We start from the raw sequence: 793,116 nt of genomic DNA, 5'->3' as shown, positions 1-793,116 counted from the left end.
GCTCCCGCATCTCCCGTTGCTCCTTCCGGACCGGTTGCTCCCGTCGGTCCTGTCGCCCCCGCATCCCCGGTTGCTCCTGTCGGACCCGTTGCCCCGACTGCTCCGGCCTCACCGGTTGCTCCCGTTGGACCCGTTGTACCGACTGCTCCCGCATCCCCGGTAGCTCCTGTCGGACCCGTTGCACCAGTTGAACCACCCGGCGGCCCTTCTGGCCCTGTAATTCCTGTTGCTCCTGTCGCACCGGCTTCACCGGTTGGCCCTGTTGCCCCTGTTGCCCCTGTAGCTCCGATCCCTCCAGAGTTTGCTCCAAGGAGTTCAGATGAGACAATCCGATGGGCTGCTGCCAAATTTCCAGCGGCGTCTTTGCCCCATACAGATAACTCAATTAAATCCTCTGCAAGACCGCTTGTAAGAAATTCGAATTCAAATCCATCCAGGTTAGCGAAATAGGTTCTGTTAATCACACCATTAGGTCCAATACTTAATGAATCGAGTACATATAATGTTCGAGCACCGTCCAACACATATCCCTGAACCGTTACAGTTCCGCTATTGATGGTATCCCGGTTTTCAATGGATATCGTTACCTGCTGTGTCAGTCTGACTCCATTTACCGCATTATTCTCAATAGGTCCCGTTGAGTAATTAGCCATATTACCAATCTCCCTCAATTATGAAGTGCTTTGTTAGTTACAACACTCACTTCTTACAATTCTGAAGATACTAATCGATGCGCGCTTACAATATGACCTGCTCCATCTTTTCCCCACACGGATACTTCAATCGCATCATGATCTTCAACCGACACTTTAAACTCATAACCGTCGACATTGGCTATATAATCGTTTGTAAATACTGCATTTGGATTGAGATTGAAGAGCTGTTCCACGTAAATTGTTCTTACTTGATCCAGTACATATCCTTGTATTAAGATCGAAGCATTTTGTGTCAGTGATCTATTTATCATTTTAACTGTAACCATTTGGACCGGCCGAAGGCCGTTTACCGCACTATTCAAAATAGGGCCCGTCGTGACAACCAATTATTGTTCCCTCCTTCATACCTGACCAATCCCAATAGATTAAGAACCATCTTTCTCAACATATGATGTCGGTGCTCAATGAATGTCATAAAACTTGTCGAATTAACCATTAATTTGGATCCTATTCGAACATTTCATCTACATATGTTTAAGTTTTGTCTCCTGGGTGAACATAATAGAGTGTGCTGTTGTTTAGAGGACATTGAATAGAGCTTTGTTTATTGTCAAGTGAATTATTTGTGATATATGATTACTAATGAATTTCGCTTGCAAACGCTATTATCATCTACATGAATCAATTCAACTTACTGATTTACATAGATGAGCATTCCGTATAATTAACTTAACAAAGGAGAATGGAGCATGAATAAACGTTTTGATTCAAAAGTTGTATTGATTACTGGAGCAGGCTCCGGATTAGGACAAGCCGCAGCGCTTCAGATCGCTAAGGAAGGCGCCAAGCTGTCACTGGTTGACCTCAATCAAACCGCACTTGAAGAAACCAAGAAATTGATTCTTGAAGCCGCACCCGAAACAGAGCTCCTTCTTCTTACTGCCGATGTATCCGATGAGCAAGCGGTACAGAAATATGTAGATGATACAGTACAAAAATTTGGCCGCATAGACGGTTTCTATAACAATGCTGGGATCGAAGGTACTCAGGCTCCTACAGCAGAATACAACAGCAAAGTGTTTGACAAAGTCATCGACATCAACCTTAAAGGTGTCTTCTATGGTATGAAATATGTACTTCCTATAATGAAAGAGCAGCAGTCCGGCGCTATCGTGAACGTAGCATCAGTCGGCGGGATTCGCGGAGTTCTGAATCAGGCAGCTTATGTTGCAAGTAAACATGCCGTGTCCGGTATGACAAAAAATGCAGCAATCGAGTACGGTCAGTACAACTTGAGCATCAATGCCATCGCTCCAGGTGCCATCATGACTGCAATGGTCGTTGGTTCTTTGAAGCAGATTGGCGGGGAAGACGGTTGGGAAGAAGCAGGCAAGGAATTTGTCAGCGTCAATCCGAAAAGACGTTTCGGTAAACCAGAAGAAGTAGGCCGTCTCGTCGCCTTCCTTCTGTCCGGAGAATCCGAATTTATTAACGGTGCCGTTATTCCTATTGACGGTGGACAGTCGAACCAATACTAATCCATCTTCAAAACGATACTTGGACCCCTGCCTGGGGTCCTTTTCTATTAGTTGAGTTCAATCTGATCCCTCCATCTCCACACAATCAACACAAAGAGGCGGATCCCTATAATAAGGGATTCGCCTCTTTATCTGTGCTTCAATCTATAATTCGACCTAACTTGTCGCCTTCTCCCCTATACGCAGGGAATGCTGGAGCTGTACTAGATCCTCATATATCGCTGGGAACTTGGAGAGCCAAGGGATATTTATTTCTACTGGATCTTTCTTATCCTTAATGGATTGAGTGAGCATATCAAAATAACGCCGAAACTCTAGCCTATCCTCATCGGATATCGCTTCGGTTTCATTTTTGTTTGCTGCTGCCAGCAGAACATATCCCAGATGCAGGCAGTCTGCAACAGCCGGCCACAGCACGGCGATCCGGCCGCTTTTTTTAATAGACTCCGCAAAAGCATCATCGTAGACCATTCTTAATTGAATCAATGCATTACGCAGATCATGCTCTAGTTTCTGCTTATCATGAACTGGATCTTCATTTAGTATTGCAAGCAGTAATTCTCCTTCTTTTTGAACTGCATGGGACATCGTCTCTGGCAGTTTCCTGGAGGCCCTTGTTCTCCAGAGCAGCAATGAACCCACAATAGCGATAATACTTCCGATGATAATATCTACAATACGGGCCGATATAAAGTATTCTGCGGTCAAAGCAGGCTGAATGGTTGTGCCGATCAGCAGCGTGCTTGGTGTCAGGAATAATACAGCCAGTGCATAGTTTCTTCCGTAGATAAGCTCAACAACGAATTGAAAGATCATTAGAGTTAGTGGTATGACTATACCAAGCGGTTCATACCACAGCACAGCAGCTCCAATTAATATTCCGATGATTGTCCCAGCTGAACGCTGCAGACCTCGATATACTGTGCCGATATAGGTGCCTCCTGCCATAACAGCTGCACTAGACAAGGGAACCCAATAAGAGCGATCGAAATGAAAACCATAGGCGATGGCCGCTGCAACGAGCAGCACCAGTCCATATCGAAGTGAAGTGTACAGAATCGTTGAATCTGGTCTGAATGCGTTACGCAGCAAATCAAGGATCGAAGGCTTCGAATTAACCACTGTAACACCATCTCCAGCCGGTGTATCAACTTCTCTCGTTAACATAGCATACGCCGCTTCAATTTGAAGATGCAGATTTCGTAACGAACCCTCAAATTCATCTTTCAGAGAATAGTTCGTACGAACACTAGCATCTCTTGTATGGATGGCATGGCTTAGCCTTTGCAACGCTTGCGCCAGCTCGTCCTCAGCCGCATTTTTGCTCTCCAAGGAGACATCGATGATCGATATAAATATCTCGCTCGCTTGCAGATTTAATCTCTTTAATTTTTCTAAATACTGATGATTTCGCGAGCCAATCACTTTACCATTCGTTAAGGTGCGTTCCGCCTGCTTCATAAGTGAGGCACTCTGATGCTGAAGATCCGTGAATTGCTCTGTCCCGATAGCGGATAGCAGCTTGGATAAGCTCTGATATACAGCAGAGACTGATTTATTCTCAGGACCATAAGGGACGATCAAATAACCGAACATCCCCACAATCCAAGCAAACAGCCCGCCTAGCAGTACACACATTATATTTAGCGGCAATGCACCTGGATCATGTGGCATGGACGTTCCGACAGAATAAGCAAGGACAAAAAACATCCCCCCTGGACCCGTTATTTGAAACAGATTGAATATAAAGACAGATAGTGCGCCTACAACTCCGAACATGAAGACCATTAATGGCACATTGTAGGAGCTTAAGGCGCCTAGCGTTAGAGCAGCGGTCAAGCCAAGTGCAACCCAAAACAAACGGACCGCACGCTGAGCATAGGTTTCATTCGACACATACAAAAAAGTAAAGCCGCCGATGGATGCCAATATTCCAAGACTCGGATTTCCACTCAGAAACCCTAATATGGAAGGTATACCTACACTTATAGCGGATCCAATTCCTCGAAACCAATTTAAAGGAATGGGCTTGATTGCAAATGCTTCTCTATACTTCCTTTCCGCCGGAATGCTATGTTGTACACGGCGTCTGTCGGTGGATTTTATATATTTGCTATTTTTATGATTTTTGTAATTATCCATACTTGTTACCTCGATTTCCAACTAAAAATGTATTGCATGAGTGGCTGCATTATCTTCTATCCTGCACAGCACTTTGTTGAATACAGCTAGCTCATCTTGGGGTATTCCTTCAAGAACCTTGTTGAATACCTGTTCCAGATGTTCATATACCTCATTTCTTAATTTCACGCCTTGCTTAGTAATGTAAATGAGATAGGAGCGCCGATCCTCCTCGTTTGTCTTACGAACAATCAGTTCTTCCCTTTCCAGTATGTCCAAAATTTTAGCGAGCGTTGCCGGATCTTTATCTGATATCGCGGCTAACTCTTTTTGCGTAATACCCTCATGCTCGAACACTCTCTTAACTACAGTCCATTGCTCAGGAGTTATCGAATAGCTTCTTAAATATCCAGTTAGAAACCGCAGCACCGTTCGGCTAGTTCTTGTTATCGCATATCCATACTTCTCTTCATTTCCTAATGCTCTCATCCATCTGCCTCCATAATTGTTATACAAATTATATGTATACGAATCAATTTTATCCCTCTGGTTGTGCTTTTTCAAGTTTTTTCTGAAAATTACTTGTTGAACGAATCAATTTCATCATACCCAGGAGTCCTGAAATTGATGTCTCCACACAAAAAAAGAACCCGCAAATTCAGCAGGTTCTTCAGTAATATAGGTTCCTGTTCATTGGATCTTTCGAAACAGCTTCTCACGCTTGTCAATCGTTTCATACTTGCGGCTATGACTGTTAAACAGCATCGATTCCTTATCTCCCAGTACAAGAAATCCAAGCATAGCTAGACTATCATGCAGGAGATGATGTACCCGATTCTGCAGCTCCCGATTGAAATAAATCAGTACGTTTCGGCAGAATACCACATTAAATTCATTGAACGATTGGTCCGTGACCAAATTATGCCTAGCAAATACAATGTTCTTCAACAGAGATGAATTAAAAATAACAGAGTCCTTGCGTGCCATGTAATAATCTGAGAAATCTCTTGTACCGCCTGAACGAATATAATTATAAGTGTTCACTTTCATATTTCTCAAGGGATATATGCCCATCTGTGCCTTTTCAAGTGCATCTTCATCAATATCGGTTGCATAAATTCTGGCTCTGTCGTATAAGCCTTCTTCCTGAAGCAGGATCGCCATCGACAATACCTCTTCGCCAGTTGAGCAGCCTGCATGCCAGATTCGAATATGGGGATATGTCCGTAAATACGGGATAACATTCTTACGAAAAGAATAAAACATATCCGGGTCACGGAACATCTCCGTCACGCCAACGACAAAATAACGAAGCAGCTTCTGCATCCGATCAGGGTAATGGAGTACTTGAGGGATTAGAGCCGAGATCGACTCTTCACCTATGGACTGCATTCCGTGCCTGATTCTCCTATATATCGAATCATAAGCATAGTTGCGAAAATCATAGCCATACATTCGATAAACCGCCTGGAGAAGCAGCTCTACTTCTATTTTCTCAAGCTCCTTATCTTGACCTGACAGAGGCGCAAGCTGCGTATATTCTCCATGATCAGAAATGATCCTCAGCCTCCTTTACGTATAAAGCCACACCTTCAATAAAGAAAGCAATTTCTCAACATCAATCGGCTTACTAATATAGTCAGATGCACCCGCTTCAATACATAGCTGCCGGTCCTCTTTCATCGCTTTTGCTGTCAAGGCAATAATTGGAGTTTTCTCAAAGCGACTGTTACCACGTATTGCTCTCATCGTCTGGTAGCCGTCCATTTCCGGCATCATAATATCCATCAGAATCAGATCAAATTCAGGATCCTCGGCAAGAACATCCATCGCCTCTCGCCCATTTTCCGCAAAAGTCACATTCAATCCATACGATTCCAATATACTTACAAGTGAAAAAATGTTGCGTATGTCGTCTTCAACGAGAAGAATTCGTTTCCCATCAAAATCGGTCTGATTGCTGTACAGCTTCTTCAGTATATTGCGGCGATCTTCCGGCAGATTTGCTTCGACACGATGCAGAAACAATGCTGTTTCATCGAATAGTCTTTCCTGAGATTTAACGTTCTTAATTATAATGCTCTCCGCATACTTTTTGAGCTCGATTTCTTCCTTCATGGTCAGTTCTTTTCCCGTATAAATAATGATGGGCAGCTGCTTCAAATGATCGTTCTGCCGTATACGGTCAAGCAGTTCAAATCCGGATATGCCGGCTAACCCTAGATCCATGACCATACAGTCAAATCGTTCTTTTTCAAGTTCCCGTAGAGCCTCTTCACCCGTAGATACATCGGTGATCAGCACATCGTCATGACCAATCAGCTCTACCATACTATTTCTTAGAACAACATCATCTTCAACAATAAGCAGTCGTTTCAGGTCACGATTAATGAAGGATTCAATATTTAACAGGGCATTTTCAATCTGAACCTTGTTAGCTGGCTTCTTCAGATATGCGATGGCTCCCATCGTTAGTCCCATCTGTTGTTCGTTCGCTGCAGAGACCACGTGCACTGGAATATGGCGCAATTCCGGATGCTGCTTCAGCCGCTCAAGAACAGTCCATCCATCAATGATAGGAAGCTGAATATCCAATATGATGGCATCTGGTTTATAAGCATGTGCAAGTGCAAGACCATGATCCCCTTGTAAAGCGACGACTCCTTTAAATCTCCGCGATCGAGCCATGTCCAGTATGATTCCAGCAAAATTCACGTCATCTTCTATGATGAGCAGAACGCGATCCCCGGCTTCTATGCTTAACCGATCATCCAATAGGTCCATTTCGGGAGAGCTGACCGAATTCGGTGAATCTGGGTGCGTGATAACGGCAGTAGAATCGTTCAGCTGCTCCACAGCGGGTGGAGGTTCCTCCCCTGCGACAGCAGCCTCATTTATCATCTCGATATCTGAATCATGCTTGTATTCTGGTATGAATAGTGTAAAGGTGCTGCCTACGCCTTCCTCACTGTCAAACTCAATACGTCCGCCAATTAATCCTGCAAGCTCGCGGCTGATCGTCAGCCCAAGTCCAGTTCCACCATATTTTCGGCTTGTTGTTCCATCGGCCTGCTGGAATGCATCGAATATGATCTCTTTTTTGTCAAGTGGGATGCCAATCCCGGTGTCAGCAACGGTGAAGGCAATCCAATGCTCCACTTCGCCTTCATTGAAAGGACATCTTCGTTCTTCTTTATGGACGCTCAGCGTGACTTGACCCTCACTTGTAAATTTAAAGGCGTTGGACAAGAGATTCTTCAAAATTTGCTGTAATCGATGAACATCCGTATAAATGTATTCAGGCAGAGGTGCATCTGAAACAATATTAAACTCAATTCCTTTGTTTAAAGCGATAGGATGAAAGCTTCCCCGAAGGCTGTCTGTAATATCCACAAGCAGCACATCATCCATCTCGACTTTCATTTGCCCTGCTTCTACCTTGGATAGATCCAGGATGTCATCTATCAGCCGAAGGAGATCATTACCCGAGGAATGAATAGTCTCGGCAAATTCAACTTGCTTCGCATTTAGATTCCCGTCTTTGTTATCCATCAGAATCTGAGAGAGAATTAATAAGCTGTTAAGCGGTGTTCTCAGTTCATGGGACATATTCGCCAGGAATTCCGATTTATATTTAGATGCAATTAACAGATCAGATGCCTGCTTCTCCAATACATAATTTTGTTTCTCGATCTGCTCGTTAATTTCTTCAATCTTTCGCAAATGACTTTCCACTTGCTCTGTTCTCACAGACAGATCCAAATTGATCTGCTCAAGGTCTTGCTGCTGACGCTGCAAACGTTCCTCCGATTGACGAAGCGCTTGATTGGATGCCCTCATCTCGTCCTGCTGGGCGATAAGCTCTTCAGATTGTGTTTTTAATTCTTCGGTTTGAGACTGGAGCTCTTCAGACAACGCCTGAGATTCCGCCAGCAATCGCTGGACCTCCATTTGCGCCAGGACATTATTAATTGCGATCCCGATCATGCTTCGTGTCTGCTCCACTAATTGAATATGCTCAGGCGTAAATTTCTTCAACGAAGCAAGCTCAATTACACCCTCGACTTCATTTTCAAATTCAACCGAGAAGATCATAATATGACGAGGAGAAGATTCGCCGAGACCTGTCGAAATTTTCACATGTCCTTCGGGGACAGATTCAAGAAGAATCATTTGCTCCTGAAGTGCTGCTTGACCCACGAGCCCTTCACCTATGAGAAAATATTCGGTTCCTACACCATTTCCAGAAGAAGCAAATGAAGCCGTCTTAACCAATTGATCTTGCTTACGTATATAAAACACCGCATAGGAGGCATCTAACAAGGAGGCGAGTTTCATTATGAATGCTTCTGTAAGCTTGGATACTTCAACTACACCTTGATACGATACGGCAACCTCACGGATGCTGGTCTGCAGCCAGTCATTCTTCTCATACGTTTCAATAAGTCTGTTGGTGACTTCACCTAGTTCCCTGATTTCATCATGCGTGCGAACAGTAATACGTCTTGTGCGCTGCTTGCCTTCATCCGAAGCCATATCCGAAATGGCAGAGCTGACCTGCTTGATGGTTCCCACTATATTTCTTGAAATGATGTATGCAACGATAATAGACAGGAGGATAACAAGGATAATAACGGTATACATCACATTTCTGAAATCCGCATTTTGCTGGTCAAGTAACTCGACTCGTTCATCCGTTAATGCTTTTTCTGTCGCTCTAAAGTCGTTGAACTGGGCTCTCATCCGATCCATCAGCTGTTTGCCAATATCCTTTGTGAAATAGACTGCTATTTCTTGATCCCTATTCTCCCGCTTCAGACCAATGACATACTCACCGGCATTCTCAAGCCATTGTTCAATATTGATCTTAATCTCATCAAGACGCTGGGTCTGAATTGAATTATTGGATACCAGATCATACAAGAGATTGTAATCGGCTTCCCAATTCGATTTGGCTTCATTATAAGGTACCAGGTAACGATCATCACCAGCGATAACAAACCCTCTCTGACCGGTTTCCATATCGAGCATATGCTTCTCGATCTGGTTCGTCAGATTATGTACCTCAATTTCATGATTCGCAATAAAATTGAGCTCCTGCTCCATGGACGTGATCCGGCTGCCAAGGATAAATATCGCTGCTCCCAGGCAGACGATAATGATGAAATATCCGATGATGATCTTGGTACGAATCGTAAGCCTCATTTTTTCAAACATTGATCTCTCCTCCTGAACATTTTTCCTAAAAAGCGAGGCTGTTGATTCATGATTATCGGTACAAATAAATGCTTCGAGCTGCCGTCTCTCATTAAAAAAAGAATCCACAGGTACGGCTCGGATTCTTCATCGAAAGCGTTCTCTTCATGCTAAAATATAGAACCATATCGTTTAACACGAGAATCCAATGAATTCCAGTTTGAATGGCGTCTATTGCTTAGTTTACGTGAAGTGAAAACACTTGTCTATACGGATTATTTAAGTAAAAAAACACAGTGAAGCTCTATAGCTGCACTGTGTCTTGATATTAATTAAAGCATTCTTTTAATTGCAAGTCATCTAACCTATACGAGAATGAAGTCTACTTCAACAAATTCTCGCTATGAAGCTGGTCAAAAATAAGCTGTGTTACTGCTGACACTTGTTCTCGATCAGCATAATTCAACCATTTCAGCTCCTCGATCTCGGATTCAGGACTTAGGACTCCTTCGTAATCAGCCATGTAGCAGGTCATCATCACTTGAACCCCTTCCGATTTGCCATGTGCCGGGGCCTCGAACGTACCGTATAATTGAATCCGCTCCTTAAGAATATCGACAGATAATTCTTCTTGGATCTCACGAATCAATGTTTCTTCATCTGACTCGCCAGGCTCTCTTTTGCCGCCCGGCAAATAATACGTATCCTTGCCTTTACTGCGAGCACCTAGAATTTGTCCGTTAAGCAAGTGAATCCATGCGATCTTATCTATTGTTGTCATTTACTTGAACACCTTTCCAAATCCGCTGCGGGAGCGGGCTAATAAGTCATCCCAAGTTCCTTCCGGCTGTTTCGGAGACAAAATCTCTTGGGATACAACACCATGATATCCGATTTGGGCCAAGCTGCTCAAGTAGCCGGAGAGATCGATGACACCTTCTCCAGGATAAGCCCGGTCATTATCAAGCAGTTGTTCTATCGGGAGGTCATAGGCATCATTTATGTGCACATGAACGATTTGGTTCTCTTTGAGACGAAGCAGATCATTCGGAGTTAAGCCTGTTGTATGACAATGATAAAAATCAACCAGCAATCCCACATTAGACAGGCCAATTGCGTCGATCATCTCCAGCGTCTCATCTGCGGTCCAAATATAAGGATGCTTCCATGCGGTTCTTAGGTGATGCGGCCCCACAAATTCTAGACCAAGACGTATGCCATAGACCCCTAGTACTTCAGCACAGGATCTTAACCGTGTAATGCTTCTGGCCATAAATGAAGCCGCTTTCTCATCGGTGGACGGTAATATATATGTAGTACAAGCCTTACAGCCAAGCTGTTCCGCACGAGCTGCGGATAGGGCAAGACCCTCTAATCCTTGCTTAAACTGTTCATCCGTGCCTCGCCATTCTACGTCCAGTCCGATAGATCCAATAATCATGCCCTGTTCCTTGAGAAGCTGCTGTGCACTTTCCAGTCCTATTGTATCGACGAGCTGCTTGGCATCCAGATCAACGGCTTCAAAACCATATTCTGCCGCTTTTTGTATGAACAAGACGTCATCAATTGCACCAATACCTGCTTTTGTCAGCCCTTTTTTCACGTTCACTTCACCCTTTCTGGCTTGGATACGAAGAAGATAAAGATTTCTTATTTCTATCCTACATCATATTCCATAACTACAAAAGAGATTGAAAGGAATGGCGAATGACATCGCCTCTGCTGATGATCCCTGCAAGAACGCCATTGCGGTGGACTGGGAGCTTTTTGATCTGTTTTTTACCGAGAATCGAGGCAATGATCTCAATATCCTCATTCCAGGATACGGTTATCACTTTCTTCTTACATATGGACATCACATTCAGTTTCATAATTTGTTTGACTCGATCTTCATACTCCTCATAATTCAAATTAACAGCGTATGTATATATAAACATATCATCCTTCTTCCCTATATAACGCATAATGTCTCCGTCACTGATGTAGCCGACAATTTCATTGCGTTCATTAACTACCGGAAGACCACTAATCCGATGATCGATAAATCTCTGAATAACCTGTTCAACATTGTCACTTTCTTTCACTTTATAGACGGGACTAATCATAATTTCATGCGCCTTCATTCTCCAACCTCCTAATTAAGCATCATGTTCATATCCTAATCATCTGAAACGTTATTATTCTTATTCTTTATTCTATACTCTTGTTACAAAAAATGCGTAATGGTTCACACTTGAATTATTGAATCCGATAAAATTATTTTAACACTTCATTTTTTCTTATATCAATTGAATGTAAGTAAAGTGATCGTATTTCATTTTATGTAAAGTATCTAAGTAAGCTAAATGTTTTCCTATTATGAAATTTTCATATGTTGAAATTATAATAATAGATAGATTGCATCGTTCTTATCGATTGCTTTGAATGGAGTAAGTTTACATATGATTTTTCTGGTAAAACTTAATTCATATCTGTTTCTCAAGGAGGTACTGCTCATGCACAATCAAAGCCGGCCGGAATCGAAGACAAAACGTAACCCTGGCTCAGTCGGAGCGCAGGGTCGTCTGCCATCATTAAACCTATGGTCTGGTATTTTATTTGGTCTAGGACTTGTTAGCTTCATAGATGAAACCGTTTTTCATCAGCTGCTTCATTGGCATCATTTCTATGATAAATCAACGACCTCCATTGGACTTATATCCGACGGTATATTTCACGCCTTCAGCTGGTTTGCTACGATCGGAGGTTTATTTATGCTTGCTCATCTGCTGAGAACGGACGCTTTGCATAAGAAACGCTGGTGGGGCGGTGTTCTATTGGGCGGTGGTCTGTTTCAATTATATGATGGTACGATCCAGCATAAGATCATGCTGCTTCATCAGATCAGGTATGTTGAGAATGTACTCGTCTACGACATCATCTGGAACCTGTTTGCCATAGTGCTAGTCATTGTTGGAGTAATGCTGATTATTCAAACTAAACATACAGGAGCAGCTTCAGCCTATGCCGATTCATAATCACATTTCTTCAGCCCAGTCTTCTCTTCCTCTATATTTGTTTGCTCTGCCTCTCATCACAGTGATGATTATATATATGATTGCGGCTATTGTGTCCAGCCAAAAGCTGCGAACATGGAAGATACACCGGACTCTCTTCTGGCTGCTAGGTATTGCATGTGCGCTCGCCGCAGTCTTCGGACCTCTAGCTAATGCGGCTCATCACGATTTTCGATATCACATGCTTAGCCACTTGCTGATTGGAATGCTCGCTCCCGTCCTGCTTGTATTTGCAGCTCCGATGACCCTTATACTGCGTACAATTCCTGTTCGGCAGGGCCGGAGATTCATTTCCTTTCTCAACCGACCTGTGATCCGAATTATCAGTCATCCTATTTCAGCGTCACTCATTAACCTCGGAAGTATGTGGCTTCTGTATATGACCAGTATCTATTCACTAATGCACGTTCACTTCTGGCTGCACTGGTTCGTCCATGTTCATATGCTTCTAGCGGGATTCCTGTTTACATGCTCAATAATCTATGTGGATCCTGTTCCACATCGAGTCAGCTTCAGACTAAGAGCTTGTATCTTGCTGCTCTCATCGGCAGGACATAATATCCTGTCCAAGTATATTTATGCCCACCCCCCTACGGGTGTAGATATCTTACAGGCAGAAGCCGGAGCTGTGCTTATGTATTATGGAGGAGACATTGTTGATGTCATCCTCATCACGATACTTTGTTCTCAATGGTATAAATCCGTTAGCTCGAGGTCCTTCCTATCTAGGAAGAGCAGCACGCACTTGTCATAGAATGAAAATGTCATGCATGGAGCTCGTAATCTATCGCATTACTTTAACATGTTCTCCTGAAGTAATTGAATCGCCTGATATAGCCGATCCTGCGGTACTTCGCCGTAACGATCTCCTAAACTAATCTCTGTCTTGCATTCCTGGTCGTGAACTTCTCGAAGAAACGAGATTAAGCCGACTCCTGTTTGTGTATATACATCAATCAGTATGGGCGCAAGGTCACTAGCAGACATATGAAAATGAAGATGAAACATATTTGTCACGGGGACCTGTGGAACAGTTCTAACTCCAGAGCACTGATTGAACAAGCTGGCGAGCTCCTTTGCCCGGTTATAATATTCTGCCATTCGGTCAATCCGTTTATTGAAATAATAATCACTGCTCAGAATGTAAGGATATAAGCCGATCAAATCTCCGCCATGTCGTCTCTTCCATACCTTGGATACTGTAGTGAATTTTTCAGGTCCTGCTAATATCGCACCAGCAATACCGCCAATTCCTTTATAAAAAGAGACGTAAACACTGTCAAACAGCGCACATATCTCGGCTGCGGACTTTCCATAGTAAGGTGTTGTTTCGAAGAGTCTTGCACCGTCCAGGTGCAGCCGAATCCCCTGTTCTCTGCAATAGGCAGAAATTTCAACAAGCTCCTCAAACTCCGGCAGCTGACCTCCAATCTCACGCTGCGGCAATTCTAGCAGCAAACATGCCACATCTCGTCCTAACTGCTTCACATCTTGCAATCGAATCAGACGGTGTGCTTCTCCGAGAAGGACTGGCTCCAAGTGATGCAGCTCCTTGAGACCGTCTTCTTCATGTATTTCCAGATGACTAAGTGGATGATATGCGACGATCTTGCTGTCTTTCTCATCTGACCATATTCGCATCGCAATCTGCTGCGCCATCGTACCACTCGGAAAAAACACTGCCGATTCTTTGCCTAACATATCAGCCATTTTACGCTCAAAATCTTCAATCACTTTGCCTGTCCCATAGCGGTCTCCTGCCATTGTCCCGTCCACATGCTCTAATGCCTCCTTCAGCATCTGAACATTCCACTTACCATTCCCTAGAATAGGGTACTCGCTCTTGTTGTATGCTTCTGCTAATGTGATTTTGTTGTTTTGTTCCATGTGTCTCCTCCTGTGGTAGAAATACCTAATTAATAGATTATTATTTATCTAAACATATCATAAAGCAGCTAAAGATATTATGAATTTGATTTCGACTCTATTAAAAATAGTTACTAGCGTAATCCAAATCATAAGGGAGTGCATAAAATGCTATTAAATCCGGTATAGGAGGTGTGGTTAAATGAGCTACGAAGATGGACACGATAACTTCAAAATCGGAGGAATTCTTGTATTGTTCATTTTGTTGGTGATTATCGCAAAATCTTTTAAATGGTACTAATCTAGAGCTTTCAATGACAAAGAATCTTAGCTAGAAGGGTGTTCTAGCTGAGATTCTTTTTTAACAATCTGCTTGATCTAGCTGGCAGTATGGTTATTTTAACAATTTATAATAGTAATTCGTTGGATCGAGCTCCCCAGTCTCACTTCTTGCGTAGTGTGGAATTTGACCAGCGAATATATAACCATGGGATTGATACAGGAGATTGGAGGGATCTCCATCTCTCGTATCCAGAACGATTATCGTCCTCTTATCCTCCCTAGCGCTGGTTTCAGCGGCGTCTAATAACATTCTTCCGTATCCCCGCCGTCTGGCAGAAGGATGAATCATAAGCTTAGCAATCTCAGCTCTATGAAGTCCGTTCTTCTTCATACATAACTGAAGCTGTACGGATCCTACGACTTTACCATTCTCTATTAATACAAAACAACGCACATCCTCCTGTATGACGTCGTCCCAATAGACTCTAGACTCAGCCTTCGTCAAGGGTGGCAGAAATCCGATCGAAGCCCCGTCATTAACTACATCTACCAATAAGTCTGCTAACTCTTCAATATGATCTTCTACTATAGACAATTGCTTAATCATTACTTGTTCTTGCATGGATCTAACCTCCCGTTTCCTGTTTACAAAATCATAGCGCGTCCTTATTCATTTGTATAACGAATAATATGTATTATAATAATTAATATTTTGAATAATTGGAGAGCAGGTCATATTCATATGGATATCTCACAGATTGAAGCTTTACTGGCTGTATGTAAGATTCGCAATTTTACGAAAGCGGCGGAATTTCTACATATTTCACAATCTGCTGTTACGGCCAGAATCAAAGCGCTCGAAGCCACATTAGGAAAAACACTGCTCGACCGGGATAAACGAAATGTCCGTCTTACTCAAGCAGGCATCGCTTTTTTACCTTATGCGGAGAGAATGCTGCGAATTTACGAGGAGAGTAAGGTAACACTCCAAGAGGAAGTGGATCATCACCTTATTGTTAGCGGACCTGGGTCCGTATGGCACTACATATATTTGCAGAACATGCTTGATTTTAGAAAAAAACACCCAAGTATTGCTGTCAAATTTCTAAGCTATATTGACTCCAGCTATATGATTCGTGACCTGTTACTCGATGGAATCGTACAGCTCGCCCTTCGTTACGATCCGCCAGAACATCCGAAATTTACGAAGAAGTTCTTGTTTGAGGAGGAAATTATACTCGTTTCATCCAAACCGAGAGACAACTTCATCACAAGGACTGATTTCTATGATCAGAATTATTATCATATTGAATGGGGCCATCCCTTTCCAGAATGGTTCAGGGGTATCGTGGGTGATGCCTATATTCCTCCGCTTCAGACCGATCATTCGGCAATTATGCTGACCATGCTTCTGCAGGGAGGTGGATTTGGTTATCTACCTCGCGCAATAGCGGACCCCTATATTCAGACAGGACAGCTGTACGAGCTGCCCACTGAATTTACTGTTCCACCCTCCAAATTGTACGCCGTATATCTGACCGACAATCAGGATGATCCCAGGATTGAGCTGGGACTCGAGATGCTCGGTATCGAATAAAGTCAAACAGCCATCTATCCCAGGTGCTTCAGGATACATGGCTGTTTGTTAATTAGGATAACTATTCTTTTTTCTCTGGCAGTGGTGTAAAGAGCAGATTGACAGGCAAATTACTTCCTGGGGCTGCAGTCATCAGGATTTCTACTTTTTGACTATAGTTACCTGTACGGTATAATACTGCCTGCTCATTAGGTGCGCTGACCTGTCCGGCAGAATAGATCGCCGTAATATTGCCGTTGACCATGGCATATCCGGAATATTTACCTCCACGTGGATTGAAGGAGATCAGTGTATTGGCCGCTACGTTATCAAATGTCATTTTGTACAGTACACCGAAGTTACCTGTATTGGAGGCTTCAACACCAAGCATGGGGTCCATACCCGCCAGATTCGGATCGTCCTGATTATCACCTAGAGCTAAACGCTGCGCGGTATCCCCAACATACTCAGAATAACGAATGACTCGAGTCGAATTCGGGTACGTTCCTCGGTTGTGTACACCATCGCGATCGAGAACAGGCAGCTCACCAAGCACGGTAAGCGGATCAAGCTTCTCATCAATCATTACGACATTGTACTCAATCGGATAGTCGCTGTGCATATCAGAGAATAACGAGATAACATCCCCTTGCTTCATTCTCGTCTTACTCAGCTCTGTCATCACCAGCTTGCTCTCTCCCGGTTCGAGTGTCAGCATCGATCGTTTGGAGCCGTTCTGCATGGATTCAAAATAATTGTATACGGATTTCTTACCCGCTGCGGTTGCAATACCTGTCGGACCGGCAAATCCAAGATTCTCTGTCGTTATGGTTGCCTTCGTGGCGTTCTTGTTCGTCGCGACTACATACATCTTCACGTTCTTGCCGACATTGTTCACATGGTGAATCATAAAGCGGGTGTTGCCCACAGAGGTTTCCTTATACACAATACCTTCACTGTTAACGGTTTCTGGACTGTTACTACGAATGAGTGTGCTGGGCTCATCATAATATGAATAGTTAATTTTTGGAAGAGCAGGCACATTAGACCCGTCAAATGAGAACTTCTCCCCTGGAGGCAGCAGCAGCTTATTAAAGTCATCTGCAGAATACAGCGTTTCCCCAGTAACAATAATCGTCTTCTCATAAGTAGCTGTTAACCCTTTATTGTCGGTTACCGTAAGGCTGATGGTTTTGGGTCCTGGCGTGAAATGTGCATAGGCTTTATTATTCCAATCATGCTTCACAATCTGACCATCGTCGGTACTTTGATCCGTAATGGTAATGAATTCGCCCATTCGATATTCATCCTTATCCGTCGTGAACATGGCAACTGGCGGCAGATTAGGCTGGAGTACGGTTATCTTCTGGCTGTATGGATCACTCCAGGTTCCGTTCTCGTCTTGTACCGTGTATGTAATGGTGTACTCGCCTGCTTGAGCATAAATGTCCTGTCTGCCTTCCCAGCGTTCGTTAACAATCTCAAGTCCTGAAGGTGAAGTCGCTTCCGTTACATACGTAAGTGTCGTTTGGCCAGCAAAAATTTCCTTCTCCTGGATTGTGAACTTGGCAACAGGCTTAACCGACACATCCATAATGATTCGCTTGCCGACATTGTCTACCTTATAAGATATATTAAGTGCTTGAGTAATCGCAGTCAGCGGGACCATGAAGGTATTCTTCGTTTGGAAGGAGGTGCCTTTCATCGACTTTGAAACTCCATTAACCGTATACTTGCTGCTGTCCGTTTTGAAGCGCAGCTCGTTTGTTCCGCTCGTAATAATGGTTTCCTTGGTTTTCTTGTCATAAGTCACCTTATAGCCTACACGGTCCACAAGGGCACGGATCGGAACATACGATACACCTTTCTTAACTTGCATTGGCTGAGGTGCATTATATACTTGGTCGCCTTGCTCCATCTTCGTGCTGTTAAAGTGCAGTATCAGCTCATTAGCGGAAGCCGCAGGTATAGGTTCCGTCGTATCCGTATTGTCAATAACTTCTGCAGGCGGTTCAGCCACCTCACCCGTTTCCGTTTCAGTGGGTGCGTTTGGCAATGGCGATGACTCGTTTGTAACAGAACTGTTATTTTCAAGTTCTCCTTGAGTGCCTTGCTGATCAGAGATAGAAGCTTCGTTTCCAGTCTCTTGAGATGTCAGGCTCTGCTCGAGAACTTTGCTCACGTCCGATTCTGGTGGAGCATTGGTTACGGTAGATTGTGCACTAACCGGGATAGCTGAAGCGATCTGTGACAAGGCCAGGACGGTTAGCATGGATAGTTTCTTCAGTTTCATTCTTTGACTCCTTTTGTTCTATTTTTCTATTCTCCTCTAAAAATCATAGTATTAGACGCTCTGTATCGGAAAAAGTTTCTAATTTTATTCTATATAATTCTAATTTTCGCCATAATATCCTAACCCATCTAATTCACAGTGGTAAGTAAAGGTGTTAAGCTTGCACACAGGTAATTGGTAAAGATTAGATGTCTGAACTATAATTTAATAGAAGAGACAACAAATAGAGAGGAGTTAATCATGCTATCCCATCTCAAGAAAATAGACTGGACGATCGTTATCATTCTATGCTTCTTTATGGTTGCGAGCATCCTTCTCATTCACAGCGGTATTCAGTCTGATCCGATTATGGCCGGCTCTGACAAGACAATGCTGCTCTATTATATGCTTGGATTTGTCGTACTCTTTGGGACGGCATTTATTAATTACAAGCTGTTCATTAAGTATCATTGGATTCTGTTTGCGGCTGGTCTATTGCTGCTTCTCTATGTTGCCTTCTTCGGAGATGTCATTAATGGTGCCAAAGGCTGGATCAGCTTAGGACCTGTCAACGTACAGCCGGCAGAAGTGTTTAAATTCATATTGATTTTGAGTCTTGCCGCTATTGTAGCAGCCAAGCAGCGGGAGCTCTTCTTCTGGAAAGACGTTGTTCCCATTTCTCTCCTCACCTTTGTTCCCTTCGCGTTCGTTATGGTGCAGAATGATATGGGAAACGCACTCTGCTATGTCGTCATTCTGCTGGGTATTCTATGGATCGGTAATATGAAAAACACGCATACCCTGCTGATTATGTTACTTATCGCGGTGCTCGTGTATGGAGGAATCAAGTCGTATATCGGTTTTCATGATGAGATTACCAGCTTCTTGACCGATATAGACAAAGAACACTGGCTGGATCGGTTTGATGCTTGGCTTCTTCCCGATGAATCGAGCAAGGATGCCACCTACCATACCAACAATGCCAAGCTGGCTATTGCTTCGGGCGGATTATTTGGCAAGGGCTTTCTCAGCGGTGCTTACGTTCAGTCGGGCTTTGTCCCATACACCTATTCTGATTCGATTATCGTTGTAGCCGCGGAGGAGTTCGGATTTCTTGGTGTATCCGTCATTTTATTTTTGTATTTCATTATTGTTCACAGACTCATTACCATTGCGCTGGAGTGCAAGAGCAGCGAAGGTCCTGTTATCATTGTGGGAATCGTGTCCATGCTGCTCTATCAAATTTTTGAGAATATCGGGATGTTTATCGGTTTAATGCCGCTGACAGGAATTACGCTGCCTTTTCTCAGCTTCGGTGGATCATCACTGCTCATTAACATGGCTTGCATGGGAGTAGTGCTTAGCATCCGGCTATATGATGAAGAACCAGAGGAACTATTTATGAATCCTCACCCTTCTTATCTCATGGAGCAGAAGGAACGCTCACTATAAGCAACAAAAAAGGGACTCTGCCTGACGTTTCTCAGGAAGAGTCCCTTGCACTGTCCGTACTTCTACTCATCATGGTTATTCATCGTTTTTCGCACTTCTTTAAACGTCCTCGCCGCATAGATTCCTACAAACACAAGACCGATCAGCATAGGGATGAATCCGATGAATTGATCTCTCCCTGTTAATGTCATGACGAGCAGGCCCACTAGTATCAACCCGATACCTGCATATTTGTTCCATTTATTATTGCGCATTCTGTCAGCTCCACAGTTAATGATGTACATTCACTGTAATCATACCATATCTTTACGTTGATGCTCTATTCGTCACACTGTAAAATGCGGGCTACGTTGAATGCACATTTAGATTATATTGCAGGTATCGTTTCAACAGATGGAGGAGTTTCAGCTTCGTCGCTGCTCACTTCTGCCTTCTTCAAATATTTCTTTCCTCTCCATCTGTAATAAGACAGGATTCCTCTTAAATATTCGTCAGCGATCATACAGGAATAGATTCCGACCAGCCCCCATCCCATGTGAACTCCCAGTACGTAAGAGAGCCCGGTAGCTACAATCCACATTGATCCTAATGAGATATACATTGTAAACCTCGTATCTCCAATCGCATTGAGCGAGCTGCCGAGTGCCATATTGAGCATTTTCCCCGGCTGCAGGATCAGATTCATCCCGAGCAAGGAGGCCCCAATCGCAATAATAGTCTGATCATCGGTGAACAAGCCTAATATATGTCTTCCGAATACAAAGAGTATGAATGCATTGACGACAACATATATTGCCCCGATACCCAAGGCCCTGTAAGCACTGCGGTATGCTTCCTTTATTTTGCCTGCACCAAACAAATGCGCAATTTGAATTTGAGCTGCCATCGCAATCGAGGATCCGAGCAGGAAACAGAACGATTCCAGTGTGTTCATATAAGTTCTCGCTGCCAGTTCCGCAGATCCAAGCGTCGCGATAAAAGAATATAGAATAAGCTGTGTAAAGACCCAGCAGGAGGAATTGACCCCAAGCGGCCAGCCGATCTTCATAATTTCGCCGAACAAAGGTTTGTTAAATATACGGAATTCCTTCAACTGTATCTTATAATCAAAGGACCGAAGGAACATGTAGAACAGAAGTAAAACTGCCAAAAGGCGGCTTACGACCGTTGAGATCGCTACTCCAGTAAGTCCCCACTGCGGGAAACCGAAGGCCCCGAATATGAATCCATAGTTAAAGAAGACGTGTATAATATTCATCCCGATGGCAACATACATCGGCCCCTTCGTATTTCCTGTATTCCGAATCACCGTGCTCATCGTCGCCATCATTGCCACGAGCACCATACCCCCGCCTACAATCGAAATATAAGTCCCTGCGAGCGGAAGCAATCCGGCTGGTAGCTGCAGCATGGAAGAAATCTGTTCTGGAAACACATACAGAACAACGCTGCAAAGAATGCCGATCAGCGTGGTTACGCTAAAAGCCATAATACCGATAATGCGGGCATCCTGCTTCTTGCTTGATCCCAGCTTCTGAGCAATCAGAATCCCTGCCCCACTGGCAATCGTTGTAAACAAGACCGTCATTGCCTGAAACAGCTGATTAGAGAAGCCGACAACAGCGACGGCATCGTCGGAGATCCGGCTTACCATTAATGTATCGACTGCTCCGAGCAGAAACTGCAGAAACAGCTCAATAAATATGGGCCATGCGAGCACCCACAACGTAAACTTTTTGCTATCCATATCTAATATTCCAACCTCCACAACAAAATAAGCGTTTATTACAAAAAGCATTCTGAACGCCTCAACATTTTCAAATTATAGATGGTATACTAAATGGATAATATCATTTTATGAACTCAAACTTATAATATTCAAACCTAAGGAAATGAAAGGGCTTTATTATGACGATTCTTCATTTCTCCGTCCCTCCGCTGCCGGAGTATATCATGAGCGGGATTTGTAATGGACCTATGGCAGGTAAGCATCCAAACCGCAGGAATATCGGCATATTTGATCTGCTGGTTGTGCTCTCTGGTGAGCTTGATGTCACAGAGAACGGAACTGCCTATCAGATCAGCGCAGGGAAATATTTAATACTACGGCCGGATGCGCATCATTACGGGACGAAAGATTGCTCGGAGGATACAACCTATTACTGGCTGCATTTTCAATCTTCCAGCTCATGGAGTACGGATTCTTCATCTCTGAAGCTTCCGAGCCATGATTCTTCCGAGCTGCAGTTAATGGTCCCGAATTACTTCACGTTACAGATCCCCCAGTTCGGCACGCTGCCAAGCATAGACAGAACAGAGGAATTGCTTCGAACATTAACCGGGCTTGTACAGCATGGTCATCATACTCCATCCTTATGGAAACAGCAGCTTGTCTTTCAAGAGCTGATGGAGCATTTGGCAGGAGCACTGGAGCCTCCGACTTCCTCGCCTTCCTCTACGTGCGCCAGTAAAGCGGCTGCGTATATACGCAAGTATTATCGGGAGGAATTCAAAGCTCAGACCATGGGAGAGCATATCAATTTTCACCCTGTCTATATCGCACGGTGCATGCAGAAGGAATTCAATTGTTCTCCAGTCGAGTATTTGCTGCAATACCGAATCGAGCAGGCAAAGCTGCTGCTATTACAAACAGATCTATCCATCAGCCGGGTTGCTGAAGAAGTAGGCTTTAATCAGGCTGCGTACTTCACATCCTGCTTCACCAAACAGGAAGGCATATCACCACGAAATTTTCGGAAGCGATTATTCATGAGTGATAACTCCTAGATAATGAAAAAAGGTCCGAACCCTTAAGCGGTATCGGACCTATTATCCACGTATGAGAGCCTCTATTGATCAAGCTCAATTGTATTTAGAGAAGCATAGGCGTGAGGCTTAAACCCTTCCGTCGGTTCTCCTTGCGGGATGGATACCTCATAAATGAACCAGGTGCCATCTATATCCTTGATGATATATTCATAGGAATCACCTGTCGTTTCTTCCCGTACTTTTAGATACAGGCTTGCATCGTCTATGCTGCCACTTTCCTGTTCTTCTACCGTGCCATACTTAGAGAGTCTGGTTATCCCCTCTTCTCTTAACTGTACAAGCTCCGTATCACCGCTCTCTTGACCAATCTTCACCTCATAGTCCGGATCCACATCCATAGACAACACACCGGTCTCAGGATTAAAGGTGAATATATCAAACACATATAGAGAATATCCATCTGCTGCTTTTACCAGCTCTGCTTCTTTTTGCTCCGTCGTACCTTCAAGCTGCAATTCGATCTCTGTTACGGCAGGTCTTCCGTCTCCCGGTGATTCAGAATCAATGCCTTTAGGACCCTCACTTCCTTGTGCAGAGCTTATAATCTCAATGAGAACCAACTGCTGAAGGGAGTCCTGGCCTTCAATCGGTCGCTCTTCATATTTAAACTCAAGCACGCTGTTCTCTTCTACCTCTGCAATCGCATCCTGCATTCCCTCGCCTAACTGAAAGGCTGTCGGCTTGCCATCGATTACAATCTCAACCGTGTGCGGATCGGCAAGACCTGTAAGCGTTCCTCTCGCTTCCTTGATTACTGCCTCGGGCTCATTCGGCTCCACAACGCCTTGGTCAACTCCTGGATCAGGGACAGGCCCCCCTTCCGTACTCTGACCACACCCTGCAATCGTAAATACAAATAGTAATAACCATATCATTTGAGTTCGGATTTTCATCATTCAGCACCTCCTCTATATAGGACGCGACCTTATACTTTAAAGTTGCTTGTAAATACAGAATTGGGCTCTGAACTTTTTGTATTGCTGTATTCATTTGCGTGGATTGCCGTCCTTCAAGGAATGTTGTACGCTGGGGCGGAGGATTTGTAGAATTTATCATCATACTCCTTCTCTAATTAGCTAAACAAGCCGTCACTTGTGCTTAACAAATGACGGCTAATTTGTTAGTCTCCTTTCTTAACCTTTGAGCTTATTTGCTTATTTCCCCAGGGTCTCTGGTCTCAACGATATGGTGTGCACAGGCTCTTCTTTTTTGTTTAAGTTGGAATGAATATAGAACATCGCAAGTGCAGCAAATGAAGACATCGTGCCTAGAAAAATAACCGGAACAATCCCCCAAAGATCATATACATTACCGAACATTAACGGACCAATCATTCTTCCCACATTGGCAAATCCTCCGGACAACCCCATATAGAAAGGTGCATAAGGGCCTGTTCGTTCAGAGAAAAAAGTAGGAATTGTCGGCAGCAGCATCATCTCACCGATGGTCGCGAGGATCATGCCGAGAACGAGGTAAATGTACTGATCATGGAAGAACAGGATGAAAGTAAACGCAATAGCTGAGAATATTGCACTTACAAACATTTGCCGAACGATTGTTTGTGCAAAACGGCTTTTCATCCAGGCAGTAAAAGGTTGTCCGAACAAAATTACAAAACCATTGATTGTCCACAGCAGACTGTAGAACTTAAGATCCATCCCCTTCTCGTCTATGTAAGGAGCAATTCCCGTTGACCAGAGAGAGAAGGAAATCCAGAAGAACATGGCACCAAGTGAAATAAACAAATATATGCTCATGTTTTTCAACAAGCTTTTTCGATCCAGATGTGCCTCTTCCATTATTAGCGGCTTACTTTCTTCTATTATATTGGGATTCTTATCTGTATTCGGAATAGAGTGAGGATGTGAAGAGGTGCCTGCACGTACACGCATAAAAAATAGCAAAAATATGGCAAATAAAAGTGTTGTTGTTCCTGTGAACGTATAGGTTAAAGTAAAGGAAATAGAAGCAATTAGACCACCAACCATCGCTCCAATGGACAAACCGAAATTGTTGCATACATACATCAGGTTATACAGTGTTCTTCGATGCTCTTTCCAACGAAACCCAACATAGGCGTTCAAGGATGGAAGTGCAATTCCGTTAACGAAGCCAAGCAAGCATACGCATAAAATATACGCCGGCCAGCTGTCAGTGAAGGCTATACCATACAGCGCGGCAGCAGACAGAATAAAGGAGCCGGTAATCAGGAGCTTCGGGCCAAGCCGGTAATACAAATTCCCCCCTACTATTTCACCGATTACACTGCACAGCGCTTGATATAACACAATGAGTCCGGCCTCACCATAGGATTTCCCCATTATATTGTGAACATATAGTGTAGTTAGTGGCCACATGATCGCTTTGCCTGTGGAATTGACAAAGCTGGCGGCAATAAACAGCAGCGCATCTCTTGGATATTTTTTTAGCAAATCGAGCTTGGTATTCTTCATATGCCCTCTACTTTCATACACCCGTCCTGCGTGAGTCCATCGCATCACGAATACCATCACCTATAAAATTAATGGACAGTACGGACAGTATAATAACGAGCCCCGGCGGAATCCATAACCACGGCTGAGTGGTCAGTGCAGTGATGGACTGTGCTGCATTCAGCATATTCCCCCAGCTTGCAGCCGGCGGCTGAACGCCCATTCCCAAAAAGCTAAGAGAGGATTCAGATAGAATCGCGGCAGCTGCTCCAAAAGTCGCATTGACGAGAATAGGTCCCATCGCATTCGGTAAGATATGTCCGAAGATGAGGCGAGGTGAACTGAAACCAAGCGCGATCCCGGCTCTTACAAATTCAGTTTGCCGAAGTGAGAGCACACTGCCTCTCACCAGTCTTGCAACTGCTGGCCATCCAAGCAGAGCAAGCACGATAATAATATTTGAGAGTCCTGTACCAAGTACGGTTACCAGTACAAGAATGACCATCATGCTGGGAAATGACATAAACACATCAATAATTCGATTGATCAGCATGTCAACCCATCCTCCGACATAACCTGCAATGGCGCCAACTACTGTACCTATTAGTACATACAGGATTACGGTGATAACACCTACCGCAAGCGATACCCGAGTAGCATATATCAACCTGCTGAGCACATCTCTTCCTACCTGATCCGTTCCAAGCCAGTGAGCCCCAGAAGGGGGTGCGGAGAACGCACCTATAATTGCATTCGGATCGTATGGCGCGATTAATGGCGCAAATATACCAACGAGAATTAATAATCCCATGATTATAAGGCCTGCTACAGCAAGCTTGTGCTGCATAAATCGCTGTCTAATCATTCTCCAGTAGCTATCCACTTCATAGGAAGGCACTTGAGCCATGGCTGCTGATGTCCTATCTTCTGAAGCTGCAATAGGCTGCACATTCAGTGAAGGCATACTTTCTCACTCCTTTCATTAACTGTATTTGATACGTGGATCAACGACCGCATACATCACATCAGACCATAGGTTTGCGGCTAACACAGACAAGGCGGCCAGCATATTCACGCCCATAAGCAGTGGAAAATCTCTTGAGAATATGGCTTGAATGGTAAGCTGCCCCATTCCGTTCCACTGAAAGATCGTTTCCGTAATCACTGCCCCGCCGATGAGTATGGGAATATCAAGACCCGCAATCGTGATAAGAGGGATTAGCGCATTTTTTAGCGCATGTTTATTAATAACGATAAATTCCTTCATTCCCTTTGCCCTAGCCGTCCTGAGATATTCCTGCCCGAGCACTTCAATGACACTTGAACGCACATAACGGATCATGCCCCCGGATATGGAGGTCCCTAGCGTAATTGTAGGCAGGATAAGGTGAGTCAGTGTATCCCAGAACCCTCCGCTTCCTCCCATCGAGTTCATACCACCGGTAGGAAGTATACCTAGCAGAACACCGAAGATATAAATAAGACCTAGTCCAAGAAAAAAATTGGGAATGGATACACCAAGAAGAGAGCCCGTTGACATCAAGTAATCAAATTTGGAGCCAGATTTGACAGCACAATATATCCCAATCGGTATAGCAATTAAATAACCAAACAATATAGAAGCTCCGACTAACAGCAAGGTCGGACCAATGCGTTCAGCAATCATGGCCGTAACAGGCTGGAATGAGCTGAAGGAATGCCCGAGATCACCCTGTAATAAGTTTGCAAGCCATTTAAAATAACGGATCATAAATGGATCATTAAGACCTAGAGCCTCTCTCCGGATCTGCTTGTCCTCCTCCGTTACATCCGGATTCACATACATATCCACCGGGTCACCAGGGGCTAGGTTAATCAGCACAAAATTTAGAAAGGTAACACCAAGAAGCACCGGAAGGGCGATAAGTAATCTACGGATAATGTAATTAAACATAGAGTGCCCCCTCTTCTCGAGTCCTCACTATTGGGTTACTTATGAGCGGATAATGACAGGCATAATGATGGTTCTGTTCAGATCCATTATTGGTCAGCACAGGTTCTTCTTCCTTACATTTATGATTTGCCAGTGGGCAGCGGGTATGAAAACGACAGCCTGTCGGTGGTGCTGCCGGACTCGGAACATCCCCTTGCAGGAGGATCCGCTCTTTATTTCGAAGATGTGGATTAGGGACAGGATAAGCATCCAATAATGCTTTGGTATAAGGATGCTTCGGATGCTGAAACAAAGCTTTGGCAGAAGCAAACTCAACGATTTTCCCTAAATACATGACTGCAATTCGGTCGCTCATATATTTAACTGAGCCTAGTCCATGTCCAATGAACAGGTATGTCAGATTAAACTCTTGTTGTAAATCCTTCAGCAAGTTCAAAATTTGGGCTTGAATCGACACATCCAGTGCCGAGACTGGCTCATCACATACGATGAGTTTAGGCTTCAGGGCCACAGCGCGAGCAATGCCTATTCTCTGTCGCTGGCCTCCCGAGAATTCGTGTGGATATTTACCAAGACTTGAGAGAGGGAGCCCAACAATCTCCATAAGCCAAGAAGCCTGCTGCAGAGCCTCTCCATCCGTCATCCCCCGTAGTACTTTGAGCGGCTCTGTCATTAAGTCCACGACCCGCTTTCTCGGATTCAAGGATGAATACGGATCTTGAAAGATCATTTGCAAGTCGCGCCTGATTCCTCGCATTTGTCCAAGAGGCAGCGGAGCAAGATCCTTTCCCTCAAATAAAACCTTACCTGTGCTGACCTCCTCCAGCTTAACAATGCTTCTCCCAAGCGTTGATTTTCCACAACCCGACTCTCCTACAAGTCCGACTGTTTCTCCAGGAAACACCGTTAAATCCACCCCATCCACCGCTTTGATATGACCGATGGTTTTGGAGAATAGTCCTTTCTTTATCGAGTAATATTTATGAACAGATTCTAGTTGAAGCAACGGTGTTGCAGCTGTAATGATTTCTTTTTTATTCATCTGTAGTGTGGACATCGATTCACCCCTCGATCTTGGACAAATTGTCCGGCATGATTGGATACCAGCATCTTACTTTGTGACCTGCTTTAATCTCTGTAAGCGGAGGCAGCGAATGACATCGTTCCCCAGCTCTTGTGCATCGCTTCATAAATCTGCAGCCTGAAGGCATCTCCTGCAGGGAAGGAACCGAACCTTGAATAGAGCGAAGCTTCACGTCATCCATTTCTATATGAGGGATGGATTCCATCAAGCCATTGGTGTAGGGATGTGCAGGATGGTCAAACAGCTCGAACACTTCCCCTTCCTCCACCACCTGACCGGCATACATCACGATAATTCGATCCGCCATCTCTGCAACAACACCCAGGTCATGCGTAATCAGCATGATTGAAGTGCCATATTCAGAACGAATATCCTTAATCAGCTGGAGAATTTGAGCTTGAATCGTCACATCCAGAGCTGTCGTAGGTTCATCCGCAATCAGGAGCTTGGGCTTGCAGGCAAGAGCCATGGCAATCATAACCCGCTGTTTCATTCCACCTGATAAGGTATGGGGATATTGACCAAGAATCTGCTCTGCTCTTGAAAAACCGACTTGCTTAAGCAAGGTTATTGCGTGCTCTTTGGCTTGTTTAGCGTTTAAATCTAGATGCATCCGAATAACCTCGATCAATTGATTTCCGATGGTGAATACCGGATTAAGAGAGGACATCGGGTCCTGAAAGATCATGGCGATATCTTTGCCTCGAAGTTTAATCAGTTCATGTTCGGGGAGCTCAGCCAGCTCTTTATCCTGAAACCGAATGGATCCGTGAGATATATAACCACTTCGTCCAAGTAAGCGCAGAATCGATAGAGATGTCACGCTCTTCCCGCAGCCAGATTCGCCGACGATACATAAGGTCTCGCCTTCTTGAAGAGAGAAGCTGACGTCATCAACGGACGTCACTTCTCCTGTTTCTGTACGAAAATTGGTTTTCAGCTCTCGAACCGTAAGCAAATCGTTCATGCTGTACCTCCTTCGTCATTCTTGATCCTTATCTGCGTTCCCATGTGTTAACGTCATAGTGCATACCATCGACGACACCACCCTTACCGTTAATGTCCTCTCCTATTGCCATAAGGTTAAACTCGGAATATACCGTGATGAGTGGAACATCCTCCTGAATAAGATTTTGAAGCTTGTCATAGATTTCACCTCGTTTCACAGGATCCGTCTCTGCCATACCCGCATCAAACAACGCATCTACTTCTGGATTGTTATATCGCATATCGTTCAGTGCTGCAGTCGATCGGTAGACCGTCGCTGGCCCGTCAGGATCGATAATGCTTCCGAAGCTGCTGAGCGCAAGATCGAAATCTCCTGATACCAGCTTAGAGACCGTCGTTGGAAAATCAAAATTGACCTGATTCACCTTCAGACCTATTGCCTGAAAATTTTGTTGAATTATATTCCCTGCCATTTCACGTGTTCTATCTCCAGTCGGAACAATAAGCTCAATGGGAGCATTCATATCGAAACCTGCTTCAGCTAACATTTGTTTGGCTAGTTCTGGATCATAGGAATATTTAAGGATATTCTCGTCGTGGTAAGGATGGCTGTTTGAATAAGGCCCATCCTGCAATTCGCCTGTCCCAGGCATCAGCTGATCTACAATCATTTGACGATCGATTGCGTAGGCAAGAGCTTGACGTACTTTTTTATCAGGAAACCGTTCGGTATTAATTTCAATGGAATTATATCTTCGGGTCTGTTCTTCAAGGGTCTTTAGACTCTCGATTGACTTGACTGTGCTCCACTCCGTTGCTGGAATATTCCCAACACCTTGCGCAGCATTCATGTCGAGCTCACCAGACTCTAATTGCGCAACCATATTGGCAGCGGGCATGATTTTAATAAACACTTTCTTTATCTTCGGTGCTCCCCGGTAATAATCCGGGTTGGCAGCCAGCTCAACATAAGATTTGTTCTCATACTTAACAAAAGTATAAGGTCCGGAGGTTACATTGGGACTACGCCAGAACGGATTTTGGTTCAGTTCCGCGGGATTCACTTCAGACAATATGTGTTTAGGTACAATGAGCACATCTGAGAAACGTTCATATACGAGATTGGGGTCAACCGGGGTTTTGGTGCGCAGCTCCAGATGCTTGTCATCAATGACTTTAATGGACTCCAGCTTGTCCTTTCCTTCCGGCAGCATTCCTTTCTCATTTAAACCGTCCAATGAAAAAATAGCACTGCGCTGAGTTGTAATGGTCTTCGGATTGGCGATTAAATTAATCGTAAATTCAACATCCTCCGCCGTAATTGGTGTACCATCCGTCCAGTTTGCATCTGGATGGAGGGCAATTTTGAATGTTTGATTGTCCTCTGTTTCAAATGACTCTGCCAGCTGAAGCTCAAATTGAAGTGGTCCTGTCGTCTTGATCAAGCTGTCAAAGAAATAACGATACGTAAACACAGCGCCGCTCGAACCACTTCCGTCAGAATCAATCGGATTAAACATAAGCGGAGGATTGGTGATTCCGATCGTCAACTGGTTTGCTTGAGAAGCATTACCACCAGACGCCGCTCCTACTGCGGTTCCCGCGCCTTCCCCCTGTGAGCCGCAGCCTGTTATAAGCAGCATGCCAATCAGAGGGAATAAAGCCATTTTTTTAAACCATTTTCTCATATGACATGTCCCCTTCCGCCCGTGTCACGCGTTCTGACTTCTCTCTACGCTTTACTGCAAGCAAGCTGATAAACTCAAACACAATATTAGCTGCATTCAGTGCCGTCACCTGACTTGAATCACGGTCAGGCAGTACTTCTACCAGGTCAAAACCAATAAAATCAAGGCCCGCCAAGCCTCTCAGCATCTTTTGTGCTTCGTAGGTCGTGAAACCGCCGACCTCTGGCGTTCCCGTTCCAGGCGCATAGACCGGATCCAGAAAATCAATATCAAAGGTAAGGAACACCGGGCGATCTCCGACACAGCCTTTTACCTTGCGACAAAGTTCAGGAATTGTTAAATCCCTGACATCATCTGTCGTCAACACTTCAAAACCCATCGCTCTAGCTTCCTCCAGACCATCTGCACGGTATGTTGTTCCTCTCATTCCCATCTGGATGGAATGATTAGGATCGATCAGACCTTCATCTACTGCATAACTGAAAACAGCACCATGCGACCACATTCTTTCCGGATGCTTGGATCGGCCAGTGTCAGAATGGGAATCAAAATGCACCAGACATACAGGACCATGCTTCTTGACTGCTGCTCTTAAGTGAGGCAGTGATATAGAATGATCTCCTCCCAGCAATATCGGCACCACGCCTGCTTCAAATACTGGCGTCAGCTGTTCTTCAATTGCCTGATAGGATTGTTCGATATAACCTGGGTGAACGATGAGATCCCCATAATCCACCCCTGATAAATATTCAGAAATATCAATCTGATGTACGGGAGAGATCGGCCTGATCCGCTGCGACATGCTTCGAATTGCTGACGGACCGAACCTAGCTCCAATTCCATAACTAACACCTGTGTCAAACGGAACACCGATTACGGCAAAATCCACGTCATCATCCAGGTTTTGTTCGTAAGGCAAATGCATAAACGTATGGATTCCTGAATACAACGGTTTCCCCATTTCAATCTGTGGACGATATTTCATCTTAAGCTCACTCCATTCTATTTTCTTAGAAAAAAGCAAAAAGAGGCTGCTTAGAATTAAGCGGCCTCTTTGCCATAGACAAGCATCCCATACTAGAGGATGCATGCTTGTATGCAGTTGTGTAATGCAATTATAGAAACAGGAGTTACTTATGTCAATATGTTTAACATATTATCTTGAAATTCATTATTTTTTGTACTTTTGTGTCAGATTACTTCACTTAATCAGTTGACTTTTAAATAGATGTATTATATAAATTATCATTAATCAGGAACATTCTCCTTTGTACATACACAAAACACGAAAGCTGTTGTCTCAATTCCTACTTCGAGGTGATGGGTAAATTATGAAACCAAGATTATTGCATGTTCATGATATCCCGACGACCAAATGTCAAGTTGATGTCAAGTTCAAAGAACTAGGTTATCGTGTTGAGTCTGTTGAAGCTGAATGTATGAGTAAGCTTACAGAGAGCAGGTTTGAAATGATCATTCTCGATTTGCCTGCTTGCCGACTGAAGAAATGGCTTCATTCGGCAAACTCCTTATTCTCTTTTCCTATTCTGTGGTGGTGCGATGAACGAAAACCTGCTACTGCCGCTCCCCACGAGAAGCTCGACGGTGTACTCTGCTCAGGCATGAATGATAATGAGCTTCAATGGTCATTGCTCATAGGAGTAAAGAACTATCAGATGAGGGTCCATTTGGAACGTGAGTATCGTTTCTTATCCAGCAAGCTTGATGAGATTAAGCGTGTTGAAAGCGCCAAGCTGTCACTTAGTAAACAGAAAAATATAAGTGAGAACAAAGCGTATGAACTCATGCGTACACAGGCAATGAATGAACGCAGAAAAATCATCGAGGTCGCTGATTCCGTGTTAAAACAGACTATATGATCTGCCTCCTGGCATGCCAGGCGCACACGTTAAAACATCCGCTGAGCAATTAGCTTCAGCGGATGTTTTTTATATAACGTGAAGTCAGACAGTCACAGATTCTGCAGCCATTAGCTTTTGACTCCGGCGATGTATTGCCAGAAGTGTAATAAACTCCGATACAATGGCGGCCGCATTCAGAGCCGTTACCCTTGTTGGATCACGGTCAGGCAGCACCTCTACAAGATCACATCCAATGATATTTATTCCAGCAAGTCCTCTCAGCATCTGAATCGCTTCATATGTCGTAAATCCCCCGACTTCAGGCGTTCCCGTTCCTGGTGCAAACACAGGATCCAGAAAATCGATGTCAAAGGTCAGGAAGACCGGTGTGTCTTTTACTCTGTCCTTGACTCTTTGACATAGCTGCTCCGTCCCCATTCTCTTCACATCATCGGTAGTAAGCAGATCAAAACCAAGGGCACGAGTTTCTTCATAGTGCGTTAAGCTCGAATGTCCCCGCATTCCCATTTGAATGGATGTCTGAGTATTGATCCAGCCTTCTTTGGCTCCATGATAAAACATATTACCATGAGAAAACCTGCGTATTTCATCCATAGGCTCCCAAGCATCCGAATGAGAATCAAAATGAACGAGGCTGATCGGACCATATTGGGCTGCAGCAGCCTTCACATGAGGATAGGATATGGAGTGGTCACCCCCTAAAATAATAGGAACAATGCCTTTATCATAAATTGGAGCAAGCTGCTCTTGAACGGTTTCATACGTCTGTTCAATATAACCAGGATAGATGGAAAGGTCACCATAATCGATTCCTGACAAATACTCACTGCTATCAATTCCTTGGGCCGGATTCGTTGTCCGGATTCGCTGTGACATTTCCCGTATTGCTGACGGACCAAATCTTGTGCCTACTGCATAACCGGCTCCCGTATCAAATGGATTTCCGATAATAGCATAATCGACATGATCCAGTGTCTTGATATGCGGAAGATGCATAAAGGTACGAATTCCTCCAAAAGCAGGTTTGCCTTTCTCTGTTAAAGGTCGATACATGTACAACACTCCTTAGAATGATTTAAAAATGCATAAAGTAAACAGAAAGAGCCGCTCCCTTATCTTCTTAGATAAGCAAGCGGCTCTATTGCCGATCAAGTAGTCACCCGTCTTGGAAAGACTACCTGAGATATGCATTTGTTGTGTATGTAATATAGCAAACAATGGAAAAATGGTCAAGATGCCGACTAAATTATGAATCTAAAGAATCATTTACACAGGCAGCTCCTTGCTGACATAGTCTATCCCCAGCTTAGAATACCACTCATTTAACCCGGTCCATAAGCCTTCACACAGCAGGTAAATCTCTTCCTTATTACGCAAGTCTCCTTCTATCACTTTCATTACCAGCGCTTGATAACCAGAAGGAACGGATGGCATCAGAAGCGATTCTATATACGTCGCAGCTCTGGTACTATAATATCGTTTATTTGCAAGACCGATCAATTTTGCAGTTTGCCAGGTTATATCATAAGCTGCACGAGAGAGATAAGTAAGGTCTCCATTGTTATAGCTATTACGAAATTTTGCCCATGGTTTCGTAAGGTTCCCAAATCATGAATTCACGCATGACTTCATTTATTTGTTCATCAGATAACGACAATGCTGTTTTCTTCGCCGTATCAAACAAACCTTCCGGGTCATACAAGGAAATGATATGAATGAATGCTCCATACCAAATGGCCCAGCTGTCATCCACACGTCTTGATTTAGCCAACCATTTCGTCCGCTCTGTAACTCCAATCTCCAGCTTAAATGGAGGATACACGATTTCAAGTTCAGCAAAGCTTGTACCATCTTTGGTTACAACGTGAAGCTCAATGTCGGAGTACGGACCATCTTTTTGCTGTCCAATGGAACCATACACTCCGATAGCGTTAATCATATCACCATGCTTAGCCAGAAGCCTGTCTTTGATCTGATCAATGAATTCCCACTTTTCTTCCCTGGACGTTCTATAAGGATACGCCAGCATTTGATCCCCTCCCTGTGATCTATACAAATTAATCTATACGAATCTCGTCCCCCACTTATCATATTGTATAAAAAAATCCCTCAACAGCATGGAATATCGTTCATGATCAACAGGATCAGTCCGACTCATGTTAACTATCGAGGGATATTTTATCAGACATAAGAATACTTGGGCCTATGTACTTTATCCGCCGAAATAGAAGATCTTCTCAGCAGACTAGCTCACCGCAAGCCATTCTTAATAAGGATCCTGCTCGTGTCCTTTTTGAATCGCTTCATCCACTGCCCCAGGTGCATCATCGGCTCCAAGCGGATGTGTTTGTGCAACACTGTTATTGTCACCCATCATTTTGCTCTTCTCTGCAATGCCTTCTCTCAAGCGGCGTCCATAGTCATCATCGGCCTGCTCTGCAAGAGCAATCATTTTATCTTGAATGTCCTTCGGGCAGATGGCAAGATCGTTCACCATGTTGTTGATCAGCTCATCCTTTTCCCATTGTTCAAAATCACGGTAGGTTTGACCTGCCTGCTTCGTATTGTCATTGCGGTCTATGGACTCTCGGACAAGATTGCCTTCGACATACGGGGTGTACTCTTTTCCTGTCTGCTCTGCTTCTGTAAGTCCGCCCATACTGGATGGTTCGTAATTGACATGCAGATTCTGCCCCGGTGCCTTGTCGTTATAATAACGAAGCTGACCGCCCTCCTGGTTGGTTGCAACACGCTTCTTCGCGGCATTGATCGGCAGCTGCAAATAGTTCGCACCTACACGATAGCGCTGTGTATCCGAATAGGAGAAGGTGCGACCCTGCAGCATTTTGTCATCCGAGAAATCAAGTCCATCGACCAGTACTCCTGTACCAAAAGCAGACTGCTCTACTTCATTGAAATAGTTCTCAGGAGACTTGTTCAGCACCATGCGTCCAACCTTCTTCCATGGGAACTGATCATTCGGCCACAGCTTTGTGTCATCCAGCGGATCAAAATCGAGCTCTTCATTCGGACCATCCTCCATGATCTGCACGAACAACTCCCATTCCGGGTAGTCACCACTCTCGATAGCCTCATACAAGTCCTGCGTCGCATGGTTGAAGTTCTTCCCTTGAATCTCTTCTGCTTCCTTTACAGTGAGGTTCTTAATGCCTTGCTTGGGTTCCCAATGATATTTGACAAGCACTGCTTTTCCTTCTTGATTGACCCATTTGTATGTGTTTACTCCCGAGCCCTGCATCATTCGGTAGTTCGCTGGAATGCCCCATGGAGAATAGACAAATGTAACCATATGAAAGGATTCCGGCGAATTGGCACAGAAATCAAAGAACCGTCTCGCGTCCTGAATATTGGTCACTGGATCTGGACGGAACGCATGAATCATATCAGGGAACTTCATTGCATCCCGGATAAAGAAAATTTTGAGATTGTTGCCAACGAGATCCCAGTTGCCGTCTTCTGTATAAAATTTAACTGCAAATCCGCGCGGGTCACGCACCGTTTCCGGAGAGTGCAGGCCGTGTACAACGGTAGAGAAACGCACGAAGACGGGTGTTTGCTTGCCTTTTTCCTGGAACAGCTTGGCACGAGTGTACTTGGATATCGGCTCATCCCCGCATGTTCCATAGGCTTCAAAGTAACCATGAGCTCCTGCTCCTCTGGCATGTACAATGCGTTCGGGCACCTTTTCCCGGTCAAAATGGCTTATTTTTTCGATAAAATCGTAGTTTTCCAGAGTTGCAGGCCCCCGATTGCTGACCGTTCTAATATTCTGATTGTTTGTAATCGGATGACCTTGTCGATTCGTTAAAGTTTGGTCGTCTTCTATGTTCGTTTTCGGATCAGTATTATGCGTATCCAATGCATGTACCTACTTTCCTATAATATGGGTGAGGTCAAGCCTACCCCTTGTATATTTTCCACAACTGGAATTTTTATTCTTATATTTGTGTGCATAAAATGATTGCAAAGTGTAGAATCATGAAAATTTACAACCAAAAAACCCCTTCCCGGCTGTATCGCCAAAAAGGGGCTTAGATCTAAATCCTTATATATTTTAATAAAGGCTGACCGGTTACATCGCACCCATACCGCCGTCAACGCGATACTGCACACCTGTAATAAATGAGCTCTCATCAGAAGCGAGAAATAGTACGAGATTGGCGATATCACTGGATTCAGCATAACGTCCCAGCGGGATGGCCTTGGCCAATGTCTCCTGATCCGTCTGCATTCCCGTTTCGAGGGAGCGCATCATACGTGTATTGACTGGTGAAGGGTGAATGGAGTTTACACGAACATTTTTGCTGGCTACCTCAAGTGCGGCTGCTTTGGTCAGTCCCACAACCGCATGCTTCGAGGTAATATAAGGTGTTACTCCAATGCTTCCGCTTAATCCGGCGATGGATGAAGTGTTGATAACACTTCCATAGCCTTGATTTACAAGCACTTTAAGCACATGCTTCAATCCGAGGAACACACCCCTGACATTCACAGCAATAACCTTATCGAAATCCTGAACCTCTTGTTCCATGATCGGCGCAACCTTACCTTCGATCCCGGCATTATTAAAGAAAATATCAATTTTACCAAATTGATCCACGGTCGCTTTTACATACTTCTCCACATCTGCTTCATTCGATACATCTGCTTGGATAGCAACGATTTCACCGTGTGATGACAATTCCGACTTCACCGTATCGAGGGCATCCTGCACGAGGTCTACAATAACCACCTTCGCGCCTTCCTTCAGAAACCGCTCTGCAGTCACTTTACCGATTCCGCCGGCTCCTCCTGTAATGATCGCAACTTTGTCTGTTAGTGTAGCCATTTCGCATGTCTCCTGTCATTTATATTCTGGGTTATAACTCGACCTAAGTAATTTACCCAATTGACAGAAAAAAACGAGGTTTTCGAGAAATAATGGACGATTACCTATCTGCTTGACCACGGCATAATTTCAGTGATGACCTCTTGACCTTCCTTGATTGATCTCTTCATCATCATGGATAAATAATGATCCTGCGCTGCCTTTGCAAAATTATAGAATGAAGGTCCTAAATCTAATGCATACAGGCCCATCTTATACATGCTTGTCGCAACAGCAATCTCATCGTCCGACAGCCTTCCGCTTTCGAATCGATTCTCATAGATCATCTCCGATTCAAATTGGATTCCCCGGTGCGCGTATCCTTCCAGATTTCCTCCGTGTCCTGTATCTATTCTTCTTAAGCGGGATGTGACGGGCGTTCTGAAATCCTTCAGATAAGAAACCTCGTCATTGACAATTTCTCCACGCTCCCCGCGAACCAAGATCCGATTCCCCCGAATCCAAGAGAAGTACTGAACATTGGAAAAATCAAACACCGCGGTCTTCTCTCCAAATTGAAATACTGCCAATTCCTGAATGGACTGAACGATCTCTTCGTTTTCAGGCAAGCCCTGTCTGCCCGGTCCTTTCACAATGGGACTTGTAAATTGATGTCCTGTAATACTCGCCTTCTCATACCCGGCCCCCAGCAATTCTCTGATCAGGCTTATTCCATGATATCCATGTGCAGCTGATACTTGAACATGAGAGACCTCACCAAGAATACCGGACCGGGCAAGACGAATTCTGGCCGCATGCATCGGCTGATACAAGTACTGCTCTGCGACTTCCACCTTAGCATTTGCGGGCAGCTCCTGATGCAGCTTCAATAGTCCGTCCATATCTGGAGCTGGAGGCGTCTCGGCGAGTACAGGTATTCCCTGCTTGCTCAGCTCAGCTATGTAATTCGGATTGGCATCCCATGGTACAGAAATAATCGCATACGAATAATCCCGGTTCTCCAGGAATTGATCCAATGTTGTTACAGTCTTTATTCCCCATTTCTTCTGAAATAGGTCAGCCTTAGCCCCATTTCGAACCAACACTCTGCTTACTTCAAATAAATCCGGCAGCATTGCAGCAACACGCATAAAAAATTCAGCTCTCCAGCCAGCCCCAATTACTGCGAATACGATTTTATTTTTATCCATCTCTCATCCTCAACCTTCCATTTCATTTCATCCTATTTATAACACATCGCCCTAGGGGCTGACTCAATTTCTGGATTGGACACGCAAAAAAAACAGCGGACTAATAAATCCGCCGTTCGATAGTGTTAACCGATCTTTATGGAGTTAAGACAGGAGCCGTACGATGCTGGGTGTTCTGTTCGTAGGAGTAGGCAAGCTTGATCAATGTCGGTTCACTGAAAGGTCTTCCGATGAAATCCAACCCAACCGGCATGTTGTCAGACGCTCTGAAGCCAGCCGGAACCGTTATTGTCGGGTAACCTGTAAAGGAGCTGAGCTTAAAGCCATCGCCGATGGTTTGCTCATCCCCGATCTTTGAAATCGGGTTTGCGGAAGTAGGAAAAATAAGAGCATCCAGATTATAATCCGCCATCATCTTAAGTACGGCATCCTGTGCTAATCGGGTACGATGAAGAACAATATCTTTGTATGACTCATCCTCAAGGGATTCCCGATTGTTGCGCTCAATAAGCTGTGTCTTCACCGATTCATCGTATAAGCCGGATTCGATGATCGCTGCAAGATCCTCATATGCCCGTTCTTCTCCCAGCGATTCGAGATAATCATTAAACTGAAATTTGAATTCCCAGCCGCTAAGACTGGCATAACTGTTGATCTGTTTAAAGTTAGGGATCTCAACATGATCAATGAGTACAGCACCTTGGTCTTTCATGTCCTGAATTGCCTCATCCATCACATCATTGATATCTGGATCCGAGCCAAACACTTCACGGACAATACCAATTCTGGCCCCGTTTAATCCTGCTGGGTCCAAATAATGCAGATATGACTCCGGAATGCGGTCCACACTTGCTGCTGTAGTCACATCATCAGGGTCATAGCCTACTGTTGCGTCAAGAATTGCAGCTGCGTCAGCAACGGTTCTAGCAATCGGCCCTCCAGTATCCTGTGTCAATGCTAATGGCATGATTCCGTCTCTACTCGACAAACCAATGGTGGGACGAATTCCGACCAGATTATTAAATGAAGACGGCACTCGAATAGAACCGCCGGTATCACTGCCCATTCCTGCTGCGGCAAAGCTCGCCGCAATCGATGCCCCCGTCCCGCCACTTGAGCCTCCAGGCACTTTGGATACATTATACGGATTCAGCGTCTGACCAGACACCGAGCTTACTGTTGTATATCCAAATGCAAATTCGTGCAAATTGGACTTCGCTAGTATGATTGCCCCGGCTTCTTTCAGCTTCTCTACTTGATATGCATCATCCAATGGAACACTTTCTTTTAATGCTAATGAACCACCCGTAGTTGGCATGTCCGCTGTATCGAAATTATCTTTTAAAATGACAGGTATTCCATGAAGGGCACCTCTTGATCCACTCTTCCCACGCTCGGAATCCAGCTCCTTAGCCAGCTCGTCCGCCTGCTCATTACGGGAAATAATTGAGTTAAGCTTCGGGCCCTGTACATCGTATTTCTCGATACGTTCCAGATACATATCCACCAGCTCTGCGGAGGTAACTCTTCCCGAAGTCATTGCTTTCTGCAAATCCGAGATGGATGCCTCTACGACACTCACCGGCTGTAAATATTGATAGACCCTGAGAGCAACAACTGCTGCATCCCCTTTGGTAAGGGGTTTACCATAACCATATGTATGTTCCGCAATCCCCTTCATCACGCCGGCCGTCGTGATTACACCAATTGAGCTTGCATAAGGACTATTGATCGGAATGTCCTGATACAGCATGTCTTCAACATAAGGCACATCAATTATTTCATCCAGCAAGAGAGCTGCCACTTCTCTCTTGATCTGATCCGAATGCGTAATTTCCGTAATAAGACGCTCAGCGCCGGCTTCCTTGGCCGCCAGATTAATGAGCTCCGCAAACTGTTCGGTACTGATGGACTTGTGTCGTTCAGTTTCCACAGTCCATTCACTCGGAGCCCAATTCAGTTCCATAAATTCAGACCATTCCGTGCTGACAGGTGCTGCAACCGCTCTCTCGCCAGAAAAACCGGCTACTGGAAGCAGCAGCCCTCCAGCCAAGAGCACACTCATAATTTGCATTTTGCTATTTCTCATACTCCATTCCCTCGCCCTCATTCTATTAATGTTATCTAAACTAACATATAATAGAATAAGAGACTTGTAAATAAGGGAATTCGAACATTATTTTAGCTATTCGTACGTAAATCGGATTAAAAAATACAAAAATCGCACTTTCAAACGTAAGGTTTACTCACATTATTTAAATCATTTCCAGAGGCACTTTATGATCGGGCTTCGGAAATGCTATATCCAGCTCGTTGATATCTTCCTCCGTTAGCTCCACCTCATACACAGCAGCATTTTGTTTTACATGCTCCTCCTTAGAGGATTTAGGGATAGCGAGCACTTGACCGTTCCGAATACTCCAAGCAAGCATTAACTGCAGCGGAGTTATATTATGTTTCTCAGCAACTGACATTACAGTCTCATTGCCAATAATTTCACGACGCAGTGTACCTCCCTGTGCAAGCGGAGAATAGGCCATAATTGGGATCTGATGCTCCGCCTGCCATGGCATGAGATCAACCTCAATCCCTCTCGAGCCAAGGTGATACAGTACCTGATTAACCGCACAATTACTGCCTTTAGATACAGATACCAGCTCTTCCATATCTTCTGTATCCAGATTGGAAACGCCCCAACGCGCGATTTTGCCGTCCTGAACAAGCTTCTCCATACCTTCTACTGTTTCGGCCAGCGGTACGTCTCCTCTCCAGTGAAGCAAATACAAATCCAAATGGTCTGTCTTCAGTCTGCGCAGGCTCTGCTCACAGCGGGTAATGATCCGGTTTCGTCCTGCATTATGAGGATATACTTTAGAGACAAGGAATACTTCTTCCCTAATACCATGGATCGCTTCTCCCACAAGTGATTCGGACAAGCCCTCGCCATACATTTCTGCGGTATCAATAACATGCATGCCCAGCTCAACACCAAGGCGAAGTGCAGCAATCTCTTCATTTCGTACGGAAGGATCATCTCCCATGCGCCAGGTTCCTTGTCCAATTGCGGGAAGCACGGTGCCATCTGCCAGCTTAATTGTATTTCTCTTGATCATGATTACATCTCCTTTTTATGCTGTAATATTACATTTAATGAATTAGGTAATTGCTGGATTATCCGGCTACGAATGTTATACCCGAATCTGATATCTCATAATCGAACGATGTTACATTCAGGCGACCAATAAGAATATATGTTCCCATATAGCCTTTCATGTATTATAATAGAATCTGTTCTATCAGAATAGAGGTGTATCTATGTCCAAAAGAGATATTCAGTATTTATATAAAAATCCAAAGTCACTGATGAATAAAGGAACTGGATTCCTGTCTGGCTACACCCATACGTTGAATCCATATACCGGGTGTTCGTTTGGATGCTCGTATTGCTACGTCCGCCGGATGCCTGTCTCTCTATTTCGCGGGTCGGAATGGGGAACTTGGGTAGATGTGAAGCAGGAAGCGTCAACCGTATTCCTTAAGGAATTAAAGCGTGCCACAGCTAAGGGGCCGGTTACGATCTTTATGTCTTCCAGTACAGATCCTTATCAGCCCATCGAATATAAAGAGCAGATTACTCGTTCCCTGCTGAAAGCAATGTGCGAATCTCCTCCGGATTTTATACTGGTACAAACCAGAAGCCCTCTCGTCACTAGGGATATCGATTTATTCACAGCACTGGGTGACAGGGTGCGTGTCAGTATTACGATCGAAACCGATCTGGATGAGGTCAGAAAACATTTTTCTCCCTCTGCTCCTCCTATTGCTGCCCGTATAAAGGCACTGCAGAAATTAACAGAGGCAGGCATTCCGACTCAAGCAGCGATCGCTCCGATTCTGCCAAGCAGTGAGGCTTTTGCCTCCAAGCTTAGTCATGCCACCAACCGCGTTACCATTGATGATTATTTCATGGGAGATGGCAGCAGCGGTAAAAGAACAAGGCAGCTGGGGATGGATGCTTTATATGATGAGATAGACTCATCAGCATGGTATGACTCCGCTGCATATCAAATCGTTCTTTCTCGGATGCGAAGCGTTTTTCCGGAAGATCGGGTATATATTAGTCAAGAGGGCTTTGAGCCTTAAGATATATGCAAGAAGGTCCTGCACTACTGAATATTCAGCAGAGCAGGACCTTCTTATTATTCATCAAGCAAAATATTGTTCGCCCTGTTACTTCACATTACTTCACAACAAGGACAGGACAATGCACATTCTTCACTACTTTATGACTTACACTTCCAAGCACCATAAGAATATCTGTTTTAATGTGTACTCAATTTACCCTTGCTGTCTGTAAATACCGCCAGCTTATCGATCATGCGCTGACTCGCTTCATTTAGTCCGGTCAGTCTGACTTCATTGTTATTCTCTCTGTATTTCAAGATGATTTTATCAATCGCGCCTACAGCAGAATCATCCCAAACATGAGAATTGGAGAAGTCAATGACGATGTCGCGATCTTGTACAGACAGATCAAAGGATTGTTCAAATGTCGTGGTAGAGGCGAAGAATAATTGTCCCTTCACCTTGAACACCTGTTTCTTGACATCCTCCGCTGGCTTGGTCACTTCCAGTTTCGATATCTTCGCCACGAAGAACACCGCGCTTAAGATGACACCAGCAATAACTCCTTTGGAGAGGTCATGGGTGGCAACAACAATAATTACGGTAACCACCATAACGATGGCGTCCGGACGGGGCGCTTTTTTCAAATATTGGAATGAAGACCAATCAAACGTCCCGATACAGACCATGACCATGATTCCAGCAAGAACGGGCATCGGCATTAGGACTACCAGATCACCAAGTACAAGAATCAGAAACATAAGAAACAGCCCTGCCACGAGCGTAGACAAACGGCTGCGTCCGCCTGATTTTACATTAATCATGGACTGACCGATCATGGCGCATCCCGCCATACCGCCGAAGAACGCTGTGACGAAGTTTGCAATCCCTTGCCCCCTAGCTTCACGATTCTTGTCACTCTCTGTATCTGTCATATCATCGACAATGGATGAAGTAAGCAGTGATTCAAGCAACCCGACAATTGCGAGTGCGAGAGAATATGGTAATATAATCTGTAGTGTTTCGATAGAGAACGGCACATCAGGCATCAAAAATGACGGTAAGGTCTGGGTAATGTTCCCCATATCCCCTACGGTCTGAAGATTAAATCCTGTAAATACGGATACAACAGTTAATACGACGATGGCAATCAATGGTGCAGGAATGGCCTTGAAGAATCGAGGCACGACGTATACGATAAGCAGTGTGATACCTAGGAACACATAGGTTGCTCCATTGATGCCCCAGAAATAAGGGACCTGCGCCATAAAGATCAGAATGGCCAGTGAATTGACGAAGCCAATCATGACGGCACGTGGAATAAACTTCATCAGTGTAGCTACTTTGAACACACCTAGCAGGAATTGAATAATACCTGTTAATATGGTAGCTGCAAGCATGTACTCAATCCCGTGCTCCCTCACCAGGGGAGCAAGAACCAAGGCCATGGCCCCTGTCGCTGCTGAGATCATCGCTGGTCTGCCGCCAGCAAAAGCAATGATTACAGCAATACAGAAGGAAGCATACAAACCGACCATAGGGTCCACACCCGCAATCAGTGAGAAGGCAATGGCTTCCGGGATGAGCGCAAGAGCTACAACAATGCCGGACAAAATATCAGCTCTTACATTAAAAAACCATGTTCTCTTGAGATTTTCTAACACTTTCTCTCCACACCTCTTTATCTATTTTTGAGAACCTGACTTTTAAGTCTCATAAAAGTCAAGGCATCATATACATCCAAGTTATCAATACCTTCGTTAGTTTATCATGGATCGTTCCAAAATGGAACCTTTTTGAGACTAGTGAATGTCCAAGGAGTTTAATACATGCTAATCGGATATGTAAGACCTTATCAGGACGATTTACAATGTAACCACCAGCAAGCCGTATTGGCCCAATATGCCTGCGAGCATATCATTGCCGAGGAGCATGGCTCTGCTAAGAAACGAACTGCGTTGTACGGTCTATTAGACAAGCTAGTGCCCGGTGATCATATCGTTGTTGCTAAATTATTTGCACTCGCTGATTCAACGAGGCACCTGGCCGAACTGCTCGATGGGCTGCGCAATAGAGGCTGCTATCTTATTTCCGCAAAAGAAGGGATCAATACAAGTGCTTCTACCGGCTTGGCCTTTCATGAGATGGTGCACCAACTGCTCGATTTTCAAAGTGATGTAATTAGTGAGAAGACTAAAAAAGGATTATATGAAGCAAAGCAGAAGGGGATTAGACCCGGACGCCCCAAAAAACCGGACGAAAACGTCAAAAAAGCGATTGTTATGTATCAAAGCAATCAATATAGTCTGGCACAGATAAAAGACGAAACTGGAATCAGCAAATCTACACTGTATCGATATCTCGATTCCGAAAATTAAACTTGGAGGAAATGGCATGGCCACGATAGATGATTTTGTAAAGCTGGATATTCGTATCGGGACCATTATTAAGGCAGCGGCTTTTCCGGAAGCAAGAAAGCCCGCAATCAAGCTGGAGATCGATTTTGGAGAACTAGGGATCAAGCAGTCTTCTGCACAAATCACGAAACGATATATACCCGATGAATTAATCGGAAGGCAGATTGCAGCAGTAGTAAACTTCCCTCCGCGCCGAATCGCCGGCTATGTATCCGAGGTTCTCGTACTCGGCGGCGTTCCAGAAGAAGGCGATGTCATCTTGCTGAGACCCGATGAAGAAGTGCCTAATGGAACACCGATCGCTTAAAAATTGCAATCTCGAACCGCACAAAGGAGCAGACCTTTGATTTTCAATTAATCAAAAGGTCTGCTCCTCCATTCATTTTACAAATCGGATCGGTCATGAACACTCATCTGCTCCATTCATTAGCCGAGTATAACGAATCACTCGTTAGGCTGCTCCCAGAACCAAGACCTCAGTCCAAGAATGACCTCCGTCTCCCGTTCGATAAATTGCAGGATGCATGAGGCTTGTATCTGCCATCCAGCCTTTATTACGTTCCGTGAAGGAAATGTCACTTTCGTATCCTTGAATAGACGGCAGGTTCGTCCACGTCTTCCCGCCATCGGAAGAGCTTCCCACGCCGATCTTCTCCCCTGCCGGTGAGAACCCAGCGAGATAGGCCGCCCCAGTTACAAGCGATAAATTTCCTGGATGCCCGGCAGGTGCTGCAGGACCGGCATCTGTATACCCTGGTTCGTCGCCAGGCCCGGGTCCGGCTCCTGCTGTATCTTGACCGATCACTTTGACAAAGCTCTGACCGGCATTGCTCGAAGCGTATACGGCGTAGGATTGCTGGGACATACGAGCCCCGCCGTTCAGCCTAACCCATACCTCCTGGCCGTTCACGGCGATTTCACCGCCACTAACTGTCTCCGAGGATACGGAGAGACGTACCTTCCAGTCTGTGCCGCCATTTGTCGTTTGATGCAGCTTATATCCGTATCCCGGATGAACTGCCAGTGCATAACCTTTCTTCGCATCTGTGAATACCGCATATCTTGTATTCGTCGGTGTGGCTATCTTGCTCCAGCTGCTGCCTCCATCGTAGGTATGGTAAGTGTAAGCCTGGGAGTAGCCAAATCCCTCATCCTCCTTAGTGAAATCGATACGCTGCAGATACATGTCCCCCGTTTTTATCTTCGTTAATGACTTACCACCATCATCCGTATGCAGTAGCGCATTCGGTCCGTCACTTGAGGATTTCGCCAGCGCATAACCTACTTTATTATTGATAAAATCAAGCTGAGTGAACTGCCAAGTTCCTGTATAGATGTTCTGCCAGTGATCACCGGCATCGGATGTGCCAATCATATATCCATTACCTGCTGCACGTCCCGTCGTTCCGTTTAAGAACTGAATGTCACTAATATAGAAGGTCTCTCCTCCTGCAGGCTTATTCCCTGTGAGCTCACTCGTATCCTGAGCTGAGACCGAACCCATTGCAGTCATAGATCCTGTCAGCGCTAAAGTTAAAGTTAATTTCGTTAATCTAGCGAATGGAGCTAGTCTTCCGGTTGTTCTGCTTCCCATGATTCATTCTCCCCTTTATGTCAACAGCTTGTATACTCTTGCTTCAAATGGCTTTAATGTGAATTGCTTAGAGATGCCCTTATCCTGAATTTCATAGTTATGAATCAGCAGCTGTGAATCGGAGTACTTAATATTTTCATTAAGCATGAATTCCGCTTCCTGTTCTGAGAAATTTAGCACAACGATGAGCATCTCTTGTTCTAATGATCTTGTATAGGCATAGATCTGTTCGTCCTCCTCATGTAGCAGCTCATAATCACCATACACAATAACAGGATGTTCTTTTCTTAGCTGAATCAGCTTCTGATAATAGTAAAACACCGAATTCGGATCTGACAGTGCCTCTTCAACATTGATTGCTGTATAGTTCGGATTCAGCTGAATCCAGGGTGTACCTGTCGTAAATCCAGCATGTTCACGTTGATTCCAGTGCATCGGTGTTCTTGCATTGTCTCTGCTTCGCTCATAGATTGACTGCATTAACAGATCATGCTGATGCCCGGACTGAGTATACTCGTGGAACATATTTAAGGTTTCAATATCCCTATAATCATCTATCGAAGCAAAATTCACATTCGTCATTCCGATTTCTTCCCCTTGATATATATAAGGTGTCCCTTTCAGCGTATGCAGCAGAGTGCCCAGCAATTTGGCCGATTCTATTCTATATCGATCATCATTTCCGAAACGTGAGACCATTCTCGGCTGATCATGATTGTTCAAATACAGGCTGTTCCAGCCTCGATCCTTCAGCGTTTGCTGCCATTTGTGCATTACCCGCTTAAAATCACTCAGTTTCCATGGAATGATATCCCATTTGCCAAGCGGTCCGTTGCCTACATTCATCAGCTCGAAATGAAATACCATGTTCAATTCGTTGCGATCTTCCGCTACGTAATTAACGGCCTCTTCAGGTGATACATCTAAACATTCACCTACCGTCATAATGTCGTACTTCGAGAGAACTTCCCGATTCATCTCCTGCAAATATTCGTGCACTCTCGGTCCGTTCACAAAATATTCCCCTCCCCAATGATAGGAGGAATCTCCTGTTTCCTCGGCGTCTGGAAACCGCTGATCCTTTGATATCAAATTAATAACATCCATGCGAAATCCATCAATACCTTTGTCCAGCCACCAGGTCATCATCTGGTACACTTCCTTGCGTACCTGCTCGTTCTCCCAATTTAAATCCGGCTGCTTCTTGGAGAATAGATGCAGATAGTACTCATTCGTTTCGGGCTGATGCTGCCAGGCAGAACCGCGAAAATAAGACATCCAATTGCTCGGTTCCTCTCCATTCTTGCCTGGCCGCCATATATAGTAATCTCGATACACATTATCCTTGGACTTCTGTGCTTCTACGAACCAAGCATGCTCATCTGAAGTATGATTGACGACTAGATCCATGATCAGTTTCATTCCACGTTCATGCAGACCCTCGAGCAGCTCCTCCCAATCCTCTAATATCCCGAACTCATCCATAATCTGCTGATAATGCCTTATATCGTAGCCGTTATCATCATTCGGAGAGTCATAGACAGGGCACAGCCATACGACATCTGCGCCAAGTTTTTTTAAGTAATCCAGCTTCGAGATGATTCCTTGAAGATCACCGATACCGTCTCCGTTGTTATCCATGAAGCTGCGTGGGTAAATTTGGTATACGACACTTTCTTTCCACCATTGCTTTTTCATAACTGTTGATGTGCACTTCCCTTCTCTGCTGACTTTAACTAGCTTTAAATATTAATTACTTTCTTATATAGTTATTTAACCAATATACTTCATTACTTATTTCCATTTTTCTAGCTTGTCCAATCTAGATCTTGAACATTAGGAAGTAAAGACAAAAAAAGAAGGGAGCAGTCTCCCATCTCTACTCATGATTTAGTTCGAAAAATTATCTTGTGATCCTAGATAACATGGACTCAAATTGATCGCAGTATATAGAAGTGGAAAATTCGCTCTTAATATGCTGCTCAGCAGCCGAAATAATCTGATTCCTTAAGCCTCGGTTTCGCATTAAGGTGAGAGATTCACCTACCGCATGCTTGATATCTCCGAGGTTATAATATTTGCCGGTTACATTATGCTTAATAAACCGCTTTACTCCATCCGAGTCGGTAGATAGTACCGGGCATCTGCATAGCATTGCTTCTGCTACAGCGTAGCCAAAGCCCTCTTTAATCGAGGTCGAGCACAAGAATCCTCCTGAATCTCCAATGATTGATAAATAGTCCGCCATTTGCTCATGAGGAATATTCGAGTATCGAATCAATCGCTCAGACAAATTTAGTGTACGTACACTAAATTCGAAATAATCTTTCTGCGAGGGATCGGATAGTGTATCATCATCGAACATCCATAAATACAGATCGGGAATCTGCTTACGCAGCTCAAAAACGATCCTTAAGTATTCGCTCCAATTCTTGTTCTGTTCGATACGGCCGATCCAGCCTATAATCGGATAGGGTTTAGGGGGATAGGACACATATCCAAAGTGCTCCGTATCCAGAGGATCATCAAAACAGAACTGCGGGATGGCAGGGAAGATTTGCTCAAACCACTGCTTTAAATGTGAAGTTCGGGGATATAACAATGCGTCTGCATATTCTCGAATTCCTGAATCGAACACCTTCAGCAGCTCAAGGGCAGTGTCTGTCGTACCCAGTCCTTGAATCTCAAAGACCGCTTTGCCACGAAAGCCCATTTCCTTTACCTTTTGAAGCAGATGAATGTCTGTACAAACGACGATGATGTCATAATCCTCTGATTCAATGATACGCTTGATTTCCTCGTTATCATTAGTTACGAACGTTTTAATCCCTTTTATATTTTTACGTCCTTCACCATCAACCGCATATAATAGATGACATTCATACCCGCGAGCCATAAGTGCCTTGCTTCTTATCCGATTTAGCGTCTCCATACCACCGCTCGGATTAAAAAAAGTAAATAGTATTTTCATCCTCCACTACCACGCATTCATATATTTAAATTTTATGGCCTGAACAAGCTGCTCAGTTTTAAACAATTCGTTATAATAATCAAGCTTCTGCGGCAAATAGGGTGCGAACCGATAACCGATCTGTGAATGATCTGGTGTGTAATAATTAGACATTGCGCTTGGCTCGGCCTTCGATAATTCGATTAGCAAGGTTTCCATTTCCACCACGTCTGTTGTACATACATTGTTTAGAATCATCGTGTAAGGGGTTTGAATCATCTGAACCGCAATGAGACTGGCTACAAGTTCATTTACTGTGGGATACCACTTGAAATCCGTTATGGGATGGGGGACTTTGGACAACAGTGCTTGAGCACTCTGATCTGTGGTCAGATCCAGCACATAGCAATAGTAATTACTAAAGCTTTGCTCATATAGATTCTCCAATCTCATAAGAGCTGCTTCATCTGCGATACTTATGGGGAACAACACCGTGACTTGAGGCTTCATTTTTCTTCTTGATCGAGCCAGATGACGTGCCAAATGATACGTATATCTCCATCTTCGATGCTGCTCACTTGATTTGAGTGTCGCCGACACGCTATAGGTCGAATTCACTCTGTAATCCATCAGCTCGACCGGGATATATCGAATCTCGCAATTCTCCGTCAAACGGAGCCAATAATCATAATCCTCTACAGGTACAAGATGATAACCATCAATCATTTTGGCATACTTGGACTTATACATAAACGAAACACCGATAATCGATGAATCCAGCAGCCTCTCCTTGGGTCTGCTCTGGTATTTGCGTAGTGCAGCCAGCTGATGCTCATTATGAAGACGGCTTCCGTTATTATCAATAGACTGAAAGGAGCTGTATACCAAACCTAACTCATCAGATCCCTTCTTCAGCTCTCTGCGCAGCATCTCCAGATAATAGGGATAATACACGTTGTCACTTGATACCCACGTCAGATATTCTATATGTTCATCCAAGAACAAATGCTGGAATCCGGTATTCAGTGCATGCGCAACACCTTGATTATTAGGATAAGCTACGATTTTAACTCGCTGATCTCCATTCACTATGCTCTTGACCAGCGGTTCCATCTCAGGAGCACCATCAATTACAATCACCATCTTGAATTTGCTAAAAGATTGGTTTAACACGGACTCCAGTGCTGCTTGGAGAAATTCGGGCTTCTGTACATATACAGGCATGACCACACCTAAATCAATCAAACCCAATCACCTCTTCCGCACATTTGGTATAGTGTATGAATCGTTGGACAAATGGATTGTGCGGATACCCTCATTCCCACAACTCGATCAAACCCGAAGAACCCATTGTTATAAAACAATGGGCAGATAAAATGTTCTATAAAATGAAACTTTGGCTATATTAAATGGACAATGCAGAAATAGGAGTCAGTTCGGATTGAAGCACACCTTGCTCTGTAACAAGATTACCAAATTCATCTAAACCAAAAGTAGATATTGCCGCTTCTGTAAGGGTCGTGTCAATATTGTACTGCACTTCATAAGCCACATTTCCAGCAATATTAAATGAGCGAATGTCTGCGTTATCTGGAGCGATCGAATAACTGGAGACATATAACGGAGTAAGTGTCAAAGTGGTTATTGGAACGACGTAGACCACTACGATGATACTGGCAACAGAGTTCCCCACATTTCGAACACTAACTACCGCATTCGTAGCAGCTGTACCAAAAGCTCTTGTGTTTGTAATAAGTCCAGTAGTATACACGGGCATACCTTTCTCCTCCTTTCATCTTACACTATCATTTATATTCAGCAGATTCAGAGAGTTATAGACTAACACCTTTACATGTGCGGATTTATGACAAAAACGGGTGTTGTCCCAATCAGTACCGATGCTGTGTATATAGAATAAGAATAGATAAGACGAATGAAAGGAGGAGATTGCCGTTGACCAATTTTAATTTTCAAGTGACTCCAGTTGGTAATCCCAAGTTCGAACCTAGTGTCGCCGTGAATTATCTAATCCCCGGCATCATGGTCGCTACCGCAGTGGATACAACAACAGGAGTCCCGATCATTGGGGTATACCGATCCTTGAACGGTGGATTTTCTTGGTCCAATGCCCTCTTACCCCTTCCTCCAGGGTTCACAGGAGCAGAAGCTTCTGCGGTTGCTTATGCCTTTCCAAATACTTTTGTCATTACTGCCCATGCTTTTCCTGGCGCGTCTGACGGGACAGCGATCATTTATATATCTACCGACAATGGGGCAACATTCAGCGCACCGAGAATAGTAAATCAGGGATATGGTACTTATATAAATAATGATGAGACGAATGTCATATGCGATACGGCTCAGTCCAGTCCTTATCTAGGAAATATCTATGTGACCTACAATCACCAGTTTAATGTAGCGAATGCAGGGAACTCCACAGCCTTCTTCAGCAGATCAACCGATGGTGGTATTACGTGGCAGACACCTGTACTTCTATCTAGTGAAGCGGATCAAGTCGAACGTCCGGAGGTAGCTGTAGGTCTAACCGGAACCGTGTACGGAGCCTGGATAACGACTGATCCGACAGGACGTTTTGTTGTTCGCCGTTCCTTTGATGGAGGAGTAACCTTTGAGCCTCCAGTTCTCGTCTCCACCATTTCCCTCGTTCCTACCGTACTTCCCGTTCCCGGATACGGTTTTCGTGTCCTTACCTTTGCCAGCATTTCCACTGATCGCTCTATAGGTCCGAATACAGAGGCCGTTTATGCTGTATGGCAGGATTTTCGACTGGGGTACTCGGATATATTTATGTCCAAATCTACAGACCTCGGAGGAACCTGGTCTGCACCCGTAAGTATTACCGGCGCGCCAGCTGGTTCACAGAACTTCTTCCCTTCTGTTGATGTCGATCCACTTACCGGAGTCGTTAACATCATTTATTATAGCAATCAGATCAATGGGTTCAATCTTGATGTATATGTTGCCCGCTCCATCAATGGAGGTCAGACCTTTACTAACACACGGATCACCAATGTCTCATTTAATCCAAACGGTTCAAGTCCCACCCCAGTTCCGCTGATTGGTGATTACATTGATATTATCAGTGTTCCTCCAGGGGGTTACATTGGTGTCTGGACAGATACCAGTACCGGAGCTCAAACTATCTTTGCAGGATATTCGGATATTGTCATTACTTGAATCCATATACACCTGGTTTATTCGAACAAAAATAGATCATTCGTCAAAGAACGAATGATCTATTTTAACGCCTGCATGCCTCTAACACTGCTATTTGAGTCTAAAGGATGCCGTACTGAGTGCAATCAGCTCTCCACGAGGATTCGTAATTCTCGATTCCGCCGTAATGGATCGGCCCGTTTCATGAACAATTTTACCGGTAACTTTAAGATACTCCTGCTTCGCAGGCATCACAAAATGTACATTCAGATTGCTGGTAACACTGGAACGATGAGGATACTTCAGCATTACGGCAACACCCATTGTATTGTCCAATAACGAAGATAGAACACCGCCATGTACGATTCCCATGAGGTTCAAATGATGTGGAAGCGGATCAAGCGACACGACGACTTCATCATTTCCCGCCTGCTCCAATTTACATCCTAAATAACCCCAAAATGTGGATTCAGCTGCTCTTGTAATCGCCTCAAGGTACTCTCGTTGTTCATCTGTCTGGCTGTGAGCATCTTCTTGCTCACGATCGATCCTGACCACTGCGCTCCCTCCCTTCTATATTCACATATTTATCTTGGGCTGAAGGGACAATCGACATTAAATTACGCTGTCGGCTGCTCCTCTTCCTCCTCCAGTAATTTCCGCCTTAGTACTTTACCGACCATAGTTTTGGGCAAAGAGTCCCTAAATACATATTGTCTAGGGACTTTGTACGCTGCCAATTGACTGCGGCAGAACTGTTCGAGTGAAGCTGGATCCGGCTCTGCACCATCCTTAAGCACAATATAGGCCTTCACAGACTCCCCGCGATAGCTGTCCTTCATCCCAACAACGACGGCTTCCTTCACAGATGGGTGCTCATATAGCACCTCTTCAATCTCTCTAGGATAAATGTTGAATCCGCTTGCAATAATCATATCCTTTTTACGGTCAATAATCGTAAAGTATCCCTCTTCATCCATCGTAGCCATATCGCCTGTAAAGAGCCATCCATTGCGGATCGTTTCAAAAGTTTCTTCCGGTCTTCCCCAATATCCCTTCATCACTTGAGGACCTTTGACAATCAGCTCACCCGGCTCTCCGACAGGCATTTCCTCCCCTGTTTCAGGATGAATCACTCTTGCGTCAGTGTCTGGAAAAGGGATGCCAATGGTGCCGATCTTGCGTTTGCCCCATATTGGATTGGCATGAGTTACGGGAGAAGCCTCCGTGAGTCCATACCCTTCGATAAGCCGTCCTTTCGTCATTTCCTCGAATGTATCCTGAACCTCTACAGGAAGCGCAGCCGATCCGCTGATACAAGCATTAATAGACGATAAATCATATTCCTTGATTCTGGGATGATTGATCAGTGCAATATACATGGTTGGAGCTCCCGGAAATAGTGTCGGCTTCTTCTTGCGGATCAGGTTCAAGATCATATTCACTTCAAATTTAGGTACTAGGATCATCAGCCCGGCTCTGTATATGGCCTGATTTAATACACATGTCAGCCCAAAGACATGAAAACAGGGCAGTGCCGCTAAATAACGTTCCTTACCATCCTCCACCTGGTGACACCAGTTTCCCGACTGGATTGTATTGGCAATCAGGTTCATATGCGTGAGCATTACACCCTTTGGAACGCCAGTTGTACCACCCGTATATTGGAGCTGTGCCAATTCTTCCTTGGCATCGACGGACTCCAATATGGGATCGGCAGCGGCGCTGTTGATCAGTTTGGTGAAGGAATGGACTTGGTTATTGTAAGAAACTACAGGTAAAGGTCCCTCTTTTTTGGCCTTGATCGGATACAGCCACTTCTTAATTAGAGGCAGATAGTCTTTAACACCTGTAACGATCGTGTGCTTGATCTCCGTTTCCTGTACAGTGTTCTCAACCCGGGAATAGAAGGTATCCAGTGTAATGATGATTTTCGCTCCCGAGTCCTTCATCTGGTGGGCCAGCTCACGTTCCATGTACAAAGGATTGGTCATCACCGCTACGCCTCCAAGCAGCAGCGTACCATAATACGCGATGACTACCTGTGGACAATTAGGCAGCATTATGGCTACCCGGTCCCCTTTCTTCACGCCTAAACCGCGCAGCACATTTGCCATCTGGTATGACAGCATCAGCAGCTTCTTATAGCTAATCGACTTGCCCATAAAATACATTGCCGGCCGATGGGGGAACTTCTGTGCTGATGTGACAAGAAACGCAGCCAAGTTCTGATTCGGATATTCACACGTCGGGGCCACTTCGGCCTCATAAAACGGCAGCCAGGGCTTATCGTTCATGATAATCATCCCTTTCATTCTCTTTTATCGAGAATGCTTCCTCGCTGACCTACTCCTCATCCAATACCATCTGATCTCTTCAGATTAAACTGTATAACGCTCATTATGGATAACGCGGGCAGCGATACTGCGTTTGTACTGATTTGTGTTGACCGGATTGCTTCTCGTCAGTTTTTTGAGCACGGATAATTGCATGCGCAGCATATCGCCCGACTCTATTGTCGTCAGCAGCTCTTTTGCCACAGATTCTACTCTGAGGAATGCTTCATAAGCAAACACTTTTGTCATTTCAATCATATTTAGTGCTTTCTCTTCAGAGGTTCTAGATGCTTGTTTGTTCGCACGGGCGAGCACACTCTCGAGTGCAAAAATATCAATCATCATATCGGCAAGACCTGCGAGCACTTCCTGCTCCTTCTCGAGCTTCGTCCCGTATTTCTGCACGGCAAGACCGCCAACCAGCAGGAAAATCTTCTTACTCATCTCCAGGAAATGCCCTTCCTGCTCTAAAACACCTTCAAACGTTTGATTCGGCAGAATCTGCAGGATTTCGTTTTGAAGGGCCTGTGCCTTTTGGAGGAGTGCTAATTCCCCCTTCAGCGCCTTCTTCACCAGTGTGCCTGGAATCAAAAGTCGATTGATCTCATTCGTCCCTTCAAAAATCCGGTTAATCCGCGAATCGCGGTACAGCCGCTCAATTTTATATTCTTGGATATAGCCGTAACCGCCGTGAATTTGTACACCTTCATCCGCAATGACGTCCAGATTCTCGGAAGAAAACACCTTATTGATCGAGCATTCAATGGCATAATCGGAGATTGCCGCGGCAGCCAGTGTTCCTGCATCATCTGCTGTATAGTCAATATCCTGCATTGCCTCATCCAGCAGGCCAGCCGTGCGATATACCATACTCTCCACTGCAAATGTTCGAATATTCATCTCTGCCAGCTTCTTGCGGATCAGCGGGAAATTGGAGATCGGTGTCTCAAACTGTTTCCGTGTGTTGGCATATCTCGTACTGAGCTCAACCGCTTCCTTGGCCGCTCCCACGGAGCCTGCCGCCAGTTTGTATCTGCCAATGTTCAGGATGTTAAATGCAATTCGGTGACCTTTGCCAATCTCACCTAGCAGATTCTCCTTCGGTACTTTGACATCCTCGAAGTATAGCGGGCGTGTAGATGAGCCTTTGATTCCCATCTTCTTCTCTTCCGGTCCAAGTGTAAAGCCTTCCATTTCTTTCTCGACAATAAACGCAGTAAAGTGCTCCCCATCGATCTTGGCATACACAATAAAAATATCTGCGAATCCCGCGTTTGTAATGTAGAGCTTAGATCCATTCAGAATGTAGTGCTCACCGTCGTCCGATAACACAGCGGTCGTCTTTGCGCTCATTGCATCCGAGCCTGAGGTCGGTTCCGTTAAACAATAGGCGGCAATTTGGGTCCCTGAGGCAAGATCGGGCAAGTACTTTTCCTTCTGTTCCCGTGTACCGAAGAATACGATCGGCAGTGTTCCAATCCCAACGTGAGCACCGAAGGACAAGGCAAAGGAGGAGCCCTTCGCCAGCGATTCACTGATAATCGTCGAGCTCACTTTATCTAGTCCAATTCCGCCGAATTCTTCCGGCACATCTGCTCCAAGCAGTCCAAGATCACCCGCCTTTCGAAGCAGCTCTACGGTGAGGTCATAGTTCAGCTTCTCGATCTCCTCATCTCTTGTCACCACTTCACCGTCTATAAAATCGCGAACAGTCTCTGCAATCATTCGATGCTCCTCGGTAAAATCCTCAGGCGTCAGGATACGGTCAAGATCAGCCTTTTCAATGACAAAGCTTCCACCTTTGATCTTCGGTTCTTTGGTTTGGTTGTCGCTCATGAGTTTGGGCTCCTTTCGGGAATGGGGATGGTTGATTGATGAAGAATGTTCATGTGCATGTATTTGAGTGGCTCGATGATGTTGCTGTGAGTGCAGCTGTGGGTGATTCGATGATGCTGTGGGTGATTCGATGATGCTGTGGGTGATTCGATGATGCTGTGTGTGCTTCGATGATGCTGTGTGTGCTTCGATGATGCTGTGTGTGCAGCTGTGGGCGCTTCGATGGCGAATCGGGTTCCGAGCCTTCTTGCCCTTGGATTCTTCTGATTTCACCTTTATGGTGAGAATCCAAGGGCAAATACGCACGCTTCGCTTCTTCACTCCGATTTCGCCCTCTCCGCTTGTCGCTGCACTCCTTGCATGAAAAGCAATTCTTCCTCTCTCAACCTGTGGGGTGAGAGGGGGGACGGGCTTCCATTCTTCTTCTTATGGAAGTCGTCTGATTTTCTTATGTGAGTGATTCAATGATGAAATGAATCTGCTGGGCGCTTCGATGATGATGTGAGTGCAGCTGTGGGCGCTTCAATGGCGAATCGAGGCCCGAGCCTTCTTGTCCTTGGATTCTTCTGATTCCATCTTAATGGTGAGAATCCAAGGACAAATACGCACGCTTCGCTTCTTCACTCCGATTTCGCCCTCTCCGCTTGTCGCTGCACTCCTTGCTTGAAGGGCAATTCTTCCTCTCTCAACCTGTGGGGTGAGAGGGGGGACGGCTTCCATTTCTTCGTCTTATGGAAGTCGTCTGATTCTTGGTGTGAGTGATTCAATGATGAAATGAGTGCGCTAGGTGATTCGTTGATGCTGTGTGTGCAACTATGAGTGCAGCTGTGGGCGCTCGATGGCGAATCGAGGTCCGAGCCTTCTTGCCCTTGGATTCTTCGGATTCCACCTTAATGGTGAGAATCCAAGGGCAACTACGCACGCTTCGCTTCTTCACTCCGATTTCGCCCTCTCCGCTTGTGGCTGCACTCCTTGCTTGAAGGGCAATTCCTCCTCTCTCAACCTTGTGGGGTGAGAGGGGGAGACGGGCTTCCATTCTTCGTCTTATGGAAGCGCCGAGTACAAGCTAGGCTGTTCCAGCGCTTTGTGCGTGCACCTCGAACACCCCCGCTGCACCCATCCCTCCGCCAATGCACATGCTCACCACCCCATATCCTCCACCACGGCGCGCTAGTTCGGATACCAGGCTCACGGTAAGCTTCGCGCCCGTACAGCCGAGCGGATGACCAAGTGCAATAGCACCACCGTTCACGTTAACCTTCTCTTCGTCAAGGTTAAGAGCACGGATGATGTGCAGGCACTGGGAAGCGAATGCTTCGTTAATTTCAAACAGCCCCACTTGTTCCAGCTCAATCCCCGCCATTCTCAGCGCTTTCGGTATCGCTTCGACAGGTCCTACCCCCATGATTTCCGGCTCCACACCTGCCAAGGCAAACGAGCGGAAGGTAGCCAGGGGCTTAAGCCCAAGCTCCTCTGCTTTTTCCCTGCTCATTACAGCGACAGCTGCTGCCCCATCGCTGGTTTGAGATGCATTGCCTGCCGTAACGGTGCCTTTTACCGAAAATGCAGGTCTCAAACGGGCTAGCCCCTCTGCTGAGGTATCTGCACGCACCCCTTCATCGGTATCAAAAGTGAATTGACGGTTCCTGATCCGCCCGTTGTCATCAATGGTCGTATGGGTAACCTCGACAGGCACAATTTCAGCCTTGAATCGGCCGGCAGCGATTGCCGCATGGGCTTTACGGTGACTGTTCACGGCATAGGCATCCTGTGACTCTCGGTTCACCCCGAACCTGCGGGCAACCTCCTCAGCGGTGTGTCCCATTCCCATATATACTTCCGGCATCTCCTCCACAATTCGGTAATGTGGAGCAGGCTTGAAGCCGGTCATGGGAACATGGCTCATGCTCTCCACGCCGCCCGCAACAATGACTTCAGCAGAACCGAGCATTATTCGTTCCGCCGCAAATGCAATCGCTTGCAGTCCGGAGGAGCAGAACCGATTGATCGTCAGTGCGGGAACGGTAACAGGAAAGCCGGAATACAAGGAAATGATGCGTGCAACATTCAACCCCTGCTCTCCTTCCGGCATTGCACAGCCGAGGATAATATCCTCGACATCTTCCTTTTTCAGCCCTGGCGCGCGTGCAATAACAGCTTCAAGCACAGCTTTGCCCAAATCCTCTACTCGTGTATCCGCCAGGCTACCTTTCTTGGCCTTGCCTACAGCGGTTCGGGCAAGTGACACAATGACTGCTTCTCTCAAACTAATCACCTCAACCTTTAATTGATATAAGTGAATCCGTTTCATAAGACTGCTGAAATGGATCCGGATAATGATGATTTTAAGGGATGTATTTAGTAAGCTCTGCCGTCTAATGCAAGTGATGTAATGTGACCGCTAATTGCGAAGAGGCTTACCCTTGGCAAGCATGTGCTGCATGCGCTGCTGGGTTTTCACTTCACCTAGCAGGCTCAAGAAGGCCTCCCGTTCAAGGTCCAATAAATACTGTTCTGAGACAAGGGTACCTGCCGGGACATCTCCCCCTGCCAGAATATGAGCAAGCTTCTTCGCAATGAGGTAATCATGCTCGCTAATATATCCGCTCTGCTTCATACCCAGCGCCCCCAGCTGAAGCACCGCACGTCCGTCACGCCCTGCAACTCTTGCTTTACCGGCAGGAGCTGGTGTATATCCTTCACGATCCAATTCAAGCACGGCCTGCTTGGCTTCATAGATGCGATAATCCTGATTCATCACGACTCGATCCTGGGAGCGGCCATATCCCATATGCAGTGCTTCATGCCCACTGGATGAGGTTTTGGCAAGTGCAATCATTTCAAAGATGCGGTTAAGCTCTGGCTGAAGGTCATCCTGCTGATCCGGAAAGCGATCGCTCGTCATCCGCACCAGCTCTTTGCAGCCTCCTCCGGCTGGAATCAGGCCTACTCCCGTTTCCACCAAACCAAAATAGGTTTCTGCCGAGAAGATAATTCGATCTGCGGGTAGACAGGCTTCAACGCCTCCTCCAAGTGTCATCCGATGTGGGGCAGCTGCAACCGGTTTAGCTAATTGCTTGAGCTTCATCATACTGCCCTGGAACAATCGGATAATGTCATCCACCTCATCCCAATCTCCGCTTTGAGCTTCCATGAGCATCAGCATGAGATTCGCGCCGACACAGAAGTTTCGGCCTTCATTGGCAAGAACGAGCCCTCTATAATTAGCTTCGACTTCTTCGGCTGCCTGCTGAATCATGACCAGGATGTCGGCGCCAATGGCATTGTTTGGAGAGGTGAATTCCAGAAGGGCAACATCATCTCCAATATCAATCAGATTTGCGCCTGTGTTTGAACGAATGATTTTGTTCTGAGCTTTAAGTGCTGCTAAGGATATAATCTCAGGACGATTTTCTACCGCTTTGTACTCCCCTTTAAAATATTGGAATACGTCTCCTTCCTTCTGCTGATAAAAGGAATTGTTCCCTGCAGCGATCCAGCTCTTCACCCATGCAGGCACGATCAGACCTTCTGCTTCCATGCGATCAACCGATGCAGGCAGACCAATCAGATCCCAGGTCTCAAACGGGCCCAGCTCCCAGTTGAATCCCCATTTCATCGCATGATCGATATCCTGGATGGAATCCGCGATTTCCCCCAGCTTCTCTGCGGAGTAAATCAGCACTTGCTTAAGCACATTCCATGCCAGCTCTGAATATCGGTCCTTTGTGTTCAGAAAAGCCCTGATCTTCTTCCTTGCCCCTTTGACTGTCTTCGCAGCTTCAATCGACGCTGAGCTGATCTTGGCGCTTGGACTGTACTCCATGTTAGCTAGACTCAGCGATAGAATCTGACTGCCGTGATCTCCTTTCACTTTTTTGTAGAACCCCTGACCGCTCTTCTCTCCAATCCAGCCTCTTGTTAACAGCTCCTGCAGCGCGGGAGGCACTTCAAATACATCCCTCTCCGCTCCATCCGGCACGGAATCATACACATTCTGAGCCACATGAATAAACGTATCGATCCCCACCAAATCGAGCGTACGGAACGTTGCACTCTTGGGCCTGCCGAGTACTGGGCCTGTTGCGGCGTCCACTTCCTCTACCGAGTATCCGTTTTCCGCCATTTCTCTCAATGTGACGAGCAGTCCATAAGTGCCAATACGGTTTGAGATAAAATTAGGAGTATCCTTGGCAATGACAACGCCCTTGCCCAGCCTTTTCTCACAAAATTCTTTCATGAAGGATGTGATCTCAGGATCGGTGTCGAACCCTGGGATAATCTCCAGCAGCTTCATATGCCGTGGTGGATTAAAAAAGTGTGTTCCTAGAAAATGACGCCGAAACTCCTCACTGCAATCCTCCACCATGGCATTGACCGATATGCCGGACGTGTTCGTGCTGACAATGCTTCCTTTTGCACGGACCGCTTCAATCTGCTTCATGATAGACTTCTTAATTTCCAGCTTTTCGGTGACGACTTCAATAATCCAGTCAACTTGTTTCAGTAGATGCAAATGATCCTCTATATTGCCAGGTGTTATCCGTTCTGCAAAATGAGGAGCATAAAGTGGAGCCGTGCTTGACTTAGGAAGCGCAGCAATGGCCCGATTGGCGAATCGGTTACGTACCGCAGGATCTTCCAGCGATAGCCCTGCCTGCTCTTCTTCTGGTGTTAATTGAGCCGGTACAATATCCAGCAGCAGACAAGACAGTCCCGCGTTGGCCAGATGTGCAGCAATTCCTGCACCCATGACCCCGGAGCCGATTACGGCAGCTTTGGATAAGGTCCTCTTCGTAATTGCAGATGGATGAGTTGGGGTTAACATTTGGTTCACTTCGCAACGACCTCCTGTTCATTCATTTCAGAAACACCGAACACGGAAGCTTCCAGTATTTCTGCAATATCCTTTGTTTGCACTTTGTCTTCTATTTCTATAAGCTTCGTCCCATCCTCCAGCATCGTCAGGCAGTAAGGACAAGCAGAGCTGATCATCGTCGGTGATACAGATAATGCCTGTTCTGTCCGGGCGAGATTTACACGCTTGCCGGTATCCTCCTCCATCCACATCTGTCCGCCGCCGGCACCGCAGCACATCCCGTTCTCTCGACTGCGTTCCATTTCAACGAGCTCGACGCCTGGAATAGCGCGCAGCACATCTCGCGGTTGATCGTACACATCGTTATATCTTCCGAGATAGCAGGAATCGTGATAGGTGATTTTTTCTGATAACGTGTGCTTGGGAATCAGCTTGCCGGTCTTCACCAGCTCATCCAAGAGCTCGGTATGATGAAGCACTTCGGCTGTAAGGCCAAAATCGGGATATTCATTCTTGAACACGTTAAATGTATGGGGACAGGCTGTAACGATTTTTTGAACATCATATTTATTAAAAATTTCGATGTTCTCCACACACAGCTGCTGGAACAAAAATTCATTCCCCATTCGTCTCGGTGTATCACCCGAATTCTTCTCTTCATTGCCCAATATCGCAAAGTTGACACCTGCCTCATTCAGCAAATGAACGAGCGAACGTGTAACCTTTCGGCTCCGGTTATCATAGGACCCCATCGAGCCTACAAACAGCAGAATGTCAAAGTCCGGGTTCTCCTTCACCGTCGGAATGCTCAAATTCAAGGTGCCGTCCGGGTCAATTTCCTTCACCCACTTGCTGCGTTCTGCCCGGCTGATACCCCATGGATTACCTTGACGCTCAATATTCTGCATCGCTCGTTGTCCCTCATGAGGTACGCTTCCCTCCATCAGCACGAGATGACGTCTGAGATCTACAATTTTGTCCACATGCTCATTTGCAACAGGGCACTGATCCTCACAGTTACGGCACGTAGTACAAGCCCATATTTCTTCTTCTGTCATGACTCCACCGATGAGCTGCACATCCTTGGCGGTAACACCTTCAACTTGATGCCAGGCTCTTTTTTGCACACTCATGGTTGGACGAATGTCAGTTACTCCTTCCCCCGTCCATTCGCTAAGTGATAGATCGGCAGTTCTCATTTCGTGGACTCCAGCGTAACCAAACACACTGGCAGGCATCCAGGCCGACTTCGACGTCAACGCCTCGCCCTTCTCGGTTAAGTGGTCTCTTAACTTGATAATCATGTGCATGGGGGACAAGAGCTTGCCGGTATTGGTCGCCGGACATACATTCGTACATCGTCCGCACTCTACGCAGGCATAGAAATCGAGCATTTGCTTCTGGGTAAAATCTTCGATATGACCGACCCCATAGGACTCTGCCTCTTCATCTTCTAAATCGAGCTTACTTAGCTTGCCAGGTGGATCTGTTCGTCGCAGCAGGATGTTAATGGGTGCAGTAATAAGATGAAAGTGCTTGGATTGGGGTACGTATAGTAGAAAGGAGAGCAGGATCAGCAGATGAATCCACCAGAAAAAGTAATACATTGCGGCCACCGCTATATCGGGCATCCAGGTAAATAACGATGCAATTCCAGATGAGATGGGTGCATAGGCTGAAGATGGCAAATCCTCTCTGAGACGTTCAAATGCCATTGTGAAGAGAACGGATATCATTAGAGATGTGATATAAAAGACAACAAGGCTTGGTTTCCAGCCTCTTTTTAACCGATGCAGCTTCTCCCCATATCTTCGATAGGCAGCATATGAGATGGCGAGGAGAATAAGCACGACCGTAATCTCCTGGGTCAATATAAATCCTTCGTAACCCGGTATAGGCAGACTGTGCCCTGTGAGCCCCTTCCAGATAATGTCCAGTGCACCAAACTGCAGAATAATAAATCCGTAAAAAACGGTAAAATGCATGATTCCGCTTCTCGGATCCTTGAACAGCTTGCTCTGACCGAAGACCTGCACCATAAATGCTGCAATCCTGTCTTGAATGTCCTTGCGAAGATCCGCAGGTCTGCCTAATTTGATATATAAGTAACGGTGGTATACAACTCTGGCGAATAGATAAACCGCCCAGCCGGTAATGAGGGTAAAGAGCAGTGCATTCATCATTTGTAGAATCATCCTCATCAAGCCCCTTGTATTGATAAAATTTAATTTCAGCTTGCATGGCGGATAGCTGTTAGTTTGAGCTTTAGTAACTTACTATCTTTTGATGTGCAGCTTCACTCCTTTCGGGCACAACCCCCCTAGCCATTGACAATGGTAAGTACGATTCATTTGTTAAGCGCTTACATTGTGTCTGCAAAAACAGACCTCCACATCGTTTGTACTCTTTGACAATATCATTGTCATACTCGCTGCAAACTTCGATATGAACGCCTAATGAACCATCTCAACCTTGTAGAACGATTTTCCAATGAGACAGGGATTGAATCGTTGACAATGACTGGAACGTATTTTATAGTGGATACAAGAAATGAATGAGTATTCATTCAGAAATTTAACTGTATTCTAACACCGGGGTGAACATATGACAAGTAAAAAAACAGAAAAATATCAACTCATACTTCAAGGCGCCCTCAAAGTGTTTGCCGAGAATGGCTACCATCGGTCCCAGGTTTCCAAGATTGCCAAAGCTGCCGGCGTAGCCGATGGGACGATCTACCTCTACTTTAAGAGAAAGGAGGACATCCTGATTCATCTGTTCCAAGAGAAGCTGGGTGAGCTGGTGCAGAAATTCCATGACAGTGTCGCTGGCAGCTCTGATCCAGTTCAGGCCCTCCGCACGGTCTGCCGCATTCATTTTACAGAGCTTGAGAATAATCCTGAGCTTGCGTACGTCACGCAGATCGAGCTAAGACAAAGTGATATTGAGCTTCGCAAGGAGATTGGCAAATCACTCAAGCCATATATTGAGCTGATTGAGAATATTCTAGAGCAGGGCATTGAACTGGGACATTTTAGAGAAGACCTGAATCTCAAACTGGTTCGAAACCTCATCTTTGGCTCCATGGATGAAGCAGTTACCTCCTGGCTGATCTCAGGGCAGAAATATTCGCTTCAAGAACAGGTTGACGACACCCTTAGCTTCTTTCTTCACGGTGTTTCCAAATAATTAAATTCATAACTCATGTTTTGAAGGGAGACGATCGAATATGAAGATAGTTGTATTGTTAAAGCAAACTTTTGATACAGAGGAGAAGATCACTCTGCAGAATGGAGTCGTGTCTGAGGATGGTGTGAAATTTGTCATTAATCCATACGACGAATATGCGGTAGAAGAAGCTGTCAAGCTTCGAGATGAACACGGCGGCAGTGTAACTCTTCTCTCCGTCGGTCCAGACCGTGCTGCAGAAGCCCTGCGTACAGCGCTCGCGATGGGTGCAGATGAAGCGGTTCTGATCTCGGATGAGCGAATTCCTGACGACGAATATGTGATCTCCAAAGTGCTCTATTCCTACTTAAACCAAGAGAATCCGGATCTCATTCTTGGCGGTAACTTCTCCGTCGATCGTGGATCAGGTCAAGTCGCCATTCGTCTGGCTGAGCTCCTCGGCATTCCTCACACCTCATCCATTACCAAGCTAACGATTCAAGGAACAACAGCCGAAGTCCATCGGGATGCTGAAGGTGATCTTGAAGTGCTTAGTGTCACACTGCCTGCGCTGTTTACCGCTCAGCAAGGGCTAAACGAACCTAGATATCCTTCCCTGCCCGGCATTATGAAAGCGAAGAAGAAGCCATTCAAGACGCTGTTACTTGAAGATCTAAATCTCACGGAAGCGGATGTTCAGCCTGCTACGAAGCAAGTCGAGCTGTCGCTCCCTCCTGAACGAGGTGCGGGTAAGATCCTTAAGGGCGATGCCGAGCATGTTGCGCGTGAGCTTGTCGGCCTACTGCGTACTGAATCCAAAGTCATTTGAACGATACATTGCGTGCTGAATCATACTGATTCGTTAATTTATTGTGCAACAGTGGACTTTGCCATGCCAAATCCATCATTTTGTATGCGGTTTCAATTATGTGCATCTCATCTACCCCAAGTGTATGGCAAACGGAATGTCCGACATGCGTTATTTTTCCATTGGCTGTTCATGCATTCAAATTCAAATGTCCTTAGGAGGTTCTTGTGATGAGTAAAACATTGCTTGTATATGCCGAGAATCGAGATGGAAGGCTTCGTCAGGTAGCACTCGAAACGTTAGGTGCTGCACAACAAATCGCAGGTGCTCAGGATCGGATCCAGGTTGTAGTGGCAGGTTCAGATATAACGTCCGCCGTAAGTGAACTCGTTCGCTATGGCGTCGATTTGATATATACCATCGAGCATTCAGCACTTGAACACTATAATCCCGAAGCTTATTTAGCTGCATTAAAATCTGTCTTACAGCAGGCAGCACCAGACCTTGTCCTCTTCGGACATACCGCTCTGGGTAAAGATCTAGCACCATTAGTTGCAGCTCACCTTCAGGCAGGACAGATCTCGGACATTACTTCTATTGATCTAGAAGGAGGTCATCCCGTATTCACAAGACCGCTGTATGCAGGCAAAGCCTTTGAAAAACGTGTATTTGAGGCTGGACCCGCGGTCATTACCATTCGGCCGAACAATATTGCTGCTGCTTCTGCGGCTGAAGGCAGTGCTTCCCCCATTGAAGATGTTGCTTACCCCTCTCCATCACTACGCACAATCGTTAAAGAGGTCGTTCAGAAGACGACAGGCAAGATTGATCTCAGCGAAGCCAAGATTGTCATCTCTGGTGGCCGGGGAGTCAAGAGCGCAGACGGCTTCAAGCCTCTTGAAGAGCTAGCAGATCTGCTCGGCGGAGCTGTAGGTGCTTCACGCGGTGCGTGTGATGCAGGCTATTGTGATTATTCTCTGCAGATTGGTCAAACAGGGAAAGTAGTGACACCCGAAATCTATATTGCTTGCGGCATCAGCGGTGCCATTCAGCATTTGGCGGGAATGAGCCAATCGCGTGTCATTATTGCGATCAATAAGGATCCTGAAGCTCCCATCTTTAAGGTTGCCGATTACGGCATCGTCGGCGATCTGTTCGACGTTGTGCCTCTACTTACTGCCGAATTTAGGAAGGTACTGGTATAGGCGTTCCATTATTGGACGCCGAGTCTCCGGTTGCTTGCATTTGTTTGATGGAATCTCTGTAGATTTACTTTGCAGCTGTGGGAGAAGAATTCTTGGGAGTCGGGCTGGCGTTACATTTTTTGGCTCCCTCTCTCCGGTTGCTTCGCAAAAGTCGTTGCAATCTTTTTAGCCCCTTCCTTTGGTTGCTCGCAAAAGTCGATGGGCTCTCATAATTCCACTTTGCAGCTGTGGGAGAAGAATTCTTGGGAGTCGGGCCGACGTTACATTTTTTGGCTCCCTCTCTCCGGTTGCTTCGCAAAAGTCGTTCGAGATCCAAAAAATTTCACTTGCAGCTGAGGGAAGAATTCTTGGGGGTGCGCTGACGTCGCAAACTCTTAAGCTACATCCTCTTCGGTTGCTCGCAACTATTGCTGCTTCTCTAAACAACGTACTTGCTTTCATAAATCACCGGTGTTAGGACATACCATTTCCAGATGGTAACGTTCGATTAACTGCAGGATTGGACAGCCATTCATATCGCCGTTCCCAATCTTCTTCAATAACAGGCCTTAATGTTACTCGTTGTTCGCGTAGCATATTTCCTTTCTTGTATGCACTCGCCTTCATGAGCTATTCAATTAACGCTCTTATCTTCCTAATATTAATATCTCTCCCTTATCATTTACTCCTCTAAATATAAATCCACTAGCATCTTTTGTATTTAGTTCATTGTATGATGCTGCAAAACCATCTTCTAAAATTAATTCGATAAATACTGTTGAATTCTCTTTTATTTCATCCATATCATACGAAATTACGTTATCAATATTATCATTACTTATGATTACTCTTTTAATTTCAGGATTATCTGATTCCACTCCGAAAATAGTATCGTACATATTTCTTGAGTTTAGTCTCGCCGACCATGTCCCCATCAGTTCCCCTTCTGTTCCGATCAACGGTTGCATGGACTGTAACACAGCTACATTTGATACTTGATATAAGAACCCCAATTTAATTTCAACTTGCTTCACATAATTGAAATTCTCGGTTTCCCATATAACCGCTTTATTATTTTCGAATTTTTTGTTATATACTACATCACCGTCTGTGAAAGGGTATGATATTCTTAAAGCTTGTTTCTCGTTTAGTGAATAGCCATACCTATAAAGAATGAAAAATACAATCGCTAAGATTACAACAAAGAAAATTGATCTTCTCTTTATTTTCTTGTTCATAGAGTCTCCATTCATCCTAATACAAATATAGTTTGCATTGATTTCCGATAATGTTCTTGCATTAACGAACGCAAAAGGCTTAAGTGAGGGTAACGATTGAGTCGGCATACTTAGCCTTGCAGGGCTGTCCGTGAATCAATTCCTCTGCCAAAAACATCACCAGTGACCGAGGTGTGCATGTGAATCCGCGTTAATACTTTGTTATACAAATCTATTTCGTTATTGACATAGCTTATAAAAACTATTTCATTAAGTCTTTCATCAATAAATATACCGACAGAATTAACAATATTATTGTAATACTTATGCTAATCACAACTGCAATACTAGTACTAATATTTGAAAACAATGCAAATTGTCCAACTACAAGAATTAAGCATGCTAATGGAAATATCTTTTGAATTAGTATGTCTTTTCTTTTCTTAGATTTGTCACTTCTTTTAATTAATAAGTTTATTACCATCGATAAAATTAGGGGATAGGGTATAATTATTATCAATAAATATAGATAATTACCCTCATTGACGTCGTTATTCCCTGTAAAAATAAACAAATCAGCATATAATGACAGTACATAAATTAGAGTTAGCATTAAACAGCTAGATGATAGAAGCTTTAAAATCACGTTTTTATTCAGCACTATTTTCGCCCTTCCTTAAAGAGTTTCATTTAACCTTATTCGAGTTTGTTTACTAACCTGTCCTTTCTCATTTCGATTATTTATTTTAACTTTGATTCATCTTTTCTCATGTGTTATCATATTCTTAAATAAAGACCAAGTGCGTCTACACTTGGTCAGTACAATTGGCTTGGATGGTCCCTTCTAAGTCTCAGGTAATAAAAACCCACCTTCGGCGGTCAACCTTTGGGTGGGTTTTTACTTTCTCTTGTTGTTATTAATGTACGTTAAAAGTGCAATAATGAATGTTCCGAATAATAACATCAGTGTCATCGCATCTTTTACCTCCATGGTCTCACCCCCTTTCGAAGGGAAACCATGCCCACCCAAGATTCAATTGTATCTATATTTTACCTGTGTTTACATCTCCGTACAAGTGTTCTCATCTAATTTTTGTGTTCTTCCTTTATTCTTTTTTTGCCCATAATTTCTATCATATAACTCTTTTATCTCTGAACTTCGTAAAACTAGGAGAACTTATTAAAATCCTGTCTGTACTTGTTTATTCATCACTTCGTTCATACGCAGGAAGCAACGCAAAAAAGCTGGCTTATAAAGACCAGCTTAAACAGTTCATCTATTAATTCGCAGTAATATCACTCCTGTGGCTTTCTAAACCTTGTCCGGTTACCCACCCCGTTCGGTGAACTTAAACTTTTACTGCATCCAGCCATGCTCTTGCAATGAGGGCATGACCCGCATCAGTTGGATGCACGCCATCTCCTGCCCAATAGGCTGGCTCCGCCTTGGTACTCGCTTGAGCAAACAGGCCATCCAGCGGCACATAATATGTTCCGAATTCACGAGCCAGCTCTCGAATGGCATGAATTTTTGGATCAAGATCTACTCTCCATCCCTTGCGATCTTCCGGAACAGGCAGTACGAACGGTTCTATTATCACGATATTGGCATTCGTATGCTCTTTGGTCCGCACTAGCAGCTCACGATATGTACGATAAAATTCATCTGCAGAAGTCTCTGCCTTGGAATCGTACCAGCGCCACGTATCATTGATTCCAATATATATGGACACCCAGGTTGGGTTATGCGCCAGGCAATCCTGCTCCCACCTTTGCTCAAGATCTGTAACTCGGTTTCCATTGATGCCGCGATTCATAAACTGAATTTGCTTCTCAGGATAACGAAAATTAAGTTCCGCTGCAACCATCATGGCATAACCTCTGCCAAGGTCACCCACATTATCGTAATTTCTGCCACAATCCGTAATACTGTCTCCGATAAATAGCACTGTAGCTTGATCTTCAATCCGTGTCATATGTATATTGGCTCCTTTAGAAATGATATAAAGCTCTGAACTAATGATAGCGCTAACAGAATGGTCTTGCAACGCCAGATACGACGAATATGTCAGAATATATTTTCATAGTTTCCCTTTATCAAAAGGATTTCGATCATACCTATAGAATTACCAATTGGTATACAATTCCAGGAGGTGATTCTGATGAAAGCACTGTTAGTGGTTGATGTACAGAACGCCATTGTCGAGCTAAAAGATTTCACAAAAGAACTCACATTAATAGAACAAGTGATTCAAGATTTTAGAAAAGATGGACATCCGGTCATTTTTATTAGACATATTGATGATCAGGAAGAAAGTCCATTGTACCGAGATTCAGAGGGCTCACATATACATGATTCAATTCTTAAATATGCTGAAACTGTAGTTGAGAAACAGACACCGAGTGCATTTTATAACACGAATCTTGCAGAGACTCTGGAGAAGTTAGGCGTTAATCATCTCTTCATCGTCGGCTTTGAGACGGAGTTCTGCTGTATGTTCTCAGCGATATCGGCTTATGACCGCGGGTATAAAGTGACTTTAATTAAGGATGCTTCAGGTACGGGTAATACACCGGATACGTATGAGATGAAGGATCTGGACATCCAAGGTTTTGTCGGAAAAGTGCTCGATTGGTCAGGGGCAATTGAGGTGCTCGATCACGACAGCTATGTTCAGAATTATGCCGTACACAATACCATCTAAGTCTACAAATCTAAAATCTATTAATATACAAATCTATTTCAATATAAAAGGATGAGCCAAAGCAACCAGAGTGGATAGGCCGCAATTAATTTAACCTATGACTCTATGTAAATTGCCTTGCTCATCCCTAGTAATTATTTATAACCGTTAGCAGTTAAGCATTTTGAAGAGATTCGTCAAGCTCCATTTCCAAAAATACAGGGCAATGATCACTTCCCATGATATGACAGTCTGCTCCTGAATCCTTCAAGTACGGTGCAAGCCGGGTCGAAGCAAGGAAGTAATCAATTCGCCAGCCGATATTCCGCTCTCTGACCTTCGCCATATAAGACCACCAGGTGAACACATCTGTCCGATCGGGATAAAAATAGCGGAACGAATCCACAAAGCCCGAATCCAACAGCATGCTCATTTTCTCGCGTTCCTCTAATGTAAAGCCTGAATTACCACGGTTTGATTTGGCATTCTTAAGGTCAATCTCCTGGTGAGCTACGTTCATATCTCCACATACGATCACAGGCTTATGCTGGTCCAGCTCATTAAGATAGGCTCGAAAACGTTCCTCCCATTCCAGACGAAGAGGTAATCGCGATAAATCCCTTCTCGCATTAGGTGTGTATACATTAACTAGATAAAATTGTTCAAATTCCAGCGTGATCATTCGCCCCTCTGGATCAGGATCCTCCTCACTCATACCATATTGAACCGAAATCGGCTTGATTCTCGTAAACACCGCGGTTCCCGAGTAACCTTTTTTCTCTGCATAACTCCAATAATCCTGGTAGGAGTCGCCTAACTCCATTTGAATTTGTCCCTCTTGCAGCTTGGTCTCCTGCAGGCAAAAAATGTCCGCATCCATCTGCTTAAAATAATCCATAAACCCTTTATTTACACAGGCTCTCAGCCCGTTTACATTCCAAGATACCAGCTTCACTGTAGATGAACACTCCCCTTTTCGTAGTTATCAAACCTCTTACGAAAGTCTAAATAGACAACCCTTTAATTATAACATAGAAAATTCCTTACTCTCTTGCTGCTGTTCAGGTTTCAGCACAGCTTCACGCAATGTACATTTTTATAGATATTCTATTCATCAAAAAAGCCTCCCATTTATCCCGAGATAAATGAGAGGCTGACAGTTTAAACTTCAACTTTCATCAGAAAGTTGTAAGTTCCTATTCTTCAAATTCCACGTTATGGTACACTTGCTGCACGTCCTCAAGATCCTCAAGTACATCAATGAGCTTCTCGAATTGTGTAAGTGCATCGCCTTCCAAGGATACAAAGGTTTGTGGCAGCATCGTAAGCTCAGCTACAGTAAACTCCGTTACTCCTGCATTTTTAAATGCATCTTGTACGGCATGGAATTGATCCGGCTCCGCATACACGATAACCGCCTCATCTTCTTCCACAATATCCCGAACATCCAGATCAGCTTCCATTAATAGCTCCAGTACTTCATCCGCAGATTTGCCTTCAACCCCGATAACCGCCGTAGAGTCGAACATGTAGCTTACCGATCCGCTGACTCCCAAATTGCCGCCATTCTTCGTAAAGGTTGAACGTACTTCAGATGCTGTACGGTTTACGTTGTTCGTAAGTGCATCCACAATGACCATCGATCCATTAGGACCAAAGCCTTCGTAACGAAGCTCGTCAAAGTTCTCTTCCGAACCGCCTTTTGCTTTTTCCAGTGCACGGTCAATGATGGCTTTGGGTACGTTGTATGTCTTAGCACGCTCTAGTACGACTTTCAGAGCGCGGTTCGATTCCGGATCAGGCTCCCCCTGACGGGCTACTACATAAATCTCACGTCCGAACTTCGCATATACGCGGCTAGTGCTTGCGTCTTTGGACGCTTTCTTTTCTTTAATATTATTCCACTTACGACCCATATCAATATTCGCTCGCTTTCATAGAGATTCTAAACAATCCTTTATATTATAGCTTTTATGGGTCGGCTTGAAAAGTTATCATCCAATTGTACAACACTATTCATTAAATTTAACTGACTACGAAAGAAACAACCGTCCAAGGTGTTACGCTATGGGGAGAAGATGAATTAGTCCGTTATTTGATCGGAATCGTGATCTTCTCTTCAACTGAACCTGGATATCTATGCATTTCAAGCCGTAGTGGCTGCTTGTAATCTCCTGCAGGCAGGAGGTATTTGTACCGCCAGGTCTGAGTAACATGTTCAGATACTAACTCTGTTCGAGAAAGCTCCAATGGATATGAGTCTCCAACAGCGTCAGTAACATGATCACTTATTTGGAGCATTGGATGGGAGCTGATATCTTTACTTTTTGACATTTCCTTCAGTAGAATTGAGATTCTCATACCCTCATCTGTCGTCTCTACTTGTTCAAGAATAATTCGGGGATCTGGAGTACTTATCGTTTCTACTGTATTCGTATTAAATTGAAAGATTTCGTTTTTATTGTTCAAATACACACCACTAACTTCCAAGTTTATTTGACTCGGTCGATCATAATAGAGACTCTCAAAAAAATAGGTTCTGCCGTCCTCATTCAAATCACCAGAAGCACTATTCGTTCTTAGTCTATTTCCCGTGTTATCCGTCAGTGTCAGCTTCATGATATCACTAATTAGTTTTGTGTTATTCGGATCTGCGGTTACTTTCATTTTGGCTTGAAGCGGTGTGATTATAAGCTCTTCGAACGTTAGATTTTGCCCGTCGATCTCGATGGTTTGATGAATGGGGACAATTTCTCTCATTTCCACGAACCGGCTCTGATCAATCTCCAGTGGAACTTCAATGATTTGTTCTTCCTCATCCTTGATGTAGAGTCCTTTAAGAATGGCCGATGCAGGCATATCTTCACCTTCGTTGAGTACAAAATCCGCTCTAGTATATAAATTAGATAGCACATCATCTCTCACAGCATTTTTATTGCGATAATCTGCATGACCAATATCTTTTCCTTCGGAATTTGATATTCCTAGCCAATGGAAACCTCTCGAGTTCATCTTTTCTACATCTGCACCCTGAAGAGAATAGAGTAACGTCAAACTGTCCTCATCAGCCAAGATTCCTCCAACCGTTAATGTTGTGTCTCCAACTTGCATTGTAATGTCCATCTCCTGATATAGATTACTCTCGATCGCCTCTGAATAGACACTGTTATACCGCACAACCTCAACGAATTTATTCATTAACGGGAGCTCACTGACAACCGCAGCAAAGACAGGTGAGATGCGAATGCTCGCCGTGAACAGTATAAGCAAGGAGGCCGCTGCCGCTGTACAGATAATGCCTATGCGTTTTTTATGCTGGCGCCTTATTCTGTGCTTACCACTTACCATGCCGAGATTGATACTCTCATCCATAGCTGACAATGGCAGATCCTTTAAATATGAATCTACCTTCGCTTTATCCTTTAATACGGCTTGTTCCCACTCTTCTGTTATGAAGTGCATGATCGATCTCCTCCTTATCCTGCGTTTCGACCCGCATCATTTTGAGTGCTTTGTTGAGCCAGGTTCGTATGGTGCCATCCGGGCGGTCCAGCAGCTCTGCAATCTCCGTAATCGTCAGATCTCGGTAATATTTCAACACAATAACCATCCGATATTTCGGCGGAAGTGCAGTGACTAAATTCTCCATATCTATTTTTTGTGCCGGATCACCGGCGACAGCAACTTTAGTAATGATATCCATCTCCTCAGTTCCCGAAGGCAGCTCACGCTTTCTTTTCTTCCGTTCATCCATACAAACCCGAATCAGAATACGAATGACCCAGGTCGTAAAATATTCAGGCTGTCTTAACGTCTTCCGTTTCGCCCATACTCTACTCACCGTTTCCTGCACAGCATCCAGCGCGTCCGCTTCATTCCGCATATATGAGTATGCAATACTGTACATCCGATGCTTGTCCACATGAAGCCGTTCTATAAATGCTTCTTCATCGCCGTCTCTTGATTTGGCGGCAAGCTCATGTAAGTCCATGCTGTTCCTCCTGTCCGATATTGCAGCTGCTTGTTAATTAGACGTCCAGGTTATTCATTCGGTTTTATGTATGTTTCTTAAAAAAGCATAAAAAATCCGCAGCATCAGCGCACGGTTACACGTATCTTATGCTGCGGAACAATTCAATTTTTTCGTCTAAAGAACCTTAATCTGATGGGTTGACGCTGTTAGAACACAGGAATGTCGATCTTCTGATTTATTTTTTTCGGATATTCGTTAATCTCGAACGTTAAGGGTTGCTTGTAATCTTCATTAGGAATGGTAACCGTATATAACAGCGTAGTCCTCTCATCTCCAATTCTAAATCCGGATTGAGGTGAACCTGTTATCTTATACTTTTTGCCTGAAGCGTCAGCAAATTGGTTATGATCATTGATTAACCTATATACTCGAGAAGGTGGTTTATTATGAGATTCTGCTGAATCAGTGAATTCAAGCTGAAGGTATACATAACCTTGATCTTGATCTTGATCTATTTCTACTATATCCAGCCGCTGATCAGGAGCCTTCACCATTTCTGAAGTAGCGGTATTAATTACAAACTCTTGATCTTTGTCAGATATAAAAGCGCCATCAACGATTATGGATAGACTATCTGGCTTATTGAAGTAGATGCTGTCCATATACGCAATGTAAGTCCCTGAGCTTATTTCCCCAGAACCATTCGTTCCATTAGAAATTTCTCCCCAACTGTTCCCTTGATCATCGGCTAACCTCAACCCACTAAAACCGTTCATATTCTTTGTGTTCTCCGTATTCGTCTCCATTCTAATCATCGTTTGCAGTGGTGTAAGGGTGATATCGTGAATTCGAACGGTTTGGTTATCTACAACAAAAGACTTATTCATATCAATATATTCTCGCATACCTGCAAACCGAGAGTGATCTATCGGGAATGTAACCTCTAATGACTCCTCGTTTATATTCATCGCCAGCTTTAGCTCTTTGGGTAATTCTTCACCATATTCCATATTTAGCTGAATACTTTGATAGGTAATCGTCTCGTTTTTGTTCGGAGAATTGTGTCCATAACCAATCGAATGAGGTTTATCTTCCTCGATTATTAACTCAATAGCATCCGTGCTATCTTGATGTTCTTTAAGATCAGGTCCACTCACCGAATACAGGATCACGGCTTTTTCCTCATCTGCAATAACTCCCCCCACAGCCAGTTCATAAGCTCCGCTTGTATCCGATACATGCAGTTCCTGCAACAGGTTATTTTGTGCAGCAAGCATGAAGTTCCGGTCATAATCAACAGCCTTTATATATTTCTGTATCTTCGGTGAATAAAGCTTCTCCATTGGGCCGGGTAATATATACCCCATTATCAAGTATCCTGCTAAGAGCACTGCTGCAGCGGAACCTAAGAAGATATAAGTACGCTTCCTTCGATTGCGATGTCTCTTTTGTTTGACTACTTCATTTAATTGCTTGTCATGTCCAGATATTTCCTCATTCCCGTGATCTGAATTCATTGCCTTCCTCCCGCTCAATTACGATTCAATGTCCTGTTCTGTAATGGGTGAACGTTTGGTTTGTATTCATTTATAAATTTTAATGATTATAGGCTATATTGTTGGCTCATCCACAGTCCTTACCATATAGAGCTTCTCATTGAAGCCAAGTCTATTGCGAAACCATCTTTGCTTTACGGCCTTATAGATGTGAAAACCATGCTTCTCATAAATGGATCGTGCCGCATGATTCGTATCAACGACTTCCAGCTTAAAGACCCGATACGGCAGATGATGTATCAGATGGAGCAGCATGGATGTCGCGATCCCTCTTCCCCGATACATAGGGTCTGTGGCAACCGCTTCTAGATAGCACTCATCTCTATAAATTGGGGCTGGTATGTGAAATTGTTTTGCCAGAAAATAATGTACAACACTCCCCTGAACATTACCTAGAATGCTTTTTAAGAACTCTTTATCAAAATATTGCGAGCGAGTAATGCTTGTGGAATATGCCATAATGCCTACGACTTGGCCTTCAATAATCGCAGCATAGAATTGATCTACAACAAAAGACTCTTTAATTATTCTTTTTAACATCATTTTATCTTTCGACATGGAGGTTAATTCGTTATAATAACTATTCACGTAGACGTCTGCCGCCTGCTGCAGCTGCTGCTCCCTAAGCTCTGTCATCCTGACAATATTTATCGATTCCATCATGTTCCCCCTCCATTTAATAGCCAACGGTTTATACTAAATCTACCGTGCCTGGGCTAGACAATACATACATCTGGAGACCGATTTTGATTCATTTATAAAGGAGATTCTACATACGATGCCATTTACTTTTGCCCATCCTGCTGCCGTTCTGCCGTTTTCACGCAAGAGCAAGTATCTTCATTTTACTGCGCTCGTATTGGGCAGCATGGCCCCGGATTATGAATATTTGCTAAGAGGACAACCTGCGGGCATGACCGGACATACTTTCGCAGGTTTCTTCTATTTTAATTTGCCGCTGGTCGCGTTGGTCTACCTGATCTACCATTTTTTCATCCACCATACTCTATTTGATCATTTGCCTGTGTTTATGCAGGATCGTTATCAGCGTACGTCTAATTTCGGAATACCCGTCCAGATCATTATTTTCTGCTATTCTGCCTTACTCGGCATGTTAACGCACGTCGTGTGGGATGCTTTTACACACCAGCATGGATTTGTTGTCGATCGGATCCCGCTGCTCAGCGTTGACCTTCATGTACTCGGTTACGAAATTCCCATCTACAAAATACTGCAGCATGGTGGGACGCTGGCCGGACTTTCGTTAATTCTGATTTACCTCCTCTATCGAGCCAGAAAATACAATAGTCTAGCTAACCGCAGTACACCGTCTGCACAAAAATGGCTGTATTGGCTATGTATTGCCCTATTGTCTATTGTATTCTTCATTATCTGGTTTATCGCTGATCCGGTGGCTATTCATAGCATTGGTGTTCATGTGGTCAGAGTCATCGATTCCGGTTTGCTTAGTCTGCTCTTCGTTTCCATCTTCTTTAAATTCAAAAAGAACAAGGTGCGCCCCCAGCGTTGAGGCGCACCTTGCTTTCATTTTATAAGATTACGTTCGTCTCTCCAGGTAATCATAGGCTGACAATGCCACCTCGGCTGCGGCATACCCGTCCTCTCCCGTAATCGCTACAGGCCTTCCATCAAGAATACGATTCACAAAATCCTGAAGCATATAATAATCCATTTTGTCTCCAAAGTAGCTGTACCGTGCTCTGCCTTGCTCTATGCTGAACACTTCATTGACTTGGGCAAAAGCATCCATTCTTATGATTCCTTCCGTTCCGATCACATCCAGCTTCACATCTCCCCAATAAGGAAACACAGGATTTCGAGACCAGCTTGTATCGATAACCCCAATCACGCCATTTTCATATTCCAGATGAACAATACCGGAATCCTCGACAGCAATATCGTGAAACAGTGTCCCTTTCTCAGCATGAACAACACGGGGCTGTACTCCCAGCATCCAATTCAGCAAATCAGCAACATGTACCGTATGATCGAGCAGTGCACCGCCGCCAGATTGTGCCGGATCGACAAACCAGCCGCCGGGCATGCCGCCTCGGTTATACCCTTTAACGGCCATGACTTCACCAATCTCACCTTGGGCTACGGTTTCCTTAACCCGAATGACCGACGGAAGGTAACGACAAGGAAAGGCCGTCATGAGCTGCACCTGCAGTTCATGACAAATATCAATCATTTGCCGCATTTCCACGCGTCCTGTTCCAAGCGGCTTCTCGCACAATATATGCTTGCCTGCCTTCGCACTGTCCGTGACTAGGGCGGCATGATGCCTATTTTCCGAACAAATAATGACCGCATCTATATCCGGCAGCTCGAGCAGCTCCAGATGATCTGGATAGAATTGAACATGGTCACGTTCAACTATCGCCTTGACCCGATCATAATAGGGATCTGAGATGACAGTTACCTCCGTATTTTCAATCAGCTGCAGCTGTCTGTAGTAGCTGAAGGCATGGGAATGGGCGAAGCTGATCATACCGATACGAAGCTTACGCATCCCGCCACCACCCATCGGTTAAACGAAATGACCGCATGGTCACGGCCTGGCCGTTACTTGCCGAATAAGCTGCCGCCTGGATGACAACCGCCGTCTTCCAAGACGCCTCCAGCGATATTACCGGTTCAGTCTTATGAGCTGCAATATTCAGCACGGATCGTATAAATCCATCGATCGCATCCTCAAATGCAGGGCTGACTAAACTGAATTCGGAACCCCCTCTTCTGATCTCCACCGAAGCGCTCATCTTCGGACTGGAGCGAACAATTCCTTGATTTCCTGCCATCTCGAATTCAGATGTTGCCGGACTCGGGTAACCTAATATACCTTCCATATTCACAATGGTGCCGCATTCATATTTCAGTGTGAGCAGCGCATACTCAGTCCCTTCTTTGCGAATATGCTGTGCGAATACGCTCTCCACTTCGCCCAGAAGATAACTCATAAATTCAATTTCATCGATAAACAGCGTCATAATGGGTTCGATACGATGAGCAGAGGAGGAAGGCAAACGACTGCCGTAAGCTTCCTCTCCAGTCATCATACGCCGAACATGAACTACGCCTGGACTGCCGATCACACCTGCTCTCACTTGCCTTGCCAGATCCGAATATTCCGGTCTGAACAAGGCCTGGTGAGAAGGAATAATCTGTACGCTGTGCTGTCTGCATATGGCAGCCAGCTGTTTCAGATCCGTAGCTGACAAGCCGAAGGGCTTCTCACAAACCACATGAGCACCCGCTTCAGCAGCGATGTACAGATCTGGCAGATGCTCCTTGATCGGAAGTGCGAGATGAAGGATATCCGGCTTCTGCTCTGCCAGCAGCTCCGGCAGGCTGCGGTATACAGTGGTTTGAATATGCTCTGCCCACTCCTTGGCCTCGTCATCGCGCTGATCACATATACCTGCCAGCTGAATCGCAGGATGTTCTGCATAGTACTTGGCATAATTTACAGAATCCGCATTGTATCCCATAACGGCTATTTTTACTTGTTGCTTAGCTTGCATTATAACGCTCATAAGCAGCCTGGTAGATCTTCATATACTCTTCAAGTCCCATTTTATTAATAGTCTCCACATACGTATCCCACTCATCAAAAGAAGCACTGCCATTTACGAACTTCGCTTCCATTTCATCAATATAATCATGGATGTCTTTACCGACAGAGGACATGAAATCTGTCTCTTCATTCGTAAAGTTGAAGTTATACCAGATGTCTTCCACGGCGTGCGGCTCGGCCTTCTCTGCAGCTTCCATCGAATTTGGCAACGTTTCTGATCCTTTAAAATACTCGCTTTTCACATAACCAGGGTAGCTTCCACCCGTCCAAGTAAAATATTGAGTTAACGCCTGGTCCATCGTTAGCCCATTCGGATTATTCCTAATATCTTCAATGTATTCAAGCTCTCCGTCTGCATTTTTGTTATACGTGGTACCCTCTTCCCCCATGAAGAAGAACGTTGCACCTTCCTTCCCGAAGAAGTGATCCATCCAGCGGATGGTTGCCTCCGGATGCTCATTCTTATCTGTAATCGCAAAGGCTCCTACGTGCACCATCGGAACCTTAACATGGGAATACAGCTTGTCGCCATGCGGACCTTCCAATGCACCCAGACCAATATAATTGTCCTTGCCCATTACGGTATCCGGATTCGGTACGATGGTCGATCCCAGCAGGTCGGCCTGCCCCTTGGCGTTCAGTGCGCTGCTCTCAATGGTGAATATTTCTTTGTCAATTAATCCTTCTGTGTACAGCTTGTTCATAAACTGCAGCAATTCCTTGTACTCTGGAAGTGTCTTCGTAAAGCGAAGCTCATTCGTGTCCGGATCCACATCGACAAACTTATGACCCAGACCTTTCGTGCCAAGACCCCATGCGCCTTTGACCTGATCAATCATAGCTGTAATTCCGGTTCCTCCATATGGAATCTCATCATTTTTGCCATTTCCGTTCAGATCGGTCTCCTTGACCGCCTTTAGATAATTATAAAGTTCATCAATAGTATCCGGCTCATCCATACCCAGCTGCTTAAGCCAGTCTTCATTAATCCATAGAGGCGTTCCAATCAGCATGGATAAGAAGTTGGGATCATAGAAGGAAGGCAGCGAGTAAATATTCCCGTCCGGCATCGTCAGTCCTTTACGAATACCTGGATTCTCGTCCATCAGCTTCTTGAAGTTGGGAGCGTACTGATCGATTAGATCATTCAGCGGGATAAATACCCCTTGCGGACCATAACGGGTCAATTCAGCAGAGCTGACTCTTGCGGAGTAGAAGACGTCGGGATAATCTCCACCGGCAAGTGCCAGATTGCGCTTCTCTGTCAATGTTTCAAAAGGAACCAGATTGAAATTCACATCGATATTGGACATTTCCTGATACTTATCCCACACGAGCACTTCATCATAATTGCTGCTGTTTCCGGCCCACTTCCCGGTGAAAAAATCAAGCGTAATCTGCTCGTTGACGATGGGCATCCCCGTCTCATTTAGATTAGACGTCACTTCTGGTGCCTGTTCTCCTTCTGCTTCTCCGCTGCCTTCACTTGAGCCGCATCCCGCCATTAAGCTTGCCGCAATAACTAGTGATAATGAAAGACTCCCCCATTTTTTCCACATACGCTACTTCACTCCTCGATTTTAGTATAGAACCTCAGTTAATGAACCTCAGCTATCCTTTAATAGCGCCGATCATGACACCTTTAATGAAATATTTTTGCAGAAACGGATACAGGATCAGCATCGGCAGATTTGTCACCATGACTGCTGCGTATTTGATGGCCTCAACCTCCATCAGGCTTTTGGAATATGTATCACTGCCTAAGTCCACCATATTTTGCATTTGATCCTGAATTAGAATTTCTCTTAAGAACAGCTGCAGTGGATACTTGTCCCTGTCGGATAGATAGATAAGTGCGTTAAAATAGCTGTTCCAATGACCGACGGCATAAAATAATACCATAACCGCCAGCACCGGCCCGGACAGAGGAAGGATAATCCGTACAAGCAGCTTCAGATTGGAGCATCCATCCAGAAATGCGGCCTCCTGCAGCTCTTTTGGAATAGAGCTTTGAAAGAAGGTTCTCATTATGAGAATGTTCCACACGGATACCGCTGTGGGCAGAATCATCACCCAGAACGAATCGAGAAGTCCGAGATCCTTAATCAACAGGTAAGTCGGGATCATGCCTCCACTGAAGAACATCGTAAATACGATCAGTACCGTGAATGCGTTTCTCCCCTTGAAATCCTGACGAGACAGCGGGTATGCTGCAGCAATCGTCATGACAACGTTCAGAGCGGTACCGATGACCGTGTACAGAATCGTATTGAGGTAACCCTTCATCAATTCGTTATTTTCAAAGATCCGTTCATAACCAACAAGAGATAGACTCTTCGGCCACAGCCATACCTTGCCCAGCATAACCTCCTCCGGACTGCTAATAGAGGCTATCAGTACAAAATATATCGGATATAAGACGATGAGAGAGACAAGTCCGAGCAGAATGTATATTGCAGTCATGACGTAACGATCTCCCCGGCTTTCTGCCATGCTTACAGGCCTCCTTTCTACCATAGACTGCTTGAACTGACTTTACGTGCAATCCGGTTAACGGTGAGCAGCATAAGGAAATTGACGACTGAGTTGAATAATCCAACGGCAGCTGAGAAGCTGTACTGTGCACCGAGTATGCCGCTGCGATAAACATTCGTAGAGATTACATCAGAGCTCTCCATATTTAAGTCGTTTTGCATCAGGAATACCTTCTCGAATCCTACTCCAAGAATGGAGCCCATGTTCAGGATGAGCAGTACGATAATCGTGGGTGCGATGCCCGGTAAATTGATATGCCATATTCGGCGGAGTCTGGATGCTCCATCCACTCTGGCTGCTTCATGAAGCTGCGGATCAATTCCGGCAAGCGCAGCAATATAGATAATGGAGCTCCAGCCCATCGTCTGCCATACACCTGACCATACATAGATGCTCTTGAACCAGCCCGGTTCTGTCATGAAGCTGATCGGCTCCCCGCCAAATAACAAAATGACTACATTAATGAGTCCAGACGCGGGTGACAAGAACATCATGATCATGCCCACCATGACAATCGTGGATAGAAAATGCGGCATGTACGTGACGGTCTGCACGAATTTTCTAAACTTGCCTGTTCTCAGCTCATGGATCATGAGCGCTAGGATAATCGGAATCGGGAAACCTACGACCAGCTCATAGATACCGATCCCCAGCGTGTTCTTAATAATTCTCCAAAAATAGAAGCTGTCAAAGAATCTCTCGAAATGCTCGAATCCGACCCAAGGACTGCCCATGATGCCTTTGTTCGCGATGAAATCCTTGAAGGCGATTTGCACTCCATACATCGGAATATAGTGAAAGATAATAAAGTAAGCGAGCACGGGCAGAAACAATAAGTAGAGCTCCCAATTTCTAGTCCATGATCGCAGAGTGCTTCTCTGCTTCCATTTCTTTCTCTCTGACACCTGCACCTCTGATCCTATTTCCTTCCCAATACTTACACCCCCTTTTGACGGTTACGAATGCTAAGCACCGTGATTCACTTGCAAGTCACATGATACAAGAGCTATGACGAGAAAGGTATTTACCGTTCTTTGGATTGTAGACATCTATTCAGAACTTTACGAAACCTAACATCTTTTCGTAAAAACACAATACAATCTTAAAAAATACACAGCTGGATTTTACATCGGATTTACAATGGAGTCCCTGCGAGTTAATACTGTCTTGCTACAATAAGCCGATTAAGAAGGATTCGGTCAAGCCTTAGCAGCACAGAAAAGATTAACGTTAGGAGATGATCGTACGATGAGGTGGATCTGGGCACGCAAGCGTTCTTTATACTTCAAAATATTTGTGAGCTTTCTCACCCTCATTCTGTTGTTTGGGTGCTTCTATGTACTTATCTATAAAATGTTCCGTAATGGTCTTGAACAGGAAATTATGCGCAGCAGTCAGACGCAGACCGAGAATACGGCGGAGAGATTTGCCCAGCATTTTGAGAGAATACAGATTCTACTCTTCGATCTGTATCACAATCCGGATCTGATCAGCTTTAATAGTGAACTGAACAGGTATGGTATAGACGGAGCGAATTTCTTGAAGGCTAAGGAGGTCATCGAGGAGATAAGAAGAGAGGCATACAATCCGTTATTTATGGTTCAGGATGTCATTGTCCATCTGGATCAGGCGGATCTTGCATTTGGCAAGAGCGGCAGCAGCAGCAATGAATATATGTTTGAACGTTTTTATCACAATGTGAATTACACCTTATCCGATTGGCAAGCAGAGCTGAATCAGAAGACTTCATTTCAAATGCTGCCTGCGTCTACCTTCGAGCTTGCGGCTAAGAATATCGAAGCTAAGAAGCTGCTGCCTTATGTGTTCCATTATCCGGACACGTCTTATCAGCTTGTTGCGATGATTGATATTGAACAAGCTGCAGATGCATTTTATGGGACCGCAGCAGAACAAGGAAATTTGATGCTGATGGACGAAGCCGGACATATCCTGTACAGCAGGAATGAAAGCGCTCAAGCTGAGCAGATCCCCCTATTCCCTGATGGCAGAAGCATGGTGAAGCATAATGGGGTATATTATTTCAAGACTACAGGCAGTGATGGATTAACCTATGTTACATCGACTCCAGACACGCAAATCACCGTTCAGCTTCAGCAGTTGTCCAAGTATTTACTGCTGGTGTTTGTCGCTTCACTCGCTGTTGCTGTTATCGCTGCTATCTTGCTTAGCAGAAAGCTCCATTCTCCTGTGAAGCAAATGCTCTCAAGTCTGTTAGATCGAGCTTCGGGCGGTGCTGGTGCAAGTGAACAGGATCTAGGGATTGACTCCAATGCTGCGGGCCAGATATGGGAATATGATCTTATCCATACTCGGATTCAGCAGCTTCAGAAAGAAAAAGAGAGCATTATCCAGCGGATGAAGGAGCAAAAAGCAGCGCTCCAAAGCTATACTTACATGAATCAGCTCAAAAATATCAACACTGACATCAATGAGTGGTCAGATTTCTTAAACAGCTCAGGTCGTTATCATATTGTTTATTATGATATTCGTTTTCGCCAAGCCGGAAGTAAGGCTCGGGATGAGACGGGCCGGGTTATCCGCCATTTGCTGGAGCATATCCATCTGATCTCTTCCGAATGTGTACAAGATACACATACATTCCAGCTGGAGAGCGATGAAATTGTCTCCGTATTAAAAGGAGCCTCTTCACAAGATTTGAGCATGCTGCTGGAACGAATCAAGCAAACATTTGATGCAGATCATGAGCATTATATCGTCACCGTTGGCGTCAGTCCGCTGGTTGCGGATGCATCGGGTTTCAACGATGCGTATCAACGATTGCGAAATCTCTCTTCACAAGCCTATATAGCAGAAGAAACTCAAATTATATTCGAGGAAAGAGAGCTCCCTGAGCTTCCTCCCCTGTCTTCGATCATGCAAAAAAATCTACATCAGGCTCTTCAATCCGGCGATGAGGAACGCGCGATGGAACTGATTCAGGAACTGCTGGTACCCTTTTATGAGCAAGGAGCCGGCGTACTGCAGTTTCAGGAGTATGCTCATCTCATTGCTATAAAAGTGATGGAGAGTACAAACGAGCTTCTGCCAGGTGAAGCTTCCCTACCAGCACTCAAGCTATGGATGGAAGGGATAGAGCACTGCCATACCCTAGCAGATTATCATCAAGGCTTCCTATCCTTTGTCTCTGCTGCATGCGCACTTACCCGCAAGCGCCAGGACTTCTCATCAGAGCCTCTTGTCGTTATGTTCTACGAAATCATTCAGCACAAGTATATGGAGGACATCTCGCTGGATTACTTGTCCGACAAGCTCAATTTGTCCAGCGCTTATCTCTCGGCTTATATTAAAGAGAAGACGGGAATGAATTTCAGCGAGCATTTGCAGGGAGTTCGGATGTCCAAGGCATGTGAACTGCTGGTGACTACAGACCTGAACGTGAATGAGATCAGCCAGCTCGTGGGATATCATAACATCACCTCCTTCAACCGATCATTCAAGAAGCTGACGAACATGACGCCTGGCGCTTACCGGAAGCAGCATGTCCTCCAGGAGCACAAACGAAGTATTGGGTAAATGCAGTTACTGGCCGTAATTTGATAACTTTACAAAAAAAACACCTTCAATTGAAATGCCTGCATCTTGACGTAATAGGCAGGTAATTCATTGAAGGTGTTTATTATTATTTTTTATTTCGAACCTGCAACTTTCGCGACTCTAAACTCTGAAGCTTCTCCTTCGAGTTCCTTTATCACCTCTGCAGCCACCATTTGAGAGGTTCGATTCAGTGCTTCCTCTGTTGCACCGGCAACATGAGGAGTCAGGATGCAGTTTGATACACTGAATAACGGATGATCTGACGGAGGAGGCTCTTGCTCCAATACATCCAGCACTGCTCCTGCGATTTCACCTGCTTCGAGTGCTTCAACCAAATCCAGTTCATGAACGACTCCGCCACGCGCTGTGTTAATGACATACGCAGTAGACTTCATTCGCTGCAGTGCTGTACGGTCAATAAGGTGACGAGTCTCTGGCAATAAAGGAACATGAAGACTAACATAGTCGGATTCTGCCAGCACCTCCTCCAACGTTTTCAGTGCGATCGCATTCTCTGTCGTTGTACCAGGCTCATACATCGGGTCATATCCGATGACATGGAGTCCAAGGGCCTGTGCTTTGCTGCCTGTCAAGCGTCCGACCTGTCCGACACCGATAAGACCTAATGTGGTGCCCTGAATTTCTCTGCCGCCGAATTTTTTTCGATCCCAACCACCTGAAATGACATCTCTTGTAGCTGCAATAAGTGGACGGTTCACGGTCAGAATTGAAGCCATTACATATTCAGCAACCGATGCTGCATTCGCGTTCTTTGCACTTACAATAGGTATACCCTTAGACGAAGCAGCCTCGACATCAATGTTATCCAAACCTACGCCAAGCCGACCAATGACCTTAACACGAGGAAGTTCATCCAGGAGCTCACGTGTAAGTTGTGTTTGATTACGGACAATAAGGACTTCAGCATGCTCAGACGCTTCGATCAGACGACGATGATCTGACCATAAAGTCGGATCATATTTGACTGAATATTCACTCTTCTGGAGCAGTTCTAAACCGGTCTCACCCATCGCTTCAACTATGACAATCTTCGTCATCTATACACGGCTCCTATCTATTTTTTTAGTCCAAATTTATCAGCAAGCTCACCATAATATTCGGTTTCCCGAGTAATGAACTCATTAAATTCATCCTTGTTCAAATAAGAGGACGACATCTTCATTGCAGCCAGTTTCTCTTGGAATTCGGGATCTGCCGCTAGTTCTTCCAGTGTGTCATTCCATTTCTGCACAATGTCCGCAGGTGTACCCTTAGGCATGCTTAGTCCAGTCCACCAAGTCGCAGACAGGTTCGTAAAGCCCTCTTCTGTTGTAGTTGGTACATCAGGGAAGTGTGGGCTTCTTTCCGCGCTTTGAATTGCCAGGATTTTTAAGTTACCCGAATTCACCATCGTCGCGACTTCACTTACAGGATGGACGGCAAGGACAGCATTCCCCCCTGCAATCATGGGAAGTGATTCCGCTGTTCCTTTGGTTACAATCATACGGGTCTTGGAGATGTCCACTCCAAGCTCGTTCAGCCATTCAGCTACAACATAGGTCGCATATCCTGTGACACCTGAGGTTGTCCAGCTGAGCTGCTCGGGATTTTGCTTGACCCATTCGGAGAATTCGTTCAGGTTCTCCCATTCTGCATCTGATTTCACCGTGAAGGTTGGAGCATCTTCTACAATACGTGCAACGAGCTCCTGATCTTCAAGCTTAATTGCTGGTGAGGCATAGCTCGCTTCCATCATCGAAGTATTAGATACCACATTCGCCAGTACCGTATAACCATCCGGATTTGTTCCAAGTGCATATTGTGCTCCCGTTGTTCCACCTCCACCTGCTTTATTAACTACAGAGACGGGCTGTCCCCATTTCTCGCTGACTGCATCTGCTACAACACGAGCAACGAGATCCACCCCACCTCCTGCGGCATATGGAACAACATATTCTATGGGCTTACTTGGATAATTATCAGCAGAAGAGCCATTTGTTGCTGCATCCTCGTTAGCAGTCCCGCCCCCGCAAGCGGCCAGAACAAACATACTGGATAATACAGCCAGAGTGGTAAGACGCTTTCCTGCACTTGTGATATATGAACGATTCATTTTACATCTCTCCCAAGATCGTATTTTTATTAACCAATTAAGATATCGAATTTAGATCAGAAGCTCCTGCTTCCACCAGCCTTCTTTTTGTGCGACGAATAAGCAGATTCGAAACAATAATCATGACTAGAGATAAGATTAAGAATATTAGAGCTATTGGACGAGTCAGGAATATTGTAAAGTCTCCGGCAGACATGGCCATGGTCTGTGTAAAGGACTGCTCCAACAGCGGACCAAGGATAAAGCATAGGACAAGCGGCATCACCGGCCAGTTATATTTATGTAAGAAGTACCCGATAAAGCCGAATAGCACAGCAATCACAACATCAAACAAGCTGTTCCGTACCGAATAGGCACCAATAACACATAGTACCAGGATGATCGGCCCCATAATGCCAAAAGGAACTCTCGTCAGCTTAGCCCATACACCCACGAGCGGAAGATTGAGCAGCAGCAGAACTAGATTACCAACGACCATGCTCGCAATAACCGTCCATATAAAGCCGCCTTGCTGTTCAAACAGCATCGGACCTGGCGTTACACCATAAATCATCAGACCAGCAAGTAGTACGGCAAGCGGTGGTGAAGCAGGAATCCCTAGTGAAAATAGAGGAATGAAGCCAGCCGTGCTTGTTGCATTGTTTGCTGCCTCAGGTGCAGCTACACCTTCTATGGCTCCTTTTCCAAACAGCCGTTTACGCTTGGAAAATTTCTTCACAATATCATAGGATAAGAATGAAGTCACTGCGGCTGAAACACCTGGCAGAAGCCCCATTACAAACCCAATTGCACTCCCTGTCAGGGCAGCTCCAGAGCTCTGCTTCATATCCTTAACAGAGGGATATACGCTGCCTATTTGATCAGAGGAAATGGCTACTTTCTTCTCACCAAAGGTCTTGAATACTTCTGTTATCGCAAACAGCCCAATGATGATGCTGATCATTTCAAACCCGCCGGACAAGGACTCCAAGCCAAATTGATATCTAAACATTCCTGTGGAAGTACCAAGTCCGACTAATGACAGCATGAATCCAAACAATCCCATGATAGCCGCTTTGACCATAGATCCTCCGGCGAGACCTGAGGTTACTGTCAACGCAAGAATCATGACCGCAAACAGTTCGGGCGGGCCAAATTTAATAGCTTGTTCCGCGAGAAATGGTGCAAAGAACACAAGTCCGACAAGACCAAGCATTCCGGCAAAGAATGAAGAAATGGCAGCAATACCTAACGCAGGTCCCCCTCTTCCCTGCTGTGCCAAAGGATACCCATCCAAGCATGTAGGCACAGATGAAGCCTCACCGGGGATGTTTAGAAGAATGGCAGTTGTTGAGCCTCCATACATCGATCCGTAGTATATGCCTGCCAGCATAATGATGGCTTGGGATGGTTCTAGAACTGCTGTAAGAGGCAGCAGGATGGCAATTGCAGAAGTTGGGCCCAATCCTGGAAGAACGCCAACAAATGTGCCAATCAGTGCCCCGAGTGCAGCCATTAACAAATTCATCGGTGTTATAGCACTCGCGAAGCCGCTGCCTAAGGAAATCAATGAATCTAACACGTGAGCACCTCCTGCTACAACCAACTGCCGCTAGGCAGAGGTGTGTTCAGCCACTCTACAAATATGAAGTAAAGAGCCGCTGTTAAGATTAGAGATCCGCCGATAGACCAATACCAGCGAAATTTTCCGATAAGATGGAACAAAATAATGGAAGCGATAAAGGTTGCGATTAGATAACCTGACCAATCGATAAGTGCTACATATAGGAGCAGGACGACAGGAATGATATATATAAGATGAGATACTTTAACTTCAGATCTGTCATTCGTTGTACCCTCGGATATCCGATCCCCCCTAATGCTCAGCATCATTCCGAATAACACCAATCCAAGTCCAACGATAAACGGAAATACATGATCTCCATTAAATAATCCAATTCGGTAAGCATATAGCTTCCATGCTTCTGATAACGACAGTAAGCCGATTAAGACAGCAACGATTCCGGCAATCCGATCAGCTGCGCTAACCTTCATCAAGATCCTCCTCACTTCTATGAAAATATATACGAGTGATAACCATCATTACTTAATAATTCCGATAGTTTAAGTATGTATTTAGGAAGATATTACTTTTTCGCCCCTCTATTGTCAACCACAATGATTTCCAGTTCCGCTTCATAATTCCATTTTGAAATAAGAAAAGAACCTCTATTATTAGAGATTCTTTTCCAAAATCAAATCATTTCGTATTCTCGGATAAAGCTGCCCATCCGCTTCGCTGCTTCCATAAGTATTTCCTGTTCTTGTACAAGTGCAATCCGGACATACCCTTCTCCTTCTGTTCCAAATGCCTCCCCAGGTATGACCACAACCCCTGTCGCCAGCAGCAATTCACGGGCGAATCTCCGTGAGCTCCATACTTCTGCATCACCCTTTGGCACTTTAAAGCCCACTGGGAGCGGGGCCCACACGAACATTGTCGCCTTAGGCTTAGGAACATTCCAGCCTTCGACTGATAGTGCCTCGACAAAAGCATTTCGGCGGGCTTCATACAAGGGCGCGACTCCCCGGTCACCTTTTCCTTTATTCATCGCCTCTTCCAGTGCCGCAATGGCGGCCACCTGAATCGGTTCAAATACTCCGTAATCAATGTTGCTCTTCAGGTCACGAAGGGCAGCTATGACTTCCGAATTCCCGGTTAGGAAGCCAATCCTGCATCCGGCCATGTTAAAGCTCTTCGAAAAGGAATGAAATTCAACAGCGATATCTTTAGCTCCGGGTAGTTCTAGAATGCTCATTGGACGGTAATCATCAAATGCCATCTCCGAATAAGCCAAATCATGTACAATGAGCACGTTCCACTGTGCTGCAATTCGAATCAATTTCTCATAAAATGCTGTATCCGCTGTTACGGCAATCGGATTTCCTGGAATGTTAAGCAGTATGAATACAGCTTCCTCCCATACTTGATCAGGAACACTATCTAAATCAGGAAGAAAATCGTTCTCTTCCTTCAGTGGAAGATACCAGGGCTTCACTCCCGCAATGGCAAGAGAACCGGAATAGATCGGATATCCGGGATCTGGAACAATGGCCAAATCTCCAGGATTACATATAGCCTGAGCGAGGTGTGCCAGCCCGTCCTGAGAGCCCATAAGTGCAAGAAGCTCTGTATTCGGATTGACATCCACCTCAAATCGATGCTTCATCCATGCAGCTGCCTGCTGACGAAAGGACAGAGTACCGGAAGTGCCCGGGTAAGCGTAATTGCTCTCTTCAAGCACGGCTTCACTTAATACATCTCGAATATGAGCCGTAGGTCCGCGGTCAGGACTTCCAATGCCCAGATCAATAATCTCTTGTCCAGCAGAGCGTGCTTCTTCTTTCCATTCTGCAACTTCTGAAAAGATAGACGAGCCTAAATGAGATAATTTCTCTGCCCGCCAAGATCGCTTAGTTCGTTCAAATGTCAATGCAAGCACCTACTCTTTTTTTATCCATTATAGCAGGCAGGATAAATGATAAAAACCCTGCCGGCCCGGGAGCCAGCAGAGTCGTTTGCACCATTTATTACAAAAAATTCTAATGGTAAACTAAACTAGGTTACACATTATCAGATACCAGAGTACCGCTGAAGCTCTCCGGACCTACGCGAACAGCTCCTAGCAGGTTAGATGTAACAAAAGCGGTATAGGTTAATTGCGGTGTTACCGGTGGATTAAAATCTGCTGCATTAAACGCAATAACCTGAGGAGCAAGCACACTCAAATCAAATGTTGAGGTTGCTGAATACACGAGAGGATCTGTTGGAGCCGTACCTCTGACAATCGTAATGGTAATCCCTACGAGGGCAAGCGGAAGCTGCAAAGATATGGTTCCTTGTAATACAACACGAGGGTTTGTACCAACCCCTGCGGTTTGAAGGCCGATTTGACCAAATAATTGCGGTGTACTAATAAGCAGAATTGGAATCGCAATCGAGTTGGCAAAGCTGGCATTCTGTGAGGTTCTGGCATCTACAAACTCAGCCATAGACCTTACCTCCTATCCTATTAAGATACTATATAGTATGTAAAATGGCAGATATGGTATAGGTAATTAATAGGAGGCAAGTATCTAAATATATCACTGCGTGCTAGACATCTTTAGTCTGAACGGACTGAGGCTGAATGAGTCCTCTTCCTATTACGTTTGCAGATAGAGGAGCCTTACCCATCTCCCTTGCCCACACTGATATTTGTCCTAGATGATGGATCTGGTGTGCAATGGTATGCCGCATAATTTCTCCCCATGCATCGACGTGCACTTGACCCGTTGGCTCGTGAAAATAAAAAGGAGTTGTCTCTAAATTATCGTTCCAATTCTCGATAAAGTCTTTGATGTCGAGACGGTAACGTCGATCGAGCTCCTGAATCTTGTCCACTGTATTGTATTCGTCGAAATTTTCCTCATCATGAGGTTTTCCTTGCATCATTTGGATCCAGCTCCACTCCACGTCAATTATATGAAAGAGTGTTCGCATGATGCTGCCGACTCCGCCGGTCCGCTCTTTTACCAGCTCCTCATATGGGACATCCTGGCACCATTCATACCACTGATCTCTCAGCAGCCAATTATGCTTAAACCACAGCTTCATTCCATCAACCTCCTGTAAAATAGTAGAATACTTTGCAATCATATCAAATTTCAATCATTTTGTAAGCACGTATGTTCTCAATTATATAAATTGTATAAATCTCAAATTATACACTTATAGACTAGTACTAGTTTATAACCGTTAAATTTAACGGTTTGTCTATCCAAAGCATGAATAAAATAAATAAAACTGCGGAGATTCCGCAGTTTTATTTACCAGCTTACGGGTAGGAATTACATCAATAAACTGAGTGTAAGTAAATTAAACAATGTGAGCGGCAGTATTACGTTAGGGTTAGGTCCGGGGCCGAAACCTGGGCCATACCCTGGACCCGGTCCGTGTCCAAATCCCGGTCCGCCGTGACCAGGTCCATGACCGCCACCAGGTCCCCAGCCCGGGCCAGGTCCCCAGCCCGGGCCAGGTCCTCCATGTCCGGGTCCTCCATGTCCAAATCCAGGGCCAAACCCAGGGCCGCCGAACCCCCGCGGTTCATGAAGTCTGATATATACATGATGCGGGTCTACATTTACAATCGTACCTTCAAACGTTTCCCCGTCCAATGTTTGTATGCTGACGTCATAGTTCATGAATTGCTCACACGATTCCTTTACATAGTGCCGATACTGCTTCAAATAATCCGCGATCTCATGTTCACACTGAAACATCAATTGACGTTCACGCTGAGTAGACATGACGTTCCTCCCTATTCTCATCTTGATAGACAGTATATGCAAATGCCCATGTATAAGTGTTTGACCACCAGAAGATGTCAATATAATAAAGTCGATTGACATCCACAGATCACATATTCACCTTGAATCCGGGCACCTTGATAACACCAATTCCCTGGCGTATAAGGCTTGACGTGCTGGGACACACAATCCGTGCATTTGCTCCTGAACCCTACTGGGTCACTGGTGTACCACCACCCCGAAGGATGCGGACACAAGCCCCTGCAGCCCATAAGTGCGTTGTATGTTGTGCATGTCGAATAAGTGGAAGGACAGGCACCGTCTGAACCACACTCACGGCACAGCTGACCATGTGGGGGAAAACAGCCCCCTGAGAGATAAGAAATTTGAGCTGTATTTCGATCTCGAATGAACAGCCGGGCTAATGCTGCCGCAATCGCACCTGCTGCTTTATTCAAGGCCTTTTTCAGCCCATGAGCATGATTCCATTCTCTAACTTGTCTGCTGATGTAGTCCTGTATCTGTTCGTCTTTATTTTTAGGATTACGCCACATACTTCACCTCTTCATGAAGCTCTTGAAGCCCTAACGTACAGCTCCAGCTGGTCTCGGCTGTTAACCAGTCCTTTATGCTTGATGATCCCATTACGGTCGATCGCATAGGCGAACGGTGTAACCTGAACATCCAGTTGATTGGCCAAGTCCGGATTTACCAGCATTACTTCATCTGTGTAATTAATCTTTCTTACATACTCAGCAGCAAGCTCAGCCGTTGAAAACAACAAGAGAATGGGCTTTACCTCATTTATTTCCGCTATACGTTTAAAATCGGGCATAATCTCTGCACATTCTTTGCAGGTGGGAGAACCAAACAGCATTAAGGAAGGGGCACCGAGCAACTCGGCCGTCGACCATTCCTCCCCTTCTAACCGGAACGCTGCAGCTTGAGGGAGCTTATGCCCAATCGGAATTCCGGACTGATTCACTCCTCGGGCCGTTCCCATAATCATGATTCCGAGCTGCCTGAACAGCACCAAATTCAGCATAACGAGCGGAACGACGAGCAGCCAGAGCATAATATACGACAGCCAAAATAAAGTACTCAACTTCCGCCTCCTCTCTGCTTGACTACGACTTGCCGGTTAAGACGGGCAGCAGAACGGTAAGCTGCTATGGCATATAGTGCATCAGGTACACCTACAGCAATGAATAAAGCGAGAAGGATAAGAATCACATAGATGACTGCCCCTTCAAGCATAATAACGGGATCGTAGATTGAATAAGTCAAATAACTGATTATAAGGGCAGCTAAGGCAAACGACAGATTCAGTAGAACAAGCTTATAGCTCAATTTGGAGTTCACCTGTGGACCCAAGCAGCCACATTCTACCTTGCCTTTATTACGCATGATGATCAGAACTCCTATAGCTTGGGACAGATACACCAATGAAAGAAGGATGAAGCTGAGGGGGGCTTGGTAAATGAAGACAATAAGTACAGCCAAAATTTGTACACTAATAAGTATGTTATAGAGGATAGGATGAGCTGGAAAATTACTCGGATCGCCTAGTGCTTTTCCCCAAATGAAGCTTGCTGCCGACATGAGTAACGGAAAGGCCAAAAGGACAGCAAGAAATTCGTACATACCCTCCACCCCATTCCGCATTGTCTTCGATAAGTTAAGAAATTAACAGTACCGCTATAGAACCTAATATAAGCAAGTAAGACAGCGTCAGCCTTATAGCCGTGAGGAGTGTATAATGGCCCGCTCTTTTTTCAAGCAGTCGATACACCCACGAACGGACCTTCGGAATACTGTAAACGATCCCTCTTATACATCCGAAACTGCAGCCGGCTGCAATACTTGCCCACCACGGAGATATGAATAATGAGACAAAGACATACGTATGAAACAGGACGCCCGCCTGCAATGTAATGAAGCCAAGCCCCAGTATATTTCCCCACAAGGCAGCGGTACGGTAATCCGCCTTACTGATCCAGGATGAAGGCACGATAAAATTACCTGAAGGCAAAATCGCCGACTTATTAAACATCTCCAGAAGCAGCACGAGAATAAACCATGTAATGAGAATAGGCACATAATAGGCAGAGAGCGTGGTGAGGCTGATAACCACATTCAGCCCGCTGATGATCAATCCGGTCGCCGTACCGCCTGCTGTGCAAGAAATAATGTAGATGAATGCATACTTAATCTTGCTCCCCTTCGTATGCTCAAGGCTCCCCAGCACATTAAGCCCACAAGTTGTATCTACACTTGCAATCGCCGAACCGATGGCAAACAGGAACAGAATTATTAGCAGCAATAGGAGTTCTCTCCTCCCTTCGAATGCTCTTTACGCCCCATCTATTTCAGCATATGAATCATTAACGTAATTTATATCTTAATTCAAGAATGCAGTGCATGCGCCGAGCATGACTCAGATCGCGAGGGAGCAGGAAGCTTCAGCACCGAAGCCCTGCTTCCCTAATATGCTGGACGGTTAAAAGGTGAAGTCTCTGCTGTAAGGTTTACACTTTTTAGCAGTGAAGCACAGCCTCATAATAAAGACATCAAGAAGGAGGTCTTTATTATGAATGATTATACACAGCACAAGCTGCATGAATATCAGCTGCAGATTTGGGAACATCAGGATCGTGTTGGGATTATAAGAGCTTATTCAAGCAGCAGAGCAAAGAGAAGAATGCTTCATAGTTCACCTTTTCATTTTTTTAATTTAAGCCTGTTTTATGGTTTCTTTCGGAAACGCCGGTCACGATAAGCATCATCCGCTTGAATAAAGAACGATGGGACGTATTTGGATCAAAAAGAGCAGGTCTGCTATCTAGCAGCCTGCTCTTTTTCTTAGCATTTTCACCATTCATGCGCTTCGCTTGATTAAGCTTTCCAAATCTCCTTGAAATCAATCCATCCTAGTGAATTAATAGCTACGCCTTTAAAGGAGGCATCGGATTGAATTTGAAAGCTTGAATGATTGAGAAACAGAACATGCGCTTCTCTTCTCAAATATTCCTCCACCTCTTCGAGGATCGCCATTCGTTCATCGGCCCCTCTGCAAGCCAGCGCTTGATCAATCCGCTCATGTACCCAATCCGTTATACCGGGGTCAAGCAATTCCTTAACATAGCTGCCTTGCTGCTCATAATTTTCGATCAAACACACCTCTTCACCCGGAAGCACGACGGAATGAATAATACAGTCCAGCTCTTCGACTAAATGATCCGACAGAATATTAGTCATGCTCTTGGCAACGACCACCGCCTCAATGTTCAATTCAGCAAGGATGCCCTTAATCCATTCTGCTTCACGCACGTGCAGTCCATAGCTCCCGATTACGATCGTTGATCCATCGTACCCCGATTCCTTCAATAACTGTCTGGCTTGCTGTTCATCCACAGCATGAGCTCGCCTTGCATAGCGGTTGTCTGCAAGAAAGGAATGTGCCGGGTGGGAAGGATGTTCTCCTAACTCCTCTATCATTCTTGCTCTGTCCAAATACAGATTAACCGCATGACGGAACTTAGCTTTCTGATGATACCCCTCCTTTGTCATATTCCAGGAAAGAAGTCCGGTACAGTAATGCTCAGAAGCGATATTATCAAGCGACTGCGAATGTGGAGTATCCGTATTCGTACTGATTTCCATGCCATTCACAGCAGTGACACTGTTCAGACAGCTCCATTTCTTAGACGAGCCCCCTATCAATCCAGCCTCCGCCGGCAACGTAGCAACAATGACGCTGTCCAGGTAAGGCCGGCCTTGGTAGTAATAAGGATGAGCGTTCATCGTGAAGCAGTCTTCCGTCCATTCTGCAAACTGAAAAGGTCCTGTTCCAATCGGATGCTTCCAATACTCCTCTTCAGAGAGTCCTGCATAATCCTTTGGAAGAATCGACATACACACTGCGGTTACGAATCGGAGAAAGATCCAATTCGGACGATGTAATACAAAGCGAACGGTATGAGAAGACGGAACCTCGATCTGCTTCAGAGACCGGAGAATCCAGCTGTTTCTTCGATCTGAGGCAAGGCGTTCTAACGTAAAACGGACATCTTCAGCGGTTAACTTTGCTCCATTATGAAACAAGACGCCCTTTCTAAGATGAAACGTCCACTCCGTAGCATCTTCACTGGATTCCCAGTGGTGTGCCAGGGCTGGGATAAACCGCTCTGTATTGATATCGTAGATCACTAGCCGGTCAAAGAGCTGTTGTATCATATGTGCGGACAGACTGCAGAAGCAATCTGCAGGGTCCATGGTATGGATGCGCGAATAGATCGGGATTCTTAGTACATCCTTTGTTTCACTACCCGTTTTATGTTCTTTTTCAAGTCCAAAATACCCATCCAGCCATAAAGAGAACTGATCTATCGAATGCGGTTTACCATGAGTATGAAGCAGCTCGAAAGCAGGCTTGAATTGTCCTCTCTCTGCCAGCTCTCTGGCCATCGTTAGCAGCATGTCTTCGCGATCAACAAGGAATGTAAGCCTTGAACGATTCCCCCTGCCTCTGCCTGATACGAAGTTAATCAAGCCTTGTTCAGTCATTTTTCGTATAACCAATTTCGCATTTCTCGTCGTGCAGAACAGGATCTCAGCGATACGCTCAACCGTAACCTCAATCGGGATATCGTCTGCCCCCCTGGTGTGCAGCTTCTCGTTTAGTAACAGATATTGCTCATACAGCATGATCACTCAGCCCCTCCTTCGGTCAGAGCGTTTCCTATCCATACATTGTACTCCCTCGGATGAAGCTTAGGAATTATTTTTTTACAGCAAAAAACCATCCGCAATGAAAATTACGAATGGTTTCGCTTGTCGCTTGCATGTGATTAATATAGAGCTGCTCTCTACAACCTTATGGGTTAGTTGACCACATGCCGGCTGATTTAATGAAGATACGTGAATTCAGCTTCAGCTGTGCCAGCATATACTCAGCAAGATCTTCCGGCTGCATTACTTTTTCCGGGTTGCCATCTGTCAGATTCAGTTCTACCGCCATATCGGTCGCAACTGTGCTAGGTGTTAGGGCGCTCACACGAATATTGTGTTTTCTCGCTTCCAGCATTAGAGATTCTGTCATCGCGAGTACTGCCGCCTTCGATGCGCTATAAGCGCTGGATACTGGAGACCCCTTCTGCCCTGCGGTAGAGGATATATTAATGATGTCACCGCTCTTGCGTTCGATCATTTGTGGTAATACCGCTCTGGTAACATAATAAACGCCAAGTACGTTTACTTTGATAATATGCTCCCACTCCTCTGGCTCAAGCGCAAGGAATCCGCCAAATTTGCCGATACCGGCGTTGTTAATCAGAATATCAATAGGTCCCAGCTCACTCGTAATGTGTTCCACCGCTTGATTGACAGATGCAAGATCAGCCACATCGGCGCTTGCCAGTGATACACGAACTCCATATTCAGTCAGCTCAGCCGCTACCTTCTCAAGGTTCTCAATACTTCTTCCAATCAGTCCAACATGAATGCCTTCCTTGGCAAAATAAATGGCGGTTGTGCGTCCAATTCCTCTGCCAGCTCCCGTAATGAGCGCGGTTTTACCTCTTAGATCCTGCATGTAGATCCTCTCCTTTATCTGTATCTAGAATTTATGTAATTGACAGTCTACTTCATTATAACTTTATCCCATCCCTCATTTCCAGCCGTTGATAGCCAGATGCGCCTTGAACATTTCGCTTGTGTTCGGGTGCTCTTCCTTCGGAATCCATTGATCCTGGCTCCAGAGACCTCCCTGCTTAAAAGCCCGAGGGCAATGCACGAAGCACTCTTCAACCTCAACTACAACGGCAAGTCCCGTCATTTTACCGTCCCAGCCTTGGGATGCAATGAACTCCTCATTTCTCGTAATGACCGCTCGTCCATTAATTCGAAGCACATCGTTAGATCCAGGAATAACGACAATCATGCCAACCTGGGGATTTTCAATGATGTTTTGAAGTGAGTCCGCTCTCCGATTACCCGGACGATCTGGGAAGGCGAGATGCTTCTCGTCCAATATCTTCACAAAGCCCGGTTCATCTCCACGAGGGGAAACATCTGCTTTACGCTCCAAGCTCGAAGTAGCCAGAAAAAAGATCGAGGATTTGGACACATAATCCCGAATTGTTTCATCAATTACACTGATCGATTTCTTCACAATCGCTTCATGAGGCTTATCTATGCTTTCTCTCAGCTGTTCTGCAGAGGTAATTTGATCCTTCATCCATATCGGTTCGTTGTTCATAACGTCCCCTTTCGCTTCCTTCGTATGTAATGTTGTTTTGCTTCCTATTATTATAGGCTCGACGACAGACTCACTTCAAACCATTTTCAAGTGCAGCAGTAAGAATATGAAAAAACATTGACAAGGCTCCAGACCTTTCCTATAGTGATTGGTACACTAACTACTATTACATCAAAGGAGACAACTGACCTCGTGGAAGAAGAAATCTATCGATCACTTCAAAAATTAGGCTTCTCCGCCTATGAATGCAAGGCTTATATCGGCCTATTGAAGCACTCACCAATTACAGGCTACGAAATCAGCAAACGTACCGGTGTACCGAGATCTATGATCTATGAAGTACTTGGGAAGCTGCTGGATAAGGGGGCTGTTCACACAGTACCCAGTGATCCCGTAACCTACGCTCCTCTGCCGGCGAGAGAACTCATCCATCGAACTCGCAGCGAGTTTGAGCAATCCTTTCAGTATCTCGAAACGAAGCTCACTGCTCTGGAAGGAGAACGCGAGGTAGATGTCATTCATCGTATTCACAGTGATACACATGTCATTGCCGAGATGAACTCGATGATCAAGCAGGCAGAAGATGAACTGTGGTTCTCCATTTGGGAGAACGAATTTTCATATATACAGGACGAAGCACTGATCAGACAGGAGCAGAAGCTCCCCATTTATGCGATTGTATTTGGTCCCGATCAGATGAGGCTCGGGTTCACAACTCACCACAATTACATGTCTCCGCAGGTGGCAGAAGAACGCATGGAAGGCAGACTGACCATTATTGCCAGAGATAATAAAGAAGTGCTAATTGCTAATTTCTCACCGGGATCAACAGCTTGGGCTATCAAAACAGAAGATCCTGCTCTCGTCCTGGTTGCCATGGAATACATACGCCACGATATGATGTTCTCAGAGCTCGTCAAGGAGGTCGGTTCCGATAAGGTAGAAGCATTATGGAGAGGACACAAGGATTTGTATCATGTTGTAACAGGTAAATGGGCAGGAAATCAAACGGAGGATTTGAAAAATGAACACTCAAGCTAGAAGCAATATCCCTATGTCTAGAGATCAAAATTCATTTCTGCAAGGCATTAAAGATTGTGTGCCTACCCTGCTGGGTTATATGAGTATTGGCTTTGCCTTCGGAATTGTAGGCGTATCATCGGGGCTAAGTATATTAGAGATCGCGCTTATCTCTATTCTCGTCTATGCGGGTTCCGCTCAGTTCATCATTTGTGCACTGCTCGTTGTAAACACGCCGGCTTCAGCCATTATTTTCACTACTTTTATTGTCAATCTAAGACATTTTCTACTGAGCCTGACGATCGCACCTTATCTGACAAAATATTCGATCTCCAAAAATATTGGCTTCGGCGCACTCCTAACTGACGAAACGTTCGGGGTAGCCGCAAATCGTATTGCAGAACAGGGCTCTCTATCAGGAAAATGGATGAATGGTCTTAATCTGACAGCTTATATATGCTGGATTGCAGCCTGCACCTTTGGAGGAATATCAGGCCAGTGGATCGCGAATCCGGAAGCATTGGGACTAGACTTCGCTCTTGTTGCCATGTTTGCAGCCCTGCTTGTCCTTCAGCTCCATAGTACCGAAAAATCCAAGCTGAAGCATCGGCTATCCCTCGTTCTATATATGGTCATCTGCATGATCGTACTCTCTTATCTCGTACCTTCGCATGTAGCCGTATTACTCTCCACCATCATTGTAGCAACAATCGGGGTGGTGACTGAGCGATGAATACAAGCATGACGATGATTTGGCTGTTCGTGGGCTGTGCGCTTGTTACTCTGCTGCCCCGGATTATACCTTTCATTTTTGTTCGAAGCGTCCGTATGCCAGATGTTGTACTCAAGTGGCTCTCGTATATTCCAATCTGTATTTTGTCTGCCCTCGTTATTGAGAGCATGATAACAGAGACTAATGATCAGATTGCGATGGATTGGAGCACCGTCATTGCTCTTGTTCCTACGCTTGTAGTTGCGGTATGGACCAAAAGCTTGTCTGCAACGGTGATTGTCGGTGTTGTATGCATGGCCGTCCTTAGACTATTTTTCTAAGTGATTAACCCGATTGCGTCCTCCATAGTGCACTTGTTGCACTCATATGAGACAAGGGTACAATATGAAGGAGTAGAATATTGATGGTTGGAGGGATTCGATGCTGCAAAAATTGGCACTGAAAACATTCAGTAGAGATGAGATGCGGGATGTTACGGATGAAGTGAGGGCTGCTGTGGCGAAGAGTGGTATAACCGAAGGGATTGCGATTATTTATTGTCCTCATACTACTGCCGGGATCACCATTAATGAAAATGCCGATCCCGATGTCAAGCACGATGTGCTGCTAAGGCTTGATGAAGTATATCCGTGGAATCATCCCAAATACTTGCATGCCGAAGGAAATACGGCTTCTCACTTGAAGGCAATCACGACGGGAACGTCCCAAACGGTAATTGTCCAAAATGGAAGACTGGTGCTCGGCCGCTGGCAGGGTATTTACTTCTGTGAATTTGACGGTCCCCGAGATCGAGAATACTATGTGAAGATCATGGAAGGCTGACCTAGAAACATCAAAACCGGCTTAGGAATTTGACATTCCAAGCCGGTTTTTGCTGCTCTTTTGAATAAACTAATCCATCTACAAAGGCATTCATTACGCTGTAAATCATCTGCCCTGAATTACTCAGCCCTACTTCTAATGTTATTAATCCGAGTACAGCTGTCCATTGAACGTTTCCGGACCTACCCGAATGGTCCCAAGCAAGTTGGCAGTGACAAACGCAGAATAAGTAAGCTGTGGCTGAATCGGCGGATTAAAATCCGTAGCTGTGAAATTAATAATTTGCGGTGCAAGCAAGCTTAAATCAAAGGTTGAAGTAGCTGAATAAACGACAGGATCGGTTGCTAGAGTACCTCTGACTACCGTTATTGTAATACCAGCTAGCGCCAGCGGAAGCTGCAATGCAATGGTTCCACTGAATACTACACGCGGGTTTGTGCCGACACCTGCTGTCTGTAAGCCAATCTGTCCGAACAGCTGCGGCGTTCCAATGACTAGAATCGGTATAGCTATCGAGTTGGATGTGCTCGCATTTTGAGAAGTTCTTGAATCGATGAACTGAGCCATTTTTCACTACCTCCTGACAAGAATCGTTAACATATCCTATGTCAGCAGATCATAATTCAGTACTTTTACGGTAACAGCCCGAGCATACTTCGTTGTCTAATTCACATCTACTACGGTGAGATGGGCTCACCCTTCTCATTATAATATTGGAAGGAGTAGCTGTACTTATCTGCTTCAGCCAAGTCAATCCAGAGCGCGGATTGTTGACCGGTCTGAATCTCCTGAGGAATGACTTCATTATTCACACGAAGCGCAAGCTTCGCAGCCTGATTCTGTTCGCTCGTCATAATCATGAACTTCGGTGGATGATCCTCTTTTGGTAAACCTCTAATGAGAAAGGCTTGGATATTAGGATTACCTCCTGTCTGCATCACAACCAGACCGTAATTCCCTTCCTCATTTTTGGTAAACTGTACGTACCCAGGCTTGTTATCAAAATAAAATCCCACGATTCGATTATTATCAAAATCAGCTATGTCAACGATCTTGATTTCACTGGACTCTAACCCTTTAGTTGACTTAATGGCTTCAATGATGGAAGCTTCATCATTCCCATAAATAACAGGATCCTTCTGTACATGATTAAACATAAATACAGCTGACAGGAGGATTATTCCTGCTGCTAGAAATCCAATACCCCGCCTTGCTTTCCTATTCTTGAGCATATATATGGCCCCTTCTCTTTAAAACATGTCATTTATTTGAACGCTTGGTTTATGTAAATGTTGCGTTCTGCCCGCAAAAAAACAAGCCAGGAAGGTAAGTAAGCTGCCTTCTTGGCTTGCATTCGTACTTCATTATTGGTTATCCTGCTTAACACGAAGCAGAGATTCGAGCAGCCCTTTTAGATCCGTATCTGGTAAAGCCTTGATTAGTACTTCATTAAAGGTATGAAATGCTTGGTTCACTTTCTCCTGGCCGATATCTGTAAGTGAAGTATACACACTTCTCCGGTCTTCTTCACATGCTGATCTTCTCAGTGCACCGCATCCTTTGGCCTCAAAGCGGGCCACAAATCTAGACATGGCACTCTGGCTAAGTCCTACCATCGACTCCAGCTGCTGCAGCTTCAGTCTTTTTAGCGGGGCTTGAGATAAGAAGTACAACATATAAAATTCATTTAATGACAGATCATGTTTAGCCTGCAGTGACTGATCAAGCAAATTCTCTATATTCATTTGGATGTGAGTCAGTGATAACCAGCTCGTTATAAGGTCATGCTCTTGATTCATGTCCATAAGTAATTCCCCTCAGCTTCATAAGATGAATCTCTAACAATAATCCTACTACTCATCATCTCATTATAACAAACAACTTCAGATTACAGAAGTTCGATTCATCCTGAAGTAGCAGAGGGATTAGCTTAACCGGAATCCGCCTGCGTATTGTCTTGGTACATCCGTCCGCTTGCGCAGAGATTCTGCAGCAGTTAAAGGCCAGTACGGATTCTTAAGCATCCCTCTGCCTACAGCGACCAGATCAGCATCCTCATTGCCGATAACGGAATTGGCTAATGCCGGCTCATCCAGTCTCCCTACAGCAATAACCGGAACATTCAAGCCCTGCTTGATTTCTCTGGCAAGCGGCACCTGATAAGCTGTATGAGTGCCTGGTCGTCCATCCGCACCAATAGGGCCTTCTCCTCCAGAGCTCACATGGAACATGTCAACGCCTGCTTCTTTGTAGGCCTTGCTAAATTCAAGGCTTTCCTTGATGCCATATCCGCCCTTCACATATTCTTTAGCGGAGATCCGCATAATGAGCGGCATATCCTCCGGCATTTCACTCTTCGCAGCACGAATAATCTCCACGCCGAATTTCGTTAGGTCCTGACCATATTCATCCGTTCTTCTGTTCGTGAGCGGAGAGTGGAATTGATGGATCAGGTAGCCGTGTGCACCGTGAAGCTCGATAACATCCATACCGGCCTGTACGGCACGGCGAACAGCAAGTCTAAATTTTTCCACCATTCCCTTCACTTCCTCAGTAGAAAGTTCACGCGGAGTCTTGGATTGTTCATCAAAAGCAATAGGTGAAGGAGCAACCGGCACTTCTGCATCCTCCGCTTTACGACCGGCATGGGCGATCTGAATACCCACTTTTGCACCATATTTGTGCGCATCTTCTACAATACGTGCCAATGGAGCAACCTGTTCGTCTGACCACAGGCCGAGATCATAATCACTAATTCTTCCGTCGGGTTCTACATCTGTCATCTCAATGATGATTAGTCCGGTACCGCCAATGGCACGACTGACATAATGCGTATGATGCCAATCATTCGCTACGCCATCTTTTTTGGCAACCGAATATTGACACATCGGAGGCATAACGATCCTATTCTTAAGCTCAAGACCTTTAAGTTTATACTCGCTGAACATATCAATCATGTAACGTATCTCTCCTTTTAATATCGAGGTTTTAACTAAGCTAAAAAGCTTCATCAGTTAAATAAAAGTGATGCATGCACATGCATGTATGTTAACCGATTCCAATTGCTGTGTCAATGATATGTGCTGCGATCATTGAGATATTTGAAGTCCCTCTCAGCACAGCTGAATGCTGGGAAGGACTTTATCTTTATTATGGATCTTATATAACAGCGTATTCACCAAACTGATGTCAGTCGTGATGTTTCTTCCAACCATCCTTCAAGGAAACGGTCCGATTGAAGACGAGGCCTGCTGATTCAGGAGATTTGGGATCTGCACTGAAATAACCATGCCGTATAAATTGATATGTCGCGTCTTGAAGTGCCGATGTGATCATCGGTTCAATCCATGCATTCATCACTGTCATGGAATGAGGATTAACCAGCTCTGCCCAATGATTATCCGATTCCGCAATAACCGCGTCCTCTTTAAGCAAATGGTCATATAATCGGACTTCTGCTTTCTCCGCATGTGTTGCGGATACCCAGTGAATGGTCGATTTCACTTTTCGTTCATTGTATCCAGTTCCGCTCTTGGTTTCAGGGTCGTACGTACAGTGAAGCTCCACAATTTCCCCGGTAACCGGATCCATTATGACAGACTCGCATCGGATATAATATGCCCCTTTTAACCGTACCTCTTGTCCGGGAGATAATCTAAAATATCCTTTCGCTGGGTGCTGCATAAAATCTTCTCTCTCAATATACAGCTCTCGGGAAAAAGGAACCTCCCGCACTCCGAAATGCTCATTTGTTTCATTGTTTTTGATGGGGAGCATCTCTACCTCACCTTCAGGATAATTCGTGATGACCACTTTGAGGGGATCTAGTACAGCCATGACATTGATCGCTTTGCCCTTCAAATCCTGACGAATGAAATGATCCAGCATAGCCGAATCTACAGTGCTGTTCTGACGCAGCATGCCCACCTCGGTCATAAACTGAAAAATACTCTCGGGGGACACCCCCCTCCTGCGATAAGCCATCAGAGTTGGAAGCCTTGGATCATCCCAGCCATCAACGAATCCGCCTTCCACCAGTTCTCTTAAATACCGTTTGCTCGTCACTTGACCCGTAAGATTCAATCGTCCAAACTCTCTTTGCTTAGGAGGCTCCGGTATTTCCAGCTCCTGCAGCACCCACTCATACAACGGGCGATGCTCCTTGAACTCTGCCGAGCACAACGAATGGGTAATCCCTTCGATTGCATCTTGTATCGGATGGGCAAAATCATACGTCGGGTAAATACACCACTGCGTCCCTGTACGGTAATGTGGAGCATGAATAATCCGATACAATACCGGATCTCTTAAGGTGATATTGGGCGAGGACATCTCTATCTTCGCACGAAGCACCTTGGCTCCGCTCTCAAATTCCCCCTTCCTCATTTGCTCAAACAAATATATGTTTTCTTCTACTGAACGCTCCCGATATGGACTATTCTTGCCTGGCTCTCTAAGCGTGCCTCTGTATTCTGTCAGTTGTTCTGGACTCAGATCACATACGTATGCCTTTCCTCTACGGATCAAGGTAACCGCTGCCTCATAGATGCAATCAGAATAATCCGAGCCAAAATAAACCTTTGGCGTCAGTCCAAGCCAGCGGAGATCCTCCTCAATCGCTTGAACATATTTCAAATCTTCCTTGAGCGGGTTCGTATCGTCAAAACGGAGATTAAATACACCGTCAAAATGCTTCGCAATCGACGAATTGACATGAATTGCATACGCACTTCCGATATGCAGATAACCATTTGGCTCTGGAGGAAACCGCGTGTTAATTGTTCTGTTATAGAGCCCTTCCTCCACATCTTGCTGAATCAGACTGGTTAAAAAATCACTTGCAGCTTCCCTCTTGTGCTCTGCTTCTTTCATTGTACATTGCCTCCTCCGGATTGAAACCATTTCGTAACTTCATCAACAGGTGAATAAAACAAAAAAATCCCGCCTCCAAGACATCTGTCTTGGGGACGAGATTTGATCAACCGTGCTGCCACCCCTGCTTCATGAATACATCACTGTATCCACCTCTTCAAGTACGGCATAATGCCTTGGCATTATACTTATACTCTAGCTCTATAACAGGAGCTCCTGTCACACCATCGCCTTCAATCCCTGGTTCCGATGTGCTGCTCAGAGGCTTGTTTCAATGACAGACTTCCTGCTCCTTCTCAGCTTCCGGAGCTCTCTGATGAGGAATTCTGTTCATTTACTCTTCTCTTCATCGCGTTTATTCATCCATTAATTTTTATAATAGTATCACTTAGAATACCGAATGTAAACCAGATCAATTCATGTCTAATTCCTTTTCTTTCTGACATACATAGATGAGTTCCGGTTTGCTGTCCACAGGCGGGTTCTCTTCCCAGTCCCCGTAGAGCTCAATCACTCGGAATCCGTGTCGGGCGAGCAGCCGCTCCATTTCCATCGGGTACGTGTACCGCAGCTGGATCGTCGTTCTAAGCTCGTTCTCAATCGTCAGGTCATCCTGTTTCATTTTCCGAACAATAATATAATTCTGTACTTGAGTCAGTGCATCATAATGACTAGTCGTATATACATCCACTTGTTTTCCGTCATCCGTTACATAGGTTCTCCAGTACTCTTCCTCAGCAGCCTGCAGCAGCTCTTCCGCACTCGGAAACCGGGTGTTGAATATGAATACACCGCCTGACTTCAAATGAGCAGCTACAGACCGCAGTAGCTTATCCTGCGCTTCATTCGTCAGAAAATGCTGGAAGGCGTTACCCACCATATAAATCATGGAGCTCTTCATATCCAATTCCAGCTCTTCACAATTCTGTAGTTCGAAACGGATGTCCGTGTGCTCTTCCTCTGCCTTCAGCTTGGCTCTCTCCAGCATCCCTTCGTGTAAGTCTACACCAATAACGGAATAGCCTTTCTCAGCGAGAGGAATAGCCGTACGTCCTGTACCACAGGCTAGATCAATAAGAGTGCCTCCCATTAAAGATGCCCATTTCTCAATAAATGCAAAATCACCATCAAATTCGTCATTCTCCATGTCATACATTGTTGGATCATTATACTCTTCCAAATTCGGTGAATGCGTATGATTACTTAAGCTCTTCTTCATGTCCATATTCAGCTTCCTCTTTTTAACCCATTTTTAATATTGGAATGAATTGCAAAATACTGACATTAGAATAACGTTTTTTGATGGTGATTTCAAATGTACTCCACTAGGCTCTACAACAACAGCTGAGTCAGCACATGGATGCACTGGTCCAGCACCAATCTGGTCTCCGTACGCTGTGCGTGGTCGATTAGCGTAATTGGCATAAGCCCTGTCTCTGTCTCTGCTTCATTCGATTGGACCGATTCGATTCGAATTGCGTATCTCAGCGTGAGCTCATTCATGATCTCGTTCGGGTATATGGTTCTGGCAGCGATACCCGCCCCCTCAAGCTCAGCCGCCGCTCTGGACGCAGCTTCACTCCACTGAGGAGCAGCCATCACCGAGATCAGCTGAGCCTGTTCTGCTCGATTCGCCACTACCTGTTCCACTCTCAACTTCTCTATAGCCTTAAGGTCAATGTTTAATTTCACCGCGGAATCCGAAGCGTTCGAAACGTACACAGACCGGGCAAGCAAGCTCTCACCTGTATCGTTAAGTATAGAGAAGATCACCATTTCTTCATCACTGCTTTGAATGTCTGCTGTAGAATCCGTTACAAGAAGATGCGCGATTCCTGTTTTCTCGAAGATTATTTCAGCTTCTTCAGCTGAGAGTTCCGCTCTACGAAGCCACCCCGTATTCCACTCCAGCTGAACAGGTATACCTAAGTGATCAAACAAATTGAGAGCAGCAACAAGCAGCTGTGCTTCTGCTTCATATCCCGCTTGTTTCGATATAGTGAGTGAGCAGGAATGCTCCTTGAATCCTAATTTTTCCATTTCCTCTTCTATAGACGTTTGTCGTTCATTGCTTTGATTGGTTAATTCATTCCATTTCATCGATTGCATGTGTTTCACCGTCTCCCTTCATTTGGCAAAAATAAAAAACGCGCCGGACCCCATTGGTCCTGCGCGTTTCATCTATGCCGCAGGGGGGCCGAACGCGAAATGCGTTAGCCCACCTGTTAATGACGTATCAGGTGTGCTAACGCAGATTAAAATGATAATATTGTTGTAAGTGAGATAACCTCATAAATTTCAATCTCCTTCAACATGACAAATTTAAGTTGTCATTGATTATATACGAAGCATCCGAGGTCTGCAACATATATTTAGAGACCATTTATGTACTTTCAAGAGCTTATTGTCTTATAATGAATTCTAGTAACCAGTCAGGGACCATGCATTACAGCATGGGGAAAGGAGTCCATATGCTTGCAGCAGAAAGACGTCAATACATTATGGACATTGCACAGAATGATAAACGTGTGCTGGTGTCAGAGCTCAGCCAGAAGTTTAATGTAACAGAAGAAACCATACGACGTGATCTGGAGAAGCTGGAGAAGGAAGGAATTTTGACCCGTACATATGGCGGAGCCATTATTAATAAACATACGAATGAGGACCTGCCTTTTGTGACTCGGCAGCGGGCCAATCTGGAGATCAAGCAAGCAATCGCCCGTAAGGCGTTGAATTATATACACGACGGAGAAACATTAATGATGGACCCCAGCTCCAGCTCCATGGAGCTCACGAAACTGCTTAAGCACCGAAGCAATTTGACTATTATCACAAATTCGGCTCTCTCTATGCATGAGCTGGCAAGCACAGGACACCAGATGATTTCAACCGGGGGTACCCTGCGTGCATCCTCGATGTCTTTGACAGGCACGGTTGCACAGGACACTGTCCGCAAATATCACGTGGACAAGCTTATCTTGAGCTGCAAAGCTCTCTCGCTGAATAAAGGAATCATGGACTCCAATGAGCCGGAAAGTGAACTTAAGCGAACAATGCTTCAGCAGGCAGCTAAAGTGATTTTGCTCGCGGATCACACCAAATTTGATAAGACCGCCTTTGTCCAATTAGCCAGCTTCTCAAATATTGACATGCTCATCACTGACCAAGAGCCTGCTCCGGAATGGATTCAGCTTCTGCAGGATCAGGAGATTGAGCTTGTATATTAGAACGTCAATCCGCCAGTACCTAAGAATCATAATTCCGGCACTGGCGGACCTTTTTATCTTATTCTTTTCTATAGATCCATTCACCTGAGTTCGCATCTATATATACAGAACGTGAATGCAGTAGCCCTGCCTCGCTCTTATACCTCACCACAGGTTCATATACAAGCTTGTATTCCTTCTCTCCCGTAGACGCCGTATGTAAGAACCATTTCAGCTGTACATCCATCTTCTGGCTATATCTTTGATACGCTGCCTCTGCCGTAAGCTTCGGTTGATGCTCCAAGGACATTAACTCCGTTATCAAATGTGGACTTAACCCCCGGTAGCTGCTAATTCGTCCATTGCTTGTATTCACAACGACCATAACTTGCTCGTAAGCAACCGGAATACCAGACATAAATAAAGGGTAGAAGAAAAATTGCTTTTTTCTCGGCTCCTCATTCTCCAGGCCGCTATCCATTTCTCTTTGCAAAAAAGCCCCATACTCTGGAAAAACGTCTGCGAGAAACCGCTCGGCGATCTCCCTGCAAGCTGACCTGCTAAGCGTCTCCTGCGCTGTCTCCGTATCCCCTTCCTGTTCAGTTGCATGAAATGATAGAAGACGGCTTGTATTTTTATCGATTGCAAGCTTGCACGAATAAAGCATCCGGTCGAATATATTTCCCCATTTTCGTTTAACGTAGGCTTCTGCCTGAAGCGGGTTTGATACTTGATTACCGTATTGATCCATGTCCTTATTCTGGTTCCTTAATGTATATAAACAGCGGATCTCTCCTTCTTCTTCCTTCATTTCTTCCCGCTCAAAAATGGAGAAATCTATCCCTAAACGTTCCTCCCACTTCTTCAGCACGGAATCTATTGAATCAGACACAGTCTCGAATTGAAGTTTCAGTTCAGCGAAGGATTCATCACCTGCTTGTACCATAGGCTCACTTCTAGGCAATCTGAAATGATCTTTATCGAATAGATCCTCACCCGTAATTGCACAGATGATTTGTCGTTCAGGAACCGTGGTGTATACAAGTCTAAATGCGGAGACTGAACCTTGGTAATCATATAGCGTGGAATAAAAATGTTGGATTCTTAGCTCCATGTCAACTGTGCTCAACAGGTTTGCTCTAATCATGTCGGGTTCGATCACCTCATGCGGCCATTGAGGGAGTGATCCGGAATTAGGCTTATGACCTTCAAATCTAAATCTGAATAATTCCATGTCTCTGGTAAAAATGAACTCGCAACCCGTATGAGGGAGTGGAAGACCTCCGATCTGCAGTCTATAATCCACCTTCACTTTATCCTCTATATATTTCATTTCGTAGAACATATAACGATCCGGTTCTTGTAAGTACTGCTCCAACATTTTCTGCGCCCTATCCCTTATACTTCTATCAGAAGGTGAGCTTATCGAAGAGAGTTCTGCTTCTCTGTAAATTTGCAGTCTCAAGAGTTCCTTGCTGTGAAGATCCAAATCGATCTCAATGGTTTCCTCTGCATTGTCAGGATTCTCCCACACAAATACGCGTTGCAGCGGATTCTCCTTCGGTAAACTATCTTCCATGACCAATGCGTAATGCCCCGGTGGCTCAGCATACTTCTCAGCAAGCCTGCGCATATGATCGTAGTCCACTTATCATTCCCCCTTTATTCGATTGTACAAAAAATCATGAAAAAAAACAGACCGTCCCGACATGAATCGGAACGATCTGTTCTGCATAGCTCTACACCCGTTCTACACCAGGACTCGCATCAACCGCGCATCAGCCTCTAATCCTTACATCTCGTCTTGCCCGAAGTGCAAGGATAAAGCACAGGAATAAAATAAGGCTTGCTGATATATACGGAAAGTTAATATTGATATCAAATAGGAATCCGGCGATCGCCGGTCCGAGTACGTTACCCATACTCGTAAATGCCGAGTTAAGTCCAGCAATATAGCCCTGCTGCTCCATTGCCATCTTGGACATCTGGGTACTCAGCGTCGGTCTCAATATATCCATGGATAAAAATACGATAAAAGTAACGACGAGGATGAGCCAGTAGTTGTGCACGAACAGCGTCAAGATAATGAACAGTCCGGCAGCAAACAAACAGACGGCTACCACGTTCTTCTCTCCGAATTTATTTAGAATCCAGCTAAAGATCGTGACCTGCACCACTGCACCAGCTATTGAGCCAAATGTAATAATAATGGCAATATCCCGTGTCGTAAATCCAAACTTCTCATCGACGAACAAGCTGAATACCGTTTCATAATTGGCAAGTCCAAACGAAGCAACGAACACAATAATGAGTGCCAGGAAGTAGGGCTCACGATAAGAATAGCGCAGTTGAGTGAACAGACGTTGACTCGGAAGCTTTACGACCTCCTCCTCATTCTCCGTGCTGCGCTTGGATTCAGGCAGAACCAGCAGCGTAATGACCGCTGCCACCACACCTGCTGCAGCTGCTGCATAGAAAGGAACCCGGACACCATATTCGGCCAGAAATCCACCAATCCCTGGACCAATAATAAATCCGGTCGTTATGGCCGCATTAATATATCCCATTCCCTTGGCCCGCTCTTCACCAGAAGTAACATCCGCCGTGTAGGCCATGACAGCAGGCATAATCAATGCAGCCCCAATACCTCCCAGAAATCTGGCGAGAAAGAGAAATAATGCCGTATTCGACATTCCAAACATAAGCTCAGATATGGCAAAAATGATCATCCCAATAATAATAATTTTCTTGCGTCCAAGTGCATCGGACATCCTGCCTGCTAGCGGCGAGAACAAGAACTGGGTCATTGAAAAGGCGGCTACGAGCAGCCCAACAATGCTTCCGGTCATGGATAGCTCCTTCATGAAGGTCGGCATGACCGGAACGACGAGTCCTATTCCTGTGAAAACGATAAATATATTAAGCATCAACAGGAGAATCGCTCCCCTGTTTCTTAACATCAGTGACATGTGTCTTAAGTCCTCCGTCTATATTTCATCTGTAGATTACATCTCTAGTTTGCTCTTCTTAATAATCCTATTGATCTCTTCCATCGTTTCTGTCATTTGAATCAGTTTGGGCAGATCAATCTTTGAGTAATATTTGTCAATCATCACCCGGTCAATATCAGCCAGCTTGGCAATAAAGGATTCTCCTCTCTCCGCAAGCACGATAAAGGATTCTCTTCGGTTATCCGGGTTCACCCTCTTCAGTATCATCTCTTCCTGCTCGAGCTTGGTCAGCACCTGACTGACGGCACTTTTGGTAATATCAAAAGCATGCGAGATTTCGCTCGTTGTAATTCGCTCATGCTTGGATATGTAAATGAGAATGACTTCCTGCTGAGAAGTCAGGTGATAATCATCTAAATCCTTCACTTCTTTTGTAATTAAAACATTAAACTCATCGAGCACCTGATTCATCCGTGTAACCACCTGGATATAATCGTTCATGTATTTAATATCAGCCCCTTTGCGGAGGATTTGGCTAACTTCCTCTTATGATTAAAAATTAACGTCACCGGTACAGTTTAGTTCAGTTAACTAAACTGTACTAAACCAATATAGAGACACTTTAGAAGCTTGTCAATGAATATTGATGTTATCGTACTATAAACCGGATGATCACGATGGATCATCCGGTTATCACACTTGCTACGCTTTTCCCAGCACAATAGCTTTAATCGTCTCCAGAGGCAGCTTAGGTACCCGATCATAGGTAAGTAGTCCATTGATCTCTTGCTCCACATCCGTAAGCTGTGTATAACAGAAGCCCTGCACTACACTTGAACGATGCAGCGGATCAATGACAGCCTGAAGGCGGGCCGCATAATCATCATCATTTTCTGCACCAGAGTATCCCCAGCCCTCCCACTCACTTTTCTTATATGCAATGCCTCCAAATTCACTGATTAGAACGGGCTGTCCTTCATAAGGGAATCCCGTTACCGCCAGCTCCCGATTAGAAGGTCTTGAAGCCAGTACATGATCGATGGTCCGATAACGCTCTTCCAATACTTCTTTACGCCATTCGTAATCATGAATATTAAACAGATCCGTCTTCGTCATTTCCCAGCCGTCATTGGAGACAACCGGTCTCGTCGGATCCAGAGATTTGGTCAGATAATACATCGCCAGCGCATGATATTGCTGCTGCTTATCTACCCATATATTCGGGACCCCCCAGCTCTCATTCAAAGGAACCCAGCCAATGATTGAAGGGTGATTATAGTCTCTCTCGATCGATTCCTGCCATTCCTTCGTAAATCGCTCTACGTATTGCTCTGAGAATTCATAAGCATTCGCCGCTTCACTATAGACGAGAAGTCCAAGCTTGTCGCACCAGTATAGGTATCTTGGATCTTCCAGCTTCTGATGCTTCCGTGCGCCGTTGAAGCCCATGACTTTGGTTAATTCAACATCCTGTTTAATCGCAGCATCGCTTGGAGGCGTAAGATTTCCATCAGGAAAGTAGCCTTGGTCCAGAACCAATCGTTGAAAGTACGGCCTGTTGTTCAGACACAGCTGTCCGTTCTCTATTGAAATCTTCCTCATTCCGAAGTAGCTCTCCACCTGATCTAATACGCTTCCATCCTGAAGCAGCTCGAAGGTCACATCGTACAAATTCGGATTCTCCGGTGTCCACCATCCGCCTAATCCATGATCATTAAAGTCATGAAGCTGTATGGATCTGGTTTCACTGGCTGCAGTGACAAGGCACTGATCCTCTGCAATCAGCTTGCCTTTGAATTCGATACGAGTCTTGAGGTATTGCCGTGTCTTCGTCTCATAACCTTCGATAAACGCTTTGATCTCAATCTGCTTCCGATCAATATCCGGGGTCATACGTACTTTGGCAATGTAAGAAGAAGCTACTGGCTCCAGCCAAACCGTCTGCCAAATGCCGGTGGTACGTGTATAAAAAATGCTCGCTGAATCCTGCAGCCAATACTGTTTCCCACGCGGAAGCGTTACATCTGTGCTGTAATCCTGTGCACGAACGACCACTTCATTCTTCCCATCTTGTATAAAAGGTGTAATATCTGCGCTAAACGGTGTATGTCCTCCGGAGTGTGTCATCGCCAAATTTCCGTTAACCCACACAGAAGCCTCATAATCCACGGCGCCGAAATGCAAAATGATGCGTTTCCCTTTATACTTTTCAGGCACCTGAAATGACCTGCGATACCATACTAGATCATAAAAATCGGGCTCAGCTATTCCGCTCAGCTTGCTCTGATAAGCAAATGGAACCTGAATCCGCTTGGAGTACTCTTCCTGCCTCTGCCACCACTGATCCTGGTCACCCTTCCCGTGATCATCAAATTCAAACTCCCATTCTCCATTAAGATTGAGCCATTCCTTACGTACGAACTGAGGTCTTGGATAATCATTTCTATAAACTTCTGACATGGTCTCTGCCTCCATTTTGTTAATTTAAAAATTAATTTAAATAATCTGAAGGAAACTTTATACATGCAAAATTATGCACCCAATGTATGAAAACGTCAACAATAAGTTGAATGATTAACTTTTAAGTTATATAATCTCATACAAAACGATATCGATGTAAAGGATAAACGACAAATGAATATTCGTGTAACTTCAGAGCATTTTCATTTTCTTGAAGCGTTTACTTCTGAGACCAGAGTTAAGATAATTGAAATACTGAATGAAAAGCCTAGAAATATTAAAGATATGGCCGCTGAGCTGTCGCTATCGTCAGCGATGATCACCAAGCATATTCAGAAGCTTGAAGAGGCCGGAATTGTGGGTACCGAAAGCTTGTCCGGAGCACGTGGCAGGCAGAAGATATGCCGGCTTATCCAGGACTCAGTCACCCTGCAGTTCACCTCACCGGTTAGTACAGATCGCAGCGGTTACTCGGTCAGTATTCCTATAGGCCAATATACTCGCTATCAAGTCAACCCAACCTGTGGGCTGGCCTCCGAGAGCGGCCTTATAGGTATGATGGACGATCCGCGCTATTTTGCCGATCCTGAACATGTAAAAGCGAAGCATTTATGGTTTGGCAGCGGTTATGTTGAATATTCCATTCCCAATTATTTAGTAGGAGATCAAGTGATCAAGAGCCTCAGTATCACACTTGAGATTTGTTCGGAAGCCCCTGGATATAATGAAGACTGGCCATCAGATATTACTTTTTATATTAACGATACCGAGCTTGGCACTTGGACTTGTCCTGGAGACTACGGTCATGCGCCTGGTGTATTCACTCCTGGATGGTGGACGCTCGGAACACAACACGGCTTGTTAAAAACCTTGATGCTCCGAGCAGAAGGAACCTTCCTGGATGGGATTCGGCTGTCTGATCGGACTGCAAAGCAGCTAAATGTTAGAAAAGGAGATGACATCCGTCTTCGGATCGAGTGCAAATCGAGCTCCGAGCACCCCGGCGGAATCAGTTTGTTCGGATCCGGATTTGGCAATTACAATCAGGATATTGATATTCATGTCTTATATGAGTGACAAATAAGCAGCAGAGCCTATGATTGTTCATCATAAAGCCCTGCTGCTTTTTCGATGTTGCTTATAATTTAAGATGGTTTATATCTTGTTTTACGCAGAAATCTTGTTTTGTCATTAAGTTCTATTGCAGTGTCTTTCGTTTTCTCTTTCTGATTGGTCTCTCCACTTCGTTTCTATCTATTATCTTATCTTTCTATTCATTCTACTATCTCACACTTTTAGCTCCGTTTATCGGAGGCTCTTGGGACGCATATCTGTCCAATGTACTTCGATATAATTCTGGCATGCCAGCTTATTATCTGTACCATACACGATCGTCCACCCTGGCGGCACATCGATCGTTTCCGGCCACATGGAGTACTGCTCCTCATCGTTGATCAGCACAACAAAGCTGCCATTTTCATTGTCAAAAGGATTTGCCATGATTCTTTCCTCCTCATTAGACATATACTCTATTCCTGTGCGCTAATCGCTCTGCGATAATACGCCCGATTTCTTCCAGTGGTCCCGCCTGGCACATGTCCTTATGTCTGCAATTCAGATCGTATTGTTCCATTGCTCCGCCGATATAAGGCTCCCAGGTCTCTGGAGCAATCGGATCGAACCAATCTGGGATGATCGTTGATTTAAAGAACAGAAGATCCCCATTGTAACGGCCAGGAACGTAGGATCCGAGTATACGCACAGAATTGACATACGTATCTTTCAGGTTGTGCAGCGTCTCCTCCGATAGACTGGCAAGTGCGCTTCCATCCCTTTGAAGAATTTTAAACGCCAGCTCCAGAGATAACGATTGATCTTCCAGATCATCTGGGTCATACCCTCCCAAAGCGAGCAGTGCTGTTAAGGCTTCTTCCTCGCTTGGACCTGTTCCGAGCGGCAAGAAATGTCCCGGATACGCGTCCAGCATAATCAGTATATCAACCTCTTCACCTTGAGCTTCTAACTGGACCGCAATCGCATGAGCAACGTTTCCTCCGAGTGACCAGCCGAGCAGACGATATGGGCCGCTTGGCTGTACCTCGCGGATATGCTCGATATAATCTGCTGCCATCTCCTCAATGGATCCAGGCAGCAGCTCCTTCCTCCCAATACCTCTGGCCTGCAATCCATAGATCGGCACACTTGAAGGAAGTGTCTTCATGAGTCCTGCGTAACACCAGCTGAGTCCACCGGCTGGGTGAACACAGAACAGAGCAGATTCCCCACCACTCTTTCTGAGCGGCAGCAGAACATTTAGCGCACTAAGTGAATCTCCCGCTTCCATTCTGTCGCTCAGCTTCGCTACCGTTGGTGCCTCGAACAGATTGCCGATTCCAAGCTGAACCCCAAGTGCATCATGAATTCGACTCATCAGCTTAACTGCGAGGAGGGAATGTCCTCCGAGATCGAAGAAGCCATCATCTATGCCTACTCTGGATAAGCCTAACACCTCGGCAAACAGCTCACATAATAGCTCTTCCTGTGGATTCCGCGGTCCACGGGTTCCCACCAGATGACCGTAATCCGGTGCAGGCAGTGCCTTTTTATCAAGCTTGCCATTTGCTGTGAGCGGCAGCCGATCCAGGATGACAAAAGCGCTCGGAATCATATATTCCGGTAATACAGCTCCAAGCGAACGTCTCAGCTCCATCGTATCCGGCATCTCTTCATTACTAGCTACGATATAGGCAACCAAGCGTTTGTCACCGATTTGATCCTCTCGGACCACAACAGCGGTCTGCAGCGCAGAAGAATGCTCAGCAATTACGGTTTCGATCTCGCCAAGCTCAATTCGGAAGCCGCGTATCTTCACCTGATGGTCGGCACGGCCAATGTAATCCAGATTCCCATCCATAGTCCAGCGAGCAAGGTCTCCGGTCCGGTACATAACTTCTCCAGGCTTACCATATGGATCAGCGATGAATCGTTCTGCTGTTAATCCCGGTCTCCCCAAATAACCTCTGGCAAGACCGGACCCTGCTACATACATTTCCCCTGTAATTCCCCAAGGAACAGGCTGGAGATAATCATCAAGCACATACAGCTTCAGGTCGGATATCGGTTCACCAATTAAGCTGCTCTGCGCTCTCGTCTCGGCTGCTTCCTGACTCAGAGGATTAAATGTCACGTGTACGGTCGTTTCCGTAATGCCATACATATTCACGAGTAGTGGGGCTTGTTCAGTGTACCGGCTATACCATGATTTGAGACGACCCAGCTCCAGTGCCTCTCCACCAAAGATCACATATCGCAAATTCAAATCCGCGGCTGTACCACCCTGCTCTTGATCCGCCTGCATCAATGAATAGAACGCAGATGGGGTCTGATTCAGCACCGTAACCTGTTCCTCAATCAGCAGCTGATGGAATTCAGCAGGCGTTCTCGTTACGGAATGAGGAACAATGACAAGCCGTCCACCATACAGCAAAGCCCCCCAGATTTCCCACACGGAGAAATCAAACGCATAGGAATGGAACAATGTCCATACATCACTTTCATTGAAGGAGTAAGATTCATCCGTCGCTTTGAATAAACGTACAACATTTTGATGAGGGATCATGACCCCTTTCGGTTTGCCTGTAGACCCTGATGTATAAATAATATAAGCAGTATTCGCTGGTCTCAGTGGTACGGGCATATCATCCTCCCCAGGGTTATGGATGGACAACGTACCCAGCAAATCCTTAATAGATTCATCGTCCATAACAATCTGTGGAATCCCATCCAAGCCGGGAATATGAGACATCACATCCGAATGAGTGATGATGCTTACAGGTGCAGCGTCTTCAATCATATAAGATAACCGGTCCTGCGGGTATTCCGGATCTAGTGGCAAATAGGCGCCTCCGGATTTAATAACCGCCAGAATTCCAATAATCATGGATAAGGATCTAGGAAGAGCAAGAGCTACAATCTTCTCGGGTCCGACACCTTGATGTATGAGCAAATGTGCCAGCTGATTCGCCTGTGTGTTCAGCTCTTCATAGGTAAGACTTTTCCCTTCATAAGTAATCACGGTATTATTGCCTGATCTTGCCGTCTGCTGCTCAAACCATTCCTTGATGGTCATTTTTGAAATTTCAGGAGCAGCCGGGGTACCCAGCTCAAGCATAAGCTGTCTTTCGGATACATCCAGCATAGACAGTCGCTCGATCGGCAGATCTGGATCTGCTGCTGCGGATTCAAGCAATTTTATATACCAACTCGCCAAGCATTCCACCGTTTCCTCGTCATACAAGGCTTTATTATATTCAAACCAGCCGTGAATTCCGTTTGAAGCTCCTTCGTTAGTTCGGTGTTCACGAAGCTCCAGCGTTAGATCAAATTTGGCTGATCCGGTATTCATAATCTCTACCTTGGTGCTAAGATTTGGAATGTAAAGAACTGGATCCGGTGTATTTTGGAAAGCAAACATCAATTGGAATAGCGGATGTCTACCGCTTACCCGATTCGGATTCAAGTGTTCAACGAGCTGTTCAAACGGTATATCCTGATTCTCAAATGCCATCAGATCAGATCTGCGCACTCTGTCCACGAGCTCTCTGAATGTTGGATTCCCCGAAGTGTCCGAGCGAAGCACCAGATTGTTAATGAACATACCGATCATATTCGTCAGCTGATCATCGTTACGACCGGCAATTGGGCTTCCGATTGGAATATCATATCCTGCACCGAGACGAGTAAGCAGAGCCGCAAGTCCGGAATGAAGCACCATGAACAGGCTGCTCTTCGTGTCTTTGGCCAGTTTAGAGAGCTGATCATGAAGCTCGGCTCCTACCTCAAGCCTCACGATTCCTGCTGCATTACTGTGATCGGATACCCGTGGACGATTGCGAATCAGCTCCAGCTCCTCCGGCAGACCTGCAAGCTGTTCTTTCCAATAATCGAGCTGCTCTGTCAGCGGATTGCCATCTTCCTGCTTGCGCCCGTTAAACCACTCTTCCTGCCATGCGGCATAATCCGCATATTGAAGCGGCAGCGGCGCAAACGCAGGTGCTTGTCCCGTCGTTCTTGATTGATACGCCTCGGACAGATCGTTTAATAAGGGGTTCAGTGACCAGCCGTCACATGCGATATGATGCAGGAGCAGGACAAGCACATATTGATTAGAATTCAGAACGAACAATTCTGCCCGGACCGGCACCTCTGTCTCAATCTGAAACGAATACTTGACCGCCTCATCAATTCTCGTGCACAGCTCCATCTCATCAATCTGGCTGATCTCAAATCGAGGTCTCCTCTCTCCCTCAGATAAAACGAGCTGTCTGGCACTGCCGTGATGTTCAGGATATAAGGTATGCAGCGCTTCATGCCGATTCGTTACATCATAAAAAGCCTGCTCTAGTGCCGCTATATCCAGCTCACCGGTCATTTCTATCACTGCCGGAATGTTATAGGTTGGCATGGGACCTTCCAGCAAATGCTGAAACCAGATGCGTTTCTGAGCAAAAGACAGCGGGATTACCTCTGGTCGTTCCGCAAGCTGAATAGACGGACGTGATCTCTCAGCTGTCGTCAGCTTTTTGGCCAGCTTGGCTACGGTCGGTGCTTCAAACAAATGTACGATCGAAATATCCTTATCAAACACATCCCGAATTCGAAGCAGAAGCCGTCCTGCTAGAAGGGAATGGCCGCCAAGATCGAAGAAGCTGTCATCAATTCCCACTCTCGGAAGCTTCAATATTTCTGCAAAGAGTTCAGCCAGCATGCCCTCCTGCGGGGTCCGTGGAAGTCTCGAACCAGCTTCAGCAGAGAAATCAGGCGCAGGCAGTGCTTTACGATCCAGCTTCGCATTGGGCGTTAACGGAAGCTCCTCCATGAAGACGACAGCAGATGGCACCATATATTCAGGCAGCTGCTCACTAGCATAGGCACGTAGATCACTAGAATTCAGCTGTCCTCCTGCATCAGCTACAACATAAGCGACCAGCCGCTGCTCACCGGAGGCATCACCTCTCACAACGACAGCAGATTTGAGTACAGCATTATGACTCATGAGTACGGATTCGATTTCTCCAAGCTCTATGCGATAGCCTCTGATTTTGAGCTGATGATCACTTCGGCCAATATAAGCGATTGTCCCGTCTGACTGCCACCTGGCGAGATCTCCGGTTTGATACATTCTTGATCCAGGTTCTCCGTATGGATTCGCGATAAATCGTTCGGCAGTGAGTCCCGGGCGATTCAGATAGCCTCTAGCCAGGCCATCGCCTGCAATGTACAGATCACCGGCAATTCCTGGTGGAACGGGCTCAAGTCTCGAGTCAAGAATATACATTTGTGTATTTCTAATGGGACTGCCTATGACAGGTGCCTGTCCTCTCCGCTCATGAAGCAGCGCTGCAGAGGACCAGATGGTCGTCTCTGTAGGTCCGTATAGATTCACGACTTCACAATTAAGCTCGTTGAAGCGCTCGAAGAGCTCTTTTGTCAGGGCTTCCCCTCCTACCAGTACCTTGATACCTGTAATCTGATCCGGACAGCTTAACACCAGAGACTGCCATAATGTTGGTGTTGCTTGCATCATTGTCATACCTGATACAGAAGCGAGTCTTGAGAATGCTTCAGGGTCCTGGACTGTTCTTTTGGGAGCTATAATCACTTCTGCCCCATGTAGAAGTGGAAGAAACAGCTCGAGAACCGCAATGTCAAACGATACCGTTGTTACCGCTAGCAGGCGATCAGAGGAGTTCACCTTGAGCAATTCCTGCATGGCGATGAGGAAATTACTGACTCCGCCTCGAGTGACAACGACACCCTTTGGTTTACCCGTTGAACCGGAAGTATAGATGACATATGCCGGATGCTCGGAAGATAGGGACTCAGCTACTACCTTCTCATGCGCTGTGAATGGATTCCCTGAGGATGCAGACAGCTCTGCAGCAAACAAGGAATCATCCACCACAAGCAAGGAGAGCTGCTCCGGAATAAAGGCTCTTTCTTTCATTTCATGCTCAGTGATCAACAAGAGTGGTTTAGAATCGAGAAGCATGTATTCCAGCCGTTCATCCGGAAATTCTGGGTCCAGAGGCAAGTATGCAGCGCCGGACTTGAGAACCGCCAGCATGGATACGACCATATCCACGGATCTGTTCAGCAGGATGGCTACTTTTTCTTCCGGTCCTGCTCCCTTCTTGATCAGCAGCCTTGCGAGTCGATTCACTCGAATACTTAACTCACGATAGGTTACTAATTCGTTGTTATAGGTAATTGCTGTATGATCAGGTGTTTTATCTGCCTGCTCTTCAAACCACGCTATAACGTGCTTCACATCTTTCACAGAGTCCTTTGTTCTGTTCCATTGATACACTACAAGTTCTTTCTCCTCAGGAAGGAGGACCTCTGTATGCAGGAAATAGTCATCCTGACGATGGCTCGCCAGACTTTCAATATAGGCGCTCAGCCTGAGCAGATGCTGATTAATTTCCTCCTTACTATACAGCTGTGGGTTAGCATCGATATCAAATCTCAGCTTTTTCCCATCCGCCGATCCGTATATGTTAAATGTCAAATTCTCCACAGGTCCAGCAGCCAGATTGTAAACAAGGCCTGTCGTTCCCCCGCCCCATTTCAATGTGGATTCAAAGGGCATAATATTAATGATTGGACCATATAAGTTCTGAGCTTTTAGATTAAGCTTCAAGTCGCGCCTTAACTCCTCATGCCGATAGCTTTGGTGCTTTCGTATTTCCCTCATACGAGAAGCTGTCTGCTGAATCAATGCTGTGAAAGAATGACCTTCCTGCAATTGCAAGTGAAGCGGAACCACATTCATTACTGTACTGGGAACAGACAGAGCTCCAGAACCCGTTCGGTTCATCATGGGCAGTCCAAACACGATGTCCTGTGAACCCGTCAGACGGTGCATATAGGCGGCGATGGCAGCAACGATAACTTCACTCCATACCGATCCACTGTTTTTGGAGGCTCGCTGAAGACTGTCGCAGCAGGATTCTGTCAGGTACAAGCTTTCACGAAAAAAAGAATCCGCTTGCCCCGATGCCGCTGCTTCCTGAGCTAGACTAGGAATTTCAATCCCATCCTTGTACTTTGACAGCCAAAAATTTCGGTCAGCGGCTTTTTCCTCAGAAGTCCTGTAGGCATTCTCCATTTGAAGAATGGAAGATATTGAACCGAATTTGCTCGGCATCGGCTGTTCGTTCTGAGCCAGTGCAGCGTAGATCTGGGCTGCTCTTCTTAGAAGCAGCGTTACGCCAAATCCATCAATTGCGATGTGATGCACACGTTGATACCAATAATAGCGGTCTTTACCCAGCTTAAACAGTGCTTCGGCAAAGATAAGATCGCTTCTCAGGTCTACAGGCGTCCTCAGGTCCATCTGCATCCAATTCAGTGCCGACTGCTCAGGATTGGAAAGATGACTGACATCAATGATCTCTAGATCCCATTTCATATCCGTACGGATAAACTGATAAGGTCCTTCTTCTCCTTCTTCAAAGGTCACGGTTAACGTACCCGATTCCTCTACCATCTGCCGAACTGCCATCTCAAACCTGACCTCATCAAGAGGTCCCTGAATTTCAATGTATTCCGCCGTATTATAAATCGGATTATCCGGATCAAGCTGCTGAGCATACCATATCCCCGCTTGCGCTTCCGTCATCGGAATCCTGTTACTTGAATTCGTTCCAACCGTCAACTCCATCCCCTCCTATTTCAGCATGTAGTCCAGATTGGGAAGTGATTTGTTAACTTCTGCAAGCTCGTGTGCTCTTGCCAACTCAGTAAGCATCTCCGACCAATCCGCAATCGTTGGCTTGTCCAATAGATCAACAAAAGTAATCTCCATTCCAGAGGATCTCCATTCCTCAACCAATGTCATTATTCGGATGGAGTCCAGCCCGAGCAGGGTCAGATCTTCATGGTCACTTAGTTCGGATTTATCAATCCCCATAAGATTCGCAATTTGATTACGCAGTTGTTCCGTTGACCATTGGTTATCCGATACAGTGCTCTTCTGAGCTTGTATGCCCTGCAATTCATCCACTAGCTGCTCGGTTGACACCACCATTGCACAACGCTCGGAAGCATACTTGAGCGCCAGCTTGTGATAATCCTCAGAGAAATCAGCCACTGCATCTGCCACATAGAATGGCTTGATCTCCTGCATGTAGGCTTCCGCAGCAGTCAAGAGACAGCCGATATGAGCGTAAATGCCAGTAATCATCATTTGATCCCTGCCCATTTGTCGAAACTGCTCCAGCAGATTTGTTTTCTGAAACGCGCTATAGCGCCACTTGGTGAGCACGGTATCCTGATCTGACGGCTCCAGTTCAGCAATAATCCGCTTCTGCTCTGAACCGTCGTCAATGCCCGAACCCCAGAAATCCTGAAGCAGTCCACGCTGTTCCAGTGTCTGACCACCTGGCTGTGCCGAATATATAACAGGGATTCCGAGCTGATGAGCTGCTTCTCTGAGTCTTGTAATATTTGTGACAAGTTCCGTAACAGGAGACTCCTGTGGCGTAAATGCGTCTACAAAATATTGCTGCATATCATGAATTAAGAGCACAGCTTTAGCGGGATCGACCTGCCAGTTTACCTTATTTTCAGGAAGGTCTGCATTTGCCGGCATAGAATAGCTTTGGATTTTCGGAATTGCCATGATGATTCATCCTTTCTAAGTGCGTGTTGTTATTTTTTTGACTATATAGCTTCGAGTTCACCTTAGTCATGTATGAGATGGATTCAGTTCTGCTGCAATTTTTTCTCTCAATGCCTTCTTACTGACTTTGCCCACGGCAGTCATCGGGAAAGACTCGACACACTCCACGCGGTCCGGTATTTTGTAATCTGCGACTCCACGATCACGCAAAAACCTGCGTATGTCCTGCAAGGTCAGCTTGGTATCCTTCGGTATAATGTAGGCACAGGTTCGCTCTCCCAAGAAAGCATCCGGCATGGAAACAACGGCCGCATCATATACCCCTTCATGGGCCAGCAGGTGGTTCTCCAGCTCTTCTGCGGCTACTTTTTCACCGCCTCGATTGATCTGATCCTTGGCCCTTCCTTCGACAACGAGATATCCTTCCTTCGTCAGACGAACCAAATCGCCTGTCCGGTAGAAACCATCCTTCGTGAAGGCCTTCTTGTTATGCTCATCCGCCTTGTAGTAACCCTGTATCGTATAAGGTCCGCGGGTCAGCAAATGCCCGATTTCTCCCGGTGCGACCGGTACATCGTCTTCGTCTACGATCCGAATTTCGTCATCAGGAGAGATCGGTCTGCCTTGTGTATACAAAATAAGCTCTTCCGGATCATCAAGTCTCGTGTAATTGACAAGGCCTTCCGCCATCCCAAACACCTGCTGCAGCGTACAGTCAAATGCCGCATTCACCTTGATGGCAGCTTCTGTCGTAAAATTCGCTCCTCCCACCTGCAATACTTCAAGGGAAGACAGATCCTCCTTACGCGTCTTCGCTGCTTCGAGCCATACAAGGGCTAACGGCGGAACGAGAGCCGTAATGGTTACCTGTTCCTGCTCAATCAGCCGAAATGCCTCATCTGGGCTCGGTCCCGGTGACATGACCACTCGACCTCCCGCATACAAGGTGCCCAGCACTCCTGGAGAGCTCAGAGGAAAGTTATGAGCAGCAGGAAGTGTAGCCATGTATACGCTGGATTCATTCAAGTCGCATATTTCTGCGCTTCCGTGAAGGCTGTAAATATATTCATCATGCGTCCGTGGAATCAGCTTCGGCAGCCCTGTGCTTCCTCCGCTCAGCTGCAGAAAAGCCACATCTCCCGAACGAACATCTGGCAGCGGCAGCGGTTCCTGATCGAGCTCTTCAAAGGATAAAAATGAGCCAGGGTCACCGACCACGATGACATGCTGCAATGAAGGCAGCTCGGTAACAACCTCCTCTGCAAGGCTGCAGTAGTTAAAACCGCTGTATTTATCAGGAATAATGTAAGCAACAGCCTCAGAGTACTCGGCCAAATATTTGATCTCGCTCTTTCGATGAGATGGGAGAGCAAACACAGGCAGTGCACCCATTCGAAAAAGCGCAAAGATCACCAGTGCGAATTCAGCTATATTAGGCAGCTGGAGTACAACACGGTCTTCCTTCTTAATCCCCAGCTTCATGAGCCCCGCAGCCACTCGATCAGCCTTCTGATCCAGCTCGCGATAGCTCCATCTTTTTGAACCGCTGACAACGGCAAGATGATCTCCGTATTTCGCTGCTCTCTGTTTCAGCATTTCTCCAAACGTAATTCCCTGCCAGTAACCCGCTTGACGATATTTATCCGCTGCCTCCTGCGGCCAAGCTGTGAAGCCATCCAGCATTAAACTCCCTCCTTGTTCACCATCGTCTCGGTTTCGTTCTTAAAGCCGATTGCCTTAAGAAATGTTCCCATCTTGGCTGAAGTCTCCCGCAGCTCATCCTCAGGCCTCGAACCCTCTACAATTCCAGCACCGGCATACAATTTGATATATCTTTTTCCAACCTCAGCGCAGCGGATCGTGACCGCCCATTCCCCGTCTCCAGCTGCATTACACCAGCCCACCGTTCCGGAATAATAACCCCGGTCAAATCCTTCAAGCTCCTTAATGAGCTCTCTTGCTTCATCCGTCGGTGTTCCGCATATGGCAGGAGTCGGATGGAGAGCATAAGCCAGCTCCAAGGAGGATGTATCCGGGCTTAGAAGCTCTCCTCGAATCGTTGTAGCCAAATGCCACATGGTTTCGGTTGCAACAAGTGACGGTTTGTCTGGAACTTCAAGGTGTTTACAGTAGGGTCTGAGTGCTTCTGCAACAGCTCTTGTCACAAAAGCATGCTCATGCAGATCTTTAACCGACTCCATTAATCCGGCAGCCCGCTTCCGATCCTCTTCCGGATCATCACTGCGTGGTATAGAACCCGCAAGCGGACTGGATATCACTTCAAGTCCCTTCTTCGAGACGAGCAGCTCAGGGCTAGCGCCTAATAGCGTCGTGCCTGATTCTAGGCGCAATGCCTGTTGCTCGTCGTTAGCTGGGGACGTCCGCTTCGTCTCAATGGGTACAGCAAACGTATACCCGCTTGTATTCTGAGCAGCGAGCTGGTGAAGCAAGGTACGAGCATCTACTGGCTGATCAGAGACCAAATGAAGGGAACGTGCAAGCACGGCCTTGTTCACACGACCTTGTCGGATATGTTCAAGCAGCCGAGCAACCCCTTCTTGATATACCTCAGGCTCTGGAACCGGCGTTGCTGTGTAATCTGATATATTCAGTTCATGCTGCGGTGTTTCAGACGTGAATGTCAGGCCTTCTGCCTGCTTAAATGAACCTGGTATATAGAGCTGGACAGGATCGTTACAGTCAAATGGCACTGCACCGACAAGAATGCAGGGCTTCCCGGTTGATTGCTCTTGAATATGCAAAATTTCCGTCGCTTGTTCGGCCAGCTCCTTCCATTCCCTCACTTCCCCATTTGTCAGAACCCGGAGAGCACAACCTTCTGTTAACAAAGTGTGGTTATGTGTTGCAAAAAAGAAGCTCTCTCCCGGTGTATATTGTTCAAGCAGCCGCTGTGAAGGGCTACCTTCTTTAACACCCGTTCTCATTAACCCCCGCCTCCTAAATCGTTCATATATTCACACTACACACCAAGTGTAGCGCCGCCATCTACTCTGAGCTCACACATCGTAATGTGCTTCGCTTTATCCGAGATTAAAAAAGCAACCGTGTCTGCTATATCCTCTGCTTCGGCAATTCTGCCGAGCGGGATGCCGACCCGGTAATTCTCCAGAGAACCGCCAATAACCGCTTCAGCTCCTAGTTCATCAGTCCACATGCCTCGCTGCATGTCTGTATCCGTTGAACCCGGTGACACAATGTTGCACCGGATTCCATGCTGAGCCAGCTCCAGCCCAAGACATTTCGTAAAATGGGCTGCAGCTGCTTTGGAAGCAGCATAGGCTGACATATTTACACGTGGCATGGCATATGCGTTGGAGCCGACGGTGATGATTACGCCTGTTTTCCGTGGAATCATATGACGCGCTGCTGCTCTGCTCACATAGAAGACCCCGTGTGTGTTAACTGCAAATGTCTGATGCCAATCCTCATCATCCATAAAAGCCACCGGTCCTATATCAAGGACACCGGCTACATTGACGGCTATATCGATATGGTTCATTTCCCGGATGATTTGCTGCATTGCATGATCGACAGAGCTGCTCTCCCGGACATCCGCAGGAAATGCGGCTGCAGCATAGCCCTCTCTTTGTAATTCCTTTACGGTATCGTGAAGCTGTGATGCATTATAATCAATTAGAGCAACCTGAATTCCGTCAGCAGCAAGCACCTTTGCTACCGCTTTTCCAATTCCTTGGGCTGCTCCTGTCACGACAGCGACTTTTCCTGACAGGCTTGCTGAAGCCATTTCGACAACACCTCTATATTATTGAGAATGATTATCAATTTGTTGATAACGATTCTCATTATAAGGTTATGTCATGCAGCTAACCATGGATTTTATCCGGTATTTTCCATCAAAAAATCACGCGTTTCTTGTCGTATTCGACATCACATACCTGACATTAGCACTAATTTTATGTCCGAAATACCCTTCCGGCATCTATACTTATTGGGATTAAAACGGGGATGTATTGGCATTTATTTTTCATTGGCATAGTCCAGCGAACGTCTAAATGGGACATCACTAACTCCAGTTCGAACCGATCACCTAAAGACTAAAATATGGCTTTCACATACTGCGACCCTTGACCTACCTCAGACAGAAGCTTAAGCACATGGACATCGACCGGAAATTTAATAAAAAAGCTGCAATTTTCAGCTCTCAGTTATGTGTTTTTTCTACTAAATAAATAGCTGTCTTTTTCTGTATCAAAAAAAGAGATTGCAAATGATAATGAGAATTGTTATCATTCTTTAAGTGATTTACATATAAATTAGGGGGAACCAACATGGCAAAATCCAAAAAGAAAATAGCCTCGCTTCTGGCGAGCTTACTGCTCGTGTCCACATTTCTTGCCGCCTGCGGCAGCAGTGAATCGGGTACAGATAGTAACACCACTCCAAACAATGTCTCACTGACGGAGACGGAAACACCTGTGAGCGAGGTTGAAGAATCGGCAGAAGAGCCTGCAGAGAGAACTGTAACTGACGCCATGGGGCACGAGGTTACCATTCCAGCAAATCCACAGCGCATACTCGCGACTTATCTAGAGGACAACCTGGTTGCTCTCGGTGTAACACCAGTAGCGCAGTGGTCTGTAGCTAACGGTATTCAGGATTACCTGCAAGGGTCGCTGAAAGATGTTCCAACTATTCCACACGATCTTCCATTCGAACAAGTAGCAAGCTTTGAACCTGATCTGATTATCCTCGATTCGGCTGATATGGCGAGTGGAGATAAATATGAGCAATATTCGAAGATCGCTCCTACGTATGTAATTGGTTCAGAACAGAACAATGATTGGAGAGATGAGCTCCTCAAGATCGGGGAAGTGCTTGGCAAGGAAGAAGATGCACAGAAAGCGCTTGATGATTATGACGCCAAGGCTGCTGAAGCCAAAGCTGCGCTTAATGAAGCTGCAGGCGGCGAATCCGCTGCTGCCATCTGGCTCGTATCCGATCAGTTCTATATGGTAAGTGAAGAACTCTCCAGCGGTACAGTAATGTACGATGATCTTGGACTTGCTGTTCCTGAGGTTGTGAAGGAAATTTCGGCAACGGGCACTGGCAACTGGCTGCCAATCTCGCTAGAGAAGCTAGCCGAGCTTGACGCAGACCACCTCTTCCTGATCAACAGTGATAAAGGGGCAGGCGGTGAAGCATTAAACGATCCTTTGTGGAAGAACATCCCTGCAGTGAAGAACGGCAATGTATATGAATTCAGTGCTGACACAAGCTGGCTCTACACCGGTACGGTGGCCAATACCCAAATCGTTGATAGCATTGTAGAGAGCATTACAAAGTAAAATTTCGGATCATAAAAAAACCTTTGAGATCAGTGTGAACCTATCACACCGCTCAAAGGTTTTTTTGACATTTATTATATAATCCCCTTATGTGGAGTAGCTTTCAGAAGGATTTCCTCCAATCCCCTCCTGCGGCTTCCGGCCAGCGAGCTGAGGATAGGCGATGCCAATCAGAATGACGGCAATCCCGACCCATTGCAGAATGGATACCTTCTCATTAAGCACCAATATAGAAGCAAGTATGGCAACAGGAAGTTCCCCAGCACTTAGAATGGAAGCAAGTCCAATACTAATCTTAGGTGCACCGAGAGCCAGCAGCAATACCGGTATGACAACGCCAAATATACCAAGGATCAGTCCATATATCCATAAACCATTGTCGAATGAAACCTGTAATACAGCTGCTGGACCATACATGGTGACATGAAGCAGTAACAGAAGCAGCAAACTCCCTGTAGAGGTAAAGAAGCTTCTTGAAATTGTAGGCATTGCTGTCTCGACCCGGCCACTGAAAAATATGAACAGCGCCATCATAACCGCAGCCATGAGTCCTAGAAATATACCCTTTACACTCAATTCTATTGAACTCGCCCCAATTATGCCTCCAGCCAGTATTGTTCCCAAGAACAATAACAGAATGGATATAAGCGTAGCTTTAGAGGGTCTTTGGCGTGTAGTGATGACTTCTATGACGACGCCAATCCAAGTAAATTGAAACAGCAGCACCACGGCGATCGACGCAGGAATACTCTGCAACGACAAATAGTAAAACACTCCCGTCAAACAAGTGCATGCCCCTACACCGGCGAGACGAATAAATTGTACCAGCTTCACCTTTTTCCTGGAGAACATAAGCATGAGAATCAGCATAATAATCCAGCCTGATCCAAACTGTCCTAGAGTCACTTCCTGGAAAGTAAATCCCTGCTGGTAGGCAAGCTTAACGATGCTCGACAAAATCCCAAACGAGCAAGCTGCCAAAAACACATAAAACGAGTTCTTCATAAGTTGTAACAAAGCTGTTTACCTCCATAAAAAAACCCATCTTCTATTGTTTTAGAATCCAGAAAACAATAAAAGTGGGTCAAATTCACGTTCTATTCAATTACAAAATAATATTAATCTAATATCTATGGATTGTAAACCTATTATTTTACCGTTACAACGATCTTGTCTGTTTGTGTAACTCCGGCATCGTTAACCAGCTCCGCAGCATACTCATAGGTTCCAGCAGCGCGATCCTGAATTGTAATCACAGCCTGCTGACCATTAGGAGAGCTGGGCACAAGTGTTGTAGTCTCGAGAAGTTGTCCGTTCTCATATAAACGATAGGTATGAGCATTTGTTCCCCACCACAAGTTCATGAATACAGAGTAGCTGCCATCTTGATCCCAGTTGTCGTTTGAGAGCACTGCTTTTCCTGGATTCGCATCGGTAACCGTAACAACAAGCTCAGAGCCTGTAGTCGTTCCATAAGTATTCGTCAGCTCGTAAGTATAAACATACGTACCATTGCTTTTACCTGTAATCGAGGTCGTTGCTGTTTGTCTCTCTGGAGACTTGTCACTGAGCTTCTGCTGATCAATGAGTACACCGTTCTCATACAGCTTGTACGCTGTTGCATTGTTTCCCCACCACATATTCATCGTTATATCATAAGTTCCATTTCTCAGCCCCGTGTATCCGTGATTGCTCGTAAGTGCAGCGTGTCCAGGCACAGAATCTGCAAGCACCGGTTCTTCTGGAACCTCTGGTTCTTCAGGCTCTTGAGGCTCTTCCGTTTCCTCCGCTGCAACAATATCCTCAATTCCCCTTGGTTTCAACTGATAATTCCCACGAAAAATGGCAGAAACTCCGGTAATACTAACTTTGTCGCCTTCCTGATAAGGGAACTCTTCGAGGCTTAGTCCTGTTCTTGTATCTACCCGAATATGATTCGTTTGATCTGAAACGGCATCAAATTCAAAGGATCCCGTCGGAGCAGCCGTAATGATGCTCTGAATGGTTACATTGTTTAATGTAACTAGCTGACCTTGATTACTATCATTGATAGCTGTCACTTCCTTGGATTGTGGAAGATCAGCGGTGCCTGTCTTCTCAATTGAGACAACATCGGCCAGCTCAAGCTCAGTATTATACAGTGTTAAAGGTGCAGTAATCTGCACCTTATCACCTGTATTGAAGCCGCTTTGTGTTTGGTAAACATAAATCCCTGCTGTTTCATCCTGAATGTAGAACGCCTGACCGCCAAATGCACCGGGCTGAGTTGTAATTACACCCTCAACTTTGACAACAGTGCCTTCAGGCTGGAGACGTGCTTCACTGATCGGAATTAAGCTTATCTGGGGAGACTCCTCTTCTTCATCGGGTAACGGTTCGGCAGATACATTCGCAATCGTCACCGGGGAAGTGAGGAGATTGGAGCCGTTTAGTCTAAGTCTCAAGTTCGCAGCACCTGTCGTTCCCGGTTTGATCTGTACAGTCAGATCCTTGTAAGCCGTGCCTTGACTATTCGCCGTTACACTGAAGGCTTGACTATAGCCGTATGCGCTCGGCCACGTGCCATTCTCATTTTGCACCTTCGCAACCTGTGTTCCGCCTGCTAAATAAATTCCTGCACTATATCCTGATACCGTACTGTTCGGAGCAAGATTGTTGATCACAACCCGAATTTGGAACGTTTCTGCATTCGGGAGCTCGTCTTGGTGAACAAAGCTGTAAGCCGGGTTCGACGGTGCTGGAGTTGTGCTTCCATAAGATCCTGGCTTGAACGTCGATGGATCCCACCACTTATAGCCTGCTGCCGGTTGAGACCAAGGCTCTGCTTGAGGCTCGGTTGATGCAGCTGGTTCTTCAAAAGCAAGCAGCTCTGTCGGCTGATCGAGCTCAAGACCGGAAACCTCTGTCAGATCCGTATAACTCTCTTGATCAGTCAACCAATTCATCAAATTCACCAGCAGCACGGCATCATCCTGCTCCTTGAAGCCGTCATACGTTGTCTTCTTGCTTCCTGTTTCTTCCCTCAAATACTTCGGTGTGGCATCCTCGACTGGTGAAGAATCCCCAATAAAGGCCGCTTTACCAAGACCTACCTTAGATACGGCCACATATGGCCCTTCTTCAACGCCACCGCCATTGTATACTCCCTGATCTACTGCATTGCCCCATGCCTCATTCGTCTCAGGCACGTACACGATGCCCTTAGCCTTCTCCGGATCAGTAATGGCAAGCGTGGAGCCCGCATGCATCGCTACAGAGTCTACGCCTTCTGTAATATCGAAGGACTGCTCTGGTTCAACAATGACATTTGCATCCACATCGCCAAGTGCGTTATAGCGGAAGCGGACACCAAAATTATCCGACAGCCAGTCCGAACTGACGACTCCTTGCATAGCAGCCGAGTTCTTCTCCTCGGTACTCATACCCTTGGCCGGATCTGTCCATGCGCCTCTCCGGTATCCGTTGAAGGATTCAGAGCCATCCCAGCGGTTCTTGTTGCGGTCTGCGTTATAATGGTCACCAATGAAAAAAATGCTTCCGCCCTGCTCTACATATTGTTCCATGGCTGCTTGTTCACTTTGTTTGAAAGGAATATTCGGTTCTGCGATGACAAAGGCATCGTAGTCAGACAAGTCGCTGAGTATGATCGGAGTGGATTTACGAAGCTCTTTAACATAGAAGCCATCTGCTGCCAAAGCATTACCAAAATCGGAAAAACCACCGTCAATAACCCAATCTGCCGCACCTGCCGTCTGTGCATGCGTATTATCAAACAGTATTTTCTTCCCGGCATTCTCATTAACAATCTTTGCGTTAATAAATGGTGCCGGATCCGCAGGACCTTCTGCATGAGCGGAAGGTCCGCCAATTCCCCATCCTGTGTGAATTGTAGCCGCGAGGGATAATGCGGCAACCGCTTTAAACCATCTGCTGCGTCTGATCAATCCCGAAGCTTCTCTCATCCTTCTCCTCCTAAATAGTAAATATTTGGTATCTAGCAATTTATTCTATCATTTGATTAATAAAAAATATCGTACATTATGTAAAATATAGATCAATTTAACAAGCTCATCCCGGAGAATTATGCAGCATTTTGTAGTTTCGTGACGGGTATCATACATCCTTTATCAATTAACTTACAAAAATAAAAAAACCGTCTTATTTTGAAAGACAGTTTTTTCGTTACGGTAAACCAATTATTTAATTCTTTATTAACCTGCAGGTATAGCAACAAAATGACCTTTTGACACTTCAACCAGCTGTGAATTTCGTAAATTGTATTTATCCTCACTTGTCTGCTCTTCCAGTAGCCTTCTTGTCTTCTGCGCTTCAATCTTGGGATCCGGCACAGGGATTGCGGCAAGCAGAGACTTCGTATATTCGTGCTGGGGATTGGAATACAGCTCCTCACTCTCAGCAAGCTCTACGATTTTCCCGGCGTACATAACTGCAACTCTATCACTAATATGCTTAACCATTGAAAGATCGTGGGCAATAAACAGATAAGTAAGGCCCAGCTTATGCTGCAGCTCTTCGAGCAGCTTCACCACTTGGGATTGGATCGATACGTCCAGAGCAGATAATGGCTCATCACAGACGATAAACTTCGGCTCAACCGCGAGCGCACGCGCAATTCCGATCCTTTGTCTCTGGCCGCCGGAGAATTCATGCGGATAGCGGTCTGCAAATGCCGAATCCAGGCCGACCATATCCAGCAGCTCCTCCACTCTCTTCTTACGAGCTTCCTTGCTGCTGCTGAGACCATGCACGTCCATAGCTTCACCAATAATATCCACAATTTTGAATCTTGGATTCAAAGACGCATAGGGGTCCTGGAATATCATTTGCATGTGACGGCGCATCATTTTCATTTCCTTGGGCTTTAATCGGTTGATGGCCATGCCTTGATACAGCACTTCACCTGCCGTCGGCTCATGCAGCCTCAGTATCGCTCTTCCTGTCGTCGATTTGCCTGAACCTGATTCACCAACGACCCCAAGCGTCTCGCCTGGTTTAACGTAAAAACTGATATCGTCAACGGCTCTAACTACGTTTCCTTTGCCAAGATCAAAATATTGTTTAAGCCCGTTCACTTCCAGTAGAGGTTCATTGCCAAAGGGAGTAATAATCAGAGGTGCCGGCTTGGGCTTCTTCTTCTCATCCAGTCTTGGCAAGGCATTCAGCAGCTTCAAAGTATAGGGATGCTCAGCCTGTTCGAATATCTCCGTTGTCGTTCCCTTCTCTACAATTTCTCCATCCTTCATCACCACAACACGATCACACATTCCTGCCACAACGCCTAAATCATGCGTAATCAGGATAATAGAGGTTCCGAATTTCTCCTGCATATGCTTCATTACGTTTAGAATCTGGGCCTGAATAGTAACATCGAGCGCCGTCGTCGGTTCATCAGCAATCAGTAATGAGGGTCTGCATGCAAGGGCAATAGCAATCATCGCACGCTGCCTCATCCCTCCAGAGAATTCATGCGGATACTGATTATACCTAGCCTCACTGTCCCGAATTCCGACCAGCTTCAGCATTTCGATCGCTTCCTGCTTCGCTTCCTTCTTCGTCATATTCCGATGCTTGATCAGACTCTCTGCAATCTGCTTGCCAATCCGGATCGTTGGATTAAGAGAGGTCATCGGATCCTGAAAAATCATCCCGATGTCTCTTCCACGAATCGATTCCATCTCCTTCTCCGATTTGTGAGCCAGATTCTGTCCTAAGAACAGAATTTCCCCGTCCTTCATACGGGAAGGAGGTGATGGCAGCAGTCTCATGATCGAACGGGCGGTTACGCTCTTCCCGCTTCCGGATTCGCCGACAATTCCCAGGGTTTCCCCTCTCTTCACATCAAAGCTGATCCCCTTAACTGCATCAAATTCCTTCTCTTGTGATCGGAAGGATACTTGCAAATTATGCACCTGTAAAATAGTCTCCACGATGTCACCTGCTTATAAAGTTAATGAATGAAGTCAATCGCTTAACATCTTAAGAGTTATGAAATTGATAAATGAATTGACCTTATGTAAATTTTGTCACTATGGTGATTGACAAGGTTCTAAACCGCAAATAAAATATACTATATTGATCGGAATAATGCAATTTCTTTAGAAAGGAGGTAAACGATATGGAAATTGCGAGATCACCGGAACCTTCCCAGTCACCTGTGCATTTCCGTTTTTCAGATATTATCAGTGAAGCCTATGGCAAAATGCTGCATCGCCCCTTGTATGCCTGGGCACTGATCATCCTGGGACTGCCTGTTCATTTGGTCACTTTCTTCATTCATTGGTCTCGGAGAGGCAAACAATCTTCCTCTTCACTCATGGAGCAAATTAGAACAGAGCTGATCGCTTCAGGCGACCGGGATGAATTGAAACGAAAATACATAACCCAGCTGGAGCGCAAGCATGCTTTTTTCAATCAGAAGGTATCAGCAGCACAGCTTGAATCAGAGGCTGAACAATGGACAGAGGAATCTTTCCAGTCCGCAGTATTGCTCCAGGCTGAAGAACGAGGAAGAGCCCTTGGTCTGGATCAGCGAAGCTATCATCAGAGGTTTCAGTCCTGGCTGCAGCAGCCTTTGTTCCTTGGTATTTCATTACTTCCAGGACTATTGATGTACATACTTATTCTTCTGTACAGCAACCCCTACGTGAAGTATATCTTTGAGAGACTGATCATGAGCTTTTTCGTCATCATAGGAGTCACCATTGCAGTATTTTCAATCCTGTACCTATCTCCTTTCGATCCGGCTGCCAACATTCTCGGCGAAGGGGCGACGAAGGAGCAGATCGCGAATTTTAATCACATTTACGGTCTGGATCAGAGTTATTTCGCACAGCTGTGGAACAATCTGAAGGGAATAGCGTTGTTTGACCTCGGTACTTCCTACACCGGCAATGAAGATGTAGCGTCGAGTATCGCACGTAAATTTCCGATTACACTTACTTTGACCCTGATATCACTTCTTATGGCCATCATCATTGCGATTCCTGTAGGCATAATTTCAGCAACCAAGCCTAATTCCTTTTTTGACTACACCTTTATGTTCGTCGCACTGATCGGTCTGTCCATCCCGAACTTCTGGCAAGGGCTCATCTTTATAATGAACTTCTCAATTAAGCTGGGCTGGCTTCCCGCCACCTTTAATCCTGAGAATGCAGCTTCGATCATCATGCCGACCATTGTGCTCGGTACCGGCCTTACCGCCGCCGTTGCTCGAATGACCCGTTCTTCTACATTAGAAGTCATTCACGAGGATTACATTACTACAGCCAAAGCAAAAGGACTTAGTAGAAGAGCCGTACTCTGGAAGCATGCCGTGGGCAATGCCATTATCCCGATCATTACGGTCATTGGGCTTCAGTTTGGCGGAATGCTCGGCGGTGCTGCAGTAACGGAGAAAGTGTTTAACATCAGCGGTATCGGAAGCTACATCGTCGATAAGCAGTTTATACCTGATATCCCTGGTATTCTAGGGGGAGTCGTATACACCGCAATCACGATCTCCATCGTTAATGTCATTATCGACATTTTGTATGCGTTCTTTGATCCTCGGATCAGATCCAGAATGAAACAATATTAAAGCAGGTGCTTCTTATGTCCATGGTATTAAAGCATGCTTCTCGTTCCGGACAGCTTAAACTATCTACCGAATATGTACAATCTCAATTTACATGGGTTGTCTCTCTTGCTCTTACGCTGATCTTTTTATTTAACAGTTTCGATTGGGGCACCGGCAGTATACAGACTATTGGCTTCACTGCTTTTGCAGCCTATGGCCTGTTTACAATTCTGCAGATCATCATCACTGTTCTTATAAGGAAAGATCTGATGAAGCATGGCGAGATCCGCGGCTCTACAAGAGCGCTGGGATATGTGCAGCTGCTGTCCGTTGCGACAGGCAACATTTTTATCGTCGCTTCCGCATTCCATTTGATTAAGAAGAAAAAGTCCGCCGAGTATACACTCGCCGTATACCTACTTCTTACTCAGCTGTTTGTCATTGTACTATCTGCGTTGAATCTATTTAAGCCTTATGTATCCGACACATTTCTTCCTGCCATTTTTGTACTTGCGGTCGTCCTTCTATTCGATCTCATCGTCCTTGGCTTGACAGCGAGATATGTCAGCTATGATCAGGCACCAAAATGGATGGTTTACATCGCAGTTCCACTGATCATCACGAGCATTACAGGCAACCTGTTTGCTTTACTGTTAGGTGTGAGTCTGCTGATTAAAGTACGCAGCTCTTATACGGTAACTTCCGGCAAGTGGGAACGCGTGTGGGGAAAAATTACGCAAAATACGACTTCGATGCTGGGTCTATTTTTTATCATCCTAATGTTCGCCATATCGGTATGCAGCTATTTCACATTTGACTATGATATGGCCATCGAGAACAATTACAGCGCTATCTTGCAGACACCAAGTCTGAGCTATCCCTTGGGAACCGATCATTTCGGACGAGACTTGTTCTCCCGTATCGTATTCGGCGCAAGAATATCGCTCATCGTAGGCTTCATGTCTACCTTAATTCCGGTTATTATAGGCGGAATACTTGGAGCACTAGCAGGCTATTATGGTCGACGTGCTGACAATGTGATTATGCGTTTACTGGACGTTCTGTACGCTATTCCCGGTATATTGCTGGCCATCGCCATCATCGCTGCATTTGGTGCAAACACAACGAACTTGATCATTGCACTCAGTGTCGGTTCGATACCGACCTACGCAAGAACGATGCGCGCTAACGTACTCATGGTATCGAATTTCGAGTATGTCGATGCTGCCCGTGCCTTTGGCTCAAGCAACCTGTCTATCATTTTCAAGCACATTGTACCAAACTCGCTTGCGCCTATGATTGTCAAGTCGACACTTACGATCGGCGGAGCTGTTATTGCAACAAGTAGTCTAAGTTACTTGGGATTAGGCGTGGAGCCTCACATTCCGGAATGGGGCAATATTCTGAAGGTGGGCAGTACTTATCTTGAATCTCACTCTTATCTCGCCATCTACCCAGGTCTAGCGATCGTTGCGCTTGTCTTGTCGTTCAACTTCTTGGGAGACGGACTGCGTGACGCCCTTGATCCCAAGCTTGATTAAAGCCATCATGTTCATTCATACATTATAAGGAGGAATTTTCCCATGAAAAAAAGTCTACTGCCTCTCTTGCTTGCACTCGTTATGGTTGTAGCAGGATGCTCTGTCAATACGAAATCGGATGTTGCGGAGCAAAATGAACCTACAGCTAACGAACAAACGCCCGAAGCCGGTGCAGTTCAAATCGAGCTGCTTGCTACCAGTGCCAATGAATCCGATGTCAATATTATTCGCGATCAGCTCGTGAAGAACGGATTTGACGTCAAGCTGAATCTGCAGCCAGACTACGGCAGCTTCAAAGCTCAGCAGGATGCAGGCAATTATGATGTAGCCCTCTCCAGCTGGACTACGGTCACAGGGAATCCGGATTATGCTGTCCGCTCTTTGTTCAAGAGCGGCGGAGATTACAGCATCATGGCAGATCCCGAAGTCGACAAATTAATTGATGAAGCAAGTACACAAGCACCTGATGAATATCAGGCGACGTACAAAGCTCTTGAAGATTATCTGGTCTTCGACAAAGCTTATATCGCACCGCTCTACATCTCTCTGAAGAGCCAAGGTATTAACCAAGACGTTCTGAATGCAGATACCGTCCGACTGTCCAAGTCCCGTTCTCAGGTATGGGAATCCATTGACTTCAATGATACCAGCAAGCGTGACACAGACCCGCTGCTCCTTACACAATCCATCTCCACTCTGACTTCACTGGATCCAATTAAGGGGAATGACGGTTCAATCAACGCATTGAATACCAATATGTATGTTCGTCTTGTCAATCTGACAGACGATGACCAAATTACTTCAGAAGGCTCATTGTCCTTAAACAATGTCATTGCTGAAGGAAATTCAGAATACTATTTTGTACTGCGTGACGATATCCATTTTGCCAAAATTACGGATAAGCAAGCTGCAGATTCGGGAGAGCGCGTCGGAGCAGAGGATGTTGTATTCTCTCTGAATCGTGCTAAGGATCCTAACTCCGTTCCGGATCACCGCACCTACTCTCTGCATGAGCACATTCAAGATGTTGAGATCGTGACCGATCTGGCTGCACTTGACGCTGTACAGCAAGCAGGCAGCGGAGACAGCGTGAAGCAAGCACTTGAGACTGGCCTTGACGGACAAATTACAGAGCTTGTCGCTGACAAAACACAAGCAGATAACAAAGCAGGCAAGTATCAAGTTGTGAAGCTGACGACTACAGAGCCTTTCCCTCAGGTTCTTAACTATCTGGCTCACCAATCCGCAGGAATCGTGTCCGAGAAGCAAGTGAAGAGCATCAACACTTATGATGTAGCAAGCTTCGACGTTAACAAGGATATTCCTTATGGTGATCAAAACACAGTAACCGAAGGCGACAAGTACAACAATACACTATACGCGAGTGGTCCTTACATTCTGTCCTACAAGAATGACTACGAAGCTGTATTCTACAAAAACCCGGGCTATATGACCGGAACTGAGCATGAGCCTAAGATTTCAACGGTGATCGTGAAGTTCATTAAAGACGCTGACAGTGCTCTCTCTGCTCTTCGCAGTGGTGAGATCCATATGTATTACGGTGTTCCAGAAACGAAATATGATCTGGTAGAACAAGACAGCAAGCTCAAGCTTCAAACGATGGAAAGCAACGGAGTAAGCTACCTCTTGTTCAATACAAAGGGACGAGATGTAGCAGAGAGTGAAGATTTGAGAAAAGCCGTACTTTATTCCATTAATCAAGATGAGATTCTTGCCTTCTATAATGGAAACAAAATCAAAGCGTCTTCAACGGTAAGTCCGCTTGTGAAGACTGGAAATGAGCTAGTAGCTGATTCGGCTAAGGTTAAAGAATTCCTTGCCAGCTATCAGGCGAGTAAACAGTAAGCTCTGTCCAGTATAGCCCTTCAGTACAAAGAGGATAGTCTCCCTAGAACCGGGAGCGCTATCCTCTTTGTTATATTAGGATTTTGTCTCTATTTTCCAGTATTCGCTTAGTCTGAATTTCACCTCTTCTAACGCATAGGATCCCTTCCATGACCGTATACATAGAGATACACTCCACACACATCACAATATGGATACTGCCCCCATATTCACATACTTCTTGAAATTCATGTTAATAAGACAATATTGTAATAATCCTAGTCTTAAGACTAGGATTCATATAGACTATAGTCAAGATGCAAAACAATACCCCAGTACGTTTATAACTGCTTGCTAACAAGCTAGAATGGGTTTATCGATTTGTTGGAGGGGAAAAGTTACATGTCAGCGAATAGTTACATTTATATCGTTCTGACTTCTTCAGGTACGTATTTTTCTAAAATGATTAAATATTATACGAAAGCACCGCTGAACCATGCGTCGATTGCTTTTGATGCTGAACTGAACGAAGTATACAGCTTTGGCCGCAAGAACGCAGCCAATCCATTCAATGCCGGACTCGTCCGCGAGGATTATCGCTCGCCCTTCTTTCACTCCTCTGAGTGCGCGGTATTTAGACTGAAAGTTACAGCTGAACAATATGAAACCATGCACCACCTGGTGAAGGAAATGATGAACAAGCAGCATACTTACAAATATCATCTATTAGGATTAATCGGAGTGATGCTGCAGATTGAGCTCCATAGGGAGAATGCGTATTTTTGCTCTCAATTCGTATCCTATGTGCTCAGCCAGGCGGGTGTTTCTCCTGTTCGGAAGCCGCCTCACTTTGTTAAACCATCGGATTTTGAAGATGCGGATATGCTGCAAGAGCTGTTCCGGGGAAGCCTCGCTGCCTATACGAAGCAGCCCGAATCTCTTAATTCAGGCGGTATGGAGATCATCAAGGCCCGTATAATATAATGAGTATACCCTTTGTTTTACAATTTGGAACAAGATAGGATGTTTATATCAAATGGGCTATGAAATTTTATTAGACCTCATAGGAAGCATTGGATACTTTGCCTTATTCCTCGTATTATGTCTTGGCTTGATTGGTCTTCCGATTCCCAACGAAGTCGTCGTCATGACAGCAGGTATGCTTGGCGCTTCAGGAGTTCTGATCGAGGTGCCTGCTTTTTTGGCGACAGCCCTGGGAATCTGTTCGGCCATGACTGTGGGTTATGTCGTCGGACGGTACTTAACACAAACCAGTATCTTTAAAAGCTTAAGAAGAACGGAGAAAACTGAGCGTTTCTTCGCAATTTCTGAAAAATGGGTTGTCAAATATGGTGGCTTCGCTATCAGCCTCAGTCTATGTCTGCCCATATTGAGGCATGTTACGATGTACGTCGTGGGCATGAACTCCATGTCGTACCGCCGATTTGCAGCCTTCGCCTATCCATCTGCCTTTCTATGGACTCTAGTTTATTATTTGATAGGCAGAACGCTTGGAGATCATATTCTTGAGATCGGTGCGCTCATTAACCAGTACGGCATGCTGATACTGATTGCATTAGTTACTCTGCTCGTCCTTTATGTGCTGTATCTGTACTTCCGCAGCAAGCAAAATCCAGAGAACAAGGAAAAGTCGATGAAGATTTGAATTGGTAAGGCTTATGATCCTAATCCTACGAAAATGGAGGCACTTAACCATGCATCATCTTGAATCGCAGCTTACAGCCCAGGAAATTGCTCATTTCTTCAGCGGTTTCCAGCCGGAACTACATAGCAATCCGTATCCATTCTATCAACGCTTGCGCAGCGAGCATCCGGTCGTCTATTTGGAGGATCGGTGGATGTGGATCGTTTCCAAATATGAGCATGTGCAGTCCATCCTTAAGAGTCCTCTCATGATACGTGAACGAGAGCGTCTCCTGACAGAGCAGGAACGAAAAGAATTACCACCTCCCCGCTATCAGAATATTCAATCCCTTGTGAAGGACTGGATGCTGTTTCGAGATCCGCCTGAGCATACCCGGCTTCGCAGTCATGTTGCCTATGCGTTTACTCCAAAGACGCTCGAGCAGAGCAGGCCGAAGATTTATTCCATTGCAGAATCCTTGGCTGATCAATTGGAATTGAACCCGGATTCTAACTTTATGCAGACCTTTGCCTTCCCGCTCCCTGTCGTTGTTATTGCGGATATGCTGGGTGTACCGGAGGAAGACCGGGAGTTTTTCAAAAAATGGTCGAACACGCTTGCCAAGCTGCTTGATGTGTCGCTGATGGATGATAATTTTTTTGAAGAGGCAGATCGCTCCTCAGCCGAGATCAGAGATTATTTTAAACAATTCGTACAAGCACGGAGAAAAGCCCCTCAGGATGATATCATCAGCCAATTAATTCATGTGCAGCAGGAAGAGCACAAACTCAGTGACGAAGAGCTTATCAATAATTGTATCCTGCTCTTGGTTGCCGGTCATGAGACGACGGTGAACCTGATCGGTAATGGAACAAAGACATTGCTGGAGCATCCTGAATCCTATGAAATGCTCGCTGCTAACCCGGAGCTCACTGCATCTGCCGTTGAAGAGATGCTAAGATATGAGTCTCCTGTGCAATTCACCAATCGGGTGGCTTCTGTCGATGTGGAATATGGAGGTAAGCTGATTCCGCAAAAGGCAGAGATTATCGTTAATCTGGGAGCTGCCAACCGGGACGCGGATTATTTTCATGATCCGGATGTATTTGATATTACGCGAAGCAAGAACAGGCATCTGTCCTTCGCAAGTGGTCCTCATTTCTGCCTAGGTGCCCCGCTTGCAAGAATGGAAGCAGCTATTGCTTTCGAGGTGCTCACTCGGCGTTTTCCTCATATGACAATGGGTGGAAGATCTCCTGTGTGGCGGGATAATGTGCTGCTCAGAGGACTAGAATCCTTGTATGTGAAGGTATAGAAATTACTGCGTTATCCTTATCGCAACACAGCAGAAGAGCCGGTTTGCTGAGTCATTAGATGATGACCCAGCAAACCGGCTCTTCATTTTTTCCCAATTTATAGCATACTGCAATCCTTGCCTGCGTTCAGTTCTAATATTCACCATTGCTCGTCTGTTCCAGCATCGCATACATGACATACACGGTATCATTGAATGCAATTTCGGCCTGCAGTGCTGTCTCATCATTGGGGCTAAAGCTGTTGATCCTGTTCTTGGTGTTCATGCGCAGGACACCTAATATTTGAGGTTCACCCAACTGTAGATCAACGCGCTCCTCATCAGTGAAGCCAGCGTCCCAAGCCACTGAAAAAGGAGCGTCTTCATTCATTTGGATGGAGGGTAATTCCGTAAGACTGGTACTTCCACTTCCGGCGTACAGCTTGCCGTATTTATGCTGCTGACCCTTATCCAAGATCAGGAATCCCCATTTAGTTCCTGATAACATATCAGGGTCAAACTCAGAAGCAAGCCCCAATATTTTGTCCTGCAGCTCCCCATCTAGATAAACATCTGTCCATAGGCTGATTCTCAGCAGTTGACCCTCAAACTCTTCTGGGATTGTCAGGTCATAAAATCGAGCTGTTCCCAATCTCAGGTCTTCGAATGTTTGGGAATAAGCCGCTGAATCAGAATACTCAAGCGTAACTGCACTCGAATCCTTAGCACACCCTCCTATCAACAACATACTGCTCATCAGTAATGCAATCCATTGATTACGTTTCACGTCTTAAACTCACCTCATTGCTATAAACATTATTTATAGTAAGAAGTTTGTTTAAAATTTCGCGCAACAGCGGCAAGCAGGTAACAAAACGATCGATTATGTCCTATATAAAAAGAAGAAACATCATACCTGCCTCTGCCTGGTTCATACGTAACCAGAAGCCGATTTCCCATCCGTTCCATGGCATACTGCACAAAATATTCGGTAACCGGACCATCAAGCATGGTAACATAAGCATATAAGGAGTGATCATCCGCCTCATCCAATATACTGACTCCTGCACACGAAAATTCAGTTGGAATGGAAGCTTCCTGCAGTGCCATTAAAGCCGGGTATATTGCAGCATCTACGTACACTCCATTAAAATCACACAGCGCTTTGCCTGCGGTTATCGGTTTGGGACACTCGATCCAGGCAGCCAGCTCTCTTCTCCTTCTCGTCCACAGGTTGGAGGATTGCTGACTGATGAGCAGCTCTTTCTCTGCTTCCAGCATAATGAAGCCACCACACTTCTTCATTTATATTTATTATTACTATATAGCAGCTCTTGGTTTAAATCCAACGATCGTAAGAGATCGTTCACTAGCTAACATTCCTAAATTTAATTTATTGCTTCTTAAGCTTGTGTCAGCACCCATGGTAAAGGATTTGACAGCTGAGACCAGTCCATCGTCATCTCCGCATCGGTGAGCAGACATTCGTCCAATTCAGCCTCAAGCATCGTCTGATCCATCTCAATTCCGATCATTACGATCTCATTCATACGATCTCCGAATTCGTCATCCCATTTACTTCGGAGCTCCGGTTCCTCAGCTAAGAGCTCGTCACGCTCCTGCTCCGGTAATGCAGCCACCCAGTATCCTGCTGGGCCAAATTGAATTGAAGGTCCCGCTTGGCTGATACTTGCCGCCATATCCTCCTGTGCTGCAATCCAGGCAAGTCCTTTAGCCCGAACAACCTCCTCCGGCCAGGTTCCCATAAATTCAGCCAGGCGCTCGGGGTGAAAGGGCCTTCTCCGTCTGTAAACAAAAGAACTTATGCCGTATTCGTCTGTTTCTGGTGTATGTGTCTCCTTCTGCAGCTCTTTAATCCAACCGGGAGACAGACTTGCCTTCTCAAAATCAAACCGACCTGTATTTAAAATTTCCTTCGGATCGATCTGTCCCTGAATAGTCCGAATAAAATGCGCCTCTGGCTGCAGCTTGCGCAGAATACTCTCCATTCGAATGAGCTCTTCCTCGTGGACAAGATCACACTTGTTCAAAACAAGTACATTGCACATTTCAATCTGGTCGATGAGCAGATCTACGACATCTCGTGTGTCTTCTTCTCCAGTTCCCTGATTGCGGTCAAGCAGACTCTCTCCGGAAGAGAAGTCATGCCAGAAACGGTTGGCATCAACTACGGTGACCATACAATCCAGTCGAGCATAAGACGTTAAATCAATGCCTGAAGCCTCGTCATCATAATAGAAGGTCTGCGCAACTGGCATGGGCTCCGAGATCCCCGTTGACTCGATTAATATATAATCAAATCGCTTCTCTTCCGACAACCTTTTGATCTCATGCATCAGATCCTCACGTAATGTACAGCATATACAGCCATTAGATAATTCTACCAGCTGCTCTTCTGTTCGAGATAGATTCGCACTTCCTTTGACCAATGCTGCATCAATGTTAATCTCACTCATATCATTGACGATGACTGCAACCTTCAAGCCCTCACGATTGTTCAGAACATAATTAAGCATGGTTGTTTTCCCTGACCCTAAATATCCACTAAGTACGGTAACTGGTATTTGTTCTTTCAAAGGTAGATCCCCCTGTACTTTTCTTATTAGTAATTATTACGATTAACAAAAGCGAATATACCTCTCTTTCTCTCACTTGTCAACTCCAATCACGGCTTCTTTTTATCAAATCGATAAATTTGGTACAATCAATACATATTCCAAGAAGGAGAATCCAAATGTTTAAAATAATGATCGTTGAGGATGACCGATCTCTGGTATCACTGCTTGTAGAACACTTACATAAATTCGGATTCGAAACCCACGCGGTGCAGCATTTTGATTTCGTACTTAGGGAATTCAAAGACTACCAGCCCCATCTGGTACTTCTGGATGTCAATCTTCCCAGCTATGACGGCTACTACTGGTGCAGACAAATCCGCGGTATCTCAACCTGTCCCATCGTGTTCATCTCCGCAAGGGACAGCAAGATGGATCAAGTGATGGCACTCGAGAATGGAGCCGATGATTATCTTACCAAGCCCTTTGATTATGATATCGTCATTGCGAAGCTGAACAGTCATCTGAGAAGAGCCTTCGGTTCGTACGCTGCTCCTTCGAGTGACCGGACGGTTACACTTGCTGGTCTTACTCTTGATATGGAACGGCTTGCCTTATTTTATATGGATCAGAAGCTTGAAATCAGTCATACCGAAGCTAAAATGCTGGATGAATTCATGAATAAACCAGGGCAGGTTGTCAGCCGCGACCGACTATTGGAGAAGATCTGGGATGAGCATTCCTATGTAGATGACAACACACTGAATGTATACATAACACGTGTTCGCAAGAAGCTTGCCGGACTTGGACTGCCGGGTGTCCTTGAGACGATTCGCGGTATAGGCTATCGTCTTCACCCCGAGCTTCAGGTGGAGTCCAAGACATGAAGAAGGGATTTAGACTGTTTTTGCGGGAACAAACACCTCTTATCTTTATTTATTTCATTCAACTCGCTGTCATCACTTTTGTATATTGGCTTGGCGGATTCAAGAACTGGCCCATTGCGCTGTATGCAGCCCTTCTCAGCGGTGCGCTGTTTGTTGGTTATATGACATACCGATACTTGACCCACCGCCGATTTTATAAGCGGTTATCTGAGCCCGTAACCTCGGTAGAAGAGATCACCTACACTTCAGAGCACGCTCCTTTGCCTGAAAGTTTACATCAGCTTACGCTAAGCCATAATCGTGTATATCAAACTCGTCTTCTTGGTATCAAGGAGCAGCTTGATCAGCATATCCATTTTATTCATCAGTGGGTGCATCAGATGAAGACCCCGCTGTCCGTGCTGCATTTGATGAATCAAGGACGTGATGATGAACAGTCCGCAGCGATAGGAGATGAGCTGGACCGGATGCGCAAAGGACTTGATATGGTGCTGTATGCGGCAAGACTCGATTCATTCGAGCATGATTTATATATTGAACCCGTATCACTAAATACCTTGGTCAGATCCGTTACTTCTGAGCAAAAACGTTTGTTTATTCGTAATCATGTCTTTCCTTATGTAGATATTGACCCTCAGCTACAAGTGATCTCCGATGAAAAATGGCTAAAGTTTATCGTTACCCAGCTGTTGACCAATGCCGTGAAGTATTCAGGAGGAAGGAACAAGAAAATCCAGTTCCGCGGATATAAGCAGAAGGATCAAATTATTCTATTGGTGGAAGATGAGGGAATCGGAATTCCGAAGGAGGATATTAACCGTGTGTTCGATCCTTTCTTCACAGGGGAGAATGGAAGAACGGTCCAGGAATCTACAGGGATGGGGCTCTATTTGGTTAAGGAAGTAGCCGACAGACTTGGTCATTCCATCACTTTAAGCTCCGTACAGCACCAAGGAACAAGGATTGAATTGATCTTTTAGCTGTCGCAGCGACTCCATTGCTGATTGTCTTACAAATCTGTAAGCTAACTGTAAGCCTGCATACTAGCCATCGATTGGGGCGGTTCATTATAATGAGTACAACGAAATAAAGAAAGAGAGGTGACTGTGACCGTGCCGCTGCTGGAAGTACAGAACGTGTCCAAAATATATGACGGTTACTCACATGATAAAGCACTGGACAATGTTCGGTTTCAAGTAAGAGACGGGGAGTTCGTTGGCATTATGGGACCATCGGGCAGCGGCAAAACGACGCTGCTAAATGCCATAGCGACGATCGATCCTCCCTCTTCCGGAGAAATTCGGATCAGCGGTCACAATGCATATCAAATGACGGCCGAGGAAATGGCGCTGTTTCGCAGACGCAGACTTGGCTTCGTATTCCAGGACTTTAACCTCTTAGAATCACTCACTGTCGAAGAAAATATATTGCTTCCACTGACATTTGACCATGTGCCGCAGGACGAAATGCACAGAAGACTCAGCCATGTGCTGTCTAGACTTGGCATTGAGTCTATACGAAATCGAATGATCTACGAAATCTCAGGAGGTCAGAAGCAGAAGACAGCGATTGGAAGAGCCATTATTCATGAGCCTGCCGTCGTGCTTGCCGATGAGCCCACTGGAAATCTGGATTCGAAATCGGGCAGAGATGTCATGAATCTGCTGAAGATGCTGCATGAACAAGAGCAGGCGACACTGCTCATGGTGACGCATGATGCATATGCTGCAAGCTACTGCGAGCGTGTCATTTTTATTAAGGACGGGAAGCTGTATAACGAGATTTACAGAGGAGACAATCGGCAGGCTTTTTTCCAAAAGATTATGGATATGCTGGCACTGCTCGGTGGAGATCGCCCATGACGGTAAGACAACTGGCCTTAAGGAACGTCATCCGGGGCATCAGAACGTATGCGGCTTATTTTTTATGCAGTGCGTTTTCCGTCATGATTTTTTTTGTAAATGCCTTGCTCATTTTTCATCCGGATATCAGAAACGGGCTAAGCTCGGAAACGGCTGTTCAAGCATTTGTAGTCGCAGAATGCATGATTTTTGTATTCTCCTTCTTGTTTGTGCTGTATTCCGTCAGCTCTTTTCTCTCCTCGAGAAAAAAGGAATTCGGCATCTTTATGCTGCACGGCATGACGCTGGCCCAGCTTGGCAAGATGATATTCCTGGAGAACATGATTATTGGATTGTTATCCATTATATTCGGGACCTTTGCAGGAACATTGTTTGCCAAGCTGTTCTTTATGGCCAGTGCCAAAGCACTTGAGATTGCTTCTCTGCCATTTTATCTGTCGCCGTCTTCCCTGCTGCTCACGATTGGGGCATTCGTGCTGCTATTTCTGCTCATATCGGCATACACATCTAGAATGGTAAGGACAAGCAAGCTGATCGAGCTATTTCAAGCAGTTCCTAGGAGGGAGAAAGCACCATATGCCTCTCCTGTTCTATCCGCTCTGTCAATTATATTGCTGCTAATCGGGTACATCTTCGCAGTCACAGCGGACACGTATACGATCTATGACAGGGTTGTACCTGTCGTGCTTATTACGACAGCAGGGACTTATCTGCTATACTCGCAGCTCGGGGTGTACTGTCTCCAGCATTTCCGGAAGACACGCGGCAGAAGAATGAATGGCAGACATTTACTGACCTTGATCGGGCTGTCTTCCCGGTTAAAGGAGCATTCCCGTATGTTTTTTGCAGTGACCATGTTATCAACGATTTCCTTCTGCTCGCTTGGTGTATTTGCTTCCATTAATGTCGTGTCTGGACTGTTCGAAGAGGATTATCCTGCTGCTGTCGGGTATGTATCCAAGACCGGCAATCCTTATCGTGAGGAGCATCTGGCAGATATCAGAGCAGAGCTAACCGAGCGAAAGCTCGACTATAGGGAGGATCAAATCAAGATCAAATATGCTCCCGTTCAGCCAAGCTCTGAGTATGTTCACATTGCAAGAAATGAGCTTCCTGTCGTTTCGTTCGCAGATTACAAGCAGGCTGTGCTGCAGGCCGGATTTACAATGACTGAGCAAGCTCCGGCCTACAATGAGGCGATCCTTATGATCAGCTCACAGAATGACCGCAGCAAGACAAGGCATTGGAACAAAAGAGAATACATGCTGAAGGAGCCTCAGATCTCCATTACAGAGATCGGATTTACGAATCATGTCATTATCCCGGATAATTTGCTGGATGACTTTGACGAGAGCTTTGAAGCCGTTATTATACATGATGAGCTCTACCAACAGATCAAGCAGCCTGCGAGACAGGATGTCTATACCGGCTTTTATTTGGACGATTTTACTCAAACGGCCTTTGTTGCTAGTGATTTAGCGGATCATGGACGTACGCGTTACGATGCTCACAAGTCCTACTCCATCTCGGTCAGTGGAACCTTGTATATCTTGAGAGAGAGCATGTACCGCATCCTGCTGTTTATTGCCATGCTCCTTGCAGCTGTGTTCTTCATCGCTGCTGGCAGCTTCCTGTACTTCAGGCTGTATGCCGATCTGGATCGAGATCAGAAGCAATACCTGACATTAATGAAGCTGGGCTTAACTGACAAAGAATTCAAACGAATGGTAACCGGCCAGCTCGCAACCATGTTCTTCTTGCCGACTTTCGTAGCAGTCATTCATAGCATATTTGCGTTCATTGCATTGCAGAGCTTGTTCTACTTGTCCATTGCTACTAAAATGGGAGTTGTGCTTTTTAGCTTTATGCTTGCTCAGGTGTTATACTTTTTCTTTATTAGGTTTCATTATTTAAGAAACTTAAAGAAAACGCTCCTCTAGTAAATGAGGAATATGACTAGAAAATTTATAGGATTTACAGGAGGTATATCTTGCAAAACTGGATTACTGATTTTATGGAGCAGTTTGGCTATATCGGCATTGCTCTGATCATCGCACTTGAAAATGTATTTCCACCGATTCCTTCGGAAATCGTACTTCCTTTTGGCGGGTTCATGACCACTTATTCGGACCTTACCGTACCGGGAGTCATCTTAGCAGCTACCATCGGTTCTGTTGCCGGTGCCATCATTCTGTACGGAATCGGTCTGCTTCTCGATGTGGAACGTCTGGAGAAGATCATTGACCGTTGGGGGCATATATTACGCGTCAAAAAAGAAGACATCCGTAAAGCCGATGCTTGGTTTGATAAATACGGATACTGGACTGTTCTATTCTGCCGGATGATTCCGTTGATCCGAAGCCTGATTTCAATCCCTGCCGGTATGTCCAACATGAAATTTGGACTATTTCTATTGTTCACAACGATAGGTACGGTCATCTGGAATACCATTCTCGTAATGGTCGGTGCGGCTCTCGGTGAGAACTGGCACTCGATTACTGAATTTATGGATGTATACTCCAATATTGCGTACGCGGTTATTGCTGTGGCTGGTATCGCCTTTTTGATCTGGTTCTTCCGCCGCAACAAAAAACGTGCTAAATAAAATGCTAAGCTGTTACCAGATGTTAAAGGAGAAGTGAGTATTTCATGGAATTTGATTTTATTAATTTACTTAAATCGATCATTCTAGGGATCGTGGAGGGTTTAACGGAGTTTGCTCCGGTATCCTCAACAGGTCATATGATCATCGTGGATGATATGTGGCTTAACTCCAAAGAGTTCTTGACTCAATATGTTGCCAATACGTTCAAGGTTGTTATACAGCTCGGTTCGATCCTAGCCGTTGTTGTCGTCTTCAAAGACCGATTTATTAATCTGCTTGGGCTTGACCGATTATGGAGCAAGAACAAAGCCGCTGCTATACCTGCTTCGGGAACGAATCGTTTGAAGCTGATGCAAGTCATTGTTGGCTTAATTCCTGCAGGTGTGCTTGGTCTCTTGTTCGAGGATTATATCGATGAGCATCTATTCTCGGTAAACACCGTACTTATCGGGCTTGTAATTGGTGCGTTCTTCATGATCGCAGCTGATCTCTTCGCTCCGAAGACACCTAGAGTAGAGACAGTAGATCAGATGAGCTACAAGCAAGCTCTTTCCATTGGACTCATTCAATGCTTGTCCTTGTGGCCAGGGTTCTCCAGATCTGGTTCGACGATCTCCGGTGGTGTACTCTTAGGGATGAGCCATCGTGCTGCTTCCGACTTCACCTTCATTATGGCGGTGCCTGTCATGTTCGGTGCAAGCTTCCTGTCCCTTGTGAAGAACTGGGAGTACTTTACGCTTGATGCATTGCCATATTTCATTGCTGGTTTTGTAGCTGCATTTATCTTTGCACTCATCTCCATTCGCTTCTTCTTGAAGCTCATTAACCGTGTGAAGCTGGTGCCGTTCGCAATTTATCGTATCATTCTCGCAGCTATCATTTATTTCGTATTTGTGATGTAGTGGAATCATATCATTTAAAAATAACAGAAGAGGAGACCTGTATAGATTCTACAGGATCTCCTCTTCTGTTATTTTAACAAGACAGACTTAACGTTTACTGGAACTCAGCTGAATAATCATCAAGATGAGCACAAGCAGCTGGATGAGCAATTCCGCACTCATGACAAATCCCTCCTGCTATCTTAATGCTCCTTCAGCCCGTTCCCTCCTCTGTTTCCATCGGTGATCTATACGTTTCCCATACTATACCTATGCACAGAGCTCTTCGATTATGATCATCACTTGCTTAAGCACTTGTCACTCTTATGGAATAAATGTCATACTTGTCCTATACAATAATGAAGCATTAATCACAATGCGCCCCTATCTATAGAAGTGAAAGGTCGGTTATTATACATGAATGATGCTAAGCTGAAACGAACATTCTTGCCTCTTCTGCTCATGACGATCATCCTGCTGCTTACCGCTTGTGCCAAAGGCGAGGCCCATGTAACGGTAAATACAGACGGTACAGCAGACGTGAAATTTAATATTCAGATGAACAATCAAAACCTGGAAATCATCGGTCAGCCCGAGCTGATCAATAAGTTGAAGGATACCTTTGCAGAGCAAGGATTCGAGACGGAATCTGCAGCTACTAAAGATACGCAAGGGCTGACGGCTTCGAAGCAGATTGACATGAGCTCGGCAGATCAGAAGCTGGAAATACCGGATAGTGTTAAATTTACTCACGACACGGATGATAAGTTCTTCTATTCAACCCATCGTATTGTGGTCGATGCAGATCTGATGAGCGCCATTCCTGTCAATGATTGGACAGATACGCTCAACTCCATTCCTTCCTTTGTTCGCAACCTGGTGTTTAAAGAGGTAGATCTGGACTTTAAGCTTACGCTGCCGATCAAGCCAGAATCCAGCAATGCCAATCAGACGAGCGAGGATCATAAAACGTTGACGTGGAACATTAATCCACTGTCGAATAACCATCTGGAGTTAACCGTTAATGTCCCTAATATTCAAAATATTCTTATCGTTTCCATTGGCCTGCTCGTCCTCATGATCGTCACCATCATCTTCTTGGTCAGAAAAAGAAAAAAGAAAAAGACCTCCTAGTACGTCAGGCCACTGGCGCAGATTCGTGAGATCCAAAGAACCGGAGAATTGCCTCCCGGCTACCGTACAATCACAATCTAACTCAACGCTAGGTAGATACCTCTTAGTATATATATCAATAATGCAAAATTCTGAGGTAAGAAAAAAAGACGAGCTCCATTCTATAAAACAGAATGGAACTCGTCTTTTAGGTAATCGATTATCCTTTTACTAAGCAGGCTGGTCTACAGCCGTTCATTCGCCTCAATTAAATAAGCTTATTTATTATTATCCTTGTCAGATATAAACCGATCGGCAGCTTGATCAATGATCTCCATAAAGGCGCTCGGCAGCATGAATTGCTGATCCCTGATAATAATCTTACGAGGGTCCTCTTCCTCTGCCTGAAGATCCTTTATTTCCTGGATTTCATGATGCAATCTCTCCATCTTATGATCCAGATGGTTTGCTGCATCCGCCGCGCTCTTCAGCTCTCTAAGCATATGCTCAGGAACATCCTTGTTATATTTGTAAAATATTTTGTGCTCCAGACTCGCCCAGAAGTCCATCGCGATCGTTCGAATCTGAACTTCAACGCAGACATTCTCTGTCCCGTCAGACAGAAATACGGGTACTTCAATAATCAGATGCAGACTTTTGTAGCCATTCGGCTTCGGATTGGCAATATAATCCTTTACATCAAGCACTTTAATATCACTTTGCTTCTGCAGCATCTCACTGACTTTATAAATATCGGATATAAAAGAACACGTTATTCGAAGGCCTGCGATATCCTTGATATGCTCTTTAATGTTGCCAAGCGAAATCGGATATCCCTTGCGATACAATTTCTTCAGAATACTCTCGGGAGACTTCAATCTGGACTTGGTATGTTCAATAGGGCTGTAATCATGAAAGGCTTCGAATTCCTCTTTTAGAATATCGATCTTGGTCTCAATTTCGTCCAGGGCGAATTTGTATACCATCACAAAACGGGTAATTTCATGCTTGATTCGCTTCATCTGATCTAGCTGACTCATTTGATTCATGTGTATTTCTTCCTTCCTCACTCTAGGTGATCCTACAGAAATAACTTGATTAATTTTCTTTTCCTTATTTCATTGTACACGATCTGGACTCCCCATTTCAAAACAGGCAGCTTTATCGAAAAAAAGAACAAATTTACAGGAACTCAGGCATAAGCTGATATAAATGGTTAGACATCATGATAAAATACGCTCGGCAGGTTTACTCAAATATAAACTTAATCCATATTCAAGGGGGTGACTCCAATTCCTCTTGTTTTACGTGCAACGTACAATGCAACAGGCGCAATCACCTTTACCGGTAATACACTTGGCTTAAGCCGCTCCAATACGGAGGGTGTGCCAGGTACCTTGGACAGCATCGGCGCCTTTATCACAACGAACTCGGCAGTCAGATTCGGTACATACCCGTTAGGCACAACCAGCTCATACCAGAGCAACAATTCATCAGCGGTGCTGGTACTTCCCTCAGGAAGTACGGTACTCTATGCCGAGCTTATATGGGGCGGCTCTTACATCAACGGCAGTGTCAATTTAAGTTCGGCAATCAACAACCCGGTAATCTTCACGACTCCTGCCGGCACCAGCAGCGTGACACCTGACCCCACTACTTATAATGCCTTTGATCTTGGTAACGGAGCACAGGCTTATGTAAGATCGGCCAATGTCACTTCCCTCGTTCAACAAGGGGGAGCAGGGACTTACATTACCGGCGGAGTCGTGGGAACGATCGTTGTTAATAACGATACGACAGCTAATCATGCGGGATGGACGCTTGCCGTAATCTACAATAACCCGACGCTGCCTTTTCGTAATATGACGCTTCGGGCAGGCGGTCTTCTGGTTAATACGTCCAATCAATCGACGATAACCGGATTTGCCACCCCTACTTCAGGCGCACTTGGAGGAAGAGCCCTCTTTAGCGCCCAGGAAGGAGATGCGAACCGTACCGGAGACTCGGCACAGTTCGGACCGACCGCAGCTACGCTCGTGTCTTTATCCGGGCCGAACAACTTCGCGAACAACTTCTTCGCCTCACAAATTAATAATGATGCGGGACAGTTGAATACAACAGGAAGCTTTGGCACGTCCAATCAGACGAACGGTGCACCAGGGACGAATATCATCGCCGGACGTCAGGGCTGGGATATTACGAACGTAGATATATCCGCCAGACTTGTCAATAATCAGACCTCAGCGGTGCTTAATCTTACAACCTCCGGCGATGTTTATATCGTGAATGCCAATGCACTGCAGATCAACATTAATTCACCCAATATAACGGTATCCAAAAGCGCAAACGTATCTGGCCTGGTTGTTGGCGACACCGTCATTTACACCGTTGTTGTTGCAAATACAGGTACAGCAAATGCAGCCAATGTCGTCCTTACCGATGTGCTGCCTGCAGGTCTAACCTTTGTTACGGGAAGCGTTACGGTTGCAGGAACTCAAAGACCAACGCTGGATATTCGTTCAGGCGTACCAATCGGCACATTGAATCTGTCAAGCAGCGTGACGATTACGTATCGTGCTACAGTAACGTCCATCCCGAGCCCTCAGCAGGTGGTGAACACGGCGAATGCCGCTTTTACGTTCCAAAGCGTTGCGGGTGGAAGCACTATTACCGGCGTTATTCCGTCCAATGCTGTAACACTTCCGGTGTATGCTCCCATTTTTAATCTAGTCAAATCCTCCAACATCGCTAATGCAACCGTCGGGGATACTCTTACTTATTCTATTGCAGTTACAAATTCAGGGAATATCGGGGCGACCACCACTTTTACTGACAATGTTCCGGCCGGTACCAGCTATGTGCCAGGAAGCTTTCAAGTGAATGGCAGTACCATCGCAGGGGCAAATCCTGCGACAGGAGTGAATATCGGAGTCGTTGCGTCAGGCAGCACCTCACAGGTCACATTCCAGGTCGTTGTAAATTCCTTGCCTTCTCCCCCGACACTAAACAATCTAGCCTCCGTATCCTACACCTATCAACCACCGGATGGTCGTGTATTTAGTGGATCCGCAGCCTCCAATACCTTGTCAACGCCTGTATCATTGCCAAATGTAGCTGTCAGCAAAACAGCAAATCTGACGGATGCCGCAGTAGGTGAGGTGCTCACGTATACAACGGTGATAGCGAATAACGGCACTACAGCCTTGGCAAGCATCGTATTTACGGATGTTATTCCTGCAGGAACCTCCCTTGTACCCGGAAGCATCACGGTTAATGGAGTAACCCGCAATAATGCGAATCCCGGAAGCGGTATTTCGCTGCCAAGTATCCCAGGAGGAAGCTCATCGACCGTAACCTTTCAGGTGCTCATCCAGTCTGTTCCTGCGAGCGGGCAAATCGTCAATCAGGCCAGTGTCGCATACCGTTCAGGGACTTTTAACGGTCTTGGCACCTCGAACACGGTATCTACTCCTGTATATCAGCCGATTATCAGTGCTGTGAAATCATTGAACGACAATTATGCTACAATCGGCGATATCATTACAGTAAACATCAACCTGCAAAATACAGGTAACATCGGTGCACAAGTATCAGTCACAGATCCTATACCTGCTGGTACCCTTTTTGTCCCAGGGAGTGTTACGATTGGAGGCACCAGTGTGCCTGGCGCTGATCCAGTATCAGGCATCTTTATCGGGACACTGACAGCGGGAAGCACCAATACGATTACTTTTCAGCTTCAGGTTGCGTCTCTACCTGCACCGCCTTCCATATCGAATACGGCCTCGGCTAATTACTCCTATGTGCTTCCAAGCGGCCGTACACTAACAGGCTCAAGTTTGTCCAATACTGTCACTATTCCTGTATCGGCTCCAAATGTAACCGTTGATAAAATTGCCAACGCAGCCGAAGCCGCAATCGGTGATGTCATCACTTATACCCTTACTGCTTCCAACAATGGCGTAGAGCCTGTCAGCAATGTCATTATCTCGGATACCATCCCGCAGGGAACCGTCTTTGTTCCGGGTTCAGTAAGAGTTAACGGTGTGGTGTCTCAAGCTTCCAATCCTTCTGGTGGAGTGGCCATCGGGTCTGTACCTGGTCAGTCCTCCGTCGTAGTCAGCTTCCAGCTTCAAATTGTTGCCCTCAACGAAACAGGAATAGTAGCGAATCAGGCAAGTGTCGCTTTTACCAGTGGTACATTCACCGGGGCATCTGTATCCAATACTGTTATCCTGCCTGTCTATAATGCGAATGTATCACTAACCAAGTCTGCTAACAGATCAAACGTCACTGTAGGTCAAACCTTAACGTATACTTTTATACTCTCTAACACAGGAAACACACCGGCTTTTGCCACACTCTTCGATGAGCTTCCGCCAGAGGTCGTATTTGATGCTAACAGTGTTGTCATTGATGGTCAGCCTACTCCAGGCGCAGACCCGGAAACAGGGATCAACATTACCAGCATTCCTGCGGGCGGAACGACAACAGTCACCTTCATTGCGACCGTCAATGATCTGCCGTTATCCCAGCGGGTGATCAATCAGGCTGACGTGAATTACTTCTACCAGACAGGAAGCGGAAGAATATTAACCGGTACTGCTTCCTCCAATTCGGTCACGGTTAACGTCTCGGCTCCAAATGTGACACTTAGTAAGACTCCCTCCAGAACAACGGCTATTGTGGGAGATTCCATTATTTATACGATTGTCGTTACAAACAATGGAGGCGCACCAATTAATAACATCGTACTTAGCGATAGGCTTCCATCCCAAGTTTCCTTCATTCCTGGGAGCGCGACTGTAAATGGAACTCCTCTTCCATCTGCATCTCCGCAATCAGGTATTCCAATCGGCAGCTTGGCTCCTGCAGTCAACGCGACCGTAACTTTTGAGGTGAATGTGACCATGGCAGTGCCTTCAGAAATTAATAACCAATCAACCGTAAGCTTTACATCCGGCGTCTTCTCAGGTACTTCGAACTCCAATACATCTACCATTCCTGTCATACAGCCGCAAATTTCTCTGCAAAAAACAGCAAGTACAAGTAACGCAACAGTGGGTGATACCATTGTATATACCGTTGTTATTACCAACGCAGGCAATCTGGCAGCCGATTTGGTTCTGAGCGATACCGTTCCGGCAGGAACCACATTCTCGCCTAACAGTGTTATTGTTCAGGGCAGCCCGGTTCCCGGTGTGGTCATTAGTGATGGGGTCAGTATTGGTACCATTGCTGCAGGACAGAGCGTAACCGTCTCTTTTGCCGTCGTGGTTACTTCCCTGCCGTCACCACAGCTGATCACCAATCAGGCATCCTCTGTCTTTACTTTTACACCTCCGGATAATCGGACGTTGACGGGCACTGCGGTATCGAATACCGTCAGCTTCCCCGTGTCCGCTCCAGATGTAGAAGTGACGAAATCGAGCTCACTGGCCGATGTTTCAGTGGGAGATATTATTACCTTTACGGTAACTACCCTGAATGAAGGGATTGCTCCGGTCACGAACGTCCTGTTCTCAGATCCTACGCCAGGCACGACCTTCATACCGGGAAGTGTGACCATTAACGGGGTGCCTGACCCTTCTGCTTTTCCTGCGGGAGGGATTGAACTGGGTACCATTACACCCGGAACCTCCACTACAGTAACCTATAACGTAAGGGTGGACACTATACCTAGTCCTCCTCAAATTACAAATCAGGCGGCGGTTACCTATACATCAGGCGCTTTTACAGGGACCACCTATTCCAACACGCCGATTATTCCGGTATATGAGCCTGTTCTCAGCGCTGTCAAGTCAGGGAGCTCCATCAATGCGACCGTCGGTGATACGATCACCTATACCATTAGTGTCACGAATTCAGGCAACTATGCTGCATCATTCACATTAACGGATCCGATACCAGCTGGGACGTCCTTTGTCGTAAACAGTGTATTAATTAACGGCCTTCCGGCTCCTGGAGCCGATCCGGCAGTAGGTATTCCCGCGGGCGTCGTGGCTCCAGGTACTTCAACAACCATCATATTCTCGGTCGTCATTGATACTTTGCCGAGTCCGCAAATTCTGTCAAATCAATCGTTTATTGCTTATGCTTACACGCTTCCTTCCGGCAGAACCTTAAGCGACAACACCGCCTCCAATGTCTCTGTTATAACCGTCTCTGCTCCAGATGTCGCGGTAGTAAAAATTTCTGCGCTGACGGCGCTATCAGTAGGTGATGTAAATACTTACAGTGTAAATGTCACGAATAACGGCATCGCAGCGGTAAACAATGTAATTCTGAGTGACCCGCTGCCTTCATTTGCAACCTTTGTTCCCGGAAGTGTAACGGTAGATGCAGTATCTATTCCCGCTGCCAATCCTTCTACCGGCATCAACATTGGAAGCATTCCGCCGGGTGCCAGTGTCAATGTTACTTTTCAGGTACAGGTAAACGCTCTGCCTCCGACAACACCTGCTGAGCTTACTAACCGCACAACGGTTACCTTTACTTCCGGTACCTTCTCAGGAAGTACCTTCTCGAATACCGTGTCGACTCCAGTATTCCAACCGATCCTAACGGCCGTAAAGTCCGCCAATACGGCTAATGCAACCGTCGGAGATATCGTCGTTTACAGCATCGTATACTCGAATGCAGGTAATTATGGAGCTAATGTCATTCTTACTGATAACATTCCCGCCGGAACAACACTGGTCCCTAACAGCGTCATTGTAAATGGAGCTCCTATAGCAGGTGCAAATCCGGCTGCAGGTATTGACCTCGGGGTCATCTCGACAACAGCTACTGTCCTCTTCTCTGTAACGGTAGACAGCCTGCCTGTAAGCCAGCAGCTATCCAACCAGGCGAATTCAACCTTTACTTATACATTGCCTGACGGCCGTACGTTAAATGGCTCCTTTGCTTCCAATCTGCTGCAGATTCCGGTCTCTTCGCCGAATGTTTCATTAGTCAAGAGTGTCTCGGTGCCTACAGCAGTGGTTGGCGATACCATAACTTACAGTGTTGTAATTACCAATAACGGGATTACAAATGTCAGTAACGCGGTTCTATCTGATGTTCTTCCGTCCCAGAGCAGCTTCGTTCCTGGCAGTGTTACGATTAATGGCGTTACCCAGCCTAGTGCAAATCCAGCCGGAGGGATCAGCATCGGTACACTTGCACCCGGAGCATCAGCAACCGTTAATTTTGCAGTCAGTATCAATGCTTTGCCCCCAGCGCCATATATTATTGAGAACCAATCATCGATCAGCTTTACAACAGGAACCTTTACGGGAGCTTCTTATTCCAATACGGTATCTACTGCAATCTATCAGCCGATCTTGAATCTCGTCAAAACGGCAAGCTCATCCAACGCGACCGTTGGGGATACAATTGTGTATTTCCTGAGCTTGACGAATAACGGCAATCTGCCAGCAGATATGGTCTTGTTTGATGACTTGCCAACAGGCACCGTGCTCATTCCGAACAGCGTACTCATTAATGGAGTTCCGCAACCGGGAGCAAATCCGGGCACCGGCATACCAGTCGGGCTGGTACAGCCTGGAAATAGCGTATCCATTACCGTTACCCTTCAAGTTGTTGTTGATACGCTGCCGAATCCTCAGCAGTTAGTCAATCAAGCGACCGGCAATTATACGTACTCACCGCCAGATGGGCGTGTATTGTATGGAACCATCAGCTCTAATGTGCTGGTTATTCCGGTATCATCGCCAGATGTTACTGTAGTGAAGAGCTCCCCTGCAATTGATGCTGTCGTGGGAGATGTCATTACATATACTGTCGTTATTACCAATAACGGGATTACAGAAGTGAACAATGTCATCATGGTTGACCCTGTACCAATTGGCACAATTTTTGTCACAGGCAGTGTTACCGTAGACGGTGTACCAAGACCTTCAGCCAATCCAAATTCAGGCATCAATGTAGGAACGATCGAAGAAGGTACCTCTGTCGCAGTTACATTCCAGGTGCAGGTTGTCTTGATATGAGCCTGGATCCGAATCAGGAACGCCTTCTTCAGAACCAAACGTCGGTTACTTTTATATCAGGAGCAACAGGTGGTGTAGCTTATTCCAACCTGGTGAGCATTCCACTAACCGGCCCGGTAATCACGATTCAAAAATCAGCTTCCGTTACGCAAGCTGCATTAGGCAGCATCATCACATACGAGCTGAACATTGCTAACACAGGGAACGCCGATGCAGAGGTTATTGTGCAGGATGCGATCCCGGAAGGTCTGCAATTTATTGTTAACAGTGTGCTTCGGAATGGGCAGCCTCTTCCGGGTGTAGACATTTCTTCACCTCTGAATATAGGTATCGTTGCCAGCAGCTCAGCAGCCAATATCAGTTTTCAAGCCATTGTCACCAGCCTTCCGCCTTCTAACGAGATCTTCAATGTGGCAAGCGCAGCGTATACTTTTCAAACTTTGGATGGCCGAACCATCACGAGATACGTCACTTCTAACGGTGTGCGGATTGCAATTGCCAATGCGCAGCTGACCATATCTCAGCGTGCCAACACGCTTCAAACCTTTGTTGGAGATGTTATTACTTTTACTGTAACGATTCAAAATACAGGCTCCGTACCCGTGCTCAATGCGAGATTGAGCGTAGTGCTCTCTGCAGGAATGAGCTTTGTTCCGGGGAGTGTGATACTTAACGGTATCATCTCTCCGGGTCTTGATCCTGTTCAAGGCTTTATACTTCCCGTCATTAATCCTGGAGAGGTTGTACAGCTGACATACCAAGTTCGTGTGCTCAGCGTTAGTAGTCCTTTATCGAGCGAAGTACTCGTTGCTTACACCTCTGACGGCGTGCCTGTACAGACCAGTTCCAATGAAGTCGTTCTTTCCCCAGTTGAACCCGTCGTGAACATGGTCGTAACGGTCATGCCTGGTCAAGTCACCTATGGAGGCGCTGTACAGTTTACTGCTGTGATACTAAATGAAGGGGATCTCCCGATCGAGGCTGTTTACTATATGAATTTTCCACAAGGTCTTATCTTCGAAGATTATTCGGTTCAAATCAACGGGGTCGAGGTTCACAATGCCAATCCTGTGCTAGGCATAAGGCTGGGGACTTTGTTTCCGAGATCCAGAACGGTCATTACGTACCGAGCCCTTGTATCCTTCACCCCCTATTCCCGATTTACGCAGATGAATCTGATCAATCAAGCAGCTCTCCAGTTTACGTATCGACTGACCGATAGCAGAACGGTCTCGCTTCGTGAGGAGACAGAGGTCCAGGTATTATTTCTTGCACCTGTTATTCAGGCGGAGCTCACTTCACAGCCTGTCCGGGTTGAGCGGGGTGATGAGGTCACCATACGAATCTTGGTTCGCAATACGGGAAATCTTGCAGCAGCTCTATCGCTGCGAGGTCTCATTCCACCGGGTACAGCGCTTATGAGGGGAATCTTGCACTTCCAGGATGGGACCATAAAGCCCTTCTCAATACAAGATTTGATAGACGGGATACTCATCATAGGGGTTCTTGAGCCGGGACAATATGCAGAGATTGAATATATCGTTCGTGTGAATATCGAAGGACTTCTGCCATCCGATTTGTTAAAAGGGTACGTTACTGTATTATTTACTTATTTGTTTGAGAACAAGGAATATACACTGGAAGTTCACTCGAACGAATATATCATTGTAATCGAGCAGCACGATGAATAGAAATATCATACTCATCATATGAAAATCCCTCACTTCAATCCTGGAAGTGAGGGATTTTCTATTCTTGGATGATACTTAACTCCTCAATCTACTAAATTCGACAAAAACTAATGACAAGTTTGTCAGAAATTTATGAACGAATGAACACCTTCCAAAGTTCCTATACCTTCGGTTTAACGAGCACTTCACGATTTATTTTACACAACAACGAAAAAACTATGCCAAACTTCGGAAAAGAGAGTTGATAAATATACCAGTGAATGATAAAATCCAAAAGTAGATAAAGTAACAATTTCGTAATCATTAATGTCACTTTCGTTGTCGAAATCATTAGGTGTATGACTGATAACTGCCGAATTCTCGCACCAAGAAGCGGGGGACCCGACCATTTATGGGTGAATTGATCAATATTAAAGTGATCATAGGGAACCTTCAACCGAATCCTTAGCTAACCTCGCAGGCATTGGAAGGAGTATTATTTACTTTGAAAAAGACACTAACAGCAGCGGCACTAGGGTTCGCTCTATTATTCTCCGCAGGAGTTACAGAAGCATCCGCATCTATTCTATCTAAAACAGTTAACAATACCGTAGGCATACCTTACCAATTTGGTGGTTCCACTCTATCCGGATTCGATTGCTCCGGATTTACTCGTTATGTATATAAGCAGCTTGGTGTGAATCTGCCTCACAGCTCCAAACAGCAATTCCATAAAGGACAGGCTATCAAGAAATCCGAGCTTGTAAAGGGAGATCTTGTCTTCTTTAATACCAGCGGATCCGGTGTTTCACATGTGGGAATTTACCTTGGCAACAATCAATTTGTGTCCGCTACCTCATCCAAAGGGATCGCCATTACACCGATTAACAAAGGATACTGGAGCTCCAAGTACTACGGAGCCAAAAGAATACTGAGCCCGGCCTCTGCTGAGAGAGCTGGATTATAATTACATTACCCGATATATTATCGTTCAAACAATAGTACAAGCATATAAAATAAATGAAGAAGGTCCAGGAATGATTCCTGGACCTTCTGATGTATATGACACAGCAAGGGCTTGGAGCATTACGTTTAGATTTGGCTGCTCTTCGCAATGACATAGGGCTTCTTGGCATCACCGATCAACCTGCGATCCGCAGACAAGTGTACATCCTTATCCAATATCACGTTCTCAAGCACCGCATTCTCCTCAATTACGCATTTCTGCATAATAATCGAGTTACGTATTCGCGCCCCGCTATGTATCTTAACACCCCTAAAAATGATACTGTTCTCCACCGTTCCCCCAATAACGCATCCATTCGCAATTAAGGAATTACTGACTTCGGCCTGTTCCAAATAACGAGTTGGCGGCTCATACTTAATCTTGGTATGCACCTCATGATATTTAAACAGCTGATTGTACTGTTCCTGCTGAAGCAGCTCCAGACTGTTGCGGTAATAGCTGTCCACAGAGTTAATCACGGCATGATATCCATCATAAGCATAAGCTGCGATTTTGAGATTGGTCAGATTGTTCTGTATTCCATCTCGAAAGAAATGATTGTGGCCATGAGCAATACAATGATCTATTAATTTCAGGAACAGCTGCTTCTCTACAATAAATGCACCTAAATAGATATTGGGATGTCCACCTTCCCCATGCATCTCCGTGACCCATCCGTTATCCACATCGATTCGGATGCTTGATTCATATTCTGGGAGAATTTCATCTGCTTTTTTATACAGCAGGGTGATGTCAGCCTGTGTTTCCATATGATAATTAAACATCTCTCTATAATCAGCTGTGTAGAGATGCTGGCTGCCGGTATGAATAATATGTGTTCCAGACCCTCTCAGGAAAAAATCACGATTGTTATGAAAATGCTGCAGGTCTCCTTTTGATCTGTCCGTGGGATCATTCCAATCCGGCGGCAATATGAATAATCCTCCATGCTTGCGGTCCAGATCCCATGGCGCGCCTTCCCCTAAATGATCCATCAGGGATCGATATTTACGACGAACAAACAAAGCGATGTTATGTACTCCGGAGTGCATCATATTGGACAGGACAAAATCGATCAAACGATACCTGCCTGCAAATGGAACGGCTGCGCCGCAGCGAAAATAAGTTAATTCGTTCATTAAATCGAGTTCATGATCCAAGTTCACTACACCCATGAGCTGTTGCATATAACGGCCACCGTCCCTGTTCATATTATTTCAAACCATAGGTATGAGGTCTGTAAGCTTCATCAACGAGCAATATTTCATCCTGATCCTCTCCACCTATGATAGAACCGTCTCTGATGATCATATTTTCACTCACGATCGCTTTATGAATCTTGACGTTCTTCCCAATCTTCACCTTAGGCATGATCACCGAATCTGTAATTTCGCTTCCCTCTCCAACCTCAACGCCATAAAATAATACAGACCTGTTCACATCACCGTGCACAACACAACCTTCATTCACGATACTGCTGCGTACTTGCGCATCCTTGGAGATGTAACATGCAGGCTCATTGGGATTACGGGAAAATATCCGCCAATTCGGATCATTCAAATTTAATGGGGGATCGTCAACCAAGAGGTCCATATTAGCCTCCCATAGGCTTTGAACGGTACCGACATCCTTCCAATAACCGTCAAATGGGTATGCAAACAGCCTTTTCTCATTACGGAGCAGAAGAGGAATAATATCTTTACCAAAATCATAGGTGGAATTTGGGTCTTGCTCGCTTTCGAGCAAATGCTGACGCAGCACAGACCATTTGAATAGGTACACACCCATGGAAGCAAGGGTGCTGCGCGGCATCGCTGGTTTTTCTTCAAATTCGAAAATCTCGTAATTATCGTTCGTATTTAGCAGTCCAAATCGACTTGCCTCGGATAGTGGAACGTCAATAACGGAGATTGTGCAATCCGAATCCCGCTCTTTATGGTACTGCAGCATGGCATCGTAGTTCATTTTGTAGATATGATCGCCTGACAATATTAGAACATGCTCAGGATCATACTGATCAACAAAATGGATATTGCGATAAATCGCATCCGCGGTACCCCGATACCAGCTGTTACTTCCTTCGCGTTCGTGCGGAGGAAGGACAAATACTCCGCCTTTACGTCGGTTTAGGTCCCAATCACTCCCAATACCAACATAGGAATGAAGGATCAGCGGCTCATACTGAGTAAGTACACCAACTGTATCGATTCCGGAATTAGCACAATTACTAAGCGGGAAATCAATAATTCGATAGGTTCCTCCAAAATAAACCGCAGGCTTGGCTAAAGTTTTGGTCAGACCCTTCAAACGTTTACCTTGTCCTCCGGCCAGCAACATGGCCACCACTTCTTTTTTGTTCATGGAAGAGCCTCCTCAGGAATCGGTATGAGTTAACTGTAGCTGCTTCTGGTGAAGTGAATTCGCAGGTATGAAGTTGTAATGTAGGTATGTCTGTTTGTGAAGTTGGTAAGGAATGATGTTATTACTGAAGAAGTGGTAAATGGCAGTAAGATAGTGCATGAGGTTAAATGAATGAGAGTTAGTAGACCTAAGAGTATTTACACATTTAGTTCAAATTCATAACACATGAACAGGAACTACAAGAATAATTAATTTCTATTATATTATAAACAATAGCAACAGCTCTTGACAAACAGAGGTTTATGACGTTTCGCCCCTAATCTCCTCGGGATATGTCGACTTTAGACATATTTATACTTTTACAAAAAATATAATGCATTTGGCTTGCAATACATGTTCGCAGATAGTAAAATACGGCTTTGAGTGTATGAACTATAATAAGAATTAACGCTAAGAAAGGGGATTATTCCCATGGAACTTCTCAAATCTGAATTGCCCGGTGTAGGGATGAAGTATCAATTGGAGACGAAGGCAGGTTCCAATTTCATCATTGTTCATCATGAGGATGGACGCCGTGAAATTTACTGTTCCGATCCAGAGGATCAAGAGAGCCTCATCTTTATTGCCGAGCTGGAGGATGAGGAGTGTATGTTGCTCTCGAGTATTATTGGCGGATGGAATGAAAGGTAACTAACCCATAATCAGCTACCAAAAAATCAGACAGTCGCGTACAGAGCTATGCCTTTTGTACGAGGACTGTCTTTTTTTGTATCCTTGGGGATTGATGAGTCATCCTTTCTTATAGAAATAAGGTGGCATTCAAATAACGTTTGGACAGAGAATACAGATACGTCGTTTGGATCGATAATGTGGCGATGAACAAAATATTTCGAACGACCAGATGCTGCTTCTCAGACAAATGGGGAAATTGTTCGGCCATCCGGCTTGCTGCAGTGCGAATTTCTTCCTCCACTGCCTTATCTGTATGAATCGTTCGTTCATATTGACCTTCCAGCTGTTCAAACAGTTCCGCATAAGTGCTGTACAATTGCAGTGGACTAATTAGATCATCATCCTCGCGTTCCGGCTGGTTAAATATGCCTTCGAACAAATGACGGATAGACTCAAAATCAAGCACGGATTTGAGGTCATCAATAATAAACAATAACGAGGCTTGATTGATGGAATACTTTTTACCAATTTTCGGAGAGGACAAATATTCTTTGAAGTCTCGTTTCACCCAATTTTGCATGGATGTAATAGAGACATTCGAATATTCAACGAGCTGACCGAGCGAAGCGATTTCCTGCAATGAGAATCCTGCTGCACGATTGCCCTTGATGAGCTTCTCTAAGATCGGCGGCACGGATGTGGATAGGAATGCGGGGAGTGCATTGCCATTCTCCACATCTGACGGATGGTGTTTATTCCATGCTTTTTGCAGCATAGCTAGGGGTGTTTCATGATGTTGTCCCTCGATGGACAGCAGCAATTGTGCCATTTCACAGCGAGTAAGTGAGAACAACTCTGTCATCTACCGGACCTCCCTTGCGTCTATGGTTAAATGTTTGTTAAAAATCACATGGATTTATATTACGCCGAACGTATGACCTTGTAAAGAGAGGTCAGGATAAGGAAATTTGGCGTCTAACTCTCTATTAGGGCCAAAATTAACCCATACGGTCTATTATTAACCCTACAGACCATTGATAATCACAGGATAAGTTCGGTATATTAGTTCATATGAACCTAAAATTTATTATAAAGGATTGTGAAGAACTCTAATGGGTATAGGACCGAATTTATTAGTGTTTGCAATACTCATTGTACTAACCGCATTCTTCGTCGCTACCGAATTTGCGATCATCAAGCTCAGGCCGAGCCGTGTCGACCAGCTGGTGCTCGAAGGACGCAGAGGTGCCCTTGCCGTACAGAAGGTGACAACGAATCTGGATGGTTATTTATCGGCTTGTCAGCTAGGGATTACTATTACGGCTTTAGGTCTAGGATGGTTGGGTGAACCCACAGTTGCGATTATGATTGAACCTTTGTTCGCACGCCTGGGCGCACCTGAGGAATTAGTTCATCTCCTCTCTTTCATTATTGCGTTTATGATCGTTACATTCTTACATGTTGTTGTAGGTGAGCTTGCGCCGAAGACGATGGCGATCCAAAAAGCCGAAGCGATCACATTCATCGTTGCTAGACCGATTATGCTGTTTCATAAGATCATGTATCCGTTTATTTGGCTGCTTAATGGCTCGGCTAACAAGCTCGTTCAAATGTTTGGTCTAAAGCCGGTGAAGGAACACGAGGATGCACACTCGGAGGAAGAAATTCAAATCATATTATCCGAGAGCTACCAGAGCGGTAAAATTAACAATACAGAATATGGCTATGTAAACCGGATATTTGCTTTTGACGAGAAGCTTGCCAAGGAGATCATGATTCCTCGTACCGATATGGTCTGCTTATATACAAACAATACACTTGAAGAGAACATGAATATAATCCACAGAGAACAATATACACGCTTTCCTGTTGCCCACCAGGGGAAGGATCAGATCGTAGGCATGATTAATACAAAGCAATTGTTCCTGAACTATAGAGAGAATGAAACGTTTGATCTCAAACAGTTCTTGCACCCTGTACTATCTGTTTCAGAAGCAACACCTGTGAATGAGCTCTTAAAGAGAATGCAAAAAGAACAGGTTCACCTGGCTGTCATTGTTGATGAATTTGGTGGTACCGCAGGACTCATCACCATCGAGGACATTCTTGAAGAAATCGTCGGCGAAATTCGGGATGAGTTTGACTCTGAGGAACGCAAAGAAATTGAACAGATTGGTGAAATGCATTACATTGTAGATGGCAAGATTCAATTAGATCAAATAGCCGACCTTACAGGGCTGCACTTCGACCTAGAAACCGCCGATACGATTGGCGGCTGGCTGTTCACGATCCTGATGAATCCTAAGGTCGGACATACCCATTATCACGAAGGAATGGTCTTCACTGTCAAAGAAGTAGGTCGCAACCGTGTCAAGAAGGTTGAATTCAAAAAAGCTCCCGAGGAGCTTGAGCTGGAATTGACCCCGCAGGCGGTCGGCTAAAGAACATACCGGTAATCACTCAAATACGGCAGCCCTAAAGTAGGCTTAGGGTCTGCCGAATTTTTTTAAATTTGAACTACCCGAAAACCGAGATTTCCTGTGGAGCTGTCTGGCGTATTACTGCTCCGGGCCGCAACCCGATAACGGTTACAATAAGACCGGTGACACAAATAGGAACCGCCGCGCATTGACTTTCTGCCCGTTTCCCGTTGGTACAGCGGGTTATCCGCTGATGTCTCACGATGATATCCCGGGGTGAACCAATCTGCACACCATTCCCATACATTACCTGCAACATTATATAACCCGTATCCATTTGGCTCATAGGAGTCCACAGGAGCGGTGCCAATATAGCCGTCACTTGCATTATTCTTGACAGGGAACTTTCCCTGCCAGATGTTACACATATGCCTGCCATCCTGCTTGAGTATATCGCCCCAAGGATATGTCTTCCGCTTCAACCCGCCCCGAGCTGCATACTCCCATTCCGCTTCTGTCGGCAGCCTGGTTCCAGACCAGGTACAGTAAGCGACAGCATCATTCCAAGAGATATGTACAACCGGATGATTAAGCCGGTCCATAATGCTTGAATCGGGTCCCTCAGGACGTTTCCAGTCAGCTCCTTCTACGACATACCACCAAGGCACCTGTTGAGGTGTGCTTCGCACCTGCTGCCTCGTCTCCTCAGAGACAAACAGATGGAATACATAAGACCAGCCATATCTCTCGGCCTCGGTTACATATCCCGTAGCTTCGATAAATTGTCGAAATTGTTCATTCGTTACGGTATAGGCTGACATACAAAAGGAATTAACGTATACTTCTCGAACAGGCCCTTCACCATCACTAGGGAAACCTTCTGACGTGTCCGTCCCCATATCAAAAGACCCTGCCGGAATATCCGCCCAATTCATATGAATGATGGCTGAAGAGGACGGATCCGTTTCCTGTTTGAACTGTGCTTGAATATCTACTGCACTATGCACGGGGTGTAAAGTTCTACTGGCTGAACAGCAGTTGTTATTCTGCATCGGCTATATTCACTTCCTTCTATTATTTGTGCTTAATAGGCTCATGTTGCCTCAATTTAATCATCATATCACTTTTTTCATTTTGGAGTTTAATCGAATCAATTTCATAAATCATAAAAAAAGTGAATTCGAAACTATATATAGACAAATAAAATCATTTTGATCTATATATACTCTTGATTGAAGCAGCCAAAGGTATTATGAAATTGATTCAATCCATTGGAATATTAGGGTTAGTCAATGGTCTTTGACTCCCAGCTGAGTTATAATCGTTATCATATCTTATCGTGAAAAATAACCTTATTCATTGGAGCAGCGACTTTCATGAACAAAAAAGAACCTGTATTACAATCAAACAAAAAATGGATTTATTCCTGGATTGCTGAGCATGGTCCTATATCCAAGGCTGAACTACTTGATGCTTTTTCACTAACGAGCAGTACACTTACCCGCCTGCTTGAAGAGATGACAAGCGAAGGTCTTATTCAGGCGGCAAGCCTAGGCGCTTCCAGTGGAGGTCGTCGCCCCATTCTCTATCAGATTGAACCTGATTACAAATACATATTTGGCCTTGAAATTTCCCGGTTCTCTTCCACACTCGGTCTGTTTGACATGGCTATGAATCCGAAATCCGTGATGCGCTGGCGGATGGATGAATCGATGACGCCCGAGCGTTTTGTTGAATTTGCTTCCGGGCATATGAGGAGCTTTCTAAAGGATCATCAGCTGGAGCCTTCACAAATATTAGGTATCGGTATCGGTGCAGTCGGACCCGTTGACCGAAACAAAGGGACGATTCTCGATCCATTATACTTTCCAGCATCAGGATGGCGTAATATCCCTATATGTCAGCAGTTTGAGAATGCTACAGGCTGGAAGGCTTATCTTGAGAACGGAGTTAACGCTGCACTGATCGGGGAGACCTGGGCGATGCGTAATCAAGGTATTCAGCATGCACTTTATGTTCACGCCGGAGTCAGCCTCAGATCTGCTATTATGTCTCAGGGCCAAATTGTTCATGGTACCGTTGATACGGAAGGCTCCATCGGTCAAATGATCGTGCAAATCGATGGTCAGCGGCTCGGTCCGATTGGCAATTATGGAGCACTAGAGGCATACGCCTCGATCCAAGCACTTGAGAGGACGGCACGAGCACAGGCCAAGGCCGGAAGACCACTCGGTCCTATACTCAGCTCATTGCCCCCCGATCGAATTCAGTTTGAGCATCTTCTCAAAGCACTGGATGCAGAGGATCCTTTCGCAAGGGAAATATTCGAGCAGTCTGCCGTCTATTTTGGTATAGGGCTAGCCAATTTGATTAATATGTTTCATCCGGAGATTGTTATATTAGGTGGAACCTTAGTCAATTACAATGCACTATACTTTGATACAGCAACACATATCGCCAAGAAGAATACCTTCTATAATCCTAGATATGAGCCCTTATTCTCAAAAGGTAACCTTAAGGAAGACGCAGTCATTACGGGATGCGCACTTAACGTGTGCCGGGCTTTCCAGCTATAGAAATTACAGAAGCTTTTCATAAGATAAAAGGGTTGTCCTAATGCAGTATAACTGCGATTAGAACAACCCTTTTATTTTGGGAGCATATTATTATGACAATGCTTCTGTCAGTACAGGAACGATCTGAGATTTACGGGAAACAACGCCTTTCAGAAGTGCTTTGTTGTCCACGAGCTGAACATTGTACGCACGCTCAACTGCCTCAGACTTATGTCCAAGTGCAATCGCCACAGAGTCATTGTTAAGAATGTCTGTAATTACAAATACGAACAGATCGAGATTCTTCTCAGCAATGGTTTGGTAAATTACAGCCTCAAGCTCTGCTTGTTTCACAAGCAAATCGTTGACATCCACCGTGTTGACTTGTGCAATTTCAACTTTGAACTCGCCCATTGAGAATTCCTTCGCATCAAGCGTAAGGAGCTGAGGAACGGATTTTTTGCTAAGATCAGCACCTGCCTTGAGCATATCAAGACCGTACACGCTGGCATCGACACCTGCAATCTCAGCCAGTTCCTTGGCTGCAGCAATATCCTGCTCGGTGCAAGTTGGAGATTTAAACAATAGAGAATCAGAAATAATAGCAGACAGCATCAGACCCGCAATCGGTTTCGTAATCTCCACATTATTCTCTTTATACAGCTTGTTAAGAATGGTAGCTGTGCAGCCCACTGGCTCTGCGCGATAGTACAGCGGCTGGCTTGTCTCAAAATTAGCAATTCTGTGGTGATCAATAACTTCCGTAATCTGAACCTGATCAATATCGCTTACGCTTTGTTGACGCTCGTTATGGTCAACCAAGATAACGCTGTTTGTTTCATTCGCTACAGTCTCTACAAGACGAGGTGCATCCACGTTGAAGAAATCGAGAGCAAATTGTGTTTCACCATTTACTTCTCCAAGACGCACGGCTTCTGCTTCAAGACCCAGCTTAACCTTAAGATCAGCATAGGCAATTGCAGAACAGATCGTGTCCGTATCCGGATTTTTGTGTCCAAAAATCAATGTTTTCCCCATTTAATTGAGACCTCCGTTAATATGTTGTTGTCATCATGTGTGAGCATCCGGTTAGGATGTATTTCCCTATACGATTATATCGTTAAATGAATTGTATTCCAATGTTTATACCTTGTTTTAAAAAAATATTTTTTATGGCATTAATTCAACGACTGCCTGTTTGCCGCTAAGCTGAATTCCCGTCTTTGGCGTGCCGTATTCCTTCAAATCACGTATAAGACCCTCAAGAAGTGATTTCGCCAGATCTCCTTCTTTCTTTTGAATCTTCACAACCAGCCTCACTATATCACCAGATTTAAGGATACGCTCCATTTGAGTCTTCTTCGTATCATAATCATGCTCCTCAATATGCGGAGTCAAGCGGATCTCTTTGATCTTCGGCTCACGGCTCTTACGCTTCTCGGCCGCCGCCTCCTGCTTGGCAGCTCCCGCTCCAACTAGCCTGCATGGCGGAGGACTGCTCATGAGTGATGTGCATACCAGATCTACCTTTAGCTTCTTGGCTAGTGCGAGCGCTTCGGCGGTCTTCATCACACCGAGCTCTTCCCCATCTATACCGGTAACCTCTACTTCGGCTGCTTTGATTTTTTCGTTCTTGATCAATTTACTCTTCCCCTTCCCTCATCGCTTCCGCAATCAGCTGAAATGACCTCTTCCTTGCTTCAAAATCGTGGATGGCAGATGCAATCATGATTTCGTCCACATGATAAAACTCGCTGATTCGGCGTATTCCTCTATTCACCTGCTCAGGATTACCCACAATGCTGAGATGCCTCCTGCTGTTAATCTGCTCCTTCTCCACTGCAGTATAAGGATATTGAAGCGACGTCTCCACCGATGGGAAGCCGGATAGCTGTGCTCCTCGCATCAACGCAAGAAAATAGAGCTGATTGCTTGAAGCAAGGCTCTTCGCTTCCTCCTCCGTATCTGCGCAAATCACACTAATGGTAATCATCGACCGTGGGGTATCCCTCACGATGGAAGGCTGAAAACCAGATTTATAATGATGAATCGCTTCTTCTCCTCCAGGTACGCCAAAGAAATGAGCAAACGAGTAGGAAACGCCATGTCGTGCTGCGATCTTTCCTCCTTCACTGCTTGATCCAAGCACCCATAGCTCCGGAACGCTGTCGATCAGTGGAATGGCCTTCAGTTTGGCATACCGGTGATCCTCCGGAAGATCCTCATATAAATAACCGATCAGATCATCAATCTGGACTGGAAATTGCTGCGAATTCATTCGCTTCCCTTCGTTTAAAGCCGCTGTCGCGAGCGGCATCGCGCCTGTAGCTCTCCCGATACCCAGATCAATTCGGCCCGGATATAAAGCCTCTAACAAACGGAAATTCTCAGCCACTTTATAAGCACTGTAGTGGGGCAGCATAATGCCTCCCGAACCAACACGTATGCGTGAGCTGTGAGAAGCCAAATGGGAGATCATCACTTCCGGGCTGGAAAAGGAGAGTGCAGGCATGCCATGATGCTCTGAAACCCAAAACCGGTGATACCCCAGACTTTCGGTGAATTGAATCAGCTCTGTCGCTTCACTCAAAGCATCGTGAACCGTGAACCCTTCTTTTATGTAGCCATGCTCTAATACACTTAGTTTGATCATTTTCATTCACCCTTCCCTACAAGAAAATTCCGCTCAATTGCAGTCCAAAGTTAAAGGACACCGTTATTGTTAACGGTGTCCTTCTATCATATCAGAATCCACGCTTCGGAAGCAGCTTCACATATTCATCCGAGAGCTTCATCAGCTTCATAATATAATCGTAATCGGCACGATACTTCGAAATATCGGCGATGGGTTCCAGCGTTGTCAGCGAAATCGCCTGTCCATCTTCAAAACCGCTGCCCGGCACGAACATGACTTCATTATTGAAGAAAGTACCCGTCGGCATGTAATACCTCATCCCGATGACATTCTGGTCAATATTAAGCAGATCCTGTCCTAATGCAGTGAAGTTCGAATCCTTCAAAGAAAAACCGAGAAGGTTGGAGACCGTAGGCAATATATCCATTTGTCCGCCAACCGTATCAATCTGACGTCCTTCCATTCCAGGTACACGAATGACAAGCGGCACATTGAAGCGGCTGATCTGTTCATGATAAGGAACGCCTAGAGCAGCCTCAACCTGCTCCGGAGAAGTGCTCTGATTCTGCAGCCCAAAGTGATCGCCGTAGACGACGAGAATCGTGTCCTCCCACAGTCCTTCTTCCTTCAGCCCGTCAATTAGTGTTCCCAGAGCATAATCAGCATAGTTCAGTGCTGTCAGGTAATCGCCCAAGCCAGTGCCTGCAAGCTGCTGAGGAACTTCCATCTGCTTACGATCCTGCGGTACTTTGAAAGGCGCATGACTTGAAGTTGCGATAAAATGTGCGTAGAACGGCTTGTTCTGCGCATCCAGATCCACCAGCTTATGCAGTCCGACACGATACATTTCTTCATCAGAAGCACCAAAATCGTTAAAATGATCATTTGTAAAATAAGGCTTATCAAAATATTGATCAAAATGAAGTGCAGGATACATTTTATTTCGATCCCAAAAGCTCACATTGTTAACATGGAAGGTCTGTGCTGTATATCCTTCATTCTGTACAAGGCGCGGCAGACTTGGCAGCACGCGGTCACCAAACCCGGTTGCCATCGCCATCGTCCCAATCGGATAAATTGATGTATTCGTAATAAATTCGGCATCCGAAGTATTCCCTTGTCCTATTTGCTGAAATACATGTGGAAAATACATGCTCTCCTCGATGAGATCATTGAGCACCGGCGTGACCTCTTGTCCCTCTACCTGCTGACGAACCGGGAAATTTTGAAATGATTCCAGCTGTACGATAATCAAATTCTTCCCTTTTGCTGCACCGAATCCATCCGGTATCGCCTCATTACCATCTTGTTCGGATTGTTGTTGATATGGGTAGGTGGCTTGATGCTCCTTAATTTCTTTAACCGTCTCCTCGATATCTCCGGCAGCAATCAATTTATTCTGCTGATTCGCAAGAATCGCTTGTGCCACCTGATAATTCAGAAAACCAAGCTCGTCGGCACGAACGGTTTCGTTCTCAATCGAACCATCCTTGGCAATCGTCAATCCAGACATGACAAGACCAATGACGGCGACCGATAAAATACCGATCCGGGACAGCTGTCTCGTATATACGCTTCGTTTACCTTGAACTCTGTATATGATCCATAAGATCGTCATCACCATGACATCCACAAAAAACCAAAAATGCTTCGGCTCGATCAGCAGACCGATACTTGAGGCAACCTCCGGCACTTGATTCAGACTAAGTAGTGTCGTATATGTCGGTATGGAACCGAACTGGACGTTATAAATTGTTGCCGCGAACAGAATGATCGAGAACAGCGTGTTCAAGCTCCAATAAGCTGTTCCCTTCCATTTCCCTGAGAAGAGAAGCTCCCATAGGCATAAAACGACCAGAACAGCTATCGCATCTACAGCAATGCGGTCCCATGAGATGTCTCTAAATACAAAAAAGCGGAATAATGTCAGCTTTGCCATCATGAGCACAAACACAATAACAAATAACGACCTTCCCAGCCCTGTCTTTGTTTCTTTCAATTGAATTGACCCCATTCTAAATCTAAAATTTTATAATGTTTTTACGAAATATGTGATCCATTATAACATTTATATTGTTTTAGTTCTAATTTAATGAGCTGTGAGTTTGATTCAAGCAGAATAAACAAAAAAACAGGAAGCTTCCTTTACGAAGACGCTCCTGTTCATTGACCATTTCTTAATTTAATTGTTGGTATCGTTACTTACACTCATCGAAAATGCAGTGCCTGCTTCATTTCCGGCGTTTGCTCGTAGGCATTACTCAATCCCTTTTCTTCAATCCATTGCTTGGATACTCTCTTATACGACAGCTCCGTCTGAAACGGTGCGGCAAAAGGGGATGGTGTCACCTGTACCGTCTGGCTGTCCAGCCATTTTGCCTGAAGTGAAGGCGCATCAGGATCTAATGTGCTGAGTTGAGTCAATCCGTTCTTGAACCAGGGATGTTCCTCCTGCTTAGTGACTCCAGGTTCATTCATGCATACATAGAGCGATAGATCGTCACAGAACTCAAGAAGGCGGGAATGCTGATCAACAACCTCGGCTTCCTGCGGCGCCGCCTCTCTACGCAAACGCTGCTGTCTATACCCTTCCTCTTCACAAAAAGCGATGCTGAACTCATCTGTCCCGTTCTGAATATCGGGAAACTGGGTGAAATGGTGACTGACCAGGTAGGCCGCATAAGGACTGTGCTCTTCTACTTCTTCGATTCCGGCTTGGTACATTCTCAGCTTCACCGGATAAGGATAATTGACGAAATAATAAGGCTCCTTCTCCTTGTCATTCCAGATCGGCACCTCATCTACCCGAATCCAAGCCCGATCGTGCTCGTAAATAGCATACAATACATCCTTCTTATATGTATCCTGGCTAAACAATTCCGGTAAGAGTCTGGAGGCAATCTCTCCCGACAGTCTTGCATGCTCATGCTGCTTAATCATAATGAAGTGCTGTGCTTGTTCTCTTATAATCATCTACGATAACATCTCCTTCTACATCCGCTTGTGATTAAGTAACCCATGCAGGCACCGTTCTAAACTTTATATAACATACAGAATAAAGTACAAAGAAGCCCGATCAGGCTCCTTCGGTTATTACACTTATATCTTCTTATCTACTAGAGATATCCCAGTATTATGCCTGCTGTCTCTTCAATGGCTTTGTCTGTTACATCTATAACCGGACAACCCAGCCGATCAAACAGTTCATAAGCATATTCCAGCTCGGTAACGATCCGCGCGAGCGAAGCGTATTTTGACCCATTGGGAAGTCCCATGACCTTAAGCCGTTCTGAGCGTATTTTGAGCAAATGCTCTGCATCCATGGTCAGTCCGACAATTTGACCCTTGATCGGCTCGTTTAAAGGTTCAGGAGGCTTGATCTCAGGTACGATGGGATAATTGACAACCTTATAGCCTTTATGCGCGAGAAAAATACTCAGCGGTGTTTTTGAGGTCCGGGATACGCCAAGCAGAACAATATCGGCTTTGACAATGGCACTGGTGTCTTTGCCATCGTCACACTTTACTGCAAATTCGACTGCTTCCACGCGTCTAAAGTAGTCTTCGTCCAAACGATGCAGGACACCCGGACGCTGTGTCGGCGAATCATGGAACGTATCAATAAAGGCCTGCATCATCGGCCCCATGATGTCCACGGTTCGAATGCCAAGTCGCACCGATTCTTCCTTGATCGCTTCACGCAGCTCAGGCTGAACGAGTGTATATGCGACAAAACCGGATTTACGGTGAACCTCTTCCATCAGCTCTCGAATCTCATCTTCACTGCGGATTTGGGGATAACGTCTTAGCTGAATGTTCAATGACTCAAATTGTCGCAGTGCGGCTCTTACAACGAGATCAGCTGTTTCCCCTAGAGAATCTGAACAAACGGCGACGAATTGCATCCTCTTTTCCCCCTGCTGCTTTATTCATACTCACCCTTCGTGATGTACCGAATCAAACGCCCTGGCTTTTTGATTCATACTCACCCTTCGTGATGTACCGAATCAAACACCTCAAATAATACTCTAACGATCGTCGTCTTCGATATTCGGCCGACCAGCTCATTGGTCTCCCGCTTTATAACAGGTAAGCTGTCGATCTCGTGAAACACCATTTTTCCAACTGCGTCTATTATTCGATCCTCCGGTGACACCGATATCATATTCGGCTCTCTTGTCATCATCAGGCTGACCGGAATCTCTCGAATATCCTGATCTCCTAAGGTCACCTTAAGCAGATCCTTTCGAGAGACAATCCCGATCAATGCGCCCTCTGAGTTAATCACCAGCAGTGTTCCGACATCCTCCAAGAACAAGGTCACTACGGCCTCATGGATGGTGGTATGTCCATATACTACAACGGGTACACTCTGTACATCTTTCACTTTCATTTCGCCTATCTCCGTCAAGTACCTGTCTGAAGCAGTCATCACACGGCCGAGAAAATATCCTACCTTGGGCTTTGCAGACAAGTAACCTGTCATTACAAGTAAGGAAAGATCTGCTCTAATCGTCGGCTTGGATAGTGACAAGCGGTCAGCAATCTGATCCCCCGTAATGGGAGCACTCTCCTGAACAATATCTACAATGCGTTGTTGTCTTCCTGTTAGTTCAATCACAATATGCCCCCATAATCAGTTACCATAAAAATTGATGATAAGCTCACATTATGACGAGTAGCGTTCATCATTATGCGGTGCTCGTTACCTCTGAGCAATCCTCAGGGACTGACACATTTCGCTCCCGTATTTCGGCTTGCGCCGCAGCAATTCGGGCAAAGGGCACGCGATAAGGTGAGCAGCTGACATAATCCAGTCCAATCTGATGACAGAAACGAATAGAATCTCGGTCACCACCATGCTCCCCGCACAGTCCAGCTACAAGCTGCGGCTTCCAGGAACGTCCTCTATTCAGAGCCAGCTTCATCAGCTCACCGACGCCTTCTTCATCCAGCACTTCAAAAGGGTTCGCTTCAACAATCTTCTGCTCCAGATATTGGCTGAGGAATCTGCGTTCCGCATCATCTCTACTGTAACCGAGCGTCATCTGTGTTAAGTCATTTGTGCCAAAGGAGAAAAAATCGGCATGTTTCGCGATCTCTGCGGCAGTTAAGGCTGCACGCGGAACTTCAATCATCGTGCCAACCCGATACGGACAATGCCTCAGATTCTCTCTCAGCACTTGTTCCGCAACTTCATCCACAAGCCTTCTCAGCGTGGACAGCTCATTGGCATGCCCTACCAGAGGAATCATAATTTCAGGTACAACCGATATCCCCCGATCTATACAGTTCGCGGCTGCACGGAAGATTGCCTCTATTTGCATATCATAAATTTCGGGGAATACAATTCCAAGCCTTGCACCTCTCCAGCCAAGCATGGGATTCGTCTCTCTTAACTCCTGCACCTTCGATATGACTCGTTCTACTTTATCCAGCTCTTCGGTATCCCCATCCATTGTTATCATGCGAAGATGCTCTTTTCTGCCTTCCAGTACTTCAAGCTTCGGCAAAAATTCATGCAGCGGCGGATCCAGCAAACGAATGGTGACAGGCAGCCCATCCATCTCCGTAAAGATCTGCTCAAAATCCGATTGCTGAATCGGCAATAAGCGGTATAGTGCCTCTTGACGCTCCTGGGCATTTCCGGCGACGATGACCCGCTGAATCAACGGCAGTCTGGAAGGTGACAGAAACATATGCTCTGTACGGCACAAGCCTATTCCTTCTGCTCCCCATTTGCGTGCATACTTTACGTCACCCGGCTGATCAATATTTGCATAGACCTTCATATGCTTGATCTCATCCGCCCAGCTTAGAACGAGAGACAATTCCTCCGAAATTTCAGGATCCTTCAGCTTGATCTCTCCTGCATACACCTGCCCCGTTGCTCCATCCAGTGAGATCAGATCTCCTTCTAGGAAGGTATATTCCCCGCAGACCAGCTCCTTCACATCCTCACGAAGCTCCATCTCTTCACAGCCGCACACACAGGGTGTTCCCATTCCTCTTGCAACCACCGCTGCATGGCTTGTCATTCCTCCCCGCAGTGTAAGCAGGCCTTCGGCCGCAATAACTCCATGAATATCCTGAGGTGTAGTTTCTCTGCGTACCAAAATAACTCTTTTGCCCACAGAAGTCCATGCTTCTGCCGTTTCGGAATCAAACACAAGCGCACCGCTCACAGCACCGGGAGAAGCTGGAAGTCCCGTCGCCACAACCTTATCCGCATCCTGAGCCTCAATTGACTGATGCAGCAGCTGATTTAGATGCTCAGGCTCAATTCGCAGCAAGGCTTCTTCCTTGGTAATAATGCCTTCCTTCGCATAATCGACTGCTGCTTTCATGGCTGCTTGGGCAGTCCGCCTTGCTCCACGAGTCTGCAGTATGTACAGCTTGCCCTGCTCAATCGTAAATTCAATGTCCTGTATATCTCCATACCAAGCTTCCAGCCGGGACGCTGCTTCGTGAAGCTCTTCATATACGGCGGGCATCGTTTGGGCAAGATACGATATTCCGAACGGAGTACGTATGCCCATGACGACTTCTTCTCCTTGAGCCGATGGCAGATATTCCCCTAGAATTTCATGAACTCCAGTGGATGGGTTTCGAGTAAAAAGCACACCTGTCCCGCTGAATTCATCCAGATTGCCGAATACCATTTCCTGAACACTGACAGCCGTTCCCTGATCCTCTGGAATCTTATGAACCTTGCGATATACTTTGGCCCTCGGATTTGACCAGGAACGGAAGATCGCGCGTACGGCATCAATTAACTGCTCTCTTACATTTTGCGGGATCGGTTTCTTGGTACGCTGATGAATGAGTGATTTGTACTTATCGATGAGCTCCGCAAGGTCTGCTTGTTCAAGCTGTCCGATATGTTCCGTCCCTTGAGCTGTATTGAGCTGACGCAGTAATTTCGAGAATGCATTATTCTCGATTCCCATAACCACATGTCCATACATTTGTATAAAACGGGCATAGCATTCCAGCGCATATTTGCGATTGCCGGTCATTGCCGCGAGACCTTCTGATGTCTCGTCATTCATGCCAAGGTTCAGGATGGTATCCATCATCCCCGGCATGGAAGTTACTGCACCCGAACGTACGGCAACGAATAACGGATTCGCAGAATTCCCGAATGTTTTGCCGGTCTTCTGTTCTAGACTCACGAGTGCTGCTTCAATCTCTTCAATAAGGGAGAGCGGAATATGTCCAAGATGCGTGTAATAATCCCGGCATGAAGCCGTCGTAATCGTAAAGCCGTAAGGTACAGGCAAGCCCGCTCTTGTCATTTCCGCCAAATCCGCTCCTTTTCCACCCAGAAGCTCTCGCATCGATGCATTACCTTCACTAAACATGAATACACGTTGGTCCGTCATCCGATCTCTCCTCATCTCATTGTTTTTCAAATGCATATTTTCCATTTTTTTCAAATCTAACTTAGCCAATATATTACGTCACGAATGAGGAATGGTCAATATATAATACGTCATATAAGAATGTTTTATAGGTGTAGATTACACATGATTTCGGATGTAGTGACCATAAATTCAACACAAAGAAGCTGTCACTACGGACAGCTTCTTGGTCTGTGTTACAGAAGAGAGATCACCGTTGCTGCTCAGAAACACCGTTCATTTCCAGCACCGATTGGATCATACTGCTGCGGTATTCAATTTTGGGCTTGAGATCGATCCCTCTGGATTTACCTTCAATATATAATGTGACATCATTTGATCCGTCATAGGATCTGTATCCTGTCACCTTATCATAAGGAATAAAATAGAGGCCAAACTTAACACCGTTCTCCCCGACATAAAACTGACTAACCAAATAATAGACAACAAACGAGAGTAAGAAAATAACGTATTTTAGCCATCCTTCACTCGTTATCAAGTAAATACCGCCAAGTACATAGATCAGCACCATCAGCAGCGTATTTTCTTTACCTAGTCCGCTAAACCTTACTTTCCCTGCTCTGCGACGCTGCTGAATGCTAACAATCAAGGCAGCCAATGAGAGGATTAGAAATAGAACCAGACTTATATTGGATACCAAGTGCACTCCACTCTCCCTTGCAGCGACTACATCTGCTTATGCCAACCTGATAGCAGCGTCTCCTTGATTAAGCTCATCGTTTACGGCAGTCTAGGTCCTCTCGCTGTAACATACAGCTTGTACCATTCATCCCGTGTCATGAGCTGGCCTTGGCGAACGGCGTCCCCCGTCGCTTTAATCCGCTCAGGATTGATCGTTCCAATGACCGGCTGAATCATCGCCGGATGTCTCATAAGCCAGCCGAGTACGATCGCTTCACGAGTGGTGTCCTTCTCTTCTGCCATATCCTGAACGAGCTTCGCTGCCGCCTGAATATGCTCCGGCTGATCCGAAACGTCCTTCCCTGTGAAGATTCCCTGTGATAACGGACTCCAGGCTTGAAGCTGAATGTCCTGCATCTGGCTGAACTCCAGCAGTCCTGCCCCAAAGTTCACCTTCGTTCCAGCCCCTTGATTGACAAAGACCACCTCGTCAACAAAATGCAGGTGAGACAAGCTCATCTGCAGTTGGTTTACAATAATCGGATACGGAAGCGAACGCTGCAAAAATTCAATTTGACCCACATTCATATTGGAAACACCAAAATGACGAACCTTGCCAGCAGATTTGAGCAACGTTAAGGCTTCCGCAATTTCTTCCGGCTCCATAAGTGGATCTGGACGATGTAATAGCAAAATATCGATATATTCCGTACCCAAACGGCTCAATATGCCATCCACCGAATTCAAAATATGTTCTTTGGAGAAGTCATATCTTCCAGGCAGATCACCGTCTTGAAGTCTTATACCGCATTTGGATTGTATAATAATCTCTTCCCTAAGAGACGGCTGTGCCTGCAGGAGCTTGCCAAACGTTTCTTCTGCTTTGCCGAAAGTATAAATATCCGCATGATCGAACATATTGATCCCTACTTCACGCGCAGCATCTACCGCTCTCTCTGCTTCAAGCACATGTTCCTGCGTGACCGGATTCGTGTTCCACCCACCACCCATGGACATGGAACCGAGCACCAGTTGACTGGCATCAATGCCTTTATGACGCAATGGCATCATTTTCATATATATAACGCCTCCTTCTATGAATATGTACGTAACCCTACCCAATTCTACCAACATCATCTCAAAAATAAAAGGCTTGCCTGCGGCAGCAAGCACTTCTGCTGCGTCACAGACAAGCCTTTTTCAGACCAAACATCCTTATCTCATTGCCCTGCCCATACATCCTTTACATATCTGCCGCAGGATTCCAGCTCTTGCAGCCACGATACGGCTTGCTCTTCACTAGACTGTGTACGACGCTGATAACTGGAGATCAGTGTCTTTTCCACATCAGGTGCCATCCGCACGCCATCTCCACAAATGTATATTTTTGCGCCGTTCTCAATCAACTTGAGTAAATGATCGGCATCTTGTTGAAGCAGATGTTGAACATAGCATTTGTCCTGGCCTTCCACCCGGGAAAAAGCCGTATGGAGTGTAACAAGCCCCTCCTCCTGTGCCAAAATGAATTCTTCCTGGTACAAAAAGTCATGCTCCGGATTACGACAGCCGAAATACAAATGGGCCTCTCCCAGTTTCATCCCTTGTTTCTTCCATACACCTCTCGCCTGAATAAAACCACGGAAAGGAGCTACTCCGGTTCCTGGTCCAATCATGATGATCGGCGTCTCTGGTGAGTCAGGCAGCTGGAATCCAGATTCTGGAGTCTGTACAAATACGGATATTTTCGCACCAGGCTCAAGCTCTGCCAAGTAATTTGACGCAACTCCCCTGTATTCGGCTCTGCCGTTCCATGCCGGTCCGCGAACCACACTTACAGTGATGCTTGCCGTATGTGGTCGAAGCTTCGGAGAGCTTGATATGGAATAATATCGAGGCACAAGCGCAGGCAGCAGCTCAAGAAATCTCTCAAATGGAAGCTCGCATGCCTCGTACTTTTCGAGCAGGTCAAGCATGGTTATTCTTTTAGCCCTTATTTCATTCTGGTACAATTCATCCTCCAGAAGAGCATTGAGCTCTTTGGCATGAGGAGGGCACACGGTATGGGAAGCAAGCTCTCTAAGCTGTGCTCTCGTGGCAGGTGCCTGAAGCTCGACACTATGTGTGAGCAGATCATCAAGCCTTACCGTCGATCCTACCGGAAGGTGAGCACTGCTGCGTCCTTCGGCATGAAGAACAAGATGACTTGAGCCCGCTAATCCAAACCGTTTCAGCACCCTGCTTACCTGCTGCTCTGAATTTTGTGCCAGTACCCCCAGATGATCACCTTCCTGATAGGTTATCCCTTCCGGCAGCTCGATCTCGATATGCTGGGTTAATCTCCCACTGTCTTGATGCTGCAAGTTCCTGCTTCCTGTAATCATTGCCGGATAAGCCTGATAAGTCTCCGCGAGCGGTACAGCAGCCACACCGTCTACATATGAAATAGATAGACTGCTCCTTCTCTTCGTCATGGATTCTTCGACCGTGATCTGCAGCTTCTGCATTAGATCGGGCCATAGCGATTCCGTAAAGTCATCCACTTCCCGTTCGAAATCCCCGCTTGCATCGCTCTCGCCCCGATCTAATAAGCGGATGGCCCCTTTGGCATGGAGCGTTTCATCAATGAACCTCGGTACGCGCTGATAAGTGCTTGCCCAGTTATGGTCGCCGCACCCGAACACGACATAGCTAACTCCCTGAAATTCAGAAGCCGGTGCCTGCTCCAGCCAGTCTACAAAATGCTTGGCGTTCGATGGAGGCTGACCATTGTACGATGAAGTCACAATAAACACAATTCCTTCCGCCGGAAGACGGGATGTGTAATCATCAAGGGTCGCTATATTTACATCAAACCCTTGATATTTAGCTGTATCCGCAACCTCTCTTGCAATCCCTTCGGCTGTACCGAGATTTGATCCGTATAGTACTAGCATTGGTGTGTTATGACTTGGCACAGGGCTCGCTTCTCCCGGCTTGCTCACCCTGTCTGCATGTTCTGCCAGAGAAGATCCAGATCCCATCATGAAACTGTTCATGCCACGGCTGCGAAGTTTGACCCTGAAATCCTCTGGTTTCAGCGTCAAGGTTTCTTTCACCTTCAATTGATAATCCGCGTAATCAAACAGATCAAAGTGCTTAAGCACCATGCCGAGCACCAAGGTAGCTTCCTGCATGGCAAACTGCTGACCTATGCAAGCCCTTTGACCATTTCCAAAAGGCTTGTAGGCATCATGCGGCACCTTGCTTGGATCCTCAAAGCGCTCTGGGATGAATTTATCAACATCGACTCCCCATACACGCTCGTCACGATGCAACTTGGGAATGAGCACCGTTACACTGTCGCCTTTTTTTAACGGATATTTTCCGCCAATTTCCGTATCTTCCTTGGCATATAATGAGAAGGCGGGGGCAGTCGGCCATAATCTCAGTGCTTCGTTAAGCACCATACGAATATATTTTAAATCACGAACCTGATTGTAGGTTGGAAGGGAATCCTTGAATATGCGATCCACTTCTTCCCGTGCCTTCTTCAGCTTATCAGGATGCTTCAGTAAATAATAAATGGCGAAGCACAGCAGTCCGCTTGTTGTTTCATGTCCAGCGATCAAGAACGTGATCATTTGATACCGGATATTCTCCAGATCCAGCGATTCACCCGTCTCCGGATCGGTCCCCTCCAGCATATGTGACAGCAGATCCCCCGCATTACCTCCGTGCGCCTTGCGTTCCCTGATCAGATCGTCAACCAGCTCAAACATGCCCTGTATATCTTCATTAAATTGCTTCTTCTTCTGTACCATGAACAGATCCTGAATACCCAATCGGTGAAGCTGGCTCATTCCTTCATCCAGCGCTCTAACCATACGATCAATAAAGGGATGATAATCCTCGCGATAGAAGCTGTTGAATCGATAGTCAAAACCACATAGTCCGATCGTATCCAGGGTCAGCCTGGTCATATCTGCGGGGATGTCCACCGTTTCATCGGGATTAAGCCTTGCCCATTTTTGAATCAGCTGTACGGCAATATCCAGCATCTTGCTATGATAGCCCTGCATGGCCCGCTGACTGAAGCTCGATAGCAAAATATTGTGAGCCTTCTTCCAGTTCGGCTCATCTGTCGCACTCGTAAATAAGCCATCGCCGGCAAATGGACGCACATTGCGGAGCGGTGCCCAGATTCTCTTGTCAAACCGCTTCTCATCACATGCGTCCTTTACATATTCATGACCTGAGATATAAATTTCATTACGGCCCGGATATTGTATTTGAAAAATCGGACCTTGCTCATAAGCGATTTTGACGAGAGACTGCACTGGAGCATGCACATCAAGCAGAGGCAGATTCCCCAGCGGACCGTAGGTTTTGGGCCGAGGTATTTTTACAGACAAAGACATCCACATTCCCTCCAATTCACGTTTTCTTTTTAGCCTTGCTGAGTAGACTCAAGTCACATTTCGAATTCTAATACCTAGTGACCGTTTTGGTTAAACGGTCAATTTAGTATAAAAAAAAGCGAAACCTATCCTCCTTTTTTTCGAAAAAATCTTGCTCTTGATGATAAGTTCCATGCTTATAGCTACCCTATCACGCTCTTCAACAAGGTTACAACAGGCACAAGGTCATAATTACCTAAGTCTAATTATCCATCTTGCGTTTACATTAAGAAGCTCAGTATAAAACTATATCTTACGCAAGACATAGCTAAAAACCTGTCAATGGCAACAGCATTGGACAGGCTTTGTCTTATGAGAGTATAAAAACTCCTTCGTTTCTTATCTCATCAGGATCGCATATACGATTCCCGGTCCATGAACCCCAATGGTCAGTTCATTCTCAATATCAGAGGATCGGCTTGGTCCGGAGATAAAATGGACGCCTGCCGGCAGACCCTCCCGTCCCAGCTCATCCAGAGGGGCGAGCAATTCACCAAGTCTCGTCTTCAGCCGCTCCACAGGGATAATAATGAACATGACCGTGGGCAGAAGACTCACAGATCTGCCCTTGTCACTGGCAGATTTCACGAGAATGGATCCGGTGTAAGCGGCCGCTCCATCTGCAATGACAATTCCGAAATCCGCTTCTGCCGCTGCAGACTTCCAATTCACATTATCCTCTGAATTCCAGGTCGAGATATCTAAGGCAGGCAGCCTCCCCTCCAAACCTAAGCCATTCAGCTCCGCTTGTCCCTGTTTAATGACGCGCTTAGCTCCAAGCTCCTCGGCTTTGTCAGCAATAAATTGTCCGGCTTCCATGTAGCTCGTAACCTGAATAACATGCCCGCCTACACTCTGGAAATGGCTTGTGAATTTGTCCATGCGTTCCTGCTCATCCCACTCCATCTCATACCAGAAGTCCGGAGCGCCGCGAAATGGCTGAACAGGCGTCGTCGTTTGTCTCGGTCGCTTCAGACGGGAAGCGATATTATTCATGAAGCGCTCTTGCTTCTTCATGGACTGCTCTGTAAGCTCCCGCAGCCAGGACTCATCCGTGCTCATCCTTTACGCCCTCCCTTTTCCTGTCTGGCATCAAGAATCGCCTGCAGCCTTGCTACAAGAGTCGGCTCCATCTCAGGTGTTTCATGCTCGATCTCGGACTCGATCTGTTTCCAGGATTGCCTAAAGCTCTTCTTAGCTAAGGACGGTGTCACACGATAGGAATTCCAGCCTTTTAGCGGTCCTGCTTTTAATGTAATTTCTCCATTCTTGACTACCAGCTTCTGCCCTATTTGTCCCGCCTTGATCACAGCGCCGAACCGGTTCGATTTGGATACAACGGCCGCAAATGCCTTCATCCCTGCGGTTTCGACCTTGTTACCGTGTCCGCCCTCCACCTTGCGTCGTCGCAGCGATACCAGCATATCATGCAGTGGAATTTTGACCGGACAAGCCTCATAACAGGCGCCGCATAGACTTGAAGCATTGGCGATGTCATCCCATTCAGCCACATTCTTGTTTAGTGCAGGGGTAAGCACCGCTCCAATCGGTCCGCTGTATGTACTTCCATAAGCATGCCCGCCGATATGCCGATATACAGGACACGCATTCAGACACGCACCGCAGCGGATACAGTTCAGCAGCTCCTGGAATTCGGGATCGCCAAGCTGTAGCGAACGGCCGTTATCCACAATTATAATATGCATTTGCTCCGGACCGTCTGCATCCGCATTCCGCTTCGGCCCGGTAATACCAGACATATACATTGTAATTCGCTGCCCCGTCGCTGATCTGGGAAGCAACGTGGCCATGACCTCCAGATCTGTCCAGGATGGGATAATTCGCTCCATTCCCATCAGCGTAATCTGGGTCTTCGGCAATGTGCTGACCATACGGGCATTACCTTCATTCTCGAAGAGCACCATGGAACCGGTCTCAGCAATCGCAAAATTGCAGCCCGTCATGCCGATATCTGCATCAAGGAAGCGCTCCCGCAATATTTTTCGAACAAAACCGGCAAGCACCGTCGTATCGGGAGGAAGTGTTTCTCCTGCAACTTCTGACAACAGCTCGGCAATCTGATATCTGTTCTTGTGAATCGCGGGAATTACGATGTGCGAAGGCATCTCACCGGCCAGCTGAATAATGTATTCACCGAGATCGGTCTCAATCGCTTCGATTCCTGCCTGTTCCAGGGCATGATTAAGATGCAGCTCCTCCGACACCATGGATTTGGACTTGACAACGGACTTGGCACCTCGGTGTTCTGCAATTTGCAGCGCAATACGGACGGCTTCTTCTCCCGTATCCGCAAAATGAACGTGAACCCCGTTCGCGCGGGCATTCTCCACAAAAAGATTCAGATAATAATCTAAATGAGCGATCGTATGCAGCCGGATCTGTCTCCCCTGCTCACGCCATTCTTCCCAGCGCCCATGCTCCTCGGAGGCCAGCTTCTTCCCGCCCCGGAGACGCTCTGTCGTAAATTTGACAGCTTTACGCAGGAACTCATCATTGAGCGCAAGACCGGCACGCTCCTTCACCTGAATCTTGGGACCTGCTGAACCCGGACTAATCATGACGATTTCACCCCCTCATACAATAGCTCGGCTAAATGCATGACACGTACCGGTTTATTTCGATAACGCAGCTGACCTGCAATGTTCATTAGACAAGCCATATCCAGTCCGACAAGCACCTCAGCCTCTGTCTCAACGATATGCTCCGCCTTCTCTGTAACCATTGCGCCGGAAATGTCCGGCATTTTCACCGCGAAAGTGCCTCCGAAACCGCAGCAGTCCTCGGCAAAAGGCAGGGGTACAAAATCAATACCTCTCACTTCTTGCAGCAGAGCCATGGGCTCGTTCTTCACTCCAAGCAGCCGACTGCCGTGGCAAGAGGGATGATAGGTCACCTTATGTGGGAAAACAGCTCCTATATCCTTGATCCCCATCACATGGACGAGAAACTGTGTGAACTCATAGGTCTTCGCTTCCAGCCTTTTTGCTTTTTCCCGCATTAGCGGCTCATCTTGGAACAAATTTGAATAATGATGAACCATATAAGTACAAGAACCCGATGGAGATACCACAAAGTCGCTATCCTCAAAAGCATCCAGTATCGTTCTCGCTGCCGCTCTGGCCTCATCGAAATATCCGCTGTTATAAGCAGGCTGTCCGCAGCAGGTCTGGACTTTGGGAAAATCCAGCTTGATACCGTATCGGGCCAGTATGCGTACCATTGCTTCTCCTACCCTCGGATAGATCGCATCGCTGAGGCATGTAATAAATAAAGAGACCTTCATTTGAATACACCTCTATTCTACTCAAGACTAAACTAGGGTGACATGTATTGAACGCTCTACAAGTGTTCTAGAAATCTCTTCTGGCAAATCATGGCTTGTAATGATCTGCTGTACTCGATCAAGCCCGGCGACATGAGTAAGCGCCTGGACACCGAATTTGCTGGAATCTGCCAGTAAGAATACTTGATCTGACATTCCAATCATTCTCTGCTTCACTCTAGCCTGAAGTTCATTCATTTCACTGATGCCTCTCTCTAGATGAACACCTTGGCAGGATAAAAAAAGCTTATCCACGTGATAGGTTTCCAGAGAGCGCTCTGCCAACGGCCCTACAAAGGACATCGATTCAGGCAGAAGCTGACCGCCAGCAGCAATAACTTCAATATGCTTTTTGCTGGACAATTCAGTCACCACCCGAATGGAATTCGTGAGGACCGTAAGCGGGATATTCGGTAAGCTCCGGGCTGTGTACCAGGCGGTCGTACTGGCATCAAGGAGAATCCGTTCGTGAGGCTCTATAAACTTCAGTGCTTCAAGCGCAATTCGCCTCTTCTCCTCCATACGAGTGACCTCACGTTCACTGTACGGTGTTTCTATATGTTCTTCGATAAGCTTAATACGTACAGCACCGCCATGTGACCGTCTCAGCTTCCCCTCTTTTTCAAGCCGATCCAAATCCCGCCGAATCGTCTCCTCTGTTACTTGGCATAAGCTGCTCAGCTCAGATACACGAATACTTCCTCGATCATTAACAAGCCGGGTGATCTCCGCATAACGCTCAGCAACTAACATAGGCTCCCTCCCAGATTAAGCATAGGCAGCGAGACCTGTATATTTGGCAAAACTGCTGTACGCCTCTCTCCAGGCTTCCGCATGCTCCGGCTCATAGGTAAGGACGGGAAAAGAATCGCGTATGACGGCCCGCGCCTCCGCCGCACTCTTGAATATGCCCTGGTTCATCCACTGCACGACCAGATTACCGATTGCACTTGCCTCTACAGGACCTGCGTAGACGGGTTTACCAATCGCGCTTGCAGTCCAAGCACACAGCAGCTTATTGTTGATGCCTCCGCCCACCATATGAAGACCATCAAATTGCTGTCCGGATACCTGCTCTGTCATATCAAGCACATGCTTATATTTCAAGGCGAGGCTCTCAAGAATACATCGAACGATCTCCCCGTCAGATTGCGGCAATCCTTGACCCGTTTTGACCAGGTAGGCTTCTATACGATCCGTCATACGGCCCGCTGGCAAGAATGAAGAATCGTCCGGATCTATAAAGTGTTGGAAAGGCTTAGCTTCTTGAGCAAGTGTTAGTATTTCATCATAGCTGTACACTTTGCCCGCACGTTCAAATTCTCGGAGCGTCTCCTGAAAGATCCAGAGCCCCATAATATTTTTGAGTAGACGATAAGTATGATTAGCTCCGCCCTCATTTGTAAAATTCAGCTGCTGAGAGGTTTCATTAATGACAGGTGCTTCCACCTCTGTTCCCATCAGTGACCAAGTTCCGCAGCTAAGATATGCGAATGATCGTGTTGTTGCCGGCACGGCAGCCACAGCTGATCCGGTATCATGCTCAGCTACAGCTACGAAGCGAACACTAGGGATACCCAGCTCCTGCATTATAGAAGGTCTCAGCTCACCTGCGTCCGATCCCGGAGTCAGTACTTTGCCGAACCATTCTTCAGGTATACCAATCCGGTATAGCAGCTCCGAATCCCAGTCCCCCGTATGAGGGTTAAACAGCTGCGTCGTCGTGGCATTTGTAAATTCATTGAATTTCTCTCCCGTCAGGAAAAACCGCAGCAAATCCGGGATCATCAGGAAATGGGCAGCTTCCTTCAGCATATAGGAGTTCTGCCGCTTAAGAGCGGCAAGCTGATATATTGTGTTAAAGGGCAAGAATTGAATTCCTGTCTTCCGAAAAATGTGCTCTGCCGGAATCTTGGCGGTCACTTCCTCCATTACACCATCCGTCCGTTTGTCGCGGTAATGGTATGGATTAGCCAGCAGCTCCTCATTATGATCGAGCAGCCCGTAATCGACAGCCCATGAATCAATCCCTACGCTGGTAATGTTCTCCCCTTGCAGCTTCACTTTGAGCATACCCTGCTTAAGCTCATGAAGAAGCCTAAGTATATCCCAGTGCAAGTGATCTCCTGCCATAACCGGATAATTAGTGAAGCGGTGGATTTCCTTGATATGGATACGAGAGTCACTCAGCAGTCCAAGGACTGCTCGACCGCTTGAAGCTCCTAAATCATAGGCGAGAATGTTCACCAGCTCGCCCCTCCTTTGCCGCGTGCCTTAATTTCCTCCGGATAGCTGCTTGTCAAATAAGCCTCCATCGGATCAATTGGTAAGCCTTCTTCCTCTCTTACGGCATGCAGCAGTGGAGTTACATCAAATTCCGATGCCTTGCGGATCGCATGTTCAGCTGCCAGTACATCATTCTTCTCCTGGGCTGCCGCCACCTCTCTATGATCGATGAGAAGCGCTTTGGCATAGGCAGACTGAACATTCAGCACCGAACGAATCATCGCCGGTATTTTCTGCTCAATGTTATGGGATTGATCCAGCATATATGCAATGGAGTCTACTCCTCGTCTGATGCCTTCATCTGAATCCGCAGCCCCGTTCAGAATTTGATAGAAGATTAGAAACAGCTCATAAGGATTCACAGTCCCCACGATTAAGTCATCGTCCGCATATTTACGGCTGTTGAAATGGAATCCGCCTAATCGCTTCTCATCTATGAGATAGGCGACAATGTGTTCAATATTCGCTCCGGGCAGATGATGACCTGTGTCAACGAGTACCTGAGCCTGATCCCCTAGCTTCAAGGCCATATTGTATGCCATGCCCCAGTCCGCCAGATCCGTATGATAGAACCCAGGCTCGAAGCATTTATATTCGATCAGCATCCGCATATCCTTCGTAAGCGCTTTATACATTTCGGATAAAGCTTCCTGCATCCAGTTTTTTCGCTGCCGAATGTCACCCTGACCCGGATAGTTGGTCCCATCTGCAAACCAAAGGCTAAGGTCACGCGAGCCTGTTTCCTTCGCAATGTCAACGCATTCTAGAAGATGGTCCGTTGCCTTACGGCGCACAGCCGCATCACTGTTCGTTACACTTCCAAGCATATAGTCGTCTTCTTGAAAAAGATTCGGGTTCACTGCTCCGATCTGAAGACCCAGGCTCTCCGCATGGGAACGAAGCTTGCCGTAATCCCCCACCTTATCCCAAGGAATATGAATGGCTACGGTTGGAGCAAGGCCGGTCAGACGATGAACAATCGCCGCATCCTCCATTTTCTCGAATGGATCTCTCGGCACACCTTCTTTTTGAAATACTTTGAAGCGTGTTCCCGAATCACCATAACCCCAGGATGGTGTTTCAATCTTGAACTGCTTGATTTTGCGCTTCACTGCCTCTACATCAATTCCTCTTGCGGTTTGCTGCTCCTCAAACAATGCATAAGCTTTATCCGTCATCAGAACCTCTCCTTTGATCATATGTGATAAAAGAAAATGTTTCGCGCACTCGGAAGAAGTATCAAGTTGTTCAATCCGTCGAATGATGCCTCCTCCGAGGTGCGCGGTGTATCGAACATCAAACTGAAGAATTAACGTGTAAATGCAGCCGGCACCCCACCGTCAATGGTGAGCATGCAGCCTGTTGTTTTCTCGGCCTTCGATGAGGCAAAGAAAGCAACACCTTCGGCTATATCCCTAGGGTAAATGTTGACGAGCAGTGTGGTACGCTTACGATAATGCTCCTCCAGCTGATCTGGCTCAATACCATAAGCTGCCGCTCGCTCATTGCGCCAGTTGGAATTCCAGATTGCAGACCCCTGCAGAATGGCATCCGGCAAAATCGTATTGACACGAATACCATATTCTCCGCCTTCGGCTGCGATGCAGCGGGCGAGATGAGCTTCAAGTGCCTTGGCTGAGCTGTAGGCGGTGACATTCTTACCGGCATAGATGGAATTTTTGGAGCCGATAAATACCATGCTTCCTCCAATGCCCTGTTCCTTCATTAGCTTGAAGGCTTCGCGTGCGACCAGAAAATATCCTGTTCCCAGCACATTGATATTGAGGTTCCATTCCTTGAGAGATGTTTCATCAAATGGGCTGGACGTGGCCAGACCGGCATTATTCACAATAATATCGACTCCGCCGTAGGTCAGTGCAGTTTCCGCATAAGCTCTCTGAATCTGCTCTTCACTGGTTACATCCATCTGAACAGGAATTGCCCGCTGTTCGCCGTACTGGCTGTTTAGTTCGTCAGCCACCTTCTGAGCACCTTCCAAATTCAGATCGGCAAGAACAACATGGGCTCCTTCGGATACAAGCAGCCTTGCGGTTTCGCTGCCGATCCCGCCAGCTCCACCTGTAATAAGCGCTACTTTTCTGGAGAACTCGGTCTCTGCCTGCGCGAGCGACAATTTGTACAGCTCCAGCGGCCAGTATTCCACATTGTAGGATTCGTTCTCACTAAGCGACACGAACTGGCCTAGCGTAGTAGCTCCTCTCATAACAGCTATGGCACGATGATACAGGGCACCGCTTACTTTGGAATTGGACCAGCTCTTACCTGTGTTAATCATTCCGATACCAGGGATAAGAATAACCCGAGGCGCTGCTTCGAACATGATGTCCCCCTCATGCTTGTTACGTTCGAAGTACTGTTCATAATACGCTTTATAATCCTTGATGGCTGAGCCTAACAGCTCCTTAAGTCCTGCAACATCCCCCTCATCTGGAGTCCAGTTCAGGAATAGCGGAACAACCTTGGTATGTACTAAATGATCTGGACAGGCTGCGCCAATCTGAGACAGCTCGGCGGAATCTCTGCCATTTACTAACTGCAGCACATCTTCTGCATCGTCAAAGGTCAAGATCATCTTCTTCTCGTCGCTGACAGCTCCGCGAATGAGCGGCATAATCTGTGCTGCAATATCCTTTCTGACCTGTGGCGGCAGCGCGTCATGTTGGGCTCCCCCGAACAGGCTGGCTTCATCTATTTTGGATTCAATATAGCTCTCTGCTTCATTAATGACGCTGATGGTCTTCGCATAAGCTTCTTCTGAAGTGCTTCCCCATGTGACCAGTCCATGCTTCTCCATAAGAACAAGCTCAGCCTGCGGGTTATTGATGACGCCTTCTGCAATCATCTTGGATAAAGTAAATCCTGGACGAACATAGGGAACCCATACGAACCGGTCTCCGAAAATTTCCTTCGCGATTTCACGGCCGTTATCCGCACAGCAGATACTGATGATGGAATCCGGGTGTGTATGATCAACATGAGGATGTGGTATAAACGCATGCAGCAGCGTTTCAATGGAGGCACGCGGATGCTTCGCGTCAATCATACAGTTGGCCAGATACGCAACCATATCCTCGTCCGTCATCTCATCTCTCTCCATCAGCGGTCTAATATCATCGAGCCGAAGACCGGTAAAATGACCCGCCTTCATCGTTGCCAGATCCGATCCGCTGCCCTTAACATACATAACCTCAACATCTCTGCCGCGAAAATCCTGGATAACCGTCTTGCTGGAAGTGTTGCCGCCTCCCCAGTTGCACACCCTCCGATCCGAACCAATCAGATTCGAACGATAAACTAACCTTTCGAGCCCTTCCTTTAATTGTCCTGCATTGGATTCATCCCACAGATTCTGAACCATGATCAATCCTCCCAAAATGTTGTTTTTGTACTGTTGTAAACGCTTAATGGGAGTATATCACTTTTATTTTGGTTTGAATATGATTATTTTTTATAAAAATTATTATACAAACAAATAAAAACAACATTTATAATGTTTGTTTCGAAGAATCCTTTATATAATTGATGCCCATGTATTGCACGAAATTAAATGGATCTGGATGGCTTAAATCATGAATATTAACGGTCTGAAATATACACTGATGAGTGACAACTCCGACTCTCCCGCATTGTCCTTATACACTGCGCATAAATTAGGAATAGGCTGCATTTATTTTGATTAGAAGGAGTGAGTGAAGAGCATGCTCATTGAAGTGGAATCCGGTGTAAAGCTGTATGTTGAAGACCTGCGTCCACAGGATGGCGGAAATGGACATACCCTCATGTTCCTGCACGGTTGGCCGGGTAATCATCGGGTCTTTGATTATGCCTATCAGATCCTCCCTCATCACCGGTTCCGCTGTATCGGCCTCGATCTTAGAGGCTTTGGCAAATCCGATAAGCCCTGGCATGGTTATCATTACGATCGAATGGCAGAAGACCTGTCCGTCGTCATTGATACACTGGATCTGAAGAACGTTATCCTCGTCGGATACTCACTCGGGGGTTCGGTCGCGATTCGATATATGTCCAAATATCATCATGGTTCGAGAATAGATAAGCTTCTGCTGGTATCCGCAGCTGCCCCTGTCTTTGCCAAGAGAGAGGAGTCATCACCTTACGGCATTCCGCTTCCGTTGCTTGATCAGCTGATTGATCAGCTGCATCAAGATCTGCCGCAAGCGATAACCGATTTTTCAGGAACGCTATTTCATCGTTATGTCAGTCCAGAGTATCGGAATTGGTTTTTGCACAATTGTATGGAGAGTGCGTCGTACGCACTTATTCAAACCGCAGTTGCACTCCGTGATGAGGATTTATTTGAGGATATTACTTATATCGATGTACCTACAGGCATATTCCATGGTATTCACGATCAAGTCGTTCCCTTTACAGCGGCCGTAGCCATCCAGCAGGAAATTCCAGGCTCTCTGATCTACCGTTTTGAGCAAAGCGGACATTATCTTATGTATGATGAAAAGGAAAGATTTCTGTCTACCCTGCTGTCTTTTTTGAAAAATAGCTGAAGAGAACATCGCTCTTTCGTTTAATCACCTTGTGAACAAGGGTATAATATACAAGCTAAACAACTAGACCAAAGGTGATGAGACAAGCGATGATCTATCATGTTACATATCCGTCCCAGGGACTCCAGGTCAAAGGATATCTCAGCCTGCCCTTGGGATATCAGTTATCGGAATCGGCTGCAAGAGACTTGCTGCACGGGAGATTCAGTTCGGATGAGCAGCCTGCCATTCCATTGACGAGTACTCTGCATCAAGAAACCAATAGAGAGCTTACATCAAAAAAATGGCCGGTATTCATCTATTGTCGCGGCGGAATCGGCAACTTCGGCAAGGTGAAAACCCATTGGGTTGAGGAATTCTCGAAGCACGATCACATCGTATTTGCTCCTTCGTATCGTGGAACGGAAGGCGGTGAAGGCCGTGATTTATTTGGCGGAGAGGATAAACATGATGTATACGCTGCAGTGCGGCTGCTGTCAGAGCTTCCCTTCGTTGATCCCGAACAGATTAGCATTATGGGCTTCTCCAGAGGGGCCATTAATGCAGCCTACACCGCTCTAGAAATGCCCAATATACATAAGCTTATCTTGTGGAGCGGAGTATCTGACATGACGCAGACCTATGAAGATCGAGTTGACCTTAGACGCACTTTCAAACGGGTCATTGGAGGTCCTCCCTGGAAGAATCCCGATGCTTACCTGGAGCGCTCTCCTCTCACAATCGCGGAACAGATCCCTTGTCCAGTTCTGATCGTGCATGGAACAGATGATGTACAAGTCTCATTTAGTCAAGGAGAGAAAATGTTCGACCGATTAAACCGTTCACGAGATGATGTAGATTTTCATCGATATGAAGGACTTGGTCATCATTTTCCTCAGGAGCTGCATCAGGCTGCCATTTCACGAATGTTTGACTGGATCGGAGCAGAGCCACACGAGGCTGTACTTTGATCGTCAAATAGGCCTCGCATATGATTTTTGGCAGCAGTTTTAGGCAAAAAAAAGAAAAAAGAGGAGCTCCCCATATTTGGGATGCCCCTCTTCAACTACTACAATTAGATCTGCTCTGAGCTTGTGGGACGGAGTCTCTCAAATCCAAGAAATCTGGTTCCTTGGTAGCTCAATATGCCGCGGTCACCCTCGACAATCAATCCGTAATCCTCAGCCTTCACCTGCAGCTCAGTACGCTGTCCATCTGCATGCTCAAAGGTTATATAATAACTCGTTCTTGCGCTCGAATCGCCTGATCCTCCGCTCACATACGTTCTTCTCGCCAGCACCCGTGCTTCTTCTGTCATTCGCTCTGCGGCGTTATTCTTACTCCACACACGGATTCCGTTAATGATCGCATATAGTATGGTCCCTCCAATGACTAATGCAATCACTGTGAAGAAAATAGAGAACAATGGCGGCGCTCCACCCAGGAAGCCACCGGAGAATCCATCACCATGTATATCTGGAAACTCATTAAATAATGTCCTCATATGGACTGGCTCTACATTTATAATCTGTCTAGAACTAAACACCTTCTCGACGACCTCTCTATGATTAATACAGGCTCTCTAATTCATCGATCAGTGAGCCGACGTACGCTGCCGCACTTCGAATCGGATCGGGACGCGTCATATCAACTCCTGCCAGCTTCATCAGCTCCAGCGGGCTCATGGAACCACCTGCTTTGAGAACCTCTAGCCAGCGATCAACAGCCGGTTGTCCTTCTTCACGGATCAACTGGGCTACAGCCGTTGAAGCTGTTAAGCCTGCAGCATAGGTATAAGGGTACAAGCTCATGTAGTAATGCGGCTGGCGCATCCAAGTCAATTTTGCATGATCATCAATGACAACCCCTTCTCCCCAGAAGCTGGACAGAATATTTCCTTTGAGCTCGCACAGCTTAACAGCCGTCAGCGGTACATTATTCATCGCGAGGTCATAAACCTGGCGCTGGAGCTCTCCTTCGAGCAGATGCGTTACAAAGTTATGGAAATAAGTGCCTAGCAGCTGCGAAATAACCCAGCGGCGCATTCTTGGATCTTGAGAACGCTGCAGCAAGTGATCTGCCAGGAGCAGCTCGTTCATAGTCGAAGGCGCTTCGATGAAATAAAGTGAAGGCCTGGAGTTGGTCGGACGCTGATACTTGTTCGCGAGCATCAGGTGTCCCGCATGCCCTACTTCATGAGCAAGTGTAAATGCGCCTCGCATATTATCTGCCCAGCTGATCAAGATATAGGAATGCACACCGGGGATCGACATACAGAAGGCACCCGTTCGTTTTCCTGCATTGTCTGCATAATCCACCCATCGGTTTGCGAATGCATCCGCTACGATCTCTCCGTACTCAGGCCCTAGAATAGACAAGGCTTCCTTAATGAGATCCCCGGCTTCCTGAAAAGTAATACCTGGACTGAAGTCAGGATCGAGCGGAGCCTTCAGATCAGCAAATGTCATCTCATCCAGGTTCAGCACCTTCTTCTTAAGTGCGGCGTATCTTCGCATATGAGGGGCAAGCTCTTCCTGCAAAATGTCAAGAATGTTGTGATACATCTCTGTGGTCACTTGCTGTGGCGTAAGCAGCATTTCAGTTACCGAATCATATCCGCGCAGACGTGATTCAATAACCTGACGCTTCACTTCTGTACCGTAAGCCTCAGCGAAGGTGTTGCGGTATCTGTGGAGCGTTTCGCTGAATGCATGAAATGCATTACGGCGTAAATCCGTGTCTGCGGATTCTACATATTTATTCTCATACAGGGCAAATGATACCGGCACTTCTTCTCCTCGTCCGTCTTCTGCTGTACGAAAAGTCATATCCGCCAATTTGCTTCGTTCATATATGCGATAAGGAGCTCCCAATACATCTCCAAATGAAGTAAGCACTTTTTCCGTTTCTGCACTGAGGCGATGCGGCTTGGTCTTTAGAAGCAGCCCCAAACTGCGTTCAAAATCTTGAAGTGCAGGTTGTTTCTCTATGTATTCCTCAATCATTCCATCTGGAAGAGACAGAATTTCGGACTTAACAAAGGATAGCGCTGAACTTATTGAAGAAGCCGCATCCCGGGCTCTAGCCGCACGGATCTGATTCTCGGGATTAATGCTGTCTCCTGCCAATTCCAGCTGGGCGTAAGCACCCACTCTGCTGATTCTACCTTGGAGTTCCTCCTGTGCAGTTAGACAGGCAAGCAGTACATCCGGCCCTTCTTTCAGTCTTCCTTCGTATTGTGTGACAGAGGAAATGTCTTGCTGTACATCGTTTAATTCTTTCTCCCAAGCTTCCTTCGTCTCAAATATATCCTTTAAGTTCCATGTTGCTTCAAGATCTACTTCTTGGCGTGTTAAAATTTTGGACATCAATTAAATACACCTCTCCTCAGCCTATTTATTGACCATTGTTTGGCACCATTAAATCCCATTGTATCATAAAATAACCTATGTCCTCTTCAATTTTCGCTATAAAAAAATGGATTCTCTCGAAACAAAAATCGAGAGAATCCATCGTATTCATAGACTGTCGTTTAAATCAGTTTGCAAAGACAGCTACCTGTAATAATTCAGCCAGTTAAAATCCATTATTCCGGTGGTTTACCATCCTTCCAGATTACGGTTTCACCATAATGCTTGCCCCAATCATACATCAATCGCAGGACAGGCATAAGACTCTGACCGTGATCTGTAAGCGAGTATTCTACACGCGGGGGAACCTCTGCATACACCTTACGGTGTATCAGCAGATCCTCTTCCAGCTCACGGAGCTGGTTTGTCAGCATCTTCTGCGTGATATGCGGGATCAGCTTCTTCAATTCACTAAACCGTTTCGTCCCTTCAAGCCCTAGATGCCAGAGGATAATAAGCTTCCACTTGCCCCCAATGACTGCAAGTGTCAGTTCCTTCTCGCAGTTAATTTCCTTCAGATTAATTCTCTCTTTTACTTCGGATGCCACGTGCATACCCCCTTCCTAAGCATTGTACTACATCCTTACATTACTCAGCAAAAGAGGTGCATGAGGCACTATTCCAGATTCGCATGCCGTTTTAACATCTGCTCCGCGCTTATGTCCATCTGATTCATAAGTGTAAGAATCAGCCCATCCAGACTAATCAGTAAGGATTGCTCAAAAAGTGAGCCCATCGGCTGTAATGATTCGTTATTTCCTTGTTCTTCCTTCGCCTTTGCTTGAATATGAATAACTCCATCCGCAAGCACGCCGCAGGTTGAATTCGGATTCGTTGTAAGCACAAGCAGCGATGCACCCAGCAGCTTCGCCTTCTCGCCCATAGCCGCAAGACTTCTCGTTTCCCCTGAGCCTGAGCATATGACGAGCAGATCATGCTTATCTATACTAGGAGTCGTCGTTTCTCCAACTACATACGCTGTAATTCCAAGATGAGCTAACCGCATGGCAAAAGCTCTGCCCATCAGGCCGGAACGTCCTGCCCCTGCGATAAATACTCGTTTCGACTGTACAATCAGAGATGCAGCCCGCTCCATCTCTGTAACATCCAGCAGAGAAATCACTTGCTTCAGCTCATTCAGGATTAGCTGTGTACTTGTTGTCATTTGTGCTTATCCTTGCTTGATCAGCTGCTGCATTTCAGCTGCAACTGCTTTCTTATCTTCCTGGCCTGTAATACCTCCGCCCACAATCACAAGATCTGGACCTGCTGCAATGACTTCAGGCAGGCTTTCCAGCTTGATTCCGCCGGCAACTGCTGTTTTTGCACGAGTCACTGCTTTTTTAATCGTTTGAAGATCCTCGAAGGAGTTCTTGCCTACAGCTTGGAGGTCATATCCTGTATGCACGCAGATGTAATCCACGCCGAGCTCGTCAATTTCTTTCGCACGTGTCTCGATATCTTTAACGTTGATCATATCAACCAAGATTTGTTTTCCTTGCTTTTTCGCTTCCTCTACTGCACCCTTAATCGTCATATCATCTGTTGCACCCAGGACAGTAATAATGTCAGCGCCTGCTTCGGATGCCTTCATGATTTCATATCCGCCTGCATCCATAATTTTGAGATCTGCAAGCACATCCAGGTTAGGGTATGCTGCCTTCATTTCTTTTACGGCGCGAAGACCTTCATTGATGACAACAGGTGTGCCGATTTCTACAATATCAATATAAGGCTCCACTTCTCTAACGACTTCAATCGCCTGCGGAATATCTACCAAATCAAGTGCCAACTGTAATTTCATATCGAACATCTCTCCTTATTATTGATTACAAACCCTATCTTATAACTGTTGATTACGAATAAGGAAGTACGCACTTTGAAGTGGTGTAGTTACCTGGAAGTAACTAATGTGATATGTCAAGCATTTAAAAGCATTCCATCTATGGAAAAATGTCTGATTTGATAAAAAAGAATCAGCTGTACTATAATTGCATTACTGTCTTATCTTTGTCCGATTTTAATAGATTCATAGAATGTAATGGGGAGGGGAAACACTTGCCATCCGTTTTTGATGCGCCTTGGCAAGGTCATATTCATGAAACCACCTGTCGAAGAAACAAAGGCTCTTAAGGAGCCCTCTGCACATTATCAGCCTGAGGAGAAATCCTCGATTTATCAGAGAACAGCCGCCGTGATCCGATTGGTCTGTTCACGATCACTTCTGTTCTTCTCTCTTATTATGCTGCTTAAGAGCTATATTGCTTGGTTCGGTGTATTTGAGAATGGGCCTTCCTGGACTACCATGCTGAAGGAGCTTCCTTTTGTACTTATCATCTTCTGTTTAATTGAATGGTTTGCCACCAAGCGAAAATTAATAGTCTATACGATTTTTAATCTGCTGCTTACCGCGATCTTCTTCGCCGTCATTATTTATTACAAATACTATGGTGTGATCGCTACGTATAAGGCACTTGAACAGGTCAATCAGGTTACCGCTGTCAGCAATAGCGTATTCTCTCTTATTGATCCACAATATCTGCTGATCTTTACGGATATCATTGTGTTCGGTATTCTGCTCATTCGCAGCAAGGCAGCTGTAGACTGGAAGAAAGCGATCCTTAGACCTGTAAACAAGAAACTGGTTGCTTCCTTATTCTGTATTTCGCTCATTATTTCTTCGCTCAATATTTACGTCAATCGGGGAGGGTTTAATGAGGTTGTCAAGGCAGAGAACATGGGCATCTTCAATTACGAAGCCTATACTTTGCTGGATCAAGAAGAGCCTGAGCTTGCGCCTGTTTCCAGCATCACGCAAGAACGAATCAATAAATTAAAAGGAATTGATGGAACATCTGCCCCATCTGGTCTAGAAGGCATTGCCAAGGACAAGAACGTCATTATCATTCAGCTGGAGTCATTTCAGGACTTCCTCATCAATCTTCATATCGGCGGCACGGAAATCACGCCTAACCTGAATGAATTGGTCAAAAATAATGCGTACTTCTCGAATTTCTATCAACAAGTCGGTCAAGGCAACACTTCGGACGCCGAATTTGTTGTCAACACGTCCTATTACATCCCTCCTGATGGGGCGGCTGTACAACGGTATGTCGATCAGGAATTACCGAGTCTTCCGAGACTGCTCAAAGAGCACGGATATACGACGACGACATTCCATACGAATGTGGTAGAGTTCTGGAACCGCGGTGAGCTGTACAGCTCTCTCGGATTTGACCGCTTCTATGATAAATCCTTCTTTGGAGAAGAAGATACGGTATATTTCGGGGCATCCGATGATGTTCTATATCGCAAAACAGCGGAAGAGCTTGAGAAAATGGATCAAGCGGATAACCCGTTTTATGCGCATGTCATCTCGATGACAGCTCATCACCCATTTACTTTGCCTGAGGAGAAAGTTGGCGTCACCCTCCCTGAACGTTATGACGACACGCTGGTTGGTGACTATATTCGTTCTCAGAACTATGCGGATCGTGAGCTTGGTAAATTTATTGCGGATTTGAAGAATCGTGGAGTCTGGGATAATAGTATCGTCCTGCTATACGGAGATCACTTGGGACTCCCTACCACATCACTTAATGAGGAAGATCTGGTATTGCTGGAGGAGCTGCTCGGACATCCATACGACTATCCCGACATGATCAATATTCCATTCATCATTACTTCTTCAGATGATATGCCAGCTGGAGAACAGAAGCAGGTTGGCGGTCAGGCAGACATCATGCCTACACTGGCTGGTCTTCTCGGCATCTCATTAGATGAACATCTGCACTTTGGTCAGGATCTGTTCGTGAATAAAGATTACAACCTGCTGCCGCAGCGTTATTACCTGCCAACGGGTTCCTTTGTCAACAATAGTGAAGTCTTCATCTCCGGAAGCGGGTTTGAGGACGGCTGGCACCACAAGCTGAAGGGAACGACCGGAAGTGATTCACAAGCAACCGAGAAAGAATTCAACAATGCACTAGAGCTGATGCATTTATCCAACAGCTACATTCTGCAGCTTCCTTTAAAAGAATAGATATATTATAAAAAGGCATCTGATTCCCTCCATCTGTATAAGGAAGGATCAGATGCCTTTTTTATTTTAGCAGTCAAACTACCCGCATGTATTGTCAACAGAACAAGTTACAGATAAACCGGCCATACACAAACAGGCTTCGGAGATGTGATCTGTTTGCCTGTGTAGCTCAATTGACCCTTCTCCTGATCTACCTGGAAGAGAACTATATTGTTACTGTCACGATTGGCTGCAAGCAGCTGATCACCCGCAGGTGTCAATGCAAAGTGACGTGGATGTCCGCCCTCAGTTGAAATATGCTGCACCGTGCTCAGCGTACCGTCCTCAGAGATCGCATATACTACGATACTGTCATGTCCGCGATTGGAGCCGTACAGGAATCGTCCATCCTTGGAAACCGTAATTTCCGCGCAAGTGTTCTCCCCAGCGAAGCCTCCTTCAGGCAATGTGGACAGCGTCTGCTGTTCGGTCAATGAACCTTCTTCTGCATCATATGTAAAGAAAGTAACGGTAGAATCCACTTCGTTAATCACATAAGCAAACTGTGCATTCGGATGGAAGACGAAATGTCTTGGCCCCGCTCCCGCATGTGTGCTTACTTCACGGTGCAGAACCAGCTTATGCTGCTCACGGTCAATTGTGTAGACGTATATTTTATCGAGTCCAAGGTCCTGAACCATAATATACTTCCCATCCGGTGAGAAAAATGCGGAATGCACATGCGGGCGATCCTGACGCTCTGGATGAGCTCCCTTGCCGGAGTGCTGTTTGGAATCTACCATCTGACCGACGCTGCCATCATCATTCAGCGATACGAGACTTACCGCTCCGCCATGGTAACTGGATATGAGCAGATACTGATACTCAGGGTCTATCTGCACATGACAGGTAGGAGCAATAGCGGATGGAGTACGGTTAATAAGCGTCAGCTCGCCTTGCTCTGGATGTATCGTATAGGCCAGCACTTCACCGGCCTTCGTTCCTTCTGCCGTTGTTATTTCTCCAATCGCATAAACACGCTGGTGTTCGGTATCAACTTGAAGAAAAGTCGGATTCTTCACTCCGGATGTCTCAGATAACAGAGTAAGCTCGCCTGCTTGTTCATTGAATGCATAAACATGGATACCAGGATCGCTTGCCTCTGAATAAGAACCCGTAAATACGAGTAGTCGAGATTGTGCTGTCATTTTGTAACTTCCTCCTTAATTGTCTGCTATTTGCACGATAGGATCTGTGTGTATAAGTACGTTCCCAGCTACAGCTCTTGAGATCATACAGGAGCTTTCTGCCTTGTGTGCAATACGAATCGCCTTATCCATATCGTCCTGTGTCGCTTTTGACGTTAAGATAACCACAGGAGCATGCTTAATCGCTTCGTAGGTGAAGATATTATTGGTTACATCTACTGTTGCCTCAGATGTCAAAGTGAGACTCTTTGTTTCCAGGGATGAACGCTCCAGCATAGCCGCCAGGGTAATAAGGTAGCAGGTCGCCGCAGCGCCAAGCAGCATTTCATCCGGATTGGTTCCAACTCCAGGTCCGCCCATTTCCTTCGGGATGGAGATCTGTGTCTTTAACTGACCCGCTTCAATGGTTCCATCGCTGTTCCTGCCGCCATTCCAGACGGCAGTTAGTGTAAAGGGATGCTTCATAATTTTGTAACCTCCAATCCTTCCTATCATACCATAGCCTGTCTACATAAGATCAACATCAAGACCTAACACATGAACAGCCGGGAGGACTCATGCAAGAGTCTTTCCCGGCAATTCATAAGCCACTTCCTAAGCATTAACTATACGATTACTCTGAGTCCACCACAGGGAACCATCCAGGTACATTCATGATCATATTCCATAGTGGGTCAGGAATAACCAGTCTTTCCTGGTCCAATTTCGTTAAGTTAACCGCTATATGCTCTTCGTTGCCTGATTCAATCTTCTCCACCCAATCTGGCTCAATGATCAGCTCACGTCCGAGCGCGAGAAGCGGAACTCCTGTCTCTAGAGCTGCCAAGGCTTCATCTGGAGTGTGAATTTGTCCAACCCCAATAACGGGAGCTTTGCCGCCTACCCGTTCCAGAATCCATTCCATTCTAGATTTCGAATCATCTGCTCCTCTTCTAGGCTTCGACCAGAAGTCATTCAAGGATACATGAATATAATCCAAGTTCTTCTCTTTAATTGCATCAAGCAAAATGAAGGTCTCCTCCATCGTCAAACCGGGAGTTTCCGGCTCCTCTGGAGAGAAACGGTATCCAACAATAAATGGAGCTTTGGCATGCTCTCGAACGGCTGCCTGCACGCTGTCTATTACTTCTAGCGGAAAAGTAAGCCGCTGATGTGCATCTCCTCCGAAGCGATCTTCTCTTCGATTGGAATGAGGGGATACAAATTGCTGAATGAGATATCCGTTAGCCCCGTGAATTTCCACACCGTCAAAACCGGCAGCAATCGCACGGCGTGTCGCTTCACCAAAATCCTGAATAATGCTCTCAATCTCGGATTCAGCAAGTTCTCTTGGCATCGGTGAACCTGGTCTTTCACTCGCCACCGCACTTGGTGCCACAACATCTCCACCGACAGCATCAGGAGGGCATAAACGACCACCATGAAAAATTTGCAGTACAGCTTTGGCACCTTGTTCCTTAATGGAATTTGCCAGCTTGGTAAGACTCGGTATAAAGGAATCATCTGTTGATGAGAATTGGCCTACGAACCCTTTTCCATTCTCCGTCACGTAAGTAACCGCTGTGACCACCATCCCGGCTCCTCCAGAACGGCGTGCATAGTATGCAAGCTCTGCATCGGATACGGTGCCATCTTCATTCGAGGATGAATGGGTCATCGGTGCCAAGACGATTTTATTCTTCAGTATAATGCCATTCGGTAATGTCACTTTCTCAAAAATCGGACTGTATTTTGGATTCATTCGATTCCACTCCTTTAATCTATATCTTCATTCATATTTGTAAGATATAAAGAGCTAATAAACTACAAGTACCTTACTGAAACAATTATAGTAACTTGATTATACTCTTTCAAGCTGCTTCGGTCCTGCAATGAGATCACATGAAACAGTCCAATGGACTATCCCTTCGACATTTTGCGGAAATTATGTTGATCTATGCTACTCTTACCCTCAGATAAGATTTTCAAAAAGACAAAAGTCCGACCCACATCACATATGCAGACCGGACTCCTTAGGTTCAGTGTATCGGCGTAAATGTATTAATTCTTAACCAGCGCTCTCTGCATGTCCACTTCCTTGACACATTCCAGTGAATCATGATTATCATTGAAGGCAAGCGGTGTCACAGGATAAACATCCATTAACGTATCTTGAAATGACCTGATCATCGGCAGCATCCGATGCATTTCGGTCATATTCGGATCAAGCCATGCATCGATCTGATCTGGCGTAAGTATGGCCGGCATCCGGTGATCAAACTCACGAATGGTCATGTTTGCATCTGCCATCAGCATCGTACAAGTACGGAGCGGCTGCTTCCTCGTATCCTTCCATACCTCATACAATCCGGCAATGCCGAACATAGAGCGATCTGGCATAACTACACGTACCGCATACCTGCGCTTGCCATCCTGACGCCAATAATAAAAACCATTGCAAGGTATAACACAGCGTTTTTGTTCCACCATTTTGCGGTAAGTCACATTCTCACTAACGGACATTAAGTCGGCATTAACAGCATCCTTGCCCCAAAAAGGAATAAATCCCCAGCGATACTCATCCATGATACGTTCTCCATCCTCATAGAGAATAATCGGAGCATGCTGCGTCGGACTAATGTTATAACGGTTCTTGTAATAGTACATAACTCGTTGTATCGCAAAGTGATCACGCACCTCATCTAAATCTGCGGCCAGTGAATAACGTTTACACATCTGTCTTCCCTCCCTGTATTTTCCTATATCATTTGTGGCAGGAGGGAATTTTATACTTAAAATTTGTAGAAATTATTCATCATGTGTACTATCATGTAGAACTGAATGCATAGTTATGGAATTAAAGTGTTTCAGGATGAACCGTTCCTGGTGAATAGGATTCGTTAAGCAAAAATACCAAGTACATATTAATAGTAAGGGGCGAAGCGGATTGGATTTTTGGATATACTCTATTATCAGCATGATTTATATCATCCTCGTCTTATGGATGGCGATCGATCTATCACGAACGAAGAGGTGGCTTCAGTACCCTCTGCTCCTTCTCCTTGTTACACTTAGCCTTGCTTACGATAATGGCATCATAGCTGCAGGCGAAGCGATAAGCGAAGGAAACCTGCTAATGACACTGAGCAGTCTTCGTTTTTGGCTGCATGCTTTTGTTACACCTACACTTGTTCTGGCCGGCTATTATATTCTGCAGCGCTCAGGTGTAAGATGGGGACGTAAGATGGCTACGCAGATCGCTGCCTGGTTGATTACAGCGGGTCTCATTATCTATCAGATCGTAAGCTCAACCTTGGCTGAAGTGCAGCATCTTACTCTCACGGTAGAGTATGGTGTTATGAGATATAGCGCAGAGGGCCAGGCAGGTCCACCCATTATGGTTATCATTGTAGGCATTATTCTGCTCGTGATAGGAATCCTCGTCCTCGTGAAGCAAAAATGGGCTTGGCTCCTTGTTGGGACGGCTCTATTGTTTATCGGGCAGCTGATCCCTATTCCCATCGAAAGCTCGGCTGCAACCAATGTATTTGAATTGATTCTGATACTGTCCATTTGGCTCACCATTCGGCATCAGGATCGAAATCCAGCATAGTTCATGTCATGAAATATTCAGCGAGTAAATTATGACGTGGTATATTTAGAATTAAATGTGCACCAAAAAACTCTAGATCTGCTGAAGCAGATCTAGAGTTTTTTGGAGTTGATATTCGAGAAGATCACAGCGTCCATATTCGCTTCGTAAGTACGGGGACGTTAAACTTATCTCCCCACTCATGAATTGTTTCGAACACATCATCTGCATCCGTGCCATCCGCTATTCGGTAAACATTCATGACAGGTACAATTCGGCGTCCCTTGGGTTTAATTGCGATAGAAGGACCAAAGGCTTCCTCAATAATGATGGATTTAATATCCTCCGGTTGATAAATACGATCACCGATCTGCAGCGAATGATTAATGAGCTTAAATAGTTTGGGCTTCTTGGACAGCTGGGCAAGAAGGATTGTAATTTCAAATGCAAAAACTGCGCTATATAGTATGAACTGGATCGTAAACAATTTTCCGTCCTCTGACAGATTAAGTAGGCCCAAAAAGAGCGTAGCCACTCCAAATATCACTAACGTGCGGATTCTTTTTCTGTGACTGACCACAAACTCGGGTGTAGGTTTGAATAGCTCCATATCTGTCCTCCTCACATTTCCATTTATTCTAACTTCTATCGAACCCTGCCCAGAATCAGTATCTAAAATTCCCCCACTTTACCGGAATTTGATGCGGCTCTGCCCAAGCTCTAATCTCCTTCATAATCATATCTTCCTGCTTCTGATCTTGGAATTTAATTCGCATGTACATAGGCGTTCTCTTTTTGTTAAATAACTGTATTCCAACGCATGGATGAAAGTAACCTCTAACAATAATGAACTGAATCTCAGAAGCAGTGATTTGATTAGACCCGACTCGATAAGAGTCTGGAAGCACTTCAAATTCGACAGGTCTCCAAGGCTTGTATTTAATGAAATACCAGGCCATCATGATAAGGTAGTATAAACATAACAATATGTAAAAAGAGAACATCCAAAAAATCTCCGATTCTCTACGTAAGCTAGTGACGAATACCCAAGTTTGGAGCGCTATAAACATAAAGACGGCTATTAAATTTGATAATTCCTTAGGACGATTAACCATGTGGACTTTGCCTGATTCCATGAACTTCAGCCCTCCTTCAGTTAACTATTGATCCGCGGATAAACACAAACTGAACATTCCATAATATGACATTCCTGCTCTATATCGTAACTGAGTTACTTTTGTACTGTCAATGCACACAAAAAAGAACACCCTTATATTGGTGTTCACCCTACCTGACTTCATTTCAGTAATTTCCTGAACCCTTCAACGTGCTCTTCACGATAGCCCATAGATTCATACATTCGGTGAGCTTCGACTCTTTGTCCGCCGGATACGAGAATAATATATCTGCAGTTCTGCTGTCTGGCAATCACTTCAATCTCATTCATCAGCTTTCGGCCAATGCCTATTCTTCGGATTTTGGAGGATACTACGACATTTTCGATCACCATAAAAGGCTCGCACTCCCCAATCAGATCTTTACACAGGATTCCCATCAATGATCCCGCCAGCTGATTCTCATAAAAAGCACCCAGCACATAATAGCTCTTATCTTCAAGCAGCGTTTGATAGGTCTCTTCCATCTTCGCTAGGTTTGTACTGACACCGATCAGTTCTTCGTACAGCTCTGCCAGCTGCGGCAGATGCTTCATTTCAATTTGCTCAATATAGACCATGCGACTCCCTCTCTCTTGTTCATGTGCCATTTAAAATTTTTTCTTCAGAAAATATTGCTTGATTTCCCCGGGAAATAAATCGTTGATTCCGTATACATCATACCCGTTCTTCTCATAGAACGAAGGCGCTTGATAAGAAAAAGTCGACGTATGCGCAAACAAACAGCCTGCTTCTCTTCCTCTGCGCTCGGCTTCGCACAGCATATATTTGCCGAATCCGTTGCTCCGATAGGCTTCTGCAATCCAAAATACATCAATATATAAACCGTACAGCCATGTCTCGCAAAATATTCCTCCGACCACTTCTGACGCTTCGTTCTTCAAATAGAGATGAATACTGTCGCCAGGCTCTTTCAGCAATCCACCGGTTGCTCGCATATTATATCCATGCAGCTTACGGCTAATATCTTCATAGTCCGAAACAGCTTCTCTGTCCGAAGATAAACGCATATTCTCAAAATAAATATCTGCCATCAGCGCTGATCCTCTCTGAATGAATCTAATCTATAAACCGCAATAGATTCAATTTATGTTTTATTTCTCGGGTAATCGCAGAATTAGCATAAGTTTGACAAATACTTGTCTATTTTTTGTCAAAAGCTATAGCTTACTGTAGATTGGTTGACCTATTCGTCTATTTTCAAGTTTCCATGTTCCTGCTTATTGATCTCAGCCTTCCAGATCACGTGCATAGGCGGTCAACTTCGTACGCTGTACTAATGTATCATATTCGCTCTTTAGTATACTCATGTGAATGATATCATTGTATTTCCCATTCCGATAAATCTTCTGCCTCGCTCTTCCTTCTTCTACAAAGCCGCATTTCTTATAGCAACGGATTGCCGCATGATTGAAATCATATACCTGTAGCTCCAGCCGATTTAAATTCATCTCATTAAATACCAGATATTGCAGCAATCGTATCGCTTCAGAGCCGAAACCTCTTCCTTGATCTTTCTTCGAACCAATAACAATCGCAAGCGAGGCCGTTCGTTCTTCCAGGAGATATTTAACACATCAATCTGACCTATATAGTCGAGTGTATTCTGATGTGCAATGACAAAGCTCTTGTGTGTATCTGACTTGCCGTCCATCATCATATGTATGAAGTCTTCCGTCTTTTTTATACTTTGCGGATAACTAAATAGGTCACTTAAAGTAGACGTAATAACCGAATCGTTAACCCAGCTTTGTATTGCGGATAAATCCTCCATTCGATATTCTCTTAGAACAATTCGTTCGCCTATAATGTGCCCCATTGCTAACACCTCTTTTGGTTTTTTAGCCTACCTGACAGCCCTTCTATCACAGAAATCGTTCATGGGATTAAGGACCTGCAATCCATCTTTTCATTATAAAGGTCATTGTACTAAAAAAAAGATGACTTCGGAATATCCGAAGTCATCTTCATTCATTTAACTACAGCTTCCTAGACGTCAGCTTAGCCTGGGTAAACAAGAGCAGGTAATCGTATCCCCCAGCCTTGGAATCCGTACCTGACATATTGAAACCGCCGAATGGATGTGCTCCAACCAAAGCCCCGGTACATTTGCGGTTTATATACAGATTTCCACAGTGCATCGTCTCCAGCGCTTCCTCAATGCGATTTTGGTCTGAGGAGAAGTAAGAGCCTGTTAATCCAAACTCTGTATCATTATAGATCTCAATCGCTTCCTTATAATCTGATGCCTTGCATATAGCAAGAACGGGACCAAATATTTCTTCCTTCATGATTCTGGCACCTGGTTTCACATCTGCAAAAACCGTAGGCTGGATATAGTAGCCATTACCTTCGGCCGGACTTCCTCCCGTTAGTAACGTTCCTTCGCCTTTGCCAATTTCGATGTAATTCAAGATTTTATCATAAGAGCCCTTATCAATGACCGGTCCTGCTGGATAATTCAGCTCTGGTAACCCGACAACAAGCTTCTCCGTCAGCGCCTTAACCTTCTCCACAACTTCATCATACACAGCTTCCACAATGATCGCTCTTGACCCGGCAGAACACTTCTGTCCCTGGAATCCAAAGGCGGAAGCCACAATGGACTGTGCCGCTGCATCCAGATTCGCAGTCTCATCTACGACGATCCCATCCTTGCCGCCCATTTCAGCAATAAGCCGCTTGATCCAGATTTGGCCTTCTGACGTATTCGCTGCCAGCTTACTTATATGAAGACCGACCTCCTTCGAGCCGGTGAAGCTGATAAATCGGGTCTTCGGATGAGAGGTTAAATAATCTCCAACTTCTGCTCCGCTGCCAGGTATAAAATTGATAACACCAGCTGGAAGACCCACCTCTTCCATAAGCGCAACAAATTTATGAGCTATAGCAGGCGTCGTCGATGCAGGCTTAAGCAATACCGTGTTTCCTGACACAACGGCAGCAGTTGTCATGCCTACGCATATAGCCAGCGGAAAATTCCATGGAGGTATGATGACGCCAACGCCTATAGGAATATATGTTAAGCGATTGTCTTCCCCTTGCACCTTGGTTAGAGGCTGTGTTTCATTAATTTGATCAAGGCGCAATATTTCACGCGCATAAAATTCAATAAAATCTATGGCTTCTGCTGTATCTGCATCGGCCTCAGCATAGTTTTTTCCAGATTCAAGAATCATAAGTGCTGAGAATTCATGCTTGCGTTCCCGCATAAGCGCTGCTGCCTTGAATAAATACTCCGCTCGATCTCTTGCAGGTACCCTCTTCCATGTTTCGAATGTGCTTACCGCCATTTGCATCGCTTCTTCTGCCAGTGCCTGATTCGCTTTACTCACATAACCAATGACTTCGTCCAGATTACCCGGGTTAATTGAAGTAATGACATCCTCAGTGAACACCTTTTTTTCACCGATATGCAGAGGGATATTCTGACCTAATTCAGACTTTACTATGCTAATCGCTTTTTCCATTGCCTGCTTGTTCTCTTCCAAACTGAAGTTCACGAAAGGCTCATTGACAAAAGGACTGATATTCTCTGTCTTATTCACGTTACATATCTCCTCTCAAATTAGAACATCGCAATTGTAATCAAATAAACCAAAGGGGTATGTTTCCTTCACTTACTCCTAAGGTACTGCTAGCTTTATTCAATTATGAGTGAGCCAGAAATATTGCAGCAGAGCTTACGTCCTTTCCCAAGTGCAATGTCACCATTAGGGTTACTCATAAAAAAACCGCCTCTGCACTTTCGTTCAGAGACGGTATTCGAACTTATTTATTTTATTATACTTTCAAAGGCTTCTTCCATAATCCTAAGATGAATCCAGAGAGAACGGCACCAATTACAACCGCCAGCAAGAACATCAATGCATTGCTCGCAAGTGCAGCGACAAAGATTCCTCCATGGGGAGCCGGGAGGTTAATTGCCCACAATTGAGTCAATCCTCCGGCGACCGCCGATCCAACGATACACGAGGTCAATACCCGAAGCGGATCAGCTGCTGCGAATGGAATGGCACCCTCAGTAATAAAGGACAAGCCCAGTACATAATTCGTAATCCCGGATTTACGCTCCTCTTCCGTAAACTTATTCTTGAAGAAGGTTGTTGCTAACGCTATAGCCAATGGAGGAACCATCCCCCCCGCCATGACAGCTGCCATCATCAGCCCATTCTCATTTCCGCTTGACGTAAACACGCCAATCGCAAATGTGTATGCAGCTTTGTTAAACGGTCCGCCCATATCAATTGACATCATACCACCGAGAATGATTCCGAGCAGAACCATATTCCCTGTACCCAGATTGTTAAGTACATCTATCAAACCGGTATTAATCCAGCTGAAGATCGGTGACAAAATATAGAACATCAGTGAGCCGGTAATCAGCAGTCCGAACACCGGATATATCAGAATGGCTTTTAATCCGTCAATGGCTTTGGGCAAATGCTTAAATACCCGGCGAAGTCCAATGACAACGTACCCTGCCAGGAAACCGGCTGCAAGTCCACCGAGAAATCCGGCATTGGCATTAACCGCCATCAAACCACCCACCATACCCGGCATAAGTGCCGGTCGATCAGCAATACTCATTGCAATGAACCCCGCCAGAATAGGAATCAGGAAATGAAACGCTCCATCACCGCCCCCGATCGTCTGGAGCAATTGGAAGATCGGATGATCCTCTCCTCCGACTTGTTCAATGAGGAACGAAATCGCGAGCAGAATCCCGCCGCCGACAACAAACGGAAGCATATGAGATATACCGTTCATTAAGTTCTTATACAAGGTACTGCCGACACTTTTCTTCTCATCCGCAGCTGGTGAAGCCGCTCCACCTTCTGCCTGGTAGATCGGGGCATCTCCTTTTACGGCTTTGGATATCAGCTCTTCTGACTTACGAATACCATCGCTGACAGGACGCTGCAATACAGGCTTACCTGCAAACCGGGCCATCTCGACATTTTTATCTGCCGCGACGATAACCCCCTTCGCCCGGCGGATTTCATCTTCGGTCAAGACATTGTTCGCTCCTTCAGAGCCGTTGGTTTCCACTCGAATATGAACGCCCATCTCCTGAGCCTTCTTCTTGAGTGCGTCTTCAGCCATAAAGGTGTGGGCAATTCCCGTAGGACAAGCAGTTACCGCAACAACAAACGGAATTTCTTCAGCTTGGTCTACTGCCTTCAGAGTCTCATTTGTCGATGAGTCTGCCGAGTGCGTCTTATGCTCCGACTTCTCTGAACCCTCCGCTTCCTCAGCCTGCTTCTCATTGAATAGGGCGGTTACCTCATTCGGCGTCTTTGTTTGCAGCAATCGTTCAATGAAAACGTTGTCAATCAATAGCCGGGAAAGGGCAGCGAGCGTACGAAGATGTGTACTTCCCGCTCCTTCCGGTGCTGCAATCATGAAGAACACATGAGCAGGCTCACCGTCCAATGATTCAAAATCGACACCGGCTTCGCTTTTTGCAAATACAACGGTTGGCTCGTTCACTGCTGAAGTCTTCGCATGAGGCATCGCGATCCCTCCGCCGATTCCTGTGCTGGATTCTGCCTCACGTTTATATATCATTTCTTTGAATAGAACAGGATCATTGATACGCCCGCTGCTAGCGAGACTAGCTATCAATTCATCCATTGCGCCATCCTTCGAAGTGGATTTCAAATTCATGATCATCGTTTCTTCAATCATCAAATCCGTAATTCTCATGTGTAACAACTCCCCTGAATGATCAGGCGTGCATTTTCACGCCTATTAGGTCTTACTTTTATATTTATAATTTGGTGATTTGGACTTCAGGAATCAATTTATCAATTTCTTTTCGCTGAGCAAGATCGTCTGAAAATGCCGTTGCACTGCCTGAAGCTACACCTGCACGAAATGCCTCTAACGGGTCTTTTGTTTGAGTAAGCGTTCCTACAAAGCCAGCAATCATCGAATCTCCGGCACCGACTGAATTTCTTACGGTTCCCGCAGGAACCGTGGCGTGATAAACAGCCTCACTTGTAATCATCAAGGCTCCTTCACCAGCCATAGAAATAATGACGTGCTGTGCGCCTTCATCCAGCAGCTTCCTGCCATAGGTAATGAGGTCGTCCTGAGACTCGATCGTAACTCCGAACATTTCAGCTAATTCGTGATGATTCGGTTTCACCAGCAGCGGTTTATAGTACAAAGCTTCGAGCAAGGCCTCACCTGTCGTATCAATGACAAATTCTGCCCCTGCCTTCTGGCAGGCTTGGATTAATCGAAGATAGAAGTCACCGCCAAGTGAAGGTGGAATACTGCCTGACAGCACGAGAATGTCTCCTTCTGCAAGCTGATTCAGCTTCTGAAGCAGAGCCACTGCCTCTTCCTCTGTGACTACTGGACCAAGTCCATTGATCTCGGTCTCCTGGTCATGCTTCAATTTGACGTTAATTCGTGTATCATCCTGAATGAAAACAAAATCCGATCTAATTCCTTCCTTGTTCAGATACGCGTCTATAAAATCCCCAGTAAATCCACCAATAAAACCGAGTGCTGCATGTTCTGCATTCAGCTGCTCAAGCACCCTGGATACATTGATTCCTTTACCGCCGGGGAGCTTAAGATCCCGCTTCATTCGGTTCAAGCTGCCAAGCTCCAGCTGTTCAACTTCCACGATGTAATCGATGGATGGATTGAGTGTTACCGTATATATCATTTTAATCCCTCAATTGCTTTAAATTTCGGTCCAAGCCATTTCCTATATTCGGCCGGAACCCTGTCTGTTATTAACGTCGCTTCTTCCAGATTAAACAGCTTGGCAAAAGCGATTTCCCCAAACTTGCTTGAATCTGCAAGCACATAGGTCTGTCCGGATAACTGATGGGCCCTGCGTTTAATTAATGCCTCTTCCGGATCCGGAGTCGTATAGCCCATCGCCATATCCAATCCATTGGTACCCAAGAAGCTCTTGTCGAAGCGGAAGTTATCCATATTTTGAAGTGCTATACTGCCAATGACCGCCTTCGTATGCGGTTTCATCATGCCACCGAGCAAATAGCTGCGTATCTTTTTACTTACCAGCGCTTCTACGTGGGAGAGTCCGTTGGTAACAACGGTAATTTCCTGTGCTTCAATATAAGGAATCATGGCAAGCGTGGTCGTGCCCGCATCCAGATAAATACATTCACCATCATGGAGCTGTTTGGCCGCCAAGATCGCTGCTGCGGTCTTTTCTTGAACGTTTTTGAACGTTTTCTCATCCATGCCAAGCTCGGTACTCTTATGACTTACAAGTGAAGCCCCTCCATGGACTCTTTTGAGCAGGTTCTTCGCCTCTAAATCCACCAAGTCTCTTCGAATCGTGGATTCAGAAGCCTGGAGTAATTCAACCAGCTCCTGAAGTTTAACCACTCCACGCTGCTGTAAGCGTTCTAAAATCATCCGATATCGTTCTTCTGTCAGCATCTATTCTTCCTCCTGACTGATTCTATAGTACCACATATCTAGATAAAAACAATCATTTTCAATCAAAAACATTCACATTGCGTCAGATTATGATGTTTAACAGTAAAAAAGGCTCTATGCAGGCTTGCCTTCATGCAAGAACTCCCGCCAGAGCCAGATCACTAGTCTAATCTATAAATATTACTTACCCAAACGATATTGAATTGCTTCACGCTGCTTCTTCGTCAAGCTCTTAAATACCAAGTCGTAGGCATGATCGATCATCGGCAGAATATCCTCTGCTCCAAGGTCTTGGTCCAGGTATACCGTGTTCCAGTGCTTTTTGTTAAGATGATAACCCGGCACGACCGCCTGATGCTGTTCACGCAGATTCACGGCTATGAGCGGATCGCATTTGAGCGATATGCTGAGCGGTTCCTTATCCTTATTCAGGGAAATCAAGGCAAACATTTTCCCCTCAATTTTGGCCACAAGGGTATCCGCCCCGAAAGGATAATCCTCCTTGGCAGCCTTTTTGGACAAACAATAGGAAACGATTGAATTCACTTCAGAACTCTCCTTAGTACGTATTCAGTCAGAAATAATATGTATTACATCAAAGGTATTGCAATCCCTCGCTCTCCCTCTGACCACTTGTCTCGTATCATCCTGTTACTTTCTCCCACAAGCACTCTACCTGAACAAGCCGATTGCCTTCAAATTCTAACCGATAGATGTCAGGCTTCGTGGTTCCTGCCCAGAAATCATAGCCATACTGTGAATCGTAATAATTCATAATAGCCACCATGATATTGCCATGTGTACCGAGAATAATACTCTTCTCCGCATAGTCTGCTAGAATTTGTTCAATGATGGGAATAGCACGCTGCTGTGTTTGCCTTGTCGATTCTCCGCCTTCCAGCGCATAATCCGGATCTTCAAACGAAGCTTGAATCGCTCTCTCCAGCACTTCCCAGTCTGATCTATGATGAGGTCCTTCTATCATTCTTTCCTTAAGTTCCTCATGGAGTACAACCTCTAATCCCTTGGATTTCGCAATAGGATTAACCGTCTCAACGGCACGAACGTATGGACTGGATATAATCAGGTGCACCGGTATGGAAGCAAATATATGAGCAAGCTCCTGTGCATGTGCAGCTCCTTTGTCAGACAAGCCTCTTGTACGCTCTTCTCCAAATTTAAACGGGGATTCCGCGTGCCTTACCATATATAATATCGTTCTACCTGCACTCACTGATATTATTCCCCCTGATCTATAGAATATATCGTATAACAATGTCTTATTTCTTACTCCATACTACAATAATCAGCGTCGCAAGCGGTCCTAGTAACAATGAGAGCAAGAACCAATTCAAACCACTTCTATTCTTGCCTTGTGCCAGGCCTGCATTAATGAGGGCGAGCGTTCCCCATCCGATGTAATAACCATTATCCATAAGATTGCCCTCCCCACAAAAAGGTGTTTCTGCTCAAGTCATTTACTTGTGTATTCAATAAGCCAGCAGTCCCTGTAGGAGCCTTCGTGCCATTCGTGATTTGGAAGAAGCTTCACTTGACGAAAGCCGCATTTCTCATAGACTCTTAATGCTCTCGTATTCCAGGCTTGAGGATCCATAACGATCCGTTCTGCATCCAGCTTGTCCGTTAAATATCCATTACTTCCACATAGCTTCATGCAAGGATAACCCCCTAAACTTCTCCCCAGAAGATTTGTGTCGTATATTCGAAATACACTTGTCCTTCCTGTTGATAGGAATTAAACAGCTCCAGCAGCGCGTTCATCATAGGCTCATAATTAGGGTGGCCTGGCGGTGGGCTGTAGGAGGAAGATTGTAATCTGCCGCTTAACCCTTCATAGTCAAAGATTTGCCGATTAGGAAATTCAACCTCATGCAGCTCTCCATTCTTAAAAAAAGAACGCAGCATATCCGAAGTGATATTGGTATGCTTTACTTCATTGTAATCTGTTCCATAGGTATGAAGCAGCTCATCATATTTGACCAGGAAAGGCGTACCTTCGGTAAGTCTTGAATTCCATATCAGGATTACCTTCCCTTCTGGCTTCAGAATACGCTTAAACTCCTCTTTTGCTAAGCGCTGATCAAACCAATGAAATGACTGGGCGCAAACGATATAATCAACCGACTGAGCTTGCAGGCCCGTCTCTTCCGCAGGACTTGACTGCGCTCTGAATTGAGCGTTGCCAGACAGCCTTGATTCTGCTGCCAGCCGCATTTCCATGTTTGGCTCGACCGCAATCACTGTACTCCCTCTGGCCAGCAGCAGCTCTGACATAATTCCTGTCCCTGCGCCGATATCGGCAATCGTACTTGCCGGCTTCATCCCTATCGTTCCATACATGTAATCGATGGCTTCTACCGGATAGCTTGGACGATATTTCACATAAGAATCGACCCGATCTGAGAAACGTTCTTTGTTATTCATTTGATCAGCCACTTCCCTTCCTATTAATAAGTAGAACTACCTCTTTCTTATACCGAGGCTGTACATTCTATTATAGCTTCCATATCTGGAAGATGATAGATTACCAGTATCAGACCATTTTGGCCATATACAATTCATCTACATACTGTCCATCCACGATCAGTGAATGACGCTTCTTGCCCTCCATTTCAAATCCCATCTTGTGATACAAGGCGATCGCAGCTTCATTATGAGCCATCACCGTCAGCTCAATCCGGTGAATCCTGCGCAGCCTGCACCATTCCTCCATTGCCCGAAACAGCTTCGTACCGACACCTTGACCGGTGTATTGCTGTAGAATGCCAATGACCATGTACACGACGTGCTTCTTACGCTGCAGCTCAGAACCAATAATACCAAGCTGCCCGATCACACTGCTGTCTTCATTAACGGCCAGAAGCAATGTAGAGTGCCCTGATTCGAGCATCCCAATAATTCGCTTCGTCTGGGACTCGATCGTAGCAAGTCTTTCCCCCGGTTCATACAGCATGAACTTCGTCTCCCGATCCAGCTCCTGATTCAGCCTGAGCAGCTGCTCGGCATCTTGTACCTGTACCTCTCTAATCTGTATATTCTCCATATGTCGTTCCCCCTTCTAATCATCACTGAACAACTCATTCAATATCTGTTTTTTATTCTCCAAAAATCTTCTTGTCACTTGATAATGCTCCGTATCTTCATATGCAATCGGACGAATCGGCGTTTGATCAAAGCTGAAAATATCCGCATCTGGATATCCCAGCAATATCGGTGAATGCGTTGCGATGATGAACTGAGCCTGCTCTCTTAAGTCATAGATCACTCTAAGCAGTGACAGCTGTCTCGTTGGTGACAAAGCAGCCTCGGGCTCATCCAGCAAATATATTGCCCTTTGGCTTCCGAACCGATGAACAAATAAGCTGAGGAAGGATTCTCCATGTGACTGATGATGTAGTGATTTACCTCCATAATTTGGCAAGTGCTCAGGATCAGAATCAATGTGGGAGGCAAATTGATAGAAGGACTCTGCCCGGAGGAAGAATCCATTCGTAATTTTGGGCATCCAGGATAATCGAATGTAGTCTCCTAAGGCCGATTCCGAGGCTTCTACATCATACAGATTATTTCTCCCTCCGCCAGCTGTATGAAATCCACATTGATAAGCAATGGCTTCAAGCAGCGTTGATTTGCCAGAACCATTTTCACCCACAAAAAACGAGACTGGCTTGCGAAATTGGATTTCCTCCATACTATGAATGGAAGGTATTGAAAAAGGATACGCTTCACTGTTCTCGATTTTATCATGAAGCATGAGAACTCTTTTTAAATACATCTTCATCCTCCTCAGAATACGAATTTGGTGATATATTTCGCAACGAATCCTCCAGATTACAGATACAATAAAAAAGACCGTAGCCTAAACTGCTAATACGGTCCTGACAAGTATGTAATTCAATTCTATCATTTAGGAGCAGCATTACCCAATTCTTTTACGAAATAGAGCAGTAAATCATCATTGACCTCCACCTGATCACCTAGAGCTACTTCCCGATTATGATTCATCAGACCATTGCCATCTGGAATATAACCTCTCTTGCAATAGATACGCTGAGCAGCACCAAAATCCTTATAAAGCCCCATGCCAATCCCAATACTGTCATAGGAGTTATAGGCTGCTATACTTTCAAATTCTTCGATCAGCTGATTACCGATCCCTCTTCTCCGGAATTCCGGAAAAATATTCACATCATTAATTTCGGGTATACCTTGTGCTCTAAAATACAAATAGTCCGATTCAAACTTCAAATGTGCGCAGCCAGCAAGGATTTGCTCGTCCAGGTACACAAGAAGTGTGACCCTAAGGCCGATTTTGTTCTCATGCAGACATTGTTCATAGAATGAGTCAGCACGTACGATTTTGTGGCGCTCAAAAGCTTTTTTCCATTGCTCGAGTGTTTTCTCTGAATCAAGTCTCTCAAGAATCATTGACATAATCAACCTCACAATCAGAATTTAAAGCTGTACTGAAGCTGTCATTATTATAGATTATATGCCTTTTTCAATAGTGTTGCTATACTAAAAAAACAAACGATAGCGGAGCGCTACCGTTTGCTTCATGTGCTGGATTAATCCAAGCATTTACTAAGTGTATGCGCGAATTTCTAACGGATAACGTGAACTCCAGTAATTCCTTACCCACTTGCGAATCAGCTTACCAGCTTCTTCGGGAGAGTAAGCAGTTGTGTCCATTGTCGATATGGGAGGACTGAACGAGAAATTATCACTGCTCAGCAGCCGATGTGCGAGTCTCGTGTTGCTCCATATCATCTCTTGAGTGGCTCCACGATCCCTAAGTCTATGGTCTCTCACTTCATCACTGCAATGCAGATTCATAAAATAGACTTGGCTGAATAGTTCTCTGTATCCGCTCTCGATTACATCCTCCGGGGTCAAGGTGCCTACAATCACCGTGCCCCGATCACTCATTGAAATTTGATGAGCCATTTGCAGGACAGGTCCTAATGACAAAGAAGAATCCAAGCTTTCTTCCGGATGCAGGTCAAGAACTACAAACTCAGGAAGTAAACTTCGCAGATAAGGAACAACCGATGATTTTCCTACACAGCTTGCGCCTGTTACGATAAATAAGGGGGTCTTAGGCATATATCGCATCTCCTCTACTTTGAAATGAAACCGTTTGCTAAAAATAATGAGAGGGCTTACAAAAATCCTATACCTAAGGTTAACACATTTTCGCCCCGGATAGAAACGCTAAAGTTCATCAATTTGTAACGAAAAGACTCTTTTTATCCATGGTTTTGTGATTTTTCTCGCTGTTTGAGCCCGGCAATAAAATTCAAAGCTCATTTAAATGATGGTTTATGAAATTTGCTCTGCTAATCCAATTAGTAATTATTTTTCCAATCCGGCAGTTCATCCAGTGTAATTACATATGGACTGTTATACACCTTTGTCAAATGCTGTGTACTATTCTGAATACCATCTCGTAAGAACTCTCCAGACCAAGTCACAAACCAGCTCCAATCCGCATGATAGGCCTGCAGCAAATCCGGATCGGGAATAGGCCCATTTTCCGTCAATGCAATAATCTTGTGATCGTTCACCAGTGTCTTCAGATTCTCATAACGGCTGCTTACCGGTCCATAATTCCCAGCACCTGGATAGCTGTCAACGCTGATAATATCAACATATTGATCCCCCGGATACCAAGCCGGATTCTCCGAGTTCCATACCCATATGAGATTATCAAGCCCATGGAAATTCGTGAATCGGTCATACATCAGCTGGTACAGCTCTTTGGCAGGTTCCGGACCCTTGGCGCCCCACCAGAACCATCCTCCTTCCGCCTCATGCAGCGGTCTCCACAGTACCGGTATATTTTCCTGCTGAAGTCTTTTGAGCTGTACAGCAATGGCATCCATATCACGAATGAGCAGCTGATAATCCTGGGAATCCGGGTGTGACATGGCATATTCAATGTCGAAAGTGGTTGCTTCCGTATAGAAGCCTCTCCACCATTCCTTTCCAGGTTGATCGATCAGATCTTTTGGAGCATTCCAGTGCCACGCAAAGGTGACGATACCGCCTCCGGCATCCCACTCGATCGCATGCTCAATATCCGATGATACCGTTCCCCGCTCTGTCCTTGAAGGTGAATAGTCCATCAGATCAAGACCTAATACAGCCGGCTTCTTGCCAAATGTGCTATGGATCCAATTCGCATCGGCCAGTGTTTGCTGCCCAGACAGAATATGCTGTCCATACTCTGATTTCAAATAATTATATAGGGACACGGCCTCACTGCTGGCATCTGGATTAATGAGTGCTGCATTGATTTGATGCGGTGGTGGATCTGAAGCTCTCTCCAGCCGTACATAGTCAATATAATACCAGCCCCAATTACTGATGAAGCTGATCTCCGTCGTACCTCCTTGAAGCATGATTTTCCCTGCATCTACTTCACCGAAATTCGTTGTTTCATGAAGTGTAATCTCACCTTGCGATGTGCCTCCCACGACAAGACTCGTATTCTTCGTTCCGTGCGGAGCCTGATAACCGATACTTAAATTGTAGAGACCTGTATCCGGTACGGTCACTTGTATACTCAGCTTATCGTTCTGCTCATCAAATCCCCCTACGTACCCGCTGCCAGAGTAGCCTTGCAATTGCGTCATTACATCAACGCCTGTGAATACTCCATTCTCCGCTTCAAATATAATGGGAGCCGCCTCCATTTTCTTCATATTAGAAGGTATCATACTGCTAATCAGCAAAATACTAAGAAATACTGCCCAGCTATTCTTTACACGCATGGCTAGATCCTCCTTTCCAATGGCGATGCATTCCGTCACATCACAATCAATCCAATCCGTTAAGCAATCTAAGCGTTTACATTTTTGTTCGTCTGATCACCTCCTTATAGAGATGTGGCCGATAAGGAGTCCAAGTCGTGGACTCCTTGATTAGGTCATCATTTTCTTCAATAAGGCCTGTTCAAGTCGTGGATTAACAGACAGGTTCATATAGGATTGAGGAGGATTAAACGCATAGCCCCCCTTAAGCAGCTCGAGCGACATGGGCGCAAATTCGATACAGGATAAGATAGGAATGGCATATCCATGAGACACACCGCTGAAATATTCACGAAGCTCCGCCCCTGATCCTTGCTCATGTCCCTCTGCAATAGATACGAGTGTGTCGATATCCTCCTGGATCGGCATTCCAAATTCAATAAAAGCTTTAATTTGTTTCACAGGAGAGGATACATATATGAATGCCGCTGCAGGCTCTTTTATAAACCTCCGACGAAATTCAATCGTTTTCTTGCCTTCTTTGATTTGCTGGTAAGGCTCAGGCTGTAAACTCAAAATAATCTGACGTTTAGGCAGATCCAATAACAGCTGTAATTGTTCATTCATCTCGTCAGCACGCTCCTTTGTCTGTTTCCAACTGAATATTTTCGCTAAAAACAGACTGAACCCTGCTCCTTCGATTACAAATGAACTTAAGCGGAGTTCCAGTGTGAGAAGACAAATACAGCTGGTGAGTTCCAGTAAATCGTGATTTCGTTCCCCGCATAACTATCCTCATCGTCGATATAGCAAGCAGCAGCAGGCTTGCCTTGAAGATGAGCTCTCATGCATTCATCGTTCAAATGTTTGTTTGGTCCACCAGCCAGCATGCCTGGTACGGGTAACTCTACACTATCACCTACGGATGGCCGATGATGAGGATGCATAACGGAGTGCTCTCCAAACCCTGTTACATAAGACAGATCAAGTACATTTAAGCCTAATATATAATGCACATGACCAAGTGCAGCCTGTTCATACTCCACATTTCCACATAATTTATGAGCCAAGAGAAGAAGCATCGCTCTGTTCATGACAACCATATTACTCCCCCAGATATAATCGTCTTCCATAAGGGAGATACCATAACCATCTTGCTTCGAGATCTCCAGCAAGCGATCCGCTTCATTCATAAGATGGCCCTTCAGGTCAGCGTAGAGGGCAGTATCTTTCTCTTGCTCATCTGCCAGCAAATAGCGAACGGTTCCATATCCTCCCATATCCGCCCAGCCCAATTCACATTTAGGGAAATCCCCCTGCACGTACCCTTTGATTGCATCATGGTATACCGATTCACCGGTGGAAAAATACAGCTCGGTTGCAGCCCAATACCGCTCATCAAGATCGCAACCATCCCCATATTCACCCGTGTAAATATCCGGGGGATTTTTAAATCCTGGCTCATCCGGATGTGCCTCAAGCCAAGTCCAGGAACGTTTGGCTGATGTGAGACATCTGTCAGCAAACTCAGCATCGTAGGTATCGTATATTCTTGCAGCCACAGCCATCACTGCACAGCTAGCCGCTGTTGCCGTTGCAGATATAGGAGCAAATACAAGCTCGTCCTCGTCCTCCTCCGGCATGACATCAAGACCGGGAAATTGCTTGGTTGTCAGCTTGTGATAGGACCCGCCGGTGACCGTATCCTGCATCTTAAGCAAGAACTCCAGCTCTACCTTGCATTCATGCAGCACATCAGGCAACACACCATCCGATTCGGGCAGAGGTACCGAATAAGCAAAGGCTTCCGAATACAATTCCCAGCTAAGCATCAGATCGGCCAGTGCTTTTGCACCAGCTACAACATATTTCCCGTAATCGCCTGCATCGTGCCAGCCTCCATTGCCGTCAAGCCGCTGATCCGGATTCGTATGAACATAGCCCGGAGAAGTATGACATGCCTTATGCTTCCACACTCCCGCATACTCCTCATCCAAGTCTTCTCCACAGCGCAAATAATAGAAGGCCTTCAATAGTCCGGCATGAACCTCGTCATAGGGCTGTTCGGATATCATAAATGGAGCAGATTTATTCCCTTCCTCATCTTCAATCCTGTATTGTCCAGGCTCTTCAAATGATGAAAAATCACCCTGAAATAAATGATCACCAGAGCATAGATCCTCCACTCCATCCTGTGCCTGAGCAGAATAAACAATCTCAGAAGTCGCTATATCCCTGATGTGGAAGGTAGAGCTGCTTCCTCTTAATATCACGAGCTTGTTCCCCCTCAAGGGGTAGCCGATTTGATTGACAAGAATTTTACGATTCGAATTACGCACGTTTTCGCCCTCCTGATCTTTTATTCGATAGAAGAAGCCATCCCTATGCATGATACTTACATGTCTTTAGGAATGGCCTTCTTTGAATAACACAAATGGACTGCAATTGAATTATTGATGGTTTATTTGTTCAATAAATGAGTGGCTTTAATAAAATCTGACATGGAGCGAACGACCACTTTACCTGGTGATGCCGCTGCAAAAGCTTGATCTGCATAAGTACGGGAAGCGAACGATACTTCTTTTACTTCACCTGGGAGCAAGTCGAAGAAATTGTCACTGAATACACCTTCGGCTTCACTATCCAGCCATACCTGCTTCGCCAGCATATTGGATTCCAAGACAAAGCGAGTTCCATCTGAGCCTTCGACTTCAGTTATCTTCACTTCAGCAGCGCCCAGCTTCAGATCCTTGAATGGGACAAAATAGTGACGCTGCACATCAACGACTTGACCGTTAACCAAGAGTTCAGCAACAGCCGTTGTACGTTCCGGATCATGACCTTGAAGCAGCTCAGCAAGTGAGAGAGACAGAACGAGATTCGTGGCATTCCCCGGATTACTTACCGCATGTGTCTCGGTATGATAAACCGTACCGTCAAAATCAACAACTCGGATTTGCAGTTCACCTTCTATTGGACTAAGCAGATCAGACAGCAAGTAGAAGTCAACTTGGTTATCCTTGGTTCCGTCAATGGAGATCATTTCGTCGGCAAAGCTGCGTTTAGCGTAATATTGCAGCGCCTTCCAGTTGCCGTAATAGTCCATCCCCGCCCAAGAAGCGACAGGCCATGTATCGTTCATCTGCCAATATAATGTTCCCATAACAAAAGGTCTGTTTCTGCGGTGCGCCTCAATTGCCATCTTCATCGCATCCGCTTGGAGCACCTGACTCATATAGAGGAAGGAAGGAAAATCCTTCGGCTCTGTCATATACATATCCATATATTCTTTGATGAGGCGGTTCCCATCCCCATTCTTCTGATGGGCACGCATCACTTCGGAAGTCAGCTCAAGATCCGACTCTGTTGCATAACGAAGAACGGATTTGTGCTCAGGGAAGGACTGGAATCCGTATTCACTCATGAAACGGCCCAATTTGATATTGTAATTCTCGAAAGGCTCCGTGTTATGCCATACTCCCCAATAATGGACATCCCCTTCGATCGAGCTGGTAGAAGCATGCTGGTTAATATCATTGGTAACCGAAACAATCGGTGAAGATGGCCAATAATCTGTACCTGGAACGAGTTCTGACAATACTTCAGGGAGCAGTTTATGGAAGACAGCTTCATAATCGGCCCAGATTTTCTCACGCTGCTCGTGCGTATAATCCTTTTTCCAGCCCCATCCAGCATCTTCATTATAGTGCGCCCAAGCCGAGTCAATCTCGTTGTTGCCGCACCAGAGTGCGATACTTGGATGGTTGCGTAAACGCTTGACATTATCGATCGCTTCATGACGAACACTCGTAAGGAATGCTTCATCACCCGGGTACATACTGCAGGCAAACATGAAGTCCTGCCATACCAGGATTCCATATTCGTCACACAGCTCATAGAAGACGTCTTGCTCATAAATACCGCCGCCCCATACACGAAGCATGTTCATATTGGAGGCTGCTGCAGATTCAATCTCATGTCTGTATCGCTCACGGGTAACCTCTGTAACGAAGCTGTCGTTAGGAATATGGTTAGCCCCTTTAGCAAACACCGGAACCCCATTCAGCTCAAAATAGAAGGATCTGCCGTATTCATCCTTATCACGGACGAGACGAATGCTGCGCAGCCCCGTTTTTACAGAAGCTTCAGCTAGCGCTGTTCCTGCATCCTGATCCAGCACCTGAGCGGTGAACGTGTACAAGTGTGCTTCCCCAAGACCTCTGGACCACCATAATTTAGGATTCTTGATATTCAGTGCAATTTCTACTTTCTGAAGTCCAGGTACTAGGGAAACCTTCTCACTCCACTCTCCTTGCTCTGTAGCAATGCGAATGACTCTGTCGCCTGGCTGATCTGCCGTGATCTCTAGAATGGCGGTCAGAGCAGCGGCTTCCTTCGTTACTACCTGCTGGTGAATATACAGGTCTGCTACGCGGACACCCGTCCAGGCTCTCAGCTCAACCTCGCGCCATATACCGCTCGTTACAAATCTCGGACCCCAGTCCCAGCCGTAGTGATAAGGCGCTTTTCTAGCAAAGATGCTTACTCTCTTATTGCCTAGCTCGCCTACCTCAGACTGATCATTCGAAGCTGGAAGCGCATATCCCAGTGCTTCAAGCTTGGGCAAATCCTCGTTGATCGGAGAACGGAAGACGATTCTCAGTTTATTGCCTTCTGATTTGGCGTATGGCTTAATATCTGCTTCCCACGTGCGGAACATATTGTCTGCGGACAAGACATGCTTATCATTAATGAACACTTCCGCATATGTATCAAGCCCGTTAAATACGAGCTCAATATGCTCCTTCTCCAGCAGTTCATTTGGTATATCAAAAAGGGTTTTATATTCCCAATCTTTTTTATCAATCCATTGAACAAGCTTTTCATTCGTGCCATAGAACGGGTCAGGGATCTGGCCATTTCGCAGCAGATCCGTATGAACACATCCCGGAACTACGGCTGGCAGCCATTCTTCTCCTTCACACGATTTAAATGTCCAGTCATTTAGCAGCAGCTTCGATTCATGCATGGTTTAGGAACCCTCCAAATGTGTTATATTCGAATCCATTTCATAATACTCTTTGGCATGACTTATAAAATAGATTCATTTCTGAAACCTATTGTCTCATGGAATCGACAACACTTCAATCATTTTGTTATCCTAACAATATATATTTTAGATAACAAAACAAAACATCATATAAGTTCGGGTTTCCAACATATAAAGTTGTGACTGAAATATTACATGTGCGGCATAAGTGGGTTGTTCTAACGCTTAACGAGCTTAACCAACTACACCCGTACGCTCCACACTTTCGACAAAGTAGCGCTGTACGAATAGGTACAAAATGATCAGTGGGGCAATCGCCAGCAGGATCCCTGTATCCACAATCATTGCTACATGGTTTGGATCCGCCTTAATGTCTGTACCCGACAATCCCATCAGCTGAGGAATAATCAGATTGACCTGCGAAGGAAGCGAAGCAACCTTCAAAGACATCAGACTGCTGTCGCTCATGAACAAGGATGGATAGAAGGTATCATTGTACGTCCACACAAATGAGAACAGCATGACAGTAATCATAGGAGGAATAGCGTTTGGAAGCATGATTCGGATAAAGGTCTTGATTCCGCCTGCTCCATCAATCAGGGCCGCCTCCTCGATCTCCTTCGGCAGACCCTTAAAGAACTGACGGAAAATATAGATAAACAACCCCGCCTTTAGTCCGGTCGCAGTAGCCGCTGTAATCATAGAGGGCCAGTACGTATTTAAGAGATTGACTCCTTCTTTACCTGTTAACAAAGTAATCATGCCTAAGATATCAAAGTTTCTAAAATGGAGGTACATCGGTACCATCAGTGTACTGGAAGGTACCAGGATGGTCAGAATCACCGCACCAAACAATATTTTACTCCCCGGGAATTCAAATCTGGCAAAGCCGTAACCGGCAAGAGCCGTGGATAATGTCGTTAGCAGCATGATAACGACAACATAAACCATCGTGCTCCCAAGCAGAGGGAAATAGTTCATTACCTCAGCTGCAAGCTTAATATTATCCAGTGTAAAGTTCACCGGTATCATATAGATTGTAGGATTATATATATCTACTTTATCTTTAAACGCAGTGGATACCTTCATCATAATTGGATAGAGGATGACAAAGGAAATGCCGATTATGAGCAAATAACGAAAGATGTCCCAGAGCACGTTCATCACTTTGTTTTTCGTGCGCTGCATTCGAAATACGACCGCTTCGCTGCGTCCAATTCTTTTGATTTCCTGCATGAATACCTCACCACCTAACAAGACGGATTAATTGTAATGAACGCGCTTCGATATAAAGAACCCAATGAAGAAGAGCAATAGGCCGACTACGACCGTGTAGATCCATGACATCGACGCGCTCAGCCCGAAATTCTGCGTCTGAAATGCGGTCGTGTAGATCGTTTGTGTAATTGGACTTGTTGTAAAGGAATCGATCACCGTATAAATGACATTCGTCAGAATCAAGGGACTGACCATCGGAAACGTAATCTTCCAGAAGGATTCATAGCCTGTTGCGCCTTCAATTTTGGCTACTTCATACATTGAGCTAGGGACAGATTGCAGGGCTGCAAGGAAGATAAGGATCTGTACCCCCGAGCTGCGAATAATATCGTAAATTCGCATTACCGCATCCACAATATACTCGGTGATAACAAGGGGTAACCCCGCCTCATTCAACAATTGGACCATGGACAGTGTATTAAACTGAGAAGAGGCTCCGGCCGTTTCTTCCGCCACTGTTGCATTACCGATTAGGTTAATTAGTCCTGAAGCTTCTGCAGATGCGACTGCACCAGATGCCAGGATCACGGGTAGGAAGAAGATCGCTCTCGCCAGTCCTCTTCCTCTAAACTTTTGATTAAGCAGCACTGCCGAAAACAGGCTGAAAAACAAAATAAGCGGAACATTAACGATCATTTGCAATACAGATTCTGTCAGAATACGGTTGTAGTTTGCATCGATGAGCAGCGCTTCTTTGAAGTTACTCCAGCCAACATACGCCAGCTCATAGCCTTGAGAAACTACCGTCAGCTCACTAAGACTGAACCGAATGGACTGGATCATAGGTGTAAGAAATAGAAAGATAAAGCCAAGCAGCCAGGGCGCAATGAAAATGATGCCAAGAAGTGATCTTTTCTGAGATAAGGTTATACGGCGTGTTCTCATGATGGGTCACCGCCTATTACATAGTCCTGTGCTGGAATGCTGACTCCTCGAGCCACCACAGATTCCGAATTATAATTAACAAGTAGAGAAGTTCCGTTACTGTATTTCACTTCAACGACACCAGGCTGATGGACAATTCGATCCTGCATCTTCTCGGTCCGGAGCGGACCCAGCACCTGATTCACTTCGTCGTACATAGATACAGCATCATCGATCCAGTTGGAATACTCGGCTGAGTACATATAATCATACCGGGTGTATTTCAGCTCTGAAGAAGTGCTCGCTGTCCATAGAAAATGCGGAGCCGAGCCAAGCTCTAGGCTGTGCAGAAGCTGGTGCCTCATATTGGCTGCGGACGTAAGATTGACCGGATCTCCTGCATAATCGATATACCCGTGAATAACCATCTGATAGAAAGGCACCGATTCATCTGTCAGGTTAAATCTACTGGAGGATTCCGGTATGTTGACAAGATGCTGAGCATATTGCAATGCATAGGCGTTTCCTCCGCTGATCATCAAATTCGGATATTCTTCTGCTAGTAGGCCGATTTGCTCTTCGACGATCGCTCTCGCCGTATTTCGGAAGATTAGGCTGTTGTTACGATAGTCGGAATGCAGTGTACTTCCCAAATCGCGAAGCGCAAGAGCCGACAATTCCTTCTTGCGGTACTGCTCCATAAATCGAGCTGTTACATCCGGAAGCTTGGCAGGAGACAGCAGATAATATTCATCCTGCAGTAGGGACATTCGATTAAGCGATCTGTCATACGGTGAGAGCTCTGCCGCCTCTTTTGTTATAAAGCGGGAAGCGTCACTAGCCGATCGAAAACCTTTGCCATTGTCATAGACCTGTTGAAAGGCTACGTCAGGATACAGCTCTCCCCCTGTACGATTCAGCTGCTCCTGCAGTGCATTCAGCTCTTGGTCTTTGCCTAACTCAGAGGTGTTCAATTTGACGGGAAGCTCGTGCTCAAGCCCCGCTCCGAACCATCCCAAGTACTGCATTTGAATATTGGAGATGCTCTGTGCCTGCAATTCTGCAGCAATGCCCTGTGCCTCTTTGAAAGTGGTCATCGGTACGGTTGCATTATAAGGTACACCCAGAAAGGATTGCTGTTTATCAATTGCCCCCACAATATCGACATAGAAAGGGATGTCCTCTTGATCGGATAGAGGCTGAAGAACACCTTGCTCTACCAGCATTGTTCGATAAGCTTGAGCCATTCCAGAGTAGCTTGCACCATCACCCGACAAGAAGCTGTATTTCACACGAATATCACCATTATATTTTTCGCTCGACAGCAGCTGGATTTCTTGAACCTTACTGCCTGTGTACAGCTCCAGCTCATCATCTCCCCGCACAGCATGTCGGCTGAACACGTGATTGAAGGAATTTTGTTTACCGCTGATATCGGCTGCGATGCTGGCATTTCCTTCCCCTTCCTCAATGACTGCGAAGAATGCATGATCACCTGATTTCAAGCCAAACACCGGTAGGCGGGCGGGTTCAGCAATTTGAGCTCTCGTTCTGCTGTTATCATTCGGATCCTGTCCATAGACGGGCTGAACATACTGCGGCTCTTTTACTTTACCGTTATCAAAATGAATGAGGCTGCCTGAGCCATCAGGCACAAGCATATAGCCATCCTGACCGGAGATTGCTGCCCCGAAGTAGGAGAGCAAATCCAAGGTTTGAATTTGATGCCCTTCACTTTCCTCCAGCTGGGAGAGCGGAACGGTTACCATGAGGGCATTCCCTTCCAAACGGTATTCCACAGGAATGAGAAACTTCGGTTTATCCGCCGACCCTCCGGGTCCACCAATCCCGTTCTCTTCATTGTCGTAAGCTAAATCTTCTGGCGTATATCCTGCCTGCTCGAAGGCTGCGAGCATCTTGCGAAGCACGAGCGGCCGCTCGACCTGCGTATCCGCCCTTTCCACGACCTCAGGATTAGCATCCTGCACCAGATAGCGGGTCTCGACATAGCTTGCGGTCACCTCATCCAGTTTGCTCAGCACTTTTTCCTGCAGCCTTTGTTTACTAATAAATTTGGGAAGCGCATCGATCCCAAGCTCTGCATCCCCGAGGGTATATTCAATACGAACACCGTCCTTAATGCCTTGTAATTCGAACTGTCCATTGGAAATGCTGTACTTGTAATTCGTATAAGTATCTAGAACGCCCAGTGTATTGCGAAATGAGACCGTGATCTGGGAGGCGATGGATTCTTTTTCAAAGGCAGTAGCGATACCATCCTCTTCCATCTCCAGCGGATTACTGTACCAGATCTCTCCTGACCGATGATCCTTCACTGCAATCACTGTTGTATCTTCATTAATGTACAAGCTTAAGCTGTCATTCTTGGCTGCAAGAGCCATTCCAGCTACACCCTCCGTCGAATCCTGAAGCGGTGTGAATTGTTCTGCTCCTGAATCAGCGGATGCTGACACATATGACTCAGGATTTACCCCAGATAATCTTCCACTTAGCACGATGAAGCAGAGAATACTGACCAGCATGAGTGCGCAAGCCAGCACGGCTGTATATTTCCATTTACGAGATGACACCAGACTTACGCCTCCTTAAGATCGGAATATGAGCTCACGGTAAATGTTGGTTACAAATTCAATGATCTGTTGGATCAGACTCATCACCAGCGTGCCCAGAAATACGATAATCGCCATAACGACGATGGTCAGCAGAATCGTTACAATCGTCTTCGTTGCTGTGTATTGATGTACTGTCATGATGCCCACAAACAGCAGGTAGATGAACCAGATGGCCGCTACGGTATTCAGCAAATAATAAAATGCGGTCTCCTCCTGCGTCATAAATCGGCTGATCAAAGTCATGGGCAAGTACACCAAGATCATCGGGATGAGTGCATAAGCGGTGGCATTAACTATTTCACGAAACTTCCCTTCCCCTTCCATAAGTGTCGTAATGGACCAATTAGATACACACCACAGGATAAAAGGAAACACTACGTACTGGAGCTCAGCCAGGCTGTTTAATGTTCTAGGATCGTTGAAGTTGACCAGAAATCCGGCAAATTGACGCTGTATAACCATCGTTATAAATAGAAGAAATAGTATGGTAATCGCAACTCTCAGTTTTCCTTTCCCCTCATATTTAAGATCCCAATACCCTTCAAACGGATGGATGATGAGATGGAGAGGAAACTTAATAAAATCCTGCTTCATGCTGCTCTTTCCTCCTTTTACGCCAGGATTTCGACCATCTGTATCCGGCAAACACGATGACGGTTGTTGTGCCGATCGTTAATATCGTACCGAAATGCTCCTGCAGCACTTCCTTTCGGTACCTCTTGAAGGCAACCGAGTAATTTTTACGATCCATTCCCAGCTTAAAATGCTCCATCGCTTCCTTATTCTCCTTCGCATATAACAGAGATTTTCCGATTCCGATGTAAGCGATATCATAATTCGCGTTCAATCTCAGCACTTCTCTCCACTTGGCTACTGAAGCCTCATCATCCCCGTTGTAATGCGCGGTGACCGCATCGTTAATGGCACTTCCATAGCTGGTCGGGGAGAAGAGTGTGATGGTTTCTTTACCTTGGTCGAGGACAATATGCTGATTCCCCAGCTTCTCTATAGCGACTGGTGTACTAAAGGTTCCGACCTGTGTTCCTATTCCGCCGTAAATATATAGCAAATTGCCTTCATGGTCATATGTGAAGATACGCCCTCTGAGTGAATCCAGCACACTATACATGCCGTTTCCCTGATATTTGATATCTACTAATTTGGAGGGTCCTCCATTGACTCCCATGGACCGATATCGGATATCTCCTTTCACATCAAAATACCCATACCTTTTGAGCACATCCTCACCTGAAGGATTCAGACGCTTAATCGGGGTGCTCGAGCCAGGATCAATATTCGTTGCATATACGAAGCCTTTCTCCCCCATATCAATATTGGAGAATTCTGTCGGAATGTATAATGCCATCTGATTCTTCTGTGCATCGGTAGCGATGAGACGCCATAAATAGTCAACAAAATTGCGGCGTACCTGTATTGTTCCGACGTAACCAATGAATTCACCCGACTCATCAAACTGCAGAATCCCCTCGTACGCTCCCCGGGATGTGACAAATACCCGTCCGGCATCATCCACCGCCAGCTTTAACGGAACGAAGGAGAAGCTGGCTCCGAGCACCTCGGACTGTGGGTTCTCAATCGTTTTGATCCATTCTCCTTCTGGGGACAAAACAACGATTCGCTTGTTCTCCGTATCTGCAATATATAGGTCTCCTGCTTTATTCACAGTGATGCCACTAGGCATATTAAAGGTCTGCTCCGTTCCGTCCATGCTGTAATTGGAGAAGATTCGATCTACTGTCCAATCCTCATTTAGAACGACAATGCGATGATTCCCTGTATCCGCAATATAGATCTTGCCTTCACTGCTTACAAAGATGTCCTGCGGAGACACGAAGCCTCCAATGCCGAGATCAACTCCCGATATGCTTCTGTCCGGCAGAAATGCATCGGGAGCCGGTACAGCTTCTTCATAATAATTATAGGTATAGCTTTCGTATGGAGCCTTGGCCGCTACCGCTGAAGGAGCGGAACAGAGCAGCGCTGCTGATATTAAGGCAATGCAATATCGCTTCAACCTTCGTTTATAAGCATGCAAGTTCTTATCCCTCCTATTCCTTCATTCCGGAAGTTGCCATGGTTTCAATGATACGGCTCTGAGAAAAGACAAAGATCGTAATCGGAACACTCATCATAATGAGTGCAACAGCTGCACCAACACCGGCTCTCGCTATTCCCCCTTGAATAATATTCGTTGTCGCAGAGGTCAGCGTCTTCAGGTTCTCACTATAGATAAATCCATTACCGTCGGTTCCCCACAGGATCTGAAACAGCAGAATGATAAGTGTGAGCCAAGCGGGCTTCACATTCGGCATAACAACCGACCAGAAGATTCGATACTCACTCGCCCCATCCATCTTCGCGGCTTCGATCAGTGCGTCCGGAATCTGCTCCATGAACTGCTTCATCAGATACAGTCCGAGCGGATAAGAAAAGGCCGGAATGATGACAGCCCAGTACGTATCCACCCACCCCAGCCAGGACATGATCATATAAGTTGGGATGGCCGTAACTGCAGGGGTGAACATCAACGACAGTACGATCATTTGGAACATGATTTTGTTTCCAGGAAATTGATGCTTGGCAAGTGGGTAAGCAGCAGCAGAAGCCAGCAGAACGTGACCCACGATCCCCATCCCGGTAATAAATACCGTGTTAAAAATGTACCTTGTGAACGGCACCCATGAAGCACCCAGCAAGTTGATCAGATCTGCAAAATTATCCATCGTTGGATTTTTGACAAACAACGTCGGCGGAAAAATAAAGATCTCATCCAATGGCTTGAAGGCGGCATTTATGGCATACACCAGCGGCAGCACCATGAAGGCGCCTACAACTCCCAAGACAAGAAACAACGACAAGCTTCCCAGAAAGGAGCGATTGACTCTCTTAACTCTTTTTCTCCGGAATAGGCGATAGGGTATATTCATCATCTTTATTCACCTACTCTACGCAATAATTTTTGGACAATGATGTTGGAGCCAATCATGATAATGAACAATACCGTTGCAATTGCCGATGCAAATCCCATCTCGAAGCGGATCGTACCAAAATCCATCAAATGCGTCACAATCGTCTCTGCTGCATAATTGACGCTTGGGAATCCCGCTAGCTGAATGGACACATCCGACACGGCAAGTGAAGTTGTAATCTGAATAACGGCACCGAACATCAGCTGGGGCTTCATTGAAGGCAGGGTAATATACCACAGCTCCTGCCATCGATTCTTAATACCGTCAACGGCTCCTGCCTCATATAACGTCTTGTCAACGGTTTGAAGACCCGCAATAAAAGCTAGGAATCCCGTCCCAAGACTAAGCCACAGCTGAACCAAGATGATGATCGGCAGCACATAGGCTTCGGTTTTGAGCCATTGAATAGGCTCGAGCAGTATTCCAATTTCAATGAGCAATCCGTTAATGATCCCATAACGGTCCCCGGAGAAGATGAGCAGCCATATGAAGAAGACATTCCCTGAGATGGAAGGAGCATAGAAGATCAGGGTCATGAAGGCTCGCCATTTTGGACTCAGCTCATTGATGATCCAGGCGAAGATAAAGCATGCAAAATAACTGACTGGTCCTGTAATGGCAGCAAATAGTAGTGTGTTCTTCAAGGCAATCAAGAAAATATCATCTTCAAGGAACAGTCGAGTATAATTCTGCCATCCTACAAACTTTGGCATTTCGAGCATGTTGAAGTACGTAAAGCTGATAATAATGGAGAGAACAACTGGCAATACAGTGAACATCAGGAACAAAATCATATAGGGTGCCATCAGTATATATAAGTGCTTTTTTACTTTTATTTCCTTGATTACTCTGCTAAGTTTGCTATCTCGAGGCGCCCGTTCGCCCTGTGGAGGGACTGTGCGAGTCTTTTTTTCAATCTGAATATTGGACATACACTTGTATCCCCCCTCTATTCCGTCAGACCAAATTCACTGCGCTTGGCACGAATTTCATCCTGAATATATTGAACGTAATCCATCAGCGCTTCGCGCGGTTCAATCTGTCCATCTACCGTACGATAAAAAGCATTAATGAGATGTCGTCCTGTAAAGTAACCGCCCGGAACTTCCGGAATACCCTCTACCCATTCGAATCCGGCCTGCAGCTGATCAAAATCCTCAACTGGCCATGGCAGCTTCTCAAGTGCATCAATATTCGCTGTCGGATATCTGGCAGCCGCTCCCATTAAGCCTTCCATCTCACGCCCAAATTTGACCTGTGTCTCCTCGCTGGTCCACCATTTCATATACTCCCAAGCCGCTTCTTTATCTTCGGCACCTTCCAGCATAAGTACACCGCTTCCTCCGCTGGCTACAGAACGATTAATCGATCCATTCTCCAGCTCCGTTCCCGGAATTACGGTAAATCCCCACATACCGCGAATTTCTGGCGCAAAGACGGTCAATTGGTTATAGGTCGTGTAATCTGCAATGCCAATCGGCATTTCTCCCGTACGAAAACGGTTCGCAAAGTCATATTCTCGTTCCAGCTTGTAATCCGTATAGAACTCCGTCCATTGCTTAAAGGCATCAATGCCGATCTGAGAATCCAGGTCCGATTCCTTGCCTCCATCCCGATAGAATTCTCCGTCCGTCTGGAAGAGCAGCATCGAATATACGGAGTTCGGAGGTACATTCTCTCCTGGATAGCTTGGCTGCACGACCAGCGGCAGGCCAAAATCCATATGGTTCTTATCCAGCACAGAGAGAAGACTCCATACTTCATCCCACGTCTGAGGTACTTCGAGTCCCAATTCATTCAAGACATCCTTACGATAAAACAGCATGTTGAACGTCTGTGTTTCAGGAAGCGCATATACGCCATCCTCATACGTGTATGGAACTAGAGCACTGTCACGGAATCTTGCGGCCACCTCGTCATAATCCGAAAATACAGATATATCTGCAGCTGCATTACGCATCGCATAGTTGACAGGTATGTCATTTCCCATTTGCATGGCGACATCCGGGCCTTGACCGGATAAGGTCGCAGGGAGCAAGGAGCCCATGGGAACCAGCTTCAGATTAACCTGAATCCCTGTCTCCGGAGTAAATGTCTCATCAATCATGGATTTGATCGTATTCGCCTGGTCTCGGCCACTTCCAATCCATACCGTGACCGTTCGCCCCTTCTCTGATTCGCTTGCTACACTCCCGATGGAATCATAATCAATGAAGAAGGAATAGAAGAAGGTTACAATTTCATGCCACATTTCCGCGAACCAGCTGCTTCCCTTATTAGAAATCGTTTGATCTGATGAAGCTATGTAGATAGAATCGATCTCAAGAGGCTGTTCCCGTATTTGCTGGAGCCATGTACCGAGACCGCCTGTATTGGTCTTGTAGGCCTGTAGTCGTCTAGGAATCGTATCCGGATCATCGACCATTTCATCAAGCTGCAATGACATCGTTTTTAATAATGCGTCCTGATCACCGCTGCCTTGAGACAACGCTCTTAGCTTTGCTCCGACTTGCTTCAATCGTTCGCTCTCCCTGCTGAACACTTCGAGCAGATCAGGAATCCGTTCATCGACTCGGTAATCCCGCACTTCATCAGGGGCCGTACCTGTGATCATCAAAATTTTGCGGTACATGGAGTTCAGTTCGATAAGGCTATCCTCTACCTCGCGTATAAGCGGTGCAAACTCGCCTAATGTGACCTCCATACGAATGGTGTTCGTGCCAGCCTTCAAATGATACAAATATGGCTCTCTGAATTCATCTTCCATGATTCGCATTTCGTAGCCATTCTCGTATCGAAAAGGAATTCTGCTCATTTCTTCGAAAGGAATTTCACCATTAATTGTCAGTTTTCTCGTTGAATAGATCCCTCTTACAAAATTCTGCTTGGTGTTAAATGCGAGTTTATACAATCCTTCCTTCGGCACCTCGACCTCCCATTCAATCCACTGACCTGGGATCCGCCAGTTATACCCGCCGATCGTGTTCACTTTTGACAGCTTCGGACTGTATGGATAGGTCGCCGGACTGGATCGATCCATCAGCGGATATAGGGTTGGGGAAGATTTCGCTGTAGCGTCCTCTGCCTGCAGCTCAATGAGTACTCCTGCTGGTGAATCCACTCCTTCAGATGTCTTCAAGCTTGCATATTGTTCATATGCGGCCGGCTCCTCATACTTGTGAAGCGCAAGCTCCTTGATGATCACCGGCTCACGTTGCGCAATTAACGATAAGGTATGTGTGCCTTGACTGAAATAAAATGCAAATGGCTCCTCATAGTAACCGTTAGAATCCTTAAGCATCGTCGTTTGCCAATCCGGTGTCTCATGCTGCTGAGGACGAAGATCATTGCCTCGATTATCCTGCTCTATCTCGGGCTTCAGATTGTCCCATACCCGGTCCATTTGAATGAAAGCCGCCTCACGAAATGGAAGCTCCCCATCAATGAGCAGACTTCGTTCGATGGCTGAGCTCTTGCCCTCGATTGGGTAATAAGTGGATGAAATATAGTATAGGCCAGCTGTTTCGACCTTAAATGTCCATTCCAAAGTGCTGTCTTCCCCTGTTTTTATCGATTGTCCTGAGGCTCCCTCCGCATTTGAAACGATTTCTGAGCCCTCCCCCTCAAGAGAGCTTACCTTAGCTGCATCCAATATGATGGATTGGTCAGGGTAAGATGCCTGCTCATACTTCTTAATATATTCACTATAAGATTCATCTTTGGTCAGAATCAGATCTTGTGACAACAGGGGGGCTTGCTCCGTAGATTGAAGCATCGAAGCATTCTCATCGGCAGCGACAGTTCCTATGCCTGAAGCAGAGAACATCACACTGGAGCCGACCGCAAATACCAGTATCACTTTTAACCATGTTTGCACACGCATCAGCGGATTCAATTCGCACGCCTCCCTACTACCATAGGCAGCATAATTCATTTCCTTTATAGAAAACTTAATAAAGAGAGGGACAGGGCATTGTGTATCATAAAACCCTGCCCCTCTCCATCTTCAATAGATAAAACCAATTATTTATTTTGTGCTTCGAGCTTATCGATCGATGCCTGGGCCTGCTGCTTATATTTCTCCGCAGCCGATGCCACGGAAGCGTTCTCAACAAGAACATCAGCAACGAAGCTGTAATACGGATACTCTGGATAAGCCTCGTCAAGAGATACCAAGCCAGTGCCTGTAATGTTCTCTCTTATAATGCGGATGTCATCTTCGTAGGAGTAGAGGCTTTCTAAGTAGTTCTGGGAAGGATACTCCTCCAGCTGTGGAACATCGTACAATTCCTCGAAGATCTGATATACAAGCGCCGGATCCTTCACACCTTTCGGGATGAAGTAAGCATTCAGAGCCGTATCTCCATAGGTGACTTCAGGATTACCTTGAGGACCGATCGGATATGGAACAACACCAATTTCAAAATTAATATCGCCGATTTGCCATTGTGCAGCGTGGAACATCGCAATATCGCCGTCCTTGAAAGTGTCTGTTTCTTCCCACAGTGTCTTGTCTCCCGATTTCACTTTGACCACGTTATTGTTGTACAGTGACGCCAGATATTCTATCGCTTCAATCGTACGAGGGTCGGTGAGACCTTCAGTTGCCTTCGTCTCGTCTCCTGCTGGATCGAGCACTGTATTACCGCCATTTGCCACGATCAGATTGCGTCCGACCTGAGCGGACCAGCCGGAGAAGCCCCAAGTGTCCATTTTTCCATCATTATTTGTGTCCTTAGTGGCCTGCTTGGCGATCTCAAGCATCTTATCCCAGGTCCATTCGCCTTTGTCGTATAATTCTTGAAGATCAGGGAGTCCCAGTTCTTCGAATAAATCTCTGTTGTAGTGAATTCCTACGCCGCCGTTACTCGGCATGCCGCCGTAGAAACCGTATTGCTCTCCAAGTAATGCTGGCCCGGCATTCGCTAAGCGCTGATCCGTGTTAATGCTGGATTCTGGTGTTGTAAATTCCGAGATTTTGTGAAGCTGGCCTTTCTGAATGGCAGGAAGTACTGCTTTGTATTCGAGGTAGGTGATATCAGCGAGAGGCTCTCCCGCCAATACGGAGGCTGTGAATTTTTCCATGTATTCTTCATAAGGTATATTAACGAATTCGAACTTAACGTTGTATTTCTCTTCTGTCTTCTTCAGCTGTTCAACCAAAGCCTTGCCTTGTGCATCTGTATCTGTCGGTGTGAGATCCCACCAGGCTGAGAGCTTGATGACCCGTCCGCCTAAATCGGGCACGTCTTCGGCAACTGCTTCTTCCGTATTTTCGGTATCCGTTTCGGCAGCTGGTTCTGTATCATTACCGCCAGAAGCTTCCGTATTCGTTTCAGGAGTCGTCTCTGGAGCATCCGCTGGTGTGTCTGCCCCCCCTCCAGAACACGCTGCCAAAAAGATGAACGTGAACACCATCAACAAACTTAAAAGCGCTTTCATTTTTCTCATTGAAAAATACCCTCCCCTTTGAATTCATCAAGTTTGCTGTCTGCATGCGCTGTCTGACGTGTCTGCTGTTTCATGCTGTAAATGACCACCACCCGTTATGTTAATGCAATCAATTTACAAAACAACAATAACATCCTATGGTAAAATCAGTCAAACACTTTTTTATTTAATTCAACTTTTGTTATTTATATGTTATTTTATTTAGGGTATTGTTTTATATTTTATGCTGAATATGTTGGATATATGATTTGCTTCTCTGCTATTACCAATCGAGGGGCACTCGTTGAAGAAGTAAAAAAAGCCGTCCTAATGGCAGACCCATCAGTACAGCTTATTTATCAATTCATTTCAGGATTTAGCATCTTTTCGGGGCTAGTTATTGCTGACAGCTGCATCTGCGGCTCCTCTTGCCGGAATGCTCAGCTGATTCCGTATAACCAATTCTGCTGCCAGCTGCTTCTTCTCCATCGGCGCCTCCGGATTGGCAATTCGCCACAGCATTTGATCTACAGCTCGCATGCCAAGCATTTTTTTATTCACATGCACGGTTACAGCAATGCTATGAAGATCATTGATATGATCAAATCCCGTAACCAAGCACTCCTCCGGAGTCTTAATCCCATGCCTGCTGAGCTGTTCAATCAGATCCAGCGCAGTTGCATCATTCATACACACGAACACCTCAGGCAGTGTACCCTGCATGTCTGTTAAAGCCTGCCCTATATCCTCGAAAGTTCCCTTGAGGAGCTTCTCATTCTGATTACATGCAATACCATATTGTTCCAACACAAGTCGAAATACGGTCCAGCGTTCAAAAAAGCTGTAAGCCTCTGTCTTGTTGCCTACAAACTGATAGCTTCTAAATCCCTTTGTTACAAGGAGCTGCATCAATTCTCGCATACTTGTCTGATTATCCGTGAAGATCATATCACAGCCTAACGACGCATCCATATGATCAATCATGACAACCGGAATTTCCAGCTTGTGCAGTTCAAATAAGCTTGCGGACGAGACCGCCCCCACCGTTATTGTACCTCTAATCGCCTCTGGATTAAGGAGAGAGAATAAATGATCATGTGACGGCTCGGTTACCGTCAGGATGTCGAGTCCATATTCATTAAGCTGGGTTGTTACTCCCTCCAGTATGGGTCCCCAGTAGGCTGAGTCATAATTCTGAAATCTAACATTTGGAAAAAGAACGAGAATCGTGCCCCGGTTCCTTGATTCTTTGTTAATCTGGCCAGCGTCTCCTGATCTAGCTGCGGAACTGTCGGAAACAGAGATTGGCATGTGATTGTAATAACCAAGCTGTTCTGCCACATGTACGATTAACTCACGTGTCCGCTCGCTGACACCTGGTTTGCCAGCTAAAGTACGTGAAACCGAGAATTTGGATACACCTGCCTGGTTGGCAATTTGCTGAATGGTAACCTTTTTACGCATGCTATCACCTATGCTTCCGTCTGCAGTATCTACTTCTGCTCTATATTAGCATAATATCGACCTAAACCAAACATTAAATGTTATTCCTATATCATAACAAATCATAACAAAATCTTAATCCAGATAAAAATCTGTGAAAAAAAGCATATCTCTCTCAACCAAAAACGGTCAAAGCAGGGATATGCCAAAGATCATCCTATTTTGTTAATGCATAATGGTCTCTATGGATCAGATCAGCCTGTATCAATAGCCTCTCATATGGGGATTCAGGATGAGACAGCCTCCATATCAACTGATCTACCGCTCTCTTGCCAAGAAGAGCTTTGTTTACATCGACGGTTGCCAGTATCGGCTGATCTGTTTCCACATTGTCGAAACCCGTTACCGCACAGCTATCCGGTACAGATCGTCCTAATTTATGTAACTCCTCAATGACAAAACGTGCTGTAATATCATTTACACAGACAAACACTTCTGGTAATTCCTCCGGCGGGATCTCATGGATGGAGTGTATCATGTCTATATCCTCCAGATATCCGAGCAGAGACTCCTTCTGAGGACATTTAATTCCATGCTCGTCCAGCGCCATACGATAGGCAGTCCACCGGTCCATAAAGCTAGGTGCTTCTTTAATATTGCCAACAAATTGGAACTTCCGATAGCCTTTGCCGATGAGGCCATTCATCATTTCCCGCATCAGAGTAATATTATCGCTGAATATTGTATCACAGTGAAATACCGGCTCAATATGATCGACCATCACTACAGGAATTTGAAGTCTTTGGAATTCCAGCAGCAACGAGACAGACACGGTTCCCACCGTAATAATCCCTTGTATTGCATCAGGATTCAATAAAGAAAATATCTTCTCTGAAGAAGGCTCGGTCAGCGTCAAGATGTCATGCCCCATCTCATTTAACCGCGCTGAAATGCCTTCAAATACAGGTCCCCAATAGAGTGAATCCATGTTCTGGTATCGGATGTTAGGAAAAAGTACAACGATCGTTCCGGTTCCTTTACGGTTATCCGTTATATACTGTTCTTTGTGTGATTCCCCATTCACTGGCTTGCCAAGCCCTGCAGCATTCTTGAAGTAACCAAGCTGTCCGGCAGTGCGAATAATCATTTCCCGCGTTGTCTCGCTTACTCCGCTCTTTCCAGTCAACGCTCTGGACACGGCAAACTTGGAAACGCCTGCTGCATCAGCGATTTGCTGCATTGTAACTTTGTTCCGCATTTTTTCACCTGTTTTCTAGTGTAAAGATATAGGTCATCTTATCATAATCCGGAGGAAAAATGCCATGTTAGAGTTGATAATTCACGATATAGGGACTTAACATCGTGTTGTAATATCCGGTGCTCCACTCAACAGCACGACCATCTTCCGTATAGGCAAAACGTTGTCGTCTGAGGACAACATCTCCTTCAGACATGCCCAATTCACTGGCGATGCGTGCAGATAAAGGCGCTACCGTGAACTGATCATGGTACTGTTCAGCTACCAGATCATGATCCTCTAACCATTCGTATAAGGAAAATTCATCTCCAACACTCCAGTCCTCTGCCTCGGCAAGACCAAGCGGCAATCTATGCTCATAGTAGATAAAGGGCTGGTCATTTAACAGGTACAAGCGCTCCAGGCACAAGCAGCGATCCCCAAACAGCGTATAAGCTTCGCTGCCCGGACTATTCTGCTCCATATTCTTGCCGACCAGCCGTTTATATATCGTTTCCCCTTGCTCAACCAAGATCTCGGTAAACTGCTTGCCCTTCGATAATTGAGGCGCAACGCTGTTTCGTTGAACCGTTGTCCCTACACCGCTCTGCTTCATCACGTACCCTTCCTGCTGCAGCTCCTTAATTGCATTTCTCACGGTCATTTTGCTTACCGCAAATTCCTGCTCCAGCTGGGGCTCAGAAGGGATCAATGTACCAACCGGATATTGACCATGCACAATTCGATCTCGGATGATCTTTTTCAGCTGCAAATAGAGCGGTCCTTTCTTTCTTGATAAGGACATAAGTATCACTACCTTTCAATATCTGGTGCAAGCTCATGCATTGCTCTTACGATATCCTGCTCGGATAAAGCTGCAGTATCACCCGGCACGGTATGAGCCAGAATGGAAGCAGCTGTAGCGAACTGAACCGCATATTCAGCATCATAGCCATTAATATTACTGTGTATAATACCTGCCGTGTAAGCATCACCTGCACCAACCCGGTCCAGAACAACAGCGTTCATGGGTCTTCCAATCTTCATCATACCATCCTTATACATATATCCGGTAATCATATGATGATGGTCTGGACCTACCTCCCGCTGCGTGCCTGCTATCATTTTTATTGCATATTTGGACGCGATCATAGGAATAAGCTCCTGAAGCTGCTCAGTACGTCCTTCAAAGCTGGACTGATAACCTAGCAGTGAAATGGCATCCCGCTCATTCATCATTACTATATCTGCAAGACACAGCATTTCCTCGTAATACGATTTGGCATGCCTGCGTTCTTCTTCCTCCCACAGTGTGCTCCTGTAATTACAGTCAAACACCACACTTCCACCTGCCAATTTGACCTGTTCTGCAAGTGACTTCATTTGATATCGTACATTCGCATTCATAGCCAGACCAATACCGCATAAATGCAAGTAATCTGTATTTTCAGCGATCAGCATCGTGTTATATGCCTCTTTGGCCGTGCTGTTAAAGCTGCTGTTCTTCCGGCTTCCATACGTAACTCTCGTTGGTCTCATGCCATAACCGGTTTCAAGATAGTAGCTTCCGAGGATGCTGCCCTCTGCACGTACAAAGCGTGTATTTAGATCTAAGGCCCGAAGTGAAGCCGCAGCCGCATCTCCAAGCGAATTGTCAGGGACGGTGGTAACTATGGATGCTTCATGCCCTAAGCGGGCCATAGCTGCAGCGATGTTAACTCCTGTTCCTGTAAAAGCATAAGTCAGAGACCTGGATTGTGACAATGTCTCGTAATTCGGGACGGCGAGCCGCATCATCACTTCTCCAAATGCAGTAATCCGCTTATGTGCCTTCATGGGCATCCACCTCGCACTTCAGAATCTGTGTCAATTCAAGTACGTCTTGGATGTTAGTTAGACCCGTTTCCTTATCAATAATGGAGGAATAAACATGCGGTATCACTTGCGGTACTCCTGCATCTAGAGCAAGCCGTAGGATATCTCTGAAATTGTCCTTGTCGATGCCTCCGGTTGGTTCGAGAGCAAAGTTCGCCCTGGCACAGGCCTTAGCGACCTCTAGGTATTCTTCTTTTGTCTCCAGCCCGTTCATCGGAAAATACTTCAGCGCGTTTCCTCCCATATCGGCCACGAGAGCAATTGCAGCCTCAACGGGCACGATGGCTTTTTGGGTCAGCATAGAACTGGCTGGTCCGGTAGATAGATTCACGAATCCGGGCTTGCCGCATGGGGACACCAGGCTGTTGATCCAGCTCTCCTTACCGTTTAGATTGGCACGCGTCGCTCCAACACCGGTAAACACCTGATTAATATGGGAGCCTGCATAATGAACTGCAATTCTACTCACGACCTCTGACTGTCTTGGATCTCCTGCCCCTAGTCCGATCGAGATGGCATCCGCACAACCCTCGCCATAGCTCTGCATGGCTTCTGCAGCTGACACTGCATCTGGATAATTCTTGGATAATACGCCGATCAGCACATAACCTTCCGCCGCTTCAAAAATGTCCTTCGCATTGTCTACACTTCCGGCCAGAACGTTTAGTGCTGCACGGCCTTTATATAATCGCTCCGCCATTTTGCTCATTTCTATTCAGCCTCCCTTAATAATTTCCGTAATTCGATCAATAATAACCGTCATATCGTCTGCCTTAAGTGACCGTGGATCAATATCGAAATATCCCTGCTTCACACCGTAATCACGGGTATAGATGGCAATATCTCCTGTACGGAGCCTCTCTGCCACTTGTAAGGCATTGATTCCGGCTTCTTCTGCATTTACCTTGATTCGTCCCCGATAAATAAGCCTTCCAGCCTCATCCTGTACGATGCTCATCTCGATGCCAGCGAGTTCAGATAATGCGGCAAGCTCCATCAAGGATTGTTTCTCTTCTTCGCTTCGATCCTGCTTGACCCCATATTCATCCAGCGCCTGCAGCAGCCCGAACGAGGCTTCCTTACCAACTTTCATGCTTCTGCCAATGCCATGGAGCTGCACTTTAAGCCATTCAATGTATTTACTTCTACCCGCCACGATACCGGATGTAGGTCCTTCGATCGCTTTGGAACCGCTATAGATAACGAGGTCGGAAATGGATATATAGCTCTTCAGATCCTCCTCCGCTGCCGCGTCTATTATAAGAGGCACCTGATGCTCTCTTGCTACCTCCCATGCTTCCGCAGCAGAGATCATATTCTTCTGAACACTGTGGTGTGATTTCACATAGAGTATTGCCGCCGTTCGCTCAGTAATCGCATCCTCCAGATGCTCCTGCTTGCCTTCGTTTGCATATCCCGCCTCAACCAGCTTGCCTCCGCCCAAATAGATCATCGTCTCTACAGGAGCTCCGTATTGAACGTTGTGACCCTTCAGCATCACGATTTCATTTTTACTGATCGTCTCTTGATGGAGCTTGAGACTTAGTCTTCGATTCCCCTGCGTAACCATAGCTGCTACGGACAGCGCAATGCCGCTTGAAGCTGAATTGACGATAGCAGCCGCCTCTGCACCGAGCAGGCTTGCAATATGCTCTCCTGCCTTGTTCGTTAGATCACTGATTTCAACGTACTGCTGTCCACCTTGCTTCATTGCTTCCATAACAGAGTCCGTCGGTGCGGATACACCCAGAACGCTCATTCTGCCGCTTGCATTAATCACTCTTTTTAAACCGTATTTATGAAGAATAGAAGTATTCACCTATGATTGCTCCTCTCGATTGAATAATTGACTTGGCCAGACGTGTATCTCCATTTGAATCGGTCATTGTTCTTGACTCAGGCACCACTTCAAATAAAGTGAGATTCGCTTCATCCCCTACCTGAATTCGTCCCAGCTCCGGCCGTCCAAGCCAGTCTGCAGCCCGCTTTGTCACCCGATCTATAACCTCGTCAAGAGAGTATCCGATGACCATAAATTTGGTCATTACATCAGCCAGGCTGTACACCGGACCCTTCACACGATTGCCTCTGTAAATGTCTGAACTGATGGTATCTGGATGAATTCCTCTATCTTTGGCAGTCTCAGCAACACGAAAGGAGAAGCTGGCCGTTCCATGTCCGACATCCAAATGCACGCCGCGACGGATCGCCGCGTTCAGCTCAGGTATGAGCTCATTTTTGTCGTCCAAAATGTTATTGGCCTTCCCATGCAGATAATGAGTGACAATATCTCGTGCTCTCAGGCTGTTCAGCACTTCTTGAATGCCGGGAGGACCGGAACCTATATGAACCATAAGCGGTAATTTGACTTGCTCTGATATATGAAGGGCTGCCTTCAATGGACTTATCCCTTCTTCCTTGACTACACTTCTGCTGATTCTCGCCTTGAGTCCGACGATAAAATTACGGTATCTGGCTATGGTCTCCACAGCTAATTGCCGGTCTATCCACTCTGCTCTGCTCAGCTCATCCTGCCTTAAGCCCAGCCCAATTCGTGAGATATTTAAGAAGGCCAGCACTCGCGTCTTTGCTGTCCTGCTGCGTCGATACAGCTCCTCTAAATGATCTGCACCACAGCTTCCAGCATCAATAATTGTGGTAACACCCTGGCTCACACCGATCTTGTCAGCATCATCACCATAAGGCTGGTAGCTGTCCATGGCATGGACATGCATATCAATCCACCCGCTCGATACATAGTGGCCTGAACAATCTATAATCTCATCACCTGCAGCGGATTCTGCTGTCTCTATAGCAGCGATGTGTCCCTGCCTGATCACCAGATCAAACCTCTCCTCCGAATGAACGGTCCTCACTGAACGAAGTACTCGGGTATGCATTACAACCTCCTCCATCTCCATGTTCTTCCGCTTTTCACTTGTACCTTAACACAGATTTAGCAGCAGGTAAATATAACGTTATAATGTTTAATTGATTATCTGACATACTAAAAAGACGTTTTCTCTATTGAAAACGCCTTGATTCCGGGTTAGACCCAATGCTCAACCTACCCACTCGAATTTTTGATTCCTATAGCTAACTTTGTACAAAGATTGCTGCGAAGCCTCTATTATATCCCGAACTGTTGAGATGGGTTTCTTTTTTTGAAGTGAAGCAGCTTATTCCACTTAACCTCGGTAAGAATAACGCCTCCCAAGATGAGTGCTGCGCCCATATAACCATTCAAGCTTAGCTGTTCTCCATATATTGCATAGGCAAATCCGGCAGCAAATACAGGCTCCAGGGAAAAAATAAGTCCGGCACGCGTAGAGGAAATATGCTTCTGCGCCATGATCTGCAGGGTGTAGGCGACTGCACTGCATAATACAGCCAGTCCCAGAATGGATATCCAGGCTCCTTCTGAAGCCGGAAGCTTCGGTTCCTCAAACAGGATACTGAACAGTAGAGCGAGTCCTCCGGCAAAACCGAGCTGCAGTATGCTGAGTGCCTTGCCATCCCCTTGCTGAACCATACGCCCTGATAGAAGGATATACAATGCATAGCTCAAGGCTCCCATAATACATAACAGATCACCTGTTTTGAGCTGCATGCTGTTCTCAAGCGTAAGAAGCCCGATACCCGCTATGGCTAACAAAATACTGCATACAATCTTCGCCTCAGGCCAGCGTTTTTGAACCATCGATACGAGAATCGGTACAAATACCACAGATAAACTGATTAGAAATCCGGCCTGCGAAGTGGTTGTTTGTTTGACTCCATAAGTAATAAATACAAAGGAAACAAACAGGACTGCCCCTAAGACAAAACCCTGCCGCAGTGTACGAAAAGTCATTTTGGACCATGTTCTGTAGAAAATAATGCCCATAAGAATAAAGGCCAAACCGAAGCGAAGGGCAATCATATTCAGCTCTTGAATCGATGTCAAACCTTCCTTCATAAATAAATAAGAGGAACCCCACAACAGGGTTACAAGCAGCATCTGCAGATCTGCCTTACGTTCTACTTTCACTATCGTTCTTCCCTTCAATTTCTTGCTTGTATGTATAAGTGGATTACCGAACTCAAACAGCAAGATTCAGTATATATCAAGTCTTTTCACAAGAAAAATGAATGTTTATAATTGATATTATGAATTTATTTCATGTAAAAGGAAGATGACAAATGTCTCTGGCAAAATACGAGATTTTCACAACCGTAGTCGAACTCCAAAGCTTGACCAAAGCTGCCGAAGCTTTGAATCTCACTCAATCTGCAGTTAGTCATGCCATTTCAAGCTTAGAAGCAGGCTGTGGATTTGCATTACTTATTCGCTCCAAAGCGGGTATTCAGCTCACCGCAAACGGAGAGCGAATTCTGCCCTATATGAGAGAAATATTGAAGTGGAACGAAATGATGCATCAAGAAATCCAGTTACTGAGCGGCATTCAAACAGGTACAGTCCGAATCGGAACATTCACGAGTGTGTCCTCACAGTGGCTTCCTGGTGTTATCAAATCCTTCCAGCATGAATATCCCGCTATTCATATTAAGCTCAAGGAAGGAGATTACGGTGAAATCAAGGGGTGGATTGCTTCAGGAGCGGTTGATTTTGGATTTTTGTCGCTGCAGGGCAGGTCTATTTTTGATACAATCCCGCTGAAGAAGGATCGCTTGGTATGTATCCTGCCGGATGGACATGCTCTGGCATTAGAATCCTCCCTTCATCTGGATCAGCTGCGAGAGGAGCCTTTCATTATGCCGAAATGGGGCGGAGATGATGAGATCGAATCCATGATTCGGACTCATAAGGTAAAGCTTAGCATCCGGTTTGAGGTTGCTGAAGAGCAAGCCATAATAGGGATGGTTCAGCACGGACTCGGCATCAGCATACTGCCGGAGATGGTACTTGGGAATCTGCCGGATACGGTACGAATTGTTCCATTGGCAGAGAAGCCCTATCGCATGATCGGAATGGCTGCATTGTCCTTGTCCGAATTGTCGCCCGCAGCTCATAAATTTATTAACTCGGTTCAGGACTGGCTAACCCTTCAGCATCTAATGGATGATCTTGGGCACCTTCCCTCTTCACCATAAATGATGATATCGCCCAATCAGCATTCGCCTGCATCTCATATATTACTGTGTAGATGAATGATGAGGAGGTAAATGTCATGGGAGAAGCAAAGCGTGGCTATGGTGAAGGTGGATATGGTGGTTACTCTTCGGTAGGGGCGATCTTGGTATTGTTCATTCTGCTCGTAATCATCGTTAGTACATTCCAATATTAATCCTTCTTATAGATATTGGAACAGAACATGGCGATCTCCATTGGAGATCGCCTCTTTTTCCTCTTTTTCGCTTAACCTGACTAGAAATCTTCATAAACAAGATCCATATTGATTCCTATAGCTGCCTTACTGCCTTCCGCTGCTGCGATAATTAACTGTGTAGGAGAAGGAACCGTACTATCCCCGGCCGCATAGATACCTTTAATATTCGTCCTTCCATACTGATCTGTCATCAAGGCGCCCCGGTCGTTCATATGACACCCCAGTCTTGGCCCAATAGGGCTTGCTTGGCTTAGCTGTGGTGTAACAAATCCACCCTCTCGCTCGATAGTTTGACCATTCTTGAACCGTATGGCCTCAAGCTTTCCGTTACGTCCGGATAATTGGCTGATTGGCTGCTCTGCAATTCTTATCCCTTTACTCACAAGTTTTTTTTGTTGTTCTACATTAAGGATCCTCTTTCCATTTGTACATATAACCAGATCCTTGCTCCAGTGATAGATCATTTGAGCCGTACTGAATACATTCATCGTCTCCGCTAGAAAAACAAGGCGCTTCCCTCTTAGCTCGTAACCATCGCAGTAGGGACAACTAAAGAGACTCTGCCCGTAATACTCCTGAAGTCCTGGCAGCGAGGGAAGAATCTCACGGAGACCCGTACTTAGCAGAACTTTTCTTCCGGTTACTTCTTTGCCGCTGGTCATACGGGCTTTAAACCCGCCAAATACAGGCTGAACATCAATGACTTCCTCTTGCATTATACTTATGGAAGGATACTCGGATAGCTCTTGATGAGCAATCTGTCTGAATTCAGCAGGACTAGCCCCATCCCTGGTCAAATAACCATGAGATTGTCTGGTCCGCGCATGCCGAGGTCTGCCGTGATCTAAGATGATCGTTCTGCGGAGAGAACGTGCCAGCACCAATCCAGCACTCAGTCCTGCAGGACCGCCGCCTATAATGATGCAATCAAGCATGCCAATCCCCCTTTGATATTTCAAAATTTCAGATATTCGATATTATGATAGCGGGCATAGAAATAGCCCCCTTGCTATCGCAAGAGGGCTGAATGTCATCCTTCTTAAGGAATATATTGTTGTACGATTTGTGTAACTTCACCGTTCTCAATCGTTAGATGATAAGGAAATACGCTCATGTCCATATTCGTTGTATCTCCGTAGAGTTCGGCAAATTTATCTAAGCTGATCTCTTCATTCCACTCGATGTCAATATCCTTGGCATCTCCCGTACGATCATAAATTTGAACCGTAACGGTTGCATCATCTGCGATCTTTAGGGTTTCATTTGCTTCCTGCTCATTCACAATATAGTAGCCGTCCGGAGCATAGTCAATTCCAGCGTCAGGCTCTTGCTCCACGAAAACGGTGTTTGCTTCTTCACCTTCATACCACTCAATCTCGTCAGCTTTGATTTGCAGTTCTCCGTTAAGATCGCTAAGATCGTTGATATATACAGTTTGATTCTCTACGCGAACCGCCGTATCCTGAGCTTCCTCTGACTTCGCAAAGACTGTTGAATGATTCCCGATATTAAAGTTACCATATATTAAAGTTCCCGAAAGAATTACACCCAGCGCAACAAATGTAAATAGCCGATTTTTCATTTGACATCTCTCCTTCTGGTGCGGCTCTATAAAGCCTCCATGTGCTATGTATTAAATCTTCTTAGCTGTTCTTAGTACCTAGTATAAACGTTTATTGTTAACGAAGAGTTTCAATCTTGTTAATAAAAATATAAAATTTATTCATCTCATAAGGATAAGGGTCCCGACGAGGGACCCGAACCTGTCTTCATTTCCAACACTAATTCTTAACGAATTTGACCAACACATGTGCTAATGCATGCTGTTGTTCGTTATTAGCTGCATTCCATAGCTCTTGGAGCAGCTTCTCCTCTCTGTTTCTCGGCTCTTCATTCTTGGATAACATCTCTGCAACCTTTTCTGCAACCAATGTTAACTGTTCTTCGTTCAAACCGAGTGATTCTCCCAAGGATACACGCTTCTTCAAGTATTGTTTGAATGTTTCAAATTGTTCCAAAATATCATCCTTTTGTTCCGGAGCCATTCGATTCATCACTTCATCCACCTGATTCAGCTCTACTTTTCCATCCTTATTGATCATATGTGTTTGTTCAGACATCGTATTCTCCTCCAGTTATACGGATATTTTGAACGCTTGCACACTTCCTATTAACCTTTCCGTCTAGAATGAAACAAGATGAATCTATTACATTTTCTTTTTATCCTTAGCTGCTATGCATTTGATGCAATGCTTTGTTGATCCAGATTGCCGACAGAAGTCCATCTCCCATCGCTACAGCGGCTTGCTCCGAGTGCAAGCCGATATCACCCGCGATCCATAGGTTCGGTACAGATGACATTCGCGAACGCCCGTCTGCCTCAACATGCTTGTTACCCTCTACCTTAGCACCGAGCTGCTCCGCCAATTCCGAATGAACCTTGTTGTCTCCAAAAGCGATAAACCCTCGTTGAGCCTCGACAACAGTACCATTTGCCAGCTTGACAGCTGTTATCATGCCCTTGTCATCACTCTCTACTTCAGTAATGGCCTCTTCAATATATTGAACACCCTTCTGGCTTAATTTGTCTCTCAATTTCGAGGTCAGCTCAGCTTGATCGTGATTAATATAGATCATCTCGGAGGCCCGTTTAGCCAAGATGTTCGCCATACCGGCGCCGGTAACACCGGAACCCATAATGACGGTCCGCTTGTTCTCAATCTCGTATCCATCACAATCAGGACATATATAGACAGACATTCCCAGTGCATCTCGGAGACCCGGAATATTCGGGTGCCGATCTGTAATACCTGTAGCAAGCAGAAGTGTTCTAGCTTGATACAACTGATCATGATTACCGTTTAGTAGGAAGAGCTCACCTTCCTTTTTGGCAGAGGTAATGCGATCCGTACAAAATTCTATGCCCGTCGCTTCAGCATGAGCTCTTCCTCGTCTGCGGATCTCCTCTCCAGATATCCCCTCCGGAAACCCCAGTATATTATGATAATTACGGCATATGGTCGAACGACCTTCCCCCGCATCAATGACTAGCACCTTGTGTATAGAATACCTTCCCAGCTGTATAGCAGCCTGCAGCCCGGCAATACCTCCGCCGACAATTATGCAATCATATATCATCCTATCCCTGCCTTCTTCTATATGTCTTCTCTCTTTTATCCTTAAACAATATGTATCTTTTTAAACGAAGAGCCCGGAATCATTAAAAAGGACCATGCTAAGCATGATCCTCTTAAGAGTTATAATCCAAATGAATAAGCTGCATATTGTCTGGCATTATTCATCGCTGTCCACACATCGCTAGTCTCAGAGCCCATATACCAGAACGCATAACCTGCAACATCATATGCTTCAAACAGAGTTGTCTTGGCTGACAAGGAACGGCTGTCTTCTGCCCATATCCCGCGAGATATCCCCTGAGAAGTATATGTTAACGTGTATTGCGCAATATCAGAATTCCATTTCATAGCAGGTGAATATTGACGATAAATTTCTCCCTGCGTCTTCAGTGAAATATCATAGGAGCCAAGCTGAGGAGATGACAAGGACCAATTCCGAGTATAGGTTGGCAGTGCTGCGATAATCTTGTCCTTGGGCACGTTCTGCTGTAATCTCTGAACAGCGTACTCCAGCCATGGGATTGAAGCGACCGAGCCTGCAGTGGACGAACCATTCCAATGCTCCTCATATCCCATTAACACGACATAGTCGGCCACCTCGCCAAGTGCCTTGTAATCAAAAGCAGCCGTCCAGCTTGTACCCAGATCAGGAGATACATCAATAGATAAAGTCACACCTATGCTGGTGAGCTTAGAATACAGCGAAGTCATAAACAATGTCAGATATTCGCGTTCCTCTGGTGACACATTTTCAAAATCAATATTCAGGCCGGCTAACTCATACTTCTTCGCATAATCCACCAATTTGGAGACAGTAGCTTCTCGCAAGACAGCATTCGACAACACCCGATGTGTCATCTCTGCATTTGCGCGGTTGCCTACCATACCCCAGATATTCAGCTTATTTCGCTTAGCAAAAGTTAATAGCCTCTGATCCGTATGATCCTGGACAACTTCTGTCTCATCGAGAAAATACCAGCGCGGAGAAAGAGTATTGATTCCTGCATCGAGCACCTGCTTCTCGTACTCGGCTGTCGTTGAATCGTACTGCCAGCCAAGCAGAATCGGATCCGCTTCACTGATATTGAGCTCAGATTTAATAGCTGGTGCTTGCAGTATACGGTCTAGCAGAACCGCTGCTTCCGCACGGGTCAACGAATCATTCGGTCTAAACGCCCCGCTGTCACCCTGCATGAATCCGAGCTGAGTTACTTGACTTATATAGCCCCATGCCCACTTAGAGGTTTGCTTATGATCTATGTAAGGCAGCTCTGCTGATGCTTCGATCGGATTAGGAGCGGACTTCAGCATACGGACCATCAGCGCTGCAGCTTCCTCCCGAGTCACGTCTGATTTGGGTGCAAAATAGTTCTCTGATCTTCCTTGAACGATCCCCAAGTTCAATAGAGCACTAATGTCACCGTAATACCAATCCTTCTCTTTCAGATCCTTGAAAGGAGTCAAATCGTTCATCGTCGGATCAAGCCTGAGAGCAGCGACCATCATTTTGGCAAGTTCTGCTCTTGTAACCTTCTTCCCAGGCTCAAACGTCGTCAAGGTAGTTCCTCGAACAATGCCTTTATTATACAACCGGACGATGGCCTCTTTAGCATAACTATTCGAAATGTCTCTAAAAGGGGGCTCCAAAGAAGATGCAGCTGCATGCTGCGGTGTGATATAAACTGTCAATAATGAAACAATAATGCCTAGGTTCATGCCTTTTTTTACAATCCTGCCCCATGTGTCACTTTGTATTCTCAAAACCAGCGCCTCACTTGCATTATAGGATAAATCTATCCTATCAAAGTGCTGTGAGTCGTGTATGTACTTAAATTATGGTTATACTTCTATATTTATCTGTGCAGCATCTTGAACGACAAAAAAGAGTATCGCTTCATTCGAAGCAATACTCTATCTAAGTATTCGTTATTTCAGCAATTATTTTAACACTTTAAGACGGGTATCCAGTGGAGCAAAATCTTTGTCACCCGGATCTGCCGCAGGCGTGCCAAAAGGCATTTGTGCAATCAGTTTCCATGTTGCAGGAACATCAAATACTTCCTTCACTTCGTCGTCAATCAGCGGATTGTAGTGCTGGAGAGATGCTCCAAGACCTTCTTGCTTAAGCGCTGTCCATACGACCAATTGCAGCATGCCGCTAGATTGGTTCGCCCAGACTGGGAAGTTGTCCGCATAGAGAGCAAACTGCTTCTGCAGGTTCTCAATCACTTCCTGATCCTCGAAGAACAGCACGGTGCCGTATCCTGCACGGAAGCTTGCCATTTTGTCCGCAGTTGATTTGAATTTCTCATCGTCATTTACCGTTTTGCGAAGTGTATCTTCCGTAATGTTCCAGAGCTTATCATGCTTCTCTCCCAGCAATACGACAACGCGGGCCGATTGGGAGTTAAAAGAAGACGGCGTATACTTGACTGCTTCACCAATGATCTCCTCAATTCTTGCATCCGAAACATGGGATTCTTTAGAAATCGCGTAGTAAGATCTTCTTTCCTTAAGAGCTTCCATAAATTCTTTAGCCATTAGAAAAAACCTCCTGGTATATTTTGTAGGTCGACAAAACTAAAGATAGTATACTCGCTTACATTAGTCAAGTAAATCTATAAAAGTTTGAGTGAATGTCGTCCATAACTAACCGTCTTTTATTATTTATAATCCGCATTGATTTCATTCACGAGCTTTGAAGTAATTCTTCAATTAATCCCGATAATCGGCACGGTATTTCTCTTCTGTTGAAGAATTTTGCTTGGTCGCCTCTTTATCCTTCTCTTCTTGTTTCTCCATATTCAGATCCTGAACCGGAATGGGGTCTACATGCAGTTCTTCTTCATATTGATCGAACAAGCTTTCCTTCTCTGTCGGGTACTGCTCGGGATGATCCATCTGAGTGCGATCTTTTTTATCATGATTCTTCATATCAGCCATTGTTCATTTACCTCCTTGTTCTGGAACGATATTTATCATTACCATGCTCAACCCATGACTAAACATGCACAAGAGAACCCTCGATTGACACTAGACAGACATCAAAAAAACACCGTCAACTTCGATTCATCGAAATTGACAGTGCTATTTCACAGACTATTGGATCAGCTGCTGCTCATAAACCAGCTGGGCTTCAAAGATACTGAATCCTTCTGAATTCATTCCACGAAACCAGATGCTCGAACCATCTCCATCCGAACGTTGAAGGGTGAATGTCTCGTTCAATCTTACCTCTCGGTGATAAGTAATTCTAAACCTTCTCCATACGAGATGTTCTAATTCCTCAGCTGTCAGAGCATCATAACAGAGGTCTGCATATCTTGCATTATTCAGATGTCCATTGCTATCGGTTGTACTATACCCGGCTTTGAACTCGTAAGCAGTCTTAAGCTCAATAGCTTCAGAGATGGATACTTTATCCGGCATATCGCCGGAGGAGGATTGACTGGTAACCGTTGGAATGTCATAAGGCAATGCAGATGGACGCAATATCTTGCGTTTATGAATATCAACCAAGGTCCAGGTAGACCTTGCATATCCCATTGCTCCCTCAGTACCCTCAAACCGATAATCTCTTAGCCAGACAACACCTTTGTACCCTCTGGACCATGTCGATACCGTCCACTCTTCCTCAAGCACCGGTATCTGCTCACAATCGATCTCTATCGTCATGAGCATCCAGCCATAATGATTCTTCAGCATCTCGCTTATCGTAATTCCCAGCTCCTGCAAATGACGGTCGGCAGCATCCTGGAGCCTCTCAAGAACGGACGAAAGCTTAATGCGAGAATGCAGATCAGACTGGCTGGAGCTCACGACGAAGATTTCTTTACATATGTCTGTCACATTTACACTTCCTTTGCCTGCGATCTACTCCTGCTGCCCTTCATTTTAGTAGATAAGACCAGGCAAGGCAAACGAAGCGTTAACAGCAAAGTGGTTAGCCGCCTAAATCATTTAGCTGCTGGCTCAGATTATTAATGTTCGTTATCAGATCCGGAATACCCGTCTGTTCCCAATTCTCCAGTGTGAAGCCCTGCTCCTGTATTCGCTGACTGAACTGATCAACCATACCGGTGAGCTGTTCATTATATTCTACGAGCCTGGCATGGATGGATTCTCCAATGGCTGGAGGGGTTAGCTGAGCAAACTCACTAGCTTCCGTCCGGATTTGTTCCAGCTGTTCCTGAAACTGAGCTGCCGCATCAGGGTTATTGACAGCTTCCTGGGCCAGATTTTGAAGCTCTGTGCCGGCTGTTGATACTTGATTGATATATTCGGTTGCCTCATTTACATAATTAAGAGATTGATTCACACTATCTACGGCAGAACAAGCAGATAGCATCACAGCGGATGCAAGCATCGTCGCCATCATAACAGCCTGCTGTTTTCTTTTTCGTTGTCTTCTCATATAGCGGGTCTCCCTTCACAAAAAAAGCGTTCACATAAACGTTTATACGAACTGCTTTATGTTCAGGTTTCATTTCATATAAGATGATGCGTCCGAAAAACCTCCGGTGTACAGCCCACCGTCTGTTTAAACATACGGCTGAAATGCGAAACCCGCTTAAATCCCGACTTCTTGCTTGCTTCCGTGACGGACATATCCGGATGGAAACGAAACAGCAGCTTGGCTTGATTGATTCGTCGCATATACAAATATTTAAAGATTGTTGTGCCTGTCATCTCTTTGAACAGTGCTGCCATATAAGGCTTGGATAAATGCAGCTCCCTGGCGATCTCATCCAGCCCAATCTCGTTCATATAATTTGTCTCCAAATAAGTAATGATGCCTTGGATGTGTTCTTCCTTATCTGTACGTGTCCTGTGCTCTAACAGCTTATTGTCGGTGAATTGCTGTGCCATAATCAAGAAGTCACACAGCTTAAGTACGAAGCGGTCGCTCATCTGTTCCCGCCCCTTCATCTCATACAGCTGGTTCAGCTGGGCTAGACTCGTCTCCGTTTCCTGCTGCTGCTCAGCTGTAAGATGAAAAACATGATTCTTCAGTTTCTCGAATGGTGCGAGCAGCGCATGAGCGCGTTCAGCGACAAGATACTCTTCAAGCATCATTGGATAGAAATGCAATGTCGTTCTTATATAAGGAATGCTTGGATCTGGGTGTGGTCTGTGTAAGGTCATGCCATGCATCAAGATTAAATCACCAGGGACAAGAGTATAGATCTTGTCGCCAATAACATACGTGCATTTGCCTTCATGGAAATAGTACAGCTCATAAAATGGATGGGAATGAAACCCATCATCCTGACCGTGCTTTACAGGGTGGCTATTCCGGTAATTAAAGGCGAGCGGATCAATCATGTTGAACGTATTTGCCACAATTGAAGTCACTCCTTCATTCCTTTGCATCGTTTTGTTGCTCATGCAAAGATCTCATCGTGACTTCATTGTATCACGCAATAGGCTGCAAACGACAACATCAATTACCGTGCGGCTTGGAATGTCCCTGCTGATGCCAGTTCTTGAGCAGTGAGACATAACTCCGCTGCCTTAAAAGCATGAGCCTGAGACATGGCATCCTCTGTTCTATTTATACAATCCTTAATTAATTGACTGAAAAAAGGATAGCCTACCTTCCCTTTTACATTAAACCGGTATTCCCCCTCATGATTGACCAGATATACTTGATCGCCTATCGATTCTCGTGCAATGTCTGTATATTTACGCAGTTCAATGTAACCGTCCGTCCCCAGTATGGTCGTACGCCCATCTCCCCATGTAGAAAGGCCGTTCGGTGTAAACCAATCCACCCGAAAATATCCTGAGGTGCCGTTATCACCCACGAGCGCAGCTTCTCCGAAATCTTCCAGCTCCGGATACTCGGGATGCGCCATATTAACCGCACGACTATACTTCACTTCTGCATTCTGACAAGAAGCAAAGTATAGAAATTGTTCAATTTGATGGCTTCCAATATCGCAAATAATTCCACCGTATTTGTCTTTCTCGAAGAACCATTCTGGGCGGCTGCCGGCATTTAAACGATGCGGTCCTGTACCCATGACTTGGAGCACCTTGCCGATCGCCCCTTGAGATATAAGCTGACCAGCATAAACAGCGCTCTCGACATGTAGGCGTTCACTATAATAAACCATATACTTTCGGCCTGTTTCCTTTACCTTCTGACGAGCAGCCTCAAGCTGTGTGAGGGAAGTAAAGGGGGCTTTATCCGTAAAATAATCTTTACCTGCGTCCATGACGACAAGACCCAGCGGCCCTCTTTCCGAAGGAACAGCCGCTCCCGCCACGAGACGAACCTCGGCATCATTTAATATTTCATCAAGGGAATTGGCTGCCTTGGCCTCCGGAAATCGTTCCTGAAAAGCCCTTACTTTATCCGGGTCAGGATCGTATACCCATTTTAGAGTAGCTCCTGAGCGTACAAGCTCGCCACACATCCCATAGATATGCCCATGATCCAGAGCTGCTGCCGCGATGACAAATTCTCCAGGTCCTGCAACAACTTCATTCACTGCACTCTCCGGCGCATAAAACATCCCATCTCGATTACTCATTGTCAGCACCTCTTTCCAGCATATTCTTTAACTCCAACATCTTATTGAAAGGTACCGCTTAGATCAGCCGGTGATTGAGTCTCTCTCACTGGATCCGTATTCATCTTGGAATGACGAATGCGTTCCTGAAGATGCTTGTTAAACAGCTCCTCATCAATTGGCAGCTCGACCCAATGATCCGTCCAAGTAGATAAATACATGGCATTGGATAAAGTCAGTCCATGAATTCCTTCTTCCCCAGGAGCAATAAGCGGTGAGCCATGCAAAATAGCATCTACAAAGTTCTGCATAATACCAAGGTGTCCTGTCTCTCTGCCCTCAATGGGAATATCAATCTTCCAGCATTCTGGCTGTCCAAATCCGCCGGTATATCGCTGATTAAATTCACTTTCGGGTTCACGTAGCCGCCAAAAGGTCATCTTCCCATCCTCAACGACAATTTTGCCGCGATCACCTGTTACTTCAAATCGATTCGTTCCCGGAGTTTCTCCTGTCGTTGTGATGAAGACGCCGGTGGCTCCATTCTCATATTCTACGTATGCAGTCACATCATCCTCGACTTCAATGCTGCGATATTTGCCAAACGCACAGAAGGCTCGCACCCGCTTCGGCATCAGGCCTACTGTCCACTGCCATAGATCCAGCTGGTGCGGAGACTGATTCAGCAGCACACCTCCGCCTTCACCCGCCCAAGTCGCACGCCAGCTTCCAGAATCATAATAGCTCTGAGAGCGGTACCAGCTAGTAATAATCCAGTTGGTCCGCCGAATCTCACCAAGTTCCCCTGAAGCAATCAAATCCTTTAATTTGATGTACAGTGGGTTGGTTCGCTGATTGTACATGATCGAGAACACCTTCCCGCTCTCGCTCGCGGCTTCGTTCATTTCTCTCACTTGACTTGTATATACCCCAGCCGGCTTTTCTATAAGAACATGAAGTCCTTGATTAAATGCCAGTATGGCAAGCTCCGAATGATGATAATGAGGTGTAGCAATAAGGACTGCATCAACTTCCCCCGAGAGCATCATGGCTTTCGGATCCTGGAAATACTGAACTTCTCCTTGCAGGTTATCTGCTGCCCATGCTTTGGCGCTCTCTCTCATATCACTGATCGCCGTAAGCACGGCCCCTTTAATCTTACCTTGATTAATCGTTTTGGCATGGGCAGAACCCATATTGCCGATGCCTATGATTCCGACTCTTACCGCATTCATTGTGCAGCACCTCCAATATGTAACTGTTTGCTCAGTGAATGCATGCTCTGCGTGAAGTTCTTGAGCATCTCCACTGAAGAATAGCTCTGACTAAAATCTTCTATTCCCAGATATCCCTTATATCCAACGGATTCAAGATCTTCAAGAACGGTGCTCCAACGAACGACTCCGTTAAGTAAAGGAGACCATTTTGATTGATAATAGGTTTCTATCTCGCTATCTGGCTTCTCCAGCTGTACCCAGCTGGCATTCTTCACATGAACATGGGCTAGATAGGGTCCAAGCAGCTCTAAGCCCATACGGTAATTTTCATAGCCTTCGTGGACCATATTCCCCGGATCATACAACACTCCGATATGCTGTGGATCGAATGAGGAAACGAGCCGATAGGCAAGTCCCGCACTAGGAGCTATGGTGCCATGATGTGTTTCGACCAGTGCTTTTACTCCATACTGACGAGACATCTCCTGAACCTCGCTTAAGTACGAGATTGCACCATTGTACAGCTCATGATAATTCGCCGAGCGATGATAACCTGGAACACCCACCCGCATCATTGCTGCACCTAGCTTTTGAGCGGATTGGAAGGCCTGCTCCGTAGCCTTCAGATCTCCCGAAGTAAGATAAGGAACAAGAGCAATCGATTTCAGCCCGTATTGTTCAGTTAGTGCTGCCGCCTTCGCGACCTCCTCATCTGCATTCTCAGGATCTATGGAGGCCAGATTTCTTCTCCAAAAAGAAGGTTCTTCCTGGCTTGCCTCCATCGGGACGCCTTTGTACCGCCATTCAATACCTTGAATTCCGGCATCCGAAGCAGCCTTGAGCATTTGTTCAGGCAGTAAATCTGGGGTCGCAACCGTAAATAAAGATAACAACATTCCTTATCACTCCTTTAGAATAAAGCGTATTCACAAGTTCATCCTATCACTGTACTTCAAGGACAGATACGGCTATTTCTTAAGAGATGAACCACAGATAACAAAACAGGCGAGGAAGACACTCAGAGGCAAATCATCTGAAATCATTTATAACCTCAAAAAAAACACCTGCTGATTCGTTATTAAAACGATCAACAGGTGTTTATCACCATTCGTATATATTTAGACTTCGTTATTGCAGCTCCAGGGATGATGAAATGGATTCACTTGCTGGCATAGTAAACATGCTGTATATCTATTTCGTCATCAACCCTGATTACACCGTGTGAATATTGTGACTGCCTTCTCTTGTCCGTAGGTGACCCCGGATTAAATAGTATAATTCCATTCTCTTCTTTAAGTACAGGGATGTGTGAATGTCCAAATACGATACAATCCACTTGCTCTGACTTGAAGGCTTGAAGTGCATTATCTTCCGTGCTCCCTCTACCCATGTGTCCATGTACGATACCAAAGCGCTTACCTCCGGCTTCGACAATGGTTTGTTCAGGCAATAGGCCTCGAATGATGGCAAGGTCGGTATTTCCATATACTCCGTGCAGCTTCCCCATAGACTGAAGCTCCTCGTAGAGTGAAATGTCCGTCCAGTCACCCGCATGAAATATGTAATCCGTATCCTGAAGGTCCTGAAGCAGAGGTGCAGGCAGCTGCTTGGACATTCGAGGCATATGGGTGTCAGATAATACGGTTATTTTGATCATAAGACGTAACCTCCTTGGTATTCCCTATTCGGTTAATCCATGTATGGGTCTTTATCCGGGCGGGCCTTGGCTTTGAGCTGCCGAACACTGTACTCCAGCTGTTTGATTACATCTTCAATCTGTTTACGATCGATCAGATTTGGATCCGCTTGCGGTTTAGGTACATTCTTCAGATTCCGAATCATATATTGCTGTTCCTGCCATTTATCCATCAGATCAGATATATGTGCATAAAAACGCTCATAATCCTTGATGATGATATCGAGAAATTCATCCACCTCATCCGGATCGTAACCCCTAAGCTTGTGGTTGAATTGTTTCTCATGAATGGATAGTGCATCCATCTGAATGCCGAGCTGCTTAAAGAGCTGCTTCTGCTTATCCAGCCGGCGTTTCATATGTTCATCCATATCTAACTAACCTCCATTAATCGAATTCCCTTATTTTTTTATATCATAAACTGACCCCTGATGAAAATGAATCAACATAAACTTTCCCTTACATTAACCAAAAACTAACTTATTCTCCAATCAGATTCCTGTTATTCCCTGATATATGGTATTCCCATCGAGTATGGTTGTGATGAGCTTCGTTAGGGTAATAACATACAAGAATGTGACAAAGGAGCTGCTAGACATGAATACAATAGAACTTACAAATGAAGAACTTAAGACATTGAAGAGTCGTTTGTTGGAAGAAAAAGAAAACATTCAAGCTCATTTTCAAATAAACCAAGACGGAATCAATTCAGAAGACAACTCCCTGCTTGACGCTACGGGAGAATTATCCTCCGTAGATAATCATCCCGCAGATATCGGAACCGAAACCTATGAGCGAGCCAGAGACCAGGCTATTGATGATCAGCAGTCTGAGAAACTGGACCAAATCGAAAAAGCCATTGGCAAGATGCAAGAGCAGAGCTATGGTCTGTGCGAGGAATGCGGCAAACCGATTCCATACGAGCGGCTTGAAATTATTCCCTACACTTCATACTGTATAGAGCATGCTGAACAAGAGCAGCAAGGTGAGCTCAGCGAATATCGTCCTGTAGAAGAGCAAGTGATGACTAAACCTCCCAGAGGGGCTGGTGAGATCAGCCAACGAAATGCGGGTAAATTTGATAATGCAGAAGCCTGGGAAGCTGTAAAAGAATATGGAACAGCAGATTCTCCTGCCACGTCCACGAAGCGGGATGTAGAGGATTATGAGGAGCTGTAAATATAATTTAATATATATGGGGGCCGCTTAGCGGCCCTTTGTTATGATGTCACGATGTCATGATTTCATATTTTTCATTTGTTCTATTACTGTTGCAAACACTTCGTAGGTATTCGTGCCTTTCTCTCTCCGCTTCATAAAATAGGGCTCGCACAGCTTCACAATCTGGGCATACAGCTCTTTGGCTTCTTCCTCGGTCGCATAAATCGAACGGTTCAACAAATGCGCTGAGGAAGGATCTCCTGCGTCCATGCGCTGAACAAAGCTCTGCTTGTTCTGTTCAAACAAAGCCGTAATATGCGATGCATTCTCGGAAGCGACAACCTGCCTCATCGGCTCATCTTCCTTCGTCCCCCGGCTGACAATGATCTCACCGGGAAATACCTCATAGTATTTTGCTATGATACCATTGATTTCCCGTGTCTCCACGAGCGAGAGCAGACCTACTTTTTCAAGCTTCTTAACATGATAATAAACTTTTGCCGGCAGTTCGCCCAGCTCGTCTGCTACTTCTTTTACCGTGGCTGGTTTGCCCAATCTATGAAATACATTTAATATTTGAAGTCGGTAAGGATCGGAGTACGTCTTGACTTCCTCCATCGTAGTTAGCACTTTATTATTCATTTAAGATCCCACCTTTTAATAAGTGTTGCATTCTATTATATGGTGATGTTCCAAGCAGGTCAAAATTACAAAAAAATAACGCCTCTATGGATTGTTTGATCGTTAGTTACCAAACAGAGACGTTAATGATCTATGCTATTGTTGTCTTCAGTAATTATAGGATCATTCACAGCAGTGCAATGCGTTCCCGTCTCTGTGCAGACTGAATGCAGGCTTCCACCACACGTATATTCAGAAGAGCATCCTCTGGCGTAAAGGGGAGCGGTGTTCCATCCAAGATTGCATCGGCAAATGCATCAGCTTGAAGAACAAACGAGTTAGATACTGAAATTCGCTCTTCTCTTGACACATCATCGGTATGTATGATGATTTGAGGAGGAATATCGCTGTTCTCCCATCCAAACACTTTTGGAAGCTCGATTCTGCCCTCTGTTCCCAGTATTTCAAGCTCTGCTCTGGAGCAAGCCCACATTCCGCAATCAAAAGTAAGCGCAACCTTCTCCGGAAATTCCACAAGTCCTGAGGCCATCATATCCACATTATCATGATCTGAAGAGAACAACGCATGTACTGTGACAGCTTCTGGTTCTTGTCCAAGATACATTCTTGCCGCTGAAATGGGATATACACCGACATCATACAATGAGCCGCCACCCATTTCCTTCTTGAAGCGCACATTGTCAGTATCGTAGCAGTTATTGTAAGTGAAATTCGCATGAATCGCTCTTACCTGACCGATTTCGCCGCTCTCAATAATTTCCTTGACCCTTGCATGCTTGGGATGATATCTATACATGAATGCTTCTGCAAAAACGACCTGCTCCTGATTGCAGATTTCAATCATCTGTCTTACCTGCTCCTCATTCAGTGCTGCCGGCTTCTCACACAATATATGCTTACCGGCTCTCGCGGCTTTGATCGTCCACTCCATATGCATGTGGTTCGGGACAGAAATGTAGACAGCATCAATCTCCTCATCCGCAAGCAGAGCGTCATAGCTTCCGTAGGCTTTGGATATATCCAGTTCGGCAGCGACCTCTGCTGCTCTGCTCTCATTACGGCTTGCAATGGCTACAACTTCACCCCGGTTAGAGTTCTGTATGGCAGGAATAACCGCTGTTCTGGCTATCTTTGCAGTACTCATTATTCCCCATCGGATTTTTTCACTCATCATTGATTCTCTCCTTCCCTGCTTACTCATGTGATTTATTCAAATGTGATTAATAATTATCCTGTTCTGCCTTCCTCAGCATGCCTAAACAACGGTCCAGATCTGTCTTGACTTGCTTCTTATATAATCTGGCCTTCTCTTCTCCGTCGTCGGTAAAATGATACAGAACGATTTCCTGAAAATCGATTCTCGGATCATTTCCTTTTAGTCGCTTCGTACGATAAAAAACTCCTTCTTGCACAAGCTCATGCAGCGCACGGTATACTTCACTCTGAGGCGGGACATATCCAAACCCTTTGAATTCTTCCTTCATGGCCTCAAGCATTTCATAACCATATCCTCTATGCTGCTCTACCATCGTAATTAAGTAGAGTTTAATGAACGCCCGCTGGGATATCATAAAAGCCATGCAAGTGTCCTCCTCTCATTTATTTCAAATAACCAACTTTCTCTCATTATAAACGTCTTTTTTCATCTTGACATCCTTCTATTTTTTCATATATCTGTTTTAAGACAGAATATATGACATAAGTACGAGACAAATTACCTCAGTTAAATCAAAGGAAACCAAGTTCAGATGAAACGTTCCATTAATTTGAATTTTTCATATGTTGAATTATTAATTTCAATGAGAACTTATCTTTGCTTTAATAGGCTTTAAATGATCTCCGAATTAAAGTACTTCATACTGATTCAAACCCCTAGAATTTATATTTGCACCTAGTTATTGTGAATTTTTCAGGTGTTGATTATAGGAGTAAAGGGAGACACAAATTTTCAAATAAAATCCAAGCATAAAAAAAACCGCTTTGATTACAAAGCGGTTTCTAGATGAAGCAGATTATATCTCCATTCGTTTTTTAGTGCGTGAAAGGGTATTCTTAGCGCATCGTTCGATCAATTCTTGTTCCCATCGCTTCCTGCTCCACCCGATCCTCTGGCACTCTGTCTGGACCTGGCATATTGTCTGTACGCTCATTGTACCGATCATCATAACGATCCGCATTTAAGGACCGGTTGTCTCTGAATACACCGTAAACATCGGTATCGGCATATTTTTGATCGACTAGTACAAGTATTTTACCTTCATCAATATTTTTTTCGTATTCTTTTGCTTCATCTTCAGGAATACCAAGTCCAACCAAACCACCGACCAGTCCGCCTGCTCCAGCACCGACGGCTGCTCCTGTCAGTGTAGCAGCAATTGGCCCTGCCGCTAGAATCGGTCCAATTCCTGGAATGGCAAGTGCACCGATTCCTGCAAATAATCCCGCTAGTCCGCCAAGAACACCGCCTGTAGCAGCACCCGCTGCAATCCCTTCAGGGGCTTTTGTTCCTGTTTCGCTCTCAATCGCTCTCTGATCTTCCTTGCTCCTCGTAATTACCGAGATTTCTTCATTCGTATAGCCTTTACTTATCAACTGTTCTATTGCACGAGATGCAGCCTCATCTGTCTCGAATACACCAACTACTTTTTGCTTTGCCATTGTTCATTCCTCCTTGAGTTAAGTACTTGTTTCTTACTTACCCTTCTCTCGGAGAGCTAAACAGATCTAGTAGTAACAGATCCAAATCCATTTTAGAATCCTCTTGTGTAATGAATCATTTTGGGAAATCCCGCTTACGTACCAAAGCTATTATTTGGGCCTGACTCTGCTGGTAGGCATTGCTTCCAGTGGATTATCCGGCCAGTAGTGCTTCGGATAGCGGCCCTTCAGATCCTTTTTCACTTCGAAATATCCTTCACGCCAGAAGCTTTCGAGATCTTTCGTCACTTGAACCGGACGCTGTGCCGGAGACAACAGATGAACTGTTAATGGGACTCTGCCGTTACCAATTGCAGGTGTCCGCTCGAGTCCAAACATCTCCTGGAGTCTTACCGCAATGTAAGGAGCTCCCTGTCCACTATATTCAATCTTGACTCGCGATCCGCTCGGTGCGGTAAAATGAATCGGCGCCTCTCGCTCCAGCAGCTGCCGCTCCTCCCAGGTCAGACTGTCCATGAGTACAGAAGCGATAGATACCTTCTGAAGCTGGGCCGCTGTCCTTATTCCAATCAGATAAGGAGCCATCAGTTCTGCAATATAATCCACGAGCTCCGTTTGATTCGTAAGCTCCGGCCACTCCGGATAGGCTCGATGCATGAATTTGATTCGTTCGATGAGCTGATGCTCCGCTTTACTCAATGTCAGCAGGCGAAGTCCCTCTTCCTTTATTCCCTCAAGCAGAGCGGTAATGATGCTCTCCTCAGGAGGATCTGGATAAGCCATCTCCTTCAATATAAGGGCATCCAGACGCTGCCGTTTTTTGGCGCGTACACTTTGCGTTTTGTAGTCCCATTTTACTTCGTGCTCCAGTTGAATCCATTCAGGCTTATATGTCATGAGTTCACTAATTGACAGTGGAGCTGCAAGCCGGATCAATCCGTCTGCCCCTTGATCATCGGCTTCAGCAACGACGATGTAAGCCCCTTCGTTTCCCGTGAAGGCCCCTGCTCCGGGGAAACGTGTACCGCGGCCGCTGGACAGCAGGTAGCGGCCATCCTCTCTTCTTTGCCCAATCCGATCCGGATAGGCAAAGGCAAGCAGTAGGCCGCAGCTGTATTCGCTCATCCTCCGCCCATTCTCCGGCTTCTGCCGGTGATGTGCGAGGGATGCCAGCAGCTGGCGGCTCTCCTGCAAGATGCGGTGCTTCGCCGCATCTTGAGCCCCTGGTGCCCGCATTAGCGTCAGCTGCGGGCGAATGTCCCATCCCGCCGCGGCACCTGCCATGCGGGATGAGCCCTCTGCAAGCAGCGCAGCGAGCAGGCTGGCCTCCTCGGCCAGCCCAAGCTCTGCCGCTTGCAGCAGCATGCTGCCGAGCCGCGGGTGGGTGCCCATACCCGCGATCTCACGACCTCGGCTCGTAATGGTGCCGAGGTCATTCAGACAGCCAAGCCTGCGCAGCAGCTGCTTGGCTTCTTCGTAAGATGCTGGCGGCGGTGCATCCAGCCAGCTCAGCTCGCCTGGGTCAGTCACGCCCCAGGCCGAGAGCTCCAGCGTCAGCTGAGCCAAATCCGCTGACAGTATTTCCGGCCGAGATGACTCCGGCCGGGCATCCTGCTCCAGCTGGCTCCACAGACGATAACATACCCCTGGCTTTACACGTCCTGCACGTCCTCTTCGCTGATCGCTCGATGCTTTGGATATGGGCCGTGTGACGAGTCTATTCATTCCTGTACGGGATGAGTACAACGACTCTTTGCGCAGTCCGCTGTCCACAACAACGGTAATCCCTTCAATGGTAAGACTTGATTCCGCTATTGTCGTCGCCAGGACCACTTTGCGCTCCCCTGGCTGAGCTGCCCGAATAGCAGCATCCTGCTCTTCGGCAGTCAGTGAACCGTACAAAGGACAGATATGTATAGAGCTCCCCAGGTTCATCTGCTGCAGCAATCGCTCCGTCCTGTGAATTTCTCGTGCCCCGGGCAAGAAAGCCAGGATATCCCCTTCATGGTTGGCCAAGCCCCGCTGAATAATGTGGGCCATATGATTCTCCAGCTCCGTATTCATGGGGACTGGCGCGTAATTTGTCTCCACCGGAAAGGTCCTGCCTTCACAGGAAAGCACGGGTGCCCCTCCAAGTAGACCGGATACAGGTTCAGCCTCAAGCGTTGCACTCATGACAAGAATACGCAGATCATCCCGAAGGAGCAGCTTGCTCTCGAGCGCCAGCGCCAGTGACAGATCTCCGTGTATATTACGTTCATGAAATTCGTCAAAGATCAGCAGAGCCGTATCCTCCAACCCTTGATCCTGCTGAAGCATACGGGTCAGTACACCTTCTGTCACAACTTCAATCTGAGTATGTCGGCTCACCTTCGTATCATGGCGAACACGATACCCCACCGTTTGACCTACAGGTTCATTTAATGCCTTTGCCATTCTTACTGCCGCATTTCTTGCAGCAAGCCGCCGAGGCTCAAGCATAATAATCTTCTTATTGCCGAGCCAAGGTTCTTTATATAATTCTAGAGGGACGACCGTAGTTTTGCCTGCGCCTGGTTCAGCAATGAGTACAGCAGACGTATGTTCAGCCAATGTTCGTTTCAAGTCAGGTATGATCTGAACGATAGGCAATGAATGTCCTTGATGATGCTCCTTATGCATTTAAATTCAACTCTCCAATGATATTCTTCTCAAAATGAATGCGGATCTAAATCAATCATCCACCAACTTACTGCGAATTCTCTCTTCATAAGCTTGGAGGGAGGGGTTATGGCTAATCCCTCTTTTTTCGAGCATGATTCTAAGTTTGATTTGTTTCTCGGTCAGCTTCTTGATCCATTGTTCCTTATCTTCTGCTGTCTGACATAATTGAATCATTTGCTCTAGGCTGACGCATTCCTGCTGCAGTTCGAGTTCTGGGGGAAGATATCCTGAATTCTTCAGTATTTTATATGAAGCCCGAAGGTCTTCAGGGACATGAGATAGATCTTCTATTACAAGCGGCTTACCTGCTCCTGGCAGATGATCCAATTCTCCTCTTTCTATTGCCTCAGCAATCTTCTGCTCAGCGATCCTTGAAAATATACTCACCATACCTCCCTCTAATCCGATCCTAGAATGAAGTGACGGCTCTATCATGCATATTAGCTGTCCTGCTCGTTTACAATTGTTTCTTTTAAAAATAACGAAAAAAACCGCTTCCTGCAAGGGAAACGGCCGTTCACTCCATACCTATCGTGATCAAGATCAGCTTAACAGAGACTCCGCTCCATCAATGACAATCTGTGCACCTGTAATATGCTTGGATTCATCCGATGCCAGAAAAGCAACTAAGTCCGCAACCTCCTCCGGCTTACCTGGACCATGTGCCAGCGGCTGACGTCCATCCGGAAACTCCATCTTAATGGATACTTCATTCAGCTCTTCTGACTTTTCGGTGCTCTGATCAATATTTGTCGAGATGGCACCTGGGCAAATAACATTCACTCTAATGTTAAACTTGGCCAGCTCCAGTGCCGCCATTTTGGCGAAGGCTACCTGACCCGCTTTGGAAGTACTATATGCACTCATCCCTATATTCGAGAAGGTGTAATTCCCATTGATCGAGCTCGTAATAATAATGCTTCCTCCATCATCCTTCTTCATATGGGGAACAGCATACTTTACAGTAAAAAAAGTGCCGCCGAGATTCGTCGTTATGGTGTTCTGCCAATCCTCTACATCAATATCTTCAATGGGCGCCACAACGCCGTTAATTCCTGCATTGGCAAATATAATATCGATGCCGCCAAGCTCACTCACCGTCTTCTCTATCGCATCGGCAACACGTGCTGCATCGGAAATATCAACATCATAGGCACGGACCTTCCCCATGCCCATTGCTTGAATCTCTTGTTCTGCTTCGTGGGTACGTTTATCTATTAGATCCAATAAAGCGACATTCGCACCTTCCTGTGCCAGCTTGATGGCAACTGCCTTCCCGATTCCGGAACCAGCCCCCGTTACTAATGCGGTTTTCCCTTGAAAACGCAAACGTTGTTTTGAAGACATTCTTCTTGGTCACTCCTTAGGCGTTGGTATGTACAAGGAGCACATGCGGCTCATACATAAGAATGCCCAGTAAAGGAGAGTTTTAATAATTCAATTGGCAATTCAATTAATCGATTATAATTTATAGTCTAACTGAGTTTCGATCAATCGGATCAATCCAACAATTATGAGGTAAAGCTGATTTCAATAAATGCAGCGTCATCCTCAAGACCACCTGTATGATGTGCATCAAGAAGCACTTGGATCTGCTCGTCTGGCAAATACAGTCCGATAGGATCGAGCTCACCCATACCATCCGTATATAGCCTCAAGACAATTTCTTCACTTGCTTTGAAGCTTTTTTCATAGACATGCGGAGTTCCACCAATCGGTCCCTGCAGTGTAGACCACCGCTCCGATGTTGCCCTTGTCACTTCAAAACATTGTTCAAGCTCTGTTCCATTTTGAAACAAACGGATTCTCGAATCACCTTGCCAGGCAAGCTGAAGATTGCTGCCTTTTTTACCAGAGCCAAGCTGAATCTTGCCGCAAATATACATAGACTGACTGCCGTGCTTCTTCTTCGTCTCCAGCACTTCTCTCAGCATGATCGGAACCTTCTCGTGGTGAACAGCCTGGTATGTACTCAGCTCTCTGGAAGCAGGAATTGTAATATTCGTCAAAAATTGCTGCAAACGAGAGACGGACCACTCCTTCGTCTCCAGCATCCATCCATGCAGTGCCTTCCCTAAATATCTTGCAGCAAAATCACCATAATAACTCATAGAGACCCCATCACACAGAACAAATGTACAAATATCACCTTCCACATGAACGGCAGCAAAGTCTTGACCATTATCCCCATAGGTTGCCGTTTCTGCTGCCAGCCCGTAACCATAACGACATGTAAGCCGACCTTTATAGGCGGTTAGGGGATGATCTGCTTGCTGTGAACTGACAAAGTGAAAATTCTCTTCCGGATGTGCTTTTTCATGACCAGGCATAGACATTCGCAAAGATTTCACTTTCTAACTCCCCCTTACCTGACAGGCGTTGCCGCTGACATTTGAAATCCGATGGACACGAGCTCTGCGCAAGTCCCTGGGAGCATCATTAATGAACCCGGGGCAAGCAGATAATCCGCCTCGACTAGCATTTCCCTATAACTCTCCGGAAGAGGCGAAGACATCTTCTTCAGTTTTTCTCCATGCTCATCTTTCAGTTCCGTATCCTGTGAAATACCCGTCCATCTTCTCGGTTCTGGTATGGGTGCACTAAGCAAATGATCCGAGATGAAAATATTCTCAATCAGCACGTTCCCGTCAGGAACACTCATATTCATAATTCGTCTGGCGATCGGCTCTGGATCCTCTCCCGTCGATACTCCGTCCGTCATATGACATATCAATGGAGCAGGACAATCCTGCATAAATGGAAGCTCTGCCTGCAGGATTTTCTCTGCCTGAAGAAAGGCTTTGGCCGAGTCCGAGAATCGCATCGGAGTTAAATCCGGAATTGAACCAATCGCTGCAATTTCGTCTATTCCCTTAACGCCTCCGAGCAGATCATATACATCGTCACTGTACGCAAGAATTGCAATTCGATACCTTGGTGTCAATCTGCTTCCTTTAGTAGAACGAAACACCATTTGACGTATGGCAAGTGACAATGCTTCGTACACGATGTCCATCCTTCTGCGATTTTCCATCATCATATTCATGGATGCACTAATGTCAATCAAATAAATGATGAGGGCCGGCGTTCTCTGAGATGCTTGTATCGTATAGTTCATGACCGTTCATTCACCCCTAGTTTAAATATCAGGCAATTTATAGCTTCTATTTCTAATAAATTTATAGATATGTGTCTTGCGCTGTCCCACTTTACCTACTCCTGCAAAATATTCAGCATCCTGATTATACAGGTCCATAAAGTTATTCGCGTGTTCTCTCGCAGCTTCAATCTTGCGTCCTTGCTGTGCATTATAGGCTAGATTGTAATAGGCAATGAGCTGCTTGACGTTCTGAGCACGCTTCTGCTTGAGTGCCGCCTTCTCCTTGGCTGCTTTTTCTGCAGCTGCTTTTTGCGCTGCTTGTTCTGCCGCCGCAGCTGCTGCAGCCTTAGCTTGAGCCTGTTTAGCAGCTTCTGCCTTTGCGGCAGCCTCTTTTGCAGCTGTTGTTTCAGCTTCCGCTTGGCGTGCTTTCTTCTGTTCAAGCTGGGCTAGATACGCCTCATATTTTGCCTGCTTGTCATATTTCTCCTGAAGAGCAGCCTTTTCCTTCGCCTTTTGCTTCGCTTCAACCTGAGCTAGATACGCCTCATACTTCGCCTGCTTGTCATACTTCGCCTGCTGGGCAGCTCGCTCTTTCTCTGCGGCCAGACGGGCTTTCTCTTCCTCAGCTTGCTTCAGAGCGAGCTCTGCCTCTTGTTTTTTCTTATTCTCTTCAGCAAGCTTTGCCGCTTCCTCTGCCTTCTTGGCCTGCTCCTGCTTCTCAAGCTCAGCCAGACGCTGTGCCTCGAGCTGCTTCGTCTCTGCCTGTTCAGCCAGTGTATGCATTCCAGGAATCGCAATAATGCCGATTAAGAGCACTGCTGCGCCCGCAATAACCGCTTTACGACTACGGAATTTAGAGAAGCGTGAGTTCTTAGGCTCATCCGTCTCTGTAGGCAAAGCATCTTCAATCTGGCGGATCGCTGCTGCAATCTCTACATGCAGGGCTGTTCCAGACTTCTCCAATAGCAGTGCTGATTTGTATAAGTCAAGGGCCGCATTCAGCTCTCCCTTACTTTCTTTGACAGAAGCTTCCTGGAGCAAACGATCCTGTTGCTCCTTGTCGGTTACTGAATGCGCTGCATTCGTGAGAGCGGGTTCATCTACAGGAGATGAGACGGTGCTGCTCTTAACTTCTGGAATGATTGTTGCAGCTGATGCCTCTACAGATCTCGTATCTTCAACACCAGCGGAATAATCTTCCTCACTGCTGTTTTGTACGGGGACAGCATTCAGATCGATTGTAGATATGGCTACCAGCCATTCGCCAAATGTAGGGCAGCTGCTTAAATCTTGACTATGCCATGCTCTGCCGAACAGCTCCGCTATTTTGGATCCGAATCTGGATTCAAGTGATTGCTGGAGCTTGCGATATCGCTCACTGCTCGTTTGAAGCTCTCTTTGATCGAAGAAGCTCTCTCCATAAGTTCGATTGACAATTTCGGGGTCACTGAAGCCGAGCATTTCTGCTAAGATTACCGCTCCCGCAAACCTGTCAGCATAGCTGCTCCACAAGCCGCTATTCACGATCCGGTGAGCTGCATAACCGGCTGAACCCGCGAGAAGTGCATCAGGCCGGTCCATTTTTGGACTATATAGCTGCTCTACGTCGACTAATTCAACTGCAGCAGCTCCTTCAGGCCGTTCTACTTCGGAAAAAAACGGAACCAGGACGTTCGGTGCCGAGAGATCACAGTGTGCGATACCTCTCTGCTCCATCGCCGAACCTATACTTGCAAGCGACGAAGCTAGAATAACGCTCTCTTCTGTCGTCAGCTGCTTCTTATCACAGATGATATCAAACCAGCTGATGCCATCCACCCAAGGCATGAGCACTGAATATAGAAGATCTCCATGCTCACTTATTAATTTTCCGTTTCTTTCAGGAGTGAGCACGTCTCGTTTACATACCTGCAGGCCTGATATTTCACTGTATTTCTCCATCTGCTCCGATTGGTATACCATAGCCGGAACACGGAATTTAGGAAAGAATACCTTCAGGGCTTTTGCCTCATATTCCTGTCCATTCTGCGGCACTAGTTTATACACCGTGCCCTGCCTTCCTGTTTGTGCGTATGCAATTCCTGGAGCTGCCGGATGCTGTCCTACCACATATTTCTCACCATGAATAAGGAACTCATCACCGGGTTTAGGTTGAAAAGACATGAACATCCCTCTCTTTTAACGTTGTGATGCAAGAAAACCGGAAGTTCGTGAAAACTCCCGGTTTCCTTAAGTAATATAAGTACAGATAATTCCTATTAACGAGATTGGTCAACCTGACGGAATTTCGCAGCGATTGCTGTCAGTTCCTGGCTGATGCTGTTCAAAGTTTGAACAAAGCTTTGCATTTGCTTGCTAGCCTCTTGGAATTCTTGGAAGAAACGCTGTTTTGTCATACCTTCCCATTGTCCTTCCATCCCATTGATGGATTGAGTCAAGCTGGAAACGATCTGTTGACTTTGCTCACCACTTTGTTTGAATTGGTTTGCTACTTGGTCTACCTGTTCTGGGGATATTAAAATACGTCCTGACATAGTAGGGCCTTCCTCCTTTTTCATCTGCAAATATTTAGGTGAAACACATGAAAATTGTACCAAACGACACGAAGTGTGTCTAAAGTCATTGGTCCTATTTGTAATTCACCTAAAAATGAGGCTATGAAACTGCATTTAACATCTGGTTGACAAAAAATTTAACCAACCTTTGCTCCTAGAGAAGGGTCAGTAAACTTCCACCCTGCCGGGTTCAGCTCGGTTGCTAACCGCAGGGTCCCCATATCATTTAGCTGATCCTCCGGACTCCAGGATTGCTGAATAGCCATGACAGCAGACCTAGGATTAGACACCGAAAACACCAAAGGCTTATCGCTATTAATGGATTCCAGGTGCTGAGATTGCAGCATACGCATCGGTGAAACGTTTGTGTAATCAACATGAGCTAAAAACGAATGATAATCTTCGTCAGCTTGCTTGAAATGGTTTGCCTTGCGAAGCAGTTCGGAGCTAAATCTCTCAAGTTCCAATTCAATATGTCCGGCGAGCTGCTTCGACCTCATCCATTCATACACAATTCCCTCATGAACGGCGGTATCGCCTTCTATTCTTCCAAGGGCTTGTTCTAGACCAACAACAATTTGCTGAATTTGCTCCGCCGCATGCTGAAGCTGCCCGCTAAGCGTCCGAAGCACATCCGGTTCCACACGAATGCGCATATACATCACCTTTCTTCATGATCTGCTGGCTGTATCAGCCACTCTAGAAGCATATCTTTAAAGTCTCCTTGACCCATCGGCGTAGCGATAAGCCAGTCGCCTTTACCAACAGTACTCATACGAAAAAGCCAGTTCATAGAGCTGCTCGAGATAAAAGCTGCAGACTGCGAGTCCCATTTTTCTCCAGTCCATACAAGCAGTTGAAGCTCCCCTTCTGTCTCTTGATGGATAATTGTTTGAGCCAAAGCTGCTGCTCCCTGTACATCGTAGCATGCCTCCGACAAACGGCCGGTCAATGTTTCTTCATCAAGAAGAGAATCATTCACGATCTCAAAGAAGCGTTTTTTCGAGAACATCAAAGCCGGAATATCGTTCTTTGTGTGCTCTGTGCCCCATTTAATTTTGCTAATAACCGATTTACAGGCCTGTTCAACATCGCCCAGGTCTGATAACTGGTAGGTATAAGGCTCCTCTTGTGTCGGGATCAATTCCACTACGCGTTCATTTGTACAGTGCAGGTAACCCTTGTATTTCGCTCCTCGCTTCTTCTTTATTTCAAAACGACAAGCTCTGGAGGATAAGCCTGCAATGGCCACCCTTGAGAACACGGTTGGTGTCATGATGAGTTCACTGGAGTCCTGATCTCGGGTCAAATACCCTTTCGTTAATAACTCTTCTTTGGTATTCTCCCATTCCATTACGATATCCTCTGTCAGATATCCTATAAAGGGGTCCTCAATGCCAAGCAATCGATCAGAACCTATGATCCCTGCCAGAAAGAACAGTTCCTTCTGTTCCAGTGTTACTACTTTCTGTTTGGAATGATGAACCGTCAACATTATGAGCCACCTCCCTTCAAACTACAACATGCCATCGGTCGCGAATTTTTTCGATCCAATCGGCACGTTCCATATTGTTATTCCATGGCAGCGCTGCTTTAATCCTGGAAAATCTCCGTTTTACATAGTACCCCTGTCCTGCCGGCAGGACTTTCAGACCATTGGAACCCGTATTCGATTCTGAGAAAGGAATCCGGAAGAACGACAAATCATTAGGGTCCAACGTCCCGAACAACAGTCCGCTTTGGGCTGCTTTAATATCCGTTACCCAGTCGGCACCGAAAGTTGGGAAATCTGCGGCAACTCCCGCGATGATTACATGCACACCACGATCTCTGCCTTGACGTACAATAGCAGCGAGTTGATCTTTCATCGTAAAATCATTCATCTGCTTCGCCAGTGTATCAGCATCATCTATAAACAATACAATCTCAGGACCACAGCGATCAGTTGTAAGCCTCATGACCGTATCATATACTTCCTGTATTAACGGACCAAGCTCTTCATCCTTAGAAGCATTCTTACGTATATGAGGCAGATTGGACAGCCGGCTTAAGCCTTCTTCCCCATACCTCGTATCTATCGAATACATATGAAGTTCCTCAGGACTATAATGGTATGCCAAGGACAGCATCCATGTCAGCATAAAGCTGGTCTTACCACTCTCAAGTGGACTTGCAACCATAAAATGCGGACCTTCACGAAGACTGATATTAAACACTTCCAGGTCATCTGTCATGAGTCCAACGGGCACATTATAAATATCTCTCTGCTCCTGACTCCGTGTATGCTGTGTATTCTCCAGCACTTCTGCAAGTGTAATGACTTCAGGAAGTGGATCTATCTTCTGAGGTATCGAGCCCGTGTACGTATGATTAACGTTTCCAATCATAGCTCTTAGCTGGTCCGCTCGCTCTGCCTCATCTGTACCTGTTACAGGCAGAACCGTTTGAAACTCAAGTGGAGGTACATGCCCTTTAACAAGACCACGACCCGGAGGATATCCGTTAGGGACACGTGCCGGTCTTCCAACCGCATAATAATAGTCGCTGGGATCTGCCATTTCAAAAGAAACCGCATTAGTTATGTTGCTTCTGATCTTCTCGAAAATGTCAGTTATACGATTGGCCGTGACTACAAAAGTAATGCCGAGGCTTACGCCTTCTCTCAAGAATAGCTCCAGCTGCTCATTCTCATCCGGGTATGAATTTCGGAAGGATAAGTATCCGTCAATCCATACGATAATTTGCGGTAAGGTTTGTCCTGTGCTTCGGCGATAGGAGGTAACCGTCTTGACCCCTGCTTCAGCAATTAATTCTCTTCTTTGCATGAAGACTTTGGCTAAATAACGAAACAGCCGCTTAATTCGATCATCATCCTCAGCAGACATCACACCACCAATTTGCGGAAGTTGTCTAAAGTCACGCATCATTCTCCCCATATCAATAACATATCCATGCCAATTGCTGCAGCTTCTGGCAAGCGACATGATCATCGTCTGCACAAAGGTTGTTTTGCCAAGACCAGGCATTCCGTATACAGCCAGATGACCTTGTCCTAAGTTAATGGACATGGGCACCTGCTTCTGGTTCGTCAGATCATCTACAATACCGACAACCGGTTCCAGCTGGTCGGTAAGGGCCGAGCCTGAGCTCTCTGAAACTGCCCCATCCATAACCAGCTCTTCCCATTGAATTAATTCTGGCAATGGAGGGAGCCACGGACCTTGTAATCTCTCAATACCCGCTTGCTCGGCTACCTCTGAGATGTGATCAATAAAGACTTGAAGCTGCTTGGAGGAGCCCTCCGACTGCATCATGGATACTCTCTCGCCCGTTAACAGAGGCTCTCGCTTACCATTTAATCTAACTTCCATAAGGGGAAGTGAAGAAGCACTGTCATCCGTATGTGAGGTATAAGGAGCTCCACTCCATGCAAATTGCATTTCTTCAAATACTTCGTCACTGCCGACCTGGAAATAACCACGGCCCGGCTTCGTGATCCAGGCAGCATTCGGAATCTTGATCATATCCCGGCTGTCTCCCTCGCTTTGAACACGTAAACATATTCTAAATCTGGAGTTACTCCAAATTTTATCGTCAACGACACCAGCAGGTTTTTGCGTGGCCAGAATCAAATGCACACCCAGCGTTCTGCCGATGGCAGCTATACTGATCAGTTCATCCATAAACTCCGGCTGTTCCCGTTTCAGCTGTGCGAACTCATCAATAATAATGACAAGATGCGGCAGCGGCTCAGCCTGGTGTGAACCCAGCCATTTATAATACTCATCGATGTGCTGCAAATTTCCAGCATCATTCAGAATTTTTTGTCGACGTACCAGTTCTGCACGAAGTGATATTTTTGCTCTTTCCATTAGTGATTGGTCAAGGTTTGTAATCGTCCCGACTACATGAGGCAGCTTCTCAAATGTGTTAGACATCCCACCGCCCTTATAGTCGATCAGCATAAACGCCAAGTCATGAGGGTGAAATTCGGAGGCTAGAGATGCAACGATCGATTGGATAACCTCACTCTTACCCGATCCTGTTGTTCCGGCAATCAGACCGTGCGGACCGTGTCCCTGACGCTCGATCTTGTCATGAAGATTAAGATACACTCTCTTGCCGCCAGCTCTGACTCCCATGGGTACCGGCAATGTATTAGGAAATCTGTTCCGGGACCATCTGTCTGCTACATCAAGCTGTTCCACTCTGGATACTTCCATCATGTCGAATAAAGGCAGCAGAGGAGGTATTTCGGAAGCAGAGGATCGCTTCAATCGAAGCGGAGCCATATTTCGAGCACAAATTTCCGCCTCGGACCGTGTCATTCGATCGGGTACAAAAGTCTGATGAACGACATCCGCCTGTTCGGTCTTCTTGGAGTAGCTTCCTTCGTTCTTCCGAGCCTCCACCACGAGCTGACAATGCATTGGCAAATGCTCTTTGCGGGAAGCCAGTATAATCGTACAAGTTGTGATTGCTTCAGGATCTTCCAGGATCAGAGGCAGCAAAGGCTCTTCTTCAATAATGTCACGCTCCGACATTAGAACCACATACACCGGAATGTCCGGCCCTTTCTTACCCCGCTCTTTCCTGGAATTCTTACGGCGGTTCAGCGTCGTGTACAGACTATCTGCCAGCTGATGCGCACCGCTGTGTCTGTCCGCCATAAACCGCTGTCCGCGTTCATCATCCCAAATGTGAGGGAACCAGCGCATCCATTCGAATTCATCTGCTTCTTTTTCTTCATAAAAAGCAGCCAGCTTGACCTCATCCGGCGAATGTCTTGTCGTAATCTGTGTAATAATTACACGCAGCATAGACAAGACGTCCTCACGATCACCTACAATACCTACAATTTTAGACTCGTAGATGGGCAGTGCAATGGATGCACCTTCAACATTAACAAAATCCTCAGCCAATTGATGTGCAGCCTCAATCAGAGGTTCCCGCTCATAACCATCGAATCTTGGAGGAGCAATTGTAATTCGAAAAGGTTCAGCACCGATACCGGCGCGTACGGCCAGAAAATCATCATCATCCGGTGAACGCTCCCACAAAGAGCTGTGTCTGTTCTTAACGATCTGACTGCACACTTCTGGATCGCCATGAATTTCATGGGTGATCTGTACCTGTCTTGCGGCTTCTTTCTCAAGCTCTTCACGATGCTTCGCAAGCTGAGACGTGTACATCTCTTCTCTCTCAGCGAGCCGCTTACGATATTCTTTCTTATTACTGAGATATACAAAGAAAGGAATCGTATACGTTGCGAGCATTACCGTCATCATGACCATTTGAATGGTCATGAAACTACTGTTGCCCAATCGGCCAGTACGGCTCAAATAGAAATAAACTCCCACTGTAGCCAATGTCATGACGAGTGGTATAATTAATGAAATGATCGAGAAAGAAGGCTTACTAGGCTCCATCGGAGGACGCAGAATCTCCAGTGTCTCCTTCTTGAGCACTTCCTTCATTCTTGGAGAACGCTGATATAACACGTTCAAGAAATTTCCTCCCTTCAAAAAGGCATAAACGCGCTTCACATTTGAATCTCGACTTATTACCCTGAATTTTTATTTTGAAACAGCAATCTTCTTCCATGTACAGGGGCTTCGCTTTCCGTTGTCGAAAAAGCCTTTTGCAAACGGACAAAGTTCCCTTCTCTCAGTCCTGTTTCCGTTAATTGTTTTGCGTCAGGCAGCGTAAACCAGTTGCCTTCCGGGAATTTAGCTTCCAATATATATTGAACATTCTCTTGAGGAGGCTCGTTGAATATGCGTACAGAAAGTACAGATTTGAAATACTGGACGGTGCTCTCATCTGGAACCTCAATATCAATCCATTCTCCCTCTCGTCTTGACTGAACGACTGTCAGAATCATCCCATCACACCCTTTTTAGCTATGTCCATCGTCCTAAATCCTTTTATACACATTTTGGCGAATTGCCTTACTATTAATCTACCATATTTTCTAACAGAAGACCCTTTATTGCAATCTTAACTATGCATTTTTAAAGCGAAATACCTATATAATCCAACCGACTCTATTACCATAGTCTCAGCTTTTCGTTACCTTACCATTTCAACAATGTGAAAATCCGACATTTTTGCTGTCATCCCTCAAAATTCTGATATATTATAGTTTCCTATTCTATTCAGGTTTTTGTACAATTCGATGTCATTACTCCCCTCTCATTTGTGAACAATTTTCAAACACTTATCATCTTTATGTTTCCATAAGCTAATTTTAAGGTAATTTTAAGCAACGTTATTTAGAATTAGCAACATGAAACAACTCTAGTAATCTAGTTGAGGTGATTTCTAATGAGAACATTGATCTTTTTCCAAAACAAAAAAATTCCGGTTTATTTTAATGCTGAGAACAAGCAACCTGTACAAAAAACATTAAAGCTGCTAAGCAGCGCATTAGAAGATAAGATTAATAATGGTAAGCGCGCTTTACAAAAATGTTTGCATACATTAATCAGTATTGAAATTATCGGAAGCGAGGCGATTCTCCACAGTATCAGAGAAGACGACACGCTGGCACTATCCCTTTACTAAAAGGGATAGTGTTTTTTTATATCCAGCAATGACAAAGCCACAATACGCAAAAATCGTATTGTGGCTTGCTGGCATCAATCTCATTGGTTAGGTCTGAATCTTGTATTCATCATTTACTTGCGTTAATCAGTTCATTCACTTCCTTCGTAATTTCATCTCCGCCGAGCTTCTTCCAGTTGGCAACGAAATTATCAAACTCATCGATTGGCAGATTACCATAGATAATCTTAAGGAAGGTTTCTGCTCTCAGTTTATCCAGTGTTGCTGATTTCGTGTTCATCGTTTTGGTTGGTGCATATATGAATTCGTTCATAACAATCAGATCGTTATCACGATAGTGCTTAATTACTCCTTGCGAGCTCTCAGGTCCGAAGATCCGTTCCATATGCCATTTATCCAGGTTACCTGAACGATAATCCATAATATCGTCATAGAACAGCTTCGCCTCAAGACCAAGTCCTGATGTATCCCCTGACTCTAGTGCCTTCTCAACCTCATCCTGAGCCTGCACGTTCTTGTTAGCAGGGAGATTGGATACGGTTGCATTCTGGAAGCCGAGTCCTGTCATACCATTTAGATAGTCCGCACGCTCTGTCTCCGCCGCTTCTCCAAACATTTTTTCAGCTTGGAAGTTCAGCAGCTTAATTAGTGCTTCCGGATGCTCATATCCTTTACGTACAGCGAATATACCGCCGAGCGTCAGATGGTTCTGAGTCTTGGCCGGCTGATCATCAATGGATTGAACCGGGTATGGAAGCCAATCGACATTAGGGTCATTCTTGATCATCCCGCTGACTTGGAATGGTGCCCATTGCGGCAGGAAGAACATACCTGACTTCCCTGCATTGACGTCCTCCATCATTTTTGCGAAATCCTTCACACCGAATTCGGGATCAATAACACCATCTTTGTACAATCTTTGGAGCTCTTGCAGACCTTCTTTGACTTCAGGCTGTATTGTACCATTCACGACTTGTCCGGATTCGTCCTTAATCCATGTTTCAAGATAACCATGGTAGCCAAGCAAGAATCCATTAATCGGCAGATCTTTGTTCAGTGCAATACCGAAAGTATCCTGTTTGCCGTTTCCATCTGGATCGTTAAATGTAAAGGCCTCTGCAATTTCAATGACATCCTGCATGGATTGTGGAGCGTCAAGACCTACATTCTTAAGCCAATCTTGACGAATCCAGATCATATCCGAGGAATCCAAGGAACCTGGGAAGCTCACCATCGCGTAGATCTTACCATCTTTAGTTACAGGCTTCAGACCCGCACCGTCCTCCGCTGACAGAAACTCTTTAACGAGATCGGAAGCGTATTTATCATAGACCTCGGTTAAATCTTCCAGCATGCCGGCTTCATACAATTGCTCAAACTGCACCGCGCTCACTTTCAAGACATCCGGCAAATCACCGCTGGCAAGCGTAACATTCATCTTGTCATTATAGTTGGCATCCGCTACAACCCAGTCATAGGTAACTTCAATACCGAGCTCATCCTTATAGCCTCTAAGCCAGATATTATCTGTATGAGTGTCACCTTCAGCTAAAGTTTCTTTTCCCGTCTCGTTCATCGTGGATCTCAGCTTAATTGGCGGATCATATTTGGTAAGCGGACCTCCTGCATCCTGTTGTGGTGTCGTAGGTGTGGATTCCGCCTCTGTACTTCCTGATCCGGATGAACAAGCAGCTAGCGCTGCTGTAAGCACGACAGACATCGATAACATTGTTATTTTCTTAAATGACATTCCCATGCGAATCCCCCTTTATTTCCTCCCCTGAGGTATATACACATCGTACTAAGAAAGCGCTGACATGAGCGAGTGGTACGTCTTTACATCCGGTATCTTTTATTTACCATTTAGGGTCGGATCAGATTTTTTGATCTCGATATTCTTGTGGTGTGCAGCCGATCGCCTTCTTGAAGAAGCGATAGAAATAATGCTGATCACTGAAGCCCACCTTGGCTGATATCTCATGCATTTTATATGTGGACCCCAGCAGCAGCTCCTTGCTTCGCTCCACTCTTTTTTCATAGATATAGTCAGAAATGCCTTTCCCCGTAATTCGCTTATACCACCTCGATAAGTATGAAGGGTTTAATGATACTTCCTGGGCAATCCGAGTCAGCGAGAGATCATCCTCCAGATGATTTTTGATATAAGCATGAATGGCAATCAGTATTTGAGATTGGTCTGTAATTCGGCTGTCACTTCTCTTGGATGCGATCCACTCAAATGAGGATTGGTAGAATCTAACGATATCCGGCCACCGAGTCTGTATATTAAAATGGAGCATTTGAGACAGATCAATCTCTTTCATAGCCACTTCGTACAAGCCGAGCTCCTGCAGAACTTCCAGCAAGCAGCTTCCTGCAGCTGTGTATATTCTCATTCGAACAAACGGATCTTCAAGTCCCTCGGATGCTGTATCCGTCCATTTGCGGAAGGACTCACTCCAATCCTTATCTCTCGTCGTCACCCTCTGTTTAATCTGCTCTAAATGAAGGGATGCGACAGCCAGCTTGTTCATCAGCAGCGGCGTGTGACTAACTTCATTATGAATGTCAACACGCAGCAGCTTCTCCATTCCTTGACCCGGCCCCTCCATCGCGGATAGACGAAGCTGAGCAATGACCTGACTAAGCTTTACCCAGCTCACAGGCTGCTCACTGACCATGATCGATACCGAAATATTGAGACAATTGGCGATGGACTGCTGTACGGTTTCAAGCGTTCCATGCACAAATCGCAGTGTTCGTACCCACTTTTCATCCGGCGAAGGATTCACCATACGATCTTTCATTTGAACAAAACAGGCGATGACCTGATGATCCAGGTCAATTGCTCTCACTCGTGACTTATCCTGCAAATACTCTTCAGCAATATTCGCCGCTGCATAACGAATCAGACTTCGATCTGAGCCTGTCTCATAGTTGTTCCATTCCTCCACACGTATAATAATGGGCAGCACCCATTCGGTAGAATCAAATGGAAGCTGAATCGCATCGAACTCATCCTGTAAACTGCTGGAATCGAGATTCTCATCTCTCTGTATGATGTCTATTAATAATTGTCTATGAAGCTGGGGTAAAGCCCGCGGAAGCTTGTTTCGAAACCAGCTGGTCTGATATCGAAAGTCGTTCTCCTCCTCAATTTGCTGCATAGCCCGGTCTACCGCCTTACGGATCTGACTCATTCCTTCTGTTTTCAGCAGGTAATCGACAACGCATGGGTTACGAATCGCTTGATGAGCATATTCAAACTCGTTATGACCTGTCAGCAATATGATCTTACAGCGCGGCCAGCGCTCCATAATCTCTTGGATTAGAGCCATTCCATCCATTTCAGGCATACAAATATCGCTGAGTACAATATCAATCTTGACCATGTTCAGCCAATCCATGGCTTCAATCGCAGAATGTGCCTTAATAATTTCTAATTCACTGATCTCTGCCTTCTGAAAATAGGTATATAAACCGTCCAAAATAAGAGGTTCATCATCTACAATAAGCATTCGATGCATCATTTATCTTCTCCCTTGAATGGTAAGTTGAAAGTAACTCGCAGACCTCCCATCGGGCTGCGGCTCACGCTGAGTCCGTAAGCATTGCCAAATTGAATGCGTAATCTTTCGTGAACATTGATGAGTCCCGTTATTTCTTCACCATCATGCCGATGTGCTGCATGTGATAATTTCTCAGACAATGTGCTCAAGGTCTCATCTGTCAGAGCCTCTCCATTATCCTCAACGCAAATTTGCAGCTGGTTCTCATCATTCATATATGATATTTTCAGCACACCCCCCTGGATCCGTTTGGACAAGGCGTGCTCGTATGCATTCTCGATTACAGGCTGGATTATGACTCTCGGGACCGTCACACTTCTAAATTGATGTTCGATATCAGAGATAATGGCTGTAACTCTCGAACCAAAACGGATATTTTGAATGGCCAGGTATACAAGTGCATGATCAATCTCTTCCCCCAGTGAGACCTCTGGCTTGGAATCTCTCGTCATATAGCGGAAATACTGTCCCAAATAATCAGTAAATTCCTGAATCAGCTCAACGTTCTCGACCTCTGCCATTTGCTTGATATTAAAGAAGCTGTTATACAAAAAATGCGGCTTAATCTGCGACTGAAGATGCTTGAGCTCCGCTTCACTCGTCCGAATTCGGGCAACATAGTTTTCTTCAATCAGAATATGTAAGCGTTTTAGCATATCATTAAACCGAGAATATAAATAACCAAATTCATCTCTTCTAGAATGAGGAATGTGAATACCTGTCTGCCCTTGTTCTGCCGTCTTGAACCCTCCGATCAGTACGGACAACGGTTTATGAATGGATTTATACACGGAGAAGGAGAAGATAAAAATGATAACAATAGACAGTATCGTTAGACCCCACAGCCACAGCGTATATTTTTCCATTGGTGCTCTAAGAACTTGATGCGGAATGCTTGCTGTTAATGTAAAGTAATGTTCACGGTCGAATAGTGAGTAATGGAAAGCTTCCTCTGTATCATATCGTGTGATGCTCTGGGCTGGCTGGGATGCATCCAAGGTGTGTAAGCTTTGTTTAAGATCTGCCACCTGATTCGTAGATGGGATCACCACCTGATTGCCCTGTCCGAAGGACAAAGTGATCTCACTCCCTCCTGTTTCGGAAAACTCTTGAAGCCGGCGTTTCAGCTCATCGCTGGAGAGCCGGATGCCGAGTAAGAAATTGGGAGCTTCCTCACGATTCATATTGTAAGGATTGCTGCGAAGGAGGTATAACTCCTCGCCAACATGAGATAAAGCGCCATGCAGATTCCCCATAGAATCGATAAGGTTCTTCCACTCCGCGTCCTCCACATTTCGAATGCCGTCAACCGCGCTGACCCTCTTATGCAGAGCGGGCACATAATAGACAACATCGCTGATATAAGGACTTGTTTCTTTGATTTGACTCAGCTTGTTATGGATATCGTTCAAATTTGAGGTAACTTCGTAAGTGTTCATGATCGGTATTCGAGTACTCAAGGTGGACATCGTGTCGTCAAAGGTATATTCGTTGACCAACCCGGTCATCCGCTGCAGCTCAAACTCAAGATGACTATGGTAGAAATGGAGCTTGGACTCGTGGGCCCTCTCCACTTCAGCTTGCATTTGTGCAGAACTGGACATTGTAATCATGATGCTGATGAAATATAACGGTAAAATAACGAGTACAAACGCACCCATCAGCTTCACTACGATTGATTTTGATTTCCACATCGCAAAAAACCTTCTCAAGGTAACATCTGCTCCTCTCCTAACGCAAAAAAGAGCCGGAAAACGGCCCCTTTACTGCTAACTGCTGCTCCCTGTTGGAATCTTACCCTTTTACGCTACCTACAACAAGACCATGTACAAAATAACGCTGAAGGAACGGATAAATAAGCAGTATAGGAATGACGGACAAGAAGATCTGAGATGCTTGTGTTGTGCGATCTGAAATTTGATTCAAAAGTGCTGCATCTTCAAAGGTCATACTGTCCGTGGATATCGTCTGCACTTGCTGAAGCATGGACTGAAGATAGGTTGCAAGCGGATAATTTTCCGGACTCTTCATATAGATCATTCCGTCAAACCACGCATTCCAGTGACCGACCAGTGCAAACAGTGTTACTGTGGCGATGCTTGGCAAGGAGATCGGCAAGTATACACTCCAGAGTGTCCGCAGATGACCTGCGCCGTCCATCCATGAGGCTTCCTCCAATTCTTTGGGCAGCCCGCGAAAGAAATTCAGCATCAACAATACGTTAAAGATTGGCACTGCTCCAGGGAGAATTAGAGCCCATATGGAATCCAGCAGACCTGCTTCTTTGACGATTAAGTATCCAGGAATTAACCCGCCGCTAAACAGCATGGTAAAAACGAAGATCCAGGCGTATACCGTTCTTGAACGAAATTTATCGGCTTCCTTGGATAAGGGATAGGCTACAAGAATTGTACAGACGAGATTAACCAGAACCCCCAGCACGACTCGCAGCAGACTTGTGCCGAAGGAGTTAAGAAACTGCTGGTGCTCCAATATATATTGATAGGAGGACAGCGTGAAATCAACGGGCCAGAAGGTCACGCTCCCTGCTTTTACCGCTTCGCTTGAGCTGAAGGAAATCGCCAGGATGTTTACAATCGGAAATAAACAGAGTAGAGCAAGGATGGTTAAGATGACGTAATTAAATAGGATGAAACAGCGATAGGCTTTGGTCGTATGATGCATGTTGTAAGGGCCTCCTTTCCTAAAAAATCCGATAATTCGCAAAACGATAGGCCAAATAATATCCAAGTCCGATAAAGACGAACGAAACAACCGATTTGATAAGACCCAGTGCAGTAGATACAGAGTACTGTGCATCCTGAAGTCCGATCCGGTAAATCATCGTATCTAGAATGTCCCCTGATTCATATACAAGTGGATTATACAAGTTGAAGACTTGATCAAATCCTCCATTAAGAACATTTCCGAGACTCAGTGTCACCATCAGAATGACAATCGGGCGGATTCCTGGAAGTGTAATGTGCCAGGTCTGCTTCCATCGTCCCGCTCCGTCAATAACAGAAGCTTCGTATAAGGAATGATCTATGCTTGTTAATGCGGCCAGATAGATGATCGTTCCAAACCCAAATTCCTTCCATTGATCCGTAATAACTAATATGTACGGGAACCACTCATTACTAGCAAGAAATTGTATGGGGTCAATCCCGACGGCTTTAAGAGCCATATTGACAATTCCGCTGCTGGGTGACAATACATCGACAATAATGCTGGCCAGTATGACCCACGAGAAGAAATGAGGCATGTAGATAATGGTTTGAATGGTTCGTTTAAATCCAGTCCTTCTCACCTCATTTAAGAGCAAAGCCACAAGGACAGGGACAACAAGTCCTGCGACTATTTTCATTACGGAGATAAATACTGTATTCCATACCACTTGACTGAAGCCTGGTAAATCAAACAAATACCTGAAATTATCGAGACCCACCCAGTTCATATTTTTGAAGCCTGCGATCGGGGAAAAATTCTGAAATGCAATAACAAGCCCCGCCATAGGGATATAACTGAAAACTAAGACGAGAATAAGTCCCGGCAGGATCATAAGATGAAGCGGGATGTTTCGAATAAATTGCTTGATGTTAATTCGCATATGCCGTCTCCTCCTTCAAGTTGATTATAGGAGCAGGGTCCATCGCTTTTATAGTGGAGGGTGTTGACATCAGGTATCTTTTGTTGACTTCCTACCGTGTTTATGCCAAAAAGAAAGAACCTCCTATGTAGAAGGTTCCTCCGAAAAACCGTAGATAAACTTTTATGTTGACATAACGACAATGAACTAGTTGATAAAAACAGACTTCCTGCGCTTCATCACTTCCTCAGTTCTGGCCGCCATTTCGATGCGTATCATAAATAACTCAAGCAAATGCTCTCTCGTATTCTCTTCCTTACAGCTGTCTAATTTATGAAGGATAAATCGATCAATGGACGTTGACATAGGTAACAGCCTCCTATTCTTTATTTCTCAGTCCGGCATGACTGTATCTCCCGCTATTGATCCGGTACACCAGAATTAACCATAAATTGTCATTTCAAAACAGCTGTAAACCAATTTGCTATTGATTATTTTTCCAATCCCCGCGCAACTTACGAATAAGTACGATTTGTCCGATGTGATAAGCATCATGCTGTACCCACTGCGGTAGCTCTTCTGTCAAAAAAGTCTGATCCACAGTTCCCATTCCCTCTGGAGACAATCCCTTTTTCTCCATGTTCTCAAGCTCTTTCCGAATAAGTGAGTATAGGTTCTCTGCCTTCTGACAAGTTGCAGCAAATGCGGTCTCATCTGACGGATCACCAGGAGAACCAAACGTTTCTATATTCGTTAATCCATCCTTTGCCTCTTTGTTTCCTGTTAACTTGTTCAGAATCTTCTGATTGTAATAATTCATATGGTTTAACGTTTGCCAAATCGTGTTCACTGACCCACCCGGTTTCCAAGCACCCATCTCAGCGGATAATCCACTTAATGCTTTGGATAACGGAACATACCAATATTCGTTGTTTTCATTCTGTGCGACCTGCAGCAATAGAGATTTCAAACCATAAGAGCTCATTATTGATTCATCCTCCTTCAATCGTGTAACTAGTTAAATGCCAATTTCCAGGTTACAATATAAATATAAACGAAAAAAGCATATATGTAACCCTCTATTCAAAATTTAAAGGTTACAACAAATTTATTTGATAACAGCCTATTCAGCTGGAGGATGAACAGAATGGAACGAATTTGGACCGATTTTGCAAACAGTCTATGGCATGACTGGAAGGGTCATGGGCAGAGCGAGGATCGACTGATGCAGATAAAATGGCAGCAATTTTTTTTGGATCGATATCAATATATCCACATACAGGAACCAAGTGCTGCAGAAGGACAAAGAATGCTCGAGCTTAGAGACAGTCTAATCGAAGCTGCTGGTTCTCTTGCACGCGGAGAAATGCTGAAGGATGAGGATATTGATTTTTATAACCAAATAATGCATAAAAAATGTCTATTTCCTGAGATCATCAAGCAAGATGAAGGGTTAGAGCTGACGTATGCTGGCAGCATCCTTGACTGGGATGATATTTTAGCGGATATTGTTATCGATTTTGCCAAAACGGTGATCGAAGAAGATCCCTCTCGAATTCGAATTTGCGATAATGAGAACTGCCGCTGGATTTTTTATGATGAGACACGAAATCGGCGCCAGCGTTATTGTGATGACAAGCTATGTGGAAATCTGATGAAGGTCAGAAGATTCCGTGCAAAGAAAAAGGAAGAACTGGAAGATTAATCAGACTGCTCGGTATAAATAGGTTGCTATGTAATAACCTCCCCGTATATCTATGCAAATAAGGCGGCTTAATGCCGCCTTACATTTGTTTGAACTGTATGAACTTATCCAGTTGATCCCACCCGTATGCAATTTCGGTATAGTCTTCGCCTCCGATTTGAACGAGTTTATCTCCAGAAGCAATCCCGTGCCATTTTTCATAAAATGCTCGATACCGGTTATCCTTAAGCGCCCATAGAAACATAGAATCATGCCCTTGGTCCCGTAAAAATACCGCGATCGATTGCATTAATTGCAATCCGATTCCTTGCCTTCGATAGCTGTCTAATATGTATATCGCGTATAATTCACCTTCATAGGGAAGACATTGGGTTCGGCTCGGTCCCCCACTCGCAAATCCAACGATGTCCCCTTCCTTCGTCTCCGCTACATACACCGCTGTTTGATCAAGTGCGGGACCCAGCTGTCTCTGCCAATTCATCGTCCTCTGTTCCACGGATAACCCGGCTAGGACCTCTTCCTTGATAACTCCCTTATATGCTGTTCGCCAGCTATCCACATGTACTCTAGCAATGGCCGCTGCGTCTTCAAATACAGCTTGTCTAATGATCATTTTTCATTCCTCCTGAACGAATTTCATGATCAGGGTAGTCGCCATAGAGCGAATACCCTTGTCAGATCACCCTACGGTCTTATGGTCACTCTTGTGCCAACAGGAACTTTGCTCTCCAGATCAAGCACATCCTGATTGTACATTCTAATACATCCATGGGACACATTCTGTCCAATTGAGGAAGGGTTATTGGTCCCATGAATTCCATAATGAGCTTTGGACAAACCCATCCAAAAAGCCCCGAATGGCCCTCCCGGATTGGGTTGCTTGTTGACAATTGTAAATTCTCCAACCGGTGTCTGTGTAACCATTGCACCAATCGCAACGGGATAAGCTCGAACGACAACATCATGATCAAGCAGATACAACTGATGATCAGACAGATCAACAATAATACGATAATTTGGCATTGTGCATTCCTCCTGTTTCATCCTATGCACTGCCGTATGGATAAGCGCAGTCTTAATCTTCTATTTCTTTACGCCAGCCACTTTTTTTGTCACGAGTCGTACTATGCTTCGCATTTCTAGTGCTCTTTTTTGCAGCTACAGCCTCTTTTTTGACTTGAAACTGAATTTCTCGCAGCATCTTGTGATAATTTTCCAGCCGCTTCGTCTCCAGCTCTCCCGTTTGAATTGCATCCCTCACGGCACAGCCGACCTCCTTTAGATGCTGACAATCAGTGAATCGACATTGCTGTGCGAGCTGTTCAATATCCTCAAAGGTACGGGAGATGCCCTCTCCATCATCCCAGATTGACAAGGCCCTCATGCCCGGGGTATCAATCAGAATACCGCCTCCCTGGAGTGTAAACATTTCCCTGTGTGTCGTTGTGTGTCTTCCTCTACTATCTTCCTCCCGGACCTCTTGAGTCATCTGATGACTCTCACCTGTGAGCCAGTTAATCATGGTCGATTTTCCACTGCCTGAGGAGCCGACCAGCGCAACCGTTTTACCGGAGTCCGTGTAGACTTCCAAGGCTTCTTTCCCTAAGCCATAATGAGCGGATACAGGAATGACGGGTACGCCAGGAGCAATGGCTTCCGTTTCTGTCAGATAGGAAGAGAGATCCTCGCATAGATCACTTTTGCTCAGTACAATGACAGGATTAACCCCGCTATTCCAAGCCATGATCAGATACCGCTCCAGCCTTCTTGAATTGTAATCTCCGTTAAGAGCACACACGATAAATAAGGTATCGACGTTGGCAGCAATAATTTGTTCTTTGGTTTCAAAACCGGCGGCCTGTCTTGAAATCACGCTGTTTCGTTCAAGTACACCATGAATCAAAGCATCGTCATAATCGCCATATGTTTTTACGATAACCCAATCACCCACACCTGGCTTACTCCCCTCGCTAAATAGGGCTCTCGCCTTTCCTGACAAGCTTCCGAACTTATTCCCTTCCGCTGTTAAGATGCCGTACTTCTGTCCGTAGTCTGTTGTAATTCGAGCAGGCCGGAGTGTTTCTTTCTCAGCATGATTGAATGTGCTCATCACGTCTTCCCACTTCTGATCCCATGATGCAGTCCAGCCAAATTCAATTAACTCTGTTCTCTGAATCTCATTCTTCAAATGTTCTACCTCCATTAATTGGGTGTTCTTTAACTCAAACAGGTCTCCCGAAGCAAACAAAAAACCGCAGGATATATCCCTGCGGCATTATCCTCCAATTCAAGCCGAGCATCCCTCAACATGAGAATTAGGAGTATCACATAAAAAATCCGCACAGGATATACTCCCATACGGATCTTCATCATCTGATGAATTGACAGCTCTTCCATAGAAGACAGCTGAAACAATTAAATCTGAGATGATTGTTGTCCGATCGGGAGACGATAGTTACAAGCAACAACATATACATTCATCATTAGGTTACTCATAGATATCGCCTCCTTCATCATTTTCCATATATTACAGGATGGTACATTGTTATGTCAAACCTAATTATTTGACGTTCTCCCATTTCGTCCACATCTCTGTCGGATTAACCTCGTATATTTCTTCCTCCCTGTACATGAAATCATGCATAATAAATTCTCTGCGGATCGTGGCATAATCTTCATGATACGGTTTGATAAATTCATTGATTTCTTTCTCCTGATACTTTCTTCCCTTCTCAAGCTGCTCTACAAGATGCTGAAGTACAATAAGCTTCTTTTTGTATTGAGCGGGAATAGATCTAAGCTTACCTTCCTTCGTAAAGAAATTTTTCATAACGGAATCCTTCAATTTCTGCTTGCTGTCTGTTTCCACCATCTGGCTCTCTCCCTTAAATATGAAATGTAGTGATGCTTCTGCGTGCTCCTTAATGAGGTAAGGATAAAGTGTAAAATAAATCGTATTCTTGTCCCTTCGCTCTTTAATGAGTCCTGCTTCTCTCAGCTTGGCAGCATGATGCGTTACAGTAGGCTGGGAAAGATTTAATTTGTCTGCAAGCATTTGTCCATTCATTTCACCTTGAGATAATAACAGCATCATTCGCATCCGATTTGGATCAGCGAGTGCCTTGTGGTAATTTACAATCTTATCAAGCTGCATAACTATTCCTCCACCATATTTATTGAGCCGAGTCTATTCCATTTAATTTGATGATTATAACATTTGATATTTATCTAATTAGATAATATTCTTCTGCTTCTCGATTGTCAACTTGAATTAAGAGTGGTTTCGAATTACTGGTATTCATCAGCAGAATACGGTACGATAATAAATACTTGAAAAACATGATTGGAGCAGAAAAGGGAGATGAAATGTAGCATGATGAAAGACGTCATTATCATCGGAGGAGGACCCTGCGGTTTATCTGCAGCCATTGAGTGCGGTAAACAGGGACTATCCTCTGTAATTATAGAAAAATACAATGTGGTGCAGTCGATCTACTTGTATCCAACGAATATGCAGTTCTTCAGTACGGCTGCACTGCTTGAAATCGGAGATATTCCGTTCAGTACACCAAATGACAAGCCTTATCGTTATGAAGCTCTAGCTTATTACCGCAAAGTAGCTGCACACTATAATTTGGAGATTTCACTGTATGAAGAAGCTTATGAGATCCGTCCTCTGGAAGAAGAAGGGTTCCGTGTAAGTTCCAAAAACAGAACTGGCGAGACGGTCTATTACGAAGGAAAAAATGTGGTTGTCGCCACAGGATACTTCGACCACCCTAATTATCTCGGCATACCTGGAGAACAATTAGACAAAGTCACTCATTACTTTCGGGAGGCCCATCCTTATACCAAGACAAAGGTCACCATTATTGGAGGAAGTAATTCTGCCGTAGATGCGGCGATGGAGCTGGCTCGTGTAGATGCCGAGATCGATATGGTATACCGTGGACATAGCATTTCAGAACACATCAAGCCATGGGTTCGTCCCTTATTTGAAGGTTTGGTCTCCAAAGGCAGAATTAAATTGCATCTCGGATCAAGGGTAACCGAGATTCTTGAAGATCGTGTCATTGTCACTCCGAATGAAGGGGTGGATTTTGAGCTGCCTAACGATTTCGTATTAGCGATGACAGGTTTCAGACCGGATCGAAAGCTCCTCACCTCAGTAGGTGTATCCATGTCCGATGATCTGGATAAACCACTGTATAATTCGGAAACAATGGAAAGTAGTGTTCCTGGAATTTATGTAGCAGGGGTCATTGCTTCTGGCCGGAATGCGAATGAAGTGTTTATTGAATCAGGCAGATGGCATGGAAGATTAATCGCCGAGCATATCAAAGACAAAATGGGATCTTAACGGTGTAGGGAGATGAACAAAATGGATATGACGTCCCTGTTATTACTCGGATTTGCGGCTCTTGGCATCATTAGTAATAATACGCCAATTACGATTGCCGTTGTCGTACTGCTGCTCATCCGGATTACGGGAGCTCAGCAGGCTTTTCCATGGCTTGAGAAATACGGGTTGACCGTCGGAATTATTATTTTGACAATTGGAGTCATGACTCCACTGGCTAGTGGTAAGATTAGCATCGATACCCTATTATCCTCATTCATGCATTGGAAATCGCTTGCCGCCATCGCTGTCGGAATGCTTGTTGCCTATCTTGGAGGACGAGGTGCATTCTTAATGAGTGGTCAACCCACCGTCGTGGCCGGATTGCTGATTGGAACCGTTCTCGGTGTAGCCTTGTTTAAAGGTGTTCCCGTTGGCCCCTTGATTGCAGCGGGTATTCTCTCTCTACTCATTGGTAAGTCATAACCAAGCAAGGGCCATCCTGCTTCTCGATGAAGTTGACCGCCCTTGCTTATTTTTCGTGAACTAATATAGCTGTTTATGGACCCCATTAAACTGTGATATACTCTTATCAATTGTCAAAAAGCAAAATACATAGTTGCAGCAGGAGGATAAGCTATGCCAAGACAACTGGTTACTGAAGCCGTGATGGTCGCAATTTATGGTCAGTTGCTGGCGCCTTCAGCGCCTGTAGAATACCTCATCCCTTATACCACGGTCTTGGAATTGTATGAATTGCAATCCAGCACAGAGCCTTTAATGGAGTCTCCCCAAGAAGATCAGCATGTGAAACAGAAAATCGGAGAACTTATTTCTTATTTTGAGGAACCCTTTAATAGAAAAAAAATAAGTAAGGCACTTCAAGTACCCTGGGCAAAAAGCGCTTCAATCCCGTTAGATGATCATGTGTCGATCATTATTGTCGGAGCTATGGACACTGCTCAGTACGGAGAGTTTTTTGACCCGATTGAAACAGAGCTGCTACTCACCGCCCAACGGTTTCAACAGCCACTCCTCACAGATCAGGTTGAATGGATTGGCCGTATCATTGAAGCTGGAGTACCTGTACAAGTATATGATATCGAGGACTTTGAATTCGCCTTGGAAAACAATGATTTTACAACAGGCCCGGCTTAGTAAGTGGAACTTCGCAAATAAAATAGAGCCGCTAAATGCGGCTCTTTTCTATGCTAGCTTATCCTTATTACATTTTCACAAAAAAACAGCCCCTCCTAGGAGAAGCTGTTCTTTAGTTCAATTCAGTTAAATCTAAATAATCGGACAGTACACGAGCGGTAACTGGAGAAAGCTTGGGAATTTCATTTAATGCAAAAAAACGCATGGGTCCTTCTTGCATTGAGCTATAGTTTAGTTCCGAATACAGAACTCCCTGGGCTCTGAAGACTCCAATCACATAGTACTCCTCGTCCCCGGAAGGATAATCACGTTTGAATTCGGGTCCAGAGAGGAGCCTTTCGAATTTCATTTCTTCCGCAGTAAGCCCCGTCTCCTCCCATAGCTCACGATATGCTGTATCCTCCAGCATTTCACCTGGCTTCATTACACCTAAGGGCATATACCATAGACCATCATCTGCGCGCTCTTGGAGCAAAATATGGCCTTGATCATTTACTACGGCTATTGCCGCCTTCACCGTAATCATGGATTTGCTTGCAACATATTGGGCCATATCTTTTTTGGCAGAAGTCACCTCATCGTCCCCTCCCTCATAGGCATAATCGCTGTAAACCATCCAATTCATGCGTTATTCAGTTTCGTAACGGTATATAATATCGTCTTCTGCTTCAATATATCCCACATCCAGACGATGTCCTTTCAAATACCAATGATCGTGCTCTTCCATAAAGAATAAAATACCGGACACCTCTGTGCTCTCCACCGGATACTCTGGCTGTTCGACTGAAATACCGAGTGAGAAGCCCGGATGAAGCCCGCCGCCCGAACTATAACGGGCATAGAAGCGAATGGCTTCGCCATCTTTGACACCCAGCTCTTTTTTGTACCAATTTGCGGCTGATTCCGTCACATGAATGCTCATTCAAAAGGTCAACTCCTCATCGTTTTGTGTCTATATTATCATATCGTTCCTGGGCTTAGATTACAAATGACAGATCTGCATCAATGGGCTGTCAAACTTTATTTGAAACGTCCAAATTGTGAAAAAAGTTTGACAGATATTTAGTCCAGTGGTAATATCCTCTCATACGATTCCTAACGAATTAATTTCCAAATGAAAGGGTGACTCTTATGATTATTCTGAATGATTACGCACTACAGCTCAGACAACTTCATATAGAGCAGCCTGGTAACTGGAAGCTAATTCATACGTTTTAAGATGTTTATTTGAATGCACTTCTACATGAATTCACCCGCAGTTCTGCTCACGCACGTGACTTTGCTGCGTATGAACCTGATAAATAATAAGGCATACCGTTTGCGAAAGCGGTGTGCCTTTTTTGTCGCTTCAATCGGTATTTTCACTGCTAGAAGAAGAGTCGTGTCACATTTTCAGATTGGAAAGGAAGGGATTTACTTGTTTGCTGTATTAAAAAATTTAGGCTGGTATTTCAAGCAAGAACGAAGGCGATACGCAGTCGGTATGCTTCTGCTTATTCTCGTTGGTGTCTTAGAACTCGTTCCTCCAAGAGTACTCGGCATCGCCGTCGATGACATCGTTACCGGCTCGATTACTTGGTCTTCTCTCCTCACTTATATTTTCTTTATTCTCGGCATGCTGTTGATTATCTACCTCATTACATATGTATGGATGCATAAGTTGTTTGGCGGGGCCAATCTTGTGGAGAAGCTTCTGCGTTCAAAATATATGGGGCACCTGCTTCGAATGACGCCGCCATTCTTCGAGAGGAACCGTACGGGCGACTTGATGGCGAAGGCGACGAATGATCTTCGTTCTGTTGCCATGACTGCAGGCTTCGGAATGCTGACACTTACAGACTCTACTGCATATCTCGCTACAGTATTGTTAGCAATGGGATTCCTTGTGAGCTGGAAACTGACCTTAGCCGCAGTTCTTCCACTGCCTTTTATAGCGATTGCCATGATGATCTACGGTAAGAAAGTGCACGAACGATACACGCTCGCACAGGATGCATTCGGAGATATGAATGACCAGGTTCTTGAATCCGTAGCTGGTGTTCGTGTCATTCGCGCCTATGTGCAGGAACGTCATGATGAAAAACGTTTTAACGATATTACCGATGACGTATACCGCAAGAATCTCGCGGTCGCTAAGCTCGATGCTTTCTTTGAGCCGACCATTCGCTTGTTTGTTGGACTCAGTTATATTATCGGTCTTGGATATGGTACTTATCTTGTATTCCAGAATGAGATTACGCTGGGAGATCTCGTATCCTTCAATATGTATTTAGGGATGATGATCTGGCCAATGTTTGCTATTGGTGAACTCATTAATATTATGCAGCGAGGCAACGCCTCTCTTGACCGGGTAAACGAGACACTGTATGTCAAACCTGACGTCGAGGATGCAGAGCAGCCCGTTCACGTAAATAAGCCTGATATTATTGAAATGAAACAGCTAACTTTCCGCTACCCTACTTCAACGGTAGACAATCTGACCAATATCAATATTAAGATTAAACAAGGGCAGACCCTCGGTGTTGTCGGACGTACAGGAAGCGGCAAATCGACCCTGCTAAAACAGCTTCTGCATGAGTATCCTTCGGGATCAGGGAAGCTGCTCATCGGCGGGGCATCGATTGATGACATCACCAAAGATCAGCTGCACAGCTGGATCGGCTACGTACCTCAAGAACAAATTCTGTTCTCCAAAACGGTAAGAGAAAACATCCAATTCGGAAGACCGGGAGCAGCGGATAATGTCATTATGGAGGCCATTCGAACAGCTGCATTTGATGGTGATCTTGGCACATTATCGGATGGGCTAGATACGTTAGTCGGTGAAAAAGGCATCGCCCTATCCGGCGGACAGAAGCAGCGTGTGTCTCTGGCAAGAGCATTTATCTCCGACCCGGATATTCTTATTCTCGATGATGCCTTGTCTGCGGTCGATGCCAGAACAGAAGCCCGGATAATTGAGAATATCCGTAACAAACGTGATAGCAAAACGACACTTATCTCGACCCATCGCCTATCAGCGGTAGAGCATGCAGACTATATCGTCGTGCTGGACCAAGGTATCATTACTGAACAAGGCACGCATGATGAGTTAATCCAGCAGAATGGCTGGTACCGCGAACAATATGAACGACAGCAAGTCGAATCTAATCTAGAAGGCTAAGGAGGTGTACCGATCCTATGAAAAAAAGCACCGCTAAACGATTATATGAATATGCACTAAAATCAAAAGGGACATTTATTGCGGCTCTAATCATGCTCGCTATTGGTGTCGCAGCTGATCTGGCCGGCCCATTCATTGCCAAAAACATGATTGACAATCACGTTCTTGCCATTGAGAAGCCTTATTATGAAGCTGCACCCGGAGACGAGTCTGTCTTGTATAATGATCAATATTATAAACGCGGTGATCGATTCGAAGAGGGTGAGGCTCGCGGGGACGAAATTCGTGTGCTCCAGAGCGGACGCACCTTCTACCTGATCGATGAGCCTGTCACTATTGAAGGGGGAGATCGTTCATACTCCAACGGTGAGATGACCATCACAAGAGGTGAAGAAACGGCAACATACCAAGCCACCCCGCTTAGTGCCAGTGAGCTGTTCGCTTTTTACAAACCCGAGCTGCCTGGAATTTACAAGCTGATTGGACTGTACTTTGTATTCCTGATCGTTGCCATCGTCATGGAATTTGGGAAGACCTACTGGCTCCAATCCTCAGCGAACAAGGTCATACAAGGCCTGCGCAGAGATGTATATGCTCATATCCAAAGGCTACCGGTTCATTTTTTTGATAATCTGCCGGCAGGCAAGGTCGTTTCTCGAATTACGAACGATACAGAAGCAGTCAAAGACTTATTTGTCGCTGTTCTCTCCAACTTCTTCTCAGGCATAATTAACATGATTGGAGTGTACATTGCCCTCTTTATTCTGGATGTAAGGCTCGGACTGATTTCGTTGTTTGTCGTTCCGCTCCTTATTGCCTGGATTGTGCTGTACCGGAGATTCGCGACTAAATACAATACGGTGATCCGCTCCCGCTTAAGTGAGATCAATGCGATGATCAACGAATCCATCCAAGGCATGTCCATTATCCGAGTGTTCCGGCGCCAGAAGAAAACATATGAGGAATTTGAAGCATTGAACGAAGATTATATGAAGCATCAGAACAAAATGCTGAATCTGAACGCCTTCACCTCCCATAACCTGGTTAACGTTCTTCGTAATTTGGCCTTTGCTATCATTCTGCTCTATTTCGGTGCAGGCTCCATTGACGGCACAAGCATAATTTCACTGGGTGTCTTATATGCCTTTGTTGATGTTCTCGGACGTCTCTTCCAGCCGATTACAGGCATGGTCAATCAACTCGCAAGCCTCGATTCCTCCATGGTATCCGCAGGCCGTGTGTTTGAACTTATGGATGAAAAAGGCGAGAATGTCACCGACGGTTCGATGCCGAGGTATCTTGGAAATGTAGAATTCAAGGACGTATCCTTTGCTTACAAACGAGACTATGTGCTTAAAAATATTTCCTTCGAAGCAAAGCAAGGCCAAACCGTTGCCCTGGTCGGTCACACAGGGTCTGGCAAGAGCTCAATCATTAACCTGCTGTTTCGATTCTATGATCCGCAGAAAGGCACAATCACCATTGACGGCAAGAATGTGCAAGAGCTTCCTAAACAATGGCTGCGTGAGCATATGGGAATTGTACTTCAGGACCCTTATCTCTTTACAGGAACCATTGCCTCCAACGTCAGTCTTGGGGATAAGAAAATAGCGAGAGAAACCGTCGTCAAAGCCCTCCGAGATGTAGGCGCAGAGCAGCTGCTCGCTCACTTGCCACAAGGGTTTGATGAACCGGTTGTTGAGAAGGGAAGCACCCTGTCTGCAGGGCAGCGTCAGTTGATCTCTTTTGCCAGAGCACTTGCCTATGATCCGGCGATCCTGATTCTCGATGAAGCGACAGCAAATATTGATACTGAAACCGAAGCCATCATTCAAGATGCTCTTGAAGTATTGAAAAAAGGCAGAACAACCTTCATCATTGCGCACCGTCTATCGACGATCCGCAATGCAGATCAGATTCTGGTTCTGCATAAAGGAGAAATTGTGGAAAGCGGCTCTCATGACGAGCTCATGGAGAAGGGCGGCCGATATTATCAAATGTATCAGCTGCAGCATGGCTCGGGAACATCTGAAACTACAGCTGCGAATACACACAGTATCGCAGGCTTATTGGGTAATGCTTAAGAGGCCGATGATTTCGATTCAGAAAAATCGTAAATAACACAACTTAAATAACTCTCTTGCGAAATATCGCAAGAGAGTTATTTTATCCACTGAATGACTCGGTATCCCATAAGCAAGAACGTTTCTCTCATTAAGAAAGGAACCTTTGTACGAAGACTCTGATATCTTGAATTCGGCGTTGGAGAGGATTTCACATCCATCCCAAGGTGCTCAGCAATGACCACGGCACGCTTCATATGCAGTGGATCACTTACCAGCGTGTAGGTACTTATGAGCTGAGCATCACCCAGCTTTTTTGCTTGAATCAAGTTTGTTTCTGTAATGCGTGAAACATCCTCTATGTAGATATCCTCTGGTACTACTCCATGTTGAATCGCATATCTTCGACCTACCTCAGATTCCGCATGGATATCCCTCTCGCTCCGTCCACCTGTAAATATGATCTTATCCGCATCACCGGTTTGATACAAATGAATAGCATGATCAATTCGCGATTGAAAGACAGGTGAAGGTGATTGGCCATAAACCGCTGCACCGAGTACAACTGCTGTATCTCCGTGACGCCGATGGTCCTTATGACTGTAAGAGACAATCTCCCACATCGTCATGCATATCCAGACAAATAACATTCCTATGAATAGGACACAAGCATATCGTATGGTTCTCCATTGGTTACTCCTGTGCGCTCGATTCTTCGTCGCTCGGATCTTGATCGATCTCCTCTTCTTCAAGCTCAAGGGAATTTAACAATTCCCTCGTGTAATATAACAGCTTCTGCTCTAGATTCTGAGCCTGATCCTTAAATTCAATCAGTTCGTCAATCATTTGGCTGCGACCTTCACTGCTGAAAGTCTCCAGAATGCGTTCCTTGAAATAATCATGCACAATGTAATTCCGTTTCTTCCAAATATTGTTAAGAAGGGCGCTTTCCTCTTCTGTAAAAGCGAAATTGTGCTGTATTTCATTAACCAGTTGTCCGAGAGAGTTCCCTAATTTCTTATAGTATAACGAAGTTAACTCTTCCTCGGGGCTGACCTTACCTTGCGTGAGCTTCATAAGCACCAGCAAATTGACGAGTTGTTGTTCTAAAGCCTGTGAGTAATATACCGCCAAACCGTAATAAGAGAACAATTCTTTAGAATGCTCACTATCCAGCAGCCGATGCTCCTGCATACCTTGTCTCTCCTTTTTGCTTTCTTACATTTATGTTACTCGGAAAGCTGTGGAAAGATCAACCAAAATCTATCATACTTGGTCAAATCACGTTCTTTTCTTGGATTGGAATGGTAATTGATATGTTGGTTCCTATCCCGGGCCGGCTGTATATGGATACGCCATACTCATCTCCAAAGGACAACTGAATTCGTCTATGCACATTAAGAATGCCATAGCCCTTCTGTCGATCATCCCGCGATTGCAGCAGCTGAGCAGCGTATGTCTCTGTCATGCCGACGCCGTCATCAATAATCTGAAGCAAAATATGCTCATCCTTCCGTTCACCAACGACTCGAATGTAGATTCGATCGCCAACCCATGCATGCTCCAGTGCATTTTCAATAAATGGTTGAATAATCAGTTTAATGGTATTAAACTTTAAAATTTGTGGATCAATGCAATAGTCCACCTCGAGTCGATCTCCATACTTTACTTTTTGAATATCCAGGTATGCCTTCACCTGATCAAGCTCATCATGAATCGAGATGATCGTTCTTCCATCATTTAAGGTCAATCTGTAGAATTTCGCCAGATTCATAATCATTTGATGCTGCTGCTCTACACGGCCAAACTTTGCTAAACGGCTAATCGACGACAGTGTATTATATAAAAAATGAGGATTGATCTGAGCCTGTAACGATTCCAATTCTGCTTGCTTTTTCTTCAGATTGGTCTCGTATACTTCTTCAATTAAACGTTCGGTCTGCTCCCCCATTCGATTCAGTGCATCTGCAATAATGGCAAATTCATCGTTGCCCTTGTATGCGATTCTCTTGTGAAAATCACCTTGCTGGAACATCGTAAGTACAGATATCACTTTTGCGAACCTTCTGGAGAAAAAGCGGGAAATATATCCAGCTACCACACTGATAAGAACAACAAATAACAAGCTGATGAACAAAGTCATTTGATTGACCTTTTGCACACCGATCTCAAGCAAATCCTGCGGAACATAAGCATTAATCGTCCAGCCCAGCTCCGGCAGCTGTTCCGTAATAAGCAGGTGACCCGATCTGCTCTCAATGGGCTGTCTGCTGTGCTTCTCGGTTTGCATCTCCCCAGAGGAATACATCGTGCTGCCTCCTTGGTCAACCACTTCGAGCAGACTTCCCGGTCCAATTTTTTGGTAGTCAAGACTTGCAAACAGCTCGGAGAGATACACACTGCCGCGTACAAAACCAATCTCCTTCAGATCAAGAGGGTTCATTGTGTTCACAAGCCGCCGAAGAAGTGAGATTCTTCCGAATTTAGCATCATCGTCTACCTGTGTCCAAGTCTGCGTCTTACCATATTGTTCCTTCGGAAAATCCCTATACCAATCTTCATTCTGTATGCGGCTGATGTGATATACATCAAAATACTGCTGTTTAACCCGCAGCAAATCTATATTACCAGAGTCATAATAAATTTCTGGGAGATTATCATCTTTTAAATATATAGACAACCATAATTTCTGATTGGTGGATTCGACCGCTTGTCTGAACTTGGGCAGAAGAATCGTGGATGTCGTCTCGTAGCTGATCCACCCTTCTTCATAACGCATTAAATTGAGGGCAAGTGTTTCATCATAATAGAGCATATCTGCGATTCTTTCTGTATCATCCAGCTTATACCTTACATTATCCCTCATCTGGGATAACGTTCCTTGCAGGTTGTTTCTCGTTTGAATCAGCATGGATTCAACTAAGATTGCATTTGCAGTGAAGCCGAGGATGGCCACAGGTAGGATAATAAGAATTAAATAAGAAATGAGAAGCTTCCAACCAAATGGAAGAAATTTCGGCTTAGGATTGTACATGATTACAAAACCCCATTCTTTATTATGCTTTTCTTCGATACTCTACTGGGGTCATTCCATAGGTTTCTTTGAACTGCTTGCTGAAATAAGGCATATACCTGTAGCCTACGCGATCTGCTACTTCATAGACCTTGATCTTTGGATCTTTGAGGAGATGACATGCTTTTTCCATCCTTAAATGGACAATGTATTCGTTATAGCTTTTTCCGGTCTCTTCCTTAAATATGGCTCCCAGGTAGTTAGGGGAGAAGCTTAGCTCATCTGCAACCTCACGCAGGGTGACATTTAAATGAAGATGAGCTTCCACATATTCTATAATTTGACCGACGATCTTCGTGTGCTTTTTTTGCTTCAGTCTCGGATGATTGCTGATATCAAACAGATCCATAAGATGCTTCGACAGCCAGCCTACTAATTCAGCTAGTGAACCTTTGCTCTTAATCGCCTCCACATCATGCTCTCCAAACGGAATAAAGCCTTCCGGATAACCAAGCCTCGTCCTCACGTAGTGATCGATTTTAATGAGTAAGGAAATCACTATAAAATGAAGCTGTGACAGCAGGTTAAGTCTGTGTACAGGCTCCATAAGTTCGGTAATTTGCGCTTGAACCATATCTTTATCTTGAGCAAGAAGATAGGTAACCAGCAGGTCAAGGGGCTTATCAAAAAACAGCTCCTCGCTGTCCAAGTTCATATGGGATAAGGCAGGATGCTGCTCCGTTACGTTGATGCGTCCGCCCATGATACGATATTCAATCGTTTGTATCACGGCCTCACTGAACTTGTGATCGAGTTCGGTCCGGAGAAGCTGTTCATCCAGTTCACTCGTAATTTGCTTAAGCACGGATATGAGCTCCGTATCATCCATTGGTTTCAGGACATAACTGTATGCATGAAGTGTTAACGCTTCCTTCACATACCGAAAATCTTGATAGCCGCTGACAAAAATAAGCTTCAAATTTTTATTCACCTTTAACGCCGTTCGTGCAAGCTCAATTCCTGACATGCCCGGCATATGTACGTCGGTTACCAAAATGTCGATTGCCTGATTCTTGATGACTTCGAGGGCATCGAAACCATTATTCACGGCATCAACAATACGAATTCCCAAATCATCCCATGGGATAAACCTTACCATCCCCTCAAGATCTAAAATTTCATCGTCAGCTATCAGCACTTGATACATATGACCACTCCCTGACTAAGAAAATAGAGAAAAATGATAAACGTGAGCACCGCTCACTTCAAGGAACGGTGCACGTTTATCATTATTATACTAGGATGAGCCAGCTTATCGTGAAGAAATTATTGACCACTGATTTGTGCTTTATTTTCCTGCCATTTTTGTGTCTTGAAGGCCAGCAATTTATCATAACCAACGGCCATTGCATCTTCCTGAGCCTTATCCAGAATACTTAGCACTTCCTCATCATTTTGTGCGTACAAGGCTTTGGCTCTGGCTTCATTGAAGATTTCATTTACTTGCTGCTGGATAATTCCTTCCTCGGATTCTGGAAGCGGAGCTAAGTTAATGAATTCAGTCGCATTGTATTGTGTCTTCCAGGTAATCTCAGATTGGTATCTAGTTTCCCAGTTCTGATCTTCGGGTGCAAGAGTTTGCTCAAACTTCATTTTGGAGTTATCGACGAAGACTGTATTTCCGTTCCACTGAAGGTTAACCGTTGCATCCATCATCTTCGAACGACCTTCGACATCCGTTACGAATGCATCTGTAAACAGAGGAGATCCTTCTTCATCAGTACCATCCCAATAGATCCCTTCTGGTCCCCACATAATAACCCGTTGACCTTCAGGACCTGTATACCAATCCAGGAAGGCAAAGATTTTCTCTGGATCTTCCGCGCCTTTAGTAATTACACTAACGTTCCAGCCAAGGCTGTTATACGTACCCGTCCAAATTTTGTTTTTATCAAGCCCTTCTTTGTGCACCGGCCAGATCATGAAGTAGCCATCATTCGGATCCTTCTTCTTCAGCTCCGTGTCACCTACCGAACCGTATTCCGTAGGACTTGCCCCTGCGGCAACAGCTACACGTCCTGTATATACTTTTTCCTTAACCTGATCTTTGGTTTGAGTAAGGGCATCCTGTGCCATCAATTTCTCGCGGAAGAGCTTGCTCGCGTATTGAGTTGCTTCTCTGAATACAGGATCCGTGAAGATCGATGTCAATTGATCCCCATTGGGAACCGCTCTATTGCTTACAAATGCGGGTGGGTGATCCTCACCGAATGCACCGTAGAGGACATCCAGACCTTGGCCATCGACTGCAAGATCCGGCTCAAAAGGAATCACATTCGGGTATTTCTCTTTCACTTGTACTAGGTAGTTGTACAGATCGTCTGTTGTCTCGAGCTTAGGCTCACCCAGCTCTGTGTAAATCTTCTTATTAACAATGTAGCCTGCATTACCGTTAGGCTGGGAAGTATACCAGTTCGGGAACTGATACAGCTTGCCGTCACTGGAACGAAGCATATTAAGTGTTTCTTCGCCTGCCCATTCTTTCAAATTAGGGTATTTCTCAAGATATTCATCAAACGGAACGAGTGCTCCAGCTGCCCGAAGACGCTCTACATCCGCGCCGCGATCGGTCCAAATGACATCTGGAAGCTCAGAAGAAGCAATCATCGTATTCAGTTTCTGAGCCGCATTTCCGCCGGAATTAATGGCGGTAATATCCACTTTTTTGTTTTCCTTAATCCATTTGCTGGCCTCGTCTCCGCCCCACTGAGGCATCGTATACCAGTCATAGTTACCATAGAAGGAGAAATTCAGCGGTTCTGCACCAAGCTCAAAATTGGTGGAAGCAGTCTCCTCCTTCGTTGTTTCAGGTGCTGGTTCGGCTTCCGGTGTATCCGTCGTTCCCCCGCTTCCTCCACCTGAACAGCCCGCAAGCCCGATGACCGAGGCCAGAAGCAAAGTCAGTGCACTACTCGTTCGATTCTTTTTACTTTTCCACATCTTCCATAACCCTCCCTTGTTTATACGGCGAATCAATCTATGGTCCAAAGTCTAGTGACTTTAAACACCTACTCTTTAAGTGAACCGACCAATACACCCTTAACAAAATACTTTTGTACAAAAGGATAAACCATAATAATCGGCAGGGTAGCGACCATCATTGTGGCCATCGATAAAGATTTTGATGTTACTTCTCTCATTTGTGACATTCTCGATTGAGCTGCCGAGTCCAGCTGTGACATCTGTTCTGTCATAATGTTCGAATTTAATATTTGCTGAAGCATCGATTGAATGGGCAGTAAATTCTCATTATTGATGTAGATGCTCGGCAGGAACCATTCGTTCCAGTGTCCAATTGCAGTAAAGAGCGACAAAGTAGCGATCACAGGCCCCGATAGAGGAAGGACGATCTGAAAGAACGTTCGAAACTGACCGCAGCCATCAATTTGAGCGGATTCCATCAACCCATCCGGAAGTCCTTTGAAAAAGGTACGAAAGATAATCATGTTCCAAACACTGATCAATGATGGGATGATAAACACCCAGAAATTATCCATAAGTCCAAGTGAACGTACAACCATAAAGGTTGGAATTAGGCCGCCGCTGAAATACATGGTGACAATGAAGAAGACCATATAAAATTTCCTGCCAATCAGCTCACTCTTCGACATTGCAAATGCCAGCAAGGCAGTTAGTAAGACCGACAATATTGTCCCAATTACTGTTCTCATGATGGATATGTAGAAGCCATTTAAGATACGGCTGTCCTGAAATACAATGGCATAATTCTCAAGTGTCCATACCCGCGGCCAGAAAGTCACACCGCCTAGAGCTGTATCCAGTCCCTGATTAAAGGAAATGACAAGCGCATTCCAGAATGGATAAAAGGTGGTGAACCCCAGGAGGATCAGAAACGTGTATATAAAGAGCATCAACATTCGATCTCCAAAGCTCCTATACTTCATCTAAATACCTCCTTAATGCGGTAACTGTGCTTGATATCTACCATAGACTATTCCCCGACTTTCTAGCTACATAGTTAGCAAGTGTCAATAGCAAGACGCTGACAACTGCTTTGAACAGACCTGCTGCTGTAGCGTAGGAGAACCGCTGATTCTCAATCCCTGTCCTGTATACATAGGTATCCAGCACGTCGGATACATCGCGTAGTACCGGATTACCACCGAGCAGTAATATGTCTTCGAATCCTGCATTTAGCAAATTGCCGATCGCCAGAATAAAGAAGATGATGACTACAGGCATGATGGATGGAATCGTAATATATCGGATCTGCTTCAATCTGCTTGCTCCGTCCATTTGTGCGGCCTCGTACAGGTTGGGATTAATTCCGGCAATCGCTGCCAAATATACGATCGAGTTAAACCCGATCTCCTTCCACACATTGACGCTGACAAGAATTCCCCAGAAATATTCAGCGATCCCCAGAAAGCCGATCGGCTCATCAATCAAGCGAAGCTTCTGAAGCAGAATGTTCAAGCTACCGTTATCTGTGGACAAGATCGACATCGCAAATCCAGCAACGATAACCCAGGACAAGAAATGAGGCAGGTAACTAACCGTTTGGATGACTCGTTTAAAGGCCATCTTCCGCACTTCATTCAGCATCAGGGCTAGAATGATCGGTGCAGGAAAACCGATAAACAGCTTAAGCGCACTGATAATAAGCGTGTTTCTCATAATCGTCCAGAAATCAGGTGAAGAAAAAAACATTTCGAAATGCTTGAAGCCAACCCATGGACTCGCCCAGAACCCGTCAAAAATGCTATAGTCCTGAAAAGCCATTAGTACTCCGTACATCGGAATATAGCTAAATATGAATACGAGAATGAGCGCAGGGATGACCATAATCTGTAACTCCCATTGCTTCTTCAATCGAACAGCAAGACCTCTGGATCTTTTGTGCTGTGCCAGTTTTGTATTCGTAGAGATCTCTGACATTGCTCCCCCTCCTCTTGTTATCCATTGTAAAATCTGGAGGATGCAGATTCTATATCTGTAATTAACGAAAAATTATAAAAATCAATGATAGTGTAAGAAATAATAACACATTTCTGTCTTAAAATAATAAAAAAAGATCTATACTGCCGATATTCTTCGACAAATATAGATCTGCGTCATAATGTAAGCGTTACAACATAACATCCTTTCTTTTCACAGAAACATAAACATAACATGATAACAAAATGATAACGTATACAATCACATGCAATGTAGAAGCTGACATGGTAACAACATCATTTGGATTTAGCATGGCTTTAATATTCGGTAGAGCTAGGTTAAAAAGTACAAATGAGGCAGGAGTCGATCTATAGCATAGCCTGTTCGAACTTCCACTATATTACCAGTAGCGCTCCATGCGCGGTAATTTTTCCGCTCGATGGAAAAAGCAGCGCTGCTAATATTTTAGCAGCGCTGCTTTTACCCGATCCATTATGATCCGTGAGGACAATACATTCAGCAGCACCTAAATACATATGAGCAATCTAGTTATTACATCCGTTCCGGTGTCTGCACGCCTAGCAAACCAAGTATGCCTTTAATTCGTTGTCCAACAATCTCGCTGAGCTTTAGCTTGTAAGTCTGTTCATTCTTAGGGCTCCCCAGAATTTTTTCTTGATGATAGAACCGATTATACAGCTGTGCTAAATCAATGACGTATCTTGCCAGCACAGAAGGCTCCTTTAAACGAACCCCTCTTTCGAGCTGTTCAGGGTAACGGGATAAATGCTTCATGACTGCCCAGGCTGCATCACTGATCTGTACCTGATCTGAGTGTTCGTCAGCTGCAGATTTCGAAGTTTCCTCTATTTCCTCATCCGTGTTGGTATTTGCTTTGGACAGCAGGCTTTGAATTCTGGCGTGAGTGTACTGAACGTAAGGTCCCGTCTCTCCTTCAAAGCTGAGCGCTTCCTCTAGTGAGAAATCCACTTCGTTTAATCGGTGATTCTTCAAATCACCAAAAACGATCGCTCCAAGTCCGACCTGCTCAGCTACCTCAGCAGCATTTTGGAGATTCGGATTTTTTTCGTTAATAATTTGGGCTGCCCGCTCTACCGCTTCATCCAGCACTTCCTCAAGAAATACAACCTTGCCGCGTCTTGTTGACATTTTTCGTCCCTCAAACTTCATCAGGCCAAAGGGGACATGGATGAAATGCTCAGACCACTTCTCTCCCATCTTCGCGAGTACAGCAAACACCTGCTGAAAATGAAGCTTCTGCTCGGCACCCACGACATAGAGCACTTCATCTGCCTTCATGACCTCATGACGATAGTATGCGGTGGTTAGATCCCGAGTTGGATAGATGGTTGTTCCATCCTTCTTAATAATTAAACAAGGCGGCATCCCTTCCTCATCCAATCTGACGACCATGGCTTCGTCACTTTCCGTAAGCAGACCGGACTGTTTTAGCTTGGTCACTGTATTGTCCGTTTGATCAATATAATAGCTCTCTCCGAGCACATGATCGAATTTAACGCCCAGACGGTCGTACATCCGGTTAAATTCCTGCATGCTGATATCGACAAAATACTTCCACAAGGATACAGCTTCCTCATCCCCTTGCTCAAGCTTCTTGAACCATGCTCTAGCTTCCGTTCCCAGACTTGGGTCGTTCTCTTCTTCATCGTGGAATTTCACATACAATCGCAGCGATTCCTTTATCGGCTCTTTCGCGAGTCGTGCATCTTCCCCCCATCTTTTGTAAGCCGCAATCTGTTTACCAAACTGAGTCCCCCAGTCCCCCAGGTGATTCACACTTTCTGCTGTATATCCTGCCTCTTCATACATTCGATACAGCGCTGCCCCAATGACTGTGGAACGCAGATGACCGATACCAAAGGGCTTCGCAATATTGGGAGATGACATGTCAATCACCATTTTTTTGCCTGCTCCGACCTGTAATTTACCAAACTGCGGATCAGCAAGCCTTGTAAGCATAGCCGAAGCCATATTTGTGCGTTCAAAATAAAAATTGATGTACGGGCCTGCAGCCTCAGCCCGAAGCTCGGGACTTGTTAGGCTGGCAGCCAGTTCTGCTGAAATAACAGCCGGAGCCTTCCTCATTGTCTTAGCAAGCGTAAAGCAAGGAAAGGCCAAATCTCCCATCTCTGGACGCGGTGGTACCTCCACCATCGCTTCAATCTCCACTCTCGGTAAGTCCAACATCGGTTCTAACAAATCGACAACCTTATTTATCAGCATATACATACACTCCTATTCCAATATATACAAAAAAGCTCCCGCCTCTGTATATTACAGAGACGAGAGCTATGGATTAACATATTCCCGCGGTACCACTCTATGTGAATACGAACGGCTTACCCGCAATGCTTCCCGCAACCGGTAACCTGTTCGATCCCTCTCTAAGCGGATAACGCCCGCTGATGACGAGTACACCTACTGATATTTCAATGTACCTTCTCACGGGTGCGCTTCCTGTCAGATCCTTCATACCGGCTTGCACTATCCCGGCTCGCTGAAACATGAGGTGTTCTGTCATTACTCTCCCGATCATTGAATTTATAATTTTGTAACATTATATCTTGATTATCCATCCATTTGCAACACTAATTCATTCGGGAGTATTGTAATTATACAGCAAGACCAGCTGGGCTACATACTTCTGCACATTTGCGGCAGCTGTCCACACAGGCTTTGCAGTGCAGATGCTCATGCTTCTCACACTCCGCTACACATGCTCTGCAGGCCTTAACGACAAGAGCCAGAATCTCGTCCTTGTAATCTGTACCCCGGCTGAGCGCAGAAGCCGCAAAGCTGCAAATTTCGGCAGCTTCTCTGTTCAGCCTGATACTTTCTTTTAACATGCCTAGATCATATTCCTTCAAACTTGAGACATAACATTTATTACATGCATTCATCGCTTCCAAACAAGCTGCAATCTGTGTCTGTGTCTCCATCTCTATGTTTGTCATTGCCATTGTTACATCCCTCCGCGTAATCTCATTATTCATTCTATTACCCGTAAGATCGGTATGATAATCAATATGCAATAACTTTCCTCTGAATTCGACTTTTTATGATTTTATCTTCGAACTTTCTTCTTCAAGCCGATGCAGCAGCTGGATCAGCTCTGTCTTCGAAAAATGTTCACCTATAAATACACCTACATCCTTCAGCTCTTCTCCTGGGCCCAGCTTCGTAAAATCCGGCTCACGATAAGCATACTGAAATAAGAAGCGGCTTCCTGTATCAGAAAAATGGACAATCCCTTTGGCTCTGTAAATATCACGCGGCAGCTCCCTCAACCATTGCTCAAACAATACGCTATTAATCTTGCTGTTAAAGTAATGCGTATAGACCATTACATGATTATGAGAGTGATGAAGCTGATGTTTCTCTTGTGCTCGGGAGTCTGAAGCTAATCCTTCGCTATTCACCAAATAAATGGCGTCCTCTGTCAAGAGTGCCGGATCAATATTGCAATGCTCTGTAAAATGTATAGCTGCATGCTCATTCCAATCCTTAACCAGGCTGAGTAATTCTGGCCGATCCTTTTCTTCAATCCGATCTGTTTTATTGAGAAGAAGGATGGAGGCAGCGCGGATCTGCTCTTGCATAAGCCGGAATGTTTTGCCTTTCTGCAGGCGATACGTTTCTAGCAAATGAATGCTGTCAACCACGGAGATGAGACCTTTCACCTCCAGCGTTATGTAGAGGGATGTATCAGCGATTCCGTCCAAAATCTCAATAGGATTCGCTGCGCCCGTTGCTTCAATCACAATGACATCAGGTGATGTATTCTGTACGAGCTGGACAAGCTCTATACCTAGATTATCTCGGACAGAGCAGCAGATGCAGCCGCCGAGCAGCTCAGCCATAGGGACACGTTGATCAATGAGCTTGCCGTCCAGATTGACCTCGCCCAGCTCGTTCATGACAACAGCGGGAGTGAGGTTTTGGCTTTTCCAATATTCAAGCAGCTTCACAAGCAGTGTTGTTTTGCCGCTTCCTAAAAATCCAGACAGGATATATACGGGAATCGGAGCTGAAGATGTGTGTTTTGGTTTCATAATATCATGATCCTTTCTGAATATATGTTGATCTTGAATCCGATGATTGCTTACTTCTCTTATATCGTCTATTGTTATGAATAGATTATACTGGAGGGCTGATAGAAATGAATTCTGTCCAAGAGCACCGTAACGAGGCACCTGAAACAGTCCAGTGCATGGTAATCACAGTATCGGATACCCGCACGAAGGATACGGATATGGGCGGTCAGCTTATGCAGGAGCTGCTGCGAGATGCCGGATACACTGTCGTCGATTATATCATTATCCCTGACGATACATCCACTATTCAATCCGTAATCCACCAATCGGTGATTCGAGATGATATTGAAGCCATTCTACTAACTGGCGGCACAGGGATCTCACCTAGAGACAATACATATGAAGCTGTACATTCTTTGCTTGACAAAGAGCTTCCTGGCTTTGGCGAAATCTTCAGATACCTCAGCTTTGCAGAGGATATTGGAACTGCCGCTATACTAAGCCGCGCTGTGGCTGGTGTCATTGGCTCCAAAGCGATATTTTCTATGCCGGGTTCCACTGGTGCCGTCAAGCTGGCCATAACTCGCATTATTGCACCCGAGCTTGGTCACGTCATGCGCGAAATCTATAAGACCAAGTAGTATGCGGCATAATTGAAACCAATCTGGCTTTAAATAGAATGGTGAATATGAAAACTACAGGAGATTCAAAGAAACCAGGATCGCTGATCATATACAATGAGCGACCCTGGTTTTTATCATTCTAGAAAATAACCAGTCTATTCAACTGAATTCAGTCTGACAACAGATCTGCCTACAGCTCTGCCTTCGAGAATCCGTGACAAAGTTTGTGGCAGCTCTTCAAGGCAAATTTCGTTTACGCCTTGGACAAGTGCAGTCTCCGGCTTCCATTCCTTACCCAGCAGTCTCCACAGCTTCAGTCTTCTATCCCGAGGACAGTATACGGAATCAATTCCAACCAGTGATACACCTCTCAAGATAAACGGAAATACCGTTGATTCAAACGTGTTCCCTCCGGTCATGCCTGATATGGCCACAGCGCCTCCATATTTAACTGATGCGAGTACAGCATTCAGAGCAGATCCGCCAACCGGATCAATGACGCCGGCGAATCGCTCAGCTGACAATGGGCCTTTACTTTTTTGATAAGCTTCCTCTCTTGTAATCACTTCAGTTGCACCTAGTTGTTTAAGGAGCTGTTCTTCAGCATCTTTCTTCCCTGTACTTGCGATAACATCAAGTCCGAGCTGGGCCAAGATGGAGATCGCCATCGATCCTACTCCACCGCTTGCACCCGCGACGAGAATAGGACCCATTTCTCTTGTGACACCCGCTTGAAGCAGAGCCTCTACAGACATGGCCGCTGTAAATCCAGCAGTTCCTATAGACATGGCTTCCTTCGTTGTCAGCCCTTCCGGAAGCGGAATTAACCAGTCTGCCGGCAGCTTCGCATAAGGACTATACCCACCGTCCTGCAGAACCCCCAGTCCATACCCAGTCGCTAATACTTTGTCTCCCTGCTTGAAGCGATCATCAGCAGAAGAAACAACAGTACCTGCAAGATCAATGCCTGGTATGATTGGATAAGATCTCACCACTTTTCCATTTTCTGTACTTGCCAAACCATCTTTATAGTTCACACTGGAATACTCCACCTGTATCGTTACTGCTTCATCCGGCAGCTCCGCAAGAGTGCGCTCCTCGATTCCAACTCTGAAGCCTTCTTCGTCTTTACGCACCACATAAGCTTTAAACCGAGTTTCGTTATCTATGCTGTTCATTGCCAGGTCCCCTTCCTAAATTGTCCTCAAATAAAAATAAATCAATTTAATCTACTATCCTATTTCAACGAAACGAATCAAAACACCTTCCCATACCCTAATATAATCTAGGCTGAGAAGGTGTTCTATTACAATAGCTATAGCATTACGACTGAATATATTCCGCCAGCATTTTTTGCTTCAAATTCCACGCTGCAGGGCTGATATGAACCCGATAAATTTCAGGGTTTAGTTTTCTTAAATATTCCGGCCAGAACATTTCCTTCTGCTCCTGATGATAAGCTCTGATCTCCTCTAAGGTTGGGAGCTCGTAGACTCTCCGCCCATTTACGAATATCGGTTCAAGCATATTAACCGCATTATACCTTTTCAGCTTTTTCTTCATGTACGGATGAACCGGATTAAACAGCTCCAGCGCTTGCTGGTCTTTCGGCTGATCATCATCAGGATAGGAAATATAATCTGCGATCGCTTTGTTCGTCTCCGGATCAATTAAACGGTATACCTCTTTCTTCCCTGGTGTTGTCACCTTTTCGGGATTGGCCGAGATTTTAATGGTTGGCTCCATCTTTCCGTTCATTTCGCGCTCGACAAGCTTGTACACCCCACCTAGGGAAGGCTGATCAGCAGCGGTAATTAATTGGGTTCCCACACCCCACGTATCAATTTTGGCACCCTGTGCCTTCAAGTTGAAGATCGTATGCTCATCCAGGTCATTGGAAGCGACGATTCTAACGTAAAACAGACCTGCATCGTCCAGCATCTTGCGTGCTTGAATGGACAGATACGCCAGATCTCCGCTGTCGAGTCGGATCGCGTTCATCTTCTTACCCTGGGCTTCCAGCATCTTGGCCGTAGCTATGGCATGCGGAACACCGCTCCCCAAGGTATCGAATGTATCGACCAGCAGTGTGACCTGATCGGGCATTACTTTGGCATAAGCGTCAAAAGCCTCCTGCTCTGTCTCAAAGCTCTGAACCCAGGAGTGGGCATGTGTACCTGCTGTCGGAATGCCGAACTGTTCCCCTGCCAGCATATTAGAAGTCGCATCAAACCCAGCAACATAGGCAGCACGTGCTCCCCATATTGCTGCATCGGCCTCCTGAGCTCGCCTAGTCCCAAATTCAAGCAGAGCGTCATTTCCTGATACTTGCTTGATTCTCGATGCTTTGGTTGCAATCAAGGTCTGATAGTTCATAAAGTTCAGAATGGCGGTCTCTACCAGCTGTGTTTCCATAATGTTTCCTTCAACCCGAATCAGCGGCTCATCCGGAAATACCATGGCTCCTTCTCTCATCGAATGGATCGTTCCCTGGAATGAAAATTGAAGCAGCTCCTCCAAGAAAGCAGGGTCATAATTCTCTTCCTGGCTGGACAAATATTTAATATCCTCCATCGTAAACCGAAGATTGCTAATATAACGTACAATTCGCTCCAGGCCGGCAAACACAGCATACCCGTTCTTAAACGGGAGCTTGCGAAAATAGGCTTCAAATACCGCTTTGCGCTTGTGTGTGCCATTTACCCAATGAGCATACATCATATTAATTTGATATTTGTCCGTATGTAAAGCCAGGCTAATCGTTTGCATCTAACTCATCCTCTCAAGGCCGATAAAAAAAGCCAAAACAAATTCATATGGTTAGAGGTTTGTATCCTCTTTAATGTTAAACCTTATTACATCAGCCCCGAGGCTGCCTTTGAAATGACCAAGTGCCCAAACATGTCCCGCCTCATTAAAGCTAGCAACTGCATCCTCGTACACCGTAATCGAGAAGCCTTTGTTGTAGGCGTCTACCGCTGTATGAAGCACACAAATATCGGTGCACACCCCAATGAAGTGAACCTCTGTTATACCACGCTCACGCAGCTTCAGCTCAAGATCGGTACCAGCAAATGCACTGTATCTGGTCTTATCCATCCAATAGATCGAGCTCTTGTTCGCTTCATACAGCGCCGCAAGCTCTCCATAGAGCTGTCTCCCTTCCGTGTCCCGTAGGTTATGAGGAGGAAACAGCTTCGTCTCCGGATGGTAAGGATCCTTCTCTTCATGCAGATCAACTGCCATTACAACCAGCTCTCGATTATCTATAAATTGTTTCGTTATTTGTACCACAGCTTGTTCAATCGCAATCCCAGGCTCGCCAACAGGAAGTTTACCGTCCACAAAATCATTCGTATAATCAATAACAACCAGAGCTCTCACATTCTTCACTCCTTAGATAATCAAGTATAAATAGATAATCTCGGCACAAGCTCTGTGAAGCGATACAGCTGTGCTGGCCGCTGAGAATATTGATTAGAACTGACTGGGTTTCCTTCTTCATCCTTCACATCTTCAATTATCCCCTGACGGCTTCGAGTTGATGTAATTTTTCGAATAAAATTAGGCTCCTCAAAATCGGGTACTACGCTTTGTATAACCTGATATAGCTCGCTTAAGGTGAAATGCTGAGGAAGGAACTGTCTGGCGATCGTGGTTTGAAGCATTTGCTGCTGAATTCTTTTGTAAGCATCTTCAATAATCGTTCTATGATCAAATCCGAGCTCCAATTCATTTAATGCTTCCTGAATGGTAAATAATCCGACATCCTCAGCATCATCTGCGGCTTGCCTATGCTCCAGCATCCATTCTTCAACAAGCGCAAAAAAAGCATGGGAGATGATCCACCCACGCGGATCCCGGCCCGGCTGGCTGTATACACCTAAATATTCGAGGTGACCGCCATCAACCCCGGTTTCTTCCATCAGCTCTCGCTTAGCTGCGTCATAAATCGATTCGTTCTCCTGGCAAAAACCACCCGGCAAAGCCCACTTACCTGCAAAAGGCCAAGATTTACGCTTAATCAGCATCACTTTTAGTTCACGGATAGGTAATGTCTTGGTTACTGTCTTGCGTTCTCGCTTCGTAAGTGTAAACATGACAATATCTGCCGGTACACCATCCGGCGTACGGTATTTCTTCTTCTGACCAACAGGTACGGATCGATCTTCTTCATGTTCTTTCTCGTATAGTTCTTCATTCATGGATTATCACCGCTATGATTTCATTTTGATATTTTCATTATGACATCATGATACTGTTTGTCAACCTTACCCAGGAGTTATCGGGATATTGATTTATCTACGGACAATTCTATTTCTTAGGGATAACCAAACGGAAAGAAGCGGTTGCCATACATCCGATGACTCCATCGGCATTTCTAACTTCTGAAGTCGTGGTCAGACTTCTCCCCGCCTCATGGATAACTTTGGCTGTCACGATTAATTCCCCTTCTCTCATCGGAGCAAGATAGTGGACATTCAGATTCGTTGTGACACAGTGATCCAGCTGCTTGGCATGAACAGCAGCCATTCCCATCGTTTGATCCATTAATGACGATAATACTCCGCCGTGAATGATTCCCATTGAATTTGTATGCTTCTTCCCTGCCGTTATCGCTATTGTAATTTCATCCTCTGTTACACTGATGAGCCTGCACCCGAGTAATCCCCAAAAGCGTTCATCAGCATCCTTAATCATTTCTTCTACAATATTCATGGATGTCCCCCCTAGATGTAAAATTATAATTCCCTGAATCAATTTCATAATACCGTCGTTATTTAATAAAGGGATATCATTATATATTTAATGTTTCATTGGTTGTTCGGTTGTGCTTGTAATTTTACATAAAAAGAGCGCGGAAATGTTGAAATTCCGCACTCTTGTCTTTAGTCACATCTTGACGGAGGAGCTTCCGTACCCGTCTCGACATTTACTTTTTCCGACACGGTATCATGTATTACTGAAATGACAAGCTGCAGCAGATAATTGATGTCACTCTGGCTTTGCTGAAATTCCGTTACCAGAGGAATATTGTCAATTTCGTCCTGAAGCTCCTCAATTTCACGTTCAATTTTTTCAACCATTTCTTTATTTTGAAACGATTCGAACGCAACGATTTCTTTTTGCTTTTTCTTCATCTTCTGAATTAGGCCTTGAACTCGCTCGTGCTCACGAATCTTTAGCTCCGCCTGTTTAAAGTGCTGCACTTCTTCACTAGTGCCGATCAAATCGGCCAGTTCTTTTGCCTTTACCATAATATCATCGCGTATAATGAGATCTCGCGTATTAAATGAAGGCATACCATATTGATTGACTTTAACTCTATCTTCTGCCATGAATGATCGCTCCATTCTTGATTTGAATTTCTCACCCTGCAATGTCATGCTGTCATGTTGATATATGCTTACTGGTTTGCTGCTTGAGGCAGAGACACGAGTTCACCTTTAATATACCATGATTTAGCGTCTGTAATTTCAACCTGTACGAAAGTACCGATCAAATCTTTGGACCCTTCGAAGTGAACCAGCTTGTTGCCGCGTGTACGACCCGAGAGCACGGCTTCATTGTTCTTACTCTCGCCCTCAACCAGAACCTCAACGACTTGTCCCTTCATCCGCTCGTGTGCCTCATAGCTGTACTCCTGAACCGCTTTGTTCAGACGCTGCAGCCGTTCCTTCTTAACTTCCATCGGTACATTGTCTTCCATGACGGCCGCAGGTGTTCCCTCACGTGGAGAATAAATGAAGGTGTATGCAAAATCATATCCCACTTCACGAACGAGCGACAACGTTTCTTCAAATTGCTCATCGGTTTCGCCCGGGAAGCCCACAATAATATCCGTTGTAAGCACGGCATTGGGAATCGACTGTTTAATTTTACTTGCGAGCTCTAAATAACGCTCTCTTGTATACTTGCGGCTCATTTTCTTCAGAACTGCTGTGCTGCCGGACTGAACCGGCAAATGGATATGCTCTACCAAGTTTCCGCCCTTAGCAAGAACTTCGATCAGATGATCGTCGAAATCACGTGGATGTGAAGTCGTGAATCTGACCCGTGGAATATCAATCTTGCGAATCTCATCCATGAGATCACCGAAGCCATACTTGATATCCGTGAAGTCTTTTCCGTAAGCATTCACGTTTTGTCCAAGCAGTGTAATCTCTTTGAAGCCCTGACGAGCAAGATCCCGAACTTCCGCTATAACATCCTCCGGACGGCGGCTCCGCTCCTTACCACGCGTAAATGGTACGATGCAGTATGTACAGAATTTGTCACAGCCGTACATAATGTTGACCCACGCCCGCATTCCTTGACGCTTCTTCGGCATGTTCTCAATAATATCGCCTTCTTTGGACCAGACTTCTACCACCATTTCTTTACTGAAGAATGCTTCATTAATGAGGTGCGGTAGTCTGTGAATATTATGAGTACCAAAGATCATGTCTACGAAACCATGCTTTTGGAGAATTCGATTGACTACAGTTTCCTCCTGAGACATACAGCCGCAAACGCCGAGCAGAAGGTCAGGCTTCTCTGTCTTCAGATGCTTCAAATGGCCAAGCTCTCCGAACACTTTATCTTCTGCATTCTCACGAATAGCACAGGTATTGAGCAGAATGATATCCGCCTCTTTGCGATCCTCTGTTGGCTGGTAGCCCATTTCCTCCAGAATCCCCTTGATCGTTTCTGAGTCGTGCTCATTCATTTGACAGCCATAGGTATATACAAGATAATGCTTCCCTTTACCGATCGTTCTCATCTCTTCGGGAACTGCGCTCTCATATATGACCTGAATGTCTTCTTTCCCCCGTTGCTTCTCACGTCTATGGTCAGGCTCCGAAATAATATTGATCTCCCGTCCACGAATCCGGATTTTCTTACCAAACTCATCTTCCGAAATGACTTTCGCATCCGAAAAATCAAAATATTTGGAGTAATCTTTCTTCTCTTTCGCCATGGTCACACGGTCACTCCTTACGCTGAATCTATTTCACAATGATAAGCATCAATGATTGAAACACAAGTGCCTCCACTAACAAAAAAGGCATTACACCAAATTATAACATGCTTTATTATGCATATCCACAATCCTTCACTGAAGGGATTTTTAAAATCGGCACTCTTATAAGAAAATGAGGGTTGTCCCTCTGGAATAAAGCTCCAAAGTGAACAACCCTCATAATATAGTCGTTAATTAACTATTATTCGATGATTTCAGCTACGTCGCCAGTTTTAGCTCCAGCGGCATTCGCTTCATCTGTATCAATGTGCATATCCAGTGCGAAGGAATCAGATACACGGGCGATGACATTCTCAAGAACCAAGCCACGCTCGCCGCCGAGACGAACCTTCAGCATTTCTTTATCCTTGATATTCCATTTCTCCGCATCCGAAGTATGGAAATGAATGTGTCTAGCAGCAACAATGACGCCCTCTTCAAGTGTAACCTCACCTGCTGGCCCTTTCAGTGTCACACCAGGTGTTCCATCAATGGAGCCTGATTCACGAACAGGTGCTTTAATACCGATCGCAAAGGAATCTGTACGTGAAATCTCAAGCTGGCTCGCAGGACGAGCTGGTCCAAGAATACGCACTTTATCGAATTGACCTTTCGTGCCGATAACGGCAACAGTCTCATTTGCAGCAAATTGTCCAGGTTGGGACAACGGTTTAAATTCAGTCAATTGGTATCCAGCGCCAAACAGCACCTCAATGTGCTCTTGCGTCAAATGGATATGGCGTGCTGATACGCCTACAGGTACAGTTTTACTCATGTTTACTAACACTCCTTGTCTCTCTATCTGTAATGCTCCATCCATTATTATACCCATATTAAGAACAAAATGAAAAGTCATCCCGACATTTCGGATGACTTTAATCGCTTCAACGTCCTATGGTCTTCAAGTTTTCCTCCATAAATGACAAAATATTGTCATACATGAAGCCTCTTACGACGGATTCGGGATAATGCTTCACCAGCGAGTTTACGAGTTCTGGATATTGTCCCGGATGCTCCAGCCCGTGTATCCATTCATAAATTCCATCAAAATCCGATCCGAACATCAAATGCTTCTCTCCTCCAAGCTCACAGACTCGTTCAATATGCTTCAGTAGATCTGAGATCTTCACCGTTCCCTTCTCCTTGACAAACCATGGGACGAAGGTCATTCCCATTCTTCCATCCAAGGCGACGATGGCCCGAATCTGATCGTTAGTCAAATTTCTCGGATGCGGGCAAATACTTCGGGCATTGGAATGTGAAGCAATAAAAGGCTGAGATGAAGCATCTGCCAGCTCCCAAAATCCCGCCTCGGACAAATGGGAAACATCCATTAGCATGCCAATCTCATTACATCTGTGAATTAGGGTTCTTCCTTTGTTCGTGAAACCTCCATTTCTTGCTTCGAGGATGCCGTCTGCTGCCCAATTGGCATGATTCCAAGTGATGCCGACAAACCGGACACCAAGAAGGTAGCACAGCTCCAAATAAAAGAGATTGCCTTCCAGTCCGTCAACGCCTTCAAGTGATAGAAGCCCCCATTGTCCACCCCTCAAGTTGTCGAAGCTCTTCCGAAGATAAGCTGCATCTTCTTTGGACTGCACCAATTTTAAGCCGAGCTGGTTGTATATCTCTATCTGTTTCATGATATGCTCAAATCGAAGAGTCCCCAGCTTCTCCGATAGATATATAGCAAAGGTTTGCAGAATGACATTACCTTCTTCGAGTCGCTGGTGAGTTACGTCGAGGCCCGGACCGTTTAAGAACTGAAGCTCCGAATTCATTTGGATTTTGCTGAGCACATCACAATGCATGTCAACCACAGGTATTCGATTCGCCATGACCGTCTCTCCTTGATCGGGATTAAACACTTCCTATTTATATATGCAGTTCCTAAGTGTGGCCAACCTATATATTTCTTCTAGAGCTATCCATCGTGCCGCAAATAACGCAAAAAAGCCTGTTTGCATCAATGGCAAACAGGCTTCAAGACGAGTAAGGAATCAGCATGCTATCTCGGCTCAACAATCAGTTTGATGGCTGTTCGATCCTCCCCATCAATGACGATGTCCGTGAAGGCAGGAATACAGATCAGATCAACTCCGCTCGGTGCCACGAATCCCCGGGCAATGGCAACTGCTTTTATCGCTTGATTAAGAGCTCCCGCTCCAATCGCCTGTAACTCAGCATTTCCTCTTTCTCTGAGAACACCGGCTAATGCACCTGCGACTGAATTCGGATTGGACTTGGCTGAAACTTTTAATACTTCCATGATAAGTACCTCCCCTGGGAATAGGATGATGGAATGTTTTCAAATGCATGGTCCAACAAACATGTGACAAATGCAGCAACTTGAACAGCTTGATCCACGTTCCTTTTTGTTAGCACGGAAGTCCGTTTCAATACATCGGTGCGATCTTTTTGTTGAACAGACTCTAATAAATGTTATTCGCGAGATACAAAAAAATTCCTTCTTTTTTGCATTCCATCCCATGATGCACTGAACGGTGAAGATGAAAGCCCCGCCTTGTTATGAGGAGCTTTTATTCCATGCGCCACTCGTCTTCCATAAGTCTGATCTTCTCGATCTTCATTGCTCTGCCGGTGGACTCCTCGATCTCAACGACTACCGCGTGGAAGTGCCACTTCCCTTCATCGACATTGAACCGAACCGGCAAGCCCGTAAGGAATTTCTGCAGTACAGCATCCCGCTTCATGCCGAGTATGCCGTCTCTTGGTCCTACCATGCCAACGTCTGTAATCACAGCCGTTCCTTCTGGCAGGATACGCTCATCATTGCTTTGGACGTGTGTGTGCGTCCCTACAACCATGGAGGCTCTTCCGTCAAGATACCAGCCCATCGCAATCTTCTCCGAAGTGGCTTCTGCATGGAAGTCGACTAGAATGCACTTATGCTTCTTCTTGAGCTCATCCACCAACTCATCTGCTTTGCGGAAGGGACAATCCAGCGGCGGCAAAAAGGTACGGCCTTGAAGATTAACAATTGCTAGCTCTTTACCGTTAGCCTTGATTACGGCATGACCGTTGCCTGGAGTCGTGTTATCCGGAAAATTGGCCGGCCGAATCAAACGCGGCTCATCCTCAATGAACTCGAAAATATCTCGATTATCCCATGTGTGATTCCCCATGGTAATGCCGTGAATTCCCCAATCGAAAAATTGTCTGGCGATCGCTTGAGTGATACCGCGGCCAGACGCTGCATTCTCACCATTGGCAATAATGATGTGAGGATTGTATTTCGATTTGAGATAAGGTAAATTCTCTTTCACTGCTGTACGACCAACGCTGCCTACAATGTCACCTATGAATAAAACTTTAATGTGCGTTGCCTCCTTATTAACCCAATTAATAATTCAAGAATCATCTATGAATGAGAAAAGTGGCCGTTATCCGGCCACTTTCTTACGTTCATTCTTATTCAAGGATTATGCATAATCCTTATTTAGCATATTCCACTGCACGTGTCTCTCTAAGGACCGTAACCTTGATGTGTCCAGGGTAATCCAGCTCATTCTCGATCATTTTGGAAATATCTCGAGCTAAGCGGAATGACTCTGCATCATCAATCTTGTCCGGCTGAACCATAACACGAATCTCGCGTCCTGCTTGAATTGCATATGATTTCTCAACACCTTCAAACGATTCTGAGATCGCTTCGAGCTTCTCCAGACGCTTGATGTAGGTTTCGAGCGTTTCACGCCGTGCACCTGGTCTTGCTGCTGACAGAGCGTCCGCTGCACCCACCAGCATCGCAATCACTGAAGTTGCTTCCGCATCTCCATGGTGAGAGGCAATACTGTTGATTACAACCGGATGTTCCTTGTATTTCTTCGCCAGCTCCACACCAATTTCCACGTGTGAGCCTTCCACCTCGTGATCCAGTGCTTTACCGATATCATGAAGGAGCCCGGCACGTTTGGCAAGCACGATGTCTTCGCCAAGCTCTCCAGCCATAAGCCCTGTTAAATATGCGACTTCCATCGAATGCTTCAGTACGTTCTGTCCATAGCTTGTACGGAATTTCAAACGGCCCAAAATCTTGATCAAATCCGGATGAAGACCGTGTACTCCCACTTCGAAAGTAGCTTGTTCTCCATACTCACGAATGCGTTCATCCACCTCTTTGCGAGACTTCTCAACCATCTCTTCAATTCGAGCTGGATGAATACGTCCATCAGCCACCAATTTCTCCAAGGCGGTGCGGGCAATCTCACGGCGAATCGGATCAAATCCAGACAATATAACCGCTTCCGGTGTATCATCGATAATGAGGTCAATCCCAGTAAGGGTTTCAAGAGCACGAATGTTACGGCCTTCACGACCGATAATACGGCCCTTCATTTCTTCATTAGGCAGTGTTACAACAGATACGGTTGTTTCCGCAACATGGTCTGCTGCACAACGCTGAATCGCCAAGGTAATAATTTCACGAGATTTCTTGTCAGCTTCTTCCTTCGCCTGCTGTTCAATCTCTTTAATCATCTGAGCTGTTTCCAGTCGAACCTCTTGCTCTACGTTAGACAAGATGATGCTTCTCGCATCCTCCATTGTCAGATTAGAAATTCGTTCAAGCTCAGTGACCTGACTCTTGTAGATCATTTCAATTTGTTGCTGTGTTTCATCAATACGTTTCTCTTTGTTGGCCACTTGTTCTTCTTTGCGTTCCAAGGACTCCAATTTTTTATCCAGCGACTCTTCCTTTTGCAACAATCGTCTTTCTTGTCGTTGAACTTCATTTCGACGCTCACGAATGTCTTTTTCAGCTTCGGTACGTACACGATGGACTTCGTCCTTTGCTTCTAGTACCGTTTCTTTCTTCAGCGCCTCTGCATCCTTTCTCGCATTCTCTACGATTTGGACAGCAGCTTCTTCAGCACTAGAAATTTTAGCCTCAGCTAAAGATTTGCGAATAAAATATCCGGCAAGGAACCCAATAACCCCAGTAGCTAAAGCGGCAACAACGAGAATCAAGATGTCTACACCCATTATGTTCACCTCCTCGTTGATTCCTCCAAGGGATTTATCCTTGGGATATTTGCAATTGTTGTGTTCAAATCTTACACATTTTACAAAAATGGAAACGGTCGCAATCACCGTCTTCTTGTTGTACACGCAAAGCATGTACATATTACCATCGACAAAAGCGATGGTCTTACATCAATAAATGAGTGCACCATACGAAGGTCGAACAAAGGATTTTTTTGGAAGGAAAAAATACTTATTCGCATATGGTACTCATGTACATTTTAGTATTCGTGTTAAGAAATTGTCAAGAGAATGCGCTTTTTATGGTATGGGCCTATTTAGTCGATCATATCCTCTTCATCCACTTCCCCTGCATACTCATCCGCATACTGTGATTGAAGCTGTCCGATGACCTTCCTTGTGACCTCTCCAGAATATCCACGGCGCATTAAGAAGGGGTAGGTTTTACGTTTCTTCTCGAGCAGATCTCCTTTAACCTGATCCCACTTCTTGCGTCCAGCAGTCATCGCGCTGTCCCATTCTTCCTCTAGACTGACTTCGCCAAGAGCAACCTGAATATGTTCTTTGGCTATCCCTTTTTGCCGGAGCTCCTGCCCTACCCACAGTTTCCCCTTTCGGTGGTTGGAAATACGCTGTCTAGCCCATTCTTTTGCATAGAATGAATCATCAATCAGCCTCTCTTGCTCCAGCCTTGATAATACATCTTCAATTATTGAATCCACATATTCCTTTTGCTTCAGCTTCTGTGCCATCTCATGCCTTGTCCGCGGCTTCCGTTCCAGGAATTTTAGACTTTGTACATAAGCTCGCTGTTTCTCATCAGCGATAACAATTTCTTCAAGCTCCGTTTTGTGAAATGAATTTCCCTTGATCATTCGGTACTTGATCATTACGTCTTCCAATACAGACAGCTCATATGAACCAAATGATATCATATACCTCGCTTCACGCCCTCGCAGCTTCTCCACTCGGGTGATCTCTAGTGATTCATTAGGAAAATGGGAGACACCCTGCTCTATGTCCTGGATCATATCCTGCTCGTCATTGTCGTTCATCCTGTGTCTCTCACTTCCCTCATAACTAAATTTGTGGTGCATTCGTATAACTAGACAAAAAACCGCAGATCAAAGTGAGCTGCGGTTTACAGAAAATCAAAAGAATACTATTATTCTATTTCGAACAATTCCTGTTCTTCTTCAGCTTCCTTCGCTTTCTCAGCATCAGACTGAGCTGGAACAGTCGTTGTCAAGTTGCTTGCTTCACGCACTTTCAGCTCAATAGTTTGTGTAAGCTCAGGATTCTCCTTCAAGAACTGCTTCGAATTCTCACGGCCTTGGCCTAAACGATCACCGTTATAGGAATACCACGCACCACTCTTATCCACGATGTTGTATTCTGTGGCGATATCGAGCAGACTTCCTTCTCTGGAAATTCCTTCACCATACATAATATCAACTTCTGCTTGCTTAAATGGAGGAGCAACCTTATTCTTCACGACCTTAATCCGAGTCCGGTTCCCGACAACATCGTTCCCCATCTTGATGCTCTCTACACGGCGTACGTCAAGACGTACAGTGGAGTAGAATTTAAGAGCACGACCACCAGGAGTGGTCTCTGGGTTACCAAACATGATGCCGACTTTCTCGCGAAGCTGGTTAATGAAGATCGCAATCGTCTTCGATTTGCTGATCGCACCAGACAGCTTACGAAGAGCTTGAGACATCAGACGTGCTTGCAGACCCACGTGGGAATCTCCCATATCGCCTTCAATCTCTGCCTTCGGCACGAGTGCAGCTACAGAGTCGATAATAACGATATCAACCGCGCCACTGCGTACGAGCGCCTCTGCAATCTCTAGACCTTGCTCACCTGTGTCCGGCTGGGACAACAGCAATTCATCAATGTTAACGCCTAACTTTCTAGCGTATTGCGGATCAAGTGCATGCTCTGCATCGATAAATGCAGCTTGTCCACCTTGCTTCTGTACTTCAGCAATAGCATGAAGCGCAACGGTTGTTTTACCAGAAGATTCAGGTCCATATATTTCAATAATCCGGCCTCTAGGGAAACCGCCGGTTCCTAGTGCAATATCCAAAGCAATTGATCCACTGGGTACAATTTCGACTTGCATGTGAGTTGATTCACCCAGTTTCATAATTGAACCTTTACCAAATTGCTTCTCTATTTGACGGAGCGCCATATCCAGCGCAGCACGACGATCTGACAATAAACTCACATCCTTCTTTGTTTATAAGTATATGATACTCTCTTTATGGTCGTTTGCCAAGCATTTTTTGAGAACATACATTCGTTTTTTTTTGGAGGAGCGGGCGCCCACCTGTCTCACTCTCACTTTCATATTTGGAAACAATAAAATAAAAAAGGAAGAACCAGCGCAAAACGAGTTCGCTTCGGTTCTTCCGATACATACAGTATACTGCTTCCCACGCTGGTCGTCAAACGGGTATGACCCAGGCCACAATAGCATCAGTCCAGCTTCTCGTTCTCAACAAGCTTGCGCCACAAACGGTATAGCAGCGTTTTGGCAGAACGAATTCGAATCGTTTCCCGGTTGCCGCTCAAGTTAAGCTCGTGAATCTCTGTTTCTCCCCCGCGCTCCGCTATGCCGATATATACAAGGCCGACTTTCTTGCGCTCTGAATAACCAGGACCAGCTACTCCCGTAACCGCCAAGCCATAATCAGCATCCGTTATCATCCGAACTTGTTCTGCAAGCACTTTGGCCACTTCAGGACTAACCGCGCCAGGAGCATCCTCCCCTTCTAAGTATGCATGGGGAACGTTCAACAGCTTCTCCTTCATTTCATTTGTATAGCACACGATCCCGCCACGAAGCATGGTCCCGCTCCCCGGTATGGATGTCAGAAGCTCCATGAGCAGACCTCCTGTACAGCTCTCTGCAGCCCCCAACGTCAGTTCACGGTCAGCCATCATCTCTACAATGACATGCTCAATAGGAATATCATGGCTTGCATACAAATGCTCCGGCAACCGCTGTTGAATCTGCACTTCAAGCTCATTCAACTTGACCATCGCTTCACTTTCGCTTCCGGCTTTGGTAGAGATACGAACCGTCACTTCACCTTCTCCAGCATACGGAGCAATCGTCGGATCGGTCTGTGCCGAAATAAGATCCTTCAGCTTATCCTCCAGCATAGATTCACCGATCCCCGCAAACTTCAGCATTTTAGAGTAGATCGGCATCTCGCCAGTAAGCGCATGCTGCTGAAGCCATGGCACAGCATGATTTGTAAACATGGGTTTCAACTCTTTGGGAGGTCCGGGCAAAATAATATAATAATGATCATCTTGAAAAATCGCATTTCCGAGAGCAAGCCCTGTCTCATTCGTAAGCGGGGTTGCCCCTTCTATTAATGTCGCTTGACGCTTGTTGTTCTCGGTCATCAGCGTTCCGCGGCTCGTAAACATTTGCTCAATCTTATCCAGAGACCGCTGTTCGATATGAAGCTCTCTGCCCAGCAGCTCAGCTACAACATCCTTTGTAATATCATCCTGAGTCGGACCAATCCCACCCGAGAAAATAATGATATCGGCTCGACTTTGTGCCGTCTCGATCGACTGCTTCATCCGCAGCGCATTATCACCTACGACGGTTTGAAAATAAACATCAATACCGATCGCGGCAAGCTCTTTTGATAAAAACTGTGCATTCGTATTTACAATTTGTCCAAGCAACAGCTCCGTGCCTACTGCAATAATTTCTGCTTTCATGACGATGCCCCCATTTCCACTGTGTTGAATAGCTTCTATATTAGAAGCTGTTTCTCGGATACATAATTATAACTTTGAATAAAACTTTCAAAAAAAGCAATAGGATCACCTATTGCTTTTGTCAGAGAGCCCCTATTTTACGCTTTGGTTTGGGTCAGAAGATGCTTGTTCTTCACGAAATAATCAATGCCTGAGTATATCGTAATCAAGGTTGCCAGCCATATTAATATGGTATCCATCGGTATTCCGATAAAGGCAAACGGGAAATTGTTCAGCAGCAGCAGCGAAATTGCCACGATCTGAACAATCGTTTTGATCTTTCCCCAGGCACTCGCAGCAACGACAGAGCCGTCAAGCAGTGCAATCTGCCGAAGACCTGTAACCGCAAACTCTCTACTCACAATAACAACGGCAATCCACGAAGGAATGCTACCCATTTCAACCAGAGATACGAGCACAGCAGTAATAAGGAGCTTGTCTGCGAGTGGATCTAGAAGCTTGCCCAGGTTAGTAACTAGATTATGCTTTCGGGCTATATATCCATCAATACCATCCGTGCTTGCCGCAATAATGAATATTATTGCTCCAATAAGCTGGTTGTACGGCAATGTATAGTCCCCAATCTGAATCGGCGAAGGATACATATCAAAATCAACAAGCAAGAACACCATCATGACCGGAATCATAAAAATTCTTGCCAGTGTAATCCGGTTAGGTAAATTCAAAAAAAAGCGCCTCCCCTTTACATCGTACTATTAGGAACAAGCATCAGGCTGCTCCAAGTCTTTTCTGCCTGAGATATGTAATAGTAATAACAAACATACATGTCTGTATAGAAGTCCCCACCGAGTATATTATACCCCAATTTACATGTCAAAAAAGACATACGTTAAGAGGAACGCAATGAACAGCATCATTTGCATCATTTACATAGGCGATAGTGTAAGAACAGCAGTTTACTTCATATTCGTAAATTGCAGATCCAGTGGAAGATCACTTGAGCGCAGCAATTGAATAATCGCTTGAAGATCATTTTTACTCTTTCCGGTTACACGGATTTGATCTCCTTGAATCTGGCTCTTCACCTTCAGTTTGGAATCCCGAATCAGAATATTAATCTTCTTCGCATTGTCCTGATCAATTCCCTGTTTGAAGCCAAGACGCTGCCTTACAGTTCCCATAGAAGCAGGTTCAATCTTGCCGTAATCCAAATTTTTGAGAGGGAGACCTCTCTTCACCATCTTGGATTGCAGTACGTCAATTACTGCATTCAGCTTGTATTCATCATCCGAAACAATGATGAGTGCGTCCTTCTCAATCTTCAGGCTGCTCTTGCTTCCCTTAAAATCATACCGACTCCCTATTTCCTTCTCTGCTTGTGTAACTGCGTTCGTTAATTCTGCCAAATCGAGTTTGGATACAATATCAAATGAACTTTCTGAACTCATGTTAACAACACTTCCCTTCGATGTAATTTGACCTTGTGTACCATTATATTAAAACCATACATGTGAAGTCTAATCATGGCGTTTAAGGTATGTCCTACACGATAACTCGTAAAAACATGTACAGCGAATGCGCTGTACATGTTCGATGAAACCTATTTTATTGACCGTCTTCAGAGCCCGATTCACTACCGCTGTTCGTACCCTCTTGTGCAGAACCATTATTTTCGCCTTCAGCCAGCCGAAGTAAAATACGATTCGTCGTCTTGCCGTCCGTCACCACTTGACCATTTACAGTGATTTCCGTCGCTGGGGCATAGCCTGACTTAATGTACATTCCTTCCGCGGTCAACTCAAAGCTATGATTGTCTCCAGCAGCCGTTAAGCCAGAAACTAGCTGCTCACCGCTTGAATTCTCACCATTGTACATCTCAAGCCAGCTTTCGCCAGAAGCTTTAACTTCAACCGTAATGGGTTCTTCCGCACTTCCGCCGCTCACATCAAATATTGTAATGTTACCTGATTTGCCGCTTTCTGTAACGGAAACCGGAACATCTTCAACAGTTTCTTCGTCAGCAGGTTCTTCTTCCTGGTCTGTCCCCTCTTCAGGTGCTGCGGCATCTGGATTCTCCTCACCGTTCGGATCACCGCCGCCTACTTCAGATCCAGGATCTTCAGCATCTTCACCTGCACCAGGCTCAGGTGTGTTCGTTACAGGCTGATTATTCGTTTGTTCTGTAGATGGCTCGTTCGGATCTTCTGCCTGGTTTAAGGTAGGCACCCAATAGAAATAAATAAGTACCAATATTAATGCTAAAAAAGTCCATGGCAGCACAATAGACAGCCACTTATTGTTCCGCTCTGCTTGCGGACGGCTGGAACGCTTCTGCATGACAGGCTCCATCGTAGCTTCCTGCTCAGGAGCAGGAACATCCTTCTTGTGACCCTCCAGCAGCTCCTCAGGATTCAAGCCCACCGTCTCTGCATAGGTTTTAATAAACGCCCGCACATAGAAGCTGCCTGGCAGCACTTTGTAGTCACCCGATTCAATCGCTTCGAGATACCTTTTTCTAATCTTAGTCATCTCTTGAACGTCATCAAGACTCAATCCTTTTTGCAGCCGGGCCTCCTTCAACTGCTGACCCAGTTCAGACATGCCAATTCCTCCTCATTCTTTCGTATTCGCTAAGATGTTTGTATATATAAACACATTTCTTTAAATTGTCATTTAATCTTATAGATCGTCTGTATAATTTGCAGTAAATGTATCATATAAAATTTCTTCATCCGGATTATTGCGAAGCTCAATAATAATATCAAAATTATTGTAGTCGTATTCAGACTCCTGAACAAAAATATCCGGATGCTCAATGACCTTGGTGCTCGGCATATTCATAATTTCCTGCAGCAGATTATAATGCTTTTCATTGGATCTAATGGTGCTCACAATACCATCAATGATAAATACATTGTTCGGATTCATCTCGTCCTCCGACATTTGACTTCTGATCGTTTGACGAAGGAGCGTAGAAGAAACAAAAGTCCATCGCTTCATAGCACAAACACTGCCTGCAATAATAGATTCCGTCTTGCCCACTCGCGGCATCCCGCGAAGACCAATGACATGATTACCTTCTCTCTTGAATACTTCACCCAAAAAGTCCACAAGGAGACCCAGTTCGTCACGGGTAAAGCGGAACGTCTTACGGTCATCCGAATCGCGATCAATATATCTGCCATGACGCACGGCCAATATATCAACAAGCCTCGGCGCACGAAGCGCAGTCACCGTAATATTGTTAACCTTCTTGAGCATTTCTCCAAGAAGCTTTATTTTCTCATCGTCGTCAGATTCAAGAAGCATACCTCTTGTCTTGCCCTCGACTCCGTTTATTGTCAAAATGTTCACTTCGAGCATACCCAGCATTGATGCAATATCACCTAATAAGCCAGGTCTGTTCTTATGTATTTTATACTCCATATACCACTGTTTGTACTCCATTTAAACACCTCTGAAGCCTTATTCCTCATCATTCGACATAATCAGCACATTTTTATATAAAAATGTTGCATCTGACATCCATCAAACACGGGTCTTACTTATGATATATAAAATAAAAATGAATTACAAGAACACGAATGTAACAATTAGAGAAAAGCCCCCTTACGGGAGCTCTCCTATGCATTAGTTATGCATTTTTCTTGGCCAATTTGACCATAAGTTTTGCGATGGTGCGACGTTCTTCATCATCGCCCACATCCCACAGTTCTTTTAATGCGCGGTTGGATTGGTTAGCAGGATCGACTTTCTCATCAAGGAAATCACCAATCTCATAAGCCAATTTGTTAATTACATCCTGGCTCATCCCCAATTTTTCGGCTTGCACGACACGCTCACCTAGAAACTTCTTCCATGCATCATAGTTACTCACTACTGTTGACATTATTAAATCCTCCTTTGCACAAAGCATGAGATTTAAAAGTGGGCAGTAGTTAATATGAGCAGATGAAGTTCCTTATATACTGGTTAGTTTATACAACAGTGCAACCGTGTTATGTCAGCCAGCCGCCATTCGGCGATATGATCTGACCATTAATGTAGCCCGACTCCGGCAGTGCCAGGAAGTAAACAAGCGAAGAGATTTCATCCGGTTTTGCCAGCCTGCCTGCTGGAATCTCCTCTTCGATCGATTTGATCTCATCCGGATCAAACGACTGCATCATTTCAGTCTCTACAGCACCTGGGGCAACAGCATTAACGGTAACGCCTGAAGGAGCAAGCTCCTTGGCAAGTGCTTTGGTGAAGGCATTGATGCCGCCCTTGGTTGTTGAATAGAGCACCTCACAGGAGGCGCCCGAGATTCCCCATATCGAAGAAACATTGATAATGCGTCCATAACGCTGCGATATCATGTGCGGCATAAACATTTGGGTACACAAAAACACACCCTTTAAATTCAGCGCCATAACCGCGTCCCATTCTTCTTCTGACACATCGCTCAGCAAACCATAGTGACTCACTCCCGCATTGTTCACTAGAATATCGGGCAGCATGCTATGTGCTTTAAGCTTCTCATACATTCTTTCGATCTGTTCCTTGCTCCGCAAATCAGCAGATACAGTCATGATTCTGCCGCCGTGATCCATGCAGCGTCTCGCCACTTCATTCGCAGCCTCGTGTGAGTTCATGTAGTGAATGACCACGTTCATCCCAATGCTTGCAAATCGTTCTGCTATGGATGCTCCAATTCCCCTGCTTGCTCCTGTAACCAGAACCGTAGTCTCCAGAATAGGCTTCATGAAGGATCCGGTTTCTCTCTCCATTAAGGACTCACCACCAATGATACGGCTAACTGTTCCCAATTCACATGCTCTTTAAGACGTCTGTTGACATCCTCCAGTGTAATCGACTCATAGATCGGCAGCACGTTGAATAAGTCCCCGCCTCTAAACTGATAACGGGTAAATTCATGTGCAATACTCTCGGGTGAATTCAGCATTCGGAGATAACCGCCCATTTTCTTTTTGCGTGTGCGTTCAAAATGAGCTGCATCAAAGCCGCTCTTCTGGATCTCCTCGACTTCCGCACGCACTCGGGAGAGCAGCAGATCCGGATCCTTGGTGTCCCCTCCGATGGCAGAGAATCGATACTGCGGTGAGCTGTTGTACTCATGACCAAAGCCGTCAGATATGAGATCTTCATCATACAGCTTCTGATACAGCTCCGTACTCGAGCCAAATAACAAATCCATCATCAATCTCGTCGTCAAATCTTCACGCAGAAGCTCTTCTCCGCGCAGCCCCTTGGTATCTTCCTTGAAACCGAATAAGCATTTAGGAAGTGAAACCGCCAGTTTTGCTTCACGCCGCTTCTCTCCTACTTCCGTCGGTTCTTGTTCAAACAAGCGCTCAATTTTTCCTTGCTTGTCATAATTTTTGCCTGCTTGATTATTTCTCACAAGGTCCATCACTTCACCTGCATCCACACCGCCTACCACAAATAACAGCATGTTGCTCGGATGATAAAATGCATTGTAGCAATCGTACAACGTTTCCTTCGTAATGGTACTGATGGACTCAACCGTTCCCGCAATGTCGATCCGAACCGGGTGCTTCTGGAACATAGCCTCAATCAATCCAAAATAAACTCGCCAGTCTGGATTATCCTGATACATGTTAATTTCCTGACCAATAATTCCTTTTTCCTTGTTTACATTCTGATCTGTGAAGTACGGATTTTGCACAAAATTAATCAACGTTTCGATATTTTTAGTGACATTCTCCGTAGCCGAGAACAAATACACGGTTTGATCAAAGCTTGTAAAGGCATTGGCGGAAGCTCCATTCGAAGCAAAGGTAGCAAAAATATCGCCTTCCGGCTCTTCAAACATTTTATGCTCCAAAAAATGGGCGATTCCATCTGGAACGCGCTGCTCCTGTTTACCCTCTACTTGAAAGTGATTATCTACGGACCCAAACTTTGTCGCAAACGTAGCATAGGTCTTCTCGAAGCCCGGCTTCGGCAGTACATATACGGAGAGTCCGTTGTCCATCACTTCATAATACAAAGTTTCCTGCAGGTGTTCATACCGTATGCTCTCCACCGGTCATTCCCCCTTCTGATCTCTCAAGAAATAAATCGTATCCAGCTCAAACGTATCCGCTGCCTTCTGGATATCTGATTTGGATAATGCTTCGATCTGTTCCAGCAGCTCCTGCGTCGTGCGCTCCTTGCCGGATAATACCCGATTAAAATCATACGAGATCATCTCAAACGCAGAATCCTGAATCTCCTTCAGCAAATTACGAATCATTGCCTTGGTCTGATTCAGCTCCAGATCACTGATGACGCCTGCCTTCAGATCAGCAAGCTGCTGATGAATGATCTCGACTGCTTTTTCATAATTCGGAATTTCAATCCCTGACTGAATGGTTGCGATGCCCTTATGACCGTCATATCTAGAGGATGCGTAATACGCCAGGCTGTGCTTCTCACGAACATTTACGAAGAGCTTGGAATGTGGATAACCACCCAATATTCCGTTATAGGTTAATGCTGAAGCGTACTGGTCATCCCCATATGTGATCGAGGTTCGCAGGCCCATATTCAGCTTGCCCTGGCTTACATTCAATTTTTCCACCACGGTCTGAACATCACGGCGATCATGATGACCTGCTTCCGTCTTGTACTCAAATGAATGATCCCGATTCAAATGGAAGTATTTCTGAACAAGGCCCTCTACCTCTTCGAGCGTGGTATCCCCGACAACGTACAAGTCCATTCCAGCATTATTAATCCATTCTTCGTATGAAGAATATAGTGTAGCCGCATTAATCTGATCCAGCTCTGAGCGTTCACCCAGTGGATGCAGCCGGTAAGGTTCATTCTTGCACATCTCTTCTATACAGCGTTCAGCTGCATATCTCATTTTGTCATTCACGATAGATTCGAGACGCTTGCGGACCGTTTCTCGTTCGGCTTGAACATAAGAGGAGCGAAACTTTCCATTTTCTTTGGCTGGACTTGTTACAACCTCACCCAAGAAGGAGAACGAACGATCCAGCAAGCTTTCGCTGCTCTGCACAAAGGAGTCATTAATGGTATCCATACGGAATTGGATAATTTGATGATCCCCTCGTTTATATACATCAAAACCAAAGCCTGCACCATACAGCTCCTCAAGCTGCTCACGGAACTGAATGGTCTCCGGATAGGATTCGGTGCCTCTGCGAAGCACAAAGGGAATAAGCGCTGTGCTGGTAACTGTATTTTCTTTAAGAGGTGTCCCTACGTAGAGGGATATGGCAAACGTCTTAAAACGCTTGGTAGGCAGCACGTGTATGCGAATATGCTGATTGCTGCCACGTTCAAATCCTGCTTTAGTCAAGTTCCAAAACCCCTTTTTCGTTTGTCATAATTTACTTATATCTCATCATTCTAACCTATCTAAAAGCACAGAAGCAACCGGAGGACCTGCCGCCGATTGCCAGAGTGAGCATGTAAGTTAGTTGGCATGAAGGTAGGCTTATATGCTATTCGCCCCAGTCATCCCCATTCTATAACTTACAAACAGAATATATGCTGACCAATTGTTTTCACTTGCTCACGTGTCCAGATCCAAGGTGAGGTCGCTGTTCTAGGATTGAAGTAATACAAGCAGCCTCCGGTTGGATCCCAGCCGTCAATGGCTTGCAATACTGCTTTTCTAGCTTGTTCATTTGGTTCAAGCCAAATTTGTCCGTCAGCAACTGCGGTAAAAGCTCTCGGCTCGAAGATGACGCCTGATGGTGTATCTGGAAATTGAGGAGCCTTCACCCGGTTCAATATAACCGCAGCCACCGCGACTTGTCCTTCAAAAGGCTCGCCACGCGCTTCTCCGTATACGGCATTCGCCATCAGCTTGATCTCATTCTCGGTTAAGCCGAGTGAGTTGTTGCTGCCCATGCTGTCATCACTGTCGCCTGTTTTATTTCCTTGACCTGTGTTTCCTCCGCCTTGTCCTCCACCGCCAGCGTATGCTAGCCCTGGGCCAGGCTCAGTTGGACGCCAATCCTTCGTTGCGTTATACAGCTTCAGCTTCGTACTCGCTCCCACGATTCCATCCGCCTTCATTCCGAATTCGGATTGGAACCATTTCACCGAGCCCAACGTTTTTGTACCGAAATGGCTGTCTACTTTACCATAGTAATAACCTAAATATTTGAGGCGGCCCTGAAGCTCATATACATCCTTTCCGGACGAGCCGTATCTGACTTCATTCTGACTAAACGTAGGAATAGCCTCGGCTTCCTGAAGTTGTTGCTCGATACTGGATTCAGCTTGCGACACTTCATGATGATCTGTCTTTAGCAGAACACGATATGAAGTCGCTGAGATCAAGATGATGCCGGCAAGAATCCATAGATTGATTTTTCGCATGAGTAGGATCTACCTTTCTTTAATGTTCTCTTGAGAATCAATTTCATTTTACCTTTTCATGATTTATGAAATTGATTCGATGGCTACAATTATTATGTTTAGCAGTTATTGTTCCTATGCACTAACCATAGATATCGAGAACTTGTAAAAGGCTGGTAATCGTGATCTCCTCATTTTCGTTCTATATAATAAAAGACCTCTTATCCCTAGTTAAAGAGTAAGAGGCCCTGCACTAATCCAAACATTGCTGAGAGAGCATCATCTGATTAATTTATGAGCTGATTTTGTTAGCTTGGTATTGCTCTAGCGATACAAGGACTTCCCTCGGCTTGCTGCCTTCGTACGGTCCGATAATCCCTCTGGCCTCCATCGAGTCAATTAGTCTGGCAGCACGCGTGTAGCCTACCCTCATTCGACGCTGCAGTAAGGAAACCGAGGCTTGCTTAGCTTCAAGAATGATTTGGACAGCCTGCTCATATAATTCATCCTGTACTTCATCTGCCTGTTGAACCGAATCATCGATCTCTGGTACAAGCGATTCGTCGTATTCTGCGTCAGCCTGATTGCTGACATAGCTTACGATGTTCTCCACCTCTTGATCGCTCATAAATGCACCCTGAACTCGAACCGGCTTAGAAGAACCCATAGGCATAAACAGCATATCTCCCCGTCCGAGCAGCTTCTCGGCTCCGCCCATATCAAGAATGGTTCTTGAGTCGACTTGAGAGGATACACCGAAGGCGATGCGCGAAGGAATATTGGCCTTGATCACACCCGTGATGACATCAACAGATGGCCTTTGCGTCGCTATAATCAGGTGAATACCTGCTGCACGAGCCATCTGTGCAAGTCGTGCAATGGCATCCTCGACATCATTAGCGGCAACCATCATGAGATCTGCAAGCTCATCGACGATCACGACGATGTAAGGCAGCACAGCATCAGGGTTGTCCTTCATCAGATTGTTATACCCTTCGACATTACGTGTACCCGACTTCGAGAAGAGTTCATATCGTTTCTCCATCTCGACAACAATCTTCTTCAGTGCGAGAGAAGCGCGTTTGGGATCGGTGACGACAGGTGCAAGCAAATGAGGAATGCCATTGTACACATTCAGCTCCACCATCTTCGGATCGACCATGAGAAACTTCACTTCCGTAGGCTTGGCCTTATACAGAATACTCGTAATGATTCCGTTAATACATACCGATTTACCTGAACCGGTTGCACCAGCGACCAGCAAGTGGGGCATACGGGCCAGGTTTCCAACAATCGTCTGTCCTGAGATGTCTCGGCCAAAAGCAATCGACAATTTTGATTCAGCATCCTGGAAAGTAGACGTCTCCATGACTTCCCGCATCGTGACTACCGATACTTCACTGTTAGGCACTTCAATACCTATTGCCGATTTGCCCGGGATCGGTGCCTCCATCCGAATGTCCTTAGCTGCGAGTGCGAGTGCGATATCATCTGTCAAGCTGACGATCCGGCTGACTTTAACACCGATATCCGGCTGAATCTCATATCTTGTCACAGCTGGACCTCGAACAACCTCAAGCACTTTGGCTCTGACACCAAAGCTTTCCAGCGTTGCTTCCAGCTTCCTCGCTGTCTGTTTGTAGTCGTTCTGATCTCCGCCCTTACCACCGCCATTTGGTTTACCAAGCAATCGAAAAGGGGGCAGCTTGTATGGCTTCGGCGGCTTAGCAGGAGGTTTCTGTTCCCCCGCTTCTCCTGCTGCTGACGGAGTAGAATTCAACTGTTCATTTCCACTATCACTTATCAATTCCGCATGGCCTTCAGCTGCATCCGTCATTAATTCCTCTGTCAATGGGATTTCTTCACGCCCAGAGTCCTTCGCCTCATAAGCATCATCCAGATCCTCCTCTAATACGGAACCTTCACTGCGGACATTTTCGAAGAAATCTCGAATGATAGGCGATTGAGGGCTTGTTCGATCTAACTGAGGAGTCAGATCCTGATCATTGTCCGACGCATCCTCATGCCACACTTGCTGAGAGCGGCTGGCAGGAGCTGAGGATTTACCGTATATAATTGCCCCTTCTCCATTAAGCTCCTCCTCATCATCGTGAGCTGACAAGGCAGCATTGGCATTGTTCTTCGTGCCGTTTCCTTGTCCAAACAATTGGAATAACAAAGGAACCTTTTTTCGGGAAGGAGATATGAACTCCTCCTCTTCATCCTCCACTTCCTCATGAGCTGGAACAGCCTTCGTCTTCTGTTTCGTTTGCTTCGTTTTGTGACGTACCGCTGTCTTCTTGGACGAGCTCCAGTTCTGGATCAGGGATTTCCCTGCGCGGAGAACCCGCGTTCTGAATATACGAATCAGATCGACATAGGATAAGTTCGTTATCAACATGAAGCTGATGATGAACATAACAATCATCATGAGATTCGCTCCCATGCTTCCGAACAGCCATAGCAGTGCTGCATATTCCACTGCACCTGTGTATCCGCCGCTGATGTCTTTACCAAGCATCGAAGTGTTGCTCGCTTCAGCAGGCCTTAACAGCTCTGTCTGCAAATCGATATGTATTTGAGACATCACACCGCCAGGATTCAATTCACCTATAGGACTCAGCTTCTGCTCCATGGCCGATATTGTGCTCATTAACGTCAATGCAAGAACTAACAATAGAACTCCACTTTTACGATGATTCCACCCTGATGGCCATTTACGATGAATCATCACCATTAATCCGTAATAGATACCAATTAAGGGGATGATGAAGTAAAACTTGCCGAGCAGAAGTCCAAACATTTTGGACAAGGATCGTCCTACAGTGGCTTCACCCGATAGAGCGATAACCGACAGGGTAATCAATATGATCCCATAAATCTCATATTTAAGAACCCCGCCAAGAGCTGCTCTCTTTTTCTTTTTCTTTCTTCTGGCCAAAAAGGTCACCTCCAGAAGAATATTATACCATAAGTCTACATCCGCACATATGTTCTTTTTCGTCGAATCTTGACCACAAGGACGTATGTTTAACTTTGAGCAGAGTTAAGCGAAATTTCACGCCCTGGCGTATAAGCGGAATCCAGATAATCATACAAGCTGCCATTGATCAGCCTTACGATGATCCCCGACCTTTCGTTAACAGGCATGATCTGCAACAATCGGCCTTCGATCTGCATTTCTAATAATGGAGGCTGTTCTTTCCACATTCCTTCAAAAATCTGTTCACCGGACATGATCGTATAAAGGGTCATTGTGTCATCCCTCCAGGAGAAGCGGCAGCCCTCATATCCTTTCTCGACAGGATCAGCTTATTCAGCTGAGCGATGGCTTCACCAATTCCGCCTACTGCATCCATCAGGCCATATTGAACCGCATCATTTCCACCTACCGCTGTACCGATATCTCGATTCAATTCCCCCTGCTTAAACATTAGTTCTTTGAAGTGCTCCTCCGTAATACGGGAGTGAGAGGTTACAAATCGCACAACCCGCTCCTGCATTTTCTCAATGTACTCAAAGGTCTGCGGGACCCCAATAAACAACCCGTTCATACGCACCGGGTGAATGGTCATTGTGGCACTCTCCGCAATAATGGAATACGTACTGCTGACAGCTATTGGCACCCCAATGCTATGACCTCCCCCGATGACAACAGTAACCGTTGGCTTGGACATGGAAGCAATCATTTCTGCGATTGCAAGCCCTGCTTCCACATCACCGCCGACCGTATTTAATATAATCAGAATGCCTTCAATTCGCGGATTTTGCTCTGCCGCAACCAGCTGTGGGATGAGATGCTCATATTTTGTTGTTTTATTTTGGGGAGGCAAGATAAGATGCCCTTCGATTTGACCAATAATCGTCATACAGAAGATATTAGATTCTCCAGAAGGAACGGTAGTCTGTCCCAGCTCTTGAATCGTATTAACAACAGGATTAGATTTGGGCTGCTGCTCCGGCGGCAGCATTGGGGTCTCGTTCTTTGCACCTTCGCCTTTATCTTTGCCGATTAACGGATTTGTCACATCAACACTTCCTTTGAAAGTTTTGTCTTCAATATCTGGGTTAGTATGACAATTCCACAATGAATCTTATACACATGAAAAGACACGAAAAAGCCTCTTCCTCGCTAACAGGGAACCGTCCAATATTACCTGTCAGCTTAGAAGAGGCGACTGTGTGCCTTCGTTTGAAGTTATTGGTTTACTATACTTCCATAATGATTGGCAAAATCATAGGGCGACGGCGCGTTTGCTCATACAAGAAACGTCCGAGCGCGTCTTTGACATTGGTTTTGAGCGATGCCCATTCATTGACATTCTCACTCATAAGCTTCTGAAGTGTACTTGTTACAATACGATTCGCTTCATCCAACAAGCCCTCGGATTCACGAACATACACGAATCCTCTGGAGATGATGTCAGGACCGGAAACGATCTTACCATCCTGCTTGCTAAGCGTAACGACAACAACAAGAATTCCGTCTTGTGAGAGCAGCTTGCGATCACGCAGTACGATATTTCCTACGTCGCCTACTCCAAGACCATCAATTAATACATTTCCGGAAGATACCTTGCCCGCTCTGCGAGCAGCTCCGCCCTGAATCTCAACTACTTCACCAACATCGGTAATGAAGATGTTATCTGAATCAATGCCGACAGACTCTGCCAGCAGTGCATGACGACGCTGCATTCTAAACTCACCGTGAATCGGAATGAAATATTTCGGTTTCATCAGATTCAGCATGAGCTTCAATTCCTCTTGACTGCCGTGACCGGAAACGTGTACGCCAGAGTTAGCTCCGCTGTAGTGAACCTCAGCTCCAAGTCTGAACAACTCGTCTATTGTGCGCCCTACGTATTTCTCGTTACCTGGAACTGGTGTTGCCGCAATGATAACTGTGTCTCCTGGCAGGATATCCACTTTGCGGTGAGTTGAGCGAGCCATGCGAGTAAGCGCAGACATCGGTTCTCCTTGGGAGCCTGTGCACAAGATTACAACGCGGTCTGCTGCCATCTTGCCTACTTCTTCCGGCTCAATAATCATGCCGTCAGGAATATCCAGATAACCAAGATCGGATGCAATACCTACTACATTTACCATGCTTCTCCCGATTACGGTTACTTTGCGTCCCGTAGTTTCAGCAGCGTTAATGACTTGCTGGATCCGGTGCACGTTGGATGCGAAGGTCGCAACAACGACACGCTGGCTTGCCTTACGGAAAATATCCTCCATAACGACACCCACATTTTTCTCAGAAGGGGTAAATCCTGGCTTCTCTGCGTTTGTACTGTCTGATAACAATGCCAGTACACCTTTGGAACCGATTTCTGCCATACGCTGAAGATCTGCATACTGACCATTGACTGGAGTATGATCAAATTTGAAGTCTCCCGTATGTACGACGACACCTTCTGGAGTCTCGACGCACACACCTACAGAATCAGGAATACTGTGGTTTGTCTTGAAGAAATTAACCTTAAGGCTGTTGCCAAGCTGTATTTCAGAATCCTCGTTAATGAGAATCCGCTTCGTTTCGCCAAGCAAATTAGCTTCCTTCAGCTTATTTTCTACGAGTCCGAGTGTAAGCTTCGTTCCATATACTGGTACATTTAGATGTTTGAGTACATAAGGCAATCCGCCAATATGGTCTTCATGTCCGTGTGTCAGTACAATCCCTTTTACTTTATCTCGATTTTCAGTTAAGTAGGAAATATCTGGAATGACGATATCAATGCCAAGCATATCCTCTTCTGGGAATTTTAAACCCGCATCTACGACTACAATGTCATTACCGTACTGAACAACATACATGTTCTTACCGATTTCACCGACGCCGCCCAATGCGAAAATCATCAATTTATCGTTGTTATTTTTTTTTGACAAAAGAATCTGAACCTCCTATGGTAGTTGGACGTCGTACCTTAATGATATTATTATTATTTTATTCAAAGAAACCTATAGCTTCTCAGCCGAAGTTCCCACACACTTTGCTGTTAAACAATCTATTTCAAAAATATACCGCACCCAGTCACTTGACATCATTATACATGATTAAAAACTGAAAAAACAAGTCAGTCACGTTTTGTAAGGTTTAGTTTCTCCATTTCATATAAAAACAAACGAGCTCCTCTTCCTTAAACAGCGCATCTTAAGTATATTAAGCCCCTTGGTTACCGCTCAAAGAACATGTCTGTTCCATACAAAAAAACCTCGTACTCAATCTATCTGAGTACGAGGGTTTGACAATACATAATCCAAATTAGTTTCCAGTTAAATGAACTAAGAAATGGTGCCGATTAATTGACGGATAAATTCTTTCTCCTGCTCCGTTGGAGGTACCAGAGGCAGTCTAACGGTGCCTACTGAATAACCTCTCAGTGCAAGCGCATATTTGACTGCAACCGGATTAGGGACCGGATGAGGCGCTTCAAATAAGCCCTTGAAGACAGGTAATAATCTATGATTGATCGAAGCGGCCTTCGAAACATCACCACTAACATAGGCATGAATCATTTCCTTCATTGACGCACCTACGATATGACCGGCTACACTAACAATACCGTATCCACCCACAGCTAGTGCCGGAAGCACTGAAGAATCATCGCCTGAATAGACTTTGAAGCCCTCAGGTGCAGCTCCTGAAATCTGTGCCACCTGTTCAATGGATGCACATTCCTTAGTCGCCACAATATTATCGATCGCTGCAAGCCGAAGTGTTGTCTCCACAGACAAGCAGGCTCCTGTTCGTCCAGGAACGTTATACAGCATTACAGGAAGGGAGGTCGCCTTCGCGATTGCAGAAAAATGCTGGTACATCCCTTCTTGGTTCGGTTTGTTGTAATAAGGAACAACCAAGAGCACTCCATCTACACCGGCTTTCTCCGCCTCACGGGTAAGCTGGATGGAATGGTGCGTGCTGTTGCTGCCTGTACCGGCGATAATCTTGGCCCGCCCTGCCGCATGCTTAACAACAAATTCAAACAACTGCACTTTTTCAGCGTCGGTTAATGTCGGTGATTCACCTGTTGTGCCTGCAATAACCAGTGTATCAGTTTGTTGAACATCAATTAAGTAATCGATTAGTCTGGAGGTTTCTTCCCAATGGATACTGCCTTCATCGTTAAAAGGGGTAACCATTGCTGTAATAAGTCTTCCGAATTCCACGATTGTATCCTCCTTGCACTCTCGTCTCTAGCGATGAAGTTCAAATTTGGAATGAAGTGCACGAAGCGCTCCCACCATATCTTCCTTCTTGACAAGTACCCAAATCGTTGTATTGGAGTCCGCTGACTGCAATATCTCGATATCTGCCTCTGCGAGTGATTCTACAATTCTAGCCATAATTCCAGGAACCCCATTAATTCCTCCACCAATGACAGAGACCTTAGCGCAGCCTGACAAGCTTCTTGGCTTAAGATCCATATCTTGAAGAATACGAATTGCCTTCTCCGAGTCATGATCAAACACAGTATAAACAGCTCCAGAAGGAGATACATTAATAAAATCAACACTGATTCCATTCTCAGCCATCGCTTTGAATACCTTCAGCTGAAGTTTACCAACTTCTTTGTCTGCCTCTACCATAATTTGCGTGACATTATTCACATAGGCAATTCCAGTGACGAATCGGTCTACAATTCCTGACTGTACATCCTTAATCCCTTCAGGATGTGTAATCAATGTTCCTTCCCCATCACCGAATGTCGATCTGACACGCACCGGAATCTGTGCCTGCATCGCGATCTCCACTGCACGAGGATGAATCACCTTCGCACCTTGGTGAGCCATATTGCTGATCTCTGCATAGCCAACATAGAGAAGCGGCTTCGCGTCTTCAACAATTCTCGGATCTGCGGTAAGAATCCCATCCACATCTGTATAGATATCGACCATATCAGCGTGCAGTGCGGCACCAAGCGCTGTAGCTGAAGTATCACTGCCACCGCGGCCGAGTGTTGTGATGTCACCCTTTTCATCAGCGCCCTGGAATCCAGCCACAATGACAACTTGGTGTGTCTTGAGTTCTTCCAGAATGCGTTCCGGCTTCACAGCAAGAATCCGCGCATTACCAAACTGATCGTCAGTTAATATGCCAGCCTGACCACCTGTCAGTACGGTCGCTGTTATTCCTTCATGTTCAACTAAGCTAGTGAGCGTAGCTGCTGAAATCAGCTCACCACAGGATAGCAGAATATCTTTTTCACGCGCCGGCAGCGCATTTCCATTCTGAACAATCCAGTCCAGAAGTGTATCCGTAGCATAAGGTTCGCCTCTGCGACCCATCGCAGAGACGACCACTACGAGCGAGTGTCCGGCAGCAATTTCACGTTTCATATGACCAAGGACACGTTCGCGTGCCGCCGGTGTTGACAGGGATGTTCCCCCAAATTTTTGCACTAAAATACCCATGCATGTATTCCTCCATTTGTAAATCAAGAAGACTTAAGCTGAAAGAAAGTAGCAAAACAAATGGAATGAAAACTTAGGCGTTGCTTAAGCGTTCAGATGCGATAATTTCGGCAATTTGCACAGCGTTCCATGCAGCGCCTTTTTGAAGATTATCCGATACAATCCACATATTCAGTCCTTTTTCATTCCCCAAGTCACGACGAAGACGGCCTACAAACACATCGGGTTTGCCAGCTGCATCTGTCGCAAGCGGATACTGCTGATTAGCCGGGTCATCTACTAGAGTGACTCCAGGAGCTTCAGCCAGCAGTGCTTTTACTTCTTCTAGATCATAATTTTCTTTAAGCTCTACATATACGGATTCGGAGTGACCATAGATAACCGGGATACGTACACATGTTGCAGTAACCCCAAGGGTGTCATCCGACATGATTTTTTTGGTTTCGCGAACCATTTTCATTTCCTCTAATGTATAGCCGTTATCTTGAAACTTATCAATTTGTGGAATCGCATTAAAAGCAATTTGATGCTTCACTGGAAGCGATCCTACCGGAAGGATATCCGGATTAACCTCTTCACCGGATAATACAGCCTTCGATTGGCGAAGCATCTCATCAATGGCACGGCTGCCGGCACCCGATACAGCTTGGTATGTGGATACAATAATCTTAGAAATACCATAGCGGTCATACAGCGGCTTAAGCGCAGCTACCATTTGAATTGTGGAGCAGTTCGGATTTGCAATAATGCCATTGTGCTCGCTGATCTTCTCTTTGTTAACTTCAGGTACAACCAGCGGTGTATTCTCATCCATACGGAAAGCATTGGTGTTATCGATACAAACTGCACCATGACGAACAGCATGAGGAGCAAGCTCCTTACTTACATCACCGCCCGCACTAAAGAGTGCAATTTCGATTCCTTCAAAACTTTCAGGGGTTGCTTCTTCTACTGTAATGTCTTGGCCTCTAAAGTTAATCGTGGAGCCAGCAGAGCGCTTGGAAGACAACAGCTTAAGCTTATTTATCGGAAAATCTCTCTTCTCGAGTAGACCGATAATTTGTTCTCCTACTGCTCCCGTCGCACCCACAACAGCCACATTAAACTTCTGATTGCTCATTATAGTGTATCTCCCCTTTAATTACTGACAAACGAAAGTGATATATTATGACTCTTTCTTCATCAGCCGGATTTCCCGGTATATTTACACCCCGAAAAAGGCATCTTGCGATACCTCTCGTTCGTGAAGTGAATTAACATAACGCTAGTCGCTTCACATAAGGATCGGCTGCATTTGTTTTCCTTCAAGTGCTGCATAAGCTGCTTCAGGGATCAAATGCATCTTAGCGACGAGCGAATTTGGTTTCGCTTGTGGATTATCCTGGCCAAATGGCACAAAATAAATATATTTGGCAACAAGTAATTTAGCAATATTCGCTGCATTCAAACCAAGTCCATCATTTGTTGAGATTGCAAGAACGACCGGGCGCTGATTGCGCATTTGAGATTTGGCAGCCATAAGCACGGGGCTATCCGTCATCGCATTAGCAAGCTTGCTGGTCGTATTTCCTGTACAAGGAGCAATAACCAATACATCAAGCCTTTTGGACGGTCCCAGAGGCTCGGCTTCAACAATTGAAGAAATGATATCATTACCTGTTATATCTTTCAACTGTTTTTGCCAACTTTCGGACGTTCCGAACCGGGTATCCGTTGTCAGCACCGAATTTGATATAATAGGCACGACGTCGGCACCTTCGTCTTTAAACCGCTTAACGACCGGCATGACCTCTTCAAAAGTACAATGTGAACCTGTAATCGCATAACCAACCGTTTTTCCCTGCCAATTCATAACCTGATTCCTCCGTTCATTATTGATCACAAAGCAGCAAACTGACGATCGAATTTGCGATAATCTCACCAGCTGTTTTGGGAGCGACAATGCCAGGGAGCCCGGGAGCGAGCATCGCTTTGATTCCGCGCTTCTCCGCATAACGGAAATCGGTCCCTCCAGGCGCTGAGGCCAGATCAATAATAAACGATTTAGGTTTCATTTTGGACAGGATTTGTGCTGTGATAATCATAGACGGTATCGTATTAAAAATCAAGTCGGCCTCCCCGGCATAATTCGCTAAATCCCTTGTCAGGAAAGGCTTTAGGCCCATCACCGACGCTCTGGCTGCATCTTCCTCACGTCTTACGCTTACCCTTACATCGGCACCGAGTCCCTGCAATGTTTTAGCCATGGTAAATCCCGTACGTCCCATACCGAGCACCAGAGCTACCGAATTGTGAATCGTAAAATCTGTATTCTGAATCGCAATCATGATTGCGCCTTCTGCTGTTGGAATTGAATTATGAATGGCGACATCATCCCGTTCTAGCAGTTCTACCAGACGCAGATTATGAGTACTGCACAGCTCCTTCAAATACGGCTTTGCTATTCCTGTATAGACCGAACTATGTACAGGAAGTGCTCCTGCCAGTTCAGGTGTTAATTGAAGAACGGTTCCCTCTGTCGCATATTTTGCTTGAATATACCCCTCATCATCACAGCCGACTACGGGCAGTATGACAACATCTGCTGAAGTGAGGAGATGCTCACTCAGTTCTTCCTTTACCGCTCCATCAGGGATGTGCTGGAGGGTATCAAAACCTACAATACTAACCGACGCATCAAGCTCAGCGCAGCGACGAATGACCTCTAGCTGACGTGCATCTCCGCCTAGAACGACGATCCGTAATCCGGTCAACATCAGGATGTCACTCCTTTCCACGACTTTACGCTGTCATCTTATGCCGTGAAGTTTGCCCTGGTGATTCGAAAGCCAGGATTTTGTAAAATCCTTAAATATAAAAAAGCCGCTCTCAGAAAGAGCGGCTGCGCAATTCACTTTATTTTATTTACCTGTATGACCAAATCCGCCTGCGCCGCGCACCGTTTCAGACAGCTCGGAAACCTCGGCAATGATAACTTGAGGCACGGCCTGAATGACCATTTGAGCTACTCTTTCTCCACGTGCAATCGCGAAAGGCTCATTACCAAGGTTGATAAGAAGAACCTTCACTTCTCCCCGATAATCAGCATCAATCGTTCCAGGTGTATTAAGACAGGTTATCCCGTGCTTGAAGGCCAGCCCGCTTCTAGGCCGAATCTGTGCTTCATAGCCTGCAGGAATTGCCATCGCAAATCCCGTAGGAATTAATGCTCTTTCTCCCGGCTTCAGCACCGTCTCCGCATCAACTGCGGCATATAAATCAAACCCGGCAGCCAGCTCAGACATTTGCATCGGAAGCGGAATGTCCTCGGTTCCAGGCATTTTTTTAATTTGTACGTGTATTGACAAAATCGTCCCTCCTAAGTGATGCAATCGCACGATCTGAGGCTCCTACCATAGCAAGCGCATACGGCTGTGCGAACATTCGATCAAGCACAGCATTCACATCATCCATTGTAACCCGTTCAATTTTGGCGATAATCTCATCAAGCGTTTGATGCTTACCTACCATCAGTTCATTCTTACCGTTTCGATTCATACGGCTTCCGGTACCTTCCAGACTTAAAATAAGACTGCCTTTCAGTTGTTCCTTCCCTTTGCGCAGCTCATCCTCAGTAAGTCCATTCTCAGCCAGATCCTGTAAAATTCCACTTGTCAGGTCCATGACTTCCTTCGTTTGCTTAGGTGCTGTACCCGCATAGATAGTGAACAGCCCACTATCCGCATGAGCACTATGATACGAATAAACGGAGTAAGCGAGGCCGCGCTTCTCCCGAATCTCTTGAAACAGCCGCGAACTCATTCCGCCGCCGATCGCATTGTTAATGAGCACCATGGCGTACTGCTTGTCATCATGGATTGAACATCCGGGAAAGGCCAGACAAATATGATTCTGCTCTGTTTTCTTTTTGTGAAACAGCAGATTGCCTTTGAAATCAGGAGCCTTAATACCAGACCGATTCGCCGGGCTATGTACATTAAATGAACCAAAGTACTTCTCAAGCAGCTCAATCGTACTGTCCTCGTCAATATTTCCAGCTAAACTAATGACGGTGTTCTCGATCGTGTACTGCTCGTTCATATAGGAGCGCAGGCTGAACTCGTTCATCGTGCTCAGCTTCTCTTCCGTACCTAATATCGGATAAGCTAAAGGATGCTCTCCATAAGCAGCCAGGGAGATCAGATCATGCACCATGTCATCCGGTGTATCCTCATACATGGAAATCTCTTCAAGGATAACGTTCTTCTCCTTAACGAGCTCTTCACTATCAAATTTGGAGTGGAAGAACATATCTGACAATACATCAACAGCGATAGGCAAATGCTCATCCAATACTTTAGCATAATAGCAGGTGTACTCCTTGGATGTGAACGCATTGACATTGCCGCCGATGGCATCAAACTGCTCTGCTATATCCTTCGCATCAAAACGATCTGTTCCTTTAAACAGCATATGCTCGATAAAGTGTGACACTCCATTTATTGAATCATCCTCATTGCGAGAACCTGTCTTCACCCATATACCGAAGGATACCGATCGGCTGGTCGGAATCTGCTCCATGACCACTCTTAGGCCATTACTAAGTATCATTTTTTTCACGATTGGCCCTCCATTGCTTTGTCTTGAATATGATTAACGATCGACAGCATTAATCCTACCAAAAAAAACGGCTTCACTCAACTTTCCGGTACATCGAGTCTCTCCGAGGACAAGGTCTCGCTAACCGTACCCAGCTTGATTCCTTTCTTCGTTATCCCTTCGATCATCCCTCGCATCGCCCCGGCTGAGGAGGCTGTCGGATGCATCAGGATAAGCGAGCCTGGCTCAACCCCTTTGGTAATCTTGGCTACCACACTGTCTGGACTTGGCTTCTTCCAGTCTACAGTATCTATCGTCCACAAGACGGTCTTCAAGCCCTGCTGTCTTGCGAGTTCCACCGTCTCCTGATCATAATCTCCGGAAGGTGGAGCAAACCATTTGTTCTCCACACCAAGCATTTCTTTTAATAATGACTTTGTCTTAGATATTTCAAGCGTAGCCCTCTCTGTCGTAAGCTGACTCATGTTCGGGTGAGAATAGGCATGATTCTCCAGTTCATGACCTCTCTTCTGTATCTCCTTGGCCATTTGCTCGTTCTTCTTCAGCCAGCTTCCATCGAGAAAAAAAGTCGCCTTTATCTTATATTCATCAAGGATATCCAGCATTGGAACGATATACTCGTTTCCCCATGCGACGTTTATCATGAAGGAAGCCATCTTCTTCTCGGGATTTCCACGATAAATCGGCTGTGCTCCCAGATCATCGAGTGTTACTTTTGGTGGTATTTGCTTATAGACTAATGGAATAGAAGCTCCATTGGGATTCGAACGTGCCTGAAGGTATGTTGCCTGAACATCCACTTCCATTCCGTTATATCCAGGAATGGCCTTCCAGACCCGATCAACCTTGGCATCAATAGGTTCCACCTTGTACTCTTCTGCCTTATCCTCAATCTGCCTTTTCAGCTCATCCTCAGGGACCGCATTCACGTACATATCGAAAGCGTCCTCTGTATTTACATTCCGATCCAGTGGGAAATGATTCGTAATGCCCGTGGCTTGTCCAATAGTCACTGCAGCTAGCGTACTAGCGATGACGACAGCCCATTTTTTCTGTTGCGTCTTCACACCTCTAACCTCCCGCCCCTCGTTTGTCCCATTTTATGACGGCAGCGGTTCCAATATGTACAAAAAAACGCCGGAAAGGCGTTCGGTATAAATCTATTTTTAAATATGTGATTGTAGTTCCCATGCATCAAAAAAAGAGCCAGAATTCGAGTTCTGTCTCTCTTTAAGAGCAATTAGATGTTAGGCTTTCGTTTCAGCTGTCAGTACTGCTTTGCGCGAAAGATTAATACGACCTTGCTGATCGATCTCCGTTACTTTAACAGTGATGGAATCACCCACAGCAACGACATCTTCCACCTTGGCAACACGATCAGTCGATAGCTGGGAAATGTGAACAAGTCCCTCTTTGTTAGGGAGTACTTCAACAAATGCACCAAACTTCTCAACACGTTTGACTTTACCAACATAGATCTCGCCTACAACGACTTCACGAACAATGCCCTCAATAATCGCGCGGGCTTTATCGTTCATCTCTTGATCAGCAGAAGAAATGAAGACACGACCGTCCTGCTCGATGTCAATCTTAACACCTGTCTCTTCAATAATCTTGTTGATTACTTTACCGCCTGCACCGATCACATCACGGATCTTGTCCGGATTAATGTACATCGTCAGAATTTTAGGAGCATATTGAGAAAGTGTCTCTCTAGGTGCTTGGATGGCCTCCATCATTTTACCTAGAATATGCATCCGTCCTTCTCTAGCTTGCGTAAGCGCGTCAGACAAAATGCTGCGGTCGATACCATCAATCTTAATATCCATTTGAATCGCAGTTACACCTTCAGCTGTACCCGCAACCTTAAAGTCCATATCACCCAGGTGATCTTCCATGCCTTGAATATCGGTAAGAATGGATACATGCTCTCCATCTTTAATTAGACCCATAGCTACACCCGCAACTGGAGCTTTGATCGGTACACCTGCATCCATCATGGCAAGCGTAGATGCACAAATACTTGCTTGGGAAGTCGAACCGTTAGATTCAATAACTTCGGATACAAGTCGGATCGTGTACGGGAATTCCGATTCTGGCGGAATGACTTTGGAGAGAGCTCGCTCACCAAGCGCACCATGACCAATCTCACGACGACCCGGAGGACGAAGCGGTCTTGCTTCTCCTACGCTGAACGGAGGGAAGTTGTAATGATGCATAAAGCGTTTAGTCTCTTCCGGATCAATTCCGTCCAGAATTTGAACATCTCCAAGCGCTCCAAGCGTACATACACTAAGTGCTTGAGTCTGCCCGCGAGTAAACAGTCCAGATCCATGCGTACGAGGCAAGAGGCTTGTATCGCAGTCGATCGGACGAATCTCAGCCAGTGCTCGTCCATCTGGGCGAACCTTATCGTGTGTAATCAGACGACGAACTTCTTCCTTAACGATGTCGTGAAGAATTTCTTTCACGTCTTTAAGCAGTTCCGGAGTTTCTATGTACTTCTCTTCAAAGAAAGCAACCGTTTCATCGTTAATGGCATCAATCGCATCCTGTCTTGCATGCTTCTCTTCGATACGAACTGCTTCAACCAGACGGCTTGCAGCATAATCGCGTACTTCTTTGTTTACCGTTTCATCAACGGCATGCAGCTTGACCTGCATTTTTTCTTTGCCCGCCATCGCAGTAAGCTGCTCAATGACAGCAACAATATTTTTGATCTCTTCATGACCAAACATGATGGCTTCGAGCATAACCTCTTCAGGCACTTCGTTCGCTTCAGCTTCAACCATCATAATAGCATCCTTCGTTCCCGATACGACTACATAGATGTCGCTGGCTTCCTGCTGCTGAATGTCAGGGTTAATAACGAACTCGCCGTTTACACGACCTACAGCGACGCCTCCAATTGGACCGTTAAACGGAACATCAGAAATACTAAGTGCTGCAGAAGTACCGATCATCGCTGTGATTTCAGGTTCACAATCCTGATCCACACTCATAACAAGGTTCAGAACCTGAACATCATTACGGAACCCTTCCGGAAATAGCGGACGGATTGGACGGTCAGTCAGACGGCTTGCAAGAATTGCTTTCTCACTAGGTCTTCCTTCTCTTTTAATAAATCCACCCGGGATTTTACCTACAGCATACAATCTTTCTTCATAGTTGACTGTCAGCGGGAAAAAATCCAAATCCTTCGGTTCACTAGAAGCAGTCACAGTACATAAAATGACAGTGTCACCATAGCGTGCAGTCACAGCAGCATTTGCCTGCTTAGCAAGTCTTCCGGTCTCTAAGACGAGCTTGCGACCACCAAGCATCATTTCAACACGTTGTTCCATGAGATCCCTCCTTATCTTCTCCATTAATATCGTTATATCCAGTATTACCTGCTTGAAGCTGATTCATAAACACCGCATCAGACAATCTTCTAAATTGTCTGCTATGAATAAAAAGAAGCCCAATCTACAAAACAACCCGGCTGCGAGCCCGTACTCTTCATAGAGGACGGGGACAACCAGGCTGTCGTTGTTAGGATATACGATGATTAACGGCGCAATCCAAGCTTCTCGATCAAAGCGCTGTAACGTTTAACGTCTTTGTTCTTCACGTAAGCAAGAAGCTTACGGCGTTGACCTACCATTTTCAAAAGCCCGCGACGGGAATGGTGGTCTTTCTTGTGCGTACGCAAGTGATCAGTCAAGTTCTTGATGTTTTCCGAAAGGATAGCAACCTGCACCTCTGGAGATCCAGTATCGGACTCGTGAGTTTTGTGCTCTTCGATCAATTGTTGTTTACGTTCTTGAGTTAATGCCATCCTGTTCACCTCCTTCAGTATAATCGCCTTTAGCCTCGTTGCGGCCGGTGAGAGCCCTTCAACCAAAGCTAAGGTTATGTTGTTTAATTAACAACGTCTTTCAGTATAACATACTTGCCTATTTCATGTAAATCTAAACTTCCTAATCTGTTACTAGTTTTGAGAATCACCGGTCAGAAGCTGACTTGCCGTCACTGAATCCTGCTTGATCTGGGCGATGAGCGCATCGATTGAAGAAAATTTCTGCTCTGTTCTAAGGAAATGGATAAGCTCCACCTTCAGCTCTTCCCCGTACAAGTCGCCGCTGAAATCGAGCAAATGCACTTCAAAGGATGGCTTGGTACGGTTGTCGTGAAACGTTGGCTTAACTCCAATATTCATAACTCCGGGATGTCTCCTCTTGTTATGTGTCACCCACACCGCATATACCCCTTTTAGTGGGACAACATAATTCTCCGAAGGCTCGACATTGGCCGTAGGGAAGCCAATCGTACGACCGCGCTTCTCTCCATCCATGACAATTCCCGTAAAGGAGTAAGGTCTGCCCAGCATACGAGTAACTTCAGTAATGTTTCCTTCATGAAGTGCTTTTCGAATAAACGAGCTGCTGATCTTATCACCGTCCAGCCTGAGCGGCGGAACCGTAATCACATTCATAGATGGCGCACCCAGTTCTCTTAGCGTATTCTCATCACCTGCGCCCTTGTGGCCAAATCGAAAATCAAAGCCGACAACGGCGGTTTGAACACCCAGCTTGATTAAAAATTGATTCACGAATTGTTCAGGAGACAGGCTCGACAAGGATTCGTTGAATTCCAGAACATACATAACATCGACGTTCATCTCTTCAAGAATGGCCTCTTTTTCTTTCAGCGGGGTTAGATAGCCTTGGTAATCCCCTTTCCGCATGACTTCTTTCGGATGAGGATGAAAGGTCAGTACAGCAGCCTGTATTCCCTGCTCCCGAGAAAGATTCACTGCGGTTTGTATGACACTGGCATGACCGCGATGGAGTCCGTCAAATTGTCCAATCGCAAGCACTTGCGGCTTCGACAGTTCATCCAGAACACCTTCTGCCAGCGGAAAAGATAGCATCTTTCTTATCACAATTATTCACCTGCAATTCCCACGATTTTACAAAAAGCCTATATTAAGATGAAGTATTAAGAAGGCTCTGGCAAAAACACTTTGACAGGTGTAATTATACCTGATTCTGCTGTCCAATCAAAAATCCCTAAAAATTGTTCATTGGCAGAATATAGCCTTAACAATCCTTCTTCATTAATTTTCTGATTTACGAGTGTATCAGACAGCTTTTTTCCCTGAAACACGGAATTTTCATAACCTTCTTCCAAGCGGTAAGCAGGCATGTTCCATATGGATTGGTCGGTTGGAATGAGATAACTGGACAGAGTCCCCTCATAAACACATTGCTCTATCTCCTCAATCTTAAGACAACGACCCACAGGAATTCCCGCCGACATCGTTCTCGTAAGCTCCACCATCGTAGAAGGATAACCCAATGTCTTGCCAATATCCACACATAGTGTACGTATATAAGTACCTTTGGAGCACAGCACACGAAATGATATTTCGGGATAGCCTTCTTTGATCGTAAGCCCTGTCAGCTCCAGCTCATGGATGGTTACTTCACGGCTTTTGCGCTCAACCGTCTTTCCTTGACGAGCCAGCTCATACAGCCTCTTTCCATCTACCTTAACTGCTGAATACATGGGCGGAACCTGAGAAATCTTCCCTACAAATTGCTCCAGGACTTGTTTAACGTCTTCTGAACTAACCTCAACCTGGTCCACTTGATCAGTGATCTCCCCGGTAATATCTTCGGTGTCTGTTGCAATGCCCAATCGAAGTGTTGCCTCATATTCCTTCGGGAGCTCCTGCAAATATTCAACCACTCTTGTCGCTCTACCCAGACACAATGGAAGCACTCCTGTGACCTGAGGGTCAAGTGTACCCGTATGTCCGATCCTCTTCATCTTTAGAATGCCCCGCATCTTCGCTACGACATCGTGTGATGTAAAGCCTGCTGGCTTGTATAACGGAAGCACACCTTCATATCCGTTCATAATTGTGATTTCACCCGTTCTACAACTTGATTCACTGTGTCTTGCCATGGACCTTCCACTCTAGCTCCCGCTGCCCGAACATGTCCGCCGCCGCCAAAGCCTTGGGCCAGAGCAGCTACGTCTACCTTACCCGCTGATCTGAAGCTGACTTTAGCGACCTCATCACTAATGACTTTAAAAAGAATACCAACCTCGACCCCTTGAATATTCCGCGGGTAGTTGACGATTCCTTCAAGATCATCATTTTGAGCACCGCACTCTACCATGTCTTCTGGAGTGACAACGACCCAGGCAATTTGTCCATCTTCAGAAATAGATAATGTATTAAGAGCTCTTGTTAGTACTTTCAGCTGAGGCAATGTAATCTCTTCAAGCAGTCGTTCAGCCAGCTCGGGGCCATTGACACCAAGCGCAAGCAGATCAGAAGCGATCTTCATCACCTTCGGACTTGTGCTTGAATATCGAAACCCTCCGGTGTCAGTCAATAAACCCGTGTATGCAGCTGTAGCTGCTTCCTTATCCCAAGCCACACCACAAGCTTCAACAAGATCATATAAAATTTCTGCAGTTGCTGCTGCATCATCCTTAATGATGTTCACTTTACCATAACCGTTGTTCGTTGGATGGTGATCAATATTTAAAATATTCGCCTCATCAGCAAACCAGTGCGTTACTTTGCCTACACGCTCATAATCCGCACAATCCACGCAGATAACATGTTGAAACTGCTTCGGAGGGGGTTGCAATGAAGCATTAAGTATTTGGTCCGCATTCCACATATACTGCATGCGCTGTGGTATCGGTCCTTCGTTGATCATCGTGAATTTCTTCCCCAGACATGAGAGAAGCCAGCCCACCATTACGGTGGAGCTGACTGCATCTCCGTCCGGCTGTACATGCGACACGATCAGGTAATCATCATGCAAGAGAAGAAATTCTTTTCCTTGCTCAAGCGCCTGTTCATAAGTCTGCATTGCCGTCTCCTCTATTCATTTTCATTTAGAATCCGGTTTATCAATCTCGGTAAGCAGCTTCTCAATGCGGCTTCCGTAAGCGATGGATTCATCAATCTTGAATATTAACTCGGGAACATGACGAAGTCTAACCCGTTTGCCCAATTCACTGCGAAGAAAACCACTCGCTTTATCCAGAGCCTTCAGGGAATTATGCTTCTGTTCCTCATCACCGAGAACACTCAAATATACTTTGGCTTGGGACAGGTCATTCGTCACTTCGACACCCGTGATGGTTACAAAACCGATACGCGGATCTTTCAGCTCGGATTGGATCAGCAAGCTCAGTTCTTTCTTCACCTGCTCATTAACACGTCCAGTTCTTATTTTAGCCATAGGTGTTCACCTCTCTAGCAAAGGACATTATTATTTACGTTCTACCGTTTCCATTACGAACGCTTCAATAATGTCGCCCTCTTTAATATCGTTGAAATTCTCAATGGTAATACCGCACTCATAACCTTGCGCCACTTCTTTAGCATCATCCTTGAATCGTTTCAGTGTATCTAGTTTGCCCTCAAAGACAACAATTCCATCCCGAATGACGCGAGTTTGAGCTGCACGGGAGATTTTACCGGAAGTAACCATACATCCAGCAATAGTTCCCACTTTACTAATCTTAAAGATATTACGTACTTCGGCATGACCGATGACGCTCTCTTTAAATTCGGGATCCAGCATACCCTTCATAGCCTGCTCGATCTCTTCAATAATGTTATAAATAACGTTGTACAAACGCACGTCGACTTTTTCAGCATCGGCTGTGGATTTCGCTTGAACGTCAGGACGAACATTAAATCCGATAACAATGGCATTGGATGCAGCTGCCAGAATGATATCCGACTCGGTGATTGCACCTGCGCCACTGTGGATAATCTTCACGCGTACACCTTCAACTTCAATCTTCGCCAGAGACCCTTTAAGTGCCTCCACCGAACCTTGAACGTCTCCCTTGATAATCACGTTAAGATCTTTGATTTCTCCGTCCTTAATATGCTTGAACAAGTCGTCCAGCGTTACACGCGTTTGTGTTCCTAGATCGGATTCACGCTGTGTAATTGCACGCTTGTCAGCAATGGAGCGAGCCTTGCGCTCATCTTCAAATACCATAAACGGATCACCCGCAAGAGGTACTTCCTGCAGACCTGTAATTTCAACCGGAGTTGACGGGCCTGCTTCTTTGAGCTTACGGCCTTTATCGTTGACCATCGCACGAACACGTCCGAAGCAGTTACCTGCTACAAACGCATCTCCGACTTTGAGTGTACCGTGTTGAACGAGCAGACGCATTACAGGTCCGCGTCCTTTATCCAGTTCAGCCTCAATAACTGTACCACGTGCACGTTTGTTCGGGTTCGCTTTGTACTCATTCACTTCTGCTACGAGCAGAATCATTTCGAGTAAGTCTTCAATACCCATCTTTTGCTTCGCCGAAACGTTAACAAAGATCGTATCTCCGCCCCACTCTTCTGGAACGAGCTCATAGTTCGTAAGTTCTTGCTTAACACGATCCGGATCTGCACCCGGCTTATCGATCTTGTTGACCGCAACGATAATCGGCAGATTTGCTGCCTTCGCATGGTTGATTGCTTCTACCGTCTGAGGCATAACACCGTCATCCGCTGCAACAACAATGATCGTCATATCCGTAACTTCCGCACCGCGGGCACGCATTGCTGTAAACGCTTCGTGACCCGGAGTATCGAGGAAGGTAATCTTCTTATTGTTTATTTCAACTTGGTATGCACCGATGTGCTGCGTGATACCGCCTGCCTCACCTGCAGTGACACTTGTGGAACGGATCGTATCCAGAAGTGTTGTTTTACCATGGTCGACGTGTCCCATAATCGTAACAACTGGAGGACGAGCTTTCAGATCAGCCGGATCATCGTTTTCTTCAACAGTTTCGAAGCGATCGTCTTCAACCGGGATCTTCACTTCTACTTCGACACCGAATTCACCAGCTAGAAGCAGAATCGTGTCAATATCCAGTTCCTGGTTAATCGTTGCCATAACACCCATCGAGATGAGTTTCTTGATGACTTCAGAAGCATCCTTGTGAAGTAGTTTCGCCGCTTCACCTACAGTCATATTACCGCGAACGATAATTTTCTTCGGTGTGTTGTCGATCTTCTCACGAGGAGGCTGATTGGATTGGTTTCTTCCACGGTTGTTCTTACCACCGCGGTTGTTGCCGCGGTAGTTGCCTCTGCTGTTTCCATCATCAAATCGACGTCCACCGCCACCGCCACCGCCACCGCGGTTGCTATTGTTGCTATTGTTGTTACGGTTTTGACCACCGCGGTTGTTGCCGCCCGCTGAGCTGTTATTGCTTCTGCCTTGGCTGCTGCCTTGGCCACTACCTTGCTGGGAAGAAGGTCTGTTTGCATTTCCGCCTTGTGAAGGACGACCTGCGTTTCCACCTTGTGAAGGGCGGCTTGTGTTTCCGCCTTGTGAAGGGCGGCTTGCGCTTCCGCCTTGTGAAGGACGGGTTCCTTGACCTCCGCCTGATTGGCCTACACTACCGTTTGATCTGCGGTTATCTTGACCGCTTTGTCGTTGGGATCCACTGTTACTGTTTTGATTTGGTCTATTATTCATACCTACCTGCTTTTCCTGTTGTTTTTTTGGTCTTGAGTTACTGCTCTCAGAAGCATTCCGTGTATTGTTAGACTCGTTGTTTTTCACATCGTTTTGCAAATTCTGTGTGGCACCTCCTTGGAAAGACGGATTAGAACGCTCGGTCGCTCCTTGATCTTCACGAACCGCCGATGTCGCCACCGTCTGAGCGGATGAGCTCTGCTCACGTTTCACTGCAGCTCCCGCTTTTATATTGTTAAAAAATTGTTCTACCTTCGCAACGGAGCCATTCTCCATTACACTCATATGATTGTTAACGGGAATATCCAGCTTCTTAAGAATGGTAATGATTTCTTTGCTGCTCATGTTGAGTGATTTTGCATATTCATAAACTCGCAGTTTGCTATCTTGTTTACTCAATATACTCCACCTCCGACATTGTCAAGGCCTGCTTCGCGATCATTTTGACAAATCCCGGATCCGTTACAGCGAGTACAACACGTTCTGGTTTACCCATGGCGCTGCCAAGTGTTTCTCGATCGAAGCCGATCAGAAGAGGAACGTTGTACGATTTGCACTTGTCACGGAATTTTTTGAGTGTATTAGCTGATGCATCGGCCGCAACAATAACCATTTTCGCTTCGGAAGACCGGATAGCCTTTAGCACAATTTCATCGCCAGAAACTAATTTGCCTGCTCGTGTCGCAAGACCTACATAGGACAGCGCCTTATTCATCTTCAGCACTATCCCTTGCGGCCAAAAATTCATCTTCGGCCTTAATAAAGTCTTGTGCAAGCTGCTCATAGATCTCAGGCTTCACTTGTGACTTGAGCGCCCGATCGAGTGATCTGTTCTTCTGAGCGAGACGGAAGCAAGCTTCCTTACCGCAAAGATAAGCACCACGGCCAGATTTCTTGCCCGTAAGGTCAATCAGCACTTCATCTTCCGGTGTTTTAACAACCCTGATTAACTGTTTCTTCGGCATCATTTCTTGACAAGCCACGCATTTGCGAAGCGGTACTTTGCGTTGTTTCATTCTCTAGACCCCCAATCACTTCAGTACAGCTTAATCGACGGTGATGGAATCCTGATGCATTTCACCAGAAGAGTCTTTTTCTCTGCCAAATTCCTGCTCTGCCTGGCTCTCGCTCTTAATATCAATCTTCCAGCCCGTAAGCTTGGCAGCAAGACGCGCATTCTGACCTTTGATACCAATCGCTAGAGACAGCTGATAGTCCGGAACAATCACTCGGGCCATCTTCTCATTCTCAAACACCTGAACTTCCAGAACCTTAGATGGGCTCAGTGCGTTAGCAACATATTCCTCAACCGATTCCGAGAATTTCACGATATCAATTTTCTCTCCGCGCAGCTCGTTAACGATCGTTTGAACACGAGTTCCTCTCGGCCCTACGCAGGATCCCACCGGATCAACCTCTTCATTACGAGAATGAACGGCGATCTTCGAACGGAAGCCTGCTTCGCGTGCAACGGAACGAATCTCAACTACACCATCGAAGATTTCAGGCACTTCAAGTTCAAACAGACGCTTAAGAAGACCAGGGTGTGTGCGGGAAAGCACAATTTGCGGGCCTTTTGTCGTGTTCTCAACCTTAGTAATATAGGCCTTGATCCGATCCCCGTGCACAAATTTCTCGTTCGGCATCAGCTCAGTAAGAGGAAGAACGGCCTCTACCTTGCCGAGGTCGATATAAATGCTGCGTAAATCCTGGCGCTGCACGACACCTGTAACAATGTCCTCTTCTTTGTCAACAAAAGCATTATAGATAAGCCCGCGTTCCGCTTCACGAATACGTTGTGTTACCACCTGCTTAGCTGTTTGAGCTGCAATACGACCGAAATCTCTTGGAGTCACTTCGATCTCTGCTACATCCTCAAGCTGAAAATGCGGGTTAATCTCTCTAGCGGCAGGCAAAGAAATTTCAGTCCGCGGATCGAGCACCTCTTCTACAACCATCTTACGAGCATATACACGGATAACACCGGAATTCCGGTTCATGTCAACACGAACATTTTGCGCAGTATTAAAATTACGCTTGTAGCTCGAAATTAGCGCAGCTTCAATTGCTTCGAACAAAATGTCCTTGCTAATCCCCTTATCCCTTTCCAGTTCATTCATCGCTTCAATAAAATCCATACTCATGAATGTAAATCCCCCTTTCAAACATGTCATCCATAGCGTAAAACGGCGAAGTTCTCTTTATACAGAAACACAAAAGAGAACCTTGCCGTTGCACGCGGGACGAATCTGATCATATCGTGTGTAAATTTAACACTTATAAAACAATGGCCAAACGTGCACTCGCCACTTTTGAATAAGGAACGGCATGCTCTTTTTTACCGGAGGCAATAACCAATTCTTCGTTCTCAAAAGATAACAATTCGCCTTCAAATTCCTTCAGACCGCCTATCGGCTCATATGTAGTGACGTACACATTCTTTCCTACCGCCTTGGCCACGTCGGCAGACTTCTTCAGGGGGCGTTCAGCACCGGGAGAAGAGACTTCTAGAAAATATGCATCAGGGATCGGATCCTTCTTATCCAGCTCAGCGCTTAAAAATTCACTGATCAATCCGCAATCATCCAGATCGATACCACCCTCTTTATCCACGTAAACACGCAGAAAGTAGTTGCTTCCTTCTTTCACGTATTCTACATCTACGAGCTCAAATTCATGCTCATCCAGAAAAGGCTTAATCATTTCTTCCACGGTAGTTTTAATCTTTGTGCTCAAATAAGGTAACCTCCAAGTCAGGTTCGTTCCGGTAAACCGGCAAATTAAAGTGTATACCAAAGAGTAAAGAGTGGGTTTCCCCACTCTTTAAGCAACGGTTTTATCCTCATGATTACCATAAAAATTATAACATAGTCAGACATTAGTGACAAGTATAGTCACTTGACTCACTGTCTCGCCAATAGCAGCCCTTTTTTGCTGACTAAAAGAGTGACAGCTGATTGCTCTCAGGCAGGCCACGGAAACAGCCCATTTGTGTGAGCAGCTCCACCGCCGTCTTACTCGCCTTCGATTTCTGCTGGAAATCCTCAATAGACAGAAACTCTCCGTATTCACGTGCTGCTGCAATATTGCGTGCCGCATTGTCACCAATCCCTGCAAGCGCAGAGAACGGAGGAATCAAGGAATCCCCATCGATCGTAAAGCGTGTCGCATCGGAACGATACAGATCAATCATTTTGAAGCTGAATCCCCGTGCTGTCATCTCCAGCGCCATCTCCAGCACGGACAGCATCGATTTCTCTTTGGTCGAAGCCTGGAAGCCAAGCTGCTCAATCTCAACAATCTTCCTAGATATGGCTTCATATCCCTGACATGCCAGTTCAATATCAAAATCTTCAGCACGCACTGAGAAATAGGTTGCGTAATATTCGATCGGATAATACAGCTTGTAGTATGCTGTGCGAACTGCCGATATAACGTAAGCTGACGCATGGGCTTTCGGGAACATGTACTGAATTTTTAGACAGGAATCGATGTACCACTGTGGAACTTTACAGTTCTTCATTTCATCAATCCATTCCTGGCTGAGGCCTTTACCTTTACGTACACTCTCGGTAATTTTGAAGGCTAGTGCAGCATCCATGCCATGCTTATATATCAAGAACAGCATAATATCATCCCGGCAGCCAATTACGGTCTTAATGTTGCAGGTCCCGTTCTTGATCAGCTCCTGAGCATTCCCTAGCCATACGCCTGTTCCGTGGGACAACCCTGAAATTTGCAGAAGGTCAGCAAAAGTGCTCGGCTGGGATTCCTGCAGCATCTGTCTTACGAATTTGGTCCCCATCTCCGGCACACCGTAGGTGGCGACTGGAGTGCGAATCTGTTCTGGAGTCACTCCAAGCGCATCCGTCGAATTGAACATGCTCATAACCTTAGGATCATTCATTGGGATGGTGGTTGGATCAACCCCCGTCAAATCCTGAAGCATCCGCATCATCGTCGGGTCATCATGACCCAGTATATCCAGCTTGAGCAGGTTATCCTCGAAGGCGTGATAGTCGAAGTGCGTTGTTTTCCATTCTGCACTTGTATCATCCGCCGGATACTGCACAGGTGTCACATCTTCCACTTCGATATAGTCTGGTACAACCACAATTCCGCCCGGATGCTGTCCGGTACTCCGCTTCACGCCCGTACATCCTGATGCAAGCCGGTTCAGCTCCGCTCCTCTCCAGGATTTATGATGGGCCTCCTCGTATTTCTTCGCGAAACCAAACGCCGTCTTCTCCGCGACTGTACCGATTGTTCCTGCACGGTATACACTCTTCTCACCGAACATGACCTTTGTAAAATGGTGAGCCTTCGGCTGATACTCACCTGAGAAGTTAAGATCGATATCGGGAACCTTGTCTCCCTTAAAGCCAAGGAACGTTTCAAAAGGAATATCCTGACCTTCGCCTTTAAACGCATTACCGCATTCAGGACAATCCTTCGCCGGTAAGTCAAATCCACTTTTCACACTACCATCAAGGAACCATTCACTGTGCTTGCATTCCGGGTTAACACAAATATAATGCGGCGGCAGCGGATTAACCTCGGATATACCAAGGAATGTTGCTACGACAGAGGAACCTACAGACCCCCGAGAGCCAACGAGATATCCATCCTCGTTCGATTTCTTAACCAGCTTCTCTGATATAAGATAGTTGGCTGAGAAACCAAATTTAATAATAGGCTCCAGCTCTTTTTCCAGCCGCTTGACGACGACATCCGGAACTTCCTCGCCATATATGGACTTGGCTGTATCATAGCACTTGCTGCGAATTTCTTCTTCCGCTCCCTCAATAATCGGGGTGAAGAGCTCTTTGGGAAAGAGCTGTATCTCTTCAAAGCGATCCGCAAGCTCACTCGTATTCGTGACGACCACTTCATAAGCTTTATCCTTGCCAAGAAACTCGAATTCCTCCAGCATTTCGTCCGTCGTACGGAAGTGAGCATCGGGCTTGCGCATATCCTTGAGTGGACTAAACCCGGTGATGCCGTGAATCGTAATATCTCTATAAATTTTGTCTCTTGGATCAAGGTAATGGACATTCCCTGTCGCGACGACCGGTTTGCCCAGCTTCTCACCGATCTCGACGACTTTACGAATTGCAATTTTGATCTCGTCCGGCGTTGCTACGAGTCCCTTGTCAACAAGATGCATATACATCGTAATTGGCTGAATCTCCAAAATGTCATAGAACTGCGCGATTTCCTCTGCTTCTTCAACCGATTTATTGAGTACAGCTTCAAAAAACTCACCCTTCTCGCAGCCGGACATGATCAGCAGTCCATCTCGATGAGCCACCAGCTTCGACTTCGGAATTGTTGCAACCCGCTTAAAATGCTCCGTATGGGACAGGCTAACCAGCTTGTACAGATTCTTCTTGCCTGTACCATTGAGTGCATAAATTCCACTATGGAACGGCCTAGCATTCGACAGGTCCTTCCCAACATAATCATTCAGCCGATCCAGCATCGTGATCCCCTTCAGCTGTGCAGCATCATTCAGCAGCCCTGTCAGTATGCCGGCAAGCGCAATCGTATCGTCAATCGCCCGGTGATGATTCTCAAGCGAAACCTTATATTTATCCGCGAGCGTATTCAAGCGGTGATTTTTCATCGTTGGGTGCAGCAATCTAGCGAGCTCCAGTGTATCCAGTACGGGATTCTCCAGCGGCTCCATTCCGATTGTTTTGAGATTGGCTTGAATAAAGCCGATGTCAAATCTCGCGTTGTGCGCCACTAATATACTATCCCCCACAAACTTGACGAAGTCATGCAATACGGGCTCAAGCTCTGGAGCATCCTTGACCATCTCATCATTAATGTTGGTGAGCTGCTGAATGTTATATGGAATTCGCTCATGAGGATTCACAAAGGTCGCAAATCGGTCGACTTCCTTGTCATCCTGCATTTTTACCGCTGCAATTTCTATGATCTTATTCTGTGTTACCGATAAACCTGTTGTCTCTATATCAAATACAATATACTCTGCTGTCTTCAGCTCCAAGGGCTGCGGCTTCATAACAACCTCAACAGCATCATTGACGATATTGGCCTCGAGTCCGTAAATCATTTTGACGCCGTGCTTTTTGGCTGCCTTGGCTGCCTCCGGATAGACCTGAACACCTCCGTGATCCGTTACAGCGATCGCCTTGTGACCCCATTGGGCTGCTGTTTTGACATACGTATCAATTGAGGTTACCGCGTCCATCGTACTCATCTTCGTATGAAGGTGAAATTCGACTCGCTTCTCTGCTGCGTTGTCTTTACGTGTCGGCGGTGCCTGTACCTCGACGAGATCTGACGGAATCATGGCGAGCTCAGGCACTTGCATAAACCGGTCGTACTCAACTCGTCCTCGTACCTTCACCCATTTGCCATTTGCCAGCAGATTCATAATTTTCACATCTTCTTTGGACTTCGCAAATACTTTCATCTGCATGGAATCCGTAAAGTCGGTCAAATAGAACATGTAAAGTGTATTACCGTTGCGGAGTTCTTTTTTGTCCAGACCGAATACGGTTCCTTGTAGCGTAATCTTCTTCTCTTCATCCTGCACTTCCTGGATGGGGACAGCCGGCTCCTTAATCTCATAGCCCATTTGCAGCCTGACGTCGCCCTCTTCTTCCTCTACAGGGGCCATCTCGGCTTCAATCATGCTCATCATGTTCTCAATGACAACACGTTCTTCTTCCCGTTTCTTCTGTTCAAACTTCTCCAGCTCTTCCCGGTTGCTCTCGCCAACCAGCATTTTCACTTTAAGTGGTAGCTTGAAGTAACGATCATAATACGTGGTTATTGCCTGATCAATCTGCTTCTTGCGAGCCAGCTCCAGCGCCATGCCATCACTCATCGTCAGCGTAAGCAGACCCGACTCGACCTCCTGCGTCGCCCGGTTCATCCAGCCATTAACAGATGGAATCTGCTGATGGACCCACTCCAGGAACAGATTCCAATACTCTGCCACGATATCTGCTTCAGATACAGCCGAACCGTAGTTGAAAGTAAATGAAATTTTGGCAATATGACTCATCTTATCTCGAATATGCAGACAGAATGCTTTAAAGACAGGAGCGGGAACCAGTGTATCCTTTGTAATGGTGATGTGCCATTCACGATTCATGCGGCTGATTTCCACCTGGTCGATAAAGCCGTCAATAAAATGAGGCTCCACGATGCCCGCCGGCAAATCAACCTGCTTCATCAGCAGCTCAAACCGTTTTCTTTTCTCATCCGTTCCGTTCAATCTTTCTCCCCCCGTTTCAAACCATAGAACATGAAAAGCTTCTGCACGCAAAAATGGGAACCGATCCGCTAAAAGGCACCGTCTCATTTCGGACAGAAGCTTGTCATTCTCTTACACTTATACGCTCAAAAAATACGCTCAAAAAAAATTAATATGCTCTAGCAAATACTACCGTATGTTCGGCTTTCTGTCCACATACCAGACAGGTATGTTTTTCCTCAGCAGGTTCAAACGGAATGTTACGGCTCGTCGCCCCTGTCACTTCTTTGACCTTGTCTTCACAAGCGTCAGAACCACACCAGCCGGCAAGTGAGAAGCCGCGTTTCTCTTCCATCAGTTCCTTCATCTCGTCAAGCGTATTAACAGAGTAGAAGTTGTCCTTCATGAAGTTCTGGGCACGCTCGAACATTTCGTTCTGTACTTGCTCCAGCATTGCCTTGATCTCTTCAACCAGATCTGCCTGCTGAACCACCTTCTTCTCACCGGAGATTCTGGATACAAGCACACATACTCCATTCTCCATGTCACGAGGACCGATCTCCAGGCGCACAGGTACACCACGCATTTCGTATTCGTTAAATTTCCAGCCAGGACGTACATCACTGCGATCATCCATTTTCACACGAATACCGGCCTTCTTCAGTTCTGCATACAGCTCATCCGCTCGGCCAACAACTTGATCACGAGTCTTCGGAGGTCCAATTGGAATCATGATCACTTGTGTAGGCGCAACCTTAGGAGGCAGTGCCAGTCCACGATCATCACCGTGCACCATAATCATGGCACCAATCAGACGCGTGCTTGTCCCCCATGAAGTGGTATGTGCATACTCCAGCGTATTCTCACGATTCAAGTACTGTATTTCAAAAGCTTTGGCGAAATTTGTACCCATGTAATGGGAGGTTCCTGCTTGAACCGCACGTCCATCCTTCATCATGGCCTCAATGGAGAAGGTGTCCACTGCACCGGCAAATTTCTCGGATTTGGTCTTTTGCCCTTTGATAACCGGAATCGCCAGAACATTCTCAACAACCTCACGGTACACCTCTAGCATTTGCATCGTTTCCTGACGAGCTTCCTCTTCCGTTTCATGAGCAGTATGGCCTTCTTGCCATAAGAACTCGCTTGTGCGCAAGAAAGGCATCGTACGTTTCTCCCACCGTACCACGTTGGCCCACTGATTGATCATCACTGGCAGATCACGATAGGATTGAATCCATTTGGAATACATATGTCCAAAGATCGTCTCCGAGGTAGGACGAATAGCAAGTCTCTCTTCAAGCTTCTCTCCACCCGCTTCTGTTACCCATGGCAGTTCAGGATTGAAGCCTTCCACGTGCTCTTTCTCCTTCTGGAAGAAGCTCTCCGGGATAAACATCGGGAAGTATGCGTTACGATGGCCTGTTTCTTTGAAACGGCGGTCCATCTCTTCCTGAATATGCTCCCAGATTTCATAGCCATCCGGTTTGAATACGATACATCCCCGAACTGGAGAATAATCCATCAGATCTGCTTTCTTAATGGTGTCTATATACCAGCGAGAGAAATCCTCTGACTGGGGTGTAATTTCAGTGACAAACTGTTTATCGTTCGACATAAGACTCGTTTCCGTCCTCCCATAGTTCACACACCATCCTTAGACCTTACGGTTCATAAATGATATGCGAGCAACAATTATCCATTAATCAATCTTAAAATATCGTTATAGGTTACAGCGATCATTAACAAGAACAGCATCGCGAACCCAATGAAGTGCACCATACCTTCACGATTCGGATCAATCGGTTTGCCGCGAAGCCCTTCAATCCCCAAGAAGATAAGTCGGCTTCCATCCAGTGCTGGAATCGGCAACAGATTAAATATCCCTAAATATAGGCTAAGGATTGCAGTCCATTGTGTCAACTGTAAAATACCCTGCTTCGCAATTTGCCCCGTCACTTCAAAGGTACGAACCGGTCCGCCCAGATCATCGATGTTGAACTGAGCAATCAGCATCCGGAAACCTTCAAATATGCTCTCCGTTGTTGTGACCATATTTTTGCCGGCTACAGCAAAGGACTGGAAGAATCCGACATCCTCAGTAGGTATTTCAGATGTGATTCCGACCTTTCCACCTTCCTGGCCTTCCATTGCTCTCGGGGTAATACTTAGATTGAATACCTCGTCTCCTCTTCGTACAGTCCAATCCATGGGTTGGTCCATCGATTCAGCAATCATCGTCACCATTTTATTGTAATCTCCACCAATGGCTTCACCATTAATGGTTTCAATGATATCGCCTTTACGAAGGTCGGCTTCTGCAGCAGGCATCCCCTCAGTAACATTACCAATCTTCACATAAGTTGGATTCTCAACCGGGGTGCCGGCGATCATGGCATGGATCGCAAACAGGACAAAGGCCAGCAAGAAGTTCATAAACGGTCCGGCAAAAATGGCCAGCGCTCTTTGACCGACCGTTTTGCTGTTAAACTGGCGATCCTTAGGAGCAATCTGTGTCTCCTGTCCTCTTGCAATGAGCATAGCCTGTGGATGGACAGGGAATTGCTGCTTCTCTCCATCAACATCCATCTCGATCATAAGTCTGCGCTCCAGATCGATGGACAGGATTTCTCCGCGCACCACGTTTTTGCGGTTATCCAGCTGATCAAGGTATATCGATTTCACCAGTCCGTCCGCTGACTTAATCGCAATCGTCTGACCTGGTTGAACCTCAATAAGCTCGGGATCTTCACCCGCCATCCGTGCATATCCTCCAAACGGAAGCAAACGCAGGGTGAACACCGTCTCCTGATACTTATAAGAAAACAGCTTTGGACCAAAACCGATGGCAAATTCTCTAACGAGAATTCCCGCACGCTTGGCAAAATAGTAATGGCCCCATTCATGTACCGTCACAATGACGAAAAACATGAGCACTGTTAGTACTACAATTTGCAAGGTTTCCAAGTTACTTCCATCCTCCTTTTACTTAAGAAGAGCTAGTCATGTCCTACTTACATTATCATTATTCAGATAGAGGATACAAGAGAATCAAATCTTTTATGCCGCATCTCCTTATTAAATCAAGTAAGCAGGATGAAACCTTGTTTACATTTGTCCCGCCAGCTTTCTGACATATTGATCCACTCTGTCAATTTCAGCAAGGTCAGGATTTAGCGCATTGCTGTGAGTTTCTATCACTCGCTCAATAATTTCCTCAATCTTAAGGAAGGAAATTTCACCTGTTAGGAACCGCGCGACAGCGACTTCATTGGCCGCATTAAATGCCGTTGGTGCCGTACCTCCCATTTTGCCGCATTCAAAAGCAAGCCGGAGACAAGGGAAGCGTTCCATATCCATCTCTTTAAAATGCAAAGATCCAATCTCTGCGAGCGACAAAGACTTTGCAGGTGAAGGCAGCCTATTCGGATAAGTTAGTGCATATTGGATCGGCACTCGCATATCAGGATTCCCCATCTGTGCAATCATGCTCGTATCCTGAAACTCGACAAAAGAATGAATAATACTCTCTGGATGCAGCAAGACATTGATCTGCTCGTAAGGAAGACCGAACAGCCATCTAGCTTCGATAACTTCAAGTCCTTTGTTCACCATTGTTGCAGAATCAATCGTAATCTTGGAACCCATCGACCAGTTTGGATGCTTCAGTGCATCCTCCACCGTCACATGCTGCAGCTGATCTCGGGATAAATGTCTGAAAGATCCGCCTGAGGCTGTCAGTGTTATATTTTTCACTTCACGAATTTCTTCGCCGTTCAGACATTGAAATATGGCCGAATGTTCACTGTCGACGGGTATAATTTGCACACCATTATCCTTGGCCAGTGATGTAACCAGATGACCAGCAGTTACAAGAGTCTCCTTATTCGCAAGCCCAATTTGCTTCCGTTCCTTAATCGCCGCAAGAGTAGATTTGAGGCCTACACTACCCATGACCGCTGTAATTACCATCTCTGCGTCGGTTCCAGCAGCCACTTCTATTAATCCTTCCTCACCGAAGTATACTTCGGTGCCCGCAGGAACATTGGATTTGACCCTATCGATATCTTCCTTACGGCCTACAGAGACTTTCTTAGGATGATATACGTTCGTCTGCTCGATCAGCAGTTCCACATTCGATCCGGCTGACAAGCCTTCTACTTGAAATTTATCCGGATGCATTGAAATGACATCCAATGTCTGAGTTCCAATAGAACCTGTGGAACCAAGAACTGATATTTTCTTCATATGGTACACCTCATGTCATGTCTTCGATCGCACAATTGTATCTATACATCCTTCTGCTAGTAAGGTATCAGTGCGAGCATATGTACAAACGGAAATACAAATATCCAGCTGTCACAGCGATCAAGAATACCGCCATGCCCAGGGAGCAGACTGCCCGAATCCTTAATTCCATACACACGCTTGTATGCAGACTGTACCAAATCTCCCATTTGTCCAATAATTGCAGAGGACAGTCCGATCAGCACTGCATTTCCAACACCGACAATTCCATCGGATAACAACGCAAAGCCTATCGAAATGATAACTGCGATGACAATGCCCCCGACAGCTCCTTCGATCGTTTTGTTCGGACTGATCACAGGCCAGAGCTTATGCTTACCGATCGTTTTACCGACAAAATAGGCACCGGCATCACTGCCCCATATACTGACTAGAATCATAAAGGTCCAGAACAAACCATCCTCTAACTGACGAGTTGCTGCAATATAATAAAAACCGATTCCAACATATACGACACCAATAAACATCAGTGCCGCTGTTTGAACGGTCAGTTTGTTCTTGGTTGTTACTGTAGCAGTGAGGAACAGCAGCATTAAGAGCCATATGATCTGAATATGCGACAATGATATATCTAAGCCTGTGAGTATTGATGGAAATACGAGTATCAGAACGCTAATATAGCCTATAAATGCAGTTCCTCCAAAAGGTGAGACCCTGGTCATCCGAATAAATTCATATAAACCGATCAGAGACATCAAGAGGATCAGAAGGTTATACCAAGTTCCTCCCAATATGGCAAATCCCAGAAAAAAAACTCCGGCAACAATTCCCGTTATGACTCGCTGTTTCAACTTGGTCCATCCTCCATTACTTCAAACCGCCATATCTTCTCGTTCTTTGCTGATATTCAGCTACAGCCTCATACAAATGCTGTTTTTCGAATTCAGGCCAATAAATGTCAGTAAACCACAACTCGCTATAAGCAAGCTGCCACAACATGAAATTACTTAAACGAAGCTCACCGCTCGTACGTATAAGCAGATCAGGATCAGGCAAGCTGCTTGTTAACAAATGTTCCCCGATCAGCTCAGACGTAATCTCACTTGCTTGAAGTTCCCCGGCTTCAATTCTAAGGCCTAGTGATCTTACTGCCTCCGTAATCTCCTTACGACTGCCATAATTCAGAGCAAAATTCAGTACCAGCCCGGTATTGTGTTTTGTCTTTTCAATCGCCTCTTTGACCGCCTTAATGGTATGCTCCGGAAGCTGCTCTTCATGCCCCATCATTTGGACGCGCACATTTTTTTCAATGAGCTCATCCAGTTCCTGTGATAAGAAATCAACGGGCAGTCTCATCAAAAAATCAACTTCGTCTCTTGGCCTGGTCCAATTCTCGGTGGAAAAGGCATACATGGTCAAATATTCCACACCTAAATCATTTGCAGCTATCGTAGCACGTTTAACAGCCTTCATGCCACTCTGATGACCCATAATACGGGGCAAGCCCTGCCGTTTAGCCCATCTTCCGTTACCATCCATAATAATAGCAACATGCTTCGGGATGTTATCCTTGGACAGCTGTGGCAGTTCTTTCTTGTCATCACCGTTTAACCATGACCGAAAGCGTTTCATCATTCGACTTCCTCCAAAATTCCCATGAAGTTTCTTTTCACTCTTGTGAAAAGAGCAAACCCCACCGAAGGCGGAGGGGCCGTATGCTATGCTTAATTAAACTTCCATAATTTCTTTTTCTTTTGCAGCAAGAACTTTATCTACTTCAGCAACAAACTTGTCTGTTGCTTTTTGAATATCGTCTTGATGTCTGCGAGACTCGTCTTCCGAAATATCGGATTTTTCGAGCTTCTTAATATCATCGTTCGCATCACGGCGAATATTACGGATCGCAACCTTTGCATCTTCACCGAATTTCTTCGTGAATTTAACCAGCTCCGTTCTGCGCTCCTCTGTAAGCGGAGGAATCGATAAACGAATCATTGCTCCATCATTCGCTGGAGTCAGTCCCAGATCAGATTTCATAATCGCACGCTCGATATCAGCGAGAGAGGATTTGTCCCAAGGCTGAATCATCAGCGTACGGGAATCCGGTGTGTTAATATTTGCAAGCTGGTTCAGAGGCGTCATTGCACCATAATATTCAACTTGAATACGATCAAGCAGTGCAGGCGTTGCACGACCTGCGCGAAGTGTTGATAGATCCCGTTTCAGTGCTTGAATCGCTTTGTCCATGCGCTCTTCCGCATTCTTCTTAATTGATTGTGGCATTAGTCTACACTCCCTTTAACGATGGTTCCAATTTTTTCGCCAAGCAGAACACGTTTGATATTACCTTGTTCCGTAATAGCGAATACAATGAGTGGAATGTTGTTATCCATACAGAGTGAGGAAGCAGTGGAGTCCATAACTCCCAGGTTCTTGTTCAATACATCAAGATATGTTAATTGCTCATATTTCACAGCTGTGCTGTCTTTAAATGGATCTGCAGAATAAACTCCATCCACTTTATTTTTTGCCATCAGGATCACTTCAGCTTCAATCTCTGCTGCACGAAGTGCTGCTGTCGTATCTGTGGAGAAGAATGGGTTACCTGTTCCTGCTGCAAAAATAACGACGCGTCCTTTTTCGAGATGACGAATCGCTCTGCGGCGAATATAAGGCTCTGCAATTTGCTGCATTGCGATTGAAGTTTGAACACGAGTCGGCACTTCAATCTGCTCAAGCGCATCCTGCAGCGCCAAGGAGTTCATCACCGTAGCGAGCATACCCATGTAATCTGCAGTAGCCCGGTCAATACCGTTCTCACTACCTGCGATGCCGCGCCAGATGTTGCCTCCACCGCATACAATGGCAACTTCTACACCCAATTCCACAACTTCTTTGACCTGCTTAGCAATAGATGAGATCGTTTCCGCATCGATGCCGTATCCATTTTGTCCTGCCAGCGATTCACCGCTGACCTTAAGTACTACCCTTTTAAATACAGGCTGTTTCAAATGTTCACCCTCCACTTCAAAATGACGCTTCCCCACGTCAAATAAGCACTTGTAAACCTCATATTAGTTAAAAAGAAAGGAACACGGATTGTGTTCCACTCTTCGTTAAAGAAAACTTTCTGAGCCGAATCTCGGACTATCCAGTTCTTCTTCCAATATAAAGGTGTCTTGTAAAATCTCTTGAAGCTAATCTAATTATATCTTCAGAAGACATGGGCAAGTCCGATTTCTGTTCATACATGTTTCAATAATTAGTTTTTCACTTGTGCCATAACTTCTTCTACGAAGTTATCTTGTTTTTTCTCAAGACCTTCACCCAGTTCGTAACGAACAAAGCGACGGATGGAAATATTTTCACCGATTGTGCTGATTTTTTCGTTCAGCAATTGTTGAACCGTAACATCAGGGTTCTTAACGAAGGATTGCTCAAGCAGGCAGAACTCTTCGTAGTATTTACCGATGCGGCCTTCAACCATTTTTTCAACGATTTTTTCTGGTTTTCCTTCGTTCAGAGCTTGAGCTTTCAAAATTTCTTTTTCTTTCTCAATCTCTTCCTGAGGAACTTCTTCACGAGTTACATAGCGCGGGCTGGAAGCAGCGATGTGCATAGCGATGTCGCGTGCAAACTCTTTGAATTGGTCAGTCATAGCTACGAAGTCTGTTTCGCAGTTAACTTCAACCAATACGCCGATGCGTCCGCCAGCGTGGATGTAAGATTGAACCACACCTTCAGTTGCTACACGGCCAGCTTTGTTTGCTGCTGCAGCCAGGCCTTTTTCACGAAGAATTTCAGTTGCTTTTGTTACATCATTGTTCGCTTCTTCCAGTGCTTTTTTGCAATCCAGCATACCAGCGCCAGTTTTTTCGCGAAGCTCTTTAACCAATTTCGCATCTACTGCCATTTGTTTTCCCTCCAGAGGATATTTTTGCGTATGACCCTAAAAAAAGGGCAGTGAAAGGTTATCCACCTACCAACCACCCTTTTCATTTAATTCATATACATGAGACCCTTACAAAGTCATTCTTAAGCGGATGTTTCTTCGCCTTGATGAGCTTCGATAACAGCATCAGCCATTTTACCAGTAAGCAATTTAACCGCGCGAATCGCGTCATCGTTACCAGGAATGACATAATCGATTTCGTCCGGATCGCAGTTTGTATCAACGATACCTACGATTGGGATACCCAATTTGCGAGCTTCCGCAACTGCGATACGCTCTTTACGTGGGTCGATTACGAACAGGGCGCTTGGAAGACCCTTCATGTTCTTGATACCGCCGAGGAATTTCTCGAGACGGTCTTTCTCTTTACGGAGAATGATAACTTCTTTCTTAGGCAGCACTTGGAAAGTGCCGTCCTCTTCCCAAGCTTCCAACTGTTTCAAACGATCGATACGTTTTTGAATAGTTTGGAAGTTAGTCAGAGTACCACCGAGCCAACGTTGGTTAATAAAGAACTGACCAGCGCGCTCTGCTTCTTCTTTTACGGAATCTTGAGCTTGTTTCTTAGTACCTACGAACAGAATAGTTCCATTCTCTCCTGCGATACTCTTAACAAAGTTGTAAGCTTCCTCAACCTTTTTCACTGTCTTTTGCAAGTCAATGATGTAAATACCGTTTCTTTCAGTGAAGATATAACGATCCATCTTTGGATTCCAACGGCGAGTTTGGTGACCGAAGTGAACCCCAGCTTCGAGAAGCTGTTTCATGGAGATAACTGCCATCTCCACACACCTCCTAATTATTGGTTTTTGTGTCCTCCGCCGGCATCATTTCCCGTCAAGACTTACCATAAGGCAAGCACCCTCGACAGAATTAGCACAGCGTGTGTTTTAACACCGTCAATTAATATATCACAACTGCATCCCCGATGCAACAAAGTTAGCATGAATCTCTTTTGATTTCACAATACCTTCAAAAAACTAGTTGCTAATCAGGGACCTGATATGAGCTTTGATATAACCGAATCTATTGATTCTCCCTCTGTGAACTCGTAGCTGCCTACCTGAATCTTATTGTTGATCTTTTGTTTCCGGGCCTCTTCGATGAAAGCATCACGATTATCTAATACACGAAGAGACGACAAATGATCTGCAACATCATTGAGGGTAGCTCCGTTTATTACTCGATAAGAAATTGTACCTGGTGCTGGCTCGTCTGCCGGCTTGGGAGCCTGTGAATTCTCCGGTGCTGCCGGCTGATCCGGCTGTTCGGGGGTGCTGGCCTCCGGTCCATCACTGCTAGGCTTTTTGCCAGAGTTATCGCTCGAAGATGTGCTGCTACCCTGCGCCCGCTCCTCTGCCTTTGCCTCGGTCCATTCTTCTTCTGTCATGACCTCGGCAGAAGCATCATATACCTTCAGCTCCAATTCATCAGCTGCCTCTTGAACCTGTTCTCTTGTCAGTGTACTAAGATCTAGCGTCTGATCTCCTCCAGCTTGTCCTTGTCCGATCAAAGCCAGCTGCAGAATCAATGCACCTGCTGCAATTCCGGTTCCAAGTCCGAGAAGAAAGGAACGATTTTTGATCATCGTCTCCCCTCCTTATTCCCAAGCTGTAATATAACCTGGACCTCTCCTTTGGGCATGTTCAGCTTGTTCGAAATATAATCTACAGACTTTCCTTCCCCATCGAGCTTGAACAGCTCTGGAAACCGCGACTGAATTGAAGTCGTTTCGGAAGGGACTTCCTTGCTTTCTAGGATCGGATTTGCTTCTACCGCAGCAGCAAGCTCTCTCTCCTGGGTTGATATTGGAACGGCCACTGTTTCCTTGTAAGCTGACTGTACCGCTATTTGGGAGTGTAAGGAGCTGAGCTGCTGGCGTAAATCTTGAATTTCCTGTTCTCTGCGTTTGTCTGTCTCTGACCATTCCTGCTGATAGTGCTTAAGCTTGTGAATAACCTTCTCATTCTCAAGCTCAATTTCCGCCAGGTAACGATCCAGTGTAGACTCTACGTCCTTTACTACCTTCTGTCCTGAGTCCGTCCTTGATTTGGGCATAAACCAAGCGAATACAATGACACATAGGCCAAGTACGACGATAGTACTCCATGGTTGCATGAGTCTGTTCTCCTTTATTTACGTGCACTTGCATTTAGAATTCATTAAGTATTTATTGCAATACAGAACCGTTAACTATATCCTATGTGATTACAAACTCACATCAAAGTTTTTCCCCTTAAACGGGTGCTCAGCGGGGACAGCAGATATTTCGTCTGCAAGCTCATTACTCTGATTCAACGGTTCTCCCTGTGTATGTGAAGCATTGCGCTGATCCCTGATACTTGCCTGCTCAGACTCGTTTGTCTTTGGACTTTGCTTCGATTTTTTCTTGATCTGCCTGGATTGATTGTCCGCGAGCAGCGACTGCTCTGATGATCTTCTGTGGTCGTATTCACTTTGATAACGTCCCGCCTCACTCGTGCGCGGTATAGCAATTTGAAGTTCAACCGCTTTTAGACTCATCTGATAAAGTCACTCCTTTGGGTGGTGTAATATAATTTACATTCCTTTTAAGGGTACCATGGAAATATCGCCATTATGATAAAAAAACGATATTCTTGTCGCAGAATCTTTAACAAATCTAGTGTATCTGCCGATAACTATTTTAGAGCCGCCGTAGATGGTCTTCATGACATCAACACTCGCATTGGATGTATCCTCGAGCAATTTCTCGATATCAAGGATCCGTTCCTTAATCTCAGCAAGTTCTCGCATACTTGACTGATGGGTGACCTGAAGCTTCATTCTCATACTCATTTTTTCAGGGGCCAGCTGCCCGGATGCAGCCATTTGATCAAGCAAATGTAATGCTTTTGCCGTCTTGTCGATGCTTTCCGTTTGGGCTTTAAGCTCTGTTCTCAGCTGTGCAAGCTCATTGCGCAGCTCTGGAACGACACCCACTTCAATCGTTGTCACGGTTGACATGGTATTCCCGATCGTCCGTGCTACCACTTTTTCACCAGCCTGAATGACACCGCCGACGATAAGGCCCTTGGTACCTTCACACATGCATTGCTTGCCTGCCCTAATATTAGAATGCATGATGCTCTGAGTAACGAAAACACTTCCTCCAGCCTGTACATTGGCGTCCTGAATGAAGGAGCTCTTTACATCGACACCTGCTTGGATAAGCCCTTTATTATAGCCGATAATTCCGCCGGTAACCTGTATAGACCCTCCTGCATAGAGTTCTGCTCCTTCGACTCCGCCAACCACACGGATATCTCCTGCAGCTTTGACTTTAAAGCCCGTCAGCACATTTCCTCTTATGACAACCGTACCTACAAAATCAATATTTCCAGTATTATAATCAATGTCTCCGTTCACTTCGTACACAGGGAATACATTGATTCGATCCTTTTCCGTAGGAGTAACAAGCCCATCTAGTGCGGCATACATGGCATCGCCTTCGGCGTTAACGACTACATTTTTGCCCGGCTTAAATCTGGCTTCCTTCCCAGGGCGATAGGGTATCACTTCACCTTTGACACTCTTTCCAGGTATACCTGGCTCGGGCGGCTTCCGTCTAGCAATAACCTGCCCTTTTTTTACATTACTGAGCTGCGTAATTTCTTTGTAATCGACTCTCCCGCCCTCTGTTTCAAGCGGCTTGCGTTCTCCGGCTTCGACCAAATTCGTAATCAATTCAATGGAACCGTCGGTCCCAGGGACCGGGTCATCACCTGAAGCCACCGTCGGCTTCAATCCATAATATGCTGATGGACGTTTCGCGATATCCTGTAGGACCTCCTCGTGAACTCCATAGACGATTCCTTGCTGAGCAAGATATGCTTTTAATTCCCCAGCTGTAATTTCAAATTCTTCTTGTCTAATCATATCAAGTACTGCGCTGCTGTGATCAGCTGAAAACAGCACCTTCATATATTGCGCTGGGTCTAATTTCTGCGTCATCTGCAACCTTCCTTCTTTCTCCATAGACAGCTTATTTTAAAATTACTCTTATTCTAATCCCTGTTCATTAAGAGCTCACGCTGTTTCTCAAGAGTACCTCTCAGCCTCAGAATTGCCTTGGAGTGAAGCTGGGAAATACGTGATGGTGACAATGACATTACTTCTGCAATTTCACTCAATGATAAATCCTCATAATATAATAATGAGACCACAATTCTTTCTTTTTCCGTCAGCTTGTCAATCCCCTGCATCAATGCCTGCTTCAAATGAATATCTTTTACAGTCTGCTCAGGGGCATAGGCTTTCTCATCGATCAATAGAGACATTCGTGTCTCCGCATCCTCTTCGCGCAGTGGATCCTCAAGCGAATAAAGCGACATTACCGCGACTTCCTGCAGCATATTCCTGAAATCTCCAGCAGAAACATCGAGATATTGGCCCATCTCTTCATCAGTAACACTTCTTGAATACCTCTGTTCCAAATGCTGATAGGCCTCTTCAATCTTCTTCGCCTTCTCTCTGACAGATCTCGGCACCCAGTCACCCTGGCGTAAGCCATCGAGAATCGCACCTCTCACTCTCCATGAAGCATAAGTCTCAAATTGAAGTCCGCGCTTATAATCAAATTTGTCCAGAGCATCCATCAGTCCCAGAGCACCATTGCTCTCCAAATCATCCTTTGATACATTCTTGGGCAATCCGACGGCGAGCCGACTTGAGACATACTGAACGATATGAAGATGTTTTTCAATCAGCTGATTCCTTGCATCCAGGTCCCCTTGTTCCTTCCATTTTTCCCACAGGTCCATATCTGCCAAATGGGACGAATTTCGGCCTGTCATATCGCTTCACCCCCTTTAATTGTCTGACAAGTGTCGAACGGCTTTTGCCAATTCTTCAGCATCCTTTGTTCGAACAAGCTTCGGAGGATTTAGAGGTTCAAATCCAGTTTCAGCTGCTGATTTTTTGGGTTCACTCTTACTTTCTTCCTGCGGTGAATACTTTAATAGATTCCTTAGCTCCTCATCATCATCTGGAGCGGTTATATCGAGCTGTGTTCCCTTATGCTCCGTACCATCATTCTGCTGGCTATGATCTTCAGCACTTTGCGTCGGTGCCAGGACGTATCCCAGCACCCATCTGCAAATAAAAGCAATGACAAACCAGATCACAAAGGCTGTGCCCGCACGGTACAAACTAGTAGATAACAAGTTACTGCTGTATGAAACAAAAAAGGTATAGACTAAACCGATAAGACCAAACACAAAATTTATGCGAATCGTACCAAACAACGTAGTCATAACTCTTTCACACCCATCTGTACGCTTCGAATCGTCAACACCCCTGTATCCCGATCCAGATCAATGGTTCTGCCATGATGTCCACCACAATCTTCTGCGATCAGCGGAATTTCTGCTAAATTCAAAGCTTCTTTGCACGCTTCCGTATTTCGAGGGCCAATACGTAACGTATCCCCAGATCCGGCAAATTGAAACATCTGAGATCCACCTGCCATTTTCGCAACAATATGCGGCTGGGATGCTCCCAGCGCCTTCATTCTATCTAACAGAAGTACGATTGCGGTATCCGCGTATTTTGCCCGATTTAAATCCACACTCTCTCTAGCAATAGAGGAAGATGGGAGCATTACATGCGCCATACCGCAAATCCTGCTTACAGGATCGTACAATGTGACACCCACACAGGATCCAAGCCCGGTCGTTCTAATGACTCCTGGCTCAGCCAGAATATTTAAATCCGCCATCCCTACCTTAATCAGCTTCTTCTGCTCTATCATCAGCCATGTACTCCAAGTGCTTCAAATATAGCGTCAAAGGATTCGGGATCGGGTATTAGGAAAAATTGTCCTTGCACCCGATTTGATCCCTCCAGGAAATTCGTATCGATCAGCAGGGCTTCATTTCCCATATGACTCATATGAAGCAGCCCGTAGCTGAGAATCGCTCCAGCCATATCAACGGCAAAGCCGGGCACGGTAGGCAGCATGGCTAACTGAGTAAAATCTGCCAGTGAAGACAGGTAGGATCCGGCCAGTATATTCCCGACCTCAGACAAGATGGATCGTTCCATGTCGGAGAATTCAAGCACCTCATTGGTCACTGCTCCACTGAAGTGATGCAGCAGCTGTTTGGCTGCCTCCGGCGTCATCATAAAAAACAAATTCCCCGGCGCATCACCTTCTACTCTAAAGTAGACGGCAGTTACAATACTCTCGTCACCACCAACGCTCTCTGCAATCAATTCAAAGGGGACACGCTGAACCGTGGGGACCCCCATATCAATCGGCCTGTTCAGCAGTGTCGATAACGCAGTAGCCGCATGGCCGGCTCCTATATTGCCAATTTCCTTCAGAACATCCATTTCAATATCATGAAATTGATCAAAAGAGCGTGTCATTATCCTTCCATACCTTCGAGCATAACAATTTCGCTCTTATTCAACACTTCCACCAGATTTAGCATAATAAGCAAGCGATCTTCACCCAGCTTGGCAACGCCTCTCAAGTACTTGGCTTTTACGCCGCCAATAACCTCTGGCGGATTCTCGATATCTCCTGAATGAATGTCTAGTACATCGTTTGCCGAATCGACAATAAAGCCAACCTGCATCTCTTGCACAGTCACCATAATGATTCGGGTATGATCGGTATACTCCGTCTCTGGAAGAGAAAAGCGTCCTCGCAAATCTATGATGGGAATAACAACACCGCGAAGATTGACTACACCTTTTACAAATGAATAGGTTTTGGGAACTCTCGTAATCGGCATCATTCTCTCAATGGTTTGAACCTGATCCACCTCAATGCCATACTCTTCTTCACCCAGTTTGAATACAATTACTTTAATATCTTCTGCCATGACCTAATACCTCCTTAAGTAATGAACAACCTTCTATGCGGGAATTCAGCACCGCTGAATCTATCAACTATGAATAATGAAATACCTGCTCTATTTAATGAAGCCATTCGGATCAATAATGAGGGCTACCTGACCGTCACCAAGAATTGTGGCTCCTGAGATGCCTTGTATGGAAGGCAGGTATTTACCTAAACTCTTAATTACAATTTCGTTCTGTCCGATAAAATCATCTACCGCAAGCGCTGCAAGCTGTTCCCCCTTGCGGATGACTACAATTTCAACTTCTTCCTCTTCTTCATCGGTATATCCGCTGACACTGAACACTTTCGACAGCGATACGTAAGGAATCATAGAGTCTCTAAAGCTGATCATTCTTGAACCATGTACATGGCGGATTTTTTCTTTTTTGATAATGGCGGTCTCCACGATGGAGGACAACGGAATAGCATACTTTTCTTCACCAAGTCTAATCAGCATCGCTGCGATAATGGATAGCGTTAGCGGCAGCTGAACCGAGAAATTCGTGCCTTGTCCCGGCGTAGAATGGATCGATACATTTCCACCGAGCGAAGTGATCTTTGCCTTAACGACATCCAATCCTACGCCCCTTCCGGAAATATCCGATATTGTCTCAGCTGTACTAAATCCAGGAGCAAACAATAGCTGGTACACTTGCTCGTCTGTCATCAGTTCTCCCTCAGCTTCAGTAACAACACCACGGGAAATGGCCGTCTTCAGCAGCTTGTCGCGGTATATACCGGCTCCATCATCTTCGATTTCAATGAATACATGATTACCGCTGTGGAAGGCTCTTAAATGAATCGTTCCCGTTTCAGGCTTGCCTGCCTCGATCCGCTTGGATATCGACTCAACCCCATGATCCACGGCGTTTCGAAGCAAGTGGACCAGCGGGTCGCCAATTTCGTCAATTACCGTACGGTCAAGCTCCGTTTCAGCACCGGTGACGATCAAATCCACTTTTTTATCCAGCGATTTGGCCAGATCCCTTACCATTCTTGGAAAACGGTTGAATACGGTATCGACCGGGACCATTCGGAGCTTCAGAACAATATTTTGCAGATCTGAGCTCACTCTGCTCATATGAGATACGGTTTCTATTAGATCGGAATGATCCAGATCACTTGCCAGCTGTTCCAGTCTGGATCTGTCAATCAGCAGCTCACTGAACAAATTCATCAGCACGTCAAGCCGTTCAATATCCACTCTGATCGTTCGGTTCCCAACGGCAGCGCCGGCGGGCTTCGTATTGCTCTTCTCTGCTGCGGGCTTGGCCGGTTTAGCAGTTCCTTTATCCTTGTTACTAACTTCTGCTTTCTTCTCTTCGATCAGAGGGGTCTCTACAGAAGCTGCTGCTTCCTTGCTCGCGATCTGTCCCAGCATTTCTATTGTTAATGGTACGACTTCTGCCTTCTCAATCTCGGAAATATTCATAATCGCCTGCTGCAGCTCTTCCGGTTGCATTTGAGTTATGTAGTATAGTGAAAAATCGTAATCGAATTGGTCCTGCTCAATTTCTTGTACTGAAGGCTCTGTCTTAATAACCTCTCCGGAGCGCTCCAGCAAATCAAATACCATGTAAGCTCTAACGGATTTAAGCTGGCTTGACTTGCTGATGGTAACATGTACAAACACTGCACCCTGTCCATCTGCAATGGACTGCGTCAAGACAGACGCTTGAAATTCATCAAGTGATAATGCTGTTCCACTCGAAGCTGCATCTGAACTGCTGATCTGTGATGCAGCATCAGACATACTTGCTTCTCCGCTTTCAATCGCTTGCAGCTTATCTACAATCGCAGACACGTCAGCCTTGCCCTCACCGCCTGCCATAATATCCTGTACCATAGACTCGAGTGCATCCAAGCTCTGGAACAGAACGTCAAATATAGGCTCCTGCATCGTCAGCTTCTCGTTGCGGACCAGATCCAGCACATTTTCCATCTTATGAGTTAATGAGGCGAGATCTTCGAATCCCATTGTCGCAGCCATTCCCTTAAGTGTGTGGGCTGATCGAAAGATCACCTGAACTATGCTGATGTCCTCCGGATTATTTTCCAATTCGAGCATCTTTTCGTTCAATGATTGGAGATGATCATTCGACTCATCAATGAACATGGATAAATATTGATTCATATCCACTTTGTATTACCTCCTTTTATGAATTAACCGTTTCTAGTCACCGCTTTAACCAGTCTATCGGCCAGCTCCTCAAGCGGGAGCAGCTGATTTACACACCCGAGCTCTGCTGCAGCACGCGGCATCCCGTATACAACGCAGGTCTCCTCATTCTCAGCAAAAGTAGAAGTAACGCCTGCTTCGTAGAGACGTTTCATCATTCTTGCTCCATCGCTGCCCATCCCCGTCAAGATGGCTATATGTCTTTCGAGAGCAACATAGGGGAGTAAAGATTCGAATAACGTATCGACTGAAGGCCTGTGTCCATTCACGGGGTCCTCGCTGCCGAGCACAATCTCATATTCCGCATGACGATTCTCCCTAACTCTCATATGATAGCCTCCTGGAGCGATGTAAGCAGTTCCCGCCTTTAAAAGCATTCCATGAGCCGCTTCAACCACATGAATCTCACTGAAGGAATCAAGCCGGGCTGCCAGGGATCTGGTGAAATCCGGCGGCATGTGCTGAACGATGACAATCGGAGCCTCAAAATCCCCGGGGAAATGAGACAGCAGCGTTTTAAGTGCACGGGGTCCACCCGTCGAGCATCCGATAGCTACCAATTTGCTGAACGTACCAGAAGAAAGCGATACATCTAATTTCTTAGGCTTCTTCGTCTCGGCTGCTTCAAGAGAGGCTACGGCTTCGTGCTCTGCTTGAATTACAAGGGATGACCGTTTGTCAGGTTCCTTCTCCTTCTTGCTTGCTTTTGGTCTTGCTTTCTTCTCTGTTTCTTTTTTGGCTGTCTCTAATTCTTGTGCTAGTCTCTGAGTGATGGACTTAATGTCTTCCAGCTTGGTCTTCGCCGATCGGGGAGCGGAAATGTTCTTGCTCACTGATTCTGGAGGCGCAGATTTAGGCTCTTGAGCGATCGTTTTTTCAGGCGTCTTATGGTGGACAGCAGCATCTTTATTCTTTTTCCCAGCAGACGAAGCCGAAACCTCAGAGGGAGAAGCGATCCATGCTGCAACCTCATCCTTCTCCGCAGCTCTTCGGGCTCTTCGCTCCATCATCTGTACGGCTTCCTTCATCTGATTACGAAGCTCAGTCCCCACCTCATAAATGTCCTGACGAAATTGAACGGAAGGCTTACGTATAAAATCAAACGCACCGGCTTCCAGCGCCTTGATCGTTTCTTTGAGACCGGTCTCATTAATCCCTGACAGCATGATGATCGGAATTGGCTGCTCGGCCATAATGATCTTCAAGGCATCCAGCCCGTTTAATTCCGGCATTTCAACATCCATCGTAATTAAATCTGGCCGGAGACTTCTGGCTTTCTCAACAGCTTCCACACCTGTCGCAGCGGTGTCCGCTACTCGAAAAGAAGGATCCTGCTGAATTAAATCGGTAATAATCTTTCTCATAAATGCTGAATCATCAACCACAAGTACCTGATAGACTGACATGTAAGACACCTCTAAAGTAAATTCATCTTGTTTATTGGGCCGTCTTTCTCAACCACTTGGCAACAAATCCTCTTAAGCCCTGCCCACCGCTCGATATCGTTCTGCCCATCTCTGTGTAGCTCAGCGAGATTCGTTCCATATCCTTAGCAGCTGTGCAGTTCGGATACAGGGTAGTAAATGGCGTTTGCTTCTTAACCGCACGCATCACATGACTATCCTCAGTGACATACCCGAGCAGCGGAATATCAGCCCCCAAAAATCGTTTAGCAACCAGCTGTATCTTTGAGCTGACTTGGTCGGCCTCGCGCTTGTTCTCCGCCCGATTGACGATGATGCCGAATGGACTGTGACCGTTAATTTTGTGCATCATTTTGATGAGTGCATAAGCATCCGTGATCGCCGTGGGCTCCGGGGTCGTCACAACAATACATTCATCTGCAGCCGCGATAAAGCTTCTGTTCTCCAGTGATAATCCCGCACCGGTATCAAAGAAAATATAATCCATTTCCGAAGCCAGGCTCTCCAAATCAGTGGTGAATGCATCAATATCCTGTTCCGTTAGAGACAGAAGTTCTACGAATCCGGACCCTCCTGCGATATACGGAAGCCCCATCGGTCCGAGTTGTATAATCTCTGAGATCCTTTTCTCCCTGGTCAGCACATGATATAGACTGAATTTGGAGGAGACCCCCATAAGCACATCAATATTGGCCATTCCCATATCAGCGTCAAATACGAGAACCTTTTTGCCGGCGGCATGAATTTTTAATGCCAGGTTTAGAGTGAAATTGGATTTCCCTACTCCACCCTTGCCGCTTGCAACGGCAATTAATTTAGCCTGTTTCTTCGCTGTTTGCTTCTTTATGCGATTCTCTTCCGTAATCTTCGGAATGGGCCTTGCTGCCATCAATTCTCTAAGAGATGCAGCCTGATCACTCATTCTCATCACTTCCCATTATGCAATCTGAGAGCGTCCTGGCATCCGGCACCATAAGATCATCTGGCACATTCTGACCAACCGCTATGTAAGACAGTGCCACAGGGTAACGGTGCAGAACATTAAGAATGGAACCGAGACTATCCGTTTCATCCATTTTGGTAAAGATGACTTTGGACAGGCCATATTTGGTGAAATGGTCCAAAATGACGAGCATATCCTCTGTCTTAGAGGTGAGGCTCAGTACTAGCACCATCTCGCTGTTGGGTTCATCGAGAAGCAGGCTGTTCAGTTCAGATACCAGCATTTCATTACGATAGTTACGTCCTGCGGTATCCATAAAAATAAGATCACAATCTGCAAGGCGTTCTAGGGCCCGCTTGGTATCTGCCGGTGACTGAACCACCTCTAGCGGAACTCCCAGTATTGCGGCATAGGTTCTCAGCTGCTCGACAGCGGAGATCCGGTACGTATCCGCAGTAATAAGCCCGACCTTGCGCTTGTACTTAAACATTTGCTCAGCAGCCAGCTTGGCAATGGTCGTCGTCTTACCCACGCCCGTAGGTCCCGCAACGTAAACAATACGTGTATCCTGCGCAATTCCAGCATCTATTCGTGCTTCAAGGAATTGCCTTATCTCTTCCTTGACTAGTGCCAAGCCACTCTGCTCGGTCTGTTCCGTCCACTGCTCCTGTACTTCATCAATCCATTTCATCCATAATTCATCGATGACACCCTGCTGAATCAGTTTGACACGTGCTTCATTCAGATTGCTCGGCAGCACGGCTTCATGGGCATCTCGCTTAGCAAACGAAGTCATCATCTGCTTCAACTGCTGTATTTCAGTCAGCAGAGCCTGATCGGTAGAAGCGGAAAAATCCGCCCCTTCCGGGTGCGGCTCCTGAACAGGAAGTGATGGAAGGACTGATGAATGTGGTCCCCTGTAGGATGGATTCGCTTGCTTCACATCCTCCTGTTTTTCCTTGGCCGGTGCTTGTTCTCCGTTATTCATACCTTGTGCTACTTTGCGGTAAGCATCTGGGGCCATTGCTCTTGGTATTGGTCTTGGCTGAGCCGGAGAGACCGGCGGGCTTGCTTGCAGATTGGCCGGTGCCCCCGAACCCGCCTGCTCCTCAACCGCCGCTACGACCTCTATCTTTTGCTTGCGGAACAGTCCGGCAAAACCGCCTGTCTTGATCGATTTCGTCGACAAGATGACTGCATCTGCTCCTAGCTCACTGCGAATCAGGCCCATTGCCTCGGGCATGGTATCCACTATATATTTTTTCACTCTCATAGATTAACCACCCCGATACTTTGAATTTCAACATTAGGCTCCAGTTCGCTGTAGGACAACACCGGTATATCCTGCATCGTTCTTTCGATCAATTGCCGCAAATACATCCGGATTGTCGGTGAAGTAAGCACGATCGGTTGTTGACCCGTCTGAATCAGCCGATTCACTTGCTCCATCAGCTTCTGATACAGCGTCTGACTAGCTACTGGATCAAGCGCAAGATAGCTTCCTTGCTCCGTCTGCTGGACACTCTCGGCAATCTTCTTCTCCAGATTCGGTCCAACCGTAATGACCCGCATCGTCTCCCCTTTTTGGGTATACTGCTGTGTAATCTGTCTGGATAGAGCTTGTCTGACATATTCCGTAAGTACATCCGGATCCTTCGTATAGGTACCGTAATCCGCGAGCGTCTCAAAAATAGTCACCATATCTCGGATCGAGATTTTCTCACGAAGCAGTTTAGCCAGTACTTTTTGAACATCTCCAATGGATAATACAGATGGAATCAGCTCATCAACCAGTGCAGGATAATTCTCTTTCAAGTTATCCACAAGAGCTTTCGTTTCCTGACGACCCAGGAGCTCATGTGCATGCTTCTTAATCATTTCGGTCAAATGCGTTGCCACAACCGAAGGTGGATCTACAACGGTATAGCCGGACAGTTCGGCGCGATCCTTGGTTGCTTCATCGATCCATAAGGCGGGAAGGCCAAATGCAGGCTCGGTTGTCTCAATTCCGGTTATAGAATCATCATCATATCCTGGACTCATCGCCAGATAGTGATTGAGCAGAAGCTCGCCGCTCCCGACAATATTTCCTTTAATCTTAATCACATATTCACTGGGTCTTAGCTGAATATTGTCTCTTATCCGAATTACCGGAACGACGAGTCCCAGCTCAAGAGCACATTGTCTTCGAATCATGATGATACGATCGAGCAAATCTCCACCCTGCCCTGTATCTGCTAAGGGAATAAGTCCATATCCAAATTCGAATTCGATCGGATCCACTTGCAGCAGGTTAATTACACTTTCCGGACTACGCACCTCTTCAATCTGCTGCTCTTCTTCCATCTGTTCGTCACTAATCTGCTGTTTATTCAAATTCTGCTGCATCTTCCAGCCAGCGAAGAAGAGAAGTAACGCAAGCGGCAGTGTTGTAATCAGCTGAATGGGTGTGAAGAATCCTAGGAATGCTACCGTCGCTCCAACAATATATAGAAGCTTTGGATAGGAGAAGAGCTGGGATGTAATATCATCCGCCATAGTACCATTAGAAGCTGCACGCGTAACGATAATACCGGATGCGGTAGAAATAAGCAGTGCAGGGATCTGACTGACCAATCCATCACCGATCGTTAGCAGTGAATAAGTAGACAATGCATCACCAAAGCTCATGCCCATCATTATCATCCCAATGATAAAACCACCGACAAGATTAATGATCAGGATAACGATACTGGCAATTGCATCTCCTTTAACAAACTTGCTCGCACCATCCATCGCTCCGTAAAAGTCCGCTTCGCGTTCGATTTTGCTTCTGCGCTCTTTCGCTTGATGCTCATTAATAAGTCCTGCGTTCAAATCCGCATCTATACTCATCTGCTTCCCGGGCATCGCGTCGAGGGTGAAACGAGCTCCTACCTCCGCTACGCGCTCCGAGCCTTTCGTAATGACAATAAATTGAACGACGACCAGGATCAGAAACACGATGAAACCGATAACCGGCTGCCCGCCTGAGATCCAGCTTCCGAACGTGGCCACAACCTGACCGGCATAAGCATCCTGCAAAATATGCTTTGTCGTTGCAAGGTTAAGTGCCACACGAAATAGAGTCGTCACAAGCAGCAAGGAAGGGAATATGGAGAATTCCAGAGCTTCCTTCGTATTCATCGCTACCAGCAATATAACCAAAGCTATTGCGATGTTGATAACCAGCAGTGCATCAAGTAGTCCAACAGGAATAGGGAGAATCATCATTAGCACGATGCCGATGATCCCGATCAGGATTGATAGGTCTTTAATTTTCACTAGTTTCCATGCCTCCGATTCCCCTTATGATTCGATCTTCCTTTTAATTTGTAAACATAGGCAAGAATTTCAGCGACAGCCTGGAAGAGATCCGCCGGAATTGAATCTCCGATCTCTGTCCTTTGGAACAAGGCTCTGGCTAGAGGCTTGTTCTCCATTAGCGTCACTCCATGCTCTTTGGCGATCTCCCGAATGCGCAGCGCCATATGATCTGCGCCCTTCGCTATGACCGTAGGAGCCTCCATTTCATTGCCATCATATTTCAAAGCGACTGCAAAGTGAGTAGGATTCGTAATGATGACGTCCGCATTGGGAACTTCCTGCATCATCCGCTGCATCGCCATACGTCTTTGCCGTTCGCGAATTTTCGCTTTAATGAGAGGGTCTCCCTCCATCTTCTTATACTCATCCTTGATGTCCTGTTTGGACATTCTAATGTTCTTCTCATGTTCGTATCTCTGATACATGTAATCCAGGATAGAAAGCACAAATAAGGCTGCGCCAATATTGATTCCAAGGTCCAGCGTCATTTCCGCTGCGAATTTCAAGATTCCATCCAGTGACAACAGGCTGAGGCCTGCGAATTCATCACGTGCACCCCATAAGATGTCATAAACCAAATAGCCAATAATGACGAGCTTAAGAACGGACTTTAACAGTTCTACAAGGGCTCGCATGGAAAAGATGTTCTTGAAGCCCTTGATCGGATCCAGCTTGCTGAATTTAGGAGTGACTCCTTCGCCTGTCAGCAAAAATCCCACCTGAATATAATTGGCCGCAAAACCAATGATCACCGCGATGGCAAAGATCGGAGCAAGGAGGATAAGTATCTCCATTCCAAACTGTCCGAACATAACCATTACGTTCTCGCTCGTTACTTGCATGTTCAGCCTGTTAACAAAGATATCCTTGAAGAGGTCTGCAATGCGTTCCTTGTAAAATTCACCAAAGATGAGCAGACACATGAAACAGGAGAGTAAAATGGCTGCTCCGGATATTTCCATACTTTTGGCCACTTGGCCCTTTTTACGAGATTCCTGACGTTTTTTCGGGGTAGCCTTCTCCGTCTTCTCCCCTGAGAACATCTGCAGGTCCAGTTTAAATCTCATTGCTGCTACCCCCGCCACCGCAGATTCAAGCCTTAAGCTCCTTGTTTAATCACTTCCAGAACTCCCTGCATAGCTTCAAACATGACTGCGAATAAATTTTCAAATAAATATAACAAGCCTGGTATAGTGATCAGCATCATCGCGAGTCCTACCAGAATTTTTAACGGAACACCTATGACAAACACGTTGAACTGCGGCGCAGTTCTTGCTAAGAAGCCGAGACCCACATCTGTCATAAACAGAGCGACAACAAGAGGTGCTGCCAGCTGAAATGCGAGCATAAACGCCTGAGCGAAGGCTGTTATGATTAACTCAGCGATATTCCCACTTGCGATTGCTGCAAAAAAATCATTCCCTACCAGCGGTACCCACTCGTAGCTGTACACGATTGCATCCAGCATTCGATGATGACCGTTCATGGTTAGAAACAACAGGACAGCAAAGGCATACTTCACATTCCCTGTCAAAGGAGCAGCTGCGCCTGTCATGGGGTCGTAGACATTTGCCATCCCAAACCCGATCTGAATATCGATAAATGCACCTGCTGTTTGGATCGCTGTGATCATGAGTAGTGCGATGTAGCCCAGCAGCAGACCCATCAGTATTTCTTTCACAATGAGCAGAATGTATTGACCATCCATCGGAATTGACTGGCCCAAGCCAAATGTGAGGTACACAATGACGGTAATAAAAAAAGATATTCCGATCTTAAATACCCCTGGAACCCCTGGCGTAGAAAATATAGGTGCTGCTACAAAAAATGCTGTAATTCGACAAAAAATAAGCAGAGCGACAGAAAAACCTTGAAGCATCATCTCCATGTTTGTATATGCCTACCCGATATAAGTATGAAGATTATTCAAAATGTTAAATGTAAAATCGACCATTGTTGCAAGTATCCATGGCCCAAATAACAACAGTGCCACTAGCACCGCAATAATCTTGGGAACAAAAGCCAGTGTTTGCTCCTGGATCTGTGTCGTCGCTTGAAAAATACTGATAATAAGACCTACTACAAGCCCTAATACAAGCATTGGTGCACTGATTTCCAGTGCGATAAAAATTGCTTGCCCTGCCAGTTCAATGATAAAATCGGACGTCATGGCCGCTTGCCTCCAATGTCTAGATGCGCCCTAGTTTAAGGACTGAAACTTAATAACAGAGATTTTACGACCAAATACCAGCCATCCACCAGAACAAAGAGAAGGATCTTGAAGGGCAGTGATATCATGACCGGCGGGAGCATCATCATCCCCATCGCCATAAGTACACTCGACACGACAATATCAATGACTAGAAATGGAATAAATATCATAAAGCCCATCTGAAATGCAGTTTTCAATTCACTTATGGCATAGGCCGGAACAAGTACATGTAAGGGAATATCCTCATAGGACTCGGGTTGCTCCGCTCCGGTGTATTCCATAAACAGCAGCAGATCCTTCTCTCTTGTATGAGAGAACATGAATTCCTTCATCGGCTCAGCTGCCTCCTCCAGTGCTTCCGTCTGAGTAAGCTCTCCTCTCAGATAAGGCTGGAGTGCGACTTCATTCATTTGTGATATGGTTGGAGACATAATAAACAAGGTCAGAAAAAGGGCCAGTCCGACAAGCACTTGGTTCGGCGGCATTTGGTTCGTTCCGAGCGACGTTCTGACAAAGCTCAGGACGATAACGATCCTAGTAAAGCTTGTCATTAATACGAGAATTGCAGGTGCAATGCTTAATACCGTAATGAGTAAAATAATAGATAATGCACTTGTGCTCGGTTCTTCGCCTTCCGTATTCCCGAACTCAATGGAGATATCAGGGATCGGCTGTGCCGCAAAGGCCTCTGTACCATTGAATACCGTCAGGCACACCCACAACAGACATGCAACTACAATCTTCTTATTCATGAATCCCTCGACCGATCTCTAGTATCTTCTTGAAGCCAGTCTTCCATCTGTTCCTTGCGATCTGGCATTCCTTGAAGTTTCTGTTCAAATAATTGCTTAAAATCAGCTTCATCAACTTCTTCAGACTTGGCCCGATTTCGGTTAAGCCGGGTCTTCAGCTTCTCAATCGTTGAGAGGAGTGATGCTGTTTCCCTTCCTTCAAGCTCGAATTGCTTCATTAGCTGACTGATCTCCTCGGGATCAGCTAAGGTATCAATGACATTGATATCCTCACCAACCCCAAGGATATATAGTTTACTGCCTATTTCAACGATTTGAATGGATTTGCTCGGTCCAAGACCGACTCCGCCAACAATTCTCATCGCTTTCTTTTGGAAAAAATGTTGATTCTTACGACCCAGCCAGCGTATAAGCAGCACGATGGCTGCGATGATCGCAATAAGGACTATAATTACCCATAACAGCTGGCCATAATAGCTGGTTTCCATCGGTATCGATTAAATGCCTAACGTCTTATTAATTGCTTCGATAACACGATCGGATTGGAACGGCTTCACGATGAAGTCCTTCGCACCTGCCTGAATGGCGTCAATAACCATTGCCTGCTGTCCCATTGCAGAACACATGATGACTTTAGCATTAGGCTCGATTTTTTTGATCTCCTTCAATGCAGCAATACCGTCCATTTCTGGCATGGTGATATCCATGGTGATCAAGTCAGGACGAAGCTCCTTATACTTTTCAATAGCCTGTGCTCCATCTTGCGCTTCTCCCACAACCTCAAACCCGTTTTTTGTCAGAATGTCCCGAATCATCATTCTCATAAATGCTGCGTCGTCCACGATTAGAATTCGATTTGCCATGTTAGTTAAAATCCTCCCCAAAAATTATGCTTATTGTATTTTCTGTAGTCGGTCCCATTCACTGATGATATCTGTTACACGTACACCAAAGTTCTCGTCAATAACAACGACCTCGCCCTTAGCGATCAGCTTCTGGTTTACAAGAATATCTACAGGCTCACCGGCAAGCTTGTCCAGTTCAATAATTGATCCCTGAGATAGTTCCAAAATATCCTTAATTTGCTTCTGGGTCCTTCCTAATTCTACGGTGACTTTAAGCGGTATGTCCATCAATAAATTCAAATTATTGTCGCTTTGCTGCCCAAAATTTCCATTTTGAAAGTTTGCGAATTGTACTGGTTGCACATTTACACCGCGTGCGTGCATATTTCCGTAATGCTGTGGTTCGTTATACTGCATATTCGGCATTTGCTGCGGCATCTGTTGCTGCATTGGCGGCATCGCTGTTTGTCCCTGCCAAGGGTCCTGATATGGCATGCTTGGCATCTGCATCGGTTCAGATGGTGCAGAAGGCATACTATTCGGATGCTCCTGCGGAGTGTGTACCGTAGGCTGCGCTGCCTGAGCTGGTGGTACTGGTTCAGTCATCTCCTCGACCGCTGCAGCAGCTTCATTTGCAGCTTCATCCATAGGATCAGACGAACCATGGATCAGCATATGAACCATATTTTTCGCAAAATCGACTCTTAACAGCTGCATAATGTTCGAATCAATTAAATCTCCAATGAGCAGTCTGAAGGATACCTTAATCAGCGTTTCGTCCATTGGGAAATTGTTGAGCCCTTCACCGCTGGACATATTCAAAATGTCGATGCTTGGCGGCGAAATATTTACAAAGCGATTAAACAAAGTGGACATGGAGGTGGCTGAAGACCCCATCATCTGGTTCATTGCTTCTTGAACCGCACTGATATGAATTTCATTCAGTTCCTCATCCTGCGGATTCCCTTCACCGCCCAGCATCAAGTCAGCTATCACCTGCGCGTCGCGCTTTTTGATCACAAGGGAATTAATTCCTTCAAATCCATCTACGTACGTAACATGTACGGTAACATGTGGTTTGGGGAACTCCTCTTCAAACTGTGACTTATTAATAATCGAAATTTTAGGTGTTGTTATATCTACTTTATTCCCGAGCAAGGTGGACAGCGCTGTTGCCGCACTCCCGAAGGTAATGTTGCCAATTTCGCCCAGTGCATCCTGCTCGAGCGGTGTGAGATAATCGTCAACCGTCTTGATTACAGGCTCTCCGCTGGAAATGGATTCAGATTGCTTCAATAGAGCATCTATCTCTTCCTGGGACAAATAATCTTTACTCGTCAAGCTCTTCAACTCCTTCAATCAGAATCTCATCGATCTGCACGGCTACTCGATCTCTAAGTGTACCGGGACTTCCCATAAATTTAGCTCGTTCCCCCACCTTGATCGTCAGCCCTTCCTCAACCGGCTTATTTAATGTAATGACATCTCCGACATTCAAGGATAGAAACTCTGCTATGGAAATATTCGACTCACCTAGTTCTGCGATAATGGGCAATTTCGCTTTTTTAACTCTTTCTTTTAAGGCTACGACTTCCTCAGGCGCTCTCGATTTCTTCTCGGATATAAACCACTGATGTGTCGACAGCTTGGACATGATCGGTTCAACTACCACATGCGGAATACATAAATTTATCATTCCTGTGGTGTCACCGATCTTGGTGCTGAGCGAAATAAGAGCAATGGTCTCGTTCGGAGATACAATCTGCATAAACTGCGGATTCGTCTCCAGTGCTTCCATTCTTGGTGTGATATCAAGTACCGTCTTCCACGCTTCTTGCAGGCTGTCGAATGCTTTGCTAAATATTCGTTCCATAATGGTAGTTTCAATCTCAGTCATTGAGCTGTTCTTGGCTGATGAGGTCCCGGGCCCGCCCAGTAAACGATCCAGCATCGCGTAGGCAACGTTGGGGTGCACTTCGAGCACCATTCTGCCTTGGAGCGGCTCCGCTTCAAATATGTTCAAGATCGTCATCTTCGGTATGGACCTGATAAACTCGTCATAAGGCAGCTGCTCAACCTGAACAACATTAATTTGAACAAAAGTTCGTAATTGTGCTGAAAAATAAGTCGTCAGATACCTCGCAAAGTTCTCATGTATACGCGTCAGGCTTCGAATATGATCCTTCGAAAAGCGTACTGCACGTTTAAAATCGTAGGATCTGATCTTTCGCGCGGTTTCTTCCTTCTTGAGCTCTTCAGCATCCATCTCCCCAGAGGAAAGAGCAGCGAGGAGGGCATCAATCTCATTCTGTGAAAGTACATCAACCATTTATCTCACCCCCTTGCAGAAATAAAAATGAACTTGCCTAAGCTGCATTTTACAAGCCTGCTACCACGATAGAAGTTATTTTACTTTCCGTAACTCTGCCGCTTGGCAGTTCTTTATTAATGAGCTCTGTGAGCTCACTCAGGAACAAATCACGGTTCTTGCCGGACTCAAGCTGCTCAGGCTGAGTATCAGCTAGTTTCTGCAGTATAGCGGGCTTGATTTGAATTTCCTTGATCTTCTCAAAATCTTCTTTGGCTTCCTTGGAGTTGACCTGGAAAGCGAGGTTCAATTGCACAATATTCGTATATCCTGCAAGGTTGGTCTTGATGTCTGTAATTTCTGAAGTCAGCTCTACGATTTCATCTGCGGATAAATGCTTCGTCGCTGTACTTTCAGCCACTTCCTGATTTGAGCTCTCATCTGCATTTGTCCGATCTACTAACAGAACCACAGCAAGCACGATCAGGGTAATGCCAAGCATGATCGTAGAAAGCCAGGGTAACATCTTTTTCATATTAGGAATCCTCCGTTTGCTGCTGCACTTTTATCGTTGCTGCATGTATGCCTATTTCACCGTTATACTCTTTGATCTTGTTAATGATTTCGTCTGCCTTTTCTAATACAATCAAACGTTTACCTGTAACGAGAGTGACGTATGTATCCGGTGTTTCTTCTACAGTTTCTACGAGCAGCGCATTTAACCACATGGATGAACCATTTAATCTCGTCACTAATATCATGGGTTTTCCTCCCGCTTAAGTGCCTAAGGGAAGCTGTCAGCCTCCCCTAAGCTATCAAATTATTAACGCTTGAGGTTTACGACTTCAGTAAGCACTTCATCAGAGGTTGTAATAATACGTGAATTCGCTTGGAATCCGCGCTGTGCCACGATCATTTCTGTAAATTCACCTGTAAGATCGACGTTCGACATTTCCAGCTGTCCTGTAACAATCGCTCCAGTACCTGCTTCAGCGTCATTGGCAGTGACGATTTCAAGCTCTCCTTCTGGATTGGCATTCAAGGTCATACGGTACAGGTTGCCTCCCATTTTCTCAAGACCACCCGGATTTGCGACAAGTCCAATCCCTAGCTGAACATCTGCTGCTACGGTTCCATCCGCAAGCTGTGTATTAATCGTGCCATCCTGACCAATTGAAAAAGCCACCACTTCAGGGTCGATCACGATCGCTGCTCCATCGGAATCAAAGACAAACAATCCGTCAGAAGTCAGGAGATTACCATTTGCATCCACATGAAAATCACCAGCACGTGTAAGATAAGGCGGTTCTTGACCATCCGTAAGACCTACAAGAAAGAATCCATTTCCTTCGAGACGCAAATCCGTAGGATTGTTTGTCGTCTGGGCAGACCCAGCGAGGTGCAATGTATCAATTGAACCCACACTCACTCCAAGACCTACCTGTTTCGCATTTACTCCTCCACTCTCATCAGTTGGCGCGGTTGTTCCGGAGATCGTCTGGCTCATAATATCCTTGAACATTACCCGGCTGGATTTAAATCCGGTCGTATTCACATTCGCAATATTGTTACCGATCACATCAAGCTTGGTTTGGAATCCTCTCATTCCGGACACTCCGGAATACATAGACTTCAGCATTTCGCACTACCTTTCTTTTGTTCAGTTATTTTTGCCGCTTCAGTCGGTCCACGGCATGAAGGCTCTCCGTTTAGGGCCAGCCGGTTAAGATATAATTACTGCACTGTCAATCTGAGTAAATACATTGTCACTCATGGAATCCCCGTTCACTGCGGTTACCACAGTGCGGTTCGGTACATTTACAATAAAGGCCGTATCCTGCATCAGCACCAGCGTTTCCTTTGCTCCTTTTGCTGCCGCCTTATCAATTGCATCACCGAGCTTCATCAGCTGCTCATTCCCAAGCTCGATTCCACGCTGTGCAAGCCTTTTGGAAGCATGATGACTGAGCTTGACCCACTCCTGATTTAGCAGCTCTTGAAAAGAAGTTCCTGCCGCTGAGGAGCTCGTGCTCTTCTTGTTGACATCTCGAAGGCTTCCGGGTGTAACCGGTCCTGTATACAGCTGGCCTACTCTTAAAATGTCACTCATACCTGTGTACCGGATTGATCTTCAGACGATTCTTCATCAGCGAGCTCTGCATCTGGCTGCTGCACTTCTTCTCCCTCTGCTGGTGCTGGATCACTGATTTGTATGATGTCTGTGAGGGCTACTTCTTCATCACCGATCATGGCATACTGAATTTGATCACGAATTATGATGGACTCAACCTGTCCAGTAAGCACACCCGATTCTCCCGACTCCGCATCTTTTCCGATCCAGCTTACATTTTTGCCAATCAATCCGGATGCTGCTCCTAGAGATTGTGCCAAGCTCTCCAGCTGGCCTGAAATATTGGTTAACTGTTCGACTGAAGTAAATTGTGCCATCTGAGCGATAAATTCTTTATCCTCCATCGGCTGCATCGGGTTCTGATTCTGCAGCTGGGTTATAAGAATTTTGAGGAATTGATCCTTGCCCATCTCCTGCGTTGATTTTCTGCTGGCTGCGGCCACATTGCCCGCGGAATAGTTCGGCCATACATTAGATGTTGAGATTATGTCTGCCACTCGTTACCACCTCACTTCCTATCAAGCTTTGGCTGTAAAGCCTTGGGTACGTTCTGCTGAAGGGAAGACCTCCAGTCCTTGCTGTTCTCGCATCCATGTTCGAAGCTCATCCTGCATTTCTACCGCCTGAATGGCATCTTCATCTCTTTGCTCACGTTCCCTGGATCTCCGTTCTCCTCCGGACTGTCCATTAGAACCTCCCCCATCCTGATACATATGGGAAGATAGTGATGTGTTCTGTGTGACTTCCAGTCTTTCGACTTGGATCCCCTGAGCCTGGAGTGTGGCTCTCAGCTGAGTGATCTGCTGCTCGAGCAAATCCTTGGCTATCACCTGCTCTGTCATAAAACGGGCAACGAGTTGTCCATTCTGCATGGATAGCTGAACATCAACCTGCCCTAAATGTTCCGGCCGCAGTGAAATGACCGCCTCCGCTACGCCGTTCTGTTTAACAAACTCGAACTTTTGAATGACAAACTCAGACATATCCTTCACAAATTGCCCCGCAGGTATTGCCATCTCAGATTTTGCAACGGGTGTTTGAACATTACCGCTGCGCAGTACGAGCTGACCCGCTGTTGTAGGTTCATTCTCTTTCCCTTGTTCACCATCTGAGGTTGAAGCCGAAGAGTCCGTCTCTTCAACGATGCTGGTCTTCGAAGCTTCTGTTGGAACAAGCTTGCCGGCTTCCTTGTCTGTCACCTGATTGGAGTCCTCCGTGGTGCTAACGGTACTCGTGCTGTCCTCACCCGCAGCTTTGAGCAGTTGCTCCATTAATGCAGAGCTGGCATACTGGATCACAGCTTCCTTATTCGAAGACATATTTACGACTGTTGCTATTTGTTCTGTTACAACCTGTAATTTCTCTAGAGACTCTGTACTTATATCTGATTTTTGTAATAAATTCTTGAGAGAAGTAATCAGCTCTGTATGTAGGCTCTGCTGCACCAGGGCTTGTCCATCTGAACTCTTCTTCCCGCTCGCTTCAACCACTTGCTGTAATGCCTCTTGCACCGCATATTGGATCGTGTTCGGATCATTAGCCAGGATATTAACTATTTGCTGTGAAGTAGAATCCGATGATTCACTGCCTTCCTGAGCCGCTGGGTAATATGCATTCATGAATTGCGAGAGCCAAGCATTTAAATCGGCTAATAATTCTGAATCCTCTAGCAGAAGCTTCTCTTTGGAGTCTTCCAACGCTTTGATCAGGTTCTCAATCAGCTGTTCTGCTGCTGCGAATAGCTCTGACTCATCCTGCAGTGCCAGATTCATTTCCTCCTCGGAAGCCGCCGTCATTCCGGCTGCGGCCATTAAAGTAAATAATCCCGCTTGATTGACGTCAGATGTGCTGCTGCCAGAAGATGAAGTTGTCCCCATCAATCCCTGTAGCTGTTCGAGAAAGGAAGGCTGCGTACTCGATCCCGTTCCGCTGCTGTTTCCTGCAAGTGTGCTGCTTGTTGATTCGACAGTCTGTGTCATCGCCATTTGCGGCAAGAAAGATATCATTTCTTTTTTTCACCTCCTTTCAAATCGCAAATTAAAGTCTATTTCCCACCCATAAGTCTATTCAGGATTTTGGCAGAAGCTTCTTTGTCAATGCCAGACATGCTGTCAAGGAGTTCTGCTCTCTTGGCATCATCAACCGTCTTAAGGATCGTAATGGCCCGATCAGAGCTGATCTTGTTCATCTCCAGAATAAGCTCTGCACCGCTTGCAGCCGACATGGATGAGAACGTTTGAGTAAGCTCATTCTGGTCCAGATTCCGACTGTTATTGGTCTGCGCCGTCTCTGCTGCGGGCTGACTTGCCGCGAGCTTCGATTGCAATGCCGCGATTGCCTTCACCTCTGATGTTGTTACTTCCTTGAGAGCTGAAGTCAATTCAGCAGCAGACTGTGGATTCATTTTCTCTAGAATGCCTATTCGTTCATCCGATTTCATCTCTGATAGAAGCTGTACCTGCTCTTCTTTTGTCATACTCTGAATAATTGGTGCCGCTTTGCTAGGCTTCATCTCACCATACATCTTGGCCAGGTCTCTGATCTCCTGCACATAAGGATCGACCTGTTCCTCGCCATCTTCCGTTCTGCTATCCTTCGCTTGCTCCAGCTGCTTAATTTCTTCTTCTAACTGTTTCACTTTGTCATCCTGCTGTGTCTTTTGCGCTTCTGCCTCGGCCAGATCCTTCTCAGCAGCCTCAAGGTCTGCTTTCAAAGTTTCGATTGTAGCCTGATCGCTCTCCATTTGCTGCTCCAGCTTTCTCTCTTTGACCAATTCAGGATCAAGTGCATCTTCAGGAATCCATTCTCTAACAATCGGAACTTGGCTTAAGAAAGCCATAGCCTTATTCTTGAAGTCACCGTTCAGTACGATGAGAAGTGCGGTAACGAGAACAGCTGTAAATACGATCGGGACTGCGATTACAAGGAATTTTTCCCATCCGCTGCTGGACTCTCGCTCCAGCTCTTCCTTATCCTTGCCTACCAAAACTCATACCTCCTCCGGCGCATTTCCTCACGTCACTGTCATTAACGTGCTTTGACTGCAAAGCGCACCGTTGCCATTTCATCCAGTTCATTTTGTTCCCGAAGGAGCATTTCCTGTTGAAAATGCATTTTTGCTTTTTCTCTTGCTTCCATCCAAACCTTCTCGTCCAGCATCTTGTCATTCAAAAAATCCTGATTCTTCTTCACGTTCACCTGTGCATAAGCCACGTCGTTGTTCTTACGGCTGATACATTCGTCCAGATAATGAATATATCGGTTCATTTCCTGAAGATTCGCAGCAGATAATGACTGCTGAGATGACGATGAGATGCCTTGGAGCATATTCTCTTTATCTTGAACCAGCTCCATAAGATGCTGCTCCTCTGACTTCAGCTTCCCAATTGCGGAGGATAGCAGCCATTCAGCTTGTGTTTTTTCAGTGGATTTAAGATCGACAACCTTCTGAAAATGATACGTGAATCTCATAACTTACTTGTTCATCTCCTCGAAAATTCTGTAATCAATCTCTGCATAACCTCGTCCAAATTCGTCTTCTCATCTACTTTTTGGCGAGTAAAATCCCAAATATCTCCGATTCGGTCGATAGACTCGTCAATTTCCGCATTAGAGCCTTTTTGATAAGCACCTATGTTAATCAGATCCTCCGAGTTCTTGAACACGGACATCAGTCTCTTTATATTTTCGGCAGCCTCAATCTGATCGCGGGGGGCAATGTCCTTCATCACCCGGCTTATACTCGCCAGCACATCAATGGCTGGGAAATGCCCTTTGTTGGCAATGCCCCGATTGAGCACGATGTGCCCATCGAGAATCCCTCTGACCGCATCGGCAATCGGTTCGTTCATATCGTCACCATCTACCAGCACGGTATAAAAAGCAGTGATTGAGCCCGTTGGTCCTGTACCCGCTCTTTCCAGCAATTTAGGGAGACTCGCAAATACAGACGGGGTATAACCTCTCATAGCGGGCGGTTCCCCAACGGCTAGACCAACCTCCCGCTGGGCCATCGCATATCTCGTAACAGAGTCCATCATCAGCATCACATTCATGCCTCGATCTCGGAAGTACTCTGCAATGGTTGTCGCAATGAGCGCCCCCTTAATCCTCACCAGTGCAGGCTGATCCGAGGTCGCAACGATGACAACAGACCGTTCCAATCCTTCTGGTCCCAAATCCCGCTCAATGAAATCGAGCACCTCACGTCCGCGCTCTCCAATCAGTGCGATGACATTCACATCAGCTGATGTATTTCTTGCGATCATACCCATAAGTGTACTTTTCCCTACCCCGGATCCGGCAAAAATACCTACACGCTGGCCTTTACCAATCGTGAGCAGACCGTCGATAGCCCGAACGCCAATGCTTATCGGCTCTTGAACTCTCGGCCTATTGAGCGGGTTAATGGGCGTACTAGAGGTGGAATAATGCTGCATTCTCGCGGGTATTAATGATCCATCCAGCGGCTGACCTAACCCATCCAGCACTTTTCCTAGCAGCTCAGATCCCACCTGTACATTCAGCGGTTTTCCTGTACCTACGACATCACATCCAGGGCCGATGGATTGCAGATCTCCAAGCGGCATCAGAAGCACTTTATTGTCTCTAAACCCGACAACCTCAGCCTTCAAAGGTGTCGATGACTGGCTGGGATAGATGAGGCATACATCCCCTATGCTGGCGTCTGGACCTTCCGACTCCACCATCAGCCCGATCACCTGCGTTACTTTTCCATTAATGCGAATCGGATCCAAATGTTTGAGCTGATCAATATATCTGTGTGAGCTAAGCACCTTCATACTGTCCTCGCTCCTCCTGATCAAGTGCGACTCTGATCAATTCCTTCTTGATCTCCGTCAATTGGGTATCTATTCTTGCATCCACACTTCCGTATGCTGAACGGATAACACAGCCACGGTCCTTGACAGAAGCGTCAGGCAATATCTTCAGCTCGGCTTGAGAATCAATTGCGAAGCTCAATTCCTCTCTCGCTGCTTGAACAAAGGAGAACTGGGATGGAGCGACACATAGAGTAATGACCCCTTGCTCTCGTTTGCGAGATAGATTCTTCTTGATCAGATCGAGCATGAGATCCGTATCCTCAGTCAGCTGTCTGTCAATGATTTTCTCCGCGATCGCACTGCTGAGCTCAACGAGGAAGGGCTCTGCTTCCTGGATGATCTGGTCCTTCGCTTGGTATGCTTCATTTAGCACTGCTTGAGCTTCAAGCATCTTAATCTCCACTTGCTCCTGAAGCTCCTTCTGTGCTTTGTCACACCCTTCGTCATATCCCTGTTTAAAACCCTCGGAGCGCAGCGCCTCAACTAAATGCTCATCCTGTAATCTTTTTTCTTCCCACCAGGCCTCGATCTGAGCTCTGCCCTCCTGCAGCATCCGTTCCGCTTCTTCTGCCGCTTCACGAATCTGCCTTTCTGCAAATTCTTTCGCATTATGAAGCATTTCTTCTTTTAGTTTTAGCGTTTCCTCATCAACACTCGGTTGTTGACCGATATGAGAAGTAACATCCAAATTGTCCGTAATTTGTTCCTCCTGCAGCTTATCTCCATACTCATGAACAGGTCTCAGCTGTTTGTGAGTATCCACCGGGACGTATTGGAAGGACTTAATCAAATTAGACAACGATATCATCTCCTCCGCCGCGAGCTATAATAATCTCACCAGCTTCTTCCAATCTTCTGATCGTTGCGACAATTCGAGTCTGTGCTTCTTCCACATCACGAAGCCTTACAGGACCCATGTACTCCATCTCTTCCTTGAACGTTTCGGACATGCGTTTCGACATGTTCGTGAATATCGCTTGACGCACTTCTTCACTCGCCACTTTAAGGGCAAGCTGCAGATCGGCATTGTCGATATCACGGATAATGCGCTGAATTGAACGGTTATCCACATTAACGATGTCTTCAAATACAAACATCCGTTTCTTAATTTCTTCTGCAAGCTCTGGATCTTGAATTTCGAGAGAGTCGAGAATGGTACGCTCTGTTCCCCGATCGACACCATTTAGAATCTGAACAATGGATTCAATACCGCCGGCATTAGTATAATCCTGAGTCACCGTTGCAGACAGCTTCTGTTCCAGAACCCGTTCCACTTGTGAAATGACTTCAGGAGAAGTGCTGTCCATGACGGCTACGCGTCTTGCGACATCGGCCTGTTTGTCCTGCGGAAGCGAGGACAGAATGGCTGCTGCCTGCTCAAATTGCAGATAGGACAGTACTAGCGCAATAGTCTGCGGGCTCTCGTTCTGAATGAAGTTAAGAATTTGATTCGGATCCGCTTTACGAGCAAAATCAAACGGTCTGACCTGAAGTGTAGCGGTTAGACGATTGATAACCTCCAGTGCTTTTTGTGATCCGAGTGCTTTTTCCAAAATTTCCTTGGCATAATTGATGCCGCCCTGCGAGATATACTCTTGAGCCAAGCAAATTTGATGGAACTCGGACATAATCAATTCTTTCTCTCCTGAATCCACCTTACGAACATTGGCAATTTCCAGCGTCAATTGTTCGATCTCTTCATCTCTCAAATGCTTGAAGATCTGCGCAGACACTTCAGGTCCTAATGTTATAAGCAATATGGCGGCTTTCTGCCGGCCTGTTAATCCGTTCCCCTGCTTAACCAACTCGTTCACCTCTATTCATCAGCTAGCCATGTACGAAGCAGGTTAACAAATTCATCTGGTTTCTTCTTGGCGAGTGTTTCCAGCTGTTTGCGCACTTGGCTTTCATTCGTGACTGTTTCCAAATTAATGGACGGGAACTCTGTAGGAACCTGGAGCGGAATATCTTCTTCGAACTCTTCTTCCTTGTTGCGCCGTCTTCTGTATATTAAATATCCACCGCCAGCAAGCAGTAATGCAGCGGCTGCAGCCAGCCCCCAGATCATGCCTGATGTGAGCTGAATTCCGGTTTGTTCCGCTTCTTGCACTTGTGCTGGTTTCTCAGTGACAGATACTCTCTGAGTCACTTGGTCTTCAGTATATTCAACCCCTGAGTTCGACAATGAGGATCTGACAATATTTTTAAGCACCTCTCTGATCTGTTCCGTGGTGTCTGATGTTTCATCGTCTTGATCATCATTTGGACTACCAGGTGATTCAACTGCTACATTAATGGTTAAATCTTTAACAACGTATGGACTCTGTACGATTTCTTTAGCAATGCGGTTCACTTCGTAATTGATGACAGAAGAGCTTTCTTCACCACTTGTGGTGGAAGCATCGGCTGCCGGGTAATTGACGACATCTTCTTCTCCAGTGCCAGCAACTCCGCCATCAGCAGAACCTCCGCCAGTATAACTGCTTTGAATATCCTGGACGCTGATTTCGATCCCCCTCATATTTTCTTCATCTACAGGAGTAACGAGATTTTGCGTTTCATTGACCTTGTCAAAGTTCAGATTAGATGTTACAAGCACGTCAACATTACTGCTGCCTGTAATACCCGTCAAAAACTCTCTGACTGTTTTCTCAATGTCCTCTTCATATTGCTTCTGAAGCTGCATGTTCTCCTGCACTTCACCGAGAACACTTCCACCACCGCGCTCCGTAGGTACGAGCTCCTCGCCTTGATCTGTTGAAATCGTAATATTCTCAATTGGCAGATGTGGAACAGCTGTTTTCAGCAAATTGAAATATCCGTCAACGGCCGCCTGCGAAGGCTGATACCCTGGTTGAAATTGAAGCACCGCAGATGCGGAAGCACTATCTTGAGCTGATGATGCAAACAAGCTTTCTTTTGGAAGATTAACTAGGACTTTAGCCTCAGATATCCCCTGCATACCTAATAGCATCTGCTCGATTTCACCATTAAAAGCATTGGCATACTTTACTTGGAATTCTTTGTCCGTCATACCCATTGCTGACGAGCCCTGCTCAAAGATGTCATATCCGATCGATCCATTCTGAATCAAACCTTGGGAGCCGACATCGACTTTTACACGAGCCGCTTGGGTACTTGGTATGGAAATTTCAGAGCCATCTGCGTTCAATTGAAACGGAATATTACCTGATTCCAAATAGCTGATTACTCCAGCAGAATCTCCTGCATCCAGCCCCGTAAACGCAACCTCATATTCCGTCTTGGAGAACTGTATCGTTAGAACCACAATCGCAATGATCAGGAATAAGACGGTCGAAATTAACATTACTTTTTGTTTTTTCGTAAATTTGTTCCAATACGCGGAAACCTTGTCCTTATATTGGGCAATTCTTTCGTTCACTGTGTCACCTCATCCGAAACTTTGCTATAAACATAAACTACATTTGGATCCGCATGATTTCCTGGTAGGCCTCGATTACCTTGTTTCGAACTTGGGTTGTCAGTTGCAGACTTAGGAGAGCCTGCTGTGATGCGACCATAACCTGATCAACATTTACGTTGCCAAGTACAAACTCGGTTGACATTTCGCTCGCATGTTTTTCTTGATCTGCCACTTGAGTGATTGCATCTTCAAGGTAGGAAGAGAATTGATTGATGGTTTCTGTTGGGGTCGAATTGCCCTGTGTCATGTTAACCTTAGGGGTTTGGATAGCTGAAGCTTTAAACATCGTATTTTCGATCACGATTTTCCCTCCCATTATCTTCACGATTATGTATTCACATCATTTTTCTCTAGCTTATTTCTAACGTCCGATCTCCAGTGCTTTCATCACCATGGCTTTGGAAGCATTAAGGGCAGTAACGTTTGCTTCATAGGATCTTGATGCACCTATTAAATCTACCATTTCTTTTGTTGTATCCACGTTAGGCATGTACACATACCCTTCTGCATTTGCATCCGGATGTGTCGGATTGTATACCGGCTTCAGTGGTGCCGTGTCCTCTTCAATCGCCGCGACTTTAACTCCCTGACCCACATTTCCGCCTTGCATCTCATTGTCTAGCATCTGCTTGAAGCTGGGCTGATTGGACTCGAGTACAACCATTTTTCGCTTGTATGGAACGGCTTCACCATTCTCGATCTTTGCTCTTGTCGTTTCACTGTTCGCTATATTCGAAGAAATCACATCCATGCGAAGCCGCTGAGCAGTTAATGCAGAAGCACTGATATCAAAGCTCTTACTGATGTTCACTTATGATCTATCTCCCTTCGGTTGCAGTGCGCATAATCTTGATATGTTCATTCACCAATTGAATATAAGAGTTATACCGCAGCTGATTTTCCGCCAAAAGACTCATTTCCTTATCTACGTCAACATTGTTGTCATTATTGCTCATAGCTGTACTGTTATCGGTGGTTGTGACAGCTGCTGGAATGAAAGAACTAGGACCAATGGGTATGTGTCTCTCATTCGTACGTCTTCCAGTTAAAGTCGGTGTTCCTTGCATTTCCTGTGCAAGCAGCTGCTCGAAGTGAACCTCTGAACGTTTGAAATAAGGAGTGTCACTATTCGCTATATTATTAGTAATCGCAAGTTGTCTGACGTTAGCTGCATCAATTCCTGCTTGCAATGTTCGAAAGCTTACATCATTCAGAAGATTAATCCTCGTCCTCTCCTTCCAGAATATTTAAACTATTACCATTTGAAAAATGAGACCTAGTTCAAATAATTTCGACAAATAAATCTGAACTTTACTCTTTTCCTAGGTCTTTAGTAGAAATAATAAGTTATTTGTCGTATATTCTAAGTTTCTTAGAGTTGGGCATTTATTACAATAAGAAAAAAGCCCTATCTTTTGCCAAAAACAAGGACTTAATATGTATAATTTTCAAAATATGTACATTCTCATGAAAATATAGTCCCATTCTTAGCTGTATATTTTCATAAAAAATTCTTAATTTCAGATAGGTCGATTTTAAGATTTCACTAAAAACGATATGATACTTTAGGAGGAAAAAGCGCGACAAACCGCATTTATTGTCATATTTGACTTGGAGACTGGTTGGATTTTTACCACAAAACAAGTATAGAATTGCACTAAGATGAAAATGCGCACACAAAAAGACTCTTTACAGAGAAATTCTCTATAAAGAGTCTTAATTCTACAAAATATACTGACTTAGATCACGGTCTTTCGCAATTCCACCGAGCTTCTCTCTTACATATTCCGGTGTAATTGTCATCTTCTCTAAGGTGAGTTCCGGCGCTTCAAAGGACAGATCCTCAAGCAGCTTCTCCAAGATCGTATGTAGACGACGAGCACCAATATTCTCCGTATTCAGGTTGACGGATTCTGCGATGTTCGCAATCTCCCGAATAGCTTCTGGAGAGAATTCAATCTCGATGTCCTCGGTTTTCAGCAGATCAACATATTGTTTGGTCAGCGCATTTTTCGGTTCTGTCAAGATAGATACAAAATCATCCAGAGATAGACTGCTGAGTTCTACCCGAATAGGAAAGCGTCCTTGGAGCTCCGGAATGAGATCTGACGGCTTCGACACATGAAAAGCACCTGCAGCTATAAACAGGATGTAATCCGTCTTTACAGGCCCGTATTTGGTCATTACAGTCGATCCTTCAACGATAGGAAGAATATCCCTCTGAACGCCCTCACGGGACACATCTGGCCCTGATCCTTGTCCACGACTTGCTACCTTATCGATCTCATCTATAAAAATGATACCGGACTGCTCCGCACGCCGAATCGATTCCTGTGTCACATCATCCATATCGATAAGCTTGCTCGCTTCCTCCTGAATAAGGACTTTACGTGCTTCCTTGATGGGCAGCTTGCGTTTCTTAGTACGTTTCGGGAGGAAGTTACCAAACATCTCTTGCATATTCATGCCCATTTGGTCATTTCCTTGACCGGCAAACATATCAAACATGTTAGGTGCATTATCCTCAACATCAATCTCGATCGTATCATTCTCAAGCTGGCCGGCCAGCAGCTCAAATTTCACTTTACGTCTGCGTTCATGGATTGAGGCATCTTGTGCCGGATCTTCCTCTTGCTGTGTCTGCTGATGATTGCCAAACAGCATTTCAAAAGGATTTTTTTGATTCTTTGATTTGTTAGCCGACGGGACAAGGATTTGCACAATACGCTCATTCGCATTTTCCTCAGCCTTGTCTTTGACCTTTTCCGTCTTCTCCAATTTGACAATCCGGATCGAAGTTTCAATCAAGTCCCGAACCATCGATTCGACGTCACGTCCGACATAACCAACCTCTGTGAATTTAGTAGCTTCTACTTTTACAAATGGAGCACCGACCAGCTTGGCGAGCCGTCTAGCGATCTCCGTCTTACCTACCCCTGTAGGTCCAATCATCAGTATATTCTTTGGCACAATTTCATCCTGGGCATCTTCCGGCAGCCTGCTTCGACGATATCTGTTACGGAGGGCAACAGCGACGGACTTCTTGGCCTGCTTCTGACCAACGATGTACTTATCCAGCTCAGCGACAATTTGTCTGGGAGTAAAAGCTTCGTTCATTATTTACATACCTCCTTTTATTCCTGTTCCTATTCAGAGTTTACAGTTCTTCAACGATAATATTACTGTTCGTAAACACGCAAATCTCGGAAGCTACAACCAAAGCCTCACGAGCCATATCCTTTGCTTCAAGCTCACCCGGATGCCGCTTCAGAGCTCTTGCAGCTGCAAGAGCATAGTTGCCGCCTGACCCGATGGCTAGAATGTCATCATCCGGTTCAATAATCTCCCCGCCTCCAGATATAAGCAGCATGCCCGTTTTGTCCATTACGATCATTAACGCCTCCAGCTTGCGCAGCACACGATCCTGACGCCAATCCTTGGCGAGTTCCACCGCAGCTCTTTGCAGATTGCCATGATGCTCCTCAAGCTTGCCTTCAAATTTCTCAAACAGAGTGATGGCATCAGCTACAGAACCAGCAAAGCCTGCAACAACCTGTCCGCGGTACAATCTCCGGACCTTCTTCGCTGTATTTTTCATTACCACACTCTGACCCATCGTAACCTGTCCATCTCCCGCGATGGCCGCCTTGCCATGATGACGCACCGCACAGATCGTCGTCGCATGAAATGTAGTTTCCATAATTGCTACCTCCCTTGATTCGTATATGGTAAAAACCCGGCACGTCGCTGAGAGACTTACCGGGCTTTCCTCAAGATGTCGCTATTGCACTGTGGAGAGACCTTGCTCTTGCTTGAAACGTCTTATGCTGTCTAACGCACGATTCGCCAGTGCCTCATTCTTTTCCTTCTTGTTCCGAATTTTCTGTTCCAGCTTCGGTAATAGTCCAAAGTTCGCATTCATCGGCTGGAAGTGTTTGAAATCAGCTGTCGTAATGTAGTTCGCCATACTTCCAAGCGTACTGTCTACGGGCAGCGTCGTCAGGTCTTTGCCTAGTGCCAGATTCGCAGCATTCATACCCGCAATCAGTCCTGAAGCTGCAGATTCCACATAACCTTCTACACCTGTCATCTGACCAGCAAAGAACAGATTGCTCCGATTCTTGAACTGATACGTAGGCTCAAGCAATTTTGGAGAGTTGATAAAGGTATTACGATGCATGACCCCATAACGCACAAATTCTGCATTCTCAAGACCTGGAATCATACCGAACACACGCTTCTGCTCTCCCCATTTCAGATGCGTTTGGAAGCCTACCAGATTATACAGCGTTCCTGCCGCGTTGTCCTGGCGCAGCTGGACAACGGCATAAGGGAGCTCTCCCGTATGCGGATTAACTAGACCCACAGGCTTCATCGGTCCGAATAACGCTGTCTGTTTACCGCGTTTCATCATAACCTCAATCGGCATGCAGCCTTCAAAATAAATCTCTTTCTCAAACTCTTTAAGCTCAGCAACCTCAGCGGCGATCAGAGCATCGTAGAAACGATCAAACTCTTCTTCATTCATTGGGCAATTGAGGTAAGCCGCTTCTCCCTTGTCATAACGGGATGCTAAATACACTTTGTTCATATCAATGGATTCTTTCTCTACAATCGGTGCGGCCGCATCGTAGAAATAGAAGTATTCTTCACCCATCAGATCTTTAATCTGTGTGGACAATGCAGGGGAAGTCAGAGGACCTGTCGCAATAACGACAATGCCATCCGTTGGAATCTCCTGGATCTCCTCATTCACCACTGTAATCAGCGGATGCTCATGCAGTGTATTCGTGATTTCACCAGAAAATCCATCCCGGTCAACAGCCAGTGCACCACCAGCAGGGACAGCGTTCCGATCGGCGGAGCCAATTACCAGTGAATCCAACATACGCATTTCTTCTTTTAATACACCTACAGCATTCGTCAGTCCATTCGCTCTTAGTGAATTACTGCACACCAGCTCAGCAAATTTATTCGTGTGATGGGCAGGCGTCTTTACGACCGGTCTCATTTCATACAGCTTTACCGGTACCCCTCGTTTAGCAATCTGCCAAGCAGCTTCACTTCCTGCCAGTCCTGCACCAATTACCGTTACTTGTTGTTTCTCGTTCATATTTACCCCCTCGCTGCATGTATCCAGGACTCTATATCAGAGTCTTGGATACAGAAAGCTGCAGCCCGTACTACCGGTTAATCCATTATTTTTATGTTTTAAATTTCGACCGCTTCGTCCGCTTCCTCGACCGGTTCTGTATGATCGCAGGAAGTACACTGCAGTCTTGTGCCTTGCTTGTTTCTCTTCTCTACCATCAACGAATCGCATTTAGGACAAGGTTTTGGTGAAGGCTTATCCCACGAGACAAAATCACATTCAGGATATCGGTCACAGCCGTAGAAGATCCGGCCCTTTTTACTGCGGCGCTCGACGACCTGTCCTTCTTTACACGTCGGGCAGGTTACTCCGATATTTTTAATAATCGGCTTGGTATTGCGGCAATCCGGGAATCCAGAGCATGCCAGGAACTTACCAAATCGGCCAAATTTATATACCATCGGTTTGCCGCATTTCTCACAGATCTCATCGGATACCTCATCCTGGATTTCGATCTCACTCATTTCTTCTTCTGCTACATGCAATCTCTTCTCAAAGGATTTATAGAACTCAGCCAATATTTTAACCCAGTCCTCAGATCCTTCTTCAACATGGTCCAAATCCTCTTCCATATGAGCGGTAAACTCCACATCGACAATTTCAGGGAAAAATTGCTCCATCTGCTCGTTAATCAGCTCACCAAGCTCTGTCGGAATAAATTTCTTGTCTTCAATTGCGACATAACCACGTTTCTGAATCGTCTCCAGCGTTGGAGCATACGTACTCGGTCTTCCGATGCCCAGTTCTTCCATCGTCTTGACGAGTCTTGCTTCTGTATATCGAGGCGGCGGCTGTGTAAAGTGCTGCTTCGGCTCAATTTCTTTATGAATAAGCTTATCCCTGCTCTTTAGTGGAGGCAGGAGCTTCTCTTCATCCGTGGTGCCATCGTCGTTGCCTTCAACATAGACCTTCATGAAACCATGGAAGCGAACCTTGGAGCCTGTAGCACGAAAAGAAGCCTCTCCTGCTGCAATATCAACAGACAGGGTATCAAGAATAGCTGAAGCCATCTGACTCGCCACATATCGTTCCCAAATCAGCTTGTATAGACGGAATTGATCACGACTTGTAAATGCTTTCACTGAATCCGGATCTCTCAATACAGAGGTTGGGCGAATCGCCTCATGCGCTTCCTGCGCATTTGCATTTTTCTTGGAATATTGTCGGAATGTTTCCGGAACGAAGGATTCGCCGTACTTACCTGTGATATATTCCTTGGCTTCCTCTTGAGCAGACTGTGCGATACGTGTGGAGTCTGTTCTCATATAAGTGATCAAACCAACCGTGCCTTCCTTGCCAAGCTCAACCCCTTCATATAGCTGCTGAGCTACTGACATCGTCTTTGCTGCACGGAAATTCAATTTACGAGCCGCTTCCTGCTGTAAAGAACTAGTTGTAAAAGGAGCCGAAGGATTGCGCGTGCGCTCTTTCTCTTTGACCTCTGTTACGACATAATCCTTATCTTCTATTTCTTTAAGTATTTCTTTCACTTGCTCTTCATTACTGAGCTCCGTCTTCTCACCACGAAGCTGATGGAACTTTGCCTCAAACGGACTTCCGTCAGCTTCCAGTCTCGCCGTAATGCTCCAATATTCTTCCGGAACAAATTCGTTAATTTCGTCCTCACGATCCAGAATAATTTTGACAGCTACAGACTGAACTCGACCTGCAGATAGACCCTTCTTCACCTTTTTCCATAAAAGTGGACTGATCTTGTAGCCTACTAGCCGGTCCAAAATACGTCTTGCCTGCTGTGCATTGACAAGATCCATATTAATCTTGCGAGGTGTCTTGAAGGCATCCTTGACTGCCTGCTTCGTTATCTCATTAAAAACAACCCGGCAGCTCTCGGTTTGGTCAAGATCCAGAGCATGAGCCAAATGCCAAGCGATTGCTTCCCCCTCACGATCGGGGTCAGCTGCCAGATATACTTTTTTCACTTTTTTAGATGCGTCCTTAAGTTCTTTCAGCACAGAACCTTTTCCGCGGATTGTAATATATTTAGGATTAAAATCATTCTCCACTTCTACGCCGGTCTGACTCTTCGGCAAATCGCGGACATGGCCCATCGAAGCTTTGACAATATACTTGCTGCCCAAATACTTACCAATTGTCTTTGCTTTCGACGGGGATTCCACGATGACAAGTGAATCCGCCATAGGTTCATCCTCCTCTCACAATATAGCCCTACATGTCACCTATGGCGGATGTAATTTATAACGCCACAGGAATCTATATTAACTTATATATAGCACCAGGTAATTGCATGATTTGCTTTTTTATGATTAAAGATAACAGAACTGAATGCAAATGTCCAAAATCGAATGAGAGTTTGCCCACCAGTTCATCCAAAGTCAGTGGACCTGCCTCCAGCAAATCATATATCATTTGTTCCTCGGAACTCAAGCTTGGCATCATCTTCAGATCTGATTCGCTTCCCGTAGCAGCGATCCTCTCCTGGATTGTCGGCTTAATTAGATGTGCGTATTCTTCATTAATATCCTCTGCGCAAGTAACCAGCTTGGCGCCTTGTTTAATCAGATTCAGTGTTCCCTGGCTCTTGGGTGAAGTAATCATGCCCGGCACAGCAAACACATCTCTTCCCGCCTCAAGTGCAGCATCTGCTGTAATTAAGGAGCCGCTCCGAATATCCGCTTCTACAACCAGCGTTCCATAGGTAAGTCCGGCAATAATTCGATTTCTTTGTGGAAAGAGCCCGGGTCGAGGCTGCATATGGAGCGGATACTCGCTGACCAGCAAGCCTTGTTTCTCTATGTGATTCGCGAGGGTATGATTCTCCGTCGGATAGATATGGGAGAAGCCTCCCCCTAATACAGCAATGGTCGTTCCTCCTGCCTTCAAGGCTGCTTCATGGCAGATACTGTCTATGCCTCGGGCAAGACCACTAACAATCGTGTAGCCTGCATTAGAGAGCTCTGAAGCTAGAATCTCCCCTACCTTTTTGCCATAGCCTGAGGGCACTCGGGTTCCTACCATGGCAATCGAAGGATGATGCAGCAAGCTCACCTCTCCTTTTAGATATAGCACAAGAGGAGGGTCTGGCGTTTCCTTCATGAAAACAGGATAATCCTCATCAAGATAAGTTACAAATTGGGTACGCCCCTTCGATAAGGCATGAAGTCTCTCCTCAATCCATGCTTCGGAGAAGCGCTCGGTTATTTTGAGCGCCTGGTCTTTCTTCATTCCAGTCTGAATCCAGTCCTGAGTTTCGTATTTTAGCATGTCCGTATGTAAATTTCCACTTGAGAGCAGCTTATTTATCGTCTTTCTTCCAATCCCATCAATTTCATGCAGCCCAAGTAATAAATATCTAGATTCCAATAGACTAAACCTCCCTGATCATTAAACGAATGAGTAAATCTGTTATAAAAAGACAAAAAGCAACCCTTCTGTCGTCATTCGACAAAAAGGTTGCTTACCTAGATTCTGCAATATACCCTCTTCCACTATTACAGCTATTATAATAGAAGGAAAATTATTTTAACAATTAGTGAGTCATGCAGAGATTAAGAATACCTCGCTCTTCCAATACGCTAACCAGCGTAGAGCCCATCTCCGAAGGTGTAGGGGCGACGCGGATTCCGCAGGCTTCAAGTGTTTCGATTTTTTCCTTCGCTGTCCCTTTACCACCCGAGATAATCGCTCCTGCATGTCCCATCCGTTTCCCTGGAGGTGCCGTCACACCGCCGATGAAGCCCACTACAGGTTTTGTCATATTATCACGAATCCACTCTGCCGCTTCTTCCTCAGCCGTACCGCCAATCTCACCAATCATGATAACGGCATGTGTATCCGGGTCCTCATTGAAACGGGAGAGAATGTCAATAAATTCAGAACCTTTGACAGGATCTCCACCGATACCAACCGCGGAGGATTGACCGATACCACGTGTAGTCAGCTGATGAACCGCCTCATAAGTTAATGTACCACTGCGGGATACAACGCCAACATGACCCGGCATATGAATGTATCCAGGCATGATACCAATCTTACACTCTCCCGGTGTAATGACACCTGGACAGTTAGGTCCGATCAGGACCGTGTTCTTGCCCTCCATGTAACGGGAGACCTTAACCATGTCAAGTACCGGAATACCCTCTGTAATACAAATCACAAGATCTAATTCAGCATCAACAGCTTCCATAATGGAATCTGCTGCAAAAGCCGGGGGAACATAAATAACACTTGCTGTAGCTCCGGTCGCTTCCTTAGCTTCTACCACGGTATTATAAACAGGCAGGCTGACGACATTGCCATTCTCAAGTGTAATGTCAACGTTCGTACCACCCTTGCCAGGAGTTACGCCGCCTACCATCTGAGTGCCGTAATCCAGCGCACCCTTAGCATGGAATTTGGCTGTGGCTCCTGTGATTCCTTGTGTAATCACTTTTGTATCTTTATTTACCAAAATACTCACGATCGTTCACATCCCCTACGGTTATTTTTCAAATATTCGGGCAGCCCCGAAAAGGAATGAATTATTTAACGAGGGCAACGATTTTTTGTGCACCGTCTGCCATCGAATCCGCTGCTACGATGTTAAGACCGGATTCGGATAATATTTTCTTGCCGAGCTCAACGTTTGTTCCTTCAAGTCTTACGACAAGAGGTTTGGTTAAACCAAGCTGTCTCGCTGCTTCAACAACCCCATCCGCAATGACATCACAGCGCATGATGCCGCCGAAGATGTTGACGAAGATACCTTCTACCTTAGCATCAGACAGAATGATCTTGAATGCTTCAGTTACTTTCTCGGTTGTAGCACCGCCCCCAACGTCAAGGAAGTTGGCCGGGTCGCCGCCGTAATACTTGATGATATCCATCGTTGCCATCGCAAGACCTGCACCGTTAACCATACAGCCGATGTTACCATCAAGCGCTATGTAGCTCAGGTCAAACTTCGATGCTTCGATCTCTTTCTCATCTTCTTCGTCTAGGTCACGCAAAGCTTGGATGTCCTTGTGACGATATAATGCATTGGAATCAAAATTGAGCTTCGCATCGAGCGCCATTACGTTGCCATCGCCTGTAACAACGAGCGGATTGATCTCGGCAATAGAGCAGTCTTTGTCAACGAATGCTTCATACAGCGCGAGCATGAACTTCACCGCTTTATTGACCAGTTCACCTGGAATGTTAATTGCATAAGCAAGTCTCCGCGCCTGGAATACCTGGAAGCCAACCGCAGGATCAATAACCTCTTTGAAAATCTTCTCTGGTGTTGCTGCCGCTACCTCTTCGATCTCGGTACCGCCTTCTTCAGAAGCCATCATGACAACTCGTCCAGTTCCGCGGTCTACGACAACACCTACGTAATACTCCTTGCGAATATCGCATCCTTCTTCGATAAGAAGACGTTTTACTTCTTTACCTTCTGGACCCGTTTGATGAGTGACCAGCACTTTACCGAGAATTTCGGAAGCATATGCGCGTACTTCATCTGAATTTTTGGCTACTTTTACGCCGCCTGCTTTACCGCGTCCACCTGCGTGGATTTGCGCTTTTACTACAGTCACCTGGCTTCCCAGCGACTCTGCGGCCTCTACCGCTTCCTCTACCGTGTAAGCTACTTTCCCGTTCGGAACGGTAACTCCGTACTGTTTCAGCACTTCTTTTCCTTGATATTCATGGATATTCATTCTCGAATCCTCCTATCAACATGACTGCAACAAGGCGGGTTAAATGACATATTTCCTTATAAACCCACATCATTGTAACATGTTTTTAAAACGCTTACCTTAAAAATTCATCTCCGAACGAGTGTATTTTGATATCGGTATCATTCCAAATATCGAATACTTGGCAATAAATGTAAATAAAAAAACCTTCATGATTAAAAGATCCTTTTAACCAGAAGGCAATTATTATAAACGACTATATTCAGTTTGCCTGTTTATCCATGCACAGCTACTGCTGTTTGCTCTCCACGTTTGCATCATGCACTTTGGCTAACAGACCTTTAAATTGATTCAGCATTACGGTAAACTGCTCATCATCCTCGCTCGTTCCTGAACGCATCGCAAGTGGAATATGCAGCGCTTCATCATGAAGCTTCGCACCTTCCTCTGTCAACGTAATCATAACCTTTCGCTCGTCGTTAGCCGAACGTTCCCTATTGATAAGACCCGCAGACTGCATTCGCTTCAGCAGCGGAGTCAGCGTGCCTGAGTCCAGGTACAGCTTCTCTCCGATATCCTTAACCGTGCATTCCTTATGCTCCCATAGCACCATGAGCACCAGATACTGTGAGTAAGTCACGCCAAGCTTGTCGAGAAAGGGCTGATACAGCTTAGTAATCTCTCTAGAGCATGCATATATAGCAAAGCAAAGCTGGTTCTCCAGCTTCAATTCTTCATGAATCGACATAGTACCTCCACCCGCCAATCAGATTATGTTCTAAACAAGTTGTCTTCAATGCTCCTTTAGCAGGATAATTCACATTTTCTTCTTATTTTAGCACAGCAATCATAAAAATCTACATTTAATTTATAAAAATTATTTACAAATTTATTTTATCATGATAAATTTAATTGTACACAATATATATTTACGGCATCATATATTATCGTCACTGTGTTCTTATGACTCGTTATTCATCCGTATATACAATTCTCTTGCAGCCTACAGGTTATTCGTTAGTAATATCAAGTTTGGTATTTTGTAGTGATGTTTCCATTACCCTATAAATTGTTGTATGCTGCTGAGAATTTTTATATAGATTATATAGATGAAGTTTCTTGGACAACCAGAATGACATGAAAAATGAGGAAGCACCTCTTCGCGCCGATACTCTCAAGAACATGTAACGAGAGCAGTGTAGAATAGGTGCTTTCTTTTTTTGTATGGATAGATACTCCGAATTTTGCAGAGAGGCAAAATTCCAAATATATTCAGATCATTGATCTGGACTCTTTGTGTATGCTTACTTTATTCAACTAACTCTATTTGCTTAGCTGCTGCTTGTGCGGGAAAAGAGGTGTTTACTCCTCCATCTACTATAACTCTCACTTTTTCACCGATACTAAAGTCATTCACTCTATCATCGTCAATGGTAATCCAAATCGCATTGGGGTCAGCAATTTTTAAAATTTCTTCAACGGACTGCTGATTTATATCAAATTCTAATTCATCTAAACCCTCAACAATAAGTAGACGCTCTTCGTCTTGGTCGATGATGTATCCTGTGATAAAGAGGCCATTTGGATGATTACCAGCCTGCTCATTTGTTGACCCAGCATCATTTCCTGCATTGCTCGGTCCCTCATTAAGCGAACACCCGCTTAATATTTGAGCTAATAGTATTAAAATAACAGTTAGGTTCTTTAAGCTTCAATCCCCCGCCTTCTTTGTCTATCTAATCTGACGAACTTAAAGTGTTCCAGACAATCTGGTCAGAATGTTCTGCGATCAAATCATCAGAACGGAATGCATACCAGAAATAAATAAAAGCCACCAAAAATGGCAACTTGTCAAGCAGCTAAATAAGCTAATTCAAATTATTATAAGAATAGGGAATGTGACAAAATATCAATTTTAAAAATTCTTATTATAAGTTCATATGCCATGTATATGAATAAAATCCCATGTAATAAGTATAACTGTATTCCCGTCCGTTCAACAAAATGTTTTAAATATTTGCCAAGGGTATCATCAAATCTTATGCAAAATAGATATACCAAATATACCAAGAACTGAGTAATAAATGTACGACCATTAAAAATAAGTTCCAGAAATTCTTTTATTGCATTGGTCTCAGCTAGTGCAAAATAAGTAGTAAATAAAAGAAAAAAGAAATTGGTGTAATGATCAGAGAAAATCTGTTTCAATTCATCTAATTTCTGGTTGATTAATGACATTTAAGTTAACCTCTCCAGCTCAATGATGATCTGCTCCGTCAGTTTAACAATCCTACTCTTGTATTTTTTCACAATTATACTACGAAATTTTACTTTAATGTAAATTTGTAGTCAATTCTAATCATTTGTATTTATATAACATGGCAAGCTTGACATTGTTAAGCACTCTTATATACAATTCTTTTAAGTTAAAGATTCAAATATTTAGAGGCCAATTAAATTAAAGCTCTGTAATCTTTCATCTTATGGATCGATTGATGCAAGTCCATATATACTATGAAAATAAGGAAGCACCTTTTTTCACGTTCATTACGTCCATGATTTTGCTCTGAGACGAATACGTAAAGGGGTGCTTTTTGGTGTACGGAAAATTATACGGTGCGTGTTTATATGGTATTGATGGAGTATTAATTGAGGTGGAAACCGACCTTTCGAACGGTCTGCCCCAGACATCGATCATCGGTCTTCCGGATTCGGCTATCCGAGAAGCGGTGGAGCGTGTTCGCGCAGCGATTAAGAACTGTGGCTTTCAGTATCCGATGCAGCGAGTCACGATCAATCTGGCGCCAGCTGATCTGAAGAAGGAGGGGTCCTCTTTCGACCTGGCCATTGCCCTCGCCATTCTGTCGACGAGTGAGCAGCTGCTCCTTCCTCCTGACAAAAAAACTCTCTTCCTCGGCGAGCTTGCGCTGGACGGAAGTCTTCGGCCTGTACCTGGTGTACTTAGTATGGTGGATCTAGCCCGCAGGCAGGGTTTTGATTCCGTCATTCTGCCCCATGAGAACGCTGCGGAAGGGGCGATTATTGGTGGGATTGAAGTATTCGGCCTCTCTCATTTGAAAGAGATCATTCCCGACAAACCCACTTCACCAGACGGAAGAGTTGTGATAGAAAACTACAACCATCTGATTAGTCATCGTCCACCTACCGTGACTGCTCATCAAGTCCATCCCCTTCTTCCTGAAGATTATCTGGATGTTCTCGGGCAGCAGCATGTCAAGCGGGCGCTAACCATTGCCGCAGCCGGTATGCATAACATTCTGCTCGTAGGACCACCTGGTACGGGAAAAACGATGCTGATCAAACGACTTCCGACCATTCTCCCACCGCTGTCTGAATCGGAGGCACTGGAAGTCACCAAAATTCTAAGTGCATCGGGCAAACTGAAGGAAGGTGTCAGCGGGCTTGCCACAAGACGGCCCTTCCGTTCTCCTCATCATACGATCTCTGCCGGCGGACTGATTGGGGGTGGAACTGTTCCGAAGCCCGGGGAAGTGAGTCTTGCCCATAGGGGAATCTTGTTTCTTGACGAGCTGCCAGAATTCAGCAGGCAAGTCCTTGAGGTGCTGAGACAACCTTTGGAGGATCGGCAGGTTACCGTGAGCCGTGCACGAGCCGCCTTTACCTTCCCTGCTCATTTTATGCTCGCTGCATCGATGAATCCGTGTCCATGTGGATTTGCTGGAGGTGATCCTAAGCTGCAGCGCTGTACCTGCAGTCCTGCCAAGGTTGCTAGTTACCGTGCGAAAATATCCGGTCCCTTAATTGACCGTATTGATCTACAGGTTGAGGTTCCGAGGCCTAAGGAAGGATTAGAGGCTACGCTGACTTCCTCTTCCGAAACGATGCTTCAAATGGTTCTCTCCGCTCATAAAATTCAAGCTTCACGCTACAGGAATCACCCTATTTCCTGGAACAGTGAACTGTCCGGGAGGCTGCTGAGGCGTTATGTTAACCTGGAGCCAGATGCATCTGAAATGCTGGTTCAAACGATTGATGCGCTTGGGCTCAGCATGAGATCCTATGATCGGATCCTGAAGATGGCAAGAACTATTGCTGATTTGGAAGGACAGGATTTAATTCAGATCGAACATGTTGCAGAAGCAATACAATATCGTAACCTGGATTTAAAATCTGTGGCGATGCCCGAGTATGATTAAGACACTTTAAGAGAGTGGAATTGCCACCACTTGAAATGGGACTGAAAAACTTCAATTTGATACTGGAAGCAGTAGTGAGGATTATTTGATGTACAATTGTTATCTGTACAGAATTGAGTGAAGATTTGATAGAAGTCGCTAGGATACATAATTGGCATATTGATTTCGAACTGAAGAACTGAATGCTAGATACATCATGATACGAACAACCTACGTTCAACCATAATCAATCAGTAACCATATCTTCTCGCCTTAGATAACATTCTTGCTGCATGGTCTAGATCATAATTATTCTCAAGCCAATCGACATCGACGTATTCCATACTTCCGAATCGCGCTTTATAGAAGGCCAGCCTCCGAATGGGATACGGCTCTCCTTCAATCTTGTTTAAAAGATAATATCCAAGCAGCTCTGCAGCTTCCTTCCAGGCATAGCCGGCCTTCTTACTCGTCTTCATCTCATATAAGGTACCGTCGACTATGACATCAGCTTGAGCACCGCCTACCAGACGGCGTCTATGATCAAAGGCCGGATAGTATACTGTCTGGCCTTGTATCGTGGTGAAATGCTCCTTAAAAATCTCAATTAAACAAAGCAAATCCTCCATCACATCTGGCGTAGGGAGACTTGTAAATTGTTTAACGAATTGTTCTGTACTGGTATAGGTAGACCTGACGCCTACTCGATATATCGTATCTAGCTTGCTGCACATAAATGCTCCTGCAATCAGCTCAGCTGGATCCATCTGTTCCCCGTGAATGAAGCTCGTCCATTTTGATTTAAAATCGGCATACAGCTCATTCAGCACGGCCGTCTCAGGAACATCCTCAAAAAATTCATTTATGACTTCATGTCCTTTGGCAATATAGGGATTAAACGCTGCATCAGGAGAATCTCCATTCTCTCTCGCAATCATGGCGCAGGCCAAATATTGAAAGGAGGTTCGAATAAGGCCCGAAACGTAACTAGTGAACTGGGCTTCAGCCAATATATTTTTATTTTTGAATGGGGCTGCCGCTGTGTTGGAGTAAAAATCATCTGGCAGAGGTGTCACTTCTCGAATCGCTTTTTGCAAAGTAGAATTTGTATTCAATAACGAAGCCAAGCTCATAGATAATTCACCCTATCATGAAATGAATGGACTAGTACCATCCATTATAAATTTCATAAGACGAATTTACAAAAACCAAAAAAGCTCTTTCTGATCCGATCAGAAGAGCTTCATCTTATCATGGCTTTATCTGACTATAGCTTACTCAAAAACCGTTAATTTGTCTGCTGCAGCCGTGCGTTCTTGCGGCTTTGGCACCACATCGGGGTACCCCACATAGATCATGCCAAGAATTTTTTCGCCGGGAACAATATTCAGAGTTTCTCTGAATTTAGGTCCGTACAGAAACGGCTTGGTTACCCAGAAGGTCCCGATCTCTTCACCCCATGCTGCGAGCATGAAATTTTGTATAAGTGCGCTAGTTGCGGCAAAATCCTCATCCCATATCGCTTGGCGTGGATCCTCCTTCATAACGACCAGCAATGTTGACGGATTCGTAAGCACGGCATTGACAAATTTATTGTCCTCGCCCATTTCATTCGATACCGCCTCAGCTAACTTCTGACGGCCTTCGCCCGTGAATAACAGAAATCTCCAAGGCTCGCGAAGCTTATGATTCGGTGCCCACACCGCTGTATCCAGCAGTTCGGTAATTTTCTCAACCGGCACTGCCTCCTGCTTAAATTTCTTGATCGTCCGTCGTTCGCGAATGACATCCTTCACATGGACAGATGAAGCGATTTGTGATTCATTCATGTTATATAATCCTCCTTAACAGGTATGAAGTTGTTTTTTTCTCACAGATAATGATAATCTTTATCATTTAGATACTGGTGTTAGCATACCTCGGTTCTTCATCTAAAGTCAAATGATTACCCTAATGATCTATCCTAGGAGTTCCACCCCAAGCCTGCTCTTGCTCTAATAAAACAGGATATGATCGGTCATATCCCAACATTCGTGCGGCATCCCTTGAAGCACTTGTCATCATGTCAAATGATTGTAACAAACATCATCCAACCGTTCGAGCTGAACTCGGGAATTTCTGAATAAGTTCTTAGCTCCAACGATTGGATTAGAATGCATTCATAATGTGATCGATATGTAAAGGTTCCTCTGTCCAGTCTGCTGGATTCAGCAGAACGCCTATGACATCAAAGCGAATGGGACTATTGTATAATTTGCGTTCTTGAATATATACGGCTGCGGTACGGCGTACCTGAGCTATTTTTCGTAGATTGACCGATTCCAGATGAGTTCCGAAGCGATCCAGGCTAGTCCGGCTTCTAACTTCTGCAAAAATGGTGGTTCCGCCCTTCTGAGCCACAATATCGAGCTCACCGCTCTTACATCTCCAGTTCGTATCCATAATGTCGTAACCCTGCTGCTTAAGGTATTGAACTGCCGCCTGTTCTCCGGCTCCACCTTTCTCTTTGCGAGAATCTTTCCTCTTCCTCGGTGCAGCCGGTTTGGAATTATTATCGTCCTTCATCGTTGCCTACACCTCTTTTCTCTGGCCGGCGGATGCAATCGCCTTCTGCTCGGCCTGATATACAAAGGTAAGCACCTCGGCTACGAGCTGATACAATTCAGGAGGAATTTGTTGATCCAGATCCAGCTTGGACAGCACCTCAACAAGAGCGGGATCTTCTTGTATCGGGACACCATGCTCCAGTGCCTTCTCCAGAATGGATTCGGCCAGCCTTCCGTCCCCTTTGGCGACTACAACGGGGGCTTCTGCTTCGCCAGGTACATATTTGAGCGCAACTGCCTTCTTGCGTACAACACTTTCTTCTTCCTGCTTCATACTCGCATATCCACTCCTTTATATGATTCCGGGACATACGAAGCCATCTTACTTACAGCTGAGGATGAGGAACCTTGTACCTGCTCTGTTTGCTCAGGACGGTTCTCTACCACTTCCGACTTATATACGGATAGCTGATAGCCGGTGTTCCGCAGCGCACTGTCCACTTGTTCACGACCCAGCTCAAAAATTTGTGCAGCCATCTCATTATCTGTGCGAATATGCAGACTGATTACCCTGCCTGCCACCTGCATGTCGATCAGCGTGGGACCGAGCTGCTTCATGTTCAGGTCAAACCAGATCCGGCAATGGGAGGCATCCATTTCGCCGCGCGGTCCGCGGCGGGACTGGATCTGGACATTTGCCGTCATCTGACCGTCCGCTCCGCTCAGAGGGATGAACCAGTTCATCTGGGCAAAAGGAGCGGTCCGGTCGGTATTCATGAGCAGCTGATGCCCTGTGAGCAAGTGCACGAGCTGACCTGCGGTCTCTTTGAGACCGGCAGGAAGCTCTGGACTTGCTTCCATCTGCATCAGCACGCTCTTCAGCGTGTCCGCCTGCTCTGCCGCGGACACCTCTGCCTGCGCGGGTGCGAGCATCCCGCGCACCACCTGCTGCTCGTGCTCCGCACCGAGCAGCTTCAGCACACGCGCCACCCACGAGTCATCCCTCGTGGTGGCAGGCGTGTGCACTGCCGGTGCTGGCGCTGCATCAGCACCGTCCTGCTGCGGCTCGCCCTGCGCCGCCGCAGCAACATCGCTGCCGGCCGGCTCTGCTCCGGCCGGCCCCTGCGGCGCAGCTCGTAGCTGGGCAAGCAGTGCTGCGGCACGCAGCACAAGCTCGCCCCCGCCCGCTGCTGCGCCTCTCGCCTGGACAGGAGCTTCGCCACTGTCCCCAAAACTGCGATTGGCTGGAGTCGCCGTCCTCGGCTCTTCAGCCTCCCCCACAGGCAGGCTCGGTCCCCCGCCTGCCTCACTCCGTCCTGCGGCAGCCGCCTGCGCATGGCTGCCCGTACGTACCCGGTGATCCTGAGCTGCCGGATCACCTCCACCCAATTCCGCTGCCAGCATCCCAGCTACATTAGAACCTGAAGCACCTGGACCCGCTGTCGGAATCGTATTAGACCCAGCGGCTGCAGGACCGGCTGTTGCCGTTGTCCTTCCATCTGCTCCGTTTCCTTGAATAGCCCTGGAATCTACGGTCCCTGTCTTCATAGACTCCATGAGCTCCGGTCCATCAGCTCCATCATTTGTACCTGTTAATCCGGTGGTACCCGCTGCTTTGTGAACATCTGCCTGCTGGGCCATTCCGGTACTGAGTAGCCTGCTCCCCTCGCTTCCAGCATGTGTCCGGGCTTGTCTAAGCTCTTGTGAGCCCTCCATTTCTGCAGGCGTATCTGAAATGCCTCCTGGTACCTTTCCACTCAATCCATCGCTTTTAGCAGCTTCAGTTAGTCTTGCATCCAGCTGACCCAGCAGCTCATCTAATGCTGGCCCAAACATCGCATAATATAGTCCAGAGATGGTAGAGCCTGTGACGGGCAGCCCCCTTTGCATGGCAAGACTTGCCGAAGTGATCCACTCGATATCCCCTGCAGCAGCCGGCTTTACATTCATAAGCGATTGAATAAGCTTCACGTTGTCCTTCGTCAGCGGCATTCCGCTCTGCTGCATTGCACTAAGGAGTGTTCTGTTCTCCTTCGTATCCGGCAGCTGAAGATTTGTCAGCAGATCTGCAAGCGTTGCAGTTGATACAGATCCAAGTGTACCTTGAAAAGGCTTCATCACCATCATTCCGTCCTTGTTTTGCCCTCCAACCTGAAGCAGCGCATTCTGCCCGGCTACAAGTGGAGTATCTAATGCCGCTCTCACCTGCACCCCTTTGATCTGGAGTACGGCTTCCTTCTGATCCGGTGACACCTGAATGACCTCAGCACGCACCACCATGCCTTCCTTCAGCTCGAGCGTCTTAGCACCGCCTTGAGGCTTGGAATCTCCTAGCATGCCTCTGATTGCTTGACCTATATTCAAATACCATCTACTCCTTTCTACAAATAATGAGATGCTATCTATATCAACACGTATTCAATGAAATTGATTCACCCTATAATCTATTCATTTTATCGGTATAACGGGTGGGACACTGAAGAAGTCGTTGCTATTAAAAAAAGCAGCACTGCTATTAAAAACAGTACTGCACCGAAATAACTTGATCTAGATAATGCATATTCATCCCTCATATAGAACGAATACCATAAAAAAAGGCAGGTATATCCATCAACGATCTTCTGCGATCTAGCGATCTAGCGATCTAGCATCCTATCAAGTTTACCTGCTAGAGTAAGCCACTACGATTAGATATAAACATTACTCAGACTCTGCTCCTCTCTCGCTGCACCAGAACCTGTCTGTTAGAACAATGTAGGCTGCTCCTGCTCTCCTAATATTTTTCCGAGAAAGCTTCTGCGATGCAGCGGTGTAGGTCCCAGTGCGAGCAGCTGCTCTCTGTGCAGCTTTGTCGCATACCCTTTATGTATAGCAATACCGTACTCAGGATACAGAGCATCCCACTCCCCTTTACACATCCGGTCTCTTGTCACCTTGGCAATGATAGATGCTGCACCAATTGATTGGCTGTTGGCGTCCCCTTTAATAATCGATAATTGCGGCAGAGGTACATCCACGGTTTCTGCATCCACGAGCAGATGATCCGGAGATGGGGTAAGTGCAAGAACCGCCTGTTTCATGGCAAGCCGAGATGCCTGCCTGATGTTAATCCGGTCAATCGTCTCCACATCGACGATCCCTATACCGACTGAGACAGCTTCCTTCATAATGATGTCAAATAACAATTCCCGCTTCTTGTCACTTAGCTTCTTGGAATCATTGACCCCTTCGAGTACTAAACCTTTTGGCAAAATGACAGCAGCAGCTACGACATCACCGAATAAGCAGCCTCTTCCTACTTCATCAATACCTGCAATATATTCAGCTCCGCTGTCCCATGCTTCTCTTTCATATCTAAGCATATCTATCTCAGGCTCTTCGAACGTATCCGTCTCCTGTATGTTCAGATCCAATTCTTTCATTTGTTATTTCCCCCTAACGGCACATCCCATAACCAATATCATAACATATGTATCAATAGGGTAGAAACATATAGAAGCTGGATAATACAGCAATCCCCTGCAGTACGCTGCAGGGGATTGTATTGCTTGCGGTATTCCTATTTAATAGGTTACGGCATCAGCATGTTTCACATTAAAAAGGAGATTCTAGACTGAATCGACCAAGCTTGCCGCCTCTTAGCTCTCTAAGCATCAAGGAGGAAGCCTTCTCCAGATCAATTCGTCCTCCGCTCATGACAGCACCGCGCTTACGCCCGATCTCTTCCATAACGGCAACAATTTGATCCGGATCTTCCGAATCCTTCGGAGCTTCAGACAAGCCGTAACGCTCCTGCATTGCCGGCCAGTAATACTGAGCAAGATATTTGATCGCGAAGAAAGCAATGTCCTCCACGTTAAGAATCTCTTCCTTTATTGCACCCGTAACGGCCAGACGGTAGCCCACATTCTGATCTTCAAATTTAGGCCACAGAATACCTGGCGTATCCAGGAGTTCAATTTCCTTACCAACTCTGATCCATTGCTGCCCTTTGGTTACGCCTGGTCGATCACCGGTCGCCGCGATATTTCTGCCGGCCAAACGGTTGATCAATGTCGATTTACCGACATTCGGAATGCCCACAATCAGTGCGCGAATCGCTCTCGGATTCATGCCTTTGGCAATTTGCCGATCGATCTTTTCCTTCAACAAGATCTTGGCAGTTGAGGGGATATCCTTAACTCCAGTACCTGTATTGGCATCGACAGCGAGTGCAGTATGCCCTTCTTCTTTAAAATACTTGATCCATTCTTCCGTTACCTTCGGGTCAGCCAAATCCGACTTGTTCAGCAGAATCATTCTTGGCTTGTCCTGCAATATTTCATCAATCATCGGGTTACGGCTGGATAATGGAAGCCGTGCATCCACCAGTTCAATGACGACATCAATCAATTTCAGCTTCTCCTGAATTTGTCGACGGGCTCTCGTCATATGTCCTGGAAACCATTGTATGGTCATCGCAATTCACCTTCTTTTTCACAAACAGTTGGATCCATTTGTATCATACCCTGAGGTGCTTCTATCATGAGTATCTACAGATCAAACCGGTATAGTTTGTCCTCTAAATTTCAAAATCAGTGATTAATCCATTCGATATCCTTCAGCGGCCAGAAAATAACGTCGGCACGTCCTACAATATCCTCAAGCGGCACATATCCAATCATGCGGCTGTCTGTACTGTTCCCACGGTTATCACCAAGGGCAAAAATATGACCTTCCGGCACAGTGCCGTCCGGGAAATACTCATTCGGGAAGTTATAAGTGTTATACTGTCCGCCATTCGCCTGTGCCTCTGCAATCGCTTCTTGCAGATAAGGCTCCTCCACAACTTCGCCGTTTACTCGCAAGGTATCTCCAGTGACTTCAACCGTGTCCCCTTCAACAGCAATGACCCGCTTAATGAAATCCCGGTTCTCAGAAGGTACATGGAAGACAACGACCTCTCCGCGTTCAGGTTGCCTGATATCATACAGAATCTGGTTCACAATGACTCTTTCCCCTGTATGAAAATTCGGCTGCATCGATGGTCCGTCAACAATAAAAGGCTTGAACAAGAAGAATCGGATAATAAACACAAGCACTAATGCAATTGCAATGGCTTTGATCCATTCCCAAATCTCGTTCTTTACTTTCTTTGACTTAGAATTCCCATTCTCCGGTGTATTCAATCGTTCATTCTGTACATCCTGCTCCATCGCTTGTCCTCACTTCCTCATCCATGTCATCGAAACGATGCATCTAGACATATTCTATGTATGAAATCTGGTTAGAGACATACCATCTGTTGTCAAGATCGTTTCCTCTGAAAATATTGTAAGAGAAATCTTAGCAGGATACAACTTCATCTCTCCGATCGGAGGGCGAGCGCTCCTCTATATCACATCAATAGATTATATTCTATATTGTTCATATTCACATGAGCTATATTATTCCTGAATATAAGAACGTAAACCATCTTAAACGAACAATCACTTTTACATAAAAAAGCGAAAAGGGCTTGTTTCCAAGCCCTTTCCGTTTATTCGTTATATTAACGAATTTCTTTAATTCTCGCTGCTTTACCGCGAAGTTCACGAAGATAATAAAGCTTCGCACGACGCACTTTACCACGGCGAGCCACTTCGAGTTTATCGATTTTTGGGGAATGAAGCGGGAAAGTTCTTTCCACACCTACACCGTAAGAAATTTTACGAACTGTAAAAGTCTCACTGATTCCACCACCACGGCGTTTGATTACTACACCTTCGAACAACTGGATACGTTCGCGAGTTCCCTCGATAACCTTAACGTGCACTTTTACAGTGTCACCAGGACGAAAGTTCGGCAAATCTTTACGCAATTGTTCTTGTGTAATCGCTTGGACGATATTCATCTATGACTCCCTCCTTCCGTACAGGTGTTCATGTCTCTTCCGGATAACCTTCTGTTATCCATCATCATCCACAGCGGACCACCGTATTCCACACAACAGAAAAATTATAACATGTTATTACGAAGTAATGCAAGCATTAAGAACTTTTTTTCTCATAAACTCACCGGTGCATGCAGATTCATGCCATTTGGTGTCTGATTCAGCATATTGTTGTATCCACGATGTAACAATCTAGCAAATCCCGGGCTTCTTAATCTACTCATGCCGTTTAACCTGATCCAGCCATACTTTCTCCTTTTTCGTCAGCTCCACCTGCTCCAGCAGATCTGGACGTCTGGTCAGCGTCCGAAGTAAGGACTGTTCTCTGCGCCAAGCATCAATGTTTTTGTGATGACCTGACAGCAGGATATCAGGTACCTTATGGCCTCTAAACTCCGCAGGTCTGGTATAGTGAGGGTACTCTAGCAAACCGGTGCTGAATGAATCTGTAACTGCACTTGTCTCGTTACCCAGCACTCCTGGAAGCAGTCTCACCACACTGTCTATCACGACCATTGCAGGCAGTTCTCCACCTGTCAGCACATAATCTCCGGTCGAGATCTCATCCGTGACGAGATGCTCTCGAATTCGCTCATCATAGCCTTCGTAGTGACCACATATAAAGATGAGATGCTCTTCTTTGGACAGCTCCTCTGCCTTCTTCTGCGTAAAGGTCTCTCCTTGAGGGCACATCAGAATAATGCGCGGCTGCTTGGCAGAAGAAGCCTCTGGCTGTGTCTCATCAGCTGATTTTGCAGCAGCAGTCGATTGGGCATCCTGCTCCGCTTCATTCAGCAAATCTTCCACTGCTGCAAAAATCGGCTCTGGCTTCAGCACCATTCCGCCGCCGCCGCCGTATGGCATGTCATCTACTTGTCCATGCTTGTTCCCTGCGTATTCACGGAAATTCAGAGCGTTTAAGGAAACAATTCCTTTGGCCTGTGCTTTACCTAATATGCTGGTACCAAATACACCATGAAACATTTCCGGAAACAGGGTTAATACATCAACCTTCATTACACTAATCCTTCCATCAGATGCACGATTACCTTTTGATTCACAACATCAACATGCAAAATGACATCGTCAATATAAGGAAGCAGAATCTCTTTGCCGTTGTTTGCTTTGACCACCCAAACGTCATTCGCTCCTGGAGTCAGGATCTCTTTGATCGTGCCAAGTGTCTCTCCTTCATCAGTTACCACTTCGCAGCCGACAATCTGATGGAAGTAGAACTCGTCTTCACTCAGTTCAGTTTGATACTCAGCAGACACTTTCAGCATCATGCCTTTATATTTTTCTACTTCATTGATGTTGGTAAAGTCGTTCAAACGCACGACAAACATATTTTTGTGAAGCCTTGCCGACTCTACCGTTACAGGCAGTTGTCCCTCCCCCGTATCGATAACCAGCTTGCTCCCTTTAGCAAAGCGCTCTTCAGGGAAATCGGTCAGCGGGAGTACTTTCAGCTCACCACGAATCCCGTGGGTATTTACGATTTTTCCTACATTAAAAAATTGTGACATAGGTCCTCCTGTATTTCAATTAGACAAGGCTAAGTTATATAAGCATGTACGAAAAAGGGCTAGGACATGCATCCTAACCCCCTTTCGTATATCTTTAAGATATGATATCGACGGTAACCCGTTTATCCATCTTAACTGCTGCAGATGTGACGACCGTACGGAGTGCTTTCGCGATCCTCCCCTGCTTGCCGATCACTTTCCCCACATCCTCAGGATGCACGGTCAATTCATAGACAACAAGGCGATCCTTCTCCAGTGTCCGGACCGACACATCTTCCGGATGATCTACCAAAGCCTTCGCAATAACGCCGACTAATTGTTCCATAGATACCCTCCGTTATCAGCACCTAATTATTTCTGTTGTTTAAGCTCATGGAACTTCTTCATTACACCCGCTTTGCTAAGCAAGTTGCGAACTGTATCAGATGCTTGCGCACCATTTTGAAGCCATTTGAGTGCTTTATCTTCATCGATCTTAACCACTGCTGGTTGTTCAACCGGATTGTAGTAACCGATTTCCTCGATAAAACGGCCATCACGCGGGGAACGGGAATCCGATACAACCACACGATAGAAAGGCGCTTTATGAGCTCCCATACGTTTCAGACGAATACGAACTGCCACGAAAATTCACCTCCTTCAATAAAATATATATTGTAAGCTCGGCTTAACGGAAAGGAAATTTCATTCCCTTACCGAGTCCTTTAAGCTGCTTCATTGCTTTCTTGTTGCCCTTCGGCCCCATCATACCGCTGAATTGCTTCATTACTTTACGCATTTCATCGAACTGCTTAATCAGACGATTAACTTCCGCAACGGTAGTTCCGCTGCCTGCTGCAATCCGTTTGCGGCGGGATGGATTGATGATCTCTGGATTCTGCTTCTCTTCTCTTGTCATAGAGAAGACGATGGCTTCGATCCGATTCATCTGCTTATCATCAACCTTAAGATCCTTGGTCTGTTTCATATTGCTCATCCCAGGAATCATGTCCATGAGCTGATCCAGTGGTCCAAGCTTCTTGATCTGGTCCATTTGCTCAAGAAAATCTTCGAACGTGAACGATGCGGTCCGCATCTTCTGTTCCATTTCCTTCGCCTTTGCCGTATCAATGTTCGACTGGGCCTTCTCGATCAAGGACAGCATATCACCCATGCCCAAAATTCGGGAGGACATGCGTTCCGGATGGAACGGTTCAAGTGCATCCAGTTTCTCACCCAGGGTGATAAATTTGATCGGGCACCCGGTCACTGCTTTGACGGAGAGGGCAGCACCACCGCGCGTATCTCCATCCAGCTTCGTAAGCACGACGCCAGTAAGCGATAGCTGCGAGTTAAAATGCTCTGCTACGTTAACTGCATCCTGACCTGTCATTGCATCGACGACGAGAAGCACTTCATCCGGATTCACATTGCTGTGAATTAACCGAAGCTCTTCCATCAGCTCTTCATCTACATGGAGACGACCAGCCGTATCAATAATAACATAATCGTGACCGTTGTCCTTGGCATGCTGTAAGCCTTGCTTCGCAATCTCTACCGGGCTTGTCTTGTCACCTAAAGTGAATACCGGTGCCTTGAGCTGCTCTCCAAGCACCTGCAGCTGCTTGATCGCCGCAGGACGGTAAATATCGCCAGCCACAAGGAGCGGCTTTGCATTTTGCTTCTGCAAGAGCTTCGCGAGCTTACCTGTGGTTGTCGTCTTACCGGCACCCTGTAAACCGACCATCATAATGACTGTCGGCGGTTTGTTTGCCTTAGCCAGCTTAGACTGGCTTCCGCCCATCAGCTCGGTCAGCTCTTTATTTACGATGTCAATGATGACCATGCCAGGCGTGAAGCTCTCCATCACTTCCTTACCGACGGCCTTCTCTTTGACTTTCGAAATAAACTGCTTGACGACCTTGAAGTTAACATCAGCTTCAAGCAAGGCAAGACGCACCTCTCGCATCGCTTCGTTAACGTCTTCCTCGCTTACTTTCCCTTTGCCGCGAAGCTTGCTGAATACATTGGTAAGTCGAGCTGTTAATCCTTCAAATGGCATAAACACACCTCCTAAAGTTCATATTGCGAAGGGTAATCCCTATTCCAGAACCTCCAGGTGGTTCATCATTTCATTCATTCTATGTTTGTCTTCACTCGTCATCCCGCTTGATTCAATCATGGCTTTAAGCTTCTCTAGATTCATAAGCCGCCGTTCATGCTTCTCAAGCAAGCCGAGTTTATCCTCATACATTTCAAGTACCTGCTCTGCACGCTTAATGTGCTCGTAAACCGCTTGTCGACTAATCTCAAATTCGGAGGCAATCTCTCCCAAGGAGAAATCATCATGAAAATAATACTTCAGAAAAGTCTGCTGCTTCTCAGTTAACAGGTTTTCATAAAAATCAAACAGTAAGTTGATTCGATTCGTCTTCTCAAGCCGATTCTCCTGACTCATCTTGAGGGACACTCCCTTCGTCAAGGAAAAACACTTTACACTCATTAACGTTCTCTATCTTACAAAAAACAAAAGAAGATGTCAAGCATAAATCCTTGTCATCTTCTCATCGATTTTATTTTTGAGATCTACAGCCACATATTAGACTTCTAAGCATCTATAATCTGATGGGTGTCAGATAAATAATGACGGCAAAGAAATGCAGCACACTGCCTGCCAGAACGAATAAATGCCAAATGGCATGATGAAACGGAAAGCCGCGCCAGACATAAAAGATCGTACCCAGCGTATAACAAAGTCCTCCGGCAACAAGAAGAACTATTCCTCCTGAAGGAATTGCGGCGGTTAATGGAGCCCACGCAATGACGATCAGCCAGCCCATCGCAATGTAGAACAAGGTAGACATAAACAGAAACCGCTTGGTGAAGAACGCCTTGAAAGCTACACCGAACAAGGCAATTCCCCATATGATTCCAAACAGGGTCCAGCCGAGTGTACCGCGAATCGCGACCAGCAAGAATGGAGTATACGTTCCTGCTATAAATAAGTAGATGGAGGAGTGATCAAAAATCTCAAATAGATCCTTCGCTTTGCCATCCTTCAGAGCATGTACGAAAGTAGAGCTGATGTACAAGAGCAGCATGGACACTCCATAAACCGTAAAGCTGACAACATGCCAAGCTGTTCCATTCACACTTGCGGCAACAATAAGCAGTACGAGCGCTGCAACACTGAGGAGAGCCCCTATTCCATGGGTAATGGCATTTGCGACTTCCTCTCTTCGAGTATAGGTATAGGTGTTAGCCATAGAATCCATCCTTTCAACATCCGCTGCCTGCTATTTTCGCAGAACCGAAATCTTTCTACATATTATACTACGTTCACGGCTAATGTTCATCTTTAGCGTCAATCTGCAAAATACTTCAATATAATGGATGCAATTCGATCTGAAGCATGACCGTCCCCATAAGGATTGGCAGCTCTTGTCATGCGCTGATATCTTTTTCCTCCTGACAACAACAGCTCGATCTCCTTCTTGACCTTTTCATACTCTGTCCCTACACAGCGAAGCGTACCTGCCTTGACACCTTCCGGCCGTTCCGTTTTGTCACGGAGGACGAGTACGGGCTTACCGAGCGACGGCGCCTCTTCCTGAATCCCTCCCGAATCGGTCAGAATAACGTAAGCATGATTCATCATATTATGCATGTCACTAACATCAAGCGGCTCAATCAAATGAATGCGTTCCGTTTCGCCGAGCATCTCGAATGCCAGGTCCTTTACTGCTGGATTCGGATGGACCGGATAAATCAGCTCAAGTGTCCGATCCTGCTTAATGATCTCTTTCACGGCCTGAAACACCTGTTTCATTGGACTGCCCCAGTTCTCTCTCCGATGCATGGTCATGAATATCTTTCTGGTTCCAGGATGCAGCTTCGATAACAGTGGATGGTCGAACTCTTTCTTGATCGTCCAGCGCAGAGCATCAATGGATGTGTTGCCTGTCACGTAAACATGCTCTTTCCGGTGCTCGCTTGCGAGCCTTTTGGCAGCTGTAGTGGTAGGTGCAAAGTGCAGATCTGCAACACGGCCTATGAATTCCCTGTTCATTTCTTCCGGAAAGGGCGCATATTTGTCATACGTCCGCAGTCCGGCTTCGACATGACCGATCGGGATTTGAGCATAGTATGCACAGAGTGCAGCTGAAAAAGCCGTAGACGTATCACCATGGACGAGCACAAGGTCATATTTCTCGGCCTTCATGACAGGCTCAAGTGATTCTATCAAACGGGCGGTCAAGCCGTACAGCGTCTGCGCCTCCCGCATCACTTTCAATTCAATATGCGGTACGATATCAAATGCTTTCAATACTTGAGCCAGCATCTCCTCATGCTGCCCGGTAACACACACAATGGGCTCAATGTCAGGTGCCGCCTCTAGTGTTTTTACTATGGGCGCCATTTTGATAGCTTCAGGTCTCGTTCCGAACACAACAAGTACCCTGATTCGATGTTCCTCCATGTGATCAGCACTCCCCCTCTATTCACTTATTGGATAAGTTGAACAATTGCTTCAACCCTTATCTATATATGAGAGAGTCTCTCCATCTCGTAACGGCACTCTATGAAAAAGGACCTTAAACTATTTATTTCTGAATAGGACAGCTGCCGGTTTCTACTAATCTATCAATGCATAACCTGTAATTAGAGTGACGACTAAGGAGGTTATCCATCGCATGGCAGTTATCATCTATCCTAAGACAATGAACTGGAAGTTTATGCGGCAGCGACCGCAGCAGCTGATGACTGAGCTTGGAGCCAGAGGGCACCATGTGTTCTTCGAGAATCTTGCACCCATGAACAGTCAGCTGGAGGAAGTAGAACCTGGTGTACATTTGTTTACCGATCACCATTCGTTTGTTAAGAGACATCTGGACAAATTAAGAAAAGAGCATCCCGTTGTCGTCTGGACGACCTGGGCTAAGCAGAGAACAAGACTTGCATCGATCTATCGTCCGGATGCCGTTATCTATGATTGCTGTGACGAGTTTCCACATTGGGCAAAATACGAGCATCGGATGGTTGAATCTGCCGATCATCTGGTTGCAACCGCTGAAACAATCCGCACACGTTTATCGTTAGCCTACCCTGACAAACCCATCACTCTTATTCCTAATGCGGCGGATGCCAGCATGTTTGATACTCCTGCCGTTCATAGACCTCATGATCTTCCTGCAGGTCCAACGGTCGCCTATATTGGCGCTTGGGCTTATTGGGTCGATCATGCATTGTTTGCGAAGGCAGCGGAGCAATATCCGAATGTGCAGTTTGTCTCTATTGGTGCACCTTACGGGGACATTCCAGGTTACGGCACCCTGCCGAATGTTCACATTCTGGGAGAGAAGCCGCATAGTGAGCTGAAGAAGTATTTACAGCATATCGATGTTGCGGTCATACCTTTCCTATATCATCCCATCACCCTCGCCACTAATCCCGTGAAGGCTTATGAATACATGGCTACTGGAGTCAAAGTCCTCTCTACCGCACTGCCGGAATGTATTCGGATGGAACCGTATGTCACTACGGCAACGACTCACGAGGATTTTATTGGCAAGCTGGGGCAAATGCTCTTTGAACAGGAGGATCCTGCAGCAAGATTAGCACGAATTGCCTATGCAAGAGAGAATACTTGGGTCCAGCGCGGAGAAGCAGCAGATGGAGTGATACACAATACCCTTCAGCTCAAAGGATTACATGAATAATATATATACCGTCTACCTTACGGGCGCAGCCTTCAGCAAACGAACAGCCGCACATAACAACAACGCTCTCCATTTATATCAATCGATTTGTGACCATTTATTAGAGTGCTCTGCACAATGGCTCGTATGGTCTCCCGCTGCTCTTCATATATCCGATCACAACAAGATGCGGCTTGAAGCCGAACTGCACGAACTATCTCCCGATACCCTTTGTGTCGTTTGCCCAGGAGACCGCTTTATTTTTCGGAAGGAATGCTTCACTCTTTCAGATACAGGTCATGTACGATCTCTGCCCTCCGCCTTCTGGCTGGGCTGTGAACTGCACGCCCGCTGCTCCTCGTTGGATCGTGTAACCCGCCTGTCTGAAGCACTCCAGCCTATGTTCCTGTCTGCCAAGCAGCAGCATAGGAATTATGTTCTCGCTACTCCTCCTACTGTTAGCAACTGCAACGATAAAAGCTCCTGTCATCCCATCCTTTCGGTAATACGACGTTCCACCACTCCCCCTGTGCCTTCCCATTCGCTGAACTCACTCGACCATACACCGCTCATAACCATCATGCTAAGTGTATTTAATATGGGCAAAACCGTAGAGTGGGCAATCCGCTCCGTGCTTGCACAGACCTATCCGAACTGGGAGCTCCTCATCGGCAACGACGCTTCAACGGACAATACGGCCGAGCTTATTAACCATTACACGATGGATTCACGCATTCGAGTCATTCACTCTAATACGAATGAAGGCAAGGCAGTAATGATGAATCATCTGCTTGAGCATGCGAACGGAACCTATGTGCTAGAGCTGGACGGTGACGACTGGCTTGCGACAAACGCTCTTGAAGCACTGCTAACCGTCATTTCACTACATCCAGATTCAGGTCTCGTGACAGGTGGATGCGGAGTGTGGCGCCGCAGTAAGCATGGTGATTTGTATTACCGAGGTACGGACTATTTTGACGGGAAGCTCGAATCTGCCAGCCATGCTCACCCTCCTGTTCCGCGCATGTATAGCATGAAGGCACTTCAGTATGTAGGCGGATGGACTGTGCTGCCTGGCCTTTATGGAAGAATATTTGAGGATATTGCTCTCTGCCAAAAAATACTCAAGCACGATGCATATGTACAGACAGACGAAACAGTATATCACCGAGTCATTTATCCGAGAAGCATCAGCCAGCAGCATTTGCCGCTCTATCCATTGTGGAAGGAACATTTGGAGAAGGAGGTGAAATGATATGAAAATTGCAGCTAGCGGGTATTACGGCATGGGGAATTTCGGAGATGATCTGTTTCTCAAAACGTTGCAGCAGGCTTTTAGCAAGCATACCTTATTTCCTTGGAATGGTTATATGGATCCTGCAAGGGTGGATGCTGTTATCATTGGCGGCGGAGATCTGATTACTCCCTATAAATTCAGCAGCTACTATTTTCCGGCAGCCCTGTCCGAGCACCCCATGTGGCTGTATGGGGTCGGGATCGTGGATACGTATCCTCCTGAGACGTGGCCGGCAGATCAGGTCGAGCTCCACAAGCAGTACATTCAGAAGGCAAGACGTGCCATTTTTAGAGACCAGAAATCACAAGAGCTGGCCACGATCGCGAAGCTTCATTCAACGCCTGAAACGGCACAGGATATGGTCTTTGCTTACCAGCAGCATCCGTTCCCCGTGAAACGATTCTCTGTTCGAAAAACGATCGGCGTTTGTCTGTTCTCCTACCCTTCTTTTCCAATGGAAGCCATGGTTCAACTGCTGCTTAGGCTAAGCACAGAGGGTTTCCATATCGTGCTTATCCCTGTCATTAACCATCCTTCGAACAACTTCTCGGATTACAGCACTTGCAAGCTGCTTGAACAAAAAATGAAGGAGATTGACAGTGCTGCGTCGGTTCAGACGCTATCCCTCTTACTGGAAACAGACATCACCTATAACGTGATTCAGTCCATGGATTATCTGATCAGCTACAAGCTGCACCCCACTCTCGTGGCACTACGGGCAGGAGTACCTGTACTTGCCTTCAGTAAGATGGGGAAAGTGAAGCATCTGCTGTCGCGCTTCCATCTGAATCATTACTATTGCGATTACGCACAGCCCTTTGAAATCTATGAAGATATCATTAACCGATTTATTAAGAACGGTCCTGAGGAAGTGAGAGCTGCACTGCCGCTTATTCGTCAGGCCGAGCATGAGAGCAATTCCGAGCTAACCCAGCTCGTGTCGGAAATAGAGTCACTAGAATAGATAACATCAAGGAGGTCAATGAGCGATGTGTTTCTTTTTTCACTCCCGTATATGGGCAAGAATCAAGCAGCTGGAAGTCCAGCAGGCATTATTGACGGAAAGAGTAGACATGTTAAATGCTCGTATCGAGCAATTGGAAACCGAGGTCCGCTCTGGAATCGTCGCGAATCCACCGCTGCAGCAATTTCTGGAGAGTAAAATGGGTCAAAACATCAGTATCAGCACCAGCAGCGTTACTGTTCTTGGTACGGTGCTTGCGGTTGGTAAGGATGCCGTTGAGATTCGCGAAACGAGCGGTGACATCGTCATCATTCCTTTCTCACAAATATCGGTTGCTCAATAAAAAGGCTGCTCTAAGCTTGCATATGCCACTAAGTCTAAGGAGGTACTTGATATGAATTTTAGAGATATGATTCGCGGCTTCTTGGGAAGCGAGGTAGAGGTACTGACGGCTAACGATTATTTGGACGGAACGCTCATCTCCATTGATGAGACAACGCTTGTCCTGCAAATACCACCGATTATTTACGGTCCGCCTGGAGATGTGGCTGTGGTTCCTTTGTCTTCAGTTGAGCTCGTGCGTGTTCTGGCCGTATAGGATATGAGCTAAGAACGTTATAGAAGCTATATGGCACTAATATGAAAAAGAAGACCGAATCCTTTTAATGGAAACGGTCTTCTTCTTATGATTTCAGCTCACGCTGCATTATTTCACTTCACTGTCTGCTTCTTCAGTCTCGGCATCCTGAATCAATCCTGCAAACAAGGCGTGTACGAACTGTTCCGAATCAAATGGCTGCAGATCGTCTGCCTTCTCTCCAAGTCCAACAAGCTTGACGGGAATATCCATCTCTTGACGAATCGCAATAACGATACCACCCTTAGCAGTGCCGTCCAGCTTCGTGAGTACGAGACCAGTAACCCCGCTCTTCTCTCCAAACAGTTTGGCCTGGCTCAATGCATTCTGTCCTGTAGTTGCATCAAGGACCATGAGCACTTCATGCGGAGCACCTGGAATTTCTCGCTGAATGACACGGAAGATTTTGTTCAGCTCTTCCATCAGATTTGTTTTGTTCTGAAGTCTTCCGGCCGTATCGCAGAGAAGAACATCAGCGCCGCGCTGCTTCGCCGCCTGAACCGCATCAAACATAACGGCCGCTGGATCAGATCCAGCTTGCTGCTTGATCACATCCACGCCTGCACGCTGTCCCCATACTTCCAGCTGCTCAATGGCGCCTGCTCTAAATGTATCTCCTGCAGCAAGAAGAACCTTCTTGCCTTCATTCTTAAAGCGATGGGCCAGCTTGCCAATCGTCGTTGTTTTGCCTACACCGTTCACACCAACAAAGAGGATTACGGTGATGCCATCCTTATTCATGTTAAGACTGTTATTTTGCTCTGAACGCAGAAGCGCAGTTAATTTCTCGGACAACACCGGCTGCAGCTCAGCCGCATCCTGAATCTTCCGTTTCTTCACTTCGGCACGCAGATCATCAATCAAATCCATAACCGTGTTGACACCTACGTCGGCACCGATCAGGATCTCCTCAAGCTCCTCGTAGAATTCCTCATCAATCTTCTTACGGCGGATAACGAGATCGGATACCTTTTCAACGAAGCCTTTACGTGTTTTCTCGAGACCATCTTTAAAAATATTCGTTACCGATTCTGTTTTTGTTGATATACTTTCTTTCAGCTTTTTAAAGAAACTCATAGGTTCCCTCCAACTTAGAATTACAATACTTTTATCCAATACATAACTCATCACGAGAAGGAATTATGAATTAGATTCCGTACTTAAGCAATTTCTGCTTCCTCATTCTCCAGCTTCACCGAGACCAGCTTCGATACGCCGCCCTCTTCCATGGTAACACCATACAGCACATCCGCTTCCTCCATCGTTCCTTTGCGGTGCGTTACAACGATAAACTGGGTTTGCTCCGAGAATTCACGCAAGTACTGAGCGAAACGAACGACGTTAGCTTCATCCAGCGCTGCCTCGACTTCATCCAGAACACAGAATGGCACCGGGCGAACATGGAGAATCGCAAACAGCAGTGCCATGGCGGTCAAGGCTCGTTCGCCACCAGAGAGGAGCTGCAGATTCTGGAGCTTCTTGCCCGGCGGCTGTGCGACAATCTCAATTCCTGTCGTAAGCAGCTTGTCCGGTTCATTCAGAATCAGATCTGCTCTACCTCCGCCGAACAGCTTCGAGAACACCGTGCCAAATTCACGCTTAATTGCATCAAATGTCGTCTTGAAGCGTTTAGACATTTCATCTTCCATTTCCTTAATGACCTGATAAAGTGTCGTCTTGGCTTCAACCAGATCATCCTTTTGCTCGCTGAGGAAGAGATAACGTTCGTTAACACGTTCATATTCCTCAATCGCGCCGAGATTCACTTCTCCCAGCGAAGAAATGCTTCGTTTCAGCTTCTGCACTTCCGCCTTGCTGCCTTCAATATCTTCCGGAATGGAGTAGTGCTGCTTCGCAAGCTCATAAGACAGCTCGTATTCGTCATTCAGCTTTTTCAAAATATTTTCAAGCTCCACATCCAGACGATTGACACTGATCTCCGTCTGACGAAGCTCGTCTTCACAGGCCTTCAGGCTGATCCGCTGTTCTTTGGTTTCATTCTCTTCAAGCTCAAGCTTCTTCGTAAGCTGGGCTCTGGCTGCACGCTTGAAATCCAGCTCCTTGGAAGCTTCCTCCTTCTTGAGGCGATAGCGGTTCAAGTCCTCCGTCTGCTTGACGCTCTCCTCTGCATTGGTTTTGAGATCTGCTTCCACAGAGGCCAGCATCGTACGATTCCGGTACCGTTCCTTGTCCGAATTCTCGTATTCGCGCTCCATTCTACGGACCTGCTCTTCTACAGAGAAGCGCTCCTGATCCAGCTTGCCCTCACGAACCTTCAATATCGTCAGCGAGTTCTGGAGCTCCTCCTTGGCAGATTCATTCGCTTTGCGCGCAAACTCGGCAGCGTGAATGGCTTGATGTGTCGCCTTCTCCTCTTCCTCCAGCTTCACCAGCAACTGTTCAGCAGCTGTGCGGGTATCTTCAAGTGCTTTGATTTCGTCCTTGAAGCCAGATTTCTCCGCACCTGCAGCTTCAACCTGGGTAAGCACATGCGCCAGCTCATGTTCAAGCTGTTTGAGCGACAGTGAGGCCTGCTGCTCTTCTGCCCGTTTCTCATCGCCATCCTGACGAAGCGTGTCCAGACTGATCTGACACTGCTCCATCTGCGCCTTCACTTCTTCCAGACTTCGATGCAGCTTAATAATCTGATTCTCGGTCTCCATAATATCGTGATCCAGCTGATCGAGCTGGCGTTTACGGGACAAGAGACTTGAATTCTTACGGTACTGGCTGCCCCCGGTCATGGAGCCGCCTGCATTGACCACATCACCCTCAAGTGTAACGACACGATAACGATACTGACAGCGTGCCGCAATTCGGTTCGCATCTTCTAGATTCTCCGAAATAATTACGTTACCGAGCAAGCTTCCTACAATAGCTTCATACTTTGAATCAAACTGCACGAGCTCGGCACCTACGCCGACAAACCCCTGCAATTCAGAGATCATATTTCGATCTGAAGCACCGATTGCGCGTGGCCTGATTACGTCCAGCGGCAGGAAAGTCGCTCTGCCAAGCTGACGCTGCTTCAGGAAGGAGATCGCCTGGCGGGAGACAGCTTCATTCTCCATGACCACATGCTGGAGCGATGCTCCAAGCGCAGTTTCAACGGCCATCTCTACTCGCTCAGGTACTTTGATCAGTTCTGCAACCGCACCATGGACACCATGAAGCACATTCTTTCTGGATGCCTTGAGAACTTCCTTGACACCCGTGTTAAACCCATCAAAGTCATCCTGCATTTCCTTCATTGTATCGCGTCTTGAAACTTGTGCCTCACGCTTCTGCTCCCATTTTCGAACCGTGCTCTGACTCTCGGATAAGAGCTTCTGCAGCGATTGAAGCCGTTCACTTTCCGTAATATATCCATTGCGCAATGAGCTGATCTCCGCACCCATCTTCTCAATCTGCTGAGTCAGCTCTCCCTTGCGTTTAAGAAGATCTGTCTTCTGAAGCTCCCACTTGTCTGATTCTTCACCAGCACGGTTCAGTCTCCGCTCGATTGCTTCCTTCTGCTGATCGGCATATCGAATCTCATTACGTGCCTGAGCCATTTGGTTCATCAGCTCCAAGAGGTTACCTTTGAGGCTCTCCTCCTGCTCCTGACTGATCCCTCCAGTTACGCCAACCAGCTTCGCTTCCTCGGCAGACAGCTGTTCACGCAGCTCATCAAGCTCCTGCTGCAGTCCAGCCAGCTTGCTCTTAAGACCGTCCAGCTCAGCCTCACGCTCCGCATAACGCTCCTCACTTCCGTTCAAGGAATTGAGCAGCTGCTCCCGGTTCGCTTCGAGATTCTTCAGCCGTTCTTTGAGCAGCTCGCGATACCCTTCACTTTTCTCGGTAGCTTCACTGTAGTGCAGGAGCTCGCCCTGCAGGCGCTCCACGGCCTCTTCTACCTGACGAAGCTCTGTCCGATCCTGCTCTAGTATGGCATCATGTCTAGATACGATCGTAGATAATTCCAGCTGCTGTTCCTTAAGCTCTTGCAGCTTCTCCGTCGCTTCACTCCAGGCCGTATGAATCTGCTCGATCTGATACACGTATAAAGACAGCTCCTGCTGCTTCAATTCTGCTCTGAGCTCTTTATAATGCTTCGCCTTCTCAGACTGCTCCTTGAGGGGTCCGATCTGATCCTCCAGTTCCGTCACCAGATCATGTATCCGCAGCAAATTCTGCTCTGTATCGTCCAGCTTCCGCACCGCATCTTTTTTACGTGATTTATATTTAACAATACCGGATGCCTCTTCAAAGATACCTCTGCGATCCTCGGAGCGCGTACTCAAAATCTCCTCAATCCGCCCTTGTCCGATAATCGAATAAGCTTCTTTACCAATACCGGTATCCATGAACAGCTCCGTAATATCCTTAAGTCGGCAGGACTGTTTGTTAATAAAATATTCACTATCCCCGCTGCGATGAACACGGCGTGTTACCGTGACTTCACCAAAATCCAGAGATAAGGCATGATCTTCATTATCCAAGGTCAGTGATACCTCGGCAAAATTTACAGGCTTACGAGTATCACTGCCGGCAAAAATAATGTCTTCCATCTTGCCGCCGCGCAGTGATTTTGCACTCTGTTCTCCAAGAACCCAACGGATGCCGTCAGAAATGTTGCTCTTCCCACTCCCGTTGGGGCCTACAACAGAGGTTATACCGCGAACGAATTCCATCTCTGTTCGATCGGCAAACGATTTAAAGCCTGACAGCTCTATACGTTTTAAATACATCTTGTTTTTGACACCTCCAAGCTTCTTGCCACGGTCCTACACGGGTATGTACATCCGTTATTATTGTAGGGGAAACGTCTCTTGAAGTCCATTTCTTCTACATATTACGAGCATAACATATCTTCATTCGGAATGAATCCACCATCCTCAAAGCAACAAAAAGAAGAGCAAAAAGCAGTCCTTCCCATTCATCATTAGCCTGACAACTAAAGCGGGCTGCTCTTTGCTCTTCGTTTGTAAGAAAAGACAGGCCGCCAAATAAACGGCTGATTTCTTGTTCTTAAGATATAAGAAGATCTCACTGCTTCGTTAGATTTTCTTATACCTTAAGAATCCGCTAAAACAGTCTGCCGATCGATTCCTAAGGCAGCTTCAGTGTACTTAATGCGATTTGTGCCGCCTTTTGCTCAGCTTCCTTTTTCGAGCGGCCGTTACCACGGCCTAATCTCTGACTGCCCATATAAACTTCGGAGACAAACTCCCTCTCGTGAGCAGGGCCTTTTTCCTCAACAATTCGATATTCGAGCACACCCATATTATGATGCTGAGTCAATTCCTGTAATTCAGTCTTGAAATCAGTAAGCACGAGTTCGCCTTCCACAATAAGGCCGGCAAAGATGTGCTTGTCCAAAAATTTCTTCACTGCAGCAAGGCCTTGGTCCAAATAAAGAGCACCGATAAATGATTCGAAGACATCTGCCAGGAGAGCAGGACGATTCCTGCCTCCTGTCAGTTCTTCCCCTTTGCCCAGAAGTACATATTTGCCGAATTCCAAAGCCTCAGCAAATTTCACGAGTGAGGGCTCGCGTACAAGTGCGGCCCTCATCTTGGTGAGTTCTCCTTCCGGACGATTAGGATGTTCATTGTATAGATACTCTGATACCGTCAGCTCAAGTACAGCGTCCCCGAGAAACTCGAGTCGTTCGTTATCCTGGCTTTGACTGAATCTGTGCTCATTCACATATGAAGCATGAGTAAAGGCCTGCTTTAACAATTTGCGATTGTTAAACTCGATTTGAAGTTTGCGCTCTAATTGTTTCAGATCTGCATTCAATCGAATCGGACCCCTTATGATTCATATTTTTTGAGAATTACAGTTGCATTGTGTCCGCCGAATCCGAAGGAATTGGAAAGCGTGTATTCCAGTTCAGCTTCACGCGGAACATTCGGTACATAATCCAGATCACAAGCAGGATCCGGATTCTCCAAATTAATGGTTGGCGGAATCTTCTGATTCTGAAGTGCCAGTGCACAAATGATCGCTTCAACTCCACCCGCTGCTCCGAGCATATGACCTGTCATCGATTTGGTAGAGCTCACTGCCACCTTATAGGCGTGTTCACCGAGTGCAAGCTTAATGCCTTCTGTTTCGGATTTGTCGCCAACCGGCGTAGATGTTCCATGAGCGTTGATATAATCAACATCCTCAGGGCTGATACCAGCGTCCTTGATCGCCATCTTCATGCTGCGTGCGCCGCCTTCCGGATCTGGATCCGTCATATGCTTCGCATCCGCAGACAGGCCATAACCGACAACCTCACCATAAATACGAGCACCTCGAGCAAGCGCATGCTCCAGGGATTCAAGAATCAGAATTCCAGCGCCTTCTCCCATGACAAAGCCATCGCGATCCGAGTCAAATGGACGGCTTGCTTTTTCCGGCTCATCATTACGGGTTGACATCGCACGCATGGAATTAAATCCTGCCATACCTGTTGGACGAATGGTAGCTTCTGCCCCGCCGCAGATCATGGCGTCGGCATCTCCACGCTGAATCATTCGCATGGAATCTCCAATGGAATGGCTTCCTGTAGCACAAGCCGTGACTTGTGTTGTATTAGGGCCCTTCGCACCAAAGCTGATCGACAGCTGACCTGATGCCATATTCGCAATCATCATCGGAATGAAGAACGGGCTTACCCGCTTCGGGCCTTTTTCCAAAAGGATATTGTGCTGGTCCTCCCAAGTACCGAGACCCCCAATCCCCGAGCCTACAGATACACCGATTCGTTCAGCATCTATATTCTCTCCGATTTGCAGTCCACTGTCTTGTATTGCCTGACCTCCGGCTGCAACAGCAAATTGAACAAAGCGGTCCATCTTGCGCGCATCCTTACGCTCCATGTAATCTTCTGGATTAAAATCCTTAATCGAAGCTGCAATCTTGGAGTTGTAGTCGCTCACATCAAAGGCTTCGACAAGCGATACTCCAGATTTACCTTCCATCAGACTGTTCCATAGCGTATCCAGGTCCTTACCAATCGGGGTCATTACACCCATGCCTGTAATCACAACTCTTTGTTTCAAATTCATTTCACCTCTATATCGACTGCATATTGCTATGCAATTAACAGATTTTAATGTAATGAAACCCATTCTATACATGTCGTTAAGATAACAAACACCTATAAAATGGGCCTTCATAAGGGCTTTATGCCTTTGGTTTGCAAAATTGGAGGGGAAGCTCCATATGAGATAAGACCTGCTTAACTCACGGAGCCTCCTCTAAATGACTTAGGTATGAGATTGTATGTAGTTTACAACTTCACCTACGGTCGTAATTTTCTCTGCATCTTCATCAGAGATCTCCATATCAAACTCGTCTTCGAGTTCCATCACCAATTCAACAACATCTAGAGAGTCAGCACCCAAATCATCTTTGAATGATGCTTCCAATGTTACTTCAGCTTCGTCAGCGCCTAAACGATCTACTACGATACGTTTTACGCGTTCCAATACGTCGGACATCCGGTTCACCTCCCTTTCCGTATTATACGAGAATCAATCGTAAAATGCCATAGAGCCTACATCACCTTCGAATTGAAGGCGAACAAGCACTTCATCTATGCTTCAATTACGGGCAAAATCACATGTACATACCGCCATCCACATGCAGGGTTTGACCTGTCATATAGGATGCAGACTCGGAAGCAAGGAATAGAGCAACTCCTGCCACTTCTTCAGGGCGTCCAAGCCTTGAGAGCGGAATCCCTGACAGCATACCTTCTACGAGTTCAGAAGACAAGCCCTGTGTCATTTCGGTTTCAATAAATCCAGGAGCGATGCAGTTCACCGTAATTCCGCGGGAAGCCAGCTCCCGGCTTGAGGATTTAGTAAGACCAATGACTCCTGCCTTGGCAGCTACATAGTTGGCTTGACCTGGATTACCCAGCACACCCACTACAGATGAAATATTGATAATTCGACCATAGCGCTGTTTCATCATGGGACGAGTCACCGCTTTGAGGCAATTAAAGACGCCCTTCAAATTGGTTTCGATCACTTGATCGAACTCCTCTTCCTTCATACGCATGATTAAATTATCTCTAGTAATACCTGCATTATTCACCAGAATATCAATTCTGCCCAGCTGGTCCAGCGTTTCTTTCACCAATTGGTCTGCTTCAGCCGTAATGCCTACATTCGCTTTAATCGCGATAGCTCTTACCCCTTTGGCTTCTATAAGCTGTACAACTTCGGCCGCAGCGGCTTCGTTGCCCGCATAGTTCACCGCAACATCAGCACCTGCATCTGCCAGAGCTAGAGCGATACTGCGCCCTATTCCGCGGGATGCACCTGTGACTAGAGCAACCTGGCCTTGTAGTGTAGTCGTCATCTTGTTGTTCCTCCTTTCCCCAAATATACCTGCTTAGAATGATGTTGTGCTGACTATTTCAGCTCAGCAGCAAGGGCATTCAAACTATCCAGGCTGTTTACGTTATATACTGTAACTGTTCTGCTTACCTTCTTGATCAGTCCACTGAGTACGCTGCCAGGGCCAATTTCCACGAAAGTGTCTACGCCCTGATCAATCAGCCATTCCACGGTATCTTCCCATTTGACAGAAGAATATACCTGCTGCACCAGAAGCTCACGAATCACTTCAGCCTCCGTTACGGGCTCAGCGGTCACATTTGCTACCACAGGTATGCTCGCATCACGAAGCTCTACAGAGGAGAGCTGATCGCCAAGTCTAGCGGCTGCCTCTTTCATCAGTGAAGTATGAAAAGGACCGCTGACTTCAAGAGGAATAGCTCGTTTCGCTCCAGCTTCCTTCACACGATCGATCAGCTGTGCCACACCGTCTTTAAGACCGGATACCACAATCTGTCCCGGTGAATTAAGGTTCGCCAACTCTACGAGAGAGTCCTTCCCTTGAGCGGAAATTTTCTCACATAGCTGCGCAAGCTGATCACGATCAGCCCCGAGCACGGCAGCCATAGCTCCACGTCCGCCCGGAACGGCTTCTTCCATGAAAGTCCCTCTTGCCCTAACCACAGCAACTGCATCCTCAAAGGATATCACGCCCGCTGCGACCAGCGCACTGTATTCACCCAAGCTGTGTCCAGCTGCATAATCAGCGGTAATTCCTTTCTCACGCAGAGCTTCATATAAAGCAATACTTGCTGTCAAAAGTGCTGGCTGTGTGTTTTTCGTTTGTTTAAGTTCGGTATCCGGACCATCAAAGATCAGCGAGCTCAGCGAAAAACCAAGCTTCTCGTCCGCTGTCTCAAAGACATGGCGTGAGGACGTTACGTTATCATATACATCTTTCGCCATCCCAACGGCCTGTGAGCCTTGACCCGGAAATACAAAAGCGATTTTCCCCATCTATTCATTGCTCCTTTATCGATCTAGAGTAAAAAACTCGCAGTGAGCACCTTGTAATGCCTTGATGGTAAGTTATTACCACACAAGCACGGAGGCTCCCCAAGTCAGACCGCCGCCGAATCCAACCATTAGAATGGTGTCTCCTGCCTTCATCCGGCCCTCTTCAGCCGCCTCTACCAGTGCTAATGGAATGGAGGCGGCGGAAGTATTCGCATATTTATCAACGTTAATGACGACTTTATCTTCAGGAAGCTCAAGACGCTGCATTGCAGACTGAATAATACGGATATTGGCTTGATGCGGAATGAACAAGTCGACATCTTCTTTGGTTAGTCCTGCCTTGTCCAGTACATCAATCGTTGCTGTTCCCATTACTCGTACTGCAAATTTGAATACTTCTCTACCGTTCATATAAATGTAGTGCTGCTTGTTAGCCAGCGTAGTCTCAGATGCTGGCAGTCTGGAACCGCCCGCTTGGATATTGAGCAGCGGCCCGCCGGCACCTTCTGCACCCAGATCGAAGGATTTGAATCCACGGCCTTCAGGAACCTCTCCCAAGATAACAGCACCCGCTCCATCTCCAAACAGAACAGCCGTATTACGATCTGTATAATCCGTAATGCGAGACAAGCAGTCAACACCGATAACAAGCGCGTTGTTATACATTCCCGATTGAATAAAGCTTGTTGCCGTAGCCAGGCCATATACAAAGCCGGAGCAGGCTGCAGACAAATCGAACGCAGCAGCTCCCTTGGCTCCCAGCTTATCCTGCAAAATGCAAGCCGTCGAAGGAAACGCACTGTCCGGAGTTATGGTCGCAACAATGATCAGCTCAATATCGCTTGGTGAAATGCCTGCAGATGCAGCTGCTGCTTTGGCCGCTTCATATGCAAGATCCGAAGTCGCTTCTTCAGGGGCCGCTATATGACGCTCGCGAATTCCCGTACGGGAGACAATCCACTCGTCATTGGTATCCATCATTTTTTCCATATCATGATTCGTCAGAATCTTTTCCGGTACGTATTTACCTGTACCAATGACACCGACTGGACGCAATTGTGTATTCATCATGTCACTCAACTCTCCCGCTTATTTCCTTAGATATACTTTCGACCAACTGGTTGGAAATGGCCAGCCTTGCCTGACGCACCGCATTCTTAATTGCATTCGCATCAGCCGAGCCGTGGCTCTTCACGACTAGTCGACTAAGACCGAGCAGCGGCGCACCTCCATGCTCCTTGTAATCAAGCTTGCCCTTTAGCGCCCGGAGCTCCGGCATCAGCATTGCAGCTGCCAGCTTGCTCTTAAGCGACGAGGAGAACTGCTCTTTTAGTAAAGAAAAAATGCCCGCAGCCGTGCCTTCAAGCGTCTTCAGCATGATATTGCCGGCAAAACCGTCACATACCAGTACATCACATCCACCCATCAGCACTTCTCTTGATTCCACATTACCAACAAAATGAATAGGCAGCTCCTTCAAAAGTGGAAACGTATGCTTGGTGAGCTCATTTCCTTTCCCTTCTTCGGTACCTACATTGAGGAGCCCTACCCTAGGCTGATTAATTCCATGCACCTTCTGCCGATATAAGCTTCCCATAAGTGCATACTGAGCCAAATGCTCGGGCTTGGCATCCATGTTCGCGCCAAGATCCAGAGCAAGCATTCCGCGATCGTCGATCGTAGGAATCATTGGGGCGAGTGCCGGGCGCTCGATGCCCTCCATTCTGCCCACCACAAGGAGCCCTGTCGTCATCAGCGCGCCCGTATTACCGGCAGAGATCATTGCATCTGCTTGCCCTTCTCGAAGCATACGACCGGCAACAACCATAGATGCGTCCTTCTTCCGCCGAACCGCCCTTACAGGCTCATCATCTGAACCGATGACCTCTGAAGCATGTATTATCGTTATACCCGATGGGCGATCTGCTCCCAGCAAAGGGCTGATCTTCGCTTCATCGCCGACCAGTATAATCTCCGTATCGTTCCATTCCTTTGCAGCAAGCACTGCACCTTGGACGGTTGCCTCCGGTGCATGGTCGCCTCCCATTGCATCAATGACGATCTTCATGATGTACTCCCCCTTCGTCACTATCTTGCCCGGCGGATCGGTAAATGACGAAGTTTCCTTGAAACACCATTTCCTCTCCGACATAAGCAAACACTTCTACCTTTGCTTTGCCCTTCTGCTCAGGAGTAGAACGCACATATGCCTTCGCAATACATTTTTCCCCCAGATGCACCGGTCTTACAAACCGGATGTCCGCAGAAGCGGTCAGCGCAATCTCATCGTTAATAACAGCAACAGCAAGTGAATTGGCTTGTGCAAAAACATAATGACCACGAGCTATTCCTGTTCTTGAAAACACATGTTCTTCTCTAATCTCAAAAATGGAAATCCCGCTCTTATCCAGCTGAAGGTCTACAATATCCCCGATGATTTCATGCAAAGGCAATGAGCGCACTTGATCATACGATCTCTCAGCCATCAGCTTCATCCGCTCACGAAGTTCAGGTATGCCCAGTTCCATCCGATCCAGTCGAATCGTCTGAATGCTCACCTTAAGTAATCTTGTCAGCTCTTGATCTGTAATAAAAGGGTTATCCTCAATCATTTGAGTGAGCTGCTGCTGTCTTTGTCGCTTCGGTATTCGTTCTATGATCAAGCACCCCCTGCTTATGTGACATTAAAAAGACCCGTTAACTCTATATAAGTCATCTATACGACACCAGCGTACAGCTCTCTATGCTCTGGCAGTGAACCATTCTTCAATGAAATGACCGAATGGTCCAGCACCCGTTCGTATGTACGCAAACTGTATTAAAAATAAGGATGAAATAAAAAAGATACACTGGTTAGAACCAGGTACTAATGCTTAGTATAAAACATGTAGCACCAAAAAGAAAGGGGCGGTCACTTTTTCGCAAAAAAATAGCACTTCATCCGCAATAGATGAAGCGCTACTTTTGAACAAAAATATTATTGAGAGATGATCTCTCTAGATTTGTACGTTCCGCACACTTTGCATACGTGATGAGCAAGCTTAAATTCTCCGCATTGTTCACATTTCACCATGCCTGGCACAGCCAATTTAAAGTGAGTACGACGTTTGTCACGACGAGTTTTGGATGTTCTCCGTTGAGGTACTGCCACAATTCCCACCTCCTTATCAAAGTCAAACCTTAAGAAAAAGAAATATTCTTGTTCTTATTTAAAGAAATCCTTAAGCCCTGCAAGCCGTGGATCGATTGGCGTATTGTCGCAATCGCAGCTGCTCGCGTTCAAGTCGGTTCCACAGCTCGGGCACAGCCCTTTGCAATCCGACTTGCACAGCGGGGCAAACGGAAGATGAAGCAGGAAATATTCTTCCAGGAAAGGAACCAAATTCACTGTATCCTCTTCCACATATAAGGTATCATCCTCTTCTTCAACTTCCTCCGGCTCTGTTCCATGCTTGAACTGCTCGGCGAATTTCATATTTAAATGCTCATGGACATTTCCTAGACAACGAGAGCAGAGCATATCTGCTTCGGCTGATAACGTTCCTTGAACATCTACCACGCCTTCCGGCAATGCAGTAAATGTGAGTTCCACCTGCATCGGGGATACGGCTGTGATTTCCTTGTTGTTTCGAATTAGATGGCTGATATCCAGCGACTCTGTAAGCTTCATCGGTCCAGCAGCCGAGGCCATCTTGCGAAATGACATTTCCACGTTCATCACTCCAGACGATAAACCATTTTAACAACATTTGTAGTATGCTTCAAATACAGCGCTAGTTATGTTGAAAAACAGTCTAACAAACAAAAATCATTATACCGATTTTGAAAGAGGTTTGTCAACACTTTAAACTTTACACCCTGCATATCCATTTATCCAGGCAAAATGCACCGCACCCGTCACGAATTGAGCAATTCATTCATCAGACCCGCCGCAACTTGGATATAATAGACTCTATAAACCTATCAGATAAGCCTTACCGAATGCAACAGGGAGTGTGAAATATATTATGAGTAGAACCGTGGGCCTGATCGTGGAATATAATCCGATGCATAACGGACATGTATACCATCTGGAAGCCTCCAAAAAAATAACCGGTGCTGATACAAGCGTCGCCGTAATGAGCGGTCACTTTCTGCAGCGAGGCGAGCCTGCGATGCTGAGCAAATGGGCCCGGGCCGAGATGGCGCTCGCCATGGGCGTCGATCTCGTGCTTGAGCTGCCGGTTTCCTATGCGGTAGGACCGGCAGAATGGTTCGCTCATGGTGCTGTGTCTACACTGCACCATACAGGGGTTGTCGATTCGCTCTGCTTCGGCAGCGAATCCGGAGAGCTTGCGCCGCTTGCTGCCATGGCAGACCTCCTCGCCAGCGAGCCGAAGGCGCTGTCGGAGGCTATCCAGCGGCAGCTGCAGCAAGGCGCAAGCTACCCCGCAGCCTACGCAGCGGCTGCGGCAGAGCTGGTCCCCGGCGGTGACGCCGCGGGGGCCCTGGCACTGCTCAAGCAGCCCAACAATACACTTGGGCTGCATTATATGATCGCGCTGAGGCGCCTCGGCAGCGCGATTCGGCCCTTCACGGCGCAGCGCACCGGCGCCGGTTATCACGATGCGATGCCGGGACCCGGCAGCATCGCCAGTGCCACGGCCGTGCGCCGGCTGCTCCTCGGCGCAGGACCCGAAGCAGCGGCGCCTTACGTGCCGGCTGCAACGCTTGCCATTCTGCGGCGCGAATGGCAGGAAGGACGCGCTCCGGTTCACCTGGAGCGCTTCAAGGATGCCCTGCTTGCCCAGCTGGTCACCTCAAGCGCAGCAGAGCTGGCCCAATATGCGGAGGTGACCGAAGGGCTTGAGCATCGCATAATGAGCCAGCTCCCCAAGCTCACGGAGCTGTCCGTCGACTCACTCCTTGAAGCATTAAAAACAAAACGCTATACACGCACCAAGCTCCAGCGAATGCTGATTCATATTCTGCTGCATCATAAAAAAGAGGAATTAATGCCCTCTGTGCTGGCCGAGGGGCCGCATTATATCCGGGTTCTTGGCTTTAACAACAGAGGACAGGAGCTGCTCAAGGATATGAAGAAAAAAGCATCCCTGCCGGTCGTAATCAAGCCTTCAGCCTTCAGCCACCCTCAGCTGACCCGAGACATTCAGGCGACTGCTTTATATGGTCTAGGCATGGAATCGGCTGACAGCCAATTTATGTACAGAGACTACTATCAATCGCCTATTCGAGTCTAGTGTTCATGGGCACAGATAAAGGAGCCTGTACTTGATCATTCTCAAGCGCAGGCTCCTATTGCTTTACATCATTTCCGTTTGTTCATGCCAATAAAGCGACTACACCTCTGTTTTGACATTCAGCTTCTCGATATAATCGAGTGCATCGTCCGCAGTTTCCACAGGGACAAGCAGCATGTCCGTCTTGATGGATTCTGCCTTCTTCTTCGCTTCCTCATAATTCGCCTCTGGTACGAAGAAGACCTCGGCATCCTCACGATCCGCGGCAACGATCTTGTGAACGACACCTCCGATGGGACCGACGGTTCCTTCTTTATTAATAGTACCAGTACCTGCGATAACATGGCCTTTGGTCAAATCTCCAGGGGTCAGCTGATTGTATATTTCCAGCGTAAACATCAAGCCTGCTGACGGTCCGCCAATTTCCGTATTGGTAAAAGTAATTTGATGTGCAGGATCCTTAGGCTTTACGGTTTGAAGGGTACCGATCATTACACCCAGTCCAGGCCTGGTGTCTCCTGTTTCACTGTCCTTGATCGGGACGAGCTTCAGTTCTCTTGTAATGGTCTCTCCCTTGCGATCCAGCTGAAGCTCAACCGTATCCCCGACCTGCTTCTTCTCAAGCTGCTGCGCCAGTACCGTATTGTCGGGAGTAGGCACTCCGTTAATCGACAATATTTTATCCTGAGGCTTGATATCTCCTTCTGGCAGTGAATCCTTCGATAGACCGAGGACAAAGATATATTCTGGAACAATATCATAAGCAATGCCAGCCTGTTCATATGCCGCTTCCATCGCAGCTGACTGCGAATCACTCATAAACCACACTTGCTCTGCTGAATATTCCTCCTGAGTTCTGCCCGCAAGACGCTCTTCCTTCTTGCCGATCTGTGCATGTTCATTAAATGCGGAAATAAACAAAAGCGAGAGGTTCGCATAGCTGGCGGATACGGTTGTCATCAGAAACTTGCCGTCTTCCTCCTCATCACCATTTTTCACAGATACCATGGGTTTAACCGATTCTGCCGTTCCCGGCTGAGTGACAATATAAGGAGTCGGCATATACACGAGCACATACACAACGACAGCCAAACTTAAGATATATACGGCGGTACGAAATCCGCTTCTTTTGGTGATATTACTCAATCTCTGGCCTCCTCCCTGCTTGCCTGCTTGTTCTTCTTTCCCTTCTCATCACATATAAATGCATAAGTACAGGCTGTTCCTGATATCATTCCAGCCATCTAAGCTATTGATCGGGGTGAAGATCCATTGAATTCGGAAATAACGAGAAAAAATAACGTTCCCTCTTATGTAAAAACGATGCTTCTCGGTATCAGCGCCCTGCTGGTCGTCGCTGCTGTTGTCACTTCTCCAAGTGAAGCGTTTGACGCCTCGATGCAAGGTCTTCAAATATGGTGGAAGCTGGTCTTTCCAGCTCTCCTGCCCTTTATTATGCTGTCGCAAATGCTGACTGCCTTCGGGTTCACCCATGGTCTCGGCGTGCTCTTAGAGCCATTAATGCGCATAGGCTTTCGTCTGCCCGGTGTAACGGGACTTGGTCTGGCTGTCGGGATCACCGGAGGTTTCCCATCTGGTGCAGATACCGCTGCTAGACTGTACCAGCAGAAGCTTGTCACGGGGAAGGAAGCGGCCATTCTTGCCTCCATCACCCATTTTGCGAGTCCTATGACGTTATTCGTGGTTATTGGGGCTGCATTCTATGAAGCGCCTGCTGTTGGGTATATTTTAGCATGCATTCACGGAATAAGCGGGATCATTGCAGGTATTGTACTCGGACGCGTTACCCTCTCCTCGAAAAAGACCACAAAAACAACCGAGCTGCATGAACAGCCCGAACCTGTTTCTGCACTCGAAGCGATGATGAAAGCCAAGGAAAAGGATGGAAGAAGCTTTGGCAGACTGCTGGGAGATACGGTAAGTCATGCAGTTCAAGTCTTAATGATGACCGGCGGCTATATGATCATTTTCTCCGTGTTCATCCGGCTGCTGGGCAAATATGTAACACCTTTTCTTCCTGAATGGATCTGGGCCTCTTTTTTCGAGCTTCACCTCGGAGCTTATTCGATGCGTTCCCTTGATATTACCGCACATGCAGTCGGATTTGCACTTCTTGCAGCCGCCATTGGCTGGGGTGGACTCAGCTCCCATTTACAGGCAACTGCGCTTCTTGCTCCATACGGAATAAACACGCGTATTTTTACAATAGGGCGTATACTGCATGCTGGTATTTCCTACGGACTTGTCCTGCTGTTGTGGCCCCCAATTCAGAGCTGGCTCCATCATTCCAAAGCCGTCTTTCTTCATAACGAACAAAATCCTTTAATTCAAGCCCAATACTCACCCGGAGGTTTTCAAGCAGCCGTTATCTTGGGGCTCTTCCATGTATTACTGTTAACATCTCTAATCTTCATCTCCATGTGTATCGCCAAATGGCAGTCTACCCGCCATTCTTCTTCTCGATAACTTTACGTCTGAGTGCATCCTCTACCTCGGCAGGCACCAGCTCGGAGACATCCCCTTCGAAGCTTGCAATCTCCTTCACTACACTGGAGCTGAGATACGAATATTTAGGATTCGTCATCATAAAGATGGTTTCTGCATCCTTGTTTAGCTTCTTGTTAAGGGATGCCAGCTGAAGTTCATATTCAAAGTCAGTTACCGAACGAATTCCACGCATAATGACCTGTGCACCTTTGACTCTCACATAATTAGCCGTTAGATCACGGAAGCTGTCCACTTCAACATTTGGCAGGTCCGCTGTAACCATCTGCAGCAGCTCGACACGTTCCTCCACCGTGAACAGTGGATTCTTGCTCTTATTATTAAGCACAGCTACAACTAGCCGATCAAATTGTTTGGAGGCTCTCGTAATGATATCCAGGTGGCCCAATGTAACAGGGTCGAAGCTCCCGGGATAAACAGCTACTCTCTCCGTCTTATTTCCTGCTTCACTCATCTGCCTATATCCTCCCGAATGTTGTCATCAATGTTTGCGTCCGTGTTCGTGATATCCTGCTCATCTATGGTTGAAGAATACTCGTATATCGTAATTGCCGTATCCCCGTATGTAGATTTGCGTATTTGCTCAAAGGAGCCTATTCTCTCTCCATATTCATGATCGGCATCATGTTCTACAACAACGATGGCGTCATCATTCACCATATTGTGTTCTTCAAGCCAGGATAGATACTCTTCCACATTCTTCATCCGATACGGGGGATCTAGAAAGACGAGATCGAATGTATATTTTCGCTTGGAGAGCAGCTTCAGGGCTCTGCCTGCTTCATTCCGGAACACTTCTGCCTTGCTATCCAGACCCGTTGCCTTCAGATTGGCGCGGATAATTTCAATGCTCTTCGGTTCCAGATCAATAAATACAGCCTTGTCCGAACCTCTGCTGAGCGATTCTATGCCGAGACCGCCGCTTCCCGCAAACAGATCCAGCACGACGCCTCCATCGAAATAAGGACCAATCATACTAAAGACCGCTTCCTTAACCTTGTCGGTTGTTGGACGGGTTCCGGTTCCGGGAACAGCCTTAAGCGGTCTACCTTTTGCAGTGCCTGATATTACTCTCACGTTTAATTTCACCCTGTTTCATTCTTTGTAAGTGTGCTATATATCGATATCGTACCACAATCCATGTAAGATGTGAAAATAACGAAAGCGTAAAAAGTCTGGAGTAAAAAATATTAACCAAGCAATGTATAAACTGATGGGCAGGCGGTCATGATGTAATTATCGGCATCAAAAGTGCCGTAGACAACCGCGGAGAAGACTTACGTTTCCCCATAAGCTCTTCGTCCGGTTTCTCCTCTCCCATGATAGGACGTCTCGAAAGAGGCGTCCGAATAAAAGCCTGCCAGGACGCCTGGCAGGCTTTTATTTTTTATTTGGTTGATACTAACTTAAAAATAACGGGTCTTGGCTCAATCTTATCAACAGTAAATCAAAGAATACGGCTTAAGAAGAGGATAACACCAATGACTGCCAAGAGAATCAACAGATTAGATACTTCTCTCCATAGTGACGGATAACCTTTTTCGTGCAGTTCCTGCTGTTTAACCTCAAAATTGGCCTTTGCACTATAGGGATCAGCCGGCTCTGTATAGGGCCTGTTCTGTTCCTGAAGCGGATCATTCATAGGTCTCCACCTCCATTAGGTTTTGAACCACATATCAATCCATACGCACCTATATGGAAACCGTTTCTATTTTATACCCTTATAACGGTAAGTCGGCTGTCCTTTCACGCCGGGCTTCACTCGAAATACACCGCCAGCATGCGGAGTCTTGAGCAGCTGTTCCTCCTTAAGTCCATTACGAGCCGTCGTGATATACAGCTCATCCAGTTCTTCTCCTCCAAAACAGCAGGAGGTCACATTGGAAGCCGGCACTTCGATATGCTGAATCAGGCTGCCTGTGTTCGGATCCCAGCGAGATACCTGGGAACCGCCATAGTGTGCCACCCATATCATCCCTTCTGCATCTACCGTCAACCCATCAGGGAAGCCGGTTCCTTCCGGCAGAGAGAACAAGGTTACACGATTCGAAATTTCACCGGTATCAAGATCAAAATCAAACTGATCAATACGGCCTGTCGGTGTATCAATATAGTACATCTTCTTATGATCTGGGCTGAACCCGAGACCATTAGAGAGAGATACCTCCGTAAGCACGGTTTTGATTTGACCATCATTCATTAGACAATACAATGCGCCCTGATTCTTCTTGTCAGTTAGACTCATCGTTCCTGCCCAAAACCGGCCGTTCGGATCACATTTTCCATCATTAAACCGGTTATCATCCCTATGACTTTCCGGATTATGAAGCAGGGTAAGTTTGCCCGAAGCCAGATCATACCTATGAAACCCACTTTTTAAGGCAACCATGACACGATCTCGATCATAGGGGACAACGGCTCCAATATGCTGTCCCACCTCATGCACCGTGTCCCTTCCTGAACTTGGATCATAAATATGAAGCTTATACCCTTCAATATCAACCCAATACAAGCGTTTCTCTTCTGCATCCCAGCTTGGTCCCTCTGCAAGCCTTGCCTTTGCGTCAATGACCAGTTCTACTTCTGTCATCCAATCCCTCCTTATTTATTCCAATCAAAACCGATGCTGTTCAAGAAGGCACGTGCCAGAACCATATGTCCCGTGTGGTTAGGATGTACGCGGTCCCAGGCAATAGCTCCTGGGTACAGCTGCTTCCAGATGGGTTCATATGCAGCCTGTGTATCTACAAATACGGCATCATATTCCTCAGCAACACGTTTGACAGCAGCGCCGTACAGATCCATCGTCGAGCGCATGGGATCTTCTACACTTGGCTCCAGGTAATAAGGTGTCATTAGGACAAGACCCTTCACCTGAGGACGCACTGAAGCAACCAGCTCACGTAGAGTAGCCTCATACTCATCCAGAAACACATGAAGCTCTCTTCGCTGCGGACTGTCAAACTGACGCCATACGTCATTGATCCCAATCATTACAGACAGCCAGTCCGGCTGAAGATCAAGTACATCCTCCTGCCAGCGATTTTTCAAATCCCTAACATTGTTTCCGCCTATCCCTACATTGATTACACGAGTATTTAATTCCGGATATACGCTTTGGAGCAAAGCATCCACATTGTATACATACCCATTTCCAAGCCCCATGCTTCCTTCGCCTACGGGACGAGTTCTACCGCAATCCGTAACCGAATCCCCTATAAAGACCAATTTATCGTTCTGAGCCAACTTCATACCTTCCATCTCCCTATCCAATATTAAATCACAGCTTATGTAAATCACTTGCAGTAAAGCAAATAGACTAAGGCAGCGTTTACAGTATTGTGTTTCTCAAGAAGAAAATTACCAGCCCTGCTGCTTAAGCCAGGATATACACAAGCCTTTCCATCGGCCTGTAGTCTCTTCCATCTCCTCTGCGAGCCCGAGGCCATGACGTCCTGCTTCAAATACATGCAGCTCATGAGGCACTCCTGCTTTGGTCAAAGACAGTGACATCTCCAGACTGTTCTGCAGCGGAACGGCCGCATCCTCGTGGGTATGCCATATGAAGGCAGGCGGCGTCTTACTTGTTACCTGGCGTTCAGTACTGTATTGTCTGACCAATTCCTCATCCGGCTTGTCACCAAGAAGTGCATCTTTTGATCCCTGATGACCGTATTCCTCCATGGTTATGACAGGATAACACAGCACAATGCGATCCGGCCTTGAACTAACCCGCTCGAGCGGATCAACGTTCTCTGGATCTCCCTCCACCCACATCGTTCCTGCACTTGCCGTCAAATGACCTCCAGCGGAAAAACCGAGCATCGCGATCTTGTTCGGGAGAATCCCATACTTATCACTGTTCGCTCTTACATATTGAACGGCTCTCCTTGCATCTGACAGTGCTGCTGGCTGACGATGAGGGTTAATTCGGTATTTAAGGACAAAAGCCGAAATGCCTGCTTGATTGAGCCACTCCGCAACAGGCCCGCCTTCATGATCAGCTAAATGACAATATCCGCCGCCAGGACACACGATAACACAGCTGTCAGCTCCCTCCACCAGATAAGGTGTTAATGTGGGAGAATCATCTTCCAATCCAGCGGCAGCATACGGCGGCACTCCAGACCATAGATTTATAGATTGCACAGCCATCCCTCCTAATCTAATAAAAGAATAATTTTCATTCATCATCCTACATTAAATCGTTTTCATCAATCATTATTTTAGCTCTAGTAGAGCGTTCGGAAATGCTCGGGGGTAATTCCTTCAATTCTCCGAAAAGTAGCAACAAAATGACTCGCATCACGGAAGCCTACTCTGCCAGCCGTCTCCTTTACGGTTAGATGAGGCTCAGAGGTCATGATCTCCTTGGATTTACGTATTCTTTTCAGAATAAAATAGCTGTACGCTGTAATGCCAAATGACTGCTTGAACATCATATTCAAATATCTGGGGGAAACTGAGAGCACCTCCGCCATTTCCATAAGCCCAACACCAGGATCACTTATCTTCTCTTCCATAAATGACAGCAAGGGAGCCAATCGATCCATAGCATGTGAGAGGGAGAGCGTATTGCCCGTCGTCCCATGCTTCTTCAGCAGCAGTAAGAATCGATAGATGTCTCCTGACGCGTCCAGCCCCGTTAGATCAAAATCGCTGCCGATGGAGTCAAGAACCCTTTTGCCATGAGTCTGGAGCTCCGAGCTCACTTTCCACTGATAATAAGCAGATTCCTGCAAGTCCAATGAGGATAGGATCGCTGCTGCCTGCGGACCGCTGAAGGTAATATATATCGTTGACCAGCCTTCACCTCTCCCGCTGTAATGGTGCGGCACATTAGGAGCCAGCAGGATTCCCGTCCCTTTAGGAAGTGGATAGGTTCTGCCCTCAAATGAGAATGCCCCCTCGCCGTCTACCGTTTGCAGCCAGTGATAACAGGGATAGCCAGCAGGCCTTTCAATCGGCTCCTGATTGTTGTTCTCTCCTATGCTTTCTATAAACAGAGGCAGCGGTTGCTCCTTCCCTGTCATGAAAAAACGCTGATGGTCTTTGCTCAGCCACATATCTTTGGTACCTCTACTTCCATATTATTATATCATCCATAACAATTCTTATATTTTAAAAATATAATTCATATTATATGATTGAATTATTCTTATACAAGAGGTGAGTTCACTTGATTAGTACGAAGCTTCCTAAAATGTTCTACGGCGGAGACTACAATCCTGAGCAATGGGATCAGGCTACACATCAAGAAGATCTGCGCATGTTCAAGCTCGCAGGTATCGATATTGCGACAATTAACGTTTTTTCCTGGGCCAAGAATCAGCCTGACGAGATCACATATAATTTTGGATGGCTCGATGAGCTGATCGACAGTCTTTATGAAAGCGGTGTCTATGTATGTCTTGCCACGAGCACAGGCGCTCATCCCGCATGGATGGCAACGAAATACCCAGACATACTTCGGGTAGATAAGGATGGACGTAAACGCAAATTTGGGGGTCGCCATAACTCCTGCCCGAACAGTCCGACTTACCGGCTCTACTCCGAGCGTATTGCGGACAAGCTGGCAGAACGTTACAAGGATCATCCTGCGGTTCTCGTATGGCATGTGTCGAACGAATATGGGGGCGACTGCTACTGTGACAACTGTGAACGTGCATTCCGTGTCTGGCTGAAGGAGAAATATCAGACACTTGATCAGCTGAACACAGCCTGGAATACGGCATTCTGGGGACATACGTTCTATGACTGGGATGAAATCGTGCTGCCAAGCAACCTGAGCGAGGAATGGGGAGATCGTTCCACGAACTTCCAAGGCATCTCTCTGGATTACTCCAGATTCAATTCTGACAGCATGCTGAACTGCTACAAGCTGGAGTACAACGCAATTAAGAAGCATGTGCCTGAATCTGTTGTGACTACCAATCTGATGGGCTTCTTCAAGCAGCTGGATTACTTCAAGTGGGCCAAATACATGGACATTATTTCATGGGACAGCTATCCAAGCCTAACGACTCCGCCGAGCGAAACTGCCATGGCGAATGATCTGATGCGCGGACTCAAGGACGGAATGCCGTTCATGCTGATGGAGCAAACGCCAAGCCAGCAGAACTGGCAGCCGTACAACTCGCTGAAGCGTCCGGGTGTCATGCGCCTGCAGAGCTATCAGACTGTTGCGCATGGCGCAGATACCGTCATGTTCTTCCAGCTCCGCAGATCCATCGGTGCCTGTGAGAAGTACCACGGCGCTGTTATTGAGCACGTCGGGCATGAGAATACACGCGTATTCCGTGAAGTAGCTCAGCTTGGTAAGGAGCTGCAGCGAATCGGAGACCGCCTCTTAGATTCGCGCGCAGATGCCAAAGCCGCCATTGTGTTCGATTGGGACAACTGGTGGGCGATTGAGAAATCGAGCGGTCCAACGATCGCTTTGAATTACGTGCAGCAGATTCACAAATATTACGCGTCCTTCTACAACCGCAATGTTCAGGTCGACATGGTAAGTGTGGATACAGATCTGAGTGCATATGACCTTGTTGTTGCTCCAGTTCTATACATGGTTAAGCCGGGATTCGCTGAGAAGCTGGAAGCCTTCGTGGAGAATGGAGGAACGTTCCTGACAACATTCTTCAGCGGAATTGTAAATGAGAATGATCTGGTCACGGTCGGCGGATATCCGGGAGAGCTGCGGAAAATGCTGGGCATTTGGGTCGAGGAGATTGATGCCCTGTTCCCGGATCAGAAGAATAAGATTGTGCTGAAAGATAAGTTCGGCAAGCTTCAAGGCAGCTACGAATGCGGAATGCTATGTGATCTCCTGCATACAGAAGGTGCTGAGGTGATCGCGGAATACGGCGAAGATTTCTACAAGGGAATGCCTGCAGTTACTAGGCATACGTTTGGCAAAGGCGAAGCGTATTACGTAGCAACCGATCCAGAACAAGGCTTCCTCGATGAACTGATTGAGAAGATTACAACGGATAAAGGAATTCAGCCTAACCTCTCAGCTCCATCAGGTGTTGAGGTCAGCCGCCGTGTTAAGGACGGCATCTCCTATCTGTTTGTGCTTAATCATAATACGGAGGCCGTATCCTATGATCTAGGCCAATTAAAGGCTGAGGACCTAATCAGTGGCAATCAGCTGAGAGGCACAGTATCTATTGAAGGACGAGACGTTCACATTCTGGAAGTCAAATAATCAGTAAGAAGCAATCGTTATCCCGTGTCCATTATGGATACGGGATATTTCTTCTTCCTATAAAATCGGGAAGGAAAATCAGAATGCAGTAAGGAATACATCTGGGAGCTGCAATATTTTCTATTTCTATAGCCTGCTATATGCAACCCATTCCTTAATTCAGATTTCCTAAGGAGTTGATTCTGTGATGAGAAAGTATCCTATGCTGGATATGTCTCACCCTATCGTACAGCAAGCAAGTGACTTTATTTTTAAGAACGCCCGTCTCTTGGATCGTCTCCGATTTGCACATCTTAGTGGACAGGGATCACCTGAAGCAGTTATGCAAGCATTAGCCGCATATCAGAACAAGGACGGAGGATTTGGTCATGCTCTTGAACCTGATATCCGCAGTCCGTACAGCCAGCCCCAGGGAGCAGAATTTGCGCTGCATTTGATGGACGAAACAGAGATTTTTCCGGAGAGTTTAATGACAGGACTAGGACAATTCCTTGAACGACATTCGAATCCTCATACAGGGGGATGGCCCTACGCCTTCCGCAGCATAAACGAGCATCCTCATACTCCTTGGTGGACTACGGAATCGGATGATACGGCTTCCATTAATCCTACCGGCTCGATCGCAGCCCTCCTGCTGAAATCAAGAGACTGGCATCCTTTTCTCAAAGAGAAATGGTTGAACCGAGCTATTCAATATACATGGGATACTGTAGAGAGTGCCGATCTAACAGGATTCCACAACTGCATCCACGCTGTTCACTTTCTCGAACAGCAGACAGATGATCCCCGTGCTGCAGCGCTGAAAGCCAGAGTAGATCAGCACTTATCGAAGCCGGGTGTCATTGAACTTGATCCTAGGGCTGGAGGGTATGTGCAAAAAGTGCTCGACTGGGCACCGGAATCAACCAGTTATGCCGTCCAGTTCGTCCCTGAGCAGATCCTCTCACTCCATCTAGATCATCTCATCTCTGAACAACAGGATGATGGCGGGTGGCCGATCTCATGGGAACCACTGAGCTCAGCAGCCGAGAACGAATGGCGGGGCCATCTCACGATCGAGCGGCTGAAGACACTCTCGAGCTACGGCCGAATATAACAAAGAAATAAGCTTCCGGCAGCTCAGAACCAGCCGGAAGCTTATTTTGGCGAATCTAACGATGTGCTACAAGATTACGCCGTCCTTAAATATGGCAATTTCACGGAAACCATGCTGTTCACTGTTCGTCTCTGCACGACCTGATGCAATATCCACGAGCTGGCTTAACAGCTGAACGGCTGCATCCTCCATGCTGATCCCTTCGAGCAGCTGCCCTGCATTATAATCAATCCAGTGCTTCTTCCTGCGAGCCAGGTCGGAATTGGTTGCGATCTTCACCGTAGGTACAGGTCCGCCAAACGGCGTCCCTCTGCCTGTCGTGAATAAAACGATGTGCGCACCCGCTGCGGATAGTGCCGTAACGGAGACCAGGTCGTTACCAGGAGCTTCGACAATATTCAGCCCTGGCTTGGTCGTCCTGTTCCCGTAAGACAGAATATCCACCACTTCTGAGCGCCCGCCTTTTTGAGTACAACCAAGTGATTTCTCCTCCAGAGTAGTAATACCTCCTGCTTTATTACCTGGAGATGGATTCTCATAAATGTTCTGACCGTGGTTTACAAAATACTGCTTGAACCCATTGATCAGCTTAACAAGTTCATCATATACCCCTTGGTTAGCAGCACGGTTCATCAGGATGGTTTCAGCTCCGAACATCTCAGGAACCTCTGTTAGAATAGCCGTGCCTCCTGCTGCTACAAGCAGATCAGATACGACACCAACGAGTGGATTGGCCGTAATACCGGAGAAGCCATCCGAGCCACCGCATTTGAGACCGATCTTCAGCTTGTATAACGGCAGCGGCTCACGACGTACATGCTCAGCCTGCTCCACCAGCTCCTCAATCAATCTCATCCCTTCGCTCAGCTCATCATCCGTTTCCTGTGCTTTGAGAAAACGCACTTTATGATGATACTCCGCAGGGATAAACGACTTGAAATCATCGACCTGATTGTTCTCACAGCCTAGACCAATAACGAGCACGCCTCCAGCATTCGGGTGTACAACGAGTGAAGCAAGAAGCTGCTGTGTATACTTCAAGTCATCGCCAAGCTGTGAGCAGCCAAAAGGATGAGGAAAATGATATACCCCGTCAACACGTCCCTTGAATTCGCCTTCTCCCATCCGGGCCAATGCTTCACATACCTTGTTGATGCAGCCGACCGTATTGATGATCCAGATCTCATTCCGAATTCCGGCCTCGCCGTTCGGGCGCAGATAATCGTCGAAGGTCAGGAGATGAGCGGGCGGTACGGGAAGAGCTTCTGGCTCGGTTTTGTCGTATTCATATTCGAGGAGTCCAGATAGACCGGTTGCGAGATTATGTGTATGAATCCAGCAGCCCGGCAAGATTTGTTCTTTGGCAACGCCGATAGAATAGCCGTATTTGAGCACATTCTCCCCTGCCAGGATCTGCCGGGCAGCGATTTTGTGTCCCTTCGGAATATCTTCCGTCAAAGTAATGGTTGAGGAAGAATTCCGTTCAATCACTTCTCCCTTTTTATAATCACGAAGAGCAATAATTACATCATCGTTCTCCCGAATGATGGTGAAGTCCTGTGTTCGATGAATGGTGCTCATACCTCTTCCCCTTCCCATTCTCTAATCAATTCACATACAGTCTCAGTAAGTCCAGGCAGTAAGGATAAATCCTGTCCCCAGATCGTCTCCTCTGCCAGGATCTGAGTAATCACACGATCAAGAGATTTGCCCTGACCCAGCTCTGCCCAATGTCTCTCCAATCGTTCAAGATGTGCTTCATTGTCTTTAAGCAGAACGGACTCACCGCTATAGGTTACCGTCATGAATCCTTCCTCAGTCTTCACCGTCCGATACAATCGAAGCAGAGCAGCAAAGCCTGTCACAATCCGTTTGGGAAGCTCTCCGTTCTTACGGTAGTAATCCAGCATTGTTGGCATCAATCGAACTTTAAATTTACTCAAGCTGCCCAGCATAATGTCCTGCAGTCGATGATCAATGTATGGATTCATAAACCGCTCAAACACTTCACCCGCATAAACATGCAGCTCCTCCTGCGGAAGATCCAGCGCTTGTGTGACCTCCTCATAAACAGCTGTGCGCACCCAATCCCCAAGGTGGCTGTCCTCCATCGTTTCCCGAACGAAGCGCTTACCCTGCAATATACCGAGCGGTGTCATGAGCGTATGAGCACCATTTAGAATACGGACTTTTCTAAGCTGATATGGCTTCAAATCATCAGTGAAATGCACATTAAGTCCTGCCTGTGCGAGCGGAAGCTTGTCGGCAAGCGAACTGTCTCCTTGGATTGCCCACAAATGATAAGGCTCTGCACTGTTAATCAGTGAATCCTTATACCCTAACCGCTCTTCAATATCCCTGATTTCGGACTTAGAGGGTGCACCTGTTACGATACGGTCAACCAGATTGTTCAGAAATTGATTGCTGCTCTTGACCCATTCGCGAAACTCCTCCGAATATCCAAAATCTTCACTATGCATTAAAACGTAGGATTTCAATAAATCACCGTTGCCTTCAACCAGCTCGCACGGAAGATGAATTAATCCTTTTCCGGTGTCTCCTTGAAAATGTTGAAAGCGATGATGCAGGAACACGGTTAGTTTCCCGGGAAATGAATTCACTGGCGTACCCTCATGGTACTCCGACTTCTCATACACGAGTCCCGCTTCCGTCGTGTTGGATACAACAATATCCAGCTCGGGTCCTTCAGCCACAGCCAGGAATTCATTCCATTCCTCATAAGGATCAATCATATGTGACAGCACAGGAATAATGGCTTCCCGCTCTACCACTGCTCCGTTCTCAATGCCTCGGGTCAGCAGCGTATATAAACCATCCTGCTCTCTGATGTTCAGCAGCTTGTGACGACCCGATCTTCTTGGCTGTGTTACGGCGACACTACCTGTAAACAACCCTTGTATAGCGCTTTCATAAATCATCCAGTCAAAAAATCCCCTCAAGAAATTTCCTTCGCCGATCTGAAGCACCTTCACCGGCATTTCTTGAAATTTAGCCAGCTTCGCGCTGTCGGTTACACCTTCCAGCTTCCGTCCCAGTCTAGGGAGATCATTGCTTACCGCCATGGTTCACTTCTCCTCTAATCAATGACATATTGTTTCCTGATACTGATCATTGTATCATCAATATAAAGAAGTAAAATTGCTGATTTTGATAAATATATACTCAAATTTGATATTAACGGAAAATGAGGCGATTCCCTATGCGTAACTCACTGAACGCACCTGTTGATACTCGTATACCTGCGGATATCGAGCTGCCCTTCCGAATGCTCTACCATGAGACCAAGCCTTACGAGCACGAGCTTCCCGACCACCTCCATGATTGGCATGAAATGATCTGTGTTCATCAAGGACGGGGTAAAATATTTATCGATCATATGAGCCTCGATATGGGGCCAGGTGATCTGATTATTATTCCAGGTAACACCATTCATCGAATTTTTCCTGATCCGGATAATCTTCTAACCTCCACCGCCTTCTATATCAGCCCTGCCTTGTTTCACGGTATGGGAAATGAAGCAGCCTCAACTCTGCTGCTATTTGAGAGGCACCGCCAATCCAAAATCTATAAGCGGCAATTCAGCAGGCTGGAGCTAGACGATGTAAGTCAAATCATCGATCACATCTATAACGAAATGAACAGCCGCAAGTCCATGCGATCGTACTCCACGCTCCTTCACTTACAGCTTCTGCTCATCTACTTAACCCGGCTCAGCTCCGTCACAGATCAAGCACCAGCGATAATGTCCGGCCCTGAATGGCTTACTCAATCTTTATCCATTATAGAGCATAAGCTGCGTGACAAGGTCTCGCTTGCCCATTTGGCTAAGGAGGCTTCGGTGTCGCCCGCTCATTTCAGCCGCGTATTTAAGCAATTTACGGGAATGACGCCGACAGACTACATCTGTGCAAGACGGATTATCCTGTCCAAGGAACAGCTGATGCATAGCGATCAGACGATGGCCGTTATTGCCGAGAGCTGCGGGTTTGACAGTCTTCCTCACTTTTACCGCATGTTTAAGAAACATACGGGGATGACGCCGGCGAACTATCGAAAAAGTATACGGAAGTAGCTACGACGCCGATCCAACCAACTCGTACCTTTGCGAGAGGAAGCCGTTTATGGAAAGAAAAAGCCCGGAGGAAGTGAAATTCCACTTCTCCGGACTTTTTATCAGAACTGCCCACGCAATCAACTATTTGTATATACGCAGCCTATTCAGGCAGTAAGTATCCTTTTTCTACTGCCTGCTCAAGCAGGCTTGCTGCATAGTCAGCAAGTACAGGAGAGGCTTCTGCTATGACTGCGACACGTGCTTTTACTGCGCTGACGGATACCTGATGTGCTCTCCACGCTTTTCCTTCCGTATAGAAGTTATGCAGCACCGGATGAAGACGATCCATAGCCGCAGCATATTTGGCTTCATTCGTCAGCCCTTCTTCAAATTCAAGCCACAGATTCATCCACTCGCTTGCTTGCTCGTCCGGAAGTAATCCAAAGATCCGCTTGGCCGCCGCTACCTCTCTATCCCATTTATCCTCATAGCCTTTGACATCATACGCAAAGGTATCTCCTGCATCGATCTCAACCAGATCATGAATCAGCAGCATATGAACTACTCTCTTCAGATCCAGTTGATCATCAATCGCATGTTCTTTCAAGAGTAGAGCCATGACAGCGATATGCCAGGTATGCTCCGCATCATTCTCCCGCCGTGAGCCGTTCATCAGATACGACTGGCGAAGCACATGCTTAAGCTCATCAATCTCGCGAATAAATTCAATTTGTTTGGCAACTCGTTCTATACTCACTGTTACATTCTCCTTATCCTGCTCATCAATTCATATTTCATCTATGTCCTGCTCTTAAGCATACCACTCCGGGTTTATTGAAGCCAAGTTCTGAGCACATGGATAAGGTTGTCTGCTGGATTATAGCCTCTCATCATCAAACTGCTGTGGTATAATTATGTTATAAAAATGGCTGTTGCATTAGAGCTGAAATACTGAGGGGTTTGATCGTGGCTAAACATCATCGTAATGTTGGTATTTTCGCGCATGTCGACGCAGGTAAAACGACGACGACTGAGCAAATACTGTATCAAAGCGGAGTTATCCGTGCGCTGGGCAGTGTAAATGAAGGAACAGCATTCACCGATTCGCTGGACATTGAGAAACAAAGAGGAATATCTGTCAAGGCTGCAGCGACCTCTTTTGTATGGAAGGATTGTACGGTAAATTTAGTAGATACGCCTGGGCATATTGACTTTATATCTGAGGTGGAACGCAGTCTTCGGGTTATGGATGGAGCCATCCTGATCATATCCGCTGCCGACGGGGTACAAGCACAGACGGAAACCATTTGGAAAGCACTTCGCAAACTACATATTCCTACTATCATTTATGTGAACAAAATGGATCGGCCAGCTATTTCTCTCACGGATATCATGGACAATATAACTTCACTCTTATCACCAGCGGCCTTGCCTGTTCAGCAGGTTCAGTTCGATCATGAGGTGCTGCGTGAGGCGGTATCCATTTTCACTGAAGATGGAATCGACGCTCGTGAGGAACATAACATCATTGCTGAATGGCTGGCTGATCAGGATGAGGAATTTCTGGAACGATTCATTGAGGGTGAGGAAATTCCACCAGATGAGCTCCAGGAGCGAATCGCGGCCGAAGTAAGGCATGGGAATGCTTTTCCTGTCTGTTTTGGCTCGTCTCAAAAAGGAATTGGAATTCGAGAATTAATGGAAGCCATCATCGATTATCTGCCTGGACCAGCTGGCAATGCGGATGGCCCTCTCTCGGGTGTCGTCTTCAAAGTAGAACGGGACAAATCAATGGGAAGAGCCGTCTATATTCGACTCTATCATGGGAAATTACATACTCGGGATACCGTCACCATTATGAACCGGGGCTTGGAGGAGAAAGTAACTCAAATCCGCAAACTCGAAGGAAGAAAAGCGATTGACCTCGGCCAATTTGAGGCAGGGGACATTGCTGCGGTTTACGGCCTTCATGAAGCTCAGATCGGAGACATCATCGGGAGTGAGTCATACGTTCCTCCACTGCCAGGAATGGCCGTCCCGCTGCTCACCGTTCAAGTACACTGCAAGGACACTGCACAGTATCCTTCCCTCATCGCAGCCCTTCAGGAATTATCAGATGAGGACCCGCTGCTTGGCCTGACATGGCTCAAGGATGAACGGGAGCTTCATCTGAAAGTAATGGGATCCATTCAACTCGAGATCCTGGAGAGCATTTTGCTGAGCAGATTCGGGCTTGCTGTTACTTTTGATCCACCATCTGTTATCTATAAAGAAACGCCAGCAGCTGAAGGAGAAGGCTTCATCGCCTATACCATGCCTAAGCCTTGCTGGGCTGTACTTCGGTTTGCCATTCGGCCTCTTCCTCGTGGCAGTGGTCTTGTCTATCGCTCAGAGGTTCGTTATGACCATCTATTGGAGCGCTATCAGAATGAAGTGGCACGCCGTGTGCCAGAAGCGCTGGAGCAAGGATTGTCTGGCTGGGAAGTAACAGATCTTGAGGTCGTACTGACATATGGAGAGCATCATGTGTGGCACACGCATCCGCTCGATTTTGTAGTCGCAACTCCCATGGGCATTATGGATGGATTAGATCAAGTGAGAACGACGTTGCTTGAGCCGATGCAGCATTTTCGAATTACCGTGCCGGAAGAGAACGGCGGTAAAGTGCTTAGTGAACTTGTTCATATGCGGGCCGTATTTGAAGCACCTTATATCGCACACGGACGATGCACCGTAGAAGGGATTATTCCGGTAGCCACATCCCTGAATTATCCGGTTCAGCTTCGTTCAGAGACGAAAGGCAGCGGAATCATGACGACGAGCTACGCGGGATATCAGGCATGCCCCGAAGGCATCATTGCCACTCGTAAAAGACGGGGGGTTGATCCACGGGATCAGTCACGTTACATCCTTGCGGTTCGCAATGCCATCAGTTCGTCATAACAGTAGATTAGATAGAAATTATACGGAGGAGATTTATGAGCAAAATCTTAGGTTTTGGACTTCTGCTTTACCTTTTCGGCAATCCTTTCGTTGCTATTATCGTATTGCTGCTCATCATTTACTTTCTAGACCGCAGATTTGTCGGTGTGTTCCCAAGCCTGACCAAGCCGTATAAACGAATGCGGAATATATCCAAAAACCGCCAGCAAATCGCGATGAACCCAAATGATGTGACGGCAAAGCTTGATCTTGCGAGACTACTCATTGAACGCAAAAAGTTTAAAGAGGGGAATGAACTGCTGCGATCCATTGAAGGAGCCTATGAGCATTCGGCTGAATATTGGGATGCACTAGGGACGACGGAACTTCACCTTGGACAGCTTGAATCTGGAGAACAAAATATTCTCAGAGCGCTTGAGATCAACCCAAGAGTAAAATACGGGCAGCCTTATCTGCGGCTTGCCTCTGCTTACAGAGACAAAGAACACAGCAAGGCCCTTCGCTATGTAGAACAATTCCAGGAAATCTCTTCTTCTTCCAGCGAATCGTATTACTACCTTGGCCTGGTCTATCGTGCACTGGGACAGCCGGCTGAAGCCAAGGAGGCCTTCAATCAGTCAATTCAGGTCTATCGATCTCTGCCGAAGTACAAGAAGCGCCAAGAACGGCGCTGGGCGGTGCGCAGCCTATTCCGCAAAATGATGAACTAATTTATTGCACTTCACTAGTAAATGTTCTATACCAATTACAATCAGCTGTACTCCAGAATTGTGGAATACAGCTTTTTTCTTGTCTATTTCGATGGATTCAAAATGCTTGCCAGTTGATCTCTATTCTTGTCCATCCATTTCATTCGTGCATACAGTTCCTCCAATTGCCGCTCCACTACAGCATATGAGTCTATGCCCTTTCTCCACCTGGATATGAAGTGCATTACAACATCAAGCCGGCGAAGCAGAATCAGCAGCGGTATTACCGCTCTCTCGTCCTCTCCTAACTCAATCACCGAAGTGAAGCCAGATATGAGTGCAATACAATTCTCCCACATCTCCTCTTCCTCATGACCCAGCATATCCGATAATGGAACAGCCAGCTCCATGACTCTCGCATCAAGCGTCGCAAACTCAAAATCCAGAATGGCATAAATTTGACCTTGATCATTCTCCAGCACATTAGAAGCATTAAGATCACCGTGAACGATTTGATGCGGCAGCTGATCGATGAAACGAAGGGCTTCAAATAGCTGAGCAACTGACTCTGCCATCTCCTTCATCTGATGAGCTTGATGCTGAAAGACCGGATCAGGCTGATTGAGAAAAGAGAGCAGATATGCAGGCGGGCATTCCGGATACGAAATATCAAGCCTATAATAAGGCGGGTATACGGGAGTATGGGTCAATTCTACACGCGATAAGGCAGCAGAGAGCTGACCCGCCTGTAGACCGAGCTGTTCATACTGCTGAGGTGCTGTAAGCTCTGGATTCCGGCCTTCTTTATATCGAAATAGAGCCGCTATTTTACCATTACAATAAGTAATTGTGTTCCCTTGCGGTGTATGTACTAATTCAGGAATTTCAAATCTTCTCTCTATTCGTGATAGAGAATCAAGCACCGCATGCTCATACAGAACCTTGTCTTGATCCTGATGTGATTCATACAGCCTGAGCACATACTCTTGGTTCCTGATTCCTAATCGATAGGATGAATTATTCATTCCACCACGAAGTCGGGTAATGCTTGGCTCTGCTGCTGCTTCATGATCGGGTCCAGCGAAATAGCTGCTCCATATGTCCTGAAGGATATGAAGTTCATCATCCTGTTTAGGCTTGTCCATACTCATACATCACTCTCTCCTTATGTTCAGGCACTTCCTGTTGGGAGGAACACAAGCTGCAATACCTGTGCTCCCCTTTACTCCTATTACTTCCTTCGAACACTTATATTTCCTATCGATGCTAAAGGATCATAACCCAGTCTAGCAAGCTGATCATCAATGACACGGTAGCCCTTGCTGCTTGGATGCACTTGATCAATAAACAGCAGCTCGCGCTCTCTCCCCTGAAAAGCTTGTAATAACGGAGCTGTGGCAATATTCTTGCTCGTAAAGCCTATCAAAAATTCATTATACTGCCTCACAAATTGATATGCTGCTTCACTTCGCGGCAAAGGATTATATAGTCCGATTAGACGAATAAAGTAGGGGTGTGATTTCTTCTTGAGCTGTCGAATCTGAGAAATAATTTCTGACACATGCTTCTCACAAGACTCAAGCGTTTCAATCAGCACTGGGGATAGCAAATTCCCTCTAGCTGAACGCGCTGCCCGAATCAGATCGTTACCGCCTATCGAAATCGTAATCACATCGGCCTCTTTAATTAAATAGCGCAAGTGCTCATCATATTTTACCATGGACAACAGTCCTCGTGAGGTTAATCCATTCACTCCTCTATTACTGACAAGCACCATGCTGCCTAAATGATATTCTAGTTTTTTTCGGTAGAGAGGTACAAATCCGCTGCCAAACAATGCACCGATTCCAACGGTGAGTGAATCTCCAAGGGCTAAATATCGGTACACCATATGATTTCCCTCCTTTTATTTTGCTGCTGATCTATTCTAGCTTATGGAGGAATTCAGACTTTTGGCACGGCAAGTTGTCCTTGAGAAGGCTTCCTTCTCACAAAAAAACACATACGAACGAATCGAATAAAGGCTCCGAAACGTTCAGCATGTGTTCTCTTAATATGAAATGAATTCTTATGAATATAAAGCTTAAATGAAATAAGCAGCAATACTTCCGACCAGCATGCCCCCGATAAAATAGACGCCGCTCTGAGGAAATTTTACCTTGCGTAATTCAGCATACACAACGGCAAGAAAGAGCACGAACATAATGAGCTTCAGCCACAAAACTAAAAAAGGAACCGCTAGACCAAGCAATAAACCTATGATTCTGTACACTGCTGTTGACAATATACTCTGCTCCTCGCTTGTGAGTTATCCTTCAAACACTGCTAATGCTTCCTTGTCTGTGAATAGGCTTATTCCTCTTCCTCTGTTTCAAAGACACAGCGGAAGTGTTCAACCCCAGGATACTTCTCTCCCAGGCTGTAAACGACAAAGCCCACATTGCGATAAAAATCAACCGCTTCTTCGTCGGTTTCCGCCATAACCGTCTCAGGCTGAAGACTGCTGATCATTTCTGAGATAATTCCGCGGCCATATCCTTTTTCCCGATTCTCGGGAAGTACAGCCAAATGCTTAATCATCACTTTACTCCCATCCTGCTCAAGTCCGATGAGTGCAACGAGCTGTCCTTCATCTTCTAGTCCGAGCAGCTGCGCGGAATCATTATCTTTATACATCGCAAGTGCTGCTTGAATATGAGATTCTTCTGGGAGTGTCGAATATCCGATCAGCTCCTCTACGATGGCATCATGTATACGATCTTTAATAGAAACTAACAAAATGAAATCCTCCCTGTCCTAATATCCTTAACTATACGTACTTTAGGACTTTTGGCGTTAGATTTCAAGTTTATTGATATTATACGGCTGCCCAAGCCTATTCATCATAGAGTCAGTTGTTATTCTGCCCACTGCTTCATAGGCCATCATGACAGCACCAATATCACTTGGGAGCCTCTGTTCAACGTATACGAACTCAGGATCCGTCTCATTTTTTATTCCGCTGCCGCTCTTCAATTGTGCAAGTACGGCCTTCTTCATATAGGGTGAAGTAATGCAGCTTCCGCTGAATGACACAAGAATTTCAAATGCGCGGAACGTAGCACCGATCAGCCGGATGCCGACGGCTGTTTGTCTAGCTGCCTCGTTGCATATGTTGACAGCCAGCGGGATACCGGTGTCAGCGGCTTCTGTAATGAGATGTGCCATATCCCCGAGCATCCGGTTCTGGCTGCGTTTGTCCACTCCATATCCGCGGAGAGCCAGCTCAGCCAGCTCCTGTGTTGATGAGCATCCTAAGTGCTGAAGCATTAGGCCGACTAAAGGCAGGTCAGCTTCTTCATAATAGCCGGAGATAATCGCATACACCGTTTCATAGGTTATGAATCGGGCTGCGACACGGGCGTAATGGGCAAAGTCATCATTTCGCACCATTCTGCCTTCTTCATTTATACCGAAAATAAGGGATCCTGTTCCTCCAATCGCTACAATTCCCGGACGTCCTAAAAAAATGGATCGATGGGCAGCCAGCGTATCATTAACCACCTGACCATGAGTGGAGATTCCTAGCTCATGAAGAACCTCCATTGCCCACTTCTCGTCTCCAGGCTGATCTATCCCAGCGAGTGCGGCCGTAATCGAAGCGACATGTTCCAGCTGTCTTCCTGCTGCACTTAAGGCATCAAGAATACCGGTGCGAAGATGCTCTTCCGCCTGTATATTGTGCAGGCGATTCGTACCGCCTTTGCGCACCTGAGCCAGAATCTGTCCTGTAAAGTCGGCAACCGTGACTCTTGTATAGCTTCCTCCTCCGTCAATTCCGATCACGATGTTATCTCTATTGTTCATGAATTATCTCCTTATAAGTAAGCTGATCATTCTCGCTTTGCGCTTGCCAGGAGGGGAGCAGCCAGCTCAGTTCCTCAGCCGTATCCTGAATGAACTGCTCCACACGTTCCACATCCATGAATCGAAGGGTACGGGGCTTGACGGGTTCTTCCAGCTTCCTTAATATCTCAAACCTATAATCATCGACTTCCTCCATGGTAACGAGGGCTCCCATTGACAACGCAGGAGCGACCTCCAGCGCCTCCAGTAAATCCTTGGTTTCCGGATGTATATCCATAAGTATGTATTCCAGCTGCAGTACATCGCGCTGGTATAAGCTCTGAAACGATCTAATCTGACTGTACCAGCGGTAAACAATGAATCGCTGTACGTAATTCTCTATCCCTTTGTATACCGTTTCTGCCCACCTCACATCTGCATACAAGTGCGCCGCATATCCCAATAAATATTCATTGTATTCTTCTCCCAAGCTTCGGTCTGCATGAGCCGCATGGAACAGCTGAATATCTCTTACTCTGGGCAGCACACCTTCAGATGGACAGGAATGACTCGCCCACTTCATCTGTTCATTCGCGCCCTGTCGAACTCGAAAAGCGTTGGGTGCGATACTGCCAAGTACAAAAGACGGTGAGGGCCGCCCTTGCTTTACCAGATGGGCAATCGTTAAATGAACCATTGGCCAAGGCATAATAATTCCCCACTTTTCCCCTTTTTTATTATTGCTGTCTCTCTCTTGTTTTCTTATAGGTGGGTTCGCTATAATGCATCAATTCAGCCGTGCAAAATTAACAAAGGCCAGTGATCCAGCCACTCCTTCTCAAACACTCGCTGCTTAAACAGCCCGGTATGAAGGAAATAGGGACTTTGCCTGACATTCATTTCAAACAGATCTTGAAGACCAAATGGGCTGACAATCTCCATTTCATCCTGATCATTCAGTCTGATGGCCACGGCGGTTGCGGTTTCGGGCCAGTACCTCATTGCATCCTCTACCGATTGGTATGGAGTCGTCCGATTGTTGTATTCATGCATACGGGCCTGATTCTTCACCTGCCAGTTGCGCCTGATCTGGCCGGATTCAAGCTGCTTCTCATACTGCTTGTCTACCCAATCATCCGTCTGGTCAGGGTCGTAATAGATGACGTCAATATCATGAAGGGGTGTATATTGTTTGTATTCATGGAGTACATCCCAAACACGGTTGCGGACATATCCTGCAGCGATGCAGCCCTGAGGAAGCCTTAATTCACGAACACGCTTTAGATCATCCATCACCTGAACATCCTTCATGATCTGATACAGCTGCTCTTCATAGCTTAAATTCATAATTCCCTCCTTGCTATATAAATTATAGTCCATATGTTCATAGGCATTCAATGAATAGTTTGCACTTTTTTTACATATTAGAATAGGTTCAACTCAAGTGATCTTTTGATGAGGCTGGCTGTATAAATAGATTAATTAGCGTAACTAAAAAGCAGCAGATCGTCTGCTGATAACGACCTGCTGCATACTTTATTCTGACCGCTTCTGGGCTGCAAAACGGATCAGCTGACAGCGGAATTCAGTGGGCTCATCATATTTTTGTTCAGGAATAGCTTGTGTAACTCGCTCTGTGAATAATATTTCCCAGTCTTTGTATTGATCTGCAAGTATTTCTTCAGCATGCAAGGTAGGCAGATTAAGCTCAATCAAGGGCTCTCTAGGCCTATGATCCTGAATTGTCACTTCCTCTACATTCGTGCTCATCGTGATCAGATTGATTCCTCCGAGCTTCGTGCCCTCCTTCATTCTCCGAATTACTTTGCTTAGTGCCTCCTCAGAAGACAAGTGTTCAAGACAGGAACACGCGGCGATGTAATCATATCGATTCTTTCTCATCTCATAATGTTCAATATCTGCTTGCTCAGCTGATATCATATGATCTACCTTATAATCTTTAGCATGTTCAACTAGGCTTTGAACAGCCTCCTCCAGCAGATCAACAGCAATCAGCTCACTGCTTGTTCCTTTTAGTTTTTCCGCCATGGCGATCGTATTTCTCCCCGCACCAGCTCCGAGATCCAGTATGGTCAAGTTCTGCTTCAAACGCATTAACCGCGCAAGACTATCCATGACAACCGGCATTGGACCGGCCATCCAAGTTCCCTCTTCATAAATATCATGCTCTTGATAAAATTGTTTATGGTAATTCTCTTCCATTTTACGAGCTTCTTCAAATTGTCTATCCATCGAGTAGACACCTCCGTTATCGTTCGTTGTAGGATGTATTTACTCTTTAACCCATTTACAAACTTCTAATTCAGCATGGAAAAATATCTACCATACGAAAGAATGTCCCTTTATAGCCAGCCAAAATAAACGATAGCCCAAACCACAGTAACGATCAGACCTCCGGTTACCATCATCTGACCTACGTCCCGGCGATATTCATCGTCGTGGAACAAGAGAAATGTCCCCACTAAGATAGCAATGGGCGATAATACAATCGTCAGTATGACCAGCAGAACAGCCGAATATCTATCCACATAGAATAGCTCGTCACCTGGCAGCTCGTTGATGTCCAGCGACTTCTGTTTCTTTACGGCCAGCTCACCGCAGTTCTTACATTTAAAGGCATGTTCGTCAAGTGGTTCCCCGCATCCCGCACAACTACGCTTTTGATTCATAATAACCCCCTCCCTTTAGACAGCCTCTTCTTTTTTCTCCAAATACTTGGCCAGGAAATCCCGTACGGCCTGCTTGTAACCATCCGGGTCAATAACAAATGCGGTTCCATGTGCAGCATGGGGAACGGTGAACAAATATTTGTCTCCACCACTGTGTTCATAGAGCTCATATACCATGGTGGTAGGCACGAAATCATCCTCTTCCCCATGAATATATAGAACAGGCAGCTGCGTTTTTTTTACTTGCTCCAGAGCAGATGCCTCTTTAAAGCCATAGCCTGATTTCAGCTTGGTGTATAGGCTTGTCAGCGGGATAAATGGAAAAGGAGGCAGCTTAAACATTTGCTTCAATTGATAAGTTAACTCTGCATGGACGGAGGTATATCCACAATCCGCAATGATCGCCTTTATTTGTGGAGGCAGCTTCTCTCCGCTCGCCATCAGAACGGTTGCCGCACCCATGGATATGCCGTGCAATATAACTTCACTGTCCGCACCTGTCCGCATTATAACGGTCTGCATCCAGTCGATATAGTCCAGTCGGTCATGCCATCCAAAGCTGATATAGTTACCCTCACTCGCCCCATGTCCACGATCATCCGGCATCAGCACATTATAGCCGAGTTCTTCTACATAGAATTTGGCAAAGGCAGACATGTCATAGCCTCTTCCCGTATAGCCGTGAGCCAATATAACCGTTGTGTTTGTGTTGGTTTCTGCTTCAATCCATGTGGCCCTAAGCTTCAGCCCGTCGAAGGAGGTCAGCTCAAGCTCCTCTCTTTTCTGCGAACGGATCCAGGCATAATCAGGCCCGGAAGAAACAACTTGATCACCGGCTGCCTGATCTGCATTTCCCGCCAGGAAAGCTTTTGGCGCACGTTTAACAGCCATTTTATAAAAGTGTGATACGATAACTGCCATGATAGCAATGACAACTAGAGCAACAATAACAATCCACCACATTCCAAACTCTCTCCTTATCCAAACGATCTATCTTTCTGTCATATTCACTCTATAACGACTTTCCATTTTATACAATGCCAACGCCTAAATATGAAGTATAACAAAATAAACAGCCGGACTGCCATATAGGCGTCCGGCTGTTCAGCGTGTTCCTGTTTACGGATTCACTTTGGTTACAAAGGTTTGTTTACCATCCACATATTCAAGCACCGCTGCTGATTTAACGGGATCATGAAATTCATTAAGCGTTACGGTTCCGGTAGCCAGCTGCAGATCTGTCGTTGATGCAAGTGCGTCCCTCACCTTCTCCGGCTCCGTGGAGCCGGCACGGGTAAGGGCATCGGCAAGCAGCTTCACTGTATCATAGCCGAGCGCAGCAAAGCCATCGGGCGCTTCGTCACCATTTGCTTTTTTGTAAGCATCCACAAAGGATTTAACTTCTGGCGCGGTATCTTCTGATGAATAGTGATTGGAGATATACGTATTGTTCAGCGGGTCTTCACCTGCAATTTTCACAAGCTCAGGTGAATCCCATCCATCTCCGCCTAGGAAAGGAACCGTAATGCCAATTTCCCTCGCTTGCTTCACAATCTTACCAACCTCTTCGTAGTAGCCAGGCAGGTAAATTACATCCGGGTTCTTATCCTTGATCCGAGTGAGCACAGCTTTAAAGTCTGAATCTTTCTGAGCATACGATTCTTCAGCTACAATTTCTCCGCCAGCTGCCGTAAAGGTTTCTTTAAAGGAGGCCTGTAGACCCTTGGAGTAATCACTCGTCGTATCGGTATAAATAACTGCGGTGGCTGCATTTAATTCATCCTTAGCAAATGAAGCCATCACCTGACCTTGGAATGGATCAATAAAACAAGTACGGAAGATCCAATCGTTGACTTTCCCAGTTCGTTCATCGACTGTAATCTTGGAGTTCGTTGCCGAGCTTGTTATCATCGGAATTTGCTTTTCCATAGCGATCGGCACAGCACCGAGAGTGTTAGTGGAGGTTGATGGGCCTAGTAACGCAACAACCTTATCACTGGTAATCAGCTTCTGGGCAGCTCGTGTTGATTCCTCAGGCTTAGATGCATTATCAGCCTCCACTAGCTCAAGCTGCTTGCCGAGCACTCCGCCAGCTGCATTGATCTCTTCGACAGCTAAGCGAATTCCTTTGACAGATGAATTGCCAAAGGTGGATTGTCCTCCGGTCATCTCGTAGTTGGTACCAATCTTGATTGTGCCCTCATTCTCATTCTCACTCTCAGCACGGCTACCTGATTCTCCGCCGCTGCATCCGCTTAAGAATACTGCTGAAATCAATACTGTACTGAGTAGATTAAACCACGGTTTCCGCATCGACAATACACTCCCCCGTATCGTTTATTTTCCTATCTATTTGCCAACTGGTAGAAGAGGCATCCTGGCTTATAGGTTCCCTTCTCTCAGATATGACCTCCCAGATAAGCAAGCTTGATCTCATCGGAATCAGCGAGCTCCGACGCTTCTCCTTCTATGACGACCTTCCCGGTCTCCAATACGTAAGCACGGTCCGCAATCTTGAGGGCTTGGTGAGCATTTTGCTCTACCAGCATTACGGTCGTTCCCGCTGCGTTAATCGTCTGGATCACCTTGAATATTTCTTTTACAAGAAGTGGAGCAAGTCCCATTGATGGCTCATCCAGCAGCAACAGCTTCGGTCTTGCCATAAGTGACCGTCCAATAGCCAGCATTTGCTGTTCGCCTCCGGACAAAGTGCCCGCCATCTGCTTCTTGCGTTCAGCAAGTATGGGGAAGGTAGAGTATACATTCTCGATATCAGATCGCAGCTCTTTCTGATCCCGCTGCAGAAATCCGCCTAGCTCAAGGTTCTCCTCAACCGACATATTCGCAAAAATTCTTCTTCCCTCTGGGCAATGAATCAGGCCTTTCATTGTAATGTTTCGGGGAGATTGTCCTTGAACAGCCATCCCCTGAAAATGAATGATTCCCGTTCTTGGCTTGATCAGTCCAGACAAGGTCCTGAGCAAGGTCGACTTCCCGGCACCATTCGCGCCAATCAGGGTCACAATCTCTCCTTCGCTGACATGAAGATGTATATCTTTTAGAGCATGAATGGCTCCATAATATACATTCAAACCCTCAATGTTAAGCATGGCCTTCCTCCTCAGCGTCCTGACCCAGATAAGCTTCAATGACTTGTGCAGAGGTACGTATGACTTCCGGTGTACCTTCTGCTATTCGCTCTCCCCGGTCGAGTACGTAGATTCGATCACATACATTCATGACAAGTGACATGTCATGCTCAATCAGAAGAATACTCAGTTTATAGTTGTCCTTAATCCACTTAATCAGTGTCATGAGCTCCGCTGTTTCCTGAGGATTCATCCCCGCCGCGGGTTCATCCAGCAGCAGCACCTTTGGACCTGTCGCGAGCGCTCTTGCAATTTCCAAACGCCGCTGTTTCCCATAGCTCAAATTTCCAGCAAGTTCATGTTCACGATCCTTGAGATTGAAGATTTCAAGGATTTCGTTTGCTTTTTTATTGATCTCCTTCTCGCCCTTGAAGTGCATGGGCAGTCTGAACATCGAGGACACAGCAGAATGCCTGGCATGTTGATGGAATGCCATCTTAATGTTATCCACAACACTCATTTGACCGAACAAGCGGATATTTTGAAAAGTCCGAGCCGCTCCCTTCTGATTGATCTGATAAGGCTTTAGCCCATTCAATTTCTCACCTGCCAGATGAATCTTCCCGGCAGAAGGCTCATAGACACCGGTCAGCAGATTAAACAACGTAGTTTTTCCTGCTCCATTAGGGCCAATAAGTCCAACCAACTCTCCTTCAGCCATGTACATAGATACATTGTTCAAAGCCTGCAGACCGCCAAAGGTTCTACTTACATGATTCACTTCAAGAAGAATGGGTGCCGGTGTGCTCATTCTCTGCCTTCCCTCCTCTTTTGTTTAAAAAATCAAATGAAAACTCCCTTGTTCCAAGCAGGCCCTTCGGCCGAAAAATCATCATCAGAATAAGCAAGGAAGAATATATGACCATCCGAATCTCCGGATAATCCTGAAGTAGAGTAAATAATAAAGTCAGCACAATCGCACCAATAATCGCTCCCGATGTACTGCCAAGCCCTCCCAGCACGACCATGACGAGAATTTCAAATGATTTAAGAAAGTTAAAGCTGCTCGGGTTAATTACGTAAAACATATGAGCTGACAACGACCCGGCAATTCCTGCAAAGAAGGCACCGATCACAAAAGCCATGATTTTATAGAGTGTTGTGTTGATACCCATCGCTTCTGCGGCAATTTCGTTCTCACGGATCGCTATACAGGCTCTACCATGACTCGATCTTATAAAATTGTTGATAAGAATGGTGGCAGCAAGCATGGCCGCAAATACCCATGTCCAAGTCGTTTCACTTGGAATTCCACTGAGACCTGAAGCGCCTCCTACATATTCCGTGTTAAGCAAAATAATCCGAATGATCTCTCCGAACCCAAGTGTAGCAATCGCTAAGTAATCCCCCTTCAAGCGAAGAGTCGGTATCCCAATCAATAAGCCAAATATAGCGGCCAAACAACCTCCCAGCAGCATGGCAATAAGAAACGGCATGTCAAAATCAAGCGTCATAATCGCCGACATATAAGCGCCAACCGCCATAAATCCGGCATGCCCAATTGAGAATTGGCCTGTAATTCCATTGATTAGATTTAATGACACACCTAGGATGATGTTGATACCAATCAATATGAGTGTGGATTCTGCTACGTCATTCAACACCCGAGACGATAATAAGACTTGAATTACACCGTAAATGACGAGTGAGAGAACAATTCCTAACCAGAACGAGCGTCTTTTTATGGTAAGCATGAATCCCACCTACACTTTCTCGCGGGTGTTCTTGCCGAACAGTCCGGATGGTTTGAAAATAAGAATAAGGATCAGCACAGCAAAAGCAACCCCGTCTCTCCAAGAAGAAAAACCGATAGATGAAACGTTGGTCTCAATTGTTCCAAGCAGTAAGCCTCCAACGAGGGCACCAGGAATGCTCCCAATACCTCCAAGAACTGCTGCTACAAAGGCTTTCAAGCCCGGAATAACTCCCATTAACGGATCAACGGCATTGTAGGTCATACCGAAGACGACACCACCTGCTGCCGCAAGCGCGGAACCTATTGCAAATGTTGCTGATATGGTCCGATCCACATGAATGCCCATAAGCCTAGCAGCTTCCAGATCATAGGATACTGCTCGCATGGCTTTGCCAATCTTGGTTTGATGCACAATATACTGAAGAAGTATCATTAGAATAATGGTGATAACAAAGATCATGATTTGATTCGTATCCACTTGGACGTCACCGAATAGTGTGAATTGATGTTTAGGAAGAATTTCGGGGAAACCTTGAGCTTGAGGGCCAAGGACGAGAATGCCGCTATTTTCTAGAAGGAACGATACACCAATCGCAGTGATCAGAACGGCTATACGAGAAGCATTTCGAAGAGGCTTGTATGCGAGTCTCTCAATCAGCATGCCGAGCAGAGCACTGATCCCCATGGAGAATACAAGAGAAAGAAGCAGAATAATGACAGGAGGAAGGCCTGCTGCCGCAAATAATCGGGCACTGTACAAACCGATAAATGAGCCGACCATAAAAATATCACCGTGTGCAAAGTTGATGAGCTTAATGATGCCGTATACCATTGTGTAGCCGAGTGCAATGAGAGCATAGATACTTCCAACAGATATTCCATTAATGAATTGCTGAATAAAATACTCCATCGCATGAGCACCTCTTCCTCAAGTTAGACAATATCCCATTCGCTTACAGCAAGAGCACAATGTTCAACTTTATTTTGTTAGATATAGTAACACATAGTGTTTACATATGTCACCATTAATATCTTTTTATTACATAATGAATATTTTTATGTTAATTATCGTCACACAAAAATGAGGTATTCCACTAAAGAATACCTCACCATTTGATAACAATCATGAAGAGTCGATCACAAGTGCTTCTCCATTGCTGTGCACGCTTCCAGATAAGCAGGCATCAGCCCCTCAAGCAAGCCATCTATTGAATCCAGGCAGCCTGACTTAGCTGCCTCCTCTATTGCTGCAAACAAGGTAGACAAATAATGGATACCCAGACTTAAACTGCCGGATTTCAAATCATGTGAAACTTCAATTGTACGGCTGTAATTTCTGTCCTTTACATATTGAATCAGCCGATTAATTTTGTCAGGTGTATCATTTTGATACATTTCGAGAAGTGTTGATAACAGCTCACTATCCTGATCATCCCCGAGGTCCATTAGCTCAGCCATCGTTTCTTGATTTAAAATTTGATCATCCCTGCCTGTAATCCATCGCTGTATAATCTCCTTCAGCGCATCCAGAGAGATCGGTTTAGCGATGTAATCGTCCATACCTGCCTGTAAGCACTTGTCTCTCTCGCCAGGAAACACATTGCCTGTAAGAGCGATAATCGGCGTATGACGCTTCATCTCATCACGCTCGATTTGGCGTATTTTCTCCGTTGCCTCAATCCCGCCGAGCTTCGGCATGAGGTTATCCATCAAAATAAGCGAGTACGGCTTACTTAAATATGCTGATACGGCTGCTTCTCCGTTCTCTACCGTCTCCACATTGGTAATGCCCAGCTTTTTTAGCTGCACGAGCACGACTTTGCGGTTGATTCCATTATCCTCTGCCAGAAGAATCGGATGTTGTATTTTAGATTGTTCTGCTCTATGCAGCGAATTCGTACGCCGCATACTATATGTCGCAGCCTCGCTTGCCTCTCCTGTTACCTTCTCTGATGGGAAGCTGACTTCAATCCAAAATGTTGAGCCTGCATCCTGTTCACTGATTACACCAATCTTACCGCCCATAAGCTCAACAAAGGATTTGCAAATGGACAGCCCAAGTCCTGTTCCGCCATGCTCTGACTTCTGCCCTTCTCTTGTTTGTGAGTAAGGCTTAAACAGCTTGTCCTGCTCCGCTTGGGATATGCCTATACCATTATCCGTTACCTCGATACGTAATCTCTGCTCTTGTTCCGTTTGAGACAAGACGATGATGCGGATTCGAATCAAACCATTTTTGGTGAATTTGTTCGCATTGCCCATTAGGTTCGTAAGCACTTGAGTCATCCGTGCTGTATCACCTGCAAACCGTTCGAATATAGAGCTGTCAATATCGGCAACAATCCGATTACCTTTGTCTAATGCTTTTTGGGATAATAGAAGAGTTACATGCTTAACGATGGCTCTTAGATCCATTGAAGAAGGGTTAAGCTTCATTTCGCCAGCCTCTAATTTGGATAGATCCAGCAAGTCATTGATAAGATGGAGTAGTATATGAGAAGATTCCTGAATGACCGACACAGACTGTCTCTGCTCCTCCGATAGCTCGGATAAGGAAAGCACTTCAGCCATGCCTAAAATTCCATTTAGCGGGGTTCTAAACTCGTGACTCAAAAGTGCAAGAAATTCCGTCTTTGCTTCATTTGCAAGAACGGCATCCTCTCTTGCCTCTGCTAATTTCATATTGTTCTTTGTCAGCTCACGCTGAAGTGTTACCAGCTCGTTATTCATGCTCGAAAATTCTTGGAGCAACCGCTGTTCCTGTTCCTTGCTGCGGATGATTTCTTTATTCAGATCCTCAATGAGGTGCCGCAGTCTAGTCATCTCTAAATCGTGATCAGAATTCATAATATCCCTCCTTTATACGTTCATCTTGACACGAAGGGTTCTTGTATTACTTGGCAGATATAAGCCTGTTAGCTAGAGCGATGGCTCCTTTCGCATCTTCTGCATATCCGTCTGCTCCTACTTCCTTCCACAGCATTGAAACTGTATTAAAGGGCATGCCTCCGACCAATATTTTTACTCTTGCGGTACTCGGATGATTTCGAACCTGTACAATCAGCTCTCGGACAAGATGCACATGATAGGTCATGGTTGCAGATAATGCCAAAACATCCGCTTTATATTTGACGAGTGAATCGATGAGACTGGGATTGGGTACATTTGCTCCCAAATAATAAGTATCCCATCCCTCCATTTCAAATTGATCGGTTAGCATTCGAAGACCAATCTCATGCTGCTCATTGCCAACACAAGCCGATACGATACGATGTCCTTTTGCAGAGTTTGTGAGCCAATACGGATATAGCCTTGAAATGTTTGCCTGTGTAGCGGCTGTACAAAAATGTTCTTGTGCAACTGTAATCTCACCTATTTGCCATAGCCTTCCGATCTCATACTGTGTCATTTGGAATATATAAGTGTATATATCTTTAATAGGTGTATGATCCTCAGCCATATCTTCAACAATCGCGGCAGCAGCGAGTCGATTACCGGACAACAGCTGATCCAGGTAGAGCTTGGCTTCGGTGTAATAAGGAAGCTCCTCCCTTACAAACTTCGGAGAAGGCTCTGCTAATTCCACCTCTATCATCCCAAGCTCCAAGTATTCTAGAACAAGCTCCTTGTCTGGATATTCAAAATATTCTTCAATCATTTCCTTAATTAACAAGAGATTAATTCTGATGTCTTCATCCGTAACTCGATAACCTTTAAGCAATGTTTTGAGCCAGGACACGTAATTCGTAAACAGAACAGGGCTTCTCATCATCACACTCTCAGCCAAGAAATTCAAGCTGTATAATGAATCCTGCTTCGTTCTGATCCGTCCAGATTGTCCAAACTTTTGGTCTAGCTCAGGCTGAAGCTCATACTGTCTATCGGTTATTCGCTCAGCCAGCTTATCAGCATCCTTTAATAACGCCTCACCAGCTGCATATTGCATTGAATTCACAACCCATGCAGCTCCTTCCGTGCTTCTAAACAAAATAGATTATTCTATCTGCATTATTCTATGATTCAAATGATTACTATTCTGCCCGTACCGAATATCTTCTTACAGTTGGCTTGATGTTAGCCAGCTCTTGGTCCGGATATTTCCGCTCCAAGTCATGAATGCGTTTGAAGTCGGAGCTCGTCACCCAAGCAAGATAATCCTTCTTATCCTCCCAAGTCATGTGAACGGTAAGCTCTCCCGGCTTGTTTTCGTTCTGCAGCAGCTGAAATGAGATAAATCCAGATGCCTTGTCCACGGAGCGGCTTCGGTTTTGATAGAGACCGATGACCTCCTCTACTTTATCAACTGGAACCTCGACAATCGATTGAACAATGTACAAATGAATGCACTCCTTTTACTCCTAAAATTCATGCACCTCATGATTACTCGATTGTCCCATAAGATGATTACACATGCAAGCATCGCAATAAATAGCAAAAAGGACAGACCCTATGAACAGGGTCCATCCTATTATATACTTTCGTTCACTTCTGACAGCTTACCGCTTGCTGATAAACCGAGCTTCTTGAGAAGACGAATGGCTTCTCTTTTTTCATCCTCCGAGAGTCCTTGCTCCGCACTGATAATGACTTCGTGATGTTGAGGGAATATCTGCTCGAAGAACGCAGTTCCCTCCTCGGTTAACTCCGCATAAATCACTCTTCGATCCTCCATAGAGGCTCTGCGTACAAGCAGCTTCTTATTCTGAAGCTTGTCCACCACATAAGTAATGTTGCCGCTGGACATTAAGACCTTCTCCCCAATTTTTTGAAGCGGCTGGGGGCCTTTATGATATAAGAGATCAAGAACACCAAATTCTGTCGTATTCAAGCCATGACTTTGAATATCACGGTTGGATCTTGCAGTGACTGAGTTGTATGCTCTTGCAAGCACCACAAACAGCTGAAGCGACAAATCTTTGTCATCGCTAATATTAGACATAACCTTGCCTCCAGTAACTATAATCCACATGAAGTTTGATTAACCCCATTGCTGAAATGAAGTTATCACCCCCCTGCCTATGGACTTCCTTCCTCTATATAAATCTATTTCATAGGAGATGGATTCACTTGCGTTTAATTTCTATCGTTCCATCTGCATGTGCAACAACGATTGTATCTGCCATATCTACAAATAAACCGTTGTCAACGACACCAGGAATCATGTTAAGCTTCTGATTCAATGCCTCTGCATCAGAGATGCGGCCCAGCTTGCAATCGGCAATGTAATTTCCGTTGTCTGTCTTGTATTTCTCCGAACCGTTCATTCGCCATGCAGGATGGCAGCCCATTTGATCCAGTGCATGGTAAGTCCATTCACAAGCAAATGGAACGATCTCTACAGGCAGTGGGAATTTCCCGAGTGTATGTACTACTTTGCTCTCGTCAACGACAATCACGAGACGCCTGCTGTTCATTGCAACAATCTTCTCACGCAATAGCGCACCTCCGCCGCCTTTGATCAGGTTAAGACGACCATCAACTTCATCTGCTCCATCAATAGTAATATCCAGCCTTCCGATTTCGGAGAACGGGACGAGCGGAATTCCAAGCTCTCTTGCCTGATCCTCTGATGCTTGGGAAGTAGCTACCGTTTCAATTTGCAGCCCTTCATTCTTTACCCGCTCACCAAGGCGTTGAATTGCCCAATAAGCCGTTGAGCCTGTGCCTAGTCCAACCTTCATTCCGTCTTTAACATACTCTACTGCTCTCTCTGCAGCTAAACGTTTTAAATCCACCTTGAGTTCAACTCCCAATCTTGTTCGCATTTATATACTATTGTAACCGATTCATGTCACGTATGGAATATATGTTCTTACGTTTCCGTTTCTATAAGTTTTGAGATTTGACATTTTGAATTATTATACAGGAATAACTCGGTTTGTTCCATCTGCTTACCCGATTATCGTCTTTATCTTATATAAATTCGGACAATTCCTATAATGGCGAGATGCAGAGGATAGAAGCTTGTCCATAACCATCTTGGAACGGAAGATCTGAATGAAGCCCCCCTGTAAATGGCGAAGGCGATAAATAAGGTAGATATCGTGCTCCATATCTGAATTTGGGACTGCACCATATCTATAATATTCAAGAACAGATGTGCGAACACCATCACGAAGCCTTCCGTGTACCTATAGATCAGCACGAGTAACAAACCATAGATTCCGTAATCCATCGTCGATATTTCCATAAGGAATCCAGCAGCAATAACAATGAAGACGGCTGCAATTTCATTCTTCACTTTATCCAGCGCTTGTAATACAAGAAGCGAAGCCAGTAAGGTCCACACGACATTTAATGTGGATTGGTTGAATGCAGCCATAAACGGAATCTGTGATACAACTGCAATGATAAACAACCGGATGGTATAGCGCTTCACATTACGTGTATGTTTGTAACCAAGAAATATGGAAAATGCATATACGGGAAAAGCAATCCTTCCTATAATACGCAGAATGCTGTGTTCTGGAAAAAACACAGCTCCTATATGATCGATCAGCATCGTGATCATAGCTATCCAGTGCACTTATCTGCCCCCTTTATGTACACAAAAAAATAGATTCCCCCTGAAGATTAAATATGTGTTACCTCTATAGGCTAGACTCCTGTCAGCTCAATGAATAACTGAAGCAAAGTCGTCTTAGAAACTCTCCCTATGACTTCATGTTCCCCTGCTTCTCTCGACTCTCCTTCACCTCGTATGACGGGGAGACAATTGACCTGATAGCGGATCAGCATCTGGGCAGCGAGAAAAGCCGGATCACTCGGTGTTAGTGCAACGGTTTGCGCTCGTCTCGTCATCGTAAGGCTGACCGGAATGGATTTTAAATCTGCGTGCCCGAGTGTTACTTTGAGCAGATCCTTTCGAGATACAATGCCTACAAAATCAAGGTTTTCATTCTCTACAAACAAAGTTCCTGTATTCTCCTGAAATAACAGGGCAACTGCGTCATATGCAGATCGATGCTCCTGAATCAGGATCGGCGGTGTCAGTACATCGTTAATGGTCAGTCTGGATACCTGTTCATTCATCTGACTGAGCTCACTCACTGCCGTTCCAATAGTATATCCAACCTTAGGCTTCGCATCGAGCAACCCCAGCATCACGAGTATAGACAAGTCGGACCTGATGGTAGGACGACTTAAACCGAGCTGCTCTGCAATATGGTCACCTGTAATCGGAGCGTAACGTGCGACCAGATCAATAATTTCCTGTTGTCTGCTCGATAATTCCATCAGCGCACCTCCTCTGATTCCTTCATAATCACCTTCTTAAATATATCATTTCTTTGTCATGCTGACATATAAAGGATTCGTTATAGTTAGAAGATCAAATTACCCATTGACAGATATTATCACATTTAATAATATTAGCATGACAAGTAAAATGACTAAAACGGTTTACATTGAAAGGAGTTCTGTTCCATTGAACACATCCCTGTCTGATCGCTCCATCGGCTTCATGCTCGGTGTTATTCATAGACGTGCAGTTAGTGTAATGACCCACCGTCTCAAAGCCTATGACATCACAACAGAGCAGTGGTCTGTGCTGCTGCAAATTTATATGAACGAAGGCCTCAATCAACGCGAAATTGCCGTAAAAGCCTATAAAGATCAGCCCACTACCACAAGAATACTGGATATGCTGGAGAAGAAGAATCTGATTATCCGCAAGCCAAGCCAAAAGGACCGCCGTGCCTTCGAGCTGTTTCTCACAGAACTAGGCAGAGATCTCTCCGGCACGTTAGTGCCATTAGAGAACAAATTTAATGAAGAAATTGCTCAGATTATCCCTGAGGAAGATATGGATGTTTTCTGGAAGGTTCTATCCGAGATGGGATCGTATCTTGATACGCTTCTAGAGAAGGAATCTCAAACGAAGTAATACTAGCTATAACGCAGCATCTCACACACAGAAGGAGTTTAACAAAACAAATGCAGCATGAACAAACGAAATTGTGGACGAAGGAATTCGTTATTTTAACCCTGTGTAATTTTCTGCTGTTTCTACAGCTACATATGATTGTTTCTACCCTGCCAGCCTATGTGCAGGGGGAATACAGTGCCAATTCATTCCAAGTCAGCTTGTTTACTACCCTATTTGCCCTTAGCGCCATTATTGCGAGACTCTTCGCTGCCAAGCAGTTAGAAAAAGGGAAACGCAACCTCATGATCTACTTTGGTATTCTCGTTGCCCTGCTGGCTACTCTAGGCTATCACTTTGCTGCGATCATGGGTACTCTGCTCGTATTGCGCATGGTATTCGGCGTTGGCTTCGGCATGACCAGTACCGCCTTCCCTACGATGGCCTCAGATATTATTCCTGTAAAACGGATGGGAGAGGGAATGGGTTACTTCGGTCTGTCTACGAGTCTCGCGATGTCCATAGGGCCCATTGTCGGCTTGTCACTGCTTAACTCTTACGGTTTTGGAGTGCTTACCTGGTCCACTGCAATCATTATTGTTGTCATTGTCCCGCTTAGTTATATGCTTACCTCCAAAAAAGTTCAGAAGCCGCAGCCGGTGAGCAATCCATTCGCAGTACCTGAGAAAAAAGGCTTCAACTCTGCACTTGTCATTCCATCTATACTTAACGGACTCATGGCCGTATCCTATGGAGGCTTGGTCGGCTTCATTGCGATCTTCGGTGCAGAGCAAGGGATAGCTAATCCGGCACTCTTCTTTTTATTTAACGCCATAGCAATCTTGTTGATTCGACCGATTGCAGGCCGTATTTATGATTCAAAAGGACATGGTGCTCTCATTATTCCTGGCTCTATACTCATTATTGTTGGACTCGTTATATTATCATTTACTAGCTCTACGCTCAGTCTATTCTTCGCCGCTTTTTTGTTTGGGTTAGGTTATGGCTCGCTTCAGCCGACCTTCCAGACGTGGATGATTCAAGTGGTACACCCTTCTCAGCGCGGCTTGGCCAATGGCATGTTTTTGAATACACTGGATTTCGGAATTGCCATCGGAGCGCTCCTGCTTGGCATCATCGCCTCTGTTACCAGCTATGCGGATATGTATCGGTACTCCTCACTATTTATAGCGCTGATGCTGGTCATCTACGTCATTTACGCGCGTCTGGCCAAACAGCGCGCAGCTGTACAAGAAGGATAATACGACGAAACCGCCTGCATTTATAAACTAATGCAGGCGGTTTTTTTAGTTAGACTTTTCTTTTCACTCTGACCATGCTTTTTCCGCCTAAACGGTAATGTACATTTTTGGAATTTTTGCTATTTCCATTCGTACCGCTATTATCCTCTGAGGGCCTGATGGCAAACAAGGTAAGCAGAATACCTGCGGCGCCCACAGCGGCAAGCGTCATAAAAAGAATAAAATGCGATGTATTGAGCAGAATCGAGATGACGGGTGGACCTAACGATACCCCGATAAACCGCATGCTGCTGAACAATGCCGTGATCGTTCCTCTCTGCTCCTCCTCGATCCCTTCGGTAATCAGCGCATCCAAGCAGGGAAGCGCGGCCCCTATGCCGATTCCACCGGCAGTAAATACACCAATGACATAATATATCTGACTTGAGAAGCCCATGACAACAAGCGATGCAGTCATTAGGATAAGTCCAAAGCAGCCGATCCATTTCATGCGCTTTTTATGCTTACCAATCATCTTCCCGCTCCAATAAGAAGACAGGCACAGAGCGGCTAGCGGAATTGCCAGGATAAAGCCTTTGGTTACTCCATGGATATCGTATCGGGATTCAAGCACCTCGGACAGATAAAACAGCACCCCAAATATAACAAACATACAAATACAGCCTACAGCAAAAATGGCATAAAGCCAGCGCCCCTTCTCAGCGAGAATGTCTTTTAAAGATCCGATAAACTCCCGGAAAGAAGGCGCTTCCTTTTTGGTGCCCGGACTTTTTACCAAGAAGATGACAAGGAGCACTGAGATTAGGCATAGAACGGGAATCATCAAAAATGGTGCATACCACAGCCATACCCCAAGAGCTGCACCAATGATAGGACTTAGCACTTTCCCTAATGTATTAGACGTTTCAATAATACCCAGGCTCTTGCTTACCTGCTCTTCATCCTCGAACATGTCTCCGACCAGCGGTATCACAATGGGAAAAGCTCCGGCAGCTCCGACGCCCTGTAATAGCCTGCCGCCAAGGATGACCCAATACGCTGCACCATTTGTCAGCCACCAGGCAGCACCAGCCGATACAGCCCCTCCGAGAGCAGCGATGATAAGGCTCGGAATAATGACCGCCTTACGGCCAAACCGATCCGACAAATACCCTGCAATGGGAATTAATATAATGGCCACAACTGCATAGACGGTGATAAGCATACTAACCATAAAGGTCGACACTTTAAGCTCTCTCGAAATTTGCGGCAGGATCGGGATTAATGCTGAATTACCCAAAGTCATAATTAGAGGAATGGATGAAAGTGCTGCCAGATCGAGCTTCTTGTTTTCCATTGGATATTTACCCACCTTTATTAAGTTGGAAAATGCAATAAGTGCTTACCAAGAAGCACAGCATTATGTGAGGTTTATCTAATCGCGACTATGTTAATGTGGCTGTTTCATGATTAAACTATACGTGCTTTTAACCAGGAGCTACTGAAAAGGAAGTGTATTGGCGGGGCTTTTGAAAGTGAAAAAAAGACGGTGCCAGTGGCACCGCCGTATTTTTGTCAACTGATTAAAGTGTAATTGTAAGCTTGCCAGTAAATGCGTCAGGAGTCACGACAACACCATGCTCTCCGTTTGCAGCCGATCCGCCTTGTACAGCAGATACTTCCTGGATACCGCGAAGAACGAGTGTCCAGGCTTTGCCTGTTCCCTCTGTCGTTACTTCAATACGGTCTCCAGAACGAACGGCCTTCACATTCAGCTCTTGTTCAGAACGCGTGCTTACCACATTCGCTTCCGCCTGGTTCCCTTCACCAAGCTCAAACAAATGCAAGGACACATTCTCAGCATAGTCGTACTCGATTACATCATTTACTGCACCCACTGCAATCAGGCTGTTCGGCTTGATCATCATCGGCAATGTGCGGAAGCTGTGATTCTCGCGTACGAAACGTCCACCTTGAATCTTCTCTCCTGTAAGGAAGTTGGTCCAGGTTCCTTCAGGCAGATAGTAAGTGACATCGCCCTCTTTATTAAAGATCGGCGCAACCAGAACCGAGTCACCAAACATATATTGAGTATCCAGGCTGTAGGTTGTAGGATCCTCTGGGAACTCAAGCATCATGGCACGCATCATCGGAATGCCTCGTGCAGACGATTCTTGTGCAGAATTGTACAGATAAGGCATCAGGCTGATCTTAAGCTTCGTGAAGTCGCGTACGACATCCACGGACTCTTCGTCAAAGAGCCAAGGCACACGATAGGATGTGCTGCCGTGCAGACGGCTATGGGAGGACAGAAGTCCAAATTGGACCCAGCGCTTGTACACATCTGGTGTCGCCGTGTTCTCGAAGCCGCTGATGTCATGGCTCCAGAAGCCGAAGCCGGACAATCCAAGTGACAAGCCGCCACGAAGTGATTCGGCCATGGATTCATAAGTTGATGAGCAATCACCGCCCCAGTGTACAGGGAACTGTTGACCGCCTGCTGTCGCAGAACGAGCGAATAATGCAGCTTCATTCTTGCCGAGCTTCTCTTCCAGCAGCTCGAATACAGCTTTGTTATACAGCTGAGTATAGTAGTTGTGCATCTTGACCGGATCAGAACCATCAAAGTAAACGACATCTGTCGGAATTCTCTCACCGAAGTCTGTCTTGAAGGAGTCTACCCCTTGATCAAGCAGCACTTCCAGCTTGCTCTTATACCATTTAACGGCATCTGGATTCGTGAAATCAACAAGAGCCATGCCAGCTTGCCACATATCCCATTGCCATACGCTTCCGTCCGCTGTTTTAACCAAATATCCGTTCTCCATACCTTCATCAAACAAATAGGATTTTTCCGCGATATATGGATTAATCCAAGCACAGATTTTAAGTCCTTTATCTTTGAGACGCTTAATCATGCCTTCCGGATCCGGGAACATCTCCTCATCCCATACGAAATCAGACCATTGATATTCCTTCATCCAGAAGCAGTCAAAGTGGAATACGGAGAGAGGTAAGTCACGCTCAGCCATACCGTCCACAAAGTGATTTACCGTTCCTTCATCATAATCTGTTGTAAAGGAAGTCGTCAGCCACAGACCAAATGTCCATGCTGGTGGAAGTGCAGGCTTACCTGTCAATTTCGTATAGTTGTCAAGCACATCCTTCGGATTGTCACCGCCGATGATGAAGTATTCCAAAGTCTCTCCCTCAACACTGAATTGAACCTTGGATACGTTCTCGGACGCAATCTCATAAGATACACGTTCAGGATGGTTTACAAACACACCATAGCCTTTGTTGGATAGATAGAATGGAATGTTCTTGTAGGATTGCTCACTGCTTGTACCGCCATCTTCATTCCATGTCTCAACGATTTGACCATTCTTAACGAATGGAGTAAAGCGCTCTCCAAGACCATAAATGTATTCACCAACGCCCAGATCCAGCTGCTCACGGAAGTAAGCTTCCTTGTTCGGCCCAGTAATATACCCTGCTTGTCTATGACCACTTCCTGTGATTCGCTTGCCGCCGTAGAGGAAGCTGATGTCCCAGCCGTTTGTTTTATCAATCTGAACTTCCAGATTACCGCTCTTCAATACAGCGCCTTGCTCGTTTTTCGAGATTTCAACATTAGTATCCTGATTTAACAGCTCGAACTCAGGACCTTTTTTCACTCTGCCCTTATGGTGGTTCAGTGTTACACGGATTACGTTAGGCATTGGGGAACTGTAAGTTGCTTTCAGCAAGGTACCGTTCAGAGTGTCACCCTTGGTGCGAATATATTTAGTAGCCGCATGAACGGTTAGAGAATTATCTTTTTGAACAATATCACGAATATCAGTTGGGTTTTGAATATGATACCCTTCACGAGTCATCCAGAATCCATCAGTAAATTTCATGTTTTCTTTCCCCCTTCGGTTATACTATAATAATATTGATATTTTATTTGATTTTCTTACGTTATTTTGATGAATAGTATCAATATTTTGATATAATTTCATCTAACTTGTCACTTTATATTAACATAACGCGCCTATTATGGAAGCGATTTCAATTAGTAAGGTTTTTTTCTCCTATTATATAGAAGAAGAATGCACAAGGAGCTTGGTAAAATGAATAAAGAATTGTTGAGAGAGAATCGCGTACATGGCAACCCTATGTTCCCCGTTAGTGTCTATCCGTCAGTAGACCAGCTCAATGGAGACAGCATTCTTGATTGCCATTGGCATGACGAGATGGAGCTGATTCTTATTGAGAGCGGTTCTGCTGTCTTCCATATTGATATGAATATTTACGAAGCACAAGCAGGGGATGCCATCTTCGTAGGCAGCGGGGAAATTCATGCCGGATATTTGCAGGGAGAGGAGCGCTGTGTCTTCTCAGCCATCGTATTCGATCCAGCATGGTTATCCAGCGCCTCGTTTGATTCTCTGCAGGAGAAAATGATGGACCCCATATTGAAGAGGAAATTGCTCCCTCCCCGCCATATTTCACGTCATACGGATTGGGGCAAATCGGTCCTTGAACATATCGATCAGATTCTGCTTGAGCATGAGCTAATGAAGCCGACGATAGAAATTTCGACCAAGGCACACTTGTATCTGATTCTTGCAGAAATGTTCGCTTATATGCAGCAGGCAGCAGATTTAGGAAGCAACATTGCCGCAGGCAGTCCAGATAAGATTGAACGTCTGAAGACGGCACTCGGCTATATCCACGATCATTATAGTGAGCCCATTAAACTGAAGGACTTGTCTGCACACATTAATATGAGTGAGGGACACTTCTGCCGCTTCTTTAAACAAATGGTCCAGAAGAGCCCGATCGATTACATTAATCATTACCGGATCCAAAGAGCATGCAAGCTGCTGGAAAATACAAACTATAAAGTAGTAGATATTGCGATGGAAGTTGGTTATGACAATCTAAGCTACTTTATTACTCTGTTCAAAAAACAAAAGAAGATGACGCCTTCCCAATATCGCAAGCAATTCTTTGAACAAATTTTTTTGGAGCCGGTCTCCGTATCCTAGAAATAACAGTACAAGGGTGACTTGGTGAGAACACTTTGCTCTTACCAGATCACCCTTGTTTATGATTAACGACTCGCTAGTTTAGACCAGTTTCCATAATCGTGCACCGAAATTCCGATGTAAGAATCATGCTCGCTTGCCATCTGCTCAAACTCTTGCATTTCTTGACGCATGTACTCGCAGCCTTCTTCATAGAACGTAATAAAATTCCCCTCACTACTTCGATTCGTCTCAACAGCGATAGATACTTTCTTACCGAGCTCGGACGCTTCCTTCAGTTCGCTGGCTGCTGCATTGTATATGGCACTTGCTGTATCCCGATATGCCATAACTGCAACTGCATCGAACTGGCGAATCATCCAGCTGCTAATCTTCATGTCCCCGCCAGGCACGGTATAATTATCAAGCCAAAAAGGAATATCGGCTGTGATCTTCATTTCCATTCGCTTCGCTTCATTCGTTAGATAGGTTACATTCGACTGCCACTGAGCAACAACACTGTCACGATCTGATTTCCATTCTGCTAGCACATGGGGCTCAATATCCACATGTATTCCCGAGAACCGCTCGTTCTCTTCAGCTCCATTCTGATATGCTTCTATCCACTCTACAAAGCTCATTAATCCTTCACGCCCTGATAACAGGCCCCAGGAAGCTCTTCCGTCCAAGATTTGAACCTCAATACCTTCCGCAGTAGCCTTGCTGATAAAATCTTTATAATACGGTACAGCCACATCTCTGTTTATTTGCAAATAGATAGCGTTGATTCCCTGTGCTTCTGCAAAATCCAGTATCTTGTCGGGCTCACTTTTTATCTGGGTTGTATCCCATAGCCATGTTCCTGTTTGTTTACTGGAGTAGGCTGTAGCTTCTACATCTACTGCTCCCCCTGTCATTGATCCTGCCATAATGACTGCAGCCAGCAGTACCGCTGCCACTCTCCCTGTCTTCTTCCACATCTCTTATGTACACTCCTTCGATTTTAGGAACGATGTCTTATGTCCTGCTCGTTCTCTATTAATAAATCGGCAACCGGCTGTCATCATAAGTCATTAGACTTACCTTAGACCCATGGCTTTGCGTCTTTGCTTTTCAGCAAATTTGCCTCCAATTCGCATACAATAACGTCCATTTGTCTCATTACCCAATTACCTTAGCCTTACATTTCGACAAATTTAGAAGGACGAAAGTATTACTTTATTATTTTCGGAGAAATACGAAAGCATTTTATAGGACTTTATACTCATTTAATGATTTCGAACTATTTTTCCTTCACTCAAACGAAAAAATAGGTAAGCAGACAGATGCCTGCTTACCTATTTCAGATCATAACTATATTTAAGACTTATCCATTATTGTTCAAACAATGGAACGAGCTCAATTCCATTTGCAGAGATACGAACAAGTCCCTTGTCGGATAGCCGCAGCTCAGGTATAACCACCAGGGCCAATAAGGACAAAGTCATGAACGCATTGTTCAAGCAGCATCCAGAGGCCTTTAGTGCCTGGCTGATGGCTTCAGATTGTGAAGCTACGATCTCAAAAGGCTCCGGGGACATTAAACCTGCAATCGACAGCGGAAATTCTGTCATCCCCTCATTTGTTACCACCGCGACCCCGCCTTGCATATTCACTACCTGGTTAGCCGCTTCGGCCATCAGATGGTCATCTGTTCCGATCACCATCAGATTATGGCTGTCATGAGCGACCGTCATGGCAATCGCGGCAGGCCGGTTAAAGCCAACTCCACTAACAAGAGCTACTGCCTTGTTGCCTGTTCTATGATGTCGTTCAATAACAGCGATTTTGCATACATCCTGATCTTGACTAAGAATTACTTGGCCTGATTCTGCTCGGACGGTCTTGAACACTTCCTTCGTCTCAACATGATTTTCTGTCACCTGTATAATGCGGGCTTTAAGCTCACCCTCATGAACAGGTGTTTTAATTACGAAATGATCCGCTTGGATATCAGCCTCCAACTGAACCGTCCCCAGTGCATCTTGAGGATACTGATACTTATCCCAAGAAGCCGCCATTTTCCCTTCCCTCGCAACCACTTGGCCTGCGGCAATGGTCGTGTGCACATTCACATCAGCAAGTCTTCCATCCAGTAGAATGATATCGGCGATCGAGCCCGGTGTAATTGAACCCACATCTCTCTGAACGCCGAACCGCTCAGCCGTATTGATCGTCGCCATTTGAAAAGCCGTTACCGGCTTAACTCCCTGGGAGATAGCCAGACGCACAACGTAATTCATATGCCCTTCATTCAGCAGGGATTCTGAGCTCCGATCATCCGTCACGAGCATCATCCGTCTTGTATCAAGCCCGAGCTCGGTTGACGCCTTAATCGTTTCTGCTACATCATGCCAGGCAGAACCTTGCCGCATTTTGGCGTACATGCCCAGACGTATTCTTTCCTGTACATCCTCTTTGGTTACACATTCATGATCTCCGGTCACACCTGCCGCTGCATATACAGGAAGTCTCCAATCATCTGCCGCCCAGGTAAAATGACCATCCACCGCTTTACCCGCGCGCAGTGTGGCTTCTATTTCTCCGATCATCTTCTCCTCGCCATATACAACACCCGGAAAGTTCATCACTTCCCCTAAGCCAATCATGTCATTACCCCAGCTCAATGCTTCAGCAACCTCTTCAGCACCAATATAGGCTCCCGTCGTTTCGAGCTCAGGGCTTGTAGATGGCACACAGGAAGGTGCCTGCATGTATGCTGCGAGAGGCGTCGTTCTTGCCTCTTCGAGCATATATTTAAGTCCGTTCAGACCCAGCACGTTAGAAATTTCATGCGCATCGAAGAATCCGCCCGTTGTTCCTAACGGAAGCACGGCTCTTGCAAATTCGGCTACAGTTAATTGTGTGCTCTCAATATGACAATGACCATCCAGCAGTCCTGGTGCAATATACTGCCCGCTGGCGTCAATAACTTCTGTGTCCGGTCCAATGGTATGGGAAGCATCCTTGCCTACGTATGCAATGCGAGAGCCCTGTACAGCAACAGACATGCCCTGCAATATTTCGCCTGACACAACGTTGACCAAACACCCATTTTGAATCACAAGAGAAGCCTTTAAATCCCCTCGAGCCGTAGCCACCAGTTCTTTCACGCAATCAGCCAAAGCCGGTCTTGCAAATTGTTTTATCCTCATTTGAACTTCCCCCATTCACCGTAAAAAAAGTAGATTGTTTATGATTATAGTAGTCTACAGGTTACATGTAAACATAATTGACTTAAGAGTTTATAATTCTTCAGGAAATGATTTGAAAAAACCTAATTTCCTTACATCACCTTCCCTATAATCTCTCATTATATGTAATCATATTCAATTTGATCCTTGTTCCAAAAAAACAGCAGCACCATCCTCGTATGAGAATGTGCTGCTGGACAAGTACACTAATCATGCTGTATTGCTGACTTGTTGTGCGGTTACTTTGAGTGCTCCAATTCATGCTGATACAGCTGAGGATTAACCTTTGATATAAACGGACTAACTGCACCTATAGAGTAAATGTACAGTAAGTGCATCGCACGCGTGCACGCCGTATAGAATAGCTTGCGTTCACTTTCTCTTGAATACGCTTTGGCCGAACCGTCATAAATGATGACTGCATCAAATTCAACGCCCTTGGCCAGGTATGCCGGAATGACCTGTACTCCTTTTTCGAAACCAAGCGTCGTTTTCTTAATCAGTTTTGGCACTGTGCTGAGCTTGCCGTGAAGACGCTCATGTACCTTAAGGCTTTGACCTGCAGACTTACAAATAACGGCGATGGACTCGTATCCTTGCGACTGAAGCTCCTCAAGCTTCAATACCATAGCTTCCTCCATCTCATCTCGCTTCCCGAATTTATATACGTAAGGCTTCTCTCCCTCACGATTGAATGGAACGATGGCCTCTCCGTCAGGAAGCAAGGATTTAGTAAATTCTACGATTTCCTTCGTTGAACGATAGCTGCGCGTGAGCCTTATCACTTCCGCCTTGTCCGTGCTGTAGATATCTCTCAGCTCACTTGTCCCACTAAGTACGGATGAATGAGCATAGATCGCCTGATTAAAATCTCCTAACGCGGTCATCTTCGCACGGGGGAACATTTGTCTGAAGAAGGCAAGCTGGAATGGTGAATAATCCTGAGCTTCATCCACAATAACATGGCGTATATTCGTAAACACACGAAATCCTAATAATGAATCCTTTAGAAATAAGAACGGAGTCGTATCCTCATATGCAAGCTCCTGGGCATTTATTTTATCAATAGTAAATTTACATATATCATCCCAAGCAGATGGAAGTCGTGAACGATCAACTCCACAAGCCACCTCTGCTTCCTTGAATATAGCTTGGTACAGTCCCTTCATATCGACAAATCGCGTTGCTTTCACCCATTTGCGAAGGGGCTTAAGTCGATCGGAGACCACCATTTTGGCCAATATGTCTCTCTCCACGTCAAAATCATTAAATGTATCCTGCTTGCCTCGCTGCTTCCGCCGTAATCTTTGGTAGGCCCGGTGATAGTCCTCTGTGCCAAGCAGCTGAATCTGTTCGTCTACCCACGCCGCGGTAAGTTCGCCTTTACCAAAGGCAGCAAGCTCCTTCAGCATCCATTCTTTGAGAAGCTCTAGCCGGCTCGCAATTCGAATCCCCTTGTCAAATTCATAAAATTTATGCGTGATCTGCTGTGTCGAAATGACCTCTTTCCCAAGAAAACGAAGGGGCTTGAACATCATTCCTGTCTGTGTCAGCCGATTCTTATAGCTTAGAATCAAATCGAGAAACTCAGGTGAGGACTTGAACTGAATGCCTTGAATTCGAGCTTCATAACCAGGATCGTCAGGTTGGGATAAGACATACTCCAGCTGCACAAAGGGATCCTCAAGCTGGTATTCTTTGCCGATTCTTCGTTCCAAATACTCCTGAAATGTCGTCTGCAGCATGTTCTCTTCGCCAAGCTCAGGCAATACGGTGGATACATAGCTGTTAAACATCGGATTCGGAGAGAACAGAATCATTTGATCCGCCTTCAGAAATTCCCGATCTTTATAGAGCAGATAGGCGACACGCTGCAGCGCTGCCGATGTTTTTCCGCTGCCCGCTGCACCTTGAACGATTAACAAACGGCTTGTATCATTTCGAATAATCTGGTTCTGCTCTCTCTGAATGGTGGCCACAATACTTTTCATCGAAGCATCAGAGCTTTGACTGAGTACAGCCTGCAATAGCTCATCACCAATCGTGACTCCGGTATCAAACATGAACTTGATATCTCCATCACGAATGGTAAACTGCCGTTTTAACGTGATCTCTCCTTCGATAATCCCCGATGGTGTTCGATAGGAAGATGGCCCCGGTGCCCCGTCGTAATACAGATTCGATATCGGAGCACGCCAGTCATAGACAAGAAATTCATTCTCCTGCTCTGATAAAAAGGATGCAATTCCTAAATATATAGGCTCTGCTGTATCCGTTCCCTTCTCCACAAAATCAATACGACCGAAATAGGGATTCCCTTCCAGCTTATTGAGCTTTTTCAGTGCATTAAATGCGTTTTTGTGGCTCCGTTCCCGCTCTGACAGCACCTCGGATTGCTGTCTTAAGTTCGTAGAAGTCTCCCCGACATCATCTGCTTCACTAAAGTTAATGGTGACTTCATCCCAAAATTCTTTTCGCATCTCAACCACTTCTCCGCGAACAGAACCTACTTCACCCTCAAGCTTGTTAATTGATTGTCGAATTTGTTCTGTAACTTCGTCCACTCTAGCCTGTTCGAGTTGCCATTCCTTGTCCGTACTCAAGTGATCCGCTCCTTCTTCATATTATTGAATTCATTTTAACCAATATATTAGTCCATCCTCAGCTCTTCCACCGTATCCATCCATCGTGTAACTACGGAATCTGGGTCTATCAGCTGAACCCGAATACCTGCTTCAATATGAGCATATTTGGCTTGATCTATCTTTAACGCATGAATATGCGCAGTGAACCTGTCTCTTTCATGTTTGGCAGATCTTAATGGAGCAAGCGGCTTAACGGCCATTTTGAGATAATAGACTCGTTCTGCATACACAATAACGAGTTCGGCTTTGCCGCTGCGAAGCATATTGTGAGAAGTCGTCGTACCACACCATAATGCCAGCCTTAGTGTATATTCATCCGTTGCTACAATCTCACCGACACTGATCATTGCTGTATGCGGCCAGCCATCCTCCGATACTGTCTGCAGCATAAAGGCTTCATTCTGTTTAGATGGAAGGCGTTCTCCATCCAGCAGCTTTAGTAAGGGTTCAGGGATCGCTATATTTTTATTCATATTTTTCCCCCATATTGCATTCTCAATCTTCCGGTGTTAAGTAAAATATCCATATGCTCATTATTAAAAAGACCAAACAACAAGAACAAACCCGGGCGACTTTCTCAGTAGCCCGGGCTGTTCTATTATTGTAGCCAATCATTGGTTATCATGCAAATGAACAGGAATCAGTTATTAGGTTGTTGCTTCATGATCTTGCAGGTGTTGGAATCGGTCCAATCGAAAAGCGGATAAATTATAACGGATAGAATCACCGTTCACAAGATTGGAGATGAGCTCCCCTACGGCACTGGCAAACTTGAATCCATGTCCAGAGAACCCGCAGGCCAGAACCACTCCCTTATGGTCAGGGTGATAATCGATAATAAAATCCTCATCCGGCGTGTTCTCATACTTGCATGCTGCCCCCCGAATGAGCCTCCCATTCGCTTCCGGAATATATTTGTGAAGAGCCTGACGAAGAATCTCTTCATCTTCCCCACCCGACTGAAATGGAAGCAGGGGAGCACTCGGATCTATATCCGTTCCCCAATCATGACGGCCGATCTTTAATCCAGATCCGTCCTTGCTGGGGAACCCGTAATATAGCCCATTCTCTGTATCTAGTGTAAATCCAGGGAATTGAGATACATCAAACAGCTCAGGTGCCTCAAACCATCCAATAACCTGTCTTACCGCTGCAACAGGCGGCTTGACCGATTCCGCGGTTTCTGAAGCCCAGGCTCCCGTCGTAATTACAAGCTGGTCTGCTTCATATTTCTCTGCAGCCGTATGTACAATGTATCCTGAGCCTGAGGATTCCCAGTGAAGGACCTTGGCACCCGTAACAAGTCTTGCGCCATGCCGCTCGGCAAGTCCTTTATAGGCATGGAGTACAGGCTCCGTCAGCAGATATCCTGCCCTGCGCTCGAGAATACCTGAATACCCTTTTGGCAAATGAAAACCCGGCCATCTGTGCTTGATCCCCATCGTGCTGAGGCGTTCTACCGATAGATTAAAGGCAAGTGCATTATTCCACTTCTCTTCCGCTAATGGATCATGATCAGGCGATATATTCAGCACCCCTGAAGGAATTAACAACGTACTGCTGCTTTCTCGTTCCAACTGACTCCACAGTTCGTGGGCTCTTACTGCCATTGCGTTGTATACAAGGTCACCAGTGTATGCATAACGGAACAATCGAGTATCCCCATGATGGCTTCCTTGGGTATGCGGCGGTTCATAAGCATCGAGCATCAATACGGATTTCCCTGACTTCGCAAGATAGTAGCCGCTGCTCAGACCCATAGTTCCTGCACCAATAATAATGACATCCACTTTATTCTTCACGGAACACACCTTCTTTATAAGTATTCAGGATGATGATCCAGTACAAAGTCTACTAAATTACCCCGAATTAGATATTGTAATGATCATAAACGAATTTACTTCGTCCGCGCAAGTGTACATTTTACACCACATCTTTATTTTTTCAGCCATGCTGACAGCCCCTCTGAGCTATCCTTCGTTTCTTCAGAGTCTAGAATATGGTCAGCCAAGCGGTTTAAACGTTCGAGCTGATAACCGTAATCGTACATTGCTGCAGCAACGATCGACAGCCGAAGCATTCCCTCCCGCTCAAAATCAATGCCCTCAATCGCAGATTCCATGAACTCCACATTGGTACGCACCAGCTCTTCGCCTTCCTGCTCATTGGGCTTAAGCTTATCTTCAAATTTGAGCAGGACATGCTCATGGAATTTGATCAATTTCTCCAAATGCTCATCGAAATATTGATCCGTTCGGTCTGATCGTTCCGCCTGAAAATAGTGTCGATCCACCGCATCCAGCACTGCAAAACCTTTTTGAAGACTTGATAGCATCAGCTTGTAGACAACCATCTGCCTTGTTGAACTGAACTTCGCCCGCCTCAGCTTCTGCTGTTCTTCTTCAAACAGATGATATTTGTCGACAAGGGATTTGATCTGGCCTTCAAGATCATTTTTCTCATCACGAAACACCGATTCTTTAATCTCATCCGATATAGAGGTTCTGAGCAGCAAGGACATACGGTCAAAGACACTTCTGATCTGCATTACAAATTGCAGTTTCGGCTTCGGCGGAGATACAGTGACGTTAATTACCGAAGCAGACACGATACCGATCAATGTCAGAATGAATCTGTCCACTGCATAGTGCCAGTCCCCGGAGGCTTCCATAATAGATACAACCGTGACGAGCGTAAGACCGATCGTATCGCCCATTTTTAACTTAAGACAGATACTGATGACCAGTATACATGCCAATCCGACAGCAATGGGTTCATTGGAGAACACCATCCCTCCAATCAGCGCAACGATGGCGCCAAGCGTCGTAGATTGCACTTGATCAAGAAAGTATCGCCAGGATCGGTATATAGAGGGCTGCATTGCAAAAATAGCTGCAATTGCCGCACCCACAGGCGACTGGGGAATGTTCAGCAGCATGCTTATATATAAAGCTAGAGTAACTGCAATCCCGGTCTTCAACACCCGAGCGCCGAAAGACATCCCTATAAGCCCTCCTTCTAGGAATCATGATTAGATATTTTTGTATTATTACCCCAAAACCACAAATTACGTAAACCTGTTCTTCTCAAATGAACGATTTATTGTACCATGACTTTCCTGAACTTTCGAGCACATTTGTAACAAATCAATGACAGCTTCGTTCACTTCGCTTAATAGAGCTATTCGCATATTGTAATTAATTACCTTGGTAAATCCCTTCCACCTCGATTGCTTAACTTTTCCAAGCCAAGTAATATGGTTTCACATGGGAACATTTCCAATATTTCTTTGGGCAGGAGGACTGCTGTTCCTATAGTAAAATACTGTACAGCTTAGAGGGGTTGACAACATGTTCAAAAAGAAGCTTGGCCTGCTGACACTCGCTTTCCTAATGGTATTCTCCATTATGGGTGGAGTCGTATCCGCAGCCGCAGCGACACCAAAAATCAAGGTATACCTGGACGACGAGTTAATGACGTTCCCTGTGACACCTGCCATTCAGAAAGGGGTAACGTTTGTTCCCTTCCGAGCATTATTCGAAGCGTTTGATTACTCGGTGAAATGGAACAATGCAGAGAAACGCATTAACGCGGACAACGGCGAAGTGAAACTCCAGCTCTACGCCGGTAAGACTACAGCCCATATTGATGGTCAAAGAACCAGCCTTCCTGCCGCACCTTACATAGAGAAAGGCAGCACGCTGATTCCGCTCCGATTCGTTGCTGAAGCTACAGGCTACACTGTGTCCTGGGATCAAAGCAGCAAAACAATTCATATTTCTACCTCAGCTGGAGAAGAAGAGAACCAGCAAAAGGTAGATGCCTTCCTTAAACAGTTTGGTACTGCCGAAAGTGAGCGCAATCTTAATAAAGTTAAATCCATGCTCGATACGGACTCATACTACTATGATTACTTCGTTGAATATTACGAGGAACTATTTAAGTCACAAGGAAATACAACCTATTCGAATGTCGAGATCGTGAGTGCAGAGGATGGCGAAATTATTGCCTCAGTCACCCGTACCGAAATTTGGACCGGAGGTCCATTCTTCTTCGACCTCACTCAAGATGAATTGTGGCTGTTCCTGACCGAATCGTCAGATGGAAGCTTGAAGCTGAATGATGAAATTCCAGGTTACGCTTATTATCATGCACTGGACTTGATCGGTCAGACACCGGCCGTTCCTCAAGAGGATCAAACAAGCATCGAAGAAACACTGCAAGCTCAGTATGATGGATACAATAACAAGGATGCAGACCTTGTATTGTCTACCCATGATCAATCCACATGGATTTATCGCAGTCTTCAACAATTGTTTAATAGCGGCTATCTGAACGAAGTAGACTATGATCTCTCCGCTTCTTCTATTAACGTTGTTCAGTATAATGGAAATACTGCTATCGTTCATGCTGAAGAGTCAGATATTGAAGGTGAGCTGACAGGCATGTACTATATGGTGAAAACAGAGGATGGAAGCTGGCTCATCGCGGACGCGTTCTCTCTTTACCCAGAAGAAGATTACAGTGTAATGTCTCTGATGGACAGCCCGCAGGCTCACAAATCAGATAAAAATCACCGTTAATCTATAGCCTGCCTAAGAATACGAAAAGAGCCCGGGCTCCTCTGCAAGCACTTGCAGGGGAGCCTGGGCTCTTCTTATATATTAGGATTAATAACTTCAGATCGATTATCCAGAAATATCACTGCTCTTCCTTGGCACTCTTCTCGCCACTCCCGTTTGAAGAGCCGCCTCAATGACCCGCTCACGAATGGATTTAACGACTCGATCATTAAAAACACTAGGAATGATATAATACTTCGTCCGTTCCTCATCCGATATTGAGGAAGCAATGGCCGTTGCAGCTGCCAGCTTCATCGCCTCATTAATTTCACTGGCTCTGCAGTCCAGTGCGGCACGGAACATTCCAGGGAAGCATAACACATTATTAATCTGGTTTGGATAATCAGATCTCCCTGTAGCCATAACTGCTACAATATCCTCTACTTCACTCGGCATAATTTCGGGTACCGGATTGGCCATAGCAAATACAATCGGGTCCTTCGCCATCGTCATGATATGCTCTCTTGTAAGCAGATTCCCTCTGGAGAGGCCAATGAAGATATCCGCATCCTTAATAACCTCATAAAGCGAGCCTGTCTGAAGATTAGGGTTCGTCCGCTCCGCATAATCCTGCCAGATCGGATTATCATAGGTTTCTGTTCGCACAAGAGCTCCCTCACGATCAACCCCAATTAAATTCTTGGCTCCAGCAGACAACAAAATGTTGCTGCAGGCAACCCCAGCGGCTCCAATACCGCATACAACAATCTTCGTGTTCTCGAGCGACTTGCCGACCAGCTTCAGTGCATTAATCAGTCCTGCATACAATACGACCGCTGTACCGTGCTGATCATCGTGAAAGACAGGAATATCCAGCTCCTCATTCAGTCTCCGTTCAATCTCAAAGCAGCGTGGAGAAGAAATATCTTCGAGATTAATACCGCCAAAAGCCGGCGATATCGCTTTGATCGTCCGAATGATCTCTTCGGTGTCCTGTGTTTCCAGGCAGATCGGAAAAGCATCTACACCCGCAAGCTGCTTGAACAGCATTGCTTTACCTTCCATGACAGGCATGGCAGCACGCGGGCCAATATTACCGAGACCGAGTACTGCACTTCCATCGGATACAACAGCTACCGTATTTCTTTTGATCGTTAATGAATACGCCTTCTGCGGCTCCTCGGCAATCGCATTACATACTCTCGCCACGTCCGGTGTGTATACTCTCGACAGATCCTCCCGGTTGTTAATCGGGGATTTGGGAGCGATTTCAATTTTGCCCCCCAAATGGAGCAGAAAGGTGCGGTCGGATACGTTGATAATGGATACTCCATTAAGATTTCGGACTGTCTCTACAATCTTCTTGTTATCATCAGCATGAGAAACCGCAACGGTTAAATCTCGAACGGTGATATCCTGATTAGTTGAAATTACGTCAATGGCAACGATATCTCCTCCAGCCTGCGAGATTGCAGATGCCACTTCACCAAAATTAATGGTCTTGGTCTTCATTTCGAGCCGAATAATAATGCTGTTTCCGTCAAGATTGCGCTGTATCATGCGAGTCCCTCCCGTGAGATGTAGTCAAGGCATTCATCAACTGTGACTTCGAGACACAGCCTTGATATTCCTGCTATCCTTACATAAAAAAGGCTCTCCTTCGACAGCAGCTTACATGATAAAGTAAGTGCTGTTCGCTAGAGAGCCGTAATGCCCTTTTCTTTTTATAAATCAACTCTTGAAGGACGTTTCAGAATTCGAATCCCGTAAGGGGCTAATTTTACTCCCTCTGTGAACGTGTCCTCTCCTTCTGTTCCGTTCAATGAAGTACCGATCTCCGTATAGGAGCGCTCATCCAAAGGCATAAACTGGATCTCATCTGTGTAGTTCTGAAGGAAGACGTAGTCCGTCTGACCATCTGTTCGGACATGGGCTGTTACACCTTGAGGGTATTCCCCGCTAATCGCCTGCGTGATGCCAAGCTCTGTGATCACTAGATTATAAAAGTCTTGATGGAAAGGAGCAGCATTGCGTGAAGCAATGTAATACGCCTTGCCAGATCCCAGTGCATTTACGGTAAGTGCCGGGCGCCCTTGATAAAAGTCACTGTCATATGCCGCGATTGCGGTTGCTGTCTCCAGATGAATGAGATCACACAGCTCTATCGCCTCATACGCTCCGGTGAGTCCAAGGGCATTGTCTTCTAGCGCTATGACTTTATTAACCTGCCCATCATGCAGCCCGTCAATTTCCTCTGACCAGATGCCGAGTGTCTTGCGAAGCGGTCCGGGAAAGCCTCCAAGGAAACAGAGATCATTCTCGCTGACTATACCCGACCAATAGGTGGCAACGAAGGTTCCTCCATTCTGTACAAACGCCTCAATACGTTCACCGACACCAGGCTTTACCATATAGAGCATGGGTGCAATGAGCAGCTTGTATTTGGCAAAGTCAGCATCCATGTTGATGATATCTACCGATACTCCCTTTTCCCAAAATGTCTTGTAGTGGGACTGTACCGTCTCATCGTATTTGATCCCTACATTACGAGGTCCTTGTGAATCTTGGATCGCCCATCGATTCTCCCAGTCGAAGATAATTGCCACTTCCGCAGGCACACTCGTACCTGTAACCTCTTCAAGCCCGGTTAATACTTCCCCAACCTCGGTCACTTCCTGGAATACACGGGTGTGCTCATTGCCTACATGATCGACGACAGCTCCATGCAGCTTCTCACTGGAGCCCCGGCTCTTGCGCCACTGAAAATACTGAACCGTATCTGAACCGTGCGCCACAGCCTGAAGAGAAGACAACAGATGCATTCCCGGCTTCTTCAGCTTGCTGACCTCCTGCCAGTTCGTCATGCTCGGCGTGCTCTCCATCAGCATAAATGGTTTGCCGCCTTTAATAGAGCGAACGATATCATGCATGAGTGCAACGGTCATTGCCTGATGACTGTCATCCTGAGCATCATGCCACGTTGGATAACTGTCCCATGATAATACATCCAGTACGTCTGCGAATTTCCAGTAGTCAAGACCATCAAAGTAGCTCATGAAATTGGTTGTTGCCGGCAGCTCGGGATTCGCTTCTTTGAGCGGAGCCAGCTCATGCTGGAGGAAATCAAGTGTCCGATCGGTCACATAACGTTTCCAATCAAGATTCATCGCATGTACCTGAGTCTCTCCATGAGGAGCAGGGGACTCAATCTGATCCCAGCTCGTATACGTATGGCTCCAAAAGGTTGTCCACCAGGCATGATTCAGTTCGTCCAGTGTTCCATACTTCTCCTTGACCCACTCCCGAAATCCCGCCTGACAATATTCACAATGGCAGTCCCCGCCAAGCTCGTTGGAAATATGCCAGCCGATGACTGCAGGATGATGAGCATAACGCTCAGCAAGCCTGCTGTTCATCATATGTACTTTCTCTCTGTAAACCGGAGAAGAGTAACAATGATTATGGCGGAAGCCGTGGAGATTACGCACTCTATTCCTGCCTACCCTCAGCACTTCCGGATATTGCTGAGACATCCAGGCTGGTCTTGCACCACTTGGTGTTGCCAGCAGTGCATATATGCCATTCTCGGCAAAGGTGTCCAAAATCTGGTCAAGCCATTCAAAGGTGAATACACCCTCTTCGGGCTCCAGAGATACCCAGGAGAAGATACCAACAGACATCACATTACAATTGGCAAGCTTCATTAGCCGGATATCCTCTTGCAGCACTTCCGGATACCGCAGCCACTGCTCCGGGTTGTAGTCTGCCCCATGCAGCATTACAGGTGCTTTCGCAAATAACGGTGAATATTTCTTATTCATACTTGCCACTCCTCACGATCGTATAAATTTACCCTCACTCCAATGAAAACGATTACATCCTTGTTCTATATCTTACACTTTGAAGCAGATCCGAACAACTTTCGTCCGAAAGCATGACCCACTCTTCATAAAATTAACCTTTTACAGAACCGACGGTCATCCCTTTAACAAAGTATTTTTGCAGGAAAGGATATACAAGCAGAATGGGAGCAGCACCTATAAAGATCTGTGCAGATTTTACCGTCGTTTGGCTGATCAATTCCATCTCCTGCGGATTCATGGCCATTGTGCTCATATCCCGCTGAATAATGACTGTCTGGAGAAAGGTTGCCAGCGGAAAGTCCCCGGAATCATTCAAATACAGCAAGCCGTCAAACCATGAATTCCAATGAAATACCATACTGAACAAGCTGATCGTCGCAATGGATGGCAGCGATATCGGCAGATAAATCGAGAGTAATGTCCTGAAATGACCCGCTCCGTCAATCAGTGAAGCTTCTTCAAGCTCCTTCGGGATCCCTCTGAAGAAATTCAGCATCAAGATGACTAGAAAAGTGTTCACTGCCGACGGAAGCACGAGTACCCAGAACGTATCGATGAGACGAAGCGTTTGAATGACTTCATAGAAAGGAACAAGTCCTCCGTTAAAGATCATGCTGAATACAAAGATCCAGGAGTACAGCGTTCTTCCTTTAAAAGCGGAGTTTTCTTTGGACAGCGGATAGGCCGCAAGAAAAGTCACGATTAAGGTGATGGCTGTACCTATGACGGTTCTCAGCACAGAGACCCAGATGGAATGCAGAAAGGCTGGATTGTTAATCGTCTTTTTGTAAGCCTCTAGTGAGAAATCGATTGGAATCAGCGAGACCAGATTGGCATCTGCCGCCGCTTTGCTGCTAAATGATACGGCAAGCACATGAATCAGCGGTATGATGCAAAGAATGGCAAGCAATATCAGAAACAGGTTATTGAACGCACTGAATATGCGGTATGATCTTGTTTTATGATACATGGTTTCTCCCTCCCTCTCAGGTTCATATAATCTAGAAGATACGATAACCGGCCCACTTGTAGGCTAGCCTGTAGGATATGAGAATCAGCACCATACTGATGACCGATTTGAACAGCCCAATCGCAGTACCAAAGCCCATTTCTCCATTAAGTATCGCGGTTCTATACACAAAGGTGTCGATAATATCGCCCGTTTCATATACGAGAGGATTGTATAGGTTGAAAATTTGGTCAAAGCCTGCATTCAGGACATTCCCAAGTGCAAGCGTACCGACAACAACGGTGATGGGTATTAGTGAAGGTACAGTAATGTGCATCGTCTGCTTCCATCGGCCTGCACCGTCCATCTCAGCCGCTTCATAGAGTGCCGGATTAATCCCGGCCAGTGCTGCTAGAAAAATAATCGTGTTGTATCCGAACTCCTTCCATACATCAGAGATGATAACCGTCAATCGAAACCAGTTGTTGTCTCCGAGAAATAGGATCGGATCAATGCCGAAGCTGCCTAGAACCCGATTGAAGAGGCCTGCGGGAGCGAGTAGATCCACCAGAATTCCCCCGAGAATGACCCATGATAGGAAGTGAGGCAAGTATACTAATGTTTGGATCGAGCGCTGAAGACCTACTTTCCGGACTTCGTTAAGCAGGATGGCAAACACGAACGGAACAAGCAGATTGAAGATCATCTTGGCTACAGCAATAATCACCGTATTCCAAATGACCTGCATACTGTCTTCCCGTTCAAAGAGGTAGCGGAAATTATCCAGCCCGACCCATTCGGAGCCAGCAATTCCGAGCCACGGTTTATAATCCTGGAATGCCATGACAATTCCGGCCATGGGCAGATAACTGAACAGGAATAGAAATACCATGGCAGGCAGCAGCATGATATGAAATGGCCATGTCTTTTTGAGCGTTCTCATCCTAATCCCTCCTATTTACAATTAAAAATGACTCTTTCTCTAGAAATAAGGTATAGAAAAGCAGCATACATGATTGCATGCTGCTTTCATCTCACACGCTTTATTTTACGCTGTCGTACCATTCATTCACTTCTTGGGTAATTTGATCTCCTCCGCCAGTTTTCCAGGTTTCGACGAAAGTATCAAATGCATCGACAGGCTTGTTGCCATATATAATTTCGTTAAACGTTTGATTTTCAATTTTGTTGAGATAGTCGAGCTTGGATTTCATCGTTTCTGTCGGAGGACCTGTGAACATATCCTTATAGGAGATATCCTCTTGAGACATCAGCACCTTGGCTGCCTGAGGTGTCTCTAGCCCGTAGTTGGCTTTCACTTCACGCTCAAGCCTTGTTTCGGCTTCTTTGCCGTCTGCCAAATTAAGGAGCGCCTTCATCTGTGCATCCGGTATTCTGGCTCCGTCTCTCACGAGAAGATAGCGCAGCACATTGACATATCCGCCTTCAATCTCATCGTATCTCACCTGTTTGCCGTCTGCGTCCAGCTGATAGTCATAGCCTTCAAACAAGCCAAAGTCATGCTCACTGCCGGCAGCTGGATCTGCAAAATGGTCAAACAAATAATTCTGATATGTGAAGAAAGCCTCAGGATGCTCCATATCTTTCTTAATCAGCGTTACTCCATTTGAGAAATGCGTTCCATGACGCATGGCAGTTCCATTTTCACCCGTAGGAATCGGATAAGGCTTCCATACGGCTTGTGGGTCGTTCTTGACCGTGTCCACCAGCGGCCATCCGCTCATCCAGTATGGACCTGGAATGATTCCTGCTGTCCCGGCTACGGCAGGCTCCGCCGTCTTGTTCTCATCCCATAGTGCAACCTCTTGAGGGATATAGCCCTTATCAAACCACTCGCTCAGCTTCTGGAGACCCTGCTTCATTCCTGGATGCACAGATCCGTATTCCAGCTTGCCATCTTCACCAATATTCCATTGCTGCGGAAGAGTGCCGTAGGCTCCAAAGATCCAGGATGGATCAGCCATCCATGTATTCATCGAATTTTTGATTCCGATACTAAGCGGTGTGACCTTATCCGGAGACAGTCCGCTTGGATTATTGTTCTTGAAGGCTTCCATCACTGCTTCCAGCTCATCAATCGTTGTCGGCGCCTTCAAATTCAGCTTGTCGAGCCAATCCTGTCTGATCCACAGGAGGTAGTCATTGTTATAAGCGTAATCGAGAACCGGAATTCCCATCTTCTTGCCGTCACGCGTATATGCATTCCAAACGGTTGGATCGATATTCATTGCTTCCTTCCATGTATCTGAAGCATACTTGTCGAACAGCTCGCCAACCTCACCATAGATTCCAGATTCAATCAAGTCTTGAACGAGCTGTGTCTGATCTGCACCAATCGTTAATATATCCGGCATGTCCTGTCTTGAAGACATGGACAGTCTCACTTTTGTAGCGAAGGCACCATTCGTATCCGTTACAGACCAAAGTGAATCAATATTAATTCCGAATTGCTCTTTTGCCCATTTCGTTGCTACGCTGTTCTCAATGGTTTCACCGTTCTTGAACGTCACCGCCGGATCAATTCCCCACACGGTGGATATGGTTACTTCTGGATCATATTTTTCTTTGTATACGTTTTCAGCAGTGACCGGCGCTGTTGCGCTGTCGTTTGTGTTCTCTGCTCCCCGCCCCGAACAGCCCATGAGACCGACACTAGCTGCCATGGTCACTGCAAGAACGGATAGCGTTGATCTTTTCCATCTAAACCCCATTTGAGTTCCCCCTTAAAGAACTTGATCCTTACCCTTTTTATTATGAGAGGTGTCGGTCTTTTTTCCTATGATACTAAATTAAGGTTTCTGCACCTTTTTCAACTTATTGCTCTCGAAATTCGTTTGGCGACATGCCAAAATGCTTTTTAAACAATTTGCTGAAGTACTGCGGATTCTGGTATCCAAGTTCAGAAGTGATTTCGTATATTTTCTTGTTCGTATGTTTCAGCAGGTACAGCGCCTTCTCCAATCGGATTCGAATCAAGTATTCACTAAGGCCTTCCCCCGTCTCTGCCTTGAATACTTTGGACAAATACACCGGATGCAGAAAGACCCGGTCTGCTATGATCTTCACGGTCAGCTCATAACCATATTCAGATGCAACCAGATCCTTAACCTGCTTGACAATATATCCTTTGGACAAGGGCTTATTCTGCTGATCCTCTTCCAGCTTGTCTAGTATCCGAAAAGTATAATTTCGAAGCTCAGCCGGGTACTGAATCAGTCTCTCCACATGATGGGGCTCCATGCCATGAACGTCCAGCTCGCTGATCCGAATATCCGTCCGATGCGTGATATATAAGCAGGCGTTTATGATCGCCAGATAAATTTCATACATATGCTCTCTGGAAACTGGATGTCGATCAATGACATCAAATACTTCGCCCAATTTGTCCCGTACAGATCTCCATTGTCCAAGCTCAAGCAGCTGCTGAAGGACAGGCGGCTTGTACAGCAGGTTAAACACTTCTTTCGAAGCGCCTGAAAGGGCCCTATACGAATCCTGGGGAGAATATAGCACCGCTGCTTCTTCATCTGTGCTTGCCAGGTACATTGAATTTAACATTTGGTGATAGACCGTGCTGGTATCATTCGGAAACTGAAAGCTGGAGCTTATAATAACGGACACATCTCCATGTAAGTACTGTCTGACATTCTCTTGAAAAGTCCTTAGAAGCGAATAAAGCTGTCTTCGGTCTTTATCTTCCATTTCCATCTCTAAGCCGGCGGTATTGTCTGTCTGAATGAGGACAGCCAAGCAGTGATGGGGTGTTCTTCCCTGCCATACTTTATAGTTCGTGCCGAGGATCTCTTCTGAAATGTTTCCGATCGCATATTCAATAAGCACCCGGGATTTGGGATCCAGATCCATAAATCCTTGATTCAGCTGAACCAGGATCATGAGGGACTCAACATCCGTCTGCAGAGGTATTTCATAATCCTGCAGCTGCTGCTTGACCCGCGACAAGGTATGTGGTGTCCCAAGCAGCAGGCCCTGCAGCATATTTTCCCGAAGCAGGACATAATCTGATTTGCGCTGATACATGAGCTGATGGTATTTATCCGTTTCCTTTTCTCTTTCCTTGATGGCCTCAACTGTTTGATTCACACTTTTTATAAATTCCTCATCGTCTACTGGCTTAAGTATGTAGTCCTGAGCCTGTAATTGAATCGCTTTTTTGGCATATTGAAAGTCACTATATCCTGTCAGCAGAATGGATCGTATTTCCGGCCATTTTTCACTAGCCTTCTCGATCAGTTCAAGACCATCCATTCCAGGCATTCGAATGTCCGTCACCAATATATCTACGGGATGGCTTTGCAGCAGCTGAAGTGCTCCTGCCGCCGAATCTGTTCTGTACACATGCCTGATGCCCATCTCCTCCCATGGAATGGTCGCCTCCAGACTCTCCGTAACATAGCTTTCATCATCAACCAACAAGATGTCCATGATTATGATCGTTCCTTTCATATCTAGTCGTATTCTCCCATTGAATGCTGGCACTGAACCCGCCCATCGCGGATGTATCAACGGACAAATAACTGCTGTCTCCGTACCTTAACTGCATTCGTTGATTTACATTCCACAAGCCGCAGCCTGAGTTCTCATCCATGGGCTTCGTTAGGCGCCCCCTCAATTCCTGAAGTCTGCTCTCGGAAATGCCGAGACCATCATCCTCAACTACAATTCGCATCATTCCGTTCGGATCCTGACAAGCCCCGATGCGTATAAACCCGGCATCCGGAGACCGTTCAATACCGTGAATGACAGCATTCTCTACAAGCGGCTGAATCACTAATGGTGGAATGGGCTGATCCAGCAGCTCGTCTGGAATCTCGATCACATAGTCAATTCGATTCATGCGCATCTTCTGTATCTTGAGATATGCGACTACAAAATCCATCTCTTCCTTTAGAGTGACCAGCTCCTTCTCCTGACGGGTGGTATACCGATAGTAACGGGACAGATTATGGGACATGGCCACAACCGCGTCCATCTTACCGAGCTTTGCCATACTTGTAATGAAGGAGAAGCAATTATAGAAGAAATGGGGATTAATTTGAGACTGCAGCTGCTTCAGCCTCGCCTCTTTTACTTGAATCTGCTCCAGGTATACATGCTCAAACAGCTCCTGGATCTGCTCTACCATGGAATTGAAGCGTTCTGACAGGAAACTGAATTCATTCCTGCCCTTAGATACCACTCGCACGGAATAGTCCCCCATCTTCAGCCGCTGAAAACCGCGAATCAAACTTTTAACGGGAATTTGGACCTGTACGTACAGTAAGTAGGCAGCTAAGAAGCTCATGAGCAGTAGAGTTCCTACGGCCCCATAGAATAGCTGATTGGATTTCTCAATCGGTGCAAGCACATCCGTTAGAGGGATATAATCCACCAAATACCATCCTGTAGCTTGGGATAAGACCGTATGAACACTATAGATATTTCCATCCATCTCTACCGTCCGGTAATCGACATCATTCATCTCGGGAAATTTCAGCTGAGTGAGAAGTTTGGCACTTTGTGCAATATCCTGCGTTCGGTTATAAATAACACCGGTGCCCGGTTTGTAATAGAAAGGGTCCCTTCTTCCATTACTCTTAAACTTGTCCAGCATATCCTGTAAGTTCGTGCTGTCAAATTCGATCTTAACGATGCTGTTTGCCTTGGCGAGATCCTGAACCGAATATGGCGAAACCGTATACCAAGAAAAAAGATACTGCTCACTGTTGAGTCGCTGCACCTTCTCCACCTGCCACCCCGGTTTAATCTCTTCTTTCAGTTCTTTAGGATCGTACCGCTTAGCATTGCCTTCCGTAATCATCCTCTCCATGGAGGGGGAATAGAAGGTAAGGCTGCTGCGCCAATTGGATGAGCTCTCCTGAATGCCCAGCTTGTTCTGCACCCGCTTGACCTGATTAATGAGATCCAGATTCAAATAATCGCTGTCCATATAAATATCTTTGAAGCTCTCAATATCGGGATCATGGATCAGCAGATTCGTCCAGGAGGATAGTTCGTCGATGCTTGTGTTCACCTGACTTTGAAAAAAGGCAAGCTGATTACTGCTGGATTTGTTCAGCTCACTGACTACAGTATCGGTTGCCATTTTGTTGGAATAGCTGTACAAGAACACAACAGGAATAAGCATGATAATAATCAGCAATACAATCTTCGTAAACAAGGAATATCTGATCATAGTAGAATATACACCTCGTAGAATGATGTCGATGTGACTATTGTAAGCGTTTTATGTGGAAAATTAAATCAAAATTAACTTGACTCTGCTTTATCGCGATTTGTGTTAAAACGGCCGAGAACAGACATATCCCGCTGGATCCCACTGTACGATATAGAGGAATAATGATTGGGAGGCGGATCGAGATGCGGATTGCTATATTTACGGACACATTTTTACCCGAGGTTAATGGAGTGGCAAATACACTTGGCAAATGGGTCGAATATTTACGTGCACGCTCGATTCCTGTCCTTGTGTTCGCTCCCCAGTATGGAAGCCTAGTGAATACAGAAGGCGGACATGTTGAGCGATTCTTCAGTCTTCCTCTGATCTTCTATCCAGAATGTAAGCTGGCTCTGCCCGGTCGTATGCGAACAGAGCGAATCCTCCACAATTTTCAGCCCACACTGATTCATGTCGCTACTCCAGCCGCTATAGGTCTGCTCGGAGCAGGATATGCTGCCAAGCACGGAGTACCTCTTGTGGCATCCTACCATACCCACTTTGATCAATATTTGAAGCATTACAAGCTAGCTTGGATGGAGCAGGCACTGTGGAAATACATGCAGTGGTTTCATCGGAACTGTAAACGGATCTATGCACCTTCGGAGTCAACGAAGCTCAAGCTTGAGGAAAAAGGAATGAAGCATGTAGGTATTTGGAGCCGTGGAATTGATGCAGAGCAGTTTCGGCCAGCGGTGTCTGCCGAGGAACGCGCAAGTCTTCTTCGTAACCGTGGATTGGATCCAGAGCTGACCTATATGCTGTATGTCGGACGACTGGCTCCAGAAAAAAATATCGAACACCTAATCATCAGCTTTGCTTCTCTCCCCTCCCGTATCCTAGATAAGTCCCGGCTTCTCATTGCAGGGGATGGTCCCCTGTATGGTCATTCTCCCTCCGTACCCCACAACCTTTCAGAGGAACACATCCAGTGGCTGGGATATTTGCGAGGAAATGAGCTTCGAGATATCTACTCCATGTCTGATTTATTCGTATTCCCTTCATCTACGGAGACATTTGGCAATGTTATTCTTGAAGCGATGGCCAGCAGTCTCCCCGTTATTGCAGCCGGCGCAGGCGGCGTGCTTGATATCATTACACATGAAAAGACGGGCATATTGTGCCCGCCGGAAGAACCTTCTTCGATGGTGAACTCAATCATCCGTCTATATGATCATCCTCATCTGAGCAAGAGCTTGGGGGAAGCAGGGAGAGAGTACTGCCTGAATCGCTCCTGGGTTCCTATATTTGATCAACTGCTCAGCAGTTACAATGAAGTCATAGCTGAATCCAATTCAATGGTGAATATGAGCAGATCTCCACAGAAAAAGGTTAAATGAGTCGAAAAAAATATAATTCCCCCGGAATACCCGAATGTAGTTGTCGAACCCTAATGCTGGATAGAAGCAGAGAATCGTCACTATTCTGTACGATTCTCCATGCTGTCGTTATGGGTCAAACCATGTCAGTTAACCATCATAAATATTACGTAAACACTTGCTCTATACGCTGGATTGCCCATTCCAGTTCCTGATCCGTAATGATCAGCGGGGGAGCAAACCGAATGACGGTATCATGCGTTTCCTTGCATAGCAATCCTTGCTGCATCATCCGCTCACAATAGGGCCGGGCAGGTGTTCTTAATTCAATTCCAATGAACAGGCCCCTTCCCCTCACCTCTTTAATATCTTTGGAGGTGATCTGCTTCAGTCTGTGAAGCATTCGATTTCCAAGCACAAAAGAACGTTCCGCGAGCTTCTCTTCTTCTGTTACCTTAAGTGCTTCAATAGCAACCCGGCTCGCAAGCGGATTTCCTCCGAAGGTTGAACCATGTGAACCCGGTTCGAATAAGCCAAGAATCGATTCATCCGCCGCTACAGCCGACACAGGCAGCACACCTCCGCCAAGCGCCTTCCCCATAATATAGATATCCGGGACGACCTTTTCCCAGTCGCATGCGAATCTTCGCCCTGTTCTTCCGAATCCGGTCTGTATTTCATCTGCCATGAGAAGAATATTCTTCTCACTGCACAGCTTGCGAACCTCTGTCAAATACCCTTCTGGAGGAATCTGGATTCCAGCTTCCCCTTGAATAGGTTCAACCAAGAACGCAGCCGTATTCTGATGGATGGCAGACGCTAATGCAGTAATGTCACCATAAGGTATGATCCGGAAACCCGGTGTAAATGGTCCAAAGCCTTTTTGATAATAAGGATCGGAGGAAAAGGAAGTGATCGTCGTCGTTCTTCCATGGAAATTCCCTTCACAGACAATAATCTCTGCCTGATTATAAGGAATTCCCTTTGCTTCGTATCCCCAGCGTCTTGCTGCTTTTACAGCCGTTTCGACCGCCTCTGCTCCCGTATTCATCGGTAAGATCATTTGCTTCCCCGTAAGTCCGCTTAATAGCTCCATAAGCTCTGCCAAAGGCGCGTTATAGAACGCCCGGGATGTAAGGGTGACTTCATCGGCTTGCTGTTTTAGAGCAGCAATAATACGGGGGTGACGATGCCCCTGGTTCAATGCGGAATAACCGCTCAGCATATCCATATAGCGATGCCCATCTGGATCTGTTATCCATACACCCTCAGCTTGTTGGATAACGATAGGCAACGGATGATAGTTGTGGGCTCCAAAACGTTCCGTCTTATTCATGATTTCTTGTGAAGAATGCTTCATTAGACTAACCCCTCGTTTCCCTGTGTGCACTCGTTATTTGTGACCTTACATTCTATGCTGTTAGAAAAAGTAGGAGAACACCCGCCTTGGCAGCAGCATACGATACAACACAAGCATACTTGGTATCGTACGAGAGGGTGAAGCATTATGGACATTCATCTATTACCGCTCCATTTCGTATATTTATCATTCATTATCTTTATTATGATCTTATTGATACGCAGACGGGATACGAGTGTCATCTGTATTTTGGGTATTATTGCCTTAGGTTTTCTCGCCTCGGACAGCATCGTAACCTCCGTTTCCGGGATCTTCGGGAGCTTCATCTACGCTGCGAAGGAACTGATCAGCACCATATTCATCATTTCGATCGTTGTAGCCATGAGCCGAGTACTCATCCGCACCGGGATCAATGAAATTATGGTAGCACCTTTAACCAAGCTGCTGAGGACACCGGCTCTCGCCTTCTGGGGAATCGGCATTATTATGATGATCGTTTCCTTCTTCTTCTGGCCGTCTCCCGGCGTCGCTCTTATCGGAGCTGTCATGCTTCCCGTAGCGGGAAGAGTCGGCCTTCCGGCGATTGGCACAGCTATGGCCATGAATTTGTTCGGACACGGTATTGCTTTGTCAGGTGATTATGTAATCCAGGGTGCACCTAAATTAACGGCAGACGCTGCCGGAATCCCCGTCTCTGATGTTGTGACCGCCAGTATCCCCCTAGTCATCACGACAGGCCTCGTTGCTACCCTCACAGCCTACATCATGCTCCGCAGAGATATGCGCCGCGGTACCATTACCAAGGAATCAGCCACTTCTCAACCAGCATCACCCTCTGATCTGTCCCCAGCAAATGACATCCAAATTCCACTACGGACCAAACGGATTATTGCTTATACCATTCCATTACTCTTTGTGCTTGATCTAGCGGCCATGTACCTGCTGAACCTGCAAGGTGGAGATGCAACAGCCCTCATCGGTGGTACAGCTATTGTAATCCTGATCCTGGTAACGATGGTTGCCCATCGAAATAAAGGGCTCGAGGAAACGACAGATTATTTGATCAAAGGATTTCAGTTTGGCTTTAAGGTGTTTGGTCCTGTAATACCTATTGCTGCCTTCTTCTATCTGGGGGACGCGGCTCTCACCGCATTATTTTCTAACCCCCTGCCTGAAGGTTCGCATGGGATCGTGAACGACCTGGGCCTCGCACTCGCACATGTGGTCCCGATAAATGAAGCTGTCAGTGCGATCAGCATGACCATCGTCGGGGCGATAACAGGGATGGATGGATCTGGATTCTCCGGTATATCCCTTGTTGGCTCGATTGCTCAGATGTTCTCTGCATCCATTGGCTCGACTCCTATGCTCACGGCACTTGGTCAGATTGCTGCCATATGGATTGGCGGAGGTACACTGATTCCATGGGCACTGATTCCTGCTGCTGCGATCTGCAACGTCAGCCCATTTGAGCTTGCAAGACGTAATTTAATTCCTGTTATTAGCGGACTGACCGCTGCAACCATTGTTGCGATTCTGCTCATGTAGAAGCTTATAGCTGAATTAACCTCATGTGACGACAAAAAGAGCCGCTTTTGTGCAATGAAGTACTTCTGTCTAATTGACAGCGAGTACTTCATCCTCGTGCACATCACGGCTCTTATTTAATTTAATCGCTAAGTCGATGTCTTAGCCTAATGGACTCGAGAAGCTTATTCCATGCCCCATCAGATCCACGCCAGTCCTTACCCTTTGGAATGGAATACCTGATGCATCCAGAAGGTTCGGCCCAACTGGTCACAGGTGCATTCTCATCGGCAAGCGTATCTATAATGATCAGATCAAAGAAATGCTTGACTTGTTTTTTTAGACTATAATACAGTCGATCACCATCATCTTGTCCACCATTGACACGAACAAACAAGAGCCTCTCCCCTGTCTCCCATGCCTGCAGCATTCGCTCCGTCCTCCGACATAGCTTAGACTTGAATTCAGGATATGCCAGTGCCCAATCCGCTTCCTTCTCGGTAATCGGGAAATCATGATAGGACAAAATTCCATATCTTGTGTCGCGCACACAGTAGCAAGTCCTAAATGCACTTATCTTCTCCAGATTGCCTAAGTCCATAAAACCTGCAAACCTGGCGTCTATCAATCTGATGAGCTGATCAATGTTTTTGGATACAAACCAGTCGAGTGGACCTGCTTCCTTGCGAAGCGATAATCTTCTCAGCTGATACGCAGTCTGGCAATTGGATCCAAGACTAAACACGGCATCATATTCCTGTACGTCCATGTCATTAAATTGTTCATCTGTGCCCAAGAGCCGCATTCCCCCTTATATGTCTTTTGGTCATCATTAAATTAGACATATAGCAGTTTATGCTTAAAGACTCCGTCAGGATTGGACGATCCGGTGATCCATTCACTTCTACATCCTGCAGAAATGAGGTATTACGGCTGAATGATATGTTTAACTCTGCCTACTTCTCCACTTTGCAGGCGAACTTTAATACCATGCGGATGATTTGGTGAATTCGTCAAAATATCCTTTACCGTTCCCCTGGTGAGCTTGCCTGTTCTCTGATCCTGCTTTAACACAATATCGACTTCAAGACCTGGCTTGATGTCTGCACGATGATTACCATTCATTTGAGATTCCCCTTCCCTCTCCCTTATGTCACTCATTAAGCGTTTTAAGGAAGCTCCATCACTTCTCTTTGCTTGGCCTCCAGCAGCTCGGATACCGTAACAAATCTGTAACCCTGCTTCATAAGCTCAGGCAAAATATGCTCTAATGCTTCAATCGTCTGACTCTTGCCGTGAACATTATCATGAAATAGCACGATGTCTCCATTTCGAGCATTTCGCAGCACCTTGTTAATAATACGCTGTTTTCCCGGACGGTTCCAATCCCCCGTATCCTGATGCCAAGACCATAGAACGATCGAGTACCCTCTCGCTTGAGCGCTTTTTACCACAACATCATTGTACACTCCTCCAGGAGGCCGAAAAAGCGTGGGTCTGACACCGCCCGCATCCTCAATGGCTTGATCCGCATCTGCAAGCTCCTTAAAATACGAATCCTCATCCTGGATCTGGTCTCCAAAGGTATGATAAAAGGTGTGATTGCCTACCTCATGTCCTTCGGCAATTTCTCTGGCAATCAGCTCTGGTCTTTCTTTCGCCCATTTGCCCAGCACAAAAAAAGTCGCTTTTGCTTTATGCTTTTTCAGAATATCCAGAATTTGAGCCGTTTCGTTTCGATCCGGACCATCATCGAAGGTTAACGCAATCAGCTTATCCTTGATCGGAGCTTCCCAGACAATATCTCCTCTTGCTTCATAATAGGCACGGTCTTTAACAACAGGAGCTGAGCTGTGGTTCATCATAGGATAAACGAGATGCATGAAGGCTGCTGCTGCCACTGCTATTTTAAATCCGATAAGATTCATCCCATACCTCTTCTAGTTCTGTAATCAATTTTTGTCTTATTATCTCTTATGCTCAAGAAATATATAACCCGGTATCCAGCAGCTACTCCTCACGAAGCAGGTGTGATTCCAGCTGATTCACATATTGTCTCAAGATCGCTGCCATGCTTCGGTTAATCATTCCATTTTCAAACATTTCCTGAACTGTATTTCGCTGCTCTTGAACCGCCTTCATGTGAAGCTCCATTTTCTTCTCGTTAAAAGCATTGTCATCCAGCTCACTGCTTCCTTGCTCTAACCTGCTCAGTAGCCGTTCATATTGAGAGATCACCCTGATCGAAGCTGCTCGGTTTGTCTCATTCATATGTGCACGCAGTGCTTCGATTGCTCTCACGCTGGTATGAATCCGCAGATTTCGGGCAGCCTCGGCCCAGTCCTTCATAGGCGCAGCCGCTTCAGATCTTTCTATAGCGAAGAAGCGGGCCACAACTCTGCCGATGCTGCGCAGGGACGACCACAGCTGTGCTTTAAACCGATTGGACATACGGATCTCCCGTCGATCGAGCACTTTCAAGAAAAACATGCCTGCTTCATCAGACACCATTCCTTTATTCATCAAGTGAATGATTTCTTTCCTCTCTGCCTGGAGTGCTCTCAATCGAACCTCAAGCTCCTGTTTCTGAAGCTCGGTAGCGGTCATTCCATAACTTCCTGCAGAGTACCGGGACAAACAATGATTCAGCTCCGCTATAACAGATAGTGCAGCCGGCTTGGTATCCTCATCCGCTTCCAATTTGACCGCTTGAATGGATGCATGGAACATCTTGGCTAGAGCCCGTACTTTTAGAACTTCTTTGTCTTCACCTTCTTCTTTTTTGGCGATGATCGGCAATAAGAGGCTCGCCAGAATTAAGGTGAGAAGGATAACACCTGCCGATAAAAAGATAATCAGATCACGCTGAGGAAAAGGGGCTCCATCTGCCAGCACATAAGGGATTGAAAATGCCCCTGCAAGGGTTACCGCGCCTCTAACTCCTGAGACCGTAATCAGCGCCATGTTCCTGAATACCGGTTTGTCTTGCCTGTCCTTTTTCCACTCGAACAGTTCTAAGGCATACACCCACAAGAAACGCAGGACCAAGAGAAGCAGCGTTATGACAAAGACATAGAATAATACATCCATATGATCAAATACCGGATTGTCCCATATTGCACCCAGCACGAGAGGCAGCTGCAGCCCCAAAATAACAAATACTAATCCGTTTAATATGTAGACCATCACAGACCACGTACTCTCGGCCACCACCTGCATCTTGGGCTGTAGTGTTTCAGCTCGATCACGGTCAATCGCATGAATGATCCCTCCAGCCACAACCGCCAGAATTCCGGAAAATTCCAAATGCTCCGCCGTCAAATAAATGATAAATGGAGTTATGATCTGAATCAGCATATGGACCGTTACATCTTCCATTCCCCATCTTCGCAGCAGCATACCGAGCTTGCGGAACAAAAAGGACATCACAGCCCCAATAAAGAGTCCCCCTATTGCAATAACAAAAAAGCTGAACGTCGCTTCCGTCAGGGAGAATATGCCCGTTACTGTAGCTGCAATCGCAAATTTAAAAGCAACGAGACCTGATGCATCATTCATCAGTGCTTCGCCTTCGAGTGTTCGAAGTATATTTTTGGGCAGATGCACGCGCTCCGCCATCGCCCCCACGGCCACTGCATCGGTCGGTGACAGAATAGCCGCAAGAGCAAAGGCTGCCGGTAACGGGATACTTGGGATCAGCATATGTATGCCGTATCCGGCAACAAGTACAGTTAAAAAAACCAGCCCAAGGGCCAATAAGAGAATTGGCTTTCGAAGCTTCCATAATTCTGCTCTTGGTGTTTTGCGGCCGTCATTATATAAGAGAGGTGCAATAAAGAGGACAAAAAATACTTCCGGATTTAAATCCAAATGGACTCCAACGGGAACGAACTCAAATACGACCCCAAGTGCAATCTGGATCAGCGGAACCGGAATAAATGGAATAAATCGATTCAAGATATTAGATAAGCCAATAATAATTAATAAGATCAAAATCGTAATAAAGACTTCCAAAATGCCATCATTCCCTTCTCGTCACTTAAAGCCTATTGTTCGTATTATGGGGATTGGACATTCACGTCTTTTCTTTTTTAGAGTAAAATACAATTCGTAATCACTCACAGATAAGGATGAAGCTAAAATGGCGTTTGGCATATCACGGCAGGAGCTTGAGAAATGGAAGCATGAGGTGAAATCCGGGAAGCTGGCTTATCTAACCCACTATTGGATTGATCCGCGCTTTCCAGGCATTACTAGTGTCACCAAGGTGGGCTGTTCAGATCTCAAACGATTACGGAGCTGGTGTATCGAACATGGTCTGAATCCAAAATACATTCATCAGCGCAATCCTTTTCCGCATTTCGATCTTTTAGGTCCGAAGCAGAAAGAAATTCTGCAAAAAGAACAGCTCGATGAGCATATTGAAAGATTCCGGCTATAGATACCAGTAATGACAAAGAACCCTTGAGGCTTGTGACGCCTCAAGAGTTCAGCCGCTTTGTTATTTCAAGACATCCATCATTCGGAGATCAATCTTCTTCACAATATCCAGGAATTGACTGCGTTCCTCCTGTGTTAACAAGCCAAGCAGCTCCTCATTGAAATGTCTGCGATTGGCACGCAGCGTTTCCGCTGTTGATGCTCCCTCTTCCGTTAAAGATAACCAAACGATTCTTCTGTCCTCAGCACTCCGTTCCCGCATGATATAACCATCCGTCTCCAACTGATTAAGCACGATGGTTGTCGCTCCTGACGACAGCTGAAGTCTCTTGGCAATGTCAACTGCCATTAACCGCTCACGAGACAGCATATAAATGATTTGTATTTTCGTTGCATTAAGCTTGTGATTCAGGTCTTTTTGATGCTGGGCATACACTTTATTCTTATAACGCACAAATGTCGTCAGAAAATGATCAAAGGCTTCCAATTCTTGTGCTTGAAGTTCTTCTTCAAGTGACATGATGACTACTCACTTCCTTTTCCCCAATAGTTCTATGCCTATCATATCCTATCTGAGTAGAAATAGAAATTAATCCCCAGTAGAACAATATCCTTTTTTGAGTATATCCTTAAAAGGATTGCCGACTAGACCATTTTAATTTATAGTAGTATAACATAAGTTACTATTAATAAGTCAGTAACTATAATATATTGTTATCAGGTGAAAGTTTATGAATATGTACACAGAGGTCTGCATCGTCGGTGCTGGACCGGCTGGAAGCTTTCTTGCTTATTTGCTGGTGAAACAAGGAATATCCGTCATCCTGTTAGAAAGGCAATCCACCATCCATAAGCGGTTTCGCGGCGAACTGATTAATACAGACGGTGAGTCCCTACTTAAAGAGGCGAATGTTTATCAAGAAATTGAGTCCTTGGGACTTCTTCCCCTTCAAACCGTTGAATATTGGCACAGTGGTAATATCATTCATCAAATCGCAGCAACCGATGACGAAGTACACAAAGGAATCCATGTGCCGCAAGACCATTTGTTACAAGCCATTCTTCATAAGGCAGGAGCCTTTCCACATTTGAAGATGTACACTGGTGCGGCCTTCAAGGATTATATTGTAGATTCTGACGATCAAATTATCGGGATTACTGCACAAATTCAAGGGCAAATGACTTCAATCCATTGCCGAATTATCGTAGGCGCAGACGGCAGAGCTTCCCATGTCCGGAACAAGGCAGGGATTGAGCCGGGAATCAAGCTAAGACCATTTGATGTATTATGGGCACGAATCCCTGAGCCCTCAGACTGGATTCCAGCTACACGAATGGCACTCATCGATGAACAGCAGCTCGCTTTGTTCTCGCAAACAGACGGTTACGTACAGATCGGCTGGAATATCGCTCAAGGGAGCTATCCTGAGATACGTAAAGGAAGCTTTGCCCCTTACATCGGTCGACTTACTGCTGCTTTCCCTGCGCTTGCACAGAGTGTATCGGCGAATATACATTCCTGGAGCGACTTCGTGTTACTCCCGGTGTTCAGCAGTTTAAGTGAAACCTGGACCAAGCATAACATTGTGCTGATTGGTGATGCTGCACACACAATGACTCCAACGGGCGCTTTCGGAGTGAATGCAGCGCTTGAAGATGCCTATCAATTATCTGTGCTGCTGCAAGAGCTGGCCTCATCGCAATACTCCTCTTTAGAGATATTAAAGGACTTGGAGGCCAAGCGCTTGAGTAAAGTTATCAGACAGCTTGAATTACAGGTTCAGATGGAAGTCGAATTCCCTGCAAAGATCAAGTCGTTTATGTGAGGCCCTATGAGAATACTTGAAATCGATGTAGGCATAATAAAAAAGCTTGCATGGTCTCAAACAAATTGAGTATCCATGCAAGCTGCACATTCACTTATGATTTGCTGTCCACAATAATAAGCTCTTCCTCTGGCACAAACCCAAAGGCTTCGTTAACGGAATGTTTAACCTGCTCAACCAAGTAGATGATGTCCTTTGCCTTCGCCTTACCTTGGTTTACAATCATATTTCCATGCCAAGCGGATATGGATGCTCCGCCGTAAACTGTCCCTCTCATGTTCAAGCGATCTACAACCTTGCCCATTGGCTCCCCAAAGTCGTAGTTATTCTTGAATACCGAGCCGCAAGAAGGATAGTCAAAGTGAAATTTGCTTCCCCGGTCCTTTACGACATTATCAAACGATTCTGGCACTACTCCGTTATTCTCCTCCGCCCATGTCTTCGCAAGCGTTGTATAATACTTGAAGAAATTGGGCAGCTGTGACGGATTTTTATATTCAACGATCTTCTCAAGTCTGGATATTTCCTTCATTCCTTTGGCAAGTGCCTCATAATCAGGATGTTTTAAGTAGCCGCCGACGATGATCCAGTTATTTTTCATAAAGATCGAATTCTTATAGCTGTAATCACAGGTATCCACATGTATGGATTGTACCTTGAACTCCGGATCGTTCATATCAATGTATAAAGCGGTATCCAGAATATCACAAATTTGCCGGTTGTAATATTTGGCATTCATATAAATTCCCGCGCCCAGTGTACCCGGCAGCAAGAAACAGAAATCATAATCTGAAGTGCCTGAAGATAATCCAATCAAGGCAAGATGCGACATCGGTATGCCTGCAGATACAAACCAGCCTTTATCGTCAATCTTCATTTCTCTCAGCTCTTTCAGGCTGATAAATAACATTTGATCCTTCGGTTCGTCCGGAAATAAAATGTTGGAGCCCATTCCGAATAAGAATGGAGTCAGCTTCTCTTGTCTTGCATATTCCAGAACCGTCTTTAACTCTTCAATGGTTTCAGGGGCGGCCAAGTACTTTGCCTTGCCACCAATCTCATAAGTTGAATAAGATGATAAATTCACATGATGTTGAATTAATGATTCCTGTTTGTGTGTGTTCACGTGTTTCCCTCCTACTTGCTGCACGAACAAATCCTTCATGATGGCTAATCATTATATACAATTATATAGTATGAAGCCATTATGTATACGCGCCTGCCCGAAGTCAAGTTTAAGCACTTTCATATTGAACATCTTGACGATACGCGGCCAGTGATTGCTCTAATATGATGTTGATAAATCCAGGTTCAATATCCTCAATCCATTTCAGTCCGTTCTCCCAAGCATTCTCTTCAATTCGAAGCGCAATTTGCCTGCTTTGTACATCGTCAGCAAGATCTAATTCTCTGCTCAGCGAAGCCAAATAAACATCTGCGGCATGACCTAGTTCATGAGCCAGCACGACCTTGAAATAATCATATACTCGTTCACTCGAGCCAAACAATTGCTGGCACTGCTGTTTAATCACTTCGGTGTACATTGTGATGCAATGAGCATTCAAGCTATATTTTCCACCGATCAGGCGTCCACCGGGGAAGTATGTCTCTATAGTAACGGCAGCACTGCTGCCCGAGCGTAACAATAGTTCTGAAACGATCTGATTTATAGCTGCTTTTTCCAAGTTAAGCATAGCCCCTTTTACCATTTTCGTAGGATGGGAAAACCATTTCATAACATTATAAGATGACATAATGAAAATATGCAATGAAAATTCCACTTTGTTTCAAACAAGCTATCACAAAAAAGGCCCGTCACAGTACGAAGCCACAGCATGATTTCTAGCGTTACCTTGATCTCTGTTATGAATATCCTCTCTTTCGTACATACTATGAAAAGTGCAAATCAGCTAAACATATAACGGGGGAGGCTAGCTTCGTTAAAATGAATAGAAAACAAACTGCAAGTCCATCTCAACAAGCAGCACATTCGCTGCCGATTCCTGTTCACTTTAATCAGAATTGGCTTTCAGAACTCAATACACGCCTTAACAAAGGAGGACCTTGGGGAGATTACCGTCTATTTGAGCTTGCTGTAAAAGCCGAAGAGGTATCGCTGGTCCCCAGCTTCGATGATATCCAATGCCTGAAGCATTTGCACGATCTGACCCCTCTTCCCCATCAAATTGATACTGCGCGCAAAGTACTCTTTGAAATGTCAGGGAGAGCGATTTTGGCAGATGAAGTTGGACTCGGAAAAACGATCGAAGCAGGTCTGATCTTAAAAGAATATATGATTCGGGGACTCGTCTCCAAAGTTCTAATCTTGGTTCCAGCGTCACTCGTACTGCAGTGGGTCAGAGAATTAAATTCCAAATTCGGAATACCTGCCGTTGCCCAAAAGAAAGCGTATTCGTGGCAAAACGATGTTGTCGTTGCGTCGATTGATACGGCCAAGCGAGATCCACATCAAGAGATTCTGTTAAGCAATGATTATGACATGATCATTATTGATGAAGCGCATAAGCTGAAAAACAAAAAAACGTCCAACTATCAGTTCATGCTCAAGTTGCGTAAAAAATACTGTCTGCTCCTAACCGCAACACCGGTACAAAATGACCTTAGTGAGCTGTTCAATTTGATTACACTGCTGAAGCCGGGTCAGCTCGGAAGACAAGGTGACTTCGCAGCCAATTTTGTAGTGGATAAACGGCTGGCCAAGAACGAGGATCAATTGAAGGACGAGCTCGCCAAAGTCATGATTCGAAACCGCCGTGGTGAAGGTCCTGTTCAGTTTACGAAGCGTAAGGTAACGAATATTAATCTGACACTATCACCTGAGGAGCAAGCACTATATGAAGGTGTAACGTCTTTCGTGAAGGACCAGTTCCATTCCGCGGGTGGGAATTTGAGCAGTATGTTCTCTATGGTCACCCTTCAAAGAGAGGTTTGCAGCAGTCGTGATGCTGTATTCGTCACCCTTGTCAATTTATCTAAAAAATTGCCGCCGGACTCTCCCTGGAGAGATCGAATATGGGATTTGGTAGCCAATATCAAAGCGATCAAGTCTAACACAAAAGCGGAAAAAACAATGGAGCTCATTAAAGAAATGAATGAGAAAGTCATTGTTTTTACCGAGTACCGGGCTACGCAGGAATATCTGCTCAATTACTTCCGTGAACGCGGACTGACGGCTGTACCTTACCGGGGCGGAATGAATCGCGGCAAAAAAGACTGGATGATGGATCTGTTCCGCGGACGGGTGCAGGTTATGATTGCGACAGAGGCTGGCGGTGAAGGCATCAATCTCCAGTTCTGTCACAACATGATCAACTTCGATTTGCCATGGAACCCTATGCGTGTAGAGCAGAGAATCGGCCGGGTACACCGCTTAGGACAGCAGAATGATGTCAAAATTTATAATCTAGCAACGTTAGGAACCATTGAGGAGCATATTCTAAATCTCCTTCACGAAAAAATCAACATGTTCGAAATGGTCATTGGCGGTCTGGATGTCATCCTCGAACGATTTGAGAAGCAGGAATCCTTTGAGAAGAGCCTGACCAAGATCATGCTGGAATCCAGCAGTGATGAAGAGATTCATCATAAAATGCAGTCGCTCTCACAAAACTTAAATTCGATTAAACAGGAAGTTGAACATATGGAGGATACTGCTCCCGTCAAAAAAGCAGTAGGCAAAGGGGGGTTACTGAAGTGACCATGTCCAAAGAAGAGGTTCACTCCTATGTTGTAACTTATCTGGAGGCGATGGAGTGCCAAATCTTAGAAAAGTCCCCTGCTCATGTTACCGTGAAACTGTCCGTTGAAGCAGACAAAGCACTGACGAACCGTCCCTATTATTGGGGATTTGTTGACCGAACCGGTGCCCCTGCAGAAACCATGTCGTTTACATTTATATTTGATGCGGAAGCTCACCTTCAGGCAGAGGAATCAGCCAAAAAGAAGGCTGAGGCTGAGACGGCCAAAGCATCTGAAAAAGTATCAAATGAAGGGAAAGACAGCATCTTGGGTCGTTATTTTGGCCACGTCCCTGCCCTCCCTCAGATTGGTCCAGGAAGAGTGCTGCGCGAGAACATCGCCTATGGAAGCTCGAGACTAAAGCAGATTTTTACGGCATCCCGTGAAGGCGGTGCTTACGTTAACCTGTTTGAGCAATCCTCCAAGCGCCAAATTAGTGCCTCCACCCCCAAATCCTATGAGCCTTGGCTTGGGGTTTGCTTTAAGATTGAGTTTTCCTGTGATATGCGTAAGGAAGAGCTTCATTTTCTTGGTGTATCCCTGATGACGGGAAGAATTGTCGAGAATTTTGGTCAAGTGCTTAGTAAGAAGGAGCTCAGTCCTCGTCTTCCCGAGAATATGCACGCACAAGCATCCAGAATTCCGCTGGCAGCAGCAGGAGAAATGCTGGAGCAGCACATCTATGCGAGATTAAAACTTGTCGATTACAGCTGGGCAGATGCCGCGAAGCAAAGACTTGAGGAAGAGCTGGCTGTCGTTGATATGTATTATGAGGATCTGCTGAAAGAGGAGCAGGAAGAAGAGAAGAAACAGGCTGTACAGGATCAGTACAACACCAGACGCAGTGAAATGATATGGCAATATGAACCTAAGATTCATGTGAATACGATCAGCTGCGGTATTTTTCATCTAAAGTGAATCAATTTCATAATACCTTTGGCTGCTTCAATCAAAATTCACCTCTTTTATGATTTATGAAATTGATTCAAGTGCTGGATTAATTGAATAAATAGGTTGTTTCGTCAAAAAAAGTGCTTGTCCGCGTAATTTTATAACACCATACAGCATCCTTTTTATTTCCTTATTATTACAATTAGGTTATGAAAAACGGGTGCTGTTATTTATTCTTCTAACCCGCTTCTAAAACAGTATCCGAAGAAATGAGGGTATTATAACGTTGATGAAACGTATATTACAACGTATGACTCTGGTAGTATCCAGCTTTATCATCTCATGCTCTATGACGAATGTTCCACCTCTCTATGCTTCAGCCCAGCTCACAGCTCAGCAGTATATGAACATTCCAGCTGCAGTCGAACAACTGGCACAGGACACATTGTCCAAGCTCTCGTTGGAACTAGAGTTCAGCTCATTTGCCAATGCGGAACTGCTCATCATGCCCTTGGGTCCAGGAACACACGGTTATATCGTACATATTCTTCAATCGGCTGAGCCGGTAGGTTATCTTATTATAACAGCCACCGGATCCAGTGGTTATGCTGTTACCGAATATGGTACAGGCAGCACTCCATTGTTCAGCTCTCTGCTCTATCCCAAAGATATGACATCTTCAACAGACATGCATGATTCACGGTTCATGAAATACAATGGTACGCTCGCCTATTGGCAAGTAACAGACCATGATGGTCATTCCATTCATATCGATGCATCGAATGGAGATCAGCTTCCAGACTTTGTCTCCTATGCATCCTCCCCAATTACGATCAGCAAGAGCCTCGAAGGCATTCAGCCTGAAGATCAGCCTGGCAAATTGGAGCTTGCCTCAATTCCCTTCAACCCATCTTCTAATTTGCTGTGGCTGGTCTCTGATGCATTAATGATACACAATGCTGCAGGGCTAATGAAACAGCTCGATCGCCATGAGCGGCTTGTATTTTCTGCGCACAAGCAAAATATGTGGTATAGTGGACCACTGGCAATTACAGGGTATCACTCCTGGAATATCAAGCAATCAGATGAAGCTCTAATCTTCGCTCGAACGGGAACTTCCTCAGCACAAATACGTTATATTCCAATAGATAAGCTGCTCGGATGTGGCTCGTTTTATGTACCTGCACAACATAATGAAGAATGAAAAAAACAGCGCCGAAATCTGAACTGTAAACTCCATTTGACCATTTATCAATGGAGGTGCAGTTCAATCTAAGCGCTGTTTTTTATCATTTCGAGTCCATGTCCATCTTTTTCCGCTTAACTGGTTTTTTGATATCCTTCACCCACATTGATACGCCCATGGGCATCATGCCAAACCATTTCATATGCCACGGTTCCTTTACTTTGTTCCTTTTGTATTTCCGCTCTTCCTTTGGTGTTCCTATATATACGACGACCTGCTCTGTAATATATCTTACAAGCTCATCTCCCTTGGCCATTGACCTGTTCCATCCTTCCACATGATTGTGTATTCGAAGCTTCTCTATATTAGTGTGTACGGGAATAAGCCGGATTAAACATATGCAAATCATTCATACCTGAATGAAACCCATAAATCTGCACAGTCTATTCATATGCCAGGAAGGGGGAAAGCCGCGTGATTACATTTAGCAAATCGTCCATTCTGCTTGCGATCTTATGTATTTTGCTGCTCCAGGAATCACCATCTGCGGCTGCAGAACCACCACATAGCAAGGAGCCAGAAATATCAAATCACTTGTTTCGCCATCCTGTTATTATCATCGACGCCGGTCACGGCGGCATTGATGGAGGAACCTCTGCTGAGGATCTGCTGGAGAAGGATATTAACCTTGCCATTTCACAAAAAATATTCATGATTCTTAAAAGTAAAGGCTATCCTGTTGTGCTTAATCGGGACGATGATTATGCGCTGAGTGATGATAATCATTGGCTGCGGAGTCATTCACGCCATATGAGAGATCTGGCACAGCGCAAGGGCCTCAGTGATCATGTGCCTTCCGATTCGATTGTGAGCATCCATGTCAATTGGAGCAAGAAATCTCGCACCCATGGACCCATTGTGCTGCATCAGCAGGAAGCAAGAAGCTATATGCTAGCAGATTCTATCCAGCAATCACTGAACGAGATGTATGATACCAATCGGCAAGTTGAATGGGGCAAGCCCTTTTACCTGCTTAATCATGTGAATAAACCCTCTGTTATTGTGGAAGCCGGATTCATCAGCAATCCTGAAGACCGCTCTGTCCTAAGCAGCAAAGCAGGTCAAAAGAAGATTGCCCAAGCGATTAGCTCAGGCATTATTTATTACTTGTCGGTAATGTAGATTCTGGAGTCCATTGCCAGACCTGCTTGACCATCTCACTGATACTCATGGTTTCAATCTGACCAGACCAGCGATTAATGGAGTCTCGGATCACACCTGCTGTCAAATGACCCTGCGTTCCTACGTGACCGATCATTACACAGGTGTCCTGAGTCTCCAGCTTTTGTTCGGCGAGCTTCATCTGTCCAGTAATATGAGAAATCGAGTGATGATCATCCAGGAAGATATGATTCTCTACAGGCGGGAGTCCCTTCTGTACAGCCAATTCGGCCACAACGGACTTATGATCTGTTTTGCTGTCGACGAAGAACAGACCTCTTTCCTTACATACATCAAGCACGATGGACATAATACGCCGATCTGTCGTAATTTTCGAGCCCATATGATTGTTCATTCCAATGGCATGAGGCACATTATCAATCGCAGCCTCTACTCTTTTCCGTACCTCTTCATCTGACAGATCTGAAGTAATCGCTCCTGGTCCGAGCCATTCCCTCCTGCCTCTATGCGGCTCCATCGGCATATGAACGAGCACATCAATCCCTTTTTGGTGCGCAAGCTCAGCATCTTTTTTCGTCGTAGGCAGAAACGGCATAATTGCGACATTTACCTTCGCCGGTAAATTCATGATTTCTTGTGTCCCCTTCATCCCGTTTCCCAAATCATCAATAATAATCGCTACCTTCTTCAGAGGCTCAGCATGTGCAGCAAATCCGTCCACATTGATACATCCCATGCTTACAGTGAGCATTATCACGATCATTCGCAAACTTCCCCATTTAAAGGAAGAGAGTACTTTCTTTTTCAATCTTCTTCTTCTTTGCTTGCGTATTGTCATCGCTATAACAGTCCTTCGCGCTAAATTATTGAAGATATATACATTATTTGAATAAACAAGACGAATTATGTGAGATTTTTTATAAATAATGCAGGCATGAAGTTGATAAAACCAAGCTCATTAGCATAGAATAAGAACATAAGTTCGCTTTTGCAAACAAGGAGGGACCCTGATGACATCGGAAATGCTACCGGAAGAACATACACTGATTAAGAGCTATCTTCAGCTCTTGATGGTCATCAAAATTTTTAACCGCGATCTTCAGGTGATGAGTAGCCATGCGGGTCTGAAGACCCCTGAGCTGTATATGGAGATTATCCGGGCGGGCATCGCTCGTGTAGCTGTATTGCTTGAAGAAGTAGAGGAAGAATTTAGACGAATGGATATACATTTGAACAGAGTCAATTTATACGATGGTGAAATTCAGGCATTGGCTTCTATACGGGGACATCACGTTCACATCCATATTCCATGGACCATATATAAAGATGAGCTGTATAAACGGATGCAAATATATCTAGGAGGCATACCCCTCATTTTATAATAAAAACCACCGCAATCTATGCCTGCGACTCAAGAAAACCTTGAGTTGAGCATCGATTCGGTGGTATTTGTTAGTTGTTCAATGCAGCTTGGACACGCATAACGCCTTGAGATAAAGCATGTCCACCGCCGATCGCAGCAGCTACGGCAACCGTCTCCATAATTTCTTGCTTGCTGGCCCCTTTGGAGAGCGCTTCTTGCACATGATATAGGGTGCACACTTCATTATTGGCGAACAAGCCGATTCCGAGCGCAACGAGCTGTTTTGTCTTCAAATCGAGCTCGCCTTCCTTAAAGCATTCTCCCGTAAAATCATGATAGGACTTCAGGACATCCGGCAGCGTCTCTGACAAGTGCCCGATTTGATCCTTATACGCATGAACCTTATTATTGATTAATGTCACATCAGCACATCCTTCGTCAAAAGAATTATATAGACGTATCATTGGTACTTTCTCCACTTGGACTATATCTATGCCGATCTTTGACGAGGTAATTTTTGGACTGATCTGCAGCTTACAGCTCGGTCGGTTTTTGTCTGGGCTCTGAATAGAGCTGAATGCTATAATTTCGATCCAGCTTAACGACTCTGCGGTTACGCCGGCGAACAAGAATCTGGTCGCTGCTCCAGGCAACAATAATGCCGATGACATCATTACTCTCCAGATCATCCCTCACCACACGAATTCGCTCACCTGATTCACGCAAATGGTTTAATTCCTCATCACTTATCATGAGTATCCCCTCCAATACATCCCTATTATTTGTACAAAAAAAGACCTAAATGCGCGCATTTAGGTCTTACGTTGTTATTTACGTGATAAAACCTTATATTGCTTAACGTGAAGCGTGCTCTTTACTGTCATTTTTCTCAAACCAGAAATCAAGCACCTTCGCCGACATTACCCGTTGCTCAACATACTCTACCTGATGAGGTGTAAACTGCTCTCTCCATGAGAAGGATAATTCTTCACACAGGTTCACTACTGTTAGAAGCTCCGACCATGCGACGTAACGTTTATACCAGAAGAACTGAGGATGTTCAAGCATATAGGGATAAAGGTCATCAAACTCCGTGTGCTTACAATCAAGGGCCCGTTCAAAATGAACTTTGGATTTGACTAACTTGTCAAGGAAAAACTGTTCGTTTGCTTCTTTCCCCATTGTTGTTGCCTCCTCTCCCTACTCTTATTTCATTATAAGCCATTATCCTGCCCCGTGCAAAGATAATGAGCAAAAATTAGGCCATTCTAATAAAAATTACCCATCTATGAACTTAAGCAAACTTTACGAATCCGTCTTTGAGTGATTCGATCTTCACAAGTGATTCAACCCGAATCCCTTGTTCACGGATCGCACTCGCTCCGGACTGGAAGCATTTCTCGACAACAACACCAAATCCGGCAAGCGATGCACCGGAACGCTCAACGATTTTGATGATCCCTTTGGCCGCATCCCCGTTTGCAATAATGTCATCTATAAATAATATTCGATCCTTCGGATCTATAAATTCCCGCGATACCATAATATCGGTCACAATACCCTTCGTAAAAGACGGCACCCGTTCACAATAGGCGTCAGGATCGGCCAGCAGCGTCTTCTTTCTTCGTGCAAACACAAGCGGTACTCCCATATGAACCGCTGTTGCGAAGGCCACCGGAATTCCCGAAGATTCAACAGTGACAATTCGAGTAATGCCCTCCGCTTCAAAACGCCGAGCGAACTCTCGTCCCATCTCCATCGTCAATTCAGGGTCAATCTGATGATTAAGTATAGCATCCAGCTTCAGCACCTGATCCGATACGACAACACCCTGCTCTACAATTTTTTGTTTTAATATTTCCATGCATATGACCTCCCAGCCTATCCTATGACGTAAAAGTATCACACCTCACCAGCTTCTTTCAAGAAGTTTATCTTCATTTCAGAGTCGGGTCATGTCCAAGTGGACAAGTGCATACCTTGTAAGAGGGCGTATTTACACCCATGAAGGTGCTGCTCTGGCATTTGTAGATAACAAGGAGGAGAAGCATGAGACAGAGTACCAAGGTGCTGCAAGTCGCATTCACCTATGTTGGAACTATTGTTGGTGCGGGATTTGCCACCGGACAAGAAATATTGCAGTTTTTTACCGAATATGGGAAATGGGCAACTCTTACAATATTACTGTCCTGCCTGCTCTTCGTTTGGCTGGGTACCAAAATGATGCTGGTGGCACATGATACCGGAGCTAAATCATACGAAGATCTAAACAGCCACTTGTTTGGCAAAAATGCAGGAAAATGGATCAGCTTCTTCACCTTGTTCGTGCTGATTGGCGTTAATAGTGTCATTCTTGCAGGAGCAGGCTCGGTGTTTATGGAGCATTTGCATCTGTCTTATCAAACTGGACTGTTAATTACGCTTGTCGGCACCTATCTTCTGCTTGGACGAGGAATTCATGCCATCCTGCAGATGAACAGCATCGTCGTCCCGCTTATGATGACACTATCTTTATTCATCCTTTTCCACACCACGGGTCATCCGGGCGCAGCCAATTTTGTGAGGCTGGAACCCGATCGCAGCATGTTCGCAACTTGGCTGTCACCCATTTTGTACAGCTCATTCAATCTAGCTATGGCACAGGCCATTCTTGTACCGCTCGGCAGTCAGATCACCGACAGACGCGTCATTAAATATGGCGGAATACTCGGGGGAATCGGAATTGGGTTCATGCTCATGACAGCCCATTTTGCCATGTCGGCGTATATGCCTGGCATCAAGCAATTTGAAGTTCCCATGGGAAGCATTGCATTCGCTCTCGGCGCAGCCATACAGCTCATGTATATTTTTCTGATTTTCATGGAAATCTTCAGTACTTTTGTTGCCGATATTTACGGGATAACCTTACAGGTACGGGAGCATCTCAAAGTATCGCCTAAGCTCATCACTTTATTTATTATGCTGTCCTGCTTCTTGCTCAGCCAGTTCGGCTTCAGTTCACTTCTGTCGATCTTATACCCGATCTATGGAACGCTGGCCGTCGTATGGGTAGCTCATTTGATCAAGAGCCCGCTCGGGTCCTTCAAGAATAAGGACAATAACTAACATAGCTGCTGTCAATTCGCAGGCTCAAACTTCAAATACAGCTTCTTCAGCATATGAACAGACCTTCTTAGAGAATATTCAGTCTTAGCCTTTTCGCTCGCTGATCGGGCAAGCTCATAGCGGTATAGAGGATCCTGGATGACCTTCTCCAATGCATCTGCTAGTGCTACAGCATTGTCTTTGGGAACGAGCAGCCCGTTAACACCATCCTCAATTTGTTCGCTTATACCCCCAACATCAGTCCCAACTAACGCCAGTGAGCTCAGTGCTGCCTCGGCAAATACGGAACCAAACGCTTCAGCTCTTGATGGAAGGACGAAGATGTCAAAGAAGGGGACGAACTCTTCAGGATGAAGGGTGTAGCCATAAAATATCGTTTCATTGTATATACCGAGCTGCTGGGCCAATTCCTCCAGTTCGGAACGGATCGGACCATCTCCAATGATATGAAGTACATAATCATGACCCCGTTTTTTCAGTTCGCAGCAAGCTTCAAACAGCACATCAATCCCTTTTGCCGGAACGAGACGGCACACTGTTACCAGCTGGGGCACCTCATTCTCATGAGGAATCGGCTTGAATCTTTTCTCATCAAAGCCATTCGGCACGATCCCAATTTTTTCAGGAGATTTAACATAGGGCGACATATATGTGCGGAACGATTCGGATACGGTTAACATGCAATCGGCCGCATGTTCCAGCTCACCATAGAGAGAGGTTAAGAAGCGATGCTCTAACCCATTCTCTTCTATTTTGCCATTCAGGATCAGTTCCCGCTCATAGCTGGAGTGAATGGTTTGAATCAGCGGCGTTGCTGGAAAAGCCTTCTTCATCGCCAGTCCTGCGATCGGATGATGTGCATGGATCAAATCATAGGGCTTATGTATGCGAAGCTTGATCCACCATAAATAATCCCGGAAGGTTTGGATATATTTCTGAACGATCGGACTCTCGCCGTACTGCGTCCAGTCAAAAGTGTCAAAGCGGATCTCTTCACTGCCCTTGTTGCGGATTCGTTTCGGAAGGGAGAACAGCTCCATCTCCCATCTCGGGCTGTTGAAGCGTTCCTGCAGGTAAGGAATCATAGATGATACTCCCCCTGGCTGCTCAGGAGGGAAAAATAAAGCTTGGAGCAATCGCATCCTATAGTGCCCCTTTCGTGGTTTCTTTTGAAAGCAAGTCTGTAATCATGATATATTAGCTCATATGTTCCAGTAAAGAAGATACGAAGGAGATTTGAAAAAACATGAGTAAGGAAACACTGCCCCAGGACTTTATCGAACAGATGAAATCCATGCTCGGGCAGGAGACTACTGCATTTCTTGATAGCTACAACAAGCCGCGCACCCAAGCTCTACGGCTCAATACCCTGAAGCTCAAGGAAGAAGATATACAGCTCATTGCCCAGCAGTTCCAGCTTAGCAAGGTTCCTTGGTGCAGCACAGGATACTATTACAATAGTCAAGAAAGACCTGGCAAGCACCCTTATCACACTGCCGGGTTATATTATATTCAGGAGCCTTCAGCAATGTCCGCGATTGAGCTGCTCGATCCTCAGCCATACGAAACGGTCTTAGACCTGGCAGCAGCACCTGGCGGCAAGACGACGCATATGGCTGTCAAAATGAAGGATACGGGCCTGCTCGTCTCTAACGAAATTCATAACGGCCGGGCACGAAACCTTGCGGAAAACGTAGAAAGAATCGGCCTGACCCGGACGGTGGTCGTGAATGCCGCTCCTGACGAGCTGTCCGCCCGGTTTCCCGAAGCATTTGATCGGATTATGCTTGATGCGCCCTGCTCTGGTGAAGGCATGTTTCGTAAAGATCTTGAAGCCATTAACGAATGGTCTCTATCCTCTGTTCACATGTGTGCTGCCCGCCAGTGGGACATTCTGCAGGAGGCCTATAAGATGCTGAAGCCCGGAGGACATCTCGCCTATTCCACCTGCACTTTTAACCGACAGGAAAATGAGGATACCGTAGAACGTTTCATAAACGAATATAAGGATATGGAGTGGGTCCGGACCGAACGAATCTGGCCGCATCGGAGTGAAGGAGAGGGACATTTTGTTGCTCTGCTCAAGAAAAAGGCTGCCAGTGAAGGAAACGAACGAGCCCATGAACAGCTGCCTTCAGCCAAGCTTCGTAAAAGAGGAAAAAAGAACGCCGCAGCCGGAGTTACTGAAGCCTGGGGCGGATATCAAGAATGGGCGGGCACGAATCTCCCTGGTTTCTCACTTCAGCCAGGAAGGCCTCTCCTCTATGGGGAAGCACTATACTATTTGCCCGAAACGAGTGAGCTGAGCATCTCAGAGGAACAACTGAAGGGATTAAAAACTCCCCGCCCTGGCCTTCATCTCGGAGATTGGAAGAAGGGAAGGTTCGAGCCAGCACATGCGCTGGCGATGTCAGCTGCTCCTGAACAGGCACTGCTGTCCTATGATCTTCCGCCTGACTCCACGGAGCTGTTGGCTTATCTTCGCGGTGAGACCCTTACTCTTGATGCCCACCTTCAAGGCTGGGTAATGGTGACGACGAAGGGTTACCCTGTCGGCTGGGCAAAAGCAAGCAGCGGTCAGCTTAAGAATAAACGACCTAAGGGTCTGCGTATAAACTTATAAGCAGCTGTTACACAGCTCAGAGACAAGATATCTCTCTACTCAAAACACAAACAGCACTCGAACGGGACTTTGCCCCCCTACAGGGGAAGGCCCGATCGAATGCTGTTTGCTCTATAACTGACTATATCCATAGATGATGCTGGGCTTGGCTTCGAATCAATTTCTAATCTAACTCAGCAAGCTCAATCTCATCAATTACCGCATTACGGTAGAGCATCGTCAGGTGAAGCTTATTAACATCCGTTTCTTTGTCAAGCTCCCGAGCCATGAGCAGGAACAGCTGTTCACGCTGTTCTTCACTCGGATGGATGTTAAAGTCGATGTATCCTGAGATTTCATCATCACTAATATCGACCGTCGCTGTTGCTGCCGGATATCCTCCATTTTCCTTAAAAAACAGCTCATATGTCAGGATATCGCGGTCATGACGAATCAGAGTGGCGTAGCAGTTCTCATTAACAGATTCGTGAACCGTCATATTCAGCTCCATGCCGTCTTCATCCCAATCCGGTCCCTCTTCAGTCTCCTCATCATCCAGCTCCACGAAATCCCGATGCTCCAGCTCTAACAGCGCAACGCGCTGACCTTCAAATTGCATATCTATCGTTATTGTATCAATTTCTTCATCGTTAACCTCGGATACTAGCAGCTCTTCCGCAGTTTCAAGGTCCTCTTCGTCAGGGTCAATGAGCCAGTCCACCATTCCCTTGATATCTGTCCCATACTGCTTAAGCACAGCTTCAGCAATCCTATAGCCATTTCCTGTTTGCAGCTCATATGAGGACACGTTCCGGCCACTACTTATCAGTTCAATCTGCATTTCACCAGTCTCAGCCTCATACCGAAAAACTGATGGCTCCTCCGTATGAAAAGCCCCATGCTCAATCAAGCCTTCTTCAGAGCTCTCATCCATAACATCATCAAGCGTATACTCTTCGTATACCTCTTCATCACCTAGAACGCACTCAACCCTGCCCCACGATAACATAATATCAAAGTGCTCAGCGGCTACTGCATCACGGAATTGAAGCACATATTCTTGCACGTAGGCAATAATCTCATCCTTAGCATCTCCGGGAATACTTTCTGCATCCAACTGGACACTGCCTGCCAGTCTTTGTCCTTCCCGGAATACAAGGATTAGTGAGCCTGCATATTGATGTTCTACCATGATGTCATGGACTTCACCATTCGATGTTCTTAGATCAGGTCTTAGCCGAATATGATAGCTCACGATCTAACTACCTCCTATTATGCCGGAAATTATAACTGTAACCATGTGTTAGCTGGCTATGCATCTAGAATGCCCTAATGAGAGGAAGAATATTACTTACACATTGACCACATGCTTAACTAACGCATGATGAACCCCGCTGTCATTGTTAGACAAAGTAATCTCATCGGCTGCCGCCTTCACTTCGACAGGTGAATTATCCATTGCAATCCCTTTACCCGCATAGGTGAGCATTGTAATATCATTATAATAATTCCCCATTGCGAGCACTTCCTCTGGGCGATATCCTCTTTTCTCAGCCAATCGCTGCAGAGCCGCTCCTTTGGAAGCATCCTTATGCATCAGATCGAGGAAAAAATCCCCGCTGCGAACCATATAGAATGGACTGTTCCACGTTCTCCACTCTTTCTCCAGTGCATCCATGGCTTCTAAGCTTCCAAAGGCCGAGAATTTCACGACAGGCTCTCTTAGATCAGCCCATACAGGAAGATCCAGTGGTGTAAGGAATACAGCCTCATACATGCTGCGAACCTCAAGCGTCATTTCGTCTGCACGGTCAACATACAGCCCGAACGCGGTATTCACATCAAAATGAATGCCATGATCACGGCAGTAATCTATATATGGCATCAGCTCTTCAGCCTGTATCGGAAACTGATCGACCACTTCACGAGACTTGATATCCACCGTTGCTGCACCATTGTGAGTAATGACGTATCCACCAAGTCCCATACCCTCCATAATAGGAATCGTATTCACAGGACCTCTGCCCGTACATAGAACAAATTCTGCGCCGTTCTTGGCAGCCTGCTGTATACTTTTCTTATTTGCCTCTGACAATTCATGATGGTCATTTAACAGCGTTCCGTCCACATCAAGTGCGATTAATCGATATGTCATAACCTATCCATCCTTATTCTCTATTTTATAAAATACATCAAAAATCAATTGATAAGACTGTTTAGTTCTTCTTCTGTCAACTCACGATAGGATCCCATCGGAAGCTCCGGGTCGAGCATAAGACTTCCCATCGAAATCCGTTTTAAATAGAGCACTTTAGAGCCAACGGCTTCGAACATCCGCTTGACTTGATGGAACTTGCCCTCATGAATCGTCACCTGAATATATGAGATCATTCCCGTATCTGTCTGTTCTTCCGAGGTAACCATCAGTTCTGCCGGCTTCGTGACATAACCATCATCAAGCGTAACTCCATGCTGAAAGGCTGTAATTTCCTTATCTCCAATGCTTCCGAGGACCTTTGCCTCATACGTCTTCGGAACATGCTTCCTTGGAGATAGCAGATTATGTGCAAGCTGTCCGTCATTCGTGAGCAGCAGAAGACCTTCCGTATCCTTGTCCAGCCTTCCAACAGGGAAGGGCTGAAAAATGACGTATTCTTCATCCAATAAATCAATAACTGTTTCTTCTCTTAAATCTTCTGTAGCCGAGATGACTCCAGGAGGCTTATGCAGCATCAAATAGATAAACTCTCTATATTTCACGACTTCCCCATCAATTTCCACAACATCAAAGTCTGGATCGACCTGCATACCGCTGTCTTTAATCGTTTGACCATTCACCGTAACATAGCCATTCTTAACAGCTTTCTTAATTTCAGATCGGGTCCCGTACCCCATGTGGCTCAGTATTTTATCAATCCGCAGCTTTTTGACTGTTTTTTTCATCGTGTTCTCACTCATACCGAGGTCCACCTCCATCCTGCCGGATATTCATTTTTGAGTCTGCCATCCTGCCATTTCGCCCAGCCAACGGAATGCCCGTTAACGGTCACGAGAGTGTATCCTTTAGGGGAAGCAGTGCCTGACTTAACCAGTCGATCCTCATCCAATTCCAGTGTGTCACCCTTTAAATATTTGACTGCCTCGCCGCTCTCTGCAATAAGCTGTACACTCCGCTTCACTTCCTCTGCGTTCAGAGCAGATGCCAGTGCCTGGGAGGGCGTAAATCGCCCATTTTTAACCGATCCCATAAACCAGCCTGCGCGAATGACCCGAAGCCCTGCCAGCCGTTCCGGCTGGGTGGGCGTCTGGTATACCTTCTCTCCATACAATATTGTTTGTCCCGGCAGATCCACACTCAGCTGCTCAGCGACAAATGACCGAAAGACCAACTCCGCATCCATCGGCATTTGATCAGACCGATTTCTGTGCTTTGCTCCCCCGTGCTTCTCGTTGTGCTTCTGTTTTTTACTCTTAATGTTTCTGCCGTGAGCGGCTTCCTTCTCCACTGTACTGTGCACATATAATGGCTGATCAGCCGGTTTATCAAGAGGAGTACCGTCATGCTGAAGCACGGCGACGAAATGACCTTCTCCTTCCACTAAATGCGGCCATAATCTGCCCGTGCCTTGAAGCTGTGCATACAGATCAGGATGTTCATCCTGCGATACAGGCTCGATCTGAAGTCCCTCAAATTGCTCTTCAGCTGCAGCCTGCTCTATCCACTCAGGATGTCCACCAGATATTCCACTCACATTACGGATAGGAACAACTCGGAACGATGGGTTCTTCCGTAGAAACTCTCCAATCATTGCCTCGTTCTCCTCTGGTGCAAATGTACAGGTTGAGTAGACGATTCTTCCCCCAGGAGCAAGCAGCCTCGCAGCGGTATCTAATATATCGCGCTGCATCAGTACACACCGCTCTATGGAGTGGTGCTCCCATTGCCGCACCATGTCCTCATCCTTACGAAACATTCCTTCCCCGGAGCAAGGTGCATCTATCAGTATTTTATCAAAATAATGCGGGAACGCATCGGCTATGCGCTCGGGGCTTTCATTTAGAACCACTGCATTTCGAACACCATACATCTCTATATTTTTGGCAAGCGCCTTGGTCCGGTCTGTACTGATATCATTTGTCACCAGTACCCCGCTTCCTTTTAGATGTGCGGCAATCTGAGTCGATTTTCCGCCAGGGGCAGCACATAGATCAAGCACATGATCACCCGGCTTGGCTTCCAGCAGCTCCACGGGTGCCATTGCACTAGGTTCTTGAACGTAATACAGACCTGCATGGTAGTACGGAGTGAGACCCGGCTTGCTGCCTGCAGGAATATAATATCCTGTCTCACACCATGGGATGGGTTTCAATGGAAACGGAGAGATCTCGGCAAATGAAGCAGGATCTATTTTTAACGTATTAACACGGATGCCTGCACGAGGTGCACTCTCATAGGACTTCACAAATTGTTCATACTCATCGCCAAGCATCTTCTTCATTCGTTCAGCAAATTGTATAGGCAGGCGTATCGCCATTTTTTCATCATCCTGTTCTGACTTAGTTCATCATTTTTATGATTCATCGATGTAGTTCACAAATATAACTTGCTTCCCCTGTTTCACTACACTGTGTAATGTTGTATAATGAATGGCATCTAAGGCTTGTCCTTAGTATTAATTATGACGGGGGATGGATATGAGTTCAAAATCGAAAAGCACCACAAATTCCAAAGCAAAATCGAATACCAAGGCTAACAAAAAGCCAAGCAAGGCCATTATCGCCTTTATAGCCGTATTTGTCATCCTGATTGGTGCACTGATTACCATGAATGAGCTGAATAAAAATAACATTAATGAAGTGTATGGTCTTCCAGAATCAGATCTTGCTCCAGCAACACGTGAAATTTTAGAGGATCCAAATTATCAGAATATCATATTACCTGAGGAGCTTGATACTAAAATTTCGAACAAAGAAAGCTTCTTTACTTACTTTTTCGCTTCTGACTGCCCTCACTGCCGGGCAACCACACCGCAGCTGATGCCAATTGCTGATGAAGCAGGCGTCGATCTTCCTCAATTTAATCTCAAAGAATTTGAGGACGGCTGGAGAGATTACAATATCGAGTTTACACCAACACTCGTCTATTTTGAAAATGGCGTAGAGAAGGATCGCCTGGAAGGCGGAATGCAGGCCGAAGGCGCAAGCGCAGGATATACTGCTGAACAAATTGAAGAGTTCTTTACCAAATATAAAGGGACTGCTGCGGAATGAAGCCAAAAACTTATGGAATTCTGTTTACAGGTCTGATGATAGGCAGTTTGGTGCTTGCTGCCTGCGGTGAGAAGGGAGCTTCCCACGATCACAGTATGCACGGTAAAGATAATGAACAATATGAGGCAAGTGCTTCTATATCTGAAATGCCAGCCTTCCTTGCCAAATACACGGATAATACTCAAGCAACCTATGCGCTTGTATCCGAAGTGCAGGAAGAGCTCAAAATGCTAAACTGCTACTGTGGCTGTATGGACTATGAAGCAGCCCATGACTCGCTCTATCGGTGCTTCATATCATCGACAACATCGACCGAAGTAACATGGACTGATCATGGTGCACAATGCGGCATCTGCCTGGAAGAGGTTAAGGATGCCGCTCGTCTGAAGGCAGAAGGCAAGTCCATCGAAGAAATCCAGAAGTTCATTGATGATAAGTATGCCCCGGATGGGGCTCCTACATCTAGTGAAGTGCATCCTGTCATATAAGTAAATAATCCCCCGGTGATTGGCTGGACAAAATGTCCATTCACCGGGGGATTTACTTTTGTAGATAAGCATTATGATTTTAGATTAACATTATAAGTTCTGACCTAAAGCCTTCATTCGTTCTTCATATATTCTTCCCCGTGTTGGGCTCCGCCTTTGAGGAATGTTAGGCTTAATTGTCTGGGACCTTGCACGAACAGCTTCTTCCAGCTCATCGTCACAGATCACAATCGTGAAATCCTGATAAGAGATCGGATGGCTGTCATAGTTCCGAAGCTTCTCCGCAAGACTGCGGCTTGTGTCGACCAGCAGCTCCAGCTCAATACCCAGGGTCTGCGCCGGATACTTCTCCAGAATCTCCACCGCGCTCTCAAGCATCATGTAGGCGCCGCGTATATTCTGATTACGGAAATGATACATGCCGACGGCGACTTGCAGCAAGCCTTTATAGACGGGCTCCTTGTTCTGTTCAAGCCACAGCTCCTCGAGCACTTCATGACATTCGAAATAATCCTGGTCCCGATTAAAATACACCAGATAATCTAAATAGAGGGCCTCGTATTTAGACATCGCCGTTGTCGCTGCCTTTTCTAGCCTTGTTCAGCAGCTCCTTCACTTCATCAGACAATAGCTTGATGGCTTCCATATCATGCTGCTGCCAATATTCGTTGAATTTGGCCTGAGCGTCAATAGCTTCATCAATAAGGTGATAGAAATAAAGCTGGTGTATGATGGCAAGCGTTTTGGTAATGATGTTGGACTCATCTTCGAATGTTTTCTGTGCATCAAGAATTTCAAGCCGGATGGCTGACATCTCATTATCCAGAATAAAGGCGGCTTCCGCTGTTTTCTTCAATCTGCCTCTTACATCCTCGGGCAAGGAGTCCCTAAATTTGTAATTTAAGGAGTGCTCAATCGTCGCCCAAAAATTCATCGCCAGTGTCCGAATCTGAATCTCGGCCAATACATGCTTCTGACCTAGCGCTGTCTGCACTGGATACTCCACAATCATATGGAAGCTGCGATAGCCGCTCTCTTTGAAATTGGTGATATAATCCTTCTCATACAACACCTTCAGATCTTTGCGTTCCCGGATATACTCGGCAACTCTTCGGATATCTTCAACGAATTGGCACATAATCCGAATGCCTGCAATATCCTCAATGCCGGTTTCGATCTGGTTCATAGGTACATCGAGACGTTTGGCTTTATCGAGTATGCTCGATATTTTCTTGACTCTTCCCGTCACAAATTCTATAGGGGCATATTCTTCACGTTTTTTGAGCTCTGCCCGCATCGTCTTAAATTTAACTTTAAGTTCTTCTACGGCCTGTTCGTAAGGAAGCAAAAATGTCCCCCAATCTCTACCGTCCATAAGTATGCCTCCTGTCTTTTGCTTCAAACCTTCTTATATCCCCGCATCTTTATCTGTGCAGAGCGCCGACGGCTTCCGATATATGACGATATCCGTCTCTCTGCAGCAGTTCACGTAATCCGGAATGAAGCTTTTGATTAATTTCGGGACCTTCATAAATTAATGCCGTATAAATTTCAACCAGACTGGCTCCCGCCTTGATCTTCTCATAAGCATCCTCACTCGTGAAGATTCCTCCGGACCCAATGATGGGCAGGCTTCCCCCCGTCTGACGATAGACGCGGCTAATTATCTCAGTAGACCGCTCACGCAAGGGCTTGCCGCTGAGTCCACCCGTTTCCTTGGCATTCGCATGAGTTAAGCCGTCACGGCTAATGGTCGTATTGGTAGCTATGATGCCCGAAACACCACTGTTTGAAATCGTATCAACCATATATTCTAGTTCAGCTTCTGTCACATCTGGCGCAATCTTGACCAGTACCGATTTGGAACGCCCATAGGCAAGCGACTGCTGCTCCATTTCGTCCATTACCGCGGATAGTAACTCCGTCAGCTCACTTCCATGCTGCAGGCTTCTTAAATCCGGCGTATTCGGAGAACTGATGTTTACGACAAAAAAGTCTGCGTACGGATACAAAATTTGGATGCATTTGCGATAGTCTCCTGGAGCATCCTCATTAGAGGTAGCTTTATTTTTACCAATGTTGATGGCAACCGGAATGGAAACATCTTTAAGCTTAGATAAGATTCCCGCCATCGCTTCCGCTCCATGATTGTTGAAGCCCATACGGTTCACAAGTGCTTCATCCGGCGGGAGTCTAAACAGCCTTGGCTGTTCGTTCCCCGGCTGCGCCTTTGGTGTTACCGTTCCCACTTCCATGAATCCAAATCCGATGGAAGAAAACCCAGGCACCGCTTCCCCATTTTTGTCGAGTCCGGCTGCAAGCCCTACCGGTGATGGGAAATGTAATCCGAACAAATCGGTCGCAAGATCCGGTGTTTCCTTAACACCGTACATGGTCTTGAGAAGGCTCGTGCCTCCGGGAAATGAGCCTGCTTGATTCATTCCACCTATTACAAGATGGTGTGCTTTTTCCGGATCCATTTTGAAGAATAGAGGTTTACCAATATTACGATACAGCAAATGACCCACTCCGTTTACATATTCTTATGGATAAACTGCGCTCTCGAAAAAGGAAACATTCACTAAATGTATCAATGAAATGAATGCATGTTAAGTCCTGTTCGTTTACGTGCAGTATTCCTTCTAAATTTCAGTTTAGCTGTTTTCGTTCTAAAAGAAAAGGGAGAAGGACCCAAGGGAATAACGCAGCTTTGAAAATACTCAGTAAATTGACTACAATGAAGTATACCATCCATTTTAAACGCAGAAACTTATGTATTTAAACGTCTGTTAACATTTTTCCAATACGAGAAAGGAGATTCCCCTTACATGGCAACCAAACGTCAGAAGCCCTCATTACAGCAGAAAAAAGAAGAAGTGAACCGCAAGGCTGTTTTATGGACCGCACTCAGTGTATTGCTGCTCATCATTCTCATTGTTGCACTCGTTATTATCGGAGAAATGACAACCTCTTAATTGAGCCAGTGATATATTTTGTCCGGATTCGTCTGTCCGGGGACAAGCTCCGGCTGAAATCGTTCCCCGGCCTGTTCCGGAGCGATGATTTGTGTTGGAGTGTTGGCGCTGTCTTTAATCGTAACCTGAGTACCTGGCGGTACAAGCGCAAACAATTCTTCTACATCCTCTTGATGCATGCGTATACAGCCCAAGGATTCATCAAGCCCGATACTTCCCGGATCGTTCGTGCCATGAATCGCATAATCCGTATCTGACAACTGCATGCCTCTTGTACCGAATTCACCGTCTGAACGTCCATTCGGATTCACTACCTTGTCTGATATAACAAAATCTCCCTCGGGAGTTTTATTGCCTCCTAGGCCAACTTCATAATTTCGTAATACGATGCTTCCGCTCAGCAGCGTCAATCGATGGGTCTCCTTATTTACAATGATAGAAAGAGCTTCCTTCATATAAGGTTCACCGCCATAGGTATCCTCAAAGCTGGGCAGTAACGGCCCGTCTTCGCTGGACCTCTCTCCGATGGTAGGATCAGACTCAGAATCCCTGTAGTCTCCTGCAAGAGATTGGATATAACCCAGCATCTCCGGATACAGCTCCCGCATAGGAGAACTTACACCGCCAATGTGATTATTCGGAAAAGGCTTCATTAACTGCTCGATACGCTCCGGATACACACCATTTAACTGTTTGTATGCTGTTATTGCGCTCCGTAGAGCGATCGCCTGCTCTTCTTTTTGTCCCCACTCTATGGCACTTGCAGACAGACCCTTAAGATCATCAGACGTGCATTTACACCACTCGGGCAGCAAGGATTGACTCGTCACTTCACCCTCCCCGTTACTACGGAATTGATACATTAGGGGTCTTGCAGGAGAAGTGCCCCATAAGAGAAATTCATTCTCCTGCTCTAGACCAAGCGTTATAATTGTTGCTTCCGTATGTCGCAGCTGATTCATCATTCTGCCTGCAGCTTCATCCGTAATCTCGTCGTTAATCAGGGGAATTCCCGTAAACACAGGTGGTTCTGGACCTGCCTCATCTGCTTCAGATTCATGTGCTGCACCCTGCTCATCGGTGTAATCTATACTTTCAAGTCCTTGTTCAGGTGATGATTCATCTGCAGGCTCTGTAACAACGTCAATATTCATGGCATCAGGTGCCATCGCTGAAGGAACAATGCCAAGCAACAACAGCCATAACATTATAGCCGCAGATCTGCGCTTGAACTGTTGTTTTTTTCGCTGCTGTTCCAACTGTATGAGCTTATGCTGATATTCGATCCACACCTGGGCAGGGGCTTTGCTGTGCTCAAAAGCTTCATATACTCCTCCTGAACGTTCAAAGCAATAGTTAGCCTTCGCTGTCTGACCGGATCGTTCATAATCCTTCCCCAGCAGATACCAGGCCATTTGATTATCCGGATGCTTCTGAACGTAGGATTTCAGATCGTGCGGCATGCGCATGTCTTATCTCCCCTTGATATAGGTTATGAATGATATATCGGATAAAACAAAAAAACCTGATACCGCATCGGTATCAGGCCTTAAATGAAGGACGTATATTAGCCTTCCTTGTTAAAAGGATCGTCCGCAATTTTGATGGAGTCTGTAGGGCAACCATCACAAGCATCTTGCATATCATCATGAAGATCTTCAGGAATTTCAATAATTCCACGGTTGGAATCACCATCAAAGATAACTTCCGCCAGACCCTCGTCGTCGTAGTCGTAGATATCAGGTGCAGTCGCTCCACAAGCTCCACAAGCGATGCATGTATCTTTCTCTACCCAAGTATATTTAGCCATTTCTTCTCTGCCTCCTATTAATTAACACCAAACAGTAGGTTCAACTATGCTAACAATCATATTAATACAAAGTGAAAACAAATACAAATCATTTTGGGTTATTATACCTCTTATAATCCACCCTATTCTGGTCTCGGGAGATTGTCTTTTTGCAAGGAAGTTCCACGTTCCTTATAGTTTCTGATCAGCACCGAAGGGTCATTACCTAACATGCCCGCAGTTAATACTGCATTCTCTCCGAACTTGTTCCGAAGCTCGTCCATAACATGGGTTAAGGACTCTCGCTTGAATTGCTGCTCATAGTCGAACAGATCCAATTGCACGGCGGATTCACTCTTTGGAATTAAACTGTGAAGTGTAATCCCGAGCAGTCGAAGCGGCTTGCCTGCTCCAAATTGGCGATAGAACAGAGAAGTTGCTTCTTTATATATATCCTGCTCATGATCGGTCGGGGTATGCAGCATTTGAGAGCGGATCATTGTCTTCATATCAGGGGTGCGGATCGTAATTTGAATTCCCTCTGCCATCATGCCATGCCTGCGAAGTCTTCGGGTCACCTGATCACTTATATTGAGCAGCACACGATTAATATCTGCTTCGTTCGAGATATCCTCAGGAAGTGTTGTCGTATGGCCAATGGATTTATTTGGCTCTCGCACCGGACTCACTTCAGAATCACTAATCCCATGAGCTGCCTGTTTCATCCACGTTCCGAGCACTCCAAAGTAATCCCTCAGCAAGCCCTCTTCCGCGTTTGCGAGTTCTCCAATCGTATGGATGTTGATCTTGCGCAGCTTCTCTTCTGTTTTGCGGCCAATACCGAATAACTCACCACATGGTCGATGCCACAGCTTCTTCTGGACATCCCGCAGCCGCAGCACCGTAATTCCATTTGGTTTTTTCATATCTGAAGCCATCTTGGCAAGCAATTTGTTCGGAGCAATTCCGATGGAACATGGGATACCCAGCTCCTCGTTAATCCTATTTTTAATCGTCTCTGCAATCTCCATCGGCGTTCCAAATTGCTTGGAACCGGTAATATCAAGATAACATTCATCAATGGAAGTCGCCTCTAGCTGGGGGGTATATTCATAAGCAATGCTCATGAAGGCTTTAGAGTATTTTCGATACAAATTAAAATCAGGTTTAATGATCATGAGCTCAGGGCACTGACGTAGTCCTTGGTTGACCACCATACCCGTGCTGATTCCACGTCCTCTTGCCTCGTATGAACATGTGACTATTACCCCCTTGCGCTGTTCACTGCTTCCTGCGACAGCCGTTGGTTTACCTGCATAAATATTCGGTTCTTCTGCGGCATGGACCGAGCAATAAAAAGCATTCATATCCACGTGTAAAATAACGCGTCCATTGGCAGGATAATAATCGTTAACGTTGTTCACATCACATACCCTCTGTCTATTTAATCAAATTTCCTGCTCACTTTAGAATAATAAAACTTAAATTCATTCTATATAATAATACAACGATGCTTCAATCTATTGAATCAATTTCATAAATCATAATAATCGTTTTGATCTATATACTCTTGATTGAAGCAGCCAAAGGTATTATGAAATTGATTCTATTATTTTATAATTATAAATTATCAAATTTCCATCTTACATTCCAGGTGAGAACTGCTATAATAAATTATTAAAAACGGTTTTAGTGGACTTCCAAAGGGGGATCAACATGTCTAAGAACATCTCAATCTTCGATACGACACTTCGTGACGGTACACAAGGGGAGGGAATTAGTCTATCGGTTGATGATAAGCTGAACATTGCCAAGAAGCTCGATTATCTGGGCGTTGAGTACATTGAAGGCGGAATTCCGGGAAGCAATTCGAAAGATATTGAATTTTTTAAGCGTGTTCAACAATTGGGGTTAACCTCGAAGATCGTTGCTTTTGGCAGTACTCGCCGGAAGGGCGGGAATGCCGAGACCGATGCTAACCTGAACCGAATTATTGAATCCGGTGCGGATGCAGCTACACTGGTCGGCAAGTCATGGGATTTTCATGTTCATACGGCACTGCAGACGACTTTGGAAGAGAATCTCGACATGATTTATGATTCGATTCATTATTTGAAACGAAACGGTTTAGAAGTCATTTTTGACGCAGAGCATTTTTTTGATGGTTACAAGAATAACCCCGAGTATACGCTCTCTGTAATGACAAGAGCCTACGAAGCGGGTGCGGATTGGCTCGTGATGTGCGATACAAATGGAGGAACGATGCCTCATGAAATTCAGGAAATCGTAAGAGCCGTTGTATCTCATCTTCCCGAAGCGAACTTTGGCATTCACACGCATAATGATTGCGAGTTAGCCGTTGCCAATACACTAGCCGCCATCTCTGCCGGGGCCAGACATGTTCAGGGAACGATAAATGGTTACGGCGAACGCTGTGGTAATGCCAATTTATGCTCTGTAATTCCGAACCTGCAGCTTAAATTAGGTTATCATTGTATTGAGGAAGACAAGCTGGCACAGCTAACCAATGTCTCGCGTTATGTCAGTGAGATCGCCAATGTCAATATGCCGGTGAATCAGCCTTATGTTGGCAGTGCAGCTTTTGCGCACAAAGGAGGCATACACGTATCAGCCATTTTACGTGATTCTCGTACTTATGAGCACATTGCCCCAGAGCAGGTCGGGAACAAGCAGCGGATTCTTGTATCTGAACTGGCCGGTCAGAGTAATATTATATCCAAGGCCCAGGAGCTGGGCATTGAACTCGATCCCACCAGCTCCCACTCCCGCCAAGTGATTGACAGAATTAAGGATATGGAGCATCAGGGCTATCAATTTGAAGGGGCAGATGGATCTCTTGAGCTTCTAATCCGGGAGGCCAATGGAGAAGTCAAGGAACTGTTCACCTTCGAATCCTTCAAAATGCTTGTTGAGAAAACGGCAGGAAAGCCCGTCGTATCTGAAGCTTTTGTTAAATTAAGCGTCGGCGGTCGAAGTCACTATACAGCAGCGGAAGGCAACGGGCCGGTAAATGCGCTGGATAACGCGCTTCGCAAAGCTCTTGTGACATACTATCCTTCTCTGCAGGAAATGCATTTGTCCGACTACAAGGTTCGGGTGCTAGATGATAAGGATACGACGGCAGCCAAAGTAAGAGTTCTCATTGAATCAAAGAACTTCAGCGACGGCTGGAATACAATTGGGGTATCGGAGAATGTCATTGAAGCGAGCTGGGAAGCACTCGTTGACAGCTTTAGATATGCGCTCCTGGACGAAGTACCCTCAGAGATTATAGAACCGGATACCTTGGCTCAAGGAATGGTCAATCATTAAGCATGATAGAAAAGAGGCTGCTGAGATGGTCAGCAGCCTCTTTCTGTTCATGGTCTATAGGGTTACTTCAGTAAATCCTTGATTTTATTTTCAAGCTCTTCTTCGGACAGGATGCCGAGAATGACCTCCTGAATGACTCCATTCTCATCAATCAATACATTGGTAGGAAACGCCATTCCCTTGTACAAATCATAAATTGCGCCGTCTTTATCCATCAGTATTGGAAAATTAACATGAAAGGTATCTACAAACTCAGCAGCATCCTTTTCGGTGTCATATTTAGTAACATTAATCCCGTAAATATCAAGCTCATCTTTGTATGTTTCAGATAGATGATTCAGTATAGGTGCCTCCATTTTGCAAGGCTCACACCATGAGGCCCAGAAGTTCAGCATCACAGGTTTTTCACGCTTCCCGCCAACTTTATATGTGCCTTCTTCCATTCCATTTAATTGAAAAGAGGGCGCAAGCATCCCGGCTTTTGCTCCTACTTCTGTCGGCACAGGCTCTTCTGATTGAAAAACAGATTGAAGCTGAATCAGGCTGCTCCCTCCGCCGGCTTGCCATATTGCAATGCCAACGAGCAGCAATACTCCGATGATAATATATAGGTTACGTTTCATTTGTCCGTCCCTTTTCATTGATTATAAAGTCATGAATCCATCTCATCATACCCTGAGCTGCTTCATTTAAGGGTATATTAAGCAAAATGGTTGTTGTTCATTTTTTATCATTCTACCCTTTTTTTGAAGATTGTATCAATCCAACTGACAAAAGAAGGATGGAGGTGAAATAAAAAAAGCTCCTGCTCAGGAGCCTTATCAGAAAAAAATGATATCATGATAGCGAATCAATAGGAGAGTATAGATGATTATTACACAAGAAGTATTTACGGCTCTGGAAAGGCATCTCTTTGAAAAGCACCCTTATGAAGCTTGCGGCATACTTCTCGGCCATATGGATCAGCATCATGTCATTCGCCTGCTTCAATATATCCCAATACCGAACACCGCACCTAACCCATTACACCATTTCGAGCTGGATCCAGGCATCTGGGTGAAACACGTGCTTGGCACAGCCAATATGATAGGCATATTTCACAGCCATCCTAATTCGTCACCTTATCCTTCGCCTGAGGATTTGGAATCACTTCAGCAGTATGGCACCTTGCTCAAGGCATACCTCATAGGCTCACTAACTTACGATAAGAAACAAATGGAGCTCAAGGGATACACGATCCAAAAAAATGGAGAGCAGCTGACTCTTAACGAATCTTCACTAAGCATGACTTAAATGGTCATACAAATCAGACAGGGTATGAACCTCCATCTCGGCAATATCATCTAAATAACAACCCCATAAGCGAGCCGTCATCATGGCATCCTTAAGTGCATGGTGTCTTCCGTGAATGGGAATTCCCCGAGATTCCAGGCATTCATCAAGCCCGTATCCATTCCGCTGAGGCTCCAGCCATCTGGCCAGCATCATTGTATCAATAACCCGATGACTAAGCCTTACTCTAGATGTCTTCCATAATGCCGCATTCAAAAAGGATTTATCATGTGCGCTGGCATGAGCTACCAGGACACGCCCACCGACAAAGGACATAAAGTCATGCAGTCCCTCCAATATAGGCGGTGCATCACGAGTCATATCAGGTGTAATACCTGTCAATTCAGTGATATGTTCTGGTATAGGGACTTTGGGTCTGACCAGCGTATAGAACTGCTCATCTTCAATAATCTCACCGCCTACAACCCGAACTGCACCGAAGGATAAGATTTCGTCTCCATGTTGGGGCGCAAAGCCTGTCGTCTCCAGATCAAATACAACCGCATCCAGCTCCGATAAAGGTGTTCTAAGCGCTTCTGGCTTACGATTCTCCCGCATCAATGAACGTAAAAAGGCCATCTGCTGTGCGGTAGGGGCGCCGAGCATAGAAGCGATTGCCGAGGGCACCCCTCCCTGCCTAAACGAGTTCCAAAAACCGTTATTGCCCCTTACCGGGTCTTTCATGAGCGTCTCCTCTCTACAAATCGAAGCTGTCGCTGTAGGTTACGGTGCACTTTTTTCACTGTGCTCAAGCCTTCCCTAAGCTCATACAGAATCGTTCTTTGTTTTAATTGTTCTTCGCCAATGTAGCCGCTGCTTGAAATGATCCCTTTCTCATTTTCAACCTCAGTAACTCTCCTCAGCTTCAGAGCAATTTTAAAGGCATCTTCACATGCATCCACTGAATGAAGAGGAACTGCTTCAAGTCTAGCAAGCTTGGTAAGACGTTTAATCGTATTCGTATCCTTCAGGCCATTCAGCAAGGCCATGTAACGAGCACTGTTAACAAGCGGAATATACATGCCATATTTGATATCAAATCCGCCCGCATGCTCACCAAATCTCTCGGTTACCACCCGTCCAAGGATGTTCAAAGTTGCTTTGTGCTTTACCGTATTTCTCAATACGGCTGAGGCAAGATCTGGCGTGGATTGGAACAATTGACTAAAGTGACTGCGAAAATCCTCCGATAGTGTGCGGTCTCCTCCCACATGCCTTAAATCTGCTGCGATAATCAAGTATCGAACAGGCTCCCACTTCAGATCGTCCGTCCAATCCGCAAGCTGCTGCTTCCAAGAGGCAAGCGTACGTCTCCATAAAGGCTCCGAGCACATGACCTTACCTTCACACTTGGCATAACCTACACCTTCGAGTGAATCGGATATCCTTTTGCCCAGCTCCTCAAAGTACGCCTCTTTACCTGGATGAGGCAAGTCACTAATAATCATACCGTTGTCCTGATCACTCCACAGGGTGGCTTCACCTCTGCCAGAGCTCCCAAATACAACAAATGCATAAGGGACAGGCCGGCTCCCATAACCTTCGGCTTCCATCTCGTTCTCGCATATTTCTATGACTTGTCTGGCAATATAATCATGCAAATCATTTACCATTTGATACCATTCAATCAAAGATACAATTGCTGTTAGGTCTTGCAACTCCTCTTGCTTCTGCATTCGAGCTTGTTTCAGTGCAGGTATAGATTGCACATTCTTCAAATCATCCAATAAGAATGCTTTGCCCGTAGATTTCAGAGGTTCCATAGTTCTGTCCCCCTAGACGTGTTCCTCTTCATCATACCATGATAGGCCGAAAAGGTGTCGTTCTAATTAGTGTTTAAGATGACAATATAACTAAGATTAGCTTACACATTTGGTATTAATAATTGGGACCACTTGACATGTAAAACAAGAACAAAAGAAATCATGTGTATTCTAATGTTAATTTTTATAACATATAATGAAAAATATATTCCCATTGCAATTATAAAAGAACACCAATATATTGACAAGGGCATTTTTGGAAGAAATCATGTTATTGCGATGCAGTCATCTTAATCTCCGGATCCAGCCTTAACCACCGAAATCCAGCTGCACTCTGGCTGTTCACAGAAAAAGCGTCACGTTTGACTGTATGGTTCTAGATCATGTATCATGTTTATGTAGAGTATATGGAAAGGTGAGTGTTTTGGGATGGGGATATGAAGCTGTATCGAATCGGTGAATTGTCAAAGGCTGCCGGTGTCAGCGAACGTACAATTGACTATTATACGAAGCTCGGATTAATTACTCCAGAGCAGCGTACTCAAAAAAATTATAGATTATATAATAGTGAAACCTTAAACCGAATTGAACGTATTATCCAGATGAAACTAGAGAAATATAGTCTCGAAGAGATTAAGAATTCTTTAGATAAGTGGAGTAACGTTTCGGCTAATGAACAAGTAACCAGCAAGCTTAACAGCTTGGAGATTCATGTAGAGCAGCTTGAACGTGAGATGAATGAGCTCAAGCCTCTTCTCGAGGAAATGAAGCCCGCTCAACAACGTAAAGTCGTCACTGCTCTTCTTACCAAGAGTGCCGCTTGCATGGAAGCACTAAAAATTATGCTTGAGAGCTCCATGATGTAATTTCATCTTAATAGAAGTATGGGGGTATGGTGTGAATGATGTTTGTATTGCTGATCTTAGCCATCATACTGTCGGTTTGGGCGCAATTCCGCGTTCAAGGGACATTTAAGAAATGGGCTAAAGTAGATAACTCAACCGGTTTAACAGGTTATGATGTAGCTAGACATATGCTGGACACGAACGGTTTGCATGATGTTCCGATTGAACCTGTAAGAGGAGCCTTATCAGATCACTATGATCCAATCCACCGTGTCGTCCGATTATCTGAGCCAGTATATTATGAGAGAAGCATATCCGCTGTAGCTGTTGCATCTCACGAGGTAGGACACGCAATCCAGCACAAAGAACATTATCCGATGCTGGCGCTTCGTCACCGGATATTCCCAATCGTTAATTTTGCATCCGGTATTGCTCCGTTTCTTCTGTTGGCAGGCTTTATCTTCAACGCATTTAACTTGATTGGTCTAGGTATTATATTCTTCTCCGTAACTGTAGCCTTCCAGCTCGTTACCCTGCCAGTCGAATTTAATGCAAGTAACCGGGCTCGACGTATTATCGTCGAAGAAGGTTATGTACGAAGTGAAGAAGAACGCGGTGTAGGTAAAGTGCTTAACTCCGCAGCGCTCACTTATGTAGCAGCTGCACTGATTTCGTTACTTGAACTCATTCGCTACATTGGAATTTTTACGAGCAACCGCGAATAGAACCGCATAAAGAACCCCGGTCATTTATTTGACCGGGGTTTTGCTGTTGTCTAGTCCAAAATAGTCAAGCAAGAACGTTCGAAATGACTGTGCTACTAACGGCAGCTTCTCATCACTACGGTGAATGAGCCCAATCGTTCGCGTCACCGTTGGACTCTTAATGCGAACTCTTGCAGGCTGAAGCGGATTCGTCTGAAATAAAGCCATCTCCGGCAATACACTTACCCCCATCCCCGCCGCAACGAGGCCTCGAATGGTATCCGTCTCTTCACCCTCAAAAGCAATTCGAGGTGTAAATCCGGCCTCCAGACACGCGTGCCATACAATAGGCCTTAACGAGTAGCCTTTACTGAACAAAATAAATTTATCATCTCTCAGTTGATCTAAGGTAATCGACTCCTCCGTAGCGAGAGGATGATTCTGAGGTAAAATGGCAAACAGCTCTTCTGTTAATACGATATCCCCTGTAATTTGATCATGCTTCTCCGGGAACGGTGACACAAAAGCCAGATCAACCTCAGCAGATAATACATCTCTAATTAAAGTCGGGAACATCCCTTGCTTAAACTTAAATTTAACGTTAGGATAGCGTTTGCGAAACTCTGATACGATGGTGGGAATTAAATGAATTCCCAGGCTGTGTGGGAACCCGATTCGAATCTCGCCTTTTTCCGGATCCAGAAATTCATGAACCTCACCAACAGCTCGATCCAGGTCTTTCAGAATACCCTCAACTCTTTTGCAAAACAATTGCCCGACAGGAGTAAGCTGTAGATTACGCCCCTTCTGCATGAACAAGTCGATACCGAGTTCTTCCTCTAGATGATGAATTTGCCTGCTTACTGCGGATTGCGCTACATGCAATTCCTCCGCAGCCTGCGTTACATGCTCTTTCTGCGCAACTTTCAAAAAGTATTGCAACTGTCTAAGTTCCACTCGATCAATCGCTCCAATCTGCTTAAAACAATCCCAAGTCATTCCATGGAAAGCAGTTCATGTCTTTAATGTATCATGACAACCAGAATGAATCAACGGCGCTTTAACAGTCTGATGATCAGACCATAAAGGAAGAAACCGCCGATCAGTCCGCCTAAATGGGCAGCCATATTGATATTGGCCACACCCAGTGAAAAGATAATACCAAACCCAAGAATGGTATAGATCGTTTTTCTCGATGCATCATCCATTAGGTTGCGTTGAAACAGAACGATATAGAGAAATGCACCGTATACTCCATAGATTGCTCCCGACGCCCCAATGGACAGAGTAGGATTCGTTAAATTGTTATAGTAAGCCTGTGAAATGATATTTCCTACCAAACCACTTCCGATATAAAGTATTGCGTACCGCCAGAAGCCAAGAAGCCGCTCAAGCGGCGGAGCAAATACAAGAAGAGCAAAGCAGTTGAACAACAAATGGGAAAAGCCAGAATGAAGGAACATCGAAGCAAATAAACGCCATGTTTCTTCATTCCATGGTGGAATATTGGTCAGTGCACCATATTTCATAAGAGTAAGCGCATTATTAGGCCCACCGTCAATTAACAGCACTACATACATCATAATATTCGCTGCAAGCAGTATTGAAGTTATTGGGTAATATCGCAAATACCCTTTCCAGTTCTCATATCGTAAAAAAATCATGGCCTCATCCTTCCATTGTCCTGTGTTGGACATGAGCTTCCTATAAAGATTATAATAGATAGTGTCCAAGATCACCAATCTCAAGGAGGTACATAATAGATGACTCAAGAACGTACAGGTGTAGCCGCTTTTAAAGGAAATCCCATTACGCTGATCGGCCCGGAACTTAAGGCTGGTGACCAAGCACCGGATTTTACACTTAATCTGAATCTGCTTGAAGAAGCACATTTATCAGACTATGCCGGCAAAATCAAACTAATTAGTGTGGTCCCTTCTCTTGACACAGGGGTCTGCGATACACAGACTCGTCGTTTTAATGAAGAAGCGGCTGATCTAGGCGACAATGTTGTTGTTCTAACGATTAGCGCAGATCTTCCATTTGCTCAAGCACGCTGGTGTGGTGCAGCAGGAGTTGATAAGGTCATCACCTTATCTGACTATAAGTCTAAGTCTTTCGGCCAAGCTTATGGCGTACTGATCAAAGAATTCCAGCTCGACATGCGCTCCATCTTTGTCATTGACGCTAACGACAAGATAACTTATGTGGAATATTTGTCTGAAATGTCAGAGCATCCGAATTACGAAGCAGCGATTGCAGCTGTTAAAGAACTGCTTTAATTTACGCAGCGAAACGGGATAACCCCACGCAATACATGCAAAAAGCGAGAAAAGGACGTGCCTTTATCTCGCTTTTTTTGGATCTTACTCGCCTACAACCTTGTGTTTGCCGATCTTCTTATCTATAATATCGAACAACTGTAGAATAATGCGATAATTGGACCCCAGATCCCCCAGCGAACCTCTTGAAGCAGAATAAATATCAATGGCACTTCGAACAGGCGTGACCTGAATAATGGACACGGTAATATCTAGTGTACGTCCAAACGATGTGCGCTTCTCCATGGTAATTTCCCCAACTGAGGGTACTTCATGAAGAACTTTGAATCCAGGAACCTTCTTCATCAGCGATGATATTTCTTCCCACGCCTTATCCTTGGACAAGTTATAATAGCGTGTCTTCATTTTTGGATCCTTGGCTCGGTCACTTGTTCCTTCCATACTGCGAACAATGCCGACTAGTGTTCTTTTGAGTGACAAGACCCTTCCTCCTTTGTATGTAGCCGTACCTATATTCTCTCTTTAGTGTATCATTGTTAACTCCTTAGCAAAAGACATAATCTATTCTCCCGCTAGAGACACATCACTGCTGATAACAACAAAAAAGACATCCCCAAATGCACCCTTATGTAGAGTACGTGTGAGATGTCTCTAAAATTCATCCAAAAAGGATACCCGCTAATGCCGTCCGATTATATTGTCTTCTGAACCTGCTGTAGCAGGTGGGTGACCGCAGAAATGGTTATGAAGTCCCCATGTCATATAGACAGGGCATGTCAGCTGCATTTCGTGTTGATCTCCCGAGACATAGTCATTGGTTCAAAACAACGAATAACCGAAACGAACATCGCAGGATGTAGAAACATTATATCGCTATTCTACAAAAAAGTAAATGTATGATCAGCAATTGCTAAAATTCTCGTGAGGGATAAAATCATTTATCCTTCTAAGCAGTTAAACACAAGTACAAGCAATGCCTTTTATTTTGTATTGTCCTGTGGCTTGGAGGCCGTCTCTAACGAATCACTCTCCTGTGACTCGCCTTCTTCTTCACGGCTGGCCTGCAGCTTCTCAGCCTGCTCCTGCATCTTAGTGAAAGTGGCATAGAAGTTAAAGAAAGCAAACCATGCAATCAGGCTTCCGATGAAGAAAAAGAACAATGCAGGGTACTGCATGCCGATGTAGCATAATAGTCCGGCACCGAGCAATGATGAAAACACGCGGAACGGCCGAATCAATGTAATCAGTACAGCATTTTTAATGATCATTCCAATGGACATATGATAATGTACTACCATCGAGAAAAAGTTGAACATTGACACACATAGCAGGAGCAGCAGGATCAGCATGATAATTCCGATTAACTGGAGGTTCTCGAACTGAGTCATATAAACTGTATAATCCAAATACATAATGACTACCAGCAGTGTATAGAAAACACCGCCGATCATACTCTGTTTGTAGTTTTCCTTATATCCTGTAAAAAATGTTCTCATTATCGGCACATCTGTATCACCCATGACCCATTTACGAACTACGTTAAACAGCGCAGATGTCGCAGGGAAAAATGTAAACGGTGCCACAATCCCCAATGCCCAGTTCATTTGAATGGATTCATTCGTCATACCTTGACCCATAACAAGAACCTTGATCACCAAAAAGAAGAAAAATGGCGAGGCACACAGTACCCACAATAGGTTCGATGCTGCGAATCTTGTTATCCACTCCGTCAGGCGATATATACCACCCATAGCTCCTTTAAATTCCAAAACACGTCTCCTCCTTAACACATACGCGAGACTCATTCCACTCGCCTGTATGCATCATCTTAGGTGATTATCTCTCGCTAATTCACATTAACTTAACCTAACTATAACTATACAGCATAACCGCACGCAAAAGCTAGACCAACGCGGAAATCTCGGCTTAAATATATCCCTTTAAGAGACGATCAGGATAACAGCCTATTTTCATGAATTTGTGGGCAGGCGTCTAATCAATCGGTACAGTTCTACCATAGGATATGGCGTAGTCGATGAGCCACTTCACTTTATAAAGGAGGTGACCGCAATGTCCTATGGATACGGATGCGGAGGTCAGGTTGGTGGTGTTTCTACTGGCTGTGGATACGATGGATGGTTCTCTCTCGGAACAATTCTCGTGTTGTTCATTCTGCTGGTCATCATTTCCAAAACGTTCTTCTGCTAAATAATCAAATGCAGCAGCAAAAAAAGACGAAGCATAGGGTGCTTCGTCTTGTCTCTGTATTAATTATTGAAACGAGCTGTCGTCACGACGTGTTGATGGTCTGCGATTCTCGTTATTGTTGTTGTAAGGACGGGATTTGCGATCGCGATCGCGGTCACGATTGTAACCACCGCTTCCGCCATCTCTTCCCCCATCTCTACGATTACCGTATCCGCCTTTATTACCGCTTCCGCTTCCGCTTCTGTTGTATCCACCGCCACTACGGTTGCCATAGCCACCAGAAGGCTTGCGTCCGCTAGAACGAACATCTGGCTTACGGCGTTTAGCACGGATTGGATCCTCAGGAGTCAGCTCAATGGCTGCATCCTTCTTGTCGCCTGTGAGCAGCTTCAGAGCTGCTGACAAGAGCTGCACGGAATCATATTGCTCCAATAGCTGAATAGCGATACCTTTGTATTCGTTAAGCTCTCCGTCTTGTACAATTTCCAGAAGACGTTCAGCTGTAACGCGTTGCTTCCCTTCAATCGCTTCAGCAAGTGTAGGAAGCGGTTTGCGTGGAATACGATGACGTGTTACACGCTCGATGAAATGCAGGTGGTCAATCTCACGAGGTGTTACAAAGGACCATGCAGCTCCTTCTTTACCTGCACGACCTGTACGGCCGATACGGTGTACATAGCTTTCCGGATCTTGCGGAAGATCAAAGTTAACAACATGTGTTACTCCAGATACGTCAAGTCCACGTGCTGCCACATCCGTTGCAACGAGTACATCAATGCTTCCATCACGGAATTTGCGCATTACAGTATCACGTTGATTCTGAGACAGGTCACCATGAAGTCCATCCGCAGAGTAACCACGTTTTTGGAGTGCTTCTGACAATTCATCTACACGGCGTTTTGTACGACCAAATACGATTGCAAGCTCAGGAGATTCCATATCCAGCAAACGGCTGAGTGCATCAAATTTCTGACGTTCAGGCACTTCAATATAAGCCTGGTCAATAAGTGGTGCACTTACTTGCTTCGGAATAACGGAAACGTGCTCTGGATTTTGCAAAAATTGCTGAGCGAGCTTCTGAATGTTAGGAGGCATCGTTGCAGAGAACAGCATCGTTTGACGATCATCAGGAACCTGCTTCAGAATCGACTGAATGTCTTCCATAAAGCCCATATCCAGCATTTCATCTGCTTCATCCAGCACGACAGTTTGCACGTCTTCAAGTTTGATGGTTTTGCGGTTAATATGGTCAAGAAGTCGACCAGGTGTACCGATAATAATTTGAGGCTTCTTCTTCAATGCACGAATCTGGCGAACGATGTCTTGACCGCCGTATATAGGAAGTGTACGGATACCTTTGAAGCGGGATAGCTTCTCAATCTCTTCTGCCACTTGGATGGCAAGCTCACGAGTTGGTGCCATGATCAGGGCGCGAATCTTCTCATCCGTCTTGGAAATTTTGCTGATAAGCGGGATACCAAAGGCTGCCGTTTTACCTGTACCTGTTTGGGCTTGACCAATCAAGTCACTTCCATTGAGAGCAACGGGAATGGATTTTGCTTGAATTGGTGTTGCTTCTTCAAATCCAAGCTCGGTAATTGCCTGCAGAACCTTAGGTTCCAGATTAAATTCTGAGAAAGTTGTCAAATTTATTCAAACTCCTTCTATTATGGTGGACATGTAATCCACTGCATTTCTCTGTATTCTTAAGTAGCGTTAATATATAGGCTGTCCCATCATGCACGATAAAAATGGGATTGCATGATCTCACAATTTCACTATAGAGAGAATAGATTCTCTCCCAAATCGTCTAAACTACATATGATGTTTATTGAAACTTACTGAAAACAAAACATGCTTTTTTCGAAAAAAGGCGATCTACTCAAGAACATCCACAAAATATTATATCACAAAACAATTTACAATTACCAGTAATCAATATAGTATGATACTTCTGAGGTGAAATTGGTGCTAAAATTAACTACAAAATCGCTAATCGTATTTCTAGGCGGTGCTATTATTGCAGCAGGATTCAACCTGTTTCTGCTGCCACATGAGCTGCTTAGCGGAGGAATCTCAGGTATATCCATGCTCATCGGATATTTTACTCCGCTTAACTTTAATGTCATGTACTTCGTCTTTAACATTCCACTGCTTATTGCAGGGTGGTTCTTGCTGGGCCGAAGATTTATCAGCTTCAGCATTATAAACGTTATTGCTACGACCTGGATGCTAAACGTTCTGCCCGTTACTGCAATTGCTCATGATCAGCTGACTTCGGCTGTGTTCGGCGGCGTGCTTATTGGAGCTGGAACAGGACTTGCATTTCGTGCCGGCGGTTCTTCCGGTGGTCTCGATATCGTCGCTTCCATTATTACACGGTTTCGTGACTTCCCCGTCGGAGCCGTCATTGCCGTCATGAACGGAATGATTATTCTGCTCGCCGGTTATTTGAACAACGACTGGAATATCGCTCTGATCTCGGTGCTTTCCATCTACATTACCGGTAAGGTGCTTGATTTAATTCATATTGGACATGTGAAGGTTACCCTATTTATCGTTACCAATGAGACAGATAAAATGCTTGAACAATTGTTACCAAGACAAAGAGGTGTAACGAAGATTAAAACCCAGGGTGCATTTACCGATCATGAAAAGGACATGCTCATGACGGTTACTACCAAATACGAGCTCGATGAGGTCAAGCAGATCATAAGAGCTACGGATCCCAAAGCTTTTGTCAACATCGTAGAAACAGTAGGAATAATGGGCTCGTTCAGAAGAAATTAGATCATTTGTCAAGTATAATTTTAATTATTTTTGTGATATAATAATGGTGCGTCGTTCCTATTAAGTGCAAGCCTTCTCATGAGGACCTTTTTTATCCGGGTATTTCACAGGCAAATGGCTTTTCCGAGGCAATGAATGATTCTTCTCGAATGATTCTTAGTTAGGAAAGGGTGATTAATGTGGAAATGGAAAGGGTAAAACTGTCAGAAATCGTCATGAAATGGTATCCGGAAATGCTTCCGACCCTTCGGCAGAACGAACTGAATTCATTCATTGTGCTGAGGGATGGTTTCGGATTACTCGAAGCAGAGGATGCAATGGAAATTATCCAATACAGCATCTGCGAGCATCAAGACGACTCCTATCTTCAATAATCTTTATAAGTAAAACCACCGCTTCTTCGGCTACATCGCTGCCGGGGGAGCGGTTTTTTAATGCTCATCTTCTCCCTCTCTCTAACCTCCATAAATTAAACTGTTCAAATCAAACGTTATGTTTTAAAATATTTTTTTGTGCAATTCATTAGTGAACTATAACTTATCGCATGGAGATCAACAAATGAAACCAACACTTAACAATGCTCAAAAGTGGAAACAATTCTTCGTTATATTGCTTCCCATACTCATTACCCAAATCTCATTATCGGCCATGACGTTCTTTGACACGAACATGTCCGGACATTTTAGTCCGGTGGATCTGGCCGGCGTTGCCATCGGAAGCAGTCTGTGGATACCAATTCAAACAGGCCTCAGCGGTATCTTATTGGGCATCACCCCGATTGTTTCCCAGCTTGTGGGGAGTGGTGAGAAAAATAAAGTCCGGTACAATGTAATACAGGCGCTGTATCTTGCTGGCGCTCTCGGAATCGTGGTCATTGCCGCCGGCATGATCCTGCTGAATCCCGTTCTTCAGTTTATGAACCTAGAGCAACGGGTCGAGGATGTCGCCTTCTATTACCTGTTTGCCATGGCCTTCGGTATCGTTCCCTTATTCGGGTACACGGTACTCCGAAATTACATGGATGCTTTGGGACAAACTCGAATTACAATGATGATTACCCTGATTTCATTACCCGTCAACATTTTACTGAACTATGTGCTCATCTTTGGAAATTTAGGTGTTCCTCAGTTTGGTGGGATTGGTGCCGGTATTGCTTCGGCAGTCACCTATTGGGTTATTTTTATCATTTCTATCTTTTTTGTCCACCGGGTTGAGCCGTTTGCTCAATATGGTATATTTCGTGAACGGCACAAAATTTCTATTCAGAAATGGAAAGAATTAACGCAGATTGGAGTGCCCATTGGATTTGCTATTTTTTTTGAAACTTCGATCTTCTCTGCTGTTACCCTGCTAATGAGCCGATTTGACACGAATACGATAGCAGCACATCAGGCTGCCTTGAATTTTGCTTCAACTCTATATATGCTCCCACTGAGCATCAGCATGGCTTTAACGATACTTGTCGGATATGAAGTCGGGGCACAACGGGCAAAGGATGCGAGAACATACAGCAGGATCGGCATCGGGTCAGCGATCATACTATCACTTGTCACAGCAGTCATTCTGATGGTATTCGGCGAACAAGTGGCTCGAATATATTCTACCGAAAGAACCGTCATTGAACTAATACAGCCTTTTCTTGTTTATGCCATTTTCTTTCAAATTTCGGATGCAGTGGCGACACCGGTTCAAGGTGCTTTGCGTGGATATAAGGACGTGAATCCTGCATTTTTCATCACACTAGTCGCTTATTGGCTGATCGGACTGCCTGTCGGACATCTGACAGCTACCTATACAGAATTAGGGCCATACGGGTACTGGATCGGATTAATCGCAGGGCTCGCGGTAGGTGCTGCAGCTCTAATGTGGAGATTGATCGCCGTTCAGCTTAAGTTCAGCACACAGAAGAATCGTTAAATTTATAAACCTTAATCAAAAAAAGCTGACTCGTTGATACCTGCAGAGGTAATTCGAATCAGCTTTTTTATTGATGTGTTATTGAGAAAGACGAATGGCTAGCTCATACATGTCCATATCAATAGAGCTCTTTGTATTAACAACAAGGTCGATATCCGTAAGCGTCAATTGATTATTAATAATACCACAAGCCTTGTCCGATTCGCCCTCAATCAGCTTACGTACAGCAAAATCACCTAATTTGCTTGCAAGATTGCGGTCAAACGGAGTCGGAGTACCACCACGCTGAATGTGTCCAAGCACCGTAACACGCGGCTCATAAGATGGGCAGCGAGCCATAATCTCTTTGGCTACATCCTCACCTTTACCCACACCCTCGGCAACAATAATGATACTGTGGCGCTTACCGTGCTCAAAATTCGACTGCATACGCTGAGCAACCTCATCCATATCGAACGGAACTTCAGGTACGAGGATGGTTTCTGCACCCGAAGCAAGTCCTGCATGCAGCGCAATATCACCGCAATGACGTCCCATAACCTCAACAATGGAGGAGCGTTCATGAGAACTCATCGTATCACGCAGCTTGTTCACTGCATCCACTACAACGCTGACGGCTGTATCGAAACCGATCGTATAATCTGTAAAAGAAATATCATTATCGATCGTGCCTGGAAGTCCCATTGTTTTGATGCCCAGCTTACTCAGCTTGTTAGCACCTTGATAAGAGCCGTCACCACCGATAACGATGAGGCCATCAATACCACGCGAGCGCAAAACATCCGCACCCTTCTGCTGGCCTTCAAGCGTCATAAATTCTTTACAGCGAGCGGATTGAAGAATTGTTCCTCCACGCTGAATGATATCACCTACACTGCGCAGATCCATCGGGAATATGTCATTGTTCAGCAGGCCCTGGTAACCACGCTGGATACCAAAAACCTCTAAACCATAATACAGACCGCTGCGAACAACAGCACGAACGGCTGCGTTCATCCCTTGCGAATCTCCTCCACTTGTCAATACTGCGATTCTTTTGACTGCTGTCATTGATGACTTCCTCCTCTTAATTCTCAATACATATGTTTACGAATCCATTTGGAATTGGCTAGAAAAAAGCGCCTTGTGACAGGGCTGTTCTTCAGCAATCTTTTGGATACGGAACGAACTTCCTGCTGCTCACTGACTTTAGGATCAGATAAATACAGGGCAAGCAGCCCTTCTATGATCATACGATGAAAAGAGCTTGCAGGGATAGCTGAAACATCCTCCTGCGCCTTATCAACAATGTAGGCAATACGCTCGATCATCTCATTCTCACTTTCGTAATAATTACAAAAGTTCAAATCACCGCCCTGCCTGTCTTCTTCCTGATCAATCAAATAATCCAGCATGATGTGCAGTCCCGTCACATGCGGAAAATAAGAGGCATGTATGGAGGATGCTCCATCATCATCAAGATGCGGGTCTGAAGCAGCAAGGAATAGCATGAATACTCCCAGTGTGGAACCCGTAGCTGCTGCAAATTCATTCCAGTTCAGCTCAGGTGTGCGGTGCTTGTGAAGCTCCCACCATTCAAGCAGCGCTTTCTCGCGAAGCTCGGGATGAATGTGCTTGTACACCTGCAGATCTACATACAGACCGGCTAGATCCGTTACATACGATTGCGCTTGATTGTAACCTGGCAGCTTCTTTATGCAGGATTGGCAGGTAAGTACTAGGCTATGCAAATATCCGTCATCTACCTGTTCGTCACGCAAAGCGTAATAGTTCGTCAGCTCTGCTTCAGGATTAACCGCATCAAGCATTGATTTATGTAACAGCCTGAAGTCTCCTTCATCCATGGAAGTGCTCCGATCACATAAGTTGTCCAGGTAGTCACTAATCGTCTGATAAGAAACAATAAGAGGAATGAGCACATTCCGCATTGGCAAGTTAACAGCTGCATAAATGGAGCCGCCCTCACAGTGGAACTGTTTGCTTGCTATGCTTGCAAGCGCTTGGGTTCTAAGCTCTTGGTCAGGAATTTGTTCTGCTCTCGTCTTTATTAGTTTAAGCTCTTTTCTTGCTTCAGGCAGTATATATTTATACACCCGATTCATCAATCCGATGGGCCCCCGTGGAACATTGCGATTATGTTGTTTTTGTTTAATCAAATAACGGTGCCTCCACTATGTTATCTACATATTCATACCTGTTCAAACCACTTTCATTATAATATGACATGTGAATTTGTACAAATAAACGATAGGAAAAAGTCCATATTACCATATAAAGCGAATACATTTTTTAGAAACAATAGGTCGCAAAATCCATACCGCTTCTTATTCTATAAATGAAAACGCATAACTCATGCATTGGGGGTTCGAAAATGAAGTATCAAAATTAGGTTGTCGCCGTGACTATTTATGATATAATTTCCATATTTCAATGTAAAAAGGAGTTTACACAACATGTCATCCGATGAACCCCTGTCGTGGAGAAGACTGCTCGCTTTCTTCATTCCTCTAGGAATATCAGCCTCTCTTGTGACCATCTCTCATGTCATTATTAACAGCACACTGGCGAGATCCGACCAAGCCGAGGTCGTCATTGCAAGTTATGCACTGGCTGGAAGTTTGCTCGCAGTTACCGAACGGCCCTCTACCTTATTGCGCCAAACATGCTCCGCACTGGTCAGGGACCGGCTTTCTTTTCAGGCCCTCATTTATGTAACCAAAATCTTTCTTGCAGCTGTGCTGCTGCTTGGCGGTGCTATCGTATACACACCTATAGGAACCTCAATCTTCAAGTACTTGTTTGGTGTGGATAAAGCTCTGCTCGAACCGGTTATCCAGGTCTATCAAATTCTCATGTTTGTCAGCATTTTCTCAGTTATACGCAATATCTATCAAGGCGTTATTATTACTAATAACAAGACCAAATGGCTGACGATCGGAATGATAATTCGGCTCGCTGGCATGTATTCATTATCGCTGTACTTTATATGGACCGATTCAGTAACCAGCGGTACAGTGGGTGCGATTATTTTCGCCGCAGGCATGCTTATCGAAGCCGCAGTCAGCTATCTGGAAGGACGTAAAATAGTACAGCACATGCCGGAACAAATAGAAGAGCATCACATTAAGACGAAGGGACAGGTATTCTATTTCTATAAGCCGCTGCTCTTATCCAGTCTTGTCGCTATGTTTATAGGCCCCATCATTAATATCATGCTTGGAAAAACCGAGGGCATCGCCCTGGCGATCTCCTCATTCGCTATTGCAGGGAGCATCATGCAGCTCATGCTGAGCTTCTTCACCTATATTCATCAGATCGTACTGAATTTCTACAATGCTTATCCTAGAAAGGTAAATCAGTTTGCCCTTACAATGGGATTCATTCCATTTCTCTTAACTTTGACGGTTGCCTACACCCCGCTGGGTCCTTGGTTTCTTGAACATGCAATGAATGTTCGCGGTGAGCTGCTCGAGGAGAGCCTGCGCACTTTACGGGCCTTTATTTCGTTCACACTCATCACACCGTTCCTGGATTACAGTAATGGGCTCATCCTGCTGCGGGGACAAACCAAGACCATGTTCCGATCGCAGACAGCCAATGCCATCTGCACAACGATCGTGCTCATTATCCTCGTTCTTGCCGCTCCAGGGCTGAACGGTGTTATAGGCGCTGTCGCTCAATCCACCGGCCTGCTTGCAGAACTGCTGATCGTATGGATGGTTATTCGCCGAACGAATCGCGAGCCCAGCTTACAATCAAAATCATCACCGAACAAATCCATAGATGCTTAATCACATAGATGTGAAGATTGTGTGAATAAAATCACAGCAAAGACCAAAAAAGCACAGTCCCCCAAGTGGGGAACTGTGCTCTCAATTTTCGCTTTCATACAAACTTGTATAAGAAATCCGGTAACCGGAACAATTCTTACAGTTTGATTACGTTAGCTGCTTGAGGACCACGGTTGCCTTCAGTGATTTCGAATTCTACCGCTTGACCTTCTTCCAAAGTTTTGAAACCGTCACCTTGGATTGCTGAGAAGTGAACGAATACATCGTCTCCGCCTTCTACTTGAATGAAGCCATAACCTTTTTCTGCATTAAACCATTTAACTGTACCTTTCAAATGAACAACCTCCTAAAAATGCCGCCATCTATGGCGAATATCTACATTATACTTTATTGATTTTTACTTTGCAATTAAACTTTTTCGGTTTCCGTAAAATAATTTGCTTTGGCATCAAGGGTAAGGTATCATTTTACCAAAACCGCAAATTGGAGAAATGCACATGATTAAAAAACATCAAATATACAAAAAAGACAAGTGGAATATGATGACTGTAGAGGTTCAGGGACGTTACCTCGTTCTTCGTGAAATCTCAGATCAATGGGGCGAGGAAACCCACACCTTTATGAGCAGACCCGCACTTATGCAATGGGCTGAGAACCGTTTTCCTAAGGAGAACTATACAGATAATGAAGAAGAATGGATCGAGATTATGAAAGCCTTCAAAGAGGTGTAACTATAAATGGATGTTGGCATGAGCTATGTCATTTTTATTGTTGCGGCCTTCTTGCTGGGCTTTGTCATTATCACGAAGAGAGACAGTATACCCGATAAGCTGCGGCGACCGCTTGCCATCGCTGCCTTGTTAATGGTCGTGCTCGCTTTTATCCTCATTGTATACAGCATGGTATCACTCGGGAGCTAACCTCTGAATTTCAGATTGGTCATATACATAAGCTCCCTTTCAAATATTTCAGTATCATGTCGGTCATACTAAGCGTTAGTGCCTTAATTATAAGGAGGATACGCTTTAGTGAATGCGAGAAGAACCATCTCCATTGCTGTCATTGCTGCATGCATCTTGTCTCAGACCGCTTCAGCCTATGCACAGACTGACCGACCTGAACCGTCGTTATCGTATAATCATCAAAGGAGGATGAATATGAGTAAAGTGTTAAAACGCAGTGAAGTACCTGTAGAGAACCAGTGGAAACTAAGTAATATTTTCGAGAGTCAAGCTGCCTGGGACAAGGAATATGAAGAAGTCAAGAAGCTGGCTCAGCAGGCTGGGGAATATCAAGGGAAGCTGAATAATGAGAACAGCATAAAGTCCTGCTTCGAGCTGGAGGATGACATTTCACTCAAGACCGAGCGTTTGTACGTGTACGCTCATATGCATCATGATGAAGATACAGCCGATCCTACATATCAATCCCTTCTGCAAAAAGCAAAAAAATTAAGTGTTCAGGTCAGCGAGTCCCTGTCGTTTGTTGTGCCGGAAATTCTGGCGCTGCCCGAGGATCAACTAGACGCATTTATTGCCAGCCCTACACTCAAACCATTTAAATTTACGCTCGTTGAGATGAAACGTGAGAAGGCACATGTTCTCTCCAAGACAGAGGAAGCGCTGCTTGCACAAGTCGGCAACCTGTCTCAGGCACCGCAAACGATCTTTGGCATGCTGAACAATGCAGATATGAAATTTCCGAAGATCAAGGATGAGAACGGCAATGAAGTGGATCTCACTCACGGCAGCTACATTCAGTTTCTTGAGAGCCCAAATAGGGAAGTCCGGGAACGCGCATTCAAGGCAGTGTACAGCACCTACGCCAAGAACAAGAATACAATTGCCGCTACACTGAATGCGAATGTAAACAAAAATATATTCTATTCCACAGTACGTAAATATCCTTCCGTCATGGAAATGTCTCTATACGGGGACAACATTCCGAAGGAAGTGTATACGAACCTGATCGATACCATTCATGAGAGTCTGCCCCTTCTGCATCGTTATATGAATTTGCGTAAAAAGCTGCTGGGTACCGACGATCTCCATATGTATGATCTGTTCGCACCACTGGTCGAGGAATACAAGATGGACATCACCTATGATGAAGCCAAGAAAACAGTTAAAGAAAGTCTGAAGCCGCTTGGAGAAGAGTACTTGACTGCACTTCAGGAAGGCTATGATAACGGCTGGATCGACGTATATGAGAATGAGAACAAACGTACAGGTGCATACAGCTGGGGTGCTTACGGCACTCACCCTTACGTGCTGCTGAATCATAAGGATAATCTGAACAGCATGTTTACTCTGACGCATGAGATGGGTCATGCGCTGCACTCCTATTTCTCAGACAAAGCTCTGAAATACAGAGATGCACAGTACACCATCTTCCTTGCAGAGGTCGCTTCTACAACAAATGAGGCATTGCTAATGGATTATCTCCTTAACAAATCAACAGATCCCAAAGAGAAGCTGTATCTGCTGACCTATTATGCGGATCAATTCCGTACTACGGTGTTCCGTCAAACGATGTTTGCTGAATTTGAGAAAATCATTCATGAGCGGGCAGAACAAGGGGAATCTCTGACTCCTCAATTGCTGTCTGAAATATACTATGATCTGAACAAAAAGTACCATGGTGAAGGAATGGTCGTGGACCAGGATATTGAGATGGAATGGGCTCGTATTCCTCACTTCTATACCAGCTTCTACGTTTATAAATACGCAACAGGCTTCTCAGCAGCGACCAGCTTTGCGAAGCAAATTCTAGAAGAAGGCGAGCCGGCTGTTGATCGCTATCTTGGCTTCCTGAAGAGCGGCGGCAGTGACTATTCAATCAATATTCTGGAGAAAGCCGGCGTAGATATGTCCTCTCCAGAGCCAATTCGTGAAGCTATGACTGTGTTCGAAGATGTTATATCGCAAATGGAGCAGCTTACTAAATAAAGCTTCAATCCTATGATCCCTTGCCCATAACGGCAAGGGATTTGATTATGTACACATGAAGGAGAGATCTCGGACGATGACAATTCAAATGAATGAGCAATACACACTGGATTTGTTAAAAAAGCTGTTGGAGACACCTAGTCCAAGCGGCTTTACTCACCACATTATGGAGCTGATGGAAGCCGAAACAAAAAGTTTAGATGCCGCTTATGAAAGAAATGCCAAAGGTGGACTCATCATTACTATGCCTGGAGAAGACAACAGTCGTACCATCGCGCTAAGTGCACATGTAGATACGCTAGGCGCAATGGTCCGTTCGGTTACAAATCACGGCACACTGAAGCTCACTTCAATCGGAGGCTTCATGATGCAATCCATTGAAAATGAATACTGTCAAATTCATACTCGCAGCGGTAAAGTATACACCGGTACTATTATGTCTACTCAGCCATCCGTACACGTGTACAGTGGAGCAAGAGATTTCAAACGTGAAGAGAGCGTAATGGAAATTCGAATTGATGAAGTGGTCGAGAGTAAACAGGATGTGCTTCAGCTCGGAATCGCGGTGGGTGATTTCATTTCTTTTAACCCCCGTGTAGAATTCACACCTAGCGGTTATATCAAATCCAGACATCTTGACGATAAAGCCAGTATCGCTGCCTTGTTTGCCCTGCTTGAATCCACAAAGCGTGAAGGCTGGAAGCCTCGGCATCAGGTTAAATTACTGATCAGCAATTACGAAGAAGTCGGACATGGAACGGCTTATATCCCTTCGGATATCGACGAGATGATTGCGGTTGACATGGGTGCGATGGGTGACGATTTAAGCTGTAAGGAGACCGATGTATCCATCTGTGCCAAGGACTCCTCCGGTCCATATGATTATGAGATGACGACCCGTCTGATCGAGCTGGCTAAGAGTGCCGACATTCCATATGCCGTGGATATTTACCCTCACTATGGTTCTGATGCATCTGCTGCACTGCGTGGAGGCAACAATATACGAGCAGCTCTGGTTGGTCCAGGTGTACATGCTTCTCATGCGATGGAGAGAACGCATAAGCAGGCTGTTCTGAATACAGCCCGACTCCTAGGAGCATACATTACCAGCTAATTGGATATACCAGAACAAATTCATTCATTCGTTAAAATAGAAGGACTCGCCGCAGACCTGTCTTGGGTCTATATCGGCGAGTCCTTCTTAAATATAACTAAATTGGTCTCATCATCAGCAGCTGCCGGCTATTCAGCCTCTTCAACAAAGCTTCTTCGCTCCTGCTGCAACTTATCAAGTTCAAGCTTGAGACTGTCTCTTGTGGAAGATAGGGACGACAGGACACGTTCAACCTCCCTCACGCCCCGGCCAACCTGCTCTTTACCTTCATTAATTTTATTTTGTACCAGCCAATCTGTGAAGAAGCCATCCAGAAAATAATCAGCAAAGCTCAGCATACCGTCAATCTTTAACTGACCTTGAATGGATAGATCTACATCTCTCAGCTCTTCCTGAAACTCACGCAAATGATATTGTGCAGAATGCACATGAGATTCAGCTTCATCCACACGACTATGCTTAATATAGGTCGAGAATGCTCCCCCGCCGAGCATATCATAGGTTCCCCAATTTCCGGCGGAACGGAGTGCTTCCTCAGCCTCATGAAGACTATGCAGCACTCTATGTCCTGCCCTCTCTGCTTCATCAACCTCTTTGATCTGACCCTTCAGCTTAGCTTCGTGCTCAAGCGAGGTTAGAATGAACGGAGAGGTATCCAGCAGGGTATCCTGCTTCTTATTCATCAGCTGCTCATATTCCTGCTCCCAGTTCTGCCACTCTGACAATGCGGCCAGCTCTTCGCTTGCGACTGTCATTTGCTGACGGATGTTGTTCAAGGCATGGACAGCTTCGTCATACCGTCCTTTGCTCTCGAGAAGCTCAGCCTCTTCCTTTTCCAGCCTTTGCTCTTTTTTTCCTACAATGCTGTAGAATACAGAAGAAATTGAGGTACGAGTCAGCGCATCTACATCCTTTTGTTCTGCAGCCAGATGCACTTTACGTTCTGCCACCAACTCTTCTTTTTGCTGCTCAAGCTCTCTCAAATGGTCAAGTCTGGAATTCCATTTAGACAAGAGCCTTCCCTTTTCCTTCAGAAATGCCAGTCGCTCATTCACTTCCTGGTACATAGACTCCTCCTGTTCGATATCCGTCGTTTACTTCTTGCTAAGCTCAATTTGCTCCGCAAGCTCATTAAGATAAGTCCAGCGTTCCATCAAGTATTCAAGATGCCCCTCTGTTTCGGCCTGCTCTTTCATAAGCTCCTGAAGCCTGGAAGCATCACTGAATGCTTCCTCCATCTGTGCAGTAATCTCCTCAAGCTTACGTTCAGTCTCCTCAATCTGGCTGTCTATGAGTTCATATTCACGTTGTTCCTTGAAGCTGAATTTCAGCTTCACTTTAGGGGGCTCTGGTGCAGCTGACGAAGATGAATCGGGCTTCACTGCCTCTTCCTTTTTGCCAATCGGCTTTTGCTGATTGTGTGCGTTTTTAGACAGCCACTCGGCATATTCCGAATAGTTCCCTACATGCACGCGTACCTGACCTTCTCCTTCGAAAGCAAGGACTTTATCTACCGTCCGGTCAAGGAAATACCGGTCATGGGATACCACGAATACAACACCCGGAAAATCATCCAGATACGCCTCAAGCACACTTAGCGTTTGAATATCCAGATCATTCGTCGGCTCATCCAAGAGCAGAACGTTAGGCGCAGACATTAACACACGGAGCAGATACAAACGGCGCTTCTCTCCTCCGGATAATCTTGAAATGTAAGTCCATTGAGCCGCAGGAGGGAATAAGAATCGTTCCAGCATCTGTGCAGCAGTAATCGTCTCCCCTTCTCCGGTTCGGATCACTTCTGCTTCTTCTTTGATGTATTCAATGACCCTCAGATTCTCATCCATCTCCTGATGTTCTTGAGTGAAATAGCCCAGCTTGACGGTAGGCCCAAGGATGATCTCACCGGCATCCGGCTGAATTCCACCTGCAATCATATTCAGCAGCGTAGATTTACCGGTTCCATTAGGGCCCACGATGCCAACACGATCCCCTGGCACCGCAATATAGCTAAGGTTCTCTACCAGCTTCTTGTGCTCTGTACGCTTGGTCAAGCCTTCAATTTCAAGAATTTTCTTGCCGAGCCGGGTTGATGCCACAGACATCTCCAGATTACCTGAACGCTGTACACCCTCCTGATCCTTTAACTGTTCATACCGGTCAATTCTTGCCTTCTGCTTCGTCGTTCTTGCCTTAGCTCCTCTGCGGATCCACGCGAGCTCATTTCGCAGTAAATTCTGGCGCTTCTGTTCAGAAGACGCTTCTCTTTCTTCACGCTCTGCCTTGAGCTCAAGAAACCTGGTGTAATTCGCTTCATAACGAAACAAACGGCCATAATCCAGCTCCAGCATCACATTAGCCACACGATCAAGGAAGTAACGATCATGCGTAATCATGAGTAGTGCACCGCGGCGCTTCTGCAAGTACTGTTCGAGCCATTCCACTGAATCATTATCAATGTGGTTCGTTGGCTCATCCAGAATGAGCAGATCCGAAGGATGGATAAGTGCCGCCGCCAGAGCTACTCTTTTGCGCTGTCCACCAGATAATGAGCCCATTCTCGCATCATATTGCGTAATCCCCAGCTTGGATAGAATGGTTTTTGCCTCACTCTCAAGCTGCCAGGCATCATAGGCTTCCATTTGCTCACTCCGCTTTGTAAGCCGCTGAAGTAAAGCCTCATCGCTCGGTTTGAGCGCGAGCAGCTCCATCGTTTCCATATAATCACGAACGGCTTGCATTTGAGGTGTATCCCCTTGAAACACTTGCTGCAGAACAGTCATATCTGAATCGAAGTCGGGATTTTGGGCAAGCATTTGAACCCTTACTTGATTACCAATCGCAATATTTCCTTCATCCGGCTGTTCAAGCCCCGCAATAACGCGAAGAAAGGTCGATTTACCTGTGCCGTTAACACCTACAATCCCAATCTTGTCCTGATCGCTCATTCCAAAGGATGCATTCTTGAAGAGAATTTTCTCTCCATAGCTTTTAGATAAATTCTCAACTGTCATTATATTCATATCTATGTCCCTACTCTTTTCTATGGATGGAATCCGTTTCTTTTAATACCTAATGATTCGATGATAAAACACAACTTGTACCTGATGAAATTTATAGTAATAACCATCCCAGCAGGATGGCGATACCTCCACCGATGAGTGAGCTGAACAGATTGACCAGGTCATTACTCATCCAGTTGAGCCCCTTGCCCCGCACAGTATTCTGTCCGCAATGATGATGAACTTCTACATCCTTGCTACAGACATTACAGTGATACATGCGCTGAATGGTCGCTCCCATCAGAGAATCGGCATACGCTCCTATGAAGCCGGATACCACTCCGATGATCGCAAATGCGATAAGTGCAGTCAATGAACCCTCTGCTCCAGAGCTTAATACCAGAAACAGATAAGCACATCCCCCAATCATTAGAGCTCCAGCTGCGGCAGCTGCATTCCCCTTTACGGTGACACCACCCGATGACCCCGGAGGAATAATCTTCCATGTTCTCACTGAACGAGGAGGCTTGGAGCTTAAGCTGCCGATCTCCGTTGCCCAGGTATCTGCCGTAACAGTCGCCATGATGCCGATAAAGGCATATATCCAAACCGGATCGGGAAATATGGCGTGCAGCAGAACCAGCACCATCCCAAGCCCGCCGTTCGCAAGTACTTGACCTGCATCCCGATTTCCTGTCTTTGCATACGATTGTTCGAGCTCCTGCTTCTCCCGCTTCTTGTACTTGGATAGTACCGTCGACGTTATAAAGAAGAGAAGCAGCGTTCCAAACCACATGAGATCGCCTGCCCCATAATACACGGCACCCATGATAACCGCAGCTATGCTGCCCGATAAAGTGAGCGACCGCTTGTAATATGCAGCACCGGCGACAAGGAATGCACACAGCGTTCCAATAATCCAATCCATCTGCCGTCTCCTGATTCTATAGTTATTTTAAATATAGTATACCATGTGCAGCCCGTGATATAGACAAAAAGACACGTCATATACAATCCTGAGGAGGATTAGATAAGCGTGTCTATAACTTCTTACAAGGATAACACAATAATTTCTTTAATTATTTCATAATTGTGCATTAATAACGAACGATCACACTTCCCTTAGCTTCATCTGCCCAGGTCAACTCCAGTCGATCTCCTGGCTCAACAGGACCAACACCAGCCGGAGTTCCTGTAAATATAATATCCCCCGGTCCGAGTCCATAATGTTCGGATAGATAATCCGCTATATTTTGAATGGTAAAAATCATGTCGCGAATGTTTCCGCGCTGCACTTCTTCCCCGTTCTTATTCAGTGTAAATTCGAAATCGGTTAAAGACTGAATAGATTGGACAGGCTCGAATTTGGAGATCGGAGCTGAATTTTTAAATCCCTTTGCTGCTGTCCATGGATGACCTTTTTGTTTGATCACAGACTGTACATCACGCAGTGTAAAGTCGATTCCGAAAGCATAAGCGTCGATGACTTCATCAACATTTATACCGGGAGTATGGTCTGCTCCAATTCTCACAACCAGCTCTGCCTCATAATGGATCTCACCTCGGCCCCCTGGAAGAGTAAGCTCTTGATCTTCCATCAGAACGACCGCATGGGAGGGCTTCATAAATATCATAGGTTCGTCAGGTACTGCATTTCCTAGTTCTTCGGCGTGCAGGCGATAGTTGCGGCCAACACAATAGACATTTCTGATCTGTGAATTCATCTTCATCGTAATCCTTTCGCCTTAATGTCTAATTTAAGATTTAAACCATTTCATTGCTTTTTTAGCAAAAGCCTTTTGCCATAATTCCGGATTGTTCGTACACAACATAATATCCTGATCTATTACTGCCAAATTGCGCATAATTCTGGACGAATCTACGGTCCAGGCCATGACATCAATTCCGCTTTTTTTCATGTCGCTTATGAGCTGCTTATTCACATGAGGATAACCTATAGACAGCAGATCACATTTAAGCTCAATAAGTTGACGTGCAAGATCGGGCGGATATGCATTAATGATAAGTCCTGTTCGAGCAAACCGATGAATTAACTTTACTTTAACAAGTGATCTGCGGTCAAATGAAGTAATCACATAATCTGCTTCGTTCCATCTGCCGAACAGCTCCCTTAACACTGCTGCTGGCATGTGAGGATACATATCCCCCGTCGTCTTGAGCTCAATATTCAGCTTGACCCTTCCCCTTGTCCGCTCCAATACTTCAGCCAGAGTTGGAATTCGTTCGCCCGCGTATTTCTTCGACTTCCAGCTGCCTGCATCCAGCTGTTTAAGCTCGTGCAAGGTCATGTCCTTCACAAACCCCTTGCCGTTTGTCGTTCGCTCGAGCCGATAATCATGGATGACAACAGGATAGCCGTCCCGGGATAGCTGAACATCCAGCTCGATCCATTGAACCTGCGCCTGCTCCATTGCAAGCTCAAAGGCAGCCATCGTATTCTCCGGAGCAAGTGAGGAATAACCACGGTGTGCTACACAAGGATTGTTCATCTCCATCTCCTTACACCTATAATTTAATCTGCTGCCGATATGGAGCCATCTGCTCCTACCTTTACGTCAAACGATCTGAGCTCCAGCTCTTTCAAAAGAGCAGCCCCATCCTTATTCTCCATAGGGACCGGCTGCCCCAGCTCGGCATGATAAGGGGTGGCCTTCATCGTGCAGGCCCCATTCTTCTGGCAGCGGGCCTGGAATACGGCGGTTCTCCATGTCTCCTCATTTGTGGATCTTGAGAATATAAAATTGCCTGTACTGTAAGCAATCCATTTTCCTTTATAAGATTCCAGTCCCTGCAATACGTGAGGGTGTCCGCCAATGACCAGATCTGCACCTGCATCAATAAATTCATGTCCCAGCTGTGTTTGGATATCGTTTGGCATCGTCTGACGCTCCTCGCCCCAATGAGACATGACAATGACGAGGTCAGCCTCTTTTCTCGCTTGCCCTATCGCCTTAACAGCATCTGTACTATTATATGCATCTGCAACACCTGGTTTTCCTGATTCAGCTCGCCAGCTTGCTTCAGGAATAACTCTTGTGAAGCCGAGCAGTGCTATGCGCATTCCCTTGACCTCATAATAGACGGGAGCATAGGCAGTCTTGCGATCCAATCCAGCACCAACATAATTTATTTGATAATCCTTCAAATATTTGAGTGTATCGGCAAGTCCTGCCTGCCCTTGATCCAATATATGATTGTTTGCCAGATTAACGATGTCCACTCCTGCTTCCTTCATCGCTTCAAGGGCCTTAGGAGAGGATTTGTACACGTAAGATTTGCCGAGTGCCGCCTCTCCTCCTGTTGTCACCGGTGTTTCCAGATTGATGAACGTAAGATCATCGTTCTTAAAAAGATTGCCTAGATGAAGGTATGGATAATCAAAGCCTTCTCTCTCAAGCAATTCCTCGACTTTACCTGAGAACTGCACATCACCCGCAAAGCTCATAACGACGAATTCACCATCCGCAGGTTCAGCAGACTTATCGACAGAATCACCTTCGCCAGTCTTCGGGTCTGATTGCTCTTCAGCTTGCTCGGCGGTCGAGGAAGTCGTATCCTCTGAAGCTTCATTCAGCTCCTTATCTTCTGATGATGAAGTGTTCGAATTATCCTCTTCGGATTCAGATGAGGCCCTCTCTCTGTTGTCAACCTCTGCTGTATTCCCAGTCTCATTCGACTCCTGCTCATCCTGGTTCTCTTCACTACTGGATAAGGATACGCCCGGATCTTCCGCAGGACCTGTCAGACCCCCTACTGAATTAAAGTATATGATAATACCTGCGATACATAAAATAAGGACAACGTTCAATGTAACCCACATTTTGCTTCTTCTGCGCTGTTTCGCTTTTTTCGCAGCCGAATGCTTCTCTGATCTTGACGGCAGCATACTCTCTCCTTCTACTTATTCCTGTTCTTAATGAATCAATTAATTCTAATAAAATCCAAATCTATTATACCAGTAAAAGGATATTTCTTGAATCCGGCTATATACTCAGGCTGACGATAGATCAGCAATAAAAAAGAGCCTGCATCCGGAGTGGATGCAAGCCCTCATAGTCTAGCAGACCTTTTATAAAAGCTCCCTACAGTATTATCTAAGAGCTCAGTTTATTCCTTGCCATGATTTAATGACACAGTCACTCAGCGTCTCCATATACAATGGATCATTGTTAAGTGAATCGATCCGCATTAGACGCATATCGAGCTCCTTCGCGATCGCTTTCGCTTCAATATCCAGATCGTACAGCACTTCAAGATGATCAGATACAAAACCTACCGGTGCCACGAGAACATCCTCAACCTGTTCCTTGCTCAGCACCTGCAGGGTGTCGAGAATATCTGGTCCGAGCCATGGGGTAGCTGTCTGACCGGCACTCTGCCATGTAAACTGCCAGTTCTCTATACCTGCCTGCTTGGCAACTGCCTTGGAGGTTTCCAGCAGCTGCTCCGGGTATGGATCTCCCATCTCTACAATCTTCTCCGGCAGACTGTGCGCACTAAACAGAACGCGAACCGAATCGCGCTTCGCTCCTGCTTCTTCAAATTGATCGAGCTTCGCACTAACGCGTATAGACAATGCTTCAATCAGCTTCGGATGCAGATGATAGGATTCTACAAAGCTCATTTCAATCCCATGCTCTTCAGCCTTCGCTTGTGCTCTTTTGATATAGGACCCAATGCTCATCATAGAGTAGTGAGGGGCTAGAACGATACCTACCGCTCTCTTAATGCCGTCCTTAGCCATTGCATCCACACCATCTTCAATGAACGGACTTGCATGCTTTAAGCCTTGATAACATCGGAATTCTACCCCGGAGGCTCTCTCATCCTGCGCTAACGTCTTCTCAAGGGATTCCACCTGATTGTTCGTATGCTCGCGGAGAGGGAAGACCCCGCCGACGATGGCTTCATATCGCTCCGTAAGTTCGCGAAGCTGCTCCTCAGATGGCTTATTGCCTCTTCTAATATGTGTATAATAAGCTTCTATATCTTCCATACTTTGTGGTGTGCCATACGACATGACAAGCACGCCTACTTGGTTGCTCATAGTAATTCCCACCTTGTCTCTATATGTTTATAGGTGTGCATTCTGAACCTTCAGCGCTTCAGCTGAGTATTCGTGCACATAATCTGTCAGCTCCTTGAGCTTGTCAATAGAAGCCTCGGGAAACAGACCATGCCCCAGATTAAATATGTATCCAGGCTGCTGAATTCCTTCGTCAATAATAGTTTTTGCATACTTCTTAATGACTTCAATAGGTGCTGTAAGTACGTAAGGATCGAGATTCCCTTGAACAGCGAACTTATTCCCCAGTCTTCTTCGACCTTCATTAATGGACACTCTCCAATCCAAGCCCACTACATTTGCCTTGATGTCTGAAAGTGTAGGAAGCAGCTCGCCCGAGCTGACGCCTGGAAAATAAATTTTCGGAACGTCCAGATCAGATAATTCTTCGAAGATGCGCGTAATGGTTGGCAGGACGTAAATTTGGAAATCGGCAGGAGACAAGGCCCCAACCCAGCTGTCAAATACCTGGAATGCTTTACCGCCATTCTGAATCTGATGCCTTACATAAGTAATAACCATATCGCCGAGCTTATCCATTAATTGAAACCAAACTGCTGGTTCGCTGTACATCATTTCTTTGGTTCGAATGTACCCCTTTGAAGGGCGGCCTTCGATCAAATAGCTGGCAATGGTAAACGGTGCGCCGGCAAAAGTGATGAGAGGAACCGTGAGCTCCTTATCCAGAATACGTATCGTCTCCATAATGTGCGACAAATCCTGTTCAACATTAATTGGACGAAGCTTCTCTACATCGGCTGAAGAACGGATCGGGTTGTGAATAACAGGACCTACATCCTTCACAATATCAAAATCAATACCGATGGAAGCGACCGGATTCATAATATCTGAATATAAAATTGCCGCGTCTACTCCCAATTTACGTACAGGCATGAGGGTTACTTCTGCAGCGAGCTCCGGCTGCTTGCAAATCTCAAGTAAAGTGTACTTCTCTTTGACCTTGCGGTATTCGGGATCGTAACGCCCAGCTTGTCTCATATACCATACGGGAAGCTGATCTACAGGCTGCTTATACCCTGCTCTAATAAACCTATCGTTATATGCCATTTCTTGGCCTCCAATAATGTCGTTTCTTTAATTTCCATTATGCCCTTTTTAAAACCAGCTAACAAGTAAGCGAAATCGAACATCCATTGACAATTGGATGAAGGTTCCCTTAAGCAAATGAATGCAATCTGAAGAACCGATAAAGCAATGATTCATCAAGTACCGCACAAAAACCACTCTTCCTGTAGTGTGTTATACTAAAATAATGGCAACAATTGAACCGTACGTAAGCGGCAGAAAGGAAGTGACCCTCATCAATTGAAATCATGGAAAATTAACCTTATCGTGCTATGGTTCGGACAATTTCTAGTAAATGCCGGCATGACAATGGTTACTCCCTTTCTATCATTATACCTTGCCCAGGATTTGGGAGTAACCGGTGAACGTGAGATCGGACTGTGGGCGGGATTTATCTTTGCAGCCAATTTTGTTACCTCCTTTATATTTCAGCCCCTATGGGGTAAGCTTGCTGACAAATACGGCCGCAAAATCATGCTGCTGCGCTCAGGCTTTGGCATGGCCATTGTTATTACCCTCATGGGTTTTGCACAAAACCCATGGCATTTGCTGTTTCTTAGATTACTGAACGGAACAATCTCAGGCTTCAATCCGGCAGCCGTCGCACTGATTTCGGGAACGACACCAAAAGACCGAATGGGATTTGCCATGGGAACTGTTCAATCAGGTCAGGTTGCTGGAACTATTCTGGGCCCCTTAATCGGTGGCATATTAGCTGACCTCGTGGGCTTTAGACCTATTTTCTATATCACAGGCATTCTGATCTTCTCTGCTTCACTGCTTGCATTGTTTCTTGTCAGAGAGAACTTTGACCGTGAAGAGGCTGCACAATTGCCAGCACAGACGGTACTGGGAGGACTGCACCAGCTGACCAAAACGCCTCAGCTGCCGGCGCTGTTCGCCGTCACCTTCTTGCTGCAATTTGCTATGATCAGTCCCATGTCTTTGCTTCCGCTATATGTACTTCACCTGCATGGTACGGTAGAGAATCTCGCCTTCTTTGCGGGGATGGTCAGCGCTGTTGCAGGCATATCCAATATGATCGCTTCACCCCTCCTTGGGAAGCTGAGTGACAAGATCGGTTCGCATCGAATACTTACCTTTGCCCTTATCGGAGCAGCCTTGACCCTGATACCTCAAGCTTTTGTACAAAATGTCGGTCAGCTGATCGTGATTCGTTTCTTAATGGGCATATTTATGGGCGGCCTTCTGCCAAGTGTCAATTCCTTGATTCGTTCCTATACACCGGACGGAATGGAGAGCCGTGCGTTCGGGTTCAACAGCAGCACTTTGGCGTTAGGAAATATGATAGGTGCTGTAGCAGGCGGCTTCTTATCAGGCTTTATAGGCATTGAAGGCTTGTTCATCATCTCGGGCTCGCTTCTGTTGGTCAATGTGATCTGGGTGCGGATGAAGCTGTACTCACGGAAAAAGTCATCTGTATAGCAGAGCATCAAACATAGCTATTTATCAAAAAAAGACATTCTACCTGCAAGTTATCAGGGTAGAATGTCTTTTTTATTTGTATAATCGTATCTCGTCATAAATTGTGTGAGTATATATAACACAAAACTCGTATTCATCGATTTGATTGAAACTTAAAACATTCGAAACAAAGTTTATTTTCCTTAGATTTCTTTAACTATTATGGTATTATCTCTTAATTTCTATAGTTATCAGATGTTTACTCTGTTTTTTATAGTTTGTAATTTTATCTAACATGAATATAGAATACTCCTCAAGACTACATACCAAAATTTGCATTAGAGGAGTGTAACGGAATGAAACCTAACAACAGATTCAGTAAACACTTTGCCCTAGCCGCATTGACCGCCTTAACCTTGTCTCTATCCCCCATCCCATCTACTGCCAGCGCGGCGACCGTTGTCGTGCAAGGAACAACCTCTCCTGTTCAGTCCACTACACCGATCCGCAATACGACGATCCCTCCTCTCACTGAGGCTGCCAAAGCCTCCGAATTACCCAATGTTCTTGTCGTTGGAACAGGCGGTACGATTGCAGGACAATCTACTGATGAGACCAGCTTCACCAGCTACAGGGCAGGTTCACTTGCGATCGGTGACATGGTGGGCTCTCTTCCTAACCTGGACAAGCTGGCTGAAGTGAACACGCTGCAATTTGGCAATTCAGGCTCTTCTGCCTATACCATACCCGACCTATACGATCTGTCGATGTCGGTAGATAAAGCGCTTGAAACCTATGACAGTGTCGTGGTTACAACAGGTACCGATACCATGGAAGAGATTGCTTACTTCCTTGATCTTACGGTTCAAAGCGATAAGCCGGTTATTATTACAGGCTCCATGCGTCCTTGGACAGTTATCGGCTCTGATGCACAAGCCAATCTGTTCAATGCGATTAAGCTGGCTGCAAGCGGACGCACAACTTCCTTTGGAACTGTATTGATGCTCAACGATACGCTGCATTCTGCACGAGGTGTAACCAAAACGAATGCTTATCGTACCGACACCTTTGAGACCCCGGTGCTTGGCGCTCTCGGATACATAGATGGAGATAATATCCGTATCTATCGTGCTCCTGCCCGGGCAATGAAGCCGGAAGGTACAGCGAAGCCTGTCTTCGACCTTTCCAAAATTTCAAAAGAAAAGCTGGCCGATACTAAAGTTGAGATCGCGATCTCTTATCAACAAGCAGGAGCTGGTGCGATCAGCGGGTTCGTAGCGAACGGAGCCAAGGGTATTGTCACCTCCGGAACAGGTGCAGGCGGAATCTCCAGTGCGATGAGTGCCGAGAGAAAAACAGCCATTGAGGAAGGCGTTGTCTTCGTAACCACGACTCGTACCGGTTCAGGAAGCGTCTATAGCGGCGGCGAGGGTATCATATCGGGAGATAATCTCAGCCCGCAGCATGCTCGCATCCTGCTGCTTCTCTCTTTGGCATTCACAGATGACTTCGATACAATCAAAGGCTGGTTTGAAACCTACGGTAAATCCGAAGTATAATCGGCATCATTATTTTCTTATCCGTTGTTATACATGAACGAACACCCTCGATAACAAGCATTCGAGGGTGTTCTTTGTCATTGTTTATTTTACATATGCAATAGCAAGTCCGTCATAGGCCGGAATCAATGTACTGATTAGTCGGTCATCCGAAGCCATCAGCTCATTAAATCTTCTGACAGCCTGGACCGAAGGACCATTCTTCTCATGATTTAAAGTTCTTCCGCGCAGGAAGCAATTATCTCCAACAATTAGAGCACCTGGATTTGACAATTCAATTGCATATTCTAAGTAAACCGTATAATTCAGCTTATCAGCGTCAATAAAAAAGAAGTCAAACTTCTTCCCTTCCTCCTTCATGCGTGCCAAGCTATCTGCGGCCGGCCCTATTCGATATTCCACTCGATCGCCGAAGCCTGCTTTGCTCAAATGCTCGTAAGCCAGCGCAGCGTACTCTTCTTTAATTTCAAGTGAGGTTAATCGGCCTGTCTCCCCTAATCCTCTGCTTAAACATATGCCGCTGTAGCCACCCAGTGCACCGATCTCCAATATCTGCTCTGCACGCGAGGTCCGTACAAGCATTGTGAGGAGCCGCCCATATGCCGCTGCAACCGATACTTCAGGCATACCGCGCTCTTTAATGGCTTCAAGCACTTCCTTCAGCATTTCATCCTCTTCATATAATTTAGATACATAATCATCTGGTGTAATCATCATCGGATATGGAATCCCCCTTAAATAACTTTCCTTCTTCATTTAATTAATTTATAATAAATGTTTGTTTAATTAAGCTGAGAACGGTGCGTACCTTATTCTACTGGTACAAGCCTTGGCAAGCAAGGCTTGCTGAAAATATATTGGGGCATCCTATTCGTAATTGAACTCAAATAGAATGTCACCAGGATGGAGCTGAAGCAATTCAATGCAACCTTTGCAATTAATCGCAACAACACCGATGGGACTAGAAGCTGTCGTATCTAGAGAATTAAAACTGCTCGGTTATGAAGATATAACTGTAGAGAACGGTCGAGTAACCTTTGCGGCCGATTTCATCGATATTGCCCGGTGTAACCTGTGGCTTAGAAGCGCCGACCGCATACTTGTTAAGATGGGCGAGTTCAAGGCTACCACCTTTGATGAATTATTCGAAGGAACCAAAGCCCTTCCATGGCAGGAATGGATCCCTCAAAACGGCGAGTTCCCCGTAGAAGGAAGATCTCATAAATCTCAGCTTAGCAGCGTGCCTGCATCTCAAGGGATTGTCAAAAAAGCAATCGTCGAGAAGCTGAAGCAGACCTATCATACAGAATGGTTCCCGGAGAACGGCGCCCGCTTCGTCATTGAAGTTAACCTTCATAACGACATCGCACTTCTGACCCTGGATACAAGCGGAGCAGGCCTTCACAAACGGGGCTATCGCAAGCTGGTTACAGAAGCTCCGCTCAAAGAGACATTGGCTGCTGCTCTCATTCAGCTCAGCCGCTGGGGCCCGCACCGTCCCTTTTACGATCCATTCTGCGGGTCAGGAACACTGCTTGTTGAAGCGGCAATGATCGGCTGGAATATCGCTCCTGGTCTTCGTCGTTCGTTTAATAGCGAGCATTGGCCGCTCGTATCCAAGGAACTATGGGATGAAGCGCGTGAGGAAGCTTTTGACTCGGTTAAAGATGACATCCCTCTGCAGATTGCCGGCAGCGATGTAGACCCGGGAGCAATTGAGGTTGCTCAAGCTGCGGTCAAGAGTGCCGGCTTCGCCAAGGAAATTAAGCTCGATGTTCTGCCTGTAGCCAAAGTCCGCTTGTCCGGAGAGTACGGATGTCTTATTACCAACCCGCCATATGGTGAACGGCTTGGAGAACAAGCTGAGGTAGAGAAGCTCATTCGTCAGCTTGGACGAGTGGCAGCCGAGGTACCGACCTGGTCCTTCTTTGCCATTACGTCAACCAAATCGTTTGAACGATACTTCAATCAGAAGGCCGATAAGCGCAGAAAGCTGTTCAACGGACGTATCGAGACCCAGTATTATCAATTCTTAGGTCCTCTGCCTCCCAAACCCGCTCGAAACTAATGCATGCATCTTGAACACAAAAGAGTAAACCTTATGACGTTTACTCTTTTTGTGTTCAGTATGGTGCATCATTCGAATTTCATAAACAACTGTACGGAGAGATATAATGTAACTTGTATCATGTACGTTCAAAGGAGGAACCATGCTTGTCCAAGCGATTTAACACACCTTCATATACATCCTCCCGATACATAAAGTGGAGGAGTTCACGTTATTTCTATTACCTCATATTTGTGATCCTGATGATTCTCAAGCTGGGATACTTCCACAGCCAGCTTAATGCAAGAAATATTGATATGAATTTTCTCGATTATGTAATTAGTTTCGGATCTTTGCTGCTCGTCTCCTTCTGGGTGCTATGGCTCCCGCAGCGTGCAAGAATGATCGCCCTGATTGTCCTGGATGTGCTGCTCAGTGCACTCATCTATGCCGACCTCGTCTATTATCGGTACTTCCAAGATTTCATTACCATTCCTGTACTGCTGCAGGCTGGTCAATTAAGCTCGGTGGATGACAGTATTTTCTCACTTCTGAGATTCGCTGATTTGTGGTTTTTTGCAGATCTACTGCTGCTTGCCGTATATTCTGTATGCGTTCTCCTCCTCTCTAAGCGCACAGTTAGAGCACGAAGCGCACATAAAGAATATGCACCTAAGTGGCAGCGATTCCTCAGCGGCACTCTTGCACTTGTGATCGGTGCAGTTCTTACCTTTGGACCCATTGAATTTTACAATCGCACATGGGCGGTCGGTTTGTTTACCGGCAACTGGTGGAACCTCAGCCTATATAACGTGACTGGCTTGCTCGGATTCCACGGCTACGATCTATACCGGTATAACAAGGAGCGGCAGAATAGCCAAGCAGGCCTGACAGATGAGGAAATGAACGAGGTTAAGCAATACTTTGATCATAAGCAGCAGCAAGCGCTAAAAGCCGCCTCATCGGACACTTTTGGCCAATATAAAGGTAAGAATGTCATGCTTGTCCAGGTTGAAGCTTTGATGAATTTTGTGATTAACAAAAGTATAAACGGTCAGGAGGTCACCCCGCATCTCAATGCATTAATGAAGGACAGCTTATATTTCAAAAATTTCTATCATCAGACCGGTCAAGGACGAACCTCCGATGCTGACTTATCTGCCAACATCTCGCTGCATCCTCTGCCGACAGGCTCTGTATTCACCCGCTACCCGGATCATATGTATGACTCACTTCCGTCTGTTCTCGGAGAGCAAGGGTATTACACGGGCGCTTATCATGCTTACGAGAGCAGCTTCTGGAACCGATATACGATGTACAGCCACATGGGATATGACGAATTCATGAGCAAAAATGAATACACGATAGACGAGCCGATCGGCTGGTCGCTGGGAGACAACTCTTTTTTCCGGCAATCGCTGGATCAACTGACTGGCACCCATGAGGAGCCCTTTTACTCCTTTATGATTACATTAACGAGCCATCATCCCTATACGCTTCCAGAATCTATACAAGAGCTGGATGTAGGCCAGTTTAACGGAACTCTGTTTGGGGACTATCTTCAGGCCGTGCATTATTCAGATGCGGCACTCGGAGAGCTTATTGAACGGCTGAAGAAGGAGGGGCTGTGGGAAAATACCCTATTTATGGTGTACGGCGATCATGACAATTCTCTGAAGGAGCAGTCCAACTATGAGGCCTTTCTCGGCAAGAGGATTGATGAGCTCCAGATGCATCAAATCATGAACCAGGTGCCACTTCTCCTCCATCTACCTGATGGAGCACGTTCTGGAGTATATCTGGAGCCAGCAGGTCAAATGGATATCGCACCAACCCTTCTTCATCTGCTCGGTATACCGACAGATTCGAAGTATTTCATGGGGAATGACCTGCTGAACAGCCGAAATCGGATGGTTGTACTTCGTACAGGCGCTTTCGCTACAAGGGAATTGTATTACATCCCTTCAGACGATTACCGCTTTGAACATGGGGGCTGTTATGATGCTGAGTCAGGAGAGCAAACAAACGTAAACGCATGCGAAGCTACGTTTGATAAAGCAAAGAACCAGCTGTCAATATCTGATCGTGTAATTACTTATGACCTCATCGCGAAGCTTCGTGATTCGTCGAAGTAAGGGCTACTGATTTTAATATCGATCATCAACAAACCCCCGTCTCTGATGAGAACGGGGGTTCATTGGTATGCAGGTCAGTTGTCTTCCGGCTTCTTCGATGCCAGGCTGGCATGGAGTGATGCGAGACGTTCCTTTTCTTCTGAGAGGATTTCCTCTGCAAACTCAGTACCGCTGTAGTTCAGCTGCTGCCGGGCTACCGCTACTGCATTCTCTGCACGCAGCAATCGCTTATTCGCTTGATCGAGCATATCTGGTGTAGGATGCGACATCGCTTGGGATACCGCATGATGCAGTTTTTTTACTGAGTTGGAGGCTTGCGCCACCGTCGTGAAGGATTGCAGACTGGAATGATCGTGTTTCATATCGAAGCACACTCCTCTCTCAAAGTCCCTGCTACACCTGTTAGCATGGATATTAAGAAAGGTCGTTATGCACAGAACTTAATTTTTAATGAATGGGGCTGCCTTGGCAAGCACTTCTTCCTCTGTCGGTGCGCTGATGTATCGTCCATTAATAAATACAAAAGCTCTTTTGCCGCAGGGTCCGCAATAGGATTTGCAGCCTACCTTGATCTCGGCATCTGGAGCCATCTTCTGAAGCTTAGGCACCAAAGACTTTAATTTGACATGCTTACATTTATCACATACTCGAATATCGTTAGCCATGTACTCCCCTTCTCACAAGAAAAACATCATTCGGCTTCTTAACAATTAGTCGTGGAAATGATTCCCTTGCGCAGGATTTGTAATAACAAAACCTTCTTTAGGGAAGTACAAATAATCCACTTTGATGCCATCCAGCATCGGCTTGCCAGTTTCAAGGATCAGGTCGATTTCTTTATCTGTAGATACAACCTCATCATTCTCTTTAGGTGTATCAAAGTCAATTCCATAGTGTACATGATCTCCATGGTCGAGCGTAATCAGGACGCGTACATATTTACCTTCATTCTCAGGAAGTGCCAGCTCACGCTTAAGCACTTTAGCGGCATTACGAGTAATTTTTGCTTTCATTATAATTTCATCTCCTAGTGTCATCTATATATAGAAACTGTTAGCAATTTATAATTGGCTCAATTTCAATACCCTATATTTTAATCAAGATGCGTGTATTTAGCAATATCTGCAGATTGAATCCATTTCATCATTCATCAATTATTTTCGAACTGCTACATTAGGATATTTGCGTTCTGCCCTCTGAACAAACCAGTTCATGAGAAACATCGTGACCCCGATATCATCAATCGGGAGGAGTGGCAGCACATCAGGCATAACCCAATATACCGCGGCAGGAACCAAGAAGAGAAGCTTGTCCTGCAATTTAACTTCTGAAGACATTAGAAGAGCAGGCATCCTTTTAAACACATGAGACCACGACTTTAGTGAAAGCAGCTTCTTCCATTTCATGATGATCATTCTCCTTCCGGGTTATTACTATCATAACATACGTGTAAATTCAGGGGAGGTTTCCATACCTCCCTTAGATCATTGCTCTTAACTCGAGAGATCAGCGAAGAAGCAAGCGGATGGCAGACACCATAAGACGCTCGACCTCAGCAGCAATCGGAGTATATTGATTAACCGGCAGCGGATTAGTCCCGAGTCCGGTTTCAACGGTAAAGCCCGGTCTGCCATACTCCTGAATAAACCAATCTTTATATCCTGCATCACTTTCCGTCAATTTAACCGGAGCATACCCTGTTGCTGCAGCAAGCTGCTGTGCCCATTCCTCACTGAACGCAGGCTCGTAATCACGATAGTTCCAGTATATTTCTTCCCCTTGACTATGCAGTGCGATAATCATGTCAAATTTCTTATCCTTCGTCCATTCTGCCAAGGCTCTGGACTCTGGTTCAGTCAGGGGATGTTCTCCTCCATAATCTCTTGGTCCAGGGCAAGTGACGGAACGGCGTCTCGCTTCTTCGTAAAAATGAGCAGGAAATTGATCGTTGAGATCTATGCCCCGAATGTTCGCCTTCCAGCTCGAGAAGTCAGAATTGCCGCCATTCATTTCTAGGAGCTCTGTGGAGAAGGGATGAGCATCTGGTCCATTAAGAACCAATTCTATGCCATCAGGATTAAGCATCGGCACCACCCATAGGGTCACTTGTTCAGACCATCCATCGGATAAGCAGCCCTGCCAATCCTGTTGTTCTTCTAGAGCGGTCATATATTTTTTGACAAATTGCATCAGACAAGGAACGTTCAGCCACTCATTCGCATGCATACCTGCATTGACGTGAAGCTGAATCGGGCCCTTTCCGATCCTGATGTATGGTATCTTTTTTCCAAGCACACTGCAGCCCATAGTCCCCAGCTCACTCATCGACATTCTTAAGCTTTTTATGTGATCAAGGTCTTGTTCAAGCTCATGATACCCGTATAGATTCATCCCTTATCTCCTCCTATAAACTAAGTGAAGGTCAAGAACCATATTTACGTGCAGTATATGCTGCTATTCATTATATTCGTGATAAATCCCTAGGGAGGAATTGAGATGTCACTAAAATATGCATAAAAAAGACAGCCTTGTTCTTTGAACTCTGCAGTTCAATGTCAAGGCTGTGTTATTCTTCAAGCGTTACAGTTTGGATACCTGCCATACGACCGGGGTATTGCGGATCTGCTCTCCTAGCCAGGATCTTGCAATGCTTTGAAACATGACCGGATCACCTGAGCAGAAAAACTGATGAACTGGCGTTTCATCGCCAATGGCGAGCTTTCCCTTGTCATATAAGATCGTGCTCGTTTCTCTAGCAGTCTCATCCGCAGAACTAATTAATTTGACATGAGGACCCATTACCTGACCAATCGTCTCCATCAAGAACGGATAATGAGTACAGCCTAGTATAAGGGTGTCGATTGGTTTGTCTTTCATGCCATTCAAGGACTCACTGACAGTGGATCTCGTATGCTCGGACCTGAAATCCCCCTGCTCTACCAGCGGGACAAGAGCGGGACAAGCCTGACTCATAACGTTGATATATGGAGACAGCTGCTTAAGTGCTGTGGTATACGCTCCGCTGTTGATTGTACCCATCGTACCGATGACTCCAATATTACCTGTCTTGGTGGCCGTTATTGCTGCTCTGGCACCAGGATGAATGACACCGATCACCGGAATATCTACTTTCTGGGATATATGGTCCAGCGCAGCTGCTGTTGCCGTATTACAGGCAATAACGATAACTTTTGGGTCAAATTGAATCAGAAAATCTACGATTTGTTCAGTAAATTGTTTTACTTCCTCGGACGATCGGGGTCCGTATGGTGTGCGGGCCGTATCTCCAAAATAAATGACTTTTTCCCGCGGAAGCTGACGCATCACTTCTTTGGCTACAGTCAGCCCCCCAACACCAGAATCTAAAATTGCGATAGCTTGTTGCACGAACACACCGCTTCCTTCTTTACATATTTCCATCCCTTTTCAATCCTACCCTATGATTCGGACGGCAAAAAGGTACCTACATCTTACCCGATTTAGTATAGACGTGTAAACCAAGCTCAGCGCAAAAAGGCCTTTTGCCTCATCCCTACACTTACAAGGGAGCGGCAGCAAGGCCTTTACCACGTATCTTTACGCCTATATTGTATCATCCTTTGCTGCTTCGTCAGCAGCCTGCTCAGTCTTTGCAGTTTCACTGATCCCAGACACTTTAGCAACCTGATTTTCTGAACTGACGCCCCGGATTTCTTGCAAAAAGACTTCTGTCGATTCCTTCACTTTGGAAGCAATCTTTACACTCTGCTCGCTGACTTTCTCGGCCAGGTTCTGCCCCTTCTCTGTAACCAGCTTGGCGTTATCCGCAATATCCTCGCGAAGCTCTGCTCCGGATTTGGGGGCAAATAGCAGCGCTGTAATGGATCCAGCAATCGTTCCAATCAGTGTACCCCATAACAAGCTCTTGTTCGTATCTTTCATACCTGCTCACTCCTTCTCAAGCGGGCGGGAAGCGCCCGGAGCAGGAGTATTACGCTGCCATGTGTGCCATACCGTCATGGCCGCATCAACGTATCGGAACATTTGCCCCAGACGCTGTTCATTGTCCTGGTGTGCACCATCCACATGCTTGTGCGCTGAACGAGACAGCTTGAGGCTGATCTCATCCATTGTACGACTTACCTGCTGCAGCACCATTCCAAGCGAAGCAATCGATTCAAAGAGAGGGGCTGACTTCTCCAGATGTCCCTGCATATCCGATATCGCTTTATTCGTACCTTGAATCATGGCTGAGGTATCTGCAGCGAGTAAATCTGTTTTCTCTTCAAGCTGACTTACACTGCGTTTAACCTGCTTCATCAAGCTTTTTGCTTCAATAAGCACCAGTACACCGGCCGCTGCCAGGATAACAAAAGCCCCTGCCATCAGCGCTACACTCCATGCGATCATGTTCCAACCCTCCTGCTAACCGGGCGAACGCCCATTTTTTAGTTAATGCATTATAAGCAGGAGGAGTCTGAATTGACACAACAAAATTCAATAGATCACAAACCATTCAGATTAGGACGAGATGTTCCCGGCGTAATAGGGTGCTCCTGGGTCCAGATCAATGACATATCGTAGAGGTGAAACCAATGATTCCTGATGTTCACAGCGCCAGCGTTGTTCCCCGGATGAGCCCAGCAGCTGACCATCCTGTATCACATCACCCTGATCAAATATATAATAAGCCGCACCGTATAAGGTACGTGCTACGACGTCCGGATCCATTCCTGCAAAATGACATTGAAAATCAGGCACCCCTAGTGAGGATAAACCAACCGTATCCATCACCAGCTCACGTCTAGCTTCACTGCCTCCCGCTTGATACAGCCTTACATTCATCGCACCATATAGATGATCCCCATTTTCGAGCGCTTTGACATAAGCAGAAGGCTTCACCAGTTTGTCACTGCCGTAAAAGTAAACCGCTTCACAAGGCGTAACTTCTAAAATAGCGAGTAACGCCTGCTGGAACAGCTTCAGTCGTTCTTTATGCGGCAGGCCCGCCGTAAACATATCATGGATGCGAATCTGATACTGGCACAGGCCCGTAACCTCATTTGCTTCGCTCCAATGCCAGGACTGCTCCACTGCACCCTTGAAGCGGTTCTTGTCTTGAATCTTGTGGACAGGCAGAATGCAGGTCTGTGCAGGAACGGTCCCGTCTTCAAAATTAACCATATGCTCCATATGCATTATGACCAGAAGCTCCTGTTCTTTATCTGCTGCCTCGGCCTGATTCTGAGCCTTACTCACGGCGTCCTTGTTAACAGGTCGTTTCATCACTCTTGCTTTCCCGGTCAAACGCTTCATGACCTCCATCAGCTTCTCTTCTTCCAGCTGAGGCATGTCCTTGAATAAAAGCTCGGCCATATATACCGGATGAAATCCGGAGTTGTCTTTCTTACGATCTGACATGATATATCCTCCAAACCAAATAGGTGAATCCATTACATTACGAAATTTGATATTACAAAAATTTGATACAACTAGAAATTTTTAATCTATTATTTCTAGTTCCGTGATTGTTGGAACGGTCCGAGTTCTTTTTCAAGATATAAGCGAATTTGATCTACGAACCGATCCAGCACATCAGGAAGCGTCCGGGTTACCTTATGCAGGCTTGTCCGATCCCATGCATAATAATCCTGTACGAGCGGCTTCCGCAGCGGCACAAGCTCCATAAACAGCTTATAGCTCTCCTCATCAAATGCCCCTGCTTCATGAACGATTTCAATGATGTCTTCGTAGCTGCTCGCGTCCCGGAGAATAAATCCATCAATCAGATAACTGCCTACGTCGGTTACAATCTCTAGAGCCAAATGCAGGGAGCGCTCCTGAACGAAGCCAAGGATAATTCCCCCATCCCAGTTCTCCTGTGCATGACGGAGTCCAGCTGTAATCTCGGGAATAGCTGACAAGCGTAATTCGATTTGATCTGTATTTACATAGTACAATACGTTCACATCCGTTTCGTCGGTAATCAGTTACGTCTATTTTTTCGTTTCAGCCAAAAGAACATTACCGGGCATGCAATTAAAATGACGATCAGTATTAACATCGTTTCCATTACATCTTTTAAATCGCCCACCTGCTACTCCCCTTTGTAAGTTAGATTTCGTAATCGACTGCAACAGAAGAATCCTTCACAACACTCATGTGCTTAATAATCTCTTGATGAACGGGATGAACCTGATAGGCCTCCAATGCCTCCAAGGAATCAACGACTGCGGTCAGAGAAATGTCGAAGGAACGCTCCGATTTCAAGACATCCACTCCAATCTCCAATGATTTCAGCAGCTCAATTCTGCCATCCATGCTGCGCAGTATACGAGCTGTCTCCTGAATGCTTGCCTCTGAGCGGTCCTTTAATTTGAAAAAAACAATATGTTTAATCATAATAATAGCTCCTTATCCTATGTCATGAGTTAATAGAGTTGATTCCGTTTACAAAAAATATAACATAAACACGAATAAAGTGGTAAATGAATCAATGATCGTTTTCTGATGTGTAACTTGTCCAAGATCTTACTCCAGCAAAAAAAGGCCTCTATTGCTCAGGCCCTTGTGATTCTGCTTCCTGATTCTCCCTTCGATCCTTCCGCGGTCCAAATTGACTTAATATATCTTCGTCAACCGAGTATTTGACTGCTTCAAGCTCTGCATCTTCAGGATCTGGTCCGGTGGTATCTGTCGTTTCATCCTCCTCTGCGCGTCTGCGTAATGCTGCTTCTTCATCATCCTCTGCCTGCTTCTTAACCAGCTCTATGATCTCTCTTAATTTGGCGGGGAGAGGAAGCCCGATGCGGCTGTAATTCTCGGTAATGGAGATCAATTCGTTCGCCAGATAAAAGTACATCGCCCCTCCTTTAATGACATCTGTTCCAATCAGCTGATCGATCTGGTGGGCAAGTAAAATAACAAGCAGCATCAGACCTTTGCGAGTCAATCCCCAAAATCCAATCTTGCTGTTCAACTTGCTGCCAGTACGGATTACAGCCGCAACCCCGGTAATATAATCAATGGCCATCGCAATACATAGCAGGATAAGCAGCTGTGTCCATCCACCAAACGCAAAGGTGAAGAATGCCCCTACGAATCCGAGGAGCATATTGATTAATGCCGGACTCATCATGCCCCCTCCTCTTCTTTTTCTCTCTATTAATCTATGAAAATTATGGAAAGATGACACGATTATATTTGATTTTTATGAAATCAAATGTTTGTCCATTTTTGAGTCTTTAGGCCTATTTTTAATCGGCTTTACCCTGTTTTCGTTGGTCTATACTAACTCCACATACAATTAATAGGAGAAAAACGAGCGGATTCATAGTCCGATTTTCCCTTAACAAGGCTCCTCGTATATGAATATGCTTTCAAAGGTGGTTATGTCGACACTTGAAACGACTGCTTATTTTGTTGTAGTATTTGTTTAAAAAATCGGAGGAAATATGCCTAAACAACAAGAACAACATTCGATCCAGGCGTGGTCTCTGATCAACCGCAAATATCTGGGAAAAGGCGTACGCGTAAAGCGATTCCGCAGGCCGACACGCTGTCAGGTTCGCAACCGTATATTGCTTGCCGTGCTCATGGCAAACGACATCAAATTATCACAGTTGGCTGAAGATCTCTCGATCTCATCAAGAAGTGTCAGCGCATGGGTGTATGAAGGTCGAATTCCTGGAAGCACTAATCTGGATAAAGTATGTCAATTACTCGGTTATCCGCGCCATATTTTGTTTAATGAAGATGTCATTAGAAGCAGTCCTGTCATTTGTCAGCCGGAACCATCCCGATTTATGAAGCGAACGGTTACGCGCTCGCCAGTGAGCAATCGGATCTTAACCGGATTATGCATGGTTCATGACTTATCCGTTACAGATGTGAGTCACTGGATTGGAGTACACCCGGGAACATTCCGTAAATGGCTTCATCAAGGAACGATGCCCTCTTCGGCTTTCCAGGATCAAGCAGAACAGTTTTTCAAAGTTCCAAAATCGATTCTTTTTGCTGATATCATTTTAAAACAGAATTCATAATATCTCCCTTATGGGTAAGAGAGCACTCCCTGCATGAGCTGACTGCTTCTGCAAGGAATGCTCTTTTTTTACCTTCTTACCTTGTTTATACACGTACGGTTTGGCCAGCAGCTTCTTCCTTAAGAGACTTCAGCTTCTTCATCACAGAATGGGGATCATGACCAAAATAATCGTGCAGTCGATTATACTCTGCATATATTTTTTCATAAACCTCAGAATGCGCTGGTATCGGTTTGAAGGTCTCATCTCGAACTCTCGCCATCCTTGCCGCTGCGTCTTCAATACGATCATATCCGCCTGATTTCGCTCCTGCGGCAACAGCTGCGAACATAGCTGCTCCTAGAGCAGCCGTTTGGGTTGAAGCAGCTACTCTGATCTCACGTCCAATGATATCTGCATATATTTGCATGAGAAGTTTATTTTTCTGAGGCAGCCCTCCGCATGCGTATACGATATCTACATTCAAACCACCACGCTCAAATGCATCGATGATCTTGCGAGTACCGAAGGCCGTTGCTTCAAGTAATGTTCTGTACAACTCTTCCGGCTTCGTCTGCAGCGTATACCCTATAATCAGTCCGGTCAGATTGGCATCCACCAAGGTGGATCGGTTGCCGTTCCACCAATCGAGGGCGAGCAGCCCGGTCTCTCCAGGCATGTATGAAGAGGCTTTATTCTCCAGCCATTCATGTACGGTGAGTCCTTCCTCTTCAGCCCATTTCTTCACTTCAGAAGGCACACCGTTCTCTACAAACCAGGCAAAGATATCGCCTACAGCTGTCTGACCGGCCTCATAGCCATAGTATCCAGGAATAATACCATTTCGAACGACACCACATATACCCTCTACTTCCAGCTCCTCTTCTCCGAGCAGCAGATGGCAGATTGAAGTACCCATTGTCATCACCAGTTTACCCGGCGTCACAACGCCTACAGCAGGCACTGTCGCATGAGCATCCACATTCCCGACAGCTACCGCAATCCCTTGGGCAAGGCCCATGGCGTTCGCCATCTCCCGGGATAATCCGCCAGCCCAGCTCCCCTGTTCAAGAATATCGCCTCGCAGCTTCGTTTCTATCACATGTTCAAGTCTTGGATCGAGAGATTTGAAGAATTCATGGTCCGGATATCCTTCATCGTGATGATAGAATGCCTTGTAGCCTGCTGCACATTGGCTGCGCTTCAGCTCACCGCACAGCTGCATGATTATCCAGTCTCCCGCTTCAACAAATCGATCTGTAAGCTGATAAATATCCGGTGCTTCATTTAGGATCTGCCAGACTTTTCCGATCATCCATTCCGATGAAGATTTACCGCCATATCGCTTAAGAAAGACTTCTCCGCGCGCTGCTGCAGTCTCATTAATCCGGTCAGCCTCACCCTGAGCCGCATGGTGCTTCCAGAGCTTTACCCAGCTGTGCGGATGGCTTGCGAGCTCGGGCCTTAGACAGAGGGGCTGACCTAACAGATCAATAGGCAGCATGGTGCATGCGGTAAAATCGATTCCGATTCCAATGACGTCTTCCTTGCCTATACCCGCTGCCTGCATAACTGCCGGCACCGAGGTCATAAGCACCTCCATGTAATCCGCAGGATGTTGAAGTGCCCAATCCATTTCCAGCTTGTGACCGCTTACAGGAAGCCTCTCATCAATAACACCGTGCCGATATGGAGTAACATGAGCAGCTGTTTCGGTTCCGTCAGACAGCTTCACAAGCACTGCCCGTCCCGATTCCGTTCCATAATCAATACCGATCGTATATTTTTCGCTCACTTCGCTCATTTCGCTCTTCTCCTTCAACTCCTATGTCAATACCATCTATTATAAATTTGTACGTACAATTTAACTGTTCTTAACCTATTGGTTCTATAATTTATAGATTCGCGTAAATAAAGGACTTTTTCCAACTTCGGTAGTTAGGAGAAAAGGTCCTCGCTGCTGATATTACAGCCTGCAAATTCCCGACTATGCCTCGTGCCCTGTCTTTATCTCATTTAAATATTTGAGCCCTGTGTATCTCGCTCTTAAGGTATGCGCGGTCCTCATCGCACGCTCCAGCTGTTCATCGGTTACACCGAGCTCTTGGATCGTAGAGGGGCCTCCTGTGCGGCTGAGCCATTGCTGCATTTGCTCTCTCGCAGGCAAATCCTTGTAAGCATCAAATGCTTCTTCCTGCCCGCTCTCATAGAGCGAACGGTATACATCTGAGAGCAGGGCTGATGCAACGCCCACCTTTGCTCCATGCAGAATTGCTTTTTTACCCTGCTGAAGGAACTCCATCTCCAGACGATGAGAAATATGATGCTCCCCGCCGGAGGCTGGACGGGAGTGATCAATGATCAGCATCGAGATGCCAGAAGCAATCAGCGCTTCCATCAGAATTCTAACTCCCTGTTTGCTGCCCTCGGCGATCTCATTCACGTGATGAACACAATCCATCAGCGCTTCTTCCGTCATCCGGTAGGCAAGCGGACAATACGGTTCTTCTCCAAGATCACGTGATATTTTCCAGTCGGCAAGGGATGTGAATTTACCGAGCATATCACCAAAGCCAGCAGCCGTCATCACTTGTGGAGCCTTCGCCAAAACGCTCAAATCAGCAAAGATCGCCTCCGGCGGGATCGCTTGAAACGTCTGTTTCGTACCATCTACAATAAGAGGGGCACCTGCGGAAGTGAAACCATCCACAGACGCCGCTGTGGGAACAGATACAAAAGTCTTGTTCATCTTGAAGCAAACAAATCGGACAAGGTCATGAATCGTACCGGAGCCAACTGCGATGACCGCATCGGTATCCTTCGAGACACCTAACAGAACTTTAACGATAAATGCTTCGTCTGCGACAACCTCACCTCCAGTGTTTCCAGGCAGAAACAGCTCTTCAGTAATGACTCCCGCTGATTTTAGATAAGTGATGATTTCTTCGCCTGCAGCTTGTTTGGTACGCTCATCAAAGACAACCGTCACTTTTTTATAATTCTGCTTGCTAAGATAAGGGGTCAATTGCGCAAGTGCCCCATCCTCCAGACATATATGCATTTCTACCGTACGGTGCGGATTACCGCATGTACATTGACTTGCTTCCTTATTCCACTCTGCAATACGATCATTCAAACTTATACCCATTATCCAAACCTCCTGTATGCTCGTTTCTACTTCTAGTTTCCAATATGTACGTACAAATTGTCAAACAAAAATAAAAGACAGCAAGGATGCTGTCTCTTATTCAGGAACCCAGCTTAACTCAGGGTTATGGATGTTCTTCTCGAGATTAGGCGAAATCCTGAATTTAAATAAAGGTTCTTGTATCATTGTTTCGACTGAAATTATAGATTGCGACCAGCGTAAGTGCAGCAGCAAAACCGATCAGAGTAAGCAAATTCAAATATAGTCCGGCCAGCGAAGCTCCGTTCTGCAGCTTGTTGACAGTCTCCAGAAGCCAGTATTGCGGCATGAAGCCTGAGAGCTGTCTGAAACTCTCTGGAATGATCTCGAGAGGAAAATAACATCCGGCAATCAGACAGCTGGGTGTAATAATCAGATTTTGGAGTGCTCCTGCCATTCTGGCCCCTTTGGCAAAAGAGATGATCAGGAGTGCTAAACCGATGGCGGTCAAACCGAATAACATCATAATGATAACAAATTGTATCGCAGGTATTCCCGAATCAATGTGCAGCACTTGTTTCATGAAGAACACTGTAATGATGATCTGCACAAACAACATGATAAAATTAACGATCACATTAGATAAAACGTAAGTTTTGGATGATATCGGTGATGCCATGATCCGGAAAAATGTCCTGTTTTCTTTCTCTTTTAAAATAAAAGAAGTCAAGTTAGCCGAGGAGAACATCATAAGCGCAACGAGGAAGCCAATCGTTTGGTACGTCGCATTTTTAACTGCCGCCGTATCCTCTACCTTCACGGAAGAGAGCTTAAAGCGCTGAGTACTGTAATCCTCGTAGAGCGACATGAAGACTTCCTGATCTCCTGCAGCATATTTTCCGAGCGCTGCAACATTACTAATATAGCTGTGAAGCATGGATTTTACATAGGCGGTTACCTCGGCTCCCTTTACAGATATCATTTCGATATGATCCGGAGCACCCTTCTGGACACTTGCTGCAAAGCCTTGCTTAAAGACGACCGAAGTATCTGAACTTCCCGCTGCAATATCCTTCTTCATGGTCTCTTCATCCGTAACTGTAATCTGAACCTTGTTTAGCTGCTGTAAAAAAGAGATCGTATCTTGTGTGATCTTATGCTCTCCATCCAGATTAACGAGGGTCACCCGCAGAGGAGCACCGCTGCCTCCGCCATAAATCGCCATACTGACTAATGCCGCTGCTATAGGAAGAACAAACAGAATTAAAATATTCACTTTTTTTCGAAGCACGCTAAGTATGGTTTTTCTCGTCAGCCATAGCAGATCCTTCATTCTATTCTCCCCCTGTCTTATGCATAAATGCTGCTGAAAACACAAGCAGGAGAGCACTAATGCCCACATTAAGAGCAATAACCGGAATAACGGCTGCTGCATTACCTGCAAATATAACTTGCATTAGTGCCTGGTTAGACCAATAAATAGGCGAGAAATGAACAATATAGCTAAGCAGACCATTCTCTGTATGGATCGGGGCATAAGCTCCCCCTACAAAAGAGGCAATTTGGATGATGATGACCAGAATGGCATGACTTGCTCCATCTTTAAACAGATAGCTGCAAGCAAGACCCAAACTGACCGCGAGGAGAACTTCAGTGAATAACAGTCCAAATACGGCAGTATAGCTTGAGCCCCAATCTGCTTGGAATACATACTTGCTAAACAACACAACCACAGCAACACATAGAAAGTTTATCAACGTAGATGACAAGATTTTGCCTGTGAATATCGCTTTCTTGGAAACAGGAGAGGCGTACAAGCGAATATAAGTTCGACGAGACACTTCGCCTCGAATTAAATAACTTGCAGATAATGCACTGTAGAGAGCAATCATCGTAGACATGGTAATGGCGTAATAATCTATGGAGCTGGGCTGCTTATCCGGGATTAATGAGGCCTCCTGAATGAAGCTGCCATAAGCGTATTTTGCCTCTATAATTTGCTCAAGCGCCGCTGGGTCAGACTTTCCTACTGCAGAGAAGAGATTATACTGATCCACGAACGAGGTAAGCATCCCTTGGACAATGTTATTCTCAATAGAATTTGTCGGATTACCGAAATACAATATCCCATCATTGGTTAGCTCTGCATAAGCGGTATGCTGATCTTCCTGCATCAACTTCTGACCATCGATCTCTTTTGTTGCTAAAGTGATCGCTACCCCTTCCTGCTCAAGCGCATCCATAAAGCCCGACCAGGAAGCACTCAGCTGTTCTTCACTAGTATGATCTGTATACATCAAGCTCAAAGAGTCCATTTCGTAATCGCTGGAGAAGGCATTCGTTAATGCACTCCCAAGAATAAGCATCAGAACGATGGGGAAGGCGATCATGAATATAAACGTTTTAAAATCCCTTAACTCTGTCAGCAATTCTTTCCGAATGATATGAATAATGTTCATTTTATCCCCCTAATCCCGCAGTTTACGACCTGTTAAGGTTAAGAATACGGTTTCCAGATTAGGAGCCTGCTCTTCAACAGAGCGAATCTCAACTTCATGAGTCATTAATTGATAAATCAGCTGATTGAGATTATTTACTTCGGATTTAGACCTGATTTGAATCATTTGATCGTCTGCCTCCACCTCGATCACACCGTGAATCTGCTTCAAAAACTCGATATCAAGTGGAAGAGCCGACTTATATCCGATCCAAATATCCTTCGTGTCTGTAATGGTTGAAGTAAGCTGTTCCTTCGTTCCCTCCGCGATGATCTTGCCATGGTCTACAATCGCGATGCGGGTACAGATCTCTTCGACCTCCTCCATATAGTGACTCGTATATATGATTGTACAGCCCATCTGATTCAGCTTCCGTACAGAATCCAAAATATAGCTTCGGGACTGCGGATCAATACCCACCGTTGGCTCATCCATAATGATCAGCTTCGGCTGATGAGCGATGGCACAGGCAATATTCAATCTGCGTTTCATACCACCCGAGAAATTCTTGGGATATTGTTTAGCTTTATCCGTGAGTCCGACAAAATTTAGTGCTTCCAAAGACCTCTCTTGCAGCTCCTTTCCCCTTAAACCGTACAAGCCTCCAAAAAAATGAACATTCTCATATGCGGTCAGATTCTCATAAATAGCTATATCCTGCGGTACGATACCAATATTCATCTTGGCAAACCTGCTGTTTTTGGCAATATTTTTACCGAGCAGACGAATTTCACCTTTGGATGCACGAAGCAGAGAAGAGATCAAATGAATTGTTGTACTCTTTCCCGCACCGTTGGCACCGAGAAAACCAAATATTTCTCCTTCACGAAGCTTTAAATTCATATGATCTACAGCTACAAAATCCCCAAATTTCTTGGTAAGTCCCTCAATTTCCAGAACGTTCAATGCAATCACTCCCACTTCCCTGAATCTTGCTTTCCTTTTCTTTCTATAGCATAAAGAAAAAGGATGAACCTACAACAGTGCATAAGTTCATCCTTTGATATGAGAAGTTTCATGAAGAACGAAGATGAGAATTCTCCGGCGCTTGTCCATGAGGCAGCAGAGTAATGACGCTGAAGCCGTTCGATCCATCCACGACGACCGCCCCTCCCAGCGCTGCTGCTCTTTCCTCCATTCCAGAAATACCGAGCCCTTTTACAATCCGGCTAGCGCCGATTCCATTATCGGAAACGACAGCCCGGATCAGCTGATTGAGCACCTGGATTTCAACATGAATCTGATCCGCATTCGCATATTTAATCGTGTTCGTTACGGCTTCCATCATATTTTGCTGAATGATTCGAAAATGAAGAGGCGTAATATGCTCAAGATCACCGCTATGCACAAACGACGTATGAATCCCATGCTTTGCACTTATCTCATCGACAAACAGCCGCAGCCGGTTCATCCCCATTTCTTCAGGCCTAGGCTTCATCTCCTTCAGGGTAACTCTGATTTGTTCAAGTCCCTCTTTTGATATCCCGATCGCATTGTCCAGCAGCTCTGCCGCTTTGGCAGGATGGCTGACTAGCATGGTTTTGGCTGCCTCCATCTGAATGAGTGCCCCAGCCATTGAATGACCAATCTCATCATGGATGCGCTGTGATAATCGGTTCCTTTCTTCCAGCTTAATTGTATATTCCGATTGCTTAAGGAATTCCTGGTTCTCCTGCAAGGATCGCCTCAGCCTGTCCATATCAGCCTGGATTGATTCGTATTTCTCGAATTGATTATTCACCACCGTTTTATAGTGCCTGACAGCAGAATAAGCCAGAAATATGAATCCTGAGGTGAGCAAATAATGAAACAGAATAGAGCTTGGAACTAAGCCCAGTGTTATAAGAAAGAACAGGAACGGATACACCAAATAATTTTTCAGGGAGACGGATATCTCATAGAGGCTGATTGCTAACAGCAGCAGAAAAGAAACATGAATAAATACTGCACATCCGATAATCCACCCGATGGTTAATACATGAAGGCAGAGTATAGATTTGTGATTCCTTAGAATAAGCATCATGCAGTTAAGAGATATGTATATCAGCACAGAAAAAATAAACCATCTCTGATCTTGATCAGCGCCGAGCACCGTGCCTGAAATATAGACAAGCAGAATCAGCCTGCAGCCGACCATCCACAATTCGTAATAATTAAAGCTCTTCATCTGAAACCCGTACTTCACCAGTTAAATAGTAAATCGCAATTTGCGTTCGATGGGCAAGTCCCGTCTTGTTCAATATAGAAGTAATATGGTTAGCTACTGTTCCCTCCGATAAAAAAAGCTTCTTGGCGATCCCTTTATTAGACAGCCCTTTTGCGATACAGCCCATAATATCTAATTCGCGGTCCGTAAACAAACTACGGTCTATATGATCCGTATGACTTGGTATGGATACAGATTCCGGGATCGTTTTCTGATGGGCTGAAATTGGGTGGCTTGAGCTAGGTAAGCTTGACTTGATCTTATCAAGTACAGCACCTTGCAGCACATGATGATTCCGGTTGACACTTTTAATCGCATCTCGGATTTGCTCTGGGTCATTATTCTTGAGGAGATATCCTCTAGCCCCAGCCTGTATCGCTTCAAAGACAAACTCATCATCGTCAAACGTCGTTAATATGAGCGGTCTTGTCTGTGTCAGCTGTACAATCTTCCTTGTGGCTTCGACTCCATTCAGATTCGGCATCCGAATATCGAGCAGGGCCACATCCACTTCGTGCTGCTGACAATATTGCACAGCCATAGCACCATCCTCGACCGCTGCCACGATTTCAAATTCCTCAAAGCTGGACAATATAATTCTCATTCCTTCGCGAATAAAGGAATTATCATCTGCTATCAATACTTTGATCTTCATATTAAGCCCCTTGTATAACCGAATTTAATCTCTACATTCATTATATGCGAATCCCTATTCATAATTAAGACCATAATCCCTATAAAATGGAAGTATTGAGGCAATGCAGCTCGGCATCTGTACAACAAAAACAGGCTTCCGGTATTCCGGAAGCCTGTCTGGATAGGATGCGGTCGAGAGGACTCGAACCTCCACGGGGGTTAGCCCACACGGACCTGAACCGTGCGCGTCTGCCAATTCCGCCACGACCGCATATTTAATTGACTACTCTCATATTATAGCGATTAAAGGTATACATTGCAAGTTATTCAGCAAAATTTAATAGATTCTTGTGAACGACCGGTTATATCTAACATTAGAGAAGGAGCAGATCAACCAAGCAAACCATATAAACAGCCGCTTATGTAAACCTTCTCCTTCATCTCAATTACATTTTATAAAATCGCTTCATGCAGCGCATCCACATAGGCAGCCGCCAGCTTAGACATCATTGCATTCTTATGAGCGATCCAACCCACGTTAATCGTTTCCTTGCAATCCAGCGGAACGGGAATAATATCATTTCCATTTAAGTCTGCACTTAGTACACCCGTTGAGATCGTATACCCATTCAGGCCAATTAGCAGATTAAACAGTGTTGCTCTGTCATTGACACGTATACTCTTCTTGTGTGACAGCGTGCTTAAGATCTCCTCGGAGAAATGAAAAGAGTTGTACTCACCTTGATCAAAGGACAAATAAGGATACTCCTCCAGCTCCTCAATGGTCACTATGGACTGCTTCGCGAGCGGGTTATGAATACTGATGAAGATATGCGGCTTCGCTACAAACAAGCTATGAAACTGCAAATTGGCGGAATCCAGGAGTCGATTGATAACTTTGGCATTAAACTCATTTAAATACAAGATCCCAATCTCGCTGCGCAGTGTTTTGACATCTTCAATAATCTCATAAGTCTTCGTTTCCCGTAGCGCCAGCTCATATTCATCTAATCCGTGCTCCTTCACCAGCTTCACAAAAGCGTTGACGGCAAAGGCATAGTGCTGGGTAGAGACTGAAAAATGCTGCGGAGACGGCTTGGCGTTCCGATATCTGCTCTCCAGCAGCTCTGCCTGCTCGGTCACCTGTCTGGCGTACCCCATGAATTCGGCACCTTCCATTGACAGCGTAATCCCCTTATTTGTCCGTTCAAATATAGTAATGCCGATCTCTTCCTCCAGCTCTTTGATCGCCTTGGACAAGCTCGGCTGAGATATAAACAGCCGCTTAGCGGCCTCATTCATGGAGCCGCGGTTCGCAACCTCAATCACGTATTTTAACTGCTGCAGTGTCGTCATAACTCTCCTACTTTCGTAAATTAAACTAATCCTCATCGGGAAGACAGAAGAACATAATTCATCGTAAATCGCCATACACATCATTAAATACACACTTGAATCGGAATATATTTAAGGAGGGCCGGTATATGGCTATTGCTCCCCCTATTTTACAAGCAGGAGACACTGTGGGTCTAGTCACATTAGGCAGCCCGTTAAGCGCTGAAACCATCGATTCACGAATCGAGGTCCTTCGGGGCTCTGGTTTTAATGTAATTATTGGCAACCATGTATATGATCAGGACGGGTTCCTGGCAGGAACAAACGAGGAGCGGGCATCCGACCTTATGAGCATGTTTGAGAACGAAGAGGTCAGATTAATTCTTGCAACACGCGGCGGCACTGGAGTTGCCGGCATTCTTCCTTATCTTGACTATGATGTAATCCGCAATAATCCCAAAATCGTATCCGGCTATAGTGATATTACAATACTGCTGAATGTGCTCTATCAATACGCGGACCTCATTACACTGCAGAGCCTCATGCTTATTGACTTCGCACCACAGACGCCTGCTTATAACTTCGATCAATTTTATAATGCAACCTCTACTTTACAGCTCCAAAGACAGATTACGAACCCTCCCAGCATTCCTCAAATCAGCAGAATTCAAGGCAATGTAACGGGACCTATCGTTGGAGGGAATTTAGCCTCCTTCATGGATACCATTGGAACTCCCTATGAGATTGATGTACGAGACAAAATATTGTTGCTTGAAGAAACGCATGAGCCGACCAATACGATCTATCGTTATCTAAATCATCTCTTGCTGGCGAATAAACTACAGGAGTGTGCGGGCATTGTGATGGGGGAATGTACTGGATGTATTGAGGCCTATGGGGTCTCCTACCAGCAGTTAATAGAAGAAGTCATCGTACCGCTAGGCAAGCCCCTCATGACCAATGTGACAACTGCTCACGGGATATATAAAGCCGCAATTCCCATTGGAGCGACGGTAAATTTAAACACCTATGAGAACACTCTGACAGTCATCGAACCGACGGTTAGCGTTTGAACAATAATCAGCACAATGCAGAATTTCATTTAACATTTGCCCTATAAACAGCGTCAATCATAGTTTCTGTCCAAAAAAAGAGGAGCGAACCATTCGGTTCCTCCTCTTCGTTATTATATGAGTTCTAGTACCAGTACATTGACAGAGTTTGCCGGCAGGGAAATAACCGCAGAGGCTTGCTCTACTTCAACCTCTGTTTGATAAGGCTGCACCTTCTCATCGTCTCTCTTGTTCACGTTAGGAACATGAACGAGAGACGCATCTCCTGTCAGAACCGTTAACTGACCTTTGGATGCTGTATTCAAGCTGTCCAGATCAATCTTGATCGATTTACCCGAAGTGTCCGGGTTAACGAGCTTCACATAGACATGCTTCTCGTCTTTCGTCACCGAATGATAGACCTCTCGGTTATAAGCTTCCAGCTTGTAATCCAGCACTTTGCTCGCCTTATGCCCGTCTGTGTAGAAGCAGATGAGGTGTTTGCCATCATTGCCCCCATAATTCACCGTAATGGTATATTCGGTGTCATTTGCAAGCTCTTCGTAGCTTGCCGCACGCAAATTACCTGCTGCAGTACTGGAGGAATAGTCACCCAGCGTGTAGGCTTCAACCCCGTTCTTAAACACTTTGACGCCGGTTGCATTTCCGTTATAGCCGATCGCGTATTCAATGACATTCTTATGCTCTGCTGTAATATCCGTGAGTCCTGCTCCAATGTAAAAACCATCATCCCCAGGCGCCTTCTTCGCCGTAACTTCCACTGTATAATTCGTCCAAGCCTCATTCATGAGGTAGATACCGTTGCGACCGCTTGGCTGAGCTTGGAGGACTAGCCCCTCCTCGGAATCAAGCTCATAACCGGCAGAGCCAGGAATAACCTGCCATTCTGGGCTCAGCGGCTTCGTAAAATCTTGATCCAGCAGAACGCTGCCGTCTGTGTTTGAAGTAACGACGACCCGTTTCACGTGAACCTCTGCTTTTCCAGCTGAGATTTCAATTCCACCGTGCGGAATCAGCTTGGTCTCCTCCCCGTTTCGATAGGTTGTGAATGATGTGGCCAGCCCTTTGGTACCGATATATTTGGCGAAGAGCTGCTGCACGTAATAGTTCGGCGTATACCAGACCGTTTCATCATCAAACCAAATGCAGTCCGGCGTCCAGCGATACAGATTGTCTGTCCGTATTTTATTGAACAATGGAGCGGTCGCCGCAAGTCGGACAACATCTGCATTATTCTCGAAGCTGGTCATAATCGCCGCTTCTGCTACCGCACCCGCCAGTGTATTCTTATCTGTGGAGGCATACTCTCCGACAAACACTTTGGACGTCTCAGTCTCGTTCAAGCTGCCATCTTCGTTATAAGCACGGTAGTAGTAATTGTAACGGTCGGCATTTTCCAGTAAATACTCATTGGAACGGTAGTAATGCTCATCCGCGATGGTATCCATATAATTCGGCTGCTTGCCATACCAAGTGATGGTCTCTTCAATACTTGTCTTGCCATCGGTAAAGCTTACTTGAGCTGAGCCCTCGAGTCCTCCGCTTAGGAATTTCCAGCCCTGCTGGTAAGCATCATCGTCCGCCTGTGCCCCAACGGTAGAGATGATGTGAAGCTCATGATCCGGATAGTACTGCTGCATATGCTCATCAATCGCCGCTTTGAAAATTTCAAAGTTAGCGAAGAATTCTGTTCCCCAGTTCTCGTTCCCTACACCCAGATATCGAAGATCGAACGGCGCTTCATGGCCCATATTTTTACGTAGAGCAGCCCATTCATTCTTCTCATAATCCGTGCTGATCGCAAAATCAATCAAATCTGTAAAATTGCTGATATAGTAGTCTCTCAGCGCTCCTCCGGCTGGATTTGCATAATCAGAACGCGCTTGACACAGCACACCGCAGGCCATAACCGGAAGCGGAGTGGAATTCAAATCCTCAGCCAGCTGGAAGTATTCCATATAGCCAAGACCCATCGTCATCATATAGCCCCAGACGTTATAGTTCTCCTTACGCAGCTCTACATCACGTACGGATTCTTTCCAATCGTAGACATTCTCCCAAATGTGTGAACCTTCGGAGATACAACCACCCGGGAAACGCAGGAATTTAGGATGCAGATTGACCAGTGCCTCAACCAGATCCTTTCGCAAACGATAATTCGGGTTCCCTATATAGTTGGAATGTGCAGTAGCAGAGCTTTCTTCCTCGGCAGCACCCCATACATTCGCTGGAAATAACGAGACCATATCGATCGAAATCTCTCCGCTGAAAGTAAGTGATAACTGTCCCAGTGCATTCTTCGTACCTCGAAGTACGATTGGTGATTCCGCTCCGTATTTCTTCCATTCCCCTGCCTCGACGTGAACAATGACTTTGTCACTAAGTTCCTTTCCATCCTGATCCAGCAGCTGAAGCGTAATGCTCCCGGTTTGCCCCGCTTTCGCCCAGAGGGAGAACAGGTATTCAGCGTCCTTTTTAATAGACATGGCGCAGTTATGGTTCAAATCGTTAAACCCTTTATTATATATTACAGCCCCATCCGCTGCAGTCACATAATAGCTGTTAACATCCTTGTCCTGAATATCAAAATGCTCGTTAAGTCCGCCGCTGTTATGAACCGTGAGTTTATCTGTGTCACCATACCATGCAAAGAGAGCATCACGGTTCCGTCCGGTAGAGACACCGCATTCGCCGCATACATGAGAGTAGCTGTCGTATTCAAACGCTTCAAAGGAGCGGTTCTGCACCAGCTCTGCGTAGATCCCTCCATCAGCCGCATTGTTGATGTCCTCATAGAACAATCCATACATGACCTCACTAATATCAACGACCTCGTTATTTCCTTCAATCGTCAGCGTATGGTCCGGGACACCTTCAGGCAGCACAGAAACGACATAGCTCTGGGAAGCATCATGCTCGCCAGCGCTAAGTTTAGCTGTGAGCGTAACACCAGCAGGCTGTTGGATGTTCTTGTTTACTTTTCCCTGATTCGTAATCGCTTCCGAATCGCTGGAGCTCCACTCTACTTGGACTTTGCCCCCCATAAGTGAAGATGGAAGCTCTATATCGGCTTTGATAATAGAGTTCGGTGCGCTTAAATATTTGCTCTTGGCCAGCTTGATAATCTGTTCATCGGACAGGGATTCGCACATGACCTCGATGACTTCATCCTCAGTAAGCGAAGCTTGATAAATGCGCACATCGGATATAGACCCCTGAAAATCGGCATCCGCATTAAACTGGGATTTCCCAATATAGTTACGATCATAATTCGTACCGTTTGTAAACGTATCAAACCATGCTCTCAGCTTCGCATAGGTTCCACTGGAGGTCTGGCTGATCGTCCCATCCCCAATCGCTTCTCCGTTAGCATATACGACAGGACCCGCACTGCTGAGTGTACCGCCCTCGGTACCCCGAATAGAAATTGCAACATGCATCCATTCACCCGCCGGGAAGATCTTGCCTGGATCTGCAACGATCTCGTCTCCCGCATAGCATACGCCTCTTAAGTTACGGGTCAAGAACAGATACGGGTTTCCTTCCCCTCCACCAAAGTCGATGATACGCTCCCAAACACTGTTAACTTTGCCAGGATGAATCCAGGCAGCTACCGTAATTCCCGTATGATCACTAACTCCCTTCAGCAGATTGGATGGGAGCTCCATATAAGATGTTCCATTGCTCCCGCCTGCCAAAGTTAGTGAAGACCTGCCGTCTACATTATGTATTTCAGGAAGCTTGCTCCCTTTAAGCACACCGTCGTTACCGTTATTTGTTGCATCCTTGCCTGCATTGCTCTCGTCCTCAAACTTGTAATGCGCGATTAGTTGCTCGTTCTTTATCATGCTGCAGCTCTCCTGTCTTGTCATAATAGAAAATTAAAAAAGCAGTCGTTTAATGCATATGCAATCAATAAAGTAATATAAATGCTAACTTATTAATATAATAACTAACATTTAACGAAAACGAAAGCTTTTTTTCTCATATGCAAAAAAAGAAGCCCTATACTAGGGACTTCTTCTGACAGATGGATTTATTCTTGCATTCATCATTCTACTACTTGATTTGAAGCTGCTGATGGTGACTCTTTCTTGATAAACACTCTGCACAGCTTCCAGAGTAAATATCCAATAAACGCCCCAGAGGTGTTAAGCAGCAGGTCATCCACATCAAAGGTCCCCATACTAAAAACAATCTGAGCGCATTCGAGCAGCAAGCTAAAGCTGAAGGATAGAAGCATGACGAGGACAAAGCTCAGCTGTTTGATGATCGTTCCAGCCAAAAATCCAAAGGGGATAAAAATCGCAACATTGCCAAACAAATTGATTAAATTATGCGTTGTCGGATGTTCCAAGCTGTCTTTTATCGTATGCAGCAATATCATATTGGATCTATAGCTCATCGTTTGACTCAGCGAAGCGGGATTCTCTATGACCCTGGATAACATCTGGCCCAATATACTGACATCAACAGCTCCGAATTTAAACAAAATGACCTTGATCACTACATAAGAGTAGAACAGCAGCAAACCTAGTATGAGTACTGGATAGAAATGGATTTTTTGTTTCATAATCATTACTCCCTTGTTGTACACGTGAATTCCTTATGGAATACACAATATACGAATCTTTTTAAGATCAAGGGAATTAATTCTTAATTCTTTCTTAAGAGAATCTCGTAGTTCTTCTTCTAGTATGACCAACATATAGTGGAATAATAGAAAAGTTAATAGAGTCAATATTTTTAAGAGGGAGGTAATTATGTACCGTCTATCACGTATTTCATATGCAGGAATCAGCGGAATCCTTCTGCTCGGTTTCTCATTATTGCTGGTTCTTGTTGTTTCCATGTGGCAGGGAGCACTTCATATTCCATCAAGTCTTCTTCAGCTGAACACCATTTTCATGAGCATACTCATTGAGGCATTACCGTTCGTACTCATTGGGGTGCTGATCGCTGGGGTTATTCAAATCTTTGTGACAGAAGATCATATTCGAAGATGGCTCCCCCGCAGCAAGCCTGCCACGATCCTCATGAGCTGTGTTATCGGAGCCCTCTTTCCCGCCTGTGAATGCGGCATTGTACCGATTACAAGACGGCTTGTTCAAAAAGGGGTCCCGCTCTATGCGGGTGTTGGTTTTATGCTGACGGGTCCGCTCATTAATCCGATCGTCATCGCTTCAACGTACATGGCTTTTGGCAACGATCTGCAAATGGCTGGACTTCGTATGGGCATCGGATTCTTGATTGCATTACTGATTACTTTTGCTGTGAGCATGTCTTTTCAAGGAACTCAATTGAGAAACGCTTCCTCATCGTCCACATCCACAGCTCATCAGCATGCTCACAAGCAGCATACCTCCCCTTCCTTCACTGCTCGCTTTAAACATATGCTTCATCATTCTATTGACGAATTTTTTGACATGGGGAAGTTTCTCATTATTGGAGCCTTCATCGCGGCAGCGGTTCAGACCTTCGTCTCTGCCAAATCCCTTGTCGATATAGGTACAGGTATGGCTTCTTCTACCCTTGTTATGATGGGACTAGCCTATGTTCTGTCGCTATGCTCTGAAGCAGATGCCTTCATCGGTTCATCCTTCCGTCATTTATTCAGCACAACGCCTATTCTCGGATTTCTGATCTTCGGACCGATGCTGGACCTGAAGAACACCATAATGATGCTTAGCGTATTTCGGGCCCGATTTGTTGTCTGCCTTCTTGCTCTTGTCGTGCTGACTATATTTACTACACTCATGCTGCTTCAACCCTATATATAAGGAGGTTACGTCCTGCATATGAACATCAAATGGAACGGACAACAGCTCTTTCGAGCTGGCATCCTGCTATTGTTTTCCATCATGCTGTTTCAGCTGCATTTCACCGGGGAAATATTGAAATTCGTTAATCCAAAGTATGAGCCGCTCAGTCTTAGCGCTGCTGTCCTATTTGCATGCCTATTTCTGATTCAGCTCGGAAGAGGCTGGGACGAGGTAAGTCATGAGCACAATCTCCATGAACATGGCCATCACGAGCACATCGATCATGAGCATAACCATCATGAGCATGTACATCATGAGCATGAACATCATGAGCACCTTCATCACCCTTCTATCGAAAATCAAGACGATTCAATGCAGCGGCATGCACCTCACCATTGCGGAGATGACCACTGTCATCACGATCATGGAGATGGAAAGCTCAATTATAAGAAACTCATCACCTATGCCATTATTATCTTCCCGCTGGCTGCAGGATTTCTTGTGCCTCCCCAAGTTCTGAATGCTTCCATTGCAGATAAGAAAGGCGGCTTGATGCTGTTAACCGGCTCACAGCAGAATTCCGAAGCAACAGAAACAACTCAATCCACAGCGTCAAATGGAGAGCTTGCCCTGAATACTCAGCCCACAGATCTTATTGAGCTCCCTGGATATGAAGAGGCAGTCACAGATGAACATGCAGAGGACGAAGGCGTAATGGAGAACACCGTATCGAGGGATGAGTTTAATCAGATGATGTCGGATTTGGAGGACAAACAATCCATAGTAATGGAGGAGCATATTTTCGCCTCATATTTTGAACGTATTGCTAACACGCCGGATGAATACGCGGGCAGATCCATCCAGCTATCCGGTTTTGTATTTCGAGATGAGGAGCTTTCGGACAATCAACTTGTTATTTCGAGATTTTTAATAACCCATTGTATTGCAGATGCGGCCCTGATCGGATTTCTGGCTGAATTTCCGCAAGCAGCCCGGCTTGACGAGGATACATGGATTGAAGCAACCGGTGTCATCGATACGACGGTGCATAACGGAACTAGGCTGCCCATGATACGCATCACAGAATGGAAGGAATCCGCAGCCCCCGATCAGCCGTATGTCTATCCGCTGAGTGTAAGGATTTTATGAGACGAGTAGTTTAGCTGTGCTTCGTTAGTTCGATATCTTTATTTTTATCTTGTTGAGATAGGCGACAAGCTGTTCCACATTTTGCTCCGCTTGTGCAAAGCCGATATATCCGTCCGGCCGGACGAGAAATAGGGAGCCCAGAGGAATGCCTGCTTTTTTAATAGCCACGATGTTATTAAACTCATGTAATGGAATGGAGTTATCTTCAGCAAACAGGGTTAATTGCGGATTTGCTTGACCATAGACATGAAGCTGCCACTCCATGCATTGTAACGGCTTAAAATTATCTTCTGACATCTGTACCCATGGCAAACGGTCACCTGCCTGCAGATGGCCGGCTTTGCCTTCACTCAGGAGGCTGTCCGGATAATGAATCTTCGTTTGGGACAGGATTTCAAATGCTTTTCTCCGGGCCGGCGGGAGATGGAACAGAACAGGTACAAAATACGGAATAATGACTTCCATGGCTAATTTGGAGTTTATCCCTTTGCCCACCATAATCTGAAAAGCGCGGTCTGTCGTTGCTACAAGGGTCTTCGCAAAACCGATTCTTTCTGTTTCATAGGAATCCAAAATTTGCTCGTCTGCTTCTCCTTGAAGAACAGCGGCGAGCTTCCAGGCCAGGTTCATCGCATCCCCAATGCCTGTATTCATCCCTTGTCCTCCAGCGGGACTATGGACATGGCCTGCATCACCTGCAATAAAAATACGCCCTTTTCGGAAACGCTCACTGACCCGGTGATGAACCTTGAAGGTAGAGAACCAGTTCACCTCTTGAATATCTGCTTCCGTATTTGGTGACGCATAGGGGGCAATGACATTAAAATCATCCGGGAGACCCTGCTCCAGTACCGCTTTCGGTATAATACCGATTAACCTGACATAGCCGGTTGTGCGCACCGGTGCCGTAAGGCAGAATCCGTCATCGTTAAAGCTTATATGCAGACCCTGGATCGGGACAGCGCTCTTCACATCCGCAACATAAAACATTTGTTCATAGGTTCCGCCGGCAAAGGAAAGCCCCAGTCCTTTACGAACGGTACTATGAGCCCCGTCACAGCCACAAATATATTGAAATACGGTCTCCTCGCGCACTCCTTGCTTCTCGAGAACCGCACGAACCCCTTCTCCCTCTTCTCTGAAAGAAACTAATTCCGTATTCCACTCCACACGGTCTCCTCGCTCCTTCAGCGCACTTTCCAGAATGGCCTCATGCTCATCCTGAGGAAGGCTGAGTACATAAGGATAAGGACTGATCCCAAGGCCAATATTCCCCAATTTCATGCTCGCTTTAAGCTCCCCATCTTTACGAATTTGTAGTTCCTGGATGGGAATTCCCCGCTGTGCCAATTCATCTGCAAGTCCAAGCTGCTGGTAATATTCCAGTGTTCGCGCATGGACGACAATCGCTCTAGAGGCTTCCCCCGTTCCACTGTTTTTGTCAACAATTCGAAACGGGATTCCCTGCTTCTGCAATGCCAATGCCATCACTAAGCCGGTTGGACCGGCGCCGACAATCAATACTTGAGGGTTCATATGTCTTATTCCTCCTGCACTTCATCCTGAAATAAGGGAAAAGATTAATTCATATTTACACATTACGAATGATAAGTTTGCTTTATTATAACCTTACGCCATCACTGCTAAGCAATATATATGACCTGAGCATCCCATTATGTACTGTCAGCCGCAATGACTATTGGGATACGAGAATTGGTGTAAGAGCAACATATAAACGCACGCGCAGAAAACTAAAGATACTCAAACACCATTTGATTATCTAGTATAAAACATAAAAAAACCCTTACTCGACGTAAGGGTTTAGTCAGATATATGGACTCTCAGGGACTCGAACCCTGGACCAATTGATTAAGAGTCAACTGCTCTACCAACTGAGCTAAGAGTCCGTAAGCTCATGCCGCTAAGGCAGTTGTTACATTCATGAATGTTAACAACTCAGTAAAATCTATTATAACAGATAATAAATAATAATCAAGCATTTTTATTTAAAAAGTGGAGCAATGCGATCAATACGGTTCGTCCATATACCTCCAGTATAATGATCCGGAAGTTTTTTAATATCCTCTAGTGTATCAAATCCTCCCGAAAAGTCACTTCCATCTCCCGCGACGATCATAATCCGTGTATCCGCTTGTTCCATCCGGCTCAGAAATTTGTCAGGCCACCCCCACAGCAGAGGTGCAATCTTATTCGGAATATGGAGCTGAGTATGCTCGCAGGCGGCAGGCATGTAACCGGTCCAGCCAACAGACAAATAAGACAGCAGACAACTTTTCATCGTGTCCTTCGACATCACCCGAAGCTCAGGTAACCTTTCCTTCAATGCGGCAATGGGCTCGTCACCTCCGTAAACCGCAAGCAGGTTTTGCTGCTGCTTAGGAAGCTTGGATAAATACGCTGCCAGAAGCTCTCCTTCTGCCGGATCACTGCTTTTGACATTAATTAATAACGCTTTATCCGGAAATTGCTCTAACACTTCTGTCATTGATGGCATCTGACCTATTCCCTTTCCCCGAAAAGGGTACGTCTGTCCTCCGTCAGCAGTATAACCATACCCAATATCGAGCTTCTTTAATTCAGCCATTGTATAATCTCGGGTAACTCCCTCCCCATCCGTTCGGCAGCCTATCGTCCAGTCATGAAATACTGCGAATTGATCATCCTTAGTGATGTGCACGTCAAATTCAACGATATCTGCCCCTGCTTGGAACGCAGCATTCATGGATTCGATCGTATTCTCCAAGTATGGATGCTCTGGCTGATGAATTCGCTCTGCCGTACAAGTATCATTCTCGATGCCTTCCATTGCAAAAGTTTGTGCAAGTCCACGATGTGCTAGAAGTATCGGCTCTCCGCTTCCCTGTTTTACGAACAGGGAACTATTATTCAAATAAATTAAGATAACGAGTGCGGCTAAGATCATAAAGGTTTTGCTTCTTATTATCTTCTTCAATCTATTCAGGCAGGATCCCCCTCCTTATCTCCGTTTGGATTCTTGTTTAAGTGAACACTAATATAGTGCTCGCCCCACTCACCCAGTTGGTCTAATATTGACTTCAATGATTTCCCTAATTCACTCATTTCGTAGACAACTTTCGGCGGTACTTGATTATATATCGTCCGAGTAATGATTCCGTCATCCTCCAGTTCTCGAAGCACCTAGGTTAAAATTTTTTGAGATATATCTGGGATTTCCTTCCTAAACTCGCTCGATCTCATTGATCCGCAATTAAAATAACATAAGATCAACAGCTTCCATTTCCCTCCAATGACCTCCAAGGTCGCTTCTGCAGGGATATTATGGACTTGAGTCGATTGCTTCTTCATTATCCACAGTCCTTTAATACAATATAGTAGTTACCTTTCAGTGCCTATAGCACCTAATGGTTCTATAAAAACAAAAAAGTGCGTTATTCCTCTATTTTACATCGTACTGCATAATTAAAATATTATCATAGGAGAGTGTAATAAACATAGAATGGAAGGTGACAAATCGTGAAAGTATTGATCGTTGTATCCCACCCAAGGGTGGATTCCTTAACCTTTTCTGTTGCTCATAAATTCACGCAAGGTCTCATAGATGGAGGTCACGAAACGGAAGTGCTGGATCTGCATCGCAGCGGATTTAATCCCGTACTTGGAGAAGCAGATGAGCCAGATTGGTCGTCTGATCATAAGGTGTATTCGCCTGAAGTAGAAACAGAAATGGAACGTATGAAGAACCATGATGCTCTCGCATACATCTTCCCAGTTTGGTGGTATAGTTTACCGGCTATGCTCAAAGGATATATTGATCGGGTCTGGAACAATGGTTTTGCATACGGTTCAAATAAACTCCATCATAAACAAGTACTCTGGCTTGGTCTAGCAGCAGATTCGAAGGAAGGAATGGAGAAGAGACAATACGAGAAAATGATGAACCAGCAACTGAACATCGCAATAGCTGGTTACTGTGGAATTTTAAATAGCAGGGTTGAAATTCTATATAATACCTTGGATTCTAACTCGGAAACCCAAGAGAGACTGCTTACGTAAGCTTATCATTTAGGACTGAATTATGACAAAGCAAGAACGAGCCCGCTCTAATCCCTTTGGAATGTCCAATTCTTGAACCCACCCACCGAGAGTGTCACCCTGTGACTGCGTAAAGGAAAAAATCCGCAATCCCATATCGGATTGCGGATTTTCTACGGTTATGGAGCCTAGGGGGATCGAACCCCTGACCTCATCGCTGCCAGCGATGCGCTCTCCCAGCTGAGCTAAGGCCCCGCCAAATTAAATACATACAAGACACATATGAAATCATTCATCTTGTACACAAAAAGTAGTGTAACATAACTCGGTATATTTAGGCAATATGTCACCCTACTTTTTATTTTCATCGTTATCAACTCTCTCTTACATCCCAAGCAGGATTCCAGACCACTTCCCACAAGTGACCATCCGGATCCATGAAGTGCCCGGAATAGCCTCCCCAGAACGTTTCATGTGCAGGATCACAGATCGTGGCCCCGGCTTGACGTGCCTGCTCCATTATAGAATCCACCTCATCCTTGCTGCCCACATTATGTCCAATCGTCATTTCAGTCGAGCTAGGAGGAGCTAGCGGCACTTTAGCTTCAAAAGAAAGGTCCCTTCGATCCCAAATTGCCAGCTTCATCCCACCTTGCAATTCAAAAAAGGCAACCGCTCCGTGTTCAAATTCCTTGCCTATGATCCCCTCAGTGGGAAATCCGAGTCCGTCCCTATAAAATTCAAGCGATCTCTCCAGATCATTCACTCCAAGCGTTAGTACGGTTATATAAGGTTTCATAACGAATGCTCTCCTCTACAGTATACATTGCCTTTTTTACTTCTTCCTAAAGTACCCAAACTCCTTGTTGATAAGAATGCTGAAGTGTTCACATATATACGAATGAATTCTCAACTGAAACTCTAGGCACCAACCTATGCTAAGCTGAATAACTTAACTCGTGGATTATAATATCGAAGTGGAGGAATGAATAGCAATGGCAGTGTCTTACATGGATTTTACTTCCCCGGATGTGCAATTTTTTGATGATGTCAATAAAAACCGGTTCTTTACCAAAGACAGTGGTAACTACATTAATGTTCTTGGCCGAACACAACTGAATACACTGGGTAATGCCTCTCTGCTGGATATTACGCTCACTAGAGGAAATGTCGTTGAGCCTCACGTTCATCAGAATGCTTCCGAACTCGTCTATGTTGTTTCGGGAGAAGCGATTGTATCTTTTGTTAATCCTTTTACCAAAGAAGTTCTTAACTTTACGGCTAAACCTGGACAATCGGTATTAGTGCCTCAAGGATGGATTCACTGGGAAGTCGCATCACAGGACAATACAAAAATCATTGCCATTTTTGATGCGCCGGAACCGCTATTTATTGGAATATCTGATTTCCTGCGCCTAGCGCCAACGAACACGATTGCCCATACTTATTGTCTGGATGAAGCCATGCTGAAACAAACTTTGGCTCCCATCAAGGATACGACCGTCATTGGCCCTCCTGCAGACTGCAACAAGTACCATCAGCCGCAAACGGGAGTTCAGGGTACTTCCTACAACAACCACATGATGGCTCCGCAAGGATATCAAGGTCATATGATGCAAGGTCCTCAAAGTATGCAAGGCGCTAACGTTTATCAAGGCCATATGAAAAAGGAAGGCTATTCCCGCCAAGTCATCGGCAATGGACAACGTCAAAATTATTAAGAAGTAATTTGATAAATACGTTGTATAAGACTTACATCAATCCCTTTAAAATAAAAGCCTTCGGAGCTCATAATAATGAGTCTGAAGGCTTTTATTTTAGTTGCTTGAATTGTTGCTTATTTTTCACCTGATTCATTATCATAGCTTTACGATCTAGTCTTCGTTTACACCCTTAGACAACAGCGTCTTTAATTCCTTCATAAACATATTGATGTCTTTAAATTGTCTATAGACCGAAGCAAAACGGACGTAAGCAACCTCATCCACAGGATATAGCTGCTCCATGACGAGCTCCCCGATCTCCCGACTCTCCACTTCGGCAACCGCTGTATTACGTAGAGACTTCTCTACTTCTGACACAATCGAATCAAGCTGCTCCACGGAAACAGGTCTCTTCTCACAGGCACGAATCAATCCTCGCAGCAATTTCTCTCTGCTGAATTCCTCTCTGCTTCCATCCTTCTTGATTACGATCAAAGGTGTCTCTTCAATCGTTTCAAAGGTTGTAAATCTTCGATTACACTTCTCGCATTCTCTGCGCCGGCGTATGGATTTGTTCTCATTGGCTGGGCGAGAATCAAGCACCTTGGTACCGCTATATGTACAGTACGGACACTTCAAGCTCACTCACCTCCTTAATTGTATATAGTTACCAATCATTTTTTAAAATAAAATGTTATGAAAATTCGAGTTGCGAGACATAATACTTTTACCAACCCGCAAGGAGGTGAAAGCAATGGCACAAGGTAATAACTCCAACAACCTGGTAGTATCTAAAGCACACGGAGCTCTCGAACAAATGAAGTACGAGGTTGCTCAAGAGCTTGGAATCAGCATCCCACAAGATGGTTACCAAGGTAACATGACATCTTATGAGAACGGTTCTATCGGTGGTTACATCACTAAACGTCTTGTAACAATCGGTGAACAACAACTAGCTGGACAATTTCACTAATTAGATTTCATTAGAAGTATTGGGCGCGGCTTAATCAGATTAAGCCTGTCCAATGCTTCTTTTGCTATTCACAATGGAATTTAAAATTCCTTATAAATGTCCTTATACTGATTATAATAATAAACGACCCGCTGAACATAGTGTCTCGTCTCACCGATCGGAATTTCCCCAATGGTGTCCAGATGACCGTCCCATTTGCCTTCCTTGATCCAGCTTCCTACATTCCCTTGGCCCGCATTGTATGCAGCAATCGCTGCGATGGGATTGCCTTCGAAATGGTCTGACAGATAATCAAGATACCAGGTTCCCATCTGGATGTTGGCATCCGGTTCATGCTTCAGCTCATCGAGTGTAACATTGTCCAGCCTTGCTGTTTCCAGAATCCAATTAGCTGTGTCGGGCATGAGCTGCATTAAGCCGATCGCACCTTTTTTGGACTCCCTGCTCAGCTTGTAGTTGGATTCTACTCGAATGATGGAAGCGACCAAAAATGGATCCACCTCATAGTTCGCTGAATGGGTGCGAATTTGTTCTTTATAATGGATAGGATAGAACCATGACATCCAGTTCGTATTTAAAAATAGCAGGAGTACAAAGGCAATAAAAAGGACGAGCAGGCTTCTTTTTTTGCGTAGTAGCTTCATGACAAGCCTTTGTCATGCCAAAACTTGATTATTTGCGCCTTCGTTTCTTCCATCGTTCCGCTGTTGTCGATCACAATATCGGCTCTTCGCTTCTTCTCCTCGATATCCATCTGTGCATTCAATCGGCTCAGAGCATCCGCTTCGCTGATTCCATCCCTTTCCATCAGTCGCTTCAGCTGAATTTCAGCGGGTACATAGACCACCATCACCTGCTCAAATTGCTCTGACAGTCCAGACTCATAGAGTAATGGGATATCGGAAACAACCAGCTTATCAGGCTGTTCCTGCTCAAACATCCGCATACGTTCCTGCATCTCTAGCCGAATGGCAGGATGCGTAATGTCATTGAGTGCCTTTAATTCGGCAGAATTCCCAAATACGATTTCTCCCAGTTTTTTTCGATGCAGCGTTCCATCCTCATTCAGAACAGCTTGTCCAAATCTTTCAATCACAGCAGCGAGCACGGGGTGCCCGGGAAGCATCACTTCCCGGGCAATTTGATCGGCATCAATAAGAATGGCTCCGAGGCTCACAAGATACCTGGAAACACTGCTCTTACCCGTAGCAATCCCGCCTGTAAGTCCTATATTCATGTGTTTCACCTCAAATCAGCTTCAATAGACCCATAATAATCAACATCACGGCCGGGAGAGCAGTGAATGAACGAATCCAGCTTGCACTTGCAAACCGAAAGCCTGCTCTTAACCCTAACACAAGAAATGTACCACTGAAAAGTGCGATCATCACAGATGTCAGCAGGGGCGGCAGTCCAAGCAAGGCTGCTCCAAGCCCTGCTCCAAATGCATCTAGTGACAGGGCAATACCTAACCACATCGCTTCATATCCCGAAATACTGCCAGAGTCGTCCATATCTGCAGCTGAAGGTTTCTTTAAGATTTGAATGACGATGCCCCACTTCTGGATTTCCAGTAAAAACACCGTCTTCTTCGATTCCTTCATTATATGCTGCTCGTCTTCATCCCATTCTTGCTCCTCTGTAACAGGCGCGCCGTTTACAGTCTCCTCCTGCCCTGGCTGCGCTGATGCCCTCAGTGATTGAATAAGCGACCACGCACCCATGCCTATAAGAATAATAGCCCCTATATATGAAGCAACATCAGGAGATACGAGGTGCGACAGCAGCACACCGAGCTGCATCGACAGTCCAATCACAAGACCCGAGCATACCGATATAATGACGATGGACAGCCAAGGTATTTTCATTTTTCGAAGACCATATGTAATACCTATACCAAATCCATCAAGGCTTAATGCAAAGGCGAGCATTAGCAGAGTTAATAAATGAGGCACCCTCCATTCCTCCCGTCCGGCTCAAGTTACATCTACCCTTCTTTCTAATTTAAAGGTAGCGAATGTTTGCCTTAACTGCGTTGCCCTAGCAGTATATGGGAACCTGGTCTAAAGGGTGCCTATTCATGCATTTGCTCTCTATGACTTGCTAAACAAGAACCTGACACTTAGGACAGGTATGAGTACCGCGTCCTCCGACGACACTCTTGACAATGATCGTACCGCACTCCGTACAAGGCTCGTCTTTTCTTCCATAGATCTTAAGCTGATGCTGGAACATCCCCATTTCACCCTGTCCGTTAACATAGGACTTGATGGATGAGCCTCCGGCTTGCACCGCTTCAAGAAGTGTATCAATAATGGACTGATGCAACAAAGCGAGTTGCTCTTCACGAAGGGTATTTGCTGGCTGCTCAGGATGTATTCCTGCCCTGAACAATGCCTCATCTACATAGATATTTCCAATTCCGACCACATACTCCTGGTTAAGCAGCGCAATCTTGATCTTCGTCGTTCTTGCTCCGATGACCTTGATAAAAGACTCAAGTGTAAAAGCCTCATCAAGCGGCTCCAGACCAAGCTTCATAAGTGGTTTATTCGCCAAGTCCTCGCCGATCTTGAACAGATGCATGGTGCCAAACTGTCTTACATCCTTGTAACGCAGCTCTGTCCCATCTGAGAAGTGGAACACAACATGGGTATGCTTCTCAAGCGGATCACCCTCTTGATACAATCCATAACGGCCCTCCATTCGCAAATGAGAAACAAGCACGAGGCCGTCAAGCATAATACGCAAGAATTTGCCTCTGCGCTCTACCCCTTGAATCGTGTGGCCTGCTAGCTCCATGGCAAAAGCTTCAATGTCATCCGGCCGCTGAATAATACGCGGCAGATGTACGGTAACGCGATCTATATACTTTCCGACAATGAGTGTATTTAATGTTCTTCTGACGGTTTCTACTTCCGGAAGTTCCGGCATGATGTCTTCACCTCACGTACCATTATACCGGAAGTTTGTACGGACTTGTAACCTAAAATTAGATTACTTCGCCTCGTACCAGTTTCTTCCGTAGCTAACCTCTGCCTTGAGCGGAACCGACAGCTGGAGCGCTTGCTCCATCACTTCCGGAACGAGCTTCTTCATCGTTTCCAGTTCCTCTTCTGGGACTTCAAATACAAGTTCGTCATGCACCTGAAGCAGCATCCGGCTCTGCAGTCCCTGCTTGGCAAGAGCAGCATCCATCTGAACCATGGCAAGCTTGATGATATCTGCAGCTGTACCCTGAATTGGTGTATTCATTGCAGTCCGTTCTGCAAAAGAGCGCAGGTTAAAGTTGCTTGCGTTGATCTCAGGCAGATACCGGCGTCGACCCATCAGAGTCGTTACGTAGCCGTCTTTTCTTGCTTCTTTTACAATATCATCCATGAACCTGCGAACGCCCTGGAATACGGCAAAATATTGTTCAATAAATTGTGCTGCTTCTTTGCGTGTAATATTTAGATTTTGTGACAGGCCGTAATCACTGATTCCGTACACGATACCAAAATTGACGGCTTTGGCAGAACGTCTCATATTACTGTCTACAGCATCCTTGTCCACCCCGAATACATCCATGGCCGTCTTCGTATGAATATCCATGTCATGCACAAAAGCTTCCTTGAGCCGCTCATCGTCCGAAATATGAGCCAGAACCCTCAGTTCAATCTGCGAGTAATCGGCAGCAAGAATGTACCAGTTCTCCTCCGAAGGTGCAAATACTTTACGAATCTTCCGTCCTTCTTCAAGACGAATCGGAATGTTCTGCAGATTCGGATACTGACTGCTCAGCCTTCCTGTAGCCGCGATGGTCTGACGATAATAGGTATGGACTTTGCTGGTCTCTGGAGAAATTTCTTTGAGAAGTCCCTCAATATATGTGGATTGCAGCTTGGCAATCGTACGGTATTCCAATATATACTGCACAATATCATGATAGGGAGCCAGCTTCTCCAGCACGTCTGCCCCCGTCGAGTAACCGGTCTTCGTCTTCTTGATCACAGGCAGCCCAAGCTTATCAAACAGAATCTCACCCAATTGCTTCGGAGAGTTCAGATTAAACTCCGTACCAGCGATTTCATAGATCTTCTCGACCAAGCCGCGGATCGTCTTCTCGAACTCTGCTCCCAGCTCCTTCAGATCGTTGATATTGGCCTTGATTCCCTGCTTCTCCATGTCAGCGAGTATTCTAGACAGCGGCATTTCCAAATCGTAGAACAGCTCATGCATCCCTGTCTCTTCCAGGTCCTTCTGTTGAAGCGGGATGATCCCTAGCAGTGAGGCTGTCTTGCGGGACAAGTGATCGGCCAGGACCTCCATATCAGGCACCTTATACTTCGCTCCCTTGCCCAGCACTTCGTCATCGGAAGCAAGCCGCGGCAGTGCATATTTGGCAGCAAGTCCTGTCAGGGTCTGATCGCTGTCGGTTGGATCAAGCAGATATCCTGCTAAGTGAGCATCAAAGGCAGCTCCGGCAAATTCAATACCGCATGCATGAAGTGCAAGATCTACCCTGTGCAGATCATATCCATGCTTCGGCTGATGCGTATCAGCAAACCATTCTCTGATTTGGACACAAGCATCCGATTTCAATATTTCAGGTGTAAGGAAGTAATAACGCTCCTGGGCGTAGATCACGATTCCAATAATATCTGCATGATGAGGGTTGTCCCCATGTGCTTCTACGTGAACAACCTTCACTTCTTCCAGCGCCGAGACGAGCTCCTGGGCGTTGTCTTCATTTACAATGACCACGTCCAGTTGAACAGCCTCCGGAGCGTCTTCTAAATCGTCATTCACCCGGTTCGCAGTAAAGGATAAGCGTTCCAGCAGGGATTTAAATTCGAGCTTACCCAGAGCAGGGGCTGCTGATTCTTCCTTCAGTCCATCGAATGCCATGTCATCCCAGGATTGATCCAGCGGAACCTCGCGATAGATTGTAGCCAGCTTCTTACTGAGCCTAGCATCGTCCGCATGGGTTTCAATCTTCTCCTTCATTTTCCCTTTCAGCTCACTGGTATGTTCAAGAACAGCCTCAACCGAACCGAATTGATGCAGGAGCTTCAGCGCAGTCTTCTCTCCAACGCCCGGAATCCCAGGAATATTATCTGAGGCATCGCCCATCAGACCTTTCAGATCAATAATTTGCAGCGGAGTAAGTCCATATTTCTCTTCAATCTCTTTCGGACCATAGGCTTCGATCTCAGAAACGCCTTTTCGAGTCAGAGCAATATTGACATGCTCAGAAGCAAGCTGCAGCATATCCTTATCTCCGGTAACGACCAGCACTTCCCGTCCTGCTTCATCCGCACGTTTGGTCAAGGTACCGATAATATCATCCGCCTCGTATCCTTCGAGTTCAAACTGAGCAATGCCAAAAGCCTTCAGCAAGTCCTTCAGCACAGGGAATTGTTCGGACAGCTCAGGGGGCGTCTTCTGTCGACCGCCTTTATACTCCTCGTATCCTTCATGACGGAACGTCACCTTGCCTGCATCAAAAGCAACCATCATATGAGTCGGCTTATGCTCCTCCAGCAGTCTTAGCAGCATCGTCGTGAATCCGTACACTGCATTCGTATGTAGACCGCTCGAATTCGTCAGCGGCGGCATTGCAAAAAACGCCCGATAAATAATGCTGTTACCATCTATTAAAATAAACTTCTCCATTAGACACCTCACACTGTGTTTTTGCTGTTTATATGATAACACAAGGGAACGGCTGTTCCAAAAAAAACAAGCAACCAGACTACGCAATAACGTCTCTGATTACTTGTTTTTTTGTGAAAACCCGTTTATTCAATAGATACAGGTGTCAGAATTCCTTTTCCAGCGCTGCTGATCATGGCAGCCTCCGTCACTTTTGCAATGTAAAGCCCACTCTCAGCGGGTGCAGAAGCGATCTCTCTTCTTCCAAGCAGCAGTTCAACGAAATCATGATTAGGATTACTAGATTCCGGCCATCGCTCTGGAGGTACCTCCCGAACTTCCTGTTCGCCGTCTAAAGCTTCATAGAGCCTGCCATTCCGAAAAAGCAGTGAACCTTGATCTCCATGTATGGATAAGTCCTCCTGCCACTTAATGCTTGCGCTGCCTACAACATGGAACGAGCCAATGGCTCCTCCCTCAAACTGAATGGTGACTGCTGAATCAATGTCGACTTCGGTTTGCCTGGTGTCGATCACCGCTGAGACCTGCAGCGGCCGCAATCCTGTAATCCACAATACAGCATCAAGCAAGTGACTGCCGGAATCGTTCAGCTGACCACCGCAGGATAAAGCCAGGCTCTGCCGCCAGGTGCCTCTCTGATCTACCAGCCAGCTCTGAGCCTGATATGCACTCACAAATTGAATGCGGCCCAACCTTCCGTCCGATACGCATTGCTTCATATACATATAAGGACCTAATAAATGACGTTGATATGCTACGGCAAGATGCTTGCCGCTGGCTGCCGCATGCGAAATAATTGCCTCTGCATTTGCTGCGCCATCTACAAAAGGCTTTTCCATGAGTACATGCAGTCCTGCCGTAAGGCAATCCATTCCCTGCTCATAATGCATTCGATGGGGAGATACGATGACGGCCGCATCCAGCTTCTCCTTTGCTAGTGCATCTTTATAGTCGGTATAAACACCTGCCTTCTCTAATTCGGGAAAATCAGCCTTAGCACCATCTAGTGCAGCCGTACTGGGATCTGCGAGCGCCGCAATTTCTGCTTCGGGAAGCTGTAGGATTCGGCGTATATGCTCTCTTCCCATTCCCCCGACTCCGATCATTAAAAAACGAATTTTGTCCATTCGCTATATTCCCCCTATCCCTTAATTCCACTGAAGGTAATCCCTTGTATAAATGTTTTCTGCAGGAAGAAAAACAATATAATAATCGGTGCTGTCATAATGGTCGATACCGCCATCATAAGTCCCCATTCCGTCCCTTTCTGACTTTGGAACTGCTGCAATCCGAGCGATAAAGTATATGACTCCGGATTGGTCAGATACAGCAGCGGTCCCATGAAATCCGTCCAGCTCGCCATGAACTGAAACAAGCCGACTGCCAGCACAGCGGATTTGGCCAAAGGCAGCATAATCTGCCAGTAAATCCGAAAATCCCCTGCCCCATCGATTCTCGCAGCATCCTTCAGCTCGTTAGGTAATCCCATAAAAAATTGCCGCAGCAAAAAGATATAGAATGGAACTCCGAAAAAAGCAGGCACAATTAACGGAAGCAGCGTACCAATCCAGTTCAGCTTATCGAACAAGAGAAACAGCGGAATCATCGTAACCTGACCAGGAATCATCATCACGGCTATGGTGATGAGAAATAAAGTCTTGCTGCCCCTCCACTGCAGCTTGGCGAAGCTGTAAGCAACCAGCGGCGAAGTTAAGACTACGCCCAGCGTACTGAAGCCGGTAATAATCAATGTGTTTTTCAAATAGGTAAAGAAGGGAATGTAGGTCATGGCATCCACATAATTGCTCCACATGAAGGGCTTCGGAATCCATTCCGGTGGGAAAGTGAACACCTGTTCCAGCGGCTTCAGTGAAGTAGACACCATCCAGATAAACGGGGCCAGAAAGAATACAGCTGCAATAAGCAGAAAGAGATGGGCACTGATTCGTTTTACATTACGTACTGTTTTGGCAGTCATATCCATCCCCCCTATTCGCCTTGATAGTGAACCCATTTTTTGGATGAACCAAAGATTATGGCTGTAAGCACCATCACAATAATAAACAAGATCCAGGCCATCGCTGATGCATATCCCATCTTGAAGAACTTGAATCCATTATCATACAGGTACATTACATAAAATTTCATGGAATCAGCTGGCGTTCCCTGACCATTCGTTAGTGTGTAGGGCAGCGTAAACTGCTGAAACGCATTGATTACACCCATGACCAGATTATAGAAAATAACGGGGGTGAGGAGTGGCAGCGTCACACTCTTCACCTTGCTGAACCAGCCGGCTCCATCAATCTCAGCAGCCTCATAATAGTCACTTGAAATATCATTCAGGCCTGCCAGATAGATCACAACGGATTGACCGATCCCCCACAGAGACATCAGGATCAGCGACGGTTTGGACCAGGTCTCCGATCCGAGCCATGCCGGGCCTTGTATCCCCATCCCGTCCAGAATACCGTTGACAAGACCAAATCCAGGATTAAGCAGCCACATCCAGAGTACAGCCATCGCGACAGCCGGAACCAGTGTTGGCAGGAAGAAGATCGTGCGGTAAACTGCCATTCCTCTAATCTTCATATTGAGCAGCATGGCTAAGGCCACACCAAAGAATATACTGAGCGGAACAAAAAACACGACAAAGTAAATGGTATTGTTGATGGATGTCCAGAACACAGAGTCCTTCATGAGAGATGCATAATTTTGGAAGCCTACAAATTCACCAGGCTGCAGGATGCTGTATGTGGTTAAGCTGAAATATAGAGATGAGACCAGTGGTGCCCCAAAGAACACGAGAAGTCCGATAACCCACGGTGAAGCGAACAGCCAGCCATATATATTGTCTCTATGGAGCCTGCGGCCCTTTTGTCTCATATTCACATGCTCTGTGCGGATCGGTTCCGATTTAATCAAGATTTACGCCTCCTGTTCAACTAGAGTGAAGTGAGGAATGATAGGTGTGCAGCAGCGTACGAACCTAAATTATTCATTCAATGCTTTGGATACATTATCGGTAACCTTCTTCAACAGTTCTTCTGGCGTTCCTTTGCCGCGTGTTGCCAGATCGACTGCGGATGCCAGCTCGTTCCAATACAGAGAGCCTTGTGTCATAACCGGACGGGCATGCGAGACGGGAAGCACATCAATAAATTCCTTGAAGATCGGATCCTCCTTATACCCAAGCTGTTCATTCACTTTATCCTTGATTGAAAAATCTCCACTGATTCTGCTGAAGATTTCTTGACCCTTCTCACCGGATAAAAATTTCATGAATTCCCACGCTGCATCCTGATTTTTTGAACCCTTCGGCATGACGGTCGCCCATCCTCCGGACCAGGTCGTGTGATTCTCTCCTGTAGGGGTTGGCATCGGAAACACACCATATTTCAAATCAGGGTTGAACTTCTTGGCCTGAGACACGGTCCATGGCCCTGATACTTGCATGCTCAATTGTCCGGTAAAGAATGGGTCCATCGTTGAGGTCCCCTGAGAGCTTGTAAAAGAGGCGATATCTTCAATGTTATATTTCTTAGCGTAATCCACCATCCAGGTAAGGGCTTCAATATTCTTCGGATGGTCTGCGGTTACATTCCCGTTCTCATCAAGGAATTCACCCCCAAATGCCCATCCCCAGCCATAGAACCATCCCTGCCCGTACCAAGGGATAAAGCCAATCTGCTTAAACCGGTTGCCTTCTTTGATCGTCAGCTTCTCAGCTACCGCCTCCAGTTCCTCGATGGTCTTCGGCGTCACTTCAGGATCTAGCCCCGCTTGTTCAAAATGCTCCTTGTTATAGAACACAAGTCGTGCATCGGTCGACGTCGGCATCGCATAGAGCTTGCCATCAAAGCTTGCTTCTTCCCACGCAAAAGGGTAGAAGCCATCCTCGGTAATCTGATCCCTTGCCGCTAATTCGGTTAAATCCGTCAGTGAGCCTTGGTTCGCCCAAGTAGCGACTTCAAATCGGTCAAAGTAAGCTACATCTGGAGCATTTCCACCGGCGACCGCAGCAAGCAGCTTCTCGTTCTTCCCTTCACCCTGCTGGGCGATATAGACAGAATTCACCTTGATGTCCGTATGCTCCGCTTCAAACGCCTTGATCACTTCTGCTATGGCGTCTCCCGTCAACTCTGTCATCGAATGCCAAAAAGTAATTGTTGTCTTTCCTTCTTGATCTGCTGATCCCCCGTCTGCATCCCCACCTGCACATCCTGACAATACTGTGCTGAATAACAGAACAAGCAAGCTCAAGCTCCTCTTTATAGCCATTCTTCTGACACCGCCTTTACCATATTTGGTTCAGATAACTGTAAGCGCTTACTGACATTCATAAAAAAATAAGACCAGTAAGTTAGTATGTAATGTATATATCAACTTAAGTCATCTGTAAACAGTACAATATCAGACCTTGCTCCATTTTGCAATATTAAGAATAAATATATTTTTATTCCAAAATGGAGCCAAGCAAAAAAAAGAAAGAGCGGCTCTTATGTAGAGCGCCCTTCCTTAAATTCAAATCCGAGCAAGGTCAGCTTCGGAACTTCCTTATTCTCAATTTGTGCGAACAGCAATTCGACTGCCGTCCTGCCCATCTTCTCTTCATACTGCCGGATATGCGTAAATCTTGGCCTGTTCAAGTGATCATACGGATCATCCGGGCAATCGAAGCAGACGATCGAGCAATCCTCTGGAACACGTAAGCCCATGGATTCCAGCAGCTTGTAGAGAATAATTGCAATCTCATACTCAGCACATACATAAGCCGTAATTTGAGGATGCTCCTCAAGCAGCTTTTTCATCAGCCTATACTCTCCTGAATGAGTATCACTCGATTTGCACGAGTAACCGCTCGGAATGTCTGTTATCAAATAATCGGAACACAGCCTTGTCCCGCTGGCCAAGAAGGCTTGCTGGAAACCAGCCAGCCGATCTTCAAGCGTTGAAGTTCGATTAGGATCCGGCGATATAAAAGCGATATGCTTATGTCCTGTCTCCAGTAAGTGAGCAGCGAGCTTATAGGCTGCGGTTTTGTTGTCCGTATGTACTGTACAGGCCTGTATCCCTTTCAAATTTCGATCCACCACTACGACAGGAAATTCATCCAGAATCATCTTGAGCAGCCGCTGATTGTACTCTCTGCTGTCTGCAGGGAATACAATAATGCCGTCCACCTGAAGATCTAATAGAGCATCAATCGCCGCTTCTTCCTCTTCTACAGAGTGATTGCTCCGCTTGATAACGAGGGAACCGCCGAGCTCAGCAATGGTCTTCTCAACCGCATACTGCAGCAATAATCCATAACCATCCGTATAGCTCGGAAAAATCGCTCCAATCAAACGGTCACATTTTGTTGACTCCTTCCCATCTCTGCCTGAAACGTCTTCGTTAGCTAGAGCATTGGAGACGTTGACATACGATCCTTTACCGCGAATTCTTACAATAACTCCTTCTTCAGCGAGCTGATCCAGTGCTTTTTTGGCTGTAATTCGACTGACCTGGTATTGATCTGTTAATTCTTTCTCTGAAGGAACCTGATCGCCAGGCTGCAGTCGGCCGGTGTCGATTTCATTTAGAAGAGATGTAATAATTTGTTGATATAAAGGTTGGTTCATACACATTTCCTTCCAAAAATTTATAATATACCAACTATATCAACTTAGGTTTACAGCGTCAATTTTGTTTATTACACGAAAAAGCCCGTCACATGAGTAGTGTGACGGACCTATATTCGATCTCAGGTGTATCCTAAGACTTAGCAACTTTAAAACGATTCGACAATCTTCCGAGAATAATATCCGCAAGAATGGCCAGCAATGCGGCGGGGATAGCCCCTGCCAGGATCTTGATATTGTGACGCTGGTTCAGACCTGCATAAATTTCACGGCCAAGTCCATCTCCACCAATAAGCGGTGCAAGCGTTGCAACACCAATCGCAATGACCGCTGCTACACGTAAACCAGCCATCAGGAATGGCAGGGATAGCGGCATTTCTACCTTCCACAGCAACTGAAGCGGACTCATCCCCATCCCTTTACCCGCATCCTTAATGCCTGCATTGACCTCGGAAAGGCCAACGTAGGTATTACGAACAACTGGGTTTAAGCTGTACAGGAACAACCCGACAACCACGGTTGCATTGCCTAATCCAACAAGCACCATTAGAAGTGCAAGCAGTGCCAAGCTAGGTAGCACCTGAATAATATTCGTGATGAACATGATTACACGTCCCGTTCTCTGATAACGCGCACTTATAATTCCTAGCGGGATCCCAATTACAAGGGCAAGCCCCAGTCCGCATAGTACCATTACAATGTGTACCCATGTCATATTCCATAGGTAGGATGCATTCTCTGTTAAGTAATATCCAAACTTCTGCAGTGGAGGTGCATCCGGGTTCATTACGGACGCAGGAAGCTTGGATTCATCAAGCAGCCCTTGGTCCACCAAATACATTAGAGCCACATTTTTCGGCTCCATTTTGTTAACATCCACCTGATAATTGAGATCCGTCATTGTGTCGGCATCAATCGTGCCAATCAATAAGGATAGTGTTTCATCGAGTTCTGGGTATTCGGCCAGCAGCTCTTTTTTCACGACAGTCGATGCATCAAAGGGCGGGAAGAATTGCTTGTCGTCCTCCAGTGTAACGAGATTAAATTCCTTCAGACCCGGGTCTGTGGTGTAAGCAAGTACGACATCTACAATCTTATCCGCTACCGCTTGATATACGAGCGAGATTTCCATCGGCGAAGTCGATGCGAATGTATAACCATATTCCTTCGTAAAGGCCGGATAACCGTCAGCAGGACGTTCCAGCCAGGTTGTATCCACACCGATACTCATATTCCCTGCGTGCTCTTTGAGATCGGACATTGTACTTAAACCATATTGTTCAGCTACCTCTGGTCTTACAGCCAAGGTATACGTATTTTCGAATCCAAGCGGATCATACCACTTCAAGTTATACAATTCATCAAAACCATCCTGTGCCTGTCTCAGCACTGCTGCCCGATCCTTGGTGTCTTCGATTTCAAAATACCCGTTAAATATTTCCCCTGAGTACAGTGTACCCATGTCCACTTCGCCCTGGGCGATGGAACGGAGAACGACACTGGAGGCAGCCAGGTCCGTCTTAATATCTACACTTAGATCGGTTCGATCTTCAATTAACGCCTTATACATCTCGGCAAGTATCTTCGTTTCCGTAAATGTCTGGGTTCCGATCGTTACATCTGCTGCGGCAGCCTTGCTTGGAATGCTTACTGAAAATAGCGTAATCACCAAGACCAGCGTGAACAGCGAACGTATCGTTTTAGACCATTTCTGATTTAATACTCTCATATTTCTATATCTCCCTCTTTCTTCATGGCTTTGAAGTGTGAACAACCTGCTGATGAAGCTTTATTACGCATTTGCTCTGGCACTATTCTTTTTCGGGGTGAATGCTTTCTCGACAATGCTTAACACGAGGTCAGCCAGCAATGCGAAAAGAATGGCCGAAATGGCACCTGCTACGATCAGCTCCGTCTTATTCACGCCTAGACCTGACACAATTAATTGGCCAAGGCCACCGGCTCCAACAAGGCCTGCAAGGGTGGTCCAACTGATAATATAAACGGTCGTAATTCGGATTCCTGACATGATGTATGGAACGGCTAAAGGAAGCTCGATTTGGAACAAGCTTTGAAGTCGGCTATAGCCCATTCCCTTAGATGCGTCCCGGAGTGCTGGATCTACAGACTGTAAACCTGCGTAAGTGTTCCGCAGTAACGGCAGTAAGGAGTATAGAAACAACGCAATGACCGCGGGTGTCATCCCAATGCCGAAGAGCGGAATCATCAGCGCCAGCAGCGCCAGACTCGGTATGGTCTGAAACAGATTTGCCACGCTAAACACAATCGAGTTGACCCATTTGATCTCACTTCTTGAGATCATAATTGCGACCGGAATGGCGACCACGATCCCAAGCAGTGTTGCAATCAGCGCAATGAGTGCATGCTGTCCTGCAGCACTGAGAATATCAGGGTAACGTTCACCTACAAATACAAAGAAATTCGCTATGGCATCAAAGATTTGCATTGGCATCTGCCTCCTCTGTATCCGGAGTATACACATCCGCCAGAAGTCTTACCACACTACCCCTTGTAATAAGACCTAGGAACTGCCCATGTTCATCCACCACAGGGAGATTGGATAAATGATGCTCATTCAGAATCGCCAGCGCGGTCGTAACCGAAGTTCCACGCTGTACCACATGCTCTACAGGAGTCATAATATCCGCAATCTTCTTATCTTCCTCACGATAATGCTTGATTAACTGGTAGATCGTAACTGTACCGAGGAGACGCTTGGATTTGTCGACAATAACGAGGGAGTCAACCTTGCGTCTTTGAAGGATCGTTACCGATTCAGCAATTCCCCGGGTTGGGAAAGCGGTAGCAGGATTATCAATCATGACCTCCTCAACATTCGGGAAGTCACTTTCACTATTTGAGATCATCCGATTCTTACCAATGAAGCTCTCGACAAAAGGACTCGCCGGGTGACGCAAGATTTGGTCCGGTGTCCCGACCTGTTCAATCTGACCATCCTTCATAAGCACGATGGTATCCGCAAGCTTAATCGCCTCGTCCATATCATGCGTTACGAATACAATCGTCTTCTTGACCTCTGTCTGCAGTCGGATGAGTTCATCCTGGAGCTCTTCTCTACTAATCGGGTCCAGAGCGCTGAACGGTTCGTCTAAGAGAATAATGTCCGGGTCTGCGGCAAGGGCACGAATGACCCCAATTCGCTGCTGTTGACCTCCGCTGAGCTCTGAAGGATAACGATTTCCAAACGTCTCAGGACTGAGCCTAACCTGGTTCATCAGTTCATTTACTCGGTTATCGATTTTTTCCTTATCCCATTTCTGCAGACGAGGTACAACACCTACATTTTTCGCTATTGTCATATTTGGAAACAGACCTACACTCTGAATGACATAGCCGATCTTCCGCCTAAGCTCAACCGCATCCATCTTGGAAATATCATCGCCATTGATTAGAATCTGTCCGTGTGAAGGTACATTCAATCGGTTAATCATTCGCATCGTCGTTGTTTTCCCACATCCGGACGGTCCGATAAACACCGTTATTTCGCCTCGCTTAATCTCAAGGTTTATTCCCTTTAATGCCTCGAAACCATCATCGTACACTTTCTTAACACCTTTGAATTCAATCACAAATACGTTCCCCCTATTTAGAATTACTCACCTTATTCATTGTCACGCAAATAACAAAAAGAGCCGTTGTATAACGGGCTCAGGTTTTAACCGCTATATCCATTTGCTTGGTGAGTTGCTTAAGCGACAAAGTATTATTACCCAATTTTGAGCATAAAAAAACAGATTTATCCGAAAAAGTTGAAAAAACTTTTTTTTCGGCATAAATCTGTTTTCTCTGTTCCTTATTGATTCAGGTCTGGACGCTTGCCGGTAACCAAATATACGGTGCTTTCGCCGATATTCGTTGCATGATCACCAATTCGCTCGATATATCTTCCTACAAGCATCAGCAGCATCACTTGGGAAGCATCTTGAGGATGATCAGCCATATAGCTGTACAGATCGGTAATAATCCGACTGTACAATTGATCTACGCCATCATCTCTTTTAGCCATTTGATAAGCCAAATCTGAATTCTCTTCAAGATAAGATTGAATGGATTCGTCGATCATCACTTTCACGATATCTGCCATTTGAGGGATATCAATCAGCGGTTTAATTAGCTCCTGACCTTCTAGACGTAAAGTCACTTTTGCAACGTCCAGTGCCAGGTCACCCATTCTTTCAAGATCACTTGAAATTTTAAAGGCAACGATAATTCTGCGAAGGTCCTTCGCTACAGGCTGCTGAGTAATAATCAATTTAGTACCGATATCCATGATGCGTTCTTCCATGGCGTTCAGTTTAACGTCTTCACTTACTACCTTTTGTGCCAGCCCTTGATCCGAGGTTTTCAAGCTTGTTATAGAATCAACTAATGCCTTATTTACGTGCTCTGCCATTTGAAGCAGCAAATCACGGAGTTCATTCAATTCACGATCAAAACTTTTTCTACGAATCATACTGCAGTTCCTCCCTTGGATGAGTCAAGCTAAGCTGGTACAAATATTACTTAACCAAAACGCCCTGATACGTAATCTTCTGTTCTAGAATCCTGCGGGTTAGAGAAGATTTCATTCGTATCTTGCGCTTCAATCACTTCCCCATTGAGGAAAAATACAGTTTTGCCCGATACGCGTGCCGCCTGGTGCATATTGTGCGTTACCATCACGATGGTGTATTTCTCTTGGAGCTCCTGCACCAGCTCTTCAATCTTGAGTGTCGAGATAGGATCAAGCGCGGAAGTCGCTTCATCCATCAAGAGCACTTCCGGCTGAACCGCAAGTGCTCTCGCAATACAGAGACGCTGCTGCTGGCCACCGGATAGAGAGAGGGCCGATCTCTTGAGATAATCCTTCACTTCATCCCATAAGGCTGCTTGTCTCAAGCTCTGTTCTACAAGCTCATCAAGGACCTTCTTGTCTGTCGTCCCATGAAGTCGAGGGCCATAAGCGATGTTGTCATAAATCGATTTAGGAAATGGATTGGGCTGCTGAAATACCATCCCTACCTGTTTACGAAGGTTCTCTACAGGCAGATTCTCACCATATATATTTTGGCCATCGAGCTCAACGATTCCTTCAATACGGGTTCCTGTAATCATATCGTTCATACGATTTAACGTACGCAGAAGCGTTGATTTACCACATCCCGATGGACCAATGAAAGCCGTAACGGTGTTTTTTGGAATATCCAAATTTACATTTTTTAAAGCATGAAAGGATTCGTAGTACAAGTTTAAATTCTTTATATCAATCATGGTAGTGTTCATCCGTATGCTATCTCCTTTACTGCCTAACAAAATAAGAAATACAAATAATCATTAATCTATATAGTCGTCAGAAACTGCTTCATTGTATCAAATTATTGTTAAGGCTGTATAAACAATTGTTAACGCTATGTAAAATATAGTCTCACTTACGTCTATCACCTTACTAACTAATCATTCAGCAGCAAGCGATGTGAGCGTTTTGTGGACCATCTCTGTTACATGAGCAGCATCGGATATTGAAGCCAGAATCTCCTCACTCGTACGAGACATTTCCCTCGTCGTAGATTGAACAGAATTATAAGCTTCATTACCAAGAGCAATATCTTCAGAGCTTGAGGCGATTTCAGCTGCGCTTTCTTTTGCAATAAGAGCGGTCAGATGTATTTTGTCTCTGATGAGGTTTAATAATTCAGTGATTTGATCGGCTAGCGTTCCTGTCTGACCCGACAGCTTCCTCACCTCATCTGCAATTACGCGAAAAGATCTGCCATATTCCTTAGCATGAGCCGCCTCAATGGATGCGTTAATCGCCAGCAAATGACTGCTCTCTGCGAGCTCGCGAATGGAAGAAGTAAGATTAGATATATCGCTGACCTTAACCATCTGTTCTTCGGCTTGTGAGCGCTGAGCCTTCGTCTGTTCCAGAACCGAACGATAGGATTCCTGAATGTGTCCAAGGGAAACACTGCCCTTCTCTGTTAGCTGGGTTAATTGTGCAATACCCTCTGTATTTTTCAGTACAGCCTGTCTTACTTTTTGAACGGCCGTATCCACCTCATGCAATTTGGATTGACTGTGCTCGATGACCTCTGTTCGTGACTTTTTTGCAATCTTTTGTATATCTCTTGACATATTCATTAAGTCGCGAACCGTAAGCACACCCACGTAACGCCCTTCTTCATGCATAATGACACAATGATAAAAAGATTCGTCCTCCCGGTCTACTGCCCGATCTACAATCTCTTCGGCAGACAGCCCGGTGCTTAATATTAATGGATGCTCTGCCATAAAGGATACAACGGATCTGTGATCATACAGTTCAGCAGCAAATCGGTTCGCATACTTTTGAAACACGGTATCCCGCATAATCAGTCCTACGATCGAATCATTCTGATCTCCAATGACAACACAAGAGAGCGTTTCATCCTGCTTCATCATCGCAAACAATGACTTACCTGTCATATCTTGCGGTACCATCGGCATTTGGCGGCAATAGGCCACAGCTTCCAGATCTTTTTTCATCGTAACTACCCCTTTAGAATTAGTTCTAAAGGCTCATTTTATATACATGTGATGAAGGATGATCTTGTATTTTGTAAAGGGAATGTAAAATTAAATGTTGTGATTTATTTTATTGATGCACTTTTTTCTTCCCAGCAACAAGCTTGTACCCTACTCCGCGAATCGAATCAATATGCACTGTCTCAGGGTCCAGTTCCAGCTTCTTGCGAAGAGAACTCACATGGACATCCACCGTACGCTGCCCCCCAATATAATCAAACCCCCATACTGCATTCATCAAATCATCACGAGTAAGGACTACGCCGGGCTTTTTGGCCAGATATAACAGCACCTCAAACTCTTTTGGACGCAAATTAATGGATTGCCCGCTCAGCAGCACTTCATATTTCTCCGGATAGATCTCGAGCTCACCAAGAACAATACGAGAGTCATCTTCCCTCTCGACGGGGCGTGTCTCTTCAACACCAGTAACTCTTCTGAGCACGGCATCTACACGAGCTAATAGCTCGGATACACCAAATGGCTTCGTTATATAATCATCGGCTCCGAGCTTAAGGCCCTGAACGACTTCATTCTCACCGTTCTTGGCCGTCAGAATAATAACGGGTGTCTTCACACCCGAGGATCTTAATTTACTGAGTATCTCTAATCCGTTCATCCCTGGCAGCATTAAATCAAGCAGTATGAGATCAAATTCTTGTGAAGAAGCTCTATTGTAACCAGAGGAACCATGATCCTCCACGGTCACGTCATGGCCCTCTTGGGTAAGATTGTAGGAAAGCAATCTAGCAAGTGTAGGTTCATCTTCTATAACAAGCAATCGTTGTGGCATCGTATATCCCCTGCTTTCTTTATGTTAAATCTGCTCATATCATAGCACTCTTTTGTTATCGTTGTGTAAAAAGAAGTCCTGATGCTTAATCTTCCTCTGATTCTTCGACAGAATCCTGCAGCATAGGCAGAGTTACCGTGAATGTGGTTCCCGCTCCAAGCTCACTCTCGACGGCCAGTTGTCCATGATGCAGCTCCACCAGATGCTTCACAATGGAGAGACCAAGCCCTGTTCCTCCCGAATTCCGGGACCTGCCTTTGTCCACCCGATAAAAACGTTCGAATACGCGAGGCAGATCACTTTTTGGAATACCTATGCCTGTATCACTCACCTGGAAAATGACATTCTCCTCATCCTTGCTGATCTGTGCTGTAATCTTAACCCTGCCGCCATCCAGGGTATAATTGATTCCGTTGCTGACCAGATTCAAGAAGATTTGCTTCAATTTGTCCTCATCTGCTTCGATGAACAATTCTTCTGGCACATCCAGAATCAAGCGAATCTGCTTCTTCTCTGCCACATTACCGAGTGTTCCTGTTATCATTTCAAAAAAAGGCATAAGATGTACAGGTGAGCAGTCTAGTGTCGCTCGCTTTGATTCAATCTTGGACAGATCCAATATGTCACTAATTAATCGATTAAGTCTGTCCCCTTCATCATAGATAATCTGCAGGAAGGATCGCGTTGTTTCTTCATCTCTAACTCCCCCGCTAAGCAGCGTCTCCGCAAAACCCTTAACAGCGGCAACCGGCGTCTTCAGTTCATGAGATACATTCGCTACGAATTCACTGCGCATGTTCTCCAGCCTGCGAATGGCTGTAATATCCTGCAGCAGGAACAGCATTCCCCGATAACTTCCATCATTCTCATACATGGGTACACCGTCGATGCGAACGATAATTTCGTCCGGGCTGTAGATTCGCACTTCGTCATGCACTTTACTTCGCTGCAAAATGCTTGCCTCAACGATCTTTGTCAGTTCATAGTGACGTTTTAATTCATGATACGGCTTTCCGGTCACACGATCGGGATGAAGCCCCAGCATACGATGACTCTCTCTGTTTAATACCGCTATATTCTGATTCGCATCAATCATCAAAATACCGCCTGCCATGTTGGTCATGACACTTTGCACCAAATCTTCATTGTCTCGAATCAGCTTCAGCTGAGCCTGCAGGCTGTCAGCCATCCCATTAATAGCATTCCCGAGCTGTCCTATCTCATCGTTTCGTGCAAATTTGACCCTGGCATCATAATCAAGATTAGAAATCTGATTTGCTACTTTCGTTATATGCTCAATTGGCTGGGTCAAGCCTCTAGCTACTCTGTAGCAGACAATAGCCGCAAGGATAAATAGGGCAAGGAGAGTTAACCCCATTAAGTACCAGCCTCTTGCAAGTCCTTCATCAACTGAGTCCAAACTTAGGGAAAGTCGGATGTATCCATCAAAGTGATGGTCGGGGGATGTAACCGGCAGTGCAACATACAGCATTTTTTGTGACAGTGTATCACTCGTCCTGATGGAACGGCCGTAAGGTGAATCATGATTATTCGCAGTCTGTATCTCTTCACGATTAAGATGATTGTCCATCTGGTCAGCAGCATACTCCGAATCTCCAATAACTGTCCCATCTCTCAAGATGAACGTCGTCCGAGAATCGGTTAAGCGCTCCAGTAACTCGGCCTGCTGGGTATAATAGGCGACAACTTCGTCCTTGCCTAGTGAAGTGTCTTTAAAGTCAAATGTAGAATGAAGCAGATTGATCTCTCTTACCATATTTTCTTCTTGAGATTGGATATGAAGGTCTTTAAACACTTGACCCAAAGCCAATCCAGACGATAGTACAGACAGTCCAATCAGCAACATGATGATCAATGTGAGTCGGAATCGAAAATTTTTCATAAATGCTAATAATCATCCTTTGTATGAATCAATTGCATATTACCTTCCGTAAGACTAATTGATTCGTATAATAGTAATTAATCATGTGCATACAAAATCCATTGCTATTCATCGTTACGCTTATTTCCCGGGAAACATATGGCAGTAAAGGGAGCCGGCAAATGGTTATCAGCTGGTCTGACAGCATAACGCCTAATAATAAATGTTAGCTGCATGATGATAAACATGTATTTTTCAAAACCGGAAGTAAAGCGCAGTACAGTAACCTCATGCTGCAACAGATCCTCTCTGCGTAACTTATGTAAATTCATGTTTAGTTTTAATAGATCATATCATAGATTACTGGCTCATTTTCGTTCTTTATGTAAAATCTAATTGAATTTAAGAATTCAAAAAAAGCTCTGCACAGTTCGTATATACTGTACAGAGCTTTACGTATTAAACAACCTATTAACCGTTAACCACTTCGCCGCCGTTTACATGGATAACTTGACCTGTCACATAAGAAGAGTCGCTTGTTGCTAGGTAAACATAAGCAGGAGCCAGTTCTTCCGGCTGACCTGGACGCTTCATCGGCTGGGTCGCTCCAAACTCACTTACCTTTTGTTCATCAAAGGTAGCAGGGATCAGCGGGGTCCAGATAGGTCCTGGTGCCACTGCATTCACTCGGATTCCTTTGTCTGCCAAATGCATGGACAAGGAACGTGTGAAGGAAGTGATCGCTCCCTTCGTCGAGGAATAATCGATGAGAGTCGGATTGCCGCGATAAGCCGTAACCGAAGTCGTATTGATGATAGAGCTGCCGCCTTTTAGGTGAGGTAATGCAGCTCTGCTCAAGTAGAACATACTGAAGATATTGGTACGGAATGTCTTCTCGAGCTGCTCGTCCGTAATATCCTCAAAATTTTGCAGAGGATGCTGTTCAGCCGCATTATTGACTAATACATTCAGCTGTCCCAATTTCTCTACCGTTTGCTGCACTGCTTGCTGGCAGAAGGCAGGGTCACCTACATCCCCGGCGATCAGAATACACTTTCTACCTTCCTGCTCAATCTGGCGCTTCGTTTCCTCTGCATCACCGTGTTCATTCAAATACACGATGGCTACATCGGCACCTTCTTTGGCAAAAGTTACTGCCACAGCGCGGCCAATACCACTGTCACCGCCTGTGATAAGCGCAGTCTTTCCTGTGAGCTTCCCTGCTGCCTTGTATTGTTCCGATTCGAATTCGGGCCTAGGAAACATTTCCGATTCGATTCCCGGCTGCTGATTTTGATGCTGTGGAGGCAAAGTTTGATTCACTTGATTCTGTCCCATTGTTGATTTCTCCTTTCGAACGTCAATTATTCATTTCATTAACAGGTTTAGGATGGCTGTTCCTCTCCTCATTATTCCTAACGACTCGAATACAGCTCAGCAATAATATTTCATCCTATTTAATATGGTTTTACCCTCTCTTCCCAGAATCAAACAAATGGGACTCATTAAATCTCAGTTCTCAAATCTATAAAAAAAAACCATGTAAGCACAAAAAAGACAATGGTCGTCTGCTTCTAAGCAAATAACCATTGTCCCTGTTATTACATGATTATGTATCTTCATCTTACCAAGGATTAACCATAATCCACAGCATGACCAATAGGAGCACAGCCAGAATGATACTAAATGTGCGCAGCTTCCCTTTCTCACTGCTGATGTCTCTCTTCTCCTGAATACCTGCAATGCCAAGACGAAGAGATTTCCCCATAATACCTGCAATCGCCAGCATCGCGAGGAAAATAACCACAACAAGAATCATCCAGGAAACGCCATAATCTCCTTGAGACATAATATATCCGCCGGACAGCAATTGAATGATCAGGCCGTATTGAGCGATACGGTTAAATGTTCTTACAGCTGCAATACTGCCCTCTTGTGCAGGTACCGACAATTTGCTAATTGCGGCAACAACAAAAGGAAGCAACAGATAGAAGCCAACCGAAACAGCCCCCAGAATGTGTACAAAATACATGATAGCACCCATATTCGTTGATCTCTCCTTTCTTCGAATTAATAACAATATCCTCATATTACCCGTTTAAATAATGCTGTAATCAGTCTATTCCCATAAGGAATATATACAGGTAATACTCTTTCAAATTATACTTGATCGGCGTGGATAAAGAAAAGGAAACCCTCAAATAATTAAAGGGTTTCCTATCATAATTCACGAATTTTTCATATTCAACATCTGAAATCAGATATTGATCACAGAGATTACATTGCGTACGGAATCTGCTGATTGATCCAGTGCTGCCTTCTCATCACCAGTAAGTTCGAGCTCAAATATCTTCTCTATTCCACTGCCACCAAGAATAGTGGGTACACCAAGGAATAGATCATTGTATCCGTACTCTCCCTCGAGGTATGCAATGACAGGAATAATTCGTTTCTTGTCCTTCAAGATTGCCTCCGTCATCTGCACAAGGGAAGCCGCTGGTGCATAATATGCGCTCCCGTTTCCTAAGAGGTTCACAATCTCACCGCCGCCCACACGAGTCCGCTTAACGATGGCTTCAATACGATCCTGAGGAATCAGCGTATCAATGGGAATCCCACCCACGCTGGAGTAACGCACAAGTGGAACCATATCATCACCATGACCACCGAGTACAAAGCCACGGACATCTTCAACAGATACATTCAGCTCTTGAGCAATGAACGTACAATAACGAGCTGTGTCCAGAACCCCGGATTGACCAATAACTCGATTCTTTGGAAAGCCCAGTGTCTGGAAAGCAGCATAGGTCATTGCATCCACCGGATTACTTAAGATGATCACGATGGAATCAGGACAATACTTTTTAATATTCTCACAGACGGATTTGACAATGCCTGCGTTCGTGTTCACGAGATCATCACGGCTCATTCCCGGTTTACGGGCAATTCCGGCTGTGATAATCACGATATCCGAACCTTCGGCATCCTCGTAGTTGGATGTACCGGTTATTTTACTGTCAAATCCTTGAACAGGACTTGCTTCCAGCATATCAAGCGCTTTACCCTTAGTTGGATTCTCAAGCTGGGGAATATCGATAAGCACAACGTCGCCAAGCTCTTTTTGAGCCAACATAAGTGCCGTTGTCGCACCGGTAAAACCGGCGCCGACTACGGTAATCTTTTTACGCTGAATGGTCACAGTATCCGCTCTCCTCTACAGGTTTTTGATAATCTCGTCAGCGAACTCAGAGCATTTAACTTCTGTAGCGCCTTCCATTAGGCGAGCAAAGTCATAGGTTACTGTCTTATTATTGATGGAAGTTTCCATCCCTTTGTAGATCAGATCAGCTGCTTCCTGCCAGCCCAAATGCTCAAGAAGCATAACGCCGGACAAAATAACAGATCCCGGATTAACTACGTCTTTATCAGCATATTTCGGAGCTGTACCATGCGTCGCTTCGAAGATGGCATGACCTGTTACATAGTTAATGTTCGCGCCTGGAGCAATACCGATTCCGCCAACTTGTGCAGCCAGTGCATCGGACAGATAGTCACCGTTTAGGTTCAGTGTTGCAATGACATCAAATTCTGCAGGACGAGTCAATACTTGCTGAAGAGCAATGTCGGCGATTGCATCCTTAACAATGATTTTGCCAGCATCTTCAGCAGCTTTTTGAGCGGCATTCGCTGCATCTGTACCTTCTTTTTCTTTGATTTCATCGTATTGTGCCCAAGTGAACACTTTATCGCCGAATTCAGCTTCTGCTACTTCATAACCCCAGTTCTTAAAGGCACCCTCAGTGAACTTCATAATGTTGCCTTTATGAACCAGCGTTACACTCTTGCGTCCATGATTGATTGCATATTCAACTGCCGCACGTACTAGACGCTTGGATCCTTCAGAGGATACAGGCTTAATACCGATACCGGATGTTTCAGGGAAACGGATCTTGTTCGCGCCCATCTCCTGCTGCAGGAACTGAATGACTTTCTTCACTTCTTCAGATCCTTCTTTGTACTCGATTCCTGCATAGATGTCTTCTGTGTTCTCACGGAAGATAACCATGTCTACCAAATCAGGGCGCTTAACCGGAGAAGGCACACCGTCGAAATAACGTACAGGACGCAAGCACACATACAGATCCAGCTCTTGACGAAGAGCTACGTTCAGGGAACGAATTCCACCGCCAATTGGAGTTGTAAGTGGACCTTTAATAGCTACGATATATTCACGGATCGCTTCCAGCGTATCAGCCGGCAGCCACTCTCCGTATGTATTGAATGCTTTTTCACCAGCAAACACTTCGTACCAGGCGATCTGCTTCTCACCGTTATATGCCTTCTCTACTGCTGCATCCAGAACGCGCTTCGATGCCTTCCAGATGTCACGGCCTGTCCCGTCACCCTCAATGAAAGGAATGATTGGGTTGTTAGGTACTTGAAGTGAACCATTATCAATTGTAATTTTTTCGCCCTCAGTAGGTAGTGCGAATTTTTCAAAGTTCGGCATTGTTAATATCCTCCTTATTATTTAGCGGGTAGTATTAGATATGCTGACAAGCATGGCAGTGCCTTGGGTAATCAAGAGCGCCTCTCCTGTTACCCAAGGATGCTATGATTCTATTATACATATTTCTTCATTAAAATCCCTAGAGAGCCTATCAAAATTATCGATTTTCGATCGAGATGTACTTTTGGGTTGTCGGCCCTGTATATTCAGCGCGTGGACGAATAATACGGTTATCCGCCAGCTGTTCGAGAATATGCGCTGTCCATCCAGATACACGGCTAATGGCGAAGATCGGAGTAAACAGATCTCTTTGAATACCAAGCTGTGTATAAACCGATGCAGAATAGAAATCTACATTCGGTCTCAATCCTTTTTGACCCGTGATCAGTTCTTCGATCCGAACAGACATCTCATACAGCTCTGTATTTTCATTCTGCTCACCCAGTTCACGAGACATCTTCTGCAGGTGCTTTGCACGAGGATCTCCGTTCTTGTACACGCGGTGTCCAAAGCCCATAATCTTCTCACGATTATCCAGCTTCTGCTGAATGTAGGCTTCCAGGTTCTCTTTGGAACCGATTTCATTCAGCATCTTCATAACAGCTTCATTCGCACCGCCATGTAAAGGACCCTTAAGCGCACCAATCGCAGAAGTAACTCCGGAGTAGATGTCAGAAAGGGTAGCTACGGTTACACGGGCAGCAAAAGTGGAAGCGTTCAGCTCATGATCTGCATGAAGTACCAGCGCTTGATCAAGTGCTTTGACTGCAGTTTCACTCGGCTCTTCCCCTGTAAGCATATACAGGAAGTTCTCGGCGATGGATACCCCTTGTTTAGGTGCAATCGGCTCCTTGCCTTCCCGAATACGAGAAATGGCTGCAACAATCGTTGGCAGCTGCGCTTGCAGCTTCACTGCCTTATTCTCATTCGCTTCCTGAGAGTCGTCTTCTGCCTGCGCATCATACAGCCCAAGTGCAGACACCGCAGAACGCAAAGCCGCCATTGTATTCAGATCTCGCGGATAGAGTTTGATCTGAGCAATCAGTTCATCGGGAATCGGTGCATATTCACTGAAGCTCTTATTCAATTGATCAAGCTCCGCCTTGTTAGGGAGCTTGCCGAACCACAGCAAGTAAGCAACTTCTTCAAAGCAAGCGTTCGCAGCGAGGTCATCGATATCATAACCGCGATATGTAAGAACGCCGTCAACGATGGAACTGATTGAGGAAGTTGCTGCAACGATACCTTCGAGGCCTTTAGTAGCTGTCATCTTTAACATCTCTCCTTTTTATCAAAAATTAACAACATCTGGAATGAAAACATTTACATTATTGAAGATTAAAATTTCACTTAACGGTACATCCACGAAACATCACTGGAATCAGACACGCTGTGTAAACACCTTTCTTGAATTATCATACTGGATTTTGTCGCTCCTGTGAACATTTTGGAGATGGATTTGGATATCAAAGTTTTTTTTCAACACCATAAAGCATTTTTTGTAATCACTTTCATTGACATATCAGGAATGTTGTGACCCAGTCTTATATAGCGATAAGTTCGAACGTAAAAAAAAGCAGAAAGAAGCAATTGCTTCTCTCCGCCCTTCCTTAAAAACGTTTATAGAACGTAATTTTTCCGTCTTTCATCTTCTTCTCGATCCATTTCAGCAGAAACAGACGGTATATGGGTCTTGTTAGCGGAAATACGAGGGTAAATCCGATAATATCTGTTACAAATCCAGGTATGATTAACAGGCTGCCACCCAAAAACACGCATAATCCATCCAGCATCTTGCGACCTGGTACCAGGCCGTTTTGCATTTCATTACGTGTATCCTGAAGAACCTTCCGCCCCTCGAATTGCATCATTGCCATCCCGATAATGGAGGTAACCAGAATGAGTAGTAAAGTATATCCTGCTCCTATTTGTTCGCTTACCCATATGAACCCGAACAGTTCCACTGCAGGAATGAGCAGCAGAAGTGCCCACTTCCAGTTTCGCATGTACGGTTACTCCCTTCCAACAGACAGAGCTCTCTTTAAAGCATCGTACAGGTTTGGAACGCATTTATCAAGTCTGACAGGCTTGAAGTCTGCATTTACCCACACATGCTGCGTCGATCCTGTGACAAGCAGCTCGCCAGGCAAATCCTCGGTATTTGATACGACCTCTCTGTTATCCGGCTGTGTCTGGACTTCTGCATCTCTTTCTTCTCTTCGTACTTCATATTCGTAATGAAGGCGGATACTGCTAAAATTATTTATACGCGTCCACACCGTAATATAGTCATCATACTTCGCAGGCAGCTTATACTTCAGGTCAAGCCCAATTACAGGCAGCAGAACCCCCTGCTCCTCCATACTCCGGTAACTAAATCCAAGAGTTCGGATCATTTCGGTTCTGCCGATTTCAAACCAGTTCACATAATTCGCATGGTAAACGACACCCATTTGATCACTTTCCTGATAACGCACTCTGAACCGTGTTCCATACCAGGCTGTTCGTTCTATCTGCTGGGCTTTCATGCTTCTGCACCTTCCCTCCTGGAAAAACTGTGAAAAAAGCAATGAGACGATAAGTGTCTCATTGCTTCTTTACAAATTCTATATTCTTAATTCTTCAGGAACCTTAGTGGATATGGTCGATTTTGATAAGGTTCGTGGATCCCGAGCGGCCAAGAGGAACTCCCGCTGTGATAACGACCAGATCTCCATCTTGAACGATTCCTGATTTTTTGCCGCCAACGACTGCGTTTTCAAACAGTCCGTCAGTCGTATCGCAAGGCACGCCTTTGACAGGTGTTACGCCCCAAGTCAATGCGAGTCTACGCATTGTACGATCTTCGTTCGTTACAGCAACGATCGGAGCTTCTGGACGATATTTGGAAACCATTCGAGCTGTATATCCGGACTCCGTAGAAGTAAGAATTGCTTTGGCATGCAGCTCGTATGCACTGATTGCAACCGATTGACTGATCGCTTCAGTAACCGTTGTTTCTTGAGCAATTCGTTGTTTCTTGTAAAGTTCACGGTAGTTAAGTGCAGACTCTGCTTTTTCAGCAATACGAGCCATTGTCAGCACAGATTCTACAGGGTATTTACCTGCAGCTGTTTCTCCGGACAGCATAATTGCATCAGTTCCATCGAAAATGGCATTTGCAACGTCACTTGCTTCCGCACGTGTAGGGCGCGGGTTACGCTGCATGGAATCCAGCATTTGAGTCGCTGTAATAACCGGTTTGCCGGCAATATTACATTTTTCGATCATACGTTTTTGTACGACCGGTACATCTTCTGCTGGAATTTCAACACCAAGATCACCGCGTGCAACCATCAGGCCGTCAGATACTTCAAGGATCTCATCCAAGTTATCTACGCCTTCTTGGTTTTCAATTTTAGAAATAATATGAATGTGTCCTGCATTATGCTTCTCAAGCAGTTCACGAATTTCTAATACGTCACTTGCTTTACGAACGAAGGAAGCCGCAATAAAATCGATGCCTTGTTCGATTCCAAAAATGATATCGTTGGCGTCTTTTTCGGTAATACCAGGGAGAGAAATCGCAACACCAGGAACGTTAACACCTTTCTTGCTCTTAATGGTGCCGCCGTTTACGATACGGCATTTAATTTCCGTTCCGCTAACTTCCTCAACCGTGAGTCCGATCAGACCATCGTCAATCAAAATCGTTGATCCTGGAGATACATCGCCTGGCAATTCTTTGTATGTGATAGACAAACGGTCTTTATTGCCAAGGATTTCTTCCGTTGTCAGGGTAATGTACTCGTCTTGAACCAACTCGATAGGCTCGACTTCAAGTTTACCGGTACGGATCTCAGGACCTTTCGTATCCAGCAGGATCGCAACGGACTTGTTCAGCTCGTCACTCGCTGCACGAATCGTTTTGATACGTCCGCCGTGCTCCTCAAAGTCACCATGGGAGAAGTTCAAGCGTGCTACGTTCATACCCGCCATAATCAATTTTTTTGTGTTTTCCAACGACTCACTGGAAGGACCAATAGTACATACAATTTTAGTTTTGCGCATTTTTCTAGTTTCCTCCGTTTTCAAAATCTCTCTTTATATATCTTTTCCAACAATTAAATCTACTACAAAATTCGCCTTTTGTATAGGAACTTTGTCATATTTAATCTTTAATTAACGAAGAATCTTCTAGCACTGTTTCCTTAGCTGTATTTTCCTGGAATTTACCTATTTTACGGAATTTCTGATAGCGATCCTGACGAAGAGCCTCTCCGTCCATCTGCAGCAGTTCATTAAGATGCTTCTCCAGCGCTTCCTTAATCGATGCTGCTGTCGCTACGTAGTCCCGATGAGAACCGCCACGCGGCTCGGGAACGATATCCTCGATGACTTCCATCTCTTTCAGATCCTGTGCTGTAATCTTCATGGCTTCAGCAGCCTGATCTGCTTTGGATGCATCCTTCCACAGAATCGAAGCCGCACCATTTGGAGAGATAACCGAGTAAATTGCATGCTCTAGCATTAACACCCGATTGCCGACCGCCATCGCAAGAGCACCACCGCTTCCTCCTTCTCCAATGATGACGCATAGCACAGGCACAGAGAGCTTGGCCATCTCAAGAAGATTACGGGCAATAGCTTCGGACTGACCACGTTCCTCCGCTGTTTTGCCCGGATATGCCCCTTTCGTATCTATGAAAGTAATAATAGGCCTGCCAAACTTATTAGCCTGATGCATTAAACGGAGCGCTTTACGGAACCCTTCCGGGTGCGGACTCCCAAAAAAACGTGCAATATTATCTTTTGTATCTTTGCCTCGCTGCTGCCCGATCACAGTAACAGGACGTCCGTTTAGCTTGGCAAGTCCTCCGACCACGGCCAGATCATCACCAAACTGACGATCTCCATGAAGCTCCATAAAGTCCGTAAAGATGAGTGATATCAGGTCCAGCGAAGTCGGACGCTGCTGATGTCTTGCCAAATGCATTTTCTGAGGAGCTGTAATCGATGAGTAAATCTCCTCTTCCAATTTGGTATACCGCTCTTCCAGACGAGCCACTTCCTCCGCAAAATCGATGCCTTTTTCGATACCGAATTGCTGAAGCTCTTCAATTTTTTTGCGCATCTCAATAAGAGGCGCTTCATATGGCAACTCTCCCGCCAATTTAGACCTCTCCTTTCGCGCTGTGCATGTCCAGCAGTTTAGCCAGCGTATTCCGTAATTCCTTGCGGTTTACGACCATATCCAGCTGTCCATGCTGCAAATTGAATTCAGCGGTCTGAAAGTCATCAGGAAGCTTCTGGCGAATGGTCTGTTCAATAACAATTCGGCCTGCAAACCCGAATATTGCTCCCGGTTCCGCAATATTAATATCTCCGAGCATAGCAAAGCTGGCGGAAACGCCGCCTGTCGTCGGATCGGTTATAACGGATATGAACAATCCACCCTGTTCATCATGCCTGGACAGAGCACTGCTCGTCTTCGCCATTTGCATCAGACTCAGTATGCTCTCCTGCATACGGGCTCCACCTGAGGTGGAAAAAATAAGGATAGGAACCTTCTTCTCCGTGGCTTTCTCTATGGCGCGCGTAATTTTCTCGCCGACAACCGAGCCCATGCTGCCTGTAAAAAAGTCAAAGCTCATAACAGCAACGACCACCGGATGACCATCAATCGTACCTTCGCCTGTAACGACGGCATCCTTCAGACCCGATTTCATCGTTTGCTGCTCCAGCTTAGATTTATAGCCCGGAAAATCCAGGGGATCCACGGATACCATATCCGCGTCATACTCAATAAATCCTTCATCAAGCGTCATCTCAATACGCTCTCTTGCATTTAGACGCATATGATGACCGCATGACGGACAAACTTTCAAATTCTTCTCAAGTTCCTTGCTGTATTGTATCGTGCCGCATTTGCTGCACTTATTCATGAGTCCCTCTGGAATCTCACGACGCGGTCGCTCTTCACCTTCAGGATTATCTGTGCGCTGTGCACGATCTGAAGGAATGGTCGCGTACTTCCGTTTTTTCTGGAAAATATCTTTGAACACAACTACACCTCTTCAGCCGTAAATTTGTGGCCCATGCAGTCAATTTGTATGATCGACATTGCATAATAAAGTTAACATGAGCAGCTATAAAATGTGCCCTATAAGCAAAAAAAGAGAAGTATGACACATGTGGGGAGTCGCTTCACTCTTTGTATCCGTAACCCTTGTCCAATTTAGAAGCAGGTCCTAAAAATAATGAATAGAATTCCACCGCCTTCAGTATTATGAATGCAGAATGGAATTCAACACTTCCTGAACCTCTTCCAATTCTCCGGAGGGTACAAGAATTTCGTACTGTTGCTTGGATAAGCTGATGGGACGGGCCTGTACCAAAAATCCTTCTTCCTCAAGCCGATTTGTAATTCTGTCAGCAATCTTTGCCGTCGGTGCAATATATATCACCGTCCACATGCCATTGTACGCCCCCTAAGCCTCATGTTCAAAGCCCGTATAATGGGTTAATGATAACATAACTGACTTTTTTTCCGCAAGGAAAGGAAAGGAAGGCATGGGACGATTATAACCAGAATGTTCCTTCATTACATATTACTGTAGCATTCGTTATATCCATATTAGCAGAATATAAACCTTCCTATTACAGCGGATAGACCTTCGCATTCGTGTTCTGATGCGCAATTCTAGCCGATGCAGCTGCTGCAAGGCCCGCCACCAAATCATCCAGGAATACATGAATACCCGCATTTTTGTCATTCAGCTTCTTAATGATTCCGGTCTTTTCCTTGTCTAAATATCCAAAGCTTGTAAGCCCTATCATACCATATACACTGGTAATTCCAAGTGCAAGAGTCTCGTCCACACCATACAGCGGCTCATCCGCCTCCATCAAAGCCTGAAGGGGCTGTGGCAGCAGATTTTGTTCGGCCAGCTCATCCAGTGCTACACCCGTGTATAACGTATACTGTACCTCACGCTTGGCAAGAACAGCCCGTACGCTTGTAACACACTCTTCTTCCAATAAGTCTGGATGAAACTTTTTTTGAAGATCATAGACTATTTTGGCGATGGATTCAACGCTCACACCCCTGCGTTTCAGCATCGCTTCCGCAATTTCATATGACATCCGCTGATTCCCCCATCCTTCGAAACTAGGAATTCCACATAAACTAAGGTATTCGCTTCGAGACTCAAAGCCCACTATTATACCCTCGGCTGCATCAATTCACAGCAACCATCGATACTATAGGGTGTTCCTAAGTGTATGCGCCAGCTTCAAAAATAGTTCGTAAAATGTGCTCATGCACATCACGGATACCACATGAAATTACGTTCATTATTTCACGATAACCGTATCCTCCCCGAGCATTTGTTCCATAAGGTGAATCAGTTCAGGAGAGGGTTTAATTCGATAACTGTCGCTTAATGCCCGATACTCCCTAGTTTCTTCATAAAAAAGAATCGTGGCTACATTTCCCGGATGTTCCTGTAACAAGACCTTAAGCTTAGTAAGCATCCCGGACTTCTCTATGTCAGGTTTGATCTTGATGAATACTCGCTGCTCGAACCTGGCGGGCTTTCTATCTGTTACAGCCCCTTGGCGTTCTGACTTATTTTGTACCCGTCCACTGTTAGGCAGAGAAGGAGAACGACTAACTTTGCCGGATTTAGGCGTTGAAGCTTCTCCTGAGCTTCCCCGTTCTTTACCTCCGCTCCCTCTGTTACGCTGCAGCATCATACGCTGTAACTTGTCTGCACGAAGCTCATCCACCTCATCGGCAAGCAGCTTGAAGCCTTCATCCTGAAGCTGAACTTTGGCCCGGAGAGCAATCAATTGACCTTTTGCAGCCAAGTTCTGACTTCTTCTCCATACTTCCGGAAACAATACCACTTCCGTTCGTTCGATCTGATCCTCCAGTTCCATGAAGGCCATCGCTTTCCCTTGCTTCGTTGTAATCGATTTGACGGAAACAACCATTCCGGCCGTAACAATCTGTGCATGCTCTGGTGCATCATGAAGCTCCATCAGCTTATCCGCTTCAAGCTCCTCCAGAACTTCCGTGAAATCATCCAGCGGGTGACCGGATAGGTATAATCCAAGCAGCTCACGTTCTAATTCCAGCTGCTGTGTAATCGTGTACTTAGGTATATCCGGGTATTCGATTTCCCAATTCGGGGTCTCCACAAAATCAAACAACTGGATCTGCAGATCCTCTCTCTCTTTGCGCCACTTCGTGGCCGCTTCCACCACTTCATCAAGCATGGCGAACAGCTGCGCACGGTGACCAGGCAGTGTGTCGAAAGCCCCGGCCTGAATAAGAGATTCTATAACCCGCTTGTTGCAGACTCTTAAGTCCACTCTTCTGCAGAAATCGAGCAGGCTCTCGAACGGTCCTTTGGCCCGCTCTGTAATAATGCTGTCTACGGCCTGTGTACCTACATTTTTAATGGCAGCCAGACCAAAACGAATGCCCGTCTCACCACCGCCAGGAGTAAACAGTATTCCGCTCTCATTCACATCGGGTGGCAGTACAGGAATATTCATCCGTCTGCATTCGACAACATACTCCGCTACTTTTCGATGATTTCCCATGACCGCTGTCAGCATCGAAGCCATAAATTCGACAGGATAATGGGTCTTCAGATACGCCGTCTGGAAGGCCAATACTCCATACGCAGCAGCATGCGCCCGAGGGAAGCCGTAATTGGCAAACCGTACAATCATATCGTATACAGCTTCAGCATCCTCGCTGCTATAACCCTGATTCAGGCTCCCTTTTACAAAATGCTCTCTCTCTTTATCAAGTACTTCCCGCTTCTTCTTCGATACCGCCCTGCGGAGCAGATCAGCTTCTCCAAGAGAAAAACCTGCCATTAGAGAAGCAATCTGCATAATCTGCTCCTGATACACGATGATACCGTAGGTGTCCTCCAGTATTGGAGCGAGATCAGCATGCGGATACTCGACCTTGATCTCCCCATGCTTTCCTTGAATATACTTAGGAATGAAATCCATTGGACCCGGACGATATAAAGCAACCACAGAGATAATATCTTCAAATACGGAAGGCTTCAAATCCTTCAGTACTCTTCTGATTCCTGCTGACTCCAGCTGGAATATACCTGTCGTATCTCCGGAACCGAGCATCTCATAGGTCAGCGGATCGTCATCAGGGACCGTTTTGAAATCTGGAACTTGCTTCTGCTGATCCTGAATCCAACGCATACAGCGTTCAATGATGGAGAGAGTCCTCAAACCGAGGAAGTCCATCTTGAGCAGTCCGATGGCTTCCAGATTCTCCATGGAATACTGAGTAAGTGCGGTGCCTTCACTGCCTTCCTGGAGCGGCACTACATCGGTCAGCGGGTCTTTGGATATAACCACACCTGCCGCATGCGTAGAAGCATGCCTTGGCATGCCTTCGACCTTTTTGGCCATCGTGAGCAGCTCTTTTGTTTTGGCTTTGGTATCATGCAATGCTCTGAGCTCGTCGCTCATCTCCAGAGCTTTGGTGATATTCATCCCAACTTGCCCGGGAATGAGCTTGGCAGCCTTGTCCACTTCTCCATATGGAATATTAAGCACTCTTCCTACATCTCGAACGGCTGCACGCGCAGCAAGCGTACCAAAAGTAATGATCTGTGCGACATGCTCGCGTCCGTATTTTGAAGCGACATATTCAATCACTTCATCCCTGCGTTCATCACTGAAATCAATATCGATATCCGGCATGGTTACTCGCTCAGGATTGAGAAACCGCTCAAACAAAAGCCTATATTTAATCGGATCTACATTTGTAATATTCAGCACATACGCAACAAGACTTCCCGCGGAAGAGCCACGTCCTGGTCCGGTTGCTATTCCCTCTCTATGAGCATAAGCAATGAAATCCCATACGATGAGGAAATAATCAGAGAAGCCCATCTTATCGATGACAGACAGCTCGTAATCCAGTCGATTATACAGCTCGGATCTCTGCTCATCATGATGCCAGTTATCCGTATCCTTGTAGCGTTCCTCCAGCCCCTTCAGGCAGAGCTCGCGCAAATACTGTCCAGGCGTCAGATGCTCAGGGATTGGCCGATATTCAGGCAAAATGGAATGTCCAAATTCCAGATCAAGCTGAATGCTGTCAGCAATCTTAAGCGTATTCTCTACCGCCTCTCTCACATGAGGAAAAAGACGCGCCATCTCGTCGCCGCTCTTCAAGTATAGCTGGCTTGAGGGAATCTTAAGCCGTTCCTCATCCTCCACTGTTTTGCCCGTACCAATGCATATGAGTACATCCTGCACCTCGGCATCCTCTTGAGACAAATAGTGCACATCATTCGTTGCTACAAGCGGTATGGACAATTCTGCGGCAAGCTCAATCAGCTGAGGATTCACTCGCTTCTGCTCTGCCAGACCATGATCTTGAAGCTCAAGATAGTATCGGTCTCCAAAGATCTGTTTGTGCCTCATGGCTGCATTTTTGGCTTCGTCATATCGTCCCATTAGAAGATGCTGTGGAATTTCTCCACCGAGACACGCACTAAGGCATATTAATCCTTCGTTGTACTTCGCAAGGCTCTCCATATCGATTCGCGGCTTATAGTGGAAGCCTTCCAAATGGCCAATGGAGCACAGCCTCATCAGATTTTGATATCCGGTCATGTTCTGCGCCAGCAATATAAGATGATAAATCGGCTGATCTTTACGGCTGCCGCGCTCATGCCTAGAGCCTGCTGTAATATACACTTCACAGCCGATAATCGGCTTAATTCCCCTTGCTTCACATGCTCTATAAAAAGGGATGGCTCCATACATAACCCCATGATCCGTCAGAGCCAGAGCCTCCATCCCGTATCCTGCTGCTGTGTCCACGAGCTCTGCAATTCGCGCCGCACCATCTAGCAGGCTGTATTCACTGTGAACATGCAGATGCACAAATGAACTCATGCGTCATTTCTTCCTCTCTACATTCATAAATTTACGTATTTTATCTTTACTATTTTATCATATCAGGCAAGGCTCCGCCCATAGAATAGAGTACAAGCCGGCCGACTCTGCATATCTCACTTAGAAGAACCGCTTGCTAAGAGTGCTATTTAAGAAAGGTGTGTAGTGAACAATGAGTTTCATGTCCAAAGTTCTTCTCGATTTCTTTATCGCCTTCGGCATCGTTCTAGGTGGATCCATGCTCGGCGGCATTGGAGCTGTAATTTCCATGCAGCCGCCTACACAAACCATGCTGGATGTTGCCGGCCGCATCAAAATATGGGCTCTGGCTGCAGCTGTAGGAGGGACGATTGACCCGATGCGGGTCATTGAAAGCAATATGCTGGATGGGAATCTGTCACCCGCCATTAAGCAGATCCTCTATCTTATATTCGCCTTTCTCGGAGCACATATGGGCACTGAGCTGGTTAAATGGGTGTGTACCATCCGGAATTAAGTAAGGAGGAAGTCAGCATATGCGTGTGCCCGAGTATCGCCGCTTCCGGCCCTTTATGCAGCTGTCTGGTGTATTTGTTCTCGGAATGATTGTAGGGAGTATCGTCTACAATGCGATTTTTCATGCCAGTTATAATAAATTGTGGCTTGAGAATAAAGATCTCAAAATTCAGGAAGAGCAATATATTGATGATATTAATTCTTTGAAGAAGTATAGTAAGAGGCAGACCGTGATCAAGGAAATCAATATTCGTGCTGAGGAGTCCGATAAGACCCCCGATTCTGTATATGTGAAGGAGATTATTCAGCTGCTTAGTGATGAGCTTGAGGTGCTCCGGGGAAGAGATATTTATAATATTGATGAATACAGTAAAATGACGCGCATTATGCTGAACAAGAAAACATATACCGTCCGAGGACATCCATACTCCGTCAAGATTACAACCATGCTCGTAATGGAAGGCGTTCTACAGGTATGGGTTGATATTTCACCTGCTCCATAAATGTTCTAAACATGTTACAATAAGTGATAATTCCATATTTATGTAACATAAAGGAGCTGTCCTTCTTTCTATGCTGGATGTCATTCGTTATTTACTGTTTGCCCTGTTCATCCTCTCTACCGTCTGTGCCGGCTTCACAAGTATTCGTGGACGCAGAGCCAGTGATGCTCTGAAGAGAGGCCTCTACCAGGCAATGACAAACATATGGATGGGAATCATGCTGATCGTGCTGGCCCTTATACAGATGTTTATGTTCAGCGGTTCTACGGTTGCCGTCATTGTTGAGGGATTGTTCCTCGTGCTGGGTGCCTTCAATCTGTTTGCAGGGATTCGAAATCGCATTCATTACACCCAGATAAAGAATGAAAAGTCTCCTTTATAAGGAGACTTTTCTGATGAATGAGATTAGAAATCTAAGACAGATCAATGGATTGCAGGGTCATAATCACTTTGCATATCAGCTGTCCATCTCGGACCAGGTCAATATCCAGCTTGCAATTGCGCCTGCTGAGCTCCATAACACTTGGAGATATCGTCACTTTATCTTCAATTTGAAGAGGACGCACAAAGTAGGTTGAGATATTCTCCAACATATGGTCATTCCCAGTAACCTCACGCGCAATTCGATGTCCGGCCTGCGTCATTAAATGAATGAGTACCCCTTCGGAAATAGTGCCTAAGTCTGTCGCCATCTGAGGAATGATCACACCATTGTACTTGATCTCTCCCTGCTCCCCTCTCTCTTCCACAAACCCATTCCATATCAAATGATCAAAGGTTTCTCCAAGCTGAGGCTGCTTCTGGGTGTCCCGCATTGCATTCAGAACTTCTGTACGCTTGACAGATGTAATCAGCTTACGGTTCCGGTCAACGATCGGTAAATAATCGATGCCTTCCCAGGCCATAATCTGTGCCGCCGATGCAAGTGAGGTCTTAAGCGTTGCCGTGACAGGCTTGCGCACAACGCTTTTGTCAATACTTTGATGTTCAGGGAGGTCTACGACATCCTTGCGGCTAATAATTCCAATGACCCGATTCCATTCATCAATTACTGGAAAACGCAGCTCTCCCGTTTCGAGCACCAGACGGCTGAAATCGGCGACTGTACTGTTCAATTTCAAATAGTAGGTTTTGGGCTTTCCACCAACAATATCCTCAACCAGCATAATCTTCTTCTTAATCAATCGGTCAAAGATCGCTCTGTTAATCATGGATGCCACCGTAAACGTGTCGTGCTTAGAAGAGATGATGGGTAAACTCAGCTTGTCCGCAAGGCCTACCACTTCAGGATCGGTACCGAAGCCTCCGGTAATAAGCACACCTGCACCTTGATTTAATGCAAGACTATGTGCATTATCTCTATTACCAACAATAAGCAGGCTGCCTGCATCGATGTACTTGGCCATGGCTTCTTCTTTCATAGCCCCAATGACGTATTTATACAAAGGTTTGCCAAGCCCTTCGTTACCGCCAAGGACATGTCCACCCACAATCTCAACGACATCCCCGAAAGTGAGCTGCTCAGAGGCACCACGCAGCCTTTTCTCCACACGTACTGTACCAATTCGTTCTTTGGTAACGACAAGTCCTACATTTTCTGCTTCTTTGACAGCACGATAAGCAGTCCCTTCACTGACTCCCATTTCTCTGGCAAGCCCTCGAACCGATATCTTGGAACCAATCTTTAACTGCTCTATGTATTGAAGGAGCTGCACATGCTTTGTTACTGTTTCTTCTTCAAATCCTTCCAAACTCGACACCCCTCGGACGAAAAAAACATTTTACAATTAGTTTAATCAAATATACTACATTAAAATCAATTCATATTACCCTTAGCTGCAGAAATTAAGAATATAGTTATTTCCGATTATAGCATTAATAAGGGGGACATCCACCTTAGAACTGTAAAAAGAGAATGGGCTCCCTCAATACTATGGAAGAGTATCAACAAATAAAAAGGCTGCCTCCATAACAGCACCAACACTGTAGGAGACAACCCTTTGCAGCATTACTGTGAATGCTCTTTGGCCTGCGCAGGCACAATTTTCACTTTGTTTCCCTGTTCCGCATTGTCAGTCCATTTAAGCTCCCACTGACGCAGCTTCGCTTTGCGGACACGTTCAAGCGACTGCTTCTTCTCTTCGTCCACGCCCAATATAAAATGCAGGTTTGCACCGATGACAAGCAGTGTAAAGAACAGCCAGGCTATGCTGAACCCTGCGCTCCAGCCTGTAAATGAAAGCTTCGGTAATGCAAAGACCAGCATGCCACCTGCAACGAGCATATACAGTGTGTGCTTCCACTTCGCAAACTTCATGCCCTTTTCTCTCATTTCATTCAGCTCCTCATTTCTTCCTTAGAATCTATATATCTATTCTATGAACGAAAAAATGAGATTATGTGAATCAATTTAGAGAAAGAGTCCACAATTATTATTTCAGCTCGCCGCCATATAGATGCTGCAGACTTTCCATAATGATTTTGTTGACATCTTCAATAATGACACTAAGACGTCGTTCCGCCTCAAACAGTCTGCGAATATTCAAGTTCAGACTTAGCACCTCAAAGGATTTTTCCATCGTCTCCATTTCTTCTTGAGAAGGCATGTCGCCTGTCATCATCCGCTGCTGGAGTTCATTCTGACGAACCCGAAACTCATCCAGCATACGCTGCGAATCCGGATCGGCGGCAACAAGCTTCATCGCTTGTGAGATTTCCTTCACTTCTTCGCTGTCTTTAAGTGCTCCTGCCAAATCATGTGCCTTGTCATAAATGTTCATTATTCATTTTCCTCTCTGTCGTTAAAGTTCTGTCGTTAAAGTGGCGCTGTACATTTTACATCCATCCCTCATGTTGTCGTACAACAACCCAAAATTAAATCAGATTTTGCAAAAAATGGTCAATCACCAAGGGATATATGTCCTCATATGATGAATCACATGCACTTTCTCATACTCAGCTTACATCCAAAAACGACTGACATCATGTTTGCCCCCTGGAAGGAGATCCACGATGTCCCAAAAAAAAGTAATGATCCACATCAGCGGATCAGGCATCCTGCAGGATGACGTCGTGATGATCGGTGAGAAATTTCTAAAGTATTGGAAAATTCCTGCCGGACGTCCGCTCCAGCTTGCATTCGGAAGCTTTAAGCAAGAAGTTACCATTATTTCCGTACCCAAGTTTGAAGGTATGCGAGTGAGTCCCATATTAGCCGAGCGATGCGGCCTCACTTCTCGTACGGTTCTGAAGATCCGTTATTTTGATAGCAGCCGGACGCTCCGTATCGGTCCCCTGATCAGTGTCCTGATCAGTCGCGATCATCCAGATAAGCTTGATCGGCCTTTCGGCTCCATCACGATGTTTTGCAGCGAACTGGTGAGGGCCTGTCAGAAACGGGGAGCATACGTGTACTTTATTACACCAAACCATGTCGATTCAGTTACCGGTCAAATCGAAGGCTGGGTGTATGACGAAGGATGGAAAAAAAGAGTGATGCCTATTGCCGATGTCGTCAATAATCGACTGACTTCACGCAAGCTTGAGAACAAACCTAGCGTACAGCATTTTGTAAAGGAAGTAAAATCGCGTTACGGAACAGTAACGTATAATGAGAAGTTTCTCGACAAGAATGAAGTCTTCGAGGCGTTGAAATCGGAGAGCAGTCTTAGAAGGTACTTACCGGAATCGCATTCCCTCAAGTCCTTTGCTGTGCTCAAAAATATGTGTCAAACGTATCCGGTTATATTTCTTAAGCCTGTTCGAGGCAGCCTGGGTAAAGGAATCATACGCATATCCAGACAGTCTGATGGAACATATATGACCCTTTCCACTCAGCTTGGCGGTGTTCAAAAGCAGGTATACTCCAGCCTGACCAAATTATTTGCAGGATTGTCTGGAAAGATGAAGACAACCAAATACCAGATTCAACAAGGACTGCATCTCATGGATATAGGCAAGAAACCGGTCGATTTCAGAGCATTGGTTCAGAAAAACCGTGCAGGTAACTGGAAGGTGACATCCATTGTCGCCCGCATTGCCGGCGGCAGCCATTTTGTATCCAACCTCGCCAGAGGAGGCTCCCTCAGCACAGTAAAAGAAGCCGTGAACAAGAGCTTATTATCGAGCGATGTCAAAAAAAATGCTTACGTCTCTTTGCATAAGGCTGCGCTTAGTATTGCGGAAGGAATCGAAGCGACCATTCCAGCGCATTTTGGAGAACTAGGAATCGATCTTGCGATGGATTACTCGGGAAAGGTCTGGCTTATTGAGGTCAATTCAAAGCCTTCCAAGAATGACAATACACCGCTTACTGACAATAAGATCCGGCCATCCGTCATTACAATGCTTGATTATTCCGCTTACCTTGCCGGATTCTAATAACTAGAAAGGAGGAATCAAACTCATGAAAAAACCGCTTGGTACGCTCGGTGTGCTCGTGAATGAACGGAAGGGAACACCTCCATTTGCCGATGAATATTTCTGCAGGCGGCTCTGTCAAGAAGGAGTAAATTTTGGAATGAATGTCGTTGTGCTGACCCCCAGAAGCTCCGAGCCAGACGGTAATTATCTCGGTTATCAATATATAAAGGGGAACTGGACCCTGCTTCCAGTAGAACAGCCCGATCTGATCTATGATCGATGCCTGTCTCCTGTACCCGGTATATTCAGACGAAGACTAAACAAGGCTTCGAAATCCGCTTCACACAAGGTCAGATATTTATCCCGTGGACTACCGGGTAAATGGCATGTCTATAACTCCCTTCGCCTTAACGCTCTGCTAAAAGATCATCTGCCCGATACTGCCGTCTACACGAATGTAGAACAGCTAAAACAATGGCTGATACGGTATCCTCAAGGTGTATTCTTGAAGCCGCAGGCAGGAACACACGGCAAAAGAACAGTTCTCGTTCGCAGGCAGCCTGAGAATGGCAAGCTCATAATTCAAGGACGCAACAGCTCCAACCATATGTTCAATAAGCGTTTCACCAATCATGAGCTTGGACTCAGCCAGCTCCATCGCATCCTTTCCACTCGAACATTTATCATTCAGCCATTTCTCTCACTCATGAATCAGGAGGAAAAACCGTTTGATCTGCGTGTTCTCGTTCAGAAGAATGGTAGGGGGAAATGGAGCTTAAGCGGTCAAGCAATTCGTGAAGGCGGTCATGGCAGTCTTACTTCTAATCTCCACGGAGGCGGAACAGCCTTGGACTGCCGCTCCTTTCTGGAAACGGAATACGGCAAGGATCAAGCTGAATTCATTATTAACAAAGCGGCTGAACTCTCCGCTGTCATTCCCGTGGTACTAGAAGGAAGGTTTGGTCGTCTTAGCGAGCTTGGTATCGATTATGGAATCGACCGAGATGGGAAGCTGTGGATTATTGAAGTCAATTCCAAGCCGGGTCGATCTTCCTTTCTACTTGCAGGTGATATGGAAAGCACGAGTCTTGCATACAACCGGCCTCTTGAATATGCCCGTTATTTACTGCTTCGTACCCAATAACAACAAGTAAAACGAATAAGCACACTAAAATAGCCGAATACATCCAGCACAGCTGGCCTGAGACGAGTTAGCTGCGCTTAAGATCAGCAGCGTTTCGGGATAGGAGGATAAAATCAATGAGTCTGACTTTGTGTAATGTGCACTTTACAAAAAGGCCGGAGAAGGTCATCTATGTATCCAATGCATTAATAAATAACTTCCAGCTATCCGGTAAGAAAACAATTCATGTCCGACTTGGCAAGCAGCGTATCCCTGTACATCTCAAACCACTGAAGAAATCCGGAAAACACATCTATCTATCAAGCAGCGTCCGCAACGCTATTCAAATTCCGAATTCAGGCAATATTCTTATCAAAGGTGTCGAGGGGGATGAAGTTCAGCTTGGTCCGCTGATCGGCATTCTGTCTGACGGACCGAATTCGGCATCACAACCGTTCGGCTCACGAACAGGGTTTATAAAACAATTGCTTACACATGGTAATCAAAATTCTTATACATTCGGATTTACACCGAAAGATATCGATTGGGGAAATGAACGAATCTATGGTTATTTCCTGAATAGCAGCGGTGGATTCTCCAGAAGATACGTACCGCTTCCTGACGTCGTGTATAACAGACTGCCTAGCAGGAGATCCGACTTCTCCCAATCGACCAATCAGCTTCGCGATCGTTTTGAACGGAAGAACATTCCTTTCTTCAACTGGAGCTTCTTTAACAAATCCGATATCTATCGATTGCTGGAGGATGATCAGACGGTCAACATCTATGTACCAGAGTCGCATATGAATCCAAGCATGGAAATGATCAAGGAAATGCTGGACCGACATCAATTTGTATATTATAAGCCTTCGGCAGGAAGTCTCGGTCAAGGTATTTTTCGTCTGACCTACTTGCCTAAGAGAGGTTATTACGCCAGGTTCAGAAAGCCAGGCGGCAATGTTCTTCTCCGATTTACTTCGTTCAAGAAGCTTGCAACTATGCTTCAGGCCAGACTCGGGTCCAGAACGAAGGATTATGTTGTTCAGCAAGGGATTCGGTTGATTGAAATCGATGGCTGCCCCATAGATTTTCGTTTTCACATGCATAAGAACGGAAATAACGAGTGGGTTGTTGTCGGAATTGGTGCCAAAAAAGCCGGCAAGGGCTCCATTACCACTCATATTAAGAACGGCGGCTCCCTAATGACACCAGAACACGCTCTTAGCAAAACCTTTGGTGACCGAGCACAAGAAATCCTGCAAAAATCTAAAAACACAGCGATTAAATTAGCTGAGGCTATCGAGTTTCATCATAAACATCTTCTCGGTGAAATCGGTTTTGATCTCGGTATTGATCAGGAGGCACAAGTATGGATGTTCGAAGCGAACGCCAAACCGGGCAGATCCATTTTTCGTCACCCTTCCCTCCGCACAGAAGGGAAAGCTTCGGTGGAGCATATCCTGGCGCACTGCATGTATCTGAGCAAATTCCGGAAGAAGGAAAGTTCTTAATTGGAGGCAAAAAAAACGTAAAGCCAACGATCGCCATATTAACTGTCTATGATAGAAAGAGAAAATTCCGAGGGAATCACAAAAATTTTAAAGATATTATTAAAACTGGCGAACAATTAGGCTGTCAGGTCTACGTCGTTACGGTTCGCGATCTGAAACTGTCTGCCGACTTCATTAAAGGATACAAATACAGTACAGAGCGGAAGCAATGGCTCCAAGGCAGATACCCCCCGCCCAACATTGTTTACAATCGGATTCCTCTTCGCGAAGATGAAAGCCGGCCGCTAGTGCAAAAAAAAATTAAGGAATGTATCGCTCATCCCAAGATCAAGCTGTATAATCCTTACTTTTTCAACAAATGGGAATTGTTTGAATGGCTGAGTAAAGCGAAGTCAACGAAATCATATATCCCCCATACTCAAAAGCTCAAATCGTCCTCTGTAATTAGCAGCATTCTTAAAACATACCCATCTGTGTATCTTAAGCCAGAAAGCGGAAAGGCCGGTAAAGGGATAATGACTCTTCAATATTGTGAAGAAGATAAGCTTCCCTATAAGCTCAAGATTCAGGATCATTCCAAGAGCACAACCTATAAATCCACTAATCTAGAGTCGTTATGGAAGAGAATTAAACGAAACATAAAACAAAACGAATATATTATCCAACAGGGCATTGAACTGGCCGCTTTTGGAGGGCGTCCCTTTGATCTTCGGGTTCTCGTGCAAAAAAATGCAAATGGTCAGTGGCGCATGACCGGTGTAGGAGCTCGCCTTGCCGGCCGCAGAAGCATCACGACTCACGTGCCGCGCGGTGGTACGATTGAAGATCCAATCCTGCTTCTCAGCAGCGTATTTGACACACAGCTGGCCAGCAACATTCTCAACGATGTAAAAAGCACCGCCTTGGAAATAGCCAGACAAATTGAGAAATCATCGGGTCACGCCTTGGGTGAAATGTCGATGGATCTTGGCATTGACCAGGACGGGGGCATATGGTTCTTTGAAGCCAATTCCAAGCCAATGAAATTCGATGAACCTGCCATACGCAAAAGATCGCTTGAACGGTTAATCCAATACTGTACGCACCTAGCAAAGCAAAATGGATAAAACATCCAAATTTTACTATCAAAGAAGGTGATCATTCTATGCCGTCACCTGTCTTAGGCATACTGACACTGTACCTCAACGACAAAAAGCAACTTGAAGAAAAGAAAATATACGAACGAATGATTTCGGAAGGCGAACGGCTCGGGCTTGATATATATGTATTCACTCCATCCGATGTCCATCCCTCTAAAGAAATGATTCATGCCCTGATTTATGAGACAGAGCATAAACGATGGGCTCGACAATGGAGAAAGTTCCCTGACATGATATTTGATCGGTGCAGAATCCAGCGAAGTGCCCGTTTCCAAGAGCTTAAACTGTTCAGGCAAAAGTATGCTCATCTCCTCTTCTTGAACCGGCCCTTGCGCAATAAGTGGACTATACATCAGGTTCTGCACAAGAAGCAGCGATTCAGACCCTACCTGCTGGACACCAAATTGTACAGCAGTGATGCTGAACTGAAGAGCATGCTCAAGAAACACAGCCTGCTATATATTAAACCGATTAACGGAACTGGGGGCCGGGGCATTCTCAGAATAGAACGATTAAACAAAGACGGCCTCCTGCTCGTTCAAGGCAGAAATCATCAACGACAGATTCTGGAGCCAAGACAGATGCACTATTCGCTGCTGCCTAAGCTGCTGAAGAATTGGGAAGTCAAGAGCCGCTATATTATCCAGGAAGGGGTTCAGCTCCAGCTGTCCAGTGGTCGGGTGCATGATTACAGGATGCTGGTTCAGAAAAATCAAGACGGGATATGGGAATTCACTGGCTGCGCTGGTCGGATCGGAGGCCATAAGAGCGTCACTTCCAATCTTCATGGCGGGGGAACAGCGATAGAAATGAACGAACTCTTATCGCAGTGGATTACCGATTCGGATAAGAGAGTAGAGGTTCGTGCCGCTGTCGAGAACTTTGGAGTCGATGTTGCAAAATATTTAGAAGCCACTTATGGTGCATTATGTGAGCTGGCACTCGATATTGCTATCGACAAAAACGGCGATATATATCTGATTGAGGTAAATCCGAAGCCGGCCAGGGAAGTATTTTCACAAATCGGCCAGACTGAGGTTTATAAGCAAGCGATTGTGAAACCGCTGGAGTACTCTCTATGGCTGTATAAGCAGAGGAGCTCATAATTGACCCAGGCTTCACCTTTTATTACATGAGACAACAAACCGCATATACGTCATTCCCTTTGAAAGATTGAAAGCAATTGACAACTTACAAAGGGAATTTCAATGCGGTTTACTCATTTCTGTAAGCAGCTGGCTCTTATTATTCAGCTTGTTTATACAAGGTCAATAATTCTGTAAAATCATTCAGAAGCGCACTTGATCCCTTCAATTCATCCTCACGTCCAAACCCCGCATAAGCACAGCCAATCACAGTCTGTCCATTCTCCACGCCTGCTTCCACATCAGAGGATCGGTCTCCTACCATCCATGCCGAACGAATATTGTGTTTATCTAACAATAGCTTGACCAGATCAACCTTAGATGCTGTTGCATACTCTCCCGCACTATACAGATCATCAAATAGATGTGCAATACCATAAGCTTTGGCGACACCCTTTACATAATGCTCCAGCCCGTTGCTTGCAACATACAGCTTCACACCGTAGTCATGCAGAGCCTTGAGCGTATCAACAACCCCAGGATAGAGCACCCCTATCCCCTGTTCTAATCCCTCCAGCTCCAGCTGCAGCAATAGTTCATCGGCACGCAGCTTCGCTGCCTCAGTTGAATTAGGTATTACCCGCTTCCATATATCAGGCAGCAGCATGCCCAGACTGCCGAGAATAAGCTCTTCGGGTGGTGTCGCTCCTTCGTGATGTCCTTCTTCTCTTAAAATATCAAACATTTTATGGTACACAGGAACAAGCAGTGATTCCGTTTGAAACAGTGTTCCGTCCATATCAAAAATCATTGCCTCCGGTTTATTCAGTATGATCCTTTTTTCCACAAGTCCGCATCCCCTATTCTATTTAATATAAGTTTGCTATTAACGAATGGTATAGTCGTTAGTCCACCTGTCTATGATAAGCATTCCTTCTCCCACATGTAAACCTTTCAAATGTAAATTTTCGGTCTTGCTCCCGTTTATTCTGTGTTCCGGACCATCGTACTATACTTTTTTGTGATCTTTCATCTTGAGGAAAAAAGGGTATATATATTGGCGAAGGATAAGGAAAGGAGAAAAGGGAGAAATTATACTGTCAAGCTCTCTTATCGTTCTAGGTTCCACATACATATGCGGGCTGTAGGAGCAGAGCAAATACTTAAATAGGAGAATGGAAAGGAGTCTTAACGCTTGAAATACTACCAAATAGATAAAGAGGAAGTTCTGCGTGAAGTAAACAGCAGCCTAGAGGGCCTCTCGAAGGAAGAAGCTCAGAAGCGAATTGAAACAACAGGATACAACGAACTGAAAGCAAAGGATCGAGATCCTATTTGGAAGCTGTTTCTTGAAAACTTCAAAGATCCTATGGTGATCGTCCTGCTGATTGCAGCGATTGTACAGCTGATTCTTGGACAATTCATTGAATCACTCATTATATTCCTAGTACTAATTCTTAATGCCATCGTCAGTGTCGTTCAGACTCGAAAGGCTGAGAGCTCTCTTGATGCGCTTCGTAATTTATCTGCTCCAGAGGCTAAGGTCATTCGTGCAGGAGCACGAGTGACCATTCCGGCAAGGGAGCTTGTACCAGGCGATATCGTCATACTGGAAGCAGGTGACTACGTGCCTGCAGATGGACGTATTATCGAATCCGGCAGCCTTAAAGTTAATGAGGGCATGTTGACAGGCGAATCAGAAGCCGTGGAGAAGCATACAGAACCGATCGAAGGAGATGCAGCTCTCGGGGATCGGCGTAATATGGTATTCAGCGGTGCACTGACCGTGTATGGACGGGGAACGGTTGTCGTAACCGCAACTGCTGGTAATACAGAGATTGGTAAGATCGCCGGACTCATTGAAACGGCGGAGATGAAGCAAACACCACTTCAGCGCAAGCTTGATAAATTCAGTAAAAAGCTGGGTGTGTTTATTCTCATCCTCTCGATCATTATATTCGGTGTAGAGGCTGGGCGAATCTGGCTGTCGGATGATACAGGAGATGTTACGAGCTCTATCCTGAACGCGCTAATGTTTGCTGTTGCCGTAGCGGTTGCTGCGATTCCCGAAGCCCTCTCTTCTATTGTGACGATCGTACTCTCTGTGGGAACCAACAAAATGGCAAAGCAGCACGCCATTATCCGCAAATTGCCGGCGGTAGAATCTCTGGGCTCTGCGAGTGTCATATGTACAGATAAGACAGGTACACTAACACAGAATCGAATGACCGTTGTTGATTACTTCCTGCCCGAAGGAGCTAAGGAAGAATTTCCTGATAACCCGCAGGAATGGAACGATGCAGAACGCCGGCTTCTTCATATTGCGGTATTGTGCAACGATTCTCATATTAATGAGGAAGGTAAGGAGCTTGGTGATCCGACCGAGATTGCACTCATTGCGTTCAGTAACAGCAAGAACAAGCATTATCGTGAAATTCGCGATCAATTTCCAAGAGAAGCAGAGATTCCTTTCGATTCCGATCGAAAGCTGATGTCTACCATCCATACCTTTTCTGGTCAAAAAGCAATATTAACTAAAGGCGGTCCTGATGTGTTATTCAGCCGTTGTAAGCATGTATTTATGAAGGGAGAGCAGGTACCACTCACAGACGAGCTGCTCGCTCAGTTCAAGGAAGCGAATGAGAATTTCTCTGAAAGAGCACTTCGAGTGTTAGCTTATGCTTATAAAACAATACCGAGTGATAAAAGTGAGCTTGGTGTCGAGGATGAGAATGATCTTACCCTGGTTGGTCTGACCGCCATGATCGACCCACCGCGTGAGGAAGTGTATGATTCAATTATTGAATCGAAGAAGGCCGGCATACGCACGGTGATGATCACAGGCGACCACAAGACGACTGCTCAGGCCATTGGGCGTGATATTGGTCTGATGGATGACCATGATATTGCCGTAACAGGACAAGAGCTGGACGCGATGTCTGAGGAAGAGCTGGATCAGAAGCTTGAGAATATATCGGTCTATGCCCGCGTATCGCCTGAGAACAAGATAAGAATTGTACGTGCTTGGCAGAAAAAAGGAAATATCGCTGCTATGACTGGGGACGGCGTTAACGATGCCCCCGCCCTGAAGCAAGCCGATATCGGGGTTGCCATGGGAAGCGGAACGGATGTAGCCAAGGATTCCGCGGCGATGATTCTAACGGACGACAACTTCGTGTCGATTGTTAAGGCCGTCGGTGTCGGCAGAACCGTGTTTGATAATATTAAAAAAGCGATCGCCTATTTATTTGCAGGAAATCTGGGGGCAATCATTGCCATCCTGTTTGCGCTCATCGTTGACTGGATCAATCCTTTTACAGCAATACAGCTTCTATTCATTAACCTGGCCAATGACTCACTTCCTGCCATTGCGCTTGGTATGGAAAAGCCGGAGCCAAACGTGATGTCTCGTAAGCCGAGAGACATTAATGAAGGGATTTTTGCTGGAGGAACACTTAGCGCGGTACTCACACGCGGAATTCTCATCGGGATCGCCGTTATCACATCACAGTATATTGGTCTATCCCATTCACCAGAAATGAGCGTTGCAATGGCCTTTACAACCTTAATCCTGGCCCGCACCCTGCAAACGTTCGCTGCACGCTCAACACAGCAGACGATTTTTCAAGTCGGGCTGTTCTCGAACAAATATGTCCTTGGTGCTGTAGCTGTATGCTTCGTGCTGTACGCTGTCACCTTGATTCCAGGGGTGCGAGGGATCTTCTCTATTCCAGAATCATTTGGCTGGAATGAGTTCTTTATCGCCGCTGGCTTAGCGCTGGCCGCTGTTATTCTGATGGAGATTATTAAAATGATCCGCAATGCAACAGCACAGCGCAAATAACAAATAAAGGGCTGCCTCACCTCATGGGTGTGGCAGCCCTTTTTATACAAACTATCTATCCGATGATATTAGGAAAAGCCTTACGTGTCTTAAAATCAATATCTTTGTAATACATATCTCGTACGAGCAGATTCGGCCCACAGCAGCTTGCTGCATCGCAGAAGCAATTAACGGTCTGATTCAAAGGATGATTCGAGGTCCATTCCGCAAAAATATCATCCAGTCGCTCATTCTTGATATTTCCGAATTCCGGAATATCCGCAAAATCGGTTACATATACGTTGCCGGTAAACATGTTCACATTCACCCGATTGCGGCCATCCGGGTCATTTCTTATCGTTACATTCGGCTCTTTGTATAGACGGGAAATGAGCTTACGATCCTCATCTCCCCCATTGCAAGCATAGAACGGCAGTGTTCCGAAGAGCATCCACATCTCCTGATCTCTCACGTCCAGCAGTCCATGGATCGCATTACGCATATCATCCAGTGACAAGACAGGCAGTGCCGCAGCAAAGTTTGAAGCATACATGGGATGAACTTCATGCCTTCTTGCTCCCATCTGGCCTATGAGCTTGTGAATCTCTCCAAGCTTCTGATGTGTGCGATAATTAATCATTGATTCTGCGGAAATAAACATTCCCTGCTCGCTTAGCTTCAAGGAGTTTTCCATCATGCGATCATACATTTTGGCTGCCGTATTATAACTGACCGGTCGATTACTGTTGGCAAATCCTACCTCATGAAAATCAGAGGCATTCAAATAATTAAATGAAATATGCATAACATCCAGGTAAGGCAGCAGCTTCTCATATCGGCTAATATCCATCGTCAAATTCGAGTTGATCTGTGAGCGGATACCACGCGCTTTGGCATACTTGAGCAGAGGAAGAATCATTTCATCCACCGTTTTCTCCAAGAAGCTCGGTTCCCCGCCCGTCAGGCTAATCGTTTCCAGGTGCTCCACCTGATCCAATGCCTCAATCATTTGAGATACAGGAATGGAGGGAGCTTCCTTCATAACCAGCATCTCACCGACAGCACAATGCTCGCAGCGCATGTTGCATAGATGAGTGACGGTCATTTCAACGCTGGTGAGCACATGCTTGCCATATTTTCTTAACGACATGATCGGATCCCAGGGATCATATGCCGGAGAAAGCGCACGAATATTCTTCATTTCATGATTCATTAAAGTCATTTATTTCACCTTATTTCCTAAATTGAACTATGCTGTCCTACTAAACTACACTACATTATGTAAACTGCGGCTGTTCAGCGATGGATAATACCGAGGAAGACTCCCCCATCACTCCTGTAATCATCACCGATAAACGATGAAACAAATCCAGTTCATAGGGAGCTGTTAATGTGTTGCCTTCCTGATCCATAATGATTCGAACTACCGGTCTCTGCGGAGCTTCCGGATGCAATCGTACAATGACAGCCGTCTCTCCTGTAGATAACTGAACAGTCAAACCTACGGGATATATCGCAGCATAGTCCCGAAACAATTCTAACATTTTTTGATCATACTGCGTACCCGATCCTGCAAAAAGCATTTCAACTGCTTGATGAGGCAGCAGAGCATTCTGATAGATTCGGTTAGTCGTCATTGCATCATAAGAATCAGTTAATGCGATCAGTTTACCATAATCGTGAATATCGGGCCCGGACAAGCCCTGTGGGTATCCCCTTCCATCCATTCGTTCATGATGCTGTAAAGCACAGTGGGCAGATATAAGCGGGATTCCAGGCTCATCCTTGAGCAGCTTAAATCCGTAAACGGTATGATTCTTTACAATATCATATTCTTCTTTGGTGAGTTTACCCGGCTTCTGCAGAATATGCGCAGGAATCTGGGTTTTCCCAATATCGTGAAGCAAAGCACCGAGCCCTAACTCCATCAATTTCTTGTTATCATAACGAAGCGCCTTGCCTAACACTAAGGAATAGATACATACATTCAAAGAATGCTCGTATAAAGCATGGTCCATGGACTGCATTCCAGTGAGCATAATCATTACATCTTGACGAGAGCTGATATCTTCAAGTATCTTCTCCATGAGTCCTACGAATACTTTGCCGAGATGAGGATAATAGCCCCGCATCGACCCACTGGAAGACAGCTTAGAAAATTGTGTTTTGATCTCTTTCATGGCCTGTATACGGGTTTCTTCACGTAATAATTCCGGAAATTCAATATCGTCCGTATTCGGATCATGAATATACACATAGCTTAAACCTAATTGACCTAAACGAGTAATCAGATTGGCGGTCAATTCAACCTGTTCGCCTAGCAAAATAATTCCTTCGTCATTATATATTCTTTTGCCCAGCCTCATACCCGGCTGCAGCATATGAATGGGTATCAAACGCAAAATTGATCTCTCCTGCCTAAATCAGATGCTATTAGCGCATTTCATTTTTCTTAGTCAAGAATCCATCTCTGTCTCAGACATTCATCAAGCGAATTCGGTCTTTTGAGCTCCATAGCAATCAAATCACGAATAAACTCTGGTAAACGATACGCTGTCTCTGAACCGAGCGATAGGCTCTGATATCCCACATTGAACGTAAACATATCCAGTGTCCCCACTCGATATAACTGCTCATCATGCAGAGGAACTTCTCCTATATTCAGCTTGGTAATTCGTTCATATGGAGGTCTAGTCGGATCGTAGTGTATCTCAGCACCATCAATGCACAGGACTCCCAGCTGATAACCTCTAAATCCAAAGCCTTTAAATACGAGGTCCCTGTACTCTGGGATTAAGCTCTCCTCCATAGCTGTACGAAGGTCAGCGCCTTTTAACAGAATGGTGCATGCATTAATCGGAGAAGGGCATAAAGCATGCAGCATCCCCTCCGTTATATTCCCTTCCTCCAAATCACCAAGCAGCTGACCTGCATTAACAACCGCCAGATCTGTACCCGTAAATTGCCGGACTGCCTGAGCTAACAAATTACCAAATGACGATTCTCTGTCCCAATGAATGGCGAGTGTACGGTCCGTCACAGCAATGGTTCTACCTAATTTATTTTCGGCCTGTTCCCGATGTGTAATAATAGCAGCCGCCACATTTTCATGCAGAAGATTGTCATCCACAGGCAGGCATTCACCTGAAACCAGCTTAAAATGTTCTTCCTCACTGGATCGTTCAACGGTTATTTTTCCGAGGTATTGACCATATTTACCTGCACCGCATATGATCGTCTGGTTTATTTCCAGCGGCTCCTCCAATACGTGATGCGTATGGCCTCCCAATATCATATCAATTCCATCGATCTGTTCAGCGATTCTCTGATCGGTTGTAAGTCCCAAATGTGATAACAGAATAACAATATCAGCCTGTTCTCTTATTTTTGTTACCTGAGTCTTTAACGTTTCGACTGGATTAAGCACCTTCATACCAAGCAGTTCATAAAACGCGCTAAACGGTGCGGTAGAACCCAATATACCTATTCTTATGTCGCCCTTTGTCAGAATAGTCGATGGCTCCATCCAAACCGGAGGCTGTCCTGAACGTTCATCAATCAGATTGCCACAAACAACCTTGCATAATAGCCCTGCATAGGCCTGATCTAGAATATCCGGTGTAAATGTTAATCCCTCATTATTACCAATCGTAATTGCATCATAGCCCGTTAAGTTTAGGACATCTACATTGGCCCCGCCCATGGATCCTTCGGTCTCGACTGCCATCCGGTCCATGTGATCTCCAATATCCAACACCAGAATTTCTTCTCCGGGTCCAGCCTGCTCCTTCTCCCTTTGGATCATTGCAGCGATGGAACCCATTTTATTAAAATGGCTGTGAATATCATTCGTATGAAGAATGGTCAGGGTTTGTTTAGACTTATGGTTCGTCATCTCTGTATTCCTCCTCCGGATACTTAATAGCCATAGATTGATGCGCTAAAGTCTCGTCATTTTGCTTAATCTGGTCCATAAGATCTACCTAAAAGATAAGAATAACATTTTCAGAAAGGATATGATATATTAAAAGGGTTTATCAATACATCGTTCGAGGTGAAATCATATGAAACTATCCATATTATTATTCGCTGGTGTCGCAGAGAGAATTGGACAAGCAAGCATTGAATTGAATATAGATCACGCAGTCACAGTAAACGATTTGAAAATGCAGCTTGCAGAGGCGTATCCTGAAGCCTCCTCACTCATCCACTCCTCATTAATCGCTATAAATATGGACTATGCGCCAGGTCATGTGATGATCAACGAAGGAGACGAAGTGGCGCTGATCCCCCCTGTTTCCGGTGGTGAAGAGCCCACGCATTCAGCAGATTCCGTTCAGCAAATCCACAGCACGGATGATGGACTATACTCTATTGGATATGCCTCACTATCGGTAGAGGAGACTTCGGCCAAAGTCATCACAGCCAACCATGGAGCAACCTTAACCTTTATAGGAACAACAAGAGAAATGACCGGTGATCAGCGCACTGTTCATCTTGAGTATGAAGCTTACATACCGATGGCATTATCTACCATGAAGACAATTGGCGATGAAATTAATGAGAAGTGGCCTGGCACACAATGTGCGATATCCCATCGCTTAGGCAAAGTGGATATTGCCGAGACAAGTGTTGTGATTGCCGTTTCTTCCCCCCATCGTGCCAATGCCTATGAAGCGAGCCGGTACGCTATTGAGAGGCTGAAACAGATTGTCCCCATTTGGAAGAAGGAGATCTGGGAGGACGGATCAGAATGGAAAGGACATCAAACCGGGCCCTGGGACCCATTAAAATGACTAATATTTAAAACTAGTCGTTGTCTGTCCATTTTTTTCTTGATATGATAAATTTAAAAACTTTACACTTAAAGGTGGTTAATTGTCTTGAGATTACATGTCACCGACTTAAAGCCTGGTTTATTGCTTCAATCGGATACTTTTAATCCTTCTGGAGTGCAGCTGATGTCAGCAGGATCCTTACTTGATGATTCAGACATCGATAAACTGATGATGCACGGTATTGATTATGTAGACATTTCAGAGCCCGCCACCCAGACTGCGCCTGTCTTCCGATCATCCCCGGGGGAATCACTGCTTAAGCTTGTTCCTATGTTTGACACTACCATGATGGGAACTGCCTCGATCTTCAAGGAAGCTACCACAACAGGCCGCTTCTCCATAACTGAGGTCGATGATCTGCTTAAGCCAATGGCTGAACAGCTTGTTGAGCAGAAGGATGTCGTTTCTCTTCTCCTGCTGCTTGATCGTGATGATGAGTATACTTACAACCATTCCGTTCAGGTAGGCATTCTTACATACTATATGGCTTCATGGCTCGGTTATTCCCCGGAAGACTGCTACACCATCTCCAAAGCAGGTTACCTCATTGATATAGGGAAATCTATGGTGCCTGAGAAGCTGCTTCATAAGCCTGGGAAGCTAAGCCCAGAGGAATTCCGCGTGATGAAAAAGCACGCTAAACAGGGATATGACATTATATTAGAGTCCACCGGTAATGAAACACTCGCGATCCCTGCTTTGCAGCATCATGAACGTGAAGATGGCAGCGGTTACCCTTACGGTTTACGCAAAGATGATATTCATCCTTATTCCCGAATCGCGGCCGTGGCAGATGTGTACAGTGCTATGACGACTCATCGTGTGTATCAATCCAAGCAAGAATACATATCTGTGTTATGTGAGCTATACGGACTCAGCTTCGGACAGCTCAATGCCAAAGTGACGCAGAGCTTTATCAAGCATCTCCTGCCTAACTTTATTGGCAAGCAGGTACTACTGACTTCAGGAGATACAGGTACGATTGTAATGAATAATCCGAATGATCATTTCCGCCCGCTCGTCCGTTGTGGACAAGGCTTTGTGGATTTGGCAAAACAACGAGATATTGCTATCGTAGAAATTTATATCTAGAACATACGTTACATCATAAGTCTTAATCGTTTATTTCAGCTAGAACTACTTAAAAAGAACCGTCTAGTACATACTTCCTTAGAACATCAATTGAAGAACATTTATGGAAATAGAGGTCTCTCCTATACGGGTGGCCTCTATTTTTTTATAGCCTGATTTCCTTTGGTCTAAAGGTATATCTCATCTTATAAACATAAATGAATCAGCTGCTTCCTCACATTGTGAACAAAAAAATACGTGCCCAGCCATAAGAGGCCAGGACACGTATTATATATTATTCAATGTTAAACAGCTCTGCTTAACCGATCGAGCCTTCCATTTCGAATTTGATGAGACGATTCATCTCCACCGCATATTCCATTGGAAGTTCTTTTGTGAACGGCTCAATGAAGCCCATAATGATCATCTGTGTTGCTTCGTCTTCCGAGAGACCGCGGCTCATCAAGTAGAAGAGCTGATCCTCAGATACCTTAGAGACGGTAGCTTCATGCTCAAGCGTGATGTTATCGTTCATGATCTCATTGTAAGGAATCGTATCCGAAGTAGACTCGTTATCCAAGATCAATGTATCACACTTGATGTTCGATTTAGCACCTTCTGCATTGCGTCCGAAGGAAGCCAGACCACGGTACGTTACTTTACCGCCATGCTTACTAATTGATTTGGATACAATCGTTGAAGTTGTATCTGGTGCAAGGTGAATCATCTTTGCACCTGCATCCTGATGCTGATCTTTACCGGCTACAGCAATCGAAAGTACAGAGCCTTTTGCGCCGCGTCCTTTAAGAATAACTGCAGGATACTTCATGGTCAGCTTGGAACCGATGTTACCATCAACCCATTCCATGGTTGCATTTTCTTCTGCAACTGCACGTTTGGTAACGAGATTATAGATGTTCGGAGCCCAGTTCTGAATCGTCGTATAACGTACACGTGCATTTTTCTTAGCGATAATCTCAACAACCGCACTATGCAGAGAGTTTGTGCTGTAAATTGGAGCCGTACATCCTTCTACGTAGTGTACAAAGCTGTCTTCGTCAGCAATAATCAGGGTACGCTCAAATTGACCCATATTCTCAGAGTTAATCCGGAAGTAAGCCTGCAGTGGAATTTCACACTTCACGCCTTTTGGCACGTAGATGAAGCTTCCGCCTGACCATACAGCACTGTTCAGAGCAGCAAACTTGTTATCTGCCGGAGGAATCACGGTTGCGAAGTACTCCTTGAGAATCTCTGGATGCTCCTTCAGCGCTGTATCAGTATCCATGAAGATAACGCCTTGATCCTCAAGATCCTTCTGCATGTTGTGGTATACAACCTCAGATTCATATTGAGCAGATACCCCTGCCAGGAACTTTTGCTCTGCTTCTGGAATACCCAGTTTGTCGAAGGTTTCCTTGATTTCTGCAGGAACCTCTTCCCATGTCTTACCCTGCTTCTCCGAAGGTCTTACGTAGTACTGAATATCGTTAAAATCAAGCCCGTCGAGATCACCGCCCCAACGAGGCATAGGCATCTTCTCAAACTGTTTCAAGGATTTCAGACGGAATTCGAGCATCCATTCAGGCTCTTCCTTAATACGGGAGATTTCTCTTACAACCTCTTCCGTCAGACCTTTACCTGTTTGGAAAATGGACTTATGCTCATCCCGGAAACCATATTTATACTCTTCCATTTCTGGCGCTTTTTTTGCCATGTGGGTCTACCTCCCTATCGTTATTGTGGTTTGTGATCCTCATCTATCCCTTTGCGCAGCGCATTCCAAGCAAGTGTCGCGCATTTGATGCGCGCAGGGAACTTATTTACACCGGATAGGGCTTCTATATCTTCATATTCGTCAAATTCTGGTTCCTCTCCTTGCATCAAGGCGGAGAAACGATCTGCCAGGTTCAAAGCTTCATCCATAGTCTTCCCTTTAACCGCTTCAGTCATCATGGAGGCCGAGGACATGCTGATGGAGCAGCCGTCACCGGTATACTTCGCATCCTCGACAATTCCATCTTTAACTTTTAGCTGCAGGGATATCCGGTCACCGCAGGTCGGGTTGTTCAAATCAACTGTTACCGAGTTGTCTTCAAAACTGCCCCGATTCCGCGGATTTTTATAGTGGTCCATAATTACGCGCCGATACAGATCATCAAGTTGCATCACCAAAATACTCCTTTGTCTGGATTAAGGCGCTCACAAGACGGTCTACGTCCTGCTCTGTATTGTATAAATAAAAGCTCGCTCTTGCTGTAGATCCGACTTCAAGCCAGCGCATCAGCGGCTGACAGCAATGGTGACCTGCTCGAATAGCTACTCCGCTTGCATCAAGCACGGTTGCTACATCATGCGGGTGTACACCATCGAGATTAAAGGTTACGAGACCTACATGACGTTTCTTAGGTCCATACACCTGAATGCCATCGATTTCAGATATACGGCTCATTGCATAATGTGACAGCTTGCTCTCATGCTGTGCGATTTCATCCATTCCAATCTCTGTCAGAAAATCAATCGCTGCGCCAAGGCCAACCGCACCTGCAATAATTGGAGTTCCGCCTTCAAACTTCCAAGGAAGCTCCTTCCATGTAGACTCATACAAGCCAACATCATCGATCATCTCGCCGCCAAATTCGACCGGCTCCATGGACTCAAGCAGCGCCTTCTTGCCATACAGTGCACCGATTCCGGTCGGTCCGCACATTTTATGTCCGGATAAGGCGTAAAAATCACAGTCAAGATCTTGCACATCAACCTTCATATGAGGGGTGCTCTGTGCGCCATCAACAACCATAACTGCACCATTGCGATGCGCAATTTCAGCAACTTCCTTAATTGGGTTAATGACTCCGAGAACGTTAGAAACATAAGCCATAGAGACAATTTTCGTGTTCGAAGTGATCGTTTTTTCCACATCTGCCAGATCAATATTGCCATCTGGCTGAAGAGGAATATATTTCAGCACAGCACCCGTTCTTTTGGCAAGCTGCTGCCAAGGGATCAAGTTGCTGTGATGCTCCATGGGAGTGATCACAATTTCGTCGCCTTCGTTCAGTACGGAAGGACCATAGGAGGAAGCAACAATGTTGAGCGCCGTTGTTGTACCTCTAGTAAATATAATCTCTTGCGTACGTTTAGCATTTATAAATTTAGCTACCTTCTCACGAGCACCTTCATATGCATCCGTTGCACGACTTCCAAGTGTGTGAACTCCACGGTGAACGTTGGAATTCTCCCACTCGTAGTAGCGCTTGATCGCATCAAGCACTACGCGAGGTTTGTGGGAAGTTGCCGCATTATCTAGATAAACTAATGGATGTCCGTTAATTTCCTGATGGAGGATGGGGAACTGTTCACGAATCGCCTGAGCGTTCATTGTCCCAGCTTCCTTTCAACAAGGGATTGCAGCTGCACCCGCAATTCTTCAAGCGGAATGTCGGATACGACAGGAGCAAGGAAACCATAGATGATCAATCTTTCTGCATTCTCACGGGAAATACCGCGTGACATCAGATAGTAGATTTGCTCTTGGTTCACTTGACCAACAGATGCGGCGTGACCTGCTGTTACATCATCCTCATCAATCAGAAGAATCGGGTTCGCGTCTCCGCGTGCTTTAGGACTCAGCATTAGAACACGTTCCGTTTGCTGACCATCTGCTTTTGTTGCACCATGCTCGATTTTGGTAATTCCGTTAATGATCGCAGATGCTTCTTCACGCATAACCGCACGTGTAATCATCTGGCTTGCAGAGCTCTTGCCAAAATGCTTCGCTTGTGTCGTATAGTTCAGCTTCTGAGAGCCTGCACCTACAGCAATTGTCTTCTGATCCGAATTCGATCCATTGCCTTTGAGAATAGAAAGGGTATCACTTGCTGTATTACCTGTGTTCATTTCACCAACGATCCATTCAATTGTACCATCGTTCTCAACTACTGCGCGGCGATAAGTAATGTCTGTTACTTGATCTCCGAATTGGTGAACGGTAGCAAAACGAACCTTCGCACCTGGTTTAACAAACACTTCAGCTACCCCATTATGGAAGACAGGTGCTTCGAGATTGCCTGATACATAGTTGTCTACGTATACGACAGAGCTGTTTGTGTCCGCAATAATGAGCACATGAGGTGCAAATGTTGCCGTTCCATCTTCAGCGAGCAAAATAGCTTGAACCGGCTTCTCAATCACCACATTACGAGGCACATAGAGGAATACGCCGCCGTTCCAGATCGCTGAATGCAGTGCAGCCAGCTGATGTTCGTCAGATTTAACTGCCGTGTGAAGATGACTCTTAACAAGATCTTCATGTTCACGAACTGCGGTTTCGAGATCTGTGAAAATTACCCCTTGATCAGCAAGCTCTTTCGAAAGATTGCTGTACACGACGCTGGAGCCCCGTTGAATCAGCAAAGTTCCATCTTGCTCATCTTTGATGAGGTCTGCGATTTCTTCAGGTGCTTCATTCAACGAAATCGCATTGCTTGCTTTGTATTGTCCGTACGCGGATAGATTCCAGCGTTCAATTTTTGTTTTTTCCAGTTTTGGAAGCGCAAGGCTGCCCGCAAGATCAAGTGCCGCTTGGCGCCCTTCAGAAAGCCATGCCGGCTCATTTCTGCCTTCGGATAACGCGCGAAGCGCTTCGGAATCAACCGGAAGAATGGTTTGTGTTGTCATTTAAGATATCCTCCTCCGCTTATTCTTTACGCTTCTTGGCCAACAGTTTCGTCTTCAATTCCCAGTTCTGCCTTAATCCAGTCGTAACCTTCTGCTTCAAGACGTTCTGCAAGCTCAGGACCACCGGATTTAACGATGCGTCCTTGCATCATAACGTGTACATAGTCTGGCTTGATGTAGTTCAGCAAACGTTGGTAGTGAGTGATAATCAAGAAGCCACGATCCTCACTCTTCATTGCATTGACACCTTCTGCAACGATACGAAGAGCATCGATATCAAGACCGGAGTCAATTTCATCCAAAATAACGAGCTTCGGATCAAGCATCATCATTTGAAGAATCTCATTACGCTTCTTCTCACCACCGGAGAAGCCTTCATTAAGGTAACGATGTGCAAACTCAGGGTTCATCTCAAGATCTTTCATCTTACCTTCCATTTGGCGGATGAACTTGATCAGAGAAATCTCGTTGCCTTCCTCACGGCGTGCATTGATTGCACTGCGCAGGAAGTCGGAATTTGTTACACCTGCAATCTCACTTGGATATTGCATCGCAAGGAACATCCCTGCACGAGCACGCTCATCCACTTCCATTTCCAGAACGTCTTCACCGTTCAGTGTAACAGAGCCGCCAGTTACTTCATACTTAGGGTGACCCATCAGTGCTGAAGCAAGCGTACTCTTACCCGTACCATTCGGTCCCATGATGGCATGAATTTCTCCACCATTCATATTGAGGTTAATGCCCTTCAAAATTTCTTTTCCTTCTATTTCTGCTTTAAGTCCTTCAATGACGAAATTTGTAGCCATATGTGCCTTTACCTCCAATAGAAATGAATTTCCCACTTGAAATCATGAAGTATATTTAATAGGGTATCCCCTTGATTTCCAGCTTCACTCGATAAGTGTCACTTTATAATAATTCTAAACTGATTCTCAATGATTCTCAAGTCATTTATGTGGGAAAGTTTACAGACGCCGTAAACAAAATACCCTTGTCCACACAAACTACATAGACACAGCTTCCCGAGGTGCTTCTTAAGTGGTCCAATATTTATGCATTCTATAATAAATAAGGAGGCAAATCAAATGATCTTTCCCCCATTCACTAAGAAATTATCGGACCTTTATTGTTCCTTCATACAATGAAAAAGTCTGGTCTTATCGACCAGACTTTAGAATTGTGAAGTTATCTATTTTATGCCAGGTAAGAACGCAGCATCCAGATATGTTTCTCCAGATCTGCTTGGAAGCCGGTAAGCATGTCTGCTGTCGGGCCATCGCCTGCTTCCTCCGCAGCTTCAATACCTTCTGCATATTCTTCGGATAGTGTTGCGAAATCCTCAATTAGATTTTGAACCATGGTCTTCGGATCTTCACCGCCGGATGCCTCTTGAATAGAAGCCAGATCCAGATATTCCTTCATCGTTGCTGCCGGACTTCCTTTAATAGTAAGAAGTCGTTCAGCCACTTCGTCCATTTGAAGAGTAACTGCATTGTACAGCTCTTCAAATTTAGTATGAAGCGTAAAGAAATTCGAGCCCTTAACATACCAGTGGTAATTATGAAGCTTAACGTACAATACATTAAGATTCGCTACCTCACGATTCAGCAGCTGTTCAATCGTTGTTTTGTTTTCAGTTTTATTTGTTGATTTAGCCATAATGATCCCATCCTTTAACGTATATTTATGATCACATTTATCTTTCGCCACTAGTTCTAAGTTACCCTTGTACGATTTTAATGAAACAAGTTAAATGCTTTATCCACTGAAGCAAACTCCGACAAAAATATCATGATCCAGCAGACTCTCCATTATGCAAAATTACGAAATGAAATCTTTGGCGATTCACGATTGTATTCATTTTAGTGAATTCATTGATTTTTTGGGGGAAGCTATGTCATAAATTCATTAAAAAAAGCAGTCTCCTATAAAGAGATACGACTCAGAAATGAAGAATATCATCATTAGCTTCGCATCGTCCAAATAGAGGACTGCTATTCACATTATGTTCACATAATACTCATCAGCTTACTCTTTCTTTCCGATCACAGCATTCTTTGCAGCGCTTCTACCCCACTCATTCCAGGAACTATGCCTAATTTTTCAGCTTCAATTGTTACAGATTCCATCGGTGCAGCAAGCAGTTCAGCAATGGTCTTCACGCCAACTGCCCGGGCTGCGATAATGTTACGGGCCGCCAAACGCTCATTCAGCAGGCTCACATCAAGTGCTCCGCACATAATGTATCCTTTGGAAGTCGAGACTGTAATCAGTGTTGTCTTGGGCAGCTTTACTTCAACTGCAACAAGGGTATGGTCTCCAACTTGAACAGGCTCCAACGTCACCATTAGTGTAACCCCCCTTCTCTTAACGCGTCTCGACAGTTTATTCTTGGGTCTTCTATATGGTGTGGACAGGAGCGGATAGTGTTAATGCCAAAAGAACCATGTCTTAAAACCTAGCATTTCGCTATTATTCTTATAAAAAAATCCTGGATTTTCGCATAAATATGCGTCTATGGTAGTATTCACGATTGCGTTTTAATGATATAGTTAGAGAATCAATGTACATAATTATTCCATTATAAGAGCAGTGCGAGGTAAATATTATTATGAAAAACACGACGTCAGCAGGCACGAGTAACGAGACCGAATTTCTTTTTAACGTTGACATTATGATTCACAGCAAGTCAGATGCCCTTGCACTGCAATTCCTTCTCGAAATTTTTAATGCACAAGATCAAATTGCAGATTTCAGAATTCAGTCCGGTTTGAAGCTGGGAGCAAGAATTGAGCAAGCTTTGAAACAAACGGCTGTATCCGATCTAAACATGAAACCGATTCATAAATCTTCTCTTATCCCTTCATCCGAGACGATGAAGAGAGAAGAAGTGGACCGTTGTCCTTCAGAGAAATGGCTTATGACCGCAATGAAGGAAGGAAGACTGATCAGGCTCGATATTCGTGAGAAGAATGGCAAAGGTAAGAGCATTCCGTGCCGTGTTCTCAATTTCGATGCGTTATCCAAGCTGGTCAGCATTTATCATGTGGATGAGAAGCAGGTGTACTCCATCCATACGTCCGAGATCGAGAAGTATATCTAGGAATAAGCAAGAACGGCCAATCTCATCTAGTGAGAATGACCGTTCCTTACTTTTTATTTTTTTAATACGGACACGACAACAAGAATCCAGCCTGTAATGAAGCAAATTCCCCCTAATGGTGTAATTGCCCCAAAAATACCGATTCCCGTTATGCTCAGCACATATAAGCTTCCTGAGAACAGTATAATGCCGATAAACATCAGTCTTGCCGCCCATTCTAATGCCTTCTTGGGACCGAAGCTGTTGGCAATAAGTGCAATAATCAAAATTCCAAGCGCATGCATCATATGATACTGTACGCCGGTTTCATACGTGGTAAGCCGCTCTTCACCAATAATCGGTTCAATAATATGTGCACCAAAGGCGCCAATCAGGACAGATAGCATCGCTAGAATCGAACCTATGGCAATCCATTTTTTCGCCACTTGATATGCTCACTCCTCAATGAAATGTATTCTAAATTATCTTAACCTAATATGCGCGCCATTTACTAGTGAACATCCCTTTAACATTGTGACAAAACAGATAGAGAGATACAGCTTGCATTTTAATTTGAATTATGGAAAAGTTAACTGTAAATCTATAAAGGAGCGACTACATGGATAATAACCAAGTACCAAATAACGACCAACTTCAAGAAGTAAACAATCCCTACGGCACTTTTCAGCCACCTCCTGCCAAGATCAAACATTCAGGTCCTGGTATTGCATCTCTAATCGTTGGCATACTCTCCCTGGTCCTTTACATCGCTGTTCTCGCCCTATCACCATCTGCCGCAGCTGAAATACTTGAAAATCCCGATCCTGAGGCGATGCTGAACAACTTCTATGTGATTGTTATCGGACTTTTGATTCTTGCCAGCCTTGGACTGAATATCATTGGTGTTATCCTCTCCATTATCGGATTGGCGTTAAAGAATCGAAAAAAAGCATTCCCACTGGTTGGCCTTATTCTAAATGGTCTGATCCTGCTAATCGTCATCGGCTTTTTCAGCATGACCGTTATGGTTTAGAATAAATTCTCTTCTTCTCTTCGTGACTAACCTTTTTGCTGCCTTTTTTGCTACACACGCCAAATATGCATTATAATGTTTGATGTGAAGAAGAAACTAACTTGTATAAAGGGGATTGAGATGTCGCGAATTAAAATTTTTGCGGACAGTACTAGTGATTTGCCAAAAGAATGGATCCATCAATATGACATTGGCATTGTCCCACTCTATGCCGTATTCGGAGACGAGTCATTGAAGGATGGAGTGGATATCGTTCCAGAAGAGCTGTACCAGCGTGTCAAAACAGAAGGACGGCTACCGAAGACAGCAGCTCCATCACCGGCCGATTTTATGGCCTGTTTTGGCCCATACATAGATGAAGGCTACGATATACTATTTATCAGCCTCTCTTCAGAGCTGTCGTCCACCTATCAAAATGCACTGCTAGCCGCTTCCGAATATCCAGATGGCAGAGTTACCGTATTTGACTCCCTAAATTTATCAACAGGAATCGGTCTTCAGGTGATCAAGGCTGTACGCGCAGTGGAGGAAGGGCTTACCGTTCCGGAAATTGTTCACCGTCTTACCCAGATCAGACCACAGGTCGATACTGAATTTGTTATTGATACACTAGATTATCTATATATGGGCGGCCGCTGCTCGGGAATGCAAAATTTGATCGGCAGTCTGCTCAAGATCAGACCGGTCATCAAAGTAACAGATGGAAAAATGACACCTGCATACAAGGTCAGAGGCAAACGGGAAAAAGCGATGGATCAGATGCTGTCAAATGCACTGAGCAAAACAAATGAAATGGACAATGATATTATCATCGTTGTTCACTCCATGTGTGAGGATGATGCGCTTTATCTGCAAAGGGTATTGCAGGAAAAGACAAATGCAAAAGAGGTTGTGCTGGCTACCGCAGGTTGTGTTATTTCCAGTCATTGTGGACCTAAAACCATTGGTATCATTTACACTAAATCATATTAAGAGAAAAAGAAGACCCTGCATTATATTGCAAGGTCTTCTTTTCTTATATTTTATACGGTTATTTCGGTCATTTGTGCCTCGAGCTCGAGACATGCCATCACAAAAGGAGCTAATCCCTTCGGATCATCCGTACGCAGCGGTTCTCCAATATAGTATTCGAATGATCCATCTCTATACGGCTGACCACCGAGACCAGCTACCTTGCATATGCCTTCCAATGCGTAGGAGCCATCCTCACGCACTTTAACAAACTGGCTGACGATGCCGTCATGTCCCCTGCGAGCAGCTTCCAGTGCATGACTGCCCAAGTAACCGAGACGCACCCCTTTTGCGAGTGCACATACAAACATTGAAGATGCAGACGCCTCCAAGTAGTTGCCTTCTTGCTCAGGCAGATTCAGCACTTGATACCATAAGCCAGTTGCCTCATCCTGCACCTTCATAATTGCCTCACACACCCGATAGAAGATTCCGATAACCTGGCCGCGTTTAGGATGATCCAAGGGCAATGTATCAAGCACATCGGTGATCGCCATTACATACCAGCCGAGAGCTCTTCCCCAAAAGTGCGGAGAGCAGCCTGTGACCGGATCGGCCCAAGCCTGTTCCCTGCTCTCATCATAAGCATGATACAGTAGTCCTGTTTCTGGGTCACGTGATACTTTTTCCATCAACAAAATTTCATGCACAGCCTCGTCAAACCATTCATTTGCACCCATCAGATCTGCATAAGCTGTCATCAACGGACAGGCCATATAAACGCCATCCAGCCACATTTGAAAAGGATAGATCTTCTTATGCCATAGTCCCCCTTCAGCCGTACGTGGATGGCTTCTAAGCTGTGTCATCAACTGCTCAATCGCGATTCGGTATTTCTCCTCACCTGTTTCTTCATACAGTGTAAACAACGTCTTTCCTTGATTCAGTTGATCGACATTGTATTCATTTAATCGATATGTATGAATATGGCCATTATCCTGAATAAATAGATCCATGTTCGTTTTCAGGTAATCAAAATATATAGGATCGTTCGTCGCCCGCCATACTCGTTCAACCGCTGTCATCATGCAGCCATTCTCATAATTCCAATGTAGTCTTGAATGAAAATCTCCCCATGGCAATTGCTTGTTACGCTTCATGAATGAATCCAATATCCGAGTAGACCAAATGATATCCAAACGGTTTCCCTCCCATGATTGTTATTCATGATTCATTTTCGAATGCATGTGTTCAAGGATCAACCCCACTTTTTAACTATATAATGGAAATAAAGCGTATACAAGGTTAAAAGCACAAAAATACGAGCTTTGGCTTAAAATGCATAAAAAACCGCTGGCAGCGTATATACTGATCAGCGGTTCATTAAATCATGCATATATATAGGTTGAGAGTGTAAACTTGCATCAAATTTGCAGTTTTATTTCAGTAGGTCTTGGTCTTTAATTCATCCAAGCCTTTGAAGGTGTAGCCCTGAGCTCTCGCAGCATCTATGATGGAGCCAAGTGCCTCTGTATTGTCCTTTGATACGGAGTGCAGCAGAATTACAGCACCTGGATGCAGCTGCTTCATGACTTGATCATAGGCATACTGCGAGCCTTTCTGTACGTTTGTATCCCAATCCTTATATGCGATGGACCAGAATACATCGGTGTATCCGAGACCACGGCTTACTTCGAGTGTCCGATCACTAAAGATTCCCCGAGGTGGACGGAGATAAGGATACTCTTTGCCTGTCAGCCTCTTGGTCTCTTCCTTGACTTGGTCCAGCTCTAATTTTATTTTTTCATTCGAAGTCATCGTGAGATCAGGATGGCTCCAGGAATGGTTTCCAACAATATGACCTTCTTGACTCATCCGGCGTACAAGGTCCGGCTTGTCCTTCAGATAATGCCCTGTTACAAAAAAAGCGGCAGGTACCTTCTTTTCTTTCAATACATCCAGGATGGCAGGTGTATAGCCATTCTCATACCCGTTATCGAAGGTCAGATACAATTCCTTTTGCTTCGTATCTCCCATAAAAATAGCACCATGCTTCTCCAGAATATGTTTAAAGCCTTCCTCGTTAATGGAGGCGGATTGTCCGTCCTTGCTCTTCTTAAAGCCAAAATGAAATGCGTCCTTCACGGAGGAAGCATGGACCATCTGTGTCCCCGAAACGAGGATTGCAATTATCGTGCCCAGGATGAGCATCTTCTTCATTTGTGATCTGCTCCTTTTCTCAAATAGATTTCTAGCCCATGTTCACTTGAGCGATGTCGTTCGAACACAGCAGGCAACCTACATTGCTAACTGTCACTTTACGTAATATAAGCAGATATTTATATTTTTATGTAGTATTTTGCTAATTACTTTCATCCGTTATAATCTAATTGTAGGTCACGAAACTGTACTAAAATACATATTTTCTAAGGAGAGAAGGGGCTTGTCTATCAATAGGAATCCACGAGTCATTTGGTTTACAGGGCTATCTGGATCTGGCAAGACGACACTTGCTTCCCATCTGGAACAAATTTGGAAGAGAGAAGGAATTCCCTGCTATATGCTTGACGGAGATCAAGTACGCCGCGGTTTAAACCGAGACCTGGGATTCAGCCCAGAGGACCGCAGAGAGAATTTAAGGCGAATTGCAGAGGTATCTAAGCTATTTCTAGGCTCGGGCACCCATATCATCGCAGCGTTTATTTCTCCACATGAGCAAGATCGGGAAATGGTGAAGTCCATGTTTGAGCCTGGGGAATTTGTAGAAGTATATGTGAAGTGTTCTGTGGAAGTCTGTGAACAGCGAGATCCAAAGGGATTATATGAAAAAGCAAGACGTGGCGAAATACCAAATTTCACAGGTATATCTGCCGGTTACGACATACCAAACAAGCCCGATATCACTATTGATACCGAGCACCAAGAAATTGAGCAGTCCGTCTCCTTACTCGTCACTGCATTACAAAGACATGCGCTTGCTTAATGGTTCCCCATTGCACCCTCTAACGGGAGCATCATACTATAAAGATGCTCTCGTCTGATAAGACAGCAATTGACCGAAGGCACCCTCTGCATCCGTAGAGAGCCCTTCATATGCTCCTTGCTGCATCACTTTGCCCCCTTCAAGTACGATGACCTGATCTGCGCCTTGAATGGTAGACAAACGGTGTGCAATGACGACGATCGTCATCCGCCCCTGAAGCGCCTTGAGCGCTTCTTGTATAGTAAGTTCATTCTCTCCATCCAGTGCGCTGGTTGCTTCATCTAATATGAGAATCGCTGGCTTACGTAATATCGCTCTTGCGAGTACAATTCTCTGCCTCTCTCCTCCAGATAGTCGGACTCCCCGATCACCGATGATAGTATCCAGTCCTTGTGGCAAATCTGCAACAAAATCAGCGGAGGCAAATCGCAGCGCTTCCCACAGCTCCTCCTCCGTAGCATCTCGCTTCACCAGAAGAAGATTGTCCCGTATCGATGTGTGGAACAAAAAAGGCTCCTGCGATACATAACTGATCGACTGACGCCAGGCTTGCAGCCTCGATTCCTCCAAAGGCGCTTCATCCAAGTGAATGGTTCCTTTTGTCGGCTGAATTAACCCCATGAGCAGATCAATAAATGTACTTTTTCCTGCACCTGAACGTCCGACAATAGCCGTCATACCGTTAACCGGGATAAAAGTATTAACGTGGTGCAGCGCATCTTGTGTTTGTCCTGGATACCGATAGGATACATCCATACAGCGAATCCCTGACTTCAAAGCGATTGGTTTGATATCCGTACTGCTAATCGAAGTATTCAGGCTGCTTATTTCCAAAGCCTGCTCACATTCTTGCTGCAGCTGCAGCAAGCTTCGGAAAGCAGGAATGAGCGAACCGATATATTCCAGACTGGTTTGGATCATGGAGAACCGGGGCCATAATCTGGAGAATATAACGATCATCAACAGCAAATGCTCAGCACGATAAGAAAACAGGTTAAGCGATGCATATACAAACAAGGCAATAATAACCGCCGCAGCAATTCTATAAATCAGCTGTGTAGTCGAATTGAGGCGAATATAAGATACCATGTTATGCTCCATTCGCTTGCACAAGGCTTTAAAGCCTGTTTCATGCTGCTGCTCCAGATTGTTGCTCTTAATATCCTTCATCCCGTTAAAATGCTCCACGATCTCAGACATATATTGTTGAGACAGATCAGAAGTGTGATCCCCCAAAGCCTTGGCTTTGCGTATAAAAGGCCGGAGGACCATAAACAAAATGACACCGAAGCCTAATACCATCAGAGTCAATTCGGCAGACAGCCAAAAGGCAAATCCAATCTGAATGACTGTAAATATGACCGATGCCGTAAGCTGAATTAAGACGTTTGTTCCTTGGCTCACACGCGCCAGCTCAGAGGTGAGGATATGGTTAAAGTCTGATTTTTTCTTCGTTAAAAAAAGCTCCCATTTGGAATGTATCAATAGTCTGTACGTTTCATATCGCAAGGTATGTATAAAGTTTTGCTGGATTTGAGAGCTGAGAATGTTCTGATTACGCTGCATTAACGCTTGAACCGTCAAAATGACCACAAAAATGAAAAGTACCAGCAGTAGCTGTGATTGCTGCGGTACAAACCCGAGCAGACCAGTGACCCATTCCAGCGGGACTGAATCATTTATACCAGAGTCCAATACATTAATTGCAGACAGCATGGGAACCAGCATGTAGATACCGAACCCTTCCAATATACTGATGATGACCATAAACAAGATGCTGACGATCAGCTTGGGACCTGTAATAGAGTACAGTTTCTTTAGGTAGGTTCGAAGTTCAATCATATTCATGTCTCCCTTTGAGAACCATGCGCTGCCTGATTCGACGCCACATCCACAAGAAAGGGCGTAAAGGTATGTATAGAAAATGCAGCTTGCGGGGCAGCGGCAATAATTCAGCATCCATGGGACCCGGATACAGCCTCCCTAGCAGCATGATCATTCGACGTTTCGGTGATTTGATCTGTTTTAGATAATTTTTTAATGTCTCAGCATCCGTTATCTCACTTTTCTTTATAAGATTAAATGCATAAGAGGCCAATTCTATCGATCTTTGACTAGTCGCCAGTTCTTTCATTTCTTTGGATAATGGCGTTCTAATCAATTGAGAGGCTAGGTAGTACGCCTGACCCACAAGGGACTTGCAATCATGAATCTCCATGTAATCGTGACTTTGTTGAATTGCACCATTAAATCTAATTATCTTATCAATATCTAACAGCCAGCGTAACCTGAACCAGCCATGTCTTGCACCATGACTTATTAAATACATAAATAAATCTTCAAATCCAAGGTAATGAACTTTACATCCTGAAATATCCATAGATCGTTTTCTATTCCATAACGTCTTGAAATCTAATCGATGAGAATTATTATAAGGATTTAAGCTCCAATGAATCTCAATCTGTGTTTCTAATACTGGATGGACGAGAGCAATATGATGATCCTTCCACTTCCAACTGTTTAAAATGTAAGGAGAATCAAATTTCTTAATGTACCCTATTTCCATAAGTATTCCTAAAGCCTTCTCGACCTTAGAAATATCCACAAGCATGTCAAGATCTTTTGAGTTACGATGTGCCAAATCTCCATACAATTCATAAGCAAGCACAGGTCCCTTCAGCATCAGAACCTCGATATGATGTTCTTCAAGAATACGAGCTACTCGCTGCATCTCTGCCGTCAGCTTCATCATATAGAACGTATTGGACATAACGGCATCGCGCAATTGATTCATGATTTCAGCCGGTACATAATAGCTAATTGTCTGCAGTCTTATATATAAGTGGATAAACACGGTGATGTAGAATTAGTCTGCTGAATTCATTCCAATCTATGGAGCTAGTATCATATCTTTCTTGGATTGCCTCATTCGATACACGATCCTCAGCAAGCAATTCACACATAAATTGAAACTCGATCGTCGTTTCGGCAATAATATCACGGTTTATGATATTCATTGATTTGATCTCCCTTTGCCTTTGCTAAGGTTCAGATGTTCGTTTAGAAAACACTCCAACGACGGTATACTTCTCAATTCCGTCTGCTCCGGCAACATACAACTGCCCACTTCGAAGCCAAGCATGTGCAACCATCTCTCCACTGTTGCTTCTAGCTACACCCAGATACAGCGTGCTGTCAATTTTTCTTCGTTCCAGCATGATCATTCCAGCGATACTCGTAACGAGACATTCACTCTTCCAAGGGGTATGTTTCGCTGTCATATGAATGGCCTTGGCAACACTGAGCCGAATCGGATCCAAGTCAGGGCTTCGGTCATAGGCGGATTCATCCTTAACACAATTCAACATCTCGGCTACTTTAGCAAATGGTCTAAGATTCATTAGTCTGGCATAGGCCAAATAAAAGAAAGCCTCTATGATCAACTTTCTCATGGCAGGCTTTTGCTTCGTAAATGAACGAAATAATAAAGTTTTACTTGACATTACACTAATCCCTTTTACTTACAATCAGCCCTTCCTTCAGAAGGGTATTCATAAATTGCTCTACTTGCAGCTGACATGTCGCTTGCTCCACAGAATATTCCGACGACAGGACAGTGGAAATACCAAATATTGTATTTCCTTCTACAAGAAGCTCCCAAATACGTCCCCCTGTCTGTCCAAGGTTGTAATATTTGCCTGATTCAATAGACATCATGACTTTGTCCCCGTTCATATCGCTGACGACATAGCCTTTTTGCTGAATGTACACGTCGTTTTGATCGATTGCTTTCATTGTCATCCGGGTGTATTCACTCCTTTATCAATTGTCTGCAGCACGGTGTCAACTAGCTGCTCAATCGTCACTTGATCTAACGGTCTATGAAGTCTGTACAGTTGGGTGCGATTAGCCACTTGTGTAACCTCTTTGAAATGCCACTCCAGCAGCTGCAGTCTTTTGACCAGCGGCAGACGATACGTATGTACTTGGAGCAGGTTAATGCCTTCAAATGGGCCTACACTATCCAATTGAACTTCAGCACTCCCTGAAGCAACAAGCTCAAACACACCCGCCAACGGCATCTCATCCTGGCTGAAACACTGCTTCCTTGGAACAGCGTACTTCCATTCATCCTGTATGATCCGGAAAGAAGTGGATTCCATATCTAACATATCGAGACTGTAAGCGTTCAATTTCTGCTGTGGATATGCTGGGTATACAACGGGGTTACAAGAGCTCATGCTAACAGCAATTACATCATCGCTGATTAGATTGTAGCCTCTATTCACAAGTGCTGCCGATAAGGTGGATTTTCCTGCACCCGACTCACCCACAAAGGCGTACACCTCACCGTCTATGACTACCGCACTTCCATGCAGGGGTAAAATCTTACGCTGCAGCATAACAACGCCCATACAGGTGCCTAGTAAATACAACCTCACTCTTGAAAGATCGTGTAGAGCATAAGGCATGACGGTCACCCGTGTACCTTCCACAACATGAAAAATACCTACTTCGGGAATTTGAAATAAAAATTGATTCCCTTTAGATTGAAAATTCTTTTGTGCCAGATTCCAGTCATGGCTGAGCAAAGATAAGTCTCCTATGTGAATAATCACATCGATGTTGGATGTTGCAGTCACCTCTGCTTCAGTCAACTCGGGAAGAGGCAGTGCACTTTGGATGTTCAAGCCAAACGCTGTATAAGTGGATACAATAGTACCTTTTGCTTGTGACATGAAATCCTCCAATTCCAACATAATAACCACTACTAAATTACAATAGCAATCATGATATAGCTATCAGCGAAAGACGAGTGAGAATGTTTTCGCTGATAGCTATAAGCTGTCAACATACATAAGAATGAATTACCTACTTTATCTGTTAGCTTGGATTGTACAAGTCCCCGTCATGCTCAGAGATCCAGTCAATTTGTCTGTATCCGACACCTTTTTTTGTCTCACTGATCTCAAGGACTTCTAAACTCGGTGTTTGCCATTCTTTTTTTTCTATATTCATTCCTCTCACCTCCTTTCCAATTGCTGCACCGCTGCTATAGATTTAATTTAGAATCTTCGCAAAAATCGAAAGACAATTAAACTGTGCATCAGCATGCGAACCTCTGAATCCCACGCAAGCTCCGGTCTAGGATGCTCCAGCTTTGTGAGTCCTTTTTTTATTTGATCTACATTTAGATATTCAGATATCAAAGTGTCCTTACATAAAGCTTGAAGCTCCGCCACCCATTCTTTCCAATGCGGCTTCGTGCGCTGAATCCAATCTGCCGGCTGAATCCCTCTAACACTCTGGTTAAGTCTCACATTATCTGGCAAGTAATTCACTGTGGAGCGACGCAGCAATGCGCGATCTCGCCCTTTTTGAACATATTGCTCTAGTGGAACAGACAGACAGTAACGAACCACTCTCGGATCATTGGTTGGATCACGTTCAATAAGTCCATACCGCATAGATAGTTTCGTTGCCATTGCCCCATTCTTGTTAGCCACGGCCAAGTTATTTATATTTTCTTTTCGTGCAGTTAATGCGTTAATATAGACCGTTTCTTTATTCACAACGTATGGCTTCATTTGCCGGTGCATTTCCATCTTTCTAGCAAAATCCGGGTGAATCAGTTCGGGTATTTGGACGGTTCCCCCCGCTACCGCACGCTGCCTGTGAAGCATGGGAAATGCCTTTCTCCCGATAATCGGCAGCAGCTTTGCTCGCGGTACTTCAGCCAGACGGCTGTATTGCTGAACCTCCCTTGCAAGGTGAACCAGCTTGCCTCTTCGCAATAAATGAGCGTAGTAGTCTAACGCCGGCCCCCACGAAATGGTGAAATTCCCCATAGCCCCCGTAAGCAGTACGCCTACTCCCTGTTCCTGTGCACGTTCATAAAATCCACGAATCCAGAAGGAATTTTCAAAAAATTTGTAGGGCGTCTCCATAATGTCCAGCCAGTCATTCACTTCCGTCAGCGGACTCTTACCAGCAAAATTCATGTAGTTCTCTCGAATATTCCCTACAAAATTCACGGTGGACTGAATGTAAGGCGTTTCATCTGCAATCAACCGGCTGGACGTCCAATCCTCGAAGCCTGATACGGGTACATAGCTGTAAGCATGAAGCTCCTTGCCATCCGCTTTCAGCATCGGTGAAGCGAAGCTCGCAACCGTTCCTGAATCAAGTCCACCACTGAGGGCCGTGCCTACTTGCTTATATGTTCTGACTCTTGCCCGAACAGCCTGGTCGAACACTTCTCGAAAGGCCTCTTCATATTCTTCATCCGAGTTCAAATACAAAGGCTCTATTTCTTTAAAATTGCTATATTGACGTAATTCGACCCCCTGCCTGCTTACCTTAATCCAATGTGCAGCCGGAATCTGTCTTACATTACGATACGCAGTGGCATGAACGTCATACGATTCATACATTCCTCGAATCGCCAGAAATTCGGCCAGCCATTGCTCGTTTAGTTCTTTGTTGAAGTAAGGCATTTGGAAGATCGGGTTCATTGAGCTGCAGAATGCAAAATGTATACCATCATCAATATAGTAAAAGGACCTGCGGCCTGACTCATCACGTGCACCGAACAATTGATCCTTCCTTGAATCCCAAATCATAAATACATAATCACCTAATAAATGCTTAGGAGCTTCTTCTCCCCACTTCACATAAGCTTCCAGTATCAATTGGCTGTCGGAAATCGTGATTTGCTCTTTAAGAGGGATCTGCAGCTTGTCAAACAGCTCACTGCGATTATCGATAATCGCATCCGCTGTAATGGTGATATCGCGTCTTTCATCATAGAGTGGCAGCACTTCATGGACGGACTCCGGGGTCACCCACTGCATATGACAGCTAAAAAACACATGGGCATCGCTCCATGTATGAATACGATCCCACTTGTATTTCGTCAAATAGGCTCCTGCGGGGTCCATATCTTCAGGCATAATCGGTTCTCTGCGGGATAAGCATCCCATGATGGCGCTCATGATTTCCCCTCCCTTCCAGACAAGTACCCCTGAGCCCAGGATGATAGCCGGTTCCCAAATGGCAGTATGGACTTAATTCGATTAAGCTTGCTCCTAAGCTGGATCAGCTGCTTCTCCACGTGGTTCTTCTCCATATAGCTCTTCGTTAATCGGTTCTCCAGCAGCCTGACTCTCGTTTCAAGCTGAGCAATCTGGATGGAGGCCTGTCTGTGATCACTTATCCGATTCCCCTGCATAGCTTCTAATTCTAGATCATCTACAGCTTCAGCAGGCTGTATCCCCGTAAGAATACTGCTTGTGCTCAATTCATAGTCCGGCTTCCATATGTAACCGCTCGATTTCAAAAATTGCTGTTCAATCCGCTCCATCGTCGCTTCATCTGGCGAGAGTTCGTACCTAACGCCCGTTATCCGTTGTGCTTCTTCCAGTTCTTCAGAGTACCCAAGATCATGAAATATTTGTGCTCCCAGCACTCGGCAATAGGCATCAACCTCATCAGGGCTAAGCTGATCCTTCCAAGCGTCAATGGACTGCACATGTGCCTGTGTATGATTCAATAAGAAGGGGTCACCTGCTCCCATACTGTAAAAAAGATCCGCTTTTTCTTCACTTACCGGATTGCCGTACTTCTCCATTCCTTCACGGTAAGAAATACCGATAAACTCGCACAGCTTGCGTAATTGTTGTTCAGGCTGCCGCACGAGCTCTTCATATTTAAGCTTGTAGGAGTAGGCCGATTCTCCCTTAAAATACGTTGCGTAGCGGAACAGCCCCGCTGTAAGGTCTACGATCTTCATGCCAGGAATAGGCTGCTTCAGATCCTCGATCAGTGAAAATGGTTCTCCGCTAAATGCATTGACCTTCTTGTAGGATGCAGCTACAGATAACGGGTTGCGAAATAATCCGATTCTTTGCGATTCGGGAAATACGGCATCCAGAAACTCTAGCAATATATAATATCTTGGCGACTTATCGATGATCTTCCGTGCGCCGTTCTGATTTAATAATCCCTCATAGATCTCCACTCCAAAGCTGCGTGCTGCTCTATGAAACAGATCTTCTGAAATAATTCCATTATAGAATTGACGAATGATCCCCGTGCCTCCATAGGGGCGTACAGGAGCTAGCTGCAAGTCCGCAAGTGAGAGCAAATACCACATCTCCTGTGCGGCGAAAACTTCCTCATGGTTCTGCAGCATCACTGTTGTGAGTGAGCTTCCGCTTCTGGGCGTACACAGCAAAAATACGAGTTGATCATCACGGAAATGCTTCAAATGCAGCGTCTCCTTTCCGACAAATAACTGTACATTATTTGTTGATGTGTGTATCTATCCCAAAATAATGATACTTTATGTATTATAAACCCTACTTTATGATACAAATTGTATCATGTCAATGCTTTATTTTTCATCCTTTTTCACAATTGTATTTTCATATCTCGATTCACAAACAAAAAAGTCTGCTCCCAAGATATTATCTTCGGAAACAGACTTTTATGCCGTTCTTCGTAATTATGCAATTAAATAAAGTTTAAACGGAATCATATTTTATTCGTTGTAAAAAGGGATCAGCTCTGCCACGACAGCATCAAGCGTTCCATCTACAAGCTTCTTCCGTGTCGGCAGATCCGATAGTCTCGCGATCTGCTCCGGGAAGCTCTGCTCAATACTGCACAGCTCAATGGCTTCATTAAACTTGGCTGGGTGTGCTGTAGCCAGCGACACAACCACTTCCTGTGCTCCCGTCGTTTGCTCAGCTGCCTTTACCCCGCAAGCCGAGTGAGGATCGAGCAGATAAGTCGTTTGCTCATGATATTTCTTGATTGTATCCAAGCACTCTTCACCAAGCACACCATAGGCTGCAAATTCCTGCTGTACCTTCGCAAGGGTGTCTTCCGGAATTTGAATATGACCCTTCTCTTGGAAAGACTTCATGTATTCTTCCGTCTGAGCAGCATCCTCTCCCAGTACGTAATACAGATATCGTTCAAAGTTGCTTGCAACCTGTATATCCATAGATGGACTGTAGGTGGTATGGAATTTGTCTGGCTTATACAGCCCTTGATTAACAAACTGTTCTAGGATGTTGTTCTCATTCGTAGCCAAGATGAGCTTGCCGACAGGAAGACCCATCCGGGATGCGAGATATCCTGCAAAAATGTCACCAAAGTTTCCAGTCGGGACACTGAAATGAAGCGGTGAAGCCGTTAGCTCCGGACGCTCGTCCGTAACCCGGAAGTATGCATAGAAGTAGTAAACCGTCTGAGCGAGAATCCGAACAATATTTATAGAATTGATTGCACAGAGATGATGCTTATCCTTGAATTCTACATCCGCAAACAGCTGCTTAATCATGCGCTGGCAATCGTCAAAGTTACCTTCGACAGAAAGGTTCAATACATTGCTGTCCTGTACTGTCGTCATCTGCAGCTCTTGCACCTTGCTGACCTTGCCAGTCGGATGCAAAATGCAAATATTGATGCCTTCTTTTCCTCGAACACCTTCAATTGCGGATGCACCGGTATCGCCTGAGGTTGCTCCGAGAATATTAATCTGTTTATTGTATTTGCTCGCAACATAAGTATATAGATTACCCATCAGCTGCAAGGCGACATCTTTGAACGCAAAGGTAGGTCCATGGAACAGCTCAAGCAAATATATTTGATCCGTCAGCTTGCGAACGGGCGTAACAGCTTCATCACGGAATGCGCTGTAGCTCGCATACACCAATTCTTTCAGCTCGGCTTCCGGAATTTCTTCATTTGTATAATAGGAGAAAATTTTGAGCATGAGATCTTGAAAGGATAGATTTCTCCATGCCTCCAGCTGTTCAGTCGATAACGATGGTATGGTGCTTGGTACAAGCAGACCTCCATCCGTAGCCAGCCCCATCAGAAATGCATCGATGAAACCAACTCCACTTACACGTCCTCGAGTACTATGATATTGCATCTATTTCCCTCCTGCATAATGGACCCAATTCTCGTTTCACTGGACCTCTTGTTTTTCTTTTTAACCATAATACTACTATCTTTGATAAAAGCGAATCTTTTTCTTACAAGAATCGTCAATTCCATGGCATTTTGAAAAAAAAGTTTTGATATATTCTCTATTTATTATATATGTCATCACATAACGTCCCTGCCCGTGAATATACATAATTTACAGCAGGCCAAACTGTGCCGCGTAATCCAAGGGGGGTGCCTAACATGCCAGATTCTCGCCATCCTTACTCGTTTGTCGTTTCCAAAGAAGATTGGTCGCTTCACCGTAAAGGGTACCAAGACCAGCAGCGTCATCAGCAGAAGGTGAAAGATATCATTAAGCAAAACCTGCCCGATCTTATTACGGAAGAAAATATTATCATGTCTGATGGCCAGCAAATCATCAAGGTTCCAATCCGGAGTCTGGATGAATATCGCTTCGTGTACAATTATCAGAAGCAGAAGCATGTCGGCCAGGGTGACGGGGACAGCCAGGTCGGTGATGTCATCGGCCGCGATCCTGCGAGTCAAAAGCCCGGCAAGGGTGAAAAGGCTGGCGATCAGCCGGGTCACGATATTGTCGAAGCCGAGATCAGCATTGAAGAATTGGAGAACATGCTGTTCTCCGAATTAGAGCTGCCGCATTTAAAGCAAAAGGATAAAGAGCAAATTGAAACGCACAACATCGTGTTTAACGATATCCGCAAAAAAGGAATGCAGTCCAACATTGATAAGAAACGGACCATTCTTGAGAATCTGAGACGGAACGCCACAACCGGAAACCCGGGCATTCACCACATCAGTCCGGATGATCTGCGTTACAAGACCTGGGATGATACCGTGATCCCGCATTCTAACGCTGTTATCATCGCAATGATGGACACTTCCGGTTCCATGGGGTCCTTTGAAAAATACTGCGCACGCAGCTTTTTCTTCTGGATGACCCGCTTTCTTCGCAAGCAGTATGAAAAGGTAGAAATCGTCTTTGTCGCCCACCATACGGAAGCCAAAGAAGTGACTGAGGAAGAATTTTTCACCCGGGGAGAAAGCGGCGGTACCATCTGCTCCTCCGCTTATATGAAGGCTCTTGAGATTATAGACCGTCGCTACCCTCCTTCAAGCTATAACATCTATCCCTTCCACTTCTCAGATGGAGATAATCTCACCTCTGACAACGAACGCTGTGTGAAGCTCATCGGTGAACTGCTGAAGCGAAGCAATATGTTTGGCTATGGAGAAGTGAACCAATATAACCGCAGCAGTACGCTGATGTCCGCCTATCGCAATATTAAGATGGACCAGTTTATGTACTATGTAATCAAGGAGAAAGGCGAAGTCTACAAAGCGCTGCGCACCTTTTTCCACAACAAGGAAGGAGGAAGTGCTTCATGAGCAAAGAGATCAATGAACTAGAATATGCCATTGCAGAGATCATGGAAATCGCTGACGGATTCGGGCTTGATTATTATCCGATGCGTTATGAGATCTGCCCTGCCGACATCATATATACTTTCGGAGCCTATGGTATGCCGACTCGATTCAGCCATTGGAGCTTCGGCAAGACGTTCCAAAAGATGAAGATGCAGTATGACTTCGGTCTGAGCAAAATATATGAGCTCGTAATCAATTCCAATCCATGCTATGCCTTCCTGCTCGATGGAAACTCTCTGATTCAGAATAAGCTCATTGTAGCCCATGTGCTCGCACACTGTGATTTCTTCAAAAACAATGCCCGCTTCTCAGCCTCCAACCGCAATATGGTGGAGAGCATGTCAGCGACGGCAGACCGAATCAGCCAGTATGAGCTTGAATATGGGACGGAAGCCGTGGAATCCTTTATTGATGCGGTCCTCGCTATTCAGGAGCATGTAGATCCACAGCTGATCAAGCCTCAGCAACTCGACAAGCAGCGTTATATGGAAATGAAAATGAAGCAGCAAAAAGAAACCAAGGTCATTCGCCCTCCCGGAAGATATGACGATATTTGGGCCATCGGCGAACCTGCAGGATCTACAGAGGAGCCGGCGCAGCAGAAGGTTCACCGCTTCCCTCCTGAACCGGAGAAGGACATCATGTGGTTCATACAGGAATTTTCCGAAACACTAACCGATTGGCAGCGAGACATCATGAGCATGCTTCGTGAAGAGATGCTCTATTTTTGGCCTCAAATGGAAACCAAGATTATGAACGAAGGCTGGGCTTCGTACTGGCATCAACGTATTATACGTGAGCTGGACCTCACAAGTGAAGAAACCGTGGAATATGCAATGCTTAATGCCTCTGTTGTACAGCCGTCAAAGCAAAGTCTGAATCCCTATTATCTCGGGGTCAAAATCTTCGAGGATATCGAACGCCGCTGGGATCACCCGACACTTGAGGAGCAGGAGCGCTTCGGACGCAAGCCAGGGCAAGGAAGATCCAAAATGTTCGAGGTTCGCGAATACGATTCAGACACCTCCTTCATCCGCAACTACATGACAAAGGGTCTGGTCGAAGACCTCGACCTGTATGTGTTTGAGAAGAAGGGCCCCGAATGGAAAATTACCGATAAATCCTGGGAAAATATCCGGGATCAGCTGATCTATGCCAGAGTCAATGGCGGCTCACCGTATCTCGTCGTGCATGACGGGGATTATCTTCGTACCGGCGAGCTTATGCTTAAGCATCAGTACGAAGGCATTGAACTTGACTTGAAATATATGGAACGTACGCTTCCTTACGTATATAAATTATGGGGTCGAACGGTGCATCTTGAAACCATTATCGAAGATAAACCGGTGCAATTTACATTTGATGGCAAAAAGATCCACCGTAAGCTGTTAAATTAACACAATTGTCCTGTATTAAGCCTGTTTCCGCTCATTTTTGGGTTGAAACAGGCTTTTTCATGGAGTACATTGAAATATAGGGGGCATTACATTACATCTAAACCCATTAAAATATGATATAATCTACTTTTGTTAGCGCCTTACATTATTGCGCTCATCATTAGAATTTCTTTGATAGAATTAAAGGAGCGAACGAACTTGATCAACCTAGGTAGAAACGAACCGTGCCACTGCGGCAGTGGCAAGAAATATAAAAAATGCTGCCTCGAGAAAGACAGACAGCAGCAGCGCAATGTAAGGGTTGCCACATCAGTCGAAGTCATTACGAATCGACGCCCTGTATCTGCAGTATCCACTGTTTCTAAGACGTCCCCTGCCCCTCAAGTAGCTGAACAGACCTCCCAGAAGTCTGCGCTGAACCTTACAGAGATGACTTGGGAACACGACATGCACCGCGAGCTTGCTGAATCTGCCATTCCTTCAATCGCAGAAGAGTACAAGCTGACGGAAGAAGAGACAAGTGGACTTATCTCACTGTGGAACAGCTATAGCAATAGCGAAGCTCCTCGTTATCGTAAGCCGGGAGGTTTCGCTGGTGCATTAGAATATGTTACTGCAACGAAACAAGGCAGCACCATCAGTCAATCCGAGCTTGCTGCTAAGCACGATGTTTCGGCTACAACCCTCTCCAAGAGCATTGGACAGCTGTCTGAATTTGCAGAGAAAACTTCCTTAACTAGCCAAAGTGTATAAGATCAGAGAGTCCGAAAGTGACCTGCTCAGCAGGTCCTTTCGGATTTATTAATTTAAAATGCGGTGTACAGGATTGATTCCGCCTCAAGCTCCTCCACCTTCGGATTATATTGGTAGGTAATCACAAGGTCGCCAATATATTGAGAAAAGGATTGCGCAACACCCAGTGTTGCCGTCACAGTGCTTCCCTTCACTTCATACTTAACATAATTGCCCACAGTTACAGGACCAATCTCCTTCAATTCTGTGCTCACTTGTATGTATTCCTCTGCAGCCTTGACGGGATCCTTCATCATAATCTCAACCATCTGCGTCCCATCAACAATATGAAGCTGTTCCACATAGACACCTGTTCCATCCGCAGCCGTTAAGAATACAATTGCATCTTCTATCCCATCCTGCGTAACATCCATTGCCATTAATTGTGCAGATGGCGTCTCAGAGGCCACGCTTCTCCACGGAAAGTTAAGAAAACGGCCTTCCCAGGCCAAAGCCATTCCTTCATATACTCCATCTGTTTCTTGTACCGGATATAAAGCATTATCGGTACCCGTTATAACGGCCACAGGATCCATTGCTGGCTCAATTTTTAGTTCTTCTGTATTTTTTATATTTGAAAGGGAACTCCCCTTAATTTCTGCAAACACAAACGCACTTCCTACAAACATGACACAAGTCAGCAAAATGACTGCTTTAATTAATCTATTCAATTAAAATTTAACTCCTTTATGAATCTATTTCACTTGTCCTTGTCCCATTATATAGCTCATCCTTACATATAAGATAGTCATTCTCGTAATAAAAGGGTAAAAATCTTGAAAAGAATGAAAAAACACCTTCTGCCCGATCTGCATGAAAAACTTCATGAGATTCGAGTGAGAAGGTGTTTCCTTGTTATTATGAATAAAGTTATACAACCGCAGTGCTTCAGGCAAGCTTAGCCTTCCCTGTGGTTTGCCTTACGATCAGCTCAGAAGGCTCCATAATGACTGGCGGAGAGTAATCCCGATTTTCTATGAGCGCAATCAAGCATTCAATGGATTTAATGCCGATAGAGTAAATATTTTGATTCACTGTCGTCAAATTCGGCTTGAATACCTGCGCATGATAGGTATTATCGAATCCTACAACGGAGATGTCATGAGGAACGGACAATCCGTGCTTCTCTATTTCATGAATGGCACCAAAAGCGGAGAGATCAGAAGCACATACAATGCCTGTCGGCGTGTCATGGAGTGCAAGCAGTCTGCTCATTGCAGCCGCTCCGCCGTCAAATGTATAATCACATACCTCAAGGTAACTGGTCGAATAAGACAATCCGCAGCTAATTAGGCCTTGTCTGTATCCTTCAAGCCGCATATTTGCAATGGATGGACCTAATGTGCCGGATATGTAGGCTATCTTGCGATGGCCGAGCTCGTAAAGATGCTTTACACCTTTATGGATTGCATTTTGGTTATCTGTTGTAATATACCCTGCCCGCTTGCCAACGATATCCATGTCGACAAACATCGTTGGGATATCCGAATGAATCAATTCATCGATACTGCGATTATCGCGCTCCACTCCAAAGACGACAACTCCATCTACATTGCGGCTTCGGCAATGCTTAATAAATGAATAATGCGGATCATCGAAGCGAGTGGATAACCGGACCAGATCATATCCGCTGTTCTCAAGCGCTGTCTTAATTCCTTCTAATAGTTCGGCTACATATGGATTGGTGAAGGGGACGGTCAGCAGCACACCTACAGTCCATGATCTTCTTTTTACTAATCCCCTTGCAACTACATTCGGTTGATAGTGCAGCTGCTCAATAGCCAGATTTACTCTTTTACGTGTTTTGTCACTTACATCGGGATAATCATTCAGCACCTTTGAAACGGTAGCAACTGAGACCCCGGCTTCTTTAGCCACATCATGGATCGATGCCATTTGATCACCTCTTACGTTCTCATTGTCCAAAACGCATCTGTATATGCTTGTTAGCTTGGTTTTGTATGAATGAATTCATTATAGCCTAAAAGGTGCGATCCTCATAGAATTATATTGTATGCGCTTACTATTTACAATTTAATGGATATTTGGAAGAGACAAAAGACACTGTAATGCCTTTTGCTCTTTAGGTTAGTTCAGCATTGAAGTTAGGAATAAGAGGCTTGCAGCTCTTTGAGATCACCGGATACAGATTCCATGATTTGAACGAAGGCCATCAGCTCACTGGAGCTGAATACTTGCTTTCTTGCATTATCCGACGTATTATCGGACTCGTTCTGCACTTGATCCAGCTTCGTTCGAATACTGTTCAGCACGCTCTGGATCTGCTCCATTGCCTTCTTGGAGCCCGTAGCCAGCTTGCGGATCTCGCCTGCAACAATCTCAAAGCCCCTTCCGCTGTCTCCTGCGTGAGCAGCCTCGATCGCTGCATTAAGTCCCAGCAAATGGCTTTGGTCTGAAATTTCTCGGATCAGACTCCCCATCTTTTGAATTTCTTTTACCTCTTGATTCAGGTCGTCGATCAGCTTATGGGCTGATTCCTGGGAAGCTGCAGTCTGTCTCGCTGTCTCGGATATCAGCTCCGTATTGTGATGCAGTTCATCAATCATGCCGGTCAGCTTCTGAGACACCTCTGTAATTGCCTGCAGCATGCGCTCCTGCTCATCAGCAATATCGGTAATCTTCTGCTTCTCCTTCCCTTCGTAAGCTTCGAGCACAAGCTGGGAATCAAAATTAAACATCTTGCTCAGTGCATGGATTACTGGATACCATCCATTTGGCATGATTTGCTGTACAATGCTGGTCGCCACATCCAGATACACCATATAACTACCCAAGTAAAAATCGGATTTCAGTCCAATTTTTGAATGAATTAGCCCGATTTGTATTCGTTTCGCAATAAATTCTTCATCTATATGCCCATCCGTCAGGGATATAAAGTACCATCGTTGTGTCTGCTTTAGACGTTCTATTGTCGAGTATTTCGTAATGATGCTTCTCAGTTCTTCCACTTGTCCTATTCGGTCATATAACCGATCAACAACCTCGTCTACTATTTTTTCAAAAATGGGCCGGTGCTTATGAAGCAATTCCAGCTCCAGATTGGTAATTCCTATGTAGGCCAGCTGTTGTTCTCGCTCTTCGGAAACCTCAATCATCTCGAAAAATCTTCCTCCTTGCAACCAGTTTGCCTTATATTAGTATTTTATTGCTTCGAACCATCATTATAGACCTTTAAACCCACAATATCATAATCCTAAAGTCCTATTTTGCATTTTTCTTCCTGTTCTCATTACGGGTAAAAGGATAAAAATACGCTATCTGAAGTGCACCATTTGCAGCAATCAGACAGCGTATTATGAGATGGGTTAAGATGTTTGTTGTCAGGGGATAGGTAAAAAAATAAAAGTTATCGGTTCAACAAGCTGCCCACGTAACGCAGCAGTTCATTTGCGCAGACTGGGCAATAGCCGTGCTCTTCAATCAGTCTGGAGCTGACCTCATTAATACGTTTCAGCTGATTAGCATCTGGTGTTTTGGTTGAAGTTGTGATCTTCACGATATCCTTCAGATCAGCGAACAGCTTCTTCTCAATCGCTTCACGAAGTCGATCATGACTGCTGTATTCAAATTTTTTGCCTTTGCGGGAATAGGCCGAAATCCGAATTAAAATTTCCTCACGGAAGGCCTTTTTCGCATTTTCAGATACTCCGATCTGCTCTTCAATGGAACGCATGAGGCGCTCATCTGGATCCATCTCCTCATCGGTCAGAGGATCACGTATTTTACTCCAATTGCAGAAGGCCTCGATATTATCCAGATAATTCTCGAACAACGTTTTGGCCGACTCCTCGAAGGAGTAAACAAATGCCTTTTGGACCTCTTTTTTCGCAAGCTCATCGTATTCTTTGCGTGCTACCGCGATAAAGTTCAAATACCGCTCACGTTCTTCCTTCGTGATGGAGGCATGCTGATCCAATCCGTCTTTAATTGCTCTTAATATATCCAGTGCGTTGATGCACTCCAAATCCTGCTTGATCAGTGCACTTGAAATCCGGTTGATGACGTAACGTGGATCAATTCCCGTCATACCCTCTTCCAGATATTCATTCTGCATTTCTTTGAGGTCAGCTTCTTTGTAACCCTCAACCTCTTCCCCATCATACATTCTCATTTTTTTAACAAGATCCATGCCTTGTTTTTTGGATTCCTTTAACCGAGTGAGAATCGAGAAGATAGCAGCCGTCTTCAGAGCATGAGGCGCAATATGAATATGGCGCATGTCACTTTGCTCAATCAGCTTTTTATATATTTTTTCTTCCTCTGACACCTTCAAATTGTAAGGAATCGGCATGACGATCATCCGGGATTGAAGTGCCTCATTTTTCTTGTTGGATATAAATGCCTTATACTCCGACTCATTCGTATGAGCAACGATCATCTCATCAGCACTAATTAGAGCAAATCTGCCTGCCTTAAAGTTTCCTTCCTGGGTAAGGGAAAGCAGGTTCCATAGAAATTTCTCATCACACTTGAGCATCTCTTGGAATTCCATCAGACCGCGGTTTGCTTTGTTTAGCTCCCCGTCGAACCGATAAGCGCGAGGATCGGATTCCGAGCCGTACTCCGTAATGGTTGAGAAATCAATACTTCCGGTTAGGTCTGCAATATCCTGAGATTTCGGATCCGAAGGGCTGAAGGTACCGATTCCGATTCGATTGTCTTCCGATATAAATACCCGCTCTACACGTACCTTTTCGATGTCACCGCCATACTCTGTTTTCAGCCGCATTTGGCAGGAAGGGCACAAATTCCCTTCAATTCTTACTCCCAGCTCTTTCTCTACCTCAGGTCGGAGCTCCAACGGAATTAAATGAAGCGGGTCCTCATGCATTGGGCAGCCTTCAATTGCGTAAACTGCACCTTTATCTGTGCGGGAGAATTGCTCCAAGCCGCGTTTAAGCAGAGTCACTAGTGTCGATTTCCCCCCACTGACAGGACCCATTAAGAGCAAAATCCGCTTGCGGACATCAAGTCTTCGCGCAGCAGAATGGAAGTATTCCTCAACAAGCTTCTCTACGCTGCGGTCTAGTCCAAAAATCTCCTGCTCAAAAAACTTGTAATGCTTATGCCCTCCAATTTCCTCCACACCATATGATTTGATCATTTCATACACTCTTGCGTGAGCCGTCATTGCAGGTGTTGGGTCCTTTTTTAGAATTTCAATATAATCTTTGAATGTACCCGACCAAGATAAACGATTACTCTCAGCCCGAAATTCAGCAACGCGTTCAAAAATGTTCATGCTCCTTCGTACCTCCCATGGCTCCATAATGATTCAGCATCCACTCCGAATAAGGTCAATTCATAAGCTCCCCTGCCTCAAATCTTCCCACTAGCGTTTAAATATGCAATCATCTCGCCTACCCTCAAGCTTGACGATTTGATCTAAAAAAAGTGTATTACATACCTATGCGTCAATTCGGATAAGTTGCCTGTTTTTTTGTGACAGGTTCTCTTTTTGAGAATGAACAACATATGGATCTTAAAATGAACCCTTCCAAGTCGTATGCTATACTTGTTGAGATAGGAATGTTATGAAAGAGCTTATCTATACATTTATGTACTCCTCCATTAAATTAGACATGGACTTGATAAAAGATAAAGCGTACACAGATACAACCCCCATTCCGGAGAAGTAGCTGCACAGCAACAAAGGAGTTTGATCAAGAATGGCCGTTCAATATGAAACAGAGTTATATGAGCCGATAAAGTCCTACTTTGAGAGGCAAGGATACCATATTAAATCCGAAGTGAATTATTGTGATCTGGTGGGTGTAAGAGAGGATCTGGCTGACCCGTTAATCGTGGAAATCAAGAAGACCTTTAATTTATCGCTTCTGCTGCAAGGAATGCAAAGATTAAAAACGAGCAGTAATGTTTATCTTGCTGTTGAACGTAACCGGGTGAAGCGCGGAGCTGCCAATCAGCGTTTTGGAGAGATTACAGATCTATGCAAAAAGCTTGGTTTGGGTCTTATCACCGTAACACGGTACAAAACGAAACCGGCTCTTGTCGATTGCTTATGCGTTCCAGAGGCAGTCATCACTTCTTCAAAAACAATGAAAAGACGCAAAGACCTCCTGCTCAAGGAATTTGATGGACGCAGCGGCGATTACAACCTGGGCGGCAGCCACAAAGCCAAGCTAGTCACTGCCTACAGGGAACGTGCACTTCGAGTTGCGCAGGTTCTGGCCCCCATTCCATACGCCTCTCCTGCCGAACTTGCCAGACGGACAGGAATTACAAATACCGCGTCTATTCTGCAAAAAAATTATTATGGCTGGTTTACCAGAATAGAGCGAGGCCGGTATACACTAAGCGAACAGGGAAGAACGGACTTGGACAAGTATTATGCAGTTCTTCAGCAATATCCGCTTCCATAAGAAACAAAAAAGACTGGATGCGAATTTATCGCATCCAGTCTAGATGTAGCTATTAGAAACGGGAAGCCGTTTCTGCTACTTTTCTAAGACCTTCTTGTACAATCTCAGCAGAGCGGTCAGGGAAGGCATTGTGTCCTTCAATTACCAGAACCTCAGGGTTTTGAATACCCCAGAAGCCAAATGCAGAAGCTACGTATTTAACAGCCATTTCAACGGCTGCTAGAGGACCTTCAGAGTAAACGCCGCCGCGTGCGTTTAGAAGTACCACTTTCTTGTCGCCTGCAAGACCTACTGGACCTTCAGCAGTGTATTTGAATGTAACGCCTGCTTGGCTCAGGTAAGAAATGTAGTTAACCAGCGGTGCAGGAACAGTGAAGTTCCAGAGCGGGAATGCAACAACAACCTTGTCAGCTTCCAAGAATTGTTTTTGGTAAAAAGCAGCCAGATCAGCAGCTTCTTGTTCTGCTGGAGTTGTCTCGATGCCTTTAGCTACTTTAAAAGTACCTGTTGCGGCATTGTTTCCGTAAGCCGGAAGGTTAGCTGCAAACAGATCCAATTCAATAATATTGTCTGTCGGATTTGCTTCCTTGTATGCATTATAGAATGCGTCGTACATTTGTACGCTGATCGCTTGATCCGCAGGGCGGTCATTTGCTTTGATAAACAGTACGTTTGCCATAATCGTATATTCTCTCCCTAAATAAGTGTATTTATCTCTATATGTCATTTGAAACCAACTAAGAAACTGATTGCAACTGACTAATAAACATTATATATAAAAATGTTAGTGAGTTCAATATATAAATTTTCTTCCTTAGACAAATTTCTACACCACTCCTATTATAAAGTTCATTAAAACGAAAAAAAAGAGAGGAAGCCCCTCTCCTGATGTCAACATTATGTGTCTTTAACTCCGTCCAGTAAATTCGGATATCGCTTCGCTAATCAAATTCATTCCGAGCAACAGCTCTTCTCTGCCAGGTCTGCTGAAATTGAGTCTAATATAGTGCTCCGCCTGTTTGCCAGGAGAGCATCTTGCGCCAGGCAGAAATGCTACACCTTTGTGCAGCACAGCTTTGAGCAGCGCTTCGCTGCTAAGTCCAGGTGGGAGCTCAATCCAGAGATACATCCCCCCTGCTGGCGGGTCATATTTCACTTGCTTGAACCCCGGTCTTTTTAACAGCTCCAGCATCAGCTTAAGCCTCACCTCATACTCTCGGTTGAGCAGTGACAGATGCTCGTTCCAATCGAAGGAGGTGGAACCAAGCAACTGATACAATATTTGTTGATTGATCGGACTCGATTGCCAGTCAGCCATCTGCTTCAATGAAGACATGCCTTGGATCAAACGTTGATCACCGGTCGCCCATCCCGTACGAAGAGCAGGAGCGATCGTTTTGCTGAAAGAACCTATATACAGCACATGATTCCCATCATCCACTTGATCCATCGCATATAGAGCAGGATAACGCTCAGAGAAGGAATTTGCTGAATCGTCTGCTCCAAAATGCAATTCACCGTACGAATCGTCCTCGATGATCAAGACACTATATTTTCGACATAGATCCAATACCGCCTTGCGTCTGCGAATCGTCCATAATATACCCGTTGGATTAGAAAAACTGGGTGCAGCAAAAAGCAGTTTCGGACGATGCTTCTGAAACTGCTCTTCAAGATGTTCCGGGACAATGCCCTCCGTATCGGTGAAAACAGGTATTATGACCGCACCTTGCATCTGCAGCACCTGCAGACATCCGGGCGATGTCGGACTCTCCACGACAACCGTATCACCAGAATCGACTAGAAGTCTGGTAACCAGATCAATGGTCTGCTGTGTGCCTGACGTCAGCAGTATTCGTTCCTCTGTAGTACGGATTCCTTTTCGCAGCTCCCAATCCTTGCGAATCCAGCTTCTTAGAGGCAGGAAGCCTTCTGGCTCACCATATTGCAGAACGGAAGGATCTGACGAGAAGACAGCATGTGCCGCTTCACCCAGTCGTTTGATTGGGAAAAATTCCTCCGCAGGAAGCTCTTCGGCCAGCGAAATAAAGGAACCTTGTCTTTTGACTCTGTTCGCCCTGCTCGCATGCGAAGACAATAATCTGGAGGAATGGGAAGCAAAGGAAAATTCCATGTATTTCACCCCTATCCGGGTAATCGCCCCATCTCTTCTTTCCTCTCTCTATCGGGACGTATAAAGACTATTCGCCGTTCACATCTATTATGCCTTGTTACACATACTGCTGCTTCTTATGTAATTTGGAATACAAGGTAAACTGTTCGATAGCCTGAGCCCGGCTGGACACGCCAAGTTTCGTATATATTTTGCGGAGATAATTGTCAACGGATCTTCTGCTGACATCGATTTCATTAGCGATCTTATCGTAGGTCACACCTTGAACGATCCGTTCCATGATGAAAATTTCCATATCCGTAAGCTGAAGATGAAGTTCTAGTTCCTGGTCCACCGTATTTGACCACTCGTCATTAGTAAGCCACTGTAAAGGGAGTGATGCCAGTCCCTCACGCAGACCGGAAATCATATGAATAAGCTTCATGGGTGAAGATTGCTTAGACAGCATTCCACTCGCGCCTAGACTAATATATCGCTTATACAGATTCAAATTGTCCTCATCCGTCATCACGACAATATGAGTGTTTGAAGAGAACTGCTTCATCTCTACAATGAATTGGTCCGCATTTCCGTCAGGCAATTTATAGTCGATTAGAACGAGGTCCGGCTTCAAAGCACTTACTTGTGCCAACCCCTCTTCCCCAGTGGAAACCATCGCGCGGACTAATAGGTCCTGATGCTCTTCCAATATTAATTTCGTACCTAGCATGCTGGTCGGATGAATATCAACCAAGACCACCTGCCATACCTTTCTCATATAAGCTCCTCCTAGTTCATTAATAGATATAATTTATACAAATCGAGAGAATGTGCGGCAATAATAGATTAGAGGAAGCACAGCCCAAAAAGAATGAAAACAAATCACATTTTACAAAAAAAGACATCCCTCTTAAGTCCTTAATTTGGATTATATATGAAATTGTATCCTAGGACTTCCTTCCGATGCAATCTCTTTTTCCTTTTTTCGCTAAAGAAGTTCTTTTTTGCGTATGAAGCGGCCCCATGATAGAATGAGGACTGGAAAATTTATAGAATTTTGTAGGAACAACACGAGGAGTGATGAAATGAACCCGGCAACAGATGAGAACACAAGCCATCACACCCGGCAAGCTGCAAGGAGAAGCAAACGCTCTGTCCGTCTATTTCTAGTATTATGGATTATTATTATTGCCTTAGGAGCTGCCGCAGCCTATTTATACAGCAATCATTTAAGAGAACAAATGGTACTAGAAATTCAGACCTACAACGATCAGCAGTTGATGGCCGTTAAGCAGGAGTATCAGACACAGCTGGATAAAATCTCAAGTGAGCTGGTCAGCTTGCAGGAGCAAGTACAGACCTTCAATGAGCTGCTGACCTTCACAAAGGACAATGCAGGCAATACAACCGATAACAGTAATCAGCTATATTCGGAGCTTAGAGAAGTGAAGCAGCAGCTGGATACGCTACAGAAGAAGATGGATCTGTTAAAATGATGACTTCACTCCAAAAAGTAAATCGTTTTTTCATGCTGATTACAGCTCCATTTATCGGTCTGCTTATGTACCTTCTCTTATTGCAGCCGCCGCTGGATTTAAGTTCGCTAACGCCAAAGGAAGAGCACATTCCACAATACACGATCCATTCCCAGACGGAGGAAATAAGCCAAGGTTTGGCGGAAGCGAAAGTGCTGGCCGAGACGACCTCTTCATACATTCAAAAAACAACCGAGTTGTATGAGAATACGACTAAAACGATGGAAAGCATTGCGAACATGACCGCAGCACAAGCAAGGAAACCCGAAGCCATCTATAACAAGCGGATATCTGCCAAGCTTGGCACACCGATCGAGCAAGTCAACAGTGACCGGATTCAGATTGAACTATACAGAATGAATCCAGGACCTTATAAAGGTTATGCTATGAAGATCAAACTCAAGGATCCCAGTGCTATGAAGATGTCGATTGGTGAAGGTGTTGGGAAGTCGCAAACGACGATGCAAGCTGTTTCGCGCAGTGGTGCCATTGCAGGCATTAACGCCGGGGGATATGCTGATGCAGGCGGCAGTCGGTATCCGCTAAGCACGACGGTAGCTAACGGCAAATACCTGACAGGTTTTCATCCCAGCACGAAGGATCTTTCCTTTGTGGGCCTGAGCAAAGAAGGAAAGCTGATTGGAGGAAGATTTACCAAACAATCCGATCTGGACAAGCTGGAGCCTGCATTCGGCGCCACCTTCGTTCCGATGCTCCTTAAAGACGGCAAGAAGCTGATTATCCCATCCAAATGGAAAACAACACCTAAGCGTGCGCCAAGGACGGTCATTGGCAACTATAAGGATGACCAGCTGCTGATCCTGGTTGTGGATGGATACGATGAAAAGGGCAGCTCGGGAGCAACACTCCAAGAGCTTCAGAATAAAATGTACAAGCTCGGAGTGCAAGATGGCTATAACCTGGATGGCGGCGGCTCCTCTTCGCTGATTCTGAACGGACGAGTCGTGAATAAGCCTTCAGACGGTGTCCTGCGGAAGCTGCCAACTCATTTCCTTTTCTTTGAGTAAACATTTACGGATCAGGAAAAAGATTCCTTTTTGAGACAAGTATCAGTATAATAGGATTTACAAAGTAACAGGAGGTGGATGACATGTCATTTTCGTTGACTTTCTGGATCGTCACCCTGGTGCTTGTATTGTATTTGGGAGGCATATTGACTTCTTCTTACAATGATGACAAGACGAAGGGGCTGTAAGGCTCACCAAAGAAGCTCTCCTCTACTGAGGAGAGCTTCTTTCTTTATAAGCCTATGCTTAGCTTCGGCTTGATTTAAGTTTAGGCGTTCTCTTGAAGACCCGTCATTTCTGTAAGACACGCACCACAAATGTAACGATCTTTGAACTCACTTACTTCTTCCATCGATCCGCAGAAAATACATTTTGGACGATAACGCTCCAGAATAATATGATCACCTTGCACTAAAATTTCAACGGGATCTCCTTCATTCATTTGATACCTTTTACGCAAAGATTTCGGCAGCACGATTCTTCCGAGCTGGTCCACCTTACGTACCACTCCAGCAGGTTTCATTAACGGTACACACTCCTGTTCATTTTTCTTTCTTTGTAGGTACATTTGTACTATGTTTAAACATTCGCTCTTTTTTTGTCGAATCCTGCAAGAATTAATAAAAATATTAACTTTATTTTAGGAACCCAATTTTTGAAAGTATGTTACCAAAGGTTGGGATTTAATTCATTCCAGGATAATCCAATTGTCTTAGCGCTTCATAAACGATAATAGCCGCCGAATTCGACAAATTTAACGATCTGACTGCATCTGTCATCGGCATTCGCATGCAGGTATCTGGGTTTGCATTAATTAGCTCAGGCGGAAGACCTTTTGTCTCTTTTCCAAATACTAGGAAATCTCCATCCTGAAACTCGAAATCACTGAAACGATTTTTCGCTTTGGTGGTTGCATAGAAAAAACGGTGATCCGCATATTTCTGCCGAACTTCATCAAACGAATCATGATACTCGATATTTACGGAATGCCAGTAGTCCAACCCGGCCCGCTTGAGTGTGCGATCATCTGTGTTAAATCCGAGCGGATGCACCAGGTGCAGATAGGTTCCTGTTGCTGCGCAGGTTCTTGCTATATTTCCTGTGTTTGCTGGAATCTCGGGTTCCACAAGTACGATATGTAATGCCATTGACTCTAATCCCCTCTTATAATGGACTGCAGAATTCTGCCATACCCTACAGCAAATTCTGATTTACTTTATCCATTGATTTAATAAAAAGAATACAATAAAAAATTGATTCGATCGTATAACATAAAATTATAATATAAAAAAGCACCTCCCACAATATTTGCAGGACGTGCCCAGTATTTCCCATACCTCTATTAAAGCTTAGCCATGTGTCTTCTGGAATTGTTTCATAAAGTCAGTCAGCGCCTGTACACTCTCCATCGGGACCGCATTGTAAATTGAAGCACGCAATCCGCCTACGCTGCGATGTCCTTTCAAGCCGATAAACCCTTCTTGCTCAGATTGCTTGATAAACTCCTTCTCCAATCCTTCATCGGCAAGTCTGAAGGTAACATTCATTCTTGAACGATCTGCAGAATGGGCGCAGCCTTGGAAGAAACCGTTGCTATTATCGATCGCATCATAGAGGATGCCTGCCTTCTCTTCATTCTTAGCCTCTACGCCGGCAAGGCCTCCTTGTTCTTCAATCCACTTCAGAACTTCGTTCACCATATAAATACCAAAGGATGGCGGTGTGTTATAGAGAGAATTGTTGCTTACAAAAGTATCATAACGAAGCATTGAAGGAAGATGTTTAGGCGATTCGGTAACAAGCTCCTCTTTTGCTACAACGACGGTAACTCCAGATGGTCCAAGATTTTTTTGGGCACCTGCGTAGATCATATCAAATTTCGTCATATCTAGTGTTCTGCTAAGAATATCACTGGACATATCTACAATGAGTGGAGTCGTCCCAGTATCCGGGAATTCTCTAAACTGTGTACCCTCTATCGTTTCATTTGAAGTCATATGCAGGTATGCGGCATTGCTGCTCAGCTCAAGCTCAGAGAGCTCTGGAAGCTTCATGAACTTCGAGGACTCACCTGAAGCAATAATGCTCGTCTCGCCGATCAGTTTTGCCTCAGACAGCGCCTTCTTCGCCCAGCTCCCGGTATGTACATAATGAGCTGTTTGGCCGGCAGACAGGAAATTCATCGGGATCATCGCAAATTGTGTGCTAGCTCCGCCTTGCAGGAACAATACTTTGTAGCCTGCCGGGTTACCGAGAAGCCCCAGAAGGCGTTCCTGCGCTTCGTTATGGACAGATTCATAGACGGCCCCGCGATGGGACATCTCCATAATCGACATGCCTGTGTTCTTATAATCGACAAATTCAGCCTGTGCCCGAGTGAGCACCTCTAATGGCAGTGCTGCAGGTCCCGCATTGAAATTAAATGCTCTCTTATTCAATCAAAAAACCGCCCTTCTCTCCAAGTTGTCCTACCCAAATATAACATCTAATGATACGTATGATTATTGGTATGATAGCAGTAATTGTTCGTGTCTTCAAGTGTTTTTCACACGAAGTTTAGGCAGTATCGTTACAAATAAGGGAAACCCTCGGGAAACTAAATTTCCCGAGGGCCTATGATTAATAATGATGTGATATGAGTACTGATTAGCAGTCGAAGTACAAGCTGTATTCATGCGGATGAACACGGATCGAAACAGCTTTAGCTTCAGCACGTTTGAATTCAATGTAGTTATCAATGAATTCTTTAGTAAATACGCCGCCTTCAGTCAAGAATTCAAAGTCAGATGCAAGAGCATCAAGCGCCTCATCCAGGGAAGCAGGCACGCTGCGGATGTTCTCTTTGTCTGCATCGGACAATTCGTAGATGTTCTTGTCAATTGGTCCATATCCAAGCTCAGTTGGGTTAATCTTGCGTTTGATTCCATCAAGACCCGCCATAAGCATCGCTGCAAAAGCTAGATAAGGGTTAGCAGTAGAATCCGGTGTACGGAACTCGATACGACAACCTTTAGGTGTTACAGCTGCAACCGGAATACGTACCGCTGCAGAACGGTTACCTTTAGAGTATACAAGGTTAACTGGTGCTTCATATCCAGGTACAAGACGTTTAAACGAGTTTGTACTTGGGTTAGTAAGTGCGATCAGCGCTGGAGCATGGTACAGAATACCACCAATGTAGTGAAGCGCCATTTCACTCAGGTTAGCATATGCGCCTTTTTCATAGAACAAAGGAGTATCGCCGTCGAAGATGGATTGGTGAACGTGCATTCCGCTGCCGTTATCGCCGAAGAGCGGTTTAGGCATGAATGTTGCCACTTTTCCGTATTGACGAGCTGTATTATGAACAATGTATTTGTATACGAGCAGGTTATCTGCTGTTTTCTTCAATGTATCAAAACGGAAGTTGATTTCTGCTTGACCTGCAGTTGCAACTTCATGATGGTGACGCTCAACGCGAATTCCTACTTCATCAAGAAGACGGGACATTTCGCTGCGGATATCTTGTTGAGTATCCATTGGAGCGACAGGAACATATCCGCCTTTAGTGCGGATCTTGAAACCAAGGTTGCCGCCTTCTTCTTTGCGGTTTGTGTTCCAAGCTGCTTCTTCGGAATCAACATAGTAAGAAGAGCTGTTCGTTCCACTTTCATAACGTACGTCGTCAAAGATAAAGAATTCGGATTCCGGAGCAAAGTTTGCACGTGTACCGATACCTGCTTTTTGCAAATATTCTTCCGCTTTAACAGCAATACCGCGCGGGTCACGCTCATAACGTTCTCCGTCTGGAGTGAAAATATCACACATTACGTTTAGTGTAGGATGTGCTGTGAATGGGTCAATGAAAGTGGATTCTGGATCCGGCATCATAACCATATCGGATTCTTCGATACCGCGGAAGCCTGGAATAGAAGATCCATCAAATGCTACCCCGTTAACAAAGGTTTCTGCTTCAACTTCAGAAGCTGGCAGAGAGATATGGTGAGCGCGGCCAGATAGATCTACAAATCGAAAATCTACCCATTCAATGTTGTTTTCCTGAATTGATTTCAATACATTTTCAACAGACATGTGTTCTTCCTCCCAAATTTTCCGAACATTTGACGACCTAAGCCTTGTGAATGTTCATTAAATCGAATTTTCAACTGAGGTAAGTATAAATCCCAAATCTTACATCGTCAATACTTATGTCAGGTATTTTTTATACTAGTGTAAGATATACTCACACTTTAATGAAAAAATACGAATATAGACAAATAGCCTAAATCTCCGGTTTAGATGCCGGAAAGATAGGCTTAATTATCACATGAGAATGATACATTTAATTTGTCATTTTATCAATATTTTACCTATTATCAATAAAATTCGTCTTTGTCAATATTAACGACTTGCAGTTATTGGTGATTTCTTTGTATTAAATGTCTTACCTACAATCGGAGCGAGCTTCTCCAAATCCTGAAGCAAATGAGCAAACTGATCCGGGAATAACGATTGAACACCGTCGCCGGTCATCGAATTGTCAGGGTCTGTATGCATTTCAATGATCAATCCATCTGCTCCAGCTGCTACTGAAGCCTTCGTCATCGGTTCCACAAGCTCTCTGCGTCCCGTTCCATGACTCGGGTCTGAAATGACCGGCAGATGGCTGAGCTGCTGAAGCACAGGAATCGCCGACAAATCCAATGTATTTCGAGTGTAGGTCTCAAATGTTCGGATTCCACGCTCACAGAGCATCACGTTCGGATTCCCGCCCGCCAGAATGTACTCAGCTGCATTCAGGAATTCATCATAGGTAGCACTGAAGCCGCGTTTAAGAAGTACAGGCTTACCGCAAGTTCCGAGCTTGCGAAGCAAGTCAAAATTTTGCATGTTACGTGTTCCGACTTGGAGGATATCTGCGTACTCAGCACAGATGTCTACGTATTCAGGGGTCATGACTTCAGTAATGGTAAGAAGGTCATGCTTCTTTCCCGCTTCTGCCATCATGATCAGACCTTCTACACCGACTCCTTGGAAGCTGTATGGACCCGTCCGTGGTTTAAATGCCCCCCCGCGAAGTACTTGACCGCCTGCTGCCTTAACAAGTCCTGCTATCTCATCAATCTGCTCAGCGGATTCAACTGCGCATGGACCACCCATGACAACCAGTTCCCCGCCGCCAATATTTACCCCTTTTATTGAAATGACTGTATCCTCAGGATGAAAGTCTCTGCTTGCTAATTTGTATGATTTCGAAATTTTGACCACGTTCTCTACACCTTTCATTTGTCGTAAATGTTCTGCTAATTTAGGTTCAACGGAGCCAATGAGCCCGATGACAGTTCGATCCTTCCCTCTCGAGAGATGAACCTGGAGGCCTTCCTTCTCTATAACGGCAATAATATCCTGAAGCTGTTCCTCAGGCGTAGTGTTTCCTGTTATAACGATCATATATAATCGATACCTGCCTCTCGATAAGAAATTAAAATCAATTGATCATGAATGATCTCACACGCTGTATAGATTATTTCACACTTAAACGCTTGTTCGCTTTTAAGCTTTTATACGTTAAAGCAACTATACATCATTATTTCTCATTCGTCAATAATAGATTAGTTTATGTACATCCCGTTCCTTTTGTGACACTTCTCCAAGGGGTACTTCTTAATAAAAGAGGAAGATCGTCAAAATGCCGACCCTCCTCTTGATGTTTTATGATTTTGTTTTGACCCGTACTGGCGGAAGCAGCTTCTTCATGTTGATGGTCCGCTGGATTTCCCAAGTCTCCGGTTTGTCATGATCATATTGCTCCAGATAGGTAATGACTTCCTTCGTAATCGGAGTAGGCGTGGATGCTCCTGAAGTCACAGCTACTTTGTTGACGCCTTGAAGCCACTCCTGTTTAATCTCCGTTACATCTGATACCCGGTAAGCCGTAGTCCCTGCAATCTCTTCTGATACTTGAGCCAGACGATTGGAGTTATTGCTGCGCGGATCACCGACAACGATAACGAGGTCTGCTTGACCCGCCTGCTCTGCAACAGCCTCCTGGCGAACCTGAGTCGCCAAACAAATCTCATTATGCACTTCTGCACCCGGATATTTTTCCAGCAGCTTCTTCATAATGTGCTTAATATCCCATTGACTCATCGTCGTTTGGTTTGTAATGATGATTTTGCCGTTTGGTACATCTAGTGAATCAATCTCGTCCTCACGTTCAATCAAATGAACGCAATCCGGAGCAATACCGATGGCTCCCTCCGGTTCAGGATGCCCCTTCTTACCGATATAAATAATCTGATAGCCTTCTTGCGACTTTTCTTTAATCAGGTCATGAGTCTTAGTTACATCCGGGCATGTTGCATCAACGGTCGTAAGACCTTTGTCTCTTGCCAGCTTACGTACTTCAGGAGAGACCCCATGAGCTGTAAAAATAACCGTGCCTTTGTCAACCTGCTTCAAAATCTCCATCCGATTCGGGCCATCAAGCGTAATAATGCCTTCGTCTTCAAAGGAATTCGTCACATGGCTGTTATGAACGATCATACCAAGTATATAAATGGGCCGCGGTAAATCCAAATTGTTCGCCGCCTGTCTTGCGAGCACCATAGCATCTACCACACCATAGCAGTAACCGCGAGGAGAAATTCGTAGTACTTCCATGTTGCCACCTGCTTTCTTTACACATAATGGAGCCTAAAATCTTTCGTCTAAGAAAAAAGCTCCGCATTTTGTATTATACCTTATTCCAAAGGGGGAGCCAACTCAAGCGGGAGCCATACAATAAATGTCGTCCCTTCTCCCAGCTTAGTCACAACCTCCACCGATCCGTTATGCTCTTCAATGATCCACTTGGCGATGGATAAACCAAGTCCAGTCCCCTTCGTGATCCCCCTTGACTCATCTGCTCGATAGAAGCGGTCAAAGATATAAGGCACTTCATTCTTATCCATCCCAATGCCCGTATCACTTATGCGCAGACCGACTTGTCCGTTGTACACCACAGCATCGAGAGTCACTACACCCTCAGGGGTATACTTAAAGGCGTTCTCTATAAAGATAAACAGCATTTGCTGCAAATAATCTTTATTGCCCAGAACATATGCGCCATTCAGGACTTCTAGATCACTGTATTTCCATTCCGCTGTACGTGGAAGATGCTGAGCTCTGCGTGCCACATCCTTCACCAGGATCGACAGCGGGGTTGGATTCAGATCAATGGTCTGCCCTGTATCCGCACGTGCCAGGGACAGCATATCATTAACGAGCCTGCTCATTCGTCTGCCCTCATCCGCAATATCCTCAATGGCTTCCAGCGTCATTTGTTCCTTCATTTCATCTGTCAGCGGCTTGCGGTCCTCCGGATCTGGGTCCCATAGCTTCTTCAAGAAATCGGTATTCCCCCTGATCGTTGTCAGTGGCGTCCTGAGTTCATGTGAAGCATCCGAGACAAACCTCCTTTGGGCTGCATAAGCATCCTCCAGCTCTTTGAAGAATCCCTCTGTACGTGCAAGCATGTTATTGACCGTAGTGATCAGCTTGCCTATTTCATCATTTGGTCCGTTATATTCAATTCGTATACTCAAGTCATTTCCTGACTGAATACCGTCTGCCGCATCAATAATATGAACAAGCGGACGCATGGACTTGCGGGCAAGGAACAAACCAACACTCATTGCCAGAATCAGAGTAATGATGGACACATAGATCAGAATGAGCAGCAGTCTGTCCATTAAACGATCTTCGGATGCCGTAATCGTACCTACTTGCAGCATGCCAATAACCTGATCCGTCGATTGCAGCACTAATGGAAACTGATATACGAGAAAAGGAGAGTTATCTACGGTCATTCTTGCCCAGCCTTCGCTCGTTCCCGCTTTATTGAAATCAGGCACGCTAAACCGATAATCACGTAAATTATCAGAAGCCACCGCTCTGTCGCTTGTATAATTATAAAGTTGAACATAAATTTGCAAATCTGCAAGCTGATTCGCCTTCTCTGGAAGAATCAAGTTCAGCTCCTCGGTAAAATCCGGATTTCGAACGAGCACAGCACTAATGCGCTGACTAATGCTCTTCGTCTGGGTAAGAATCTCGGATTCTACATCTTCATATGCGTAATAATGCACAAGAGCGTAAATTACGGAACCAAATAGCAGCAGTACGGCAGCAAGCAAGCCTGAATACCATAACGTCAGCCGTAACCGGATGGACATACTAGTTGTCTCCTCTCAGAATGTAACCAGCGCCACGAATGGTCTGAATAATACGTTTACCTCCGTGTTCTTCTGTTTTTTGCCGCAGCATTGCAATATATACCTCAAGTACATTGGACTCTCCGCTGTAATCAAAGCCCCAGATCTTATCCATTATTAAATCTCTGGACAGCACACGCTTGGGATTCTGCATGAACAAATACAGCAGTTCAAATTCTTTAGCCGTCAGATCAAGGCGCTGTCCTGCACGATGCACCTCACGGGCATCATAATCCAGGATTACATCTTCAAATGTCAGTCGATTACTACTGCTCTCATTTGTATCCGTTTTTCGTCTTAACAGTGCTCTGACTCTGGCAAGCAGCTCCTCCAGCGCAAATGGCTTAACCAGATAATCATCTGCACCGAGGTCAAGACCCTTGACCCGCTGCTCAATTTCGTCTTTTGCCGTCAGCATTAGAATAGGAACCGTGCTTCCTCCTTCCCTAAGCCGTCTGCAGACCTCAAATCCATCCACCTTGGGCATCATGACATCGAGGACCACAACATCAGGTTCGACCTCAAGCATTTTTTGTAAACCCTCTGCTCCGTTTGAAGCCGTTAGCACGTCATACCCCTCGAAGGCAAGACCTCTTCTAAGCATGGATATAATTTTATCGTCATCATCAATAATTAAGATCTTCGAACGCACCCCAGCATCTCCTTCTTTATCCATTCAATGAATGGTTCTCTTTCTCTTTCTTCCTTATATTGTATCAGGCATCGCGATGGCTTTCTATCTCAAACGAAGAAGGCAAAAAAGCGAAAGGGCGTCTCCCCTTCGCTTTCAGCTTATCAGATATTCAATCTGATACGTTACACTTACGGCGCTACGTTTTGCGAATTTTGCGTATCCGTCGTGTCAAAGTCATTACGGTCGCCGATCGTTACTTTGACATCCATCTTATTCCCGTCTCTGTTTACATTCAGTGTAATTTCATCACCGACTTTATGCGTTTGAATCTGTTCAATGAGGTCCGTTGTAGTTGCATAGTTCTTTCCGTTGATTCCTGTAATAATATCGTACGGACGAAGGTCTGCAGTATAAGCCGGAGATTGGTAAACCAGATTCATGACAACAGAACCTTCTGTAAGATCAGTTCCCATCTGCTTCGCCACTTCCGGAGTCAAATCCATCAGGGAAGCGCCAATGAATGGTTCTGGCTCTTTTGGAATTTCTTCATTATTTTTGAGCTTATCAACTACATTCAGTATAACGCTGGAAGGAATCGCGAAGCCAATACCCTGAGCATCTGCACTTACAGCCACGTTCATACCAATTACTTCTCCCTGCAGGTTAAGAAGCGGGCCACCCGAGTTCCCTGGGTTAATTGAAGCATCGGTTTGAAGCAGGTTGTTGTACTCATTCGCTGCACCTGTTGTTTCATCATTAATTGTAATCGTACGATCCTTCGCGGACAGCACTCCTGCTGTTACCGTATGCTCGAATCCGCCTGGGTTACCGATAGCAACGAGCCATTCACCTACCTGTACATCATCGGAGTTGCCCATAGCCGCTACCGGAAAATCATCGCCTTCAATTTTGAGCACAGCCAGATCCAGTTCCGGACTGCTTCCGAGCAGCTTCGCTTCGTAAGGTTTATTGTTGTCCTCCAGTGTAACTTGAATAACATCAGCACCCGAAACCACATGCTCATTGGTCAGAATATAACCGTCTTTCTCAAAGATAAATCCAGATCCTACACCCAGAGGAGTCAGTTGGCTGGAGGATTGTCCGTTGCTTCCATTTCCATTCCCATTTCCATTTCCGTTATTCGAACTGCTTCCTCCGCCATTACCGCCGAAGAAGTATTGATATAGTGGGTCATTATAGTATGGACTTTGTCTTGAATTACTTGATGCTGAATTTGAGAAGGTCTCAATTTCTACAACAGCGGGACTTACTTTGCTAACGACACCCGATATGTCCTGTGAACCTACAGGCAGTGAGGTCGTTACACCCGAGCCGCTAGATGTAACTGGTTCGCTGCTGGCTGTCTCGCCTGCTGAAGTTGTATTGTTCGATAACGCTGCTTCCGGGGTAAATAAATTCATACGATCAGATGTAAACATCAGGACCGCAATAACGAGCATACCTGCAATAAAGGAAAATACGCCTGTCTTGAAATTTGATCTCGTTTTGGGCTTGTGATTATAATTCCAGTTCCGCTGATCTCCGCTGCCTCCGCCGGAAGCTTGTGCTTCGCTATCAGAACGGTTGAAGGAGCCCCCGGACCGAGTAAAGTTGCTTGAGCTTCTCTCAACCATGGTAGGTATAGGTTTAACGGGTTCAGGAGGTGTGACCTCTACATCGTTTGCCTCAGGAGCGTGATTCTCCTTATCGGTATTCATGGATTGAAAGGGTCCATAGGAATAATAGTAAGAACCGCTGTTTTCGGATTTGCGGGATTCATTAAATGATTGTTCACGCTCATCATCTTCACGACCGAATCTGTTATTGTTGTTATTGTCGCTCATGTCGTTTGACCTCCTAATCTCATATTACGGAAGAGATATTCTATTAACTGTCTTTATTTTGTACTTTAAACCTTAAGTACACATTAAAAACAATTAAAAAGGAGATAAAACCGCATAATTTTCAATGAAAGAACAGATCGTAATGATCTATTACAGGTAGTGAAGCGATTATGTATTTACCCAGCCTTTGCGATGAGCATAGATGGCAAGTTGTGTCCGGTCTTCCATTTCACATTTCATCAGCAGGTTGCTGACATGCGTCTTTACCGTCTTGATGCTAATATGAAGCTCCTCAGAAATATCCTTATTACTCTTTCCTTCGGCAATAAGGAGCAGCACTTCCTTCTCCCTCTCTGTCATTCCGGAATCATCTTCCTTGACGGTTTTTTGCCGCAGTCCTCTTGTCAGCGCTCTCGATATATCATTGGTCATAACAGGCATGCCTCTCTTCGCTCCTTGCAGAGCATAGATCAGCTCTTCCGCAGATACCGTTTTTAGCACATAGCTCACAGCCCCGGACTCAATAGCCTCGAGTACAAGATGATCCTCCAGAAAACTGGTCAAAATAATAATTTTTACATTCGGGAATTCAGGCAGAATCGCTCTGGTTGCTTCAACTCCATTCAGCCGCGGCATCATCAAATCCATCAGAATCAATTCTGGCAAGTCGTCTACAGCACAGTTTCGAAGAAGTTCAATAGCATGCTGTCCATCCGTTCCCTCGAGAACGACTTCAAATGAAGGATCCAAACTCAGATACGTTTTCAAGCCCATTCTTACCATATCATGATCATCTACGATCATAATCTTTGTCTTCTGCACGCTCATTCATTCCGTCTCCTTTTATAATAGAAGATACTCGGGTCAGGCTTCGTCTGGGAATTTGGGTATAAGCACCCTTATGGTCGTCCCCGCTCCTGGCAGTGTAATGATATCAACATGACCTCCGAGCTTCTCCGCTCTTTCCCTCATTGTCATTAAACCGTACGATCCCTGTCTTCCTGAAGCATCTGCCTTAAATCCCTTGCCGTTGTCACTTACACTGAACGCGATTTGTCTGGGCTCCTCTCTGAGTGACAGGCTTACAAAGCTGGCTCCCGAGTGCTTTACAATATTTGCCATTGCTTCTTGTATGATCAGAAACATTTGATGCTCGATTGCGTCAGAAATATCACCGATGATCTCCAGCTCTTTAACACCTTTCAGCCCATTCTGCCGGCAATAATCCGGAAACCAGATTTCAAGCGCCTCAGCAAGACTTCGATTCTCGAGCTCAACCGGCCGCAGCTGGGCAATGAGGGCTCTCATCTGCTTTTGTGCAGTCTGAGACATCGTGATTAGCTGATCCATTACCATCCTACCTTGCTCTTCATTTCCATTTTGAAGCAAAGTGGGCAACGCAGAAGCAGACATATGAATCGCAAATAACTGCTGACTGACCGTGTCGTGCAAATCTCTGGCCATTCGCCGCCTTTCCTCAAGCACTGCGGTTTCTGCAGCCTTTTCCTTCTCCACTACCTCCTGCTCTCCCCATTTTTGCACCCATTTTACCTTGTGCTCCACGGCATCCATCATCGTATTAAACTGGCGGTACACACTGGAAAAAGAGGAATCCTCCGTTTCACTCATTCGAGTGGAAAGATTCCCTTTGGTCACCTGCAGCATGCTTAAGTCCAGCATATCAATTTTGCGCTGAATGCGCAGCCCCGCAATATATCCGATCACAATGGTTGTGATCACAATCGTAATTACGGAATAGATCCAGGATGGAGACTGTGTTAAATCAGCATGGCCCCTCCTAAGCGTGGTATAAATAATTCCGATGGTAATCAGACTGTTTGTGACAAAGAACAACAAGAGCTCCCATTTGGCTGTACGGAATATCATCTTCATCATCTTAACCTACCGAGTTTACTTTAACGTCACCGATAAACACACTGACGACGATCCGTACTTTCTTCTCTGCTTCTTTGTAATTCGGTGTCTGGGCACTGATATTCCCCATGAAACCGCTCTTGGTTTCACTCAGTACGGTCATATCTCCAATAAACGAATTGGAATTAACGATAATGCCAAGATCCATGTCTCTTGGTGTGTATACTTTGATGTCGCCAATAAACGCAGAGATATTAATCCTGGTTTCTCCATAAGGAATTTGGGCTTTGGTCAAATCAATGACGGTGTCACCGATAAACTGAGATATGTTGGTGGGCTTGAGTTCATAATATTCCTCTCCCAGCTTAATTTCACCTATAAATGTAGATTTGTTTATCTTAGAATCATCATTATACGCGTAGCCCGTGTTCTTCTCGCTGTTGTCCCATTCATAGCTGTAATTATATTCGTGCTTATTTTTATGATGCTTGTTGTTATGGTTGTGATGTTTATGCTTGTGCTTCAGCTTGTCTTCGAAATAAAACTCTTCTTCTAATGAAGATTTCTTACTTTCGCTGCTGTCGTCTTGATCATAAATCTTTCCAAACTTCTGCTCGAACTGCTGATCCAGATCACTGTACATTGGAGGCTGAGGTTCAGCTGGAATATGATTTGGAAAAGGGCTGGAATGATGAGATTCCGAATTCTCTGTATGCTTGCGATCTCTTCTTCGGGGGCTAAGGAGGACATACAAACCGCCTCCCACAAGGGCAATCGGAATGGCATACCGGAACATGTCACCGAACGAGAGCGACACAAATCCTAGATTTTTGCCCATAAAATAAATACCGAGCGCAAGCAGCACCAGACCGCCTACATTATTTTTTTCCTTTAAATTGATAAAACCGAGATACAGCAAGATAACCGGCCAGAACGTCGAAATGATATATCCCAAGCTGATATCACCGGTATACCTGAGCTGAAGAAACACCATAATTCCAACGCCAATAAGAAGGGCTGCACCTATAATCCTGTTAAACATAGCTCTGATCTCCTCAATTGATTTTTGATTTACCTTAGCGAATCACTTCATTACACTGCTTGTATGTATTCATTATATGTCAATGACTTGGAATGGAGGAGCGGCGCTGGAATGAAATTCATCTCAGTCTCAAGACGGAGAACCTTCCTTTTTATGTAAAAAAACAGACCCCGAAGGGCCTGTCCTCTATACATTATTGCTTTTTGTTCATTTTAGACTGTTGAACTTTTTGTGCAGCAGCGTTTGGCTCTGTGCCAAATTCTGCATCATACTTCTCATCTGGTGTTTGGAAGTTATCTTGCACTTTGTTCGTTATAGCTTGTTGAACTTTTTGTGCAGCAGAATTTTGTTCTGCTCCAAATTCTGCATCATACTTCTCATTTGGTGTTTGGTAACCTTGAGCGTTTTGAGAATTTGCTTTTTTCACTTGGTTCACCTCCCTTTTCACGCAAGTGAATGATCTGCATGCTGATATCTGGGCGGGGTGTCTTACAATCCCCGAAAAGTATTATGTGACGATCAATGTGATCTTATTCAGCTCCTTAGAAATTATAAATATATAAAAAAGTCCGAGGAAATAAACAGAATTTACTGTCAATTTCTTCGGACTCGCCTGATCGTGCAGATATTAAATTTCTTTGTCAAGCAGGGCATCCGGGATAAATTTATTGACCGTTAATGCCTCTCCTAGCTGCTTGATCATTTGCTCTGTACACTTCCCATTCCCTTGCTTCACAACTTGCACCTGCACATCCCGCTTTCCCCATTCACTATATACCGCCTTTGTCGTGGGGAAATACAGATCGATTTTGGAGCCTTTAATAGCAGAGCCAGTATCGGCTACAATCCCATATCCGTAACCAGGAATATACAGGACCGTGCCAAGCGGAAACACCTTAGGATCAGCAGCAATGGTTGAAACCCCTTCTTTATTGCGGTGTACTTTAACCCCGGAGTAGGTTATTCCATACTGAGGATGATTCGGTCGCTTTCCTGTTGATTCGTATCCTGCCGTATAACCCGTAGCTGTCACATTGATCGTGTGGAGCACCTGCTCGCTTTTTGGCGCAAGAACAGCCTCTGTTTTCTCGGTGTCTCTTGCCACAGCCTGCGGATTACAGGACAGTAAGGAGTAACAGATCAGCAGAAATTGAAATAACATCATACGTCGCCGAATCATGCGATATACCATAAGATGAACCTCCCTTTCATTAGCTGAGGTTCTCCTTAACAACTCAATATTATGCAAAAAGGATCAATTTCATCATGTGTAATGAAATTGATCCTTCGCTGTTTTAAACAGTACGTGAACTAATTTCCTCTTTCAGCATCGCCACAACCTCTTGAAGCGGCTTCGCCCCAAGATCTCCCTCACCGCGTTTGCGGACAGATACACTGCCTTCATTCATTTCATTTTCCCCGACAATGAACATATAAGGAGTCTTCTCGAGCTGTGCTTCACGAATCTTGTAGCCCAATTTCTCATTCCGCAGATCGGCATTTACCGAAATACCGGCACGCTTCAGCTGATCTTCAACCTGACGCGCATACTCTTCGAAGTGAATGGATACCGGAATAACTTTGGCCTGAACCGGAGACAGCCACAGCGGAAGATTGCCGGCAAAGTTCTCAAGCAAAAAGGCTGTGAAGCGTTCCATAGTGGACAGAATTCCACGATGAATCACGACTGGACGATGCTTCTGACCATCTTCCCCAACATATTCAAGCTCGAAACGCTCAGGCAGAAGGAAGTCAAGCTGTACAGTGGAGAGTGTTTCTTCCTTGCCAAGTGCTGTTTTAATTTGGACATCCAGTTTCGGACCATAGAATGCCGCTTCCCCTTCCGCCTCATAGAACGGCATATCAAGCCCTTCAACAACCTCTTTAAGCATGCGCTGCGACATTTCCCACATCTCATCGTTTTGGAAGTACTTCTCTGTGTCCTGAGGATCACGGTACGATAGGCGGAAACGATAGTCCTGAATTCCGAAATCTTTGTATGCAATCTTAATCAGCTCAATAACACGTGCGAACTCTTCCTTGATCTGATCCGGACGGCAGAAAATATGGGAATCGTTCAGTGTCATTGCACGAACACGATGCAAACCAGTGAGCGCTCCTGACATTTCATAACGATGCATCATACCAAGCTCCGCAATACGGACAGGCAGATCACGATAGCTGTGCATTTCATTTTTATATACCATCATATGGTGCGGACAGTTCATCGGACGAAGGACAAGCGCCTCGTTATCCAGCTCCATTGGAGGGAACATATCCTCCTGATAGTGCTCCCAGTGACCCGAAGTTTTGTATAGCTCGACATTACCCAGCACCGGAGTATATACGTGCTGATAGCCAAGGCTTTCTTCCAGATCCACAATGTAACGCTCCAATGTGCGGCGCAGCTTGGCACCATTCGGCAGCCAGATCGGCAGACCTTGACCTACCAGCTGCGAGAAAGTGAACATGCCGAGCTCTTTGCCGAGCTTACGATGGTCACGCTTCTTCGCCTCTTCAAGGTAATGCAAATGCTCATCCAGCTGAGCTTTCTTGGCGAATGCAGTACCGTATACACGCTGTAACATTTTGTTCTTGCTGTCACCGCGCCAGTATGCTCCGGCTACGTTCATCAGCTTGAACACCTTGATTTTGCCAGTGGAAGGGACATGAGGTCCGCGGCACAAATCAAAGAATTCACCTTGCTCGTAAATGGAGATGATGCTGTCTTCCGGAAGATCGCGGATCAGCTCCAGCTTGTAAGGATCACCGACCTCACCAAAGATGCGAAGCGCTTCTTCTCTGCTCACTTCCTTGCGGACGATCGGAAGATTCTCATTCACGATTCGCTCCATTTCTTTCTCGATTTTGAGAAGATCTTCGGGGTTAAGCCCATGCTCAAGATCCATGTCATAATAGAAGCCATCTTCAATGACAGGTCCTACACCGAGATGCACTTCTTTGTTTCCAAATAGACGTTTAACCGCTTGGGCCAGCAAATGAGCAGAGCTGTGACGAAGCACTTCAAGCCCATCTGATGAATCGCCGGTTACGATCTCAACTACGGCACCTTCCCGAAGTGGAGTGGATAGATCCACCACAATTCCGTCCAGCTTACCCGCTAGCGCATTCTTCTTGAGACCACTGCTAATGGAAGCTGCAACATCCAGAATACTGGCTCCATTCTCGTACTCTCTGACTGATCCGTCTGGCAATTTGATACTAACTGACATGTTTACTTCCTCCTCATCGCTTGTATGAGCCGGTGACGAAAGAGTGTATGATATGCGAACGCAAAAAACACCCGTCCCGGCAAAGGGACGAGTGTATATACTCGTGGTTCCACCCTAATTCAGCTGCTTCAGTCTGGATTGCACTGATCAGCCCTCATTTAAGCATGCATGATAACGGACATGATTCCGGCGGTTCTTACTAGCTTCCCTATAAGGATAAACGTTCTGAACTGCAGCTACAAAGGGGTAAGTCTATAGCAGGTATCCGGAGGAAATTGCAGCCTGATGTTCCCTCTCTCTGTACTGTCCTTCTCTAAGACCCTTGTCTTTGTCATCGCTTTTAATAAGCAGTATTATAATTCCAAAGTTTCCTCTTCGTCAAGTGACAATGAACCAGCTTCCGTTAAATTCCGGCAATGAATACAGCTCCGGCAGATTTCCACCTTATCTTCAAAGATTTGAGAGATCGTATGGATCAGCGGAAATTCCGGAGTTTTTGTATGAAGCTTCATTTTTTTAGGGGAAATCGAAATTAAGCGGCTAATAATCATATCCTCGACTTCCATCTCGAGTTCCATACCCGGCATTTCCATAATTACACTTTCTTCTTGCGGCATTGGCATCGGCTTATAGGCTTCATCCAGCAAAATAAAATCATGCTTGCCCTTATGAACCACATGAATTAATGGAACCTTGGGATCCTGAAAATAAACAAAATATTTCAATAAGCTCATGAACTCTTCATACTGACGATCCATATAGAACTCGTCTAACGCATACTCCACAATCTCATGCAGTTCATTCTTGTATTCCTGAAGACGAAATTGAATGGCTCCTTCCAAGTGAACAACCGGGATGTCCTGAAGCGTATCTAGAATACCTCTTGTAAGCTTCCCATGTCTAAGCTCGCGAGTCCCCTGCTCTGTCTCCAGCCGTGATTTTAACAGAGGTGCACATATGCGCTTCACCCGCTCCAGCTCGTCGGGCTCCATATGAATGCATTCCCTTTCGATCAATCGCTTCAGCTGCTGCTCTTCTTTGCATTCAATGACATAATCCGCAAGACCGGATGCCATAATTTCATACATACGCGGCAATCCTTCCTGGAAACCGGGATGGTTCTCATATCCTTTGCAGATCCAGGCTGCCTTGCCCTCATGTTGACGATAAGAGAATCGGAACCCTTGTTTACTTATATGTAACCCCTTCGTCTTATCTTTAATGAAACGGTAAAAGTGTTCCGCTGTATCTTGATCCTGGGCTTCCGTCCATACCACGAACAATTCCACAAGGCTCACTCCCTTCTCTTTCTTAGAATTATTATATGGTCAGCAAGAAGGGGATATACGAAGCGGCTTTTTGGAAAGGTTGTCATGTTTTCTCAATATAAAAGAAAATAATTACCTATTTGGAGTCGACACAAATTTGTGTTATTATTTTTATAACAGTATCATGCGAGGAGGGATAAGAGATGAAATACGACAGAACAGTATATAAATTCATATTTGTTGTATTTATTTGTATTATCCCGATCATCTCATTCCAGTATCCGGTGATTGAAGGAGACGTTGACAAGACCCATCTTCTTAAGATGAAAGGCCATAGCGAGCCGATCTATGAGGAACCGATGGATAATACAATGAGCAATCATCCTAAGTCGATGATCAAGTCACCAGGATTCCAGCCTAAAGCACTGAATGAGGTGAATCTCCTATTCGTGATGCTGGCGGTATTTATGCTGTTCGAGTACCTCATTATTAATCCGCCCTTCAAGGCGTATTATGGCCTTATAAAGCGAAAGCTTTATCTGAAGCCTATAAAATTCACTTCTATGTTTGTTAGTGCTTAACTAGGACGTGTCTAGAGTTTTATGACACGCTCTTGCCTATACTATCTCTATACTATTAGAACTAAAACATGATTTATAGGAGGCATTAACACAACCATGGAAATTCGTGAAACTGATCTGCCGGGTATCGGCCGAAAATTTCAGGCAACAACCAGCAGTGGAGATAAAATTGTTGTCGTTATTCATGACGACGGTCGTCGTGAATTATATCACTTCGAATATGAAGACCCGGATCAAAGCATCTCCATGATCTCTCTTGAAGATTATGAGGCCCGTCAGCTGGCAGCGATTGTTGGCGGAATGACATACAAGCCTAAGCAGCTCGAGCGTGTCGAGATGACGCTGGACGATTTAATTATAGAATGGTACAAGATTGATGGAAATTACAATTGTGTCGGCAAGACCATCGGAGAGCTGGATATTCGTCAAAATTCCGGTGCGACCATTATTGCCGTTATGGAGAAGAATAACAAGAAGCATATCAGTCCTGGTCCGGATCTGCAGATTGCGGCCGATTCTACACTAATTGCAGTTGGTGAAAGACAGCAGCAACAAAAACTAAAACAAATTTTAAAGGATGGAAGATGGTGAGAACGTGGATCATTTGGTACTAGAAGTCGGTCTGGCGATCGCTCTCATCGCGGCTGCCGGACTGATCTCGTCTAAACTCCGGTTCTCCGTTATTCCATTCTACATTTTGATTGGTATGGCGGTAGGACCTCATGCAGCTAAAATATGGCATCTCGACTTTCGTTTTATCGAGAGCGCCGGTCTTATAGATTTCCTTGGCCGTATCGGCGTCTTGTTCCTGCTCTTCTATTTGGGACTTGAATTCTCAGTCGGCAGATTGCTGAAGTCAGGCAAGTCCATCGTCGTTGGCGGCAGTATTTATATAGGTATTAACTTTACACTGGGACTCGTTCTCGGCTTTGCCGGCGGCTTCCCGGTTGCAGAAGCACTCATCATTGCAGGTATTACAACCATATCTTCAAGTGCCATCGTAGCCAAAGTGCTTGTCGATCTGAAGCGTACAGCTAATCCGGAAACGGAAATGATTCTCGGTATAATCATGTTTGAGGACGTCTTCCTCGCCGTTTATATTTCCATTCTGTCCGGTCTGGTGCTCAGTGACTCGTCTTCCATCGGCGGCGTCATTATGTCAGCACTCATTGCACTCGGCTACATGCTGATCGTTATCATCTTGGGACGCAAGCTGGTACCCGTCTTGAATAAACTGCTTAATATCCGAAATAATGAGCTCTTCTCACTCGTGATCTTCGGATCCTTATTCCTGGTAGCCGGCTTCTCTGAAACCATTCATGTCGCAGAAGCCATCGGGGCCCTGCTTGTCGGACTTGTTCTAGCAGAAACCACGCATGCGAAGCGGATTGAGCATCTAATTATGCCATTCAAGGATTTCTTCGGTGCGATCTTCTTCTTCAGCTTTGGTCTCTCGATCGACCCATTGTCACTTGGCGGAGAAGCCGTATGGCTGGCTCTCATTGCCGTAATTATTACCTTAATAGGTAACTTTACCGCCGGTATGCTTGCCGGAAAGAGTGCGGGGTTGTCTCCAAAGGCGTCCTCCAATATTGGTCTGACCATCGTCTCCCGTGGAGAATTCTCTATCCTGCTGGCAAACATGGCCGCAACGGGCGGACTGATGGCGATCATCCAGCCTTTTGCTGCGATCTATGTGCTTATTCTAGCGATACTCGGGCCTCTTCTAACCAAAGAGTCCAAACACATTTACCGTATGCTGGATAAAGTCTTCAAGTTCAAGAACACGAAGAAGCAGCAAAAGTCTGAGATGCTGCAAGAAAAGACGATTGACTAAATATCGACCACTTTGAAAATGCAAGGATGATGAATAAAGGAGGAATCGAATGAACCAGCCTCCACATTCTACTCGTCCCATCCATGTGGGATCCAAGGTATCCAGGCAGCCTCATCGTGTCTGGTTGAAAAAGCTGTTGCTCGTGACCTTGGGCAGCATTTTGGCATCGATCGGACTGGAGCTTTTCCTGCATCCGAATCAGCTTATTGTCGGCGGAGTCACCGGCATATCCGCCATGTTCGCCTATCAAATGGAAATGCGGCTTGGACTATTTTTATTCTTGTTTAACCTGCCATTCATTTTATTTTCTTATGGTAGAGTTCATAAACAATTTGCTATCGTCACTGTACTTGGCTTAACGGTATTCTCATTAAGTGCATTAATGCTGCATCCTTTGCCTGCAGTCCTGACTCATCCGCTGGCAGCTGCAATATTAGGCGGGTTGTTTCTAGGACTTGGCATTGGGCTCGTGCTGAGTAATGGGGGCACCCTGGATACACTGGCTGTAAACCATATCAGTTCTAACCTCTCTGGAGGAAAGAGATCCAAGATTAAGCTTGAACGTATCATTATGGTCATGAATCTTCTTGTTCTTACCGGAGCAGGCATTAAGTTTGGTGCTCAGCAGGCCATGTACTCGATACTTGCTTACTTGATTGCTGTTGAAGCCGTCCACTTTGCAATGAGGGGCTTCACTTTTAATCGCAGAGTCTACATTATTAGTACACAACCATATGAGCTGCAAAAGTCAATTAGAGCAAGACTTCTCAGAGAGCCTGAGCTCTCCCCATTAGAACGGACTAATGAAAAGGATTGGAGCCAGCTCCCTGCTCTCTATTACACGATACATGTGTTTGAAACGAGACAGTTGAAAGCCATCGTTCGTTCTGTTGATCCCCATGCTACTGTTGTCTTCGATATGGATGAGCCAAATTCATAACAAGTTATAAAAAAGCGCAGCAGGTCACTGTACCTGCTGCGCTTTTGCTTGATCTAATTCTGCATTACAAAATCATTCTCAATTTTGCTGTTCGGGCCATCGAATACTCTCAGAATCTCGTATTTCGTATTCCGCTGTGCCGGAGTATTGCCTGTCTCACGAATCAGTTCAAGAATGGAATTAATATTCACTTTGTGTGTAGCACCTGCTGCGGACACCACATTCTCTTCAATCATCGTACTTCCAAAGTCGTTACAGCCGTAACGGAGGGAGAGCTTGCCGACTTCCGGTCCCATCGTTACCCAAGAAGATTGAATATTCTTAATGTTATCTAGAAACAAGCGGCTGATCGCGACTGTCTTCAGATAAGCTTCCGGAGTTTGTCGTTCTTTTTTCAAGTTCGTGTTATCCGGCTGGAAGGTCCAAGGAATGAACGCTAGGAACCCTTCCGAATCATAGCCATTCTGGATGCATTCGTCCTGGGCATCACGAACACGCTGCAAATGAAGTGCACGCTCCTCCATCGTTTCGCCAAAACCAATAACCATCGTTGCTGTCGTATTCATGCCGATTCTGTGCGCGGTCTGCATTACATCCATCCAGTCACGCCATGAGCCCTTGAGCCGGCTGATCTTACGGCGTGTACGGTCATCAAGAATCTCAGCGCCTCCACCTGGAAGAGAATCAAGTCCCGCTTCATGAATCTGCCTAACGACTTCTTCAAGAGTCAAGCCATCGGACACTTCTCGCATTTTCATAATTTCGGCTGGAGAGAAAGAATGCATTGTAATATCCGGGAACCGTTCTTTAATCCCGCGCAGCAGATCCGTATAATAGCTGAATGGAAGGTTCGGGTTCGTTCCTCCCTGCATCAGTATTTCTGTTCCGCCCACATCCTGGGTTTCCTTAATTTTTTGGAAAATCACTTCATCCGGGAGTACATAGCCTTCATCTGAACCCGGTCTGCGATAGAACGCACAAAAACGGCAGTATACATCACATACATTCGTATAGTTGATGTTCCGGCCGATGACAAACGTTGTGATGGGTTCGGGATGCATCCGCTTCATGATGACATGCGCTGCCTCACCTATTTTTTCGACTTCATCCGATTCAAACAAAAGAGTTGCGTCCTCCACAGTCAGACGCTCACCATTCAAAGCTTTATCTAAGATATGGTTTACTCCGCTCATACGGCAGCCTCCCTTATCGTTAATATGTAACAATAAATAGAAATATTGTCTTGTCTATCGTAACATAGGTTAAATGTGAAAAGAAGCACCTATTATAAGCATGCTTCTTTTCATCTAGATATATATGATTAGAATCATATACAATATTGAATTTTACCGGTTAGCTGCTAAGGCCTGATCCAGATCTGCAATCAAATCATCGATATCTTCAAGTCCTACAGAGAATCGCAACAGTCCGTCTGTAATTCCTCTGTCCAGCCTGAAATCCTGAGGCATCGCCGCATGCGACATCATGGCCGGGTAAGAGAGTATGCTCTCTACCGCGCCAAGACTTACCGCAACGAGCGGAAGCTTGACTGCATTCAGCACCTGCTTGGCACGCTCTCCCGACCCGACGTCAAAGGAGACGACTGCACCATAACCAGTAGATTGACTCTCATGAATCTCTCTTCCAGGATGATCCATAAGACCAGGATAGTATACAGCATCAATATCCGAGCGATTGGTCAGCCATGCGGCAAGCTTGGCCGCACTTTGCTCCGAATGTGCCATTCTTGCCCCCAGTGTCTTCATCCCGCGCATGAGCAGCCAGGATTCCTGTGCACCAAGCACCGTACCCAGCCCATTCTGGAGCTTCTTCAGCTCATTGGCGATGGCCTCTGTCCGGGCAACAGCAAGGCCCGCAAGCACATCGCTGTGTCCTCCGAGGAATTTCGTGGCACTATGCAGTACGATATCCACTCCTTGTTCAATTGGACGCTGATAATAAGGGGTCATGAACGTATTATCAAGCAGTGTAATAAGTCCTTTCTCCTGAGCCCAAGCCGTGACACCTGCGACATCGGTAATACGAAGTGTTGGGTTCGACGGCGTTTCCATAAATACGGCTTTGGTATTTGAGCGATATGCAGCTTTGACCTGGTCCAGATCCGTCATATCCACAAATGTGGTTTCAATATTCATCCGGGTCAGAATCGTACTGAGCAGACGGTAGGAACCGCCATATACATCTTCCGTAGCGATAATGTGATCTCCCGCAGATAAGATCATTAGCGCACTGGAGATGGCGGCCATCCCGGAGGAGTATGCAAATCCGCGAACGCCTCCTTCCAGTAAGGCAATGTAGTCTTCTAGCGCCTGACGAGTCGGATTCCCAGAACGGCTGTAATCATGAACCGGCGGAGCGAAAATATCATGATGATGAAAAGTAGATGCCTGGTAGATCGGTACACTGGAAGCGCCTGTGCCTTCATCAATTTCTGCTCCGAAATGCAGAAGCTTCGTATCAAATTTATAGGAGGCGTCACGGTCTTTCTTACTCATGTGCTGCGCCTCCCTCAAGCTCTTGATGAGCCTTATCGAATGCCTGGCTTAAATCAGCAACGATATCATCAATATGCTCTATTCCGACAGAGAAACGAAGCAGGCGCTCATCAACACCAATGGCATCGCGAATTTCTACCGGAATGTCAGCATGGGTCTGTACAGCCGGATAGGTCATAAGCGACTCTACTCCACCCAGGCTCTCCGCAAAAGCTACCAGCTTGATATGTCTCAGGATGGGCTCAACGTATCTTGCATCCTTCACTTTGAAGGATAGAATGCCCGTGTTGCCGCTGGATTGTTTATTTTGAATATCATGTCCTGGATGATCCGTAAGAGCAGGATAATAGACATCTGTAATCATGGAGTGCTCGAGCAGGAATTCGGCCACTTTGGTTGCGTTATATTCATGGCGCTCCATACGCAGCGCGAGTGTCTTCATACCGCGCATAAGCTGATAGCTGTCGCTTGGCGAGAGTACAGCTCCGATTGAATTATGTAGAAATGCCATCTCTTCCGACAGCTCTTTCCCCTTGGTTACAATGAGGCCACAGAGTACATCATTATGACCACCCAGATATTTAGTAGCACTGTGCACAACGATATCAGCGCCAAGCTCAATTGGACGCTGGAAGTAAGGAGTAAGGAGTGTATTATCCACAATAGACAGTAACCCATGTTTACTTGCCCAGCCGCACACTTTTTCAATATCTGTAATCATCATAAGAGGATTTGTCGGTGTCTCAATAAAGACAGCTTTGGTATTTTCATTTCTTACACTTTCGAGTGCATCAATATCATTCGTGTCCACATAGCTTGCAGTAATGCCATTCTTGGACAAGATCCGTTCCACCAAACGATACGTACCGCCATAGAGATCAAGGGAAATAATCAGATGGTCCCCCTGTCCGAATTTGGCAAAGATCGTCATAATAGCCGCCATACCCGAGCTGCATGCGAATCCTGCATCACCAGATTCCAGCTCAGCTGCTGCTTCTTCAAGAACCTTTCGGGTTGGGTTTGTCGTACGAATGTAATCAAATCCAGTGCTTTGACCAAGCTTTGGATGTCTGAAGGCAGTGGATTGGTAGATCGGGAAATTAACTGCCCCCGTTACCGGCTCTTTCACTGATCCAATCTGTGCTAATCGGCTTTCAATGTTTAGTTTATTGTCTCCCATTCGTAAACATCCTCCTCTAAGTTAGGTAGAATTCACTTAAATCTGTGGTCCAATGTCATACGGCGTCTCTTGGTATACATAATAGTTAAGCCAGTTAGAGAAGAGCAGATTCGCATGGGCCCTCCAGGTAGATGGCGGAACCTTACCAGGATCATTATTTGGAAAATAGTTATACGGAAGCTTCACATCAAGCCCTTTGTCCTTATCCCGATCATACTCCCATTTCAGAGATAAGGGATCGTATTCGGAATGGCCTGTTACAAAGATTTGTTTTCCATCCTCAGTAGCTACAATATAAACCCCCGCTTCTTCTGACTCGGACAAGATCTCAAGCCCAGGAACCTGCTCAATATCTTCTCTTGTCACCTCGGTATGGCGAGAATGCGGTGCGAGGAATACTTCATCAAAACCGCGAAGCAGCTTGACATGAGATTTGTTGATCGTATGATGGAACACGCCAAAGCATTTTTCAGGAAGGCCTACCTTCGGTACATTAAAGTGATGGTATAGACCTGCTTGAGAGGCCCAACATATATGCATTGTTGAGGTTACATTGGTCTTGGTCCATTCAAAGATCTGCTGGATCTCTTCCCAATAGGTCACTTCCTCAAAATCCATCTGTTCTACCGGTGCACCGGTAATGATCATGCCGTCAAAACGAAGATTCTTAATCTCATCAAATGTTTTGTAGAACATATCCAGATACTCTTGGGACGTGTTCTTGGATACGTGAGACTTGGGATGAATGAGTACAACATCAACTTGAATGGGTGTATTACCAATAAGACGGAGCAGCTGTGTTTCCGTCGTTTCCTTCGTAGGCATCAGGTTGAGTATCCCGATACGAAGCGGCCGGATATCCTGCCTGTACGCATGGCTTTCGTCCATGACAAAGATGTTTTCTCCTGCAAGTACTTCCTTGGCCGGTAAAGCGTCTGGAATTTTAATTGGCATTAGTACTCCTCCTTATATGGTGTTTGAAGAGCGAATATCATGAGAGAGCATGGGGGAGCAGAATATTTCGTCCTAACACAAAAAGACCTCACTCGGTAATCGAGAAAGGTCATCTGTTCGTATTCGAAAATGCGCCTCTCTCATCTCTCAATTCGTCTATAGCCTTAATAAATAAGATCAGACGACTGCAAGAATTAGCACCGTGCGTATTCGCCGGTTGCCGGGTATCATCGGGCTAGTCCCTCCACCTACTCTTGATAAGATTTCGCTATATTTTATTGTCATATACCCATTACTATAATGATTAGATCGTTATTCGTCAAGAACTGGGCTGTCAAAAATAAGCACCAGGAGACAGCTCATGAAAATAAAGCACCAGATGTGCTTCACATACATAGACTGCCTTTGAATAGTGTAATATTTTCATTCTTGATTGCTTAATTCGAGAGCGTTATACTAGTCAAGTGTTAAATATCAAAAATGATGGGGTGACGTAAAATGGAAGGCGACCCGAGGCCTAGCTGGCAGCCGAATAAATATAACTATATAGGATGTACCATCAGCTTGCCGGTTGGACGGGAGCGCATATTTTACGGGCGAGACCTCTTCTCTATACCTGCTTAAATTGTGTGACCCTTCACTTTACCAGCACTGATGCGTTCACTTTCCTTCGTTATTCAGCTTGTCCCTATAACATTTACGGGAGATTAATAAGGAGTGGATACACATGAAAATAAGACTGGTGAATGAAGGAGTTTTTACTCCGCTTGACAACATTGAAGATACAATTACTCCTCCCGCTGAAGGGTTCTACTGGATTGATGCAGATGTCGACGATCTGGCTGTGCTGCAGCCTCTCTTCTCCATGCATGATCTTGCCGTTGAAGACTGTCTCAGTGAGGAAGAACAGCGTCCAAAGCTCGAAATATATGAAAGCCATTATTTTATCGTTGTAAACAGCATCCGGTTTGATGATGAGGAAATATTTTTACGTGCCGTAAACCTATTTCTTGGTAGACATTATATTATTACGGTTACCAAGCAGAAGATTAACGAGCTTCGCACACTCAAGCCTATTCTCTGGGAGGAAGAAGTCAGCACACCGGACCGTTTCCTCTATTACCTCGTCGATTCAATCGTTGACAATTATTTTACGGTTGGTGACCGGCTTGAGGCACGGATTGATGAGCTGGAGGAAGACATTCTGATGCACACCAAAAAATCGCATCTGAACGAGATCATTGGTCTGCGAGGTGAGATTCTGTGGTTAAGAAAGGCGCTGTCTCCACAGAAAGAAGTCATCAATACACTTAACAAAAAAGATCTGCGGTTAATTGATGATCAGCTTCAGAAATATTTCAGCGACATTTATGAAAATGCGGTGAAAATATCTGAAACCTTCGATACACTCCGCGATCTGATGGGGAACTTACGTGAGGCTTATCAGTCCAGTATTTCAAACCGTGCCAATGAAATCATGCGTGTGTTCACGGCGATTACTACGGTGTTCATGCCGCTGACTCTGATCACAGGCATCTATGGGATGAACTTCACCAACATGCCTGAACTGAATTATAAGTATGCTTATTTTATCGTTATCGGCGTGATCTTCGCGCTCGGCCTTTCTATGTATTGGATATTCCGTAAGAAGGACTGGATTTGACCTCATCTTCGACATTGTAAATAGAATGATGTAAGGGTCCGGAGCTGTCTGAGACAGGGTTCCCGCACCCTTTATATTATTAAACTAGCCGACCTGGCGATCTGCCTCTGTCTGTCTTCTAAACCGAATTCGAACCATACGCAGACGCTCGTACAGCTGATCCAGCGGCCCTACAGAAGAAGGATCATCGCCATATACACGCTGCAGTACCGGCTTCAAGAAGCCCGTGCCCAGCTCATCATAAGCATTCCAAATCTGCTCCTGCTCTTCATCGGTCATCCATACCAGCTCCTTGGCAATCAGTGCCTCTGTATCGTATCCTCCCTTCTCCAGCTCCTCGAGAAAATCAACCAATTCTCTTCGTGTCAATCCAGAGCTTGTACTGATCTCATCCAGAGAAAGATTGCTGGCAATACCTGATAGTACAGTCTTCTTTAATGTAAAACGCTCCAGCTCTTGCTTATACTTCTGCTCCTTCTGCTTGAATACCCAGGATTCATATTCCTCTTCATTCAGAACTTCATGCACCCAATCCAGCGGAAATGCATGCTCTCTTGCTTCATTTACCGTAATGGCGAGAATTTCCTCTCCGTACTCTGCCGCCTTATTATCACCGACACCAGGCAGTTCACGCAGCTCCTCCAGCGTATGAGGAACATAGGCACTGATCATTCGAAGCAGCCGATTGCTGGCAATAAAATAAGGGGCTTTGCGCTCCGTTTGGGCCTTCCTTCTCCGCCATACACACAGCTCCTGATATAATTCCTCACGTCCATAGAGCTCACTATAGCACTGAAGCTTGGTTGCCCCTTGATTTCTCGTTCTTGTGTCCCCTGCTTCATGAAACACGCCTTCAATCAGTGGTCTATATCCCTCGCTCATCTTGATCGCCAGCTGCAGGCGATAAATATGCATCATTTCATTCCATGATGTACCTTCATACCAAATGTCCGAGAACTCCTCTTCCAGGCTGTTCTTGTTCCAGCCCAGCTTCCACATTCCTTCTTCCTCTCCAATCCATAACTGTGCATAAGTCACTTCCGCTCCAGGAGCCGTATTTGAAAGCTGGTTCATAAATACAATCTTCATGCTATTCATCCTCCTCCTTAAGTCAGCCCAGCACGTACAACAAGACCACAAAAAAAGCACCCCTCCCACATCTAAATGCGAGAGAGGTGCTTCCTCATGAAATCCGTACTGTTCTGTTAGTCAACATCATACCATAATTGATAATTATTTCAAGAATGGATATGCGGTGTGATCAAAATTTAATTCGTCTAGTTCAATCCCAGTTCGATTTTGGCGTCTTCTTTGGCCAGCTTGGCCAGTGCAAGCGCACCGCAGATCCCTGCGTTATCACCCAGTTCAGGATAAACAACGTATTCGTCGATTCGCTCCATAATGCTTGGATGCTGAACGTAACCTCCGAGCAGCTTCTTCAGCTCTGCTCTTACTTGAGGGAAGAGCTGTTCCTGCTTCATGACACCGCCGCCCATAATAATCTTCTGCGGAGAGAGAATGAGCACATAATTTACCAAAGCCTGAGCCAGATAATAAGCCTCCATCTCCCAAGCCGGATGATCAGAAGGAAGCTCGATGCCTTGTTTGCCCCAACGTTTGGAAATCGCAGGACCTGCCGCGATCCCTTCCAGGCAGTCACCATGATATGGACAAAATCCCTCGTAAGTATCATCCGGATGACGTCTTACACTAATATGCCCCATTTCAGGATGTGACAGGCCGTGAATTAGTTGTCCAGATACTACCGCTCCTGCCCCAATTCCAGTACCTACCGTAATATAAATGCAGCTGTCCAGCCCTTTTGCCGCTCCCCAGGTATATTCTCCCAGAGCCGCTCCATTCACATCGGTATCAAAATTCATCGGAACCTGAAAATGCGATTTCAATTCTCCAATGATATTGTAACCACCCCAGAAAGGCTTTGGAGTTGTCGTTATATGACCATAGGTAGGACTCGATTTGATAGGATCGATAGGTCCAAACGACCCTACACCAAGCGCCTCAATCTCATGCTGTTCAAAAAAAGAGATCACCTGAGCCATCGTCTCTTCCGGCGTAGTTGTTGGAAAGCTGACTCTTTCAAATACCTCACCTTGCTCATTACCTACACCGCATACAAATTTTGTTCCACCAGCTTCTATTGCACCAAGTACTCCCATGATTACCCCTCCGTTATTGTTCTAGGTTGTCTCCAGCTTTGCCAGCCGTTTGCTGAGTGTTTCTTTCCAGCTTGCCGCAAGAGCTGAGAGCGATAGCAATTTCTTAATGGAGCTAATATCCGTCTTTCGGTGATGCATGATAACATTAGCCTCCATTACACTTAAGGAATCCTGTTCTCTTGATTGCAGTGTCAAGGAATCCTCTGAAGACACATAACCTTCTGTCAAGACACGAAAATAATAGCCCGTCAATCCCGTAGTCTGAAAATGAAGCGGGAGCTCTTTGTACTGATGCTTCAGTCCAAGCTTGAAGCATGGCACCCGAGGCTGGCTGATCTGTACAACTGCTTCACCCAGCTGAAACGTATCGCCGATATATACATCGGTTTCACCAAACCCCGATACGGTTACATTCTCACCGAATGCTCCAGGATCGAGAGAGCGTCCCATTAAATCCTCATACACCGGGTATGCTTGATGGCTGAAGACACATACCGCCTTATCCTCACCACCATGATTGACTAGATCCGCCTGTTCATCACCATGAAAGCCTGTTCTGGATAAGAACAGCCGCTCCGTTGTAGAAGATTTGTATATCGCGGAATATATCTCTTTGCTGCCATTCATCATCTTCACTTTACTTCCTACATTTAACGAAACCACATGGGAAGATGCAGCATCTCTCGTCAATTTTAACGCCTCCGTCTATCATTTGATTTCACTTTTATGTAATCGCTTACCATCAAGTTTGAACCTTCCGGGCACACAACTCAAGTACTATCATTACCCGAAATCGATTTTTGGTCAATTGGTAATGTACAATTTTTTATATAAAAGAGTGCCGACCCATAATCAGCCAGCACCCCTATTCTCTAATTCCTTAACCTTATCGACAAGAATAATACGATCTCAGCCGATCGCTACTCCCATTAACGAGCAAAGACTCTTCATCTCCAGCTCCTCAAACTTGCTAATGATCTGCGCATGATCCAGAACAAGCAAACTGCTCTCAAGCGAGCATGCAACAGGAACCTCACAATGAATTTTTGCAAGCTTACGAGATAAATGAAGCATGTCCATATCTGCTTCAATCTTCTTGCGAATGGACGGAGATAGATCATCCATATGCTCCAGAATTCCTTCAATGGAATCGTACTCTTGAACCAGCTTCATCGCCGTCTTCTCGCCGATTCCTCTCACGCCGGGATAGTTGTCGCTCGCATCTCCCATCAAGCCCTTCATATCAATGATTTGCCGTGGATGGAGCTGCTTCTCTTCGTACAGAGATTCCGGTGTATATACTTTATAATTGCCGTGACCTTTTTTCATAATAATAACCTTGGTTCGTTCGTTCACCAGCTGCAGCAGATCATGATCCCCAGATAAGATCATAACGTTCATATCCAGCTCTTCATTGTAAGAACGGCTGAGTGTTCCTAAGCAATCATCCGCCTCATAACCAGCAGCACTAATATTCGGTACGCCCAGGCTGTCCATTACTTCTTGAATCATAGTAAATTGTGGTACTAGATCTTCGGGAGCTTCTGGTCTGTTTCCTTTGTAATCAGCGTAATGTTCACCGCGGAACGTTCCACCGCCCAGATCCCAGCAGCATACCACATGTGTCGGATTAAAGGTCTGCACTGCATCCCAGAAATAACGGATAAATCCATATACCGCATTAGTTGCAATACCGTCCTTGGTCCGTCTAATATAACCGCCTGAAGCTGTGGCATAATACGCCCGAAACAATACTGCCATACCATCGACTAATAATACCGATTGATCTTTTGTTTCTATACTCACGATTGTTAACGCTCCTGTTCTATTCCATGCTAATCTTTACTCCCCGTATTATAGCACAGCCACATTCACTGGTGGGGGTTAATCGCTGGAAAGAACCTTGCTTCCTTATGCTAAATTTAGCAATCAGCTCCACATGTCCTGATACTGCTCTTCCTTGAAGCCAACGGATACTTTACTGCCGTCAGTAACAATCGGACGCTTGATTAATCTGCCATTGGAGGACAACAGCTCGATCTGCTCCTGGCTTGACATCTCTTTCAGCTTGTCCTTCAGATTCAATTCCTTATATACTTCACCGCTGGTGTTAAAGAATTTCTTGAATTCCAGTCCACTGTTATTAACCAGCTCTGTCAGCTTCTCTGGGGCTGGAGGCTCTTCAAAAATAGGAATCAGCGTGAGCTCATGTCCGCGCTCTTCCAGCCATTTAACGGCCTTGCGGCAGGTGCCGCATTTTGCATATTGATATACTGTCAGTTTACTCATGTCATTAAATCTCCTCATTGTTACCATTCATTGTTGTCTTTAGCTTGTGATCCAGCCTCTGTAGATCATCAGGGAGCGGCGCTGTAAAACGTATTCTATGGCCTGTGATCGGATGAACGATGGTCAGCTCGCTCGCGTGAAGGGCCTGACGCCCAATCCAAGTGTGTGCGAGCGCAAGCCGCTCCTTGGAGGTATCCGTCCAATTCGGTGCAGCTTGTCCATAGAATGAATCACCGATTAAGGGGCAGCCCAAATGCTTCATGTGTACTCTAATTTGATGCGTGCGTCCGCTCTCAAGCTTGATTCGGACTTTGCTGGCCCATTCATACACTGTTTCGACTTGGTATATCGTCCTTGCAGCATAACCGTCCGCCGTTACAATCCGGCGATGAGGCTCACTCGGATCGCGGTCAATCGGTTCATCCACTACACCCTCAGAAGGGACAGGATGACCGAAAACAACAGCAGTGTAATATTTATCAACAGTGCCTGCAATCATCTGTTCAGAAATATGCTGATGAATATACGGGTTCTTGGCAATGCATAGCACGCCTGAGGTCTCTTGGTCCAGTCGATGCACAGGTCTAAAGCGAACCTGTTCCCCTTTTTGTGCCCAATAATATACGACCCCATTCGCAAGTGTTCCCGTATAATGTCCATGAGTCGGATGAACAATGATTCCGGCTTGCTTGTTCACGACGAGCAGATGCTCATCCTCGTACAAGATGTTGAAGGGGATATTCTGCGGTAATATATCAGTCGAAGTTTCCTTCTCCATACGAAGCTCTACAAGATCTCCACTGGAAACCTTGACACTGATATATACTCTTTCACCGTTCAACTGAATTCCTTGCTCTGTCAACTTAAGCTTCGACATCAACTTGCGTGAAACACCTAATCTGCGCTGCAGAATCGTCTTCAGCAGCATCCCTTCATCTTCTGGCTCTACGATATAGGTAATTGGTTCATAATACGTTATCATTTACTGCGGAACACCTTTTTACTTCGAATATATTCAACGTCCGGAATACCTGCACGAACATTAGCTGTACGGGCGATGACAAAGAAATAGTCAGACAAGCGGTTCATATACAACCTTACAGCTGGATTAATATCGGTATGCGAACCCAGGGTCACCATGCGACGTTCTGCTCTGCGGCATACCGTCCTGCACACATGCAGAGCTGAAGCAAATGGGCTTCCGCCTGGAATAATAAATCTCTCAATTTGAGGATTCTCTTCTTGATGGAGATCAATCCACGCTTCAAGCTGGCCAGCAAGCTCAGCAGTTACTTTGTAATCCCCTTCTTCAAGCTTGACAAATGCCAGGTCTGATCCGCAGTCGAACAGCTCCTGCTGGATTTGTCTTAACTCTTCACACAGATCCTCATACTTTGAATCGGTTTCGGCCAGACTGATTGACTGACCAACGAAGCAGTTAAGCTCATCAATCGTTCCATAAGCCTCAATTCGGTCATCATCCTTGGGCACTCTTGCACCGATAACCGATGTTTTACCCTTATCTCCCGATTTGGTATATATTTTCATCATAACCCTCCAATTAATAGCGAATCTGACCTTTGCTGATATCTGCAGCTATTCCCGAGATCAGCATAAATGCCTGGTCACTTCTTGAAGCGATCAAATGATTCATTTCAGCCATCCAGCTGACAAAGCATTTCTCGTCCTCAGATGGGTGGAAGCTTCCATGCATTTCATTTGTCACGATGAGAAGTAACCCTTGATAAGATACAATAACCTCTTTTAACATATCCACTTTTGCCTTGATCTTCATTCGATCTGCTGTATTCCAGCAGGACTCCATTTCACCTGCCAGCCAAGCCGTCAAGCTGTCCACAACGACGATTCGTCTCTCCGCTATAAACAAGTTGGATTCACGATTAATATGATCCAGCACATCTGGCAGTGAATGCTCAGCATTTATATGTATTGTCCGAAGTCTGGCGGGTGTCCTCAGCTCATCAAGCCTGTCTTGATTGTCTGTTGCTGTAACATATACCCCTTCACGGGCTAGTCTTGAGGCATAGGAAAGGGCAAATCGGGTTTTACCGCTGCTTACTCCACCTGTTACCATAATCAGCATTTTATAAAACCACCTACCTCAAAAAATAAATTACAGCCCCTTCTGAGCAGATGATACATCCTATTCTGTAAGCGCCTTTAAAACTTCTATAGACATTTGCTCATCCTGAGTCGAGATCGGAATCGTCGCAAACAAATTTTTCGCTGCATACTGCAAATCTATGAACATCGACATTTCTTCGAGCGGTATTCCGAATAAGTGCTCCCCTACAATCGGGTCACTGGACAGATCGCCATTCTCGTCGCGGGTGTAAATTCCCCCTTCGAATACGCCGCGGCTATATGCTTCCTGATCAAAATCATTCTCGAGAGGAATGTTGGAGCCGTCTGCGCCATATATCTTCATATCCTCTTCCGGCAAAATAATAAGATCATGTTCCCTTGCTGCATACTCCACTAAAATTTTTTCCTTGGAATACATTGGGCTGGCAGAGACTTCAATAACCGGAGCTTCTCCGAGCTTCTCCTGCAATTTGGTCTCAAGCTCCTCAGCAATCACAGACATGTTACCTTGGTTGTCAATCATAAATATGGAGAACTTATCTTCGTTACCACAGCCGGATAAAATCCCGACACACAATGCCATTGTAGCCGCCAAACTCCATCTGCCTCGCATGTGTATGACTCCTCCTTTTTTCCCTTATTTCACATCATATCACAATTGAGATGGACAAAAAAAGAAGACCCTCACTCGGGTCTTCTCTATAGGAGAAATAAGCTAAGCTTTCTTAGGATATGCCTTCATATATTCATTGATCTTCAAATCCAGCAGGCTGCTGATTTCAATCACAACGTCTGAAGTAAATGACTTCTCTTCCAGAAAGATTCGTTCCATCTTGCTGCGCAGGATATGAATTTCATCTTCCAAAGAAAGACCACGAGAAGATGCTTTCTCCGAGTTGGTGAGCCAAGTTCCGCTGCTTTCATTATCAACAGCATATTGACCACGATATGTCGGCAAATCATATTCAGCACAAAACAAGGTAACCCCTCCCCAGAATCTATATCCTAATGGATTATAACATACAACTTAACATATAGCAGTGATAAAAGTGACATTTTTCGGAAAATATTTGTTATGCTTACATTATTATTAACCCTGTTTCTCAAGTTTGTAAACAAAATTCCCGATTCTTTCTAAAGCTTCATTAAGCTGAGCTAAAGAAGTAGCGTAGGAGCAACGTAAGAAGCCCTCTCCTCCTGCTCCAAAAACACCGCCAGGAACAGCCGCTACTTTGCCTTCCGTAAGCAGTCGTTCTGCAAAATCGTCCGATGTTAGACCCGTTTGCTGAACGCTCGGAAACGCATAGAATGCTCCTTGCGGCTCATGGCAGTCCAGTCCAATATCTCGAAAGCCCTGAACGATGAGACGTCTGCGCTGATTATAGGACTCAATCATCCGGTCCTTCTCTTCCATACCGTTTGTTAATGCCTCAAGTGCTGCAACCTGTCCCATGGATGGCGCGCACATCACCGTGTATTGGTGAATCTTGAGCATCGCCGATATCAGATCGGAATGACCGCACATATAACCAATCCGCCATCCGGTCATTGCAAAGGCCTTGGAGAATCCACTCACTAGGATCGTGCGGTCACGCATTCCGGGAATCGAAGGGAAGCTGACATGCTTCTGATTGTAAGTAAGCTCTGCATAAATTTCATCGGATATGACGATGAGATCATGCTTCTCCACAACTTCTGCAATGGGCAGCCAGTCCTCATAGGTCATTGTTGCCCCTGTCGGGTTACTCGGATAACACAATATAAGTACTTTCGATTTGGGCGTAATCTTCGCTTCGAGTGCCTCTGCCGTCAGTTTAAAATTATTCTCTGCCTTGGTTTCGACGCCTACTGGAACACCGCCGCCAATCGATACGATAGGTGAATAAGCAACATAACATGGTTCAGGTACTAGGATTTCATCTCCCTGAATAATCAAAGCACGCAGAGCAAGGTCAATCGCTTCACTACCGCCTACGGTAACAACAATCTCATCCTTAGGATCATACGGCGTATGGAAGCTCTTATCCAAATATTCGCTGATCGCTTCTCTCAGCTCCGGCATTCCGGCGTTGGAGGTATAGCTCGTAAATCCACGCTCAAGTGAATATACAGAGGCCTCGCGCATATGCCAAGGGGTAATGAAGTCCGGCTCTCCCACACCAAGTGATATGATTCCTTTGTTATCACCGACGAGATCAAAAAACTTCCGGATCCCCGAGGGCGGGATTTGCTGAACACGAGGAGCGAGATAAGAACTCATCGACCTAGGTTGTGCATCCTTCTGCTGATCTTGGTTAATTAACATATCTCATACTTCCTTTTATGGCGAAATCAAGAGCCGCTTATCTTCTTGATGCGGTTCAAAAATAATGCCGTCTTGTTTGTATTTCTTCAAAATAAAGTTCGTCTTCGTCGATAGCACCGAATCGATCGGCGACAATTTCTCCGATACAAAATTAGCGACTTCACGCAGATTGCGTCCTTCAATTTCTACAAGGAGATCATATGCGCCGGACATAAGATACACGGATTTGACTTGTGGGTACAAGTAAATACGTTCCGCGATCCCTTCGAATCCTCTGCCGCGTTCCGGTGTAATCTGTACTTCAATCAGGGCAGTTACCTTCTCATCGTCCACTTTGTCCCAGTTCACAACGGTTGCGTATTTAACGATAACATTGTCTTTTTCAAGCTCTGCCACCGCACTCTTCACATCTTCCTCCGAGGCTCCAAGGAGCGTCGCGATCAGCGCAGGACTTCTTCTTGCATCTTCTTTGAGTAAATCAAGCACTTTTAGTTTCAAATCATTAAGTTCTGTCATGCATTTCCCTCCAGTGGTTATACGGGTCGGCTCTAACGGGCCATGCAACACTTCTTATCGAAGATTAAATATAATATTACATGAATTTATTATTACTGCAAATAAAAAAACCGTATCTCCCTTTAATCAACAGAAGATAACGGCTTTCGAGTCAATTGGACAAATTTCGTTTTACATATAATTCGGTTTGTGCGCTTCGATGTTGGGCTGTTGTGCATAAGGGGCATTGCCTGCTGAAACATTTTTAGATTGAATAAATTGCGTGAGCTCCTGTTTCGTCTGCATTTGCGTTTGAATCTCTTTGTTCAGATCCATTTGCAGTGCGTTGCCTGGAGCCTGATACATATTGTGCTGCTGCATTGTATTGAATATCTGGCCTTGCAGCTTGAGTGTGTCCATTGTAAGATCGGTGAACATCTGTCTTACTACAGGACAAGCAGACTCTGTTGTAGCTGTCGTATATTCTCTTACCGTTCTCTTGAGATTATCTAGAATGGATTGCATCAGATCGGCTTCGGGCATAAACAATGGATTATTTTGCTGGTTGTTCATCTGTATTCCTCCTTCGTTAATTCATCGGATGCGTCGGTGCCAATGGCTGATGCTGCTCAAGTGCTTGGAGCAGTGTATCTGCATGCTGTTGATGTGTCATGATATGCTGTTCAAGAACTTGCTTGATTGCATGGTTTTGAATACTCGCTGCTGTCGCAGCACACTGCTTAATCAGCAAGTTTTCATTGGACAAAGAATCGCTTATATAACTGAGCTCTTTACCTGAAATGGCCTGCATTTGTTGTGATTGCATAATATCCTCCTTAAGTAGGTACGTCTTCATACTCCCTGCTTACCACTTATCCATTCATAGATTCCAATCAGGGAATCCTGCATATTGCGCCTTAAGTAGCTTGTCCTGGCGAACAAATGAATATGTACGCTATGTACAAGTTCTTACTTTGCCGAAGATTTGTTGACCGGCTGAGCTTGTAACAGTCTCCGGATCATAAACCAGCTTAGTACAGGCGACAGACCCAGGATAATCATAAGCCATGTGATCGTCTGCGTAGATTGATTGATCTCAAGAACAACAATAAAGATAACAATGCCGACCACTCTGCCGATGGTTAGACAAATTTCACGCAATACGACAAGCTCAACCCGCTTGGATACGTTCTCGCCGCTGGTTCCCATCAAATCAAATACCGATGAAATCATGGGCAGAATATACAAAGGCATGAAGATCGCTGATCCAACCCCTTGCAGGAGCAAAGTTCCGTAACTTACGGTCCATAGCAGTGGAAGCGTAAATAAGAATAACAGAGCAGCCCCGACCAAAGTCCCGTAATAGCGATAGCCCGGCTTGTACCATTTTCCGACAACACGGTAACTAACTAATGCTACCAATGAGGTGATCAGATAAAACTGTCCCAGCTTCGCTTCTTGGGTTGTCGCAATGTATACGAGCAGATTCACCAAGAATGAGAATACCCCTTCTCGAACTCCTTGAGCTGCAAGTGCTGGAGCCGCCCATCTCCAAGGACTCCCCTTCTCGCTTAATTGCTTCACAGGCTCGTTCCAGCTGTAAGTGCCTTCTGCTTTCCTCTTCTTTAAGAAGAAGCTGAACACGACCCCAATGCCAAATACCAGCATAGAGATCATAAAGATATATTGATATCCTTGGTTGCCAACAGACAATGAAATAATCATCCCTGATATCCAAGGACCGACAATGCCGACCAATGATCCAATCAAGCCTACCCAGCCGTTGAATAGATCACGATTATCACGATCTGTGACCTCGAAGTAAACGACATTAAAGGCAAGCCAAAACAATCCAAGAGACGCGCCCAGCAGTAAGCCTAATGGCCAGATGTAATCCACTGCATGCTTATCAAGCCCCAGAACGAGTAGATAGAACACACCTGATAATAAGATGCCCAATCGAAGCGCATTCATTTTGTTGTGTTCTTTCACCCATTTGCCAGCAAGCCAAAATGTCAGTACCAGCCCGATCTGCTGACTGATTGTGAACCAGCCGATCATGGCAAAGTCTTGTTTGCTCTTCCATAGAAAAACGTTTAGAAAAGTTCCGGATAAAGCACCAGCAAGTACAAACAGTCCATTAATTAGCAGGAGAAGCCGTGATTGTTTGTCGAGAGGAGTTTTACTCATGTGCTAATCCACCTCCACAAATTTTGTTATATAGCTGAAGAGCACAAGCATGTGCCTGCAGAAATAATCAAATCTTAATATGTCCTCTCCTGTGAAAAAATCGTTCTGTTCAAATATTTACTATATATTGGATGTGGTTGCATAAAAAAAAGCACATGCTGCGTCGAAGCAGTCATGTGCTTAGGTTCATAAAATTGAGAATAAATGACTTGTTACTGTGAGCTAAGCCGCTTCACCATACGCAGCCGATCTTCGGTTGCCAGACTATGTGTCGTTGTGAAGCAAGCAGGACATACGTACATCTGGATTCCAAATGGCGCCTCTAATGGATGAAGCGCAGATTTGGCAGCAGCAAATTGATCCTTCTTCACCGTCTGTACCCCTGCATGGAGCATAAACTCACGGCAGTTCGGACATTCAGGGACTTCCTCTTGTTGATCCAATATGGATTGAACCGTCTCTCCATATTTCGCCATGTTCAGACCAGAATCTTCATACGTATCCAGTGCTCTTACACTTGGAAGTATTGTATCCGTTTCGTCCTCCCATAGGTTACTATAATCTTCGTCCGATTCGTTTGCCTGATTAGACTCCGTATGAAGCAGTTCCTCTTCATCCTCGGTAAGAGTCACATTTAGCGTCCGATATCCTTCTAATGACTCGGATTTGGAGTTGCTCTGGTCAGCTTCCTCCTTCAACGTATCTTCTTCGACTTCAGCCGTTCCCTCCAGTGTGAGGGGATTATTACAATAAGGGCATTCCTCTTCAGGTCCTAGCTCCTCATCCCATACAATTTCAGTTTGACACCATGGACATACAGTAGTTTCCACTCTATTTCAACCCTTTCTTCTTATCCCATTCTCATCTTCGCCTATTACCCATTTATCATATACACGACCCCTGCTACGAAAAAAATGACAGCCGCAGCAAACAGAACCCTGATCAAATTTTTCATGGGTGCCTCCTGTAACAAGGTTATTTAATTCAGTTCAGCAACGGTAACTCCTGTACCGCCTTCTCCGTAGTTGCCCAGTCGGTAGCTCTTAACGTTCTTGTGCCTGCGAAGATATTCCTGTATGCCTGAACGGAGAACACCGGTACCCTTGCCGTGAATAAGGTACACCTGACCTAAATTCGCCATGAAGGCTTCATCAATAAATCGGTCTGCCTCAACCAAAGCCTCTTCGAGATTAGCACCTCTGAGATCGAGCTCTGATCTGACATGCTCATCCCGAGTACGCTTGACTCCTGTTACATGTCTTGTCGCTCCCGCCCCTTGCTTTTGAGCCTGCGGTGTATCGATTAACTCTAAATCGGTAAGTGCTACTTTCATTTTCATAATACCGAGCTGAACCAAGGCCTCTTTGCCGGCTAATTCAACGACATGACCTTTCTGATTCAAACTGGCCACCTTAACTTCGTCACCAGGTTCAATTCTCCGAGCTTGAGCCGCTTTTTTAATTTTTTTCATGCGCTCGGCTGGTTCAGCATCACTTAATGCTTTGCGTGCGGCGATGAGCTTGTGCTCCTTAACAGAAGCTCCTTCCTCAAGCGCCAGCTTACGTAGATCACGAATAATTTGCTCTGATTCCTGACGAGCTTTGGCAATGATCTCCCGTGCCTCCTGCTCCGCCTTCTCAATGCGTCTGTCCCGCTGTTCCTCGAGCTTGCTGATCTCCCGCTCATGATGATCACGAAGCTGCTCCAGATCCTTTCTCAGCTTCTCGGCACGTTCCTTCTCCTGCTCTGCTGTCAGGCGATTCTGCTCCAGCGAAGCAATCATGTGCTCTACTCGCTGATCATCTTCTTTGACTTCCCCGCGGGCATAATCAAGAATATCAGACGGAAGTCCCAGACGTTCTGCGATGGCAAATGCATTACTGCGTCCTGGAACACCAAGCAATAGCCTATAGGTCGGACTCAGCGTATTGACATCAAATTCCATACTCGCATTAATGACACCTTTGCGTTCATAAGCATAAGCCTTCAGTTCACTATAATGAGTCGTTGCAATCAAGCGGCAGCCTGTGGAATGAATGTGTTCAAGGATGGCTATTGCGAGTGCAGAGCCTTCTGAAGGATCGGTACCAGCCCCAAGCTCATCAAAGAGCACAAGGCTTTTCGGTGTCATTTCCGACAATATTCGAATGATATTCGTCATGTGGCTTGAGAAAGTACTGAGGCTCTGTTCAATGCTCTGCTCGTCACCGATATCGGCATAGATGGCATCAAATACACATAACTGGCTCCCATCCTCTGCGGATACGAATAAGCCGGACATGGCCATCAGACTTAAGAGCCCTACCGTTTTGAGCGTAACGGTCTTACCACCGGTGTTGGGACCGGTAACAATGATCGATGTATACGAATTTCCTAGTTCTACATCTGTTGGAACAACCTTATCTATAGATATAAGCGGATGTCGACCTTTTTTGATCTTCATGAAGCCACGGTCATTCATAATAGGCAAGGTTGCTTTCATTTCCCGAGCGAGACGTGCTTTTGCAAAAATAAAATCCAATGTCCCCAGCAATTCGACATCGATGGCAAGCAATTCTGCTTGTTCTCCAACAAGAGCCGTCAATTTCTGCAGAATCACTTCAACTTCACGTTCTTCGCGCATTCGCGTTTCACGAAGCTTGTTATTCATAGTAACAATGGATTCGGGCTCGATAAAAAGCGTTGCACCTGACCCCGATTGATCATGAACAATCCCGCCAAAGTGCGCACGATATTCGGCCTTTACCGGAATGACGAAGCGATCACCGCGAATCGTGACAAGCTGATCCTGAAGCATTTTGGACACCGAAGATGAACGGATCATCGAATCGAGCTTCTCTCTAATTCTGGACTCCCCCGTTCTTAATTCACGACGGATTTGGGACAAATTAGCGCTCGCCGAATCCAATACTTCTGCGGAATCATCGATACATAATTTAATTGCATCCTCAAGTGGTTTTTGTTCAGACAACTGCTCACTCAGGAAGATTAGCTTGTCCATCTGAATTTCTTCCTGCATGCCATCCAGCAGGCGTTTAAGTCTCCGTGCGGTGTGAACCGTATTATGGATGGACAGCAGTTCATGGGGACTTAATGTTCCACCAATTCGAGCTCTCTTCACTGCAGAACGAATATCCACAATACCGGAAAATGAAGGTATCCCTTTCAACCGATCCACATTGACGGCCTGGTCGGTTCCAGACAGCAAATTTTTAACTTCCTCCAGATCGCTGATCGGAATTAAATTTTCAGCGTTGTGTTTACCCATCTCTGTTTGCGTGTATAGAGATAATGTATTTAAAATTTTACGATATTCTAACGTATGCAAAATTTTTGAATCCAATGTGACAACTCCTCTCGGGCTCTATTTGTATTATAGCGAAAGAGCAGGACTTGTGCCATTTGAGAATGATGCCGCACATAAGAAATGCGGGATTGTTACATAATAATATTGCATACGGAGTCTGTTCATCAAAAAAGGAGGACAAAATCATGAACATTTTAGGAGCTATCGTCCGGTTTATTGTAGCCGCAATCGTATTGTTACTTGTTGGCTGGATCGTTCCGGGCTTCTCAGTAGGCGGATTTGGCAGCGCGCTGATATTGGCCGTTGTCATCGCATTGTTAGGCTGGGTCATTGAGAGCATCTTCGGAAAAAGAGTCTCACCTTTTGGCCGCGGTATCGTCGGATTCTTGGTGAGTGCGCTCGTGATCTGGCTGTCTCAATACATCGTCGACGACGTGTCCGCCAGCATCCTGGGAGCCATCCTTGCAGCATTAGTCATCGGGATTATCGACATTTTTGTACCAACCCCGTTTGATGCAGCAAAAGGAAATCGAAAATAAGAAACAGATGTGAAATCATCTGTACACTCGAAAAGAGTCTCCTTATCAATATAAGGAGGCTTTTTTTCTTGGATACAGTTCTCACTTATCTGCTTCCCCATTCTAATGAGTACTATCGGATGTGCTTACAAATTGTTTGCAAAATTCTCACATAAGGAAATGCACAACCCTATTCTTCTGAGGTATCATGGTAGTACATTATGGATTTTATTTTGGGAGGCCTTGCGTGATGAAAAAAGTCAGCTATCTGCTATGCACCGTGATGCTGCTCTTCTTGCTCGCTGCGTGCGGACAAGACTCTGCGGAGAATCAAGGCAGCGGAATTACTGAGCCTGAAGTTGCTGCAAGTGACGAGATCGTCATTAAAGCAACAGATTACGAATTCGATCAACCAGAGTATCGCATCAAAAAAGGAGTGCCTGTACGTGTTGTATATGAGAATGCAGAAGGGAACCACGGAATTATTGTCCCCGGACTTAGCCTCCAGCTTGATCGAGATACAACATCCAAGGTCATCACACCGGAAGAAGCAGGTGAGTTTGAGATCGCTTGTTCTGTATTTTGCGGTACGGGTCATTCCACAATGATATCTAAGATTATAGTTGAAGAATAATGAGCAAATAAGCCTGTCCCAGCATCTTGTTAGATGTTAGGACAGGCTTTTGCTATAGCATGAATCAGCTCTGATCCTGCTCAATCAGTTCAATCCATTCGTTATACTCGGTCTGAAGCTTCGTGTATTCATCCTGCAGCTGACGATATTCATGAGCCAGATTCTCTGACTTGTCCTGCTGCATCTCACGCTCCACTTCTAGAAGGCGCAGCTGATGTGCTGTTACCTCATATCGTTCTACAACATCCTGGAGCTCAGACTCAAGAGCCTTCTTCTCCCCTTGCAAGGAATTCAAGCTCGATATCGCTGCATCCTTCTCTCGTTCCAGCTCAGCCAACCGACCGTCTCCTGCAGCAACCTGCTTCTGCCAGCTGCTGACCTCTTCAGCTAACTTGCTGCGATCTTCTTCCCATTCCTGCTGCTGTGCTGCCAGCTTCTCATATCTCGACTGGAATTCCTGCTTCTGACGCAAGGCTTCTTCCTGAAGCAGCATCCAATGCTGTTCCTTATGAGACCACTCCTCGAGCTCAGTCTTTAAGCTCTTCTCATGCTCATTCCATTGGTTCTGCTCTGCACGCAGCTTGGATACAGCTTCTTCAAGCTCCTCGTATTTGAGCTGCCATTCAATGGCTTCTTCCTCCGCTTCATTCAGCAGGGATTGGCGTTTCGACATCTGTTCCTTGACTTTGTCATGCTCAGCTTCGATCGCAAGCAATTGCTTGCGAATGTTAGCCTGCTCTTGTTCGTATTCGGAAATGAGCTGCTTGTACTGTTGTTCCTGACTTACCGACTGCTCATAATCAGCTCGAAGCGCTTCATAGTGCTCCTGCAGTTCAGGAAGCTGCTGGGATAGTGTTTCTCGTTCAGACTGTACACGCTTCATCTCTGATGAGATATGCTCCAGCTCACTGCGCACACTTTGAAGTTCAGCTTGCGTCACTTCTAAACGTTCAGTCGCTTCAAGAACCTCTGTCTCCAGGGCACTGATCTCTTGTTTATGCTGCTCTGCTGCCATTCTCCAGCTCTTCTCGCTGCCCGACAGCGACGCAACCTCATTCTGCAATTGTCGTGTTGCTGCATGAGCCTGCTCCAGCACTTTCTGTAGTCGCCGCTGCTCCTGCTCGGCCTTCTCACCAGCCTGCTTAAGACTGGAGATCTCACGCTGACTCGCCGCATGCTGATCCTGAATCTTACGAAGCTGAGCAGCGCTTGCAGCTTCTTTATCGATGGCTTCCTGAATTTTGACCTTAAGCTGCTCAGCTGTCTCTTGGGCCTTGGCCGCTTCCTGCTCTGCTGTACGCAGCTTGGCTTGAAGGGACGAGCTGTTATCCTTCACATCGGATATCTGCTGTTCAAGCTCCTGGATTCGGCGAGTCTGCTTCGCAATCGTATCCTGCCCTTGTGAAGCAAAGGATTCAAGCTCGGAGACGCGGGTCTGCTCCTGTTCCAATCTGCCAGTAAGCTCCTTCAGCTTGTCTTCTTCCTCGGCAAGCTGGGCAAGAGCCTCCTCTAGCTGGTTATCCGCTTCAGCTCGTTCTTCCTCAAGCTGCTGCTGGAGCTGTTCAAGCTCCTCTTTGAGCTTCTGTTCACGCTCGATATACTTACGCATAAGCTCATCCTTAACGGAGTTGAGCTCTTCACGATACTGCTCATAAGCTGCTGCTTCAGCTCGCTCTGCTTCCTGAACAGCCAAGCTCTCCGCTTCCTTAAGCCGTTCCTCCATCTCGCTCTTCGCTTCGCTCAGTCGTTCCTCGTACGCTTCCTTTATTTCGGCAAGATCACTGTCAGCCTGCTGAAGCTGATGATTCAAATCATGAACTGATTTCTCCAGCACCTTGATTTGTTCCTCAGCTTGAGTCTTGAAGTTGAGGAGCTCTGCACCCTTGGCCTCTTCATCCAGCAGCATTTGTGTTATTTCATCAACCTGCTGCTGTGCTTCAGCTTCAGCCTGAGCCTTAACAGATGCGATTTCTTGAAGCTGTGCCTCCTTGAACGCACTTAACTTCGCTTCTGCTTCCTCCTCTGCTGTGAGGATCCGTGCATCTGCTGCTGTCCGCACTTCTTGAATCTTGATATTAAGCTGCCCAAGCTTGTCCTCGCTCACCTTCAGTGCATTCTTCCATTCCTGCTCCTTGGAGCTCAGCGTCTTCTGCCACTCTTGCTCTTTGAGATTCAATTGCTGCTCCAGCTTGGCATACTTCGCTGCTGCTTGGTCTGTTAGTTCCTTCAGCTTGGCCTCATGCTGTTTCTGAAGAGCCGCCTTCTCTGACTGTAGTCTTGCTTCTAGCTGATTCCGCTCCTGCAGAATCTTGTCTGCTTGTGCTGACTTCTGCTCAAGCTGCTTCCGCAGCTCCCGCTCCTTGGAGGCAGCTTCTTCGATAAGCTTGTTATGCCTTGCTTCCTGCTCAGCCATTTCATTCTTGCGCCTTGCTTCAAACTGCTCTGTCAGCTCTTTCTGTTTCTGCTGTGCCTGCTGCTGCCACTTCTTCTCATTCTGCTGCGAACGATTAAGGAGCTCGTTATAACTTTGCTCGGCTTTTTTCAGCTCCTCTTCTCGAAGGAGTGTCTTCGACAGTGCCTCTTCCAATTGCGATTTCAATGCACGCTGCTCTTCATTACGCGCCTTCTCCAGCTGTGCGAGTGCCTGCTGTGCATTTTGCTTCTCTTTATCCAGCTCAGCTCTTGCTTCTTCAAGCTGCTTCAATTTCTCCATCTGCTGTTCATAAGTATCTTGAAGCTTCGACAATTCGCTTCCCAGCTGAGTCTTCTCACCGGTTACCATCTTCAGCTCATTCTTGATCTGTTGAACCTGCAAGGATTCCTCAGCCATATGTACTGCAGTCAAGACGGCTAGTCTCGGTGTATCCAGTCTGGAATGGGTCTTGGATATCGCATTCATTCTTTCGTCAACCAGGCTTGCAACCTGTTTCATATATTCGGCACTGCTGCCGACCAATTTATAAGAAGTCCCGTAGATGTCTACGGTGACGCGAGTACGATTAGGTGTAGTCACAGTTGTGCCCTCCTTCATGTCTGTCTTGTTGATTCTAAGTTGAAAAAAAATCACATCGAACCTTGATGTTTAAGGATTCGATGTGACTTAGGGCAATTCCTGCAATTTTTTTCTCAAAAAATAAAGGGTAAATCAGGAAAAAACTTATTTGCGAAGTTCAGCCCCGGTTTTATCGGACAGATCCGTCAGCACTTTTGTATGAACCGCCGTAATTTCCTCTTCGGTCAGTGTGTGATCCTTGTGACGGTATGTTAGTGCAAGGGCAATACTCTTCTTGCCTTCTCCCACTTTCTCCCCTGTATAAATATCGAATACTTGAACAGATTGAAGCAAATCACCAGCTGACTCCCGGATCGAAGCCATCAAAACGCCGGCTTCTACCGATTGCTCTACAACCACGGCAATATCACGGGAAACTGCTGGGAAGCGCGGCAGCTCACGATAGACAAGTGGAGGAAGAGCCCCATCATACAAGGCTTCAAGTGACAATTCGGCTATATACGTATCTCCTAGATCATAGGCCAGCTGAAGCTCAGGGTGGACTTGACCAAGTGTTCCTACGAGCAACTGCTCCTCATCGGATACCTTCAGATAAATGGAAGCCGAGCGTCCTGGGTGATAGTCCTTCGGCTGATTCGCAGCGTAGCTGATTCGTCCTTCAAGTCCGAGATATGCAAATATGGATTCCACAGCACCTTTGAGATCAAAGAAATCAACCTTCTCAGCTGTAATATTCCATTGCTTCTCAATTCGATTGCCGGACAAGAGCAGAGACAGCACCGGAATTTCCTTAGGCTGCTTGGTCAGTGTCTCTTCTTCTGTATAGAAAACACTGCCGATCTCAAACAGGGCGAGACTCTCCTGCTTGCGATTACGGTTATACTGTGCAGCTTCCAGCATTTGTGGAAGTGCGCTTGTTCTGAGTACGCTGAGCTCTTCACTCATCGGCATGGCGAGCTTCACAGACTTGCTGCCTGCCGTCAGGGCTGAGAACTGTGTTGATCTCTCCGGATTAACGAAGGAGTAACTGATCATCTCCTGATATCCTCCGTTAGATAAGAGACCACGCAGTGCTCTGCGGATGACCTGAGGCTTCGTGAGTGATCCCGGAGTCGTAGGTCCTTCAATTACCGTTGTTGGAATATGATCGTATCCGTATAGACGGGCAACCTCCTCAATAAGATCCACATCCCGAGTAATATCTCCCCGACGTGTTGGAACAGTGACATGAAGCTCGTTCTCTTGAGCCGTTTCATATGAGAAATGCAGGCGATCAAAAATCGCATGAATTTCCTCAGCAGAGAGCGATGTCCCCAGATAGTTATTTACTTTGCTCACAGAGAGAGCAATCACTCGTTCTTCATTGGAGCCTGATGTGGACTCCACGATTCCCGGATGCACATTTCCTCCAGCATAAGCACTGATCAGTGATGCCGCACGGTTCAATGCAGGAATGACAGAACCAGGATCCACATTTTTCTCAAAACGAAGACTGGATTCTGAACGCAGTCCGAGTTCGCGTGATGTCTTGCGAACTGTAGTACCGTCAAACTTAGCTGATTCCAACAAGATATTAGCTGTATCACTCTTAACTTCGGAATTCTGTCCGCCCATTACTCCAGCAATTGCTACCGGCTTAACACCATCTGTAATCAGCAGCATCGTGTCTTTCAGTTTACGTTCCTGATCGTCTAGCGTAATCATCGTTTCGCCTTCTGTGGCTTTGCGAACAACGATATGGCCTCCCGCTAGCTGATCCGCATCAAATGCATGCAGCGGCTGGCCATATTCCAGCATAACGTAGTTGGTAATATCCACGATGTTATTGATCGGGCGGATGCCGGCTGCCATCAGTCGATTTTGCATCCATAGCGGAGATGGCTTAATCGTTACGCCACTAATATATCTAGCCGAGTAATGAGTACACAGCTCAGGAGCATCGACTTGAACGGAGATATGGTCTGCTGCCGCTGAGCCGGATTCATTAAGCTCTGCTTGTGGTACGGGTAAAGTGATATCTCTGCTCAAAATAGCACTAACCTCGTAAGCAGCACCAATCATGGATAATGCATCCGAACGGTTAGGGGTAAGATCAAGCTCAAGCACATGATCGTTAAGACCCAGCACCTGCTCAATCGGTGTTCCTACTTCTAGCTCAGCCGGCAGTACAAGAATTCCTTCCTGCAGCTCTTTAGGCAAGAGCTTGTCATTTAGCCCGAGCTCTTTGGCAGAACAGATCATCCCTTGGGACAGAGCGCCGCGCAGCTTGGCTTTTTTAATTTCAAGACCGCCGGGCAATTTTGCTCCGACAAGAGCGACAGGAACCTTCTGACCTGCATCAACATTTTTCGCTCCGCATACGATCTGAAGCTCTTCCTCAAGTCCAGCGTCGACTTTACAAATGTTCAGCTTATCTGCATCTGGATGCTTTTCTTTGCTGGTTACATAACCGACGACAACTTTGGTCACACCTTGATTCCGATTTTCCACAATATCAATTTCAATTCCCGCACGTGTGATGCGTTCAGCCAAATCCTGAGGTGCAACACCCTCTAGAGAAATATAATCAGATAACCATTCTGTTGATACTCTCACGTTACGATCACTTCCTTCTATTTATATAAGCTTCTAATTCAGCCTGTGGAGATGTAATTATAATCTGGCAAACTGCTTCAGGAATGAGAGGTCACTGTTATAGAAATGACGAATATCGTCAACTCCATACTTCAGCATCGCAATACGTTCTACACCCATACCAAATGCAAACCCGCTGTATTCCTTAGGATCATAGCCGCCCATCTCAAGTACGTTAGGATGAACCATTCCTGCTCCTAGAATTTCAATCCAGCCGGTTTGTTTACACAAACGACACCCAGCTCCCCCGCACTTAATGCAGGTAACATCGACTTCAACACTAGGCTCTGTGAATGGGAAAAAGCTTGGACGAAGACGAATTTCTGTATGTGCACCGAACATTTCACGCACGAACTGGAGCAACGTACCCTTCAGGTCACTCATCCGAATGTTTTTGCCGACGACAATTCCCTCTACCTGATGGAACTGGAAGGAATGCGTAGCATCATCATCATCGCGACGATATACTTTACCTGGAACGATGACCTTCACAGGGGATTCACCTTGCATCGCAAGCATGGTACGAACCTGTACAGGAGAAGTATGTGTACGCATGAGAATATCTTCTGTAATGTAGAAGGAATCCTGCATATCTCTGGCCGGATGATTCTTCGGCAGGTTGAGCGCTTCAAAGTTGTAATAGTCCGTTTCGACCTCTGGACCTTCAGCTACCTGATACCCCATACCGACAAAGATATCCTCGAGATCTTGGATAACCTTCGTTAATGGATGGAGCCCTCCTTCTGGCAGACGGCGTCCTGGCAGCGTGATATCAATCGTTTCCTTTGCCAGGCGTTTCTCGGTTTCTGCTCTTTGAAATGCTTCCTGCTTCTCTCCAATTACAGCTTCGATAGCACCACGAACGTCGTTTGCCACCTGTCCAATGACCGGACGTTCCTCTGCACTCAGTGCGCCCATACCACGCAAAATTTCAGTAAGCGCACCTTTTTTACCTAAATATTTCACCCTTATATCGCCAAGTGCCTGTGCATCATTTACGCCTGCCAGCTCAGCAAGCGCTTCGTTCTTCAAAGCTTCCAATCTTTCTTTCATGACGTTCAGCAGCCTCCTTTAAATGCCCTAAGATTTTGATCAAACAAAAAAAGGCCTTTTCTCCCGATGAAGGGACGAAAAGACCGTGGTACCACCCTTGTTAGATTCATGTACAGCTGTTATAAGGCTATTCTCAGCCATATCCGCTCTACGATTTCAATCTCACTTTAGCACGCTCATAACGGGACGTGAACCGGTATCCTCTACTGACACACAAAGTATACGGTACATACCGTCTATACTCTATCTGATGTTCAAGGAACTGCTCCGGAGCGAACTTCGACAGCCTGATTTCGTAGAAACGCTCTCAATCTCTGGCGCTTCCTCCCTGTTCAAAAGCACTGTGTACTCTTCTCCATCTAAGCATTTTGTTCATTTTAAGTCTTGCCTAGTTTGCTACACTATTATACGCAAATGCGTCTTCTCTCGCAAGTCCTGTAATCAAAATAGGCTATCCTCTATGTTGGGAAGAACGCTTATCCTTCTTTTCCAAGGCTGCCAGCTGTGAGCGAATCTCCCGGATTTCTTGCAGTGTAGCACTGTCCATATAATAAGATTCGACATTTGCCTGTTGCCCGGAGTTCACTTGATCGTAACTAGACCCTGTCAGCAATTCATTCAAACGATGCTGCAGCTGGATCCGCAGATCTTCCTCCTCACGCTCCTCGGGAGTTTCATTTTTTCTAGCCAAATGCTCCTCATATTCCTGTACCGTTCCATCAAATATGCGCAAAGGCTCATCCTTACCCAAATGGAGCAGCTGATTAGCCAGCTTTCGGACAAGCGTCCGATCGTGAGATACAAACACAAAGGAACCCTCGTAGTTCAGCAGCGCTTCCTCCATCACTTCTCTAGTATCAATGTCCAAATAATTGGTAGGTTCGTCGAGGACGAGCAGATTGGAACCGCTGAAGTACAGTCTTATAAATGCTGCTCTGCACTTCTCACCCATGCTCAAATCTCCAATCTTCTTGAATACGTCATCCCGTGAAAACAAGAAATTACCCAGCATGGTCCGTGCCTCTGTCTGTGTCATGAATGGATTAATGAGCAAGCTGTCCAGCAAAGTCATCTCCGGCTGCAGACCTTCAAGCTCCTGCGAAAAATAACCTATTTTAGTCTTAGGATGAAGGTTCACCTCTCCTTTTTGTGGAGACAGCTCTCCCGTGATCAGTTTTAGCAGCGTCGTTTTCCCAGCACCATTCACGCCTTGAAGAGCAATCCTCTTTCCGCGCTCAACGACCAGGTTAATCCCTGAGAATACAGGCGTTTGAGTAGCAGGGTAAGTGTACTCCACGTCTCTTAGCTGAACAAATGTCCTTGCCCCAAATTCCCCTTCCCTTAAATCCACACTGACTTTAGGACCTTCCCGCGGCCTTTCAACCCGTTCTCCCTCAAGCCTTTCAAGCTGCTTTTGCTTCGCATGATATCTTGATATATTTTTGTTGGCCCTTGCCTTATAATAACTTGCTGCAATTCTTGACTCTGTTACATTCCCTGCGTTTCGATGCGATATCTTAAACCATTCCTGGTATTTACGAATAGACTCCTCCAGTGCTTTCTTGGCAAGCTCCTGCTGACGATATTTCGTCGCCTGCTCTCTGCGCTCGCGCTCCTTCTGCGCCTTGTATTCCTCATAGCCTCCCGGATATTTATGAGTCCCCTCCGGAGTAAGCTCACAGATGCTCGTGGCTACCCGGTCCAAGAAGGTCCGGTCATGCGATACAAAGACAAGTGTGCCTGTATAGGACAATATCCAGCCTTCCAGCCAGACCATGCTCTCATAATCAAGATGATTGGTCGGCTCATCAAGAATAAGCAGCCTCGGTTTTCTCGTTAATAGTGCAGATAGGCGCAGCCTGGTCTTCTGACCTCCACTTAGAGAAGAGAAGGGGCGTTCCCATAACTCCTCCCTAATACCGAGATGCGTCATCATTCGCTCAAGCTCAGCTTCTTTCGAATAACCACCGTAGGCTTCATATTGATCGAGTATCTCACCATAGCGCTGAAGCAAATCGGGAGAAGGATCTGCCTCAGAGGCGAGGCTTCCCTCCACCTCCTGAAGATCCATTTTTAAGGCTCCCCACCCTCCGCTCTCTGCATAGGCAATCTGTTTAACACTCAGGTGCTCCTCCGGTTTAAAGTCTTGGCGCATAAATCCGATTTCTTCAGACTCAAGATGGACGGTTAATGTACCTTCCGTCGGCTGTTCACTGCCTGTCAGAATATTTAGCAGCGTCGTCTTGCCACAACCATTCCGTCCAAACAGAGCGATTCGCTCATTCTCATTAACCTCCATATTGACATGTCCGAACAATTTCTTTCCGTTCCAATCCTTACTAATCTCACGCATATGAATAAGTGTTGTCATACCGTATCTCCCTCTTTCTGTACAGAAGCTAAAACACCGCAGGCAAGGAGCCTGCGGCTTAGACGTTCATCTATAGAAGAAGCGTACTTTAGAGGATAGGAGAACAGGTAAAGATACACCTGCGGTATGTGAGCAAGCAGAGCTGACCGGTTCAAGTCCAGCACGAGGCCGCGGAACAGACAGCACAAATAACCACACGTATCCCATCAATAGAAATAAGCACACTTGTCCCTAGATACGTCAGCCGCATACAGCTAACCTGCTACACCATCGGTTTACAGTTATCTTCAGGATATCGTGTGTTTTACTCCATGATACGTGTGGTTACCTCTCATTCATCATAATTGTTTTTAGTATAGCATGATCTTGAAGAAAGGCAAATATGCAAATGCCTAATTAAAATTATAAAGACTTCCCCTTAAACCATTTCAAGAAAGCATCTGCTACCTGTTTACCTGCCTCACCGTTCGGGTGTGGATCAAATTCATTGCTCATGTATTTTTGCTGAATACGGTGCTCATCCGGCGCAGCGCAGGACAACACTTCTGCGATATCAAATACATAATCCACGCCTTCAGGCGGTCTTGTACGTAACGTCTCATTCACTGTACGCCAAATCTCCTCCCTCTGCTCTACAAAATTAAACGGAGGTACGGTGAAGAGAATGATCTGCGGTTTGGCCTCCGGATTTTGTTTCAATTTCCGAACAATGGCTGTCAGATCCTCAAGCAGCTCTTCGCTGCTCCGAGCGCCAATATCGATGTCATTGACACCCAGCACCACAGCCACGTAATCACCTTGACTTGCTTTCACAAGCCATGAACCATCTGCAGCCGCATCATAGGCCCTTGCCCAGCCTGATCCAATATTCCAGACGCTGTATTCTGTATTTAACCCATCTGCAATACGGGCTGCCCAGTATTCATAGCCATCTTTTCGCGTTCTTACTCCCTGTGTGATAGAGTCACCCAAGAAGATCATCCGATGCTTCACTTGTCGTTTATACCCAATAAATGCCGGCAAGACCAGCTGATTCTCCAGTGCTGTGAAGGATGCTCCCGATTCCTCCGAAGCCCTCCTTCCTTCTGCAGCATAGGCAGATACAAGCAGTCCTTCGGTGTTGTACGGAAAGGACTTTCCTGCTGCTTCTGTTGTAAGGGTCCAGGTAAATACCAGGTCCCGTCCCGGCAGCACATTAATCGTGACTGCATCACTCCAGAATTGTTCTCCAGGCTGTACGTGCTTCGTATATTCCCCTTCAAATGTGATCGGGGTACCCGATCCAGGTACAACACTTCCATCCCGCTCTTCCTGACTGACCGCTACATACGCCGACTCAATCTTCCATTGCCCGCCAGGCATGCTCCCTTGTGCTACAGCACCCATATCCCAAGTAGAATCCACCACATTGCTGTGCCAAAATTTCATTTCCAGCGGCCCGTTCTCTCTAAGCTTGATGTACGTTCGATATGTACGTGTGAATGCGGTTTCCTGAATCATTATAAAATTCGTTGCCGTCGACACGGCGGTTGCAGATACGTATTCCCCCAGCATTTCTAATCCACCCTTTTATTCATGTTGTATCTAAATCTATCAATCTAAACCTCCATCATTATACTCCAGCTTCAAAAAACAAATCTATAACCCATAGAAAAAAGCCTCGCGAAGAATCGCAAGGCTCTTAGTGAAGCGGGTGATGGGAATCGAACCCACGCTACCAGCTTGGAAGGCTGGAGTTCTACCATTGAACTACACCCGCATATATACAATCGGGATGACACGATTTGAACATGCGACCCCCTGGTCCCAAACCAGGTGCTCTACCAAGCTGAGCTACATCCCGTCATCGTTATGTATCATTTACTTAATTGGTGACAACTAATAATATATCACTCACAGTTAATTCATGCAATACTTTTTTTGCTGAGAGAAGCATTAGAAGCTTTCTAGATAGAATGAACTCACAGATTATGAGGAAGAAATCGTACAATTGTGAGGCTCACTAAACAACGATGATGCGAATCCATTTTTCAGCGCATCACAGCCAAAACTGGTTCTTTCTAAATATATTTATGTATGTCTTATGTTCATTCTATCTAGCCTTTCTAATTATAGACAACTACCTTTAAAAATCGGCTTTCAAAATCTTCAGACTTAAGCGGTTTGCTGAAAAAGTATCCCTGACCTTCATGACAATGCTGTTCCTGCAGAAATAGAAGCTGTTCTTCATTTTCTACACCTTCAGCAGTGACCTTAAGCTGTAAATGCTTGGCCATAGAGGTTATCGTAGATACGATGGCCTTGTTGCTGTGGTCCTCCATCAGCTCACGAACGAAGGACTGATCAATCTTCAATCGATCGATTGGAAGCTTCTTAAGATAATGTAACGAGCTGTAGCCAGTCCCAAAATCGTCAATGCTAATCTGTACACCTAACTTCTTGATCCGATCCAGAACATCAATTCCCTGATCAAAGTCCAGCATCGTGCTCTCTGTAATCTCCAGCTCAAGACATGTCGGATCAAGGCCCGTATCAAGCAGAACGCGCTGAATTCGATCTGTCAGATGCACATCCTGAAATTGCCGAATGGACAGATTCACAGAGATCGACAAGGGTTTGTACTGCTGCTGCCATTTTCGATTCTGAGAACATGCCTCCTTAAGCACCCATTCCCCAAGAGGAACAATAAGCCCGCTCTCCTCTGCGATGGGAATAAAATCTGCTGGTGAGATCGTCCCTTTGACCGGATGCTGCCAGCGCACGAGTGCCTCAACACCAACGACCTCATTCGTTCTTAGATCGATTTGCGGCTGGTATTCCAAATAGAATTCTCCACGCTTCAGGCCCTTTCTGATGTCATGCTCCATCTGCAGGCTTTTCTGTGCCTCCCGTTTCATCGAGACTGCATATCGGTTCAAATCCATTCCATGATCCTTCGCGAAATGAAGGGCTGTATTCGCATTACGAAGTAATTCCTCAGGTGAGCTTCCGTCAAACGGAAATAGGCTAATGCCAGCAGACGGGGTAAGGTACAGCTCACGATCTTTTAATAGTAAGGGCTCTTTGAAATGCTGAAGAATTTCACTTACCTGCCGGTTTAATAATTTTGTTTCAACAAATTCGCTTAAAACGACAGCATATCGGTCACTGTCCAGCGAGAACACCTCTATTTTGCCGCCTCTATATTGCTTTAGGCGTTCTCCTGTTGTTTTCAGCAGTTGATCTCCGAACTGATAACCAAGCGAGTCATTTATGATCTTAAATCGGTTGATGTTGATGACCAGAAGACCTACCGTCCGATTCTCTGAATATGCAGAATGCATACAATCACGTAAATGTAGGAGTAAGGACCTCCGATTCGGCAATCCTGTAACTTCATTATAATGAGCCATGTAGTTCAGCTGTTCTCGGGTGACGGTCTGCCGCTCCAGTGGAATCGTGACGTAAACGTTGAAATACACCTCTTGAAAAATGAAATAGCCCAGCAGCTGAAAGATCATGGACAGCGTAAAAGAGAGATCTGATACGTCTTGAATCTGCAGCATAAAGCCTTGACTGACAATACAAAATATCATACCAAGTATGAGGTTCTTATTCACATTCATTACTCGTTTTACCTTTGAAAATAACAGCCCCAACAGAGCCAGCATTAAAAAAGATAAAAGAGAAAAATGGATCGCATAATGAATTGGATTTACAATCTCGTTCAAGGGGTCATAAACGCTAAAGAAGTAATCAAGATTGTCGTTGTTTTGTAGAAGGAGAAGCAGGACTGCCATATATAGCAGGGCAGCACCTAATCCTATAGATTTGCGGATGGGACGCTCCGCCGATTTTGGAGAAGAAAACCCGAGATAAAGCATGCCCATTACACAGAGCAACCGAGTCAAAAATACTATAAGTATGACATCGGAGGTATCCACCAGCAACTCATTTCTGAAGGAAATTCCACTATAGTGTATAAATAATAGCAATTCCAAAAAACCTGCTGCAAAAAATACAGAAGCAATGTACTGTCCATTATGTGTTCGCTGCCCCTGTTCCAAAAGTCTCGCCTGGTTAGACGCCGAGAAGCAGATAATTAACGAACAAAGAGAGATGCCCATTCCCAATAAATTAATAAGTTCCTGACTAAGCAATGAAGATAAGGAAGGCATTATCCATGGGTTCAAAATACATAATATAAGACCAGCACCCGCAGTCCATAAGAACTTGGGATGTCTCAACTTAATGCTCATAGCATTTATTGATGCCTCCTAAATATTGTCCATAAAGTACGTTTATTTCATTGGTTATCATGTATTTTACAGTTAAGATGTGACATATTCCAACATTTTCTTCAATATCCACTGGACTATAATACCATTTAATCAGCAAACTTTGTACTATTTTTTTGACTTATCTATGCATAAACGCGCAATTTGTAGGTATTAAGTCTCTATAAAATAAAAACACCCTCTACCATTTAGTAGAGAGTGCCTAGTCAGGGAATAATGCGAGCAAAACGGCTAGTGCTCATCCCAGAATCGATTCATCGGTTATAAGAGGATTAATGCACAATCCTCACTTATCAAAGTTCACTTCAGGTGTGGTAAGTGTATCATAGAAATCGACGACCCGGTCTTTATTCTCCGAATTACGAAGTGCCATAGCCGAACGAGGATGCTCGTCGAGATGACCTGTTATCATATATGGCAGGATGTATCCCCACTCTTCTTTCTCACGTAGAGGTACAAGGAGCTGCTCCAGCGCATCAAGAACAGGACGGAGCTTATATTTAGTTCCTTTCAAATGAGCTATTAGCAGTTCTGTCGGACAATTACCGGCAGCGCGGCCCATTCCATACACGGAAGCATCCAGCAGTTCAACACCAAGCTCAGAAGCGATCAGCGTGTTGGAGAATGCGAGCTGCATGTTGTTGTGGGTGTGGACCCCAAGCCGTTTGTTGGGCAGATGAAGCTTGAACTTCTCAACAAGATATTTAATGTCACTGTGATCCAGGCTTCCATAGGAATCGACAATGTATACAACATCAACCACACTCTCATTGATCATTTCAAAAGCTTCAAGAAGCTCATTCTCCATCACATTGGATAGTGCCATAATATTAAGTGTCGTTTCGTAACCACGTTCATGGAAGATGCGAACTAGCTCTAGACCCTTGTCCACATCCTTGATATAGCAAGCAACACGGATCAGATCCAGCATACTTTCGCTGCGAGGAAGAATGTCATTTTCGTCTACTCTTCCGATGTCTACCAGTGCGGACAGCTTGGTGTTGCCTTTTTGAGGAATGACCTTTCTCAAGAAATCATCGTTCAGGAAGCGCCAAGGCCCTGCTTTGTCGGCACCCTTCAGCAGCTTAGGGGAATTTTTATATCCAACCTCCATATATTCAACGCCTGCTTCATTTAAGCTCTCATACAGCTTCTGTACAAATTCCACGCTGAAATCCCAATTGTTCACGAGGCCGCCGTCTCGAATCGTGCAGTCTACAATCTTGCTATGATTTGTCATCGTCTTCATGGCTAAGCTCCTTTATATGCCTACTTTATTTCTCTCATGATACTTGAACGTGGAATGAAAAGTAAAGAGAAGCTCGACCTAATCTGACATTAAGCTTACTTATGTGCCTGATCAAGCGGTTGAACCTCCTCGGGAGATACCTTTTCCTCCCCATATCTGACTTTATTATATAAAGTTATTAACTGGTGGATCAGCTCTCCTCTATACGGAACGTGCTTGTGTCGGACTTCTTCGTGTTCATTCAGCCATTGCTCCAGCTCATTAGGCGTGAGTGATGAAGGCAGTGGTCCTGCTTCCTTACCCACCTGCTCTACAACAGACTTATAATAATATCGGATTCTTTGTTCAGGTTCCTCAGGGACTCGTTGTTTACGGAACATGCGAAAAAAATCTTTCTTCGGTCTGTTCTCGATCGTCTCCGTTATATCGATATAAGCTATTTTTTCCGGGATTGGAGTCTCCTGTTTGGGTTTACTTCTGGATTGTAGATATCGGCTCACCTTCTTGAGCAATCTCCACAGGCCATAACCAATGAATAATAAGAAGGCAAGCACAGCGAGCATGACCAGCGCGTTCAGTACCCAATCCCATACGGGTGATGAATCACTCGAAGGTTCTGCTTCAGTGGGAGGGAATAGTAGTCCTTCTGAAGGAAGCTGAGGGATGGTCTCTGGTATTTCCTCAGAAGGCTCTCCATCAAACAATGAACGAAACCAGCTCGTAAATCCGTTCCACAGGTAATTAAACAACTCCGACAGATAATTAAATGTCCCAAGGATAATGACTATGACTAGGAAGAGAAGCATCCGTGGCCGATTCAGTTCGAAGAAGCTCTTCATTTGCGGTCTCTTGCCATCCATGTCTAAGGTGGCCCGTCTCATCTCACGAGAATGTCTTGTCCAGATATAGACTAGAAACCCGATGATACCGGCTGCATAAATACTCATTGCATGATCGTCCAGTCTAGGTACTCTCGTGGCAATCAGGCTTAATGCAAGCAATGAGATAAGTCCCGTATATTGCATACGATCCGCAGGAGCAAAATTCAATCTTCGTTTACCCAGGGTAAGCCCGCGATATGCCGTTCCGGCTCCTGCCACTGCTGCCAGAAGAACAGGGAGAATGGTTATATCCTGCTCTGTGTCTAATAGAAGCGTCCCGCCAACGGAGATCATTATTCCAGCAATCCATGATACACATCCAGCCATAAGCTTGTTATTAATTGCAGAACTCAGCCAGATCGCTGTAAAGAGGTCAAGCACAAGCAATATGAAAGTATACACGGGACTTATTTGCAGTGCAAAAACAGAGAGCAGTACCGTTAAAGGATAGATATAGACGAGCTCCATCAAGCTCAGCAAGTACACTCTTATAGGTACCGCTTGATCACGATCATTGCTCATCTCCCTGCCTCCTTGTACTCCGGATCTGAATCAAGGTATACAATGCTGACTTTATTTCCACCGAATCTGAGGCGATTCAGCTGCTCCTCCATGCCTGGAGATACGAACGGCGTAATTAATAAATAATCCTGCCGCTCTCCTGAATCAAGCTGCCTGTCAGCCTCATCCATAAGCACCTGTTCCATCGGTATCAAGCACTTTAATTGTACTTCAGCCATGGCTTGCATTATATATTCTGCGTGAAGAACTCCATAGTCGGCATCAATCCGCACGAGTGAATTTGATCCTAAAGCGTATGCATTATGCATGAATCCTGTTTTTAGTCCTCTGCTCACTGCATCATTCACCGCGGTTGCGGCATAGGATAGACCTCTCTCGGCCATCCCCGGCTTCGTTACAACACTCCACATGTCACTGGACTCCTGAATATTGAATATAATGAGCGTTTGCGGATCCGAACTGTAGCCTTGTTTATATACCTGTAATTGACCGGTTCTCGCGCTTGCTGACCAGTGGATCCGATTCATCGGGTCGCTCGCTCCATATTCCCTGACACCAAGAATAAGAAACGGATCCTCTACGATCCATCGGGATACCTCCAGCTCGCCTTGCCAAACCTCATAGCTCGTTGGCATTTCGTGATCAGCCAAGAGTGCAGGGAATACAGTGATCTGTACCGATACAGGCTGCTTCTTCGCATGGGAATAGACACCCAGGAGGTCACCGCCTGTCATCGTCACCGTTTCCAATTGATACACACCGCGATGCTGGCAAGTAAAGAAATGCTTCCGCGTAATTCGAGTATAGGGTTTAAGCGAGAACAAGCTTTGATGATTTTGATAAATATCTCCTCTGCTGATGCCGAGTTCAGCACCTGTATGAAATATAAAAGAAGCTGGCATCATTGCCTCTAAGCGAAGCCAGGGTACGGGAAGTCTTTTCTCATTCGAAATCTTCTCGACCATCTCAAGCTCATCCCCGGCATAACACTGTTTCTTCGCAAACTCACGCTGATACGAAATTCTCTTCAGTGCAGGTACCCCAAGCAGGATACCTTGAGCAAAAACTAGCAGAAGGCCGACGACAAGAAACCACAGAAGCTCCATCTGTTATTGCACACTGCTTTCTACACTTGTTCTGTCGCTCGGCACAGGAATTTGTGAAATGATATCACTAAGCAGCGCTTCAGCCTTTCCCTCCTGCTGCTTGGATCGATGTTTGAATACGAGCCGATGTGACAATACAGGCAGCGCCAAAGCCTTTATATCATCAGGCAGTATATATTCTCTGCCTTGTATGGCTGCCCGGGCCTGTGCCGCCTTAAGCAGTGCTTGTGTTCCTCGTGGGCTTACGCCCAGCGCAATATCCGGATGATGTCTTGTTGCGTCAGCGATAGAGATAATATAGCGCATCAGATCTTCCTGTACGCGAACGGCTGTATAAACCGATTGTGCAGCTACGATGTCACGCTGGGCTACAACCGAAGATACACCTGTTATGAAATCCCCGCTTACCGTACGTCGCAAAATTTCCACACTTTCCTCCTGAGTTGGATAACCCATGCTCATCTTGAGCATAAAGCGGTCCATTTGTGCCTCTGGTAATGGAAATGTACCTTGATTATCAACAGGATTTTGGGTGGCGATAACAATAAAAGGCCTTTTGAGCTCATGTGTGTGCCCATCTACACTAATTTGCCTCTCCTCCATACATTCCAGCAGGCTGGACTGTGTTCTCGGTGTCGCTCGGTTAATTTCATCGGCAAGAATCAAATTAGCGAACAGAGGACCTTCGCGAAATTCAAACTCTCCTTCCTTTTGATTATAGAAATGAATCCCCGTGAGGTCTGAGGGCAATAGATCAGGAGTAAACTGCACTCGTCTAAACGTACAATCTAACGAGGCTGCCATCGTTTTGGCCAGCAAAGTCTTCCCGGTACCTGGTACATCCTCAAGCAGAATATGACCTGAGGCGATCATGGCGATCAGCATTAAATCCACTGTATCATTTTTACCTACAATGACTTTTGCCATATTTGCTCTAAGCTTGGCCGCTACTTGTGCGATTTCTTGAAATTCCATAACGATGTCAAGACCTCCCCATATTCGTAAACGTTTTCATATAATAAAGTGATTTTACCATAACCCTATATCCCATGCATGTTTTTTCAAATGAAAAAGACCTTGTATATCACAAGGCCTGAATTACTTATGCATTTGTTACATATTCTGCAATGGTTCTCACCATAGCTCCAGTCGCTCCTTTGGGATGAATACCTCTCTCTTTCGATACATAAGCCGTTCCGGCAATATCCAGATGGATCCACGGCATTCCTTCTGCAAAAGTACCTATAAATAGACCTGCAGTAATAGAAGCACCGTATCTTCCTGTACTGTTCCGCAGATCGGCGACCTCGCTTCGCAGCATTTCTTCAAATTCAGGATAGGCGGGCAGCGGCCATACCTTCTCACCTGTTCGTTTAGAGGCTAGTATAAATTCATTCATAAAGGGATCGTCGTTAGATACAGCTCCTGTAGCGACGTCGCCAAGTGCTGATACAACTGCTCCAGTCAATGTAGCTACATCAATAATCCTTGTTGCTCCGAGCTCCTTCGCATAAGTTAATCCATCAGCGAGCACGAGCCTTCCTTCTGCATCCGTATTTAAGATCTCAACGGTTCTGCGGCTGAGTGTAGTGATAATATCTCCCGGTTTGAAAGCACTGCCTGAGGGCATATTTTCAGCGGAGGGAATGACAACAACCACATTCTGCTCAGGCCGCAGCAAGCATAGGGTATGCAGTGCACCCAGTACCACAGCCGCCCCGGCCATGTCACTTATCATCTCCTCCATCCCAACACGAGGCTTGAGTGATATTCCACCGGTGTCAAACGTAATGCCTTTTCCGACCAGCCCGATAATTTCTCCTTCCCAGGAGGTCTTCCCTTGATATTTCAGGACAATCATTCGAGGAGGATTCACACTCCCGGCTCCTACCGACAAGAGCCCACCCATGCCCTTCTTAACAATTTCGTTCTCATCCAGCACTTCGTATTCAAGTCCATGCTGCTCAGCGAGCCTTACGGCCGCATTGGCCAGATCATGAGGAACAAGCATATTGCCAGGCAGATTTGTTAAGTCTCTGGCTAGTATCGTTCCTTCTGCAAAAGCCCTCCCCCGCTCCATACCGATATGCCACTGCCGCTCATGTTCGTCCTGATACACTTTGTCCTGATGAAATATAAGCCGATCTGGGCCAGTATAGGCCACTTGTGTACGTTTGTATGTTTTGCGTCGATAGGTGCCTAGTATAAAACCTTCTGTAAGCGTATGAGCCACGACAGCAATATCTTGGGACAACGAATAAGTAAGCATAGAGGAAGGCAATGCAAAAACGACTTGATCTGCGCAGATCTTCACCGCTGTTTTTGCAGCGCGCACTGCAGCAAGGCGAAGCCCTTCAGGGGTAAAAGGATACTGTCCTGTTCCGACTAATATTAATGTTATTGCTGTATCTGACTGCATCACGGGTATGGTAAACAATTGATTTTCAGATCCTTGGAATAATCCTCGTTCCTTTACAGAAGCAATCGCTTCCTTCCATTCCGCAGGAAAATGTCCCGTAATCCACTCCGCCTCGCTTACCAAACAAATGACAGCTTGCGCTTCAATCGATTCGATCGGAATATCTGATTTCCATAACACTTCCATCTTCACATTCATCATCATATCCATCCTTCAGCTAGCTATTAAATACGATCAAATTCAAATATAGCCTTAATTTCATACTACTCCTTTCATATACCCGCCATGACAAATTAAAAAAGTTCAGAGAGCAAAAAAAAATCAGAAGCAGCTACGCTTCCGATCTATTGAAGTGATGCACAGATTATACGATAGGAAGAGAAATCTTGAATTCTGTTCCTTCTCCAGATTTACTGTCAACGGATATGGTGCCTCCATGATTCTTAATAATTCGATAGCTGACGGATAGTCCGAGCCCAGTGCCTGCTTCCTTGGTCGTAAAGAAAGGATCAAACAGCCTTACTAAAGTATTGTGATCCATTCCCTGTCCATTATCTCTTATGGAAATGACGACATTAGTGCCTTCTTGCTGTGTTTCAATCTGGATAAGCCCTGAATGATCCTCACCTACATTCTCGATGGCATCCATTGCATTCTTGACCATATTCAGCATGACCTGCTTAATTTGTTTTACGTCGATGGACACATATAGCGGATGATCAGCATTGTCCATCTCTATTTGACATCCTTTCATTAAACCTTCGCTTTCTGTAAGCAGCACCACTTCTTTGAGTAAAGATTGAACTGGAATCACGGTTTTTTGTGGGGCAGAAGGCTTGGATGAATTAAGGAATTCATAAATAATATCATTCGCTCGATCAATTTCTGTAAGTATAATTCTTGCATATTCATCCTTGCCTAACTGAATAAGGTGAGGTCTTAGCAATTGAATAAACCCTCGGATGGCGGTTAGCGGATTGCGAATTTCATGAGCGATGGAGGCTGAGATTTGTCCCAGCATGGCCAGCTTATCGTTCTGATACGCGGTTTGCTCGATTTGTTTGAAATCCGATACGTCCTTTACACTTAGCAAAAAGTTGCCGTCCATCTGATCACCGTACGTCATAGTGATGAGCCAATGCTTCCCATATTCGTCAAGCACCTCATGATAGCGCTTACGATGGAAAATGGTCTCCCTGAATATCCTCATAATCTTTTTCTTTTTGAACCGGCTAATGTATGGATGCCGTACGAGCTGAACTACATCACAGCCGAGCAGTTGATGGCGTGGCAGCTCTAGCAATCTGGCCATCTGCAGATTAATGAAAGTAAGAACCCCATCCCTATCAAATAACATGATTCCGCTATCCAAGTGTTCTAGAATATTCTCATAATTGCTGTTATCTAGATGCTGTAGTGGAAATACGTCGTTTGCAGAAATCAATGTGTTCTGAAACTCACTGATCATACTCAGGCTCCCCCTTTACACGTAAATGGAACTTGCCGATCGGACTACTAATCGTCACATAGATGATGACGAGGCTTCCCGCTATAGATCTAAACCAGCGTCGACCATACAGACACAGGGGTCTTTCG

At 45.5% G+C, this 793,116-nt stretch carries 727 protein-coding genes, 5 tRNA genes, 1 other RNA gene, 4 pseudogenes and 3 riboswitches; of the genes and pseudogenes, 142 read left to right on the top strand and 595 right to left on the bottom strand.

All coding sequences use genetic code 11. The features are described 5' to 3' along the window. Both ACFSVM_RS08325 and ACFSVM_RS08320 read right to left on the bottom strand, forming a co-directional pair. Window positions 1-653, bottom strand: a pseudogene (locus ACFSVM_RS08325) (hypothetical protein); the annotation flags it as partial. 53 nt (window positions 654-706) lie between these two features. After that, entirely contained in the window at window positions 707-1,042 is a 336-nt protein-coding gene (locus tag ACFSVM_RS08320) for a hypothetical protein (RefSeq protein WP_090722546.1), read from the bottom strand. Between the two features lie 363 nt (window positions 1,043-1,405). Here ACFSVM_RS08320 and ACFSVM_RS08315 point away from each other — a divergent pair, with 363 nt between their 5' ends. Then, complete coding sequence (locus ACFSVM_RS08315; protein ID WP_379261376.1) at window positions 1,406-2,194, top strand: glucose 1-dehydrogenase; 789 nt, start codon at window positions 1,406-1,408, stop codon at window positions 2,192-2,194. 156 nt (window positions 2,195-2,350) lie between these two features. Here the strand turns inward: ACFSVM_RS08315 and ACFSVM_RS08310 are convergent, their stop codons facing one another. From ACFSVM_RS08310 to ACFSVM_RS08280, 7 genes are all read right to left on the bottom strand, one after another. Further along, entirely contained in the window at window positions 2,351-4,336 is a 1,986-nt protein-coding gene (locus ACFSVM_RS08310; RefSeq protein ID WP_379261374.1) for an FUSC family protein, read from the bottom strand. A gap of 21 nt (window positions 4,337-4,357) precedes the next feature. Next, entirely contained in the window at window positions 4,358-4,804 is a 447-nt protein-coding gene (locus ACFSVM_RS08305) for a MarR family winged helix-turn-helix transcriptional regulator (protein ID WP_379261372.1), read from the bottom strand. 201 nt (window positions 4,805-5,005) lie between these two features. Then, window positions 5,006-5,875: a CheR family methyltransferase gene (locus ACFSVM_RS08300; RefSeq protein WP_076310850.1), complete on the bottom strand. Its 870-nt coding sequence runs from the start codon at window positions 5,873-5,875 to the stop codon at window positions 5,006-5,008. Between the two features lie 12 nt (window positions 5,876-5,887). Next, on the bottom strand, window positions 5,888-9,532 hold the full coding sequence (locus ACFSVM_RS08295; RefSeq protein WP_379261370.1) for a response regulator: 3,645 nt from the start codon (window positions 9,530-9,532) through the stop codon (window positions 5,888-5,890). A gap of 361 nt (window positions 9,533-9,893) precedes the next feature. Then, window positions 9,894-10,292, bottom strand: coding sequence for an NUDIX hydrolase (locus ACFSVM_RS08290; protein WP_379261368.1), 399 nt, complete (start codon window positions 10,290-10,292; stop codon window positions 9,894-9,896). After that, window positions 10,293-11,114 carry a sugar phosphate isomerase/epimerase family protein gene (locus ACFSVM_RS08285; protein WP_379261367.1) on the bottom strand — a complete coding sequence of 274 codons (822 nt, stop codon included), beginning with the start codon at window positions 11,112-11,114 and terminating at the stop codon, window positions 10,293-10,295. A gap of 76 nt (window positions 11,115-11,190) precedes the next feature. Continuing rightward, on the bottom strand, window positions 11,191-11,634 hold the full coding sequence (locus ACFSVM_RS08280) for a CBS domain-containing protein (RefSeq protein ID WP_076310853.1): 444 nt from the start codon (window positions 11,632-11,634) through the stop codon (window positions 11,191-11,193). Between the two features lie 372 nt (window positions 11,635-12,006). Here ACFSVM_RS08280 and ACFSVM_RS08275 point away from each other — a divergent pair, with 372 nt between their 5' ends. Beyond that, window positions 12,007-12,528, top strand: a complete 522-nt coding sequence (locus ACFSVM_RS08275; RefSeq protein WP_379261365.1) for a DUF2243 domain-containing protein — start codon at window positions 12,007-12,009, stop codon at window positions 12,526-12,528. Continuing rightward, complete coding sequence (locus tag ACFSVM_RS08270) at window positions 12,515-13,321, top strand: cytochrome c oxidase assembly protein (RefSeq protein ID WP_379261363.1); 807 nt, start codon at window positions 12,515-12,517, stop codon at window positions 13,319-13,321. The genes ACFSVM_RS08275 and ACFSVM_RS08270 overlap by 14 nt, the downstream gene beginning before the upstream one ends. 38 nt (window positions 13,322-13,359) lie before the next feature. Here the strand turns inward: ACFSVM_RS08270 and ACFSVM_RS08265 are convergent, their stop codons facing one another. Together ACFSVM_RS08265 and ACFSVM_RS08260 are read right to left on the bottom strand one after the other, a co-directional pair. Continuing rightward, on the bottom strand, window positions 13,360-14,454 hold the full coding sequence (locus tag ACFSVM_RS08265; RefSeq protein WP_379261361.1) for a threonine aldolase family protein: 1,095 nt from the start codon (window positions 14,452-14,454) through the stop codon (window positions 13,360-13,362). Between the two features lie 373 nt (window positions 14,455-14,827). Beyond that, on the bottom strand, window positions 14,828-15,337 hold the full coding sequence (locus ACFSVM_RS08260; protein WP_379261359.1) for a GNAT family N-acetyltransferase: 510 nt from the start codon (window positions 15,335-15,337) through the stop codon (window positions 14,828-14,830). Between the two features lie 120 nt (window positions 15,338-15,457). On the opposite strand from ACFSVM_RS08260, the gene ACFSVM_RS08255 reads away from it, so the two are divergent. Beyond that, window positions 15,458-16,312 (top strand): LysR family transcriptional regulator, encoded by an 855-nt coding sequence (locus ACFSVM_RS08255; RefSeq protein WP_379261357.1) that lies wholly within the window; start codon window positions 15,458-15,460, stop codon window positions 16,310-16,312. A 61-nt stretch (window positions 16,313-16,373) separates the two neighbouring features. Here the strand turns inward: ACFSVM_RS08255 and ACFSVM_RS08250 are convergent, their stop codons facing one another. Then, window positions 16,374-18,584, bottom strand: coding sequence for a stalk domain-containing protein (locus ACFSVM_RS08250; RefSeq protein ID WP_379261355.1), 2,211 nt, complete (start codon window positions 18,582-18,584; stop codon window positions 16,374-16,376). 240 nt (window positions 18,585-18,824) lie between these two features. Here ACFSVM_RS08250 and ACFSVM_RS08245 point away from each other — a divergent pair, with 240 nt between their 5' ends. Next, the gene (locus ACFSVM_RS08245; protein WP_379261353.1) at window positions 18,825-20,015 is read left to right on the top strand and encodes an FtsW/RodA/SpoVE family cell cycle protein; all 1,191 of its coding nucleotides are present in this window, start codon (window positions 18,825-18,827) and stop codon (window positions 20,013-20,015) included. A gap of 62 nt (window positions 20,016-20,077) precedes the next feature. Here the strand turns inward: ACFSVM_RS08245 and ACFSVM_RS08240 are convergent, their stop codons facing one another. Both ACFSVM_RS08240 and ACFSVM_RS08235 read right to left on the bottom strand, forming a co-directional pair. Continuing rightward, on the bottom strand, window positions 20,078-20,269 hold the full coding sequence (locus tag ACFSVM_RS08240; RefSeq protein ID WP_076310860.1) for a hypothetical protein: 192 nt from the start codon (window positions 20,267-20,269) through the stop codon (window positions 20,078-20,080). Window positions 20,270-20,382: 113 nt separating this feature from the next. After that, complete coding sequence (locus ACFSVM_RS08235; protein ID WP_379262933.1) at window positions 20,383-21,771, bottom strand: MATE family efflux transporter; 1,389 nt, start codon at window positions 21,769-21,771, stop codon at window positions 20,383-20,385. Between the two features lie 152 nt (window positions 21,772-21,923). Here ACFSVM_RS08235 and ACFSVM_RS08230 point away from each other — a divergent pair, with 152 nt between their 5' ends. Beyond that, window positions 21,924-22,802 carry an AraC family transcriptional regulator gene (locus ACFSVM_RS08230; RefSeq protein WP_090722573.1) on the top strand — a complete coding sequence of 293 codons (879 nt, stop codon included), beginning with the start codon at window positions 21,924-21,926 and terminating at the stop codon, window positions 22,800-22,802. A gap of 62 nt (window positions 22,803-22,864) precedes the next feature. Here ACFSVM_RS08230 and ACFSVM_RS08225 read toward each other — a convergent pair whose 3' ends face one another. From ACFSVM_RS08225 to speB (ACFSVM_RS08190), 8 genes are all read right to left on the bottom strand, one after another. Further along, window positions 22,865-23,740: a hypothetical protein gene (locus ACFSVM_RS08225; RefSeq protein WP_076310863.1), complete on the bottom strand. Its 876-nt coding sequence runs from the start codon at window positions 23,738-23,740 to the stop codon at window positions 22,865-22,867. A 258-nt stretch (window positions 23,741-23,998) separates the two neighbouring features. Next, complete coding sequence (locus ACFSVM_RS08220) at window positions 23,999-25,342, bottom strand: MFS transporter (protein WP_379262931.1); 1,344 nt, start codon at window positions 25,340-25,342, stop codon at window positions 23,999-24,001. Continuing rightward, the gene (opp4C, locus tag ACFSVM_RS08215) at window positions 25,311-26,183 is read right to left on the bottom strand and encodes an oligopeptide ABC transporter permease (protein WP_143757707.1); all 873 of its coding nucleotides are present in this window, start codon (window positions 26,181-26,183) and stop codon (window positions 25,311-25,313) included. The genes ACFSVM_RS08220 and opp4C overlap by 32 nt, the downstream gene beginning before the upstream one ends. Before the next feature lie 75 nt (window positions 26,184-26,258). Further along, complete coding sequence (locus ACFSVM_RS08210; protein WP_076310866.1) at window positions 26,259-27,209, bottom strand: ABC transporter permease; 951 nt, start codon at window positions 27,207-27,209, stop codon at window positions 26,259-26,261. Beyond that, the gene (locus ACFSVM_RS08205) at window positions 27,202-28,266 is read right to left on the bottom strand and encodes an ABC transporter ATP-binding protein (protein ID WP_256209519.1); all 1,065 of its coding nucleotides are present in this window, start codon (window positions 28,264-28,266) and stop codon (window positions 27,202-27,204) included. Before ACFSVM_RS08205 ends, ACFSVM_RS08210 begins: the two co-directional genes overlap by 8 nt. A gap of 4 nt (window positions 28,267-28,270) precedes the next feature. Continuing rightward, window positions 28,271-29,260, bottom strand: coding sequence for an ABC transporter ATP-binding protein (locus tag ACFSVM_RS08200; RefSeq protein ID WP_076310867.1), 990 nt, complete (start codon window positions 29,258-29,260; stop codon window positions 28,271-28,273). 28 nt (window positions 29,261-29,288) lie between these two features. Continuing rightward, entirely contained in the window at window positions 29,289-30,929 is a 1,641-nt protein-coding gene (locus tag ACFSVM_RS08195; protein WP_379261348.1) for an ABC transporter substrate-binding protein, read from the bottom strand. Next, on the bottom strand, window positions 30,913-31,914 hold the full coding sequence (gene speB / locus ACFSVM_RS08190; RefSeq protein WP_090722576.1) for an agmatinase: 1,002 nt from the start codon (window positions 31,912-31,914) through the stop codon (window positions 30,913-30,915). The genes ACFSVM_RS08195 and speB (ACFSVM_RS08190) overlap by 17 nt, the downstream gene beginning before the upstream one ends. Before the next feature lie 346 nt (window positions 31,915-32,260). Here speB (ACFSVM_RS08190) and ACFSVM_RS08185 point away from each other — a divergent pair, with 346 nt between their 5' ends. After that, window positions 32,261-32,809: an ANTAR domain-containing response regulator gene (locus ACFSVM_RS08185; protein WP_076310870.1), complete on the top strand. Its 549-nt coding sequence runs from the start codon at window positions 32,261-32,263 to the stop codon at window positions 32,807-32,809. Window positions 32,810-32,893: 84 nt separating this feature from the next. Here ACFSVM_RS08185 and speB (ACFSVM_RS08180) read toward each other — a convergent pair whose 3' ends face one another. The 8 genes and pseudogenes from speB (ACFSVM_RS08180) to ACFSVM_RS08145 form a co-directional block, all read right to left on the bottom strand. Further along, a complete protein-coding gene (gene speB, locus ACFSVM_RS08180; RefSeq protein ID WP_090722578.1) occupies window positions 32,894-33,865 on the bottom strand; it encodes an agmatinase in 972 nt (323 codons plus the stop codon). Between the two features lie 213 nt (window positions 33,866-34,078). Then, a pseudogene (locus ACFSVM_RS08175) lies at window positions 34,079-34,342 on the bottom strand (kanamycin nucleotidyltransferase C-terminal domain-containing protein); the annotation flags it as partial. 40 nt (window positions 34,343-34,382) lie between these two features. Continuing rightward, window positions 34,383-34,841, bottom strand: coding sequence for a nucleotidyltransferase domain-containing protein (locus ACFSVM_RS08170; protein ID WP_379261345.1), 459 nt, complete (start codon window positions 34,839-34,841; stop codon window positions 34,383-34,385). A 237-nt stretch (window positions 34,842-35,078) separates the two neighbouring features. After that, window positions 35,079-36,692 (bottom strand): catalase, encoded by a 1,614-nt coding sequence (locus tag ACFSVM_RS08165; RefSeq protein WP_379261343.1) that lies wholly within the window; start codon window positions 36,690-36,692, stop codon window positions 35,079-35,081. A gap of 213 nt (window positions 36,693-36,905) precedes the next feature. Further along, window positions 36,906-37,661, bottom strand: coding sequence for an SDR family NAD(P)-dependent oxidoreductase (locus ACFSVM_RS08160; RefSeq protein WP_379261341.1), 756 nt, complete (start codon window positions 37,659-37,661; stop codon window positions 36,906-36,908). A gap of 104 nt (window positions 37,662-37,765) precedes the next feature. After that, window positions 37,766-38,851, bottom strand: coding sequence for a Gfo/Idh/MocA family protein (locus ACFSVM_RS08155; protein WP_379261339.1), 1,086 nt, complete (start codon window positions 38,849-38,851; stop codon window positions 37,766-37,768). Window positions 38,852-38,987: 136 nt separating this feature from the next. Then, on the bottom strand, window positions 38,988-40,940 hold the full coding sequence (locus ACFSVM_RS08150; RefSeq protein ID WP_379261337.1) for an amidase family protein: 1,953 nt from the start codon (window positions 40,938-40,940) through the stop codon (window positions 38,988-38,990). Window positions 40,941-41,106: 166 nt separating this feature from the next. Next, window positions 41,107-41,964, bottom strand: a complete 858-nt coding sequence (locus ACFSVM_RS08145; protein ID WP_379261335.1) for an aldo/keto reductase — start codon at window positions 41,962-41,964, stop codon at window positions 41,107-41,109. A gap of 202 nt (window positions 41,965-42,166) precedes the next feature. Between ACFSVM_RS08145 and ACFSVM_RS08140 the strand changes: the two genes are divergently transcribed. Then, the gene (locus ACFSVM_RS08140; protein ID WP_379261333.1) at window positions 42,167-42,994 is read left to right on the top strand and encodes an SPL family radical SAM protein; all 828 of its coding nucleotides are present in this window, start codon (window positions 42,167-42,169) and stop codon (window positions 42,992-42,994) included. A gap of 97 nt (window positions 42,995-43,091) precedes the next feature. On the opposite strand, the gene ACFSVM_RS08135 is transcribed toward ACFSVM_RS08140, so the two are convergent. After that, window positions 43,092-43,160, bottom strand: coding sequence for a universal stress protein (locus tag ACFSVM_RS08135; protein ID WP_076312482.1), 69 nt, complete (start codon window positions 43,158-43,160; stop codon window positions 43,092-43,094). A gap of 13 nt (window positions 43,161-43,173) precedes the next feature. Continuing rightward, the gene (locus ACFSVM_RS08130) at window positions 43,174-44,640 is read right to left on the bottom strand and encodes a SulP family inorganic anion transporter (RefSeq protein WP_379261331.1); all 1,467 of its coding nucleotides are present in this window, start codon (window positions 44,638-44,640) and stop codon (window positions 43,174-43,176) included. Between the two features lie 165 nt (window positions 44,641-44,805). Here ACFSVM_RS08130 and ACFSVM_RS08125 point away from each other — a divergent pair, with 165 nt between their 5' ends. Both ACFSVM_RS08125 and csaA read left to right on the top strand, forming a co-directional pair. Then, window positions 44,806-45,354: a recombinase family protein gene (locus ACFSVM_RS08125; protein WP_076310879.1), complete on the top strand. Its 549-nt coding sequence runs from the start codon at window positions 44,806-44,808 to the stop codon at window positions 45,352-45,354. Window positions 45,355-45,370: 16 nt separating this feature from the next. Continuing rightward, window positions 45,371-45,700: a chaperone CsaA gene (gene csaA / locus ACFSVM_RS08120; protein WP_090722583.1), complete on the top strand. Its 330-nt coding sequence runs from the start codon at window positions 45,371-45,373 to the stop codon at window positions 45,698-45,700. Window positions 45,701-45,844: 144 nt separating this feature from the next. Here csaA and ACFSVM_RS08115 read toward each other — a convergent pair whose 3' ends face one another. From ACFSVM_RS08115 to ACFSVM_RS08095, 5 genes are all read right to left on the bottom strand, one after another. Continuing rightward, window positions 45,845-46,987 (bottom strand): hypothetical protein, encoded by a 1,143-nt coding sequence (locus ACFSVM_RS08115; RefSeq protein WP_379261328.1) that lies wholly within the window; start codon window positions 46,985-46,987, stop codon window positions 45,845-45,847. 15 nt (window positions 46,988-47,002) lie between these two features. Then, window positions 47,003-48,685, bottom strand: coding sequence for a glycoside hydrolase family 13 protein (locus ACFSVM_RS08110; protein WP_379261326.1), 1,683 nt, complete (start codon window positions 48,683-48,685; stop codon window positions 47,003-47,005). 205 nt (window positions 48,686-48,890) lie between these two features. After that, window positions 48,891-49,958, bottom strand: a complete 1,068-nt coding sequence (locus tag ACFSVM_RS08105) for a glycosyltransferase family 4 protein (RefSeq protein WP_379261324.1) — start codon at window positions 49,956-49,958, stop codon at window positions 48,891-48,893. A gap of 6 nt (window positions 49,959-49,964) precedes the next feature. After that, complete coding sequence (locus ACFSVM_RS08100) at window positions 49,965-51,182, bottom strand: glycosyltransferase family 2 protein (RefSeq protein ID WP_090722589.1); 1,218 nt, start codon at window positions 51,180-51,182, stop codon at window positions 49,965-49,967. A gap of 160 nt (window positions 51,183-51,342) precedes the next feature. Continuing rightward, complete coding sequence (locus ACFSVM_RS08095) at window positions 51,343-51,714, bottom strand: hypothetical protein (protein ID WP_047914261.1); 372 nt, start codon at window positions 51,712-51,714, stop codon at window positions 51,343-51,345. Between the two features lie 176 nt (window positions 51,715-51,890). Here ACFSVM_RS08095 and ACFSVM_RS08090 point away from each other — a divergent pair, with 176 nt between their 5' ends. After that, on the top strand, window positions 51,891-53,135 hold the full coding sequence (locus tag ACFSVM_RS08090; protein ID WP_379261322.1) for a sialidase family protein: 1,245 nt from the start codon (window positions 51,891-51,893) through the stop codon (window positions 53,133-53,135). 90 nt (window positions 53,136-53,225) lie between these two features. On the opposite strand, the gene ACFSVM_RS08085 is transcribed toward ACFSVM_RS08090, so the two are convergent. The 7 genes from ACFSVM_RS08085 to ACFSVM_RS08055 all read right to left on the bottom strand — a co-directional run bounded on the left by ACFSVM_RS08085 (window position 53,226) and on the right by ACFSVM_RS08055 (window position 64,300). Further along, window positions 53,226-53,672, bottom strand: a complete 447-nt coding sequence (locus tag ACFSVM_RS08085) for a PaaI family thioesterase (RefSeq protein ID WP_379261320.1) — start codon at window positions 53,670-53,672, stop codon at window positions 53,226-53,228. Between the two features lie 62 nt (window positions 53,673-53,734). Beyond that, the gene (locus tag ACFSVM_RS08080; protein ID WP_379261318.1) at window positions 53,735-55,411 is read right to left on the bottom strand and encodes a long-chain-fatty-acid--CoA ligase; all 1,677 of its coding nucleotides are present in this window, start codon (window positions 55,409-55,411) and stop codon (window positions 53,735-53,737) included. 84 nt (window positions 55,412-55,495) lie between these two features. Next, complete coding sequence (locus tag ACFSVM_RS08075; protein WP_379261316.1) at window positions 55,496-57,286, bottom strand: acyl-CoA dehydrogenase family protein; 1,791 nt, start codon at window positions 57,284-57,286, stop codon at window positions 55,496-55,498. Window positions 57,287-57,808: 522 nt separating this feature from the next. Further along, window positions 57,809-58,006 carry a hypothetical protein gene (locus ACFSVM_RS08070; RefSeq protein ID WP_379261314.1) on the bottom strand — a complete coding sequence of 66 codons (198 nt, stop codon included), beginning with the start codon at window positions 58,004-58,006 and terminating at the stop codon, window positions 57,809-57,811. A 346-nt stretch (window positions 58,007-58,352) separates the two neighbouring features. Further along, the gene (locus ACFSVM_RS08065) at window positions 58,353-59,552 is read right to left on the bottom strand and encodes an acetyl-CoA C-acyltransferase (RefSeq protein WP_379261312.1); all 1,200 of its coding nucleotides are present in this window, start codon (window positions 59,550-59,552) and stop codon (window positions 58,353-58,355) included. A gap of 135 nt (window positions 59,553-59,687) precedes the next feature. Beyond that, window positions 59,688-62,114, bottom strand: coding sequence for a 3-hydroxyacyl-CoA dehydrogenase/enoyl-CoA hydratase family protein (locus ACFSVM_RS08060; RefSeq protein ID WP_379262928.1), 2,427 nt, complete (start codon window positions 62,112-62,114; stop codon window positions 59,688-59,690). Window positions 62,115-62,119: 5 nt separating this feature from the next. Beyond that, window positions 62,120-64,300, bottom strand: coding sequence for a heterodisulfide reductase-related iron-sulfur binding cluster (locus ACFSVM_RS08055; RefSeq protein WP_379261310.1), 2,181 nt, complete (start codon window positions 64,298-64,300; stop codon window positions 62,120-62,122). Between the two features lie 409 nt (window positions 64,301-64,709). On the opposite strand from ACFSVM_RS08055, the gene ACFSVM_RS08050 reads away from it, so the two are divergent. The 3 genes from ACFSVM_RS08050 to ACFSVM_RS08040 all read left to right on the top strand — a co-directional run bounded on the left by ACFSVM_RS08050 (window position 64,710) and on the right by ACFSVM_RS08040 (window position 67,286). Beyond that, on the top strand, window positions 64,710-65,294 hold the full coding sequence (locus tag ACFSVM_RS08050; RefSeq protein ID WP_047913975.1) for a TetR/AcrR family transcriptional regulator: 585 nt from the start codon (window positions 64,710-64,712) through the stop codon (window positions 65,292-65,294). A 40-nt stretch (window positions 65,295-65,334) separates the two neighbouring features. Beyond that, the gene (locus ACFSVM_RS08045; RefSeq protein WP_379261308.1) at window positions 65,335-66,102 is read left to right on the top strand and encodes an electron transfer flavoprotein subunit beta/FixA family protein; all 768 of its coding nucleotides are present in this window, start codon (window positions 65,335-65,337) and stop codon (window positions 66,100-66,102) included. A 209-nt stretch (window positions 66,103-66,311) separates the two neighbouring features. After that, window positions 66,312-67,286 (top strand): electron transfer flavoprotein subunit alpha/FixB family protein, encoded by a 975-nt coding sequence (locus tag ACFSVM_RS08040; protein WP_379261306.1) that lies wholly within the window; start codon window positions 66,312-66,314, stop codon window positions 67,284-67,286. Window positions 67,287-67,912: 626 nt separating this feature from the next. Here the strand turns inward: ACFSVM_RS08040 and ACFSVM_RS08035 are convergent. The 3 genes from ACFSVM_RS08035 to ACFSVM_RS08025 all read right to left on the bottom strand — a co-directional run bounded on the left by ACFSVM_RS08035 (window position 67,913) and on the right by ACFSVM_RS08025 (window position 70,458). After that, window positions 67,913-68,503 (bottom strand): hypothetical protein, encoded by a 591-nt coding sequence (locus tag ACFSVM_RS08035; protein WP_076310893.1) that lies wholly within the window; start codon window positions 68,501-68,503, stop codon window positions 67,913-67,915. Between the two features lie 877 nt (window positions 68,504-69,380). Further along, entirely contained in the window at window positions 69,381-69,473 is a 93-nt protein-coding gene (gene comI, locus ACFSVM_RS08030; RefSeq protein ID WP_274359867.1) for a competence inhibitor ComI, read from the bottom strand. A gap of 358 nt (window positions 69,474-69,831) precedes the next feature. Beyond that, window positions 69,832-70,458, bottom strand: a complete 627-nt coding sequence (locus tag ACFSVM_RS08025; protein WP_379261303.1) for an SGNH/GDSL hydrolase family protein — start codon at window positions 70,456-70,458, stop codon at window positions 69,832-69,834. Window positions 70,459-70,644: 186 nt separating this feature from the next. On the opposite strand from ACFSVM_RS08025, the gene ACFSVM_RS08020 reads away from it, so the two are divergent. Beyond that, window positions 70,645-71,187 (top strand): isochorismatase family protein, encoded by a 543-nt coding sequence (locus ACFSVM_RS08020; protein WP_379261301.1) that lies wholly within the window; start codon window positions 70,645-70,647, stop codon window positions 71,185-71,187. A gap of 154 nt (window positions 71,188-71,341) precedes the next feature. On the opposite strand, the gene ACFSVM_RS08015 is transcribed toward ACFSVM_RS08020, so the two are convergent. From ACFSVM_RS08015 to ACFSVM_RS07990, 6 genes are all read right to left on the bottom strand, one after another. After that, window positions 71,342-72,121 (bottom strand): exodeoxyribonuclease III, encoded by a 780-nt coding sequence (locus ACFSVM_RS08015; RefSeq protein ID WP_379261299.1) that lies wholly within the window; start codon window positions 72,119-72,121, stop codon window positions 71,342-71,344. Window positions 72,122-72,362: 241 nt separating this feature from the next. Next, window positions 72,363-73,082, bottom strand: a complete 720-nt coding sequence (locus ACFSVM_RS08010) for a YebC/PmpR family DNA-binding transcriptional regulator (RefSeq protein WP_047913983.1) — start codon at window positions 73,080-73,082, stop codon at window positions 72,363-72,365. Window positions 73,083-73,257: 175 nt separating this feature from the next. Further along, entirely contained in the window at window positions 73,258-74,628 is a 1,371-nt protein-coding gene (locus ACFSVM_RS08005) for a DUF4179 domain-containing protein (RefSeq protein ID WP_379261297.1), read from the bottom strand. Then, entirely contained in the window at window positions 74,582-75,157 is a 576-nt protein-coding gene (locus tag ACFSVM_RS08000) for a sigma-70 family RNA polymerase sigma factor (RefSeq protein WP_379261295.1), read from the bottom strand. Before ACFSVM_RS08000 ends, ACFSVM_RS08005 begins: the two co-directional genes overlap by 47 nt. Window positions 75,158-75,345: 188 nt before the next feature. Beyond that, window positions 75,346-76,656 (bottom strand): DUF4179 domain-containing protein, encoded by a 1,311-nt coding sequence (locus tag ACFSVM_RS07995; RefSeq protein WP_379261293.1) that lies wholly within the window; start codon window positions 76,654-76,656, stop codon window positions 75,346-75,348. 93 nt (window positions 76,657-76,749) lie between these two features. Further along, on the bottom strand, window positions 76,750-77,358 hold the full coding sequence (locus ACFSVM_RS07990) for a GNAT family N-acetyltransferase (RefSeq protein WP_379261291.1): 609 nt from the start codon (window positions 77,356-77,358) through the stop codon (window positions 76,750-76,752). A 115-nt stretch (window positions 77,359-77,473) separates the two neighbouring features. On the opposite strand from ACFSVM_RS07990, the gene ACFSVM_RS07985 reads away from it, so the two are divergent. Then, window positions 77,474-78,226, top strand: a complete 753-nt coding sequence (locus ACFSVM_RS07985) for a DUF4184 family protein (RefSeq protein ID WP_379261289.1) — start codon at window positions 77,474-77,476, stop codon at window positions 78,224-78,226. 27 nt (window positions 78,227-78,253) lie between these two features. Here the strand turns inward: ACFSVM_RS07985 and ACFSVM_RS07980 are convergent, their stop codons facing one another. The 5 genes from ACFSVM_RS07980 to ACFSVM_RS07960 are packed head-to-tail and all read right to left on the bottom strand — an operon-like array spanning window position 78,254 to window position 83,730. After that, entirely contained in the window at window positions 78,254-79,228 is a 975-nt protein-coding gene (locus ACFSVM_RS07980; protein WP_379261287.1) for a Gfo/Idh/MocA family protein, read from the bottom strand. Then, the gene (locus ACFSVM_RS07975; RefSeq protein WP_379261285.1) at window positions 79,221-80,237 is read right to left on the bottom strand and encodes a Gfo/Idh/MocA family protein; all 1,017 of its coding nucleotides are present in this window, start codon (window positions 80,235-80,237) and stop codon (window positions 79,221-79,223) included. Before ACFSVM_RS07975 ends, ACFSVM_RS07980 begins: the two co-directional genes overlap by 8 nt. After that, a complete protein-coding gene (locus tag ACFSVM_RS07970; RefSeq protein WP_379261283.1) occupies window positions 80,227-81,849 on the bottom strand; it encodes an extracellular solute-binding protein in 1,623 nt (540 codons plus the stop codon). Before ACFSVM_RS07970 ends, ACFSVM_RS07975 begins: the two co-directional genes overlap by 11 nt. 52 nt (window positions 81,850-81,901) lie before the next feature. Next, complete coding sequence (locus ACFSVM_RS07965) at window positions 81,902-82,783, bottom strand: carbohydrate ABC transporter permease (RefSeq protein ID WP_379261281.1); 882 nt, start codon at window positions 82,781-82,783, stop codon at window positions 81,902-81,904. Window positions 82,784-82,800: 17 nt separating this feature from the next. Then, entirely contained in the window at window positions 82,801-83,730 is a 930-nt protein-coding gene (locus tag ACFSVM_RS07960; RefSeq protein WP_379261279.1) for an ABC transporter permease, read from the bottom strand. A 343-nt stretch (window positions 83,731-84,073) separates the two neighbouring features. Here ACFSVM_RS07960 and ACFSVM_RS07955 point away from each other — a divergent pair, with 343 nt between their 5' ends. Beyond that, window positions 84,074-86,380, top strand: a complete 2,307-nt coding sequence (locus ACFSVM_RS07955; RefSeq protein WP_379261277.1) for a helix-turn-helix domain-containing protein — start codon at window positions 84,074-84,076, stop codon at window positions 86,378-86,380. A gap of 113 nt (window positions 86,381-86,493) precedes the next feature. On the opposite strand, the gene ACFSVM_RS07950 is transcribed toward ACFSVM_RS07955, so the two are convergent. The 12 genes from ACFSVM_RS07950 to ACFSVM_RS07895 all read right to left on the bottom strand — a co-directional run bounded on the left by ACFSVM_RS07950 (window position 86,494) and on the right by ACFSVM_RS07895 (window position 96,165). Next, window positions 86,494-87,459 (bottom strand): hydroxyacid dehydrogenase, encoded by a 966-nt coding sequence (locus ACFSVM_RS07950; protein ID WP_379261276.1) that lies wholly within the window; start codon window positions 87,457-87,459, stop codon window positions 86,494-86,496. A 17-nt stretch (window positions 87,460-87,476) separates the two neighbouring features. Continuing rightward, a complete protein-coding gene (locus ACFSVM_RS07945; RefSeq protein ID WP_179085497.1) occupies window positions 87,477-88,514 on the bottom strand; it encodes a tripartite tricarboxylate transporter substrate binding protein in 1,038 nt (345 codons plus the stop codon). A gap of 37 nt (window positions 88,515-88,551) precedes the next feature. Further along, window positions 88,552-90,021, bottom strand: coding sequence for a tripartite tricarboxylate transporter permease (locus ACFSVM_RS07940; protein WP_379262926.1), 1,470 nt, complete (start codon window positions 90,019-90,021; stop codon window positions 88,552-88,554). Between the two features lie 68 nt (window positions 90,022-90,089). Then, complete coding sequence (locus ACFSVM_RS07935; protein ID WP_379261273.1) at window positions 90,090-90,548, bottom strand: tripartite tricarboxylate transporter TctB family protein; 459 nt, start codon at window positions 90,546-90,548, stop codon at window positions 90,090-90,092. A 200-nt stretch (window positions 90,549-90,748) separates the two neighbouring features. After that, window positions 90,749-91,987: an aminotransferase class I/II-fold pyridoxal phosphate-dependent enzyme gene (locus ACFSVM_RS07930; protein ID WP_379261271.1), complete on the bottom strand. Its 1,239-nt coding sequence runs from the start codon at window positions 91,985-91,987 to the stop codon at window positions 90,749-90,751. Between the two features lie 130 nt (window positions 91,988-92,117). Then, the gene (locus ACFSVM_RS07925) at window positions 92,118-92,546 is read right to left on the bottom strand and encodes a hypothetical protein (protein ID WP_076310912.1); all 429 of its coding nucleotides are present in this window, start codon (window positions 92,544-92,546) and stop codon (window positions 92,118-92,120) included. Window positions 92,547-92,649: 103 nt separating this feature from the next. Further along, window positions 92,650-93,150: a DinB family protein gene (locus ACFSVM_RS07920; protein WP_379261269.1), complete on the bottom strand. Its 501-nt coding sequence runs from the start codon at window positions 93,148-93,150 to the stop codon at window positions 92,650-92,652. A 233-nt stretch (window positions 93,151-93,383) separates the two neighbouring features. Further along, complete coding sequence (locus ACFSVM_RS07915) at window positions 93,384-93,842, bottom strand: hypothetical protein (protein WP_379261267.1); 459 nt, start codon at window positions 93,840-93,842, stop codon at window positions 93,384-93,386. Window positions 93,843-93,919: 77 nt separating this feature from the next. Beyond that, window positions 93,920-94,396, bottom strand: a complete 477-nt coding sequence (locus ACFSVM_RS07910) for a hypothetical protein (RefSeq protein ID WP_379261265.1) — start codon at window positions 94,394-94,396, stop codon at window positions 93,920-93,922. 11 nt (window positions 94,397-94,407) lie between these two features. Further along, entirely contained in the window at window positions 94,408-94,947 is a 540-nt protein-coding gene (locus ACFSVM_RS07905) for a TlpA family protein disulfide reductase (RefSeq protein ID WP_379261263.1), read from the bottom strand. Then, window positions 94,944-95,486 carry a MauE/DoxX family redox-associated membrane protein gene (locus ACFSVM_RS07900; RefSeq protein WP_379261261.1) on the bottom strand — a complete coding sequence of 181 codons (543 nt, stop codon included), beginning with the start codon at window positions 95,484-95,486 and terminating at the stop codon, window positions 94,944-94,946. The genes ACFSVM_RS07905 and ACFSVM_RS07900 overlap by 4 nt, the downstream gene beginning before the upstream one ends. A gap of 34 nt (window positions 95,487-95,520) precedes the next feature. Further along, window positions 95,521-96,165, bottom strand: a complete 645-nt coding sequence (locus tag ACFSVM_RS07895; protein WP_379261259.1) for a hypothetical protein — start codon at window positions 96,163-96,165, stop codon at window positions 95,521-95,523. Between the two features lie 267 nt (window positions 96,166-96,432). Here ACFSVM_RS07895 and ACFSVM_RS07890 point away from each other — a divergent pair, with 267 nt between their 5' ends. Continuing rightward, complete coding sequence (locus ACFSVM_RS07890; RefSeq protein ID WP_076310918.1) at window positions 96,433-96,621, top strand: hypothetical protein; 189 nt, start codon at window positions 96,433-96,435, stop codon at window positions 96,619-96,621. Between the two features lie 116 nt (window positions 96,622-96,737). Here the strand turns inward: ACFSVM_RS07890 and ACFSVM_RS07885 are convergent, their stop codons facing one another. The 3 genes from ACFSVM_RS07885 to ACFSVM_RS07875 form a co-directional block, all read right to left on the bottom strand. Further along, window positions 96,738-98,549, bottom strand: a complete 1,812-nt coding sequence (locus ACFSVM_RS07885) for an ABC transporter substrate-binding protein (RefSeq protein WP_379261257.1) — start codon at window positions 98,547-98,549, stop codon at window positions 96,738-96,740. Window positions 98,550-98,718: 169 nt separating this feature from the next. Continuing rightward, window positions 98,719-99,435 (bottom strand): 3-ketoacyl-ACP reductase, encoded by a 717-nt coding sequence (locus ACFSVM_RS07880; RefSeq protein ID WP_076310919.1) that lies wholly within the window; start codon window positions 99,433-99,435, stop codon window positions 98,719-98,721. A 75-nt stretch (window positions 99,436-99,510) separates the two neighbouring features. Continuing rightward, a complete protein-coding gene (locus ACFSVM_RS07875) occupies window positions 99,511-100,101 on the bottom strand; it encodes an MSMEG_1061 family FMN-dependent PPOX-type flavoprotein (protein ID WP_379261255.1) in 591 nt (196 codons plus the stop codon). Between the two features lie 192 nt (window positions 100,102-100,293). Here ACFSVM_RS07875 and ACFSVM_RS07870 point away from each other — a divergent pair, with 192 nt between their 5' ends. The 4 genes from ACFSVM_RS07870 to ACFSVM_RS07855 all read left to right on the top strand — a co-directional run bounded on the left by ACFSVM_RS07870 (window position 100,294) and on the right by ACFSVM_RS07855 (window position 102,676). Next, window positions 100,294-101,142 (top strand): TrmB family transcriptional regulator, encoded by an 849-nt coding sequence (locus ACFSVM_RS07870; protein WP_379261253.1) that lies wholly within the window; start codon window positions 100,294-100,296, stop codon window positions 101,140-101,142. Further along, window positions 101,126-101,854 carry an AzlC family ABC transporter permease gene (locus tag ACFSVM_RS07865; protein ID WP_076310922.1) on the top strand — a complete coding sequence of 243 codons (729 nt, stop codon included), beginning with the start codon at window positions 101,126-101,128 and terminating at the stop codon, window positions 101,852-101,854. Before ACFSVM_RS07870 ends, ACFSVM_RS07865 begins: the two co-directional genes overlap by 17 nt. Further along, a complete protein-coding gene (locus tag ACFSVM_RS07860; protein ID WP_076310923.1) occupies window positions 101,851-102,174 on the top strand; it encodes an AzlD domain-containing protein in 324 nt (107 codons plus the stop codon). Before ACFSVM_RS07865 ends, ACFSVM_RS07860 begins: the two co-directional genes overlap by 4 nt. Before the next feature lie 100 nt (window positions 102,175-102,274). Next, on the top strand, window positions 102,275-102,676 hold the full coding sequence (locus tag ACFSVM_RS07855; RefSeq protein ID WP_076310924.1) for a secondary thiamine-phosphate synthase enzyme YjbQ: 402 nt from the start codon (window positions 102,275-102,277) through the stop codon (window positions 102,674-102,676). Window positions 102,677-102,820: 144 nt separating this feature from the next. Here the strand turns inward: ACFSVM_RS07855 and ACFSVM_RS07850 are convergent, their stop codons facing one another. The 7 genes from ACFSVM_RS07850 to ACFSVM_RS07820 all read right to left on the bottom strand — a co-directional run bounded on the left by ACFSVM_RS07850 (window position 102,821) and on the right by ACFSVM_RS07820 (window position 109,657). Then, window positions 102,821-103,243, bottom strand: coding sequence for a hypothetical protein (locus tag ACFSVM_RS07850; RefSeq protein WP_090722641.1), 423 nt, complete (start codon window positions 103,241-103,243; stop codon window positions 102,821-102,823). A gap of 110 nt (window positions 103,244-103,353) precedes the next feature. Continuing rightward, complete coding sequence (locus ACFSVM_RS07845; protein ID WP_090722643.1) at window positions 103,354-103,908, bottom strand: hypothetical protein; 555 nt, start codon at window positions 103,906-103,908, stop codon at window positions 103,354-103,356. Between the two features lie 132 nt (window positions 103,909-104,040). Continuing rightward, complete coding sequence (locus ACFSVM_RS07840) at window positions 104,041-104,481, bottom strand: MarR family winged helix-turn-helix transcriptional regulator (protein WP_076310927.1); 441 nt, start codon at window positions 104,479-104,481, stop codon at window positions 104,041-104,043. Window positions 104,482-104,601: 120 nt separating this feature from the next. Beyond that, entirely contained in the window at window positions 104,602-105,633 is a 1,032-nt protein-coding gene (locus tag ACFSVM_RS07835) for an NADH:flavin oxidoreductase/NADH oxidase (RefSeq protein ID WP_090722644.1), read from the bottom strand. Window positions 105,634-105,865: 232 nt separating this feature from the next. Then, a complete protein-coding gene (locus ACFSVM_RS07830) occupies window positions 105,866-107,548 on the bottom strand; it encodes a glutamine--tRNA ligase/YqeY domain fusion protein (RefSeq protein WP_379261248.1) in 1,683 nt (560 codons plus the stop codon). 412 nt (window positions 107,549-107,960) lie between these two features. Beyond that, window positions 107,961-108,773 (bottom strand): class I SAM-dependent methyltransferase, encoded by an 813-nt coding sequence (locus ACFSVM_RS07825; RefSeq protein ID WP_256209525.1) that lies wholly within the window; start codon window positions 108,771-108,773, stop codon window positions 107,961-107,963. A gap of 107 nt (window positions 108,774-108,880) precedes the next feature. Next, window positions 108,881-109,657, bottom strand: a complete 777-nt coding sequence (locus ACFSVM_RS07820; protein WP_090722647.1) for a hypothetical protein — start codon at window positions 109,655-109,657, stop codon at window positions 108,881-108,883. 362 nt (window positions 109,658-110,019) lie between these two features. Between ACFSVM_RS07820 and ACFSVM_RS07815 the strand changes: the two genes are divergently transcribed. Beyond that, a complete protein-coding gene (locus ACFSVM_RS07815; protein WP_076310931.1) occupies window positions 110,020-110,775 on the top strand; it encodes a DeoR/GlpR family DNA-binding transcription regulator in 756 nt (251 codons plus the stop codon). Between the two features lie 58 nt (window positions 110,776-110,833). Here the strand turns inward: ACFSVM_RS07815 and ACFSVM_RS07810 are convergent, their stop codons facing one another. The 4 genes from ACFSVM_RS07810 to ACFSVM_RS07795 form a co-directional block, all read right to left on the bottom strand. Next, a complete protein-coding gene (locus ACFSVM_RS07810) occupies window positions 110,834-112,402 on the bottom strand; it encodes a YcdB/YcdC domain-containing protein (protein ID WP_090722648.1) in 1,569 nt (522 codons plus the stop codon). Between the two features lie 130 nt (window positions 112,403-112,532). Beyond that, entirely contained in the window at window positions 112,533-113,723 is a 1,191-nt protein-coding gene (locus tag ACFSVM_RS07805) for an MFS transporter (RefSeq protein ID WP_090722654.1), read from the bottom strand. Between the two features lie 36 nt (window positions 113,724-113,759). After that, complete coding sequence (locus tag ACFSVM_RS07800) at window positions 113,760-114,206, bottom strand: MarR family winged helix-turn-helix transcriptional regulator (protein ID WP_076310934.1); 447 nt, start codon at window positions 114,204-114,206, stop codon at window positions 113,760-113,762. Window positions 114,207-114,407: 201 nt separating this feature from the next. Continuing rightward, entirely contained in the window at window positions 114,408-116,165 is a 1,758-nt protein-coding gene (locus ACFSVM_RS07795; protein ID WP_256209526.1) for a glycoside hydrolase family 2 protein, read from the bottom strand. 174 nt (window positions 116,166-116,339) lie between these two features. On the opposite strand from ACFSVM_RS07795, the gene ACFSVM_RS07790 reads away from it, so the two are divergent. Next, on the top strand, window positions 116,340-117,242 hold the full coding sequence (locus tag ACFSVM_RS07790) for an ArsR/SmtB family transcription factor (protein ID WP_090722660.1): 903 nt from the start codon (window positions 116,340-116,342) through the stop codon (window positions 117,240-117,242). A 228-nt stretch (window positions 117,243-117,470) separates the two neighbouring features. Here ACFSVM_RS07790 and ACFSVM_RS07785 read toward each other — a convergent pair whose 3' ends face one another. The 6 genes from ACFSVM_RS07785 to ACFSVM_RS07760 form a co-directional block, all read right to left on the bottom strand. Next, on the bottom strand, window positions 117,471-117,665 hold the full coding sequence (locus ACFSVM_RS07785; protein WP_076310937.1) for an MbtH family protein: 195 nt from the start codon (window positions 117,663-117,665) through the stop codon (window positions 117,471-117,473). A 16-nt stretch (window positions 117,666-117,681) separates the two neighbouring features. Continuing rightward, entirely contained in the window at window positions 117,682-124,848 is a 7,167-nt protein-coding gene (locus tag ACFSVM_RS07780) for an amino acid adenylation domain-containing protein (protein WP_143042073.1), read from the bottom strand. A 48-nt stretch (window positions 124,849-124,896) separates the two neighbouring features. Then, the gene (locus ACFSVM_RS07775) at window positions 124,897-125,850 is read right to left on the bottom strand and encodes an isochorismatase family protein (RefSeq protein WP_090722662.1); all 954 of its coding nucleotides are present in this window, start codon (window positions 125,848-125,850) and stop codon (window positions 124,897-124,899) included. 66 nt (window positions 125,851-125,916) lie between these two features. Then, window positions 125,917-127,533 (bottom strand): (2,3-dihydroxybenzoyl)adenylate synthase, encoded by a 1,617-nt coding sequence (locus tag ACFSVM_RS07770; RefSeq protein WP_379261242.1) that lies wholly within the window; start codon window positions 127,531-127,533, stop codon window positions 125,917-125,919. Continuing rightward, complete coding sequence (dhbC, locus tag ACFSVM_RS07765; RefSeq protein WP_379261240.1) at window positions 127,533-128,795, bottom strand: isochorismate synthase DhbC; 1,263 nt, start codon at window positions 128,793-128,795, stop codon at window positions 127,533-127,535. Before dhbC ends, ACFSVM_RS07770 begins: the two co-directional genes overlap by 1 nt. A gap of 35 nt (window positions 128,796-128,830) precedes the next feature. Next, window positions 128,831-129,616 carry a 2,3-dihydro-2,3-dihydroxybenzoate dehydrogenase gene (locus ACFSVM_RS07760; protein WP_379261238.1) on the bottom strand — a complete coding sequence of 262 codons (786 nt, stop codon included), beginning with the start codon at window positions 129,614-129,616 and terminating at the stop codon, window positions 128,831-128,833. 544 nt (window positions 129,617-130,160) lie between these two features. Here ACFSVM_RS07760 and ACFSVM_RS07755 point away from each other — a divergent pair. Beyond that, window positions 130,161-131,177 (top strand): ABC transporter substrate-binding protein, encoded by a 1,017-nt coding sequence (locus ACFSVM_RS07755; protein ID WP_379261236.1) that lies wholly within the window; start codon window positions 130,161-130,163, stop codon window positions 131,175-131,177. Between the two features lie 87 nt (window positions 131,178-131,264). Here the strand turns inward: ACFSVM_RS07755 and ACFSVM_RS07750 are convergent, their stop codons facing one another. The 3 genes from ACFSVM_RS07750 to ACFSVM_RS07740 form a co-directional block, all read right to left on the bottom strand. Further along, window positions 131,265-132,194, bottom strand: coding sequence for an EamA family transporter (locus ACFSVM_RS07750; protein ID WP_379261234.1), 930 nt, complete (start codon window positions 132,192-132,194; stop codon window positions 131,265-131,267). 131 nt (window positions 132,195-132,325) lie between these two features. Further along, window positions 132,326-135,139: a DUF5689 domain-containing protein gene (locus tag ACFSVM_RS07745; protein ID WP_379261232.1), complete on the bottom strand. Its 2,814-nt coding sequence runs from the start codon at window positions 135,137-135,139 to the stop codon at window positions 132,326-132,328. A 249-nt stretch (window positions 135,140-135,388) separates the two neighbouring features. Further along, window positions 135,389-137,125 carry an ABC transporter ATP-binding protein gene (locus ACFSVM_RS07740; RefSeq protein ID WP_379261230.1) on the bottom strand — a complete coding sequence of 579 codons (1,737 nt, stop codon included), beginning with the start codon at window positions 137,123-137,125 and terminating at the stop codon, window positions 135,389-135,391. A gap of 188 nt (window positions 137,126-137,313) precedes the next feature. Here ACFSVM_RS07740 and ACFSVM_RS07735 point away from each other — a divergent pair, with 188 nt between their 5' ends. The 6 genes from ACFSVM_RS07735 (at window position 137,314) to ACFSVM_RS07710 (ending at window position 145,099) form a co-directional block, all read left to right on the top strand. Further along, entirely contained in the window at window positions 137,314-138,774 is a 1,461-nt protein-coding gene (locus ACFSVM_RS07735; protein WP_083655675.1) for an ABC transporter permease, read from the top strand. 20 nt (window positions 138,775-138,794) lie between these two features. Then, window positions 138,795-140,294: an ABC transporter permease gene (locus ACFSVM_RS07730; protein WP_379262924.1), complete on the top strand. Its 1,500-nt coding sequence runs from the start codon at window positions 138,795-138,797 to the stop codon at window positions 140,292-140,294. Window positions 140,295-140,336: 42 nt separating this feature from the next. Further along, a complete protein-coding gene (locus ACFSVM_RS07725) occupies window positions 140,337-142,160 on the top strand; it encodes an ABC transporter substrate-binding protein (protein WP_090722687.1) in 1,824 nt (607 codons plus the stop codon). A gap of 381 nt (window positions 142,161-142,541) precedes the next feature. Beyond that, complete coding sequence (locus tag ACFSVM_RS07720; RefSeq protein ID WP_090722699.1) at window positions 142,542-143,123, top strand: hypothetical protein; 582 nt, start codon at window positions 142,542-142,544, stop codon at window positions 143,121-143,123. Window positions 143,124-143,175: 52 nt separating this feature from the next. Then, the gene (locus ACFSVM_RS07715) at window positions 143,176-143,805 is read left to right on the top strand and encodes a DedA family protein (RefSeq protein ID WP_090722701.1); all 630 of its coding nucleotides are present in this window, start codon (window positions 143,176-143,178) and stop codon (window positions 143,803-143,805) included. Window positions 143,806-143,854: 49 nt separating this feature from the next. Next, a complete protein-coding gene (locus tag ACFSVM_RS07710; RefSeq protein WP_379261227.1) occupies window positions 143,855-145,099 on the top strand; it encodes a cytochrome P450 in 1,245 nt (414 codons plus the stop codon). A 133-nt stretch (window positions 145,100-145,232) separates the two neighbouring features. On the opposite strand, the gene ACFSVM_RS07705 is transcribed toward ACFSVM_RS07710, so the two are convergent. The 3 genes from ACFSVM_RS07705 to ACFSVM_RS07695 all read right to left on the bottom strand — a co-directional run bounded on the left by ACFSVM_RS07705 (window position 145,233) and on the right by ACFSVM_RS07695 (window position 147,675). Beyond that, window positions 145,233-145,865 carry a hypothetical protein gene (locus ACFSVM_RS07705; RefSeq protein ID WP_379261225.1) on the bottom strand — a complete coding sequence of 211 codons (633 nt, stop codon included), beginning with the start codon at window positions 145,863-145,865 and terminating at the stop codon, window positions 145,233-145,235. Window positions 145,866-145,894: 29 nt separating this feature from the next. Continuing rightward, on the bottom strand, window positions 145,895-146,359 hold the full coding sequence (locus ACFSVM_RS07700) for a hypothetical protein (RefSeq protein ID WP_379261224.1): 465 nt from the start codon (window positions 146,357-146,359) through the stop codon (window positions 145,895-145,897). Between the two features lie 122 nt (window positions 146,360-146,481). Next, on the bottom strand, window positions 146,482-147,675 hold the full coding sequence (locus ACFSVM_RS07695; protein ID WP_379261222.1) for a GTP-binding protein: 1,194 nt from the start codon (window positions 147,673-147,675) through the stop codon (window positions 146,482-146,484). 158 nt (window positions 147,676-147,833) lie between these two features. On the opposite strand from ACFSVM_RS07695, the gene ACFSVM_RS07690 reads away from it, so the two are divergent. The 7 genes from ACFSVM_RS07690 (at window position 147,834) to ACFSVM_RS07660 (ending at window position 155,023) form a co-directional block, all read left to right on the top strand. After that, window positions 147,834-148,541: a response regulator transcription factor gene (locus ACFSVM_RS07690; RefSeq protein ID WP_076310953.1), complete on the top strand. Its 708-nt coding sequence runs from the start codon at window positions 147,834-147,836 to the stop codon at window positions 148,539-148,541. Continuing rightward, window positions 148,538-149,521 carry a sensor histidine kinase gene (locus ACFSVM_RS07685; RefSeq protein WP_379261219.1) on the top strand — a complete coding sequence of 328 codons (984 nt, stop codon included), beginning with the start codon at window positions 148,538-148,540 and terminating at the stop codon, window positions 149,519-149,521. Before ACFSVM_RS07690 ends, ACFSVM_RS07685 begins: the two co-directional genes overlap by 4 nt. 132 nt (window positions 149,522-149,653) lie before the next feature. Next, the gene (locus ACFSVM_RS07680) at window positions 149,654-150,403 is read left to right on the top strand and encodes an ABC transporter ATP-binding protein (protein ID WP_143042056.1); all 750 of its coding nucleotides are present in this window, start codon (window positions 149,654-149,656) and stop codon (window positions 150,401-150,403) included. Beyond that, window positions 150,400-152,343 (top strand): ABC transporter permease, encoded by a 1,944-nt coding sequence (locus tag ACFSVM_RS07675; RefSeq protein ID WP_379261217.1) that lies wholly within the window; start codon window positions 150,400-150,402, stop codon window positions 152,341-152,343. The genes ACFSVM_RS07680 and ACFSVM_RS07675 overlap by 4 nt, the downstream gene beginning before the upstream one ends. 50 nt (window positions 152,344-152,393) lie before the next feature. Next, window positions 152,394-153,008: a DedA family protein gene (locus ACFSVM_RS07670; protein ID WP_076310957.1), complete on the top strand. Its 615-nt coding sequence runs from the start codon at window positions 152,394-152,396 to the stop codon at window positions 153,006-153,008. 44 nt (window positions 153,009-153,052) lie between these two features. Beyond that, entirely contained in the window at window positions 153,053-153,910 is an 858-nt protein-coding gene (locus ACFSVM_RS07665; protein WP_090722710.1) for an undecaprenyl-diphosphate phosphatase, read from the top strand. A 396-nt stretch (window positions 153,911-154,306) separates the two neighbouring features. After that, complete coding sequence (locus ACFSVM_RS07660) at window positions 154,307-155,023, top strand: hypothetical protein (RefSeq protein ID WP_379261214.1); 717 nt, start codon at window positions 154,307-154,309, stop codon at window positions 155,021-155,023. A gap of 257 nt (window positions 155,024-155,280) precedes the next feature. On the opposite strand, the gene ACFSVM_RS07655 is transcribed toward ACFSVM_RS07660, so the two are convergent. Then, window positions 155,281-156,051 (bottom strand): GTP pyrophosphokinase, encoded by a 771-nt coding sequence (locus tag ACFSVM_RS07655; protein WP_379261212.1) that lies wholly within the window; start codon window positions 156,049-156,051, stop codon window positions 155,281-155,283. Between the two features lie 234 nt (window positions 156,052-156,285). Between ACFSVM_RS07655 and ACFSVM_RS07650 the strand changes: the two genes are divergently transcribed. The 3 genes from ACFSVM_RS07650 (at window position 156,286) to ACFSVM_RS07640 (ending at window position 165,633) form a co-directional block, all read left to right on the top strand. Continuing rightward, window positions 156,286-162,996, top strand: a complete 6,711-nt coding sequence (locus ACFSVM_RS07650) for a beta strand repeat-containing protein (protein WP_379261210.1) — start codon at window positions 156,286-156,288, stop codon at window positions 162,994-162,996. Beyond that, window positions 162,993-164,687 carry a DUF11 domain-containing protein gene (locus tag ACFSVM_RS07645; RefSeq protein ID WP_379261208.1) on the top strand — a complete coding sequence of 565 codons (1,695 nt, stop codon included), beginning with the start codon at window positions 162,993-162,995 and terminating at the stop codon, window positions 164,685-164,687. Before ACFSVM_RS07650 ends, ACFSVM_RS07645 begins: the two co-directional genes overlap by 4 nt. 340 nt (window positions 164,688-165,027) lie before the next feature. Beyond that, a riboswitch (cyclic di-AMP (ydaO/yuaA leader) is annotated at window positions 165,028-165,165 on the top strand. 6 nt (window positions 165,166-165,171) lie between these two features. Further along, window positions 165,172-165,633, top strand: coding sequence for a C40 family peptidase (locus tag ACFSVM_RS07640; protein WP_076310963.1), 462 nt, complete (start codon window positions 165,172-165,174; stop codon window positions 165,631-165,633). A gap of 125 nt (window positions 165,634-165,758) precedes the next feature. Here the strand turns inward: ACFSVM_RS07640 and glgD are convergent, their stop codons facing one another. Both glgD and ACFSVM_RS07630 read right to left on the bottom strand, forming a co-directional pair. Continuing rightward, window positions 165,759-166,859: a glucose-1-phosphate adenylyltransferase subunit GlgD gene (gene glgD, locus ACFSVM_RS07635; RefSeq protein ID WP_090722728.1), complete on the bottom strand. Its 1,101-nt coding sequence runs from the start codon at window positions 166,857-166,859 to the stop codon at window positions 165,759-165,761. 25 nt (window positions 166,860-166,884) lie between these two features. After that, entirely contained in the window at window positions 166,885-168,033 is a 1,149-nt protein-coding gene (locus ACFSVM_RS07630; protein ID WP_076310965.1) for a glucose-1-phosphate adenylyltransferase, read from the bottom strand. 471 nt (window positions 168,034-168,504) lie between these two features. Between ACFSVM_RS07630 and ACFSVM_RS07625 the strand changes: the two genes are divergently transcribed. Then, entirely contained in the window at window positions 168,505-168,723 is a 219-nt protein-coding gene (locus ACFSVM_RS07625; protein ID WP_076310966.1) for a hypothetical protein, read from the top strand. Between the two features lie 109 nt (window positions 168,724-168,832). On the opposite strand, the gene ACFSVM_RS07620 is transcribed toward ACFSVM_RS07625, so the two are convergent. Continuing rightward, entirely contained in the window at window positions 168,833-169,567 is a 735-nt protein-coding gene (locus tag ACFSVM_RS07620) for a DUF1836 domain-containing protein (protein ID WP_090722729.1), read from the bottom strand. A 250-nt stretch (window positions 169,568-169,817) separates the two neighbouring features. Between ACFSVM_RS07620 and ACFSVM_RS07615 the strand changes: the two genes are divergently transcribed. Beyond that, the gene (locus ACFSVM_RS07615; RefSeq protein ID WP_177178611.1) at window positions 169,818-171,146 is read left to right on the top strand and encodes a hemolysin family protein; all 1,329 of its coding nucleotides are present in this window, start codon (window positions 169,818-169,820) and stop codon (window positions 171,144-171,146) included. Between the two features lie 65 nt (window positions 171,147-171,211). Here the strand turns inward: ACFSVM_RS07615 and ACFSVM_RS07610 are convergent, their stop codons facing one another. After that, window positions 171,212-172,060 (bottom strand): formylglycine-generating enzyme family protein, encoded by an 849-nt coding sequence (locus ACFSVM_RS07610; RefSeq protein ID WP_256209617.1) that lies wholly within the window; start codon window positions 172,058-172,060, stop codon window positions 171,212-171,214. Between the two features lie 441 nt (window positions 172,061-172,501). Here ACFSVM_RS07610 and ACFSVM_RS07605 point away from each other — a divergent pair, with 441 nt between their 5' ends. After that, entirely contained in the window at window positions 172,502-173,701 is a 1,200-nt protein-coding gene (locus ACFSVM_RS07605; protein ID WP_076310970.1) for an ROK family transcriptional regulator, read from the top strand. 90 nt (window positions 173,702-173,791) lie between these two features. Here ACFSVM_RS07605 and ACFSVM_RS07600 read toward each other — a convergent pair whose 3' ends face one another. The 18 genes from ACFSVM_RS07600 to ACFSVM_RS07515 form a co-directional block, all read right to left on the bottom strand. Beyond that, window positions 173,792-174,718 carry a manganese-dependent inorganic pyrophosphatase gene (locus ACFSVM_RS07600; protein WP_076310971.1) on the bottom strand — a complete coding sequence of 309 codons (927 nt, stop codon included), beginning with the start codon at window positions 174,716-174,718 and terminating at the stop codon, window positions 173,792-173,794. Window positions 174,719-174,850: 132 nt separating this feature from the next. Then, window positions 174,851-175,321 (bottom strand): translation initiation factor IF-3, encoded by a 471-nt coding sequence (infC, locus tag ACFSVM_RS07595; protein ID WP_076310972.1) that lies wholly within the window; start codon window positions 175,319-175,321, stop codon window positions 174,851-174,853. A 1-nt stretch (window position 175,322) separates the two neighbouring features. Further along, the gene (locus ACFSVM_RS07590) at window positions 175,323-176,333 is read right to left on the bottom strand and encodes an LLM class flavin-dependent oxidoreductase (RefSeq protein ID WP_090722730.1); all 1,011 of its coding nucleotides are present in this window, start codon (window positions 176,331-176,333) and stop codon (window positions 175,323-175,325) included. A gap of 91 nt (window positions 176,334-176,424) precedes the next feature. After that, a complete protein-coding gene (locus ACFSVM_RS07585) occupies window positions 176,425-178,314 on the bottom strand; it encodes an LTA synthase family protein (RefSeq protein ID WP_379261201.1) in 1,890 nt (629 codons plus the stop codon). A gap of 209 nt (window positions 178,315-178,523) precedes the next feature. Next, entirely contained in the window at window positions 178,524-179,288 is a 765-nt protein-coding gene (locus tag ACFSVM_RS07580) for a DUF3891 family protein (RefSeq protein WP_379261199.1), read from the bottom strand. Between the two features lie 143 nt (window positions 179,289-179,431). Continuing rightward, window positions 179,432-180,220 (bottom strand): pyruvate, water dikinase regulatory protein, encoded by a 789-nt coding sequence (locus ACFSVM_RS07575; protein WP_205053269.1) that lies wholly within the window; start codon window positions 180,218-180,220, stop codon window positions 179,432-179,434. Window positions 180,221-180,300: 80 nt separating this feature from the next. Beyond that, window positions 180,301-180,936 (bottom strand): helix-turn-helix transcriptional regulator, encoded by a 636-nt coding sequence (locus ACFSVM_RS07570; protein ID WP_379261197.1) that lies wholly within the window; start codon window positions 180,934-180,936, stop codon window positions 180,301-180,303. Window positions 180,937-181,006: 70 nt separating this feature from the next. Continuing rightward, window positions 181,007-183,700, bottom strand: a complete 2,694-nt coding sequence (gene ppdK / locus ACFSVM_RS07565; RefSeq protein ID WP_379261195.1) for a pyruvate, phosphate dikinase — start codon at window positions 183,698-183,700, stop codon at window positions 181,007-181,009. Between the two features lie 229 nt (window positions 183,701-183,929). Continuing rightward, window positions 183,930-184,379: a hypothetical protein gene (locus ACFSVM_RS07560; protein ID WP_076310979.1), complete on the bottom strand. Its 450-nt coding sequence runs from the start codon at window positions 184,377-184,379 to the stop codon at window positions 183,930-183,932. A gap of 80 nt (window positions 184,380-184,459) precedes the next feature. Beyond that, entirely contained in the window at window positions 184,460-185,437 is a 978-nt protein-coding gene (locus ACFSVM_RS07555; RefSeq protein ID WP_076310980.1) for an aldo/keto reductase, read from the bottom strand. A gap of 143 nt (window positions 185,438-185,580) precedes the next feature. After that, the gene (locus tag ACFSVM_RS07550) at window positions 185,581-188,757 is read right to left on the bottom strand and encodes a bifunctional cytochrome P450/NADPH--P450 reductase (RefSeq protein ID WP_379261192.1); all 3,177 of its coding nucleotides are present in this window, start codon (window positions 188,755-188,757) and stop codon (window positions 185,581-185,583) included. A gap of 378 nt (window positions 188,758-189,135) precedes the next feature. Then, window positions 189,136-189,858 carry a LutC/YkgG family protein gene (locus ACFSVM_RS07545; protein WP_379261190.1) on the bottom strand — a complete coding sequence of 241 codons (723 nt, stop codon included), beginning with the start codon at window positions 189,856-189,858 and terminating at the stop codon, window positions 189,136-189,138. Beyond that, on the bottom strand, window positions 189,855-191,375 hold the full coding sequence (locus ACFSVM_RS07540) for a LutB/LldF family L-lactate oxidation iron-sulfur protein (protein ID WP_379261188.1): 1,521 nt from the start codon (window positions 191,373-191,375) through the stop codon (window positions 189,855-189,857). Before ACFSVM_RS07540 ends, ACFSVM_RS07545 begins: the two co-directional genes overlap by 4 nt. Then, window positions 191,372-192,100 carry a (Fe-S)-binding protein gene (locus ACFSVM_RS07535; RefSeq protein ID WP_379261186.1) on the bottom strand — a complete coding sequence of 243 codons (729 nt, stop codon included), beginning with the start codon at window positions 192,098-192,100 and terminating at the stop codon, window positions 191,372-191,374. Before ACFSVM_RS07535 ends, ACFSVM_RS07540 begins: the two co-directional genes overlap by 4 nt. 27 nt (window positions 192,101-192,127) lie before the next feature. Then, window positions 192,128-192,892, bottom strand: coding sequence for a DeoR/GlpR family DNA-binding transcription regulator (locus tag ACFSVM_RS07530; RefSeq protein WP_379261184.1), 765 nt, complete (start codon window positions 192,890-192,892; stop codon window positions 192,128-192,130). 15 nt (window positions 192,893-192,907) lie between these two features. Next, complete coding sequence (locus ACFSVM_RS07525) at window positions 192,908-194,386, bottom strand: rhamnulokinase (RefSeq protein ID WP_379261182.1); 1,479 nt, start codon at window positions 194,384-194,386, stop codon at window positions 192,908-192,910. Further along, on the bottom strand, window positions 194,383-195,603 hold the full coding sequence (gene rhaI / locus ACFSVM_RS07520; protein WP_379261180.1) for an L-rhamnose isomerase: 1,221 nt from the start codon (window positions 195,601-195,603) through the stop codon (window positions 194,383-194,385). The genes ACFSVM_RS07525 and rhaI overlap by 4 nt, the downstream gene beginning before the upstream one ends. A 131-nt stretch (window positions 195,604-195,734) precedes the next feature. Continuing rightward, window positions 195,735-197,804, bottom strand: coding sequence for a bifunctional aldolase/short-chain dehydrogenase (locus tag ACFSVM_RS07515; protein ID WP_379261178.1), 2,070 nt, complete (start codon window positions 197,802-197,804; stop codon window positions 195,735-195,737). A 340-nt stretch (window positions 197,805-198,144) separates the two neighbouring features. Between ACFSVM_RS07515 and ACFSVM_RS07510 the strand changes: the two genes are divergently transcribed. Together ACFSVM_RS07510 and ACFSVM_RS07505 are read left to right on the top strand one after the other, a co-directional pair. Then, window positions 198,145-198,969 (top strand): alpha/beta fold hydrolase, encoded by an 825-nt coding sequence (locus ACFSVM_RS07510; RefSeq protein WP_090722770.1) that lies wholly within the window; start codon window positions 198,145-198,147, stop codon window positions 198,967-198,969. An 89-nt stretch (window positions 198,970-199,058) separates the two neighbouring features. Further along, a complete protein-coding gene (locus tag ACFSVM_RS07505) occupies window positions 199,059-199,919 on the top strand; it encodes an alpha/beta hydrolase family protein (RefSeq protein WP_379261176.1) in 861 nt (286 codons plus the stop codon). Window positions 199,920-200,023: 104 nt separating this feature from the next. Here the strand turns inward: ACFSVM_RS07505 and ACFSVM_RS07500 are convergent, their stop codons facing one another. The 5 genes from ACFSVM_RS07500 to hxlA form a co-directional block, all read right to left on the bottom strand. Further along, window positions 200,024-200,452: a DUF2500 domain-containing protein gene (locus tag ACFSVM_RS07500; protein ID WP_379261174.1), complete on the bottom strand. Its 429-nt coding sequence runs from the start codon at window positions 200,450-200,452 to the stop codon at window positions 200,024-200,026. Between the two features lie 64 nt (window positions 200,453-200,516). Then, the gene (pepF, locus tag ACFSVM_RS07495; RefSeq protein WP_379261172.1) at window positions 200,517-202,316 is read right to left on the bottom strand and encodes an oligoendopeptidase F; all 1,800 of its coding nucleotides are present in this window, start codon (window positions 202,314-202,316) and stop codon (window positions 200,517-200,519) included. Window positions 202,317-202,534: 218 nt separating this feature from the next. Beyond that, window positions 202,535-202,906: a winged helix-turn-helix transcriptional regulator gene (locus tag ACFSVM_RS07490; RefSeq protein ID WP_076310992.1), complete on the bottom strand. Its 372-nt coding sequence runs from the start codon at window positions 202,904-202,906 to the stop codon at window positions 202,535-202,537. Window positions 202,907-202,974: 68 nt separating this feature from the next. Continuing rightward, a complete protein-coding gene (hxlB, locus tag ACFSVM_RS07485; RefSeq protein ID WP_379261169.1) occupies window positions 202,975-203,523 on the bottom strand; it encodes a 6-phospho-3-hexuloisomerase in 549 nt (182 codons plus the stop codon). Between the two features lie 6 nt (window positions 203,524-203,529). Next, on the bottom strand, window positions 203,530-204,162 hold the full coding sequence (gene hxlA, locus ACFSVM_RS07480; RefSeq protein WP_047909555.1) for a 3-hexulose-6-phosphate synthase: 633 nt from the start codon (window positions 204,160-204,162) through the stop codon (window positions 203,530-203,532). A 438-nt stretch (window positions 204,163-204,600) separates the two neighbouring features. On the opposite strand from hxlA, the gene ACFSVM_RS07475 reads away from it, so the two are divergent. Next, a complete protein-coding gene (locus ACFSVM_RS07475; RefSeq protein ID WP_379262921.1) occupies window positions 204,601-206,400 on the top strand; it encodes an LTA synthase family protein in 1,800 nt (599 codons plus the stop codon). A gap of 107 nt (window positions 206,401-206,507) precedes the next feature. On the opposite strand, the gene ACFSVM_RS07470 is transcribed toward ACFSVM_RS07475, so the two are convergent. The 4 genes from ACFSVM_RS07470 to ACFSVM_RS07455 all read right to left on the bottom strand — a co-directional run bounded on the left by ACFSVM_RS07470 (window position 206,508) and on the right by ACFSVM_RS07455 (window position 210,302). Next, window positions 206,508-207,587 (bottom strand): lactonase family protein, encoded by a 1,080-nt coding sequence (locus ACFSVM_RS07470; protein WP_076310994.1) that lies wholly within the window; start codon window positions 207,585-207,587, stop codon window positions 206,508-206,510. A gap of 15 nt (window positions 207,588-207,602) precedes the next feature. Continuing rightward, a complete protein-coding gene (locus tag ACFSVM_RS07465; protein WP_379261166.1) occupies window positions 207,603-208,052 on the bottom strand; it encodes an OsmC family protein in 450 nt (149 codons plus the stop codon). Window positions 208,053-208,200: 148 nt separating this feature from the next. Further along, entirely contained in the window at window positions 208,201-209,328 is a 1,128-nt protein-coding gene (locus ACFSVM_RS07460; RefSeq protein WP_076310996.1) for an NADH-dependent flavin oxidoreductase, read from the bottom strand. Window positions 209,329-209,627: 299 nt separating this feature from the next. Then, window positions 209,628-210,302 (bottom strand): SOS response-associated peptidase, encoded by a 675-nt coding sequence (locus ACFSVM_RS07455; protein ID WP_076310997.1) that lies wholly within the window; start codon window positions 210,300-210,302, stop codon window positions 209,628-209,630. Window positions 210,303-210,513: 211 nt separating this feature from the next. Here ACFSVM_RS07455 and ACFSVM_RS07450 point away from each other — a divergent pair, with 211 nt between their 5' ends. Continuing rightward, on the top strand, window positions 210,514-211,179 hold the full coding sequence (locus tag ACFSVM_RS07450) for a hypothetical protein (protein WP_379261163.1): 666 nt from the start codon (window positions 210,514-210,516) through the stop codon (window positions 211,177-211,179). Window positions 211,180-211,303: 124 nt separating this feature from the next. On the opposite strand, the gene ACFSVM_RS07445 is transcribed toward ACFSVM_RS07450, so the two are convergent. From ACFSVM_RS07445 to ACFSVM_RS07250, 40 genes and pseudogenes are all read right to left on the bottom strand, one after another. Further along, complete coding sequence (locus tag ACFSVM_RS07445) at window positions 211,304-211,768, bottom strand: hypothetical protein (protein ID WP_379261161.1); 465 nt, start codon at window positions 211,766-211,768, stop codon at window positions 211,304-211,306. 55 nt (window positions 211,769-211,823) lie between these two features. Beyond that, window positions 211,824-212,294 (bottom strand): hypothetical protein, encoded by a 471-nt coding sequence (locus ACFSVM_RS07440; RefSeq protein ID WP_379261159.1) that lies wholly within the window; start codon window positions 212,292-212,294, stop codon window positions 211,824-211,826. A 161-nt stretch (window positions 212,295-212,455) separates the two neighbouring features. Further along, window positions 212,456-212,893: a GNAT family N-acetyltransferase gene (locus tag ACFSVM_RS07435; protein WP_076311001.1), complete on the bottom strand. Its 438-nt coding sequence runs from the start codon at window positions 212,891-212,893 to the stop codon at window positions 212,456-212,458. A 30-nt stretch (window positions 212,894-212,923) separates the two neighbouring features. Continuing rightward, on the bottom strand, window positions 212,924-213,367 hold the full coding sequence (locus ACFSVM_RS07430; protein WP_076311002.1) for a GNAT family N-acetyltransferase: 444 nt from the start codon (window positions 213,365-213,367) through the stop codon (window positions 212,924-212,926). 195 nt (window positions 213,368-213,562) lie between these two features. Then, the gene (locus tag ACFSVM_RS07425; RefSeq protein WP_379262919.1) at window positions 213,563-213,862 is read right to left on the bottom strand and encodes a GNAT family N-acetyltransferase; all 300 of its coding nucleotides are present in this window, start codon (window positions 213,860-213,862) and stop codon (window positions 213,563-213,565) included. Then, complete coding sequence (locus ACFSVM_RS07420) at window positions 213,781-214,152, bottom strand: GNAT family N-acetyltransferase (protein WP_379261156.1); 372 nt, start codon at window positions 214,150-214,152, stop codon at window positions 213,781-213,783. Before ACFSVM_RS07420 ends, ACFSVM_RS07425 begins: the two co-directional genes overlap by 82 nt. A gap of 160 nt (window positions 214,153-214,312) precedes the next feature. Next, window positions 214,313-215,881, bottom strand: coding sequence for an L-glutamate gamma-semialdehyde dehydrogenase (gene pruA, locus ACFSVM_RS07415; protein ID WP_379261154.1), 1,569 nt, complete (start codon window positions 215,879-215,881; stop codon window positions 214,313-214,315). 235 nt (window positions 215,882-216,116) lie between these two features. After that, window positions 216,117-218,042: a PTS fructose transporter subunit IIABC gene (locus ACFSVM_RS07410; protein ID WP_379261152.1), complete on the bottom strand. Its 1,926-nt coding sequence runs from the start codon at window positions 218,040-218,042 to the stop codon at window positions 216,117-216,119. A gap of 64 nt (window positions 218,043-218,106) precedes the next feature. Further along, window positions 218,107-219,018: a 1-phosphofructokinase gene (gene pfkB / locus ACFSVM_RS07405; protein ID WP_379261150.1), complete on the bottom strand. Its 912-nt coding sequence runs from the start codon at window positions 219,016-219,018 to the stop codon at window positions 218,107-218,109. Continuing rightward, the gene (locus tag ACFSVM_RS07400; RefSeq protein ID WP_379261148.1) at window positions 219,015-219,767 is read right to left on the bottom strand and encodes a DeoR/GlpR family DNA-binding transcription regulator; all 753 of its coding nucleotides are present in this window, start codon (window positions 219,765-219,767) and stop codon (window positions 219,015-219,017) included. The genes pfkB and ACFSVM_RS07400 overlap by 4 nt, the downstream gene beginning before the upstream one ends. 180 nt (window positions 219,768-219,947) lie before the next feature. Continuing rightward, on the bottom strand, window positions 219,948-220,313 hold the full coding sequence (locus tag ACFSVM_RS07395) for an MmcQ/YjbR family DNA-binding protein (RefSeq protein WP_379261146.1): 366 nt from the start codon (window positions 220,311-220,313) through the stop codon (window positions 219,948-219,950). 97 nt (window positions 220,314-220,410) lie between these two features. Continuing rightward, window positions 220,411-221,001, bottom strand: coding sequence for a histidine phosphatase family protein (locus tag ACFSVM_RS07390; protein ID WP_379261144.1), 591 nt, complete (start codon window positions 220,999-221,001; stop codon window positions 220,411-220,413). 46 nt (window positions 221,002-221,047) lie between these two features. Then, the gene (locus tag ACFSVM_RS07385; protein ID WP_193745963.1) at window positions 221,048-221,203 is read right to left on the bottom strand and encodes a hypothetical protein; all 156 of its coding nucleotides are present in this window, start codon (window positions 221,201-221,203) and stop codon (window positions 221,048-221,050) included. A 38-nt stretch (window positions 221,204-221,241) separates the two neighbouring features. Then, a pseudogene (locus ACFSVM_RS07380) lies at window positions 221,242-221,397 on the bottom strand (GNAT family N-acetyltransferase); the annotation flags it as partial. Between the two features lie 59 nt (window positions 221,398-221,456). Next, window positions 221,457-222,212, bottom strand: a complete 756-nt coding sequence (locus ACFSVM_RS07375; RefSeq protein ID WP_379261142.1) for a class I SAM-dependent methyltransferase — start codon at window positions 222,210-222,212, stop codon at window positions 221,457-221,459. A 109-nt stretch (window positions 222,213-222,321) separates the two neighbouring features. Beyond that, window positions 222,322-222,831, bottom strand: a complete 510-nt coding sequence (locus ACFSVM_RS07370) for a GNAT family N-acetyltransferase (protein ID WP_379261140.1) — start codon at window positions 222,829-222,831, stop codon at window positions 222,322-222,324. A 15-nt stretch (window positions 222,832-222,846) separates the two neighbouring features. Then, window positions 222,847-223,563 (bottom strand): AAA family ATPase, encoded by a 717-nt coding sequence (locus tag ACFSVM_RS07365; protein ID WP_076311009.1) that lies wholly within the window; start codon window positions 223,561-223,563, stop codon window positions 222,847-222,849. 128 nt (window positions 223,564-223,691) lie between these two features. Continuing rightward, entirely contained in the window at window positions 223,692-224,222 is a 531-nt protein-coding gene (locus ACFSVM_RS07360) for a GNAT family N-acetyltransferase (RefSeq protein WP_047909574.1), read from the bottom strand. Window positions 224,223-224,372: 150 nt separating this feature from the next. Continuing rightward, entirely contained in the window at window positions 224,373-224,894 is a 522-nt protein-coding gene (locus tag ACFSVM_RS07355) for an AAA family ATPase (RefSeq protein ID WP_076311010.1), read from the bottom strand. Window positions 224,895-225,136: 242 nt separating this feature from the next. Then, the gene (locus ACFSVM_RS07350; RefSeq protein ID WP_379261137.1) at window positions 225,137-226,564 is read right to left on the bottom strand and encodes a glycosyl hydrolase; all 1,428 of its coding nucleotides are present in this window, start codon (window positions 226,562-226,564) and stop codon (window positions 225,137-225,139) included. 150 nt (window positions 226,565-226,714) lie between these two features. Continuing rightward, window positions 226,715-227,170 (bottom strand): hypothetical protein, encoded by a 456-nt coding sequence (locus ACFSVM_RS07345; protein WP_379261135.1) that lies wholly within the window; start codon window positions 227,168-227,170, stop codon window positions 226,715-226,717. 86 nt (window positions 227,171-227,256) lie between these two features. Continuing rightward, entirely contained in the window at window positions 227,257-228,882 is a 1,626-nt protein-coding gene (locus ACFSVM_RS07340; protein ID WP_379261133.1) for a glycoside hydrolase family 9 protein, read from the bottom strand. Between the two features lie 122 nt (window positions 228,883-229,004). Further along, a complete protein-coding gene (locus tag ACFSVM_RS07335) occupies window positions 229,005-231,572 on the bottom strand; it encodes a beta-mannosidase (protein WP_379261131.1) in 2,568 nt (855 codons plus the stop codon). 255 nt (window positions 231,573-231,827) lie between these two features. Further along, window positions 231,828-232,829 (bottom strand): carbohydrate ABC transporter permease, encoded by a 1,002-nt coding sequence (locus ACFSVM_RS07330; protein ID WP_076311015.1) that lies wholly within the window; start codon window positions 232,827-232,829, stop codon window positions 231,828-231,830. Window positions 232,830-232,856: 27 nt separating this feature from the next. Further along, a complete protein-coding gene (locus ACFSVM_RS07325; protein ID WP_379261128.1) occupies window positions 232,857-233,756 on the bottom strand; it encodes a carbohydrate ABC transporter permease in 900 nt (299 codons plus the stop codon). Next, window positions 233,753-236,326, bottom strand: a complete 2,574-nt coding sequence (locus ACFSVM_RS07320; RefSeq protein WP_379261126.1) for a DUF5696 domain-containing protein — start codon at window positions 236,324-236,326, stop codon at window positions 233,753-233,755. Before ACFSVM_RS07320 ends, ACFSVM_RS07325 begins: the two co-directional genes overlap by 4 nt. A gap of 15 nt (window positions 236,327-236,341) precedes the next feature. Continuing rightward, entirely contained in the window at window positions 236,342-236,962 is a 621-nt protein-coding gene (locus ACFSVM_RS07315; protein WP_076311018.1) for a Yip1 family protein, read from the bottom strand. Next, window positions 236,943-238,424, bottom strand: coding sequence for a gluconolactonase (locus ACFSVM_RS07310; protein WP_379261124.1), 1,482 nt, complete (start codon window positions 238,422-238,424; stop codon window positions 236,943-236,945). Before ACFSVM_RS07310 ends, ACFSVM_RS07315 begins: the two co-directional genes overlap by 20 nt. A 13-nt stretch (window positions 238,425-238,437) precedes the next feature. After that, window positions 238,438-239,316 carry a carbohydrate ABC transporter permease gene (locus tag ACFSVM_RS07305; protein WP_076312497.1) on the bottom strand — a complete coding sequence of 293 codons (879 nt, stop codon included), beginning with the start codon at window positions 239,314-239,316 and terminating at the stop codon, window positions 238,438-238,440. Window positions 239,317-239,321: 5 nt separating this feature from the next. Continuing rightward, window positions 239,322-240,290 (bottom strand): carbohydrate ABC transporter permease, encoded by a 969-nt coding sequence (locus tag ACFSVM_RS07300; protein ID WP_379261122.1) that lies wholly within the window; start codon window positions 240,288-240,290, stop codon window positions 239,322-239,324. 17 nt (window positions 240,291-240,307) lie between these two features. Further along, entirely contained in the window at window positions 240,308-243,241 is a 2,934-nt protein-coding gene (locus tag ACFSVM_RS07295) for an extracellular solute-binding protein (RefSeq protein ID WP_379262916.1), read from the bottom strand. A 140-nt stretch (window positions 243,242-243,381) separates the two neighbouring features. Continuing rightward, window positions 243,382-244,809, bottom strand: coding sequence for an ABC transporter substrate-binding protein (locus ACFSVM_RS07290; RefSeq protein ID WP_379261120.1), 1,428 nt, complete (start codon window positions 244,807-244,809; stop codon window positions 243,382-243,384). Between the two features lie 372 nt (window positions 244,810-245,181). Beyond that, window positions 245,182-246,252, bottom strand: coding sequence for a LacI family DNA-binding transcriptional regulator (locus ACFSVM_RS07285; protein ID WP_076311021.1), 1,071 nt, complete (start codon window positions 246,250-246,252; stop codon window positions 245,182-245,184). A 196-nt stretch (window positions 246,253-246,448) separates the two neighbouring features. Continuing rightward, window positions 246,449-247,489 carry a LacI family DNA-binding transcriptional regulator gene (locus ACFSVM_RS07280; protein ID WP_379261117.1) on the bottom strand — a complete coding sequence of 347 codons (1,041 nt, stop codon included), beginning with the start codon at window positions 247,487-247,489 and terminating at the stop codon, window positions 246,449-246,451. A 67-nt stretch (window positions 247,490-247,556) separates the two neighbouring features. After that, window positions 247,557-248,273, bottom strand: a complete 717-nt coding sequence (locus ACFSVM_RS07275) for a GntR family transcriptional regulator (RefSeq protein WP_379261115.1) — start codon at window positions 248,271-248,273, stop codon at window positions 247,557-247,559. A gap of 8 nt (window positions 248,274-248,281) precedes the next feature. Continuing rightward, a complete protein-coding gene (locus tag ACFSVM_RS07270; protein WP_379261113.1) occupies window positions 248,282-249,304 on the bottom strand; it encodes a sugar kinase in 1,023 nt (340 codons plus the stop codon). Then, on the bottom strand, window positions 249,291-250,052 hold the full coding sequence (gene dagF / locus ACFSVM_RS07265) for a 2-dehydro-3-deoxy-phosphogluconate aldolase (protein WP_379261111.1): 762 nt from the start codon (window positions 250,050-250,052) through the stop codon (window positions 249,291-249,293). Before dagF ends, ACFSVM_RS07270 begins: the two co-directional genes overlap by 14 nt. A gap of 6 nt (window positions 250,053-250,058) precedes the next feature. Further along, window positions 250,059-251,162: a DgaE family pyridoxal phosphate-dependent ammonia lyase gene (locus tag ACFSVM_RS07260; protein WP_379261109.1), complete on the bottom strand. Its 1,104-nt coding sequence runs from the start codon at window positions 251,160-251,162 to the stop codon at window positions 250,059-250,061. Further along, a complete protein-coding gene (locus tag ACFSVM_RS07255) occupies window positions 251,140-252,243 on the bottom strand; it encodes an amidohydrolase/deacetylase family metallohydrolase (RefSeq protein WP_379261107.1) in 1,104 nt (367 codons plus the stop codon). Before ACFSVM_RS07255 ends, ACFSVM_RS07260 begins: the two co-directional genes overlap by 23 nt. A 230-nt stretch (window positions 252,244-252,473) precedes the next feature. Next, complete coding sequence (locus tag ACFSVM_RS07250; protein ID WP_379261105.1) at window positions 252,474-253,373, bottom strand: DMT family transporter; 900 nt, start codon at window positions 253,371-253,373, stop codon at window positions 252,474-252,476. Between the two features lie 152 nt (window positions 253,374-253,525). Between ACFSVM_RS07250 and ACFSVM_RS07245 the strand changes: the two genes are divergently transcribed. Continuing rightward, window positions 253,526-254,437 carry a LysR family transcriptional regulator gene (locus ACFSVM_RS07245; RefSeq protein WP_076311028.1) on the top strand — a complete coding sequence of 304 codons (912 nt, stop codon included), beginning with the start codon at window positions 253,526-253,528 and terminating at the stop codon, window positions 254,435-254,437. Window positions 254,438-254,711: 274 nt separating this feature from the next. Here ACFSVM_RS07245 and ACFSVM_RS07240 read toward each other — a convergent pair whose 3' ends face one another. The 15 genes from ACFSVM_RS07240 to ACFSVM_RS07170 all read right to left on the bottom strand — a co-directional run bounded on the left by ACFSVM_RS07240 (window position 254,712) and on the right by ACFSVM_RS07170 (window position 267,612). Further along, window positions 254,712-255,608, bottom strand: a complete 897-nt coding sequence (locus ACFSVM_RS07240) for an NAD(P)/FAD-dependent oxidoreductase (RefSeq protein WP_379261103.1) — start codon at window positions 255,606-255,608, stop codon at window positions 254,712-254,714. Window positions 255,609-255,712: 104 nt separating this feature from the next. Continuing rightward, window positions 255,713-256,255 (bottom strand): hypothetical protein, encoded by a 543-nt coding sequence (locus ACFSVM_RS07235; RefSeq protein ID WP_379261101.1) that lies wholly within the window; start codon window positions 256,253-256,255, stop codon window positions 255,713-255,715. Between the two features lie 199 nt (window positions 256,256-256,454). Continuing rightward, window positions 256,455-256,793 (bottom strand): DUF3243 domain-containing protein, encoded by a 339-nt coding sequence (locus ACFSVM_RS07230; RefSeq protein WP_090722874.1) that lies wholly within the window; start codon window positions 256,791-256,793, stop codon window positions 256,455-256,457. A 106-nt stretch (window positions 256,794-256,899) separates the two neighbouring features. Next, window positions 256,900-257,811, bottom strand: coding sequence for an NAD(P)/FAD-dependent oxidoreductase (locus ACFSVM_RS07225; protein WP_379261099.1), 912 nt, complete (start codon window positions 257,809-257,811; stop codon window positions 256,900-256,902). 119 nt (window positions 257,812-257,930) lie between these two features. Then, window positions 257,931-259,571, bottom strand: a complete 1,641-nt coding sequence (locus ACFSVM_RS07220) for an S-layer homology domain-containing protein (protein WP_379261097.1) — start codon at window positions 259,569-259,571, stop codon at window positions 257,931-257,933. Window positions 259,572-259,748: 177 nt separating this feature from the next. Beyond that, entirely contained in the window at window positions 259,749-260,351 is a 603-nt protein-coding gene (locus ACFSVM_RS07215) for a nitroreductase family protein (RefSeq protein ID WP_076311034.1), read from the bottom strand. A 174-nt stretch (window positions 260,352-260,525) separates the two neighbouring features. Further along, window positions 260,526-260,753, bottom strand: a complete 228-nt coding sequence (locus ACFSVM_RS07210; protein WP_047909597.1) for a hypothetical protein — start codon at window positions 260,751-260,753, stop codon at window positions 260,526-260,528. A 156-nt stretch (window positions 260,754-260,909) separates the two neighbouring features. After that, window positions 260,910-261,659, bottom strand: coding sequence for an acyl-[acyl-carrier-protein] thioesterase (locus ACFSVM_RS07205; RefSeq protein WP_379261094.1), 750 nt, complete (start codon window positions 261,657-261,659; stop codon window positions 260,910-260,912). A gap of 94 nt (window positions 261,660-261,753) precedes the next feature. Next, complete coding sequence (locus ACFSVM_RS07200) at window positions 261,754-262,224, bottom strand: DUF6376 family protein (protein ID WP_076311036.1); 471 nt, start codon at window positions 262,222-262,224, stop codon at window positions 261,754-261,756. 74 nt (window positions 262,225-262,298) lie between these two features. Next, the gene (locus tag ACFSVM_RS07195) at window positions 262,299-263,198 is read right to left on the bottom strand and encodes an AraC family transcriptional regulator (RefSeq protein WP_256209537.1); all 900 of its coding nucleotides are present in this window, start codon (window positions 263,196-263,198) and stop codon (window positions 262,299-262,301) included. 59 nt (window positions 263,199-263,257) lie between these two features. Continuing rightward, window positions 263,258-264,349, bottom strand: a complete 1,092-nt coding sequence (locus ACFSVM_RS07190; protein WP_379261092.1) for a Gfo/Idh/MocA family protein — start codon at window positions 264,347-264,349, stop codon at window positions 263,258-263,260. Between the two features lie 41 nt (window positions 264,350-264,390). Further along, entirely contained in the window at window positions 264,391-265,563 is a 1,173-nt protein-coding gene (locus tag ACFSVM_RS07185; RefSeq protein ID WP_379261090.1) for a Gfo/Idh/MocA family protein, read from the bottom strand. After that, the gene (locus ACFSVM_RS07180; protein WP_090722887.1) at window positions 265,560-266,441 is read right to left on the bottom strand and encodes a sugar phosphate isomerase/epimerase family protein; all 882 of its coding nucleotides are present in this window, start codon (window positions 266,439-266,441) and stop codon (window positions 265,560-265,562) included. Before ACFSVM_RS07180 ends, ACFSVM_RS07185 begins: the two co-directional genes overlap by 4 nt. A gap of 263 nt (window positions 266,442-266,704) precedes the next feature. Continuing rightward, a complete protein-coding gene (locus ACFSVM_RS07175) occupies window positions 266,705-267,199 on the bottom strand; it encodes a metallophosphoesterase family protein (protein WP_090723796.1) in 495 nt (164 codons plus the stop codon). A gap of 35 nt (window positions 267,200-267,234) precedes the next feature. Continuing rightward, window positions 267,235-267,612: a DivIVA domain-containing protein gene (locus ACFSVM_RS07170; RefSeq protein WP_076311040.1), complete on the bottom strand. Its 378-nt coding sequence runs from the start codon at window positions 267,610-267,612 to the stop codon at window positions 267,235-267,237. A 226-nt stretch (window positions 267,613-267,838) separates the two neighbouring features. Between ACFSVM_RS07170 and ACFSVM_RS07165 the strand changes: the two genes are divergently transcribed. Beyond that, window positions 267,839-268,420 carry a TraR/DksA C4-type zinc finger protein gene (locus ACFSVM_RS07165; protein ID WP_379261088.1) on the top strand — a complete coding sequence of 194 codons (582 nt, stop codon included), beginning with the start codon at window positions 267,839-267,841 and terminating at the stop codon, window positions 268,418-268,420. A 57-nt stretch (window positions 268,421-268,477) separates the two neighbouring features. On the opposite strand, the gene ACFSVM_RS07160 is transcribed toward ACFSVM_RS07165, so the two are convergent. From ACFSVM_RS07160 to ACFSVM_RS07090, 15 genes are all read right to left on the bottom strand, one after another. Continuing rightward, window positions 268,478-269,044: a winged helix-turn-helix domain-containing protein gene (locus ACFSVM_RS07160; RefSeq protein ID WP_090722892.1), complete on the bottom strand. Its 567-nt coding sequence runs from the start codon at window positions 269,042-269,044 to the stop codon at window positions 268,478-268,480. 166 nt (window positions 269,045-269,210) lie between these two features. Then, window positions 269,211-270,215 (bottom strand): Gfo/Idh/MocA family protein, encoded by a 1,005-nt coding sequence (locus ACFSVM_RS07155; RefSeq protein ID WP_090722894.1) that lies wholly within the window; start codon window positions 270,213-270,215, stop codon window positions 269,211-269,213. Window positions 270,216-270,264: 49 nt separating this feature from the next. Then, entirely contained in the window at window positions 270,265-270,624 is a 360-nt protein-coding gene (locus ACFSVM_RS07150; RefSeq protein ID WP_076311044.1) for a helix-turn-helix transcriptional regulator, read from the bottom strand. A 472-nt stretch (window positions 270,625-271,096) separates the two neighbouring features. Beyond that, window positions 271,097-271,702, bottom strand: coding sequence for a general stress protein (locus ACFSVM_RS07145; protein WP_083655680.1), 606 nt, complete (start codon window positions 271,700-271,702; stop codon window positions 271,097-271,099). Window positions 271,703-271,852: 150 nt separating this feature from the next. After that, the gene (gene hrpB / locus ACFSVM_RS07140; RefSeq protein ID WP_379261085.1) at window positions 271,853-274,363 is read right to left on the bottom strand and encodes an ATP-dependent helicase HrpB; all 2,511 of its coding nucleotides are present in this window, start codon (window positions 274,361-274,363) and stop codon (window positions 271,853-271,855) included. Between the two features lie 51 nt (window positions 274,364-274,414). After that, window positions 274,415-274,792, bottom strand: a complete 378-nt coding sequence (locus tag ACFSVM_RS07135; RefSeq protein ID WP_076312502.1) for a DnaJ family domain-containing protein — start codon at window positions 274,790-274,792, stop codon at window positions 274,415-274,417. A 156-nt stretch (window positions 274,793-274,948) separates the two neighbouring features. After that, window positions 274,949-275,752: an SDR family oxidoreductase gene (locus ACFSVM_RS07130; protein WP_379261083.1), complete on the bottom strand. Its 804-nt coding sequence runs from the start codon at window positions 275,750-275,752 to the stop codon at window positions 274,949-274,951. Window positions 275,753-275,916: 164 nt separating this feature from the next. After that, window positions 275,917-276,756: a hypothetical protein gene (locus ACFSVM_RS07125; RefSeq protein WP_379261081.1), complete on the bottom strand. Its 840-nt coding sequence runs from the start codon at window positions 276,754-276,756 to the stop codon at window positions 275,917-275,919. Window positions 276,757-276,770: 14 nt separating this feature from the next. Beyond that, the gene (locus tag ACFSVM_RS07120) at window positions 276,771-277,523 is read right to left on the bottom strand and encodes a vWA domain-containing protein (RefSeq protein ID WP_076311047.1); all 753 of its coding nucleotides are present in this window, start codon (window positions 277,521-277,523) and stop codon (window positions 276,771-276,773) included. A gap of 21 nt (window positions 277,524-277,544) precedes the next feature. Next, a complete protein-coding gene (locus tag ACFSVM_RS07115) occupies window positions 277,545-279,668 on the bottom strand; it encodes a hypothetical protein (protein ID WP_379261078.1) in 2,124 nt (707 codons plus the stop codon). A 95-nt stretch (window positions 279,669-279,763) separates the two neighbouring features. Further along, window positions 279,764-280,039, bottom strand: a complete 276-nt coding sequence (locus ACFSVM_RS07110; RefSeq protein ID WP_047909612.1) for a WXG100 family type VII secretion target — start codon at window positions 280,037-280,039, stop codon at window positions 279,764-279,766. Window positions 280,040-280,197: 158 nt separating this feature from the next. Further along, window positions 280,198-280,716: a WXG100 family type VII secretion target gene (locus ACFSVM_RS07105; RefSeq protein WP_076312504.1), complete on the bottom strand. Its 519-nt coding sequence runs from the start codon at window positions 280,714-280,716 to the stop codon at window positions 280,198-280,200. Window positions 280,717-280,721: 5 nt separating this feature from the next. Further along, complete coding sequence (locus ACFSVM_RS07100) at window positions 280,722-281,555, bottom strand: hypothetical protein (protein WP_076311049.1); 834 nt, start codon at window positions 281,553-281,555, stop codon at window positions 280,722-280,724. A 16-nt stretch (window positions 281,556-281,571) separates the two neighbouring features. Further along, window positions 281,572-285,567: a type VII secretion protein EssC gene (gene essC / locus ACFSVM_RS07095; RefSeq protein WP_379261075.1), complete on the bottom strand. Its 3,996-nt coding sequence runs from the start codon at window positions 285,565-285,567 to the stop codon at window positions 281,572-281,574. A gap of 56 nt (window positions 285,568-285,623) precedes the next feature. After that, a complete protein-coding gene (locus ACFSVM_RS07090; RefSeq protein WP_076311051.1) occupies window positions 285,624-285,944 on the bottom strand; it encodes a hypothetical protein in 321 nt (106 codons plus the stop codon). A gap of 443 nt (window positions 285,945-286,387) precedes the next feature. Between ACFSVM_RS07090 and ACFSVM_RS07085 the strand changes: the two genes are divergently transcribed. Next, window positions 286,388-286,627, top strand: a complete 240-nt coding sequence (locus tag ACFSVM_RS07085; RefSeq protein WP_076311052.1) for a hypothetical protein — start codon at window positions 286,388-286,390, stop codon at window positions 286,625-286,627. Between the two features lie 109 nt (window positions 286,628-286,736). On the opposite strand, the gene ACFSVM_RS07080 is transcribed toward ACFSVM_RS07085, so the two are convergent. The 7 genes from ACFSVM_RS07080 to ACFSVM_RS07050 all read right to left on the bottom strand — a co-directional run bounded on the left by ACFSVM_RS07080 (window position 286,737) and on the right by ACFSVM_RS07050 (window position 294,770). Beyond that, a complete protein-coding gene (locus ACFSVM_RS07080) occupies window positions 286,737-288,383 on the bottom strand; it encodes an extracellular solute-binding protein (protein WP_379261073.1) in 1,647 nt (548 codons plus the stop codon). Between the two features lie 118 nt (window positions 288,384-288,501). After that, complete coding sequence (locus tag ACFSVM_RS07075; RefSeq protein ID WP_379261071.1) at window positions 288,502-290,157, bottom strand: response regulator transcription factor; 1,656 nt, start codon at window positions 290,155-290,157, stop codon at window positions 288,502-288,504. Then, window positions 290,154-291,890: a sensor histidine kinase gene (locus ACFSVM_RS07070; RefSeq protein ID WP_379261069.1), complete on the bottom strand. Its 1,737-nt coding sequence runs from the start codon at window positions 291,888-291,890 to the stop codon at window positions 290,154-290,156. Before ACFSVM_RS07070 ends, ACFSVM_RS07075 begins: the two co-directional genes overlap by 4 nt. 100 nt (window positions 291,891-291,990) lie before the next feature. Beyond that, the gene (locus tag ACFSVM_RS07065) at window positions 291,991-292,881 is read right to left on the bottom strand and encodes a carbohydrate ABC transporter permease (protein ID WP_379261067.1); all 891 of its coding nucleotides are present in this window, start codon (window positions 292,879-292,881) and stop codon (window positions 291,991-291,993) included. A gap of 19 nt (window positions 292,882-292,900) precedes the next feature. Further along, window positions 292,901-293,806 (bottom strand): ABC transporter permease, encoded by a 906-nt coding sequence (locus tag ACFSVM_RS07060; RefSeq protein ID WP_090722913.1) that lies wholly within the window; start codon window positions 293,804-293,806, stop codon window positions 292,901-292,903. Window positions 293,807-293,992: 186 nt separating this feature from the next. Further along, window positions 293,993-294,151, bottom strand: coding sequence for a hypothetical protein (locus ACFSVM_RS07055; RefSeq protein WP_177178615.1), 159 nt, complete (start codon window positions 294,149-294,151; stop codon window positions 293,993-293,995). Window positions 294,152-294,269: 118 nt separating this feature from the next. Continuing rightward, window positions 294,270-294,770, bottom strand: a complete 501-nt coding sequence (locus ACFSVM_RS07050) for a DinB family protein (protein ID WP_379261064.1) — start codon at window positions 294,768-294,770, stop codon at window positions 294,270-294,272. Window positions 294,771-294,932: 162 nt separating this feature from the next. Here ACFSVM_RS07050 and ACFSVM_RS07045 point away from each other — a divergent pair, with 162 nt between their 5' ends. Continuing rightward, window positions 294,933-295,490, top strand: a complete 558-nt coding sequence (locus ACFSVM_RS07045) for a CGNR zinc finger domain-containing protein (RefSeq protein WP_379261062.1) — start codon at window positions 294,933-294,935, stop codon at window positions 295,488-295,490. Window positions 295,491-295,569: 79 nt separating this feature from the next. Here the strand turns inward: ACFSVM_RS07045 and ACFSVM_RS07040 are convergent, their stop codons facing one another. From ACFSVM_RS07040 to ACFSVM_RS07025, 4 genes are all read right to left on the bottom strand, one after another. Beyond that, window positions 295,570-296,103, bottom strand: a complete 534-nt coding sequence (locus ACFSVM_RS07040; protein WP_379261060.1) for a GNAT family N-acetyltransferase — start codon at window positions 296,101-296,103, stop codon at window positions 295,570-295,572. A gap of 71 nt (window positions 296,104-296,174) precedes the next feature. Next, complete coding sequence (locus ACFSVM_RS07035; protein WP_047909623.1) at window positions 296,175-296,513, bottom strand: L,D-transpeptidase; 339 nt, start codon at window positions 296,511-296,513, stop codon at window positions 296,175-296,177. A 52-nt stretch (window positions 296,514-296,565) separates the two neighbouring features. Further along, window positions 296,566-297,600 (bottom strand): ribosome small subunit-dependent GTPase A, encoded by a 1,035-nt coding sequence (gene rsgA / locus ACFSVM_RS07030; protein WP_379262913.1) that lies wholly within the window; start codon window positions 297,598-297,600, stop codon window positions 296,566-296,568. Between the two features lie 450 nt (window positions 297,601-298,050). Continuing rightward, on the bottom strand, window positions 298,051-298,644 hold the full coding sequence (locus tag ACFSVM_RS07025) for a DUF2087 domain-containing protein (RefSeq protein WP_076311060.1): 594 nt from the start codon (window positions 298,642-298,644) through the stop codon (window positions 298,051-298,053). A gap of 222 nt (window positions 298,645-298,866) precedes the next feature. Between ACFSVM_RS07025 and ACFSVM_RS07020 the strand changes: the two genes are divergently transcribed. From ACFSVM_RS07020 to ACFSVM_RS07010, 3 genes are all read left to right on the top strand, one after another. Continuing rightward, on the top strand, window positions 298,867-299,850 hold the full coding sequence (locus ACFSVM_RS07020) for a YpdA family putative bacillithiol disulfide reductase (RefSeq protein ID WP_076312506.1): 984 nt from the start codon (window positions 298,867-298,869) through the stop codon (window positions 299,848-299,850). A 21-nt stretch (window positions 299,851-299,871) separates the two neighbouring features. Beyond that, window positions 299,872-300,315 (top strand): DUF441 domain-containing protein, encoded by a 444-nt coding sequence (locus ACFSVM_RS07015; RefSeq protein ID WP_076311061.1) that lies wholly within the window; start codon window positions 299,872-299,874, stop codon window positions 300,313-300,315. Window positions 300,316-300,468: 153 nt separating this feature from the next. Next, window positions 300,469-300,987, top strand: coding sequence for an ADP-heptose synthase (locus ACFSVM_RS07010; protein ID WP_076311062.1), 519 nt, complete (start codon window positions 300,469-300,471; stop codon window positions 300,985-300,987). Window positions 300,988-301,099: 112 nt separating this feature from the next. Here ACFSVM_RS07010 and ACFSVM_RS07005 read toward each other — a convergent pair whose 3' ends face one another. Next, a complete protein-coding gene (locus ACFSVM_RS07005) occupies window positions 301,100-301,612 on the bottom strand; it encodes an NUDIX domain-containing protein (RefSeq protein WP_083655684.1) in 513 nt (170 codons plus the stop codon). A gap of 3 nt (window positions 301,613-301,615) precedes the next feature. Further along, window positions 301,616-301,909 carry a HesB/YadR/YfhF family protein gene (locus tag ACFSVM_RS07000; protein ID WP_047909628.1) on the bottom strand — a complete coding sequence of 98 codons (294 nt, stop codon included), beginning with the start codon at window positions 301,907-301,909 and terminating at the stop codon, window positions 301,616-301,618. 495 nt (window positions 301,910-302,404) lie between these two features. Here ACFSVM_RS07000 and ACFSVM_RS06995 point away from each other — a divergent pair, with 495 nt between their 5' ends. Both ACFSVM_RS06995 and ACFSVM_RS06990 read left to right on the top strand, forming a co-directional pair. Next, window positions 302,405-304,150, top strand: a complete 1,746-nt coding sequence (locus tag ACFSVM_RS06995) for an ABC transporter ATP-binding protein (RefSeq protein ID WP_379262910.1) — start codon at window positions 302,405-302,407, stop codon at window positions 304,148-304,150. Between the two features lie 17 nt (window positions 304,151-304,167). Further along, complete coding sequence (locus ACFSVM_RS06990; protein ID WP_379261056.1) at window positions 304,168-306,234, top strand: ABC transporter ATP-binding protein; 2,067 nt, start codon at window positions 304,168-304,170, stop codon at window positions 306,232-306,234. Window positions 306,235-306,311: 77 nt separating this feature from the next. Here the strand turns inward: ACFSVM_RS06990 and ACFSVM_RS06985 are convergent, their stop codons facing one another. The 12 genes from ACFSVM_RS06985 to ACFSVM_RS06930 all read right to left on the bottom strand — a co-directional run bounded on the left by ACFSVM_RS06985 (window position 306,312) and on the right by ACFSVM_RS06930 (window position 318,279). Then, on the bottom strand, window positions 306,312-306,836 hold the full coding sequence (locus tag ACFSVM_RS06985; RefSeq protein WP_177178617.1) for a YdcF family protein: 525 nt from the start codon (window positions 306,834-306,836) through the stop codon (window positions 306,312-306,314). A 70-nt stretch (window positions 306,837-306,906) separates the two neighbouring features. Then, a complete protein-coding gene (locus ACFSVM_RS06980; RefSeq protein WP_076311065.1) occupies window positions 306,907-307,407 on the bottom strand; it encodes a hypothetical protein in 501 nt (166 codons plus the stop codon). 82 nt (window positions 307,408-307,489) lie between these two features. Further along, window positions 307,490-309,247: a cache domain-containing sensor histidine kinase gene (locus ACFSVM_RS06975; protein WP_379261053.1), complete on the bottom strand. Its 1,758-nt coding sequence runs from the start codon at window positions 309,245-309,247 to the stop codon at window positions 307,490-307,492. 22 nt (window positions 309,248-309,269) lie between these two features. After that, entirely contained in the window at window positions 309,270-310,433 is a 1,164-nt protein-coding gene (locus ACFSVM_RS06970) for a response regulator transcription factor (RefSeq protein WP_379261051.1), read from the bottom strand. A 119-nt stretch (window positions 310,434-310,552) separates the two neighbouring features. Then, window positions 310,553-312,226, bottom strand: coding sequence for an extracellular solute-binding protein (locus tag ACFSVM_RS06965; protein ID WP_379261049.1), 1,674 nt, complete (start codon window positions 312,224-312,226; stop codon window positions 310,553-310,555). A gap of 68 nt (window positions 312,227-312,294) precedes the next feature. Continuing rightward, entirely contained in the window at window positions 312,295-313,191 is an 897-nt protein-coding gene (locus ACFSVM_RS06960) for a carbohydrate ABC transporter permease (RefSeq protein WP_047909634.1), read from the bottom strand. A gap of 37 nt (window positions 313,192-313,228) precedes the next feature. After that, window positions 313,229-314,092, bottom strand: a complete 864-nt coding sequence (locus ACFSVM_RS06955; RefSeq protein ID WP_379262908.1) for an ABC transporter permease — start codon at window positions 314,090-314,092, stop codon at window positions 313,229-313,231. 488 nt (window positions 314,093-314,580) lie between these two features. Beyond that, complete coding sequence (locus tag ACFSVM_RS06950) at window positions 314,581-314,721, bottom strand: ATP-binding cassette domain-containing protein (protein WP_379261047.1); 141 nt, start codon at window positions 314,719-314,721, stop codon at window positions 314,581-314,583. A 16-nt stretch (window positions 314,722-314,737) separates the two neighbouring features. Continuing rightward, on the bottom strand, window positions 314,738-316,450 hold the full coding sequence (gene argS, locus ACFSVM_RS06945; RefSeq protein WP_379261045.1) for an arginine--tRNA ligase: 1,713 nt from the start codon (window positions 316,448-316,450) through the stop codon (window positions 314,738-314,740). 97 nt (window positions 316,451-316,547) lie between these two features. Next, on the bottom strand, window positions 316,548-316,748 hold the full coding sequence (locus tag ACFSVM_RS06940) for a hypothetical protein (protein WP_379261043.1): 201 nt from the start codon (window positions 316,746-316,748) through the stop codon (window positions 316,548-316,550). A gap of 91 nt (window positions 316,749-316,839) precedes the next feature. Further along, window positions 316,840-317,187, bottom strand: coding sequence for a four-helix bundle copper-binding protein (locus ACFSVM_RS06935; RefSeq protein ID WP_371264508.1), 348 nt, complete (start codon window positions 317,185-317,187; stop codon window positions 316,840-316,842). A gap of 96 nt (window positions 317,188-317,283) precedes the next feature. Beyond that, on the bottom strand, window positions 317,284-318,279 hold the full coding sequence (locus ACFSVM_RS06930) for a CobW family GTP-binding protein (protein WP_379261041.1): 996 nt from the start codon (window positions 318,277-318,279) through the stop codon (window positions 317,284-317,286). 101 nt (window positions 318,280-318,380) lie between these two features. On the opposite strand from ACFSVM_RS06930, the gene ACFSVM_RS06925 reads away from it, so the two are divergent. Further along, on the top strand, window positions 318,381-318,902 hold the full coding sequence (locus tag ACFSVM_RS06925) for a MogA/MoaB family molybdenum cofactor biosynthesis protein (RefSeq protein WP_379262906.1): 522 nt from the start codon (window positions 318,381-318,383) through the stop codon (window positions 318,900-318,902). Between the two features lie 137 nt (window positions 318,903-319,039). Here ACFSVM_RS06925 and ACFSVM_RS06920 read toward each other — a convergent pair whose 3' ends face one another. From ACFSVM_RS06920 to ACFSVM_RS06410, 103 genes are all read right to left on the bottom strand, one after another. Beyond that, a complete protein-coding gene (locus tag ACFSVM_RS06920; protein ID WP_076311075.1) occupies window positions 319,040-320,062 on the bottom strand; it encodes an acrylyl-CoA reductase family protein in 1,023 nt (340 codons plus the stop codon). A gap of 145 nt (window positions 320,063-320,207) precedes the next feature. Then, window positions 320,208-321,653, bottom strand: a complete 1,446-nt coding sequence (locus ACFSVM_RS06915; RefSeq protein ID WP_379261039.1) for a nicotinate phosphoribosyltransferase — start codon at window positions 321,651-321,653, stop codon at window positions 320,208-320,210. 51 nt (window positions 321,654-321,704) lie between these two features. Further along, window positions 321,705-322,268: a cysteine hydrolase family protein gene (locus tag ACFSVM_RS06910; RefSeq protein ID WP_090722947.1), complete on the bottom strand. Its 564-nt coding sequence runs from the start codon at window positions 322,266-322,268 to the stop codon at window positions 321,705-321,707. A 20-nt stretch (window positions 322,269-322,288) separates the two neighbouring features. Further along, window positions 322,289-323,089, bottom strand: coding sequence for an NUDIX hydrolase (locus tag ACFSVM_RS06905; protein ID WP_076311078.1), 801 nt, complete (start codon window positions 323,087-323,089; stop codon window positions 322,289-322,291). Window positions 323,090-323,198: 109 nt separating this feature from the next. After that, the gene (locus tag ACFSVM_RS06900; protein WP_076311079.1) at window positions 323,199-323,603 is read right to left on the bottom strand and encodes a PaaI family thioesterase; all 405 of its coding nucleotides are present in this window, start codon (window positions 323,601-323,603) and stop codon (window positions 323,199-323,201) included. Between the two features lie 170 nt (window positions 323,604-323,773). After that, on the bottom strand, window positions 323,774-324,223 hold the full coding sequence (locus ACFSVM_RS06895) for a RicAFT regulatory complex protein RicA family protein (RefSeq protein WP_076311080.1): 450 nt from the start codon (window positions 324,221-324,223) through the stop codon (window positions 323,774-323,776). A gap of 68 nt (window positions 324,224-324,291) precedes the next feature. Continuing rightward, window positions 324,292-325,845, bottom strand: a complete 1,554-nt coding sequence (gene miaB / locus ACFSVM_RS06890) for a tRNA (N6-isopentenyl adenosine(37)-C2)-methylthiotransferase MiaB (protein ID WP_076311081.1) — start codon at window positions 325,843-325,845, stop codon at window positions 324,292-324,294. A gap of 244 nt (window positions 325,846-326,089) precedes the next feature. Then, on the bottom strand, window positions 326,090-326,662 hold the full coding sequence (pduL, locus tag ACFSVM_RS06885; protein ID WP_379261035.1) for a phosphate propanoyltransferase: 573 nt from the start codon (window positions 326,660-326,662) through the stop codon (window positions 326,090-326,092). 109 nt (window positions 326,663-326,771) lie between these two features. Next, window positions 326,772-327,728 (bottom strand): dipeptidase, encoded by a 957-nt coding sequence (locus tag ACFSVM_RS06880; RefSeq protein ID WP_379261033.1) that lies wholly within the window; start codon window positions 327,726-327,728, stop codon window positions 326,772-326,774. A 170-nt stretch (window positions 327,729-327,898) separates the two neighbouring features. Beyond that, window positions 327,899-328,159 (bottom strand): stage V sporulation protein S, encoded by a 261-nt coding sequence (locus ACFSVM_RS06875; protein WP_019005392.1) that lies wholly within the window; start codon window positions 328,157-328,159, stop codon window positions 327,899-327,901. 271 nt (window positions 328,160-328,430) lie between these two features. Further along, entirely contained in the window at window positions 328,431-329,228 is a 798-nt protein-coding gene (locus ACFSVM_RS06870; RefSeq protein WP_076311084.1) for a TIGR00282 family metallophosphoesterase, read from the bottom strand. Between the two features lie 118 nt (window positions 329,229-329,346). Beyond that, entirely contained in the window at window positions 329,347-330,894 is a 1,548-nt protein-coding gene (rny, locus tag ACFSVM_RS06865) for a ribonuclease Y (RefSeq protein ID WP_076311085.1), read from the bottom strand. Between the two features lie 317 nt (window positions 330,895-331,211). After that, the gene (locus ACFSVM_RS06860; RefSeq protein ID WP_379261030.1) at window positions 331,212-331,949 is read right to left on the bottom strand and encodes a regulatory protein RecX; all 738 of its coding nucleotides are present in this window, start codon (window positions 331,947-331,949) and stop codon (window positions 331,212-331,214) included. 110 nt (window positions 331,950-332,059) lie between these two features. After that, a complete protein-coding gene (gene recA, locus ACFSVM_RS06855) occupies window positions 332,060-333,121 on the bottom strand; it encodes a recombinase RecA (protein WP_047909651.1) in 1,062 nt (353 codons plus the stop codon). A gap of 260 nt (window positions 333,122-333,381) precedes the next feature. Then, the gene (locus tag ACFSVM_RS06850; RefSeq protein WP_076311087.1) at window positions 333,382-334,647 is read right to left on the bottom strand and encodes a competence/damage-inducible protein A; all 1,266 of its coding nucleotides are present in this window, start codon (window positions 334,645-334,647) and stop codon (window positions 333,382-333,384) included. 137 nt (window positions 334,648-334,784) lie between these two features. Continuing rightward, the gene (pgsA, locus tag ACFSVM_RS06845) at window positions 334,785-335,372 is read right to left on the bottom strand and encodes a CDP-diacylglycerol--glycerol-3-phosphate 3-phosphatidyltransferase (protein ID WP_076311088.1); all 588 of its coding nucleotides are present in this window, start codon (window positions 335,370-335,372) and stop codon (window positions 334,785-334,787) included. Between the two features lie 231 nt (window positions 335,373-335,603). Continuing rightward, entirely contained in the window at window positions 335,604-336,095 is a 492-nt protein-coding gene (locus tag ACFSVM_RS06840; protein WP_047909654.1) for a YajQ family cyclic di-GMP-binding protein, read from the bottom strand. A 157-nt stretch (window positions 336,096-336,252) separates the two neighbouring features. Further along, window positions 336,253-337,248, bottom strand: coding sequence for a RodZ domain-containing protein (locus ACFSVM_RS06835; RefSeq protein WP_379261027.1), 996 nt, complete (start codon window positions 337,246-337,248; stop codon window positions 336,253-336,255). 78 nt (window positions 337,249-337,326) lie between these two features. Continuing rightward, window positions 337,327-338,094, bottom strand: coding sequence for a DUF3388 domain-containing protein (locus ACFSVM_RS06830; protein WP_076311090.1), 768 nt, complete (start codon window positions 338,092-338,094; stop codon window positions 337,327-337,329). A 187-nt stretch (window positions 338,095-338,281) separates the two neighbouring features. After that, the gene (locus ACFSVM_RS06825; protein WP_047909657.1) at window positions 338,282-338,536 is read right to left on the bottom strand and encodes a DUF3243 domain-containing protein; all 255 of its coding nucleotides are present in this window, start codon (window positions 338,534-338,536) and stop codon (window positions 338,282-338,284) included. Window positions 338,537-338,645: 109 nt separating this feature from the next. Beyond that, complete coding sequence (gene ymfI, locus ACFSVM_RS06820; RefSeq protein ID WP_076311091.1) at window positions 338,646-339,416, bottom strand: elongation factor P 5-aminopentanone reductase; 771 nt, start codon at window positions 339,414-339,416, stop codon at window positions 338,646-338,648. Further along, a complete protein-coding gene (gene yfmH, locus ACFSVM_RS06815; RefSeq protein WP_076311092.1) occupies window positions 339,416-340,696 on the bottom strand; it encodes an EF-P 5-aminopentanol modification-associated protein YfmH in 1,281 nt (426 codons plus the stop codon). Before yfmH ends, ymfI begins: the two co-directional genes overlap by 1 nt. Window positions 340,697-340,699: 3 nt before the next feature. Next, window positions 340,700-341,980: an EF-P 5-aminopentanol modification-associated protein YfmF gene (yfmF, locus tag ACFSVM_RS06810; protein ID WP_076311093.1), complete on the bottom strand. Its 1,281-nt coding sequence runs from the start codon at window positions 341,978-341,980 to the stop codon at window positions 340,700-340,702. Between the two features lie 176 nt (window positions 341,981-342,156). Further along, on the bottom strand, window positions 342,157-343,011 hold the full coding sequence (gene sleB, locus ACFSVM_RS06805) for a spore cortex-lytic enzyme (RefSeq protein ID WP_076311094.1): 855 nt from the start codon (window positions 343,009-343,011) through the stop codon (window positions 342,157-342,159). Window positions 343,012-343,282: 271 nt separating this feature from the next. Beyond that, a complete protein-coding gene (locus tag ACFSVM_RS06800; protein ID WP_379261022.1) occupies window positions 343,283-345,931 on the bottom strand; it encodes an FtsK/SpoIIIE family DNA translocase in 2,649 nt (882 codons plus the stop codon). A gap of 89 nt (window positions 345,932-346,020) precedes the next feature. Next, a complete protein-coding gene (locus ACFSVM_RS06795; protein WP_076311096.1) occupies window positions 346,021-346,245 on the bottom strand; it encodes a YlzJ-like family protein in 225 nt (74 codons plus the stop codon). Further along, window positions 346,242-346,961 carry a ClpP family protease gene (locus ACFSVM_RS06790; RefSeq protein WP_076312510.1) on the bottom strand — a complete coding sequence of 240 codons (720 nt, stop codon included), beginning with the start codon at window positions 346,959-346,961 and terminating at the stop codon, window positions 346,242-346,244. Before ACFSVM_RS06790 ends, ACFSVM_RS06795 begins: the two co-directional genes overlap by 4 nt. 238 nt (window positions 346,962-347,199) lie before the next feature. After that, window positions 347,200-348,879, bottom strand: a complete 1,680-nt coding sequence (locus tag ACFSVM_RS06785; protein ID WP_076311097.1) for a ribonuclease J — start codon at window positions 348,877-348,879, stop codon at window positions 347,200-347,202. Window positions 348,880-349,275: 396 nt separating this feature from the next. Continuing rightward, window positions 349,276-350,163 carry a 4-hydroxy-tetrahydrodipicolinate synthase gene (dapA, locus tag ACFSVM_RS06780; protein WP_379262903.1) on the bottom strand — a complete coding sequence of 296 codons (888 nt, stop codon included), beginning with the start codon at window positions 350,161-350,163 and terminating at the stop codon, window positions 349,276-349,278. 24 nt (window positions 350,164-350,187) lie between these two features. Next, a complete protein-coding gene (gene dapG / locus ACFSVM_RS06775; RefSeq protein WP_076311099.1) occupies window positions 350,188-351,405 on the bottom strand; it encodes an aspartate kinase in 1,218 nt (405 codons plus the stop codon). A 73-nt stretch (window positions 351,406-351,478) separates the two neighbouring features. After that, on the bottom strand, window positions 351,479-352,525 hold the full coding sequence (locus ACFSVM_RS06770) for an aspartate-semialdehyde dehydrogenase (protein ID WP_076311100.1): 1,047 nt from the start codon (window positions 352,523-352,525) through the stop codon (window positions 351,479-351,481). A gap of 153 nt (window positions 352,526-352,678) precedes the next feature. Then, entirely contained in the window at window positions 352,679-353,257 is a 579-nt protein-coding gene (locus tag ACFSVM_RS06765) for a dipicolinate synthase subunit B (RefSeq protein WP_379261018.1), read from the bottom strand. Window positions 353,258-353,276: 19 nt separating this feature from the next. Next, window positions 353,277-354,161 (bottom strand): dipicolinate synthase subunit DpsA, encoded by an 885-nt coding sequence (gene dpsA / locus ACFSVM_RS06760; RefSeq protein ID WP_379261016.1) that lies wholly within the window; start codon window positions 354,159-354,161, stop codon window positions 353,277-353,279. A gap of 144 nt (window positions 354,162-354,305) precedes the next feature. Further along, a complete protein-coding gene (gene dut / locus ACFSVM_RS06755) occupies window positions 354,306-354,725 on the bottom strand; it encodes a dUTP diphosphatase (RefSeq protein ID WP_379262901.1) in 420 nt (139 codons plus the stop codon). Between the two features lie 4 nt (window positions 354,726-354,729). Beyond that, on the bottom strand, window positions 354,730-355,995 hold the full coding sequence (locus ACFSVM_RS06750) for a M16 family metallopeptidase (protein ID WP_379262899.1): 1,266 nt from the start codon (window positions 355,993-355,995) through the stop codon (window positions 354,730-354,732). Window positions 355,996-356,081: 86 nt separating this feature from the next. Further along, window positions 356,082-357,071 carry a polysaccharide deacetylase family protein gene (locus ACFSVM_RS06745; protein WP_379261014.1) on the bottom strand — a complete coding sequence of 330 codons (990 nt, stop codon included), beginning with the start codon at window positions 357,069-357,071 and terminating at the stop codon, window positions 356,082-356,084. Window positions 357,072-357,251: 180 nt separating this feature from the next. Further along, window positions 357,252-359,348 (bottom strand): polyribonucleotide nucleotidyltransferase, encoded by a 2,097-nt coding sequence (gene pnp, locus ACFSVM_RS06740; RefSeq protein ID WP_076311106.1) that lies wholly within the window; start codon window positions 359,346-359,348, stop codon window positions 357,252-357,254. A 206-nt stretch (window positions 359,349-359,554) separates the two neighbouring features. Further along, window positions 359,555-359,824: a 30S ribosomal protein S15 gene (rpsO, locus tag ACFSVM_RS06735; protein WP_076311107.1), complete on the bottom strand. Its 270-nt coding sequence runs from the start codon at window positions 359,822-359,824 to the stop codon at window positions 359,555-359,557. 153 nt (window positions 359,825-359,977) lie between these two features. After that, a complete protein-coding gene (locus ACFSVM_RS06730) occupies window positions 359,978-360,931 on the bottom strand; it encodes a bifunctional riboflavin kinase/FAD synthetase (RefSeq protein ID WP_379261011.1) in 954 nt (317 codons plus the stop codon). 56 nt (window positions 360,932-360,987) lie between these two features. Continuing rightward, window positions 360,988-361,911, bottom strand: coding sequence for a tRNA pseudouridine(55) synthase TruB (gene truB, locus ACFSVM_RS06725; RefSeq protein ID WP_379261009.1), 924 nt, complete (start codon window positions 361,909-361,911; stop codon window positions 360,988-360,990). Next, entirely contained in the window at window positions 361,908-362,885 is a 978-nt protein-coding gene (locus ACFSVM_RS06720) for a DHH family phosphoesterase (protein WP_379261007.1), read from the bottom strand. The genes truB and ACFSVM_RS06720 overlap by 4 nt, the downstream gene beginning before the upstream one ends. Window positions 362,886-362,906: 21 nt before the next feature. Beyond that, entirely contained in the window at window positions 362,907-363,260 is a 354-nt protein-coding gene (gene rbfA / locus ACFSVM_RS06715) for a 30S ribosome-binding factor RbfA (RefSeq protein ID WP_076311111.1), read from the bottom strand. Window positions 363,261-363,290: 30 nt separating this feature from the next. Next, window positions 363,291-365,924, bottom strand: a complete 2,634-nt coding sequence (infB, locus tag ACFSVM_RS06710; RefSeq protein WP_379261004.1) for a translation initiation factor IF-2 — start codon at window positions 365,922-365,924, stop codon at window positions 363,291-363,293. Next, window positions 365,917-366,240, bottom strand: a complete 324-nt coding sequence (locus tag ACFSVM_RS06705; protein WP_152557580.1) for a L7Ae/L30e/S12e/Gadd45 family ribosomal protein — start codon at window positions 366,238-366,240, stop codon at window positions 365,917-365,919. The genes infB and ACFSVM_RS06705 overlap by 8 nt, the downstream gene beginning before the upstream one ends. Continuing rightward, window positions 366,233-366,541: an RNase P modulator RnpM gene (gene rnpM, locus ACFSVM_RS06700; RefSeq protein ID WP_076311114.1), complete on the bottom strand. Its 309-nt coding sequence runs from the start codon at window positions 366,539-366,541 to the stop codon at window positions 366,233-366,235. Before rnpM ends, ACFSVM_RS06705 begins: the two co-directional genes overlap by 8 nt. A 30-nt stretch (window positions 366,542-366,571) precedes the next feature. Continuing rightward, the gene (nusA, locus tag ACFSVM_RS06695; protein WP_047909682.1) at window positions 366,572-367,669 is read right to left on the bottom strand and encodes a transcription termination factor NusA; all 1,098 of its coding nucleotides are present in this window, start codon (window positions 367,667-367,669) and stop codon (window positions 366,572-366,574) included. A gap of 133 nt (window positions 367,670-367,802) precedes the next feature. Then, on the bottom strand, window positions 367,803-368,261 hold the full coding sequence (gene rimP / locus ACFSVM_RS06690; protein ID WP_047909683.1) for a ribosome maturation factor RimP: 459 nt from the start codon (window positions 368,259-368,261) through the stop codon (window positions 367,803-367,805). 202 nt (window positions 368,262-368,463) lie between these two features. Beyond that, window positions 368,464-372,780: a PolC-type DNA polymerase III gene (locus ACFSVM_RS06685; RefSeq protein WP_379261001.1), complete on the bottom strand. Its 4,317-nt coding sequence runs from the start codon at window positions 372,778-372,780 to the stop codon at window positions 368,464-368,466. 148 nt (window positions 372,781-372,928) lie between these two features. After that, on the bottom strand, window positions 372,929-374,377 hold the full coding sequence (gene proS, locus ACFSVM_RS06680) for a proline--tRNA ligase (protein WP_090722964.1): 1,449 nt from the start codon (window positions 374,375-374,377) through the stop codon (window positions 372,929-372,931). Window positions 374,378-374,454: 77 nt separating this feature from the next. Beyond that, complete coding sequence (rseP, locus tag ACFSVM_RS06675; protein WP_379260999.1) at window positions 374,455-375,726, bottom strand: RIP metalloprotease RseP; 1,272 nt, start codon at window positions 375,724-375,726, stop codon at window positions 374,455-374,457. A gap of 141 nt (window positions 375,727-375,867) precedes the next feature. Beyond that, entirely contained in the window at window positions 375,868-377,007 is a 1,140-nt protein-coding gene (locus tag ACFSVM_RS06670; protein ID WP_379260997.1) for a 1-deoxy-D-xylulose-5-phosphate reductoisomerase, read from the bottom strand. A 56-nt stretch (window positions 377,008-377,063) separates the two neighbouring features. Continuing rightward, complete coding sequence (locus tag ACFSVM_RS06665) at window positions 377,064-377,858, bottom strand: phosphatidate cytidylyltransferase (RefSeq protein WP_379260995.1); 795 nt, start codon at window positions 377,856-377,858, stop codon at window positions 377,064-377,066. 16 nt (window positions 377,859-377,874) lie between these two features. Further along, window positions 377,875-378,642, bottom strand: a complete 768-nt coding sequence (locus ACFSVM_RS06660) for an isoprenyl transferase (RefSeq protein ID WP_090722969.1) — start codon at window positions 378,640-378,642, stop codon at window positions 377,875-377,877. Between the two features lie 93 nt (window positions 378,643-378,735). Continuing rightward, a complete protein-coding gene (gene frr / locus ACFSVM_RS06655) occupies window positions 378,736-379,290 on the bottom strand; it encodes a ribosome recycling factor (protein ID WP_076311121.1) in 555 nt (184 codons plus the stop codon). Continuing rightward, window positions 379,290-380,018, bottom strand: coding sequence for a UMP kinase (gene pyrH, locus ACFSVM_RS06650; protein WP_047909690.1), 729 nt, complete (start codon window positions 380,016-380,018; stop codon window positions 379,290-379,292). Before pyrH ends, frr begins: the two co-directional genes overlap by 1 nt. Window positions 380,019-380,269: 251 nt before the next feature. Beyond that, entirely contained in the window at window positions 380,270-380,920 is a 651-nt protein-coding gene (gene tsf / locus ACFSVM_RS06645) for a translation elongation factor Ts (RefSeq protein ID WP_076311122.1), read from the bottom strand. Between the two features lie 122 nt (window positions 380,921-381,042). Next, window positions 381,043-381,741, bottom strand: coding sequence for a 30S ribosomal protein S2 (gene rpsB, locus ACFSVM_RS06640; protein WP_047909692.1), 699 nt, complete (start codon window positions 381,739-381,741; stop codon window positions 381,043-381,045). 209 nt (window positions 381,742-381,950) lie between these two features. Beyond that, window positions 381,951-382,547 (bottom strand): hypothetical protein, encoded by a 597-nt coding sequence (locus ACFSVM_RS06635; RefSeq protein WP_379260991.1) that lies wholly within the window; start codon window positions 382,545-382,547, stop codon window positions 381,951-381,953. After that, a complete protein-coding gene (locus ACFSVM_RS06630) occupies window positions 382,544-383,077 on the bottom strand; it encodes a hypothetical protein (RefSeq protein ID WP_379260989.1) in 534 nt (177 codons plus the stop codon). Before ACFSVM_RS06630 ends, ACFSVM_RS06635 begins: the two co-directional genes overlap by 4 nt. Window positions 383,078-383,167: 90 nt before the next feature. Beyond that, the gene (locus tag ACFSVM_RS06625) at window positions 383,168-383,482 is read right to left on the bottom strand and encodes a hypothetical protein (protein ID WP_379260987.1); all 315 of its coding nucleotides are present in this window, start codon (window positions 383,480-383,482) and stop codon (window positions 383,168-383,170) included. 36 nt (window positions 383,483-383,518) lie between these two features. Further along, on the bottom strand, window positions 383,519-384,931 hold the full coding sequence (locus ACFSVM_RS06620; RefSeq protein WP_379260985.1) for a DUF342 domain-containing protein: 1,413 nt from the start codon (window positions 384,929-384,931) through the stop codon (window positions 383,519-383,521). 53 nt (window positions 384,932-384,984) lie between these two features. Further along, window positions 384,985-385,773, bottom strand: coding sequence for a FliA/WhiG family RNA polymerase sigma factor (locus ACFSVM_RS06615; protein ID WP_076311127.1), 789 nt, complete (start codon window positions 385,771-385,773; stop codon window positions 384,985-384,987). Between the two features lie 15 nt (window positions 385,774-385,788). After that, window positions 385,789-386,232, bottom strand: a complete 444-nt coding sequence (locus ACFSVM_RS06610; protein WP_076311128.1) for a hypothetical protein — start codon at window positions 386,230-386,232, stop codon at window positions 385,789-385,791. Continuing rightward, on the bottom strand, window positions 386,229-386,729 hold the full coding sequence (locus tag ACFSVM_RS06605; RefSeq protein ID WP_379260983.1) for a chemotaxis protein CheD: 501 nt from the start codon (window positions 386,727-386,729) through the stop codon (window positions 386,229-386,231). The genes ACFSVM_RS06610 and ACFSVM_RS06605 overlap by 4 nt, the downstream gene beginning before the upstream one ends. After that, window positions 386,729-387,349 (bottom strand): chemotaxis protein CheC, encoded by a 621-nt coding sequence (locus ACFSVM_RS06600; RefSeq protein ID WP_076311130.1) that lies wholly within the window; start codon window positions 387,347-387,349, stop codon window positions 386,729-386,731. Before ACFSVM_RS06600 ends, ACFSVM_RS06605 begins: the two co-directional genes overlap by 1 nt. Continuing rightward, the gene (locus tag ACFSVM_RS06595) at window positions 387,349-387,810 is read right to left on the bottom strand and encodes a chemotaxis protein CheW (protein WP_047909700.1); all 462 of its coding nucleotides are present in this window, start codon (window positions 387,808-387,810) and stop codon (window positions 387,349-387,351) included. Before ACFSVM_RS06595 ends, ACFSVM_RS06600 begins: the two co-directional genes overlap by 1 nt. 90 nt (window positions 387,811-387,900) lie before the next feature. Then, window positions 387,901-389,970, bottom strand: coding sequence for a chemotaxis protein CheA (locus tag ACFSVM_RS06590; RefSeq protein WP_076311131.1), 2,070 nt, complete (start codon window positions 389,968-389,970; stop codon window positions 387,901-387,903). A 23-nt stretch (window positions 389,971-389,993) separates the two neighbouring features. Then, window positions 389,994-391,415, bottom strand: a complete 1,422-nt coding sequence (cheB, locus tag ACFSVM_RS06585) for a protein-glutamate methylesterase/protein-glutamine glutaminase (protein ID WP_379260981.1) — start codon at window positions 391,413-391,415, stop codon at window positions 389,994-389,996. A 31-nt stretch (window positions 391,416-391,446) separates the two neighbouring features. Further along, window positions 391,447-392,355, bottom strand: coding sequence for a MinD/ParA family protein (locus tag ACFSVM_RS06580; RefSeq protein WP_076311133.1), 909 nt, complete (start codon window positions 392,353-392,355; stop codon window positions 391,447-391,449). Beyond that, window positions 392,348-393,649 (bottom strand): flagellar biosynthesis protein FlhF, encoded by a 1,302-nt coding sequence (gene flhF, locus ACFSVM_RS06575; RefSeq protein WP_379260979.1) that lies wholly within the window; start codon window positions 393,647-393,649, stop codon window positions 392,348-392,350. The genes ACFSVM_RS06580 and flhF overlap by 8 nt, the downstream gene beginning before the upstream one ends. Further along, the gene (gene flhA, locus ACFSVM_RS06570) at window positions 393,646-395,679 is read right to left on the bottom strand and encodes a flagellar biosynthesis protein FlhA (RefSeq protein ID WP_379260977.1); all 2,034 of its coding nucleotides are present in this window, start codon (window positions 395,677-395,679) and stop codon (window positions 393,646-393,648) included. Before flhA ends, flhF begins: the two co-directional genes overlap by 4 nt. Further along, window positions 395,679-396,788, bottom strand: a complete 1,110-nt coding sequence (flhB, locus tag ACFSVM_RS06565) for a flagellar biosynthesis protein FlhB (protein ID WP_379260975.1) — start codon at window positions 396,786-396,788, stop codon at window positions 395,679-395,681. The genes flhA and flhB overlap by 1 nt, the downstream gene beginning before the upstream one ends. A 32-nt stretch (window positions 396,789-396,820) precedes the next feature. After that, complete coding sequence (gene fliR, locus ACFSVM_RS06560) at window positions 396,821-397,609, bottom strand: flagellar biosynthetic protein FliR (protein WP_076311137.1); 789 nt, start codon at window positions 397,607-397,609, stop codon at window positions 396,821-396,823. Between the two features lie 12 nt (window positions 397,610-397,621). Further along, window positions 397,622-397,891 (bottom strand): flagellar biosynthesis protein FliQ, encoded by a 270-nt coding sequence (gene fliQ / locus ACFSVM_RS06555; protein ID WP_076311138.1) that lies wholly within the window; start codon window positions 397,889-397,891, stop codon window positions 397,622-397,624. A gap of 35 nt (window positions 397,892-397,926) precedes the next feature. After that, window positions 397,927-398,685 carry a flagellar type III secretion system pore protein FliP gene (fliP, locus tag ACFSVM_RS06550; RefSeq protein ID WP_047909708.1) on the bottom strand — a complete coding sequence of 253 codons (759 nt, stop codon included), beginning with the start codon at window positions 398,683-398,685 and terminating at the stop codon, window positions 397,927-397,929. Continuing rightward, entirely contained in the window at window positions 398,682-399,173 is a 492-nt protein-coding gene (locus ACFSVM_RS06545; protein WP_076311139.1) for a flagellar biosynthetic protein FliO, read from the bottom strand. Before ACFSVM_RS06545 ends, fliP begins: the two co-directional genes overlap by 4 nt. Before the next feature lie 9 nt (window positions 399,174-399,182). Then, window positions 399,183-399,548: a response regulator gene (locus ACFSVM_RS06540; protein WP_047909710.1), complete on the bottom strand. Its 366-nt coding sequence runs from the start codon at window positions 399,546-399,548 to the stop codon at window positions 399,183-399,185. Window positions 399,549-399,578: 30 nt separating this feature from the next. Then, window positions 399,579-400,871, bottom strand: coding sequence for a flagellar motor switch phosphatase FliY (fliY, locus tag ACFSVM_RS06535; protein ID WP_379260969.1), 1,293 nt, complete (start codon window positions 400,869-400,871; stop codon window positions 399,579-399,581). Further along, window positions 400,861-401,859, bottom strand: a complete 999-nt coding sequence (gene fliM / locus ACFSVM_RS06530) for a flagellar motor switch protein FliM (protein WP_076311141.1) — start codon at window positions 401,857-401,859, stop codon at window positions 400,861-400,863. The genes fliY and fliM overlap by 11 nt, the downstream gene beginning before the upstream one ends. Window positions 401,860-401,908: 49 nt before the next feature. After that, window positions 401,909-402,373, bottom strand: coding sequence for a flagellar basal body-associated FliL family protein (locus ACFSVM_RS06525; protein ID WP_047909713.1), 465 nt, complete (start codon window positions 402,371-402,373; stop codon window positions 401,909-401,911). Window position 402,374: 1 nt separating this feature from the next. Beyond that, a complete protein-coding gene (locus ACFSVM_RS06520) occupies window positions 402,375-402,599 on the bottom strand; it encodes a flagellar FlbD family protein (RefSeq protein ID WP_047909714.1) in 225 nt (74 codons plus the stop codon). 62 nt (window positions 402,600-402,661) lie between these two features. Further along, window positions 402,662-403,477, bottom strand: coding sequence for a flagellar basal body rod protein FlgG (flgG, locus tag ACFSVM_RS06515; RefSeq protein WP_076311142.1), 816 nt, complete (start codon window positions 403,475-403,477; stop codon window positions 402,662-402,664). Window positions 403,478-403,561: 84 nt separating this feature from the next. After that, window positions 403,562-403,948 carry a TIGR02530 family flagellar biosynthesis protein gene (locus ACFSVM_RS06510; RefSeq protein WP_076311143.1) on the bottom strand — a complete coding sequence of 129 codons (387 nt, stop codon included), beginning with the start codon at window positions 403,946-403,948 and terminating at the stop codon, window positions 403,562-403,564. Further along, window positions 403,945-404,466, bottom strand: coding sequence for a flagellar hook capping FlgD N-terminal domain-containing protein (locus ACFSVM_RS06505; protein WP_076311144.1), 522 nt, complete (start codon window positions 404,464-404,466; stop codon window positions 403,945-403,947). The genes ACFSVM_RS06510 and ACFSVM_RS06505 overlap by 4 nt, the downstream gene beginning before the upstream one ends. 21 nt (window positions 404,467-404,487) lie before the next feature. After that, a complete protein-coding gene (locus ACFSVM_RS06500) occupies window positions 404,488-405,975 on the bottom strand; it encodes a flagellar hook-length control protein FliK (RefSeq protein WP_379260964.1) in 1,488 nt (495 codons plus the stop codon). Window positions 405,976-406,013: 38 nt separating this feature from the next. Further along, the gene (locus ACFSVM_RS06495) at window positions 406,014-406,955 is read right to left on the bottom strand and encodes a MotE family protein (RefSeq protein ID WP_090722983.1); all 942 of its coding nucleotides are present in this window, start codon (window positions 406,953-406,955) and stop codon (window positions 406,014-406,016) included. A 41-nt stretch (window positions 406,956-406,996) separates the two neighbouring features. Next, a complete protein-coding gene (gene fliJ, locus ACFSVM_RS06490; protein WP_047909720.1) occupies window positions 406,997-407,440 on the bottom strand; it encodes a flagellar export protein FliJ in 444 nt (147 codons plus the stop codon). A gap of 11 nt (window positions 407,441-407,451) precedes the next feature. Further along, complete coding sequence (gene fliI / locus ACFSVM_RS06485) at window positions 407,452-408,771, bottom strand: flagellar protein export ATPase FliI (protein WP_076311147.1); 1,320 nt, start codon at window positions 408,769-408,771, stop codon at window positions 407,452-407,454. Continuing rightward, window positions 408,758-409,612 carry a FliH/SctL family protein gene (locus ACFSVM_RS06480; protein ID WP_076311148.1) on the bottom strand — a complete coding sequence of 285 codons (855 nt, stop codon included), beginning with the start codon at window positions 409,610-409,612 and terminating at the stop codon, window positions 408,758-408,760. Before ACFSVM_RS06480 ends, fliI begins: the two co-directional genes overlap by 14 nt. Continuing rightward, entirely contained in the window at window positions 409,605-410,618 is a 1,014-nt protein-coding gene (gene fliG / locus ACFSVM_RS06475) for a flagellar motor switch protein FliG (RefSeq protein ID WP_047909723.1), read from the bottom strand. Before fliG ends, ACFSVM_RS06480 begins: the two co-directional genes overlap by 8 nt. A gap of 11 nt (window positions 410,619-410,629) precedes the next feature. After that, on the bottom strand, window positions 410,630-412,216 hold the full coding sequence (gene fliF, locus ACFSVM_RS06470; RefSeq protein ID WP_076311149.1) for a flagellar basal-body MS-ring/collar protein FliF: 1,587 nt from the start codon (window positions 412,214-412,216) through the stop codon (window positions 410,630-410,632). Between the two features lie 37 nt (window positions 412,217-412,253). Continuing rightward, window positions 412,254-412,574 carry a flagellar hook-basal body complex protein FliE gene (gene fliE / locus ACFSVM_RS06465; RefSeq protein WP_256209623.1) on the bottom strand — a complete coding sequence of 107 codons (321 nt, stop codon included), beginning with the start codon at window positions 412,572-412,574 and terminating at the stop codon, window positions 412,254-412,256. 45 nt (window positions 412,575-412,619) lie between these two features. Further along, window positions 412,620-413,069 (bottom strand): flagellar basal body rod protein FlgC, encoded by a 450-nt coding sequence (gene flgC, locus ACFSVM_RS06460; RefSeq protein WP_076311151.1) that lies wholly within the window; start codon window positions 413,067-413,069, stop codon window positions 412,620-412,622. A gap of 7 nt (window positions 413,070-413,076) precedes the next feature. Beyond that, window positions 413,077-413,481, bottom strand: a complete 405-nt coding sequence (flgB, locus tag ACFSVM_RS06455) for a flagellar basal body rod protein FlgB (protein ID WP_076311152.1) — start codon at window positions 413,479-413,481, stop codon at window positions 413,077-413,079. Window positions 413,482-413,980: 499 nt separating this feature from the next. After that, window positions 413,981-415,375 carry an ATP-dependent protease ATPase subunit HslU gene (hslU, locus tag ACFSVM_RS06450; RefSeq protein WP_177178618.1) on the bottom strand — a complete coding sequence of 465 codons (1,395 nt, stop codon included), beginning with the start codon at window positions 415,373-415,375 and terminating at the stop codon, window positions 413,981-413,983. A gap of 40 nt (window positions 415,376-415,415) precedes the next feature. Further along, complete coding sequence (gene hslV / locus ACFSVM_RS06445; RefSeq protein ID WP_047909727.1) at window positions 415,416-415,958, bottom strand: ATP-dependent protease subunit HslV; 543 nt, start codon at window positions 415,956-415,958, stop codon at window positions 415,416-415,418. Window positions 415,959-416,039: 81 nt separating this feature from the next. Beyond that, window positions 416,040-417,371: an FADH(2)-oxidizing methylenetetrahydrofolate--tRNA-(uracil(54)-C(5))-methyltransferase TrmFO gene (gene trmFO, locus ACFSVM_RS06440; protein ID WP_076311154.1), complete on the bottom strand. Its 1,332-nt coding sequence runs from the start codon at window positions 417,369-417,371 to the stop codon at window positions 416,040-416,042. A 98-nt stretch (window positions 417,372-417,469) separates the two neighbouring features. After that, entirely contained in the window at window positions 417,470-419,569 is a 2,100-nt protein-coding gene (gene topA, locus ACFSVM_RS06435; protein WP_076311155.1) for a type I DNA topoisomerase, read from the bottom strand. 73 nt (window positions 419,570-419,642) lie between these two features. After that, window positions 419,643-420,752: a DNA-processing protein DprA gene (dprA, locus tag ACFSVM_RS06430; protein ID WP_076311156.1), complete on the bottom strand. Its 1,110-nt coding sequence runs from the start codon at window positions 420,750-420,752 to the stop codon at window positions 419,643-419,645. A 166-nt stretch (window positions 420,753-420,918) separates the two neighbouring features. Beyond that, window positions 420,919-421,848 carry a succinate--CoA ligase subunit alpha gene (gene sucD, locus ACFSVM_RS06425; RefSeq protein WP_076311157.1) on the bottom strand — a complete coding sequence of 310 codons (930 nt, stop codon included), beginning with the start codon at window positions 421,846-421,848 and terminating at the stop codon, window positions 420,919-420,921. Window positions 421,849-421,909: 61 nt separating this feature from the next. Beyond that, window positions 421,910-423,070, bottom strand: coding sequence for an ADP-forming succinate--CoA ligase subunit beta (sucC, locus tag ACFSVM_RS06420; RefSeq protein WP_076311158.1), 1,161 nt, complete (start codon window positions 423,068-423,070; stop codon window positions 421,910-421,912). Window positions 423,071-423,338: 268 nt separating this feature from the next. Continuing rightward, the gene (locus tag ACFSVM_RS06415) at window positions 423,339-423,797 is read right to left on the bottom strand and encodes a MarR family winged helix-turn-helix transcriptional regulator (protein WP_076311159.1); all 459 of its coding nucleotides are present in this window, start codon (window positions 423,795-423,797) and stop codon (window positions 423,339-423,341) included. 561 nt (window positions 423,798-424,358) lie between these two features. After that, entirely contained in the window at window positions 424,359-424,604 is a 246-nt protein-coding gene (locus ACFSVM_RS06410) for a YobA family protein (protein ID WP_379262895.1), read from the bottom strand. 1,042 nt (window positions 424,605-425,646) lie between these two features. Between ACFSVM_RS06410 and ACFSVM_RS06405 the strand changes: the two genes are divergently transcribed. Beyond that, complete coding sequence (locus ACFSVM_RS06405; RefSeq protein WP_379260958.1) at window positions 425,647-427,227, top strand: YifB family Mg chelatase-like AAA ATPase; 1,581 nt, start codon at window positions 425,647-425,649, stop codon at window positions 427,225-427,227. 230 nt (window positions 427,228-427,457) lie between these two features. On the opposite strand, the gene ACFSVM_RS06400 is transcribed toward ACFSVM_RS06405, so the two are convergent. The 17 genes from ACFSVM_RS06400 to wecB all read right to left on the bottom strand — a co-directional run bounded on the left by ACFSVM_RS06400 (window position 427,458) and on the right by wecB (window position 441,648). Further along, window positions 427,458-428,339: a hypothetical protein gene (locus ACFSVM_RS06400; protein ID WP_379260956.1), complete on the bottom strand. Its 882-nt coding sequence runs from the start codon at window positions 428,337-428,339 to the stop codon at window positions 427,458-427,460. 141 nt (window positions 428,340-428,480) lie between these two features. Then, complete coding sequence (locus ACFSVM_RS06395) at window positions 428,481-429,035, bottom strand: nitroreductase family protein (protein ID WP_076311167.1); 555 nt, start codon at window positions 429,033-429,035, stop codon at window positions 428,481-428,483. Between the two features lie 319 nt (window positions 429,036-429,354). Further along, complete coding sequence (locus ACFSVM_RS06390; RefSeq protein ID WP_090722997.1) at window positions 429,355-429,771, bottom strand: YraN family protein; 417 nt, start codon at window positions 429,769-429,771, stop codon at window positions 429,355-429,357. Between the two features lie 6 nt (window positions 429,772-429,777). Beyond that, entirely contained in the window at window positions 429,778-430,086 is a 309-nt protein-coding gene (locus ACFSVM_RS06385) for an EscU/YscU/HrcU family type III secretion system export apparatus switch protein (protein ID WP_076311169.1), read from the bottom strand. After that, on the bottom strand, window positions 430,083-432,116 hold the full coding sequence (locus ACFSVM_RS06380) for a hypothetical protein (protein WP_379260953.1): 2,034 nt from the start codon (window positions 432,114-432,116) through the stop codon (window positions 430,083-430,085). Before ACFSVM_RS06380 ends, ACFSVM_RS06385 begins: the two co-directional genes overlap by 4 nt. Window positions 432,117-432,496: 380 nt before the next feature. After that, window positions 432,497-433,174, bottom strand: a complete 678-nt coding sequence (locus tag ACFSVM_RS06375) for a ribonuclease HII (protein WP_076311171.1) — start codon at window positions 433,172-433,174, stop codon at window positions 432,497-432,499. A gap of 172 nt (window positions 433,175-433,346) precedes the next feature. After that, window positions 433,347-434,210 carry a ribosome biogenesis GTPase YlqF gene (ylqF, locus tag ACFSVM_RS06370; protein ID WP_047909743.1) on the bottom strand — a complete coding sequence of 288 codons (864 nt, stop codon included), beginning with the start codon at window positions 434,208-434,210 and terminating at the stop codon, window positions 433,347-433,349. A gap of 116 nt (window positions 434,211-434,326) precedes the next feature. Next, entirely contained in the window at window positions 434,327-434,947 is a 621-nt protein-coding gene (lepB, locus tag ACFSVM_RS06365; RefSeq protein WP_047909744.1) for a signal peptidase I, read from the bottom strand. Window positions 434,948-435,282: 335 nt separating this feature from the next. Further along, the gene (rplS, locus tag ACFSVM_RS06360; RefSeq protein WP_047909745.1) at window positions 435,283-435,624 is read right to left on the bottom strand and encodes a 50S ribosomal protein L19; all 342 of its coding nucleotides are present in this window, start codon (window positions 435,622-435,624) and stop codon (window positions 435,283-435,285) included. A 255-nt stretch (window positions 435,625-435,879) separates the two neighbouring features. After that, window positions 435,880-436,680 carry a tRNA (guanosine(37)-N1)-methyltransferase TrmD gene (gene trmD, locus ACFSVM_RS06355; RefSeq protein ID WP_379260950.1) on the bottom strand — a complete coding sequence of 267 codons (801 nt, stop codon included), beginning with the start codon at window positions 436,678-436,680 and terminating at the stop codon, window positions 435,880-435,882. Next, a complete protein-coding gene (gene rimM, locus ACFSVM_RS06350; RefSeq protein ID WP_090723002.1) occupies window positions 436,680-437,189 on the bottom strand; it encodes a ribosome maturation factor RimM in 510 nt (169 codons plus the stop codon). The genes trmD and rimM overlap by 1 nt, the downstream gene beginning before the upstream one ends. 94 nt (window positions 437,190-437,283) lie before the next feature. After that, window positions 437,284-437,514 (bottom strand): KH domain-containing protein, encoded by a 231-nt coding sequence (locus ACFSVM_RS06345; RefSeq protein WP_047909748.1) that lies wholly within the window; start codon window positions 437,512-437,514, stop codon window positions 437,284-437,286. A 26-nt stretch (window positions 437,515-437,540) separates the two neighbouring features. After that, on the bottom strand, window positions 437,541-437,813 hold the full coding sequence (gene rpsP, locus ACFSVM_RS06340; RefSeq protein ID WP_047909749.1) for a 30S ribosomal protein S16: 273 nt from the start codon (window positions 437,811-437,813) through the stop codon (window positions 437,541-437,543). Between the two features lie 43 nt (window positions 437,814-437,856). Next, entirely contained in the window at window positions 437,857-439,230 is a 1,374-nt protein-coding gene (gene ffh, locus ACFSVM_RS06335) for a signal recognition particle protein (RefSeq protein WP_076311174.1), read from the bottom strand. Window positions 439,231-439,269: 39 nt separating this feature from the next. Next, a complete protein-coding gene (locus ACFSVM_RS06330) occupies window positions 439,270-439,626 on the bottom strand; it encodes a putative DNA-binding protein (RefSeq protein ID WP_076311175.1) in 357 nt (118 codons plus the stop codon). Between the two features lie 157 nt (window positions 439,627-439,783). After that, window positions 439,784-440,434, bottom strand: coding sequence for a PAQR family membrane homeostasis protein TrhA (gene trhA / locus ACFSVM_RS06325; protein WP_076311176.1), 651 nt, complete (start codon window positions 440,432-440,434; stop codon window positions 439,784-439,786). Between the two features lie 98 nt (window positions 440,435-440,532). Further along, window positions 440,533-441,648, bottom strand: coding sequence for a non-hydrolyzing UDP-N-acetylglucosamine 2-epimerase (gene wecB, locus ACFSVM_RS06320; RefSeq protein ID WP_379260945.1), 1,116 nt, complete (start codon window positions 441,646-441,648; stop codon window positions 440,533-440,535). 214 nt (window positions 441,649-441,862) lie between these two features. On the opposite strand from wecB, the gene ACFSVM_RS06315 reads away from it, so the two are divergent. Genes ACFSVM_RS06315 through ACFSVM_RS06295 form a run of 5 tightly spaced genes read left to right on the top strand, consistent with a single transcriptional unit; the run spans window position 441,863 to window position 445,726 of the window. Next, window positions 441,863-442,888, top strand: a complete 1,026-nt coding sequence (locus ACFSVM_RS06315; protein WP_379260943.1) for a glycosyltransferase — start codon at window positions 441,863-441,865, stop codon at window positions 442,886-442,888. Further along, window positions 442,881-444,122: a glycosyltransferase family 2 protein gene (locus ACFSVM_RS06310; RefSeq protein ID WP_379260941.1), complete on the top strand. Its 1,242-nt coding sequence runs from the start codon at window positions 442,881-442,883 to the stop codon at window positions 444,120-444,122. Before ACFSVM_RS06315 ends, ACFSVM_RS06310 begins: the two co-directional genes overlap by 8 nt. Window position 444,123: 1 nt before the next feature. Continuing rightward, complete coding sequence (locus ACFSVM_RS06305) at window positions 444,124-445,128, top strand: polysaccharide pyruvyl transferase family protein (protein ID WP_379260939.1); 1,005 nt, start codon at window positions 444,124-444,126, stop codon at window positions 445,126-445,128. A 25-nt stretch (window positions 445,129-445,153) separates the two neighbouring features. Continuing rightward, complete coding sequence (locus ACFSVM_RS06300) at window positions 445,154-445,471, top strand: hypothetical protein (RefSeq protein WP_076311182.1); 318 nt, start codon at window positions 445,154-445,156, stop codon at window positions 445,469-445,471. A 51-nt stretch (window positions 445,472-445,522) separates the two neighbouring features. Then, entirely contained in the window at window positions 445,523-445,726 is a 204-nt protein-coding gene (locus ACFSVM_RS06295) for a hypothetical protein (RefSeq protein ID WP_047909757.1), read from the top strand. A gap of 108 nt (window positions 445,727-445,834) precedes the next feature. Here the strand turns inward: ACFSVM_RS06295 and ftsY are convergent, their stop codons facing one another. The 12 genes from ftsY to ACFSVM_RS06235 form a co-directional block, all read right to left on the bottom strand. Then, window positions 445,835-446,842, bottom strand: coding sequence for a signal recognition particle-docking protein FtsY (gene ftsY, locus ACFSVM_RS06290; RefSeq protein ID WP_090723012.1), 1,008 nt, complete (start codon window positions 446,840-446,842; stop codon window positions 445,835-445,837). An 83-nt stretch (window positions 446,843-446,925) separates the two neighbouring features. Beyond that, a complete protein-coding gene (gene smc, locus ACFSVM_RS06285; protein WP_076311184.1) occupies window positions 446,926-450,495 on the bottom strand; it encodes a chromosome segregation protein SMC in 3,570 nt (1,189 codons plus the stop codon). Window positions 450,496-450,856: 361 nt separating this feature from the next. Further along, a complete protein-coding gene (gene rnc / locus ACFSVM_RS06280) occupies window positions 450,857-451,549 on the bottom strand; it encodes a ribonuclease III (protein WP_047909760.1) in 693 nt (230 codons plus the stop codon). 14 nt (window positions 451,550-451,563) lie between these two features. Next, window positions 451,564-452,802: a beta-ketoacyl-ACP synthase II gene (gene fabF, locus ACFSVM_RS06275; protein WP_076311185.1), complete on the bottom strand. Its 1,239-nt coding sequence runs from the start codon at window positions 452,800-452,802 to the stop codon at window positions 451,564-451,566. A 207-nt stretch (window positions 452,803-453,009) separates the two neighbouring features. Beyond that, the gene (gene acpP / locus ACFSVM_RS06270; RefSeq protein WP_025334828.1) at window positions 453,010-453,243 is read right to left on the bottom strand and encodes an acyl carrier protein; all 234 of its coding nucleotides are present in this window, start codon (window positions 453,241-453,243) and stop codon (window positions 453,010-453,012) included. Window positions 453,244-453,361: 118 nt separating this feature from the next. Beyond that, window positions 453,362-454,111 (bottom strand): 3-oxoacyl-[acyl-carrier-protein] reductase, encoded by a 750-nt coding sequence (gene fabG, locus ACFSVM_RS06265; protein WP_090723015.1) that lies wholly within the window; start codon window positions 454,109-454,111, stop codon window positions 453,362-453,364. 53 nt (window positions 454,112-454,164) lie between these two features. Then, window positions 454,165-455,106, bottom strand: coding sequence for an ACP S-malonyltransferase (fabD, locus tag ACFSVM_RS06260; protein WP_076311187.1), 942 nt, complete (start codon window positions 455,104-455,106; stop codon window positions 454,165-454,167). Between the two features lie 75 nt (window positions 455,107-455,181). Continuing rightward, the gene (locus ACFSVM_RS06255; RefSeq protein WP_379260934.1) at window positions 455,182-456,177 is read right to left on the bottom strand and encodes a beta-ketoacyl-ACP synthase III; all 996 of its coding nucleotides are present in this window, start codon (window positions 456,175-456,177) and stop codon (window positions 455,182-455,184) included. 1 nt (window position 456,178) lies between these two features. Next, a complete protein-coding gene (gene plsX, locus ACFSVM_RS06250) occupies window positions 456,179-457,174 on the bottom strand; it encodes a phosphate acyltransferase PlsX (RefSeq protein WP_379260932.1) in 996 nt (331 codons plus the stop codon). Next, window positions 457,158-457,754, bottom strand: a complete 597-nt coding sequence (fapR, locus tag ACFSVM_RS06245; protein ID WP_170862471.1) for a transcription factor FapR — start codon at window positions 457,752-457,754, stop codon at window positions 457,158-457,160. Before fapR ends, plsX begins: the two co-directional genes overlap by 17 nt. A gap of 329 nt (window positions 457,755-458,083) precedes the next feature. Continuing rightward, entirely contained in the window at window positions 458,084-458,257 is a 174-nt protein-coding gene (gene rpmF, locus ACFSVM_RS06240; RefSeq protein WP_076311189.1) for a 50S ribosomal protein L32, read from the bottom strand. Between the two features lie 54 nt (window positions 458,258-458,311). Further along, window positions 458,312-458,812 carry a YceD family protein gene (locus ACFSVM_RS06235; protein WP_341180726.1) on the bottom strand — a complete coding sequence of 167 codons (501 nt, stop codon included), beginning with the start codon at window positions 458,810-458,812 and terminating at the stop codon, window positions 458,312-458,314. A gap of 301 nt (window positions 458,813-459,113) precedes the next feature. Between ACFSVM_RS06235 and ACFSVM_RS06230 the strand changes: the two genes are divergently transcribed. After that, the gene (locus ACFSVM_RS06230; protein WP_090723017.1) at window positions 459,114-460,346 is read left to right on the top strand and encodes a nucleotidyltransferase; all 1,233 of its coding nucleotides are present in this window, start codon (window positions 459,114-459,116) and stop codon (window positions 460,344-460,346) included. Window positions 460,347-460,445: 99 nt separating this feature from the next. On the opposite strand, the gene ACFSVM_RS06225 is transcribed toward ACFSVM_RS06230, so the two are convergent. Next, a complete protein-coding gene (locus ACFSVM_RS06225) occupies window positions 460,446-461,492 on the bottom strand; it encodes a SepM family pheromone-processing serine protease (RefSeq protein ID WP_076311192.1) in 1,047 nt (348 codons plus the stop codon). Window positions 461,493-461,618: 126 nt separating this feature from the next. Here ACFSVM_RS06225 and ACFSVM_RS06220 point away from each other — a divergent pair, with 126 nt between their 5' ends. Further along, window positions 461,619-462,833, top strand: a complete 1,215-nt coding sequence (locus tag ACFSVM_RS06220) for a nucleoside recognition domain-containing protein (RefSeq protein ID WP_379260929.1) — start codon at window positions 461,619-461,621, stop codon at window positions 462,831-462,833. Here ACFSVM_RS06220 and coaD read toward each other — a convergent pair. The 7 genes from coaD to ACFSVM_RS06185 all read right to left on the bottom strand — a co-directional run bounded on the left by coaD (window position 462,808) and on the right by ACFSVM_RS06185 (window position 467,938). Further along, complete coding sequence (gene coaD / locus ACFSVM_RS06215) at window positions 462,808-463,326, bottom strand: pantetheine-phosphate adenylyltransferase (protein WP_076311194.1); 519 nt, start codon at window positions 463,324-463,326, stop codon at window positions 462,808-462,810. The two genes, ACFSVM_RS06220 and coaD, sit on opposite strands and share 26 nt — an antisense overlap. Continuing rightward, window positions 463,323-463,949, bottom strand: a complete 627-nt coding sequence (gene rsmD, locus ACFSVM_RS06210; RefSeq protein WP_379260926.1) for a 16S rRNA (guanine(966)-N(2))-methyltransferase RsmD — start codon at window positions 463,947-463,949, stop codon at window positions 463,323-463,325. Before rsmD ends, coaD begins: the two co-directional genes overlap by 4 nt. Window positions 463,950-464,319: 370 nt before the next feature. After that, the gene (locus tag ACFSVM_RS06205; RefSeq protein ID WP_379260924.1) at window positions 464,320-464,514 is read right to left on the bottom strand and encodes a hypothetical protein; all 195 of its coding nucleotides are present in this window, start codon (window positions 464,512-464,514) and stop codon (window positions 464,320-464,322) included. 66 nt (window positions 464,515-464,580) lie between these two features. Further along, window positions 464,581-465,462, bottom strand: a complete 882-nt coding sequence (locus ACFSVM_RS06200) for an SMP-30/gluconolactonase/LRE family protein (protein ID WP_379260923.1) — start codon at window positions 465,460-465,462, stop codon at window positions 464,581-464,583. 11 nt (window positions 465,463-465,473) lie between these two features. Continuing rightward, entirely contained in the window at window positions 465,474-466,124 is a 651-nt protein-coding gene (locus ACFSVM_RS06195) for an SGNH/GDSL hydrolase family protein (RefSeq protein WP_076311263.1), read from the bottom strand. Between the two features lie 108 nt (window positions 466,125-466,232). Beyond that, a complete protein-coding gene (locus ACFSVM_RS06190) occupies window positions 466,233-467,027 on the bottom strand; it encodes an alpha/beta hydrolase (RefSeq protein WP_083655694.1) in 795 nt (264 codons plus the stop codon). A 77-nt stretch (window positions 467,028-467,104) separates the two neighbouring features. Then, window positions 467,105-467,938: an AraC family transcriptional regulator gene (locus ACFSVM_RS06185; protein WP_076311264.1), complete on the bottom strand. Its 834-nt coding sequence runs from the start codon at window positions 467,936-467,938 to the stop codon at window positions 467,105-467,107. 113 nt (window positions 467,939-468,051) lie between these two features. On the opposite strand from ACFSVM_RS06185, the gene ACFSVM_RS06180 reads away from it, so the two are divergent. After that, window positions 468,052-470,079 carry a beta-galactosidase gene (locus ACFSVM_RS06180; RefSeq protein ID WP_379260922.1) on the top strand — a complete coding sequence of 676 codons (2,028 nt, stop codon included), beginning with the start codon at window positions 468,052-468,054 and terminating at the stop codon, window positions 470,077-470,079. A gap of 187 nt (window positions 470,080-470,266) precedes the next feature. Further along, complete coding sequence (locus ACFSVM_RS06175) at window positions 470,267-471,175, top strand: hypothetical protein (RefSeq protein WP_379260920.1); 909 nt, start codon at window positions 470,267-470,269, stop codon at window positions 471,173-471,175. Window positions 471,176-471,241: 66 nt separating this feature from the next. Here ACFSVM_RS06175 and ACFSVM_RS06170 read toward each other — a convergent pair whose 3' ends face one another. Further along, window positions 471,242-472,756: a UxaA family hydrolase gene (locus tag ACFSVM_RS06170; protein WP_379260918.1), complete on the bottom strand. Its 1,515-nt coding sequence runs from the start codon at window positions 472,754-472,756 to the stop codon at window positions 471,242-471,244. Further along, on the bottom strand, window positions 472,753-474,258 hold the full coding sequence (locus tag ACFSVM_RS06165; protein ID WP_379260916.1) for a tagaturonate reductase: 1,506 nt from the start codon (window positions 474,256-474,258) through the stop codon (window positions 472,753-472,755). Before ACFSVM_RS06165 ends, ACFSVM_RS06170 begins: the two co-directional genes overlap by 4 nt. Before the next feature lie 137 nt (window positions 474,259-474,395). Between ACFSVM_RS06165 and ACFSVM_RS06160 the strand changes: the two genes are divergently transcribed. Then, complete coding sequence (locus ACFSVM_RS06160) at window positions 474,396-475,268, top strand: helix-turn-helix transcriptional regulator (protein ID WP_076311268.1); 873 nt, start codon at window positions 474,396-474,398, stop codon at window positions 475,266-475,268. A gap of 142 nt (window positions 475,269-475,410) precedes the next feature. Here the strand turns inward: ACFSVM_RS06160 and ACFSVM_RS06155 are convergent, their stop codons facing one another. Then, window positions 475,411-476,007: an HD domain-containing protein gene (locus tag ACFSVM_RS06155; protein ID WP_379260913.1), complete on the bottom strand. Its 597-nt coding sequence runs from the start codon at window positions 476,005-476,007 to the stop codon at window positions 475,411-475,413. Between the two features lie 209 nt (window positions 476,008-476,216). On the opposite strand from ACFSVM_RS06155, the gene ACFSVM_RS06150 reads away from it, so the two are divergent. Continuing rightward, on the top strand, window positions 476,217-478,193 hold the full coding sequence (locus ACFSVM_RS06150; RefSeq protein WP_379260911.1) for a GTP-binding protein: 1,977 nt from the start codon (window positions 476,217-476,219) through the stop codon (window positions 478,191-478,193). A gap of 35 nt (window positions 478,194-478,228) precedes the next feature. Next, window positions 478,229-478,903 carry a tetratricopeptide repeat protein gene (locus ACFSVM_RS06145; protein WP_076311270.1) on the top strand — a complete coding sequence of 225 codons (675 nt, stop codon included), beginning with the start codon at window positions 478,229-478,231 and terminating at the stop codon, window positions 478,901-478,903. Between the two features lie 83 nt (window positions 478,904-478,986). Here ACFSVM_RS06145 and ACFSVM_RS06140 read toward each other — a convergent pair whose 3' ends face one another. From ACFSVM_RS06140 to ACFSVM_RS06035, 22 genes are all read right to left on the bottom strand, one after another. Continuing rightward, window positions 478,987-480,033 (bottom strand): phosphotransferase, encoded by a 1,047-nt coding sequence (locus ACFSVM_RS06140; protein WP_090723026.1) that lies wholly within the window; start codon window positions 480,031-480,033, stop codon window positions 478,987-478,989. 80 nt (window positions 480,034-480,113) lie between these two features. After that, on the bottom strand, window positions 480,114-480,773 hold the full coding sequence (locus ACFSVM_RS06135) for a GDSL-type esterase/lipase family protein (protein WP_379260908.1): 660 nt from the start codon (window positions 480,771-480,773) through the stop codon (window positions 480,114-480,116). A gap of 192 nt (window positions 480,774-480,965) precedes the next feature. Continuing rightward, complete coding sequence (locus tag ACFSVM_RS06130) at window positions 480,966-481,166, bottom strand: hypothetical protein (protein ID WP_076311273.1); 201 nt, start codon at window positions 481,164-481,166, stop codon at window positions 480,966-480,968. Window positions 481,167-481,234: 68 nt separating this feature from the next. Continuing rightward, window positions 481,235-481,660 (bottom strand): GNAT family N-acetyltransferase, encoded by a 426-nt coding sequence (locus tag ACFSVM_RS06125; RefSeq protein ID WP_379260906.1) that lies wholly within the window; start codon window positions 481,658-481,660, stop codon window positions 481,235-481,237. A 57-nt stretch (window positions 481,661-481,717) separates the two neighbouring features. Further along, entirely contained in the window at window positions 481,718-482,728 is a 1,011-nt protein-coding gene (locus ACFSVM_RS06120) for a BadF/BadG/BcrA/BcrD ATPase family protein (protein WP_379260903.1), read from the bottom strand. Then, window positions 482,718-483,416, bottom strand: a complete 699-nt coding sequence (locus tag ACFSVM_RS06115; RefSeq protein ID WP_076311276.1) for a zinc dependent phospholipase C family protein — start codon at window positions 483,414-483,416, stop codon at window positions 482,718-482,720. The genes ACFSVM_RS06120 and ACFSVM_RS06115 overlap by 11 nt, the downstream gene beginning before the upstream one ends. 83 nt (window positions 483,417-483,499) lie before the next feature. Next, window positions 483,500-484,054 (bottom strand): nucleotidyltransferase family protein, encoded by a 555-nt coding sequence (locus tag ACFSVM_RS06110; protein ID WP_143757661.1) that lies wholly within the window; start codon window positions 484,052-484,054, stop codon window positions 483,500-483,502. A 189-nt stretch (window positions 484,055-484,243) separates the two neighbouring features. Further along, window positions 484,244-484,960 (bottom strand): class I SAM-dependent methyltransferase, encoded by a 717-nt coding sequence (locus ACFSVM_RS06105; protein WP_076311277.1) that lies wholly within the window; start codon window positions 484,958-484,960, stop codon window positions 484,244-484,246. 110 nt (window positions 484,961-485,070) lie between these two features. Beyond that, window positions 485,071-485,397: a hypothetical protein gene (locus tag ACFSVM_RS06100; RefSeq protein ID WP_076311278.1), complete on the bottom strand. Its 327-nt coding sequence runs from the start codon at window positions 485,395-485,397 to the stop codon at window positions 485,071-485,073. Window positions 485,398-485,412: 15 nt separating this feature from the next. Then, window positions 485,413-486,360 carry an alpha/beta hydrolase gene (locus tag ACFSVM_RS06095; protein ID WP_076311279.1) on the bottom strand — a complete coding sequence of 316 codons (948 nt, stop codon included), beginning with the start codon at window positions 486,358-486,360 and terminating at the stop codon, window positions 485,413-485,415. A gap of 156 nt (window positions 486,361-486,516) precedes the next feature. Continuing rightward, window positions 486,517-487,710 carry an ABC transporter substrate-binding protein gene (locus ACFSVM_RS06090; protein WP_076311280.1) on the bottom strand — a complete coding sequence of 398 codons (1,194 nt, stop codon included), beginning with the start codon at window positions 487,708-487,710 and terminating at the stop codon, window positions 486,517-486,519. An 86-nt stretch (window positions 487,711-487,796) separates the two neighbouring features. Further along, window positions 487,797-488,507, bottom strand: a complete 711-nt coding sequence (locus tag ACFSVM_RS06085; RefSeq protein WP_076311281.1) for an ABC transporter ATP-binding protein — start codon at window positions 488,505-488,507, stop codon at window positions 487,797-487,799. Further along, window positions 488,500-489,297 carry an ABC transporter ATP-binding protein gene (locus tag ACFSVM_RS06080; protein WP_076311282.1) on the bottom strand — a complete coding sequence of 266 codons (798 nt, stop codon included), beginning with the start codon at window positions 489,295-489,297 and terminating at the stop codon, window positions 488,500-488,502. The genes ACFSVM_RS06085 and ACFSVM_RS06080 overlap by 8 nt, the downstream gene beginning before the upstream one ends. Next, window positions 489,269-490,240, bottom strand: a complete 972-nt coding sequence (locus tag ACFSVM_RS06075; protein WP_076311283.1) for a branched-chain amino acid ABC transporter permease — start codon at window positions 490,238-490,240, stop codon at window positions 489,269-489,271. Before ACFSVM_RS06075 ends, ACFSVM_RS06080 begins: the two co-directional genes overlap by 29 nt. A 9-nt stretch (window positions 490,241-490,249) precedes the next feature. Continuing rightward, window positions 490,250-491,152, bottom strand: coding sequence for a branched-chain amino acid ABC transporter permease (locus tag ACFSVM_RS06070; protein WP_076311284.1), 903 nt, complete (start codon window positions 491,150-491,152; stop codon window positions 490,250-490,252). 227 nt (window positions 491,153-491,379) lie between these two features. Then, a complete protein-coding gene (locus tag ACFSVM_RS06065) occupies window positions 491,380-493,089 on the bottom strand; it encodes a hybrid sensor histidine kinase/response regulator (protein WP_076311285.1) in 1,710 nt (569 codons plus the stop codon). 46 nt (window positions 493,090-493,135) lie between these two features. Then, window positions 493,136-494,188 carry a cobalamin B12-binding domain-containing protein gene (locus ACFSVM_RS06060; RefSeq protein WP_379262892.1) on the bottom strand — a complete coding sequence of 351 codons (1,053 nt, stop codon included), beginning with the start codon at window positions 494,186-494,188 and terminating at the stop codon, window positions 493,136-493,138. 85 nt (window positions 494,189-494,273) lie between these two features. Continuing rightward, complete coding sequence (locus ACFSVM_RS06055) at window positions 494,274-494,579, bottom strand: antibiotic biosynthesis monooxygenase family protein (protein ID WP_090723035.1); 306 nt, start codon at window positions 494,577-494,579, stop codon at window positions 494,274-494,276. 131 nt (window positions 494,580-494,710) lie between these two features. Further along, window positions 494,711-495,181, bottom strand: a complete 471-nt coding sequence (locus ACFSVM_RS06050) for a MarR family winged helix-turn-helix transcriptional regulator (RefSeq protein WP_076311287.1) — start codon at window positions 495,179-495,181, stop codon at window positions 494,711-494,713. A 124-nt stretch (window positions 495,182-495,305) separates the two neighbouring features. Next, complete coding sequence (rpiA, locus tag ACFSVM_RS06045; RefSeq protein ID WP_076311288.1) at window positions 495,306-495,977, bottom strand: ribose-5-phosphate isomerase RpiA; 672 nt, start codon at window positions 495,975-495,977, stop codon at window positions 495,306-495,308. Between the two features lie 173 nt (window positions 495,978-496,150). Then, window positions 496,151-496,768, bottom strand: coding sequence for a TraX family protein (locus tag ACFSVM_RS06040; protein WP_379260896.1), 618 nt, complete (start codon window positions 496,766-496,768; stop codon window positions 496,151-496,153). Window positions 496,769-496,839: 71 nt separating this feature from the next. Further along, entirely contained in the window at window positions 496,840-497,478 is a 639-nt protein-coding gene (locus tag ACFSVM_RS06035) for a helix-turn-helix transcriptional regulator (protein ID WP_256209550.1), read from the bottom strand. A gap of 190 nt (window positions 497,479-497,668) precedes the next feature. Here ACFSVM_RS06035 and ACFSVM_RS06030 point away from each other — a divergent pair, with 190 nt between their 5' ends. Together ACFSVM_RS06030 and ACFSVM_RS06025 are read left to right on the top strand one after the other, a co-directional pair. Continuing rightward, window positions 497,669-498,127 (top strand): MarR family winged helix-turn-helix transcriptional regulator, encoded by a 459-nt coding sequence (locus ACFSVM_RS06030; protein ID WP_379260893.1) that lies wholly within the window; start codon window positions 497,669-497,671, stop codon window positions 498,125-498,127. Between the two features lie 50 nt (window positions 498,128-498,177). Next, entirely contained in the window at window positions 498,178-499,368 is a 1,191-nt protein-coding gene (locus tag ACFSVM_RS06025) for an MFS transporter (RefSeq protein WP_076311291.1), read from the top strand. 49 nt (window positions 499,369-499,417) lie between these two features. Here the strand turns inward: ACFSVM_RS06025 and ACFSVM_RS06020 are convergent, their stop codons facing one another. Both ACFSVM_RS06020 and yicI read right to left on the bottom strand, forming a co-directional pair. Next, window positions 499,418-500,704, bottom strand: coding sequence for an MFS transporter (locus ACFSVM_RS06020; RefSeq protein ID WP_379260891.1), 1,287 nt, complete (start codon window positions 500,702-500,704; stop codon window positions 499,418-499,420). A 226-nt stretch (window positions 500,705-500,930) separates the two neighbouring features. Further along, on the bottom strand, window positions 500,931-503,249 hold the full coding sequence (gene yicI / locus ACFSVM_RS06015; RefSeq protein WP_076311293.1) for an alpha-xylosidase: 2,319 nt from the start codon (window positions 503,247-503,249) through the stop codon (window positions 500,931-500,933). 213 nt (window positions 503,250-503,462) lie between these two features. On the opposite strand from yicI, the gene ACFSVM_RS06010 reads away from it, so the two are divergent. Then, window positions 503,463-504,383: a helix-turn-helix transcriptional regulator gene (locus ACFSVM_RS06010; protein ID WP_076311294.1), complete on the top strand. Its 921-nt coding sequence runs from the start codon at window positions 503,463-503,465 to the stop codon at window positions 504,381-504,383. A gap of 65 nt (window positions 504,384-504,448) precedes the next feature. Here ACFSVM_RS06010 and ACFSVM_RS06005 read toward each other — a convergent pair whose 3' ends face one another. From ACFSVM_RS06005 to ACFSVM_RS05980, 6 genes are all read right to left on the bottom strand, one after another. After that, entirely contained in the window at window positions 504,449-505,342 is an 894-nt protein-coding gene (locus tag ACFSVM_RS06005; protein ID WP_076311295.1) for a hypothetical protein, read from the bottom strand. Between the two features lie 65 nt (window positions 505,343-505,407). Beyond that, window positions 505,408-505,499: riboswitch (cyclic di-GMP riboswitch) on the bottom strand. Between the two features lie 236 nt (window positions 505,500-505,735). Beyond that, window positions 505,736-507,556 carry an adenine deaminase gene (gene ade / locus ACFSVM_RS06000; protein ID WP_379260888.1) on the bottom strand — a complete coding sequence of 607 codons (1,821 nt, stop codon included), beginning with the start codon at window positions 507,554-507,556 and terminating at the stop codon, window positions 505,736-505,738. A gap of 278 nt (window positions 507,557-507,834) precedes the next feature. Next, on the bottom strand, window positions 507,835-510,198 hold the full coding sequence (gene helD / locus ACFSVM_RS05995; RefSeq protein ID WP_379260887.1) for an RNA polymerase recycling motor HelD: 2,364 nt from the start codon (window positions 510,196-510,198) through the stop codon (window positions 507,835-507,837). Window positions 510,199-510,245: 47 nt separating this feature from the next. Next, the gene (locus ACFSVM_RS05990) at window positions 510,246-510,713 is read right to left on the bottom strand and encodes a pyridoxamine 5'-phosphate oxidase family protein (protein WP_379260885.1); all 468 of its coding nucleotides are present in this window, start codon (window positions 510,711-510,713) and stop codon (window positions 510,246-510,248) included. A gap of 174 nt (window positions 510,714-510,887) precedes the next feature. After that, window positions 510,888-512,042, bottom strand: coding sequence for an N-methyl-L-tryptophan oxidase (gene solA / locus ACFSVM_RS05985; RefSeq protein ID WP_083655697.1), 1,155 nt, complete (start codon window positions 512,040-512,042; stop codon window positions 510,888-510,890). 134 nt (window positions 512,043-512,176) lie between these two features. After that, on the bottom strand, window positions 512,177-513,241 hold the full coding sequence (locus ACFSVM_RS05980; RefSeq protein WP_076311299.1) for an FUSC family protein: 1,065 nt from the start codon (window positions 513,239-513,241) through the stop codon (window positions 512,177-512,179). Window positions 513,242-513,590: 349 nt separating this feature from the next. Here ACFSVM_RS05980 and ACFSVM_RS05975 point away from each other — a divergent pair, with 349 nt between their 5' ends. Beyond that, window positions 513,591-514,823, top strand: a complete 1,233-nt coding sequence (locus ACFSVM_RS05975; RefSeq protein ID WP_076311300.1) for a copper amine oxidase N-terminal domain-containing protein — start codon at window positions 513,591-513,593, stop codon at window positions 514,821-514,823. Window positions 514,824-514,928: 105 nt separating this feature from the next. Here ACFSVM_RS05975 and ACFSVM_RS05970 read toward each other — a convergent pair whose 3' ends face one another. The 7 genes from ACFSVM_RS05970 to ACFSVM_RS05940 form a co-directional block, all read right to left on the bottom strand. Continuing rightward, window positions 514,929-516,362 (bottom strand): NAD-dependent malic enzyme, encoded by a 1,434-nt coding sequence (locus ACFSVM_RS05970; RefSeq protein WP_076311301.1) that lies wholly within the window; start codon window positions 516,360-516,362, stop codon window positions 514,929-514,931. A gap of 164 nt (window positions 516,363-516,526) precedes the next feature. Then, window positions 516,527-518,623 carry a beta-galactosidase gene (locus tag ACFSVM_RS05965; protein ID WP_076311302.1) on the bottom strand — a complete coding sequence of 699 codons (2,097 nt, stop codon included), beginning with the start codon at window positions 518,621-518,623 and terminating at the stop codon, window positions 516,527-516,529. A 133-nt stretch (window positions 518,624-518,756) separates the two neighbouring features. Continuing rightward, complete coding sequence (locus ACFSVM_RS05960) at window positions 518,757-519,635, bottom strand: carbohydrate ABC transporter permease (protein WP_076311303.1); 879 nt, start codon at window positions 519,633-519,635, stop codon at window positions 518,757-518,759. A 31-nt stretch (window positions 519,636-519,666) separates the two neighbouring features. Then, entirely contained in the window at window positions 519,667-520,557 is an 891-nt protein-coding gene (locus tag ACFSVM_RS05955; RefSeq protein ID WP_076311304.1) for an ABC transporter permease, read from the bottom strand. A gap of 100 nt (window positions 520,558-520,657) precedes the next feature. After that, on the bottom strand, window positions 520,658-522,346 hold the full coding sequence (locus tag ACFSVM_RS05950) for a sugar ABC transporter (protein WP_379260880.1): 1,689 nt from the start codon (window positions 522,344-522,346) through the stop codon (window positions 520,658-520,660). A 103-nt stretch (window positions 522,347-522,449) separates the two neighbouring features. Beyond that, complete coding sequence (locus ACFSVM_RS05945) at window positions 522,450-524,078, bottom strand: response regulator (RefSeq protein WP_076312520.1); 1,629 nt, start codon at window positions 524,076-524,078, stop codon at window positions 522,450-522,452. After that, the gene (locus ACFSVM_RS05940) at window positions 524,059-525,828 is read right to left on the bottom strand and encodes a sensor histidine kinase (protein WP_379260878.1); all 1,770 of its coding nucleotides are present in this window, start codon (window positions 525,826-525,828) and stop codon (window positions 524,059-524,061) included. Before ACFSVM_RS05940 ends, ACFSVM_RS05945 begins: the two co-directional genes overlap by 20 nt. 185 nt (window positions 525,829-526,013) lie before the next feature. Between ACFSVM_RS05940 and ACFSVM_RS05935 the strand changes: the two genes are divergently transcribed. After that, window positions 526,014-527,210 (top strand): glycosyltransferase family 4 protein, encoded by a 1,197-nt coding sequence (locus ACFSVM_RS05935; protein WP_379260876.1) that lies wholly within the window; start codon window positions 526,014-526,016, stop codon window positions 527,208-527,210. Window positions 527,211-527,355: 145 nt separating this feature from the next. Here the strand turns inward: ACFSVM_RS05935 and ACFSVM_RS05930 are convergent, their stop codons facing one another. Then, a complete protein-coding gene (locus ACFSVM_RS05930) occupies window positions 527,356-528,549 on the bottom strand; it encodes an ornithine--oxo-acid transaminase (RefSeq protein WP_379260874.1) in 1,194 nt (397 codons plus the stop codon). A gap of 147 nt (window positions 528,550-528,696) precedes the next feature. Between ACFSVM_RS05930 and ACFSVM_RS05925 the strand changes: the two genes are divergently transcribed. Then, entirely contained in the window at window positions 528,697-530,097 is a 1,401-nt protein-coding gene (locus tag ACFSVM_RS05925; protein WP_379260872.1) for a hypothetical protein, read from the top strand. A gap of 121 nt (window positions 530,098-530,218) precedes the next feature. Here ACFSVM_RS05925 and ACFSVM_RS05920 read toward each other — a convergent pair whose 3' ends face one another. The 4 genes from ACFSVM_RS05920 to ACFSVM_RS05905 form a co-directional block, all read right to left on the bottom strand. Then, window positions 530,219-530,872 carry a DUF1796 family putative cysteine peptidase gene (locus tag ACFSVM_RS05920; RefSeq protein WP_379260870.1) on the bottom strand — a complete coding sequence of 218 codons (654 nt, stop codon included), beginning with the start codon at window positions 530,870-530,872 and terminating at the stop codon, window positions 530,219-530,221. Between the two features lie 131 nt (window positions 530,873-531,003). Further along, window positions 531,004-531,201, bottom strand: coding sequence for a YwbE family protein (locus ACFSVM_RS05915; protein WP_076311311.1), 198 nt, complete (start codon window positions 531,199-531,201; stop codon window positions 531,004-531,006). A gap of 44 nt (window positions 531,202-531,245) precedes the next feature. After that, entirely contained in the window at window positions 531,246-532,004 is a 759-nt protein-coding gene (locus ACFSVM_RS05910) for a polysaccharide deacetylase family protein (protein ID WP_379260868.1), read from the bottom strand. An 82-nt stretch (window positions 532,005-532,086) separates the two neighbouring features. Continuing rightward, window positions 532,087-534,090, bottom strand: coding sequence for a Na+/H+ antiporter (locus ACFSVM_RS05905; RefSeq protein ID WP_379260866.1), 2,004 nt, complete (start codon window positions 534,088-534,090; stop codon window positions 532,087-532,089). A gap of 127 nt (window positions 534,091-534,217) precedes the next feature. On the opposite strand from ACFSVM_RS05905, the gene ACFSVM_RS05900 reads away from it, so the two are divergent. Continuing rightward, the gene (locus ACFSVM_RS05900) at window positions 534,218-534,517 is read left to right on the top strand and encodes a hypothetical protein (RefSeq protein WP_076311313.1); all 300 of its coding nucleotides are present in this window, start codon (window positions 534,218-534,220) and stop codon (window positions 534,515-534,517) included. Between the two features lie 60 nt (window positions 534,518-534,577). Here the strand turns inward: ACFSVM_RS05900 and ACFSVM_RS05895 are convergent, their stop codons facing one another. Continuing rightward, on the bottom strand, window positions 534,578-535,036 hold the full coding sequence (locus tag ACFSVM_RS05895; protein ID WP_379260863.1) for a MarR family transcriptional regulator: 459 nt from the start codon (window positions 535,034-535,036) through the stop codon (window positions 534,578-534,580). Window positions 535,037-535,247: 211 nt separating this feature from the next. Between ACFSVM_RS05895 and ACFSVM_RS05890 the strand changes: the two genes are divergently transcribed. Continuing rightward, entirely contained in the window at window positions 535,248-536,342 is a 1,095-nt protein-coding gene (locus ACFSVM_RS05890; RefSeq protein WP_076311315.1) for an FAD-dependent monooxygenase, read from the top strand. Window positions 536,343-536,436: 94 nt separating this feature from the next. Here the strand turns inward: ACFSVM_RS05890 and murB are convergent, their stop codons facing one another. Further along, the gene (murB, locus tag ACFSVM_RS05885; RefSeq protein WP_256702693.1) at window positions 536,437-537,468 is read right to left on the bottom strand and encodes a UDP-N-acetylmuramate dehydrogenase; all 1,032 of its coding nucleotides are present in this window, start codon (window positions 537,466-537,468) and stop codon (window positions 536,437-536,439) included. Window positions 537,469-537,577: 109 nt separating this feature from the next. Beyond that, window positions 537,578-538,036 (bottom strand): hypothetical protein, encoded by a 459-nt coding sequence (locus tag ACFSVM_RS05880; RefSeq protein ID WP_179085504.1) that lies wholly within the window; start codon window positions 538,034-538,036, stop codon window positions 537,578-537,580. A gap of 251 nt (window positions 538,037-538,287) precedes the next feature. Between ACFSVM_RS05880 and ACFSVM_RS05875 the strand changes: the two genes are divergently transcribed. The 3 genes from ACFSVM_RS05875 to ACFSVM_RS05865 all read left to right on the top strand — a co-directional run bounded on the left by ACFSVM_RS05875 (window position 538,288) and on the right by ACFSVM_RS05865 (window position 542,196). Next, complete coding sequence (locus ACFSVM_RS05875; protein ID WP_076311317.1) at window positions 538,288-540,060, top strand: DEAD/DEAH box helicase; 1,773 nt, start codon at window positions 538,288-538,290, stop codon at window positions 540,058-540,060. Between the two features lie 2 nt (window positions 540,061-540,062). Beyond that, window positions 540,063-541,019 (top strand): YqhG family protein, encoded by a 957-nt coding sequence (locus ACFSVM_RS05870; protein WP_379262890.1) that lies wholly within the window; start codon window positions 540,063-540,065, stop codon window positions 541,017-541,019. Between the two features lie 262 nt (window positions 541,020-541,281). After that, a complete protein-coding gene (locus ACFSVM_RS05865; RefSeq protein WP_379260859.1) occupies window positions 541,282-542,196 on the top strand; it encodes a hypothetical protein in 915 nt (304 codons plus the stop codon). Between the two features lie 85 nt (window positions 542,197-542,281). Here the strand turns inward: ACFSVM_RS05865 and ACFSVM_RS05860 are convergent, their stop codons facing one another. Then, complete coding sequence (locus ACFSVM_RS05860) at window positions 542,282-542,494, bottom strand: YqzE family protein (protein ID WP_076311320.1); 213 nt, start codon at window positions 542,492-542,494, stop codon at window positions 542,282-542,284. A gap of 158 nt (window positions 542,495-542,652) precedes the next feature. Between ACFSVM_RS05860 and ACFSVM_RS05855 the strand changes: the two genes are divergently transcribed. Further along, window positions 542,653-543,360: an N-acetylmuramoyl-L-alanine amidase family protein gene (locus ACFSVM_RS05855; RefSeq protein ID WP_379260857.1), complete on the top strand. Its 708-nt coding sequence runs from the start codon at window positions 542,653-542,655 to the stop codon at window positions 543,358-543,360. On the opposite strand, the gene ACFSVM_RS05850 is transcribed toward ACFSVM_RS05855, so the two are convergent. Then, window positions 543,335-544,123 (bottom strand): divergent polysaccharide deacetylase family protein, encoded by a 789-nt coding sequence (locus ACFSVM_RS05850; protein ID WP_379260855.1) that lies wholly within the window; start codon window positions 544,121-544,123, stop codon window positions 543,335-543,337. The genes ACFSVM_RS05855 and ACFSVM_RS05850 overlap by 26 nt on opposite strands. Before the next feature lie 247 nt (window positions 544,124-544,370). Between ACFSVM_RS05850 and ACFSVM_RS05845 the strand changes: the two genes are divergently transcribed. Further along, entirely contained in the window at window positions 544,371-544,742 is a 372-nt protein-coding gene (locus ACFSVM_RS05845; protein ID WP_076311323.1) for a hypothetical protein, read from the top strand. A gap of 70 nt (window positions 544,743-544,812) precedes the next feature. Here the strand turns inward: ACFSVM_RS05845 and ACFSVM_RS05840 are convergent, their stop codons facing one another. From ACFSVM_RS05840 to ACFSVM_RS05825, 4 genes are all read right to left on the bottom strand, one after another. Further along, window positions 544,813-545,145: a carboxymuconolactone decarboxylase family protein gene (locus ACFSVM_RS05840; RefSeq protein WP_076312523.1), complete on the bottom strand. Its 333-nt coding sequence runs from the start codon at window positions 545,143-545,145 to the stop codon at window positions 544,813-544,815. Window positions 545,146-545,257: 112 nt separating this feature from the next. Next, the gene (locus tag ACFSVM_RS05835; protein ID WP_076311324.1) at window positions 545,258-545,476 is read right to left on the bottom strand and encodes a hypothetical protein; all 219 of its coding nucleotides are present in this window, start codon (window positions 545,474-545,476) and stop codon (window positions 545,258-545,260) included. Between the two features lie 102 nt (window positions 545,477-545,578). Continuing rightward, window positions 545,579-545,905 carry a hypothetical protein gene (locus tag ACFSVM_RS05830; RefSeq protein WP_047909830.1) on the bottom strand — a complete coding sequence of 109 codons (327 nt, stop codon included), beginning with the start codon at window positions 545,903-545,905 and terminating at the stop codon, window positions 545,579-545,581. Window positions 545,906-546,017: 112 nt separating this feature from the next. Then, entirely contained in the window at window positions 546,018-546,587 is a 570-nt protein-coding gene (locus ACFSVM_RS05825; protein ID WP_076311325.1) for a xanthine phosphoribosyltransferase, read from the bottom strand. Between the two features lie 185 nt (window positions 546,588-546,772). Between ACFSVM_RS05825 and ACFSVM_RS05820 the strand changes: the two genes are divergently transcribed. Continuing rightward, window positions 546,773-547,828 carry a YkvI family membrane protein gene (locus ACFSVM_RS05820; protein WP_076311326.1) on the top strand — a complete coding sequence of 352 codons (1,056 nt, stop codon included), beginning with the start codon at window positions 546,773-546,775 and terminating at the stop codon, window positions 547,826-547,828. A gap of 11 nt (window positions 547,829-547,839) precedes the next feature. Here ACFSVM_RS05820 and ACFSVM_RS05815 read toward each other — a convergent pair whose 3' ends face one another. Continuing rightward, window positions 547,840-548,970, bottom strand: a complete 1,131-nt coding sequence (locus ACFSVM_RS05815; protein WP_076311327.1) for a glycosyltransferase family 4 protein — start codon at window positions 548,968-548,970, stop codon at window positions 547,840-547,842. Between the two features lie 104 nt (window positions 548,971-549,074). Between ACFSVM_RS05815 and ACFSVM_RS05810 the strand changes: the two genes are divergently transcribed. Continuing rightward, window positions 549,075-550,451 carry an RsmB/NOP family class I SAM-dependent RNA methyltransferase gene (locus ACFSVM_RS05810; protein ID WP_379260851.1) on the top strand — a complete coding sequence of 459 codons (1,377 nt, stop codon included), beginning with the start codon at window positions 549,075-549,077 and terminating at the stop codon, window positions 550,449-550,451. A 163-nt stretch (window positions 550,452-550,614) separates the two neighbouring features. Here the strand turns inward: ACFSVM_RS05810 and ACFSVM_RS05805 are convergent, their stop codons facing one another. The 4 genes from ACFSVM_RS05805 to ACFSVM_RS05790 form a co-directional block, all read right to left on the bottom strand. Further along, entirely contained in the window at window positions 550,615-551,685 is a 1,071-nt protein-coding gene (locus ACFSVM_RS05805) for a hypothetical protein (RefSeq protein WP_090723085.1), read from the bottom strand. A 96-nt stretch (window positions 551,686-551,781) separates the two neighbouring features. Then, window positions 551,782-552,585 carry a Cof-type HAD-IIB family hydrolase gene (locus ACFSVM_RS05800; RefSeq protein ID WP_076311330.1) on the bottom strand — a complete coding sequence of 268 codons (804 nt, stop codon included), beginning with the start codon at window positions 552,583-552,585 and terminating at the stop codon, window positions 551,782-551,784. A gap of 44 nt (window positions 552,586-552,629) precedes the next feature. Beyond that, window positions 552,630-553,388 carry a pseudouridine synthase gene (locus ACFSVM_RS05795; RefSeq protein WP_379260849.1) on the bottom strand — a complete coding sequence of 253 codons (759 nt, stop codon included), beginning with the start codon at window positions 553,386-553,388 and terminating at the stop codon, window positions 552,630-552,632. Further along, window positions 553,385-554,965, bottom strand: a complete 1,581-nt coding sequence (locus ACFSVM_RS05790) for an RsmB/NOP family class I SAM-dependent RNA methyltransferase (protein WP_379260847.1) — start codon at window positions 554,963-554,965, stop codon at window positions 553,385-553,387. Before ACFSVM_RS05790 ends, ACFSVM_RS05795 begins: the two co-directional genes overlap by 4 nt. 160 nt (window positions 554,966-555,125) lie before the next feature. Here ACFSVM_RS05790 and ACFSVM_RS05785 point away from each other — a divergent pair, with 160 nt between their 5' ends. Together ACFSVM_RS05785 and ACFSVM_RS05780 are read left to right on the top strand one after the other, a co-directional pair. Then, window positions 555,126-555,701: a thioredoxin family protein gene (locus ACFSVM_RS05785; protein ID WP_090723088.1), complete on the top strand. Its 576-nt coding sequence runs from the start codon at window positions 555,126-555,128 to the stop codon at window positions 555,699-555,701. Further along, complete coding sequence (locus tag ACFSVM_RS05780) at window positions 555,698-556,189, top strand: PCYCGC motif-containing (lipo)protein (protein WP_076311332.1); 492 nt, start codon at window positions 555,698-555,700, stop codon at window positions 556,187-556,189. The genes ACFSVM_RS05785 and ACFSVM_RS05780 overlap by 4 nt, the downstream gene beginning before the upstream one ends. Before the next feature lie 90 nt (window positions 556,190-556,279). On the opposite strand, the gene ACFSVM_RS05775 is transcribed toward ACFSVM_RS05780, so the two are convergent. The 3 genes from ACFSVM_RS05775 to ACFSVM_RS05765 are packed head-to-tail and all read right to left on the bottom strand — an operon-like array spanning window position 556,280 to window position 558,708. Continuing rightward, a complete protein-coding gene (locus ACFSVM_RS05775) occupies window positions 556,280-556,759 on the bottom strand; it encodes a DUF309 domain-containing protein (protein ID WP_076311333.1) in 480 nt (159 codons plus the stop codon). After that, entirely contained in the window at window positions 556,752-557,564 is an 813-nt protein-coding gene (locus ACFSVM_RS05770; RefSeq protein ID WP_379260844.1) for a GTP pyrophosphokinase, read from the bottom strand. The genes ACFSVM_RS05775 and ACFSVM_RS05770 overlap by 8 nt, the downstream gene beginning before the upstream one ends. A 49-nt stretch (window positions 557,565-557,613) precedes the next feature. After that, the gene (locus ACFSVM_RS05765; protein ID WP_379260842.1) at window positions 557,614-558,708 is read right to left on the bottom strand and encodes a quinone-dependent dihydroorotate dehydrogenase; all 1,095 of its coding nucleotides are present in this window, start codon (window positions 558,706-558,708) and stop codon (window positions 557,614-557,616) included. 309 nt (window positions 558,709-559,017) lie between these two features. Here ACFSVM_RS05765 and ACFSVM_RS05760 point away from each other — a divergent pair, with 309 nt between their 5' ends. Next, window positions 559,018-559,164 (top strand): hypothetical protein, encoded by a 147-nt coding sequence (locus ACFSVM_RS05760; protein ID WP_177178625.1) that lies wholly within the window; start codon window positions 559,018-559,020, stop codon window positions 559,162-559,164. On the opposite strand, the gene ACFSVM_RS05755 is transcribed toward ACFSVM_RS05760, so the two are convergent. The 3 genes from ACFSVM_RS05755 to ACFSVM_RS05745 form a co-directional block, all read right to left on the bottom strand. Further along, window positions 559,161-560,633, bottom strand: a complete 1,473-nt coding sequence (locus ACFSVM_RS05755) for a L,D-transpeptidase family protein (RefSeq protein ID WP_379260839.1) — start codon at window positions 560,631-560,633, stop codon at window positions 559,161-559,163. The two genes, ACFSVM_RS05760 and ACFSVM_RS05755, sit on opposite strands and share 4 nt — an antisense overlap. A 98-nt stretch (window positions 560,634-560,731) precedes the next feature. Then, window positions 560,732-560,974, bottom strand: coding sequence for a ferredoxin (locus ACFSVM_RS05750; RefSeq protein WP_076311336.1), 243 nt, complete (start codon window positions 560,972-560,974; stop codon window positions 560,732-560,734). A gap of 122 nt (window positions 560,975-561,096) precedes the next feature. Next, window positions 561,097-562,377, bottom strand: a complete 1,281-nt coding sequence (locus ACFSVM_RS05745) for a DNA polymerase IV (RefSeq protein ID WP_379260837.1) — start codon at window positions 562,375-562,377, stop codon at window positions 561,097-561,099. A gap of 292 nt (window positions 562,378-562,669) precedes the next feature. Here ACFSVM_RS05745 and cimA point away from each other — a divergent pair, with 292 nt between their 5' ends. Continuing rightward, the gene (cimA, locus tag ACFSVM_RS05740; RefSeq protein ID WP_076311338.1) at window positions 562,670-564,286 is read left to right on the top strand and encodes a citramalate synthase; all 1,617 of its coding nucleotides are present in this window, start codon (window positions 562,670-562,672) and stop codon (window positions 564,284-564,286) included. A gap of 62 nt (window positions 564,287-564,348) precedes the next feature. Here cimA and ACFSVM_RS05735 read toward each other — a convergent pair whose 3' ends face one another. Then, a complete protein-coding gene (locus tag ACFSVM_RS05735) occupies window positions 564,349-564,909 on the bottom strand; it encodes a TlpA family protein disulfide reductase (RefSeq protein WP_379260835.1) in 561 nt (186 codons plus the stop codon). Between the two features lie 244 nt (window positions 564,910-565,153). On the opposite strand from ACFSVM_RS05735, the gene ACFSVM_RS05730 reads away from it, so the two are divergent. Further along, entirely contained in the window at window positions 565,154-565,579 is a 426-nt protein-coding gene (locus tag ACFSVM_RS05730; RefSeq protein ID WP_076311340.1) for a Mov34/MPN/PAD-1 family protein, read from the top strand. Here ACFSVM_RS05730 and ACFSVM_RS05725 read toward each other — a convergent pair. Together ACFSVM_RS05725 and ACFSVM_RS05720 are read right to left on the bottom strand one after the other, a co-directional pair. After that, window positions 565,565-566,302, bottom strand: coding sequence for an exonuclease domain-containing protein (locus tag ACFSVM_RS05725; protein ID WP_076311341.1), 738 nt, complete (start codon window positions 566,300-566,302; stop codon window positions 565,565-565,567). The genes ACFSVM_RS05730 and ACFSVM_RS05725 overlap by 15 nt on opposite strands. Then, window positions 566,299-567,381, bottom strand: a complete 1,083-nt coding sequence (locus tag ACFSVM_RS05720) for a DUF294 nucleotidyltransferase-like domain-containing protein (RefSeq protein WP_379260832.1) — start codon at window positions 567,379-567,381, stop codon at window positions 566,299-566,301. The genes ACFSVM_RS05725 and ACFSVM_RS05720 overlap by 4 nt, the downstream gene beginning before the upstream one ends. Before the next feature lie 437 nt (window positions 567,382-567,818). On the opposite strand from ACFSVM_RS05720, the gene ACFSVM_RS05715 reads away from it, so the two are divergent. Next, complete coding sequence (locus ACFSVM_RS05715) at window positions 567,819-568,247, top strand: MerR family transcriptional regulator (protein ID WP_076311343.1); 429 nt, start codon at window positions 567,819-567,821, stop codon at window positions 568,245-568,247. A gap of 35 nt (window positions 568,248-568,282) precedes the next feature. Next, the gene (locus ACFSVM_RS05710) at window positions 568,283-568,951 is read left to right on the top strand and encodes a zinc metallopeptidase (protein WP_076311344.1); all 669 of its coding nucleotides are present in this window, start codon (window positions 568,283-568,285) and stop codon (window positions 568,949-568,951) included. Between the two features lie 24 nt (window positions 568,952-568,975). On the opposite strand, the gene ACFSVM_RS05705 is transcribed toward ACFSVM_RS05710, so the two are convergent. After that, window positions 568,976-569,887 carry a LysR family transcriptional regulator gene (locus tag ACFSVM_RS05705; protein WP_076311345.1) on the bottom strand — a complete coding sequence of 304 codons (912 nt, stop codon included), beginning with the start codon at window positions 569,885-569,887 and terminating at the stop codon, window positions 568,976-568,978. A 92-nt stretch (window positions 569,888-569,979) separates the two neighbouring features. Next, a complete protein-coding gene (locus ACFSVM_RS05700; protein WP_090723812.1) occupies window positions 569,980-570,594 on the bottom strand; it encodes a rhomboid family intramembrane serine protease in 615 nt (204 codons plus the stop codon). 99 nt (window positions 570,595-570,693) lie between these two features. Here ACFSVM_RS05700 and tpx point away from each other — a divergent pair, with 99 nt between their 5' ends. Then, window positions 570,694-571,212, top strand: coding sequence for a thiol peroxidase (gene tpx, locus ACFSVM_RS05695; RefSeq protein ID WP_076311346.1), 519 nt, complete (start codon window positions 570,694-570,696; stop codon window positions 571,210-571,212). Window positions 571,213-571,296: 84 nt separating this feature from the next. Here the strand turns inward: tpx and ACFSVM_RS05690 are convergent, their stop codons facing one another. The 3 genes from ACFSVM_RS05690 to ACFSVM_RS05680 form a co-directional block, all read right to left on the bottom strand. After that, window positions 571,297-571,692 carry a DUF1499 domain-containing protein gene (locus tag ACFSVM_RS05690; protein WP_076311347.1) on the bottom strand — a complete coding sequence of 132 codons (396 nt, stop codon included), beginning with the start codon at window positions 571,690-571,692 and terminating at the stop codon, window positions 571,297-571,299. A 188-nt stretch (window positions 571,693-571,880) separates the two neighbouring features. After that, window positions 571,881-572,071, bottom strand: a non-coding RNA gene (gene ssrS, locus ACFSVM_RS05685) — 6S RNA. A 121-nt stretch (window positions 572,072-572,192) separates the two neighbouring features. Then, a complete protein-coding gene (locus ACFSVM_RS05680) occupies window positions 572,193-572,981 on the bottom strand; it encodes a YesL family protein (RefSeq protein ID WP_076311348.1) in 789 nt (262 codons plus the stop codon). A gap of 301 nt (window positions 572,982-573,282) precedes the next feature. Between ACFSVM_RS05680 and ACFSVM_RS05675 the strand changes: the two genes are divergently transcribed. Further along, window positions 573,283-573,420 (top strand): hypothetical protein, encoded by a 138-nt coding sequence (locus tag ACFSVM_RS05675; RefSeq protein ID WP_177178626.1) that lies wholly within the window; start codon window positions 573,283-573,285, stop codon window positions 573,418-573,420. A 63-nt stretch (window positions 573,421-573,483) separates the two neighbouring features. Here the strand turns inward: ACFSVM_RS05675 and ACFSVM_RS05670 are convergent, their stop codons facing one another. Continuing rightward, the gene (locus ACFSVM_RS05670; RefSeq protein ID WP_076311349.1) at window positions 573,484-575,067 is read right to left on the bottom strand and encodes a DEAD/DEAH box helicase; all 1,584 of its coding nucleotides are present in this window, start codon (window positions 575,065-575,067) and stop codon (window positions 573,484-573,486) included. Between the two features lie 321 nt (window positions 575,068-575,388). Between ACFSVM_RS05670 and ACFSVM_RS05665 the strand changes: the two genes are divergently transcribed. The 3 genes from ACFSVM_RS05665 to ACFSVM_RS05655 all read left to right on the top strand — a co-directional run bounded on the left by ACFSVM_RS05665 (window position 575,389) and on the right by ACFSVM_RS05655 (window position 578,127). Next, a complete protein-coding gene (locus ACFSVM_RS05665) occupies window positions 575,389-576,210 on the top strand; it encodes a YitT family protein (protein WP_177178627.1) in 822 nt (273 codons plus the stop codon). Window positions 576,211-576,395: 185 nt separating this feature from the next. After that, window positions 576,396-576,584 (top strand): hypothetical protein, encoded by a 189-nt coding sequence (locus ACFSVM_RS05660; protein WP_170862358.1) that lies wholly within the window; start codon window positions 576,396-576,398, stop codon window positions 576,582-576,584. Between the two features lie 184 nt (window positions 576,585-576,768). Next, a complete protein-coding gene (locus ACFSVM_RS05655; protein ID WP_090723099.1) occupies window positions 576,769-578,127 on the top strand; it encodes an MATE family efflux transporter in 1,359 nt (452 codons plus the stop codon). 78 nt (window positions 578,128-578,205) lie between these two features. Here the strand turns inward: ACFSVM_RS05655 and pfkA are convergent, their stop codons facing one another. Next, on the bottom strand, window positions 578,206-579,177 hold the full coding sequence (gene pfkA / locus ACFSVM_RS05650; protein WP_076311352.1) for a 6-phosphofructokinase: 972 nt from the start codon (window positions 579,175-579,177) through the stop codon (window positions 578,206-578,208). Window positions 579,178-579,200: 23 nt separating this feature from the next. Next, window positions 579,201-580,229, bottom strand: coding sequence for a tetraprenyl-beta-curcumene synthase family protein (locus ACFSVM_RS05645; protein WP_076312528.1), 1,029 nt, complete (start codon window positions 580,227-580,229; stop codon window positions 579,201-579,203). A 351-nt stretch (window positions 580,230-580,580) separates the two neighbouring features. On the opposite strand from ACFSVM_RS05645, the gene ACFSVM_RS05640 reads away from it, so the two are divergent. Further along, window positions 580,581-581,918 (top strand): multi antimicrobial extrusion protein MatE, encoded by a 1,338-nt coding sequence (locus tag ACFSVM_RS05640; protein WP_090723101.1) that lies wholly within the window; start codon window positions 580,581-580,583, stop codon window positions 581,916-581,918. A 136-nt stretch (window positions 581,919-582,054) separates the two neighbouring features. On the opposite strand, the gene ACFSVM_RS05635 is transcribed toward ACFSVM_RS05640, so the two are convergent. Further along, a complete protein-coding gene (locus tag ACFSVM_RS05635) occupies window positions 582,055-582,252 on the bottom strand; it encodes a cold shock domain-containing protein (protein WP_047909861.1) in 198 nt (65 codons plus the stop codon). Window positions 582,253-582,415: 163 nt separating this feature from the next. Between ACFSVM_RS05635 and ACFSVM_RS05630 the strand changes: the two genes are divergently transcribed. The 4 genes from ACFSVM_RS05630 to ACFSVM_RS05615 all read left to right on the top strand — a co-directional run bounded on the left by ACFSVM_RS05630 (window position 582,416) and on the right by ACFSVM_RS05615 (window position 585,980). Continuing rightward, entirely contained in the window at window positions 582,416-582,649 is a 234-nt protein-coding gene (locus ACFSVM_RS05630) for a hypothetical protein (protein ID WP_076311354.1), read from the top strand. A gap of 6 nt (window positions 582,650-582,655) precedes the next feature. After that, window positions 582,656-582,838, top strand: a complete 183-nt coding sequence (locus tag ACFSVM_RS05625) for a hypothetical protein (protein ID WP_076311355.1) — start codon at window positions 582,656-582,658, stop codon at window positions 582,836-582,838. 237 nt (window positions 582,839-583,075) lie between these two features. Beyond that, window positions 583,076-584,866 carry an oligoendopeptidase F gene (pepF, locus tag ACFSVM_RS05620; RefSeq protein ID WP_090723102.1) on the top strand — a complete coding sequence of 597 codons (1,791 nt, stop codon included), beginning with the start codon at window positions 583,076-583,078 and terminating at the stop codon, window positions 584,864-584,866. Between the two features lie 76 nt (window positions 584,867-584,942). Then, on the top strand, window positions 584,943-585,980 hold the full coding sequence (locus tag ACFSVM_RS05615) for a M42 family metallopeptidase (protein WP_076311357.1): 1,038 nt from the start codon (window positions 584,943-584,945) through the stop codon (window positions 585,978-585,980). A gap of 128 nt (window positions 585,981-586,108) precedes the next feature. Here the strand turns inward: ACFSVM_RS05615 and ACFSVM_RS05610 are convergent, their stop codons facing one another. The 8 genes from ACFSVM_RS05610 to hemE all read right to left on the bottom strand — a co-directional run bounded on the left by ACFSVM_RS05610 (window position 586,109) and on the right by hemE (window position 595,136). Then, window positions 586,109-587,047 (bottom strand): hypothetical protein, encoded by a 939-nt coding sequence (locus ACFSVM_RS05610; RefSeq protein WP_090723104.1) that lies wholly within the window; start codon window positions 587,045-587,047, stop codon window positions 586,109-586,111. Between the two features lie 27 nt (window positions 587,048-587,074). Then, complete coding sequence (locus ACFSVM_RS05605; RefSeq protein WP_090723105.1) at window positions 587,075-589,003, bottom strand: ABC-F family ATP-binding cassette domain-containing protein; 1,929 nt, start codon at window positions 589,001-589,003, stop codon at window positions 587,075-587,077. A gap of 91 nt (window positions 589,004-589,094) precedes the next feature. Next, a complete protein-coding gene (locus ACFSVM_RS05600; protein WP_379260822.1) occupies window positions 589,095-589,910 on the bottom strand; it encodes a DUF92 domain-containing protein in 816 nt (271 codons plus the stop codon). Window positions 589,911-590,079: 169 nt separating this feature from the next. Further along, window positions 590,080-590,706, bottom strand: coding sequence for a fumarylacetoacetate hydrolase family protein (locus ACFSVM_RS05595; protein ID WP_076312529.1), 627 nt, complete (start codon window positions 590,704-590,706; stop codon window positions 590,080-590,082). A gap of 33 nt (window positions 590,707-590,739) precedes the next feature. Next, entirely contained in the window at window positions 590,740-591,492 is a 753-nt protein-coding gene (locus tag ACFSVM_RS05590) for a glycerophosphodiester phosphodiesterase (protein ID WP_379260821.1), read from the bottom strand. Between the two features lie 23 nt (window positions 591,493-591,515). Then, complete coding sequence (locus ACFSVM_RS05585) at window positions 591,516-592,889, bottom strand: CapA family protein (protein WP_379260819.1); 1,374 nt, start codon at window positions 592,887-592,889, stop codon at window positions 591,516-591,518. A 216-nt stretch (window positions 592,890-593,105) separates the two neighbouring features. Beyond that, the gene (gene hemH / locus ACFSVM_RS05580) at window positions 593,106-594,050 is read right to left on the bottom strand and encodes a ferrochelatase (protein ID WP_076311363.1); all 945 of its coding nucleotides are present in this window, start codon (window positions 594,048-594,050) and stop codon (window positions 593,106-593,108) included. Between the two features lie 27 nt (window positions 594,051-594,077). Continuing rightward, window positions 594,078-595,136, bottom strand: a complete 1,059-nt coding sequence (gene hemE / locus ACFSVM_RS05575; protein WP_076311364.1) for a uroporphyrinogen decarboxylase — start codon at window positions 595,134-595,136, stop codon at window positions 594,078-594,080. Window positions 595,137-595,394: 258 nt separating this feature from the next. Between hemE and ACFSVM_RS05570 the strand changes: the two genes are divergently transcribed. Next, on the top strand, window positions 595,395-596,600 hold the full coding sequence (locus ACFSVM_RS05570) for an MFS transporter (RefSeq protein ID WP_076311365.1): 1,206 nt from the start codon (window positions 595,395-595,397) through the stop codon (window positions 596,598-596,600). Window positions 596,601-596,935: 335 nt separating this feature from the next. Continuing rightward, complete coding sequence (locus ACFSVM_RS05565; RefSeq protein WP_379260816.1) at window positions 596,936-598,138, top strand: asparaginase; 1,203 nt, start codon at window positions 596,936-596,938, stop codon at window positions 598,136-598,138. Between the two features lie 84 nt (window positions 598,139-598,222). Here the strand turns inward: ACFSVM_RS05565 and ACFSVM_RS05560 are convergent, their stop codons facing one another. Further along, the gene (locus ACFSVM_RS05560; RefSeq protein WP_076311367.1) at window positions 598,223-598,855 is read right to left on the bottom strand and encodes an O-methyltransferase; all 633 of its coding nucleotides are present in this window, start codon (window positions 598,853-598,855) and stop codon (window positions 598,223-598,225) included. A 205-nt stretch (window positions 598,856-599,060) separates the two neighbouring features. Between ACFSVM_RS05560 and ACFSVM_RS05555 the strand changes: the two genes are divergently transcribed. Together ACFSVM_RS05555 and ACFSVM_RS05550 are read left to right on the top strand one after the other, a co-directional pair. After that, window positions 599,061-600,206, top strand: a complete 1,146-nt coding sequence (locus ACFSVM_RS05555; protein WP_379260814.1) for a THUMP domain-containing class I SAM-dependent RNA methyltransferase — start codon at window positions 599,061-599,063, stop codon at window positions 600,204-600,206. Between the two features lie 146 nt (window positions 600,207-600,352). Then, window positions 600,353-602,320: an LTA synthase family protein gene (locus ACFSVM_RS05550; protein ID WP_379260812.1), complete on the top strand. Its 1,968-nt coding sequence runs from the start codon at window positions 600,353-600,355 to the stop codon at window positions 602,318-602,320. Window positions 602,321-602,394: 74 nt separating this feature from the next. On the opposite strand, the gene ACFSVM_RS05545 is transcribed toward ACFSVM_RS05550, so the two are convergent. The 12 genes from ACFSVM_RS05545 to ACFSVM_RS05490 all read right to left on the bottom strand — a co-directional run bounded on the left by ACFSVM_RS05545 (window position 602,395) and on the right by ACFSVM_RS05490 (window position 609,437). After that, window positions 602,395-602,682 (bottom strand): hypothetical protein, encoded by a 288-nt coding sequence (locus tag ACFSVM_RS05545; RefSeq protein ID WP_379260810.1) that lies wholly within the window; start codon window positions 602,680-602,682, stop codon window positions 602,395-602,397. Window positions 602,683-602,760: 78 nt separating this feature from the next. After that, on the bottom strand, window positions 602,761-602,985 hold the full coding sequence (locus tag ACFSVM_RS05540) for a DUF1450 domain-containing protein (RefSeq protein ID WP_076311371.1): 225 nt from the start codon (window positions 602,983-602,985) through the stop codon (window positions 602,761-602,763). 45 nt (window positions 602,986-603,030) lie between these two features. Then, window positions 603,031-603,333: a heme biosynthesis protein HemY gene (locus tag ACFSVM_RS05535; RefSeq protein ID WP_076311372.1), complete on the bottom strand. Its 303-nt coding sequence runs from the start codon at window positions 603,331-603,333 to the stop codon at window positions 603,031-603,033. A 141-nt stretch (window positions 603,334-603,474) separates the two neighbouring features. Then, window positions 603,475-603,726, bottom strand: a complete 252-nt coding sequence (locus ACFSVM_RS05530) for a hypothetical protein (RefSeq protein ID WP_076311373.1) — start codon at window positions 603,724-603,726, stop codon at window positions 603,475-603,477. A 100-nt stretch (window positions 603,727-603,826) separates the two neighbouring features. Further along, window positions 603,827-604,711: a M14 family metallopeptidase gene (locus tag ACFSVM_RS05525; protein WP_379260807.1), complete on the bottom strand. Its 885-nt coding sequence runs from the start codon at window positions 604,709-604,711 to the stop codon at window positions 603,827-603,829. Between the two features lie 189 nt (window positions 604,712-604,900). Next, the gene (gene racE / locus ACFSVM_RS05520; protein WP_076312530.1) at window positions 604,901-605,707 is read right to left on the bottom strand and encodes a glutamate racemase; all 807 of its coding nucleotides are present in this window, start codon (window positions 605,705-605,707) and stop codon (window positions 604,901-604,903) included. A 195-nt stretch (window positions 605,708-605,902) separates the two neighbouring features. After that, window positions 605,903-606,241, bottom strand: coding sequence for a YtxH domain-containing protein (locus ACFSVM_RS05515; protein ID WP_076311375.1), 339 nt, complete (start codon window positions 606,239-606,241; stop codon window positions 605,903-605,905). A 6-nt stretch (window positions 606,242-606,247) separates the two neighbouring features. Further along, window positions 606,248-606,709: a DUF948 domain-containing protein gene (locus tag ACFSVM_RS05510; RefSeq protein ID WP_076311376.1), complete on the bottom strand. Its 462-nt coding sequence runs from the start codon at window positions 606,707-606,709 to the stop codon at window positions 606,248-606,250. A gap of 111 nt (window positions 606,710-606,820) precedes the next feature. Then, a complete protein-coding gene (locus ACFSVM_RS05505; protein WP_379260804.1) occupies window positions 606,821-607,720 on the bottom strand; it encodes a DUF4261 domain-containing protein in 900 nt (299 codons plus the stop codon). A 95-nt stretch (window positions 607,721-607,815) separates the two neighbouring features. Continuing rightward, window positions 607,816-608,259 carry a DUF86 domain-containing protein gene (locus ACFSVM_RS05500; RefSeq protein WP_379260803.1) on the bottom strand — a complete coding sequence of 148 codons (444 nt, stop codon included), beginning with the start codon at window positions 608,257-608,259 and terminating at the stop codon, window positions 607,816-607,818. Window positions 608,260-608,413: 154 nt separating this feature from the next. After that, entirely contained in the window at window positions 608,414-608,701 is a 288-nt protein-coding gene (locus tag ACFSVM_RS05495) for a Dabb family protein (protein ID WP_076311379.1), read from the bottom strand. Window positions 608,702-608,852: 151 nt separating this feature from the next. Next, window positions 608,853-609,437, bottom strand: a complete 585-nt coding sequence (locus tag ACFSVM_RS05490) for a phage holin family protein (protein ID WP_371264515.1) — start codon at window positions 609,435-609,437, stop codon at window positions 608,853-608,855. A gap of 316 nt (window positions 609,438-609,753) precedes the next feature. Between ACFSVM_RS05490 and ACFSVM_RS05485 the strand changes: the two genes are divergently transcribed. Then, window positions 609,754-610,344 carry a helix-turn-helix domain-containing protein gene (locus tag ACFSVM_RS05485; protein WP_076311381.1) on the top strand — a complete coding sequence of 197 codons (591 nt, stop codon included), beginning with the start codon at window positions 609,754-609,756 and terminating at the stop codon, window positions 610,342-610,344. A gap of 85 nt (window positions 610,345-610,429) precedes the next feature. Here the strand turns inward: ACFSVM_RS05485 and ACFSVM_RS05480 are convergent, their stop codons facing one another. The 9 genes from ACFSVM_RS05480 to ACFSVM_RS05440 form a co-directional block, all read right to left on the bottom strand. Then, entirely contained in the window at window positions 610,430-612,118 is a 1,689-nt protein-coding gene (locus ACFSVM_RS05480; protein WP_379262887.1) for a ribulokinase, read from the bottom strand. A 192-nt stretch (window positions 612,119-612,310) separates the two neighbouring features. Then, the gene (locus ACFSVM_RS05475) at window positions 612,311-613,465 is read right to left on the bottom strand and encodes a sn-glycerol-1-phosphate dehydrogenase (RefSeq protein ID WP_379262885.1); all 1,155 of its coding nucleotides are present in this window, start codon (window positions 613,463-613,465) and stop codon (window positions 612,311-612,313) included. A 169-nt stretch (window positions 613,466-613,634) separates the two neighbouring features. Beyond that, window positions 613,635-614,783: an ABC transporter permease gene (locus ACFSVM_RS05470; protein WP_379260800.1), complete on the bottom strand. Its 1,149-nt coding sequence runs from the start codon at window positions 614,781-614,783 to the stop codon at window positions 613,635-613,637. Between the two features lies 1 nt (window position 614,784). Continuing rightward, window positions 614,785-615,909, bottom strand: coding sequence for an ABC transporter permease (locus tag ACFSVM_RS05465; protein WP_379260798.1), 1,125 nt, complete (start codon window positions 615,907-615,909; stop codon window positions 614,785-614,787). Between the two features lie 9 nt (window positions 615,910-615,918). Further along, window positions 615,919-616,854, bottom strand: coding sequence for an ABC transporter ATP-binding protein (locus tag ACFSVM_RS05460; RefSeq protein WP_076311384.1), 936 nt, complete (start codon window positions 616,852-616,854; stop codon window positions 615,919-615,921). Between the two features lie 109 nt (window positions 616,855-616,963). Next, entirely contained in the window at window positions 616,964-618,115 is a 1,152-nt protein-coding gene (locus ACFSVM_RS05455; protein WP_076311385.1) for a sensor histidine kinase, read from the bottom strand. After that, window positions 618,102-618,809, bottom strand: a complete 708-nt coding sequence (locus tag ACFSVM_RS05450) for a response regulator transcription factor (protein WP_076311386.1) — start codon at window positions 618,807-618,809, stop codon at window positions 618,102-618,104. Before ACFSVM_RS05450 ends, ACFSVM_RS05455 begins: the two co-directional genes overlap by 14 nt. 168 nt (window positions 618,810-618,977) lie before the next feature. Further along, window positions 618,978-619,061 (bottom strand) — tRNA-Leu (locus ACFSVM_RS05445). A 182-nt stretch (window positions 619,062-619,243) separates the two neighbouring features. Further along, the gene (locus ACFSVM_RS05440; RefSeq protein WP_047909894.1) at window positions 619,244-620,146 is read right to left on the bottom strand and encodes a LysR family transcriptional regulator; all 903 of its coding nucleotides are present in this window, start codon (window positions 620,144-620,146) and stop codon (window positions 619,244-619,246) included. A 128-nt stretch (window positions 620,147-620,274) separates the two neighbouring features. Here ACFSVM_RS05440 and ACFSVM_RS05435 point away from each other — a divergent pair, with 128 nt between their 5' ends. Further along, the gene (locus tag ACFSVM_RS05435) at window positions 620,275-621,198 is read left to right on the top strand and encodes a S66 peptidase family protein (RefSeq protein ID WP_379260795.1); all 924 of its coding nucleotides are present in this window, start codon (window positions 620,275-620,277) and stop codon (window positions 621,196-621,198) included. Between the two features lie 113 nt (window positions 621,199-621,311). On the opposite strand, the gene ACFSVM_RS05430 is transcribed toward ACFSVM_RS05435, so the two are convergent. Together ACFSVM_RS05430 and ACFSVM_RS05425 are read right to left on the bottom strand one after the other, a co-directional pair. After that, the gene (locus ACFSVM_RS05430; RefSeq protein WP_379260793.1) at window positions 621,312-625,046 is read right to left on the bottom strand and encodes an alpha-L-arabinofuranosidase C-terminal domain-containing protein; all 3,735 of its coding nucleotides are present in this window, start codon (window positions 625,044-625,046) and stop codon (window positions 621,312-621,314) included. A gap of 203 nt (window positions 625,047-625,249) precedes the next feature. Beyond that, on the bottom strand, window positions 625,250-625,771 hold the full coding sequence (locus ACFSVM_RS05425) for a VanZ family protein (protein WP_076311389.1): 522 nt from the start codon (window positions 625,769-625,771) through the stop codon (window positions 625,250-625,252). 190 nt (window positions 625,772-625,961) lie between these two features. Between ACFSVM_RS05425 and ACFSVM_RS05420 the strand changes: the two genes are divergently transcribed. Both ACFSVM_RS05420 and ACFSVM_RS05415 read left to right on the top strand, forming a co-directional pair. Continuing rightward, window positions 625,962-626,978: a permease gene (locus ACFSVM_RS05420; RefSeq protein WP_076311390.1), complete on the top strand. Its 1,017-nt coding sequence runs from the start codon at window positions 625,962-625,964 to the stop codon at window positions 626,976-626,978. Window positions 626,979-626,996: 18 nt separating this feature from the next. Next, window positions 626,997-628,109 carry a TIGR03943 family putative permease subunit gene (locus ACFSVM_RS05415; RefSeq protein ID WP_379260790.1) on the top strand — a complete coding sequence of 371 codons (1,113 nt, stop codon included), beginning with the start codon at window positions 626,997-626,999 and terminating at the stop codon, window positions 628,107-628,109. 24 nt (window positions 628,110-628,133) lie between these two features. Here ACFSVM_RS05415 and ACFSVM_RS05410 read toward each other — a convergent pair whose 3' ends face one another. From ACFSVM_RS05410 to ACFSVM_RS05395, 4 genes and pseudogenes are all read right to left on the bottom strand, one after another. After that, entirely contained in the window at window positions 628,134-629,645 is a 1,512-nt protein-coding gene (locus ACFSVM_RS05410) for an FAD-dependent monooxygenase (RefSeq protein ID WP_090723260.1), read from the bottom strand. A 298-nt stretch (window positions 629,646-629,943) separates the two neighbouring features. Next, window positions 629,944-630,016, bottom strand: a tRNA-Lys gene (locus ACFSVM_RS05405). Window positions 630,017-630,111: 95 nt separating this feature from the next. Continuing rightward, the gene (locus tag ACFSVM_RS05400) at window positions 630,112-631,092 is read right to left on the bottom strand and encodes a glycerophosphodiester phosphodiesterase family protein (RefSeq protein WP_379262883.1); all 981 of its coding nucleotides are present in this window, start codon (window positions 631,090-631,092) and stop codon (window positions 630,112-630,114) included. Next, window positions 631,089-631,457, bottom strand: a pseudogene (locus ACFSVM_RS05395) (winged helix-turn-helix transcriptional regulator). Before ACFSVM_RS05395 ends, ACFSVM_RS05400 begins: the two are co-directional and overlap by 4 nt. 168 nt (window positions 631,458-631,625) lie before the next feature. Between ACFSVM_RS05395 and ACFSVM_RS05390 the strand changes: the two are divergent. After that, entirely contained in the window at window positions 631,626-632,165 is a 540-nt protein-coding gene (locus tag ACFSVM_RS05390; protein WP_379260787.1) for an NAD(P)H oxidoreductase, read from the top strand. A gap of 161 nt (window positions 632,166-632,326) precedes the next feature. Here ACFSVM_RS05390 and ACFSVM_RS05385 read toward each other — a convergent pair. Further along, a tRNA-Ala gene (locus tag ACFSVM_RS05385) sits at window positions 632,327-632,399 on the bottom strand. A gap of 118 nt (window positions 632,400-632,517) precedes the next feature. After that, on the bottom strand, window positions 632,518-632,943 hold the full coding sequence (locus ACFSVM_RS05380) for a VOC family protein (protein WP_076311395.1): 426 nt from the start codon (window positions 632,941-632,943) through the stop codon (window positions 632,518-632,520). 196 nt (window positions 632,944-633,139) lie between these two features. On the opposite strand from ACFSVM_RS05380, the gene ACFSVM_RS05375 reads away from it, so the two are divergent. After that, entirely contained in the window at window positions 633,140-633,865 is a 726-nt protein-coding gene (locus ACFSVM_RS05375) for a cupin domain-containing protein (RefSeq protein ID WP_090723268.1), read from the top strand. A gap of 153 nt (window positions 633,866-634,018) precedes the next feature. Here ACFSVM_RS05375 and nrdR read toward each other — a convergent pair whose 3' ends face one another. Then, on the bottom strand, window positions 634,019-634,486 hold the full coding sequence (gene nrdR, locus ACFSVM_RS05370; RefSeq protein WP_047909901.1) for a transcriptional regulator NrdR: 468 nt from the start codon (window positions 634,484-634,486) through the stop codon (window positions 634,019-634,021). Between the two features lie 115 nt (window positions 634,487-634,601). Here nrdR and ACFSVM_RS05365 point away from each other — a divergent pair, with 115 nt between their 5' ends. Then, complete coding sequence (locus ACFSVM_RS05365; protein ID WP_047909902.1) at window positions 634,602-634,820, top strand: alpha/beta-type small acid-soluble spore protein; 219 nt, start codon at window positions 634,602-634,604, stop codon at window positions 634,818-634,820. A gap of 80 nt (window positions 634,821-634,900) precedes the next feature. Here ACFSVM_RS05365 and ACFSVM_RS05360 read toward each other — a convergent pair whose 3' ends face one another. The 31 genes from ACFSVM_RS05360 to ACFSVM_RS05210 all read right to left on the bottom strand — a co-directional run bounded on the left by ACFSVM_RS05360 (window position 634,901) and on the right by ACFSVM_RS05210 (window position 670,810). Beyond that, window positions 634,901-635,464: a lytic transglycosylase domain-containing protein gene (locus tag ACFSVM_RS05360; RefSeq protein WP_076311397.1), complete on the bottom strand. Its 564-nt coding sequence runs from the start codon at window positions 635,462-635,464 to the stop codon at window positions 634,901-634,903. Next, window positions 635,461-636,057: a dephospho-CoA kinase gene (coaE, locus tag ACFSVM_RS05355; RefSeq protein ID WP_090723270.1), complete on the bottom strand. Its 597-nt coding sequence runs from the start codon at window positions 636,055-636,057 to the stop codon at window positions 635,461-635,463. Before coaE ends, ACFSVM_RS05360 begins: the two co-directional genes overlap by 4 nt. Window positions 636,058-636,067: 10 nt before the next feature. Further along, window positions 636,068-636,751, bottom strand: a complete 684-nt coding sequence (gene ytaF / locus ACFSVM_RS05350) for a sporulation membrane protein YtaF (protein ID WP_076312534.1) — start codon at window positions 636,749-636,751, stop codon at window positions 636,068-636,070. A gap of 172 nt (window positions 636,752-636,923) precedes the next feature. Continuing rightward, entirely contained in the window at window positions 636,924-637,754 is an 831-nt protein-coding gene (gene mutM / locus ACFSVM_RS05345) for a DNA-formamidopyrimidine glycosylase (protein WP_090723272.1), read from the bottom strand. A gap of 63 nt (window positions 637,755-637,817) precedes the next feature. Further along, window positions 637,818-640,478 carry a DNA polymerase I gene (polA, locus tag ACFSVM_RS05340; RefSeq protein WP_379260782.1) on the bottom strand — a complete coding sequence of 887 codons (2,661 nt, stop codon included), beginning with the start codon at window positions 640,476-640,478 and terminating at the stop codon, window positions 637,818-637,820. Between the two features lie 125 nt (window positions 640,479-640,603). Further along, window positions 640,604-641,605, bottom strand: a complete 1,002-nt coding sequence (locus ACFSVM_RS05335) for a Gfo/Idh/MocA family protein (RefSeq protein ID WP_379260780.1) — start codon at window positions 641,603-641,605, stop codon at window positions 640,604-640,606. 14 nt (window positions 641,606-641,619) lie between these two features. After that, window positions 641,620-642,456, bottom strand: a complete 837-nt coding sequence (locus ACFSVM_RS05330) for a carbohydrate ABC transporter permease (RefSeq protein ID WP_076311401.1) — start codon at window positions 642,454-642,456, stop codon at window positions 641,620-641,622. A gap of 11 nt (window positions 642,457-642,467) precedes the next feature. Then, entirely contained in the window at window positions 642,468-643,403 is a 936-nt protein-coding gene (locus ACFSVM_RS05325) for a carbohydrate ABC transporter permease (protein ID WP_256209566.1), read from the bottom strand. A 69-nt stretch (window positions 643,404-643,472) separates the two neighbouring features. Next, complete coding sequence (locus ACFSVM_RS05320) at window positions 643,473-644,759, bottom strand: ABC transporter substrate-binding protein (RefSeq protein ID WP_379260777.1); 1,287 nt, start codon at window positions 644,757-644,759, stop codon at window positions 643,473-643,475. A gap of 218 nt (window positions 644,760-644,977) precedes the next feature. Continuing rightward, window positions 644,978-646,102: a GntR family transcriptional regulator gene (locus ACFSVM_RS05315; RefSeq protein ID WP_379260775.1), complete on the bottom strand. Its 1,125-nt coding sequence runs from the start codon at window positions 646,100-646,102 to the stop codon at window positions 644,978-644,980. A gap of 133 nt (window positions 646,103-646,235) precedes the next feature. Continuing rightward, window positions 646,236-647,831: a glycine betaine ABC transporter substrate-binding protein gene (locus ACFSVM_RS05310; RefSeq protein ID WP_379260773.1), complete on the bottom strand. Its 1,596-nt coding sequence runs from the start codon at window positions 647,829-647,831 to the stop codon at window positions 646,236-646,238. A gap of 63 nt (window positions 647,832-647,894) precedes the next feature. Then, window positions 647,895-648,569 (bottom strand): ABC transporter permease, encoded by a 675-nt coding sequence (locus ACFSVM_RS05305; RefSeq protein ID WP_379260771.1) that lies wholly within the window; start codon window positions 648,567-648,569, stop codon window positions 647,895-647,897. Then, window positions 648,556-649,713: a betaine/proline/choline family ABC transporter ATP-binding protein gene (locus ACFSVM_RS05300; protein ID WP_076311406.1), complete on the bottom strand. Its 1,158-nt coding sequence runs from the start codon at window positions 649,711-649,713 to the stop codon at window positions 648,556-648,558. Before ACFSVM_RS05300 ends, ACFSVM_RS05305 begins: the two co-directional genes overlap by 14 nt. Window positions 649,714-649,937: 224 nt before the next feature. Continuing rightward, window positions 649,938-650,597, bottom strand: a complete 660-nt coding sequence (phoU, locus tag ACFSVM_RS05295) for a phosphate signaling complex protein PhoU (protein WP_076311407.1) — start codon at window positions 650,595-650,597, stop codon at window positions 649,938-649,940. 50 nt (window positions 650,598-650,647) lie between these two features. Continuing rightward, the gene (gene pstB / locus ACFSVM_RS05290) at window positions 650,648-651,406 is read right to left on the bottom strand and encodes a phosphate ABC transporter ATP-binding protein PstB (protein WP_379260768.1); all 759 of its coding nucleotides are present in this window, start codon (window positions 651,404-651,406) and stop codon (window positions 650,648-650,650) included. A gap of 171 nt (window positions 651,407-651,577) precedes the next feature. After that, complete coding sequence (locus ACFSVM_RS05285) at window positions 651,578-652,648, bottom strand: methyl-accepting chemotaxis protein (protein ID WP_076311409.1); 1,071 nt, start codon at window positions 652,646-652,648, stop codon at window positions 651,578-651,580. 109 nt (window positions 652,649-652,757) lie between these two features. Beyond that, complete coding sequence (locus ACFSVM_RS05280; RefSeq protein ID WP_379260765.1) at window positions 652,758-653,480, bottom strand: response regulator transcription factor; 723 nt, start codon at window positions 653,478-653,480, stop codon at window positions 652,758-652,760. 85 nt (window positions 653,481-653,565) lie between these two features. Beyond that, window positions 653,566-655,383 (bottom strand): two-component system histidine kinase PnpS, encoded by a 1,818-nt coding sequence (pnpS, locus tag ACFSVM_RS05275; RefSeq protein ID WP_379260763.1) that lies wholly within the window; start codon window positions 655,381-655,383, stop codon window positions 653,566-653,568. Between the two features lie 450 nt (window positions 655,384-655,833). Then, window positions 655,834-656,700: an SDR family oxidoreductase gene (locus ACFSVM_RS05270; RefSeq protein WP_076311412.1), complete on the bottom strand. Its 867-nt coding sequence runs from the start codon at window positions 656,698-656,700 to the stop codon at window positions 655,834-655,836. 286 nt (window positions 656,701-656,986) lie between these two features. Next, window positions 656,987-657,406, bottom strand: coding sequence for a hypothetical protein (locus tag ACFSVM_RS05265; RefSeq protein ID WP_076311413.1), 420 nt, complete (start codon window positions 657,404-657,406; stop codon window positions 656,987-656,989). Window positions 657,407-657,619: 213 nt separating this feature from the next. Continuing rightward, entirely contained in the window at window positions 657,620-658,561 is a 942-nt protein-coding gene (gene mdh, locus ACFSVM_RS05260) for a malate dehydrogenase (protein WP_076311414.1), read from the bottom strand. 15 nt (window positions 658,562-658,576) lie between these two features. Beyond that, window positions 658,577-659,872: an NADP-dependent isocitrate dehydrogenase gene (gene icd / locus ACFSVM_RS05255; RefSeq protein ID WP_076311415.1), complete on the bottom strand. Its 1,296-nt coding sequence runs from the start codon at window positions 659,870-659,872 to the stop codon at window positions 658,577-658,579. A gap of 157 nt (window positions 659,873-660,029) precedes the next feature. Then, window positions 660,030-661,142, bottom strand: a complete 1,113-nt coding sequence (gene citZ / locus ACFSVM_RS05250; RefSeq protein WP_076311416.1) for a citrate synthase — start codon at window positions 661,140-661,142, stop codon at window positions 660,030-660,032. 340 nt (window positions 661,143-661,482) lie between these two features. After that, window positions 661,483-661,878: an FxsA family protein gene (locus ACFSVM_RS05245; RefSeq protein WP_076311417.1), complete on the bottom strand. Its 396-nt coding sequence runs from the start codon at window positions 661,876-661,878 to the stop codon at window positions 661,483-661,485. 6 nt (window positions 661,879-661,884) lie between these two features. Then, window positions 661,885-662,400, bottom strand: coding sequence for an acyl-CoA thioesterase (locus ACFSVM_RS05240; RefSeq protein ID WP_076311418.1), 516 nt, complete (start codon window positions 662,398-662,400; stop codon window positions 661,885-661,887). 103 nt (window positions 662,401-662,503) lie between these two features. Further along, entirely contained in the window at window positions 662,504-663,922 is a 1,419-nt protein-coding gene (gene pyk, locus ACFSVM_RS05235; RefSeq protein WP_076311419.1) for a pyruvate kinase, read from the bottom strand. Between the two features lie 100 nt (window positions 663,923-664,022). Next, entirely contained in the window at window positions 664,023-665,024 is a 1,002-nt protein-coding gene (locus ACFSVM_RS05230; protein ID WP_076311420.1) for an acetyl-CoA carboxylase carboxyltransferase subunit alpha, read from the bottom strand. Between the two features lies 1 nt (window position 665,025). Continuing rightward, window positions 665,026-665,916, bottom strand: coding sequence for an acetyl-CoA carboxylase, carboxyltransferase subunit beta (gene accD, locus ACFSVM_RS05225; protein ID WP_047909927.1), 891 nt, complete (start codon window positions 665,914-665,916; stop codon window positions 665,026-665,028). A 222-nt stretch (window positions 665,917-666,138) separates the two neighbouring features. Beyond that, on the bottom strand, window positions 666,139-666,327 hold the full coding sequence (locus tag ACFSVM_RS05220; RefSeq protein ID WP_047909928.1) for a hypothetical protein: 189 nt from the start codon (window positions 666,325-666,327) through the stop codon (window positions 666,139-666,141). 184 nt (window positions 666,328-666,511) lie between these two features. Beyond that, complete coding sequence (locus ACFSVM_RS05215) at window positions 666,512-666,997, bottom strand: phosphatidylglycerophosphatase A family protein (protein ID WP_090723288.1); 486 nt, start codon at window positions 666,995-666,997, stop codon at window positions 666,512-666,514. A gap of 210 nt (window positions 666,998-667,207) precedes the next feature. Continuing rightward, window positions 667,208-670,810, bottom strand: a complete 3,603-nt coding sequence (locus ACFSVM_RS05210; RefSeq protein ID WP_076311421.1) for a DNA polymerase III subunit alpha — start codon at window positions 670,808-670,810, stop codon at window positions 667,208-667,210. A 172-nt stretch (window positions 670,811-670,982) separates the two neighbouring features. Here ACFSVM_RS05210 and ACFSVM_RS05205 point away from each other — a divergent pair, with 172 nt between their 5' ends. The 3 genes from ACFSVM_RS05205 (at window position 670,983) to ACFSVM_RS05195 (ending at window position 672,190) form a co-directional block, all read left to right on the top strand. Further along, the gene (locus ACFSVM_RS05205; protein WP_076311422.1) at window positions 670,983-671,306 is read left to right on the top strand and encodes a YtrH family sporulation protein; all 324 of its coding nucleotides are present in this window, start codon (window positions 670,983-670,985) and stop codon (window positions 671,304-671,306) included. Between the two features lie 19 nt (window positions 671,307-671,325). After that, a complete protein-coding gene (locus tag ACFSVM_RS05200; RefSeq protein ID WP_379260755.1) occupies window positions 671,326-671,808 on the top strand; it encodes a hypothetical protein in 483 nt (160 codons plus the stop codon). A gap of 70 nt (window positions 671,809-671,878) precedes the next feature. After that, window positions 671,879-672,190 carry a YtpI family protein gene (locus ACFSVM_RS05195; protein ID WP_076311424.1) on the top strand — a complete coding sequence of 104 codons (312 nt, stop codon included), beginning with the start codon at window positions 671,879-671,881 and terminating at the stop codon, window positions 672,188-672,190. A 31-nt stretch (window positions 672,191-672,221) separates the two neighbouring features. On the opposite strand, the gene ACFSVM_RS05190 is transcribed toward ACFSVM_RS05195, so the two are convergent. The 3 genes from ACFSVM_RS05190 to ACFSVM_RS05180 all read right to left on the bottom strand — a co-directional run bounded on the left by ACFSVM_RS05190 (window position 672,222) and on the right by ACFSVM_RS05180 (window position 674,588). Further along, on the bottom strand, window positions 672,222-673,559 hold the full coding sequence (locus tag ACFSVM_RS05190) for a DRTGG domain-containing protein (RefSeq protein ID WP_076311425.1): 1,338 nt from the start codon (window positions 673,557-673,559) through the stop codon (window positions 672,222-672,224). A gap of 257 nt (window positions 673,560-673,816) precedes the next feature. Beyond that, window positions 673,817-674,140 (bottom strand): hypothetical protein, encoded by a 324-nt coding sequence (locus ACFSVM_RS05185; RefSeq protein ID WP_076311426.1) that lies wholly within the window; start codon window positions 674,138-674,140, stop codon window positions 673,817-673,819. A 100-nt stretch (window positions 674,141-674,240) separates the two neighbouring features. After that, entirely contained in the window at window positions 674,241-674,588 is a 348-nt protein-coding gene (locus tag ACFSVM_RS05180) for a YlbF family regulator (RefSeq protein WP_076311427.1), read from the bottom strand. 232 nt (window positions 674,589-674,820) lie between these two features. Between ACFSVM_RS05180 and ACFSVM_RS05175 the strand changes: the two genes are divergently transcribed. The 5 genes from ACFSVM_RS05175 to ACFSVM_RS05155 all read left to right on the top strand — a co-directional run bounded on the left by ACFSVM_RS05175 (window position 674,821) and on the right by ACFSVM_RS05155 (window position 681,049). After that, entirely contained in the window at window positions 674,821-676,188 is a 1,368-nt protein-coding gene (locus tag ACFSVM_RS05175) for a YheC/YheD family endospore coat-associated protein (RefSeq protein ID WP_379260752.1), read from the top strand. Between the two features lie 25 nt (window positions 676,189-676,213). Next, window positions 676,214-677,314 carry a YheC/YheD family endospore coat-associated protein gene (locus ACFSVM_RS05170; RefSeq protein WP_076311429.1) on the top strand — a complete coding sequence of 367 codons (1,101 nt, stop codon included), beginning with the start codon at window positions 676,214-676,216 and terminating at the stop codon, window positions 677,312-677,314. A 116-nt stretch (window positions 677,315-677,430) separates the two neighbouring features. Next, complete coding sequence (locus tag ACFSVM_RS05165) at window positions 677,431-678,804, top strand: YheC/YheD family endospore coat-associated protein (RefSeq protein ID WP_076311430.1); 1,374 nt, start codon at window positions 677,431-677,433, stop codon at window positions 678,802-678,804. After that, the gene (locus ACFSVM_RS05160) at window positions 678,696-679,910 is read left to right on the top strand and encodes a YheC/YheD family endospore coat-associated protein (RefSeq protein ID WP_379262880.1); all 1,215 of its coding nucleotides are present in this window, start codon (window positions 678,696-678,698) and stop codon (window positions 679,908-679,910) included. The genes ACFSVM_RS05165 and ACFSVM_RS05160 overlap by 109 nt, the downstream gene beginning before the upstream one ends. A gap of 38 nt (window positions 679,911-679,948) precedes the next feature. Beyond that, the gene (locus ACFSVM_RS05155) at window positions 679,949-681,049 is read left to right on the top strand and encodes a YheC/YheD family endospore coat-associated protein (protein ID WP_379260749.1); all 1,101 of its coding nucleotides are present in this window, start codon (window positions 679,949-679,951) and stop codon (window positions 681,047-681,049) included. A 139-nt stretch (window positions 681,050-681,188) separates the two neighbouring features. Here the strand turns inward: ACFSVM_RS05155 and ACFSVM_RS05150 are convergent, their stop codons facing one another. Beyond that, window positions 681,189-681,839, bottom strand: coding sequence for an HAD family hydrolase (locus ACFSVM_RS05150; protein ID WP_177178663.1), 651 nt, complete (start codon window positions 681,837-681,839; stop codon window positions 681,189-681,191). A gap of 399 nt (window positions 681,840-682,238) precedes the next feature. Here ACFSVM_RS05150 and ACFSVM_RS05145 point away from each other — a divergent pair, with 399 nt between their 5' ends. Continuing rightward, window positions 682,239-684,872: a cation-translocating P-type ATPase gene (locus ACFSVM_RS05145; protein ID WP_379262878.1), complete on the top strand. Its 2,634-nt coding sequence runs from the start codon at window positions 682,239-682,241 to the stop codon at window positions 684,870-684,872. A gap of 55 nt (window positions 684,873-684,927) precedes the next feature. On the opposite strand, the gene yfkAB is transcribed toward ACFSVM_RS05145, so the two are convergent. The 3 genes from yfkAB to ACFSVM_RS05130 are packed head-to-tail and all read right to left on the bottom strand — an operon-like array spanning window position 684,928 to window position 688,746. Next, complete coding sequence (gene yfkAB / locus ACFSVM_RS05140; protein ID WP_090723292.1) at window positions 684,928-686,073, bottom strand: radical SAM/CxCxxxxC motif protein YfkAB; 1,146 nt, start codon at window positions 686,071-686,073, stop codon at window positions 684,928-684,930. A 55-nt stretch (window positions 686,074-686,128) separates the two neighbouring features. Beyond that, on the bottom strand, window positions 686,129-687,253 hold the full coding sequence (locus ACFSVM_RS05135) for an HD-GYP domain-containing protein (protein ID WP_090723293.1): 1,125 nt from the start codon (window positions 687,251-687,253) through the stop codon (window positions 686,129-686,131). Between the two features lie 50 nt (window positions 687,254-687,303). Next, a complete protein-coding gene (locus ACFSVM_RS05130; RefSeq protein ID WP_090723294.1) occupies window positions 687,304-688,746 on the bottom strand; it encodes a bifunctional metallophosphatase/5'-nucleotidase in 1,443 nt (480 codons plus the stop codon). A gap of 169 nt (window positions 688,747-688,915) precedes the next feature. On the opposite strand from ACFSVM_RS05130, the gene moaD reads away from it, so the two are divergent. Both moaD and ACFSVM_RS05120 read left to right on the top strand, forming a co-directional pair. Further along, window positions 688,916-689,647 (top strand): molybdopterin converting factor subunit 1, encoded by a 732-nt coding sequence (gene moaD / locus ACFSVM_RS05125; protein ID WP_090723296.1) that lies wholly within the window; start codon window positions 688,916-688,918, stop codon window positions 689,645-689,647. Window positions 689,648-689,734: 87 nt separating this feature from the next. After that, complete coding sequence (locus tag ACFSVM_RS05120; RefSeq protein ID WP_076311438.1) at window positions 689,735-690,781, top strand: HD-GYP domain-containing protein; 1,047 nt, start codon at window positions 689,735-689,737, stop codon at window positions 690,779-690,781. 298 nt (window positions 690,782-691,079) lie between these two features. Here ACFSVM_RS05120 and sufB read toward each other — a convergent pair whose 3' ends face one another. The 7 genes from sufB to ACFSVM_RS05085 form a co-directional block, all read right to left on the bottom strand. Continuing rightward, on the bottom strand, window positions 691,080-692,477 hold the full coding sequence (sufB, locus tag ACFSVM_RS05115; protein WP_076311627.1) for a Fe-S cluster assembly protein SufB: 1,398 nt from the start codon (window positions 692,475-692,477) through the stop codon (window positions 691,080-691,082). Between the two features lie 20 nt (window positions 692,478-692,497). Beyond that, complete coding sequence (sufU, locus tag ACFSVM_RS05110) at window positions 692,498-692,929, bottom strand: Fe-S cluster assembly sulfur transfer protein SufU (protein ID WP_076311628.1); 432 nt, start codon at window positions 692,927-692,929, stop codon at window positions 692,498-692,500. Next, window positions 692,919-694,142, bottom strand: coding sequence for a cysteine desulfurase (locus tag ACFSVM_RS05105; RefSeq protein ID WP_379260745.1), 1,224 nt, complete (start codon window positions 694,140-694,142; stop codon window positions 692,919-692,921). Before ACFSVM_RS05105 ends, sufU begins: the two co-directional genes overlap by 11 nt. Then, the gene (gene sufD, locus ACFSVM_RS05100) at window positions 694,139-695,440 is read right to left on the bottom strand and encodes a Fe-S cluster assembly protein SufD (protein WP_076311630.1); all 1,302 of its coding nucleotides are present in this window, start codon (window positions 695,438-695,440) and stop codon (window positions 694,139-694,141) included. Before sufD ends, ACFSVM_RS05105 begins: the two co-directional genes overlap by 4 nt. 26 nt (window positions 695,441-695,466) lie before the next feature. After that, window positions 695,467-696,249: a Fe-S cluster assembly ATPase SufC gene (gene sufC / locus ACFSVM_RS05095; RefSeq protein WP_076311631.1), complete on the bottom strand. Its 783-nt coding sequence runs from the start codon at window positions 696,247-696,249 to the stop codon at window positions 695,467-695,469. A 388-nt stretch (window positions 696,250-696,637) separates the two neighbouring features. Continuing rightward, a complete protein-coding gene (locus ACFSVM_RS05090) occupies window positions 696,638-697,102 on the bottom strand; it encodes a Dps family protein (protein WP_047909953.1) in 465 nt (154 codons plus the stop codon). Between the two features lie 386 nt (window positions 697,103-697,488). Continuing rightward, on the bottom strand, window positions 697,489-697,791 hold the full coding sequence (locus ACFSVM_RS05085) for a YunC family protein (RefSeq protein ID WP_076311632.1): 303 nt from the start codon (window positions 697,789-697,791) through the stop codon (window positions 697,489-697,491). Between the two features lie 263 nt (window positions 697,792-698,054). On the opposite strand from ACFSVM_RS05085, the gene ACFSVM_RS05080 reads away from it, so the two are divergent. Then, complete coding sequence (locus ACFSVM_RS05080; RefSeq protein ID WP_379260741.1) at window positions 698,055-698,546, top strand: hypothetical protein; 492 nt, start codon at window positions 698,055-698,057, stop codon at window positions 698,544-698,546. A gap of 53 nt (window positions 698,547-698,599) precedes the next feature. Here ACFSVM_RS05080 and ACFSVM_RS05075 read toward each other — a convergent pair whose 3' ends face one another. Further along, window positions 698,600-698,932 carry a DUF423 domain-containing protein gene (locus ACFSVM_RS05075; protein ID WP_371264536.1) on the bottom strand — a complete coding sequence of 111 codons (333 nt, stop codon included), beginning with the start codon at window positions 698,930-698,932 and terminating at the stop codon, window positions 698,600-698,602. Window positions 698,933-699,144: 212 nt separating this feature from the next. Here ACFSVM_RS05075 and ACFSVM_RS05070 point away from each other — a divergent pair, with 212 nt between their 5' ends. Next, window positions 699,145-699,558: a hypothetical protein gene (locus tag ACFSVM_RS05070; protein ID WP_083655730.1), complete on the top strand. Its 414-nt coding sequence runs from the start codon at window positions 699,145-699,147 to the stop codon at window positions 699,556-699,558. A 120-nt stretch (window positions 699,559-699,678) separates the two neighbouring features. Continuing rightward, complete coding sequence (locus ACFSVM_RS05065) at window positions 699,679-700,530, top strand: DegV family protein (protein WP_379260739.1); 852 nt, start codon at window positions 699,679-699,681, stop codon at window positions 700,528-700,530. A 50-nt stretch (window positions 700,531-700,580) separates the two neighbouring features. Here the strand turns inward: ACFSVM_RS05065 and ACFSVM_RS05060 are convergent, their stop codons facing one another. Together ACFSVM_RS05060 and pdaA are read right to left on the bottom strand one after the other, a co-directional pair. Further along, complete coding sequence (locus ACFSVM_RS05060; protein ID WP_379260737.1) at window positions 700,581-701,708, bottom strand: glycoside hydrolase family 88/105 protein; 1,128 nt, start codon at window positions 701,706-701,708, stop codon at window positions 700,581-700,583. 244 nt (window positions 701,709-701,952) lie between these two features. Then, window positions 701,953-702,729, bottom strand: coding sequence for a delta-lactam-biosynthetic de-N-acetylase (gene pdaA, locus ACFSVM_RS05055; protein WP_379260735.1), 777 nt, complete (start codon window positions 702,727-702,729; stop codon window positions 701,953-701,955). Window positions 702,730-702,928: 199 nt separating this feature from the next. Between pdaA and cysC the strand changes: the two genes are divergently transcribed. Further along, entirely contained in the window at window positions 702,929-703,492 is a 564-nt protein-coding gene (gene cysC, locus ACFSVM_RS05050) for an adenylyl-sulfate kinase (RefSeq protein ID WP_379262876.1), read from the top strand. 36 nt (window positions 703,493-703,528) lie between these two features. On the opposite strand, the gene ACFSVM_RS05045 is transcribed toward cysC, so the two are convergent. The 10 genes from ACFSVM_RS05045 to thrC all read right to left on the bottom strand — a co-directional run bounded on the left by ACFSVM_RS05045 (window position 703,529) and on the right by thrC (window position 713,438). Then, window positions 703,529-705,334, bottom strand: a complete 1,806-nt coding sequence (locus ACFSVM_RS05045) for an ABC transporter ATP-binding protein (protein WP_379260733.1) — start codon at window positions 705,332-705,334, stop codon at window positions 703,529-703,531. Beyond that, window positions 705,327-706,286 carry a nucleotidyltransferase domain-containing protein gene (locus tag ACFSVM_RS05040; protein ID WP_379260731.1) on the bottom strand — a complete coding sequence of 320 codons (960 nt, stop codon included), beginning with the start codon at window positions 706,284-706,286 and terminating at the stop codon, window positions 705,327-705,329. Before ACFSVM_RS05040 ends, ACFSVM_RS05045 begins: the two co-directional genes overlap by 8 nt. 22 nt (window positions 706,287-706,308) lie before the next feature. After that, on the bottom strand, window positions 706,309-706,509 hold the full coding sequence (locus ACFSVM_RS05035; protein ID WP_379260729.1) for a hypothetical protein: 201 nt from the start codon (window positions 706,507-706,509) through the stop codon (window positions 706,309-706,311). Between the two features lie 24 nt (window positions 706,510-706,533). Beyond that, window positions 706,534-706,995 carry a lasso peptide biosynthesis B2 protein gene (locus ACFSVM_RS05030; protein ID WP_379260727.1) on the bottom strand — a complete coding sequence of 154 codons (462 nt, stop codon included), beginning with the start codon at window positions 706,993-706,995 and terminating at the stop codon, window positions 706,534-706,536. Window positions 706,996-706,999: 4 nt separating this feature from the next. After that, window positions 707,000-707,293: a lasso peptide biosynthesis PqqD family chaperone gene (locus ACFSVM_RS05025; RefSeq protein ID WP_076311641.1), complete on the bottom strand. Its 294-nt coding sequence runs from the start codon at window positions 707,291-707,293 to the stop codon at window positions 707,000-707,002. Then, window positions 707,290-708,231, bottom strand: coding sequence for a hypothetical protein (locus tag ACFSVM_RS05020; protein WP_076311642.1), 942 nt, complete (start codon window positions 708,229-708,231; stop codon window positions 707,290-707,292). The genes ACFSVM_RS05025 and ACFSVM_RS05020 overlap by 4 nt, the downstream gene beginning before the upstream one ends. Before the next feature lie 145 nt (window positions 708,232-708,376). Beyond that, the gene (locus ACFSVM_RS05015; RefSeq protein WP_177178639.1) at window positions 708,377-708,511 is read right to left on the bottom strand and encodes a paeninodin family lasso peptide; all 135 of its coding nucleotides are present in this window, start codon (window positions 708,509-708,511) and stop codon (window positions 708,377-708,379) included. Window positions 708,512-708,558: 47 nt separating this feature from the next. Beyond that, complete coding sequence (locus ACFSVM_RS05010) at window positions 708,559-710,487, bottom strand: asparagine synthase-related protein (RefSeq protein ID WP_379260723.1); 1,929 nt, start codon at window positions 710,485-710,487, stop codon at window positions 708,559-708,561. Next, window positions 710,484-711,761: a sulfotransferase family protein gene (locus ACFSVM_RS05005; protein WP_379260721.1), complete on the bottom strand. Its 1,278-nt coding sequence runs from the start codon at window positions 711,759-711,761 to the stop codon at window positions 710,484-710,486. Before ACFSVM_RS05005 ends, ACFSVM_RS05010 begins: the two co-directional genes overlap by 4 nt. Window positions 711,762-712,034: 273 nt before the next feature. Further along, window positions 712,035-713,438 (bottom strand): threonine synthase, encoded by a 1,404-nt coding sequence (thrC, locus tag ACFSVM_RS05000; protein WP_379260719.1) that lies wholly within the window; start codon window positions 713,436-713,438, stop codon window positions 712,035-712,037. A gap of 257 nt (window positions 713,439-713,695) precedes the next feature. Here thrC and yhbH point away from each other — a divergent pair, with 257 nt between their 5' ends. From yhbH to ACFSVM_RS04985, 3 genes are all read left to right on the top strand, one after another. Continuing rightward, entirely contained in the window at window positions 713,696-714,862 is a 1,167-nt protein-coding gene (gene yhbH / locus ACFSVM_RS04995) for a sporulation protein YhbH (RefSeq protein WP_076311646.1), read from the top strand. Next, window positions 714,859-716,298, top strand: a complete 1,440-nt coding sequence (locus ACFSVM_RS04990) for a SpoVR family protein (protein WP_090723317.1) — start codon at window positions 714,859-714,861, stop codon at window positions 716,296-716,298. Before yhbH ends, ACFSVM_RS04990 begins: the two co-directional genes overlap by 4 nt. A gap of 198 nt (window positions 716,299-716,496) precedes the next feature. Further along, the gene (locus tag ACFSVM_RS04985; protein WP_076311648.1) at window positions 716,497-717,051 is read left to right on the top strand and encodes a YecA family protein; all 555 of its coding nucleotides are present in this window, start codon (window positions 716,497-716,499) and stop codon (window positions 717,049-717,051) included. Between the two features lie 53 nt (window positions 717,052-717,104). Here the strand turns inward: ACFSVM_RS04985 and ACFSVM_RS04980 are convergent, their stop codons facing one another. From ACFSVM_RS04980 to ACFSVM_RS04965, 4 genes are all read right to left on the bottom strand, one after another. Continuing rightward, window positions 717,105-717,761: a hypothetical protein gene (locus ACFSVM_RS04980; protein WP_076311649.1), complete on the bottom strand. Its 657-nt coding sequence runs from the start codon at window positions 717,759-717,761 to the stop codon at window positions 717,105-717,107. Window positions 717,762-717,978: 217 nt separating this feature from the next. Continuing rightward, entirely contained in the window at window positions 717,979-718,986 is a 1,008-nt protein-coding gene (locus tag ACFSVM_RS04975) for a LacI family DNA-binding transcriptional regulator (protein WP_076311651.1), read from the bottom strand. A 209-nt stretch (window positions 718,987-719,195) separates the two neighbouring features. Then, window positions 719,196-720,206 (bottom strand): protoglobin domain-containing protein, encoded by a 1,011-nt coding sequence (locus ACFSVM_RS04970; RefSeq protein ID WP_379260715.1) that lies wholly within the window; start codon window positions 720,204-720,206, stop codon window positions 719,196-719,198. Window positions 720,207-720,457: 251 nt separating this feature from the next. Continuing rightward, window positions 720,458-722,353 (bottom strand): PrkA family serine protein kinase, encoded by a 1,896-nt coding sequence (locus tag ACFSVM_RS04965; protein ID WP_076311653.1) that lies wholly within the window; start codon window positions 722,351-722,353, stop codon window positions 720,458-720,460. Window positions 722,354-722,780: 427 nt separating this feature from the next. Here ACFSVM_RS04965 and ACFSVM_RS04960 point away from each other — a divergent pair, with 427 nt between their 5' ends. Next, window positions 722,781-723,494: a DUF2161 family putative PD-(D/E)XK-type phosphodiesterase gene (locus ACFSVM_RS04960; RefSeq protein ID WP_379260713.1), complete on the top strand. Its 714-nt coding sequence runs from the start codon at window positions 722,781-722,783 to the stop codon at window positions 723,492-723,494. Window positions 723,495-723,546: 52 nt separating this feature from the next. Here ACFSVM_RS04960 and ACFSVM_RS04955 read toward each other — a convergent pair whose 3' ends face one another. The 3 genes from ACFSVM_RS04955 to ACFSVM_RS04945 form a co-directional block, all read right to left on the bottom strand. Next, the gene (locus ACFSVM_RS04955; protein ID WP_076311655.1) at window positions 723,547-724,221 is read right to left on the bottom strand and encodes an FMN-dependent NADH-azoreductase; all 675 of its coding nucleotides are present in this window, start codon (window positions 724,219-724,221) and stop codon (window positions 723,547-723,549) included. Between the two features lie 180 nt (window positions 724,222-724,401). Beyond that, window positions 724,402-725,628 carry an aminotransferase-like domain-containing protein gene (locus ACFSVM_RS04950; RefSeq protein ID WP_379260710.1) on the bottom strand — a complete coding sequence of 409 codons (1,227 nt, stop codon included), beginning with the start codon at window positions 725,626-725,628 and terminating at the stop codon, window positions 724,402-724,404. Window positions 725,629-725,725: 97 nt separating this feature from the next. Continuing rightward, window positions 725,726-726,385: a response regulator transcription factor gene (locus tag ACFSVM_RS04945; RefSeq protein WP_076311657.1), complete on the bottom strand. Its 660-nt coding sequence runs from the start codon at window positions 726,383-726,385 to the stop codon at window positions 725,726-725,728. A gap of 307 nt (window positions 726,386-726,692) precedes the next feature. On the opposite strand from ACFSVM_RS04945, the gene ACFSVM_RS04940 reads away from it, so the two are divergent. Together ACFSVM_RS04940 and ACFSVM_RS04935 are read left to right on the top strand one after the other, a co-directional pair. Next, window positions 726,693-727,103 carry a hypothetical protein gene (locus tag ACFSVM_RS04940; RefSeq protein ID WP_076311658.1) on the top strand — a complete coding sequence of 137 codons (411 nt, stop codon included), beginning with the start codon at window positions 726,693-726,695 and terminating at the stop codon, window positions 727,101-727,103. Continuing rightward, the gene (locus ACFSVM_RS04935) at window positions 727,100-728,170 is read left to right on the top strand and encodes a phosphodiester glycosidase family protein (RefSeq protein ID WP_379260708.1); all 1,071 of its coding nucleotides are present in this window, start codon (window positions 727,100-727,102) and stop codon (window positions 728,168-728,170) included. The genes ACFSVM_RS04940 and ACFSVM_RS04935 overlap by 4 nt, the downstream gene beginning before the upstream one ends. A gap of 268 nt (window positions 728,171-728,438) precedes the next feature. On the opposite strand, the gene ACFSVM_RS04930 is transcribed toward ACFSVM_RS04935, so the two are convergent. The 16 genes from ACFSVM_RS04930 to ACFSVM_RS04855 form a co-directional block, all read right to left on the bottom strand. Continuing rightward, the gene (locus ACFSVM_RS04930) at window positions 728,439-728,693 is read right to left on the bottom strand and encodes an AbrB/MazE/SpoVT family DNA-binding domain-containing protein (RefSeq protein ID WP_076311659.1); all 255 of its coding nucleotides are present in this window, start codon (window positions 728,691-728,693) and stop codon (window positions 728,439-728,441) included. 160 nt (window positions 728,694-728,853) lie between these two features. Next, the gene (gene trmL / locus ACFSVM_RS04925; RefSeq protein WP_076311660.1) at window positions 728,854-729,318 is read right to left on the bottom strand and encodes a tRNA (uridine(34)/cytosine(34)/5-carboxymethylaminomethyluridine(34)-2'-O)-methyltransferase TrmL; all 465 of its coding nucleotides are present in this window, start codon (window positions 729,316-729,318) and stop codon (window positions 728,854-728,856) included. 201 nt (window positions 729,319-729,519) lie between these two features. Next, a complete protein-coding gene (gene serC, locus ACFSVM_RS04920) occupies window positions 729,520-730,608 on the bottom strand; it encodes a 3-phosphoserine/phosphohydroxythreonine transaminase (RefSeq protein ID WP_076311661.1) in 1,089 nt (362 codons plus the stop codon). A gap of 208 nt (window positions 730,609-730,816) precedes the next feature. Beyond that, a complete protein-coding gene (gene glnA, locus ACFSVM_RS04915; RefSeq protein WP_047909981.1) occupies window positions 730,817-732,241 on the bottom strand; it encodes a type I glutamate--ammonia ligase in 1,425 nt (474 codons plus the stop codon). A 309-nt stretch (window positions 732,242-732,550) separates the two neighbouring features. Further along, window positions 732,551-733,600, bottom strand: coding sequence for a 3-deoxy-7-phosphoheptulonate synthase (gene aroF, locus ACFSVM_RS04910; protein WP_076311662.1), 1,050 nt, complete (start codon window positions 733,598-733,600; stop codon window positions 732,551-732,553). A 261-nt stretch (window positions 733,601-733,861) separates the two neighbouring features. After that, window positions 733,862-734,812: a 4-hydroxy-3-methylbut-2-enyl diphosphate reductase gene (locus tag ACFSVM_RS04905; RefSeq protein ID WP_076311663.1), complete on the bottom strand. Its 951-nt coding sequence runs from the start codon at window positions 734,810-734,812 to the stop codon at window positions 733,862-733,864. A gap of 80 nt (window positions 734,813-734,892) precedes the next feature. Beyond that, window positions 734,893-736,365, bottom strand: coding sequence for a sensor histidine kinase (locus ACFSVM_RS04900; RefSeq protein WP_090723334.1), 1,473 nt, complete (start codon window positions 736,363-736,365; stop codon window positions 734,893-734,895). Window position 736,366: 1 nt separating this feature from the next. After that, the gene (locus ACFSVM_RS04895; RefSeq protein ID WP_076312557.1) at window positions 736,367-737,056 is read right to left on the bottom strand and encodes a response regulator transcription factor; all 690 of its coding nucleotides are present in this window, start codon (window positions 737,054-737,056) and stop codon (window positions 736,367-736,369) included. Between the two features lie 170 nt (window positions 737,057-737,226). Further along, on the bottom strand, window positions 737,227-738,882 hold the full coding sequence (locus tag ACFSVM_RS04890; RefSeq protein ID WP_076311665.1) for a S1C family serine protease: 1,656 nt from the start codon (window positions 738,880-738,882) through the stop codon (window positions 737,227-737,229). A 168-nt stretch (window positions 738,883-739,050) separates the two neighbouring features. Further along, window positions 739,051-739,710 carry a response regulator gene (locus ACFSVM_RS04885; RefSeq protein ID WP_177178641.1) on the bottom strand — a complete coding sequence of 220 codons (660 nt, stop codon included), beginning with the start codon at window positions 739,708-739,710 and terminating at the stop codon, window positions 739,051-739,053. Between the two features lie 36 nt (window positions 739,711-739,746). Further along, window positions 739,747-740,775 carry a sensor histidine kinase gene (locus ACFSVM_RS04880; RefSeq protein WP_090723835.1) on the bottom strand — a complete coding sequence of 343 codons (1,029 nt, stop codon included), beginning with the start codon at window positions 740,773-740,775 and terminating at the stop codon, window positions 739,747-739,749. A gap of 4 nt (window positions 740,776-740,779) precedes the next feature. Then, window positions 740,780-741,799, bottom strand: a complete 1,020-nt coding sequence (gene liaF, locus ACFSVM_RS04875; RefSeq protein WP_379260703.1) for a cell wall-active antibiotics response protein LiaF — start codon at window positions 741,797-741,799, stop codon at window positions 740,780-740,782. A gap of 193 nt (window positions 741,800-741,992) precedes the next feature. Next, a complete protein-coding gene (locus ACFSVM_RS04870; RefSeq protein WP_379260701.1) occupies window positions 741,993-742,226 on the bottom strand; it encodes a hypothetical protein in 234 nt (77 codons plus the stop codon). 201 nt (window positions 742,227-742,427) lie between these two features. Then, a complete protein-coding gene (locus ACFSVM_RS04865; RefSeq protein ID WP_379260699.1) occupies window positions 742,428-742,991 on the bottom strand; it encodes a 3D domain-containing protein in 564 nt (187 codons plus the stop codon). Window positions 742,992-743,094: 103 nt separating this feature from the next. Further along, window positions 743,095-745,032, bottom strand: coding sequence for a threonine--tRNA ligase (gene thrS / locus ACFSVM_RS04860; protein ID WP_090723337.1), 1,938 nt, complete (start codon window positions 745,030-745,032; stop codon window positions 743,095-743,097). Window positions 745,033-745,385: 353 nt separating this feature from the next. Then, window positions 745,386-746,321 carry a putative sporulation protein YtxC gene (locus tag ACFSVM_RS04855; protein ID WP_076311670.1) on the bottom strand — a complete coding sequence of 312 codons (936 nt, stop codon included), beginning with the start codon at window positions 746,319-746,321 and terminating at the stop codon, window positions 745,386-745,388. Between the two features lie 182 nt (window positions 746,322-746,503). On the opposite strand from ACFSVM_RS04855, the gene ACFSVM_RS04850 reads away from it, so the two are divergent. The 4 genes from ACFSVM_RS04850 (at window position 746,504) to ACFSVM_RS04835 (ending at window position 749,658) form a co-directional block, all read left to right on the top strand. After that, window positions 746,504-746,881 carry a hypothetical protein gene (locus ACFSVM_RS04850; RefSeq protein ID WP_379260696.1) on the top strand — a complete coding sequence of 126 codons (378 nt, stop codon included), beginning with the start codon at window positions 746,504-746,506 and terminating at the stop codon, window positions 746,879-746,881. Between the two features lie 96 nt (window positions 746,882-746,977). Beyond that, the gene (locus ACFSVM_RS04845) at window positions 746,978-747,472 is read left to right on the top strand and encodes a cation:proton antiporter regulatory subunit (protein ID WP_047909993.1); all 495 of its coding nucleotides are present in this window, start codon (window positions 746,978-746,980) and stop codon (window positions 747,470-747,472) included. Between the two features lie 4 nt (window positions 747,473-747,476). After that, a complete protein-coding gene (locus tag ACFSVM_RS04840) occupies window positions 747,477-748,718 on the top strand; it encodes a cation:proton antiporter (RefSeq protein WP_076312559.1) in 1,242 nt (413 codons plus the stop codon). A 49-nt stretch (window positions 748,719-748,767) separates the two neighbouring features. Then, window positions 748,768-749,658: a YitT family protein gene (locus ACFSVM_RS04835; RefSeq protein WP_379260693.1), complete on the top strand. Its 891-nt coding sequence runs from the start codon at window positions 748,768-748,770 to the stop codon at window positions 749,656-749,658. Window positions 749,659-749,711: 53 nt separating this feature from the next. Here the strand turns inward: ACFSVM_RS04835 and mqnC are convergent, their stop codons facing one another. The 4 genes from mqnC to metA all read right to left on the bottom strand — a co-directional run bounded on the left by mqnC (window position 749,712) and on the right by metA (window position 754,308). Then, window positions 749,712-750,851 carry a cyclic dehypoxanthinyl futalosine synthase gene (gene mqnC, locus ACFSVM_RS04830; RefSeq protein ID WP_076311676.1) on the bottom strand — a complete coding sequence of 380 codons (1,140 nt, stop codon included), beginning with the start codon at window positions 750,849-750,851 and terminating at the stop codon, window positions 749,712-749,714. 153 nt (window positions 750,852-751,004) lie between these two features. Next, window positions 751,005-752,174, bottom strand: coding sequence for an aminotransferase class I/II-fold pyridoxal phosphate-dependent enzyme (locus tag ACFSVM_RS04825; RefSeq protein ID WP_379260690.1), 1,170 nt, complete (start codon window positions 752,172-752,174; stop codon window positions 751,005-751,007). Beyond that, window positions 752,167-753,354, bottom strand: coding sequence for a PLP-dependent transferase (locus ACFSVM_RS04820; RefSeq protein WP_379260688.1), 1,188 nt, complete (start codon window positions 753,352-753,354; stop codon window positions 752,167-752,169). The genes ACFSVM_RS04825 and ACFSVM_RS04820 overlap by 8 nt, the downstream gene beginning before the upstream one ends. Before the next feature lie 36 nt (window positions 753,355-753,390). Further along, window positions 753,391-754,308: a homoserine O-acetyltransferase MetA gene (metA, locus tag ACFSVM_RS04815; protein WP_379260686.1), complete on the bottom strand. Its 918-nt coding sequence runs from the start codon at window positions 754,306-754,308 to the stop codon at window positions 753,391-753,393. 137 nt (window positions 754,309-754,445) lie between these two features. Further along, window positions 754,446-754,572: riboswitch (SAM riboswitch) on the bottom strand. A 463-nt stretch (window positions 754,573-755,035) separates the two neighbouring features. Here metA and corA point away from each other — a divergent pair. Next, window positions 755,036-755,971 carry a magnesium/cobalt transporter CorA gene (corA, locus tag ACFSVM_RS04810; RefSeq protein WP_076311680.1) on the top strand — a complete coding sequence of 312 codons (936 nt, stop codon included), beginning with the start codon at window positions 755,036-755,038 and terminating at the stop codon, window positions 755,969-755,971. An 84-nt stretch (window positions 755,972-756,055) separates the two neighbouring features. Here the strand turns inward: corA and ACFSVM_RS04805 are convergent, their stop codons facing one another. From ACFSVM_RS04805 to ACFSVM_RS04725, 17 genes are all read right to left on the bottom strand, one after another. Further along, window positions 756,056-757,060: an HRDC domain-containing protein gene (locus tag ACFSVM_RS04805; RefSeq protein WP_076311681.1), complete on the bottom strand. Its 1,005-nt coding sequence runs from the start codon at window positions 757,058-757,060 to the stop codon at window positions 756,056-756,058. 188 nt (window positions 757,061-757,248) lie between these two features. After that, on the bottom strand, window positions 757,249-758,151 hold the full coding sequence (locus ACFSVM_RS04800) for an ROK family protein (protein WP_379260683.1): 903 nt from the start codon (window positions 758,149-758,151) through the stop codon (window positions 757,249-757,251). A gap of 21 nt (window positions 758,152-758,172) precedes the next feature. After that, a complete protein-coding gene (locus tag ACFSVM_RS04795; protein WP_379262873.1) occupies window positions 758,173-758,781 on the bottom strand; it encodes an MOSC domain-containing protein in 609 nt (202 codons plus the stop codon). Window positions 758,782-759,060: 279 nt separating this feature from the next. Further along, complete coding sequence (locus tag ACFSVM_RS04790) at window positions 759,061-759,951, bottom strand: 5'-3' exonuclease (protein ID WP_076312561.1); 891 nt, start codon at window positions 759,949-759,951, stop codon at window positions 759,061-759,063. A gap of 129 nt (window positions 759,952-760,080) precedes the next feature. Next, entirely contained in the window at window positions 760,081-760,440 is a 360-nt protein-coding gene (locus ACFSVM_RS04785) for an arsenate reductase family protein (RefSeq protein ID WP_379260681.1), read from the bottom strand. 4 nt (window positions 760,441-760,444) lie between these two features. Beyond that, a complete protein-coding gene (locus ACFSVM_RS04780; RefSeq protein WP_379260679.1) occupies window positions 760,445-761,422 on the bottom strand; it encodes an RluA family pseudouridine synthase in 978 nt (325 codons plus the stop codon). Beyond that, complete coding sequence (locus ACFSVM_RS04775) at window positions 761,419-761,988, bottom strand: cob(I)yrinic acid a,c-diamide adenosyltransferase (RefSeq protein ID WP_076311685.1); 570 nt, start codon at window positions 761,986-761,988, stop codon at window positions 761,419-761,421. The genes ACFSVM_RS04780 and ACFSVM_RS04775 overlap by 4 nt, the downstream gene beginning before the upstream one ends. A 13-nt stretch (window positions 761,989-762,001) precedes the next feature. Next, the gene (locus tag ACFSVM_RS04770) at window positions 762,002-762,544 is read right to left on the bottom strand and encodes a bifunctional adenosylcobinamide kinase/adenosylcobinamide-phosphate guanylyltransferase (RefSeq protein ID WP_076311686.1); all 543 of its coding nucleotides are present in this window, start codon (window positions 762,542-762,544) and stop codon (window positions 762,002-762,004) included. A 60-nt stretch (window positions 762,545-762,604) separates the two neighbouring features. Further along, window positions 762,605-763,159: a hypothetical protein gene (locus ACFSVM_RS04765; protein WP_076311687.1), complete on the bottom strand. Its 555-nt coding sequence runs from the start codon at window positions 763,157-763,159 to the stop codon at window positions 762,605-762,607. Between the two features lie 102 nt (window positions 763,160-763,261). Continuing rightward, the gene (locus tag ACFSVM_RS04760; RefSeq protein WP_047910005.1) at window positions 763,262-763,525 is read right to left on the bottom strand and encodes an aspartyl-phosphate phosphatase Spo0E family protein; all 264 of its coding nucleotides are present in this window, start codon (window positions 763,523-763,525) and stop codon (window positions 763,262-763,264) included. Between the two features lie 111 nt (window positions 763,526-763,636). After that, complete coding sequence (locus tag ACFSVM_RS04755; RefSeq protein WP_090723349.1) at window positions 763,637-764,851, bottom strand: aminotransferase class I/II-fold pyridoxal phosphate-dependent enzyme; 1,215 nt, start codon at window positions 764,849-764,851, stop codon at window positions 763,637-763,639. A 15-nt stretch (window positions 764,852-764,866) separates the two neighbouring features. Further along, the gene (locus ACFSVM_RS04750) at window positions 764,867-765,367 is read right to left on the bottom strand and encodes an Lrp/AsnC family transcriptional regulator (protein WP_076311689.1); all 501 of its coding nucleotides are present in this window, start codon (window positions 765,365-765,367) and stop codon (window positions 764,867-764,869) included. Window positions 765,368-765,538: 171 nt separating this feature from the next. Then, on the bottom strand, window positions 765,539-765,919 hold the full coding sequence (locus tag ACFSVM_RS04745; protein ID WP_076311690.1) for a spore coat protein: 381 nt from the start codon (window positions 765,917-765,919) through the stop codon (window positions 765,539-765,541). Between the two features lie 16 nt (window positions 765,920-765,935). Continuing rightward, window positions 765,936-766,172, bottom strand: coding sequence for a hypothetical protein (locus ACFSVM_RS04740; protein ID WP_076311691.1), 237 nt, complete (start codon window positions 766,170-766,172; stop codon window positions 765,936-765,938). A gap of 143 nt (window positions 766,173-766,315) precedes the next feature. Beyond that, a complete protein-coding gene (locus ACFSVM_RS04735) occupies window positions 766,316-767,536 on the bottom strand; it encodes an MFS transporter (RefSeq protein WP_090723351.1) in 1,221 nt (406 codons plus the stop codon). A 212-nt stretch (window positions 767,537-767,748) separates the two neighbouring features. After that, window positions 767,749-768,366 (bottom strand): hypothetical protein, encoded by a 618-nt coding sequence (locus tag ACFSVM_RS04730; protein ID WP_076311693.1) that lies wholly within the window; start codon window positions 768,364-768,366, stop codon window positions 767,749-767,751. Between the two features lie 149 nt (window positions 768,367-768,515). Continuing rightward, the gene (locus ACFSVM_RS04725; RefSeq protein ID WP_379260674.1) at window positions 768,516-770,879 is read right to left on the bottom strand and encodes an endonuclease MutS2; all 2,364 of its coding nucleotides are present in this window, start codon (window positions 770,877-770,879) and stop codon (window positions 768,516-768,518) included. Between the two features lie 149 nt (window positions 770,880-771,028). Here ACFSVM_RS04725 and ACFSVM_RS04720 point away from each other — a divergent pair, with 149 nt between their 5' ends. After that, window positions 771,029-771,382 (top strand): phage holin family protein, encoded by a 354-nt coding sequence (locus ACFSVM_RS04720; protein WP_076311695.1) that lies wholly within the window; start codon window positions 771,029-771,031, stop codon window positions 771,380-771,382. 229 nt (window positions 771,383-771,611) lie between these two features. After that, window positions 771,612-771,995: a cytochrome C oxidase subunit II gene (locus ACFSVM_RS04715; protein WP_090723356.1), complete on the top strand. Its 384-nt coding sequence runs from the start codon at window positions 771,612-771,614 to the stop codon at window positions 771,993-771,995. A 64-nt stretch (window positions 771,996-772,059) separates the two neighbouring features. Here the strand turns inward: ACFSVM_RS04715 and ACFSVM_RS04710 are convergent, their stop codons facing one another. The 14 genes from ACFSVM_RS04710 to ACFSVM_RS04645 all read right to left on the bottom strand — a co-directional run bounded on the left by ACFSVM_RS04710 (window position 772,060) and on the right by ACFSVM_RS04645 (window position 792,988). Further along, window positions 772,060-775,008: a hypothetical protein gene (locus ACFSVM_RS04710; RefSeq protein ID WP_090723357.1), complete on the bottom strand. Its 2,949-nt coding sequence runs from the start codon at window positions 775,006-775,008 to the stop codon at window positions 772,060-772,062. Between the two features lie 144 nt (window positions 775,009-775,152). Continuing rightward, complete coding sequence (gene pheT, locus ACFSVM_RS04705; RefSeq protein WP_076311698.1) at window positions 775,153-777,603, bottom strand: phenylalanine--tRNA ligase subunit beta; 2,451 nt, start codon at window positions 777,601-777,603, stop codon at window positions 775,153-775,155. A gap of 57 nt (window positions 777,604-777,660) precedes the next feature. Next, window positions 777,661-778,695 carry a phenylalanine--tRNA ligase subunit alpha gene (gene pheS / locus ACFSVM_RS04700; RefSeq protein WP_076311699.1) on the bottom strand — a complete coding sequence of 345 codons (1,035 nt, stop codon included), beginning with the start codon at window positions 778,693-778,695 and terminating at the stop codon, window positions 777,661-777,663. A gap of 451 nt (window positions 778,696-779,146) precedes the next feature. Then, a complete protein-coding gene (gene abc-f / locus ACFSVM_RS04695; RefSeq protein ID WP_090723359.1) occupies window positions 779,147-781,066 on the bottom strand; it encodes a ribosomal protection-like ABC-F family protein in 1,920 nt (639 codons plus the stop codon). A 402-nt stretch (window positions 781,067-781,468) separates the two neighbouring features. Further along, window positions 781,469-782,620, bottom strand: coding sequence for an SGNH/GDSL hydrolase family protein (locus ACFSVM_RS04690; protein WP_090723360.1), 1,152 nt, complete (start codon window positions 782,618-782,620; stop codon window positions 781,469-781,471). A gap of 134 nt (window positions 782,621-782,754) precedes the next feature. Continuing rightward, window positions 782,755-782,825: transfer RNA gene (locus ACFSVM_RS04685), tRNA-Gly, on the bottom strand. 10 nt (window positions 782,826-782,835) lie between these two features. Further along, window positions 782,836-782,909 (bottom strand) — tRNA-Pro (locus ACFSVM_RS04680). 262 nt (window positions 782,910-783,171) lie between these two features. Then, window positions 783,172-784,671 (bottom strand): putative bifunctional diguanylate cyclase/phosphodiesterase, encoded by a 1,500-nt coding sequence (locus ACFSVM_RS04675; protein WP_379260670.1) that lies wholly within the window; start codon window positions 784,669-784,671, stop codon window positions 783,172-783,174. Window positions 784,672-785,629: 958 nt separating this feature from the next. Continuing rightward, window positions 785,630-786,592, bottom strand: a complete 963-nt coding sequence (locus tag ACFSVM_RS04670; RefSeq protein WP_256209574.1) for an aldolase catalytic domain-containing protein — start codon at window positions 786,590-786,592, stop codon at window positions 785,630-785,632. Between the two features lie 95 nt (window positions 786,593-786,687). After that, window positions 786,688-787,995, bottom strand: coding sequence for a hypothetical protein (locus ACFSVM_RS04665; protein WP_090723435.1), 1,308 nt, complete (start codon window positions 787,993-787,995; stop codon window positions 786,688-786,690). Continuing rightward, window positions 787,992-789,101, bottom strand: a complete 1,110-nt coding sequence (locus ACFSVM_RS04660) for a DUF58 domain-containing protein (RefSeq protein WP_076311704.1) — start codon at window positions 789,099-789,101, stop codon at window positions 787,992-787,994. Before ACFSVM_RS04660 ends, ACFSVM_RS04665 begins: the two co-directional genes overlap by 4 nt. Before the next feature lie 3 nt (window positions 789,102-789,104). Continuing rightward, window positions 789,105-790,076, bottom strand: a complete 972-nt coding sequence (locus ACFSVM_RS04655; RefSeq protein ID WP_090723437.1) for an AAA family ATPase — start codon at window positions 790,074-790,076, stop codon at window positions 789,105-789,107. A 127-nt stretch (window positions 790,077-790,203) separates the two neighbouring features. After that, window positions 790,204-791,724, bottom strand: a complete 1,521-nt coding sequence (locus ACFSVM_RS04650; protein WP_256209575.1) for a leucyl aminopeptidase — start codon at window positions 791,722-791,724, stop codon at window positions 790,204-790,206. A gap of 160 nt (window positions 791,725-791,884) precedes the next feature. Further along, entirely contained in the window at window positions 791,885-792,988 is a 1,104-nt protein-coding gene (locus tag ACFSVM_RS04645; RefSeq protein WP_076311706.1) for an ATP-binding protein, read from the bottom strand. Between the last annotated feature and the right edge of the window lie 128 nt (window positions 792,989-793,116).

Origin of the sequence: Paenibacillus shunpengii, from assembly GCF_042684905.1 — a bacterium.
GTDB classification, from domain to species: domain Bacteria; phylum Bacillota; class Bacilli; order Paenibacillales; family Paenibacillaceae; genus Paenibacillus; species Paenibacillus shunpengii.
Note: the sequence above shows the minus strand (reverse complement) of the source record. Positions and strands in the feature narration are given on the sequence as shown.

What these genes read in the sequence shown, in the direction of transcription:
- ACFSVM_RS08315 (WP_379261376.1), top strand. Translation starts at nt 1,406, where the DNA reads ATGAATAAACGTTTTGATTCAAAAGTTGTATTGATTACTGGAGCAGGC.
- ACFSVM_RS08310 (WP_379261374.1), bottom strand. Translation starts at nt 4,336, where the DNA reads ATGGATAATTACAAAAATCATAAAAATAGCAAATATATAAAATCCACC.
- ACFSVM_RS08305 (WP_379261372.1), bottom strand. Translation starts at nt 4,804, where the DNA reads ATGAGAGCATTAGGAAATGAAGAGAAGTATGGATATGCGATAACAAGA.
- ACFSVM_RS08295 (WP_379261370.1), bottom strand. Translation starts at nt 9,532, where the DNA reads ATGTTTGAAAAAATGAGGCTTACGATTCGTACCAAGATCATCATCGGA.
- ACFSVM_RS08290 (WP_379261368.1), bottom strand. Translation starts at nt 10,292, where the DNA reads ATGACAACAATAGATAAGATCGCATGGATTCACTTGCTTAACGGACAA.
- ACFSVM_RS08280 (WP_076310853.1), bottom strand. Translation starts at nt 11,634, where the DNA reads ATGAAGGCGCATGAAATTATGATTAGTCCCGTCTATAAAGTGAAAGAA.
- ACFSVM_RS08275 (WP_379261365.1), top strand. Translation starts at nt 12,007, where the DNA reads ATGCACAATCAAAGCCGGCCGGAATCGAAGACAAAACGTAACCCTGGC.
- ACFSVM_RS08270 (WP_379261363.1), top strand. Translation starts at nt 12,515, where the DNA reads ATGCCGATTCATAATCACATTTCTTCAGCCCAGTCTTCTCTTCCTCTA.
- ACFSVM_RS08265 (WP_379261361.1), bottom strand. Translation starts at nt 14,454, where the DNA reads ATGGAACAAAACAACAAAATCACATTAGCAGAAGCATACAACAAGAGC.
- ACFSVM_RS08260 (WP_379261359.1), bottom strand. Translation starts at nt 15,337, where the DNA reads ATGCAAGAACAAGTAATGATTAAGCAATTGTCTATAGTAGAAGATCAT.
- ACFSVM_RS08255 (WP_379261357.1), top strand. Translation starts at nt 15,458, where the DNA reads ATGGATATCTCACAGATTGAAGCTTTACTGGCTGTATGTAAGATTCGC.
- ACFSVM_RS08250 (WP_379261355.1), bottom strand. Translation starts at nt 18,584, where the DNA reads ATGAAACTGAAGAAACTATCCATGCTAACCGTCCTGGCCTTGTCACAG.
- ACFSVM_RS08245 (WP_379261353.1), top strand. Translation starts at nt 18,825, where the DNA reads ATGCTATCCCATCTCAAGAAAATAGACTGGACGATCGTTATCATTCTA.
- ACFSVM_RS08240 (WP_076310860.1), bottom strand. Translation starts at nt 20,269, where the DNA reads ATGCGCAATAATAAATGGAACAAATATGCAGGTATCGGGTTGATACTA.
- ACFSVM_RS08230 (WP_090722573.1), top strand. Translation starts at nt 21,924, where the DNA reads ATGACGATTCTTCATTTCTCCGTCCCTCCGCTGCCGGAGTATATCATG.
- ACFSVM_RS08225 (WP_076310863.1), bottom strand. Translation starts at nt 23,740, where the DNA reads ATGATGAAAATCCGAACTCAAATGATATGGTTATTACTATTTGTATTT.
- ACFSVM_RS08220 (WP_379262931.1), bottom strand. Translation starts at nt 25,342, where the DNA reads ATGCGATGGACTCACGCAGGACGGGTGTATGAAAGTAGAGGGCATATG.
- opp4C (WP_143757707.1), bottom strand. Translation starts at nt 26,183, where the DNA reads ATGGCTCAAGTGCCTTCCTATGAAGTGGATAGCTACTGGAGAATGATT.
- ACFSVM_RS08210 (WP_076310866.1), bottom strand. Translation starts at nt 27,209, where the DNA reads ATGTTTAATTACATTATCCGTAGATTACTTATCGCCCTTCCGGTGCTT.
- ACFSVM_RS08205 (WP_256209519.1), bottom strand. Translation starts at nt 28,266, where the DNA reads ATGTCCACACTACAGATGAATAAAAAAGAAATCATTACAGCTGCAACA.
- ACFSVM_RS08200 (WP_076310867.1), bottom strand. Translation starts at nt 29,260, where the DNA reads ATGAACGATTTGCTTACGGTTCGAGAGCTGAAAACCAATTTTCGTACA.
- ACFSVM_RS08195 (WP_379261348.1), bottom strand. Translation starts at nt 30,929, where the DNA reads ATGAGAAAATGGTTTAAAAAAATGGCTTTATTCCCTCTGATTGGCATG.
- speB (WP_090722576.1), bottom strand. Translation starts at nt 31,914, where the DNA reads ATGAAATATCGTCCACAGATTGAAATGGGGAAACCGTTGTATTCAGGA.
- ACFSVM_RS08185 (WP_076310870.1), top strand. Translation starts at nt 32,261, where the DNA reads ATGAAACCAAGATTATTGCATGTTCATGATATCCCGACGACCAAATGT.
- speB (WP_090722578.1), bottom strand. Translation starts at nt 33,865, where the DNA reads ATGTATCGACCTTTAACAGAGAAAGGCAAACCTGCTTTTGGAGGAATT.
- ACFSVM_RS08170 (WP_379261345.1), bottom strand. Translation starts at nt 34,841, where the DNA reads ATGCTGGCGTATCCTTATAGAACGTCCAGGGAAGAAAAGTGGGAATTC.
- ACFSVM_RS08160 (WP_379261341.1), bottom strand. Translation starts at nt 37,661, where the DNA reads ATGGCTACACTAACAGACAAAGTTGCGATCATTACAGGAGGAGCCGGC.
- ACFSVM_RS08155 (WP_379261339.1), bottom strand. Translation starts at nt 38,851, where the DNA reads ATGGATAAAAATAAAATCGTATTCGCAGTAATTGGGGCTGGCTGGAGA.
- ACFSVM_RS08150 (WP_379261337.1), bottom strand. Translation starts at nt 40,940, where the DNA reads ATGAGAAATAGCAAAATGCAAATTATGAGTGTGCTCTTGGCTGGAGGG.
- ACFSVM_RS08145 (WP_379261335.1), bottom strand. Translation starts at nt 41,964, where the DNA reads ATGATCAAGAGAAATACAATTAAGCTGGCAGATGGCACCGTGCTTCCC.
- ACFSVM_RS08140 (WP_379261333.1), top strand. Translation starts at nt 42,167, where the DNA reads ATGTCCAAAAGAGATATTCAGTATTTATATAAAAATCCAAAGTCACTG.
- ACFSVM_RS08125 (WP_076310879.1), top strand. Translation starts at nt 44,806, where the DNA reads ATGCTAATCGGATATGTAAGACCTTATCAGGACGATTTACAATGTAAC.
- csaA (WP_090722583.1), top strand. Translation starts at nt 45,371, where the DNA reads ATGGCCACGATAGATGATTTTGTAAAGCTGGATATTCGTATCGGGACC.
- ACFSVM_RS08115 (WP_379261328.1), bottom strand. Translation starts at nt 46,987, where the DNA reads ATGGGAAGCAGAACAACCGGAAGACTAGCTCCATTCGCTAGATTAACG.
- ACFSVM_RS08110 (WP_379261326.1), bottom strand. Translation starts at nt 48,685, where the DNA reads ATGAAAAAGCAATGGTGGAAAGAAAGTGTCGTATACCAAATTTACCCA.
- ACFSVM_RS08105 (WP_379261324.1), bottom strand. Translation starts at nt 49,958, where the DNA reads ATGAAAATACTATTTACTTTTTTTAATCCGAGCGGTGGTATGGAGACG.
- ACFSVM_RS08095 (WP_047914261.1), bottom strand. Translation starts at nt 51,714, where the DNA reads ATGCCCGTGTATACTACTGGACTTATTACAAACACAAGAGCTTTTGGT.
- ACFSVM_RS08080 (WP_379261318.1), bottom strand. Translation starts at nt 55,411, where the DNA reads ATGAACGATAAGCCCTGGCTGCCGTTTTATGAGGCCGAAGTGGCCCCG.
- ACFSVM_RS08075 (WP_379261316.1), bottom strand. Translation starts at nt 57,286, where the DNA reads ATGAGCGACAACCAAACCAAAGAACCGAAGATCAAAGGTGGAAGCTTT.
- ACFSVM_RS08070 (WP_379261314.1), bottom strand. Translation starts at nt 58,006, where the DNA reads ATGGAAGCCGTCCCCCCTCTCACCCCACAGGTTGAGAGAGGAAGAATT.
- ACFSVM_RS08060 (WP_379262928.1), bottom strand. Translation starts at nt 62,114, where the DNA reads ATGTTAACCCCAACTCATCCATCTGCAATTACGAAGAGGACCTTATCC.
- ACFSVM_RS08055 (WP_379261310.1), bottom strand. Translation starts at nt 64,300, where the DNA reads ATGATTCTACAAATGATGAATGCACTGCTCTTTACCCTCATTACCGGC.
- ACFSVM_RS08050 (WP_047913975.1), top strand. Translation starts at nt 64,710, where the DNA reads ATGACAAGTAAAAAAACAGAAAAATATCAACTCATACTTCAAGGCGCC.
- ACFSVM_RS08045 (WP_379261308.1), top strand. Translation starts at nt 65,335, where the DNA reads ATGAAGATAGTTGTATTGTTAAAGCAAACTTTTGATACAGAGGAGAAG.
- ACFSVM_RS08040 (WP_379261306.1), top strand. Translation starts at nt 66,312, where the DNA reads ATGAGTAAAACATTGCTTGTATATGCCGAGAATCGAGATGGAAGGCTT.
- ACFSVM_RS08035 (WP_076310893.1), bottom strand. Translation starts at nt 68,503, where the DNA reads ATGAACAAGAAAATAAAGAGAAGATCAATTTTCTTTGTTGTAATCTTA.
- comI (WP_274359867.1), bottom strand. Translation starts at nt 69,473, where the DNA reads ATGGAGGTAAAAGATGCGATGACACTGATGTTATTATTCGGAACATTC.
- ACFSVM_RS08025 (WP_379261303.1), bottom strand. Translation starts at nt 70,458, where the DNA reads ATGACACGGATTGAAGATCAAGCTACAGTGCTATTTATCGGAGACAGT.
- ACFSVM_RS08020 (WP_379261301.1), top strand. Translation starts at nt 70,645, where the DNA reads ATGAAAGCACTGTTAGTGGTTGATGTACAGAACGCCATTGTCGAGCTA.
- ACFSVM_RS08010 (WP_047913983.1), bottom strand. Translation starts at nt 73,082, where the DNA reads ATGGGTCGTAAGTGGAATAATATTAAAGAAAAGAAAGCGTCCAAAGAC.
- ACFSVM_RS08005 (WP_379261297.1), bottom strand. Translation starts at nt 74,628, where the DNA reads ATGCACTTCATAACAGAAGAGTGGGAACAAGCCGTATTAAAGGATAAA.
- ACFSVM_RS08000 (WP_379261295.1), bottom strand. Translation starts at nt 75,157, where the DNA reads ATGGACTTACATGAGCTTGCCGCCAAATCAAGAGACGGCGATGAAGAA.
- ACFSVM_RS07995 (WP_379261293.1), bottom strand. Translation starts at nt 76,656, where the DNA reads ATGAATTCAGATCACGGGAATGAGGAAATATCTGGACATGACAAGCAA.
- ACFSVM_RS07990 (WP_379261291.1), bottom strand. Translation starts at nt 77,358, where the DNA reads ATGATGGAATCGATAAATATTGTCAGGATGACAGAGCTTAGGGAGCAG.
- ACFSVM_RS07985 (WP_379261289.1), top strand. Translation starts at nt 77,474, where the DNA reads ATGCCATTTACTTTTGCCCATCCTGCTGCCGTTCTGCCGTTTTCACGC.
- ACFSVM_RS07980 (WP_379261287.1), bottom strand. Translation starts at nt 79,228, where the DNA reads ATGCGTAAGCTTCGTATCGGTATGATCAGCTTCGCCCATTCCCATGCC.
- ACFSVM_RS07975 (WP_379261285.1), bottom strand. Translation starts at nt 80,237, where the DNA reads ATGCAAGCTAAGCAACAAGTAAAAATAGCCGTTATGGGATACAATGCG.
- ACFSVM_RS07970 (WP_379261283.1), bottom strand. Translation starts at nt 81,849, where the DNA reads ATGTGGAAAAAATGGGGGAGTCTTTCATTATCACTAGTTATTGCGGCA.
- ACFSVM_RS07965 (WP_379261281.1), bottom strand. Translation starts at nt 82,783, where the DNA reads ATGGCAGAAAGCCGGGGAGATCGTTACGTCATGACTGCAATATACATT.
- ACFSVM_RS07955 (WP_379261277.1), top strand. Translation starts at nt 84,074, where the DNA reads ATGAGGTGGATCTGGGCACGCAAGCGTTCTTTATACTTCAAAATATTT.
- ACFSVM_RS07950 (WP_379261276.1), bottom strand. Translation starts at nt 87,459, where the DNA reads ATGACGAAGATTGTCATAGTTGAAGCGATGGGTGAGACCGGTTTAGAA.
- ACFSVM_RS07945 (WP_179085497.1), bottom strand. Translation starts at nt 88,514, where the DNA reads ATGAATCGTTCATATATCACAAGTGCAGGAAAGCGTCTTACCACTCTG.
- ACFSVM_RS07940 (WP_379262926.1), bottom strand. Translation starts at nt 90,021, where the DNA reads ATGAATTTGTTAATGGCTGCACTCGGGGCACTGATTGGCACATTTGTT.
- ACFSVM_RS07935 (WP_379261273.1), bottom strand. Translation starts at nt 90,548, where the DNA reads ATGAAGGTTAGCGCAGCTGATCGGATTGCCGGAATCGTTGCTGTCTTA.
- ACFSVM_RS07925 (WP_076310912.1), bottom strand. Translation starts at nt 92,546, where the DNA reads ATGGCTGAGTTTGTAGATGCCAGAACCTCACAGAATGCCAGCTTTGCC.
- ACFSVM_RS07920 (WP_379261269.1), bottom strand. Translation starts at nt 93,150, where the DNA reads ATGAAGCTGTGGTTTAAGCATAATTGGCTGCTGAGAGATCAGTGGTAT.
- ACFSVM_RS07915 (WP_379261267.1), bottom strand. Translation starts at nt 93,842, where the DNA reads ATGTCTACTCAGCGTGAACGTCAATTGATGTTTCAGTGTGAACATGAG.
- ACFSVM_RS07910 (WP_379261265.1), bottom strand. Translation starts at nt 94,396, where the DNA reads ATGTGGCGTAATCCTAAAAATAAAGACGAACAGATACAGGACTACATC.
- ACFSVM_RS07900 (WP_379261261.1), bottom strand. Translation starts at nt 95,486, where the DNA reads ATGTACGAATTTCTTGCTGTCCTTTTGGCCTTTCCGTTACTCATGTCG.
- ACFSVM_RS07890 (WP_076310918.1), top strand. Translation starts at nt 96,433, where the DNA reads ATGAATGATTATACACAGCACAAGCTGCATGAATATCAGCTGCAGATT.
- ACFSVM_RS07885 (WP_379261257.1), bottom strand. Translation starts at nt 98,549, where the DNA reads ATGCTGTATGAGCAATATCTGTTACTAAACGAGAAGCTGCACACCAGG.
- ACFSVM_RS07880 (WP_076310919.1), bottom strand. Translation starts at nt 99,435, where the DNA reads ATGCAGGATCTAAGAGGTAAAACCGCGCTCATTACGGGAGCTGGCAGA.
- ACFSVM_RS07875 (WP_379261255.1), bottom strand. Translation starts at nt 100,101, where the DNA reads ATGAACAACGAACCGATATGGATGAAGGATCAAATTACCTCTGCAGAA.
- ACFSVM_RS07865 (WP_076310922.1), top strand. Translation starts at nt 101,126, where the DNA reads ATGAACACTCAAGCTAGAAGCAATATCCCTATGTCTAGAGATCAAAAT.
- ACFSVM_RS07860 (WP_076310923.1), top strand. Translation starts at nt 101,851, where the DNA reads ATGAATACAAGCATGACGATGATTTGGCTGTTCGTGGGCTGTGCGCTT.
- ACFSVM_RS07855 (WP_076310924.1), top strand. Translation starts at nt 102,275, where the DNA reads ATGCTGCAAAAATTGGCACTGAAAACATTCAGTAGAGATGAGATGCGG.
- ACFSVM_RS07850 (WP_090722641.1), bottom strand. Translation starts at nt 103,243, where the DNA reads ATGGCTCAGTTCATCGATTCAAGAACTTCTCAAAATGCGAGCACATCC.
- ACFSVM_RS07845 (WP_090722643.1), bottom strand. Translation starts at nt 103,908, where the DNA reads ATGCTCAAGAATAGGAAAGCAAGGCGGGGTATTGGATTTCTAGCAGCA.
- ACFSVM_RS07840 (WP_076310927.1), bottom strand. Translation starts at nt 104,481, where the DNA reads ATGGACATGAATCAAGAGCATGACCTTATAACGAGCTGGTTATCACTG.
- ACFSVM_RS07835 (WP_090722644.1), bottom strand. Translation starts at nt 105,633, where the DNA reads ATGATTGATATGTTCAGCGAGTATAAACTTAAAGGTCTTGAGCTTAAG.
- ACFSVM_RS07830 (WP_379261248.1), bottom strand. Translation starts at nt 107,548, where the DNA reads ATGAAAGAAGCAGAGCACAAGAGGGAAGCTGCAAGTGATTTTTTAACC.
- ACFSVM_RS07825 (WP_256209525.1), bottom strand. Translation starts at nt 108,773, where the DNA reads ATGGACATGAAGAAGAGCTTAAGTAATCATACGCATTCACCGAATTTG.
- ACFSVM_RS07820 (WP_090722647.1), bottom strand. Translation starts at nt 109,657, where the DNA reads ATGCAATCGATGAAATGGAATGAATTAACCAATCAAAGCAATGAACGA.
- ACFSVM_RS07815 (WP_076310931.1), top strand. Translation starts at nt 110,020, where the DNA reads ATGCTTGCAGCAGAAAGACGTCAATACATTATGGACATTGCACAGAAT.
- ACFSVM_RS07805 (WP_090722654.1), bottom strand. Translation starts at nt 113,723, where the DNA reads ATGTCACTGATGTTAAGAAACAGGGGAGCGATTCTCCTGTTGATGCTT.
- ACFSVM_RS07800 (WP_076310934.1), bottom strand. Translation starts at nt 114,206, where the DNA reads ATGAACGATTATATCCAGGTGGTTACACGGATGAATCAGGTGCTCGAT.
- ACFSVM_RS07795 (WP_256209526.1), bottom strand. Translation starts at nt 116,165, where the DNA reads ATGTCAGAAGTTTATAGAAATGATTATCCAAGACCTCAGTTCGTACGT.
- ACFSVM_RS07790 (WP_090722660.1), top strand. Translation starts at nt 116,340, where the DNA reads ATGAATATTCGTGTAACTTCAGAGCATTTTCATTTTCTTGAAGCGTTT.
- ACFSVM_RS07785 (WP_076310937.1), bottom strand. Translation starts at nt 117,665, where the DNA reads ATGGCAAATCCTTTTGACAATGAAAATGGCAGCTTTGTTGTGCTGATC.
- ACFSVM_RS07780 (WP_143042073.1), bottom strand. Translation starts at nt 124,848, where the DNA reads ATGACGGAAGCGCAAGCGGGGATATGGTATGCTCAGCAGCTTGATCCG.
- ACFSVM_RS07775 (WP_090722662.1), bottom strand. Translation starts at nt 125,850, where the DNA reads ATGGCAATTCCGAAAATCCAAAGCTATTCTATGCCGGCAAATGCAGAC.
- ACFSVM_RS07770 (WP_379261242.1), bottom strand. Translation starts at nt 127,533, where the DNA reads ATGCTGGATGGCTTCACAGCTTGGCCGCAGGAGGCAGCGGATAAATAT.
- dhbC (WP_379261240.1), bottom strand. Translation starts at nt 128,795, where the DNA reads ATGAGAACGGGTGTTAAAGAAGGTAGCCCTTCACAGCGGCTGCTTGAA.
- ACFSVM_RS07760 (WP_379261238.1), bottom strand. Translation starts at nt 129,616, where the DNA reads ATGGCTTCAGCAAGCCTGTCAGGAAAAGTCGCTGTCGTGACAGGAGCA.
- ACFSVM_RS07755 (WP_379261236.1), top strand. Translation starts at nt 130,161, where the DNA reads ATGGCAAAATCCAAAAAGAAAATAGCCTCGCTTCTGGCGAGCTTACTG.
- ACFSVM_RS07745 (WP_379261232.1), bottom strand. Translation starts at nt 135,139, where the DNA reads ATGAGAGAAGCTTCGGGATTGATCAGACGCAGCAGATGGTTTAAAGCG.
- ACFSVM_RS07735 (WP_083655675.1), top strand. Translation starts at nt 137,314, where the DNA reads ATGGAAATTGCGAGATCACCGGAACCTTCCCAGTCACCTGTGCATTTC.
- ACFSVM_RS07730 (WP_379262924.1), top strand. Translation starts at nt 138,795, where the DNA reads ATGGTATTAAAGCATGCTTCTCGTTCCGGACAGCTTAAACTATCTACC.
- ACFSVM_RS07725 (WP_090722687.1), top strand. Translation starts at nt 140,337, where the DNA reads ATGAAAAAAAGTCTACTGCCTCTCTTGCTTGCACTCGTTATGGTTGTA.
- ACFSVM_RS07720 (WP_090722699.1), top strand. Translation starts at nt 142,542, where the DNA reads ATGTCAGCGAATAGTTACATTTATATCGTTCTGACTTCTTCAGGTACG.
- ACFSVM_RS07715 (WP_090722701.1), top strand. Translation starts at nt 143,176, where the DNA reads ATGGGCTATGAAATTTTATTAGACCTCATAGGAAGCATTGGATACTTT.
- ACFSVM_RS07710 (WP_379261227.1), top strand. Translation starts at nt 143,855, where the DNA reads ATGCATCATCTTGAATCGCAGCTTACAGCCCAGGAAATTGCTCATTTC.
- ACFSVM_RS07700 (WP_379261224.1), bottom strand. Translation starts at nt 146,359, where the DNA reads ATGCTGGAAGCAGAGAAAGAGCTGCTCATCAGTCAGCAATCCTCCAAC.
- ACFSVM_RS07690 (WP_076310953.1), top strand. Translation starts at nt 147,834, where the DNA reads ATGTTTAAAATAATGATCGTTGAGGATGACCGATCTCTGGTATCACTG.
- ACFSVM_RS07685 (WP_379261219.1), top strand. Translation starts at nt 148,538, where the DNA reads ATGAAGAAGGGATTTAGACTGTTTTTGCGGGAACAAACACCTCTTATC.
- ACFSVM_RS07675 (WP_379261217.1), top strand. Translation starts at nt 150,400, where the DNA reads ATGACGGTAAGACAACTGGCCTTAAGGAACGTCATCCGGGGCATCAGA.
- ACFSVM_RS07665 (WP_090722710.1), top strand. Translation starts at nt 153,053, where the DNA reads ATGGAATTTGATTTTATTAATTTACTTAAATCGATCATTCTAGGGATC.
- ACFSVM_RS07660 (WP_379261214.1), top strand. Translation starts at nt 154,307, where the DNA reads ATGAATGATGCTAAGCTGAAACGAACATTCTTGCCTCTTCTGCTCATG.
- ACFSVM_RS07655 (WP_379261212.1), bottom strand. Translation starts at nt 156,051, where the DNA reads ATGAATCAAATGAGTCAGCTAGATCAGATGAAGCGAATCAAGCATGAA.
- ACFSVM_RS07645 (WP_379261208.1), top strand. Translation starts at nt 162,993, where the DNA reads ATGAGCCTGGATCCGAATCAGGAACGCCTTCTTCAGAACCAAACGTCG.
- glgD (WP_090722728.1), bottom strand. Translation starts at nt 166,859, where the DNA reads ATGCAACAGCTCATGGGTGTAGTGAACTTGGATCATGAACTCGATTTA.
- ACFSVM_RS07630 (WP_076310965.1), bottom strand. Translation starts at nt 168,033, where the DNA reads ATGAACAAAAAAGAAGTGGTGGCCATGTTGCTGGCCGGAGGACAAGGT.
- ACFSVM_RS07625 (WP_076310966.1), top strand. Translation starts at nt 168,505, where the DNA reads ATGGAACTTCTCAAATCTGAATTGCCCGGTGTAGGGATGAAGTATCAA.
- ACFSVM_RS07620 (WP_090722729.1), bottom strand. Translation starts at nt 169,567, where the DNA reads ATGACAGAGTTGTTCTCACTTACTCGCTGTGAAATGGCACAATTGCTG.
- ACFSVM_RS07615 (WP_177178611.1), top strand. Translation starts at nt 169,818, where the DNA reads ATGGGTATAGGACCGAATTTATTAGTGTTTGCAATACTCATTGTACTA.
- ACFSVM_RS07610 (WP_256209617.1), bottom strand. Translation starts at nt 172,060, where the DNA reads ATGAATTGGGCGGATATTCCGGCAGGGTCTTTTGATATGGGGACGGAC.
- ACFSVM_RS07605 (WP_076310970.1), top strand. Translation starts at nt 172,502, where the DNA reads ATGAACAAAAAAGAACCTGTATTACAATCAAACAAAAAATGGATTTAT.
- ACFSVM_RS07600 (WP_076310971.1), bottom strand. Translation starts at nt 174,718, where the DNA reads ATGGGGAAAACATTGATTTTTGGACACAAAAATCCGGATACGGACACG.
- ACFSVM_RS07590 (WP_090722730.1), bottom strand. Translation starts at nt 176,333, where the DNA reads ATGATCAAACTAAGTGTATTAGAGCATGGCTACATAAAAGAAGGGTTC.
- ACFSVM_RS07580 (WP_379261199.1), bottom strand. Translation starts at nt 179,288, where the DNA reads ATGATTATAAGAGAACAAGCACAGCACTTCATTATGATTAAGCAGCAT.
- ACFSVM_RS07575 (WP_205053269.1), bottom strand. Translation starts at nt 180,220, where the DNA reads ATGCAATTCGTCGCCGTTTGTTCAGATTCTCTAGGGGAAACAGCTGAT.
- ppdK (WP_379261195.1), bottom strand. Translation starts at nt 183,700, where the DNA reads ATGACGGACCAACGTGTATTCATGTTTAGTGAAGGTAATGCATCGATG.
- ACFSVM_RS07555 (WP_076310980.1), bottom strand. Translation starts at nt 185,437, where the DNA reads ATGAAAATGATGCCATTGCGTCATAAAGGCATTGATGCCAGTCAACTG.
- ACFSVM_RS07550 (WP_379261192.1), bottom strand. Translation starts at nt 188,757, where the DNA reads ATGTCTTTGTCTGTAAAAATACCTCGGCCCAAAACCTACGGTCCGCTG.
- ACFSVM_RS07545 (WP_379261190.1), bottom strand. Translation starts at nt 189,858, where the DNA reads ATGAGCACGGATGAGTCCTGGCTGCGGGAGCTTACAGAGCAGTCCATG.
- ACFSVM_RS07540 (WP_379261188.1), bottom strand. Translation starts at nt 191,375, where the DNA reads ATGATTAGTCCGGGTTCAGCAGGTCCCAAGATTCAGGTGAAGGAGCGT.
- ACFSVM_RS07535 (WP_379261186.1), bottom strand. Translation starts at nt 192,100, where the DNA reads ATGAAGGTCTCTTTATTTATTACATGCCTCAGCGATGCGATCTATCCG.
- ACFSVM_RS07530 (WP_379261184.1), bottom strand. Translation starts at nt 192,892, where the DNA reads ATGTTAGTTGCTGAGCGTTATGCGGAGATCACCCGGCTTGTTAATGAT.
- rhaI (WP_379261180.1), bottom strand. Translation starts at nt 195,603, where the DNA reads ATGACGGATAAAGCTTATGCATTGTTTGAGGAGCAGCAAACCGCAAGA.
- ACFSVM_RS07515 (WP_379261178.1), bottom strand. Translation starts at nt 197,804, where the DNA reads ATGGTTCAGAATCTGTGGGATGAATCCAATGCAGGACAATTAAAGGAA.
- ACFSVM_RS07510 (WP_090722770.1), top strand. Translation starts at nt 198,145, where the DNA reads ATGCTCATTGAAGTGGAATCCGGTGTAAAGCTGTATGTTGAAGACCTG.
- ACFSVM_RS07505 (WP_379261176.1), top strand. Translation starts at nt 199,059, where the DNA reads ATGATCTATCATGTTACATATCCGTCCCAGGGACTCCAGGTCAAAGGA.
- ACFSVM_RS07500 (WP_379261174.1), bottom strand. Translation starts at nt 200,452, where the DNA reads ATGAGGACATTATTTAATGAGTTTCCAGATATACATGGTGATGGATTC.
- pepF (WP_379261172.1), bottom strand. Translation starts at nt 202,316, where the DNA reads ATGTCCAAAATTTTAACACGCCAAGAAGTAGATCTTGAAGCAACATGG.
- hxlB (WP_379261169.1), bottom strand. Translation starts at nt 203,523, where the DNA reads ATGACAACAAGTACACAGCTAATCCTGAATGAGCTGAAGCAAGTGATT.
- hxlA (WP_047909555.1), bottom strand. Translation starts at nt 204,162, where the DNA reads ATGAAATTACAGTTGGCACTTGATTTGGTAGATATTCCGCAGGCGATT.
- ACFSVM_RS07475 (WP_379262921.1), top strand. Translation starts at nt 204,601, where the DNA reads ATGCTGCTTAAGAGCTATATTGCTTGGTTCGGTGTATTTGAGAATGGG.
- ACFSVM_RS07470 (WP_076310994.1), bottom strand. Translation starts at nt 207,587, where the DNA reads ATGACAGCACAATCTCGACTACTCGTATTTACGGGTTCTTATTCAGAG.
- ACFSVM_RS07465 (WP_379261166.1), bottom strand. Translation starts at nt 208,052, where the DNA reads ATGAAGCATCCCTTTACACTAACTGCCGTCTGGAATGGCGGCAGGAAC.
- ACFSVM_RS07460 (WP_076310996.1), bottom strand. Translation starts at nt 209,328, where the DNA reads ATGAATCCAAAATACAGTCCGATTTTTGAGAAAGTGACATTACCGAAT.
- ACFSVM_RS07455 (WP_076310997.1), bottom strand. Translation starts at nt 210,302, where the DNA reads ATGTGTAAACGTTATTCACTGGCCGCAGATTTAGATGAGGTGCGTGAT.
- ACFSVM_RS07445 (WP_379261161.1), bottom strand. Translation starts at nt 211,768, where the DNA reads ATGGAGCTATTCAAACCTACACCCGAGTTTGTGGTCAGTCACAGAAAA.
- ACFSVM_RS07440 (WP_379261159.1), bottom strand. Translation starts at nt 212,294, where the DNA reads ATGGAATCAGGCAAAGTCCACATGGTTAATCGTCCTAAGGAATTATCA.
- ACFSVM_RS07435 (WP_076311001.1), bottom strand. Translation starts at nt 212,893, where the DNA reads ATGGTCTATATTGAGCAAATTGAAATGAAGCATCTGCCGCAGCTGGCA.
- ACFSVM_RS07430 (WP_076311002.1), bottom strand. Translation starts at nt 213,367, where the DNA reads ATGGCAGATATTTATTTTGAGAATATGCGTTTATCTTCGGACAGAGAA.
- ACFSVM_RS07420 (WP_379261156.1), bottom strand. Translation starts at nt 214,152, where the DNA reads ATGGGGCACATTATAGGCGAACGAATTGTTCTAAGAGAATATCGAATG.
- ACFSVM_RS07410 (WP_379261152.1), bottom strand. Translation starts at nt 218,042, where the DNA reads ATGAGAATTACGGATTTGATGATTGAAGAAACGATGATCATGAATTTG.
- pfkB (WP_379261150.1), bottom strand. Translation starts at nt 219,018, where the DNA reads ATGATATATACGGTAACACTCAATCCATCCATCGATTACATCGTGGAA.
- ACFSVM_RS07400 (WP_379261148.1), bottom strand. Translation starts at nt 219,767, where the DNA reads ATGCTGACAGAAGAACGATATCGGATGATTTTAGAACGCTTACAGCAG.
- ACFSVM_RS07385 (WP_193745963.1), bottom strand. Translation starts at nt 221,203, where the DNA reads ATGGATAATGGTTATTACATCGGATGGGGAACGCTCGCCCTCATTAAT.
- ACFSVM_RS07375 (WP_379261142.1), bottom strand. Translation starts at nt 222,212, where the DNA reads ATGAATAACAAAGAACGTTTCTCAGATCGGGTCGATTCTTATGTGAAA.
- ACFSVM_RS07370 (WP_379261140.1), bottom strand. Translation starts at nt 222,831, where the DNA reads ATGGAGAATATACAGATTAGAGAGGTACAGGTACAAGATGCCGAGCAG.
- ACFSVM_RS07365 (WP_076311009.1), bottom strand. Translation starts at nt 223,563, where the DNA reads ATGTATTTAAAAAGAGTTCTCATGCTTCATGATAAAATCGAGAACAGT.
- ACFSVM_RS07360 (WP_047909574.1), bottom strand. Translation starts at nt 224,222, where the DNA reads ATGTCAATGATTCTTGAGAGACTTGATTCAGAGAAAACACTCGAGCAA.
- ACFSVM_RS07355 (WP_076311010.1), bottom strand. Translation starts at nt 224,894, where the DNA reads ATGCCTAAGACCCCCTTATTTATCGTAACAGGCGCAAGCTGTGTAGGA.
- ACFSVM_RS07350 (WP_379261137.1), bottom strand. Translation starts at nt 226,564, where the DNA reads ATGCGTGTAAAGAATAGCTGGGCAGTATTTCTTAGTATTTTGCTGATT.
- ACFSVM_RS07345 (WP_379261135.1), bottom strand. Translation starts at nt 227,170, where the DNA reads ATGAATGAACAATTACAGCTGTTATTGGATCTGCCTAAACGTCAGATT.
- ACFSVM_RS07335 (WP_379261131.1), bottom strand. Translation starts at nt 231,572, where the DNA reads ATGCATGAATCGAAGCTGCTGCTAAATGACTGGACATTTAAATCGTGT.
- ACFSVM_RS07330 (WP_076311015.1), bottom strand. Translation starts at nt 232,829, where the DNA reads ATGCAGGAAATCAAAAGAATTGGACGCAGCGAAGCGGTCGTATTTCGA.
- ACFSVM_RS07325 (WP_379261128.1), bottom strand. Translation starts at nt 233,756, where the DNA reads ATGAGAACACGCCGTATAACCTTATCTCAGAAAAGATCACTTCTTGGC.
- ACFSVM_RS07315 (WP_076311018.1), bottom strand. Translation starts at nt 236,962, where the DNA reads ATGAAGCAGGATTTTATTAAGTTTCCTCTCCATCTCATCATCCATCCG.
- ACFSVM_RS07305 (WP_076312497.1), bottom strand. Translation starts at nt 239,316, where the DNA reads ATGAATATACCCTATCGCCTATTCCGGAGAAAAAGAGTTAAGAGAGTC.
- ACFSVM_RS07300 (WP_379261122.1), bottom strand. Translation starts at nt 240,290, where the DNA reads ATGTCCAATATTCAGATTGAAAAAAAGACTCGCACAGTCCCTCCACAG.
- ACFSVM_RS07295 (WP_379262916.1), bottom strand. Translation starts at nt 243,241, where the DNA reads ATGCGTGTGCAAACATGGTTAAAAGTGATACTGGTATTTGCGGTCGGC.
- ACFSVM_RS07290 (WP_379261120.1), bottom strand. Translation starts at nt 244,809, where the DNA reads ATGAGAAAAATGAAAGCGCTTTTAAGTTTGTTGATGGTGTTCACGTTC.
- ACFSVM_RS07285 (WP_076311021.1), bottom strand. Translation starts at nt 246,252, where the DNA reads ATGCGTAAAAAGGTTACCATTCAGCAAATTGCCAACCAGGCAGGTGTA.
- ACFSVM_RS07280 (WP_379261117.1), bottom strand. Translation starts at nt 247,489, where the DNA reads ATGCGGAACAAAGTTACAATGCAGCAAATCGCTGATGCAGCAGGCGTT.
- ACFSVM_RS07275 (WP_379261115.1), bottom strand. Translation starts at nt 248,273, where the DNA reads ATGTCCTTATCAAGAAAGAAAGGACCGCTCTATTTGCAGCTGAAAAAG.
- ACFSVM_RS07270 (WP_379261113.1), bottom strand. Translation starts at nt 249,304, where the DNA reads ATGAAGGCACATAAGCGGATTACTGCATTTGGAGAAGTGATGATGCGG.
- dagF (WP_379261111.1), bottom strand. Translation starts at nt 250,052, where the DNA reads ATGAGCAAAATGGCGGAGCGATTATATAAAGGCCGTGCAGCACTAAAC.
- ACFSVM_RS07255 (WP_379261107.1), bottom strand. Translation starts at nt 252,243, where the DNA reads ATGCATACCCGAGTACTTCGTTCAGTGAGGACCGTTCATTCGGAGGAG.
- ACFSVM_RS07245 (WP_076311028.1), top strand. Translation starts at nt 253,526, where the DNA reads ATGTCTCTGGCAAAATACGAGATTTTCACAACCGTAGTCGAACTCCAA.
- ACFSVM_RS07240 (WP_379261103.1), bottom strand. Translation starts at nt 255,608, where the DNA reads ATGCTTGATTGCATCATTATAGGCGGCGGTCCTGCAGGACTGAGTGCT.
- ACFSVM_RS07235 (WP_379261101.1), bottom strand. Translation starts at nt 256,255, where the DNA reads ATGAAAAATCGGCTATTTACATTTGTTGCGCTGGGTGTAATTCTTTCG.
- ACFSVM_RS07230 (WP_090722874.1), bottom strand. Translation starts at nt 256,793, where the DNA reads ATGTCTGAACAAACACATATGATCAATAAGGATGGAAAAGTAGAGCTG.
- ACFSVM_RS07225 (WP_379261099.1), bottom strand. Translation starts at nt 257,811, where the DNA reads ATGATATATGATTGCATAATTGTCGGCGGAGGTATTGCCGGGCTGCAG.
- ACFSVM_RS07215 (WP_076311034.1), bottom strand. Translation starts at nt 260,351, where the DNA reads ATGGCTAAAGAATTTATGGAAGCTCTTAAGGAAAGAAGATCTTACTAC.
- ACFSVM_RS07210 (WP_047909597.1), bottom strand. Translation starts at nt 260,753, where the DNA reads ATGGCTGATATGAAGAATCATGATAAAAAAGATCGCACTCAGATGGAT.
- ACFSVM_RS07200 (WP_076311036.1), bottom strand. Translation starts at nt 262,224, where the DNA reads ATGAGAAGACAACGAAAAAGAAAACAGCAGGCTGTTATGATGGCGACG.
- ACFSVM_RS07195 (WP_256209537.1), bottom strand. Translation starts at nt 263,198, where the DNA reads ATGAGCAACAAAACGATGCAAAGGAATGAAGGAGTGACTTCAATTGTG.
- ACFSVM_RS07190 (WP_379261092.1), bottom strand. Translation starts at nt 264,349, where the DNA reads ATGAGTAATCGAGATGGGATGTTTTATGCGCCGGAGAGTGCAGTGAAT.
- ACFSVM_RS07185 (WP_379261090.1), bottom strand. Translation starts at nt 265,563, where the DNA reads ATGAATGCGGTAAGAGTCGGAATCATAGGCATCGGCAATATGGGTTCT.
- ACFSVM_RS07180 (WP_090722887.1), bottom strand. Translation starts at nt 266,441, where the DNA reads ATGTTGTTATCTTTATTTACGGTTGCGACCCCAGATTTACTGCCTGAA.
- ACFSVM_RS07170 (WP_076311040.1), bottom strand. Translation starts at nt 267,612, where the DNA reads ATGGATGAACATATGAAACGCCGGCTGGATAAGCAGAAGCAGCTCTTT.
- ACFSVM_RS07165 (WP_379261088.1), top strand. Translation starts at nt 267,839, where the DNA reads ATGAATACAATAGAACTTACAAATGAAGAACTTAAGACATTGAAGAGT.
- ACFSVM_RS07160 (WP_090722892.1), bottom strand. Translation starts at nt 269,044, where the DNA reads ATGAATAATAAAGTGCTAACTACGATGGAGGAAGTCAAGACGTACTCC.
- ACFSVM_RS07155 (WP_090722894.1), bottom strand. Translation starts at nt 270,215, where the DNA reads ATGAGTGAAAAAATCCGATGGGGAATAATGAGTACTGCAAAGATAGCC.
- ACFSVM_RS07150 (WP_076311044.1), bottom strand. Translation starts at nt 270,624, where the DNA reads ATGGCTTTTATGATATCCCAGCGGGCGTTCATTAAACTCTACTTAATT.
- ACFSVM_RS07145 (WP_083655680.1), bottom strand. Translation starts at nt 271,702, where the DNA reads ATGGCAAAGCAAAAAGTAGTTGGTGTATTCGAGACAGATGAGGCTGCA.
- hrpB (WP_379261085.1), bottom strand. Translation starts at nt 274,363, where the DNA reads ATGCATAAGGAGCATCATCAAGGACATTCATTGCCTATCGTTCAGATC.
- ACFSVM_RS07130 (WP_379261083.1), bottom strand. Translation starts at nt 275,752, where the DNA reads ATGTCTTCAAAACAACGTTTGCGTTTTCAAGGGAAAACCGCATTAGTA.
- ACFSVM_RS07120 (WP_076311047.1), bottom strand. Translation starts at nt 277,523, where the DNA reads ATGAACTATACGATACAAGCATCTCAGAGAACGCCGGCCCTCATCATT.
- ACFSVM_RS07115 (WP_379261078.1), bottom strand. Translation starts at nt 279,668, where the DNA reads ATGTCTTTTCAACCTAAACCCGGTGATGAGTTCCTTATTCATGGTGAG.
- ACFSVM_RS07110 (WP_047909612.1), bottom strand. Translation starts at nt 280,039, where the DNA reads ATGTCAGGACGTATTTTAATATCCCCAGAACAGGTAGACCAAGTAGCA.
- ACFSVM_RS07105 (WP_076312504.1), bottom strand. Translation starts at nt 280,716, where the DNA reads ATGCGCATTCGTGTGGAACCGGATGTGCTTCGGACGCTTAGCGGGCAG.
- ACFSVM_RS07100 (WP_076311049.1), bottom strand. Translation starts at nt 281,555, where the DNA reads ATGTTGACGGTTCATCATTCCAAACAGAAAGTAGTAACACTGGAACAG.
- ACFSVM_RS07090 (WP_076311051.1), bottom strand. Translation starts at nt 285,944, where the DNA reads ATGATTCTGACAGTCGTTCAGTCAAGACGAGAGGGAGAATGGATTGAT.
- ACFSVM_RS07085 (WP_076311052.1), top strand. Translation starts at nt 286,388, where the DNA reads ATGAGAACATTGATCTTTTTCCAAAACAAAAAAATTCCGGTTTATTTT.
- ACFSVM_RS07080 (WP_379261073.1), bottom strand. Translation starts at nt 288,383, where the DNA reads ATGGGAATGTCATTTAAGAAAATAACAATGTTATCGATGTCTGTCGTG.
- ACFSVM_RS07075 (WP_379261071.1), bottom strand. Translation starts at nt 290,157, where the DNA reads ATGATGCATCGAATGCTTATTGTAGATGATGAACCTCTTATTTTGGAC.
- ACFSVM_RS07070 (WP_379261069.1), bottom strand. Translation starts at nt 291,890, where the DNA reads ATGTGGAAATCAAAATCAATCGTAGTGAAGCTGATGGGTGCGTTTGTA.
- ACFSVM_RS07065 (WP_379261067.1), bottom strand. Translation starts at nt 292,881, where the DNA reads ATGCATCATACGACCAAAGCCTATCGCTGTTTCATCCTATTTAATTAC.
- ACFSVM_RS07060 (WP_090722913.1), bottom strand. Translation starts at nt 293,806, where the DNA reads ATGCGAATTAACATCAAGCAATTTATTCGAAACATCCCGCTTCATCTT.
- ACFSVM_RS07055 (WP_177178615.1), bottom strand. Translation starts at nt 294,151, where the DNA reads ATGTCAACGTCCATTGATCGATTTATCCTTCATAAATTAGACAGCTGT.
- ACFSVM_RS07050 (WP_379261064.1), bottom strand. Translation starts at nt 294,770, where the DNA reads ATGAGCTCTTATGGTTTGAAATCTCTATTGCTGCAGGTCGCACAGAAT.
- ACFSVM_RS07045 (WP_379261062.1), top strand. Translation starts at nt 294,933, where the DNA reads ATGGAACGAATTTGGACCGATTTTGCAAACAGTCTATGGCATGACTGG.
- ACFSVM_RS07040 (WP_379261060.1), bottom strand. Translation starts at nt 296,103, where the DNA reads ATGATCATTAGACAAGCTGTATTTGAAGACGCAGCGGCCATTGCTAGA.
- ACFSVM_RS07035 (WP_047909623.1), bottom strand. Translation starts at nt 296,513, where the DNA reads ATGCCAAATTATCGTATTATTGTTGATCTGTCTGATCATCAGTTGTAT.
- rsgA (WP_379262913.1), bottom strand. Translation starts at nt 297,600, where the DNA reads ATGAGCACATTCAATCATGCTGAGAAAGAAACACTCCGGCCTGCTCGA.
- ACFSVM_RS07025 (WP_076311060.1), bottom strand. Translation starts at nt 298,644, where the DNA reads ATGCAGCTTGATAAGATTGTAAATTACCACAAGGCACTCGCTGATCCA.
- ACFSVM_RS07020 (WP_076312506.1), top strand. Translation starts at nt 298,867, where the DNA reads ATGAAAGACGTCATTATCATCGGAGGAGGACCCTGCGGTTTATCTGCA.
- ACFSVM_RS07015 (WP_076311061.1), top strand. Translation starts at nt 299,872, where the DNA reads ATGGATATGACGTCCCTGTTATTACTCGGATTTGCGGCTCTTGGCATC.
- ACFSVM_RS07010 (WP_076311062.1), top strand. Translation starts at nt 300,469, where the DNA reads ATGCCAAGACAACTGGTTACTGAAGCCGTGATGGTCGCAATTTATGGT.
- ACFSVM_RS07005 (WP_083655684.1), bottom strand. Translation starts at nt 301,612, where the DNA reads ATGAATTGGATGGTTTACAGCGATTATGCCTATGAGGGAGGGGACGAT.
- ACFSVM_RS07000 (WP_047909628.1), bottom strand. Translation starts at nt 301,909, where the DNA reads ATGAGCATTCATGTGACGGAATCAGCCGCAAATTGGTACAAAAAAGAG.
- ACFSVM_RS06990 (WP_379261056.1), top strand. Translation starts at nt 304,168, where the DNA reads ATGAAAAAAAGCACCGCTAAACGATTATATGAATATGCACTAAAATCA.
- ACFSVM_RS06985 (WP_177178617.1), bottom strand. Translation starts at nt 306,836, where the DNA reads ATGTGGGAGATTGTCTCTTACAGTCATAAGGACCATCGGCGTCACGGA.
- ACFSVM_RS06980 (WP_076311065.1), bottom strand. Translation starts at nt 307,407, where the DNA reads ATGCAGGAGCATCGGCTGCTGGATAGTGAGCATTCTAAAGAATTGTTC.
- ACFSVM_RS06975 (WP_379261053.1), bottom strand. Translation starts at nt 309,247, where the DNA reads ATGTACAATCCTAAGCCGAAATTTCTTCCATTTGGTTGGAAGCTTCTC.
- ACFSVM_RS06970 (WP_379261051.1), bottom strand. Translation starts at nt 310,433, where the DNA reads ATGTATCAAGTGCTGATAGCTGACGATGAAATTTTAGATCTTGAGGGG.
- ACFSVM_RS06965 (WP_379261049.1), bottom strand. Translation starts at nt 312,226, where the DNA reads ATGTGGAAAAGTAAAAAGAATCGAACGAGTAGTGCACTGACTTTGCTT.
- ACFSVM_RS06960 (WP_047909634.1), bottom strand. Translation starts at nt 313,191, where the DNA reads ATGAAGTATAGGAGCTTTGGAGATCGAATGTTGATGCTCTTTATATAC.
- ACFSVM_RS06955 (WP_379262908.1), bottom strand. Translation starts at nt 314,092, where the DNA reads ATGGTCATCCCTGCGCTCATTCTCGTATTCATATTTAGCTATATTCCG.
- ACFSVM_RS06950 (WP_379261047.1), bottom strand. Translation starts at nt 314,721, where the DNA reads ATGTATTTAGGTGCTGCTGAATGTATTGTCCTCACGGATCATAATGGA.
- argS (WP_379261045.1), bottom strand. Translation starts at nt 316,450, where the DNA reads ATGCTGATAAATAAGGTTGTCGATTTGTTAGAACCGATGTTGGACTTA.
- ACFSVM_RS06940 (WP_379261043.1), bottom strand. Translation starts at nt 316,748, where the DNA reads ATGACAGAACACCTCATGTTTCAGCGAGCCGGGATAGTGCAAGCCGGT.
- ACFSVM_RS06935 (WP_371264508.1), bottom strand. Translation starts at nt 317,187, where the DNA reads ATGGCAATGACAAACATAGAGATGGAGACACAGACACAGATTGCAGCT.
- ACFSVM_RS06930 (WP_379261041.1), bottom strand. Translation starts at nt 318,279, where the DNA reads ATGAAACCAAAACACACATCTTCAGCTCCGATTCCCGTATATATCCTG.
- ACFSVM_RS06920 (WP_076311075.1), bottom strand. Translation starts at nt 320,062, where the DNA reads ATGAACAGCATAGATAACGAAACTCGGTTTAAAGCTTATGTGGTGCGT.
- ACFSVM_RS06915 (WP_379261039.1), bottom strand. Translation starts at nt 321,653, where the DNA reads ATGCAAACGATTAGCCTGGCTTTACATACGGACAAATATCAAATTAAT.
- ACFSVM_RS06905 (WP_076311078.1), bottom strand. Translation starts at nt 323,089, where the DNA reads ATGAATGAAGAACTATACGAGAAAGAACATGAAGAAGATCGATCCGTA.
- ACFSVM_RS06900 (WP_076311079.1), bottom strand. Translation starts at nt 323,603, where the DNA reads ATGAATATTGTAGAAGAAATGATTAAGGATGCTGATGAACGCTTTTGG.
- ACFSVM_RS06895 (WP_076311080.1), bottom strand. Translation starts at nt 324,223, where the DNA reads ATGGCAGAAGATAGAGTTAAAGTCAATCAATATGGTATGCCTTCATTT.
- miaB (WP_076311081.1), bottom strand. Translation starts at nt 325,845, where the DNA reads ATGGCGAAAGAGAAGAAAGATTACTCCAAATATTTTGATTTTTCGGAT.
- pduL (WP_379261035.1), bottom strand. Translation starts at nt 326,662, where the DNA reads ATGAGTAAAACTGTACCTGTAGGCGTATCAGCACGCCATATCCATTTG.
- ACFSVM_RS06880 (WP_379261033.1), bottom strand. Translation starts at nt 327,728, where the DNA reads ATGGCGAATCGAATACCTGTGGTTGACATGCATTGTGATGTGCTCAGC.
- ACFSVM_RS06875 (WP_019005392.1), bottom strand. Translation starts at nt 328,159, where the DNA reads ATGGAAGTATTAAAAGTTTCAGCCAAGTCCAATCCGAATTCAGTCGCA.
- rny (WP_076311085.1), bottom strand. Translation starts at nt 330,894, where the DNA reads ATGGGTGTAGACATCTTGATTCTCGTTGTTGCCGCTTTAGCTACTGGG.
- ACFSVM_RS06860 (WP_379261030.1), bottom strand. Translation starts at nt 331,949, where the DNA reads ATGAACGACAATGACGAGCAGGATATGATCCAGGACATAGAGCAGGGT.
- ACFSVM_RS06850 (WP_076311087.1), bottom strand. Translation starts at nt 334,647, where the DNA reads ATGAAAGCAGAAATTATTGCAGTAGGCACGGAGCTGTTGCTTGGACAA.
- ACFSVM_RS06840 (WP_047909654.1), bottom strand. Translation starts at nt 336,095, where the DNA reads ATGAGTTCAGAAAGTTCATTTGATATTGTATCCAAACTCGATTTGGCA.
- ACFSVM_RS06835 (WP_379261027.1), bottom strand. Translation starts at nt 337,248, where the DNA reads ATGTCTGAACTGGGTCAGCAGTTGAAGGAGGCCCGGCTGCAAAAAGGA.
- ACFSVM_RS06830 (WP_076311090.1), bottom strand. Translation starts at nt 338,094, where the DNA reads ATGGAGTACAAACAGTGGTATATGGAGTATAAAATACATAAGAACAGA.
- ACFSVM_RS06825 (WP_047909657.1), bottom strand. Translation starts at nt 338,536, where the DNA reads ATGTCAACAGTAGTGAGTAACTATGATGCATGGAAGAAGTTTCTAGGT.
- ymfI (WP_076311091.1), bottom strand. Translation starts at nt 339,416, where the DNA reads ATGGAGAGAGAAACCGGATCCTTCATGAAGCCTATTCTGGAGACTACG.
- sleB (WP_076311094.1), bottom strand. Translation starts at nt 343,011, where the DNA reads ATGCGAAAAATCAATCTATGGATTCTTGCCGGCATCATCTTGATCTCA.
- ACFSVM_RS06795 (WP_076311096.1), bottom strand. Translation starts at nt 346,245, where the DNA reads ATGACCCTTTATACGATCATGTCCGGTGAACAGATTTTTGAAGGAATG.
- ACFSVM_RS06790 (WP_076312510.1), bottom strand. Translation starts at nt 346,961, where the DNA reads ATGCTGCCGCCGGAGCAGCAGCCCAAATCTAATCCTGTTGTTAATACG.
- dapG (WP_076311099.1), bottom strand. Translation starts at nt 351,405, where the DNA reads ATGGGTATTTTAGTGCAAAAATTTGGGGGAACATCCCTGTCAACACCG.
- ACFSVM_RS06770 (WP_076311100.1), bottom strand. Translation starts at nt 352,525, where the DNA reads ATGAGCAATCAGAAGTTTAATGTGGCTGTTGTGGGTGCGACGGGAGCA.
- ACFSVM_RS06765 (WP_379261018.1), bottom strand. Translation starts at nt 353,257, where the DNA reads ATGAATTGGCAGGGAAAAACGGTTGGTTATGCGATTACAGGTTCACAT.
- dpsA (WP_379261016.1), bottom strand. Translation starts at nt 354,161, where the DNA reads ATGTTGACCGGATTACGGATCGTCGTTCTAGGCGGAGATGCACGTCAG.
- dut (WP_379262901.1), bottom strand. Translation starts at nt 354,725, where the DNA reads ATGCCTGGAACCGAGGACATTCCGCTTCCGATGCAAATGTCTGAGCTG.
- ACFSVM_RS06750 (WP_379262899.1), bottom strand. Translation starts at nt 355,995, where the DNA reads ATGATACTTAGTAATGGCCTAAGAGTGGTCATGGAGCAGATTCCGACC.
- pnp (WP_076311106.1), bottom strand. Translation starts at nt 359,348, where the DNA reads ATGGAACAACGTGTTGAAATGATGCTTGGTGGTCGCAAGCTCGTCTTA.
- rpsO (WP_076311107.1), bottom strand. Translation starts at nt 359,824, where the DNA reads ATGGCATTAACTCAAGAACGTAAACAACAATTGATCGAAGAGCACAAA.
- truB (WP_379261009.1), bottom strand. Translation starts at nt 361,911, where the DNA reads ATGAACGGATATGAAGGTGTGCTTCCGTTATACAAGCCAGCAGGCTTT.
- ACFSVM_RS06720 (WP_379261007.1), bottom strand. Translation starts at nt 362,885, where the DNA reads ATGCAGACTTATGAACAGGCGCTTGAGCAAGGAAAAGAATTTCTTCTC.
- rbfA (WP_076311111.1), bottom strand. Translation starts at nt 363,260, where the DNA reads ATGGCTAAAATAAGAACTGGACGTGTTAATGAGCAGGTGAAGAAAGAA.
- ACFSVM_RS06705 (WP_152557580.1), bottom strand. Translation starts at nt 366,240, where the DNA reads ATGAATAAGGCGCTGTCCTATGTAGGTCTTGCGACACGAGCAGGCAAA.
- rnpM (WP_076311114.1), bottom strand. Translation starts at nt 366,541, where the DNA reads ATGAAACAACGCAAAGTACCGCTTCGCAAATGCGTGGCTTGTCAAGAA.
- nusA (WP_047909682.1), bottom strand. Translation starts at nt 367,669, where the DNA reads ATGAGTATGGATTTTATTGAAGCGATGAATGAACTGGAAAGGGATAAG.
- proS (WP_090722964.1), bottom strand. Translation starts at nt 374,377, where the DNA reads ATGTCGAACGATAAACAGTTTGTCACTGAAATTACACCCCAGTCAGAG.
- ACFSVM_RS06670 (WP_379260997.1), bottom strand. Translation starts at nt 377,007, where the DNA reads ATGAAGAAAATATCAGTTCTTGGTTCCACAGGTTCTATTGGAACTCAG.
- ACFSVM_RS06660 (WP_090722969.1), bottom strand. Translation starts at nt 378,642, where the DNA reads ATGATGAAACGCTTTCGGTCATGGTTAAACGGTGATGACAAGAAAGAA.
- frr (WP_076311121.1), bottom strand. Translation starts at nt 379,290, where the DNA reads ATGCCACAATCAATTAAGAAGAATGCGGAAGAGCGCATGGACAAAGCG.
- tsf (WP_076311122.1), bottom strand. Translation starts at nt 380,920, where the DNA reads ATGGCAGTAGATGCGAAATTGGTTAAAGAGCTTCGCGAAAAAACTGGC.
- rpsB (WP_047909692.1), bottom strand. Translation starts at nt 381,741, where the DNA reads ATGGCAGTTATCTCCATGAAACAGCTTCTCGAAGCTGGGGTTCACTTC.
- ACFSVM_RS06635 (WP_379260991.1), bottom strand. Translation starts at nt 382,547, where the DNA reads ATGATCAAAAATCGTTCCTTTCTTCTCGGACTTGGAACCGGAATTGCA.
- ACFSVM_RS06630 (WP_379260989.1), bottom strand. Translation starts at nt 383,077, where the DNA reads ATGCAACCATGGAGTACTATCGTCGTACTTGGCCTATGTGTCATTGTA.
- ACFSVM_RS06625 (WP_379260987.1), bottom strand. Translation starts at nt 383,482, where the DNA reads ATGAGTCTAAAAGCGGTTGAACTTCAAATTGCTATACCGCGCACGAGT.
- ACFSVM_RS06620 (WP_379260985.1), bottom strand. Translation starts at nt 384,931, where the DNA reads ATGACGCAGAAATTAGACCCAGCGCAATATATGAAGGTGCTGTTTTCA.
- ACFSVM_RS06615 (WP_076311127.1), bottom strand. Translation starts at nt 385,773, where the DNA reads ATGACAGGCCGAAATTCGTCCCATTTGGCAGATATGGACCTGTGGGAA.
- ACFSVM_RS06610 (WP_076311128.1), bottom strand. Translation starts at nt 386,232, where the DNA reads ATGACTACGTTGTTTGGTACGATTCGCATAAATTTTGTGTTTGGTCTT.
- ACFSVM_RS06605 (WP_379260983.1), bottom strand. Translation starts at nt 386,729, where the DNA reads ATGATAGAGCAGAAGAAGCTGATTAAGGTAGGGATGGCGGATTTAAAT.
- ACFSVM_RS06600 (WP_076311130.1), bottom strand. Translation starts at nt 387,349, where the DNA reads ATGACACGCTCTTTTGATCAATTTCATGATATTGAAATGGATGTTCTG.
- ACFSVM_RS06595 (WP_047909700.1), bottom strand. Translation starts at nt 387,810, where the DNA reads ATGGCAGAAGATATTAAAGTAATTGTATTCAAACTGGGTGAAGAAGAG.
- cheB (WP_379260981.1), bottom strand. Translation starts at nt 391,415, where the DNA reads ATGTCAGTCTATCAGGTACTTGTGGTTGATGATTCAGCATTTATGAGA.
- ACFSVM_RS06580 (WP_076311133.1), bottom strand. Translation starts at nt 392,355, where the DNA reads ATGAGTGATCAGGCTGCATCTCTTAGAGAATTGATGGCAGCAAGGCCC.
- flhF (WP_379260979.1), bottom strand. Translation starts at nt 393,649, where the DNA reads ATGAGAGTGAAAAAATATATAGTGGATACCATGCCCGAGGCAATGGGC.
- flhB (WP_379260975.1), bottom strand. Translation starts at nt 396,788, where the DNA reads ATGAGATTTAAACTGGACCTGCAGATGTTCTCAGGGGAGAAGACGGAG.
- fliR (WP_076311137.1), bottom strand. Translation starts at nt 397,609, where the DNA reads ATGGAGATGATGCTTCAAGGTTTTTCTGTCGCTCTGCTTATTTTTTGT.
- fliQ (WP_076311138.1), bottom strand. Translation starts at nt 397,891, where the DNA reads ATGACGTCCGATTTTATCATTGAACTGGCAGGGCAAGCAATTTTTATC.
- fliP (WP_047909708.1), bottom strand. Translation starts at nt 398,685, where the DNA reads ATGAATAAGAAGATTGTAGTTGCATGTCTGTTGTGGGTGTGCCTGACG.
- ACFSVM_RS06545 (WP_076311139.1), bottom strand. Translation starts at nt 399,173, where the DNA reads ATGGAAACCAGCTATTATGGCCAGCTGTTATGGGTAATTATAGTCCTT.
- ACFSVM_RS06540 (WP_047909710.1), bottom strand. Translation starts at nt 399,548, where the DNA reads ATGGCAAATCGAATTCTAATCGTGGACGACGCAGCATTTATGAGAATG.
- fliM (WP_076311141.1), bottom strand. Translation starts at nt 401,859, where the DNA reads ATGGTTGATGTACTTTCACAGAATGAGATTGATGCCCTCCTCGCTGCT.
- ACFSVM_RS06525 (WP_047909713.1), bottom strand. Translation starts at nt 402,373, where the DNA reads ATGAAAAAGATGTTACCCTGGCTTTCTACGATCATGCTTGGCATTACC.
- ACFSVM_RS06520 (WP_047909714.1), bottom strand. Translation starts at nt 402,599, where the DNA reads ATGATATTAGTGACGAGATTAAATGGTTCATCCATGTGGTTAAATGCG.
- flgG (WP_076311142.1), bottom strand. Translation starts at nt 403,477, where the DNA reads ATGCTGAAGTCTATGTATTCCGGAGTGTCCGGAATGAGAGGATTCCAA.
- ACFSVM_RS06510 (WP_076311143.1), bottom strand. Translation starts at nt 403,948, where the DNA reads ATGAGTGACATTTTAAGAGTAGGCCAGCTGTATACAGGACCGGTTACA.
- ACFSVM_RS06500 (WP_379260964.1), bottom strand. Translation starts at nt 405,975, where the DNA reads ATGATATCTTTCTTGCCGCAAATGGCGATGACACAGACTGTCGAATCA.
- fliJ (WP_047909720.1), bottom strand. Translation starts at nt 407,440, where the DNA reads ATGAGATTCACGTATCATTTTCAGAAGGTTGTCGATCTTAAATCCACT.
- fliI (WP_076311147.1), bottom strand. Translation starts at nt 408,771, where the DNA reads ATGAAGGTGCTTAGCTCACACAGATATATTGATCAGCTCAAACATTTG.
- fliE (WP_256209623.1), bottom strand. Translation starts at nt 412,574, where the DNA reads ATGGGAGGGAAAATCGTGATCGAAAATACGATGTTTAAAGCTTCAGCT.
- hslU (WP_177178618.1), bottom strand. Translation starts at nt 415,375, where the DNA reads ATGAACGAAGCTTTTACTCCCAGACAAATTGTCGCTGAGCTGGATAAG.
- hslV (WP_047909727.1), bottom strand. Translation starts at nt 415,958, where the DNA reads ATGGAAACTACATTTCATGCGACGACGATCTGTGCGGTGCGTCATCAT.
- trmFO (WP_076311154.1), bottom strand. Translation starts at nt 417,371, where the DNA reads ATGAACGAGAAACAACAAGTAACGGTAATTGGTGCAGGACTGGCAGGA.
- topA (WP_076311155.1), bottom strand. Translation starts at nt 419,569, where the DNA reads ATGGCGGATTCACTTGTCATCGTGGAATCCCCGTCGAAAGCAAAGACA.
- sucC (WP_076311158.1), bottom strand. Translation starts at nt 423,070, where the DNA reads ATGAATATCCATGAATATCAAGGAAAAGAAGTGCTGAAACAGTACGGA.
- ACFSVM_RS06415 (WP_076311159.1), bottom strand. Translation starts at nt 423,797, where the DNA reads ATGTCGATTCATGAAGAATTGAAGCTGGAGAACCAGCTTTGCTTTGCT.
- ACFSVM_RS06400 (WP_379260956.1), bottom strand. Translation starts at nt 428,339, where the DNA reads ATGAGCTTGGCTTCGTTATTGAATACAAATTCTACTTTGCAAAAAGCG.
- ACFSVM_RS06395 (WP_076311167.1), bottom strand. Translation starts at nt 429,035, where the DNA reads ATGAATGAATCACAAATCGCTTCATCTGTCCATGTGAAGGATGTCATT.
- ACFSVM_RS06390 (WP_090722997.1), bottom strand. Translation starts at nt 429,771, where the DNA reads ATGAAGGACGATAATAATTCCAAACCGGCTGCACCGAGGAAGAGGAAA.
- ACFSVM_RS06385 (WP_076311169.1), bottom strand. Translation starts at nt 430,086, where the DNA reads ATGAAGCAGGAAGAAGAAAGTGTTGTACGCAAGAAGGCAGTTGCGCTC.
- ACFSVM_RS06375 (WP_076311171.1), bottom strand. Translation starts at nt 433,174, where the DNA reads ATGAAAGAATTGGATCTGAACATACAGGAGACGGATACGTTCGAAGAG.
- ylqF (WP_047909743.1), bottom strand. Translation starts at nt 434,210, where the DNA reads ATGACCATACAATGGTTTCCAGGACATATGACGAGAGCCCGTCGACAA.
- lepB (WP_047909744.1), bottom strand. Translation starts at nt 434,947, where the DNA reads ATGGAGCAGGATGTACAGAATGAACGATTGAATACACCGGAGAATGGG.
- rplS (WP_047909745.1), bottom strand. Translation starts at nt 435,624, where the DNA reads ATGAATATCGTCCAAGCGATTACACAAGAACAATTGCGTAAAGATTTG.
- trmD (WP_379260950.1), bottom strand. Translation starts at nt 436,680, where the DNA reads ATGAAGGTTGATGTATTAACCCTGTTTCCGGAAATGTTTCATGGTGTA.
- rimM (WP_090723002.1), bottom strand. Translation starts at nt 437,189, where the DNA reads ATGTCACAATTTTTTAATGTAGGAAAAATCGTAAATACCCACGGGATT.
- ACFSVM_RS06345 (WP_047909748.1), bottom strand. Translation starts at nt 437,514, where the DNA reads ATGGAACAATTAGTCGGCGTTATTGCGAAGGCTTTGGTAGATCATCCG.
- ffh (WP_076311174.1), bottom strand. Translation starts at nt 439,230, where the DNA reads ATGCCATTTGAAGGATTAACAGCTCGACTTACCAATGTATTCAGCAAG.
- ACFSVM_RS06330 (WP_076311175.1), bottom strand. Translation starts at nt 439,626, where the DNA reads ATGAGTCAGGAGAATCGGCTTGAGAAGACGAATCGAATCAACTTACTG.
- trhA (WP_076311176.1), bottom strand. Translation starts at nt 440,434, where the DNA reads ATGGCTAACACCTATACCTATACTCGAAGAGAGGAAGTCGCAAATGCC.
- wecB (WP_379260945.1), bottom strand. Translation starts at nt 441,648, where the DNA reads ATGGAGGAACATCGAATCAGGGTACTTGTTGTGTTCGGAACGAGACCT.
- ACFSVM_RS06315 (WP_379260943.1), top strand. Translation starts at nt 441,863, where the DNA reads ATGGCAGTTATCATCTATCCTAAGACAATGAACTGGAAGTTTATGCGG.
- ACFSVM_RS06310 (WP_379260941.1), top strand. Translation starts at nt 442,881, where the DNA reads ATGAATAATATATATACCGTCTACCTTACGGGCGCAGCCTTCAGCAAA.
- ACFSVM_RS06305 (WP_379260939.1), top strand. Translation starts at nt 444,124, where the DNA reads ATGAAAATTGCAGCTAGCGGGTATTACGGCATGGGGAATTTCGGAGAT.
- ACFSVM_RS06300 (WP_076311182.1), top strand. Translation starts at nt 445,154, where the DNA reads ATGTGTTTCTTTTTTCACTCCCGTATATGGGCAAGAATCAAGCAGCTG.
- ACFSVM_RS06295 (WP_047909757.1), top strand. Translation starts at nt 445,523, where the DNA reads ATGAATTTTAGAGATATGATTCGCGGCTTCTTGGGAAGCGAGGTAGAG.
- ftsY (WP_090723012.1), bottom strand. Translation starts at nt 446,842, where the DNA reads ATGAGTTTCTTTAAAAAGCTGAAAGAAAGTATATCAACAAAAACAGAA.
- smc (WP_076311184.1), bottom strand. Translation starts at nt 450,495, where the DNA reads ATGTATTTAAAACGTATAGAGCTGTCAGGCTTTAAATCGTTTGCCGAT.
- acpP (WP_025334828.1), bottom strand. Translation starts at nt 453,243, where the DNA reads ATGTCCGACGTATTGGAACGCGTAAAACGTATCGTAGTAGATCGTTTA.
- fabG (WP_090723015.1), bottom strand. Translation starts at nt 454,111, where the DNA reads ATGACGACTACACTACAAGGCCAGGTTGCTCTAGTCACAGGTGCATCC.
- fabD (WP_076311187.1), bottom strand. Translation starts at nt 455,106, where the DNA reads ATGGGGAAAATCGCTTTTGTATTTCCGGGTCAAGGCTCACAGGCCGTT.
- ACFSVM_RS06255 (WP_379260934.1), bottom strand. Translation starts at nt 456,177, where the DNA reads ATGATGAATACACAATTGCGTCCAGTCGGTGTCATTGGTACAGGTAAA.
- plsX (WP_379260932.1), bottom strand. Translation starts at nt 457,174, where the DNA reads ATGAAGATCGTCATTGATGCAATGGGAGGCGACCATGCACCGGAGGCA.
- ACFSVM_RS06235 (WP_341180726.1), bottom strand. Translation starts at nt 458,812, where the DNA reads ATGTCATTTCGCAAGATGGCCTCGGCTGCTGGACCGATGAAGCTTACA.
- ACFSVM_RS06230 (WP_090723017.1), top strand. Translation starts at nt 459,114, where the DNA reads ATGAGTAGAACCGTGGGCCTGATCGTGGAATATAATCCGATGCATAAC.
- coaD (WP_076311194.1), bottom strand. Translation starts at nt 463,326, where the DNA reads ATGAGTGAAGCAGGAAATAAGACGGAGAGAGTAGCTGTTTATCCCGGG.
- ACFSVM_RS06205 (WP_379260924.1), bottom strand. Translation starts at nt 464,514, where the DNA reads ATGAATGATCCGCTTCAGGAACAGAACAGGCCCTATACAGAGCCGGCT.
- ACFSVM_RS06200 (WP_379260923.1), bottom strand. Translation starts at nt 465,462, where the DNA reads ATGACAGAAGTAGAACTGGTCATTGACGCAAAGGCAAGGCTTGCAGAG.
- ACFSVM_RS06195 (WP_076311263.1), bottom strand. Translation starts at nt 466,124, where the DNA reads ATGAAGTTGGCTCAGAACGATAAATTGGTCTTTATAGGGGATTCGGTT.
- ACFSVM_RS06190 (WP_083655694.1), bottom strand. Translation starts at nt 467,027, where the DNA reads ATGGCTGTGCAATCTATAAATCTATGGTCTGGAGTGCCGCCGTATGCT.
- ACFSVM_RS06185 (WP_076311264.1), bottom strand. Translation starts at nt 467,938, where the DNA reads ATGTGGCTGAGCAAAGACCATCAGCGTTTTTTCATGACAGGGAAGGAG.
- ACFSVM_RS06175 (WP_379260920.1), top strand. Translation starts at nt 470,267, where the DNA reads ATGAGAAAGTATCCTATGCTGGATATGTCTCACCCTATCGTACAGCAA.
- ACFSVM_RS06170 (WP_379260918.1), bottom strand. Translation starts at nt 472,756, where the DNA reads ATGAGCACCATTCATCGAACACAGGACTTCACCATCATTCGGGAGAAC.
- ACFSVM_RS06165 (WP_379260916.1), bottom strand. Translation starts at nt 474,258, where the DNA reads ATGGCGGTAAGCAATGATCTCCCTAGACTGGGACGGAAGCTGGAAGGT.
- ACFSVM_RS06160 (WP_076311268.1), top strand. Translation starts at nt 474,396, where the DNA reads ATGCGTAACTCACTGAACGCACCTGTTGATACTCGTATACCTGCGGAT.
- ACFSVM_RS06145 (WP_076311270.1), top strand. Translation starts at nt 478,229, where the DNA reads ATGAGCAAAATCTTAGGTTTTGGACTTCTGCTTTACCTTTTCGGCAAT.
- ACFSVM_RS06140 (WP_090723026.1), bottom strand. Translation starts at nt 480,033, where the DNA reads ATGAGTATGGACAAGCCTAAACAGGATGATGAACTTCATATCCTTCAG.
- ACFSVM_RS06135 (WP_379260908.1), bottom strand. Translation starts at nt 480,773, where the DNA reads ATGGTGTACCGATATTTAGCCCTTGGAGATTCACTCACCGTTGGAATC.
- ACFSVM_RS06120 (WP_379260903.1), bottom strand. Translation starts at nt 482,728, where the DNA reads ATGAACAATAGAGATAACATCGTGATCGGAATTGACGGAGGAGGAAGC.
- ACFSVM_RS06115 (WP_076311276.1), bottom strand. Translation starts at nt 483,416, where the DNA reads ATGCCTTGGCCAATGGTTCATTTAACGATTGCCCATCTGGTAAAGCAA.
- ACFSVM_RS06110 (WP_143757661.1), bottom strand. Translation starts at nt 484,054, where the DNA reads ATGAATTTAAGCTATGAAGAGCAGCTGTATCAGATCATGAAGGATGTT.
- ACFSVM_RS06105 (WP_076311277.1), bottom strand. Translation starts at nt 484,960, where the DNA reads ATGGATAGACAATTTGAAGAAGCTCGTAAAATGGAAGAGAATTACCAT.
- ACFSVM_RS06100 (WP_076311278.1), bottom strand. Translation starts at nt 485,397, where the DNA reads ATGAATCAAAAGCGTAGTTGTGCGGGATGCGGGGAACCACTTGACGAA.
- ACFSVM_RS06095 (WP_076311279.1), bottom strand. Translation starts at nt 486,360, where the DNA reads ATGTGGTGGATTGTTATTGTTGCTCTAGTTGTCATTGCTATCATGGCA.
- ACFSVM_RS06090 (WP_076311280.1), bottom strand. Translation starts at nt 487,710, where the DNA reads ATGCGGAAACCGTGGTTTAATCTACTCAGTACAGTATTGATTTCAGCA.
- ACFSVM_RS06085 (WP_076311281.1), bottom strand. Translation starts at nt 488,507, where the DNA reads ATGCTTAACATTGAGGGTTTGAATGTATATTATGGAGCCATTCATGCT.
- ACFSVM_RS06080 (WP_076311282.1), bottom strand. Translation starts at nt 489,297, where the DNA reads ATGAGCACACCGGCACCCATTCTTCTTGAAGTGAATCATGTAAGTAGA.
- ACFSVM_RS06075 (WP_076311283.1), bottom strand. Translation starts at nt 490,240, where the DNA reads ATGCTTACCATAAAAAGACGCTCGTTCTGGTTAGGAATTGTTCTCTCA.
- ACFSVM_RS06070 (WP_076311284.1), bottom strand. Translation starts at nt 491,152, where the DNA reads ATGGAGTATTTTATTCAGCAATTCATTAATGGAATATCTGTTGGAAGT.
- ACFSVM_RS06065 (WP_076311285.1), bottom strand. Translation starts at nt 493,089, where the DNA reads ATGAATTCTGATCACGATTTAGAGATGACTAGACTGCGGCACCTCATT.
- ACFSVM_RS06060 (WP_379262892.1), bottom strand. Translation starts at nt 494,188, where the DNA reads ATGCAATATGCAGCTGGTGAGGCGTTATTAAAGGATGCTGATAAGCTG.
- ACFSVM_RS06050 (WP_076311287.1), bottom strand. Translation starts at nt 495,181, where the DNA reads ATGTCTAATATTAGCGATGACAAAGATTTGTCGCTTCAGCTGTTTGTG.
- ACFSVM_RS06035 (WP_256209550.1), bottom strand. Translation starts at nt 497,478, where the DNA reads ATGGAATTATCGAGCAGACAACAGGAAATTATTGATCTGGTCGCACGT.
- ACFSVM_RS06025 (WP_076311291.1), top strand. Translation starts at nt 498,178, where the DNA reads ATGCAGCATGAACAAACGAAATTGTGGACGAAGGAATTCGTTATTTTA.
- ACFSVM_RS06020 (WP_379260891.1), bottom strand. Translation starts at nt 500,704, where the DNA reads ATGGAAAACAAGAAGCTCGATCTGGCAGCACTTTCATCCATTCCTCTA.
- yicI (WP_076311293.1), bottom strand. Translation starts at nt 503,249, where the DNA reads ATGAAATTTACTGATGGATTCTGGATGACTCGTGAAGGGTATCATATT.
- ACFSVM_RS06010 (WP_076311294.1), top strand. Translation starts at nt 503,463, where the DNA reads ATGAATAAAGAATTGTTGAGAGAGAATCGCGTACATGGCAACCCTATG.
- ACFSVM_RS06005 (WP_076311295.1), bottom strand. Translation starts at nt 505,342, where the DNA reads ATGTGGAAGAAGACAGGGAGAGTGGCAGCGGTACTGCTGGCTGCAGTC.
- ade (WP_379260888.1), bottom strand. Translation starts at nt 507,556, where the DNA reads ATGAGGATAAAACAATTTGCAAGACCGGCTTTGGCTGATTGCGTGAAA.
- ACFSVM_RS05990 (WP_379260885.1), bottom strand. Translation starts at nt 510,713, where the DNA reads ATGAATAAAAATATAGCGATCCCTGAACCCTTACTAAAGCTGCTGGAT.
- ACFSVM_RS05980 (WP_076311299.1), bottom strand. Translation starts at nt 513,241, where the DNA reads ATGTCTTTCGGCGCTCGGGTGTTGAAGACCGGGATTGCAGTTACTCTA.
- ACFSVM_RS05975 (WP_076311300.1), top strand. Translation starts at nt 513,591, where the DNA reads ATGTTCAAAAAGAAGCTTGGCCTGCTGACACTCGCTTTCCTAATGGTA.
- ACFSVM_RS05970 (WP_076311301.1), bottom strand. Translation starts at nt 516,362, where the DNA reads ATGATACAGCGCAATCTTGACGGAAACAGCATTATTATTCGGCTCGAA.
- ACFSVM_RS05965 (WP_076311302.1), bottom strand. Translation starts at nt 518,623, where the DNA reads ATGAATAAGAAATATTCACCGTTATTTGCGAAAGCACCTGTAATGCTG.
- ACFSVM_RS05960 (WP_076311303.1), bottom strand. Translation starts at nt 519,635, where the DNA reads ATGTATCATAAAACAAGATCATACCGCATATTCAGTGCGTTCAATAAC.
- ACFSVM_RS05955 (WP_076311304.1), bottom strand. Translation starts at nt 520,557, where the DNA reads ATGAGAACGCTCAAAAAGACATGGCCATTTCATATCATGCTGCTGCCT.
- ACFSVM_RS05950 (WP_379260880.1), bottom strand. Translation starts at nt 522,346, where the DNA reads ATGGGGTTTAGATGGAAAAGATCAACGCTATCCGTTCTTGCAGTGACC.
- ACFSVM_RS05945 (WP_076312520.1), bottom strand. Translation starts at nt 524,078, where the DNA reads ATGGACATCTTGTTGGTTGATGATGAAAGCTATGTTACGGAGAGTCTG.
- ACFSVM_RS05940 (WP_379260878.1), bottom strand. Translation starts at nt 525,828, where the DNA reads ATGATCAGATATTCCTTGTTTACGAAGATTGTATTGCTGATTATTATC.
- ACFSVM_RS05935 (WP_379260876.1), top strand. Translation starts at nt 526,014, where the DNA reads ATGCGGATTGCTATATTTACGGACACATTTTTACCCGAGGTTAATGGA.
- ACFSVM_RS05930 (WP_379260874.1), bottom strand. Translation starts at nt 528,549, where the DNA reads ATGAAGCATTCTTCACAAGAAATCATGAATAAGACGGAACGTTTTGGA.
- ACFSVM_RS05925 (WP_379260872.1), top strand. Translation starts at nt 528,697, where the DNA reads ATGGACATTCATCTATTACCGCTCCATTTCGTATATTTATCATTCATT.
- ACFSVM_RS05915 (WP_076311311.1), bottom strand. Translation starts at nt 531,201, where the DNA reads ATGAATGGTAATCATCGTGCAGACATCAAGCCAGGTCTTGAAGTCGAT.
- ACFSVM_RS05910 (WP_379260868.1), bottom strand. Translation starts at nt 532,004, where the DNA reads ATGAATCTTATCGGATTTAAAATAGCAGTGGCAGCAGCAGCCTTCATG.
- ACFSVM_RS05900 (WP_076311313.1), top strand. Translation starts at nt 534,218, where the DNA reads ATGGCGTTTGGCATATCACGGCAGGAGCTTGAGAAATGGAAGCATGAG.
- ACFSVM_RS05895 (WP_379260863.1), bottom strand. Translation starts at nt 535,036, where the DNA reads ATGTCACTTGAAGAAGAACTTCAAGCACAAGAATTGGAAGCCTTTGAT.
- ACFSVM_RS05890 (WP_076311315.1), top strand. Translation starts at nt 535,248, where the DNA reads ATGAATATGTACACAGAGGTCTGCATCGTCGGTGCTGGACCGGCTGGA.
- ACFSVM_RS05880 (WP_179085504.1), bottom strand. Translation starts at nt 538,036, where the DNA reads ATGCTTAACTTGGAAAAAGCAGCTATAAATCAGATCGTTTCAGAACTA.
- ACFSVM_RS05875 (WP_076311317.1), top strand. Translation starts at nt 538,288, where the DNA reads ATGAATAGAAAACAAACTGCAAGTCCATCTCAACAAGCAGCACATTCG.
- ACFSVM_RS05870 (WP_379262890.1), top strand. Translation starts at nt 540,063, where the DNA reads ATGTCCAAAGAAGAGGTTCACTCCTATGTTGTAACTTATCTGGAGGCG.
- ACFSVM_RS05865 (WP_379260859.1), top strand. Translation starts at nt 541,282, where the DNA reads ATGAAACGTATATTACAACGTATGACTCTGGTAGTATCCAGCTTTATC.
- ACFSVM_RS05860 (WP_076311320.1), bottom strand. Translation starts at nt 542,494, where the DNA reads ATGGCCAAGGGAGATGAGCTTGTAAGATATATTACAGAGCAGGTCGTC.
- ACFSVM_RS05850 (WP_379260855.1), bottom strand. Translation starts at nt 544,123, where the DNA reads ATGATCGTGATAATGCTCACTGTAAGCATGGGATGTATCAATGTGGAC.
- ACFSVM_RS05845 (WP_076311323.1), top strand. Translation starts at nt 544,371, where the DNA reads ATGACATCGGAAATGCTACCGGAAGAACATACACTGATTAAGAGCTAT.
- ACFSVM_RS05835 (WP_076311324.1), bottom strand. Translation starts at nt 545,476, where the DNA reads ATGATAAGTGATGAGGAATTAAACCATTTGCGTGAATCAGGTGAGCGA.
- ACFSVM_RS05830 (WP_047909830.1), bottom strand. Translation starts at nt 545,905, where the DNA reads ATGGGGAAAGAAGCAAACGAACAGTTTTTCCTTGACAAGTTAGTCAAA.
- ACFSVM_RS05825 (WP_076311325.1), bottom strand. Translation starts at nt 546,587, where the DNA reads ATGGAAATATTAAAACAAAAAATTGTAGAGCAGGGTGTTGTCGTATCG.
- ACFSVM_RS05820 (WP_076311326.1), top strand. Translation starts at nt 546,773, where the DNA reads ATGAGACAGAGTACCAAGGTGCTGCAAGTCGCATTCACCTATGTTGGA.
- ACFSVM_RS05815 (WP_076311327.1), bottom strand. Translation starts at nt 548,970, where the DNA reads ATGCGATTGCTCCAAGCTTTATTTTTCCCTCCTGAGCAGCCAGGGGGA.
- ACFSVM_RS05810 (WP_379260851.1), top strand. Translation starts at nt 549,075, where the DNA reads ATGAGTAAGGAAACACTGCCCCAGGACTTTATCGAACAGATGAAATCC.
- ACFSVM_RS05800 (WP_076311330.1), bottom strand. Translation starts at nt 552,585, where the DNA reads ATGACATATCGATTAATCGCACTTGATGTGGACGGAACGCTGTTAAAT.
- ACFSVM_RS05795 (WP_379260849.1), bottom strand. Translation starts at nt 553,388, where the DNA reads ATGAGTGAGAACACGATGAAAAAAACAGTCAAAAAGCTGCGGATTGAT.
- ACFSVM_RS05790 (WP_379260847.1), bottom strand. Translation starts at nt 554,965, where the DNA reads ATGGCGATACGCCTGCCTATACAATTTGCTGAACGAATGAAGAAGATG.
- ACFSVM_RS05785 (WP_090723088.1), top strand. Translation starts at nt 555,126, where the DNA reads ATGAGTTCAAAATCGAAAAGCACCACAAATTCCAAAGCAAAATCGAAT.
- ACFSVM_RS05780 (WP_076311332.1), top strand. Translation starts at nt 555,698, where the DNA reads ATGAAGCCAAAAACTTATGGAATTCTGTTTACAGGTCTGATGATAGGC.
- ACFSVM_RS05775 (WP_076311333.1), bottom strand. Translation starts at nt 556,759, where the DNA reads ATGTCTAAATACGAGGCCCTCTATTTAGATTATCTGGTGTATTTTAAT.
- ACFSVM_RS05770 (WP_379260844.1), bottom strand. Translation starts at nt 557,564, where the DNA reads ATGGACGGTAGAGATTGGGGGACATTTTTGCTTCCTTACGAACAGGCC.
- ACFSVM_RS05760 (WP_177178625.1), top strand. Translation starts at nt 559,018, where the DNA reads ATGGCAACCAAACGTCAGAAGCCCTCATTACAGCAGAAAAAAGAAGAA.
- ACFSVM_RS05755 (WP_379260839.1), bottom strand. Translation starts at nt 560,633, where the DNA reads ATGCGCATGCCGCACGATCTGAAATCCTACGTTCAGAAGCATCCGGAT.
- ACFSVM_RS05750 (WP_076311336.1), bottom strand. Translation starts at nt 560,974, where the DNA reads ATGGCTAAATATACTTGGGTAGAGAAAGATACATGCATCGCTTGTGGA.
- cimA (WP_076311338.1), top strand. Translation starts at nt 562,670, where the DNA reads ATGTCTAAGAACATCTCAATCTTCGATACGACACTTCGTGACGGTACA.
- ACFSVM_RS05735 (WP_379260835.1), bottom strand. Translation starts at nt 564,909, where the DNA reads ATGAAACGTAACCTATATATTATCATCGGAGTATTGCTGCTCGTTGGC.
- ACFSVM_RS05730 (WP_076311340.1), top strand. Translation starts at nt 565,154, where the DNA reads ATGATTATTACACAAGAAGTATTTACGGCTCTGGAAAGGCATCTCTTT.
- ACFSVM_RS05725 (WP_076311341.1), bottom strand. Translation starts at nt 566,302, where the DNA reads ATGAAAGACCCGGTAAGGGGCAATAACGGTTTTTGGAACTCGTTTAGG.
- ACFSVM_RS05720 (WP_379260832.1), bottom strand. Translation starts at nt 567,381, where the DNA reads ATGGAACCTCTGAAATCTACGGGCAAAGCATTCTTATTGGATGATTTG.
- ACFSVM_RS05715 (WP_076311343.1), top strand. Translation starts at nt 567,819, where the DNA reads ATGAAGCTGTATCGAATCGGTGAATTGTCAAAGGCTGCCGGTGTCAGC.
- ACFSVM_RS05710 (WP_076311344.1), top strand. Translation starts at nt 568,283, where the DNA reads ATGATGTTTGTATTGCTGATCTTAGCCATCATACTGTCGGTTTGGGCG.
- ACFSVM_RS05700 (WP_090723812.1), bottom strand. Translation starts at nt 570,594, where the DNA reads ATGATTTTTTTACGATATGAGAACTGGAAAGGGTATTTGCGATATTAC.
- tpx (WP_076311346.1), top strand. Translation starts at nt 570,694, where the DNA reads ATGACTCAAGAACGTACAGGTGTAGCCGCTTTTAAAGGAAATCCCATT.
- ACFSVM_RS05675 (WP_177178626.1), top strand. Translation starts at nt 573,283, where the DNA reads ATGTCCTATGGATACGGATGCGGAGGTCAGGTTGGTGGTGTTTCTACT.
- ACFSVM_RS05660 (WP_170862358.1), top strand. Translation starts at nt 576,396, where the DNA reads ATGGAAAGGGTAAAACTGTCAGAAATCGTCATGAAATGGTATCCGGAA.
- ACFSVM_RS05655 (WP_090723099.1), top strand. Translation starts at nt 576,769, where the DNA reads ATGAAACCAACACTTAACAATGCTCAAAAGTGGAAACAATTCTTCGTT.
- pfkA (WP_076311352.1), bottom strand. Translation starts at nt 579,177, where the DNA reads ATGACAGCAGTCAAAAGAATCGCAGTATTGACAAGTGGAGGAGATTCG.
- ACFSVM_RS05645 (WP_076312528.1), bottom strand. Translation starts at nt 580,229, where the DNA reads ATGAATCGGGTGTATAAATATATACTGCCTGAAGCAAGAAAAGAGCTT.
- ACFSVM_RS05640 (WP_090723101.1), top strand. Translation starts at nt 580,581, where the DNA reads ATGTCATCCGATGAACCCCTGTCGTGGAGAAGACTGCTCGCTTTCTTC.
- ACFSVM_RS05630 (WP_076311354.1), top strand. Translation starts at nt 582,416, where the DNA reads ATGATTAAAAAACATCAAATATACAAAAAAGACAAGTGGAATATGATG.
- ACFSVM_RS05625 (WP_076311355.1), top strand. Translation starts at nt 582,656, where the DNA reads ATGGATGTTGGCATGAGCTATGTCATTTTTATTGTTGCGGCCTTCTTG.
- pepF (WP_090723102.1), top strand. Translation starts at nt 583,076, where the DNA reads ATGAGTAAAGTGTTAAAACGCAGTGAAGTACCTGTAGAGAACCAGTGG.
- ACFSVM_RS05615 (WP_076311357.1), top strand. Translation starts at nt 584,943, where the DNA reads ATGACAATTCAAATGAATGAGCAATACACACTGGATTTGTTAAAAAAG.
- ACFSVM_RS05610 (WP_090723104.1), bottom strand. Translation starts at nt 587,047, where the DNA reads ATGTACCAGGAAGTGAATGAGCGACTGGCATTTCTGAAGGAAAAGGGA.
- ACFSVM_RS05605 (WP_090723105.1), bottom strand. Translation starts at nt 589,003, where the DNA reads ATGAATATAATGACAGTTGAGAATTTATCTAAAAGCTATGGAGAGAAA.
- ACFSVM_RS05600 (WP_379260822.1), bottom strand. Translation starts at nt 589,910, where the DNA reads ATGGATTGGATTATTGGAACGCTGTGTGCATTCCTTGTCGCCGGTGCT.
- ACFSVM_RS05595 (WP_076312529.1), bottom strand. Translation starts at nt 590,706, where the DNA reads ATGAATTCACAGATCAGAAATGTCTATTGTGTTGGCCGCAACTATCGC.
- ACFSVM_RS05590 (WP_379260821.1), bottom strand. Translation starts at nt 591,492, where the DNA reads ATGAACAATCCTTGTGTAGCACACCGTGGTTATTCCTCACTTGCTCCG.
- ACFSVM_RS05585 (WP_379260819.1), bottom strand. Translation starts at nt 592,889, where the DNA reads ATGCTGCCGTCAAGATCAGAGAAGCATTCGGCTGCGAAAAAAGCGAAA.
- hemH (WP_076311363.1), bottom strand. Translation starts at nt 594,050, where the DNA reads ATGAGCAACCAAGTAGGCGTGCTTGTCATGTCGTATGGCACACCACAA.
- hemE (WP_076311364.1), bottom strand. Translation starts at nt 595,136, where the DNA reads ATGGCATATAACGATAGGTTTATTAGAGCAGGGTATAAGCAGCCTGTA.
- ACFSVM_RS05565 (WP_379260816.1), top strand. Translation starts at nt 596,936, where the DNA reads ATGAAACCTAACAACAGATTCAGTAAACACTTTGCCCTAGCCGCATTG.
- ACFSVM_RS05560 (WP_076311367.1), bottom strand. Translation starts at nt 598,855, where the DNA reads ATGATGATTACACCAGATGATTATGTATCTAAATTATATGAAGAGGAT.
- ACFSVM_RS05555 (WP_379260814.1), top strand. Translation starts at nt 599,061, where the DNA reads ATGCAACCTTTGCAATTAATCGCAACAACACCGATGGGACTAGAAGCT.
- ACFSVM_RS05545 (WP_379260810.1), bottom strand. Translation starts at nt 602,682, where the DNA reads ATGAAACACGATCATTCCAGTCTGCAATCCTTCACGACGGTGGCGCAA.
- ACFSVM_RS05540 (WP_076311371.1), bottom strand. Translation starts at nt 602,985, where the DNA reads ATGGCTAACGATATTCGAGTATGTGATAAATGTAAGCATGTCAAATTA.
- ACFSVM_RS05535 (WP_076311372.1), bottom strand. Translation starts at nt 603,333, where the DNA reads ATGAAAGCAAAAATTACTCGTAATGCCGCTAAAGTGCTTAAGCGTGAG.
- ACFSVM_RS05530 (WP_076311373.1), bottom strand. Translation starts at nt 603,726, where the DNA reads ATGAAATGGAAGAAGCTGCTTTCACTAAAGTCGTGGTCTCATGTGTTT.
- ACFSVM_RS05525 (WP_379260807.1), bottom strand. Translation starts at nt 604,711, where the DNA reads ATGAATCTATACGGGTATCATGAGCTTGAACAAGACCTTGATCACATA.
- ACFSVM_RS05515 (WP_076311375.1), bottom strand. Translation starts at nt 606,241, where the DNA reads ATGAAAGATACGAACAAGAGCTTGTTATGGGGTACACTGATTGGAACG.
- ACFSVM_RS05510 (WP_076311376.1), bottom strand. Translation starts at nt 606,709, where the DNA reads ATGATCGCATGGAGTGTAGCGCTGATGGCAGGGGCTTTTGTTATCCTG.
- ACFSVM_RS05505 (WP_379260804.1), bottom strand. Translation starts at nt 607,720, where the DNA reads ATGTCAGATCGTAAGAAAGACAACTCCGGATTTCATCCGGTATATATG.
- ACFSVM_RS05495 (WP_076311379.1), bottom strand. Translation starts at nt 608,701, where the DNA reads ATGATTAAACATATTGTTTTTTTCAAATTAAAGGACCGCTCAGAGGCA.
- ACFSVM_RS05490 (WP_371264515.1), bottom strand. Translation starts at nt 609,437, where the DNA reads ATGATGAGTCCGGCATTAATCAATATGCTCCTCGGATTCGTAGGGGCA.
- ACFSVM_RS05485 (WP_076311381.1), top strand. Translation starts at nt 609,754, where the DNA reads ATGCCTAAACAACAAGAACAACATTCGATCCAGGCGTGGTCTCTGATC.
- ACFSVM_RS05470 (WP_379260800.1), bottom strand. Translation starts at nt 614,783, where the DNA reads ATGAAGGATCTGCTATGGCTGACGAGAAAAACCATACTTAGCGTGCTT.
- ACFSVM_RS05465 (WP_379260798.1), bottom strand. Translation starts at nt 615,909, where the DNA reads ATGAACATTATTCATATCATTCGGAAAGAATTGCTGACAGAGTTAAGG.
- ACFSVM_RS05455 (WP_076311385.1), bottom strand. Translation starts at nt 618,115, where the DNA reads ATGAAGAGCTTTAATTATTACGAATTGTGGATGGTCGGCTGCAGGCTG.
- ACFSVM_RS05450 (WP_076311386.1), bottom strand. Translation starts at nt 618,809, where the DNA reads ATGAAGATCAAAGTATTGATAGCAGATGATAATTCCTTTATTCGCGAA.
- ACFSVM_RS05440 (WP_047909894.1), bottom strand. Translation starts at nt 620,146, where the DNA reads ATGACGACACTGCAGCAGTTAAAATACGTGATTGAGGTTGCGAACCGC.
- ACFSVM_RS05435 (WP_379260795.1), top strand. Translation starts at nt 620,275, where the DNA reads ATGGCTATTGCTCCCCCTATTTTACAAGCAGGAGACACTGTGGGTCTA.
- ACFSVM_RS05430 (WP_379260793.1), bottom strand. Translation starts at nt 625,046, where the DNA reads ATGATAAAGAACGAGCAACTAATCGCGCATTACAAGTTTGAGGACGAG.
- ACFSVM_RS05425 (WP_076311389.1), bottom strand. Translation starts at nt 625,771, where the DNA reads ATGAAACAAAAAATCCATTTCTATCCAGTACTCATACTAGGTTTGCTG.
- ACFSVM_RS05420 (WP_076311390.1), top strand. Translation starts at nt 625,962, where the DNA reads ATGTACCGTCTATCACGTATTTCATATGCAGGAATCAGCGGAATCCTT.
- ACFSVM_RS05415 (WP_379260790.1), top strand. Translation starts at nt 626,997, where the DNA reads ATGAACATCAAATGGAACGGACAACAGCTCTTTCGAGCTGGCATCCTG.
- ACFSVM_RS05410 (WP_090723260.1), bottom strand. Translation starts at nt 629,645, where the DNA reads ATGAACCCTCAAGTATTGATTGTCGGCGCCGGTCCAACCGGCTTAGTG.
- ACFSVM_RS05380 (WP_076311395.1), bottom strand. Translation starts at nt 632,943, where the DNA reads ATGAAACCTTATATAACCGTACTAACGCTTGGAGTGAATGATCTGGAG.
- ACFSVM_RS05375 (WP_090723268.1), top strand. Translation starts at nt 633,140, where the DNA reads ATGGCAGTGTCTTACATGGATTTTACTTCCCCGGATGTGCAATTTTTT.
- ACFSVM_RS05365 (WP_047909902.1), top strand. Translation starts at nt 634,602, where the DNA reads ATGGCACAAGGTAATAACTCCAACAACCTGGTAGTATCTAAAGCACAC.
- ACFSVM_RS05360 (WP_076311397.1), bottom strand. Translation starts at nt 635,464, where the DNA reads ATGAAGCTACTACGCAAAAAAAGAAGCCTGCTCGTCCTTTTTATTGCC.
- coaE (WP_090723270.1), bottom strand. Translation starts at nt 636,057, where the DNA reads ATGAATATAGGACTTACAGGCGGGATTGCTACGGGTAAGAGCAGTGTT.
- ytaF (WP_076312534.1), bottom strand. Translation starts at nt 636,751, where the DNA reads ATGCTCGCCTTTGCATTAAGCCTTGATGGATTTGGTATAGGTATTACA.
- mutM (WP_090723272.1), bottom strand. Translation starts at nt 637,754, where the DNA reads ATGCCGGAACTTCCGGAAGTAGAAACCGTCAGAAGAACATTAAATACA.
- polA (WP_379260782.1), bottom strand. Translation starts at nt 640,478, where the DNA reads ATGGAGAAGTTTATTTTAATAGATGGTAACAGCATTATTTATCGGGCG.
- ACFSVM_RS05335 (WP_379260780.1), bottom strand. Translation starts at nt 641,605, where the DNA reads ATGGACAAAATTCGTTTTTTAATGATCGGAGTCGGGGGAATGGGAAGA.
- ACFSVM_RS05330 (WP_076311401.1), bottom strand. Translation starts at nt 642,456, where the DNA reads ATGACTGCCAAAACAGTACGTAATGTAAAACGAATCAGTGCCCATCTC.
- ACFSVM_RS05320 (WP_379260777.1), bottom strand. Translation starts at nt 644,759, where the DNA reads ATGGCTATAAAGAGGAGCTTGAGCTTGCTTGTTCTGTTATTCAGCACA.
- ACFSVM_RS05315 (WP_379260775.1), bottom strand. Translation starts at nt 646,102, where the DNA reads ATGAACCAACCTTTATATCAACAAATTATTACATCTCTTCTAAATGAA.
- ACFSVM_RS05310 (WP_379260773.1), bottom strand. Translation starts at nt 647,831, where the DNA reads ATGAGAGTATTAAATCAGAAATGGTCTAAAACGATACGTTCGCTGTTC.
- ACFSVM_RS05305 (WP_379260771.1), bottom strand. Translation starts at nt 648,569, where the DNA reads ATGCAAATCTTTGATGCCATAGCGAATTTCTTTGTATTTGTAGGTGAA.
- phoU (WP_076311407.1), bottom strand. Translation starts at nt 650,597, where the DNA reads ATGATTCGTAGAAAAAGTTTTGATCGTGAATTGAATGAACTCCGTGAT.
- pstB (WP_379260768.1), bottom strand. Translation starts at nt 651,406, where the DNA reads ATGAACACTACCATGATTGATATAAAGAATTTAAACTTGTACTACGAA.
- ACFSVM_RS05285 (WP_076311409.1), bottom strand. Translation starts at nt 652,648, where the DNA reads ATGAAAAAAGATCTGGAAGCTGTGGCCTATTGCCGCCAAATGCCGATG.
- ACFSVM_RS05280 (WP_379260765.1), bottom strand. Translation starts at nt 653,480, where the DNA reads ATGCCACAACGATTGCTTGTTATAGAAGATGAACCTACACTTGCTAGA.
- pnpS (WP_379260763.1), bottom strand. Translation starts at nt 655,383, where the DNA reads ATGAAAAATTTTCGATTCCGACTCACATTGATCATCATGTTGCTGATT.
- ACFSVM_RS05270 (WP_076311412.1), bottom strand. Translation starts at nt 656,700, where the DNA reads ATGGGACAGAATCAAGTGAATCAAACTTTGCCTCCACAGCATCAAAAT.
- ACFSVM_RS05265 (WP_076311413.1), bottom strand. Translation starts at nt 657,406, where the DNA reads ATGGGTGCTATCATGTATTTTGTACACATTCTGGGGGCTGTTTCGGTT.
- icd (WP_076311415.1), bottom strand. Translation starts at nt 659,872, where the DNA reads ATGCCGAACTTTGAAAAATTCGCACTACCTACTGAGGGCGAAAAAATT.
- citZ (WP_076311416.1), bottom strand. Translation starts at nt 661,142, where the DNA reads ATGACAGCTACTAAAGGCCTCGAAGGTATCGTTGCAGCAACTTCCTCA.
- ACFSVM_RS05245 (WP_076311417.1), bottom strand. Translation starts at nt 661,878, where the DNA reads ATGCGAAACTGGAAGTGGGCACTTCTGCTGCTCATTCCTGCAGTGGAA.
- ACFSVM_RS05240 (WP_076311418.1), bottom strand. Translation starts at nt 662,400, where the DNA reads ATGAAAGCCCAGCAGATAGAACGAACAGCCTGGTATGGAACACGGTTC.
- pyk (WP_076311419.1), bottom strand. Translation starts at nt 663,922, where the DNA reads ATGCGCAAAACTAAAATTGTATGTACTATTGGTCCTTCCAGTGAGTCG.
- ACFSVM_RS05220 (WP_047909928.1), bottom strand. Translation starts at nt 666,327, where the DNA reads ATGTGGACGGTGATATATATTGCACCGACGGCAAAGATTGCTGACAGA.
- ACFSVM_RS05215 (WP_090723288.1), bottom strand. Translation starts at nt 666,997, where the DNA reads ATGTCATATGAAATTGCGGAAGCGATGCTGAAACGCAGGGGTGTGAGC.
- ACFSVM_RS05210 (WP_076311421.1), bottom strand. Translation starts at nt 670,810, where the DNA reads ATGAGTTCATTTGTGCATCTGCATGTTCACAGTGAATACAGCCTGCTA.
- ACFSVM_RS05205 (WP_076311422.1), top strand. Translation starts at nt 670,983, where the DNA reads ATGAGTTTCATGTCCAAAGTTCTTCTCGATTTCTTTATCGCCTTCGGC.
- ACFSVM_RS05200 (WP_379260755.1), top strand. Translation starts at nt 671,326, where the DNA reads ATGCGTGTGCCCGAGTATCGCCGCTTCCGGCCCTTTATGCAGCTGTCT.
- ACFSVM_RS05195 (WP_076311424.1), top strand. Translation starts at nt 671,879, where the DNA reads ATGCTGGATGTCATTCGTTATTTACTGTTTGCCCTGTTCATCCTCTCT.
- ACFSVM_RS05185 (WP_076311426.1), bottom strand. Translation starts at nt 674,140, where the DNA reads ATGAGAGAAAAGGGCATGAAGTTTGCGAAGTGGAAGCACACACTGTAT.
- ACFSVM_RS05180 (WP_076311427.1), bottom strand. Translation starts at nt 674,588, where the DNA reads ATGAACATTTATGACAAGGCACATGATTTGGCAGGAGCACTTAAAGAC.
- ACFSVM_RS05175 (WP_379260752.1), top strand. Translation starts at nt 674,821, where the DNA reads ATGTCCCAAAAAAAAGTAATGATCCACATCAGCGGATCAGGCATCCTG.
- ACFSVM_RS05170 (WP_076311429.1), top strand. Translation starts at nt 676,214, where the DNA reads ATGAAAAAACCGCTTGGTACGCTCGGTGTGCTCGTGAATGAACGGAAG.
- ACFSVM_RS05165 (WP_076311430.1), top strand. Translation starts at nt 677,431, where the DNA reads ATGAGTCTGACTTTGTGTAATGTGCACTTTACAAAAAGGCCGGAGAAG.
- ACFSVM_RS05155 (WP_379260749.1), top strand. Translation starts at nt 679,949, where the DNA reads ATGCCGTCACCTGTCTTAGGCATACTGACACTGTACCTCAACGACAAA.
- ACFSVM_RS05150 (WP_177178663.1), bottom strand. Translation starts at nt 681,839, where the DNA reads ATGATTTTTGATATGGACGGAACACTGTTTCAAACGGAATCACTGCTT.
- yfkAB (WP_090723292.1), bottom strand. Translation starts at nt 686,073, where the DNA reads ATGACTTTAATGAATCATGAAATGAAGAATATTCGTGCGCTTTCTCCG.
- ACFSVM_RS05130 (WP_090723294.1), bottom strand. Translation starts at nt 688,746, where the DNA reads ATGACGAACCATAAGTCTAAACAAACCCTGACCATTCTTCATACGAAT.
- moaD (WP_090723296.1), top strand. Translation starts at nt 688,916, where the DNA reads ATGAAACTATCCATATTATTATTCGCTGGTGTCGCAGAGAGAATTGGA.
- sufB (WP_076311627.1), bottom strand. Translation starts at nt 692,477, where the DNA reads ATGGCAAAAAAAGCGCCAGAAATGGAAGAGTATAAATATGGTTTCCGG.
- sufU (WP_076311628.1), bottom strand. Translation starts at nt 692,929, where the DNA reads ATGCAACTTGATGATCTGTATCGGCGCGTAATTATGGACCACTATAAA.
- ACFSVM_RS05105 (WP_379260745.1), bottom strand. Translation starts at nt 694,142, where the DNA reads ATGAACGCTCAGGCGATTCGTGAACAGTTCCCCATCCTCCATCAGGAA.
- sufD (WP_076311630.1), bottom strand. Translation starts at nt 695,440, where the DNA reads ATGACAACACAAACCATTCTTCCGGTTGATTCCGAAGCGCTTCGCGCG.
- sufC (WP_076311631.1), bottom strand. Translation starts at nt 696,249, where the DNA reads ATGGCTACAAATTTCGTCATTGAAGGACTTAAAGCAGAAATAGAAGGA.
- ACFSVM_RS05090 (WP_047909953.1), bottom strand. Translation starts at nt 697,102, where the DNA reads ATGGCTAAATCAACAAATAAAACTGAAAACAAAACAACGATTGAACAG.
- ACFSVM_RS05085 (WP_076311632.1), bottom strand. Translation starts at nt 697,791, where the DNA reads ATGGTGACGTTGGAGCCTGTTCAAGTTGGAGACCATACCCTTGTTGCA.
- ACFSVM_RS05080 (WP_379260741.1), top strand. Translation starts at nt 698,055, where the DNA reads ATGAAAAACACGACGTCAGCAGGCACGAGTAACGAGACCGAATTTCTT.
- ACFSVM_RS05075 (WP_371264536.1), bottom strand. Translation starts at nt 698,932, where the DNA reads ATGCTATCTGTCCTGATTGGCGCCTTTGGTGCACATATTATTGAACCG.
- ACFSVM_RS05070 (WP_083655730.1), top strand. Translation starts at nt 699,145, where the DNA reads ATGGATAATAACCAAGTACCAAATAACGACCAACTTCAAGAAGTAAAC.
- ACFSVM_RS05065 (WP_379260739.1), top strand. Translation starts at nt 699,679, where the DNA reads ATGTCGCGAATTAAAATTTTTGCGGACAGTACTAGTGATTTGCCAAAA.
- pdaA (WP_379260735.1), bottom strand. Translation starts at nt 702,729, where the DNA reads ATGAAGAAGATGCTCATCCTGGGCACGATAATTGCAATCCTCGTTTCG.
- ACFSVM_RS05045 (WP_379260733.1), bottom strand. Translation starts at nt 705,334, where the DNA reads ATGATTGAACTTCGAACCTACCTAAAGAAACTGTACTCTATTACAGGT.
- ACFSVM_RS05040 (WP_379260731.1), bottom strand. Translation starts at nt 706,286, where the DNA reads ATGAATCAATTGCGCGATGCCGTTATGTCCAATACGTTCTATATGATG.
- ACFSVM_RS05035 (WP_379260729.1), bottom strand. Translation starts at nt 706,509, where the DNA reads ATGAATATCATAAACCGTGATATTATTGCCGAAACGACGATCGAGTTT.
- ACFSVM_RS05030 (WP_379260727.1), bottom strand. Translation starts at nt 706,995, where the DNA reads ATGTCAAGTAAAACTTTATTATTTCGTTCATTTACGAAGCAAAAGCCT.
- ACFSVM_RS05025 (WP_076311641.1), bottom strand. Translation starts at nt 707,293, where the DNA reads ATGACAATGAAAGCAATCGATCAAAACGACGTGTACATTCAGCAAAAA.
- ACFSVM_RS05020 (WP_076311642.1), bottom strand. Translation starts at nt 708,231, where the DNA reads ATGTCACAAGCAAAAGGTACTATTGTATCCACTTATACAGCGTTTGGC.
- ACFSVM_RS05015 (WP_177178639.1), bottom strand. Translation starts at nt 708,511, where the DNA reads ATGAATATAGAAAAAAAAGAATGGCAAACACCGAGTTTAGAAGTCCTT.
- ACFSVM_RS05010 (WP_379260723.1), bottom strand. Translation starts at nt 710,487, where the DNA reads ATGAGCGCCATCATGGGATGCTTATCCCGCAGAGAACCGATTATGCCT.
- thrC (WP_379260719.1), bottom strand. Translation starts at nt 713,438, where the DNA reads ATGCAATATCATAGTACTCGAGGACGTGTAAGTGGAGTTGGTTTCATC.
- yhbH (WP_076311646.1), top strand. Translation starts at nt 713,696, where the DNA reads ATGCCAGATTCTCGCCATCCTTACTCGTTTGTCGTTTCCAAAGAAGAT.
- ACFSVM_RS04990 (WP_090723317.1), top strand. Translation starts at nt 714,859, where the DNA reads ATGAGCAAAGAGATCAATGAACTAGAATATGCCATTGCAGAGATCATG.
- ACFSVM_RS04975 (WP_076311651.1), bottom strand. Translation starts at nt 718,986, where the DNA reads ATGGCATCGATCCATGATGTGGCTAAAGAAGCCGGGGTCTCAGTTGCT.
- ACFSVM_RS04970 (WP_379260715.1), bottom strand. Translation starts at nt 720,206, where the DNA reads ATGATTGAGGTTTCCGAAGAGCGAGAACAACAGCTGGCCTACATAGGA.
- ACFSVM_RS04965 (WP_076311653.1), bottom strand. Translation starts at nt 722,353, where the DNA reads ATGAACATTTTTGAACGCGTTGCTGAATTTCGGGCTGAGAGTAATCGT.
- ACFSVM_RS04960 (WP_379260713.1), top strand. Translation starts at nt 722,781, where the DNA reads ATGGCCGTTCAATATGAAACAGAGTTATATGAGCCGATAAAGTCCTAC.
- ACFSVM_RS04955 (WP_076311655.1), bottom strand. Translation starts at nt 724,221, where the DNA reads ATGACATATAGAGATAAATACACTTATTTAGGGAGAGAATATACGATT.
- ACFSVM_RS04950 (WP_379260710.1), bottom strand. Translation starts at nt 725,628, where the DNA reads ATGGAATTTTCCTTTGCTTCCCATTCCTCCAGATTATTGTCTTCGCAT.
- ACFSVM_RS04945 (WP_076311657.1), bottom strand. Translation starts at nt 726,385, where the DNA reads ATGAGAAAGGTATGGCAGGTGGTCTTGGTTGATATTCATCCGACCAGC.
- ACFSVM_RS04940 (WP_076311658.1), top strand. Translation starts at nt 726,693, where the DNA reads ATGAACCCGGCAACAGATGAGAACACAAGCCATCACACCCGGCAAGCT.
- ACFSVM_RS04935 (WP_379260708.1), top strand. Translation starts at nt 727,100, where the DNA reads ATGATGACTTCACTCCAAAAAGTAAATCGTTTTTTCATGCTGATTACA.
- ACFSVM_RS04930 (WP_076311659.1), bottom strand. Translation starts at nt 728,693, where the DNA reads ATGAAACCTGCTGGAGTGGTACGTAAGGTGGACCAGCTCGGAAGAATC.
- trmL (WP_076311660.1), bottom strand. Translation starts at nt 729,318, where the DNA reads ATGGCATTACATATCGTACTTGTGGAACCCGAGATTCCAGCAAACACA.
- glnA (WP_047909981.1), bottom strand. Translation starts at nt 732,241, where the DNA reads ATGTCTGTTGAAAATGTATTGAAATCAATTCAGGAAAACAACATTGAA.
- aroF (WP_076311662.1), bottom strand. Translation starts at nt 733,600, where the DNA reads ATGATCGTTATAACAGGAAACACTACGCCTGAGGAACAGCTTCAGGAT.
- ACFSVM_RS04905 (WP_076311663.1), bottom strand. Translation starts at nt 734,812, where the DNA reads ATGGAAGTACTACGAATTTCTCCTCGCGGTTACTGCTATGGTGTGGTA.
- ACFSVM_RS04900 (WP_090723334.1), bottom strand. Translation starts at nt 736,365, where the DNA reads ATGTCCATCCGGTTACGGCTGACGTTATGGTATTCAGGCTTGCTTGCT.
- ACFSVM_RS04890 (WP_076311665.1), bottom strand. Translation starts at nt 738,882, where the DNA reads ATGAGCGACAATAACAACAATAACAGATTCGGTCGTGAAGATGATGAG.
- ACFSVM_RS04885 (WP_177178641.1), bottom strand. Translation starts at nt 739,710, where the DNA reads ATGAGCGTGCAGAAGACAAAGATTATGATCGTAGATGATCATGATATG.
- ACFSVM_RS04880 (WP_090723835.1), bottom strand. Translation starts at nt 740,775, where the DNA reads ATGAAGATGATATTCCGTACAGCCAAATGGGAGCTCTTGTTGTTCTTT.
- liaF (WP_379260703.1), bottom strand. Translation starts at nt 741,799, where the DNA reads ATGTTTAACAGGATTATAGGTGCAGCCCTTCTTATTGGCGTTGGAATT.
- ACFSVM_RS04865 (WP_379260699.1), bottom strand. Translation starts at nt 742,991, where the DNA reads ATGGTATATCGCATGATTCGGCGACGTATGATGTTATTTCAATTTCTG.
- thrS (WP_090723337.1), bottom strand. Translation starts at nt 745,032, where the DNA reads ATGTCAGTTAGTATCAAATTGCCAGACGGATCAGTCAGAGAGTACGAG.
- ACFSVM_RS04850 (WP_379260696.1), top strand. Translation starts at nt 746,504, where the DNA reads ATGAAATACGACAGAACAGTATATAAATTCATATTTGTTGTATTTATT.
- ACFSVM_RS04845 (WP_047909993.1), top strand. Translation starts at nt 746,978, where the DNA reads ATGGAAATTCGTGAAACTGATCTGCCGGGTATCGGCCGAAAATTTCAG.
- ACFSVM_RS04835 (WP_379260693.1), top strand. Translation starts at nt 748,768, where the DNA reads ATGAACCAGCCTCCACATTCTACTCGTCCCATCCATGTGGGATCCAAG.
- mqnC (WP_076311676.1), bottom strand. Translation starts at nt 750,851, where the DNA reads ATGAGCGGAGTAAACCATATCTTAGATAAAGCTTTGAATGGTGAGCGT.
- ACFSVM_RS04825 (WP_379260690.1), bottom strand. Translation starts at nt 752,174, where the DNA reads ATGAGTAAGAAAGACCGTGACGCCTCCTATAAATTTGATACGAAGCTT.
- ACFSVM_RS04820 (WP_379260688.1), bottom strand. Translation starts at nt 753,354, where the DNA reads ATGGGAGACAATAAACTAAACATTGAAAGCCGATTAGCACAGATTGGA.
- metA (WP_379260686.1), bottom strand. Translation starts at nt 754,308, where the DNA reads ATGCCAATTAAAATTCCAGACGCTTTACCGGCCAAGGAAGTACTTGCA.
- corA (WP_076311680.1), top strand. Translation starts at nt 755,036, where the DNA reads ATGAAAATAAGACTGGTGAATGAAGGAGTTTTTACTCCGCTTGACAAC.
- ACFSVM_RS04805 (WP_076311681.1), bottom strand. Translation starts at nt 757,060, where the DNA reads ATGAAGATTGTATTTATGAACCAGCTTTCAAATACGGCTCCTGGAGCG.
- ACFSVM_RS04800 (WP_379260683.1), bottom strand. Translation starts at nt 758,151, where the DNA reads ATGGGAGTACTTGGTGCAATAGAAGCTGGTGGAACAAAATTTGTATGC.
- ACFSVM_RS04795 (WP_379262873.1), bottom strand. Translation starts at nt 758,781, where the DNA reads ATGATGAATGGCAGCAAAGAGATATATTCCGCGATATACAAATCTTCT.
- ACFSVM_RS04785 (WP_379260681.1), bottom strand. Translation starts at nt 760,440, where the DNA reads ATGAGTAAACTGACAGTATATCAATATGCAAAATGCGGCACCTGCCGC.
- ACFSVM_RS04780 (WP_379260679.1), bottom strand. Translation starts at nt 761,422, where the DNA reads ATGATAACGTATTATGAACCAATTACCTATATCGTAGAGCCAGAAGAT.
- ACFSVM_RS04775 (WP_076311685.1), bottom strand. Translation starts at nt 761,988, where the DNA reads ATGAAAATATATACCAAATCGGGAGATAAGGGTAAAACATCGGTTATC.
- ACFSVM_RS04770 (WP_076311686.1), bottom strand. Translation starts at nt 762,544, where the DNA reads ATGCTGATTATGGTAACAGGTGGAGTAAGCAGCGGTAAAACCCGATTT.
- ACFSVM_RS04765 (WP_076311687.1), bottom strand. Translation starts at nt 763,159, where the DNA reads ATGCGAGGCAGATGGAGTTTGGCGGCTACAATGGCATTGTGTGTCGGG.
- ACFSVM_RS04755 (WP_090723349.1), bottom strand. Translation starts at nt 764,851, where the DNA reads ATGTTAATTAACCAAGATCAGCAGAAGGATGCACAACCTAGGTCGATG.
- ACFSVM_RS04750 (WP_076311689.1), bottom strand. Translation starts at nt 765,367, where the DNA reads ATGACAGAACTTAATGATTTGAAACTAAAAGTGCTTGATTTACTCAAA.
- ACFSVM_RS04745 (WP_076311690.1), bottom strand. Translation starts at nt 765,919, where the DNA reads ATGAACAACCAGCAAAATAATCCATTGTTTATGCCCGAAGCCGATCTG.
- ACFSVM_RS04740 (WP_076311691.1), bottom strand. Translation starts at nt 766,172, where the DNA reads ATGCAATCACAACAAATGCAGGCCATTTCAGGTAAAGAGCTCAGTTAT.
- ACFSVM_RS04735 (WP_090723351.1), bottom strand. Translation starts at nt 767,536, where the DNA reads ATGAGTAAAACTCCTCTCGACAAACAATCACGGCTTCTCCTGCTAATT.
- ACFSVM_RS04720 (WP_076311695.1), top strand. Translation starts at nt 771,029, where the DNA reads ATGAACATTTTAGGAGCTATCGTCCGGTTTATTGTAGCCGCAATCGTA.
- ACFSVM_RS04715 (WP_090723356.1), top strand. Translation starts at nt 771,612, where the DNA reads ATGAAAAAAGTCAGCTATCTGCTATGCACCGTGATGCTGCTCTTCTTG.
- pheS (WP_076311699.1), bottom strand. Translation starts at nt 778,695, where the DNA reads ATGAAAGAAAGATTGGAAGCTTTGAAGAACGAAGCGCTTGCTGAGCTG.
- abc-f (WP_090723359.1), bottom strand. Translation starts at nt 781,066, where the DNA reads ATGACAACACTTATTCATATGCGTGAGATTAGTAAGGATTGGAACGGA.
- ACFSVM_RS04690 (WP_090723360.1), bottom strand. Translation starts at nt 782,620, where the DNA reads ATGCTGGGGGAATACGTATCTGCAACCGCCGTGTCGACGGCAACGAAT.
- ACFSVM_RS04675 (WP_379260670.1), bottom strand. Translation starts at nt 784,671, where the DNA reads ATGAATGTGAATAAGAACCTCATACTTGGTATGATATTTTGTATTGTC.
- ACFSVM_RS04670 (WP_256209574.1), bottom strand. Translation starts at nt 786,592, where the DNA reads ATGAAGACGATGACAAATCATAGCAAGATTGTAGACTGCACGATTCGA.
- ACFSVM_RS04665 (WP_090723435.1), bottom strand. Translation starts at nt 787,995, where the DNA reads ATGAGCAATGATCGTGATCAAGCGGTACCTATAAGAGTGTACTTGCTG.
- ACFSVM_RS04660 (WP_076311704.1), bottom strand. Translation starts at nt 789,101, where the DNA reads ATGGAGCTTCTGTGGTTTCTTGTCGTCGGCCTTCTGCTAGTTTTTGCT.
- ACFSVM_RS04655 (WP_090723437.1), bottom strand. Translation starts at nt 790,076, where the DNA reads ATGGAATTTCAAGAAATCGCACAAGTAGCGGCCAAGCTTAGAGCAAAT.
- ACFSVM_RS04650 (WP_256209575.1), bottom strand. Translation starts at nt 791,724, where the DNA reads ATGATGATGAATGTGAAGATGGAAGTGTTATGGAAATCAGATATTCCG.
- ACFSVM_RS04645 (WP_076311706.1), bottom strand. Translation starts at nt 792,988, where the DNA reads ATGATCAGTGAGTTTCAGAACACATTGATTTCTGCAAACGACGTATTT.